This is a genomic window from Burkholderia sp. F1 (assembly GCF_050813845.1).
GTDB lineage: Bacteria > Pseudomonadota > Gammaproteobacteria > Burkholderiales > Burkholderiaceae > Burkholderia > Burkholderia ubonensis.
Map to the genome: position 1 here is coordinate 2126893 of NZ_CP172421.1, position 919837 is coordinate 3046729.

The following is a 919837-nucleotide window of genomic DNA, read 5'->3' on the forward strand; positions in this document are numbered from 1 at the left end:
CTCGACTTCGCGTTTGTCGACGCCGGCCGCACGCTGCGCGACTTCGGGCTCGTCGTGATGGACATGGATTCGACGCTGATCACGATCGAGTGCATCGACGAGATCGCGGATTTCTGCGGCTTGAAGGCGGAGGTGGCGGCGATCACCGAGGCGTCGATGCGCGGCGAGATCCGCGATTTCGACGAAAGCCTGACGCGCCGCGTCGCGCTGCTCGCCGGCCTCGACGCGCAGGCGCTCGAGCGCGTGTACGACGAGCGGCTGCGACTGTCGCCGGGCGCGGAAACGATGCTCGCCGGCGCGAAGGCCGCCGGCCTGAAGACGCTGCTCGTGTCGGGCGGCTTCACGTTCTTCACCGAACGCCTGAAGACGCGGCTCGGCCTCGACTTCGCGCACGCGAACACGCTCGAGATCGTCGACGGCAAGCTGACCGGCAAAGTGATCGGCGAGATCGTCAACGCCGACGTGAAGGCGCGCATGCTGCGCGACACGTGCGCGGCGCTCGGCATCGCGCCGAGCCGCGCGATCGCGATGGGCGACGGCTCGAACGACCTGAAGATGATGGCGGAAGCCGGCCTGTCGGTCGCATTCCACGCGAAGCCGATCGTACGCGACGCGGCAACGGTCGCGTTCGATCACGTCGGCCTCGACGGCCTGCTGCGCCTGTTCTGAAACGCAAATGCCGGCGCGACCTCGGGTCACGCCGGCCTATAGCCTGTCCGGCCTGCCCGGGCGCCGCTCAGCCGAGCGTCGCCTGCATCGCGCGCTCGATGTCCGCGCGCAGGTCGGCTTCGTCCTCGAGGCCGACGTAGAAGCGCACCAGCGTGCCGCGATGCGGCCACTCCGGCCGCATCGACGCGACGTCGTACGGCATCGCGAGGCTGCACGCGCCGCCCCAGCTCCAGCCGATTGCGAACAGCTCCAGCGCCTCGACGAAGCGGTCGACCTGCGCCGCGCTGTAGCGCGCGTCGAAGATCACCGAGAACAGGCCGCCTGCCGCCGGAGCGCCGGTCGCCGTGAAATCGCGAACGAACGACGCATGGCCCGGACAATCCGGCAGTTGCGGATGCAGCACGGCCGCGATCTCGGGCCGCGCCTTCAGCCAGTGCGCGAGCGCGAGCGCGCTCTTGCTGTGCGCGTCGAAGCGCGCCCGCATGCTCGGCAGGCTGCGCAGCACGAGCGAGCAGTCGTCGACCGACACGCCGATCCCGCAGCGCATCCGCGCGAGCTTCAGATGCGCGTGCAGCGCCGCGTCCGCGGTGATCGTCGCCCCCATCAGCAGGTCGCTGCCGCCCGACTGGTACTTGGTCAGCGCCTGCACCGAGATGTCGACGCCGTGCTCGAACGGCTTGAACGCGAGCCCCGCCGAATACGTGTTGTCGATCGCGGTGACGACGCCGCGCTGCTTCGCGACCGCCGTGATCGCCCGGACGTCCGGCACTTCCATCGTCACCGAGCCGGGCGCCTCGAGCCAGATCAGGCGCGTGTTCGGCCGGATCAGGTCCGCAATGCCGGCGCCGACGAGCGGATCATAGAAACGCGCGGTGATGCCGAAATCCTTGGCGAGCCAGTTGCCGAAATCGGCGTTCGGGCCGTAGACGTTGTGCGGGATCAGCACGTCGTCGCCCGCCTTCACCAGGCCGAAGTAGACGTTCATGATCGACGCGAGACCCGACGGCTGCAGCAGCGCATGCGTGCCGCCCTCGATCTCCGCGAGCCGTTGCGCGAGCGCGAGCGAGGTCGGCGTCGCGTGCAGGCCGTAGCGCCACTGGCTGTCCTGGCGCCAGTCGAGGTTGCGCATCGTCGCGAGGTCGGGAAACACGACCGTCGACGCGCGCGCGACCGGCGCGACGAACGAACGGAAGCCTTCCGGAATCACGTCGTCGGGTTGAACGATGCGGGTTTGCAGCGCGCGCTTGGAAGTGGATGCAGTCATGGCGATGAGGCCGGGAGAAAGCCGAACGGTTGCTAAACGGACCGCCAGCATAGTCAAAACGGCCGCGTTTGGCCCGGTACAATGCGCGCCGCGCACACCGAGCCAGCGCGGGACTCAGTCGTCGGCGCGCAGGTCGACGACGCCGCCGACCGTCTCGATCTCCTGCACGCGGCCATCGCGCACCTGCAGCGCCGCGCGCGACCCGCGCGCCGGCCGCAGCACGACCGGCTGCGGATCCGATTCATCCGAGTTCATCCGGTCCGCCTTCAGGCCCCCCGACGCATCGAAGCGGCCGATCCACACGCCGGTGATGTTCGTGCCGTCGTTCGATTCCTCGATTTCGAGCGTATCGCCGTCGCGGTCGCCGGCCAGCAGGATCACTTCGCCCGTGTCGGCGAACTGGTACTCGCCGTGCACGCCCTCTTCGTTCTCCTTCGGACCGAGGCGCACGACGATCGGCCGGCCGCCGAGCGTGCCTTCGTAGCGCGGCAGGCGGGCAAACTCGGGATTCGGCTTGAGCGGCCGCGCGGGGGCGGTGTCGTCCTGTTGCGGGTCCTGCTGCGCGTCCGGCGCGATGACGTGCGCCGCGAATGCATGCGGCGTCGCAATGCCCGCCGCCAGCGCGCATGCGATGACGAGTGCCCGTTGCCATCCCGAATATCGACCCACCTTGTGTTGCTCCTTGCTCTCAGATCCGCTCGAAAATCGCGGCGATGCCCTGCCCGCCGCCGATACACATCGTCACGAGCGCGTAACGGCCGCCGATGCGCTGCAGCTCGTACAACGCCTTCACGGCAATCAGCGCGCCCGTCGCGCCGATCGGGTGACCGAGCGAAATGCCCGACCCGTTCGGATTCACCTTCGCCGGGTCCAGCCCCAGCTCCTTCGTCACCGCGCACGCCTGCGCGGCAAATGCCTCGTTTGCCTCGATCACGTCGAGATCCGCGACCGTCAGCCCTGCGCGCTCGAGCACCTTGCGCGTCGCCGGCACCGGGCCGATTCCCATGTACGCGGGATCGACGCCTGCGTGCGCATACGCGACGAGGCGCGCGAGCGGCCGCGCGCCGCGCTTCTCGGCCACGCCGCGCTCCATCAGCAGCACCGCGGCGGCCGCATCGTTGATGCCCGACGCATTGCCGGCCGTCACCGTGCCGTTTTCCTTGACGAACACCGGACGCAGCTTCGTGAAGTCATCGGCGCGCGCGTCGTGCCGCACGTGCTCGTCGCGGTCGAACATGACCGGCGTGCCCTTCTTCGAGCCGATCAGCTCGACCGGCAGGATCTGGTCCTTGAAGTAGCCGGCCTGCGCCGCATGCGACGCGCGCCGGTGCGATTCGAGCGCCAGCGCGTCCTGCTCGTCGCGCGAGATCCCGTACTTCGCCGCGACGTTCTCCGCCGTCACGCCCATGTGGATCGCCTGGAACGGATCGTTCAGCGCGCCGACCATCATGTCGACGACGCGCATGTCCCCCATCCGCTGGCCGAACCGCGCGGCCTGCATCGAATACGGCGCGCGGCTCATGTTTTCCGCGCCGCCGGCGATCGCGATGTCCGCATCGCCGAGCAGCACACCCTGCGCGGCCGACACGATCGCCTGCAGGCCCGAGCCGCACAGCCGGTTGACGGTGAGCGCGCTCGCGTGCTGCGCGACGCCGCCGTTGATCGCGGCGACCCGCGCGAGGTACATGTCCTTCGGCTCGGTATGCACGACGTTGCCGAACACCACGTGGTCGACCTCGTCGCCCGACACCTGCGCGCGCTGCAGCACTTCGCGCACGACCTTCGCGCCCAGCTCGGTCGGCGGGAATTCCTTCAGGCTGCCGCCGAAATCGCCGATCGCGGTCCGCACGCCGCTCACCACCACCACTTCACGCTGCATGTTGCCTCCTCATCCCCTGTCCGAATGAAAAAACCACGTGGCCCGGCCGACGTGCGGCATGCGCATCAGCCCTGCATCAAGCGTTCCACCGCGTCCCGCCGCGGAATCGGCGCGACCGCGCCGTAGCCCGTCGTCGACAGCGCCGCCGCCGCGTTCGCGTAGCGCGCCGCCGTGAACGGATCGTCGCCCGCGACGATCCGCGCGACGAACGCGCCGCCGAAGCAGTCGCCCGCGCCCGTCGCGTCGATCGCCTCGACCGTGAAGCCCGGCACGACGCGTCGTTCGTGCGGCGTCGCGACATACGCGCCGTCCTTGCCGAGCTTCAGCGCGACGACCTGCGGCCCGAGCTCGAGCATCGCGTCGACGATCGCATCGCGGTCGTCCGCGCCCGTGATCGCCGTGACATCTTCCCAGCTCGGCAGGCAGATGTCCGTCTGGCGCAGCGCTTCGCGCATCACCGCGCGGGCGCGCGGCAGCGGCCACAGCTTCAGGCGCAGGTTCGTGTCGAAGCTGACCTTCGCGCCGTGCTCGCGCGCATGCTCGATCGCCGCGAACGCGGCGTCGCACGCGGCCGAGCCGATCGCAAGGCTGATGCCCGACAGGTGCACCGCCTTCGCGGCGGCGAGCGCGTCGAGCGGCAGGTCGCCGGTCGCGTAGCGGCTCGCGGCCGAGCCGGCGCGCAGGTAGTCGAACTGATGGCCGTTCGGGCCGTGCGTGACGAAGTACACGCCGGTCGGCGCGGCGCGGTCCACGCGCACGTACGTCGTGTCGACGCCTTCACTGCGCCACAGGTCGTTCAGCAGCCGGCCGAACGGGTCGTCGCCGACCGCCGACACGAAGCCCGCCGACGCGCCCTGGCGCGCGGCCGCGATGCAGAAGTTCGACGTGTCGCCGCCGAAGCCCTGCAGGAATTCGGGACGGCCCGGCTGCGACTGGTTGAATTCGACCATCGCCTCGCCGAGCGCGAGGATCTCCGGAAACGGCGCCGCCATCGCTTACACCTCGCCCCACAGATCGTGACCGTCGGCACCCGTGATCTTCACGGACACGAAATCGCCGACCTTGTAGCGCTTCGACGCCTTCTGCGCCGGCTCGACGTAGACGACCCCGTCGATTTCCGGCGCATCCGCCGCCGTGCGGCCGATGCCGCCTTCGTCGCTCACTTCGTCGATCAGCACCTTCAGCGTCTTGCCGACCTTGCGCTCGATGCGCTTCGCCGACACCTCCTCGGCCACTTCCATGAAGCGCGCGCGGCGCTCCTCGCGCACATCGTCGGGCAGCGCGCCGTCCAGCTCGTTCGCGGTCGCGCCTTCGACCGGCGAATACGCGAAGCAGCCGACGCGGTCGAGCTCCGCCTCGCGGATGAAGTCGAGCAGCGTCTCGAACTGCTCCTCGGTCTCGCCGGGAAAGCCCGCGATGAACGTGCTGCGGATCGTCAGGTCCGGGCAGATCTCGCGCCACTTCTGCACGCGCTCGAGCACCTTCTCGGCGTTCGCCGGGCGCTTCATGCGCTTGAGCACTTCCGGATGCGCGTGCTGGAACGGCACGTCGAGGTACGGCAGCACGTGGCCCTTGAACGGACCTTCGGCCATCAGCGGAATGACTTCATCGACGCTCGGATACGGATACACGTAGTGCAGGCGCACCCACGCGCCGTACTGCGCCGCGAGCTCGCCGAGCGCGGCGACCAGGTCGGTCATGCGCGTCTTGATCGGCTTGCCGTTCCAGAAGCCCGTGCGGTATTTGACGTCGACGCCGTAGGCGCTCGTGTCCTGCGAGATCACGAGCAGTTCCTTGACGCCGGACTTGAACAGGTTTTCCGCTTCGAGCATCACTTCGGCGACTGGGCGCGACACGAGGTCGCCGCGCATCGACGGGATGATGCAGAACGTGCAGCGGTGGTTGCAGCCTTCGGAGATCTTCAGGTACGCGTAGTGGCGCGGCGTGAGCTTGATGCCGGCCGCGGGCACGAGGTCGACGAACGGATCGTGCGGCTTCGGCAGGTGCGAATGGACCGCCTGCATCACCTCGCCGACCGCGTGCGGGCCGGTGACCGCGAGCACCTTCGGATGCACTTCCTCGATCAGGCCCGAGCCGCTTGCGCTCTTCTTCGCGCCGAGGCAGCCGGTGACGATCACCTTGCCGTTCTCGGTCAGCGCCTCGCCGATCGCGTCGAGGCTCTCCTGCACGGCTTCGTCGATGAAGCCGCAGGTGTTGACGACGACGAGGTCGGCGCCGTCGTAGGTGCCGGAGATTTCATAGCCCTCGGCGCGCAGCTGGGTGATGATTTGTTCGGAGTCGACCAGGGCTTTCGGGCAGCCGAGGGATACTATACCTATACGGGGACTGTGTGACTGATTTTGAGACATCTGGGAGTATGGGGCGTGGCAGCGAAAGCGAGAGTTTACAGCTATTTACGGTTCAGCGACCCAAAACAAGCGGCCGGCGGCAGCGTTGATAGGCAGCTTGAATACGCGGCGCGATGGGCTACCGATCATGAAATGGCGCTTGATGCGTCCCTTTCACTTCGGGACGAGGGGTTGTCGGCCTACCATCAGCGCCACGTCCGACAAGGCGCGCTCGGCGTGTTCCTTCGCGCCGTCGAGGACGGTCAGGTGCCGGCCGGTTCAGTGCTGATCGTCGAGGGTTTGGACCGACTGAGTCGCGCCGAACCACTTCAGGCTCAAGCGCAGCTCGCTCAGATTGTCAACGCAGGCATTACGGTCGTGACGGCCAGCGACGGGCGAGAGTACAACCGCGAGCGCCTGAAGGCGCAGCCGATGGATCTTGTATACAGCCTGCTGGTGATGATCCGCGCGCACGAGGAATCGGACACGAAGAGCAAGCGCGTCAAGGCTGCAATCCGTCGACAGTGTCAGGGCTGGATCGCCGGCACGTGGCGCGCGCCGATCCGCGTCGGCAAGGATCCTCATTGGGTGCGGGAAGCTGAGGGCGGTGGGTTTGAACTGGTTCCTGAACGCGCGACAGCCGTCCAGCTCATCGTGGAAATGTTCAAGCAAGGTCACGGCGCCGTTCGGGTCGTGCGTGAACTCGCCGAGCGCAGACTGCAGATCAGTGAAACCGGCCGCACACACTCGTCTCACATTTATAAGCTGCTCGCCAATCGCATGCTGATCGGCGAAAAGTCCGTCGAGGTTGATGGGGAGACATTCCGGCTAGACGGCTACTATCCGGCCCTGCTTTCCCCTGCCGAGTTCGCTGACCTTCGATATCTGGCCGAGCAGCGCGGTCGACGCAAGGGCAAAGGCGAGATTCCAGGCGTCGTCACCGGCCTCGGCATCACGTACTGCGGGTACTGCGGTGCGGCGATCGTCGCGCAGAACATCATGGGCCGGCGACGTATGGCAGACGGTCGCCCTTCTCCCGGCCATCGCCGGTTGCAATGCGTCACCTACAGTCAAAGTTCCGGCTGCAAAATCGGCGGAAGCTGCAGCGTTGTTCCGGTCGAGCGCGCCCTAATGCTGTATTGCTCAGACCAAATCAACTTGACACGTCTACTCGAAGGAGACGGAGGCACGGCAGCGCTTAGCGCACGGTTGACCAGCGCGCGCCAACGGGTGGCTGAACTCGATGCGCAGGTTCAACGCGTTACGGACGCGCTCCTAGTCGACAACGGCGACGCACCGGCAGCGGTACTACGGCGTATCCGCGAGCTGGAAAGCCAGCTCGAGAGCGAGCGCCGCGACGTCGCCTCCTGCGAGCATCATCTTACGGCGACCGCATCGAATATCGCCCCTGCCGCAGCGGGTGCGTGGCGAGAACTGGTACACGGTGTCGACCAGCTCAACTACAACGCGAGGCTGATGGCGCGTCAACTCGTGGCGGACACGTTCTCGAAGATCCTCGTCTTTCAGTCCGGATTCCGTCCGGACGTAGACGCTGAGACCATCGGGTTGCTTCTCATCGCGAAGCGGGGCACCACCCGTGTATTGAAGGTTGATCGTCGGACTGGAGAGTGGCGCGAAGATGATGACGTAGACTTCTCAAATCTCTCGCCACGACTGTTACCTCTGCCGCTCTAATCCCCGTCGCCAAATTCCGCGCTGCCAGGCCGGGAATGTACTCGGAGATACCCCTCTCCTTGAAGGAAGTTTCGGTAAGCCTTGACCGACACCTCAAACACCCTTCGCGCCACAGAACTCCCCTTCTCAAGTATCTCGCCTCGCTTATCAAGAATCGCCAACTCGGCGGGGGAGCCATCCCTGGTTCTCACGTCAAGCCCTTCGAAGCTCACGGCGCTAATGTCACAGGACGACCGGTCGATTGGGGCGCCGTCGCACAGAGATGCTTCGTTCTCGATCTTCCTACGATGAATCGATCGGCTCATTGTCGGTCCTCGTCCTGTTAAGCGACAGGCATCTGTCAAGTGCCAGTCATTCGGCCCGTGGATCTGAAGCGCGACCACAATGATTGAGGCTAACAGCCTTACCGCTTTCTCTACGATTCGAATCTAATCGTCGACCTGTCACCAGCGGCCAACGCACCGTAGAAGCGCTTTTGCTTTTTCATATTTGTTCACCGGACACATCCGTCACCCACATCCTTCTAAGCCGCAGGAGACCTCAACCAAGACCAAAGGAGCCAAACCATGCGCATGCGCCATCTGAAGTACTTCCTCGTCGTTGCCGAAGAGCAAAGCTTTGCTCGCGCAGCCGAGCGAGTACACATCCAGCCATCTCCCCTATCACGTGCTATTAGGGATCTCGAGTTAGAACTCGGCGTGGCTCTCCTCGACCGCAGCAACGGACGCACCCGCCTTACATGGCCGGGCGAGGTGTTCCGTGAGGAGGCTCGCCGAATTTTGTCGTATATGCATAGTGTTCGCGCTCGCGTTAAGTCCGCTGATAACGGATACCGAGGTCATCTACGTATTGGTTTAAGTGATGGTCTGGCTCAACCACGAATGACGCAGTTGCTTGCTCGCTGCCGTGCCGAAGAGCCGCTCACCGAAGTCCGTGTGATCGAGATGCCTGTTTCAGAAATGCTCCAGGCAATCAAATCCGAGCAGATTGACGCGGGCTTTACCGTGCATCCGGGCTTCCAGCACGAGAGCTACATCAAGGAAGCCGTCTGGACTGATCGCCCCGTACTCGTCATGCAAGCAAGGCATCCCTTGCTATCACGCGAGAGAATCGCCCTCAGCGAAGTCATCCGCTATCCAATGATCATCTGCCACCCGGAGCAATGTGCCGGCGGTCACGACGCCATCAATCGATGGTTTCGAGCGGCTGGCCTCAACGAGCCGATCGTCGCCGAGTACGTCTCCGGCCATGAAATCACCGTGATGCTCGCCGCGGCAGGCTACGGCATCGGGTTCGCGCTAGAGTCCCAAGTCGCGCTATATTGCCATCCTGACGTCGTTATCAGACAAATCCTAGATGACACGGAGAGTGTCGCTACGTATCTCGTCCGACCAAATCGGCCGATGTCCCCCGAACTGGAACGGTTCCTCGCGCGGGCGAATCAAGTCGGGCAGCTCGTAACCGCATCGCAATAACGCCAACCTTCGCATGGCCTCTTCATCGGAAAGGTCATGCATTTTTTGTCGTGGAAAAGACGGAATTCGTCGTCTGCTCATGCGAAAAATCCCTCGTCCTTCACGGATTCATCCGCAGACGAAGCCCGAGCTGGCTTCTCAGGTCGTGCAATTTATAAAGTAACGGCATCACCATCCTACAGCGACTTGTTTTGTCGCCAAGCCGACCACAAAGGTCCGCCCGCCTTATTGACGAGGCCGACGCACTGCAACAACTCCGAAATCCCATTTCCGTGTTGAAAGAAGCCGTGAAAACTGTCAAGCAGTCTGACGAGAATTGCACGGGACATTCTTGAATACGGTTGCAAGCCAATCCGTATTGCGTGGGGGTCAGCTCGCCTAGCTGAATCTCTAATACGTGGCACTACCAATGAATGCTACCGAGCATCAGGAGTGACCACATGCCCCGAAACAATGATGCCGCCCCTGTCAACGAACGTCGCATCCTTCGTCGCGCCGAAGTCGAAGCAAAAACAGGTTTTAAGCGCGCTCACATCTACAACCTGATGCAGGAGGGGAAATTCCCTAAACGGATCCGCATTGGGATCCGAGCGGTCGGTTGGGACTCGTTCGAGATCGATCAATGGATCGCCGAACGCCTTCAAGAGCGGGTTTGACCATGATCGCCATCTCCGTGATCTCGACGAAAGGCGGCGTCGGTAAGACGACGATCGTCGCCAACCTAGGTGGCCTGCTGGCTGACGCCGGTCTAAGAGTGCTGCTGATCGACCTAGACATGCAGCCCACTCTTTCGTCCTATTACCCATTGGCGAGCCGCGCGCCCACCGGGGTCTATGAACTGCTGGCGTTCAATGAACGCGATCTCGCGAAGCTCATTTCCCACACCGCGATTGAGCGTCTGGACGTCATTCTGTCTAACGACGGCCACCGGCAACTCAACACACTGCTGCTGCATGCGCCTGACGGGCGACTTCGCTTGCGTCATCTGTTGCCAACGTTCGAACAACACTATGACCTGGTGATCATCGATACGCAGGGAGCTCGCAGTGTGATGCTGGAGATGGCGGTCCTGGCATCGGACCTCGGGGTGTCGCCCGTCACACCTGAAATCCTCTCCGCCCGCGAGATGCGTCGCGGCACGCTGCAGTTGATGGACGACATCGCGCCCTATCGCCATCTCGGCGTCATACCCCCGCCATTGCATCTGCTGATCAACCGAGTGCCAGCGGTCTCGACCAATGCCCGACTGATTCAAAGGACGTTGCGTCATTTGTTCGAAGGACAGCCCGGCATCCGGGTACTGCATAGCGAAATCCCCGCGAACGAGGCAATCCACCGCGCGGCCGTCCTGGGACTACCGGTACATCGCGTTGAGCATCGCCGCCCAAGCGGGCGCGTCGCGCCCGCCGCCCTTGAAGTCATGCAGGAGTTGGCTACCGAACTGTTTCCGCAGTGGCACGCGCTGTTCAACCACGTAACCGGGAGAGCCGCGCATGTCGAACGCACGTGAACTGGCCCGTGGACACAAGCGGCTACTGCCGCTCATTGAGTTTGCTCTGAGCGAGGGCTGGACCGTTTCCCGGACCCGAGGTGGGCATCTGCGATTCGTCAAGCCGGGCCTTCCTCCGATCTACACCAGCTCCACAGCGAGCGATCACCGAGCGGGACGCAACGCGCGTGCCATGTTGCAGCGGGCGCAACGAAATGCAGTGATCGAAGGCGCCGATGGCGAAGGAAATCGCTATGGCTGATATCGCCACTCAACAGATGGCGGACAAACTGTTGAGCGGTGGGTTCGCCCATGACGGCCCTGCTGCCCACGCGTTGTCTGACCCCATCGCCGACACCCACATGGTCGTGACGTTGGACGAGCTACATCCGTACGAGCTCGACCCGCGGCTCACCCGCAATCCGCGCTACGACGAAATCAAGGCCTCGATCCGCGAGCGCGGACTCGATGCGCCGCCACCGATCACTCGCCGGCCAGGCGCGATGCACTACATCATCCGCAACGGCGGCAATACCCGCCTGGCGATACTGCGCGAGTTATGGACCGAGACAAAAGACGAGCGGTTCTTCCGCATCGGCTGCTTGTTCCGTCCGTGGCCGGAGCGCGGCGAGATTATTGCGCTCACTGGCCACTTGGCAGAAAACGAACTGCACGGCGGGCTTTCCTTCATCGAGCGCGCGCTCGGTGTCGAGAAGGCACGCGAACTGTATGAGCAAGAACTGGGCAAGCCCCTGTCGCAATCCGAGCTCGCGCGCCGCCTGAAGCAGGACGGCTACCCTGTGCCGCAGCCTCATATCAGCCGCATGCAGGAGGCCGTTCAATACCTGCTCCCCGCCATCCCCAATGTTCTCTACGGCGGCCTGGGGCGACACCAGATCGAACAACTGACCGGCCTGCGCCGGGCGGGCGCGCGAATCTGGGAGGCCCGCGCCGCCGCCAGCCGGCAAGTCCTGGACTTCCCGTCGCTGTTTCAGGAAGTCCTGGTCCCATTCGACACGACGCCCGCGACATTTGCCGTGCAGCGCGTGCAGGACGAGCTCGTGGGACAGATGGCAGAGCTTCTGGGCGTGCACTACGACACCCTGGCCATCGAAATCATCGACGCGGAGAACCGCTGGCAATTGTTGACGAGCGAGCCGGCACCACTGGCTCCGGCAGCGCCCGTCGTTTCTACGGCGCCAGCCTTGTCCGCCCCACCCGCGGGTAGCGAGCGCAGCGCACCGGATGCTCAACGGCCCAGGCACGCAGACAATGCGCCATCCGACGTCACTCACACCGCCGACAGCGGCGCCACTCTACGCCCAGAAGATGTCGAGCCGACGCCAAGAGAATCCGCTGCGCCAATCAATCCGCATATCGTCTCCCCGGTCGAGACCTCGGACCGGCTTCAATCCATCCAGCGCCTGGTCGCCAAGCATCTTGGTGAGACGCCGTCGGAATTCGAACGTAATGTGCTGCAGGCCATACCGGTGCAAGTCGGTGGCCTGTATCCCATCTCCGACGTCTGGTATATCGAACCCGCACTGGACGAACCAGCTCGCCTGCGTCTGCACATCGCACAATTCGCCCGGGAAATCGCTGAAGAGGCGGGCCAGGCAAATGCCGTCAGCCCCAGCGACATCGGCCTCGGTTTCTGCTGCGCCGCCAACGCCGACGACGAAGTCGCCAAGATACCCTCCTTCGCCAAGGCGGTCCTGGCACTGCTTGGCGCGCTGAGTTCGCCCTATCAGCCGCCGCCAAAGGTCGAGGCGTCAATTGACGCCTGCCCTTTGGCACGCGACCTCGCACCCTTACTGCAGGGCGGCGATCTCGTACGCCGGCCGCCGCAAGAGCCGCCACCGCGCCTCAGCGACGCTGGGCTGGTCAAGCTGTTCCGGCTACTGCGGCTGGCACGCCGTCTGTTCGATCTTGAAGCCGGCGCCTCGGCAATCGATGGCGGCAACGTCACGCTGGAACCATGAGGGGGCGAAGATGGCTGGCCCTCACCCCCTGAACCAGGCAGTGATCGCGCAAGTGCTTCACGACCTGCGCAACGGCCAACTGCGCAGGGCGAAATCCATGGGATTCGAAGACGACGACCTGAATGCGCTGAAGAACCCTGCCATGATCAGCCTGCTCGCCAATGCGCTGGTCAACTGGTGTTCGGTCGTGGTCAATCGCGATGTGCTGCGCCATCTGCTCAAGCAAGTCGACGACGACGCCCGACAGGTCCATGACGTGGATCGCCTGCTGCGCCTGGGCGCCAGCACCGAGCTCATCGGCCGATTCTTCGGCTATACGCATCAGGAAACCGCGCTACGTCGTGATGTGCTGGGCCTGCCCAAGCGCAGGGGGCGACACCCTGTGCTCACCGAGGAGCAGGATGCCGACCTGTGGATGCGTTGGTCGCAGCAGCTCAAACAGCGCGACGTCGATCGCAACGACGACACCGCCATGCTCGTGCTTGCGGCGGACCTGGCTGAAGCGACCGGACTACCGTTGTCGGTCATTTGGAACGCAATCCGCGGGTGGCTCGATGAAGGACTGAGCTGAGCATGGCCGGGTCACGCCGCACCAACGGACCGGTCTCATTGAGCGATCTGTTCGATGAGGCACTGTCACAACTCCCCCTACGGTCGCCGCCGGCACCATCCCCGTTGCGGCCGCCCGCCCAGACTGACGGATTCATCTTCAGCGGCAATCAGCACGACAGCGTGCCTCGTGCACTACTGCTCGACCATCGCCTGACGCCACTCGAACGCAATGCCTGGCAAGCGCTGCGGCTGCTCCTCAACGACGACGGCATCACCGCATTCCCCACCTACGACCAGTTGGCCCCTTGGCTCACGTCCATGCCGTGTACCGCCCGGGCCTCCCACGAGACCGTGGCGCGCGCCCTCACCCTGCTCCGATTGACGCGCTGGATCAGCCTGGTGCGCCGCCGGCGCGACCCGGTCACTGGTCGTATCCAAGGCAACCTCTACGTCTTGCACGACGAACCGCTGACCCTGTACGAAGCTATCCAACTGGACCAGGACTACCTGGGTCTGGTGAGCAACGCATTGGTCCACGCCAGCAAGTCAGTCCAGCGTGTCGGCGTGCACACTCTCAAGGAAATGTCGCAAGACCCGCAGCTCAGCGGCAAGACACTACCGAGTCGGATCCAGGTGCTGTCGCAACGCCTCAACGCACAAGGGTGGATGAGCAAGGAGAGTTATCGACAAGAGAGCGGCAAACTAGAATCCGAAGAAGGTCGAAATAGCCTTCTTCGGAAGGTAAAACCGGGGACTTCGGAATCCGAAGCGAGCGGCGAAGCCAGCAAAACCGACCACCTTCGAAATCCGAAGACCGACCGTACTGTACGTATAAGAGACAACTTAAAAGAAGTACGTACAGTACCCCGCGCGCACGCGAACCTTCACCTGCCCGAACGCTTCACGCGCCTCAAGGCTGAGCAGCAAACAGGGGCCTTGGCTGCGCTACAACCCGTGGACCCTGTGCTGCATCAAGCCATCCTGGATGAATGGGACGTTCGCTGCCATGAAAGCATGGTCCGCAATCCGGCGGGCTACCTCTTCGGCATCATCCAGAAAGCGCTGCGCGGAGAATTCCAGCCCTGGGCGGGGCAAAAGCCAGTTGCGAGTTCTGCAGGCGATCAGCCAGAGCCGCCGGCACACGTCCCCGCCTCGCCAGAAGTAGTGCAAGCACACATCAACCGCCTTCGCTCACTGCTGAAACTGCCGTAGAGCAACGCGGCAAACAGAGCGGTTGATCCAACGGATTCCACCGTGGGCTATACCCCGGGTATAGCGCAACACACCGCCTTCCCACAGCAAGCCAACCGCCCTCTTCTCATCATGGAGTCACCGCGACGTCGCAAATATGGCCAGCGGTGCGTGCGGTTTGATCACTGACGACCTTCCGGTCGGTGCCGATGCTGGCGGCTCGAACATCACAACGAGTCGTCACTATGGCCAACGAATCCGAATCCTTGCAGTTGAACCTCGGTTCCCTGCGCAGCGCCATGGCGCTGACCCTGCACACGCACCACGCCTCTCGCATTTGGCATGGCCGCGCACCCTCCGAGGGACGTGCCGGCATCGTCGGCCTCAACGGCTACATCTCGATCATGAACAAGATGAAGCGGGGTTCCGAACAAGATGACCCCTACTCGGATTGGTGGATGCTTCGCATCGAAGAGAAGCTTGAACATACCCGCGCCGCGCTGCACACCCTTCGCGAACAGGTGGACCAAGCCCTCGCCGACGTACCGGCTGCCTTGTCGATTGGCGAGAACCTCAATGTGCAGCCGGTCAAGCTGCCACTGTTCGTCAACGCGCAACTCGGCTTCATGGCGGTCTACCTGCTTGCCGACTACGACGAGATTGCACGCAAGCTGATCCTCGCTCACCACACCGCGTTGATCGACCGCAGCACCCTGGAGCGCTGGCTCAACGAAGGGGCGCACGCGCTGCGCAGCCTGTTCGCGCTGGCCCAGCAGTACCGCTATTCCGGCACCCAGCGCGACGACTTCGCCGCGAACAACGCCGCCGCGCGTCAGGCGTTGGAAAAGTACGGCGCATTGCCGCAAGACGTGCTCGAAGGCACTCGGCGCTCTCGCTTCGCCCCGCCACTGCCGCGGCGTGACAACCTTCGCACCAGCGCCCGCGCCACCGATACGGAGCCTGAAAGCAGCATCGAGGTCGCCGACACCGCACCGGCCGCCGAAGATGCACCAGTTCCCGCTGCTGATGACGAGGACCAGTCAGCATGAACAGGCCTGCGGCAACTCAACGACGCATCGAGCCGCTGGAACACATGGACTTCCAGCGTCTGGAACAGGCCGCCTACCTAAAAGGCCTTTTACAGCCTTTTAAAGGTAAGGGAGCCTTGGCGACCTGGGCCAGCCAGTGCGGTGCCTTGAGGGACGACGTCATTGCGCTGGCGCAGCGTCGGGTGCTCGCTCAAGCGCGGGCGTATCCCTTCAACCTGCTGCCCATCCAACTGGCTCAGCAGACTACTGGCGCAGGCACGGTCTTCCTGCGCTGGCGCAACCTCGATCGCTCGAAGATGGGCGTGGCGTTATGGCAGGAACTGGTCACCAGCCCAGCCACACCGGCCGCCCTGATCGACGACCTGTATGAGCTGGAACAGCAGCGCGTGCTGCTCAACATGCAAATCAGCCTGACCCACAGCCTCGCTCGCCAGGCGGCGGAATGCGCCCACAAGCTCGATCTGGCCGAGGAAGTGTATCGGCGTCGCCGCGAGCTGGATGCCGGTCGCCCTGCGCCAGCCCAGCCAACAAACTGAATGCGCCAGCCCAGCGGCCGGCCCCGAATCGGTCGCCTTGCGACCAGAAGCACCTGCGCCACTGATGTCCAGCGGCAGGGTTTCAACCACGAGGAGTACATCATGAGCACGCACTTTTACGGCGAGGGCAACATCGGCACTGTTCCGACGTTCCGCGAATTCCCGAACGGCAACGAAGAGCCACGCCGCCTGTTGCGCCTGAACGTCTATTTCGACAACCCGGTCCCGAAGAAAGACGGCACGTTCGAGGACCGTGGAGGCTTTTGGGCGCCGGTAGAAATCTGGCACCGCGACGTGTCGCACTGGAAGGATTTGTACCAGAAGAGCATGCGGGTCCTCGTCGAGGGCCGCACCGTCAAGGACGAATGGGAAGATGCCGAGGAGAACGAGCGCACGACTTTCAAGATCGAAGCGCGGCGCGTCGCCATCCTGCCGTACCGGGTGGAGTCGGTGACGCTCAGCGCGAAGCTGGCCGATGGCGACCCGGAACCGGACCCAACCTGAGCTGTTCGAGTCCCCCTGCAGGCGACACCCCCCCATGTCCGGGGGTTATCGCCTGCTGGATAGCGTCCATGGAGCGCTTCTGCGCTGCAGTTCTGGCATTAACGGCATACTGAGTGAAGTTTCCACGGAGGACGCTTCCCATGATTGGTCTGAGAACCCGCCACTCGCTCGCGCAGTTTCTCGCACTACAAGAACCCGCCGTCTCCATTGCGCTGTTCTGCAAATACGGCGCGCAGCACGTCTCGCTTTATCCGAAGCAGTTGCTATCGAGTCTCCTGAACGTCGTGCGAGACCTCGACGACCGCACCTTGCTGCTCGTCCTGCAAGAAATCGCTATGACACCCGGCGATTTGCGCTCACCTGTCACGCCGAAGCATCGCTTCGACGAGCGCATGCACGACCTCACCCAATGCCTTCTGCTCGACGGCTACATAATCGAGCACAAGAGGCTGCTCCAAGCCGACCCCTCCATCTCCGATGCGGAGCCAGTAGAGGACGACTTGATCGTTGCGCTTCGCAGCTCGGGCGCTCCTCAGCGCGAGGCGATCATCGCCAAGATCGCCGACTCTGCCGAGTCCTTCCGTACCAACCCGCCAGATTACAACGCGGCCTTGACCAATGCGCGTGTCGCGCTCGAAGCGCTGGCGGTGGATGTCGCTGTCGACGTCGCCTACGAAAAGAAGACCACTGGCACGTACAATCCATCGAAATGGGGCGAGGTCATCGGGTTCCTGCGCAACAGTGGTGAAATCACGGTCGAAGAGGCAAAGGGGCTCGCCGGAGTCTTCGGCTTCCTCAGCCCCGGCGCCCACCGCCCCATTGGTATCCCCGAGGATCAGATGACGCGGCTTGGACGCTCCTTCGCGCTCAACATGTGCTGGTTCCTTCTCAAGAACCGCTTGGCGCGAAAGTCGTAAACCGCGATTTCCTTCAACCTGGCTATCGACAAGGAAGCCGAAGATGCCATTCGATATACAACCATGGGAAGCTATTGCCCGCAATTACGGTGACACGATTCTTCTGGGCAATGGCGCCAGCATGGCAGTTAGCAACAGTTTTTCCTATGCGTCGCTGGTTAGCCACGCCCACGATCACGGGTTCTTGACCGAAGACGCACACCGACTGTTCGACTTCTTCCAGACCACCGACTTCGAACTGATTCTGCGCATTGTCTGGCAGGCGTCCCATGTCAACCGGTCACTGGCCATCCCGGACCAGCAGACTCATGCAGCGTATGTCAGAGTACGGGAGTCGCTCATCGAGACGGTCCGCAACATTCACCCCGAGTACAACGAGATCAGTGGCCACTTGCCTCTGATCTACCAATTCCTCAAGCAGTTCAACACGGTCGTATCACTCAATTACGACCTACTTGTGTATTGGGCAGCAACGTATGGTCTAGATTTTCGCGACCAGCATTCGTTCAAAGATTGCTTCATCGGCGGGGTGTTTGATTCCGACTGGCAGCGATTCCGGGAACCCATCTATGGGGATGTTTCGACCACCCTCGTGTTCTATCCACACGGCAGCCTTGTGCTTGGTCGGAACGTGATCGAGCAGGAGGGAAAAATCCATAACCAAGGCGTTGGGCTTCTCGACGCCATCCTGCAGCAGTGGCGCGCCGAACAGGTCGTTCCGCTGTTCGTAAGCGAAGGCACCTGGCAGCAGAAGACTACGGCCATCCAGAACAGCTACTACCTCTCGACCGTTTACAGAGAAGTGCTCGGCGCACGGCGCCATTCGCTCGTCGTCTACGGCTGGGGTTTTGGCGAGCAGGATATCCACCTACTGCAACGGATGAAGGACTCGTGGATCCGGCGCGTGGCAGTTTCGGTGTATCGCGGCAATCAAGCGTATTGCAATCGAGTTTTCGAAACCATCCATGCAGAACTGGGCGCGAACGTGTTTGTAGAATTTTTCGACAGCGAGAGTCCCGGCTGTTGGATTTATCCCCCCGCAGCGCGACCGGGCCTCGTGCTGTAGACACGCGTGGGAAAAGATATTGGTAAGGTGCGGAAAATATACGGGCCCAAGGCTGGGAGGTGTCCGGAATTTCGTGTGTGAGGCGGGTTAAGACTCAGATTCCGATGCTGAACCGTTCCGGGTAAAGCAACGCAAACTGCGTCATCGCGCTTTTCCAATCGTGCCGGGAGCCGGTCCACTTGGCAACGACGTTGCGCAGCGCCAGCCAGATCAGCTTAAGCGCGGCCTCGTCTGACGGGAAGTGGCCGCGTGCCTTGATGATCTTCCGAAGCTGCATGTGCAATGACTCGATCGCGTTGGTCGTATAGATAATCTTCCGGATGTCCGGCGCGAACGCGTAAAAGGGGATGACCTGTTCCCAGGCCCGGCGCCAGAGCGCGGCGATCGGCGGGTATTTCGTGCCCCACGGGCCGGCGTCGAAGGCATCCAGCGCCACGGCGGCTGCCTCGGCCGTCGGCGCCCGGTAGACCTCCTTGAGCGCGGCGGCGGCCGCCTTGCGATCTTTCCAGCTCACGAAGTCCAGCGAGTTCCGGATCAAATGCACGATGCAGGTCTGAACCGTCGTTTCAGGGAACACGGAATTGATCGCTTCCGGGAAGCCCTTCAGGCCGTCGACCACGGCAATCAGAATGTCCTGCACGCCGCGCAGTTTCAGGTCGTTGACGACCCGCAGCCAGAACTTGGCGCCTTCGGTCTGCTCGATCCAGAGACCGAGTACGTCGCGTGTGCCATCGCGGCGCACGCCCAGCGCCAGGTAGATCGCCTTGTTGCGGACCACGCCTTCGTCGCGGATCTTCACGCGCAAGGCGTCGAAAAACACGACCGGATACATCGGCTCGAGCGGGCGCTGCTGCCATTCACGCACTTCGTCGATCACCGCGTCGGTCACCGTGCTGATGAAGTCCGGCGATACCTCGATGCCGTACATCTCCAGCAGGAAGCCCTGAATCTCCCGCACGCTCATGCCGCGCGCGTACATCGCGATGATCTTGTCGTCGAACCCGGTGAAGCGCCGCTCGCCCCTGGCAATCAATACCGGATCGAAGGTGCCTTCGCGGTCGCGCGGAATCTCGACGTCGAGCAGGTCGTCGTCGGTCGTAACGCGCTTGCGGCTCGTGCCGTTGCGGTGGTTCGTGCTGCCAGCCGGCTTGGCTTCGCCCTTCTCGTACCCCAGGTGGTGGGCCAACTCGCCGCCCAGTGCGCGCTCGAAGATCGCCTTCTTGAGCGCGGCAAGCTGCTCGTTGATCGTCGCCCGGTCCAGCGTCCCGGGCACCAGTTGCTTGATCAGTTCCGGGTCAAGGTTCAACCCCTTGCCCGGTTCTATCGTCACTTCTTCCTTGCGTTTGCGTGGCATAAAGTGGCTCCTTGGCCATCAGTTTATGCCTCACACACAAAAGATCGGATAGGCTCCAAGGCTGCCGTATTGATTGCTGCCACTTAGAGTGCTTACCGGAAAGCTGACAGTCATCCTACGATTGTCACGCTTCCCGGAGGCTCTATGCGCGTGTACCTGTGCGAGAAGCCCTCCCAAGGCAAGGACATCGCGCGAATCCTCGGCGCGACCCAGCGCAGCAACGGATGTCTCAGCGGTTCGGATGTCACCGTCACGTGGTGCATCGGCCATCTTGTCGAAGCTGCCGCCCCCGAGGCCTACGGCGAGCAGTACAAACGCTGGTCGCTGGAACAACTTCCGATCATTCCCGAGCGCTGGCGCGTCGAAATCAAGCCGACCACAGCCACGCAATTCAAAGTCGTCAAGGCACTGCTGGCTAAAGCCAGCGAACTGGTGATCGCCACCGACGCCGACCGTGAGGGCGAAATGATCGCCCGCGAGCTGATCGATCTCTGCGGCTACCGCGGCCCGATCAAGCGCCTGTGGTTGTCGGCACTGAACGATGCATCGATCCGCAAGGCACTGTCCGCGTTGAAAGGCCCTGACGAAACCGTTCGTTTGTACCACTCGGCGCTGGCGCGCTCGCGAGCGGACTGGCTGATCGGCATGAACCTCAGCCGTCTGTTCACCGTTCTTGGTCGCCGGGCTGGCTACGACGGCGTCCTCTCCGTAGGCCGGGTTCAAACGCCCACGCTGCGCCTCGTGGTCGACCGCGACCGCGAGATCGCCAGCTTCGTCTCCGTGCCGTTCTGGGTCGTCGACGTGGGCCTGTCCCAGACCGCGCAAGCCTTTACTGCCAGCTGGTTGCCACCCGACGGGCAGACAGACGCCGAAGGGCGCTGCCTGAACCAGACTGCCGCCCAGGTGGCGGCCGATCGCATCCGTGCCGGCGGCATGGCGCAGGTTACCTCCGTGACCACCGAGCGCGTGCGCGAAGTGGCACCGCTGCCATTCGATCTTGGCACCTTGCAGGAAGTCTGCTCACGCCGCTTCGGCCTCGACGTGCAGGAAACCCTGGACATCGCCCAGGCCCTATACGAGACTCACAAGGCCACCACCTATCCCCGCTCCGACTGCGGCTACCTGCCTGAGAGCATGTTCGCCGAAGTACCGACCGTCTTCGCCGCCCTGTTGGCCACCGAGCCCGGCCTGCGCCCGGTCATCGACGCACTCGACCCCAGCCTGCGCTCGCGTGCATGGAACGACGCAAAAATCACCGCCCACCACGGCGTCATCCCCACGCTCGAACCGGCCAACCTGTCGGCGATGAGCGAGAAGGAACTGGCCGTCTACCGGCTGATCCGCGCGCACTTCCTCGCGCAATTCCTGCCCCATCACGAATACGACCGCACTGTCGTATTGCTCACCTGCGCGGGCGAATCGCTGCGGGCCACCGGCAAGCAAATCGTCATCCAAGGCTGGCGACAGGTCCTGGTAGAAGAAGAAGCTCCTGATGACGCCGATGCGGATACTCCGCAGCGCAGCCAGGTGTTGCCGCAGCTATCAGAAGGCATGTCGTGCTGCGTCGAACAAGTCGACCTCAAGGCCATGAAGACGCAACCGCCGCGTCCCTACACGCAGGGCGAACTGGTGAAGGCCATGAAGGGCGTGGCGAAGCTGGTCAGCGACCCGCGCCTGAAGCAGACGTTGAAGGACACCACAGGCATCGGCACCGAAGCCACCCGCGCCAGCATCATCAAAGGCCTGCTCGGGCGCGGCTACCTGCTCACCAAAGGTCGCGCCGTGCGCGCTTCGGACGCTGCCTTCACTCTCATCGACGCCGTACCGGCGGCCATTGCTGATCCAGGTACGACCGCAATCTGGGAACAAGCGCTAGACATGATCGAAGCGGGTTCCCTGACGCTGGACGCATTCGTGATGAAACAGTCAGCCTGGGTCACCCAACTGGTCCAGCAATACCGTGGCGTTCAAATGACGATCAAGGTGCCCCAGGGACCAGCCTGCCCACTTTGCAGCGCGACAACGCGGCAACGCAACAGCAAGACCGGCCCATTCTGGTCATGCAGCCGCTATCCCGAGTGCAAGGGCACGATCGCCATCGAAGCCAAGCGCGCGATCTCTCGCAAATCGAAGCGCACGTCGCCAAAAACGTCCGTCTGACTCGCTTCAGGCTTCCCCGCTCAGCCCGCGCCTCGCACCATGCGAGGCTGCCCAAGCGCGCCGCTCCTTCTGCAATGGCGCGCAAGATCGCGTCGAACCCGTGCGATCGTGAAGACAGCCTGTCCCGAGCCGTGTACAGCGGCACTCCTGATCGCTCTCCATTCCGTCCACTGGGCGGGTCCCCTGACGGCTTACATCGAGTCGTCAGGAGACCTGCCGGGTCGACGGTAATCGATGCCGGTGCCCGCCGGTGAACCAACGGGCTCCCTTTGTGCGCGGATGTGCGCCAGCAAGTACTGACCCCAGCCACGAAACGGGTCAGGTGTGACGCTGATGTAGCGGCAGGCAACGACGACGGCCACGCCCCTGCGCCAGCCCATGGGTGGCTTCTCTCTCCCCCACCGAAGGCGCTCGCCTTCGGTGCGCTTTTCCTGCCCGTTCCCCAACCCGGAGAGAAAACCATGACCCAACTTGCACTCCACAACACACCACCCGCACTGCGCTACGGCAGCGTGTGCAGCGGCATCGAAGCGGTGAGTCTCGCTTGGCAGCCGCTGGGCATGCAGCCAGCCTGGTTCGCCGAGATCGAACCGTTCCCGAGCGCAGTACTCGCTCACCATCACCCCGACGTCCCCAACCTCGGCGACATGACGGGTATCGCAGCCAAGATCCGCTGCGGCACCGTGGAAGCCCCGGACATTCTGGTCGGCGGCACGCCGTGCCAGTCCTTCAGCATCGCCGGCACCCGCCAAGGTATGGCCGACCCACGCGGTGCGCTCACCCTTAGCTATGTGGAGCTCGCCAATGCCATTGACCAAATCCGCCTCGAACATCGCCGCCCATCGTCCGTCCTCGTCTGGGAAAACGTCCCCGGCGTCCTCTCGGACCGTGCCAATGCCTTTGGCTGCTTGCTTGGCGCGCTGGCTGGGGAAAAGCACGCACTGCAGCCTTCAGGGTCACGCTGGACGCACGCTGGTGCTGTGTATGGACCGCAGCGGGTCATCGCCTGGCGGGTCCTGGATGCTCAATACTTCGGCGTCGCCCAGCGTCGCAAGCGTGTGTTCGTTGTCGCAAGTGCTCGTGACGACCTCGATCCCTCCTCGGTACTTTTTGAGTCCGCTGGCCTGCGCGGGGATCTTGCGCAGGGCTGCGCGCCGTGGCAAATCGCTGCCTGCACTGCTGCTTCAGGCACTGTCTGGCCAAGCGGCTATGCCGGAGTGAACCCGGGCTATGGCAAGGTGACGCTATCGTTCGGCGGTGGCAACACCCACGGTCCGCTCGACCAGGCCGCCTGCCTCACAGCGCGCGGCCACAAGTGCGACTTCGAAGTCGAAACCTTCATCGCGCAATCCGTCATCGGCCCGATCAGCCATACCCTCGGTGCTGCGAACAACGGCAAGGGCTGCAGTGAAGACGGCACCGGCCGGGGCGTTCCCATCGTCGGCACCACCCATGCCGCCAACACGTCCGTCGCTTGGGCGCAGAACACCCGCGGCGAGGTGCGGCTCGAGTCCGGCCACGGCCAACTGACGGGCACGCTGATGTCCTCGGGCAAGGCCGGCTACGGCATTCCGTCGGTGGCCAGCGTCGCCATCCGCGGGCGTACCCACGGCGCCACAGCAGAGCTGGGCGGCGACCTCTCGCCCACCTTGCGTGCCAGCAGCGGCGGCGGCGACAAGGGTCACGTGGTCACACCAAACGTGGAAGCGCATTTCCAGTACACCCCGGCACCACCTCGCGAGGACGGCCAGCCTGACTGGTCCACCTGGCGCGTCCGGCGGCTGATGCCGGTGGAATGCGAGCGCCTACAGGGCATGCCCGACGACTGGACGCTGGTGCCGTACCGCGGCAAGCCGGCAGCCGATGCGCCCCGTTACAAGGCCATCGGAAACGCCATGGCCGTGCCGTGCGTTGCGTGGATCGGTCACCGCCTGCAGCGGGTGCTGCAGATGCGGGGCAGCGCTGGCGACGACCCGGCGACCGGGATGCTTTTACCACCGCCAGGTTCCTTCTGGCACTCCGCTCCATGCGGGGATTTCCTTCGCCACTCAACATCCGCGACCCAATCGGGAGACATCGATTCCCGGTTTGTTGCTGACGCGACTAAGGCGCGTGCTGATGCTATCGCCAGCTGTTGCCGACGTTGTCGGCCACGCGCCAGCAGCCAGGGTCTTCAGGCTGCCGCGGGGATTCCCGTGCGACCCACCTGTCCGCGTCGCATCGAGTCCGCGGACAAGCGTCCGCGCGACGCCGATGCCGAGTCTTTTACCGCCCGCGGGAGCTGCCATCCCGCCGGGGCATGGTCACACCGCCGCCTCACCAAGGAGCCATGCCATGTCCCAACACGTCCCTTTCGGCCACCTGGCCCTGATCCACACCGGAAAGCTGCTGCCTCTAGAGGTACTGCTCAGCGCGGCCGGTCACTACATCGGCACGCAAGACAGCGACGGTCCCGTGTCTCGGGAATCGCATGAGTACTTCCGCAGCGAAGCAGCGGCTCAGCGAGCACTCGATAAAGGTGGATGGACCCAGGTTCCCCATCCGTAATCCGTCAGCGAGGTAAGCATCATGACTTTGTCTGTATCCAAAGAAGCCCTTGAATGGTTCACGCATGAGCAATTGCATTGGGCCAATGCTCAAGAGGCCTTCTTCCAAGCCTGGAAGCGTGGCGTGGACATCGCTGGGCCACACTGGTTTGGCGATGGTTCGCGTGAAGGTCTGTCCCGCGCCACCGACAAGTGGAATCTGTGCCCACGGACGCGCGAAATCAGCGATGCTCTCGGCGTCATGAGCCGCGGCGAGCGCTTGTTTCTCGCCGCGATGGTCAGCGTCTACAACGCCGCGGATGGTGCCGCCATGCTGCATCGCTGCGGTTTCGAAGGGCTGTCCGACTTCGAAGGCCTCGACCTTGCCCGCCGTCAAGTCATCGCCGACCTGGTGCTGAACTACGTCGGCTGGTAGACGCGCCGCTCGCCTCTTGCCGAAAGCGGATGTACTCAGGCCAGTGTTCGCCCGTCTATGGCCCCTCTGTTGAGGGGCCCTTTCTATCTATGAATGACGCCAGTCCTTAGCCCAAGCGCTTTTTGCGCGGCGTTGCCTTGGCTCCTGAAGAGTCAGTCGAATCTGCGTTCGACTTCTTCGGCGGTACAGTGAAGTCTTTGAAAACGGCCGCTGATGCGCCTAGCAGCGTATTCAGCTTTTTTTGCTGACTTTGCTTTAACCATGATGCGCCATCGAGACAGTTGATCACATCGTCCAACTGATCCGGAGTGAGTGACGTCAGTACATTTTCTGCGACCCCATGAAGCAGTACCAGCGCACCATTGCGCAGTTCGCTGGCCCCCTTGAATGCGCCATGCACCCGACCGAGCGCGGCACTGGCCTTTTTGCCTTTGGCAGTCAGGAGCCAGCTAAGCAGCGATGGATGCTTGACCACGTGAGGCGTGCCATCGGGCAACAAACTGGGCGGAGTGCGCTTGACGGCCTCCAGCGTGAGCTCGGGCCATTCCGGCGGCCGTGGCTTTGCATGATACGGGAGCGGACACTGAGCGTTATAAGCATAGGCGATTGGCACGCCTAGTTTCTCGAAGCGGACGTTGTCAGCATGCTGATCGGGATCGAACGCAGAAAGAACGCCCAAATCACATTCGAACTCTTTAATTTCCAGCAAGATCACCTGAGTGTCGTCCAGTCGGCCCACCAAGTCTGCGCAAAATCTGCGCAGCTCCGCACCCTGCTGTACTGCGTAGGGAGGGAACAGTTCCAACTTGGGCATGCCGTTGCCATGGCAATACACTTCGAGCGCTCCCGTGATAGCGGCCTGCACAACATTCTCTTTCTTAGCCATTCCTCCCCCGTGGTATGTGGCGTCGCTTGAATGACAACTGGAATGGTCGACATCCAATGAATGTCCATTTTCCGCTGAAATTGCGGAACTGGATTCAGAATGACGAGATCAAGCCAGTCGTAACCACTCGCATATTAATGCGACGCCCTCGTGGTCGGCTTCATTGACGACATGCCTTGGCCCGTGCGCTCAGAGTCCTCTCGTATGGTGTCGACCTAGTCGGCGACATGCCCAGGTGGTCAAAACCTTCAAGACCACGGTCCGCAGTGTCGGGCAGGTTCATCAAAGCGGTGCTTTGCACTGACTTCCAACCCACAGGGGCACATCCCTGCTGGGGGTAGCCCCGTCACGGAGATTCACATCATGCTGCGATTTCGCGGGGCGACCTTGCGTGCGGTACTCAACGAGGCTTTGGCCAATCGTTGCCAGGTCATCCTGGTCAAGGACCAGGGCGTGTACTTTATGTCCGCTATCGGCGAGAAAGACAAAAACGGCAGCCATCGGCTGCTCGCCTATGCAGACGGGTGCCATCCCGACCTCGATCCGTTCGGCGACTGGTGGGAACGGGCTCGCCGGGAGTGTGGCGGAGACGACTTTGGCGAGTACTTTGATATAGGTGACGGCGTGTTCCAGACACTGTTGTCGACCGAAACCGACCTGCTGGTCTTGGTGACACCCAACCACATCCGTCTATCCGTTACCGACCCAACATCTCCTACCGCTGATCGATAGAAAAAACACAGAAGGCCCTCGGGGCCTTCTGTCGTTTCGCGGCGCGCGCTTTCGTTTCACCGGAGCAAGCCTCGTCGATCTGACCGGCTTCGCTGTCGATCAGAGCAATCTCTTGGATCTCGCGAACGAGCCGATCGCCTGCCTCTGCGGCGATCGACGGTCGAGGCCTGCGTCGCCAATGCGGGCGCGCGACGCGGCGGATTTCCCGTGGCCCCGGCCTGACCGGCGTGCCACGCTCGTTTCATGTTCCGCTGATGTCGTCAGCGACATGCCAGGCAGCCTTCGGTCTTCGAGGTTGCGCACGGTTTTCCCGTGTGACCGAGCCAGTTCGCACCGGCGTCCATGCGCGAACGACCGCCGATGTCGGCGGTGATGCCATCGCTGTTCCATCAACCCACGCGGGGGTTCCACACCTTCCCCGCCTGGGTCGGGTGTGTCTCCGCACTTTGTTCTATCGGAGATTCGCCATGACCACGTCCACCGAAAAAACCTACTTCGATCTGCACATCACCGGCCTCGGCTACCTCAATCGTATCCGCGAGGTGAAGCCCAAGAAGGGCGATGCCTTCCTCGCCTGCGACATCGCGGCCCTCAACGGTCCCAGCGACGATGCCTCCTACGTGCGTTTCGACACGCGCGTCTCGGGCTCGGAAGCGCAGCACCTCGTCCGCCGCTGCATCGAAGCGGTCGATGCCAAGAAGAAAGTCCTGATCGGCTTCCGCCTGGGCGACCTGTGGACCGACACCTTCACCTACACCAAGGGGGAGCGCGCCGGCAAACAAGGCGTCAGCCTCAAAGCCCGTCTGTTGTTCGTTGGCTGGATCAAGGTCGACGGCGAGCTGGTCTACCAGGCCAAGCCCAAGCCGGCCGAGAGCGACGAACGTGAACCGGTTGTCCCTGCGACGACGGGTGCGCTCGCCACGCAGCAAGCTGGCTCGACGGAATCCTCCGAGCCGGCAGTTGAAGCTGCCGACGAAGCCGCTGCCGATGCGCCCGCACCGGCCGTTGGCGCTTCGTTCTGATCCGTAAGGCCCCGCTCCCTGGGGCCTTGCCATCTTCGCCCTGTTCGCCTGCCGCCGATGTCTCGACACTGGCGGCGAGTGATCCCCCTTGAGTCAGCAGGAGCTCCTCCGATGATCACCATTCCCGGCCACCTGGCCATCAAGACCATCCACGGTCGCAACGGCGACTTCAACGTCGGCCGCTTGGCGACATCCATCGGCGAGTTCGTCGTCAAGAACGCCGAACTCGACCAGTACAGAGAAGGCAAGTACGAAGGCGACTTCGCTATTGCCGAGATACGTCCAGCCACCTACACGGCCAACGGCCGCATGGTCATCGAAATCCGAGCCCTTCTGGGCGGGATGACGCTGTCCAACATCGACGAACTGAGCCACGACGAAGCCCGCCGGCTGAGTCCGCAGGAAGTCGATCCGATCGACGAGGAAGTGCAGGCTCCCGCGCCGGCGACGCCCAAGGCGAAACCCCGCAGCGCCAGCGATCCCCTGGTCGATACCTCGCCGTTCGGAGCTACACCGGCCGCCGCGCCTCTCGAGGCTTCGGCCGAATCGGATGACGTGGCGCTGTTCGGTGCGCTCTGGCCGCTGGGCGAGATCGTCAAGCTCGACGCCACCGTCGATCGTCGTGTTCTGCGCGAGCAGCGTGACCGTCTTGACAAGCTGGGTTACGAGTTCGCGCCGCTGTCCCAGGACTGGCACTTGATCAAAGCCTGATCCATCAAACGCTCTCGCGACGTTTCGCCACTCGCCGGTACGTTCCTTCATCCCCCTAGGGAATCGCTGATTAATAGGCCATCCTGCGAGGTTGTCGGCGGCGCTGGTACGGAATTTCCGGATGCCGAAGTGAAGCGTCGGCAATTCCGGTGAGTTTGGCCCGAGGGTGCGCCTCGTTTCTCGCATTCTTCACGCACATAACGGACTGCTCCCATGAACGGATCGCAACAGGTTTCGCGCGATCACCAGATTCGCCAAGGCGAACAGGCTGAACAGTTGCGCGGTGTTCTTCGCCAGTCCCTTGTAGCGGACTTTGCGATGGCGGAACAGATTCTTGACGACATGAAACGGGTGCTCGACTCGCGCACGAATCTGCGCCTTGGTTCGCTCGAATGCGATCATCAGATCCTTCAGCGCCCCGTCCTGCATCGCCTTGATCCTTCCGCGCTTGGCCGCCACCCGCCATTTCACCGACTTGCCCTTCATTTCGTCGCGCTTATCCACGCCGATATAGCCCGCGTCGCCGAACGCTTCTCGCTCGTGACCGTGCAACAGCGCGTGCGCTTGCGAAACGTCCGACACGTTGGCCGACGTGCTGACCACACTGTGAACCAGCCCCGAATCGGCATCGACGCCGATGTGCGCCTTCATGCCGAAATGCCACTCGTTGCCCTTCTTCGTTTGATGCATGTCCGGATCGCGACGCTTCTCGGCGTTCTTGGTCGACGGCGGCGCTTCGATGATCGTCGCATCGACCAGCGTGCCTTCCTTCATCATCAGCCCGCGTTCGCACAGCGAGATGCCAATCTCGTCGAACAGCTTGCGCGTCAGGTCATGTTCGAAAAGCAGGCGCCGGAACTTCAGCAGCGTGGTCGCATCCGGCACGTTCTCGACGGCCAGATCAATCCCGGCAAACGCTCGCATCGCGATGCTGTCGTACAGCGCATCCTCCAGCCCTTCGTCCGACAGGCTGTACCACTGCTGCAGGAAGTAGATTCGCAGCATCCGCTCCAGACCAATCGGCGGGCGGCCGCGAGCTCCCTTCGGGTAGTACGGCTCGATTGCCGCCAGCAACCGCGACCATGGCACGAGCTTCTCCATCTCGTCCAGAAAACGCTGACGCCGGGTCACGCGCTTCTTGCCCATGCTTTCCGCTTCCGCAAAGCTCACTTGCCGTTTCATCGTCTTGGGTTCGTTCCGTGAACTATCTTCTACAACGTCCCCGGCTGCGTCAGCGATGACCGCCGTGCCGGATAAATCAGTGTTTCCCTAGGGCAGCGACTGCCCCGACGGGCGGGTGCTGCCTCACACCAAGAGGACATCACCATGCTCAGTGCATCCAACACTCCGTCGCTCTATCGCATCGACGAATGTCCCGACCTCATGGTCGACGCCTATGTCGGTGACGAGCAGGGTCACCTGATCTTCCTGTCCATCTGGGCGCGCGACACCGCCGTCCAGGAGTTTCTGGCACGCCTGACCCTCGGGCAAGCCGAGCGGGGACTGGACCAGTTCCACCTGCTTACCGACCAAGGCGGCACCATCCCGGTGTTCGTCGGCAACCCCGAACGCCTGGAAAAGAAGTCGACCCGCGCCTTCCGGCGCACCTTGTTCGGCTCCGTGGTCAATCTGTGGCTCTACGACAGCCGCTGCGTGCGGCCCGACAAGGCCAACGCCAGCGCGCTGGCCTTGCTGCCGCGTGATTCGTCGCATCGCCTCGACCGGTTGTGGCGGCTTACCTGCGACACCTGTCCGCTGCCGTTGCTCGATCACTGGCGTGACGTAGTGATGGAACTGCTTCAATCCCAGACCATGCTCAGCCGACTTCCCATGGCCCTCGGTCCCCTCGAAGGTCACCGTCTGGCGCTCGACGTACCGGCACTGTCCCAGGCCCTGGGCGAGTTGATCCGCAGCGGCAGGCTTAGCACCACACCGCGCGAGCCCGTCATCCCCGCACCACAACTGCAAGTGGCCTGAGCCACACCCCATCGCGGCGCACGTCGCACACCTGCACCTTCATCCTCGACCTGGAGAATTTCATGGCTCTCATGTTCCCCCGTGTCGCGCGCAATTTCGCCAAGGCCGGCTACTACCCGACCGACGAAGCAACGCTCGAACGCACGCTCCTCGCACTGGCGCCTGCCGCTGGGCCGTTGAGCATCATCGATCCCTGTGCCGGCGAAGGCGTTGCCATCGCCGAAGCCGCTCACGCCCTCGGGCGCGAGCAGGTACGGGCTTACGCCGTGGAGTACGACGCCGCACGCGCCGAGCACGCCCGGCATCTGGTGGATCGCTGTATTCATGGCGATCTGATGGACACCATCATCAGTCGCCAAGCCTTCGGCCTGATGTGGCTCAACCCGCCCTACGGCGACCTCCCGAAGGATGCCAATGGCAATCTCGGCTACCAAGGTCAAGGCAGGGCCAGGCTCGAAAAGCTGTTCTATCAACGCTGCTTGCCGTTGCTGCAGTATGGCGGCCTGCTGGTATTCATCGTGCCGCATGCGGTACTCGATGCCGAGCTCGTCGGCTGGCTGACCCGTCACTTTGCCGACCTGCGCATCTACCGAGCGGTGGAGACGCAATTCAAGCAAGTGGTGATCTACGGCCGGCGCATGCGCCAGCGCGACCAGTCCACGGACGCATCCAGAGCCGCACGCGAGCGGCTGCTGCAGATTGGCCAAGGCGTGATCGAAGCCGAGGAACTGCCCATCGAGTGGCCGTTCCAGCCCTACGTTATCCCCGTGAGCCCGTCGGAACCGGAGCACTTCTATCGAGTGACCATGGAACCCGGGCAGTTCGCCGACGAAGTACAGCGACTGCAAGGTCTCTGGCCCGCGCTCGATACCTACCTGGGCGCATCACAGCGATCGCTGCGACCGCCGGCACGTGCCTTGTCCCACTGGCATCTGGCCTTGGCGCTCGCCGCAGGCGCGATTTCCGGAGTGGTTCAGTCCAAGACCGGACGTGTACTCGTGGTCAAGGGCGACACCCACAAGGAAAAGTCGCTCACCCGCGAATACACCGAACGCGACGACGGCTCCATCGCCGAAACGCGCATCCTCACCGACCGCTTCGTCCCCGTGATCCGCGCCTGGGATATGACTCCCGGCTCCGTCACCCATGGGCAGGTGCTAACGATCCGATAACCGGCCACCACCGTTTTCAACCGCAACACAACGCCGCTCCCCGGTGGCACATCCATTTATCCAAACCTACAGGAGATCACCATGTTCATCCGCTTTCCTTCCGCCCCTCGGAAAGTCACGCCGCTCCCTCTCTTCTGCTTCAGCACGCTCCACATGAGCGAAAAAGTCCGCTGGCTTGGCAACAAAGGCCTGATCGATCCCATCGAATTTCTCCGCCGTCATATGCGCGGCGACTGGGGTGACGTCGATAGCGAGACGCGTCTGAGCAACGACGCTTCGCTTGCCATCGATGGACCGCTCACCTCGCGCTATGTCGTGAATCGCCAGCTCCACTTGCTGATCGAAACCAGCGAGGAAGGCATCACCAACATCTTTTTGGACGGAGAAACCGCCAAAGCGTGATGTCCCGATCGGGCATCCCTACCCCAACGGGCCAAGCCCCTTGGGGTGACTGGCCCGCCTCTATCCAGGAGACATCCATGGCAAGTCCATCCACGTTGTTCCCGATCGGTGCATTGATCTTCAGTCTTGGCGTTGAGCGCCTCATGCGTGACGGACGGCTCGACCCGATGCCGTTCTTCCACCGCCACGTTCGTGGCGATTGGGGCGACGTCGACGACTTCCTCTGGCAGGCAAACAACGCGGCCCAGAAGACCGGGGAGCAGCTTGAGTCCCTGTTCATCGTCACTCGCGAAATCTGCCTGAGCATCTTCACGCTGGCCGACCGCAGCGCAACGCACATCGCGTTGGTGTTCGAGGCTCGACCGCGCGCAACACTCTAGTCCTATCGACGGGACAGACGTACCCGTCATCGCTTTTCACCCACCGGGGTCCAGTCACCCCAGTGGGGTGCCGTGGCTCCTCTATTTCTCGACGAGGCACCTCCATGGCACACCAAGTACGGCTCATCACTACGGTACCCCCCGCGCATTTTTCACCCGGTCAAATCGCAGTGACCAGCGGTGTCGATTCGCTGACTCAACAAGGTCGACTCGACCCGGTCTCTCTTCTGCGGCGGCACCTTGCCGGCGACTGGGGAGATCTGGACGACAGCGACCTCCGGCAGAACGAGGCCGCGCTGTCGTCTGGTGAGGATCGGCTGTTTTCCTCCTACCAGGTCGCACCTGACCTGACGATCTGGATCATCACGGAATGGGACCGCAGCGTGACCACGCTGCTGCTGCCCTCCGAGTACTGATCCATCACCGACGGCCTCTGTCGCCGTCATCCCAACCCGAGGGGCATCTCACCGCCCCTCGGGGACTGGTGTATGCCCCACTCCATCTGGAGCAGCACCATGACCCACGATCTCGCAACCCTGCCCGCTGAGCTCAACGAAGCATCGCAACAAGGCGATCTGCTCGAAGCCGAAGCTTCTCCTTTGATCATCAGCCTCAACGACTTCGTCGGCGAGTTCGGCGACGAGCTGCTCGAGTCGCTCAACCGTACCAATCCACCGGTCTACACCGGCCAGGCGAAAGCCCACCGACAAGTCGTACTCGCCAGCCTCAAGCGCCAGCTGTTCCCCGCCCAGGCCGATGTGGTCCACGCGGTGACCGAGCTCCTGCTCGATCGCGACGAGCGTGCCGCCGTCATCAATGCCGAGATGGGGACTGGAAAAACCATCATGGCCATCGCCACGGCGGCGGTCATGCGGGCCGAAGGCTATCGCCGTTCCCTGGTCCTGTCGCCACCGCACCTAGTCTACAAGTGGCGCCGAGAGATCCTCTCGACGGTCCCCGGCGCCAAGGTGTGGGTTCTCAATGGTCCCGACACGCTGGTGAAGCTGCTCAAGCTGCGCGAGCAACTGGGTGTGCCAGCCGACGGCCAAGAGTTTTTCGTGATGGGGCGTGTGCGCATGCGCATGGGGTTCCACTGGCGTCCTGCCTTCGTCCGCCTTCGCTCGCGCAACGGGCCTTTTGGTGGTTGCCCGCACTGCGGTCAGGTCATCCTCGATACGGACGGTGAGCCGATTTCGGCCATCGAACTCGATGCCGAAGAAATCCGTCGCAAGTGCAGCCAGTGCAACAGCGCCCTGTGGACGCTGATGCGTCCCAAGAGCCTGTCGGGCACGGATCGATCGTCCGCGGTGCTAAAAGCGCTGAAACGTATTCCCACGATCGGCGAAGCCACTGCGCAAAAGCTGATGAAGACGTTCGGCGACGGCTTCCTGGCCTCGATGCTCGGCGACAACCTGTTCGAATTCATCAACCTGATGGATGCGAACGGCGAGTTGGTCTTCTCCGACCGTCAGGCCCAGCGTATGGAGCGAGCCATGGCGAACATGGAGTTCGGCTTCGGCGAGGGCGGCTATCAGCCGACGGAGTTCGTCAAACGCTATCTGCCGCAAGGCTTCTTCGATCTGCTCATCGTCGACGAGGGGCACGAGTACAAGAGCCCCGGCTCGGCGCAAGGACAGGCCATGGGCGTGCTTGCCGCCAAGGTACGCAAATCCCTGGTGCTCACCGGTACGTTGATGGGTGGCTACGCGGACGATCTGTTTGCGTTGCTGTTCCGCACCTTGCCCGGCCGCATGATCGAAGACGGCTACCGACCGTCCAAGAGCGGGAGCCTGGCCTCGGCTGGCATGGCGTTCATGCGCGATCACGGCGTCCTGAAAGACATCTACAGCGAAAGCACAGGCACCGCTCACAAGACCGCCAAAGGCAACAAGATCACCGTGCGCACTGTCAAGGCACCGGGTTTCGGTCCCAAGGGCATCCTGCGTTGCGTGTTGCCGTTTACCGTGTTCCTCAAGCTGCGCGATATCGGCGGCAATGTGTTGCCCCCGTATGACGAGGAGTTCCGCGAAGTTGCCATGGACACCGAGCAAGCCGCAGCCTATCGCGCCTTGTCCGGCACGCTGACCACAGCGCTCAAGGAGGCTCTGAGAAAGCGGGACACGACGCTGCTGGGCGTGGTCCTCAATGTGTTGCTGGCCTGGGCCGATTGCTGCTTCCGGGCGGAGTCGGTCAGCCATCCACGCACGCGCCAACTCCTTGCCTTCACACCGGCTCAGTTCCAAGAGCACGACGTGATGCCCAAGGAACGCGAATTGATCGACATCTGCCGTGAGGAGAAGGCGGCCGGTCGCAAGACCCTGGTCTACAGCGTTTACACCGGAACGCGCGATACCACCTCGCGGTTGAAGGTGCTGCTCGAGCAGGAAGGCTTCAAGGTGGCGGTGCTGCGCGCAAGCGTGGATCCGTCTCGCCGTGAAGACTGGGTAGCCGAGCAAGTGGATCGCGGCGTGGATGTGGTGATCACCAACCCTGATCTGGTCAAAACCGGCCTGGATCTGCTGGAGTTCCCCACCATCGTGTTCACGCAATTCGGCTACAACGTCTACACCCTGCAGCAGGCTGCCCGCCGTTCGTGGCGCATCGGCCAAACGCAGCCGGTGCGCGTGATCTTCCTCGGCTACGCCGCAACCTCGCAGATGGCCTGCCTGAAGCTGATGGCCAAGAAGATCATGGTGTCCCAGAGCACGTCGGGAGATGTTCCCGATTCCGGGCTCGACGTGCTGAATCAGGACGGCGACTCGGTGGAAGTGGCGTTGGCACGGCAACTGGTCGCCGCGTGATCCGCGCGTGTGTTCCCCTCTAGCGAGGATTTCAAAGGCCCTGCGGGGCCTTTTTTTGGTTCATCGCAGATTTCCGTGGATGTCGCTGTCCGACCCATTGCAGACATTCAACTAACGCCTGAGCAAAACCACCATCACGAAGTAGTGGTCGACTCGGACGAATTTTTGATGCTATGCAGGAAAACCGCGCTCGCGCATCTGATGTATGGCTGCAACATGCTCAATGAACTTGGTCACGACTCCGGTGACCTCGTTCTTAGACTTGTCCACGTTCACGGTGGCGGTGGACAATTTGATGTGGTTAACACCCTCTGGAACTTGCGACTGCTGGACTTTCATCTCCCGCTCGACCTCTTCGGCTACGAATTGGGGAAACTTCGATTGAAGCTCTGTCTGAAGGTGTTGGATTACGCCGTAGACGTTTTCAGCAAATTCGAGGGCCTCCGCCTCCCGCACAATTTTACCTCGGTGGACCACTTTGTTACGCGTCTCGGTAATGCGTGGCTCAAGCTTGAAGGGGCGGCTCTGGTCAAGCATATAGAGGAACTGAAATGCACCAAATTGGCGTTCTGACTGGGCGGCGACATTTTTCCAAGCCGCCTCAACCGTTTCTTCCGGGATACCCTTTGCCCGGGACGAGACACGGATGTAGAACTCGTATATGCGTTCTAGTGCCGAGGACATAACAGCTACGACTTCGTTTGTATATCCGTCGAGCGCTGCACGAGCGGCTGATCGCACGAGTACTTCGTATCTGCGGGCGTTGTATAGGACGACTCCGCTGTGTCCTCGGTCGCAGGTGACATGAATCATGCCATTGTCATCAAGTTCGCCAGCTATGGGATTGAACTTGGGCTGCTTCCCATCCTTTGATGCTTCTTGAATGCAATCTGGGCATGCGGCGATGATCTTCATAGCATCTAACGTTTGAGTTAAGCGGCGCCGACAGGCCTCCGATTGAACGAAGGGTAGGCGATCTCGCGCATACGTGAGCGCAGCTCCGCACGCGGATCCTTGACGCTTCTGTAGTACTGAACGCTGCGCGGTTGCTTCACGAGCCGACAGGCCCGCCTCATCGTCAATCCGTAGTGGCTCACCACATAATCCACCACGTCTCTCCTCAGCGCGGGCCGGGCCACTTTTTTGATGCCACGTCCTGCAGGATAGCCTTGTCCAGGCTCAGTTCGGCGACCAACTTCTTCAGCCGCGCGTTCTCTTCCTGCAACTGCTTAAGTTCGCGTACCTGATCCGACTGCATGCCGGCGTATTGCTTCTTCCACCGATAGAACGTCTGTTCCGAAATACCAACCTGTCGGATCACATCGGCCACCGGCATGCCCAGCTCGGCTTGCTTCAGCACCGCCACAATCTGTTCGATCGAAAAGCGTTTCCGTTTCATGACAAACCACCTCCTGGTTCAGGGTGAAGTTTGCCGCAAAACTCACTCTCGGATCGGTCCAGGATTCCTAAAGCGGATCACGACGGCTAACGGTGACATTCTCGGATTTCATGACAATTTCCTTTCAGGCAAAGGGAGATTGAGTATGCGCCTACGGACGGTCGCTACCCGACCCAAAGCAGCCGGTCGCGACGGGCAACAAGTGGTCAGAAGCGTTCAAACGGTTGACAACAGGTGGCCTGTAGCTTGCTGTGGGGTACGGCCTCTTGATGGAAAGGTTAGTTCGCACCTCGCACGGCCTGTATGAGCGCCCAAATGTCTTTGTAGTTGGTCAGCAACCACGATGCGGCAATGCCAATGATTGCCCAGCGTACAGTAGCTCGGACCCCACTCCGCCCCTCTTCCTGCACTGGCCTAAGGATATTTCGGTAGACGTCGTCGTAGTTCTCGGCGACTTTACGAATGCTATCAAAGTGGTGGCTGATGTCGTCGAGCGGTTTCTTCAGCGGAGCGAGGATTGGATTCTTTTGTAGTTGATCCCGTGCCTCGGCTATGTGCCGCTCCGACTGAGTAATGTCTTCCCGTAGCTTATTTGGGTCATGCCTCAAGAGAGATTGAACTCTCTCATCAAGTAGGCTTATGTCGCCTGTAAGCGCGGCCAAGCAGCCAAGAAGATGTTCAAGAGTGTTCTGGCCGACGGAGCAGATGACAATCGGCGCGAAGCCGTCTTCTCCTATCTCCTCGTAGTCAATGGCGTTAGCCTCGTTCAGTTCGAAGAGGTAGTCGTCGACATGGGGATCCAGATCCCAAAGCTGCGTGGCATCTGGTTGCTTGAGGTCAACACCGCGTTTCTCATCCGCCAGCTTGAGCAGAGTAGCGAGAATCTTTGCTCTAAGGAGTGGTTGTTCTGCGATTGGTCGGATCACCGGAGTCATTTTCTGATGCGGGTTAAAGTTTGGGTAAGGGACGGGCTTTAGTCCGTCCCAGGGAGCGATGTCAACCGATTGTCATTTTCTGTCACTTGTCACACATATTGGCGCAAGATCCTCAGATCATGGCGCGGGTTACCGCATACTGTGTCGCGAGGCTACCCGAAGGCCGCTAAATCGTTTGGCTATTCAGCAGTGGAGTGGTATTGCTCGGCGTTTGCGACCTTCCCCTTAAGCATGGTGGTCCATAGTTCCCGGCGGCGATCGGACGGAACATCGGTCCATGGCAGCAACACGATTCCCGCTTCTTGATAGTCGCCTTTTGCGCGCATCGCGGCGTAGTTCTCCTCTGTCGTCACGATGTGAACAGCTTCGTAGCCGATAAGGGTGCGAAGGAACTCTTCAAGATTGGGCCCGTCTTTTTGGTGTCGGCCGACTAAGTCCGTGAGTGTCGTCTGGATACGCTTGTAGTGCTCGAGACGCAGGCCAGTTCCATTGCCCACGGCAGCAGCCTTGGACACCAGACCAGTAAACTGGCGCACGCGTAGCTTTACGCTCTCGGCCATCACGTGCGTGTACCACGCACGCGCGCGACTTGGAGTGACGTTCGGGCGCCCAGCAAGCCACATCATCTCTTCATAGATGGACACGAGGGCCGCACGAAGCTCCAGCGAGACAGCCTCAAACGCCTCCTCATTGACTGTGGTTGACTCGACACTAGGTTTGGTCAGACCGACCCCGGCAAAGTAACAAGCAGCTTCTCGAACCTGTTCGTAGGCGCCCACGATCCAACAAGGCTCGCGCTTCTCGCGCGGGAAGCCATATCCGTGAAGCTCGCCAGCGAGCCTCTCCATGAAATGGGTCATCCTAACGGCCAGCGCATCACCCGAGAGCCCGATCAGGTACCCCCCCGTGGCAGGCTTGATATAAAGCCGCTCGCCCTTGCGCCCCTTCAAGCTGATGTTTTCTTTCTTGACGCTCTGCTGGTCTGGCTCAATGAGCGGCACACCCAGAATGCTATTCAATTCATCTGCGAGCGCCCAAACCTGCTGTTTCACAACGTTCGTATCCACCCAGCCTCCGGGCTAAATGTATTTGCCGCAACGGCGGCACCGCCCTGGATGATAGCAAGCGCGCGAAAAGTCGAAGCATGGCGAAGACAACACCTAATGCGGCCAACGAAAACCGGCCCATCGCAGCCGTTCCTGCACGTGAGCAATGGCTGTTAGCGAAGTAGTGTGCCGTTCCAAAGGCAGGTTCATCCGTCAGCTGGACGGCCGCTTGTGGCCGAACGCCGACGGTCTGCGCACGTTCCCCGGAAGTCCGCGAAGAACGCTTCTTTGAAGTCTGCGCAGTAACCGAGTTGTGCTGCATTGCGGCCAGCTCACTTCACGTGCAAGCCGTTCAAGGCAACCCCATTGTGCCCTAACACGGTCAGCGACGGATTCCTATTGTTGGCTGAGCGCACGGAGTTGCCCTGCGAAGGTGGCGGCTCCGCGTTCATTCTTGGGGGCGCCGCATGCCGCCGCTTTCGGTCTTATTTCCGTTGACCATACCGGTCATCGTTACTGTACTGGCTGGCTGCGCCTCGCCGCGTGCGCCTCTCCGACCGAGCGCCGCCGACACCACTGCCACCAGCGCCACACTCGAAGCCACCGAGCATGTGGTGCCGGTGGTCCGCTACGGCCGTTACACGCTGGTTGAACTGCGCCCAGAACCCAGCCAGCGCGACCTGTCCCAACAAGTAGTCGACGTGACCATGCCGGCGCATCCGTCCGCTACCGTGGGCGACGGCATGCGCCACCTGCTGCAGCGTACGGGCTACAGCTTATGCCACATCGATGAAGCCGCTGCCCTCTATGCTTTGCCGCTTCCGGCTGCGCACCTGCAACTGGGGCCGCTGACGCTGCGCGACGCCTTGCAGACCCTCGCCGGACCGGCCTGGCGCTTGGTACTCGATCAAGGTTCGCGCCAGGTCTGCTTCACTCGTGAGTCTGAGCCCACCGAACCCGCTATCGCTGGAGCCGCGTCATGATCATTTCCACGCCATCTCAACCGCGGCGCATGCCGTTGCTTCGACTTGCCACAGCGGCGTGGTTGCTGGCGCTCAGCTCCGGCCTGGTGATCGTCATGCAGGATGTGCACAAGCTCAGCGCGCCGCCCGCGCCCTCGCCGCTGGCCGGCCAAATCGACGCGCTGACTGCCCGCGTCGGCCAGGCCGAGCAACAGCTGGCGGCGATCAAGCGTCAGCCGGCACCGCTCGCACCCGAGGCATTGACGGCAGCTCGCACGGAACGGGAGACGCGGCTGACTCAGGTAGAAGCATCCCTTGCCGCGCGCGCGGACGCCCAAGCGCTGGAGGCCCTGCAGACACGTGTGGAAAAGCTGGAAGCCAGCCCAGCGCGAGCCCCGATGGCGGCGGCCACGGGGCGTCCCACGCCGACACCCGCCAAGCCTGTCAAGGTGCTGCCGCCGTTCCAGGTACTCGGCGTGGAACTGCGTGGAGGCCAGCGTTTTCTGACGGTGGCGCCGCTGGATGCGACCAACCTCAATCAGTCGCGTCTCCTGCGAGTTGGTGAATCAGATGGCGGCTGGACGCTGGAAAGCATCGACGCCACGCAGGCGTCGTTCAGGGTGAGCGGCAAGACGCGCCACCTGGTGCTGCCATGAATGGCCGGGCTTGTCCTTGGCGGTGTTGGGCATGCGCCGTGCTGATGGCGGTCACCCTGGCGCTGTCGTGCCCACCGATGGCACACGCGCAGTCAGCAGCCGTCCGTACCGCAGAACCCTCACAAAGCCACGCCCGGACAAGCTCGGAGGCCACCCTGGATCAGCGCCTAGCGCGCGACTGGGGACTCAGCACCGACGACTGGACGCGCTACCGCCAACTGATGCAGGGCCCGCTGGGTACCTACTCCCCGAATCTGGACCCGCTCACCGCGTTGGGTATCGAAGCTCGAAGCGACGAGGAGCGCCGCCGGCTGGCAGATCTTCAGGTCCACGTCGAAGCGCGGCGAACGGCAAAGCTGCTCACCTACCAGCGTGCCTACGACGAGGCCTGGCAACGCGCCTTCCCGAACACGCCGCGGGTGACTATGCCAGGAGCTCAGACTCGGAGCCCGGCGGGCAATGGGCGGTTGGCCCTGTTCGTCAAGGAGGCTTGTGCACCGTGCGACACGCGCGCTAAGGAGCTCCAGTCGGCAGGCACACCGTTCGATGTGTATATGGTCGGAAGCCGTCAGGACGACGCACGCATTCGGCAATGGGCCGCACGCGTCGGCATCGATCCGGAGAAGGTGCGCGCCCGCACCATCACGCTGAACCATGACGCGGGGCGTTGGCTCTCTCTCGGTGTATCGGGTGAACTGCCGGCCGTAGTTCGCGAGGTCGGTGGACGATGGCAGCGGCAATGAGGCCGTGCCCAGCCGGACACGCTCGAACCCTATGCGCTAGGCGTAACGAACGTTCTGCAATGCGACGACCTGATTGATCCCGTAGCCAGTCTGGCCATCCGATGTGCCGATCAAGCGCTCAACGGCCGCCGCCAAGTCCGAATGGACATCGGTGGTGATACTATCCCTGAAATAGCGCATCACGGCACCGGCGACGACATCAGCCATTTGCAGGCCGACGCCTTCATGCGACTGTGCAAATGCGAACGTGGCCGTCTCTTCAAAGATGAAGTCCGAGTGCGGCGTGTGAGGCACCTGGCTTTCGTCTTTCTGTGACTCGGCCAGTGCCTTCCCCAAGCGCAGGATGTCTTCGACTTCCAATTGCTGGTCGTGAACGATGTGGATGCCTTGGAGCTTCCGCTTGTAGTAGAGGTTGAGGCGTGCGTAGATGTTGGCAAACGACGTCAGATTGGGAAGCATCCAGACTCGCTTGCTTCGCTTGTTGAGATCAGGCGGAGGCAGAAATTTCAGGAACGCCTCGGCGTCCTGTTGCTTCATTTCTTCGTGGTCGCCCGATGCCTCCTCGACCATTCTGAGCATTCCCCGCGCGATGTCGCTTCTATCCCGGCAACTCAGCGCCAGTTTCTTCAATTCGGCAAATGAATGGCTCACGCTTTGGTCGGAGGGTTCCAGACACGCCTTGACGAAAGCATCAAGCACGTCATGGGTAGCTTCGGCATACAGATAGTCGGCCAGCGTGTTCTGGAGAAACGAAATTCGCCCATCGATGGGAAACCCCATGCAAGGCGGCAAAATGTGAAAGCTCGCGATGTTGACGCAGACGAGATAGCGCTTATCGACAAGTTCGACGAACAGCGGGGTCCGGATGGATTGGAGGTAGTCCAGGACCTCCGCGACGAACTTGGGCTTGGCCGTCAGCGACTTGGACTTGATCTCCCCTGGAGGCACTCGATGCAAGGCACGCAGCTCTTCGATACGCTTAGCCACCGCTACCTCGTCCGAAATGCCAACAGCGGCGAGCACGAAGTACGGCTGCCCTCGGAAGTCGAAGCCATCACCGCTGTTCACCATGTCGCCACTGTGGCCACTCTCGTCCAAATAGAAGGTCATATTCAAGGTCGCTCTCCAACGCTTTATGGATCTCTTCGATCTTTGCAGTTTCAGGCACGCCTGAGGATGGCGCTCAGCGGACCGTTGATGGCCGCGAAGGCATCGATGACACCATCCATCACGAAGTCGAGCGCCCGGCCGTGACCTTCGTGCAAGCTGGCGATGTCGAAGCCCTGGTCTTGCAGTCTTTGAAGTGACTCGCCGACAGCGTCATGGGCATCGGCAATCCGCAGGTCGTTTGCGACGAAGAGCATGCCAACCCGGTCGTTCCTAGCATCCCACCCCTCAGGCTCACGGTCGCTTCTGAAAGCATCAGGCGCTTCATCATCCGCATCCAACCGTTGAAGCAGGTTCAGCAACGACTCCAAGAGCTTCAGGCTTCCCCGGTTGGCAATGCTCGCTCGCGGAACACCGCCCGCTTGCAAAATTTGCTTCAGAAACCCATTGGGCAAGCGTTGCCAAATCTCGTGGATGGACTTGCATCGTGCAAGGAACGCCTGCTGGCTCATGGCGAGCGGGGCGACTTGAGCCAGCTTTGCAAGTTGCGGGTAGCGCAACCAACCATTGGCATGGACTTCGGCGCGCACGAACCCGATGAGGTCCTCCGCCGACTTCTCGATACCCAACTCAGCGGCGAATCGAGACAGGTTCTCGCCCAAATCCAACAGTTGGGTTAGCAGCCTGTTCACTTTGGCGACGAAATGCTCTTCGTCGAGATCAAACTGCGCAACGGCTGCTGCATCGAGTGCATAGGCGCGGGCGTGCAAAATTTCGCGATCGGGTATGCCTTGGTACAGCTCTCGGAGCCGTACCTTGATCAGATTGCGCCCAATTCGCTTGCAGTCGGTGAAGGCCCACTGACCCAGATAGGATGGGCTGCAGTGCCAAATGCCATGCACGTTGACGGGCGTGGTGTCGTAGAAGCGGTTCTCTTCATACCGTTCCAGGAAACGGTCATCGAGGAAAATGCTCGTCGGATCGATCAGAGCATTCGCCCTGGCACGCGTGACCGGTTCTCCGATATCTGGCCAGACGAGGCCCTCCGCCGTCTGGCCCAGGCATAGCTCGCAGGTCACAGCAACCACGGTCACCCATACCTGGAGGAGGAACCCACCTTCATCTTCGCGAATGTCTCCCTGAACCCAATGCCCCGCTTCGCCAATCTCGACGAACGCTTGGCCATTCATCCAGTCACGTAGCTCCTGTCGACCCGGAAGCATCGCTTGGTAGTAGAACTGGCGAACGCCTCGACCGCCTCGCAGCCACAGATACTTGCGCAAGTACTCATTGGACATGAACCAGCGAATGTTGCGAGATGCCTCGTAGTAGTACTGGCCAGATATCTCGCCCTCCGCCACGCCGAACTCCGGCAGCTCTAGATCGTCGTAAACCAAGCGCTGCTGCTCATTGCCAAAACAACGAGGCGTCAGGCCAAGCGCCATCCACACCTTCTCCGCCAAGTGATAGGTGTGGAACGACCCACTCCCCCAGGAAGCCACAATGTAGTCATGTCCGTCGACGCTGGGGCTGAAGTCCCTTCCACTTCCCTTTTCACGTAGGACGGGTGTTGAATGCGCGACCATACCGTGTTCGCGGTGGAGTACGGGAGGCGCGTCATCGCCGTCATCCGGAACAACGGCCATCAGCATCTGCACGGTCTCGCTGTTCGGCCCATAGGGATCGCGCTCCGTGAAGCTACTCACTTCGACCCGAAGCGCGGGATCAATCCCGACCGGCTCTAGCAGCGAGCGCAAACGCTCGGGTAGCAAAGCGGCGGGAACGGGGAATTCAGCGAGGTAATCCATCATCTGTAGGCATCCGTGCAGCGTCGAAGCCAACGTCATCGGCGTACTCGGTTGAACGAGCGACCTGAGGGCGAGGCTGGTAGGAATCAGTCGGCTCGAGTTCGGGTAAGTAGCCTGCCGGAATCTACTCAAGCACCTCCCGCATAGTAAGGCATGTCGATAAGACGCCGCGGGAATCGCGCCGCCAAATCTGGTGCCGCGCATTGCCCCATTCTTTGCTGCCCGCCGGGCTCAGCGTGGCGACAGTAGGACTCCAGTTCAACGCGGAGCCTACTCATGCATCAACCGACACTGATCGCTACCCGCCAGGTCCATCGCTGATGGTCGCTTCGCTGACCCACTGGCGCATCCCGATGGGCATCGTCATGGGCGTGCTGTACTGGTCGACACCCGGTATCGCCAAGGAAATCCCGCCGCCGGCCTACCAACTGGCCGCGCACGCTGCCGGCGTGCCTTCGCCAGTACTGTATGCCGTCGCACTGCAAGAGAGCGGCACCCGGCTGCGCGGCCAACTGCGCCCCTGGCCCTGGACGCTCAACGTTGGCGGTACACCACTACGCTACAAAACGAGGCAGGCCGCCTGCACCGGCCTGACCGACGCGCTGCACCGGGTATCGGCCAAGCGTGTTGACGTGGGGCTGGCGCAGATCAACGTTGGCCATCAGACGCACCGGGGCATCGCACCCTGCGCCCTGCTCGATCCGTACCGCAACCTGACCATCGCCGCGACCATTCTGCGCGAGCAGCACGCCGATGGCGACGACTGGATCCTCGCCATTGGCCGCTATCACCGGCCAGCTGGCGGCGCACTCGCGGCACGCTACCGCCGTGATGTCCAGCAACACTTAGCGCGGGTACTGGCGCCTGATCTCACGCTCGCATCCCGGGAGGCCTCCCCCCAATGAATCCCATCCGCCGGCTCATCGCCATCACCGCTGCAGCGTGGCTCTCCCCCGCCGCCGCGCAGTCGCCCGCCTCTTCGCTGATCGTAGTCGAGGACCGCGGCGGAAGCGCCGCCTTGCCGTATTACGAAGCGCTCGCACCACAAGCGGACGCGTCTTCGCCGCAACGTGGACCCGGCTCGCCTCATCGGTACAGCGAGGCCGACATGCTGCCGGTGCGCAGCACGCGGCTGACGCCGGGCGCCGTGGAACAGCGCAGCATCCAGGCGCCCGGGCTGGCCCCGCTGTTCCTGATCGGCGACGATGATCGCTCGCGCGCCTGGCTCAGCCATCGGAAGGCGACGCTGCTGAAGCTCGGGGCGGCGGGATTGGTGGTCAGTGTGGAGACCGCCGCCGCGTTGCAGGCGCTCCGGGCTCTTGCGCCGGGCCTGACATTAGCGCCGGTGGCCGCCGACGATCTGGCGCAGCGCCTGAACCTGAGCCACTACCCGGTATTGATCACCGCGACCGGTATCGAGCAGTGAGATGGCGCAGGCCTATACGGTCGAGGTTCTGCTGCGCCCGGCAGTCGAACTCTATACCGTCACGGTCTGCGCCAGCGCCGCCTTTCTGTGCCTGTTCGCGCCCTGGTCGCTGGCGCTCAATCCGGCACTTGGACTGGGCTCTGCCGCCGCCTTTCTGGCCTTCGGCGCGATGCGCCTGCGTCAGGCTTGGGTGATCCTGCGCTACCGCCGGAACATTCGTCGCCTGCCCCGCTACACCATGACCAGCCGACAAGTCCCGGTCAGCCAGCAGCGCTTGTTCCTCGGCCGCGGCTTTCGCTGGGATCAGCGCCACACGCACCGCCTGATGCAGACCTACCGCCCCGAGTTTCGGCGCTACGTCGAGCCCACCCGTGCGTATCGCATGGCGCGTAAGTGGGAAGAACGTCTGGAATTCGCACCGTTTCCGCTCTCACGGCTGGCGCGCGGGTTGGCCTGGGACAGTCCGCTGAACCCAGTGCGCCCGCTGCCACCCGTCGGCGGCTTGCCGCGGCTGCATGGCATCGAACCTCACGAGGTGGACGTCACCTTGCCGCTGGGCGAGCGCGTCGGCCACACGCTGGTACTGGGCACGACCCGGGTCGGCAAGACGCGGTTGGCCGAATTGCTGATCACCCAGGACATTCGGCGCAAGGTCAACGGACAACACGAAGTGGTGATCGTCTTCGACCCGAAAGGTGACGCCGACCTGCTCAAGCGCATGTACGTCGAGGCGAAACGCGCGGGACGCGACGGCGAGTTCTACGTGTTCCATCTCGGCTGGCCGGACATCAGTGCACGCTACAACGCCGTGGGCCGTTTCGGGCGCATCTCCGAAGTCGCGTCCCGCATCGCGGGGCAGCTCTCCAGCGAGGGCAACAGCGCGGCGTTCCGTGAATTCGCCTGGCGCTTCGTCAACATCATCGCGCGCGCGCTCGTGGAGTTGGGACAGCGCCCGGACTACCTGCTGATCCAGCGGCACGTGGTCAATATCGACGCGTTGTTCATCGAGTACGCCGCGCAGTATTTCGCCAAGCACGATGCCAAGGCCTGGGAAGCGATCGTCCAGCTTGAAGCCAAGATCAACGACAAGAACGTCCCGCGGCATATGGTCGGACGCGAAAAGCGTGTGGTCGCGCTCGAGCAGTACTTGTCGCAAGTGCGGGTCTACGACCCGGTGCTGGATGGATTGCGTAGCGCCGTGCGCTACGACCGCACCTACTTCGACAAGATCGTCGCCAGCCTGCTCCCGCTCCTGGAAAAGCTCACCACGGGCAAGACCGCGCAACTGCTCGCGCCGAACTACAGCGATCTCGATGACCCGCGGCCGATCTTCGACTGGATGCAGATCATCCGCAAACGCGCGGTGGTCTACGTCGGGCTGGATGCCCTCTCGGACGCCGAAGTCGCCGCCGCCGTTGGTAACTCGATGTTCTCGGACTTGGTCTCCGTCGCCGGCCACATCTACAAGTTCGGCATCGACGACGGCCTTCCGGGCGACGCCGCTGGCGTCAAAGTCCCCATCAATCTGCACGCGGACGAATTCAACGAGCTGATGGGCGACGAATTCATCCCCCTGATCAACAAGGGCGGCGGCGCCGGCATCCAGGTCACCGCTTACACCCAGACGCTCTCGGATATTGAAGCGCGCATCGGTAATCGCGCGAAAGCCGGCCAGGTAGTCGGCAACTTCAACAACCTGTTCATGCTCCGCGTCCGCGAGACGGCCACTGCCGAGCTGCTGACGAAGCAGTTGTCGCGCGTCGAGGTCCACGCGACCTCGTTGATGAGCGGCACCACGGACAGCTCGGACCCGCGTGGGCGCACCGCCTTCACCAGCAACACCCAGGACCGCATCAACAGCGCCAGCGTGCCGCTGATCGAACCGGCCCACGTCGTCGCGCTGCCCAAGGGGCAATGCTTCGCGCTAATCGAAGGCGGGAATCTGTGGAAGATCCGCATGCCGCTTCCCTCGCCCGACCCGGACGAAGTCATGCCCAAGGACCTGCAGGCGATGGCAGCGACCATGCGCCAGCGCTATACGGAAGCCGGCGACTGGTGGGAAAGCAAGGGCGTGCCCGATCTGCAGCGTGCCGGTCTGCCCGCCGATCTGCTGGATGACTTCAAGCACCTCGGCGCAACCGAGAGCGTCGACGAGGTACGCCCGTGAGCGATCCAGCCGCCACCGCGCAACGCCAACAAGCGCAGCAGCAAGGGCTGCTGGCGAGCATCGTCACCTTGCCGTTTCGGTTCTTCGGTGTGATGGTCGGCGCGCTGATGCTGAGCCTTGTCGTTGAATGCGTCTGCATGGCGCTGTTCTGGCCAGAACAGAGCTGGCACCATGCCCGCGACATGCTGAACTACGAGCTGGCACAGCTATCACGCGACTTCACCCGCAGCGCCATCGTGCAAGAACCCGGACGCACAGCGCACGCACTGGTCGAGCAAGCCTACCAGTGGATCTTCGTGAAGACCGGGCTGGCCGGAAACATCCAAGACGCGTCCCAGCATGCCCGCGCCGGTAGCCTGCAACAGGTGAAGAACTTCCGCTACTACCTGGGCGTGGTCTATGTCCACCTGGAAGCCTATCTGATCGCTGCAGCCTACACGGCGCTGGTGTTTCTGCTGCGACTGGTGGTGCTGTGTCTGAGCCTGCCACTGTTTCTGCTGGCGGCCGTCGTCGGGTTGGTCGACGGACTGGTTCGGCGCGATTTGCGCCGATTCAGCGCTGGCCGGGAATCCGGCTTCATCTATCACCGCGCTCGCGCGAGCTTGATGCCGCTGGCGGTGCTGCCCTGGGTGATCTATCTGGCGCTGCCAATCAGCGTGCATCCGCTACTGGTACTGCTGCCGTGCGCGCTGCTGTTGGGACTGGCGGTTGACATCGCCGCAGGCAGCTTCAAGAAATACCTGTAGCGACGACGCCTCCGTGGCTACCCGTCATCCAACAATTCCTCGCGGAGGATCACAACGGATTTCGGCGCAATGAAGCCAAGCTTGACCTGGTAGCGCGAAATGCCTGCGACGATCACCACGATCCCATCCGTGCGAAGTTTGTGCAGCAATGCTTCGTCATCCTCATCGGAGTCGATGAAGAGTCGAACTACCTGTCCCAACGACCGACTAAGAACCAGATGGCTCATGAGGTTTTCTCCCCGCTCCTTGGAACGCTCTGGGCCACACCCATGGCACGGTGCCAGAACTCTACGAACAGGGAAGCTCATTTGGCCGCGCTAGGCTAGAGCCCGGGCATAAGTTCAGAGCATTCTTACGAAACCCCGAGCCACTGACGCCCGGGCGGCCCGCTCAGTCATTGCCCGGCACGATGAGCACACCCAGCCGCCCGGCCAGGTCGAGCACTTCGTCGTACGCGTCGGCATCGTCGACCAAACTGCGCGAGTCGCCAAACGGGCGCAGCGCTGCAGGCGGAATCCGGTCACCGAAGAGGACCACAGCCCGTGCGGAGTCGTCCTGCCGCGAGATCCATGAGAGACCTTGTGCCTGCGGGCATTGTCGATGGAGCGCTTCGGCCCATTGCCGAGTGGCCGGGTATTGGTCTTTTTCCGTATCGATGAGCTGCTTGCGGCTCACACCCAGTTTGCGCAGTGGCACGCTGGCCAGATCGACCAGTTCCAGGTTCTGGATGACCGCGACTTCCGAATGCACCTGTCCGACCAGCTTGCTCTTGTCGAGGGTCTTGAACCCCGGTGCATGCGGTACGTCGTGGAAGACCGACTCCATCATGGCGCAAACCATCGTCTCGCCGCCGTACAGCGTGGGGATGGCGTCACCCTTGGCATCCTTGATCGGACTGAAGCGCGCGTTGCCCTGAACGCCAGGATTGAACTGGTCAGCCTTATACCGGTCCAGGTGGACTCGATGCAGTACTGTTCCCGCTTCCAGGGTGATCGTCGTGGCATTCAGACCATCGGGCGGTGCCGGCGTGGTGTTCTGCGCCTCGGCATCAACGGAGGTAGGCCCCGTGCCAGCGGCTCGGCCAGGGCGCTTAGCCATGCGCCACTTCCTGCACCTCATCCCTGGCCGCGTCAATAACGCGATCGGGCGCTGAAGCCATCAGATCCTGCGGGCGCTTTCCTCCCAGGAAGCTGTTGACCGAGAGGAACCAGTAGGCCATACCCCAGGCATCCTTGTGCCCGTCAAACACCTCGATGACCTTGGCCATCGCCTTCACGGGCCGGAAGTTCGCCTCCCGGTCTAGGCCATAGTCGGGGAAGTAATCAACGCCGTTGTGATGAATGGCGAATATCTGGCCCTGCTTTTTCCATTTGTTCGGTTGGGCGCTCGGGTTGGTGGCACTCAAGCCGGCCAATTGGGCCACCTCGGAAGCAGTCAACCAGTCACCGCTGTCGAGCACCGCCTTACGCGCCCGGGCCAGCATCATGGCCTCCTTAAGCAAGCGCGGCGAAGCCGGCGCCCGAGGCACCAGCGCATCGGCCAGTTGCTCCACGAATTCCCGATTCTGCCGCGTCAGAAACACCTCGAACATTGACGAGGCGACGTTGGATATGTTCTCGGCGAGGGTCGAGAGCCAGGCATCATTGGCGTGCTCGAGCGCGAGCACCACCACCTGATCAGCCTGCGATTTTTGAAGCCGGACCTGGACTTCTTTCGGGGTTCCCACCAGGGTGGAGACGCCAGGATGGTCTTGTAAGACGCTCATGGATGTCCTCCATCTAGGTTATTAAGATGATAGCATCTTAGCATATCTTCCATAACCTTCAAGAACATCCTCTACCCGTCTCCCTGCCTCCAGAGAACCATGGGTTTACGCGCACCCAACCCACTGGGTCGGCTTCACCTCACTCCCAACAATCCGGAGGCGCCAGCCTTCCCATTGTTTGCGGCGCCGCGCGCCGTTGCGCATGAACCTTTCGCCATTCCTCGCAATCGGGAATCGCGAACATGCCGCTCACCCGCCACCACCTTTGGCTACCTGCGCTTGCGCTGGCCTCCCTATCGCCGCTGGCGAATGCCGGCGAGGCCGAGCTGCGCGCCGAGCTGGCGGTGATGGCGCGCCAGTTGGAGGGGCTGGAGCGTCAGGCCGAGCGCGGTGCAGCGCTTGCCACCGCCAACTACGTCCCGAACGACAGCCGCTACCACTTTGATTTCATGCGCCTGCGCGACGACGTGCGGCGCATTCGCGGTGGGGTTGAGGACTACCTGACCCCGGTGCGCGCCCAGCCGCGCGACCCGATCGAGTTGCACGGGGACTACCGCCAAGACACCACCAGCAAGGTGGCGCCATGACTGCCGACCAGATCGCTGCGTTCAAGGCCAATGGCGGGATCACTCCAGGCGATCTCTCCACCCTGCTGCTCGGCCTTCTGTTCGCCGTGCTTCTGCTCTGGGGCGTGTGGGCGATGCGCACCGCCTACGTCGGCTGGAGCGAGCAGCAGCTCAATCAGCGTCAATTCCTCGCGGTGGTCGTGCGCTTTGTCGTGATCTACCTCGTGCTGACGTATTTCCTTCTGTCGTAGTTCAACAAGGGCGTGGTTATGAAGTTCAAACACTCAATCTTCATCTCTCAGGCAGCGGTCGCACTCGCCCTGGTGGGCATGCCTCCTCCCGCGTTTTCTGGACCGGGCCTACCGAAGATGGAAGACCCGACGCGCGGCCAAGGCAACGGCATCCTGCAAACCCTGCAGAACTATGGCTACGACATCGTGATGCTTGTCGCCCTGATCGTGATCGCGGCGATGTTTCTCGGTGTCTGCTACCACGCCTACACCCGCTACTCGGAAATCCATACCGGCCGTGCCACCTGGGGACAATTCGGCCTGTCGGTGGCGGTGGGCGCCATGCTGCTGGTGATCGGTATCTGGCTGCTGACCAAGGCCACGGGCGTGCTGTGATGAGCAGCGTTCACGATCAGGACGGCACGGTGCTGTTTCTCCCGCACCGCCTGAATCGCCAGCCGGTGGTGGTCCGCGGCCTCACGGCGGACGAGCTGTGGATCAGCGCCGGCCTGTCCGCTGGCGCGGGTTTCCTGCTCGGGATACCGCTGGCGTGGCTGGCCTCCAGCATCGCTTTGGTGCCGACACTGATCGTCGCAGGGATCGCCGCCGGCGTGTTCATTGGTGGCGGCATTCTGCGGCGGCTGAAGCGCGGCCGCCCCGAGACCTGGCTGCATCGACAGTTGCAGTGGCGCCTCGCCTTGCGTCTCCCGGCCGTGGCGGCACGGCTGGGCGGACGAATGCTGATCACCCGTTCGGGCTACTGGACCACGCATCGAGGTCAGCGATGAGCCGCTTCAAGAATGAAGTCGCGCATCTGAGCGCCCACGTGAAGACACTGCGCATCGGTGCCGGAGCGCTGTTCGTCCTGCTGCTGGTGCTGACCGCAGGCTGGTGGAACGCCCCGCGCGACCTGACCATCCACGTACCGCCCGACCTGCGCTCCGGCAGCACCCGCAAATGGTGGGAAGTGCCGCCGGAGAGCGTCTACGCCTTCACCTACTACATCTTCCAGCAGATGCATCGCTGGCCGACCGACGGCGAGCAAGACTACGCCCGCAATCTCCATGCGCTTTCGGCCTACCTGACACCCGCGTGTCGCGCCTACTTGCAGCAGGACTTCGAATCGCGCCGTGCCGCAGGAGAGCTACGCCAACGGGTACGCGGCGTCTATGAAATCCCCGGCCGCGGCTACGGCGACGACCCGACCACGCGCGTCAAGGTGCTCTCCGACCGGGACTGGATCGTCACGCTGGACCTCAACGCCGACGAGTACTACGGCGCGGAGCCGGTCAAGCGTGTGCTGGTGCGCTACTCGCTGAAAGTGGCGCGCTACGACCAGGATCCTGAGCGCAACCCGTTCGGCCTGGCGCTCGACTGCTATAGCCAACCGCCGCAGCGCATCTCGGCGCCCACCACCGACGAGACTGCCGCCAAGACGACGCCCCTCGAAGGAGCCACGCCATGAAGCGCCTGCTCGTCCTCCTTGCGATCGGCCTGCCGCTCTCCGCACAGGCTATCGAGATCCTGCGCTGGGAGCGCATGCCACTGGCAGTACCGCTGCGCGTGGACCAGGAGCGCATCGTGTTTATCGATCGCAACGTGCGCGTCGGCGTGCCGGCAGAACTGGACGGAAAGCTGCGCGTGCAGAGCGCAGGCGGCGCTATTTATCTGCGCGCCAACGACGTCATCGAACCGTCGCGGCTACAACTACAGGACGCCGACACCGGCGCGCTGATCCTGCTCGACATCGCGGCCACGCCGGCGCGCAAGGATCAGCCGGCACTTGAGCCGGTGCGAATCGTCGAAGGCGACGGTGCACCCAAGCGCTACGGCACTACCGGCGTGTCGCCCCCTGCCGAAGAAACCGACAACGCGGAAGCGACGGCGCTCCATCCGCGGGAATCCCCCGTGCCGGTGGTACTGACCCGCCATGCCGCGCAAAACCTGTTTGCCCCACTGCGCACGGTCGAACCGGTGGAAGGCATCGGTCGTGCGAATGTACGGCGCGATTTGCCGTTGGGCTCGCTGCTACCCGCGTTGCCCGTGCAGCCGCACGCACTCGCGGCCTGGCAACTGGATGGTTTTTGGGTAACCGCCGTGCGTCTGCGCAATCGCTCGGGCACCACGCTGCCGCTGGATCCTCGTGCGCTGCAAGGCGACTTCGTTGCGGCGACCTTCCAGCACCCCGATCTGGGTCCTGCCGGGCACGCCAGCGACACCACGGTGGTGTACCTGGTGACTCGCGGCCACGGCCTGGCCGAATCACTGCTGCCGGCGATCAGCCCGTTCGACGCCGCGCTCAACCTGCCGGCGCCAACGGCGGGAGGCCACGATGAAAAGTAACCGCCTCCTGAAATGGCTGGTCCTGCCCGTGGTTCTGCTGGTGCTGATGGTCGGCATCAAGCTGCTCGGCGGTCGCGACCGCGGCGGCAGCGCGAGCGACCACGGCCCGCGCCTGACCCCCGACGAAATGAAGGCTTTGGGCATCGAAGGCGACACCCCGCGCGACACCGTCGCCACCCTGGTGGGACAGGTCAAGCAACTGCGCACGGAACTGCAGAGCGCCGTGGGCGAGACCAAGCAGCAACAGGAAGAAAACGAACGTCTACGGCAACGCGAGGCGTCGATCGAGCAACGCATCCAGGGCGCACTCAGTGAAGAACGCCAGCGCCTGCAGGACGAACGTTCGGCGCTCGATAGCGAAAAGAACCAGACGGCCGGCGCGCTGCAGGAGATGCAACAGCGGCTCGAGAGCCTCTCCGGGCATGGCAGTGGGCAGGCCGATATCCCGGTCGGCCTGGGCCTGGAAAACGGCGACGGCAAAGCCTTCAGCGGCGGCATGCGCTGGGTCGAGCCCGATGATGCGCGCCCCGCCGAAGGCTCGCCCGGACATAGCTCGGGCAGCAAGGCGTCGATCTTCCCGGCCAGCTTCGCGCCGGCACAGACTGCGCTGGAGCAACCTGGCGAAACCATTCGCCACCGCGACCGCGATCTGGACAAAGCACGCCGGCTCAAGCCGGTCTATACCGTGCCATCGAACTCGACGCTCATGGGTTCGGTCGCCATGACCGCGTTGATCGGCCGAGTCCCCGTGGACGGGACGGTCAACGACCCGTTCCCGTTCAAGGTGTTGATCGGTCCAGACAACCTCACCGCGAACGGCATCGACCTGCCCGATGTCACGGGCGCCGTGCTCAGCGGCACGGCTTCGGGCGACTGGACGCTCTCGTGCGTGCGCGGCAACGTCCGCTCGATCACCTTCGTCTTCAAGGACGGGACGGTACGCACCGTCCCTGGCACCGGCAGGAACGACCGTGACGAGGAGGACAGCGGCAACACGCAGAGCGCCAGCGGCGTCGCCACCGACAGCAGCCTGGGCTGGATCAGCGATCCGCATGGCATCCCCTGCGTCAGTGGGGAACGGCGCAGCAACGCCCAGCAATACCTCGGCACCCAAGCGCTGATCACCGCCGCGGGTGCCGGCGCCGCCTCGCTGATTAAGTCGGACAACGGCAGCGTCGCCGTGGTCGCCGGCAACAACGGCCAGCTCGGCACGGTGGGCATTTCCGGCGACGAAGCCATGGGCCGCATCCTCGCCGGCGGCGTGCAAGACATGTCGCAGTGGGTGAACAAGCTCTATGGGCAGGCGTTCGCCGCCGTCTACGTCCAGCCCGGCGCGAAGGTCGCCGTGCACCTCGAACGCCCCATCAACATCGACTACGACCCGAAGGGACGGCGCGTCGACTATCGCACCGGAGGCACGCATGCGCCCGATCTGGACTAACCGCCTTGGCCTGCTGGTGTCGGTTGCGTTGCTCGCCGGCTGTGCCACCACCAAGGAGAAACTATTGCCGCACAACGGCAACAGCATGCTCGACGTGTGGAACCAGGAAAGCGGTGGCAGCGGCGCCGGCGGCCAAGCGGCGCGCCAGTTGCTCGACGCTCGGCAGCGGTTGCGTCGTCCTCTAACCGAATCGGGCACTGCCATCGACGGCAGCACCTACACCCGCACTGCACAGAACGAGATCTACCGGCAATTCCACCAACTGCCGAACCCGGACCTGATCATGTACGTCTTCCCGCATCTGGCGGGCACCGATCCCGTGCCGGTGCCCGGCTACACCACGGTGTTCCCGCTGTACCAGCGCGTGCAATACGCCTTGCCCGGCGAGCGGGTGGAGGACTATTGATGGCCTGGCCTCTGGCTCGCAAGAGCACGATCGCTTCCGACCCTGCCCCGGCAGCCCCCGACGCCTGGACGCGCCACACATCCACGTTGGCCGAGAGCGGCATCGTCGCGCCAGGCTCGACAGCCACGAATAAGCGCAAGCGCGCCACCCTGGCCGACGAACAAGCGCTCTATGATGTCGCGCCATCGTTTGTCGACATGCTGCCGTGGGTCGAGTATCTGCCGGACTCCAACAGCTTGCTGCTCGAAGATGGCGTATCAGTCGCGGCGTTCTTCGAACTCACCCCCGTGGGCACCGAGGGTCGTGAATTACATTGGCTTGCCCAGGTACGCGACAGCCTGGAAAACGCCTTGCAGGATAGCTTCGACGAGCTGGATGAGAATCCGTGGGTGGTCCAGCTGTATGCCCAGGACGAAACCGACTGGGACCGCTATCTCGCTTCGCTGCACGGCTATATCCAGCCGCGCGCGCAGGGCACCGCCTTCAGCGACTTCTACGAACGCTTCTTCGCCCACCATCTGCACGCCATCTCCACGCCGGGCGGACTATTCGAAGACAGCGCCGTCACCCGGCTGCCGTGGCGCGGCCAGCAACGCCGCGTGCGCATGGTGGTCTACCGCCGCGCGCTGGCCGTCGCGGCGCGGCGCGGGCAGTCTCCCGAACACGCTCTGACGGTCATCTGCGACCGGCTGCTGGGTGGTCTGTCCAACGCCGGCGTCCGCGCCCGACGCCTCGCGGCGGCAGACGTGCACGACTGGTTGCTGCGTTGGTTCAACCCCAACCCCACGGCGCTCGGCCCCTCGGCGGCTGACTGCGAGCGCTTCTATGCGCTGGCAGCCTATCCCGAGGAAGCCGAACCCGGCGACATCGAATTGGCCAGCGGCACGGACTTCGCGCAGCGCCTGTTCTTCGGCCAGCCGCACTCCGACGTCGAGAACGGCGTGTGGCGCTTCGACGGCATGCCGCACCGGGTCATGACGGTGGACCGACTGCGCATGCCACCCGGCATCGGACACCTGACCGGTGAAACGCGGAAAGGCGGCGATGCCATCAATGCCCTGTTCGATCAGATGCCAGAAGACACGGTGATGTGCCTGACCCTGGTCGCCACGCCGCAGGACGTGCTCGAGGCTCATCTCAACCACCTGAGCAAGAAGGCGGTCGGCGACACCCTGGCCTCGGAGCAGACGCGCGAGGACGTGCAAGAGGCGCGCAGCATCATCGGCAGCTCGCACAAGCTCTACCGCGGCGCACTGGCGTTCTACCTGCGCGGGCAGGATCTGAACGAGCTTGACGCGCGCAGTCTGCAATTGGCGAACGTAATGCTCAATGCCGGGCTGCAACCGGTGCGCGAAGAAGACGAAGTGGCGCCGCTGAACAGCTACCTGCGTTGGCTGCCGTGTATGTTCGACCCGGCAAAAGACAAACGCCTTTGGTACACCCAGCTGATGTTCGCCCAGCACGCGGCGAACCTCGCGCCGGTCTGGGGACGCAGCCAGGGCACCGGGCACCCAGGCATCACCTTCTTTAACCGCGGCGGCGGCCCCATTACGTTCGACCCACTGAACCGGTTGGATCGACAGATGAACGCGCACTTGTTCCTGTTCGGCCCTACCGGCTCGGGCAAGAGTGCCACGCTCAACAACATCCTCAACCAAGTCACCGCCGTGTACCGGCCGCGGCTATTCATCGTCGAGGCCGGTAACTCGTTCGGCCTGTACGGCGATTTCGCTACGCGCCTGGGGCTCACCGTACATCGGGTCAAGCTGTCACCGGGCTCCGGCGTCAGCCTGGCGCCGTTTGCCGACGCCTGGCGCCTCGTCGACACGCCTGGCAAGGTTCAGACGCTGGACGCCGACGCCCTGGACGAAGCAACCGAAGCAATGGCAGCGGATGCCGAAGGCGACGAACAACGCGACGTCCTGGGCGAACTCGAGATCACCGCACGCCTGATGATCACCGGCGGTGAAGAGCGTGAAGAAGCGCGCATGACACGCGCCGACCGCAGCCTGATTCGCCAGTGCATTCTCGAAGCCGCCAAGCGCTGCGTCGCCGAACAGCGCACCGTGCTGACACGCGACGTGCGTGATGCGTTGCGCGAGCGCGGCCACGACGCCTCGCTGCCCAAATCGCGGCGCACGCGGCTGCAGGAAATGGCCGACGCGATGGACATGTTCACCCAGGGCGTGGACGGCGAGATGTTCGACCGGCCCGGCACGCCATGGCCCGAGGCCGACATCACCATTGTCGACCTCGCCACCTTCGCGCGCGAAGGCTACGGCGCCCAGCTCTCGATCGCCTACATCAGCCTCATCAACACGGTGAACAACATCGCCGAGCGCGACCAGTTCCTCGGTCGGCCGATCATCAACGTCACCGATGAAGGTCACATCATCACCAAGAACCCGCTGCTGTCGCCCTACATCGTGAAAATCACCAAGATGTGGCGCAAGTTGGGCGCGTGGTTCTGGCTCGCCACGCAGAACCTCGACGACCTGCCGAAGGCCGCGGAGCCCATGCTCAACATGATCGAATGGTGGATCTGCCTGAGCATGCCGCCGGATGAGGTCGAGAAGATTGCGCGCTTCCGCGAGTTGAACGCCTCGCAGAAAGCGCTGATGCTGAGCGCGCGCAAGGAAGCAGGCAAGTTCACCGAAGGCGTGATCTTGTCGAAATCGATGGAAGTGCTGTTCCGCGCCGTACCGCCGAGCCTCTACTTGGCGATGGCGATGACCGAACCGGAGGAAAAAGCCGAACGATTCCGGCTGATGCAGGAGCACGGCATCAGCGAACTGGATGCGGCGTTCCGGGTCGCCGAAGCGATTGACCGGGCGCGAGGCATCGAACCGCTCGGGCTCGACGCCTGCGTCTGACAGGGAGCCACGCATGCCGCGATACCTCACCCTTCGTCGCCGCCGACGCCTCTACGCGCTCGCCGCCCTGATGCTGCTCAGTGGCATCGGCGGCGCCGTCCTGCTGGGCAGCCGCCCCGCGCCTCTCGCGACCGCAGTGTCCGGCCCACCCTGGCTCTACGGCCCCCACGGCGCACGATTCACGCTGGTGGTCTACGCCGACTTCGAGTGCCCGTATTGCCAGTCCACCATCCCGCACCTGATGCAGTGGGTGAAGACGACCCCGGATGTCACGCTGCAGTGGCACCACCTGCCGTTGCCCGCCCATGAACCCGCCGCCTCACGCGAGGCTCGCCTGGCCGAATGCCACGGTGAAGTAGGGGGCGCAACAGCGTTTTGGAACACGGTCGGTTGGATCTACGAGCACACGCGGGGGAACGGCCAGGGCACGGCAGCGACAGACAACCCTTCCGGCGTGACCGCTGCGGTACAAACGTGCCTGGACAGCGAGCGTTCGGCGGCTATCGTGCGCGCACAGGCCGACGAAGCCGCCGCGGCCGGCATCACCGCGACACCCACGCTGCAATTGCGCGACCGCGATACGGGCCGTACGCTCACCCTCGAAGGTGCCGTGGATGACGACGCACTACTCTCCGCACTCGACTGGCTCTCCCTCGCACCGGAAGTGACCAACGCCGAGCGCGGCGTGCCCGCCTTGCCTGCCGACGATGTCGGCAAGCCAAGGTAGCCAGGGGTCTTCAAGGCTACCGCGCGGCCCGCCGCGTTGACCCACCCGTTCGCTTCGCATCGCTTTGGCGAACAGCCGGCACCACGCTGGCCGATGCCATTTTCCATCCACCCTCTGGGGGCACTCCCCAGAGAGGCCTCCTGCATCTCGGAGGTCCACATGAACACGTCCAAGGCTACGACACCCCGAAAATCCACACCTTTTCGCATTCCCCCAAAGGAACAAGATGTCATCAACCACGCCATCTCGCTGCTGGAACGCAGAATCTTCCAGCGCGGCGATTCACTCGAAGATCCCGGCGCGGTTAGCCAGTTCCTGCGCCTGAAACTGGCCTCATGCAAGCACGAAGCGTTTGCCATGATCTTTGTGGATTCACAGCATCGTGTTATCGCCTTCGAGGAGCTTTTCAAAGGCACGATCGACTCAACGACCGTCCATGCCAGAGTCGTGATACAGCGGGCGTTGCATTACAACGCGGCCGTGGCGTTCCTCGCACACAACCACCCTTCAGGGAAGACGGAACCCAGCGCAGCTGATCGACTGTTGACCAATAGCCTGAAAGCGCTACTGGCGCATATCGACGTCCGCGTGCTCGACCATTTCATCGTTGGACAAGGCGAGCCGTTCTCATTCGCCAACGCCGGCCTCCTGTAACCCCTCGGGCGCTCCTCGCGGGCGCCTGTCTTTCTTCCATCCTACGCAGGCACGCCATCGCCCGGCAGGACGTGGCGATCGCGCATTGTCCTGCAGGCGCGCATCTACTTCCGACACTTATATCGATCGAGAGTACCCGCTTCCGCACTGAAATTAGACGCTGGCCTCCCTGTATCGTTAATCGGCGGCGTTGCACCATCCCGGCGTCATCACTCATCTGCCCGATATCGTCGACAATATCGGAGTTTTCCACCCCTCAGCATAGGAGCATCGCCGATGAGCGCATACGTTGAACTGGTCGTGGACGACCAAACTTACGAAGCCGAATACCATGTCGTCGACGGCTTGATGACGGTATACACCGACGCCGGTGGTGCCAAGTCGACCGGCGTCAACGGCATGAACGAGCAGAACCTTGCGCGCCTTTTGCTGGGCCACCTGGTACGCGAGGGCAAGGCTTCCGCACGCCCATCACGAGATTGAGCGGCTTCAGCCACCACGCCAGTTCAAGTGGTGGCGACACCGGAATTTCCATGAGCAACGATCACGCACCACCCTTTCCTTCTCATCTTGCGCACCTCATTCGCAAGCTTGGCGCAGCGCTCGTTCCGGAGCTCCACCGGTGGTTTCTGGAAGAGTTCAAGATGCTCAGCGACCACGCGAGCATGATGGACGAGCACGTTCGGGATCAGCAGCGCAGTTACGACGAATCTTTCCAAGACGCTATCAAAGATCTCGATGAGGAAGACAAAGCCCTCTACGCGAACTACAAGCTGGAGGAGTCCGAGTTCATCGCCCGCCTTCCGCGAGTGCAGTGGCACAGTCAATTCCTGTTCGTCTATGCGACTTTCGAGCACGCGCTGAATCATATCTGCGACATCGCTCAGAAGCGGCTATCTCTACCCATTTCCGTTCGAGAGTTTGATCAGCCCAGAACGGGGGTGGAACGGGCTGTGAAATATCTGCGTGTGGTTGCTGGTGTCACCATTGAGACCGGTGGACCGGACTGGCAACGCATCAAACTGCTGAACACACTTCGCAATAAGATCACGCATGCCGACGGCACCTTCGAGAAAGGCAGCAGCGAGATTGCTCGGCTAGAGAAGGTGACAGGAATCATCCTGACGCAAGACGACGATAGCGTGCAATGCGAACTCTCCGCGGACTTCGTACGCGATGCGGTTAACTCGATGCACACATTTTTATGGAAGATCGCCAGTTTCCAGCATCCCAGACTGATGTAGTCTGCGCACATGCTCCGATTTCTGGCACGCCGCGCGGCGCCAGAATTTATCGAGCGTCGTTCAACCTGGACACCAGGCTCCGAGTGCGGGGCCGTCTCCATGCTGCGAGGGCCAGCGCCCATGGACACAATACTCAAGAACGCCATAGTTTCGATACAGATTGGGGTAGAGGACTACCTGTCCGGCGATGAGCGCCGAGGCCTTTCAGCAGTGCGCAATTTGACGGCTGGCATCTTGCTGCTGTTCAAGGAAAGACTACGCCGTCTCTCTCCCCCGGACTCGGACGAAGTGCTGATAAAACAAACTATTCGACCAGTGCACCGACCAGACGGCAGCCTCGGCTTCCAAGGAGAAGGGCGGAAGACCGTTGATGTTCGGGACATCAAGGAGCGATTCAAATCACTCGGCGTAGCTGCGGATTTTGCTCGAGTAGACGAAGTTATACGTCTTCGCAACGACATTGAGCATTACCGGACAAGCGCCACGTCCAAGAGCATTCGTGAGGTATTGGCAAAGTCGTTCATTGTCATCCGCGACTTCATAGCTACCGAACTTGACGAAGATCCGGCCGAGCTACTTGGCAACCAAACCTGGACCACGCTCCTCGAAGAAAACGATGTCTACGAGAGCGAACTCGCTGCATGTCGCGCAACGATGGATCAAGTCGACTGGCAATCGCCAGAGGGTGAGCGTGTTGCCGACCACATTCGCTGCCGCCATTGCGGGTCCGAGCTCGTGAAGCCGGATGAGCCTGACGTCGAATATCTCGAGCAGCTCGTCTTCCGCTGTGCATCTTGTGGGCAGGAATCTGACTTCGACGACGTCATCGAGGCGGCGGTCGCGGACTGCTATGCCGGGGACAGCTATATCGCCATGACCGATGGCGGCGATCAGCCGGTCGGTACCTGCCCCGAGTGCACCAAGGAAACATTCATCGTAGAGGAAGGGCGTTGTATCGCGTGCGGTGGGAAGCTGGAATTCACGCGCTGCGTATTGTGCGGGGAAGCACTCGGACCGGATGACCAAGACAACAATGGGCTATGCGGCTACCATGCCTGGCAAGCTGAGCGGGATGACTGAACAGTCGACCATGTAGACCATGTCAGGTGCGGCCGGCACGTTCCCGACCTAACAACAATGCGGATGGCGGCTATAACCGTTTTTCCATGGCCCGAGTAAGCGACATGCGGTCGACTGCATGCCTGTACCCCAACCAGGCGCCGCACCATGAAGCTCGCTCACCTCGCCGCCGCTGTGCTACTGGCCGCCAGCACGTGGCCGGCGATAGCGGCCGACCTGCACGTCTTTACCGACCGCGCTCACTCGGTGCGGGGCGTGCCAGCCGGCACCGCCGTCGTCGAGCTGGACGCGGCGGCACGCCTTGAAGAAGAACTGGCCGCGAGCCTACCAGGCGATGCTGACAAAGCCACTTCCATCGTCCAACGACGTCTGCAACAGGGTGGCCCCGACCTGCAACAGCGACTGGTGACGGCCTATCAAGGCGTGACCGAGGCCTGGAGCTTGGGCGTAGCCAAAGTGCCCGCCGTGGTGTTCGCTCATCGCTACGTCGTCTACGGCGAGTCGGATGTGTCGATCGCGCTGACCCGCATCGCTCAGTACCGCAAGGAGCATCCGTGATGATCGCCTCGCGCCGTCTGCGCGTTATCGCGGCATCGGTGATGCTGGCGGTATCCGGCAGCGTATGTGCCCTCGATACCGCGTCTATCACGGCCGCCGCGCTGTCGCCTAGCTGCCTCGACTACCGTGTCGTCGGTATCTGCTACTGGTTGCAGTGTGGCTTCGGCGGCTGCGTCGTGCGCACCTCCGTGAAGATCCGCCACTACATTCCGGACGCCGTCGTATCGAGCTACGCCAACACCGGCGAGAATCCGTGGCGGGAAGTTAGCCTGTTGAGCACGCCGAATCCCACCGCTCTTGGCGGCGGCGATGGCACGACCAATCTGGGTAGCGAAAATAACCTAGCCAAGTTTCGCAATGCCGATGTCATCGGCCATCCGGCCGGCCTGGTGTTCAGCAAGTTCGCTGCCGCCTCCGGATACACCTGCGAGGGAGCCGCCACGCCCTTCGTCCCATATCTGCTGAGCACGCTCGACACCCTGGCCTGGCGCTACAACGTGCCGGAGCTGGTCTATCCGGAATCCCTGATTCCAGGCATGCGGGAGATCGGCGGACGCCTGACGTTCAACCTGTGGGGCAGCGTGTACCCACGCGGCGGCAACCTGCACCAGGTGGACGATCACAAGGCCAGCGCTGTGGTCGCCCAGCGTGCCGGCGATGTGGTGACGCGGCGCGGCCAACCCCATGTGTATCAAGCGCTACTCGGCACGCCCCGCGAAGGTTACTGGCCGGCCGGGGCCCTGGTGGAAGGCGACATCTCGACGGGCAAGTGGCAGGAACTGACACCCCGCATGTCGAATACCTGCGCAGTATTCCCCAACACGCGTTTCCTGACGCAAGCCACGCGCGGCGACTACGCCTGGGCGCTTTGGCGCCCCTATAGCTGCTGCAAGCGCCGGGGACAGAAGTTCCTGGGCAGTACGGACTTCCATTGAGGCCCCATGGCAATGAAACCCTCCTCCCACCGCTTCTACGACCGTCACCGCACGACGGTGCGCCGCGCGATCTTGCTTGTCGCGCTGGCTGTCGCCAATGCACCGCTCTGGGCACAGACCCAGATCGGCGACGGCACCATCCGCAGTTCGGGCAGCGTCATCGGCGACGACGTGCTCTACAGCATTGGCGGCGGCCGCGCAGTGTCGATGAGCGGCGCGGGCAACATGCAGAGCCTGGGTGTGGGACTCGGTTGGAACAGCAACCTCATCTGCGGCGACATGAGCATCACCACCACGCTGCAGAACCAGCTCAACGGCATCACCAACGGCTTTCAGAACATCATGTCGAGTGTGATCCAGAGCGCCACCAGCGCGGTCGCCTCGCTGCCGGCGTTGATCATCCAGCGCGCCGATCCCGGCCTGTACAACCTGCTGACCAATGGCGTGCTGCAAGCGCGGCTCGACTTCGACCGGTCCAAGCTCGCCTGCCGCGCCATGGCCGAGCGCATGGCGGATCTGGCTGGAGGCCAGACCGGATGGAGCCAGCTCGCCGAGGGCATGGCGCTGAAGCAGGCGGTGTCCAGCACCGATGCCGTGGCCGCTGTCGAGAAGGCCGAGAAGAGCCGCGGCAACAACGGGGTTCCGTGGGTCGGCGGCAGCAACGCCGGCGGTAACGGACAGAGTTCGATCAAGGTGGTCAGCGACGTGACCCGTGCCGGTTACAACCTGCTAAGCAGCCGCAGCGCGACCGACACCTCATCGATCAGCCCCAGTGCCTGCGGCAACCGACAGACCTGCCAGACCTGGAGTTCGCCGCAGGCCGCCGCGACCTGGGCCACGCGCGTGCTGGGCGAGCGCGAACAACGCACCTGCGAGCAGTGCACGAAAACACAAACGACGCCGGGCGTCGGCCTCACGCCGATGATTCAGGAGGAATACGACGTCAAGGTCAAGGCGCTGCAGGCCTTGGTCAGCGGCACTAAGCCACCCACGGCCGAGAACCTGGAAGCGGCCGGCGCAGTCTCGTTGCCCATCACCCGCGGCGTCATCGAAGCGCTGCGCGACGAGCCGGATCAGGACCTGCTCGGGCAACGCCTGGCGTCTGAGGTGGCGCTGACCAGCGTGCTCGAGAAAGCCCTGCTGCTGCAGCGCACGTTGCTCGCCGGCAAGAAGGAGCCGAACGTGTCCGCCAATGAGCTGGCTATCCAAGCCGTGGACCAGGAAAGCGCCGCCCTGGCGCAGGAAATCGGCAATCTCAAGACGGAGCTGGAGCTGCGCCGGACGCTGGCCGCCAACTCGCCAATGACGATCATCCAGCGCCACGGCGCGCGCGCGGCGGGCTCGCGTGGCGTATACGAAGGCGATACCGTGCGTGATCGCGTGCAGGAGATCCAGAAGCCCGCAAGTGGCAAGTAGCAGCCGCTCCTCAGTGTGGCGCTACTCCAAAATCTACCCGGCTTCCTCGTCCGTGCTTTCTGCAGCGGGCGGACGTGGTATGTCGCGAAAAGCCTTCGACGTATCCGCTCCGGTGTAGGACTTCAACCGCAAGGCGCATTCAATCAAGGCATACCGCGCCAGCATGGCGCCGGAGCGACGCATCTCGGCGAACGACTGCAGTCGGTCAAACACGTTGCCATGCAGAATCTTCGATCGGCCGTGGTCGTACAGCTCTTTCACCAGCCACCGTAAATCACGCGTGTACGGTCCGACTGGAAACGCGGTCTCCTCCTTCCACCCCGTCAGATGCGTCAGCATATCCAGGATGCCGCCGAATCGGCCGCCTTCGGTGAGCACGTCCAGGCTGGTGCCAATCTTGGTGAGCGCGATGGCTTCGTTGTACTCGCGCTCACTCTCGGCGAGCCAATCCAGCGCGACAGCCCAGCGCATGGCCAGAAGTGGATGCGAGTGAGTGGACGGTGAAACCAAGCCGTCCAGGACATGGGCGAGCGCATCGAGCAAGGGACGGAGGCTGGCCTTACTGAGATCGCCCTTAACCTGGCGACCGCTCAGGATAGGGATTTGCTTGTTGAGGCCCATGCCAGGCAACCGCAGGTAGCCGTTCGACTCCAATAGCGTGTAGTGGCCGACAGGGGGCATCCGCTCGTCAACGAGTACCTGCTGATGGAAGAGATCACGCCCGCCCAACATCAGCGACAAACCGTCGAGCGCGGTCTTGCTGATATGGCGTGCCGCTTTCACGGAAAGCGACTGCTCGTAGCCGGACAGCGAGACTCTCAGGAGCGAGCGGCAGGCACTGAGCGGGCCATACAGCGCCGCGGCGAGACCGGGAAGTGGCTCGGCATCCACCGGCACGGCCCTTTTGGCTTGGGACAATGCTGCACGGAGTCTTGGCTTCCACTGCTCGTTGTCCCGCGAGCCGCCGAGGTACTGCTCCTTCGCGCGGTCGCTGAATTCGACAGCCTCGATCCACTGGTCGCGGGTCATAAAGGTGACGGGTCCAAGGACGTAAGGTTCATCGACCTCCATGCCCAAGGTCCTGGCCGGAAACGCATGCGTGAAGCTGGTTTCGGTCTTCGCGAGGGTCCGCTCGAAAGTTTGCTCAACGCACGCCAGGTTGGCGGCGACGTCGTTACCGAACTGGCCATCGGCATGCAGGTCAGCGACGGACTGCTGCAGAAGGGTTTGCAGCGCCGCGGAATCCAATGTGACGGCCAGCCGTGGCACCTCTTTCTGCCAAGCCAGCACCAACGCCTGCAACGCCCTCGTGGCGACCCGGGTGAATTGCCGCTCACGACCGTTCCTGGCGGTCACAAAATCCGGCATACCCTTTTCATTCTGCAGTGCGTCGCCGTCATACGAGCCCTGCGGATACACGCGATCCAGCTCAGCCACCAGTTGACCCAGCGCCTCGCGCCGGGTCAATTCTCTCGATGTCATGGAATGGTCTCACTCCGTTTCGATGGCATGCACCGTACGCATGCCGGGCCTCAGTGTGCCACTGCGTTCAGGACAACCGCTGGAACACGCCCCGCTTCCTCATCAAGCGGGCAACGGATCACCGCGCCCAGCGAAGCACCAGCGGATCGAGTCGGCGGGCGGTGTCCAGCAACCCCTCGCGGGTATCCGGGTGCAACTGGGGCCACGGATGCCGGGGAGCGTCGCAGTCGATAATGCCGCCCTCCTTCATCAGCGTCTTGGCCGCCAAAAAACCGGCTTGGCGGTTCTCGTAGTTGATCAGCGGCAGCCACGCCTGGTATTGGTCGAAGGCCCAGTCATACTGGCCTGAGCGGTGCGCTTCGATGATGGGCCGGATGCCGTCGGCAAAGCCGCCGCCCGTCATCGAGCCCGCCGCGCCCGCGTCCAGATCCGCCAGCAGCGTAATGCCCTCCTCCCCGTCCCAAGGGCCCTCGATGGCATCCCCACCCAGTTCGATCAGTTCACGCAGCTTTCCGGCGGCGCCTGCGGTTTCCATCTTGAAGTACGACACCTGCGCGATTTCCCGGGCCATGCGCGCCAGGAAGGCCGGCGACATGGGCGTGCCGGCGGCAGGCGCGTCCTGGATCATGATGGGAATGCGCAGCGCATCGGACAAACGCGCATAGAACGCGTAGATCTGCGCTTCGCTCACACGGAACGTAGCGCCATGGTATGGCGGCATCACCATCACCATCGCAGCCCCCATCGCCTGCGCACGCTGGCTGCGTTCGATGCAGACCCGGGAGCTGAAATGGCTGGTCGTGACAATCACCGGGACACGCCCGTCAACGCCCGCGAGCACTGCACGCGTGAGCGTTTCGCGCTCGTCGTCGGCAAGCAGAAACTGCTCCGAGTAGTTCGCCAGCACGCACAGGCCGTCGACACCCGAGTCGATCATGAAGTTGACGCAGCGTCGCTGGCCGTCGAGATCGAGGCTACCGTCTTCCTTGAAGATGGTCGGGACAACGGGAAAGATGCCGCGATAGCGAGGATGTTTAGGTTGAGTCATGGGGTGATCCGAAAAAGTCGAGGTAGTCCAATCAGGTAATCACGCTGGTCTGCCAAGGCACGAACTCCTGTTGTCCGTAGCCATGCAGCTCACTGCGCGACCGCTTGCCAGAGGCGGTTTCCAGCAGTCGCTGGAACAGCACCTCGCCCAGCTCGGCGATGGTGCGTGTTCCATCCAGCACGTCACCGCAGTTCAGGTCCATGTCGTCGGCCTGTCGGTGCCATAGCGCGGTATGGGTCGCCAGCTTGAACGACGGAGCCGGCGCGCAGCCGTAGGCTGATCCGCGGCCCGTGGTAAAGCAGATCAGGTTCGCGCCACCTGCGACCTGGCCGGTGGCGGACACCGGGTCGTAGCCCGGTGTGTCCATGAACACGAGACCGCTGGCGCGCACCGGCTCAGCGTACTGGTAGACCTCCATGAGGTTGGTGGAGCCCGCCTTCGCAATGCCGCCCAGAGACTTTTCCAGCACCGTGGTCAGGCCACCGGCCTTGTTGCCGGCCGAGGGGTTGTTGTCCATCGACGCCCCGTTGCGGGCGCAGTAGGACTCCCACCACCGAATCCGTTCGATGAGCTTTCGCCCGACCTCGGCGGTTTGCGCGCGACGGGTGAGCAGATGCTCGGCGCCATAGATCTCGGGGGTCTCCGACAGAATGGCCGTCCCTCCGTGTCGGACCAGCAGGTCCACGGCCGCGCCCAGCACCGGATTGGCCGAAATGCCCGAGTAGCCATCCGAACCGCCGCACTGCAAGCCGACCCGCAAATGACTGGCGGGCACCGGCTTTCGCGTCACCGCATTGGCCTGCGGCAACATCTCGCGGATCAGCTCGATGCCGCGCGCGATGGTCCGCGTGGTGCCGCCCATATCCTGGATGGTGAAAGTGCGCAGGCCAGGGCCTTCCTCCAGCCCTTGAGTGGCGAGCAGGCGCGCAATCTGGTTGGTCTCGCAACCCAGACCGATCATCAGCAGACCGGCGAAGTTCGGATGGCAGGCGTAGCCGCCCAGCGTGCGCTGGAGCATCTTCAGGCCTTCGCCCTCGGCATCCATCGCGCAGCCGCTGTGGTGCGTGAGCGCCACCACGCCGTCGACGTTGGGATAGTCGGCCAGGGCGTCGGGACGGATATCGCGCCGGAAGTGATCGGCGATCGCACGCGCCACCGTGGCCGAGCAATTCACGCTCGTCAGAATGCCGATGTAATTGCGCGTAGCGACACGGCCGTCCTCCCGAACGATCCCCTGGAAGGCTGCAGGCGCAGCGAACCGTTCGGTCGGTCGCGCGTCGACCGCATAAGCGTAGTCGCGCACAAAATCGCCGATCGACAGATTGTGGGTATGGACGTGTTGCCCCGGCCGGATCGGCTGGCTCGCGAAACCGATGATCTGGCCATAGCGCCGCACGGCCTCCCCCACCGCGATCGCCCGGGTGGCCACCTTGTGACCCGGCGGAATCAGGCCTGCCACGGTCACGCCCTCGCCGGCTACCGGCGTGCCCGCAATCAGTTGCTCCAGGGCGACCACCACATCGTCTTGAGGATGAAGCCGGATCACCCGCGCAGCCTCACGCGGCGCGGCTGAGGTAACGACGTTGTTGCTGAGCATACGATTCTCCTTGGACGGTCAGCGCTGCATGTCCTTGGGCAACGGCATGCCGAAGTAACGCAGGTAGATTTCGTTGAACTTGCCGTTCTTCAGGTTCGTCTCGACCCAGGCGTCGAGCCATGCCTTGAGTTCGTGTTCGTTCTTGCGCAGACCCACCGCGTAGGGGTAAGCCTTGGCCGTGAACTTGGGCACGATGTCGCGCGCAGGGTTGGCCTTCTTGATCGCCGGCAACACGCTCGGCGCGCCGACCAGGAAATCCTGCTGACCGGTGGCGACCGCGGTGTTGGTGGTGGCGTCATCCTCGTAGCGGACGATCTGGGCGCCCGGAATATCCTTGAGACCACGGGTGAGCTCCTGGTCGCTGGTCGTCCCGCGGGTCACGGCAATGGTCTTGCCGCGCAGGTCCGCAAAACCGGCGACGGGAACCGCCTTCGGCCCCGCCACCAGGATGGGGACCACGCCGTACGGTTCGGAATACGCGACGACCTTCTTGCGTTCGTCCGTGATCGAGAACGAGGCCAGCACCACGTCGACCTTGCGACTCAGCAGGTATGGCACGCGATTGGGGCCGTTGACCGGGACGATTTCCAACGCCACGCCGAGATCCTTGGCCAGCAGTCGCGCGGCCTCCACGTCAGAACCGGTCTGGCGTGCCTGCTCATCCAGCATCCCGTACGGCGGGGCGCTGATATCGACGGCAACGATGATCTTCTGGCGCTGCTTGATGGCTTCCAGCGTGTTCGACCAGGCGCTGGCGGACGTCGCCAGCAGGCAGGACGCCGCGAGCGCGGCAAACATCCGAGCAACAGTCTTCATGGAGCACTCTCTCGTGGGGTGGGTCAATCGAGGAATCGATGGGTGATGCACGTCGCGGCTACAGTCCGCTGGCAACGAACTGCTGCAGTTCGGGCGTCCGGGGCTGGCACAGCATGTCGCCGTCGCCCTGCTCCCACACCACGCCCTGGTGCATGAATTGGATCTGGTCCGCGACGGACTTCGCAAAGGCCATTTCGTGGGTGACCAGGACCATGGTCATGCCTTCGCTCGCGAGGTTTTCGATGACGCGCAGTACTTCGCCCGTCAGCTCCGGATCGAGCGCCGAGGTCACCTCATCGAACAGCATCAGCTTCGGCTGCATCGCCAGCGAGCGTGCGATGGCCGCGCGCTGCTGCTGGCCACCGGAGAGTTGCTCGGGATAGTGATGCGCCCGGTCCTGCAATCCGACCTTGCCGAGGACATCCATGGCCAGCGCCTCGGCATCCGCCGCCGCCACCCCCTTGACCTTGCGCGGAGCGAGCGTGATGTTCTGCAGCACGGTGAGGTGCGGAAACAGGTTGTAGGCCTGGAAGACGATGCCCACTTCCTGACGCAACGCCAGCAGATCGACGTCGCCCCGCTCCATCGCGCGCCCGCAGACCTGCAGTTCGCCGCCCTGGATCGTCTCCAACCCGTTGATGCATCGCAGAGCGGTGGTCTTGCCGGAGCCGCTGCGGCCGATCAACGCGACCACCTGTCCGCGCTTGACCGAGAAGCTGACACCCTTCAGCACCTGCACATCGCCGAACGACTTGCTGACCTGCTTGAAGCAAATGATCTCGTCCATGAGACCGGTCTCCTGTAACGTTTTTTTGGGCGCGGCGTTCACGCGCGTCGCAAGCGCTTCTCCAACCGGTACGAAAGCACCGACAGGGGGTAACAGATCGCGAAGTAGATCGCGGCCGCGATGCTGAACACCACGAACGGCTCGAACGTCGAGTTGTTCACGACCCGCGCCGAATACGTCAGGTCGAAGAAACCGATGACCACGGCGTAGGACGAGTTCTTCACGATCTGCACGAGGAAGCCCACCGTGGGGGCGATGGCGATCCGTGCAGCTTGAGGCAGCACCACGTACGCCACGCGTTGCACCCGCCCCAGCCCCAGGCATTCGGCAGCCTCCCATTGCGTCTTCGGCACCGCCTGGATGCAGGCCTTCCAGATCTCCGCCAGGAACGCGCCGGAGTACGCCGTCATCGCCAGACCCGCCGCCACCAGGCTAGGCAGGTTGAAACCGGCGATGCTGATGCCGAAGTAGCAGAGAAACATCAGCACGGGCAGCGGGACGCCCTGCACAAGCTGGATCGCGCCGCCGGCCGCGGCTCGCGCGAAGCGGCCGCCGCGACTACGCACCAGCGCCAACGGCAGGCCCACCATCGCGCCGCCAAGAAACCCCATGGCCGACAGCAGCAGCGTCCAGCCCGCGCCACGAAAAATGAACTGCAGGTGCTCGAAGGAAATGCCATGCATATGCCGGCTCCTGAAGTGAAAGAAGGTACGTGTGACGATGCGGCTACAGCGGCGTCCCCAGCCGGCGACGCCGCGTGAACATCAGCCACGCCACGCCGGCCATCATCAGTCGCAGCAACCAGGACATCACGAGGTAAAGCAGCGCGACCACCACATAGACTTCGAAGCCGCGGAACGTCTCGGACTGGATGCTGTAGCCGGCCGATGTCAGCTCCTCCACCGATATCTGCGACATGATCGACGTGGCCAGCATCATCAGCACGAACTGGCTGATCAGCGCCGGGTACATGCGCTCCACCGCCTGCGGCAGGATCACCAGGCGCAGGATCTTCCAGCGGCTCATGCCCAGACAGGACGCCGCTTCGATCTGCCCGCGAGGGATCGACTCGATGCCGGCGCGCATGATTTCCGTGGTGTAGGCCGATACGTTGATGACCAGCGCGATCACCGCCGCGGCGAGCGCCGGCACGCGAATCTGCAGCGTGGCCAGGCCGAAGAACAGCCAGAAGGCTTGAATCACCAGCGGCGTGTTGCGAATCGCATCGACATACACGGTGACCGCGCGGCGCACCCCGCGCGGCCCCTGCGTGCGAAGCACTGCCAGGACGACCCCAAGCAGAAAACCGCACACGATGGTCGCCAGGGACATGCGCACCGTCGACCACGCACCGGCAACAAGCACAGCCCAGTGCGTAGGCAAGAAGCTGAAGTCGAAGTCGTAGTCCATGGCGATCCCGGAAAGTGAGTGGCGCCCGGCATATCAAAAATGACTAATGCCGGCACGAGTCAAATTAAACGACTCGTGCCGGCAACAGCCATTATCGTTTTCCCTAGATCGTCTCGAACTTGGATCGCTGCCCATGGCGCCTGACGTACGATGCGGTATGACTGAACGCACGAAACCAAGTGAAGCCATCATCGAAGCATCCTCTCCCCGCCGCGCAGCCCGCCGATGACACCGGCGATCACGCGCCGATCTATGGCCGAATCGCCGAGCAACTGCGCCAAGCGTTGAGCCTTGGCGCCCTGCCGCCCGGCACGGTGTTGCTTGAAGGTCCGCTCGCCGAGCTGTTCGGCGTCACGCGCATGCCGGTCCGCCAGGCGCTGCGCGAACTGGAAACCCTGGGGTTGGTCAGCCGATTCGACGGACGCGGCTTATTGGCGGGCGCCGAAGGACAGACGCCGCGGCGGATTCCGCTCACCGCCGCCATGCTCGGGCTGGACGATGCGGCCGAGCCGGTGCGCAAGGCCCTCGGCTGGGAAAGCATCTACCAGGCCGTCGAGCACGACATCGTGCACCTGTCGGTCTTCGGCGCGTACCGCATAAACGAAATGGAGCTGGCCCGCCACTTCGGCGTGGGCCGCACCGCGGCGCGAGATGTGCTGCTGCGCCTCGAATCACTCGGCTTGATCAGCAAGGACGAGCGATTGCGCTGGACGGTGACCCCACTGGACGAGCGTCGCATCCGCAATCTCTACGAGCTGCGCTGGTTGCTGGAACCTGCGGCGCTCGAGAGCGCGGCGAAACACACGCCGAAGGACGAAGTGGCTGCCATGGCCGAGCGATTGCGCAAAGCCAAGCGTCGCTACCCTCGCCTCACCCGTGCGGAACTGGACGAGTTGGAGCACGACCTCCACGTGACCTTGCTCGGCCACTGCCCGAACGACAGCATCGTCGAAAGCCTGCAGCGGACCCGCTGCATTCTCACGCTGAGCAAACATGTGCTGGGCGCAGCTGCGCCTATGCCGCACCAGGACCCGTTCATGCAGGAACACCTGGAGATCCTGGATGCGCTGGTGCAGGGGCAAACAGCGCGAGCGCAGAAAGCGCTGCGGCGCCACCTGGAAAACTCCTGCCAGAAAGTGATCAATCGTGTGGGGCTGATCCAGCAGCGTGTCCCGGCCCCGCAGTTGGCTTATATCGGCTGAAGGACGGCCTTTCCTGGCACGGCATCCCAGCGCTCGTCCGAATCAGCCTTGGATTTTCGTACGAGTCAGAATGACACCCACCATATCGGAGTGTAAGGTTTGGGATAGTAGGTCTTGCCAATAAACCAACGCTCCGGGAAATTCCCTCGTGCTCCAGCGAGGTTTTATGGCCCTGGCTTCCTAGAGGAAGTCAGGGTTATTTTTTTGCGAATTATGTCGATAACAAAAGGCACCCGGGTTGCGTTGCCACTCGACTTACAACCTTCTCAGGATGACGTAGCTTCGTTGCATGGCAGTTAAGCGTAAACACAGGCTTGGGATCCGACCACACCTCCCTTATCGAATCCGAAGGGCAGTGAGTTTGAGCCTCCCCACGGAATGATGGGCAGTTGGGTACAAGAACATCTGGACTATTTGGGCCGCGCCGTGGGCGCCGGATATTGAACGAAGATGCACTCGCGTCGGTCGGTCCCGTCGTTGAAATACAGCATCAGTGCTGCCCACTCATTCAATGAGCGAGTGATGGCCGTAAGCGTTCGATGCTGGCCATACGTATGTGTCGAACGTATCCAGAGTAGTCCCCGTCAGAATTTTCACGAGTTTCTCTGGCGGCTGCGGAGCCTACCGCTTCGCCTTTTCAAGCGACTCTGCGGCGTCCGCCACATGCTGCTGAAAGTCGACTGTCAGGGTGCTTCCTGATATCAAACCGAAGTCCAGGCAAGTGGTGTCCCGCACATGGCTGAAACGCTTGGGGGCCGCGTTGAGCGTCGGTGCAGGGTGGCAGTAGACGCGTGGCTCAGCCGTCGTTCGCCGCAATTGGCTGAGCACCTCTCCAATAGTCTCGTCACTTTTGACATGGCGATGGTGCTCCTCCACGTCTCCTGCTGCATCCACTATTTCCACCCTGAGGCGAAGCCGATTGCCGGCGAAAAGGAACTCGGGGATATTGACGTGCCCTGCCGTCAACATCCCAACCAGGAGTGGGTCGACCACGTATACGATTACTTTTAGCGCGTTCGCCTTGTCTTCAAGCTTGTTAAACCATTCGCCGTACGCTCTCGCCATCTGCGTCAGCGCGACCCAAGAACTGAAGACCCGGCAATCCCCTGCGCCGAGGAGTTGGACGTGCGCGATTTGCTTTTGACGCTCAGTGGCAAGGTTCAGAAATGAATGGAACGCTGCGCGAACCGCTTCGGGGCTGCGGCGACCTTTCGAAGAACCCTGACCCGTCACCAGGTCGCGCGCGACGACACCATAATGGTTCTCACCGCTGGCCAACTGGACCACCCAATCCGTCAGCCAGTCGATAGAGGTCTGCTTGTTTCCGTTTCCTCTTTTCTTGCTCCCGTAGCGCGCAGCCCCTCGAGCCGACCCGGTGTTGCCTATATCTCTGCCCCAGCTTGTAGCGAGAGCTTCCGTCTCCTGAACTGCTACAGGGTGTTCACCGATCCGGATCTCAAACGTTCCACGGTCTGCAGGGCGCTTAGGCCGTGATGCGAGGTGATAGGCCCACGAGGTGATCCGGGGCCTTGTCTTATTAATTTCGTCCCTCAGGTCTTTTAGCCACTCGCTGACCATATTGTGCTTATGCTGCGGGTAAGTCTCGCAAAGGATGTGGTATTGCTCACGCAAAAAAGCCGGGTCGAACTTCCCCTCCTCAACGATGGCGAAGTGTGGCTGTACAGGCGGCCCAGCGAGTTCGACAATCTCATCGAAAAGAGCACGAAGGTAAGGCTCCAGCAATCCCGAACCCAGAAACAGGAACGAACGCGTACGATACACCTCTGCGAACGCCCGACGAAAGTTCGGCGAACGATGGGTAGCTTTGCGGTACTCCCTGTGCCCCACGACGAGCTCGCTGTCCAACCGCTTATAGTCTGTCAGTACATCGACCTTGCATTTGATTTTGCTTGAGTCAGGCTCGAGGAACCCTTGCAACGCCCACAAGACCTCATCAGTTGGATAGGCGATGTGGTTCATGACTCGGCGACAATCGCGTTCCGACCGCCCCAAAACACGCGGCAGCTCTCGATTCGCGTGGAGGACGCTACGGAGGTAAACGTCGTCGTAGTTGGTCGTGCACACCAGCGGCCAATACAGTGAAGCCAGCAGCGTTGAAGATAACGGAAGCTCTGCGTTGGGGTTAACATAGACCGCTTTGCGTACAGCACAGCCTATGTCCTTACCATTGCGCTTGAGCCATTGCACCGCAGCCAGTGCACGCCGGGTAAGCTCCTCCGGGGACACGTCCTCGACCGGTAACTCCGGGAGCTCCGCCTGACGTTCAAGGCCCTGTATTAGTTCGCCCCACGTCCCGCAAATCTCGCGGCTCATCCCGGAGCCGATGAATGGCACGAGCGTGCCTCGATCGTAGGCAGCAACCAGCGAATGCAGGTCAAACTCTTCAGCCATAGCCCCCCACCCGTTGACAGGCTCGCAGTGCGCTACTATCCCCAGAAAAAAAACAGTCCACCAGCCGTCATCACGCCGGCCATCGTTTCGGCTGCGGCGGCGCGCGTCGCAGGATCACCGAAATCGGCACACTCGGGTCCGTGTCGCGGGTGATGACGGCGATCACGGCGCGGTCCTGCCAAGCGAACCGTACCAGCGCCTCGATCTCTGCCTCGCGACTGCGATAGCTGCGCTGATGGCCTTCTTCGGTCATCAACAGGAAGCCCTCGAAGTCGCCGAACCGGTCGTAGACCAGGCCGTCGACCTTGCCGGTGTGCTCCCGCTCGCCCGGCCTCAGGTGGCCGGGGAGATGTCCGCCGTGTCCATGGCCGGGGTGACCGCCTTGTCCGGGATGATCGCCGTGGCCACGATGCCCGTGGGGATATCCCCACGGCGACGGCGTAATCTTCCACGGCTGTCCACCAAGGCCTTCGATCCGCGCGGCGATGTATTCCAGATAGCGCTTCAGCACCGGGCGCCAGCGGTTGGTGTGCGCCAATCGCTCGTAGCGCCATTTGAGGATCGCATAGGTGTTCTCCTCGAGCGGCAGCATCACTTTCGAAGTCGTCACCGGGATGCGCACAGCGAAAGTGCCGACGACATAGCGCCAGTCGACGTTATGCCTGTTCGGGGATCTGCTGGTCGTGGCGAGCGTTCGGACCTGACCCGCCGCCGGTTTGGCTCTGCCAGCGATGGGCGGCGGTGGCGGCGGCGGGTCGCTCACCACCCCTTCGCGCGTCGAAAGCCGGCGGACCGTGATGGTGAACTCCTGGCCCGTGTGCACTGCGCCTGCCGGCAGGTCGACGGTGAAAAGTCCGGCGAAGTTTTCGCCACTACCCGGCGGGACAGGCACGAAGGTGTAGCCATGCAGCACCGTGCACTGGACCGTGTACTCGTCACGCGCCGACAGTTGATGTGTCGAATAAAACAACTTGGCGAGGCTCAGCACGTCGGCCGACTTCACCTGCGGCCAGTAGATGTGTGCAATCGATCCGACCGGTGTGTCGCCCCAGTCGATCATCAGTTCATCGGGGTAGTCGGCGATGCCGCCGCCCGTCCCCGACACTTTGCCGGGCCGTGAGTCGAACGTTTGTGGAATGCGGTGAGCAGTCGCCGGGCCGGGATTGTCTGACAACGTCACGACCAAGTTGCGCTGCGCCAGCTTGTCGAAGTTTTCCGGGCCGAGCCCTTGGCCGGTCGGAATCGGCGCATCGTCGAACGCGATTTGCGCGACGAGGCATGCGTGGGTGCTGGGGAACAAAGTCTGCACCGCGGCGTTTGCGATGGTGTTTTTCGTCGGATAAACATTGATGTAGCAGCCGTAGTACGCCCAGACCCCCTTGCCGGCGCTGATGGTGACCGGCTGGTTGTTGATGCTGTTGGCCGAATAGTCGGTGTTCTTTCCGAAATCGCCGTTGGCCTCATAGTTGCCGGTCGCGAAGAACGGGATCGTGACATTGCCCACACCTAGCAGTGGCTCCGAGGGCAGGCCCGCCGCATCGCTGGTCGACGGATAGGTCAGTGCGGGCTGGTAGTCCGTGTCGCTCGTTTCCGAGGCGAACATGCGGAAGAACACCTTGACGTTCTTTACCGAGCTTTCGCCCACTGCGCCATCCAGGCGCACACGGGCGATTGCGAAGTTGTAGTTGGCAAATGTGCCGCCCGCCGGGTTGGGTGTTGTCGGCGACACCGAGGAATCGGCGCTGAGTGCGGCGTTCTGATCCGGCAGCAGCGTCGTGAACGGATCGGTTCCGGTTGGATCCGCATACGTCGAGTTCAGGTGCGCCAGGAGCGCCTGAATGTAGGCGTAGCCTGCCGCGGTGTCGAAGTCGGTTTTGTTCGTGGCGTTGAGTGCTATGCCGTCGATCGGGGCATTGTTGAATCCGGGCGTGACCGTGAATACCCGCAGCGCGTCGCTCAGATAGAACTCGTTTGTGCCGGCTGGGTCGTAGTTGTTGAAGTACGGATCGGCTCCAGGCTCCAGATAGAACACGGTCTCGGCGGTCATGATCTGGCCGGCGAATGTGATTACCGAGCTGACCGGTGCTTCGGTGTCCGCCCCACCCACCGGCGGGAACAGGCCGCCGTCGGCCACACGCTTGATCGCTGAAGCCTCGAAGGCGATCGTACACGGGAAGAAAATGCGCTGCGGCGTCGAGGTCTGGCTGGGAATCTGCGGCTTGGCCGCGCCGACCGTGACATCAATGCCGGGTAGGACCACATTGACCTTGGGCGTCAGGCCTGCGGCGGTGACTTGGGCGGGCGTGAACCCTTCCAACACCAAGGAAAGCTTCCCGTCCCAGGTTTGCGTGATCCCCACCTCGTCGAACCCGAATGTCCCCTTCTGCACCTGGAAGTACCAGGTACGGCCGTAGAGCAGGCTAGCAATGCCGTCCAGCAGCTTGATACCGTCGATGCTGCCCAGCCCCGAGCACGCGTCCCACCCGGCGCCGGCTGTGAAGAACGGTGCATCAGCCGTCGTGCCGGTGTAGGTCGGGATCGCCTTCTTGACATTCGCCGGCGAGTCACCGGAGTCGTTGTTACCGGTGGTCACGTCATTGAACGCCGAGCCCGCCAGCTGATAGAGCAGCGAGTTGAGTGGCGCCAGGGCGACCCCGAGCGCGCTGCGAATGACTGCCATCAAGCCGGCGATGAACGGTGCTGCGCAGCTCGTGCCGGTGAAGAAGTAGCCGATGCCATTGACTTGAAAGCCGCTGAACGCAACCATCGCCGCGACGTCCGGCACGCCGCGTCCGGCCCGGAAGGTCCCGCCGGAGTCCGTCGCGCCGGTCACGCCCGCTGCGGTTTGATAGGCCGGCGCCGCGAAGGTCTGGCTGACGCCGCCCCCGGTCGCGCCGAAGTTGCTGTTCGCATTGCCGAAGGTGCCGGAGTAGGCGTCGCTCCAGACCTGTTCGTTGATCGTCGGCGGCGGCGCAGCGTTGGTCGCAATGATGGTGCCGCCGCACGATGTGATCCACGGGTCGGTACCCGGATACATGACGTGGCTCTTGCCGTCCGGCGGAGTCGCCGGGCTCCCTCCCAATCGCCACCAATTGTCGGCGCCCCAGTCGCCGATGGCGATGAAGCAACTTACCCCAACCGACGCGAGCTCCTGGAACAACGTCGTGAGCACCGAGACGGATGAGGCGCTGTCGCTCAGCTTACCTACGGTGCCGGAATCGTCTCCGAGAAACAGCGTCCAGCTGCAGCTCACGATGGTCGGCTGGTTCTCGCCCTCCGGTTGCAGCACCCGGCTCAAGAAGGCCACCCAACCGGCTTCGGAGTTCTGGGTGAAGTAGACGTTGACCGTCGCGCCTTGGGCAATGGTGGCCGAGGTGCAGATATCCTGGGTGATCTCCAGGATAGAGCTGTTCGCCGCACTGCCGAGATTGGCCGCAGTGACCGCCGTCACCGCGGCCGTACTGTTGGAGAAGGCTGTACCACCGACCGTCAGGTTGACATTGTTTATCGTCGGCGCGGTTTGGAACCCCGCTGGCAGGCTCGCGAAGTACGCAGTGATATCGCCCGGAAGATAGCTCGCGCCGACGCCCGCAGCTGATTGCGGCGCGATGATGCCGATCGTCTGGTCGGCAGCGCCGATCGTCGGAAAGTTGTAGAGCCCCGCCGCGGTCGGGACGCTTACGCTGGTCGCCCCGGCCGGATCGCCAGTGCCCCCAGGGACGCCCAGCAAACGATCGTCCAGCCCGATCACTGCCACGACGACGTCCGTCAGGTCGTGCGGCAGATGCACCGCCCCATCGAAGCCGTGGTGGACTTGCTTGCGCTCTTCAGCGAATGGTTGGTTCTTCGCGCTCTTCGACTCGCGTGACCCACCGCGGACCTGGCCTTGGTCGCCGCCGAGGCCGTGCACCCGGCTCGCCGGGCCTGGCATTGGCGCCTCATAGCGATTCAGCGTAATGCCGAACGCCGCTTCCATCTGCGACACGGTTCCCTCGACGCTTACCGTCCGGCGCCCGGAGTGACTGCTGACCACCGTGAGTCCGTGTGCTCTGGCGAAGGCCTCCACATTGCGCAGGTCTTCGGCGGCCGCGCCATGCCTTTCGGCGTATTCGGCCGGTGTGAGGTACTTGCGGCGCGCCAGCGGCGTCTGATCGAAGTGCTCCAACCCGGGCAGCGCGGGACCGCCCGGCTGCCGGCGCACGATCAGGCTGACGGAGATCTTCGCGCTTGGATTGGCGCGTTCGAGGAACACATGGTGATCTGGACGTGGTCGGGCGCTTCCAGACAGCGGCGCTCGGTCTTTCGTGTTTTTGGTTGTCGGCACCATCACACCGCTCCTTCACGTGCTCGATGGAACATCCAGCAAGCCGTCGAAAAATAAATGTCTTGGAATACCAAGCGCGCGCCCACATTCGGCTCAGGACAAGCAAGGCGTAAAAATGAGCCGAAAATTGCTCAAGTCGTTACGCCATTTCATCGGATATTTCATTTCCCTATTGCCAGCGGATCAGAGGCGATGATTGCAAGCACATCCAACATGCGTTTCCACAGAAGCAAAAGAATCACTCGCTTCGTCGCACGGACAAAACGAATGCTGCCTCTCTATGCCATCGGTGCGTGCCAATGCGATATTGCATTGGTATAGCACATAGCAGACGATCTGCAAGGTCCGCCATCAGGCCTAAGCCGCCCTCACCACGCTCATCAAAAGCAGCTATGTGCTGTGAGGCAGCTCCCACCAAGTTCGACCGTCAAACGCAGCGTCGCCTTTGGGGGAAATATCGTCACTGAAGGCTCCTAGCCGGGACTGATTCCGCCATTGCCCGTACTATGACAACTTCAATCCAAGACCGATCAGTCACATGCCGTGATCAGTCTGCAGCCGTGAACAGTCGTTTTCACTTTGCCTACTTTTCCGTGGAGTGTCTGCTTTGAAAAACGACAACCACAACGTGAGGGCCGGTGTGAGCCGGTCGCCGACAACCGGAGAGTCAACGGGCCGAGGTCGGCCAACTACGGACGTCCGGACACGCGCTGAGGCGGACATTCCAACGTCAGTTCCGCGCTTCCAACGGCCCTCGCGCGCACGTCGTGCCCCTCACTACAGCAGCCTTATCAGCCGTTGGGGATATTCCAATCATGGCTGGCAAGCCTGACGCGTCTCGCCTCTCCGGATCTGTCGAGATTCGGATTCCCGTGCGAGATGGTCCTACGCGAAATGCATAGAGCCCCTGTTTCAGAGAAGTAAGAATGCGCTATTGGCCTTCACCCAGCTGCACCAATACGGAGCGAAAATATTGATTATTAATGTAGCGCTTGACGAGGACCTTAAACCGATCCTTGCCAGCCGCGCGAAAATTTCAGAAAAGTGACAAGCGTTTCAGCAAAAATAATGCCGAAAACATTGAATACGCGGCTCGGGAAAACGATGACTGCATTGACCGGGCGTAACTACTACCGTTTAACGTAACTAAAGGAATGTAAGAAGGGGTGGTGCGACATGGCTCTTCATGCGAGTTGGATTCACGGTAACGCGCTGACGGTTGAGAACCCGGGCAGCCTTGACCGCGTCGGGCATTTCGGCTGGGGCGCGGACATGGTGATAAAGCCCGGTCAAAACAGCTGGTTTCACATTCCGCTAGCCACGCCCGTTATCATCGGCGATGTGCGCTCGCAGGTGCAGCGCCTGTTTCTCATGTTTGCGGCAACCTCCGGCAGCATCCGCAATGTCCATATCTACGACGGCTCAGGCAAGGTACAGGAGTTCAACGACCTGCTGCTGACGGGCGAGCACCGGACTGAACTCGATAATGCGAATACGTTCGCTCTATCAGAGCCGCACACGGTCGTGTGGGGGATGGGCGTATCGTTTTTCTTTGTGGCCGACATTGGCTTCGACACACCGATCCCTGACGCTCGATTGATCGTCTCGTCTGCCGGCGGCGACTTTTTCGTTTGAGCAGGGCCGGCGGGCTTAGCGATTGACTCACTCGTGTCCGTTGCGCCGGTAGCGGTGACCTGGGGCAATGCATCCGTTGGCGATTACATCGCCAACGGATGCATTGCCGTCGCGTGATCCACACGCTGCTCAGTCGCGGTAAGTCTGAAGGACGAGGACCATCGCAGCCAAAATGCGTCGATATTCTTTGTGCATGCTCAGTGCTCGATGTTGGCGAGAATGCACGGCACGTTGCGGGTCGACAGTCGTGCGTTAAGGCACTCCTGCAGCGCGATCGCTACTGACTCGGATCAGCGCATGCAACAGTCCTGCACGGAATCGGTTCACTCTTTTGGTCGATCATGACGTGCTCGCGCTTGCGCGGGAGTTCCTCATCCAACTTGCGCACCGCTTCACTTCGCCACCATCGGTACCGTTCGCGCGAACATAGACGTCCGAAGAACCCCGGAAGCCATTATCCACCTCGCGCGAGTCCCAACAGCCGAAGAGAGGCGGACAGCAACATCCACTGAAATCCGCGGAACACCTTTTTTCTTGCCGCCCCCGCCGACACCGCGGACTTCGATTCCCCTCGCAACAAAGCGGTATCGCGCGCATCACATTTTCGCTCGCCGGCGCCAGCCAGGTGCGATGAACTCCCTCAGTCACTGCCTGCCCCTCCTGAGCGGGTAGTTCGACGACAAGCCATGCGAGCCCGGGAGTTCAACATGTCCATTCCGTCACGGTGGTCCGCTACGTCGCACCGACGCCTGCTGCGCGCGGCGGTGCTGTGGACGGCGCTGCTGCTCCTGGTGGCGTTCGCCGCGAACGTCATCGGCATCTACTTGGCCGGCGGGATCGTCGCCTGGAGCCAGTGGCTGGACGAGTACAAGCTGTTTTTCCTCGCCTGGCGACTGTGCCTGTATACCGCCATCGCTGCCGGCTGGCTATGGGCGCGCCGTCAGCTGTTGCAACGCGATCCGGAGAGTCGCCTACGCGTGCGCTTCATGGAACGGATTGCCCTGCCGCTGGCCGTGCTGATCGAGCTCAGCCAGTGGCTGGGCCAGTCGTAACGGAGACGGCCATGCGAGGAACAACCCTCTACACCAACGACTACCTGGAGTACTACCTGACGCTGATCGGCTGGGTGGTACACAACGGCATCTGGAACACCCTGGTGGCCACCAGCCTGATCGCCGTCCCCTTTCTCGCCATCGTGATTCAGGAGTGGCTACGGGCCCGGGCTGAAGGCGCCGACGAGGGCAACAAAGGGATGCTTTCCACCGCCCGCGTCGAGAACCGCATCTGGATCGCCGTCATGGTGCTGATATTCGCTGGCATCCCGGTCATCGACGTCAGCATGGATACCATCAAGTTCGACATGACGCGCTCCAAGCAATGCCAGGTGATGGTGGCCGAACCGGGAGATACCGGATGGAGCCAGTCGTTCACCACCGTGAATCACCAGAGCGCGAAGGTTCCACTATGGTGGTTCTTCACGCACGTCGTGTCCAAGGCCGTGACCGGCGCTGCGGTGGCGGCGATTCCGTGCGGCATCGATTTGCGGCAGATGCGGATGAACATCGACAGCGCGCGCATCGCCGATCCAGTGCTATCGCAGGAAGTCGCCGACTTTTCCAACGACTGCTATGGCCCGGCGCGAGCCAAGCTGTTCATGAGCCGTCCGACGCTCAACGACGCGCAGATGTACGACGTCACCTGGATCGGCTCACGCCAGTTCCTGACCAACCCCGGCTACTACGACACCTACCACTCGCACACGCCGCGTACCGCCTGGCCGTACAACGCCACCCGCGATGCCGGGTTGGCGCAGGTGCCGAGCGGCGGGGGCTACCCGACCTGCCAGCAGTGGTGGAGCGATGGCGGCAAGGGACTACGAGCACGCCTGCTGGCGCAGGTCAGCCCGGACTTGCTGACCCAGGTCAGTAAGTGGGCCAGCTTCATCCCCAAGGAGCAGGCGGATGATGCGGTCATTCGCGCCATCGCTGCGCCGCAAAAGCAGAACGTCAACAGCGGCAGCGTATACGCCGACTACGGTGGGCAAATCGGTAAGACCGCGCCGAACTGGGCGGGACGCGTCGCTGGCGATGTAGGTCTGGCTGCGGGTGCAGTGGGCTTCTTCCCGGCCATGGATGTCATGCGCCAGGCGTTGCCGATGGCGCTGTCGTTTCTGAAGGCGGCGCTGGTGATGTGCATCCCGTTCGTGCTGGTGTTCAGCGCGCTGGACCTCAAGTCCGTGGTCACGGCCAGCGTGGTGCAATTCTCGCTGTACTTCGTCGACTTCTGGTATCAGCTGGCGCGCTGGGTCGACAGCACGATCCTGGACGCACTCTACGGCAGCTGGGGGTTTGGCGTGGACCGGCCGCACACCAACTTCGATCCGCTGCTGGGATTGGACAACGCCTTTGGCGACATTATGGTGAACTTCGTGACGGCCACGATGTTCCTCGTGTTGCCAAGTTTCTGGGTGATGGCGCTGGCGTGGGCCGGCGTGCGTGCAGGGAACTTTGTGCAAGGGCTCACCGCAGCCACCCACGATGCAAAATCCGCAGGCGCCAAAGCAGGACAGTTTATTGGAGGGTTTGGGACACAACAGGTGAGCAATCGCCTCAACGCCAAGCTCAATCCCAAGTCAAAGGGAAAGGACGGCTAGTCAGGAATCACTGCCTGTAGTCGTCCGGGTTGTCGACATCCAGCGCATGATCGTCGTGGGAGTAAAGCCCCCACCCGGAATGCCCCTCGCGCCACTGGGGCTTCAGTGCCTCCTCTTCCTGCCGCATGTAGTCGTGGACTTCAAACGACGGGTTCCAAAGCTCTTCATCAGCAGTTCCGGCGCCACGGCTCCCCAGAAGAACGAGGAACAGAACGATAAGCGCGGGGACGACCCAGAGGTACAGCAGACCCAGCAGCAACGCGAGGCGCACGCACCACTTCAGCGTGAGCATCAACCCGTGCGGTGCGCCCGCCGCCGCAACATTGTGCCAGACGGTGGATTCCATACGTACGACCGGCTTCAGCCACCGGCCAACCGTACGGCCGGCACGCTCGGCAAACGTCATTGTCTTTGCCTTGTTCATGTCCGGGACCTCCTACGCACTCGAATCAACCGTGTTTCCTTCCGGCATAACCCGGGTGCACGATGCACCCGTAACGCTAGGCACCCGATGGCCGCAGGCGGTCGACGCATCACTCTCCCAAGCGGTCCGCCCTGACAATCGTCGGGCCAACGAACACCAGTTTGCGCTGCGTGTTCCGACGACCGTAATGCTGCATTTTGAAATAGGGGCTGCGCCAATGGGTACTCAGTTCGTTGCCCCCGTGGGTCGGGGACCGGCTTGCCAATTCCTCATCGAGCAGTGCCGGCCCGACGACAAACCGGTCGTATAGTTGTGCGATCTCTTCGAGTCGTTCGGCCCGCCTGCGTTTGCCGAGGCCACCAATATTCTTCGGCGCATCCGTGTAGGCACGATCAGGAATCACGTGGGCAGGACGGGCCTTCAAGTACAGCAACATCTTGATCGCATAGTCGAGGGCCGCCCGCCATTGTTCCTGCTGCTCCTGCAAGTCTTGGTGTTCCTGCGTCACGGCGTCATCCTGCGCAAAGACGCGGCGCAGTGCTTCGCGTATCGTCACCTCGGGTTCGTCCATTGGAAACTCGAGCACACGGAACTCGAGCACTTGCCCCCCGTCTGCCACGTGCCGGTCGGACCACGTCGCGAAGCCGATGCCCGTTGGGTTCCGGAAAAACGCGATTGCATGATCGGCGCTCCCGCCGGCGGCGCCAGCCTTGGGAAGGATACAGAAAGTATCGACCGGCAACGACACCATGCCAATGGGTACATCATCGGCGATACGGGCGGAGTCCAGAAGCAGGTGCAGGGTTTCGCTGGGCTCGTAGAACACGCCCTTGCGCAGTTCAAACGCATACCAAAGAACGCTTTGCCGGACATCGGCGACCAACTGCTCAACAGGCCGGCCCCGGGTACCTCTGGGCAACATGGTCTGAGTCAAAGCGCTGACGTGATCGAGGACTTGTAGGATCGGCGCGTTGGTCAGCAATGTCGTGAGCGTTCGGCCCGTGGCCTGCGCATCTAGTACGTCGCACAATGCCTGCCACGCCGCCATCACACCCGCCACGCGCCAGCGAACTGGTATCGGTAGACGGCTATACCGGGCGTCGAGTGCAAGACGACTGCGATCCAACACGGCAAGCAACAAGCGACGAATGGTCACGAATTGATGCCGCCGCACCTGTCCCGGTGGGGCCGGCAGCTCCCGCAGGGGCTGCCGTCGGCGACGCAAAGCATAGTCCGCCACATAAGCGGCGTCGTAGTGAACGCAGATCTCCGCGGCGTAAGGCAGGGCCGGTAACTTACGACCCCAGCAGAATTCGAACCACATGCCATGGGTAAGGCGCAAGGAGAGTTGCTCAGCGACCGCTCGCGAACGTAGCCAGTCGACGAGCTTGGGCCGGACCACCGCCCAAATGTCCTCAACCAGCTGCAATTTTTCGCCATCATCCACGGGGCGAAGCTCACCAATGGTCACCCACATCGTGGCGCCCGGCACAATGCCGGAGCAACGGATCCACTTCCCTCCCCACGCAAAGGACAACTCCAACGCTATGTGCATCAAGTCGGCGGTGTCTTTGCTGGCACCGTCGGTCACATCAATCCGGCAACCTTCACCGAGGGAATGCTGAATCGAAAACGCTTCAGACGTCGGCCATTCGGGTACGGTCGGGCGCCTATCCATGTCATGGTTCTCCAGCGAAACGACAGCACGCGCATGAGCGCGGAATATCGAGCCCTGATCATGAAAATCTGGGCCAGTTCATCATGCTAGGGAAGGTTGCGCACGCCTCCAATGAGACGAGTTTGATTTTGGTGTACGCCTTTTCGTACAGCACTGTCCAACGGCAGATGCCTGGCGATGACTACCGACCATGCCACCCGCCGTTATCGGCATACTCTTGATGATCGCCGGTCCAAGGCCCGTGTTCGACAAGACGATGTCGTGCTTCTTGCTCGGTCCTGGGCCGGCCTTTGTTCCCGACACAGCGACAGTATCTTTACTTCCGTCTCCCGGAAGAGCTTCCGTAGCCCTTGGACCGCGGTCGACCATGCCTCACCGTGGAACGTGTGTCTGATTTTCACACGGGCCAATCCGGCCCATGTATCGTCCGCGTCGGAGAGCACGAACTCGATGACATCCGCTCCGATCCTGACTTCCTCAACCCCGCCATACCCTGCCCGCTTGTCCTTTGCTACCTCGACAAATTAGGTGTCCTGACCGAGCCATACGTCGCGCGCATCAGGATGCAAAGTGCGTTGCACGATCAGATAATCGTGAGGGGCTTCGGGCTGATCGAGGAAGCTCAGAATCTCCACCTGGCCTTCCTTGATCAGCGTTGCCTCCCTGGCATAAAACTCGAATTCCATCGCTCCTCCCTTGACCCCGTCACGCGACCACCCTCTGTGACTTTGGCCTGTCTCCGAGGCCCATTGCTTGATGCCTACGGCACACTGCCGTCATCCATCGCTATTGCTCGCTGCCAGGGGGTGCTGGGGGAGACCTATTGGCAGCGTTACGGTTCGTGGCCGAGCCAAGGACAAGAATGACACCGTCCTGGCAGATACGAAATGCGACGTTGCGACCTTCGATCGATAGACCGTGACCATTGCGCAGATGCAGGTATCCGAAGACGCCATTTCCCACCAAATGCACGGTATGCGAGATCGTGTCGTGGACCTGTACTACCTCGTGGCGTACGACCTGGCTCAGATCGTCGATTTGCACACTGCGAATCGCCGGGACGTTCACACTCATGTTGCCCGATTCCGAGACGAGCACCTGCTCGCCGTGCTGACCTTCGAGCACGTAGCTGCCGTCCGGAAAATCCATGCGCTTGTAGCCGGGGATATCGACGTTGGTGTCCTGCGAGCCCGAGGCCCGGGACGACGGCTTGCCAGCCGATGACCGATCGTCGTCCTTCATCGCTACTCCTTGCCTACGCCATCGCGAGGCGAAATCCATCTTCGGTAGACATCGATGACAGCAGCCGCCCATCGCGACCGCTGTCACCGGCGGCGGTCACTCCACCATCCATCCAGCCTCGCCCTCGACCAGCGTGCCGCCATGGCTGGTGGTGTCGCCCTGCCGCGCCGCCGGCTGACCTTCGATCTCCGTGCCGGTTGAGCCGGTTTGAATCACCGCGCCGCAACTGATGCGGTCGCCAACGCGCGCCACGGCTCGGCCGTTGATGGCGGCGGACTCGGCGCCGCTGACGACGGTGCCGTCACCGTGGATAGGACAGCTGTGTCGGTGACCGACGAGTACGATAGGTCGCATATCAAGCTCCTTATGGTTGGGACTACTTCTCCATCAATGAAATCGCGTACTGAGACTTGTGTTGCCCCGGAGGCACTGTCTCCATGGCTTGTGCCAGTCCGCCTGTATCAAGGTGCCGTTCTCGACTCGAGGTCCATGTCCGTCGGCCACTTCACTTTCGGCGCAAGGCGCAGCGCGAGGTTGTACTCGGGCACGTCGTTCAAGTCGCGTGGCGATTCGAGTGGCGGCAGGGCCGAGGGGCCTTGTTGCATGTAGGTGCAGATGTAGGCCCAGGCGAACTCGTTGGGACCCATGGTGCTCAGGGGAAAGCGGTCGATGACCTTGTTGGTGCCCGGCTCGACGATGGACAGCACCACGCCCCACTTGAAAATGACTGCGCCTTGCGCGGTGGCGCCGCGCTTCTTCCAACCTTCGGCACGGACCTGTGACCAGTCGTAGGCGACCGGAATGACCCGCCAACGCTCGAAGGGGTTCCACCAGCGGTACGTGAAGTTGTAGGCGTAGATGCGTTGGCGTGCCCGGTTGAAGCGGATGGGTTGGCTACGCGGCGGGGATATGTCGCACCGCCATGCGATCGCAACCATCCATACGCTAATCGCAATAGCTAGCGATGCAAGTAGCATCAATGTGTATTCACCCACTTCCCAAGCTTCCGCTATGAGTGTTCGTGACCACATTAACCAGATAATCGAGGGCAAGCTAACCAGCAGTAGAATTCCCCGGACGGCAAAGGCATTCCTAGGGATTTCCAGGTAGACATCATCTTGATGACTGGGCGCCTGACGTCCCATGGCCGCTTCCACGTTAGGTGGCGCATAGGGGCCTGGCAGATCCATTTGCCATCCCGAGCAAGGGGGATTGAGCTGTGCTTGTGTCAAGGTGCTGTTCTCGACTCGTGGTCCATGTCCGCTGGCCACTTCACTCTTGGTGCAAGTCGCAGTGCGAGGTTGTACTCGGGCACGTCGTTGAGGTCGCGCGGCGATTCGATGGGTGGTAACGCCGAGGGGCCTTGCTGCATGTAGGTGCAGATGTAAGCCCAGGCGAACTCGTTGGGGCCCATGGTACTCAGAGGGAAACGGTCGATGACCTTGTTGGTGCCCGGCTCGACGATGGACAGCACCACACCCCACTTGATAATGACTGCGCCTTTCGCGGTGGCGGCGCGCTTTTTCCAACCTTCGGCACGGACTTGCGACCAGTCGTAGGCGACCGGGACGACCCGCCAGCGCTCGAAGGGGTTCCACCAGCGGTACGTGAAGTTGTAGGCGTAGATGCGTTGGCGCGCCCGGTTGAAGCGGATGGGTTCACTACGTGGGGGAGATATATCACACCGCCATGCTATCGCAACCATCCACACACAAGTCACCATAGTTAGTAGTGCGATAATCGTAAGCCCGTAATCACCCGACTTCCAAGTTTCCACAACAAGTGTCGGTGTACCGATAAGCGCGATGATCCCAGTCACGCTAGTCAGCAAGAGAATTCCCCGGACGGCAAACGCATTCCTAGGGATTTCCAGATAGACATCATCTTGATGACTGGGCGCCTGATGTCCCATGGCCGCTTCCACGTTAGGTGGCGCATAGGGGCCTGGCAGATCTACCTGCCATCCAGAGCAAGGGGGATGAAGTTGTGGTGTGGTCACTGGGAGCCCCCCTTCTTGGCATGATCCATTTTGTCTTCTCTGGCTATCAGCCGGGCATAGCCGTCCTCATCGCTCTTGTCTGGCTGGAGAACGGGGCAGGCTAACTTCGTGGATATCCACGGGCCTCATGGCGCGGTGCGCGATTCCCTGTCCATCGCGGGTGGCCATGCCGCCTTGGGTATCCACTTCAGAAGGGGGACATCACTGACCTCTTCGTTGGGGACTGGTGCCACCTCATCGTCTGCGCGTTTCAGTGCATGCGGGCCACTCTGCATATAGGTGCAGATATAGGCCCACATGGCTGTTTGCACATTGCCTTTCAATTGGAACCGGTCGAGCACATCGTTCGTACTCGGTGCGACGACGGCAAGCGAGACCCCTTCGCTGAGTGCCATCGCGCCGCTGGACGTCGCGCCGCGTTGCTTCCATGCCTCGGCGCGAACGCAGTCCCAATCGTAGCTGCGCGTCGTGATCGGCCAGTCGACGTAGGGGTTACCGCTGTAGTGGCTCTCGTAGACGTAAACCTTGCGTCGCAGGCGATTGAATCGAATCGGCTGATCGGCCGGGATCGAAATTGCTAAGCGACTACAAAGTAACGAAATGGTTACACCCGCACATAAAGCAAATAGACACATTGGCGCGATCAATATAATCTCATCAAATGCCAATTGAATAATATCTCGGATATCAACGATGGCTAATATCAACAAGCCAATAGTGGTAATGGCACACACCGCTCCCATTAGAGCAAAAAACCATCGCATAGAATTGCGGCGCGGCAATTCTAGATAAACATCATCCATATGATTCGGTCGGGTCCACAGCAACGCCGGCCCTTCTTCGACGGGATCATGCGGACCAGGCAAATCGCGCTGCCAGCCATCACACGGGGGATTGAGCTTGGGTCGTGCCATCACGCCAACTCCGTCAGAATGACTTCCGCGTAGCCGTTATCGTCGCTTCGGTCTGGCCAGTAGGTAATGGTGAGCGTCGCCGAACGCACGCCACTAGGGAGCGGCAAGAACGGGCGTAGATTCATTTCGTGGCGTGTCATGGCGCAGTGCGCGATTCGGCATCCATTTCCGGCGGCCATGCCACCTTGGGTATCCACTTCAGGAGGGGAGCATCACCGATCTCTTCATTGGGGACTGGCGTCACCTCATGGTCTGCGCGTTTCAGTGCGTGCGGGCCACTCTGCATATAGGTGCAGATATAGGCCCACATGGCTGTTTGGACGTTGCCTTTCAATTGGAATCGGTCGAGCACGTCGTTCGTACCCGGTGCGACGACGGCAAGCGAGACCCCTTCGCTGAGTACCATCGCACCGCCGGACGTAGCGCCGCGTTGCTTCCATGCCTCGGCGCGAACGCAGTCCCAATCGTAGCTTCGCGCCGTGATCGGCCAGTCGACGTAGGGGTTGCCGCTGTAGTGACTCTCGTAGACATACACCTTGCGTCGCAGGCGATTGAATCGAATCGGCTGATCGGCTGGAATAGATATCACCAATCGAATGCATAGCAACGTAACAGTGATTAGCACAATTAATGGAATCGCCGTTATCAACATCGAAAACAAAATCTCGCCAACCCTCATCCCCGACATCATTGGGATATAAATCATTGGTATTATAAAATAAAATACTGAGAAGAAAAATCCAGCAATTCCCAATAATAAAAATAAGATTTTATTATTTCGGCGCGGCAACTCTAGATAGGTGTCGTCCATGTGATTTGGATGGGCCCAAAGCAACATGGGCCCTTCCCTGATGGGGTCGTGCGGGCCAGGTAGATCACGCTGCCAACCATCACACGGTGGATTGAGCTTAGGCTGCGCCATCACGACACCTCCGTCATGATGACTTCCGCATAACCGTTATCGTCGCTTCGGTCAGGCCAGTAGGTGATAGTAAGCGTGGCCGAACGCACACCGTTAGGGAGCGGCATTTGGTAGGTGCCTTGGAGAACAGGGCTACTTTTACTCGGCTGGCTCTGCATTGCCCAAGCCTCTCCCCGTTGCTGGCTTGCCGATGGAGGGGCCGGTGTGCCTTCCACATTGACCTGGCTGGAAGCCAGTACCTGCGTGCTGGTTTCCGTTGTAAGGCGGCCATCGCGACGCGCGCCAAAGCGCTCCAGTTCCAGTGTGAAGCGGTAACCCGAGTTGGCGGGATCGTAACCCGGCAGCACGATCTGGTAAGCGAGTTCCTTCACCGTCTCCCAGGCCACACCGTTCTTTGCTGCTTCGAAAGCATTCGTCGCTTTCACGGCCCGCTTACCGATCTGGAATCCCAAGGCCACCTCCATGCCCAAGACGGCCGCGTTCAGTGCCGCGATGGCACTGCTCATCGTCTGCGCAATTGCTTCGGGACTGTCCTCCGCCTTGATTTCCCACCGACGATGTTTTTCTTCGGTACCGAAGTAACTGTGGCGCGCCCACATTTCCAAAGCGGTCGACTCCAAGCTCTTCGCGATTGCTACGGCCGCGTATGCCGCCAATCCGAGTAGAAGCCCCCAACCAAGCGCACCAACGCCGAGGTACGCCATGCTCCCACCGATAATCGCCGTTGCATCAGCGCCCACCGCCACTCCGGTAACGATGGCACCTGCGATTGAAAGTCCTCCGGCTAATGCATAGATCCCGACAGCTTCCTTGTCTCCAACCTTTGCAACGCGTACCGCCGCAGTCCAATTCCCCACGCCATCGGCAATCCCTCCCACCGCCGCAATCACCCCCCCGGCTCTGATCAACTTTTCACCCAACCCCACCGCCTTGGTTAGCTTGGGCGTGTCCATCGCCCCCAAGCTCCGCAGGAAGGCCTGCGATGCATCGGCCGGTAGCTTGATGGCCAGGCCGGCCGCTTCCACGCCCGCCCCCATCAGCCCCGCCGTAGCGGCGTAGAAAGCCGCGACCGCTTCCGGGTGCCGCGCACCGATCTTGGCGTCCAGATCGGCGAGCGTACTTTTCAGACTGTCTTGCAGGAAGTACAGGCTGATGAGGGAAAGCCCGCCATCGACCCCGGTGACGGACAGACGCTTGAGGCTGGCCAGGCTGCCATCGACGAAGCGCCTCGCGCCGGCCCCGGTGAGCTGGATGCCCTTGAGGACTTTTTGGGCCGCGGGCTCCAGGTTTTTGAGGCCGGCCTGGACCTGGCGCAGGGCGGCCTTGGCTTCGTTGCGGGCATCGCCCGTGAGGACACCCGCGGCGCGGGTGATGTCGCGCCCGGCGGCGCTCACGTCATGTTGCAGGCCCAAGAGGCGCTGCTTGACCTGCTCCGCCGTGCCGTGGGTCCATAGCGTGACGTCGATCAGTACGTTTCGCAGCGTGCTGTCGGGAATGGCAATAAGGCCGCTGAAGAGCACGGCGCGCACGCGGCGGCCGGCCTTACTCCCAGCCACCGCAGCGGTGCTGTGCAGTTCGGTGGCGATGAGGCTGAGGCACTCGCCCACGGTGAGTTGTATCTTGACCTGGGTGAGCCGCACGTTGCCATAGAGCCAGGCGGCGCCGACGTGAAGCTGGTCGAGCGCGCTCTTGACGCCAGCGCTCAGGTGCTGATCCAAACGCGCGGCTGCGCCGTGTATAGCTGCAAGCAGGTCATCAGCTGCCGCGATTGTGGCGGCTTCGCGCCAGTTAGCCACCTCGCCCGCGCCGACGAGGCCCTTGAGCGTGTCGAAGTACTTCTTGCCGGCGTCGTTCGGCATGGCACCGGCACCGAACATCGGCACAAAGGCCTGATGCAGGCTGGTCTGCTGGCCTTGCAGGGCGATATAAGCCGGGCTACCGGGATCGCTCAGCAACTGCTTCCATACGTTGCCACTGGGCCCAAGCACTTCAGGTGTGGGCTTCTGATCCGGCTTCGGTGGCGCTAGCACGGCGTCGGTCACGCCGCCGGCCAGGCATTTCGCGACAGTCTTCAAGCGGCAGCCGACCGAGCGTGCCACGGCATCAGCGTAGTCCAGTGCGATGACCCGCTTCCAGGCGGCACTGTCGATCTGCGCCGCCCACATCTTGGCGTAGGCGTCGATACGCTGCTGAAACTCGGCCTGCGCATCGTCGTACTGCTGCTGGAAGTTGGCCCGACCGTCCTTGCCGGTCTCACGGTAGCGCTTTTCGAGGCGCTTGATCCTGCTGCGAGTTTTGCCGTGGACAATATCCCCGCGCTCCTCGGCCGGATCGCGAAAGACGGGGGGCGATCCCATTTCGCTGTGCGACCAGTATTCCGTGTTGTCCGGTGTCTCCGCATCCGCGCGCTGCGCAATCAGGGTTTTGATACCCAGCAACGCCTGCGACGTCATGAACTTGTATTTCCGGCTAGGCTCTTCGGCCCAGCATTGCTTGTAGGTGGTGACCGACAGGCGCAGGTTGTTGAGTTCCTGTGCCATACCGACGGGATCGGGCAGGATCAGGCCGGCGACGCCTTGAGTGGCCCCTTCCTGCCGTTCGAGGATGTGCAGATAGTTGCGCATCGCCTCCAAACGGGATTGACGCGGATACCAGCCATGGGCGCTGCCGAAATCGTTGGTGCCGCTGGCGTACTCGGCCACGTGCTCCGCCAACGCATGGGCATGCTCAAGTGCCAGCGCCTGCCCTTTGGCCGAGGGGTCGGCTTTGATGGCGGCCAGTTCGATCTCAACGAAGCGCTGGCGGTAGTCGGCCGGCAGCGACGAGCCGTCGGCACGCTTGCCGGTCTTGTAAGCATCGAGCACGGTGCTTGGCCACGGGTCGTGCGCGAAGGCAATCCATGCCGTGCGATGCACTCGGGCGTCGAGGCGCAGGAACGAGGCTCGCAGGTCGTGCCCCGCGTCGAGGCACCGCTTGGAGAGCGGCGCGGGTCGACTGCGCGGCATCTCATACGGGTTGAATTGCCGCAGGAAACCCTCGGGTGTGACTTGGTAGGCCTGCCACTGCTTTCTGTCGAGCAGGACGTACACGTAGCCTTCGCGGAGCGTGCGCAGCGACGATTGGATGGACGCGTTGCTGGGTGGGTCGATTTTCGCCAAGGACCGATGGGTGGGTATCACCGCCTTGCGCAGCAGCAAGAGAGGCAGGCCGGTTCGCTCGCAGGTGCGGCAGACACCCGGCGCCGCAGGACAGGTTTCCGCCGCGGCAGTACTCAAACGTTGGCTAGTACTACTCATGTTGCACTCCATGCTGCGTCAAGTTCATTTGCGATGTGCTGCCACATCGCGTCGGTGCAGCGGTCGAAGTCATCCGAGAGAGGGGTATTGCCGCGCGCGGCCCGTTCGATGCTGGCCCGCACTTGAGGATGCTCATGCAGCCGCGGGTGGATTCGCAGGCTATGGAGTCCTAGGATCAGGATGTCGCGATGGTCACGCAGGCCCAGCGTGTGTGCCGCCCGGACGGCGCGGTAAGCCACGGCGGTGACCTGCTGGGGTGTGAGCGCGGCGCCCGGGTTTCGGAGATGTGCGTTGTCGAACGATGCTTCGCTCACGCGTTGCCACGCTGCCCCGATGTCGGCGATTAAGCGAGCCGAGCGCTGGGCGAACCAGGTGTGTTCGGAGGCGTTGGCGGGGTTGTGGTCCGGCTTGCCTTCGAGCAACGTTATGCTGGCTCCGCTCAAACAAATCAGCCATTGGCGCAGCGGCCAAAGGCTGCCCGCCATGCGACACGCGGCCCACAACTCCATCCGAAGCGGTTCAAAGAGGGGGATAAAGCCCCGACCTTCGGGACCGGACGCATAGCGGCATAGCGACAGGATATGCGCGGCCACTTCCTCGGGCGTCAACGGGGCGGCAACCAGGCCGCAGACATAGCGCTTTCGATAGAAGGCCTCACGGCGCATGGTGGCTTCTATCTGTGACAGCAGGGAACGGTCCGCTTCTTCTCCCGGCTGCGCCAAAGTGAGCAAGATGGGGCACGCTCCGGGGCTATGTGCAAGATCGACACGCAGCACGCGAACGCATGCCTCGCTGCCGAGTCGTTCGCTAAGCGAATCGATATGCAGCGGGTCATCTGCGTCGCACTCGGCCAGCGGATCGAGCAGGAGACAGAGGTAGTCTTCCTTATGACGCTGTTCTGTGGCAAACCGATACAGGAGATCGTGACTCATCGCTGTTTTTCCACGCAATCGGCCAGTAGGCCCTTGATGGGGGCGCCGTCGAAAGCCAGGCTGTTACCGGCACCTCCACTATCCTGCGTGAGCGGCCCCTTCGTACGAATCGCCACGCCTTCCAGCGTGATGCCGCCGCTGTCGATGCGCACGGTGCCACCGGGGCCTTTGACTTCCAGCACCTCTGCAGCGTGGACTTCATAGACCTTGGTGCGATGCCGAATAGCCTGCCCCGCCTCCAGTTCGGCACGCCCCTGCACTCGCTGCTCCAGATGCCCGCCGATATCGACCGTGTGATTCGCGGCGGTCTTGTCGCGACGGTGGTTGCCGACCTCCTCCATGCGGTCCTTGCCGGTGTGGATGGTGTGGTTGCGGCCAATGGTCAGAAAGTCGTCCTGACCGATATCGTGGCGCCGATCCTGGCCGATGGTGACCTGCTCGTCGTGGCCCACGGTCTCTTTGCGGTCGTTGCCGATGGCGATGGTCTCGTCATGTTCCACCTGTTCACTGCGGTCGTTGCCCACGAAGGTGGTTTCGTCGTGGTTGACGTGGATGTTCTGATCCTTCTGCGCGTGGACGTAGATTTCCTCCTGATCCGCCTCGTCCTCGAAGCGCAGTTCGTTGTAGCCCTCGCCCTTGTGGGTCTGGCTTTTGATCGTCATCCGCGTCTTGTGTCGCGGCAGTTCGTACGGCGGCAACTGCAAGCGGTTGTACGCCCGCCCGATGATGAGAGGCTGGTCCGGATCGCCATCCAGGTTGACCACAATGACTTCCTGCCCGATGCGCGGGATCGCCATATGCCCCCACGTCGCGCCAGCCCAGTTCTGCGCGACCTGGATCCAGCACGAGCTGTGCTCGTCGTGCTTGCCTTCGCGATCCCACGGGAACTGCACCTTCACCCGGCCGTACTCGTCGGTGTAGATCTCTTCGCCTTCCGGGCCAACCACCATCGCCGGCTGCGGACCGTCGATGCGTGGGCCCGGCAGTGGTTCGGCGCGCCATTCCGCGTCGTCCGGCACCAGCACCGCTTCGTAGCGGTAGTGCGTGCCTTGCTGCGCGTCGGCACCCTCCTCGGCTTGGCTGGTGTATTGCTTGCCGTGATGGACGATGCTGACCGGGCGCCAGCCGCGGTTCATGTCCTCACGCGGGTGGCCGATCAGGTCGAAGGCGATGCCCGGTTGCAGGCGCGCATCGTCGCCGCTCACGCTGGCCATACGCGCATCGCGACGGTGGCCGCGCAGGCGGTCTTGCGTAAAGGCCTTGCCGCTGGCTTCGTGCTTGTAGCGGCCCGGGTAGTCGTAGCGCGCGTAGCCGCGGCCTTGGTGATCGAGGTCGGTGCCCTCACGTGGGTATTCGTGGGGATAGCGTGGGCTCTTGAAGGTGTAGTCACGCTGCACCTGACGCGCGGTACGCACGTTCTCCGTATAGGCGAAGGTGCGCAAACTGGGTTGCGGCTGGTCGCCGCCCGGCGCTGGGTTGTACAGCACCGGCTCGCCCTGCTGGCGACCGTAGATGAACAGGCGGTCGCAGTGGATCAGGCGATGGCCATCAGCCTTGTGCTGGAAGGCGTAGAAAAAGCCTTCCTCGCGCAGGATGCGTTCGACGAAGTCGTAATCGGTGTCGCCGGCCTGCACGCAGTACTCGCGCGCCAGATGCTCGGCGGTCACGCGCTGTTCGTAGTCCAGCGTTTGGTTGTGTGCCTTGAGCACGGCCGTGGCGATCTCGGGCACGCTCAGGGTCTGGAAGATGCGCCAGTCGGACGACAGCTTCAGTCGCGCCAGGCGCGGCTCAACCACGGCGGAATAGCGTGTCCGTCGAAACCCCGTCTCGCCTTGGGCCAGCGATGAGATGGCGCCGTGCACGTAGCGCACCGGCTGCCCGCCCTGCCAGATGGTGAGCAAACCGTTGCGGTCGAGCACCTGGCCGAAGTCGATGACGGGATTCGCGCTGGCCAATTCCATCTGCAAGAGGAAGGTCTCGGACAGACCTTCGTACAAGGTGAACTCGACGACCTCAAATGACTCGTCGCCAGCGGTGAAGGTAAAGCGCAGGTCGGATTGCGTGGGCATGGTCGCTCCGGTGGCCTGGGTTAGGGTTTAAGGATGTGATCCAGCGATTGCAGGACCTGGTCCGTGGTGGTGCCCAGCCTGATCGAGAAGAACAGGTAGGCGCCGACCAGTACGACCAACGCGATGGCCCAGGGTGTCCAGAGGGGCATCTGGCGCTTGAGGCGGTAGCGACGCGTGGCGACGACGGGCGCATCGGTGAGGCGCTCGGGCGCATCGCCGCGCAGCGGCCGCAGGATGCGGTGGAGCTTGACGATGATGGCGTTGAGCGTGTCCTGCTGGTTGTGCTGCTGACCGTATTTGCCCCGATACCCCAGGCAGAGACAGAGGTACTTGAATTCCAGGACGTGGTGGTATCGCTCCGGCTCCATCTGCATGCGCGAAAGCACGGTGAAGAATTTCTCGCCGCCCCAGGTTTCGTTGTGGTGGTAGCTGAGCAGCGAGCGCTTGCGCCAGACCGAACCGTTGCCCCAGGGAGTACCCATGACGGCTTCGTCGATGAAGACGCACAGCGCGTAGCGGTAGGCCAACTGCGTGGCGCCGTCGTAGCCGAGCTGGCGCACTTCCTCGGACAGCGCGGTGATCTGGTCGCGCACGTTGGCGTAGAGCCTGGGGATGTCGTCGCAGCGGTCGAGGCGGCGCAAGCGGATGACCAGGCCAAGCAGCGGCTGGGCGGCATCCACCAGGGGGTTGAAGCTGTGACCGCGTAGCTGGAATTGCAGGTCGTCGTCGTAGTCGATGTGGTGCACCGAGTCGAAGAGCATGCGGTCCTTGTCGCCCATCGGGGAGACAGGCGGTGTGCGCAGGAAGTCGCCCGACGTGGCTCCCGGTGGATTCGGTGCCAGTTGGTGTGCCCGCAGCCGCGGCTCGCGATCGGTCCTGTCGTTGCCGATGTCGACGGTGGTGTTCATGTCATTGACTCCGAATAGCCCAGAACTGGAGTTCCAGTTCCGGGAAATCGCCGGTGATGTGGAAACCGAAACCGTTGGCGCCCTTCTGCATCAACTTCTGCCAGTTCGGATGCGTGCGATCGAGCTGGAAGTAGGTGAAGCCGGCATGGAACGGCAGGTGGCGCGGCGCCACCGGCAGCGGGCTGAGCGGGATGCCGGGCAATTGCAGGCGGATGAGATCGAGCAGCGTTTGCTGGGAGGCGACCTTGGCCTGTTGCAAGAAGAGCTGGCGCAACTGGTCCAGCGGCATGCGCGCACGCACGGCGAGAATGAATTCCGCGCTCTGCATGAGGCTGGGGTCGTTGACTTGGGCGGTGAGCACGCCATGGCGCTCCTTGACCAGCGGCAGGGACACGGCGCGCGGTTGCAGCACAGTGCTGAGCACGCGGCGCAGGGTTTCCTGCAGCAGGTGGAAGGTGGCCTGCGGGTTGTCATGCTGGTAGGCCGGAAACTCCGGTGGCACGCGCGCCTCGTCGGTGAACGTGACGAGTTCGCCGCAGGCCTGGCCGCACGCGAGGTAGGCGTCGAGCGGATGCACGTCGCTGTCGCGCGCGAGATGCCGGAACAGGTGTTGCCAGCGGTTGAGCGCCTGCAGCAGATTGAAGTCGGTGACGTCGGCGACGCCGGCCTGGCCAGGCGAACCAATGCGCTCGGCGATGCTCTTGGCGCGCTCGTGCGCGAGCGCGGCGATTTCTTCCATGAAATGCGCGAGCTGGCTGATGGCTCGCAGATGCAGGCCGGTGATGTGGAAACCGCTATCCATCAGCAGGCTGCCATCGGGACGCCGGTCGAGAATGCGGCCGATGGCCAGCCCGGTGAAGGCGCTGCGGTCGTCCCGCTCCAGCGCCAGTTGCAGGTTGGGTACGGCCATGGTCACGGCGACATGGTTGCCCTGGTGGCTGTGGGTGTCGCGCACGTCTTCGGTGCGCGCGACGTAGCGAGCATTGGCGTAGGTGTCCGGCCACCGGATTTCGGCCATGCCGTCGGAGCGCAGCGGCAGCGTGAGATAGACGGTCTGGTTGGCAGCGGTGGCATCGGTGATGTCCAGCGGCTCCGGCGGCGGCTGGTCGTGCGGGATATCGAAGGCGGTGCCGTCGGGCAAGATGCCGCGCGCACGCACGATGGCGATCTTGCCAATGGCAAGGAAGTCTTGGTTCAACACCAGCTCGGCGAAACCGTAGCCGTATTTACGACCCAAGCGGACATTGACGTAGTGCTCGAGGTAGCGACTGGTTTGTTGGAAATGCTGGGGCTTGACGAAGAGCCCTTCGTTCCAGGCGATGGGATTGCGGGTGGTCATGGTTGCTTGCTCGTTTGGGTGGCCGCCTCGCGGGACAATCCGCGGAACAACTGCGGACGGGAGGGCGGTTTGCGCAACAGGTCCGGTGCGGTGTCAGTCGGTTTGCGCAATAGGTCGCGTGCGCGATCAGTCGGTTCGCGCAACATGTCCGGCGCGCTATCGGTCGGCTCACGCAACATGTCCGGTGCGCCGCGGACCGGTTTGCGTTGCGGGTCCCGCGTGTCGCGGGCGGGTTCGCGCGACGGGTCCGGCGCGCGATAGGCCTCGTTGGTAATGGTGACGCGGGTGTCTTGCAGGGTGACCAGCAAGGCGTATTTGCGCCCGCGCGGTTCGAGCCGGAAAACGTCGTACCGGCGGGTCGCATTGACATCGTGAAAGGCAGCTACGACGGCCACGTAGCGGGCCTTGTCCTCGATGGGACTGAATTCGATGAACTTGAACTGGCCGGGTGCGAGGGTGTAGTCGTCTGCGGCAATGAAGGTGCTGCCCAGCGCCTTCTTAGGGTTCTGGCTGACGAGGTCGAGGTCAGCGTTTTCCAGCATGCTGTCGTCCTTGAGCTGGAGTACCTGGAAGGCGATCGGCGTGGCGGCGGTGCTGGACGCCGGCGCTGGCGACGCTTCAGCTGACGTTGGTGACGCTGGCGCCGGCGCCAGCGGGCTCGCTGCGGCCAAACTGTCGCCCTTGCGGTACTGGCCCAAGTTTGGCGCGACACCGGGCGCGTCCGCCAGCGACGGGCTGCGGCGAAGCTGCCCGTCCGGCGGCAAGGGCGGCTTGCCGGTGGGCGTGACGGTGAGGGAATTCGGGAGCGGCCGGCCGGTGCCATGCGACGGCAGTGGCACGATACCCTCCTCGCCCTGCAAATGGTCCAGCAAGGCGCGCAAGCCGCTGATGAGTTCGCCCTTGGTGGCGCCGTTGAAGCTGACGGCATACGGGCCCTCCCCGACCAGCTTCTCCTCGGTCGGTTCATCGACCACGGCGGCGCTGTCGGCGGCCGACGCGCTGACCGGGTTGGGATTGACGTCGGCGCTGGCATACAGGCTCAAGGCGATCTGCGTCGGCTGGTCGTCGGGCGCGCCCACCGGGATGGACGGGTCCATCAAGACCCGGCCCGTCTTCTTGAACACGTTGCCCACGGTGCTGCAGCCGGCGAGCAGCATGCCGGCGAGCAGAAGCGCGAGGCTTCGCTTCATGGTGCCTCCGCACGCAACGCCTGGTCGTAGGCTTGATCGAAGACCTCCCAAAACAATTTGTCGAAGCCCTGCTGACGCCCGGAGATCAGCTCGTCGTAGTAATGCCCATACATCTGCCATGCCCAGCCGTCGCTGTTCGCCTGGCCGCCCTGCGGCGGTCGGTAACGAGTGAATCGCCGTTGCAACTGCTCCGGGGAGAAGGCTTGCAGCAGTGCGCCGAGACCGGCGGTGATGGCCTGATGGGTGGCCCGCTGCTGGCGATGGATCTGCTCGAGCGATTCCTCGATCGCTGCCGCGGGCGACAGATGAACGACGCTGCGGTCGGCGGCGAACATAGCGCGTACGGTGTCCGGATAGCTTTGCCCCAGACGCAGGGGGTTGTCTTCGATGGGCTGCAAGGTGCGCTGGCGCTGTTCGGGCGCGCTGCCGTGCAAAGCGCTCAGGCCGCTGATGGCCGCACTGAGGCTACGGCCTGCCTCGTAGAGCAGCGCGTAAGCTGTTTGGGCATCCAGAGCCCCCACTGGCGCGCCGAGCCCTTCGATTAGCGGATTGACCACGCCGGCCGGATCGTGGCCGTTGGCTTGCTGCGCATGCAGCCACGCGCTGGCGGCGGGGTTGTGGCTGTCGTGTTCCGACATGAGGGTGTCTCCTGATGCATGGATGGGCCTGCCGTAAACGGCTTCCTGCGCCGTGGCGGCAAGGTCGGCCTGGGCCGCCAACGGCGACAGTCCGTAGTGATGGGGGTCGAGCGGATCGAGCGACGCGTGCACGGTGGCACCCGCGTTCCGCTGGGCAGCGAGGTCCAGCGCGTGCAATGGGTCGAGCTGGCCCTGCGGCCGTGGCGGCTCGCTCAGGGCCTGGAAAGCGGCCCAGTCGGGATTCGGCGTGGCGGGGTGCTGCCCCTCGGGCGCTGCGGCGGGCAAGCTGTCCAGGTAGTCGTCGGGCAACTGCATCAATTCTTCGACGTCGTGCTGGGCCAGCACGCGGGACGGGTCCGGCAACGCGTGCTGCTCCTCGTCCAAGTGCACCGAGAGGCGGTACGGCCCGACGTGCAGGGTGTCCGCGTCACGCAAGCGCGCGCTTGCGTGCAGGCCCAAGGGACGGGTTTGTTCGTTCAGGCGGGTGTGGCCGCTGCGATCGATGACGAGATAGCCACCATCCTCAAAGCGGATTTCGCAGTGTTGAGGCTGCACGCGGCCGGCGCGGTCGTGCAGCAGCCAACTGGCACTCTGCGAGCCGATGGTGCCGCCGGCGGGGTCAAAGCTGTAGCGCGGTGCTGTGCCTTGCTGCAAGGCTTCCGGGTTGGCAACGACCAAAGCCAGGCGGGGCTCCATGGATACTGTATTCATGCGCGCACCGTGAGTCGAACGCGCGGCGGCCGGCGTAACGCAGGCTGTTCCAGAAAACTGGTCCAGCCCAATTCGGTGCCGACGTCGTCCGCGAGGTTGAAGGAAGGGATTTCGTTTTCGCGCAGCGCCAGTTCGAGGTCGCACGGGGTTTGGTCGCGCAGCAAGAAGGCGACCAGCAGGCGCAGACGCTCGAAGTTCTCGCCGTGCGGAAGAAATTCGCGGAACCGCTGCTGGCTGAGGTTGGCGATGACGACGGTGAATTTGGCGTGGCGCGTGCGCACGCTGTCGCCCACGCGGAAGCTCTCGCCGAGCAAACCATTGAGGCAACCGAGCTGGACGCGATCGCCGGGGTCGATGTCGGCGTGGCGCAGTTCGAAATCGCGGATGTCGACGTCCTTGAGGTCGAAGCAGTGTGCGATCAGCCCGGCGACCATCGCGGGCGAGCGGCTGCGATGCACCACGGCGCCGGCAAAACTGAGCAGGCGGCTCCAGGCGATGGGCGTATCGCCGCGGATGGCGGTGTTCTCGAGACCGATCAGCGCAAACAGGCGCTGCGAGAGCGGGTCGCTGGCACCCGGGCGGAAGCGGATGTAGTGCCGGTACTTGCGCCACGCCTGATGCAGCAGCGTCAGCAAGCGGTGATGGAAGACGTCGAAGAACGCCGGACGGATGCCGATGCCCTGCCCGGCCTCATAGGCCAGCCGCTCCACATAGTAGGACGGCAGCGGCGAGTCAGGGCCGTGCATGCCGAAGAACGTTGCCTGCACCTCGTACTGGTGCGGCTCGCTGTGCGCCAGGTGCCGTGCCAGCGACACGTCGGAGGCCGGGAAACCCATGCCGGCATAGTTGCTCAGCTTGATGCGCTGGCGCTCGGGATCGTCGCTGTCGGGCGACTCGAGATCATCGCCATGTAGCGCATGCAGCCGTTCCAGCAGCAAGAAGAAGTCATGGTTCCTGGCACTCTCCAGCAGCTTTTCAGTCAAATCAGGGCTTGGGTTCCGCTGCGCATGGGCCATGCGTAGTGCTCCTGATTGGTGGTGTTGATCGCCTCCAGCATATGGAAGGAGGAAATGCTGCTGTACAGCGCGAGGAAGTGACTGAGCACCGTGCCGAACAGGTAGAGGTCGCCTTCGCAGGCAAACCCCGCCTGATCGAGCTTGACCACGCTGCGGATGCCGCGAATCGGCAGTGCCTGAAACATGCGGTCAACCGGCGTGGTCGCGACCTCCAGCAGTGCATCCAGGCGCTTCTGCGTGGCGCGGCGCCGCTGGATATCGTGGTGAGCGGCGAAGTCGTAGGCGCTGATGACGGCCTTCAACGGCTCGGCGGACAGCAGCGACAGGTAGGTCGGCGACAGATTGGAGATGAGCCGCCACTGCAGGTTGCCGTCCAGAACTGGCCGATACGACGGGGTGGGTGCCGTCAGGTTGCGACTGCTGACGAAGGTGGGGACGTCGGGTGTGGGGATGCGCACGTCCCCCGCGCCCAACGCCAGCGGCAGATCGCGGTTAGTGCAGGTCAGCGACACCGAGACCGTCTCGTCGCGACCGATGTAGTGGTGCTCGTCGCCACGCACGAACGAGACACGGTGCTCGACACCGGCGGCGGTGAGCGACGGTTCGATGCGGGTGCGGTAGTAAAGCGTGGTGTGGCCGCGCTCGTAGTCGATCTGGTGGCGCAGCGACTCGAAGGGCTGGTAGGTGCGCAGCCATTCGCCGGCCTTGCCGCTGCCCTCGCCCTTCCAGCCGTCGACACTGTCGATGCTGAAAATCTCGTAGGCGTCGGCCCGCTGCCCTGCTGGACTCAGGCGATAGTCCACCGCTTTGCCGGTCAGCCGGACGGGCTCGCCCTCGTGTTCGAACAGGTTCACGGCCGGCGTGCAGTACAGCGCCAGGTCGCCCGTGCGGATGCGCACGTCCTCGGGCATGGGCCGGGTGAAAACGAATTCCAGGCGGATCTGCCCAGTCTGCTCGGTGGGCCAGAGTGAACGCAGCCCGCGGATACCGAAGAAGAAGAACCGGCGCGGGAACAGGAAGTACTCCTGCAAAATTCGGTAACCGTCCAGTGCGTTCTTCGGGTATGGCAGCAGCGCCTGATCAGGCGCGAAGCCGTGAAACAGCACCTGGCTGGCAGGGATGTGACGCACCTGCCCCGCGACCTCCATGCGGATTTCGCCGAGGTATTCGGCCAGCCACAGATAAAGCGTCATGGCGGTGTAATCACTGCCGCTCAGGTAGAAATCGAGCTGGTCGCAATCGTAGGTACTGGGCGGGCTTTGACTGAGCGTGGACAGATCCACGCGCACGGTCGATTTCTCCAGCGAGTGCGCATCGCTGACCTGATCGATCCGCAAGGGATAGATGGCCATGTCAGCACAGGTGCGGAACTCGCAGGGAATGCCGTCTACCTCGCGAGCGCGCATGCGTGTCCCCTTGGGGATCACATGCCGCTCTGTGATGGTGCGGTCCATCGGCAGGAACTGCATGATGGTGGCGCTGGGCAACGGACGCAGGTAGTTCGGCCACAGCAGTTGCAGCAACGGGTGGGTCAGCTCCGGGAAGTCGTCATCGATCTTCAAGCGCAGCTTGGCCGTGAGGAAGGCAAAGCCTTCCATCAGCCGCTCCACATCGGGATCGGTGGCTTCCTCCCCCAGGTATCGCGCGAGCTGCGGATTGTTGCGCGCGAACACCTGGCCGAGGCGGCGCATATAGTCCAGCTCTTCGCGGAATTTTCGCTTCAGTGGCATCAGCCCTCCTGGCTGGGTGCTAGATCACGTGGATCCAGCGCTCCCGGTGCTGGACGAGCAGATCGATCTCCACGTCCTCCGTGTTGTCGTTAACTGGCACCAGACAGTGCAAACGAAAATGCAGCGGACCCGTCTGGCCGTGCGCGGTGACGGGATGAACGTTCAGCACCTGCACGCGAGGTTCGTAGGCCGTAACCGCGGCACGGACGTCCTGGCATACCTGATGGCGCAGATCCATCTGGCTGGCTGCGGCGTCGTTCAGATCCTCAAGGCCGAAACCAGGGCAGCTTTGCGAGCTGCCCCGGCGGCTATTGAGAATGCGCTCGAGGTGGTCCTTGATGGCACCGATGCGCTCCGACGCCAGCGCCTGCCGCGTGCGCACGCGGCGCGGCGGCAGATCTGGATCAAGCCGTTCGAACAGGCTGCCCTGGCCGAGGGAGCGCGGCATGCGTCATGCCCTCCGTCATTCCTTGTCGAGCCGGCCGACCAGCGACAGGTCGAAGCTCGCGCCCATGTACTTGAAGTGCGGGCGCAACGACAGGGAAATCTGGTACCAGCCGGGGTTGCCGGTCGCGTCCTGAACGACGACCCTGGCGGCACGCAACGGACGGCGGCTGCGCACGTCGGCGGAGGGGCTTTCCTGGTCCGCAATGTACTGGCGCAGCCAGTTGTTGAGTTCGCGCTCCAGGTCCTGGCGCTCTTTCCAGCTACCGATTTGTTCGCGCTGCAGCACCTTGATGTAGTGCGCCAGACGGTTGACGATGAACATGTACGGCAGTTGCGTGCCGAGCATGTAGTTGGTCTGCGCGGCCTGGCCTTCGGGCGTGTTCTGGAAGACTTTGGGCTTCTGCACCGAGTTGGCCGAGAAGAAGGCTGCGTTGTCGCTGTCCTTGCGCATCGCGAGAGGAATGAAGCCTTCCGCAGACAGCTCGAATTCCTTCCGATCCGAAATCAGCACTTCGGTCGGGATCTTCGCCTGGAGCTGGCCGAGCGACTCGTACAGGTGCACGGGCAGGTCGTCCACGGTGCCGCCCGATTGCGGACCGATGATGTTGGGACACCAGCGGTACTTCGCAAAGCTGTCCGTGATGCGGTTGGCCATCAGAAAGGCCGTATTGCCCCACAGATAGTTGTCGTGCCGGCCGTCGATGGTTTCGCGATAGCCAAAGCTGCGTACAGGGTTCTCCAGCGGATCGTACGGCTGGCGCAGCAGGAACCGCGGCATGGTCAGGCCCAGGTAGCGTGCATCTTCCGATTCACGCAGACCGCGCCATTTGGCGTGCCGCGGACCTTCGAAGATGTCCTTGACCTCTTTGAGATTGGGAATGTCCTGGAAGGAGTCCAAGTTGAGCATCTCGGGGCCAGCCGCGGCGAGGAACGGTGCGTGCGCCATGGCGCCGATCGCAGCGACGTAGTTGAGCAGCTTGATGTCGGGTGCGGAGGGGCCGAAGGTGTAGTTGCCGACGATGCAGCCAATGGGCTTGCCGCCGAACTGGCCGTAACCCGCGGTGTAGATGAGCTTGTAGAGATTACTGCGCGTGATATCCACGGCGCTCTCGAGGTCTTCCAGCAGTTCATCCTTGGTGGCGTGCAGCACATCGATGAAGATGTTTTCGCGGAAGTCGGTGCCAGCCACCAGTCGATGAAGTCCGCGCCAGGCCGATTCCAGCTCCTGCAGGGCAGGCTGATGGAGGATGACGTCCATCTGCCTGCCGAGCTTGGCGTCGATCTGGGCGATCATCTGGTCGACCAGTTGCTTGTTGACCGGCTGCTCTCGTGCATCGGTCTTGAGCATCTCGGCAATGAAGGCAGCCACGCCTCGCTCGGCGACGGCATAGCCCTCCTGAGCGGGCTGCAGGCGTGTCTGCGCCATGATCTGTGCCAGCAGGCCCTCCTGCGGCAACGGGTCCTGCTTCTGGATAGCAGCGGTTTGTGCTTGTGTCATTGTTATGTCCTTTGCAAACGGGAAGAGGAACAGCGCGGCATCAGGCCTTGCCGGGTTCCAGCAACTGTTCCAGCTCCTTGGCGAGCTTGCCGCGAGAGGCTTCGTCACCGAGCAGGGCCTGCAACTGCTTGCGGAAGGCCGGGATATTGCCCATCGGCCCCTTGAGCGCCACCAGCGCCTCGCGCAGCTCAAGCAACTTGCGCAGTTCCGGCACTTGGCGGGCGATGGCATCGGGACTGAAGTCCTCGATGGCGCTGAACTTCAGGTGGACGGGCAAGGTGTCGTTCTCGCCACCCTCTTCCAGTACGGCCGGCGCATCCATCGTCAGCCCCAGACCGAACTCGGACATCACGTTGTTGAAATTGTCCTTGTTGATGCTGACGGCGGCACGGTCTTCGAGTGCGACCTCGTCCTCGCGCCCTTTGAAGTCGCCCGTCACCAACAATTTCAACGGCAGCTCGACTTCCTCCTGCTCACCGCCCGTTGCTGGAACGTAGCGAATGTTGATGCGTTCCTTCGGTGCGACCGATCCTTGCTTTGCCATGAGCCACTCCCATTCGAATTGAAGTCTTTGCAGCACGAGATTCGATAAACCCCGGCGCATTGCGCGCCAAGGTGTATGCAGTGCAAGCGAAGGCATGCCGGCCGAGCCAAGCTCGCCGACCTAACACCAATCTATGGCATGCCAAAAATCGCTTTCCGCACGCAAACAGAGAAGCTAGACGTTAATGGCGGCCGATGGAATCAGACAGCACCCATTTTTATGTCGGAATTAATCGTATTTGTCCGAATATCGATTTAAGAGAAATTTCCCTCATTGATTTCCAGACAAATCCTATGGACAGACGGGTTATTGGCGTGTTTCCCTCGAAAGCTTGATCGCGTGCTTATTGTGGGCGAACCGTAAGCACGCTCACCCACGTTTTTCAAATCGTTGAGCCGAAACGTTCATTTGCATTTGCTTCATTTTCACTAGCAACGCAGAGACGATTTTTCTAAGAAAAACCTTTCCTGAAAAGGGGAGCTCGATTACATGATTACGGTGGATCTCCCGGCGCTCTTCGAGCGCCTTAATGCGTTGTGTCGGCATGCCTTGGAAGAAGCGGGCAGCCTCTGCATCGGGCAGCGTGGCGCCGAAGTCACAGTGCCCCACCTGCTGTTCAAGCTGCTCGATCAGCCTCAGTGCGATGTGCGTATCGTGTTGCGCGTCGCGGGGATTGAGGTGGACACCGCGCGACACGCGCTGTCCACCGCATTTCCCGAGGGGAATAGCGGGCACAATCAATATCCGTCCTTCTCCCCGCTGCTGGTGGAGCTGTTGCAGGAGGCATGGCTGCTCAGCTCGGTGGAGCTGGGACAAGCTGAAATCCGCAGCGGCGCCCTGCTGCTCGCCGCGCTACTCAATCCGGGGCGCTACCTTCCGCTGGCGGCGATACGCCTGCTGGATGGCGTGAGCCGGGAACCGCTGCGCAAACGCTTTGCTGAACTGTTGGCCGGATCGACGGAAGTCGCCAGCGTGGCGTCCGGCGAACATCGCCCTGCGGCTGTCGGCGGCGAGGACAGCGCGCTGGCCCGATTCGGCCACGACTTCACCGCGCAGGCTCGCGAGGGGCGGATCGACCCGGTGCTGTGCCGCGATGCCGAGATCGACCTGATGGTCGACATCCTGTCGCGTCGCCGCAAGAACAACCCCATCGTGGTAGGTGACGCCGGTGTCGGTAAGAGCGCGGTCGTTGAAGGACTCGCCCTACGCATCGTGCAGGCGCGCGTGCCCGAGCCGTTGCGCGACGTTCACCTCTGGGGGCTGGACCTGGGCGCTCTGCAAGCCGGTGCGTCGGTCAAGGGCGAGTTCGAGAAACGCTTGAAGGCGGTGATCGACGAAGTGAAGACCTCGCCGCAGCCGATCATCCTGTTCATCGACGAGGCGCATACGCTGATCGGCGCCGGCAACGCCGCGGGCGGCAGCGATGCGGCTAACCTGCTCAAACCCGCGCTGGCGCGCGGCGAATTGCGCACCATCGCCGCCACCACCTGGTCCGAGTACAAAAAGTATTTCGAGAAAGACCCTGCCCTGACGCGACGCTTCCAGTTGGTGAAGTTGGAGGAACCCAGTGCGGAGGATGCCGTGCATATCCTGCGCGGCCTGCGCCCTCTCTACGAGCAAGCACACAAGGTCTATATCGCGGACGATGCGCTGCATGCCGCCGCAAAATTGTCGGCGCGATACCTGTCCGGCCGGCAGTTGCCTGACAAAGCCATCGACGTGCTCGATACCGCTTGCGCGCGCGTCGCCACCGCACTGGCCGAGCCGCCGCGTCGCTTGACCGCGCTCGAGAACGAGCTTCGGCAGATCGATGCGGAGACCGAACACCTGACGCGTGATGCCCGGTCCGGCCGCACGCCGTCGACGAAACGACAGGACAACCTGCGCGATGCGCGGCAACAGGTGGAGGCGCGTATTGCCGAACTGAGACAAGCCTGGGAACAGCAGAAAGCGGCCGTCGATGCGATTGTCACCCTGCGCAGTCAGGAGGCCAACGACGACATCGCAGGACTGCTGTCGGACAAGGTGGCCCAGCTCACCGAACTGCAACGCGACGGTGCCCTGCTGCATGCCGACGTGGGCGCCGAGCAGATTGCCCAAGTGATCGCCGACTGGACTGGCATACCGGCTACCACCATCAACAGCGATCAACTGACGCGCCTCGAGCAGTTGCCGACCACCCTGCGAGTGCGCGTCAAAGGACAGGACGCGGCACTGGAGGCGCTGCACCGGCGCCTGCTCACGGCGATGGCCGACCTGCGCCGGCCGGGCACGCCGATGGGCGCGTTCCTGCTGGTCGGCCCCAGTGGTGTGGGCAAGACCGAAACGGCGTTGGCGGTGGCCGATGCGCTGTTCGGCGGCGAGCGCTTCCTGACCACGATCAACATGTCCGAGTATCAGGAGAAACACACCGTGTCGCGCCTGCTGGGAGCACCGCCCGGCTACGTCGGCTATGGCGAAGGCGGCGTGCTCACCGAGGCCATCCGCAAGCAGCCCTATGCCGTCGTGCTGCTCGACGAGGTGGAGAAGGCCCACCCGGAAGTGCTGAACATGTTCTACCAGGCCTTCGACAAGGGTGAGCTGGCCGATGGCGAAGGTCGACGCATCGACTGCCAGAACATCCTGTTCTTCCTGACCTCCAACCTCGGCTTCGATCAGGATGATCCGTCGTTATCCGACCTCGACGTCGACAGCCTGCGGCAGCAGTTGATGCGCTTCTTCAAGCCGGCCCTGCTGGCGCGCATGCAGCTCGTGCCGTACCGCTACCTCGACGAGGCAGTGTTGAGTGACATCGTGGACAGTCGCTTGCAGCGCTTGCAGCGGCAATTCGCCCAGCGCTACAACGCCCCTCTGGAAGTGGCCGAGAGCGCACGCGACGAGTTACGCTCGCGCTGCATACGACACGCCAACGGCGCGCGCATGCTCGATGCGAGCATCGACGGCGAACTGCTGCCGCCGCTGTCGCTCGCTGTGCTGCAGCAGCAGGCCAAGGGGGCACCTTTCCAGCGCGCGGACCTGCGCTGGCAGGACGGCGCCTTTCTGGCCACGCTGCACTGAGTGGAACACGGCATGGAGACCGTGAGCGTCGTCCTGTTGGCGCGCGAACTCGCGCAAGCGAGCACCGTGGCCTCGCTGGCGGAGGCCTGGCTGAGCGCCGCCTGCGATGGCACCGGTATCGCACAGGCGCTCTGCTACTGGCACGAACGCCCTGGCGACAGACTGCTGCCGATCGCCCATGCCCATGTGGCTGACGCCGCGAGGCTCACCTCGATATCGTTGGAAGAGTTGGACAATCCGCTGGTGTATTGCCTGACCAGCGCAAAGCCTTGCCATGTCGCGCGACTGGACGCCTTGGTCAAGGTCGGCGCTGGCTTCGATGCCCTGCGCGAACATCTCACCGCCCGCGCCGCCCTGCTCGTGCTGCCGATCCATGGCCCACGGCATGAATTGGTGGGTATCTTCGCGTTGATTGGCGCCGAGGCGGCCCTGCGCGCCTGGCATGCAAATCCGATCTGGCAGGAGCTGGTCACCCTGCATCACGTGCTGATGGCGCGCCTGCTGGCATCGTCCGACATCCACCGCATCGAAGAGCAGCGACGAAGCGAGATCGACCAGGACCGGACACGCGCCGCCCGTCTGCTGGCCGCGGACTTTGTCGGTGTCGGGTCCACGGCCCGTCAATTGCGCGAAGACATGCTGCGGCTGGCCGACTCGTCGCTGTCATTGCTGATCACCGGGGAAACCGGCTCGGGCAAGGATCATGCGGCCTGGCTGATTCATCAGGCCTCGTCCCGCCAGGGCAAGTTTGTACCGGTGAACTGCGCGGCGATTCCGAAAGACCTGATCGAAGCCGAGTTGTTTGGCGCGGTACGCGGCGCCTACACCGGCGCCACTCAGGCACGCATCGGGCTGGTGGCCGAGGCGGATGGCGGCACGCTGTTCCTCGACGAAATCGGCGATATGCCACTGGCACTGCAAGGCACGCTGCTGCGCCTGCTGAACGAGAAGACCTATCGACCGATAGGCGCAACGCGCGAGCAGGCGTCCGACTTCCGCCTGATCTGCGCCACCCACCGCCCCCTCCCCGAACTCGTGCGTGACGGCGCGTTCCGCGAGGACCTGTATTTCCGCATCCGCCAGCGTGTGTTGCGCATTCCGCCCCTGCGCGAACGCCCGGAAGACATTCCGGCACTGGTCGCGCACGTGCTGCTGCAACACAACCGCGAATGCCAGGGCAACATCGCCGGCATTTCCGCGAGGGCGCTGGCACGCCTGCAAGCGCACACCTTTCCCGGCAACGTTCGCGAGCTTCGCAGCCTCGTGCTGGCCGCAGCTGAGCGTATCGCGCCCGGCAAGCATATCCGCGGCGACCTGCTGGCCGACCTGGAAGAAGAAATGCTGCCGCCGAGCGAGCCGCCATCGCCGACGGCATCGGCACTGCAACAGCTCCTGCACACCGACAACTTGCCGGAAGCCTTGCTGCACTTCGAGCGCCTCGTTGTCGGCGAACGGCTGCGCCGGGTCGAGGGGTCGCGGCGCGAGGCTGCACTCAGCCTCGGCATACCCAAACGCACGCTGGCACGCAAATGCCTGGAGTGGAATTTGAATGGAGAGGATCACCCATCATGAAATCGTTCAGCCTGGCATTGCTGTTTGCGGCGGCACTGGCCGGTTGCGACGGAAAGCACCCCGCCGTCGCCGCCGGCAACGATTGCACGACCATCGTGTCGCCGCAGGAACGGCTGGCCTGCTTCGACGCCAAGGCGGGCACCCCGCCACCACCGCCGACCGCGCTCCAAGCCAAGGCACCCACGACGCCGCCAACGCCGGCCACCACGCCAGCCAGCGCGAAACGGCCGGACATCACCGACTTGGTCCAGGCCAACGAGGCCAAGCGCCGCGCCGACGACACCGGCTTGCTGCTGATGCGCACGCCAGAAAGGCTTCCCGGCCAGGATAAGGTGATCATCTCGGCGCCGGCACTGGGAGGCTCGACACCCGGCCCCACCCTCGCGATCAGTTGCCTGCAGAACATCTCGCGCCTGCAATTGCTGACCACCGAGGCACTGCCCTTCAACCGCGCCAATCTACGGCTGCTGCTGGACGGCCGCCCCGTGTCGGCCAGCCAGCCGTGGCAGGTCCTTGATGACGGTACGGTCACCGACGCGGGACGCGGCCTGGTAGCGATCGAGCAGCTGCGCCACCTGGCCCGGCCAGCGCAACGCCTGCAGATCGAGAGCGACCAGCCCCCCCTCGACGGACTGGTCTTCGACGTCTCCCGGCTCCATGAGCAACTGGTCCAGCAGCGCGAGGCATGTCACTGGTGAAACTGCCCGCCCCGCTGGACCTCGATACCTTGCTGGCGCCGCTCGATCCGCGCCAGCCTGCCGGCGTTTTCGATGAGGAAGACGATGCTTACCAAGGCATCGACCACGAAATGGTCAAGCTCGGCAGCTTGCAAGAGGCGACCATCGATTGGCCCTACGTCGATGAAGCCGCGCAGCATTACCTGTGCAGCCAGTGCAAGCACCTGCGCATCGCCGGGCATCTACTGACTGCTCGCGCACGCACACGCAGCTGGCGCGGCTGGGCCGAGGCCACCGGCGTACTCGCCGGCATGGTCGAACGCTACTGGGAAACCAGCTATCCGAAACCGGGCGCCACCGGCTACCTGGCCAAGCGACGGTTGGTGGGGCAATTGCTGGAGCGGCTGTCCGACAGCCTGGCCGCGTTGGAAAACACCGGCTACGGCGAAGAGTTCTACAAGGCCGGCCAGGCCGCACTCGATAGCCTGCAACGCAGTGCCGAGAACGCTCAGCTCGACGTGCCCACGCTCACTAGGCTGGAGGCCTTGTTGCGGCAAAAAGCCGAAGCGTTGCGCGCGCCGGAGCTGGCCGATGCCAAGCAGCTCGACACGCCCGCGCGCGGCGAAGTGCTATCGGACGCCTTCTTCACGCCGGTTCTGCCCACGCCCGGCAACGAGCGCGAGGGCCGCAAGTCGCTGCTGGCCGCGGCGGAGATCATCAACCAGCAAGACCCCTACGACCCCACCGGCTACCTGCTGCGGCGGTTTGCCCTGTGGGCCCACCTGACCAACGCGCCGTCGGCACGCAAACACCACCATACCGAACTGATGGCTGTGCCCGCCGACGTCGCCGAAGGGTATGCGGAAGCGCTCAGTGCCAACGCTGTCGACCCGGCGCTGCTGCAACGCGTCGAGCGCAGCGTCACCACCTCGCCGTACTGGCTGCGCGGCAGCTACCTGGCCGCCGGCATCGCGCGACGGCTGGAGATGCCGTTGGTAGCCGAGGCCATCCGCCAAGCGACCGAGCGTTTCGTCACCCGGCTGCCCGCGCTGGGCAAACTGGAATTCGCCGATGGGCGTCCGTTCGTGGACGGAGAAACCCAGGCCTGGATCAGCGGCGCGCACGCGGGCGGCACCATGGCCGCCGCCGGCCGTGACTACGCCGGCGTGCGCGACGAACTGCACGGCCTGCTCGAAACGCAAGGCGTCGAGTCCGTGCTGCGCCGCCTGGAAGCGATCCAGCAGGAAGCTGCCGACCTGCGGCACCGCTGCCATGTCATGGCCATCGCTGCCGAACTGCTGCGGCCGCGCGGCCTCGCCTGGCTGGCCGACGGTTTGTTCGTCCGCGCGTATCGGGCCATGCAGCACGCCTCGGCGCCCGAGTGGGAGCCCGACCTCTTCAGCCTTCTCGAACGACAACAGCCGGATGCCTCGGGGCACAAGGATTAAACAGGGAGCATCGTCATGTGGAACATCTGGTCCAAACTGCAACGTTACGGCCAACTCATCTTGCGCTGGGGGCGGCAAGGCGCGCCCCTGCTGCCACTGCTGCTACTGGCGCTCGCGCTGGTCGCTATCTGGTGGTTGGGACCCAAGTGGAGCTGGGGCGAGCACCGCCCCCTGGCCAGCCTGACCGCGCGGGTACTGGCGACGGTAGTCCTGCTGATACTGCCGCTACTGATCTGGGCGCTGCGCCTGCGCAAGCGCACCATGCGCCTGGAGGCAGAGCAGCATCATGTGGAAGAGCAACAGACCGACCCATGTCTGCGTTACGTCGAAGCGCAGGAGCGCGACCTCGATCACAGCCTCGCGATCCTGCAAGCCAACCTCAAGGGCCGACAGGCGCTGTACCAGTTGCCCTGGTACTTGGTGTTGGGGCAGGAGAACGCCGGCAAGACCAGCTTTGTCAACCGCTCCGGCCAGAGCTTCTCGCTCACCGGTGAAATGAAGGCCGGCAGCCGGCGGCTGCAAGAAGACCCGGACAAGCTCTACGCCATTGACTGGTGGATGGGCGACCAGGCCATTCTCATCGACCCGCCGGGCGAATTGATCAGCCAGCCGCGAATCGCCCAGTCCGGTATGTCCGATGACGCTGACGACGAAGGCCTATCCACCGCGAGTGCGCCCGCATTGTCCACGCGGCTGACCCGCCACGGCGTGCTGCCGGAAGATATCCACGCTCGGCTGTGGGACAGCTTCGTCGGCTGGCTCGGCCGTAACCGCAGCCGCCGGCCTCTCAACGGCGTGGTGCTGATGGTCAGTCTGGAAACCCTGGCGCATCAGACGCCGAGCGACCGCAAGGCGCTCGCCGCGGTGCTGCGCGCGCGCCTGGCCGAATTGAGCCGGCAGCTCGGCACACGGCCGCCGCTGTACGTGGTGCTCAGCAAGTTCGACCTGCTTGAGGGCTTCGAAACGCTGTTCGCGCGGCTGCCCAAGTCCGTGCGCGAGGACCTCTTCGGTTTCAGCTTCACGCTGGATGCGATCCAGCGCTACGACGCCTGGCTAGACGAGCTCGGCACGCACTACGACACGTTCCTCGACCGCCTGAACGAACAGGTGTTCGACAGCCTGGCCGACGTGCCCGACGTGGCACAGCGTGAAGCGCTGTACTCGCTCACCCGACAGCTCAGCGGCCTGCGGCCCCTGCTGCTGGGTTTCCTGGCCGACGTGCTCGGCAGCGATCGCTACGTGACCCCGGCGCTGCCGCGCGGCGTGTTCTTCTCGTCGGTCTATCAGCAAGGCGTGCTCAACAATGCCTTCCTCACCACCGCTTCGCAGACCTATGCGTTGCGTGGGCCGGTCAACTACATGCAGCCCAGCGGGCGCTCCCTGGTTTACTTCGCGCAGCACCTGTTCCAGCGCGTCATCTACCCCGAGTCCGGTCTGGCCGGCGACAACCCCAAGGTCATCGCCGAGAAAAAGCACGCGCTGGCCCTGCGCTTCGGCGTAGCGTCGCTGGGTAGCGCGCTCGTGATCGGTGCGTGGTACCACTACTACGCGCTGAATCGCGACAAGGCCCTGAACGTGCTCGAGCGCAGCCGCGCGTTCAGCACCCACGCCATCGACGGTTCCCTCGACCCCACCGGCCGCAACTTGCTGCAACCGCTGGACCAGATCGGCAGCGTGGTCGCCGTCTACGGCAACTACCGCGACGCCTGGCCGGTCGTGGCTGACCTTGGCCTGTACCAGGGCCGCACCATCGGCCCCAAGGTCGACCAGGCCTACCTCACCCTGCTGTCTCAGCGCTTCCTGCCGGCGCTGGCCAGCGGCGTCATGAACAAGCTGGACGGCGCCGGTACTGACAGCGATACGCAACTTGCCGCGCTGCGCGTCTACCGCATGATCGAAGACCGCCCCAATCGCCGTGCGCCCGTGGTCGAAAACTGGATGTCCACGCAATGGCAGGCCGCCTTCCCGGGCGAGGACGGCGTGCAGCGCGCGCTGATGCGCCACTTGGACTACGCGATGAAATACGCCGACACGCGCCTGCCGCAATACCAGGAACGTGTCTCGGCCGTGCAGCGCGAGCTGCGCACCATTCCGCTGCCGCAGCGCGTCTACATGGCACTGCGCCGTCAGGCCGGCACCGCGCTGCGCGCGCCGCTGGATCTGCGCAACGAAATCGGCCCGGCCTACGACATCGTGTACGAACCCGAAGCCAGCACGGGCGGCAAACAAGAGACACCGCTCGCCAATGGCCGCATCGACGCCCTGCTCACCGCCAAGGGCTACCGCGGCTACTTCGCCCCGCACAGCCAGGACATTACCGAGCTGGCCATGATCGACCAGTGGGCCCTCGGCGAGCGACGCAACGTCGACTACTCCGAGGCCGACAAGCAAGCATTGGCCGATCGGATCCGCGCCCTCTACAGTCGCGACTACGTCGACACCTGGCAACGCAACCTCAACCAGATCGCCGTGCGCGACTTCCAGGACATCGGCCAGGCCGTCACCATCCTGGGCAGCGTCACTAGCCCGGCCGCGCCGTTGCGGCGCCTGGTTGAAACCGTGCGCGACAACAGTGAGCTCGGCAACCCGCCCGCCGCCACGGCCAGCGCCGGCACCGAAGCCTCACAAACCAAGGCTGCCGCGCTGGCCGACAAGGTGGACAAGCGCACCGAGTCCGAAGCCCCGCCGCTGCCGGTCATCACCATCGCCCGTGCCTTCTCGCCGATCAGCCAGTTGCTCGAAGCCAAGGGCGAGCGGCCCCCGTATCTCGACGAAACTATGCAGGCCATCGGCGCCGTGCAGGACAAAGTGCGCACCGTGCACGACAGCCCAGACCGCGGCAAGGCCGCGCTCAACGTCGTGCTCGAACGATTCGGCCAGAAAGGTCCCGATCCCATCGCCAACCTGCAGCGCATCGCCGGTGGCCTGCCCGAGCCGTTGAATCATCAGGTCGGCAAGCTGGCCGACGAGTCCTCGCGCATCGTCCTTGTCGAAGCCCTGCGCGAGCTGGAAAAACGCTGGGATGCCGACGTGTACCGCTTCTATCGCGAGCGCCTGGCCAACCGCTACCCGTTCAACCCGACCAGCCGCGAAGAAGTCTCGCTCGACGACTTCGCCGCGTTCTTCGGGCCGCAGGGGCGACTGCAACAGTTCCGCGACAAATACCTCAACCTGTTCATCGAGGACAATCTGGAAGCCCTGTATTCCGAACGCCTCGGCGGCTATCTGGTGCGCAACGACGTGCTCACCCAGCTCGAAGCCGCCAACCGGATCCGCGACGCCTTCTTCAACAGCCGCGGGCAGCTCGGCGTGCAGTTCTTCGTCGAACCTCTGGGCCTAGCCGCGAACAAGCGCAGCAGCTCCCTCAGCGTCGAGGGCCAACTCATCACCTACAACCACGGCCCCACCACCAGCACGGCCGTCATCTGGCCCAACACCCTGGCGCCCAGTAACGAAAGCCGCATGACCCTCGTCCATGCCGGCGGCAGCAGCAGCGGGCTAATCTACCGCGGCCCGTGGTCGCTCTACCGCCTGCTCAGCCAGGCCCGCCTCAACGGCGCCACGGCTACCAGCGTCGACCTCAGCTTCGCCGCGGCGGACGGCGGCATGCGCTACCGCATCAGCACGGAGAAGGCCAACAATCCGTTCACCCAGCCGCTGTTCAAGGGCTTCGCGCTGCCACGCACGCTGTTGCAGGACGAGCGGCGCGCGGATGCGTCGGCGAGCGGACCGGGCGAGGTGCAGGTAAGACAAGACGCACGTCAGAACGGCGCCTGACCGCACGCGGGCCGCACAGCGGCCCGCCCTCTACACACGAGAAAACACGCATGAACTATGAACTTGTCGACCTGGGTCCTCTTACGATCACCGGCATCGCCTTGCGCACCGACAACAGCGAGGCCGGGCTCGCCCAGATCGAGCAGCATTGGGGGCGATTCTTCCAACAAGGCATCCTGCAACAGATCGGCGCCGGCCAAAACGCGCCGATCTGCGAGGTCTACTTCGATTACGAAAGCGACGCCAGCGGCGCGTACACGCTGCTGCTCGGCAGCCTCCTGTCGGGCGAAACGCCACCGCCAGTCGACGGCGTGCAGACGAACAGCTTTCCCGCCGCCCGTTACGCCAGGTTTCACGTTGACAGCCCCCAAGGCATCCGTGCCGCATGGCAGCACATCTGGGGTCGGCAAGACCTCGACCGTCTCTATGCGTGCGACTTCGAGATCATCGGCGCCGAGGGGGCAGACATCTACGTGTCAGTGAAATCATGAGCAAACGCCCCGTGTCCCGAACGCCGCCGGCCAACACGCGGCCCGCGCATCCCGACCGCCCACGGCTGGAACCAGGCATGGTGGTCGACGCGCTGGACCAGTACTACTGGTATCTGCACGAACTGGTGCACTACTGCCGCGAGCACGGGTTGCCGAGCGCAGGTCACAAGCACGACGTGATCGAGCGCGTGCGTCGGGACTTGCAGGGCAAGTCGCCACCCACCACCGAACGGATCGTATCGCGGTGCGCAAGAGCCGCTCCGGCGGGGTCGCGTGAACTCACCTTGGATACGCCGATCGGCCCTGACTACAAGTGCGACGCAGCAACGCGGGCCTTCTTCGAATCCGTGATCGGCGCGCATTTTCATTTCACCGCGCACCTACAGCGCTTTCGCCGCACCAACGCCGATCGCGGCCTAACCTACGGCGACCTGGCGGCCGAGTGGCGCGCCGAGTACGAACGGCGCAAGGACAAGAACTACACCTCGCCCTTGATGCACACGTGGGAATACAACCGCTTCGTCAGGGACTTCATGCGCGACAAGCCGCGTAACGAAGGTAAAACCCTGAAAGACGCAGCGGCGAGTTGGAACGCACTGCGCCAATCCTGCGGCCCGCGGGACTACGCCAACAGTATCGCGGTTGAGAACAAAGAACGGACGCAGATTAACGACTGAATCGGCCGCCACGGCGAAAGTCGCCCTGCCCCCCGTTCTCGCGAAAGGTTCGATGGCGGGCACCGCCGACGAACCGCCCAACATCACGGCATCGTGAGCAAACGCTCCAATGCCGCCGGTATGGCCTGAAACTTGTTCACGCCCTTCGGCGGCCAGGCATCCGGGCTGCAATCGTCGAGCTCCACCTCGGATGGTGTCGCGGCGGGCCGGTAGCCGCGAAGCGTGAGCGGCAAGTCGGTGCCCTCGCAGCGCAGGCGCGCGAGCAAAACACCAGTGCGCTTGTTCACCAACGCCGCCTCCCAGCAGGCATCGGCACAGCCGCGCGATTGGTAAACGAGCGTTTCGCCGGGATTCGGCCAACTCAGCTCGAACGGGCCGGAAGTCTGCGCATGGGTGTCTGTGCCCACACCGAGCAGAAAACAGACGACCATCAGAAGATGCCAGGAACGCACGTGCCATGTCCTCCTGTTTTCGGCAACTCATCGCTCGCGCGCGCGGCGATTCCGATTGGGCTCGAGTACAACCGCTGAGAAACATCAGGGCAGCCAGCAAAGGTGCCAAAATAGGATTTATCGTTGTCATCGCGGTATCTGGTTCCTCCGTTCTTCCAACGAGCCTTCATCGCTTCTGCTGCCATTGGCGTGCCGATGTTGGACGGGCAAGGCTGCTGCATACTCATGGCGTGGGACGTGGACAGTCTTCGCATGAGAACGAGAAAGACATGATACGGCGCTGCTCGGTTTCATCCACCGTAAAACCAAAGTCCATGCTAGTTCCATTTTCAGCCACTTCCGTATTTGCCGTGCAGCGACGAAGTTCGTCCAAGCGAAGGCAGTGGTAAGAAAGCGGATGCTTGGATTTGTCGCTCCAGCGTGAGATGTCCCGCAAAGTGCTCTCGGCGTCCACGCCGACACCGTTAACTTGCAGATAACCCTTGAATGCTTGGCGAATTACCGGCCGCCCATCTTCATCTGTATCAGGGCCGGGAATGGCGCGAATGCGCACATAGAACGACGAGACTTGGAAGACGCCACTGTTTTGCGCCTGGTCTCGCGTCCGGCTCCTTTTCTCTCGCTGCCTTTCATATGCTTCGTCGGACGTAGGGTTAGAGTCATAGAATTGACTTGTCATGTCCGCAAGCGTTTTCTTTGTGAGGTCATCAACCCTCGTTGTCAAGCCGACGCCCAAGTCATCCCAGACTTGAACATCACCTTGACGGTCTTGTCGGCTTGGAGGACCCAGCACCTTCCACCATTCAGCGACAGGGGCTTCCAACACCAGCAGTTTGCCATCCAGAGTGATGCGGTCGTTCTCCACAATCAGTTCGGGCTTAGCTCCGCGAGGAGCTTTTCTCGGCGAACCATGAAGCCAGTCATCCACTTGATTGGTAACATCCGTGGCGCGTTTTAGCCACCGCACCTGCGCTGCCATCTCACCCTCTTCTGTGGTCGGCTCGGGCTCCGACTTAGCTTGACCGCAACCGCTGAGCAGCAGGAGCGCGGTCAGAAGCCATACCGAGACATGAGATTTCTCTTTTTTCATCGTGCTATCTGGTTCTTTTCGCCGAACAGTGTTTCATAGTACTTCTGGATATAGTCACGGCCGGCTACGCCGTAGCGCCCTATTTGCCGCAAGCGTTCCAGTGCCCGCTTGCCGTGCACCTCGTGCAGATGCTCCAACTCAGTACGAGACGCGCCACGACGGATGGCGTCGGGATTGGCCTGTGCCCATGCCTTGACGATGGCATCCTGCCACTGGCAGTCGTTGGGGTGGACCAGGTAGCTGGCTGCCAGTGCCGCCGGATCCCGCCCAGCGCGATGTTCCCATCGTGCCTTCATCGCCTGACCGACGTCGCGCACCGCATGCTTGGCCAGCGTTGCGGCCAAGGAATGGAAGGGGTGTACGTCATGGTCCTTGGCCAACTGGGAATGCGATGGGTCCATGCTCTCGTCAGCATTGGGGTCGCTGCCGGAGTAGGTTTGTACGTCGTCCACGCTGTTGCCGATCAGTTGAATCATGGCCTGGAAAACCAGGTTGTATGCGTTGGTCACGGCACGCAGGGGTGCCTTCGCAACCCAGGCGATGCGGGCTGCTAATTCATAGCCCGGAACACTTGCTAGGCTGTCGCGCCATTTCAAGAACTGGTCAAAGGCCGCCAAATAAGTCCCGTCCCTATGATCTTCCAGCAAGATGAGCATCATGCGCTCGCCATCCGAGCGCTGCCCCGGCTTGGTGGGCTTGAACTCACCGTCATCCACAGGGAACATCATCTGCGCCATGGGCTCTGCGAGGCTGGCGATGATGTCCAACGACCCGAACATACCAGTGACCACCGGCAGGGCATGCCGGCTTTGCGTGCTGCTGCGTGGCGCCGTCCACGCCAGCACGTTGGGGTGGAATTTGCGCAGGCTCAGCTCCACGAAATTGGAATGGGCGAAATAGTCTTCCAATACATGCAACGCAGCGCCAAAAAGCCGGAATCCTTTTGCCGTGGGCCCGGCATCTAGCGCTTCGTTCAATTGCTCGCCCATGTACTTCTTTGAATCAAAGATGTACCGCTTCATCGAGCTGGCTTTATCGATGGCCAGACGCGGGTCCCCCTGCAATGCCCAAGGCTCGAACGCCGGATCCACCGTGCGCGGGTCGGCGGGGCTGGGCTTGAAGTTGCTGGGGTTGTCGATATGTTCGCTAGGACGATAGACGCCCAACATCTCCATGTCGAGCATGTAGGTGTATTCCTTACCCACCGTGAGTTTCTTGCTCTTACTCTGGATGGAGTGAAACTCGCGCAAGGCGAGCAGATCGACCACGCGGGTCAAGACTCCGCGCGACAGATATCGGGAGAGGTCCTTTTCTGCACTCGGCGGCCGGACGATTTTCGGGTCCATTAACTGCGAGTAGTCGCGCAGCCAATTGCCGAAATAGATTTGCTTGCGCTGTTGCGCGTTAAAGCCCGCCTCGCCCAAGGCATCCTCGATAGACTCGTGGCCGAAGGAGCTGTCGGGTTGCGTGTCGTGATGCTCGCCGCGGCCGGCGCCGAAGGCTTCGCGGGTGCCGGTCTTTTCCTCGTGTTCGTGGGCGTCGCCGCCCTGCAGGGCGCGAATAGCCTTGGATGCCTCGGCGTAGTCGAGCGTCAGCGGGCCGCTGCCAGCGGGGCCGGTGTAGTGGGCGTAGGTGACCTGGGTGGTCGATTCTAAATCGAACAATGCCATGTGATAGGCGTAGCGCGCGCCTTCGTCGAGGGGGCTGTCGTCCGCCAGCGTGGAGGTGCCATCCGGATGGCGGTCGGCCAGGTCGTGCCGTAGCAGGTTGTCGATGTGGTGGCCAAATTCATGCAGCAACGCGGCCAGCAGCAGGCTGGAGGCCTCGTTGTCGGTGCGTGCGCGTTCCACGGTCAGAGCGTGCACCCGAACCACGCGCTCGCGGTTGTCGTAGTCGGCCGGCGACTTACCCTGCTTCATCAGCCGATGTTCGGGGTTGACAATGGTGCCCTGGCGCAGGCCGTCGTACAGCTTGATGTAGGTGTGCGCGGGAATGTCGAAGCCGAAGATGGGGGCGAGCATCAGTGTGAATTCGCCCTTGGTGCAACGCTGCGCGATGCCCGTGAGCTGGTCGAGGGCAAAGGTGCTCTCGAGTTGCCCGCTTTCTTCGGGCAAGGTCAGCGGCAGGCCGGCAAAGATCGGTATGCCCGCCATGTCGATGGCGTTTCCTGAGCCTTTTTTGTCGGCGTTGAGCGGCCCCTTGAAGTGGACGCCGACGCCATCCAGCAGGATGCCACTGTCGTCCAGGGTGATGGTGCCGCCGGGGCCGCGTAGACGGAACACATCGCCGGCTGCCAGTTCGATCACGCGACTGCGCCGACGGATGTTCTGCCCGGCCTCCAGCTCGGCATGGCCTGCCACGCGCTGCTCCAGATGCCCGCCAATGTCTGTGGAGTGGTTGGCCACCGTCTTGTCGCGACGATGGTTGCCGACCTCTTCGGTGCGGTCCTTGCCGGTGTGGATGGTGTGGTTGCGTCCGATGCTCTGGAAGTCGTCCTGCCCGATGTCGTGGCGACGGTCCCGACCGATCGTGACCTGCTCGTCATGGCCAACCCGTTCGGTGCGGTCGTTGCCGATGGCGATGGTTTCGTCGTGCTCCACCTGCTCGCTGCGGTCGTTGCCCACGAAGGTGGTTTCGTCGTGGTTGACGTGGATGTTCTGGTCCTTCTGCGCGTGGACGTAGATTTCCTCCTGACCGGCTTCGTCCTCGAAGCGCAGTTCGTTGAAGCCTTTGCCCTTGTGCGTTTGGCTTTTGATCGTCATCCGCGTCTTGTGCCGCGGTAGTTCGTACGGCGGCAACTGCAGGCGGTTGTATACCCTCCCGATCACGATCGGTTGGTCCGGATCGCCATCGTAGTTGCCTACGATCACTTCCTGCCCGATGCGTGGGATCGCCATATGCCCCCACGTCGCGCCCGCCCAGTTCTGCGCCACGCGTATCCAGCACGAGCTGTGCTCGTCGCCTTTGCCCTCGCGATCCCACGGGAACTGCACTTTCACGCGGCCGTACTCGTCCGTGTAGATCTCTTCGCCTTCGGGGCCGACTACCGTCGCCGGCTGCGGGCCGTCGATGCGCGGGCGCGGCAGCGGCTCGGCTCGCCATTCGGCATCGTCCGGCACCAGCATCGCGTCGAAGTGATAATGCGTGCCCAACTGCGCGTCGGCGCTCTCCTCCGCCTGACTGGTGGTCTGTACGCCGTGATGCACGATGCTCACCGGGCGCCAACCGCGATTCATGTCCTCGCGCGGGTGGCCGATCAGGTCGAAGAACACGCCCGGTTGCAGCCGCGCGTCGTCACCGCTGACGGTCGCGATGCGCGCGTCGCGGCGATGACCGCGCAGGCGGTCCTGTGTGAACGCCTTGCCACTGGGCTCGTGCTTGTAGCGGCCTGGGTAGTCGTAGCGCGCGTAGCTGCGCCCTTGGTGCTCGAGGTCCGTCCCTTCACGCGGGTACTCGTGCGGATAGCGCGGGTTCTTGAAGGTGTAGTCGCGCTGTACCTGCCGCGCGGTACGCACGTTCTCGGTGTAGTCGAAGGTGCGCAGGCACGGTTGCGGCTGGTCGCCGCCCGGCATCGGGTTGTAGATCACCGGCTCGCCCTGCTGGCGGCCGAAGATGAACAGCCGGTCGCAGTGGATCAGCCGGTGGCCGTCGGCCGTGTGCTGGAAGGCGTAGAAGAAGCCTTCCTCGCGCAGAATGCGTTCGATAAAATCGTAGTCGGTGTCGCCCGCCTGTACGCAGTATTCGCGCGGCAGGTGTTCGTTGGTAATCCGCTGTTCGTAGTCGAGCGTCTGGTGATGCCCCTTGAGCACGGTCGCGGCGATCTCCGGCACGTTGAGCGTCTGGAAGATCCGCCAATCGGACGAGAGCTTCAGGCGCGCCAAGCGCGGCTCGACCACGGCCGCATATCGGGTGCGTCGAAAGCCGGTGTCGTGCTGTGCAAAACTTGATACCGAACCGTGCACGTAACGCACGGGCACGCCGCCCTGCCAGATGGTGAGCAGGCCATTACGATCCAGCACCTGGCCGAAGTCGATGGCAGCGTTGGCGCTGACCAGCTCCACCTGCAGATGGAAGGTCTCGGACAGACCTTCGTGCAACGTGAACTCGACGACCTCGAACAATTCGTCGCCAGCGGTAAAAGTAAAGCGCAGGTCGGTTCGATCCACCATGAGCATTCCTTACCAGCCCGTGACCGGGCCGGTGGTCTCCATCGGAGTGCACGACCGGCGCCAGCGCCGATCGTGCGTGTGAGCCAGACTTAGGCTTCCTGGGGCTTGCGCCAGTCGTCCGACGCTTCGGTGCCGGCGATGGCGTGGGTCCAGGTGATCTTGCGGTAGGCCATGGCCACCTTGACCATCTGGGTGTACTCGGCCTTGCTGGCGTCCTGCGCATGCGGCAGCACGGTGTTGATGTTGACGATGGTGGCGTCTTCGAGCTTGGTGGTGAAGAAGTGTTCCTGCTTGCCCTCGGTCGAAGTGCGGTACCACTTCACTTCCACTTCAGGGAGCATTTCACCGGAGGCCAGGGCTTGGTACAGCAGCGGCGTGGCCTTGTTGAGCGGCGAGGTGAAGGTGAACGGCTTGTGCACACGCTGGCCCGACGGCTGGCCGCTCTGCGGGTCGGTCGGGGTGGCGATCAGGTGCTCGACTTCCTGGACCAGGATCTGGTCTTCGTGACCTTCCTGGTAGACGTTGCCTACGGAGTCGGCGGTGAAGGCGCCTTGCGTGATGTTGCCCTGGGTCTTGCCCTGGATGCTGATATAAGCGGGAGTCGGCATGGATGCAGTCCTTGTTGTTGGAACCGACACGGCCCTCTGACCGTGTTGCCATCGGCGATGACGGCATAGCTAACGCAATGCCCGTGCCAACTTTCGCGAATCGGAATTTAATCCTTTAATATCAGCGTATTAGTGGGGATGCGCGGCGTTTCGGACGGACCACGAGGAATGCGAAGCTGCAAAAATTGATTTTTTGACCGGTATTTCGGGCCATTCGTGGCCCACACAAACGCAAATCATTGAAAAGAAAGAGGAATAATCGGGCCATTTTTGGCTCGACCGGGCCATTTTTGGCCCGGTCGCCACAGAGCAGCCGTTTGTCGCCGGTAAACAAAAGAAAAACTCTTCTTGGATTTCAGGGGAATGGTAACTTGGCGCTTGAGAGACTTTTGAGGACCCTAATTGGCTGAGCTGACCAAGAATCAACACTTTGTGCCACGGCTGCTGCTTCGGCACTTCACCACCAGTAGCGACGAAGACGTGCAGATTTTTGATTCGACTCGGAACAAGGTTCGGTCTAGTTCCATCCGTAGGGTGCTCGCGCGGAACAACTTCTACGACGACGACAATGCTGTGGAGAAGTTCTTGGCCGAGAAAGTCGAGGGCCCGGCGGCGGCGGCGGTCGATTCCATCGTAGCCGACCCGAACCGAGTGATTGAGCCAGGTCTTCCGGCCCTTCTTACTTTCATCGCGGTTCAAATGGCCCGCACACCCGGTACCCAAAGCCAAGCCTTAGATTTCATCGACGGCTTCAGCAGTAAAGTCTTTGAACAGTTCGCAGAACTCAATGGGCATCCTGTCGAATCGGTACAGAACCTCAAGTGGAGACCAACCGACGAGCGGGCCATGCGCAATCGATTGCTGCTGCGATCGGTTTTGAATCGCTGGCTGCTAGAGGATCTCTCCTGGCATGTCCTGAGCAACGGTACCAACCTCCCCTTCGTGATCTCGGATCACCCTGCGGTACTGTACAACTGGTACCTCCGGAATTCTGACGACCCAGGTTATACCGGGATGACAAAGAACGGTGTCCAGATATTCCTTCCGCTGTCCCCATCGGTCACCCTGGCGCTGATCGACAAGTCTGTCTACAAGTTTGGCGAGAAGGGAAGCAGCCACACCCTGTTAAGCGACAGGCGAGACGTCGAACTGTTGAACAGCCTGCAGTTTCGATCACGGCAGGACTTCATCGTGTTCCCGCGCGCAATGGATGTCGGCTACGTGGAGCGTAGTTGCGCCCGAATCCCCGCAAATAGCTTGGTGTGGGCCCGCGCAGACAGGACGGATCCCGTTCCGACCAGTGACGGCAAGCTTTCCACACACGTGTATGTGTGGAGAACACAAGTGCGGTACGAACAATGGCTGTCTGTATGCAAGATCAAGCGCCGGATATCGAAGAGGCCCCCCGATTGCCGCGACCGCCGCCCTGAAACTATGGCGGCACAAATGGCTGCGGCGCGCGACCTGTTCGGTGAGTCGACGAGTTAAGCTGAGGCGAGAGAGGGGGCAATGCCCGTTTCTTACCGAAATCGGACATGTGCACGTTTGCTGCCTCGTCGCATACAGCGCGCACCCTACTGCTGCGGAACAAGTTCTGGCGTAACCGAACAGATAACCAACCGCGCCGAGCCACGTGTCATGGCGACATAGAGATGTCGCGCGTCCATGTCCTGTGGGCTGGGGATGACAGCGACCTCAGCTTCGAGCCCCTTCAATAACAAGGTGCTGCCGATGGCTCGACGTGCCACCGGTCGGCTCTCGTGGCGATTGCGTTCCCGTTCTCGAACCGTAGCTTCTGCGAACGTTCCCCGACCGCTGGCCACCGACTGCATGGCGCGCAGGCAGCCGTACAGTACGTCTGGCCGATACACGCGCGCGTCCTGCTGGCGAGTCAAGGCGCGCAACGCTTCCACCGCCAAGGGGAAAGTCGGCGTAGCGGCGAAGGCCATCAACGCAGCTTCTGCTGGCGTCGGCGGCGTGCGGGCCGTTCCTCGCCGCAGAGAATCCAGTCTTGGCAACAAGGCCGCGACACCCACCTGCGTCATGTTCTCGGCGGCGAAGTTGATCAACTGCGTAACGGCATCCGCGGCTTGCAAGTTGAAGGTCCGGCCGAAGTTGGTGAGATCGGCCAGGTCCACCGGTTCGACAGCGGTGGCACCGGGCGTTTGGCTGGCCATCTGCCGCCGCCCTCGCGGATTGCGGCTATCACCTATGACCAGCACCTGCCCATCGGGCGTGACTGACCGTGTCATCGCCGCGGCCATACGCTGCCGCTCGGCAGTAGCAGGCTGCAACTGGATCCAAGTGACTTCTGGTGGCGCGTGGCGCAAATCGATGTTGCCCCCCGCCAGCAACAGCCGACGGCACTCCAGCAGCCACTGTCCAAACCCGTGGGTGCCGGCATTGATCCAGCGCCAGGGCTGGTCGAGCTCACCGATCAGCGGAAATTGCGGTAGCACGTGTGCGTTCCAGTCCACCAGTTGGTTGCCGCCGAAGCCGAAGATGGCCTGCATCGGATCACCAAGGACGCTGGTGGGCAAAACCTCCGCGAGCGCCGTCACCAGAGCGTGCTGGACGAGGTTGCAGTCCTGGTATTCGTCGACGATGAGGTGCGCATACGTTGCCGCGAGAGTGTCGTTCAGATGGCCGCCCTGTACCAGCGCGCAGGCGGCCGCCCGGATAGCGGGATAGTCGACACGCGGATTTCTCAGCTCGAGCGTGGCAGCCGGTATGCCGCTGCGTTGCGGGAAGGTGCTGACCAGGCGCATAGCAAAGCCGTCGATCGTGGCCACGCGATACGCCGACAACGGAACGTTGCCACGCTGCATGCGCAGTCGCAACGTGGTCACGCCCGCGTTGGTATGGGTGAGAACGAGAACCGGCTTGGCGTCTGTGTGTTGGGTCAGCGTGTCGGCGATGATCTGCGTCTTGCCGCAACCGGCCGGCGCGGTCACGGTGCCACGCCGGAAGGCGAACAGGTCGAGATCAGGCGGCATGGGCCCACCTGTAGAGCTGGCTGACCAAGGCAAGAAAACCAGCTTCAGACGCTGCGAGATGCGGGCCAACAAGCTCTTTCGCAATGGACTCGAACTTGGTCACAGACTTGAACCAGCTGTTCTTGCGATTGCGTGAGGTCAACCCGAGGGTTTCGCGCACATTCGGCGGATAGGCGTGCCCCAGTTGCCGTTGCGCCCGAATATGCGCGAGCGTGACCTGACCGTTGGACTGGGTCTGGATGTGCGCGGCCACCAGCTCTTCGTCGAGCCACTCGACTGCCCGCTGGAGCAGCTGGTCAACGGCCGCGTCCGGCAAGCTCAGAAACAGCTCATCCTCCAAGGCTCGGCCCGGCCGCCAGGTGATCCACTCTCCGCCCAAGGCCTCGTATTCCTGGACGGCCGCCGGTGTTGGCGGCTTATCAGCGTCGACGAGTACGAGGACGCGATAACCCAACTTCCGAAGCGCTTTACCTCGCACAAAACATCTGTCTGGCTCGCCGCCACCAACGTTGACGTATGAAGTGCCTGCAGCGAGCATCGAACGCCCGTTGGCCTGTGTCCAGCACTGATCCAGGCCACGGACAAAGCCGACTTCGCTGGCGCCTTCGCACACGATGACGCTGCGCGCAAGAAACGCCTCCGGATCCAATCTGATGGTGCTCTGCACGTCGTCGTCGACGCCGATCACACGAACTCTGTGTGCACCGTCCGGCTCCTTGCGAACGACGAAGATCTGCTCGCCACTGAGCTCCCTCACAGCTACCGGCGAGTGGGTAGTCAGAAACGCCTGCAGCGGTGGCGGATTTTCCTTTGCACCAAGGTCGTTCAGCAGGCGGACAAGCCTATGCGGTTCCAGCCCGTACTCCACCTCGTCAACCAAGGCAATCGATGCGCGCTGGGCCGCGGCACGTTGTAGCCCGGCCACCAGCAGGCGTGAGGAACCCGTGCCGAGCGAGCGCAACGGCACGCCTCGATCGTCATGCAGGGCGATGGCACCATCGCTGATGGAAACTGAATGCGCATCCAGCAGCGCCTGAGCCTGAGCACCGACAGGAACCCCTAGAGCGGTCGCCTTCTGCGTCACGATTTGCAGTGTTTCAGCCAGTTGGGCGCCGGCCTGGTTGCCGAAGTTGGCACGTGCCTGACGGGCGGCGTTAGCAAGCTCGGCCCCCAAGTTGGGGCGCTCTTCGCTCAACCGGTTGAGGACCGATCCACGTGTCCAGGACAGGTTCGAACTGGCGTAGGTGCCCAGCCGTGCGGGCGCCAGCGCGACCCGATCTTTCCAGGCGATGTTGCGCTCCAGGCCCAGTGCTTGGGCGCGCTGGGACACCAAGGTCCACGCGGGCTCCAGTTCGCTGTCCACCGTCAGGCGTAGCGTGAGGACGGTTTCCAATCCTTGCTGGGGTTCTTCGTGCAACATCCCGGTCGCAACGTCGAACGCCTGCAGGTAGTGGCCGTAGGCATCCAGATCCTTCAGCGCGTCGGGCAACCGGCCCAGGGTGAGCGTGATCTGGATGGGATGGGTAACGTCAAGGGCGAAAAAATCGGTATCGCCGAAGGTGACGTTCCGCCGAGCGCCGAGACACAGGTCGATAGCATCGACAATGGTGGTCTTGCCGCTGTCGCCAGGGCCAATGAGGCAGTTCAGGCCTAGCGATGGGCGCCAGGAAAGCGTTTGTATGGACCTGAAGTGCTGGATGTCGATTTGGAAAATCCGAACCACGCTCCCCTCCTTCGTTTTTCTGCATCATCCGCCGAACGGTGGCGATCACCGGCCGCGACACGATGAGGCGCCCGTGCATGTCGCGTCGGCATCTGCGTCGCAGCGCGACTCGCCAAACAGTTCGATGGTCGACGTCCGCCGGTGCCCTGCGATTGCATTATGGGGGATGCAGAACCAACCAGCTTCGAGAAATGCAGTCATCCATCTGGGATGAAGGCGGCCCTGACAAGCAACCGACAGCGAATGCCCTATTCGATGCGCCTTCTTGAGCGCGACCTACCGTTAGCTGGATTAGCGAACTGGCAGGAGATTCCCAGCGGAAAAGGACGGGGAAAGTCTAACGGAAGGGGGCAAGGGGAAAGGTCCTACCCGAAAAGCGAAAAGGCCATCGAACCAGACCACCCATCCCTGCGCGAAACACGGACAACAAGAACATCGGATTGTCCGTAGCCGCGCGGTATGCGCCGAGCTACATCTGCTGCTTCGAAAAGGAAAAGGCCCTCCCGCGGCCGCTTGCTGCCGGAGCACGCATGTTCAGACTGTTCTCGAAGAAAACCGCCGCGCCCGCCTCCGCGCCGCCCGATACCACCCCCAGCGGTTTCACCCGGCCAGCATCGGCGCTGGCGCTGCTGAGCACCCAACGTCGGCGGATGCTGCTGGAGCACATCTGGCAGCGCACGTCGTTGTCCCGCACGCAGTTCTCCCAGCTCTACCGACAGCCGCTGGAACGCTATGCGACGCTGGTGCAGGAACTCCCCGCGTCGGAGAGCCATCACCATGCCTACCCGGGTGGCATGCTGGACCACGGGCTCGAGATCGTCGCTTACGCGCTGAAACTGCGCCAGTCGCGCCTGTTGCCGGTCGGCACGACGCCAGAAGATCAAGCTGCTCAGGCCGAAGTCTGGACGGCCGCAGCGGCCTACGCCGCGCTGCTGCACGACCTGGGAAAGATTGCCGTGGACCTCGACGTCGAACTGGCCGACGGGCTGGTGTGGCACCCATGGCATGGTCCGCTGAACCAGCCCTATCGGTTTCGCTATCGCGAGGGGCGTGCCTATCGCCTGCACAGTGCTGCGACAGGCTTACTGTATATGCAGGTGCTCGACAGCAAAATCCTCGACTGGCTCAGCGATCATCAAGAGGCATGGTCCTCGCTGCTGTATGTGCTGGCAGGACAATACGAGCATGCCGGCGTGCTGGGCGAACTGGTCGTGCAGGCCGATCAGGCATCGGTCGCGCAGGAACTCGGCGGCGACCCGAGCAAGGCGCTAGCCGCGCCGAAGCATGCGCTGCAGCGCAAGCTGCTGGACGGTCTGCGCTACCTACTCAAGCACGAGTTCAAGCTCAATCAGCCGCAGGCGTCGGATGGCTGGCTCACGCAAGAGGCGCTGTGGCTGGTCAGCAAGACCGTGTCGGACAAGCTCCGCGCGCACCTGCTGTCGCAGGGCATCGAGGGCATTCCCAGCAGCAACACGGCGCTGTTCACCATCCTGCAGGACCACGGCATGGCCCAGCCAACGGCGGTCGGCAAGGCGATCTGGAAGGCGACGGTAACCGGCGACAATGGCTGGTCGCACACCTTCACCTTCCTCAAACTGGCACCGGCACTGATCTGGGATGACGCCACGCAGCGCCCGCCACCATTCACTGGCACTGTCGTCGTGGAGGTCATGGCCACTGAGGACGACACGGTGATGGCCGACGCCGCCGATACGAGCCCGCCGCCTGCGGCGCTGGCCGTGGTGCCCGCGCCCGCCCCGGCAGACGCCATCGCTGACTTGCTGAACCTGTTCGGCGCTGCGCCTGAGCCCGCCAAGCCGGATACACCTGTGCCTGAGCCGATACCGCCCCTGCCCGTGATGCCGGATGCCCCGCCGATGGCCACGGGGGCCCTCATGACGACGCCGACCGCGCCACCTATGCCCATCGTCCCGCCCGCGCCGCCTTCACCTCCACCCTCGGCGGCGGAACCCGTGCCACCTCACGCCACCCCGCCGACCGCGCCGCCCTCGGGCGAACACTTCATCACGTGGCTGAGTCATGCGGTACAGAGCCACAAGCTGGTGATCAACGACGCGAAGGCGCTGGTGCATACCGTGGCCGATACGGTGTACCTGGTCAGCCCAGGAATTTTCCAGCGCTATGCCCAGGAGCATCCGCGCGTGGCGACCCTAGCCAAGGCGCAGCAGTTGCACGATTGGCAGTGGGTGCAGAAGAAGTTCGAGAAGCTGCAACTGCATCGCAAGCAACCCAATGGATTGAACATCTGGACCTGCACGGTGACGGGGCCTCGCAAATCGCGAAAGCTCCATGGGTATCTGCTCAACGAGTGGGCGACGTTATTCAGCGAACCGCCGCTCAACAATCCCTACCTGGAATTAGCCATGGAAGCATAAGCGAGACGTCATGTCTCACGCATTGCATGCACACTCAACTCGTCATCAGGCGAGGCTCGAGATCATGAGGCCGGCGCCTTAAAATTAGCCGTGCGAGCATCGACCCAGCAGGAACACCATCAGCAATACCAACAAGACAATGCCGGGCAGCACGTAGTTGAAACGTCGCGGCGATGCCGTCGATTGATGGGTGATTCGGACGGTCTGCTCGGGAGCATTCACCCGAGCATCTGCCAATGCCTTCACCGACGCGTCGTACTTGGTCTGTAGGTCGTTCAAACGCTGCGCTTGTGCGACCTTCTCCGCATGGGTGCGAGCGGCTTCGGCCAAGCTATGGCCGAAGATCGAGGGCGTGGGGTAACTGTAGTCGGCGTGCTTGTCGAGCAGCAGAATATCCCGCTCATGACCCATCGCCGTGAAGAACGGCAAACCACATTCGAGCAAAGCGGCTGCCACGACAGGTTCGTCGCCGATGATTTCCATGCCTTCGCCGCCGCCGCGAGCGACAACGAGCGCCTTGATCCGAGGCGTCGAAGCCAGCATGGTTTTAAGCGACTCGACAAAGACGGTGGCCTTCATGAAGTTCGGCTCCCCCCGCGTGCACAGGGCGAGCTCGGAAACCGAAGCCGCTGCTTGGGTCAGGTCTTGCCACGCGGTCTTGGTGGCAAGAAACCCTACGGCCTCGATGCCGTGTTTCGCCACGACCACCTCAAGGGACATTCGCGCCACCTTCCGCTCCAACGGTATGGTGGGCGCATCGGCGTCCTCCACGACAGGCTGCCAACGTCCGACCACATCGCCCACCAGGGTGACCTCGTGGGTCATGCGATATGCCTGCGCGGCGCGAACGCGCAACGTACCGTAAAGCACGACATGCGCGTCGTCGCGCAAGCGCGATGTGGCAGGGAGTTCGAAGCGTATGTTGGCGTCGCCGAGCACCAGGCGGCCATAGGTCTTGGTTGGCTCGGTGTCGCCCGGGCGAGTCCACACCTTGACCTCTTTCGCGACCCCTTTGACGGTGACCGGCCCTTCGGGGGCAGCGAGACGAATGACATTGCCAAGGGCTTCGGGCGTCAAGGCGAGCGGGTAATCTTGCTGCGGCAGCGCAGCAGTCGAGTTGTTGGCGTTCATCGCGAGACAAGAGCGGTTACGTTGTTTTCGCCACAGCTTGCCACACACGTTTCGTTGGGCGTCGCAAGCGCGGGACGGCCATGACGTTCGGCGAGCGGAGGGAACCTGAGCGGACGGTGATCGACGTCAGCGCATCAAAGCGGCCGCGAACGGCGTGACTATGATGATGCCCACGGCTAGCAAATAGAGTTTGGAGTACCCCGGGGCCCACGATGGGTTGGCCGCTATTTCGGCTAATGCAGCAAAGGGCAACGAAAGCACCCAAAACTTGAACGCGTACCCGTAGTCTTGGCACGCGGCGACGGCGACCCCAAAACCGATGATGACCGCAGCGGAGACCGAGGCAAAGGACACGGCGCGCATGCTGACGTGCGCCATCAGTGCACGGAGACGCGGCCGATCCCGTTGGATGCAAAGCCGCTCGACGCCCCACTTGGCGAACCAGAGAATTCCCACGGTCGTCACCAACGACACGAAGGGAATGTGCTCCAACAGGAGTTCGGTGCCTACGTTGGATTTGTTGAAGTACCGGTAACCGACCGATTGAATCAGGCCGCAGATTAAGCCGATCGCGCCGAAGAAGGGTAAGTCGCTCCAAAGATCCTTGGCCGCCAGCATCCACCGGTTCCCCTGTTGTGTCACACGCCCTCCTTTATGGGTTGCCGCGATAGCGTTTGCATGACCACCTTGGCCGCCGCCCGCTCTCGCCTCGCCACGATTTATACTCAAAGCGCCTTATCTCCATTTTTGGGTGGCGCACCATGACCGATCATCTCACACCACCGCCCGCCGCCACCCCGACGTCGTCGATCCCGACGGACAGCGGCATCCTGGGGCACATTCCAGGTGAGGTCGTCGGGGCCGCACTGAACGCGCTGCCGACGCCCACCCGTGACGGGCCGGAAGAGCAACAGGTGGTGGTCGACGCTGGCCAGCTCGGGCGTGTCCGTATCTATGCTGTACGCAAGCTTGCCCGCCACCACAAAAGCTCTCACCTCTACTGGTGCGCCTACCGGGCAGAGCCGGAGCGTTAAGCCGCACGCCTACCGCGCAGGGCCAGCTAATCGGTGGCATCGATGTGACGTGACATCGCCTTTTTATAGGATTACTCATCATTTACATTACGACGTAGGCACAAATTGCCTATCGACGCGTGGTGAGTCAGCACATACGAATGACGTGACAGCGGCGTTGAACTGACGTCGCCGCCTTATCGGTGACCATCATGCCGGAGAACATCGGCGTCTCTTTGCCGGTGCTCACCGAGCGCAGCTAATCCCCCACCCTGCTGCGATCCGGAACCGCTCGCGGTTCTTTCCTTGCCGTGCAAGCTGCCGGCCTGCACGTCCACTCTCACTCCCACGTCGCGAAGACGTCACCGACAACTCAAAACAATAGGGAGGCGCGCTAAGCCGGATTGAAAGAAGCCGCCCGATGGACCCTATCGCATGCTTCACAACGCGGCTTTTCTATCCGGCCACCAAGAACTGTCCGAAAGCTTTTTCGTGCACATCGTAAGACAACTCCTACAATGGCGCCCCACATGAAACCGTGTGTGCCGGTTGGTTTCTGATCTTGGTTCGACGGGACGATCGGATTTGTCTTCCACACTGAGGGATCATCATGCGCAACTGGATTGGCAGCCAGATTGTTGCGCCGGCATCACTTTTCGGCGTGCCGGCCGGATCGATTCATGTAGGACTACGGACAATTCATATAGCAGTGCGCCTGGCACTGGCGACCCTGTTTGTCCCTGGCGTTGCAACAGCCCAGGTCTACGACCAGACGATCGACAGCAACCAGACGAACACGGTAAACCTGACCAAACCGGGCACGACGGTGCTAATCGAAACCGGCGTAACCATCGCCCCAGGTAGCGGTCAGGGCATGGTCGGCAAGCCAGGCGACACCTGGGCCATCACCAATCGTGGAACGATTCAGTCGCCCAACGATGTAGCCATCCGGCTTAACGGCCCCGCAAGCGTCATCAACGAACATGTGATCAACGGCGTTAGCCAAGGCATTTACGGTGCTGCCGGGCTTAGCGTCACCAATGCGTCGGGCGCCACGATTCAGGGCTATACGGCCATCGGCGGTGTCGGGGAATTTCAGCTGAACAACGCTGGCACGATCGAGGGCAACTATTACGGACTGGGCTTCTCCTTGCCAAACAGCGGCAACGGGGCTGACATCGTCAACAGCGGCAAGGTGCTGGGTGGTTATGCAGGAGCTTACCTGTCCGCCAGTGCGAATACGTCGGTGTCCAATACCCTCGTCAACCTGGCCAGCGGACAGATTGTCGGCACCTTGCCCACGGGTGTCGGCATCTCGGTACTGCACGCAACCAACACCATCTCGAACGACGCCGGCGGACTCATCCAGGGGCCGCGCTTCGGTATCGCCGGGACCGATATTTACACCGATCTTCACGTCATCAATGCGGGGACCGTGGCCGGCGGAACAGGCGCAGGCGTCTGGTCCTACGGCGGTGGCCCGATCACCAACCTGGCCGGAGGCGACATGCGCGGCGCGGGCGGGGTTGCTTATGTGCGCAGCCGGGCCAACTCGAACAACGTGCTCGTAAACGCAGGGACGATCAGCGGCGACGGTGCCAGTTTCGTCGCCGGCAACGGCAATGAAGCAGGCTCCGGAGCGGGCGTTTACTTTGGTGCCGTCTCTCAGGCCTTCGGCGGCTTCGTCAACAACGAAGCGGGCGGGAACATTCATGGCACGGTCTACGGCATCTACAGCGGTGCGGCATCGATCGCCTCGGACGCCGGACCGATCAGCATCACCAACGCCGGTACCATCGCTGGCCAGACTGGCATCGCCTTGAACGGTGCGAATGGCACCGTCTTCAACGCGGGCGTCATCACCGGAAGCGGTGGCAATGCCATCGTGTTTGACCAAGTTGGGCCCTTCACCAATTCGCTGACCCTCGATACCGGTTCGGTGCTCAACGGCAATGTGCTGGGTGGACCCGGGGTCAACCAACTGACTTTGCTGGGCAGCAACGTTGAGGATGCGTCCAAGTTCCGCAACCTGCAAAGCTTGTCGATGCAGGGTAATGACTGGACCTTGACCGGCAACGGCGGCTTCGCCACCAGCGCCACCCTCACCAGCGGCACGTTGCGCGTCGACGGCAACCTCACAACGCCCGTCACCAACGTACAACCGGGTGCGACGCTTGCCGGCAGTGGCACCCTTGTCGGCGACGTGGTGAACACGGGTACGCTCGCCCCGGGCGGCGCCGCAAGCCCTGGTACCTTGAGCATCAACGGCAACCTCACGCTGACCAGCAGCTCGGTGTTGAACTACCGGCTCGGTCAGGCCAGCACGGCAGGCGGCACGCTGAATGATCTGACCGTGGTCAATGGCAACCTCACGCTGGACGGCACCCTCAATGTGTCGACCGCGCCAGGCGGAACTTATGGCCCAGGCGTCTACCGGCTGTTCAACTACGGTGGCACCCTGACCGACCATGGCCTCGCGCTGGGCAGCATGCCCGCAGGCAGCGACAACACCCTGCTGACGACGATCCCGGGTCAGGTCAACCTGGTCAATCGCGCGGGTCTGAACTTGGCGTTCTGGGATGGCGACGCAGGGCCGAAGTTCAATGGCGTGGTCGACGGTGGCCATGGCACCTGGCAAGGCCCCCGCGGCAACAACAATTGGACGGAGGCGACTGGTACGGTCAACGATGCCTACGTCAATGGCAGCTTCGCGACCTTCACCGGGGCGCCGGGTACGGTCACGGTAGACAACAGCCGCGGCGACATTGTCTCTTCCGGTATGCAGTTCGCCGCCAATGGCTATCGCATCCAAGGCGACCCGATCACCTTATCCACCAGCAACAACATCATTCGCGTGGGTGACGGTACGGCGGCCGGCGCAGGCTTCAGTGCCACCCTAACTTCCGTGCTGCGTGGTGCGGGCGGCATCGAAAAAACCGACCTGGGCACGCTGGTACTGGCCGGCGCCAACAGCTATACCGGCAGCACGACCATCAGCGACGGCGTCCTGCAGGCCGGCGCAGCCAACGTGTTCGCGCTGAGTGGCAGCGTGATCGTCAAGGGTGCCGGCACCTTGGACCTCCATGGCTATGACCAAGTCGCCAACCAGTTGTCTGGGAATGGCAGCGTGCGTCTCGGTAGCGGCACGCTGACCGCCAACAACGCCTCCAGCGCCGAGAACAGCGACTTCGCGGGCACCATCACCGGCACGGGCGGCCTGGCCAAGACCGGCACCGGAACGCTGACGCTTGCCGGTGCGGGATCGCAGGTCGGGGGCGCGGAGGTGCGCCAGGGTACGCTGCGCTTCGCGCATGCTGGCGCGTTCACGACCGCGGGCGATTTCATCACCCAGGCAGGCGCCAGTACCGATATCGGCGAGCAGGCGACGACGTTGGTGGTGGGTGGAACATTCACCCAGGCCGCCGGCGCCAACCTGGCCATCACGCTCGGCGCGTCCCCTGACATCACCGCGCAAGCGGCCAACCTGGACGGCACCCTCACCGTGCGCGGCTTCGACATCGCCACCGCCAGTGCGATCCAGGGGCCAACCTATACGGTGCTGCACACCGCCAACGGCATCACTGGCAACTTCGTCAACAACCCGCTGGGCCATCTCGGCCCGGATTATTTGCCTGCGACGGGCGCTGTCTCCGCCGATGGCAAGGACTACAACCTCGGTTTCCGTCTGGCCTGGACCCAAGGCGGTCAGGCGCTCGGTACTGGCACATTCACCCTGGAGCAAAACACAGCCTTTGATGTCGATCTGGCGTTGACCAATCAGCTTGGCCCGTTCTCCAGTGGATGGGATGGCAAGAGCCTGACCAAGGCCGGCGATGGCCTGCTGGTCCTTTCCAGCGCGGAGAACACTTACAGCGGCAGCACGACCGTCAACAGCGGCGTGCTGCGTGCTGGCGCAGCCAATGTCTTCGCTCAGAGCAGCGACGTGGTGGTCAACGCGGGCGGGACGCTCGACCTCAACGGTTACGCGCAGGTCGCAAACCGCCTGGCCGGCTCCGGGACACTGACCTTGGGCAACGCCGAACTGACCGCGAACAACACCACGGTGGCGGACAGCACCACGTTCAGCGGCAGCATCGCCGGTACCGGCGGGCTGACCAAGACCGGCGCGGGGACACTGACGCTGAGCGGCAAGACGCTGTACCGCGGCAACACTCACGTGCAAGCCGGCCAACTGGTCCTCGATGGTAGCGACGGCGGAGCGCGGCTGCTGAGCAACGTCATCGGGCAACCGGGCAGCGCGCTGCTGTTGCGCAACGGCGCGGTGCTCACTGGCAGCATCGATCCGCTGGACGTCGGCGTGGATGCCGCCAGCACCTGGACCATCACGGCGGATTCGACCATCCAGCAGTTGACCAACGCCGGCACGATCGGCTTTGTCGCCCCGCCGCAACCCATGACCCAGGGGCGCACGCTGACGGTCAACAACCTGCATGGGCTGGGCGGCAGCATCGGCCTGTACACGGTACTGGGCGACAGCGGCTCGATCACCGATCGGGTGGTCATCGACGGCGGAAGCGCTACGGGCCTGTCGGTCCTGCAGATCCACAACGCAGGCGGCCTGGGCGATCAAACCACGGGCAACGGCATTCCAGTCGTGATCACCACCCATGGCGGCACCACCGAGGCCAGCGCCTTCGAGCTGGGTAGCCCGGTATTGGCCGGCCCCTACCGCTACAACCTGCAGCGCGGCGGCAACGGCGCACCGGAAGACTGGTTCCTGGTCAGTGGCCTTGCGAACGGGCAGAACTATCGTCCGGAAACGTCCCTCTACAGCGCGTTGCAGACCCAGGCCGTGCGCTACGGCGATACCCTCCTGGGAAGTTTCCATGAGCGCCGTGGCGCCCAGGCGGACCTCGAACCTGGAGACGACCAGCGCGTGTGGATGCGTGTCGTCGGTCGGAGCGATAGCAGCAGCGGCGCCGATCATGGGTTGCAAGATCACAACGTGCGCAGCGACGCGAATATCGCCGCGCTGCAAATCGGCGGCGACCTGTATGGCGCGAAGCATGGCGATGCCTCGACCCTCGCCGGCGTCTACGGCGCCATTGGCCATAGCCACGGCTGGGCCGATCACGTCGATGCCGCCGGCTCCAACACACGTGCCGGCAACAACGACTTCACCGGCTACAGTGTCGGCCTCTACGGCACTTGGCTGGACGGGCATGGCAGCTACCTCGATGCGGTCGTCCAAGGTACCTACTACGACGCGAACAGCCGCTCCAATGAGGGCATGACGCTATCCACGGGCGGGTACGGCATCGCCGCCTCGCTCGAGGCGGGACGCCGCTACGATCTGGCGCCCGGTCTGTACCTGCAACCACAGGCCCAGATGGTGTACCAGCACCTGAACCTGCGCGATGCCTCGGATGCCGCCAGTCGGGTCATGTTCCCCAGTATCGATACCGCGCTGCTGCGCCTGGGCGCGCGCCTGAGCAAGGACCTGCAGTGGTCCAGCCAGGCACCAGGGTCGGCCTGGGTAAGCACCGACCTGCTGCAGCGGATGGGCAATCGCACCCGTACCCGCTTCAGTACGCCCACCCAGGGTGATGTCGGTTTCAGCAACGACCTGCCCGGCACGACCCTGCGCTTGCAGACGGGTGTCGAAGGTCAGTTGCGCAAGAACGTCTCGATCAACGCTCGCCTCGGCGTGGAGCACAGCATCGATGGCTCGCGCTTCACCAGCCTCAGTGGACAGGTCCAGTTGAAAGTGGCGTTTTAGCTAAACCAGGAAGCCGGGGCAGTCATCTTGGCATGTCGCTGGCGCTTCCGGCGGGAAGCGCCGTGCCAACGATCGCCGAGTGTCGTCGCGCCGCCACGCTGATGGCGAGCGGTGCGAAGCCGCTACTCTGCCTTGATACGGAAGCGCTCGCGGTTCTTGCCCAGCCATGCAGGTGCCCTGCCGCGCCCCGACCACGTCTTTCCGGTCTTCGGATCCATGTACTTCGCCTCCACCGAACGGCGAGCACTGGCGCGACGCCGACGCGGCGCGATGTCATCGGGAGTCAATCCGTACTGCGCCATCAGTTCCTGAATCGTCGCGATCGCGGCGCCAACTTCGGCTTGCCGAGCCACTTCGAGCTGCTCCTCGATTTGAGCCTTTTTCGCCAACAGTTCCTTGTACGTAGCCATCAATCAGTCTCCAAGAGAAAAGCTCAGCCTATCGATCACGCGTTAGTAGGTTGAATATTTGATAGCGCCGATAACGCGGACGACGCGCTCATCATTGTAGTTAACATCAATAAAAATTGCGGACACAAATTCAATTCTCAACACCAACACTTCCATCTCGCAAGCCATTCCCCCCCACATCCCTTTCGCACTGACCCAATCGAAACAATCTCACAAATATATTGGTATAAATCCGAAAAAATCCCGACATTCATTTTGTCAGCCCGCACCCTCTCCCCATCAGACTTCATCGCGCAATAAAGCGGCTATCGAACTGAGCGACCAACTCCTCGATCAGGTATCGCTGGTGCGGGGGAAGCGCCTCAATCTTGGCGGCCAACGCCAACGCCTCAACCGTCGGCGGATGTGCACTTTCACCACTCCGCGGAAGCGTACTGTTCCGGACAAGCGCCGCTGGTGAAGGTCCGTAATGCAGCCAATGCAGATCGACCTGCAACCAATCTGCGAGTACACGTAGCTTCGCCTCGGTCGGAATCGTACGTCCCGTTAGCCACTAGTGCGCGGTTTGAGGTGTGATCGGCCTGTCGCCCCAGTAGCGGCAATTGAACTGCAAGGCCAATGCCGTCGCGCCAACAGATCTTCTCAGGCTGCGCGCAAGTGCAAATTTAAGACGGTCGGCGAATGCCGCCCTCTCTTCAGAAGTCGGCATGGGTAGAGATGCAAATTCTTTGAGTTAGTCACCAGACATTTATCGAAGCGATAGGATTTGTCGCAACGAAGCCAGTATCTGCCAGCAATCAAGAAGGCCACATGATAAATGAGGTCGGCTTCAAGGCAACGCGTTGTAGCCCATCCGACGAGACCGGTGACGATGCCCAGGACCGCCACCACTCACGTAGGTTCGACAGAATAAACCTCTCGAAGCGTCAAAAAACTCCACGCTCGCCAAGTGTCTTGAGTTATAAATCTGCTGGATAAGTACTTCGAAAACTGCTGCTGCGGTCGACGCGTGGGTCCGCTTCCACGCCGTGTCTGCATCCGCCCGGTTGACTCGATCAGAAGCACGCCATGGCATATTTTGAGACGACGACCTGCTATCACTGTGACGCCGAAGCGACTGGGCGGGAACATGTGCCGCCCAAATGCTTGTTCCCGAAGGGCGCCGATTGGTCGAGATTGATGACGGTACCGTCGTGCGTGACGCACAACAACGCCAACTCAAAGGCGGACGAATACCTGAAATTTCTATTGGGAGCGATCGCCTCGGACATCCCCAATGCGATCAAGCGCAGTGCAGCCAGGAGTGCCGTTCGGCTTGCGCTGAAGCGCAGCGGCAGCCTGCACCGCTACGGGTTCCGGTGGGATCGCGATGTGCTGGTGATAGACGACCCATTCAAGATCGACTTCGAGCTCCTGAGCACAGGCTTGCAAAAGATCGCCCGTGCGCTCTATTTCCATCATCACGGCGGTCGACGCAAGCTCCTCGGCAACCTGTATGCCTGTCCGTTATTCATCCCCATCGATCCTGAAGTCGCCCCCGACCTTGCATCGTCAGTAAGCACAGTCCGAGCATCGACTGCCCAGAATTTCGAGCAGCTACCCAAGCTTGGATCGCACCTAGAGATCTTCGCATACCAGGTCATTGAGACACCGGAAGCCATCATCATCAACATGGAGTTTTACGGCGCGCACTGGGCGTCAGTCTTGCGTCTAATGGGATGAGTGGCGGCGCATAGTCGTTATGGTTGCGGCAACGCCAATGTGACGCTTGCGCGCAGTGCTGCTTCGTAGCGCGTCTGATTACGCATCAGCAAACACATCACCGAGGACACCATGGGCTTCATATGGCTTCCTCGAAACACTCGTTATTCCAAGGGGGAAAGTCCACATGGGGCTGAAAAAGCAGAGAAGCGAATCTGTCCTTGCGGCAGCAAACCAGTACTTCCTTGATGTCGGCGTCAACGATGAGGCCGACAGGAACGTACTGTCCGCGTATTTTCTGGAAATTGACAGCCTCCACGCGCGGCTAACTGCGCTGGCACAGGTGAATATCCGACCGAAGGACAAGGACAAGATACTCGTTCAACTGACACCGGAAACCACGTTGAGTCCGCAGGCTACAGGGAGTTCGCCAGACTATTTCCGGATAACCACGCCGATGAGTTTGCTCCACCGGATGCGGGACATGACCCAAGCGCTCGATCTTCAACATGCGCCATACGCGCATACGGCGTCGTGGCCACTTGCCTGCGCGATGGTAGCGAGCATGGCTGCCTTCGGTCATGAACTCAATCATGCGTTCAGTGGGCATGTCGCCTTGCCGAGCGATGCGCATCAAGAATCCAATTCGGACTTTCGCGCGGGCGGCATGGTAGCCGCTTGGCTTCAACGCGACGACCTTCGCCGCAAAGCACTCCTGGACACCACCGATCAAACGCACAGGCCCGATCTGGTGATACTCGCCTTCGTGCTGCTCTGCCTCATCTTCGGGCCAGGTACCCCGGGACACGTAACTCCCTCCAACTACCCCAAGCCCTCCGACAGATTTACATTGCTCATGGCGGGCTATGTATTTCTCCAACAGCACAAACACGCTGCCGAATTACCGCTTACTCAGGAGGCAGTCCTACGGGCACTAGATTGGATTCCGAAAGCCTTCGCGCCCTTGGGTCTCGAAGCCGCAGCTCGCACTTTGCTGGTAACCGCGGGAACACCTGCTTCAGATCCCGCATCCTCTATCGAGCCAGCAAGTACGGAAACTCGGCGGCGATGGTATCAAAGCGCCGACCTGCTCCGCCCAATAGCGAGACTGTTGAAGGCTGCACTCAAACGGGACGCCAAGCGGGGGCGGTAAAACACCGGAAGGTGGCTCATCGTCGCCAGGCTGGGCCAAGGTAAAGTGCATCAAACCGACCCGCCAGCTCACGCAAAACTCCAACGATCGACAACAAGAGGAACCTATGATGCAGGAAGAGAAAAGAACTGATGACGAGATTCAACGGTCTGTGAAGAGCCTGTTCCTAGGCATCGTTCCCGAACGCGCACACGAACTGCTGGGGCTATGGGATAGCCTCCAGTTGCAATTCTGTCTCCTTGGAGACGGCGAATCTCCGATGATGCAGGGCGGAGCATACCGTTACGTACACTTCAATCACCGCGCCTTGAGAGTCGTATGGGTCAGCGCATTCGCAGCGTGGGAGGCGTATGCATGCACGCATGCCGAACTGATGGAGGGTGAAGTCAAGACCGATGACCGCCTCAAGGAGCTACTAAAAATCGCATTGGATGTACGCGACTCAAACGACCCGGAGTCGGTACCACTGACCGGCTTACCTCAGCCCGGCCAACTGCCCGACAAAGATGCGGAACCACAACTACGCGCCGCTGCGGAATTCGCAATGTTTGCGACTGGCTGGGCCATGCTCCACGAAGTTCGGCATCTACAGCACCAACAGGAAGGAACATCGTCCGGCCTAGAAGGCATCGGCGACCCTGCCAGAAACGAAGAACATTCGTGCGATCTATTCGCGACGACATTCTTGATGAGCGACGCGAATAGATACGCGGTCGAAAATGGTTCAAATCCGGACCTTGTGTATCAGAAGCGCAGCATCGGCATCTACTTCGCGATATTTTCTCTCGTCGTTCTAGGCCATCCGAATTGGGAACAATCCAACTCCCACCCCTCAATACAGTCACGTCTTGACGCGGTCCATCAGCAGATCAATGGCGACCACCTAGACATGGCAGCCTGCATCGCTGCACTTGCCTTCTCTGCTCTACAGAGGATTTGGCCGACAGCCCCAAACTTGGTATTCAAACAATGAATGAGATCATGTAGCGCTACCAACGGCATTGCCCGAGGCAACGAAACGAACGGTGTATGAAGCTGGAAAGAACGCCTCAATCCCAACCCTCAGCTTGATCTCAAAACTACGGTCCAAGTAAGGCCGGGGCCTCCCGGACGTTCGCTACGCTTAGGCGGCTACGCCCGAGACCAATGGTTATCCAACCACATGGCGCTCCCAGTGCAATCGAGAAGTCCAGCGAAGGTGGGATTAGCTTCTTTTTCGGCTCTCACGGCTTGCGGTGGGCTGCGCCACTTGTCGTGATATGGCGGCTTCGTGGAGTAACATGCGTGGCAGGGACACTAGAGAGGGAAATCTTGGCCGGATTCGAAGAGGTGCGCCCGCTGGAAGGCATGTGGGCGCCACTGAAGGTGCGCCTCGATCTGAGGCAGATGTTCGAGCGCTGGTTGTCGCGGTCGCGTCACCCGCGTCCCATCCTCGGACTAGACGAAATGGTCGACGAGCTGAGCCTCCTCGACCTGTGCCAACACTACCGATTGGAGTATCCGGGCGGCGCAGAGGACCTTGCCAAGATCTGGGACGAATCGGAGCAGCGCATTGCAGACGGCGGCCCGACGTTCGACGACCTCGTGCGTTTAGGCTGGGTGTTCTTTGACGGCGGCCGCTGGATTGTGCAGAGCACGCCTTCAGGCACGTTCTCGCACATCACCTACCCGAGCCCGAGCACGAAGATCTTTCTGACGGGGCTCGGCAAGGCTCGACTCGTCGCGAAGACTGACACGCCGCCTCCAAATGCTCAAGCGCTTGCAGCCAGAATATTGGTCGAAGGTTGGCTCGATCAGCACATTCCTACCAGAGATCCGGACTGGCTTGCAGGCAGGCTGTGGGAGCGGCTGTGCCCGAAGCCGCAGCCTCGCGCCACGGATAATAGCGGCGACGCAATGCAGGCAGTGTCTACTGTAGTGAATGAGGCTAGTGGTCCGTCGGCATTTCTAGAGGCTGAGGCCGGGGCTGTCGACAGAGCCTTCTTGGAGTGGTCTGCGTGGTGTGGCGTCCTCGGAGGTGCCTGTAGATGGGACATTGGCTGGGGGCCCACTGAGATGCGGTACTGCCGTGAGGCGGCACATCGAGCCTTGCACCGCCAGGCACTTTGGGGCGCCTGGGACAACGATGCCGCGCGCTACGTTGACGTGCTCGAAAAAACGTTTGCGATTCCGCAGGAGGGACTGCGGTATGGCAGGACTCCGAGGAAGGCACCGCCGCGGACACTTGTGTCTCGGGTCGACTGGCTAAAATGGCCCGAGGTTGAACACCTCATGATGGAACGGCTCGGCGCTAGCACGGTCAGCTTTGCATTTGGCCTGCTTTGCTCCGAGCTTGAGAAGACCGGCATTGGGCCGAGCATCACGGTCGAAGCGGCGACGGTCATATCGTTCGCAGCCGATCATCCGATGGCGTTGCAGCAATTCCTGTTCCGAGTCGAAGCCGTGCCAGCGCTGTTGGTGGACATGTTGATGCACCAGCGCTCTGCCTGCTTGGCTGCCAAGTTGGCCATCGAGTGGCGGCCGGAGTCAAGGTGGGATAGTGATCGCAATTTGAGCCGTGAAGCCCAGACCAAAGAGTTTGTGGTCCAAGACGCGCTGTCGCTCCTGGCTTATCACCTGGATGAGGGCACACTTGACCTCGAGGAATGCGCGTCTTTGGTTACTTGGTGCTATGACGGCGACGTTGGCGGTAGGAGGGCAATTGCAGATTCGAGGAGGACCGTCGGACGACAGCTTCTCGGGATGGTCGGAAAGAAAAAAGAAGAACTTCAGTCTGCGGTGCTGCAACACCTAGTAGACCAGGCGGCCTACGAGGGCAACGTGCCCCGGGCGTGCTTTGCGGGAGTGCTCGATGGACTGGACTGCCTTTCGAACGCGCCTAGTGCTGATGCTTTTCCAATCGTCGCACTGTATTCAAAGTTTGCGCGCGACCTGCACTTGGAAAGGACCGACGCGTCGAGCTTGTCCGCAGAACTGGCCGCTCGACTTGTCGCGACTGCATTCGCACAAGCCGCGTCCGACCGAGATGCGCTGCTAGTCCCGTTCGATAGCGTGCAATTACTGCGAGAGACTCCAGCCGATGAGAGGCCGTCCCTGCTCTCTTCCATTGCTCGAACCCTGAGAGAGCATGTGCGGATGCTCGCACGTGCCGTGGCCGGTTGGCCGGACGGAGACGTGCCGACCGAGCTTTGCGACGCTTTGCAAGCGCTCATCTCGCGCAGCGTCATTGAACATGCAGAGAAAGGGCGCATCGGAGCCCTCACGGACAGGTACAGCGCAAGCCGCTTTCTTGGACGTGACGAGGTCTCGCCGGCAGAAGACCTCGCAGCCGCATGGCGTCGGCTGGATGGCAGTCGTCAGGAAGCGATGCTGCAGGTGCTTGCTCAGTCAGATGACCCGGTGCTACTCGCTGAGCTTTGCCAGCGCCTGCCTGCGGCGGCGAAGCCCGGCATCCAAGCGAGGTTGCGGCAACTGAAGCCGGGAGAGGCTTCAACGCCTTGGACCTGGCCCGAACTGCAGCACCGCATCGAGTCCTTATTGGTCGCTGGCGAATACGGGCTTGCCCGCGAGCACCTGGATGCAGCCCAGCAGGAGTTGGACCGCGCGCCATCGCAGTTCCGGCTTAGCTTTTTTGGTCTCGGACTTCAGCTGCTTGCGAAAGAGAACAACTGGACTGCACTCGATGGGACCGTCGTCCCATCGGCACTGGATGCGGCCACCATGCAACAAGCACAAGACCAACTGGAATTCTACAGGGCTACCTCCCAACTGCTGCGCCCGAACGGTAATCTCGCAGGTGCTCGAGTCGTGCTGCAACGCCTTGCAGCGCGTCCCGGTGCGGCCTCTGCATACAAGGAAAATGTCTTTGCAATTGCCATCCAGCAGCTTCTGGGGCCAACCCTTCACCCGTTGACCGGTGAGGAAAAGGTGACCGGCGAGGACCTGCTTGCGGAAATCAATGCTGTGGTCGCTGCGGACGAGAAGTTAGCCCGCAGCAACTTGCTCGCCAACCGTGCGTTGCTCTTGCTGGCGTTGCAAAGGCCTGAGGATGCATTGGAGAGCGTGGCCGCGCGTCGTCGGAAGACGCGAAGCTCAGACCTCGAACTTATCACCGTGCTTGCAAAGTCCATGATGGGGCTCCGTGGCGAGGCGATGGCGATATTGGACGCAGCCATCACTGAGTTCGGCGCTGACGACCGGCTTCTTGCGCTCAAGAACGACCTCCAAGCTGGTGACGCTACGTCCAGCGTCGCTTCGGCATCGGTTGTAATCGACTCGATTTCATCCATCCGCGCCGCCTTGCAGCAGTTGACCGAGCTTCCGCCTTCCCAGCTTGGTGACGTGCTCGGCCCCCCCGGCCGCGGAGTTCGAGGTTATCTCACACGGCAAGTCTCACGTGCCGTTGCCGCGCTTCAACACATGGCGGCGATGCTGCGTGACCGGAAAAATCCAGAGGACGAGGCAAGGTTCGAGGACGACCTCAACACCGCTGTGCGAGAGGTGCTGGGAGCTTCGCTCGCAGTGGCCAAGTGGGATGTGGCTGACCAGTCGCTCGGTGGCGCAACTGGAAACGGCAATCCCGGCGAACGGGACGCCGTTATCCGAGTATCTGGTCAGGAGATATCCATCTATGAGGCGCTCGTCTGCTCCTGGCTTGACCGGACCAATATCAAGAAGCATTTCGACAAGCTGTTGTCATACGGCGTCTGTGACCTCTATTTCCACGTCACTTACTCGTACGCGAAGGAGCTCAATCCTCTCCTCGAGTATGTCGAACAAATGCTCGAACACGAGGTTCCTCCCGGTCTCACGTACCTCGGCTGCGAATTTCTGGGGCCTCCCGATTACGAGACAAGTGGGTATATCGCGACCTACCGTGTCGACCACCGGGAGGTCGCGGTGGTGTTCTTGATTGTTGACCTTAAGGTCTCGCGACCTCCATCGGCTGGGGAGGCCACTCCAACGACTTAGTCGACCACACAGACGGCACACTCTCTGGCCGACTGACTGTTACCTCACTGGCGTGGGAACTAATATTCGATCTCATCTTCCGGCAGCCGCTCAGCGCATACGACCGCAGTGTCACTCATAACTGTGACTCCGGCCGGCACGCTCGCCGGAACCAACGACAGTTTCGCGCCAGTCAGCTTGAGCACGTCTGCCTGCGAAGACTGACCGCAATCGCGGCTCAGCGGTCATCCGAATCGGGCTCCCGCTTTGGGTCGGAAGCGGGCGATCACGAACGACTGCTTCCCATCTTTTGGAGACGTTCCGGAGGTCTGTTCCGGGTGCGCACCCCAGGTTTTGACTGCAGGCGCGGTGGCTTCGGCCCCTCCTCGGCAGTACACTTTGTTGTGTGCAACTCGGTGGTGCTGAACTTGCAATCGGGGACCTACGACGCGCCTCAAGCCCACCATAAGGCCGCGAGGAGCCTGCCCCCTACTTCTCGCCGATAAATATGGCAATTATCCAGAGCTACAAGCATTCGGAAGCTAATGGCGCTGTCTAAGAACACGTCGAAGCCGAAAGCACCTCGCGGCGGCAGCGCGAAACAAGCGCCCGCGACGCTGAGGTCGACCAGCGGCGCCGGGTTCGAGTTCGAGGACCTGATAAGCGCCTGGCAGTTGGTGAAGGCCCTGTCAGGTGAGCAGGCACCGGGTATCGGCGGCGTCGTCACGCAGGTCCAAGCCCAAGTCTCGACCTTGGGCTGGCACATCGACGACCTGCTTCTGACGGCGCATGCGGCCGGCGCACCGCGGCGGCTAGCGACTTCGGCAAAGGGGAACTTGCAGGTAAACGCGGCCGGCCTCCCCGCCGACTTCGTGACGCGCGCTTGGGAACAGTGGCGTGACCCGCAGGGGCCATTCAACCGCGCGGCCGACGGACTGGCCTTGGTCACGCTCGGCACCCATCAGGCGTTCTTCCCGGCGTGGCGCGAAGTGAAGAACGCGTGCAACGGCGCGGATACCGCGCTCGCAATGAGTCGCATCCGCAGCAACTCGAGGCAGTCGCGCGTCTTCGACAGCGTTCAGAAGCCCGGCGGCGCGTCCGACGAAGAGACCATCGAACTCATCCGCCGCCTGCACGTGCTGCCAACCGACTTGCAGTTTGCGCACTCCGAGAACGAGACCCAGGCCATCGCACAATGCCGTCGCTTGCTCGCGTCTGGCTGTGATGACGAAGCGCAGGCTCTTTGGAAGAGCCTCGTCAACGTCGCGAAGGATGTGCGCATACGCAGCGGGACCATCACCATCGCGGACCTGTTGTCCTTGCTCCGGGGCCAGTTCGGCCTCCGCTATCATCCGGACTTCGAGCGTGATTGGGAGACGCTCTTCAACATCACTGCAGACCACAAGGCGCGAATAGAGACGGAGTTACCGTCTGGCTACGCCGTCCCACGGACAAAGGAGAAGGCAACGCTCCACGCAGCTGTCGCGGAACACCCGGTCACGGCGGTCTTCGGGGAGTCGGGCTCGGGCAAGTCGGCGCTGGTCAAGTCTGTGTTGGACGGCGCGTACCCGTCGTGGAATCAGGTGTGGTTCGGTCCGGAAACCCTGAAAACGGCGCTCAGCGCGGCGCGCCGCAGCGCCCTTCCCCTGACGCACGAACTTTCGCTGGTGCTGAACGCCACGGTGAACCCGCAGAACGTGCTGGTCATCGACTCTGCGGAACGCGTCGAGGCCGGCGAGTTCGTCGTCATCCGCCAATTGCTTCAAGCCATCCTGTCGAATAACGGCGAAGAGACCGAGGGCGCGTGGCGGGTCGTCATCGTCACGCAGACGCAGAGTTGGGCCGAAGGCGAAGAGATGATACTCGGCGGGCGAAAAGCGCATCTCGTCGAGGTCGAGGCGCTCAAGAGCGAGACTGTGAAGCTGGCGCTTCTGCAGTCGCCCACCTTGGGCTGGTTGGCCGCGCATGACGACACCATCGCGGCGCTAACGAACCTGCGGACACTGGCTTGGGTTATTAAAGCGGGTGCGGCGCTGGGGTCGAACGCCGGCAGACTAGCGTCTCACACTGCCATCGCGGACCGCCTCTGGAAGTACTGGACGAAGGACCGCGCCGATGTGCAGGCGCTGATGATGCGCCTCGCCCAGCGAGAAGCATCGTTCGAGCGCAGCTTCGCGCTGACCGACTTGGAGCCGGCGGACACGGCAACGTTCACGCGGCGGCCGGACGAGCTTCCGCTGCGCCTGAACGAGCGGACCAACCGCATCGAGTTCGAGCACGATCTCGCGGCAGATTGGACGCGCTTTCAGTTTCTGAAGCAGATTTGGACAGACACGCCGCAGTGGGCTGCCCTGGCGGGCAATCCGCTCTGGACGAACGCGCTCCGGATGCTGGGCCAGTTCCTTCTGCGACAGCCGGCCGAAACTGGCACGGCCTGGGACTTCGCCTTCGGGGCCGCGCAGGACACGAAGAACGAGTTGGCGAGCGATATCCTCCTTGATGCGCTTTGCTTGGACCCCGACGCCGAACGCTTCCTGACCGAACGCGTCGACCTCCTGCTCGGCAACGGCACGAAGCACTTAACGCGGCTGCTTCTGCGCTTCCACCATATCGCGACGGTGCCGACCGGCGGCGGAATGGGACTTAGCGCAGCGGTCGGCTTGTACATGGAAGCGCAGTACCGCTCGATTGTCTTCGGCCGTTGGCCGCCCGTTCTCCGCTTCCTCATCGCGCAGCGGGAGCGACTGGCTGGACTGGTTTCGTCCTCTCTTGCGAAGGTCATCGAGACTTGGCTGACGCAGACACCGCACACGCTAAGCAACGGCGATCCGACGCCTTTCCGCTTGGAGATGGCGGAATTGGCGCTCGCCATGGCTCGGACCATGCAGGTCGAAAAGAGCCAGGGCGTGATATACGTGATGAATGAGCCGCTGCTGTACACCGCACCACTGGCCGGCGCGGCCGACATACCGATCGAGATCGGAAACTGGGCGCTCGAACTCGCGGGACGCCGAGAGGTCGACGCTGACGTCAAACGGCGCATCGCCGAGGTTCGGCTACAGAAGACGAAGGCGCACGCCGAGCGTCTGAAGACCGATGCCGAATACAAGGCGCGGCACGAAGAACGGAAGCAGATGCCGCGCTCCCTCGGGTCGTTCCGCGAGCGATTGCCGCCTTGGCCGCTAGGGAATCGCTGATTAATAGGCCATCCTGCGAGGTTGTCGGCGGCGCTGGTACGGAATTTCCGGATGCCGAAGTGAAGCGTCGGCAATTCCGGTGAGTTTGGCCCGAGGGTGCGCCTCGTTTCTCGCATTCTTCACGCACATAACGGACTGCTCCCATGAACGGATCGCAACAGGTTTCGCGCGATCACCAGATTCGCCAAGGCGAACAGGCTGAACAGTTGCGCGGTGTTCTTCGCCAGTCCCTTGTAGCGGACTTTGCGATGGCGGAACAGATTCTTGACGACATGAAACGGGTGCTCGACTCGCGCACGAATCTGCGCCTTGGTTCGCTCGAATGCGATCATCAGATCCTTCAGCGCCCCGTCCTGCATCGCCTTGATCCTTCCGCGCTTGGCCGCCACCCGCCATTTCACCGACTTGCCCTTCATTTCGTCGCGCTTATCCACGCCGATATAGCCCGCGTCGCCGAACGCTTCTCGCTCGTGACCGTGCAACAGCGCGTGCGCTTGCGAAACGTCCGACACGTTGGCCGACGTGCTGACCACACTGTGAACCAGCCCCGAATCGGCATCGACGCCGATGTGCGCCTTCATGCCGAAATGCCACTCGTTGCCCTTCTTCGTTTGATGCATGTCCGGATCGCGACGCTTCTCGGCGTTCTTGGTCGACGGCGGCGCTTCGATGATCGTCGCATCGACCAGCGTGCCTTCCTTCATCATCAGCCCGCGTTCGCACAGCGAGATGCCAATCTCGTCGAACAGCTTGCGCGTCAGGTCATGTTCGAAAAGCAGGCGCCGGAACTTCAGCAGCGTGGTCGCATCCGGCACGTTCTCGACGGCCAGATCAATCCCGGCAAACGCTCGCATCGCGATGCTGTCGTACAGCGCATCCTCCAGCCCTTCGTCCGACAGGCTGTACCACTGCTGCAGGAAGTAGATTCGCAGCATCCGCTCCAGACCAATCGGCGGGCGGCCGCGAGCTCCCTTCGGGTAGTACGGCTCGATTGCCGCCAGCAACCGCGACCATGGCACGAGCTTCTCCATCTCGTCCAGAAAACGCTGACGCCGGGTCACGCGCTTCTTGCCCATGCTTTCCGCTTCCGCAAAGCTCACTTGCCGTTTCATCGTCTTGGGTTCGTTCCGTGAACTATCTTCTACAACGTCCCCGGCTGCGTCAGCGATGACCGCCGTGCCGGATAAATCAGTGTTTCCCTAGGTGCCAGCGACAAGGTCGACATGGATTTCCGGACTGCCTGCATCAAGGAAAACGGCATCCAGTCTCTGATGCATGCGCAACCTGAGCTGGCGGCCGAAGTCCTGCTCGCGCTCATCATCGAAGACCAGCCGGAACGGGAGTACGGGGCCGAGCGGTTCGAAGTGAACCTCGGCCTCGAATACCCCCGGGACGCGTACCCGACGGCCTTCTGGAAGAGCCCGTTCTTCCCCTTCTTCCAGCTGGCCCCGGAAACAGCGCTCGCCTCGCTCATCGCGCTGGTGAACTTCTGCACGGAACGCTGGGTCGCCGAGGTCATGAGGGGGCGAACCGGCGAGGCTCCCGGGGTGACACTGCAGTTTGCGGACGGGTCGGAGAAGACCTTCCCTGGCTGGTGGCAGGTATTCGACTGGCCGCAGTCCAATGACTCGATGCGCAACGGAAACCTGTTCTGCGCTCTCGATGCGTTGGAGCGCTGGCTTACGCTGCGGCTCGACGCGGGTAAGGACATCACTGCTGATATCGACAAGATACTCCGGGAGGGAAACTCCGCGGCGCTCGTCAGCGTGCTCCTCAACGTCGCCAAGTATCGGCCGTCGCTGCTGACGGGGCCCCTCGCGGCCCTGATTACGTTCCCGAACCTGTTCTATTGGGACAGCGTTCGCGTGAAGCAGGTTGGTTACAACTTCATCGGATCGAGCTGGCTCCAGGGCGGTCAGGTGATGTTCGACTTCGCGCGTGATTGGACCTTGGCGCCCCATCGCCAGCAGAAGTTCCTCGATGTCGTTGTCGCACTCCTGTTGGCCGACGGCGACGTTGCGCGGCGTATTCAAGCGCTACTGCCGACCTGGGCGTTACCTGGAGACCCGAAAGAGGCGTTGGAGTTCAAGCTTCTCTTCGCCACGCTCGACCGGGCCAACTATCAGCCCGTCACCGACCCGTCGACGGGCGCGGAGACCAATGTCTTCGTGTGTCCGGATGAACTCCACCTCGAGGTGTTGTCGTGGCAGACCGACAATGCGCCAGCCCTCGCGTACCTTCTCGTGCCGGACCAGTGCGAGCAGAGGCTTCGGGGCAACCAACCGCTCTCCGACGATGAGGCCTCGTCCCTCTTCAATCTGCTCCGAGAGTGTGACGCCGGAGCGGGAAGCGACGATGAGGATGCCAAATCGAAATGCCGTTTCGCTACAGCCGGCACGCTCGTCGCATTGGGCGGTGCTTGGCTCGCCCAGGACCCCGAAGCGCAGAAGCACGTGCTCGAAGTCGTGCGCGCTGGTGTGGCGTCGATCGCGTCGACAGGAGAAGAGATTCGCGGGCGGCGCATTGGGAGCCTCCGCGACGAGCTGAAGTTCGTCGCTTATGCGGCCATGCACCTGTGGCTCGCCGATGGAGATGGCGTTCAGGAATGGGAGACCGCCGTCCTGCGCCTTCTGACGAGCGGCGACACGCGAGCGACCGCCGTTGTAGTCGGCGTCGCCTACGCCAATCGAGAGCAGTTGGGCACCGCGTGGTGGCGGCTGCTCCGCGCCGGGCTCTTCTGGTCGGGCCTCATTCTGCTCGCTCCGCACCACGGCGATGGCGATGATGCGAAGTACGCCTGGAGGGTGTGGCTCGCACGGCTGCGGCGCTTTCCGCTCCGTGGGCCGAACGCGACGCCGGATGAACTCGATTTCAAGCGTGTCGGCGCGGGCCTAGAACGTTTGGACTTCCAGCGCCGCATGCGGCTCTACAATGCCGGCGACCAGACTTGGCGCGGAAAGCCGAAGCGCGAACGAGGCGGTTCGCTAGACGGTCACGTCCTCGTAGTCCTGTTTAACTGGCTCATCGAAGGCGGTGGCACTGGCGACCGCGATCTCGACACGCGCTTGGCGCTGCGCATCTGGGATTACGATACCACGCGCGCCAAGGCCAGCGAGAAGAAGCATGGCGAGTACGACTTGCCGAGCCAGAACCTCGGCTACGACATCCTTCTGAAGCTCGGAGCCCTGTCGATCGCGGCGCCCGCAGGGGAAGAGCGTGCGGTTTGGGAACCCGTTCTCGTCCACGGTCCGGCCGCACACTACGCGCTGCAGCACTTCATTCGCGGCTTATTCCTGCGCCTCGGGAAAGGCGACGATCCGGTGGCATTCGAGCGTGTCTGGCAAGCCACCGCGCAGTACGGACTCACAGCCGATTGGTCCCAACCTGGCCTCTGGTTCTACGGCGAGCGCTTGATTTGCGACCTGCTTGGTTTCGGGAACGAGGACGCCCTGTCCAGACTGAACCCGGGCGCGACTCTGCGGATGAAGGATCTCTACAAACGCTGGGCCGCCGCGCACCTAGCTCGCGACGAAGAATGCGTCACCCGTTTCTGCCACTTCCTGACGACTAAGTTCGGAGCCCCACTTCGGCTTGACGGGCTTTGCTGGCTCACCGCCATGCTGAAGGAACGCGAGCCTTCCAGTCGCTGGTACCGCGAGGGTACGGGCGATGCATTGGTTGCGCTGGTGGTGGCGGCATTGAGTTCCGACGCGCATGCCCTGTCGCAGCACCCTCAGGCTCGACAGGCGCTTATCGAGATCGCGGCCGCACTTGCAGCCATGAACATCCCAGCCGCCCTGGCTCTCCAAGAGAGCATTAAGCAACTGCGATAGCGGTCAAGAACAGGCTTCACGTGGTCGGCGTGACGGGAGTTCGTTCACCGCCCCAATCTCAATGCCTGCAATTGGCCGGGGCCGCCGGTTGTAACCTCCAGCAACTGGCCGAAAGGCGAACTTCGTGCTTGCAAGTTAGGGCCGCCGGTAAACTCGGGCAGCCAAAGAAACTTTGCCCGGTCACATGAGCATCTAGTCCACGGACGTACCTGCAAATGCCACTCCAATGTTGCAGCAGTATCTGCGCTCTATTTGACAAGGGTCAGCGCACTAACCTACGCGAAGACCTACGCATTCCCCTTCGTGGATCGACCTTTACCGACCCACTTCTGCCGCTCATACCGGGCCACAACTGCGTCCGTTTCCAAGGCATATCGGTCAGCACTGCATCTTTTGGATTCGACATATCAGCCGAAACAACGATTTCGAACCTCGGCGGCGTAGTCGGATTCCTTCGGTTTATCGAGCCCGTACGCCCTCCACTGCTCCGTCCCGTGGGCGGTGACGGCATCGTAGTTGTTTTGCTCATCGATCATTTTCTGGACGTCGTGGTTCACCAGCTCAACGATCTCCTTGCAGCTCATGTTTGGCGAAGATCTAATCTTGACTTGCAGCGCCCGCATTTCATGCACGGCAATCTGAACATGCCATTCCTCATGATCGGAAAGAGATCGATCGTAGAATGCCCAACATTCTTGATCTTGTGGCTGCAAGTTCTGAGTCGTCAACTTTGGCACTTTGACGACTAGATTGACCGCGATGACTGCCGTATCGGAGGAACACATATCGTTTTCGACAAGAGATTCCGGTCCCAGTTTGACGGAATATGATGTGATCCCCTCATATCTTCCCTGAAGGTCCTTCTCCCTTTGAAGACTGGCCTTAATTGAATTCCATATTTCATTCCAGGTGCGGCCAGACACGTTGTAGTAGTCCATCTTAAAGGTTAATTGGACATCCTTGTCGGTGGGCCCAGCAGAATCGGCCATGATGAGCGGGGCGATGGCCGCTATGCCTAAGCCAACCACTTTCCGCAGGACGGATCCCATGGGAAAGGCTCCTGGAAAGATTCAAGTTAGCTCGGGGCTTTAGGTCGCCCCGACGCACAATAAATTAAACTATACGGCGCTCCTTCGGAGACTAAAAACATGCGGTCCACCGTACAAGTGGTGTTGGGCCTCGTATTTGTGGCGGCCCTCGTTGGATCTGCGCAGGCGAAATCGTTTGCGAACACTTACCTGAGTTTCGACATACCGGACGAATGGCAATGCCGCCTCGAAGAGACAGAGTATGTCTGCCTTCCGCCCGCCAATCCGGAAGGCAAATACAGCATGACCGTGATCCTGACGGCCAAGGAAGTCGGGCCGATAGATAGCCCGCAGCTCTACATTCAATATCTTCAGGATGTTGTCGGCACGAAAGCTGGTGTCGAGACCGTTCGGGCGCCAACGAGCACACTGATCGGCCAAGTCATCTGGATCGATGCGATTTACTGGAACTCAGAGGTCAAGGACTACCAGACCCGCTATCTGGCCCGCACCGAGGGTAACCTTGGCGTCCTCGTGACATTCTCGGCTCATCGCAGTGTGGCCAATCAGGCCCAGGCCATTTCCGACCGGATCGCCAAATCCCTCCAGGTCAACAGCTATCGCGCCCGGCCGGAGCTTCAGGAGGACGGGCACTGACTTCTCGTGGCGTCAACTCTTGGCATGAGCGTCCGTGAATCCGGGCATCAGCACGTTGAGGATGCCGTTGAAGCTCGGAATAGCGCCAAACACGTAATAGCGGGCTTTATCGTGCCAGTTGGGCGTCACGTAGAGGGTCTGGGTGGCGGCAGGATTGCTCATCTGCTCAATCGCGCGCGTCAGCCACGTCGGATAATCGCCGTCTGGAGCTTGCGACAGATCGTACAGGACCATGGAGCCACTCACCCGTCTCGCCGTCAGGATGAAGGGACCGCTCTTGAGGGCGTCAATATCTCGACCACCCTGAGCCGCGATCATCTGTTGAGCTTGCTTCAAGAATGTTCTGGCCCCGGAAATATCGTAGCGATCGCCCAAGGTCTTGCAGTCAGCCTTATCAACCGCGGACCAGGTCACCACCGGCCAGACGAACGGGGCGATTTGCACGTCCTGGCCGTAGGAATTGATCCGCATGGGCGTGCCTTGGTTGAGGGCGCCGCTGAAGCTCATGTGATCCAGGAACAGGGGACAGAAGCGATCGATCTCCTCGCGACTTGTGAAGATCGGGACGGCATATCCTATCGCGTCGGCGGGTACCTGATCTTTGCGCGCTAGGACATAGCCGCGAACTTCGATCAGCTTCTCTCCCGTGGGCGCCGGCGAATTGTTCCAGCCAATCGGCGGCGGTGCTCCGAGCAGTCCGCCTCCCGCCGATGGAATGACGTCCGAGGTGGTTGCGCAACCCGTGGCCAAAGCCAACACCGCGCTCATGACTGCGCATCGCAGCCATGCGGCTTTTATGTAGGTCATTTTTCGCCTGCCGCCGGCTTATCGCTCGCTGTCGGCGCGCGCGGATTTAGCAGTCTAAAGATCAACTCTGACCCGCCAGCGCCGATGACGAAAGCCATGAGGGCGACCGAAGCGCCAAGGCCGTTGAGCGGCCAGAAAAACGCCAAAGCGATGACGCTCAGGACCACGCCAATCGCGACGGCCTTCACCGACAAGAGCTTGATCAGCATGACGACTCCCCCATGTCCCCCAAGGGTTCATCAAAAGGCAACCAGACCGAGCGCGCGCTAGCTGCGATCACCTCTCGGCTTACGCTAATCGCTGACGCTCCGCTCGCTCGTAGCGAGTGTATCGAATTTCGCAACCAGGAGCCACTGGACCGCCGACGATCACGTCACGCCGATGCGGGCAGCCAGAAGGCCGCAGTGAGGGAAAGCCGGACCTCGCGTATGGCCAATGCAACGGATCACCGTTGCGAAATGAATGGCCGATTTCTGCCCGCTATCGGTATCTTTCGTTGACCGTGACAAGGGTGGAAAGATTCGCCTCGGGCAGGTGACTTGCAATGATCAAGCCAGTTGTTCATCCAGGACTCCCAGCAAGGTGATCTGGTAGATCGGATGCAGGCGGCTGCCCGGCACCAGCGCGCGCTTTTCCCCGCCCCAGCTCGACACCATCCTGCGTCACGTGCGGCAGCCACGCATGCCGATGGCGCTCTGCCAACGCTAGGAACAGTCGTTTGACCTTGATGCTGTGGCAATGGCGCAGCAACAGGCCGACCCGCTGTGGTCGTAGCGTGGTCATGGCCTGCATCAGCGCATCCACCTCGTAGATCAAGGCAGCGTCCGAGACGTCATCGCACAGCTCCAACATGGCCCGTTCCGGCGTGGCACAAACCAAGCATCGGCACCGGTGGCAGCCTGGTGCCACGCTAGGCCCTGTTCGGACAGCCCCGTCGCGGACACCTCCACCGCGAACGACATGGGCGGCCAATCGAACGACCCTTGCCCAGATACTCGAAACTCTGCGCCACAGACAGCTTGCCAAGCAAAGCTATCAAGCCATCTTCGGCTTTAATATGTCGAGATCGGTTTATTTTGATTGTCTTTTGGGCAGCCGAGGGATACGAACCCTACTTTGGGGGATTGGGACATCTGGAATGTGGGGGCGTGGCGGCAAAAACGAGAGTTTACAGCGATTCAGGGTTCGGCGAGCCAAAAACAGGTGGACAGCGGCGCCATTCGCGACATGCGTTCCTCCACACGGTTGAAGATCGACACCCTCGATATTCACGAGCCAAGCGGCGACGTGCGTATCGTCCCTTGTTCTTTGATCTGATGTATCGTGACGCGATGCGCGGCCGAACAACGGCCGTTGCGTCGCCGCATGCGACTGCAAACGGTGCGCCTGCCTCCGAAACACGAAAGCCGTCCGACGCGCGAGCGCGTTAGTCCAAACCCCTTTCACCCGCCCTGAAACCGTCGCCATGAAAAAGCTTGTCAACCGCCCGTCCGACGTCGTGCGCGAAATGCTGGAAGGCATCGCGCGGCAGTCGCCGCATCTCGCGATCCTCGGCGACGAGCACGTGCTCGTCCGCAAAGCGCTCCCCGAACCGTCGCAGCGCGCCGTCGCGGTCCTCTCCGGCGGCGGCAGCGGCCACGAGCCCGCGCACGGCGGCTACGTCGGCGACGGGATGCTGAGCTCGGCCGTCTGCGGCGAAGTGTTCACTTCGCCGTCCACCGACGCCGTGCTGGCCGCGATCCGCGCGACCGCCGGCCCGAACGGCGCGCTGCTCGTCGTCAAGAACTACACGGGCGACCGGCTCAATTTCGGGCTCGCCGCCGAACTCGCGCGCGCGGAAGGCATTCCGGTCGAGACGGTCATCGTCGCCGACGACGTATCGCTGCGCGACCGCGTCGAGCGCGGGCAGCGACGCGGGATCGCGGGCACCGTCCTGATCCACAAGCTCGCCGGCGCGGCCGCCGCGCGCGGACTGCCGCTCGCCCGCGTCGCCGCGATCGCGCGCGAGGCCGCGGCCGATCTCGGCACGATGGGCGTCGCGCTCGACGGCTGCACGATACCGGGCGCCGACAAGTCGGGCTTCAGCCTCGCCGGACACGAGATCGAGCTCGGCCTCGGCATCCATGGCGAAAAAGGCGTCGAACGCACTGCGCCGTTGCCGGCCGACGCGCTGGTCGACACGCTGCTGTCGAGCATCGTCGCCGATCTCGTCCTCGACCGCGGCGAACGGGTCGCACTGTTCGTCAACGGTCTCGGCGCCACGCCCGACATGGAACTGGCGATCGTGCTGCGCGCCGCGTACGACAACCTGAGCCGGCGCGGCATCGCCGTCGAACGCGCGTGGGCCGGTACGTTCCTGTCGGCGCTCGACATGCCCGGCTGCTCGATTTCCGTGCTGCGGCTGAACGACGAGCGTACGGCGCTGCTCGACGCGCCGACGCAGGCGCGCGCGTGGCCAGGCGGCGGCACCGTCAACCCGCAGATCCGGGTAGCCGCCGCGGAAACCCGCGATGCGCCGCCCGCGCCGCTCGACGCGACCGGCCGCGCATGGGCCGCGCGCCTGCAGCCGGCGCTGCACGCAGTCGCGCGCACGCTGATCGACAACGAAGCGACGCTGACGGAACTCGACGCGGCGGCCGGCGACGGCGATCTCGGCGCGAGTATGCATCGGGCCGCGCAGGCGATTCTCGAGTTGCCTGAAGCCGCGTACGGCACGCCGGCCCGCGCGCTCGCGGTGCTGGGCGCCGCGTTGCGCCGTGCGATCGCGGGCAGCTCGGGGCCGTTCTATGCGACCGCGCTGCTGCGCGCGTCGCGCCGGCTTGCCGACGTCGCCGAGCCGTCGGCGCGCGACTGGGCGGCGGCGTTCCGCAGTGCGGTGGCGTCGATCGGCGAGTTGGGCGGCGCGCGCGCCGGCGACCGGACGATGCTCGATGCGCTCGTGCCGGCCGTTGACGCGTTCGACCGCGCGCTCGATGACGGTCTTGATGCTTCTGCCGCGTGGGCAACGGCCGTCGAAGCCGCCGAACGCGGCGCGCAGGAAACGACCCGCATGGCGCCGCGCGCGGGACGTGCGAGCTATCTGGGCGAACGCGCCATCGGCACGCCCGACGGGGGCGCCGTCGCGGTCGCGTACTGGTTGCGGGCGTTGCAGCCGCACGTGCGGTGAGCGGCGACGCTGCCAAGCTCGTCGCCAGTTTTGACGTACGGTGCGCGCACTCTCAAGCGTCGGTGCGCGCACCGCGTGTTGCGTGATCAAAGGTCATATGAAATTGACCACACGAACGCATCCTCCTCCGTAAGCGGCTCGCGCGGGCCGCACCGAATCTGCGGAGCAAGCGAGATACGATAGCTTGGCTTTGTGTTTCCACTGACTTCTGACATGATCATCAGACCAATCACACTGTCTCAACGCGAGGAGTTCGAATGAGTGTTTCGTTGATTGTCCTGATCGAGGTACAACCTGGTAAAGCAAACCAGCAATTAGAAGCCTTCCAGCGAATTGCGCCGATGGTCAGGGCTGAACCAGGATGTATCGAATATCAACTTCATCATGTCAGCGAAACCGAAAATCAATTCGTTCTGACGGAGCGTTGGGAAACGGAAGAGGCTTTGGCAGCGCATGAAATCGCTCCGCACATGATTGAAGCCAATGGCAAGAACAAGTCCTTTCGCGCTGGGCCCGCTAAAGTTCTGAAGCTGGTAGCGGTCTAATACAATTTTTCGCCACCGCCATCTGTACCTGACGATAGTCGACTGGTTGCGCCTGACGCGCCTGCTAACGCCAAGCCGATACCGAGATGCCATTTGGTTCGCGCAGCCCACCGGCAACACGCCATGGCAGCAGCGCTTCGATGCGGTTGACCGGATAGTCCGCGATACGCGCCAGAAAACTCGGTGGCATCAGATAGATCCGCATTGAAATTCACATCCTGCGACCACATCGCAACGCGGATATCCGGCAGCGGGATGTAGCTGCCCTTCGCCTCGAGTTGCGCGATCTGTTCTTCGAATGCTGCAGCGCCAGGCGGACCCAGTGTGGGATCTCGAAATCAAAAAGCGGCGCGGTGTCCCCGCTGAATGCCAACGATCGTTCCAGCACCTCGTCAATCCTGTAACGGCGCGGCAGGTGCAACAACTGTCGTGACCCGCGCCGCACGCAGCGCCTCGCCTTATGGCTGGCCTATTGGAGACGTTTCGGAAGGAGGTGCTCGACGCGATTGGCTCTTGGCAGGTCGACGGTGAAATACGGCCTTGATTGCTCGAACGCGAGTCGACCGATCCGAGTTATTCGGCACCTTGCCAACCATGACGCAAGAGTCCTGTTGACCCTGACCGTCACATTTCGACGTGAGCCTCTCGCAGATCAACTAGTCGTGGCCCAGAACGGAGTGGCTTCCGTTGGAAGAAGTACCGCCATCGTTGCCGGCATATATGAATTGACTTACGGGCAGCGGAGCGAAACGAAGCCTGCTTTGGGGGATTGGGACATCTGGAATGTGGGGGCGTGGCGGCAAAAACGAGAGTTTACAGCCATTAAGGGTTCGGCGAGCCAAAATGAGCGGGCGGCGGCATGGACCGGCGGCTCGAATATGCGCCGGATGGGCGATGGATCACGAGACGAAGCTTGATGCGTCCCCTTCACTTCGGGACGAGGGGCTGTCGGCCGACCGCCAGCGCCAACGCAGCGGCCATCTCGTCAGCCGGATACAGCTGCAGCATCGCGCGACCAAGAAAAAAACTGAAGAAAAGCGGCGCACCCGACTCGTTTGCGCCCGACAAGCTTCGGCGAGCAATCGACGTCATGCCGATGGCGGGCTATGCCCGCCATCGACGCTCCGACAATATGGGCGGCACGAAGAAGTTGAAGCTCAGACTCGCACTATCCGCCATGTACCGCTACCGGCATCACGATTGTAAAAATATGAAGCCGACACGTTGAACAGGAAACCCGAGCCAGGACTAGCTTGATTGCGAGTGTCCAGAAATCCGGTTCCGTTATTGAAATCATTTAAAATATGCAATTGATCCCCGGCGACAAGCCCAGGATTATCGTCAGCATTTGAATCGATTAAAATATGCCAGGCAGCCGACCCATTACCCGTCGCCACGCCGAAATCACCATTTGGAAAGAATGTGTTGCTGAACAACGCCAAACTTGCCTCGTTCTTCATAGCCAGAATGGCTACCCGATCGCAGCTTCTAATTATGTTCCCGTTATCCTTGGCGCCACCAAGTGAAAAAATCACCCATTGCGTCACAGTATCATGGCCATTTATGGATGGATACATTCCAACATCGTCCACAGCTCCCGCAATGGTTGACCCCGCCCCCACGCCGAGGTAGCTACCGCCCTGGTAGCCGTTAATGAAACGAACAACATCTCCATATCTAATATAATCTTCCATTTTCACCCTCCGGGTCGCGATGCATTGGTTCGCGCAGCTATGCCAGAATTTACCTCAAAAATCAACCAAATAAAATCTGCGCATATAAAGCCAAATTTTGGAGCCTGCGCCCTGCAAACATACCCTTCCCCACACATCACATCAATCACACCCGATTACACGACAGCAAAACAAACGACCCAACAACAGCAAGGAACAAACACACCACTCAACAAAATCATCCGCCATTCAACAAATGCGAATATCCCATGCAACTTGCACGAAGGTGACCAAGGCGCATCTTGCCGCACGCCCCCCTAAGTTCGCCCCATCGCCATCTCGCCATTAACAGCGCAGCTCAATATCGGCATCCATTATTCACAATATTCGCAACCACAACCAAATTACTGAACAATGCCCATCACAATATTTCCAGACCAAGTCAATTCAATCCCTTATCAACCAAGAAAAACGATAAATTAATTTAATTGGAATTGTTCAATGCCAAACAATAATCTCTGTTGCGCACCGCAGCACCGGAACGCCGCAACCGAATTGCCAAGCAACACAAAATTCCAGACAGCCATCGAAAACAGATAATTCAAGCCCGGAAGCCACACAACCGAAAACGAATCACCACAAGGCTTCAGACCCCATTTCTTCATAAAAACAAACACCACCTCGCCGAGCATCACCCGCATCAAAAACCACATCATCGATTCATTCAAAAAGGAAAGATCGTGAAAAAGATTGCACCGATGCTTTTTACTGCCATGATGCTTGCGTCCTCCTTTGCATCTGCGGAATCCATCTGTAAAGCCGGCAGGATCGACAAGCTCGAAACCGACCCGAACGGCAACCTTCTGGTCACCATTGTCGATAACACCTACGCGTTTAACCAGAAAGAATTTTTCTCGATCATCTATTCCGTCTTTAACAGCAACCGGAATTTCATCATCTACGGGAATGGATGCGTCAACGGCATGGTAGCTACCCGCTTCGCCGTTCGATAATCGCGAGTCACGGCTGACCAACAGAAACCACGATTAATTTTTGCTTTCATGTCGGCCGACCGGCATGCGCCGGCCGGCCCATTTTTCATTTTTCCGGCGCCACCGATTTACGGTACTCAGACTTCACTCCCATTTGCCCTGCCCCCGTTTTCAATCTCTCGCCGCCCCCATCACTCGACCGGCGGCGCTCCCACGTCGGCCAACGACCAGCCCACCACCGCCTCCCCCTGCGTACAGCAGATTGGGATCGAACACGCGTTGCACCCAGCGGAACGCGCGACCGTTCTCGTCGTATTGCGGCTCGAAACGATCACGCGAATGGGGCGTGAAATGGTTGTTGATGAAGAGGAGCTTGCCGGGCGACACCTCCCGCACCATGCGCTACAGGTTGGCGAGCGCCTGCTGGGCACGCGCGTTGACGGGCAACTTCATCTGCGACATCGTTCGCGATGGCTACGGCTTCAACGTCGTCGACGCGCTGCTCGACAGCGATCCCCGTGCGTGGAACTTCACGCAGGCAGGCGAACTCGCCAATGGCTCGGTAACCGTGACCTACGGGTCGCAAACGCTGCCGGACCGCGAGCGGAGAGCATTTCTCTACGTGCGCACAGCGCTTGCGTCCGACGCCATCGTGCCGCACGCCGCACCGGCCGTCGCCAGTTGAGCCTCGCGTGCTGCACAAGCGATGCATGCGCATGTCGACGACACGTCGCACGACGATCGAGCGGACGGCATTGCCATGCACTCGTGTGGGAAGATCGGGAAATCGGGAGCAACGCTCTATGGCAGCGATTCAGGCTCGCGCCGAGCATCGGCGAGCCACAAGCAGCCCGCAGGCGCCGATGCGAACGACCGGCCCTGGGTATCGAACGGCGCCGCCGTCGCAGCGAACCACGAGTCCGCACGACATGCGGCGACCTTGGCGCAATACGACAGACTCGCGTCCATCCCGCGCGCCCCCGGCGCGGCGCTTTGCGCGCCCGCACCGGCTATCCGCTTACTTCTTCTCCGGCTCCGAGCCAGGCGGCTTGAACGGGAACGAGCTGAACATCGACTTCGCCTGATTCTGCATCTGCTCCTGCATCTGGACGAACATGTTCTTCGATTGCTCGATGTAGCTCGTCATCATGCCCTGCATCATCGGCGCCTGCATGTTCATGAACTGCGACCAGATCTCCGGGTTCATCGCATTGTTCTCATACAGGTTCTTCGACTGGTCCGCGAGCTTGTTCTGGATGTCGATGAACGCCTGGATGTTCTTCTCCAGGTAGGTGCCCATCATCCCCTGCATCGCATGCCCGTAGAAGCGGATGATCTGCGACAGCATCGACGACGAGAACATCGGCACGCCGCCGCTTTCCTCTTCGAGGATGATCTGCAGCAGGATGCTGCGGGTCAGGTCTTCGCTCGATTTCGCGTCGACGACCTTGAAATCCTCCTGCTCCAGCACGAGCTGTTTCACGTCGGTAAGCGTGATGTACGTGCTTGTCTCGGTATCGTAGAGCCGGCGGTTCGGATATTTCTTGATGAGCCGTTCAGCCGTTTTCTTTGTAGTAGTCATGTAACGCCTTTAAGTGCCAGCGCAGCGCAGTGACGATCCCCCGCCGCCCGAAAGACGGGTGGCGGGGCCCCTTTGTAAACACCGATCCGCGCGGCCACCCGGTCCGCGCGGATCGGGGGCTCAGCCCATGTGCAGGCCGCCGTTCAGCGAGAAGTCAGCGCCCGTCGCGAAGCCCGAATCGTTCGACGCAAGCCATGCGACGATCGAGCCGATCTCCTCGGGTGCGCCGAGACGACGCACCGGAATCGTCGCGACGATCTTCTCGAGCACGTCCGGACGGATCGCCTTGACCATGTCGGTGCCGATATAGCCCGGCGACACGGTATTGACCGTCACGCCCTTCGTCGCGACTTCCTGCGCGAGCGCCATCGTGAAGCCGTGAATGCCCGCCTTCGCGGTCGAGTAGTTGGTCTGGCCGAACTGGCCCTTCTGGCCGTTCACCGACGAGATGTTGATGATCCGGCCCCAGCCGCGTTCGACCATCCCGTCGATCACCTGTTTCGTCACGTTGAACAGGCTCGTCAGGTTGGTGTCGATGACGGCAGTCCAGTCCTCGCGCGTCATCTTGCGGAACACGACGTCGCGCGTGATGCCCGCGTTGTTGACCAGCACGTCGATCTCGCCGACCTCGGCCTTGACCTTGTCGAACGCTTCCTTGGTCGAGTCCCAGTCGCCGACGTTGCCTTCCGATGCGATGAAGTCGAACCCGAGCGCCTTCTGGTCCTCGAGCCACTTCACGCGACGCGGCGAGTTCGGGCCGCAGCCCGCCACCACCTTGAAGCCGTCCTTCAACAGGCGCTGGCAGATGCTGGTGCCGATGCCGCCCATGCCGCCCGTTACGTAAGCAATTCGCTGAGACATAAATCTCACTCCATTTTTTTGGTTTCGAGAGCAGCCAGGGCCCCCTCTGACTTCACGCGGCGCCGGCCGGACCTGACGGCCGGCGCCGAGAACCGGACAACGGGATTACGGACGCTCGACCGCGAGCGCGACACCCATCCCGCCACCGATGCACAGCGACGCCAGCCCGCGCTTCGCGTCGCGCTTGACCATCTCGTGCAGCAGCGTCACCAGGATCCGGCAGCCCGACGCCCCGATCGGATGCCCGATCGCGATCGCCCCGCCGTTCACGTTCACCTTCGACGTGTCCCAGCCCATCTGCTTGTGCACCGCCAGCGCCTGCGCCGCGAACGCCTCGTTGATCTCCATCAGGTCCAGGTCGCCCGGCGTCCAGCCCGCGCGCTCCAGGCACCGCCGCGATGCCGGCACCGGACCCATCCCCATCACGCTCGGGTCCACGCCCGCGTTCGCGTACGCCTTGATCCGCGCCAGCGGCGTCAGACCCAGCGCCGCCGCCTTCTGCGCCGACATCACCAGCACCGCCGCCGCGCCGTCGTTGAGCCCCGACGCGTTCGCCGCCGTCACCGTGCCTTCCTTCGCGAACGCCGGCTTCAGCCCCGCCAGCGCGTCCGCCGTCACGCCATGACGCACGAACTCGTCGGTCGCGAACTGCAGCGGCTCGCCCTTCTTCTGCGGGATCGACACCGGCACGATCTCGTCGTCGAAGCGGCCCGCCTTCTGCGCCGCTTCCGCCTTGTTCTGCGACAGCGCCGCGAATGCGTCCTGCTCCTCGCGCGTGATCCCGTATTCCTTCGCGACGTTCTCCGCCGTGATCCCCATGTGGTACTGGTTGTACACGTCCCACAGCCCGTCCACGATCATCGTGTCGACCAGCTTCGCGTCGCCCATCCGGAACCCGTCGCGCGAGCCCGGCAGCACGTGCGGCGCCGCGCTCATGTTCTCCTGCCCGCCCGCGATCACGATCTCCGCTTCGCCGGCAATGATCGCGTTCGCCGCCAGCATCACCGCCTTCAGGCCCGACCCGCACACCTTGTTGATCGTCATCCCCGGCACCGCGCTCGGCAGCCCGGCCTTGATCAGCGACTGCCGCGCCGGGTTCTGGCCCGAGCCGGCCGCCAGCACCTGGCCCATGATCACTTCGCTCACCTGCTCCGGCTTCACGCCGGCGCGCTCCAGCACCGCCCGGATCACCGTCGCGCCCAGCTCCGGCGCCGCGATCTTCGCGAGCGTACCGCCGAATTTGCCGACCGCGGTCCGCGCGGCCGATACGATCACTACGTCCGACATTTCCATTTCCTCCGGGCCGGCGCGACACGGCGCATCGCTCCCCGCCCTGTTAAAAAAACTGCGGCGCATTGGACAGCGTGCGCCGCTGTCCGGTTTTCGTCAATCGCGCTGCAACACGTAGCGGCCAGGCGCCGGCTCGATCACCGGGAACTGTTGCGAACCGAGCTGCGCGTGCGGAGCCACCTTGCGGCCGCCGTACTGATCGAGCCATTCGATCCAGGCCGGCCACCAGCTGCCGGGTTGCTCGGTCGCGCCGGCGAACCAGTCGTCGGCCGATTCGGGCAGGCTGTCGTCGTTGACCCAGTAATTGCGCTTCTTTTTCGCGGGCGGATTGACCACGCCGGCGATGTGGCCCGACGCACCCAGCACGAACTTCAGCGGGCCCGTCAGGATCGACGTCGACGCGTAGGCCGTCTGCCACGGCACGATGTGATCCTCGCGCGAACCGTAGATGAACGTCGGCACGTCGATGCGCGACAGGTCGACCGCTTCGCCGCACACGGTCAGCGCGCCCGGCACGCGCAGCCGGTTCTCGAGATAGGTATTGCGCAGGTACCACGCGTACATCGGGCCGGGCAGGTTCGTCGAGTCGCCGTTCCAGTACAGCAGGTCGAACGGCGCCGGCGTACGGCCCTTCAGGTAGTTGTCGACGACGTAGTTCCACACGAGATCGTTCGGGCGCAGGAACGAGAACGTGTTTGCGAACTCGACGCCGCGCATCAGCCCGGGCGGCGTGCCGTTCTTGCCGCCGATCGTCTGTTCGCGCATCTGCACGTGCGCCTCGTCGACGAACACGTCGACGACGCCCGTATCGGAGAAGTCGAGCATCGCCGTGAGCAGCGTCATCGACGCGGCCGGGTGCTCGCCGCGCGCCGCGAGCACCGAGAGCGCGGTCGCCAGCATCGTACCGCCGACGCAGAAGCCGAGCGTGTTGATCTGCTCGCGGCCGCTGACCTGCTGCACCGCATCGATCGCGGCCAGCATGCCTTCGTTCATGTAGTCGTCCCAGGTCTTGTGGGCGACCGACGCGTCCGCGTTGCGCCACGACACGAGGAACACCTGGTGGCCGCACGACAGCGCGTGCGCGACGAGCGAATTCTCGGGCTGCAGATCGAGGATGTAGAACTTGTTGATGCACGGCGGCACGATGAGGAGCGGCCTTTCGAACACCGTCTCCGTCGTCGGCTTGTACTGGATCAGCTGGATCAGGTCGTTCTCGTAGACGACCGCGCCCGCGGTGCAGCCGAGGTTCCTGCCGACCACGAACTGCGATTCGTCGGTCTGCGAAATCTTGCCGCGCTGCAGGTCGCCGAGCAGGTTCATCATCCCCTGCCGCAGACTCTCGCCCTGGGTCTCGATGATCGACTTCTGCGCATCCGGATTGAGCGCGAGGAAGTTGCTCGGCGCGGCGGCGGCCGTCCACTGCTGGACCGTGAAGCGAATCCGCTCGCGCGTCTTCGGATCGGTCTCGAGCGCGTCGGCAAGCTCCTGCAGGTAGCGCGCGTTGAGCAGGTACCAGGCCGCGGCGAACGCGTGCGCGGGCGACGCCTTCCATGCGTCGCCGCTGAAGCGGCGATCCTTCAGTTCAGGCGCCTCGAGCTTCGCGGCGCTTGCCTGCTGCATCAGCGTCACGCAGTCGCGCGCATAGTCGGCCTGCAGCTTCTGCAGGCGCTCCGGGGCAATCGCGGCGACCGGCAGCTTCAGGCCCGCGAACGGCGACGCCGCGCCGCCCAAATCGGGCATCGACGGCACCTGGAACGGAAACGACTTGGGAAACTGGAACGTCGCGAACGGATTCGTCGCGGCCGACGCCGTTGCCGCGCGCGCCGGGTCCGCGAAGCCCCGCCACGCGCTCAACCACGCCTCGAACATCTGCTGCATCGGCTGGGCTGCCTGATCGAATGCCTGGCGGCCCGTGAAAGTGCCCGCCTGTGCGGACGTCGACGAGTTTTTCGATGCTGTCATTACCTGCCTTACCGGTGATTCCTGAGCGTCAATCGTAGAAATCCTGCTCGCGGCGCGGCGTGCCGGCCGGACGAGCCGGGCCGTCATGCACTGGAGAGGCGCCTCCAGATTCTGCCGCAGTGCGGTATTTTTATCATTATCGTTTTCCCCATGTGAAGCGCTGGATCAAAGCAGCGTCCCGTTAACTCCGTTAACCGTTAAACATCGAGATAATCCGCGTAAAACAGACGGGACAAGGCTTCCGACGAACCCGAGACATTTTGATTCGCTTGACTTCACATATTTTCTTTTGACTGCGGATGCCGCGGCGCAACGCCGCGCCAATATCGCGATAATTCCATTCCGCATCGCAGCAGGCTCGTGCGCACGCCGTGTCAGTCGGCCAGCCAGATCGCAGCCGCCATGCGGCCCGTCACGCGGTCGCGCCGGTACGAATAGAAGCGCGAATGCTCGGCGACCGTGCACGCGCCGCCGCCGCTCACGCGCGCGACGCCCGCCCGCGCCAGGCGCAAGCGCGCCAGCGCGTAGAGATCGGCAAGATACTTGCCGGGCGCGCCGTCGATCGCGACGAACGCGCGGCCGGTTTCATCATGCTCCGACTGCGGGGCCGTGTCGAGAAATGCGTCGCGCACGTCCGCGCCGACCTCGAACGCATCCGGGCCGATCGCCGGCCCGAGGAACGCGTGCAGGCCATCCGTCGCGCCGCCGGCAAGCGCCGCGACGCGCGCGGCGGTCTGTTCGACGATGCCGGCCGCGAGCCCGCGCCAGCCCGCGTGCGCCGCGCCGACCGCGCGCCCCTGCGCATCGCACAGCAGCACCGGCAGGCAATCGGCGACCATCACGACGCATACCGCATTCGCGCGATCGGTCACGCTCGCGTCGGCCTGCGCCGGCGCCGCGGATTCGGGATCGGCTGCGATCACCTCGTCGGCGCGCACGATCCGCGCGCCGTGAACCTGATCGAGCCATGCGGCGCGCGGCTGGCCCGCGAGCGCGAGCAGCCGTGCGCGGTTCTCGGCGACATGGGCCGGGGCGTCGCCGGTATGCAGGCCGAGATTCATCCCGCCCGGCAGCGCGACGCCGTCCTGCCAGCGCCCGTAAGGGCCTTCGCTGACACCGCCGTTGCGCGTCGTGACCAGCGCGCGTACGCGCGGCGACACCTGCCAGTCGGGCTGCACGCAGTCCTGCCACGTCAACGGCGCCAGGTTCGTCATCGCCACTCACTCCTCCTCGTCGTCCAGGTACGGCTCATCGTCGTGACAGTCGCCGCCGAAATCATCGTCGTAGACACCGTCGTCGTCGTCGAATTCCCCATCTTCCTGCCCGAACCCGAGCGCCGCGACGAGCGCGGTCATGTCGTCCGGCAGCGGGCAGCGCCATTGCATCGTCTTGCCGCTCACCGGATGCACGAGACCGAGCCGCCACGCGTGCAGCGCCTGCCGCGCGAAATCGTCCGGCAGCGGCGTCACCGAGCGCTTGCCGCGCGCGCGCCCGTACACGGGGTCGCCGAGCAGCGGATGCCCGGCGTGCGCGCAATGCACGCGGATCTGGTGCGTGCGCCCCGTCTCGAGATCGCACTGGATCGCGGAAACCGGCTGACGTTGCCACAGACATGTGTCAACCGTGCGGAAATGCGTGCGCGCCGGCTTGCCGGACGCGCCGGTCACGACCGCCATCCGGGTGCGCTCGCGCGGATCGCGGCCGATCGGCGCGTCGATCGTGCCTTCGTCGGGCATCGTGCCCCAGACGAGCGCGAAATAGCGGCGCTTCACGGTGCGGGCCTGCAGCTGGCGGACCAGGTCGGTCTGCGCGGCAAGCGTGCGCGCGACGACCATCAGGCCCGAGGTTTCCTTGTCGAGGCGGTGGACGATCCCCGCGCGCGGCAGGCCGGCCGCCGCGTCGCCGTAGCGGTGCAGCAGGCCGTTGAGGATCGTGCCGCTCCAGTTGCCGGCGGCGGGATGGACGACGAGGCCGGCCGGCTTGTTGATCACGACGAGCGCGTCGTCCTCGTAGAGGATGTCGAGCGGCACCGGCTCCGGCGTGAACGCGAGCTGCTCCGGCAGCAGGTCGGGCACGAGCTCGATCGTCGCGCCGAGCGGCACCGGCTGGCGGATCTTCGCGGGCGCGCCGTCGACGCGCACCCGCTGCGCGTCGATCCAGCTCTGCAGCCGGCTGCGCGAGAATTCGGGGAACAGTTGCGCGAGCGCCTTGTCGAGTCGTTCGCCGGCGAGCGACGGCGGGACTTCGACGACACGCGGCGTGTCGTCGGCCGTGGCGGACGGCGCGACGGACGACTGCAGCGCGTCGCCGACGAGGTCGTCATCGAGCGAATCGCCGGGAGCGGCGTCGGCGGGCCGATCGCTTGGGCTATAATCTTCGCGATTTGACTTGCCCTTCTGGGCATTCAGCGAATTAGAACGGGTCATTTAGACTGGGTCACCGAGACTTGAAGCTAGGACATGCGAGCATGATGAATTCGACCAAACGCGCGGCAATTACCGTCGCCGCCCGGGCAACGGCGGTTGCGGCCGCAGCCCTCATCGCGGGTTGCCACGGCTTGCCGCAGAAGCAGGACGAGACCGCGACCTGGTCGAACAACAAATTATACTCAGAGGCTCAGGATGCCCTGACCGGCGGCGACTGGGGCAAGTGCGCGAAGTACTTCGAAGCGCTGCAGGGCCGCGACCCGTTCGGCCATTTCGCGCAGCAGGCGCAGATCAACGTCGCGTACTGCAACTGGAAGGATAACGAACCGGCTGCCGCCGACCAGGCCGTCGACCGCTTCATCCAGCTCCACCCGGATCACCCGGACATCCCGTACGCGTACTACCTGAAGGGCATGATCCACTTCAACGACGATCTCGGTCTGTTCGGCCGCTTCTCCGGCCAGGACATGAGCGAGCGCGACCCGCAGGCGCTGCGCGAATCGTATGACGCATTCAAGGTCGTCGTCGACCGCTACCCGAAGAGCAAGTACGCGCCCGACGCGGCGGCCCGGATGCGCTACATCGTCAACGCGCTCGCGTCGCACGAAGTGCACGCCGCCGACTACTACTACCGTCGCGGCGCCTATGTCGCGGCGATCAACCGCGCGCAGCTCGCGATCAAGGAATACAAGGGCGCGCCGTCGATCGAGGACGCGCTGCACATCATGATCCTGTCGTACGACAAGCTGCAGCAGCCGCAGCTCGCCGAGGACACGAAGCGCGTGCTCGCGGGCACGTTCCCGGACAGCCCGTATGTGACGGGCAAAGCCCGCCCCGGCGCGAAGAAGTCGTGGTGGCAGTTCTGAGCCGCCGCGTCACATGAAGCGACAAAAAAACCCGGCCGATTGGCCGGGTTTTTCATTGGCGCCGCCGCACGGCTATGCCCGCTTCGCCGCGCGATGCTCGTCAAAGAACGCCTCGACGACTTCGATCTCACGGGTCCGCTTGAACGGCGGCAGGCTCTGCCAGATCCGCCGCCCATAAGGCTTGTCGACGAGGCGCGTGTCGCAGATCATCAGCACGCCGCGATCGGTTTCCGCGCGAATCAGCCGGCCCGCGCCCTGCTTCAGCGTAATCACTGCCTGCGGCAGCTGGTGCGCGGCGAACGGACTCAAGCCCTTCTTCGTGAGCGCGTCGAGCCGCGCGGCCAGCACCGGATCGTCGGGCGGCGCGAACGGGAGCTTGTCGATGACGACAAGCGACAGCGCGTCGCCGCGCACGTCCACGCCTTCCCAGAAGCTCTGGCTGCCGACGAGAATCGCGTTGCCGTACGCGCGGAACCGATCGAGCAGCTCGGTGCGGCTCGCATCGCCCTGCACGAGGAGCGGCGTGTTCCACCCGCGCGACTCGATCACGTCGCGCAGCTTCGCGGCGATCCGGTCGACCGCGCGCAGCGTCGTGCACAACATGAACACCCCGCCGCCCGATGCCTCGATGGCCGGCAGCGCGGCGTCGAACACCGCATCCGTGAAAGCGGGCGACGACGGCTGCGGCAGGTTGCGCGGCACGTACAGCAGCCCCTGCTCCTGGTAGTCGAACGGGCTCGCGAGCGTCATCGAGCGGCGCGAACTGAGCCCCATCTGCGCCGCGTAGTGCGTGAAATCGCCGCGCACCGACAGCGTCGCCGACGTGAACACCCATGCGCGCGGCACGCCCGCGCGCTGCTTCGCGAAGATCGGCGCGACGGACAACGGCGTCTCGTGCAGCTGGACCGTATGCGAGAACACCTCGACCCAGCGCACCTTCTCGCTGGCATCGCCGCCGTCGCCGGCCTTCGATTCCGCCGCCTCCGCGCTGGCGGCCGCCTGCGAGGCGCCGGGCGCGACCCAGCCGGCGAGCAGGTCCTGCAGCTCGCGCGCGCGCCGCAGGCATGCGCCGAGCGATTCCGCGCGTTCGGCCTGGCTCGCGAGCGCCGACGCAAGCGCGTCGAGCGCCGCCTCCAGCTCGTCGAGCGCGCCGAACAGCGGATGGTCGTCGCCGAGCTGCGCAAGCGACATGCGCACGATCGTGTCGTCCGCGAACGCAAGCCGCAGGTCCCGTGCCGCGCGCTCGAGCGCGCCGCCGAGCTTCACCCATTCGACTGCGTCGCGCGCATGGCTCAGGCCCTCCGCGACCGTATCGCGCGCCAGCTCGAGGATCTGCGTCGTCGACAGCGTTTCGCCGAAGAACAGCGTCGCCGTCTCCGGCAACTGGTGCGCTTCGTCGAAGATGATCGTGTTCGCGTTCGGCAGCAGCTCGGCCATCCCCGTGTCGCGCAGCATGATGTCGGCGAAGAACAGGTGATGGTTGACGACGACGATGTCGGCCTGCTGGGCCTCGCGCCGCGCCTGCATCACGAAGCAGTCCTTGTAGTGCGGGCACTCCTGGCCGAGGCAGTTGTCGCGCGTCGACGTGACCATCGACCATACGGGCGCGTTCTCCGGCACGCTCGCCAGTTCGGCCTTGTCGCCGCTTCTCGTGACTTTCGCGAAACGGACGATCTCCTGCAGGTACGCGGTGTCCTGCCGCGACGGCAGCCTGCCGTTGTCGGCGGTGCGCTGCAGGTAGTAGTGGCACAGATAGTTCGCGCGCCCCTTGAGCATCGCGACCGTGACCGGCACCGCGAGCGCGTCGCGCACGGTCGGGAGGTCGCGCAGGAACAGCTGGTCCTGCAGGTGCTTGGTGCCGGTCGACACGATGACCTTGCCGCCCCACAGCATCGCCGGCACGAGATACGCGTAGGTCTTGCCGGTGCCCGTGCCCGCCTCGACGATCAGCGTGTTGTCGCCCGCGTCGCTGTCGGCCTCCGCGGCTGCGGCGCCATCCGCGCCGGACTCGGCCGCGTTCTCCGCGTCGCCCTGCAGGCGCCGCGCCGGGCGCTTGCGAGTCTCGAAAATCTCGGGTTCGGGCATCCGGCGCGCGGACGCCTCCATCGCGGCCGCGACCGCACGCGCCATCTCGATCTGCGATGCACGGGGCCGGTAGCCGTCGAGCGCTCGCGCGAACAGCCCGCCGTTGCCGAAGATCGCGTCGAGCTCGTCGACGCGCTTGCGACTCAGCTCAAAGGTGGCTTCGGACGCACGTGCGCGCCCGGTGGACGAGGTGTCTCGCCGGGCATCGGGGGTGGCTTCAAGCGGTGAATTCAAGGCAAGCGTTCCTGTGTCCAGCGCCCGGGCGGCGCCGGCGCTTGCCAGGCCGCGCTCAGGCGCGCTTATCCGGTTCCAGCTGCGATTGCAGCATGATGATTTTGTCTTTGGCCGCCAGCTTCTCTTTCTTCAGCCGGTGCAGCGTTATGTCGTCGATGTCGGACCGCCCTTCCTTCTGCTCGATCTCCCGAGCAAGCTGGGCGTGGAGCTCCTGCAATGAAGCCAACCGGTTGTGCAATTCCTGCTGCTGTTCCGCATGACGGCTTTGCATATGCGCCTCCTCATCGAAGCAGCGCGCCGGCCTGCATGCCGGTGCGCTCGAGACTGCTTTCCGGATCAACCCAACACGTTACTGCCCCTGCATTTGCTGCTGTTGCTGCTTGGCCTTGTCGGCCGCTTCCTTCTGTCGCTGCCCCACGTCGGCCTTGTGCTGCGCGGCCTCCTTCTGCTTCTGCTCGTAGCGCGCCGCGTTGTCCGCCCGTTCCTGCGCCTTCTGGGCCGCCTGCTGGTGCGCGTCGTCGAGCTTGCGCTGGAAATCGGCCTGCTTCTGGTCGTAGGCCTGCTTGTTCGCCGCGCGCTGCGGGCCTTCCGCGCCACGCTGCGCCTGCTTCAGCGCATTCTGCTCTTGCTTGTCGCGGAACGCGGCCGCGTTCGCCGCTTCGTTCGCCGCCCGCTGCGGCGCCTCCGCCGCATTTTGCGCCTGTTTCAGCGCGATTTGCTGGTCGCGCTGCTGCGCCCGCACCGCACGCTGCTCGTCGTCGAGCGCGAGCTGCTCCTGCCGGATGCCCGCGCGCTCCTCGCGCATCTGATCGCGCGCCTTGCCAAGGCAGTAGTTGACGAAGAACTTGCTGTAGCAGTCATGTTCGGCCACCGCATAACGATAATCGTTTTTGGCCGTGCGTTGATCGAGCACTTTTTGACGCGCGTCGAAGTCGCGCGTGGTCGAGGCGGACGCGGCCGCGTCGGCGGCCGATGCGGCGACAGCGGACGCCTGCGCATGCGCACCGGCCGCCCCGAAGGACAAAGCCGCGGCAAGCGCTGCGCCGAGCGCGATGAGAGGAAAGCGGGAGGTTGGCAACGTCGTAGGAAAGCTGCGGGACATGTGCCAAATTCTATCACCCCGCGAATGGACGCTCTGCCATTTATGGCAAAATGCCCCGCTTCATTCACCCGCGGCGTCTGGTTCGGCGGGCTCGCCGCGAGCGGCCCGCCAGGCGGGCCTCACCGGCCCGCGCCGCGATTTCAGCAGGCAGATCATCCACGACATGACGGAAACCGTAGCACTCAAGATCGTACAGCGCATCGCCACCGAACTGACCGTCCAGCCGCGCCAGGTCGCGGCGGCAGTGCAACTCCTCGACGAAGGCGCCACCGTTCCGTTCATTGCCCGGTACCGCAAGGAAGTGACCGGCAACCTGGACGACACGCAGCTGCGCCAGCTCGAGGAACGCCTGCTGTACCTGCGCGAGCTCGAGGAGCGCCGCGCCACGATCCTCGCGAGCATCGACGAGCAAGGCAAGCTGACCGACGAACTGCGCACCGCGATCGATGCCGCCGACAGCAAGCAGGTGCTCGAAGACCTTTATCTGCCGTACAAGCCGAAGCGCCGCACGCGCGCGCAGATCGCCCGCGAAGCCGGCCTCGAGCCGCTCGCGCAGGCGCTGCTCGGCAACCCGCTGCTCGACCCGCAGGCCGAAGCGGCCGCCTACGTCGACGCCGACAAGGGCGTCGCCGACGTGAAGGCCGCGCTCGACGGCGCCCGCGACATTTTGTCCGAGCAGTTCGGCGAGACGGCCGAGCTGCTCGGCAAGCTGCGCGACTACCTGCACAACCAGGGCGTCGTGTCGTCGGCGGTCGTCGAAGGCAAGGAGAACGAAGAAGGCGAGAAATTCCGCGATTACTACGACTACGCGGAAACGATCAAGACCGTGCCGTCGCATCGCGCGCTCGCGCTGTTCCGCGGCCGCAACGCCGGCGTGCTGACAGTCAAGCTCGGCCTCGGCGAGGAACTCGACGCACTGGTGCCGCATCCCGGCGAGGCGATGATCGCGCGCCATTTCGGCATCGCGAACCAGAACCGGCCGGCCGACAAGTGGCTGTCCGACGTCTGCCGCTGGTGCTGGCGCGTGAAGGTGCAGCCGCACATCGAGAACGAATTGCTGACGCAGTTGCGCGAGGACGCCGAGCACGAGGCGATCCGCGTGTTCGCGCGCAACCTGAAGGACCTGCTGCTCGCGGCGCCGGCCGGCCCGAAGGCCGTGATCGGCCTCGACCCCGGCCTGCGCACCGGCGTGAAGGTCGCGGTCGTCGACCGCACCGGCAAGCTGCTCGCGACCGACACGATCTACCCGCACGAGCCGCGCCGCGACTGGGACGGCTCGCTCGCGAAGCTCGCGCGCATCGCCGCGCAGACCCAGGCGGAGCTCGTCAGCATCGGCAACGGCACCGCGTCGCGTGAAACCGACAAGCTCGCGAGCGAGCTGATCGCGAAGCACCCCGAACTGCGCCTGCAGAAGATCGTGGTATCGGAAGCCGGCGCGTCGGTGTACTCGGCATCCGAGCTCGCGGCGAAGGAATTCCCCGAGCTCGACGTGTCGCTGCGCGGCGCCGTGTCGATCGCGCGCCGCCTGCAGGATCCGCTCGCCGAACTCGTCAAGATCGAGCCGAAAGCGATCGGCGTCGGCCAGTATCAGCACGACGTGAACCAGCGCGAACTCGCGCGTTCGCTCGACGCCGTCGTCGAGGACTGCGTGAACGCGGTCGGCGTCGACGCGAACACCGCGTCGTCCGCACTGCTCGCGCGCGTGTCGGGCCTGAACGCGACGCTCGCACGCAACATCGTCGACTACCGCGACGCGAACGGCCCGTTCCCGTCCCGCGAGCACCTGCGCAAGGTGCCGCGCCTCGGCGACAAGACCTTCGAGCAGGCAGCCGGCTTCCTGCGCATCAACGGCGGCGAGAATCCGCTCGACCGCTCGTCGGTGCACCCGGAAGCGTATCCGGTCGTCGAACGGATCCTCGCGAAGATCAGCAAGCGCATCGACGACGTGCTCGGCAGCCGCGAAGCGCTCGCGGGCCTGTCGCCCGCCGAGTTCGTCGACGAGCGCTTCGGCCTGCCGACCGTGCGCGACATCCTGTCGGAACTGGAAAAGCCGGGCCGCGACCCGCGCCCGGAATTCAAGACCGCGACGTTCCGCGAAGGCGTCGAGAAGGTGTCGGACCTGGTGCCGGGCATGGTCCTCGAAGGCGTCGTGACGAACGTCGCCGCGTTCGGCGCGTTCGTCGACGTCGGCGTGCACCAGGACGGCCTCGTCCACGTGTCCGCGCTGTCGACGAAGTTCATCAAGGACCCGCACGAAGTCGTGAAGGCCGGCCAGGTGGTCAAGGTCAAGGTGCTCGACGTCGACGTCAAGCGCCAGCGCATCTCGCTGACGATGCGCCTCGACGACGATGCGACCCCGGGCACGGCGGCGCGCGGCGGCCAGGATCGCGGCGGCGCAAGCCGAGGCGGCCAGGCACGGCCGCCCCGCTCGCGCGAGCCGGAACCGTCCGGCGCGATGGCCGCGGCGTTCGCGAAGCTCAAGCGCTGAGCATCGCGCGCGCCAACAAAAAGCCCGCCTGACGGCGGGCTTTTTTTCGTTCCTGCGCAGCCAGGCGGGGCGCGCGCCCCGCAGCCGTCAGATCTCGATCTTCGTGCCGAGCTCGACCACGCGGTTCGCCGGAATCGCGAAGAAATCGGTCGGCTTCGCGGCGTTCTGGTGCATCCACGCGAACACGCGCTCGCGCCAGATCGACATGCCCGGCAGTTGCGTCGGCACGACCGTTTCGCGCGCGAGGAAGAACGACGTATCCATCAGCTCGAACGTCATGTCGTGGGTGCGGCCGAACTCTTCCAGCACCGCCTTCACGTCCGGCGTCTCGTTGAAGCCGTATTCCGCCGTCACGATATACAGCCCGCCACCCGCGTCGCGCGCGCTCAGACGCTTGTCGTCGCGCACGTACGGGATGTCGCGCGTGACGAACGTCAGGAAGATCGTCCGCTCGTGCAGCACCTTGTTGTGCTTCAGGTTGTGCAGCAGGCTGACGGGCACGAGCTTGTCGTTGCCGGTCAGGTAGATCGCCGTGCCCGACACGCGGTGCGGCGGATGCGCAAGCAGCCCTTGCAGGAACGGCTCGAGCGGGATGCCGTCGGCCGCCGTGCGCTCCTTCACGATGTGCCGCCCCTTGTACCAGGTCATCAGCAGGAAGAACAGCAGCGCGCCGATCCCGAGCGGCAGCCAGCCGCCCTGCGCGACCTTCAGCAGGTTCGCGCCGAAGAAGCCGAGGTCGACCGCGAGGAAGACCGCGATGATCGCGCCGACCAGCAGCCGGTTCCAGTTCCACACCTTCACCATCACGACTGCGGCGAGCACGGTCGTGATCACCATCGTCGCCGTCACCGCGATACCGTACGCGGCGGCAAGGTTGTCCGAGCTCTTGAAGCCGATCACGATGCAGAGGATCACGAACAGCAGCAGCCAGTTCACGACCGGCACGTAGATCTGGCCGATCGCCAGTTCGGACGTGTGCAGCACCTTCATGCGCGGCACGTAGCCGAGCTGGATCGCCTGCGAGGTCAGCGAATACGCGCCCGAGATCACCGCCTGCGACGCGATCACGGTCGCGACCGTCGACAGCACGACGAGCGGCAGCAGCGCCCAGTCGGGCGCGAGCAGGAAGAACGGGTTCTCGATCGCCTTCGGGTTCTGGATCAGCAGCGCGCCCTGCCCGAAGTAGTTGAGCACGAGCGACGGCATCACGAGCCCGTACGCGGCGATCCGAATCGGCCTCGCGCCGAAATGGCCCATGTCCGCGTAGAGCGCTTCGGCGCCCGTCAGCACCAGCACGACCGAGCCGAGCACGACGTAGGCCTGCAGCACGTGGTCCGACATGAACGACACCGCGTAGTACGGGTTGATCGCCGCGATGATGCCCGGCACGCGCACGATGTGATACACGCCCAGCGCTGCGATCGCGATGAACCACAGCACCATGATCGGGCCGAACAGCTTGCCGACCGTCGCGGTGCCGTGGCGCTGGATCCAGAACAGCGCGATCAGGATCACGATCGTGATCGGCAGCACGAGATGGGACAAGTGCGGGGTCGCGATCTCGAGACCTTCGACCGCCGACATCACCGAGATCGCCGGCGTGATCACCGCGTCGCCGTAGAACATGCACGCGCCGAAGATTCCGAGCGCCATCAGCGCGCCCGTTACGCGGCTCTTCGAATTGAGCGGCCGCAGCGACAGCGCCATCAGCGCCAGCACGCCGCCCTCGCCGTTGTTGTCGGCGCGCATCACGAACAGCAGGTATTTGATGCCGACCACGAGAATGATTGCCCAGAACAGCAGCGAGATCACGCCGAGGATCGAGCCTTCCGTGAGCGGAATGCCGTGTGCGGGGCTGAACGCCTCCTTGAGCGAATACAGCGGACTCGTGCCGATGTCGCCGAACACCACGCCGATCGCGGCGATCGCGAGCGCCTGCAGCGAATGTTGTTGCGTCGTCGAATGCGGCGCGTGGATCGCGTCGGTCGCGTGAGTCGTATCGTTCATATGCAGCGAAATAATCGGGTCCGGAGTCGAACAAAACGAGCGCTATTCTACTCGCGCGGGAATCGAATGCCGTCCTGTCCTGTTGCCGCGAAGCCACGAGGCCCACTCTGCCGATGCAACGCGGCGCGAGCTGTGGCAGGGAGGCCATCATAGCCGTGACGTCGGCGGTTGCCTACCCGGGTCGTGACGCACCAATGAAAACGGCGCCGCAAGCGGCGCCGTCAGCAAGGTCCGGCGATCGGCCGGCAGGCGCTTACGCGCGTGCGGCGTCGCGCTGCGCGTCGCCGCGCTTGATCCAGGCCTCGAGATTGTGCGGACGAACCGTATCCCATTCCTCGAACGGCTGATGGATCCACGGATTCGTCGGCAGGAACTGCGTGTGGTAGTCGGGCTTCACCTTCGAGCAGCCCTTGTACCAGAGCACCGCCGAGCGCACCGCCGTGACGGCCGGATAGCGCTCCTTAAGGTGCTCCTGCACGCGCGCGAGCGTGACGCCGGAGTCGACGAGGTCGTCGACCAGCAGCACGTTGCCGGCGAGATTGCCGCGCGTCATCGTGATGTACTGCGCGATATCGAGGTCACCCTGCTCGCGTCCGGCCGCTTCGCGGTACGAGCTGGTCGCGAGGATCGCGAGCGGCACGTCGTAGATGCGCGACAGCTGGTCGCCGACGCGCAGGCCGCCGCGCGCGAGGCACAGGATCTGGTCGAACTTCCAGCCGGACTCATGCACCTGGAGCGCGAGCATCTCGATCAGGCGGTGGTATTCGTCCCAGCCTACCCACAGGTTCTTGTCGTCGTTGCGCGGATCGGTCATCACAAGCGCCATCGTGTTCTGCTGCGTCATCGTGCGTTACACCTTGAACGGATGACGGAGCAGGATCGTCTCGTCGCGATCCGGGCCGGTCGACACCATGTCGATCGGCACGCCGGCCACTTCCTGGACGCGGGTCAGGTACGCACGGGCGTTTTCCGGCAGCGCATCCCACGAGTTGATGCCGACGGTGCTTTCCTTCCAGCCGACGAACGTCTCGTACACGGGCTCGCAGCGCGCGACATCGGCCGCGCCGCGCGGCAGGATGTCCGCATCCTTGCCGTCGATCTTGTAGCCGACGCACAGCTTGACCTCGTCGAGGCCGTCGAGCACGTCGAGCTTCGTCATGCACAGGCCCGACACGCCGTTGATCTGGATAGAGCGGCGCAGCGCGGCCGCGTCGAGCCAACCGGTGCGGCGCGGGCGACCCGTGACCGAACCGAATTCCTTGCCGACGTTCGCGAGCGTGACGCCGACCTGATCCTGACGCTTCGGGTTGTCGGCGTCGTACAGCTCGCTCGGGAACGGGCCCGAGCCGACGCGCGTGCAATACGCCTTCGTGATGCCGAGGATGTAGTTGAGCTTCTGCGGACCGACGCCCGCGCCCGCCGCCGCCGCACCGGCAACGCAGTTGCTCGACGTGACGAACGGATAGGTGCCGTGGTCGATGTCGAGCAGCGTGCCTTGCGCGCCTTCGAACAGCAGGTTCTGGCCCTCGTTGTTCGCGTCGTACAGGCGGCGCGACACGTCGGCCACCATCGGCTTCAGGCGGTCCGCATAGCCGAGCATCGTGTCGAGCGTGGCCTGGAAGTCGACTGCCGCGCCGCCGAGGTACTGGGTCAGCACGAAGTTGTGGAAGTCGAGGTTTTCGCGCAGGCGGTCGGCGAAGGTCTTCGCGTCGAACAGGTCCTGCACGCGCAGCGCGCGGCGGCCGACCTTGTCCTCGTACGCCGGGCCGATGCCGCGGCCGGTCGTGCCGATCTTGCCCGCGCCCTTGCGCGCTTCGCGCGCCTGGTCGATCGCGATGTGATACGGCAGGATCAGCGTGGTCGCTTCGGAAATGAACAGTCGGTCGCGGACGTTCAGGCCAGCCTCTTCGAGCTCGCCGATTTCCTTGAACAGTGCCTCGGGGGACAGGACGACGCCGTTGCCGATGTAGCAGGCGACGCCTTCACGCATGATGCCCGACGGAATGAGGCGCAAGATGGTCTTCTTGCCGCCGATGATGAGGGTGTGGCCGGCGTTGTGGCCGCCCTGGAAACGCACGACGCCCTGAGCGTGGTCCGTCAGCCAGTCGACGATCTTGCCCTTGCCTTCATCACCCCATTGAGTCCCCACGACGACGACGTTGCGCCCGGGAGTCACATTCACTGCGCTGGCAGACATGTTGATTCGTTAGCTGGTTAAAAACGTATTCTACCTATGTTCGCGGGCGATTCCGAATTTTTCCGTTTCGCTTCAACGATATGGCACGCCAAAACGCGGCCCGCGAACGCCTTTTTAGCGGGGCTCGACCACCCACGCGCCGTTGCGCTCGACGAGCGAGCGGTCGCAGGCGAACTCGTCGAGCACATGATCGTGCCCCGGCAGCGCCTGGATCACGACCTCGCCTGCATCGCGCAGCGCCGCGACGGCCGCGCGCAGCGCGTCGTCCTGCGCCCACGGCGCGAGAATCGCGGTGCCGCGCGCCTCGACCGGCGAAATCCGCGCGAGCTCACGCAGGTCGAGCGAGAAGCCCGTCGCCGGGCGGGCACGGCCGTACGCCTGGCCGACGTGATCGTAGCGGCCGCCGCGCGCGATCGCGTTCGGCACGCCATCGATGTAGGCCGTCAGCATCGCGCCGCTGTGGTACGCGTAGCCGCGCAGGTCGGCGAGATCGATCGCGACTTCGACGCCCTTCGCCTGCGCCGCGAGCTGCGCGAGATCGTCGAGTGCCCGCGTGATCTCCGGCAGCGCGGGCAGCCGCGCGCGCGCCTCGTCGAGCACGCTCGCATCGCCGTACAGATGCGGCAGCGCGCGCAGCGCGGCGCGCGTGTCGGCGCCAAGATCATCGGTCAGCTCGTTCAGCAGCGGCACGTCCTTGCCCGACAGCGCGTCGTACAACGCCTCGCCGCGTTCGGCCGCCTGCGCGTCGCGCGCGAGCAGCGCCGCGAGCACGCCCGCGTGGCACAGGTCGAGCCGGATGCGCGACAGGCCCGCGAGATGCAGCGCGTCGAGCATCAGCTGCTGGATCTCGAGATCGGCTTCCAGCCCGGCGTGACCGTAGATTTCGGCGCCGATCTGGATCTGCTCGCGGGTGGCGTGCAGACCGCGCGGACGCGTGTGCATCACGTGGCCCGCATAGCAAAGGCGCGTCACGCCCTGACGGTTCAGCAGGTGCGCGTCGATGCGCGCGACCTGCGGCGTAATGTCCGCGCGCAGGCCGAGCGTGCGCCCCGACAGCTGGTCGACCAGCTTGAAGGTGCGCAGGCGCAGATCGTTGCCGCCGCTCGTCAGCAGCGACTCGAGATATTCGAGCAGCGGCGGCATCACCATTTCGTAGCCGTACGAACGGAAGCGGTCGAGCAGCCTGCGGCGCAGCTCCTCGATCTTGCGCGCTTCCGACGGCAGCACGTCGGCGATATTCTCGGGAAGTAACCAGGTCGACATCGGTACGGTCCTACGACGGGAAACGCGACGCGCGACACGCGCACCGCGGTGTGAATCGGAATCGGGTTCAGGCAGACGGCGGGTGCGCCGTCCGGGTCAGGTGGCGAGCAGCAGCAGTGCGAGCCCGAGCGCCATCACGATCAGCCCGCCGATCCGGATATGATGCGGCGGCCGCTCCGCTATTCTACGAAACGTGTCCCGCCATGCGGACGGAAACACGAAGGGAAATGCGCCCTCGATAATCAGCATCAGCGCAACTGCGAGCAACAACGAGCCAGCCAGATCCATGCGAGCGACGGCGCCGCATGACGCGGCGCCCCAAGGTCAGTGTTTGCGGGGAGCGGGCGCCGCCGGTGCGGCGCCGCCCGTCGGGCTGCGCATGAAGCGGAAGAACTCGCTGTCGGGGTCGACGACGATGATGTCGTTGCGCTTGAACGTATTGCGATACGCCTGCAGGCTCGCATAGAACTGGTAGAACTGCGGATCGCGGCCAAACGCGTCGGCGGCGATCGTCGCGGCCTTCGCGTCGCCCTCGCCCTTGATCGTCTGCGCCGACTTGTATGCATTCGCCAGCACCGCCTGCTGCTCGCGCTCGGCGTCGGCCTTGATCTGCTCGACGTCCGCCGCGCCTTCGGCACGCACCTGCGCAGCCTGCTCGCGCAGCGCGGCGATCATCCGCTGGTACGCAGCGTCGGTCTGCGCGGCCGGCAGGTCGACACGCGTGAGCTGCACGTCGACCACGTCCACGCCGAACCCGGACGCCGTCGCCAGCACCGCGCCACGGGCGGCGTCGGCGATCGCGCGCTGGCCGCCGATCACGTCGTCGCGCTCGCGCTTGCCGATCGCGTCGCCGAGCGCGCCCTTCAGCGCGACGCCCAGGCGGTCGGCGGCCGCGGTCGGCTCGCCGCCCGTCGCGGTGAAATACTTCATCGGATCGGCAATCCGATACTTGACCATGTAGCCGACGAGCAGGTCATGCTTGTCCGCAGTCGAGAACTGCAGCGGATCCGCCGATTCGAGCGACTGCAGACGGGTATCGATCAGCGTCGCCGTCTGCAACGGCGGCGGCAGCTTGAAATGCACGCCGGGGCCGGCCAGCGTAGGGTCAGCGCCCGAACGGCCCGACAACACGGCCGCATGGCGCGGGTCGACGGTCAGGACGGTCGACGACGCAGCGAAGGCAACGATCACGATTGCAACGACGAGCGCAATGATTCGATTCATGACACGCGCTCCCGTTACTTCAGATCGTCTTCGCGCGACCGGCTGCGAAAGGCTTCGCGCGATCGCAGCACGTCGCTGCCGGATACCGGTGCGGCAGCCGAACTGGCAGGCACGCTTGCCGACGGCGTCGATGCCGCGGCCGGCGCCGGGACTTCAGCCGCCGATGCGCCGGCGGGCGCAGCGACGCCCGCCGCACTCTGCCGGCCCTGCTCGACCAGCTTGTCGAGCGGGAGATACAGCACGTTGTTGCCGCCCTTGTTGCCGACGAAGATCTTCGTCGAATTCGAATAGATTTCCTGCATGGTCTCCAGGTACATCCGTTCGCGGATCACGGCCGGCGCCTTCGAATACTGCGCGTAGACCTGCTTGAAGCGCTCCGCGTCGCCTTCGGCCTGCGCGACGACGCGATCCGCATACACCTTCGCCTCGTCGATCAGTTTCGCGGCATCGCCCTGCGCCTTCGGCAGCAGGTCGCTCGCGTAGGCCTGCGCGGCGCGCTTCGCGGCCTCGCGCTCGTCGCGCGCCTTCGCCACTTCGCCATAGGCAGCCTGCGTCTGCTCGGGCGCCGCGACGCTTTGCATCGTCACGGACGTGACTTCGAGCCCCGTGTGATAGCGGTCGAGATCGTGCTGGATCGCTTCGCTCACCTGCTGGCGCAACGCATCGCGATCCTGATTGAGGATGTCCGCCGCGCTGCGCGTGCCGACGATCGCGCGCACTGCAGCCTGCGCGGCCTGCGTGACGCTGCGCTCCGGATCGACGCTGCGGAACAGGTAATCGGTCGCCGAACGGATCCGGTATTGCACCGCGAAGCGCACGTCGACGATGTCGGCGTCGCGCGTCAGCATCGCGGATTCCTTCACGTTCGCGAGACGCACGACGTTGTTGCGGCCGACCTCGACCGAGCGGCTCTGCGACGTGTCGACGATCTCGTGCGATGCGAACGGATACGGCGCGCGCCAGTGCACGCCCGGCTCGACGGTGCCGGTGAGCCGGCCCATCTGCAGCACGACGCCCGTCTGGCCTTCCGGCACGACGAACAGGCCGCTGCCGGCATAGACCGCGACCAGCACGCCGATCACGATGCCGACGCCGACTCGCGCGGCCCGGCCGTTATCCGGACGGAACCCGTTGCCACCCTTGCCGCCGAACAGGCCGCTCAGGCGCCGGTTGAAGTTGCGCCACATTTCGTCGAGATCGGGCGGGCCTTCACCGTCACCGCCTGGCGGGCGCTTCGATTCGTTCGCGCGGGGCTGCGTCCCGCCATTGCCTTCGCCACGTCCCCAGCGGGGATCGTTGATCGACAGCAAGGCGTGCTTCCGCCGCCCGTTACTCCGCTCGTTGTATTCGTTCACCAGAGTTTGTTCACCAGATTAGACGCCGGCAAACCGGCCGGGACCGGCTAGCGCCCGTGTTCGGAAAGCGTATGGTCTTCGTGTGATTCCGCGGGCGCGCCGTCGAGCGGCATCGCGCCGTCAAGGTGTTCCGCAGAGGCGATTTCGGCGATGGCGGCGCGCAGCGCGTCCAGCCCTTGACCGGTGCGCGCGCTCAAAAAGACGCGCGAAATATTACCATACTCGTCCCGCTCGACCGCGTTGCCGCGGGCCGCCAGCTCAGGCACGGCGTCGATCTTGTTGAATACCAGGACCTGCCGGATCGTGTCCGCGCCGATCTCGTGCAGCACACCATTGACCTGCTCGATCTGCTCGAGCCGCACCGCGCTCGACGCATCGACGACATGCAGCAGCAGATCCGCGTGGATCGTTTCCTCGAGCGTCGCGCGGAACGCCGCCACCAGCTGGTGCGGCAGCTCGCGTATGAACCCGACCGTGTCCGACACCACGATCTGGCCGATCTCGTCACCGAGATACACGCGCCGAGACGTCGTGTCGAGCGTCGCGAACAGCTGGTCGGCCGCGTACGCCTGCGCTTTCGTCAACGCATTGAACAGCGTCGACTTGCCTGCGTTCGTGTAGCCGACGAGCGAGACCGACATCGTGCCGCTGCGCGCCCGCTGGCGACGCTGCGTGCTGTGCTGGCGGCGCAGCCGGTCGAGGCGCGACTTCAGCATCTTGATGCGCTCGCCGATCAGCCGGCGGTCGGTTTCGAGCTGGGTTTCGCCGGGGCCGCGCAGGCCGATACCCCCCTTTTGCCGCTCGAGGTGGGTCCACGCGCGGATCAGCCGGGTCGACAGGTATTGCAGTTGAGCGAGCTCGACCTGCAGCTTGCCTTCGTGGCTGCGCGCGCGCTGCGCGAAGATGTCGAGGATGAGACTCGTGCGGTCGACGACCCGCCTGTTAAGCGCGCGCTCCAGATTGCGCTGCTGGGCCGGCGCCAATGCGTGATTGAAGATGACGATGTCGACGTCGTTGGCTTCGCAGGCGAGCCGCAGCTCTTCGGCCTTGCCGCTGCCGACGAACATCGCGGCATCGGGGCTGGCACGGCGGCCGGTCAGGGTGACGGCGGGATGCGCACCCGCGCTGGATGCGAGAAGACTGAGTTCTTCGAGACTGGCCTCGAAATCGGTCTTGCCGAAATCGATGCCGACGAGCGCTGCGTTGATCAAATTGTCAGGTGTCAAGATTTGGCGGCTGGCATCGGTCGCACGCGGCGACCGGATGCCGGCCGCTGCGATAGGTTAGGACGAGGCTTCCGCGTCCGGGTGGAAGTTCACCGGGCGCGCCGGAACGACCGTCGAGATGGCATGCTTGTAGACCATCTGGGTCACCGTATTACGGAGCAACACGACGTACTGGTCGAACGATTCGATGTTCCCTTGGAGCTTGATGCCGTTGACGAGATAAATCGAAACGGGAACGTGCTCCTTGCGCAGTGCGTTCAAAAACGGGTCTTGTAACAATTGCCCTTTGTTGCTCATGGCGTACTCCATCTTGTTTTGCAGGTTGATCTGGATTGGCGACGAAGAAAAAGAGATCCGGCGCCAATCGCTACACTATAGCCGATTTTGCGTGCCCCGCCCGGGCCTAGGCCATGCGGCCTACCCCTTGCGGGACGTGCGTTCAGCTCTTGTCCGCGTACGGGTTGTGCGACGAACGGAACTCTATGCGCAATGGAGTCCCGGTCAGGGAGAAAGTTTCGCGGAAACGGTTCTCCAGGTAGCGCTTGTAGGTGTCGGTCACCGCATCGAGCGCATTGCCGTGGATCACGATGACCGGCGGATTCTGGCCGCCCTGGTGCGCGTAGCGCAGTTTCGGGCGCACCGGGCCGCGACGACGCGGCTGCTGGAACTCGACCGCCTCGATCAGCGCGCGCGTGAGCTTCGGCGTCGGCAGCTTCGCCATCGCCGCGCCGTACGCGTCGTCGACCGAGCGCATCAGCGGGCCGATGCCGGTCTTTTCCGCTGCGGAAATGAAGTGGAATTTCGCGAACTCGAGGAATTTCAGCTTGCGGGTCAAATCCGCTTTCGTGCGCTCGCGCACGTGCGGGTCGAGACCGTCCCACTTGTTCACGCCGACCACCAGCGCGCGCCCTTGCTCAACGACGAACCCGGCGATGTGCGCGTCCTGGTCTGAAATGTCCTGGCGTGCATCCAGCAGAAGAATGACGACATTCGCATCGGCAATCGACTGCAGCGTTTTCACGACCGAGAATTTCTCGATCGCTTCGAACACCTTGCCGCGGCGGCGCAGGCCGGCCGTGTCGATCAGCGTATAAGGCTTGCCGTTGCGCTCGAAATCGACGTAGATCGAATCGCGCGTCGTGCCGGGCATGTCGAACGCGATCACGCGATCCTCGCCGATCAGCGTGTTGACGAGGGTCGACTTGCCGACGTTCGGCCGGCCGACGATCGCGATCTTGGTCCCGCGCGACGCCTTGTCCTCGTCTTCCTCTTCCGGCTGACCCGCGTAAGCGACCCCGAGCGCCTCGTTGATCATCTCGGTCACGCCGTCGCCGTGCGCGGCCGAGATCGCGCGCGGATCGCCAAGCCCGAGCTCGTAGAAGTCCGCCGCGACGGCCGTGTACTTCATCCCCTCGGACTTGTTGACGACGAGGAAGATCGGCCGGCCGGTCTTGCGCAGGTAGTCGGCGATCGACTTGTCCTGCGGCGCGAGCCCGTTGCGGCCGTCGACGATGAACACGACGACGTCGGCCTCCTCGACCGCCTGCCGCGTCTGGCGCGCCATCTCGTGCAGGATGCCGTCCTTCGCGACCGGCTCGAAGCCGCCCGTGTCGACGACGAGGTACGGCCGCTCGCCGACCCGCCCTTCGCCATAGTGGCGATCGCGCGTCAGGCCCGGCAAGTCGGCTACCAGCGCATCGCGCGAACGCGTGAGCCGGTTGAACAGCGTGGATTTCCCCACATTGGGGCGCCCAACAAGGGCAATGACCGGTTTCATCTGTGTTGTCTACGGTGAGGCGCAGCAGCGGGAGGCCCGCTGCTGCGGGCGGCTGCGCTGAATGAAAATATCACGAATTCGCGCCGCGTCGGATGCGCGCGCCCGGCGCGCGACGCGCGCCGTCCATCTTTCGTCTCGTACTGCCTTCCAAATACCGAACGGCCGGGAGCACCCGGCCGCCTTCATGTGATGCGCGGCGCACCGTGCGGCGAACCGCCGCGGGCGCCCGCGCGCCGTCGCGTCAGCGCGGACGGAAGCCGTACAGCCCGCCGTCGTTCGTCTGCACGACGAGCGTGTTGCCCGCGAGGACCGGCGCCGCCGTGATCGGGCTGCCGTCGGTCTTCATCCGTGCGATGAACGTGCCGTCTTCGCGCGACAGGAAATGCACGTAACCCTTGTAGTCGCCCATCACGACTGCATGGCCAAGCAGGTACGGCACGCTGACGTCGCGGCTCTTCAGCTTGGTGTTGCGCCACAGCTCGTTGCCGCTCGCCGCGTCGTACGCGGTGACGACCGACCAGTCGTCGCCGCCCGCGACCACCGAGTCGTCCTGCGCGATGCCGCTGCGGCTCGAGAACGCCTTCTCCCACACCGGGCGGCCCGAGTTCGCATCGAAGCAGCCGAGCTGCCCCTGGAACGTCACTGCGCAGGCTTGCGCGCCGACGAGCGTCGGCGGACCGCTGACGTCGTTGATCCGCTCGACTTCCGTCACGCCTTTCGGAAACGACACCGGCGTCTGCCAGTACGGTTCGCCCGTCTGCAGGTTGATCGCGACGAGGCCGCCGCCCGGGAAGCCCGCGAGCACCGCGGCGTCGCCCGCGAACGTCATGCCAGCCGACACGCGCAGGTTCAGCGGCACCGCGCGGTTGCGGTAGTTCCACTTCTGTTCGCCGGTTTGCGCGGAGAACGCGATCACCTGGCCGTCGATCGTGCGGACGATCACGAGGCCGTTGCCGACGAGCGGCGGCGAGAAAATCTCGCCCTGCACGCTCGCCTTCCACAGCAGCTTGCCGTCCTGGCCGAGCACGAACACGCCGCCCTTCAGCGCGCCGACCGCGGTCAGGTTGCCGTCGCTGCCGACGCCCGCCGACAGGTCCGAGTCGAGCTTGGTGCGCCAGATTCGCTGACCGGTCTTTGCATCGATCTTCTCGACCGAGCCGTTTTCGCCGGCCGCGAAGACCGCGTCACCCACCGCCACCGGCGAGAACAGGTAGCGACCGCCCTTGCCGACGCTCGACGACCAGACCTGTTGCACGTCGAGGGCGGATTTGAACTCGGTCAGCGGCGTCGGCACGCGACGCGCGTCCTTCGTCGACGAGCAGGCCCCCAGTGCCAGGACGGCCGCCGCGCAGGCAACGGGCACAGCGTAACGTTTCAGCAAATTCATCGGTTAGCGAAGCAAAGTTAAGAGGTTGAGGGAGCCGTGGCTCAGCTGCCCAGCGCGTCCAGCTTGAACTGCACGAGCTGGCGCGCTGACATGTCTTCCTTCGGCAGGCCGTCGAGCGCGAGCCTGTACGCGGCGCGCGCATCGTCCGCCTTGCCTTGCGCGGCGAGCAAATCGCCGCGGCGATCGGCCACGAGGCCCTTGAATGCATCGATCGGCGTACCGGACAGCAGCGCGAGCCCCGCGTCGTACGCCTTCTCGTCGAGCAGCAGCGACGCGAGGCGCAGCTTCGCGATCTGCTTGTACTCGTCGTCCTTCGCGTGATCGACCGCCCACTGCAGCTGCGTCTTCGCGCCCGCGGCGTCGCCCGCCGCGTACAGCACCTTCGCGGCCGCAAGCGCCGTCATCTGCGCATACGGGGTGCCGCTGTACTTGTCTTCCATGTCGGCGGCAGCGCGGGCCATCGTCGCCTTGTCGTTCGACGCGGCGGCCTTCTGCACCTGCTCGTACAGCCCGGATGCCTGCGCGGCCTGGCGACGCTGCCAGAAATTCCAGCCGTTGAAGCCGGCCGCGACAACGAGCGCCGCGAGGACGATCCACGTGGTGAGGTTGCCCCAGCGGGCCCACCACGCCTTGAGGCTTTCAATCGATTCTTGTTCGTCGTGGTAACTCATCGGCGAGCGATTCCTTCCTGTTCAGGCCTTTCTTGTCGAGCGAATGCCAGCGCGATCAGTCGTCGCCGTCTTCGGCGGATGCAACCATCGCATTGATTAGGAATTCGGTCAAGCTTTCGACCGGTACGGTCTGCTGAGCGTTCTTTTCCCCTTCCTCGCCCGTGCCGCGCAGCGCTTTCACGCCCGCCGTGCCGTTCGCGATCTCTTCTTCGCCGAAGATCACCGCGAACGCGGCGCCGCTCGCATCGGCGCGCTTCATCTGCGACTTGAAGCTCGCCGGCGCGCCGTCGGCGCTGCAGTGGAAGATCACGTCGAGGCCCGTGTCGCGCAGACGCTCGGCGGCGATGAACGCCTGCTCGCGCGCCGCCTCGCCCTGGTGCACGACGTACACGTCGACACCGTCCTGCTCGGGCACGAGCTGCTCTTCCTTCAGCAACTCGAGAATGCGCTCGACACCCATCGCCCAGCCGCACGCGGCGGTCGGCTTGCCGCCGAGCTGCTCGATCAGCGGATCATAGCGGCCGCCGGCCGCGACCGTGCCCTGCGCGCCAAGCTTGTCGGTGACCCACTCGAACACGGTCAGGTTGTAGTAGTCGAGGCCGCGCACGAGACGCGGGTTGATCGTGAACGGAATGTTGTTCGCCTTCAGCAGGCGCTGCAGCCCTTCGAAGTGCGCGCGCGAGTGGTCGCCGAGGAAATCGATCAGCTTCGGCGCGTTCTGTACGATCTCCTGCAGCGCCGGGTTCTTCGTGTCGAGCACGCGCAGCGGGTTCGTATACAGGCGGCGCTGCGCATCGGCGTCGAGCGCGTCGACGTGCTGCTCGAGATACTTGATCAGCTCGACGCGGTGCGCCGCGCGCTCTTCCGCGAGGCCCAGCGAGTTGATCTCGAGCTTGATGCCGGTCAGGCCGAGGTCGTCCCACAGGCGCTGGCACATCATGATGATTTCCGCGTCCGCATCCGGGCCCGCGAAGCCGAGGGCTTCGACGCCGACCTGGTGGAACTGGCGATAGCGGCCGCGCTGCGGACGCTCGTGACGGAACATCGGGCCGATGTACCACAGGCGCTTCGGGCCGTCGTACAGCATGTTGTGCTCGATCGCCGCGCGCACGACGGCGGCGGTGTTCTCCGGACGCATCGTCAGGTGCTCGCCGTTCAGCGCGTCGGTGAAGCTGTACATCTCCTTCTCGACGATGTCCGTGACTTCACCGATGCCGCGCGTGAAGAGCTGCGTGTGCTCGACGATCGGCGTGCGGATGTTCTGGTAGCCGTAAGCGCGCAGCAGCGACTTCACGGTGGCTTCGAAGAACTCCCAAAGGCCGGCATCCTGCGGGAGGATGTCGTTCATGCCCTTGACGCCGGCGAGCTTCTCGATCTTGCGTTTCTGTTCAGTCATCGTGTCTGTTACGAATTAGTTCTGGGCCGCCGCGCGGCCGTAGTTGCGTTCGACGTAGTCGCTGACGATCTGCTGGAATTCCTCGGCGATGCGCTCGCCGCGCAGCGTCCTGACCTTCTCGCCGTCGATGAAGACGGGCGCGGCCGGGTTCTCGCCCGAACCCGGCAGGCTGATGCCGATGTTCGCGTGCTTCGATTCGCCCGGGCCGTTGACGATGCAGCCCATCACCGCGACGTTCATCGTCTCGACGCCCGGATACTCCTTGCGCCAGGCCGGCATCTGCTCGCGCAGGTAGGTCTGGATCTGCATCGCAAGTTCCTGGAACAGCGTGCTCGTCGTGCGGCCGCAGCCCGGGCACGCGATCACCATCGGCGCGAACGAACGCAGGCCCATCGTCTGCAGGATCTCCTGGCCGACCACCACTTCGCCGGTGCGCGATGCGCCCGGCTCCGGCGTCAGCGAGATGCGGATCGTGTCGCCGATCCCTTCCTGCAGCAGCACGCCAAGCGCCGCCGTCGACGCGACGATGCCCTTCGAGCCCATGCCCGCCTCGGTCAGCCCGAGGTGCAGCGCGAAGCCGCAGCGGCGCGCGAGCTCGCGGTAGACGGCGATCAGGTCCTGCACGCCGCTGACCTTGCACGACAGCACGATGCGGTCACGGCCGAGGCCCAGTTCGACCGCGCGCTCCGCCGAGCCGATCGCGGACTGGATCAGCGCTTCGTACATCACGCTCTGCGCATCCCACGGCTGCGCGCGCGCGCCGTTCTCGTCCATCATGCGCGCAAGCAGGTCCTGGTCGAGGCTGCCCCAGTTCACGCCGATCCGCACCGGCTTGTCGTACTTGATCGCCGCCTCGATCATCTGCGCGAACTGCGTGTCGCGCTTCGCGCCCTGGCCGACGTTGCCGGGGTTGATCCGGTACTTCGACAGCGCCTCCGCGCAGCCCGGATGGTCGCGCAGCAGCAGGTGGCCGTTGTAATGGAAGTCGCCGACGAGCGGCACCGTCACGCCCATCCGGTCGAGCTGCTCGCGGATTGCCGGCACGGCCGCCGCCGCCTCGGGCGTGTTGACCGTGATGCGCACGAGTTCGGAGCCCGCGTTCGCGAGTTCCTTGATCTGGATGGCCGTGCCGATCGCGTCCGCGGTGTCGGTATTCGTCATCGACTGCACGCGCACCGGCGAATCACCGCCGATCGTCACCAGCGTTCCGCCCCAGCGGACATTCACCGCATGCGATACGCGGCGCGGCGCATGCCCGCCGAACACCGGCTCGGTTGAACAAATCTGACTGCTGCGTGGGGATTGAGCTTCGGATTGCATCGATAGATCCATTTACGCCGAATGCGCCGCGACGCGGCGCATGAATTGAAAAAGCGCCGTGCCTTCAGGGTCTGTCGACACTCATCACAGACCTTCGCCACGGCGCTTGCCGTCAGGGCAACGTGAACCGCGCCACGTTACCCCGCGCTGCCGAATATTTTGCCGGATCGACCGGTTTGCCGTCGAACGCGATCGCGTCGAGGCCCGCCTTGTTGCCGATCGTGACCTTGAACGGGCCGTCGCCCGCGACCTGCTTCGCGTCGCCGCCGCGCACCAGCCCCGAGAACAGCTCCTTGCCGCTCTTGTCGCGCACGCTGAACCAGCTATCCTGCTTGACCTTCAGCTCGACCATCGACTGGCCGGCCGCGACCACGACGCTCGCCGGCTGGGCCGCGGCCGCCACGACGGCGCTGGCCGCCGGCGCAGCCGCCGCGGGCTGCGACACCGGCTCGGCTGCGGCCGGCACGGCGGAAGCCATGACTTGCGGCGCGACTGCCGATGCGACCACCTGCGACGCCACTGCCGGCGCCGACGCCTCGACTGCGGTCGAGACCGACGCGCCGCCCGCGCTCGCCGCTTCGGCGGTCGCCGCCGATGCTACCGACGCCGATGCGGCGGACGCGCCGCCCTGCACCGCGCCGCTCTTGAAACGCGCGAGCCAGTTCGACGAATCGCCGCCAGTGTGCCACATCGCCGCCGCGATCAGCGCGACGGCCGCCGCCGCCGTTCCCCACAGCCACGGCCGATGACGCGACGAGCCGCCGAGCGGAATCGACACGCGGCCGCGCGGCAGGTCCGTCCCCGACGACGCGGGCATCGACAGATCCACCTCCGGCTCGCCGCGCTCGCGGCGCAGCGCCTGCGCAAACGGTTCCGGATCGACGCCAAGCATCTTTGCGTAGCTGCGCACGACTCCGATCGCGAACGTCACTCCGGGCAGATGGCTGATATCACCCGACTCGAGCGCCCGCAGCTTCTGCGGCGCAACCTTGAGCCGCGCCGACACGTCGTCGACCGTCCAGCCCTTCGCCTCCCGAAGCTGCGCCAGCCGTCCCCCGACGGCCATCAGCGATTCCAGTCCAGCCGTTGCCGGCTTCGCGGCATTCGTCTCTGCGCCGTTTGACGGCTGCGGCTCACTCATCCTTGTCCTCGCGTCGATTCTTCTTCACTGGCGAGCGCACCCGGCTCCTGCCGGCGCGGCGCCCGCGCGTCGTCCATACCATGCGCGGCGCACGAGGCGCCGCGTCCGATCGCTATTCGCGTGTTTACCGCCAAAAAGTCCGGGCATCCCCAGCTAGGCGCCCCCGCCTAGGCGACCCCGTCAAACCGCCCGAACTTCGATTATTTTTCCTGCTGCGCCCGTGCGCTCGGCAAGGCGCGTGCGATCCTTCACCGCACCGGCCAGCTGGCCGCACGCGGCGTCGATGTCGTCGCCGCGCGTCTTGCGCACCGTCGTGACGACGCCCGCGTCGATGAGGATCTGTGCGAAACGCTTGATCTGCTCCGGCTTCGAACGAATGAGCCCCGACTCCGGAAACGGATTGAACGGGATCAGGTTGAACTTGCACGGGACGTCGCGCGTCACCGCCAGCAGTTCGCGTGCATGCGCTTCGGTATCGTTGACACCGTCGAGCATGCAGTATTCGAATGTGATGAAATCGCGCGGCGCCACCTTCAGGTAGCGCTGGCACGCGGCCATCAGCTCGCGAAGCGGGTGCTTCTTGTTGAGCGGCACGAGCATGTCGCGCAGCGCATCGTTCGGCGCGTGCAGCGACACGGCGAGCGCCACCGGCAGCTCGGCGCCGAGGCGGTCCATCATCGGCACCACGCCGGACGTCGACAGCGTGACGCGACGGCGCGACAGCCCGTACGCATTGTCGTCGAGCATCAGCCGCATCGCCGGCACGACCGCGCTGTAATTCAGCAGCGGCTCGCCCATGCCCATCATCACCACGTTGGTGACCACCCGTTCGGCCTTGCCGTTCGGACCCGGCGCGCGACCGAGCGACGCACGCAGCGCAAATTCGGCCATCCGCAGCTGACCGATGATTTCAGCCGTCGACAGATTGCGGGAAAAACCCTGCTTGCCCGTCGAGCAGAAGCGACAGTTCACCGCGCACCCCGCCTGCGACGACACGCACAGCGTGCCGCGCGTCTCTTCCGGGATGAACACGGTTTCGACCGCATTGCCGTTTCCGACGTCGATCAGCCACTTGCGCGTGCCGTCGGTGGAAACGTTGTCGCTGACGATATCCGGCATCACGATCGATGCGCGGCCCTTGAGCTTTTCCCTCAGGGACTTCGCGAGATCGGTCATGCCGTCGAAATCGCCGGCGTTGTATTGGTGGATCCAGCGCTGCAACTGCTTGGCGCGGAACGGCTTCTCGCCGAGGCTGCCGCAATACGCGACAAGGCCCTCGGCGTCGAAGTCGAGAAGATTGACGGAAGTTTCGCTCGTCATGATGTGCTGCCTTGCCGCGTGCGCTGAATCCTGCCTGCCTGAATGCTCAGCCAGTGCTTAGCGCGAGTAGACGTTCATTTCCGGGAAGAAGAACGCGACTTCGACGCTTGCCGTTTCCGGTGCGTCCGAGCCGTGCACCGCGTTCGCGTCGATGCTGTCGGCGAAGTCGGCGCGGATCGTGCCCTTTTCCGCCTTCTTCGGATCCGTCGCGCCCATCAGGTCGCGGTTCTTCAGGATCGCGCCTTCACCTTCCAGAACCTGGATCATCACCGGGCCCGAGATCATGAAATCGACGAGGTCCTTGAAGAACGGACGCGCTGCGTGGACTGCGTAGAACTTCTCTGCATCAGCGCGCGACAGGTGTGCCATGCGCGCTGCGATGACCTTCAGACCGGCGCCTTCGAAACGGCTGTAGATCTGGCCGATCACGTTCTTTGCCACCGCATCCGGCTTGATGATCGACAGGGTGCGCTCGATTGCCATAAAAACTCCAAGAAATTAAGAAGTTACACTTCCAAATGAATCCGCTATTGTAGCACGATCCCGTGTATCATTGTGATTGAACCCTTACACATATGAAAGGTTCCAAATCCGTATGTTTTGCGCCGCTCGGCCATTGAAACCTCCCGGCGCGGAACGTATCTTAGCCATAGCTGCTCCGGTTTGCTGCGCCGCACACCGCGCGCGCCGAACCGGCCCCGGACGCCCACGCGTTCAATGTTAGGAGAAACCATGAACGACTATCCGTACAATTTCGGCCGCGGCGGCTCCGTCAGCACCGTCGAGGTTCGCAACCGCGTGCTGCGGAACACGTATTGGCTGCTCGCGCTGTCGATGGTGCCGACGGTGCTGGGGGCCTGGGTCGGCGTCGCGACCGGCTTCTCGCTGTTCGCGGCCACCAGCCCGATGATGAGCCTCCTCGCATTCTTCGCGATCGCGTTCGGCTTCATGTTCGCGATCGAACGCACGAAGAACAGCGCGGCCGGCGTGTTCGTGCTGCTCGGCTTCACGTTCTTCATGGGCCTGATGCTGTCGCGCCTGCTCAGCTTCATCCTCGGTTTCTCGAACGGCCCGTCGCTGATCATGCTGGCCTTCGGCGGCACCGGCATCATCTTCGCGGCGATGGCGACGATCGCCACGGTCAGCAAGCGCGATTTCTCGGGCCTCGGCAAGTGGCTGTTCATGGGCGTGATCGTGATCCTGCTGGCGTCGGTCGCGAACATCTTCCTGCAACTGCCGGCGCTGATGCTGACCGTGTCGGTGCTCGCGATCGCAATCTTCTCCGCGTACATGCTGTTCGACGTCCAGCGCGTCGTGAACGGCGGCGAGACGAACTACATCAGCGCAACGCTCGCGATCTACCTCGACCTGTACAACGTGTTCACGAACCTGCTCGCCCTGCTCGGCATCTTTGGCGGCAACCGCAACTGACGTTCGCCGCACACCAGCAAAAAACCGGCCCTCGGGCCGGTTTTTTTACGTCTGCCTCCGGCGCGCTCAGTCGCGCTCGAACAGCGCGATCGATTCGACGTGCGACGTATGCGGGAACATGTTGACGACGCCCGCGCCCTTCAGCCGGTAGCCGGCCTCGTGCACGAGCAGGCCCGCGTCGCGCGCGAGCGTCGACGGGTTGCACGACACGTAGACGATCCGGCGCGGCAGCGGACCTTCGCCGCTCTGCGCGATGTCCGCGAGCGCCTTCGACACCGCGAGCGCGCCTTCGCGCGGCGGATCGATCAGGAACTTGTCGAATGCACCCAGCGCACGGATGTCGTCGCCGGTCACTTCGAACAGGTTCCGGCACGCGAACGTCGTATGCCCGTCGACGCCGTTCTCGCGCGCATTCGCGAGCGCGCGCGTCGTCAGCGTCTCGCTGCCTTCGATGCCCATCACCTCGCGTGCGAGGCGCGCGAGCGGCAGCGTGAAATTGCCGATCCCGCAGAACAGGTCGAGCACGCGATCGTCACGCGACGGCGCGAGCAGGCGCAGCGCGCGGCCGACCAGCACGCGGTTGATCTGATGGTTGACCTGCGTGAAGTCGGTCGGCTTGAACGGCATGCGGATGCCGAACTCGGGCAGCGTATAGTCGAGCGGCACGTCGAGCGGATAGAACGGCGTCACCGTGTCCGGGCCCTTCGGCTGCAGCCAGAACTGCACCTTGTGCTCGTCAGCGAACGCGCGCAGCAGCACTTCGTCGGCCGCGTTGATCGGCTCCAGCACGCGCAGCACGAGCGCCGTGACCTGCGAGCCGACCGCGAGCTCGATCTGCGGCATGCGATCGCGGATCGACAGCCCCTCGACCAGCCGGCGCAGCGGCACGAGCATCGCCGACACGTGCGGCGGCAGCACCTCGCAGCTCGTCATGTCGGCCACATAGCTGCTCTTCTTTTCGTGGAAGCCGACCAGCACGCCGCCCTTCTTCACGACGTTACGCACAGTCAGGCGCGCGCGGTAGCGGTAGCCCCACGACGGACCGTGGATCGGCGCGAACATCGTCTCCGCGCGAAGCTTCGCGAGATGCCACAGGTTGTCCTCGAGCACGCGCTGCTTGATCGCCACTTGCGCGCGCATGTCGAGATGCTGCATCGAACAGCCGCCGCAGGTGCCGAAGAACTTGCATTTCGGCTCCGTGCGCATCACGCTCGGGCGCAGAATATCGACAACCAGCGCCTGCTCGTAGCTCGGCTTGCGGCGGTAGCTCGAATAGGTCACGCGCTCGCCGGGCAGCGCGCCCTCGACGAAGATGACCTTGCCGGGCTCGCCGTCCTCGGTCGTCACGCGGCCGACACCGCGCGCTTCCATGTCGAGCGATTCGATCTCGAGAGCCGGGGCGCTATCGGGCGCGGCGGGCACGCTTTTCAATTTGCGCGCAGAAGTGGGGGCAGCTTCAGACACCAGCTTTTCCTGACAAACGTTGAAAGGCGAGATTGTAGACGAAGCACCGCCTCACCATGGGGATTCGACCATGCGACTGATCGACTGGAACATTCAATGGGGTCGGGACGCGGATGGCGTCGTCGACCTCCCCCGCACCCTTGCCGCCGCCCGCGGGCTCGGCGATTTCGACGTGCTGTGCCTCCAGGAAGTCACGCGCGGGTTCGGCGCGCTGGCCGGCCATCCCGGGCCGGACCAGTTCGCGGAGCTCGCCGCGCTGCTGCCCGGCTTCACGGTCGTCGAGGCGATCGGCGCCGACCTGCCGCCCACCGCGCCCGGCGCCGCGCGCCGCCAGTTCGGCAACGCGATCGCCAGCCGCCTGCCGGTCGGGCGCGTGATGCGCCGGCTGCTGCCGTGGCCGGCCGACGACGCCGCGCCGTCGATGCCGCGCGTCGCGCTCGAGGTCGAGCTGGCGACTGCGTCGGGCCCGCTGCGCGTGACCACCACTCACCTCGAATATTATTCCGCCCGACAGCGGCGTGCGCAGGTCGATGCGTTGCACGACCGGCATCGGGAAGCGTGCGCGCATGCGGACCGCCCCGCGCGCGCGGAGCACGCGGACAGCCCGTTCAGCGCGACCGCGCAGCCGCGCGACGCGATCGTCTGCGGCGACTTCAACAGCGCATACGACAGCGACGCGTATCGGCGCTTTCTCGAACCGATCGACGGCGCGCCGCGCTTCGTCGATGCGTGGGCGGCATTACACCCGGGCGTCGCGCCGCCGCCGACGGCCGGCGTCTACGACACCGTGCAATGGTCGGAGGGGCCGCTTGCGTGCGACTTCGTGTTCGTCACCGACACGCTGCTGCCGCGCGTCGCGCGCTGCGAGATCGACGGCGACCTGCGCGCATCCGATCACCAGCCGATCGTGCTCGAGCTGGATTGACGGCGCGCGCTACGCGTCGAATGCGGCGAGGTACTCGGCCCAGTGCGGCGCAAGCTCCTGAGCGAGTGCGTTCTTGACGAGCACGATCTCGTTCGCGTATTCGTCCGGCGTCAGGCCGCCGCGCATCAGCTGGAACCGGCAGTAGAGCAGATAGGTATTGACGACGTCGGTTTCGCAGTAGTTGCGGATCTCCTCGATCCGCCCTTCGCGAAACGCGGTCCAGACCTGGCTGCCGTCCATCCCGAGCTTGCCCGGGAACCCGCAGAGCTTCGCGAGCGCGTCGAGCGGCGCGTTCGCGCGCGCCTGATACATCGCGAGCAGATCCATCAGGTCGGTATGCCGCGAGTGATAGCGCGAGATGTAGTTGTTCCACTTGAAATCGCGGTCGTCCTCGCCGAGATCCCAGTAGCGCGTCGCGGGAACGCCGTGCACGAGCGCGCGGTAATGGAGCACCGGCAGGTCGAAGCCGCCGCCGTTCCACGACACGAGCTGCGGCGTGTATTTCTCGATCACGCGGTAGAACGACTGGATCAGCGCCGCCTCGCCGTCCTGCGGCGTGCCGAGCGAGCGCACGCGAAAGCCGTTGGCGTCGCGAAACACGCACGAGATCGCCGCGACGCGCTGCAGATGGTGCGGCAGGAAATCACTGCCGGTCTTCTCGCGGCGGGCGGCAAACGCGTGCTCGGCCACCGCGGCATCGTCGAGCGTCGCGGGCAGATCGTCGAGACGGCGAATGCCGTCGACATCGGGAATCGTCTCGATGTCAAAAACCAGAATCGGAGTCATCTTTACAGAACGGCGTCCTTGCGAACGCCATTGGAGGCGAAGAACCGCTTGAGGCGCACCAGCGCTTCCTGCTGGATCTGCCGCACACGCTCCCGCGTGAGCCCCATTTCGTCGGCGAGCTCCTCGAGCGTCGCCGGTTCGATGTGGTTCAGGCCGAAGCGACGTTCGATCACGTGCCGGTGCTTGTCGGACAGCCGCGACAGCCACGCGCGCGTGAGCGTTTCGAGCTCGCGGTGCTGCACTTCGGCGTCCGGCGACTGGCTCTGGTCGTCCGGCAGCAGATCGAGCAGGCTGCTCGCCGGGTCGAGATCGAGCGGCGCGTCGAGCGACGCTGTGTGCTCGTTCAGCGCGAGGATGTCGGTGACTTCCTCGGCGGTCTTGCCGGTCAGGTAGGCGATGTCGTCGATGCTGGCTTCGCGGCGCTCGGCCGCCTCGCCCGTCGACATCGAGTTCTTTTCGAGGTGGCGCTTCGCGCGCAGCACCTGGTTGAGTTCGCGGATCACGTGCACCGGCAGGCGCACGGTGCGGGCCTGATTCATGATCGCCCGCTCGATGCTCTGCCGGATCCACCACGTCGCATAGGTCGAGAAACGGAAGCCGCGCGTCGGGTCGAACTTCTCGATCGCGTGCATCAGGCCGAGATTGCCTTCCTCGATCAGGTCGAGCAGCGGCACGCCGCGATTCAGGTAACCCTTCGCGATGCTGACGACGAGCCGCAGATTGCGCTCGATCATCACCTGCCGCGCCTCGAATTCGCCAGCCTTCGCGAGGCGCGAATAGCGCTGCTCTTCCTCGACGGTCAACAGCGGCTTGACGCTGATGCGGTTCAGGTAATGCTGGATCGTGTCGGCGGTCAGCTCCGCCTGCAGCATCGCCCGGAAATCGTCCAGCTCGGGCGACGCTTCCGCGCCGCCTTCGCGCTCCTCGTCGCCGCCGTCCGCGTCGGCGTCGCGCGCCTCGAACTCGCGTTCGTTGTCCGCGACGTCCTCTTCGTCGTCCGTCGAAGCGCCAGCGCGCCCCACCGATGCTTGCGTGGCGCGACTGATGTTCTCAGACTCGGCTTGCGGCTCGTGGCGCTTCGATTTCGGCATGGTCGTCTCGGTTATTGAGGCGGCAAATACTTCAGCGGATCGACAGGTTTACCCTGACGGCGAACCTCGAAATGCAGCATCACGCGGTCGGCATCGCTATTACCCATCTCGGCGATCTTCTGCCCCTTCGTCACCGCGTCCCCCTCTTTTACCATCAAAGCGCGATTGTGTGCATATGCCGTGAGGTAAGTTGCATCGTGCTTGATGATAATGAGGTTGCCGTAGCCGCGCAGGCCGTTGCCCGCGTAGACGACGCGGCCGTCCGCCGCCGCCTTCACAGTCTCGCCTGACGCGCCGCCGATGTTGACGCCCTTGTTCTTCGCGTCGTCGAAATTGTTCAGCACCGGGCCGCGCGCGGGCCATGCGAACGTGACGGGGCCGCTCGGCGCCGCCGACGTGTCGCTCGACGCTGCCGCGGCAGCGGGCGGCGCAGCGGTGGCTGCCGACGCGCCGCGGGCCGGCGTGGCCGGGCCGCTGCTCAGCGGCGCGGTCGCGACGGCGCCGCCCGTGATGGGCGCGGCGCCCGGCGCAACGCCGGCGGCTGCCGCGCCGCCCGGCGGCGCGACGCGCAACAGCTGGTCGACTTCGATCTGATTCGGATTCGCCAGGTTGTTCCACGCGGCGATGTCGCGGTAGTTCTGTCCGTTCTCCAGCGCAATCCGGTACAGCGTATCGCCCGGCTTCACACGGTAGTAACCCGGAGGAGGCGGGCCGAGCGGAACCGCCGGCTGCGCAGCGGGCGTCGTGCCGAGCGAGCCGGAGCGGTCTACGACGGGCGCGTTGTCGAGCCGCGTCGCACAGGCGGCCAGTAGCGTGGTGAACGCGGCCACACAGATCGCGCGCTGGGCGAGCGTGAGCGGTTCCTTGGAACGTTTGTTTTGCATCGCGCGCAACATACTCATCGGTTTCAAATTACTCCGGATTTTAAAGGGACAAAGAAAACGCGATCAAGCCGCGACTCCCGCCACTGTGCGGGTGCGACACGCTCGACGAGCGTGAGCACCTGGGGCTGCCCGCTCTGCCCGCCGACCGGCGCGACGAGCCGTCCGCCGATCGTCAGCTGCTCGAGCAGTGCCTGCGGCACATCGAGCCCGGCCGCGGCGATCACGATCGCGTCGAACGGCGCCGCGGACGGCAGGCCCACGCGCCCGTCGCCGTAGTGGAGACGGATGTTCGGCACGCGCAGCGGCCGCAGGTTAAGCTTCGCGCGCTCGTAGAGCGGCTTGATGCGTTCAATCGAATACACGTCGCGCGCCACATGGCTCAGCACGGCGGCCTGGTAGCCGCAGCCAGTGCCGATTTCCAGCACGCGCTCCAGGGTGCGGCCGGCCATCGCGAGTTCAATCATCCGCGCGACGACCGACGGCTTCGAAATCGTCTGCTGGTGGCCGATCGGCAGCGCGGAATCCTCGTAGGCCTGCGTCGCGAGCCCGGGATCCACGAACAGGTGCCGCGGCACCGCCGCCATGGCCTCCAGCACGCGAGCGTCGGCGACGCCGTTTGCGCGTAGCCGTTCGACCATCCGTTCGCGCACGCGTTCAGACGTCAGCGCATGCGCGCCGGCGAGCGCGGCACTCTGCATTTGCATCGCGGGCTTGGAGGCGGCCTTCGGCGCCGCTGGTGTCGTGGCAGGCTTGCCGGCCGCCAGCCCAGGCGCGGGCGGTTTCGGCGCCGCCGGTTTGCGCGTGGCCGTTGCGGGTGTCGCAAGCTTGGGTGCGATCGGTTTCGGCACAGCAGCCGGCTTGGGCGCAGGCGCCGCGCCCGGCCTGGACGCGCCGGGCGGATCGGACGCCCGCGGCGTCGCCACCGCGCCGCCTCGCGCAGACGCGCCGGCCGACAACCGCTGGCGCGTGCCGTCGCCCGCCGCATGGCGCTCGCCTGCCCGGCCCTCGGCCTTGCGCGGTGCCCGCTTGAGATCTTCGAGCGCGAGCGGGAACCGCTTCGCGCGCTCGCCGCTCATGAAGCGCGCCCCCCGGCGCGCACCCAGTCGTGCGTCGCGGGCAGCATGTGCGTATGCGTGAGATCGAGCTGCAGCGGCGTGATCGACACGAAACCGTTTGCGACGGCATGGAAATCGGTGCCTTCGCTCGCATCCAGCGCCGCCCCTGCCGGCCCGATCCAGTAGATCGGCTCGCCGCGCGGGTTGGTCTGGCGGATCACCGGCTGAGACGGATGACGCTTGCCGAGGCGCGTGACCTTCCAGCCTTTCAACTCGTCGTAAGGCAGATTCGGGATGTTGACGTTCAGCAACGGCTGGCCCGGCAGCGGATGCGCGAGATAGTGCTGCACGATCTCGGCGGCGACGCGCGCGGCGTCGGCAAGATGCACCCAGTCCTTGTCGACCAGCGAGAACGCGATCGCGGGCACGCCGAACATGATGCCTTCGGTCGCCGCCGCAACTGTCCCCGAATAGAGCGTGTCCTCGCCCATGTTCTGGCCGTTGTTGATCCCCGACACGACGAGGTCCGGCTTCGTATCGAGCAGGCCGGTCAGCGCGATGTGCACCGAATCGGTCGGCGTGCCGTTCACATAGAAGAAACCCGTACTCGCGGAGCGCTGGATCGACAGCGGTCGCGACAAGGTCAGGGAATTCGATGCGCCGCTGCAGTTCTGCTCGGGCGCCGTCACCGTGAGCTCGGCCAGCGGCTGCAGCGCGTCGTGAAGCGCCGCGAGACCGGGGGCGAGATAGCCGTCGTCGTTGCTGAGTAGAATTCGCATGCGGCGATTGTAACCGAGGAAAGATGGCGCGAGAGCGACAGTCCGGCCCGCGCAAACACGTGCTCGCGCGGCCGGTGCCGCCGCATTGCGCGGCGGCCTTCCCGGTCAGATCGCGCCGGCTTCGCGCAGCGCCGCGATCGCCTGCGCGTCATAGCCGAGACCGCGCAGCACCTCGTCGGTATGCTCGCCGAGCTCGGGCCCGAGCCAGCGCGTTTCGCCCGGCGTGCCGGACAGTTTCGGCGTGACGTTCGGCAGCGGAATGTCGGTGCCGTCGGCGAGCTTGAAGCGCTGGATCATCTGCCGCGCGACGAACTGCGGATCGGTGAACATGTCGGCTACGCTGTAGATCCGCCCGGCCGGCACGTCCGCCGCGTTGAGCACCGCGAGCGCTTCGTCGATCGTGCGCGGCGCGAGCCACGCGGCGATCGCGTCGTCGATCTCCTGCGTGCGCGGCACGCGCCCGTCGTTGCGCGCGAGCGCCGGATCGTCGGCGAGGTCGTCGCGTTCGATCGCCTTCATCAGCCGCTTGAAGATCGGGTCGCTGTTGCCGCCGATCACGATGCTGCCGTCGCGGCACGCGTAGGTGTTCGACGGCACGATGCCCGGCAGCGACGCGCCGGTGCGCTCGCGCACCATCCCGTACACGCCGTATTCCGGCACGACGCTTTCCATCATGTTGAACACCGCTTCGTACAGCGCGACGTCGACCACCTGCCCCGCGCCGCCGTTCATGTTGCGATGATGCAGCGCCATCATCGCGCCGATCACGCCATGCAGCGCGGCGATCGAATCGCCGATCGAGATGCCGATGCGCGGCGGCGGCAAGTCGGGGTAGCCGGTGATGTGGCGCAGCCCGCCCATCGATTCGGCGATCGCGCCGAAGCCGGGCCGGTCGCGATACGGGCCGGTCTGCCCGTAGCCGGACAGGCGCACCATCACGAGGCCGGGGTTCTCGGCCGACAGCACGTCGTAGCCGAGCCCGAGCTTCTCGAGCAGGCCCGGACGGAAATTCTCGATCACGATGTCCGCGTCGCGCGCGAGCTGACGCGCGATCGTCTTGCCGGCGTCCGATTTCAGGTTGAGCGTGACCGATTTCTTGTTGCGCGCCTGAACCGACCACCACAGCGACGTGCCGCCCGTCTCCGGATGCAGCTTGCGCCACTTGCGCAGCGGATCGCCGCCGTTCGGATCCTCGATCTTGATGACTTCCGCGCCGAATTCGGCAAAGAGCCGCGACGCGAACGGCCCGGCGATCAGCGTACCGAATTCGAGCACTTTGACGCCCGCGAGCGGGCCCTGGCTGGCGCTCATGTGTCTCCCTGGCATGAGGAACGGCGCCGCCGGATCGGCGGCGGCCGTAGCGTTACATCGTGCGGCGGTCGAGCATCGCGCGCGCGATCGTGCCCGCGTCGACGTATTCCAGCTCCCCGCCGACCGGCACGCCGCGCGCGAGACGCGTCACCGCGAGCCCGCGCGCCTTCAGCGTCTGGCCGAGATAGTGGGCGGTGGCCTCGCCTTCGTTCGTGAAGTTGGTCGCGAGCACGACCTCCTTGACGATGCCGTCGGACGCGCGCCGCACCAGCCGGTCGAAATGGATTTCCTTCGGGCCGATGCCGTCGAGCGGGCTCAACCGCCCCATCAGCACGAAATACAGCCCGCGATAGGTCATCGTCTGTTCGAGCATGATCTGGTCGGCCGGCGTCTCGACGACGCACAGCAGTGTCGGATCACGCTCCGTATCGCTGCAGACCTCGCAGATCTGCGCCTCCGTGAACGTATTGCACTTTTCGCAGTGCTGCAGATGCTCGGTCGCGAACAGCAGCGAACGGCCGAGCCGCTCCGCCCCCTCCCGATCGTGCTGCATCAGGTGGTACGCCATGCGTTGCGCGGATTTCGGCCCGACCCCGGGCAGCACGCGCAGTGCTTCGACGAGGGCGGACAAGGCGGACGGCTGTTTCATACGTCGACGGATGCTGGGACGGACGCGCCGCTCAGAACGGCAGCTTGAAGCCCGGCGGCAGCGGCAGGCCGGCCGTCATGCCGCTCATCTTTTCCTGCGACGTCGCTTCGGCCTTGCGCACGGCGTCGTTGAACGCGGCTGCAACGAGATCCTCGAGCATGTCCTTGTCGTCCGCGAGCAGGCTCGGGTCGATCGACACGCGGCGCACTTCGTTGCGGCAGGTCATCGTCACCTTGACGAGGCCCGCGCCCGACTGCCCTTCGACCTCGACCTGCGCAAGCTGCTCCTGCATCTTCTTCATGTTTTCCTGCATTTGCTGCGCTTGCTTCATCAGTCCGGCGATGTTGCCTTTCAACATGGGAATACTCCTTCTTGATCGTGTGAAAACCGGCACGCGGCGCGTGCCGGCAATGTGCATGGGCGTGATTGTGCCTGTCGCTGCACGGTCCGTTCAATGCAGCGTCGGCGACGCGCCGTCCGCCGATACGGCGATATCCGCGAGCGGTCGCACCGAGCCGTCGACGATGCGTGCGTCGAAGTCGCGCACGAGCTGCTGGACGAACGGATCCGTGTGGATCTCCTGCTCCGCCTCGCGCTGGCGCGCCGCACGCGCGGCCGCGTCGAGCGCCGCCGCGGTGCGCCGCGCGGGCCCGACCTCGACGGCGACGTCGACCGGCTTGCCGAGCGCATCCGCGAGCGCGGCCTTCAGTTTCGCGACCTGCGCCGCATCCGCGTACTGCGGCACCGGCACGGACAGCTTGAGCGTCGTCGCGTCGACCGCCGTCAGCTCGCTGTTGAACGCGAGCTGGTACGCGACGCCCTTCAGCGGCAGCCGCGCGGCCAGCGCCGGCCACTCGCCGTCGAAACCGATCGGATCGAGCGCGATGGCGGGCGGCAGCGGGCGCGTATCGACCGGCGCGGACGCGGCCGGCTTCGGCGCGACGCGCACGTCGTCCGGCCCGCTGTCGAACACCGGCACGAAGCCGTCGTCGGGCGGGCCGCCGAACATCTCGTCCGCGCTGAGCGGCACGTACTCGTCCGGCGGAATGTCTTCCCACGGCGGCGGCGCCTGACGCGTATCGGCCTGCGGCGCGCGCGCCGCGGCGCGCGGCGTCGGCACCTGCACCGCGGGACGCGGCGCAGCCGGCTTCGCGGCAGCCGGCGCGGCCGGTTTCGCCTCCGTGCCGGCGCGCGAGCGATCGGTCGACACGCGCATGCCGGCGTTGCGCAGCACATCGAGCGCCGCGGCGGCGCCACCCGAGCGGGCAGCCGAACGCGGGGCAGCTTCCGTCGACGCGGCGCGCTGCGGGGATTCGGCCGGCGCGGCATCCGCCGCATCGGTACGAGATTCGGATTCTGCCGGCGGTGCGGGCGGATCGTTCTTCACGGCTGCGGCGGGCGCAGCCGCGCGCGCGTCGGCTGCCGCGACCGGTTGAGCCGCAGCGGTTGCTGCGGGAGCCTCGGTTGTCGCGGGAGCGGCAGGCGGCTCGCTTGCGCGTTCGCCGGGTTGCGCAGACACATCGACAGCCGGTCGCGCGACCGGCGCGACCGGCGTGTCAGACGCCGTAGCTACCGCCGGCTTGCGCGTCGCCTCGGCGGGCGCTGCCGGCGCCGGCTTCGCGGCCGACACAACCGCACGCGGCCCCGGCACGGCGCGCGGCGCCGAAGGCTGGCCGACCGGCGCACCGCCGGCAGCGCCGGCCGCCGGCTCGAACGCGAGCATCCGCAGCAGCGTCATCGTGAAGCCCGCGTACTCGTCGGGCGCGAGGCCCAGTTCCGCGCGCCCGACCGTCGCAATCTGGTAGAACAGCTGCACCTGCTCAGGGCTCAGCGCCTGCGCGAACCGGCGCAGGTCGGCCGCTTCCGGCCATTCGTCGAGCACCGAGCCCGGCGCGAACTGCGCCCACGCGATCCGGTGCAACAGGCTGGCGAGATCCTGCAAGGCGGTCGAGAACGACAGGCTGCGCAGCGACATTTCGTCGGCGATCGCAAGAATTTCGGTGCCGTCGCCGGCCGCGAGCGCGTCGAGCAGGCGCACCATGTAGGTCTGGTCGAGCGCGCCGAGCATCCCCGACACGGCCGTTTCCGTCACTTCGTTCGCCGAATAGGCGATCGCCTGGTCGGTCAGCGACAGCGCATCGCGCATGCTGCCCTGCGCCGCTCGTGCGAGCAAACGCAGCGCCTGCGGCTCGAACGTGATCTGCTCTTCGCCGAGGATGCGCTCGAGATGCGACACGATGTGCCCGGCCGGCATCTGCTTGAGGTTGAACTGCAGGCAGCGCGACAGCACCGTGACGGGAATCTTCTGCGGGTCGGTCGTCGCGAGGATGAACTTGACGTGCGGCGGCGGCTCCTCGAGCGTCTTCAGCATTGCGTTGAACGCGTGGTTCGTCAGCATGTGCACTTCGTCGATCATGTAGACCTTGAAGCGCGCATCGACGGGCGCGTACACCGCGCGCTCGAGCAGCGCGGCCATTTCGTCGACGCCGCGGTTGCTCGCGGCGTCCATTTCGACGTAGTCGACGAAGCGGCCTTCGTCGATCTCGCGGCACGCGCGGCACACGCCGCACGGCTGCGACGTCACGCCGGTTTCACAGTTGAGCGCCTTCGCGAAGATCCGCGACAGCGTCGTCTTGCCGACGCCGCGGGTGCCCGTAAACAGATAGGCGTGATGCAAACGCCCGCCGTCGAGCGCGTGCGTGAGCGCCCTGACGACGTGCTCCTGGCCGACGAGCGAAGCGAAATCCTTCGGACGCCACTTGCGTGCGAGAACTTGATAGGTCATCCGGAAATTGTATCAGCAACGCTGCATCGCGCCGACACGCGAAACGGTACGGGACACGGATGCGAAAACGTGGGAAGCGCGTGGAAAGCGTCGAGAGCGGAAATAAAAAACGCCCTGCGAACGGGGCGAGAAGGAAGGTGACGAGCCCGACCCTCGGCACTGGCGGAAAACGGCTGTGGCTGCTTCGTTCCCGACCTGACCAGGTTCACCGGCCCACCATGCGAGGAGGCCCGTCACGTCGCATTCTATCACCGCTTTGCGCCGAATGCGACCGTTATTCGAACGAATATGCGAAAGCAGGCGCACGCAATTGCAGGCACGTGCAACACGCGCGTGCAACAGGCGCGACCGCCCTCTTGTATTTTGCGCGCCGGCCTCCACATGCGCGATGCAACCGTCTTCGGCGTCCGTGCCCCTACTCGCGAAGCGGCTACTATCGCCGTCAACAGCGGATAGCAATTTAGGCTAATATGACGCCCGAATGACCCGCGAGCCGCGGTACGCAGCGCTTACGCCCTTCCTTTCCGGAGTGCGGAGCTACCTGCCGCAGCGGCCAGCCGCCCGCCGGGCGGCCGGCGCGCCGAAAGGCGCCATGCAGGCAGTCCCCGAACCGAAAGAGGTATTGACCAAATGAGCGAACAGATCAAACACATCAGCGACGCATCGTTCGAACAGGACGTCGTCAAATCCGACAAGCCGGTGCTCGTCGATTTCTGGGCCGAATGGTGCGGCCCGTGCAAGATGATTGCCCCGATCCTCGACGAAGTCGCGAAGGACTACGGCGACAAGCTGCAGATCGCGAAGATCAACGTCGACGACAACCAGGCGACGCCCGCGAAGTTCGGCGTGCGCGGCATCCCGACGCTGATCCTCTTCAAGAACGGCGCGGCTGCCGCGCAGAAGGTCGGCGCGCTGTCGAAGTCGCAGCTGACCGCGTTCCTGGACAGCCACCTGTAATAATACCGGCAGGTTCGCGGACGTGTTGTCAACCGGCAACACGTCCGCCGCCAAGCCGCCGATCGGCTGCTCAAGCGCGAATCGGCATATGCTAGAATTAAAAAACGTCTACAAGACGCATTTAAGTCTCTGAGCGATTCCGCTCGCCCTCCTCCCTTTTTTCTTTCGTCGCTTCTCTTCCCTGGCGGGATTCCCGTATGCATTTATCCGAGCTCAAGTCTCTGCACGTGTCCGAATTGATCGAGATGGCCAACGGCCTGGAGATCGAAAACGCGAACCGCCTGCGCAAGCAGGAGTTGATGTTCGCCATTCTCAAAAAGCGCGCCAAGACGGGAGAGACGATCTTCGGCGACGGCACGCTCGAAGTGCTGCCGGACGGCTTCGGCTTCCTGCGCTCGCCGGAAATGTCGTACCTCGCGAGCACCGACGACATCTACATCAGCCCGTCGCAGATTCGCCGCTTCAACCTGCACACCGGCGATACGATCGAAGGCGAAGTCCGCACGCCGAAGGACGGCGAGCGCTACTTCGCGCTCGTCAAGGTCGACAAAGTCAACGGGCAGCCGCCCGAGGCCTCGAAACACAAGATCATGTTCGAGAACCTCACGCCGCTGCACCCGAACAAGCCGCTGTCGCTCGAGCGCGAAATGCGCGGCGAAGAGAACGTCACGGGCCGCATCATCGACATGATCGCGCCGATCGGCAAGGGCCAGCGCGGCCTGCTCGTCGCGTCGCCGAAGTCGGGCAAGACCGTGATGCTCCAGCACATCGCGCACGCGATCAAGCAGAACCACCCGGACGTGATCCTGTTCGTGCTGCTGATCGACGAGCGCCCTGAAGAAGTGACCGAAATGCAGCGCTCCGTCGCGGGCGAAGTGATCGCGTCGACGTTCGACGAACCGGCCACGCGCCACGTTCAGGTCGCCGAAATGGTGATCGAGAAGGCCAAGCGCCTCGTCGAAATGAAGCACGACGTCGTGATCCTGCTCGACTCGATCACGCGTCTCGCGCGCGCGTACAACACCGTGATCCCGGCATCGGGCAAGGTGCTGACGGGCGGTGTCGACGCGAACGCGCTGCAGCGCCCGAAGCGCTTCTTCGGTGCTGCGCGCAACATCGAGGAAGGCGGCTCGCTGACGATCATCGGCACCGCGCTGATCGAAACCGGCAGCCGCATGGACGACGTGATCTACGAAGAGTTCAAGGGCACCGGCAACATGGAAGTGCACCTCGAGCGCCGCCTCGCGGAAAAGCGCGTCTACCCGTCGATCAACCTGAACAAGTCGGGCACGCGCCGCGAGGAAATGCTGATCAAGCCCGAGATCCTGCAGAAGATCTGGGTGCTGCGCAAATTCATCCACGACATGGACGAAGTCGAGGCAATGGAATTCCTGCTCGACAAGATCCGCCAGACGAAGAGCAACTCCGAGTTCTTCGACCTGATGCGCCGCGGCGGCTGATCGCCCCGGCAGCGGATACGACGGCCGCCCGCGCGTTGCGCCCGGCGGCCGTTTTTTCGCGCCAACCTGAACGTGAACGTACACGTTGATCTATAATCCATCCCGTCGCCCCAACCCGCCGCCCCCGCCCCGATGACGACCGACACCCCACCCCGCTGCTGACCGTGAGCGACGCCGCCGCGCGGCTCGGCGTCACGCCGCGCACGCTCAAGTACTACGAGGAGCGCGGGCTCGTCACGCCGTCGCGCAGCGAAGGCCGCTATCGTCTCTACGACGAAGCCGACCTCGAGCGCTTCGCGCGGATCCTGCGCCTGCGCGCGCTCGGCTTCTCGCTGCAGGGCATCACCGAGATGCTCAAGCGTCCGCTGGAAGAGACGGACGACGGCCGGCGCCGCTACTCCGACGCGTCGCTGCGGGACATCCGCACCGGTCTCGCGGAACAGATCGGCACGCTGGACCGGCGCATCGCGGCGGTCCAGCGCGAGCTGAAGGAAGCGATGGCGCTGCGCAAGGAACTGCAGCGCGACATCGACTACGTCGAGCGGCGCCTCGCCGGCGAAAGTGCTGATGCGCTGATCGCGCAGCGGCGGGCCGAGGCAAGCGAGCGCCGGTCGCGCAAGAGCCGCGCATGAACGCGACGCCGGGCCGCCCGCCACTGTGGAGCCGCGCGAGCCTGCGCGCCGACCTGTTCCCGTGGGCGCTCGCGCTCGTCACCGGCATCGACTATTTCGACAATGCGACGTTCTCGTTCTTCGCCAGCTACATCGCGGGCGGCATCAACGCGTCGCCGGACGAGCTCGTGTGGTCGTCGAGCGCTTACGCGGTCGCGGCCGTGCTCGGCATCCTCCAGCAGCAATGGTGGATCGACCGCCTCGGGCATCGCCGCTACGTCGCCGGCTGCATGCTGATGTTCTCGTTCGGCGCGATCGCGTCCGCGCTCGCCGATACGTCGCTCGAGCTCGCGTCCGCGCGCGGCTTCCAGGGCTATTTCATCGGGCCGATGATGGGCGCGTGCCGGATCCTGATCCAGATCAGCTTCACGCCGCAGGAACGGCCACCCGCGACGCGCGCGTTCCTGATCATGATCCTGCTCGGCAGCGCGCTCGCGCCGATCGCCGGCGGCCTGCTCGTCGCGCATTCGACGTGGCGCGCACTGTTCGCGTGCACCGCGCCCGCGGGCATCGCATTCGCGATCCTCGCGCTGCTGACGCTGCCCGACACCGGCAACCTGCCCGACGACGAACGCGGCACCGGGCATTTCTGGCCGTACGTCGTGTTCGCGCTCGCGCAGGGCGCGCTGCAGGTCGTGATGCAGCAGGTGCGGTACCAGCTCTACAGCGGCTCGCCGATGCTGATCCTGCTGACGGTCGCGGGCCTCGGCGCGCTCGCGTGGTTCGCGCATCACCAGTGGCACCACCCGACGCCGCTCGTGCGCCTGCACGCGTTCCGCCAGCGGACCTTCCAGGTCGGGCTGCTGCTCTACATGTTCTATTACTACGAGTCGACCGGCTTCAGCTACCTGACCTCCCGCTTTCTCGAATCGGGGCTCGGCTACCCGGTCGAGAACGCCGGACGCCTCGTCGGTACGATGTCGCTGATCTCCGCGACCGCGCTGTTCTCATACCTGCGCTACGCGAAGCTGATCACGCACAAGAAATGGATCATCGTGCCCGGCTTCGCGGTCGCCGCGTTCGCCGCGCTGTGGATGACCCGCATGACGCCGCAGGTCGGCGAAGCCGCGCTGATCGTGCCGCTGCTGCTGCGCGGCCTGCTGCTGCTGTTCATCGTGCTGCCGGTCGCGAACCTGACGTTCCGGATCTTCGCGATCGACGAATACACGCACGGCTACCGGCTCAAGAACATCGCCCGCCAGCTGACGATCTCGTTCGCAACCGCGTCGGTGATCATCGTCGAGCAGCATCGGCAGGCCGTGCACCAGACGCGGCTCGTCGAGCGCGTGAACGTGTTCGACCCGCTGTTCCAGCAGACGGTCGACACGCTGACCCGCAGCTACGCGGCCGCCGGCCATGCGTCGGGCGACGCGCACGCGCTCGCGATCTCGTCGATCGCGCGGATGGTCGCGCAGCAGGCGTCGTTCCTGTCGTCGCTCGACGGGTTCTATTTCCTCGCCGGCATCGCGATATGCGGCGGGATCTTCGCCGCATGGCAAAAAGACATCGATTGAGTTAAAAAACAGGCTTTGGAATCCCGTTGCCGTCTCCATGTTTTCGAAACTCACCCGCTGGCTCGACCATCGCCGCCGCGACCGCGCGCTGCGCAGCCACCCGATCCCCGACGCGCTGTGGCGGGACACCGTCGCGCGACTGCCGTTCCTCGACTACCTGTCGCCTGACGACCTCGGCCGGCTGCGCGAGCTGACGAGCCTGTTCCTCGCGCGGAAATCGTTTTCGACGGCGCACGACCTCGAGCTGACCGACGAGATGATCGTCAGCATCTCCGTGCAAGCCTGCCTGCCCGTGCTCAACCTCGACCTGTCGCTGTACGACGGCTGGAGCGACATCGTCCTGTACCCGGGCGGATTCCTGATCCGCAAGACCGTGCAGGACGAGGACGGCGTCGTCCACGAAGTCGAGGAGGAAGCGAGCGGCGAGTCGTGGGAAGGCGGCCAGCTGTTCCTGTCGTGGGAAGACGCGCAGATCACCGACGGCCACAGCGCGTACAACCCGGTGATTCACGAGTTCGCGCACAAGATCGACTCGATCAACGGCTGGGCCGACGGCTATCCGCCCCTTTTTCGCCGCTGGCATGCGCCGCATCTTGACGCGCGGGCGTGGGCCGACGTGTTCGAGAACGCGTACGACCACTTCTGCGCGCGCGTCGACGCGGTGCCGGATCGCGCGTGGGCCCGCTTCGAGCGGGATTCGGTCATCGATCCCTATGCGGCCGACCACCCGTCGGAATTCTTTGCCGTATGCAGCGAGGCGCTGTTCGTGCGGCCACGCGCGTTCGAGGCCGAATTCCCGGAGCTCTACCGGCTGCTTGCCCGCTACTACCGGCAGGATCCGGCCCAAACCGGCGCGCTCGACGCGCGCTGAAAATTAATCGTCAACCGTCTGATTTTCTGGCATAATCGCCGTTTTTCGACCTTAGGCAAGTGGCTCGCGCCGGGCTTGACGCCAGCCGACACGCGCAATTCGCGCGGTTCGGAGCGGCAAGCGGCGGGTTGGCTACCGCTCTCACCAAGGAAAATCATGAAACCTGGCATTCACCCGGATTACCGCGAAGTCGTCTTCCAAGACATGTCGAACGGCTTCAAGTTCATCACGCGCTCGACGATCCAGACGCGCGAAACCATCGACTTCGAAGGCAAGACCTACCCGCTCGCCAAGATCGAAGTGTCGTCGGAATCGCACTCGTTCTACACCGGCCAGCAGAAGATCATGGACACGGCCGGCCGCGTCGAGAAGTTCAAGAACAAGTTCGGTTCGCGCGCCAGCGGCAAGGTCGCGAAGTAAGCTTCGCGCCGCATCCGGTGACCGCAACGCACCGGTACCGCACCAAAGGGCAGCCCAGGCTGCCCTTTTTCGTCTCTGCTCGCCCGAGCGCCGTCGGCCGGCGCCCGGGCGCAACCGCTGACGCGCAACGGCCGGCGCGTCTACAATGCCGGATGCTCAAAACCGGTGCGCCGCGCGGCATCGCGCGAGCCGCGCCCAGAACAAATCGTCCATCTGCATGAAGCCTGTCGTTCGTCTCACCGCCTCTGCCACGCGCGCGCTGCCGCGCTGGCTGCTGCTCACGCTCTGCCTCGTCTATGCGGCGTTCGGCCTGTTCGGCCGAGACCCGTGGAAAAACGAGGACGCGGCGGGCTTCGGCGTAATGTGGACGATGGCCACGGGCGGCTGGCACGACTGGCTGCTGCCGAATCTCGTCGGCAAGTTCATCACGACCGATGGACCGCTCGGCTACTGGCTCGGCGCGCTGTCGATCCGGGCGCTCGCGCCGTGGGTCGACGCGAGCAACGCGTCGCGGCTCGACACCGGCATCCTGTTCTGCGTCGCCTGCGCGTTCGTCTGGTACGCCGCGTATCTGCTCGGCCGGCGCGCCGAAGTCCAGCCGTTCAAGTACGCGTTCGGCGGCGAGCCCGAGCCGCGCGACTACGGCCGCACGCTCGCCGACGGCGCGCTGCTGATCCTGCTCGCCTGCTTCGGCCTCGCGGAGCGCGGACACGAAACGACGCCGCAGCTCGCGCAGTTCGCGTGGATCGCGATGCTCGTCTACGGGCTCGTGCGCGGCGTCGACAAGCCGCTGCAGGGCGCGCTGTGGTGGGGCGCGGCGATCGGCCTCGTCTGCCTGTCCGGCAACCCGGTGCTCGTCGTCGCGCTCGTCGTCGGCACCGCCGTGCTGTGGCTCGTCACGCCCGAGATGCGCAGCCTGCACCTGCCCGCGATCGGCGTACCCCTCGCCGCCGCGATCATCGCGCTGTGGGTGTTCGCCGCGCTCGCCGCGGCGCCGGACGACGCCGCATGGTTCTTCGATCAGTGGGTGCGCGGCAGCCTGATGCGCTTTTCCGGCCCGCCGACCGCCGTGCTGATGTACGCGGCAAAGAACCTGCCGATCTTCGCGTGGCCCGCGTGGCCGCTCGCGATCTGGGCGTGGTGGAGCTGGGCCGGCCTGCGCCGGCGCACGCACATCGCGATTCCGCTGTCGGTCGTCGTGCCGCTCGTCGCGCTCGTGATCCTGCAGAGCCAGCAGTCGAACCGCATGTACATGCTGCTGCTGCCGCCGCTCGCGGTGCTCGCGACGTTCGCGCTGCCGACGCTGAAGCGCGGCGCGATCAACGCGATCGACTGGTTCGCGGTGCTGAGCTTCACGATCCTCGGCAGCTTCGTGTGGCTCGTCTGGCTGGCGTCGATGACCGGCTTCCCGCACCCGCTCGCACGCAACCTCGCGCGGCTCCTGCCCGGCTACGAGCCGCACTTCAAGGTGCTGTCGTTCGTCTGCGCGGTCGCGGTGACAGTCTGCTGGTTCCTGCTCGCGAGGTGGCGCGTGTCGCGTCAGCCGAAGGTGCTGTGGCGCAGCGTCGTGCTGTCGGGCGCCGGCACCACGCTGATGTGGGTGCTGCTGATGACGCTGTGGCTGCCGATCGTCAACTACGGCCGGACCTATCGCGACGTCGCGCAGCAAATCGCCGTGCACCTGCCGTCCGATTACGAATGCATTTCGCCGGTGCGGCTCGGCGACGCGCAGATCGCGACGTTCGCCTATTTCGGCAACATGCACTTCGATTACTCCGGCGACTGCGACGTGATCCTGCGCCAGGACCGTGCCGATTTCGGCGAACCGAGCTCGATGTCGCAGTACGTGTGGCGTCTCGTCTGGGAAGGCCGCCGCGTTGCCGACCGCGACGAGCGCTTCCGCCTCTACGAGCGCATCGAGCGGCCGAAGACGCCGGTCAAGCGCCGGCCACCGCGCCGCCAGGCGGACGATTGACGATGCTGGCCGACATCCGTCGGATCATCGGCCTCGCGTGGCCGGTGCTCGTCGGCCAGCTCGCGATCATTGCGTTCGGCGTGACCGACACCGCGATGGTCGGCCGCTTCTCCGCCATCGATCTCGCCGCGCTCGGGCTCGGCGCATCGATCTACCTGTCGATCTTCATCGGCCTGACGGGCATCCTGTCCGCGCTGCAGCCGATCACCGGCCAGTTGTACGGCGCGCGGCGCTACGCCGAGATCGGCGAGGAAGTCCGCCAGGCGCTGTGGCTCGCCGCGCTGCTCGCGGTGCCCGGCTTCCTGCTGCTGCATTTCCCCGAACCGCTGCTGCGCCTCGCGCACGCACCCGCCGCGCTGCACGAGCGCACCGTCGCCTATCTGCGCCTCCTGTCGTTCGGGCTGCCGGCGAGCCTCATGTTCCGGATCTACGGCGCGCTCACCAACGCGGCCGGCAAGCCCCGCCTCGCGATGGTCCTGCAGATCGGTGCGCTCGCGCTCAAGTTTCCCCTGAACGTCTGGTTCATCTTCGGCGGGCTTGGCGTGCCGGCGCTCGGCGGCCCGGGGTGCGGGCTCGCGAGCACGGTGATCAACTGGGCGCTCGCGCTGGTCGGCTTCACGCTGCTCGCGAAGCTCGACGTGTTCGCGCCGCTCGCGATCTTCTCGCGCTTCTGCTGGCCGGTCTGGGCGCGCCAGAAGGCGATCCTGAAGCTCGGCGTGCCGATGGGCCTGTCGTACCTGATCGAGGTCACGTCCTTCACCTGCATGGCGCTCTTCATCGCGCAGTTCGGCACGACGACGCTCGCCGGGCACCAGATCGCCGCCAACATCAGTGGCGTGCTGTACATGACGCCGCTGTCGATCGGCGTCGCTACGTCAACGCTCGTCGCCCGGGCGCTCGGCGCCGGGCAGCCCGACGAAGCCCGGCTGCTCGGCCGGCACGGCGTGACGCTCGCGTGCGGGATCGCTGCGCTGTATGGCCTGCTGGTGTTCGCGCTGCGCCCGCTGATCGTCGGCGGCTACACGCCGAACCCGGCAGTCGCCGCGGCCGCGATGCCGCTCGTCGCGATCGTCACCTGCTATCACTTCTTCGACGCGCTGCAGGTCACGTCCGCGTTCGCGCTGCGCGCGTACAAGGTCGCGGTCGTGCCGACCGTCATCTACGCGGTCGCGCTGTGGGGCGTCGGGCTCGGCGGCGGCTACCTGCTCGGCTTCGACGTCGGCGGCTACTCGCCTGCGTGGCTGACCGGCGCGCGCGGCTTCTGGTTCGCGAACACGATGAGCCTGATGCTGGCGGCCGCCGGGCTCGCGCTGTACCTGCGGCACGTGAGCCGCGCACCGGCGCCCTCGCCCGAGCCCGCCTGAAAGCGCGCATGACGGGCACGCACATCCCGCGTCAGGCGGCCTGCGCTCCTGCCTCGCCGTCGCGCCGCCGGAACACCTCGTGCGCGGCAAACAGCGCATTCAGCGCGGCCGGAAACCCCGCGTAGACGGCCATCTGCATGAACACTTCGACAATCTCGTCGCGCGTGCAGCCGACGTTCAGCGCCGCCTCGATATGCACCTTGAGTTGCGGCTGCGCGTTGCCCAGCGCGGCGAGCGCGGCAATCGTCGCGATCTCGCGCGCCCTCAGGTCGAGCTGCGGCCGGCTGTAGATGTCGCCGAAGCCGAATTCGACCAGCAGCCGGCCGAAATCCGGCGCGATCGGCGCGAGCGCCGCGATCACTCGCTCGCCCACGTCGCCGTCGATTTCCTTCAGTTTGTTCCAGCCGCGCGTGTAGCGGTCGTCAGCGAGTCGTTCCATTGCATGTGCCCTGTTCCGGTTGTGGGGATGTCGCCTGTCGCCCCGCATCGCGCTCCGCCGTCTCGTAATAGGCGATCTTCTCGCCGATCACGTCGAGGCTCGCCTGCAGCTCCGCGATATGCGCGCGCACCGCATCGCGATGCGCGACCAGCAGTTCGCGGCGCGCGCCGAGCGTCGGCTCGCCGCGTGCACGCAATGCGGCGAAGCGCTGCATTTGCGCGATCGGCATGCCGGTCGCCTTCAGTCGCATCACGAAGCGCAGCCAGTCGAGGTCGGCCGGCGCGTACAGCCGGTGCCCGGCCGGCGTGCGCGCGATCGCGCGCAGCAGGCCCGCCTGCTCGTAGTAGCGCAACGTGTGCGCCGACACGCCCATCAGTTCGGCAACCTGACCGATCGTCAGGGCGCGTGCGGCGGAAGTCTTCGATACGGTTGACATGACAGACAGGCTCAAGGTTAGGACTTAGAGTTCACTCTAAGTCAATGCTCTGTCGACGGCCAGCGCAACGTGAGCGGCGATTCCGTCAAACATCGTCAAAACCGCGCTTCGGCGGGACCTGCGCCCTTTACAGCAGCGCAAGCGTTCAGCAAGATTCCGGCAGCCTGTCTTAAAAAGGGCACGCACTTGTCCTATGCTTAACGGCAACGCCCGGCCCCGCGCCGCCCGCCGTCCGTTGCAACAGCCATTCATCCGTTCGAACCAGGGAGCCTTTGCCATGCTGAAAAAGCTGCTGATGCTGTTCGTCGCGCTATCGCTGTCGCTGACCGCGGCCTTCGCCGCGGCGGTCGAAGTCAACACGGCCGACCAGGCCGCGCTCGAGTCCGTCAAGGGTCTCGGGCCCGTGAAGTCGAAGGCGATCATCGACGAGCGCACCAAGAACGGCCCGTTCAAGGATGCTGACGATCTCGCGAACCGCGTGAAGGGCCTCGGCACGAAGTCGGTCGCGCATCTCGAGGAAAACGGCCTGACGATCGGCGGCTCGTCGACGCCGCCGAAAGGCGTGAAGGCGTCGAAGTCCGCCGCGACGGCGGGCACGACGGCGCCTGCGACGAAGCCAGCCGCAACGCCGGGCACGATGGCTCCGGCCACGACAGGCGCCACGACGACCACCGCGTCGGCGCCGGCCGCGAGCGCGCCGGAAGCGGCGTCGAAGCCGGCCAAGGCAAAACGCGCGTCGAAGAAGGACAAGGCCGCAGTGGCCGCCGGCGCATCGGCGCCGGTCGCGGACGCAAGCGCGCCGGCCGACGCGTCGTCCGCGAAGGCAACGAAGGGTTCCAAGAAGAAAGGCAAGAAAGACAAGGCCGCCTCCGCCGCCGCGGCGTCGGGCGCCTGATGCGCGCCGCGCGCGCAGCAATGCGCGCGCGGCTTCGTTCCACGGGCGCCGCCGTCGCGGCGCCGTTTCATTGAAGGTGAAGAATCATGGGTCTACTCGACATCGTCGGCGGTCTGCTCGGCGGCCAGGCCGGCGGCAATTCGCAAAGCGCGCTGCTGTCGGCGGCGCTCGAATTCGTCAACAACCAGCCGGGCGGCCTGAACGGCCTGATCGAGAAGTTCAAGGCCGGCGGCGCCGGCGACATCATCGGCTCGTGGGTCGGCACCGGCGAGAACCAGCCGATCTCGGCCGACACGCTGCAGAACGTGCTCGGCTCCGACGCGGTCGGTGCGCTGGCGAGCAAGTTCGGTGTCGATCCGGCGCAGGCGTCGGGCATCCTCGCACAGGTGCTGCCGCACATCGTCAACCATGCGACGCCGAACGGCGAAGTGCCGGCCGACGGCCAGGTCGACACGGCGAACGTGCTCGGCACGCTGACGCAGCTCGCGGGCCTGTTCGGCGGCAACAAGCAGGCGTGAGCCTGAGCCGGCAGTTGCACGCCGGATGAAAAAACACCCCGCCTCGCGGCGGGGTGTTTGCTTTTGGCGACCCGGCATCCCGCGCCGGGTCCGCACCGAGACTCGCGCGCTCAGTGGACGACGCGATCGAACACGAACGTGCCGTCCCGGACGTCGACCGGAATCACGTCCTTCGGACCGAAACGGCCCGCGAGGATCAGCTTCGCGACCGGGTTCTCGATCTCCTGCTGGATCGCGCGCTTGAGCGGCCGCGCGCCGAACAGCGGATCGTAGCCGACCTTGCCGATCTGCTCGAGCGCCGCTTCCGACACGTCGAGCGCCATGTCGAGCTTCGCGAGCCGGTCGTGCAGGCGGGCGAGCTGGATCTTCGCGATCGACTGGATGTTGCTGCGGTCGAGCGCATGGAACACGACGACGTCGTCGATCCGGTTCAGGAACTCGGGGCGGAAATGCTGCTTCACCTCGAGCCACACCGCGTCCTTGATCTCTTCCTGCGGCGAACCGGTCATCGCCTGGATCACCTGCGAGCCGAGGTTCGACGTCATCACGATCACCGTGTTCTTGAAGTCGACCGTGCGGCCCTGCCCGTCCGTCATCCGGCCGTCGTCGAGCACCTGCAGCAGCACGTTGAACACATCCGGATGCGCCTTCTCGATCTCGTCGAGCAGGATCACGCTGTACGGCTTGCGGCGCACGGCTTCCGTCAGGTAGCCGCCTTCCTCGTAGCCGACATAGCCCGGCGGCGCGCCGATCAGCCGCGCGACGCTGTGCTTCTCCATGAACTCGCTCATGTCGATGCGGATCAGGTGCTCTTCCGAGTCGAACAGGAACGCCGCGAGCGCCTTGCACAGCTCGGTCTTGCCGACGCCCGTCGGGCCGAGGAACAGGAACGAGCCGTACGGGCGGTTCGGATCGGCGAGACCCGCGCGCGAACGGCGGATCGCATCGGCAACCGCGTCGATCGCCTCGTTCTGGCCGACCACGCGCTCGTGCAGCTTCTCCTCGATGTGCAGCAGCTTCTCACGCTCGCCCTGCATCATCCGCGCCACCGGAATGCCGGTGGCGCGCGACACGACTTCCGCGATTTCCTCCGCGCCGACCTGCGTGCGCAGCAGACGCGGACGCGTCGGGTTGTGCTGCTCCCGCTCTTCGGCCTGCGTGACCTGCTTCAACTGCGCATCGAGCTGCGGCAGCTTGCCGTACTGCAGCTCAGCGACCTTCTCGAGCTTGCCTTCACGCTGCAGGCGCGCGATGTCGGCGCGCACCTTCTCGATCTCTTCCTTGAGCTGCGCGCTGCCCTGCACCGCGGCCTTCTCGGCGGTCCAGATCTCCTCGAGGTCCGAGTATTCGCGGCCGAGCCGTTCGATTTCTTCCTCGATCAGCTGCAGGCGCTTTTGCGACGCTTCGTCCTGCTCCTTCTTCACGGCCTCGCGCTCGATCTTCAGCTGGATCAGCCGGCGGTCGAGCTTGTCCATCTCTTCGGGCTTCGAATCGATTTCCATCTTGATCTTCGACGCCGCCTCGTCGATCAGGTCGATCGCCTTGTCCGGCAGGAAGCGGTCGGTGATGTAGCGATGCGACAGCTCGGCCGCGGCGACGATCGCCGGGTCGGTGATGTCGACGCCGTGGTGCAGCTCGTACTTCTCCTGCAGCCCGCGCAGGATCGCGATCGTCGCCTCGACGCTCGGCTCGTCGACGAGCACCTTCTGGAAGCGGCGCTCGAGCGCGGCGTCCTTCTCGATGTACTTGCGGTATTCGTCGAGCGTGGTCGCGCCGATGCAGTGCAGCTCGCCTCGCGACAGCGCCGGCTTCAGCATGTTGCCCGCATCCAGCGCGCCTTCGGCCTTGCCCGCGCCGACCATCGTGTGGATTTCGTCGATGAAGACGATCGTCTGGCCTTCGTCCTTCGCGATGTCGTTGAGCACCGCCTTCAGGCGCTCCTCGAATTCGCCGCGATACTTCGCACCGGCGAGCAGCGCCGCCATGTCGAGCGACAGCACGCGCTTGCCCTTCAGCGTCTCCGGCACCTCGCCGTTGACGATCCGCTGCGCGAGCCCTTCGACGATCGCGGTCTTGCCGACGCCCGGCTCGCCGATCAGCACCGGGTTGTTCTTGGTGCGGCGCTGCAGGATCTGGATCGAGCGGCGGATTTCGTCGTCACGGCCGATCACCGGATCGAGCTTGCCCGCGCGGGCGCGCTCGGTCAGGTCGACCGTGTATTTCTTCAGCGCCTCGCGCTGGCTTTCCGCGTCCTGGCTGTGCACCTGCGAGCCGCCGCGCACCGCGGCGATCGCGGCTTCGAGCGCCTTGCGCGTCAGGCCGTGCTGGCGCGCGAGCCGGCCGACCTCGCCCTTGTCGTCGGCGGCCGCGAGCAGGAACATCTCGCTCGCGATGAACGTGTCGTTGAGCTTCTGCGCTTCCTTGTCCGCCTGGTTCAGCAGGCCGACCAGCTCGCGGCCGAGCTGGATGTCGCCGCCCGTGCCCGTCACTTGCGGCAGGCGCGAGATCGCCTCGTTCAGCGCGCCTTGCAGCGCCTGTACGTGAACGCCCGCGCGCGACATCAGCGAGCGCGCCGAGCCGTCCTGCTGCGCGATCAGCGCGGCCAGCACGTGAGCCGGTTCGATGTATTGATTGTCGCGGCCAGCCGCGAGGCTTTGCGCATCCGCCAGCGCTTCCTGGAATTTGGTGGTGAGCTTGTCGATTCTCATTTGGTAGAGACCTCCAATTTTCGATTAACACCCAAATGAGGATCGTTATGCGGCTTTCAAGCGGATTCCTGTTGATTCAGCACAAAAGTGTTCGTGGACCGGCGCAATCTGCGAACGGGCGGCCCGCAGTGCGTGGCGCACGCGTCAGCTGGCGAGCGGCGACGGCTCGGCGGGCGCTGCCGCGTCCCGCACGAAGGCGATCGGCTTGACGCCGAGCAGCGCCGCGAGCGGCGACGCAGGCTGCGCGAGCTCGCCGAGCGTGTGCCGGTCGAGCTCCGCGAAGAACGCGTCGCGCGCCGCCGCCAGCACGCCCTTCAGGCGGCACTGCGGCTCGATGACGCACGCGCGCGACGATTCTCCGCCGGCAAAGCAGCCGACCAGCGCGAAATCGTTCTCGGTCTCGCGCACGACCTGGCCCACCGTCAGCCGCGCCGAGTGCGGGAACAGCCGCAGCCCGCCGTTGCGGCCGCGGACGGTATCGACCCAGCCGAGCTCGCCGAGGCGCTGCACGACCTTCATCAGATGGTTCTTCGAGATGCCGTAGGCGTCCGAAATCTCCTGGATCGTCGCGAGCCCCTCGCCGCGCACGGCGAGGTACAGCATGACTCTCAGCGAGTAGTCGGTGTAGTCGGTCAGTCTCATGGATGAAAGCGGTGTTTGATGATCGTGCGCTGATTACGCGCGCCCCGGTTGCCGGGACGGCCGGCGCGCAATAAGATGCGGGGCATCAGCACGTTTATCGAGGGGTTGGCCGACGTTATTGTGCGTCAAAATCATGCCGGCGTCCCGCCCTTCGCCCGGCCCCTTTATCGTCATGACCGCCACGCCTACCCCGCCCGACGCCGCATCGAACCGGCCCCGCGACACGGAACCCACTGAAGACAACATCCGCGCGCTCGTCTACGCGTTCTACGACCGCGTGCGCGCCGATCCGCTGCTCGGGCCCGTGTTCGACGGCAAGCTGGCCGGCCGCTGGGACGAGCACCTGCCGAAGATGGTGACCTTCTGGTCGAGCCTCGTGCTCGGCACCAAGGGCTATCGCGGCAACGTGCAGCAGGCGCACCAGCCGCTCGACGGCCTCGAGCCCGTGCATTTCAGCCGCTGGCTGGCGCTGTTCCTGAATACGGTCGAAGCGCGCTACACGCCGCCCGCGGCGGTCCGCTTCATGGAGCCGGCGCTGCGGATCGCGCAAAGCCTGCAGTTGAGCCGCTTCGGCTGGGATTACCAGATTCCGCCCGAACAGCAGGCGCTGCTCGACGCGGTCGCGCCGCGCCGCCGCGACGATCCCGATCACCTGCCGTCGCGCTCGCGCGGCGAGCCGTTCCCGGCGAAGATCATCGGGCGCGGTTCGTCAGAGGATTGAGCCACGCGGAGCAGCCGCGCGGAGCTGCCCACGTGACGCTTTGACGCAGGCTCCGTCCCGCCGCGACGCAGTGACGCGGCCCCTGCGTGGCCCGCGCGCAACGCCCGCCGGCGACCGGTGGGCCCCTTCCTTACCGTGAGCCGCGCTCAGCGCGGTGCGTTGCCCGATTCGACGCCCCAGCGCGCGAGCGCGGCGTCGTCGGTGCTGCGGGCATCCACCCAGCGCTCGCCGTCAGACGTCGTTTCCTTCTTCCAGAACGGCGCCTGGGTCTTCAGGTAGTCCATCACGAACTCGCACGACGCGAACGCGTCGCCGCGGTGCGCGGCAACCGTCGCGACCAGCACGATCTGGTCGAGCGGGTAAAGCTTGCCGACCCGGTGCACGATCGCGACGTCGATGCCCGGCCAGCGCCGGCACGCGTCGGCGGCGATCTGCTCGAGCGCCTTCTCGGTCATCCCCGGATAGTGCTCGAGCTCCATCGCGGCGACCGAATCGCCGTCGTTCAGGTCGCGCACCGTGCCGACGAAGCAGGCAATCGCGCCAATCTTCGGATTGCGCGCGCGCAGCGCCGCCACCTCGGCATTCAGGTCGAAATCGTCGGCCTGGACTCGCACCGTTGCCATCGCGCCTCCTCAGCCGCCCGTCACCGGCGGAAAGAACGCGACCTCGCAGCCGTCGGTGATCCGCGTGCCGGCGTCGGTCATTTCGTGATTGCAGGCCATGCGCAGCGCGCGGCCTTCCGCGAGCGTGTCGGCCCACGCGCCGCCGCGCATGCGCAACCACGCGCGCACGTCGCCGACGGTCGTCACGCCGTCCGGCACATCGACCTGCTCGTCGGCGACGCCCAGCGCCTCACGGACGCTCGCAAAAAATTTCAGTTGAATCTTCATGTCGAAAGGCGCGGCCCCGTCAGGACAGCAGTTCGGAAAACGGCAGGAAGCGGACGGTCTCGCCCGCGCTGATCGCATGGTGCGGCGGATTGTCGATCAGGCCGTCGCCCCACACCGTCGACGTCAGCACCGCCGAGCTCTGGTTCGGGAACAGGTCGAGGCCGCCCGCCGAATTGATGCGCGCGCGCAGGAATTCGTTGCGCCGGTCGGACTTGCCCTGCGTGAAGTCGGCGCGCAGCGACAGCGCCCGCGGCGCGACGTCGCGCACGCCGGACAGGCGCAGCAGGAACGGCCGGACGAACAGCAGGAACGTGACGAAGCTCGACACCGGATTGCCGGGCAGCCCGATGAAATGCGCGTCGGGCCGGCTGTCGCCGCGCCGGATCGCGCCGAACGCGAGCGGCTTGCCGGGCTTCATCGCGATCTGCCACAGCGCGAGCCGGCCTTCGGCCTCGACCGCGGGCTTCACGTGGTCCTCGTCGCCGACCGACACGCCGCCGCTCGTGAGGATCACGTCGTGGTCGCGTGCGGCCTCGCGCAGCGTATCGCGGGTCGCGGCGAGCGAATCGGGCACGATCCCGTAATCGGTCACGTGGCAGCCGAGCCGTTCGAGCAGCCCGCGCAGCGTGAAGCGGTTCGAGTTGTAGATCGCGCCCGGCTTGAGCGGCTCGCCGGGCATCGTCAGCTCGTCGCCGGTGAAGAACACCGCAACCTTGATCCGCCGCGCGACCGACAGCTGCGCGCAGCCGACCGACGCGGCCAGCCCGAGCGCCTGCGGCGTCAGCCGGGCGCCGGCGGGCAGGATCACCGCGCCGCGCCGGATGTCGGCGCCTTGCGCGGTGATCCATTCGCCGGGCTTCGGCGTATGCAGGATCTCGACCGCGTCGCCGTCGGCTTCGGTCTGCTCCTGCATCACGACCGCGTCGGCGCCGGGCGGCACCGTCGCGCCGGTGAAGATGCGCGCCGCCGTGCCGGCGGCGAGCGGCGCGGCCGGATGACCGGCCGGAATGCGCTGCGACACCGGCAGGCGCCGGTCGCCGTGCAACAGGTCGGCAACGCGCACCGCGTAGCCGTCCATCGCGCTGGTGTGCATCGGCGGCACGTCGAGCGGCGATTCGACGTCGGCGGCCAGCACGCGCCCCAGCGCGTCGAGGGTGGCGACGGATTCGGCGCCGGGCAGCGGCGCCGCGGCGTCGAGCAGCGCGCCGAGCGCTTCGGCGGTCGACAGCATCGGCGCGCGCGGCGCCGCGGGATTCGGATGCGACATCGATTGAATCGGGGATCGTTGGGTGCAATACATCATTGTAGCGACGCCGCCGCGCCGGCGCGCGATATGGCGGGCATGCGGGAACTGTGATCGGCGCGGATGCGCGGCACTGGCGCTTGTTGCGCGCGGCGCGTGGCGGCAGGCCCGACCGGGCGGGCAGCCGGGCCGGACCTGCCGCCAGGCGCCGCCAGGCAAAACGGCCGGAACCCCGATCCGTTCGACGAATCGGCGTTCCGGCCGTCCGGCGTTGCCGGGTGCGCGGCCCGGCAGCGCGTCACGCGCCCGTATGCGCGGCGATGAAGTCCTTGACCTGCTGCGCGTCGGCCTTCACGACCTCGAAGCGCTGCGGCAGCGCCTCCAGCCCGTCGAACGCGGCCGGCCGCTCCGGCTCCCGATCGAGCGCTTCGCGGATCGTCTCGCCGAACTTGATCGGCTGCGCCGTCTCGAGCACCACCATCGGCACGCCCGCATCGAGATGCTCGCGTGCGACCTTCACGCCGTCGGCGGTATGCGTATCGATCGTCGTCGCATAGCGCGCGAACACGTCGCGGATCGTCGCGATCCGGTCCGTATGGTTGCTGCTGCCCGACACGAACCCGAATTCCGCGACGCGCGCGAAATCGCCGCTTGCCGTCAGGTCGAAGCCGCCCTTTTCCTCGACGTCGCGGAACAGCTGCATCACGCGCGCCGGATCGCGGCCGAGCAGGTCGAACACGAAGCGCTCGAAGTTCGACGCCTTCGAGATGTCCATGCTCGGGCTGCTCGTGTGGTACGTCTGCTCGGCGCTGCGCACGCGGTATGCGCCGGTGCGGAAGAACTCGTCGAGCACGTCGTTCTCGTTGGTCGCGACGACGAGCTTTGCGATCGGCAGGCCCATCATCCGCGCGATGTGGCCCGCGCACACGTTGCCGAAGTTGCCCGACGGCACCGTGAACGACACGCGCTCGTCGTTGCTCGTCGTCGCGGCGAAGTAGCCCTTGAAGTAGTAGACGACCTGCGCGACGACGCGCGCCCAGTTGATCGAGTTGACCGTGCCGATCTTGTGCTGCGCCTTGTACGCGTGATCGTTGGACACGGCCTTCACGATGTCCTGGCAGTCATCGAACACGCCCTCGACCGCGAGGTTGAAGATGTTCGGATCCTGCAGGCTGAACATCTGGGCCGTCTGGAACGCGCTCATCTTCTTGTGCGGCGACAGCATGAACACGCGCACGCCGGCCTTGCCGCGCATCGCGTACTCGGCCGCGCTGCCGGTGTCGCCCGACGTCGCGCCGAGGATGTTCAGCGCTTTGCCGTGCTTCGCGAGCGTGTACTCGAACAGGTTGCCGAGCAGCTGCATCGCCATGTCCTTGAACGCGAGCGTCGGGCCGTTCGACAGCTCGAGCAGCGAGATCGGCGCGCCGTTCTCGGTGCCGAGCGTCTTCAGCGGCGTGATGTCGGCCGCGTTCTCGCCGTGGCGCGTATTGCGATAGACATCGGCGGTGTAGGTGCGGCGCGTGATCGCGCGCAGGTCGTCGGCCGGGATGTCGTCGCTGAACTTCGACAGGATCTCGAACGCGAGATCCGCATACGGCAGCGTGCGCCAGCGCGCGAGCTCGTCGGCGGACACCTTCGGGTACTCGGCCGGCAGGTAGAGTCCGCCGTCCTTCGCGAGGCCGCCGAGCAGGATGTCGGAGAACGTGTGGCGCTCGCCGATGCCGGCGCCGCGCGTGGAGATGTAATTCATGTGTTCCGCCTCAGTCCTCAGTTCAGCGCTTCCATGCGCAGCTTCGTCACCTTCGAGACGACCGTCGCGAGATCCTCGATCCGCGCGATCGCCGCGTTCACGTTCTTCTCGATGGTCACGTGCGTGATCAGGATGATGTCGGTCTCGCCGTTCGCGTCGTCGACCTGCTCCGACTCCTTCTGCAGCAGCGCGTCGATCGAGATGCCCGACTCGGCGAGGATGCGCGTGATGTCCGCGAGCACGCCGGTCTGGTCGGCGACGCGCAGGCGCAGGTAGTAGCCGCTCGTCACTTCCTCGATCGGCAGGATCGGCGTGTTCGACAGGCTGTCCGGCTGGAACGCGAGATGCGGCACGCGATGCTCGGGGTCGGCCGTGTGCAGGCGCGTGACGTCGACGAGATCCGCGACGACCGCCGACGCGGTCGGCTCCGCGCCCGCGCCCTTGCCGTAGTACAGCGTCGTGCCGACCGCATCGCCGTGCACGACGACCGCGTTCATCGCGCCCTCGACGTTCGCGAGCAGGCGCTTCTCGGGAATCAGCGTCGGGTGCACGCGCAGCTCGATGCCGTTTTCGGCGCGGCGCGTGATGCCGAGCAGCTTGATCCGGTAGCCGAGCTCTTCCGCGTAGCGGATGTCGGTCGCGTCGAGCTTGCTGATGCCTTCGACGTACGCGCGGTCGAACTGCACCGGCACGCCGAACGCGATCGCGCTCATGATCGTCGCCTTGTGCGCGGCGTCGATGCCCTCGATGTCGAAGGTCGGGTCGGCTTCCGCGTAGCCGAGCTCCTGCGCGGCCTTCAGCGCGGTCGCGAAATCGAGGCCGCGGTCGCGCATTTCCGACAGGATGTAGTTGGTCGTGCCGTTGATGATGCCGGCGATGTACTGGATGCGGTTCGCGGTCAGGCCTTCGCGCAGCGCCTTGATGATCGGGATGCCGCCGGCGACGGCCGCCTCGAACGCGACCATCACGCCCTTCTCGCGCGCCGCCTCGAAGATCTCGGTGCCGTGCACCGCGAGCAGCGCCTTGTTCGCGGTCACGACGTGCTTGCCGTTCGCGATCGCGCGCAGCACGAGCTCGCGCGCGACGCCGGTGCCGCCGATCATCTCGGCGATGATCGCGATCGACGGATCGTCGACGACCGCGTTGAAGTCATCGGTGATCCGCGCGCTGCCGGCATCGCCGCCGAGCGCGGCCTGGGCCTTGGCCGGGTTGCGCACCGCGATGCGGGCCACCTCGATGCCGCGCCCCGCGCGTCGCTTGATTTCTTCCTGGTTGCGGCGCAGCACCTTGAAGGTGCCGCTGCCTACCGTGCCGAAGCCCAACAGGCCAACTTTGATCGGTTCCATGCTGCGTGTGATCGTGAGTAAAAGTTAAAAACGGATGGCGCGGTGTCGCCCGGCTCAGACCGAATGACGCTTGCGATAGCCGTCGAGGAAACGCGCGATCCGGTCGATCGAATCGGTCAGGTCGTCGAGATTCGGCAGGAACACGACGCGGAAGTGATCCGGCGTCGGCCAGTTGAAGCCGGTGCCCTGCACGAGCAGCACGCGTTCCTCGAGCAGCAGGTCGAGAATGAACTGCTGGTCGTTCTGGATCGGATAGAGCTTCGGGTCGAGCCGCGGGAACATGTAGAGCGCGGCCTGCGGCTTCACGCAGGTCACGCCCGGAATCGACGTGAGCATGTCGTACGCGAGCTCGCGCTGCTTGTAGAGGCGCCCCGACGGCACGATCAGCTCGTTGATGCTCTGGTAGCCGCCGAGCGCCGTCTGGATCGCGAACTGCCCCGGCACGTTCGCGCACAGCCGCATCGACGACAGGATGCCGAGCCCCTCGAGATAGTCCTTCGCGCGCCGGCGGTTGTCCCCGCCCAGGCCCGACACGGCCATCCAGCCCGCGCGGTAGCCGCACGAGCGGTAGCTCTTCGACAGGCTGTTGAACGTGACGGTGATCACGTCCTCCGACAGCGCGCCCATCGCCGTGTGCTCGCGGCCGTCGTAGACGATCTTGTCGTAGACCTCGTCGGCGAACACGATCAGCCCGTGCTGGCGCGCGATCTCGAGCAGTTCGAGCAGCAATTCGTCCGAATAAAGCGCGCCCGTCGGGTTGTTCGGGTTGATCACGACGATCGCCTTCGTATTCGGCGTGATCTTGCGGCGGATGTCGTCGAGGTCGGGCATCCAGTCGTTCTGCTCGTCGCAGATGTAGTGGACCGGCGTGCCGCCCGACAGGCTGACCGCCGCCGTCCAAAGCGGATAATCGGGCGCCGGCAGCAGCACCTCGTCGCCGTCGTTCAGCAGCGCCTGGGTCGCCATCACGATCAGCTCGGACGCGCCGTTGCCGATGTAGATGTCGTCGAGGCCGACCCCGACCACGCCCTTCTGCTGCGTGTAGTGCATCACCGCCTTGCGCGCCGAGAACACGCCCTTCGAGTCCGAATAGCCCGACGACGTCGGCAGGTTGCGGATCATGTCCTGGATGATCTCGTCCGGCGCGTCGAAACCGAACGGCGCAAGGTTGCCGATGTTCAGCTTGATGATGCGGTGGCCTTCTTCCTCGAGGCGCTTCGCGTGCTCGAGCACCGGGCCACGGATGTCGTAGCAGACGTTGAGCAGCTTGTTCGATTTCTGGATCGGTTTCACGACGACACGGTTCCTGGATAATGCCTGGCGGCCTGGGGACGGGAATCGAAACTGGAGAGCGGCCGGTTTGCGCGCGCTGTCTAGGCTGGACGATTTTGCGGCGGCCGGGCGCGGCTTGTGGCGACGCACGACGCGGTTGGCGCCCGGGGGCGACCAAAAAGTTATAATTTAGCGGATTTTGGCCGACTTTCGCAATGCACAAAGCCGCGCCGGGCCCGCGCCGTCAGGCGTCCCGCGCGCACCGAGCTCGAAATCGGCCGCCCGGGCGGCCCCATCGAACACCTTATCGGAACTGCGGACATACTGATTTGAAACTGCACCAGGACGCGAGCGGCGCGCTCAACACCGTTACCGGCTATGGCCCCGATTATGTCGACGTCAATCTCGAGCGTCACGAACAGAGCGTCATCGTGCTGCCCGGCGGGCCGGTGCTCGCGTGGCCGGTGTCGTCGTTCGACGCGCTCGCGCCCGAACATTTCGCGATGCTGCTCGAACCGGCGCCCGAGGTCGTGATCTTCGGCAGCGGCACCCGCCTGCGCTTCCCGCATCCGCGCCTCGTCGCGGCGCTCACCGCGCGGCGCATCGGCGTCGAGACGATGGATTTCCAGGCCGCCTGCCGCACCTACAACATCCTGATGGCCGAAGGCCGCAAAGTCGCCGCCGCGCTCTTAATTGAACGTTAATCGCCGATGCGGTAAAACTCTCGCCGGCGCACCGGGTCCGATCCCCGGTCCGGCGCATGCCCCGTCGCAAGCCGGCGGCGGCACATCACAACAACCAACAGGCTGAAACTTCCATGAACGATACGCCGTCGAGGCTACCGCTCAATCGCACCGCGCTCGCCCTCCTGATCCTCGCGCTCGCCGTCATCTGGTTCGCGCCGCTCGGCTTGCGCCACCTGATTCCCAGCGACGAAGGCCGCTACGCCGAGATGGCGCGCGAGATGTTCGTCACCGGCGACTGGATCACGCCGCGCTACAACGGCTACAAGTACTTCGAGAAGCCGCCGCTGCAGACCTGGCTCAACGCGCTCACGTTCGCGTGGTTCGGCATCGGCGAGTGGCAGGCGCGCCTCTATACCGCGCTCGCGAGCTTCGCGGGCGTGCTGATCGTCGGCTTCACCGGCGCGCGCCTGTTCAACCCGCTGTCCGGCTTCCTCGCGGCCGTCGTGCTCGCGTGCTCGCCGTACTGGAACCTGATGGGCCATTTCAACGCGCTCGACATGGGCCTGGCGCTCTGGATGACCATCACGCTCTGCGCGCTGCTGCTCGCGCAGCGCCCCGGGCTGCGGCCCGCCGCCGCGCGCGGCTGGATGTGGGTGTGCTGGGCGTCGATGGCGCTCGCGGTACTGTCCAAGGGCCTCGTCGGCCTGATCCTGCCCGGCGCCGTGCTGGTGCTCTATACGCTGGTCGCGCGCGACTGGGCGCTGTGGAAGCGCCTGTACGTCGTCAGCGGGCTCGTGATCTTCTTCGCGATCGTCACGCCGTGGTTCGTGCTGGTCCAGCAGCGCAACCCGGAATTCTTCAATTTCTTCTTCGTCGTCCAGCAGTTCCGACGGTATCTGACCCCGGAACAGAATCGTCCCGGCCCCTTCTATTACTTCGTGCCGGTGCTGCTGGTCGGCTTCCTGCCGTGGCTGTCGGTCGCGTGGCAGAGCCTCCGCCATGCGCTGCGCATGCCGCGCCAGCCGAACGGCTTCGCGCCGATGCTCGTGCTGATGATCTGGAGCGCGTTCATATTCCTGTTCTTCAGCGCGTCGCATTCGAAGCTGATCTCGTACGTGCTGCCGGTCGCGCCGGCGCTCGCGCTCATGATCGGCGCGTACCTGCCGCTCGTGCCGGCCGACCGCTTCCGCCGCCACCTGCTCGGCTACCTCGTGTTCCTGGTCGTCGCGGCGTTCGGCATCATCTTCCTCGCCTACCAGGGCGATGCGCGCACGCCGAACGCGCAGTACCGCGCATTCCAGCTGTGGCTGTACGCGGGCCTCGCGGTCGCGGCCGTGCTGACGCTCGCCGCCGCGTGGCTCAACCGCCATGCGCGCGCCGGCGTCGCCGCCGCGATCACCGCGTTCGGCGCCGCGTGGCTCGCGTTCGGCACGATCGGCGGCACCGGCCACGACGAGTTCGGCCGCTACAGCTCGGGCGCGCTGCTCGCGCCCGCGGTGCGCGCCGAACTGGCGAAGCTGCCGGCCGACACGCCGTTCTACTCGATCGAAATGCTCGACCACACGTTCCCGTTCTACGTCGGCCACACGACGATCATGGTCGCGCGCACGGACGAGCTCGCATTCGGCATCTCGGTCGAGCCGGACAAGTGGATCCCGACCGTCGACGAGTGGATCGCCCGCTGGAACAACGAGCGCTACGCACTCGCGATCATGCCGGTGAACCGCTACAACGATCTCGCCAAGGCCGGCCTGCCGATGCGCGTGATCGCGCGCGACAACCGCCGCGTGATCGTCGAAAAGCCGCAATCGTAAGGACGCCGCCCCGTGAACCCGATCTCGCTCGTCTGCATCATCACCGGCGTCATGCTCAACGCATGCGCGCAACTGCTGCTCAAAGCCGGCGTCAACGCCGTTGGGCACTTCGAATTCACCCGTGCAAACATCGTGCCCGTCGGCCTGAAGATCGCGACCCAGTTGCCGATCATCGGCGGCCTCGGGTGCTACGTGCTCAGCGTCGTCGTCTGGATCGTCGGGCTGTCGCGGGTCGACGTGTCGATCGCGTATCCGATGCTGTCGCTCGGCTACGTCGTCAACGCGTTCGCCGCGTGGTACCTGTTCGGCGAGGTGCTGTCCGTCCACCGGCTCGTCGGCATCGGCATCATCCTGGTCGGGGTGTTCGTGCTCGCGCGCAGCTGAGCCGCCCGCCGTTAAGCACCTGCCTACAAAAAATCACGGTACGAATCCGTCAACCGGTGTTTAATGCCGGTTTCGGGCAAGCGCCCGACCCTTTTCACACGCCATTGCGAGTCACGCGTTCATGAGCCAGACTACCGTTCCCTTCCTGCCGTTCACGCGCCCGGAAATCGACGAGGAAACCATCCAGGGCGTCGTCGAGGTGCTGCGCTCGGGCTGGATCACCACCGGCCCGCAGAACCAGCGCTTCGAGGCCGCACTGTCCGAGTACTGCGGCGGCCGCCCGGTGCGCGCGTTCAATTCGGGCACCTGCACGCTCGAGATCGGCCTGCGCATCGCCGGCGTCGGCCCCGGCGACGAGGTGATCACGTCGCCCGCGTCCTGGGTGTCGACCAGCAACGTGATTCTCGAGACCGGCGCGACGCCGGTGTTCGCCGACATCGACCCGGTCACCCGCAACATCGACCTCGACCTGCTCGAAAAGGCGATCACGCCGCGCACGAAGGCGATCATCCCGGTCTACCTGGCCGGCCTGCCGGTCGACATGGACCGCCTGTACGCGATCGCGCGCGCGCACAACCTGCGCGTGATCGAGGACGCCGCGCAGGCGCTCGGCTCGACGTGGAAGGGCAAGCGCATTGGCGCAATCGGCGACATCGTGTCGTTCAGCTTCCACGCGAACAAGAATCTCACGACGATCGAGGGCGGCGCGCTCGTGCTCAACAACGAGGACGAGGCGATCCTCGCGCAGAAGTACCGGCTGCAGGGCATCACGCGCACCGGCTTCGACGGGATGGACTGCGACGTGCTCGGCGGCAAGTACAACCTGACCGACGTCGCCGCGCGCGTCGGCCTCGGCCAGCTGCCGCACCTCGAGCGCTTCACCGCGAAGCGCCATGCGCTCGCCCGCGCGTACTTCGCCGCCTTCGAAGGCGGCCCGGCGGCGAAGCTCGGCCTCGGCCTGCCGCTCGCCGAATTCGAGCACGGCAACTGGCACATGTTCCTCGTCACGCTGCCGCTCGAGCGGCTGTCGATCACCCGCGGCGAGTTCATGGCGCAGATGAAGGAGCGCGGCATCGGCACCGGGATCCACTACCCGGCCATCCATCTTTTCTCGCTGTACCGCGCGCGCGGCTTCAAGGAGGGCATGTTCCCCCACGCCGAACGGTACGGCGCGTCGACCGTCACGCTGCCCCTCTTCACGCAGATGACGGAAGACGACGTGCGTCGCGTCGTCGACGCCATCAACCAGATTTGCGAACAATACGGAAAGTAAGCCTACATGAGTCACCTTGAAGCACGCGCCGGGCATCCGGGCGCCGGACGTCCGGGCGCAGCCAACCCGGAGGTATCGGTCGTCATTCCCGTGTACAACGAGGAAGACGGCCTCGCCGCGCTCTTCGCTCGGCTGTATCCGGCGCTCGACGCGCTCGGCACGTCGTACGAAGTGATCCTGATCAACGACGGCAGCCGCGACCGCTCGGCCGCCATGCTCGCGGACCAGTTCCACGTGCGCCCCGACACGACGCGCGTCGTGCTGCTGAACGGCAACTACGGCCAGCACATGGCGATCCTCGCCGGCTTCGCGCAGTCGCGCGGCGACATCGTCGTCACGCTCGATGCCGACCTGCAGAACCCGCCCGAGGAAATCGGCAAGCTGGTCGCGAAGATGCACGAGGGCTACGACTACGTCGGCTCGATCCGCCAGCAGCGCCAGGACAGCCTGTGGCGGCGCAAGGCGTCGGCCATGATGAACCGGCTGCGCGAGCGCATCACGCGCATCAAGATGACCGACCAGGGCTGCATGCTGCGTGCGTACAGCCGCCGCATCATCGACACGATCAACGTGTGCGGCGAGGTCAACACGTTCATTCCGGCGCTCGCCTACACGTTCGCGCAGAAGCCGACCGAAGTCGAGGTCGCGCACGAGGAGCGCTTCGCGGGCGAATCGAAGTACTCGCTGTACAGCCTGATCCGCCTGAATTTCGACCTCGTGACCGGCTTCTCGGTCGTGCCGCTGCAATGGCTGTCGTTCATCGGCGTGATCCTGTCGCTCGGCTCCGCCGCGCTGTTCGTGCTGCTGCTCGTGCGGCGCTTCATCGTCGGCGCGGAAGTGCAAGGCGTGTTCACGCTGTTCGCGATCACGTTCTTCCTGCTCGGCGTGATCATCTTCGCGCTCGGCCTGCTCGGCGAGTACATCGGCCGCATCTACCAGCAGGTGCGCGCGCGGCCGCGCTACCTGATCCAGACCGTGCTCGAGCGGCACGGCAACGTGCAGGACGCGCCGGCCGACGAAGGCCGCCAGGAGGTCGCGCGATGAAGCCGCGCGCCGTCGTCTTCGCGTATCACAACGTCGGCGTGCGCTGCCTGCAGGTGCTGCTCGCGCGTGGCGTCGACGTCGCGCTGGTCGTCACGCACGAGGACAACCCGAACGAGAACATCTGGTTCGGCAGCGTCGCGTCGGTCGCGGCCGCGCACGGCATCCCGGTCGTCACGCCGGCCGATCCGGCGGACCCCGCGTTGCGCCGCGCGCTCGCCGATGCGCAGCCGGACTTCATCTTCTCGTTCTATTACCGGCACATGCTGCCCGTCGACCTGCTCGCCGTCGCGCCGCGCGGCGCGTACAACATGCACGGGTCGCTGCTGCCGAAATACCGGGGTCGGGTGCCGACCAACTGGGCGGTGCTCAACGGCGAGACGGAAACCGGCGCGACGCTGCACGAAATGGCCGCGAAGCCCGACGCGGGCGCGATCATCGGCCAGACCGCGGTGCCGATCCTGCCGGACGACACGGCCGCGCAGGTGTTCGACAAGGTCACGGTGGCCGCCGAGCAGACGCTCTGGCGCGTGCTCCCCGCGCTGCTCGCGGGCGAGGCGCCGCACCTGCCGAACGATCTCGCGGCCGGCAGCTACTTCGGCGGGCGCAAGCCCGAGGACGGCCGGATCGACTGGTCGAAGCCCGCCGCGCAAGTCTATAACCTGATCCGCGCAGTCGCGCCCCCGTATCCGGGCGCGTTCACCGACCTGAACGGCGCGCGCTTCGTGGTCGCGCGCGCGCGCGTCGCGGCGCCCGGCAGCCCGGCCGCCGCGGCGGCAGCAGATTTGCCGCCCGGCCTGCACGTAAGCGATAATGCGCTATTCGGCGTCTGCGGCGACAGCCGCGCCATATCCATTCTCGAGCTGTGGCAACAGCGCGACGGCAGCGAAACCGTCGTGACGCCCGCGGAATTCGCGCAGTTCATTCATTCTTCCCGTCATTCATGAAAGCAAAAAAAGTCCTGATCCTGGGTGTGAACGGCTTCATCGGCCATCACCTGTCGAAGCGCATTCTTGAAACCACCGATTGGGAAGTGTTCGGCATGGACATGCAGACCGATCGGCTTGGCGATCTCGTCAACCACGAGCGGATGCATTTCTTCGAAGGCGACATCACGATCAACAAGGAGTGGGTCGAGTATCACGTGAAGAAGTGCGACGTGATCCTGCCGCTCGTCGCGATCGCGACGCCCGCGACCTACGTCCAGCAGCCGCTGCGCGTGTTCGAGCTCGACTTCGAGGCGAACCTGCCGATCGTGCGTTCGGCCGTGAAGTACGGCAAGCACCTCGTGTTCCCGTCGACCTCCGAGGTCTACGGGATGTGCGCGGACGAGCAGTTCGACCCGGACAATTCCGCCCTCACCTACGGCCCGATCAACAAGCCGCGCTGGATCTACGCGTGCTCGAAGCAGCTGATGGACCGCGTGATCTGGGGCTACGGGATGGAAGGCCTGAACTTCACGCTGTTCCGCCCGTTCAACTGGATCGGCCCGGGCCTCGACTCGATCTACACGCCGAAGGAAGGCAGCTCGCGCGTCGTCACGCAGTTCCTCGGCCACATCGTGCGCGGCGAGAACATCAGCCTCGTCGACGGCGGCTCGCAGAAGCGCGCGTTCACCGACATCGACGACGGCATCAGCGCGCTGATGAAGATCATCGAGAACCCGAACGGCGTCGCATCGGGCAAGATCTACAACATCGGGAATCCGAAGAATAACTTCTCGGTGCGCGAACTCGCGCACAAGATGCTCGAGCTCGCCGCCGAGTTCCCCGAGTACGCCGATTCCGCGAAGAACGTGAACCTCGTCGAGACCACGTCGGGCGCGTACTACGGCAAGGGCTACCAGGACGTGCAGAACCGCGTGCCGAAGATCGACAACACGATGCAGGAGCTCGGCTGGGCGCCGCAATCGACGTTCGACGAAGCGCTGCGCAAGATCTTCGAAGCGTACCGCGGCCACGTCGCCGACGCACGCGCGCTCGTCGAGCAGCAAGGCTGAGCGGGACGCACGCTTGGCTCGCATCGTCCTCAAGATCGACGTCGACACGCTGCGCGGCACGCGCGAAGGCGTGCCGAACCTCGCGCGCATCTTCGACCGCTTCAGCGCGCGCGCGACCTTCCTGTTCAGCCTCGGGCCCGACCATACCGGCTGGGCGCTGCGGCGCGTGTTCCGCCCGGGGTTCCTGAAGAAGGTGTCGCGCACGTCGGTGGTCGAGCATTACGGCGTGAAGCAGCTGATGTACGGCGTGCTGCTGCCGGGCCCCGACATCGGCCGTCGCGCTGTCGCCGACATGCGCGCGATCCACGAGGCCGGCTTCGAATGCGGGATCCACACGTGGGATCACGTGTACTGGCAGGACAACGTGCGCGCGCGCGACCGCGACTGGACCGCGCGTGAAATGCAGAAAAGCCACGCGCGCTTCGTCGAGATCTTCGGCGCGGCGCCCGTCACGCACGGCGCGGCGGGCTGGCAGATGAACGACGCGGCGTTCGAGCAGATCGACGCGTGGGGCATGCGCTACGCGTCCGACGGCCGCGGCCATTCGCCGTACCTGCCGGTCGTCGGCGGCAAGACGCTCGCGCACGTGCAGATGCCGACGACGCTGCCGACGCTCGACGAGGTGCTCGGCATCGACGGCGTCGACACGCACAATGTCGCCGCGCATATCCTCAAGTTCACCGAAACCAATCCGCACGACCAGGTCTTCACGCTGCATGCGGAACTGGAAGGCCAGAAGCTCGCGCCGGTGTTCGAGCAGCTGCTCGCCGGCTGGCGTGCGCAAGGCCATACGTTCGCGACGATGGGTGACTATCACGCGACGCTGGACCGCGACACGCTGCCATCGTACCCTGTCACGTGGGGCGAGATTCCGGGCCGGTCGGGCGAGCTGATCGTCCAGCCCGACTGATCCACGCGGGCAGGCGACGCCATGCGCCTGTCCGTCGGCGCGGCCCCGCCGCCGCGCCCTTCCCTGCGCGCCGACGCGATCGCGTCGGCGCATAACGCGCCGTCACCCACGCGCGCCGTCGCGAAGGCGCCCTCCCATAACAACAGGAGAAACACGTGTCCGTCGAAGTTGACCGTCAAGTTCCCGATTTCACCGCACCGGCCACCGGCGGAGATCTTTCGCTGTCCGGCCTGCAAGGCAAGAAGCTCGTGCTGTATTTCTATCCGAAGGACAACACGCCCGGCTGCACGACCGAGGGGCTGCAGTTCCGCGACCTGTATCCGAAGTTCAAGAAGGCCGGCGCGGAAATCGTCGGCGTGTCGCGCGACAGCCTGCGCTCGCATGACAATTTCAAGGCAAAGCTCGAGCTGCCGTTCGCGCTGATTTCCGATGCCGACGAAGCGCTGTGCACGCTGTTCGATGTCATCAAGATGAAGAAAATGTATGGCAAGGAAGTGCGCGGCATCGAGCGCTCGACGTTCCTGATCGACGCCGACGGCGTGCTTCGCCAGGCATGGCGCGGCATCAAGGTGCCGGGTCACGTGGAGGACGTGCTAAGTGCTGTACAAGCGCTTTGAGCCGCGCTATATTGGGCCGCAATGAATGCCAGTTCGCCCCATATTTCTCGTAGCTGCGCCGGTGCTCGTAGCGATGCTTTCCGGCACCTGACGCGCATCACGACGGTATCAGCCGAGCCGCATGTCCCGGTCGACGGGGCAGCGGCTTTTTTTATGGTCTGCGCGCCGGCACTCGGTCCGGCCCCTCACCCCGTCAAGGAGTTGACCGACACTTAGGCGAACCGGCTAAATGAAATTCATGTGCGCCACCGCGCGCAAACCGCACGCGTGTTCGTCACGCAGCAGGATGCGATCAGCGGCGCACCCCAGCGACACGATTCCTCCCGAGGGACACCATGCCTTTGCCTACCCCCCCCAGCAAGCTCGGCAGCCTGCTGCCGCCCGACGAATACAAGGCGAAAGCGCGGCCGACGAAAGCCGCCAAGAAATCCGCCGAAGGGGACGTTTCCACGGCCGCTGACTACGGCCCGGCTAGCGTGGCCCAACCGATGACGCAAGCCGCCAACACCGCCGCGCCGCTGCGTGCGGTCGCGTCGGCGCCTGAAGCCGCGAGCGCGCCCGTGCGCAGCCGCAAGACCAAGCAGACGGCCGCGCTGCTGCAGCCCGTGCCGGCGCCCGCCGAACCCGCCGCGCCGCTCGCGCGCGCAGAGAAACCCGCCGCCGCGAAACCGGTCGCAGCCGCCGCGCGCGAAGCCGGCGCGGCGATCAAGTCGCGCGGCCGCAAGGCCGCCGAGGCCGAGATGCAGAAGCTGTTCGTGCTCGACACGAACGTGCTGATGCACGATCCGAGCAGCCTCTTCCGCTTCGAGGAACACGACGTCTATCTGCCGATGATGACGCTCGAGGAACTCGACAATCACAAGAAGGGGATGTCCGAAGTCGCACGCAACGCGCGCCAGGTGAGCCGTACGCTCGATGCGCTCGTCGCCGACGCGGGCCCGATCACGAACGGCATTCCGCTGTCGCGCCTCGGCAGCCGCGAGGCGCTCGGCCGCCTGTACTTCCAGACGACGCTCACCAACATTCCGCCCGTCGAAGGCCTGCCTGAAGGCAAGGCCGACAACCAGATCCTCGGCGTCGTGCGCGCGCTGCAGCGCGACCGGCCGGACCGCCAGGTCGTGCTGGTGTCGAAAGACATCAACATGCGGATCAAGGCGCACGCGCTCGGCCTGCCCGCCGAAGACTACTTCAACGACCAGGTGCTCGAGGACAAGGATCTCCTCTACACCGGCGTGCGCGAGCTGCCGCAGGATTTCTGGACCCGGCACGCGAAGGGCATGGAAAGCTGGCAGGACACGAAGACGGGCACCACGTACTACCGCGTGACCGGCCCGCTCGTCGCGTCGATGCTGGTCAACGAGTTCGTCTATCTCGAGCCGCAGAACGGCGAGCCGACGTTCCATGCGCTCGTCCGCGAACTGAACGGCAAGACGGCGCTCCTGCAGACGCTGCGCGACTACAGCCACCACAAGAACAACGTGTGGGGGATCACCGCGCGCAACCGCGAGCAGAACTTCGCGCTGAACCTGCTGATGAACCCGGAGATCGACTTCGTCACGCTGCTCGGCCAGGCCGGCACCGGCAAGACGCTCGTCGCGCTCGCCGCGGGCCTCGCGCAGGTGCTCGACGACAAGCGCTACAACGAGATCATCGTGACGCGCGCGACCGTGCCGGTCGGCGAGGACATCGGCTTCCTGCCCGGCACCGAGGAAGAGAAGATGCAGCCGTGGATGGGCGCATTCGACGACAACCTCGAGGTGCTGCAGAAGACCGACGACGCGGCCGGCGAATGGGGCCGCGCGGCGACGCAGGAACTGATCCGCTCGCGCCTGAAGGTCAAGAGCATGAACTTCATGCGCGGCCGCACGTTCGTCGACAAGTACCTGATCATCGACGAGGCGCAGAACCTGACGCCGAAGCAGATGAAGACGCTCGTCACGCGCGCGGGCCCCGGCACGAAGATCGTCTGCCTCGGCAACATCGCGCAGATCGATACGCCGTACCTGACGGAGGGCAGCTCGGGCCTCACCTATGTCGTCGACCGCTTCAAGGGCTGGGGACACAGCGGCCACGTGACGCTCGCGCGCGGCGAACGCTCGCGGCTCGCCGACTACGCGTCCGACATCCTGTAACGCAGCTTGCCGGCCGATTTGGGCCGGTTTGCGAAAGCACACGGCGCTCCCGAAACGGAGCGCCGTTTTTATTTTTGGGGTCGAAAGCATTGCGCGGCCGTGTCACGCAATAACCACGCGTTACGCGCGAAACTTCAAGTAAATTCTCAGGAATGGTTGCCTAAGCCCCGTCGGAGCGACTACCATCGGGTCTGTCTGTTGTCATACGATTGTCGAGCGCCCCGCGCTCGCCCGCCTGTCATGCTTCGAATCTGGCTTCCCGTCGCCGTCGTCTCGCTGCTTGCGGCCTGTTCCAGCGTGCCGCCGCAGTCGGCTTCGCGCTCGTCGGGCATGAAGATCACGACGCCTCGCGCCTTCGCCCCGCCCGCCAATTTCCCGAAATTTGTCGACCACAGCGTCGGCCAGGAAGAAATCTCGATCCAGGCGATGAGCCTCGTCGGCGTCCCGTACCGCTGGGGCGGCAATACGCCGGATAGCGGCTTCGACTGCAGCGGGCTCGTGCGCTACGTGGTCGGCCGCGCGGCGGACGTGAACCTGCCGCGCACGACCGCCGACATGAGCGGCCGCGGCATGTCGATCGACCCCGAACAGGTCGCGCCGGGCGACCTGATCTTCTTCAACACGACCGGCCGGCCGCATTCGCACGTCGGCATCTATGTCGGCAAGCTGCGCTTCGTCAACGCGCCGTCGACCGGCGGCACCGTGCGGCTCGACTACCTGACGAACCCGTACTGGGCGAAGCGCTTCGACGGGATTCGCCGCGTCGCGCCGCCGAAGGCGCAACCGACGCCGTTCGACGCACCGACATACGAAGCACGGCGCGACGACGTGCCGCGCGCGCAGCCGGCAGCGCCGGCGCCTGTCGTAACGGCAGCAGCGCCGCGGCAGCCCGCTTTTGCGGCTGCGCAGCCGAGCGTGTCGCCGGCGCCGGCTCCGATTGCGCCTGTCGCAACAAGCGCGTCGGCCGATCCGTACGAACCGCCGCCGCCGCGCATGGTCTCGGCCCAGCAACAGGCGGCATCCGCGGGCGGCGCCGCCCAGACGGCAAACGCGGCGCCGGTCGGCGCACCGGAAGCCGGCACGCCGATTCCGACGACGGCACTGACGGCCGCCGAGGCCGCCGCATTCGATGCGGAACCGCCGCCCGCCGCCGCGCCCCGTCAAGCGCGCGTCGCCGAATCCGACGCCGTGCAGGTGCTGCGCGCGTCGACGCAATCCGCACCCGTCAGCGCGCGCACCGGCACGACCGATGATCCGATTGCACGGTTCGCCAACGGAAATTATTGATTCGCGCGGCGTTGGCGCCGCGCGGCGTTTTCATCGTGGGCAAGCTTCGCCCGATTGCGCTCCGCACCTGTGGACATCGGTCCATCGAACGGCATACGGTCGCCATGGCCCGACTTGGCGCCCCGCCCCGCGTCCCCAGCCACGTACCTGATCCGCAGAGCCCTCATACGCACGGCCCGCCCGGGAATCCGCCCGCCACACGCAGCATCCGAGCCCGACCGACCAAACAAAAAGCGCCGCAGCCTGTCGGCATGCGGCGCTTTCGACATGAAGCGTCGTTCGGTCGCGATCAGAAGATCTGGTGGCCGACCCACCAGCCGCCCGCCGCGAACAGCGCGGACGCCGGCAGCGTCAGCACCCACGCCCAGACGATGTTGCCGGCGACACCCCAGCGCACGGCCGACAGCTTCTGCGTCGCGCCTACGCCGACGATCGCGCCGGTGATCGTATGAGTCGTTGACACCGGAATGCCGAGGAACGACGCGATGAACAGCGTCATTGCGCCGCCCGTTTCCGCGCAGAACCCGCCGACCGGCTTCAGCTTGGTGATCTTCTGGCCCATCGTGCGCACGATCCGCCAGCCGCCGAACAGCGTGCCCAGGCCCATCGACAGGTAGCACGCGCCGATCACCCATGCCGGCGGCGCGTCGGAGGTCGCCGACGCGTAGCCTGTCGCGATCAGCAGCATCCAGATGATGCCGATCGTCTTCTGCGCGTCGTTACCGCCGTGGCCGAGGCTGTACAACCCGGCCGACAGCAGCTGCAGCCGCCGGAACCGGCGGTCGACCTTGCTCGGCGCGGTGCGGAAGTACAGCCACGACACGCCGAGCATGAATGCCGAACCGAGGATGAAACCGAGCAGCGGCGAGATGAAGATGAACGCGATCGTCTTCATCAGCCCGTCGATGTTCAGCGATCCCCAGCCCGACTTCGCGAGCGCCGAGCCGACGAGGCCGCCGATCAGCGCGTGCGACGAGCTCGACGGGATCCCGTAGTACCAGGTGATCACGTTCCACGCGATCGCGCCGACGAGCGCGCCGAACACGACATAGTGGTCGACGATCTCAGGATCGATCGTGCCTTTGCCGACGGTCTGCGCGACCTTCAGGTGGAAGATGAAATACGCGATGACGTTGAACGCGGCGGCAAACGCCACCGCCTGCTGCGGCTTCAGCACCCCGGTGGACACGACGGTGGCGATCGAGTTCGCCGCGTCGTGGAAGCCGTTCATGAAGTCGAATACGAGCGCGACGAGCACCAGCGCCGCGACCATCCATAGGGCAAGTTGTATCGAATGCATCGTGTTCCGCTCAGGCGTTTTCCAGCACGATGCCTTCGATGATGTTCGCGACGTCCTCGCACTTGTCGGTGATCTCTTCGAGCAGCTCGTAGATCGCCTTCAGCTTGATAAGCGTCTTCACGTCGTTTTCTTCGCGGAACAGCTTCGACATCGCCGCGCGCAGCACGCGGTCCGCCTCCGATTCCCAGCGGTCGATCTCTTCGCACGCCTTGAGGATCTGCGCGGACTGCTTCATGTCCGACAGCAGCGCGACGGCCTGCTGCACGTGCTGCGCCGACTGCGTGACGATATGCGCGAGCTGGCTCGCCTCGGACGTCACCGCCTGCACGTCGTACAGCGACACGGCGGTCGCGACGTCCTCCATCAGGTCGAGGATGTCGTCCATCGTCGTGATCAGCTTGTGGATCTCGTCGCGGTCGAGCGGCGTGATAAACGTCTTGTGGAGCAGATCGATCGCTTCGTGCGTCAGCTTGTCAGCGGCCTTCTCGGCCAGCTGCACATTCTGCTTGTGAATCTCGGCGTCGGCGAGATTGTCGATCAGCAGTTCGAGTTCGCGGCCACCGGAAACGATGTACTTCGCGTGCGCGTTGAAGATTTCGAAGAACTTGCCCTCGGTGGGCATGAATCGACCGAACATGGAATTCCTGAAAGATGGTCAAACGGCTGTCACAAAAATCGGCGACATTGTACCGTTTCCCGTCCGGCGCAACATGAAGCGTGCGCGTGCACGGAGACGGGATACAACGTTTCGTGAAATAGGGGTTTACAACCGGCTTTACTCGCCGTAGAAGTTCTGCGCACCTGCAAAGTTGTCGAACTTCGTGTATTGCCCCAGGAACGTGAGTCGAACGGGCCCGATCGGGCCGTTACGCTGCTTGCCGATGATGATTTCGGCAGTGCCCTTGTCCGGGCTGTCCGGATTGTAGACTTCGTCGCGGTAGATGAACAGGATCACGTCCGCATCCTGTTCGATTGCGCCCGATTCCCGCAGGTCCGACATCACCGGACGCTTGTTCGGACGCTGTTCGAGGCCGCGGTTGAGCTGCGACAGCGCGATCACCGGCACGTCCAGCTCCTTCGCGAGGCTCTTCAGCGAGCGGGAAATTTCCGAGATTTCGGTCGCGCGGTTCTCGCCCTGCGACGAACCCGACATCAGCTGCAGGTAGTCGACGATGATGAGGCCGAGCTTGCCGCACTGGCGCGAGAGCCGGCGCGCCCGCGAACGCAATTCCATCGGGTTCAGGCCGCCCGTCTCGTCGATGAACAGCTGCGCCTCGCTCATCTTCTGCACCGCGTGGGTCAGCTTCGGCCAGTCCTCGTCGGTCAGCCGCCCGGTCCGCATCCGGTGCTGGTCGAGCCGACCGACCGAACCGAGCATACGCATCACGAGCTGCGTGCCCGGCATTTCCATCGAAAACACCGCGACCGGCAGCCCGTACTCGACCGCGACGTATTCGCCGATGTTCATCGAGAAGGCCGTCTTACCCATCGACGGACGGCCTGCGACGATGATCAGCTCGCCGCCGTGCATCCCCGATGTCATCCGGTCGAGGTCGACGAAGCCCGTCGGCGTGCCGGTGACGTCGCTCGGGTTCGCGGTGTGATACAGCGTGTCGATGCGCTCGACGACCTGCGTGAGCAGCGGCCCGATCTCGAGAAAGCCCTGGTTGCCGCGCGCGCCCTCTTCGGCGATCGAGAACACCTTCGCTTCCGCCGCGTCGAGCAGTTGGCGGACTTCCTTGCCCTGCGGGTTGAACGCATCGGCGGAAATCTCGTCGGCCACTGACACGAGCCGGCGCAGCACCGCGCGGTCGCGCACGATTTCCGCATAGCGCCGGATGTTCGCCGCGCTCGGCGTATTCTGCGCAAGCGCGTTCAGGTACGCGAGCCCGCCGACGTCGTCCGCCTTGCCCGACGTGGTCAACGCTTCGTACACGGTCACCACGTCGGCCGGACGCGTCGACGCAATCAGCCTGCCGATGTGCTCGAAGATGATCCGGTGGTCGTAGCGGTAGAAATCGCCCTGCGACAGATAGTCGGCGATCCGGTCCCACGCCGCATTGTCGAGCAACAGGCCGCCCAGCACCGACTGCTCGGCTTCGACCGAGTGCGGCGGGACTTTCAGCGATTCGATTTGAGGATCTTGCGGCGCGTTCATGGGTTGGGATTATCGCGAATTGAGCGCGGAGATGCCAGCGCGGTCGCCGGCTGCCGGGCAACAAAAAAGGCAGGACCCGGTTGCCCGGGCGCCTGCCCTTCATCCGGGCGGCGGGAGCCGCCCGGCGAGACTGCCTGTCGCTTACGCGTGGTCGCCGATCACGTTGACCGTGACGTCGACGACGACGTCCGTGTGCAGCGCGACCTGAACGCCGTGCTCGCCGATCATCTTCAGCGGGCCTTCCGGCATGCGAACCTGCGACTTCTCGACGTCGTAGCCTGCCTTCTTCAGCAGTTCAGCAACGTCACCGTTCGTGACCGAGCCGAACAGACGGCCGTCAACGCCCGACTTCTGCGTGATTTCGAACGACTGGCCTGCCAGCTTCTCGCCGACTGCCTGCGAAGCTGCCAGCTTTTCAGCAGCGACCTTCTCGAGCTCTGCGCGACGCACTTCGAATTCAGCGATCGCTTCCTTCGTTGCACGGCGAGCCTTGCGGTTCGGGATCAGGAAGTTGCGAGCGTAACCGTCCTTGACCTTGACGATATCGCCGAGGTTGCCCAGATTGGCGACTTTTTCCAACAGAATGATTTGCATTCGAATTCTCCTTATTGCGTCGCCTGATTACGCCTTGTGCTGATCGGTGTACGGCAGCAGCGCGAGGAAACGCGCGCGCTTGATTGCCGTGTCCAGCTGACGCTGATAGTGCGCCTTCGTGCCCGTCAGGCGAGCCGGCGTGATCTTGCCGTTTTCGCCGATGAAGTCCTTCAGCGTTTCCGTGTCCTTGTAGTCGATCTGCTCGACGCCGGCTGCGGTGAAGCGGCAGAACTTCTTGCGCTTGAAGAGCGGGTTTTGTTGCTGACGACGCTTGTCGAATTTCTTACCAGTGGGGCGGGCCATGTTCAGTCCTTTCCAATGTCCTGCAATGCTGTGATGTGAAACACCAAGGTGCGCGCGTTGCGGCTCTTCTTCGCCAGGAAGCCCGTGAACAGCGTCTCGACGCCCATTTCACAGCTTTCCAGCCTGCCGCTCGCCTCGCCGGCCGCCACCGCCTCGATCGTCATCTCGACCTGACGGCGAATGCCTGCCTCGACGACTTCCGTGCGGTGCTGCAACGTGGCGCTTGCGATCGGAACGCCGGCGGGCGTGTATCGCACCGCTGCGCGCTCGACGACGCTCGCCGTCAATTGCAACCTGTTCACGTGAGTCGCGTGCTCCTCGATGGCTTAAAGACTAGGAGCTTAAGCCTGCGCTTCGGTCGGCTGAGCTGCAGCCGCCTTCTTGGCTTCTTCGCGCTGAACTTCCTTCATCATCGGCGACGGGCCGGTCTCGGCCTTCTTCATCTTGACGATGAGGTGACGCAGCACGGCGTCGTTGAACTTGAACGCGTGTTCGAGTTCGTCGAGCGTCGTCTGGTCGCACTCGATGTTCATGCAGACGTAGTGAGCCTTCGCGAGTTTCTCGATCATGTAGGCCAGCTGGCGACGGCCCCAGTCTTCGACACGGTGGATCTGGCCGCCGTGCGACGTGATCGTGGTCTTGTAACGCTCGATCATCGCGGGTACTTGCTCGCTCTGATCGGGGTGCACGATGAAGACGATTTCGTAATGACGCATTACACACTCCTTGTGGATTAAAGCCACCCGGGCGTCTGAACCGGTGTGGCAAGTGAGAAGCCGAAGATTCTAACCCGGATATGGGTCGCGTGCAAGGCGAACCGTTGATTCGCCGCGCGAATCGGCCGTGTTTTCAACGACTTGAGCCCGGCCGGCGGCGGCGCGCCCCCGCAGATCGTGATGGGGCCGCATCGCGCGGCCCGTCGTCACTCGGTGCGCGGCGCGGCAAGGCGCGCGCCCAGCGCCGTCTTGAACGCCGCAAGCGCCGCCGGCTCGGCGTCCGTCACCGCCCACCACGTCATGCCGGCCGCGTCCCAGCGGTCGAGCGCATAGCCGTGCGACACGGTCGCATACGGCGCCGCCCCGCCCTCGCCGGCCGGCCGCACGTAGACGTCGATCACGTGCTGCCGGTAGCGGTAGACGAGCACCGCGACGCGACGCTGCCCGACGTAGTCGAGCCGCCCGCCCGCGAGCGGGAAACCGCTCGCGCTCAGGTCCTCGACCGGCGGCGCGTAGTCGAGCCGCCCGTTGAACCACGGCTTGACCGTGTGGCGGTCCGTCGAGATTACGTCGATGTCGCGCGCCGACAGGCCGGCCCGCACATGGCTCGCGACGAGCTCGTCGACGGTGCGTTCCGTCGCCGCGTGATGCGCGGACAGCGTCAGCCCGGCCGCCGCGGCCAGCGCGACCACGAGCGCAACGCCCCAGCCGAGGCCCGGCAGCGCGACGGCGCCCGGCCGCGGCCGAACCGTCGCCGGGCCGCGCGGCGCACCCCGCAGGCCGAGCCGTTGCAGCCAGCCGGGCCCGCGCGCGACCGCCCGGGGTTCGGCGTCCGCCGCCGGCAGCGCCGCAAGGATGCGCGCGCGCAGCGCATCCGGCGCGCGATGGTATTCCGCCTGCCGTACCGCCTGGCCGAGCGCGACGATCCGGTCGCGCTCGCGGCGGCACGCGTCGCAGGCGTCGACGTGCCGCTGGATCCGCATCGCATCGGGCGCCGGCAACTCGCGGTCGACGTCCGCGCCGAGCAGTTCGCGCGCTTCGTTACAGTCCATCGATGGCCTCCGATGCGGTTCCGGCCGCCGGCGCGCCGCCCGACGCGGCGCCGGCCGGCGGCGCTTCCTTGCGGGCCGCGCCGCGCGTGCCGCCGAGCAGCGCGGCGAGGCGGCGGCGGCCGCGCGCGAGCCGCGACATCACGGTGCCCACCGGCACGTCCGCGATCGCCGCGATCTCGCGGTAGCTCAAATCCTCCATTTCGCGCAGCACGAGCACTTCCCGATATTCGGCCGGCAGTTTCGCGAGCGCGGCGTTCACGAGCCGGACGTCCTCGCCGCGCAGCAGCTGGGCGAGCGGATCTTCCGCCTCCTGGTGCCAGTCGTCCGGCGCATCCGCTGCATCCAGCGTGTCGGGCAGCGCGACCTCGTGCGCGTGCGTGCGCCGCCGCCATTCGCTGTACCAGGTGTGGCGCACGATCGTCAGCAGCCACGGCCGCGCATTGTCGCCGCGGCACGCATCGACGAACCGCAGCGCCCGCACGCAGGCTTCCTGGACGACGTCCTCCGCGTCGCCCGCATTGCCGCACAACCAGCGCGCGAGGTTGTACGCGGCGTCAAGGTGCGGCAGCACGAGCGTGCGAAAGCGCTCGCCGCGCGCGGCGGCGTCACCCGCCTCCCGCTCGTCGACCGTCCGGCCGGATTGCCCCACGTCGCCTCCTGTTGATCGATGCGGCCGCCGCCGCTTTGGCCCGGCGCGCGTCGCCCGGACCGACCATCGCGATACGCGCGGCTCACGATCCTTACCGCCCGTCGATCGAGTTTATTCCCGCTACAGGCAAGCGGAGACGAAAAATAATCCTGGAATGGCCGCCGCGCGCCGCCGGTATCACAGGCACACGCCTTCGTCATCGCCCGCACAGGTGCCGCCATGCCATACGCTCTCCCGTTCCCGAAGCACCCCGATTCGCGCGCGGCCAGCCGCGCCCGCCGCGGCGGGCTCCGGATCCGCGCGGCCCGCCGCCGCGCCCGGTCGTGCCCCGGCCGCTGCCGCGTCCCGCGCGCCTACGGCGTGCCGTTCCAGTAGCCGGCGCGCGCGTACGCGTCGCGCAGGTAGTCGATGAAATAGCGCACCCGCGCCGGCACGTAGCGCTGCTGCGGGTAGACGGCGAGGATGTCGTAGTCGGGCAGCGCATAGTCGTCGAGGACGGTCTCGAGCTCGCCCGTCTCGAGCTGCGCGGCGATCTCCCAGGTCGAGCGCCAGCCGAGCCCGAGCCCTTCCGACGCCCAGCGGTGCAGCAGTTCGCCGTCGTTGCAGTCGAGGTTGCCCGTCACGCGCATCGTGACGATCTTGCCGTTGCGCTGGAAGTACCAGCCACGGTTCTGGCCGCCTTGCAGGTTGAACGCGAGGCAGTTGTGCTTCAGCAGGTCGTCGAGCGCCTTCGGGCGGCCGTGCCGGCGGAAATAATCCGGCGTGCCGCAGACGACGCGCCGGTTCGACGCGAGCTTCACCGCGACGAAGTTCGGATCGACCGCACCGCCGATCCGGATCGACAGGTCGTAGCCTTCGCGCACGAGGTCGACGACCCGGTCGGTCAGGTTGAACGACAGCTGCATGTCCGGCTTGTCGGCGAGAAAGCCCGGCGCGTGCGGCGCGACGTGCTTGCGGCCGAACGCGGCCGGCGCGGACACGATCAGGTGGCCGCTCACCGCGCGCCGCCCGGCGGCCAGCTCGTTCTCGGCCTGGTCCCATTCGGCGAGCAGGCCGCGGCAGCGCTCGAGGAACGCCGCGCCCTCCTCGCTGACGACGAGCCGCCGCGTCGAGCGGTACATCAGCTTCACGCCGAGACGCTTCTCCAGCGCGTCGATGCGTCGTCCGAGCACGACCGGCGACACGCCCTCCTCGAGCGCCGCGGCCGCGAGGCTGCCCGCGTCCGCGACCCGCACGAACGTCTCGATCTGCTTGAAGCGGTCCATCCCATGTCTCCTGCATGACGGTGACGGCCAGCCAAGGTCCGACCTGCCGTCATTCGATACTTTTAGTTTCGAAAAAAGCGACTCCGGCTGATCTTATCAAACCTTTGATGCATCCCTAAAGTGTCTCCAACAAACCGATTCGCAAGATCCGCAAACATTCAAGGAGACATTCATGGCCAAGATGAGAGCCGTCGACGCCGCCGTGCTCGTGCTCGAGAAGGAAGGCATCCAGACCGCGTTCGGCGTGCCGGGCGCCGCGATCAACCCGTTCTATTCCGCGATGCGCAAATCGGGCGGCATCAGCCACGTGCTGGCCCGCCACGTCGAGGGCGCGTCGCACATGGCCGAAGGCTATACGCGCGCCGCGCCGGGCAACATCGGCGTATGCATCGGCACGTCGGGCCCCGCCGGCACCGACATGATCACGGGCCTCTACTCGGCGTCGGCCGACTCGATTCCGATCCTCGCGATCACCGGCCAGGCGCCGCGCGCGCGCCTCTACAAGGAAGACTTCCAGGCGGTCGACATCGAGTCGATCGCGAAGCCGGTCACCAAGTGGGCCGTCACCGTGCGCGAGCCGGCGCTCGTGCCGCGCGTGTTCCAGCAGGCGTTCCACCTGATGCGCTCGGGCCGCCCGGGCCCGGTGCTGGTCGACCTGCCGATCGACGTGCAGCTCGCCGAAATCGAATTCGACATCGACACCTACGAGCCGCTGCCCGTCTACAAGCCCGCGGCGACCCGCGCGCAGATCGAGAAGGCGCTCGCGATGCTCAACGACGCGGACAAGCCGCTGATCGTCTCGGGCGGCGGCGTGCTCAACGCGGCGGCCGAGGACCTGCTCGTCGCGTTCGCGGAAACCGTCGGCGTGCCGGTGATCCCGACGCTGATGTCGTGGGGCGCGATTCCCGACGATCATCCGCTGATGGCCGGCATGGTCGGCCTGCAGACGTCGCACCGCTACGGCAACGCGACGATGCTCGCGTCCGACTTCGTGCTCGGCATCGGCAACCGCTGGGCGAACCGCCATACGGGCAGCATCGACGTCTACACGAAGGGCCGCAAGTTCGTCCACGTCGACATCGAGCCGACCCAGATCGGCCGCGTGTTCGGCCCGGATCTCGGCATCGTGTCCGACGCGAAGGCCGCGCTCGAGCTGTTCGTCGCCGTCGCGCAGGAATGGAAGGCCGCCGGCAAGCTGAAGGATCGCGGCGCGTGGGTGGCCGAGTGCCAGGAACGCAAGCGCACGCTGCAGCGCAAGACGCACTTCGACAACGTGCCGGTCAAGCCGCAGCGCGTGTACGAGGAGATGAACAAGGTGTTCGGCCGCGACACGTGCTACGTGAGCACGATCGGCCTGTCGCAGATCGCCGCCGCGCAGTTCCTGCACGTGTTCAAGGCGCGCAACTGGATCAACTGCGGCCAGGCCGGCCCGCTCGGCTGGACGATCCCCGCCGCGCTCGGCGTGCGCGCGGCCGATCCGCAACGGCCGATCGTCGCGCTGTCGGGCGACTACGACTTCCAGTTCATGATCGAGGAGCTCGCCGCCGGCGCGCAGTTCAAGCTGCCGTACGTGCACGTCGTCGTGAACAACTCGTACCTCGGGCTGATCCGCCAGGCGCAGCGCGCGTTCGACATGGACTACTGCGTGCAGCTCGCGTTCGACAACGTCAACGCGCCCGAATTGAACGGCTACGGCGTCGATCACGTCGCGGTGGCCGAAGGCCTCGGCTGCAAGGCGCTGCGCGTGTCCAGGCCGGAAGAGATCGAGCCGGCGCTGAAGCAGGCGCAGGCGCTCGCGGAAGAGTTCAGCGTGCCGGTGATCGTCGAAGTGATCCTCGAGCGCGTGACCAACATCTCGATGGGCACCGAGATCGACGCGATCAACGAGTTCGAGGATCTCGCCGAGAAGGCCGAGCACGCGCCGACCGCGATCTCGCTGCTCGACTGAACCGCCACATTCCTACTGACCGACCGACGAGGCTTAGCTCATGCCGAAGTTTGCAGCCAACCTGACCATGCTGTTCAACGAAGTGCCGTTCCTCGACCGCTTCAAGGCGGCCGCGGATGCGGGGTTCGACGCCGTCGAGTTCCTGTTCCCGTATCCGTACGCGAAGGAGGAACTCGCCGAGCGGCTCGAGACGCACCGCCTGCGCCTCGTGCTGCACAACCTGCCCGCCGGCAACTGGGACCAGGGCGAGCGCGGCATCGCGTGCCTGCCCGATCGCGTCGGCGAGTTCCAGGAAGGCGTCGGCCGTGCGATCGAGTATGCGAAGGCGCTGAAGGTGCCGCAGCTGAACTGCCTCGTCGGGATTCCGTCGGCGAGCACGCCGCGCGACACGACCTTCGTCACGATCGTCGACAACCTGCGCTTCGCGGCCGACGCGCTGAAGCGCGAAGGCATCCGCCTGCTCGTCGAGCCGTGCAACAGCTTCGACATCCCGGGCTTCGCGCTGAACCGCTCGGCCGAAGGACTCGACGTGATCCGCGCGGTCGGCTCGGACAACCTGTTCCTGCAGTACGACATCTATCACATGCAGCGCATGGAAGGCGAACTGGCCGCGACGATCGAACGCAACCTCGCGTCGATCGGCCACGTCCAGCTCGCGGACAACCCGGGCCGCAACGAGCCGGGCACGGGCGAGATCAACTACGCGTTCCTGTTCGCGCTGCTCGACCGGCTCGGCTATGCCGGCCACGTCGGCTGCGAATACAAGCCACGCACCACCACGACCGAAGGGCTCGGCTGGCTGCAAGGCGTCGCCGACTGCGCACCGGGCTCGGCGCGCCGCGCCGCCTGAGCCTCGCCCTTTCCGTCATCGCCCCTATAGGAGACTTTCATATGGCAACCATCGGTTTCATCGGCCTCGGCATCATGGGCGCGCACATGGCGCGCAACCTGCTCAAGGGCGATCATCAGCTCGTCGTGAACGGCGCGTTTCCGGTGCCGGACGACCTGCGGGCGAGCGCGAAGGTCGTCGCGAACTCGACCGAAGTCGCGAAGCACGCGGACATCATCATCTCGATGGTTCCGGACACGCCCGACGTGCGCAACGTGCTGTTCGCCGACGACGGCGTCGCGAAGGGCCTCGCCGCCGGCAAGCTCGTGATCGACATGAGCTCGATCTCGCCGCTCGACACGCAGGCATTCGCGAAGGACATCAACGCGCTCGGCTGCGACTACCTCGACGCGCCGGTGTCCGGCGGCGAAGTCGGCGCGCGCGAGGCGACGCTGACGATCATGGTCGGCGGCCCGGAACAAGCCTTCGAACGCGCGAAGCCGCTGTTCGAGCTGATGGGCAGGAACATCACGCTCGTCGGCGACAACGGCGCGGGCCAGACCTGCAAGGTCGCGAACCAGATCATCGTCGCGCTGAACATCGAGGCCGTCGGCGAAGCGCTGCTGTTCGCCGCACGCTCGGGCGCCGATCCGGAGCGCGTGCGCCAGGCGCTGATGGGCGGCTTCGCCGCATCGCGCATCCTCGAAGTGCACGGCGCGCGGATGACGAAGCGCACGTTCGATCCGGGCTTCCGCATCGAGCTGCACCAGAAGGACCTGAACCTCGCGCTCGACGGCGCGCGCAAGCTCGGCCTCGCGCTGCCGCATACCGCGAGCGCGCAGCAGCTGTTCAGCGTCTGCGCGTCGCACGGCGGCAAGGCCTGGGATCACTCGGCGCTCGTGCGCGCGCTCGAGATCATGTCGAACTTCGAGATCGCGCAGCCGCAGACGCAAGCCAAGGTCGCCTGACGCAACCGCGCGGCGTTCGCGGTCACCGCGGACGCGCGCGCACGCCACACTTGCGGTTCCGCGTGCCGGATCGCATCGATGCGCGCGTCATCGCGCATCACCGTGGGGCGCCTCGCCACGCATCGCGGTTCGCGTGCGACGGGGCGAAAAACGCCGCTCTGGGCTGAGAGCGGCGAGGTGGGGTCCGCAGCGGCACCCGGCGACGCCGGGGAAGCCTTGGTCGGTCAGACGTCGTCGTCGGGTGTCCGTCTGTCGGATTTCACGTCTTACACTTCTTTACGTTCGCGCGCGCAATAAGTCATGCAATCGTCGCCGTGAACGCCTACACTTTCGCCACGCCTTTCGAGAAAACCGCCGCGCGCGCATTCGTGCCCAGCGCGGTGTTTTTTTCGCCACTTCACGGCGCGTTTTCTTTTCAACCACCTAAGGAGTGCAACGATGGGTCTTCTTTCGTTTATCAAAGAGGCGGGTGAAAAACTGCTGGGTCACGCCGACGCGCAAGCGGCGGAAGATCCGAATGCCGCAAACCAGACCGCGGCCGATGCGATCAAGAATTACATCAACACGCAAGGCCTCGACACGTCGAACCTGACTGTCGCGTTCGACGGCGCGTCGCGCACCGTGACGCTGTCGGGCAGCGTCGCCGATCTCGACACGAAGGCCAAGGTCAAGGTCGCGGCCGGCAACGTGCAGGGCGTCGCGGGCGTCAACGACGACGACCTCCAGCCGGACGATCCGGAAGTCCAGTACCACGACGTCGTGTCCGGCGACAATCTGTGGAAGATCGCCGAGCAGTACTACGGCGACGGCACGAAGAACACCGCGATCTTCGAAGCGAACAAGCCGATGCTGTCGAGCCCCGACCGCATCTACCCGGGCCAGAAGCTCGTGATTCCGCCGCAGTCCTGATCGGTCGCGCAGGATCGCAAAAGGAAAAGGCAGGCCGATCGGCCTGCCTTTTGCATTGACGCCGGACGCAACGCGTACGGTCAGTAGGTGTCGAATACACGCTGCAGGTCGTCGCGCGCGCCAATCCCGTTCGCGAGCGCGAGCATCAGCAGCACGCGCGCCTTGAACGGGTTCAGCGAACCCGCGCTCACGAAGCCGAGCGCGTCGTCGCAAGCCGCGCCGTTCTTCATCACGTGCCCCGAGCCGACCCGCGACGCGCGGACCACGACGACGCCCTGCTTCACCGCATCGACGAGCGCCGCTTGCAGCGTCGCATGGATCGAGCCGTTGCCGGTGCCCGCGACGACGAGCCCGCGCACGCCGGCCGCGACGAGCGCATCGACGGTGGTGCGCGTGACCCCTGAATAGCTGGCAACAACCTCGACCGCCGGCCATTCATTACGCATCGCCAGTTGCGAATCGTGCGGACGCGTCACGCGCCGCGCGAATTCGACGCGACCGTCCTGCACCCAGCCGAGCGCGCCGAGTTCCGGCGACTGGAACGCATCGACCGCATAGGTGCTCGTCTTCACGACGTCGCGCGCGCCATGGATCCGGTTGTTGAATGCGACCAGCACGCCCTGCCCGCGCGCGGCCGGGTGAGCTGCGACCGTCACCGCGTTGAGCAGGTTGAGCGGGCCGTCGGACGACAGCGCGGTCGCCGGGCGCATCGCCGCGGTCAGCACGACCGGCTTGTCGCCCTGCACGGTCAGGTGCAGCGCGTAGGCGGTTTCCTCGAGCGTGTCGGTGCCGTGCGTGATCACGATGCCGTCGACGGCGTCGTCGGCCATCAGCGCGCCGATGCGCGCGGCCAGCGCGTTCCACAGCGGCAGCGCGAGATCCTTGCTGTCGATGCTGGCGACCTGTTCGGCGTCGATGCGCGCGACGGACGCGAGCGCCGGCACTGCGTCGATCAGGAAGTTGACGCCGAGCGCGCCGGCCTGGTAGCCGGCCGTGCTGGCGGCGTCGGGCGCAGCCCCGGCGATGGTGCCGCCGGTGGCGAGGACGGCGATGCGCGGCAGGGCCGGCGACGAAGCGGAAGCGGAATGCGGAGTATTCATGGGCGCGATTGTAATGGCTCACGATCCGGGCACGATAGCCCGGCCGCGCCCGGTGCGTGCGCATCATGGTTTGTCCCGATCGCCCGCGCGCGCTTTTCGTCAACGCCGGTCCGGCCCGCCACGTTATAGAAAGTGCTGTTTCGGTGTTTTCACATTGATTCGCCATAATCGGAGCGCGCGGCGCGATGCGTCCCCGCTACGCGTCCCGCTTCGCGATGGCGTCAATAAAACGCAATTCACCCCATGGGAGTGTCAAATGAAAATCCAATCGCTCGTAGCCGCACTGCTCGTCGGCGGCATGCTCGCTTCCCCCGCATTCGCGGCGAACAGCCAGCAGGACAAGATGAAGGCCTGTAACACCCAGGCCGCCGGCAAGACGGGCGACGAACGCAAGGCATTCATGAAGGACTGCCTGTCGGCGAAGCCGGCGAAGGCGATGTCGCAGCAGGACAAGATGAAGGCCTGCAACAAGGACGCCGCCGGCAAGAAGGGCGACGAGCGCAAGGCGTTCATGAAGAGCTGCCTGAGCGCCCAGCCGGCCGCCTGATTCCGGCCCGGGGTTTGTTCACGCTGATAGCGTGAACAGACCCTAACCCGTCATCAATGCCGCGCACCGTTTCGACGGGCGCGGCATTGTTGTTTTCGTTGCACGCGCATCGACTCCGCTCGCGTGGATCACGGGCTCGCCGCCGGCCGTCGGCCGCAGCGCGGCCTTCCTGGCAACGGTTTTCCGTGCCGGCTCCGGCCCGCCGCGCACATCCGGCACAGGATGCGGCAATTCGCCGCGTTTTCTTCTATGATGGCTGCAATGCGGCCCATCCAAGCATAAGAAGCGCCATCGGGCCGCCCTCGACACGGACGCGCATGCCGCGTCAAACGGAGGCTTGGATGGCATGGAGACAACACCGCTGGTTCCGCCGCTGGGTGATCGTGATCGTGTTCTGGGCCGTCCCCGTCGCGATCGTCGCCGTGCGCGAGATCCGCGAGGAAATGGCCTACAACAAGGCGGACCTGCAGCTCGCGCTGACCACCTGGCAACTCGCCGATGCGCAGCGCGCCGCCGGCGCCGCCGCGCGCTGTCACGGCGACCCTGACGAAGCGCGTGCAGCCGGCTGCCCCGCCGACGTGCTCGCCGCCAATGCCCCCCGCCAGCAGGCCGCGCGCGACGAGTACGTGGTGCGTCGCAACACGCTCGCGAGCTACCTGTGGCATGCGTTCGTCGGCTACTGGGTCGTGCCGGCCGCGTTCCTGTTCGCATGCGGCGTCGTCATCGCGCTGATCCGCCGCGCGCTGCGGCGGCCGCCGATCAAGCCGCCGGTGCCGCACTGACGCGCGCGTCGCCGCACCGCGCCCGCCCTCCCCTTGCCGGCAAGCCGCCGGCGCGTTCGCCGCGCCGGCGAGCGTGTGCGCGCCGTTCGTCGGCGCATGGCGACACGGCTTGACGATTTGACGCTTTTTCACTCCCGCATGAAAAGCCGGCCGTAATCCGCTGTGATATAACTGCCGACGTGATCCGCCCCTTGAACGGTGCGGCTCACCCTGATCATCACCCGATGGAGAAGAACGATGCAAAAACGGAATCTCGCACTGAAAGCCGCCGCCGCGCTCATCGTCGGCAGCCTCGCGCTCGCCGGTTGCACCACGACCCCCGACAAGCCCGACACCGCCGCGACCAATGCGTCGAAGCGCCAGGCGATCGATTCGAGCGTCGACGCGACGCTGTCGCGCCTGTATTCCACGGTCAAGGGCTCGCGAGAGCTCGTCGGGAAATCGCGCGGCGTGCTGGTGTTCCCGGACGTGCTCCAGGCCGGCTTCATCGTCGGCGGCCAGTCCGGCAACGGCGCGCTGCGCGTCGGCGGCAGCACGGTCGGCTACTACAACACGTCGTCGCTGTCGGTCGGCCTGCAGGCGGGCGCGCAATCGAAGGCGATCGTGTTCCTGTTCATGACGCAGGAATCGCTCGACGAATTCCGCGGCTCGGACGGCTGGGCCGCCGGCGCGGGCGCGTCGGTCGCGCTTGTGAAGATGGGCGCGAACGGCGCGGTCGACACCAACACGGCCACCGCGCCGGTGCAGGTGATCGTGCTGACGAACGCCGGCCTGATGGGCGACGTGTCGATCAACGGCACGAAGGTCACCAAGCTGAAGATCTGACCACGCCGCCCGCGCACCGCGCGGGCAGCCCATGTGCAAACGGCGATGCCCTCGCGGGCATCGCCGTTTTTTTGCGCCTGCGCGACGCGCGTCAGGTCGTCGAATCGATCACCTTGAAACGCGCGCGCTTCTGCGCACGGATCACCGACTGATAGACGTCGACGTACTCCTGCGCCATCCGGCGCGACGTGAAGCGCTCCTCGAAGCGCTGCCGCACGCGTGCACGCGGCAGCAGGTGCAGCCGGTTGACGGCCGCGACCGCGCTGATCTCGTCCTCGACGATGAAGCCCGACACGCCCTCGTCCAGCACCTCCGGCACCGAGCCGCGATTGAACGCGATCACCGGCGTGCCGCACGCCATCGCCTCGACCATCACGAGGCCGAACGGCTCCGGCCAGTCGATCGGGAACAGCAGCGCATGCGCGCCCGACAGGAATTCCGCCTTCTGGTGATCGGCGATCTCGCCGATGTATTCGACGTGCGGCAGCGCGAACAGCGGCTTGATCTCGCGCTCGAAATACTCCTGGTCGGCCGCGTCGATCTTGGCGGCGACCTTGATCGGCAGCCCGCACTGCTGCGCGATGCGGATCGCCGTGTCGACGCGCTTTTCCGGCGAGATGCGGCCGAGGAACGCGAGATAGCGCGGCTCGACCGGCTGCGGCATGTAGAGCGTCTCCGGCAGCCCGTGATAGACGGTCGTCAGCCATTTCGCCTGCGGCAACGGCTGGCGCTGCGCATTCGAGATCGAGATCACCGGCGCGGTGCTGAACGTGTCGAACACCGGCTGCTGCTCGGGCAGGTCGAGCCGGCCGTGCAGCGTCGTCACGTACGGCACTTCCTGGCGGTTGAAGACCGAGAACGAGTAATAGTCCATATGGAAATGCAGGACATCGAAGTCCTTCGCGCGGCGCGCGACCGTTTCCATCAGTAGCATGTGCGGCGCGATCCGGTCGCGGATCGACGAGTCGAGCCGCAGCGCGCGCGGCCATACCGGCTCGAGCTTCGCGCGCGTCGTCGAATCGCCGCTAGCGAACAGCGTCACGTCGTGACCGAGGTCGACGAGCGCCTCGGTGATGTACGACACGACGCGCTCCGTGCCCCCGTACAGCTTCGGCGGCACCGACTCGGTCAGCGGGGCGATCTGGGCAATTCTCATGATCCACGTCTCCAAAGGGTCGGCGCAGCGCCGGCCGAATATCTCATTATTGGCGATCCGGCCGAGCAGCACCGAGGGGCTTGCATTTTATGGGCGTTGTTACAGACCGGATACACTCGGGCGCCCCGCCGATACAGGGGCCGGAGGCCCGACGGACGAGGCGCCGCGCGTCAGCGCGACGGCCATTTCCACGGCGGCAGGTCCCGCGTGTCGGCATCGACGAGCCCGGTCGCGCCGAGCCGCTTGTCGAGCACGAGCGACTCGCAGCCGGCCTCGCGCTCGAGCGTCGCGATCAGCCGCGCCGCATGCGACACGACGATCACCTGCGAATGCCGCGCCGCCTGCGCGATCAGGCGGCCGAGCGCCGGCAGCAGGTCCGGATGCAGGCTCGTCTCCGGTTCGTTCAGCACCATCAGCGCGGGCGGCCGCGGCGTCAGGAGCGCCGCCGCGAGCAGCAGGTAGCGCAGCGTGCCGTCCGACAGCTCGGCGGCCGCCAGCGGGCGCAGCAGCCCCGGCTGGCGCATCAGCACCTCGAAGCGGCCGCGGGCGCCCGGATTGTCGATCTCGACCGACGCGCCTGGAAACGCGTCGTCGATCGCCGCGTCGAGCGCCGCGCCGTCGCCGATCTCGCGGATCGTCTGCAGCGCGGCGGCAAGGTCGGCGCCGTCGTCCGCGAGCACGGGAGTGTGGGTGCCGACGTGCGACTGCCGCGCAGGCGCCTGCGCGTCGGTGCGGAAATGATCGTAGAAGCGCCACGAGCGGATCCGCTCGCGCACCGCGATCATCTCCGGCGCACCGCGCGGGTCGGCGAACTCCGTCATCATGCTGTCGAAGCTCGCGACCGGCTGCGGGACGGTCGACCAGTCGCCCGACGCGTCGCGCGCGCGGATCTGCGCACCCTGCCGGTCGACCAGCAGCGTCGACGGCCGCAACGACGGGCCGCCCCAGATGCATTCTCGCTTGACGACCGGATCGAGCCCGAACATCGAATCGTCGTTCTTCACCGGCAGGCCGAGGTCGATCGCGTAGCCGAAATCGTCGCACGCGAACCCGAGCTTGAGGCTCACCGGGCCGTTGCGCACCGTGCCGGTGACGGGCGCGTCGCCCGCCAGCATCGACCGCGAGAACCGTTCGGGGCCGGCCCACAGCGTCGACGGCAGCCCGCCTTCGCGGGCCAGCGACGGGATCACGCGGCCCTGAGCGGTGTCGGCGAGCAGCCGCAGCGCGCGATACACGCTCGACTTGCCGCTGCCGTTCGGCCCCGTCACGACGTTCAGCGCCGCGAGCGGCACGATCAGTTCGCGCAGCGAGCGGTAGTTGGCAATGGCGAGCGTATGGAGTGCCGTCATGGATGGGGTCGGGTCAGCGTCCGTCGACGGCCTGCGGATCGGCCGCGGTATTCGCCGCCGTGCCGGCGGCAGGCGCGCGCTCGCGCGAGTGTACGGGATTCGGCGCGTCCGGCGCCGATGCGTGCGGAAACAGTTCGGTGCGGCTGCGCGGCAGGCACTGCGGGTAATGCGACTGGATGTACGCGATCAGGCCCTCGCGCACGCGGCAGCGCAGGTCGAAGCACAGCGACGAATCCGCCGCGCTGACGAGCGCGCGCAGCTGCATCGTGCGCTCGGTCGCGTCGGTCACCTGCAGCACCTGCACGCGGCCGTCCCATTCGGGCGCGCCCTGGACGAGCCGCGCGAGCTCCTCGCGCAGCGGCGCGAGCGGCGTCCGGTAGTCGACGGACAGGAACACCGTGCCGATGATTTCGGCGCTGTTGCGCGTCCAGTTCGCGAACGGATTCTCGATGAACCATTGCAGCGGCACGACGAGGCGCCGCTGGTCCCACAGGCGCACCGACACGTAGGTGCCGGTGATTTCCTCGATGCGCCCCCACTCGCCCTGGATCACGACGACGTCGTCGAGCCGGATCGGCTGCGTCAGCGCGATCTGCAGGCCCGCGATCAGGTTGCCGAGCACCGGGCGCGCGGCGATGCCGGCGACGAGGCCCGCGACCCCGGCCGACGCGAGCAGGCTCGCGCCGACCTGGCGCACGTTCGGGAACGTCATCAGCGCGGCGCCGGCGCCGATGATCACGATCAGCGCCATCACGGTCCGCGACAGCACGCGCGCCTGCGTATGGATGCGACGCGCCTGCAGGTTGTTCGCCGTGTCCAGCGGATGCGCCTGGATGATCGCCTCGCCGAGCGCGGCCGCGAGCCGCACGAGCAGCCAGGTCAGCGCCACGATCGTGCCGACGGCTGCCGCCGTGCGCATCCCGCGCACGAACGCCATGCCGTCGTCGGCCTGCACCCACACGAATTCGAGCGCGAGCAGCGCGAGCGTGACGAGCGACGGCTTGTCGATGTAGCGCAGCACGACGCTCAGCATCGGATAGGGGCTCGCGACGCGCTTGACGATGCGCGCACCGATCCGGTGCGCGGCCGCGCCGACCAGCAGGCTGACGGCCGACACGATCAGCGTGCCGAGCCACGAATGCAATGGCGCATCGGCGATGCGCTGCAGTTCCTCGAGTGAAATCATCGACGCCTGAGCCTCTTCGGTTCAGGAGGCGCATCATGCGCCTCGTCCTGGATGCATCGGCGACGCCCGGGCGCGGCACGCGCCCGGGCACGGCTTCAGGTCAGCTGCCGCCCCTGCAGGGAAACGCCTTGCCGAGACCGAGCGACACCGCGGTGCTCGCGTTGTAGTCGGCCAGCTTCGGATTTTCCGCGATGTACTTGCGCACCGCGTCGGTCATCTGCTGCGCCCTGATGTCGGGCGGCAGGCAGAAATACTGGCCGACGCGCGGCCCGGTGGTGCCGCCGATCGCGTCGATCGTGTTGTAGACGCCGTCGGCGGCGCCTTCAATGTAGGCCGCGCACGACGCCCGCGATTTCACGTCCGTCTTCGCGCACAGCCGATCGAGATCCGCGCCCGTGAAAGCCGCCGCCGACAACGGCACGGCGAACGCCGCGGCACAAAACATAGCCCGCAACATGGTGTTCCTTATGTCAATGCGACCCGGGGCCGCCGGCCGCGCCTGAGCCGGCCGCGCCCAAAACCGCTATTTTGCACTTTTTTGGGCGTTGCCCGGCGTCGCCGCGCCGATGCGCTCGGTGCGCTTGCTCAGGATGTCCCTCGCGTCCGGCGCCTTGTAGTGCTTCGCGAACTCCAGCGCGGTCAGGCCGAGCTGGTTCTTCACCTGCGGATCGGCGCCCTGGTCGAGCAGCAGGTTCACCGTCGACGCGTGGTTGCCGCGCGCGGCCATCATCAGCGGCGTCGTGCCGTTCGGCGATGCCGTGTCGATGTACGCGTCATGGTCGAGCAGCACCTTGACGACCGCGTCCTGGCCGCTGGTGGCCGCGTAGTGCAGCGGCGCCCAGCCCTTCTTGCTGACCTCCGCGCCCTTGTCGATCAGGAGCTTCACGAGCCCGACGTCGCCGTTCAGCGACGCGAGCATCAGCGCGTTCTCGCCCGCCTTGTCTTCCTTCTCGAGGTCGACGTTCGGCGCCGCGGCGAGCGCCGCCGCAACCTTGTCGGACTTCTCGCGCGCGGCGATCACGATGAGCGGATCGCCGTTCGGTGCGAGCATGTTCGGATCGAGGCCGTTCTTCAGCTGCTTGCCGATGTCGGCAATGTCGTCGAACTTGACCGCCTTGACGATCGCTTCGAGCGACTCCGCGTGCGCGCCGGCGGCCGCGAACAGCCCGCTCGCGACCAGCGCGGCGGCGACGAGCGCACGTTTCGGCAGATGTTTGATCGGCTTGGTCATTGTTGTGGGCTCCTTCCCCTGGGTTGTCGGCTGCGTCGCGCCGCCGTCAGCGGGCGATCTTGAACAGCCGGAAAAAGTTCTGCGTCGTCGCGTCGGCCAGCGCCTCGACGGCGATGCCGCGCTCGGATGCGATAAAGCGTCCGACATGGCTGACGTAAGCAGGTTCATTCGGCTTGCCGCGATACGGCACCGGCGCGAGATACGGCGAATCGGTCTCGATCAGCAGCCGGTCGAGCGGCACGCGGCGCGCGACGTCCTGCACGTCGGTCGCATTCTTGAACGTGACGATCCCCGACAGCGAGATGTGGAAGTTCTGCGCGAGCGCCTGCTCGGCGACCGGCCACGGCTCGGTGAAGCAGTGCATCACGCCGCCCGGCACCTCCGCGCGCTCCTCGGCCATGATCCGCAGCGTGTCCTCCGACGACGAGCGCGTGTGGATGATCAACGGCTTCAGCGTCGCGTGCGCGGCGCGAATGTGCGTGCGGAAGCGCTCGCGCTGCCATTCCATGTCGGCGATCGCGCGGCCTTCGAGGCGGTAGTAGTCGAGGCCCGTCTCGCCGATCGCGACGACCTTCGGGTGCGCGGCCAGCTCGATCAGCTCGGCGAGCGTCGGCTCCTTCGCGTCCTCGTGGTCGGGATGCACGCCGACCGACGCGTAGACGTTGTCGTGCGCGTCGGCGATCGCGAGCACCTCGGGCAAGGTCTCGAAATCGACGGACACGCACAGCGCGTGCGTGACGTCATGCTCGCGCATGTTCTCGAGCACCGCCGGCAGGCGGTCCGCGAGACCCTTGAAATTGATGTGGCAGTGAGAATCGACAAACATCGTGTTTCCTGAATGCGGGTGACGGGCGGCCGCCCGGACAGCGCGCCGCCGGTTATGCGCCCCGTGCGCGGTCGAGCCGCTCGCCGACGATCACGAGATCGCGTTCGACGCCGTCGCGTGGCAGACCGCGACGATCGCAGGCGGACCGGCCCCGGTCGCGTCACGATAGAACCGGGTCATGACATCTCGACCGATGAGAAGCGATCCGGCGCTCACGCGAACATTTCACGATATCCGAGAAACAGTTCCTCGAATACCAGCCGCGCATTGAGCGGATGGTTTTCAACCATCCGCTGGCGCGTCACGGTCTTCATGAAGCGCGCGAACGCATTCGCGTCGAGCGCGCCCGCGCAGCGCGCAAGCGCGGCGGCATGCATCGGGAAATAGCGCGGCACGCCCGCCATCCGCTGCGCGAGCAGATCGTACAGCCAGCGCTGCAGCCAGCCGAGCACGAGCGGCACCGGCAGCTTCTGCAGCGCCTCGCCGCAGGCGAACGGGTCGCACCCCGCGCCGGCCGCGAGCTGGCCGAGCGTGAAGTCGCGCAGCGGCCGGTTCTCGTCGCTCGCCAGCGCCAGCGCCGCGAGCGGCGCGCCGCCCGCCTCGGCCAGCAGCGCCGGCGCGTCTGCGACGCCCAGCGCGGCAAGCCACGCGGCGGCCTCGTCCGGCGCCGGCACCGTCATCGGCCATTGCCGGCAGCGGCTGATGATGGTCGGCAGCAGGCGGTCGATGCGCGCCGACACGAGCAGGAACACGACGCCTGCCGGCGGCTCCTCCAGCGTCTTCAGCAGCGCGTTCGACGCGGCGACGTTCAGCGCCTCGGCCGGATACAGCACGACGACGCGCGCCCCGCCGCGGTGCGAGCCGACGCCGCAGAAGTCCAGCAGCGCGCGCACCTGCTCGATCTTGATTTCCTTGCTCGGCGCGCGGGTCTTCTTGCCGCCGTCGTCGGCGTCCGCCGGCTTCGCGGCGTCATCCGCCGCGCCCGGCGCTTCGCCGGCGAGCGCTTCCGGCAGCACGATCCGGTAGTCGGGATGGTTGCCCTGCGCGAACCACGTGCAGGCCGCGCACGCGCCGCACGGCTCGCCGTTTGCCTGCGGGGTTTCGCACAGGAAACCCTGCGCGAGATGCTGCGCGAACTGCAGCTTGCCGATCCCGGCCTGGCCGTGCAGCAGCAGCGCATGCGGCCATTGCGCGCGCAGTTGCTGCAGGCGGTTCCAGTCGTCGGTCTGCCACGGATAGATCATGTGTGTTCCAAAGGTAAGCGAAGCGGCCGTCCGGAATTACAGCGCGGCGAGCACGCCTTCGAGCTGCCTGCGGATCTCGGGGATCGACTGCGTCGCATCGACGATCGCGAAGCGGTGCGGCGCCTCGGCCGCACGCCGCAGGTATTCGCCGCGCGTGCGCGCGAAAAACGCGTCGGACTCGCTCTCGAACTTGTCGGGCATCCGCGCCGCGCCGCGCCGCTCGCTCGCGACCTGCGGCGCGACGTCGAACAGCACCGTCAGGTCCGGCTGGAAGCCGCCCTGCACCCAGCGCTCGAGCGCCTCGAGCTTGTCGCGCGGCAGCCCGCGGCCGCCGCCCTGGTACGCGAACGTCGCGTCGGTGAAGCGGTCGGACACGACCCAGTCGCCGCGCGCGAGCGCGGGCTCGATCACGAGCGCGAGGTGCTCGCGCCGTGCGGCGAACATCAGCAGCGCCTCGGTCTCGAGGTCCATCGGCTGGTTCAGCAGGATCTCGCGCAGCTTCTCGCCGAGCTGGGTGCCGCCCGGCTCGCGCGTGACGACGACCTGCCGGCCGGCGCCGGCCAGCTTGTCCTGGAGCCGTTCGCAGAACCAGTTCAGGTGGGTGGTCTTCCCCGCCCCGTCGATGCCTTCGAACGTGATGAATCTACCGCGCGCCATCATTGACCTCGTATGTATTTGTCCACGGCCTTGTTGTGGTCGTTGAGCGAATCGGAAAACACGCTCGTGCCGTCGCCCTTCGCGACGAAGTAGAGCGCGCTCGTCGCCGCCGGATTGATCGCCGCCTGCAGCGCCGCGACGCCGGGCAGTGCGATCGGCGTCGGCGGCAGCCCGCGCCGGGTGTACGTATTGTAGGGAGTGTCGGTCTGCAGGTCGCGCTTGCGCAGGCGGCCGTCGTATGCATCGCCGAGTCCGTAGATCACCGACGGATCGGTCTGCAGCGGCATGCCGATGCGCAGCCGGTTCGCGAACACCGCCGCGACGAACGCGCGGTCCGCCGCATGCCCGGTTTCCTTCTCGACGATCGACGCGATCGTCAGCGCTTCGTAAGGTGTCTTGTACGGCAGGCCGGGCGCCCGCGCCGCCCATGCCTCGTCGAGACGCGTCTGCATCAGCCGGTATGCGCGCCGGTAGATATTCAGGTCGATCGTGCCCTTGTCGAACAGGTAGGTATCGGGAAAAAACAGCCCTTCGCCGCTGCCCCGCCTGACCGCGCTGTCCGGCGCGCCGATCGCGCGCAGCAGGTCGGCGTCGCTCATGCCGGCGGTCGTATGCACGAGATCCGGATTCCCGTCGAGTTCCGCGCGCATCCGCTTGAAGGTCCAGCCTTCGATCACGGTCGCGACGTATTCGTTGACGTCGCCGCGCGCGATCTTCTGCAGCACGTCGTAAGGCGTGATGCCGGTCTTGAATTCGTAGTTCCCGGATTTGAGCTGGCTGGACAGGCCGAGCAGGCGCGTCATCGCGACGAACGCGAACGGCTCGACGGGCACGCCGCCGTGCTTCAGCTGCTGCGCGACGCTCTTCACGCTGCTGCGCGGCTTGATCGTGACGTCGAGCGACGCGGCGCCGAGCAGCAGCGGGCGGGTTGCCCAGTAATACGCGCCGCCCGCGCCGGCGGCGACCACAACGACGGCCAGCGCCGCGACCGTTGCGGCGCATTTCTTCAGTAGGGACATGGAAACGTGACTCAGGTAAGACCCATATAATACTTGCTCGCCTCCGTCAAAGTCAGGGTTGACTGTTCCCTCATTCCATGAGCACACCGTTCGCTTCACCGGCTGCCCAGGCCGCACCCGTCCCGCTTCCCGTGTTCCCCCGTCCGCCGGCCGCCGATTTCGACGCGGCGGGCGCGTACATGCCGCTCCCGCAGTTCGGCGTGATCGACGTCGCCGGCGACGATGCCGCGACGTTCCTGCACACCCAGCTGACCAACGACATCGAGCACCTCGACGCCGCGAGCGCGCGGCTCGCCGGCTACTGCTCGGCGAAGGGGCGCCTGCTCGCGTCGTTCCTCGCGTGGCGGTCCGGCCATGACGTGCGCCTGCTGGTCTCGAAGGACGTACAGGCCGCGGTGCAGAAGCGGCTGTCGATGTTCGTGCTGCGCGCGAAGGCGAAGCTCGCAGACGCCAGCGACGCGCTTGCCGTGGTCGGCTTCGCCGGCGACGTGCGCGCCGCGCTGTCGGGCATCTTCGACGCGCTGCCGGACGGCGTGCACGTGAAGGTTGACGGTCCCGCCGGCGCGCTGATCCGCATGCCGGACGCCGCCGGCAAGCGGCGCTACCTGTGGATCGGGCCGCGCGCGGAAGTCGACGCGCGCCTCGCTGCGCTCGACGGCAAGCTGCCCGCCGTGTCGCCGGCCGTGTGGGACTGGCTCGACATCCGCGCGGGCGAGCCGCGCGTCACGCAGCCGGCCGTCGAGCAGTTCGTGCCGCAGATGATCAATTTCGACGTGATCGGCGCGGTGAATTTTCGCAAGGGCTGCTATCCGGGCCAGGAAATCGTCGCCCGCAGCCAGTATCGCGGCACGATCAAGCGCCGCACCGCGCTCGCGCACGCCGCGGGCGACACCGACGCGGTGCGCGCCGGCATCGAGCTGTTCCACAGCGACGACCCCGGCCAGCCGTGCGGGATGGTCGTGAACGCGGCGGCCGCACCGGCCGGCGGCGTCGACGCACTCGTCGAGATCAAGCTCGCCGCGCTGGAAAGCGGCAGCGTCCATCTCGGCGCGGCCAACGGCCCGGCGCTCACGTTCGAGCCGCTGCCCTACGCATGGCCGACGGAGGCTTGACCGGCCATCCCCCTGTTCAGGCGCCGGCCCGCGCTGTGCGGCCGGCGGCCGAGGTTTGAAGCGAGAGATTTGCCCGATGTGTCTGATTGCCTTCGACTGGCAGCCCGATGCCGCCGCCGGTCCCGTGTTCACTCTGGTCGCCAACCGCGACGAGTTCTTCCGTCGCACCAGTGCGCCGCTGTCGTGGTGGGAGGATGTGCCCGGCCTGCTGGCCGGCCGCGATCTCGAAGCCGGCGGCACATGGCTCGGCGTGTCGCGCGACGGCCGCTTCGCGGCGCTCACGAACTACCGCGCGCCGTTCGACATCCGCGCGGGCGCGCCGACCCGCGGCAAGCTCGTGTCCGACTACCTCGGCGGGCAGCCGGTCGCACCGCTCGACTACCTCGCACGGCTCGCCGAGCATGCGGCGGTCTACAACGGCTTCAACCTGCTGGTCGGCGACTGGAAGCGGCGCGAGTTCGCATGGTTCTGCAACCGCGCGGCGGAAGACGCGGCCGGCGTCGACGCGCCCGCGCTCGTGCCGGCCGGCGTGCACGCGCTGTCGAATGGGCGGCTCGACACGCCCTGGCCGAAAGTCGTGCGCAAGCGCGCCGAACTCGGCACGCTGCTGACCGACGACCCGACACCCCCGCTCGACGACCTGATCGCGCTGATGCGCGACCCGCACATCGCCGCGGACGACGTGCTGCCGCACACGGGCATCCCGCTCGAGCGCGAGCGCGCGCTGTCCGCCGCGTTCATCGAGACGCCCGAATACGGCACGCGCGGCACCACCGCGCTGCGGGTCACGATGAAGGAAGGCGTGCGGCTGACGGTGGAAATCAAGGAGCGCTGCGACGATGACGGCTCGCACCGCATCGTCCGTCCCGGCGCGTTCGAGCGCGCGTTCACGTTCGACATCGACGCGACGCAGGCGCGCTGACGCGCGCGACGCTCACGGCGCGCGCGTCATCTCGACGTGCCGCACGCCGACCTCGACGAACCATTCACCGATCGTCGAGAAGCCATGCCGCACGTAGAACGGCACGGCCGTTTCCTGCGCATAGAGCCGCACGACCGGCTCGCCACGGCGCCGCGCCTCGTCCAGCAGCGCCTGCAGCACCACCGAGCCGGCGCCCTGCCCGCGCGCGTCGGCCAGCACCGCGACCCGCCCGATCATGCCCGACGGCAGCAGCCGCCCGGTCGCGATCGCGCGGCGCGCGCCCGTCGCCGCGTCGATCCGGTACGCGACGGCATGGCGCGACAGCGGATCGTCGTCGTCGATCTCCCACTCCGGCGGAATGCGCTGCTCGCGCACGAACACCGCGTCGCGAATGCGCGCGGCGTCGCCGCCCAGCGTCGTCCAGTCGCCCGTCTGCACCTCGCAGTTCGTCATTGCGCATCCTCCGCGCGGCCGAGCCGCCGTCAAATGTCGTCAAGCGTCGTCGAATGCCGCCTTCAGCGCCGCGACCGCATCCGCATGCGCGGCGAGCACTTCGGGCACGTAGCCGCCCATCTTGAAGAATTCGTGAATCATCCCCGCATAGCAGGTCAGCGTGACCGCATTGCCGGCCGCGCGCAGCTTGTCCGCATACGCGACGCCCTCGTCGCTCAACGGATCGTATTCGGCGGTCGCGATCCACGCCGGCGCGACGCCCGCGAACGACGGCGCGCCGCGCGTGCCGTCGAGCGGCGCGAAACGCCAGTCGTCGCGATCGGACGGATCGCGCACGTATTGCGAGAAGAACCACTGGATCGTGTCCTGCGACAGCAGATAGCCGTTCGCGAGCCGCGCATGCGAATCGGTCTGCTGGTGGCCGCTCAGGCCGGGATAGATCAGCAGTTGCAGCGCGAGCCGGATGCCCGCGTCGCGCGCGAGCACCGCGCAGACGGTCGCGAGCGTGCCGCCTGCGCTGTCGCCGCCGACCGCGAGCCGCGCCGCGTCGATGCCGAACGCGCCCGCCTCGCGATGCAGCCAGCGCAGCGCGTCGTCCGCGTCGTTCGCCGCGGTCGGAAACCTGTGCTCCGGCGCGAGCCGGTAGCCGACCGACAGCACCGCGCATTGCCCGTCGCGCGCGAACATCCGGCACAGCGCGTCATGCGTATCGATGCTGCCGACCGTGAAGCCGCCGCCGTGGTAGTACACGAGCGCCGGCAGCGGCTCCGCGAGGCTCGGCGCGACCGGCAGATACAGGCGCGCGCCGATCGAACGGCCGTCGCGCGTCGGCACGACGCAGTCCTCGACCGAATGCATCGGCGCCTGCGCGACGTCGAGGATCGGCGCGCTCTTTTCATACGCCGCGCGCGCCTGCTGCGGCGTCTGATGATGATAGGACGGACGTTTGGCCCGCTCGACCATGTCGAGTATCTGGGCGATCTTCGGATTCAGCGGCATCGGCAAGCGGGCGCGTCAACGGCGCGGGAACGGTCGACAAGCGCCGTATCATGCCACGCCCGCGTCATATGAGCTGCACGAGCTGCTTGCCGAAGTTGTGGCCTTTCAGCATCCCGAGGAACGCTTCGGGTGCGCGCTCGAGCCCGTACGCGATCGACTCGCGGTAGTGCAGGTGTTTCGACGCGACGAGCTCGGTCAGCTCCGCGAGCGCAGGCGGCCACGCGTCAGGATGCTCGAACACGATGAAGCCCTGCATTTTCAGCCGCGAGCGCAGGATCAGCGCCGGCGCCGCCAACGGCGCGCTCGCGCCGTCGTACGCGGCGATCATCCCGCACACGGCGATGCGGCCGAACGCATTCATCCGCGCCATCGTCGCGTCGAGCACCGCGCCGCCGACGTTCTCGAAGCACCCGTCGACGCCGTCGGGCGTCGCGGCCGCGAGGTCGTCGACCAGCCGGCCCGCCTTGTAGTCGACGCACGCGTCGAAGCCGAGCGCCTCGACGACGTAGCGGCACTTGTCAGGACCGCCTGCGATGCCGACCGCGCGGCACCCGGCGCGCTTCGCGAGCTGGCCGACGACGCTGCCGACCGCGCCGCTCGCCGCGCTCACGACGACCGTTTCGCCCGCCTTCGGCACGATGATCCGGTTCAGCCCGTACCACGCCGTGACGCCCGGCATCCCGGTCACGCCGAGGCTCGCCGACAGCGGCACGCGCGACGTATCGACCTTGCGCAGCCCGTGGCCGTTCGACGTGCCGTATTCCTGCCAGCCGAGCGCGCCGACCACGCGATCGCCGACCGCAAACCCGGGATGCCGCGACTCGATCACCTCGCCCGCCGTGCCGCCGATCATCACTTCGTTCAGCGGCTGCGGTTGCGCATACGACTTCGCGTCGCTCATGCGGCCGCGCATGTACGGATCGAGCGACAGGAAGTGATTGCGCACGCGCACTTCGCCGTTGGCGAGCGGCGCGAGCGGGGTCTCGACGAGCCGGAAGTTGTCGACGCTCGCCGCGCCCTGCGGACGCGACACGAGCAGGATCTGACGGTTGATGACGCTCATCGCTGCCTCCAGTCCCATGCCTCGCGGCCGCGCGGGACGCGCGCCGCGAGAAAGAACGGCCCTGCCGGACAGGCAGGGCCGCGTGTCGCCAGGCTTACGCGTCGCTCGGGCCCGGATGCGCGTCCGGCACGGTGCGGTTGCGTTGCTGGCGGATGTCGCGGCCTACCGCGAGCCGCCTCATGTACTTGAACGTGCCGAGCGCCTTCGCGACGAAGTGCCCTTCGCTGTCGCGCACCTCGCCTTCGCAGTACGCCATCGTCGTCGAGCGGTGCATCACGCGCCCGTATGCGCGCAACTCGCCGCGCCCCGGCTGCATGAAGTTCACCTTCATCTCGACCGTGACGACGCCTACGCCGTCGTCGGTCAGGCTGCGCGCGGCCATCGCGAGCGCGACGTCCGCGAGCGTCATCGTCACGCCGCCGTGCGCGATGCTCCACGTGTTCATGTGCCGTTCGTCGAGCGGCAACAGGATCTCGCTGTTGCCGTCCTTCGCGGACACGAGCTGCACGCCGAGCATGTCGACGAACGGGCTCTCGATCTGCGGTCCGCCCGCCTGCTGTGCTGCGCCGCTCATCATGCCGCGTCGACGAGGTAGTCGATGCACTGGCGCGCTTCGCGCACCGCGCCGATGAACTGCTTCACCGCCTCGTGCACCGGATGCACCTGGTACGCGTCGAGCGCGGCCTGGTCGACGAAGTCGGACACCAGCACGACGTCGTAGGTCGCTTCGAGGCCCGGCGTCGCGAGACCGACTTCGAGATGAAGAATGCCCGGCACGATGTCGCGGCACGCTTCGAGCTTCTCCTTGAGCCTGAGCGCGTTCTGCGCGCGCGTCGCGCCTTCCGCGGTTTCCTTCAGTTTCCACATTACGATATGTCGGATCACTTCGTTCGCTCCAGTTCGTGATGGTTCGCCAATTCGGCCAATGTCCTTGCTGGCCGGGTATTTCCCGGCACTTCACCGTTCGCCCGCGTTCGCTGAAAATCGTGCGCAGCCGAGAAAAAAGCGGGTATCAAAGCGGGTATCATTTCACTCTTCCAACAACGATACCCGCTTTTTCACCGTGCCACTTACCGACATCAAGATCCGGCAGGCGAAGGCAACTACCAAGCCTACCAAACTTACCGACACCAATGGACTGTATCTTGAGGTTCGCCCGTCCGGCTCCAAGCTCTGGCGATACCGATACAGGATTGCCGGGAAGGAGAACCTGTTCGCGATCGGCGACTACCCCGCCATCAGTCTGCAAGACGCTCGCCGGGCACGAGACGATGCTCGCGCACTCGTCAAGAAGGGCTTGCACCCTTCTCACGCGCGACAGGAAGTGCTTTCCAAGACCATCAACGAAGGCAAAGCAACTTTCCAAGCAGTCAGCGACGAATGGCTTGCGAAGAAGAAAAAATCGTGGACAGAGCGTCACTATGGCGAAATTTTGCGCATGCTTGACGCCGATGCTTACCCCTACATCGGCAGCCGTCCCATGCGCTCGATCACGGCGCATGACGTGCTTTCCTTGGTGCGCCGAGTCGAAGAGCGCGGCTCCCCGTCCGTCGCGATCAAACTGCGCCAGTACGTATCGAATGTTTTTCAGTATGCGGTTATAACCCTTCGGGCTGATTCAGACCCTGCATCTGTCTTGCGTGGATCCGTTGTTAAACCGCCGACTGAGAACGCCCGACCACTGAGTCGCGACGAACTGAAGACATTGTTCCGGCTGTTCCCGACCTATAAGAGCAAGCGCACCGTGATCGCGATCCGGCTGCTGATGATCCTGTTTCCACGGACGATCGAGCTTTGTAGAGCACGGTGGGAAGAAATCGACCTGGGCGCAGCCGAGTGGAAAGTACCGCCGGAGAAGATCAAATCACGGCGGTTGCACATCGTTCCGTTGCCAAAACAAGCGCTAACCTTACTACGGGAGTTACAGGAGATGTACGGCAACCGCGGATACATCCTGCCGATTCTTCATAGCAATCGAAAGCTCCCCCATATGAGCCGCGCAACGATCAACAGGGCAATCGACTACATGGTCCCGGACAACCCCGAGCCGATAACTGGCCACGACTTTCGAGCCACCGCGTCCACGCACCTACATGAGATGGGCTGGAAGGACGAAGTCGTTGAAATGCAGCTTTCACACAAGGACAAGGACAAGACGCGCTCTACGTACAATCACGCAAAGTACCTCCCCGAGCGACGGGAGATGATGCAAGCTTGGGCAGACTGGCTTAGCGACGTCGAAGAAGAAGCGCTGGCCCGCAGCTAGGCCATCAATGCCCGATGATGCAGCAGTACCTTTGCTTTATCTGACAAGGCCTAGCGAACAAATCTACGCCAAGACCTACGCTCGCCCATTTCGGCACCGGCAGTTACCGACCCATTGCAGCCCGTAGATGAGCTTCTCCGAATGTCTCGGCCTCACCAATAACGGTCCTTACCCTCCCGACTACGCCCCCGCGGGGGCCTTGACAACTCTTGTTTAAGGATTAGCTCTATTCCGTCGAACGGTGGCGCCAGCGAATATCGGATGGATCTGCACCGAGTGGAAAAGCTTTGCGGATGGAAGCCAAGCTTGGCATACTCAGCGAAACGAACTGAGGTGCCCTCGCGCGCGACGCAGCACCTTCCCGCCGTCACCGAAGCCGACTCCTTTTCGTTTTTCAGATCATGGTAGTTTGTTCGCTACACACTTTCCGATATTCTGTACGCTGAAAGCCTTCGTTTGCAGAGTCACGCCATGCGCCAAGCGAAGTGATAAAACGACACAAAAACTCGAACTGAAATGATAGAAACCAATCACGGCTTTCACTTTCGGCTTCGCCGCGGCGCATCAATCGGCGAGCTTGACGCCGAGTCAGACGGCGATTTTTTGTCGTCCTGTTTCGTGGATACGGGAGACTTCGAGACGCTAAAAGACTGCCGATCTCCACACCGCATAATTGTCGGGCGGACGGGATCAGGGAAGACTGCACTGATCAATCATTTGATTGAAAATATAACTAACGTCATCGTAGTATCTCCGGAAAACCTTTCCCTTAATTATCTTTCAAATTCCGATATTCTTGTTACCCTAGAAAAAGCCGGGGTTAAGCTGGATATTTTCTACGGATTGCTTTGGAAGCATGTATTTGCCGTTGAGCTACTAAAGCGACGTTGCCATCTCACTAACGAAGAGAAGACGCGTAGCTGGATCGCTGGGTTTATTCCTACACTGAAGCGAAAAGATCAAGCCAAGGAGCGCGCTTTTAACTACTTATCTACATGGGGCGATACTTTTTGGCAAGAGACCGAATATCGGGTGAAGGAAGTTACCGAAAAGCTTGAGGGGGAAATCACGTCGAAGCTTGGGGCGGAAATCGGCGCATTGAAGGCGGATGTAAGCGGTAGCCTCAAAAGGATGGATGAGCGTAAGACGGAAGTTGTTAACAAGGCGCAGACCGTTATAAATTCGATTCAAATTAAAGCGCTTGCCGACGTGATCGCATTAATGAACGAAGAGATATTTACGGACCCTCAGCAAAAATATTACCTTGTTATTGATCGTCTTGATGAAAACTGGGTTGATGACGATCTCCGGTACAGACTAATTCGTGCTTTGATTGAATGTGTGAAGACCTTTCGAAGTATTGTGAATGTAAAAATAATTGTGGCTTTGCGTCAAGATCTTGTTCAAACAGTGTTTGAAAGGACCCGCGATGCGGGGTTCCAAGAGGAAAAGTACGCTGCGCTTTTTTTGCAACTCCGGTGGGAAAAAACCCTTTTGATAAAGATGCTCAATGAGCGCATTATACGGCTGGTGCGGGAGCAATATACTTTATCACCAATTGAACTAGTAGATTTGTTTCCAAAAACGGTTGGAAAAGAGGCATTCGTTGATTATCTGCTAGAGCGAACTCACTACCGCCCGAGAGACGCGATCTCATTTATAAACGAATGCTTAAAGCGCTCAGAGGGTAAGGGGCAGGTTACAGTTCAGACAGTTCGAAATGCGGAAATAGAATATTCGACGGCGCGAATGAATGCACTAAGTTTCGAGTGGACTTCTCATTTTCCGGATTTCTTGGAATATTTGCCACTGATAGAGCAAATGCCATCTAAATTTAGATTATCTCAAATCCACAAAGATCGTATCAACGAGTTTGCTATTGCCAAGTGTTTCGACGGTGAGCATGCCGTCGACCCGGTAATTCGGGCCGGATTTGCGTTTATAAATAATGATAACACTCATGCGTTCCGTGTTGAACTTATAAAAGCACTTTACTCAATAGGTGTGGTGGGTCTAAAGCTGGCATCTTTTAATAGTCAGATTTGGGCGTATATGGATATCAACGCGCCTGGTGACGGGCAAATTCGGGCCAACTCGGAAGTATTTATTCATCCCATGGCATGGGCGAGACTTGGCGTGAAGCCGAACTAGATAGAAGATGAGTGGGGCGTCACAGCGGTGAAACTTAAGCCCGCTCAAGCGGAAATCACCGTCGGGCGTAAGTCAGTCCGCCGAATCGTCGGTCGTCGCTTTGAAAAATGGCAGCTCGTCGCTCGTCAACAGACGTTCGCAAACCCACCGCAAATGACCGCTCATGGCCGGCAGCCGCCGGTCGTCGTCTCCGGCAACTGACCGAAAGGCGAACTTCGCTCTTGCGCGTCGGGGCTGCAGGCAGACTCGGGCAGCCAAAGCAACTTTAGGTCTGACAACAGCGCAAGTAAGGGCGCTTGAAAGCGCCCCCATGCTCCGCTCGACTTCGGTCACCTAGTTTGTCTTGACGCGAGCAACTCTCGCTCCAGTTCCGACCATATCGACTTGAACAACAATCGGCACATGGCCCGCCACACACAACCGGTAGCGCGATAGTAGGCCGAAGACTGCTGCTGTGCGAGCCAGCCACTGATATCCCGTAGCACTTGGTCCCCATCAAATCCGGTCCACACGGCGGGTGCCGGCGACAAGCCGTTACCGCCCAATACGGGGGCCACCTCGTCGAAGTAGGTTCGCTTCAACTCCGCATCCGTCATGTTCGGACAATGCTGAACCAGTGAGTCTGCGATGCCCCTATAGTCCACCTCGTTATCGACGAACAAGTCCGACATCGTGAGCCAGCAATTCTGTCGCTCGATTGTGCCTATCGAATCTGCCATTTCATGAACTCTCGCAGTTCTTCCTGATACAGCTCGTTTCCCTTTTCTGCCAAGTGCGCGCCCGCAAGGCTACCAGCGGCAATCAACACGAACGCACATATCGGCGCACCGGGACCGCAAATCGTCGACACAGCTGCGCCCGTGAGTGCGCCGCCAAGCAATGAGCCGCCAATAATCGAGCCCTGCCGGTTGATCTCCTGAACTTTGTCGCCCGATGTCGCAACCTTATAAAGGGCCAGTATCGCAGTCATGGCCGTGAACACCTTACCGGTTGCCGCGAGTTTGGTGGCCAATCCGCTGAACTTGACACTGTCCCGGCCACTTGCATCAATGATCGCGTAGTACACCTTCGCGCGCTGCTCCGCGTTCAATCGATCGAATGCACTTGGCAAGCGCCCTTCGACGATATTAGTCACATATTGCTTCAACTCGAACACAGACATTTTCTTTGCCGCCGGTTCAGTCTGCAGGACGCTATACCGCTCTAGCAGAAATCGCTCAGAAAGCCCCTCCTTCTTGTGGCGCTCGGCCACCGCGAGAGTGCCAGCCGACGTTGCTGCGCGAGTCTCCTTCATAATCTGGTTCCGCAGCGTTTGAGCGAACCGAACGCCCTCCTCGAGGCCGACACGGCCTGCAGCCACCTCCGCACGTACCAATTTCGGAACCTCGGCAATTTGGCGCATGTACTCTTGGCGGAATTTCGCGTCCTGGATGAAGTCGACGGCAATCTTCTGCGCCGCCGCTTCGAACTGTTGAAGTGATTTTTCGAGCAACCCATCTAGTTGGTGTTGCTGATTCACTGGATAGGATCCAGTGTAGTGAATCGAATCGTCGTCGTTCGTCGCGATTGCAGGATACTCATGGGGCATGTCGGGCCTCTTATTTTGTCAGGGTATCGGCGTAGGAGTCGAAGAACGTGCCACTCGACTCATCGGCATCTGCCGACACCGTGACCCGCTGACATACCTTGCCCGACGGGTTCTCGAAACGCACCGTATTTTGATGATCAAAGGTACCGGTCGCAGTTGTGCCGTCATCGAAATGGGCCACGCATCGCAGCCCTTCCAGCGAACCGATATCGTTTGCCTTGAATGCAATGTACGACCATTGCTCGATAGGTAGCGCTGCCAAGTTGGGGGCAAAACCCATGCTGGAAAGCCCATCGCCGTCGAATTGCTCGAACATCATGCTCTGCGAGGCAAGCATGACCGGCATCGGCTGACAGCCACACGCTACCTTGTCCCCCTCCAGGGCGACCTTCTGTCCCATCCAGCCATCCGGCCAACGCGGGCCGACTGGCACGATATGCCCCACCGATTTGCATGCCGGACACGCGACCGGAGCCCCAAGATGGGTCATCTGTTGACCATTGATTGACGTATTCGAGATTCCGGCGGTCACAACCCCGCCAGAACTCGACTTGTCGCCGACGAGCAAGTAGCTCCTTTTCACTTCCGATTGCCCTCGTTTTTTTGATTGGGACGTTGATACCGTATCTTCATATGATTGTCGAGAGGCAGTGCCATGTAACTCTTCAATTACTGTCAATTTCTGCAGGTGACCTCTCAGTGCACTGGTAGCGGCGAGCGCTCGTCAATACCCCCCGCACCATTGCGTCCCGCAGTTTCCGGCGCTGATATCAATACCGGTCCTTGCCTCCTAGAAGAGTCCGACCGGCTCCGCCGCGTCATCCCAGTTGAAGATGATCAGTTCGTTCCGCTCGACGCCCCTCCCACCTCCGACCGTGTACTGAATCGGCACGGTCTCGATGTGAAACCCATCGAACACGCGTCGGATGTCGGGATGATCGTTGAGGCTCACGATCGCTCGCCCCTTGATTGATCGAAGCCGCTCGGCCATCTTTTCGTACTCTGCGAAAGAAAACGCCACGCCATACCCTTCAGTCTGGTAATACGGCGGATCGAGATAGAACAGCGTGTGGGGCCGATCGTACCGATCGATACACGCGGCCCAATCGAGGCGCTCCACGAACGTATTCGCCAAGCGCAGGTGCGCAGCCGATAGATCTTCCTCGATGCGCAGCAGATTCAATCCCGGCGGCGTTGTCGTCGCAGTTCCGAACGTCTGCCCCTCCAACTTCCCGCCAAAGCAACTTTTCTGCAGGTAGTAGAACCGGGCTGCACGCTGGATATCGGTGAGGGTTTCCGGGACCGTCTGCTTGAGCCACTCGAACACTTGCCGACTCGTGAGCGCCCACTTGAACTGCCGCACGAACTCCTCCAGGTGGTGTTGCACGACCCTGTACAGGTTGATCAGCTCGCCGTTGACGTCATTGATCACCTCGACCTTTGCCGGTGGGCGTAGAAAGTACAGCGCCGCCCCACCAGCGAACACTTCGACGTAGCAGTCGTGCGCCGGAAAGCGCGGGATGAGATGGTCAGCAAGGCGGCGCTTGCCGCCGATCCAAGGAATGATGGGATTTGCCATTGTGAAAGCCGTTTTTAAACTTGGTGTAGAATCCGGCCCGCCTACCGGTAGGTAGCAGGGCTTTGGCCGATTCACTGGCACAGACAGTGGAAAGGCGACCGGCGAGCGTGTTCGCGCACGCCCTCCGGTCGCCCTGTTTCTCTCGAGGCCGCTCGGCCTCGCATGCCGCGCTATCGCGGCTGATTGATTTGCGCGTCGCCCGTCAGCGCGTCGTAGCTGCGTTCGCACTGCTGGCCGGCGATGCCTCGCTCGTCAGCGATCGTTGCCAGCTCTCCCGCTCGCGCATCAGCCCGGCCGAGCACGTCGGCGAGCAGATCGAGGGCGTCTCCGGCTGGCGAGCCTCCGGCCGGAGCGGCAGAACGGCGAACACCGACAACGAGCGCGGCGACCTGTCTGCGCAGGCCGTCAGCAGCAGAAGCAGCAGCGGCGGCATCACCGCGCGCCTGATCACGTTCTTTCGCAGCATCGGTTGCGATCTCCTGTTGTGCCGCCGATTGGCGGTGATATGCATCACGCTCGGCCGCCAGCTCGACGATCTGCTTCGCCTGCGCTGCGACCTTGGCCGACTGGTCGGCGTCCCGGTGTCCCTTGAAATAGCCGCCGGCCGAGCTGGCGACGATGCCGGCAATCACGACCAGCCAGATACGCGGATCGATCCAGCTCATGCGACCTCTCCGCCGGCTGCCTGATACGCCGCCAGCAGATGCTCGATCTGGTTTTCATGCTGACCGTATCCGGCACCCGGCAAGCTGGCCCACACGTTCGACACCTTCGCGACCGCCTCGCGAAACCGGCCGGCGTCGATCAGCGGTAGCGCACCGTGCTCGCGCAGCTGCTGCAGCGCGTATCGGTCCTGTGAGACCGGTCCGAAATCCGGCAGCTTCATCTGCGCCTGATAGATGCGCCACCAGCGATTGAGGATCTGATAGCGACCGGCCGCCGTCGACGGCACCGAGATCTGCCGGTTCAGCACGTTCGGATGCGTGGCATAGCTCGTGAACAGAAGCGGTCGCGACGGCGTCGAGCCGACCAGCACGTTGTAGCCGTCGTCCGACTTCGCGAGCAGCGCCGAGCCAATTTCGCTCACTGCGATCATGTCGAGGAACGCGACGCGGTTCTTGCCGCCAGCCGCGGCGGTATCGATTCGGGCCATGTCACTTCTCCCCGAACAGGCGCTTCGCATTCCGCCGCAGCAACACTTCGACGTACTGCGATCCGACGATGCCAAGCGCGCTTCCGATGCCGAGCAGCGCCATCGGCGGCAGATCCGGGATCTGCAGCAGCGCGATACCGGCGACCATCGACGTCGCCGAACCCAACAAGGCCCGACCGGCAACGAGCCGGAACGTCAGCTGCTCGCTGCCGACCAACACCTTCGCGATACCAATCAATCCGCCCATGATGATCAACTCCAGAATCGTCTTTTCGTGGTCCTGCATCCCACCCTCGTTGAAAAAAAGAAAAGCCGCCCGAGTTGCCTCGAGGCGGCTGATAGAAACGACCCGCGCGTGCGTTACTTCTGCGGCGCTGGCACGACCAGATCGATCTTCTTTGTCGGCTTCTTGCCGTGACCGGCCTTCGCCTTCCCCTTGTTGCCCGCATTCAGCTCCACCGACGTCTCCCAACTGCGGCCGGCGTACGTATGCTTCACCGACTCGACGAGAAACGCGCCGTCAGCCTCCTGCTTGAAGCCCTTGAGCGTCACGGTTTTCTCGGCCGCGATATCAGTCCGGCCGCGCATGCGCAGCACGCTCTTCGCGGTATGCCGGTTGAGCTTCTCGAGGCGAGATTTCGCTGCCGCCTTCGCGGCCTCCGGACTGGCGTACGAATGACGCTCGGTATGGACTGCAGCTGCACCCGGCGGCGCATCCGGATTCGGAATCGTGAGGTCGATCTTCTTCCCGGTCTTCGCGTTGTGCACCTTCGCCCGCACCGCGACGAAACTCGCCCGGTCCGGAAACGTGATCTCGTAATCGGCAAGATCTGCCGGCGTCAGCTCGATTGACGGCAGCATCTTGCCGCTCGCACTCTTACCGCCGCCGATCGGCCCGACGATCAGCTTGCCCGCCTTCACCGTCGCGGTCGCACCGTACTGCCGCGCGATGCGCGTGATGAAATGCAGATCGCTCTCGCCGAACTGATCCGCACGCGGCACGACGGCCTCGACCGAACACGCAGCCGCCCACTTATTGCGACGCGCGACGTCCCCGACGATGTCGGCCAGCTTGACGTTCGTCCAGCCGCCGTAGCGATGCGTTTTCGACGTCGCGCGCATGTTCGCCGGCTTACCGCGAACGACCATCGTTGCCGGCGGCCCGCGCAGCACGATCTCGTCGATCGCGTACTCGCCGAGCATCGACAAGCCCTGCCCCTCCCAACCAAGCGAGACCTTCAGCGTTGCGCCTTTCGGCGGGAATCGCACCTTGCCGTCGCGGTCGTCCAGCTCGATCTCGCAATCGTCCGCCTCGAGGCCGGGTTTGTCGGTCGTCTGGATCCGCAGCACGCGGTCCTGAATGACGCGCGTGATGTCGTCGCCATTCGCGACGATCTGGAAAATAGCTCGCATTGTTCCTCCCTCACGACCACAACTGGATTGGCTCATCGCGCGGCACCTCGAGGTCCGGCATCACGATCAGCACACCGGATCTGAACGGCTGCGCTTCTCGCGCCAGCCCCGGATTCGCCTCGTAGACCGCCTCGACGGTGCCGGACAGTGTCCCGTAGTACTTGTAGCAAAGCGTGTCGAGCACGTCCCCGTCAGAGGTTCTGAGCGTCTTCGCCATAACGGACAAACTCCAGACTGTAGGTTTGCTTGCGAGGCGCACCATCGGACATGATTGCCTCCTGTTCCTCATCGACGCCCTGCAGATACCAGCGGCCGAGCACGTCGCCCGTGCCGGACGTGAGCTGGACGGGCTTCATCTTCGCGCCGATCGCGCGCAGCGTTTCAACTTGCCGGAATCCCGCGCCGAGCGCCGGAAACACGACGCCGGACAGCGTGATCGTTTCGCCCCCTCGGCTCACCGCCTGCGCCGCCTCCTCGCGGTTCAGGCGTTCCTGAGACGCGACCTTGTAGCGGGTCGAGCGCCGCAGCTTGTCGAACGCCGCAGTCGACAACCCGAAATGGAACGAGACGCCGTCATCCACCGACAGCGTCAGCAGATGAGGGGTAGAAGACTTTGCGCCATCAAACAGGCCAGAGAAAACCGAGCCGAGACCGGCCGTCTTCGCGAACGACTTCAGCGCCCCCATCGTCTTCTCGCCGACCAACGCAGTGAACTGCGTCTGCACGCCCTTCAATACACCCATGACGCTCTTTGCGGCAGACCGGATCAGAGGGTGATTCAGCGCTCCCACCATCTTGAGCACGTTGTTCACTGCCGCGCCCGTCGCCGAAAAACTGCGCAGCACTGTGCCGATCTTCGGACTCAGGTCGCCGGCCACGGACAGCAAACTGGTGGCGCCTGACAGCAGGTCCGCTGCCGACTTGAGGTTTCCCGTGGCCAGCCTCGTCAAAACGTTGATGGTGTTCTGACTTGCTGCGCGGTTCCGGTCGAACACGCGAACCACCTGACGCACGCGCTCGGACGCGATGCTCGCCTGCGTCGCCGCCTTCGTCACGCTCGATACAAAATCCATGCGATTTCCCCTTACAAATGCGGCGCATCGAACATCGCCGACCGATTGCTCTTCTCAAGCGATTCCGACATGGCACGCTGGAGCTGCGGATTGAGCTGCGCGAGCAGCTTGTCCGCGATCTCCGCGTCTGCAACGCCTTGCACGTTGACATTGAATACCGGCGAGAACTGATTCTGCTGATCCACCTTGAACGGCCGGGCCTGCGGCGAATCCGGATTCACCTCCGACGCTGCCTTCGTCGCCGCCTTGGCTGCGTCGCTCTCCTCGTCCTTCTTCCCCATCGTCCACCTCGCGAGGGTGGCAAATAACTTTTGCCCGGCGAACGTACCGATTGCCCCGCCGACAACACCGCCAACCGCTGCGCCGATCGGACCGCCGGCGAACATACCGATCCCCGCGCCGAGCTTCGCGCCGGCAAAGCCGCCGGCCAGACTGCCACCGATGCCCGCGAACCCCTCGACCTTGTGTGCGGTCGTGTCATCGCCCTGCGCAACCGCATACGCGTTCTTCGCGGCCAGTCCGAGCTTCAGCAAGGTAGCGGCAACGGCGATCTTCCCCGCGTACGGCGCAATCCGCCCAGCGACGCGGCGTAGCGCCGCGAGAGCGCGACCGAACCGGCCACGAGGAGGCGGTGGAGGCGGTCCCGGCGGCCCGCCTCCAGGACCGCCTCCGGGACCACCCCCGCCCAGATCTCCGGACCGCCTCCGGGGCCGCCCCCACCTCCGCCACCCGGGAAGTTGACGACGAACACGCGCTGGACACCTCCGGCCGCCCCGCCCAACGGGTCGAACCCGGGACCGCCACCTCCACCGCCCGCTCCGCCACCGCCGGGCCGCACCCTGGTGCCGCGAGAGAGCCAGCGCCCGCGCACCATGTCGAACAGGCCTCGACCGAGGTTCCCCACCGCACGCGCTCCGCGATACGCGACCGCAGCACCGATGACGCCCACGACAGCAGCAGCCGTCTTGGGCGACGCATCGACCGCTTCGTGAACCTTCTCGCCGGCTTTCTTTGCACCCTTGCCGGCGAGATCCGTAATCGGCCGCAGGGCGTCGCCAATGCTGCGCATCGCGTCGTCCCACTGCTGCAGCACCTCGCTCCAGATCTGCTTCGAGGTCGCGCGACGGTCGGCGAGATCCTTTTCGATTTCGCCGCTTGCCTGCGCCCCGTTGCGCTTCAGGTTCTGATACAGCTCGGCGTTCTGCATATAGGCGGTCAACGCGGCCTTGACCTGCATGTCATTGAACAGGTCGCCGGTCTTCATCGTGTCCTCGAAGGCCCGCATCTGCGCCTGCCGCTTCGCCGGATCCAGCTCCGTGTTCAGTTGCTTCGCCGCAGCCGCCAACTGCGCGGCTTTCTTCGGATCGACACGCTCGATGTACGACCGCGCGAGCACGAACGATGCCTCGAGCGTCGACCAACCCTTGCCGATCGCCTCCTTCATCTTGGCGTCGTAGTCGACGCCGGCTTTCTTGTAGTTGTTCGCGGTCTCCCCCGAACCGATCTTCGAGAACCAGTTCTTCAGGTTGTTCGCTGCCTCGTCGGCATTGCCGGCCGTCTTCATCTGGACCTGCAGCATCGCGCCGAGCTGCGTAACCGAATCCTGCCCTGTGATGCCGATCTTCTTCATTTCCGCCAGCAGCACCGGGAACCACCGCGCCATGTCGGCCGATTCGAACGAACCCTCCTTCCCGAGGTAGGCGATCGCCTCAAGGGCCTTCATCATCGCCTTCGGATCCGTAATGTTGGCGTTCTGCTGCAGCGCTTGAATCATCTGTGCGGTCTCGACGCTCGACGCACCCTGACCGATCGAGAACTTCGCAACGGCTGGTCCGAAGTTGAGCGCGCGATCAACGTCCATGCCGCCCGCAACCATCTGGTTTACCGCATCTGCCAGCTCGTTGCGGTTCATCCCGTTCGCCAGCGCGTCGCGTCGGATCCGATCCGACATCGCACTTTCCTGCTCCGTACGCGCGATGCCCGCCTTAATCGCAATGTCGCGGATGATTGCCTGATATTGTGCGGACACGACGGCCGGAATTGCGACAGCCGCCCCGAGCTTCGCCGAGTCGGCGGCGGCATTGCGCATGCCGTCCATACCCGCATTAAACCGCTCATGACCGCGCGCACGCAGTTCCAGCCCGCGTATCGTGCGGCCGAGGCGCGCATACGCCCGATCGAGCCGATCCACCTCGAACCCGGCAGCGCGCAGCGCGCTCAGGTTCGTTTCCAGCCTGCGCCGGATCCCTTCAGCTGCGCTATCGCCGGCCAGGTGCAACCGGCGAAACTCGGCCTGCAGCCGGATGGTCTCGCCGATCTGCCGTTGCCACATGCCGCGATCGCTTGCGGCCCTGCGCAACCCAGCGATTCTCGAGCTCGTGTCAGCGAGCGCTCTTCCAAGCGTCGCCGACACGGCACCGCCGATCACGATGCCAAGTGAAATATCCCGTGCCATGTCGGCCTCCGCTCAATCCCTGCTCAGTCTGTTAGCCACCACACCATATCGTCGAGCGTCATGTCGTCAACCGACTGCGGCGTCGCGCTGAACTCCCGCATCATTCGTTTTGCCAGCGCCTTCACGGTCGCGATTGGAAGCCGGACGAGCGGATCGAAAGGAGCTGTATGCACGCTGCATGGCCTCGTAATCGGCCATGTCCATCGCTTCCATGTCGTCGGGAGCCACATCCGCGAGCAGCGCGAACAGGATGATTTCTTCTTGCGCGTCGTCGCCGCCCGCCTGCTTGCTCGCGGTGCGAACGTCGCGCACCTTCGGCCGGCGCATCACCAGCTCATCGCGAACCACGCCATCGAATTTGATCGGATACCGCAACTTGATCTTGGTTGTTTCCATCGTGTGCCTCAAACGAAACGGGGCGACCGCATGGCCGCCCCGTGGATTGTTGAAAAGTAACTTTGGTCGTCTCGCCGACCGGCGTCACATGCCGAGTGCCTTGCGCACGTCAGCCAACTGGTCGACGCCATCGATCACGCGGATCATGCTCAATACGTCGAATTCGTGAATCACCGCGCCGTCGATTTCCATCTTGTAGTAGCTCAGTTCCACCGTGTACTTGACCTCCGATTTATCGCCGGGCTTCCAACTGCCGGGATCGTATTCGGACAGCATCCCGCGCATGATGGCCGCCACCGCCTTCACTTTTCCCTTCGTGTCGCGGAATGCACCACGGAACGTGCCATTGAACGCATTTCCATCGGCCAGCCCGAAGAACTTCAGCACATCGCGTTCGAGGCTTCCCATCGAGAAGCTAGCTTGCAAGGCTTCCATCCCTTGATCGACCTTGATCGGGGCATCCATCCCGCCAGCGCGATAGTCCTCGGTCTTGAGCTTCAGCTTCGGCGGATTGACTTCCGGCGAGCGGCCCGCGAAGCCGCGCCCGTCGACGTATAACGCCATGTTGTTCAGTGTTTCCGGAACCATGTGTCACCTCTTACGATTGCGTGTCGAGCACTTCCGTGAGCCACTGGTTCGTGACCTCGAAGCGGAAGATGGGGTTTTCGGCGGGCGGGACGTCAGTGAATCGGATATTCCAGTACACCTTGCCCTGCTCGAGCTGCGATGCCGTGTTGAGCTGCGGATCCGCGTAGACCTCGAAATTGATGAGTGCGCCCTGCTTGCGCAAATCGCGCATGAACGCCTGCAAGCCCTCGGTAACGTCCTTCACGTACGTCGCCGTGATGCCGCGATCGACCGCCCATTTGTGGCCAGCCTGCACGGCGTCCATGACGATGTCGAGCGTCCGCACGCGCGTGACAAACGCCCATTTCGGATCCGCCGACAGCGTGCGGTTGCCCCACAGTCGATAGCCGCCGTCGCGAATGATCGTCGTGATCTTGGAGTTGTTCAGCAGGTTTGCGCGGCACGTCTCGTCGCCGTCGAGGAATTCGATCGGGCGCTTCGTGCCGCTGATGCCGACGATCTCCTTGTTCGACGGCGACGCCCAGAAGCCGATCGCCGCGTCGGTCTGACAGAACAGCCCGGCCGCGTATGCCGATGCCGGCGCGTCGACGTCGGCGTTCACTGCCGTGTCCCAATACCGCACGCCGGGATCGACCATGTACAGGCGCTTGCTGCCGAAGTTTTTCGCGTACGCGATCGCGTCTTCGTCGGTCTTGTTCGGACCGTCGATGATCGCGATCGCGCGCAGCTTCGCAGCGAGCGAATCCGCCGCCGTGGCGACCGGCTGCTTGGCCGTGTGTCCAGGTGCGATGAGCAGCCGCGGTTGCAGATCGAACAGCGATTTGCCGTCGACCAGCGCCTGCATACCGGTGCGTGCGCCGCCGGCCGTGACGCCACCGATCACGGCCGACGTCAGCTCGGCGTCGTCCTGATTGGCAGCGACGCCGACTGCGACCATGACCGTCTTGCTCTGCCTATAAATGCCTTGAATCGATCGAGTGATCGCGCTGGTCTCGCCGAATGCGGCGACCGCGTCGTATTCGCTCGTGATGCGGACAGGCACGTTGGGTGCGACGAGACCCACGCCCGGTGTGTAGGTGTCGACGATGCCGACGACAGACGTCGACGGCACCGCGATCGTGCGCGGGCCGGTATCGACCAGCACGGTCGTCACGCCGTGAAAGAAAGATGTAGCAGCCATTCAGGTCTCCGAGAAAGCCACAAAGAAAAAGGGCCGCTCGTTTTGAGCGGCCCTGCATTGCGAGTGATTGAAAGCGCGCGTCAGGCGGGAGCGATGCCCTGTTCGCTGACGAACGGCGGAGGCGACGGAAGCGTGACATCAGGCCAGTTCGGCATCCCACTGCATTCACGGAGCGACTGCCGATACGCGAGCAGCATTACGAACTGATCAGTCGTCAGTGTCGTCCCGTTCCCAAGTAACTTTTCGTCTTGATGCCGAGCGACAAGCCAGTCTGTCGCGCTAAGCGCCGTGTCTCGCTCTGCACGCTTGGCGCCGGCGACTTCGGCTCGGGTTGGTGGAGGCGGATCGAGTGCGGCCGGCTTCCCGGTGCCGTCGACGACAAGGCGTTTGCCCGAAGACTGAGCATTAATGAGATCGCTCCACTGCTCGTTACTGATGCCGATGACAGACACTCCCTGCGGAACCGGACTATCAACGCTATCGTAGAACGCGGTGATGTTGCCTTGCGCATCGAATGCTGCGAATTTTTTACCCATGATTTATCCTAGAACCCAATAGCCATCCAGCGAACAGCCGACGCGCTGTTTGTATTCGCAGCACCGAAAGTCAACGTGGTTTTAATGGACCCGGACGTCGTCAGCCATGCAGTTTCATTCGTTCCGTGCACGTCGTTATAGCTGCAAATTTGCATGACCAACGCAGTGGTCGGGAACGCGAGTGGATATGTGATGCCCCCCGACGTGACAGCGCCACAATAGAGCGTTCCCCACTGGATAATCAGACCGCCCGGCAGCTTCTGGTAGCCGTTTGTGCCGAGCGATGCGGCGAACGCGCTAGACGCCCCCATTGCTGCCTCACCGCCGATGGCATACCAACCGCTCTGGCCAATGTTGACGAGTACAAGTCGGTCGAAATTGCCAACTGCTGCATTCGTCAAAGCGCCGCTTGCGCCAAGCGATAACTTATCGTTGCCCTGCGCGCTCACGGTCAACCCATACGAGTTACCGTAAAACCAGAAAGCCGAGCCGGGCGGACACGATAAGGCAAGCGGCAGGGTAAACGTCAGGCCAACGACGGATGGAGCGATCCATGAGCCGGCCGTGGCCGCTGCAAGAGTTTGGCTAGTCCCATACACAAGCGACTGCTGAAGGTTCCCTAGCGCACGCTGCACTGCCGCCATCGTCGCGAGCTTCGTGCTGTTGTCGAACTGCGGTGGCGTTGTCCCCTTTGGCGTTCCGGTCAGGACTGGCGAGTCGATCGACGCTTTCTGTGCCAGCGCGCTCGTCATCGTCGTTGCGAAATTTGGGTCGTTGCCCAGCGCGGCCGCCAGTTCGTTCAGCGTGTCGAGCGCGGCAGGAGACTGACCAACCAACTCGGCAAGCCGCTGTGCAAGGTCTGACTTTGTTGCGTATTGCGGGTGCGGATCGACCGCACTCGCGTGCGCCTCCAAGTTACTTTGGCCGGCCTCGAGCGACCTCTTCAAGAACTGAGTGCGGTTCGCGAGTTGCTTTGCCTGCAAGTTGTCGATGCCGTCCGGACCGCCAATAACCGGATCCGACGTTTCGAGCTGGTAAATGCCACCTTCCCAGCGGTCAATTTCAATGAGATTGCTCATGCAATGCTCCCTCTGCTGTACTGTCCATCTCGCCGCGCGACACCGTTATGGCGGATCGGAACGGCGGAGTAATCGAGCGATACGAGCTGACTCCGCGCAGGCGCGTAACGCTCGATCGCCTTCCAGAGCCGGTCCGCCTGATCGCGCGTGATGTGCTGATCGAGCTTCACGATGTACTCGGCCCACGCGCTCGCCTTGCCGTGCACCTGCTCGCCGTTCCGCACGATCGTGCCGTCACGTCGGCGACCGCTGCGCCCCTCGATGATCGTCACCTCGCCAAAGCCGAACCGACGAATCACCTCGCGAACCGCCCACGGCGTCCCCTTCTTCCGATGCAGCGCCATCGATCCCTTGATCAGCGCGCGTCGCGCGTCTTCCGATTCCGCAAGCTCCCAACCGTCGACGGCGAGCGCCCACGCGAGCCACGGCAGCCATGCGACGGGGCAACGATCCGCATCCCACAACGTGCGCAGGATCTCGGGATCCACGCTCGGCCGCATCACCTTGGCAAGCGCGGCCTCAAGCGGCGTCTGATTCGCCGGAAGTAGTGCATCACGCTTCATCGGCCTTCACCTCGACACGAATGCCCGTGCAGTGCGCAAACTCGCGCGGGCCGCACACGACGTTGTCGACGGGTGTCGACAGATCGAGACCTGTCACGCCGCTATCCGGCGCATGCAGCGCCCCTTCGATCGCGGATCGCGGCATGCCCGCACGCAGCCGACGCGATTTCGCGACGACGCCGTCGAGCACTTTGCGCCGCGCGTCGCGAACCACTTTCGGATCCGGGCCGCTTCCGACATAGATCAGCGCATCGATCGCATACTCGATCTTGATTGCAGGCTCGACCAGCACCGTATCGTTAAGCGGCCGCACCGTCTCGGGCGAAACCTTCGCGCGGACGATGTCGATCAGCGCCTGATCTGGCACACCGTCACCCTTCGCTGACATGACGGTCAGCCGCACCGTTCCCGGTTCGGGTCGATCCACCGCGACGTCGAGCACATCGGCCGAGGCGTCCATCGCGAGCGACCGGTACGCGGCAAATGGGCCGGCAACGGTTGCTCGCTCAGGCGACAATTGGGTGCGAAGCTTCAAGCGCTCGTCCGACTCCATTCGCTGCGGAATCGGCGGGTCGGCATTCGGGTCGCCCGGATCGACGACTGCCCGCTCGGTGTCCAACAGCACCGCCAGATGCTCCAGGTCGGCACCCGTCGCGAAAGCGAGCATCGTCGCCCGTGCTGCGTCATTCACGCGCGTTCGGAAACGAATCTCATCGTAGGCTGCCAGCTCGAGCAGCTTCACCACCGGATCCGATTCCAGCGCGGCCGTCCAGTCCGGATAGATCGACTTGAAATACGCGAGCTTCATCTGGTACGTCGCCTCGAAGTCGATCAATTCGACAAGATCGGGCGGGTCCAGCGACGCAAGATCGATGATCGTCATGTTGGTACCTCGATTTCAACGGCCGCGCCGTCATACTCGCCGCGAATCGCAAACGTCACCTTGCCGTCGACAACCGACAGCACCTTGACCTGCGCGAGCCTGATGCGCGGCTCCCATCGTCCGATCGCACGCGCAGCCTCGGCTTGCGCGGCAGACACCCATCCGCGCGTAATCGGAAGGTCAACCATCAGCGGGATGTCCGATCCGTACTCGGGACGCTCGCGGCGGCTTCCCTTGCGCGTACCGAGAATGTCGGCAATGCTCTGTATCAGGTGCGGGACACCGCTGATCGGCCTTCCGGTCCACCTGTCCATGCCGACCAGCGATCCGGACCTGCTCATCCGCGCTCCTCGAGCCGCTTGTAATCCGGATTCGCGTCGAGATAGGCGAGATGCGCGGCGGTCATCGCGACGACTTCGCCGGAAGTAACATGCAGCACGTCGCCGTCCGGAAACACGATCACGCGGCTGCGGAATTTCGTGTCGAGATACGTCGCGCGGATCGGAACGTCACGAGTTGTAGCCTGCGCATTGTCTTTTGCCATCTGTGATCCCCAAAAAACGAAGCCCCGCAGAAGCGGGGCAAAGTGACTTTGCGAATGGATTCGTTACAGCGGCGGCGATACCGGCGCACCGTCGCCCTGTTCCATGTGCGAGTGCCGCAGGAACGATTTGCCGCTGATATCGATGTCGCCCGTATAGCGCGCACCGCCGTTCACCTGGACAGCCGGGCCGCCAGCAGCTCCGCCCTTGCCCTGCATCCCGCCGTTGAACGTCAGCAGCTTTTCCGTCGTCGTGTTCCCGGTGAACGTCGAATCCGGGATATCGCCGAGCAACTGCTGCGTACGCAGCGTCACACCGTCCGCGCGCAGCTCCAGCTCGGTGTCCCCGATGCGGAACACGATCCTGCCGCCGGCCGGTACGTCAACGCGGTATTCGTGTTTCTCGTGGTCGTACACCTCCGATGCGCCGTCCGGGTAGTCCCACGCGGTTTCAGCCGGACTGGCCCGCGCCGAGCCGCCGTGTTGGTCCGAGTAGTAGCCCGGTATCGCATATGCGCCGGACAGATCGCCGGACGGCGCGAACATCGTCGCCTGCTCGCCCACAGACGGCGGGCGCCAGAAGCGCACTGCGCCCGCAGCAGCCGTCTTCCACGGCATCAGGTCGCTGACCCATGCGCCGATGCGAACGCGGCACATCGGCGGCTGGTAGGTGACGTCCTCGACGGTGCCGTGTTGCACCATGCACGCCATACGGCGATCGATCTCACCCAGCTCGTAATCGCTCATGTACCTGCCTCCCGTTTATCCGCCGGATCCCAATACTGCCCATCACTGCCGGGGCCAACGTCCGGATCAACGCCCCACAGGATCGTCGGCCCGTCCGGGATCTCGCCTAGCGCCATGCCGAGCCCGAATTCGTGCGTCCATTCGACGAGCCACACGCAATACGTGTCGAGCTGCGGGCGGAAAGGATCCTCCGCAACCTGCACCACCTTGCCGGGCGTGATTGGCAGATCCCACGTCTGCATGTGCACCGCCATCGCGACGCGGGCCGCGACCTCGCGCACCGCCAGTTCGGCCCCCTCGTCGATCGGATCAAACACGATGCGCGCCTGCATGCGTGCGATCAGCGGCACGTCGTCGGTTCCATCGTCGTGACCGGGTTCGAACTCGCTCAGTTCGATCGCGATCAACGGCGTTTCGATCTTCTGACCGAGACGCGGGTATGCTTCGATCCGCTTCATCGCTGGCAGTTTGATGCGCAGCCCGTGCTCGATCGCATCGTGTAACTGTTTCAGGTTCTCAAGCACGTCGTATCGCCTTCAGTAGTTCGTAGTTCACTTCCTGACGAAGAATCGTCATCAGCCTGTCCTCACACGCTCTCGCGGCCCGACGAAATGCAGGATCGCCTGTCTGCTGCCACTGGACCGTCACCATGCGGTAAGGCACCCGTTCTTTGCCGACCCGTTCGTAAATCGGTCCGTCCGGCTGTCGATTCGACTGACGCCACGCGCCCTCGAAACTCTGGCGCCCTACGCGCATACCCTTGCGTGTCTTCATCGCATTGCCGAGACGATGCGCCTCGATTGGGTTCAGGCCGAGCCACACCTTGCCGGTGTCGGCCGACTGCAGAAAGAAATAGATCCGACGACGGATCACCTTCTGTGGGATCTTCGTCGCCCCTCCGACCTCCTTCGCGGTCTGGCTCTTGATCCACTGGGCTGTCTTGCGCAACGTGCGCCGCCATGCGGACCGCATCGCGGACGATGACAGCCCTTGCAAAACGGCCGTCACCTCGTTGAGGTTGATCTCGATTTTCAGGTCGTCCATACGCGCTACTGGAGAATGAGGATTGTCCAGCCCGTGCCGTCCGGTTGCGCCTCGAGCACGCGATACCGCTCACCGCTCGCGACCAGGACGCTGCCTTGCCGGACGTTGACGGCATCACGGTCCCGCAGATGGAACACGGGCGCGACCAGTTGCGTACGCTGGCTGCCGAGATCCGGTCCGAGCCAAGGTGACGCGAACATCCCTTCGACGGGCGAGCCGTCGATCGTGATTTCTGCATCGCCAAGGTCGCGCACCACCGCAGCGTCGACGTCCGCGATCAGATCCCGGAACGCCATGTCACGCCTTCAGCTTGACGATCGCCTTCGGGCGCGTGCACAGGTGGATCGGGTTCGACTGCGCCTCGATCTCGACGCCCTTGCCGAAGTCCATCAGCTCCTGCTTCGCGTAGTACGGCAGACCGGTCGTGTTGACCGCCTCGACGTAGTCGGCCGGCGCGAAGCGCGTGATGAACAGCTCCGGGACACCTTCCGGCACCGCATACGCCTCGTCGTCCGGGACGTACCCGATGTCACCGACACGGCCACGATAGCGCTCGAACGTGCAGCCGCCGATGTCGAACGCATCGCGCGTATCGCCGCGCAGCGATGCGGCCATCGCAGTGGCGAGGTAGGTTTCCTTCACGGTCCGCATCACGATCAGCTTGTTCCAGAAGTTGCGACCGCAGAGCACGCGCACTCCCGTGTACGTCGTCGCACCGAGCGCATCTTCGATCGCGTCCTGAACCTCCTGACACTTCTGCCGGATCTCGGTCGTCGCACTGTCCAGTTCGAACGCGATCACTGTCTGCTTGATACCGAAGTACTTCAGCAGGTCGACCAGCACCGACTTACCGTCCGCGTCCAGCACTGCCCCCTTGATCGCACCCACGCGGTGGAATTCATGCGTCGCATCGAGCTGACGCCGCATCTTCCCGAGCCGGCGATTCACCACGGTCTGCAGCGCCTCCAGCTCGGTTTCCGAACCGAACGCCCGCAGGTTCTGGATCTCGTCCGCCTTGATCACCGCACGTTGCGGCAGGTGCACGGTATTGAACGGGATCATGCTGCGCTTGCTGCCGCCCACAACGGCGGCCGGCGAACCGCGCTCGCCGGCCGCTACGAGCGCGAGCGTGTCGCCGTCGCGCTCGATCTGGATCGTCGTTGTCGTGATGCCGTCCTCTTCGAACAGCCCGAGTGTGCCGATCCGGCCGGGAACGTGCGGCTGCTCGTTGATCGCAGCACTCAGGGACGACAGCGAGAACGCATCGTCTTGAAACAGGGCGATGTCCGCCATACAACCTCCAACAGGAAAATGGATACAAAAAAGGCCACGCGCATTGCGTGGCCTTCGAAGACGTGAACCGCGATCAGCGGATGATTACGTGGCGCTCGGCGAGGTCGGTTCGGCCAGCAGTGTCCAGACCAGTGAGCAGGCCGCCGACCACCTCGGCAAGCCGCACGATGCCAGTCGCCAGGCGCGGCGCATCGGACGCCGCCAGCGGTGCGTACAGGATGGCCGCTGCGACTTCCGAACCGTCGTTCGCCGTGTTCAGGTACGGCGCATATTCGCCGGTGCCGGTCACGCCGAGCACCTGGCCGGCCGGCAGCGCCGGACCAGCTTTGACGACGACGGGTTCACGGGAGATCTGCCCGTTGCCCTCCGACACAAGAAATTCAGCCGGCAACACGCCCTGTTGCTTCACGTTCGACATGTGATTCCCCTCCTCGGGTTACGTCAAAGTTACTTGCCGCCCTTGCGAGCCGCGTAGATGGATGCCGCACGCGGCGCACGCGCGTCGACCTGCGGTGTGTTGGATGCCCCCGGCGCGGGACGGTTGGTGACGCTCGACTGCGACGCCGTCACGCGCTCGAACAGCCGCGCCCGAACCTGATCGGGCGTCAGACCATCCGCGACGAAGCCGGCGGTCAGCTCGGTCAGGCTCGCGGCCAGACAGATACCTGCGATGTCCTGCGCGCTGCGGATCGCGGCGTCGACCGTCGCGCGGTCACGCAGGCCCGTCGCCAGCACGATGCCCTCGGCGCAGTGCTCGATCCGCGCGTCACGACACGCGGCATATACGTGCGACGCCAGCGCCGTGACGTCCGGCGTCGCCAACGGCGGCGGCGCAGGATCGGCCGGCGGATTCGGCTGTGGATTCGGCGGCGGCACCTCGCCGTCGTCCTCCAGCACCGCCCGGATCTCTGCCGGCACGGCCGAGAAGCGGGCAGCGAGCCGCGCAGCGCCCGCGTATGCGGCGATGCTGATCGGCTCTTCGATCGAGTCGCAGAACCCCTGCTCTTTCGCCTTCGATGCCGTCAGCCAGGTCTCCGCGTTCATCATCGCGCGCACGTCGTCTTCCGGTAGACCGCTGCGCTGGACGTACGCCGCGAGGATGTTCGCCCCCGTGCTGTCGAGTAGATCCGCGAGACGACGGAAGTCTTCGGCCTCGCCGGCCGCGACGGTATGCGGGTTGTGGATCATCAGCATCGCGTTCGACGGCATCACGATCGTGTCGCATGCCATCAGAATCAGCGACGCGGCCGACGCGGCAACGCCGTCGACCCGGCCCGTCACCTTGCCGGCATGTCGACGCAGCGCGTTGTAGATCGTGAATGCGTCGAACACGTCACCGCCCATCGAGTTAATCGCGACGACGATCGACGTTGCCGTCGCCGCTACCTCGTCGAGCTTCGATGCGAACAGATCCGCGTCGGTGCCCCAGAATCCGATGTCACCGTAGATCCGGATCTCGACGCCCCTCCCGCCGTCCGCGCTCGCTTGCGCGCGGATGTCCCACCATCGTTTCTTACCTTTCATTCGCCATCCCCTTTAAATGCGTCGCCCGTGCCGTCGACCGGATCGAGCGTGTCATATCGAATCCCGAGCCGATGCTCCCGCGCGAGATCGTCCGCGTTCTCGCGGTCGACCTGCTCCGGGTCGTCCCCGCGCGCAAGCACCGCGCCGGACCGGCTCGCCAGCCCAGACCGGATCTCCATCCGCTTCGCCGTCACGTCCTGCACTGGGTGGATGTACGGCCATCCCTGCGGCACCCATCGCACCCGCAGATAGTCGCGCCTGCTGCGGTAGTAGTCCGGCATCGGCATCGCACCCGACAACGCGCACGCGTCAACCCACCAGCGCCAGACCTTCCGGCAAAGCTGGTGAATGAACACGTTCCACTGGATCTGTTCGATCGATCGACGAAACTCGTTCAGGATCACGCGCAACACGCGATCGCTCACGTCGCGCAGATCGCCCGTCATGACTTCGTACGGCATGCCGACCGATGCCGCAGCCGCCATCAATTGCTGGCGCATAAACGGCCCGTAGTCGGTTCCAGCACCGGGCGGCGCAGCAAACGTGACGCCCTCACCTGGAGCCAGCTCCTGCATGCTCCCCGGTTCGAGCGATACGACCGGCGAGAAGCCGTCGACGTCGTATTGCATTGCGCTGCCCGTGACTGGATCTCCCGGAAACCCCGGCTCGGTCGGCGGCTTCGTGATGAATCCTGCAAAGAGGTTGCTGACTTCCTGCCGAAACAGCACCGCGTCATCGAAGTTGTCCAGCGACTTGAGCCGCAGCAGCACCGTCGACAGCTCGGGAACGCCACGCACCTGTCCGGGCCGAAGCGCGAGGAAGACATGTGCGATCTCGTCGGCAGGCACGCGAACGGTCTGCATGTTGGTCATCGACGCACGCCCATACTCGCCCGGATGACGCTTCAGCAGGTGATACGCAACGCGTCGACCGTCTGCGTCGAACTCGACGCCGTTGACGATCTCCCCGCCTGGAACGATTTCGTTCTTCTCCATCGGCAGCAAATCGCCTTCGAGAAGCTGAATCTGCATCGGGACAGCCAAGCCGTCGCGCGGACTGCGCAACCGGCGACGCACCAGCACCTCGCCGTCGCTGAAAAACGCGCGCGCGGCGAGCGTCTGCACCCCGGCGATGTCGAACAGCTCGTCGGCATCGATCTCCTGCCCGCTATCCTCCCAAAGTTGCTTTTGCATCTTGCGCACTGCGTCATTCGGATGCTGCGGATGTGCTTGGATGCCATTGCCGATCGTGTTCGAGACGAGTCGCGCGATCGCCGTTTTCGCCCACGGGTCGTTCCGGATCGCGTCACGCGCGCGAGACCGCATCAGCGGCAGGTTTTGCACCGCCGCAGCATTCGGCCCCGCACTCGATACCCGCCACGACTTCGCCCGCGCCCCGGCCGTGCTCGCAGACTCGTACGCCGCCGCCTTCAGCCGCGTCGGCACCACAAATCCGCGCTGCGCGAGTGACGGATAACCGCGTCTCATCGCACCCCCTTGCCCGCGTGACGCAGTCGGACGATCGACGAACGGCCGGCCGCGCCATTCAGATCTCGAATGATCTCGGTGCGCGCCTCGCGCAACTCGGCGATCGAGCGATAGCGCACGCGCCGGTCGGCGTATTGCACTTCCAGCTCGCCCTTCGCGATCGCGGACTGGATCCGCTCCAGATCCTGCCTTGTGTACCCCATGAACACCTCCTAGCGCCGCGACAGATAGGTCGACCGTCCGACCCGACGCCCCTGAATACGCGAAACCCCGCTCGGTGGCGGGGTTTCGGCGGGTTTTGCTACCTGCGGCGACGGCCGCGGAGCCTCTGTTACTTCCGGTTCATCGGGCGGGTCGGGCAGCACCGCGACAGGCAGGCCGGAAGGCAGCGCTTCCAGCACCGGCACGGCATCAAACAGCGACACCTGCGAAGCACGATGCTGCTCGACCTGCCAGTGCGCCTCGGTCATCAAGTGCACCTTGACGCTACGGGCCGCGTGCATCGCATAGCCCTCGCAGTCCAGCGCCTCGTTTCTCGCGCCGGCCTTCTTCTGCCACACGCGCTTGCCGCCACGCGGTCCCGGCACCTTGACCTCGGCCGTGAGCTGCGACAGGTAGTCACTGCGCACGCCGCGATACCAGTGCATCCGGCCCGGCCCGTCGCCTTCTAGCTTCATTCGGTTTTCGAGGATCAGATCCTTCGCCCGACTCACGCCGACCATGTACGGACGCAGGCCGTACTTCGCCGCCTTGCTGTTGTTCCGAGTCGAGTCGATCGACGCCTTAGGCACGCTGAAGATCTCCGCGTCAGGGTTGCCGCTGCCCTTGACGGCCATCACGTTGTAACCGGCCTGCTGCGCCGCACGCACATACTTGTATACCGCGTCCGACGTCGAGCCGTCCGACGAGTCGATCGACGTCGCACGTACCCGCAGCAGCCAACCGTTTTCATGCCGGTAGGCGTGCGTCAGCAGCATCGTCAGCGCTCCCCATACACCGCCCGTCAGCGGATCTTGCTGCTGCTCAAGCACGTTCCCGTGAATCTCGCCCCACACGACGAGCCAGCTCTCCTCGCTGCGCCCCCATGCACGCAGCACGATCGCGAGACGGTCGTGCTGCACGTCGACGCCGAGCGTCAACAGCAGACCGCCGGCCGGCACCGTCAGCTCCGCGTATGACAGCGCCCGTTCAGCAAGCACCTCCAGCTCGGGCAACTCGCTCTTGTACTTGTACGCCCGCCCCTGCGAGTTATTCACGAACGATCGCATCTTCGTATCGTCGCCCTCGCGTAGCGCCTTGTCGGCTGTCAGCCACTTCTTCACTAGTTCGGCCATGTTTGATCCGGGGAAAGGCGATACCAGCTCGTTGATTCGAAAACCGGCCACGCCGTGAAACGGTGCCGTCGCGACCCATCGCCCGCGACGCACTGCGCGGATGCGCATCGCGTCGTCCCACAACGAACCACAATGCGGACACGTGTAGCGGGCAGTCTCCGGTCGCGCTCGGCCATAGACCTCATGCACGACATCGGCGTCGTTACACCAGGTCACGTTTTCCCATGCCAGCTCATGCTCTTCGTCACAATCGGGGCACGGCACAAGATAGACGCGCTGATCAGACGCCGCATACGCCTGCTGGATGCGCGACAGACCGTCCACGGTCGGCGTACCGCCCAGGATCATCTTGCGACGCCGGTCCGAATAGCTCTTGTTCCGCTCTTCCAACAGCGTGATCGAGTCGCCCTGCTCACGCACGTTCGTGTTTGCGTCGTCCGGCTCCTCGACCGCAACGACCGGGGCCGGCGTCGACTTCACCTCGTCCGGCGCGTTCGACGTGATGAACTTCAGGAAGCCGCGCGCGAACGTCTTGTGATCCCACAAGTTGTTTTTGTCGCGGGCTGCGTGAACCGGTAGCTTCGCCGACAGGCGAGGCGTCACCTCGACCATCGGCTCGAACTTTTCGAGGTTGAACTTCTTCGCCGTTTTCTCTTTCGGGAACATGACGATCATCGGGCACGGATCGACGTCGATCCGTTTCGCAATGTAGTTCAGCAGCACCCCATCCGTCCACGCGACCTGCGCGGACTTCATGCACACAACCTTCTGCGCGGCCGGATCGTCCAGCGCTTCGTGCATGCCGATCACCCACGGCGTGATGTTCACGTTGTAGCGGCCCGGGCTCGCCGATGCCTTCGCGCTCAACCGCCGATGCTTAGTCGCCCACTCCGTCGTCCCGATCCGTTCCGGCGGTCGCAGCAGCTTCGCGATCCGTCGAATCACCGCGCGGACTGTCTGGCTCGTATTGAGATAGCTGCTCAAGGCATCCATAGATATGCTCGTTCAACCATTCGACGTCTACCTCGACGCCGTATAGCGCATACAGCTCAGGCGCCAGCTTGTCGGGCAGCGCCAGCAATTCCGTTTGAAATGCGCCGACCATCAGGCCGTACGCCTGTTCAAGTTGCGCCGCATTGACGAGCTGCCCTTTCTTTTCTGCCAGCGTCAGCAGCTTGATCTCGCGATCGACGCGTTCGGTCATCGCTCGTTCAGCGACGAGATCTATCCCGTTCTCGCTGGAGCGGCCGGCGGCCATCTCACGAAGGTGCCGGATGTACGCGACACGGATCTCGTCGATCGAAGCCACACGGTAGTCGAGTCGGACCTTGTCGACGAACCGCGAAACGGCCGACTGATCAAGGTCCAGGTGCTCGGCGATCTGCTGCTGAGTCGGCATGAATATGACCCCCTATGGAGACTCGCCAGTAGAGAAAAATCGCGGGTGCGAGCCCCCGCGTGTGCGCCGCCCCCGAGGGTCCCCAGATGCGCCCGCAGCACGCTACGGTCCAGCATCACGCGCTCGCGATCGTAGAGCGGATCAGGTTCAGCTGGTGCGGGCTGTAGAATCGCGCTTCCTAACCACACAAGGAGATCCATATGAGCGACGCGCTCAAGAAAATCGCAGAAGCAATGGAAGCCGAAGCCCCAATCAAGCAACAACTTGTCGCAGACAATATGGCGCTTTACACCGTTGTGCGTGCACTCGCAGAAGCCAACGTAGACAACCCGGTATTCGCTGCCGCAGTGAACACGTTGACAGAGTTGCGTGTATCGAAGCTCATGGCGTCGCACGCATCCGATGAGATTATCGAGACGTTCAAGCAGTCGGTGCGTGACCTGCTGCCGGAAACGCTGCGGAAGGTCTGAGCCTTTCACGAACACTGCGCTCGGCACACACCAATACGGCGATCTGATTGCCGAATCCCTCCACTGCGCTCAGGGCCGCCGACAGCGCCTTGAGCGCATCCGCCTCTTCCTCTTCCTCTTCCGCCAGACCATACGCCTTCGGATCGTCCTGCACCGCCTCTTTGATGGCTGCCGCGACTCCCTCGCCAACAATTGCGACCGCCGAGCCATCTATAGAGCTTGTTCGCATTTCGCGCTCCAATGCAAAAAGCCCCGAGGGCTTTCGCACTCAGGGCTTTGAATTCATTTCGTAGGGACGAACGCCCCCACACGACCTAACGGGCTCCACTATGTGTTCTTATGTCCCGAGAGGTTTGCACGACTAACGCGCGGTGCCAGCGAATATCCAGTGACGCGGTAAAGGATGTCCGAAGTTTACGTGATCCGCTCTTGGAATGGAAGACGTTTCATTCTCGCAATTGGCGGCGCATTGTGTCGGACACCGATCCATTCACATGATCGAGCAGCGAATGCATGTCGTGGAAACGACGCGACCAGTGCCGTCGATACTCGTCAAGTGGGATGCCGAGCGCTTGCGCGCGCGCGGCTTCGTCAATCGGTCGCTTGCCCGAGCCAGCGCAATCCGGACAAATATATCGACCGTCCCGTCGCACGACGCCGCGCCCTTCGCACCGCGCACATTGATCGTTGATCCACTCGTCGAGCAAGCGCAATGCGAAGCGCTCGACAATATCGACCTTCGCACGCTTGACTTCGTGTCCTGCGCGCTGATCGCGACGTTCCTCACGGTTCAGGCCCGTGAACCGATTGCGCTTAAAACGGCCCGACAAGCGGATCATCTGCGCAAACAGCAACGTGGCCTTGCGGATCGTCGCAGGCTTCGCTTCCAGCCCCGCCTTGATCCGGACCAGCAACCGACCGAGATCGCTCGCAAAGGCGAGCGCGCCCAAAGTAACTTTCGGATCGGCAATCGGGTCGGTGAACTGACCACGAACACTCATTGCAACGCCTGCCCGCTCCATCAAATCGATCATGACTCTCTCCTATTCGTCCTAATGTCCCAAGGGAAAAGGCCTGCAGGGGTGCGCGCCTGCGACATGCGCGACATGCGCCGCTCACGTCGCGCATATCGCGCCCCTGCACCCGCGCCCGAGACCGCGCCTTGGGACGTTGGGACATGGGACGTCCACGGCGCGCCAAGGCTGGTACAGTGGCGCGCCTGCCATGCAGGCACAGCGCGCCAAACCATCACAGCGGACTGTCGTCATCGCCCGCCACAACCAGCTCGCGCTCGACTTCCGGCTCCTGCTCCTCGCGCACGTAGTACCACCCGCGCGAACCGGTCGACTCCCGCTTGCGCACCCAACCGAGCGACTTCAGCGCCTTGCCAATGCGGCGCTGTTCCGCCAGCGTCCATTTCGACGTGTCGAGCTTCAGGATGTCCGCGAGGATTTCTTCCATCGTCGTGCGCGTCACGAATTCCAGGGCCTTGGCGATCTTGTCCTCGTACACGTCGCCCTCGTAGCGCTCTGCCTGCTCGATCTCGAACAGCGGGCGTTCCTGCTCCGTCACGTGCCACACGACGCCCGAGCGGTACAGGTGCACGGCCTCGGCCCAAAGCTGATCACGGACGGCCACGATGCCGTCGATGTCGACCAGACCGCCGACACGCAGCGGCCAATAGCGCCGGTTGCCCGATTCGTCCTTCAGGTACGTGTCGAAGTTGACCGAGCCGGCGAACACGCACTGGCGCGGTACGTCGGTTGCCCGCTTGCCGTAGAAGTTGCGGAACCGGTCAACGGCCGTCGCGAAGAAGCTCTTCACCGCCGACGAGTCGGCCTTGTTCAGCGAATCCAGTTCGGCCAGCTCGATCACCCACTTGCCGGCTAGCACCGCGTATGTGTCCTTGTTGCCGATCTGGATCGGCGTATCGGTGAACCATGGAGCGCCGGCCAGCACCTTCAGCGCCGTCGATTTGCGGGCACCCTGCTTGCCTTCGAGGATCAGGACGTTGTCGACCTTGCAGCCCGGATCCATCACGCGAGCCACGGCCGCGATCATCCATTTCATGAATGCGAGCTGCACATATTCGCTATCGGCCACACGCAGGTACGTCGACGGCATCGATCGCACGCGCGGCATACCATCCCATTTCAGCCCCTCGAGGTATTCGCGCACGTCATGGAAGTGGGTCGCGTCAGCAACCAGCAGGACTGCATTCATCACGATATCGGTGCGCACAGAGAGGCCGTACCGCTGCGACAACCAGAGCACGCAGCGCTGATCATCCATGTCGGTCCACTCGCCCGTCACACCTTGCGGAAATGGCGGCGCACGGCGCTTCATCACCCGGCCACCGAAATCGTCCTGTTCGATTACGCCCTGCCACGCATTGTGATTCGACAGGATCAGGTGGACGTTGCCGAGCGTCGGCAACAGCGTGCCCTTGTCGGACCGCGCCAGATCCTGCTCCCATGTGTGTGCGCCGTTCTCCACTTCGCGGCCGTCCCATTCCGGCAGATGCGCGGCAGCGGACGTCGCGGCGGGTTTCGTCAGCGAAGCGTCCGCGATCGATACGTCCGTCGCCGCCGGCCGGATATCGTCGTTCGCTGGCGCGATGACGCGCAAGATCGCCGCCTGTATCTGCGCTTCAACGACTTCGAAACCCTCTTCGACGTGCAGGTCATTGAAGTCGGTCAGCTTGCGCTCGCCACGATTAGCAAATGCCGGATAGACGACGCTGACGTCGTCGACCTCGGCTGCCGCCTCGTACGCGCGCTTCAGGCCGGTGTTCTCGAAGCGCTTGCGACGCAGCGGCATCACGTCGTTACCGTAGCTCACCTCAACGTACGGCACGCCATTATCGTCACGACGGCGGGACGCGGCGACCATGTACCACGTATTCTTCGCCTCAATCCGGACCGGCTCGGCACCGAAGACCAGTTCGCCACGGAAAGCGAATTCATCGGCGAGCCAATCGCGCATGCGCTGCTCGATCTTCCAGTCGTCATCGGCGCAGACCAGCACGTGCACGTCCGGATACGTTGCGCGCAGGTAGCGCACGGCCGGGAAGATGCCGCCCGCGTCGAAGCAGACGTCGACCGCGAACGCGTCGTCGATCGCCATGCGGATCGCGCGTGCGGTCGCGTAGCCTTCGGCAACCAGCACGACCTGGTCGTCCGTGCCGACCTCGCCGAGCACATATGATGCGCCCTTCTTCTCCATGCCCTTGTTGAAGCGCTTCGCGCCGTCCGGCGTAATCTTCTGCAGGCCGACGAGACGCGGCTCGTCGCCATACTGGTACATCGGCACGAAGATCGTGCCGTCCGCATCGAAGCGCACACCCTCGGCCGTGATGTGCTTGCGCTCCAGGTACGCGGACGTACCATCCTCGGTCGCGCGGCTCCACTGACCGTGCGCGCGGTTCGCGGCGAGCTTCGCCTGCCGAGCCTCGCGCTCGGCTTGCCCGCGCTCGGCCGATTCCTGCCGACGACGGGTTTCGGCGAGCACTTCTTCGGTCAGCGGTGCGCCGCTCCACTCGAAGCGCTCGGTGCCCGGATCGTCACCCGAAAAGTGCCCGAACGTGCCGCCGTAGCCGATCACGGCGCCCTTGCTGACAACCTCGCGAAGCTGATACCAGTACTTCTTGCGCGGCCCGTACCGGTGATGCTTACCATCCGCGACCGGATGGCCGGCGGGCAGGTCAGGATGACCCGCCGCGCGCAGTTGCTGAATGATCTGGTCAAGTGTTGCCATGCGAAATTCACCTCCATTGTTCGTGCGCCCCGGGCCATCGCCACGGGCACACCAAAGTTGCTTTGGCCGCGCGTCACGACCGGATCACAATTCCTTGAGAAGCGTCTGCAGTTGCCTCAGCTTCTCGACGCCACGTTCGTTGCACTCACGCTGTTCCTCGATCCTGAGCGCCGCCGTTTCCAGATCCGACGTGATCGCCCGGATATCGTCGGATAGACGTGACAAGCGCCCTGCAATGCCTGATAGAAGATCAATCGGCTCGATCGCGGGCGGCTGACTTGCTGCCGATACCTCCGACTCGGCCGGATGGACCGGATCGGCGTCTTGCTCCATGCGTGGCATCGATACTTTTGCGCGTTGGAAATGGCCTCGCGGCGCTTCCTTGACGATGCCCGCGTCGACGAGCCTGTCAAGGCAGCCCTTTACCGTGCGCAGTTCCATGCTCGATTTGGTCGTGGCATACAGGTCCGACGCGATGTGCTGCGCTGTCCACGCCGCACCGCCCGGCACACTTTCAAAGACCTTTTGAGCCTGTATCGGAAGCTCGCGCACAATTGATTCACGGCGTTCAGGCGTCATGCCCCCTCCTGCCGCCGCGAGGCCGTCGAAGTACCCTTTTGCATAGACCCTCCTGTGTCGATGGCGATCGCTGTCCATTGCGATCCCCGTTAGCGCGCACTGCGGTTCGCGGCTAGCTCGGCGAGCCGGCGATCGCGCGCGACCTTGTGCGAATAGTTGCGCCACACGCTTCGCCCGGCGGCGTAGCACTGCGGCCCGCTCGGCGAACGTCGGTATTGCGATGTTCCGCGTCGCAATGCGCCACTCGTTCCACTTACCTTCACTTAGATCTCCGGTTATTTGCCGCGCAGCCGACGCCACTCAGCGGACATCTGGTCGTCGAACGCCGAAAGGTCGGCCGCGCAAAGCTGGCCGACGATCTGGTCGCGGAACGCGTGGCGTTCCGCCTTGGTAGGCAGCGCCGCACACGAACGAGCGGCGACCCCGATGAACACGTTGACCTTGCCGACCCGCCCTGCTTCCGCGAGGAACACGGCGAGGCGATCGGGGAAGGTCGATATGAGGTCCAAGAGGAATCGGCCGACCTGATCCGGAGCGTTGTCGAATCGATAGGCGAGCGCGGTCGTGGCGCAGGCGAGCTGCTGTCCATACTCGCAGCACAACTCCACTTGCTCGCGCCACACGCGACAACACCCCATGCCGGGCTTGAATCGCTCCATATCAGCGCCGCCGACGCTTCGCGAGGTTCCGAGCGGCATGTATCAGCCGCTGAAACAGGCGCTGCCCCTTGCGCCCCGTCGCAATGATCTCCTCGGCCTTGCGGTCGTCGATACGTTGATCCTCGAGCGCGCGCGTCACGTCATCAGCCACGCGCCCGACATGGGCCTGCAGGTGTAGCGCCGTCGAGACGAGACGCATCGCACCTGGCTCGAGCGCGTCCTCGGTCGCTTGCTCGTCGACGTGTTCTGCGACCAGGCCGAAACGCGCATTCAGCGCATGCAGCGCGTCGAGCGCGTGCGCATTTGCCTCGGATTTCTCCTGCATCCACTCGACGAGCAGCTCGAACATTTCCATCGACAGGCGACTGTCGCCGACGCCGCGCAACCGCAGACGCAGCGACTCGGCCGTGATGTTTTTTCCGCGCCGGACGGTGAGATAGTTCGCCGCATCGGCAACGCCGCCGGGCGTGTCGCGTACGGACGTATAGAGCACGTCCAGCCATTCGGTACTGTCGTATCGGCAGGTCATTTGCGGGTATTGGGTAAAGGCGGCTTTCATCCTGTCGCGCCCCAGGGATCGCGACTACGATTCGGCCAATGGATAGACAGACGATGTCAATGCACCGCCGGGGGCAAATCGTCCTCGGTCGGGTGATCGAGGAAGTGGTCGTACAGGGCCTGTACGGTCGAGACGCGAGGATCGCGATGAATTCGAAGAGCGATCTTTGTCAAGGTTTGGTAGGGGATGCCACATTGGCGGGCGAGCGCCGGCCACCCACCCTTAGCAGCGTCAAGGTGGCGCAGCACGGTGTCGAGCATCGGTTCCTTATAGTTCCGCATATGACGATCCTTTGATGATGACCGCCACAATAATATCCCATTCAGGATATTTACTCAACGCACCACCCCGCGCCAATATCTCGCAAGGGATTCATCTTTCCCGGCAATATGCGGACATGAATAAGACGCCGCTTCGAATGATCTTGGCGCGGAACGTTCGCCGCCACATGGAGGCGAGCGAACGCATCCGAACGCAAGTACAACTCGCCAAAGCAGCTGGTGTGGCGCAGAGCAGTGTCGCGCGCGTACTCAAGGGGGAGATAGACACGCAGCTGTACATCATCGAGGCACTCGCCGAGGCAATCGGCGTACCTCCAGGCGCACTCCTGACCGACGACGAGTCCGAGCAGGAATTGCTAAGGTTCGACCGATCGCTCGTCGCCGCGCTGCCGGCGTCAGAAAAGGCCAAGATTGAAAGCTATATAGAGTTCGTTCTGAGCCAGACCAGCACCGCCCACGTGGAAGCGGATGGCTCCCTCAGCATCTCAGAAGAAATTCCCGCCACCGCCGAGTCCAAACGGCGAGCGGGTGTTGCCGCTCAACGCCCATTATCAAATCAAACGTTGAGCAATGAGAAACCACGCCGCGACCCCGCATTCCGAGCGACCAGAAAGCAACGCCGATAACGTCTACCACCTCACGACGCATGGCCGGACCCTCCGGCACCAGGCAATTCGAGAATACCTGCGCGAGCAGATGGCTCGACACGCCGAAGACTCGATCATTGCGATCGCGTGCGTTTCCATGCAGGCGGACGGGACAATCAGCATCTCCGCAAAGGGGATCGAACCCGACCTCGCCGACGAAATGCTCAATGGCTTGAGTCACCTGTCGGCACGAATCCGCCACCACACAAAGGGCAAGCCCAAACCCCGCCCTCGCCAAAACGGCAACATCGCACTCGGCGTAATGGCAGCGATTGCCTTGACTACCTGCGCATACATCAACGCGATCCCGTGGATCGACAGCACGCTAGTTTTGGCCGCCCATTTTCTCGCAAGCCTCACCACCCACCGAACGACGCCCAAGTAACCTCCAAGGTGTGCCCGCCATCCCCGGCGGGCTACTTACAACGACAAATATCCCTATAGGGATTGACATCAATATATCCTAACGGGGATACTCCGGCTGTCGCGTCACCCGACGCTCAACCGGAGAACCACCATGGAATCGACCGATCTGCACGCGGAAGCCCGTCAGGACTGGCTCCGCGACGAACAAATTCCCTGCGTCACGCCGTCCGAGCCGGCCCGCCAAAGCAACTTTGAGAAGTCGGCGATCTTCCGCTGGACCCTCGTCGCGGCCCTGCTGTTCATTGTCGTCAACGTGTTCCAAGACGGCCCGATCGACGAGCCGCCGACCGCCTACCGAGTCACCGCCTAAACCGCCCCGACCCTGCCGGGGCAAGCGGCCCCGGCGTCATGGAGACATGCCATGCCGCGAATCAAAGTCAAAGCCAAGCCTCTTTTCGACGTCGAGCGTCGCGACACTCTGTCCCTGCGAACCGTCGTTCGTTACGACCGGAACGCAAAGCGCCCGACAACGCCGATTCTCGTCGGCAAGTACGTCGTCGCTCGACGCCCCCTTCCCGACAGCCTGCACACGCTTTACATGATCCTCGACGGGGCCGAGATCGCCGGCACGCAGATCTCGATCCCGAGCGAGGCCGACTGTGCCACCGCCATCAAGCGCCTGCGCGACGCGAAACGCGCAGCAGGCGTCGCAGCATCCGATGCGATCGCCAAGGCGAAGAAGCCGCGTAAGCCGCGCGCATTCACGATCCGGGAGGCTGCATGACGCCAGCACCGGCACATACCGCACAGCCGCTCAATCCGTTTGTGGACCTGACGGCCGGCCAGCGCGCAGACCTCACCATTCGCATCCTCGACGTGTTCCGCCGTCTGACGCGCGCGATGACGTCCGACGAGGTCTGCAGGACGCACTTCCCGGATATGGCGAGCGTCGCGGCACAGCACATCGACAAGCTCGCTCGCGGCGGACTGCTTCGTCGCCAGCCGCGCCCTCACGATCTGCGCTTTGTGTACTGGCTGGCCGGATCTGACGCTGCCCCGCCGCTTCCGATCCCGTGCAAGCAAGCGGACGGCACGTACGCCAGCGCCCCCGACGACACGTTCAAGCCCCGACGGGCGGCATACGCGGCAGTCACCGCCGGCTCGATGCACACTCGGCCCGCGTTCCATCCGATCGTCACGCGCAACCAAGGGAGCCACGTCGCCGTCTCGTTCCCGCACCTGTACCCGCTCGAGATCACGGCCGACTCTCTGCAAGATTCCGCCGCGCAGGCGTTGCGCTATCTGCGCCTGTTCCGTCAGAGCATAGACCTCGAGGTCGCGCGCCTTGAACAGCTCGTTCAACGCCGGAGGACCGCATGATGGACGACCGCACCCAGCCGCTCAATCTGACCGCTCCGATTCCGACCGGGAACATCAAGGCCGCAGCAGCCGCAGCCGGCGCGACGTCGGCAGATCTGTGGATGGTCCCCTACGAGCAACTGCACCATGACCCGGCGGACAACGTTCGCCCGGTTGATCCCGAGTGGGTGACGCATCTCACGGCCCTGATCTCCGCGAACGGATACGACAAGGGTTCCCCGCTCCATTGCTACGCGCGAAAGGTCGACGGCAAGGATCTGCTCTACATTTACAAGGGCCAACATCGCTACCTCGCGGCCGGCAATGCAATCAAGGCTGGAAAGAAACTCGGCAAGATCCCCGTCGTCGTCCGTGACGCCAAGACCGTCAACCGCGCTGATATGGTGATCGACGGCTACCTCAGCAACGACAGCAAGCGTTCGTCGCCCCTTGATTTGGCTGCGGCGGTCGCCGAATTACGCGACATTCACGGCATGACCCTCGCAGAGATCTGCAAGCGGCTGAATGTCACTGACCAAACGATTCGCGATGTCGGCCTGCTCGAACGCGCACCGGCCGAACTGCACCAGCTCGTACGCGAAGGCACCATCGCCGGCACACTGGCGATCGAACAGATCCGCCAGCACGGCGGCGACAAGGCACTCGAACGCATCGTCGTCGGGATCTCCAGAGCTGAGGAAGCAGGCAAACAGAAGGTCACGAAGAAGTACCTCGAAGCGATACCCCTGATCGATGCACTGCCGGATCAGGCACCGCCGTCCACGCATGCATCGTCGACGGCCACCGCACGCGCTGCGACACCTTCCCCCGCGACGACGGCAGCAGACGCCCCGTCCGCGGCACAGGCGCCAGCACATGCGCCTACCGGCCTGATTACGGCTGCGCCTTCCAAGATCAGCGAGAAGCACTCAAAGCAACTTTTGCAGGCGCTGCAGGCGGTGTTGCACGACGAAGGTTTCGGAAAACTGGCACCCGTGACGATAGATGCCGTTCACACCGCGCTGATGCCGCTTGCCGATCTACTCGACGCTCGCCCCGCCGGGAAATCATGGCCTATCGCCGAGCCGGACGAGAACGGCTGCTGTGAACCAATCGAGACACTTCGAGGCCCCGAGCGAACCGACAGGATCAAGGGACCGCTCGCCCACATTCGTATCGCTCAACCGGCTCCCGGAGCATGGATCTATGCGATCGAATACAACACCGGCACCAGCTTCGCGAGCGACCCTCTGAAGGTATCTTCGCAGACGCGCGCAGTATGGACGCGCGTTCAGGCCATTCGCTCGGGCGCTGCGCGGCTCGTCGACACAATTAAGTCGCCCGTCCACGGGCGGACCAAGTCGGAGCAAGCAGCATTCAAGCGAATTCTCGCGTGGGCGAACGAGATCGTCGGCATGCCCGACCCCGACATGACCGCCGAATTCTCAACAGCCACGGCCAAAGGGCAACGTCCGGACCTGACGGACGTGTTGACGGCCATCGAGAACAAGCGGCGGATCACGTCGAACCGCGCGTTGCTCGATTCCGCGTTCCCGACACAGAAGGCGAAGCCCGGCCTCGACCCTGCGTCAGCATGGCCGTTCCCAAGAGGAGCCGCAAATTGACCTCGCGCCCGGCCCTTTCTACCCCACGTCCGCTGCCGCGAAAGCGGGAACACACGAAACAGCGCCCGGCTCTCGCACTGGCGAGCGTCAACGGTACTTCGACGCAGTCGAACAGCAGCGGGCTGACGCCCGCAACAACGATCCAGAACAACGATGCGCCGCTCGCGCGGCGTAAAGCAATCCAGAGAAACGAAGCCTTGGCGAATGCCCGCCAAGGCAGGCTCGCGCAGATTGACGACCTGCGCATCAAGATCCGCTCGCTAATCACTGACATCTCGCACGCGGCCGACGTCGAGCTGCTGGACCTGATGGCCGACGAGATCGGATCATTCGCCCGCCACAAGGCGGCACAGGATGCGCGCACTTGGGCCGCGACCGCCGCGATCACGCTTGAAACGGGGCTCATGCAACTCGCCCGTGCAACCCAGCCCGTCATCGAATAACGAGGAACAGTGAATTGAACGCCACAACCGAACGACTGTTGCGACTGCCGACCGTTCTCGACATGGTCGGCTTGGGCAAGACGACGATCTACGACATGATGAAGGATGGTAGTTTCCCGAGACCACGACGAGTTCGCAATCTCTCACTATGGGCAGAGACAGAAGTACAAGCATGGATTCGTTCCATCACATCACGCGAAACGTCCGCCGCCCAATAACATGTCCAAGTCCAGACCTGATCCCCCAGCCAGCATCCGATCAGGTCTGAAATTACTTCGACGTGCCCCTATCAAGGGCCGTGATCGACCCGTATGCGCCGTTCGACCTTGCGTACTGCCGATGGACGCTTTCACGGTGTAACGGTCGTTCGACGCATCGTCCACCCTGCCGGACGCTTGACGCTGCGGCGGACATTCAAGCCTCCATCATGTTGCGACCGCAAGAGCACGCAAGGGGGAGTTGTTGCCTAGAGTAGTATTATTTCTGGAACGCACAAACGGGTAAGATTCGCAGAAAATTCCAATTGAGAGCTTTGTCGTTAAGCAGGGGGAGTGAGAAAGAATGCAAGCGTTATTTTTAGGTGCGGGCTCGTCATACGACTGCGCCATGCCATTAGTTTCGGAACTAACTGCCGAAATAAAGAGGTGGCTGACGCCGGATAAAATTCACGAAATCAACGAGCATCAAAAAAGTCACCAAAACGGTTGGAGCGATGACATCGTTGCGATGCTTATTTCGCGGCTACAAAATTCGCAGCTGCACTATGAAAGCATCATTGGTGCTATCGAGGTGGATTTTGCGCGCGAGCAGGACGCGGGCCGGAGAGGCGAGCTCCATGGACTTCATGCATTTTTGTTACAAACGGTCCACGGGCTATTGCTTGACCGTCAGCTCAGGAATTTTGACTTTGCGATGGCCGCTTTAGATAGTTTTGGGGGCATTCGCAGCTTGATGGTCGACAGCAAACCACTCTGGGTTTTCTCGCTTAACCACGATGTCATGTTTGAATTGCTCGCTGCGAAATTTTCTATTCCCCTGAAAACTGGCTTTCATGGCAATGATGAACTTCAAATGAACGACGGCAGTGGAGGTTTCACCGCGATAAATGTCGCCCACTTATCTCGCCAGGCAATCAACGCTAACGACTACGATTTCTTCAAACCGGGAGAGACCGGTGTCAACCTAATCAAGCTGCATGGATCACTCGATATTTTTGGGAGCGGCGACGAGCTCAGCTATATCAAAATCGCTGCAAAAGAAAATCGTGCAGCGTCCTATGTCGAGCAACTGGAAACTGTTGCGAAGATTGATCTCGCATTGGGGAAACGAGACGGCGTTCGTGCAGTTAATGAACATACCTATCTAGATCACAATGGGCAACTTCAGTTTCTTCGAAATAGCCTGTTGAGCGGAGCACATAAATTTTCGCCCAAAATCTCTCAGATAGCGCCGCCGGAGTTTCTGTCTCTGTTCCGTGGTTACTTGAATTACTCATCGCACCTGGTGTGTATCGGATACGGATTCGGTGACAGACACATTGACGAAGGGATCGTGGACTGGCTTTCATTCTCAGGCGATCGACAACTGACCGTCGTGAACCCCGGAATTAAACAGTGCCCCGGCCGGCTCAATCATCTTTTCGATCAAGTAACCTTGCGAGCCGAAGGGGCCGCAGAATACTTCTTAGAGCTGCGACAGGAACCAGAACGCCCTTCGCAAAAATTTTGGCGTGCGTTACGTGAGAAAGGCAGGGAACGCATAAAAGACGAACTCTTGAACCCGAAATAGAGGCGGCCTCGTGTTTCTGCCAGCCCTTGCGTGTGGCAATGTCCGCTTCGAACGGGCAGGCGACTGCTGAGCGACGTGGCTTTCCTCGCACCAGCGGCCGCTAGTGGCCGAACGCGGCCGGCCACCGCCCTGTGACGCACGACCAGCGCAGATCGACCCGTTACGGTCATTCGAGCTCACGGCAAACGAATGGCTACTTCGAATCTGTATGAGACGCCTATCTCGCACCCCGGCCTGACCAGTAATAGTCACAAAATAGGCTCATTTGCTGAACAGGCCGGCGTCACACTACTGCCCTTCACGTCGCTCGGGCACAGTGATGTGCGGTGTTCATTTTATTGCTGAATCCGAGGATTTAGATCCAGAATAATTTGGGAAGGTGCACGATCTAGAATCGCAATTCCAGTCATCACTAATCGTGGGCCATCAGGGTCATACGTGATTCCTTCGGGCAGGCAGTCACCAGCGACCCTTGGACTTTGGTCCGCCAAACGCACGTAGTTTTGTTTGACCCAGCTCAACACAGCTTTATGAAGTGGGCTGATTGGCCGGTCGGAGGTCGCCTTTTGGTACCGTATCCCCATGACGTTGAGAAGCAGCGCAAGCAATTTCGAGCTCTTAAAATTAGGAAACTTGCTCATTCTGACGACCTCGTTATAGAGCTGTCGCCGCACCTTATGCAAAACGATTTTTCCTGCTGGCCCGGTCATTCGGAGATCAATCAATTCGCTCCATACGACGATGTACTGGACCGACCAGCACCTATCGCGAGGTTGTTTGACCGTTGAGGCTAGGACAACCACGTCAACGATTACTCTTGATACCAGCATATAGACGTCGCTTTGCGGATCCATTTTGTGACGCCGTAACGGAACGTTTGGTCGGCGCTCGCTGGCATCAAGAATCTCTATTGCGTCCGTCGCGAACTTGACCGCTGCAGATAGCTTGTTCACCTCTCCATCTGCCAAACTATCTGTCGGCACACCGTTCAGCTTATAGAGGGCGACGGGGGCGCGGGAAATCACTCCGGCGACGCGATTCAGGACGAATGGTGGTTCCGTTTTTGCGCCCGTATCTACATAGCTCCGGAATGTCACCAGAACAAGGCGGCAGAAGGCAATCCATTGATCCGCTTGCCATTCCCGCACTTCGTCATGGTGAACGTCAAAGACGTGATCGAGCTTACTTACCACTGAATAGTTTCCGTAAAGCGCTGAGGTCAGCGGTTTGTGGTATCCGATGAATCCTGTCTGATACCCAGCGACTTCGTGAAAAGCAAACGAATCCTTGTTGGCTATCGCCTCGGATGTAATATTCTTGGCGAACGTGCCGAGCGCGACGTCATATTTTTTCTGCGTATTGATTGCTTCAAAAAGCGCCAATGCGGTAGAAGGCGCGAACTGTACGACGTTTCTACAGAATTTGCGGTCCGCGAGAAGTAGTAGCACGTCGTGCGCGCATTGACGAGTGCTACTGCTGCGCGTATGCGTTGGCACTTGACCGCGTGAAAGCAACTTCCTTTGTGCCTCCACTTCGGTAAGAGACCAGGTGTGCCGAATCAGATGCTTCGCTGACCGCTCCAGTTCGTCCGCAATTTCTGGAAGTTCAGCCGGTGATCCTTTTACGATCACAAGGTAGAGCTGACGGGCAAAGCGCTTAGCGTTCCAGCGGCCAAAGACGGGCGGCCGAACAAAAGCAAACCAAGCCCAGACCATAAAATTCGCGAGAAATATGGCCCCTAACAACGCTTGCCAGGAGGCGGGTGTCAGGAGCTTTCCTTCGGGAACAAGCCACTGTTCCGCACGCCACCAGTCAGTCAGCAAGGTAAGTGCGCCAACTATTCCGACGATTGTGTACGTTCCTCCTTGCAGTGGAAGTGGCGCGGTTCTAACCCTGAACCGGTACCGGATGTCCGCGATAGTCCACGCCAAAACCATTAGTGCGAGGGCCGCCAGGAACTCTGAAAATCCGAAGAATTTAGGATCCTGTGCCTGAAGCGGTACAAAGCAGACTGACCAGTAGCAATGTGTCACTCTCATGCGGCTCCCCGAGAACGGAACGGTATGGAGCGTAAATCTTCTCATTAAACTGGGTGGACAGGCGTTTCGAACGCCACTTACTAAAAGATGCGACCGTTGCGCCGGCGGGCTAGATGTCCGTTGTATAGACGAAAGCGACGATCGATCGTCCGAACCGGAGCGCCTGGCAATGACCGAAGCTGGCCGGTAGCTGTCGCTCGCCATCGGCAACAACCGGCCGGATGGCGACGAATCCAGTCTAACGGCTCAACATCCATGGTCGCGCTGTGGCCAGTCGATCCAGCACATGAAAAAGGGGGTATTAGAGTGGGTATCAAACGCCCATTTCGCCAACTAATTCGTTACCAATCATCATCTTACGATCACAAATGTCAATGCAGTTTCCACATGACGATATGTCGGATCACTTCGTTTGCTCCAGTTTCAGGTCGTGATGGTGTGCCATTGTGGCCCAAACCTCGTCGACCGGGAATCCGGCCCCACCCGGCTCGCCAGCCGGATGGACGGACAGACGCAGGCGCACGTGATCCGCGCCGGTTGGCTACACTGCCGACTTGTCCCTGTTACGCGAAACGCCCTCCATGAATCGCCCGCCCTATCTCGCGCACGCCGCGCTGCTGGAACTGGCACGCCAATCGGCCGCCGTGTCGTCGTCGTGCACCTGCACGAAAACGCCGCTTGAAGGATGGACGAGCCTGCCGCTGTCGCTGCCGGAATCTCAACTGGAAGTGGTCGGAACGCTTGTGGCGCCGGACGAGACCGACGAACCCGCCTTTGACGAATATCATCCGGACGGAACGCGCTACTGGTCGGCAGATGCGCCGATCGCCGTGCGTCATTTTCCGTACAACCGCTGCAGCGTCTGCCGGTGCCGGCCATGCGGACGCGTGTATCTGCGTTACCAGGAGGGCGGCGGCTACTTCATCGATCAGCGGATTCGCGCACTGAATCCGGAATTGATCGTCGATGCAGGCGACTGACGCACTCGCATCGCTCCATCGCACGTCTCGCCCCAACCGCCGTCAATGCGCAACGACGCGGTTGCGCCCTTCGCGCTTCGCCTGGTACAGCCGCTCGTCCACCGCGCGCAGCAGCGCGTCGACCGTGCTGCCGTCGATCCCGTACTGCGCGACGCCGACGCTGACCGTCACCTGCACCCGCTTGAAATCGAGCCCGAACGGCGCGCTCGCGATCGACGAGCGCAAGCGCTCGGCCGTCATCCGCGCGCCCTCGAGCGGCATCTCCGGCAGCAGCGCCATGAACTCCTCGCCGCCGACCCGCGCAATCCCGCCCGCCGGCCGAACCACGAACTCCTCGCCACCGCCCCGCGCGATCCCGCTCCCCGGCCGGATCGCCTCGATGCATTGCCGCACGACGCCGCGCAGCACCTCGTCGCCGATCTGGTGCCCGTACGCGTCGTTGATGTTCTTGAAATTGTCGAGATCGAACGCAAGCAGCGAGAACGGCTTGCCGTCGCGTTCCGCGCGCTGGATCTCGCGTTCGACGAGGCCGATGAACTGGCGGCGGTTCGACGCGCCCGTCAGCGGGTCGGTCGCGGCCAGGTATTCGAGTTTCTGGTTGGTGCGCCGCAGTTCCTGCAACGCGCTCTCGGTGCGCGACATCGATTCCGACAGCCGGCTCATCAGGTCTTCCTGGCTGTAGATCGCCGAAAACGAGCGCGTGGTCTGCAGCGCCTGCACGACGCCGTAACTCAGCAGGAAGAACCCGCCCGCGAAAATCGCATGCGCGAGCCACCACATGTGGTTCCACGGCTTGCCGAGAATGAACGCGAGCGACGACAGCGCGAACGCGGTGATCGACATCCCGTAGATCGCCATCAACGGCGAGCGGATGCGCCGCGCGAGCAGCACGCCGACGTTGAGCATCGAGAACACCATCGCGCCGCCCTCCATCGACAGGCGGGTGCCGAGCGTGCCGGCGACAGGCGAATAGGCGATGTACGCAACCGCGGCATCGACGACCAGGAAGAACACGACCCACGGCAGCCAGGTGCGCAGGCTCGTGCGCCGGTCGACGCGATCGGACGGCCGCGAATACGACATCAGCCCGGTCAGCAGCAGGATCGCCATCACGAGCCGCGACGCCGGTCCGTAAAGCAGGAACAGCCAGATATTGTGATGCGCCATCCCGGTGAAGAGGCCGTGCAGCGCATAGATCATCGCGAAGCCGAGAAAGCCGAGCGTCAGCCAGCGCAGCAGCGGTTCGCCGGACGAGCGGTAGCACACCCAAGTCACGTACGTGACGAAGGCGCCCTCGAGCGTCGCCGCGGCAATCGCGATTTCGTGGAACGCGTGGTTCTCGAACGTCAGGTGCGGATCGCCGAAGAACCACAGATATGCAATGAGATAGGCTGGCAGCAGTGCGAACCCGATCAGCAGGCACTTCGCGTAGATCTTCGCGACGGCGCTGACGGCGCGTGGCGGCTCGCTTGCGGTGTATGTCGTGCTCAATTCGGCCCCCGATCGATCCGCTGCGTTGTTCGAACACGAAAGACGCCGGGTCACGACACATCGCCCGTCCCAGCTGACGGGGCATGCGCGGCGACTGCCTGCGCGACGCGCAATCCGGCCCCCAATACCGAAAGGCAAATGTCAGAGGCTAGTATAGGTGGGGCGATTCGTTTGACAAGTAAGGGGAAACGGCAGCGGTGCGACCGCGCGGATTGATTCGCGTCCGTATCGGATGGAGTCGATCGGACATAGCGTCGTGTGCGGGGCGCGGCTCCCGCGCGCGGCGGCGCAGCCGGCGTGCGGGCAACGCACGCCGACTGCGCCAAGGTCAGACGATTTCGAACAGGCCGGCCGCGCCCTGCCCGCCGCCGATGCACATCGTCACGACCGCGTATTTCACGCCGCGCCGCTTGCCTTCGATCAACGCATGGCCGGTCAGGCGCGCGCCCGACACGCCGTACGGATGCCCGACGGCGATCGCGCCGCCGTTCACGTTGAGCCGGTCCTCGGGAATGCCGAGCGTGTCGCGGCAATACAGCACCTGCACCGCGAATGCCTCGTTGAGCTCCCACAGGCCGATGTCCTCGACCTTCAGCCCGGCCTGCTTCAGCAGCTTCGGCACCGCGAACACCGGGCCGATGCCCATCTCGTCCGGCTCGCAGCCGGCGACCGCGAAGCCGCGGAACACGCCGAGCGGCTGCAGGCCTTCCTTCTGCGCGGCATCGGCGCTCATCACCACGCACGCGGACGCGCCGTCGGAGAACTGGCTCGCGTTGCCGGCGGTGATCACGCCGCCCGGCACCGCCGAGCGGATCTTCGACACGCCGTCGAGCGTCGTGTCCGACCGGATGCCTTCATCGGCCGACACCGTCACTTCCTTCGTGAAGAGCCGTCCGGTCGCCTTGTCGGCAATGCCGGCGCGCACGGTGATCGGCACGATCTCGGCATCGAAGCGCCCCGCCGCCTGCGCGGCCGCCGCCCTCAGTTGCGACTGCACGCCGTATTCGTCCTGCCGCTCCTTCGAGATCCCGTAGCGCTTCGCGACGTTCTCGGCGGTCTGCAACATGTTCCAGTAGATCTCCGGCTTGTGTTCGAGCAGCCAGCCCTCGTGCACCATGTGCCGGTTCATTTCGTTCTGCACGCACGAGATCGACTCGACGCCGCCCGCCACATACACGTCGCCTTCGCCCGCGATGATCCGCTGCGCGGCGAGCGCGATCGTCTGCAGCCCGGACGAGCAGAAGCGGTTCACCGTCATGCCCGGCACGCTCACCGGCAGCCCCGCGCGCAGCGCGATCTGGCGCGCGATATTGACGCCCGTCGCGCCTTCCGGGTTCGCACAGCCGATGATCACGTCCTCGACGCGCGCGGGGTCGAGCCCGGTGCGTTCGAGCGCGGCGGCGACCACGTGGCCGCCGAGCGTCGCGCCGTGCGTCATGTTGAAGGCGCCACGCCACGATTTCGCCAGCGGCGTGCGCGCAGTCGATACGATTACGGCTTCGGTCATGCGAGTCTCCTTCCTGTTCCTGCTTCCTGGATGAATGAGTGAATGCGCTACGCCGCCGGGCGCGCGCCGGCCGACGTGACCCGCGTCACGTCCGCCGCCTGCAGCTGTTGCCATGCATTCGCGAGCGACCCGTTCAGGTCGATCGCGCGGCATGCGTCGTCGATCACCGCGGCGTCGAAGCCGGCCGAGCGCGCATCGAGCGCCGACCACGCGACGCAATAGTCGGTCGCGAGCCCGCAGCACCACACGCGCTTCGCGCCGAGTTCGCGCAGGTAGCCGGCGAGGCCCGTGCGCGTCGTGCGATCGGCTTCGACGAAAGCCGAATAGCTGTCGACCTGCGCGTCGCTGCCCTTGCGGATCACGAGCCGCGCGTGCGGAATGTCGAGGTCGCGATGCAACGCCGCGCCGTCGGTGTCCTGCACGCAGTGCACGGGCCACAGCACCTGCTCGCCGTACGGCAGCGCGAGCGTCGAGAACGGCTCGCGCCCCGGATGGTTCGCCGCGAACGACACGTGGTCGCGCGGATGCCAGTCCTGCGTCAGCACCACCTGGTCGAAACGCGCGGCGAGCGCATTGATGACCGGCACGACCGCATCGCCGTCCGGCACCGCGAGCGCGCCGCCGGGCATGAAGTCGTATTGCACGTCGATCACGAGCAGAACGTCGTCGGTGTGTTTCATCGCGTTTCTCCCAAATGCGCCGCGCCGCCGCGTCGTCAGCCGTTGAAGCCGCGTCCGGCCTGCGCGAGTTCGGCGATCGACGGCGCAAGCTGCCACGCGTCGCCGTTCGCGGCGGCCGCATAGCGGCGGATCGCCCGCTCGACGTTGTAGAGGCCGACCGTGTCCGCGTACAGCATCGGGCCGCCGCGCCACAGCGGGAAGCCGTAGCCGGTCAGGTACACCATGTCGATGTCGGACGCCTTCGACGCGATCTTCTCCTCGAGAATCTTCGCGCCTTCGTTGACGAGCGCGAACACGAGCCGCTCGACGATCTCGTCGTCGCCGATCGTGCGCCGCTCGACGCCGCGCTCCTGCGAATACGCGACGATCATCTCGTCGACGAGCGCCGACGGCTTCGCCTTGCGGTCGCCCGGCGCGTAGTCGTACCAGCCCGCGCCGGTCTTCTGGCCGAAGCGGCCCTGCTCGCACAGGCGATCGGCAATCTTCGAATAATGGAGGTCCGGCTTCTCGACGTAGCGGCGCTTGCGGATCGCCCAGCCGATGTCGTTGCCGGCGAGGTCGCTCATCCGGAACGGGCCCATCGCGAAACCGAACTTCTCGATCGCGCGGTCGACCTGCGCGGGCAGCGCGCCTTCCTCGAGCAGGAACAGCGCCTGGCGGATGTACTGCTCGATCATCCGGTTGCCGATGAAGCCGTCGCACACGCCCGACACCACCGCGGTCTTGCGGATCTTCTTCGCGATCGCCATCACGGTCGCGAGCACGTCCTTCGCGGTCGCGTCGCCGCGCACGACCTCGAGCAGCTTCATCACGTTCGCCGGGCTGAAGAAATGCATGCCGACGACGTCCTGCGGCCGCTTCGTGAACGCGGCGATCTTGTTCACGTCGAGCGTCGACGTGTTCGACGCGAGGATCGCGCCCGGCTTCGCGACTTCGTCGAGCTGGCGGAACACCTGCTCCTTCACGCCGAGCTCCTCGAACACGGCCTCGATGATCAGGTCGGCGTCCTTCAGGTCGGCATAGGACAGCGTCGGCGTGATCAGCGCCATGCGCGCGTCGAGCTTCTCCTGCGTGAGCTTGCCCTTCTTCACCTGCGCGTCGTAGTTCTTGCGGATCGTCGCCAGCCCGCGGTCGAGCGCGTCCTGCTTCGTTTCGAGCAGCGTGACGGGCAGGCCCGCGTTCACGAAGTTCATCGCGATGCCGCCGCCCATCGTGCCCGCGCCGATCACCGCGACCCGGCGGATTTCGCGTACCGGCGTGTCGGCCGGCACGTCGGGAATCTTGCTCGCCGCGCGCTCGCCGAAGAACGCATGCCGCAGCGCGCGGCTTTCCGGCGTCATCATCAGCGCGACGAAGCCGTCGCGCTCGGCGATGACGCCCTGGTCGAAGCCGTGCAGCACGCCCGCCTCGATCGCGTCGATGCACTTGTGCGGCGCGGGGAAGTTCGGCGCGGCGGCTTTCGCCGAGTTGCGCGCGAACTGGATGAAGCCCGCGGCGTTCTCGTGGACGATCTTGCGGTCGCGCACGCGCGGATGCGGCCCCGCCTGCGCGCCGACCTTGCGGGCGAGCGCGACGGCCGCGTCGAGCAGGTCGCCCTCGGCCATCGCGTCGAACAGCCCGCTCTTCGCGAGCTGCTCCGACGGCACCGGCGCGCCCGACACGATCATGTTCAGCGCGGTCTCGAGCCCGACCGCGCGCGGCAGGCGCTGCGTGCCGCCCGCGCCCGGCAGCAGGCCGAGCTTGACCTCCGGCAGCGCGATCTGCGCGCCGGGCGCCGCGATCCGGTAATGCGCGCCGAGCGCGAGCTCGAGGCCACCGCCCATCGCGACGCTGTGGATCGCGACGACGACCGGCTTCGCGCTCGCTTCCACCGTGCGGATCACGGTGTGCAGCGTCGGCTCCTGCAGCGCCTTCGGGGTGTTGAATTCGGTGATGTCGGCGCCGCCCGAGAAGGCGCGGCCCGCGCCCGTCAGGACGATCGCGGCGACCGCCGGATCCTGCGCGGCGCGATCGAGCCCTTCCATGATGCCGAGCCGGGTCGACAGACCGAGCCCGTTGACGGGCGGATTGTTGAGCGTGATGACGGCGACGCCGTCGCGAATCGAGTAATCCACTGCCATCTGTCTGCCTCCATGCGTCGCGCGCCGGGGTGGCTGCGCTTCATTGTGCGCGGGTGAACAGCCGCTTGTCCAAGACGAACGGAGGCAGCATACAACGAAAAAGCACGGTCGTTCAATTTGAATTTGAACGCGATTCGGGGGGCGGAACGACCGCTAGCAGACCGCCGTCGGCAGCGTGTAATCCCGGAACATGTCGCGCAGCTTCAGCTTCTGCAGCTTGCCCGTAGCGGTATGCGGCAGCGCGTCGACGAACACGACGTCGTCGGGAATCCACCATTTCGCGACCTTGCCCTCATAGAACGCGAGCAGTTCTTCGCGGCTCACGTCGGCGCCGTCCCGCAGGACGACGACCAGGAGCGGCCGCTCGGTCCACTTCGGATGCGCGCAGGCGATGCACGCGGCCTCGGCGACCGCCGGATGCGCGACCGCGACGTTCTCGATGTCGATCGAGCTGATCCACTCGCCGCCCGACTTGATCACGTCCTTGCTGCGGTCGGTGATCTGCAGGAAGCCGTCCGGGTCGATCGTCGCGACGTCGCCGGTCGGGAACCAGCCGTCCGCGAGCGGCGACGCGTCGCTGCGGAAGTAGTGGTCGACCACCCACGGCCCGCGCACCTGCAGCTCGCCGAACGCGACGCCGTCCCACGGCAACTCGCGGCCGTCGTCGCCGACGATCCGCATGTCGACGCCGCAGATCACGCGCCCCTGCTTCTCGAGCAGCTTGCGCTGCGCGTCGAGCGGACGCTGCGACTGCGCCCAGGTCAGCTTCGCGAGCGTGCCGAGCGGCGACATCTCGGTCATGCCCCATGCGTGGATCACGCGCACGTCGTACGTCTCCTCGAACGTGCGCAGCATCGCCGGCGGGCAAGCGGAGCCGCCGATCACGGTGCGCTCGAGCGTCGAGAAGCGCACGCCGGCTTCGCGCATGTAGTTGAGCAGCCCGAGCCACACGGTCGGCACGCCCGCCGAGAAGGTCACGCGCTCGGCCTCCATCAGCGCGTACAGCGACTTGCCGTCGAGGTCCTTGCCGGGCAGCACGAGCTTGCCGCCCGTGAGCGGCACCGAGTAAGGCAGCCCCCACGCGTTGACATGGAACATCGGCACGACGGGCAGCACCGCGTCCATCGCGGACAGGTTCATCGCGTCGGGCAGCGCCGCGCCGTACGCGTGCAGCACGGTCGAGCGATGCGAATACAGCACGCCCTTCGGGTTGCCGGTCGTGCCCGACGTGTAGCAGAGCCCCGACGCCTGCTGCTCGTCGAGGCGCGGCCAGTCGTAGCGGCCGTCCTCCGCTTCGACGAGCGTCTCGTAGCACAGGAACGGCGTCGCGCCGGCGGGCAGGTGCGCGGCGTCGGTCATCGCGATCCAGCCCTGCACGTGCGGGCATTGCGGCGCGAGCGCGTCGACGAGCGGCGCGAAATTGATGTCGAAGAAGACGTAGCGGTCTTCCGCGTGGTTGACGATATAGGCGATCTGCTCGGGAAAAAGGCGCGGGTTGATCGTGTGGCAGACGGCGCCCATGCCGCTGATCCCGTAGTACGCCTCCAGATGCCGGTAGCCGTTCCATGCGAGCGTGCCGACGCGCTCGCCCGTCGCGACGCCGAGCCGCGCGAGCGCCTGCGCGAGCTGCTTCGCGCGCCGTTCGCAGTCGCGATACGTATAGCGATGCAGGTCGCCCTCGATCCGCTTCGACACGATCTCGACCTCGCCCGCGTGTCGCGCGGCATGCGTGATCAACGAGGACACCAGGAGCGGCATGTCCATCATCTGGCCCAGCAACGGCTTACCCATCGTCTTGTTCTCCCGGAAGGACGCGAATCGGTGTACAGCCTCGGGCCGGTGCTGCGGCCCGGCGCGCCGCCATGCGGGCGGCGCGGCGCCGCCTTACAATATCGGCTAAACCAGAGGCGCTCAACATGTCGTTTTCCCGAAGCGCAGCCGATCCGGCTGACACCCTGCCCGACCTCCCCGATCTTGCCGCCACGCTCGGCGCGCCCGCCGACGGCGCATTCGTGCGGCTCGGCGCGGCATTTCATACTCGCCTGCCGGCCGCGCCGCTGCCCGCGCCCTACGTGGTCGGCTTCTCCGACGAAGTCGCGCGGCTGCTCGGGCTGCCGGCGGCGCTCGCCGGCCATCCGCAGTTCGCCGGGCTGTTCGCCGGCAATCCGACCCGCGACTGGCCCGCGGACGCGATGTCGTACGCGTCGGTCTATTCGGGCCACCAGTTCGGCGTATGGGCCGGCCAGCTCGGCGACGGCCGCGCGCTGACCATCGGCGAGCTCGACGGCACCGACGGCCGCCGCTACGAGCTGCAGCTGAAGGGCAGCGGCCGCACGCCGTACTCGCGGATGGGCGACGGACGCGCGGTGCTGCGCTCGTCGATCCGCGAGTTCCTGTGCTCCGAGGCGATGCATCACCTCGGCATTCCGACCACGCGCGCGCTGACCGTGATCGGCTCCGACCAGCCGGTGGTCCGCGAGGAAATCGAAACATCGGCCGTCGTCACGCGCGTGTCCGAGAGCTTCGTGCGCTTCGGTCACTTCGAGCACTTCTTCTCGAACGACCGCCCCGACCTGCTGCGCGCGCTGGCCGATCACGTGATCGAGCGCTTCTACCCGGCCTGCCGCGACGCGGACGATCCCTACCTCGCGCTGCTCGAAGCGGCGACGCTGCGCACCGCCGACCTCGTCGCGCAATGGCAGGCGGTCGGCTTCTGCCACGGCGTGATGAACACCGACAACATGTCGATCCTCGGCGTGACGATCGACTACGGCCCGTTCGGCTTCGTCGACGCGTTCGACGCGAACCACATCTGCAACCACTCCGACACGCGCGGCCGCTACGCGTACCGGATGCAGCCGCGCATCGCGCACTGGAACTGCTACTGCCTCGCGCAGGCGCTGCTGCCGCTGATCGGGCTGCAGCACGACATCGCCGACGACGACGCGCGCGCCGAACGCGCGGTCGAGGACGCGCAGGCCGTGCTCGCGAAGTTTCCGGAGCGCTTCGGCCCCGCGCTCGAACGCCTGATGCGCGCGAAGCTCGGCCTCGAGGTCGAACGCGACGGCGACGCGGCGCTCGCGAACCAGCTGCTCGAGGTCATGCACGCGAGCCATGCGGACTTCACGCTGACGTTCCGCCATCTGTCGCAACTGTCGAAGCACGACGCGAGCCGGGATGCGCCGGTGCGCGACCTGTTCATCGACCGCGACGCGTTCGACGCATGGGCGAACCTCTACCGCGCGCGCCTGTCCGAGGAAGCACGCGACGACGCGGCGCGCGCCGCCGCGATGAATCGCGTGAATCCGAAGTACGTGCTGCGCAACCATCTGGCCGAGATCGCGATCCGGCACGCGAAGGAAAAGGATTTTTCCGAAGTCGAGCGACTGGCGCACGTGCTGCGCCGGCCGTTCGACGAACAGCCCGAATACGCGTCGTACGCGGCGCTTCCGCCCGACTGGGCCGGCTCGCTCGAAGTGAGCTGCTCGTCGTGACGCCCGCGTCCCGACCGTTCCATCAGGAGAAACGACACATGTCCCACGATTCAGACGACAAGTCCTATCCGTACCAGAAAGACGACGCGGAGCTGCGCCGCCGGCTCACGCCGATGCAGTACGAGGTCACGCAGCACGCGGCGACCGAGCGCGCATTCACCGGCGAATACACCGACACGGAAGACCCCGGCATCTACAAGTGCGTCGTATGCAGCACGCCGCTGTTCGAATCCGGCGCGAAATTCCATTCCGGCTGCGGCTGGCCCAGCTACTTCAAGCCGCTCAACGGCGAAGTGATCGAGGAAGTGATGGACCACACGCACGGGATGGTACGCGTCGAGGTCCGCTGCAACCACTGCGGCGCGCATCTCGGCCACGTGTTCGAGGACGGCCCGCGCGACCAGACCGGCTTGCGGTACTGCATCAATTCGGCTGCGTTAAACTTCGACTCCCGACCCGAAGACCAATAAGCGGCGCGCGGGCGGATCGACCGGACATACCCCACGATTCGCGACCGCGGCGCTTCGCGGGCCCCTACAACGGTGAAAGGCCGCGCAAGCGGCCTTTCACGCAGCTGCGATCATCATGAAATTTTTGTTCGATCTGTTTCCGATCATCCTGTTTTTCGCCGCCTTCAAGGTGTGGGATATCTTCACCGCGACCGCCGTCGCGATCGTCGCGACGCTCATTCAAGTCGCGTGGGTGGCGTTCCGGCACCGGAAGGTCGACACGCTGCAGTGGGTCAGCCTCGGGCTGATCGTCGTATTCGGCGGTGCGACGCTCGTGCTGCACAACCAGAAATTCATTCAGTGGAAATTGACCGTGCTTTACTGGCTATTCGCAATCGGCCTGCTCGCCGCGCGCTACGCGTTCGGCAACAACCTGATCGAGAAAATGATGGGCAAGCAGCTCACGCTGCCGCACCCCGTCTGGGACAGGCTCAACGTCGCATGGTCGCTGTTCTTCGCTGCGCTCGGCGCGGTCAACCTGTACGTGATGCGCAACTTCACCGAGTCGCAGTGGGTGAACTTCAAGCTGTTCGGCACGACGGGCGCGATGGTCGTGTTCATCATCCTGCAGAGCCTCTGGCTCGCGAAATACCTGAAGGACGAATGACATGAGTGATGCCTTCCTGAACGCATCGCCCGACGCGCGCATCGCGCTGATCGAGGCGCGCCTCGCCGCCGCGCTCGCACCCGTGTCGCTCGCGGTGCGCGACGACAGCGCGCAGCACGCGGGCCACGCGGGCGCGGCCGCCGGCGGCCACTACACGGTCACGATCGTGTCCGCCGCATTCGCCGGCAAGGCGCGCGTCGCGCGGCACCGGCTGGTGTATGATGCGCTCGCTGATGCGATGCAGCGCGGCATTCACGCGCTCGCGATCGTGGCGTACACGCCCGAAGAATTCAACGAATCTTCAATCTAGTCGTCTCATTAGGAATTTCCGATGATCCTGAAATCCCCCCGCCTGTGGGCCGCAGCGGCCGCTCTCGCAGCAGCGCCGGCCTTCGCCCAGAACATCGCCGTCGTCAACGGCACGCCGATTCCGAAGTCGCGCGCCGACGCGATGGTCGCGCAGCTGGTCCAGCAAGGCCAGGCCGATAGCCCGCAGATGCAGCAGGCCGTGCGCCAGGAACTCGTGAACCGCGAAATCCTGATGCAGGAAGCGATCCGCCGCGGCATCCCGAATCGTCCGGACGTGAAGGCGCAAATCGCCGTCGCGCAGCAGACCGTCGTGCTGCGCTCGCTGATCGAAGACTTCCTGAAGAAGAACCAGCCGACCGACGCCGAAGTGAAGGCGCGCTACGACGAACTGGTGAAGGGCGTCGCGAACCGCGAATTCCACCTGCACCACATCCTCGTCGACAACGAGCAGCAGGCGAAGGACCTGATCGCGAAGATCAAGGCCGGCGCGAAGTTCGAGGATCTCGCGAAGCAATACTCGAAGGACCCGGGTTCGGGCAAGAACGGCGGCGATCTCGACTGGTCCGATCCGAAGGCGTACGTGCCGGAATTCGCGGCGGCCGCGACGAAGCTGCAGAAAGGCCAGATGACCGACGAGCCGGTGAAGACCCAGTTCGGCTGGCACATCATCCGCGTCGACGACATCCGCGCCGTCGCGCCGCCCCCGTTCGACCAGGTCAAGGCGCAGATCGCGCAACAGATGGTCCAGCAGAAGCTGCAGGCGTTCGAGGAAAACCTGCGGCAGCAGGCCAAGGTGCAGTAACGCCACGCTGCGCCGCATACGAGAAAGCCGCTCCACGGAGCGGCTTTTTCTTTTTGCCGGCAGGCGAAGCGCAGTGCCGCTACGCGTAGAACGACGCGTGGTACCGCACTTCCCCCGCCGGGCTCGGCACCGCGGCATCGAACGGCAGCGCCATCAGGTATTCCGGCGGCGCCTGCGGAAACACGATGTCGCCTGCGGGCACGAAGCCGAAGCGCGCGTAATAGGCGGCGTCGCCGAGCACGACGCAGCCGCGCGCGCCGAGCCGCCGGAGCGCATCGAGACCGGTGCGCACGAGCCCCGCGCCGACGCTTTGCCGCTGGCAGTCGGGCAGCACCGCGAGCGGCGCAAGCCCATACCAGCCGCCCGATTCAGCGCCGTCGCCGATCATCACCGGGGAAAACGCGACATGCCCGATGATGCGCTCGTCGCGCTCCGCGACGAGCGACACGCTGAGGCAGCCGTCCGCACGCAGCGCGTCGACGATCTGCTGCTCGAACTGCCCGTGCTGCGGCTCGGCCGCGAACGCCGCGGCGATCACGCGGGCAATCGCCGCGACGTCGCTCGCGCGCTCGTCGCGCAGCGTGACGACGTCGACCGGCGCATGCGGATCGAACATCGCGTCAGCCGATCCAGCGGCGTGCGTTGCGGAACACGCGCAGCCACGGGCTCGCCTCGCCCCAGCCTTCCGGGTGCCAGCTCATCGTGACCGTACGGTGCACGCGCTCCATGTGCGGCATCAGCACCGTGAAGCGGCCGTCGGCGGTCGTCACCGACGTGATGCCGGCGGGCGACCCGTTCGGGTTGAACGGATAGCCCTCGGTCGCGTTGCCGCGATGGTCGACGTAGCGCATCGCGACCGCGACGCGATCGATGTCGCCCTGCTGCGAGAAGTCCGCATAGCCTTCGCCGTGCGCGACCGCGACCGGAATCCGCGAGCCTTCCATCCCCGCGAAGAAGATCGACGGCGACGACTGGACCTCGACGAACGAGAAGCGCGCCTCGAACTGCTCGGACTTGTTGCGCGTGAACTTCGGCCACGCCTGTGCGCCCGGGATCATCGACGCGAGGCTCGACAGCATCTGGCAGCCATTGCAGATGCCGAGCGCGAACGTGTCCTGCCGCGCGAAGAACGCCGCGAACATGTCGGCGAGGTTCGCGTTGAAGCGGATCGTCTTCGCCCAGCCCTCGCCCGCGCCCAGCACGTCGCCGTACGAGAAGCCGCCGCACGCGACCGCGCCCGTGAAGTCGGCGAGCGTCGCGCGGCCCGCGAGCAGGTCGCTCATGTGCACGTCGTGCGCGTCGAAGCCCGCGCGATCGAACGCATACGCGGTTTCGAGGTGCGAGTTCACGCCCTGCTCGCGCAGGATCGCGACGCGCGGACGCGCGCCTGTCGCGATGTACGGCGCGGCGATGTCGTCGGCCGGCTCGAACGTCAGCACCGGCGCGATGCCCGGGTCCGCCGCGTCGAGCAGTGCGTCGTATTCGGCGTCCGCGCAGGCCGGGTTGTCGCGCAGGCGCGCGATGCGCCAGCTCACCTCGCCCCACGCGCGATGCAGCTCGGCGCGCGGCGCGTCGTAGATCTTCTTCGCGTCGCGGAACACTTCGATCACGTCGCGCTCGTTGACCGAGCCGATCACGTGCGAGCACGTCGACAGCCCGAACTCGCGCAGCGCGCCAAGCACCGCGTCGCGGTCCGCCGCGCGCACCTGCACGACGGCGCCGAGCTCTTCCGAGAACAGCGCGCGCAGCGTGCGGTCCTCGCGGCGGCCGCTCGTCTGCTTCGCCCAGTCCTTCGCGTCGCCGTAGTCGGATTCATGATTCGCGTCGAGCGTCAGCATGTCGACGTTCAGCGACACGCCCGCGTGGCCGGCGAACGCCATTTCGCAGACCGTCGCCCACAGGCCGCCGTCCGAGCGGTCGTGGTACGCGAGCAGCTTGCCTTGCGCATTCAGCGACTGGATCGCGTTGAAGAAGCGCTTCAGGTCTTCCGGATCGTCGACGTCCGGCGTCGCGTCGCCGACCTGCTGCGTGACCTGCGCGAAGATGCTGCCGGCCATCCGGTTCTTGCCGCGGCCGAGGTCGATCGCGATCAGCACGCTGTCGCCGGCATCGGCGACGCGCTGCAGCTGCGGCGTCAGGTGACGGCGCACGTCGTCGACCGGTGCGAATGCGGAGATGATCAGCGAGACCGGCGCAACGACTTCCTTCGCGACGCCCTGCTCGTCCCACTTCGTCTTCATCGACAGCGAGTCCTTGCCGACCGGAATGCCGATGCCGAGCGCCGGGCACAGCTCCATGCCGATCGCCTTCACCGTGTCGAACAGCGCGGCGTCTTCGCCGGCGGTGCCGCACGCGGCCATCCAGTTCGCGGACAGCTTCAGCTTGTCGAGCGACGCGATCGGCGCGCTCGCGATGTTGGTGATCGCCTCGCCGACCGCCATGCGGCCCGACGCGGGCGCGTCGATCACGGCGAGCGGCGTGCGCTCGGCCATCGTCATCGCCTCGCCCTTGAAGCCCGCGTAGTCGAGCGCCGTCACCGCGCAGTCGGCCACCGGCACCTGCCACGGGCCGACCATCTGGTCGCGCACCGACGTGCCGCCGACCGAGCGGTCGCCGATCGTGATCAGGAACGACTTGCTCGCGACCGTCGGGTGCTTCAGCACGTCGACGGCGACCTGCGCGAGCGCGACGCCCGTGACGTCGACCGGCGCGCGCTCGGTGCTCACGCGCGTGACGTCGCGGTGCATGCGCGGCGGCTTGCCGAGCAGCACTTCCATCGGCATGTCGACCGGGTATTCGTCAGCGCCCGTCGCCTGGTCGTCGACGAGCCGCAGCTGGCGCTCGTCCGTCGCGACGCCCACGACCGAGAACGGGCAGCGCTCGCGCGCGCAGATCGCCTCGAAGCGCGGCAGGTCGGCCGGCGCGATCGCCAGCACGTAGCGCTCCTGCGCCTCGTTCGACCAGATCTCGCGCGGCGACAGGCCCGACTCCTCGAGCGCGACCTTGCGCAGCTCGAAGCGCGCGCCCTTGCCCGCGCCGTCGACGATCTCGGGGAACGCGTTCGACAGGCCGCCCGCGCCGACGTCGTGAATGCTCAGGATCGGGTTCTCGTCGCCGAGCTGCCAGCAGCCGTTGATCACTTCCTGCGCGCGGCGCTCGATTTCCGGGTTGCCGCGCTGCACCGAGTCGAAATCGAGCTCGGCCGTGTTCGCGCCGGTCGCCATCGAGCTCGCCGCGCCGCCGCCCATGCCGATCCGCATGCCGGGGCCGCCGATCTGGATCAGCAAGGAGCCTGCCGGCACATCGTGCTTGTGCGTGTGCGCGTCGGAGATGTTGCCGAGGCCGCCCGCGATCATGATCGGCTTGTGATAGCCGCGCACCTGGCCGCCGACGTTCTGCTCGTACACGCGGAAGTAGCCGCCGAGGTTCGGGCGGCCGAATTCGTTGTTGAACGCGGCGCCGCCGAGCGGGCCATCGATCATGATCTGCAGCGGCGACGCGATGCGGTCCGGGCGGCCGTACGGGCCATGCTGCTCGTTCGGGTTGCGCTCGCCGACCGGCTGCGCGGCGTCGCGTGCGTTTTCCCACGTCTGGCGCGCGTCGGGCAGGTCGAGGTTCGACACCGTGAAGCCCGTCAGGCCCGCCTTCGGACGCGCGCCGCGGCCGGTCGCGCCTTCGTCGCGAATCTCGCCGCCCGCGCCGGTCGCCGCGCCCGGGAACGGCGAGATCGCCGTCGGGTGGTTGTGCGTCTCGACCTTCATCAGCGTGTGCGTGAGCTCGGTGTGGCGGCCGTAGCGCTCACCGGGCTCGCCGGTCGCGCCCGCGCCGCGCGGGAACCAGCGCTCCGCTTGCGCGCCCACCATGATCGACGAGTTGTCCGAATACGCGACGATCGTGCCTTGCGGGCTCAGCTTCTCGGTGTTGCGGATCATCGCGAACAGCGACATGTCCTGCGCGTCGCCGTCGATCGTCCACTGCGCGTTGAAGATCTTGTGGCGGCAGTGCTCGCTGTTCGCCTGCGCGAACATCATCAGCTCGACGTCGGTCGGGTTGCGCTCGAGCTTGCGGAACGCGTCGACCAGGTAGTCGATCTCGTCGTCGGCGAGCGCGAGGCCCAGCTCGACGTTCGCGCGCTCGAGCGCGCCGCGGCCCTGCGCGAGCACGTCGACGGTCGCGAGCGGCTTGGCCGGCAGCTCGTCGAACAGGTGCTTCGCATCGTCGCGCGACGCCACCGCGCTTTCGGTCATCCGGTCGTGCAGCGCGGCCGCGACCGCGGCGCGCGCGTCGTCGGACAGCGCCTTCTTGCCGCCGAGCAGGCCCGACTTCAGCGTGACCGTGTACTCGACGCCGCGCTCGATGCGGCGCACGTGCGTGAGGCCGCAGTGCTGCGCGATGTCGGTCGCCTTGCTCGCCCACGGCGAGACCGTGCCGAAGCGCGGCAGCACGACGAAGGTCTCGACCGCGCCCTTCTCGGCCGCCGGCTCGAACGGCGCGCCGTAGTGCATCAGCGCGTCGATGCGTGCGCTGTCATCGGCCGACAGCGGCTCGCCGGCATTGACGAAGTGCAGGTACTGGCCGCGCACCGCGACGATGTTGGCGTCGATTTGCCTGAGCGTGTCGAGCAGACGGGTTTGACGGAAATCGGAGAGGGCCGAAGCGCCGGGAAAACACGAGAAGTGAGCCATGGGCTGGACTGACGTCGATGAGTCGCGCAAGGTGGCGACGTGGGGCGAAAGGAAGGCCGTAATTATACCCGGAAGTCGGACGCCCAAACCCGTCCGCGGCGCGCGCCGGGCCCGGCCGAACCGGTCCCGGGCCGCGCGCCGCCGGTTTGGCGCTATCATTGCCGGTTCACCGGGCCCCGCGGCCCGTCACGCGAATCACCCACCGGGCGGCCGGACGGCCGCCCGTCATCGAAGCAATCCATGGATGTCATCGTCATCGGCGGCGGAATCAGCGGCGTCGCCACCGCCTACCAGTTGCGCGCGGCCGGCCATCGCGTGTGCGTGGTCGAACGCCACGCGACCGTCGCGCAAGGCGCGACCTACGGCGATGGCGGCACGCTGCTGCCGAGCCCGCTTGACGTCTGGTTCGGGCCGACCTTCATGCGCCAGCGCCAGCCGCGCGACAGCGGCATCGTCTACAAGCCGGGGCTGAACGGCGGCGTGCGCCGCTTCGTGAAGCGGCTCGGCGAGCTGCGCGAGCCCGGCGCGTTCGCCACCCAGTATGCGCGGCTGCGCCCGCTGGTCGACGCGTCGCGCGACGCGATCGCCGACATCGAAGCCCGCTTCGATCTCGACTTCGAACAGCGGACCGGCGTGCTGCACGTCGTGCGCGACGCAAGCGACTGGGACGCCGCGCAGCCCGCGCTCGAGCTGCTGCGCACGCTCGACCTGCCGCACCGCGTGCTGACGGCCGCCGAATGCGCGGCGCTCGAGCCGTCGGTGCCCGCCGAGCCCGGCTTCGCCGGCGGCGTGCTGCTCGAGACCGAGCGCACCGCGAACTGCCCGCTGTTCACGAAGCTGGTCAAGCAGGCGCTCGACGAGCACGGCGTGCAGTTCCGCTTCGGCGCCGAAGTCGCCGCGATCCGCGCGGACGCCGGCCGCGCCGCGGTCGAGCTCGCGCCGCCGGGCGGCGACCGGCGCGCGCCGAAGGCGCGCGAGGTCGACGTGATTTCCGCCGACGCGATCGTGGTCGCCGCCGGCGCGAGCAGCCTCGCGCTGCTCGAGCGGCTCGGCATGCGCGTGCCGCTGCATCCGATGCGCGTCCACACGCTGACCGCGCCGGTCGCTTACGTCGAACACGCGCCGCACCTGGCCGTCGTCGATTCGATCAAGCGCATCGCGATGACCCGCACCCACCAGCGGCTGCGCGTCGGCGGCGGCGCGGTGCTGCAGAGCCTGCAGGACACCGCACGGCCACTCGCCGAGCCGTTGTCGGAGGCCGCGCTCGCGCTGCTCGGCCAGGCCGTCCACGACTGGGTGCCCGGCGCCGCGAAAATCTCCGCGGCGCTGTCGTGGCAAGGCACGCAGCTGCTGTCGCCGGACGGCCTGCCGGTCGTCGGTCCGACCCCGCATCCGCGCGTGTTCGTCAATTTCGGACACGGCCCGGCCGGTTGGGGGCTCGCATGCGGGTCTGCTAAAGTGGTGGCGGATTACGTCGGCGGCGATACGCAGCACTGGCCCGCCGACACGCTCGCCGCGCTGCGCGCCGAGCGCTTCTCGCACTGACCGGCCGCGCGGGCTCGCCCGGCGGCGCCGACCCTCCTGCCGCCATGACGCTCGCCCACCCCGCCCGCCCGCTCCCCGCCCCTGAACCGATCGCGCTGCTGCGCGTCGTCGACCTGCGCGCCGCCGAAACCGCCGCAGCCGCGGCGCTGCCGCCGCACACGCTGATGGCGCGCGCCGGCGCCGCCGCCGCGCGCTGGCTGTCCGAGCGCCTGGGCGGCGACGATCGCCCCGCCTGGTTCGCGGTCGGCCCCGGCAACAACGGCGGCGATGCGCTCGTCGCGGCGGCGGAACTGCAGCGGCTCGGCATCGCGACGCACGCATGGATGCCCGTCGCGGTGAAGCCCGACGACGCCCAATGGGCGCTCGGCGTCGCCCGCGCCGCCGGCGTGCCGGTCTCGGCGGAGCCGCCTGACTCGCTCGACGGCTACGCATGGGTCGTCGACGGCCTGTTCGGCATCGGTCTCGGCCGCGCGCTCGGCGGCGCGTTCGCGGACCTCGCCGAGCGCATCGGCGCGCGCGCCCGCACCGTCGGCCGCGTGCTCGCGCTCGACGTGCCGAGCGGGCTCGACAGCGACACCGGCCGGATCGTCGGCGCGGGCGCCGCGGTCGCCGCGACGCACACGCTGACCTTCATCGGCGCGAAGCCGGGCCTCTACATGGGCGACGGCCGCGATCTCGCCGGCGAGATCGCCGTCGCGTCGCTCGACGTCCCGTCCCCGGCCGCGCCCGCGGTGACGCTGAATGCCCCTGCACGGTTCGCCGCCGCGCTGCCCGCGCGCGCGTTCGCGTCGCACAAGGGCACGTTCGGCAGCCTGGCCGTGATCGGCGGCGACACCGGCATGTGCGGCGCGCCGATCCTCGCCGCGCGCGCCGCGCTGTTCGCCGGCGCGGGCAAGGTGCACGTCGGCTTCCTGGGCGCCGGCGCGCCGCCTTACGACCCGCCGTTTCCCGAACTGATGCTGCATCCGGCCGACGCGCTGGATCTCGACGCGATGACCGCGGTCGCGGCCGGTTGCGGCCTCGGCACGCGCGAAGCCGCGGCGACGCTCGTGCGCGACGTGCTGGCGCACGATGCCCCCACGCTGCTCGACGCCGATGCGCTGAACCTGGTCGCCGCGCACGCCGATCTCGCGGAAGCAGTCGCGGCGCGCGGCGCGCACGGCCGCGCGTGCGTCCTGACCCCGCATCCGCTCGAGGCGGCCCGGCTGCTCGGCTGCCACACCGCGGCCGTGCAGCGCGACCGCCTCGACGCCGCGCACGCGCTCGCCGCGCGCTTCGCGAGCGTCGTCGTGCTGAAGGGCGCCGGCACCGTGATCGCCGCGCCCGACGGCCGCCTGACGGTCAATCCGACCGGCAACGCGGCGCTCGCGTCAGGCGGCACCGGCGACGTGCTCGGCGGCCTGATCGGCGCACTGCTCGCGCAGCGCGTCGACCCGTACGCGGCCGCGCTCGCGGGCGTCTACCTGCACGGCCTCGCGGCCGACACGCTGGTCGCGAACGGCACGGGCCCGGCCGGCCTGACGGCCGGCGAACTCGCGCCGACGGTGCGCACGCTGATCAATCGCCTTTTTTACCCGTCGACGCGCGCGGACACATAACGCCGCTATACTGAGTCCCCCGCCGCGCGGCGGGCCACTCGTCCGCCGGCGGTCCGCTTCCGACGCGCCGGCGCGGCATTCCTCCGATTCACGCCTCACTCGAACCGCCATGACGCTGAAATCGTTCCCCGCCTGGACAGCCCTGCAAAGCCACTTCGAACAGATCCGCAACGCCCGGTTGCGCGACTGGTTTGCCCCGGAAAACGATCCCGCGCCCACCCGCGCCGAGCGCTTCACGCTCTCGGGCGGCGGCCTCGCCGCCGACTTCTCGAAGAACCGCATCACCGACGAGACCGTGCGCCTGCTCGCGCAGCTCGCGCGCGACGCCGGCGTCGAGGCGCGCCGCGACGCGATGTTCGCGGGCGACATCGTCAACCCGACCGAAGGCCGCGCGGCGCTGCACACGGCGCTGCGCGCGACCGATCCGCACGCGCCGTTCCATGCGCAGATCAGCGCCGAGCGCGCGAAGATGGCGACCTTCGCGCGCGCCGTGCGCAGCGGCGCGTGGACCGGCTACACCGGCAAGCGCATCCGCCACGTGATCAACATCGGCATCGGCGGCTCGGACCTCGGCCCGAAGATGGTCGTGCATGCGCTGCACCACGTCGCGACGCCCGAAATCTCGACCCACTTCGTGTCGAACGTCGACGGCGCCGATCTCGTGCGCGTGCTCGAGCAGGTCGATCCGGAAGAGACGCTCGCGATCATCGTGTCGAAGACCTTCACGACGCTCGAGACGATGACGAACGCGCGCTCGCTGCGCGACTGGTTCGTCGCGAGGGGCTGCCCGGAGGATGCGCTGTCGAAGCACTTCGTCGGCGTGTCGGCGAACCCCGCCGAAGTCGTCCGGTTCGGCATCGCCGCGAACAACGTGTTCGAGATGTGGGACTGGGTCGGCGGCCGCTACTCGCTGTGGTCGGCGGTCGGCCTGTCGATCATGATCGCGATCGGCCCGGAACAGTTCGACGAGCTGCTCGCCGGCGCGAACGACATGGACCGCCATTTCCGCGAAACGCCGCTCGAGCGCAACCTGCCGGTGCTGCTCGGGATGATCGGCATCTGGTATCGCAACTTCTTCGGCTCGCAGAGCTATCTCGTCGCGCCGTATTCGGAAGCGCTGCATTTCCTGCCGTCGTACCTGCAGCAGCTCGAGATGGAGAGCAACGGCAAGTCCGCGCGCCTCGACGGCACGTTCGTCGACTACCCGACGTCCGCCGTGACCTGGGGCGAGCCGGGCACCAACGGCCAGCATGCGTTCTTCCAGATGCTGCACCAGGGGCCGACGATCGTGCCGATCGACTTCGTCGCCGTGCTGACGCCCGAGCATCCACTCGCGAGCCATCATCCGAAGCTGCTCGCGAACTGCTTCGCGCAGAGCGAGGCGCTGATGCTCGGCCGCACGCTCGATGAAGCGCACAAGGTCGCCGGGCCCGGCAACGAGGCGCTCGCGCCGCACCTGACGTTCCCCGGCAACCGCCCGACGACGACGCTGCTCGTCGACGCGCTGACGCCCCGCTCGCTCGGCGCGCTGATCGCGCTCTACGAGCACAAGGTGCTGGTGCAGGCGTCGGTGTGGCAGATCAATCCGTTCGACCAGTGGGGCGTCGAACTCGGCAAGATCCTCGGCAAGGTGGTCGAGGCCGACCTGGCCGCCGAGGCGGTCGATCCGGCGAAGCACGATTCGTCGACCACCGCGCTGATCGCCCGCGCGCGCGCCGCGCTCAAGCGCTGACGCGCACCGGCCGCGTGCACGCGCGGCCGGACCGTCGATCCTTCATGCGCCGCGCTGTGCCACGCGCGGCGCCACGATCCGCCCCGCGTCGAGCGTCACCGTCGTCGCGCAGCGGCGCGCGAGTTCCGGATCGTGCGTGACGAGCACGAGCGTCGAGCCGTGCGTGCGATTGAGTTCGAACATCAGGTCGATGACCGCGTGACCGGTCGCCGCATCGAGGCTGCCGGTCGGCTCGTCGGCGAACAGGATCGACGGGCGGGTGACGAACGCGCGCGCGAGCGCGACACGCTGTTGCTCGCCGCCGGACAGGAGCTTCGGATAGTGGGTGGTGCGTTCGCCGAGCCCGACCTGCACGAGCAGCGCCCGCGCGCGGTCGGCCGCGTCGCGCGCGCTGACGCCGCCTTGCAGCTCGAGCGGCAGCATCACGTTTTCGAGCGCGGTCAGATGCGGCATCAGCTGGAACGACTGGAACACGAACCCGACCGCGCCGTTGCGCAGTGCCGCGCGCGCATCCTCGTCGAGCTGGTCGAGCGGCTGGCCGAGCAGCCGAACCGTGCCGCTCGTCGCGCTGTCCAACCCCGCAAGCAGGCCGAGCAGCGTCGATTTGCCGGACCCCGACGCGCCGACGATCGCGAGGCTGCTGCCGGAGCGCACCGTCAGGTCGATGCCGTCGAGGATCGTCAGTTCGCCCGTCGCATCGGCGACACGCTTGCATACGTGATGGACTTCGATGATCGGATCGCTAATCTTGAGCATGAATACGACAACTCGCAGGAATAGACGCGCGGCGCTGGCCGCGCTGCTGAGCGGCGTGCTTGCCGCAACCGCGGCCGGCCTCGCTTGCGCTGCGACGCCGCCGGCCGCCCCGCTGGGCCAGCCCGTAATCGTCGTGCTGGGCGACAGCCTGTCGGCCGAATACGGACTGCCGCGCGATACCGGATGGGTCGCGCTGCTGCGGCAACGGCTCGCCACCGAGCGGATCGATTATAGCGTCGCAAACGCGAGCGTCAGCGGCGACACCACGAGCGGCGGACGCGCCCGCCTGCCCGCCGTCCTCGCGCGGCTCAAGCCCGCGATCGTCGTCGTCGAGCTCGGCGCGAACGACGCACTGCGTGGCGTGCCGCTCGCGACGACCGAACGCAACCTGCGCGAGATCGTCGCCGACGCGCAGCGCGCGCGCGCGAAGGTCGTGCTGGTCGGCATGTTCGTCCCACCCAACTACGGCCCCGACTACACGCAGAAGTTCCACGGTATCTATACGCGGCTGTCGAAGGATCTCGGCATCCCCCTCGTGCCGTTCCTGCTGGCCGGCATCGAGAACCGGCCCGACATGTTCCAGGCCGACCAGATCCATCCTGCCCGGCAGGCGCAGGGCGTGCTGCTCGACAACGTGTGGCCGTCGCTGAAGCCGCTGCTCGGCAAACCGCGCGGCTGACCGCCCGCCCCGTCGGCGGCTGGCAGGCGCCCGGCCAATAAAAAGCCCCGCTCGATGGCGGGGCTTTTTGCTGTCGACGCAGCGCGGATCAGTTTCCGCCGTCCTGCGCGGCATTCGCGGTCGAACCGTACAGCTTCACCTTCGACCGGTCACGCAGCGCGGCGAGATAGGCTTCGCCTTCGCTCTGCGCGTCGACCTGCGCCATCTGCTGCTGCGCGGCCGCGAGCTGCTGCGGATCGACCGCGGAGCCCGGGATCACCGCATTCACCCGATAGATCGCATAGCCGTCCGCGCCGAGATCGACGCCGACGTAGGCCGGCAGCGCCTTCGCATCGACCTTGTAGACCGCGCTCAGCGCCGCGGGCGTCAGGCCGTGCGACTGCGTGCGCGACAGGGTTGCCGCCGGCGCGAAGCCCGTGGTCGCCTTCGACTTCTGCAGCTCGGCGAGCTTTGCCGCGCCATCCTTCTTCGCGAGCTCCGCCGCCTGTTCGGCGACCACCTTCTGGCGCACCGCATCCTTGATCGCGTCGAGCGCGGGCACGGCGGCCGGCTTGTAGTCGGTCACGCGCGCCGAGATCAGCGTGTTGTTGCCGATGTCGATCGCCTGCGTGTTGTTCTGGCTCTTCACCGAGTCGGTCGCGAACACCGCGGCCAGGAACTTCGCGTTGTTCAGCGGGCTGGCGGGCGGCAGCGCGGGGTTCGGCGCCGGCGTGACGGTGGCCGTCTGGATCGTCAGCTTGTACTTGTCCGCGGCAGGCTGCAGGCTCTTCGCCTTCTCGTAGACGGTCGACGTGAAGCCTTCCGCGTTGTCCGAGAACGCCTTCGACGCATACTGCTGCTTCAGCTCCACGGCGATCGCATCCTTCACTTCCGCGAACGGCTTCACGGCCGCCGGCTTCACTTCGGTCGCCTTCAGGATGTGGAAGCCCAGATCCGATTGCACGATGCCGCTCACGTCGCCCTGCTTCAGCGCGAACGCGGCATCGTCGAACGCCTTGCCGCCCGCGGTCGAGCCGCGCGTGATGAAGCCGAGGTCGCCGCCCTTCGCCGCCGACGGCGCGTCCTGCGAGCTCTTCTGCGCGATCTGCGCGAACTGGTCCGGATGCGCCTTCACGTCGGCGAGCAGCTGCTCGGCCTTCGCCTTCGCGGCCGCCTTGTCCGCGGCGCTTGCGTCGCTGGCCGCCGCGATGAAGATGTGGCTCACGCGCACCTGCGCTTCGGTGCGGAAGTGCGTCGGATTGTCGTCGTAGAACTTCTTGATGTCCGCGTCGGTCGGCAGCGCGTTCGCCGCGGCCGCCGCCGGCGAATAGACGAGATACTGGATCGTCGCGGTCTCTGGCGTCGCGAAGCCCTGCTTGTGCGCGTCGTAGTAGGCCGCGAGCTGCGCGTCGGTCGGCTGCACCTTCGACACGTAGTCGCTCGTCTTCAGCGCGAGCGCCTGCACTTCACGCTGCTGCGCGGCGAGCTCGGACAGCCGCTGCGCGAGGCTCTTCGGCGTGAACGCGCTCGACACGATGCTGGCCGGGATCTGCTGCAGCGCCAGGCTGTAGCGCACGCGCTCCTGGTACTGCTCGGGCGTCATGCCCTGGAACGACAGCAGCTGCGCATAGCGCTCGACGTCGATCGAGCCGTCCGGCTTCTTCAGCGACGCGATCATCGGGTCGTTCAGCAGCGACTCGCGCACCGCGTTGTCGGACGCGGTCAGGTGCAGACGCTGCGTCTCGTCGGCCAGCACGCGCTGCTGGATCAGGCCGTCGAGCACTTCCTTGCGGTGCTCGGCCGTGTCGAACGACTTCAGGTCGAACTGCGCGCCGAGCATCTGACGCGCGCGATCGATCTGCTGACGGTACGTTCCGTCGAATTCGACTCGCGTGATCTTGTGCCCGTTGACCGCCGCGACGTTCGCGCTTTCGTCGAAGAAGCCGCGGAAGCCTTGGATCCCGACGAAACCCAGCCCCGGCAACACGATCAGGAGCAGGAGCGCCATCATCAGGCGCTGGTGATTACGGAAGAAATCGAGCATGCGTGACGGGGTATGTATTGGACAAAACGTCCGATATTACAACAGCGGGCAGGAAAAAAGGCGAAACGGGGGGTTCGCCGGCCTGGCGGGCCGCCTTGCTGCAGCGCAAATGAACAACAAACAAAAATGCCCGCACGAGGCGGGCATTTATTGTCTTGGCGGAGCGGACGGGACTCGAACCCGCGACCCCCGGCGTGACAGGCCGGTATTCTAACCGACTGAACTACCGCTCCTTGGTCTGGCTGAATCGCGAAACTGGTGGGTGCTGAGAGGCTCGAACTCCCGACCTACGCCTTGTAAGGGCGCCGCTCTACCAACTGAGCTAAGCACCCGCTCCGGATTCAATCTGGCTGCGATCTGCGTTTCGGCATCAACAACCAGCGAGCCCGCTAGTTTAATTCATCCTTTAGAACTTTACCAGCCCTGAATCGCGGAATTTTTGCAGCGCCGATTTCGATCGGTGCGCCGGTGCGCGGATCGCGCCCCTGCCTTGCGCTGCGCTCCGCCACCACGAACGTGCCGAAGCCCGCGATCGTCACGCTGCCGTCCGACTTGAGCGTCTGCGTCACGGCCTCGATCACCGCCTCCAGCGCGCGTGCGGCGGACAGCTTCGACAGGTCCGCCTGCCGTGCAATATGCTCGATCAGCTCCGTCTTGTTCATCACCGCGCTCCCTGTCGTCGTGCTTGCGCGCCGCGCATAAAAAAACCCGCGGACACGCCGCGGGTTTCGTGAACAACCGTCACATCAGGCTCAGTGCTTGACGACTTCCGTCGAGCCGGCTTCCTTCGCCGTTTCCGCGACGGGCGCCGCAGCCTTCGCCTCTTCTTCCGGCGGCAGCGGGGTCGGCGTCCGCTCGAGCGCGAGTTCGAGCACCTTGTCGATCCAGCGGACCGGCACGATCTCGATCGCGTTCTTCACGTTGTCCGGAATCTCCGCGAGATCCTTCACGTTCTCTTCCGGAATCAGCACGAGCTTGATGCCGCCGCGATGCGCGGCCAGCAGCTTCTCCTTCAGGCCGCCGATCGGCAGGACTTCGCCTCGCAACGTGATCTCGCCCGTCATCGCGACGTCGGCGCGCACCGGAATGCCCGTGAGCACCGACACCAGCGCGGTCGTCATCGCGCCGCCGGCGGACGGACCGTCCTTCGGCGTCGCACCTTCCGGCACGTGGATGTGGATGTCCTGCTTCTCGAACGCTTCGTCCTTGATGCCCAGACGCCGCGAACGCGAACGCACGACCGAACGCGCCGCCTCGACCGACTCCTTCATCACGTCGCCGAGCGAACCGGTGCGGATCACGTTGCCCTTGCCCGGCATCACCGCGGCTTCGATCGTCAGCAGATCGCCGCCGACTTCCGTCCACGCGAGGCCCGTCACCTGACCGACCTGGTTTTCCTTCGCCGCGAGGCCGAAGTCGTACTTGCGCACGCCGAGGAACGTGTCGAGATTCTCGCCGTCGACCTTGATCGCGCCCGTTGCCTTCTTCAGCAGCAGCATCTTCACGACCTTGCGGCAGATCTTCGACACTTCCCGCTCGAGCGAACGCACACCGGCTTCGCGCGTGTAGTAGCGGATGATGTCGCGGATCGCCTGCTCGGCGACCTCGATCTCGCCTTCCTTCAGACCGTTGTTCTTCTTCTGCTTCGGCAGCAGGTAACGCTGCGCGATGCTGACCTTCTCGTCTTCCGTGTAGCCCGACAGACGAATCACTTCCATCCGGTCGAGCAGCGGCGGCGGGATGTTCAGCGAGTTCGACGTCGCGACGAACATCACGTCCGACAGGTCGAAGTCGACCTCGATGTAGTGATCGGCGAACGTGTGGTTCTGTTCCGGATCGAGCACTTCGAGCAGCGCCGACGACGGATCGCCGCGGAAATCCATGCCCATCTTGTCGACTTCGTCGAGCAGGAAGAGCGGATTGCGCACGCCGACCTTCGTGAGGCTCTGCAGGATCTTGCCCGGCATCGAACCGATGTACGTGCGACGGTGGCCGCGGATCTCGGCCTCGTCACGCACGCCGCCCAGCGCCATGCGGACGAACTTGCGGTTCGTCGCGCGGGCGATCGACTGGCCGAGCGAGGTCTTGCCGACGCCCGGGGGCCCGACGAGGCACAGGATCGGCGCCTTGACCTTGTCGACGCGCTGCTGCACCGCGAGATACTCGAGGATGCGTTCCTTGACCTTCTCGAGGCCGAAGTGATCCTCGTCGAGCACCTGCTCGGCGTTCGACAGGTCGTTGTTGACCTTGCTCTTCTTGCGCCACGGCAGGCCGATCAGCGTGTCGATGTAGTTGCGCACGACCGTCGCTTCCGCCGACATCGGCGACATCAGCTTCAGCTTCTTCAGCTCGGCGTCGGCCTTCTTCTTCGCTTCCTTCGGCATGCGCGCGGCGTTGATGCGCTTCTCGAGCTCCTCGAGATCCGCACCCTCTTCGCCTTCGCCTAGTTCCTTCTGGATCGCCTTGACCTGTTCGTTCAGGTAGTACTCGCGCTGGCTCTTCTCCATCTGGCGCTTCACACGCCCGCGGATGCGCTTTTCGACCTGCAGGATGTCGATCTCGGCTTCGAGCTGCGCGAGCAGGTGCTCGAGGCGCTCGACGACCGGGAACATCTCGAGGATGTGCTGCTTCTGGTCAAGCTTGAGGGGCAGGTGCGCGGCGATCGTATCCGCGAGCCGGCCCGCTTCGTCGATGCCCGACAGCGACGTGAGGATCTCCGGCGGGATCTTCTTGTTCAGCTTCACGTACTGGTCGAACTGCGACACGATCGCGCGGCGCAGCGCTTCCGTTTCCGCGCTGTCCGCGTGGTCCGGCTCGAGCGGCATCACCTCGCAGGAGAACTGCGTCTCCTGTTCCTCGATCGACAACGCCTTCGCGCGCTGCAGGCCCTCGACCAGCACCTTCACGGTGCCGTCCGGCAGCTTCAGCATCTGCAGGATGTTCGCGACGCAACCGACCTCGTACATGTCCTTTTCGGTCGGCTCGTCCTTGGCCGCGGTCTTCTGGGCGACCAGCATGATGTGCTTGCCGCCTTCCATCGCTGCTTCGAGGGCCTTGATCGATTTCGGCCGGCCCACGAAGAGCGGAATCACCATGTGCGGGAAAACGACGACGTCCCGCAGCGGCAGCAGCGGGAGCGTGATGCGTTCCGGCGGGAGAAGTTGGGTGCCTGACATTTCATTTCCCCATGAGTGGAATCAATTGTTCGGTAATTGAGGCCGGCGCATCCGATTGCAAGGCCTCCAAGCGTGGGAAATATTCGGTAAGAAAGTAACCGCCGCGTGTTGAGTCAGATTACCCACAAGATAAACGAAAAAAAGCCGTTCACGCTTCGATGAACGGCCTTTTTTGTCTGAACATCGCCGTCAAGCCGGTCAATTCGAACCCGCCACCTTCGGCGTGTCCTCGTAGATCAACAGCGGCTTGCCGTCCCCATCGATGACGTTCTCGTCGATGATGACCTTGCTGACCCCTTTCATCGTCGGCAATTCGTACATCACGTCGAGCAGCGCCTGTTCGATGATCGAACGCAGACCACGCGCGCCCGTCTTGCGACGGATCGCCTTGCGGGCCACCGCCTGCAGCGCAGCCGGGCGAATTTCCAGCTCGACGCGCTCCATCGCGAACAGCTTGTGATACTGCTTGACGAGCGCGTTCTTCGGCTCGACCAGGATCTTCATCAGCGCGGCCTCGTCCAGCTTGCCGAGCGTCGCGACCACCGGCAGACGGCCGATCAATTCGGGGATCAGACCGAATTTGATCAGGTCCTCCGGCTCGACCTCGCGCAGCACCTCGCCGGCGTCGCGCTCCTGCTTGCTCTTGACCGTCGCGCCGAAGCCGATGCCCGTCTTCTCGGTGCGATCGGTGATCACCTTCTCGAGGCCGTCGAACGCGCCGCCGCAGATGAACAGGATGTTGGTCGTGTCGACCTGGATGAAATCCTGGTTCGGATGCTTGCGGCCGCCCTGTGGCGGCACCGACGCCATCGTGCCCTCGACGAGCTTCAGCAGCGCCTGCTGGACGCCCTCGCCCGACACGTCGCGCGTGATCGACGGGTTGTCCGACTTGCGGCTGATCTTGTCGATTTCGTCAATGTAGACGATCCCGCGCTGGGCCTTCTCGACCTCGTAGTTGCAGTTCTGCAACAGCTTCTGGATGATGTTCTCGACGTCCTCGCCGACATAGCCGGCTTCGGTCAGCGTCGTCGCATCCGCGATCACGAACGGCACGTTCAGCAGACGCGCCAGCGTCTGCGCGAGCAGCGTCTTGCCGGAACCCGTCGGGCCGATCAGCAGGATGTTGCTCTTCGACAGCTCGACGTCGTCCTTCTTGTCGAGATGCTTGAGACGCTTGTAGTGGTTGTAGACGGCCACCGCGAGGATTTTCTTCGCGCGCTCCTGCCCGATCACGTACTGATCGAGGATGTCGCGAATTTCCTGCGGGCTCGGCAGATCCGACCGGGACAGGCTGGCCTCGACGCCCGCGGCTGCCGCCTCGTCGCGAATGATCTCGTTGCACAGGTCGATGCATTCATCGCAGATGAAGACCGACGGGCCCGCAATGAGCTTTTTCACCTCATGCTGACTCTTGCCGCAAAACGAGCAATACAACAGCTTCTCGCTGTTCGAACCTTTTTTGTCCGCCATGAATGTATGAGCCTCCGGACAGGTAAATGACATGATACGCCGAATGCTCCGCGCGCCACGACCTAGGGCGCGACCTGAGCCGGCTGGATGCGCTTGCCGCAGCGCTCGGGGCGTATCGGGGGGCCGCCGCTAATGGGGCAGCACCCCACTAAGTTCACGGACGCTTCAACAGCACCTGATCGATCAGCCCGTACGCCTTCGCGTCCTCGCTCGACATGAAGTTGTCGCGGTCGGTGTCGCGCGCGATGCGCTCGACGTCCTGGCCCGTGTGCTGCGCGAGCAGCTGGTTGAGCCGCTCCTTCAGGTAGAGGATCTCGCGCGCCTGGATCTCGATGTCCGACGCCTGGCCACGCGCGCCGCCGAGCGGCTGGTGGATCATCACGCGCGAGTTGGGCAGCGCGAAACGCTTGCCCTTCGCGCCCGATGCGAGCAGGAACGCGCCCATGCTCGCGGCGAGGCCCATGCACAGCGTCGACACGTCCGGCTTGATGAACTGCATCGTGTCGTAGATCGCCATGCCGGCCGACACCGACCCGCCCGGGCTGTTGATGTACAGGCTGATGTCCTTGTCCGGATTCTCGCTCTCGAGGAACAGCAGCTGCGCGACCACGAGGTTGGCGGTCTGGTCGTTCACTTCGCCGACCATGAACACCAGGCGCTCCTTCAGGAGACGCGAATAGATGTCGTACGAGCGCTCGCCGCGGCCGCTCGTTTCGACGACGATCGGAACCAGCCCCAGCGCCTGGGCCTCGAAACCCTGCGGCGCGTTCGAAGCAAGCATGTCCAGCAATTCAGCGCGAGTGATCATTCAATGAACCTTGTTCGAATGGAAAATTGAACGGAAGGAAGCCGCCAGCTCAATCGCCATATTAATGGCAACCGTGCGCCTGACGTAAAAACGGCGTGCGGGCCGTCGCTCCGACAGCCGGCACGCCGCTAGAGCGACACTTACGCTTGCGCCGATGCGCTCGCGAGTGCCTCGAAGCTCACTTCCTTGTCCGTCACCTTCGCCTTGCCCAGCACGAAATCGACGACGTTGCTTTCAACGACGAACGCTTCCATCTCGGCGAGGCGCTGCTGGTTCGAATAATACCAGCGGACCACTTCCTTCGGGTCTTCGTAGCTCTTCGCGAACTCGTCGACTTCCGCACGGATCTGCTCCGGCTTCGCTTCCAGGCTGTTCGCCTTCACCAGCTCGGCGAGCACGAGGCCCAGCTTCACGCGGCGCTCGGCCTGCTCGGCGAACATCTCGGCCGGGATCGGCGCGTCCTTCGCGTTCGGCACGCCGCGCTGCGCGAGGTCCTGGCGCGCCATTTCGACGAGGCGCTGCTGGTCCTGCTCGATCAGCGCCTTCGGCACGTCGAGCTCGGAGATCTTCAGCAGTGCGTCCATCACCTGGTTCTTGACGATCGCCTGCGTGCGGCGCTTTGCCTCACGCTCGAGGTTTTCCTTGATCTCGCCGCGCATCTTGGTCAGGTCGCCGTCTTCGATGCCGAGCGACTTCGCGAAGTCGGCGTCGATCTCCGGCAGGTGCGGCCATTCGATCTTCTTCATCGTGACCGTGAACTGGGCCGTCTTGCCGGCCACATCCTTGCCGTGGTAGTCGTCCGGGAACTTCAGGTCGAACTGGCGCGCTTCGCCGGCCTTCAGGCCCAGCGCAGCCGTTTCGAATTCCGGCAGCATGCGGCCTTCGCCGAGCACGAACGGGAAGTCTTCCGCGGTGCCGCCCTGGAACGCGACGTCGTCGATCTTGCCGACGAAGTCGACCGTCACGCGGTCGCCGTTCTTGGCTGCCGTGTCCGCGCCGCCGTCGCCGTGCTCGCCGGCTTCGCCGCGTGCGTGGAAGTGCACGCGCTGCTTGCGCAGGATGTCCAGCGTGCGGTCGATTTCCGCGTCGCCGATCGACGTCGTCGAGCGCTCGACTTCAGCCGTCGCCAGATCGCCGATCTTCACTTCCGGATAGACCTCGAACGTCGCGTCGAACGCATATGCGTCTTCCGCCTGCTCCTGCTTCGGCGCAAAGCTCGGCTGGCCCGCGACGCGCAGGTTCTCGGCACGGCTGATCGTGAAGAACTCCTGGCCGATCTTGTCGCTCAGGACTTCCGCCTCGACCTGACCCGCGTATTGCTGCGCGACCATCTTCAGCGGCACCTTGCCCGGGCGGAAACCCGGCATGCGCACGTTCTTCGCGAGTTTCTGGATACGGGCGTCGATTTCCTTCTGCACCGTGTCTTTCGGCAGGGAAATCGTCACGCGGCGTTCAAGCTTGCCGAGGTTTTCAACAACGTTAGCCATGGCTTCAATCGTCCTAAAATTATTCGAGCGAATCGGGTTTTCCTTGCCGTGCCTGCCTGGCGGCGTCATACGCCGCGCCGGGACGCCACGCCATCCTTGCATACGCCGGGAGGGCTGACGCAAGCGGCTCGGAGCACGGCTTTGGCCGGAAGAATCGACTATTCTAGCAAACAATTTTCCCTGCACCGCCAGAACCCGCCACGTGCATGCGCGGCCGCCGCCGATGCGCATGGATCGCCGATATGCCGCCGCGCATATCCACGCCCGCCCCTGCATCCTGTAAGCTCCTTCGGAAAGCGCATGCGCCGCCGCACGGCGGCCAATCGTCCGACCAATCACGCCAACCGGAGACACCATGCCGCATCACCCGTCCGCGCCCGTCGTCGTCATCGCGCCCGATTCGTTCAAAGGCTCGCTTTCCGCCACACAGGTCGCGGACGCGATCGCGTCCGGCATCCGCCGCGCGCGCCCCGACGCCGTCGTGCGCTGCTGCCCGATGGCCGACGGCGGTGAAGGCACGCTCGACGCGATGCTCGCCGGCGGCGGCGCGCGGCGCATCGTGACGGTGGCCGGCGCGTCGCTCGCGGCCCGCGACGCCGCCGTTGGCGTCATCGACGCGCGCACCGCGATCGTCGAGACGGCCGAGATCGTCGGCATCACCGATCCGGTCGGGATGAGCGTCGCGGTCGACGCGCGCAGCACGCGCGGGATGGGCGAAGCAATCCGCCGGCTGCTCGACGACGGCGTGCGCAGGTTCTTCGTCGCGCTCGGCGGCAGCAGCACCAACGATGCCGGCGCGGGCCTCCTCGCCGGGCTCGGGCTGCGCTGCCTCGACGCGGCCGGCCAGCCGGTCGAGCCGGTGCCGGCGCGGCTCGCCGAGATCGCGCGGGTCGACGCGTCGGGGCTCGACCCGCGCATCGCGGACGCCGAGTTCATCGGCATGTCCGACGTCGACAACCCGCTGACGGGCGCGCATGGCGCGACCGCGGTGTTCGGCCCGCAAAAGGGCGTGACGCCCGAGCAGGTTGCGACCGTCGACGCGGCGCTCGGCCATTTCGCCGACCTGCTCGAAGCGGCGCTCGACCGGCGCGCCCGCGACCTGCCGGGCGCCGGCGCGGCGGGCGGCCTCGGCTTCGCGCTGCACATGCTCGGCGCGCGCTTCGAGGCGGGCGCGGAAGTCGTCGCGCGACAGGTCGGGCTCGACGCGGCGCTTGCGGGCGCGGACTGGCTGGTCACCGGCGAAGGCCGTTCGGACGCGCAGACGCTGCACGGCAAGGCGCCGTTCATCGCGTGCCGCCATGCGCAGGCGGCGGGCGTACCGGCGTCGCTGCTGTCGGGCGCCGTCGATCCGGCCGCGCTGCCGCGCCTTGCCGAACATTTTTCGGGGTGCTTCTCGCCCGCACCGGGCCCGATCACGCTCGACGTCGCGATCCGCGACGCCGCCAGCCTGCTCGCGAACGAGGCGGAGCAGTTGACGCGCCTGAAATACGGCGCGCGCTGACCGTTGACCCGAGCGCGCGATACGGGAACAATCGGGCCCGCCCTTTATCATCAGGATTCGACATGAAAGGCCGTCCAGTCGGGCTCGATCAGTTTCTGACCTACCGCCTCCACGTGCTCACGAAGCGCTCCGACCGCGGCATCGGCGAGGTTTACCGCGACAAGCTCGGCATCTCGCTGCCCGAGGCGCGCGTGATCGCGGCCGTCGGCGCATTCGGCCCGTTCTCGATCATGGATCTCGCGCGCCACACCAACCTCGACAAGAGCCAGGCGAGCCGCGCGGCCGAGGCGCTGCTGCGGCAGGGCCTGCTCGAACGCAGCGCCAGCGAGGCGGACGGCCGGATCGTGCTGATCGCGCTGACGCCGGACGGCCGCGCGCTGCATCGCAAGATCATGCCGATCGTGCGCAAGTGGAACGACGGGCTGCTCGCCTGCCTGTCCGACAGCGAGCGCAACGCGTTCGACCGGCTGCTCGAGAAAGTACTCAGCCACGCGCTCGAGCGCGACGACTGAGCCGCGGGGCGGCCGCCCCGCTCACCCCGCCCACAGCCCGCTGTTCGCGGCGCGCTGGCGCAACAGGCCGAGCACCGCGTCGCAATACGGCGTCGGCACGCCCAGCTTGCGCCCCAGTTCCGGAAACACGCCGAGGATCGGCCCGATCTCGAGCGAACGCCCCGCTTCGAAATCCTGCAGCATCGACGTCCTGAACGCGCCGAGCTTGCGGGTCACCGCCATGCGCTCCGGGGCGCTCACGCCGGTGTCCAGGCCGAGCTTCGCACCGATCGCGGCAGCCTCCTCCATCATCCGCAGCGCGAGCGCGTGCGTACAAGGATCGTCGAGCAGGCGGTCGGCCGTCGAGCCCGTCAGCGCGCTCAGCGGATTCATGTTCATGTTGCCCCACAGCTTCGCCCAGATCTCGGTGCGGATCGCCGGCGTCGTCTCGACGTCGAAGCCGCCCGCGGCCAGCGCCGCCGCGAAGCGCGCCGCGGCCGCGGCGCGCGCCGGATCGGGCGCGCCGACGATCAGGCGATTGCCGCGTCCGCGCCGCACGACGCCCGGCGCGTCGGTGCTCGACGACAGGTGCACGACGCAGCCGATCGCCTGCGCCGGCGGCAGCGCCGCGGATACCGCGCCGCCCGGATCGACCGCTTCGAGCGGCACGCCGTCGAGCGGCCCGGCCAGCCCATGCGTAAACCACCACGGCAGGCCGTTCATCGCCGCGACGATCACCGTCTGCGGCCCGACGAGCGGCGCGAGGCGCGCGGCCAGATCCGGCAGCGCCTGCGCCTTCAGCGCGATCACCACATAGTCCTGCACGCCGAGCGCGACCGCATCGTCGCTGGCGTCGATCGGGACCGACGACATCGCGCCCGTCTCGTCGAGCACGCGCACGCCGTGCGTCTTCAGCGCGTCGAGCGTCGCGCCGCGCGCATAGGCGCTCACGCGCATGCCGGCTCGCGCGAGCGCCGCCGCAAGCAGTCCGCCGATCGCGCCGACGCCGACGACCGCCGCGCGCACCGACCCTGAATTCGTGTCGTTCATGATGGAATTCCGCCTCCCGGGAGCTGACGAGCATAGCGCGTCATGGTTGCGCACACAACCATCTGCGCGAATGGATCGACTCAGCGCGGCTCCTCGCCTGCGGACGCAGCCGCAGGCACCTCGCACGGCGGCTCGACGGCCGCGCCGAGCACGCCCGCGATCTGGCTCTTGTCGTGCATGCCGAGCTTGCGATACGCACAGCGCAGATAGTGCCGCACGGTCGTCGGCGAGATCGCCATCTGCTGCGCGACCTCCTTGTGCGAGCGCCCGGCGCCGTAACAGCGGATCGCCGCGAGCTCGCGCGGGCTCAGCCGGTCGAGCAGCGAGCGCGGCCGCGCGTCGAGCTGGAACAGGCCCGCGACCGGCACGCACCGGATATGCAGCGCGGCGCCGACGAACGGCTGCCCGGGCTGGCGCCGCAGGTGCGCGACGAGCGGTTCGGGCAGGCGCGCGCCCATCCAGCCCGGCCACTCGGCCTGCATGACCGCGTCGAAACCGCGGTCCGCGTGGTGCAGCACGCCGAAGTTGTCGCACAGCGCGCGCGCAGCCGGCGCGGCCGCGTCGCCGCCGACTCGCATCAGCTGCGCGGCGCGATTGATCGTCAGCGCGGCGGCCAGGTGCGGGATCACTTCCTCGAAGCGGCGCGCGTCGTCGTCATCGAACGGGCGATGCAGCCCCTGCCGATAGATCGACAGGAAGGTTCTCAGGCCGAAGCGGCGGTCGAGCGTGCACACGCACATCAGTTGCGCGAGCCCGTATTTCACGCACCAGTCGCGAAATCGCGCGTCGAGCCCGCGCTCGACGACCGACAGCCGCACCGCGCGGCCGTCGGCGCCGTGCAGCGTGCGGCGCGCGAGCGGATCGCAGTCGCGCACGCGCTTCCAGTCGCCGAAGAACGCGTGCGGCAGCCGGTACAGGAAGCTGTTGTGCATCACGGGGCCGGCCGGCGTGTGCGTCGCGACGCCCGTCCACGCGGCGTCGAACGGAAGCAGCGCGCGCAGCAGCGCGAAGAACCGGCATTCGAATTCGCCGATGCCAGCCTGCCCGGCGAGCGCATACAGGTCGAGCAGCAGCAGGCCGAGCGCGCGGCCGCGCGCATCGTCGTGGTCGACGCCGTCGAAATCGGCGCGCCGCGGCGGCAGCGCGGGCCATGCGGATTCGTCCAGCACGATCGCCGCGGGCACGTCGCGCAGCGCATCGAGGTCCTGCCCGATATCCGTCGTGATCCTCACTTCCCGCTCCCCTGCCCCGACCGGGCCGATCTTGCGCTGGGTCGATTATAGCGAGCGGTTTTTTTGGCGAAACCGTGCGCCGCGACGTGCGACAGCCCCATCCAATTGAACGGGGTGCAGCGGATTGCTGCTCCGCATCACGCCCCTTTCCCCGGTTGCAGCGTCCTGTGGCTCGCACCGCCGGGGTTTTCCGCACCGTCCATCTGAACGACTTTCGCGCGGCTTTCCCGCTACCGACACTGCATCGCGACAACAGCCGCGACGACGACGACGGCACGCAACTTCGGTATGGAGAACTCAACGTCATGAACCCGCGCTTCATCCGCACGGCCTCGGCCGCCGTGGCGCTCGCCGCCTGCGGCGCGTCCGCGCACGCGCAGTCGGCCCTCACGCTGTACGGCGCGCTCGACGCCGGCGTGCAATACCTGACGCATGCCGACGGCCGTCGCGCCGCGTGGCAATTGCAGAACTACGGCATCGTGCCGTCGCAGATCGGGCTGAAAGGCCGCGAGGATCTCGGCGGCGGCTGGCACGCGCTCTTCAGGCTCGAACAGGGGATCAACGTGAACGACGGCACGTCGACCGCGCCGGGCTACGCGTTCTTCCGCGGCGCGTACCTGGGCGTCGCGGGGCCGGCCGGCACCGTCACGTTCGGCCGGCAGTTCAGCGTGCTGTTCGACAAGACCCTGTTCTACGACCCGCTTTGGTACGCGTCGTACAGCGGCCAGGGCGTGATCATGCCGATGTCGGCCAACTTCATCGACCACTCGGTCAAGTACCAGTCGCCGACATTCGGCGGCTTCGACGTCGAGGCGCTCGCCGCGACCGCCGGCGTCGCCGGCAACGCGCGCGCCGGCCGCGTGCTCGAACTCGGCGGCCAGTACACGAGCAACAGCCTGTCGGTCAGCGCGGTATTGCATCAGGCGCACGGCGACGCGTCCGCCACGGGCGACGCCTCCTCGCGCCGCCGCGAGCTCGGCACGCTCGCCGCGCGCTACGCGTTCGACGCGCTGCCGCTGACCCTCCATGCGGGCGTCGAGCGGCTCACCGGCGACCTCGATGCGGCGCGCACGATCGTCTGGGGCGGCGCGCGCTACCTGGCGTCGAACGGCATCGGCCTGAACGCCGGCGTCTATCACACCGATTCGCGCGCGCCGGCGATCGGCCATCCGACGCTGTTCATCGCCAGCACGACCTACGCGCTGTCGAAACGCACTGTCGCGTACCTGAACCTCGGCTACGCGCGCAACAGCGGACAGAGCTCGCAGACCGTCTACGAATACGACCCGACGCCGCTCGCCGGCACATCGCAGGTCGGCGCGATGGTCGGCATGTATCACCTGTTCTGACTCGCCCCACGACCTTCACGAGACCCCGCCATGAAAACCCTTTCCCCGGATGCCGCGCTGCCGAGCGCCGGCCACGCATCGACGTTCGCACGCGCGACGCTCGTCGCGCTCGTCGTGTTCGCCGCGATCACCCCGCTCCTGCTGCTCGTCGCGCCGGCCGTCGCCGGACAGCTCGCGACCCAGCTCGGGCTGTCCGCATCGCAGATCGGCACCTACTTCTTCGTCGAGCTGGGCGCGTTCAGCCTCGCGACCGTGCCATCGCTCCTGTGGCTCGGCCGCGTCGATGCACGCCGCGTCGCCGCGTGCGCGATCGCGCTGTTCGGCGCGGGCAACCTGCTCACCGCGCTGTGGATGCCCGGCTTCGGCGCGCTCCTCGCGCTGCGCGCGGCGACCGCGCTCGGCGGCGGCTCGCTGATGGTGCTCTGCATGACGAGCGCGGCGACGAGCGACAACAGCGACCGCGTGTACGGGCTGTGGGTCGTCGGCCAGCTGATCGCGGGCGCCATCGGGCTGTTCGTGCTGCCGCACGTGTTCGCGGCGTTCGGGCTGCGCGCGCTCTACGCGGCGCTCGCCGTGCTCGCGATCGTCGCGGCGCCGCTGTCGCGCGGCTTTCCGCCGTCGCTCGGCGAACGGGCCTCGTGCGCGCGGTCGTCAAGCGCGCGAACGAATCGCACGCCCGGCCGCCTCATTGCATTCTCGATCGGCGCCGTGCTGACGTTCTACCTCGCGATCGGCAGCGTCTGGACGTTCGCAAGCCGCGCCGCCGCCGATGCGGGGCTCGATCCGCAAGCGACCGGCAACGTGCTCGCGATCGCGAGCGTGATGGGCATCGCCGGCGCGGCGCTCGCATCGTGCGTCGGCGGCCGGCTCGCGCGGCGCGCGATGCTGGCCGCCGGCTACGCGCTGCTCGCCGCGTCGCTCGTCGCGCTGGCCGCGCTGCCGCACGCGACCGGCTACGGCGCCGCGATCTTCGCGTTCAAGTTCGCGTGGACGTTCGTGCTGCCGTTCATCCTCGCGACCGTCGCGCAGATCGACGCGTCGGGCCGCCTCGTCGCGACGCTCAATTTCGTGATCGGCGCCGGTCTCGCCGCCGGCCCGCTGCTCGCCGGGCTGATGCTCGATGCCGGCGGCACGATGCGCGCGCTGTTCGTCTCCGCGACGGTCGTGTCGGTCGCTTCGCTCGCCGCGCTGCTGCACATCGACCGGCGCGCGCGCACTTCCGTTTCCTCACAACCGTGACAGGTCACGCACAACCATGAATCGCACTGCCTTCTACACCGACGAACGCACCTTCTGGCATACGGGCGGCACGCATGCGCTGTTCTTCCCGGTCGGCGGCTGGGTGCAGCCGCCGTCGGCCGCGGGCTACGCGGAATCGCCCGACTCCAAGCGCCGCTTCCTGTCGCTCGTGCAGGCGTCCGGTCTCGCCGCGCAGCTCGACCTGCGCGGCGCGCCGGCCGCGACGACCGACGATCTGCTGCGCATCCATCCGGCCGGCTACCTCGATGCGTTCCGCGCGCTCAGCAACGCGAACGGCGGCGATCTCGGCGATCTTGCGCCGTTCGGCAAGGGCAGCTACGAGATCGCCGCGCTGTCGGCGGGCCTCGCGATCGCCGCGGTCGACGCAGTCGTCGCCGGGCACGCGCCCAGCGCGTTCTCGCTGTCGCGGCCGCCCGGCCATCATTGCCTGCGCGATCGTCCGATGGGCTTCTGCCTGCTCGCGAACATCCCGATCGCGATCGAGGCCGCGCGCGCGAAGCACGGCGTCGGCCGCGTCGCGGTAATCGACTGGGACGTGCATCACGGCAACGGCACCCAGTCGATCTATTACGACGATCCGCACACGCTCACGATGTCACTGCATCAGGACCGCTGCTTTCCGCCCGGTTACAACGGCGCGGACGACCGCGGCGCCGGCGCGGGCATCGGCGCGAATATCAACGTCCCGCTGCTCGCGGGCAGCGGCGACGACGCGTACCGCTACGCGTTCGAGCGCATCGTGCTGCCCGCGCTCGAACGCTTCCGGCCGGAACTGATCGTCGTCGCAAGCGGCCTCGACGCGAGCGCCGTCGATCCGCTCGCGCGCATGCAGCTGCACAGCGACAGCTACCGGTTCATGACGCGCACGGTGCAGGACGCCGCGCGGCGGCTCTGCGCAGGGCGCCTGGCGATCATTCACGAAGGCGGCTACTCGGAGGCGTACGTCCCGTTCTGCGGACTCGCGATCGTCGAGGAACTGGCGGGCATCCGCACTGGCGTCGCCGACCCGATGCTCGAGCTTGCGATCGCGCAGCAGCCCGGCGAACGGTTCCGCGCGTTCCAGCGCGGGCTGCTCGACGAACTTGCGGCATCGTTCGACCTGTGACGCCGGTCACGCGCGCGCTCGGGTCGAGCGCGCGATGCGCCGGCCCTTGCGCGATCCATGCGGATGCGGTTTCCTGTGACTTTGCCCAAACAAGGCCACGCGCCGCATCCTTCCGATGAAACCGTCCACGCGCGGGCCTGCGCGCCGCAGGCCGTCGAACCTGACGCTGAATATCGTCGCCATCCTGGTCGGCCTCGTGACGTTCGCGATCGGCGCGAGCTGGCTGATCTACAGCTGGATCGTCGACCGCGAAGCGCAATATTTCGCCATTCCGCTGGTGTTCTCGGTGCCGGTGATCGTCGCGGTCGCGGTGCGCAGTTTCTGGGATTAGCGACCCGGCAAAGCCACGCAAATGCCCGCGCTTCATTTGACGACGGAATGGCCGGCGGCGTCGAACGCCAGCCGCGCAGGCTGCTCGCGCAGCACGCGGCGGCGCCGGCAATCGATCTCGGCCAGCGTCGGCCGCTGCCGCGGCGGCACGGCACGGCGAATGCCGAAGATCTCGGCGAGATTCGCCCGCGGCTCATGCACCGGCATCAGCACGTCGGCGGGACCGGTCAGCAGCGGCGTCACGCCGGGGCCATGGCCGCTGACCGTGCTGTCGCCGTGCACGATCACGCCGATGGTCACGCGGCCCGCGCGATAAAGCGGGCCGCGTCGCGTGTCGGCGTCGGTGATCGCGACCATGTCGCCGAAACGGAGGCTGCCCAGCCGATAGCGCTCGCGGGTGAGCCGATCGGCAAGCTGGATGTCGTAGTCGCCGCGCCACGCGGTGTTCTTCCCGAGGCCCGAGCCCATCAGGCGCGCCGGCACGAGGTGCGTGACCGGCACGTGCAGGCGTCCGTCGCGCTCCACGATGCCCCAGCGGCGCAGCAGCCGCGGCGCGCAGTTCAGCACCTCGACGCGCGCGCAATCCGGCAGGCGCAGCCCCAGGCCGTGCGCGACGATCTGCACGCGGTCGCCGATCCGCAGTTGCATCAGCACGTCGCTCGGGAAGTCCACCAGCACGTGATTGACGCCGCCGTGCTTGCCGGTGACCAGCCCGACCTTGCCGCTGCAGGGCCCGCTGATCACGCGAGCCAGATTGCCGACGCACGCGGACGTGATCAGCGCGTTGTTGGGGCCGTCGCGCGGGCCGGTCACCTCGCGGCCGTTGTTATGCAGCGCGACGCCAGGCTCCACGTGATCGCCGGCGAGGCCGACGCACAGATCGCCGATCCGCTTGTTCAGCGCGATGCCGCCGGTGCCGGGCAGCACCCGCGCCACGCCGTCGTAGCCGATGCGATACGCCGACGCCTGGCCGACCGGATGCGCGATCTGGCCGGCGACCGCGGTGGCGACCAGCTGGTCAGCATTGACACGTGGCCCGTTGCGGCCATCACGTTGCGTGGACAGGCTGCGGCTCATCACGAATCTCCGATTGTGCGCGCCGGCACGCCGTGCGGCGATCCCGGCCCGAGACGGCACGGCGTTGATGCTTACAGGTAGTACCACCATGCGCGCACGTCGTCCCACGGGTTCGCGGCATCGATCCGGTGCGCCGGCGCCAGCCCCTCTTCCGCGCGCGGCGCGACATGCGCCGCCGCCGCGACCATCGCCGGGACGACGTTCACGTGCAGCGCTACGAGCGGCGGGAGGTCCTGCGCCAGACTCGCCAGCCCCGCCGCCGCCAGCGCGTCGCGCAGCAACGCGCGCTCGGCGGCGAACAGCGACGCGGACCGCTCGACCGGCAACGGATCGAGCAGCCGCGCGGGACGTCCAAGGCGCGCGAGCGCCTGCACCGGCCAGGGCTCCCGCTCCGCGACCGACGCCGTCAGCACCAGCGCGCCGTCCAGCGCCGCCGACAACGCGAGCGCGTCGACGCTGGCCTCGCGGTGATCCCAGCGCGACGGCCAGATGCCGGACACCGGGTCCTCGTCGGGCCGGAACCGTGCGGCCAGCGCTTCGGCCAACGCTTCGTAATGCATCACGATGCCCGGGGCGGCGGCGCCATCCAGCTGCGATTCGGCAAGGTTGTCGCCGATCCAGCGAAACGGCCACGCGCTCGCATCGGTCGCGTCGCGCAGCGCGATCCACGCCTGCAGCACGTCCGCGAGCGGCCACCGCGCGTCGATATCGTCAGGCGGCGCCCCGGCAGCCAGGCCGGGCAGCAACAGATCGCTCGCATCGATCACCTGCCAGAAGCTGCGCGTGAGCCACGGCTCCAGCACCCGCGACAGCCGCAACGCGAACGCCAGGCCGACGCGCGAGCCGAGCACCAGCGCGGGATCGAGCACGCAAGCGAGCTTGCGGCTCCGCACCGAGACCAGCATGTCGTCCGCGCGCATGGCCGCTCACCCGCGCACCGCGTCAGGCGCCGATCGCCTGCGGGACGCCCAGCACGCTCTTCAGCGCCGGGGTCACGCCGGGGAAGCCGCGGCCTTCCGGCGTCATCCGGTAGGCTGCGAGCCAGGCCTCGGCGTGCGCGCCCATCGGACGCACGACGTTCTGGAACAGGATCGGGTCGATCGCGGTCTTGAAGTCGTTGTCCGCGACGAACTGAAGCATCCGCCGGCCGCTCTCGGCCATCTTGGCGCGCTGCGACGGTTCGGCGACCCCGCCGAGATAGCGGTTCGACACGATCTCGACGACGTCCCACTTGGTGTTCGCGTCGAACGCCTTCTTGATGTCCGGCGAATCCAGCAGCTTGAGCACCTGGATCAGGTAATGCCCGGTCTCCATCGCCAGCGCGAAGATGTTGCCGTAGGTCGAGCGGTCCAGCGCGTAGCGCAGGTCCAGGCCGATGCGCTGGATCGTGCCGACGCTGCCGAACGGCCGCTGGTCGATCAGCTGGCCGCCGCGAATCACCTCGCCGATCAGCAGGTCGCGGAAGTACTGGCCGATGGCGACCATGAAGCCGACCATCTGCCGATGGAAATTGCGGTTGACGACCGCGCCGGCCGGCGCCTGCGCGTTGCCGTAGTTGAACGCGCGGCGATACGCGATCATCCGGTCGCTCTTCTTGTAGCGGATCGGCTGCCACTTCTCCAGCAGATACAGACCGCGCGCGCCGGGGCCTCGCTGGATGCGCATCTTGCCGAGCCGGAACAGCCGCAGCAGGGTCTCCACCACTTCGAAGATCTTCATCCGTTCGTGCTGGTAGATGTAGTACAGCTCGGCCGCGGCGTGCAGCTGGCTGGGCACGATGGAATCGTCGAAATCCGGCTGCACGCGCGGATAGGCGATCTTGTCGAAACCCACTTCGCCCTGGGGGCCGAGACCCAGCAGGTCGAAGAAGCCGGCGTCGCCGCCGCCGTTCGGCTTGCCCAGCAGCTCGCCGAAGCGCTGTTCGAACTGGTTGGAGAAGGCTTCCCGCTGATCGGGCGGCAAGCTCGCCAGCTGTTCCTGCAGGAACGTGTCCCACAGGCGCTGGATCGTCTCGTTGGTCTGGAAGTTCATGGCCTACTCCTGTGAGCGAAGTCGATGCGCGGGACGGATGACGGGTGTCGCATGCGGACGCCGCGGCTGCGACGACGGCTCGATGTTCCCAACGTTGCGCTGCGCGGTGGTCGGTCGAGCGGCGGCACCGGCAACGCCGGCGCCGCCAGCGGCGAGTGCCTGCAATCACTCATTCTTGCGCAGCTGCAACACCTCGGAATTGATGCGGGCGATTTCGTCAACGGAGGTCTCGACATCCTGCGGGATGCGCGGACGAGGCGGATTCAGACGGTCGACGCGCTTGCCTTCGTCGACGAGCCACAGACCGCCATGCTGGAAGGCCGCGAGCACGCCGAGACCATTGGTGTCGAGATGGTCTTGCGCGGACGGGTTCGGCTGTTTCGAATGCGGGTTCCCCACGGCTTCCTCCATGCCGCCGAAGACCTGGCCGACCGGCACGCAGCCGGACGCCATCTGCTCGACGATCGGCCGCCAGTTCTCGTCGGTCTGCACTTGCAACGCCAGTTCATGGCGGAGTCGCGCTCGCGCCTCCGGCGGCACCGACAGCGCGGTCCCGGCGCTGATCCACCAGTTGCCGGAACCGGGCTCCCAGTAAGCAGCAAACCGGTTCGTGCCACCGCTATGCGGAATCAGCAACGCCTGCAGGTCGTCCAGTTGCTGGTTGACGCCCAGCGTTTGCCCCGCGCGCTTGGCGTTGGCGTCGAACGAGCCGAGGTAAGGCAGCACCTGATGTACGGTGGCGTTCGACGCGCGTGCGTTGGGGTTCGGTTTTTTTACGCGCGCCCAGCTCTCCGGGTGCCTCGCTGCGTAAATCAGCAGGCCGCACGCCGCCGCACGCAATTCAGGATCCCCGAAATCCCTGTCCCCGATCGCGTAAAGATCGATCGCGCGATCGATGTCGAACAGGATCTTGTCGAGGACGATCTGCGCCTTGACCACGTCGTCGCTGCACATGCAGCGCGTCAGGCAGTCGATCGTGGACGCGAACTGGCCGCGCCGGTTGACCAGCTCGATCAGGCGGTTTTCCGCCGCGCTCAACTGGGTCGAGCCGTAGAGACCGTACAGCAGCACCGTCGGCCGCGAAATGCGCAGCAGCCGGAACCCGCCGGAATTGTTAAAGCCGTCGATGAACAGTTGCAGCGCCTCCTGGAACCCGGCGAGAGCCGGCGACTGCGGACTCACCGCATGCAGCGTGATCTGCACGAAGCGCTGGAAGCGGTTGAGCGGCGCCCAGGCGGTCGCGCCGACGCGGCGCATGCCGCTCGTCGAGCCGCCGCCGGCCGCCTGCACGAGGTCGTCCATCGCCCGCGCCAGTTCGGCTTCCGACAGCAGCGACCGAAGCTCGAGCTGACCGCGATTCTCGAGCACGCTGTACAGCTGCCGATACGCATCGAGGCCGCGCGGCCAGGTGCTCTGGTTAAGCGACTGCTGCGCGCCGCCGGACAGATTGCGCAACGCCACCAGCACCGCGTCGCGACGCGCCTGCAACTCGGTAAACGGCACCTGCAGCAGATAGCGTCCGCCCGCGAAGCCGTTGTTGGCCAGCGCTTCGCCCATCAGCACCAGCAGCACCGCGCAGACTTCGTCCAGGCTCTGCGCGAGATTGCGGTAGTCCTCGTTGAGCTCCGGCGTCAGCGCGCCGATCAGCCGTGCGAGGCGCGCGTACTCGCCGAGCTGGCGGCGCATCGCGAACGCACGGTCGCGGCTGTACGCGTCGAGCCCCTGCAGCGCCGAGTTGACGCCGTCGTCGACCAGATCGTTGATCGCCTGCTGCCAGCCTTCCAGCTCCGGGCGCACGTCCTTCGCGAGATTGCTGCTCAAGAGCTCGGCGAGATCCTGGTTGAGGTCGCTTCTGGCCTGGTCGAGATCGAGACCGGTCGCGGTGGGCGCGGCCGGCGCGCCGACCGGCAGCGACGGTGTATTCAGGAACGGCAGTCCGTCGGCCTCGCCGCTGATCGCCTGCGCGCGCGGGTCGCGCTGGTAACGGTCCAGCAGCGCCCGGGCAACCTGCGCCGGGTCGGCGGGATCGCCCACTTTCAATTCGCGCCGGATGAGATTGTCGAAAGCGATGCGCTGCGCGCCCGCCGTCGCCGGCGCGCTCGTCCCGTCGGACTGCGGCCAGCCGGTGTAGGAAAGATTGGCGGGGATGGACATGGCGGTACCTCGCTGGAAAAGGCTGGGCTAGTGTGGGTTCTTCGTCGGCTTCCCGGCATTCAGGCGGCCAGCCGCAGCCGCGGCGGCGCGGCGTGCTGCGGCGGCAGATGGGCGGTGAGCATCGCGATCACGCATTGCGCCAGCCGCTGCGGCGCGATCCCGCCGCCCTCCAGCGCGTAATGCGCGGCGCTGACGAGATGCCGCGGCGCCAGCTCCGGGTCGCGCCCGGCGGCGAGCCGGCGGGCGCCGTCGCGGATTGACGCCTCGTCGTCGGGACGGAACGGAATGATGTCGACGAGCGCGCGTTGCGCCAGGTTGCGGCGCGTCTGGAACGCGATCTCGTCCACCACCTCGGGAATCAGCCGCGGCGCGCTCGTCATCAGCGGCGCCGGAATGCGATGGCCGGCGTTCGTGCGATACAGGCCCTGCCATACGCGCAGCAGCTTCGTCGCGTCGGCGCCGAAGCCGAGGCGGCGCAGCATTTCCGCGAGCAGGTAGACGCGCAGGTAGGCCGTCGGGTGCGCGCCGCCCGGCCGGTAGGTCATGGTCCGCGGTTGAGGATGCGCGAGGAAGTCGGCCATGCCCCACGCCGCGGCCGGCCCGCCGAGCAGGATCGCCGCCAGGTCCGCGAAGATCTCCTTGTGCCAGCGGCCATAGATGCCGGCCAGGAGCGGACTGCGCGCGCTGCCCATGATGCGCTTCAGCACGGCCTGGCGGTTTTCCTGCCAGATGCCGAGATCGGCCTGCAGGTTATGCGCGACCTCGTGAAGGAACACCGATTGCCACGGCTGGTCCCGGTCCCACGGAATGCGAATGAGCGGGAACGGATTTTGCTCGCCGAGCAGTCGCGACAGCTGCACGCCGCGCCGCATCGTCGCGGGCGAGTAGCCGTGCTCCATGTAGCAGACCGGCTTCAGCAGCGGGCCGTCGAAGATGCGCGGCGCCGCCTGGCGGATCGCCTGGTAGCAATCCTCGGCGATCGCGTCGTGGGCCGCCAGCGCGGGACCGTAGCTGGTCCCGCGCTGCGCGAAGACCTCGTAGAACATGCCGAACAGGCGCCGGGCCCGGTCGAGCTCGCGCTCGACCAGCGCGATGTCGATCAGCACCCGCTGAGGCGCGCGCCGGTCCCAGTCCCGCAAGCCGGCGAAGCGTGCGCGGATGCGCCGCTCGACCCGCGCAAGGCGTGCGTTCGCCGCTTCGAAATGACGGGCCGACGGCGCATAGCGCATGTCCTGCGGGCGCAGACCGACGAACGCGTTGTCGATCCGCGCCAGTCGCGACAGGCGGGCGGACAGCCCGCTGATTTTCGCTTGCAGAAAGCGGTGCAGGTTCATGGCCGGCTCCGTGAGCCCCGGTGACGGAAAGTTAGCGTACGCCGCTGATGGTGATGGTCACCGGGCCGCGCAGACGCACGTGCCGTACGCCGCAGTGCGGGCACGCGCCGCCAGCCGCGCCCGGCGCGCGCCGCCCTGCGGTGGCGGCCACGCGGCGCGCGACCGGCGCAACGGCTCGCGCGATCGTCCTGGCGCCTTGGCCGCGCGGCGTCGCGCGGCGCGCGGCCGGCACCAGCGGGCGCGCCAGCCGGCGTATCGCCTGCGGCCGGCGTGCGACCTGCTGCGCGACCCGCCGCACCATCTGCGCGGCCGCGCGCGGCGCGATGCGCTGACGCTGCGCAATGCGCCGCGTCGCGCGCACGGCGCGCGCGACCGCGCGGGCGGCCGGCGGCCCTTGCCGTCGCGTTGCCGTGCGAACCGCCCGGGCGACGCTGCGAACCGCCGCGCGCCTGACCTGCGGCGTGGCGCGCGCGATGGCCGGCAGCGCACGGCGCACCACCATGCCGGCCAGCACGGGCGCCGCCGCGTCGATCCCGTCCTCGTCGAGGCCGTCGATCATCTCGTCGAACACCTCGAATTCGTCGGCGCCATCGGCCAGCAGGCGGCCGGCGACGTTGGCGATGCGGCCGATGAGCTGCGCCTGCGGAATCGGAATCATGCTGGCAATCGGTCCGACCACGCGCGCCGCACTGCCGATGCCGCGCCCGACGCTGCGCGCGACGCGCGCCAGCCGGCGAAAGAATTCGTCGCCGTCGGCCGCATCGAGCGCGTCGGCGACGAGGTCGTCCATCGCGTCGAGCTCGTCGGCGCCCTCCCATTCGCCGGCCGCGTCGAAGTCGTCGCCTTCGTCCGCTTCGTCCGCGAACTCGAATCCGTCGCCTTCGTCGTATTCGTCGAACCCGGCGCCGCCGCCCGCGAGACCGGCGACGACATTGCCGATGCCGCCCAATACCCGGCTGAGGAATTCGTCATCGCCCTCGTCGCCATAGTCGCCCTCGTCGAAACCGTCTTCGTCGAACTCGTCGTAGGCATGCGTCGACGCGCGGGCCGGACCTTCCGCGGCTTCGTACATGAGGTCGTCCATTACATCCGTTTCGAATCGGTCCATGGTGTGCTCCTTTCAGCGCCAAGCGTCAGTGAGAGGTGATCGTCAGCGTGACCGGGCCGTCGATATGGAACGTGCGACTCCGGCCGATGCGGGCGCTCCGCATGCCGCGTCCCGTGTCCGCGGGACCCGCGAGCGGGCGCGGGGCGCCCGGCTGGACCGCGCTGCGGATCAGGCGCGGATTCTGTGCGAGCTGTCGGGCGGCGCGCGGCAGCTCGCGGCGGACGAGCCGCACGGCTTGCTGCGGCGTCGGCAGCTGGCGTTGCGCTACCTCGGCGGCGGAGCGCGCGAGGTGCGGCAACGCGCGCACCGCATGCGGCGCGCGGGATCTCGCCAGTTCGCGCGCCGCCGCCGCGACGCCGCGCACCAGCGCACGGCGCGCGGCGACCGACAGCTGCGCGGCGTCGCGAAAGCCCAGCACGTGCACCGCTGCGCGAGCGGCCAGACCGATCAGCACGGGCAACGCCTCGTCGACGCCGTCCTCGACATAGAGATCCGCCAGCGCGTCGAACGCTTCGTCCGTGCCGGCGCTCTGGCTCAGCAACTGGCTGATCTGCCCGAACAGGCCCTGAACGCCGCCCGCCGCCTGGCCGAGCGAACCGGCCGCACGTCGGGTCTGATGCGCAGCACCGCCGACACGGCGCGCGACGTGCCCGGCGCTGCCGAGCACGTCGGCCGCGGCTGGCGCCCCTGCGACACGCGCCAGCCTCGCCAGGGCAACGGCGGCCGGCGACACGGCGTCCGCGATGCTGCCGATCCGGCCCGCGACGTCGTCCGTGCGCCGGGCGAGCGCGCCGAGCTGTCCCGCGACGCCTGCCGCCCTGCCCAGCCCGCGGCCGACCACGCCGGCGGCACGCCCGATGCCGCCCAGCAATCGTCCGATGAATTCATCGTCGTCCGCCGCGTCGAGTCCGTCGGCCAGCTCTTCTTCGAATGCGTTCCAAAGCGCCATCTCGTCGACGCCATCCATCTCGTCGGCCAGGTCCGCGTCCGCATCGCTTTCTTGCGCATCGACGGCGAAGTCACCGCTTTCGTCGAACGATTCGTCGCCGAATGACTCGTCGGCGCGCTGCTCGTCGAAACGCTCGAATGCATCCGTCTCGTCGCTCGCGTCGGCTTCGTCCGCCACGTCGCCATCGAAGGGCTCATCCATTGCATTTCTCCGCGATCGATTCGGGACATCGGGCGTGCAGTGCAGCCGGTGCACGGTCGACCGACACGTTGACCCCACTCTAGTGGAGCGCCTGCGTTCGCAAATCGCCCGTTGCAGTCGATTCGATCGCATTCGCCTCGTCGCGCTGACTCTCGCGGACAAGCGTATTAAGGCGACGCCGAAGAGGCGCATGCGAACGCTCGCCATGCATCGGCTTGACCCATTTGGGGTAGCGCGTTTGTGGCGCGATGCCGGCCTTGAATTTCATCTGACCTTGTGCCACAACGAAGAGGTCGCAGCCGCGGCGGACAGGTGCATCGCGACAGCGAAAACCGTCGCGCGTTCGAGGCTCCATCGACGGAAGGTCGAACGGTTGCCGCGCGACCGACCACGGATCGTCTCCGTTTGCCCGTTGCTCAGGACCGCGAATTCCGGAGACTGCGCCGTGCCTCTCGCGAGGACGCGCCGATACGGCGGATCGGGTGACGGAGGCAGCACTTCACGGGTTGCGCAGAGTCATGCAGCGGCGGGCCCGGCAAACAACGTGGGGGAGCCATTCCGTGCCGGTATCTCAACCCGATGACGAGCGGTTGCCCGACGCGAGCAGGCTCTGGATCGATCGGCCGGCAGCCGGGGCGCAACGTCCGTTCGTCGGCCGGGAGATCGGCGAAGTCGAACTCGCGGGACGCAAGTGCCGCGTCCTGCTCGCCGACGGCGCCGGACCAGTCGATTGCGATATCGACGAGACGAACGGCACGCGATCGGCCAGTGCGGAAGGTGAAATCGTCCGCTTCGAATTCGAGGGGCACCGCTACGTGCTGGTGGCCGAAGCACGTCGCCGCCGGGATGCCGCGCCGCCCGGCGACAACCCATCCGGCGTCGATATCGGCAGGCTGTTGAGCAGCCGTGAAATGCAGGTGGTCCACCTGGTCTGCATGGGATTCCTGACCAAACAGATTGCCGATCGCCTGCATATCAGCGAGTTCACCGTGCGCTCGTACCTGAAGACGATCTACGCGAAGCTGGGGGTGCGTTCACGCGCCGCGCTGGTGTTTCGCTTCATGAAAACGTTCAATGCGGACACGCCGTTCAGGGATTGAAAACGAAAAAACCGCGAAGCATCGGCTGTCGCGGGTTTTTTCGCATGGTCCGGCGTGGGCCGGAACGGCATGTGGTGCTGCAGAGGCCGGACTCGAACGCACCGCTACATCACGGATTTCGGCGAGTCGTGGGTAATTTTTGGTTCATCGCGGAATCCCGGGGAACGCGGCGCGGATCTCGAGGCAGAAGTATTCGTCGTCGCGGTACCCGTAAGCCCTGCGCTTGATGACCTTGATGGTGTTGTTGATGCCTTCGACGACGCTGGGATTGAGCGGATGGCGGCAACGGGCCAGGATTCCATGCCGGTAACCCTGCAGACGCCGAGCGAACAGTTGCAGGGCCGCAATTCCGCTTTGCCGAGCCTGCTCGCACCATTGCTCCCGGGCTTTTTGCGCCCAGGCTGGCCGCTGGTAGAACCAGAGCCGTTTGAGTTCGTCACGTAGCAGGTAGGCGCATAACAACGGCCGATTGGCTACCAGCTGTTCCTTCAGGTGCACGGACTATTCAGGCCGCAGGTTTTAGCGGCTGCGCAGCAGCAGCCAGCGGCCGGGCTTCAGGACCCTCCGGGCTGGCCGGTCGTGGCGCAACTGATTGGCCTGATCCACTCGCATTCGATCGATGACTTCGCGTCCATATTTGGCGACGACGTGGAACAGGTCGTAGAGCTGTTCGGAGAACGCCCCGGCCGATAGCCTGTCCGGCAGCCCAGTGCCTGAAGTACCTTGCGATCGAGCAATTCCTCCCCCCGACATCCTTGAGGTCAGGCGTCCGGTTACGCAATCGCTCTCCAGGACTCCACGGTTTCCTGCGATGCACCCAATTTTGGGGAGCGTAATCCCACGAAGATCAAAACTGGCCGGTGCCCCTTGGTGTAGAATCCGCGCGGGCAATTCCACACAGTTGGTGCATAGTGCAGCTCGTACATAGCGCATAAGAGCGAAAGGGAGACGTAATACGTAATGAACAAGAACTCCGGCATCCAGGCCATGCGGGCGCTGGCGTGCTCGCTAGTCATCCTTCAGCACGCCACCTATTTTGCCTGTGACGCGAAAGGCATACCTTTCGGCCGCTACCTGCCGGTTGACCTCGGCCAGATAGGCGTCGGGATTTTCTTCGTGATATCCGGCTACGTGATGGGCTTGTGCATGACCCAGGGCAGGCGCTTCCTGTGGAACCGAGCCGCCCGGATCTACCCGCCGTTCTGGATCGCGATCCTGATCAGTGCGGCGATCTTCCTACGCCCGGGTGATGGCTGGCACTTTGACTTGAAGTCGGCATTCCTGGTGCCCAGCTCCGCTATCAATACGACCTACCGCATTCCGTTCTGGACGCTCTGCTACGAGATGGCGTTCTATTGCGCGGTGTACCTGATGATCCTCGCCGGCATCACGCGGAAACAGGTTCAGATGATATGCCTGGTGTGGATATCAGCGATCGCGCTGTTCAATATTTATCACGCAGACGCAACCATGCAATGGCTTTTCCTCGGCCAGCCGGGGAAGTGGATTCTGCTGTCGCCATACTCGGTCTTCTTCGTGATCGGTCTGCTCTTCTGGGCGAGCGACGTGGCTTTGCCTGAAAGCCCTGCTCTTCTGCTGGCGGCATCGATAGCGCTATGGCTGATTGCCTACAGTGTGAAGTTTTCGATCGGCGCGACCGGCTTCATGCTGATGGCGGTGTCGTTTTGCTGCCTGCTTGCCGCCGTGTTGCGAGCGCAATTCGGCTCGGCCATAACTTGGATTGGCGATGCATCGTATGGTGCCTATCTCATTCACATCGCCGTCATCGTGGCTGTTGAAACCAGACTGAAGGCTTACGCAGACCATCTCAGCCTTTTCGAGATCTGGCTCATCTTGCTCGCCGCCGGATCTACGGCAGGGTTCCTGTACGGGTGGGTCGAGAGCAAGGCCCACAAGAAATTTTTGGCGGGCCTGTTTTGGCGCTCCAGGGGGCTGGCGCGCTAGGGCAAAGGGAGCGGGCGATGGAGTTCCATGAGTCGGCTGCCGGGCAGGAATTCGATATCACCGCCGACGACGTGCACAGTCCGTACCTGTCGCCGGCGACCTTCGCAGCTAGCGAAGAATGGATCGAATCGAGACCGGCCGGCCGCTCGCTGGGCGACGAGGGCTTCGCCAGTCGCGTGAACGCGCGGCTTGAGCACCGCAGCCCAGCGTGGCCGCGTTGATCGACGTGTTGCAACCCCACCCCGTGCCGGACGTGTAATTCAGTGACCTGCCCCCGGTTTGAGTCCGGACTGCAGCTAGAGTCCGAGGTCAGCCAGACGACTCAATGAGCGTCCGCGAAAGACACTAGACTTCGATACACCGGCTGAGCGATTTCATCAATTCGTTGCAGCGACCAATTGAATCAACAGTCTTGACTGGCCAGTGCTGATACACCGGCCAGCGTTTCCACATCAGCACTTTGCGGGTGATGACCTCAACTCCGCGTGCACGTGAAGCTTGGGTGGCGTTGCGTTGCCACCGTGTTCTTCAAGAAACTTGCATGCCTCGATAATGTCGTGTCCAAGCAATTGCGCGACGTTGTGGTTGATGTGTGGCCGCACAACGACTCGCAGGCTCTTCACCTCTTCGGCATTTGGAGGCATCGAGTAGGCCGACAGTACCCAGCCTTTTTCGCGCACCTTGTTGGATACATCGAACTCGTTGAAATTCTTGATCTTCTTGTCGAGCGTGACGGCAACGACGGGAATGCGCTGTGTCTCGTTCATGATCGTAAAGTAGCCGCTCTTCACGAGCGTCTCGCGCAATGCGATTGCATTGTCCAGCGTGTGCTGCATGATCCGCTTGTAGCCGTCGAACCCGAGGCGGAGCATCTGGTAATACTGAACAGCGATCTGAAAACCATTCCGACTGAAATTAAGTGTCGCAGTCGGCATCTCGCCGCCCAAATAGTTCACGTAGAAAACCAGATCTTCATTGAAGACCTTGCGCTCGCGGAAGACAACCCAACCAAGACCAGGTGGCGTCAGTCCATACTTATGACCGGAGGCGTTGATCGACTGCACTCGGGGCAGCCGAAAATCCCACTTGTAGTCCGGATACAGGAACGGATTGACAAAGCCACCCGACGCGCCGTCGATATGCATCGGGATCGATATGCCAGTTTTCTTTTCGTACGCGTCGAGCCAGTCGTGAATACCCTGGATGTCATCGTCTTCGCCCGTGAAAGTCTGGCCGGCAATGGCCACCACGGCGATCGTATTCTCGTCGACGTACTGCTCGAGGTGTTCGGCGGTGAGACGGTAGTTGCCAGGCTTGAGCGGCACGATTCTAGGCTCGACATCGAAATAGCGCAGGAATTTCTTCCACACGATTTGGACATTCCCGCCCGTGACCATGTTGGGTTTGGTCGCGTCCTTGCCTTCCCTCTCGCGCTTCTGGCGCCAGTTCCATTTGTGAGCGAGACCCGCCAGCATGCAGGCTTCAGACGACCCTACCGTGGCAGTGCCGTACGGTTCGACGCCGTTTGGGCCATTCCAGAGCTGGTGTAACCACCTCACCATCCGCGTCTCCATTCCGAAGAGCTGCGGGTACATGTCGTGGTCGATGTAATTCTTGTACATGTTGCGCTTCGCAGTCTCAACCGCCTCCGGCTCTGCGTAGGTGGTGACGAATGACGACATGTTCAGCATCGGATTGGTATCGGTCCATTCGGCGCTGAGTACAAGCGCCTCCGCGGCGCGGGCCGAGATGCCATTTTTTGGGAACTCGTCTTCGGGTATCGCGAAATTGAATTCGTCGTAGGGAGTAATTTTTTCAATAGGCGTGGCCATGGATAACTCCTGTTATAAAAGCACGTCTTTTGCGCCGGTGTCCGGACACGCTTTGCCAGATCCGCCGGCCAACCTAGACTGGCGGTCTACAAGACCTTGTTTTTGTCGAGGTTCTTGCCGGTTGCCGAGTTATAGCGATCGACATAGTCGGCAAGCAGTGCGCGTATCGCACGTCCGATCTTCCGATAGTCGGACTCGTTCAGATTCGCCAGCGATACGCGACCTGACGGATGTGGCGTGCCGAACCCGCGCCCCGGGAGCAGCACGACCCGCGCTTCACGCGCGAGGCGGAATAACAGCTCCGACGGCTCGGTGTTCCCGATAATCCAGTCGACGAACTCGCGCCCGTAAGCACGCTCGCCGAGGAACTCGAGATCGAGAAGCGTGTAGTAATCAACCTCGTTCGGATCGCCGACCTCGAACGAGATGCCGATCTCCTCATACAGCGCCTGCTTGCGGCTGCGGATTAGGCGCTTCAGCGCAGTCTTGTACGCATCGTGTGAATCCATCAGCGAGAACAGCGAAAACAGCACCATCTGCACCTGCTGCGGCGTCGATAGACCGGCCGTGTGATTCAGTGCGACCGTGCGGCTGTCCGCAACCAGACGGTCGATGAACTTCAGCTTGTCCGGCTCCGTCGTGATCGACTCGTAGCGCGCATGGAGTTCCTTCTTCACGTCCGTCGGCAACTCGGCGATCAAGCGGTCGAGCACGTTGTCGCGATGTGTCGAGATGGTTCCGAGGCGCCAGCCGGTTGCGCCGAAGTACTTCGAATACGAGTACACGAGGATCGTGTTCCTCGGCGCGAGCGCGAACAGCGACACGAAATCGTCGGCGAAGGTGCCGTAAACATCGTCGGTCAGCAGGATCAGGTCGGGGCGTTCCTTGACGATGTCCGCGATGTACTCGAGGCTTGCATCGCTGATCTTCACCGACGGCGGATTGCTTGGATTGACGAGGAAGAACGCCTTCACCTTCGGGTCACGCAGCTTGTCGAGCTCCTTCTTCGGATACTGCCAGCCGTTCTCGACATCGGCGTTCAGGTTCACGACGTTCAGCTGGTAGTCGTTCAGGCGCGGGATTTCGATGTAGGGCGTGAAGATCGGCACGCCGAGCGCGATCGTATCGCCCGCCTTGATCAGATGATTCTCACGCATCGTGTTGAAAATGTACGTCATCGCCGCAGTGCCGCCTTCCACCGCGAATGTATCGAACTCGCCGATGAACGGACGCTTGCCAACCATCTCGCGACGCAAATATTGCCCGACGATGATCTCCGAGAACTTCAACATCCGGTCTGGCACCGGATAGTTCGACGCGAGAATGCCCTCGCACATTTCGTAGAGGAAGTCGCTCGCAGACAGACCGAGCTGGTCGCGCACATATGACACTGCGCCCGCGAGGAACTCGATGCCTGGCACGCCTCTGTTTTCGCGCACGAATAGTTCGAAGCGCTCAATCAGCCCTTCGTGCTTCGGAAAGCCGCCGACGCCTTCGGGCATGTAGGCGAACGAGCGCTCCGCTTCGCGCATCGCAAAGAGGCCGAGCTGCCAGAAGCCATGCCGCGGAATCGTCGCGAGGAAGTTCGGGTTGCCGCGGCCCGCATTGAGCATCGAGATGTTTGCGGCCCGCTCGATGACACCGCCGCCCGCCGCCTTGATCAGATCGTCCTTCAGTTCGAACGGGCTGAGTGCTGCCAGTTTGGCTGCTTCTCCCAACACCTTCTTTTCCAACTTGTCCATCCGATACCTCCGCAATGAAAACTCCGGTCTGCGGCAACAAGTCCGCAGTCCCCGCTAGGACAGGATCATGACGACGACCATGCCCCATATAGTCAGCAGCGTATTGCCCACCGCGTAGGTCACCGTGTATCCAAGGCCGGGCACCTGACTCTTCGCGGCGTCGCAGATCATTCCCAGTGCGGCCGTCGTAGTTCTTGCGCCAGCACAGACACCGAGCAGAATGGCTGGGTGAAAGCGGAACACGTACTTGGCGATGAGCATTCCGAGGATGAGCGGAACCGTCGTGGAAAAGATGCCCCACAAGAACAGACTGATGCCCAGTTGCTGCAGGCCGGAGACGAACTTGGGACCAGCGGTGATGCCGACCACGGCGATGAACACGTTCAACCCGACAGAGTTCATAAACCACACGGTAGGTTCCGGAATGCGACCGAACGTGGGGTGAATGGCGCGCAGCCAGCCGAACACGATGCCGGATATCAGCGATCCGCCGGCGGTCGAAAGCGTGATCGGAATTGCACCGACATTAATGACGACCGCGCCAATAAGGGCGCCAACTGTGATTGCGATGCTCACCAGGGCCACATCGGCCACATTGGTTGGCCGGTCGAGCACGCCGAGCGCTTTCGCGGCGGCGGTCGTGTCCTGTGTACGGCCGACAATCGTCACCGTGTCGCCCCGGTGCAACTGGGTGTTCGGTAGAACCGGGATCGGTGTCTCCGTCGGCCCGCGCTTGATCTTCCTGAGGTAGACGCCGCGCGCGGCGGGCAGCTTGGCGAGCTCTTGCAGCGTCTTTCCGTCCACCGCCTTGCTGGACACGTAGATATCGACGCCCTCGGCGGGCACGGAAAGCAGCTCAGCGTCATCGACTTCCGCGCCGCTCGGTCCTAGAACTGACACGAGCTGGTCACGGCGACCCGCCACCGCCACGACGTCATCGACCTGCAGGACGAAATCCAGCGTTGCCTCGTGGATGTTGCTCCCGCGTCTCACGCGCTCGATGAATAGCCGCGTGCCGTCCGGTTCGGTTGCTTCCACCTGACTCACGGTCCTGCCGGCGACGGGACTATCGTGGGAGATCCGGTAGGCACGCAACTCATACTGATGCCACGCCTGACCTGCGCCGCTCAGTTCCTTGGTGCCAGCGAGTCTGGCCTCGTACTCCTTGCACGCAGCAACAAGATCGATACGCAGCAGAATTGGTCCAAGCGTGGCGAGGATCAGAGCCGAACCGACCGTGCCGAAGATGTACGATACCGCGTAGGCAGTGGGCATTGCATCCAGCAAGGCCTTCGTCTGGTCTGCGTGCAACCCGAGCCGATTGATTGCGTCTGTGGCAAGACCCATCGACGCCGAAATGGTCTGTGATCCGGCGAAAAGTCCGGCGGCCGATCCTGCGCTGAAGCCCGCCAGCTTCGCGGCAAATATCGGTGCCGCCAGGCACAACACACATTGAACGACGGCGAACAGTGCCTGCGGCACGCCGTCCTTCGCGATGCCGCGCACGAACTGTGGGCCGACCCCGTAGCCGACGGCGAACAGGAACAGCAGGAAGAACACCGACTTGACGTTGGGCGAAATCGTAATGCCCGCCTGCCCAATCGCAATGGCCGCCAGCAGGGTCGCGGTCACCGCGCCGAGGCTGAAACCCTTGAAGCTCTTGCCTCCGACCCAGTAGCCTATTCCGAGGGAAAGAAATAGCGCGATTTCGGGATAGTGCCTTAGCGTTTCCGCCAGCCAGGACATGAACACTCCTTATTTCTAAAAACTACGGAGACGCAAACACGTATAGCCGTCTCGATATATAAATTTACGCTTACGACTTAAATTTCTCGCAATGAATAAATAACTAGTGCTGGCTCCAGGACGCGTGGATTAGCAGAGGATATTTGGAAAGCCACCGAGAGAACACGTCGTTTAGTCTAGCAAAGCGACTCAGTATTTACCCGTATCGTTCGCCGCGCCCGCGGGGGGGATTTACGGTTTTCTTCGGGGGGGCGCCCCTTTGTCTTTCGTCAAGCGTTGGGGGTAACTTGGGTTGGTAAATGGCGCCGTCGCACAGCATGGCGAACAGGACGTCGCAGTGCCGCCGTGCGGGCGCAATAAGCGCTTGGTTGTTGCGCTTGCCCTGCTGGATCTTGCGGGCATGGCTGCGTGCTTGCTTGTGCATTCGGGGCGCTGGTGAGAATGTGAACAGCCCCTAAGCGGTACCCCGAATTGCTCAACCTGCCTTTTATGTTCACGGTCGAGATAATTTTGAAAATATAAATAATTTCCAGGAAAATTCTGACACAAATCCAAATTTTACTTTCCTCCGCCAACGCTTGGCGGAAAATGCCATGGATATTCACCCGAAAGAGGAAAACTTGCCATTTTCGAAAATCATGTATAACCTAACATCAACAAGACAAGAACAGCGTACAACCCAGCTATAAGCACAAGTCGCAGCCACAAGAAAATCATGAATTAATTTTCCGAAACAAAGGAATCACCAGATTAGGCGCGCTCCAATGAATTTTAATTATGCGCAGGCCTGTTTAGGCATAGATGGAAGCAACCTCCACATCAACATTCACGCAAGCGGAAAAATGGATGTGCACGGACTCCACAACCTCACGACTTTGGGGGATTGCCTAGTCAGGCGATCCTGCTACCGGTGGCGGCCAAGCGGTATTCATTGCACAAAGAATGACTGGTGCGTCGGGGGATGACAGCGTACCCTCTTGCGCACAAGCAAAATAATTAAATTAACTTTAATCGACGGCCCTCCAAATCCTCCGAATTATTTAGTCTTGTTTGCGAGCAACAATTGCACGTATTTCAAATCAAAATTTTTAATGATGCGTTGACGGCGGCAATGATTGATCGCGGACGCCGCGACGATGAGGCGAAGACCATTTCTTGAAGTTAATTCTCTAGAGGTGCGCATGGATAACATTTATTTGATAAGTCAAGCCATCAGTGCTTTCTCCTCGAATCAGGTCACGGACGTCGGGTCGGGTGCAGACAGCGCCATTTCATTCTGGAGCCCGCAGGTTCCCTTCGGATGGGGCATGCTGGGAATGACCGCGACACCCAACTACAATGCTCCTCCATCGGTGACTCAGAACGTTTATAGGTGCTCCGGCGCTGGTGGAGTGTCGACGCCCTCCGCTCTTCTGAAAGTATGGACCTGCTCGGGTCACCACCAGTCGAGCAATTTGGGGATTTATATGCCGATGGCGCCCAACGGATTCATCGCGCTCGGCTGCGTCGCGGTCATGGATTTCAAAGAACCACCGAGCCTCGGAGACTTTCCCGCGTTGATCTGCGTCCGGCAAGATCTGTGCGAACAAGTCACGCTTTCCAACGACACAGATCTGGTCTGGACCGACAAGGACTCCAAGGCGCCTAACAACGTAAGTGTTTGGATGCTGCCGACTGCCCGAACTTGCGTCGCGACGGTGCAGAGGGATGGCTATCCAAGCAAGGTGTCCGTGTGGGACATCAAAAAGGCGAGTATGTCGCTGTAAATCTGACGCGGGGCACCGATGACGCTCACTCCATCCGCGGTTGGCCTGCGGCAAGGCAAGTTCAAAGTCGACGCCAATGGGCAGGCGACTTATCACTTGCCCATCGAAGTGCCCCCCGGCATCGCTGGGGTGCACCCCCGCATTGGTCTGGCCTACGGGCACCAACAAGGCAATAGCGTACTGGGCGTGGGCTGGAGCCTGACGGGGCTGTCGGCGATCACGCGCACGAAAGCCACGCGCGATGTCGATGGCTTCAACGGTTGAGTCGACTACGGCCCCAACGACCGGTACCTGCTCGACGGACAGCGCTTGATCGCGGTATCGGGCGCATACGGGCAAGCCGGCACGGTGTACTACGCCGAGATTCACGACTGGTCCAAGGTCGTGGCAGGGGCGACGCCGCAGGACGGCTTTATCGTCTACCTGAAGAACGGGACGAGACACGAGAACGGCACGACGCCGGATAGCCTCATCCTGGCGGGGAATACCCGGCATGTCCGCGTTTGGGCACTCGCCGCCACGGAGGACTTGCACGGCAACAGGATCGAGTACCGCTACACGAACACGCCGGTGGCGGGGAGCCAGCCCTTCTTGGCCCAGCATTCTTGAACCGTCCAACTTCCGGGGTTCAGTTCACAACAGTGGGCTTTGGCACTTCTGGTGTGTAGGATTGGAAGCTACTCTGCGCGATCAAGACGGCTTGCGGGCTGCCGCCGCAGTGAGCTTCTTTGTCATGATCTTCGTCGAGGCGGTCGCGCATATTGCCTGCGCCGCTGGCCGCATCGACCCGTCACCCCACTCCTTACGCGCCGATTTCTCACACGAAGCGTCGCGTGCCTTCTTCCATTTCGCCACCTTCGCCTCGAGCGCGGCCTTGCGTTTCGGGTGCTCGGTGATTTGCTGATCGACGACCTGGCGCAACTCGCGCTCGGCCACGATCTGATCGCGCCACGCGCAGAAGTTCATGCTCGCCTGGTTCGAGTCGCAGTTGGCGAGCAGCGCATTGACCTCGCTCGCTGGCAACCCGCTGCGAGCCGAGATCTCCTCGGCCGGTGTCTGGTCGGCGAACACGTGGGCGGACGCACACAACAACAGCCCGACAACGATCTTTCTCATTGGCCACCCTGCTGCCGGCGGAACGGCGCGGTTTCGAGACGACGGCGATTAACGAGTCCATTCGAGCACACAGGCGCCAGACGGCGGCCGTTTGCGTCGCGCGGGTGGACGTAGACGCGCTGATACATGTGGGACACGACGCCGGCGTCGTTGTTCTGATTGGCGGCCTGCAGCGCCGCTCGCGCACCCGTATCGCCAGCGTTGTAGGTATAGCTGAACAGTTCGTCGAACTGGTCCTGAGTCAGTTCACGGGTAGTGACGTTTCGGCGCACCGCAGCTTCCGCCCGGCTGACGCGCGTCGCGAGCTGTGCATTTACCTCGCCACACTTACCGGGCGAGCAAGTTCCTGCGGAGTACACGGCCCGTGATGCAGAAGCGTCCCGACACCGAAAGTGCAGTTGTTCGCGATATCGTTGTAATAAGCCATGACCGCATTCTCGCGGGTGCGCAGCGCGGTCCAGCCGGCTTGGCGCAAGCGCATATTCTCGTTTGCCATCTGTCGCCATCTCAAAGCGTTGTTCTTGTCCCACGACGGCCGCGTGGACATTTCACTCTATCATCAGACAGTTCAAACGAAAACGAAACGGCGCGCCATTCGCCAGCGATCACATGTCGCGAACCCCTTGCGTAATTTCTGCGTAGCGGGGTGCGGTTCAGCGTATTTTTGTGTGGTGACTAGGCGGGATGGGCATCCGAAAGATTAACGCAAGTCATTGAAAACAAATGCGTTGTGGTGCCTTTTGGTGTCTTGCGAAGATGCTTGTTGGTGCTGAGGCCTGACTCTAATTTAGCCTTGAGCACCTTGGTAGACAAGGTCTCTTGAATTCGGTGTCGCATCAATACCAACAAAAATACCAACAAGTCACATTGCCGCCATTTTGCTCCGCTGGCGGGCTGCTCCACTCTCTGTCCTTCATCCACCTGAACCTTGAACTCTCGGCTATAACGGCGACGACGCCGACGTCCAGCCACATGTAGCCCGATGGCCGTGCCGCGCATTCGGAACACCATCTTCGGTCATCGACAGGTCGCCCTCCTCGATGGCGTTGGGTGACACGCCGGAATGCCGCGGGCACGATACGCAATCGCCCTTGCACGCGACAAAGCGGCCATCGAAGCGCATCGTCGCAGAGCTCGTTTTGACCTTGCCGTTGTGGCCGTGGTTGGTATCGGCGTCGATCTCTCTATCTGCTTCGTATGTAGCATGACAACCGAGACTCGACGGCATGACAACCGAGACTCGACGATGCCCATTTCGTATCCGTCGCTCACCGATTCTGCAAGGAATCAGACAAGGCTCGAAATCAGGTGACAGCCGCACGTTGCTCGGTGACCATGCCGTGCAACCGGTATGCCGTCGTCCGTCATCGAGGAATCGCCCTCCTCGATGACGTTGGGAGATAGGTCGGGATGCTGCGGACAAGACACGCGATCCCCCTTGCGCGCAACGTATCGCCCGTCGAAGCGCATGGTTGTTGAGCCTGTTTCGACCTTACCACCGTGGTCAGTGCCGTCACCGATGCGAATCAAATCGATCATCTGCTCTCCGTTAACGGGAAATGAAGATCAATGTCACCAATTTTTAAAGAAATTGAGCCTGGCCGTGCAGGCGTCGTGCTCTTCTTGTAGCTTCGCGGCCGTCATCTTGCAGTTCAGGGTTACATATTTAAGCCAATTCGGATTGGCTCCATCGGAGGTATTTTTTATCAACTTCGTTATCACCTTGCCAGTATCTCCATTTTCATACAAATTCGCCATTACAGCCAGCGACCGCCTGAATACATCCATTCCGACCGCTGACCCCAAGTAGCGAATTTCATCAGTTCTCGTCTCCGTCACCGACGTCAAACAAGTCAATTTATCAATAGCTGCCTCCGCCCCCGGAGCGGTAGCATCAAAAGCCGCGCTGCAATATTTCTCTTTATATACTACCCACGCCCTCTGAGTTGCAATGAGATTTTGCTTATCCGATGCGCTCAATTTCCCCAGAAAATCATTGTAGGTTTTATTTAAAATTTTATCTGCATCCTCGTAATTTGTTTGCGCGCAACTGGTTAACTCTGCATTTGTTTGGCCATTACAAACCACCTTCGAAAAAGCGGCACCAGAAACAAGCATAAGCACACAAAAAACAATGTTCTTCGTCACAGTCTATCTCCAACAGTCACAAGTCATACCTTTTTCGAATAGAACCGCCTCCTTCTCCCGCCGTTTGAGCAGGCCATCGTTCCCGGTTCCTTCCCACAATACTTTCATGGCACGCAACTGCGCCGCAACTTCCGGTAAATTATTATTCTGAATGGCCGCCTTAATATTCCTCATGTGAGCCCGCGATTTTTGACCGGGTTTATCTTCAAGTTGAGATCCGCGGTTATAGACCAAGCTGAGCAGCGCCCCTTGGCAATGCGGATGCAATTTCGTAATACCAGGAAAAGCGTCAACAGTAAACTGAGCGTAGCGGCGCTTAACCTTCTTGGCCATCTCGAGCGCCTTTGGCTCGGAAATTTTTATATCACTAAAGGATGAAACAACGGCGCGCGCCCCATCCCCTCGTTTTCCGATCGCAGTTAAGAGCCGGGTGATCTCCGTCTCCGTAAAATAACCACTCAAATCGCCGCGAGCCGTCGCTTCGGTTTGTTGCCCCAAATCATAACCGTAGCCAATTGTTACGCCGCTAGATTGATCTTTTTTGCTCCCTGGCACGTAAGGAACTTCACCAAATCCTTCCGAGTCGAGGATAAGGTGAAACCCCTCTACTGATGTATAGTACATTCCCTCTGTAGTGGGAAAATCCAGCACGTCAGTTTTGCATTTATCGCTACAACCAGCCATGAAATTCGCAATCAACCCGATCGGGTGAAAATGCCACGGCTTTGGCTCCTTCGGAAGAATCTTCGCGTCAATCCCCTGAACCTCTTCCCACCACTGCAGCTTCTTGATCCGCTCCATCTCGTTGACCCATTTCCACGGCACGAGCTTCATATGAGGCGTGATGTCCTCCCACTTCCCCATGTTACCGCCCCATTCGCTCTCGCTCTTCACGACCATGTGCGAGATCGCCTCGGCCAGCCATTGCGTTGTCTGCGCATTCGCCAATTCCGCTGCGGTTACCTTGCCATCGTGATTAGCGTCAATGGCCATTTCGAGTTTCTGGATAAGGTCGCTGGTGGCCAACGCATCCGCGCTCGGCTTGAAGTTGTCTTGATCCTCTCCCATGGCCAGGCCAGCGACGAACAGATAACGCTTGAACATGTCAACCATTGCGGTCGAACTGTTGTCGATGAGATCGAACCCAGGCCAGTCCCACGGGCTGCACATCTTCACTTTCGGATGATCCTGCTCGCGCACCCAGCCTTGACGGGTTCCGCCCTCTTTCGTACCGACTATCACGTTCCACCAGCGTTTCGTTTTTCCGCTCGCGTCCTTGTCTTCTCGTGCCAAGCTTTGCGGACCCTGCTTGTCGAGATCCACCACCCGGAATACGTTGCGGAAGTCCGTTCCGGGCCCGTCCGCCTGGCTGACCTTCAGCGGAAAGTTTTTCCAGCCCTTGACGGGCGCCGTCGTCATTTGATTGACCAGGCCCAGGCTGCTGTCGATCCAGAACGGGCTGCCAGCCGGCGTCTCGATCGGCGCCGGCTTTTTCGGTGGCTTCTCCTTGTGCTTCTTCCCCTTGCCGGCCGGCCCGGCTGGCTCCGGCTGCGCGGCAGGCATTTTCACGGTCTTGGGCTGCACCTTGACCCATCGCGATTTCGGATCGCCGACAGGTACCAGCTTCAAACCCGTCTGCTCCAGGGTGTAATCCGAATCCGGAACTTTCGTCACGAGTTTTGCGCCCGCCAGAACCTCCAGAAACGGCTTGTCTGTATCCAGCAGTTCTTTCGCGCGTGCCTGACTCTTGGCGATGAACGCCGGAAGATCGGAGCCGGCAAAGACTTCGAGATGCAGCAACGGCCGACTCGGTACCGGAGGAGTGAGCTTTGCTTCCCTGTAGCGCTGGTATTGCCCGAAATGCGCGACAACGTCTCCCGCCTTGACGGGGTAAGGCTTCTTGAGCACGACCACTTTATCGACGGGGCCGGACTGAGGAATCGGCTCCAGCTCCGAAAGAAAAACGTAACTCCACTTCAACTGCACGTCGGGTGATTGACCTACAACTGGGCCCACCGGATCGCCTTTAATGATCTTCGTGATCTTTACCCACCCCTTGCGGCCGCCGTTATCGGCCTCGTTCACGGTGAGTTCCGTCCCCTCGGGTAGCAAGCCGAGGAGCTTGCCATTCGGTGTAATACGAACCCGAACACCCGATACAGGCTCCGGCAGCGCATCATCCGCACCTTGTTGCGGCTGCGACGGATCGTCGCCGAGCGCGTCGGGATTGATCGGCTTCGGTTTGGGAAGTTCCTGCTTGTTCGGTTTCAACGCTCGATACGAGCGATCGGCTTCCCAGTACGGAAGAGGCGTGAGCCGCGGTGCCTTGGGATCCGCGTTTTCCGTTTTGGGCTGATCAAGCGCCGCCTTGTACGTTTTCCAGTTGAGCGTATGCATGTACAAACTGAAAAACGTCAGCGTTTCATCGGGAGGCGGACTGGATGGCGCAGGAGCCTGCGCCGGGGCTGGCGCAGAGGCCGGTGCCGGCGGTGTCCCATTGGCGCCCGACGCGGGCGATGTGGGTGGCGCATTCGAGGGTGCAGGAGCCGGGTCCGGCTTTTTCGGTGCGGGCGGCAATTGCAGAATATGGCGAATCAGCACAAAGCCCCGCGAATATAAAGCTTGGCGCGTGTCTTGGTACGTCAACGTGGGGCACTCGTTGTCGAGTCGATAAGCGACGATCTCCCCGGTGGCGATTGCGCGTACGCCTTCGTCCTGTTTCAGTGCCTCGCCGGTCTTCTGACCGAAGTGAATGCCGCCATGCCAGATGCCGCTGGCTCCCAGCGGATAAAAACCATCCTCAGCGGTCGCAAGCACCTTCATATAGGTCATGGGATCCGTGGCGTCCGGCGCCGCACCGTCCTTGGTCGCGGGCGAGAACGGATAGCTCCATGCAAGAGGCGTATACGCGGGCTTTGCGTCAGGCTCAGGTTTCTTCGGTGGTTGTTTGGGAGGGTGCTTGTCCGTCATGGCAATTAGAATCGCAAGTCGTTATCGTGCTTCTGGTACGGGTCGAATCCGGATCAGCCGGAAAAATCGTCCGCGTAACCGCCGTGCCTTGACACGGGTGTGCCATGCAACGGATCGCGCAACGTCATGGTCGACGCACCGGGCTTGTCCCACGATGCGCATTTCTCGAGAATCTGACCCGACGTGCCGTTCTCGATCATGTTCGGCGTGATCTTGATATACGAACCGCCGACGTTAAGAATCAGTTCCTTTTCCGCGCGCAGAACCATCCGTCCGGACGCGCTCTCGATCATGATGTCCTGTTGCGCGAGCATCGTCAGCGCATCGTTCTGAGCCTGGATCTCGACAGGGCCTTTGGTCGCGAAGATCTTGATCCCGAGGTTTTGAGCGTACAGGCTGATCTTGTCCATGACGCTTGCGAGAAGCGATTTCCCGGCCGCAACGTTGACGTTCCTTCCCGACACCACGTTGACCTGTTGATTCGCCGAGGCGTGAAGCGATTGCTGGGTGGAGAGCCCAACACCCGCCGGGCTCGCCAATAGTAGCGCCGGCTTCGCGAAGCCACTGGCGTTACCTGTTCCGCCGCCCGCCGTGCGACCGCCCTTTGTGGTGCCGGCGACACTGTGCTGCGTCATCTCGGTAAAGGCTTTCAGCGCATCGCTGCCGTCATGCAGGCTCTCGGCCCGGTTCGTTTCGCTCGCCTGCGAGACCGTCTCGAAGACGGCCTCGGCCGCCGCTAATTGATCGGTAGCAGCAGACACGTTCATCGGTTGCACCGCAGCCGGATGCGTCGAAATCGACAAGCCCTGGACCGCACGAATCGCGCCGTGTGCCTCGGATTTGAGATCGAAGCCGCTGCCGACGAAGGCCCCGCGTGTATTTCCCGAATGCTCGATCAAATAACCCAGATGGAGGTGCGACGCGTAACTCGTCGTGTAGAGCTGCGCCCGGTTCTGGCCAGTCGAGTCATCCAGCACCAGCTGGTTGAAACCGTCACCACCGTACTCGCGCGACCGCAGGCCGGACAGCACGCCATGCGTGTGCCAGACCGGCATCGTCTCGCCGCCATGCAGCCTCGAAATGACAACCGGACGGTCGCAATCCCCATTCACGAATCCGACCAGGACCTGATCACCCTTGCGGAGCGGGAAATAGCCGCCGCGTTTCGCACCCGCATCCGGCATCGCCGCGCGTATCCATGCCGACGCCTTTTCGTCACGCGACTTGCGGCTATACGTCATCCAGACTTTGACCCGGTTGCCATCGTCCGTATAGATTTCCTCGTTGCCCGGCGCACTGACGATCCCCGTCTGCAAATGCATTTCCGGCTTGTGATGCTCGAACGGACTGCGAAACGGCGCACGACGGCGCTGCGCCTCGATCTCCACCAGAATGAACCCGACGCCTCCGTCCGTGTGTCGCACATTCGTCCCGGCGCCTGCGGCCTTGGCCTGCTCGACCTGCGCGCGCAGGCTCTGCGGGAAGCGAGCAAGCGTTTCCATGCCCGGCACGTTGTTCTGGATCAGCCAGTCGCTCGCGATGATCGCCAGCTCGCGATCCTCGGCAGGCAGTGCGTCGAATTCCGGATGACCGGTCAGCTTGAACCAGTAGCCAGGCAACGCGTAGCGCGGGCTGCCGACTGCGAAATACCGCTTCGCACGCGACGCCCACTCGTCAGTGCGGATGCGCGCCTCCTGATCGCCCATGTCGCTATCGACCCAGCATTGCGAGCCGGTGTACAGGTAGTCCTCCCCCTGTCCGGACAACTCGTCGGTATTCAGCGCGGGCATGCTGACCTGCTTGTCCAGGTCCGGCCGCTTGTAGTCGGCCGTGCCTATCGTGAGCGTCGCGCTTTGTACTTCCTGCTGCTCACTGAATTGAGTCAGCCCATCGAATTCTTCCGCCGTACCCGCGCGGCTGAACATCATCTCCGATTGAGGCAACGACTGAGCGAAATACAGATCGTCCGAGATCACGACTGTGTGCGACTTGCCGTCCTTCGCGAAATCAAAGCGCGGGAATACGCCGACCTCCTCCATGCTCCGGTGCACGAAATTCCAGTCCGTTTCCCACTGCACGCGATGTGAATACGAACGGATCGGCGAGCGCAGATCGAACTTGTAGTGGCCTTGCGCCTGTGGATGCTTGTCGAACACGTCGGACAACACATGCTGGCCGGGTGCTTCCTGCCAGTCGCGACGATCGCTGCTGAGCTTGAGGAAGCTGAGCCACGATGAAAACTGAAGCTGAAAATACGTGACGCCCCCATCACTGCCGAGCCGGCGTGCGCGTTGCACATAGCCGTGGATAGGCAAGTAGTTCCCGTCGGTCTGCCGAATCCAGAGCGTGACGGACTGGCGCACCAGCGCGTTGAGCTGGATCTTGTTGACCTGCGTCGACGCAGCGTCAACGATCACCTCGAAATTGCGCCCGAGCCGCGCGTTGATTTTGACGTACAGCGGCACCAGCCAATCCTCACCGAGTGGCGTGTCGAGTTTGGCAATACGATCAAGCTGCGCGTACCCGGTGTGCAGCGCCCTGTTCAGCGCATCAGAAACCATACGGTTACCCTGTCTGTGGGCCGCACGCCGGGTTACTCTCAGACACCCAGCGCACGAAATTACGTAATATTATTGAAAGGCGATTGTCCTGTTGCAAACGAACAAGCCGCCCGATTCAGCATGCAAGGATAGCAAAATCGCCAGTGAAAGGTCGTTAGGCGCTCCGGCACAATCATGTCTGGACGACTGGATTTAACTAGGATTAACAAGACGACTTCCCAATTTCTACGCCTCTTATACCCGCACGGCCTCATGCCGTCGTTTTCGGTGTGTCACTTCGGTGCTTGTAATGCTGATGAAATAACAGCGGGCGCACTCTATGGCCACGTGTAGGTCGCACTGCCACAAAGTGAAAATTATGAATTGCGAAAATTGCAGCAATTCCGATCATTACATTTTCCTTAGAAAATTCGGAACTGCGGCGATTATCGATTACCATTCCGCCGCATTGGAACTACTCGATATCGGGATTTCTTGCGCCTACCTGATGCGCGCGAGATCTCTCGAGGAGATCGTCAGCGAGCAGGCGCGATTGCTTCGCGAGGTCAGAGTGTTGCATGAGATAGCCAAACGTGGAGTCGAATCGGGCATCGCTTCGCCCCCGAAGGATCACAACAGCCGTATCGGCATGGGCGCGAGCGCGGTCAGCGTGCAACTGCGCTTTCCGCCCCCCTCCGCCGCTGGATCAGCAGATTCCGGCCGGATGAGCGACCAGCATACAAGGCCAGCGCTGGTAAGGTTCGGCGTCCGGGCTTTGTGATCGTCAAGTTGACGAACGAAGAGACTGAAGCTTGGGAGAAAGCGGGGCCGCTTGGCCCCAGCGATCGGCCGCGCGGAGATTCCGCCCCTTGTCCTGCTTTTACGCCGCCCGAATTAGGCGCCAAGCAGTGCTTCGACCGAGCGAGCTCCAACGCCCATATCGCGCCATTTCTCCTGATGGCAGGAGAACAGCAAGATCTGGTGTCGGGTAGCGGCATCGAACAGCACGCGCTTCATCTGTCCCAGGCGTCCGTGGTCGCTATGCACAAGTGCATCGTCGAGCATGATCAGCGTCGGACGCCCCGCCTCTTTGAGAAGGTCGGCGTAAGCGAGCCGGCTGATCACCCCCATCTGCTCGCGCGCGCCAAAGCTCATGTCGTGGAAATCGCCCACCTCGGCCCCCGGTCGGCTCAGCAAACGCGGCACGAAGTCGTCGCCAAGCTCGAGCGTCGCTTGAGGAAACAACAACTGTACGTAGTGGTTCAAATGCCGCTGCAGCGGCGCATGCAGGCGCTGGGTCACCGCGGCCCGCTTGCGTCGTAGCAGCTCGAGCAAATAATCGAGCGCATTCGCTCGACGCTGCATTTCCGCGACGCGCCTACGCGTTTGTTCGAGTTCACGCGCGACGTCGGCACGCTTTTCCTCGAGGCCTTGCGCACCCAATGCTTGCAGTTCGGCCTCCAGACGCTCGATGCGCAAGCGGCGATCGTCGTAGGCTCTCTCGAGCGCTTCAGCACTTGCGCGCCAGCGCTTGATGTCCTGAAGCAGCAGGTCGGGACGCGCCGCGCTGATCTTTGTTTCCAACGTCGCGATTTCGCCAGCATAGTGTGCGCTCTCGGCTTTGGCCTCAAGGAGGTCAGCCTGCGATTTGCGCAACCTTTCTGCGCGATCCGGTGCTTCGAGTTTTGCTTGAACGGTCTTGACTTCTCGCTGCGCTGCATCGAATACACTCCGCGCGTTTGCTGCCGCGATATGCGCTTGGTTCAGCTCCTCGCCCCGCCGTTCGAGATCGCGCCGAGCATTTTCTTCGGCGGCTTCCGCTTCATCAACGGACGGCAAGCGGTCCGCATCGTCCGACCGGTCCGGCAATTGAGCGAGACGCTTCTCGCACTCTTCCAGCCGCGCGCTGAGTGCTGCTAATTCACTGCGGAGGGCGTCGACGCCGGCCGGCGCGAGGATCTTGAGCGTCGCCTCGCGCGTCTTGGCCTCGGCTTCATATCCACGATGCATCTCGCGACGCGTCTCTGCCGCTTCGAGCGAAGATAACCCCAGGCGTTCGAGCAGCGCAGCCTGACGCTCGGCTACAGAACGAAGCGCGCGTGCAACCTCGGCAAGATCCGAACCCCCAGGAATGATTTCGAGGCTGCCGATGCCGGGCAGAACAAGCGTCGTCGGCTCGGTGATTAATGCTTCACCATCGCCGGTCCACACTGCGCTCCTGGTACGCAATTCGCGGCCAGGCTCGAGACCATATCGCAGCCGGGTCGCCACTGCCGCCTGCCGGATCTCCAACTCGCGCAATTGCGCCGCCTGGTTGCGCAGCGCTTTCAGGTCGTCGTCGCGTAGTTCGGTCGCAGCAGCGGCCCGACGTGCGGCAAGCAAGGCTTCGTGCTCGATGTCGGCCTCGGCCAGCTTCTTCTCCGCCGCCGCAATCTGCGCGCGAAGTTCATCGACGCGAGCCGCTTGGCTACGCCGATTTTCCTCGTGGCGAGCGAGACTCAACACTTTACGCGCGACGTCAAAACTCGCGTGCGCCTGCTCGTTGCGGGCTTTGGACGACGCATGCGCCGCTTCCGCTACCGTCACTCGCGCTTGCGCCTCGTCGCGGTCTTTCTCGCGGGCAGCCAGATCACGCTCCTGCTGATCGAAGGTCTCGAGATTCGCGACCAGAAGGGCTTGCCGCTGGGCGGTCTGCTCGACTTTCTCGCGAACCGCCTGCAATGACTTCTCGACGGCTCCGACTTCGTCAAGTTTGGCCTGCGCCACGCGTTCGTCCGCGCGCAATGCCTGCCACGGCTGCTCTGTACTGTCCTTCGCGTGCTCCAAGCGTAACGTCGCTAGTTGATCGACTTTGCTGCGATAGGTCGCTACCTGGCCCTCCAGGCTTTCCAGCTCTGCCGCCAAGGACGATTCTCTTTTCCGCGCCTCGGCGTAATCACCGCGGGGCTGTCCGGTGGCCGGTGTGAGCAGTTCGTTTCGCGCGCTCTCCACACGATCCATCACCGCGTCGCCCGAACTACTGGCAACCTCACCGAGCGAGGCGCCCAGAGCACGCTGCAAATGTTCAGCCGCATGCACGACCGGGGTTTTGATCTCTTGGGCTGCGCCCTGCTCGATCCACAAAAGCCCAGGGATGCCCCAATGCTCTGGGCCGCTCGGGCCGCGGCCTGCAAATCCGAAACCTAGTAGATTGGAAAGGTGGTCTTCCGCCTGCGCGCCTTCTAGGCGCTGTCCATCGATTTCCAGCTCACAGCGCTTGCGATGCAGGAAACTCTTGCGCAAACGCGCGGGACGACCACCCACAGTGAACTCGATCTCGATCGACGGCGACGCCGCACCATCGCCCCACGGACGAAGGTGTTCGACACTGCTCGAACGATGCCGCTCGAAAAACGCCGCGCGAATCGCTGCGGCGATCGTACTTTTACCGGCCTCGTTCGGGCCGACGAACAGGTTGATGCCGTCGGCTAGGTCCGCAATCTCCGCAGGCTGGCGAAACTTGCGCAATTGCTCAATACGCAGACGAGATAGCTTCATCGTTGGCCCCCATTCGCGCTCGTCGCACGTGTCTCGTCGAGGATGCCGACGAGCAGCGCCAGTGCGTCGCGCGCCAGTTCAGCGTTGTCCCCATCCTCTTGCTCGCGGAGATCCGCGATGACGTCCCCTAGATAGCCGTCGGCATGGAGCGCGCGGAGATCGTCGTCGGTCGGAAGTATGCGCAGCTCCGATAAGTCGACGACCAAGCTGCGGGTGCGGGCTTGGGTTTGGCTAATCGCGCGGCTCACCGCGAGGTGGCTTTCCAGATCGACGTGGCCGCGTATCTTGAGTTGCCCGACGTCGTTTGTGTCGAATGTTTCCAGTTCTTGTACGAGCGCGGGGACGTCGCTCGCAAGCTGCAATTCGCGCTCGATGTCACGCCAGCGATATCGGCCAGTCCGCATCGGCGTGACAGTCGGCACGCTGCCGGGCGCGGCGATCTCAACCAGCAGAACTTGGCCGGACTCGTTGTTGCGGAAGCGATCCGTTTCTGGCGTACCGCTGTACCAAGTCCGAGTATCGATTTGTTTGGTGCCATGCCAGTCGCCGAGCGCCAGATAGTCGAGCTGCGCGACACCGGCGCGATCGGCCGCGATCGGGTTGGTCGCGTCGATGTCCTCGGCGAGGATGCCCTGTACGCTCCCGTGGGCCAACCCTATGCGCGGTACGCCTTCCGGCGTCACCGCAGAATCGAACCAGCGTGTAAGGTCCTCGTATGTATGGCGCTGCGTCAGCGGCGCCGGCAAGATCACAACTCCCGGATCGTTCAGAATCAGGGGCTCGGAACGCAAGCAGACGTGAACGTTAGCCGGGATCACCCCCAGCCGCGCCGCACGCGTCCAGACCGACTCGTCGAGACCTGCATCGTGGTTGCCGGGAATCATCACCCACGGCCCATCGAAACCGGAGACGAGCTGAAACAAGCGCAGCACCGTGCGATCAGATACGCCCTGCGCGTCGAACACGTCGCCGGCGACGAGAACCAGATCGGCACCTTCAGAACTGGCGAGATCCACGATGCGCGAGACAACGTCAAAGCGCGCCTCGGCCAATAAGGCCGCCTCTTCTGGATCGAATTGCCCGTAGCGCTTGCCGATTTGCCAGTCGGCTGTATGCAACAACGTCACCATTCACGCCCCCGTATTCGATTGTTGGACGTGGCCCGGAACCACGCATTGGACTTGTACATCTTCATGGTGATGCCACTCTTGCTCGATCACCCAGGACCCGGCCTTCGTCTCTTAGTTACCCGTTGCCTTCACGCAACGCATCTGGGAATCTGAACTCTGGAACGAACGATCCGCGGGGAACAGGGCCACAGATGAAGAACGCGGGGCAGTTCGGACAGGTCCGAGAGGACGCCTTTTGAGGAAAGTGCCCTGCGCGAATCTGTCCTAGGTGCCCAAGCATATGTTCTTTGCGTGTCTGTAACTCGTTCGGCTTGAGCGTAACGGGACGCGTCTCCTGGTCGGCCAAGTAGACGAGTTCCACGTGCGCACCAGGAAACGCTTCCGTTGCCGCTGTAAGGAATGCGGCCGCGCCGATTGTCTTTTCGTCGTCTTTTCGGCCGTGGCCAGTCATGACTCTGCGCAATATTTTTGTGCCATCCCGTGTGATCAGGACGTCGTCTGGAGTGACCAAGATTTCTTCTTCGCCATAGGCCACGCGCAGAGCGATCGGCTTTTCCGGAGTGCAGTTCTCCCGCCCCTGGGTGAAGTACCGAATCATGGCCAGCGCGAAGTCACGGTAATGAATGTAGTAGCCATGAGTCGCAAGCCCTTCTGCCGCGAGCGCTTCCTCAACTTTCGAGCTCAAAGCGGCTCCGCCTCCACCATGGACAGCGCTTACGATTTCCTTTAAGACCTTCCTAACCGCCTCGTGCATCTGCATAAACGGGGTGGTCTTGCGCCGGCCGCCAGTTTGCAGAACGTGGGTATAGAAGAACCGCCGAGGACACCGTTCGTACAACTCGACTTGGTGCGCGTCGAATCGCATCCCACCCGAGAATGACATAGGGACGTCCGCTGACGCGGGCGCAGGCGGCAGTGCTCGGGATGGACTCACCGTTTGTCGCTTGAGGCCTTGCCCCATTCGTTGCAGAAAGTTCACGGAAAGCTTGCGAGACTTGCCACCACGATTCATCGATGCGGCATACAAAAAGAGGCGATCACGAGCGCGAGATTGAGCTACATAGAACAAGCACTCCTGTTCTTCGCTTCGCGTCTCGTCTAAGACCTTCTCAGTGGGCCCCGTCGCCCCTTCAATCATCCCTTGGGGAGGCGGGCAAGCTGGAGCCGGCTTTCTGTATCCGGGTAACGTATCCTCGTTCAAACCCGGCACGTGAACAACATCAAACTCAAGGCCCTTGGAGCCGTGGATCGTCATAAGGCGGACGGCGTCAATCCCCCGGGCGGCCGCGGGCAGCTGCCTGAGGTCTCGGTCGTCGCCGAGACGCAACAGCCTTCGAATTCGATCCAAAAGACGAGAAATCGGAAGGCCTGCACCGGCTGGTTGAACGCGGACAAAGTTCATAAACTGCCATATCGCAATTCCTTGCGCCCGACTGCTGACGCTGCTTGCACTGCAGATATCCGCAGCGAGGCGAGTGCGGTCGAGCAGCATGGTCGAAACCACGTCCCATGGCCGGGCATCGCTGTCGAACCCGTCGAACACCACTTGCAAACGCTTCAATGCCGCGGAACCGTCCGAGCTGAGTCCGGGAATATCAGGCACGTCGATGAAAACAAGCGGCTTCAAATCCGCCTGCCGTAGATACGTGAGAACGGCCGCTACATCCGAGAGAGACATATCGAATTGCGACAAACAAGCAACCCGGACTAGTCCCATAGCCCTTGGATCAATGAGCAACGACAAAAATGAAAGAAGATCCTTCACTTCGGAGCGTTCGAACAGACTGCCGAGGAAGAGCACCGGAACTCCAAGTCGTTCCAGATCTTGGCCGAGATCGGAGAGTTTGTCGTTCCCGGTACAAAGGACGGCCTGGTCGCTGTAGCGGAAACCCGCTACCTTCATCGCCTCGATACTATCGGCAAGCGCCACCGTTTGTTCGTCGGCACTGGCCGCAACAATAAGCTCTGGCGGCTCTCCTGGTTCCTTGCGAACGGGTTCGAGCACGCTATCCGCACCCCCGACTTTCATCCCCTTCGCAAACTCAGAGTATGCGTCGACAATTGGCTTGAGGGATCGATAGTTGTCCGTCAACCTGTCCGTGATACCACGCGGGAAGTCTTCTTTGCCGAAGCGGGAGACGTTGAAAGACGACGCGCCGCGGAACCGATAGATCGATTGCTTTGCGTCGCCTACGACCCACAAGTTATCCCCGCTGCCGCAAAGCGCGGTGAGCAACCGGACACTACTTCGATTCACGTCTTGGTACTCGTCTACGAGCACGTGGGTGTATGTACTCGCAAGGTGCTGCCGAATGTTTTCGTTACTTTCCAGCAACTTAACAGGCAACCAGACGAGGTCCCCGAAATCCACCACGTTCCGCTGCCGCTTGAAAGCCTCGTAGGCGGCATAGACTCGCGCTACCTCCAGTACTTTCTGAGCAGATTCGACCTCCTCATTGGACGATGCTTTTCGGAGCATGTTCTCGCCCAAGTGTTCGTACTCCTGTGGCCCGATCACCTCGTCTTTTGCACGTGAGATGGCCGCCAAGAGGTCATAGATAACCTGCGTCGGATCGTATAGGTCTTGATAGTGCACTAGGCCCAGCCTTGGAAACTCCTCCTCCAACAGTTCCACCGCCTCGGTGCGATCGATCATCCGCGGGTCCTTGGAAAGCTCCAGTTCTGCGTGAAATCGACGCACCAAGTCCAGTCCAAATGCATGGAAGGTCCCGACCCAGAGCGCAGCAGCCGCCTCCGGTCGCTTTTGTCCGATACGCTCCGCCATTTCTCCCGCAGCCCTGTTGGAGAAGGTCAGCAAAAGTATGCGGCGCGGGTCCACCCCTTCATCGAGAAGCCCTTCGACGCGAGCGACCAGGGTCTGTGTCTTGCCGGTGCCAGGACCAGCACCTAAAAGAAACGCGCCCCCCCGGTGATCGACGGCCTTTTTTTGGCGAGCGTTGAGAGGATGTTCACGTTGCGCTTGTTCGGACGCGAGTTCCACGTCGGGAAGTAGTAGTGCATCCAGGAGTTGCTGCGCCACGATATCGAACGGAGCTCCAAGCCTCTCGGCGATGTCACTTGCCGTTAGTCCCTCCTGCAAATGCAGGCGGCGAACCACCGGTCTGGGCAACAGCAATTCCCTTGCGAAGAGGTCCATCTGGACTTCACGCCGCTGCTTGCGTCCGTAGTCAACAACACGCTCCTCCCCGACCGGGGAGCGCTCCGCTGAACGTGCGAAGTCTATATCTTTCGCCGGCGTCGAATCGTCCGCGTCGCCAAGTATGGCATGACCGATTTCGTGTGCGACAAGCAGCGCCTGCTCGAATGGCGTGCCTTTCCTTTCATGAAGGATCAGTTCTTCGCTGGGAAGCAGCTTAGCCCGCCCCCCGTCGAGCATTACTGCTCCCGAAAGCATGTCCTCCACCGTGTAGTTATGGTGGCTTGCCTCCGCGACCACAAAGTCGTACGGCTTCCATGGATCAAGACCTCGGGCTACAGCTTCAAGGTGAAGCTGCGCCGCGGTTTGCCGGGCGATTTCGACAGCGTCCATTTTTAGTCACCGTCGCGCATAAGCGCCTCGATTTCCTCTTCGCTCATGGCCGCATCCCTCAGGAGCTGCTCGAATGTTACGCGCGTAGTCGCTGCGTCCGGTTTGTCATCAGACTTGTATTGCCCCACAAGTCGGGGGGCTGGTACAGCAAGAGCTGCCGTCACGGCTCCGATCGTTTGACCGAGTAGGTCCGCCAGCTGGGACAAAAAGCGCTTTGGAATCGAAGCGACGATGACTCTGTGCTCCCGGAGCGCGGCCAGTACACTTCGGCGAATTCGAAGGCCATCCGCAAGCGCTTTCTGCTGCGCGGGATTGAGGTTCGCCAGTGCTTCTACAGCCTGGTTCGCGCTTGCGTGAGCTTCAAGCGCTCGATCGAAAGCTAATGTGGACCTACGGCTAAAGTCATTCGTGTCGATTCCCGATTCGGCCAAGTACTCGTCAAACTGCGCCTGAGGAGCATTCATGATGAAGTCCAGCTGCGCATCGAGCAGATTCTCGTCAGGGGTCTTTTTCGCGTTCATGAGGCTACTCCTTGGCATTTGAGTTCAGTTTCTCCGCAGCGCGCATCAGAGCTTTCCACGCATTCCAATACGCGCTATCTTCGATGCCAAGTGCTTCTCGGACTTCGAGGTGGCTGGCGAAGCCTTCTCGCACCTTGTCTAGTATTTTCCCGTGCAAGGCGTCCGGGCCATAGTTCGCACGCAGAATCGCTAGCTTCGTTTCTTCCAACGCATGTTGCTCGTGCCTGAGCACTTTCTCCTCGGTCGTCTCAGGGTCTGCAGCAACATCGTCCAAGCTCTGCGGCTCTTGCGCTTCGCCAACCAGTGGCAACTCGTGCTCCATCGTCAGATCGGGGGTCGTCTTCATCAACGTATTGTCGCGGCTCCAAGCTATGCTGCGCATGACGCCGACCAAGAGCCCCTTAAAATCAACGCGGCTCTTGGGCCATTTTCGTCTACCGCTGAGAACTGCCTCGATGGCATCTTGAAGCAGGTCCTCCGGCTCGCCGGTTCGCTTCACGTTGCTGGTCGAAGTCAAGATGAACCTAGCAGCGGCCAGCAGTCGCGCGTTTATATGGGGGTCGCTTCTCGCGTCGATTACCGCCTGATAAATCTCTTCCGCGCTTGCCAGTACGTCTCCCGGCAAAAGCAACTCGTCATCGCTGTCGTCCGTAAGCACCTTGCATCCTCCTATGCTCTTTTTCTGAGGTTTTTGCCGAAATTTAGAGTTTTCCCTCTAATTCGGCGACGCTATGGCAAATCGAGCGTGAAACGAAGCATTGGGTACTGAAGGGGGCTGTTCCCCCGATGAGGAAACGATGAAACCCAATGATAACCACGTGCTACGGATCGCCGACAAAAATCTCAGCTACCGCGACATCCACGTCGCTCATCCCGCTCCTACAGGCGCTCACATTCTAGAGGCGGCGGGCGCGCCTCACCCGGAAGCCGTACTTTTTCAGGTACGAGCTTCGGGCGACCTGATCCGCGTTCATCCCGGAGATATCCCGAACCTGGCCGTCGACATCAAATTCGTTGTGAGCGAGGGAAGCCGCCCGTTCCCCTTCGTTATCGACGATCGACAGCTGGAGTGGACCAGCCGCCATATTTCCGGTGCGGTCATCCGTGTGTTGGCCGATATCGCGGATGACATCGACTTGCTGTGGGAAATCTCAAATGGGGAAGCAATAGTCATTGAGTCGACAACACTGATCGATCTCGAAGACGAATGTATCAAGCGCATCACGACCAGACGACGCGAATGGAAGCTCCGTGTACAGGGGGTGACGCTGACTTACGACGTGCCTCAGGTAAAGGTTGCCGACGCGATGCGTAGGGCAGGCTTCGATCCGACCAAGGCATGGAATATCTTTTTGATTGTCGCGGGCCAACCGAAAAAGCCCATCGACGTCAACTACATCGTTGACCTGTGCACGCCCGGAATCGAAAAGATCCGCCTGATTCCACGCAATATCGATAACGGCGACGGCCAGCAGCCCGAGCTGCGCCGTGAATTCGACCTGCTGGAGGTGGACGAGCGTTACCTGACCAGCACGGGCCTTCGCTGGGAAACGACCCTATGCGGTGATCAACGCTGGCTAATTATTCACGGGTATGAACTGCCTTCGGGCTTCACACCGACGGCCAGCAAGTTGGCCCTGAACATCCCCAAGGAATACCCGACCGCGCAAATCGACATGTTCTATTTTGCACCGGCCGTGTCGCGTGGCGACGGGAAACCCATTCCGAATACGGAGGCCGCCGTCTCGATTGACGGAATCACATTTCAGCGCTGGTCTCGGCATCGAAACGCGCTCACCCCATGGGACCCGCAGACGGACAACGTGGCCACTCACCTGGCTCTGGTCGAATACAGCCTTGTGCGGGAGTTCGGCGAATGATGCCCGCATCCACGCTAACCGTTACGGAAGGGATTCACGACCGGTTGAAGCGCCACCTTTTCCCAGGTGACGGGAAGGAAGCCGCCGCCGTCCTAATCTGTACCAGCGTTCCGGGTGAACGTCTGCGATTGCTCGCACAGGACCTTATCTTGGTACCGCACGAACACTGCAGCAGGAGGGACGAGATCTCGTTATCGTGGCCGTCCGAGTATATCGAAAATGCCATCGATATCGCTGCTCCCCGGCAATTGAGCCTGGTCCTCGTCCATTCACATCCGAGCGGATACCCGACGTTTTCAGACCTCGACGACCGCAGCGATCAAGAAATCATGCCCTGTATTTTTGAGGCGTGCGGACAGCTTCACGGTACGGCCGTGATGCTACCTACTGGTGTCGTGTTTGGCCGCATATATACGCAGCAACTGGTCCCGGCCCCGATAGAACTCATTTCGGTCGTAGGCCAGGATCTTCACTATTGGTGGTCGTACGATGTCGAGCGAAGTATCGGCCGGCCAATGGCCTTCACTAGCGCGATGACAACCGAACTCCATCGCCTGACGGCATGTGTCATAGGCGTCTCGGGAACCGGCTCCATCGTCGCAGAGCAGGTGTGCCGGCTCGGGTTCGGCAAGGTGATATTTATCGACCACGACAAGGTCGAAGGGAAAAACTTGAACCGCATCTTGAACACGGTCAAGGCAGATGCTGACGCTCGGCGCGCGAAGGTGAAGGTATTCGCAGACCGCGTAAACACCTATCGTGACGAGCCGTATGCCGTTCCGGTCGAGGCAAATGTACTGACGCGGCAGGCTGTCATTTCGGCCGCTCAGTCCGACGTCCTTTTCTGCTGCGTGGACACCCATCGCGGTCGTAGCGTCGCAGATCGACTCTCGGCAGCCTTTCTGCTCCCCCTGTTCGACGTCGGCGTCGCCATACCCACTAGGGACATCGGCGCCGGCACGAAAGCTATCGACGAGGCGACCGGCCGTATTGACTACGTCTATCCCGGCGGAAGCAGTTTGTTCGATCGCGGGGTGTACACGGCTGCGACTTTGCAAGCTGAGGACTTGGCGGAAACCGATCCCGAAGCACACGCGGATCAAGTCAAGCGTGGTTATATCGAGGACGTGCCAGAACAAGCGCCCTCCGTCATCACGTTGAACATGCGAGCGGCCAGCTCATGCGTGATGGAATTCATCGCCCGCGCGTACCCGTTTCGCCACGAGAGCAATACGCGGTACGCGCGTACCAGCTTCATGCTCGCCGAGGGTGTCGAAGAATTCACCGCCGAGAATGAATTTGAGGCGAGGGTCTGGTCGGGGTTGGCTTCCGGCGATCTCGAGCCCCTCCTCGGATTACCGGTTCTCGCGAAAAGAAGGGAATCGTAATGTGGTGCCCCAAATGGTTGCGGAATACCGTGGAATTGCTGCTGCCGGCTCGCAAGCTAACGATCGCAAGCGGGGAAGCCCTGCCACGGCGCCTACCTTGGCGCGGCCTAGTGCTGCTTCGCGACGGCGACGAAGACTGGTCTATCGCGATGCGGTGCCCGTGCGGCTGTGGGCAGAAGCTAGAGCTCCCGCTCATACCCGAGGCAATGCCTCGTTGGGAGCTACGGGTAGCGCCAGACGGTCGCCCGACACTCTTACCGTCGGTATGGCTACGCGATGGCTGCCGTTCGCATTTCTTTGTACATGGAGGCAAGGTGCTATGGGTCTGAGGTAACAGCGAGCCCTCATGATTGACGTTTCCACCAGCCGAGACCTGAGGGTACAGCTAGAAGCATGTGCCATTGCATAATTGGCCGCGATTACGAGGCCAATTATGCAGATTCAAAGATTTTTCACGCATATATCACCTCAGTGAGCATCCAACCCGGAATGCCTGGGCAACGCCGTTTGCCCCGAATCTTCACGAGGCTGATATATGAACGACTCTCTTTCCTGCCCCCGCTGCGACTCCAATCGTATTGCCATCCGGGACTATGCGCGCAAAGCCGGCGGTGCAATCGGAGCCGCGGCCGGAGCTGCCGGTAGTGCTGCTGCAGCATTCGGCGGAGCCGAAGCCGGAGCCACCCTCGGGCTAGTCGCCGGCCCTGTCGGCGCAATCTTCGGCGGACTTGCAGGGGCTCTTCTTGGTGCTTTGTGCGGCGGAGCAGCTGGTTGTGCAGCGGGCTCCGCCGTTGGCGAGCAGATCGACACCACCGTGCTCGACAACTTCGAGTGTCAAGAGTGCGGCCATACGTTCGGTAAGCAACGCACATCCTGACGCTCGCTCGTTCTCGCGTTAATTCCCGCTCCATCACTCAACAAGCCATGCCTACAGCCCTTCGGGGCTGTAGGCATTTTTGCTTTCTGTTCCTTGTTCCCCTATCAGGAGAGTTCCATGCATTTGGTGCAATCGATGGCTTTCGTAAACGAAACCCCGTGGCACGGTCTCGGCAATCAACTTGCGGCCCACCAGCCAATTGAAGTTTGGGCGCAACAGGCCGGCATGAACTGGCGTATCGAAGAAGCCGAAGTGCGCTTCGTCTCCGGCACGGCCGGCTCCACACTCGGCTCGATCCACGCTTTCCCCGAGCAGAAAGTGCTTTACCGCTCGGACACGAAAGCGCCGCTGTCCGTCGTCTCGTCCAGGTACCAGGTCGTGCAGCCCGAAACCATTCTCGAGTTCTACAGGGATTTGACCGAAGTCGGCGGCTTCGAGCTGGAAACTGCAGGGGTACTGAAAGACGGCAAAAAGCTGTGGGCGCTCGCAAAGACAGGCCAGAGCGCCACGCTCAAGGGCCGTGACCGTGTGAACGGCTATTTGCTTTTGGCAACCGCTTGCGATGGCACACTCGCCACAACGGCGCAGTTCACATCCGTTCGTGTGGTCTGCAACAACACGCTGGCAATTGCGCTGGGCGACAGCACCGGCGCCGTCAAGGTGTCGCACCGCAGCCAGTTCGATGCGCAGACCGTCAAACGCCAGCTCGGCATTGCTGTGTCGTCCTGGGATGGGTTCATGGTCCGCATGAAAGCCCTGTCGGAATGCAAGGTGAACGATACGGCAGCCGAAGCCTTCTTCCGCCGTGTGCTGACCTATCCGGCAACCGCCAGCAGCACGCCCGTTGCAGCCATGAACGACAGCGCGGTCAAGGCCGTGCAGGAACTTTTCGCCGGTCGCGGCAAGGGTGCCGACATGGCCTCTGCTTCAGGCACGGCATGGGGACTGCTCAACAGCGTCACCGAATTCGTCGATCACCATCGCCGGGCCCGCAGTGATGATCACCGGCGCGATGCCGCGTGGTTCGGGACCGGGGCCGCCCTCAAGCAGAAGGCGTGGGACGAAGCGCTCAGGCTCGTCGCATGAGCCCATTTCATTACCACATACACGCCCGGTCGGCCCCACTCCTACCGGGCGTTCTCATTTATGGAGGGTGCTATGTCTTCGCCTGAACCCACCGGACGTTCTCACAACCGTCCTGCCTTGCGTCTCGTAAAAACGAAGGACATGCCGCGCGAGGAATGGCTGGAGGTAAGGAAATCCGGGATCGGAGGATCGGATGCGGCGGCTGCAGTGGGGCTTTCGCCCTACCAGAGTCAATTGGAATTGTGGCTTGAGAAGACCGGGCGTGCGGATGGCCTATGCCGCCCCGATCCGGACGATACGACGTCGCCGACGTACTGGGGGACCTTGCTCGAACCCATCGTCAGTGCGTCATATACCAAACAGACCGGCAATCGGGTCCGGCGCGTCAACGCCGTGCTGCGCCACCCGACGATCCCATGGATGCTCGCGAACCTCGACCGGGAGATTGTCGGCGTGCCCGACGTGCAGATTCTGGAATGCAAAACGGCAGGCGAATTTGGCTCACGGCTCTGGCGCGACGGCGTGCCCGAATACGTGCAGATCCAGGTCCAACACCAACTCGCCGTAACTGGCAAGCAGGCAGCTCACGTCGCCGTGCTGCTGTGCGGACAGGCGCTGGAGGTGCATCGGATCGAACGCGACGATGCATTGATCGGGCGGCTTATCGAACTCGAAGCGCGCTTCTGGCGGTTCGTGGAATCCGATACACCGCCTCCCGCGGATGGCTCCGAGTCGGCCGACCGGGCGCTCCGTCATCTGTATCCGGGTAACGGTGGCACTGTCGACTTCAGCGACGACCGGTTGCTGTCATCCACGTTTGCCGATCTGGTTGCCGTGCGGGCCGATATCGAAGCAAGACAAGCGATCGAAGCGACGCTCAAGCAGCAAATCCAGCAGGCGATGGGCGATGCGACGCGCGCGGTGTTCGAGACCGGTTCGGTGTCGTTCAAGCGCACCAAGGATTCGTCGAAGATCGATCTGGCACGGCTGCTGGCCGATCACCCTACATTCGAGACGCAATACACCAGCTCGAAACCCGGCTCCCGACGCTTCCTCATTTCCACCTGACTCCAGCTGCGTTCGACCACGCTCTCCTCACGCGACTATTGGCCGGACGCACAGCGACAGCACGATTCATTCGACAAGGAGAACTATGCCGATGCAGACGACGAACGTCGATTGCGTCATGGAGATCATGAATTTCTCCCGATACGGCGCGCTCGCGCAGGCATTCGTGATGGACGCGCTCAGCAAGCACGCGGCCCACATTGCGAGGATGCCACTCGAAGAACTGAACGAGCAATTCGGCGATCAGCCAATCGTCAGCGCCAAGGCGTGGCACGGCGTCGCACGAGAGATCCACGAAAAGCTCGAAGCGCACTTTGCACGGTAATCAGCGCAACTGCACACGCTCGATCCCTGCTTCCCTTCCCTTTTCAATTTAGAGAACCATCATGCTCAAAGGCTTGGCTATCGTCCCACCCATCATCGGCCGTATCTCGATCGGCCGAATTGTCGAGAAGAACGGCAAGCGTCTCCCGGAGAAGGACGACGCGTTCACCTTGACCACTCAAGTACAAAATCGTGGCGAGTGGCTGTTGCATCCGCTCAACGAAACGCTACGCAAAGCGACACCCGGCAAGCTGCGGACGATTCCGGTCCGCGTGCTATTCAACGACCCGGATCTGAACCTGCGGGCCGAATACTCGCTGTTCGATCGCGACACCGGAAGACCTATATGTGTAGGCAATGGCGAGACATGCCGACGAGTAACGGACGCTGGCATCGAAACCCTGCCGTGCCCCAGTCCGGACGGCTGCATGTTCGGTCGTCAGGGCGGCTGTAAGCCCTATGGCCGAATGAACGTGATTATCGGGGACGAGGACGAGATGGGGAGCTTCGTCTTTAGAACGACCTCGTTTAACTCGATCCGCACCCTCGCCGCCCGACTGCACTACTTCCGCGCTGTCTCCGGCAATCTGCTCGCCAGTCTGCCGCTGGAATTGAAGCTCAGGGGCAAATCGACCACGCAGAGCTACCGGTCCGCAATCTACTACGTCGATCTCGGCGTTCGCTCAGGCTGCACGTTGGAAGACGCACTCGTACAGGCGAAGGAACTGGACACACGACGCCGCTCGGCCGGATTCGACCAGGCCGCGCTCGATGCCGCAGCCAAGCTCGGCTTTGCCAACGGGGCATTCGAGGACAGTCCCGACGAGGGAGCCGCTGTTGTCGAGGAATTTTATCCCGACGCTGCGGCCGACCACGCGAATGTGGGAAGCAGCACTACCGATACGCCTACTACCCTGCGCGACAAGCTGGAACGCAAGGCCGCGCTGCTCGGCGGGAAGGCGGCGGCGGCATGAGCGTTCGACGCTGGGCGCTCATGTTGGCGGTCATGGCAACGACCACTGCGCTCAGCCTGTCCATTCTGGCGGGCTGGCAGCGCGGCGGGACGTTACAGGAACGGCTCATCTGGATCGCAATCGGCACGGTGCTCGTCACGAGCGCGCATCTGTTGCCGGCGTTGACCCGAGATACGCCGATCGTCATCCAAGGAGTCGGTAGCGTGTTATGGGGCGCATGTCTGGCGACAGCTTGCTACGGGCATGCGGTCTTCTTCGTTCTCGCTCAACAGCATGCCGGAGAACAACGGGCGTCAACGGTACAGGTAGCTTCGGTTACGCCGCCCGCTCGCAGTCTCACGACCGTCATGGCGGAACGCGCGAGCGTAACTGCGCAGCTCGCCACGGCCAATGCCCGTTACTGCGCTGGCAATTGCGTCTCGCTGGAGGGCCGTCGCGTGACGCTTGCGGCCAAGATGGAAGCGCTGAATGACGAAGCCGATGACATTCGACGCCAGCAGGCCGCGACGGATCGAGTCACGGCACAACATGACGCGTTACTTGCCGATCCCGTCACGACGCGACTTGCGGCGTTAGTCGGCACGACTGCTGCTCGGATCGATCTCCTGACCGGCCTCACATTCGCCGCAGTATTGGAAGGCGTTGCGTGCCTGTTGTGGACGGTCGCGCTTCGGTCGCCGTTACCGATGCCGCTGCCTGTGACTGGCGTCACACCGGCAGCAGTCACGGTGACGGCCGACGTGACTCAATCCGTAGTCACGGACGCGACCGACGCGACTCCTTCGGTAGTCGTGCCAGTCGCAGCGAGTCACGCCAATGAGACCGTTAGTCGCAATTCCTCGACTCTCGGTCGCAGCAGCACGACCCGTAGTCACGCGCCACGCGACGCCCCGGTCACGCCATTACCGGCTGGCGATCCCATCGACGACCACCTGACGCAACTCGTCCGAGACATCGCGGCAGGTCTCGTTCGCCCCACCGTCACCGACATCCGTCGTCATCTCGGCTGTTCCCAGGCACGCGCGGTCACGCTTCGTCGCCAGCTCGCCGAACGCAATGTTGCGGCATAGAAGCCGGGCTTCGCGCCCGACTTTCTCTCTCTTGTTCTGCAATCAACATGGCCTATGACCCGTTCGAACACCTGCACCGGCATCACGATCTGGAATCGTGCAGATGTTGGGCACGACCGATACGCCTCCTGTCCTTCAACCCATTTTTCACCACATTGGCCGAAGCGCTATGGATACACCAACTGATCTCGTCAAAAGTCTCAGCATCGCCAATCTCGCCAACCAGCGTGTCGCCGTCGTCGAACGCGTGCGCGCCGCCCTCGATCTGCTCGGCGAAGCCCAACAGCTCGCTAAGGCTGCGCATCTCGGTTTTCCGCGCCTCGTGCTCGACGAAAGCTACGGCTGTCGTGGCCGACCGACCATTACCGGAGAGTATGCGAAGCGCGACGAAGCTGAGGCCGCCATCGTCCGCCTCATCGACATACGTGGCTGGGATTACCTGTTGTCCGAATCGGGCCTGCGCACCTTCATGGACGCCAAGGCTCGCGAACAGTGGAGTAGTCAAATTGCCGAAGGCGACGTGCCCGACCTGACAGCGTCCAACATCGAAGCCACCTTCGCGCAGCTCTACGGCGCGCGCGGCGACATGTTCGAACGCGGTGTGCTGCAGTGCTTCAGGCGGTTGTCCTGGAATTACCGAACCAACGAACCGTTCAAGTTTGGAAAGCGCATCATCGTGCGATATCTGTTCAGCTCCGGTTCGCCCAATCACCGAGTCACGAATGAACTGGACGACCTGATTCGCGTGTTCTGCGTGCTTGATGGCAAGCCCGAGCCGGATCACCGGCACGGCGCGTATGTTCTCGTCTCGGATACGCGGCAGTCACGGCAGACCGAGGCGGAGAACACCTATTTCCATCTGCGCTGGTTCAAGAACGGCAACGGCCATCTGAGCTTCAAGCGACCTGATCTGGTCGACAAGATGAACCAGATTCTCGCAAAGCACTACCCGAACGCGCTCGCGTCCGAGACACGCTAGTCCCGCTCTGTGTCGGGCGCATCCAGCGTCCGGCGCGTCCCTTCACTTCCGACCTTGCATCCGGTTCTGCCGGAGGCTCGTGCTCGCCCCTCTGGAAAACCCGTCATGCCATCCGTTATAGCAATGCTCAAGCGGCGATGGGCTGCACGCATTCGCTCTGCTACTGCCCGCCCCTCACCTGCGGCCCGCTATGCCAACAAACTGATTCGGGACGAGCCCAGTCGGTTTGATGCGATCGAGATTCACGGTGTTCGGCAGTTCACCGATGCGATCAATCCCGCTCGGTCCTACTGCGAGATCGACCACGACCACCCGGATTTTTTCAGCGTCTACCTGCATTGCGTCTGCGGCGGCGTGATGTGCTGCGCCGATCTACCAACGAGCCGGAACGCGCTGCGCTATGCCCGCGCCATCGCCCGCCGTTACGGCTGGCCGGTCTACGACTACTGCCCGACAATACCTCGCGACGCGGGCCAGCACCCTACGTCCTGAATAGAAGAGATCTTCATCATGAATCTGTCCTCCACCAACCATGCGAGCCCGCGTTTCAAGCTCGGTCGGATCTTCGCCACACTTGCCGCCTTGGAAGTCATCGCTGACGCGCGCGTGTCGATCATTGACCTGCTGATCCGTCATATCCGTGGCGATTGGAGCGGCCTGTCCGAATCCGACCGTCAGCAGAACGAGTGCGCTGTCGAGAAGGGACAGCGCCTACTGTCCAGCTATGTCCTGCCGGGCGGGCACACCGTCTGGCTGATCACGGAGGCGGACCGCTCTGCCTCCACGTTCCTGCCACCGGCCGACTACTAGCGATCAGCGCGGCAACGATGTAATCGGCTGATCCAGCAGTGCGTCGATGAAAGCGTGTGGGTCGGCATCAAGCACTCGCAGGAAGTCCAGCAGCTCAACGACGTCGAGGCGGCGCACACCACTCTCGACCTTTGACACGAAGGCTTGCGGCCGTCCAAGCCGATCCGCAACGTCCTGCTGCAGCAAGCCGCGTTGCTTGCGCAAGTCCGCGAGCATGGTCGCGATCCGCTGGTAGCGGGGGTCGTGGATCGGATGGGTCATGAATAAATTCTAGATACACATGCCAAATATACTTTATCCGTATACGGTATATTTCAGGGATTGGCATGTTTCAACTCGTCTGGCTGTCCTGCTCCGCCGCGACAGCGTTCGGCATCGCGTTCGACATGCACCGGTTACGCGCCAACCGCGTTGGGCTTCGACCGATTGGGTGGGCCGTCGCGTCGGCATGCATCGGGCCGGTCGCCGGGGCTGCGTACCTGATTCGGCGACGGGCCGCGCGGTCGGCGCTGATCGAGGCTGTATGGCAGTTCGTTGGGGATGCGTCCCACCCCGTTGACGTGCGCCGGGAGCGACTGATAGCGCTCAAGCACAGTGGTCTGCTTGGGGCACCGATCTTCCGGGCATGTCTTGCAGCGCTGGATGCGGAAATCTGACGACGCCGGGCTGCCGCGCGTAACCCACGGAGATGCAAAGCGGCCCACAAAAGGAAAAACAATGCTTGATTCGACCGGGGAAGTACACATCCTCAGGGATGCCCATCTCAGTTCGTCGCACCCGGTGCTCTCTGGCCACCGAGTAGCGAATCGGCTGCACTTGGCGGTACTCGCCGAACAGCTCATGTAGCGAATTCGTGTCTGGTTCTGGCAATGCACGATGGCCCTCGGATCGCCAGAACCTTTTTGCCGACCGGTTCGCCGGTCGGCTTTTTTTCATTCGCAAGGCCCAGCAGCAATCACGGCTGGATTCATCAAAGCAGGCGTTACTTCAAGAGGTACAGATCAACATGAAGGACAAGTTCAATACGGGGATTACCAGGCTCGCGCTCGGCACCGCCATGTGTGCGGCATTTACTGCATGCGGTGGTGGGAGCAGCGACGGCAACTCACCGTCCGCCGGTAACAATTCTGTTTCGGTCAACACGACGGGAACAGCCGCGATTGGCTCACCGATCATCAACGGCTCGGTCGAACTAAAGTGCGCGTCCGGAACGACGGCCTCGACCACGACAGGGAAAGGCGGTGAATGGAATGTCTCGCTCAAGAACACGGACTATCCGTGCGTCGCACGCGTCTCCGGCGGCACCTCAAACGGCAAGGATCTGCCGACAGCACTGCATTCGGTCCTCGGCACTCCAGGCGTAACCAACATTACGCCGCTGACCGACATCATGGTCGGGGTACTCGACAAACAGGACCCGGACACTTGGTTCAGCGGCGTGAAAAACGGCGACCTCGTCGGTGCGATAACGAGCGGCAACCTCGACGACGCGCTGATCAAGCTCAAAACGGCGATCGCGACCCTGCCGGGCAAACTGGTGCTACCGGACGGCTTCAATCCGCTCACCGCCAGCTTCAAGGCCGAAAAGGGCGACGCCGGCGACGACGTGCTCGAAACCTACGGTACCGCTCTGACGGCATCCGGACTGTCGCAGTCGGATGCGGCCGTGAACACGGCAAATGGCACGGCACTGACGCGGCAAGCTTACGCTGCGACGGCCTATACGACACCGGGCATCACGCAGATCAAGATCGGATCGTCTGTCAATCTGGACGGCACGTTCGCGATTGCCATCGCCGATCCGAATCGCGGTCAGTACGTTGCGAAGGCAAACATCGATTCGAACGGCAACGTCACGTCGTTCACGAATCCCGGCCCGTTCACCGCCGTCTTGAGCGTCCTGGGCAACCGTGTCGGCCAGCTATGCACGTCCAACGGCGTCGGCAGCGTCGTCGCCAGTCAGCCAGGTCAGTACGTCTATGTCTCCAAGGATCTGGCGGAGGTCACGGATCTGAACGAACTGAACGGCAAGACCTTCGACGAGTACGAGGACTGTGTGAAGTCGGGCACGCTGGCCTTCGCCAACGGCACCGCTACGTTCACGGACAACGCAGGCCATCAGGACGCACCGGATACCAACATCGCACAGGCGCTCACCGATGCGGGCCGCTCTGACCCAGCCAATCATTCGGTCATGCACGCCAAGGTCTACAAGTACACGGCCAACGGCATTACGAAGTACGCCTACCTCACCGTCAACAGCACGATGAGCCCCGATAGCCCGCTCACGTTCGACACGGATACCAAGTACCTGACCATCGGACTGACGCAGTAACCATTCGGTGCCTATACCGCGTCCCAGACAGGCGGCGGCGTATTCCCTCGGCGCAGAGGCTGGGCATTCCACCGGCCTGCTGCGCCTTTCTCTATCTGGCGATAGCTACCCGCTTCTCAGCCTATGCGCCGATCTCAACCCCAACATCTTTCGCTCATGAACATGAAAACCATAACCCTTGCTGCGATGACGGCCCTGAACCTTACGCTGACGGGCTGCGGTCATTCCGAGGTAAACACGGTCAGGGCTGCAACCGTTCCTCAAGATGCGACACATACCTACGACACTGCGCTGTCGAACCGCAGTTCGTGCGAGAAGGACGAATGGCGTTCGTTCAAGGACGACACAAACCGAACGGTCGTCGAATACCGCTGTGATCTCAAGGGTGGTGCGGAGCTTCTTGCCGCGTTCCGCCAGCAGAAGATCAGCGATACGCAGCACGACTATCAAGGCTATTACCGCGGCCTCGATCAGACCGCCGAGCGCATCCGCCAGAAGAATCCCGATGTCCTGGAGAAACAGCTCGCCGATGCCCAAAGGCAGCTCGCGCAGTTGCAGGCCAATGGCGCGCCATCGGGTGCAGATACGCCGGAAGCGCTGAAACAGGCCATCGTCAACCGCGAAAGCGCAATGCAGGCGGCCCAGTCCTCCGTCGAGCGGGCACAACGGGAGCTGGATGACGCCCGAAATAACCGGACCGGCGTGCAGCAGGAGCGCGAGCGTTTTGAGCAGGCCGAGAAAGACGCGCTCGCGCAGATTGACAAGGCATACGGCGCCATCGCCAAGGCAACTGAAGTGTTCCAGTGGTTCGTGCGGGATGATGAAGTCGTGCCGGCCTGGTCCGGTGTCGAATTGGCAAAGCAGGACGGTAGCACCACTCGCCTCGACAGGAATTGGAGTCAGACGATGTGGGATTTGCTCCACCGCCGGGGCGATGATCACGTTCACGCCGTGCTCAACGTCCCTGACAACATCGTCCCCGGCCAGCAGCCCCCGGCATCAGAATCGGCAGCGGTTCCGAAGGCCATCGATGCCGCTCAGCCGTCGGGCAAAGGCCAAGACTGCTACGACGCCAAGCTGAAGGACTTCCGCAACGGCATGGGGGAAGAAGCGCCCGTCAGCAACGACATGATGCGCGAGTGGCGCGGCCAGTGCGGGCTATCACCGGCCTGAGCCGGTAGTCCGGTCGGACTTCAGCATGAGTGCCGCGCCAGCATGGCGCGGCGCTCTTTCGGCATCTAGCTTCCACGGTCGATTTTTCTTTGTGTGGGCAAACAGCTTCCCATAAGGGCTCCTGTAAATTGGAGACCCGCAATCAGCGGCGGTGATGATCGAATAGCTAGGGCGAACTTCCTAATGCGGGATCTTCTGCCTAAAGCAAGTCATTTACCTAAAAGGGAGCTAATCAAACTTTGCCATAGCAGATGAGCTCGAAAATGTCGGCTACGCAAGGTCGGTCGGATTCGTGATCTTGGTTCCGACGCTTTTTTTGACGTGCTCGGTCACTTCGGCCATCACCATATGGATGTGATGGCTGCTATCGACTGCAATCATGGACGTCGGATCACGCAGCTGCTTAATTCCCAAACTGCAGTTCAAAAGCTCGGAATCTCCCCAGCTGAATGCAGCCTTCATATAGTGAACAGATGCCACGAGTTTCCGCGCAAGTTCCTTATGTTGGATTTCGAGCGAGTCTCGCTTCTTGGTGTGCCCCCGAACAATGAAAAATTGGTTTTCTATGGTGTAACGGATCTTGGCGTTTGCATCCGGTGCGATCACGCCCTCGACGGCCTCCGGGCTTCGGATCAGGTAATCGCCAAAGACAATTTGATCGTCTTTGAGACCTGTCAGCACAGCTTTCCAAGCCTGCATCTCGACCCGCGCAATACATCCCTCCGTGTCGGGAGTATCCACGGCAAGGTTCACGCCTGCGGGCATTGAGCCGCCGGCAACAATGACCACGCTGAAGCCCATTGAGCGCAGCGCATGCACGGCTGCCTCAGTATCCTGAATTATGTCCGGGATAGTAGCTTTCGATACGTCACCAAAATCCACCATCACATAGCAGTTGCCTGCGCCAAGAGAGAGGTCGGCGAGCATATCTTGGATTCGGCCCTGGAAATACGGGAGGTCTCCAAGATCGTCTTGGATAGCCTCCAAGTCAAGGCGGATGCACGGAGTTATCTGATGCAACATCCGAATGTTCTTCAGCGCTTGACTGTAGACGGGGTCATCCCAGCGATCATAGCCAAGGACGGGATGTACAGAAACCCCAGCGGCACGAAGTTGCGCAAATGCAAACTCGAGGACGTGAATCCCGCTTTCCGTTCGAGCATCCGGACTCCATTTTGAGATGTCCAGGAAGGCAGGACGCCCTGACCACGCCTTACCTCCTGCTACCGCCGTTTTAGAGATGCGCTTCTCATGCAGAACAGCCTCTGGCGGTTTAGCGGGCAACTCAAAGAGCGGGATGATCCTGTTGGCTACCGCGTTGGGCAGATTCGTGAGAGCGGTAAACTCCCCGCGCTTGGCGGCCATTACCGGAACATAACTGAGACTCATGCTAGATCTCCACTTCTGAAACATTGAAGTGCTTGCGCACTTGGTTCTGGCCTACCAAATCGTTAAACAACGTGTAATTCTCCCGCTCTTTCCTCAGCCTGCCAGCGATGATTGCGGGGTGGATCTTGAGCTCCCTTGAAAGCTTATCGATCGATTCGTTGCTTGGGTTCAGATACGCTTCGCTGCGTTTCCACGTCACACGAGGAATTAGCGCCTCCTTTGCGATGCGATTGGCCTCAAGCTCTCTCCGATCCTCGGATGAAGAATCCATGTTGTCCAAGAATGTCTCATCGGGATTAACATGCTTCCAAAGATGAGCGACCTCATGAAGCAATGTAAACCAAAAATTATCGAGACGATCAAATCTCAAAGTCAGCCCAATAATCGGCGTACCATCCGAATCCTGCAACGCAGCTCCGTCAAGGAGTGTCCCTTTCAGCGGGGGTTCGACAATAACTGCTATTCCATAGCGTTCGAGAAACTCCACTGCCAACGCTGGCCCATGATCGGACCAACTCAGCTGCACTAAATCGCGCAGGAACGTAGGCGAAAAAACACCCTTATCAAATCTACCTAAACTAGCCTTCCTATCCCTGGATTTCTGAATGATCCTGGCCAACCAAGCATACAGCGCATATTTAGTAGTTGGAGACCATGCATCGCCATGAAGTGAACGCCGGAAGGCTGCCGTTCCAAACTGCATTCCAGCATTTGCAATGAAATTCCGTACAAGCTCTTCTGTCGATCCCACTGCCTTACTTGAGAGCTTCTGCAACCAGCCTCGCGCAACCATCTCTTTGACAGGAAAACCACTCCAATCAACGTCATCCTTCCTCGTCTGCGGGGCGTCTACCGGCTCAGTACCAAGGAGTGTCTCCGCTGATATACCTAATCCGCTGGAAAGGGCTCGGATCATCGGGATCGTCAGCGGGCGCTTCCTGCCCAGAACCTCGGATACACGGCTACGTGTGCCGAAGTAAGGCACAAGGTCTGCCTGCCTTAGCCCCTGCTCCTGCATTCGAAAGAGGATTGCATCAATCGGATCAGGCGCTTCAACGGGATACTTTTGATTTTCATATGCCTCTACGAGTACCGATAGCAGCTCCAAGCGCTCGGCTTCGGCACTTCCTGACAGTGGGTTACCTGCAATCAAGTCCTGAATCTCAAGCAAATATGCTTGATGCTGCTCCTCTGAGCGAATTACTTTCGTGTCCATTAACTTCATCAATTTGTGCGCTTCAGATCGCATACGATCGCCACGGCGAGGGAAAAGGACAGTGCCACCTCAATCCAGGCCGCCTGAGGCTCTACACGGAATTGAATTACGTTATCCGTGATGCACTTCGCCTGGGGGAACTGACGTAGCACATCCTTGGCTTGCTTCCAGTTCGCGTTCGCTACTTCTGAAATCCAGGCCCGGAGCCATTTGTCGGTCTGGTCGTCTAACCCAAACAGCTCCTGCAACCTGTTCCTTCCGTGTAATTTCATATCTTGATATGTTCACGACATGGGAGCAAATATACGCCCAGCCTCGGGAACGGTCAAGTTCCCATTTTGGGAAATTCATGCGGCGTCACACTCAAACGAGCTAAGGATCGCCCGCGAACGTGATCGGAAGCACATGCTTGGGCAACCGGCGAACTAGCACATCTGCCCTCCAGAGACGTCGCAACCCCGCAGAGGCTACTAACATTTTGCTCGCGGCGATCTTTCAGATTTTAAATAGGGACAGATGCCACTAGCAAAACGTCCTAGCCGGCCCCGATAGGGTCGCTTTTCACCAGGCAAATAGTCATTCAATCGCCCAGTGCCGCCGTCGCATCGGCTGACAACGTGGGCGGTCCACAAAAGCGGCCACTCCGAAGTTCGCCTCCCCGTCGGCAGCACAAAACTCTCTTCGCGATCCGCTGCAGATATCGGCTTAGAGAATGTCGCCCCAAAAAGGCGGGCATGACATGGGTGCATCTTCAACCAGATCAGCTTAAGCGCTCTTTCAACGCATCCACACGCGCTGTCAATTGGCGTACGTACTTGTCGTCGCTGGCCGAGCTTCGTGCAGCCTCTGCGCTCTCCAATGCTTGGGGGACCGAGCCGAGCGCCTCATGGCACTGGCTCATTAGATCGTGGTAGATCGCCAGTCTTGCTTTTCCCTTGACGTCCTTCTCGGCACCATTGAGTGCGCGCTTGGCCGTAATCAATGCCGGCGCGGCTTGATCAAGCGCCAGTTCCGCCTTGGCCTGCTGATAGAGCAGCCAGTGGTCTTTCGCTTCCTCGTCGATCTTTTTGGCGGCTTCTAATGCTGCCGTCGGATCGCCGATGGCTAAGAAGGTCTTCGCGAGAACCCGTGCGACGAAGGGGTCGCTTCCTGATGCGCTCGCCAATTCATCTGCGAACGCCCTCATGGTGCTCTCCAGTTTGCTGGCAAGTACCGGATCACCGCTTCGAGCGGCAACGATAGAGACGTTTGCAAGTGCCTCGCAGGCGTTTACCCATTGGCGTTGGTGCACCGTGTTGGGAAATATGGCGAGCATGTCGGGAAAGATCTCAGCCACGGCAAGACAAGTCTCGCCGTGGCGATACCCGAACAATGTGGTGAGAGCGAGAAAGGCCTCGTAGAACTGATCGAAGCCCTCAAGCGCGGACAATGCGACTACGTCGCCGAATTGCTTGACGGCCGCCGCATCTGCATTTATCTCGCTACTAACCTTTGTGTAGGATCGAAGTCGGCTCAAGGTCGCGAGCGATACACGCAAAGGCACGGCATAGAGGTCTTGCTGGACGTCGGCAACGAGCCGGCGAATCGCTGCCTCGCCTTGCTTCTTAGCCTCGGCATTGGCGTCGGTCTGCGTTCCCAAATGCGCGATCTGTCCGTATGTGGCATGCCATTCGGGCCGTTCCGTCAGGAGTTCGCGGAAGCATGCCAATGCGGCGTCGATCTCGCCACAGCGACGTAGCGCCTTGCCCTGGTGGTGAAGCATCTCTGCACGGACTTCAGGGTCCTTAGTCTCTGCCGCTATCCTGCCGTAGTCGCTGGCGCAGGACTTGTAGTGGGCCGTACGATCCGGTTTTTCGAGCGCGTACGAGGCCGCCTCTCTGGCGTCGACAATACAGAGCAACTCCGCGATCGGCATGTCAGCCTTGGCGTCGATGCCTTGCAACTTAGAGATCAATGCTGCTCGTGATGGCTTGTCTATCTGCAATAGAGAGTAAGTTAGCCAACCCGCTTGCTTTGCGTCCCAACCGGCGTCGTAGGCTGCTTGGAGCTGATCTGCCGACAGATGGATTTGCCTCAGCACGCTCGGCGTCATCTCGCCACGTTTCTGATCGACGTATTGCGCAATAGCCTGCGCCAGTTGATGATTTGCAGTTGCACCCGAGTGCGATACTCGACAGATCAAATCGTGAACGGACAGAGCCGCAGTCGCCGCCGTCCGATTCAGAATGGCGAGCGATTGCAGCGACGCGCGCGCGTTTATTCCGATGAAGCCTCTGAGAAACTGCGAATCGTACGTCGTGCACCCACTGTCGGCGATCTTCTGCAGAGCTTGGCGGTTTTCAACGCTTAGACGACGCAGAACGCGTTCCATCACGTTTCCGCCATCGTTCTCGTGAACGGTCTTCGGATCTTGCAGGATCTCTCGATAGAGATCGTCAGCAGGCACATCATCGATCTTGGCCACTTCCCGTGTGACTGCAAGGATCAACGGGCAAAAGCGACAGGCCTCAACGAATTGCTTGCAGGTTTCGCTCGCAGTGTCTTCGGCCTCCCCTAGGACCTGAAGGCCGGTTGACATAGACATCAGCGGCAGCTGCAAATGAACTGCGCTGCCGGGAACGCCGACTTGCGAAGTCACGAGAACGCGCCCTCCAAGCTCGAATCCCGTCCGGAGATCCGCAAAGGAATCAGGCGCTACCGCACGACTTAGATCATCGATGATCAGCAAAGTTTTGGTAGCGTTGAACACGCCGGCAACGTTCATCGCCGCGCCACCACGTGAACGCTTGATCGCCGTGAGCGGCGTGTCGTCAGGCCAGTCTCCGCCCGAAATCCAAAGATAGTTTCCGAACTGTGACAAGTCTGCATGGACGTAGTCGATTGCAGCCTGTGTTTTGCCGGACCCGCTGAGGCCGTGCAAGACGCACACTTGAGCGCCCGCTGCGAAGTGCTGGCGTATGGCATCGATGAAAGACTGCTCGGATCGATGGTGGGCACAAGCTGAGGGAACCCGTCCGTAGTACTCGTAGCGATCCAGATTTTGCGAGAAGTCAGGAAGATAGTGCCGATAGAAGTCAGCCGCTTGCGAGTTGTCCAGAGAGGACTGAAAGATAGCTTTCGCCAACTCTCGCGCGTCGAGAAAGTTCACCCGATTCCTGTTTTCCTCGCAAATTTTTGACTCGTTGAAGTTGCCGCGAAAGGATGCAGGCTCCTCTTCCGATGAAACCAGATAGATCTTGGAGGGAGGAGTTGAGCCACTCTTCTCGATCGCGTGATTGATGTCTTTCTCGATCTTGTCGAATCGGTTCTCTTTCTTCCTGCCTGAACAGTCCTCGAAATATCCCGACTCGGTACTGTATTCACCGACGATCGTGAAGTCCTGGGAAAACGTGTCGACGGTGTAGCCGACAGGCTTATAGTCCTTGTTGATGCCATGGTGTACGAGCGTCTTATTTTCGAGCGTCTCGATCACTTTGTGTCCGACCAGCTCCAGGCTGACGGCATCGAGATCGGCCAGTTCGTCGATCAAGTCCTTGACGACTCGCTTCTTGATAAGTTCAGACATTGAAATCTCCCCCGCCGATTTGGTCGCGTGTTGAGTTTCGATACTAACCCTTCAATCGTGCCGCGGCTTGGGATTTGCGAAGTGTTTCGAAAGCGGACTTTCATTAAGTTGATGCCGAACGCTCGCTCCGACCGATGAGATGATCCTCGATCGACGGTCAGAAATGACCGTTCCGCTCCGATGGCCGCCCCTGAAACATCAAAGATGTCGACCGGCAGCAGCGGGGCGTTGTCAACCGGCATCTCGCGGACCCGCAGCGACCGACGAAGTGCGGCCATCATCTGCGCGAACGGACGCACGCTCCACGGTCATTGCCCATGCGTTTTCCGAAAGGCCGAACACCTGTCTCGGCAACCGAACAGCACCTCGCGAACAACGTTGCCCGTCAGGCCGACAACGGCGAGTTCACGTCCACATACGCCGAACCGACACGCCAGCGCCGAGCCCACGCCGGTATGCATCGACGTCGATCTCTTCGACGTATGCGAAAGGTATTTCAAAAACGTGTTAGGGTCGAGATGAATTGGACAGACCGAACTTTCAGGAAGTTAGATGACAAAGAGAATTGAACCATTGCCCCCGAACAATACCGAGAACCAGCATTTCGTTTCTCAGAAGGTGCAATCTCTAAACGCCACTCCATCACCAAACGGCGAGATCAGTCACATTAACGCATACAGAAGAAACGGAGAGAGCGAAATTTCCCCAACCAACAAAGGCGGGCGCCCTATCAGACATAATCTAGCATTAATAGATTTGTACACTTTCGATATCGATGGCAAGCTGCGCCGAAACTTCGAGGCACTATTCCATCGCTACGAATCTGAAGTTGCCCAACACACGCTATCCCTGACGGAAAAGGCACTCGCAGGGCGTAGTGACATGCATGAAGAAGTTCTTGGCATCATTCGCGCCAAGCTTTTGGATTTTGTACGCAATCCATATAACGTTCGCGCCTGTTTAAGCATGTTTCCCCAAATGGCTAGCGCTCGAATTACAGATCCGCATGCGGACGAAATTCATCGAATGGTCCTAAATGGGCGCAATCCGCGACAGGATCGCATTTGCAAGATGCTCAACATTACCTCAAAAGAATATCGGAACTGGCTGGCTACACTGTTCATTCTGCTCTACCCTGTTCCTGGTCTGGACAAGCCAATGTTGGACAAGGTTATCGATGGAATTATCTCCGATAAAACCAAAATCAGTGGCTCACATATTCTCATTTACGACGAACCTGTCGTCTTGCTTTCCGATCGTGCATCCAATGTTGCCTTGCCGTCTTCGTCCAACTTCTCACTCGAGTTTCATGCCAGCTCCCACATGTTGGTTACCTTTTATAGCATACAACTCAATAACGTTAATTTTGGATTAATTTCACACAACAGCGGGTTCGAAGTCCGAGTTGCGAGGAACGATAGGGATTTTGTAGAAAGCTACAATCGACGAACTGTGAGTCAGTGCAGAGAGTTGGTATTCGGGTGTGCTCCTACCTTCCCAGGAATAACCATTACCAACACCTGAGCATGCAAACGCCCATTCTGGGTCGATCTGGATCTGCGAACCGGATGACAAGTCTGCCATCGCAAGCAGTCGTTCCTGTTCGCAGTCCGCACCGTCGAGATGCGCGTCCTCCTCCCCGCTCGGCTAGACGCTTACGAGCGGCAGTCAAACGGCAGAAGCAGACATCAAGGGTATCGGGTCAGCACTGCCACGTGCGTTAAGCCCCACTGTTCATAGCGGGTCCGACAGCCCGGTCTAGACGGCGAGGAACTTCTGATATTTTTCGGCGAGCAATGCGAACTCGCCCCATCCCAAACCTGAGACTGCCAATCCAACGCCATTCGATGTGACTCTTCCCCAGAAGAGCACGATACGGTCTGCTGATTCGTCGTTGATGCCTTTCTCTTCCTGCTCACCTGCTGGTACCTTGATCGTGAAATCCGCGATATCGGGATGAGCCCGCAACCTTGTCATGCGGATATTGGTCGGCTTCGGGTGAATACCGGCATTCCAAGAGCGCAGGATGGTTCCGTAATAAAGGCGAGGAATATCACATTCCTCCGTAACTGTCGCGATATCGATCAGGATGTCGGTTAGTTTCCGAGCAACATCGGTACCGGGAAGCACAAAGTACTTGTAGAGGTTGACATCGAAGCGTCGGCACAGCCCCGCGATTGTCGTGATCCTACTTGGAAGCGCGAACGTTTCGCCTCGATGCCTTCCGATGGGAACTTCCGCAACTGGCCCATCATCATCTTCGACAGCACTTTGCCCATACGGCTCGGCGTCCCCATCCGGTTTGTGCGGCCGGTCTTTCGTAAAGGAATTGACAATCGCGAGCTGGTCACTCGCGATAGCCTGCTTAGCATCCTCTTCCGTCAGATATCTTTTCCCGTCCGCGAGCGGCGTGCGAAGTGAGCAAGGAATCGCGCGGTAGGTCAAACGATGCATGAAGCAGCACGAGCGACCATTCGAAAAGCGATCCTTGTCTTTCGGCGAACGGGAGATCGGTGTGAAACATTCCGGGCAATAGAGTCTATCCTCCATGTCCGCTGTATATTCCGAGGGAAGCACCATGTCGGCACTCGAAGGCCGAACGCGGTTCGCAGCGTCAAAGCTCCAATCAGGAGCGTGCAAGGCGTGATTGATTCTGTTGCTGGAAGCCACTCCCTCTCCCATCGATCTGTGCGTTGATTCACGCGAATTTACCGCAGATCTACACCAACTAGCGCATTCATAGCCTCGCCAATCGCTGCTGCAAATCAGTTATGTCTCGATGAATGACCACAGGAGTCCAACATCAGACGACCAGCCCCTTGGGGCCGCTTGAGGCGACGACGATGCTTGACTCAAGAAGGAGTTTGAAGTCGAACGACCAAGCCACCCGCTATGCCGTTTCGGCAAGATCGCCGATACCGGCGCTGCAATGGCCACACCGCATGAACTGTGCGAATCGTCGGGCTCGCGTGCACGAGACACCTGACAGTCGAGCAAAAGACTGTCATTGCGAGGACAATTCACTTCCAACCCCAAACCCTAGGACTGAGTCTACCGGAAACGCTGATAGTTTTCAGTCAAGTCTTGACGTGCCAAACGTCCGTCCATGCCATGGCAGATCATCCATTTCCTGTCCCGGCTGCGCCAGATAGCGAATGATCGTTCTGATCGCTTCCCGCCCCCTCGTATCGTTACGGTCGATCCGGCCTACGCCAACATCGAGTCCACGAGCGATGAGGCGATCCTTCTCGCCATTGCTGCTCCAGTACGCACCCAATCCACGGGTGGCAACCCTCTCCCAGTACTCCCCGATGCGCTGTGCGATGTGAATGTCTGCTCGATGATTGCCTGAGTAAAAAATGAGAAAATGGATGTGTAGGCCAGAAGTTGCTCCTTCTTCGATTTTCCATATATAAGCGTTGATACCTCCCAGCAACTCGTTGCATTCTATATTTCTGAAAAGCCTATTGCGATGACGACGCAAATCGTCAATCGTTATATCCTCGCGATACTCGGACGTGTAGTTGAGAGTCAGGAAGAGAATCAGATATCGGGATCGTCTCTCGTACGCCCGCTTCTCCAGTTCGATACCTCGATCTTCAAGTCGGCTCGCCTTGTATTTGCCATTCATGCTGAATCTCCGGTTGTAGTTCAGCTTATAGACTATGGCGATATGATTTTATCGTTTATGCGCAGGCGTTACGCCTACGCCATCTTCATCTTCATCTTCATCTTCATCTTCATCTTCATCTTCATCTTCATCTTCATCTTCATCTTCATCTTCATCTTCATCTTCATCTTCATCTTCATCTTCATCTTCATCTTCATCTTCATCTTCATCTTCATTTTTGATGACAATGTCGAGCAATCGCCTTCCCTGTCAATCAGAGACTGAGTTCTCTTGATTTACTTTTTATGCCCCCCTTATTTAATTCCATAAGAAGCAACGACGACGACAATGGATAAGCAGACTTTCCTCCGAAAGCCACACAGCGAACGCTCAAAATTAGGCCCACGTTTGTGTATTTTTCGTATGGGCATTTATTCTGCTGATGTTTCATAGATTGAGTCGGAAAGGGATTTCCCCTTTCCGATCATAGCCTGTGCTACCGCGGGTTACGCGACATCGCGCGCCCCGATGCGCGCGATGATCCAATCCTGAATCTCCTGCTCGACCCAGGCTACGCGGCCACCACCCAGCGGAACGGCCTTTGGGAAAGCGCCTTCGGCGATGTACTTGTAGATGGTGGATCGGCGCAGGCCCGTGGCCTGACTGACGTCGGTGAGGCGGATGAGGCGCATGTTGTCGCTCCTGTCTGGTTAGTCCAGACGATTCGGGGCGGCGATGATTTTTAACCGGACAGGAGCCTCGGCCTATGCCCACTCGAGCTAACAAATATCACCCTCTTACTGGAGCAAAGATCCAGCCTCCTCGAAAAATCGAAGAATTTTCGTCCAAAACTACCATCCTCCTTGACTCATACCAATTTTTATTACTAGAATATTTTACTAGGAAATATCTATGATTCATCTATCATTGTTCTATAAATTATCTACTTAACAATCAACAACTTAGACATGAACCACCCTCCAAGTGGCGGCCTTTCAATCCTTGGCGATCAGCGAGAACTTACCCATCGCGAATGGATCTGGGTATGGTTAAAGCTCAAGCACGAAGGGCTCAGGCTTCCGCCCGATCAGTTCGACACGCCAACCATGCGGGCCGCAATGGTGAAGTACTTCACAGACTCACCGGCCTTGAGGATCCATCTCCGTGATCAGCTCCGCCCCCAGGTTTCAAACGCCGACTTGAAATGGATCTCGGACGACGACGAAGAGCAGCTATGGTGGATTAGGGATTATCTTGAGGACGCCAAGCTAAAGCACGAACACCGTAACCACAGTAGATCACCGCCAATTTCGCCCATCTTCACCGAGGTTATTTGGTCGTCGAGAGATGCCGTAATTGCCGCCATTGATTATTGGGATGAAGATCTCGCGACTAAAGAGCTTGTCGTGGAGGGGCTAAGAATCGGCTGGGATGAGCGCGTTCAACGTGAGCGAAAGTTCCGGTGGTTCATCAAAGAAAATGAGCTTGAACAGTGCGATTTAGCGTGGTCGTGGCTGAGAAAAAATAAACCTCATTTGACGACAGGCCAACGGCCTTTCGCAACCCGAGTCGATGTACAGAATTTTTTTGATACGCTTAAATTGAGCGATGACGAGGAAAAATTCGTCATCAACACCATCAAAATGCGATGGAGTCAGCGCAAACATCGCGAAAACATGGTGGGCAAGAAGCAATGCAATCTTATTTTGTCAAATTCAACACTAAAAACCCTGGATAAATTCGCAAACCAGAAAAACCTATCCCGATCACAGTTTATCGAGATACTACTTCAAGAGGAGACGGAGCGTATTCGGAGAATCAAGAAATGACTCTCGAAGCCATCCTGAGTTTCGTGAACACTGGTGCTGTCCATCGGCCCTCGGAAACAGCCTCGCCGCCTCACCACATCGTCGGGCCAAAGCGTTCGGCACTTATTCAGCTTGATCGCCCGCGCGCCGTGGTGGTTGTCGACCCCAGAGTGGCCCCTGGGAATCGATTATGGCGCGACCGCCATCTCAGCGGAAAGCTCTTCGACTGAAATTCTCGGACGCCGGCATCGCTACGCGCGATGCGCGTTTCCGGTCCGCTGAGGGAACTGCGCGTGGATGCAGCTGCAATTCGGTCGACGGCACCCACCTCGCACTTTATGTGCCGAGTCGACCATTGCCATCGACTGAAAAGCGTTTTCGACCATCTGAGAAGGAACGAAATCGATCCACCACTGACGCCGAATCCAAATTACTCGTCGAATACACTTTCATCTACCGGCGAGTAGGTTCCGGCTTTTAGCGCGTCAAGTAAATCTGCCCATTGCTGCATCATTTTTGTGCGCTGCCGAATGAACCTAGTTCGGTTATATGCACGCCCATTTGCATCGGGCACGGCATGGGCAAGCTGCTGCTCAATGTACTCAGGTTTCTCTTCCAGCTCCTCATGGATCAACGTGCGCGCCATCGCCCGAAATCCATGACCGGTGATTTCCTGCTGCGTGTCAAATCCCATGCGCTTCAGCGCAGCATTGACTGCACCGTCGCTCATCGGACGATCCTTCGTGCGAGCACTTGGAAATACGTATTTTCCGTCACCAGTTAGGGCGTACAGCTCGCGGAGTATCACGAGAGCTTGGCGCGACAATGGGACAAGATGCTCCGTCTTGGTCTTGGTGACCAAGTACCGCCATTCAGCACGATCCAGGTCGAATTGACCCCACTCTGCCTTCCGAATCTCGCCTGGACGCTGAAACAACAGAGGAGATAACCGTAAAGCGCACTGCACGACGAAAGTGCCCTTGAATCCGTCAAACGCTCGAAGCAATTCGCCGACCTGGCGCCAGTCCGTGATCGATGCGAAGTGCTTGGCTCGCGGCACTGGAACGGCCCCAACCAGATCTCGGGCCGGATCGGCCTTGCAATAGCCTTCCCTAATGCCATACCGAAAGACCATGCTCAGTTCGGAGCGCACACGGTCAGCCGTATAGCGAGCGCCCCGCCCGGCAATGCGCTTCATCACGGATAGAATTTCAGGCGCATCGATTTGGTCGACGGGGCGCTTGCCCAACCACGGGAACACATCGCCGACGAAACGAGCCAATGTTTTGTCGTATTGTTTCGGCTCGACTCGGGAGCGGCGCTCTTCCATCCAGGCGCGCGCCACTGCCTCCAGGCTATTGGAAGCAGCAAGCAACGCCGCTTGCTTCGCAGCTTTTTTGGCTTCGCTCGGATCAACACCCTCGGCTATCTGGGTGCGTGCTTCGTCGCGTTTCTTTCGAGCAGCTTGCAGACTGACTGCCGGATAAGCGCCGATAGAAAGCGTTTTCTGTTTCTTGAACGCGTCGCGGTACAAATATCGCCAAAGCTTGCTGCCGGTAGGCATCAGGAACAAGAAAAGGCTATCGCCGTCGGCTAGCTTGTTGCCCGTACCATTGGGGTTGTACTTGGCGTTCTTGCACTGCAAGTCTGAGAGTGCCATCGGATATCCTGTTGGTATCGCCACGCGCCGGAAGCGCGTTGGTATTGGGATACCAACCAAAATACCATCAAACTGTGCGGATCGTGTTGGATTCCAGTGGACAGTGCCGGACATCAAAATCGGCGGAATCCTTATCTGGCTTGGCGTCCATGGACATTCCTGGACTCCCCGGGAATGTCAGTTGGTGCGTGAGGCCGGACTCGAACCGGCACACCCTTGCGGGCGTCAGGACCTAAACCTGGTGCGTCTACCAATTTCGCCACTCACGCGCATCTCTGTCGCCTGCCCGCGCATTGCGCACCGGGCCCGGGCCGTCGCGCCGACATGCAAAACCGGCGCGCCCGATCAGGCGAGCGCGAGATTCTACCCGATCCGCGCAGCATTGTCTGCATCCGCCGGCGAGGTTCACGCGCCGGTGCTAGAATGCCGCGCTTGACGCTTCCGGCGGTGCGCAACCGCACGTCCCCCGATACCGCCCCCGACCCGATTCCGCACGTGAATTTCGACGACTACTGTCAGCAGAAAGCCGCGCCCGCCGGCTCCAGCGTCTACTATGCGTTGCGGCAGGCGCCGTTCGCCGTCCAGCCGCGCCTCACGGCCCTCTTCGCGCTGCGCCGCGAACTCGAGGAAACCGTCAAGGAAACCAGCGACCCGACCGTCGGCCACACCAAGCTCGCGTGGTGGCACAAGGAACTCGCGGCGCTGGCCGCCGGGGAGCCGTCGCATCCGGTGACGAAGGCGCTCGCGCAGCATCATCCGTCGATCGCGGCCGAAGCCGATGCACTGCGCGCGCTGGTCAGCGGCTACGGGATGGATCTCGAACAGGCGCGCTACCTCGATTTCGCGAACCTGCGGCGCTACATCGCGCAGGTCGGCGGCGGCTTCGCGTCGCTCGTCGCGCGGGCCAGCGCCGCACGTCCGGCCGAGCCGCAGCAGTGGGCCGATGAAGTCGGCCACGCACTGATGCTCGCGCAATTCGTGCAGGAGCTCGGCAACGACGCGCGGCACGGCCGCATCTACCTGCCGATCGACGAGCTGCAACGCTACAACGTGACGGCCGCGGACCTGCTGAACCGGCGCTACAGCCCCGCGTTCACCGAGCTGCTGACGTTCCAGACTGCTCGGGCGCGCGACGCGCTCAAGGCCGCCGACGCGGCGATTCCCGCCGCCGAGCGCAGCGCGCAGCGCACGCTGCGCGCGCAACTCGCGCTTGCCGGCGCGCTGCTCGTCGAGATCGAGCGCGACGGCTACCAGGTCCTGCACCAGCGCATCGCGCTGACGCCGATCCGCAAGCTGTGGATCGCATGGCGCGCCGCGCGCCGCCGTTGACGCTCCGCTACGCCCTCAAGAGCGGCAGCGGCTCGAATCGCTGCTGCAGCACGCGCGTCGCATCAAGCCCCCACCACGACCCAAGCACCGTCGCATAGAGCTGGCGGAAGTCGACCTCGACCGGCAGGTTGCCGTTGCCGTCGAGCCGCCCGAGCGCGGGCGGCGCGCCGTACAGCCCGCCGGCCACGCGCCCGCCCATCACGAAATGCGGCGCGGCCGTGCCGTGGTCGGTGCCATTGCTCTGGTTCTCGCGCACGCGCCGCCCGAACTCCGCATACGTCATCACGAGCGTCTCATTCCAGCGCCCGAGTTCGAGCAGCGCGCCGCGCATCGCGCTCATCCCTTCGGCGAACTGCTTGAGCAGCGCCGCCTGCTGGCCCGGCTGGTTCTGGTGCGTGTCGAAGCCGTTGAGCGTGAGCCGCAGCACCGCGACCCCGTCCTGCGCGGCCGGCCCCGATGCCTCGCACGCGGCAAGCACCTGCATCGCAGTCTTCACCGCGGTGCCGAACGCGCCGCCCGGAAACGCCGTCCTGAATTCGCGCATCCCGCCGCGCGGCCGCAGCCGGTCCGCGGCCTTCACAATGTCGTTCTCGACGTCGATGATGTGCGCGAGCGCCGGGTTCTGCTCGCGCAGCGACACGGGCTCGGCGAGCCGCGCGGCGCGGATGAACTGCGCCGGATTGACGAGCGCGATCGCGCGCGCGCCGTTCGCGAGCGGCCCCATCTCGGCGCTGCCGAGCACCACGCCGTCCGCCGCGAAGCCGGGCGGCACCGGCGCCTGCGCAAACGTGCGCGTGAGCCAGCCTTCTTGCAGATACTGGTCGGAACGCGACGCGGTATCCCAGATCTCGATCGAGCGGAAATGCGACAGGTTCGGCTGCGGATAGCCGACGCCCTGCACGATCGCGACCTGCCGGTCGCGCCACAGCGGCATCAGCGCCGCGAGCGACGGATGCAGTCCGGCGCGCTCGTCGAGCTGCAGCACCTGCTCGCGCTTGATGCCGATGCTGCGCCGGAACGCGTAGTATTGCGGGTCCGCGTAGGGCACGACGGTATTGAGGCCGTCGTTGCCGCCCTTCAGCTCGACGAGGATCAGCACGTTCGCATAGCCCGCGCGCGCCTTCGTCGCGGCAAGCGGAGCGGCCAGCGCGCCGGGCTGCCAGAGCGACACGCCGGCCGTCGCGGCGGCGCCGGTGAGCGCGAGGAAATCGCGTCGGTTCATCGTGAATCCTTTGCCGGCCGCAGCGCATGCGTGCCGCGTCGGCGACTCGTCGTCATTTCAATTGATAGGCCGGATCCATCAGCAGCGCCTCGAGATACGCGCTGCCGGTCGATCCAGTGTCGATCGCCGCGACGGGCGGCACCGGCAACACCGCATGCTGCAGCTGAAGTTCGGTCGACAGCCCGGCAGGCGCCTGCGGCCGCGCGCGGTATTGCGCGAGCCAGCGTTCGAGATCGAAACGCAGGCCGCCGCGCGCGGGCTTCGCGGGCGTCGCACGCGGATTTCCGCCGGCCATCGCGGCCATCCCGCCGGGACTTGCCCCGGTCTTCGCCGCCATCGCGCCGGCGCTTCCATTGAGCGTCGCGGGACGCATGCCGGCCGTCTCGGTCGCGCGGAACAGCTGCTCGACGAACTGCTTGCGCGCGAGCAGCGTCGAGCTGTTGATCCAGATCGCGCCGCCCGGCCAGCCCTTGACGTTCGGCGGATAGAACAGGTTCTGCCCGAGCGTGCGCACGGTGTTCGCGAGCATCTGCGGATCGCCGTAGCCGACGTCGAACAGCCGCACCGACCCGACGACGAATTCCGCCGGCGACTTGACCAGCACGCCGCGATTGCGTGGATCCCAGAACGCGTCGGTCGACCACAGTGCGCCGAGCGCCGCGCGGATCTCGTAGCCGCTCGCGCGAAAGCGCTCGGCGACCGTCTCCAGTTCGCCCGCGTCCGGCGTATCGGACACGAACTCGCGCCACAGCTTGCCCGCGATGAAACGCGCGGTCTCCGGACGCTTCAGCAGGATGTCGAGGAAGCCGTCGCCGTCGAACGGCCCCGTCTCGCCGAGGATCGTCTTGTCCCCGGCATCGTGCCACTCGGTCCGCACGGCAAAGCGCAGCGTGTCGGGATCGATCGTCCAGCCGGTCATCGCGCGCGCGGCTTCGGTCACGTCGCGCTGCGTGTAATGCCCTTCGCCGAGCGTGAACAGCTCCATCACCTCGCGCGCGAAATTCTCGTTCGGGCGCCCCTTGCGGTTGCTCGCGCCGTCGAGATACTGCAGCATCGCCGGGTCCCTTGCGATCGCATGCAGCAGCGTGCCGAAATTGCCGAGCGCCTCGCGGCGCAGCAGCGCGTTCTGCGCGGCCATCGTCTGCGGAAACGGCACCTTGTCCTCGCCCGACGTGAAATGACCGTGCCAGAACAGCGTCATGCGCTCGGTCAGCGGCGACGGCGTCGCGACCATCTCGTTGACCCAGGCCGCGCGCAATGCATCGTAGCGCTGGTTGCGCGTGCGCTGCTCGTCGCGCCGCTGGTCCGGCGTCTGCGCCTGCCGCTCGGCGCGCGTCGGCGGCAGTTCGGCGAGCCAGTCGGGCCACGTCGCGGCCGGCTCGCGCCGCACGTTGCCGAGCGCGTCAGCCACCGCCTGCGCGCGCGTCAGGCCGACGAGGCGCGCCACGTCGGCGGGCGCCGGCGTAAAACCGGTGCGACTCAGGAAGAACAGCGCATCGTCCGCCTCGAGGGGCGTTTGCATCGCAGGCGGCAATGCCTGCGCGGCCGCGTTCGCTCGACTCATCGTGAAGGACTCCCGAAGCGCGCAATGCGCGCATGTGCCGGTTAAACGGCATCCGATGAGCGAAAGTTGACTGCAAAATTGCTACGGAATCTTTCCGCGCGGCGGGCTTTCCGGCGGCGGGCGGAAGCGGCGCGGGTCAGCGCTTGTACAGTTCGCGGACGGCGTCCTCGATGTGCTGGCGCAGCAAGTGGCGCTCCTCGGGCGTCATGTGCCCGTCGCGGCGGCGCTGCTCGAGATCGGGAGGCACGGCGGAGCGGGCAACGGCATCGGCGCGGTCGCCCTGCTGCGCCGCCTTGCCGCGGGGCAGCTTGCGCGACGAAGCGCCCGACTCGGGGCGTTGCGCATATGCGAAGTTCGACGCACACGGACCGGCGAGCGCGATCGTCAGCATCAGTGCAATCCGGGCAGATCGCATGACCGTCCTCGCTTCTTTGGTCGATTTGTTCCCTACGTCACGCGGCAACCGGCTACCTCTGGTACTTGAAAAACCCTGCGGAAATCGGGTGTGCAAACCATGAAAGATTAAGTGGAGCGAGTATCTACCGAATTTCGTCTTCGAGTAAAGGAATCTCTATAGCGTGCCTTTACTCCGCGCCACACCACGGGTAAATTTTGTAACTGACTGTAACGTGCCAAAATCCCCGGCCGCGCGCCATTTCCCATTCGCGATAAGATGCCGTTCATGGAAACGAAAAACCCCTCCAAGATTCTCGTCGTCGACGACGACCCGCGCCTGCGCGATCTGCTGCGCCGCTACCTGGGCGAGCAGGGCTTCAATGTGTACGTCGCGGAAAACGCGACCGCGATGAACAAGCTGTGGGTCCGCGAGCGTTTCGACCTGCTCGTGCTCGACCTGATGCTGCCCGGCGAGGACGGCCTGTCGATCTGCCGCCGCCTGCGCGGCAGCAACGACCGCACGCCGATCATCATGCTGACCGCCAAGGGCGAGGACGTCGACCGCATCGTCGGCCTCGAGATGGGCGCCGACGACTACCTGCCGAAGCCGTTCAACCCGCGCGAGCTCGTCGCGCGCATCCACGCGGTGCTGCGCCGCCAGGCGCCGGCCGAGCTGCCGGGCGCGCCGTCGGAAACGACCGAGGTGTTCGAGTTCGGCGAGTTCTCGCTGAATCTCGCGACCCGCACGCTGACGAAGTCCGGCCAGGAAATTCCGCTGACGACCGGCGAATTCTCGGTGCTGAAGGTGTTCGCGCGCCATCCGCGCCAGCCGCTGTCGCGCGAGAAGCTGATGGAGCTCGCGCGCGGCCGCGAATACGAAGTGTTCGATCGCAGCCTCGACGTGCAGATCTCGCGCCTGCGCAAGCTGATCGAGCCGGATCCGGGCAGCCCGCGCTTCATCCAGACCGTCTGGGGCCTCGGCTACGTGTTCATCCCGGACGGCGCGGCCTGACCTTCCCTTCTTCCGGCTTCGCCTGTCCACGGCCCGTCCCATGCGTATCGACCGGCGCCTTCTGCAGCTCGCCTTCGGCGGGCTGTTCTGGCGCACCTTCCTGCTGATCGCGCTGCTGATCTCGGTCAGTCTCGCGGCGTGGTTCCAGAGCTTTCGCGTGATTGAGCGCGAGCCGCGCGCGCAGCGCGTCGCGCTCCAGCTCGTCGCGATCGTCAAGCTCACGCGCACCGCGCTGCTCTATTCCGATCCCGACCTGCGCCGCGCGCTGCTGCAGGATCTCGAGAGCAACGAAGGCGTGCGCGTGTATCCGCGCGAGAAAACCGACAAGTTCAGGCTGCAGCCCGACGAATCGCTGAACCGCCTGATCGAGCACGACATCCGCAGCCGGCTCGGCGACGATACCGTGATCGCGCAGACGGTCAATGACATCCCCGGCGTGTGGATCAGCTTCAAGATCGACGACGACGACTACTGGGTCGCGCTCGACCGCGACCAGCTCGACACCGTCACGGGGCTGCAGTGGGCCGGCTGGGGGCTGTTCGCGCTCGCGCTGTCGCTGTTCGGCTCCGCGTTCATCACGAGCCTCGTGAACCGGCCGTTCTCGCGCCTCGCGCTCGCCGCGCGGCAGGTCGGCTCGGGCCAGGCGCCCGAGCGGCTGCCGGAGCGCGGAATGGGCGTCGCCGCCGACACCAACCGCAGCTTCAACCAGATGGTGCGCGACCTCGAACAGCTCGAGGCCGACCGCGCGCTGATGCTCGCGGGCATCTCGCACGACCTGCGCACGCCGCTCGCGCGGCTGCGCCTCGAAACCGAGATGAGCCCGTCCGACCAGGCGACCAAGGACGCGATGGTCGACGACATCGAACAGATGGACCGCATCATCGCCGCGTTCATCGACTACGCGCGCCCGACGCAGCGCCGGCCCGAGCCCGTCGACCTGTCGACGATCGTGCAGGAAGTCGCCGCGCGCATCTCGGGCGAGGACGGCGTGCAGATCCAGACGCGGCTCGCGCCCACCGCCGTCATCGAGGCCGACGAGACCGACATGCGGCGCGTGATCGGCAACCTCGTCGAGAACGCGCGCAAGTACGGCCAGAGCCGGCAGGACGGCGTCGCGCGCATCACGCTCGAGACGCGCGTCTCGCACGCGCGGGTCGAGCTGTCGGTCAGCGACGAAGGCCCCGGCATCCCGGAGGACCTGCTGCCGCTCGTGATGCGGCCGTTCTACCGCGTCGACACCGCCCGCACCAAGGCGGACGGCACGGGCCTCGGGATGGCCATCGTGCAGCGCCTCGTCGGCCGCTATCGCGGCGCGTTGCGCCTGCGCAACCGCAGCCCGGAACCCGGGCTCGAAGTCACGCTCGAATTCCCCGGCGGGAAAACGCGTGCGACTGCGTGACGCGCCAGCGCACACGTATTGCGCTGCACACTATCGATCCGGTTGAAAAAAACTATGAGGATCGTTAGTTAAAATCTATTGAAGCACTTAATCAATAGTGCTACAGTCTCCCCCATGCTGTCACATCACCGTTGCAGCACCGAGGTAGCTTGACTCAAGTCTTCTTCCCAACTCACTCATACAGGAGTAGCCGCATGAAAACCGTGGGCGATAAACTCGAAGCCTTCACCGTCGTAGCCGCGAAGCCGGGCTTCAACCACCACGAGGAAAACGGCCAGTCGGCGTTCGAGACCGTCACCGAAGCGTCGTTCCCGGGCAAGTGGAAGATCATCTACTTCTATCCGAAGGATTTCACGTTCGTCTGCCCGACGGAAATCGTCGAGTTCGCGAAGCTGACGAAGCAGTTCGAAGAGCGCGACGCCATCCTGCTGGGCGGCAGCTCGGACAACGAATTCGTCAAGCTCGCATGGCGCCGTGAGCACAAGGACCTGAACAAGCTGAACCACTACTCGTTCGGCGACGTCAAGGGCGAACTGATCGACCAGCTCGGCGTGCGCGACAAGGAAGCCGGCGTGGCCCTGCGCGCGACGTTCATCGTCGATCCGGACAACACGATCCAGCACGTTTCGATCAACAACCTGAACGTTGGCCGCAACACGGACGAAATCCTGCGCATTCTGGACGGTCTGCAAACGGACGAACTGTGCCCGTGCAACCGCACTGTCGGCGGCGCAACGCTGTAAGCGCATCGATGCACGAAGCCCGCGGCGCACGTCCTGCCTGCGGGCTTTTTTAACGGCCAACCCATAGGAGATATCAATGGAATTCATCGACTCGATTAAGGCGCGCATCCCCGACTACGCGAAGGACATTCGCCTGAACCTCGACGGCACGATCTCGCGCTCGTCGCTCGAAGGCAACGACGCGGTCGGCGTCGCGCTGGCGGCGGCGTTCGCGGCCAAGAGCACGGCGATCGTGAAGACGATCCGCGAAGCCGGCGTGCTGTCGCCCGAGGAAACCAACGCGGCGCTGACCGCGGCCGCGCTGATGGGGATGAACAACGCCTGGTATCCGTATGTCGAGATGGCCGACGACGCCGACCTGAAGACCCAGCGCGCCGAGCTGCGGATGGGCGCGTATGCGTCGCACGGCGGCGTCGACAAGCGCAAGTTCGAGATGTATGCGCTCGCCGCGTCGATCGTCGGCAAGTGCCACTTCTGCGTGAAGTCGCACTATGCGCTGCTGAAGAACGAACAAGGCATGACCGTCACGCAGCTGCGCGACGTCGGCCGCATCGCGTCGGTGATCAACGCCGCCGCGCAGGTGATCGCCGCCGAAGGCGAATAGGCATCGCCGCGCCGGTCCGCACGGATCGCGCAAAAAGCAAAACGCCACGCGTGCCTGCCTCGCGTGGCGTTTTTCATTTCACGATGACTCCAGCCCGGCACTCCGCTGGACTGCACCGAAGCCAGATACAGCAGGTTTATCAGTCACTTAGGTGGGTTCAGCATATGCCGGTGCATTCCGAAACCTGACCCGACTTCCTCTTTGCTGGCCGCTATGAGGCCCCTGGGAATCGGGCCATTCCAAGGAGTCGTCATGGCAAAGCTCAAGCTCACCAAGTCCAAGCGGTTCGATGTCCATAGCGCGAAGGACACGCGCGATTTGTCGGCTGTAGCCCTCGTAGAGGTGCGAATCACGCATTACCAGCGGTAGCGCAACACTTCTTCCAGCGGGATGTGCTTGTGGGTCAGCAGGGGATGCCGCACGGGAACGGTCCCCACCAGCGGATCGCTCCAGGCCAGCTCCGCTAGCAAGCCGTCGCCGGCTGCGACGGCTTTGACGCCCTCGCCTGCCTGCTGCAAGGCGATGAAGATGCGCGGAACATGCTCCAGGAATACCTGCCTGGCACGCGACAGGCGGGTGCTGCGCGTGTTGCGGATGAACAGGCGCGTACCCAGGTCTTCTTCCAGTTCGTTGATAGCCTGCGACAACGGTGACTGTTCAATGTGCAATCGCTCCGCCGCACGAGCAAAGTGCAGTTCTTCGGCAACGGCCAGAAAGCAGCGAAGATGACGAAGATCCATATGACGTCACCTCCTTTGCATGTTGCGATACATTAAAAACATCAAGACGTGTTGATAAGTTAGCTATGGCTGCACAAAAACAGCCCCAAGATAGCTTCCTTTCGTTGCTTCCTGGAGAGCGCCTGGCGCAGATGCCAATCCCTTGACTATCGAAAATGGGAATTGAATTTGGCCGGCTTCAAGCCACGTGGAAAATTGGCTCCGCCATGCTTGCATGGCTTTCGGATCGTGGTCTGCGCTATAGCCCCGGATCATGAGTTTCTTTAGAAGAATCTGTTTGGAATCTAACTGGACAGGCGCCACACGGCCATTCCCTGATGGGGCCAGTTGCCCAGACAGCGTCCCGATCACAAGTATCCGGCCGCCTTCATTGGCAACTTCGGTCGCTGCCCGTAATTGTTCGCCGCCAACGCTATCCAGCATGACGTCTATCCCATTGGGCGCGGCCTGACGCAACTGCGAAGTCAAGGATTCTTGCGTCTCTCGAATGATGGCGGCGTCGTAGCCCAATTCGGTGATGAGGCGATTCGCCTTCTCTTGAGTGCTGGTGCTGCCAATTACGCGCCTGGCGCCCAGCAGGCGAGCGATCTGTCCGGCCATCGAGCCAATTGCACCGGCCGCGCTCGATACGAATACCGTGTCGCCGCGTGCAATCTGTACGCCACGCGTCAGCGCCGCATACGCCGTCCAACCGTGCCCTAGATAGGCTAGGACGCCCACGGGGTCGGCGAAGGGTTTGCCAATGCGCAGGCATTGCGCAATGGGAACCAGGGCGTAATCACGCCAGCCATAGGGGTGCTGCACGAGGTCCCCGGGCTTCAAGCCGCTGCCCTCGGGCGCGGAATCGACTTCAGCGATGGCCTGGCCCATCAAGGCGTCACCTGGACTGAAAGCAGGAAATGGCACGCCTGGGATGTTCCGGGCGCCCTCGCTGATCATTTGCCGAAGTGAGGGCGATATGACGAAGAAGAGATTCCGCACCAGAACTTGCGTTGCATTGGGTGACGGAATCTGTACCGCGATAAGTTCAAAGTGCTCGGAGGTCGGGAGGCCCGCGGGCCGGGACTTCAGCCGGATTTCATGGCCGGATTGTGTTTCGATGGGCATGTGTCAGGTCTTCAACAAGCTGAGGTGAGATATTAGAATGTGAGCGGATGACTCACATTATTCGCGGAGACCTATCACTTGCCTACTCGCATTTCCACCGGACAGAACGTCATGCGCAAGTCCCCTGTGCAGGCGCGTTCGCGGGCCACGCTGGAGGCGATCCTGGACGCCACCGCTCACATTCTTGGCGCGCACGGCTGGGCAGGCGTCAGCACCAACTCCGTCGCGGAAAAGGCGGGTGTCAGCATCGGGTCTCTCTATCAGTACTTTCCCAATAAAGCGGCGCTCGTCACGGCAGTACGAAAACGCCATTTCGATGAGGTATTGGCTGTTCTGAAAACTGCGACCAACAACAGTTTGTCGCGGGCCGCGCGTGTCTCGGCTTTTGTGGACGGGATGATTGCCGTGCATGCGCGCCATCCAGCCGCACATCGGGTTCTGCTGGAGGGGGCACCGGAAAACATGAAATCCAGCGACATGGATTACCTGTTTGAGACCGCGTACCGCCAAGGCTGTGAGAATTTTTTTGTCTCTAACGCGCGAGATCACCGATCGAGCGATCCCCGTATTCCAGCCTTGGTCTTGTCCGCTGCCGTGGCGGGGGCCATTCACGAAGCAGCCCGCCAAGATTTTCTGAATTCCTTGGAGCTCAAAGCCGAGCTTGTCAGACTGGTGGAATCCTTTTTGATAAAGAGGCGCTCATGATGCAAGCATGCAAATGCAACCCAGTGGCTGAGTCGAACGACATGGCTACGGGAGGCAAGTTCCTGTTCGCGTGCGTGTATTCATGGAGTTCTTGCAGCCGCAGTTCGTTCCGGTTGCATCAAGCAACGTCAAAGGATCAAGCAATAGATAGTCCTTTCTGACGTCCAATCTCCCACGACACTCCACCGCCGCTTGCTGTCTCGGCGATCTGCTGCCCCAACTGCGGCTCAATCACCGGCTTGTACGGCAACAGTGAGAATCTCATGCTGTCGCTCAGCATCGCGAACGCCCGCTGGATTGCTCCAAGGTTCGTCTTTGCATGGCACCCATACGGCCCTTGGTCTATCAAGCGTCAAGGACACACAGCTGCTGGAATCGAGGCTAAGTGGCTGTCTTGTTTAAGCTTTTTCCTGCATTGCCATTACAGAAAAAACTTGACAACAGACATTTTTCATTTCCGTAAGCGTTTGTGCGGCGCGGGACCAACCGGCGCCGGCCGCGGCACGGGCTGCCTCGTCGCACCGCCGCGCGAGCCAGCCCCGCCGCGGCCCGTTAGCCGCCCTGCTTCACCAGCAGCGCGGCGGCCTGCGCCTCGATGCCCTCGCCGCGGCCGAGATAGCCGAGCTTCTCGTTGGTCTTCGCCTTCACGTTCACGCGGTCGAGCGGCAGGCCGAGATCCTCGGCGATGTTCGCGCGCATCCCGTCGATATGCGGCGCGAGCTTCGGCGCCTGCGCGATCACGGTGCTGTCGACGTTCTGGATCGTGAAGCCCGCGGCCTTCACGCGCGCCGCGCATTCGCGCAGCAGCACGCGGCTGTCCGCGCCCTTGAAGGCCGCGTCGGTGTCGGAGAAGTGGCGGCCGATGTCGCCGAGCGCCGCCGCGCCGAACAGCGCGTCGGTGATCGCGTGCAGCAGCACGTCCGCATCCGAGTGGCCCAGCAGGCCGCGCTCGTATGGAATCGTCACGCCGCCGATGATGAGGGGGCGCCCCGGGACGAGCTGGTGCACGTCGTAGCCTTGTCCGATTCTGAAATCCATGCGTGTTCCGATTGAGATTGAGTGGGGGTCAGGTGGATTGCGGGGCGCGCGCGAGGATCGCTTCCGCCAGCGCGAAGTCTTCCGGATACGTGACCTTGAAGTTGCGCAGGCTGCCCTGCACGACGCGCGGCGTATGGCCGGCCCATTCGATCGCGCTCGCCTCGTCGGTCAGGTCGTGCCCTTCCCGCTGCGCCTGCAGGATCGCTTCGCGCAGCATGCCGATGCGGAACATCTGCGGGGTCTGCGCCTGCCACAGCGCGTCGCGCGACTCGGTGCGCGCGATCGCGTCGCCGCCGGCCGGCACGCGCTTCAACGTATCCGCGACCGGCAGCGCGACGATCCCGCCGACCGGGTCGTCCTTCAGCGTCGCGACCAGCGTGCGGATCAGCTCCGGCGTGATGCCGGGGCGCGCGGCGTCGTGCACGAGCACCCAGTCGTGGTCGGTTGCGCCGAATTCGGTCAGCTCCAGCAGGCCGTTCAGCACCGACGCCTGCCGCGATGCGCCGCCGCAGCGGCGCACCGCGAAGCGCAGGCCGGCAAAGCGGCGCGCGTCGAAATGCGTGTCGTCGGGCGCGAGGACGACGAGCGTCTGCGCGAACTCGCTGCATCCGTCGAACGCGGCGAGCGTGTAATGCAGGAGCGCGCGCCCGGCGAGCGTGCGGTATTGCTTCGGCACGGCCGAGCCGGAACGGCTGCCCGTGCCGGCACAGGGAATCAGGGCAAAAAGTCGGGGAGTCACGAAGGGAAACGCCGAAAAGATGAAATCAAGAAGCGGATTTTATAATAGGTCTTTCGTCTCGACCGGCGCACCGCGATGCGCCTCGCGCCCGCTACCCTGCCGCCCCTATGCCAGACAACGCTTCCAACCCGTCCGCGTCGCCCGTCGCACGCGTCAAGCCCGGCCAGCGCTTCGCCTTCGACGGCGCCCACGGCTCCGCCGATGCGCTCGCCATCGCCCGCTATCTTGCCGACAACCGCAACGACCTGCCGCTGCTCGCGGTGATCTGCGCGAACGCGGTCGACGCGCAGCGCCTCGCGCAAGAGATCCGCTACTTCTCCCCCGACGCGCGCGTGCGCCTGCTGCCGGACTGGGAAACGCTGCCGTACGACACGTTCTCGCCGCACCAGGACCTCGTGTCCGAGCGGCTCGCCACGCTGCACGACCTCGGCGAAGGCCGCTGCGACGTGCTGCTCGTGCCGGCGACGACCGCACTGTACCGGATGCCGCCCGCGTCGTTCATGGCGGCCTACACCTTCGCGTTCGCGCAGGGCGAGCGGCTCGACGAGGCGAAGCTGAAGGCGCAGCTCACGCTCGGCGGCTACGAGCACGTGAGCCAGGTCGTGCGGCCCGGCGAATACTGCGTGCGCGGCTCGCTGATCGACCTGTTCCCGATGGGCTCGCCGCTGCCGTACCGGATCGACCTGTTCGACGACCAGGTCGACTCGATCCGCGCGTTCGATCCGGACACGCAGCGCAGCCTCTACCCGGTGCGCGAAGTGCGCCTGCTGCCGGGCCGCGAATTCCCGTTCGACGAGGCCGCGCGCACCGCGTTCCGCAGCCGCTGGCGCGAGACCTTCGAAGGCGACCCGAGCCGCGCGCCGATCTACAAGGACATCGGCAACGGCGTGCCGTCGGCCGGCATCGAGTACTACCTGCCCCTCTTCTTCGACGAAACGGCGACGCTGTTCCACTACCTGCCGCAGGACGCGCATCTCGTGTTCACGGGCGACCTCGACGCGTCGATCCGCCGCTTCACCGCCGACACGAAGCAGCGCCACGCGTTCCTGGCGCACGACCGCGAGCGGCCGATCCTCGAGCCGCAGCGCCTGTTCCTGTCCGACGAGGATTTCTTCGCGTTCGCGAAGCCGTTCGCGCGCGTCGTGCTGCCCGCGCAGCCGGCGGGCGGCTGGGCGACCGGCCTGCCCGAGCTCACGGTCGACCGCCATGCCGACGATCCGCTCGCCGCGCTGCGCACGTTCATCGACACGTCGGGCAAGCGCGTGCTGCTGACCGTCGAATCGGCCGGCCGCCGCGAGACGATCCTGCAGCTGCTCGCCGAGCACCATCTGCGGCCGACGTCGAACGACCACTTCGCCGGCTGGCTCGCGAGCGACGAACGCTTCGCGCTCGGCGTCGCGCCGCTGTCGAGCGGCTTCGTGGTGCCGGGCGAAGGCTACGCGATCGTCACCGAGACCGAGCTGTACGGCGCGCTCGGCCGCCGCGCGGGGCGCCGCCGCCAGGAGCAGGCGAGCAACGTCGACGCGATGGTGCGCGACCTGTCCGAGCTGAAGGTCGGCGACCCGGTCGTGCATGCGCAGCACGGGATCGGCCGCTACATGGGCCTCGTGTCGATGGATCTCGGCGAAGGCGAGACGGAATTCCTGCACCTCGAATACGCGGGCGACAGCAAGCTCTACGTGCCGGTCGCGCAATTGCACGTGATCTCGCGCTACAGCGGCGCCGATCCGGACAGCGCGCCGCTGCACGCGCTCGGCTCGGGCCAGTGGGAGCGCGCGAAGCGCAAGGCCGCGCAGCAGATCCGCGACACCGCGGCCGAGCTGCTGAACCTGTACGCGCGCCGCGCGGCGCGCGAGGGCCACGCGTTCGCGCTCGACCCGCGCGACTACGTGAAGTTCGCCGAGAGCTTCGGCTTCGAGGAAACGCCGGACCAGGCCGCGGCGATCGCGGCCGTGATCGGCGACATGACGAGCGGCAAGCCGATGGACCGCCTCGTGTGCGGCGACGTCGGCTTCGGCAAGACCGAGGTCGCGCTGCGCGCCGCGTTCATCGCGGTGCTGGGCGGCAAGCAGGTCGCGCTGCTGTCGCCGACCACGCTGCTCGCCGAGCAGCACACGCAGACCTTCGCGGACCGCTTCGCCGACTGGCCGGTGCGGATCGTCGAGCTGTCGCGCTTCAAGACCGCGAAGGAAGTCAACGCGGCGATCGCGCAGATCAACGAAGGCAGCGTCGACATCGTGATCGGCACGCACAAGCTGCTGTCGTCGGACGTGCAGTTCAAGCGGCTCGGCCTCGTGATCATCGACGAGGAGCACCGCTTCGGCGTGCGCCAGAAGGAAGCGCTGAAGGCGCTGCGCGCGGAAGTCGACGTGCTGACGCTGACCGCGACGCCGATTCCCCGCACGCTCGGGATGGCGCTCGAGGGCCTGCGCGACTTCTCGGTGATCGCGACCGCGCCGCAGAAGCGGCTCGCGATCAAGACCTTCGTGCGCCGCGAGGAGGAAAGCGTGATCCGCGAGGCGATGCTGCGCGAGCTGAAGCGCGGCGGCCAGGTGTACTTCCTGCACAACGAGGTCGAGACGATCGAGAATCGCAAGGCGATGCTCGAGGAACTCGTGCCCGAGGCGCGCATCGCGATCGCGCACGGCCAGATGCACGAGCGCGAGCTCGAGCGCGTGATGCGCGATTTCGTCGCGCAGCGCGCGAACGTGCTGCTGTGCACGACGATCATCGAGACCGGCATCGACGTGCCGAGCGCGAACACGATCATCATGCACCGCTCGGACAAGTTCGGCCTCGCGCAGCTGCACCAGCTGCGCGGCCGCGTCGGCCGCTCGCACCACCAGGCGTATGCGTACCTGCTCGTCCACGATCCGCAGGCGCTGACCAAGCAGGCGCAGCGCCGGCTGGAAGCGATCCAGCAGATGGAGGAGCTCGGCTCGGGCTTCTACCTCGCGATGCACGACCTCGAGATCCGCGGCACCGGCGAGGTGCTCGGCGACAAGCAGTCGGGCGAGATCCACGAGATCGGCTTCCAGCTGTACACGGAGATGCTGAACGACGCGGTGAAGGCATTGAAGAACGGCAAGGAGCCCGACCTCACCGCCCCGCTCGCCGCGACGACCGAGATCAACCTGCATGCGCCCGCGATCCTGCCGGCCGACTACTGCGCGGACGTGCAGGAGCGGCTGTCGCTGTACAAGCGTCTCGCGAACTGCGAGCACGGCGACGCGATCGACGGCATCCAGGAAGAGCTGATCGACCGCTTCGGCAAGATGCCGCCGCAGGCGCACGCGCTCGTCGAGACGCACCGGCTGCGGCTCGCCGCGAAGCCGCTCGGGATCACGAAGATCGATGCGAGCGAGGTGGCGATCGGGCTGCAGTTCGTGCCGAATCCGCCGATCGATCCGATGCGGATCATCGAGATGGTGCAGAAGCATCGCCACATCAAGCTCGCGGGACAGGACAAGCTGCGGATCGAGACGCGCTCGCCGGATCTCGCGGTCCGCGTGTCGACGATCAAGGAGACGCTGCGCGCGCTCGGTCATTCGAACCGGCAGGACGCGGCCGCCGCGTCGCGCTGAGCGGCCGGTTCGACGGCCTGCCGAGTCGAAAGGCGCCGCGTTGCTGCAGCGCATCGCGGCCCGCCAGAGCGGGTCGCAGCGTTTTTGAGTATGATTTTCGCATTCATCCGACGGAGTTGAGCCATGCCCACCCTCGACGCGACGGCCCCGGCCGCTGCCGACCACGACGACGTATCGCTCGTCAGCCTGCCGTGGATCAGGCAGCTCGTTTCGATGGACACGACGAGCCGCGTGCCGAACCTCGGCCTGATCGAAACGGTGCGCGACGCGCTCGCCGCCCGGGGCATCGCGTCCGTGATCACGCACGATCCGCGCGAAGGCTGGGCCAACCTGTTCGCGACCGTCCCCGCGCATGACGGCGCGACCGACGGCGGCATCGTGCTGTCCGGGCACACCGACGTCGTGCCCGTCGACGGCCAGCAGTGGGACAGCGACCCGTTCCGGCCGGAACTCCGCGACGGCCGCCTGTACGGCCGCGGCACCTGCGACATGAAGGGCTTCATCGGCGCGGCGCTCGCGCTGCTGCCCGAGATGCAGGCGGCGAAGCTCGCGAAGCCGATCCATTTCGCGCTTTCCTACGACGAGGAAATCGGCTGCGCGGGCGCGCCGCTGATGATCGCGGATCTGGTCAAGCGCGGCGTGAAGCCGTCCGGCTGCATCGTCGGCGAGCCGACCGGGATGCGCCCGATCATCGCGCACAAGGGCATCAACGCGTACCGCTGCTGCGTGCGCGGCCACGCGGCGCACTCGTCGCTGACGCCGAAGGGGCTGAATGCGATCGAATACGCGGCGCGCCTCATCTGCCACATCCGCGACATCGCCGAGCGCTTCCGCGCCGAAGGCCCGTTCGACGCGCTCTACGACGTGCCGTTCTCGACCGCGCAGACGAGCACGATCCAGGGCGGCAACGCGATCAACACGGTGCCGGCCGAATGCCGTTTCGATTTCGAGTTCCGCAACCTGCCGACGCTCGATCCGGAGCAGATCTTCGCGCGCATCGAAGCCTATGCGCAGGAAACGCTGCTGCCGCAGATGCGGCGCGAGCATCCGAACGCGGCGATCGAATTCGCGAAGATCGCCGCGGCGCCCGGTCTCGACGCGACCGAGCAGGCGGCGATCACGCAGCTCGTGCGGGCGCTGACCGCCGACCAGGACAAGCGCAAGGTCGCGTACGGCACCGAGGCCGGCCTGTTCGAACGCGCGGGCATCCCGAGCGTCGTGTGCGGGCCCGGCTACATCGAGCAGGCGCACAAGCCGAACGAATACGTGGAGCTCGCGCAACTGGCCGAATGCGAGCAGTTCCTGCGCAAGTTCATCCGCAGCATGTCGGTCGACGCGCACTGAGCGTTTCCCGCCACGCCGGCTCGCGTGGGCGGGCCGGCCCTCCTCCCTCCCACACGCCAGGCCATGTCGACTACACAACAGGGCACCGCCCACACGATCGACGGCGAGCCGATCCCGACGCTCGACGAAATCGCCGCGCAGCACTTCGCGCTGTCGCCGTGGGTCTCGCGCACGCCGGTGTTCGAGCGCGCCGACCTGCCTTCGCTCGAAGGCACGCACGTCAACTTCAAGTTCGAGCTGCTGCAGGCCAGCGGCAGCTTCAAGGCGCGCGGCGCGTTCACGCACCTGCTCGCGCTCGACGAGGCGCGCCGCAATGCCGGGGTCACCTGCGTGTCGGCCGGCAACCATGCGGCGGCGGTCGCGTATGCGGCGATGCGGCTCGGCAGCAGCGCGAAGGTCGTGATGTTCCATACCGCGAGCCCGACGCGCATCGCGCAATGCAAGCAGTACCGCGCGGAGGTCGTGCTCGCGGCAAGCGCGTCGCAGGCGTTCGATCTCGTGCGCCGGATCGAGGCCGAGGAAGGCCGCTTCTTCATCCATCCGTTCAACGGCTATCACACGATCCTCGGCACCGCGACGCTCGGCTACGAATGGGCGACGCAGACGCCCGACCTCGACGCGGTGATCGTGCCGATCGGCGGCGGCGGGCTCGCGGCCGGCGTGTCGACCGCGCTGCGGCTCGCGAATCCGCGCGTGCACGTGTATGGCGTCGAGCCTGAGGGCGCCGACGCGATGAGCCGCAGCTTCGCGGCCAACCACACGGTCAAGATGGCCGCGATGCACACGATCGCCGATTCGCTGATGGCGCCGCATACCGAGGAATACAGCTACCAGCTGTGCCGCCGGCACATCGACAGCATCGTCACCGTCTCCGACGACGCGCTGCGCACGGCAATGCTGTACCTGTTCTCGCACCTGAAGGTCGCCGTCGAGCCGGCCTGCGCGGCGGCGATGGCCGCCCTGCTCGGCCCGCTGCGCGAAACGCTGCAGGGCAAGCGGGTCGGCGTGCTGCTGTCGGGCACCAACACCGACCCGGTCACGCTCGGCATGCACCTCGCACATGCAAAACTGCTGCGCTGACGCCGCGCGAGGTTATCCACGGTTCGTGTTGAAGAGCCTGTTGAAAAGTTTCTGGAAACTGCGCCAACGCGTTGATCGGACAGGGCTTTCCCCGCGCGATGCGGTTTGCGGCAGCGGCCGGGCGCAGCCCGTCGCGCAGATTAGGGTTATCCCCAGTTTTTGTTGACAGGACTGTGGAGAACTTGCCGGAAAGCGCCCCAAGCCATTGTTTTTATTAAACAAACAAACATCGCCCCCGGGCACGCCGCAGATTGGGCAATGTTCGCCGTCACCGCAGGTTATCCACAATTTCTGTTGACAGGCATGTTGATAAGGGCGGGATCGGCGCGCCAAGTCGTTGATGCACAAGGGTTCGTGCGGCGCGCCCGCGACGCGGGCCGCCACCGCGGCCCGCCTTCCTCCCGATATTTCAGCCAGCTTGGAATCCGCGTTCGACCGTGACAGACTCGCGAGCATTGCGCGCCCAACAAAGGACACCTGCATGCGCTTCCTGTCGACCGGCCTCGTATTCGGCATCGCCCTGCTATCCGGCTGCGCGGCCACGCAACCGCCGGCCGCGGGCGAACCGGCGTTCTGCGCGCAGGCTGGGGGCAGCCGCCAGTTGCAGGCCGACCTGCTGTTCGGACGCGACATCGCGGGGCGCGGCCCCGTCACCGACGCCGAACGCGCCGCCTTCCTCTCCGACGTCGTCACACCGCGCTTCCCGGACGGCTTCACGTCATGGGATACCCGCGGCCAGTGGCGCGACCGCGCGACCGGCCGGATCACGCGGGAAGACAGCTTCGTCGTGCGCATCGTCGCCGGCGACACGCTCGAGCGTCTGTCGGCGATCCGCCGTGCGTACGTCGAGCGGTTCAAGCAGGACGCGGTCGGCATGACGCTTGCGCCGACCTGCGCGTCGTTCTGACTCGCGGCCCCCAAAAAAACGGGCGCCCGCAGGCGCCCGTCGATTCGCTAAGCCGCTACCGCATCAGGGCTTGTTGCTTTCGAACATGTCCATGATCTGCTGCTTCTCCTGCGCGGTCACCGGCGGCGGCGCCAGGCCCGCCGCGCCGGCCGAGCCGAGCGCGTCGTTCGCGCTCATCGCATTGGCCGCCGGGTTGATGTCGACGCTCGCGACGAAGCCGGCGCCCGGCGTGCGATCCGCGTAGTACAGCTCGCCGTCGATCGTCGTCAGCCCGTCGGGCATCGGCATCGGCTGCTCGGGCACGCCCTGCAGCGCGGTGCGCATGTAGCCCACCCAGATCGGCAGCGCGAGCTGCGCGCCGAATTCGCGGCTGCCGAGGCTCTTCGGCTGGTCGAAGCCCATCCACGCGACCGCGACGAGCGACTGCTGATAGCCGGCGAACCAGCCGTCTTTCGCGTCGTTGGTCGTACCCGTCTTGCCCTGCAGGTCGCCGCGACCCAGCACGTTGGAGCCGGCGCCCGTGCCGGCCGTCGCGACCGTGTGCAGCAGGCTGTTCATCACGTACGCGTTGCGGCCTTCGATCGTGCGCGGCGCGGTGCCGCCGGCGATCACCGGCTGCGCCTTCTGCAGCGGCTGGCCGCGCGCGTCGTCGACTTCGGCGATCAGGTACGGGTCGACCTTGTAGCCGCCGTTCGCGAACACCGCGTAGCCGGTCGCGAGCTGCAGCGGCGTGACGAGCCCCGCGCCGAGCGCCATCGGCAGATACGGCGGCGTCTTCGCCGGATCGAAGCCGAAGCGCTGCGTCACATACTCCTGCGCGTACTGCGTGCCGATCGACGCGAGAATGCGGATCGACACGAGGTTCTTCGAACGCTGCAGGCCGGTGCGCATCGACATCGGGCCATCCGGCTGGTCGTCGTCCTTCGGCTCCCATGCGGTGCCGCCCGGCACGCTCGGCGGGAAGTACAGCGGTGCGTCGTTGATGATCGTCGCCGGTCCGAGCCCCTTGTCGAGCGACGCCGAGTAGACGAACGGCTTGAACGACGAGCCCGGCTGACGCCATGCCTGCGTGACGTGGTTGAACTTGCTCTTGTTGTAGTCGAAGCCGCCGACGAGCGAGCGGATCGCGCCGTCCTGCGGCGCGATCGCGACGAGCGCGCCCTCGACCTGCGGCAGCTGCACGACCTGCCAGCCCGTCTTCGCTTCCTTCAGCACGCGCACGATCGAACCGGGCTTGATCTTCAGCGCGCTGTTCGCGCGCGGCCCGAGCGCCGCCGCGACGAAGCGCAGCCCGCCCGCGCCGATCGTCGTCGTCGCGCCGCCGACGAACTGCACCTCGACCGCGTTCGGCGCGGCGGCCAGCACCACCGCCGACTGCAGGTCGCCGTTGTCCGGGTGGTCGGCGAGCGCGTCGTCGATCGCCTCGTCGCGATCGTCGCCGGCCGCCGGCAGCGTGATGAAGCCTTCCGGCCCGCGATAGCCGTGGCGGCGCTCGTAATCGAGAATGCCGCGCCGCACCGCCTGGTACGCCGCTTCCTGGTCCGCCGCATTGATCGTCGTCGTGACCGTCAGGCCGCGCGTATACGTCTCGTCCTTGTACTGCGCGTACATCATCTGCCGCACCATCTCGGCGACGTACTCGCCGTGCACCGCGTACTGGTTACCCGGCGTGCGCACGTGGATCTCTTCCTTGAGCGCCTGGTCGTACTGCGGCTGCGTGATGTAGCCGACCTCGAGCATCCGCTTCAGGATGTATTGCTGGCGCACCTTCGCGCGCTTCGGATTGACGACCGGGTTGTACGCGGACGGCGCCTTCGGCAGGCCCGCCAGCATCGCGGCTTCCGCGAGCGTGATGTCCTTCAGGTCCTTGCCGAAGTACACGCGCGCGGCCGCGGCGAAGCCGTACGAACGCTGGCCGAGGTAGATCTGGTTCATGTACAGCTCGAGGATCTGGTCCTTCGTCAGGGCCTTCTCGATCTTGTACGCGAGCAGCATTTCGTAGATCTTGCGCGTGTAGGTCTTCTCGCTCGACAGGAAGAAGTTGCGCGCGACCTGCATCGTGATCGTGCTCGCGCCCTGGCGCGCGCCGCCGTGCATCAGGTCGGCGACGCCGGCGCGCAGGATGCCGAGGAAGTCGACGCCGCCGTGTTCGTAGAAGCGGTAGTCCTCGATCGCGAGCACCGCCTTCTTCATCACGTCGGGAATCTCCTGGAAGCGCACGAGGCTGCGGCGCTCCTCGCCGAATTCGCCGATCAGCACGTGATCGGCGGTGTAGACGCGCAGCGGCACCTTCGGCTGGTAGTTCGTCAGCGCATCGAGCGACGGCAGCTGCGGCGCCATCACGACGAGCGCATAGCCGACGATCAGCGCGCCGACGACGGCCAGCGTGGCGAACAGGCCGACGAACCACAGCGCGACGCGCGAGCGGAACGAGCGGCGGCCCCCGCCGCCGCCATCATGCGACCCGCCGCTGTGCGCATCGCGGTCGTCGTCATCGGTGTAATAGGCTCCCGCAGGCGAACGGCGCAGCGTGTAGTGAGGTTCGTTCTTGGCGGGAGGAGAAGGCGGTCGTTTGATAATTGGCATGTCGGAATGGCGGGCGCGCATCGCGCCCTCGGACGCATGCGGAATGCAAGCGGATGAATCGAGAGAGAGTGCATCGTGACACATTCGTCACGTCGACAGACCGCGTCGCGCGGCGATCCGTTCCCGCGACGTGACAGCGCATTTTAATGAAATCAATCGATTAGCTTCGCGATTTTTTGTAAAAATTCCCGTGCCGCGGCGCTGCGCGCGTCTTTTTGCCCGCCCGCCCGGCCTATCATGAACACGAAAACCCGCGCATCCGAGCTTTCAATCATGAAAGACTCGGCGCGCGGTTTCCCGGCTCGGCATTCGCAGCGCTTGAACTTGCGCGCTTAAGCCGTATTTAAGTGATCCGGTGGTGTAATATTCGCCGGCAATCGCGGGCCGGACCCGGCACCGCCGAGGGTCACGCCGCCACGACGCGGCGCCTTTCACACACGGAGGATTTCATGTCGCTTTTCGACTCTATTTCGCGCACGCTCAAGGGCTTGCTGAACGACACGGCCGACTCGGTGCAGGACCCGTCGCGCGACGCACGGCAGATCGTGCGAGAGCTCGACGACAGCATCGGCCGCGCCGAGAACTCGCTGATCGAGATCGAGGCGCAGGTCGCGACCCAGCGCAGCAAGCGCGATGCGGCCGACGACAAGGTGAAGAAGTACGAGGACGGCGCCAAGCGCGCGCTGCAGTCGGGCGACGAGTCGCTCGCGCGCGAGGCGCTCGGTGCGCAGGCGAATGCCGAGGCGGAGCGCGACGCGCTCGCCGCGGAACTCGCGACGCTCGAGCCGTCGGTCGACAAGCTGAAGGGGCAGATCGCCGAGATGCGCCAGCGCCGCAACGACCTGAACGCCCGCTCGAACATCCTGCAGGCGAAGCAGGAAATCGCGCAGGCGAAGGACGTCGCGGCCACCGCGCTCGGCGGGATCGGCGGCAAGAACCTGTCGGAAGATTTCCAGAAGCTCGAGGACAAGGTCGCGCTGCAGAACGCGCGCTCGGACGCCCGCCTCAATTCGGCCGACACGTCGAGCGGCAAGGCGCTCGACGACAAGCTCGCCGCGCTGAACAAGGGCCCGTCGGTCGAGGATCGACTCGCCGCACTGAAGAAGCAGCTCGATACGCCCGCGCAGTAACCGGCGCGCGCCGCCCCGGGTTCCGGCGCGGCGCGCATCGATCGTCAGGAGACGGGCGCACGCGCCCGGTTCGATCATGAAGAAATCCCTCGCCGCTCTCGGCTTCGCGCTGCTGACGCTGTCGTCCGCCGCGTTCGCGGTACCGTCGCTGCAGCAGATCGAGCAGTCGATCGCGCAGCGCGACTGGCAGCGCGCCGACACGCAGCTGTCGCAAGTCATCGATGCGCATCCGAACAACGCGCACGCGCACTATCTGTATGCACAGGTGCTCGATCGCGAAGGCCGCGCGTCCGACGCGCTCGCGCAGCTGCAACGCGCGAAGACGCTCGATCCGCAGCTGCGGTTCACCGATCCTTCGCGCTTCGCGCAGACGGAAGCGCGCCTCCGCGCGGACGCCGGCCGCGTGAGCAACGCGCCGTCGGCAAGCGCCCGGAGCGGCACGCTGCAGTCGTCGCTCGCGCCCGCCGCGGCGCCCGCCGAAAAGCACGGGCCGTCGGTCGGCATGTGGATCGGCCTTGGCCTGATCGTCGCGGTGATCGCGCTGGTGCTGCGCTGGACGCTGCGGCGCGCGCGCTCGGCCGGCGACACGCGCGCCGACGACGAACGCCGCGCGCAGTTGAAGCGCGCGACCGACGTGCTCAACGACATCCGCCCGCTCAAGCTCGACGCGCGCCTGTCGACGGCGCCGGGCGCCGCCGCGCTGACGAGCGAGCTCGAGGGGATCGAGACCGATGCACGCGAACTCGTCGAAGCGCTGTCGAACGGCAAGAACCCGGTGCCGTCGTACCGCGTCGACGAGCTCGAGAAACGCCACGCGAGCGTGAAGGCCCGCGTCGAAGGCCGGCCCGATCCGGCTGCGCCGGCGAGCGCGCCGGCCGGCGGCAGCGGCTCGGTGTTCGCGCAGGAAGCGGACCGCCTGAGCGGCGCGCAGGGCCAGCCCTACCCGCCGCAGCAGGTTCCGCCGCAGTATCCGCCGCAGCAGCAACCGCCCGTCGTGATCCAGCAAGGTGGCGGCGGCTTCGGCGGCGGCATGGGCGGACTCTTGACCGGCGTGCTGCTCGGACAGGCGATGTCGGGCGGCCGCGACCGCGTGATCGAACGCGACGTGATCGTCGACGACGAGCACCGCCGGCGCGATGCCGATCAGGGCTTCGACCTCGGCCGCGGCGACGACACGAACTGGGACAACGGCAGTAGCGGCAGCAGCGGCGGCGTCGATCTCGGCAGCAACGACGACGGCTGGACGGACACCTGATCGTCTCGGTTCGGACGCTGCCGCATCGCGCGTCAGCGTCCCGCGCGGGCGGGCTCCGGCCTTGCGGAGCGCGCCCGCCGCGCCGATTTGTCAATCATTTCAAGATGGGCTATCGGCAATGGGGCACGTTCGCTATCATGCGGCCATCGGCGTGCCACCGACCCTGAATTCGACGCAACGCGTCGCGGCACGCCTTCCTTTGCCCCAACCAGGAGAAAGCCGCTCATGAGCATCATCAAGGAATTCAAGGAGTTCGCCGTCAAGGGCAACGTGATGGATCTCGCCGTCGGCGTGATCATCGGCGGCGCGTTCTCGAAGATCGTCGACTCGATCGTGAAGGACCTGATCATGCCGGTCATCGGCGTCCTGACGGGCGGCCTGGATTTCTCGAACAAGTTCGTACTGCTCGGCACGATCCCGCCGTCGTTCAAGGGTAATCCCGATTCGTTCAAGGACCTGCAGGCCGCGGGCGTCGCGGCGTTCGGCTACGGTTCGTTCATCACCGTGCTGATCAACTTCATCATCCTCGCGTTCATCATTTTCCTGATGGTGAAATTCATCAACAAGCTGCGCAAGCCCGCGGAAGCCGCGCCGGCCGCGACGCCGGAAGACATCGTGCTGCTGCGCGAGATCCGCGATTCGCTCAAGCAGCGCTGAGCAACCGCTCGCCGTCGTCAGCCAGGCCCGCCGCGTGCGGGCCTTTTTGTTGCCGCGCCCCATGCGGGACGCCGCGCCGGCGCCTTGCATTTTTTTGTGACGAGCGGATGCACGCGCCGGGAAACCGGGTCTATCATGGAGACTAAACGACAGTACAGGCGCCAAGCGCTGACTGTGTCGATCGTGGCGAGCGGGTCGACGGGAGACATCGATCGTCGCACCGCACGAGCGCAGCATTTTCGTGTGCTATAAAGGATCGACATGCGGCGTACATAGCCGGGAGTGGGTCGCATGAAAATGCCGCATTTCTTGCAATTGTTTTTGAGGCGAGTGTTTATGTCCTTCCCGAAGAAACGTCGACGCGCGCAGCAGGACGGCCAGGAATCATTCCTCGCGGTATTGCGCCACTCGAAACCGTTCGCCCAGCTCGACACCAAGATCGCGCGCGCCCGCGCGCAGGACGAACCGGTGCTGTACGCGCATGTGCTTCCCGGCCTGGACGTGCTCCTGTGCAGCGTGCGCGGCGCGCAGCCGCCGTACCCGGCGATCGCCGAACTGCGCAAGCGCTGCATCGAGTCGATCGCCAACGCGCTCGAACAGCCGCTCGACGGCCTCGAAAACGGCGGCTACTGGTACGAATCCAATGGCTTCGGCTTCCTCGTGTTCGCGAGCCGCGCGCGTGCGCGCATCCTGCCCGAATTTGGTGCAGGCGCGAAAGCGAGCCTGCGCAGCGGGCTCGGTCGACAGAACGCCGGGGACACGACGCCCCGCTCTCTCGGCTGATTCAACGCCGGTTTTTGATGGGCCGCCTCCGCGCGGCCCATCTGCCATTCATGCGTCGCCGTCACGCCTGCCGGCGCCCGTTCCCCGGCCTGACGATATCGATGAACGCGGCGAAGTCCGCGTCGGCGAGCCCCATCGCCGCGCCGAGCCGCAGCACCTGCTGTACGGTGGCCGACACCGGCATCACCGCGCCCGTGTCGCGCGCCGCGTCGGCAATCGTGTCGACGTCCTTCTGAAACGTGCCGAGCGCGCCGATCGGCGGATGGCCGCCCCGCGCGTGTCCGCCCGAGGTCATGCGCGGCACGAACGTCTGCAGCAGCACCGAATCCGCCCAGCCGCCGGCAAGCGCTTGCGCGAGGCGCGCGGCGTCGATGCCGCTCGCCTGCGCGAGACCCACCGCCTCGGCGATCGCGGTGACGGTCGCGGTGACGATCGCCTGGTTGCACAGCTTCGCGGTCTGGCCCGCGCCCGCGTCGCCCATGTGCGTGATGCGCGCGGCGTACGCATCGATCAGCGGCCGCACCGCATCGAGATCCTCCGCCCGGCCGCCCGCCATCACCGCAAGCGTGCCGGCCTGCGCGCCGGGCACGCCGCCCGACACCGGCGCGTCGACCCAGCCGACGCCGAGGTCCGCCGCGCGCTTCGCATAATCGCGCGTCACGCCGGGCGGAATGCTCGAGTGGTCGACGATGCGCCGCACGCAGCGCGCCGCCGCGTCGCCGGACAGCAGGCCGTCCGGGCCGAACACGACGTCGCCGACCGCGCGCGCGTCCAGCACGCACAACAGCACCGTTTCGACCTGCTCCGCCAGCGCGCGCGGCGTATCGACGACCTGCGCGCCGGCGGCCGCGAGCGCCTCCGATTTCGCGCGCGTGCGATTCCACACGCCGACGCGGTGGCCTGCCGCCAGCAGATGCCGAATCATCGGCGCGCCCATCAGTCCCGGTCCGCAAAATCCGACTTCCACGATGCGCCTCGTCTCCGATATGGGTTGAACTTGCCGCCCATCATACCTATCACTCAAGAAGCCGGGCGCATTCCGCACGTGGCTGCGCTTGTGCGCTGCGCCCGCGGCGGAACCCGACACGACAGGGAGCGCATCATGAGCGACCACATTTATAAGCTGATCGAACTGACCGGCTCGTCGCGGGAGTCGAGCGACGACGCGATCCGCAATGCCATCGCGAAAGCCGCGGCGACGCTGCATAACCTGCACTGGTTCCAGGTGACCGAGACGCGCGGCCACATCGAAGGCAACCAGGTGATTCACTGGCAGGTGACGCTGAAAGTCGGCCTGCGCATCGACGACTGACGCGCGAGCGCCGCGTCACGCTTCATGCCCCGGATGCGCGCTCCGCGCATCCGCGCACCCTTCGTGCGCCCCACGCCTGCCGCGGTCGCTGCCGTGCCGGCGGCCCCGTGCGGGTATCCATCGCTTGACGCTCTTTTTCGTTCATATTAAAAACCATATACCCCATCCCCCCCTCGATCAGCCCGGGCATATAAACGGAGAAATCATGAGTCAGCAACGCGAGGCGATCGACACGTACCTCTTGCGCGTCTTGCACACCTTGTTGATGGAGCGCAGCGTCACGCGCGCGGCCGTCAAACTGAACCAGTCGCAACCGGCGATCAGCGCCGCGCTGCGGCGCCTGCGCGACATCACCGGCGACCCGCTGCTCGTGCGCGGCAAGTCCGGCATGGTGCCGACCGAATACGGGCTGCGCCTGCTGGAGCCCGTGCAGAACGCGCTGCGCGAGATCGAGCGGATCAAGTTCCAGCAGCACAGCTTCGATCCGGCGACGTCGATCCGCTGCTACCGGATCGGCTGTCCCGACTACCTGAACGTACTGTTCGTGCCGACCGTCGTCGAGCGCTTCCGCCAGGCCGCGCCGAACGCGACGCTCGAGTTCCACTCGCTCGGCCCCGCATTCGACTACGAGCTCGCGCTCGAGGACGGCAAGCTCGACATCGTGGTCGGCAACTGGCCGGAGCCGCCGGAGCAGCTGCATCTGTCGAACCTGTTCGTCGACGAGATCGTCTGCCTGATGAGCAACACGCATCCGTTCGCGAAGCGCGGCGGCCTCACGCTCGACCAGTACCTGAACGCGCCGCACCTTGCGCCGACGCCCTACTCGGTCGGCCAGCGCGGCGCAATCGACGTGCACCTCGCGCGCGAGCGGCTGAAGCGCCACGTGGTCGTCACGCTGCCGTACTTCAACCTCGCGCCGTACGTGCTCGTGAAGTCCGACCTGATCTTCACGACGACGCGCCTGTTCGCCGATCACTACGCGAAATTCCTGCCGCTGTCGGTCGTGCCGGCGCCGCTCGATTTCCCGCCGATGCAGTACTACCAGCTCTGGCACGAACGCTGCCATTACTCCGACGAAGTGCGCTGGCTGCGCGGCCTCGTCGCCGAGGCCACCCGCACGCTGATCGAGGCGTAACGGCAGGCGCGCGCCGCCGCCGGCCCGCCGCCGCGCACCATGACCGGCGCGTGGCGACGGCAAGCCGCGGCGTCAGCGCGACGCCTCGACGAGCGCCCGCGCGAGCGCGTTGTGGCGCGCGATGACGGGCGGCAGATCGAGCGTCGCCAGGCGCCCTTCGCGCACGACGACCTTGCCGTTCACGACCGTATACGCTGTCTGCGACGGCGCGCAGAACACCAGCGCCGCGACCGGATCGTGCAGCGCCCCGGCAAACAGTGGCTGGCGCAGGTCGAACGCGGCGAAGTCGGCCGCCATCCCCGGCGCGAGCGCGCCGATGTCGTCGCGGTTCAGCACCTTCGCGCCGCCCAGCGTCGCGATCTCGAGCGCCTCGCGCGCGGTCATCGCATCCGGCCCGAAGCCGACGCGCTGCAGCAGCAGCGCCTGGCGCACTTCCGCGACCATCTGCGCGCCGTCGTTGGACGCCGAACCGTCGACCCCGAGCCCGACCGGCACGCCCGCGAGCCGCATCTTCTTCACCGGCGCGATGCCGGACGCGAGCCGCATGTTCGAGCACGGACAGTGCGCGACGCCCGTGCCGGTGCGCGCGAACAGGCCGATGCCCGCGTCGTCGAGCTGCACGCAGTGCGCATGCCACACGTCGTGCCCGACCCAGCCGAGATCCTCCGCGTATTCGGCCGGCGTCATCCCGAACTTCTCGCGGCTGTACGCGATGTCGTTGACGTTTTCCGCAAGGTGGGTGTGCAGCGACACCCCGTACTCGCGCGCGAGCACGGCGGCATCGCGCATCAGCTCGCGGCTCACCGAGAACGGCGAGCACGGCGCGACGACCACGCGCAGCATCGCGTAGCGCCCTTCGTCGTGGTAGGTCTCGATCAGCCGCTGCGCGTCGCGCAGGATGTCCGGCTCGCGCTCGACGACCGAGTCGGGCGGCAGGCCGCCGTCGCGCTGGCCGACGCTCATCGCGCCGCGGCTCGCATGAAAGCGCATGCCGATCCGCTGCGCGGCCGCGATGCTGTCGTCGAGCCGGCTGCCGTTCGGGTAGATGTACAGATGATCGCTCGACGTCGTGCAGCCGGACTGCAGCAGCTCGGCCATCGCGGTCAGCGTCGACACCTCGATCATCTCCGGCGTCAGGTGCGCCCAGATCCGGTACAGGTTCGTCAGCCAGCCGAACAGCTCGGCGTTCTGCGCGGCCGGAATCGCGCGCGTCAGGCTCTGGTACATGTGGTGGTGCGTGTTCACGAGCCCCGGGATCACGAGGTGGCCGCGCAGGTCGAGCACCTCGTCGGCCGTGCCGGGCAGCTCGGCGCTCGGGCCGACCGCGACGATCCGGTTGTCTTCGATGTAGAGCCCCGCGTCGCGCAGCTCGCGGCGCGCGTCGTCCATGGTCACCAGCACGTCGGCGTGCTTGACCAGCAGGGTCTTCGGGCGGGATGGGGAATCGTGCGGCGCGCGGGCGGGCGCGCCGGAGTGCTGCTCGAGGTTCATGCGTTCTCCGCGTCGGTCTGCCCCAGGGCCGTTCCCGGGGCGGTCACAAAGCCGTTCGAACGCTGATTCGCGGCACGCCCGGTGCCTGCGTCCGTTCGAACGCCATGGCCCGGTTACCCGGCGTGCTCGCCGTCTTCGGGGTGCGCGCCGGCCGAAGCCGACGCGCACGGCGGGAGGATCGCGCAAGCGCGTGCGGCACACAATGCGCGATCCCGAATAGCCGAGTTCACGGTTCCGATATGGTACGCGCGCGGCCGGTGCGCGGAGGCGTCCGGCCGCGCGCGGGACGGCGCTGGGACGGTGCATTTCGCGCCGTCGACAGTGGCTCATGCGCGGCGCATTATCTTTGCTATCGCTCGCGGTTTTGCATGGCGAACCTTCTTAGAATGCCTGCACGGCGCTCGCTTCAACTCGCCGACGGGTATGTAGCCACGTGACGTGGAGCCTCGATCCGCCGCACAGACATTGGATCGGGCCGCCGCCGAACCTCGCATTCACACAAGGACGCAACGAATGGGAAAGCTCACTACCCACGTACTCGATACGGCGCACGGTCGTCCCGGCGCCGCGCTCAAGGTGGACCTCTACGCGCTGGACGGCGAATCGCGCCGTGCGATCAAGACCGTGCTGACCAATAGCGACGGCCGCTGCGACGCGCCGCTGCTCGAAGGCGACGCGCTCGCCGCCGGCGAATACGAACTGGTGTTCCATGCCGGCGACTACTTCGCGTCGCTCGGCGTGAAGGTGCCCGAACCCCGTTTCGTCGATCGCGTCGTGCTGCGCTTCGGCATCGCCGACCCGGGCGCGCACTACCACGTGCCGCTGCTCGTGTCGCCGTGGTCGTACAGCACCTATCGCGGCAGCTGACACACGTATCGGCCGCCCGCAACAAGACAACGATCTGAGTCTGGAGGAGTTTCATGGAAGGCTTCATCACCGACTGGCTGAACCTCGCGCTGCGATGGCTGCACGTCATCGTCGCCATCGCGTGGATCGGCGAGTCCTTCTATTTCGTCGCGCTCGACAACAGCCTGAAACCGCCGGTCGACCCGAACCAGCGCAAGCGCGGCGTGTTCGGCGAGCTGTGGCACGTCCACGGCGGCGGCTTCTACAACATGCAGAAGTACACGGTCGCGCCGCCCGAGATGCCTGAAGAGCTGCACTGGTCGAAGTGGCCGTCGTACACGACCTGGCTGTCGGGCTTCTCGCTGTTCTTCGTGCTGTACCTGCTCGCGCCGAACACGTACCTGATCGACAAGAACGTGCTCGACATGGGCCCGGTGGTCGCGGTCGCGTCCGCGCTCAGCTTCCTGATGGCCGGCTGGATCGTCTACGACTCGCTGTGCCGCCTGCTCGGCACCAACGACCGCGTGCTCGGCATCTGCGTCGGCATCTACGTGGTCGCCGCCGCATACCTCGCGTGCCACATCTTCGCGGGCCGCGCCGCGTACCTGATCGTCGGCGCGATGCTCGCGACGATCATGTCGGCGAACGTGTTCTTCGTGATCATCCCCGGCCAGCGCAAGATGGTCAACAAGATGCTCAAGGGCGAGGAGCCGAACCCGATCTACGGCAAGCGCGGCAAGCAGCGCTCGGTGCACAACACCTACTTCACGCTGCCCGTCGTGTTCGCGATGCTGTCGAACCACTACGCGATGACGTACGCGAACAAGTTCAACTGGGTCGTGCTCGTGCTGATCATGCTGGCCGGCGCGCTGATCCGCCAGTTCTTCGTGATGCGTCACCGCGGCAAGCAGCTGTGGTACCTGCCGATCGGCGGCGTCGCGCTGCTGGCAGGCGCGCTGGCATGGACGACACCGAAGCCGGTCGCACCGGAAGCGCAGGCCGCGAACGCGCCGAAGGTCGTGATCAACGACATCATGCCGATCCTGCAGCAGCGCTGCGTCGAGTGCCACTCGGCCAAGCCGACGCTGATGGGCAGCGCGCCCGCCGGCGTGATGTTCGACACGCCGGACGAAGTGTCGAAGAACGCGCAGCGCATCTACGAGCAGGCCGTGCGCCTGAAGGCGATGCCGATCGGCAACGTCACGCACATGACCGACGACGAGCGCACCAGGCTCGCCGCGTGGTTCGAGGGCGGCGCGGCGAAGTAAGCCGCTGCGCAGCGCCTGCCCCCGGGCCCTCGGCGCAAGTCCTCTCCGTTCGCGGGCCCGGTGACGGGCCCGTTTTTTTGTGCTTCGCGAATTTGCCGCGGGGTGATGGCGCTTGCCGATCCGTCGTCCGTCGACTCTCGCTTGACGATCGACAACGCCAGTTGCGGCATTCCAGGTATTCCTTCGATATGTGCACGGCATCGCTAACCGCGCTGCGCATCCCGCTGAAGTGCGGTTAGCACGTCGAGCGCTCGCGCGCCGTCATCGACCGGGACGAAGATATGGTCGTGGCACGCGGCCGCCATCACGTTGCAACTGATGCCGGCCGCGCCGAGCGCCTGCGCGAATGCGGCCGTCAACCCGACGGCCTGCAGGTCGGAATGCACGGTCAGCGTGATCCACGCGGCGCGAAACAGTACGGGCCAGCCGTGGCGCGCGGCCGTTTCCTCGCGGACGACGACGGTCAGCCCCTCTTCTTCGCGAAAAGTCGCGACCATTTCAGACAGCGGCACGTCAGCATCGTGCGGAAGCAACGCGAACACGTAAGCGCCGGGATGCAACTCGGGTTGCATCGTGCGCAGCAGGATGGCGAGGTCGGATTCGGGCTTGCTCATCGGGTGAGATTCGTCCTGAACGGACAATGTGATGAAGGCGATGCGGGCACGATAGCACGAGCGACGGCAACGGCTGCGGCGATGTCGGGTCGCGCGCCGGCGCATTGACAGTCTGGTGACGAGTCCGCCCCTTGCGTGGAATCAAAACGCCGCGCGACGCACAAAAAAGAAAAACCCGCGACAAGTCGCGGGTTCGTTCGGAAGCATCACCGGACGTTCGAGCCGTCCGGCCTCGCGCAATAGACGCGAACGCTCAGGCCGTCAGCGCAAGCAGCGCCTCCTCGGTCAGCCACAGCGATTCCTGCAGATCCTGTTCGTTCAGGTTCAGCCCGTCCCCGCCTCGATCGACGACGATGAAGTCGCTGACGTCGCCGAGCGCGATCAGCGGATGATGCCACACGCCCTTCGCGTAATTGACGCCCTGCCAGCCGCTCGTCACGAACGCACGAATCTGCGCCGGGTCGAGCTCGCCCGCGGGGCCGACGACGACGAGGTACGGCTTGTCGTTCAGCGGCACGAACGCCTGGCTGCCGAGCGGATGCCGCTCGAGCATCTTTACCTCGAACGGCAGCGCGCGCGGCTGGCCGCGAAACAGGTTGACGAGCGTACGGCCGCCTTCGTCGTCGACGTCGACCTTCGCGAGATCGTGGAAGCGGATCGTCGTGCCGAGGTTGATCGGGATCTGCTTCGCGCCCTCCGTCTCGATCACGTCGCCGAATGGCGCGAACGCTTCCCGGGTCAGCGGTTCGATGATGAGCGCCTTCATTTGTCGAGCGTCCCGAAGAGGCGCAGGCGCGACACGCCGCCGTCCGGAATGATGTTCAGGCGCACGTGCGTGACCGGGCCGAGCGACGCGACCTCGTGCTCGAAATAATGCTGCTTGTCCATCTGCAGCTTCTGCTCGCCGAGCAGCACCGGCCAGAACATCGACTGCGTGATCAGCGAGCTGTCGGTGCCGCCCGTCACGTACGCGGCCTGGATCGAGCAGCGGTCCGGATAGTTGCCCTTGAAGAATGCGGTGTCGACTTCGATCTTGCGGATCACGCCCGGCTGCGCGAGCGCGATGATCGCCCAGTCGTTGCCCGGCTCGCGGCGGCGGCGGGTTTCCCAGCCATCGCCCATGTTCACGCCGCGGCCCGGCAGCAGCAGGTTCGACGCGAGGCCAAAGTGCTGGTTGTTCGCGGCGACCGCGTAGCCGCCGTTTTCCGTCGCCGCGAGATCGAACAGCTCGGTCGCGCTCGCGCCGGCCCAGTCGAGCTGCGGCTGGCCGTACACGCGCAGGCGCGCGATGCCGCCGTCCGGGTAGATGTTCACGCGCAGGTGCGTGAACGCGCGCGCGTCGCTCGCCTCGACGTAGTGGTGGCTGTTGCCCTGCAGCGTCGTCGACGGCACGATCTCGACCCACTCGGTCGCCTGCGTCGGCGCGCCGTCGGCCACGTGCGCGGCCTCGATCGACGCGGCCGGCGGGAAGTTGCCGGTGAAGTGGCTCGTATCGATGTCGAAGCCCTTGATCACGCCCGGGCGCGCCAGCTTGACGATGCACCAGTCGTAACCGGTCGTGCGCTTGCGGCGCGTTTCCCAGCCGTCCATCCACTTGCCGTGGTCATCGTACTTGCCGGGGATGAACACCGCCGGCTCGGGGTTCAGCATGCGCTCCTTCGGCGCGAAGAAATCGTCGCTGGCCTCGAGCGCCTGCGCACCGAGACGCGGGTCGGCGAGGTTCACGTAGCGCCGCGTGAACTCGGGTGCATCGGGATCGAGAAGCGGGATTGCCATGGTGTGTCCTTGTCAGTATTGCGAAGCGGCCGCTGCGACGCGGCGGGCCGTATTGTGGTGTCAGGCGTCGATCAGGTCGTCGAGCCGGAAGCGCGCGATCCGGTAGATCTGGTCGAGGCTCGCGCGCAGCTCTTCGCCGCGCGAATGATTCACGCGCGACTCGAAGTTCGCGATGATCCCGTGCCGATCGTAGCCGCGCACCGCGAGGATGAACGGGAAGCCGAACTTCTCGCGATAGGTGCGGTTCAGCGTCTGCAGCTGGTCGAATTCCTCCTGCGTGCACTGGTCGAGGCCCGCGCCGCTCTGCTCGCGCGTCGATTCGACGGTCAGCTCGCCGCGCACCGCGGCCTTGCCCGCAAGCTCCGGGTGCGCGTTGATCAGTGCGAGCTGGCGCGCAACGCCTGCCGCCTCCACCGCGCCCGACATCGTCTCGTGCAGCGCGTCGATGCTCGCATACGGCCGCGCGCCCGCGGCCGCCTCGGCGACCCACGGCGAATGCTCGAAGATTCCGGACAGCGCCGCGACGAATGCGCCCGGCGCCATCGTGTTCAGTTGCTCCAACGTGTAACGCATCGCCTTCATGCTTTCCCTTCGTTCCGTTGATTGGGCTGATACGGATGATGTTCACGCCAGTGACGCGCGATGTCGACACGCCGCGTCACCCATACGCGATCGTGCTGCTCGATGTAGTCGAGAAACCGTTGCAGCGCGCGGAACCGGCCCGGCCGGCCGAGCAGCCGGCAGTGCATGCCGATCGACAGCATCTTCGGCGCCTCGTCGCCCTCCTCGTACAGCACGTCGAACGCGTCGCGCAGGTAGTGGAAGAAGTGATCCGCGGTATTGAAGCCCTGCGGCGTCGCGAAGCGCATGTCGTTGGTGTCGAGCGTGTACGGGACGATCAGCTGCGGCGTCGTGCCGCCGCCCGACACGTCGACGTCCATCCAGAACGGCAGGTCGTCGCCGTAGTTGTCGGAGTCGTACAGGAAGCCGCCGTATTCGGCGACGAGCCGGTGCGTGTTCGGGCTGTCGCGGCCGGTGTACCAGCCGAGCGGCCGCACGCCGGTCACGCGCTCGATCGCCTCCATGCCGAGCCGCATGTGCTCGGCTTCGAGCTCGGGCGTCATGCTCTGGTAGTGAATCCAGCGCCAGCCGTGGCACGCGATTTCATGGCCGAGCTCGACGAACGCGCGCGCGAGTTCCGGATGCCGCTCGATCGCCATGCCGACGCCGAACACGGTCAGCGGCAGGCCGCGCTTCTCGAACTCGCGCAGGATGCGCCACACGCCGGCCCGCGACCCGTATTCGTAGATCGACTCCATGCTCATGTGGCGGTCCGGATACGCGGCCGCGCCGACGATTTCCGACAGGAACTGCTCGGAGCCGGGATCGCCGTGCAGCACGCAGTTCTCGCCGCCCTCTTCATAGTTCAGCACGAACTGCACCGCGACGCGCGCCCGCCCGGGCCAGTTCGCCTGCACCGGATGGCGGCCGTAGCCGATCAGATCGCGTGGATAGTTTGGATCGAGTGACATGGTTCGATGTGCGACGAAAGCTTGCTGAAATGATGGGTATCGATCGGCCCGGCCGGCGGGACGCCGCGCTCGCACCGGCTGCGCGGCGCCCCCGCGAGCCGATGTGAACGACGGCCCAGTGTAGCGAAAACGCCCATATGCGCCCATACAGCGGCGCAGATAGTGCATGTCAGACGGTGTGTATGTGCGGGTGCGGCAAAACGGCGGCGTCAGCCTGCGGCGCGGCGGCGCCCGGCCGGCCCGGCGCCGGGTCCGCCGCGTCCGCGGACGGGCTGAAGCGCGCGAATTCACCGTCATAGCGCTTCGGCAGCGGGCGGGCGTAGTCGCCGCGCTTCGCGGTCGCGAGCCGCAGCGCGACGAGCGCCTCGGCCCATTTCACCGCCGCCGTGACGCCCTCGACCACCGGCGCGCCGATCTGCTGCTCGATCTCGTGCGCGAATTCGGCCATCCCCGCGCAGCCGAGCACGATCGCGTCAGCGCCGTCCTCGTCGAGCGCGCGCCGGCATTCGTCGACGATGATCCGGCGCGCGGCCGAGCCGGGCCGGTCGAGTTCGAGCACCGCGACGTCGGTCGCGCGCACGTTGCGGCAGAACCGCTTCATCCCGTAGCGCTCGGCGAGATGCCACGCCATCCCGCAGGTGCGCGCGAGCGTCGTGACGACCGAGAAGCCGGGCGCGAGCACGCTCGCCGCATGCATCGCCGCCTCGGCGATGCCGATCACGGGCCCGCGCGCGAGCTCGCGCGCCGCATACAGCCCCGGATCGCCGAAGCACGCGATCACGTAAGCGTCGAAGCCGTCGCGCTCGCCCTGCGCGATCTCGGCCAGCAGCCCGGGGGTCGCGAGCGCCTCGTCGTAATAGCCTTCGATCGACGGCGGGCCCAGCGGCGGACTGACCGCCACCACCGCGGTGCCGGCGCCCGCGACCTCGCGCGCGCAGCGGCCCATCGCGTCGGTCATCCGCCATGTCGTGTTCGGATTGATCAGCTTGATCTTCATCGCGCGCCTCAGGCCTTGCCGTTCGTCAGCAGGCGGTAGAAGCCGAAACCGAGCGCCGCGCCGATGAACCACGAGAAGTTCGCGACGCCCTGCCAGCCCGGCATCATCACGCAGACGATCGCGATCAGCGCGGCCGGCAGCAGCGCGGCGAGCGCGCGACGGTTGACGCCGCCCGTGTACCAGTACGCGCCGCGCTCCGACATCGTGTACAGGTCGTCGCGCACGAGCCGGCCACGCTTGACGAGGTAGAAGTCGGCGATCAGCACGCCGTACAGCGGGCCGATGAACGCGCCGAGCACGTCGAGCGTGTAATGGATCACGGCCGGGTTGTTGAACAGGTTCCACGGCGTGATGAAGATCGACGCGACCGCCGCGAGCATCCCGCCCGCGCGCCAGCTGATGAGCCGCGGCGCGACGTTCGAGAAGTCGAACGCGGGCGACACGAAGTTCGCGACGATGTTGATGCCGATCGTCGCGATCGTGAACGTCAGCGCGCCGAGGATCACCGCGGTCGGATGATCGATGCGCCCGACCGTCTCGACCGGATCGGTGATCAGCTCGCCGAACACCGGCAGCGTCGCGGCGGTCGTGATCACCGTGACGAGCGAGAACGCGAGGAAGTTGACCGGCAGCCCCCAGAAGTTGCCGCGCTTCACGTCGCCGAAGCTCCGGCAATAGCGTGAGAAGTCGCCGAAATTCAGCATCGGCCCGGAAAAGTACGACACGACGAGCGAGATCGCGGTGATCATCACCGGAATCACCTCGGCGCCGTGATACTTGACGCCGCCGAGATTGATGCCGATGTTGCGCCAGCCCGCGCGCCACACCATGTAGCCGGCGAGGATGAACATCACGACGTAGACGGCCGGGCCCGCGAAGTCGATGAACTTCTTGATCGTCTCCATCCCGTTCCAGAACACGAACGCCTGCAGCACCCACAGCAGCATGAAGCCCGCCCAGCCGACCGCCGACAGCCCGAGAAAGCCGTAGCGGTGCACGTCCGCGTACGGCAGCCATTGCGGGAAGAACTTCAGCACGACGATCACGAGCGCGCTCGACGCGAGATAGGTCTGGATCCCGTACCACGCGATCGCGATCAGCCCGCGGATCACGGCCGGCACGTTCGCGCCGAGCACGCCGAAGGTCGCGCGGCACGCGACCGGATACGGCACGCCGATCTGCTGGCTCGGCCGCGCGATCAGGTTGCACAGCACGTTGACGAGGCCGATGCCGACGATCAGCGCGATCAGCACCTGCCAGCTCGTCAGCCCGAGCGCGAACAGGCTGCCCGCGAACACGTAGCCGCCGACGCTGTGCACATCCGACATCCAGAACGCGAAGATGTTGTACGAGCCCCATGTCTGATTCTTAAGGGGTGCCAAATCTTCGTTATACAGACGTTCGCTGAAACCGTTCGGCAATGGCGGGCCGCTCTCCTCGCCGCCGCCCTCCGCCGGATATGCGCTGTCGTGCGCCACACTGAACTGAGCCATGACCTCTCCTTGACCGCGGCCGCACGGCCGCTTCATCGTCGTCGAAATCGCCCCGGGCCGTCGCCCCGGGGTCGGACCTGCGGCCGCGGCGCTCGCCGCGGGCCGGCATTGCTTCAGTTCAGGTGGTGGCGCAAACCGGGTTCCGTCGCCGCTTAAGCGGCGCCGCCGAACACTGCGCGCAAATCGACCGTCCCAGGCGCGGGCCGGTCCAGCATTTTCAACTCGACGTGCTGCAGGTGATGCGCCATCAGTTTCGCCGCGCGCTTCGCGTCCCCCGCCTCCAGCGCGACGAGGATCGCACCGTGATCGTCGAATGAACACGGGCTGCGCCCGTGCGATTCGTACAGCGCCGACATCAGCGTCGAGCGCGCGACGAGGCCGTCGAGGCACGCGCTGAGCGTCGCATTGCCCATCAGCGCGGCGAGCGCCGTGTGGAACTCGCCCGACAGGCGGATCCACGCCGGGAAATCGCGCCGCTCGAACGCCTTGCGCTCCTTGTCGATCAGCGCCGCGACGCCCTTCAGGCGTTTCGCGCCCGGCCCGGTCGCGAGCCGTTCGACCACCGCCAGCTCGATGATCCGGCGCATCTCGAACACCTCGTGCACATCCTGCAGCGTCGGGCTCGCGACGAACGCGCCGCGATTCGGCTCCAGGTCGACCAGCCGGTCGGTCGCGAGCAGCGCGAGCGCCTGGCGGATCGTCCCGCGCTTGACGCCGAACACGTCGCACAGCTGCGCCTCGGTCAGCTTCGCGCCGGGCGCGAGCCGATGCTCGAGGATCGCCGTCCGGATACGCTCGGCGATCGCTTCGGGTCCGGGCGCGCCGGACGGGATGGATTCGGGCTCGTTCATGATCTGCATCGTCTGATGGTCCTCATCGTAGAACGGACATAAAGATTGTCAACAATTCTTTTCGTGGATCTTGCACATTCGGCGCGCATCGCGGCGAACCGGCATGGTGCAACCCGCGCCAAACCCATGCACGACAAGCCTGGATCGTCCATCGACAGCGATCCTTGCCGAATTTTCGCCGGATATTTTGTTGACAAAATTTGTGCACGGCAGAAACGGCATCGTGTTGCGCAGGGCTCGAATGCTTGATCGTTAGTTGCGAGACCACATAAAGAAAAAGGCGGAAGACCCGCCCTTTCGATCGTGCGTCCCGACGTCAGCCGAGATGCGGATAGTCCGACAGCGTGAGCCGGAAGCCGTGCGCGTTCGCGACGAGCTGCGCCTGTGCGCCGAACGGCAGCGTCACCAGGTCCGGCACGTGACCGAACTGCAGCCCCGTGACGACCGGAATGCCGATCACCGCGCGCACCTGCTCGATCATCGCCTGCATGTCGTAGCCGTTGTCGTATTCGAACGGCCGCGCGCCGGTGAACTGGCCGAGCACGAGCGCCTGCTGGCGCGCGAGCAGCCCCGACAGGTGCAGCTGGTAGATCATCCGCTCGATGCGGAACGGCTGCTCGTTGACGTCCTCGACGAACAGGATGCCGCCCTCGATGTCGGGCATGTACGGCGTGCCGACGAGCGACGTGAGGATCGCGAGGTTGCCGCCCCACAGCGTGCCGGACACGTTGACGCTTTGCGCCTGCGGCGCGTCGGCCATGATCGTCGTGGACGGCTGCGCGATCGTCCGCCAGAAGTGGCTCATCGTGAAGTCGCTGGACGTTTCCGCGCCGAAGTCCGCCGACAGCATCGGGCCGCCGAACGTCTTGATCCGCGCCTTCGCGTACAGCGCGAGCTGGATCGCGGTGAAATCGCTGTGGCCGACCAGCGCGATCGGCTGGTCCCGCAGCCGGCGCTCGAGCCCGCGATAGTCGAGCCCGTGCAGGATGCGCGCGGCGCCGTAGCCGCCGCGCACCGCGAGCCCGATGTCGGGCAGCGGCCGCGCGGGATCGGCGAGCCGGTTCAGGTCCCCCGCCCGTTCGCCGTCGGTGCCGCCGAAACGCTGGTAGCGCCGCTGCGTCGCCTCGACGTTCTCGATGCGGTGCTTCGCATTGCTCAGGCGCTCGAGCGCGCGATTGATCGCGTCGGGATCGTGCGGATAGCCGGACGGCGCCAGCAGGCGGATGGAATAGGATGCGGTGGACGGAGCGGACATGGGCAGGACGTGTCGGTGATCAAACCAGCTTAGAGGGTCCGAACCGCGCCGGGTTCACGACGTGCCGGACGCCTGGTCGCGGGCGACGCGCGCCTCGCGCAGCGCGCGGCGGCGCTCGGCGAAGAACGACTTCAGCGCCGCGCCGCACTCGTCGGCCAGCACGCCGCCGACGACCTCGGTGTGATGATTGAGCTGCGGATTCGCGAACGCGTCGATCACGCTGCCGCATGCGCCCGTCTTCGGATCCGCCGCGCCGTACACGACGCGCGCGATCCGTGCGTGCATGATCGCGCCCGCGCACATCAGGCACGGCTCGAGCGTCACGTACAGCTCGCAGCCGGGCATCCGGTAATTCTGCAGATGCTGGGCCGCCATCCGCAGCGCGGCCATTTCGGCATGGGCCGACGGGTCGTGCCCGCCGATCGGGTGATTGAAGCCGCGCGCGATCACTTCATCGCCGCGCACCAGCACCGCGCCCACCGGCACTTCGCCGGCGGCGCGCGCCTCTTCGGCGGCGGCCTGCGCGAGCCGCATGAAATGCGTGTCGCGCGCCGACACCGGCGCGGCGGCGGGTGCGGGAGAATCGGTCGTGGGTTCGGCAGGCGCGCCCGGCAGCACGTCGGGCGTCACATCGGCCCCGCTTCCGCGGGCCCGTCGTCGAGCCCGCGCTCGCACAGGCGTTCGGCGATGCGGCGGCAGTATTCGCGGGGCACCGTCATCGGGCCGCCGCGCAGCGATTCGAGCGCCATGTCGAGCGCCAGCATCTTCGCCTGCAGTTGGCAACGCGCCGCGCGGTCGCTGACCGCGCGCAGTTCGTCCTGCAGGTTGCGCAGCGCGCGCAGTTGTTCGACGGCTGGCGGCACGAAGCCCGCATTCTTCAGGATACGGTTGGCCACCCGCACCTCCTCGGGTACGAGCAGGTCGTCGTCCAGCGCCTGTGGCGCGCCGGTACCCGGCAAATCGTCGAACGCGCCCCGCGCGGCGGCGGCGGCAATACGCTGTTCGACCAGGGCATCAAGCAATCTCATTGGTCAATCGAAACAATGCGGCAGCCGAATTCTAGCAGGGTGACGCGCGCGTGACAGGCCCTTCGAGAGAATGCTCGATATTGCATCGGCAACAGGATTGTGCTGAGGCAGCGCGTGCGTCGTTCTTCCCCCATTTACAACGATGCGCGGCGTGCGGCATCGCATAATCGCACCGCATCGCCGCGCATTGCTCCGTCGGCGCAGCCTGGAGACGCGACCGCCCATGCCGCCCGGCGGTCGGACCCGTGGCTATTGACCGCCCTGGTAAAGCTGGTTCAGGCGTTCCAGTTCACCCGACTTCTGCGCGCGCAGCAGCTCCTGCTTGACCTGCGCCCGGGTCAGGCCGGCCGGGCTGCCCGCCTGCGTACCAGCGGCGGGCATGCTGCCCACCGCCGTCGCGCTGATCGCGGCGTCGGACGGCGACGCCGGTGCGCTTCCCTCCTGCGCCCGGGCGAGCCCCACCGCGCCCAGCACGCAGACTGCGGCCAACGCCGCCTTGAATACGGTCTTCATCGTGGCACCTCACATGAAGCAGCAATGCGATCTGTTCGACGCGGGCAGCGCTGATGTCCGCCGTCCGCGCGCTTCGACGTCCGCCTCATTGCGATGCGCCGGCCTGTCCGTGGCCGTTGCCGGCGCCGCGCAGCCGCGCGCTTTCGACAGGCCGGCGACCGGCTCGCGCGCCCGAGGCTTCGTCGATCTTTTCCGGCAATCCCCCTATGAATTCCCCCGGGGCCAGCGCATCGGCATGCGCAACACCGCGTCGCGGCCGCATCGCGCGTTTAGTGTCGTCCTGTTCGCGCCTCTCGCCGCATCGCGAGTCGAATCTTCCCGTCGCGCTCGCATTGCTTCGGACTCCTCTCTCGCGTCGTGCGCGACAGCGTGCGAGCATCGATCGTACGGCAGGAATGGGGCAATGATAGGGACCGCGCGTGCGTTTGACGCCCCCTTGAAAGGGGGCAATTGCACGATTTGTCATCTTTTCCGCCTAAGCTCAAAGCATCGCGCGCAAGGCTCGCGCCGCGCGCATCGCGACGCCGTCGCGAGCAGGTCCGTCGTACGCTCGAGGGACGTCTTCATGTCTGACAAGCACGCCGCGCTTGCGGGTCACATTCGACGACTGTGTTCGCTGGGCGTCGAGCCGCGTCTCGTCATTCCTCACGTGATTGAAGCGGCGCGGCACATCGTCGGCGCCGACTGGGGGATGTTCTTCTACGCCGACGAATGCCATGTGCTGACCGACGTGTACAGCGAAAACGACGCGGTCTACACGGTGCTGCCCGCCTACTTCGCGAACGTGCACAACACCCCGCAACAGGAAGTGCTCGGCGTCACGTTCTCGGACGCGATGCGTCGCGGACGCGGCTTCGACAACAGCGCGCGCTACGACGGCGCGCTGCTGTCGAGCGCCATGTATGCGGACCTGTGGCAGTCGGTATCGATGCGGCACTGTCTCGAGCTGACCGCGACCGACGGCACGCGCGGCTGGGGCAGCCTGCAGCTGTCCCGTTCGCCGGGCAGCCCGCCGTTCTCCGACAGGAATCACCGCGACCTCGAACCGTTCGCGCGGCATCTCGCGCATGCGTTGTCTCGCCCCGTGCAGCCGCCGCTGCATGAAGCGGAAGGCAGCCTGTCCGCGATCGTGGTCGCCGACGACGCCGGCCGGATCCTGCTGCACAACGCGGCCAGCATCCGGATGCTGGCGCTTGCGACCGGCGAGCCGCTCGCGTTCTACCGCGACGACCGCGTGCCGGACTGGCTCGCGCCGCTGCTGACGAACGTCAGCCGGATCTGGCAAGGTCACCCCGCACCGCCCGCCACGCTGGAGCGCCGCACCACCGCGGGGCGCTTCCGCTTCAAGGCGTATCGCTTCGCCGACGCCGACGCGATGCGACGCGAATTCGCGATCGTGATCTACATCGAACACTTCCCGCCGCTCGAACTGGAGATCGAGCGGCTCGGCTTCCAGCTCGGCCTCACCGAACGCCAGCGCGAACTCTGCACGCAGCTCGTGCTCGGCCGCTCGCACAGCGAGATCGCACGCTGCCTCGCGTTGCGCGACAGCACGGTCGTCGATCACGTCCGCAAGATCTATCGCAAGCTCGACGTCCACAACCACGACGAGCTGCGCAGCGTGTTTCGCCTCGGTGCGCAGGGGTAGCCGCGCCGCGCGCATCACGCCGCCGCCGGCATCGAGCGAGCCTTCGGAAACGGCCGGAACGTCAGCGCGGCCAGGAACCCGCCGAGGCTCCGCGCGAAGAAGCAGGCGAGCATATCTCAACCGGCCGCGCGGCATCGAAACCGGCGAATGCTGGTCCGGAAGCGTTTTCAGTCGTTCAGGCGCGAATCGCGGCGGACGGCCTGCGGCGGCAGGCCAAACCCGCGCACGAAGGCTTCGCGCATGTGGCGGCGATCGCGAAAGCCGGTCTCCCTCGCGATGACGTCGAGCGGATGCCGGCTCTGTTCGATCATCAGCCGCGCGGCCTCCAGCCGCAGCCTTTCGATGGCCTTGGCCGGGGACTGTCCGGTTTCGAGCGTGAACACGCGACTGAACTGGCGCGGACTCAGATGAACCGTCTCCGCGAGTTCCTCCACCGTCAGCGAGCGGCCCAGATTCTGGCGCGCATAGTTCAGCGCATTCTGGATGCGGTCCGATTTCGGCGCGAGCTCCAGCATTTCGGAATGCTGAGACTGGCCGCCTGCCCGCCGCTGATGCATGACCAGCTTGTGCGCGACCGAACGGGCCGCCTCCGGCCCCAGATCCTTTTCCACCATCGCGAGCGCGAGGTCGAGGCCGGCCGTCATGCCGGCGGACGTCCAGATCGGCCCGTCGACGATATAGATCCGGTCTTCCTCGACGTGGATGTCGGGAAAGCGCTTCTGCATGTCGCGCCCGAACGCCCAATGCGTCGTCGCGCGCCGCTGCGCCAGCAGGCCCGCTTCCGCGAGCACGAACGCGCCGGTGCAGATCCCGGCGATGCGCCTCGCGCGATGGCCCGCGCGGCGCAGGTATGCAAGCAGCTTTTCCGGGGCCGGCGATTCGAGCGGATCATTGACCCCGGCGACGATCCACGTGTCCACGTCGATCTTCCCGCGCAACGGCCGCGTGCCCACCGCCACGCCAAGCGACGAGCGCACCTCGCCGCCGTCTACCGAGAAGCTCTCGAGCGCGTAGAACCCCTCGCCCGCCACCATGTTTGCGTACTCGAACACCGATTGCGGCGCGAGCGCCATGATCTGAAAACCGTCGCTGATCAGAAAGCCGATCCGGTGCATCTCCGTTCTCCAGTGTCGGTCAACGCTGCCGCGTCATGTCCTTAATCATAACCATATACGTCATTTCCGTCGCGGCGAATCGAAGCCAGAATGCACTCACGCATTCACCCACCCCTTCGAAACGGAGTGACATCATGGCTCAAGCACATCAAGGTACGGCTGTCGTGACCGGCGCGTCGACTGGCATCGGCGCAATCTACGCCGACCGGCTGGCACGCCGCGGCTACGACCTGATCCTGGTCGCGCGCAACCGCGACCGGCTGGCAGCCCTCGCCGAGCGCATCACGAACGACACGCGCCGCAGCGTGGAAATCATCGCCGCGGACCTCAACGACCGCGCGGAGCTCGCCGGCGTCGAAGCGAAACTGAAACAGGACGCCAGCATCACGCTGCTGGTCAACAACGCGGGCGTGGGCACGCATACGCCGCTCATCGACAGCGATGTCGACGCGATGACGCGGCTGATCGACCTGAACGTCACCGCCCTCACCCGCCTCACGTATGCGGCCGTCCCGGGCTTCGTCGCGCGCGGCAAGGGCGCCGTCATCAACATCTCGTCGATCGTCGCGATCTCGCCGGAAACGCTCAACGGCGTCTATGGCGGCAGCAAGGCGTTCGTGCTCGCGTTCAGCCAGTCGCTGCATCACGAGCTCGCCGACAAGGGCGTGCAGGTGCAAGCGGTGCTGCCCGGCGCGACCGCCACCGATTTCTGGGAAACCGGCGGCCTTCCGCTCGAGCACCTGCCCAAGGCCATCGTCATGTCGGCCTCCGACATGGTCGACGCCGCATTGACGGGCTTCGACCGTCGCGAACTCGTGACGATCCCGTCGCTGCATGCCGGCGAAGAGTGGGACGCCTATGAAGCCGCGCGGCGAACGATGGCCCCGCATCTGTCGACCAACGCGCCCGCACCGCGTTACGCGACGGCGCGGTAAGCCCAGGATTTCGAACCTGTCGTCGATCCCTTCCGATACGGAATTTTGACCATGAAACTCAGCGGAAACACCATCTTCATCACCGGCGGCACGTCGGGCATCGGCCGCGCGCTGGCGGAGGCCTTCAGCCGGCGCGGCAACAAGGTCATCGTTGCGGGCCGGCGCAAGGCGCTGCTCGACGAGATCGCGCAGATGAATCCCGGCATCGACACGGTCGAGCTCGACATCGGCGACGCCGCGCGGATTCGCGAGGTCGCCGCGCAGTTGATCGAACGCTATCCGGCCTTGAACGTCGTGATCAACAACGCGGGCATCATGCCGTTCGACGACGCCGGCGGCCCGCTCGACGACGACCAGGCCGTCCGTCTCGTCGACACGAACCTGCTCGGCCCCGTGCGCGTGAGCGCCGCCTTCATCGAGCATCTGAAGCGGCAGCCCGACGCGACCCTGATCAACAACAGCTCGGTGCTCGCCTATGTGCCGCTCGCGGCGACCGCGCTGTACTCGGCCACCAAGGCCGCGATCCACTCGTACACGCTGTCGCAACGCTTCATGCTGCGCAACACGAGCGTGCGCGTCCTCGAGATCGCGCCGCCGTGGGTCGACACGGATCTCGTTCACAAGAGCGGCGACCCGCGTGCGATGCCGCTCGACGCGTTCATCGCCGAAACGATGACGCTGCTGGAAACCGCCACGACCGAGGTCGTCGTCGACGCGGCCCGGCCCCTTCGCGATAACGCGGGGCCGAACGAGCATGCGTTCGTCGAGCAATTCAACCAGTTCATCGTCGACAACCCGATTCCTGTCGCATAACGACCGCACGCGCGCGGCGCCTGAAACCACTGGAGTTCACATCATGACCGCAATGCTTGAAGAGCAGAACACGGCGCTCGTTCTCGACGCACTCGACACGCTGTTCAACCGCAAGGACTACGCGAAGGCCGCGCAGTTCTGGTCCGATTCCTATGTCCAGCACAGCCGACATGTTCCCGCCGGACGTGACGGGCTGTTCGGTCTGGTCCGCGCGCTTGCCGACTTGCGTTTCGAGTACGACATGGTGATCGCCAAGGGCGACTTCGTCTGGGTGCACAGTCGCTACACCAGCTCGGCAAGCCCGGCCGCGATGATCGCCGTCGACATCCTGCGGATCGAGGACGGCAAGCTCGTCGAGCATTGGGACGTGTTGCAGGATGAGGCGACGCGCGGCGAATCCGCCGGCGGTTATCCGATGTTTGGGGACACGTTCGCGGGCGGGTCGTGACAGGCCCTCGTCAAACAGTATGAAAGGTCGTCGTCTGACTTATGCAACAAGCAAATCCGGAATCGGAAGATCAGGGTTTTTTCTGACGATGGCGGTCCGCCGGGTTGATATATTAAAAATAGGGTTCAACTTTTGGCTAAAGCGCTCGCAGGCGATGATTTGTTTCGCGCGGAATTCCGAATAGCAATCGACACCGTACCGGCCGCCGTTGGCTAAAGCCTCCAGGCGACCGCCAAACATGGTGAGCGTCAGATGATCGATCCTCACGAGCGGTTCTGGGAAGACCTCCTCCTCCTCATTGAGGAAAGCAGAGTAATCCCCGTGATAGGTCCTGACCTTGTGACGGTTCACGACGCTGGCGTGGACCTCCCGATTGGTCGCTGGATTGCCGGGCGGCTACAGCAGGCGCTCGAACTGCCGGTCGGCGGGCTACCGGAGCGCTTTCAGCTGAACGACGTCGTCTCCTTGCACTTGAGTACGGGCGGCGACCGCGAGGAACTCTATCCGAGAATCTTTAGCATCGTCAGAAACGCCGCGCTGAGCCCATGCGAATTACTCAGCGATCTCGCCAGTATTTCCCGCTTCAATTTATATGTGTCGCTGACTTGCGATTCTCTGCTGGCGGATGCCCTGGCGGCAGCCCATCCAGGATCGCGCGCCGACCAGATCAGCTACGCGCCGAATGCCCTGCGGGACATGACCTGTTCGAAAGCCGAGCTGACGAGACCCCTGGTCTTCCATTTGCTCGGGCGCGCATCCTGCTCCCCTGAATTCGTGATCTGCGATGAGGATCTGCTGGAGTTCGTCCACGCGATGCAGGACAAGCAGCGCCAGCCGGCGTTCCTGTTCGACGAATTGCGCCGCCATCATCTGCTGTTTCTCGGTTGCGGCTTTCAGGACTGGCTGACGCGCTTTTTCATTCGCGCGGTCCGGAGCGTCGAACTCTCACAAAAACGCAGACGCTGGGAGGTTCTGGTCGACGACCGGATCAGGAACGAGGCGGATCTCACCGTCTTTCTCAAGAACTATAGCCATGAAACACGCGTGGTTCCCATCGATGCTTACGCCTTTGTGTCGGAATTGACGCGGCGTTGGCGCGAACTCCACCCTTTCGCCGAGAACGATTCACTGCAATCGTCCAGGATTCCCGACACCCTGCATGTGCCACAGGGCGCCATATTTATCAGCTATGCCAGCGAAAACATCGGGGCCGCAGAACGCCTCGCAAGCGGACTTCAGGCTGCCGGGCTGGACGTCTGGTTCGACAAGGCCGCCCTGCACGCCGGCGACGATTGGGCACACATGATCCGTCAAGGCGTCGAACGATGTTCATTGTTCGCGCCAGTCATATCGCATGAGGCACTGAGCGAGCGAAACCATCGCCGCTATTTCTGGAGGGAATGGAACTACGCGCACGATGTTGCCAGCGGAATGTCGCGTGGCGAGATATTCATCGTACCTATCGTGATCGACGACACGCGAATCGACGTTGCCGATGCGCTGCCCGACACGTTCAAGCGCTCGCAGGCGATGCGCCTCTCCGGCGGGACGCTGACATCCGAATCGGCCAATCGACTCGTCGAGCTGGTGCGCGATTTCCATCGCAGACAGCAGGCGACCTGACATGCTTGGCCCCGGACGCGAGGCGCTGACACCGGACAATCCGTGGCCCGGCCTGGATCCTTTTGACGAGGCGGATCACGGGTACTTCTTCGGCAGGACCGTCGAGTCGCGCGAGCTCCACCGCCTCGTTCAGCGCGAAAACCTGACCGTGTTGCTTGGCCGATCGGGTTTAGGCAAGACGTCGCTGCTCAAAGCCGGTCTCTTTCCCCTGCTGCGAGATCACGACTACCTGCCCGTCTACGTGCGTCTGGATCATGCCGAGAATGCGCCGCCTCTCACCGAGCAGGTGTTTCGCACGTTACAGACGGAATGTGAGGCCTTTCACGTGCACGCCGCGCAACCGGTGGCCGACGAGAGCCTATGGTCGTTCTTTCACCGGCGTGACGTCGAATTCTGGAGCGCACGCAACCGGCCGGTCACGCCCGTCATTGTGCTCGACCAGTTTGAGGAAATATTCACGTCAGGCCCGGATGCCGATGGGTCGCGAAATCGCTTGGCGCAGTTCGTCGCCTCGCTCGGCAACCTTGTCGAAAACCATCCGCCGGAGATGGTCACGCTGGCACTGGAAGCGGATCCCTCGTGTGCCAGCCGCTTCGAGTTCAAGCGGTCTCGAGCGAAGCTCCTGTTGAGCTTTCGTGAGGACTTCCTCGCTGAAGTCGAGGGCCTGAAGGAGCAGATACCATCGCTCATGTACAACCGTTTTCGTCTGCTGGCGATGGACGGAGCGCAAGCGTATCGTGTCATCACCGAAGCCGGCGGGCATCTCGTCAATGACGAGAGCGCGCGCAGCATCATTCGTCTTGCCTGGCAGAACACGGCCGCGCCGCCCGTCGATCAATCGGAATTCGAACACATCGAAATCGACCCCGCCCTGCTCAGCGTGGTGTGCAGCGAGCTGAATCGCAAAAGGCGTGAAAGCCGTCCGCCGCGCGAGTCCATTACGTTTGACCTGATCGAACGTGCCGACCGCGAAATTCTCTCGGGATTCTATGCGCGCAGCATGGATGGCTGTGATCCGCACTTGCGGGCCTTCGTGGAAGACGAACTGATCACCGACCGAGGGTATCGCGACAGCTACGATTTCGAGGACGCACTCGCTTTGCCCGGCGTGAGCGCGCAAGGCCTCGAACAACTGGTGCGCCGCCGCCTGCTACGGATCGATGAGCGGCGCGGCGTTCGCCGCATCGAGTTGACTCACGATGTGCTGACGCGCGTCGTCAAGGAAAGCCGGGACAACCGCCGTGCAAGCGAAGCCGAGCAGGCGGCGCATGCGCGCGAGCATGCCGCCCTCGCCCAGCAGCGCATCAACCAGCGCAACGCCTTCTTCGTGCATATCGGAGCGTTGTCCGCCGCCGCGCTGATCGTCGTCGCCGCTGTTTTTGCATGGGAAAGCTATTCGTTGCGCGCACACGCCCGACATGACGCGCTGATCGCAAGCGCCGACAAACTCGAAAGCCGCCGGTACGACACGTCTTTGTTGTTGCACCTCGAGGCTCTGCAGATATCGAAGAATCGGTCTGATGCGCTGGCTTTCATCCCACGCTTCCTTCGCCAGCCCTATATATCCGCGTATTTGCACGGTCACCAGAAGCCGGTATTCAGTGTTGCGTTCAGCGACGACGGCAAGACGCTCGCTTCCGGTAGCTACGACGGCAGCGTCATGCTGTGGGACGTGGAACAACACAAGCCGATTGCGAAAATCACCGGGCATGGCGACGAGGTTTATGGCATTGCGTTCCGCCCGCACGCCAGGCAATTGGCCTCGGCAAATGCGGATGGCACCGTGACGCTCTGGAACATGGATAGCCACACGTCCGTCACCGTCTTTCGAGGACATGAAGGCCCTGTCACCAGCATCGCGTTCAGCCCCGACGGCAAGTTGCTGGCTTCCGGCGGCGCGGACAGAACCGTCATGATTTGGAGCGTGGAAAGCGGCAGGCCTGTTGCTACCCTCGACGGACACACGGACACGGTGACCGGCGTCGCCTTCAGTCCGGATGGCAAGCGGGTCGCATCGTCGAGCTGGGATGGAACGGTCGCCATTTGGGCGCTCGGCGACAACAGGCGTCAGCTCAGTCTTCCGGTTCACATCGGCAAAGTGTTGAGCGTTGCATTCAGCCCGGACGGCAAGTACCTCGCCATGTCGGGTGCCAATGGTTCCGTGATCGTCCTGAATACGGACAGCTATGCGAGTGTGCGATCCTTCGTCGGCCATACGGCGGCGGTTTATGCCGTTTCGTTCAGCCGCGACGGCCGGCGAATCGTGTCCGCCAGCGCGGACAGGAGCCTGATCGTATGGGACATGTCGACCGGCATACCCACCGCCACCTTGAAAGGGCATTCCGCAAAGATCTTCTCGGCAGCATTCAGTCCGGATGGAATGCGGCTTGCGTCGTCCAGCGCCGACAAGTCGGTGATCTTGTGGGAAATGCCCGATACGCGATTCGCCGCGCCGCTACAGAGTCTCGAAGGTTCCGTCATGAGCCTTGCGTTCAGCGCCGACGGCAAGCATCTTGTGTCGTCAGGCTCTGACGACGACATCACCATATGGGACGTCGAGACCGGAAAGCGTGTGGCAACGCTACCCCGTCTGCACAAGAAATTGGTCAGCAGCATTGCCGTCAGCCCCGATGGAAAATTGCTCGCGTCAGGCAGTTGGGATGGCACGGTAGAGCTTTGGGACATCGACCACGCAACACCATTGAAGTCGTTCGATGCATCGAGTGGAAAGGTTTCGGGCGTAGCGTTCAGTCACGATGGTCGGTTCATCGCCGGAGCCAGTGAAAACGCCGTCACGATCTGGGATGTCAACGCGCACAGTCCGCCCGCAACCTTGCCGATACGGACCGGCCCGTACTTCTCCGTGGCGTTTAGCCCCGACGGTAGGAAACTGGCAATCGCGAGCGCGAAACACGGCGTGCTCTTGTGGGACATCGACCGCCATCGCCAGATCGCGATACTCGAGAAGCATGGCAATGCCGTCTCAAGCGTCGCCTTCAGCCGGGATGGCACCCGACTCGCGTCTTCGAGCTGGGACGGGACCGTGTGCCTGTGGAACATGACCGACAACACCCTGCTGGCAACGCTCGACGCGCATACCGAGCCGGTGCTTGGCGTCGCGTTCAGTCCGGACGGCACGCAGCTGGCATCGGTCGGCTGGGACAAGAAGGTGATCGTCTGGGACCTGGACGGTGAAACACCCGTTGCGACCGTGCTGGAGGGCCACGCCGAGCGGCTCCAAAGCGTCGCGTTCAGCCCGGATGGCATACATGTGGCCTCCGGAGGGCTTGACAGCAAGATCATGCTTTGGCGCGTCGACCCGGCGGATGCTTCTTCGGAGGCTTGCCGAATTGCCAATCGGAACTTGAGCTGCGACGAGTGGAAAAGATATGTGCGCACGGGAGGCTATCACAAGACCTGCGTATCGCTGCCTGCACCTGAGAAGTGCGATTAAATATCTGGAATGACGCCATTATTTGGCGTACCTTAATACTGCGAAGCGCGCAGCATGTATTGGGTCTCGCTCTTCTGCACCGCTTGCCGAATCAGCAGAAATACCGTGCATCCCCGATGTATTCCAGGTCTTCAAGTCGAGCAGTACCTGAACGCGGAGCATCTATGCAACGTTTCGGTGATGCGGACGACCCCCGTCGACGGATTCTGATCCGCGCGCTTGCCGCCGGATTTTTCGCCGCATCGACAGGTGCAGGCAATGCGATTGCCGCCGGCATTTTCGGCGGCAGGCCGGCCAAGCTCCCGCCGGGTCAATCGATATATAGCGTTGACGGCACCTGCAAGATCAACGGCAAGCCGGCGACCATCGACTCCCATATCAAACCCGGAGATACGGTGGAGACCGGGCCTCGCAGCCAGCTCATCTTCGTCGTCGGCGAAACGTCGATGCTCCTGCGCAACGACAGCAATCTCGTGCTGTCCGCAGCGGCCGACGATCCGGTATCCGAGATCGTCGGCAACATGAAGCTGCTCAACGGAAAGCTGCTTTCCGTGTTTGCTCCGGGGCGGCCGGTTCGGATCGAGACGCCCTCGGCATCAATCGGCATTCGCGGGACGGGGTTGTATCTCGAAGCCGATCCGGAACAAACGTACTTTTGTACCTGCTACGGCGCCACCAAAGTCGCCGCAAAGGATGACCCGCAAAGCACGGACACGGTTGTGTCGACTCACCACAACAGACCGCTCTATATCCTTCCGGGCAACAAGAATCCGGGAAAGAGCATTCTTCCCGCGCCCTTCAAGAACCACACCGATCAGGAACTCGCGCTGATCGAAACGCTGGTCGGACGAGAATTGCCGCGATCCTTTCCGGCATTGCCGGATGCGCGCTATGGTGTGCCGTCGATGCGAAATTACACGCCGTGAAGCGGCCTGCAACGCCGAGGCGTGGGTGCAGGCCACGTTACGGCCGCTATTTCTCGGGTGCGCCATTCATGATCCAATTGACGAAGAGATCGTAGGATTCGCGCCCAGCGGGCATCGCAGTCGCTTGAGTCGGCGGCCCGAACAGGTTAAAACCGCCCTGAAGACCACCACCGTGGCCCTCCAGTCCAGCGGGCTTCTGTAACAACGGGCTCGCGTTGATGTCGGCAAAGTTGATGCGGCTGCGGATGTTCTGATACAGGCCGACAGGATCTTGGTAGTTCAGCGGGGGAATCGACGCAGAAAGCGGAGGCAACCCATGACATGCCAGACAGCGCGGATTGTTCTGCGTGCCCTGCAGGACGGCGAGGATATCCGCCAAGCGGAGCTGGCTCGGATCGGCGACTCCGGAGCCATTGACGCTTATTCTCAACAGCGCCGGCGCGCTTGTTGCGTTGCCGCGACTCACAACGAGCTGCAACACATAAAGCCCTGGCACTTTCGGCGTGAAGATGGGTGAAGAACTGCTGGCATCGCTCAGCACTGCGCCGGCCGGATCGCCGACAATGGTCCAGCGATACGTGTCCGCGAACCTGCTGTCCGCGGCGCTCAACCTGACCGGGCCTGAATTGACCGCCCGGTCCGGCCCGGGATCGGCAATCGGCCGCCCAGGCTGCAGAACCGCGCCACTCGTATCCCGTACGGCCTGGGCGTTTGGCGACGACTCGAGAAAACTTGCGAGCAGTTCAGGTTCGCCCGACTTCCAGAAATTGTCGTAGACGATCTTGGCCAGCGGCATTGTTCCTCGATCGATCACATCGTGCTTGATAAGCTGCTTGTACGTCACGAAGCCGTTGAAATCGTCGAAGTCAATTTCGTCGCTGCCCTTGCTTCCGCGCAGCATGTGGCACGCACGACACGATTGCGCGACAACGTTGAGGTACAGCGTTCCTTGGCCCGCGCTTGACCATGTCTGAGGAAGATACGAATCCAGGTAGGTGGTGGCGGGCAAACCCTCGCCGCCGTAGGCTTTCTTTATCAGCATGGCGGGCTTGCCCTGCCATTCGCTGGAGTTGGCCGCGCGATTGAATACCGGATAATCCGGGCAGTTGGTTTGCCCGGCTGGCGCGGCCGCGGCCACCGGGTAAGTGCACAGCACCAACTTGTTCATCGCCTTCAGGATCGCTTCGTAGTCCGCACGCGTATGTCCCGTCATGGCGGAAAAATCGAAGCTCCCTACTTCAAATGGCTGCAGTCGGGCCTGTGCATCACCGTCGGCCTGGGACTGCGCGTACTGCACGTGACCGAACACCGGATTTCCGTTCATATCCAGGGTGAGCGCGTCAGCGCGTCCGCCATGGCAGGAGAAGCAGACGGCAGGCATCGCCTTGCGGCCACGTCCATCCATATCGATCGTCAGTTGCCTCTGCCCGGTGACAGGATCGAAATTGTAGAACTTCGCAAACGGCACACCGCCCTTAGGACCCGGACTGAATTCAATGGCGTTGTAATGGATGCGCCAGCGCGAATCGCCCAATACCGCGGCGTCCATGCTCAAGCTCGAGAAACCGTACGCTCCGCCAGGACTGGCAAGGTAGTTCTCGACGAGAAATGCAATGGACTGGCGAGCCGGATCGACCCGGGCAACCATACGGCGGCCGTAGCCGAGATCCCGAACGTCACCGAATATGGCCGCCATCTCCGCTCCCGTTCCGCTACCGAAGCCATTTGCCGCTTTCCACTTGTCCAACGTGTCCTTCGCGTTGGTCGGGTCGATCGCAGCATAGTAGGCCTGGGCGTAAGCCTCGGTATTGGTCTGGAACGAACCGTCCGGCTGCACTTGCGGGTTCGGGAATAGAAGGAACATGTCGGCTCCCGTCGGCGCGGCAATGGGCGGAGCCGCCGGAGACACGTCGTTGCCGCTTCCGCCGCTGCAACCCGCCAGCAGGAGCACCGCCGCCACGAACACCGCGCAACCGATCAGCCAATTTGAGCGCATGGCTATGTCCTCAGAAATGCATCTGGTAGGCGACCGTGAACTGATTGTCCGTATACGGTGAGTTGCCCGCGCCAGGGAAATTCGGCGTTGCAGTGGGCGTCGCGTGTGCATATCGCCAGGAAAAATCAAGCGAGCCTTTCTCGCCGACGGGGTGGCTATAGCCGATCGACGCAAACACCGTCCTGGCTCTGGTTCGATAGCTGAAGAAATCGCTGCGGTTGAACGCGTCGTCCCGGACGAAAACCTCTGCGATATCGATATTTGCAAGCGACATCCGCCCTGACGAGACCGTATCGCCGAGATGATATTCCGCGCTCACATAGAAGGACCCTGTTGCCACGGTCGCATAATCAAGGTTGAGCCGTACAGAGTTGTCACTTGTGTCGAACACGGCGCTTTTCGCGTCGCGCCGATTGTGTGCAATGGATCCAGACAACGTAATGCGATCGGTCAGCGGCTGTTCTATTGAAGCACCGAAGGAATAGCGATAGCCTCTGCGCAGATCGGAACCGTACTCCTCTCCAGAGATGCGAGAAAACAGCGCGAGCGTCGGGCTAAAGAAGGACGACGAATGACGATAGCGGATCTCGCCGTGAAGACCGACGAACAGGCGCGACAATTTCGTATAGGCGCGAACGGCGTCGCCCCCGGCAAAGCCATTCAGCAGGAGTTGCCATGAGCCGCTCAATGGAATGAGAAAGACCTTGCTTGCGGTTGCACCGAGCGACTGGCTTGATAGCTTGTCTTCGGCAGCGCGCGCGCGCGACACGTTATCGTCGTAGGTCAGGCCTACGTTCACGGCGAGTCCGAGCGGCTGCTCGGGAGTGTCAACGCGTTCCGGCAGTGAGGAACGTGAGTCGGACGTACCGGCATCCGCTGCCGGCGGTGTCTGTGCGTCGGCAATCTGCCCGGTCTTCGTTGCCGGTGCGCCGCAAGCGTCCCGACTCCGCGATACGCAATCCTCGGCGGTGCCGGCGGTGCCATTGTTTGCCATCCCGGACCATGGTCCTTGCGCATGCGCGCCGCTACTGACCGCAATTGCACCGAGAATCGCGCCCACCGCTGCACCAAGCGCCGTCTTGAAGCACCCAAGCACACAAGGCGATCGACGAACCGGGCAATGCGACGGAGTGACACCCCGGGAAACTCTCATGGCGCTCCCCGGGCGAATTGCCTTCGCTTGGGATAGACGGCAGTACGGCCTGTGGCGGAAAGCGTCGAGGTCTTCAAGGACGCAAGCGGATACGCCACGGCCACCTAAATGCTGACCCAATGCAAATCTGGATGAACTGCTTCGTTAGCGCCCCTGTCCCAACGCTCGCGACGCGGCAATACGCAAGCCAGGAGCAATCGACTCGCATCGCGGCCGGAACAGACCTATGCAAAATGCAGGGCGTTCAACCTGCCGTGTCGAGGCCCCGAGGTGACCGCATCTGCTCTTGCGTTGAAACCCATTTTGCGTGCTCTTGGGATATCAGTCCTTCGATGCGATCTGCCAGCGTCGCCAAGCGGTTTTCGGCGCCCGCATACGGACCGGCAGACGCGAGATAGGTGTATTTTTCGTGCTTCAAGGATTCGCACGTCGAGCGGTAGGTAATCCAGTTATGCTGATATTGATTGAGCTGCTGGACACCTTCCAGGATCAACACGCACAGGCCTAGTGTCGCGTTCACCTTCTGCCACTGTGCAGCAGAGAAGATGGCGAGCAGCGGGATCACGGCGGCGGTAACCATCTGGAGCAGTTTCAGCAATTTGTAGCGTCGCTGTGCCGAAATGCTTTTGTGGTCATACCACTTGATCTGATCTTCCAGACGGTCAAGCGTCACGGTCCGCTCGTCGCTCATTCGCGCGCTCCGTTTATTGCGTTGATCTCACGACTTGATCAGCACTCCGTCGGATCCCGCCGGCACGACGCACAAACGCATCACACGGAGCCGTCCGTCGCTTTCGCTATCAGCGCATGGCTGTCATCATCGCGCCGGTCCGTGGCGGTGCGCCGAATGCGGAATGCAAGTTGCAATTTCTTTTGTCCAATTGGATCGGCGATCGGATTCTTCGTTCTAATAAGGCTAGTAACTCCATTCGGCCGATACAGCTAGCATTTTCCCGAGCGTCCAGCCAGTTCCTTTGGGCATCGATTTTGCCGGCGGATTTTTTCAACGCCCTGACACATTGCTGACCAATGAGCGCAGATTCGATTCACGTTGGTGCAATGAAACGACATCCTGCCGATGCGCTGGTGCAAGCGAAGAAGCACGCATCAAGCTCAAATCAAAAAGGCTGAGTCCCGTGCAGTACGGAACTCAGCCCTTGGGTGCCCAACCTTCAACCGTTCAACTTTGCAGGACCAGCTCATGCCCCCTGTTTTTTAAATGAAAAACAGGAAAAGCCAGTACTCGCGGAACGTCTCGGGATCGGTTTGGATCATTCCCACTCGATCGTCGCCGGCGGCTTCCCCGAGATGTCATACACGACGCGATTGATCCCGCGCACCTCGTTGATGATCCGGTTCGACGCGCGGCCCAGCAGCGCGTACGGCAGGTGCGCCCAGTGCGCGGTCATGAAGTCGGTGGTCTGCACCGCGCGCAGCGACGTCACGTAGTCGTACGTGCGGCCGTCGCCCATCACGCCGACCGACTTCACCGGCAGGAACACCGCGAACGCCTGGCTCGTGAGGTCGTACCAGCTCTTGCCGACGTCGGCTTCGCCGCACAGGCCCGCCGCCGCATCCTGCGCGGTCGCGGTCGTGTTGCGCAGCTCCTCGATGAAGATCGCGTCCGCGCGGCGCAGCAGGTCCGCGTACTCGCGCTTCACCTCGCCGAGAATCCGCACGCCGAGGCCCGGGCCCGGGAACGGATGGCGGTACACCATTTCCGGCGGCAGGCCGAGCGCGACGCCCAGCTCGCGCACCTCGTCCTTGAACAGGTCGCGCAGCGGCTCGAGCAGCTTCAGGCCGAGCGTCTCCGGCAGGCCGCCGACGTTGTGGTGGCTCTTGATCGTCGTCGCCTTCTTCGTCTTCGTGCCGCCCGATTCGACCACGTCCGGATAGATCGTGCCCTGCGCGAGCCACTTCGCCTTCGACAGCTTCTTCGCCTCGGCCTGGAACACCTCGACGAACTCGCGGCCGATGATCTTGCGCTTGGCTTCGGGATCGGTCACGCCGGCCAGGTGGCCGAGGAACTGCTCCGATGCGTCGACGTGCACGACCTTCGCATGCAGGCGGCCCTCGAACATGTCGAGCACCATCTGGCCTTCGTTCAGGCGCAGCAGGCCGTGGTCGACGAACACGCAGGTCAGCTGGTCGCCGATCGCGCGGTGGATCAGCGCTGCCGCGACGCTCGAATCGACGCCGCCCGACAGGCCGAGGATCACTTCCTCGTCGCCGACCTGCTCACGGATGCGCGCAACGGCTTCCTCGATGTGATTGCGCATGATCCAGTCCGGCTTCGCGCCGGCGATGTCGAGCACGAAGCGCTCGAGCATCTGGCGGCCCTTCACGGTGTGCGTGACTTCCGGGTGGAACTGCACCGCGTAGTAGCCGCGCGCCTCGTCGGCCATGCCGGCGATCGGGCAGCTCGGCGTCGACGCCATCAGCTTGAAGCCCGGCGGCAGCTCGGCGACCTTGTCGCCGTGGCTCATCCAGACCTTCAGCATCCCGTGGCCTTCGGCCGTCGTGAAATCCTCGATGCCGTTCAGCAGGCGCGTATGGCCGTGCGCGCGCATTTCCGCGTAGCCGAATTCGCGGTGGTCGCTCCATTCGACCTTGCCGCCGAGCTGCACGGCCATCGTCTGCATGCCGTAGCAGATGCCGAGCACCGGCACGCCGAGATCCCACACGGCCTGCGGTGCGCGCAGCTGATGGTCTTCGTACGTGCTCGCGTGGCTGCCCGACAGGATCACGGCCTTCGGCGCGAACTCGCGGACGAAGTCGTCGGACACGTCGTTCGGATGAATCTCGCAATAGACGTGCGCTTCGCGCACGCGCCGCGCGATCAGTTGGGTGACTTGCGAACCGAAGTCGAGAATCAGGATTTTGTCGTGCATGGCTGCGGACGGGATGAAGAACAAACGGATAAGAAAAGCAGCGCATCGCGCGCTGCGTCAAAAGCATGGACGGCGGCGTCGGGCGAAACGGGCGCGCGACGCACGGCCGGTCATTCCTGCATCGGCGGACGCTCGTCCAGCGCGACGTCGGCCGACGCCTTGCCGGACGCGGCAGGCGCGCCGGACGGTGCGGCCGCCGCTGCGGTAGGCGCCGCTGCGGTGGACGTTGCCGCCGGCGCCGCCGGACGGGCGACGACCGGCTCGACCCGCTGCGGCGCAACCGCCGCCGGCTCGGTCGGACGCTGCGCCGTGCGGGCTTCGAGCGCCTGCGCCTTCTCGCGCCGCCGCACGGCCGAAGCCAGTCGCACGCCGCCGAGGCCGAGCACGAACAGCACGACGCCGGCCGCCGCCGACAGCAACTGGCCAGCGGCCGCCAGCGCCGGACCGTGCGAGCCGATCGCCCACACGATCGTCAGCACGCCGGTCAGCCAGTTCACATGGCCGACCGCGCGCGCGACAGGCGCCGTCAGATCGCCGTTGACCGCTGCGTGCGCCGCGAGCCAGCCGAGGCCGAGCAGCGCGATGCCGAACGCCTGGCCGAGCATCGCCGGCTCGATGTTCGCGAGCTGCAGCGCGTTGAACAGCGCGTGCCAGGGCGTCAGCACGAACAGCACGCCGAACGCCAGCAGCAGCACGGCATCGACGACCAGCACGGCTCGCAGCAGCGGTTTCATCGGCGCTTAGTCCACGTGATAGTTCGGCGCTTCCTTCGTGATCTGCACGTCGTGCACGTGCGACTCGCGCATGCCCGCCGCGGTGATCTGGACGAATTCGGCCTTCTCGTGCAGCTCGGCGATCGTCTTGCAGCCGCAGTAGCCCATGCTCGCGCGCACGCCGCCGATCAGCTGGAAGATGATTGCGTTGACCGAACCCTTGTACGCGACACGGCCTTCGATGCCTTCCGGCACGAGCTTGTCGATGTTCGCGGAGTTGTCCTGGAAGTAGCGGTCCGCCGCGCCGTCCTTCATCGCGCCGACGGAGCCCATGCCGCGGTACGACTTGTACTGGCGGCCCTGGTACAGGAACACGTCGCCCGGCGCCTCTTCGGTGCCCGCAAACATGCTGCCCATCATCACCGCGTTCGCGCCGGCGGCGAGCGCCTTCGACACGTCGCCCGAGAAGCGGATGCCGCCGTCGGCGATGCACGGCACGCCGGTGCCGCGCAGCGCGTCGGACACGTTCGCGATCGCGCTGATCTGCGGCACGCCGACGCCCGCGACGATCCGCGTCGTGCAGATCGAGCCGGGGCCGATGCCGACCTTCACCGCGTCCGCGCCGTACTCGACCAGCGCCTTCGCCGCCGAGGCCGTCGCGATGTTGCCGCCGATCACCTCGACGTGCGGGAAGTTCTGCTTGACCCAGCGCACGCGCTCCAGCACGCCCTTGCTGTGACCGTGCGCGGTATCGACGACGATCACGTCGACGCCCGCCTGCACCAGCAGCTCGACGCGTTCTTCGTTGTCAGGGCCGACGCCGACCGCCGCGCCTGCGCGCAGCTTGCCGTGCTCGTCCTTGCACGCGTCCGGGTGCTCGGTCTGCTTGGTGATGTCCTTGACGGTCATCAGGCCGCGCAGCTCGAATGCGTCGTTGACGACCAGCACGCGCTCGAGGCGGTGGCTGTGCATCAGCGCCTTCGCTTCGGCGAGCGGCGTGCCTTCCTTGACCGTCACGAGGCGCTCGCGCGGCGTCATGATCGACTTGACCGGCTCGTCGAGGCGGGATTCGAAGCGCAGGTCGCGGTTCGTGACGATGCCGACGAGTTGCGGGCCCTCGACGACCGGGAAGCCCGAAATGCCATGCTGGCGCGACAGCGCGATCACATCGCGCACCTTCATCTGCGGCGGCACCGTGATCGGGTCGCGGACGACGCCGGACTCGAAGCGCTTGACCTTCGCGACTTCTCGGGCCTGCTCGGCGGGCGTGAGGTTCTTGTGGACGATGCCGACGCCGCCTTGCTGCGCCATCGCGATCGCGAGGCGACCTTCGGTGACCGTGTCCATCGCGGCGGACACGAGCGGCATGTTCAGGGAGATGTTGCGGGTCAGCTGGGTTTTGAGGCTGGTGTCGCGCGGCAGAACGTCGGAGAAGGCCGGGACGAGGAGCACGTCATCGAAAGTGAGTGCTTTTTGGATCAGACGCATGGCAAATCCTATGGGCGCAAAATCGAATTATACGCGAAGTGCGGCTGAATTTCACAACACGAACAATGGCTTAGCCGTTTTCCGGCGCTTGGGGCCCCGAATCGTTCGCATCGCCGTTCGAGTCGTTTTCGATCCGGTTTCGTTTTCGATGCCGGCGTGTCCGTTCGCGCGCGCCTTCACGCCAGCCCGGCCGCGCCCCCGACGATCCGCGCCGCGTGGCGCCAGACGCTCGGCGGTCATGGCGGCCGCCACCGCGGCCATCACTCGCAGGTCCATGATGCCGGCCGCCAGCGCGATCGCCAGCAGGTTCGCGCAGCACGCGCCGCGACGGCAACCGGCCCGCAGGCCGTCCCGCCATGCGCCGCCCCACCCCGGCAACAGGCGAGCCGACCCGCCTTCCGCGCGGTGAACTGCAGCGCGCCCGCGAGCAGGACCACGACGGCGGCAAAAACGGGGAACGCTTGCGCCACGCCGGGCAGCCGCGCCGCCAGCCGTTCGTCGCGCGTCCCGGTGAGATGTGTCGTCATCGTGCGCCCCGCCTTCCGGTGTCCTGCATTGCATGGCCCGCGGCCGGAACGGCGTGCCGCGCGGGGGGTGTGGTGCTAGATTAGTGCCGGGCCACGAACCGCGGGAATGACAAGTGTGTCGGGATTCGGATGGATTCGCTGATTACGGCCGCGGCCCGCGCGCTCGCCGCGGGTGACCCGCTCGGCGCGCTGAACCGGGTCGCGCTGCGCGACGATGCCCCCGCGCTCGCGCTGCGCGGCATCGCGATGGCGCAGCTCGGCGACTTCGAGCGCGCGAAGGCGCTCGTGCGCAGCGCGGCGCGCGCGTTCGGCCCGAAGGAGGCCGTGGCCCGCGCGCGCTGCGTCGTCGCGGACGCCGAGATCGCGCTCGCGTCGCGCGACCTCGGCTGGCCGCCCCGTGCGCTCGACGCCGCACGCATCACGCTCGAAGCGCACGGCGATCACGTCAATGCCGCGCATGCACGCCTCCTCGAAGTGCGCCGGCTGCTGCTGATCGGGCGCCTCGACGACGCCGAGCGCGCGCTCGCCGGCCTCGATCCGGCGCCACTGCCGGCGGCGTCGCGCGCCGCGCACGAACTCGTCGCCGCCGGCATCGCGATGCGGCGCGTCCGGCCCGGCGCCGCGCGCGCGGCGCTCGCCCGTGCGCGACTGGCCGCGCACGACGCCGGGATCGCCGCGCTGACCGCCGAGATCGACTGTGCGCGCGGCATCCTCGATGCGCCGGCCGCCCGCCGGATCGCGCCCGGCGGCGCGCGGCTCCTGCTGCTCGACGAAGTGCAAGCGCTGCTGGCGTCGGACGCCGTCGTCGTGGATGCGTGCCGCCATGTCGTGCGCGACGCGCGCACGGCGATCCCGCTCGCGCGGCGGCCGGTGCTGTTCGCGCTGGCGCGTGCGCTCGGCGAGGCGTGGCCGGCGGACGTGCCGAGAGACACGCTCGTCGCCCACGCATTCCGCGCGCGGCAAGCGGACGAATCGCATCGCGCGCGCCTGCGCGTCGAAATCGGCCGGCTGCGCGCGATGCTCCGGCCGCTCGCAAACGTGACCGCGACCGCGCGCGGCTTCGCGCTCGAGCCGCACGGCGCGCGCGAGGTCGTCGTGCTCGCGCGCCCGGTCGACGAGAAGCATGCGTCGGTGCTCGCCCTCCTCGCCGACGGCGAAGCGTGGTCGAGCTCAGCGCTCGCCCTCGCGCTCGGCGCGAGCCAGCGCACCGTGCAGCGAGCGCTCGACGCGCTCGCGGAGGCAGGCAAGGTGCAGACGTTCGGCCGCGGGCGGGCGCGCCGCTGGACGACGCCGCCCGTGCCGGGATTCGCGACGACCTTGTTACTCCCCGCGCCGCTGCCGGGCGACTAGGATGACGTAACCGAACGACGAGGACGGCGACATGAAACGATCCGCGGCAGACATCATCCGTGAATACGGCCCCTTTCCAGGTGTCGACGGCGTGCACGGCGTCACGTTCGACGGCCGGCAGGTCTGGTTCGCGTCCGGCGACCGGCTGAACGCGCTCGATCCGGACAGCGGCGAGATGCTGCGCGCGCTCGACGTCGCCGCGCATGCGGGCACGGCCTTCGACGGCCGGCACCTGTTCCAGATCGTCGAGAACCGCATCGAGAAAATCGATTCGCAGACCGGCCGCGTGCTCGCGACGATCCCCGCGCCCGGCGGCGGCGGCGATTCGGGACTCGCGTGGGCCGAAGGGACGTTGTGGGTCGGCCAGTATCGCGAGCGGAAGATTCATCAGATCGATCCGCAGACCGGCGCGGTGCTGCGCACGATCGAATCGAACCGCTTCGTCACCGGCGTGACCTGGGTCGACGGCGAGCTGTGGCACGGCACCTGGGAAGGCGACGCAAGCGAGCTGCGGCGGGTCGATCCGCAATCGGGCCAGGTGCTCGAACGGCTCGACATGCCGCCGGGCGTCGGCGTGTCGGGGCTCGAATCCGACGGCGGCGACCGCTTCTTCTGCGGCGGCGGCGACAGCAGGAAGATTCGGGCCGTGCGTCGTCCCGCACGCGTCGCGACGGCATCGACCGATTCGACGGATCAATAGGCAAAGTCTCCCCTGCCGACGACGCGCGCGGCGTTCGCCAACGCCATGCCATCGCCCGCCGAGTGCAGGATTGAACAAGACGCCTTCCCGCCGACACCGCTAAGATGCGCGCTCGTCAGTGATTCAGTCGGAGAAGTCGATGCAGCGCGGTGTGGTGTACGGAGTATTGGCGGGCGCCCTGTGGGGCATGGTGTTCCTGGTTCCGCGGCTGTTGACCGACTTCTCGCCGCTGCTGCTGAGCGCCGGCCGCTACGCGATGTACGGCCTCGTGTCGCTCGCGGCCGCGCTGCCGGTCGCGCGCTCGCTGCTCGCGCGCCTGACCCGCGAGGATTTCGTCGCGCTCGCGAAGCTCGCGCTGGTCGGCAATGTCGCCTACTACATGCTGCTGTCCGGCGCGGTGCACCTGATCGGCATCGGGCCCACCTCGCTGATCGTCGGCGTGCTGCCCGTGACCGTCACGCTCGCCGGCCTCGGCGACCACGGCGCGGTGCCGCTCAGGCGGCTGGCCGGCCCGCTCGCGCTCGTCGTCGCCGGCATCGCGTGCATCAACGTCGACCTGTTCACGTCCGAAGCCGCGCACGCGACGACACTCGCGCAGAAACTCGCCGGCATCGCGTGCGCGGCGGGCGCGCTCGCGAGCTGGACCTGGTACGCGGTCGCGAATGCCCGCTACCTGCAGCGGCATCATCATTTCAGCGGCAATGAATGGTCGGTGCTGTGGGGCGTCGTGACGGGCCTGATCGGCGCCCTGTGCTGGCTCGGCATCCTCGCGGCGCCCGCCGGTACGCTGCAGGCGGCGCTGCCCGCGTCGCGCTGGCAGTTGTTCTGGCTGCTGAACCTCGGTCTCGCGATCGGCGCGTCGTGGCTCGGCAACGGGCTGTGGAACGCCGCGTCGAAGCGCCTGCCGCTGACGCTGTCGGGCCAGCTGATCGTGTTCGAGACCGTGTTCGCGCTGCTGTACGCGTTCGTCTACGACCACCGGCTGCCGCGCGTGCTCGAGATCGCGGCGCTCGTGCTGCTGCTCGCGGGCGTCTACGGCTCGGTGCGCCGGCACAGCGACACGCACGCAAAGGACGACCCGCTGAATGCAAACCTCACCGCGCACTGAGCGCGGCAGGGTTTGATCGGACGAATCGGATAAATCAGCGCCGGATCGCGCGGATCAGCGCGAGTCCTTGTGCTGCCACTTGCGGCCCTCGACGGAGCCCTCGCGGCGGGATTTTTCGACGCGGCGCTGGCGCGCGACCTTCGGATCGACGATCAGCGGCCGGTAGATCTCGACGCGGTCGTGGTCGGCGAGCGGCGTGTCGAGCGGCGCGAGCTTGCCGAACACGCCGGTCTTCGCGTGCTCGAGATCGATCTCCGGATGCAGCGCGAGCACGCCGCTCGCGTCGATCGCCGCGCGGACGGTCGCGCCGTCCGGCAACGTGACCGGAATCAGCGTCTGGCGCTCCGGCAGCGCGTAGCAGACTTCGATCGACAGCATCGCGTCACCCCTTCCCGTAGCGCTGGTCGGCGCGCTTGACGAACGAATCGACGAACGTGTTCGCGATGTGGCTGAACACTGGCCCGATGATCTTCTCGAGCAGGATGTTCGAGAACTCGTAATGCAGCGAGAATTCGATCTTGCACGCATCGGCGCGCAGCGCCGTGAAGCGCCACGAGCCGGTGAATTTCTTGAACGGGCCGTCCGCGAACTCCATGTCGATGCGCGTCGGGCGCTGCTGCGTGTTGCGCGTCGCGAAATGCTGCTTGATGCCCTTGAAGTTGATGTCGATGCGCGCCTCCATCCCGTTCTCGTCCTGACGGCGGATCTCGATGCCGCCGCACCAGGGCAGGAAATTGGGGTAATCGGCAACGTCGGTGACGAGGTCGAACATCTGTTCCGCCGAATGACGGATCAATACGGTTTTCTGGACATCTGCCATAAATCACGCGGCATCGCAAAGGTGGGAACGCAAGCCGGGCGATTCTCGCCCCGCTTTGCTAAAATTGTGATTTTAAACGAGTTGGCCCGATCCTTTCATGAGCATCATCGACAACAGGAAAGCGCACTTCGATTACCACATCGAGGAACGCTACGAGGCGGGGCTCGTGCTCGAGGGCTGGGAAGTCAAGGCGCTGCGCGCCGGGCGCGGCCAGATCAAGGAAGGCTACGTGATCGTGAAGAACGCCGAGATCTTCCTGATCGGCACGCACATCAGCCCGCTGCCCGAGGCCTCGACGCACATCAAGCCCGATCCGCTGCGCACCCGCAAGCTGCTGCTGCATGCCGAGGAGATCAAGAAACTGATCGGCAAGGTCGAGCAGCGCGGCTACACGCTCGTGCCGCTGAACTTCCACTACAAGGGCGGCCGCGTGAAATGCGACATCGGCCTAGCGAAAGGCAAGAAGCTGCACGACAAGCGCGAAACCGAGAAGAAGCGCGACTGGGAGCGCGAGAAGGCACGCATCATGCGCGCCGGCACCTGACGCGCACGCCGTTGCGTCGCATGAAAAGGCCCGCTCGATGAACTGAACCCCGGAAGTTGGACGGTTCAAGAATGCTGGGCCAAGAAGGGCTGAGTTCTGTACTGCACAGGACTCAGCCCTTTTAGTTTCAGCCGGATACGTTCGTGGTTGTAGTAATGGATGTACTGCTGGATCCCAGCCTGTAGCTGTTCAACGCTGTCGAACTCGTTCAAGTGGAAGAACTCTGCCTTGAGCGTACCAAAGAAGCTTTCCATCGCGGCATTGTCCAGGCAGTTGCCCTTGCGCGACATGCTCTGGCGAATCGCCCGCTGATCCAGCAGTCTTCGATAGGCAGCCATCTGGTACTGCCATCCTTGATCGGAATGCAGCAGAGGGCGCTCGCCTTGCCCGAGACGGGAGAACGCTTTGCTCAGCATGCTTCCAACCAGATCGAAGGTCGGCTGGACAGCACTCTGCCAGGCAATGATCTCCCCGTTATACAGATCCATCACCGGCGACAGGTATAGCTTGCGGCCTTTCACGTTGAATTCGGTGACATCCGTGACCCACTTCTCGTTAGGTCGCTGCGCCTTGAATTGCCGGTTGAGCAGGTTCGGGGCAACACGGCCTACCGTTCCTCGATAGGAGCGGTACTTCTTCGGCCGCACCAGCGACTTCAAGCCGAGCTGAACCATCAAGCGCCGAACCAGTTTGTGATTGATCTGTTCTCCAGCCTGTCGGACTACCGCCGTGATACGCCGATAGCCATACCGGCCCCGGTGGGACTCGTAGATCGCACGGATGCGTTGCTTGAGCCCGGCGTAACGATCTCCGGCTTGAAGCGCTTTCTGCTGGTAGTAAAAAGTACTGCGCGCCAATCCCGCTACGTCCAGCAGGATGGCCAATGCATGGTCTTGCCTCAATTCGAGCACTACTTGCGCTTTGCGCGTCGTGTCTGACGTTGCTCCGCCCGAATCAAGGCATCGAGTTTTTTTAGATAGGCCACCTCCGCGCGCAGGTATTCGTTCTCCTTGAGCAATTGCTCGCGGGTACGGGTATCCGATTCGGCGTCCGACGGCGTAGGTTCGGTAGGCGGTAAAGTCGACATCTTGTTGGGGCGGCGCCCCTTGGGGCGCGGTAACAGGGCTGGGAAACCGCCGTCATGATACTGGCGTTCCCAACGGGCAAGTGCTCCAGGATCTCGGATACCCAGTATCGCCTGCATCTGCGTACGGGACAGATTCTCTCGCTGCATACGCTCCAGCGCCTCACGCTTGAATTGCGCGCTGTACTCGCTGTGACCCTTGCGGCGCAGCCCATCAATACCGTGCAGTTTGTACTCCGCAACCCACTGCCGCGCCAAGGTTCGGCCCACCCCATGGGCCTGGGCCAAGGCTCTGAAGCCTATCCCTCCCGCCAAATACTGCTTCACTACTTTGAGCTTTAATCGCTCGTCGTGCTTCAACATGAAAAAAACCCAAGGGTCGGATCTATGTCCAACTCCTGGGGTTCAGTTCACTCGAAGCGGGCCTTTGTCCGGTGGGCAAGCGTGACGCGCCGGCGGGCGGCAGGACACGCACTTCGTCGCGCGGCAATTCGCCGCATGCCCGGCGCACGACGCAGCCGCGGCAAGACCGCCGCGGCGACGCCGCTCAGCCCTTGCCGGCCGGCGTGCCGGCTCCCGCCGGCCCCGCATGCTTGACGATCGACAGCGCCGACGCGATCGCGGTGCCGAGATCCGACAGGTTCGACGGCACGATCAGCGTATTGCCCTGCTTCGCGAGATTCGAGAACGCGCCGACGTACTGCTCGGCGACCTTCAGGTTCACCGCATCCATCCCGCCCTGCGACTGGATCGCGTTCGCGATCTTCTGGATCGCCTGCGCGTTCGCCTCGGCAACCGCGAGAATCGCCGCCGCCTCGCCCTGCGCCTGGTTGATCGCCGCCTGCCGCTCGCCCTCGGACTTCTGGATCGCGGCTTCGCGCGCGCCCGACGCGAGGTTGATCTGCTCCTGCTTGCGGCCTTCCGACGCGGCGATCAGCGCGCGCTTCTCGCGCTCCGCGGTGATCTGCGCCTGCATCGCATGCAGGATCTCCTTCGGCGGCGTGAGGTCCTTGATCTCGTAGCGCAGCACCTTCACGCCCCAGTTCGCCGCGGCCTGGTCGAGCGCCGAAACAATGTTGTGGTTGATGAAGTCGCGCTCCTCGAAGGTCTTGTCGAGCTCGAGCTTGCCGACCACCGAACGCAGCGTCGTCTGCGCAAGCTGCGTGATCGCGAGCACGAAGTTGCTCGACCCGTACGACGCCTTCATCGGATCGGTCACCTGGAAGTACAGCACGCCGTCGACCTGCAGCTGCGTGTTGTCGCGCGTGATGCAGACCTGGCTCGGCACGTCGAGCGGGATTTCCTTCAGCACGTGCCGGTACGCGATGCGGTCGACGAACGGCAGCACGATGTTCAGGCCAGGCGACAGCGTCGCGTGATAGCGCCCGAAGCGTTCGAGCACCCACGCGTGCTGCTGCGGCACGATCTTCACCGTCTTCGACACGATCACGACGGCAATGACGAGCAGGACGACCCAGATGATCAGCGAGTCCATGAAGCGTTCCCTCCTTGTTGTCAGCGGACGATCAGCCCGCGGGTTTCGCCACGACCACGAGGCAGTTGCCGCGCACGGCGTGCACCTGGTAAAGGCGCGCGTCGTCGCGCTCGCCTTCGGCCAGCTCGACGTCCCATTCGGCGCCCCGGTACTGGACGCGCGCGCGGCGGTCGCGCCACGCGTCGACCGTGAGGGTCGCGCCGATGTCGAGATTGACGTCCGGATTGGCCGACGCGTCGCGCTTCTGCCTGCGCCCGAGCCCCGAACGGCGCAGCACGACCATCGCGCCGATCGCGACCACGGCGGCCGCCCCGAACTGTACGTGCGGCGCGAAGCCGGCCACCTGCAGCAGGCCGCCCGCGAGAAACCCGAGCGCGATCATCAACAGATTGAACGTGCCCGTCAGCAGTTCGCCGACGACCAGCACGCCTACCCCGATCCACCAGAACAGATGCCCCGACATCATGTGGTCTCCTACAAACGAAAACACCCCGGTGCTTATCGGGGTGTTTATAGCATGAACCTTGCGTTTTGCCTTCATCCGGCAGGCGGACGCGCCGCCCGCCTGTCGAACGAGCGTTACCGATCTTACTTGCGGTTGGCGAGCGCCTGCCACGTATCGATGATCGTGTCCGGGTTCAGCGAGATCGACACGATGCCTTCGTCGGTCAGCCATTGCGCGAAGTCCGGGTGATCGGACGGGCCCTGGCCGCAGATGCCGACGTACTTGCCCATCTTGCGGCAGGTGTCGATCGCGCGCTTCAGCAGGAACTTGACCGCCGGGTCGCGCTCGTCGAAATCGACCGCGAGCAGTTCCATGCCCGAGTCGCGATCGAGGCCGAGCGTGAGCTGCGTGAGGTCGTTCGAGCCGATCGAGAAGCCGTCGAAGTGCTGCAGGAACTCTTCGGCGAGGATCGCGTTGGTCGGCACTTCGCACATCATGATGAGGCGCAGGTCGTTCTCGCCGCGCTTCAGGCCGAACTTCGCGAGCAGGTTGACGACGCGCTCCGCCTGCTTCACGGTCCGCACGAACGGCACCATGATCTCGACGTTGGACAGGCCCATCTCGTCACGCACGCGCTTGAGCGCGAGGCACTCCATCTCGAACGCCTGCGCGAAATCGTCGGCGATGTAGCGCGACGCGCCGCGGAAGCCCAGCATCGGGTTTTCCTCGTCCGGCTCGTAGCGCGAACCGCCGATCAGCTTCTTGTACTCGTTCGACTTGAAGTCGGACATCCGCACGATCACGGGCTTCGGATAGAACGCCGCGGCGATCGTCGCAATGCCTTCCGTCAGCTTGTCGACGTAGAACGCACGCGGCGACGCATGGCCGCGCGCGACGCTCTCGACCGCCTTCTTCAGGTCCTGGTCGATGTTCGGGTACTCGAGGATCGCCTTCGGGTGCACACCGATGTTGTTGTTGATGATGAACTCGAGACGCGCGAGGCCGACGCCGGCGTTCGGCAGCTGCGAGAAGTCGAACGCGAGCTGCGGGTTGCCGACGTTCATCATGATCTTCACCGGGATTTCCGGCAGTTCGCCGCGCTGCACTTCGGTGACTTCCGTCTCGAGCAACCCGTCGTAGATCTTGCCTTCGTCGCCTTCCGCGCACGACACCGTGACGAGCGCGCCGTCCTTCAGCACGTCGGTCGCGTCGCCGCAGCCGACGACCGCCGGCACGCCGAGCTCACGCGCGATGATCGCCGCGTGGCAGGTACGGCCGCCGCGGTTCGTGACGATCGCGGCCGCGCGCTTCATCACCGGCTCCCAGTTCGGGTCGGTCATGTCGGCGACCAGCACGTCGCCCGGCTGCACGCGCTCCATTTCCGACGGGTCCTGGATCACGCGCACGGGGCCCGCGCCGATCTTCTGGCCGATCGCGCGGCCGGTCGCCAGCACCTGCGACTGGCCCTTCAGCTTGAAGCGCTGCTCGGCCTTGCCGTTCGCCTGGCTCTTCACGGTTTCCGGGCGCGCCTGCAGGATGAAGATCTTGCCGTCGCGGCCGTCCTTGCCCCACTCGATGTCCATCGGGCGCTGGTAGTGCTTCTCGATGATCACCGCGTACTTCGCCAGCTCGATCACGTCCTCGTCGGTGATCGAGTAGCGGTTGCGCTGCTCGTGCGGCACGTCGACCGTCTTCACGCGGCCCGGCTCGCCCGGCTGCGTGAACTCCATCTTGATCAGCTTCGAGCCGATCGAGCGGCGGATGATCGGGTACTTGTCCTGCGCGAGCGTGGTCTTGAACACATAGAACTCGTCCGGGTTCACCGCGCCCTGCACGACGGTTTCGCCCAGGCCGTAGCTCGACGTGATGAACACGGCGTCCTTGAAGCCCGACTCGGTGTCGATCGTGAACATCACGCCGGCCGCGCCGACGTCCGAGCGGACCATGCGCTGCACGCCGGCCGACAGCGCCACTTCGGCGTGCGTGAAGCCCTTGTGCACGCGGTACGAGATCGCGCGATCGTTATACAGCGACGCGAACACGTGCTTCATGCGGTCGAGCACGTCGTCGATGCCGACGACGTTCAGGTACGACTCCTGCTGGCCCGCGAACGATGCGTCGGGCAGGTCTTCCGCGGTCGCGGACGAGCGCACGGCGAACGACAGCTCGCCCGGCGAGCCGTTCTGCAGGACTTCGAACTGCGCGCGGATGTCCTGCTCGAGGCGCGACTGCATCGGCGCGTCGACGATCCACTTGCGGATCTCCGCACCGGCTTCGGCGAGCGCCTTCACGTCGTCGATGTCGAGCGACTCGAGACGCTTCGCGATGCGGTCGGTAAGGTCGTTGTGCTTGAGGAAATCGCGGAATGCGAGCGCGGTCGTGGCAAAACCGGTGGGTACGCGCACGCCTGCCGACGCAAGCTGGCTGATCATCTCGCCGAGCGACGCATTCTTGCCGCCGACGATCTCCACATCGGTCATCCGCAACTGCTCGAACGGAATTACATACGCCTGGTCCTTTGCGACGTTTGCTGCGTTAGTCATACAAGCCCCTAAGTGTGAAAAAAATGCTCGATCGCGCAAGTGGGCTTGAACGCGGGCGCTTGCAAAAAGGCGCGGCGCGTCTTGTGCAACCTGTTAGATAAACAATCGCCGGGCTCGAAAATCTTTCGACCCGATTTACAAAAATCCCGGCAGAAGGGCGAAATTTGCAGCCATATCGCCGAACTTTCCGGGAATTTTCAATCGCTTGCGGCAAGCGCGCTGCGCGCGTCGCGCATGGCCCCCGCAATTGCTTATCCAACAGGTTGCCGCTATTCTACCGTGCCGGCTGCCGGATGTGGCGCGACCTTGTCACTGCGCCCGGAGAGCGACCTCCAGCCGCCCGCGCAACCGCCCTTCACGTTCGACGTCCAGATTCATGCTGCCTACCGTTTTCATCGTCTCCGACGGCACCGGGATCACTGCCGAGACCTTCGCGCATTCGATCCTCTCCCAGTTCGACCAGAAATTCCGCCTCGTGCGCGTGCCGTTCGTCGATTCGCTCGACAAGGCGTATGCGACCGTCGAGAAGATCAACGAAGCCGCCGTGCACGACGGCCGCCGCTCGATCGTGTTCACGACGCTCGTCGACAGCGAGTCGAACGAGATCGTCAAGCGCTCGAACGCGCTCGTGCTCGACATGTTCCAGCGCTTCGTCGAGCCGCTCGAGCAGGAGTTGCAGCTGAAGTCGAGCCACGCGATGGGCCGCGGCCACCAGAACGCGGACACCGAGGAATACAAGACGCGGATCGAGGCGATCAACTTCTCGCTCGCGCACGACGACGGCCAGTCGAATCGCAACCTGTCGGAAGCCGACGTGATCCTCGTCGGCGTGTCGCGCAGCGGCAAGACGCCGACGAGCCTGTACCTCGCGATGCAGTACGGCGTGAAGGCCGCGAACTATCCGCTGATTCCGGAAGACTTCGAGCGCGGCAAGCTGCCGTCCGCGCTCAGCGCGCACCGCGACAAGCTGTTCGGGCTGTCGATCGACCCGCAGCGCCTGTCCGAGATCCGCAACGAGCGCCGGCCGGGCAGCAAGTATGCGGCGCCCGAGAACTGCCGCTACGAGATCAACGAAGCCGAAGCGATGATGCGCCGCGAAGGCATCAAGTGGCTGTCGTCGACGCACAAGTCGATCGAGGAGATCGCGACGACGATCCTGCAGGAAGTCCGCCTCGACCGGCAATCGTACTGACGCGGCGCGGGCGCGCCGCCCTTCCCGCCCCGGAAAGACAAAAGGCCGCGTGCGACACGCGGCCTTTTTCGTTTCGCAGCGGCGGGCGTGACCGCCCTGCCGCCCCGCACCGTCACGCGCGGCGCTGCTGCCGCACCTGCTCGAACAGGCAGACCGCGGCCGCGGCCGCGACGTTCAGCGACTCCATCCCGCCCGGCTGCGGAATCGTCACGCGATGCGTCGCCGCGTCACGCCAGAACGCCGACACGCCGGCGCCCTCGTTGCCGAACACCCAGACGACCGGCCCGGCCAGGTCGCTATCGTAGATCGACTGCGCGCCGTGCGAATCCGTCAGCGCGACCGGCACGCCGATCCGATCGGCGAGCGCGCCCGCCTCGACGTCCTCGTGGATCGACAGCAGGAAATGCGCGCCCATGCCCGAGCGCAGCACCTTCGACGACCACGCGTACGCGGTGCCCGGCGCGCAGAACACGTGCTTCACGCCCGCCGCTGCCGCGCTGCGCAGGATCGAGCCGACGTTGCCGGCGTCCTGCACGCCGTCGAGCACGACCGACGTGTCGGTCACGCGCGCGGGCAGCGGATGGGACGGCCGGTCGACGAGCAGCAGGAAGCCGACGCCGTTGACGACGTTCGACAGCTGGCCGAACAGCGCGTCGGGCAGCGTGACAAGCCGGTGCGCGTCGATGCGCGCGACGATCGCCTGCGCCTCGTCGTGGCGCAGCGCGCCTTCGGTCGCGACGCACAGTTCGGGCGTCGCGCCGGTGTCGAGATACGCGCTCGCGAGATGGAATCCCTCGAGCAGCGCCTGGCCGCTGCGGCGCTGATGCGACGTCGAACCCGCGAGCGCCTTCAGGCGCTTGTACAGCGGGTTGTCCCTTGAAGTAATGACTTTCATCGAATCATGTCGAGCGCCGCGCGCACCGGCGCGAACGAGCGGCGATGCGCTTCGCACGGCCCGTGCTCGCGCAGCGCGGCAAGGTGTTTCGCGGTGCCGTAGCCCGCATGCACGTTGAACCCGTAGACCGGAAAGCGCTCGTGCAGGTCGACCAGCATGCGGTCGCGCGTGACCTTCGCGAGAATCGACGCCGCCGAGATGCTCGGCACCAGCGCATCGCCGCTGACGATCGCCTCGGCGCGCACCGACAGCGTCGGGCAGCGGTTGCCGTCGATCTGCGCGAGCGTCGGCACGACCGCGAGCCCTTCGACGGCCCGCTTCATCGCGAGCATCGTCGCGTGCAGGATGTTCAGCGTGTCGATTTCGTCGACGCTCGCCGACGCGACGCAGTACGCGCTCGAACGCGCAATGATCAGTTCGTACAGCGCATCGCGCTTCTTCGCCGAGAGCGCCTTCGAATCGTCGAGCCCGTCGATCGGCTGCGCCGGATCGAGAATCACCGCGGCGGCCACGACCGGGCCTGCGAGCGGGCCGCGTCCGGCTTCATCGACGCCGCAGACGATCTCGTCGGGGCGGCTGAAGTCGAAGCCGCCCTGCGCGTCGGCCGGCGCGCGGCGACGCGGTGTGCGTGCTGCCGTCATGCGCGCCGTCCCTTGCGCTGTTCGATCACGCGCACGACCGCTTCGGCGGCCTTCGCGGCCGTGTTCTGCCGCAGCGAAAGATGCATTTCGGTAAATATCTCGGTGAGCGTGCGGCGGTTCGCGTCGTCGCGCAGCTGCGTCAGCGTCGCGTCGGCCAGCGCCTCCGGCGTCGCGAAATGCTGCAGCAGCTCCGGCACGACGAAGCGCCCGGCGAGGATGTTCGGCAGGCCGACATACGGCAGGTAGCCCTGCCGGCGCATGATCTGCCCGGTCAGCCAGGGCACCTTGTACGAGATCACCATCGGCTTCTTCAGCAGCGCGGCTTCCAGCGTCACGGTGCCGCTCTTGACGAGGATCGCGTCCGCCGCCGTCATTGCGACCTGCGCACTGCCGTCGGTAATCGTCAGCGCCAGTTGCGGGTGCGCGTCGACGAGCGGCTGCAGCAGCGCGCGCAGCGCCGGCGTCGCCGCCGGCATCACGAAGCGCACGCCCGGCTCGCGCTGCTGCATCAGCGCCATCGCCGCGAAAAACGTCGGGCCGATCAGCGCGATTTCCGAGCGCCGGCTGCCGGGCAGCACGGCGATCACCGGGCCGTCGGCCGGCAGGCCCAGCGCAATCCGCGCGCCGTGCATATCGGGCTCGAGCGGGATCTCGTCGGCGAGCGGATGGCCGACGTAGGTCGACGCGACGCCCGCCTTGTCGAGGATCGCCGGTTCGAACGGGAACAGGCACAGCATGTGGTCGACCGACTTGGCGATCTTCTTGATCCGGCCGCCGCGCCAGATCCAGATCGACGGGCATACGAAGTGGACGACCGGAATGCCCGCGTCGCGCACGGCCTGCTCGACATTGAAGTTGAAGTCCGGCGCGTCGACGCCGATGAACGCGTCCGGCCGGTCGGCGAGCAGCTGCCGCTTCAGCTCGCCGCGGATCCGCAGGATCTCCGGAATCTGGCCCAGCGCCTCGACGTAGCCGCGCACCGTCAGCTTGTCCATCTGCCAGTGCGAGTCGAAGCCATGCGCGATCATCCGCTGGCCGCCGATCCCGTAATACCGGGCCGACGCCGGCAGCCGCTCGTGCAGCCCGCCGAGCAGCGACGCCGCGAGCAGGTCGCCCGACGGCTCGCCCGCCACCATTGCAAGCCGGAGCTGGTTGGTCGGGAGCGACATCGCTTAGCGGATGATGCCGCGCTGGGACGCGTCGATGAACGCGACGAGCGCCTTGACCGGCGCGTCGCCGTCGCCGCCGGCTTCCGCCAGCTCGCGCAGCTGCACCTTCGCTTCCTCGAGCGACAGGCCGTTCTTGTACAGCAGCCGGTATGCGCTGCGCAGCGCCGAGATCGCATCGGGCGAGAAGCCGCGGCGGCGCAATCCTTCGACATTGATCCCGTGCGGCTCGGCCTTGTTGCCGGCCGCGATCACGAACGGCGGCACGTCCTGCACGAGCGCCGACGCGCCGCCGAGCATCGCGTGCGCGCCGATGCGCACGAACTGGTGCACGCCGGACATCCCGCCGACGATCGCCCAGTCGCCGATCTCGACGTGGCCAGCCATCTGCGCGTTGCTCGACAGGATCACGTGGCTGCCCACGCGGCAGTCGTGGCCGATATGCACATAGGCCATGATCCAGTTGTCGTCGCCGAGCGTCGTGACGCCGGCGTCCTGCACGGTGCCGGTGTGGATCGTCGTGAATTCGCGGATCGTGTTGCGATTGCCGATCACGAGCCGGGTCGGCTCGTCCTGGTACTTCATGTCCTGCGGCCGGCCGCCGACCGACGCGTAATGGCCGATGCGGTTGTCCTCGCCGATCGTCGTGTGACCTTCGATCACGCTGTGCGAACCGATCGTGGTACGCGCGCCGATCGCGACGTGCGGGCCGACGATCGCGTACGGGCCGATCTCGACCGATTCGTCGATCTGCGCGCCCGGCTCGACAATCGCCGTGGGATGAATCCTGGTCATGCGCCGTTGCCTCTCAATATGATGTGTCGCGTTGCGTTGCCATGCGTGCCGCGTCGCTCAGGGCGCCGCGTCGGCCGTCTTGACCGTGCACATCAGCTCGGCTTCCGCCGCGACCTTGCCGTCCACTTCCGCCACTGCCTTGAACTTCCAGATGCCGCGGATATAGCGTTCGAACGTCACGTTCAGGATCAGCTGGTCGCCCGGCTCGACCACGCGCTTGAAGCGCGCGCCGTCGATGCCGACGAAGTAGTACAGCGTGTTTTCCGGGTCCTTCGGCTGCTCTTCCGCGAACGTCAGCAGCGCGGCCGCCTGCGCGAGCGCCTCGAGAATCAGCACGCCCGGCATCACCGGCCGCTTCGGGAAATGTCCCTGGAAGAACGGCTCGTTGATCGACACGTTCTTCAGCGCCTTGATGCCCTTGTGCGGCTCGAGCTCGAGCACGCGGTCGACGAGCAGAATCGGGTAGCGATGCGGCAGCAGCGTGAGGATCTTGTGGATGTCGAGATTGATTTTTTCAGTGCTCATGATGGTTCGTCTCACGCAGAGGCTGCGCGGTGGTGAAGCAAGTGCTGATGCGGGCCGGCGCCCGGCCCTGTCGGTCGAACCGGGCGGCACGCGCCGTCCCTGCCCGGTTCATGATGTCGCATGGTATGGGTTACGCGTCCGCGCCGCCGCCCTGGGCGGCCAGTGCGGTCTCGAGCGCCTTGATGCGGTCGCGCAGCTTGTCGAGATTGCGCACGAGCGCTGCGCTCTTGTTCCAGTCGCCGTGGTCGACGGCCGGGAATGCGCTCGTGTAGATGCCTGCCTTCGGCAGCGATTTCGATACGCCCGACTTCGCGGTGATGATCACGTAATCGCCGAGCGTCACGTGGCCCGCGATGCCGGCCGCGCCGCCGATCATGCAGTGGCGGCCGATCGTCGTGCTGCCCGCGATCCCCGCGTTCCCGGCGATCACCGTGTAGGCACCGATCCGGCAGTTGTGGCCGATCTGGACCAGGTTGTCGATCTTCACGCATTCCTCGATGACGGTGTCCGCCATCGCGCCGCGGTCGATCGTCGTGTTCGCGCCGATTTCGACGTCCGGGCCGATCGCCACGCCGCCGACCTGCGGGATCTTGACCCAGCTGCCGGTGCGCGCGTCGCCGTCGCCGACGAAGTCCGGCGCGAAGCCGAAGCCGTCCGAGCCGATCACCGCGCCCGAATGCACGATCGCGCGCGGGCCGATCCGGCAGCCGTGGTAAACCGACACGTTCGGATACAGGTGGGAACCGGCGCCGATCTTCGTGCCGCGGCCGACGAACACGTTCGCGTCGAGCTGCACGCCGTCCTCGATCACCGCGCCCGCGTCGATCGTCACGTTCGGGCCGATCACCGCGGTCGCGGCGACCTGCGCGGCCGGATCGATCGTCGCGCTCGGATGCACGCCCGCGGCGCGCGGCGGCGCGGCGAGGTCGATGAACATCTGCGCGACGCGTGCGAAGTACGCGTACGGATTCGGCGTCACAATGAAATTGCGGCCGCTAGCGGCCGCGCCCAGCTTCTCCAGATCCTTCGGCGCGATCAGCACCGCGCCTGCCCGGGTCGTCTCGACCTGCGACAGGTATTTCGGGTTCGCGAGGAACGCGAGCTGCTGGGGGCCGGCCTGGTCGAGCGGCGCGAGGCCGCCGACCGGGCACTGGTGGTCACCGGCGATCTCGCCGCCGAACCGCTTTACGAGTGCCTCAAGCGTCAATGCCATTCGTCGTCCGCTCCGTTCAGTTTACCGAGCCGGACGCGAGCGCCTTGAGCACCTTGTCGGTGATGTCGATGCGCGGACTGACGTACACGGCTTCCTGCACGATCAGGTCGTAGTTCTGCTGCTCGGCGATCTGCTTGATGACCTTGTTGGCGCGCTCGAGCACCGCCGCCAGCTCTTCATTGCGGCGCTGGTTGAGATCCTCGCGGAACTCGCGCTGCTTGCGCTGGAAGTCGGTATCGAGCTGCGCGAGGTCGCGCTGCTTCTGCGCGCGATCGCCCGGCGACAGCGACGTGCCGTTCTTGTCGAGCGAATCCGACATCGACTTCAGGCGCTGCGCCATGTCCTGCAGATCCTTGTCGCGCTTCGCGAACTCGGCCTCGAGCTTCGTCTGCGCCGCCTTCGCGGGGACGGACTCGCGCAGGATCCGATCCGAATTGACCGCCGCGATGCGGGCGACGTCCTGTGCGTGCACCGTCGCGGCGCCCAGGGCCAGCGCAACGGTCAGCGCGCACATCACTCGTTTCGAAAACTTACCGGTTAGCAAAATTACCCTCTCGTTGCTGTTGTCATGAGCGTTCGATCAGAACGCCGTCCCGATCTGGAACTGGAATTTTTGGTACTTGTCGCCTTCGTGCTTCTGAATCGGGAAGCCGAGGCTCAGCTTGAGCGGCCCGATCGGCGAGATCCACGCGAGGCCGACGCCGTAGCCGTAACGCAGGCCGTTCGCGCCCGTGCTGTTGCCGCCCGGCGCGTTGCCCCAGACGTTGCCGCCGTCGACGAACGTGAATACGCGCAGCGTGCGGTCGTAGCCGGTGCCCGGCAGCGGGAACGTCAGCTCGATGTTGCCGACGACCATCTTCGAGCCGCCGATCGGGTCGTTCGTCTTCGAGTCGCGCGGGCCCAGCGAGCTCGGCTCGTAGCCGCGCACGGAGCCGATACCGCCCGCGTAGTAGTTCTTGAAGATCGGGTACGGGTTGCCGATGCCGTTGCCGTAGCCGCCCTGCAGGTTCATGCCCAGGATGAAGCCGCGGGAGAACGAATAGTAGTACTGCGCCTGCAGGTCCGCCTTGTAGTACTGGATCTTGCCGACCGGCACGCCGTATTCGAGGTTCGCCTGCGTGAAGTAGCCGCGGCTCGGGATCAGCGCGCTGTCGCGCGCGTCGCGCGACCACGCGACCGTCAGCGGCACCGTGTTCGACACGCGGCCGAACTCGTGGACGTAGTCCTGGTAGCTCTGCGGCGTGTTCGAATCGACGTCGAGGCGGTTCTGCTCGAAGCCCGCGCCGAAGTACACGGTGTCGACTTCCGAGAACGGGATGCCGAACTTCAGGTTGCCGCCCGCGCTGACGATTTTGAAGCTCGAGTTCGTCGAATAGTAGAGCGGCTGGTACGTGCGGTAGTAGACGTCCGTGATCCGCTTGATGCCGTCGACCGTGAAGTACGGGTCGACCTGCGTGACGGTCAGCGTCCGGTAGCTCTTCGCGGTGTTGACGTTCACCGCGAGACTCGTGCCCGAGCCGAACACGTTGTCCTGCGACACGCCCGCCGACAGCACGACCTTGTCCGTCGACGAGAAGCCCGCGCCGAGCGTGATCGCGCCGGTCGGCTTCTCCGCGACCTTCACGTTCACGTCGACCTGGTCGTTCGTGCCTTCGACCGGCACCGTCGCCACGTCGACATCGGTGAAGTAGCCGAGACGGTTCACGCGGTCCTTCGACAGCGCGAGGCGGCTCGAGTCGAACCACGAGCTCTCGAGCTGGCGCATTTCGCGGCGCACGACCTCGTCGCGGGTGCGCGTGTTGCCGACGATGTTGATGCGGCGCACGTACACGCGGCGGCTCGGATCGACGACGAGCGTCAGGTTCACCTTGTGGTTCGCCTGGTCGATGTCCGGCTGTGCGTTGACGGCCGCGAACGCGTAGCCGTATTCGCCGAGCTTGTCGACGATCGCCTTCGTCGTCTGCTGCAGCTTCTCGGCCGAGAAACGGTCGCCCGGCTTGATCTTGATCAGCTTGTTCAGCTCGGCCTCGCGGTCGAGCAGGTTGCCCGCGAGCTTGATGCCCGACACCGTGTACGGCTCGCCTTCATGCAGCGTGACCGTCAGGTACATGTCCTTCTTGTCCGGCGAGATCGACACCTGGGTCGACTCGATGTTGAACTCGAGGTAGCCGCGGTTCAGGTAGTACGAGCGCACCGCCTCGAGGTCGCCGGTCAGCTTTTCCTTCGAGTACAGGTCGTTCTTCGTGTACCAGGAGAACCAGTTCGGCGTCGACAGCTGCATCTCGTCGCGCAGCGTGCTCGTCTTGAACGCCTTGTTGCCGATGAAGTTGATCTGGCGGATCTTCGCGCTCGGGCCTTCCGCGACCGCGAACAGGATCGACACGCGGTTCGCGTCGACCGGCGTGACCGTGGTCTTGACCTCGGCTGCGTAGAAGCCGCGCGTCAGGTACTGGCGCTTGAGCTCCTGCTCCGCCTTGTCGACGAGCGCCTTGTCGTAGTAGCGACCGTCCGCGAGGCCGACGGCGCGCAGCGCCTTCGACAGGTTGTCCTTGTCGAATTCCTTCGTGCCGGTGAAGTCGATCGACGCAATCGCCGGACGCTCCTGAACCTGCACGATCACGACGTTGCCCTGGGTGGCGATGCGCACGTCGTTGAAAAAGCCCGTCGCGTACAGCGCGCGAATTGCTTCGGATGCCTTGTCGTCCGTGAAGGTATCGCCTTGCTTGATCGGCAGGTACGCAAACACGGAGCCCGGTTCGACGCGCTGCAAGCCCTCGATCTTGATGTCTTGCACCACGAACGGTGCGGCTGCATGCGCCGCGAGTCCGTGCGCGGCGAGCGCCGCCGCTGCCATTGTCTTAGGTACAAAGCGATGAGGTTTGAACAACATGCATCCCCAATATTTAGCTGCATCAAATCAGGCGGCTGCCCGCGGCCGCCGCCTGACGCTTCAAAAATGGATTAACCGAGCCAGATCGTTGAACAGCGCGATCGCCGACAATGCGACGATGCAGATCAACCCGGCTCTTTGCAGAATCAGTTGCCAGCGTTCCGAAACGGCTTTCCCGGTCGCGGCTTCAACCAGATAATATAACAGATGCCCCCCGTCCAAAACGGGAATCGGCAACAAGTTCAGTACGCCAAGGCTAATGCTGACAAGGGCGAGGAACGACAGGAACGCCGACGGACCCAGCCGCGCGCTCTTGCCCGCGTAGTCGGCGATCGTCACCGGGCCCGACAGGTTTTTCAGCGAAGCGTCCCCGGTAATCATCCGCCCGAACATCCGCAGCGAGTACACCGCGATGTCCCACGTGCGGCGCGCGCCCAGCTTCAGGCTGTCGATCGGCCCGTAGCGCACGTCGACGCCCGGCGTCTGCATCGACAGCGCCGCGCCGATGCGACCGACCTGGCGCCCGGTTTCGTCGTCCGGCTGCGCCTGCGGCACGATCGTGACCGTCTGCGCGACGCCGCCGCGCTCGATCTTCAGCGCCAGCGCCTTGCCCGCATGGTGCTTGATCGCGTCGATGAAGCGCGACGCGCCGCCGATCCGCTCGCCGTCGAGCGCAAGCAGCTTGTCGCCGTTCTTCAGTCCCGCCTTCTGCGCCGCGCTGCCCGGCTGGACCGAGGCGACCGACAGCGTGCCGCCGCCCGTCTCGAAGCCCAGCCGCGCCATGAAATCATCGTCGATGTCGCCTTCCGCGATATTGCGCAAATCGACGCGAAAATCGAACGTCGAAGCACCGCCGTCGCGCGCGCCGAGCACGACCTCCCGGTGATCGAACGCCGCCGCGAGGAGCTTCCAGCGCAAATCCGGCCACGAGCGCACCGGCTGCGCGTCGCCTGCGCGCGCGTCGCGGATCGACACGATCGTCTCGTGGCCGTCGAAACCCGCGCGGGCCGCCACCGTGCCGGCCGCCGGCGGCGCGATGATCGCCGCGGGCTCGGTCACGCCGGATGCAAAAACGACCGAAAACAGCAGGATTGCCAACAGGAAGTTGGCAATCGGCCCCGCGGCGACGATCGCGATGCGCTTGCCGACCGACTGGCGGTTGAACGCCTGGCCGAGTTCCTCCGGCTTCACGCCGGGACCCGGTTCGCGTTCGTCGAGCATCTTCACGTAGCCGCCGAGCGGCAGCGCGGACAGCGTCCATTCGGTGCCGGTCTTCTTGCTGACCCAGCGCGCAACCGGCTGGCCGAAGCCGATCGAGAAGCGGAGCACCTTCACGCCGCACCAGCGCGCGACGCGATAATGACCGTACTCATGCACGACAACCAGCACCCCGATCGCCACCGCAAACGCGATCAGTTCGACCAGCACGTTCATGAGCACCTCATTCAGGCAGTGCGCTCCACGCGTGGCGCAGGCGCTTTTGCAATGATCTCGGCGGCGAGGCGGCGTGCCTCGGCATCCGCCGCCAGGACGTCGTCGAGCCCGTTCGGCATGCGGTTCGGCAGCGCGTTGAGCACCGCGTCGACCGTCGCCGCGATCGCCATGAAGCCGATCCGGCGCTCGAGAAACGCTTCGACCGCGACTTCGTTCGCCGCGTTCAACGCGGCGCTCGCGATGCCGCCTTCCGCCAGCGCCTTCAGCGCGAGCGCGAGGCACGGGAAGCGCGCGTAGTCGGGCTTCTCGAACGACAGCTGCGCGATCTGCGCGAGGTCGAGCTGCTCGACGCCCGCGTCGACGCGGTCCGGATAGGCAAGCGCATGCGCGATCGGCGTGCGCATGTCGGGGTTGCCGAGCTGCGCGAGCACCGAGCCGTCGCGGTACGACACGAGCGAATGGATCACGCTCTGCGGATGGATCAGCACGTCGATCCGGTCGCCCGGCAGCCCGAAGATCCAGTGCGCCTCGATCACTTCGAGGCCCTTGTTCATCATCGTCGCGGAATCGACCGAGATCTTCCGGCCCATCACCCAGTTCGGGTGCTTGCACGCCTCGTCGGGCGTCACGTCGACGAGCGTTGCCGGTTCGCGCGTGCGGAACGGGCCGCCCGACGCTGTCAGGATGATCTTCGCGATTCCGCCGTGCTCGGCCGCGTCGCGCGGCATGCACTGGAAGATCGCGTTGTGCTCGCTGTCGACCGGCAGCAGGATCGCGCCATGGTCGCGCACCGCGTCCATGAAGATCGCGCCCGACATCACGAGCGACTCCTTGTTCGCGAGCAGGATGCGCTTGCCGGCGCGCGCGGCCGCGAGGCTCGGCGCGAGGCCCGCCGCACCGACGATCGCCGCGACCACCGTGTCGCACTGGTCGCTCTTCGACACGTCGACGAGCGCCTGCGGCCCGTAGGCGACCTGGGTCTTGCTGCCGGCCGCGCGCAACTGCGCTTCGACGTGCGCGGCCGTCTGCGCGTCGCCGACCACCGCGACCTCGGGCGCAAAGCGCAGGCACTGGGCGACCAGCTTGTCGCCGTTGCGATGCGCGGTCAGCGCATAAACCGAGAAGCGCTCCGGATGGCGCGCGACCACGTCGAGCGTACTGTCTCCGATCGAGCCCGTCGAACCGAGCAATGTCAGGCGTTTTTGCATAACTGAAGTGTAGGGGTTAACCGTGAAACAGCAGCATCGCGAGCGGCAGCACGGGCAGCAGCGCGTCGACGCGGTCGAGCACGCCGCCGTGCCCCGGCAGCAGGCCGCTCGAATCCTTCACGCCGGCCTGGCGCTTCAGCAGCGACTCGAACAGGTCGCCGATCACGCTGTACGCGACGAGCAGCGTCAGCGCCGCCCAGGCGCCCGGTCCGCCGAACTGCGCGGCAAAGGCAGAAAAAAGGGTCGGCTCGAACAGGTGCGCGGCCATCGCGACGCTCGCGACGACCATCACGGCGAGCCAGCCGCCCACCGCCCCTTCCCAGCTCTTCCCGGGGCTGATCGTGACCGCCAGTTTACGCTTCCCGAAGGCCTTGCCCGCGAAATATGCGCCGATGTCGGCCAGCCAGACGACGAGCAGCAGCGACAGCACGAACGGCACGCCCTGCGCGCGCGCCGCGACGAGCGCGTGCCAGCAGGCGGTGAAGATCACGAGGCCGGCCGCGAGCAGGAACGGCCGCCACACGCCCTCGGCGAGCACGGGCTTGCGCCGCAGCGCGAACGGGCCGACCAGCAGCCAGAACACGCCGGCCGCCGCAAAAAGGGGGCGGGATGAAGAGGTGCCGATGCCGAGGCGCGTGGTCGCCAGCAGCGCCAGCGCCGCGACGATCGCGTAGACGACCGGGCCGGCGCCGCCGAGCTTCAGCAGGCGCGCCCATTCCCAGGCGGCGAACACGAGCACGACGCCGATCAGCGCGCCGAACGCGCTCAACGGCGCGAACAAGGTCACCGGCAGCAGCACCGCCAGCAGCACGACCGCCGTGATCACACGGGTTTTCAGCATGAAAGGGAATCGGCGTTCTGGGATTGCGGCTCGAGCTGCGCGCTCGTGCGACCGAAGCGGCGCTCGCGGTCGGTGTACGACGCCAGCGCCTCGGTCAGCGCCGCGCCGTCGAAGTCCGGCCAGAATTTGTCGGTGAAATAGAATTCGGTGTACGCGAGCTGCCACAGCAGGAAGTTGCTGATGCGCTGTTCGCCGCCGGTGCGGATGAACAGGTCGGGCTCCGGCGCATAGGCCATCGCCAGGTGGGGCGCGAAGCTGTCTTCGCTGACTTCCACCTCGCGGCCCTCGCGCGCGGCCTGCTCGACGAGCTTGCGGGTCGCCTGCAGGATGTCCCACCGGCCGCCGTAGTTCGCGGCGATGGTGAGCGTGAGGCGCGTATTGCGCGCCGTCTTGGTTTCGGCGCGGCGGATCAGCGCCTGGATCCGCGGCTCGAAGCGATCGAGATCGCCGACGACGCGCAGGCGGATCCCGTTCGCATGCAGCTTGCCGACCTCGCGCTCCAGCGCGGTGATGAACAGCCGCATCAGGAACGACACTTCGTCGGTCGGCCGCCGCCAGTTCTCCGAGCTGAACGCGAACAGCGTCAGGTATTCGACGCCGACGCGCGCGCAGCCCTCGACCACCGCCCGCACCGCGTCGACGCCGCGCGTATGCCCCGCGACGCGGGGCAGGCGGCGCTCGGTCGCCCAACGGCCATTGCCGTCCATGATGATCGCGATGTGACGCGGCACGGCGCCGACGTCAGGCACGCGAACGGTAGAGCTGGTATAAGTCATGGCCGTTGAGACAGTAATGCGGGAAGAGGCGGTACGCGAGAACGACGGTCAGACCGTCATGATCTCCGCTTCCTTGCTCTGCACGAGCTTGTCGATTTCGGTCACGTGCTTGTCGGTCAGCTTCTGCACGTCGTCGCCCGCGCGGCGCTCGTCGTCTTCCGAGATTTCCTTGTCCTTGACCAGCTTCTTCAGCTGCTCGTTCGCGTCGCGGCGCAGGTTGCGGATCGCGACCTTCGCGGTCTCGCCTTCGCTCTTGACGACCTTCGTCAGCTCGCGGCGGCGCTCTTCCGTCAGCGGCGGCATCGGCACGCGGATCAGGTCGCCGGACGTCGCCGGGTTCAGGCCCAGGTCGGCTTCGCGGATCGCCTTCTCGACCTTCGCGACCATGTTCTTTTCCCATGGCTGCACGCCGATCGTGCGTGCGTCGACGAGCGTCAGGTTGGCCACCTGCGAAATCGGCACCATCGAGCCGTAGTAGTCGACCTGCACGTGATCGAGCAGGCCCGTGTGCGCACGGCCCGTGCGGATCTTCGCCAGATCGTTCTTGAACGCTTCGATCGAGCGCTGCATCTTCTGCTCCACGCCCTTCTTGACATCAGCGACACTCATTTCAACCTCCGAACCTTCAAATCTTCAATGAACGCGGACTCGTCGCGTGCGCAGCGGCGCCGCGCGGGCACCCCAGCCGGTCGCCCGGCCAGTCGCCCGCATCCGCGGGAGTTTACACGTGGACGAGCGTACCCTCGTCCTCGCCCAGCACGATGCGCTTGAGCGCACCCGGCTTGTTGATCGAAAACACGCGAATCGGCAGCTTCTGGTCGCGGCACAGCGCAAACGCGGTCGCGTCCATCACCTGCAGGTTGCGGCTGATCGCCTCGTCGAAGCTGATCGTCGTGTAGCGGGTGGCGGACGGATCCTTCTTCGGATCGGCGGAATACACGCCGTCGACCTTCGTCGCCTTCAGCACCACCTCGGCGCCCACTTCCGAGCCGCGCAGCGCGGCGGCCGTGTCGGTCGTGAAGAACGGGTTGCCGGTGCCGGCAGCAAAGATCACGACGCGGCCCTCCTCGAGCTGACGGATCGCACGCGGGCGGATGTACGGCTCGACGACCTGATCCATCCGCAGCGCGGACTGCACGCGCGCCTCGATGCCGGCGTGGCGCATCGCGTCCTGCAGCGCCAGTGCGTTCATCATCGTCGCCAGCATCCCCATATAGTCCGCCGTCGCGCGGTCCATGCCGGCCGCGCCGCCCGCGACGCCACGGAAAATATTACCGCCGCCGATCACCACCGCGAGCTGCGTGCCGAGACGCACGACTTCGGCGATATCGGCCACCATCCGTTCAATCGTAGCGCGATTGATGCCGAAGGCATCGTCGCCCATCAGCGCTTCGCCGGAAAGTTTGAGGAGGACGCGTTTATAGGCATTGGGCATAGGGGCTTCCGAGCGACGAGAGGATGACAACCACGAACTGTAGGGGCGAAATACTGATTCGGGCAAGCGCCGCCGGCCAGACCGGACCTTCCGGCCGGCCCGGCGACGCCGCCGGCCGCGGCGGAGCGGACGCCCGCCGCGGGTACTGCCGGACTGCTTACTGCTGCTTTGCTGCTGCGACTTGCGCGGCCACTTCGGCGGCGAAGTCGTCCTGACGCTTCTCGATGCCTTCGCCGACGACGAACAGCGCGAACTTCTGCACTGCGGCATTCGCTGCCTTCAGCATCTGCTCGATCGTCTGCTTGTCGTTCTTCACGAACGTCTGGTTCAGCAGCGACACTTCCTTCAGGTACTTCTGGACGCTGCCGTCGACCATCTTCGCGACGATCTCGGCCGGCTTGCCCGATTCCGCAGCCTTCTGCTCGGCCACGCGACGCTCCGTCTCGATCAGCTCGGCCGGCACGTCAGCCGACGACAGCGCGACCGGCTTCATCGCCGCGATGTGCATCGCGACGTCCTTGCCGACCTGCTCTTCTGCGCCCGTGTACTCGACGATCACGCCGATGCGCGCGCCGTGCAGGTAGGTCGCGATCTGGTTCGCGGTTTCGAAACGGACGAAACGGCGGATCGACACGTTCTCGCCGATCTTGCCGATCAGCGCCAGACGCACTGCGTCGACCGTCGAGCCGTCGAGCGGCAGCGCCGACAGCGCGGCCACGTCGACCGGGTTCTGCGTCGCGACGAGTTCAGCGACGGTCTTCGAGAACGCGAGGAAGTCGTCGTTCTTCGCGACGAAGTCGGTTTCGCAGTTCAGCTCGACGAGCGCGCCGGCATTGCCGCCGACGAACGATGCGACGACGCCTTCTGCCGTCACGCGCGATGCCGCCTTGCTCGCCTTGTTGCCGAGCTTGACGCGCAGCAGCTCTTCAGCCTTGGCCAGGTCGCCGTCGGCTTCCGTCAGCGCCTTCTTGCACTCCATCATCGGTGCGTCGGTCTTTGCGCGCAGTTCTGCCACCATGCTTGCGGTAATTGCCGCCATCATTCGCTCCTTGAGTCTGTATTCACAACGCCGCCCGCTTGGACGCGAACGGCCGAGATTCATTTCCGGACCCGCGCCGATTCGGCGCGATCAGGTCCGGCGCACAAGCTAAAAAAAGGGGGCCTGTTGAGAGCCCCCTTTTTGCGCCGGCTCGGGGCCAGTTACGCGTTTTCCTCGACGTACTCGTCGTCGCCGCCGCGCACTGCCTGGACCACTTCGTTGACCGCGTTCGCACGGCCTTCGAGGATCGCGTCGGCCACGCCTTCCGCGTACAGCGCGACTGCCTTGCTCGAGTCGTCGTTACCCGGGATCACGTAGTCCACGCCTTCCGGCGAGTGGTTCGTATCGACCACGGCGATGACCGGCACGCCCAGCTTGTTCGCTTCGGTGACGGCAATCTTGTGGTAGCCGACGTCGACGACGAAGATCGCGTCCGGAATGCCGCCCATGTCCTTCACGCCGCCGATCGACTTCTGCAGCTTGGCGATTTCACGCTCGAACAGCAGCGCTTCCTTCTTGCTCATCTTCTCGAGCTCGCCCGCCTCGACTGCCGCTTCCATGTCCTTCAGGCGCTTGATCGAAACCTTCAGCGTCTTGAAGTTGGTCATCATGCCGCCGAGCCAGCGTGCGTTGACGTACGGCATGCCTGCGCGCTGCGCTTCCTGCGCGATCGTGTCGCGCGACTGGCGCTTCGTGCCGACGAACAGGATCGTGCCGCGGTTTGCCGCCAGCTGACGCACGTACTTCTGCGCGTCGTTGAACATCGGCAACGTCTTTTCGAGGTTGATGATGTGAATCTTGTTGCGGTGACCGAAAATGAACGGTGCCATCTTCGGGTTCCAGAAGCGCGTCTGGTGACCGAAGTGGACACCCGCTTCCAGCATTTGGCGCATCGTAACTGCCATGTAAATTCTCCACGAGGGTTGGGTCTTAAGCCGGCCGCCGTACCGCCGCGCGAACGGGCCCGAAGGCTTTCCGCTCCGCGCGGCCGGCACCCTGGTTGCGCCGGCTTGCGATTCGGCACGCGCAAAAAAGATGCCCGTGCCGCAAGCCTTTCACCGCAAACGCCGCCCCAGGCTGGGGCATGCATGGCATTTGAGTGTCGACTTAGCCAAAGAGTATAGCACGCCGAGCCGTCCGCCCTCAAGTCGCCTGACACTTTGCCGGGCCGGTGGCGGTGCCCGCGGCAATCCGCAAAAACCCGCATCCGCGCGGGCGCCGGGGCTGCGACGCCCGGCATAAGGTGCGATAATCCGCCAATTCACCGCTTTCCAGGCACACCTCGATGGCTATTACGCTCAAAAACGAACACGATATCGCGCAGATGCGCGTCGCCTGCCGTCTGGCGAGCGAAGTGCTCGACTACCTCACCCCGCACGTCGTCGCAGGCATCACGACCGCCGAACTCGACCGCCTCTGCCACAACTACATGGTCGACGTGCAGGGCACGGTTCCCGCGACGCTGAACTACCAGCCGCCCGGCTACCCGCCCTACCCGGCGTCGTGCTGCATTTCCGTCAACGACGTGATCTGCCACGGCATCCCGGGCGACAAGGTGCTCAAGAACGGCGACGCGCTGAACATCGACGTCACCGTGATCAAGGAAGGCTACTTCGGCGACACGAGCCGGATGTTCATCGTCGGCGAGGGCTCGATCCTCGCGAAGCGCCTCGTGCAGACCACCTACGAGTGCATGTGGCTCGGCATCGACCAGGTCAAGCCGGGCGCGCACCTCGGCGACATCGGCCACGCGATCCAGAAGCACGCGGAAGCGCAGGGCTACAGCGTCGTGCGCGAGTACTGCGGCCACGGCATCGGCACGGTGTTCCACGAGGATCCGCAGGTCGTCCACTACGGCCGTCCGGGCACCGGCGTCGAGCTGAAGCCGGGCATGATCTTCACGATCGAGCCGATGATCAACGCCGGCAAGCGCGACATCCGCACGATGCCCGACCAGTGGACGGTCAAGACGCGCGACCGCAGCCTGTCCGCGCAGTGGGAGCACACCGTGCTCGTCACCGAGACCGGCTACGACGTGCTGACCGTGTCCGCCGGCTCGCCCGAACGCCCCGTCTTCGTCCATTCGACCCCGGCGGCCTGAGCGCGTCCGCGCCCGCCCGCTTCCGACCCGCCGCCCATGAGCGCTCACGCCGCCCCCTCGACCGAAGCGCTCTCGCGGCGCGCCGAATTCAAGGCCGCGAAGGCCGACCTGCTCGCGCGCTTTCGCAGCGCGACCAACGTCGCATCGCTGATGCACGCGCTGTCGAAGGCCACCGACGATGCGCTCAAGCGCGTCTGGGACGACTGCGGGCTGCCCGCGACGCTCGCGCTAGTCGCGGTCGGCGGCTACGGACGCGGCGAGCTGGCCCCCTATTCCGACGTCGACATCCTCGTGCTGCTGCCCGACGGGCACGCCGCCGAACTCGACGCCCGGATCGAGCGTTTCATCGGCATGGCCTGGGATCTCGGCCTCGAGATCGGCAGCAGCGTGCGCACGGTCGCGCAATGCATCGAAGAGGCGTCGCAAGACGTCACGGTGCAGACCTCGCTGCTGGAAGCGCGCCGCATCGTCGGCAGCACCGCGCTGTTCGAGCGCTTCACGGTGCGCTACCACGAGGCGCTCGACGCGCGCGCGTTCTTCACCGCAAAGGTGCTCGAGATGCGCCAGCGCCACGCGAAGAGCCAGGACACGCCGTACAGCCTCGAGCCGAACGTGAAGGAAAGTCCGGGCGGGCTGCGCGACCTGCAGACGATCCTGTGGATCGCGCGCGCGGCCGGCTTCGGCAGCAGCTGGCGCGAGCTCGACACGCGCGGCCTCATCACCGAGCGCGAAGCGCGCGAGCTGCGCCGCAACGAGGGTTTCCTGAAGACGCTGCGCGCGCGGCTGCACGTGATCGCCGGGCGCCGCCAGGACATGCTCGTGTTCGACCTGCAGACCCAGGCGGCCGAAAGCTTCGGCTACCGGCCGACGCCCGCGAAGCGCGCGAGCGAGCAGCTGATGCGCCGCTACTACTGGGCCGCGAAGGCCGTCACGCAGCTCGCGACGATCCTGATCCAGAACATCGAGGCGCAGCTCTTTCCCGCGACGAGCGGCATCACGCGCGTGCTGTCTCCCGACCGCTTCGTCGAAAAGCAGGGGATGCTCGAGATCGTCGACGACGACGTGTTCGAGCGCCATCCGGACGCGATCCTCGAGGCGTTCCTGCTCTACGAGACGACGCGCGGCGTGAAGGGCCTGTCCGCGCGCACGCTGCGGGCGCTGTACAACTCGCGCGAGATCATGAACAACGCGTGGCGGCGCGATCCGCAGAACCGCCGGACGTTCATGCAGATCCTGCAGCAGCCCGAAGGCATCACGCACGCGTTCCGGCTGATGAACCAGACGAGCGTGCTCGGCCGCTATCTGCTGAATTTCCGCCGCATCGTCGGCCAGATGCAGCACGACCTGTATCACGTGTACACGGTCGACCAGCACATCCTGATGGTGCTGCGCAACATCCGCCGCTTCGCGGTCGCCGAGCATGCGCACGAATATCCGTTCTGCAGCCAGCTGATCGGCAACTTCGAGCGGCCGTGGGTGCTGTATATCGCGGCGCTGTTCCACGACATCGCGAAGGGCCGCGGCGGCGATCACTCGACGCTCGGGATGGCCGACGCGCGGCGCTTCTGCCGCGAGCACGGCGTCGCCGGCGACGACGCCGCGCTGATCGTCTGGCTGGTCCAGCATCACCTGACGATGAGCCAGGTCGCGCAGAAGCAGGACACGAGCGATCCGGAAGTCATCAAGCGCTTCGCCGATCTCGTCGGCAGCGAGCGCCGGCTGACGGCACTCTACCTGCTGACCGTCGCCGACATCCGCGGCACCAGCCCGAAGGTCTGGAACACGTGGAAGGGCAAGCTGCTCGAAGACCTGTACCGCGCGGCGCTCGCGGTGCTCGGCGGCGCGCAGCCCGACACGCATTCCGAACTGAAGTCGCGCCAGGAAGAGGCGCTCGCGCTGCTGCGCCTCGAGACCGTGCCCACCGATGCGCACCGCGCGCTGTGGGACCAGCTCGACATCGGCTTCTTCCTGCGCCACGACGCCGCCGACATCGCATGGCAGACCCGCGTGCTGTACCGGCACGTGAACGCCGAGACCGCGATCGTGCGCGCGCGGCCGTCGCCCGTCGGCGATGCGCTGCAGGTGCTCGTCTACGTGAAGGACCGCGCGGACCTGTTCGCGGGCATCTGCGCGTACTTCGACCGCAACGGGCTGTCGGTGCTCGACGCGCGCGTCAGCACGACGCGGCACGGCTATGCGCTCGACAACTTCATCGTCACGCAGACCGAGCACGACGTGCAGTACCGCGACATCGCGAACCTCGTCGAGCAGCAGCTGGCGACGCGCCTCGCCGAGGCCGCGCCGCTGCCGGAACCGTCCAAGGGCCGGCTGTCGCGGCTGTCGCGGACGTTTCCGATCACGCCGCGCGTCGACCTGCGGGCCGACGAGCGCGGCCAGTACTACATCCTGTCCGTGTCCGCCAACGACCGGCCGGGCCTTCTCTATTCGATCGCGCGCGTGCTGGCCGAGCACCGGGTCGGCGTCCACGCGGCGCGGATCAATACGCTCGGCGAACGCGTCGAGGACATCTTCCTGCTCGACGGCGCCGGCCTGTCCGGCAACCGTCTGCAGATTCAGGTGGAAACCGAGTTGCTGCGCGCGATCGCAGTCTGAAACAGTCTGAAAGTATCCCAGCGTTTATGCGCACCAAATTGACCGTCAAGAATCCGCGGCCGGCGTCGCCGACCCGCGCACCCGTCCGCTCCGGCAGCCTCGTCGCCCGCAAGCCGGTGCGCGCCGCTGCACCGGATGCGGCAGCCAAGCCGGCCCGCCCGAAGAAGGCGCCCGCGCCGGCGGCCGCCGGCGAGCGTGCGTTCAAGCCGCGCGCCGCCAGTGGCGCGGACCGTCCGGGCGCGGATCGCGCACCGGCGAAACGTCCGCCGCGTGACGGCGGCGCCGAGCGGAGCTATCGCGGCGGCGATGCGAAACCCACCGGCCGCACCGAACAACGCGGCGCGGGCCGCCCCGGCGAAAACCGCCCGTATCGCAACGCGGAAGGCAAGCCGGGTGCGCGAGGCGAGCGCGGCGAATCGCGCCCATCGCGCCCGTATCGCAGCGCGGATGCAAAACCCGCGGGCCGTACCGAGCGCGGTGAGCGCCGCGCCGGCGAAGACCGTCCGTATCGCAGCGCCGACGCGAAATCCACGGGCCGCACCGAGCGCGGCGAGCGCCGCTCCGGCGAAGGCCGCCCGTATCGCAGCGCAGACGCGAAGCCCACGGGCCGCACCGAGCGCGGCGAGCGCCGCTCCGGCGACGACCGCCCGTATCGCAGTGCCGACGCGAAGCCCACGGGCCGCACCGAGCGCGGCGAGCGCCGCTCCGGCGAGGACCGCCCGTATCGCAGCGCAGAAGGCAAGCCCGCCGTGCGCGGCGATACCCGCCCATATCGGGGCGCGGATGCGAGACCCGCGAGCGAGCGCCGCAGCGCCGACGGCAAGTTCAGCCGGGGCAAACCCGACGCACGTCCGGCCCGCCGCGGCGACGACGATGCGCGGCCCCGCCGAGCGAGCGCCGGCGCCGAAGGCGGCAAGCGCCCCTATCGCGACGCAACAGGCGGCGAAGGCGCAAAGCGCAGCTTCGGCGAACGCCGCACGTCGTCCGAACGTCCGGCCCGCGCGCCGCGCGACGGCGATCGCGCCGCCCGCGGCCCGAACGCCCCCGCCAAGCGCGGCGCTGCAGAGCGGCCGTCGTCCGGCGCGCGCTTCAAGGCCGCGCAACCGGTGAAGCACCGGGCAGCCGACGTGGACCGCGGCGACGAGACCGGCCTGATGCGCCTGTCGAAGCGGATGTCCGAACTGGGCCTGTGCTCGCGCCGCGAAGCCGACGAATGGATCGAGAAAGGCTGGGTGCTGGTCGACGGCGAACGCATCGACACGCTCGGCACCAAGGTGCGCGCCGACCAGCGCATCGAGATCGACGAACGCGCCAGCGCGGCACAAGCGGCGCAGGTGACGATCCTGCTGCACAAGCCGGTCGGCTATGTGTCGGGCCAGGCGGAAGACGGCTACGAGCCCGCGACCGTGCTGATCACGCGCGAGAACCACTGGAGCGGCGACCGCTCGGCGCTGCGCTTCTCGCCGCAGCATCTGCACTCGCTCGCGCCGGCAGGCCGGCTCGACATCGATTCGACCGGCCTGCTCGTGCTGACGCAGAATGGCCGGATCGCGAAGCAGCTGATCGGCGAGCAGTCGGACATCGACAAGGAATACCTCGTGCGCGTGCGCTTTGGCGAGCGCCTGATCGACATCGACCAGCACTTCCCGGCGGAATCGCTCGCGAAGCTGCGCCACGGCCTCGAGCTCGACGGCGTCGCGCTGAAGCCCGCGATGGTGAGCTGGCAGAACGGCGAGCAGCTGCGTTTCGTGCTGCGCGAAGGCAAGAAGCGCCAGATCCGCCGCATGTGCGAACTGGTCGGCCTCGAGGTGATCGGCCTCAAGCGCGTGCGCATGGGCCGCGTGATGCTCGGCGCGCTGCCGCAGGGGCAATGGCGCTACCTGTCGGCCGACGAGACGTTCTGACGGCAATACGCGGCGCGTTTGCGCACGTCACGAAAAAGCCCGCTTGTGAACTGAACCCCAGGAGTTGGACATAGATCCGACCCTTGGGTTTTTTTCATGTTGAAGCACGACGAGCGATTAAAGCTCAAAGTAGTGAAGCAGTATTTGGCGGGAGGGATAGGCTTCAGAGCCTTGGCCCAGGCCCATGGGGTGGGCCGAACCTTGGCGCGGCAGTGGGTTGCGGAGTACAAACTGCACGGTATTGATGGGCTGCGCCGCAAGGGTCACAGCGAGTACAGCGCGCAATTCAAGCGTGAGGCGCTGGAGCGTATGCAGCGAGAGAATCTGTCCCGTACGCAGATGCAGGCGATACTGGGTATCCGAGATCCTGGAGCACTTGCCCGTTGGGAACGCCAGTATCATGACGGCGGTTTCCCAGCCCTGTTACCGCGCCCCAAGGGGCGCCGCCCCAACAAGATGTCGACTTTACCGCCTACCGAACCTACGCCGTCGGACGCCGAATCGGATACCCGTACCCGCGAGCAATTGCTCAAGGAGAACGAATACCTGCGCGCGGAGGTGGCCTATCTAAAAAAACTCGATGCCTTGATTCGGGCGGAGCAACGTCAGACACGACGCGCAAAGCGCAAGTAGTGCTCGAATTGAGGCAAGACCATGCATTGGCCATCCTGCTGGACGTAGCGGGATTGGCGCGCAGTACTTTTTACTACCAGCAGAAAGCGCTTCAAGCCGGAGATCGTTACGCCGGGCTCAAGCAACGCATCCGTGCGATCTACGAGTCCCACCGGGGCCGGTATGGCTATCGGCGTATCACGGCGGTAGTCCGACAGGCTGGAGAACAGATCAATCACAAACTGGTTCGGCGCTTGATGGTTCAGCTCGGCTTGAAGTCGCTGGTGCGGCCGAAGAAGTACCGCTCCTATCGAGGAACGGTAGGCCGTGTTGCCCCGAACCTGCTCAACCGGCAATTCAAGGCGCAGCGACCTAACGAGAAGTGGGTCACGGATGTCACCGAATTCAACGTGAAAGGCCGCAAGCTATACCTGTCGCCGGTGATGGATCTGTATAACGGGGAGATCATTGCCTGGCAGAGTGCTGTCCAGCCGACCTTCGATCTGGTTGGAAGCATGCTGAGCAAAGCGTTCTCCCGTCTCGGGCAAGGCGAGCGCCCTCTGCTGCATTCCGATCAAGGATGGCAGTACCAGATGGCTGCCTATCGAAGACTGCTGGATCAGCGGGCGATTCGCCAGAGCATGTCGCGCAAGGGCAACTGCCTGGACAATGCCGCGATGGAAAGCTTCTTTGGTACGCTCAAGGCAGAGTTCTTCCACTTGAACGAGTTCGACAGCGTTGAACAGCTACAGGCTGGGATCCAGCAGTACATCCATTACTACAACCACGAACGTATCCGGCTGAAACTAAAAGGGCTGAGTCCTGTGCAGTACAGAACTCAGCCCTTCTTGGCCCAGCATTCTTGAACCGTCCAACTTCCGGGGTTCAGTTCACTTGCGCGGGCTTTTTTTCCGGCCTGCGTGACGCACGATTGCGCCCGCCCATCCCGCGTCAGTCGTCCGTCGCGTCGAGCCCCGGAAACAGCACTTCGGTAAACCCGAAGCGCGTGAAGTCGGTGATCCGCATCGGGTACAGCTTGCCGATCAGGTGATCGTATTCATGCTGGACGACCCGCGCGTGAAACCCTTCGGCGACACGGTCGATCTTCGCGCCGAACTGGTCGAAGCCGCTGTAGCGGATCTTCGCGTAACGGCTGACGACGCCGCGCATGCCCGGCACCGACAGGCAGCCTTCCCAGCCCTCCTCCATGTCCGGCGGCATGAACTCGACCTTCGGGTTGATCAGCACGGTCTCGGGCACGGGCGGCGCTTCCGGGTAGCGGTTGTTGTTGCCGAAGCCGAAGATGATGACCTGCAGGCCGACGCCGATCTGCGGCGCGGCCAGCCCCGCGCCGTTCGCGTGATGCATGGTCTCGAACATGTCCGCGACCAGTTCGTGCAGCGCCGGCGTGTCGAAGCGCTCGACCGGCTGGGCGATCTCGAGCAGGCGGGGATCGCCCATCTTCAGAATCTCGCGAATCATGGCGCGTGGCCCTCCAGAAGTTGGTGTAATCCGTCTTCGTCCAGCACGGGGATGCCGAGTTCCTCGGCCTTCGCGAGCTTGCTGCCCGCCTCCGCGCCCGCGACGACATAATCCGTCTTCTTCGACACCGAACCGGCGACCTTCGCGCCGGCGGCCTCGAGCATCTCCTTCGCCGCATCGCGCGTGAGGTTCGGCAGCGTGCCCGTCAGCACGACGGTCTTGCCGGCCAGCACGCCCTGCGGCGCCTTCGGCGCGGGCGGCCCTTCGGGCCACGTGACCTTGCCCGGCGCGCGCAGCTGCTCGATCACCGTGCGGTTGTGGTCCTCCGCGAAGAACTGGTGGATCGACTCGGCGACGATCGGCCCGACGTCGTTGACTTCGAGCAGTTCCTCGAGCGTCGCATCCATGATCGGGGTCAGCGAGCCGAAATGCTTCGCGAGATCCTTCGCGGTCGATTCGCCGACGTGGCGGATGCCGAGCCCGTAGATGAAGCGTGCCAGCGTCGTGTGCTTGGCCTTCTCGAGCGAATCGAGCAGGTTCTGCGCGGACTTCTCCGCGAACCGGTCGAGTTCCGCGAGCGTCGCGAAGCCGAGGTTGAACAGGTCGGCCGGCGTGCGCACGAGGTTCTGCTCGACCAGCTGGTCGATGATCTTCTCGCCGAGTCCGTCGATGTCGAGCGCGCGCCGCTGCGCGAAGTGCCACAGCGCCTGCTTGCGCTGCGCCGGGCAGAACAGGCCGCCCGTGCAGCGGGCGATCGCCTCGTCCGGCAACCGCTCGATGCGCGAGCCGCACACCGGGCACGCGGTCGGCATCACGAACTCAGGTGCGGGGTCCGGCCGCCGGTCGAGCACCGCGCCGACCACTTCCGGAATCACGTCGCCCGCACGCCGCACGATCACCGTGTCGCCGATGCGGATGTCCTTGCGGCGCACCTCGTCCTCGTTGTGCAGCGTCGCGTTGGTCACGGTCGCGCCGCCGACGAACACCGGCTCGAGCCGCGCGACCGGCGTGATCGCACCGGTGCGGCCGACCTGCACGTCGATCGCGACGAGCGTCGTCAGCGCTTCCTGCGCCGGGAACTTGTGCGCGAGCGCGAAGCGCGGCGCGCGCGACACGAAGCCGAGCCGCTCCTGTTCATCGCGGCGATTCACCTTGTAGACGACGCCGTCGATGTCGTACGGCAACGACTCGCGCTGCTCGCCGATCTTGCGGAAGAACCCGAGCAGCCCGTCCGCGCCGCGCACGACCGCGCGCTCGCGATTCACCGGCAGGCCGAGCGTCTCGTACCAGTCGAGCAGCGCGCTGTGCGTGTCGGGCATCGGCGCGCCGTCGAGCACGCCGATCCCGTACGCGAAGAACGACAGCGGGCGCTGCGCGGTGATCTTCGGATCGAGCTGGCGCAGGCTGCCGGCCGCCGCGTTGCGCGGGTTCGCGAATTCGCGCTGCTCGGCCGCGCGCTGGCGTTCGTTCAGGCGCGCGAAATCGCGCTTGAACATCAGCACCTCGCCGCGCACGTCGAGCACGGCCGGCAGATTCTTGCCCTTCAGCTTCAGCGGCAGCGAGCGGATCGTGCGGACGTTCTGCGTCACGTCCTCGCCGGTCGTCCCGTCGCCGCGCGTCGACGCCTGCACGAACGTGCCGTTTTCGTAGCGCAGCGAGATTGCAAGACCGTCGAATTTCAGCTCGCACGCGTATTCGACAGGGTCGGTCACCGACCCGGCGAGATCGACGGCCTTGTCGAGCGCGTCGGCGATACGCTTGTCGAACGCGGCGATGTCCTCATCCTCGAAGCCGTTGTTCAGCGACAGCATCGGCGCGTCGTGGACGACCGGCGTGAAGCCGCCCGCGGCCTCGCCGCCAACGCGCTGCGTCGGCGAGTCGGGCGTCACGAGTTCGGGGTGATCCGCCTCGAGCTGTTGCAGTTCGAGAAACAGTCGGTCGTATTCGGCGTCGGGCAGGTCCGGCTGGTCGAGCACGTAATAGGCGTGGTTCGCCCGCTCGAGTTGGTCGCGCAGCCACGCGGCACGCGCGTCGGGCTGGCTGGCTGGCGGTTCGGCTTGGGTTCGGGCCATGCTGGCGGCAGATTCTTTCTGAGACAATCGAATGCCAGATTATCTCAGTTTGGCGCCGCGCCGGGGGCCGGAAACAGCGTGGCGCGCGATGCTGCCGACGGCCGCCGGCAGCGGGGGCGCGGCGCGCGGATCACGCGCCGCGACCGGTGGTTCGCGTTACTGACTGAACAACCGCCGCGTCACCGGCGAACCGGCCGGAATACCCGCCTCTTCCAGTTTCGCGTACAGCTTCATCAGCTGCTGCTCGATCGCGAGCAGCGTCGATTCCGGCAGCGGCCTGCGCTGGTCGTCGACCACCCGCGCGCCGATCCGCTCGGACAGCGACTTCGCGTAGTCGCACATCAGCCGGAACGGCAGGATGTCCTCTTCCGCGACCGGCACGTCGAGCACCAGCGTGATCATGTTGCCGCCCTTGTAGGTCAGGTCGTCGCGCAGGAAATTGGTATCGCCGAACTGCAGCATGAACACCGGATTCTGCTTCGCGTCGAGCTTGACGAAGCGGGTGCCGTCGCGCGACAGCAGCAGCCCGTCCTGCGACGCCACCGCCTGCACGTAGTTGGCCGACCACGGCGCGCCGTCCGACATCACGTTGATCGACAACTGCGCGTCGCATTGCGCGGCGAAGCCGTCGAGCTCGCGCGCCATCGACACCGTCTCCATCATGTCCGGGAATTCGGGCGCGCCGTCGATCGCGTCGGCGAACTGCTGGACGCCCGTCACGAATTCCGAGAACTCCAGCTCGTTCAGCGGGCCGCCGCGGTTCGCAAGCTGCGCGGCCGCGCGCAGCTCCTCGTAGCGCACGCCGTTCTGCAGCAGCTCCCAGTTCCCGCCTTCCGGCTTGCCTTCGATGTGCACCGGCTTGCTGCCCGCGCGGCGCAGGCGCTGCGCAACCGGCAGGATCTTGTCGCCCGGCAGCGGCGACGCAAGGCGGATCGGCACGATGCAGTCGATCCGGCGATCGACGACCGCGGGCGGCGCCGCGGAGATCGTCGTCGCGGCCGGCAGCACCGGCTCGACCGGCTCCACCGGCTCGCTCGCGCGGCTTTCGTCGGCCGTCTCGGCGACCGGCAGGTCGACCGACGTCGCCTCGGCCTGCAGGTCCGCCGGCATGTCGGCAGGCGCCGCACCGCCTAAGGTGGCCCCGCCGAACGTCGGCTCGACGCGTGCGGCCTCGGCCGACGCGTCCGCCACGCCCGTCGCGGACTCGGCGTCCGGCGCCGCCGATTCGCGGCGCGCCGGCTGGCGCACGGGCTCGATGAACGGCAGCTCGTCGTCGCGCTCCGGGCGGTGCATCGCGTCCGCCGTCTCCTGTGGCATCGGACGCGGCATCTTGCGCCGCACCTTCGCGCCCTGCCACGCGTTGTAGACCAAGACGCCGCCTACCACGACCGCGCCTGCGCCGATCAAACCGAGTGTCAACTCGTCCATGCACGCTCCATCACAATTCTTTTTCGTTGGGCTCGCAAGCGGGGCGCCGTTGCGCCGGGCGGCTCGGTGCCGCACGCCCGCGAACCCGGTTCGTAAACGTCAATTCTGGGCAAAACCCGCGGCGGTTTCCATGTCCACCGCGACGATCCGCGACACGCCCTGCTCCTGCATCGTCACGCCGATCAGCTGCTGCGCCATCTCCATCGCGATCTTGTTGTGCGAGATGAAGAGGAACTGCGTCTTGTCCGACATCGCGCGCACGAGGTTCGCGAAACGCTCGGTGTTCGCGTCGTCGAGCGGTGCGTCGACCTCGTCCAGCAGACAGAACGGGGCCGGGTTCAGCTGGAACATCGCGAACACCAGCGCGGTCGCGGTCAGCGCCTTCTCGCCGCCGGACAGCAGGTGGATCGTCGCGTTCTTCTTGCCGGGCGGCTGCGCCATCACCTGCACGCCGGCGTCGAGGATCTCGTCGCCCGTCATGATCAGCTTCGCCTGGCCGCCGCCGAACAGGCGCGGGAACAGGTCGCTGAAGTGACGATTGACTTCGTCGAAGGTTCCCTGCAGCAGCGTGCGGGTTTCCTGGTCGATCTTGTGGATCGCGTCCTCGAGGGTCGTGATCGCGTCGTTCAGGTCAGCCGATTGCGCGTCGAGGAACACCTTGCGCTCGTTCGCGGCCTTCAGCTCGTCGAGCGCCGCCATGTTCACGGGGCCGAGCGCGTTGATCGCATTGTTGATCCGCGTGACCTCGCCCTGCAGGTACGACGGCTTCAGGTCCGGCGTCAGCTTCTCGCGCAGCGCGGCCTCGTCGACCTCGGCCGTCGCGAGCTGCTCGGCGAACTGCTCGACCGACAGGCGCGCCGCCTGCTCCTTCAACTGCAGCTCGGTGATGCGGTCGCGCAGCGGCTGCAGCGAACGCTCGGCGACGAGGCGCGCCTCGTCCGACGCGCGCAGCTTCGCGGTCAGGTCGTCGAGCTCGATGCGCGCGGCCTGCAGCGCCTCTTCCTTCACCGCGCGGATCTCGAGCGCTTCCTGCAGGCCGGTATGCGCGGTCTGCTCGTTGATCGTCTCGAGCTCGGCGCGCGCGTCTTCCAGCGACGCGGCGACGCGCTCGCTCTGCTCGTGCGCGACCTGGATGCTGCGCTTCAGCTCGTCGATCCGGGTCGCCGCATTGCGCGCGGCGAAGCGCGCGTCGTTCGCGCCGCGCTCCAGATCGCGCGCCGCCTGGCGCGCCTGCGACAGCGATTCGTCGAGCGACTCGAACGCAAGCTGGTTGTCCTCGAAGCGCGCCTGCAGTTCCGCGAGCTCACCGTCGAAACGCTCGAAATTCGCTTCCGACTCCACGCGCAGCGCACGCTGCTCCTCGACCTGCGCGCCGATCTCCTCGAGCTCCTCGCGGATCTGCGTGCTGCGCTGCGTGTAGCGCTCGTGCGCCTGCGCGAGCTTCAGCACGTCCATCTGCAGCGCGTGCACCCGCTGCGTCGCGCGCTCGGCCTGCGCGCGCACGTCGGCCAGCGCCTGCGTCGCCTGCGTGTGCGCGGCTTCCGCGCGCACCACGGCCGACTTCGCTTCGTCCGCGAGCAGCGCCTGAGCGCGCACCTGGCGCGTCAGGTTCTCGATTTCCTGCTGGCGAGCGAGCATCCCCGCCTGTTCCGAATCGGCCGCGTACAGCTGCACGCCGACGCGCGTGACGACATGGCCAGCCTTGACGACGAACGAGCCACCGGCCGGCAGTTGCGTGCGCGTCGCGAGCGCCTGCGCGACGTCGTCGGCGACGTACACGTTGCCGAGCCAGTCGTTCAGCACCGCGCGGATGCCCGCGTCGTCGATGCGCACGAGCGACAGCACCGGGCGCAGCCCGGCCGCCGCCACGGGCGGCTCGCCGGCCGGCGGCGGCGCGTAGAACGCGAGCTTCGCGGGCGGCGCGTCGGTCGCGAACGCCTTCACCCAGTCGAGATTCGACACTTCGAGCGCGGCGAGCCGCTCGCGCAGCACGGCCTCGAGCGCCGTCTCCCAGCCCGGTTCAACATGCAGCTTCTTCCACAGCCGCGGCAGCGTGCCGAGCTCGTGCTTGTCGAGCCACGGCTGCACCTTGCCCTCGGTCTGCACGTTCTCCTGCAGCTGCTTGAGCGCGGCGAGGCGCGCCTCGAGCTGATGGATCTGCGCGCTTTCGGCCTGCACGCGCTCGTGCGCGGCACGGCGCTCGGCGTCGAGGCGCGGCACGGTTTCCTGCGCGTCGGCGAGCCGCGCCTGCGCGTCGGAGAGAATTTCTTCCTGTTCGGCCAGCTGCATGCGCAGCTCCTCGAGCTGCGCCTCGTCCGGCGCGTCGAGGCCGCCCGCTTCCGCCTTCAGGCGTTCCTGCCGCTGCTGGAGCTGCTGCAGCTGCTGGTCGGCGTTGCGCTGGTGCGCGGCCTCGAGCTTCAGCGACTGCTCGGTCTGCGCGATCCGCGCGCGCTCGTCGTTGAGCTGCGCCTGCGCATCGCGCCAGGTCGCCTCGAGCGCCGGCAGCGCGTCGTGCTTCGCCGCGGCGTCATCCTCGGCGAGCGCGGCCTTCTCGTCGGCGATCGCGCGCGCTTCCTCGGCGTCCTCGAGCTCGTCCTGCGCCTTCTCGGCCTGCGCGCGCCACTGCTCGCGCTGCGCGTTGAGCGCGGCGATCTGCGCCTGCACGCGGTTGCGCGATTCGACGATGAACTTGATCTCGGCCTCGAGCCGGCTGACTTCGGCGTTCGCTTCGTAGAGCGAGCCCTGCGCGCCCTGCATCGCGTCGCTCGCCGCGTAGTGCGCGACGCGCAGCGTCTCGAGCTGCGACTCGACCTCGCGCAGCTTCGCGGTCTGCGCCTCCAGGTCGATCTGCGCCTGCTCGATCGCGCGCTGCTGCTTCTGCTGCTCGCCGCCCGCCTCGTTCTTGCGCAGCAGCCACAGCAGGCGCTGCTTTTCCTCGCCATCGGCGACGAGTTCCTTGTAGCGGGTCGCGACGACCGCCTGCGCCTCGAGCTTCTCGAGGTTCGCGGTGAGCTCGCGGACGATGTCCTCGACGCGGGTCAGGTTCTCGCGCGTGTCGTGCAGGCGGTTCTCGGTCTCGCGGCGGCGTTCCTTGTACTTCGACACGCCCGCGGCTTCCTCGAGGAACACGCGCAGCTCTTCCGGCTTCGCCTCGATGATCCGCGCGATCATGCCCTGCCCGATGATCGCGTACGCGCGCGGGCCGAGGCCGGTGCCGAGGAAGATGTCCTGGATGTCGCGGCGGCGCGCCGGCAGGTTGTTGATGTAGTAGCTCGACGTGCCGTCGCGCGTCAGCACGCGCTTCACGGCGATCTCGCCGTACTGGCCCCACTGCCCGGCCGCGCGGCCGTCGGAGTTGTCGAAGATCAGCTCGACGCTCGCCCGGCTGCCGGGCTTGCGGGCGGTCGAGCCGTTGAAGATCACGTCCTGCATCGACTCGCCGCGCAACTCGGACGCGCGCGACTCGCCGAGCACCCAGCGCACGGCGTCGATGATGTTGGACTTGCCGCACCCGTTCGGGCCTACCACGCCGACAAGCTGGCCCGGAACCTGGAAATGCGTGGGATCGACAAAGGATTTGAAGCCAGCGAGTTTGATCGAGCTCAGACGCACGGCGGTATCGGATGTGAAGAATGTGTGAAACGGACGACGACACGCCGCGCCGGACCAGCCGGCCCTTGCGCGCGGCGCGCCTCGGAATTCAAAAACGGGGCCGCGCTCTCGAGCGTCGGGCCCCGCAAACGGCACCCATCATACCATCGCGCGTGCGCCGTCCCGCCCGTTCCCGGGTTTGTCCTGCGCGGCGCGCGGCCGGTGGACCCGGCTCGACAGCAGCGTCGCGAGCACGATGCAGGCGCCGCCCGCCCACTCGCGCGCGCCCGGCAGCTCGTTCGCGAACACCCACGCCGACAGCGCGGTGATGACGATCTCGAACAGCATGATGATCGACGCCCGGTTCGCCGGCACGCGCGCGAGCCCGTACTGCACCAGCAGGTTGTTGGACGCCATCGTCACGCCGATGCCCGCGACCAGCAGCGCCGCCACGCCCAGATTGCCGCCCGCCGGCACGGCCGGCAGCCCCTCGAACAGGGACGCGATCGCGCCGAACACCGCCGCGCCGCCGAACAGCGTCGCGGTGCGCATCTCGGCCCGCATCTGCGGCAGCTCGCGGCTCGCCTTGACGACCAGCACGTTGCTCATCGCGAAGCTCAGCCCGGCCGCGAGCCCCGCCCATTCGGCCGGGCTGGCCGGCAGCGGCACGCCGAGCCGCGGCGACCACAGCATCAGCATCGCGCCGCCGATCGACAGCGCGGCAAGCCCCGCGCCCGCCCAGGTGAGCCGCTCGCGCAGCAGGAAGTGCGCGTAGATCGCGGTCCATGCGGGGGTCAGATAGAACAGCAGCATCACGCGCAGCACCTCGCCGTGGATCGTGCCCCACACGAAGCCGAGGTTGGTGATCCCGGCCGTCACCGCGATGCCCGGCAGCACCCAGTGCCAGCGCAGCGTCGCGATCGCACGGCGCCGTGCGACGATCACGAACAGAAACGCGACGACGCTCGTCAGCGCGCTCGCCGCGGTGCCCGTCAGGCCCAGCGACGCCAGGATCCGCAACGGATACCAGATCAGGCCCCATACCGAGGCGCCGATCAGGATCGCCAGTGTCGGCAGGCTGCCGCGTACCGCATTGTTCATTTGGCTCAAACCCTTCCACTATTCGTTGCCCGGCCGGCGTTTGCGCCCGCCGTGACCGCAATTCGTCACGCTATAATCGTCGGTTGCGACACGCGCCGCATCATCGGCCCCGCCTCGCTGCCGCGCGGCGCGCACGCCGCCCCTTTCGCTCCAAACCGGCCGCGATGGCCGCTTCGCCCGTGAATCCTCGACTCGACTCGCTCCAGCCCTATCCCTTCGAAAAGCTGCGCGCCCTGTTCAAGGACGTGACGCCCTCCGCCGGCCTTCAAGCCATCAGCTTCGGCATCGGCGAGCCCAAGCACCCGACCCCGGCACTGATCCGTGACGCCGCGGTGGCCGCGCTCGACGGCCTTGCCTCGTATCCGGCCACGGCCGGCTCGGACGCGCTGCGCACGTCGATCGCGCGCTGGCTCGAGCGCCGCTACGGGCTGCCGGCGATCGATCCGGCGACGCAGGTGCTGCCCGCATCCGGCTCGCGCGAGGCGCTGTTCGCGCTGGCGCAGACGGTGATCGACCCGAACCGGTCTGAAAGCGGCGAGAAAGCGATCGTACTCTGTCCGAATCCGTTCTATCAAATTTACGAGGGCGCGGCGCTGCTCGCGGGCGCCGAGCCGTACTTCGCGAACAGCGACCCGGCCTGCAACTTCGCGTGCGACTACGCGGCCGTGCCGGACGACGTCTGGGCGCGCACCCAGCTGCTGTACGTGTGCTCGCCCGGCAATCCGACGGGCGCGGTGCTCACGCTCGACGACTGGCGCGAGCTGTTCGCGCTGTCGGACCGCCACGGTTTCGTGATCGCGTCCGACGAATGCTATTCGGAGATCTACTTCGACGAATCCCGCCCCCCGCTCGGCGGGCTCGAGGCCGCGCACCGCCTCGGCCGCGGCTTCGAGCGGCTCGTGATGCTGTCGAGCCTGTCGAAGCGCTCGAACGTGCCGGGCATGCGCTCGGGGTTCGTCGCGGGCGATCCGGCGCTGCTGAAGAAATTCCTGCTGTACCGCACGTACCACGGCGCCGCGCTGTCGCCCGTCTGGCAGCAGGCGAGCATCGCCGCGTGGAACGACGAAGCGCACGTGCGCGAGAACCGCGCGCTGTACGTGCAGAAGTTCAACACGGTGACGCCGATGCTTGCCGACGTGATCGACGTGAAGCTGCCCGACGCCGCGTTCTACCTGTGGGCCAACGTCGCGCGCACCGGCCTGTCGGATACCGAGTTCGCCCGGCGCCTGTACGCCGACTATAATGTGACGGTTCTGCCCGGCTCGTATCTCGCGCGCGACGCGCACGGCACGAATCCGGGCCGCGATTTCATCCGGATCGCGCTCGTCGCGGGCACCCCCGAATGCGTCGAGGGCGCGCAACGCATCGTCGACTTCTGCCGCGGCCTCGCCCGGTAATCGACCCTCCGATCAATTCCATTCATCTCCTGCGAAAACGAACATGTCGCAACAACTTCAGCAAATCATCGATACCGCCTGGGAAAACCGCGCCGAGCTGTCGCCGAAGGCCGCGCCCGCCGAAGTCCGCGACGCCGTCGCGCACGCGATCGAGCAGCTCGACCGTGGCGCGCTGCGCGTCGCCGAGAAGATCGACGGCAGCTGGACCGTGCACCAGTGGCTGAAGAAGGCCGTGCTGCTGTCGTTCCGCCTGGAGGACAACGCACCGATGCCGGCCGGCGGCTACTCGCAGTTCTACGACAAGGTGCCGTCGAAGTTCGCGAACTACACCGCAGAAGACTTCGCCGCGGGCGGCTTCCGCGTCGTGCCGCCGGCGATCGCGCGCCGCGGCTCGTTCATCGCGAAGAACGTCGTGCTGATGCCGTCGTACACGAACATCGGCGCGTACGTCGACGAAGGCACGATGGTCGACACCTGGGCGACGGTCGGCTCGTGCGCGCAGATCGGCAAGAACGTGCACCTGTCGGGCGGCGTCGGCATCGGCGGCGTGCTCGAGCCGCTGCAGGCGAACCCGGTCATCATCGAGGACAACTGCTTCATCGGCGCGCGCTCGGAAGTCGTCGAAGGCGTGATCGTCGAGGAAAACTCGGTGATCTCGATGGGCGTGTACCTCGGCCAGAGCACCAAGATCTATGACCGCGAAACCGGCGAAATCAGCTACGGCCGCATCCCGGCCGGCTCGGTCGTCGTCGCGGGCAACCTGCCGTCGAAGGACGGCTCGCACAGCCTGTACTGCGCGGTGATCGTGAAGAAGGTCGACGCGAAGACCCGTGCCAAGGTCGGCCTGAACGAACTGCTGCGAGGCGACTGATGGCGAAGCCGCGCACCGTGGTCGTCTACGGCATTCCGAACTGCGACACCGTGAAGAAAGCCCGCGTGTGGCTCGACGACCACGGCGTCGAATTCGAGTTTCACGATTTCAAGAAGGCCGGCGTCAGCGTTCCGCTGATCGAGGACTGGCTGAAGGACGTGTCGCTCGACGCGCTCGTGAACAAGCGCGGCACCACGTGGCGCGCGCTGGACGACGCCATGAAGGCGGCCGCCGACACGCAGGCCGGCGCGGTCGCGCTGATGATCCACAAGCCGTCGGTCATCAAGCGCCCCGTGCTCGTCGTCAACGGCCGCGTGAAATCGCTCGGTTTCGCGGCCGACCAGTACGCGGCACTGTTCGCCGCTTAGGGCCTGTTCCCGCTAACAACGGGCTTGCGCTGGCCTGCTGTCGCCGCACGGCGCCCGAACACATCGCTGCCGGCCACCGCGCCGGCATTTTTTATCGAAAGTGGTCCGAACCATGTCCGCCACCCTAGCCCTTACCGAACAGCTGATCGCGCGCGCGTCCGTCACGCCCGACGACCAGCACTGCCAGCAAATCATGACCGAGCGCCTCGCCGCGCTCGGCTTCGACATCGAGACCATCGCGTCGCACGGCGTGACCAACCTGTGGGCCGTCAAGCGCGGCGCCGCCGGCCGCGACGGCAAGCTGCTCGCGTTCGCGGGCCACACCGACGTCGTGCCGACCGGCCCGCTCGAGCAATGGACGTCGCCGCCGTTCATTCCCGCGCATCGCGACGGCAAGCTATACGGCCGAGGCGCGGCCGACATGAAGACCTCGCTCGCGGGCTTCGTCGTCGCGACCGAGGAATTCGTCGCGGCACACCCGAACCACCGCGGCTCGATCGCATTCCTGATCACGAGCGACGAGGAAGGCCCCGCGACCGACGGCACCGTGAAGGTCGTCGAGCTGCTCGAAACGCGCGGCGAGCGCCTCGACTACTGCATCGTCGGCGAACCGACGTCGACCGCCGAGCTCGGCGACATCGTGAAGAACGGCCGCCGCGGCTCGATGTCCGGCGAGCTGATCGTCAAGGGCGTGCAGGGCCACATTGCGTACCCGCACCTCGCGAAGAACCCGATCCACCTGCTCGCGCCGGCGCTCGCCGAGCTCGCCGCCGAACAGTGGGACGAAGGCAACGAATACTTCCCGCCGACCACCTGGCAGGTATCGAACCTGCATGCGGGCACCGGCGCGACCAACGTGATCCCGGGCCATGTCGACCTGCTGTTCAACTTCCGCTTCTCGACGGCGAGCACCGTCGAAGGCCTGCAGGCGCGCGTGCACGCGATCCTCGACAAGCACGGGCTCGACTACGAACTCAACTGGTCGATCAGCGGCCTGCCGTTCCTGACGCCGCGCGGCGAGCTGTCGAACGCGCTCGAGACGGCGATTCGCGCCGAAACCGGCATCACGACCGAGCTGTCGACGACGGGCGGCACGTCGGACGGCCGCTTCATCGCGCGCATCTGCCCGCAGGTGATCGAGTTCGGCCCGCCGAACGGCAGCATCCACAAGATCGACGAGCACATCGAGGTGCGCTTCATCGATCCGCTGAAGAACGTGTACCGCCGCGTGCTCGAACAATTGATCGCCTGACGGAGCCCCGAATGACGACGACACCTTTTACAACAGTTCGCGACCTGCTGCGCTACGCGGTCACGCGCTTCTCGAAGGCGAAGCTCGCGTTCGGCCACGGCTCGGACAACGCTTACGACGAAGCGGCCTATCTGGTGCTGCGCACGCTCGACCTGCCGCTCGACACGCTCGAGCCGTTCCTCGACGCGCGCCTGCTGCCGGACGAGATCGACGCCGTGCTGACCGTGATCGAGCGGCGCGCGACCGAGCGCGTGCCGGCTGCCTATCTGACGCACGAGGCGTGGATGCACGGCCACCGCTTCTACGTCGACGAGCGCGTGATCGTGCCGCGCTCGTTCATCGGCGAGCTGCTCGACGACGGCCTGCAGCCGTACGTCGCCGATCCCGAGCAGGTCGGCGCGGTGCTCGAGCTGTGCACCGGTTCCGGCTGCCTCGCGATCCTCGCGGCGAGCGCGTTCCCGAACGCCGAGATCGACGCGGTCGACCTGTCCGACAAGGCGCTCGAGGTCGCGGAGATCAACGTGCGCGACTACGGGCTCGAGGACCGCATCTCGCTGCACCGCGGCGACCTCTACGCGCCGCTGCCGCTGTTCCGTTCGTCCGAGCCGGGCGCGCGCTACGACGTGATCCTGACGAACCCGCCCTACGTCAACGCGGCGTCGATGGCCGCGCTGCCGCCCGAATACCGGCACGAGCCCGAGATGGCGCTCGCCGGCGGCGAGGACGGGATGGACATCGTCCGCCGCATCATCGGCGAGGCGCGCAACTGGCTGCACGACGACGGCGTGCTCGTCGTCGAGATCGGCAACGAGCGCGAGCACGTCGAAGCGGCATTCGGCGGCCTCGAGCTGACGTGGCTGCCGACCAGCGCCGGCGAAGACAGCGTGTTCCTGATCCAGGCGTCGGATCTCCCGCAGAAGGCCTGACGCCCCGCCTGCCCGAACCGAGCGGCGCCCCGCTGCGCCGCGCGGTTCGGTAAGATGCGCGTAAGCGGCCGCGATGCCGCGCTTCAGGAGTCCGCCACGCGCTTATGACACTCGACTGGCTACACCTCGGCACGCTCATCCTGGCCATCCATGTGCTCGGAATCGTCGCGGCCTGCCACGCCATCCTGAACACGCGCACGTCGCAAGGCGCGATCGCGTGGGCCGTGTCGCTCGCGGCGATGCCCTACCTGACGCTGATCCCGTATCTGTTCCTCGGCCGCAGCAAGTTCTCCGGCTACGTCGACGCGCGCCGCCACGAGACCGAAGCGCTGCGCACGCATACGCATCCCGTCCCGTGGGACGTCGCCGATTCGACCGACGGCGCGGCCGCGAGCGCGCTCGGCCAGCCCGCGGTGCACGCGCTCACGCGGCTCGGCGCAATGCCGTTTCTCGCCGGCAATGCGGTGCGCACGCTCGTCAACGGCGAGGCGACGTTCGCGGCGATCCTGTCGGCGATCGACGACGCGCGCGATTACGTGATCGTCCAGTTCTTCATCGTTCGCGACGACGCGCTCGGCCAGATGCTGCGCGACGCGCTGCTCGCGCGCGCGGCCGCGGGCGTGCGCTGCTACCTGCTGTACGACAGCATCGGCAGCTTCGACCTGCCGCACGGCTACGTCGACGCACTGCGCGCGGGCGGCGTCGAAGTCCATCCGTTCGCGACCAAGCGCCAGTTCGTCAACCGGTTCCAGCTCAATTTCCGCAATCACCGCAAGATCGTCGTCGTCGACGGCAATCGCGCGTTCGTCGGCGGACACAACGTCGGCGTCGAGTATCTCGGCGCGAAACCCCGGCTGTCGCCGTGGCGCGACACGCACATCGAGCTGCGCGGCCCCGTCGTCGCGAGCATCCAGTACGTGTTCGCGGAAGACTGGCACTGGGCGACGCAGAAGCTGCCGCCGTTCGCGCCGCCGCCCGCCGCGCTGCCGGACGCCAACATGCACTGCCTCGCGGTGCCGATGGGGCCGGCCGACAAGCAGGAAACCGGCTCGCTGTTCTTCGTCGAGACGATCAACGCGGCGCGCGAGCGGATCTGGATCACGACGCCGTATCTCGTCCCCGACGAAGCGGTGATCGCCGCGCTCAAGCTCGCGGTGATGCGCGGGGTCGACGTGCGCATCCTGATCCCGAGCCGGCGCGACCATGTCGTCGTGTTCGAGGCGTCGAAGCTGTACGCGCGGGACCTCGCCGACGCGGGCGTCAAGGTGTTCCGCTACCGGCCGGGCTTCCTGCACCAGAAGGTGGTGCTGATCGACCGCAGCGCAGCCGCGATCGGCAGCGCGAACCTCGACAACCGCTCGTTCCGCCTGAACTTCGAGATCATGGTGCTGACCGTCGATCGCGGATTCGCCGACGAGGTCGAGGCGATGCTCACGGCCGACTTCGCGCTGGCCTATGAAGTCGACGCGAGCGAATACCGCCACTCGCCCGCGTGGCGGCGGGTCGCGATGCACATCGCGCGGCTGTTCGCGCCGATTCTGTGAGCGGCCTCCTGAAGCCCTGGCGACCCGCACCGGCCGCTTCGGGCGTCACAGCAGCTTTTCGACGTCGGCGGCGATTTCGTCGGGCTTGGTCGACGGCGCGTAGCGCTTGACGATCCGGCCGTCGCGGTCGACCAGGAACTTCGTGAAATTCCACTTGATCGCCTTGAGCCCGAGGATGCCGGGCGCTTCGTCCGTGAGGTAGCGGTACAGCGGATGCGCATTGCCGCCCTTCACGTCGATCTTCGCGAACATCGGGAACGTCACCCCGTAGTTGCGCTCGCAGAATGCGCCGATCTGCGTGGCGTCGCCCGGCTCCTGCTTGCCGAACTGGTTGCACGGGAAGCCGAGCACGGAGAAGCCGCGCGCCGCGTACTGGTCGTAGAGCTTCTGCAGGCCGGCATACTGCGGCGTGAATCCGCACTCGCTCGCCGTGTTGACGATCAGCAGCACCTTGCCGCGATACGCGTCGAGCGACACCGGCGCACCGGCGAGCGTCTCCGCGCTGAAGGAATACAGTGTGGACATCGTGCCCCCTTTCGAATTCGAGTCGACGTGAAGTCTAGGCGAAAACGCGCGAAAACGGCATCTTCCGAACGGCCAATGCCCGGTGCGCGGCCCGCAGTCTAGAATAGCGGTTTTGCCCAGTCATTTCCGTCGTGATCCGTTTCAATCAGTTCAGCCTTGCGCGCGGCACCAAGCCGCTGTTCGACGCAGCGTCGTTCGTGCTCAATCCCGGCGAGAAGGCCGGCCTGATCGGCGCAAACGGCGCCGGCAAGTCGACGCTGTTCGCGGTCCTGCGCGGCGAGCTGCACGCCGACGCAGGCGATTTCTCGATGCCGCCGTCGTGGCGGATCGCCCACGTGTCGCAGGAAACGCCGGCCGTCGAGCGCTCGGCGCTCGACTACACGCTCGACGGCGACGCCGCGCTGCGCGAGATCGAAGCGCGCATCGTCGCCGCTTCGGCCGCGCATGACGGCTCGGCCGAGGCGGAAGCCCATGCGGCGTTCGCCGACGCCGACGGCTACACTGCGCCGGCGCGCGCAGAAGCGCTGCTGCTCGGCCTCGGCTTCACGCTCGCGCAGACGCGCGAGCCGGTCTCGAGCTTCTCCGGCGGCTGGCGCATGCGCCTGAACCTCGCGCAGGCGCTGATGTGCCGCTCCGACCTGCTGCTGCTCGACGAACCGACCAACCACCTCGACCTCGACGCGATCGTCTGGCTCGAAGACTGGCTGCACCGCTACCCCGGCACGCTCGTCGTGATCTCGCACGACCGCGAATTCCTCGATTCCATCTGCAACGTCACGCTGCACCTCGAGAACCGGCAGGTGAAGCGCTACGGCGGCAACTACTCGCAATTCGAAGTGCTGCGCGCGCAGCAGCTCGCGCTGCAGCAAAGCGCATACGAAAAGCAGCAGAAGACGGTCGCGCACCTGCAGAGCTTCATCGACCGCTTCAAGGCCAAGGCCACCAAGGCCCGGCAGGCGCAGAGCCGGATGAAGGCGCTCGAGAAGATGGAGCTGATCGCGCCGGCGCACATCGCGTCGCCGTTCACGTTCGAATTCCGCACGCCCGACGCCGCGCCGAACCCGATGATGGTGATGGAAGACGTTCGCTGCGGCTACCACGGCGACGACGGCGCCGAGATCCCGATCGTCGAGCGTGTGTCGCTGTCGATCCAGAACGGCCAGCGCATCGGCCTGCTCGGCGCGAACGGCCAGGGCAAGTCGACGCTGATCAAGACGCTCGCGGCGACGCTCGAACCGCTGTCCGGCCACGTGCGCGAAGGCAAGGGGCTGACGATCGGCTATTTCGCGCAGCATCAGCTCGAAACGCTGCGCGAGGACGATTCGCCGCTCGCGCACCTCGCACGGCTCGCGCCCGACACGCGGGAACAGGAGCTGCGCGACTTCCTCGGCGGCTTCAATTTCTCGGGCGACATGGCGACGAGCCCGGTCGCTCCGTTCTCGGGCGGCGAGAAAGCGCGCCTCGCGCTCGCGCTGATCATCTGGCAGAAGCCGAACCTGCTGCTGCTCGACGAGCCGACCAACCACCTCGACCTCGAGACGCGCCACGCCCTGACGATGGCGCTCGCGCAATTCGAAGGCACGCTGATCCTGGTCTCGCACGACCGGCACCTGCTGCGCGCGACGACCGACCAGTTCATGCTCGTCGCGAAGCACCGGCTGCAGCCGTTCGATGGCGATCTCGACGACTACCGCGACTGGCTGCTGCAGCACGCGGCCGAGCAGCGCGCGGCCGCGAAGGCCGACAGCGCAGCCGCGGCGGGCGCGGAACCGGCCGTCAACCGCAAGGACCAGAAGCGTCAGGAAGCCGAGGCACGGCAGCGGCTGTCGCACCTGAGAAGGCCGCTGCAGACGCGCATCACGAAGCTGGAAAAGGAAATGGACGCGCTGCACGCGGAGAAGGCCCGCCTCGACGCATTCGTCGCCGATCCGGCGAGCTACGAAGCGGAGCGCAAGACCGAGCTGACCGACGCGATCCGCAAGCTGGGCGACGTCAACGCGCGGCTCGAATCCGTCGAGGGCGACTGGCTCGCCGCGCAGGAAGAGCTCGAGCAGATCGGCTGACCGCCGCGCGTCGCACCGGCGGCGCACGGTATTGCGGACACCCATGCAGCAAGGCCGGGCACGAAGGCCCGGCCGATTGCCTCATCCGCCTGGCGCAGCCCGGCGGGCCCGCCCGCTCAGCGCCGCGGCAGCGTATCCCGCGGCATCTGCTCGTCGTCGCGCATCAGGTGACGGCGCCCTTCGGTCGGCCGCCGGATCACCTCGACGACTTCCGCTTCCGTCACGTCCTCCGCAACGACCCGCCGCGCGAGACGCCCTTCCGCGTCGATCCATTCGACGATCCGGCACCCGCCGCCCCACGGCTGGCGGATCGGCTCCGACACGCGGCAACCGCGCAGGTTGTGGAGGTGTCGGTCCGGTGCTTGCCCGTACTGTTTCAACATAGGTCCCTTTCGCTTTGCACGGTTCGGCTGTCCGCCAAAGGATAGGGAAAAGCGATGTCCGCCGGGTTACACAACCCTACAGAACATTTACAGCACATTACGCGACAGATCGCCGGGGGCGCTCCCCCCGGCGCGCGGCGGCGCTCACTCGAGCCCGCGCACCCGGTCGATAGCCTGTTCGATCCGCTCGACCGCCATCACCTCCAGCCCGTCGATCGGCTGCTTCGGCGCATTCGCCTTCGGGATCAGCGCGGTGGTGAAGCCGAGCTTCGCCGCCTCGCGCAGGCGCTCCTGCCCGCGCGGCGACGGCCGGATCTCGCCGGCCAGCCCGACTTCGCCGAACACGATCAGGCCCTTCGGCAGCGCCTTGTTGCGCATCGACGAATGGATCGCGAGCAGCACCGCGAGGTCGGCGGCGGGCTCGGCGATCTTCACGCCGCCCACCGCATTGAGGAACACGTCCTGGTCGAAGCACGCGATGCCCGCATGGCGGTGCAGCACCGCGAGCAGCATCGCGAGCCGGTTCTGCTCGAGGCCGACCGCGAGCCGGCGCGGGTTCGGCACGTGCGCGGTGTCGACGAGCGCCTGGATCTCGACGAGCAGCGGGCGCGTGCCCTCCTGCGTAACGAGCACGCACGAACCGGGCACGACCTGCTCGTGCTGCGACAGGAACAGCGCGGACGGATTGGCGACGCCGCGCAGGCCGCGCTCGGTCATCGCGAACACGCCCAGCTCGTTCACCGCGCCGAAGCGGTTCTTGAACGCGCGCACGAGGCGGAACGACGAATGCGTGTCGCCCTCGAAGTACAGCACCGTGTCGACGATGTGCTCGAGCACGCGCGGGCCGGCCAGGTTGCCCTCCTTCGTCACGTGCCCGACCATGATGATCGCGGTGCCGGACTGCTTCGCGATCCGCGTGAGCTGCGCCGCGCACTCGCGCACCTGCGCGACCGAGCCGGGCGCCGACGTGAGCGCCTCCGAATAGACGGTCTGGATCGAGTCGACGACCGCGACGTCCGGCCGTTCCGCGTCGATCGCCGCCTGGATCTTCTCGAGCTGGATCTCCGCGAGCAGCTTCAATTCGGCCGCCGGCACGCCGCCGTCGAGCAGCGCGAGCCGTTGCGCGCGCAACGCGATCTGCGCGGCCGACTCCTCGCCGCTGATATAGAGCGTACGCCGTTCGCTCGCGATGCCCGCGAGCGACTGCAGCAGCAGCGTCGACTTGCCGATGCCCGGATCGCCGCCGATCAGCACCACGCCGCCCGCGACCAGCCCGCCGCCGAGCACGCGGTCGAATTCGCCGATGCCGGTCGAGAAGCGCGGCACGTCGGCCGCCTCGATGTCGACGAGGCGCTGCACCGGCGCGCGCTTCGCGAGCGACTGGAAGCGATGCGCCGACGGCGCTTCGGCGACCGATTCGACCAGTGTGTTCCAGGCCTGGCACGACGGGCACTGCCCCTGCCACTTCGGGGACTGACCGCCGCACTCGCTGCAGACGTAGACTGTTTTCTGTTTAGCCACGCGGTGCGCCCTTATTCCGCGCGCACCGGTACGCGGGCCGCCACCGCGCACATCAGTTCATAACCGATCGTCCCGCAGTGGCGCGCCACGTCGTCGATCGGCAGTTCGTTGCCCCACAGCTCGACGCGCGAACCGACGCCGGCCTGCGGGCACGGGGTCAGGTCGACCGTGATCATGTCCATCGACACGCGGCCGACGATCCGCGTGCGGATGCCGTCGACGATCACCGGCGTGCCCTCGGGCGCGACGCGCGAATAGCCGTCCGCATAGCCGCACGCGACGACGCCGACGCGCATCTGCGCCTGCGCGGAGAACGTCGAGCCATAGCCGATCGACTGTCCCTTCGCGATCGTCTGCACCGCGATCAGCTCGGACGCGAGCGTCATCGTCGGCTTGAGCCCCGTGTCGGCGATGTCGGAGAAGCGCCCGGACGGCGACGCGCCGTACAGCATGATGCCCGGGCGCACCCAGTCGAAATGCGTGCCCGGGTGCCAGAGCACCGCCGCCGAATTCGCAAGGCTGCGCGCGCCGGCGATGTGTTCGGCGCCGCGCTCGAACGCGGCCAACTGCTCGGCGACGCCGCGCTCGCTGTCCGCGTCAGAAAAATGGGTCATCAACGTGATCTGGCCGATGCCGTGGCAGGCGCGCGCGCGCTCCCACGCGGCGCGATATTTCTCGGGTGCGTAGCCGAGCCGGTTCATCCCGCTGTTCATCTTCAGCTGGACGTTGACGGGCTTCGACAGCCGCGCCGTTTCCAGCATCCGCATCTGCTCGTCGTTGTGGACGGTCGTGGTCAGGCTGTAGCGGTCGATCACGTCGATGTCGGTCGAACGGAAGAACCCTTCGAGCAGCAGGATCGGGCCGGCCCAGCCGAGCTCGCGCAGCTTGACGGCCTCGTCGAGGTCGAGCAGCCCGAAGCCGTCGGTGCCGCGCAGGCCGGGAAACGCGCGCGCGAGACCGTGCCCGTACGCGTTGGCCTTGACGACCGCCCAGACCTTGGACTGGCCGGCGTAGCGTCGGACGACGGAGAGATTGTTCGCGAGAGCGGCGGTATGGATGGTGGCGGAGATCGGGCGCGGCATGGGAAATTTACGTAAAGACGCTTGCGAATCATCAGCTTACCGCGCCTTTTGGGCACCGAAGCCGACAACTTGCGGAACGATCGGGGAATCTTGCTAGTCCGAATCGCTGTATTTTCGTGTTATAAAGCCGTGCGCACAACCCATTTCGAACGGAATAAGCCGATCGCCTATCCGGCGGCCCCTATGGCCGGACCGCAGCGACGAAAGCATCGCATCAGATGAAAAAAGGTTTTTACACCATCATGGCCGCGCAGTTTTTCTCGTCGCTGGCCGACAGTGCGCTCCTTATCGCCGCCATTGCCCTGCTGAAAGACCTCCACGCCCCGAACTGGATGACACCGCTGCTCAAGCTGTTCTTCGTGTTGTCCTATGTCGTGCTCGCAGCGTTCGTCGGCGCCTTCGCGGATTCGCGCCCGAAGGGCCACGTGATGTTCATCACCAACTCGATCAAGGTCGCCGGCTGCCTGATCATGCTGTTCGGCGCCCATCCGCTGGTCGCCTACGGGATCGTCGGCTTCGGCGCGGCGGCCTACTCGCCAGCCAAGTACGGCATTCTCACCGAGCTGCTGCCGGCCGACCGGCTCGTCGCGGCGAACGGCTGGATCGAGGGCACGACCGTCAGCTCGATCATCCTCGGCACCGTGCTCGGCGGCGCGCTGATCAGTCCGCACATCGCATCGCACGTGATCGCGCATACGCCGTCGTGGATCAGCACGCCCGCCGAAGCCGCAATCGCGGTGATCCTCGCGATCTACGTGGTCGCCGCGCTGTTCAACCTGCGCATTCCCGACACCGGCGCACGCTATCCGAAGCAGCAGCACGGCCCGATCAAGCTCGTCACCGACTTTTCCGACTGCTTCATGGCGCTCTGGCACGACAAGCTCGGCCAGATCTCGCTCGCGGTCACGACGCTGTTCTGGGGCGCCGGCGCGACGCTGCAGTTCATCGTGCTGAAATGGGCCGAGGTGTCGCTCGGCATGTCGCTGTCCGAAGGCGCGCTGCTGCAGGCGGTCGTCGCATTCGGCGTCGCGGCCGGCGCGATCGCCGCGGCCAGCCGGATCCCGCTCAAGAAGTCGCTGACCGTGCTGCCCGTCGGCGTCATCATGGGCATCGCGGTGATGCTGATGGCGTTCTACTCGCGCGACCTGATCCCGTCGAACTGGATCGTCCATCTCGGTCACTTCCGGCTGCCGGTCTACCTGATCATCGCGTACATCTTCCTGATGTGCGTCGGCGCGCTGTCCGGCTACTTTGTCGTGCCGATGAACGCGCTCCTGCAGCACCGCGGCCACGTGCTGCTGTCGGCCGGCCACTCGATCGCGGTGCAGAACTTCAACGAGAACCTGTCGGTGCTCGTGATGCTGTGCCTGTATGCGGTGCTCGTGTGGCTCGACGTGCCGGTCGGCGTCGTCATCGTGCTGTTCGGCACGTTCGTCTGCCTGACGATGTGGCTCGTGATGCGCCGCCACCAGGCGAACCAGCGCCAGTTCGATTCGGTCGCGCTGATCGGCGAGGCGAAGCACTGACGCGCCCGTTCCCGTTCCCGCATGCCCGCGCCGGTTCCCGAACCGGCGCCTTGCCATCATGACGCATCCGATCCCCAACGTCCTGACGATCGCCGGCTCCGATTCCGGCGGCGGCGCAGGCATCCAGGCCGACCTGAAGACCTTCTCCGCGCTCGGCGCGTACGGCGCGAGCGTGATCACCGCGCTGACCGCGCAGAACACGCGCGGCGTGACCGGCGTGCACGCGCCCGACGCCGCATTCGTGACCGCCCAGCTCGACGCGGTGTTCGACGACATCCGCATCGACGCGGTAAAGATCGGCATGCTGGCGAACGCGGCGATCGTGCGCGCGGTCGCCGACGCGCTGCGCCGCTACGCGCCCCGCTACATCGTGCTCGACACGGTGATGATCTCGAAGAGTTCGCACGCGCTGCTCGCGCCGGATGCGGTCGATGCGCTGCGCGGCGAACTGCTGCCGCTCGCCACCGTCGTCACGCCGAACCTGCCCGAGGCGGCCGCGCTGCTCGGCGACGCGCCGGCGACGACCGAAGACGAGATGGTCCGGCAGGGCCAGGCGCTCGTGACGGCGGGCGCGCACGCCGTGCTGATGAAGGGCGGCCATCTGCCGGACGCCGACGCGAGCCCCGACTGGCTCGTCGACGCGACCCGCACCGTGCGCTTCGACGGCCCGCGCGTGCGTGCGAGCAATACGCACGGCACCGGCTGCACGCTGTCGTCCGCAATCGCCGCCTTGCTGCCGCGGCATCCCGATCTGGAAAGCGCCGTGCGCGACGCGAAGGCCTACCTCACCGGCGCGATCGCCGCCAGCGACCGCCTCGACGTGGGCCGCGGCGTCGGCCCCGTGCATCACTTCCACCGGTGGTGGTGAGCGGCGGCTGACGCCTCGTCAGTCCGCCTTCGCCGCGAACGCCCGCGCCTGCTCCGGCCAGTCGTCCGGCACGACGAAGCCGCGCGCGATCTCGTGCCACGCGCCGTCGGCGGCCAGCCCGTAGACGCCGATCAGCGCCGGCGCCTGGCGCGCCGACAGCACTGGCGGCAACGCATGCGCGGCCGCCAGCGGCTCGGGCGCGCCGGCGCCCGCCGCGATGCGGCGCGGCGCGAGCCACGCGAGCCGCGGCAGCACCGCCCATCCGGCGTCGGCCGGCTGCGCAGCCGCCCACGCGGCCCACTGCGCGCAGGTCAGCCAGAAGCCGCGCGGATGATCCGGCGCGATTTCCCCGTCGAGCCGCGGCAGCGGCGCGCCGTGCGGATAGAACAGCCATCCCTTGATGAACATCTGCGCGTCGGACGGCGCGCCGTAGCCGAGCAGCGCGAATCCGTCGCGCCCGCCCAGGCGCAGCTGGTGATCGATCAGGCGGGCGCGCTTGCGATCGAAACGGTCGACCAGGTTCGGCCCGACGAAGTCGGCGAGCGACGCCGCGTCGCCGTCGCGCATGGGGGCGCACAGATAGCACTTCACGGCCAGTTCCCAATGCAGGCGCCGGCCGCCGGGCGTATCGACGAGGAAGTCCACCTCGCCGAGCGTCCGGCCGTTGATGCGCAGCGCGAGGTTGGCCGCGACGAGCCGCAGCGCCGGCCCGTGCGTGAGGAAAAATTCGAGCAGGCACTCGGCATAGCGGCCGAGGCGCACCGGCCGCAGCCCTTCGAGCGCGCGGTGCAGCGCTTCGGGCGCGGCGTCGAGCGCGACCAGCCACGCTTGCGCGGCCGCCCGCTCGGCGGCATCGGACCACGGCTGCGCCAGCGGTGCGCCGGGCGCCGCGGCAAGCAGGCTCGGGCTCGCCAGCAGCCATGCCAGATCGCGTACCGCGGCGTCGCGCAGCGTTTCGACGAACGAAGACGCCGCGCCGGCCGTCATTGTGCGGACCGCTCGCCGGCCCCAGGGGTAGCCGCCCCACGGATGGCCGCCCCACGGAACGTATCGCGCGCGAGGCACAGGTCGGCCCATGCCTTCGACTTGTCCTGCAGGCTGCGCAGCAGATAGGCCGGGTGATAGGTGACGATCACCGGCACGCCTTCGTAGGTGTGCACGCGACCGCGCAGCGACGCGATGCTCGCGTCGGTCTTCAGCAGCGTCTGCGCGGCGAACCGCCCGAGCGCCACGATCAGCTTCGGCTTCACGAGCGCGACCTGGCGCTGCAGATACGGCTCGCAGCGCGCGACCTCATCCGGCTCCGGGTTGCGGTTGCCCGGCGGGCGGCACTTGATCACGTTGGCGATGTACACGTTGGCGCCGCGCTCGAGCGACAACGACTGCAGCATGTTGTCGAGCAGCTTGCCCGCCTGGCCGACGAACGGCTCGCCCTGCTTGTCCTCGTTTTCGCCCGGCGCTTCGCCGATCAGCATCCAGTCGGCCTCGCGGTCGCCGACGCCGAACACGGTGTTGGTCCGCTTTTCGCAAAGCCGGCAGCGCGTGCAGTCGGCCACGCGCGCGGCGAGCGCGTCCCAGTCGAGTTCGGCGACCGGTGTCTCGACCGCACGCAGGTCGGCGACCGGCGCGGGATCGGCCGGCGGCGCGGCGTCGAACCACGCGAAATCGTCTTCCTCGACCGGCCGCGCATCGGCCGGCGGCGCGCCATCGTCCGTGCGCGCGGCTTGGCGGGATGCAATGCGCTCGCCCGCGACGGACCGGGCAGGCGCTTCAGGCGGCTGCGTCGCGGCCGGCAGCGCGCCGGCGTCGGACACGTGCTTCGGGGCATCCGCCCGCGCGGATGCCGGCAGCGGGCGCGTCGGCGCATCGACTGCCGGCGTGACGGCCCCGGTTGCCACCGGCTCCGACGCAATGGCGCCTGCGCGCGCCGCGCCACCCTCGCCTGCCTGCCCCGCCGGAGCCGCCTCTGGCGCTTTCGTCACGACATCCTGCTCGGCGGCCGCCGGCGCATCGGCCGCGCGCAGCCCGCGCCGCACCCAGATCTGCGCCAGCCCCATTTCCTCGAGTGCCGCTTCAGCCCACGCCATGCGCGCCTCCGTCCTTGTTCAGCGTCAGACGCATCACGATCGCGTCCTCCCGGCCGCGATGCCGCGCCGGATAGTAGTTCTTGCGCCGCCCGATCGTCGCGAAACCGAAGCGCTCGTACAGATGGATCGCGCGCGGATTGGACGGCCGCACTTCGAGCAGCATGCCGTCGAGCCGCTCCGCCTGCGCGATGCGCACCGCCTCGCGCAGCAGCGCGAGGCCTGCGCCCGTGCATTGCGCGGCCGGCGCGACGCACAGGTTCAGCAGGTGCATCTCGTCGATCACCGGCATCAGCACGCAATAGCCGACGAGCGTCCCCGTCACGTGACGCAGGCACACGCCGAAATAGCCGTTGCGCAGCGAATCCTCGAAGTTGCCGCGGCTCCACGGGAATTCGTAGGCGGCATGCTCGATCGCGACGACTTCGTCGAGATCGGCGTCCGTCATCGGCGACAGATACCGGTCGCTCAGCAGCACACTCGTCATTCCTGCGCTCCGCCCGCTTGAGCCGCGCGCGCCGCCATCCGTTCGGCGGTGGTCTGCGCGACCTTGTCGCGGACGTACTCGGGCGCCGCCTGGTCGGCCGGCACCGTGCGCCCGGCCCGGAACGCGCGCAACGCCGCGTGCGCAACCGCCAGCGCATGCGGCATTGCGTCGTCGTCGATCGCGGCTGCCCGCGCGACGGCCGGCAGCTGTGCGCCGAACGCGGCGGCCGCGTTGCCCGCGAGCGTGAACGGCGCGTCGGGCACGCCGACCGCGGCGGGCGCGTCGAGCGCGGCCGCATGCAGCGTGCGCCAGTCGCCGGCGCCGTCGTCCCACGCGAACTCGGCCCAGTAGACCTCGTCCATCCGCGCGTCGAGCGCGGCCAGCACGCGCGCGGTGCCGGGCGCGCGCAGCCGCGCATGCTCGGCGCACGCGAGCAGCGTGCCGACCGGCACGACCGGCAGCCCGCGTCCGAACGCGAGGCCTTGCGCGATCCCGGTCGCGGTGCGCAGGCCCGTGAACGAGCCGGGGCCCGCGCCGAACGCGATTGCGTCGCAGTCGGCGAGCGTCAGCCCGGATTCGGCGAAGAGTTCCTGGACGGCCGGCAGCACGCGCGTGCTCGACACGGCGCCCGTCAGTTCGTGGCGGACCCAGCTTTGCAGGGAGGAAGCGGCGGATTCGGCCGTGGCCGAGCGCAGCAGCGCGACCGAGCAGTATTCGGTCGACGTATCGATGGCGAGGAGCACTGTTTGCGTCATGGCCGACATTGTAATGCGGCGCCCCGCTCCCACGGGCGATGCGCAGCGGATCGCGACGAGCACCGGGCGCGCGCGGCGGTTTGGAAGGATCGCTCGACCCGCCGCGGCGGCGCGCTTGCTAAGATCGCCCGACTTGAAACCTCCACGGAGACACCCGATGAGCGACATCACCACCCAGTTCAACCAGGCCCAGGAAGACGTGAAGCAACTGTCCGAGCGTCCGGGCAACCTCACGCTGCTGCGCCTCTACGCGCTCTTCAAGCAGGCGACCGACGGCGACGTGCACGGCGACAAGCCGGGCTTCACCGACATCGTCGGCAAGTACAAGTACGACGCGTGGGACGCGCTGAAGGGCACGTCGCAGGATGCCGCGAAGCAGCAATACGTCGAACTCGTCGAATCGCTGAAGAACGGCACCGCGTCCTGATCGCGACGTGTAGTCAAATCGGCAGTGGCGCAGCGCAGCAAAAATCTCTATAATGCTGGCTGCGTCACTTCCGCGCTCGGCCCACTGGTCGAACCGGCCGGACGCCTCGTAGCGTTAAGCTCCAATCCGGTTTAGAACCTGTCCCCTTCCTGCTTCGGCTCTAGCGGCCGTCAATTATCAGGCTGGCGGCAACGCGTCACAGCACGCCGCACCCAAAACAGCTTCTAGCCTCATCCGCCTCATGACTGGCGGATTGCACCCGTTTTCCGATTTGCTCGTTGAATCCGACAACTTGGGCATGCGCGATTGGCGCCGACGTTTCACCCACTGTGTTTCAAGGATTGTTATGACTTCGAGCATTTCCACCAGCCCCCTCAACGCGACCGCCGACAAGGCGCTCGGTCTCGACGACGCCGCGCAGCCCGCAGCGCCGGCCGCCGACGAGCCGACGTTCGCGTCGCTCGGGCTGTCGCCGGAGATCGTCTCCGCGCTGGAGGCCGCCGGCTACGTGAAGCCGACGCCGGTCCAGCAGCGCGCGATCCCGGCCGGCATCGCCGGCCGCGACCTGCTGGTGTCGAGCCCGACCGGTTCGGGCAAGACCGCCGCGTTCATGCTGCCCGCGATCGAGCGCTTCGCGCAGCTCCAGAAGGCGCAGGCGCAGCAGCCGCGCGCGCCGCGCGAGCCGAACAATGGTGATCGCCGTGCCCGCCGTCCGCAGCCGGTCGCGCGCCCGGGCCTCCTCGTGCTGACGCCGACCCGCGAACTCGCGATGCAGGTCACGACCGCCGCATCGACCTACGGCAAGCACCTGCGCCGGCTGCGCACGGTCAGCATCCTCGGCGGCGTCGCCTACGGCCAGCAGCTGATGCTGCTCGCGAAGAACCCGGAAATCCTCGTCGCGACCCCGGGCCGCCTGCTCGACCACCTCGAGCGCGGCCGCATCGACCTGTCCGAGCTGAAGATGCTCGTGCTCGACGAAGCCGACCGCATGCTCGACATGGGCTTCATCGAGGACATCGAGACGATCGTCGACGCAACGCCGGAATCGCGCCAGACGATGCTGTTCTCGGCCACGCTCGACGGCAAGATCGGTTCGCTGACGAGCCGCCTGCTGAAGGATCCGGAGCGCATCGAGATCCAGCAGCGCCTCGAATCGCGCGCGAACATCGCGCAGACCGTGCACTACGTCGACGACCGCGATCACAAGGATCGCCTGCTCGATCACCTGCTGCGCGACAGCGCGCTCGACCAGGCGATCATCTTCACGGCGACCAAGATCGACGCCGACCAGCTCGCCGGCCGCCTTGCGGACGCAGGCTTCGAGTCGGCCGCGCTGCACGGCGACCTGCCGCAGGGCGCCCGCAACCGCACGATCCGTGCGCTGCGCGAGCGCCGCGTGCGCGTGCTCGTCGCGACCGACGTCGCGGCGCGCGGCATCGACATCCCGGGCATCACGCACGTGTTCAACTACGACCTGCCGAAGTTCGCGGAAGACTACGTGCACCGTATCGGCCGTACCGGCCGCGCGGGCCGCTCGGGCATCGCGGTCAGCCTCGTGCATCATGCCGAGCAAGGCGCGCTGAAGCGCATCGAGCGTTTCGTGCGCTCGCCGCTGCCGGTCAACGTGATCGAAGGCTTCGAGCCGCGCAAGGCGCCGCCGCGCAACGATCGCGGCAACGGCGGCCGTGGCCGTCCGGGTGGCGGTAACGGCGGCCGCCGTTTCGGCGGCAAGCCGGGCGGCGGTCACGGCAACGGCGGCGGCCGCAGCTACGGCGGCGGCAACGGCGGCTGGAGCGGCAAGCCGGGCGGCAGCCGCGACGGCGGCAACCGCCGCAGCGACGGCCAGCGCGGCGGCCCGCGACGCAGCAACTCGGCGTCGTAATGGCGCGCGGGCGGCCTCATCGGCCGCCCGTCACCGGCCCGCAACACGCAACCGGCGCATCCGCGCCGGTTTTTTTTCGCCCTCGCCGACATTTCACGATACGAAAAATTTTTTTGTGTCGTAAAAAATCATGTTGCGTGGCACAACACGTGACATTGCAGGATGGAAAAAGGCATTTCTTATCTCGAAATATACATCCCAAACCGTTGATTTATAACGGTTAAAAATTTAAGAACTTCCTGAGAAAGCCCCTGTTTCGCAACCTGCGATTTACCTAGACTCTTATACAAGACTTCGCGAACCGGAACGCCCCACTCCCCGCCTCGCGAACTGCATGAGCACCGTTCGATTCATCCCGGTTCAGGCAACACCCCTTCTAGGAGCACATCATGTCGCGTCAGCAACAGGCACAGGAACTGCAAAAGCAATGGGAAACCGATCCGCGCTGGAAGGGCATCAAGCGCACCTATACGGCTGAGGACGTGGTCCGCCTGCGCGGCTCGCTCCAGGTCGAGCACACGATCGCGAAGCGCGGCGCGGAAAAGCTCTGGACCCTGATCAACAACGAGCCGTTCGTCAACGCGCTCGGCGCGCTGACCGGCAACCAGGCCATGCAGCAGGTGAAGGCCGGCCTCAAGGCGATCTACCTGTCCGGCTGGCAGGTCGCGGGCGACGCGAACGTCGCGGGCGAAATGTACCCGGACCAGTCGCTGTACCCGGCGAACTCGGTGCCGCAGGTCGTGAAGCGCATCAACAACACGCTGACGCGCGCCGACCAGATCCAGTGGTCGGAAGGCAAGAACCCGGGCGACGAAGGCTACGTCGACTTCTTCGCGCCGATCGTCGCTGACGCGGAAGCCGGATTCGGCGGCGTGCTGAACGCGTTCGAGCTGATGAAGGCGATGATCGAGGCCGGCGCATCGGGCGTCCACTTCGAAGACCAGCTCGCCTCGGTGAAGAAGTGCGGCCACATGGGCGGCAAGGTGCTCGTGCCGACGCGCGAAGCCGTCGCGAAGCTCGCGGCGGCGCGTCTCGCGGCCGACGTGATGGGCACGCCGACCGTGCTGGTCGCGCGCACCGACGCGGAAGCGGCGGACCTGATCACGTCGGACATCGACGACAACGACAAGCCGTTCCTGACGGGCGAGCGCACGGTCGAAGGCTTCTTCCGCACGAAGCCGGGCCTCGAGCAGGCGATCTCGCGCGGTCTCGCGTATGCGCCGTACGCCGACCTGATCTGGTGCGAAACGGGCAAGCCGGATCTCGAGTACGCGAAGAAATTCGCGGAGGCGATCCACAAGCAGTTCCCGGGCAAGCTGCTGTCGTACAACTGCTCGCCGTCGTTCAACTGGAAGAAGAACCTCGACGACGCGACGATCGCGAAGTTCCAGAAGGAACTTGGCGCGATGGGCTACAAGTTCCAGTTCATCACGCTGGCCGGCTTCCATGCGCTGAACTACTCGATGTTCAACCTCGCGCACGGCTATGCCCGCACGCAGATGAGCGCGTTCGTCGAACTGCAGCAGGCCGAGTTCGCGGCAGCCGACAAGGGCTTCACCGCGGTCAAGCACCAGCGCGAAGTCGGCACCGGCTACTTCGACGCGGTCACGCAGACGGTCGAGCGCGAAGCGTCGACGACCGCGCTGCACGGTTCGACCGAAGACGAGCAGTTCTTCGACGGCAAGAAGGTCGCCTGAGACCCGTCACGGCATCATGCCGACGCCCGCCGGTCATGCGACGGCGCGGCGTCGGCGCCTGAACCGCGAAGGAGCAACAGGGGAGGAGACGGCATGCGCGCGGCGGCAGACGCGCGACGTGCCGCACGGCCTGCGGGCCGCATGCGACAAAACGCGCGCCGGCCTTGCCCGGCGCGCGCAGCTTTCAGCGTCGACCGACCGGCCTGTGCCCGCCGGTCGCCGCGCCTACCGATAAACGATCACCGGAATTTTCGTATGGGTCAGTACGCGCTGCGTCTCGCTGCCGATCAGCAGGCTGCCGAGCCCGCGGCGCCCGTGCGACGCCATGAAGATCACGTCGCAGCCGCCGCGTTCGGCCGCCTCGATGATGCCGAGATACGGCGACGGATGCACGCTCGTCCAGGTATCGCAGTCGACCCCCGCCTCCCGTGCGGCGGACTCGACCTCGTCGAGGTGCGTGCGCGCCTCGCGTTCGCTGCGCGCCCTGAAATCGGCGGGCGGCTCGATGATCACTTCGGAGAACGGCGAGTACGGATACTGCGGCAGGCACGCATACGCGGTCACGCGCGCGCCGACCGCCCGGGCGAGATCGATCGCGCCGTCAATCGCCTTCTTCGACAGGTCGGACCCGTCGGTCGGAACGAGGATGTGCTTGAACATCGCGCCCTCCATCGTCAGTCGCGCCCCGCAGGCCGCGCGCCCGGGGTGCCTGTTTCGATTGTAGTGTGCGAAAACCGACCACCGGCCCCGGCAGCGGGTTCGCCCTCATATCGGAAACGCGCGGGCGGCGGAAGCGGCGAGGATCGACGCATCCTACCCCCAATACCCGGGACGCTCGTAGGTGTGTTTCAGGTAATCGAGGAACAGCCGCACGCGCAACGGCAAATGCCGGCGCTGCGGGAACACCGCGTGAATGCCGATCGGCGGCGCTGCGAACGCGTCCAGCACGCTGACGAGGCGGCCGGCCGCGATGTCGTCGCCGACCTCCCACCACGAGCGCCACGCGAGGCCGTACCCCGCCAGGCACCACTCGTGCAGGACCGCGCCGTCCGAGCATTCCATCGTGCCGCTCACGCGGATCGACACGACCTTGCCGTCCTCCAGGAACGACCAGCCGCGTTGCTGGTTCGCGTTCGCGGCGAGCGCGAGGCAGTTGTGCCGCGCGAGCTCCGCGAGCGTGGCCGGCGTGCCGCGCCGCGCGAGATATGCGGGCGACGCGACGCACACGCGGCGGTTCTCGCCGAGCTTCAGCGACACCAGCGACGAGTCGGGCAGCTCGCCGAGCCGCACCGCGCAATCGAAGCCCTCGTTGACGAGGTCGACCATCCGGTCGGACAGGTCGAGCGTGACCGACACGTCCGGATGCGCGCAGCTGAATTCGGGCACGAGCGGCGCGACGTGCCGCCGGCCGAAGCCGGCCGGCGCGGAGATCCGCAGGTGGCCGCTCGCCTTCACGCCGCCCGCGGACACGCTCGCCTCCGCGTTCTGCATGTCGTTGATGACGCGCTGGCAATCCTCGAGGAAGGCCGAGCCCTCGAAGGTCAGCGTGAGCTTGCGCGTCGTGCGCACCAGCAGCTTGACGCCGAGCCGCTCCTCGAGCGCGTCGAGGCGGCGGCCGATGATCGCGGGCGCGACCCCTTCCGCGTGCGCGGCCGCCGACAGGCTGCCTTTCGCCGCGACCGCGGCGAACGTTTCGATCTGTTTGAACCGGTCCATGAATCGGGAGGACGGCCGCAACCGTCCTTCATGTTGACTGAAGCGGCTCCAGATTAGGTATATGAAAGTAAAAGATCAAGTGATGTTTAGCGTCTTTTTTGGCACCGATGATCACGAATAAAATCGTTTCCGACCTCTGAAACTGGAGCGCAAGGCTATGTCGGCCACAACGACACTCTCTCCTGCCGCCATCCTCTTCGACGCTTACGGCACGCTGTTCGACGTGCACGCGGTCGTGGCCGCGGCAGAGCAGATGTTCCCCGGCCACGGGGAACGGCTGTCGCAGCTGTGGCGACGCAAGCAAATCGAATACACGCAGCTGCGCACGCTCGCCGACCCGGCCGGCGCGCGCTACCGCCCGTTCTGGGACATCACGCACGACGCGTTGCGGTTCGCCGCGCGCGCGCTCGGCCTCACGCTCAACAGCGCCGCCGAGAAGCGCCTGATGGACGAATACGCGTGCCTGTCCACCTACCCCGACACGGTGCCCGCGCTGCGCAAGCTGCGCGCACTCGACCCGCGTCCGCAACTCGCGATCCTGTCGAACGGCAACCCGCAGATGCTCGACATCGCGGTGAAGAGCGCCGGCATGACCGGCCTGTTCGATCGCGTACTGTCGGTCGACGCGGTGCGCGCTTACAAGCCGTGCCCGGCCGCCTACGCGCTCGGCACCGACGCGTTCGGGCCGAATTCGCGCGACATCGTGTTCGTGTCGTCGAACGGCTGGGACGTGACGGGCGCCGCGTGGTTCGGCTACACGACGTTCTGGCTCAACCGCACGGGCGCTCCCGCCGAGGAACTCGGCGCGCCGCCCGACGGCACCGGCGCCGGCATGGCCGACCTGCTCGCGTTCCTCGCCACCCCGGCTCCGTCCGGCAGACATGCCAGCCGCGCGCGCCCCGGCCCGGGCGCGTAACGCTCGCATTGCTGCCGGCCCCTTCCCCCTTTCACCGAAACCGCAACTGACCGACCAAGGAGATGAGACTCATGACCACCACGCTCACGCTGCCGCAAGGCATGGCGATTACCGGCGAGATCCGTCCGGGCTACGAAGCAATCCTGACGCCCGCGGCGCTCGAACTCGTCGCGGCGCTGCACCGCACGTTCGAGCCGCGTCGCCAGGCCCTGCTGCAGGCGCGCGTCGAACGCACGAAGCGCCTCGACGCCGGCGAGCGCCCCGACTTCCTGGCCGACACGAAGGCGATCCGCGAGGGCGACTGGAAGGTCGCGCCGCTGCCCGCCGACCTGCAATGCCGCCGCGTCGAGATCACCGGCCCCGTCGAGCGCAAGATGATCATCAACGCGCTGAACTCGGGCGCCGATTCGTACATGACGGACTTCGAGGATTCGAACGCGCCGAGCTGGACCAACCAGATCGACGGCCAGATCAACCTCAAGGACGCGATCCGCCGCACGATCTCGCTCGAGCAGAACGGCAAGTCGTACAAGCTCAACGACAAGGTCGCGACGCTGATCGTGCGTCCGCGCGGCTGGCACCTCGACGAAAAGCACGTGACGGTCGACGGCCAGCGCGTGTCCGGCGGCATCTTCGACTTCGCGCTGTTCCTGTTCCACAACGCGAAGGAGCTGATCGCGCGCGGCTCGGGCCCGTACTTCTATCTGCCGAAGATGGAAAGCCATCTCGAGGCGCGCCTGTGGAACGACATCTTCGTCGCCGCGCAGGAACAGGTCGGCATCCCGCGCGGCACGATCCGCGCGACCGTGCTGATCGAGACGATCCTCGCCGCGTTCGAGATGGACGAGATCCTGTACGAGCTGCGCGAGCACAGCTCGGGCCTGAACGCGGGCCGCTGGGACTACATCTTCTCGGCGATCAAGAAGTTCAAGAACGACCGCGACTTCTGCCTGGCCGACCGTTCGAAGATCACGATGACGGTGCCGTTCATGCGCGCCTACGCGCTGCTGCTGCTGAAGACCTGCCACAAGCGCAACGCGCCGGCGATCGGCGGGATGAGCGCGCTGATCCCGATCAAGAACGACCCGGAAGCGAACGACAAGGCGATGGGCGGCGTGCGCTCGGACAAGCAGCGCGACGCGACCGACGGCTACGACGGCGGCTGGGTTGCACACCCGGGCCTCGTGCCGATCGCAATGGAGGAATTCGTGAAGGTGCTCGGCGACAAGCCCAACCAGATCGCGAAGCAGCGCGACGACGTGCAGATCGAAGGCAAGAACCTGCTCGACTTCCAGCCGGCGGCGCCGATTACCGAAGCCGGCCTGCGCAACAACATCAACGTCGGCATCCACTACCTCGGCGCGTGGCTCGACGGCAACGGTTGCGTGCCGATCCACAACCTGATGGAAGACGCGGCGACGGCCGAAATCTCCCGCTCGCAGGTGTGGCAGTGGATCCGCTCGCCGAAGGGCGTGCTCGACGACGGCCGCAAGGTGACGGCGGAACTGGTGCGCGACTATGCGAAGGCCGAGCTGGAGAACGTGAAGCGGTCGGTCGGCGGCAATACGCAGCCGTACGAGCGCGCCGCGGCGATCTTCGAGCAGATGTCGACGTCGGAAGGCTTCACCGAATTCCTGACGCTGCCGCTGTACGAGGAAATCTGACCGCGTCGCGGCCGCATGAAAAAAGCCCGATCAGCGCAAGCCGATCGGGCTGCCTCGGTCAGGCTGGCCATCCGGTTCAAGCGCCCCGCGGGGCGCTTTTTTCTTTGGCGCGACGCGCGCCCGCTCAGGCGGCTTCCCGTTCGCGCCGATGCTGGACCCAGTCGCCCGACACGATGCGGGGCTTGTCCGACACCGCATGCGCGGCGACCGGGTAATACAGGCACGCATACTGCCGGCCGCCGAGTTCGACACTCGCCGCTTCCTGCCTGAACAGGGTGTCGACGCCCGGATACATGCGCTCGATCTCGTCGAGCACGGGGACGAGCTGCTCGTCGACTTCATAGACGTCACCCCAGACGAGCGTCTTCCCGTCCGCCACCGCGACCATGCCCGGATACGTGCCGAAATCGTACAGTTCGCCCGGCAGCGCGGCCGCGCCGACGAGCGTCGGCGCCGCGATGCCGTGCCGCGCAGCCGCATGGCCGATATCGTTGGCCTCCCCCGCTCTCAACGTGCCGTAGACGAATACGTGGCGCATCGTGTTTCTCCTTCTTCGATTCGTGTGTTGCCGTGTCAGGTCAGCGGCGTCGCGCTGACGAGCACGCCGTCCTCGTCGGCGTAGATCCATTCGCCGGGGGCGATTCGCGTGCCGAGCACCGTGACGGGAACGTCCCGTTCACCGGCCCCGCGTTTGTCGCTCTTGCGTGGATGCGTCGCGAGCGCGAGCACGCCGACGTTGCACGCGCGCAATTCAGCCGAATCGCGCACGCATCCATAGACCACGATACCGGCCCAATGGTTCTTCTCGGCCAGCGCGCCGAGGTTGCCGCCGACGAGCGCGCAACGCTGGCTGCCGCCGCCGTCGACCACCAGCACGCGCCCGGCGCCGTCCTGCTCGAGCGCGGCGCGCACGAGCGTGTTGTCCTCGAACAGCTTGAGCGTCGCCGCGGGTCCTGCGAAACGCGCCGCGCCGCCGTACGGGCGCAGCGTCGGCGCGAGCACGCGCAGGGTGCCGGCCGCGAGCTGGTCTTCGTGGGCGTCGCAGAGGTCGGTTGTCGCAAACGTCGTCATGTCATCGTCTCCTGTCGACCGGAGTTGGCGCTTCAGCGCCTACTCCGGTCCCATGCTTCGCGGTCGACCGGAGTTGGCGCTTCAGCGCTTACTCCGGTCCCATGCTGTGCGGTCGACCGGAGTCGGCGCTTCAGCGCCAGGTCCGGTCGCATACTAGGTTCAATCTAACGTTGCATTATCGACTGAAAAAAGCCGCCGCGCGCAGATGTGCGGGCCTTCTAAAATAACGGCATCGCTGCCGTACCGTCCGAATTGCCCATGAATCCGTCCGCCCGCGCCGACGAGCCCGCTCATCGCGACACCATCGACATTCCGCCGGAATTCGCGCCGACGCCCGTCCACCCGATGCGCGTGCGCGCGCGGCCCGTTCCCGCCGGCGCGCGCATCCCGCGTCACACGCACGCATGGGCGCAGCTCGCCTATGCGTCGCGCGGCGTGCTGCGCATGGCGACGACGGGAACAACGTGGATGGTGCCGCCGTCGCGGGCCATCTGGGTGCCGCCGCACGTGACGCACGAGGTCCTGATCGTCGAGGACGCGTACCTGCGCACGCTGTATATCGACGAGTCGATCGTGCCGGGCGGGCTCGACGCATGCCGCGTCGTCGAGGTGACGGGGCTGTTGCGCGAGCTGATCGTCGCGCTCGACGCACGCGACCTGGGCGCGGCCCGCGAACGCCTGCTCTGCGCACTGGTGCTCGACGAACTGAGCCACGCCGAACCGCTGCCGCTGTCGGTGCCGATGCCCGACGAGAAGCGGCTGCGCACGCTGTGCGAAGCGGTGCTCGCGCAGCCCGCGCATGCGGAATCGCTGGAACACTGGGCGGGCGAGGTCGGCGCGAGCACGCGCACGATTTCACGACTGTTCAAGCAGGAGCTGGGCGTGAGCTTTTCGCAATGGCGGCAGCAGGCGCTGCTCGCGCGCGCGATTCCGCTGCTGAACCAGGGGCGTCCGCTGTCGCGTATCGCGCACGAACTCGGCTACCGGAGCCAGAGCGCGTTCTCCGCGATGTTCCGGCGCGCCTTCGGCGAAAGCCCGCGCGCGTTCATGCTGCGCGGTCACGCGCACGAGGCCGCCGAAGGCATGACGGAAAGCAACGGACAACCGAACGACGACCCGGCGGACCGCCAGCCGTGAGACGGCAGTGTGCGGGCGTCAGACCGGCCGCACCATGTGCCGGATCGCACCGAGCTGCGCGAACCGCGATCCGGTCACGCGATAGCCCATGCGCAGATACAGCCGCGCGGCGGGATTGTCGACGAACACGCGCAACTGGAGCTCGCTCAGCCCGCGCGCCCTCGCCCAGCGGTGCGACATCTCGAGCAGGTAGGTGCCGGCGCCGTGTCCGCGATGGCCGGCTGCGATCTGCACGTCGCGGATATGCAGCGAATCGCCCTCTTCCGTGACGCGGAGCACGCCGATCCGCTCGCCGTCGGCTTCGAGGATGAAGTTCTCGGACTCGCGCCAGCTCGCGTAGAACAGGTCACTGCGCCACACGAGCCCGTGGCGCTTGTAATAGCCGCCCATGTTGCCGTGCGTCAGCGCTTCGGCAAACGGAAAATCGCCGGGCTCCGCGGGGCGGAGCTGATACAGGAGTCGCAGGTCGGTGGGATCGAGCATCGCGCGATGATCAAGGACGCATCTCGCCACGATAGCGCAGTCCGGTGCGGATGCAATCGTGATTTGTTCGTATCGCGCCGGGCTCAAAAAAGAAAACCCGCTTGAGCGGGTGGGAGGTCTGGGAGACGGTACAAACGAAAATGCCCGCGCAAGGCGGGCATTCTCTTTTTTGGCGGAGCGGACGGGACTCGAACCCGCGACCCCCGGCGTGACAGGCCGGTATTCTAACCGACTGAACTACCGCTCCAGTCTTGCTGCTTGCCTGGCAGGCGTCGGTTGCTTCCTGCCGGCGCATCGTTTGTTCGAACGACGCCGAAATCTGGCGTCCCCTAGGGGATTCGAACCCCTGTACTCACCGTGAAAGGGTGATGTCCTAGGCCTCTAGACGAAGGGGACAACGTACTGCTTACATCTTTAATACAAAAGCCCGCTCAAATGACGTCTTGAACGGGCTTCGTTCTGGCGGAGCGGACGGGGCTCGAACCCGCGACCCCCGGCGTGACAGGCCGGTATTCTAACCAACTGAACTACCGCTCCAGCTTTCTTCACCCTGGCCCGCAGACGTCGATGACATCCCTGCAAGCCTGCGACACTTCCATCGAAACGCCGCTGAATCTGGCGTCCCCTAGGGGATTCGAACCCCTGTACTCACCGTGAAAGGGTGATGTCCTAGGCCTCTAGACGAAGGGGACAACGTACTGCTTACACCTTTAATACAAAAGCCCGCTCAAAAACGTCTTGAACGGGCTTCGTTCTGGCGGAGCGGACGGGACTCGAACCCGCGACCCCCGGCGTGACAGGCCGGTATTCTAACCGACTGAACTACCGCTCCAACTTCCTTAACCCTAACCCGCAGGACGTCGGTTACGTTCCTGCAAGCTTCGCGACACTTCCATCGAAACGCCGCTGAATCTGGCGTCCCCTAGGGGATTCGAACCCCTGTACTCACCGTGAAAGGGTGATGTCCTAGGCCTCTAGACGAAGGGGACAAAATCTTTTCAGATCTGTCTGGCTTCCGCTATTAATTTTTCATCAACAACGAAGGCCGAAATTCTAACTGCTTTAAATCGTTTTGTGAAGCATTTTTTAACTACCCTGCTTCGCGAACCGATTTGTTTGTTCTGTTGGTGGAGGTAAGCGGGATCGAACCGCTGACCTCTTGCATGCCATGCAAGCGCTCTCCCAGCTGAGCTATACCCCCTTGCAGAACAGAAATGAGATTATATGGACCAACTTTGAGCTTGTAAATACCCTTTTTGCGATTCGAGCAAAATTTTTTGCGAAGCCGCCCACCGGCGGCTTCGCGAATGCTCGAATCTCAGGCCAGCACGGCCTCGATACGCGACACGACGGCGTCACGACCGAACAGCATCAGCACCGCGTCGATCGACGGCGTATGCGTCGTGCCCGCAACCAGCAGGCGCACCGGCATCGCCAGCTGCGGCATCTTCAGCTTATGCGCAGCCAGCGCCGCCTTCAGCGCGGCCGAGATCGCCTCCTTGCTCCACTCGACCGTCTTCAGCGCCGCCGCGAGTTCGGCCAGCGCCGGGCGCACCACATCGGTCACGTGCTGCGCAAGCGCTTCGGCATCCGGCGCCGGCACGCGGTAGAACATCGCCGCACCCTCTGCGATTTCCTTGAGCGTCGACGCACGATCCTTCATCAGGCCGATCACCGCCGCGAGGTCCGGGCCGCTCGCGAGCGCCGCGTCGTCGATGCCGAGCGCCTCGAAGAACGGCTTCGACAGCGCGGCGAGACGCGCGTTGTCCGCTTCCTTGATGTAGTGGTTGTTCAGCCAGTTCAGCTTGCTGTGGTCGTACTGCGCCGGCGACTTGCCGAGATGCTCGAGGTCGAACCACTCGACGAACTGCTCGCGCGAGAAGATTTCGGCGTCGCCGTGCGACCAGCCGAGGCGCGCCAGGTAGTTCACGACCGCTTCCGGCAGGTAGCCCGCGTCGCGGTACGCCATCACGCTCATCGCGCCGTGACGCTTGCTCATCTTCTCGCCCTGCTCGTTGAGCACGGTCGGCAGGTGCGCATATACCGGCGCTTCGCCGCCGAGCGCGTGCAGGATGTTGATCTGGCGCGGCGTGTTGTTCACGTGGTCGTCGCCGCGGATCACGTGCGTGATCCCCATGTCGAGGTCGTCGACCACCACGCAGAAGTTGTACATCGGCGTGCCGTCCGGGCGCGCGATCACGAGATCGTCGAGTTCGTCGTTCGAGATTTCGACGCGGCCCTTCACGGCATCGTCCCATGCGACGGTGCCCGTCAGCGGGTTGCGGAAGCGCAGCACCGGCTTCACGCCCGCGGGCGGCTCGGGCAGCACCTTGCCCGGCTCGGGACGCCACGTGCCGTCATAGCGGGGCTTCAGGCCGGCTTCGCGCTGGCGCTCGCGCAGCGCGTCGAGCTCCTCGGTCGACATGTAGCACGGGTACGCGAGCCCCTCTTCGAGCATCTTCGCGAGCACCTCGCGATAGCGGTCCATCCGCTGCATCTGGTAGAACGGGCCTTCGTCGAAATCGAGGTCGAGCCACTGCATCCCTTCGAGGATCGCGTCGACCGCTTCCGTCGACGAGCGCTCGACGTCGGTATCCTCGATGCGCAGCACGAACGTGCCTTTCATCTTGCGGGCGAACGCCCACGGATAGAGTGCGGAGCGGATGTTGCCGAGGTGGATGAAGCCGGTGGGGCTCGGCGCGAAGCGGGTACGGACAGGACGGGTCATAAACGGTAACTCGAACGCCTGGGGCGCGTGAATGATTCGACGCGGGGTCGGCAGCGGCTGCCCGAAGAGCAACGGGACCGGCGACGCCCGGAACGGAAAAGAAGCCGAAATTATACCCGCGCCGGACATCGCGCCAAGCGCGGCGCTTGCTTTATGATGTGCGCGCCGCGGCGCCTTGCCGGCGCCGCGCCGGCCGCGCGGCACCCGCCGCACCGCCCCAACCTACCGACGCAGCGGGCCCGTCGCCCGCCGCCCGACGCTGGAGAACCTTCGATGTCGTCCCCCCACCTGTCGCGCCGCCAGTTCACGATCGCGTGCGCTTCCGCCAGCCTCGCCGCCTGCACGTCGCTCGGCGGCAAGAGCCGCCCCGACAACACCGCCGCGGTCCAGCCGCACGACAAGGCGGTGAAGATCGCCATCGCGCTCGGCGGCGGCGCGGCGCGCGGCTTCGCGCACATCGGCGTGCTGAAGGGGCTCGAGGCGCGCGGCATTCCAATCGAGATCATCGCCGGCACGAGCGCCGGCTCGGTGGTCGGCGCGCTCTATGCGTCGGGCATGAACGCGCTGCAGCTCAACAAGCTCGCGCTCGAGATGGACCAGTCCGCGATCAGCGACTGGGCGCTGCCGTTCCGCTCGCGCGGCCTGCTGCAAGGCGTCGCGCTGCAGAACTTCATCAACAAGACGCTGAACAACCGGCCGATCGAGAAGATGGCGAAGCCGCTCGGCATCGTCGCGACGGATCTGCAGAACGGCCAGCCAATCCTGTTCCAGCAGGGCAACACGGGGCTCGCGGTGCGCGCGTCGAGCAGCGTGCCGTCGGTGTTCGAGCCGGTGAAGATCGGCAACCGCGAGTATGTCGACGGCGGCCTCGTGAGCCCGGTGCCCGCGTCTTACGCGCGCAAGATGGGCGCGACCTTCGTGATCGCGGTCGACATCTCCGCGCGCCCGGAGGGCGCGGCGACCGGCAACCCGATCGAGATGCTGCTGCAGACGTTCACGATCATGGGCCAGACGATCAAGACCTACGAGCTCGACAAGTACGCCGACGTCGTGATTCGCCCGAACCTCAACGCGATGAGCGGCAGCGACTTCAGCCAGCGCAACGCGGCGATCCTCGCCGGCGAGGAAGCGGTCGCGCGCATCATGCCCGAGCTGCAGCGCAAGCTCGCGGCGGCGCGCACCGCAACCGCCGCGACCGCCACATAACGCAGCGCCAGGCGCCGACTGCCCCAAAAACAAAAAACCCTGCCGCCTTTGAGGCGACAGGGTTTTCGATCCGGCTGCCGGGGAACGCTCAGTTGCTGCCGTTCGCCGCGTCGTCGCCGATCGTCGCGCGCACGCGCTGGCGCAGATCGTCGGCCTTCATCGGGAACTGCGACTCGAGCCGGCGCGCGCCGTTGAAACGCTTTTCCCAGTAGGTGCTGTCGAGATCGTCGACGCGAATCGTGCTGCCCGTCGACGGCGAATGCACGAACTTGTTGTCGCCGATGTAGATGCCGACGTGCGAGAACGTGCGGCGCATCGTATTGAAGAACACCAGGTCGCCCGGCTTCAGCTCGCTCACGCGCACCTTCTCGCCGACCCGGCTCATCTCTTCCGCACGGCGCGGCAGCGACATGCCGAGCGTGTCCTGGAACACGTAGCGCACGAAGCCGCTGCAGTCGAGCCCCGAATCCGGCGTGTTGCCGCCCCAGCGGTAGCGGACGCCGATCATGTTCAGCGCGCCGACGACGACGTCGCCCGCCTTGCCCGCCATGCCGGACAGGAACGACTTCGCGCCGCCGGTCGACGACGATGCGCTGGCTTGGGTATTCTGGGAGGAAGCCGACCCGGATTGAGTCGAATTCGCGGCATTCTGATTAAAACTGCTGGCTTCGTCGGCGAACGCGCCGGAAGTTGCAGCGAACAGGACGCCGATAAACATCCCGGCGACGGCGCGCGCGCATGCCTGGGTCAGGGATCGGTGCTGCATTGGTCGATGGATTGTGCTTAAAAATCAGCTGATTGGCGGAAAATTTCGGTCGATACTAGCCAGCGCGTATCCGTTTGTCAAAACAAATTAAAAAATACAATCGAGATGGTCAGATCATTGGCGTCCTATCACGCTTTCCAGACCGCTTTCAACAGCTTTTGTGTGTAAGGATGTGACGGCTTGGTGAAGATGTCGGCGACGTCGCCGGACTCCACGATCGCCCCGCCCTGCATCACCGCGACGCGGTGCGCCATCGCGCCGATCACCTCCAGGTCGTGGCTGATGAACACATAGCCGAGGTTGTATTTCTGTTGCAAACTCGCGAGCAGCTTCAGCACCTGCTGCTGGATCGACACGTCGAGCGCCGACGTCGGCTCGTCGAGGATCAGGATGCGCGGCTCGAGCACGAGCGCCCGGGCGATCGCGATCCGCTGGCGCTGCCCGCCGGAGAACTCGTGCGGATAGCGATGCATCACCGTGCGGTCGAGGCCGACCTCGCGCAGCACCGCGAGCGACTTCGCGCGCCGCGCGTCGGCCGACAGGTCCGGGCGGTGCAGCTCGAGCCCTTCGCCGACGATCCGCTCGATCGTGTGGCGCGGCGACAGCGAACTGAAAGGATCCTGAAACACGACCTGCATGTTCGAGCGCAGCGCGGCCTGCTCGCGGCCGCGATAGCTCGACAGCGCGCGCCCCTGGAATTCGATCTCGCCATGCGCGGTCTTCTGCAGCCCGAGCAAGGCCATCGCGAGCGTCGACTTGCCGGAGCCCGACTCGCCGACCACGCCGAGCGTCTCGCCCTGCCGCACCGACACGGACACGTCCGACACCGCCGCCACCGGCACGGACTTGAACCAGCCCGCGAGGCCAGGGCGCTTGCGCGCGAACTGCACGGTCACGTGGCGCGCGTCGAGCAGCACCGGCGCGATCGGCATCACCGGCACGACCGCGCGCTGTGGCCGGCTGTTCAGCAGGCGCTGCGTATACGGATGCTCGGGCGCGGCGAAGATCCGCTCGACCGCCCCGCTCTCGACGAGCCGCCCCCCCTCCATCACCGCGATGCGCTCGGCGAAGTGCCGCACGAGGTTCAGGTCGTGCGTGATCATCAGGATCGCCATCCCGCGCTTTTCGGCTTCCTCGCGCTGCAGTTCCAGCAGCAGCTCGACGATCTGCGCGCGGATCGTCACGTCGAGCGCGGTGGTCGGCTCGTCGGCGAGCAGCAGGCGCGGCCGGCACGCGAGCGCCATCGCGATCATCGCGCGCTGCCGCTGGCCGCCCGACAGCTGGTGCGGATAGCTGTCGACGCGCCGCTCCGGTTCCGCGATGCCGGTGCGCGCGAGCAGCGCGATCGCGCGCCGGCGCGCCTGCGCCGCCGGCACGCCGTCGTGCAGCCGGATCGTCTCGGCGATCTGGGCACCGACCGTATACAGCGGATTGAGCGCCGTCATCGGCTCCTGGAAAATCATCGCGATGTCCGAGCCGCGCAGCCCGCGCATCTCGCGCTCGCTGCGGGCCGCGAGGTCCTGGCCCGCGAAGCGGATCGTGCCGCTGACCTCCGCATCGCGCAGCAGGCGCAGGATCGCCAGCGCGGTCACGCTCTTGCCCGACCCCGACTCGCCGACGAGCGCGACGCGCTCGCCGCGGCCAATCGCGAGCGTCACGTCGTCGACCGCGACGGTGTCGCCGAAGCGGACCCGCAGGCGCTCGAGCGACAGCAGCGGCTCGTCCTGCGGCGGCGTCGATACGGCGGCGGCGCTCATCGCTGGCCTCCCGCCGCCCGCACGGAATCGGCGATCCGCGTATCGAGCGCGTTGCGCAGCGCGTCGCCCATGAAGGTCAGCAGCAGCAGCGTCGCGACCAGCACGCCGAACGTCGACAGCGAGATCCACCACGCGTCGAGGTTGCCCTTGCCCTGCGCGAGCAGCTCGCCGAGGCTCGGCGTCGGCGGCGGCACGCCGAGCCCGAGGAAGTCGAGGCTCGTGAGCGCGAGGATCGCGCCGCTCATCCGGAACGGCAGGAACGTGATCACCGGCGTCAGGCTGTTCGGCAGCACGTGGCGCCAGATGATCTGCCAGTTCGTGAGCCCCATCGCGCGCGCCGCGCGCACGTAGTCCTGCGTGCGGTTGCGCAGGAACTCGGCGCGCACGTAGTCGGCAAGCCCGATCCAGCCGAACAGCGACAGCAGCACGATCAGCAGCAGGAAGCTCGGCTCGAAGATCGACGCGAAGATGATCAGCAGGTACAGCTCGGGCAGCGAGCTCCAGATCTCGATCAGCCGCTGCCCGACGATGTCGATGCGGCCGCCGAAGAACCCCTGCACCGCGCCGGCGGCAATGCCGAGGAGCGTGCCGATCAGCGTCAGGACCAGCCCGAATTCGACCGACACGCGAAACCCGTAGACGAGCCGGGCCAGCAGGTCGCGCCCCTGCGCGTCCGTGCCGAGCCAGTTCTCGCGCGACGGCGGCGCGGGATTCGGCACGCGCGAGAAGTAGTTCAGCGTGTCGTAATGGTAGCGGTTCGGCGGATAGACGACGAAATTGCCGGGCGCCTCGAGGCGCTTGCGGACGTACGGATCGAGATAGTCGGCGGGCGTCGGGAAATCGCCGCCGAAGGTCGTCTCCGGATACGCATTGAACATCGGGAAGTAATAGTGGCCGTCATAGCGGACGACGAGCGGCTTGTCGTTCGACCACAACGGCGCGGCAAGACTCGCGGCGAACGCGACGACGAAGATCACGAAGCTCCAGTAGCCGAGGCGCTGCTGCGTGAAGCGCCGCCACACGCGGCGCGCGGGCGACGGCGACACGCGCGCGCGCGCCGCGTCGAGGCGGGACGGTGCGGCGGCCTGGCTCATGCGCGCCCTCCGCGGGCGGCGCGGCCCGCGCCGGTGCCACCGTCGAAACGCCGCGGGCAATGCGAGCGTGGGAGTCGTTTCATCTCAGCGCTCCAGGTTTTCGAATTGAATGCGCGGGTCGACCCACACGTAGCAGAGGTCGGAGATCAGCTTGGTCGCGAGGCCGATCAGCGTGAACAGGTACAGCGTGCCGAGCACGACCGGGTAGTCGCGACGCACGACCGACTCGTACGACAGCAGCCCGAGGCCGTCGAGCGTGAACAACGTCTCGATCAGCAGGCTGCCGGTGAAGAACGCGCCGATGAACGCGGCCGGAAAGCCGACGATGAGCGGCAGCATCGCGTTGCGGAACACGTGCTTCCACAGCACGCGGCGCTCGGACAGCCCCTTCGCGCGTGCGGTCAGCACGTATTGCCGGCGGATCTCGTCGAGGAACGCGTTCTTCGTGAGCATCGTGACGACCGCGAAGCTGCCGACGACCGACGCGGTGATCGGCAGCGCGATGTGCCACAGGTAGTCGAGCACCTTGCCGGCCGTCGACAGCGCCGCGAAGTTGTCCGACGTGAGCCCGCGCAGCGGGAACAGCTGCCAGAACGAGCCGCCGCCGAACAGCACGAGCAGCAGCACGCCGAGCACGAAGCCGGGAATCGCATAGCCGACGAGCACGACGAGGCTCGTCGCGACGTCGAACGGCGAGCCGTTGCGCACGGCCTTCGCGATGCCGAGCGGCACCGAGATCAGATACGTGAGGAAGAACGTCCACAAGCCGATGCTGATCGACACCGGCAGCTTCTGCACGATCAGCGACCACACGCTCTGGTGGCGGAAGTAGCTGTCGCCGAGATCGAAGCGCGCGAAGTGCTTCAGCATCAGCACGTAGCGCTCGAGCGGCGGCTTGTCGAAACCGTACAGCGCCTTGAGCTGCGCGACCTGCTGCGGATCGACGCCGGTACGCGCGCGCATCCCGAACGGCGCCGCGCCCTGCTCCGTCGCGCCCTTGCGCAGTTCCTGCACGGCCTGCTCGACCGGGCCGCCCGGCACGAACTGGATCACGACGAACGTGAGCGTCAGCACGCCGACGAGCGTCGGGATCATCAACAGCAGGCGTTTGAGGATGTAGCTCCACATAAGCGTCGACTCGCGATCGATTGACAACGGTTGGGGCGCGCGGCGCTCAGCTGCCCGGCTTGACCCACCAGGTCGACACGACCCAGCCTTCCGCCGAATAGTACAGCGGCAGCGTCTGCGGATGGCCGAGCGTGCGCTTGTACGCGACCCGGTGCGTCGTGCTGTACCACTGCGGGATCGCGTAGTAGCCGTGCATCAGCACGCGGTCGAGCGCGCGCGTCGCATCGACCAGCTGCTCGCGGGTCTGCGCGGCGTCGAGCGCCCTCAGCAGCGCGTCGACGGCCGGCGACTTGAGCCCGATGACGTTGTCCGAACCCGGCTGGTCCGCGAACTTGCTGCCGTAGCGTGAGAACTGCTCGGCGCCCGGCACCTGCACCCCGAGGTAGCGGATCGTCGTCATGTCGTAGTCGAACGCGTCCATGCGTTTTTGCAGCAGCGCGTAGTCGGCGACGCGGAACTTCACCGTGATGCCGAGCTTCGCGAGATTGCGCTGGTACGCGATCACGACCGGCTCGAACGGGGAACCCGCGTCGTCGAGGATCTCGAACGTGAACGGCTCGCCCTGCGCGTTGCGCAGCGCGCCGTCGCGATACGTCCAGCCGGCCTGCGCGAGCAGCGCGCGCGCCTTCAGCAGGTTCGCGCGCAGCGAGTTGGGCGGGTTCGTGTTCGGCTGCACGACCATCGGCCCGAACACCGCCGGGTCGAGCTGGGCGCGCAGCGGGTCGAGCAGCGCGAGCTCGCCCGGCCCCGGCATGCCGGTCGCCTGCAGGTCGGTGTCGGCAAAGTAGCTGTCGAGGCGCGTGTAGCCGCCGTAGAACAGCTGGCGGTTCAGCCATTCGAAGTCGAGCGCGAGGTCGAGCGCCTGGCGCACCCGCACGTCGCGGAACTGCGGCCGGCGCAGGTTCATCATGAAGCCCTGCATGCCCGCGCCGTTGTGCTGCCGGAATTCGCGCTTGATCAGCTCGCCGCTGTCGAAGCGCTTGCCGACGTCGTGCCGCACCCAGTTGCGCGCGACGTTCTCGACGAGCACGTCGTATTCGCCCGCCTTGAACCCCTGGAGGCGCGTGACGCCGTCGCCGTACAGCTTGTAGACGATCCGCTCGAAGTTGTGGGTGCCGACCCGCACCGGCAGGTCGGCGCCCCAATACGCGGGGTTGCGCCGGTACGTGATGTTGCGGCCGTTGTCGTAGCGCTCGATCAGGTACGGCCCGCTGCCGATCGGCTGCTCGAACGCGAGCTGGTCGAACGGGATGCGCGTGCCGTCTGCCCGCAGCCCCCATTTGCGCGAGAACACCGGCACCGCGGCCGCAATCAGCGGCAACTCGCGGTTGCGCTGGCGGAACTCGAAGCGCACCGTGGCCGGGTCGACGATCACCGCGCGCGCGATGTCGACGAAGTACGCGGCGAACTGCGGCGCCGCCTGCTTGCTCTTCAGCGTGTCGAACGAGTACTGGACGTCGGCTGCCGTCACCGGGTCGCCATTCGAGAAACGCGCGCGCGGGTTCAGGTGGAACGTGACCGACAGGCGGTCCGGCGCGACCGCGATGTCGTCGGCAAGCAGCCCGTAAGCGGACGCGGGCTCGTCCAGGCTGGCCGTCGCCAGGCTCTCGAACAGCATCTCGATGCCGGGCGCGGGATTGCCGCGCATCGTAAACGGGTTGAACTTGTCGAACGACGTCATCCGGTTCGGGTTCGCGAGCACGAGCGTGCCGCCCTTCGGCGCATCCGGATTCACATAGTCGAAATGCGCGAAGCCCGGCGGATATTTCGGCTCGCCGTACTGGGCGATCGCATAGGCGGCATGCGCGGCGCTCGCGGCGAGCACGGCCTGCATCAGCAGCACCGCCGCGGCGCGGCCGGCAGCCCGCACCACGCCGGAACGGGCGCGCGCGGCGGCGGTCCGGGGCAAACCCTTCGTCATAAAGTCCTGTCGATCGATTGAGGGTGGCAACGTCCGCGCATTCTACCCATTCGGATGGGTCTGCCACCATTCGGCATTCGCCCATGTTTTCGGCTCAGGCCGGAAAAACAAAAACCCCACGCTTCGACAAGCGTGGGGTTCGTCGGCAGCCGGAACCGCCCCGGCGGCGGTGCGCAATCGACGCGTAGTCGGCGCGCTCGCCCGCAAATCAGCGCCAGCCGTTGTGACGGCCGCGATCGTGATCCCAGTGGCCGCGGTCGTCCCAGCCGCGATGGTGGCGATACCAGTCGTCGCGCCCCCAGTAGCGGCGGCCGTCCCAGTAGCGATCGCCGTGCCAGCCGATCACGATGGCCGGCGCGGGCACCGCATACATGGGCGCGGCATACACCGGCGCCGGCTGGTAGATGACCGGCGGCGGAGGCGGCGGCGCATACACCGGCGCGGGCGCGACGTAGACCGGCGCCGGCACGCCGACGTTGATCCCGACATTGACACCCGCCATTGCTGCGCCCGACAGGAGCAACGCCGCAGTGCCTGTGACGAGCGACGCAACACGCAAGGTCTTCATGGATTCCTCTTCTGGTTGTTTCGTGGGTGATTCGACTATAGCGGCATGCAGCGCACGCGCATATTTCAAGTTTGTAAGAACTGATGCGCGGGATCGCAACCCGGACGGCGCGCTAACGTCTTGTAACATTCACGCCCCCTTGCCGCATCGATGCGGCCCGGGCTCCGGCCGCCGGCGGCGGGATTGATGGCGCAGCGGCGCAAACGTGCCGCGCGCGGACGGGCAATAAAAAAAGAGCGGCACATGGCGTGCCGCTCTTCTTTTTTCGGGAACCGCTGCCGCGTTACCGCGACATCATGTTCATGGTCACGTTGTGCATCACCCACAGCGTGCCGACGATCAGGATCGCCGCGGTCAGCACCGTGTAGCTGAACGCCATCACGTTCCAGCGCTGCCCCGACGAGCTGTTCATGTGCAGGAAGTACACGAGGTGCACGACGATCTGCACGAGCGCGAGCACCGCGAGCGCGATCAGCGACGCATGCGGCGACAGCACGCCGCCGAGCACGAGACCGAACGACGCGGCCGTGAGCAGCACCGACAGGATGAAGCCGGCGATGTAGCTGCCGACGCTGCCGTGCCCTTCTTCGAGTTGAGACGAATGCGAATGGGCCATTTAGATCACGCTCGCAAGATAGACAAAGGAAAACACGCAGATCCACACGATGTCGAGGAAGTGCCAGAACAGGCTCAGGCACGTCAGGCGTCGCATGTCGCGCTCGGTCAGCTCGCGGCCGAACGCGATCTGCGCGGCCAGCACGATCATCCACACGAGACCGGCGCTCACGTGCAGCCCGTGCGTGCCGACCAGCGTGAAGAACGCCGACAGGAACGCGCTGCGCTGCGGGCCCGCGCCCTCCGCGATCAGGTGCGAGAACTCGCGCAGCTCCATCGCGAGAAACGCCGCGCCGAGCACGAACGTCACCGCGAGCCAGGCGAGCGTCGCGCCGCGCTTGCCGCGGTGCGCGCCGAGCATCGCGAAGCCGTACGTGATGCTGGAGAGCAGCAGCGCGGCGGTTTCGACCGCGACGCCCGGAATGTCGAACAGGTCCTTCGCGCTCGGGCCGCCGGCGTACTGGTTGCCGAGCACCGCGAACGTCGCGAACAGCGCCGCGAAGATCACGCAGTCGGTCATCAGGTACAGCCAGAAGCCGAACACCGAATGCGACGGCGGATGGTCGTGGTCGTCCGCGTGGTCGACCAGGTTTGCGCTCAAGGTTTTCTGCAACATCAGTTGGCCTCCAGTTCCACGTCGTCGACGCGCGGCGCAGTCGTGCGCGCGGCGTGTCGCGGCTCTTCGATTCGCCGCACCGTGGAGGCGGGAATGTAATAACCGTCGTTATTGCGCGAGCTGTAGATCACGAGCGTCGCGACGATGCCGGCCAGCCCGGCGATCGCGAGCCACCAGATGTGCCACACGAGCGCGAAGCCGAGCGCGAGGCTGAAGACACCGACGAACAGGCCGGCGCTCGTGTTCGACGGCATGTGGATGTCGCGGTACGCCGCGCTCTTCCCCTGCCCTTCGCCGCGCGCCTTCATGTCGGCGAACGCGTCGAGCGTGCGCACCTGCGGGATCGTCGCGAAGTTGTACGCCGGCGGCGGCGACGTGGTCGCCCATTCCAGCGTGCGGCCGCCCCACGGGTCGCCCGTCGTGTCGCGGTATTGCGGCAGGTTGCGGTTGCGGATGCTGACCACGAGCTGCAGCAGCTGGCACGCGATGCCGATCGCGATCAGCACGGCGCCGAACGCGGCGACGAGCAGCCACGGATGCCACGCCGGGTTGTCATAGTGGTTCAGGCGGCGCGTCATGCCCATGAAGCCGAGCACGTAGAGCGGCACGAACGCGACGTAGAAGCCGACCTGCCAGAACCAGAACGCGGCCTTGCCGAGCTTCTCGTTCAGCTTGAAGCCGAACGCCTTCGGGAACCAGTAGTTGAAGCCCGCGAGATAGCCGAACAGCACGCCGCCGATGATCACGTTGTGGAAGTGCGCGATCAGGAACAGGCTGTTGTGCAGCACGAAGTCCGCGCCGGGAATCGCCATCATCACGCCGGTCATCCCGCCGAGCGTGAACGTGACCATGAAGCCGATCGTCCACAGCACCGGCGTCGTGAATTCGATCCGGCCGCGGTACATCGTGAACAGCCAGTTGAACACCTTCACGCCGGTCGGGATCGCGATGATCATGGTCATGATGCCGAAGAACGCGTTGACGTTCGCGCCCGAGCCCATCGTGAAGAAGTGATGCAGCCACACGAGGAACGACAGCACCATGATCGCGCAGGTCGCATACACCATCGTCTTGTAGCCGAACAGCGGCTTCTTCGCGAACGTCGCGATGACTTCCGAGAAGATCCCGAACGCCGGCAGGATCAGGATGTACACCTCCGGATGCCCCCACGCCCAGATCAGGTTCAGGTACAGCATCGCGTTGCCGCCGGCTTCGTTCGTGAAGAAGTGCATGCCGAAGTAGCGGTCGAGGCCGAGCAGCGCGAGCGTCGCGGTCAGGATCGGGAACGACGCCATGATCAGCACGTTCGTGCACAGCGCGGTCCACGTGAACACCGGCATCTTCATCAGCGACATGCCCGGCGCGCGCATCTTGATGATCGTCACGAAGAAGTTGACGCCCGTCAGCAACGTGCCGACGCCGGAGATCTGCAGCGCCCACAGGTAGTAGTCGACCCCCACGCCCGGGCTGTACTGCAGCTCGGAGAGCGGCGGATACGCGAGCCAGCCCGTCTGCGCGAACTCGCCGATCACGAGCGAGATGTTGATCAGGATCGCGCTGACCGCCGTCATCCAGAAGCTCAGCGAGTTGATGAACGGGAACGCGACGTCGCGCGCGCCGATCTGCAGCGGCACGATCAGGTTCATCAGGCCGACCATGAACACCATCGCCATGAAGAAGATCATGATCACGCCGTGCGCGGTGAAGATCTGGTCATAGTGATGCGGCGGCAGGAAGCCGGGCGCGTTGTACGAGAGCGCGAGCTGCAGGCGCATCATGATCGCGTCCGCGAAGCCGCGCAGCAGCATGATGAATGCGACGATGATGTACATCACGCCGATCTTCTTGTGATCGACCGACGTCAGCCATTCGCTCCACAGCCATTTCCACCGGCCGGTGATCGTCAGTGCGGCGAGAATGCCCAGCACGACGAGCCCCATGAAGGCGCCCGCCCCCATGATGATGGGCTGATCGAACGGGATCGCCGAAAGTGTGAGTTTGCCGAACATGCGTTATCCCTTCGTGCCGCAGGCGGCGTCCTTCAGGTCGAGGACGTGGCCATCGTTGTATTTCGCGATGATGTTGTGGAAGAGCTTCGGATCGACCGACGAGAAGTAGCGCACCGGCGCCTTCTCGCTCGGCTGCGCGACCGTGCCGTACGCGGTCATGTCGAGCCGGTCGGACGACGCCCTCACCTTCTGCACCCATGCATCGAACTGCTCGCGCGGTTCGGCGAGCGTGCGGAATTTCATGTCGGAGAAGCCGCGGCCGCTGAAGTTGGCGGACGTGCCCGCGTAATCGCCCGCTTCGTCGGCGATCAGGTGCAGGCGCGTCTGCATGCCGGCCATCGCATAGACCTGGCCGCCGAGCTGCGGGATGAAGAACGAGTTCATCACCGAGTCCGACGTGATGCGGAAATTCACCGGCGTGCCGACCGGAATCGCGAGCTGGTTGACCGACGCGATGCCGAGCTCCGGATAGATGAACAGCCACTTCCAGTCGAGCGCGACGACCTCGACGTCAATCGGCTTGACCGACGACTCGAGCGGCTTGTACGGGTCGAGCTCGTGGGTGGTCTTCCACGTGAGGATGCCGAGGAACAGGATGATCAGCGTCGGCACCGTCCAGATCACGACCTCGATCGCGGTCGAGTGCGACCAGTCCGGCGCATACGTCGCGTTGCGGTTCGACGCGCGGTAGCGCCACGCGAAGTACAGCGTCAGCAGGATCACCGGCACGACGACGATCAGCATCGCCCATGTCGACGTCGCGATCAGCGATTTCTCGGCGGCGCCGATGCTGCCCTTCGGATTCAGCACGTCGAGGTTGCAGCCGGACAAACTCAAGGTCACGGCGAGCGGCAGCAGTCTCGACGCGCCTTTCAAAGCCTTTCTTTTCATTACACAGCCTGGTTGTCTATGAATCCATCCACGCCCGATGCGCATTCGATCCACGAAAGTGGCGGCATCTTAAGGCGGCTGGATTTGTTTAAAATCAACAAATGCGGCAAATGATCATTGCAAAATTTGCTGTGTGTCAGATTGTCGCGGGGCTGCGACGCATGCGCGCAGGCAGCCCCCGACACACCGGCGTCACGGCGATCAGTCGCGCACCGACGCCACGAACGAAGACTGCGCCGGCGTCGTGCCGTCCCCGTCCGGCACCTTCGATTGGCCGGCCTCGTCGATCAGGCGCGCGACCGTCGGATCGATCGCATCGGTGAACGGCTTCGGATCGACGCCGACCATCAGCACGATCAGCGCGAGCGACGCGAACATCACGATCTCGCGGCGGTTCAGGTCGACGAGTTGCGCGATGCGCGGGCTCGCGACCTTGCCGAACACGACCCGCTTGAGCATCCACAGCGTGTACGACGCGCTGAGAATCAGCGTCAGCGCCGCCAGCGCGCCGATCCAGAAGTTGAAGCGGATCGCGCCCATGATGATCATGAACTCGCCGACGAACCCCGACGTGCCGGGCAGCCCCACGTTCGCCATCGAGAACAGCAGCGCGAACGTCGCAAAGCGCGGCATCACGTTCGCGACGCCGCCGTACTCCGCGATCGCGCGGGTGTTCGTGCGGTCGGACAGCACGCTCACGCAGAGCAGCATCGCGCCCGCGACGAAGCCGTACGACACGAGCTGCACGATCGCGCCTTCGACGCCGATCCGGTTGAACAGGAACAGCCCGAGCGTGACGAGCCCCATGTGCGCGACCGTCGAATACGCGAGCAGCTTGCCGAGATCGGTTTGCGCGAGTGCGAGCAGGCTCGCGTAGATGATCGCGAACAGCGACAGCGCGATCACGGCCGGCGCGAAGAAATGGCTCGCGTCCGGCGTGATCGGCAGCGCGAAGCGCAGGAAGCCGTAGCCGCCGAGCTTCAGCATGCCGAGCATCAGCGCGGCGCCGGTCGGGCCGTCCGAGTAGACGTCGCGCAGCCACGTATGAACCGGCCACATCGGCACCTTGACCGCGAAGGCCGCGAAGAAGCCGAGGAACACCAGCAGCTGCGGCGCGAAGCCGAGCTGCAGCGTGCGCCACACGCTCATGTCGAACGTGTGCGACTTCGCGTACAGGTACAGCATCGCCATCAGCAGCAGCAGCGAGCCCGCGAACGAGATGAAGAAGAACTTCACCGCCGCATGCACGCGGTTTTCACGGCCCCACGTGCCGATCAGCAGGTAGAGCGGGATCAGCGTCGCTTCGAAGAAGATGAAGAACAGCAGGCCATCCTGCGCCGCGAACACGCCGACCATCAGTCCCGACAGGATCAGGAACGACGCCAGGTATTGCGCGACGCGCACCGAGACGGACTCCCATGACGCGACGACGATCACGAGCGTCGTGAAGGCGGTCAGCACGACGAGCCACAGCGACGCGCCGTCGATCCCGAGGCGCCAGCCCGCACCGAACGCCGCGAGCCAGTCGCGGTGCTCGACGAACTGCATCGCGGCCGAATGCGTGTCGAAGCCCGCGACCAGCGGCACGACGGCCGCGAGCCCGGCGAGCGCGCCGGCAAGCGCGATCAGCCGCGTGCGGCGCGGGTGACGGTCGGAACCGGCGCGCAGCAGGAACGCGCCGAACAGGATCGGAACCCAGATGGCCAGGCTCAGAATGGGGAAAGCTTGCATGTCAGTAAAGCCCTGAGAGTGCCGCGCGCTGGATCGGGGACAGGCGCAGCGAAAGGAACGAAATAGACTTGAAAGGTATATTTCGTGGATCTCCGGTGTCGGGCAAATGTAAAGCGGCATCCTGCGAAAGCTTGATGCCGGTCAAGCGCAGCCGGGGTTAACCAGCATAAAGCGATTGATTATTTTTTGCAGCGCAGCAAGCATGTGTCGCGAACAGCCGCGTCAAATCGTTGATTTTCTTGTACTTATTTGTGCGAAGCAGCAACGATAAATCAATCGATCATGAACGGGATGCGACCTTTTTGAGACGAAAAGTCGCCGACATGTCCGGCGGATTGCGCCCGATGACATTCATCGCATCAAATTTCGAAGCGCATTTTCTTTCATTTATATTTCATTATTCTTTCTGATCATCCCGACGGACGATGCGATTCGCCGTACTCGTGATCGGCTGCGGGCAACTGCCGAGCGCGCCGCGCATATCGCTGTCGCCCCCCATGACGGCGGCGATGCCGCCTACCGACAGCATCGCCGCCAGCAGGCTTGCGCAGTGAAATGAATGCGGCGCGGGCGCGGATCGGCGTACGCCGGCGCCTGCCCTACAAAGCCTCCAGCACGGTCGCAATGCCCTGTCCGCCGCCAATGCACTGCGTCGCGAGCGCATAGCGCCCGCGCAGACGCTTCAGCAACGCGGCCGCCTTGCCCGTGATCCGCGCGCCGGTCGCGCCGAGCGGATGGCCGATCGCCAAGGCGCCGCCGTCGAGATTGACCGTTTCCAGGTTCAATCCCAGTTCGCGAACGCAAGCCAGCGCCTGCGACGCAAACGCCTCGTTGATCTCGACCACATCGAGATCAGCGGCCGACAGCCCGGCGCGCACCAGCGCCTTGCGCGTCGCCGGCACCGGGCCGATGCCCATCAATGCGGGATCCACGCCGGCGGTTGCCATCGCGCGGATGCGCGCGAGCGGCTGCAGCCCTTGGCGCACGGCAAACGCTTCGCTCGTGACCAGCACCGCGGACGCGCCGTCGGTCAACGGCGACGCCGTGCCGGCCGTCACGACGCCACCGTCGCGAAACGCCGGCCGCAGGGCCGCCAGCGCGTCGAGCGACGTGCCGGGCCGGATGCAGCCGTCCTCCGCGACGGTCTCGCCGGAGTCGACGCGGATCGGCACGATCTCGTCGCGCAGCCGGCCTTCGGCGCGCGCGGCGGCGGCCTTGCGATGCGACGCCAGCGCGAGCGCCTCCTGGTCGGCACGCGCGACCTGATAGCGCTGCGCGACGTTCTCGGCCGTTTCGCCCATCGAGATATAGGCATCGGTCTGCTCGTCGAGCGCCGGATTCGGCGAGAAGTTGAAGCCGCCCTGCGGCACCATGCTCATCGACTCCACGCCGATGCACAGATAGGCGTCACCCAGTCCGGCCTCGATCTGCGCGGCCGCGATGTGGATCGCCGACATCGACGACCCGCAGAAGCGATTGACCGTCATCCCGCCGAGCGACTGCGGCAGGCCGGCCAGCAACGACACGATGCGCGCGATGTTGTTGCCTTGCGCGGCCTCCGGATACGCGCATCCGGCGATCACGTCTTCCAGCAGCGCCGGATCCACGGCGGCCGAATTCAGCAGCCCCTTGACCACCTCGGCGGCCAGCGTATCGGGACGCACGCCCGCAAGCGCCCCCTTTTTCGCGAAATGGAACGGGGAACGAGCATACGCGCTGATCAGTGCATTCATGGCGATTTCATCCTTTTTAAATGATGGACATCATGATTAAAACAAATGACGGTCATCATGTAAAGTGGCATCCTGATCACACGTTCACCGACGGAGCACGCATTCATGAAAGTCAGCAAGGAGCAGATGGCGGAGAACCGCGAACGCATTCTCGACGCCGCCGCGCAATTGTTTCGCGAGCGGGGATTTGCGGGGATCGGCGTCGCGGACCTGATGAAGGCCGTCGGGCTCACGCACGGCGGCTTCTACGGCCATTTCGACTCCAAGGAGGAACTGATGGCCGAGGCCAGCGCGCGCGCGCTGGAGCAGTCACATGAACAGTGGACAAAGTGGGCCGCGCGCGCGCCGGAGCAGCCGCTGGAAGCGATCGCGAGCCGCTATCTGTCGGCCCGGCATCGCGACCAGCCCGGCGAAGGATGCGCGCTGGCCGCGCTGAGCGCCGACGCGGCGCGCCAGGGCAGCGACGTGCGTGACGCGATGGAGCACGGGCTGCGCGCGCTGGCGGACGTGCTGGCGCGCCACGTCCCCGGACGCACGGCGGCCGTCAGGCGGGAACGCGCGCTGGCCGTCTGCGCCGGCATGATCGGTGCGCTGACGCTTTCGCGCGTGGTGAACGACCGTGAATTTTCCGAAGAGATCCTCGCGGCGACCCTCGCGTCGTTCACACGCTGGATGCCGGCGCCGTCGACCGGCCAGGAAGGCTGAACGGCGCGCGCCCGAACGCCCGCTTCCCGCAGTCAATTCCGCCGCAGCAACACGACGAAGAACAGGCTGCCGAACAACGCGGTCACCACGCCGATCGGCAGATCCTCCGGCGCCGCGAGCGTGCGTGCGGCCACGTCGGCCCACACCAGCAGGATCGCCCCCGTCAGCGCGGCGACGGGCAGCAGGCGGCCATGCTCCGCGCCGACGATGCGCCGGCACAGATGCGGCGTCACCAGCCCGACGAAGCCGATCGCGCCGCTCACCGCGACCATCGCGCCCGTCGCGAACGACGCGATCACGAACACCTCGCGGCGCATGCGCGCGCTCGGCACGCCGAGCGCCGCCGCCGCGACGTCGCCCGACATCAGCGCGTTGAGCTCGCGGCGCCGCGCAACCAGCGCGCCGCCTGCCAGCACCGCACACACGGCCGGGACCGGCAGCAGGTCCCAGCGCGCGAGGCCGACGCCGCCGAGCATCCAGAACAGCACCGACGCCGTCGCGCGCGGATCGCCGAGATACAGCATCAGATTGCCGAGCGCGGCCATCATGAACGATACCGACACGCCCGCGAGCAGCAGCCGGTCCGATTCGAGCCGGCCGCGCCGGTACGCGAGCGCGATCACGCAGGCCGTCGCGGCGAGCGCGCCCGCGAACGCGGCCATCGACAGCGTGAACGGCCCGAACGCGGCGCCGAACCCGAGCGTCGCGGCGACCGCGCCGAGCATCGCGCCGGCGCTGACGCCGAGCAGGTGCGGATCCGCGAGTCGATTCGCGGTCGCGGCCTGCAGCGCGACGCCGACGCTCGCGAGCGTCGCGCCGACGAGCGCCGCGAGCAGCGCGCGCGGAATCCGGATCAGCCAGACGATGCTGTCGTCGCCGAGGTTCCCCCCGAGCGCCCCATCAAGCGGCGCCGCATGGCCGAACGCGACCGCGACATGCGCAACGACGATCCGCGCAACCTGCGCGGCCGCGATCGGCGCTGCCCCGAACGCGGCCGACAGCACGACCGACATCGCCAGCAGCGCGGCGAGCAGCGGCAGCGCGATGCCCGCGCGCAGCCGCGCGACCCGGAGCGGCGCGCTCATCGCGGCGCGCGCGCGAACGCGGCCGGATACAGCGCGCGCGCAATCGTCTCGACGGCCGCGACGTTCTCCGGGCCCGGCGTCGCAGCATCGTAAGGAATCGCGACGAAGCGCCGGTCGCGGATCGCGGCGACGCGCGCCAGCGCCGGCTGGCTCATGAGGAAGCGCATCTTCTGCTCGGCGGTCACGGCCGAGTAGTCGACGATCACGATCGCCTGCGGATCACGTTCGACGACGCTCTCCCAGCTCACCTGCGTCCAGCTGCGCGGCAGGTCGTCCATCACGTTGCGCGCGCCGGCCGCGGCCAGCAGCGCGGTCGGCATCGCGAGGCCGCCCGCCGTCGTCGGCTTGTCGGTGCCGCTGTCGTAGACGAACACCCGCAGCGGCGGCCCGGCGGTGGCGACCGTGCGCGCAACCGCCGCAAGCCGCTTGCGCATCGCATCGACGACCTGCCGGGCGCGCGCTTCCACCGCGAAGATGCGGCCGAGGTTCTGCAGGTCGCGGAACACGTCGTCGAACGACGCGGGCGGCCGCGACATCACATGCGAGCACGACTCCGTCAGTTCATACGTGCGGATGCCGAACGGCGCGAGCGTATCGGGCGTCACCGGGCCGCCGACGTTCATCCCGTAGCCCCACCCGGCGAGGTAGAAGTCGGCGCGCGCCGCGACCAGCACCTCGAGCGACGGATACTGGCTCGCGAGTTCGGGCACGCCGGCGAGCGCGGCGCGCAGCCGCCCGTTGCCGGTTTTCCAGCCGCCGATGCCCGTATACCCGGCGAGCCGGTCCTTCAGGCCGAGCGCGAGCAGCATCCCGGTCAGGTTGGCGTCGTTGCTCACGGCGCGGGCCGGCGCGCGGTCGAACGTCACGTCCCGGCCGCAGCTGCGCACGGTGACGGGATAGGCGCTTGCGTGCGCGGCGGCGCAGCCCAGCGCGACGGCGGCGACGAGGCGCCGCAGGACGGGGATCGGCATGACAGTCATTCCGGATGAAGCGGCGTATGAAGAGGCGTAATGCGCGGCCGGCCCGTGACGGGATGACGGTCGACGAGCGCGGCGACGCCGAACACGTCGCGCAGCATGTCTTCCGTCAGCACGTCGTCCGGCGCGCCGGACGCGACCACCCCGCCGTGCGCGAGCACGTAGAGCCGGTCGCAGTATGCAGCCGCGAGGTTGAGATCGTGAATCGTCGCGAGCGTCGGAATGCCGAGGCGCCGCACCCGCGCGAGCAGTTCGAGCTGATGGCGCAGGTCGAGATGGTTCGTCGGCTCGTCGAGCAGCAGCAGCTCCGGCTGCTGGACGAGCGCGCGGGCCAGCAGCGCCCGCTGCTTCTCGCCGCCCGACAGCGACGCGAACGACTGCGCGCGCCGCGCCAGCAGGCCGACGTCGTGCAGCGCGCGCTCGACGATTCCGGCGTCGTCGTCCGTGTCCGCGTCGAACAGCCCCTTGTGCGGCGTGCGCCCGATCCACGCGAGCTCGTCGACGGTCAGCCCGAAGTCGTCGGGCGTTTCCTGCTGGAGCACGGCGACCCGCTGCGCGACCGCGCGCGGCCGCATGCGCCAGACGTCCTGCGCGTCGAGCGCGATGCTGCCGCGGTCGGGCCGCGTGTAGCGGAACACGCAGCGCAGCAGGCTCGTCTTGCCGCTGCCGTTCGGGCCGACGAGCCCGACGAACTCGCCCGCGCCGATCGCAAGCGACACCGTGTCGAGCACGGTCGGCACGCCGGCGGGCGACCAGCTCACGCGATCGATCGACAGCATCGGCGTCGGCGTGCGTACCGTCATCGCTAGAAGCGCAGCGTCGCGACGAGCTCCGCCGAGCGCGCGGGACCGAGCAGCCATTGCTCGCCGCCGTTCGACGTCGTCACCGCATACGTGCGGTTCGCGAGATTGCGCAGATAGAGCGCGAGGTCGACGCGCGACGTCGCGCGCCACAGCAGCGACGCGTCGAACACCGTGTACGACGGCGTCGACACGCGGTTCGCATCGTCGCCGTAGGTGCGGCCGACATAGCGCACGCCGGCATTCGCCCGCCAGCCCTCCGCGAACGCCCAGCCGAGCCACAGATTCGCGGTCTGCTGCGGCACGTTGGCGGGCACGCTGCCGGCCCGCGAAACCGCGACGCCGCCGCTCGTCTGGTTGAATTCGTCGTAGCGCGCGCGCAGCAGCGCGACGTTCGCGTCGATCGTCCAGCCGTGCGGCAGCCGCGCGCCGCCCGTCAGTTCGACGCCGCGCGACGACTGCCGGCCGACCTGCTGGCGCAGCGCCGGATTGAACGGGTCGGTGCTGAGCAGGTTGCGCTTCGTGATGTCGTAGACGGCGAACGTCCAGTACGCGCGGCCGTCGGCGAGCGTCTGCTTGACGCCCGCCTCCCACTGCTCGCCCGTCGCGAGCCGGTAGTTCGCCTGCGACGCCGACAGCGTCACGAGCGAGCCGAGCCCCTCGGCGCCCGTCGTGTATTGCGCGTACGCGGACAGCGACGGCGTGACCTCGAACACGAAACCGGTGCGCCAGCCGACGTTCGCGAAGCGCTTGTCGAAGCCGGCGCCCGTGGCCGCCTGTTCGCGGCGGTACGCGACATGGTCGTAGCGCAGCCCGCTCACCCAGGCGACGCGCGGCAGCACTTCGAGACGGTTCTCGGCGAAGATCGCGGCCTGGCGCGTGCGTGTGCTGAATTGCGGCACGGTCGGATCCGGGCTCGCGAACACGCCGGGATCGAAGCCATGCGCGTCCACCGTCGATTCGCCGCGATACGGCGAGTTGTTGCTGCCGTCGAACGTGATCTGGTTGAATTCCGCGCCGATCACGAAGCGGTTCGCGCGGCCCAGCAGCCGGCCGTCGAGCCGCGCGCTGACGCGATCGCCGATCTGCCGCTGGTGATGACCGATCTCGAGGTAGTCGCTGCGCGTCACACGGCCGGTCGACGCATCGAGCGCGTAGGACTCGGCATTGCGCCAGTGGCGATTGGACGTCAGGTAGTAGAACTGGTTGTCGATTCGCACGCCGGCCGTCGGCCGGTACGCGGCCGACAGCCGCGTCCACTGGTCGTAGTAGGCAATCGTCGCATCGCCGACGTTGTAATTGAGCTTGCGCAGCGTCGGATCGAGCACGCCGTTCGGGGCCGGCACGCCGTAGTAAGTCGCCGGCTTCTGGCGACCGTAGTCGTAATCGAGCGTCAGCGTGAGTTGCGGGCTCGCATCGAATTTCAACGCGCCGCCGAACGCGGTCGTATGCGTATCGGCCCGTTCCGCGAAGCCGTTCGCGCGCACGTCGCTCGCATAGAAGCGGTACGACAGCCGCGAACCGAGCGCGCCCGTCGTGTCGAACGCGATGCGCTTGCCGCCGCCGGTCTCGAAGCCCGTCTGCAGCGTCGTCTCGCGAACGGACTGCGGCCGCTTCGGCACCACGTTCACGACGCCGCCGATCGCGCCCTCGCCATACAGCACCGACGCCGGACCGCGCAGCACCTCGATGCGCTCGACCGACCACGCATCGAACGGAAACGTGATCGTCCCTGCGGCGGGCAGGAGCCGCACCCCGTCAAGCAGCGTCGTGACCGACTCCTGGCCGCCGAAGCCGCGCACGCTCAGCGCGGTGCCGCCGTTGCCGGGCGAAGCCGCGCTCGAGAAGCCGGTCGCGCGGGTCGCCGCGTCGAGCACCGTGTGGTCGCCGCGCGCGGCGATCGCCTCTGCCGTGACGGTCTCGACGCTCGCCGGCGTATCGAGGCTCGACAGGCCGAGCCGGGAACCGGTGTCGAGCACGCGCGACAGCGGATCGAGCGGCGCGCCTTGCACGGTAACGTTGATCGCCGGCAGCGCGTGCGGGGCGGCATCGGCCGCTGCGGCCTCCGCGGCAAGCGCGCCGGAACTTGTCATCGCGCAGGTCAGCATCGTCGTGCAGCCGCGTCGCGTGTGCTTGAGCGTGTGCGTCAGCCAGGCCGCCCCGCTCCCGCGCGGCCGGCTGCGTCGCCGCGTGTCGCGGGTCGGTGGTCGCATTGCTTGGGTCACTGTGTATCGATCTTCGTGTGGTTTCGCCGCGCGCGAAACCACGCGCCAACCGGCAGTCGCGCCGGTCGGCGACGCAATCCTGTGATGATACATTATATCGTTCGATATCGTCAGGCAATTGTCAGCAAGACGATCTGCGGCTGCACGCGACACTGCGCGCCTCGCGATGCGGAAACGTGTTCGCCTCCGATCTCCGGCTCGGACCCGAATGCCAAATCCAGGCCACATGTCAATACATTGAATTGGAATAATCTAATTAGATTTTCATGCAGTCGATTAGCTGCCGACGGCGGAAAAGCGACGAAATGAATTGCACCCCATTCGCTCCGTCGTCATTCGATTTTCATTAAATGATCGTATTGCGGGCGACGCCTCGCACCATCGCCGATCAACCGGCGTCCGCTTTCGGAGCATGCCGGCTCTAGCGTGGTGCCATTGCCCAACGGCAGTGCGCGCAAGCCCTCCAGCAAGGCATTCCGCATCGGCCCGCGCGGCGACCAGGCGCCATTTCCGAACGCAGCCAGCAGCAATCATCCTCAAGGATGATGACGCCCATTGTTTCATCACTTAAATTCCCCTCCAGCAATCGACAAAAAAGATCAATAAAAGCAGATTACCTGCGCCATTTTGGAAGTTTGCATTTCGTTTCGTTTTCCCAACTTTTTAAACGAGGCATAGAAATGAACGACATCATCATCACCGATGTGACCCTGCGGGATGGCGGCTATCGGAACAACTTCAATTTCACGACCGAATTCGCCGTCGAGACGACGCGCAGGCTCGCGCAGGCGGGCATCCCGTACGTCGAGATCGGGTATCGGAAAGGGTCGTTCGTGCGCAAGAACGAACACGGGCTCACCAGCGCGGTCGACGAAAGCTATATCGACGCGCTCGTCGACGCCGCCGACGGAAAAACGAATCTCTGCGTGATGGTGCACCCGCGGAACATCGACGACAGCGACCTGGCCATGCTCGCGGATCGCGGCGTCGCGATGGTGCGCGTCTGCCTGCGCCGCGATCAGCTGGACGACGGTCTCGCCACGATCGCGAGCGTGAAGCGGCACGGGCTGAAGGTCAGCGCGAACGTCACGCACGTGACGACGATGCCGCTCACCGCCATCACCGAAATGTCGGTGCGCGCCGAGGATGCGGGCGCGGATATCGTCGTCTATGCCGACTCCAACGGCAACATGATCCCGTCGGACACGGAGCGCCTGATCAGCAAGCTCGCGAGCCGCGTCGCGGTGCCGCTCGGCTTCCATGCGCACAACAACCTGTCGCTCGCGCTGTCGAACGCCCTCGCCGCGGCCGACGCCGGCGCCGAGTACATCGACGCGTCGCTGTGCGGCATGGGCAAGGGCGCCGGCAACCTGCACCTGAGCATGATCGCCGCGTACCTTGACCGGCTCGACGCGCCGACCCGCTACGACCTCGTCAAGGTGCTCGAGCTGTCGTCGTACGCCGCGCAGCACGTCACCGAGAGCAGCCTGCCCGCGCCGCTCGTCGACATCATGCTGGGCGCATACAACATTTCGTTCGACGCGAAGCAGAAGATCGCGGCGACGATCGCCGACAACTCCGAAGCCGAGTGGTTCCGGACGCTGCGGCGCGTGCGCGACCAGCGCAAGGCCGCCGAGGCCGACAGCGCGCCGCAGCACGCGGCGCCGGCCCGCCGCCCGACCGACACGCGCGTAGGAGCACTCTGAATGAATGCGCGCAACGACATCGAACCGGGCCGGCCGCAGTCGCCGCTGCGCATCTGCGTGCTGCCGGGCGACGGCATCGGCGTCGAGGTCACGCACGCCGCGCTGCCGGTGCTCGACGCGCTCGGCATTCCGAGCGAACTGAGCTTCGGCGAAATCGGCTGGGAATGCTGGCGCACCGGCGGCGACCCGATTCCCGACGCGACCTGGGACAAGATCGCCGCGAGCGACGCGACGCTGCTCGGCGCGATCACCAGCAAGCCGATGCGCGAGGCCGAAGGCGAACTCGCGGCCGAGCTGCGCGGCACGGGATTGCAGTACGTGTCGCCCGTCATCCAGCTGCGGCAAAAACTCAGTCTCTTCGCGAACGTGCGGCCGATCGTCGACGTGCTGGGCCCGGACCGCTACCGGTTCGCGGTCATTCGCGAGAACACCGAGGGCCTGTACGCCGGGCTGGATTTCCCGGCGATCCCCGCGGAATTCGAGCCGGTGCTGGCGCGACACGAACGGGCCGGTGCGCCGTGGAAGCACGTCGCGGCGGCGGACGCAACGATGGCCGTGCGGCTGCAGACCCGCGACGGCCTCACCCGCCTGTTCCGCTTCGCGTTCGACTACGCACGGCGACACGGCTTCGACAAGGTGACGCTCGCCGACAAGCCCAACGTGCTGCGCCATAGCGGCGCGTTCGCGCGGGACCTCATCGAAGCGGTCGCCGCCGACTACCCGGGGATTGCCGTCGGCATCGACAACGTCGACGCCGTCGCGCTGTGGATGGTCAGGCGTCCGGAACGGTTCGGCGTGATCGTCGCGGAAAACATGTTCGGCGACATCCTGTCGGATCTCGGCGCGGGCGTCATGGGCGGCCTCGGGCTCGCGCCCAGCGCGAACATCGGCGAATCCGGCGCGTACTTCGAGCCGGTGCACGGCAGCGCGCCCGCGCATGCCGGGCTCGGCAAGGCCAATCCGAGCGCGATGTTCCTAACGATCGCGCTGCTGCTCGATCACTACGGCTACGCGAACGAGGCGGCCGCGATCCGCTCGGCGGTGTGCGACGTCGCGCGCTCCGATTGCCGCACCTACGACCTGGGCGGAGCGTCGACGACGCGCGAGGTCGCCGACGCGATCATCGAGCGCTGCGCGCTCGAACTGTCGTCGACCCAATCCTAGGACGCCCTCCTCTACGGGACTCACCAAGATGACCAGCACTCCACCCGTCGCGAACGACAACGCGCTCCTGGCCGCCTGCCGGAATCTCGACACCGCCTGCCTGTCGGATGCGCTCGACAGCCTGCGCATCTCGGGCGGCCTTCACGGCCTCGCGCCGCGCGTGCCGGGCGCCCGCTGCGCGGGCTTCGCGTACACGGTCCGTTACGAGCCGGTGAGCGACACCGCCGGCTTCAGGAACGCCGCGAACTATATCGACGACGTGCCCGCCGATTCGGTCGTCGTCTCGAGCAACGCGGGCCGCACCGACTGCACGGTCTGGGGCGACATCCTCACGCACGTCGCGCTCAGCCGGAACGTCCGCGGGACCGTCATCGACGGCGCCGCACGCGACATCGGCACCGTCCGGCAATTCAACTACCCGCTGTTCAGCCGCGCGGTCTTCATGCAGACCGGGAAGAACCGCGCGCAACTTCAGGCCACCCAGGTGCCGGTCGACGTGAGCGGCGTCGTCGTGCATCCCGGCGACCTGATCGTGTGCGACGACAACGGCTGCATCGCGATTCCGCGGCAGCACGCCGAAGAAGTGATCAGGCGCGCGCTCGCGATCGAGCAGACCGAATCGCGCATCATCGCCGCGGTCACCGAAGGCGCGAGCCTCGCCGACGCCCGCCGCCTGCATCGCTACGACCAGCCGTGGCTGCCGGCCACCGGCGCGAACGCGAGCTGACCCGGCGCCTGATGCCGATACGCATGAATTTCGCTCTCCCGGTATTCGCCTTTTGGAGGATCAACGCATGACTGCCATCACTTCGCCAATTACCCGCCTGTTCGGCATTCGCCATCCGGTCGTGCTCGCCCCGATGGGCGGCGTGTCGGGCGGCCGCCTGGCCGGCGCCGTCTCCCGCGCCGGCGGCCTCGGCCTCGTCGGCGCGAGCTACGGCGACCCGGACTGGATGCGCGCCGAGCTCGGCCTGATGTCGGACGTCGACGCGCCCTGGGGCGTCGGGCTCGTGATGTTCACGGTCGAGAAGAACATGCAGCTGCTCGATCTCGCGCTCTCGTATCGCCCGAAGGTCGTCGCGCTGTCGTTCGGCAATCCGAACCTGTTCGTCGGCAGGATCAAGGCGCAAGGCGCGCTCGCCGTCGTCCAGGTGCACGATGTCGACCAGGCGCTGGTCGCCGTCGACGCGGGCGCGGACGCGCTCATCGTGCAAGGCGCCGAGGCGGGCGGCCACAGCCTGCGACGCGCGCTCTTTCCGCTGCTTCCCGCGGTGCGCGACGCGGTCGGCGACGCGTATCCGCTGATCGCCGCCGGCGGCATCGCGGACGGGCGCGGCGCGGCCGCCGCCCTCGCGCTCGGCGCGAATGCCGTGATGCTCGGCACGCGCTTCGTCGCGACCGACGAGTCGCTCGCGACCCCGAAAATGCGGCAGCGTCTCATCGACTCGACCGAAAAGGACACCGTGCGCACGCGCGCGTTCGATCTCGTCCGCGGGATCGAATGGCCGGCCCAGTATTCGGGCCGCGCGCTCGCGAACGACTTCTCCGCGCAGTGGGTCGGACGCGAACACGAGCTCAAGAACGCGCCCGACGGCGTGCGCGAAGCCTATGTGCAGGCGATTCGCGACGACGACGTCGGCACGCGTGCGATCTGGGCGGGCGAGGTGTCGGATCTCGTGCGCGAGGTCAGCCCGGCGGCCGACGTCGTGCGAAGCATCGCGCACGACGCGGCCCGTCACCTGACGCAGCTCGGCGAAGCGTTTCAGCCCGAGGTCGCCTGACCCCTCGCCCATGCACGCCGGCCGCTCGCACCACCGCGCCGGCTCAGACCAACCGCCAGATGAAACCCATCGAACCTGTCCATGTGCGATACGGCGACGGCCCGCTGCGGGCGGCCGTCCTGTCCCCGGTCCTCCCGGCCTGGGACGACGGCCGCTTCTTCGAGCCGCTCGTGCGGCCGCTGGTCGACGCCGGCTATCGCGTGACGATCTACGACACGTTGTCCTTGCTGTCCGAACAACCGGAACGCCTCGACGCATTCGCCGCGCGCTGGTCGGCCCTCCTCGCCGCATCGGGGCGCATCGACCTGCTCGCGGGCGGCGCACTGGGGGGCGCCGTCGTGCAAGCCATGCTCGGCGCACCGTGGGTCGCCGACGTGCCGAAGGTCCTGCTGATCTCCGCGCCGAGCCTCGCCGACGAGACGCTTAACACACGGCTCGGCGCCCTCGCCGAGCTCGGCCGCCGCGGCGATGTCGCGCACGCGCTGACGATGCTCGACAACCTCGTCGCTCCGGAAGGCGCCGCCATTTCGCCCGTACCCGCCGCGCCGCCCGCGCCCGGCTCGCGCGCCACGGAAGCCGCACGCCTCGCCCGCGGTTTCGCGCTGCTCCACGACATCGACGTCAGGGCGGCCGTGGACCGCTACGCCGGCCGCCTGCTGAACGTCTACGGCGAGCGCTCGCAACTCGTCCGGCGCGGCAACATCCATCTGCGCGACACGCCCGCGCAGGCCGCGCTCGGCATCCCGAACGGCGGCATGCGTCCGCTGACGGACGATCTCGTCCGCGTCTGCGCGGCCGTGCGCGAGCACCTGGACATCGCCGTGCCGCTGCCGCAACTGACCTGACCGGAACCGAACATGACCGAGATCACCAAGGCCACGTTCATCGACGTGCATTACCACGCAGGGCCCGACGCATACGTGCGCCGCCGTTCCGCGCTCGACGCGGGCGCGCGCTACCGCGAAGCCGGCGGCTGGGTCGTCCTGAAGAATCATCTCGGATGCACGGCCGCGCAGGCCTGGGAAGCACAGCAGGCGGGCCTTCCCGTGTCGGCGTCGATCGTGCTGAACGAGATCGCCGGCGGCATCGACCGGCGCGCGGTCGAGCGCTCGCTCTGCCAGCACGGCGAGGGGCCCGTCCGCCTGGTCGTCCACTTGCCGACCGTGACGGGCCGCAAGCATGCGAGCCGGCTCGCGCGGGAACGCAGCCACCCGATTCTGGACCGGCGCGCCATCGCGCCCTGCACCGTGTCCGACGCCGACGGCCGGCTGAAGGACAGCGTCGTCGACATCCTGCGCATGGCGCGCGACTATCCGCTCGTCATCTCGACCGGCCACGCGAACCGCGACGAGGTGTATCGCCTCGTCGACGCGGCGCTTCACCACGACGTGCCGCGGCTGATGCTCAACCAGCCCGCGAATCCGCTCACGGGGCTTCGCGCGGCCGAATTGCGCGACCTCGCGAGCGCGCCGATGGTGTACGTCGAGCAGACCGCGCTCACCTACCTGCTCGGCTACCAGGACGCCGAGGATTTTCGCGCGGTGCTGGCCGACGTCCCGCGCGTCGTCTACAGCTCCGATCTCGGCCAGACGAGCCAGCCGGACATCCCGGACTGGCTGCGGACGTCGTCCGGGTGGTTCGACACATTCGGGCTGTCCCGCGAGCGCATCGACGCCATCACCCGCATCAATCCGCTCGCGCTGCTGACCTAGGCTCCCGTCGCCCGGTTGCCCCATCCGTTCCGTCGTATCAGCGTATTCCTCTCACATGCGTTGCCCTTTTCAAGGAGAACTTCATGGCCAATCAGACTTACGCGTCCCGCAAGCCCAACCCGATGCTGACGAGCACCAACCAAATGAAGCTGGGCGTATTCGCGTTGAACATCGAAGGCGGCTGCACGTTCACCCGCGCGCCCGAGCGCCTGAAGGCGGACGACTGGCTCGGCAACCTGAAGGTCGCGAAGGCCGCCGACCGCGCCGGCTTCGAGGCGCTGCTGCCGGTCGGCCGGTGGCGCGGCTTCGGCGGCGACAGCAACCCGATGGGCGTGTCGTACGAAACCTATACGTGGGCCGCGGGGCTCGCGTCGGTCACCGACCAGATCGGCATCCTCACGACGTCGCACGTGTCGACCGTGCACCCGCTGTTCGCGGCCAAGCAGGCCACCACGATCGATCACATCAGCGGCGGCCGTTTCGGGCTGAACATCATCTGCGGCTGGAACAGTGCGGAGATGAAGATGTTCGACGGCACGATGCGCGAGCACGACGAGCGCTATGACCACGCGGACGAGTGGATCGAGGTCGCCCGCCGCGCGTGGACCCATCAGGGCGAGTTCGACCTGAAGGGCAAGTACTTCAACATCGAGCGCGGCTTCTCGGAGCCGAAGCCGCTCAACCGGCCGTTCCTGATGAACGCCGGCGGCTCGCCGCGCGGCAAGCGGTTCTGCGCGCAGCATTGCGACGCCGCGTACCTGATCGTCAAGTACCAGGACGGCGAGGACGTCGCGCGCGCGCAGATCCAGTCGTACCGCGATCTCGCCCGCAAGGAATTCGGCCGCGACCTCCAGATCTGGTGCTATGCGTACGTGATCCAGCGCGACACGCTCGCGGAAGCCGAACGCGATCTCGATTACTACGTGAACCAGATGGGCGACGAGCCGGCCTGCACGAACGTCACGAAGGAAATCGGCATCGAAAGCGGCATGTTCAAGTCGACCGAGGACGCCGAGCGCTTCCGCTATCACATCAAGGCCGGGTTCGCCGGCGTGCCGCTCGTCGGGACGCCGGAAATGATCGTCTCGCAGTTCCAGAAGTATTCGGACTGGGGCATCGACGGCATCTGCCTCACGTGGCTCGACTATCACTCGGGCATCCAGGACTTCGTCGACGGCGTGCTGCCGCTGATGGAGGACGCCGGCCTGCGCGGCACGTATCCGCAAGCGCGCGTGCGGATCGCGTGACGGCAGTCGTTCGCTCCGGCCGCAACGCATAACCCACTGCGACACTCTCATGAAGGGTCAAGCCATGCTCGATCACTCCCAGCCCGACGACGCCGTCGTCGCGAGCTTCAAGAAAGCGATGCGGCGTCTGACTTCGACGATTTCCATCATCGCAACGCACGAAGGATCCGAGCGCTTCGGGATGGTGGCGACCGCCGTCAGCTCCGTTTCGTCGGATCCGCCGGCCATCCTCGTCTGCATCAACCGCTCGGCGAGCATCTGCGAGCCGCTGCTGCGCCGGCGGCGCTTCTCGGTGAACCTGCTGCGCTCCGATCAGAGTCACCTGATTCCGGTGTTCTCCGGCAAGGTGCCGAGCCGCGAGCGCTTCGCATACGGCATGTGGGACGAGCGCCACGCGCTGCCGTTCCTCGCCGGCGCGCAAGCGAACCTGTTCTGCGACGTCGACGGCCAGTTCGCGTACGGCAGCCATGAGGTCGTCGTCGGCCGGGTTCGCGCGGCAAGCGCGGCGGACGCCGTTTCCCCGCTGTTGTGGCAGGACGGCATGCCCGCCGGCGCCTGTGCGCTGCCGGAGCTGCGCGCGCCGGCACACGGCATCCAAGAAGCCGGGCTCGCGACGCCGGCGTGACGCAACCGGCGGCCATCGGTGCGACGACGGCCGCCGCTCTCATCTTTATCAACTCGACTCGAGGTTAGCTATGGCCAATGACACGCTTTCGACGACGCCCGATTCCAACCATCCCGACGAAGTCGTGCTCGTCAACGTCGTGCACGTCTTCGACGGCAAGCAGGATGCCGCGCTCGACGTGCTGCGCGTGACCGTGAATTACGTTGCACGGACCTATCCGGACTTCCAGTGGAGCCGCCTGTACAAGAGCGTCGACGGCAAGACCGTCATCAATCAGGCGAAGTGGACGAGCAAGGCCGCATTCGACACGCTCTTCACGGACCCGGAGTTCCTGTCGCGCTATAACGGGCTGAAGGAAACCGGAACCTGGGAATATCACCTTTATCAGGTGACCGATCTGATTACGCCGGAGTCGGCCGCTGCCGCTGTCAGCGCCTGAGCGCGCCGCGTTTGCGCCGTCCGTTCCGGGCGGTCCGCCGCAAGCGGACCGCCCGTTTTCATGTCGGGCCTACGATGCGTGGCAGAGCCGCATGTCGTGTTGCGGCAGCGCCGCCAGCGTCCGGATCAGTTCGCTCTGGCTGCTGATCCCGAGCTTCGCATAGATCTGCGCGCGCTGGGTCCGAACCGTATTGACCGACACGTGCCGGCTTTCCGCGACGCGCGACACCTCCGCCCCCGTGCCCAGCGCAATCGCGATGTCGACTTCGCAGGGCGTCAGTTCGTAAATCTCCTGCAGCGCGTGCAGGTTGTTCTTCGGCCGCTCCAGGTCGTTGATGATGATCATCGTGTACGGCGGGCTTCGGGACGCGTCCGGCCGCGCATGCTCGACCGGCACGCTCCACGCGATATACGGGCGCTTGCCGGACGGGCGGGGGATCAGCACCGTTTTCGCGCTGTCGCCGCAAGACCGGAATACGGTGCGACGCAGCGTATCGGCGAGGCTGCGATCGCTGTCGGCATCGACGCAGCGCAAGCGGCGCTGCGCGATCGTGACGCCGTCGGACGCCATGCAGATCCGGTCCGCTTCGTGGTTCGTGCGGATCACTTCGCCGGTGGATGCCAGCAGCACCGCGCCGTAGGACAGCCGGCCAAGCGCAAGCAGCGCGGTCTCGTTCACGCCGGCGATATCCTCGAACCTCGCCTTCAATTCGTGAGCGCGGCGGATATGCGGCAGCAACAGCGAAAGCAGCTGCATATCGCCCTGCGAGAACGGTTCGCCGCGCACGCGCGACTTGAAACCGATCGCGCCGACGAAGGCATCGTTCCGGAAAAACACCGCAAGCAGCAGTTGTCCGATATCCGGTCCGCCCGTCGAGCCGACGAGCCACGGCAAGCCTTGCCCGTCGGCCCCCTCCTTCACGTCGATCCTGACGACGTCGCCTTGCGGATCGACATACTGGAGCGGCTGGCAACCCTGTCCGCGGCTCACCTTTTCCGTCAATGTCCTGAACGTGTCGTCGGGCGCCCCATAGATGATCTCGATCGGCTGGCAGCCGCTTCCCGGCAGCGGGACGTAGAGCAAGGAACCGGACTCGGCCTGCAGCTTCCGGCACAACGCGGCGAGCGCGATGTGCCAGAGGGAGGCATCGTGAGCCGTATCGTATATCTTCGACAGAAGATCATCGAGAATCTCAACCTTCATTATCAATGCCCCTAAGGCGTTCAACGCCTTTGATATTCGTTTGGATAGTCAGGCACTCTCATGAAACGGCGCGCATCAGGACAACATTCGGAAAATCACTCATCGCCTCGGTCGCGGCATTCCTGTAACGTGCACATCAAACCGGCACACATTAAATTAGGAACACAAAAGAAACTGCCGAAAGCCATCCCCACAATCATGCTGCGCTGCCGCGATCATAATACATACAAATCAACAAAATTGCGTCCATTTCAGTCCATTGTTAACAGAGTAAATATCCACAATCCACCGATTCATATCCCGATTCGAATATATCAATTCGCGCGCCGTCGATAACGCGGAACCCGCCATTGCCGGACACGAATCCGGTGATGCGCCGGCGGCAATCCACGTGCTCCGCCACCGCCCCCGACCGCCCCGCCGGAGGCGGCTTCCCGCGCGATTGCGGACACCCAGGTCGTCAAACCTCGGAACTAGAGACTATTTTTCTTTCTTCCGCCCCGACATACCATCCACGCATCGAATCGAGTCCTTGAATTGTTCGAAGCCTGCGGGCAACGAATGAAGGAGATTGTGTGAAAAAACTGCATCCCATATTCTTCATTGCGCTTGGCTTGTTCGGCGTCTATTCCATCGAATTCGGCGTGGTCGGCATTCTCCCCGTCATTACGCAGCGCTACGGCATCACTGCGTCGCAAGCCGGTTTCCTGGTGGGCCTGTTCGCGCTCGTCGTCGCGGCGGGCGGCCCGTTCATGGTCCTGCTGATGTCGCGCTTCAATCGCAAGAAAGTCCTGATGCTTTCGCTGCTGATATTTTCTGCGAGCAGCGTGCTGTCCGCGTATGCACCCAACTACACGGTGCTGACGATCTCGCGGATCATCCCGGCGCTGTTCCACCCCGTCTATTTCTCGCTGGCCTTCGTCGCGGCCGCGTCGCTCTATCCGAAGAACATGGCAACCCACGCCTCCGCGAAGGCATTCGTCGGAACGAGCATGGGCATGGTGCTCGGCATTCCGATCACGACGTGGATCGCGGCGCGCGTTTCCTACGAGGCATCATTCCTGTTCAGCACCGCGGTCAACTTCATCGCCGCGCTCGGCATCCTCGCGAGACTGCCCGATGCCGCCGCGACCGAACGCATTTCATACGGCAAGCAGCTCGCGATCCTGCGCAAGGTCCCGCTGTGGCTCAACATCGCCGCGTCGACCGCGATATTCGGCGCGATGTTCTCGGTGTACAGCTACTCCGCCGAATACCTGCGTGTCGAAGCCCACATGAGCGGCGAGCTCATCAGCGTCGTGCTGGTGATATTCGGGATCGGCGGCGTGACCGGCAATCTGCTCGCCGGCAGGCTGCTCGCGAAGGACAAGGTGCGAACGACGGTGCTGCACCCGCTGGCATTGAGCGCCGCGTACCTGATCCTTCACTTCTTCTGTACGTCATCGCTGGCGCCGATGATCGTGATCGCACTGCTCTGGGGCGCGATCCATACGAGCGGCCTGATCGTCACGCAGATCTGGCTGACGTCGGAAGCCCCGGAAGCGCCGGAGTTCGCGACCGGCGTGTACATCTCGTTCATCAACCTCGGCGTCGTGTTCGGCTCGACCGCCGGCGGCTGGTTCCTTTCCAGATTCGGGCTCCAGGGAACCATCTGGAGCGGCCTGCTGTTCGCCGCCGTCGCGCTGGCTTTCATCGGCATCAAGGTCCTCTACTACGGCGCCGCGCCCCGTGAGAGCGCCCTGTCCGCCGCGAGCTGATGTCGACATGCGTTCGAAGGTTGCCATCGTGCATCCGGCCGGCGATCCGCCGCTCGTTCGTTCGTCGCGCGAGCGCGCCTACCGCGACGGCGCGAACTGCGCCAGCGCGGGCCGGTCCGCGGACAGGGTCTCCACGATACCCGGCACCGCACGCATGTCGCTTGCCGGCGCAAACAGGTGCTCCGTCAAATGATCGATGAACGCGCGCAGCTTCGGCGACTCGTGCCGGCTCGACGGCCACAGGATCCAGAAGACGTTCGGATCGCCCGCATGGTTGTCCAGCACGGTCCTCAGCGCGCCGTCAAGCAACGCGTCGCGCACGGCGAAATCCGGCAGGCACGCGATGCCATGGCCCTGCCTCGCCAGATAGACGAGCGTCGTCACGTTGTTGCAGGCCATCGTCACGGGCAGCCGGAAGTCGTACGCACTCGAGCTGCGTTCGATCGGCCATTGCTCGAGCTTGCCGGACGTCGCGAACTTGTAGTGCAGGCACGCGTGGCGCATCAGGTCGTCAGGAAGCTGCGGGACACCGTGCTGGTCGAGATAGCGCGGCGACGCCACCAGCAGCATCCGGAACACGCACAGCTTGCGCGACATGAGCATCGAATCGCGCAACTCGCCGGTGCGGATCACGGCGTCGAACCCTTCGTCGATGATGTCGACCAGCCTGTCGCTGAAATCCAGCTCCAGCTCGATTTCCGGGTAGCGCGCCATGAACGACGACAGCGTCGACAGCAGCAAGCTCTCGACAAGCGGAAGACTGACGCGCAATTTGCCGCGCGGCGCCGTTCTGGCCTTGGACAATTCCCGCTCGGCGTTTTCGATTTCGCCCAGGATGCGCCGGCAGTGCCCGAGAAACAGCGAGCCCTCCGGCGTCAGGTGAATGCTGCGGGTATTCCGATAGAAAAGCCGCACGCCAAGCCTTTCCTCCAGACGCGAAATGCTTTTTCCGACTGCCGACGCCGATATTCCGAGAGAACGGCCGGTTGCAACGAAACTGCGTGTCTCTGCTGCCTGTACAAAAACAGTAACGCCGTTTAGCTTGTCCAATACGACTCCCTAATTTGCGCATGTTCAATGTGGGCTCTCGTTCGATATTTTAAGATAGTTGCCGGCATTGTCATTGGGTAATGTCCTCGGCAAGCGACAGCGCGCGTTCATGCTGGTCCGCGCTCGTCGTTGACGCGGTGCGTGTCCGGGGGAACTTGTGTGATCGCAGTGATCGCAACGCACATCCATGTGCGATGGCATTGCGGCGGCGGAACGGGCCGAAGCGGCGAGCGCGCACGTCCGTGCTGACCGCCGGACGGCCATCGGCTCGTGCCTGATTGTCGCGTGTGCCGGACCGATCCGGCGTTGCGAACGGGAAGTCCCGGATGATGCGGCACTTCAAGACCGGGAAGCGCACCGTATCGGACGCCGCGACCGTTGCGTCGGCAACGACCGATACGGTGAGGGCGTGGGCCCGGAATGGCGGTCCAGGGCCGTGTCGATCACGGCCGGACGTCTCGCCCGATCAGACCAAGGCCGGCGACCAGGTCTCGTACATCAACCCGTAAGCGTCCCCGCGCCGCTCGATGCGGGCACACGCAGGCAGGTTGAAGTGCATGCCGCTGACGAGCAGGTCTTCCGAGCTCACACGATCGAGCAAACGACGTCGCGCCACGGCCGCTTCGTCGGGCGCATGATCGAACGCGATCGTCACTTCCGGACGCTCGATCTGTACATGAGGAAAATGAACCACATCTCCCCACACCAGGAGCGCCTGCCCGCTGTCCGAAATCAGGTATCCGGTGTGTCCCGGCGTATGTCCCGGCAACGGAACGGCCTGAATGCCGCCCAGTACGTCTTCCGAGTCAAAGGCCACCAATTGCTGCCGATATGCCTGAAAGACGTTTTGCGCAATATCAAAGAACGGTCGAATTTCCTCGGGCGCCCGCGGCCGATTGGCATCATCGTTCCAGAAATCGAACTCGGCGCGATGTATCAGCAGCCGTTCGACGTTCCGGAACAGCGGCGTGGCCAGCGGGCCGGCGAGGCCGCCCACGTGATCGGGATGAGCATGCGTCAGCAGAATCGTATCGATATCGAGCGGGTCGATGCCGGCGGCGGCCAGCGCAACCGGCAACCTCCCGCCCCAGCCGTTATACCCGCCGCCGCCGCCGTCGATCAGGATCGTGCGCTTCGCGTCCTGCACGACATACACGTTGATGTTCATGCGGGACACGTCGGATACGCCTCGCTTGCGCAAGATCTCGTCGGCCGAGGCGCGATCGATTCCGTTCAGAAGATCGGTCGTGGCATCGAGATAACCGTCGCTGATCATCGTGACATGGAGGTCGCCGATTTTTCGACGATTCAGGCCAGGCGTTTGATAGTTGCGGGGGGACGTCATTTGAGCTTCCTTTACGCTGTTGCGCTTGTCGATATGCCGGGGCAAATCATTTCTCTTCGTGCGGTAACCCAAGGGCGCACGCTTCGCTTCGACTGCGTATCGAGAAAATGCTTCGGCGACCGCCAGGCGCTGGCCGCTCGAACGTGATGCCCGACCGATCGAGTCGAGGTCGTCGGCGCATGAACGGATCGGCGCCGTACACATTGAATGGATAGCGCGAAATTTCGGATTGGCGCGATCGATGCGCGTCGACGCCGGGCCGCGGTTGATCGATCGGTGCGGCGAATCACGCTGGCAGGACAGCGGTGACTCCCCTGCTTCGAAGGCTCCCGATTGCCGTTGGATGGTATCTCAACGATCAAAGGGCATAAACGGCCCGGCGGTATTTTCTTAGACGACAGAAATGTCGCGAATCGGCGCCATCGACGTCATCCGTCGACGTCGTGCCGCGCGCCGGCGATCGATCACGCGATCCGCTTGCTCAGCGCCGCCAAGCCCACGAACAGGAACGACGCATACATCACCAGGATGTACCACGCCGCATAGCGCAGGGGCCACCGGGGCAAGGCCGGATCGCTGAATTTCAATCGACCGATCACGACCGGTATCAGCGGAAGCAGCGCTGCCCAGCCCCATGCGCTGCGCGACGGACTTGCCCACGGCTGAAGCAGCGCAACGACGATCAGGCTCGTGAGCACCGCACAGGCCGACGCGATCCGGATGGTATTGCGCACCCCGAAGATGCGCACGTAGGTCCGTTCCCCGTCCCTGGGCCTGCGCGTGACCTTTCGGGCCAGCTCCAGGTGCAGCAAGCCGATGGCCGCCGCCAGGATCACGAGCGCACCGGGCCACGTCGGCGCGAGCGTGTAGATGCCCAGCAAGTCCGCGTACAGGTAGACGCTCAACGCGAGCTGAATCGGATAGCTGATCGCGAGGTTCGTCAACAGCTGCCCGTCGCCGGGCCAGTCGAAGCGCTTCTCGATCGCCGCAAGCAGGATCAGATAGATCAGCTGGATCACCAGAATCAGATCCGCGATGCCGCGACCGGCATTGATCAGCAGAACGAAGGCCGCACCGCACAGGATGAGGACGATCAGGTCAGAACGATTGACCGCGCCTCGGGCGAGCGGGCGCGCCGGATTGTAGCGGCGGTCATAGTCGAGGTCGCGGATGTCGTCCAGCGCCCGGATGACCAGCTGATCGACCGCCAGCGTCGCGGCGCTGATCAACAGCCTGAGATCCGGCGTCCAGTCCGTGATCCTCCCGTCGGTCGCGGCGAGCAGCCCTGTTAATCCGAACGCGTAAATGAGCGAATAGGGAATGAAGAATCGCAACGGAAACGATTCGCCGACGAACAACCTCAAACGCGCAATCACGATGTCACCTCCTCTTGCTACAACAGACGCACCGTGCCGGTCGCGCCGTCGAGTTCGATCCACGATCCGTCGGCGATGCGTCGCGTGGCATCGGTCACGGACACCACCGTCGGTATGCCGAGGACGCGCCCGGTAATGGCCGTATGCGAGAGCAAGGTCCCCCGCTCCGCGATCAGCCCCTTGGCCGCCAGCATCAGGAAGAGCCAGCCCGGATCCGTTTCCTTCGCGACAAGGATCTGGTCTTGCACGGAGCTCGGTTCGATGGTCGCCGGATCGAGCACGACCCTCGCCCTGCCGCGCACCACGCCGCTGCTCGAAGGGATTCCCTGCAGACGGACATCCGTGGATGACGCGGCCGCCGCGCTGCCATGCGCGTCCTCGCGACCGCGCCGCATCGTCGACGTGCGCAGTCCGGCGCCCGAGCGCCGGATCGTCTTCGGCGGGTCCGGCAATTGCGCCTGGCTCCGTCGAATCGCGGCGCGCTCCTCGGCGAGGACACGCAGTGCGCTGTCGGGAACGGTGCCGCTGGCGCTGAACGCGCCGAGCACCTCGTCGACGGACAGGTCGAAAACGTCTTCGGGCCGATCGAGCAACCCGGCGTCGGCCAGGGCCATCCCGAGCCGGATGAAGACTTCGCGAGACACCCCGAACAGTTCGCTGCGACAAAAGCGCGTGTCCTCGCGCATGCGCATGAACCAGCGCATCGCCTTCACCAGACTGCGCAGCACGACGCGCTTGCCCCACGACCGGCAATGATCGCGAAGCTCGGATTCGGCATCGCTCCGCGCCTGCGCCTCGATCCGGCGGCTGCTCTCCACGGTCAATTGCTGCTGGACAAACGGACGCAGTTGTCCGATCAACCTCCACGGCTGTTGCCGTGGCGTCAGTGCCTCGAGTTTCAGGTCGCTGAGGTTACGGTCGCCGAACTCGCGCAGATGCCGGTCTGCCGCATCCGCCAGCACATGGCCGTAACGGCCCGCCTTGAGATCGCGCCAGATCGCCGGTTCCGACGCGGACCCGAGAAACGCACGCAGCAACTCGGGATGCGCTCGCACCTGTTCGGACAGGGCAAGGGTCGATCTCAGCGCCGCGACGGAGCGATTCTCCGTGCCGCCGCACAGCAGTCCATTCAACAGTCCCGGGCTTGCGGACGGCGTCCATCGCTGAATCAGCGCGCGAACCCAGCCGGTCAGCGACACCAGGAAGAAGCCGTTCACCAGCGTCACGCCCCATTGAGCCGCGACGATCGCCCACATCTGGCGATAGACGGCAATCAATGCCGACGCATCGAGCCCATCCAGATCGCGGTGAGCGTTCACGAACGCGCGCCATTGCTTCAGGAAGCGGGCAATCAGCAGCGGGTGCGCGATCAGGCGCGACGCAATGCCGAGGTAGTCGCGACACGCACCGGCCGTTCGCGACAGGAAGGACGCGCGCCGCGTGGCAGGTGCGGTCGCGACGGAATCGGGCTCCACGCCGAAGAAGGAGCGTTCCCACGTCTTGCGCATCATCCAGAAGATCGGCACATGGCCGTGAAGGTGGTACCAGACGCTCATGCAGCAATAGATCCGGCCGTCGAACTGCCCGATCATGTTGCTCAGGTGGTGCGCATTCTGCTGGAGTATCCGGCGCGGGACACCCCAGCGCCGGTAGCCGTCGGTCAGGAACACGTCGTAGTAGTTCGCTGCCAGCGAAAAGGTCAATGCCGACGTGACGCCGGGGAAGCTCTCCGTGATATTGCTGTTGCTCCATATCATGTCGACCGGACCCGAGGGGCCCGGCCGCGGGTAGTCGATCCGCTCCCGCGTTGCCAGCGCGATCGGCCGGGCCTGCAGCAGGTGCATCGCGCCGTCCGCCGAGATCGTGCCTTCGATATCCTGAGGCACGCCGAAATGCCGCTCGACGCGGGCCGCCAGCCCGGCCACCGACCGCGCGACTTCGTCGCTCAACACCGGCTGGTCAACCAGGTCCGGCGGAACGTCGAGGGCGGCGATCGCGCCGGATCGTCGATCGAGTCCCACCAGCCGCTGCTTCGGGACGAGCTGCGACGCGACCGCCCCGGAATGGCGCTCGACAAAGAAATGATCAATGTCCGCCTTTTCCTGGACCACGCCCTCGCCAATGCCGTATGCCGCGGCGATCACGCACCGCTCCGACGCGTCTCGCGGGTCCCGGGTAAAGGCCACGAAGGAGCGCGCGCCGAGGATCATGGTCTGGATGCCCACCGCGACGCGCGCACCGGCCGGATCCAGTCCGCGCTTGTGCCGGTACAGCATCATCTCGACGTTGAATGCCGAGGCCCAGCATTTCATGACCGACGTCACCAGGCCGCCGAGCGGCACGTACAGAAAACTGTCGGACAGTCCGGCGAACGGATCGTCGGCCGAATCCTCGCCCGGCCCGCCGTCATCCGCGACGACACAGGCCCGAACCGCAACCAGCTTGTCGTCCGTGGCAATGCGCTCGAACACGGTCACCAGTTCGCCGGCCAGTTCGGCCGGGAAGGTCACTTCCTCCAGGCGCGCCCTGATGTCGAGCGACCATCTTTTCAGCGTTGCCAGGTCGCCGTCAGCCAGGGACGGCCTGGGCAACCCGCTCAACACCGCACCGACCGCCGAATCGAACACCGACACCGGCACGCAATGGAATCGCGGCACCGGAAATCCCGCCGCCCGCAGTTCCGCCTGACGCGAAAACTTGAATCCGACCTCCCTGGGATCGAGACATTGCGTCTCGGGCAAGAGAATGGTCATGATGGCTTCTCCCCAGACAGTAGTATGGTTTTTCTGGAATTTCCTTCACGCCACGCAACATCTTAGTGATGCAAATCATGTGCCTGACGCGCCTTCATCCAGTCCGTTCCCGCCCCAACCTGACGCCACGTGTCAGCCGCTACCCGTCAGACAGCGTCGGTATCCTTGCCAGTAATCGCCGCAGCTCTCGGTCAATTTCACGCCCGGCGGTGCGCCGAGCGCTTGCCATAACCGGGTGCCGTCGTACCAGTGATCCTCGGCGAAAAGACGGGCTTGCCGTTCGCTTACGCCAGGTGGCAACCTCCGGAGCGCTTCGGAAAGACTGACCGAGCTTCGCGGCATCGTGAAATCGACGTGGATCGCCGCCGCCTCGACCAGGTCGCGCACGCGAACGGGCTCGGGATGCGTGCAGTGATAGACGCCCCCCTCCGCGACGCGGGCCGAATCGAGCGCAATCCCGGCCAACGCGGCGGCAACCGTGTCCACCGTCGTGCACGACAGGACGGCCTGCCCCTCTTCGATCCACGCGTCCAGCCCGCGGATCAACCGCAAGAGCGTCGGCAAGAACCACTTGTCGCCCGCGCCCAGGATGAACATCGGTCGAAGCACGGTCCCGCCGGCCGCCAGCACGCATTCCTCGGCGGCCAGCCGTGAGCGGCTGACCGCCGACACCGGAACCGGCACGATCTCGTTCTCCCGGATGCCGCGATGAACGCCGGCGCCGTATACAGCGGCCGTACTGACATAAATCACGCGCCGCACGCCGGCCCGCCGCGCTTCATCGATCAATGCCCGCGTGCCCGACCGGTTGACCGCGTCACATGCGTCGGCATCGGCGCCGACATCCGACGCCGCATGGATCACCGTCTCGATGCCGTCGCACGCCCCCCGCAAACCGGCAGGCCGGGTCAGGTCGCCGTGAACGCAATCCATGCTGCGTGCGTCGCTGAAACCGGGCGCACGCCGATGCACCAGCACGCGCAGGCGCGACGCGTGCCCGAGCCCGATCATCCGACGGCAGACCGCCTCGCCGATGAAGCCGCTTGCCCCGGTCACCAGGATCGTCGATCTCGTCATTCCTTCACCACACGAACGGCATCAGCCGATATCGACCGCACGAATAGTCCGCGTAGTCAGCCACGTCGAACAGGATCCGTTCCTCGCACCGGATGCGCACCACGATCGACGGCAGGAGCATGGCCAGGAATGCAGTGGCGCTATAGACATTCAGGAAGTACGCGACGAACGACGCATGCGCAATCAACATCCCCGCGTAAGCCGGATGCCTCACCCACCGATACGGGCCGGTGCACACGATCCGGTGATCGGCAAGCGTGCGTATCTTGTGGGAATAGAATTTCCCGAGTGTGCGAATCGCGACGATCCGCAACGCGACGCCAATGAAGAACAGCAACGGCAATACCGGCATCCAGGGTCGATAGTCATCCCAGTGACTCGGTACGAAACAGGCGCTCGCGACTGTCACCACCCTGGCGGCCCCGTAAGCCAGAACCGTACCGCGATCGCTCGACAGATTGCTTTCGACCGAACTGCTCATCGCGGTCCGCGCCTCGCATGCGAGCCAGACCAGATACATCGCGACCAGCGCAATGCCGATCCGATGAAGGGGCGATGCATAGCGGGGCGCTTCGCCGATCGCGGCGATCAGCAGTACCAGGCAACACGACAAGAATACAAGCAGCGGATACTTGCGCAAGAACCATTGCACGATGTCCCTCCTCAGGGTCGATGTTCGATGCATTCATTCCTTCGAATCGGCACGGGCGAGGCAGGCCTTCAGGCGCCTGACCGTGCGGGCGGCCTGCTTCATTTCATACCGGGTCAGGTATGTCGTTTCGAAAACGGTGAACACGATGCGAATCCTGGCGGCGACCGAGTCGGCCTGCTTCACGAGGATCTCCACTCGAAACCGCAATCGATCGCTCTTGTCGCGGACGATCTCGTCGATCCGGTACTCGATGATGGCATCCAGCGGAAACAGGAAATGCTCGAACGACGCCTGCCATTCGTTGATCACGAAACGGTGGCGCCCGACCGCCGCCCCGCCGAGGAAATACTGCTCGGTCACCGCGAGAAACATCTGCCGGGCAGCCTCCGTCAGAACCATCGCGGAGATATGGCAGCCAGTGACGTGATCGAGCAGCAGCTCGTTGTTGCTGTTCAATCGCAGCGCTGCCTGGTAATGCGTGTCGTCAAGACGTTCGAGCTTCGCGAGCAAGACGTTCTGCGGGTTCCGTTTATGCGTATGCGCAATCTCGACGCAATCCGGCTCACGCATCTCGCTCAACGCGAACGGGTCCAGGCCGATGCGCTCCAGTTCGTGACGCAGGACGTCGAGCTCGTGATGCTCCACCCCGAATCCGGATCGCAGCATCGGCAAAGGCTCGTGATAACGTCCCGCGCGCAATCCGGAAATGAAATCCGAAACGCTGACCATGCCGTCGTCGATCAGGCTGCTGCCCCAACAGTCGCCAACGATAAACAATGCGTCGTTCAGGCGATCGTGAAACGGTCCCTTGTCCATAGTTCCCTCGCATTATTTCGCCGCGCATTGATCCAGTTCTTTTAATGGAAGATCCGCATTGGCCGCGCGGCGGCCCAACCGGTTTCACGCGCAAGCGGAATGCGTCGCGCGAAGCCGGCCCCGATGCCTGCGGCGCTACGCTTCCCCCCACCCGCCGCCCAGCGCGCGAATCAGGTTGACGGTCGACACCGCCTGCGTGCCCGTCAGCGCATTCGCCTGCAATTGCGACACGAGCACCGAGCGCTCGCTGTCGATCACGTCGAGATAGCTGACCTCGCCTTCCTGGTATTGCGTGCGCGACAGCTTCGCCGCGCGCCGCGACGCATTGACGGCCGCGTCCTGCGCGCGGATCTGGTCGTCGAGCAGCCGCAAGTCAGCGAGGTTGTCCTCGACCTCGCGGAACGCGACGAGCACCTGCTGCCGGTAGTTCGCGACCTGCTCGTCGTACTGCGCGCGCGCCTGCTGCACGCCCGCGGCGCGCCGTCCGCCGTCGAACAGCGGCAGCGTCAGCGCGGTGCCCGCGAACGGCCCGAGCAGGAACGTGCGGCTCGACCACATGAACAGGCTGCCGAGCGTCGACGCTTCATAGCCGAACGCCCCGGTGATGTCCAGCTTCGGGAAATACGCGGACTTCGCGAGACCGATCCGCGCATTCGCCGCCGCCATCGCGCGCTCGGCCGCCGAGATGTCGGGCCGCCGTTCGAGCAGCGCCGACGGCAGGCCGGCCGGCACCTTCACCGCGACCGGCACGAGCGGCTTTTCCTTGAACGCGAAATCCGCGGGCGCCTTGCCGAGCAGAATCGCGAGCGCATGCTCGGACGCCGCGCGACGACGCGCGACGCCGACCGCATCCGCCTGCGCGGTCGCCAGCTCGTTCTTCGCACGCGACACGTCGAGCTCGCTGATGTCGCCTTCGTTGAAGCGGCGCTGCACGAGCTTCAGCGCCTGATCGCGCAGCTCGACCGTGCGGCGGTACAGGTCCTGGTCCGAATCGAGCCGGCGCAGCTCGAAGTAGTTCTGCGCGACATCCGCCTGCAGCGCGAGCTGCACCGAGCGGAACAGCGCTTCGCTCTGCGCCTGGTCCGCGCGCGACGCCTCGACGTTGCGGCCGACGCGGCCGAACAGGTCCGCTTCGTACGACACCGTGCCCTGTGCGCGCCACAGCGTCGCGTTGGTCGGCCCCGTGCCCTGCGGCTGGAACTGCGACGCCGACGACAGCCCTTCGCGCGTCGGCCCGAAGCCTGCGCCGATCTGCGGGAACCATTGCGAGCGCGCCGCGCGGGTCGATGCGCGCGCTTCCTCGACGCGCGCCGCCGCGGCCTTCAGGTTCTGGTTCGCGGCCAGCGCCTGCTCCTCGAGCGAATCGAGCACCGGATCGCCGAACGCCTTCCACCATTCGCCGCGATGCGCGGCGTCCGACGGCTCGGCGGTCTTCCACGTGCCGGCCTGCTCGCCCGGCGCGAGCGTCGGCGCTTCCTTGAACGCGGCGGGCGTCGTAACGTCCGGCCGCTTGTAGTCAGGCCCGACCGCGCATGCAGCCAGCAGCGAGACAAGCAGGCCGCTCGCCGCCGCCAGCTTCGCGATGCGCATCAAACCAGGTTGAGTCTTCGAGTTATCCATCTTGTTGTCCTCAAGCGTCCGAAGCCGGTACGCGCGGAGCCGGCACGCCATAGCCGGCCGAGTCCTTGCCGGCGACGTGGATCTTGCCGCCCGCAAGCGTGCGCAGCACGACGTAGAACACCGGCGTCAGCATCAGCCCGAACAGCGTCACGCCCAGCATCCCGAAGAACACCGCGACGCCCATCGCGTGGCGCATCTCCGCGCCCGCGCCGGTCGACGTGACGAGCGGCACGACGCCCATGATGAACGCGATCGACGTCATCAGGATCGGCCGCAGCCGCAGCCGGCTCGCCTCGATCGCCGCCTCGAGCGGCGTCCTGCCGTCGTGCTCCAGCTCGCGCGCGAACTCGACGATCAGGATCGCGTTCTTCGCCGACAGCCCGACCAGCACCATCAGGCCGATCTGCGTGAAGATGTTGTTGTCGCCCTGCGTCAACCACACCCCCGTCAGGGCCGACAGAATGTTCATCGGCACGATCAGGATCACCGCGAGCGGCAGCGTCAGGCTTTCATACAGCGCGGCAAGCACGAGGAACACGAGCAGCACGCTGATCGGGAACACATAGATCGCCGCGTTGCCCGCGAGGATCTGCTGGTACGTGAGGTCGGTCCACTCGAAGCGCACGCCGCGCGGCAGCGTCTCGTGCGCGATCCGCTCGATCGCCGCCTGCGCCTGCCCCGACGAGAAGCCCGGCGCCGGCCCGCCGTTGATGTCCGCCGCCGTATAGCCGTTGTAGCGCACCACCATCTCGGGGCCGAACGTCGGCGCGACGGAGACGAGCGACGACAGCGGCACCATCTCGCCCGCGGCGTTGCGCGTCTTCAGCTGCCCAATATCCTCGGCATACGCCCTGAACGGCGCGTCGGCTTGCACGCGCACCTGGTACACACGGCCGAAGCGATTGAAGTCGTTCACGTACAGCGAGCCGAGATAGATCTGCATCGTGTCGAACACGTCGGTGACCGACACGCCGAGCTGCTTCGCCTTCACACGGTCGAGATCGACGTTGAGCTGCGGCACGTTGATCTGGTAGCTCGTGAACAGCGGCCCCAGCTCCGGCGCCTGCTGCGCGCGCTTGATGAAGTCGTTGGTCGCATCGGCGAGCTTCGCGTAGCCGAGCGCGCCGCGATCCTCGATCTGTATCTTGAAACCGCCGAGCGTACCGAAACCGAGAATGGGTGGCGGCGGAAAGATGGCCACGAAGGATTCCTTGATGTCCGCGTACTTGCGATTCAATGCGTCGGCAATCGCCTGCGCGGACAGCGCCTTGTCGCCACGCTTGTCGTACGGCTTCAGCGTGATGAATACGGTGCCCGCGCTCGACGAGTTCATCAGGCCGTTCACCGACATGCCCGGGAACTCGAGGATGCTTTCCACGCCGGGCTGCTTCATCGCGATGTCGGCCATCGTATTGACCACCTTTTCGGTGCGGTCGAGCGACGCGCCGTTCGGCAGCTGTGCGAACCCCACGAGATATTCCTTGTCCTGCGCCGGCACGAACCCGGTCGGAACGACCTTGCCCACCAGGATGGTGATGCCGATCAGCACGGCATACAGGCCCATCACCAGGGCCTTGTGGCCGATCAGTCCGTCGAGCCCCGTTCCGTATGCCGTCGAGCCGCGCTTGAACAGCCGGTTGAACGCGTCGAAGAATCCACCCAGGTAACGCCGAATGAAACGGGTCGCGCCGTCCTCCGGATCGCCGTGCCCCTTCAACAGCAGCGCGGACAGCGCGGGCGACAGCGTGAGGGAATTGAACGCGGAGATGATCGTCGAGATCGCAATGGTCAGCGCGAACTGCCGGTAGAACTCGCCGGACAGGCCCGGCATGAATGCCAGCGGAATGAACACGCTGGAAAGCGTCAGCGCGATGGCGATGATCGGCGTGCTCACCTCCTTCATCGCGAGATAGGTCGCATCCTTCGGAGATAGCCCCTTGGCGATGTTGCGCTCGACGTTTTCCACGACCACGATCGCGTCGTCGACGACGATCCCGATCGCCAGCACCATCCCGAACAACGACAGCGCGTTGATCGAGAATCCGAACATCAGCAGCAGCGTGAAGGTGCCGACAATCGAAACGGGGACCGCCAGCAACGGGATGATGGACGCGCGCCAGGTCTGCAAGAACAGGATGACGACGACCACGACCAGCGCAATGGCTTCAAGCAGCGTGGATACCACGGCGGAGATGCTCGAGCGCACGAACTTGGTCGGGTCGAAAACGATCCTGTAATCGACACCGGCCGGCATGTCCGCCTTGATTTCCTCCATCGCCTCGCGCACCTTGTCCGAAATCGTCAGCGCGTTTCCGCCGGGCGCCTGAAAGATGCCGAACCCCACGGCGGGCTTGCCGTCGACCATCGATCTCAAGCCGTAATCCGATGCGCCGAGCTCGATGTGCGCGACGTCGCGCAGATAGGTCACGCCACCGGCTTGCGCCGTCCTGACCACGATGGCGCCGAATTCGTCTTCCGATTGCAGGCGTCCGCGCGTATTGACGGACAGTTGCAACGGCACGTTGCCGCGCATCGGTTGCGAGCCGATCACGCCGGCCGCGACCTGCACGTTCTGCTCGCGGATCGCGTTGACCACGTCGGTCGCGGTCAGCCCGCGTGCGGCGATCTTTTGCGGATCGAGCCAGATCCGCATCGAATAGTCTCCGCCGCCCCAGATTCTGACTTCACCGACGCCGGCAATGCGCTCCAGCCGGCTCTTGATGTTCAGTATTCCGTAGTTTCGCAGATAGTTGACGTCGTAGCGATTGTTCGGCGACACCAGATGCACGGCGATGGTCTGGGTGGTGGACGATTTGACGGTCGTCACGCCGAGTCTCTGCACATCGGCGGGAAGCTTCGGGAACGCCTGCGAGACCCGGTTTTGAACCAGCTGCTGTGCCTTGTCCGGGTCGGTGCCGACCTTGAAGGTGACCGTGAGCGTCAAATTGCCGTCGCTGTTCGCCTGTGACTGCATGTAGAGCATGCCCTCGACGCCGTTGATCTGCTCCTCCAGCGGCGACGCGACCGTCTCCGCAATCACCTTCGGGTTCGCGCCCGGGTATTGGGCATTGACGGCGATCACGGGCGGCACCACCTCGGGGTACTCCGCGATCGGCAGGAAATACAGCGATATGACGCCTGCCAGCAAGACCAGCGTCGACAGGACGCCGGCGAAAATCGGCCGGTCGACGAAAAACCTCGAAACGTTCATGATCAAGTTTCCATCATTCTGGATTGGCTCCTGCGACGACGCACCGCCGAAGCCGAAGCACGCCGCCGGAACGCGCGGCTTTGGTCGCCGCTTCCCGGCCGGATGCAGTGCGCCGTCATTCGAAGGCTGGCTAGACCTCGGCGCCCATCAGCGCGGGCTTGCGCGGCGCGGTCTTCCCCCACCGGCGCATGACCGGCCGCTCGATGCAGACGAAAAGCAGCCAGCCGCCGAGCACCGACGCGCCGAAAACCGCCAGCACCAGCGCCGTCGCCGCAGGCGTGGCCATCAAGCGGCCGTTCAGCCAGTTCGTCACCGCCGTCAGGATGACCAGATGGATCATGTACATCCCGAACGAGATGTCGCCCAGCCAGTTCATCGTCTTTCCGGCGAATCCGGTTCTGCGTCCGGCCACGTCGGCCGCCGCCACCGACGTGATCAGGAAGGCGACCGGAATGACCGTTGTCACGTTGAAGCTGTACTGAAACGGCACGAACATCGCGAAGACGTATCCGGCAACCATCAGTCCGAATGCAGGCGCGAGTCCCAGGCCGATCCAGCGCCCCGTCATCAGGATGCGCGCCATCAGCATGCCGAGCACGAACTCGAACAATCGAAACGGCGGGAAGAAGTAGGACAGCCACCAGCGCTCCACCGAAATCGGCCAGGCCGTCACCCAGGGCGTGCCCGGCACGAGCAGATTGATGGCCAACTGGCTGGCGAACAGCCCGACCACCATGGCCGCGGCCCAGAGCCACAACATTTTCTCAGGAATCCTTTTTATATAGATCAAAAGAAAAGGAAACGTGACATAGAAGAACAGTTCGCAGCAGAGCGACCACGACGGGCCGTTGACGCCGAGATAGACTTCGTCCTTCGGAATCCATGCATGAACCAGCAGCAGGTTCGGCAGCCAGACGGAAGCCGACGTGACGGATGCGCCGAACAGAATCATCGTCAAGGCCCAGGTCGCGAAGTGATTCGGGTAGATTTTCAGAACGCGCCGGTAGATGAAGCTGCCGACCGTGTCGTCCGGCCTGGCCGACCACGTGATCACGAAGCCGCTGAGCACGAAGAAGAACGAGACGCCGATCCACCCGCCTTCGCCGAACAGCACCTTGAATATATGCGAGGCCTGATGGTCGGCATACGGGTTGAAGCCGATGATCTTGGTCAACGACGCATGAAAGCCGAAGACGAGCGCGGCCGCGACGAATCGCAACCCGGTCAGCGACGGCAACTTCCTCGAAGGGTAATGCGGTAACGCGGACGAGGTCCTGGTCACGTCATTCATGAAGCACTCCTTATAAAGATGGCTTAACCACGACAGATCGATGCAACTATTCGGTGGCGCATGTCTTCAGTGAACGGACGACCTCGGCCGCGGCATTCGCTGCCGCGATCCGGGACGGCATGGCGCCGCCCTCTTGCCTGAATTGCCGAGGACAATCTCGTCGCGCGGCGATTGCCGCGATGTCGCGATCCGCGCGCCGGATCCTGCAGTGGTTGCGATTGGTGCTTCGCTAGCCGCTGACGCTGTCGGCGGCCATGGAAACCAGGTTCGGTTTCACGCTGCTGCCGGGACGAATGCGCTGCAGGCCATTGACGACGATGCGTTCGCCCGGCTGCAAGCCGCGGGAGACGATGCGCAGCCCATCTTGCAGATGTCCCGGCAGGATCTCGCGATACTGCACGCGATTCTGCGCATCGACCACCATCACGAATTTCTTTTCCTGGTCGGTGCCGATCGCGCCGTCGCTGATCAGCACCGCGGGATGCGGCGTGCTGCCGCTGATTTTCACGCGGGCGAACAATCCGGGCAGCAGCGTGCCGTCGGGGTTGTCGAAGATCGCCCGCACACGAACGGTGCCCGACCCGCTGTCGATGCGATTGTCGATGGATGAGACCGAACCCGGATGGGAATAGCCGCTCTCGTCGGCCAGCCCCAGCATGACCGGCATCGCACCTTTGCCGTTTCGGCTCAGGTAGGCCAGATAGGTCTGCTCGTCGACATCGAACGACGCGTAAATCGGCGAAAGCGACACCAGCGTCGTCAACGGCTGCGACGAGGCGCCGGGAAAGACGATGTTGCCTACGGTCATTTCGGCCCGCGATACCCGTCCCGCGACGGGGGCAACGATCCGGGTATAGCCTAGATTGAGCCTGGCCGCCTCCAGGGCGGCCTGCGCGGCCTTCAGGTCCGCATCCGCCTCGCGTGACGCATTCTGTTTTTCATCGAAATCCCGCTTGGCGATCGCGTTGTCGACGATCAGGCGTCGCGCGCGCGCCAGGTCCGCGTCCGTGAAGCTGCGCCGCGCCTGGGCCGACGCCAGTCGCGCTTCGGCGCGATCGACCTCGACGACATACGGCCGCGGGTCGATGGTAAACAGCGGATCGCCTTTCTTGACCAGCGCGCCGTCCTTGAAATGGACGGCGACGATCGTCCCTGAGACCAGCGGCCGCACCTCGACCTTGTCGATGGCCTCCAGCCGGCCGGAGTAGCTTTGCCAATCCACGATGCTCTTTTCCACGGCAGCGGCGACATCGACTTCCGCTGCGGGGGGCTGCGCCTCGGCGTAGACCGGTTTGATCGCGCCGCCGCGACCGAGCACGGCGGTCACCGCGCCGGCAGCCGCGATGATCAGCAAGACGGCAATCACAATCGGGTACTTTCGTTTGGGCGGCATGTCCGTCCCTTCTTTTAGTACTACAAATCATGTCGGACCGCTCGGCGCCGGTGCGCGATCGCGCGCCTACCCGGGCTGTTGCAGCGCTGGACGCGACACATGCCCGTGCCCCGTCGCGAGCGAGCGGCACCCCGGCCCTCGAGGTGCCTGCCCGCCCTGCGAAGCGATCGATGTCGTCGCGCGAACCGCTTTATTCGACCGTGCTGAACTCCGGCACATAGACGGCTTCGCACAATTCGCCGACGAACGCGCCGGACATCCCTTCGAGCGCGGTATTCGTGAACGCGACCACGCTCAGTTGCCGTACCGGGTCGACGAACCAGGAATGGCCGTAAGTGCCGCCCATGCGCCAGGTTCCGGCCGATTCGGGCGTCTGCGCCGCGACGGGATCCTTCAGCACCGTGATGCCGAGGCCGAACCCCCGGCCGGGCCAGAACGCCATCGGCAAGTCGCCGATCTGGTTGGTGGTGAACTGCCGGACAAGGGACTCGGGCAGCAGCGGCGCCCCGCCCGTGCGCAACGTTTCCAGCAGACGCAGGAAGTCCCCTGCGGAGCCGATCATGCCTGCGCCGCCGGACGGATACGCGCGCGCATTCAACGCGCGATTCGGCGACAACACGAAACCGGCCGTGCCTTCGATGAACGGCACGAAATCGGGTTCGCCCAGGCGCCGGGGCGCCGCTGGATCGTCCGCATAGGCAACGGCGAGCCGGCTTTCGTCCACCGCCGCGAAGGCCGTGTCGCGCAGCCCGAGCGGCCCGGTCACCAGTTCGCCGACGGCCTTGTCGAGCGGCAATTGCGTGACCTGCTCGATGACGGCGCCCAGGACGTCGGTCGCGATCGAGTACTTCCACTCGCTTCCCGGCCGATACAGCAGCGGCGCCGACGCGATGCGGCGCACGTTCTCCTGCAGGCTCACGTCGCTGTCGTCCATCCCGTCGGACACGCCGGCACGCGCATACGAACCGTTCTCCTCCTGGAAGAACTTGTAGGACAGGCCCGCGGTGTGCGTCATGAGGTGACGAATCGTGATCTGGGGCTGTGTGCCGTCGGGCAGCCGCGGCGTGAATGCCGGCAGCCACCGGGTCACGTCGTCGTCGAGCTGCAGCCGCCCTTGGGCGATCAATGCCAACGCCGCAACCGACACGATCGGCTTCGACACGGAAGCCAGCCTGAAAAGCGCATCCTCCTGCATCGGCTTGCCGGCCTCGCGATCGGCCATGCCGGCGGCCCGCCGGTAAATCAGTTGCCCGGCCTGCGAAATCAAAATGACCGCACCGGCGAGGCGCTGCTCCGACAACGTGCGCTCGAGCACGCTGTCGACGCGCTGCGTTAATGCCGATGCAAACGAATAACCAGCCGACGAATCCGGCAAAGCATTTTGAAAGGCCATAGCATTTACCTTTAAGTGAAAATTATTTTCCGCAGTCATGGTAAGTCAATGGCCAAACAAATTAAAAGCAGTTCGACCGTATTTTCATAGCGGACGAAAATGTCTCGAATCGGCCTGTAGACGCCGGGCGGCGCGCCTGCGCGGCGCGGCGCACCTGCGCCTTCGGTGGTGCATTTGATTGAAGTAGGCCGCGTGCAAAAAGGCAAATGCTTCAACATCGCGCAGACCGGAGTCGAGCCGAAGCGCGCCGAAACGGATATGCCAATTACTCAGCGGATTTTCCGATTTGGATATCGAAAAATCTGCTTTCTCCGAAAGATGGCGTATGCGGGATTGGAAATCGATCCGACCCGACAGACCCGGTAACGTCAGGACGCAAATCCACGATTGATCGAGGCGGTCGCAGAACCGATGTCGGCCAGGGTCATGCCGACCGATGGCTTGCGGCCAGCTCGAACACGATATCGCGGATGAGCCGATGCGGGAGCCGGAAAAAGAAAAGCCCCGCAAGTCCGAGAACTTGCGGGGCTTGTTCCACCATTTCTGGCGGAGACGGAGGGATTCGAACCCTCGATCCAGGTTTTGGCCCAGATGCTCCCTTAGCAGGGGAGTGCCTTCGACCTCTCGGCCACGTCTCCCAAACTTTCGCTCGCACCAGGGAGGCAGTGCGACGAGAAAGAAATAATATAGGGTTTCGAGCCGCCGGTCAATTTTTTTGATGCATTTTCTTCAACGCATCACGAAAATTTCGTCACGCCTGCTCGAGTTCGAATGCCTTGTGCAGCGCGCGGACGGCCAGCTCCATGTACTTCTCGTCGATCAGCACCGAAATCTTGATTTCGGACGTCGAGATCATCTGGATGTTGATGCCCTCTTCCGACAGCGTGCGGAACATCTTGCTCGCGACGCCCACGTGCGAACGCATGCCGACGCCCACGACCGACACCTTCGACACCTTCGGGTCGCCCTGCACCTGCTCCGCGCTCACGTGGCCCTTCACCTGGTTGGTGAGGATGTCCATTGCCTTCTGGTAGTCGCCGCGGCCGACCGTGAACGTGAAGTCCGTCTTGCCTTCGACGCTCTGGTTCTGGATGATCATGTCGACGTCGATGTTCGCGTCCGCGACCGGGCCGAGGATCTGATACGCGATGCCCGGCTTGTCGGGCACGCCCATCACCGCAATGCGTGCTTCGTCGCGCTGGAACGCGATGCCGGAAATGACTGCCTTTTCCATGGTCTCGTCTTCTTCAAAAGTAATCAGGGTGCCCGAGCGCATTTCCACGTCGAGCGCAATCAGCGGATCCGTCAGGCTCGACAGCACACGCGTCTTCACCTGGTATTTGCCGGCGAATTCGACCGAGCGGATCTGCAGGACCTTCGAGCCGAGGCTCGCCATTTCCAGCATTTCCTCGAACGTCACGCGATCGAGGCGGCGCGCCTCTTCGACGACGCGCGGATCGGTCGTGTAGACGCCGTCGACGTCCGTGTAGATCAGGCACTCTTCGGCATCGAGCGCGGCCGCGACCGCCACCGCCGATGTGTCCGAGCCGCCGCGGCCGAGCGTCGTGATGTGGCCGTCCGGATCGACGCCCTGGAAGCCCGTGATGATCACGACCTTGCCGGCGTTCAGGTCGGCCTTCACGCGCTCGTCGTCGATCGAATGGATGCGCGCTTTCGTATATGCGCTGTCGGTCTTGATCGGCACTTGCCAGCCGGCATAGCTCACGGCCTCGACGCCGATCTCCTGCAGCGCGATCGACAGCAGGCCGACGCTGACCTGCTCGCCGGTCGACGCGATCATGTCGAGCTCGCGCGGGCTCGGCTGGCTCGAAATCTCTTTCGCGAGACCGAGCAGACGGTTGGTTTCGCCGGACATCGCCGACGGCACGACCACCATCTGGTGCCCGGCCTGATGCCATTTTGCGACGCGTTTCGCGACGTTCTTGATGCGCTCGACCGAGCCCATCGAAGTGCCGCCGTATTTATGTACGATGAGTGCCATTGTCGTTCTGAACTGGAGGAGAAGCCGCACGGGCGCGCTGGACAGGCCGCGTTGCCGTTCGGTCACGCGGCTTGTGGCTGTGGACGGACGACGAGGGGGACGGCTGGGACGCAACACGCAAGCGTGACGGATTTTGCCCGGAAGGCCGATCAGGCCGCGCAAACCGGGTATGTCACGCGGAAAACCTGCACAAAACGCTCAAAAATCGAGCCGAGCAAACAACCGAGCGTACCCGATCGATGTCCGCTTGACAAGCCGAACGCCGTACCGGCGGCCGCTCCGGCGCTGTTTACCAAATAGTGAAAATCGGCGCGGCATCGCCCCGCGCCCCGGCGCCCGTCATGCGATCAGCAGGTCGGGCCGCCATTCGATCCGGCGCCATGCGGCGCCGCTGCCGCCGTCCCCGCCGTCGCGGTCGACGCCGTCGCGGTTCACGCCGAGCCGCGGCACGAAGAGCAGCCGGTCGCCCGCGAACAGGAGCGGCACGTCGCGCTGCCACGAAGGCACGCCGCGCTCCTGGAACAGGTTCTTCAGCGTGCGGCCCGGCCCGCCGGGCGCCGTGCGCATCCGCTCGCCGCCCGCGCGGGCGCGCGCGGCGAGCGGCGCGGCGCGCAGCAGCGCGTCGGGCACCGCGTCCGCGTCGCCGGCCGTGGCCGGCGCGAACACGAACGTGCCGCGCCATGCCGGCAGATGCCAGACCTCCTGCCCGCTCCACGCGCACGTGCATTCGGGGCGCGTCGCGTCGCTGCCGTCGTCGGCCGGATCGCTGCTGGCGCCTGCTTCCCAGGAGACGACATCGCGATACAGCCGCAGGCACTGCCCCGCGTGATCGACGCGCAGCGCATGCGCGTCGTGCGCGTCGCGCAACTGCCGCATCATGTCGGCGAGCCGCGCGGCCGACGCGCCAGGCAGGCCGAGCCTGCGCATCCAGAAGCGCAGCAGGTTCGCGCCGCGCGCATCGTCGAGCGCGACCAGCGCGCTACGCGACAGCGCGCGCCCGTCCTCGCGCGCGGCGCCGGCGAAATCCAGTTCCGCCAGATCGTCGAGCAGGCGCTGCGCCGACGCCGCATGTTGCGCGGCACGGCCGAGCGCATCGCGAAAGCCCGGAAAGTGCACGGCGAGCGCCGGCAGCACGTCGACCCGCAGCGCATTGCGTGCAAAGCGCGTGTCCTGGTTCGATTCGTCGTCGATCCACGCGAGCTCGCGCTGCGCCGCATAGCGCTCGAGCTGCGCGCGCAGCAGCCGCAGCAGCGGACGCACGCGCTCGACGCGCGCCGCTGCCGGACGATAGCGCGGCGCCATCGCGGCGATCCCGGCGATGCCCGCGCCGCGCAGCAGCTGCAGCAGCACCGTCTCGGCCTGATCGTCGGCGTGCTGCGCCAGCCACAGCACGGCAGCGCCGTGCCGCTCGCACATTGCGTCGAGCGCCGCGTAGCGGCTCTCCCGCGCGCTCGCCTCGATCCCGGCGCCGCTGTTGCGCGGCACGTCGACGCGCATCGAATCGAATGCGACGCCGAACTGCGCGGCGGTCGCCTGCGCGTGCGCGGCCCACGCGTCGGCGTTCGCGCTCAGCCCGTGGTGTACATGCAGCGCGATGCAGCGCGACGCGCCCGCGACGCGCACGGCCGCGTCGAGCAGCACCGACGAGTCGAGCCCGCCGCTGTACGCGATCGCGATGCGTGCGCCGGACGGCACGTCGGCAAGCGCAACGCCGACCGCATCGAGGACGACGCGGTCGGCGGAAAATTCGCTCGGAGGAATCACGATGGACAAGCGCGCACGCGGGCGCGCTGTGATGGACGCACGCGGCGGGTCATGCGCCCGGCGTGGTTTCCTTGAACTTGCCGTAGGCCATCAGGCGTTCGAAGCGGCGCTCGCGCAGCGCATCGATGCTCATGCCCTGGAACTGCCGCAGCGAATCCGCGAGCGCACGGCGCAGCAGCGCGGCCATGCCCTTCGGATCGCGATGCGCGCCGCCGAGCGGCTCGTTGATGATCTTGTCGATCAGGCCGAGCGCCTTCAGGCGGTGTGCGGTCAGGCCAAGCGCCTCGGCCGCTTCGGGCGCCTTCGCCGCGCTCTTCCACAGGATCGACGCGCAGCCTTCCGGCGAGATCACCGAATAGGTCGAGAACTGCAGCATCATCACGGTGTCGGCCACGGCAATCGCGAGCGCGCCGCCCGAACCGCCCTCGCCGATCACGGTCGTGATGATCGGCGTCTTCAACTCGGCCATCACGTACAGGTTGCGGCCGATTGCTTCAGACTGGCCGCGCTCTTCCGCGCCGACGCCCGGATACGCGCCCGGCGTATCGACGAACGTGAAGATCGGCAGGCCGAATTTCTCGGCGAGCCGCATCAGGCGCTCGGCCTTGCGATAGCCTTCCGGACGCGGCATCCCGAAGTTGCGCGCCGCGCGCTCCTTCGTGTCGCGCCCCTTCTGGTGGCCGATCACCATGCACGGATGGCCGCCGAAACGCGCGAGGCCGCCGACGATCGACAGGTCGTCCGCGAACGCCCGGTCGCCGTGCAGCTCGTGAAAATCGGTAAACAGCTCCGCGACGTAGTCGAGCGTGTACGGACGCTGCGGATGCCGCGCGATCTGCGACACCTGCCACGGCGACAAGTTCGCGTACAGGTCCTTGGTCAGTTGCTGGCTCTTCTTCGACAGCCGCTCGATTTCTTCCGAAATATCGACAGCCGAATCGTCCTGCACAAAGCGCAGCTCTTCGATCTTGGCCTCGAGTTCGGCGATCGGCTGTTCGAAATCCAGAAACGTGGTTTTCATGTGTTCGAATCCTTGGGTCTTGCGGCAGCGCGTATTCTACCCGCGCGCGCGACGCTCAAAACCGGTTCTCAACTATTGATGTTTAATACCCGATAGCCCTGATCAGGCCCCGGCGTCCAGCGAGTCCAGGCTGCGCCACATGTACCAGGTCGCGACGGTGCGCCACGGTTCCCAGTTGGCCGCCACTTCCCGCGCCTCGCTGCGCGTGACCGGCTCCCCGCTGAAATAATTGACGCTGATCGCGCGGATCAGGCCGGGATCGTCGAGCGGCAGCACGTCCGGACGCGACAGGTTGAAGATCAGGAACATCTCCGCCGTCCAGCGGCTGATGCCGCGGATCTGCGTGAGTTCCTCGATCACGTCCTCGTCGTCCATCGACGTCCATTTGTCGACGTGCAGCGCGCCCGACACGAAGTGCTGCGCGACGTCGAGAATGTACTCCGTCTTGCGCTTCGACAACCCGCACGCGATCAACTTGTCCGGACCGAGCTTGATCACCTGCTGCGGCGCGAGCTTCGGACTGGCCGCCTCGATGCGCGCCCACACCGACTGCGCGGACGCCACCGAGATCTGCTGGCCGACCACCGAGCGCGCGAGCGTGACGAACGGGTCGCCGCGCTTGACGAGATGCGCGGGGCCGAACTTCGGAATCAGCTTCTTCATGATGCGGTCGCGCTTGACGAGATCCGCGCATGCCTTGTCCCAGTAGGCGGGACGCACGACGACGTCGACGCCGTCGATCTCCGCCGGCGCGACAGCGTCGGACGCGCGCGCCGGCTTCGCCGCCGGCGGCTGCGCGTGACCGTTGAGCGCGGCGCCGTTCGGCGCGACGCGCTTCGCGTCCGCCTTCGCCGCCGGCGCACGCTTGGCTGCCGGACGCGCAGCGACAGGCGTCGCGCGCTTGACCGGCGCTTTTCTGGCCGTTGCCATCTTGCCTCCTACCTGACGAATCGGTCAGTGGAACGCTGCGCGCTCATACGCGACGCCATTCGGTCGATCCGCCCGGTTTGTCTTCAAGCGCGACACCGGCTTCGAGCAGTTCCGCCCGGATCCGGTCCGCTTCGGCATAGTCCTTCGCACGTTTCGCCGCGCCGCGCGCGGCGATCCTCGCTTCGATCTCGTCGGTCGCCAGCGCGCCTTCCTGCGCGGCGCCGGCCGCCTGCTGCAGGAACGCGCGCGGCTCGCGGCCGAGCAGTCCCAACAGTGCCGCAAGCTGCTTCAGCTGGCGCGCCAGCGCCGCGTCGCGCGCGCGGTTCACCTCGCCCGCCAGCTCGAACAGCACGGACACCGCAAGCGACGTGTTGAAATCGTCGTTCATCGCGGCCGCGAAGCGCTGCGCGTGCGGCTCGCTCCAGTCGAGCGCGGCCGCATCCGGCGCGACGTCCTTCAGGGCGGTATAGAGCCGCGTCAGCGCCGCGCGCGCATCGTCCAGATGCACGTCGCTGTAGTTGAGCGGCGAACGGTAATGCGTGCGCACGATGAAGAAGCGCACGACTTCGGCATCGTACTGCTCCAGCACGTCGCGGATCGTGAAGAAGTTGCCGAGCGACTTCGACATCTTCTCGTTGTCGACCTGCACGAAGCCGTTGTGGATCCAGTAGTTGACGAACGTCTGGCCGGTCGCGCCCTCGCTCTGCGCAATCTCGTTCTCGTGGTGCGGGAACTGCAGGTCCTGCCCGCCGCCGTGGATGTCGAAATGGTCGCCGAGCAGCGTGCAGCCCATCGCCGAGCACTCGATGTGCCAGCCGGGCCGGCCCGCGCCGTACTTCGAATCCCACGACGCGCCCTCCGGATCTTCCGGCTTCGCGCGCTTCCACAGCACGAAATCGAGCGGGTCTTCCTTCGCGTCGTTCGCGGCGACGCGCTCGCCCGCGCGCAGGTCGTCGAGCGACTTGCCCGACAGCTTCCCGTAGTTCGCGAACTTGCGCACCGAATAGTTGACGTCGCCGTCATTCGCCTGATACGCGTAGCCGTTCGCCTCGAGCGTCTCGATCATCCCGAGCATCTGCGGAATGAAGTGCGTCGCGCGCGGCTCGATGTCCGGGCGCTGGATCCCGAGCGCATCCTCGTCCTCGTGCATCGCGGCGATGAAACGGTCGGTCAGCGACTTGATCGTCTCGCCGTTCTCGACCGCGCGGCGGATGATCTTGTCGTCGATGTCGGTGATGTTGCGCACGTACGTGACCCGGTAGCCGATCGCACGCAGCCAGCGCTGCACGAGGTCGAACACGACCAGCATGCGCGCGTGGCCCACGTGACAATAGTCGTAGACGGTGATCCCGCATACGTACATCCGCACCTCGCCGGGCTGGCGCGGCACGAAAACTTGCTTGTCACGCGCGAGCGTGTTGTAGATGCGCAGTGATTCCATAGAGATGAACCGTGAGCCGAAGGAAACCGCCATGGCGATACTCGCCCTGCATGCGAAACAATCGAGCCGCCGCCGCGGCATCGTGCCGCGCGTCCTCGATATCACATGGAGCGGTCAGGCTGCAAGCACAGCGGTGACGGCCACGAGAGGCAAAAGAAAGACTGCCTGCGGCTCGCCGGAACGCGCAGACGTTTTGTTAGAATGGCTCGGAGTATAACATTCCGATTTACGCCTATGAAATCTCCCCGCGGCCGCGCGCAGAGCGCTGCGACCCTCGTTGCGACCGCCGTCATGGGCGTCGCGCTGACGTTCCTGCCTGCCGCCGCGGCCCACGCGCAGAAGGCCCCGCCCATGGCCGACGGCACCCCCGAGATCGACTCGTCGATCGCCGGCAAGCAGTGGAAGCAGGCGCTCGCGCAGCTCGACGCGCGCATCGCCGCGAACCCGCACGACGTGCAGGCCCAGTTCAAGCGCGGCACCGTGCTCGCGCGCCTGAACCGCGACGACGACGCGATCCAGCAGTTCGTCGCGATCACCCAGGCCTACCCTGAACTGCCCGAGCCGTACAACAACCTCGCGGCGCTCTATGCGAAGCATGGCCGCTACGACGAGGCGCGCTCGGCGCTCGTCACCGCGACCCAGACCAACCCGAGCTACACGCTCGCGTACGAGAATCTCGGCGACCTGTACCTGCGCCTGGCGGCCGAATCGTACAAGCGCGCGCAATCGCTCGGCCGCACGAGCGGCCCGACCGCACAGCGCCTCGCCGACCTGCAGAAGATCATCACGCCGCCGAAGGCCGCCCCGGGCGCGCGCGCCGCCGCACCGTCGACGCGCGCGTACTCGGACCGCGCGGCCGCGAACGTGACCACCACCACGCTGCCGCTGTCGCCGACGTTCCAGTTCGGCGGCCCGGCCAGTGCAATGACGGCTCCCTACGTCGCACCGTCACAGTAAGCGGCACTTCACCCATCCTGGCACTCCACCCATCCAACCAGAGGATCGCAATGAAACGTCTGTTGCTGGCGCTTGGCGGCGCCGCCCTCCTCGCGACCGCACCCGCGTTCGCGCAAACGGCCACTGCGCACCCGGTCGTGCAGCTGAAGACCTCGCAGGGCGACATCCGCGTCGAGCTGTACCCGGAGAAGGCGCCGAAGACGGTCGCCAACTTCCTCGATTACGTGAAGGCCGGCCAGTACAACGGCACGATCTTCCATCGCGTGATCAAGGGCTTCATGATCCAGGGCGGCGGCTACAAGGCCAACTTCGACGAGAAGCCGACGCGCGCGCCGATCCCGCTCGAGAGCCGCAATGGTCTGAAGAACACGCTGGGCACGATCGCGATGGCGCGCACGAGCGACCCGAATTCGGCGACCGCGCAGTTCTTCATCAATACGGTGGACAACGGGGGCCTCGACTACCCGAACCCGGACGGCAACGGCTACGCGGTGTTCGGCAAGGTCGTGTCGGGCCTCGACGTCGTGAAGAAGATCGAAGCGGTGCCGACGACGGTGCGCGGCCCGATGCGCGACGTGCCGGAGCAGGCCGTCGTGATCGAATCGGCGAGCGTCGTCTCGAAGTAAATCCGGCCGGACTCCGTTCCGGCGACTCACGCGGCCGCGTCGCACGACCGGCCGCGTGCCATTTAAACCGCCCTATCGAAGGAATTCATCATGGTTGAACTGCACACGAACCACGGCGTGATCAAGCTCGAACTCGACGCCGAAAAGGCGCCGAAGACGGTCGAGAACTTCCTGAACTACGTGAAGAAGGGCCACTATGACGGCACGGTGTTCCACCGCGTGATCAACGGCTTCATGATCCAGGGCGGCGGCTTCGAGCCGGGCCTGAAGCAGAAGCCGACGGACGCGCCGATCGACAACGAGGCGAACAACGGCCTGAAGAACGACACGTACACGATCGCGATGGCGCGCACCAACGATCCGCACTCGGCGACCGCCCAGTTCTTCATCAACGTGAACGACAACGATTTCCTGAACCACTCGTCGCCGACGCCGCAAGGCTGGGGCTACGCGGTGTTCGGCAAGGTCGTCGAAGGCCAGGACGTGGTCGACAAGATCAAGGCCGTGAAGACGGGCAACGCAGGCTTCCATCAGGACGTCCCGACCGACGACGTCGTGATCGAGAAGGCCGTCGTCGTCTGACGAGCGGATACGGAGGCACTTCGATGTTGCAGGAGACTCCGCCGCGAAGCGTCTCCGCGGGCGTGCCGGGCGAGCGCGAATACGCGCAGGCCGCACGCCCGTTCCTGTTCCTGTCCGATCTGCATCTGAGCGACGCGATCCCGAAGACGGTCGCCGCGTTCGAGCATTTCGTGAGATACACCGCGGACAGCGCCGACTCGGTCTTCATTCTCGGCGACCTGTTCGAATACTGGATCGGCGACGACATGCTCGACGACGATCCGTTCGTCAAGCGCATGGCCGCGCTGCTGCATACATTCTCCGAGCGCGGCATCGCGCTCTACGTGATGCACGGCAACCGCGACTTCCTGCTCGGCAAGCGCTTCATGAAGGCGGCCGGCGCGATGCTGCTGCCCGATCCGGCGCTGATCATGGCGTTCGGCCGGCGCATCGTGCTCGCGCACGGCGACGCGCAGTGCACCGCCGACGTCGGCTATCAGGTGTTCCGGCGCTTCGCGCGCAACCGCCTCGCGCAGTGGCTGTTTCTCGTGTGGCCGTTTCGCTGGCGCCGCGCGCTCGCGGAACGCATGCGCGCGAAGAGCGAAGCCGGCCGGATGCGCCCCGCCTCGCCGATCTACGACGTCACGCGCGAAGGCGTGGCCGCGCTGTTCAAGAAGAGCCGCGCGAGCGTAATGATCCACGGCCATACGCATCGCCCCGCGCGCCATCTCGAACCCAACGGCGTGCGCTGGGTGCTGCCGGACTGGGATCTCGATCACGGGATGCCGCGCGGCGGCTATCTGCGCGTCGATGCCGAAGGCATCCACGCGATGCCGCTCGACTGACAGCAGCAGGCCCGGCGGCCGCGCCGCGGCAACACTCCGCCGTTCAGGACTCGCGCTCGACCGCCTTGCCTTCCAGCACCGCCGACAGGCGGCGCAGGTCGAGGCGCGCCGCATCGGCGCCCTGCAGCGTTTCCAGATGCGTGCCGAGCCGCTCGAGCGCCGCGACGATTTCGTCGACGCGCCGGCTTTCCTTCGCCGCGTGATCGATCAGCCCGTGAATCGCGAGCGACATCGGATCGTCCGCATTCGGCGTGATGCCGTACGCGCAGAACGCCGCGCGCTCGGGTTGCGGCTTCGGCTGCGCCGGCATCACGACGCGCGCCGGGTTGCCGACCGCCGTGCCGCCCGCCGGCACCGGCTTCACGACCACCGCATTCGAGCCGATCTTCGCGCCCGCGCCGATCGTGAAACCGCCGAGCACTTTCGCGCCCGCGCCGACGATTACGCCGGCCTCGAGCGTCGGGTGACGCTTCGCGCCGCGCGTCAGCGACGTGCCGCCCAACGTCACGCCCTGGTAGATCGTGCAGTCGTCGCCGACGATCGCCGTCTCGCCGATCACGACGCCCATCCCGTGATCGATGAACACGCGCCGGCCGATCGTCGCGCCGGGGTGGATCTCGATGCCGGTCAGGAACCGGCCGACCTGCGACGCGAAACGCCCGACCCAATAGCGCCTCGCGCGCCAGCACGCGTGCGCGAAGCGGTGCAGCATCAGCGCATGCAGCCCCGGATAACAGGTCAGCACTTCCCAGGCACTGCGAGCGGCGGGGTCCCGCTCGCGAATCGTCGCAACGTCTTCGCGCAGTCTCGTGAACATGATCTGATCTGGGGAAAAGGCCGGCGCGCACCGCCGGCAATGACCGGCTTTATCGCGCCGGCTGCTTTGCATATGACGTTCGGCGATTTTAGGGCGAGTCGCGCGCGCCCGCACGACGTCGCGCATTTCTCCCCGGCGCCGGCGCGGGTATTCGCGCCGCGGCCCCGCGGCGCGTCAGGCGTCGCGGTCCGGCGTGCGCGATTTCAGCAGGATGTGCTTCGCGATGCCGCGCAGGATGTTCACCTCCTCCCGCTCCAGCCCGGTGCGCGCAAACAGGCGCCGCAGCCGCGGCATCAGCTTCTTCGGATTGCGTGGGTCGAGAAAATCGAGCGCGATCAGTGCGTTCTCGAGGTGCACGTACATCCGCTCGATCTCGTCGCTCTGCGCGAGCGTGCCGGCTTCCGGCTGCGGCAACGATGCGTTCGCGCGCTCGAGGAACGCGATCCGCAGCTCGTAGGCCAGCACCTGCACCGCCTGCGCGAGGTTGAGCGAGCTGTACGCCGGGTTCGCCGGAATATGCGCGAGCGCGCTGCACTGGTCGACGTGCTCGTTCGCGAGGCCGGTGCGCTCGTTGCCGAACACGAGCGCGATGTCGCCCGTACCGACCTGTGCGCAGGCCTGCTCGGCCGCCGCGCGCGGCGCGAGCCGTGGCGGGCCGTACTCGCGCGTGCGCGCGGTCAGCGCGATCGACCAGTGGACGCCGGACAGCGCGTCGCCGAGCGTCGGCACGACGTGCGCGGACGCGAGCACGTCGTCCGCGCCGCTCGCCATCGCGATCGCCTCGGGGTCGCTCTGCACGTGCGGCACCCGCGGCGCGACCAGCACGAGCCGCGAGAAGCCCATCGTCTTCAGTGCGCGCGCGGCGGCGCCGACGTTGCCGGGATGGCTCGGCTCGACGAGCACGAAGCGGGTTGACGTAAAGCCGCCGCGCAGCGGCCCCGACGGCTGCGCCGCGCCGGATGCGGACGGCGCGGCAGTGTTCTGCAAGGTTTCCAACACGGTACGACTCGATAATCAGAATGGCCGTATGGTATCGCCAACGCCGGGCCAAACCCACCTGTCCGGACGGCCAGTGGGGTTTCCCCGCACTTCCGTCGCCTAAACGGACCGAAAGTCGGGTAAAATCATGCCTTTACGCGTCGCCCAGGCGGCGCGGGTCGTGCCCGCTCTTTGTCAATTCGCGTCTCACCTCGCCCACGCGCGCCTGCGCCGTTGCGGGCGGGTTGTTCCACTTTCGTGGCGGCCTCCTGCCGCCGGCTACAGGATCCAGGCTCATGCATCCCATGCTCAACATCGCTGTCAAGGCTGCGCGCCGCGCCGGACAGATCATCAATCGCGCCTCCCTCGATCTCGACCTGATCGAGATCCGCAAGAAGCAGCAGAACGACTTCGTCACCGAAGTGGACAAGGCCGCCGAAGACGCGATCATCGAGACGCTGAAGACCGCCTACCCCGATCACGCGATCCTCGCGGAAGAATCGGGCGAATCCGACAACGAATCCGAATTCCAGTGGATCATCGATCCGCTCGACGGCACGACCAACTTCATCCACGGCTTCCCGTACTACTGCGTGTCGATCGCGCTCGCACACAAGGGCGTCGTCACGCAGGCCGTCGTCTACGACCCCAATAAAAACGACCTGTTCACCGCCACGCGCGGCCGCGGCGCGTACCTGAACGACCGTCGCATCCGCGTCGGCCGCCGCGACCGCCTGTCGGATTCGCTGATCGGCACCGGCTTCCCGTTCCGCGAGAAGGACGGCCTCGACGCGTACGCGCGCCTGTTCACCGAGATGACGCAGGCCTGCACGGGCCTGCGCCGCCCGGGCGCTGCAGCGCTCGACCTCGCGAACGTCGCCGCCGGCCGCCTCGACGGCTTCTTCGAGCAGGGCATCAACGTGTGGGACATGGCGGCCGGCAGCCTGCTGATCACCGAGGCCGGCGGTCTCGTCGGCAACTACATGGGTGAAGCCGACTTCCTGCATCGTCACGAGATCGTCGCGGCGAACCCGAAGGTCTACGCACAGATGATCCCGATCCTGAACCGCTACAGCCGCCTGCAGCCGGCCGCGGAATAACGGCGCCCGCGCGCCGCAGACGGCCCGGGTCCGCCCTGCGCGGACCCGGGCCGTTTTCCTTTCCGGGCCGCCCGAAACGCTACGCGAGCGAGCGGATGAAGCCCGCCGCGAGCACGCAGTAGAACACTCCGCAGAACAGGCCGAACGGCTTGCGCGTGCGCACGAAGAACGGCCCCGCCGAATGCGACGAGAACGCGAGCGCATACGTCGTGAACACGATGAAGCCGAGCGTCGCGCAGCCGGCGACGAGCACGAAGCTCGTCCACGCCGACGCGTTCGCCGACAGCCCCAGCGTCGTCACGGTCAGCCACGACAGGATCGCCTTCGGGTTGGTCAGGTGGATGCCGAGCCCCTGCAGATAGAACCTCGCCAGGCTGCCGCGCCGCGCCTGCCCGCCGGCCTTCAGCGGATCGCGCGACGAGTACGCGGCGCGCACCGCCTTGTACGCGAGCCACAGCAGGTAGCACGCGCCGAGGATCTTGAGCCACATGAGCAGCGCCCGGGACGACAGCAGCATCGCGGACACGCCGGCCGCGGCCGTCACGCCCCAGCAGAGCGAGCCGGACATCACGCCGGCGGCCATCGCCAGGCCGGGCGTGCGCCCGTGGTTGAGCGACGCGTTCGCGATCGACAGGTTGGCCGGCCCCGGCGTTGCCGTGCCGATCAGGTAGACGGCGAACGCGACGCCGAAGCCGGAGAAGTGGGCGAGATTCATATCAGCGTGTCTTCATGACAAGGCCATGCAGCGCCGGCGCCAGCGAGACGACGAGCACCACGCTCATCGCGACATTGAACGCGCGCAGCGCGCGGGGCTTCGCGAGGCAGCGCCGCAGGAACGTCCCGAACCACACCCACGCCATCGAGCAGGGCGAGCCGAACACGCAGAACAGCAGCGCGATCACGAGCACGTCGGACGCGTAGGCGGCCGATCCCGACGCGTACGTCAGCACCGCGCCGACGGCCATGACCCACGCCTTCGGATTCACCCACTGGAACAGCGCGGCGGACAGCACGCCGAGCGGCGCCCTCGCCTTCGCGTCGAAATCGACGCTCGGCGCGGTCGCGATCCGGTACGCGAGAACCAGCATGTAGACGGCGCCGACGACCTGCAGCACGTCGTGCAGCGACGGATAACGATCGAACACCGCGCCCGCGCCGAGCCCGACCGCGATCAGCATCAGCGGAAAGCCGACGTTGATCCCGATCACGTGGCGCATCGTGCGCGCGGCGCCGAAGTTCACGCCGGACGACATCAGCATCACGTTGTTCGGGCCGGGCGTCACGCAGGTCGAGATCACGAACAGGACGATCGACAGGTCATCCATCGCAGCGCAACTCCGATTCCTCTTGCCGAACAGTCGACGCAGGCGGATGAAGCATCGCCTGGCAGATTCCCGTCATTCATGTCGACGCGTGGATCAGGAACATCGCCCGATCGCGGCCGGCAATCCACCGAGGTTCCCGTCCACGCCCGCTCCAGACAGCGCCGGATGCCGGGTCGCGATATTTTGCTATCGCCGGAGCACGACGCCTGACTCGACGTGACTGACGCTGAATGCCGTCAAACAGGTCCTCGGGCTTCAGGTCGAACTCGGCGATCGCTTGCTGAATTTCCTTGACGGCATGCTGCACTTCCTTCTCGCGGGCAAGCTCCGCCTGGGCTTGCAGCGTTTGAATCCTGGCTTTCAAATCGTCGTAGGTCGGCATGTGGTTTCCTCCGGATCAAAGTGTTTTCGCTACTGCCCTGCGTCATTCAATGCACGACGATGCAATTCACCGCGAACATATAAAAAGCCAGCCCCAACCCGATCGACAGCAGCGAATTCCTGGTTTTCCAGTAAGCCAGCACGGACAGCGCAAGCGCCGCCAGATCGGGCAAGCCGTACGGGTAACGGGTCAAGTCCTTGTCCTTCAGCGTGTACAGCACGAGCAGGATCATGACTCCCGGTGGCATGCGTTCGCCGAGATAGCGGAGATAGCCGTTGTGCTCGAGCCGCTTCATCAGCAGGATCGGCAGATAACGCAAACCGATCGTGACGACGGAAATCGTGACGATGACCGAAAGCGCACGCCAATCACTTGTCATTGCGCTGGCTCCGGAAAACGTAAAGCGCAGTCAGTATCGCGAGATACACCAGCAAACCGGCGAACAGGAACGATTCGCGGAACAGCCATTGCTCGCTCGCGAACGCGGCGGCGCTCGCAAGCGCCGCGACACCGATCAGCAGCGCGGTGCCCTTCGTGCGCACCGCGTCGACCGCGAGGATCACGAACATCGACGTCAGCGCAAAGCCGAAGCCCTTGACGCTGCCCGGGATCGCGAGGCCCGCGAGCGAGCCGAGCAGCGCGCCGCCCACCCACCACGCGTGACTGATGAGCTGCAGCGCAGTGATCTGGAAGCCGTTCAGCGTCGCGCCCGTGCCCGCCGACGTGATCGCGTAGGTCTCGTCGGTCAGCGCGAACACGCCGTACACGCGCTGCGGGACGGTGCGCAGCCGCGCATACGGGAACGACAGCCCGTAGAACACGTGACGGAAGTTGACGATCAGCGCGGTCAGCGCGACCTGCGGCAACACCATCCCGGACACCATCAGGCTCACGGCAAGAAACTCGATCGAGCCCGCGAAGATCATCAGCGCGGACAGTGGCGCCCAATGCCACGGCACCCCGCTCGTCACGAGGAACACGCCGAACGCGATCCCGAGCGGCACGTACGCCATCGCGACCGGGATCGACAGGCGGAAAGACTGGTAGAGCTGCTCCGACTTCGGCAACGCCAGCACGAACGGCTTCGATTCGACACGCACGCTTGCTGATTCCCCTCGTTCGCCGGCGGCCGCCTCGTGCGTCCGCCGTCATCGTCCCCGCGGCAGCACGCGCCCCCTAGCCGCTCGTCTCGACCATCGCATTTCCGAAAGCCGACGGCCCCGATTATTCGACTAGAATGCGTGCGAGGGAATGAACAGAACCGAACAATCACCTCCAAAGTGTTCAGCTGTTTTTACTGAACACTTTGGCCGAAGTCCTTGACAGTGGCGTCCGATGAAACTCGCGCTCGACACGACGACCGGCGTTCCGCTGACCGAACAGCTGGCCGACCAGATCGAACAGATGATCCGTTCGCAGCAATTGCGCAGCGGCGTGAAACTGCCGTCGATCCGCAAGATGGCGGCCGATCAGCAGATCAGCCGCTTCCCGGTCATCGAGGCATACGATCTGCTCGCTGCCCGCGGCCTGATCCGGCCGCGCCACGGCTCCGGCTTCTACGTGACCGACCGCCTCGACGCCGGCGCGCTCCCGGGCGGCACGGATACGCGCGTCGCCGAGGAGGAAACGAGCCACATCCTCAGGCAGTTCGCGTCGCTGGACAATCGCATGAAACTGTCGAGCGGCTTCGTGCCGGCCGCGTGGCGCGACGTCGACGGCATCGCGCAGGCGGTGCGACACGTCGTGCGCGGCGACGTGGCGAACCTCGTCGACTACGCGCAGCCGCAGGGCGATCCGCTGCTGCGCCAGCAGCTGTGCCGCCACCTCGCGCCGCTCGGGATCGACGCCCAGCCGCAGCAGATCCTCGTCACGCACAGTGCGAGCCAGGCGCTCGATCTCGTCGTGCGCCTGATGCTGAAGCCGGGCGACACGGTGTTCGTCGAGGATCCCTGCTACTTCAACCTGTTCGGTTTGCTGAAGCTGCACGGCGTGAGGCTCGTCGGCGTGCCGCGCCGCGCGACGGGGCCGGACATCGAGGCGGCCGAGGCGCTGCTGCGCGAACACCGCCCGAAGCTGTTCTTCGTCGCGACCGTGCTCCATAACCCGACTGCGACGAACATTGCGCCGCCGATCATGTTCCGGCTGCTGCAGCTCGCGCACCAGCATGGCTTCACGATCGTCGAGGACGATGTCTACGCCGATTTCGAGGCGACGCCGTCGCAGCGGCTCGCGACGCTCGACCAGCTCGAACGCGTGATCTATGTCGGCGGGTTCTCGAAGACGCTGTCGTCGTCGCTGCGGATCGGCTACCTGGCCGCGCGACTCGATCTGATCAAGCATCTGATCGACCTGAAGGCCCTCACCAGCATGGGCGGCGCGCGGATCGTGGAAAGCATCGTCGCGCTGCTGCTCGAGCGCGGCACGCACCGCAAGCATCTGGAGCGGCTGCGCCGGCGCCTCGCGCAGGCGTCGGCGCACACGGTCGCGCGATTGCGGCAGGCGGGCTGGCAGATGTACGCGCAACCGAACGGCGGGATGTTCGTGTGGGCGTGCGTGCCGGGCGTCGACGATTCCGCGCGGCTCGTCGAACTCGCGCGCACGCTCGGGCTCGATCTCGCGTCGGGGCGCGACTACCGGCCGAACGGCGACACGACGCCGTGGGTCCGGCTCAACGTGGCGGCGGCGAGCGATCCGCTGGCGGCGCCGTTCATCGACGCGGCGGGAAGGCTGGGCGGGTGAGCTGGCCGGCGCTTGACCGATCAATAGCCGGTCCATAGGATGGCCGCGACCGATGCGACTCGCGGATCGCCACGAAACAACAAGATTCCTATCGTTCCCTGCTGAACATCCCGGGTTTGTCGCCGTTACTCGTCGCAGCGACCTTCTCGCGCCTCGCCGGACGGATGTTCGTTCTTACCCTGGTCCTGTTGGCCCTGGCGCGGTTTTCGTCGCCCGAGCTGGCCGGATGGTTGACGTTCGCTGCGATCGTGCCCGGCTTGGTCGTCAGCCCTGTTGCGGGCGCGATCCTCGATCGCGTAGGGCCGACAATCGCTGTGCGGATCGACTTTATCGCCAGCGCCATCTTCGTTGCGGCCGTCAGCGTCGTCGGCTGGAGTGGTTCAACCGCCCCCGTCGTGCTGGCCGTGCCGGTGGTCTTGTATTCCCTCACGGGTCCATTGGGCGCAGCCGGCACACGAACGCTGCTGCCCCGCGTGGTTCCGCCTGCGGCACTTGATCGGGCGAACGCGCTGGACACTGCGATTTATGCGGTTGTCGACGTCATGGGTCCCGCGCTCGCCGGCGTGATGGCCGCTTCGCTGGGGCCGGCGGCAGCAATCTTGCTGATCGCCACCGCATACGCCGGCGCAGCGATATTCATGTCATTCGTTCCGCACCTGCCTGGACTGGCCCGCTCCCAAGTCTCGATCTGGCAGCAGGCGATGGAAGGCATCAGGATGGTTGCCGCGCAACCGACACTTCGAGGACTCGCGATTTCCTATTCGTTGTACCAGGTCACTTGGGGCGCGCTCATTGTGGTCGTCCCGACGTTTGTCGCCGAGCACTTTGCCAAGGGCGCAGCCAGTTCGATTACCGGCTTGATGTGGACCGCGGTCGGTGCTGCGGGTGGCGTGGGCGCCTTGCTTGTCGGTCATCTGCGTACGGTCGGCCGGGAGCGTCGAATCATGGCTGTCGGCATGGCAGTGACCGCAACCGCCGCGTGGCCCGTTGCAGGCGAGTTCGGACTCGGCGGGCTGGTCGCTGCGCTGATCGTCGTCGGCATTGCATCCGGCCCGATCGACGTCGCATTGCTGACGCTGCGCCAGCGGCGAACGGACCCTCGGCAGCTCGGCCGGGTCATGTCCATCTCGATGAGCCTGAATGTGGCGGGGTTTCCAATTGGATCGGCCATCGCTGGAACCTTGATCGCCACGTCATCTTCGGTAGCGCTGATGATGGCGGCAATCGCATCCGCGATGGCAGCATTCGCGACTTCGGCAATCCCGCACGGGGTCGCTCAGGTCCGGACCGGGAAAGAGCCAGGTTAGCAATCGCTGGCGCCCGATCGAAGCGGGACGCCATGAGTCCCTGCCTGCATGATTCCCCGACCTCGCGCGAACACCCGTCGTCCGGCCCCTGCAAACCATCAATCCCGACGTTGGTCGATCGGATAGCAGCCCGCAACGCACGCGCCATGTAAACTATCGCCTATTGCGCACTCCGGCTCCAACTGGCCGGTCACGATCATATCGAGGGTTCGGCGCCGCCGCTTTCACGAATCCGGCCGATTCACGGCAAGCAGCCGGCGGCCCCCGGATGAACCCCGGACATGCGCGGGACGAACGTTATCCCGCCCAAAACCAACCGATTACGCTCATTTTTGATGGAAAACACACCCGTCAGTAACGAAACCCCAATGGACTCGAAATCGCTCAAGGGCACGCTCGCCGCGGCCGCGAGCGATACGCAGTCGTCCGCGGCCCGCGCCGTCGCCGGGCTCGAAAACCACACGCCGATGATGCAGCAGTACCTGCGCATCAAGGCCGACCACCCCGACACGCTCGTCTTCTACCGGATGGGCGACTTCTACGAGCTGTTCTTCGAGGATGCGGAAAAGGCCGCGCGCCTGCTCGACCTGACCCTGACGCAGCGCGGCGCATCGGGCGGCAATCCGATCCGGATGGCCGGCGTCCCGCACCACGCGGTCGAGCAGTACCTCGCGAAGCTCGTCAAGATGGGCGAATCGGTCGCGATCTGCGAACAGATCGGCGACCCGGCCACGTCGAAGGGTCCCGTCGAACGCAAGGTCGTGCGCGTCGTCACGCCGGGCACGCTGACCGACGCCGCACTGCTGTCCGACAAGACGGACGTCTACCTGCTTGCGATGTGCACGGGCCACAACAAGCGCGGCGTCGCGGTCAACATCGGCCTCGCGTGGCTCAACCTCGCCAGCGGCGCGCTGCGGCTCGCGGAGATCGAACCGGACCAGCTCGGCGCCGCGCTGGAACGCATCCGCCCGGCCGAGGTTCTCGCGGCCGACGCATCGGCTGACGCGATGCCCGCCGGCGCGGGCGCGCTCAAGCGCGTGCCGGCCTGGCATTTCGACATCGCGGCGGGCACGCAGCGCCTGTGCGACCAGCTCGACGTCGCGGGCCTCGACGGCTTCGGCGCGCACTCGCTGACGAGCGCCTGCGGCGCCGCGGGCGCGCTGCTCCTGTATGCGGCGGCCACGCAAGGCCAGCAGCTGCGGCACGTGCGCAGCCTGAAGGTCGAGAACGAAACCGAATACATCGGGCTCGATCCGTCCACGCGCCGCAACCTCGAGCTGACCGAGACGCTGCGCGGCACCGAATCGCCGACGCTGTATTCGCTGCTCGATACGTGCTGCACGACGATGGGCAGCCGCCTGCTGCGCCACTGGCTTCACCATCCGCCGCGCGCGTCCGTCGCCGCACAGTCGCGCCAGCAGGCGATCGGCGCGCTGCTCGACGCGCCCGCGAACGCGAGCCTCGATGCGCTGCGCAGCGCACTGCGCCAGATCGCCGACGTGGAACGGATCACCGGCCGCCTCGCGCTGCTCTCCGCGCGTCCGCGCGACCTGTCGAGCCTGCGCGACACGTTCGCCGCGCTGCCGGCGCTGCGCGAGCGCATCAGCCCGATCGCCGGCAACGCGGACGCGCTCGCCCGCCTCGACGCCGCGCTGGCGCCGCCCGCCGAATGCCTGGACCTGCTGACGAACGCGATCGCCCCCGAGCCGGCGGCGATGGTGCGCGACGGCGGCGTGATCGCGCGCGGCTACGATGCGGAGCTCGACGAGCTGCGCGACATCTCGGAAAACTGCGGCCAGTTCCTGATCGACCTCGAAGCACGCGAACGCGCCCGCACCGGCATCGCGAACCTGCGAGTCGAGTACAACAAGGTGCACGGCTTCTACATCGAAGTCACGCGCGGGCAGACCGACAAGGTGCCGGACGACTACCGCCGCCGCCAGACGCTGAAGAACGCCGAGCGCTACATCACGCCCGAGCTGAAGACCTTCGAGGACAAGGCGCTGTCCGCGCAGGAACGGGCGCTCGCGCGCGAGCGCGCGCTGTACGACGCGGTGCTGCAGGCGCTGCTGCCGTTCATTCCCGAATGCCAGCGCGTCGCGTCCGCACTCGCGGAACTCGACCTGCTCGCCGCGTTTGCCGAGCGCGCCCGCGCGCTCGACTGGGTCGCCCCCACGTTCACCGACGAGATCGGCATCGACATCGAGCAAGGCCGGCATCCGGTCGTCGAGGCGCAGGTCGAGCAGTTCATCGCGAACGACTGCCAGCTCGGCACGGAACGCAAACTCCTGCTGATCACCGGCCCGAACATGGGCGGTAAGTCGACGTTCATGCGGCAAACCGCGCTGATCGCGCTGATGGCCTATGTCGGCAGCTACGTGCCGGCGAAGTCCGCGTGCTTCGGCCCGATCGACCGGATCTTCACGCGTATCGGCGCAGCGGACGATCTCGCCGGCGGCCGCTCGACGTTCATGGTCGAAATGACCGAGGCGGCGGCGATCCTCAACGATGCGACGCCGCAAAGCCTCGTGCTGATGGACGAAATCGGCCGCGGCACGTCGACGTTCGACGGTCTCGCGCTCGCGTGGGCAATCGCGCGGCACCTGCTCGCGCACAACGGCTGCTACACGCTGTTCGCGACGCACTACTTCGAACTGACGCAACTGCCGGCCGAATTCCCGCATGCGGCCAACGTCCACCTGTCGGCGGTCGAGCATGGTCACGGCATCGTGTTCCTGCACGCGGTCAACGAAGGTCCCGCCAACCAGAGCTACGGGCTGCAGGTCGCGCAGCTTGCAGGCGTTCCGGCGCCGGTGATCCGCGCGGCGCGCAAGCATCTCGCTTACCTCGAGCAGCAGTCGGCCGCGCAGCACACGCCGCAGCTCGACCTGTTCAGCATGCAGCCCGCTGCCGACGATCTCGAATGCGCGGACGCGCCGGCAACACCGAGCGCGCCCCACCCTGCGCTCGAAAAACTGCGCGACATCGACCCCGACGACCTGAAACCGCGCGAAGCGCTCGACCTGCTGTACGAGCTGCGCGCGCTCGCCCAGTCGCACGATGCCGACGGGCACGCGTAAGCGCGCGGTGGCCGGCCGGCTCACCCGCGTCGTACTCGCGGCCGCGGCGGCGGCGCTCGCGCTTTCCGGCGCGCTCGCCCACGCTGCGCCCGCGAAGCGCGCCGGCGCGCCCTATTCGTTCGCGGTCGTCTCCGGCGTGATCGCGTCGCCTGCGGACGAGGTCGCCGCGCAGCGGATGCTCGAGGCAATGGCGCGCGAGCGCAACCTCGCGTTCGTCGTGTACGCGGGGGATCTCAAGGGAGCCAAGGAAGCGTGCCGCGATGCGCTGTACACGCAGCGCGGCGCGATTCTCGACGCGTCGCGCGTGCCGCTCGTGTTCATGCCCGGCCACGACGACTGGGTCACCTGCAACACGGCGGCGGGAGGCGGCTACGACCCGGTCGAACGGCTCGACTTCCTGCGGCAGACGCTGCTCGCCGGTGCGGCGCGGCCCGATCCGGGCGCGCTGCAGATCACGCGCGAGAGCGAAGTCGCGCGTTTCCGGCCGTATCGCGAGAACGCGCGATGGGTGCGCGACGACATCGTGTTCGTCGCGCTCAACGCCCCCGCGCCGAACAACCGCTTCCTGACGGCCGGCGGCCGCAACGGCGAGTTCGAGGATCGCATCGTCGCGAACGGTTTCTGGATCGATCATGCGGCCGAATACGCGAAGCGGCGCGACGCGCGCGCGCTGGTCGTGATCTTCGAAGGCGACCCGAAGTTCGACCGCTACGAGCACGCCGAACGCTTTGCGTGGCTGCGCTTCAACCGCCCGCGCGTGCGCGACGGTTTCCGCGAACTGAAGTGCACCCTGGTCAAGGCGGCCGCCACCTTCCGCGGCCCGATACTCGTGATGCACGCGAGCGGCGAACCGCTGGCGAACGGCTTCGTCATCGACCGTCCGCTGCGTACCGACAATGGGGAACTCGTAGGCAACCTGACGCGCGTCGCGATCGGACCGCGCCAGCCTGCCAGTCAATGGGTGAAGGTCGGTGTGTCGCCGGCGCGGCAGACGCTCTTCAACGTCAGCCTGCAGGACGTGCCGAAAAACCTGCCGGTGCCGCCGGCCTTGCCGGCCGCACCGCACGACGATGTCCCGCTCCCGCAGATGCCGGAGATCCCGGCCCTGCCGGCGCTGCCGGACGCCTCGTCGGTCGCGCCGCCGCTGCCGGGCGACAGCGGGGCGCCGAATGACGCATCAGGCCCCGCGCCGGCGCCCTACTACCAGGCTCCGACGCAAAGCGCGCCCGCCAGCTCAGTGCAGCGTGCGCCCTGACGGCTCGCCGTCCTCGTCGTCCTCATCCTCGTCGACGATCTCGAGCCCTTCCGCGCCGTGCGCGTGCTCATGCTCGATTTCGTCCTCGGTGGCTACGCGGACGTCCTTCACGGTCAGCGAGAAACGCAGCGCCATGCCGGCAAGCGGGTGGTTGCCGTCGAGCACGACCTTGTCTTCCGCGATGTCGGTGACCGTGTAGATCAGCGAGTCGATCTCTTCGTCGCCGTCCTCCGGCGTGCCTTCGAACTGCATGCCCACTTCGAGCGGCTCGGGAAAACGGTCGCGCGGCTCGATCTTCACAAGCTCGGGGTCGTAGTCGCCGAACGCGTCCTGCGGCTCCAGCTGGATCTGCGCCTGGTAACCCGGCTCGTGGCCGTCGAGCTGTTCCTCGATCTTGGGGAACGTGCCATCATAGCCGCCGTGCAGATAGACCATCGGCTCGTCGCTTTCCTCGATCAGATTGCCTTGCGCATCCGACAGCTTGTAAGTGACCGACACGACGGTGTTTTTTGCGATTTTCATCCAATTCTCCCAAATACAACTCTCATTATACGATGCGCAAACGGTCTCAAGCCGAACCGCTGGACGGCGCAGCCGCCGCGGTCGGCGCGCCGCCACCCGATCTTCCCACGCCGCTGCTCGGCGGCCTTACCCCGGCGCAATTCATGCGCCGCTACTGGCAGAAGAAACCCCTGCTGATCCGCCAGGCGATCCCCGGCGTGACGCCCCCGGTCTCGCGCGACGCGCTGTTCGAGCTGGCGGGCGACTACGACGCCGAATCGCGCCTGATCACGCACTTTCGTAACAAGTGGCAACTGGCGCACGGCCCGTTCGACGACGACGCGTTGCCGCCCGTCACGCGCAAGGCCTGGACCCTGCTGGTGCAGGGGCTCGACCTCCACGTCGACGCCGCGCGCGCGCTGCTCGACCGCTTCCGCTTCATCCCGGACGCGCGCCTCGACGACCTGATGATCTCGTATGCGACCGACGGCGGCGGCGTCGGTCCGCATTTCGATTCGTATGACGTATTCCTGCTGCAGGTCAAGGGCAAGCGCCGCTGGCGCATCGGCGCGCAGCGGGACCTGTCGCTGCAGCCGGGCGTGCCGCTCAAGATCCTCGAGCATTTCGAACCGAGCGACGAATGGGTGCTGGAGCCGGGCGACATGCTCTACCTGCCGCCGCACATCGCGCACGACGGCATCGCCGAAGGCGAATGCATGACGTGCTCGATCGGCTTCCGGGCCCCGTCCGCCGGCGAACTGGGCGCCCAGTTCCTGTATTACCTCGCGGAGCGCGGCGGCCTGCGCAGCGGCGCCCGCAGCGACGACCTCTACCGCGATCCGAAGCAGCCCGCCGTCGAGACGCCGGCGCACCTGCCGCCGGCGATGGTCGAACGGGTCGCGGCGATCGTCAACGGCATCAAATGGCGCGAGCAGGACGTCGCCGAATTCCTCGGCTGCTACCTGAGCGAACCCAAATCGAACGTCGTGTTCGACCCGCCCGCGCGCGCGCTTTCCGAGGCGGCGTTCGCCGCGCAGGCCGCGCGGCGCGGCGTATGTCTCGACAGACGCGCCGCATTGATGTATAACGCGCGCTCGTACTTCATCAACGGCGAGGAAGGGTCACTCGATCAGGCCACCAAATGGCTGCCCGAGCTGGCCAATCAGCGTCGGATGGAGGCGAAACGGTTTGTAACACTATCCCGGGATCCCTCCATGACAGCCTTGCTGCACGAGTGGTATTGTGCGGGCTGGATACGGGTTGGAGCCGGAATTAGTGTGAATTGACCCGTATGCCCATGCGAATCAAATTTTGTATGGGAAAGACAACGTATTGACCCCGCATTTGTCGACGGTCGATAGGAAAGTGCATATAATTTCCGCCCAAGCCGTAGGGAAGATTCACGCTCTAGAAGTGCGTCTCCACCAGCGGCCCAGGTCGGTGTTGGAGCACATTACCGGTATTGTTTCGCGCTGTTGCTTACCCTTTAACCATAAAAGGACGTGATCATGAAGAAATCCCTCCTCGTAGCTTCCCTGCTGGCTGCTGTTGCACTGGCTGCTTGCAACAAGAGCGCAGACCAAGCTGCTGCGCCGGCTGCTAGCGACGCTGCTGCTGCCGCTTCGTCGGCTGCTTCGGCAGTTGCTGGTGCTGCGAGCGACGCAACGGCTGCTGCTTCGTCGGCAACGGCTGCTGCGAGCGACGCAGCTGCTGCTGTGGCGTCGGCTGCTTCGGCAGCGACGGCTGCTCCGGCTTCGGGCGCAAGCCAGTAAGCCTCAGCATCAGCTGAAAAAAAACCGGCCCTCGGGCCGGTTTTTTTACGCCTGCACGTTTCGACATGCGCAGGCGTCCGCTCCGGGCCGCAGGCCCGCCCTCCTACGTCAATGCCAGCCAGTCGAAGCCCGTTTCCTGCGTGGCGACGACCACCTCGCTCCCGTCCGTGCCCAGCACGCCCGCAAACCCCTGGCGGGCCAGTTCCGGCAGGTTGTTCTGCTGGCTCAGGTGAGCCGCCACGAGATGCTGCAGGCGGCTGCGTTCGAGCGACGCAAGGATGTCCGCCGCCGCGTCGTTGCTCAGGTGCCCGTGGCTGCCGCCGATCCGCGCCTTCAGCGACTGCGGATAGCGGCTCGCGGCCAGCATCGCGGTATCGTGGTTCGATTCCAGCACCAGCGCGTCGCAGCCGCTCAGGACGGCCGTGATGTGCGGCGTGGACCCGCCCACGTCGGTCAGTACGCCGAGGCGGTGACAGCCGTCCGTGAACACGAACTGGAGCGGTTCCCGCGCGTCGTGCGGGACCGTGTACGGCAAGACCGCCAGATCGCGTATCTGGGCCGTCTCGTCGCCCCACAGGACGTGGAGCTCGACGTCCGCTTCGTCCGCGCCGACCGCACGCGCGGTGCCCCAGCTCATGTAAAGCGGCAGCGACGCGCGCCGGGCGAGCGTCAACGCGCTGCCGACATGGTCGCTGTGCTCGTGGGTGATGAGGATCGCATCGAGATCGTCGATGCCGAGATGCAGACGGCCGAGCCGGCGCTCGACCTCCTTGGCGGAAAAGCCGCAGTCGAGCAGCACGCGGGTGGTGGTCGCGCCGCTCGCGGCTTCGACCACCAGTGCGTTGCCTTCGCTGCCGCTTCCGAGGCTGGCGAATCGCACGCGCTTAGTTCAATTGCGCGTGAAGCAGCGAGATGATCCGCTGGGCGTCCGACGAGTTGTCGATCTGGCCGTTCGCGTCGACCACCGCGACCTGCGTGCCGCCATTGCCCTGCGCACGCACGTTGACGACGAATTCCTTGCCCGGCTTCGCCGCCGACGGACCGCCGTAGAACAGCTTGCCGAACAGGCCGTCGCGCTTCAGCTCTTCCATCGAATTCGCGTAGCGCACGTAGTACATGCCCTTCTCGCGGTCGCGGTTGTCGACCGTGAAGTTGGTGCGATCGAGCGCGAGGCCGACGCGCAGCCACGCGCGATCGAACGATTCGGCAAGCTGCAGCGTCGCCGTGCCGGTGCTCGCGGCGCTGACCTGCGCGGGCGCCGTCGCCGGCCGCGCTTCGGTCAGCAGTTGCTTCGCCTGCGCTTCGGACAGGCCGAACTTCTGCATCAGCTTCGCCAGGAACACCGCCTCCAGCACCGGATTGCGCGGACGCTCTTCCCAGCGCGACGACGTGCCGCCCTGCGGGCCGACCATCATCTCCTCCATCGCGCTGTGCGTGATCGAGATGTCGGTGTTGCCGTCCACCGTGCGGTTCACAAGCGTGCGGAAGCGGTCGCGCGTGCCGGACGAATACACGAAATCGACGACCCTGCCGATCGTGCGGCGGAACCAGTCGTCAGGAATGTTCGCGCGGTTCTCCGCCCAGTCGGTGGCCATGATCCCCGTCGACGGCGCGTCGGTCTTCAGCGAGAAGCCGTTGTCCTGCCAGAAATCCTTCAGGAGCGGCCAGAGCTGCTCCGGCGTGCGGCCGTCGACGACGAGCCAGCGGCGGTCGCCGTCGCGCTCGACGTGCATGCCGAACGGATCCTGCGCGGTCGGCACGCCGTCCGTCGCGGTGCCGGCTGCCGTCGTCGCGCGCGGCGGCAGCGTGCCAAGGCCGGCATTGGCCGGCGGCGCGACGAACTGCTGGCTCGTCGGCACCGGCTTCAGGTCGCTCGGCACCGCGAGCGGCGGCGCCGAACCGGTGTTCTTGTAGTTGACCTTGTCGGGGGCCAGATAGTCGTTCAGCGTATCGCAGCCGGCGAGCGCGCCCAGCGCAAGCGCCACCACCGAAACCTGGATGGCGCGAGAGGAAAAGGCGAAACGTTTCATGAAATCCTTCGTCTTGCTAGAACGCTCGTCAGGAGCGGCGCCGGACGGAGCCGGCCGGTGCGGGTTGATCGGGGAACGAATTGGCGGACGGTGCCCGTCCGCCGCGACATCAGGCCAGGACGCCGGCCTCGACGAGCGCCGAGCGCACCGCGTCGTGGCACCGTACGTCGAGCGGCGTGAGCGGCAGGCGGATGCCGCCCTGCATCTTGCCCATCGCCTGCAGCGCCCACTTCACCGGAATCGGGTTCGCCTCGATGAACAGGTTCTTGTGCAGCGACAGCAGCTGCATGTGCAGTTCGCGCGCCGTCTTCACGTCGCCCGCCAGCGCCGCGCGGCACAGCGCGCTCATCGCGCGCGGCGCGACGTTCGCCGTCACCGAGATGTTGCCGTGACCGCCCAGCAGCATCAGCGCGATCGCAGTCGGGTCGTCACCGCTGTAGATCGCGAAATGCGCCGGCGCGGCCTTGATCAGCTGCGCGGCACGATCGATGTTGCCGGTCGCTTCCTTCACGCCCACGATGCCCGGCACCTGCGCGAGACGCAGCATCGTCTCGTTCGACATGTCCGCGACCGTGCGGCCCGGCACGTTGTACAGGATCACCGGCAGGTCGATCGCCTCGGCAATCGCCTTGAAGTGCCGATACATCCCTTCCTGCGTCGGCTTGTTGTAGTACGGCACGACCTGCAGCGTCGCGTCCGCGCCGACCGCCTTCGCGTGCTTCGTCAGCTCGATCGCCTCGGCGGTCGAATTGCCGCCCGCGCCGGCGATGATCGGAATGCGCTTCGCCGCGTGCTCGACCGCGGTGCGAATCATCAGGATGTGTTCTTCGACGTTGAGCGTCGCGGACTCGCCACTCGTCCCGACCACGACCAGCGCGTCGGTGCCTTCTTCGATGTGCCAGTCGATCAGTTTGCGAAATGCCGGCAGATCGAGACTGCCGTCTTCGAGCATCGGGGTGACGATCGCGGGGATGCTGCCGCGGATTTGAATGCCGTCTTGGGTGCCGTTAGCCATGAAACGCGATTGAATATGAATCGGTAAACGTTGAGATTGTAGCGGATTAGCCGGGCAGTTCGTAACGCGGAATACCCGCCTCCGACCCCGTGGCCGCGCCCTCCCGCACCGCGCAGATGCGCTGGACGAACGCCGCGCGCGGCGCAGCGACGAAGCCGTCTTCGTACCCCACCACGCGCAGGCGGCCTCGCACCACGTCGAGCAGTTCGCCCGGCGCGAGCAGGAACGCAGGGTTCGACGGTTTGCCGACCGTTTCGTTTCCTCGCGCGAAGGTTTCGTAGACGAGCACACCGCCCGGCGCGAGCGCATCGAGCAGATGGGGCCAGAGCGGGCGGTGCAGGTAATTCGTGACGACCACGGCCGCAAACCGCTCGCCGGCCGGCAGCGGCCACGGTGCCCCTTCCAGATCGGCGTTGCGGACGTCCACGCCCGGAATCGCGCGCAACGCGGCGAGCGCGACCGGATCGCGTTCGAGCGCGACGACCGGATGCCCGCGCGCCGCAAACCAGCGCGCATGCCGCCCGCCGCCCGCGGCGACGTCCAGCACCGCGCCGCCGGCCGCGATCAGCGGCGCCCAGCCGGCGACCCAGCGCGACGGCTCGGTCGACACGCCGTGCCCGCCGCCGGCGGACACGGCCGGTTCATGCCTGCCGCTCACGTGTACGACAGACCCATCGCGTCGCGCACGTCGCGCATCGTCTCCGTCGCGTACTTGCGCGCCTTGTCGCAGCCGTCGGCGACGATCGCGCGCAGCAGCGACGGGTCGTCCATGTACTTCTGCGCGCGCTCGAGCATCGGCTGCTGTTCGCGCAGGATGCCTTCGACCACCGGCTGCTTGCAGTCGAGGCAGCCGATGCCAGCCGAACGGCAGCCCTTCTGCACCCACTCGTGGGTCGCCTCGTCCGTATAGACCTGGTGCAGCTGCCACACCGGGCACTTGTCCGGATCGCCCGGATCGGTGCGGCGGACGCGTGCCGGATCGGTCGGCATCGTGCGAACCTTCTTCGTGATCGTCTCCGCGTCCTCGCGCAGGCCGATCGTGTTGCCGTACGACTTCGACATCTTCTGACCGTCGAGGCCGGGCATGCGGGACGCCTCGGTCAGCAGCGCCTGCGGCTCGACGAGGATGATCTTGCGCGCGCCCTCGAGATAGCCGAACAGGCGCTCGCGGTCGCTCATCGACAGGCTCTGCGATTCCTGCAGCATCGCGCGCGCCTGCTCGAGCGCCTCGTCGTCACCCTCCTGCTGGTACGCGTTGCGCAGCTCGTGATACAGCTTCGCGCGCTTGCCGCCCAGCTTCTTCGCGGCTTCGAGCGCCTTCTCCTCGAAGCCCGGCTCGCGACCGTACAGGTAGTTGAAGCGGCGCGCGATCTCGCGCGTCATCTCGACGTGCGGCACCTGGTCCTCGCCGACCGGCACGAGCGAGCCGCGGTACAGCAGGATGTCCGCCGCCATCAGCACCGGATAGCCGAGGAAGCCGTAGGTCGACAGGTCCTTGTCCCTCAGCTTCTCGATCTGCTCCTTGTAGGTCGGCACGCGCTCGAGCCAGCCGAGCGGCGTGCTCATGCCGAGCAGCAGCGCGAGCTCCGCATGCTCGGGCACCTTGCTCTGGATGAACAGCGTCGCCTGCGCCGGATCGATGCCGGATGCGAGCCAGTCGATCAGCACGTCCCACACGTTCTTCTCGATGACCTCGGGCGTCTCGTAGTGCGTCGTCAGCGCATGCCAGTCGACGACGCAGAAGAAGCACGGGTACTCGGACTGCAGCTTCACCCAGTTTTTCAGCACGCCGTGGTAGTGGCCGAGGTGCAGCGACCCGGTGGGCCGCATGCCGGAGAAAATACGATCTGGGAACATGATTGTCGTTAGAAAAGCGAGGCGAAAGGAGACAGGATGGCGCTCAGGATGCCGGCACCGATATTCACGAGCGGGCGCAGCCAGAAATTCGTCAGCACGCCCGTCGCGACCAGCACGAGGACGATGATGAAGCCGTACGGCTCGATGCGCGACAGCGCGATCGACTGCTTCGGCGGCAGCAGCGCGGCCAGGATGCGGCCGCCGTCGAGCGGCGGCAGCGGAAACAGGTTCAGCACGCCGAGCACGAGGTTCACGCTGACGCCGGCGTATGCCATGCGCGTGAAGAACGGCTCGTCGACGCCGGCGGCGGGGAGCACGATGGTCAGCACGCCCCACAGCAGCGCCTGCACGAAGTTGCAGCCGGGCCCCGCGAGCGACACCCACAGGCTGCCCCAGCGCGGATCGCGCAGGTTGCTGAACGCCACCGGCACCGGCTTCGCGTAGCCGAACAGGAACGCCCCGCCCGTCAGGAAATACATCACGAGCGGGATCGCGATCGTGCCGATCGGATCGATGTGGCGCATCGGATTGAACGATACGCGCCCCATCATGTAGGCGGTGTTGTCGCCCAGAAGGCGTGCGGCATAGCCGTGCGCGGCCTCGTGCAGCGTGATCGCGAAGATCACGGGCAGCGCGTAGACGGCGATGGTCTGAATCAGGTTAGCGTCCATATCGCATCATTGTAACAAGCGCAATCGCACGGACACGGAAGGAACGGCGCGGGTTCACGCCGCCGTCAGTCCGAACGGCTCGAGCGGCCCGCGGCCCGCGCGCACGAGCTGCGGCTCCTCGGCCGTCAGGTCGATCACCGTCGACGGCTCGCGCGGGCACGCGCCGCCGTCGATCACGAGATCGACCTGCTTCTCGAGCCGCGCGCGGATGTCCTCCGGATCGTTGAGCGGCTCCTCTTCGGGCGGCAGGATCAGTGTCGTGCCGAGCAGCGGCTGGCCGAGCGATTCGAGCAGCGCAAGCGTGATCGCATGCTCCGGCACCCGCAGCCCGATCGTCTTGCGCGACGGATGCGACAGCCGCCGAGGCACTTCCTTCGTCGCCTGCAGGATGAACACGTACGGGCCGGGCGTCACCGACTTGATCAACCGGTATTGCCGGTTGTCCACCATCGCGAAGTTCGCGAGTTCCGACAGGTCGCGCACCAGCAGCGACAGATGCTGCTTCTCGTCGAGGCCGCGGATGCGGCGCACGCGCTCGACTGCATCCTTGTCGTCGAGGTGGCACGCGAGCGCGTAGCTGGAGTCGGTCGGCATCGCAATCACGCCCCCCTTGTTGACGATCTCCACTGCCTGCTTGATCAGGCGCGGCTGCGGATTATCCGGATGAATCCTGAAGAACTGGGACATGGGGACGGGTAAAGAGGGAGTGAACGGGGGCGCGCCGCGCCGGCGACACGCGCGGCCGGCCGTCGCGCGACGTCAGAGCCAGCGTTCCCAGACCGGCTTCAGGTCGGATGGCAGCGGCGGCAGGCCGCCCAGCTCGACGCGGCCTTCTCCGGGCGCGTGGAAATCCGAGCCGCACGATACTTCGAAGCCGAAGCGGCGCGCGACGTCCGCATATTCGCGATACTGGTCCGGCGTATGGCTGCCGGTCACGACCTCGATTGCGCGACCGCCGAGGTCGATGAATTCGCCGAAGAACGCATCGTACTCGACCGGTGTATAGCGATAGCGACCCGGATGCGCGACGACCGCCTCGCCGCCCGCGCCGCGGATCCACTGCACGGCATCCGACAGCTTCGCCCAGCGATGCGGCACGAAGCCGGGCTTGCCGTCGCCGAGCAACCGGTCGAAGACGTCCGACGTCGATTCCGCGTGCCCGTTCTCGACGAGGAAGCGCGCGAAATGCGTGCGCGAGATCAGGTCGGGGTTCGACACGTATTTCAGCGCGCCGTCGTATGCGCCCGGAATGCCGAGCGTCTCGAGCTGCGCGCCGATCGCCTGCGCGCGGGCCGCGCGGCCGTGGCGCGTGCGGTACAGGCCGTCGACGAGCGCCGGGTTTGCCGGATCGATGTTCAGGCCGACGATGTGCACCGTGCGCGACGCCCAGGTCACGGAAATCTCGACGCCGCTCAGGTAGCGCATGCCGAGCGCCTCCGCTTCGCTGCGCGCCGCCGCCTGGCCGCCCACCTCGTCGTGATCGGTGAGCGCCCACAGAGTCACGCCGCCGGCATGGGCGCGGCGCGCGACATCGACAGGCGACAGCAATCCGTCGGAGACATTCGAATGGCAGTGGAGATCAGCGTTCATCGTAGGCATCGGAGGTGAAGCTTCATTCTACTGCAATGCGGCATTCCGCCGCCGCCCCTCCCCCCTTTCCGTCCGGCTGCGCGCCGGCCGCAAACGCTACGCGCAGAACGCCTCGATCAACGCCGCGATCTGCTCCGGCTGGTCGTGGTGAACCATGTGGCCGGCGTCGTCGACGAGCTTTTCGCGCCAGTCCGGGAACGCCTTGAAGCGCGACTTGAACTCCGGCAGCGGGATGTCGCCGGCCAGATAGGCGAGCGTCGGCGAATCGACCGCCTCGACGTGCAGCACCTTCGCGCGCACCTGCGCCCAGGTCGCCATCACCTCGTCGAGCCGGTACAGCAGCGGCCCGACCATCTTGTGCGCGGGATCGGCCAGCAGATGGAAGCGTCCGTCGTCGCCCCGCTTCGACCAGTGCGCGGCCAGAAACGCCGCGCGGCGCGACTCGAGCCGAGGATTGGTCTTGATCAGGCGGGCGGCCACCTCGTCGAGCGACGCGTAGGGCTTCAGCGCCGACGGCTCGCGCAGGCCGTCGAGCCAGCCGCGCAGCCGGCCCGGTGCCTGCTCGGCCCGCGCCGGGGCCAGACCGAACCCCTCGAGGTCGACGACGCGCCGCACGCGCTCCGGCCGCGCGCCGGCATACAGGCACACGACATTCGCGCCCATGCTGTGTCCGACCAGGTTGACCTGGCCGGTCGGCGCATAGTGGTCCAGCAGCGCATCGAGATCGCCGAGGTATTCATGGAACCAGTAGTGACCGCCGCCCTGCCGCGCCACCGGCCAGTCGGACAGTCCAAAACCGCGCGCGTCCGGCGCGATCACCTGCCAGTCGCCCGCCAGCGCGTCGACGACGAATTGGAACGACGCCGCGACGTCCATCCAGCCATGCAGCATGAACAGCGTCGGCGCATCCGGCCGGCCCCAGCGCCGGACATGCAGCCGGACGCCGCGAACCGTGACGAAATCGGAAACAGAACTCGTGGCAGTCATTGCAGCGGTCGAAAAAAGAATGGTCGTTCGATTATAGCGATGCCGCTGCGCGGGCGCGTGCTGCGATCGTCACGCGTGTCGAGGCACTCCTCTAGGCGCCGCCGCCCTGCCTGACGGGTGATGCTTTCGATCAGGCCCCATCCCGCGCCGCGGACGCGTCCTGTGCCGCGAGCGCGTCCAGTTCGGCGGGCTCGAACCCGGCGCTGCGGCGCGCATCGAAATTGAACGGGCCGCGCAGGCGCGGCGCCCGGTACTGTTCGGCCAGTTGCCGGTAGGTCGGCAGCGGGTCGCGGCCGGCCTCGTCGCACAAATGGCGGAACCAGCGGTTGCCGATCGCGACGTGGCCGATTTCGTCGCGCAGGATCACGTCGAGGATCGCGGCCGACGCATGGTCGCCCGCCTGCGCGAGCCGCGCACGGATCGGCGGCGACGCGTCGAGGCCACGCGCCTCGAGCGTGCGTGGCACGAGCGCCATGCGGGCAAGCACGTCGCCCGCCGTGCGCTCGCACATTTCCCAGAGGCCGTTGTGCGCGGGGAAATCGCCGTACGCGTGACCGAATTCGGCGAGCCGGCCGGCCAGCAGCGAAAAGTGATATGCCTCTTCGGCGGCGACCTTCAGCCAGTCCGCGTAGAACGCGTCCGGCTGGCCGCCAAAGCGCCACACCGCATCGAGCGCCAGATTGATTGCGTTGAATTCGATGTGCGCGAGCGCGTGCAGCAGCACCGCCCGGCCCTCCGGCGAGCGCATGCTGCGCCGCTCCAGCTGGCGCGGCTCGACCAGCGCGGGGCGCGCCGGCCGCCCGGGCAGCCCGGCCGGCTCCGGCAGTGCGAGCGACGGATCGATCGTCGCCTGCCCGGCCAGCAGCGCGTCGTACAGCGTGCGCACCCGGCCAGCCTTCGCGGCCGGCTCGGGCGTACGCAGGGCGTCGAGCGAGGCGCGGCGCACGCAGGTCGACGCGTCGGAATCGAGGGATGAAGAAGGCACCATGTTCATGACCGGGGGCACCGTTGAATGCGCGTCGGGAGCCGCTGCGCGCAACGGTTTACAATACGCGCCTGTGCTGCGGCGACAGGCGCGGCGTGAAACGCGTCATTTTACCGACGCCCGCCGAACGATACCGGCTTGCATGGAACCGGACTCGGCGCCAACGCGCCAGGTCCGATCGACAAAGGAGACAATGTGACGATCTACAAGCTGGGCGACACTGCCCCGACCATCCACGAAAGCGTGTTCGTCGCCGATACGGCGGCCATCATCGGCAAAGTCGTGCTCGAGGAAAACGCGAGCGTGTGGTTCGGCGCGACGCTGCGCGGCGACAACGAGCCGATCACGGTCGGCGCGGGGAGCAACGTGCAGGAAGGTGCGGTGCTGCACACCGACCCCGGCTATCCGCTGACGATCGCCGCGAACGTGACGATCGGGCACCAGGCGATGCTGCACGGCTGCACGGTCGGCGAGGGCTCGCTGATCGGAATTCAGGCAGTGGTCTTGAATGGTGCGGTGATCGGCCGCAACTGTCTGGTCGGTGCCGGCGCGGTCGTGACGGAGGGCAAGACGTTTCCGGACAATTCGCTGATTCTCGGCGCCCCCGCGAAAGTGGTGCGCGAGCTGTCGGCCGAAGACGTCGCGCGGCTGCGCGCGAATGCGAAGACGTACGTCGACCGGCGTGCGCACTTCAAGGAGCAACTCGTGCGGATCGGCTGATCCGCACGGAATTCAAGGAAGAAGAGTGAGCGACCAGTTACAGAAATTCATGTTCAACGCGGCGCCCGTGCGCGGCGAAATCGTTTCGCTGCGCAACACGTGGCAGGAGGTGCTGACCCGCCGCGACTACCCGGCCCCCGTGCGCACGGTGCTCGGCGAGATGATGGCCGCGTGCGCGCTGCTGTCGGCGAACCTGAAATTTCACGGCACCCTCGTCATGCAGATCTTCGGCGACGGGCCGGTGAAAATGCTGGTCGTGCAGTGCAGCTCGGATCTGTCGATGCGTGCGACCGCGAAGTTCTCCGGCGACGTCGCCCAGACGATCGGGGACGACATCCGCTTCGCGGAACTCGTCAACGCGAGCGGCCATGGGCGCTGCGTGATCACGCTCGACCCGGCCGACAAGCGGCCGGGCCAGCAGCCGTACCAGGGCATCGTGCCGCTGAACGGCGAACACGGGCCGCTGGAGTCGATCGCGCAGGTGCTCGAGCATTACATGCATCACTCGGAGCAGCTCGATACGCGCCTGTGGCTCGCCGCCGATCGCGACCGCGCGGTCGGCATGCTGCTGCAGAAGCTGCCGGGTGACGGCGGCATCGTGCCGCGCACCGCGGAAACCGATGCCGATACGTGGGAGCGCGTGTGCACGCTCGGCGGCACGCTGTCCGCCAAGGAACTGCTCGAGGTCGAGCCGGACGTCGTGTTCCGCCGGCTGTTCTGGCAGGAGAACGTCCAGCATTTCGACCCGGCCGGCACGCGCTTCGAGTGCACGTGCTCGCGCGAAAAGGTCGGCGCGATGCTGAAGATGCTCGGCCAGGAAGAAGTCGACAGCGTGATCGTCGAACGCGGCCACGTCGAAATCCATTGCGAGTTCTGCAACCAGCGCTACGAATTCGATCCCGTCGACGTCGCGCAGCTGTTTGCCGCGCCCGAACTCGCGAGCGGCGTGACACCTGCCGCCGAGCAACGTCACTGAGCCGCGCGCCCGCACACCCGCCGGTGTGCGGGCGCATAATGATCGACGCACGAGCGTCGAGCGCGCCACCCCGCCCCGGTCGCCGGCGCGCCGCTGGAGAAGGACATGAATCGCCTGTTTCGCCCCCTGTTGCTGACGAGCGCCGCAGCCGGCCTGCTCGTCCTCGCCGGTTGCGCGGTGCAGCCGGCCTCCACGATCCTGAGCCGCCTGCCCGAACAACGCGCGTCCGGCCAGCCGGTGACGTTGACGCCCGCCGAGCGCAAGCGCTACGACGAGATCGATCGGCAGGTGCTGCGCGAACAGGACGACGCGATCGCGACCGAAGCCGCGATTCGCGCGTGGTCGTACTACACGCCGCCGCCCGTCACGTACTATGGCGGCTATTACGGCGGCAGGTGGGGACACGGCTGGGGCACGGGCCTGAGCTACGGCTATCCGGGCTGGTGGTGGTAAGCCCTTCATCGGCTCGATTGCCGACCGGCAGGAAATAAAAAAGCGCGGCATTTCCCGCGCTTTTTCAATGGGCTCGCATCACCGCAATCAGTGATGGGGCTGCTTCCCCTTCTCGCCGCCGTGATGCCGCGACTGCTTGGCCATCGACTGTGGATTCGGCACGACGCGCACCGGCGCCGCGGAGACTTCACCGCGCGTCGACGTGCTCGACAGCGTGTTGGCGCCGGGCGCCGCCTGCGCGGCCTGCGCGTTCGGCGACACGAACTGCACGAACACCTCGCCGTCCTTCACCATGCCCATCTCGTAGCGCGCGCGCTCCTCGATGGCCGCCGTGCCGCCCTGCAGATCCTGCACTTCGCCCGCGGTCCGCTCGTTGCGCAGCTTTTCGTCGGCGTTCTTCTGCAACTGGCTGTCGAGCTGCTGACGCAACTCGTGCACACGCAGCCAGCCGCCATGCCCCCACCATAGGGGGTACTGAATAAGCGCCAGCAAGGCAATCAGGACGACAGTGACAAGCCGCATGTATGAGACGCAGATATAAGAAGCGCCGCTCCACGCATCACGCAGAGCGGCGTCGAAGCAAACCAGCGCGATAGTAGCGCGTTAGCGCAGGTTATAGAACGCCGACTTGCCCGGGTAGCTCGCGATATCGCCGAGATCTTCCTCGATGCGCAGCAGCTGGTTGTACTTCGAGATGCGGTCGCTGCGCGACAGCGAACCCGTCTTGATCTGGCCGGCGTTCAGGCCGACCGCGATGTCCGCGATCGTCGAATCTTCCGTTTCGCCCGAGCGGTGCGAGATCACGGCCGTGTAGCCTGCGCGCTTCGCCATCTCGATCGCCGCGAATGTTTCGGTCAGCGTGCCGATCTGGTTGATCTTGATGAGGATCGAGTTCGCGATGCCCTTCTCGATGCCTTCCTTCAGGATGCGCGTGTTGGTGACGAACAGGTCGTCGCCGACCAGCTGCACCTTCTTGCCGAGACGGTCGGTCAGCAGCTTCCAGCCGTCCCAGTCGCTTTCGTGCATGCCGTCCTCGATCGACACGATCGGGAACTTGTCGGCGAGCGTCGCGAGGTAGTCGGTGAACTCGGCCGACGACAGCTGCAGGCCCTCGCCCGCGAGCTGGTACTTGCCGTCGTGGTAGAACTCGGATGCCGCGCAGTCGAGCGCGAGCAGCACGTCTTCGCCCGCACGGTAGCCAGCCTTCTCGATTGCCTGCAGGATCGTCGACAGGCACTCGTCGTTGCTGCCGAAGTTCGGCGCGAAGCCGCCTTCGTCGCCCACCGCCGTGCTCATGCCGCGGTCGCTCAGGATCTTCTTCAGCGCGTGGAACACTTCCGCGCCGCAACGCAGGGCTTCACGGAACGTCGGCTGGCTGACCGGGACGATCATGAATTCCTGGATGTCGAGGCTGTTGTTCGCGTGCGCGCCGCCGTTGACGATGTTCATCATCGGCACCGGCAGCTGCATTGCGCCCGAGCCGCCGAAGTAGCGGTACAGCGGCAGGCCGGCTTCTTCCGCAGCGGCCTTCGCGACGGCCATCGACACGGCCAGCATCGCGTTCGCGCCGAGGCGCGACTTGTTGTCGGTGCCGTCGAGCTCGAGCAGCGTCTTGTCGAGGAACGCCTGTTCCGACGCGTCGAGGCCCATGATGGCTTCGGAGATCTCGGTGTTGATGTGCTCGACCGCCTTCAGCACGCCCTTGCCGTTGTAGCGACCGGCTTCGCCGTCGCGCAGCTCGATCGCTTCACGCGAGCCGGTGGATGCGCCCGACGGCACCGCCGCGCGGCCCATCGTGCCCGATTCGAGCAGCACGTCGCATTCGACGGTGGGGTTGCCGCGCGAATCCAGAATCTCGCGGCCGATGATATCTACGATTGCACTCATGGGTTTCCTCTGAGAATGACGATGGATTCTTCATCCTGCGACGGCGCGTGCGCGAAAGCCGCTTTCGCTACAGACGCGCGAAGCCGCCGCAGGTTCATACGTTCTTAGTTGAAATCGTTTTCCAGGAACGGGGTGCGCTTCACCGCCTGGTCCAGCGTGACGAGCGTCTCCAGCAGCGCGCCCATCCGGTTGAGCGGCACCGCGTTCGGGCCGTCCGACTTCGCTTCGGCCGGCTTCGGGTGCGTTTCCATGAACAGGCCCGCGACGCCCGTGGCGACCGCCGCGCGCGCGAGCACCGGCACGAATTCACGCTGGCCGCCCGAGCTCGTGCCCTGCCCGCCCGGCAGCTGCACCGAGTGGGTCGCGTCGAACACGACAGGTGCGCCCGTCTCGCGCATGATCGCGAGCGAACGCATGTCCGACACGAGGTTGTTGTAGCCGAACGAGACGCCGCGCTCGCACGCCATGAAGCGGTCTTCCGACAGCCCCGCTTCGCGGGCCGCTTCACGCGCCTTGTCGATCACGTTCTTCATGTCGTGCGGCGCGAGGAACTGGCCCTTCTTGATGTTGACGGGCTTGCCCGAGCGCGCGCACGCGTGGATGAAGTCGGTCTGGCGGCACAGGAACGCGGGCGTCTGCAGAACGTCGACGACCGACGCGACCGCCTCGATGTCGTCGATCGAGTGCACGTCGGTGAGCACCGGCAGGCCGAGCTGGCGCTTCACCTCGGACAGGATGCGCAGCCCCTCGTCCATTCCGAGGCCGCGGAACGACTTGCCCGAGCTGCGGTTCGCCTTGTCATAGGACGACTTGTAGATGAACGGGATGTTCAGCTTCTCGCAGACTTCCTTCAGGCGGCCGGCCGTGTCGATCGTCATCTGTTCGGATTCGACGACACAGGTACCCGCGATCAGGAAGAACGGCTTGTCGAGACCGACCTCGAAATCGCACAGCTTCATGCTTTCACTCCGGCGCGCGCCTGCTGGCTGGCCAGCGCGGCTTCGACGAACGACTTGAACAGAGGATGACCGTCACGCGGCGTGGACGTGAATTCCGGGTGGAACTGCACGCCGACGAACCACGGGTGCATCGAGCGCGGCAGCTCCATCATTTCCGGCAGGTCCTCGCTCGGGGTACGCGCGCTGATGATAAGGCCGCCGCTTTCGAGCTGGGGCACGAAGCGGTTATTGACTTCATAACGGTGGCGGTGACGTTCGTTCACGTCCTTGCCGTAGATCTCTTCCGCGAGCGTGCCGGGCTTGATCGGGCAGCGCTGCGAGCCGAGACGCATCGTGCCGCCGAGATCGGAGTCCTCGGTGCGCTTCTCGACCTTGCCTTCGCGGTCGTACCACTCGTTGATCAGCGCGACGACGCGTTCCGGCGTCTGCGGATCGAATTCGGTGCTGTTCGCCTGCTTCAGGCCGACGACGTCGCGCGCGAACTCGATCACCGCGAGCTGCATGCCGAGGCAGATGCCGAGGTACGGCACCTTCGCCTCGCGCGCATAGCGGATCGCCGCGATCTTGCCTTCCGTGCCGCGACGGCCGAAGCCGCCCGGCACCAGCACCGCATCCAGGTGCTTCAGGCTGTCGACGCCGTTCGCCTCGATCTCTTCCGAGTCGATGTACTCGATGTTGACCTGCGTCGACGTGTGGATCGATGCATGGCGCAGCGCTTCGATCAGCGACTTGTACGACTCGGTCAGGTCGACGTACTTGCCGACCATGCCGATCGTCACTTCGTGCTTCGGGTGCTCCAGCTTCTCGACGAGCTCGGACCACATCGCGAGGTCGGCGTCGTGCGGCGTCAGCTTCAGTTCCTCGCAGATGATCCGGTCGAGGCCCTGGTCGTGCAGCATCTGCGGAATCTTGTAGATGCTGTCGACGTCCCACACCGAGATCACGGCGTCTTCCGGCACGTTCGAGAACAGCGAGATCTTCTTCGACTCGTCGTCCGGAATGCGGCGGTCCGCACGGCAGAGCAGCACGTGCGGCAGGATGCCGATCTCGCGCAGCTTCTGCACGCTGTGCTGGGTCGGCTTCGTCTTCAGTTCGCCGGCCGTCGCGATGTACGGCACGAGCGTCAGGTGCACGAAGCACGCGCTGTTGCGGCCGAGGCGCAGGCTCATCTGGCGCGCCGCCTCGAGGAACGGCAGCGATTCGATGTCGCCGACCGTGCCGCCGATCTCGACGATCGCGACGTCCGGCTCGCCGCAGGTGGCCGACGCGGCCCCGCGCTCGATGAACGCCTGGATCTCGTTCGTGATGTGCGGAATCACCTGCACGGTCTTGCCGAGATAGTCGCCGCGGCGTTCCTTGCGGATCACCGATTCGTAGATCTGGCCGGTCGTGAAGTTGTTGGCCTTGCGCATCTTCGTGCTGATGAAGCGCTCATAGTGGCCGAGGTCGAGATCCGTCTCCGCGCCGTCTTCCGTCACGAACACTTCGCCGTGCTGGAACGGGCTCATCGTGCCGGGGTCGACGTTGATGTAGGGATCGAGTTTGAGGAGGGTGACTTTCAGACCGCGCGATTCGAGGATCGCGGCGAGAGAGGCGGCGGCAATACCCTTGCCAAGGGAAGAAACTACGCCGCCGGTGACGAAAACATATTTGGTCATCGCTGGATGCTCGCGGGAAAAACGGATTATACCGTAAAGCCCGCGCTTCTCTCAGCAATTGACGCGATGATTGCGCCCTTTCCCGCTGCGTCGCGCCAGCCGAGCCTGACGCGCCGGATGCGCGGCGGCCGTGCCGCGATTCAGGCGTCGTGCGCGGACACGACGGCCCCTTCTTCCGCGCGCAGCGTATTCAGCATCCGCTGCAATGCGCGCGCCGTCTCCAGCGGCCGTTCCATCGGGAACAGGTGACTGCCCTCGAGCCATTCGATGCGCCCGTGAGTCGCGCGGCGCGTGGCGTCGAGCCCGACCTGGCGCACCTCGCGCGAGTGCGTGCCGGCGAGAAAGCCGAGCGGCACCGGCGCGCCGTGCGAGAGCCGCGGGCCGAGCGTATGCGGCAAGGTCCGGTAGATCAGGTATTCGATCTGCCGGTCGAACGCGAGCGTGCGCTCGCCGTCGACGGCCGCCTGCGGAATGCCGTAGTCGATGTAGTCGGCCAGCATCCGCTCGTCCCAGCGCGCGAACGCCGGCTTCTCGTGGAAATGCCGCCAGGCTTCGTCGCGGTTCGCCCAGTGCGTGCGCCGGTTGCGCGTCGCCGCGGCCGGCGACAGCCGCTCGTCGAGCCCCGCCCACTGGCTGGCGCGCAACGCGCCGCTGCGCCAGCCGGCGATGATCGGCGAATCCAGCATCACCACGCCGCGCACCCACTGCGGCTTCTTCAGCGCGGCCATCAGCGACAGATAGCCGCCGAGCGAATGGCCGACGAGCCACACCGGCCGCTCGTAGCGGCCGCCGATGTCGTCGAGCAGCTGCTCGACGAGATGCGGCCAGTCGCGCGTGACCGGATAGCGCCGGTCGTGCCCGATCCGCTCGATGTACCGCAGTTCGTAGTCGTCGGCCAATTCGGCGAAGATCGTCCGGTACGTCGACGCCGGAAAGCCGTTCGCGTGCGAAAAATGGATGATGTCCTTCAAACGCCGGTGTCTCCTTTGTCGACCTGAATGAGCGCTTCAGCGCTTACTCGGGTCCCATGCCTTGCGGTCGCCCCGAACCGGCGCTTCAGCGCCTGGTCCGGTTCCGTGCAAGGCCGTCATCCCGCTTGGCGCGTCACCGGTCCATCCAGTAGCGGCGCTGCGCATCGCGGTGAAGTTCGAGCGCGAACCTTCCGCCTGCCGGCGCGACGTCGAACCGCACGGCGCCGTCGCGATCGGTTCGCGGCAACGGGATCCCGCGCGCCGCGTAGCGTGCGAGGACGGTCCGGTGCGGATGCCCGAAACGATTGCGATAGCCTACAGGAAATACCGCAACGCGCGGCCCGACCGAATCGAGGAAAGGCTCGACCGACGACGTGCGGCTGCCGTGATGCGCGACGATCAGAATTTGCGCGGCGAGCGCGTCGCGATCCGTGGCGACGAGCCGGCGCTCGACGTTCGCTTCAATGTCCCCCGTCAGCAGCGCGGACGTGCCGCCCGCGTCGACGCGCAGCACGCACGACTGCGCGTTCGTCGCGCCGCCGCCGGGGCCGCCCTGCGGCCAGAGCACCGTGAACGTCACGCCGTCCCAGCGCCAGCGCTGCCCTGCCGCGCACGGCACGCGGCTCGCGACGCCAGCCGCCTCCGCATCGCGCCACAGCCGGTTGCCGGCCGGCATCCCGCCCAGCAGCTGGCGCACCTTGACCGCCGCATAGACTGCGGGGGCGCCGCCGGCGTGATCCGCATCGGCATGGCTCAGCACGAGCGTGTCGAGATCCCGGATGCCGCGGGCGCGCAGGAATGGCGCGACGATCCGCTCGCCCGCATGGGTCGATTCCGCCCCCGGCCCGGCGTCGAACAGCAGTGTCCGGCGCGCGGTCTCGACCAGCACCGATGCGCCCTGCCCGACGTCGACCACGGTCAGCCGGAACCCGCCTTCCGGCGGCCGGTCCGGCGCCGGCGCGACGAGCGGCAGCCAGGTGAGCGGCGCTGCCCAGCGCAGCGGCCAGCCGCGCGGCAGCAGCAGCCAGACGACGCCCACGCAGGCGAGCGTCAGCACCGGCCAGTCGGGCATCGGCAGCCAGAACACGCTGCGCGGCCAGTCCGCGAGCCGTTCGAGCATTGCCATCATCGGATCGAGCGACGTGCGCGCCAGCCGGAATGCGCTGGCGTCGAGCGGCGCGGGCAGCGCGATGCCCGCGAGCACGATCGGCGTGACGACGCTGCTGACCCACGGAATCGCGAATGCGTTCGCGAGCGGCCCCGACACGGAGATCTGCGCGAACCACGCGGCCGTCAGCGGCGCGAGCCCGATCGTGACCGCGTATTGCACCCGCGATGCTTCGGCCACGCGGCGGACGCCCCGCCGGCGCCATGCGCGCAGCCGCTCGCCGAACCCGGCGCGTTCCGGCTCGGCGCCGGGCTCCTGCACGGCGCGCCAGCCCGACACGGCCAGCAGGATGACGGCGACCGCGCCGAACGACAGCCAGAAGCCGGCCGACAGCACCGCCCACGGATCGGCCAGCAGCACGGCGCCCAGCGCCGCGCACAGCACCGACGACGCCGGCACGCTGCGCCCCGCCAGATACGCGACGCCGCCCGCCGCGATCATCCACCATGACCGCTGCGCCGGCACGTTGAAACCGGCCAGCGCCGCGTAGCCGAGCGCGCCCGTCAGCGCCGCGAGCGCGGCGACCCAGGGGGCCGGCACGACGAGCACAGCGGCGCGGCCCCGCCAGCGAAGCCGGCGCCAGACGGCCGACGCGAGCCAGCCAGCGATCCCGCCGACCAGGCCGACGTGCAGGCCCGAGATCGCCACCAGATGGCTCGTGCCGGTGTCGCGCAGCACGCGCCAGTCGTCGTCGCCGATGCCGGACTGATCGCCGATCGCGAGCGCGGCGACGATGCCGCGATGATCCGCGTGCTGCCCGAGCGTCACGCCGATGCGTGCCCGCAACCGGTCGCGCAAGCGGTCGATCGACGCCTGGATGCCGCGCGCCCGCGCATCGACCAGCACCGCCCGCTGCGGCGCGCTCACGTAGCCGAGCGAGCGAATCCCCGCGCCGAGCCACGCCGCCTCGCTGTCGCGCACGCCGGGATTCGCTTCGCCGTGCGGGCGCTTCAGCCGCACCGTCAGCCGCCACCGCTGCGCGGCGCGCAGGTCCGGAGCCGCCGCCGGTTCCGCGCGCGCCCCGTAGGTGCGCCATGACAGCCGGATCAGCGGAGGGAAACGGGCAAGGCCGGCATCGTTCGATTCGACCGCGAACAGGAACCGCGCGCCCGCATCGTCGACGACAGGCAGCCCCTTGATCACACCCGTGACCGTGATGTCGCGCCCTTCCCACTCGGCGGGCAACTCGTCGCGCAGCCGCCACTCCGCCCGCCCGGCCGCGTACCCGAACCCCACGACACAGGCCGCCGCTGCCCACAACGTCCAGCCGATCGCGGCAGTCGCCCGCGTCCGCGGCCGGCGCCGCGCGCACCCGACGCCGGCCGCCGCGAGCGCCGCCAGCACGGCCGCGCCGCCCAGCCATTGCGCCACGCCCGGCAACGCCGCCTGCCGCTGCAGCGCGGCGACGCCGAAAGCGAACGCCACCCACCACACGCGCATTCCGCCTCCTCGCCGACCCGGCGACGCCGTCGCGAATCGGGCGCCTCCGGGAAACGATTATGCGGACGAAAGCGCGAGCCTGGGCAACGCGGCACGCGCGTTAGCCGAAGTGCATAGGGCAAGCTCGGCCGCGTCGATGCCGCGCAGTTCGGCGAGCACGTCGCCGATGCGCGGCACCTGGTCCGGCGTGTTGCGGGATTGATACGCCCACTCGGGCGCGATATCGGGCGCATCCGTTTCGACGACGAGCGCATCGACCGGCAACTGCGTCGCCAGCCGGCGGATCTGCAGCGCGCGCGTGAACGTGACGTTGCCGCCGAAGCCGAGATGCAGGCCCTGCGCGAGATACGCTTCGGCCTGCTGGAAACTGCCGTTGAATGCGTGCGCGATGCCGCGCCGCACGCCGAAACGGCGCAGCCCCGCGAGCACGCGGTCCTGCGACTTGCGCACGTGGCAGAGCACCGGCAGGTCGAACTCGCGCGCGAGCTTCAGCTGGCCCTGATAGAAGAATTGCTGCCGGTCTTCGTCGAGCCCGGGCACGAAGTAGTCGAGACCGATCTCGCCGATCGCGACGAACCGCGGATCATCGAGACTCGCTTCGATTTCCATGCGCAGCCGGTCGAGATCGCCGTCGCGCGCATGCGGCGTATACATCGGATGGATGCCGAGCGCATAGACCGCGCCCGGCGTGCGATGCGCGAGCTCGCGCACCGGCGCGAAGTTGTCGCGCCCGACGCTCGGGATCACGATGCGCGCCACGCCCGCATCGCGCGCCGCCTGCGCGACCGCGTCGCGGTCGGCATCGAATTCGGCGGCATCGAGATGGCAATGCGTATCGATCCACATGTCAGCGTTCGCCTGGCCGCTCCCGGCAAACGCGCCGCCCGTCGGGCAGCGGCACGCGCGAGGAGCGCGGGTTCATGTCAGACCGGCAGGGCCGGCTCTTCGTGCAGCACGCCGTCGCGCAGCCGCATGATGCGGTCGCAGCGCGCGGCGAGATCGGTATCGTGCGTGACGATCACGAAGCTCGTGTTCAGCGTCTCCGACAGTTCGAGCATCAGGTTGAACACCGTATCGGCGGTCCCGCCGTCGAGGTTGCCGGTCGGCTCGTCGGCGAGCACGCACGCGGGCTTCGTCACCAGCGCGCGCGCAATCGCGACGCGCTGCCGCTCGCCGCCCGACAGCTCGCCCGGACGATGCTTCGCGCGAGCGCCGAGCCCGACCCGCTCGAGCATCGCCTGCGCCTCGGCGCGTGCGTCCTCGGTCGTCATCCGGCGGATGCGCAGTGGCATCGCGACGTTGTCGAGCGCGCTGAATTCGGGCAGCAGATGGTGGAACTGGTAGACGAACCCGAGCGCCCGGTTGCGCAGGTCGTTGCGCTCGCGCTCGCCGAGCTGCGTAAACGGCTTGCCGAGCAGCGACACCTCGCCCGCGCTCGGCTCGTCGAGACCGCCGAGCACGTGCAGCAGCGTGCTCTTGCCGGAGCCCGACGCGCCGACGACCGCGAGCTTCTCGCCGCGCCGCACCGACAGCTCGGTATTGTTGAGCACCTGCACGTTGAAGCCGCCCTGCACGAACGCCTTCGTGATGCCGCGCGCCTGAAGCACGTATTCCTGCATACCTGCCGAATCCTGAGTGTTGTAATGGGGTCGAGAAGCCGCGACAGCGGCGGCGCGGTCATTCATAGCGCAGCGCCTCCGCCGGCTTGACCTTCGCGCCACGCCAGCTCGGGTAGAGCGTCGCGACCGCCGACAGCACGAACGCGATCACGCCGATCCGGATCACGTCGCTCGCGACGAGCTCGGACGGCAGCTCGCTGATGAAGTACACGGACGACGGCAGGAACTGCACGCCGAGCGCATGCTCGATCATCGGGATCAGCCACGGGATGCTCCACGCGATCAGGCAGCCGAGCGCGATGCCCATCGCGGTGCCGGAGAAGCCGATCGTCACACCCTGCACGACGAAGATCTTCATGATCGAGCCAGGCTGCGCGCCGAGTGTGCGCAGGATCGCGATGTCGGCCTGCTTGTTGGTCACCGTCATCACGAGCGACGACACGAGGTTGAACGCGGCCACCGCGATGATCAGCGTCAGGATGATGAACATCATCCGCTTCTCGATCTTCACCGCCGAGAACCAGGTCTTGTTCTGCTGGGTCCAGTCGCGGATGTACAGGCTGCCGGACAGCGAATGCGACAGCTCCACCGCCACGTCCGGCGCCTTCTGCATGTCCTTCACCCGCAGCCGCACGCCGGTCGGTGCGCTCAGGCGGAACAGCGCCTCGGCGTCGCGGATGTCGATCATCGCGAGCGTGCTGTCGTATTCGTAGTGACCCGACTCGAACACGCCGACGACCGTGAACTGCTTCAGCCGCGGCAGCATCCCGGCCGGCGTGATCGTGCCTTCGGGCGCGACCAGCGTGACCTTGTCGCCGACCGTCACGCCGAGATTGCCGGCCAGCGCGTCGCCGAGCACGATGCCGAACTGGCCCGGCACGAGCGCGGCGAGCTGGCCCGCCTTCATGTCCTTGCCGATTTCCGACACCTGCGGCTCGAGCGACGGCTCGATGCCGCGCAGCATCACGCCGCTCACCGCGTCCTGGCGCGTGAGCAGCGCCTGCGCCTCGACGTACGGCGCCGCGCCGGTCACCGACGGGTTGCGGCGCGCCTCCTGCGCGGTCAGCTGCCAGTCGGGCATCTGGCCCGTCGGCGAGAACACCTCGACGTGCGCGAGCACCGACAGCATCCGGTCGCGCACCTCCTTCTGGAAGCCGTTCATCACCGACAGCACGACGATCAGCGCGGCGACGCCGAGCGCGATGCCGAGCATCGACACGAGCGCGATGAAGGAAATGAAGCCGTTGCCGGTCGTGCGTTTGCCGGCGCGCGTGTAGCGCCAGCCGATCTGCCATTCGTACGGAAGTTTCAAGCGAATCCTTTCTGCTGGTTGCGGCATGGAGGGCGGCCCGACGTACCGGTCGCCCCCGCCCGAGCGGGGGGCAAAACCCGCCGCCGGGCGCGAGCCGGCCGTCGGTCCGCCCGAACACGCGCGCAGTTTGCCATACAATGCGCACCATCATGCACGACCGACGCCTCCATTTTCTCGTTCCTTTCGCGCTGCCGTCGGCGGCCGATGCAGCCTCGTCCCTGCACACGCTGGACAGTCCCGCGCTCGAAAAGTTGCTGTCGCGCGCGAGCCTCGTCGAGCGCGTGGCCGGCGAGGATTTCCAGCGCACGCTGCCGCACGAGCGCTGGCTCGCCCGCCAGTTCGGCGCGGCCCAGGGCAACGCCGCCGACGAGGCGCCGCTCGCGCCCTACATGCTGCTCGCGGACGGCGGCGACCCGGGCGACCTGGCCTGGGCCTGCGTGGAACCCGTGCACGTCGAGATCGCGCACGACCATCTCGTGCTCGTCGATCCGGCCGCGCTCGAGCTGGAAGACGGCGAGGCGGCCGCGCTGCTCGCCGTCGCGCGCCCGCTGATCGAGGAGCTTGGGGTCCGGCTCGAAGCGCCCCGCCCGCACCGCTGGTACCTGTCGAGCGAACAGTTCCGCCACCTGGCCGGCGCCGCGCCGCTGCGCGCGAGCGGCCGCAACATCGAGATCTGGCTGCCGCACGAGGCGCACACCGGCGAACGCTCGCGGATCTGGATGAAGCTGCAGAACGAAGTGCAGATGGCCTGGTTCCAGCATCCGGTCAACGAAGCGCGCGAAGCGCGCGGCCTGCCCGCCGTGAATTCGATCTGGTTCCACGCGCAGGGCGCGCTGAAGCCCGTCGGCCAGCCGTTCGCGCGCGTGCTGTCCACCGCGCCCGCGGCGCTCGGCCTCGCGCGCGCGGCCCGGGCCGACGCCGGCGCACCGCCCGCCGCGTTCGACAAGCTCGCAGCCGCCGACGGTGCGACGCTCGTCGAGCTGTCGGCACTCACGACCCCATTCATCGAACAGGACTGGGCGAGCTGGCACGACGCGCTCGGCGCGATGGAGCGCGACTGGTTCGCGCCCGCCCTCGCCGCGCTGCAGCGCGGCGAACTGGCGCGCGTCGACGTCACGCTGTGCGGCGACACCAGCTCGGCGACCCTGCGCGCGACGCGCGGCGACCTGCGCAAGTTCTGGCGCCGCCGCGCGCTCGCGTCCCTGTTCGAATAAAGCCACCTCATGACCCGCATCGTTACCCGCCCCGTCGCGCCCGCCGACGCCGAAGCGCTCGCGCGCCACGGCCTGCACCCGGTGCTCGCGCGCCTGTACGCCGCGCGCGGCGTGCAATCCCCGTCCGACATCGAGACCGCGCTCGCGCGCCTCGTCCCGCCCACCGAACTGAAAGGCTGCGCCGACGCGGCCGCGCTGCTCGCCGACGCGATCGCCGAGCGGCGGCGCCTGCTCGTCGTCGCCGACTACGACTGCGACGGCGCGACCGCCTGCGCGGTCGCGGTGCGCGGGCTGCGGATGTTCGGCGCGCAGATCGACTATCTGGTGCCGAACCGTTTCGAGTACGGCTACGGCCTCACGCCCGAGATCGTCGAGCTGGCGGCCGCGCGCAAGCCGGACCTGCTGATCACCGTCGACAACGGCATCGCGAGCGTCGCGGGCGTCGAAGCCGCGAACGCGCGCGGGATCGACGTGCTGGTCACCGACCACCACCTGCCCGGCGACGCGCTGCCCGCCGCGCGCGCGATCGTCAACCCGAACCAGCCGGGCTGCGCGTTCCCGAGCAAGCACATCGCCGGCGTCGGCGTGATGTTCTACGTGCTGCTCGCGCTGCGCGCCGAGCTGCGCCGCCGCGGCGCATTCGCCAGCAAGGAGGCCGAGCCGCGCCTCGACGGCCTGCTCGACCTCGTCGCGCTCGGCACCGTCGCCGACGTCGTGCGGCTCGACGGCAACAACCGGGTGCTGGTCGCGCAGGGGCTGCAGCGCATCCGCAACGGCCGGATGCAGCCGGGCGTCGCCGCGCTGTTCCGCGCGGCCGCCCGCGAAGCCCGCACCGCGTCGGGCTTCGACCTCGGCTTCGGGCTCGGCCCGCGGCTGAACGCCGCCGGCCGGCTGTCCGACATGTCGCTCGGGATCGAGTGCCTGATCACCGACGACGTCGGCCGCGCGTGGGAGCTCGCCCAGCAGCTCGACACGATGAACCGCGAACGCCGCGAAATCGAGGCCGGGATGCAGCAGCAGGCGCTCGCCGATCTCGCGCACGTCGATCCGGCCGACGCGTGCACGATCACCCTCTTCAATCCCGACTGGCACCAGGGCGTGATCGGCATCGTCGCCGGACGCCTGAAGGAGAAATTCCACCGGCCGTCGTTCACGTTCGCGCACGCGGACGAGCACGGCGCGCGCGTCAAGGGCTCGGGGCGATCGATCCCCGGTTTCCACCTGCGCGACGCGCTCGACCTCGTGTCGAAGCGCGAACCGGACCTGCTCGCCGCATTCGGCGGCCACGCGATGGCAGCCGGCGTGACGCTCGACACCGCGAACGTGCCGCGCTTCGCGGCCGCGTTCGAGGCGGTCGCGCGCGAGTGGCTGTCCGACGACGCGCTCGCCCGCGTGATCGAGACCGACGGCGAGCTCGAGGACGCCTACTTCACGCCGCAGTTCGTCGGGCTGCTCGACGAGGCGGTCTGGGGCCAGGGCTTTCCGGCCCCGCTGTTCTCGGGCGAATTCGACGTCGTGTCGCAGTCCCTGGTGAAGGACAAGCACCTGAAGCTGCAGCTCGCGCGCGGCCGCCAGCGCTTCAATGCGATCTGGTTCAACCACACGGAGCCGCTGCCGGCGAGCGCGCTCATCGCGTACCGCCTCGTCGCCGACACGTGGAACGGCGTCACGCGCGTGCAGCTGATCGTCGAGCACGCGGGCGCCTGAGCCGGCACCCGGACGGGGCGCGGACCGCGCGCCGCCTCGCCCGGCGGGGCGCGGGCGAGCGTGCGCACCCCGTCGGCGTCACCGGGAGGCCGCCTCGATCGGCTATAATTCCGCTTTTTTACGAAGCACGAAAAGCGAAACGATCATGGAAGCGGAACGTCTCAACGCGATCGAAAGCTCCCTGCTCGACCTGCGCAACCGCGCGGGCGAGCTTCGGGGGTATCTTTGACTACGACGCCAAAGCTGCGCGTCTGACCGAAGTCAACAAGGAACTCGAAGACCCGAACGTCTGGAACGATTCGAAGAACGCCCAGGCGCTCGGCCGCGAAAAGAAGCTGCTCGAAGGCGTCGTCACGACGCTGACGGCGCTCGATAGCGACCTGCGCGATGCGCTCGACCTGTTCGAGATGGCCCGCGAGGAAAACGACGAAGACACCCTCGTCGCATCGGAAGAAGACGCCGCGAAGCTCGAAGCGCGCGTCGGCGACATCGAGTTCCGCCGGATGTTCTCGAACCCGGCCGATCCGAACAACTGCTTCATCGACATCCAGGCCGGCGCCGGCGGCACCGAAGCGTGCGACTGGGCGTCGATGCTGCTGCGCCAGTACCTGCGCTATTGCGAGCGCAAGGGCTTCAAGGCCGAGGTGCTGGAAGAGTCCGACGGCGACGTCGCCGGCATCAAGAACGCGACGGTCAAGGTCTCGGGCGAATACGCATACGGCTTCCTGCGCACCGAAACCGGCATCCACCGCCTCGTGCGCAAGTCGCCGTTCGACTCGTCGGGCGGCCGCCACACGTCGTTCTCGTCGGTGTTCGTGTATCCGGAAATCGACGACTCGATCGAAGTCGAGGTCAACCCGGCCGACCTGCGCATCGACACGTACCGCGCATCGGGCGCGGGCGGCCAGCACATCAACAAGACCGACTCGGCGGTGCGGATCACGCACATGCCGACCGGCATCGTCGTGCAGTGCCAGAACGACCGCTCGCAGCACCGCAACCGTGCCGAAGCGATGGCAATGCTGAAGTCGCGCCTGTACGAAGCCGAGATGCGCAAGCGCCAGGCCGAGCAGGACAAGCTCGAGTCGAGCAAGACCGACGTGGGCTGGGGCCACCAGATCCGCTCGTACGTGCTCGACCAGAGCCGCGTGAAGGACCTGCGCACGAACGTCGAAATGAGCAACACGAAAGCGGTGCTCGACGGCGATCTCGACGACTTCATCAGCGCGAGCCTCAAACAGGGCGTGTAAGCGCCGCGGCGCGGCCTGCCCGGGTCGCGCCACCCTTGCCCTCCCGTTTGCGTTGCCGCACCCACCCCGTATTCCGACCATCATGACCGAATCGACCCAAACGCAGCCCGCCGTCGCGGCGGACGAAAACCAGATCATCGCCGAGCGCCGCGAGAAGCTGCGCGCATTGCGCGAGCAAGGCGTCGCCTACCCGAACGATTTCCAGCCGACGCATCACGCAGCCGAGCTGCAGGCGAAATTCGCCGACTCGGACAAGGCCGCGCTCGAAGCGAACCCGGTCGAGGTGGCGGTCGCCGGCCGCATGATGCTCAAGCGCGTGATGGGCAAAGCGAGCTTCGCGACGGTGCAGGACGGTTCGGGCCAGATCCAGTTCTTCGTGACGCCGAACGACGTCGGCGCGGAGACCTATGACGCGTTCAAGAAGTGGGACCTCGGCGACATCGTCGCCGCGCGCGGCGTGCTGTTCCGCACCAACAAGGGCGAACTGTCGGTCCAGTGCAAGGAACTGCGCCTGCTGTCGAAGGCGCTGCGCCCGCTGCCGGACAAATTCCACGGCCTCGCCGACCAGGAAATGCGCTACCGCCAGCGCTACGTCGACCTGATCGTCACGCCGGAAACGCGCGACACGTTCCGTGCGCGCACGAAGACGATCGCATCGATCCGCAAGTTCATGGACGGCGCGGACTTCATGGAAGTCGAAACGCCGATGCTGCACCCGATCCCGGGCGGCGCGGCCGCGAAGCCGTTCGTCACACACCACAACGCGCTCGACATGCAGATGTTCCTGCGCATCGCGCCGGAGCTGTACCTGAAGCGGCTGATCGTCGGCGGCTTCGAGCGCGTGTTCGAAATCAACCGGAATTTCCGTAACGAGGGCGTGTCGCCGCGCCACAATCCGGAATTCACGATGATGGAGTTCTACGCCGCGTACACCGACTACCGCTGGCTGATGGACTTCACCGAGCAACTGATCCGCCAGGCGGCGATCGATGCGCTCGGCACTGCGACGATCCAGTACCAGGGCCGCGAGCTCGACCTCGCGAAGCCGTTCCATCGCCTGACGATCACGCAGGCGATCCAGAAGTACGCGCCGCAATACACGGACGGCCAGCTGTCCGACGACGCGTACCTGCGCAGCGAGCTGAAGCGCCTCGGCGTCGACGTCACGCAGCCGGCGTTCCTGAACGCGGGCATCGGCGCGCTGCAGCTCGCGCTGTTCGAGGAAACCGCCGAAGCGCAGCTGTGGGAGCCGACGTACATCATCGACTACCCGGTCGAAGTGTCGCCGCTTGCACGCGCGTCGGACACGGTGCCCGGCATCACCGAGCGCTTCGAGCTGTTCATGACCGGCCGCGAAATCGCGAACGGCTTCTCGGAGCTGAACGATCCGGAAGACCAGGCCGCGCGCTTCAGGAAGCAGGTCGAGCAGAAGGACGCCGGCGACGAGGAAGCGATGTTCTTCGACGCCGACTACATCCGCGCGCTCGAATACGGGATGCCTCCGACGGGCGGCTGCGGGATCGGCATCGACCGCCTCGTGATGCTGCTGACCGACAGCCCGACGATCCGCGACGTGCTGCTGTTCCCCCACCTGCGCCGCGAAGACTGACCCGCTTCGCCTGCGCGCCCTGCGGCGCGCAGGCGACAGCTTTGTAACCGCGCGTAAATCCCGCCTGCCGGCGTCCGCCGGCAATCAATCCTCCCCCCTTTTATCTCGGCGTCACGCCGGCTTTTGCCCGGTCTGGCGCACGCCCGTTCGCAAACTTCGGCATCGAATCGTTACAACTTGATACGGCGGCCGTCCTGTGCTTGGACGACACTCCTTTTGCAAAACAACGCACGACTACGTGCGAGGAGAGCAAAAATGGACAACCAGAATCAGACCACGCCTCAAAAGCAACGCCTTCACCCGCTCGTCGCGACCGCGGCGGGCGCCGTCATCATCGCAAGCCTCGCGGCGACGGCGGCCGTCACCGGCCTGTTCCCGAAGGCCACCAGCGGCGACGCTCAGAACGGCCAGACGCAGGCAGCGATAATTGCCGCGCAGCCGGCCGTCGATACGGCGGCGGCGGCCAGCGCGGCACGCGCAGCGCCAGCGCAGCAGGTCGCGGCCGAGCAAGCCGCACAACCGCAGGCGCCGGTCGCCCAGGCCCAGCCACAGCCGGCTCCGCGCCCGGCGCCGACGCACCATCGCCGCCACTCGTCGACGGCGCCGCAGCCGCCTGAGTACGCGCAGCAGGGCGGTGGCTACTCGCAGCCGTCTTCGTCCTATTGCCAGACCTGCGGCACGGTGGTCGCGATCAACCAGATGCGCACGCCCGGCCAGAGTTCGGGTATCGGCGCAGTCGGCGGCGCCGCGGCGGGCGGCCTGCTCGGCAACCAGTTCGGTCACGGCAATGGCCGCACCGCAATGACGCTGCTCGGCGCGCTGGGCGGCGGCCTCGCCGGCAACCAGGTCGAGAAGCAGGTGCGCGCGGAAACCGACTACCAGGTGCAAGTGCAGATGGAAAACGGCACGACCCGCACGTTCACGTACCACAACCCGCCGCCGTTCGGCCAAGGCCAGCGCGTGCGGATCGAGAACGGTACGCTGGTCGGCGCGTAACCGGCCGATCGGTCCCCTGCCCGCGTGTCATGCGCGGGCAGCGTGACCCGGAAACGAAAACGGCTCGTGATCGCTCACGAGCCGTTTTTTCATCCCGGGCCGCTTGCGCCATCGGGCGCCCGCCGTGCTCAGTCTTCTTCGTCGAAGTCGGATTCGTCGATCCAGTGCGCCTGGATCGCTTCGAGAATCTTCTCGCCGGAATGCTTCGGGTCATCGTTGAAGCCGTCGAGTTCGAGCACCCACTGGCGCAGCTCGACGAAATTGATCCGCTGCGGATCGATGTCCGGATGCTTGTCCGCCAGCGCGATCGCGATCTCGCGCGAATCGGTCCATTTCATCGCCTGCCTCCTGTTCCGGTCAGTGATTTTCCTTCGCGTGGTTGATCGAGTACTTCGGAATCTCGACCACCAGGTCCGAATCGTCCTGCACGATCGCCTGGCACGACAGGCGCGACGTCGGCTCGAGGCCCCACGCCTTGTCGAGCAGGTCGTCCTCGTCCTCCTCGGACGGCTCCAGATCGTTGAAGCCCTCGCGGATCACCACGTGGCACGTCGTGCATGCGCACGACTTCTCGCATGCGTGCTCGATCTCGATGCCGTGGTCGAGCAGGTTGTCGCAGATACTCTTGCCGGGCGTCGCGTCGATCACTGCGCCGTCCGGGCACAGTTCGACGTGAGGCAGCACCACCAGTTGAGGCATGTCCGTTCCGTCAGTCAGGTGCGGCACGTTGCACCGCACGATTCATCATAACGCCGGCCGTCGACGGCCGGCGTGCAAGTCCTTCGTTCAGATCTCGTCGAGCCGGCGGCCCGCCAGCGCGCGCTTGATGCTCTTGTCCATCCGGCGCGCCGCGAATTCGTCGGTGCCTTCGGCCAGCGCCTTGGTCGCCGCTTCGATCGCGTCGGTATCGTCGCCCTGCGCAACCGTGCGCAGTGCCGCAACGCGCGCATCGACTTCCGCGCGCTCCGCGGCGTCGAGCAGCTCGCCGTCGGCGGCGAGCGCGGCTTCCGTCGCTTCGATCATCCGCTCGGCCTCGACCTGCGCCTCGCGCAACGCGCGCGCACACATATCGATCTCGGCGGTCTTGAAGCTCTCTTCGAGCATCTTCGCGATGTCGTCGTCGGCGAGACCGTACGACGGCTTCACGACGACCGACGCCTCGACGCCCGAATGCTGTTCGCGCGCGAACACCGACAGCAGGCCGTCCGCGTCGACCTGATAGGTCACGCGAATCCGCGCCGCGCCGGCCGTCATCGGCGGGATGCCGCGCAGCTCGAAACGCGCGAGCGACCGGCAGTCGGCAACGAGCTCGCGCTCGCCCTGCACGACGTGGATCGCCATCGCGGTCTGGCCGTCCTTGAAGGTCGTGAATTCCTGCGCGCGCGCGATCGGGATCGTCGAATTGCGCGGGATGATCTTCTCGACGAGGCCGCCCATCGTCTCGACGCCGAGCGACAGCGGAATCACGTCGAGCAGCAGCCAGTCGTCGCCGCCGCCGCGATTGCCGGCGAGCAGGTCGGCCTGGATCGCCGCGCCGAGCGCGACGACCTGATCCGGATCGAGATTCACGAGCGGCGGCTGGCCGAAATGCTTCGCGACCGCGTCACGGATCACCGGCATGCGCGTCGCGCCCCCGACGAGCACCACGCCCTTGATGTCGGCCGGCGTCACCTGCGCATCGCGCAGCGCCTTGCGGGTCGGCGTCAGCGTGCGCTGCACGAGCGGCTCGACGAGCGTGGCGAACGCATCGTGCGTGACCGTCTGCACGAGATGCACGCCGCTCGACAGCGTCACGTCGAGCGACGCCTGCGGCGCCGCGGACAGCGCTTCCTTGAGCAGCCGCACGCGGTCGAGCAGCAGCCGCACGTCCTCGGCCGCGAGCGTGTTCGCGTCGATCCCGGCCTGAGCGAGCACGTGGCCGAACAGCGCATGATCGAAATCGTCGCCGCCGAGCGCCGAATCGCCGCCCGCGGCGAGCACTTCGAACACGCCCTTCGTCAGCTTCAGGATCGACAGGTCGAACGTGCCGCCGCCAAGGTCGTAGACCGCGTACAGGCCTTCGGCGGCATTATCGAGACCGTAGGCGATCGCCGCCGCGGTCGGTTCGTTCAGCAGGCGCAGCACGTTCAGGCCCGCGAGACGCGCGGCGTCCTTGGTCGCCTGGCGCTGCGCGTCGTCGAAGTACGCGGGCACCGTGATCACCGCGCCGACCAGCTCGTCGCCGAGCGTATCTTCCGCGCGATAGCGCAGCGTCGCGAGAATCTCGGCCGATACCTCGACCGGGCTCTTCACGCCGTCGACGGTGCGGATCTGCACCATGCCCGGCGCGTCGACGAATTCGTACGGCGCGTTCGCCGCGCCTTCGACTTCGGCCTTGCCGCGACCCATGAAGCGCTTGACCGACACGATCGTGTTGCGCGGGTCGGTCGCGGCCTGTTCCTTCGCGTCGTGGCCGATGCGGCGGCCGCCCTTTTCGAGATAACGCACCACCGACGGCAGCAGCGCACGGCCCGCTTCGTCCGGCAGCACCTCGGGCACGCTGTTGCGCACGGCCGCGACGAGCGAATTCGTCGTGCCGAGATCGATCCCGACGGCGAGCCGCCGCTGGTGCGGCGCCGGCGCCATGCCCGGTTCGGAAATTTGCAGTAAAGCCATCTTGGTTCGTTCGGGCGCTCGGCCCGTTTGCTGCGCGTGCCGCGAGGCACGCGGTTAAGTTTCGAGGCGCTCGATCTGCGCGCCCACTTCCGACGCGACCCGCTCGATGAACATCAGCTGGCGCACGGCCTCGGCGGCGGCCTGGTCGGCGCCGCTGTCGAGCAGCGCGCCGAGGCGCTCGACGCGCGCGCGCTTCTCGTCGCGCAGCTCGGCGAGCAGCGCATCGAGCGCATCGACGTTACGGGCGGCCGCCGCATCCTCGATGCCTTCGCGCCACTCCATCTGCTGCATCAGGAACGCCGGCTCCATCGCGGTATTGTTTTCCGCGCCGATATCCACGCCGCGCAGCGACAGCAGGTAGGTGGCGCGTTTCAGCGGATCGCGCAGCGTCCGGTATGCCTCGTTCGCCCGCGTCGCCCACTGCATCGCAATGCGCTTCTGCGCATCGCCGGCCGCCGCGAAACGGTCGGGATGCACTTGCGTCTGCACGGTGCGGTAAGCGGCGTCGAGCGCCGCGTCGTCGAGCGCGAACTGCGCCGGCAGGTGAAACAGGTCGAAGTGGCTGTCTTTCAGCGAGACCATCGTCGCGTTCAATTCCGATTCGTCGCGCGGGCATTCGCCGCGCATTAAAAAGGCGGCACGCGCCGCCTGTTGCCCGCTTCGCGCGGCATCCCGCGTCACACGCGGAACGATTCTCCGCAGCCGCACTCGTCCTTCACGTTCGGGTTGTTGAACTTGAACCCTTCGTTCAGGCCCTCGCGCGCAAAATCGAGTTCGGTGCCGTCGATGTAAGCAAGGCTTTTCGGATCGACGACGACCTTCACGCCATGGCTTTCGAACACCTGATCCTCGGGCGCGAGGTCATCGACATACTCGAGCTTGTACGCGAGGCCCGAGCACCCGGTCGTGCGAACGCCGAGCCGCAGGCCCAGCCCCTTGCCGCGCCGGACCAGATACTTCTGGACGTGCTGCGCTGCTTTTTCGGTCAGTGTAATTGCCATGATGTCCTTGCCGCCGCGCGCCGATCGCGGTGCGCGGCGTTCCAGCTAGTCGCTCGATTCCGCTCAGGCGGCTGCCTGATCGCCTTCCTTGACGTCGTGACGCTTCTTGTAGTCGGCCACGGCCGCCTTGATCGCGTCTTCCGCGAGAATCGAACAGTGAATCTTCACCGGCGGCAGCGCCAGTTCTTCGGCGATCTGCGTGTTCTTGATCGAAAGCGCCTCGTCGAGCGTCTTGCCCTTCACCCATTCGGTCACGAGCGAGCTCGACGCGATCGCCGAGCCGCAACCGTAGGTCTTGAACTTCGCGTCTTCGATCACGCCGTCCGCGCCGACGCGAATCTGCAGCTTCATCACGTCGCCGCAGGCCGGCGCGCCCACCATGCCGGTGCCGACCGCGTCGTCGTCCTTCGCGAACGAGCCGACGTTACGCGGGTTTTCGTAGTGATCCAGAACCTTGTTGCTGTAAGACATGACTCAGACTCCTTGACTCGTTACGTCTGCGTGCGCCAATCCGCCCGCGTGTGTATTCAATGCGGTTTTCAGTGCGCGGCCCATTCGATCGTCGACAGATCGATGCCTTCCTGGTGCATTTCCCAAAGCGGCGACAGTTCGCGCAGCTTCGCGATCTTGCTGTTCAGCAGATTGACCACGTAGTCCACCTCCTGCTCCGTCGTGAAGCGGCCGACCGTGAAGCGGATCGAGCTGTGCGCGAGCTCGTCGTTGCGGCCAAGCGCGCGCAGCACGTACGACGGCTCCAGCGACGCCGACGTGCACGCGGAGCCCGACGACACCGCGACGTCCTTGATCGCCATGATCAGCGACTCGCCTTCGACGAAGTTGAAGCTGATGTTCAGGTTATGCGGGATACGGTGCTCCATGTCACCGTTCACATACGTTTCCTCGATCTGCGACAGGCCGCGCAGCAGCTTGTCGCGCAGCATGCGGACGCGCTCGTTCTCGGTCGCCATTTCTTCGCGGGCGATGCGGAACGCCTCGCCCATGCCGACGATCTGGTGCGTCGGCAGCGTGCCCGAGCGCATCCCGCGCTCATGGCCGCCGCCGTGCATCTGCGCCTCGATGCGCACGCGCGGCTTGCGGCGCACGTACAGCGCGCCGATGCCCTTCGGGCCATAGGTCTTGTGCGCCGAGAACGACATCAGGTCGACCTTCAGCTTCGCGAGGTCGATCTCGACCTTGCCGGTCGCCTGCGCGGCGTCGACGTGGAAGACGATGCCCTTCGCGCGGCAGATCTCGCCGATCGTCTCGATGTCCTGGATCACGCCGATCTCGTTGTTGACGTGCATCACCGACACGAGGATCGTATCCGGGCGCAGCGCGGCCTTGAACACGTCGAGGTCGACCAGGCCGTTTTCCTTCACGTCCAGATAGGTGACTTCGAAGCCGTCGCGCTCGAGCTCGCGGCAGGTGTCGAGCACGGCCTTGTGCTCGGTCTTCACCGTGATGATGTGCTTGCCCTTGCCCTTGTAGAAATTCGCGGCGCCCTTGATCGCGAGGTTGTCCGATTCGGTCGCGCCGGACGTCCAGATGATCTCGCGCGGATCGGCGTTCACGAGTGCGGCCACCTGCTCGCGCGCCTCTTCGACCGCGCGTTCCGCGTCCCAGCCGTATGCGTGGCTGCGCGACGCCGGGTTGCCGAACTGCTCGCGCAGGTACGGCACCATCTTGTCGACCACGCGCGGATCAACCGGCGTCGTCGCGCTGTAATCCATGTAGATGGGCAGGTGGAGAGTCTCTTGGGTCATCTGTCGCTCCGGGTATTCTGTGCAGGGACTATGCGTTATAGGTTGTCAGCGGGCTGGCTTCTCGCTCACGAACTTGCGATGTTGAACACCGAATTCGGGCCGAGCGGCATCGTGCGCACCGGCTCGGCGGGCGCGGCGACGGGCTCGGGCGCGCGCCGGTCGCGCAGCACCGCGGGCGCGCCCTCACGCGTGCGCTGCTGATCGACGAGATCCTGCAGCGAGACCGAATCGAGGTATTCGACCATTTTCTGGTTGAGCGTCGCCCACAGCTCGTGCGTCATGCAGTGGCCGTCGGGCTGCTTCGAGCCGTCGCACGTGCCCTTGCCGCCGCACTGCGTGGCATCGAGCGGTTCGTCGACCGCGATGATGATGTCGGCGACGGTGACGTCCTGTGCGCGACGCGCGAGGTTGTAGCCGCCGCCGGGTCCGCGCACGGACTCGACGATTTCGTGTCTGCGCAGCTTGCCGAACAGCTGTTCGAGGTACGAGAGCGAAATCCGCTGGCGCTGGCTGATGCCTGCAAGCGTCACCGGGCCCTGCTCCTGGCGCAGTGCCAAGTCAATCATCGCCGTGACGGCGAAACGGCCTTTGGTGGTGAGTCTCATGGTGGTGTTAGGGGACTGCAATCTTGACGATTTTGGTCAAGTATAAATATTTGACGAATTTAGTCAAGTATCCCTGTCTTCGAAAGGGTATTCGCGAAACGGTTAATGAAAACCGGCCGAAGTCAGCGCGGCACGCGCTGGCGCAGCGTGTCCAGCAGGCCACGGCACGCGGCTTCGCACTGGTCGAGCACTTGCTCGAAGCCTTGCACGCCGCCGAAATAAGGGTCGGCGACCTCGGACGCCGTCGCGCCGGACGCGAATTCCATCAACAGCCGCACCTTGTCGCGATGCTGCGCGGGGCAGCGCCGGCGCAATTCCGCAAGATTGGCCTCGTCCATCGCCAGCAGCAGATCAAAGCACTCGAAATCGGCTGCGCTCACCTGCCGTGCGCGCAGCGCCGACAGGTCGTAGCCGCGCGTGCGCGCCGCCGCCTGGGCGCGGGCATCGGGCGGCTCGCCCACATGCCAGTCGCCGGTGCCGGCCGAATCGACGTCGATCCGGTCCGCCAGCCCGGCGGCTTCCACCTGATGGCGCATCACGCCCTCGGCGGTCGGGGAACGGCAGATGTTGCCGAGACAGACGAAACAGATCGCAACGCGGGTCATCGCACTACCGGAAGGCCGCGGCGGACCGCGTAAACGGGGAACACGCCATTATACAAAGGCGCCCGGAATCGCGCCGTCGCGCCACGCGACGGCGACCTGCGTCAAAGCGCCTTGGGTGCAGCGAGCACGACACTGCCGGCTGCCGCGGGCAACGGCTTCGCCACGTCGCCGACGAGCCCGAATGATACGGCGCGCGCCAGCTCGGCGGATGCCTGGTGCACCGCGAGCGGCCCCCGCGACGGCGCGTCGCCGACGGCATGCAGATAAGCGGCAGCCGCGAGCGGCACGACGATCGCCAACGGCCAATACATCGATATTGTCTTTTTCATGATGCGACCTCCTTGACCTTACGTCCCCGAAACCCTCTCCCGGGGACTACAGGCCAGATTCTATAGACCGCATCTATCAGGATAAATACGTAAATAGTGAACTCAGTGTTGCTGCCGGATGAACAGTCGCGCGGCGGTCAGCCGAGATGGCTGCGCGACGCGGCGTACAGCTCGCGGAACGTGCGCCCGGTCGGCACCGGCAGGTCGCGCGTCTCCATCCAGCCGCCCATCATTGGCAGGCGCCGCAGCATGCCGCCCCCGCCGCCGAGCCGCTCGAGGATGCGCACCGCGAGTTTCGTCGTCAGCGCATAAAGCGTCGGGCGGCGCGCGACGAAGCCCCACGCGGCCAGCGCCGCGCGCTCGCGCCACGGCCGCAGGTGGCGCTCGACCTGCTTCTCGCGCAGCGTGCGCAGCAGGTGCGACAGCGGGATCCCGACCGGGCAGACGCTGTCGCACTCGCCGCACAGCGTCGCCGCCTGCGGCAGGTCGAGCGCGCGATCGAGGCCGACGTAGCTCGGCGTCAGCACCGACCCCATCGGCCCCGGGTAGACCCAGCCGTAGGTGTGACCGCCGACCTTCTGATACACCGGGCAATGGTTCATGCAGGCGCCGCAGCGGATACAGCGCAGCATCTCCTGGAATTCGCCGCCGATGAGGCCGGTGCGCCCGCCGTCGACGAGCACCACGTACATGTGCTCCGGACCGTCCTCGTCGCCCGGCCCACGCGGCCCGGTCAGCAGCGAGAAGTAGTTCGACGTCTTCTGGCCGGTCGCCGAGCGCGGCAGCAGGCGCATCGCGGTCGCGAGATCCTCGAGCGTCGGCAGCACCTTCTCGATGCCGGTCACGGCGACGTGCACGCGCGGCATCACCGTGCACATCCCCTCGTTGCCCTCGTTCGTGACGAGCGCGACCGAGCCCGTCTCGGCGATCACGAAGTTGCCGCCCGTCACGCCCATGTCGGCCGACAGGAAGTGCGGACGCAGCACCTCGCGCGCCTCGCGCGTCATGTCGGGAATCTCGGTGAGGCGCTCGCGGTGATGGGTGCGCGCGAACAGGTCGGCGATCTCGTCCTTGTCCTTGTGCACGACGGGCGCGATGATGTGGCTCGGCGGCTCGTTGTCGTTGATCTGCAGGATGTACTCGCCGAGATCCGTCTCGATCGACTGAACGCCCATCTGGCCGAGCACCTCGTTCAGGCGCATTTCCTCCGACACCATCGACTTGGTCTTGATGACCTTCTTCACGTCGTGGCGGCGCGCGATGTCGGCGACGAGGCGCGCCGCGTCGGCCGTCGTTTCAGCAAACAGCACCGTCGTGCCGCGCCGCGTCGCCTCGCGCTCGAACGCCTCGAGCCACACGTCGAGGTTTTCGAGCGCACGATTGCGGCGCGCCTTGAGCGCCGCGCGCGTTGCCGGGAAGTCGATCTGCGTCATCGCGTCGGCCCGCGCGGACACGAACTTCGTCGACAGCTTCTTCAGGTTCTGTTGCAGGCGCTGGTCGGCCAGCTTCTGGCCGGCGCGCGCCTTGAAATGCATCGATTGGACTTGCATCGCGGTATCAAGGGGGAAAGTGAGCGGACCCGGGCGTCAGACGTCGCCCGCCAGCACCTGCGCGATGTGCAGCACGCGCGTGTCGCGGTCGCCCGTGCGGCGCAACCGCCCTTCGATGTTCAGCATGCAGCCGAGATCGCCGAGCACGACGGCGCCCGCGCCCGATGCGCGCACATTCGCGCATTTCTCGTCCGCGATCGCCGTCGAGATGTCGCCGTACTTGACCGAGAACGTGCCGCCGAAGCCGCAGCAGTGCTCGCAGTCCTTCATCTCGGTGACCGCGACGCCGCGTTGCGCGAGCAGCGCGCGCGGCTGCGCCTTCACGCCGAGCTCGCGCAGCCCCGAGCACGAATCGTGGTACGTGACCGGGCCCGCGAACTCGCCGGGTTCGAGCGAAACCTTCGCGACGTTCGCGAGGAAGTCGGTCAGTTCATGGACCTTCTGCTGGAATCGGGAATAGCGCCCCATCAATTCGGGATCGTCGCGGAACAGGTCGCCGTAGTGCGTGCGGATCATCCCGCCGCACGAGCCCGACGGCGCGACGACGTAGTCGAACTGCTCGAACTCGCGCAGCGTCTTCTCGGCGAGATCGCGCGCGAGCGCGCGGTCGCCGGAGTTGTAGGCCGGCTGGCCGCAGCAGGTCTGCGCGGGCGGCACGATCACCTCGAAGCCCGCGTCGCGGATCAGCTTGAGCGCGGAAAACCCGATTTCGGGACGCATCAAATCGACCAGACAGGTCACGAACAAACCGACTCGCATAGGCGCTCCTTCGAGAAAACGGCTCTCATTATCCGCCGTTTGCCCGGCAGGACCAACGCCGCCGCGCGCGGCCCGGCCGCCCGGAACCAATGCGAGGACTTCCTCGAACGCCGTTCGCTTTTTTCACGATACGAGATACAATCGGCGGAACAGCGCATGACGCAGCAACCGATTCCCCGACATGACCAACCCGACCCCGGATTCCAAAACGTCGATCCAGGTGATCGAACGCATGATGCGGCTGCTGGACGCGCTCGCCGCGCACAGCGACCCCGTCAGCCTGAAAGAACTGGCGCAGCGCACCGAGCTGCATCCGTCGACCGCGCACCGTATCCTCAACGACATGGTGACCTGCCGCCTGGTCGACCGCTCCGATCCGGGCACCTACCGTCTCGGGATGCGGCTGCTCGAACTCGGCAACCTGGTGAAGGCGCGCCTGTCGGTGCGCGACGCGGCGCTGATGCCGATGCGCGAGCTGCACCGCCTCACCGGTCAGACGGTGAACCTGTCGGTGCGGCAAGGCGACGAGATCGTCTACATCGAGCGGGCCTATTCGGAGCGCTCCGGAATGCAGGTCGTGCGCGCGATCGGCGGGCGCGCGCCGCTGCACCTGACGTCGGTCGGCAAGCTGTTCCTCGCGGCCGACGAAACGTCGCGGGTGCGCGCGTATGCGACGCGCACGGGGCTCGCCGGCCACACGCAGAACAGCATCACCGACATCGCGAAGCTCGAGCGTGAACTGACGATCGTCCGCCAGCAATCGTGCGCACGCGACAACGAGGAACTGGAGCTGGGTGTGCGCTGCATCGCGGCGGGCATCTACGACGACTCGGGCAAGCTCGTCGCGGGCCTGTCGCTGTCGGCGCCGGCCGATCGCCTGCAGGACGCATGGCTCGGCCAGTTGAGCCGCACCGCGCTGACCATCTCGGAATCGCTCGGCTACAGGCCGGAAAACGCGAAGGACCTGGACGGCCTGCAGCGGCAAGCCTGAACCGCCACCGCGCGATTCATTGGACGAAAAAAAGCCCCGCGACGCGGGGCTTTTTGCTGGCTGCGGCTTGGGCGTCGAACCGCCGCCCGAGCCGGATCAGGTGCCGCCGTTCGACGCATTGGCCGCCGTCAGGCGCTCGCCGCCGCCGGCGTCGAGCCAGTTGCGCAGCCGCGCCGCATCGGCGAAGCGCGAATACTTGCCGAACGAATCCAGCAGCACGATCACCAGCGGACGGTCGTGAATCGTCGCCTGCATCACGAGGCACTCGCCGGCTTCGTTGATGAAGCCGGTCTTCTGCAGGCCGATGTCCCACGAGTTGTTGCCGCGAATCAGCGCGTTCGTGCTGTTGTAGGCCAGGTTCCGCTTGCCCGTGTTCACCTCGTAGCTGCGATCGGTCGAGAACTTGCGGATCAGCGGATACTGGTACGCCGCGTTGACCATCTTCACGAGATCGCGCGCGCTCGACACGTTCTGGCTCGACAGCCCGGTCGAATTCTCGAAGTGCGTATCGGCCATGCCGAGCGCCTTCGCCTTGGCGTTCATCGCAGCGATGAACGCCGGACGGCCGCCCGGGTAGTAGCGCGACATCGACGCGGCAGCACGGTTCTCGGACGCCATCAGCGCGATGTGCAGCATGTCTTCGCGCGACAGCACCGAGCCGACCGACAGGCGCGAGCCGGTGCCCTTCTCGTAATCGCGATCCTCGTCGGTGACTTCGATCTGGTCGGTCAGCGGCAGCTTCGAGTCGAGCACGACCATCGCCGTCATCAGCTTCGTGATCGACGCGATCGGCACGACCGCGTGCGAATTCTTGTCGAACAGCGGCTCGCCGCTGCTCTGGTCGACGACGTACGCGACGCTCGAGCGAAGCGCGAGCGCATCGGGCGTGTCGTGCAGCCCGAACGCCTGGCCGACGGACGGCTGGCGCGGCTGGAACGCAACCCGGCGCACCGCGCCGTGGTGGCGCACATTCGCGGCAAGCGTCGCGCGCTTGCGCACCGATTTCGCACGCGGCGCATCATCGGCGGACGCCGATTTCACCGACTTCTTCGCGGACGAAGCGGTCGCTTTCTTCTTGGCGGCTTGGTGGGTCTTCGCAGTAGCGGCAAAAGCGTCGGCAGGCGTCACGGTGGCGGTGGCCGCCAGCAAGGCGACAGCGACCGACACCGCCGTGCCGAGCGCCATGCTCTGCAACATTCTGCGCGGTGAAAACGATTCGGCTTTCATTGGGGTCTGGACAAAGCGGCGGGAGGTTTCCGCAAGTGTAGTTAAGGCTGAAAAAATAAGCAATATTAGGCACTTACCGATCGTATTTAAACCGGATTGTAAGCGTCGTCGAAGCTTCGATCGATCGACGCCCCCGCTCCCATCAAAAAAAATCATCATGGGTGCGCAGCCCCACAGTGCTCGTCTCCCGATTACCCGTCGGTTAATTTGAGATAACGTCACTTTCAGGGCGTTTTAAAGCGGGGAAACTACGTATCCGGCGCTCGGAGCGCCAAACTGCGCGCGTGTCGGGCCATGGCGAAGGCACTTCGCCCCGGCGCGCACGAAACGGCGCGCTTTTCGACAAGAACAAGAGCACAACGTTCCACCCCCCTGTCAGGTTTACCTGCGCGCGATCCTGGTGCGATCGGCGTGCGCGCGGTGCGTGCGCACCATCTGGGAAAGCGCGTGGAACCGTTTCCTTAACGCGACGATAACTCGTTGTTTTGTCGATAAATTGTCATGATTGTGCAACGCACAAAAAGTGCTTGACATTAGCTTCTTCTGCCCTAAAATAGGTTCCATTGCTGCGTTGCACAAAGCACGCGCATCCGTGGCTCACCATCGTAGTGCCCTTTATCCTTGCGATCGTCGCGATCGCCTTTCAGGAGCTTGACATGTCTTTGCTGACCCCCGAGCAAATCGCCGCCGCACAGAAAGCCAACCTCGAAAGCCTGTTCGGTCTGACCACGACGGCGTTCGAAGGCATCGAAAAGCTGATCGAACTGAACGTGCAAGTCGTGAAGTCGACGCTCGCCGAGACGCAGGAAAACGCGCAGCGCCTGCTGTCGGTGAAGGATGCACAGGAACTGATCGCGCTGCAGGCGAGCCTCACGCAGCCGGTCGCGGAAAAGGTGCTGGCATACGGCCGTCACGTGTATGAAATCGCGTCGGCCACGCAGGCTGAATTCGCGAAGGTCGCGGAAGCGCAGTACGAAGAGCAGAACAAGAAGGTCCAGGCACTCGTCGACAACGTCGCGAAGAACGCGCCGGCCGGTTCGGAAACGGCCGTCGCCGCGCTGAAGTCGGCGCTGAACGCCGCGAGCACGACGTACGAAACCGTGCAGAAGGCAGCGAAGCAAGCGGTCGAGATCGCCGAAACGAACTTCAACGCCGCCGCCGCCGTCGCAACGAAGGCTGCCAGCGCCGCTGCATCGCGCCGCGCCACCAAGCCGGCTGCCTAAGCCAGCGTTTCCGTCGCTCCGGAAAGGCCGCGCCCAGCGCGGCCTTTCTTTTTTGGGGCGCGACCGATGAGGCCGCGGGAGCTAGACGGCCCTGCCGGCTCCGCCGCATCCGGTCCTTGCGCAATCATCCGGATGGCGTCGCCCCGCCCGCGCCTGAACCAACGCAAAAAAAACGGCGCTTCCCCGAATTGCGGGAAGCGCCGTTTTTGCCAGACCGGCGCGCGGCGGCGCCGGCGGCATTGCAGCGATGCGTTACTTCTTGCGCTGCGGCGGCAGGTCCGTGCAGACGCCTTCGTACAGTTCGGCCGCCATGCCGACCGATTCGCCGAGCGTCGGGTGCGGATGGATCGTCTTGCCGATGTCTTCCGCGTCCGCGCCCATTTCGACGGCCAGGCACACTTCGCTGATCAGGTCGCCCGCGTTCAGGCCGACGATGCCGCCGCCGATCACGCGATGGGTTTCCTCGTCGAAGATCAGCTTCGTGAAGCCTTCGTCGCGGCCGTTCGCGATCGCGCGACCCGACGCGGCCCACGGGAACACCGCCTTGCCGTACTTGATGCCTTCGGCCTTGCACTGCTCTTCGGTCTTGCCGGCCCACGCCACTTCCGGATCGGTGTATGCGACCGACGGGATCTGCAGCGCATCGAAGTAGGCCTTCTCGCCGTGCGCCGCTTCCGCCGCGACGTGGCCTTCGTGCACGGCCTTGTGCGCGAGCATCGGCTGACCGACGACGTCGCCGATCGCGAAGATGTGCGGCACGTTGGTGCGCATCTGCTTGTCGACGTCGATGAAGCCGCGATCCGTGACGGCGACGCCCGCCTTGTCGGCGCCGATCTTCTTGCCGTTCGGGCTGCGGCCGACCGCGACCAGCACGAGGTCGTAGCGCTGCGGCCCGGCCGGCGCCTTCTCGCCCTCGAACTTCACGTAGATGCCGTCTTCCTTCGCCTCGGCGCCAACCGTCTTGGTCTTCAGCATCACGTTGCCGAAGCGCTTCGCGTTGTACTTTTCCCAGACCTTGACGAGGTCGCGGTCCGCGCCGTTCATCAGGTTGTCGAGCATTTCGACGACGTCGATCTCGGCGCCGAGCGTCGCGTAGACCGTTGCCATTTCGAGGCCGATGATGCCGCCGCCGATCACGAGCATCCGCTTCGGCAGCTGGCGCAGCTCGAGCGCGCCGGTCGAATCGACGATGCGCGGATCATCCGGCAGGAACGGCAGCTTCACCGACTGCGAGCCGGCCGCGATGATCGCCTGCTTGAACTTCACGACCTTCTTGCCGCCGTCGCCCTGCACTTCCATGTGATACGGATCGACGAACGCGCCGACGCCCGTCACGACCTCGACCTTGCGCGCCTTCGCCATGCCGGCGAGGCCCGTCGTCAGCTTCTTCACGACGCCGGACTTGAAGTCGCGCAGCTTGTCGAGGTTGATTTCCGGCTTGCCGAACGAGATGCCGTGCGACGCGAGCGCTTCCGCTTCGTCGATGACGAGCGCGGTGTGCAGCAGCGCTTTCGACGGAATGCAGCCGACGTTCAGGCACACGCCGCCGAGCGTCGAATAGCGCTCGACGAGCACGGTCTTCATGCCGAGATCGGCCGCGCGGAACGCGGCCGAGTAGCCGCCGGGGCCGGCGCCGAGCACGAGCATGTCGCACTCGATGTCGGCTGCGCCGGCATAGCTGCCTGCCTGCGGCGCGGCCGCCGGAGCGGCTGGCGCTGCAGGCTTGGCCGGCTCGGCGGCCTTCGCGGGCGCCGCGGCAGCGGCTGCCGCCTCGACCAGCGCGATCACGGTGCCTTGCGAGACCTTGTCGCCGGCCTTGACCTTGATTTCCTTGACGGTGCCGGCGACGTCGCTCGGCACTTCCATTGAGGCCTTGTCCGATTCGAGCGTGAGGAGCGTCTGCTCCTTTTCGATCACGTCGCCCGGCTTGATGTTGACTTCGATGACATCGACGCCGCTGAAATCGCCGATATCCGGAACCTTGACTTCGATGAGACTCATGTACTGTCCCCTTCTTGATTAGCTGCTGACAGACGGAGGGAAACCCGCGAGATAAACCTGGCTACGGCTTGACTGGAGAACGGGGGCATGGGCAGGACCACCTTTGCCGTCCGCCCAAGGACGCGCCTTTCTTTTGGTTACTTTTCTTTGGAAGACAAAGAAAAGTGACCGCCGCCCCGCGCAGGGGCGACGCCAATAGACCGTTAGCAAAACAGGTTCAACGACAGGGCGCGGATAACCGACAGAAAACCCACGCCCCCGCGAGACTCCCTGCTCATCAAAGAATCACTCGACGGAAGTCGCCCAGGAGCGCGCCGAGATACGCATTGAACCGCGCGGCTTCCGCGCCGTCGATCACGCGATGGTCGTACGACAGCGACAGCGGCAGCGTGAGTCGCGGCACGAACTGCTTGCCGTCCCACACCGGCTTCATCTGACCGCGCGACAGGCCGAGGATCGCCACTTCCGGCGCATTGATGATCGGCGTGAAGTGCGTGCCGCCGATCCCGCCGAGCGACGAGATCGAGAAGCAGCCGCCCTGCATCTGGTCCGGCTTCAGCTTGCCTTCGCGCGCGGCCTTCGACAGCTCGGCCATTTCCTTAGCGATCTCGACGAGGCCCTTCTTGTCCGCGTCGCGGATCACCGGCACGACGAGGCCGTTCGGCGTGTCCGCGGCAAAACCGACGTGGTAGTACTGCTTGAACACGAGGTTGTCGCCGTCGAGGCTCGCGTTGAAGGTCGGGAACTTCTTCAGCGCGGCGACGACCGCCTTGATCACGAACGCGAGCATCGTGAACTTCACGCCCGCCTTCTCGTGCTCCTTGTTCAGCTGCACGCGCAGCGCTTCGAGGTCGGTGATGTCCGCTTCGTCGTTGTTCGTGACGTGCGGGATCATCACCCAGTTGCGATGCAGGTTCGCGCCCGAGATCTTCTTGATGCGCGACAGCGGCTTCGCCTCGAACGGGCCGAACTTCGCGAAGTCGACCTTCGGCCACGGCAGCAGATTCAGCTCGCCGCCGCCTGCCGGCGCGGCCGCTGCGACCGGCGCCGCACGCTGGCCGGTCATCACGCCCTTCACGAAGCTCGTGACGTCTTCCTTCGTGATGCGGGCCTTCGGACCGCTGCCCTGCACGCGCGCCACGTCGACGCCGAGCTCGCGCGCGAACTTGCGCACCGACGGCGATGCATGGCTGGCGCGGTATTCGCCGGCCGGCGCAGCCGCCGGAGCCACTGCAGCCGCCGGAGCCGGCGCAGCCTTCGGTGCGGCGGGCGCCGGTGCGGGCGCAGCCGCCGCGGGCGCCGGCGCGCTGGCCTGCGGCACGGCGGCAGCCGGCGCGCCGGCCGCTTCCAGCAGCACGATCAGCGTGCCTTCGGACACCGCATCGCCGACCTTCACCTTGATGTCCTTCACCACGCCGGCGGCCGGGCTCGGCACGTCCATCGTCGCCTTGTCCGACTCGAGCGTGACGAGCGACTGTTCCTTCTCGACCGTGTCGCCGACCTTCACGCCGATCTCGATCACCGGCACGTCCTTGTAGTCGCCGATGTCCGGCACCTTCACTTCGAGCGTGCCGCCGCCGGCTGCCGCGGGCGCTGCGGCCGGAGCCGCTGCGGGCGCAGCTGCCACCGGTGCGGCGGCCGGCGCGGCCGCGCCGTTCGGCTGCGCGACTGCGCCGCCTTCGAGCAGGATGATCAGCGAGCCTTCCGACACCGAATCACCCACCTTCACCTTCACTTCCTTGACCGTGCCGGCCGACGGACTCGGCACGTCCATCGTCGCCTTGTCCGATTCGAGCGTGACGAGCGACTGCTCGGGCTCGACCGTGTCGCCCGCCTTCACGAGCACCTCGATGACGGGCACGTCCTTGTAATCGCCGATATCCGGCACCTTCACTTCGATCGCTTGACTCATCTGTTTGTGTCTCCAGGGCCGCGCGCGCCCCTCCCGGCGGCGGCGCGCGGCATCACACGGCGCGTGTGCGTTAAACGGTCATCGGGTTGGGCTTCGACGGATCGAGGTTGTACTTCGCGATCGCATCGGCGACGACCTTGCGGTCGATCGTCCCTTCGTCCGCGAGCGCGCTGAGCGCCGCGACCGTCACCCAGTAGCGGTCGACTTCGAAGAAGTGACGCAGGTTCGCGCGGGTGTCCGAGCGGCCGTAGCCGTCGGTGCCCAGCACGACGAAGCGGCGATCGATCTGGCCGCGGATCTGGTCGACCAGCGCGCGCACGTAGTCGGTCGATGCAACGATCGGGCCCTGCGTGTCCTTCAGGCACTTCTGCACGTGCGACAGACGGCGCTCGTCGGTCGGATGCAGCAGGTTCCAGCGCTCGACTTCATGGCCTTCGCGCGCGAGCTCGGTGAAGCTCGGCACGCTCCACAGGTCGGCGGCGACGCCCCATTCGTTCTTCAGCAGGTCGGCGGCGGCGATCACTTCGTTGAAGATCGTGCCCGCGCCGAGCAGTTGCACGCGCGGCGCCTTCTTGTCGGCGTCGGCCTTCCTGAACGCGTACATGCCCTTGATGATGTCGGCCGCCACGTGCTCGCCCTGCGGGATCGCCGGGTGCTCGTAGTTCTCGTTCATCACCGTGACGTAGTAGTACACGTCTTCCTGGTCCTGCACCATGCGGCGCAGGCCGTCCTGGATGATCACCGCGAGTTCGTAGCCGAAGGTCGGGTCGTAGCTCACGCAGTTCGGCACCGATGCCGCCCACAGGAGCGAGTGGCCGTCCTCGTGCTGCAGGCCTTCGCCGTTCAGCGTCGTGCGGCCCGCGGTGCCGCCGAGCAGGAAGCCGCGCGAGCGCATGTCGCCCGCGGCCCACGCGAGGTCGCCGATCCGCTGGAAGCCGAACATCGAATAGAAGATGTAGAACGGCACCATGATCTCGCCGTGCGTCGAGTACGACGTCGCCGCCGCGATCCAGTCGCACATGCCGCCCGCTTCGTTGATGCCTTCCTGCAGGATCTGGCCGGTTTCCGATTCCTTGTAGAACATCAGCTGGTCGGAATCTTCCGGCACGTACTTCTGGCCTTCCTGGTTCCAGATGCCGATCTGGCGGAACAGGCCTTCCATGCCGAACGTGCGCGACTCGTCCGGGACGATCGGCACGACGCGCTTGCCGAGCGCCTTGTCCTTCAGCAGGATGTTCAGGATCCGCACGAACGCCATCGTCGTCGAGATCTCGCGGCCTTCGCCCGTGCCCTTCAGCAGCGGCTCGAACGCGTCGAGCGCCGGCACCGGCAGCGACGTCGCCTTCTCGCGACGCTGCGGCAGGTAGCCGCCGAGGTCCATGCGCTGCTTGCGCATGTACTCGAGCTCCTTCGAGCCTTCCTCGAACTTGAGGTACGGCACGTCGGCGATCTGCTCGTCGGTGATCGGCAGGCGGAACTGGTCGCGGAATTTCTTCAGTTGCTCGACCGGCAGCTTCTTCTGCTGGTGCGTGATGTTCATCGCCTGACCGGACTCGCCCATCCCGTAGCCCTTGATGGTCTTCGCGAGGATGACGGTCGGCGCGCCCTTCGTGTTGCTGGCTTCGTGGAACGCCGCGTAGATCTTGTGCGGATCGTGGCCGCCGCGGTTCAGCGCCCAGATGTCGTCATCGGACCAGTCGGCGACGAGCGCCTTCAGTTCCGGCGAATTGAAGAAGTGCTCGCGGACGAACGCGCCCGATTCCGACTTGTAGGTCTGGTACTCGCCGTCGACGACTTCCATCATGCGGCGCATCAGCGCGCCCGTCTTGTCGCGCGCGAACAGCGCATCCCAGCGGCTGCCCCAGATCACCTTGATCACGTTCCAGCCGGCGCCGCGGAATTCCGATTCCAGCTCCTGGATGATCTTGCCGTTGCCGCGCACCGGGCCGTCGAGACGCTGCAGGTTGCAGTTGATCACGAACACGAGGTTGTCGAGCTTCTCGCGGCTCGCCATGCCGATCGCGCCGAGCGATTCCGGCTCGTCGGTCTCGCCGTCGCCGAGGAACGCCCAGACCTTGCGGCCCTGCGTCTTCGCGATGCCGCGCGCTTCGATGTACTTCATGAAGCGCGCCTGGTAGATCGCCATGATCGGGCCGAGGCCCATCGACACGGTCGGGAACTGCCAGAAATCCGGCATCAGCCACGGGTGCGGGTACGACGAGATGCCGTTGCCGCCGACTTCCTGGCGGAAGTTGTCGAGCTGGTCTTGCGACAGGCGGCCGAGCAGGAACGCGCGCGAGTACACGCCCGGCGACGAGTGGCCCTGCACGAACACGAGGTCGCCGCCGTGCTGCTCGGACGGCGCATGCCAGAAGTGGTTGTAGCCGACGTCATAGAGCGTCGCGGCCGATGCGAACGACGCGATATGGCCGCCGACGTTGGTGTCCTTGCCCGCGCGCAGCACCATGGCCAGTGCGTTCCAGCGCGTGTACGAGCGGATCGTGTGCTCGAGTTCCTGGTCGCCGGGAATCTTTGCCTGGGCTTCGACCGGAATCGTGTTGATGTACGGGGTATTCGCGGAGAACGGCAGATGCTCGCCGCGCGTGCGCGCGAATTCGATCTGCTTCTCGATCAGGTAGTGCGCACGACCAGTGCCGACGGAGGAGATCACGCCGTCGAGCGCCTCGAGCCATTCAACGGTTTCCTGCGGATCGTCGTCACGCTCGGCGGCGACATACTTCATCACTTCGTTAGGTACAGCGGACATTCTCGTCTCCTGGTCCGGAAATGTGAGGATCGCTCTTCATGCAGACGACGCGACGCGACCGGCTGCGGGCAAGCTCCAGCGGATTGTAATGAGCACGTACAGCCGCGCGCAACAAAATTTTCGAATTATGAGATCATTTTCCGCTATACGAAATATTGCTGCGGCGCACCCATGTTTCGGGGCTCCGCGGCACGTCGCCGTGCAGCAAATCCGTTTCCGTTCAACATATCCGGTATAGGTTTTCCATAAATAGCGCTGCGCTACAATCCTGCCATGTTGACCGATCGGCTTTTCGCACGCTCGGCGCGACCGTCGGGCCCGCCGGCAGAGTCGCAGCCGTCCCGTTGGCACCACGGACCGTGGTGGTCCAATTCCTATTTGCTGACGCCCCTCCTGTCGATCCTCGTGTTCCTGGTGGTGATGAGCCTCATTCTATGGAGCCTCAACCGCCGCGAGCAGCAGCAGCAGGAAGACACGCTGTTCCGCAACGTCGCGTGGGCGCAGCAGCAGATCCGCCTGTCGATGACGGGCGCGCAGGAGCAGCTCCAGGCGCTGTCGCGCGACCTCGCGTCCGGCCGGCTCGACCAGAACGGGTTCCAGATGGCGGTCGCGGACGTGATGCAGACGCATCCCGAAATCCTCTACCTGAACTGGTACACGGCGCCGGGCACGCAGCGCTGGCCGACCGTGCATCCGCCCGTGCTGGGCCAGCGGCTCGCACGGCCGGGCGACGCGCAGATGCAAGACGCGGTGCGCGGCGCGTACGACGAGGCGCGCAGCTCGCGCCGCCAGGCCTATTCGCCGCTCGTCTACGACGACTTCGGCAACGGCTACATCACGCTGCAGACGCCCGTGATGCGCGGCGACCGCGAGTACCTCGGCTCGATTGCCGCCGTGTTCTCCGTCGAAGGGATCCTGAAGCACGACATCCCGCAGGAGCTGTCGTCGAAATACAAGATCTCGATCACCGACGCGAACAACCGCGAGCTGTCGTCGACGTCGTCGCGCCCGCGCCTGCCGCGCGACTCGCACTACGACCTGCCGCTCGATCCGCCCGGCCAGGGCCTGACCGTGCGCGTCTACGCGTTCCCGCAGCTCACCAACCTGACCAACAATACGCTCGTCTGGCTCGTCGCGGGGCTGTCGTGCTTCGTGCTGTGGAGCCTCTGGAGCCTGTGGAAGCACACCCGCCAGCGCTTCGAGGCGCAGCAGGCGCTGTACGCCGAGGCGTTCTTCCGCCGCGCGATGGAGAACTCGGTGCTGATCGGCATGCGCGTGCTCGACATGCACGGCCGCATCACGCACGTGAACCCGGCGTTCTGCCGGATGACCGGCTGGGACGAGAGCGACCTCGTCGGCAAGGTCGCGCCGTTCCCGTACTGGCCGCGCGATTCCTACCCCGAGATGCAGCGCCAGCTCGACATGACGCTGCGCGGCAAGGCGCCGAGCTCCGGCTTCGAGCTGCGCGTGCGGCGCAAGAACGGCACGCTGTTCCATGCGCGCCTGTACGTGTCGCCGCTGATCGACAGCGCCGGCCGCCAGACCGGCTGGATGTCGTCGATGACGGACATCACCGAGCCGAAGCGCGCGCGAGAAGAACTCGCCGCCGCACACGAGCGCTTCACGACGGTGCTCGAGAGCCTCGACGCCGCGGTGTCGGTGCTCGCCGCCGACGAAGCCGAGCTGCTGTTCGCGAACCGCTATTACCGGCACCTGTTCGGCATCCGCCCGGACGGCCACCTCGAGCTGTCCGGCGGCGGCTTCGACCGCGCGCAGGCGTCGTCCGACTCGATCGACATGGTCGACACCTTCGCCGGCCTGCCGGCCGCCGCGCTGACGGGCAGCACCGCGGACGCGCAGGAGGTCTACGTCGAGAGCATCCAGAAGTGGTTCGAGGTGCGCCGCCAGTACATCCAGTGGGTCGACGGCCACCTCGCGCAGATGCAGATCGCGACCGACATCACGACCCGCAAGAAGGCGCAGGAGCTCGCGCACCAGCAGGAAGAGAAGCTGCAGTTCACGAGCCGATTGATGACGATGGGCGAAATGGCGTCGTCGATTGCTCACGAATTGAACCAGCCGCTCGCGGCGATCAACAACTACTGCTCGGGCACGCTCGCGATGGTCAAGAGCGGCCGCGCGACCAACGAAATGCTGGCGCCCGCGCTCGAGAAGACCGCGCAGCAGGCGCTGCGCGCAGGGATGATCGTCAAGCGGATCCGCGAATTCGTGAAGCGCAGCGAGCCGAAGCGCCAGCCGGCGCGGGTCGCGGACATCGTCGCCGACGCGGTCGGGCTCGCCGAAATCGAGGCCAGGAAGCGCAGGATCCGGATCGTCACGGAAATCCTCGCAAGAATGCCTATTATTTATGTCGACCCCGTGCTGATCGAGCAGGTGCTCGTGAACCTGATGAAGAACGCGGCCGAAGCGATGGCCGACGTGAAGCCGGCATCGGCCGACGGCGTGATCCGCGTCGTCGCCGATCTGGAGGCGGGCTTCGTCGACATCCGCGTGATCGACCAGGGTCCGGGCGTCGACGAAGCGACCGCCGAGCGCCTGTTCGAGCCGTTCTACAGCACCAAGTCCGACGGCATGGGCATGGGGCTGAACATCTGCCGCTCGATCATCGAATCGCATCGCGGGCGTCTGTGGGTGGTCAACAATGTCGAGGCGGATGGCCGCATCTCCGGCGCGACGTTCCACTGCAGCCTGCCCATTGGGGAACCCGCTGATCTCGGCCGAGGGGGGTCCGAGGCATCGGCATCACATACCGTTACGGGAGAATTATGAATAGCCCTGTCACCACCACTCAGGAAACCGTCTTTGTCGTCGACGACGACGAGGCCGTGCGCGACTCGCTGCGCTGGCTGCTGGAGGCGAACGGCTATCGCGTGCAATGCTTCTCGAGCGCCGAGCAGTTCCTCGATGCGTACCAGCCCGCCCAGCAGGCCGGCCAGATCGCGTGCCTGATCCTCGACGTGCGGATGTCCGGCATGAGCGGCCTCGAGCTGCAGGAACGCCTGATCGCCGACAATGCCGCGCTGCCGATCATCTTCGTCACCGGTCACGGCGACGTGCCGATGGCCGTGTCGACGATGAAAAAGGGGGCAATGGACTTTATCGAGAAGCCGTTCGACGAGGCGGAGTTGCGCAAGCTCGTCGAGCGGATGCTCGACAAGGCCCGAAGCGAAAGCAAGAGCGTCCAGGAACAGCGCGCCGCGAGCGAGCGGCTGTCGAAGCTGACCGCCCGCGAGCAGCAGGTGCTCGAGCGGATCATCGCCGGCCGCCTGAACAAGCAGATCGCCGACGACCTCGGCATCAGCATCAAGACGGTCGAAGCGCACCGCGCGAACATCATGGAAAAGCTCAACGTCAACACGGTGGCCGACCTGCTGCGCCTCGCGCTGTCGAAGAAACAGGCGTGAGCCCCCTCGCGGCCCGGTGAGCCTGCCGGGCCCGCGCCGCGCCCTTCCCCGACGCGGCCTGGCCGCGGGGCGGCGACTTCGTATTCAGGCGGCAGGCGATCGTGCGGGCGGCGGATCCGGCTGCCCGCCGATGACGCTTCCCGCGCATTCGCTGTCGGACGGCGGCAGGCGGACGGTATAATTCCGTGCTTTGCTGCGGCGCACCCCGACGCGCCGCACGCCCGCATTCCAACTTCCGCAGAACCCACCACCATGACAGCCCTCCTCATCGACGGCAACGCCCTTTCGAAGACCTTGCGCGCCCAGGCCGCCGAACGCGCCGCCGCGCTGACCGCCCGTGGCCACCAGCCCGGCCTCGCGGTGATCCTCGTCGGCGACAACCCGGCCAGCGAAGTCTATGTGCGCAACAAGATCAAGGCGTGCGAGGACAACGGCTTCTTTTCGCTGAAGGACCGTTATCCGGCGTCGCTGTCCGAAGCGGACCTGCTCGCGCGCATCGACGAACTGAACCGCGACCCGAAGATTCACGGCATCCTCGTCCAACTGCCGCTGCCCAAGCAGATCGACAGCCACAAGGTGCTCGAGGCGATCGCGCCGGAGAAGGACGTCGACGGCTTCCACGTCGCGAACGCGGGCGCGCTGATGACCGGCAAGCCGCTGTTCCGTCCGTGCACGCCGTACGGCGTGATGAAGATGTTCGAGGCTCACGACATCCCGCTGCAGGGCGCGAATGCGGTCGTGATCGGCCGCTCGAACATCGTCGGCAAGCCGATGGCGATGCTGCTGCTCGAAGCGGGCGCGACCGTGACGATCTGCCACAGCAAGACGCGCGACCTCGCCGCCCACACGCGGCAGGCCGACATCGTCGTCGCCGCGGTCGGCAAGCGCAACATCCTGACGGCCGACATGGTGAAGCCGGGCGCGACCGTGATCGACGTCGGCATGAACCGCGACGACGCGGGCAAGCTGTGCGGCGACGTCGACTTCGCGGGCGTGAAGGAAGTGGCCGGCCACGTCACGCCGGTGCCGGGCGGCGTTGGCCCGATGACGATCACGATGCTGCTGATCAACACGATCGAAGCCGCCGAGCGCGCCGCCGCGGCCGCTTGACCCCCCCTTCCGCCGGCGCGCGTCCGCGCGCCGGCACCTGGCCGGCCGCCGTCGGGCGTGTTCCGGCCCCGCCTCAATCGCGCCGTTAGAAACTAACGATTGGAAAGCGCACGATGCGCCCCAATAATGTCGATATCGGGCGCCGCCGCGCCCTCCCCCCATCACCCCGGTTCATCCGGCAACAGACAGGGAGTCTTATGTCCGCAAGCGCCAATACCAATCCGCTCCTCGACTTCTCCGACCTGCCCCGTTTCGGCGAGATCCGCCCGGAACACGTCACGCCCGCGCTCGACACGCTGCTCGCCGATGCCAACCGCGCGGTCGACGCCGCGAGCGCAAGCGCGACGCCGGCGAGCTGGGCGGACGTCGTCGAGGCGGTCGAGCGCGCAACGGAGCCGCTCGGTCGCGCCTGGGGCGTCGTCGGCCACCTGAACGCGGTCGCCGACACGCCCGAGCTGCGCGCCGCATACGGCGAGAACCTGCCGCGCGTGACCGAGTTCTGGTCGAGCGTCGGCCAGAACCTCGCGCTGTACGAAAAGTACAAGGCGATCGCGGCAAGCGCCGAATACGCGACGCTGTCGGTCGAGCGCAAGAAGATTCTCGACAATGCGCTGCGCGACTTCCGCCTGTCGGGCGCCGAGCTGCCGGAAGACCAGAAGCCGCGCTTCGCCGAGCTGCAGGAGCAGCAGGCCGCGCTGTCGAAGGCGTTTTCCGATCACGTGCTCGATGCGACCAACGCATACGCGTATGTCGCGCAGGACGAGGCCGAACTGGCGGGCCTGCCCGGCGACGCGATCGAGGCTGCCCGCGAAGCCGCGCAGAAGGACGGCAAGGATGGCTGGAAATTCACGCTGCATTTCCCGTCCTACTTTCCGGTGCTGCAGTACGCGGACAACCGCGCGCTGCGCGAGACGCTCTATCGCGCGTATGCGACGCGCGCTTCCGAACTCGGTCCGCAATACGGCGGCGGCAACGTCGAGTGGGACAACACGGCGATCGTCGCCGATGAACTGAAGCTGCGCCGCGAAGAGGCGCAGATGCTCGGCTACCGCAACTTCGCCGAGGTGTCGCTCGCGCCGAAGATGGCCGAGTCGCCGCAGCAGGTCATCGCGTTCCTCGAGGATCTCGCGACGCGCGCGCGCCCGCATGCGGACCAGGACTGGGACGAACTGCGCGCGTTCGCCGCGAAGGAGCTCGGCCTGGCCGAGCTCGCGCCGTGGGACGTCGCGTATGCGGCCGAGAAGCTGCGCGAGCAGCGGTACGCGTTCTCGGAAAACGAGGTCAAGCAGTACTTCCCGGAACCGGCCGTGCTGAAGGGCCTGTTCACCGTCACCGAGACGCTGTTCGGCGTGCGGATCAAGGCGGACGACGCGCCGGTCTGGCACAAGGACGTGCGCTTCTTCCGCGTCGAGAATCGCGACGGCTCGCTCGTCGCGCAGTTCTATCTCGACCTGTACGCGCGTGAAGGCAAGCGCGGCGGCGCGTGGATGGACGATGCGCGCTCGCGCGCGAAGCGCGGCAGCAGCGTGCAGACGCCGGTCGCGTACCTGACCTGCAATTTCTCCGCGCCGGTCGGCGGCAAGCCCGCGTGCTTCACGCACGACGAGGTGATCACGCTGTTCCACGAGTTCGGCCACGGCCTGCATCACATGCTCACGCGCGTCGACGAGCTCGGCGTGTCGGGCATCAACGGCGTCGAATGGGATGCGGTCGAGCTGCCGTCGCAGTTCATGGAGAATTTCTGCTGGGAATGGGACGTGCTGTCGTCGATGTCGTCGCATGTCGACACGGGCGCGACGCTGCCGCGCGCGCTGTTCGACAAGATGATCGCCGCGAAGAACTTCCAGAGCGGCCTCGGCACGCTGCGGCAGATCGTGTTCTCGATGTTCGACATGCTGCTGCACGTCGATTTCGATCCGGCGGGCGCGATCGGCGTGAACGACTTCGCGCGCGAGATCAACGAGCGCTACCACGTGATCCCGCAAGCGCCGTTCTCGCGCTGGCCGAACACGTTCAGCCACATCTTCGCGGGCGGCTACGCGGCCGGCTACTACAGCTACAAGTGGGCCGAAGTGCTGTCCGCGGATGCGTACGCGGCGTTCGAGGAAGCCGCCGAAGCCGGCGGCAGCGTGCTCGATGCGGCGACCGGCACGCGCTATCGCCGCGAGATCCTCGAGGTCGGCGGCAGCCGTCCGGCGATGGATTCGTTCAAGGCGTTCCGCGGCCGCGAACCGCAGATCGACGCGCTGCTGCGCCACAACGGGATGACGGCGCCCGCGCACTGAGCGCCCCGCCCGCTTCACGTATCGATGACGACGGCGCCGCGGGGGCAGTTCATTCCGCGGCGCCGTTTTTTCATCGCGCAGGCAGTTCGGGTTCCGGCTCGAACAGTGCGAACTGCCCGTGCCGCTCGGCGGTGTCTTCGTCGATGCGCACGCCGACGCCAAGCAGCCGCACCGGCTGCGCGCGCCGCATCAACCCCTTCGCGAGCAGCGCGACGGCCGTTTCCGCGTTCGTCGCGTCGGCGACGCATTCGACCGTCGTGCGCTGGAAATCGGCGAAGCGGATCTTCACGTACAGCTTGCGGATCGACCGCGCGGCGCCCGCGCGCGCGATGCGCGCATCGAGCTGGACCGTCAGCTTGCGAATCTCGGCCGCGCACTGGTCGAGCGTCGTCAGGTCGGTCACGTAGGTCGTCTCGACGCTGACCGACTTGCGCTCCTGGTCCGCCTGCACCGGCCGCTCGTCGATGCCGCGCGACAGCTCGTAGAGGCGCCGCCCGAACGCGCCGAATTCGCGATGCAGATCGATCAGCGACCATTCGCGCAGCTGCGCGCAGGTCTGGATGCCGAGCCGGTCGAGGCGCGCGGCCGTCACCTTGCCGACGCCGTGCAGCTTGCGCACCGGCAGCGCAGCGACGAACGCGTCGACTTCGTGCGGGCGCACGACGAACAGGCCGTCGGGCTTGTTCCAGTCCGACGCGATCTTCGCGATGAACTTGTTCGGCGCGACGCCCGCCGACACCGTGACGCCGACCGTATCGAACACCCGCTGGCGGATCTCGCGGGCGATCAGCGTCGCGCTGCCCTGGCATCGCTCGGAACCGCTGACATCGAGATACGCCTCGTCGAGCGACAGCGGCTCGACGTCGGCCGTGTAGTCGCGATAGATCGCCATGATCTGGCGCGACGCGGCGCGGTACTTGTCCATCGCCGACGGCAGGATCAGCAGGTCCGGACACTTGCGCATCGCAAGCGCCGACGACATGGCCGAATGCACGCCATAGCGCCGCGCCTCGTAATTGCAGGTCGCGATCACGCCGCGCTGATCCGGGCGACCGCCGACCGCGAGCGGACGCCCGCGCAGCGACGGGTCGTCACGCATTTCCACCGACGCATAGAAGCAATCGCAGTCGCAGTGGATGATCTTGCGCACGCGCGGCGGCGCGTCGCCCGGTGGCGGCGTGCTCGGTTCGGCTGGCGGAATGGTGGTCGGGCTCACGGTGCCGATACTGTACAAAAACACAGTGCCCGTTTCAACTGCCGCGTGCTGCCACGCCAAGCCGTCCTGACCGGCCGTGCCGTACTGGCCCGCTTCGCGCGGACCGTACCGCCGCGCGTGCGCACCGGCCCCTATACTCGTTCCCCGCGAGACACGAAACGCAAAGGTGACGGATGAAGACGATCGGACTGATCGGCGGGATGAGCTGGGAATCGTCGGCGGAATACTATCGGATGCTGAACCGGTATTCGAAGCAGCTGCATGGCGGGCATCACAACGCGAAGAGCGTGATGGTGACGGTCGATTTCGCGGAAATCGAAGCGCTGCAGCGCGCGCACGACTGGCCCGCGCTCGGCGCGCACATGGCCGCCGCCGCGCGTCAGCTCGAGGCGGCCGGCGCGGAACTCGTCGTGCTCACGACCAACACGATGCATCGCGTGCACGACGCGATCGAGAACGCGGTCGCGCTCCCCTTCCTGCACATCGCCGATCCGACCGGCGAAGCACTGCTTGCGGCGGGCGTCTCGCGCGTCGGCCTGCTCGGCACGCGCTATACGATGGAACTGCCGTTCTATGCGGAGCGGCTGCGCGAGAAGTTCGGGCTCGACGTGCTCGTGCCGGATGAACGCGAGCGTGATGACGTGCATCGGATCATCTACGACGAGCTGTGTCACGGTGTGGTCGACGCGGGGTCGCGCGCGACGTATGTGAGGATCATCGAAGGACTTGCGAAGCGTGGCGCGCAGGCCGTGATCCTCGGCTGCACGGAAATCACGCTGCTGATCGGCACGGAGGATTCGCCGTTGCCGGTGTTCGATACGACTGCGCTGCATGCGAAGGCGGCAGTGGATTGGGCGGGGCGTTGACGAACGCGTGGCGGCAATGCGCACATCGCAACGAATCATCGCGACTTCACGGACGCGCGCGCTTTCCGCCGATCGATCGCGCACGCCCGCGGAAAACAGAAACCCGACATCGAGCCGTGCGCGAAATTGCGTATTTGATGGGTCTTGATAGGATATCGGCGATCGGTTTGCGGGTCGCACTCCACCTTGACCAGGACGAACAATTCAATGGGCAATCGTGCATGGCTATACATTCAGGGCGGCGCGCGCTCGGCTCAGGTTGCCGAGTCGAACAATCATTTTCCGATCTTGTGGCGCATCCTGTTGGCCGCGGGCGCGTCAGGAACGGCAATCACCGATCAGCGCGTATTCGGCGATGCCGGCACCGGCAATCTGACCAGTGACGCCGGTGCTGCGCTGGAGCGACTGCGCACGCTCGCTGCCTTTCTGAGCAGGCATTCGCGGCGCGGGGAGGAACCGTGGCTTGCCCGGCAACTCGATGGCGCGGTTCAGTACCTTGGCGAGCAGGTCGCTCGGCTGACTGGAGCCGATGCGTGCCCACGCTTTTCGGCGAACCTCGACGAGTTGTCGTGGCTATCCGACGCCGACGACTTTATTGCAACCTCGCGCGATGCCTGCAATACCACATGGCGGCAGGTGCAGGAATACATGGCGCAGGGCAGCGCGCACGGCGTACGGAAAGCGCTGCACATAGACCGGCCTGCCGACTGGGTCTGGGGATTCGGCTTTGGCGGGCTTTCCCACGCCTATTTCTCACGACAACAGCCGCCTCGCGAGATGACCTACGCGGATTTCATGGCGTCGGGCGGACTCCCGGCCAGCGACCCTTGTTGCGAAACCGCTGAAACGGGCGACTTTCATTCGAGACGGCGGCAGAGATTCCTGAGTGAAGACTACTTTGATTGGCTATTTCCGCTCCTGACTGACGCGACTCGGCACTGGTCCGAAAATGTCGCTCCCGTCGGCAGCACCGAGAGCGAAAGGAAGGCTCTGGCGGGACGCTATCTCGTTTCCTATTGCTACCCGCGCTTTCTGCTCATGTACACGGGAGGTGCCGACATCGAGCTGTTGCGCGACGCACTCGAATCGATCATCGCAGCGTACGAGGACTACACCCACGCCCGCAGGTTGCATGAAGAAGACGACCGTCAACCTCCGCTCCGATTCGGCGACGTCGAGGATTATGAAATCGTGATGCAGCTGATCGGCTTTTGCTACCTGCTGCATCGTCGCGATCTGCTCCCGCGCATCACCGGGATGTTCGATCCCGCCTATCGCGCCCAAGATACGCTGTACGAAGACCTGCTGGCGTACGAGTTCGAAGGTCGATTCGACGTAGACCACTGGCATCACGACGTTCCGTATCGTCCGCTCGTTTTCAGCCTTTACCGGGATACGAAAGCGGAATCGGTCAGCGACATCCGGGAATACCTCGACGCATGGTATCCGGGGATGGGCGCAGCAGCGTGGCACGACGGACACCTCGAAGTGGGCGCCAAGGGAAACGGGAAGAAGCGCTATTTCGGCTACTGGGCCATCGAAGCTGCCGCCGTTGCCTATCTGCTGGAACTGGACGACAGCGCGTTCCGCGACCACGTGTTGTACCCGAAGCACCTCGCCGACTTCGCGCGCAGGTACGATTCATCGGCTGCTGCACCCGCTGATTCGCATTGATCGCTGCGACCGGGTCGTCATTCTGGCGAGTGCTTGGCTACACCGCCGCGGTGCGTTGCGCACCGCCTGCCCGTCGAACGCTCGGAACGTCGTTTCATTACCGGACTGGCGTCATGCTGGTCCGGCTTGATCTGGAATGACAAACAAAAAACCCGGCATTGAGCCGGGTTCTTGTTGGCGAGGTGCGCATCGGTCACTTGCGCTGCACATCGCCAGATGTGCTTGGTTGCGGGGGTAGGATTTGAACCTACGACCTTCGGGTTATGAGCCCGACGAGCTGCCAGACTGCTCCACCCCGCGTCAGAGAAATAAATTATAGGGTCATTGATTACCTACGTCAACACTTTTGTCATTTTTGTTTCTCGATCGGTCGCCGGCCGCATCACGGCGACATCGGCGATGCGACGCATCACGCGCGTTGGCACATCGCGCTCGCGGTAAGATGGCGGCCTTCGAATCAACGCCGCAACCGCACCCGTCCATGAAGATTGCCACCTGGAACGTCAACTCGCTCAACGTCCGCAAGCAGCACGTGCTCGACTGGCTCGCGCAAAGCGGCACCGACGTGCTGTGCCTGCAGGAGCTGAAGCTGCCGGACGACAAATTCCCGCGCGCCGATCTCGAGGCCGCCGGCTATCGCTGCTGGTTCACCGGCCAGAAGACCTACAACGGCGTCGCGATCCTCGCGCGCGACACCCTGCCCTTCGACGAATCGGACGTCACCCGCAACATCCCCGGCTTCGACGATCCGCAACAGCGCGTGATCGCGGCGACGATCGGCGGCGCGCGCATCATCTCCGCGTATTTCCCGAACGGCCAGGCGCCCGACTCCGACAAGTTCGTCTACAAGATGCAGTGGCTCGACGCGCTGAACGCGTGGCTGCGCAGCGAACTGCAGCGCTACCCGAAGCTCGCGCTGCTCGGCGACTACAACATCGCGCCGGAAGACCGCGACGTGCACGATCCCGCGAAATGGGAAGGCCAGAACCTCGTGTCGCCGCAGGAGCGCGCGCACTTCACGGGGCTCGTCGAACTCGGGCTCGTCGACGCGTTCCGCCGCTTCGAGCAGCCCGAGAAGACCTTCACGTGGTGGGACTACCGGATGATGGCGTTCCGCCGCAACGCGGGGCTGCGCATCGACCACATCCTGCTGTCGGCGCCGCTCGCCGAAACCTGCACGTCGTGCGAAGTCGATCGCACGCCGCGCACGTGGGAGCAACCGTCCGACCATACGCCCGTCGTCGCGGTCGTCGGCTGAGCACGCTGCCCGCGCGCGGTCAGCGACGCGCGGGTGCGGGCCCGAGATGGGCCCACAGGAAGCCGAATTCGGCCGCATCGGATTCGGCGCGCTCCAGATCGTCGGCGCTGCCGTGGCCGCCGTCGGTGTTCTCCCAGTACCACACGCTTTCATGGCCGAGCGCGTGCATGCGCGCGGCCATCTTGCGCGCATGCGCGGGATGCACGCGATCGTCGCGCGTCGACGTCGTCAGCAGCAGCGGCGGATACGCGACGCCCTCGCGCACGCGGTGATACGGCGAGTATGCGGCCAGCGCCGCGCCCTCTCGCGGGTCGTCCGGGTCGCCGTACTCGTCCAGCCATGCCGCGCCCGCGTGCAGCTTCGGATAGCGTCGCATGTCGAGCAGCGGCACCCGGCAGAGCACCGCACCAAACAGCTCCGGCCGCTGCACCATGCACGCGGCGACCAGCAGCCCGCCGTTGCTGCCGCCCTCGATGCCGAGTTGCGCGGCCGTCGTCACGCCCGTCCCGATCAGATCCTCGGCCACCGCGATGAAGTCGTCGAACGAACGCTGCCGGTGTTCGCGCTGCGCGTCGACGTGCCAGCGCGGCCCGAACTCGCCGCCGCCGCGGATGTGCGCGAACGCCGCGACGCCGCCGCCCTCGAGCCACGCGATGCCGAGCGCATCGCTGTAGCCCGGCAGGTTCGGCAACGCGAAGCCGCCGTAACCGGACAGCAGGCACGGCCGCGCGACACGCGCATCGTCGTCGGGCGCATCCAGCGCATCGCGCGGCCCGATCAGCGTGTACGGCACCACGGTGCCGTCGCGCGAGCGCGCGCTCGCGCGGCGCACGACGAGCCCGGCCGCTTCGAACTGCACCGGCGGCCGATCGAGCAGCACGCGGCGCGACGGCGCATCGGCCGCACGATCGGCAAGATCGGCCAGCCAGCACTCGGGCGGATCGAGATAGGTGTCGACGTCCACGTACACGTCGTCGTTCAGCGTCAACTCGACGGGCTCGACGTCGATCTGCGCGTCGCCCGGCCAGTCGAACGGCCGCGCGTCCCACGTCCACGCGCCGTCGTCCGCCTGCCGAGGCTGCCACAGCAGCGTCCGGTTGTTCACGTCGTCGAGCCAGCTCGCGATCAGCGTGTTGCGCGTGTGCGACCACGTGCACGCGGACGTCGTCGGCCCCGGCTCGAACAGCGTATCGAACGCGCGCGAACCGGCAAGAAACGCTTCCTCGCGAATCGCGAGCAGCGAGCCGCCCGCGTGGCGCACGCCGCCGCATTCCCAGTCGAGCCGCGGCTCCATCACGAGCCAGCCCTGCCAGAATCCGACTTCGACGTGCGTCGGCACGTCGTAGCGCGCCCACTCGCCTTCGGCTGTCAGCCGGTACGAATGCAGATCGAAGAAATCGACGCTGCGCCATGCGCCGTGGCGGCCGTCGACGGCATCGAACCACGCGCCTACGCTGATGTCGTCGGGCTCGCCGCGAAACACGACGGGCGCGTCGGCGAGCGGCGTGCCGCGCACCCAGCGCCGCGCTTCGTACGGATAGCCTGCCGCGGTCGAATGCGCTTCGCCGCGATCCCAGCTCACGTAGACGGTGTCGCGATCGATCCAGCCGATCGTGTGATGGCCCGGCTCGTCGATCGTGAAACCCCCATCGACGAAGCGGCGCTCTACGAGATCGAACTCGCGCACGACGACCGCGTCGGCGCCGCCCGGCGACAGCGACAGCAGCGCGCGATCGCCGTCCGGATGCAGGATCGCCTCCTGCTCGAACACCCACGACTCACCCTCTTGCGCGCCGAGCGCGTCGACGTCGAGCAGCGTTTCCCACGCCGGCCGGCCCGCGCGCCAGTCGTCCCAGCGCGCGCGGCGCCACAATCCCTTCGGATGAAGGTCGTCCTGCCACAGGTCGTACGCCCAGTCGCGCCAGCGGGTCGGAATCACCGGACGCTCGCGCGGCAGGTAGGCTTGCGCCAGGCGCGCCACGAGCGCGCGATACGCGTCGTCGTCGCGCAGCGCGACGCGCGTGCGCGCATTCTGCTCGTCGACCCACGCGCGGGCACGCGCGCTGTCGAGCGCTTCGAGAAAGCGGAAAGGGTCGGCCCCGGCGGGCCAGCGGAAGGAATCGGACATGGCGAATCGGCGTAACGTCAAACCCCGATTATGTCCGATCGCGGCATGCGCGGCGCCCGCGCATGCCGCACTGCGCGCTCACGGCTCCAGATGCAGTTCCTGGATCTTGCGCGTGATCGTGTTGCGGCCGATGCCGAGCCGCTCCGCCGCCTCGACCTTGCGGCCGCGCGTAAAGTCGAGCGCCTCACGGATCACCGCGGCCTCGAAGCGACGCGCGAGTTCGTCCATCACGTCGGCCGAGTTCTCGCGCAGCAGGCGCGCGACCTCGGTGCGCAGCCCGTGTTCCCACATCGGATAGCCGGCCGGGGCGCTGTTCGGCGCAGCGGCGACAGGCGCGCCCATCACGCCGGCGGCCGGCGACAACGCGGGCGCGTCGCTGCCTGCCGCGTGCGCGTCGGCCGCGTCGCCCATCGCGACGACGGCCGCGCCTGTCGGCACGAGATCGGGCGGCAGGTCCTTGATCTCGACCGTCTGCGCGGGCGCCATCACGGTGAGCCAGTTCGCGAGGTTCTCGAGCTGCCGCACGTTGCCGGGGAACGGCAGCGACGTCAGGTACGCGAGCGCCTCGTCCGACACGCGTTTCGGCTCGACGCCGAGATCGCGCGCGCTCTTCTGCAGGAAGTGACGCGTGAGCAGCGCAATGTCCTCGCTGCGTTCGCGCAGCGGCGGCAGACGCAGCCGGATCACGTTGAGCCGGTGATACAGATCCTCGCGGAACAGCCCCTGCCGCACGCGCGACTCGAGGTTCTGGTGCGTCGCGGCGATCACGCGCACGTTCGCGCGCAGCGGGCTGTGGCCGCCGACGCGATAGAACTGGCCGTCCGACAGCACGCGCAGCAGGCGCGTCTGCAGATCGAATGGCATGTCGCCGATTTCGTCGAGGAACAGCGTGCCGTTCTCGGCCTGCTCGAAGCGGCCCTGGCGCGTGGTCTGCGCGCCGGTGAACGCGCCGCGCTCGTGACCGAACAGCTCCGATTCGAGCAGGTCCTTCGGAATCGCCGCGGTGTTGAGCGCGATGAACGGCCCGTTCGCACGCGGACTGTGACGGTGCAGCGCACGCGCGACGAGCTCCTTGCCGGTGCCCGACTCGCCGGTGATCAGCACGGTCGCGGCCGAATGCGACAGGCGGCCGATCGCGCGGAACATGTCCTGCATCGCGGGGGCCTGCCCGAGCATCTCGGGCGCCTCGGCGACGCGGTCGTCCTGCGGCGCGCCGCCGCGCAGGCTCTCCTCGACCGCGCGGCGGATCAGCTCGACGGCCTTGTCGACGTCGAACGGCTTCGCGAGGTATTCGAACGCGCCGCCCTGGAACGCCGCGACGGCGCTGTCGAGATCGGAGAACGCGGTCATGATGATCACCGGCAGGCCCGGCATCCGCTCGTGCATCGCCTGCAGCAGCTCGAGGCCCGAGCCGCCCGGCATCCGGATGTCGGACACCAGCACCTGCGGCGTCTCGTGGTCGAGCGCGCTGAGCGCGTCGCGCACGTTCGAGAAGCTCTTCGTCGCGAAGCTGTCGCGCGCCAGTGCCTTTTCGAGCACCCAGCGGATCGATTGGTCGTCGTCTACTATCCAGATCGGCTTCATAGGTCGGTCAGATATCTCGGTGAATCGCGGAGTCGCCGCTCAGTGATCGAGCGGCAGCAAAATCTGAAATTCGGTGCGCCCGGGCCGGCTCTCGACCTCGATCATCCCTTCGTGCTGCTGCACGAACGTCTGCGCGAGCGTGAGCCCGAGGCCGCTGCCGTCCTCGCGCCCGGACACGAGCGGGTAGAAGATCCGGTCGCGGATCTCGTCCGGAATGCCCGGTCCGTTGTCGATCACGTGCAAGTCCAGTGCCAGCTTGTACAGGCGCTTCGCGATCGTGATCTTGCGCGCGACCCGCGTGCGCAGCTCGATCCTCGCATCGCCCTGCGCGATCCGCTCGCGCAGCGCCTGCGCCGCGTTGCGCACGATGTTCAGCAGCGCCTGGATCAGCTGCTCCTTGTCGCCGCGCAGGTCCGGCACGCTGACGTCGTAGTCGCGCTCGATCGACAACCCGCGCGGGAACTCGGCGAGCATCACCGCGCGCACGCGCTCGCACACTTCGTGGATGTTCACGTCGCCGACGATGTGCGGATGCCGGTGCGGCTCGAGCAGCCGGTCGACGAGCGTCTGCAGGCGATCGGACTCCTTGATGATGACCTGCGTGTATTCGCGCAGCTCGCCGCGCTCGCGCTCGCCAAGCTCGAATTCGAGCAGCTGCGCGGCGCCGCGAATCCCGCCGAGCGGGTTCTTGATCTCGTGCGCGAGGTTGCGGATCAGCTGCTTGTTGACCGCGGTCAGGTCGTGGATGCGCTCCTCGCGGTCGGTGCGCGACTGGCGCTCGTTCTCGAACAGCTCGACGAGCACGAAATCCGGCGCGCTCTCGAGAAAGCCAACGATCGCATGCACATGCAGCGGCTCGCGGCCGGGCCGGTCGAGCACGGTGTCGAGGTGCGTCGCGTGAAAGCGTTCCTCGCCGATCGCGGTGATCGTCGACGCGAGCTCGTTCGCGTTCGGGAAGATCTCGCCCCACGGCCGCTGCGCGAGCTGGCGGCGCGAGATGTCGAGCATCGCCTCCGCGGACGGATTCGCGAACGCGATCTTCAACGTCTTGCGGTCGAGCACCAGCACGACCGTCGGCAGCGCCTCCAGCCCGGCGAGCAGCCCCGAACGCGCGAGCCGCTCGTCATCCGACAGACGCTCAGGCTGCCCCGTCTTCGCCTTGATCAGATTCTTCAGAACCATCTTGCGTGCTTATCGAGCCCAGGATGCGCAAAAATTGTGAATGCCGCGGAACAAAAAAGGGACGGCTGGGCGCCGTCCCCTTTTCAGATTCCGCTGCTCGCGCCGGGAGTTGCGCGGCGCAAGCGAACCGGCGCGGCGGCGCTTCGCCCGCTGAAGCGTCGAAGCGCCATCGCCGCTTACAGCGAGTAGTACATCTCGAACTCGATCGGATGCGTCGTCATGCGGAACTTCGCGAGCTCCTGCTCCTTCAGAGCGAGGTACGCATCGATCATGCCGTCCGTGAACACGCCGCCGCGCGTCAGGAACTCGCGATCCTGGTCGAGCGCTTCGAGCGCCTGGTCGAGGCCCGCGCAGACGGTCGGGATCTTTGCATCCTCTTCCGGCGGCAGGTCGTACAGGTTCTTGTCGGCGGCTTCGCCCGGATGGATCTTGTTCTGGATGCCGTCGAGACCGGCCATCATCAGCGCCGTGAAGCACAGGTACGGGTTCGCCATCGGGTCCGGGAAGCGCGTTTCGATGCGGCGGCCCTTCGGGTTCGACACGTGCGGAATGCGGATCGACGCCGAACGGTTGCGTGCCGAATAGGCCAGCTTGACCGGTGCCTCGAAGTGCGGAACCAGACGCTTGTACGAGTTCGTCGTCGGGTTCGTGATCGCGTTCAGCGCGCGGGCGTGCTTGATGATGCCGCCGATGTAGAACAGCGCCAGTTCCGACAGGCCGGCGTAGCCGTTGCCCGCGAACAGGTTCTGGCCGTCCTTCCAGATCGACTGGTGAACGTGCATGCCCGAACCGTTGTCGCCGACGACCGGCTTCGGCATGAACGTCGCCGTCTTGCCGTACGAGTGCGCGACGTTGTGGATGATGTACTTCGACCACTGCGTCCAGTCGGCGCGCTGCACGAGCGTCGAGAACTTCGTGCCGATTTCGTTCTGGCCCTGGCCCGCCACTTCGTGGTGGTGCACTTCGACCGGGATGCCGAGCTGTTCGAGCAGCAGGCACATTTCCGAACGCATGTCCTGGAACGTGTCGACCGGCGCGACCGGGAAGTAGCCGCCCTTCGTGCCCGGACGGTGGCCCGTGTTGCCGCCTTCGAATTCCTTGGCCGACGACCACGGCGCTTCTTCCGAGTTGATCTTCACGAAGCAGCCCGACATGTCCGTGTTCCACTGGACCGAGTCGAAAATGAAGAATTCCGGCTCCGGACCGAAGAAGGCCGTGTCGCCGATACCCGTGCTCTTCAGGTACGCTTCGCCGCGCTTCGCGAGCGAACGCGGGTCGCGCTCGTAGCCCTTGCCGTCGGCCGGCTCGACCACGTCGCAGGTCAGCACCAGCGTCGACTCTTCATAGAACGGGTCGACGAACGCGGCGGTCGGATCCGGCATGAGCAGCATGTCCGACGCCTCGATGCCCTTCCAGCCAGCGATCGACGAGCCGTCGAACGCGTGACCGCTCTCGAACTTGTCTTCGTCAAACGCCGACACCGGCACCGACACGTGCTGCTCCTTGCCGCGCGTATCGGTGAAGCGGAAATCGACAAACTTGACGTCCTCGTCCTTCACGAGCTGCATGACGTCGGCGACGGTTTTACTCATAACCTCTTCTCCTGATTGAACAATACCGGCGGACTGGGACCGCCTCGTTTATCGAGCTGCTCGGAGCTTGGCTTTGGCGCAGCGTGCCCCGATTCGACCGAATTCAATAAAGCAGCTTCCGTGCCATGCATGCGCGGGATGGTCGCGAAGCGCGCCGTGGCGCGCCGCGACGAGGCTTCGCCGCGCAATTTCAGGGCCTTGCCGGTTCATCGCAGGCACCTCGATGGTGCGCTTCACCGTACCCGGCACCTCGAATGGACCATTATGGTGCATTTCACGCATTTTGCACCATTTTGGTGAGCACGCGCGCCGTGCGCGGGCCGCGTGGCGCACGCACATCGCGCGGCAGGCAGCGCGCTAGAATATTTGTTTGACCGATAGGGAGACCTCCTGCCATGAGTACGCTCGAACAGCTTTACGCGAAGGCCGACGAACGCCGCGCCCAAGGCGCGCTGAACTATGCCGGCGCGCTGCTGCCGGCCGAGGCATTCGAACTGCTGCAGCTCGACCCGTCGGCACGCCTCGTGGACGTGCGCACCCGCGCCGAGCTGGACTGGGTCGGCCGCCCGCTCGTCGGCGACGGCCAGTACCTGCATCTCGAATGGACCCGCTACCCGGGCGGCGTGCCGAATGCCGAATTCGTCGACCAGCTGAAGGCGGCTGTCGAACCCGGCGCACCGGTGCTGTTCCTGTGCCGCAGCGCCGCGCGCTCGAAACTCGCCGCGCTCGCCGCCACGCAGGCCGGCTACACGAAGGCGTTCGACCTGCTCGAAGGCTTCGAGGGCGCGAAGGACGCCGAAGGCCACCGCAAGACGGTCGAAGGCTGGTGCTTCCGGAAACTGCCGTGGATCGGCGCCTGACGGCGCACGCGCACCGCCTGCGTCATCGTCGAGCCGGGCGATGACATCCCGATGACGGGCCGCCTTGTGAACGACTGCGGCCCGTTGCGTTGGCGCGGCCGGCGCTTACGTGCGCGTCGCGTCAGGCTCGACGATATCGCCGCCGAGCAGGTGCACGCCTTCGCGCAGCTTCACGTACGCGGCCGCGACCGCTTCCGGCTCGCCCTTCACGCCGAGGTCGATATGGCGGCGCGCGTAGATCCCGCCCCGCTCCGCGTCGCCGACGCTCGGCAGGCTGAACACCCGCACGCCCGGAAAATCGCGCTCGATCTTCTCCATCAGCGGCGTGAGCGTCGATTCCGGCAGCTCGAACACGTACAGCGAGCGCTCCGCGTGCGGCGTCGCGTGATGCAGGTGCGCATAGCGCGTGTCGAGCACCCATTCGATCATCGGCCACGCCATCACCGGGAAGCCCGGCACGAAGTGGACGTCGCCGACCGAGAAGCCCGGAATCCGGTTGTAGCCGTTCGGGATGATCGCCGCGCCGCGCGGAAACACGCCCATGTTGAGCCGGTGCCGGTTTTCCGGCGAGTCGAAATCGATCGGCTGGTCCGGGTCGGTGTGCATCTCGCGGATGCGCTCCTGAATCAGCAGCTTCGCATCCGGATGCAGCTCGAGCGGCACGCCAAGCGCCGCGGCCGCGCACTGGCGCGTGTGGTCGTCCGGCGTCGCGCCGATGCCGCCCGTCGAGAACACGATGTCGCCCGCCGCGAACGCGCGGGCGAGCGTCGCGGTGATCCGCGCCGGATCGTCGCCGACGTACTCGGCCCAGTCGAGCGCGAGGCCGCGCGCGCCGAGCAGCTCGATGAGCTTCGCGAGATGCTTGTCCTGCCGGCGACCGGAAAGGATTTCGTCGCCGATGATGATGATGCCGATACTCATGCCTGCCCCATGTCGATGGTGGTGGCGCGCGGCGTCGCGCGCAGGTCCTCCAGCGCGCGCAGGCAGTAATGGCCGAACCACAGCGCCGAGAAAACCAGAATGAACGCGTAAACCCAGATCATCGCCGCCGCGATGAACGGAAACAGCACCATCATCCAGACCGACGACACCCAGATGAAGGTCGGCAGCGTGCCGAGAAACCCGGTCGCGACGCCGATGCCGATCAGCGGCCAGCGGTGCCGCTGCACGAGCGCGCGGCGCTCGTCGCGGCTCGCGTGCTCCGCGAGCGCGTCGTAGGTCATCACCCGATACGTGATCCAGCCTCCGATCACCGGCGGCAGCAGCGCGAAGAACGGCGGGATCAGCCACAGCGGCAGCGTGACGACGAGCGCCGCGATGCCGGCGAACGCCGTCCACAGCGCGTTGAACACGCTGCCGACGAAGGTGCCGCCCCGCTTCATCTCGAGCGCGGCGAACTGGCGGCTCGACAGGTACTTGACCACGACCGGCATCGAAATCGACGCGATCAGCAGCAGCACCGTCAGCACGATCAGCGGAACCGCGAGCGTCACGACGACGAACGGCGCGACGACCGCATGCAATTGCGACAGGCCGATCACGTCGAACACACGGTAGAGCGCCGTCGTCAGCGCGAAGCCGTCGAGCGCGCCGCGCGCGGCGTCGACGAGCGTCTGCCACGCAAACCACAGCAGGACGCCCCAGAACAACGCGGAGACGACGAACGGCATCAGGGTGAGCCAGAGCATCCGCGGGTGCAGCGCGCTCGCGAGTGCCCGGACGAAGGAACGCAGCAAGTCGTTCATGCGAGCCTGGGTCGACGAAGAAAAACGGGGAAAGGATAAACCACGCGGCCCGTCTGCGCCAAAACGCAGACGGGCCGCGGGAAAGGAACGCCCGGTGCAGGAACGGGCATCGCCGGGCGGGAAGAAACGACGGGCGCCGCGCTCAGGCCGATGCCGCGCCGCGCTTCGCGGGGAAGATGCGCCGGAAGATCCGCACGAACGCGAGCCCGTGCTGCGCCCAGAAGCCTTCGCCGTACGACACGCCCTCGATCTGCTCGCGGATGCCGGTCGGCTCGACCGTGCGGTTCCACGACGCGGTGCCGAACATCATGTCCCACCACGGGAACAGCACGCCGAAGTTGCAGCCGTACTTGGTGCCTTCGTGCCCGTAGCCGACCGCGTGATGGCGCCGGTGGAACGTCGGGCTGACGAGCAGGCGCTCGCCGAGCCGGCCGAACGACAGCCGCGCATTGGTGTGCTGAATGCTCTGCGCGAAGTTGGTGAGCGCGGTCAGCACGACGAACTGCGACGGCGACACGCCGATCACGAGCGCGATCGCCGCGAAGAAGCACGACTGGATCACGTCGTCGAGCAGGTGGTTGCGGTCGTCGCACCACAGCGACATCTGCCGCTGGCTGTGATGCACCGCGTGCAGCTCCCACCAGATGCCGATCTTGTGCTGCCAGCGGTGATACCAGTAGCCGGCGAAGTCGAGCACGACGACATAGATCGCGAACGTGACGATCGGCTGCGACGTGACGCCCGGCCACAGATAGTCGAGGTTGAAGTTCGCGATGCCGTGCAGGCGCAGCCATGCCTGGAAGTTGTCGAACAGCGGCTGCAGCGCGAAGAAGAAGAACAGCGAGTAGATGCCGAGCTTCGCGATCACCGTATAGATCACGTCGACCCGCACCGCCTTGCGGTTCGTCCATTTCTCGACCGGCCGCAGCGCCTCGAGCGGGCGCAGCAGCACGAACATCGCGACGATCTGCAGCGCGCCGACGATCACCCAGTAGAGCGCGTCATAAGTATCCTCGTCATAGTCCATCAGGTTGAACTTGAAGAGGAGCGGCTGCACGATGTCGACGTACAGCCAGGTCTGGATGTCCGACACGAACGCGTCGATCAGGTGCAGCATCGTTTGCTCCCGAGCGTCACGCGCCGTTCGCCGCCTTCCACGGCGCGCGGTCGTAGAAGTAGATCCCGTGCGGCGAGCGGCCGACGGCGATCGTCTGCACCAGCTTGCGCGACGCCAGGTCGATGATGCCGACCTTCTTCGCGAAGCGGAACGTCACCCACAGCGTCTTCTTGTCGGCGGACAGCTCCATGTCGTCGGGGCCGGGCAACAGGCCCGTGATGTCGCCGACGTTGGTGAGCGTGTTCTCGTCGATGATGCTGATCGTGTTCGCGACCCGATTCGTGATCGCGACGTGCGTGCCGTCGGCGAGCGAGCGGAAGTTGTGCGCACCCTTGCCGGTCTGGATCGTCTTCACGACCTTCTGGTTGCGCCAGTCGACGACCGCGACGTAATCGGCGCCTGTCATCCCGACGAGCAGGTACTTGTCGTCCGGCGTCAGCCACAGGCCCGCCGGCACCTTGCCGACCGGCATCTTCCACTTGACCGTCTGGGTAGCGAGGTCGACCGCCGCGATCTCGCCGGACACCTGCAGCGACACGAGCACGGTCTTGCTGTCCTTCGTGAACGCGAGGTGGCTCGGCATCACCGCGAGCGGCAGGCGCTTCGCGATCTTCACGTCACGGCCGTCGTAGCTGTAGATGTCGAGGCGATCGAGGCGCAGCCCGGTCGACACGAACCACTTGTGATCGGGCGAGAAGCCGAGCTGGTACGGATCCTCGATGCCTTCGACCGTGCGTTGCAGCTTGCCCGTCTTGGGATCGACGAACATCAGGCTGTTCGAGACCGAATTCGCGACGATCAGCGACGCATTGTCGGGCGTCGCCATCAGGTGGTGCGGTTCCTTGCCGGTCGGCATCGTGCCGACGACCTGGCGGCTCTGCTGGTCGATCAGGGAAAGTGTCGCTTCGGCCGAATTGAGGACGATGACGTTATTCGCGTGTGCGGCGGGCGCCAGCACGGCAGCGGCCAGCGCAAGCGTGCGGCCGAGGGAAAGAAAAGTGCGCATGAAGACTCACGTCGAAGAACAACCGTCATTGTAAAACGGACGACCACCCCCGCCGGTTGACGGAAACGGACGTTGCGCCACTTCGACGCACGGCCGGCGGCGGCGTTCCCGCTCGCGCAAAAGATTCCTGCGCGGGGTGCGCCGCCGGCCGGGGCCGGGCCGGCCCTAGCGCTGCATCGACTCCCAGACCTTGTGCAGCCGCTTGACCGACACCGGCATCGGCGTGCGCAGCTCCTGCGCGAACAGCGAGATCCGCAGCTCCTCGAGCAGCCAGCGGAACTCCGCGAGGCGCGCATCGGCGACGCCGCCGCGCTGCGACACCGCGCGCTGGTATTGCTGGACGAGCGGCTGCAGGTCGCCGAACTGCTTCGCGTCGCGGGCCGGATCGGCCTTCAGCTTGTCGATCCGCAGCGCGATCCCCTTCAGGTAGCGCGGGAAGTGCGCAAGCTGAACGTAAGGCGTGTCGATCACGAAGCGCTTGCCGACCAGCGCCGACAGCTGCTGCTGCAGGTCCGCGTGCGCCTGCGCGAACGGCTTCGCCTGCGCGAGCTTCTTCGCGAGGCCCGCGTATTCGGCGAGGATCTGCCCGACGAGCCGCGCGATCTCCTGCGCGAGCAGGTTCAGCCGGCTCCTGCCCTCGTCGCGGCGCGCGTGGAAGCTCGCATCGTCGACGGGCAGCGGGTCCTGCAGGCATGCACGATCGAGCGCGGTGTCGATCAGCTGGTCGCGCAGCTCGTCCTGCGTGCCGAGCGACATGTACTGCATCGCCATCTCGCGCAGGCCCGGCAGGTTCTTCTCCAGATACTTGATCGGCTCCTTCAGCTGCAGCGCGAACAGCCGACGCAGCCCCGCGCGGTGGATGCGCGCGGCCTCCTCCGGCGAATCGAACACCTCGACGTCGCAATGCGCGCCGCGGTCGACGAGCGCCGGATAGCCGAACAGCGTCTGCCCGCGCCGGCGGATTTCCAGCAGCTCGGGCAGCTTGCCGAAATTCCAGGTCGTCAGGTTCTCGTACAGCGCCGTCGCGCCGGCTTCCGCCGGGGCCGCGGTCTGCGGCGATGCACCCTTCCCGTTCTTGCCGCCGCTCTTGCCGCCCTGCGCGGCGCCCACGCCGGCGGACGGCGCCGCAGACGGGGCCGCATCGGCGTCGCCGCCGACGGTGATCGTCGCCGCCGCGGCGATCTTCTGGAACTGCTGCTGGGCCTGCGCGCCGAGCTCGCTGCGCAGTTGCGCGAGATTGCGCCCCATCGCGAGCTGGCGGCCGTGCTCGTCGATCACCTTGAAGTTCATGAACAGGTGCGCGGGCAGCGTCTCGAGCTTGAAGTCGCCCGTCTTCATCATGACCTGCGTCTGCGCGCGCACGTCGGCGATCAGCGCCTCGACCAGCCCGCCCGCACCTACGCCGGTCGCACCAAAACGTTCGCGCCCCATCCGCTCGACGAAGCCGGCCGCATACTCGGGCAGCGGCACGCAGTGCCGGCGCAGCTTCTGCGGCAGCGACTTCAGCAGCAGCTGCACCTTCTCCTTCAGCATCCCCGGCACGAGCCACTCGCAGCGGCGCGCATCGACCTGGTTCAGCGCATAGAGCGGCACCGCGAGGGTCACGCCGTCGCGCGGCGCGCCCGGCTCGAAGTGGTACGTGAGCGCCATCTCGACGCCCGCCATCGTCGCGCGCTTCGGGAACAGCTCGGTCGTCACGCCCGCCGCCTCGTGGCGCATCAGGTCGTCGCGCGACAGGTACAGGAGGCGCAGCTTGTCTTCCGGCTGGCCGCCCTTCCTCACCTCGTCGCGATACCAGCGCTCGAACGCGGCGCCCGTGTGGATGCCTTCCGGAAGCGCCTGGTCGTAGAACGCGTAGATCAGCTCGTCGTCGACCAGCACGTCCTGCCGGCGCGACTTGTGCTCGAGCTGCTCGATGTCGGCGAGCAGCTTGCGGTTGTGCGCGAAGAACGCCAGCTTCGTATCGAACTCGCCTTCGACGAGCGCGCCTCGGATGAACAGCTCGCGTGCCCGCGCCGGGTCCTGCGCGCCGAACGCGACGCGCCGCCGGTGGTAGACCGGCAGGCCGTACAGCGTCGCGCGCTCGAATGCGCTCACCTGCGCCGGGCGTTTTTCCCAGTGCGGCTCCGACAGCGCTTTCTTCAGCAGATGCGCGCCGACCTTCTCGATCCATTCCGGCTCGATCTTCGCGAGGCAGCGCGCGTACAGCCGGCTCGTCTCGACCAGCTCGGCCGCCATCACCCAGCGCCCCGCCTTCTTCGCGAGCGCCGAGCCCGGCCACAGGAAGAACTTGATCCCGCGCGCGCCGAGATAGTGCGGCTCGTCGTCGGCCTTCAGCCCGAGGTTGCCGAGCAGGCCAGTCATCAGGGCCAGATGCACCTGCTCATAGGTCGCTTCGACCTCGTTCAGCCGCCAGCCGTGCTCGCGCACGACGGTCAGCAGTTGCGTATGCACGTCGCGCCATTCGCGCAGGCGCAGGTGCGACAGGAAGTTCTGTCGGCACGCGTCGATCAGCTGGCGGTTCGACTTCTTGTGTGCGACCGCCTCCTCGAACCACGCCCAGATCTTCAGCCACTGCAGGAACTCCGAGCGCTCGTCGGCGAACCGGCGGTGCGCCTGGTCGGCCTGCTCCTGCGCGTCGATCGGCCGGTCGCGCGGGTCCTGCACCGACAGCGCGCTCGCGATGATCAGCACTTCGCGCAGCGACTGCTGGTCGCGCGCGCCGAGGATCATCCGGCCGACCCGCGGATCGAGCGGCAGCCGCGCGAGCTCGCGGCCGAGCGGCGTCAGCGCGTTGTCGTCGTCGACCGCGCCGAGCTCGTTGAGCAACTGGTAGCCGTCCGCGATCGCGCGGCCCGGCGGCGGCTCGAGGAACGGGAACATTTCGATCGCCGTCAGGTGCAGCGACTTCATCCGCAGGATCACCGACGCGAGCGACGAGCGCAGGATTTCCGGATCGGTGAAGCGCGCGCGCGCCTGGTAATCCGTTTCTTCATACAGGCGGATGCAGATGCCGTCCGCGACCCGGCCGCAGCGGCCCGCGCGCTGGTTCGCGGCGGCCTGCGAGATCGACTCGACCTGCAGCTGCTCGACCTTGTTCCGGTACGAATAGCGCTTCACGCGCGCGAGGCCCGTGTCGACGACGTAGCGGATGCCCGGCACGGTCAGCGAGGTCTCGGCGACGTTCGTCGCGAGCACGATGCGGCGCGCGTTCGACGGCTTGAACACCTTGTCCTGCTCGGCCGCGGACAGGCGCGCGAACAACGGCAGGATCTCGGTGTGCGGCGGGTGATGCTTGCGCAGCGCCTCGGCGGCCTCGCGAATCTCGCGCTCGCCGGGCAGGAACACCAGCACGTCGCCCGAGCCTTCGCGGCACAGCTCGTCGACCGCGTCGACGATCGCGTCCATCAGGTCGCGCTCGGCCTCGCGCGCGGTCTTCACGCGGTCACGGCTTGCCGTGCCTTCGGCGTTCTTCACGGCCGGGCGGTCCTCGGCCACCGGCCGATAGCGCACTTCGACCGGATACAGGCGACCGCTCACCTCGATCACCGGCGCCGGCCGTTCCTCGCTGCCGAAATGGCGCGCGAAGCGGTCCGCGTCGATCGTCGCCGACGTGACGATCAGCTTCAGGTCCGGGCGCTTCGGCAGGATCTGCTTCAGGTAGCCGAGCAGGAAGTCGATGTTCAGGCTGCGCTCGTGCGCCTCGTCGATGATCAGCGTGTCGTACGCCTTCAGCAGCGGATCGGTCTGCGTCTCGGCGAGCAGGATGCCGTCCGTCATCAGCTTGACAGACGCGCCGGGCGCGAGGTTGTCGGTGAAGCGCACCTTGTAGCCGACCACTTCGCCGAACGGCGTGCCGAGCTCCTCGGCAATGCGGCGGCCGGTCGACGACGCGGCGAGCCGGCGCGGCTGCGTATGGCCGATCAGGCCCGTGCCGCCCGCGCCGAGGCCGCGGCCGAGTTCGAGGCAGATCTTCGGCAGCTGCGTGGTCTTGCCCGAGCCCGTCTCGCCGCAGACGATGACGACCTGGTGGCCGGCGATCGCGCGCGCGATCTCGTCGCGCTTGCCCGACACGGGCAGGCTTTCGGGGAACGTGATCGGCGGGACCGGATTAGGCGCGACGGCGACGCGCGGCGAACGTTCGCGGCGCGGTGCGCGCGCGTCCTGCGCGGCGGACTCGCGCGGCGCGTCGCGCCGTTCTCGTTGCGGCTCGCGTTGTGGCTTGCGCTGCGGCCGGCCCTGCGACTCGCCGCGTCGCTCGCGTTGCGGTTCGCCCTGCGGCGCGCGTGGCGTCTGGCCCTCAGGCTGGCGCGCGTCGGCCGCATCATCCGGGTGCCGGCCCGACGGCGCGTTGGCCCGCGTCGGCGCGGGACTTTTAGGTACATTCGACATGGGGGCGCATTATAATCCCGCCCATGAATTCCCAAACCGACCTCCCCCCCGCCCAGTCCGGCACGGCGAACCCGCCGGCCGCCGACGATTCGGCCGCCAGCCATGCGCAGTTCGTCGACTGGATGCGCTCCGTCGCGCCCTATATCCACAAATTCCGCAACAACACATTCGTCGTGGGATTCGGTGGCGAGGTCGTGCAACAGGGGCTCCTGAACGCGCTCGTGTCCGACATCGCGCTGTTGCAGGCGATGGGCATCCAGATCGTGCTCGTGCACGGCTCGCGGCCGCAGGTCGAGGAGCAGCTGAACCTGCACGGTGTCGAATCCGAGTTTTCGCACGGGCTGCGCATCACCGATGCGCGCGCGCTCGAATCCGCGAAGGAAGCGGCGGGCGAAGTGCGTCTGGATATCGAGGCCGCGATCAGCCAGGGTCTGCCGAACTCGCCGATGGCGCACGCACACATCAGCGTCGTGTCGGGCAACTTCGTGACGGCGCGGCCGGTCGGGATTCTCGACGGGGTCGATTTCGCGCATACGGGCGTCGTGCGCAAGATCGACGCCGAATCGATCCGCCATTCGCTCGCGAGCCGCAAGCTCGTGCTGCTGTCGCCGCTCGGCTTCTCGCCGACCGGCGAGGCGTTCAACCTGTCGATGGAGGACGTCGCGTCCGCGGCGGCGATCGCGCTGCGCGCCGACAAGATCATCTTCCTGACCGAAGGCCCCGGCATCGTCGACGATGAAGGCGAGCTGGTCCGCGAAATGTCGCTCGACGCGGCCGCCGATCTGCTCGACTCGGGCAACATCCAGGGCGACGACGCGTTCTTCCTGAAGCACTCGATCCGCGCGTGCCGCGGCGGCGTGACCCGTGCGCACCTGATCCCGCAGTCGCTCGACGGCAGCATGCTGCTCGAGCTGTTCCTGCACGACGGCGTCGGCACGATGATCTCGTACGAGAACCTCGAGAGCCTGCGCGAGGCGACGCCGGACGACGTCGGCGGCATCCTGTCGCTGATCGAGCCGCTCGAGTCGGACGGCACGCTGGTGCGCCGCGGCCGCCACCAGATCGAGCGCGACATCGACCACTTCTCGGTGATCGAGCACGACGGCGTGCTGTTCGGCTGCGCGGCGCTATACCCGTACCAGCAGGAGAAGATCGGCGAGATGGCATGCCTGACCGTCGCGCCCGAGGCGCAAGGCTCCGGCGACGGCGAGCGGCTGCTCAAGCGCATCGAGCAGCGCGCGCGGGCACGCGGCCTCACGCACATCTTCGTGCTCACGACGCGCACCGAGCACTGGTTCCTCAAGCGCGGCTTCGTGAAGGTGAGCGTCGACGACCTGCCGGAAGACCGCCGCAAACTCTATAACTGGCAGCGCAAGTCGCTCGTGCTGATGAAACAGCTCTGAGCGCAGGCACGGCTGCCCTCCCCCAGACCGATTACAGGAGAAGTACACGATGGCTCGAATGATCCAATGCGCGAAGCTCGGCAAGGAAGCCGAAGGTCTCGATTTCCCGCCGCTGCCGGGCGAACTCGGCAAGCGCATTTACGAAAGCGTCTCGAAGGAAGCGTGGCAGGGCTGGCTCAAGCAGCAGACGATGCTGATCAACGAGAACCGCCTGAACATGGCCGACCCGCGCGCGCGCCAGTACCTGATGAAGCAGACCGAGAAGTACTTCTTCGGCGAAGGCGCGGACCAGGCGTCCGGCTACGTGCCGCCGACCGAAGGCTGACGCGATTCGCGCGGCCGGCTTCGGCCGGTCTTGCAGCGAAAACGACAACGGCACCGTGCGACGCGCGGTGCCGTTGTCGTTTTGGAGGCGACTTTGGGCGGAGAAAGCGCGCGCCGGACGCGCGCCGCGCCGCTCACCCCGCCGGCTTCAGCGCACCGCCCTCGCCCGCCTGCTCCGGCCCGCTCGCCGAGTTTTCGGCGCCCCATTCCGCCGCATCGCTGCGCTCGGCCGTCGACAGCTCGTCCGCGCGATGGCCCGTGCGGTTCAGCAACGCCAGCATGCAGACGAGCGACACGCACGCATAGAGCCCCGACGCGATCGCGACGCCGACGATGCTGCCCGTCGCGTTGAGGATCGCCTGCGCGAGCACCGGCGTGCCGCCGCCGACGACGAGCGCGCTCAGCTGGTACGCGAGCGACAGCCCCGTATAACGGACGTTCGCCGGAAACACGCGCGCGAGCACGCCGCCGACCGCGCCGTAGAACATCGCCGACGGGATCGTCGACACGCACATGCCGGCGACGGCGATCCAGTACGAGCGGGTCGCGAGTGCATGGAACATCACTGGCATCAGCACGATCTCCGGAATCAGGATCCAGCACATCGCGCGCCGCATGTCGATCCGCGACACGAGCCATGCACCGAGCGGCTGCATCAGGAACTGCACGACGAGCGACATCGACAGGATTCCGAGGAACGTCCCCTGCGCGTAGCCGAGCTCACGGGTCGCCCACGACAGCGCGAACGTGCTGCGGAAATACGTGACGTTGATGACGGGCAGCGTGCCGGCCGCGAGCAGCACGACCGGCCAGTGATCGCGCACCACGTCGCGCAGCGGCAGCTTCACCGTGCGCTTGCGGCTCAGCACGCGCTGCATGTCGGCCGACTCCTCAAGCCTCAGGCGGATCACCATGCCGACGACCACGAGCACCGCCGACAGCAGGAACGGGATGCGCCAGCCCCACATCAGGAAGGCCGGCGTCGGCAGCGCGCTCAGCGCGAAGAACGCGCCGGTCGCGAGCAGGTTGCCGGTGGGCGAGCCCTGCTGCGCGAACGCCGCGTACAGGATGCTCCGGTGCTTCGGCGCGTTCTCGCTCGCGATCAGCACCGCGCCGCCCCACTCGCCGCCGACCGCGATGCCCTGCAGCACGCGCAGCACGACGAGCCCGGCCGGCGCCCACACGCCGATCTGCGCATAGGTCGGCAACAGCCCGATGCCGGTGGTCGCGAGCCCCATCATCACGAGCGTGATCACGAGCGCGGTCTTGCGGCCGACGCGGTCGCCGAGATGGCCGAACACGATCCCGCCGAGCGGACGCGCCGCGAAGCCGGCCCAGAACGTGACGAACGCGAGCAGCGTCGCGACGCCCGGGCTCATCGTGCTCGAAAAGAACACCTTGCCGAACACGAGCGCGGCGGCCGTGCCGTAGATATAGAAGTCGTACCACTCGATCGTCGTGCCGACGAACGCGGCAAGCGCGGCGCGGCCCGGTCGCGGGTTCGCGGCGGGAGGGGATTGCGGACGGGTCATCGATGTCTCCATGTCTGTAGTCGGTGGCGCGACTGCCGCGCGCCTTGTCCGGTTGGCCGGGTGGCCGGGTTGCGCCGCCGGCCGGCGGCCTCGCGTCAGCCGGGCGCCTTCAGCACGCCGGCGTCGAGCAATTGCTGCTGCAGCGCCGGATCGACCCCGAGCCGGTCGAGCACCGCGCGCGTGTCGCGGCCCAGCGCAGGCGGCGGCGAGCGATAGGTCGCCGGCGTGCGCGACAGCCGGATCGGCGACGCGGTGCCGCGATACGGGCCGATTTCGACGAGCAGGTTCCGGTGCAGCGCATGCGGATCGCGCACGACGTCGGCGGCCGTCTGCACCGGACCGCACGGCACGCCGGCCGCCATCAGGTCGCGCGCGAGCGGCGCGCACGCATGCGGAGCCAGCAACGGCTCCAGCGCGGCCTTCAGCTCGGGCCGATGCGCGCAGCGGCTGCGGTTGTCGACGAAGCGCGGATCGCCCGCCAGGTCCGGCGCGCCGAGATGCGCGGCGAGCCGCGCGAACTGCCGGTCGTTGCCGACGGCCAGGAAGATCGGCACGGTCGCGGTGCGGTAGCTGTCGTACGGCGCGATGTTCGGATGCGCGTTGCCGCTGCGCTCCGGCACGCGCCCGGAGCCGAAGAAGTTCGGCAAATGCGGATGCAGCAGCGACACGCCGCAGTCGTAGAGCGCGATGTCGATCGACTGCCCCTGCCCGCTCTTTTCGCGCTCGGCCAGCGCGAGCAGGATCCCGGCGAGCGCGTTGAGCCCCGTCACCATGTCGACGATCGGCAGGCCGATGCGCATCGCGTCGCCGTCGCGCTCGCCATTGACGCTCATCAGCCCGGCCATCGCCTGGATCACCGCGTCGTAGCCGGGCAGCCCGCCGAGCGGGCCGTCGGCGCCGAAGCCCGTCACCGCGCAGTGGATCAGCCGCGGAAAGCGCGGCCGCAGGTCGCGCGCGTAGTCCATGCCCCAGCGCGCGAGGGTGCCCGGCTTGAAGTTCTCGACCAGCACGTCGGCGTCCTCGAGCAGGCGCCACAGGATCGCGCGGCCCTCGTCGCGCGACAGGTCGAGCGCAAGCCCTTCCTTGTTGCGGTTGACGCCGATGAAGTACCACGCGGTGTCGTCGAGAAACGGCGGCCCCCAGCCGCGCGTCTCGTCGCCCGCCGGCGGCTCGATCTTGATCACCTGCGCGCCGTGGTCGGCGAGCGCCTGCGTGCAGTACGGGCCGCCGAGCACGCGGCTCAGGTCGACGACCTTCAGGCCGGCCAGTGCGCCTTGCGCCCCGTTCATCGCTCGACCTCCGGCAGCAGGTCGAGCGCCGCGTCGAGCGACACCGGCGCGCCGCGCAGCAGCGCGTCGACCGTCGCCGCCTCGTCGCGGCCCTCGCGGCACGAGCGCGGCGCGAGCGGATCGACGGGCAGCAGCTTCTCGCGCACGATCAGGTGCGCGAGCGCGAGACGGCGATGGTCCGGCGCCGTGCACGCGCCCTCGCATGCCATCAGGATCGCCGCGCTCGCGTAGTACAGCGCGGACGCGGCCTGACGCACGCCTGCGTCGTCACCGCTCGCCGCGACCTGCGCGAGCGCATCGGTTGCGCGCGCAAGCACGCGCCTGAACGCGGTGCGGCTCGCGTCCGGCAACGGCGCCTGGCCGAGCCGGTCGGCGAGGAACGCATGCAGCGCGTCGAGCGCCCGCTCGCGCTGTGCGGCGCGCGCGACGTCGAGCGCGACGATGTTGCTCGTGCCCTCCCAGATCGAGCCGAGATGCGCATCGCGCACGAGCCGCGCGTCGCTCCATTCCTCGATGTAGCCGGTGCCGCCGCGCACTTCCATCGCGTCGCCCGTCACGCGGCGCGCGTCGCGGCAGGCGCGGAACTTGATCAGCGGCGTCAGGATGCGCACGCAGCGCGCGGCCTCGGCGTCGCCGGCGTCGGCCTGCTGCAGCAGCAGCGCGATCCGGATGAACATCGTGCGCGCGGCCTCGGTCGGCAGCAGCATCTTCATCAGCTGCCGCTGCATCAACGGCAGCTCGATCAGCTTGCGGCCGAAAGCCTCGCGATGCGTGGCGACGTGCAGCGCCTCGTTCATCGCGCGCCGCATCAGGCCCGCCGCGCGCACGCCGTTCGACAGCCGCGACATGTTGATCATGTCCGCCATCTGGTGAAAGCCTCGGCCGATCTCGCCGATCAGGTACGCGTGCGCGCCCTCGAGCGTAATCTCGCCGCTCGCCATCGACCGGCTGCCGAGCTTGTCCTTCAGCCGCACGATCCGGTAGCGGTTGCGCGTGCCGTCCGGCAGCGTCTTCGGCAGCAGGAACAGCGCCAGCCCCTTGATGCCGTCCGGCGCGCCGTCGGGCCGCGCGAGCACCATCGCGAGATCGGCGTCGGCGTTCGAGCAGAACCACTTGTCGCCATACAGGCGCCACACCGTGTTGCCGTGCGCGTCCGTGTCGCGCGCCGCGCGCGTCGCGATCCGGCCGACGTCCGAGCCCGCCGCCTGCTCGGTCATGAACATCGCGCCCTGGTACAGCGCGTCGAAATCGCGCGACGCGAGCATCGGCAGATAGCGCGCGACGAGCGCCGGCTCGCCGAAGCGGCGCAGCGTGCGGGTCAGCGAGTCGGTCATGCTGACCGGGCAGCACAGCCCGAATTCCGCCTGCACGAACAGGAAGGTCAGCGCGTACTTGACGAGCGGCGACGCGGGGACGCGCTGGTGGCTCAGCGACGCGAGCCCGAGCTCCGCATACGCGACGCGCTCGAGCGCGACGTACGCGGGATGCTTGTCGATGCGCTGCACGGGCTCGCCGCGCCGGTTGCGATGCTCGAGCACCGGCGGATGCTTGTCCGCGCATGCTGCCCATTCGTCGAGCTCGCCGCTGACGCGTGCGCCGAGCGCGTGCAGATGCGGTTCGAGTTCCGCGTAACGCGCATCGCCGAGATGGAGCCTCAGCAGCACGCCCAGATCCGGATCCGCGGTGAAGAAATTGATGCCCCGGCTGTCGGGGATATTGGACGCGCTGGTGGTCGGCGCGCGCTCGGTGTCGTTCATGTCGTGTCTCCTGCCCCATGCAAAGCGGTCCGATCAGCGTAGGCGCGGGATCGATAAGCGTCCAATACAGGATTTGTCCGGTACGATAGACAGCGCTTATCGATGCCGAAGCCGGGGGGAAGACGCGATGGAACTGAAGCAGCTTCGATATTTCGTCGCGGTGGCCGAAGAGCTGCATTTCGGGCGCGCCGCCAAGCGGCTGTTCATCTCGCAGCCGGCGCTGAGCTTCGACATCCGCAAGTTCGAGGACGCGCTCGGCGTGCAGCTGTTTGCGCGCACCAGCAAGTCGGTCGCGCTGACCAACGCGGGCGAGGTGCTGCTCGGCGAGGCACGCCGGCTGCTGCTGCAGGCGGCCGAGGCCGAGCGCCTGACGGTGCGCTCGGCGTCCGGGTACGCGGGGCGGCTGCGGGTCGGCTTCGTCCATTCGATGCTGTATCGCGGGCTGCCCGATGCGGTGCGGCGCTTCGAGGCCGACTACCCGGGCGTCGAGATCGTGCTCGCGGAAATGAACACGCAGGCGCAGGTGCAGGCCATCCAGCGCGGCCAGATCGACCTCGGCTACACGCACTGGGGCCACTTCCCGCCCGAGGTCGATTCGACGCCGATCTATGCGGAGCCGTTCGTCTGCTGCCTGCCGGCCGGACATCCGCTCGCGCGGCGCCGGCAGGTCGCGCTCGCCGCGCTCGCGGACGAGCCGTTCATCCTGTTTCCGCGCGACGCGGCCCCGCACTATCACGACCTGATCATCGCGCAATGCGTGAACGCGGGCTTCAGCCCGCTGATTCGTCACGAGGCGCGGCTGTGGCAGACCATCCTGTCGATGATCGAGTTCGGGATGGGCGTCGCGCTCGTGCCGCGCGTGCTGCAGCAGGTGAAGAGCGACCGGCTCGCGTTCCGGCCGCTGAAGGATGCGCCGCTCGAATCGCGCACGCTCGAGCTGAAGCGCGGCGGAAGCGCAGAACCGGTCGCGCTGCGCTTTGCCGACTATCTGCGCGCGTCGATCGATGCGCTGCCGGCGCTTGCGGGCTGAACCGCGCGGGTGTCGCGAGGGCGTGCCGGCCGCCATTCGTCACGGACTTTGTCGCCGTCCACGACACGAATGTGCGTGCCTGCAAAAATATTTGCAGAAAGTGCTTTACGAACCCGAAAAACCCTGACATAATTTCATCTTCTTTGGGCGGTTAGCTCAGCGGTAGAGCACTGCCTTCACACGGCAGGGGTCACTGGTTCGATCCCAGTACCGCCCACCAAAGATTCGCCGCTTGTGGCGACGCGTCAAACGCTGGATCGAGCAGTTGTTCCCAGCGCCAGCGCAAAGCCACTAGGCAAAGAAAAAGCCCTGCACTCGCAGGGCTTTTTTTTCACCATCTCGAGGGGGCAAACGCTATTTGCCCCCATCGCTGACACCGTTTGCGGCTCGATCAGTCAGCCCTTTCACTGCAGCTGCGACCGCCTCCCGCGACACACCGAAGAGTCACCCTCTTCAGGCAATATACTGCCCTATGCCCTCCATACAGACGCCTAGGGAGTACCGCAATGGGCCGCTTATTGAAAGTTCTCGCAGGCCCTCACGAGGGCAAAGGCATGTATTGTTTCTCCGCCGACCTGCTTGACGGATGCTTTTCATTTGCCAATATGGCAGCGTCAGCCGAAGACCCGCTTCACGTCTTGCACGCGAATACCGCGGCGATTTTTTTCGCCGGCTCCTATCTTGAAGCACGGCTGAACGAACTCATCGAGGAAGTGTCGCTGGGCATAGGCGAGCCATATGTCCCCCTCGCATTCTGGCAAACGCTGAATGAGCGGAAAAAAACCTTCAGCACCCGCGACAAATGGAACCTCATAGCATCCGCAAGCGGCGGCCAACTATGGGATTCAAGCGCCGAACCGTTTCAGTCTCTTGACGTTTTGACAACGCTACGCAATGAACTTGTTCACTACAAGGGGGAGATGGGTGAAAAAACTAAGCCTCGCCTGCGAAAGCTCCAGTATCTAAGCGACAGATTCAAAGGCCCAGGCAACAACATTCTTCGAGCACTGAATGTTGGCAGCTGGGCGCACGATCTGCTGACTTGCCCGGGCCTCGGTCAGTGGGTTCACGAAGTCATTGAACCGGTCTCCGAGAGCTTTGACGAACTCCTCACCGGCAAAACACTAGAAATTCTGAAAGCCGCCCCATCGCCCTCGCCCACATCCGGACCATCGGAAAACAGTTAATACCAAAAGCACATCTACAGCACAAGCTAAGCGCAGCCGCGCTCGCCTCCTTCACTCTGGCCACTTTTGTCGCGCGTGCTTCACGCTCAGGATCTCTACTAAATCTGCATCAATGCTGTACACGACAATGTAGTTGTGATGCACCACCATCTCTCTCGTTCCGGAAACGCGCCCCGCTCGATACAGCCTCGGGCGAACCCTCAGCCCCTCGACCTTTTCACGAATCATTTGCATCAGGGCTAATGCGGCGTCTGGATCGTCTTCCCCGATAAACTCCAAGATACACAGCAGGTCTTCCTCGGCCAACGGCCGCCACTTAAGTCTTAGCACGCTTCCCCTTTCTCATCGCTTCGACGCGGGCCAGAGCCTTTTTCATCACGTCCTCATGCTCGATACTCGGGCGCGGGTCGTCGATCGACTCCTGCACCTGCTCGCGCAACCACTTGTCATAGGCCGCCGCATTCGCGTGCGTCTGCTTCATCGCCGCCGCACGATCCGGACGGCTAGAACGTTCGATCTCGACCTCATCCGGCCGCCATGCTTCGAGCGAGAAACGCCCCGACTGCAACCCAAGCTCGCGGATCACCTCCAGCGCCTTGACGGGGTTCCGGAACGCACGCGGCCGACGATTGTTCGACGTGACCAGCACAGCCGTTCCGGCCGTCCGCGTCTCCAGCTCGACGTAAAATGAACCGCCCTCAGCCTTGAGGACAGCGGACAGAACACCGCCCGCGTGTGCGGCAGCAGCAGCCTGAGACACATCTAACGTTTTCATGGCACAACCTTTAGAAGATAACGGCACGATCTATAATACATCGTGCCACGGTCAATAGCATTCCGCCCCCTTTATTTGACGTAAAACCCCATGCGTCCGTCAGCGCCCCACACCTGGGCGTACAGCATCTGCACGGCAGGGGTCACTGGTTCGATCCCAGTACCGCCCACCAAAAAATCCAAGGGCCTGCGTCTCGCGACGCAGGCCCTTTTTGCTTTTGCGATGCGACTTTTCGGACGCGCCGATCGCCCCACCCGCTCAGCCGATCCCCATCCGCTCCACCGTCGCATCGAACGCCCGCTTCGCCTTCTCGACGATCTCGTCGACTTCGGCCTCGCCGACCACGAGCGGTGGCGACAGCAGCATCCGGTCGCCGGTCGCGCGCATGATCAGGTTGCCGTTGAAGCAGAAGTCGCGGCAAATCGTGCCGACCTCCCCGCCATGGTCGAAGCGCACGCGCCGCGCCGGCTCGCGCGCGAGCTGAACGCCCGCGACGAGCCCCGCGCCGGCAATCTCGCCGACGATCGGATGCCCGCCCAGCGCGTCGCCCAACCGGCGCTGGAAATACGGACCGATGTCGCGCTTCACGCGCGCGACGATCCCTTCGTCGCGCAGCACCTTCAGGTTCGCGACCGCGACCGCCGCCGCCACCGGATGGCCCGAATACGTCATCCCGTGATTGAATTCGCCGTGCTCGATCAGCGCCTGCGCGACCCGGTCGCGCAGCGCCACCGCGCCCATCGGCACATAACCGCTCGTCAGCCCTTTCGCGAGCGTCATCAGGTCCGGCTCGAAGCCGAAGTGCTGGTGCGCGAACCATTCGCCGATGCGCCCGAAGCCGCCGATCACCTCGTCGGCGACGAGCAGGATGTCGTACTTGCGGCAGATCCGCTGGATCTCCGGCCAGTACGTCGACGGCGGGAAGATCACGCCGCCCGCGCCCTGGAACGGCTCGCCGATGAACGCGGCGACATTCTCCGCACCGAGTTCGACGATCTTCGCTTCGAGCTGCTGCGCGCGCGCGAGGCCGAACGCCTCGGGCGTCTCGCCGGCCTCCGCTTCGCCGAAGAAGTACGGCTGGTCGATGTGCACGATGTGCTCGACCTTCGACGGCATCTGCTCGTGCATGTAGTCCATCCCGCCCAGCGTCGCACCCGCGATCGTCGAGCCGTGGTAACCGTTGCGACGCGAGATCACGTATTTCCTCCGCGGCCTGCCCTGTACGCGCCAGTACTGGTGCACGACGCGCAGCACGGTGTCGTTGCCTTCCGAGCCGCTGTTGCAGTAGAAGAAGTGGTTGAACCCCGGCGGCGTGACTTCGGCAAGCAGCTTCGACAGTTCGATCACCGGCGGATGCGTGGTCTTGAAGAACGTGTTGTAGAACGGCAGTTCCTGCAGTTGCCGGTACGCGGCGTCGACAAGTTCCTTGCGGCCGTAGCCGACGTTCACGCACCACAGGCCGGCCATCCCGTCGATGATCCTGTTGCCGTCCGAGTCCCACAAGTAGGCGCCGTGCGCCTTCACGATCACGCGGCTGCCCGCGCGATTGAGCGCGCCCATGTCGGAAAACGGGTGGATGTGGTGCGCGGCGTCGAGCGCGCGGTACTCGGCCGTCGTGCGGGCCGCAGGCGCGGCGGGCTCGATCCAGGCCGGTTCGTTGCGATAGGTCATGTGTCCTCCGGAGTGCGGTGGCGCGCGCTCACACATGCAGCAGCAGATGCCGGCGCTCCCATGAGCTGATCACGCGGAAGAACGCCTCGTATTCGGTTTCCTTCAGCGCGAGATACGCCTTGACGAACTTGTCGCCGAGAATCTCCGCGAGCGGCGTGCACGCAGCCATCAGCGAGAGGCCTTCCTCGAGATTGCGCGGCAGCTGATACGGCAGATCGTAGCCGTCGGACGCGAGCGGCTCGGTCGGCTCCAGACGCTGCGTCATGCCGAGATAGCCGGCGGCGAGCGTCGCCGCGAAGGCCAGGTACGGATTGCAGTCGACGCCCGGGATGCGGTTCTCGATGCGGCGCGCGACCGGGCTCGACTGCGGGATCCGGAAACCGACCGTGCGGTTGTCGTAGCCCCACTGCACGTTGATCGGCGCGGCCATGAAGCGCGACAGCCGGCGGTACGAGTTGATGTACGGCGCGAAGATCGGCATCAGCGCCGGCGTGTACGTCTGCAACCCTGCGAGATAGCCGCGAAACAGCGGCGTCACGTCGCCTTTCGCATCGATGAACAGGTTGCGGCCGGTTTGCGGGTCCGCGACGCTCTGGTGAATGTGCATCGCGGAACCGGGTTCGCCTTCCATCGGCTTCGCCATGAACGTCGCGTACATGTTGTGCCGCAGCGCCGCTTCGCGCACCGTGCGCTTGAACAGGAACACCTGATCGGCAAGCGACAGCCCGTCGCCGTGCATGAAGTTGATCTCCATCTGCGCGGCGCCGACCTCGTGGATCAGCGTCTCGATGTCGAGCCCCTGCATTTCGCAGTACTCGTAGATGTCCTCGAACAGCGGATCGAACTCGTTGACGGCCTCGATCGAATACGACTGCCGGCCCGTCTCCGCGCGCCCGGTGCGGCCGACCGGCGGACGCAGCGGCAGGTCGGGATCGGCGTTCATGTCGACCAGGTAGAACTCGAGCTCGGGCGCGACCACCGGCTTCCAGCCCTTCTCGTGATACAGCTCGAGCACGCGGCGCAGCACGTAGCGCGGCGAGATCTCGACCGGCGAGCCGTCGAAGTGCACGCAGTCGTGGATCACCTGCGCGGTCGGATCGACCGCCCACGGGATCAGGCAGATCGTCGACGGGTCGGGCACGCAGACCATGTCCGGATCGGTGACGCCGGTCAGCGTGCCGTCCTCCGGATAGTCGCCGGTGACGGTCTGCACCATCACCGCCTGCGGCAGCCGCATCGATTCGCCGGACTCGAACTTGTTGCGCGGAATGATCTTGCCGCGCGCGATGCCGGCCATGTCGGGAATGATCGCCTCGACCTCGGTGATGCGATGCTGCCTGAGGAATTCGTCCAGTGCGGGTTGCATGATCGGCCTCTTTCAGTCCACGACATGTGCGGCCGGCGACGCGCTATCGCCGTCGACGGCCGCACGGATACGGTGCGTCATGTGCGCGCGGCACGCCGCGCCGAATGCCGCGAAGATGTCGCGCGACAGCGGCTGCTCCGCGAACCGCCATTCGGGATGCCACTGCACGCCGAGCGCGAACGCGCGCGCGCCGCGCACGCTCACCGCCTCGATCAGTCCGTCGGGCGCGCTCGCCTCGACGACGAGCCCCGCGCCGATGCGCGCGATGCCCTGGTCATGCAGCGAATTGACCGTCGCTTCGCACGCGCCGCGCGCGATCCGCTGCAGCAGGCCGCCCGGCGCGAAACGCACGACGTGCGCGGGACCGTATTGCGCGTCGAGCGGATCGGACGGCGTCTCGCGATGATCGGCGAACCCCGCTGTCGCATGCAGCCGCTGATGCAGCGTGCCGCCATACACGACGTTCATTTCCTGCATCCCGCGGCAGATCGCGAGCACCGGCACGCCGGCGTCGATCGCCGCGCGCATCAGCGGCAGCGCGGTCGCGTCGCGCGCCGGATCGTGCAGCGTGCCGGGCGCGCTCGCGTGCCCGCCGTAATGATGCGGCTCGACGTTCGAATGGCTGCCGGTGAACAGCAGCCCGTCGACCGCCGCGACGAGCGCGTCGACCGGCTGGCGCATGCCGAGCGCGGGCAGCACGAACGCGAGCACGCCCGCGCCGTCGACGAGCGCGGCAAGGTACTTCTCCCCCGCCGCATGCGTCGGATGCGCGCCGCGCATCATGCGATCGGCGGTCACGGCCACGATCGCGCGCGCCCTCATGATCGCGTCTCCCGGAACATCGGCGCGCGAGCGCGCAACGACCCGCCGCATGCGTCGCGCTGCGCAATGAGGTGCGGCCCGGAACGGATGAGGCAAACGGCGCTAGGGCAACAACGACGCGCTGCCGTCGCACTGAATCGCGCTGAACACGCGCGTGGTCACGAGATTGAAGCGGCGCAGGCCGCGATGGAACAAGACGGTGAGGCGAGGCTCGCTGGACAGGGCGGAATGCGTGCCGCGATCGGCATGCCGGCGCGGACCGGCACGACGCGGCGCGCCCGCCGACGGACTTCGCGTCCGCTGGATCGAAGGGCTGACGGCTTTCACGATCGTACTCGACTGACGGATGAACGCTGAACACGTGTCCTATTGCAGCGCGCGGTTCAAACCGTGCAGCGACACGCAAGCAAGCCGTCGTCTGTGACGACTTCCTGACATTCAGCTTATATCACCTAAAAATTGCGTCAAATTTTCACGCGTCGGCGTCGGTATTAACTCTGACAAAAACAATGGCGGCATCGATTCGCAGAATCGATGCCGCCTCGTGCAATGCGCCGCCGGTCGCGTTCAGCGATACGCGAGCGCGGTCTCGGCGAGCGTCTGCAGCAGCGACGACACCCGCGCGGCGCGCGCTTCGTCGTATGCGTACGGACGCGTCTCTTCCATGTACGTGATCTGCGCGAGTTCGAGCTGCACGGCCTGCACCCCCGTCTCGGGCACGCCGTAATGACGCGTGATGTAGCCGCCCTTGAAGCGGCCGTTCGCGACCGCCGTATAGCCGCCATGCGCGATCACGCGCTCGGCCAGCGCTTGCGCGAGGCCGGGCGCGGCGCTCGCGCCGTTCGCGGTGCCGAAGTTGAAGTCCGGCAGCCGCCCGTCGAAGAAGCGCGGCACGTGCGAGCGGATCGAATGCGCCTCCCACACCAGCACGCGGCCGTGCTCGCGCTTCACGCGCGCGATCTCGCCCTGCAGCGCTTCATGGTACGGCCGCCAGTAGCGGTCGCGGCGACGCAGGATCTCGTCGTCGCCGGGCAGCGCGCCGGCCGGATAGAGCGGCGCCTTGTCGAACGTGTCGACCGGCACGAGGCCCGTGGTGTCCTGCCCCGGGTACAGGTTCTCGTTGTCGGGCGGCCGGTTCAGGTCGACGACGTAGCGCGCGTGCGACGGCACCAGCACCGATGCGCCGAGCGCGACGGCGAAGCCGTACAGGCGCTCGAGGTGCCAGTCGCAGTCGTCGACGAAGCGCGCGTCGGGCGTCATCGTCGCGGCGATGTCGTCGGGAATGAACGTGCCCGCGTGGGGAATCGAGATCAGCAGCGGCAGCGTGCCCTGCTTCAGCGTGAATACAGCCGGTTGGTCGATCATGTCGGTCTCGTGTCGGTCGGACGGCGCGCGCCCCGCGGCACGCGCCGGTCGCCGCGCGTCAGCGCAGCAGTTGCGCCAGCGCGGCGCGGTAAGCGGCATACGCGGCGGCTTCGTCGCGATGGCGGCGTTCGCGCACGACGCATTCGCCGCCCGTGTAGACGTCGCGCACCGGCGTGTCGCCGTGCTCGGCGAACACCGTGCCGGACAGCCACGCCGTGCTGTCGTGTTCGGCAATCGCCGGATGATCGGGGTCGAGCACGAGCCAGTCGGCGCGGCAGCCCGCGCGCAGCGCGCCGATGCGCCGCCCGCTCGCCTGCGCGCCGCCGGCAAGCGACGCGTCGAACAGGCGATCCGCGACGTAGGGCTGCGCGTCGCTCGCGAGCACGTTGCGCGCGCGATGCACGAGCCGCTGCCCGTATTCGAGCAGGCGCAGCTCCGCGCGCCAGTCGACCGACGCATGGCTGTCGGAGCCGATGCCGATCACGCCGCCGTGCGCGAGATAGTCGACGGCCGGGAACACCCCGTCGCCGAGGTTCGCTTCCGTCGTCAGGCACAGGCCGGCGACCGCGCGGCGCTTCGCGAGCGCCGCGGTCTCGGCCGCGTCGACGTGCGTCGCGTGCACGAGGCACCAGCGCGCATCGACGTCGAAGCGGTCGAGCAGCCACTGCACGGGCCGCGCGCCATAGGTGCGCACGCAGTCGTCGACCTCGGCCGTCTGTTCGGCGATGTGGATATGCACGGGCGCGTCGTCGGGCAGCCCGTCGAGCAGCGTGCGCAACCCCGCTTCGGACACCGCGCGCAGCGAGTGCGGCGCGACGCCGTAGCGCAGCGCGCCGTCCTCGGGCGCGGCGCGGCGCATCGCGTCGAGCAGTTCGAGCAGGCCGTCGGGCGTGTTGATGAAGCGGCGCTGGTCGTCGCGCGGCGGCTTGTTGCCGAAGCCCGCGAACTGGTACGACACGGGCAGCATCGTGATGCCGATGCCGGCCGCGCGCGCCGCGTCGATCACGCGCACGCCGAGCTCGGCGAGCTGCGGATAGCGCGAGCCGTCCTGCGCATGATGCACGTAGTGGAATTCGCACACCGACGTGTAGCCGCATTTCAGCATCTCGACGTACAGCCAGCGCGCGATCGCCGCGAGCGCGTCGGGCGTGATCTTCAGCGCGAAGCGGTACATCAGGTCGCGCCAGCTCCAGAAGCTGTCGGACGGGTTCGCGCGGTATTCGGTGAGCCCCGCCATCGCGCGCTGGAACGCGTGCGAGTGCAGGTTCGGCATGCCGGGCAGCACGGGCCCGGCCGCACGCGCGACACCCGCCGGCGCATCGGCGTCGGGCGTCACCTCGGTCAGCGTGCCGGCCGCGTCCCAGCGCAGCAGCACGTTGCGGCGCCAGCCTTCGGGCAGGTAGGCGTGCGCCGCGAACAACGTCGTATCGGTCATCGTGAGTCTCATCATCCGTTCGTGCGGCGAAACACGGTCGTCCCGCCGCGCACGACCTGCTCGCACAGCGGGCGGCCGATCCAGTACGCGAGTTCCGCGAGCGAGCCGACCGACCACACCGCGAAATCGGCCTGGCGGCCGACTTCGAGCGCGCCGTGGCGGTCCGCGCGGCCGAGCGCCGCGGCCGCATGGCGCGTGACGCCCTGCAGCACTTCCGGCACCGTCATCCGGAACAGCGTGCAGCCGAGGTTCATCGTCAGCAGCAGCGATTCGAGCGGCGACGTGCCCGGGTTGTGATCGGTCGCGAGCGCGATCGGCACGCCATGCTTGCGCAGCAGGTCGAGCGGCGGCAATTGCGTCTCGCGAATGAAGTAGTACGCGCCGGGCAACAGCACGGCGACCGTGCCGGCCGCCTTCATCGCCTCGATGCCGGCTTCGTCGAGAAATTCGAGGTGATCGGCGGACAGCGCGCGATAGCGCGCGGCGAGCGCGGTGCCGCCGGCGTTCGACAGCTGTTCCGCGTGCAGCTTGACCGGTAGCCCGCGCCGCGTCGCGGCCTCGAACACGCGCTCGGTCTGCGCGAGCGAGAAGCCGATCCGCTCGCAGAACACGTCGACCGCGTCGACGAGCCCTTCGTCGGCGAGCGCCGGCAGCATCCGCTCGCACACTTCGTCGATGTACGCGTCCGCGCGGCCCGCGTATTCGGGCGGCAGCGCGTGCGCGCCGAGGAAGGTCGTGTAGACGGTCACCGGGAAGCGCTCGCCGAGCTGCCGCGCGACGCGCAGCATCTTGCGCTCGCTCGCGAGGTCGAGGCCGTAGCCCGACTTGATCTCGATCGCGGTCACGCCCTCGGAGAGCAGCGGCTGCAGGCGCGCGGCGGCCTGCGCGAACAGCGTCGTCTCGTCGGCCGCGCGCGTCGCGCGCACCGTCGACACGATCCCGCCGCCCTGCCGCGCGATTTCTTCATAGCTGACGCCCGCGAGGCGCTGCGCGAATTCGTCCGCGCGCGTGCCGCCGTACACGAGGTGCGTGTGACAGTCGACGAGCCCCGGCGTCACCCATGCGCCGTGCAGGTCCTCGCGCGCCCAGTGCGCATAGCCGTGCGGCAGCGCGGAGAACGCGCCGAGCCAGACGATCGCGCCGGTTTCGTCGACGGCAATCGCCGCGTCGTCGATCGTCTCGTCGGGATGGCCGTGCGGACACAGCCTCAGGTGATGCCAGACAGTCGGTTTCATGCGTTCAGTTCGTATCGGTAGCGTCAAGCGACACGGCGAGCAGCGCGCCGTCGCCGCTTACCGCGACGTCAAGCGCACGCTGCAGCCCGTCGAGCCGCAGCGTGTCCAGTTCTTCCAGCGCGTGGGTTGCGCCGTCGAGCGCGACCTGCACCGCCCCCGTCGCGCAGAACAGCAGCACGGTGTCCGCACGCGCGATGCGATGCGTGCCGGCGCGCCACGCGGCGACCGACCCGCGCGTCGTCGCGCGGCGCGTCATCAGGTTGAAGTCGCGCGTCGGGCCGTCGTGCAGCGTCGCGCCGATCGCCGCCTCGCCGGCGAAATCCGCGCGCGCGAGCGGCGCGTCGAGCACGTGCCGCGCACCGCCTTCGCCGGCGAGCGTCATGCCCGCGCCGGACAGCAGCACCAGCGTGCGGTCGACGCCTTCGAAGCGCGAGAACGGCCCCGCCGCGCCGACGTCCGCGACGCTCACGCGCCACGCGAACGCGTCGAGCGCGGCGCCGGGGGGATGCGCGGCGATCTCGCGCGTCACGCCGCCGCCGTTCTTCCACGGCGACGCGACGAGATCCGCCGCGCGGATCAGCGCGGCGGCCACCGGCGCCTGGTCGAGCGCCGTCATGCTCAGCGGCCGAGCATCGGCAGCTTCAGGCCGGCTTCGCGGGCCGTCTGCTGCGCGAGCTCGTAGCCGGCGTCCGCATGGCGCATCACGCCCGTCGCCGGATCGTTCAGCAACACGCGGCCGAGACGCTCGTGCGCTTCAGCGGTGCCGTCCGCGACGATCACGACGCCCGAGTGCTGCGAGAAGCCCATCCCGACACCGCCGCCGTGGTGCAGCGACACCCACGATGCGCCGCCTGCGGTGTTCAGCAGTGCGTTGAGCAGCGGCCAGTCGCTGACGGCGTCCGAGCCGTCCTTCATCGATTCCGTCTCGCGGTTCGGGCTGGCGACCGAGCCGGTGTCGAGATGGTCGCGGCCGATCACGATCGGCGCCTTCAGCTCGCCGTTCTTCACCATCTCGTTGAACGCCTGGCCGAGGCGGTAGCGATCCTTCACGCCGACCCAGCAGATTCGCGCCGGCAGGCCCTGGAACGCGATGCGCTCGCGCGCCATGTCGAGCCAGTTGTGCAGGTGCGGATCGTCGGGGATCAGCTCCTTCACCTTCTGGTCGGTCTTGTAGATGTCCTCCGGATCGCCGGACAGCGCGACCCAGCGGAACGGGCCCTTGCCTTCGCAGAACAGCGGCCGGATGTACGCCGGCACGAAGCCCGGGAAGTCGAACGCGTTCTCGACGCCCATTTCCAGCGCCATCTGGCGGATGTTGTTGCCGTAGTCGAGCGTCGCCGCGCCGCGCTCCTGCAGCGTCAGCATCGCGCGCACCTGCACCGCCATCGACTGCTTCGCGACCTTCACGATGCTTTGCGGATCGACCTTCTGCGCCTCGCGCCATTGCGCGACGGTCCAGCCTTGCGGCAGGTAGCCGTTGATCGGGTCGTGCGCGCTCGTCTGGTCGGTCACGCAGTCCGGCGTGATGCCGCGCTTGACGAGTTCCGCGAATACGTCGGCCGCGTTGCCGAGCAGGCCGATCGACACCGGCTTGCCGGTGCGCTTCGCTTCCTCGACCATGCCGAGCGCCTCGTCGAGGGTCGTCGCCTTCTTGTCGACGTAGCGGGTCTTCAGGCGGAAGTCGATGCGCGTCTCGTCGCATTCGACCGCGATCATCGAGAAGCCGGCCATCGTCGCCGCGAGCGGCTGCGCGCCGCCCATCCCGCCCAGGCCGCCCGTCAGGATCCAGCGGCCCGACGGGTCGCCGTTGAAGTGCTGGTTCGCGACCGCGAAGAAGGTTTCATAGGTGCCCTGAACGATGCCCTGGCTGCCGATGTAGATCCAGCTGCCGGCCGTCATCTGGCCATACATCATCAGGCCCTTGCGGTCGAGCTCGTTGAAGTGGTCCCAGGTCGCCCAGTGCGGCACCAGGTTCGAGTTCGCGAGCAGCACGCGCGGCGCATCCTTGTGCGTGCGGAACACACCGACCGGCTTGCCCGACTGGACCAGCAGCGTCTCGTCCTCGTTCAGGTCCTTCAGCGACGCGAGGATCTGGTCGTAGCATTCCCAGTTGCGCGCCGCGCGGCCGATGCCGCCGTACACGACGAGCGCATGCGGGTGCTCGGCGACTTCCGGATCCAGGTTGTTCTGGATCATCCGGTACGCCGCTTCCGCGAGCCAGGTCTTGCAGGTCTTCTCGCTGCCGCGCGGCGCGCGGATCGTGCGCGTCGGATCGAGACGGGGATCGATGTGTTTCGGATGGTTCATGACGACTGCTCCCGAGGGAAATGGAAAATCAACAGATTCAGAAATGCCCGGTGAAGCGATAACGGCTACCGGGATGCCAAAGATTCGCCACCGAGGCGACGACGCCCTGCGACCAGGTGCGCCGATGTAAAACCAGACACGGTTCGACGTCGTCCATCCGAAGCTGCTCGCGCCGCTCAGGCGCGGGTGCAGCCGCTTCGATCCGGTACTCGACGCGCTGCAGCGGCGCCGCGCGCATCAGGTACTGGTTCGGCGTCGTGTTCGTAAAATCCTGCTCGGCGTAATCCGGCGCGACCGCCGGATTCACCCATCGCTCTTCGAGCTGCACCGGCTCGTCGTTCTCGAAATGCAGCACCTGCGAGTGAAACAGCTTCGCGCGCACCGCGACCTGCATCTCGTCCGCGAGCGCCTCGTCGGCCCTCACGGTCTCGAGGCCGAGCACGCTGGCGCGATGCGCGTGCCCGCGCGCGGCCACCTCTTCCGAGATGCTGCGGATCGCCACCAGGGTCGACTCGTACTTCGGCCGCGCGACGTAGGTGCCGGCGCCCTTCAGGCGCGTCAGCACCTGCTCGGCCGTCAGCTCGCGCAGCGCGCGGTTGACGGTCATCCGCGCGACCTTGAACTCGCGGGCCAGCTCGTTCTCGGACGGCACCTGATCGCCCTCCGCCCACTCGCCGGCATGAATGCGGGCCAGGATGAAGTCCTTGATCTCCTGGTAGACCGGTGCGCTCATCGCGTTACTGTTCCGATGCGAACGAGAACGGGCTGTGCTTCGCGAACGCACGCTCGCCGACCAGCTTCGCGATCACCGCGATGTCCGGCGCGAAGTAGTGGTCGAGCTCGTAGTGCGCGACCTTGCCGCGGATCGTTTCCATCACGGGCGCGAGCTTCGGGCTCGTGTGATGCGGCGCGCGCAGGTCGACGCCCTGGGCGGCGGCCAGCAGTTCGATCGCGAGGATGTGCTTCGTGTTGTCCGCGATGTCGGCGAGCTTGCGCGCGGCGAACGTCGCCATCGACACGTGGTCTTCCTGGTTCGCCGAAGTCGGCAGCGAGTCGACCGACGCCGGGTGCGCGAGCGTCTTGTTCTCCGACGCCAGGGCGGCAGCCGTCACGTGCGCGATCATGAAGCCCGAGTTCACGCCGCCATCCTTCACGAGGAACGGCGGCAGGCCCGACAGCGTCGCGTCGATCAGCAGCGCGATGCGGCGCTCGGCCAGTGCGCCGATTTCCGATGCGGCGAGCGCGAGGTTGTCGGCCGCGAACGCGACGGGTTCCGCGTGGAAGTTGCCGCCCGACAGCACTTCGCCGGTATCCGGGAAAATCAGCGGGTTGTCCGACACGGCGTTCGCTTCGACCAGCAGCACGCCGGCCGCATGGCGCATCTGGTCCAGGCACGCACCCATCACCTGCGGCTGGCAGCGCAGGCTGTACGGGTCCTGCACCTTGTCGCAGTCGCGGTGCGACTGGTTGATCGGCGAGCCTTCCAGCAGGTCGCGGTAGGACGCGGCCGCGTCGATCTGGCCCTGATGGCCGCGCAGTTCGTGGATGCGCGCGTCGAACGGCTTCACCGAGCCGGCCGCCGCGTCGACCGACAGCGCACCCGCGACGAGCGCGGTGCGGTACAGGTCTTCGATCGCGAACATGTTGTCGAGCGCCAGCGCCGTCGACGCCTGCGTGCCGTTGAGCAGCGCGAGGCCTTCCTTCGCCTGCAGCGTGAGCGGCGCGAGGCCCGCGACGCGCAGGCCGTCGATCGCGCTCGCGCGCTCGCCGCGGATGAACACTTCGCCGACGCCGAGCAGCACGGCCGACATGTGCGCGAGCGGCGCGAGGTCGCCCGATGCGCCGACCGAGCCCTTCACCGGAATCAGCGGCAGCACGTCCGCGTTGAACAGCTTGATCAGCGCGTCCATCACTTCGCGGCGGATGCCCGAGTGGCCGCGGCCGAGGCTCGACAGCTTCAGCGCCATCAGCAGGCGCACCGACGAGCGCGCCATCGGCTCACCGACGCCGACCGCGTGCGACAGCACGAGGTTCTTCTGCAGCAGTTCGAGCTGATCGTGCGGGATGTGCGTGCTCGCCAGGCGGCCGAAGCCCGTGTTGATGCCGTAGGCCGGGTCGCCCTTCGCGGCGATGTCGGCCACCGCCTTCGCGCCGGCGTCGATCTTCGCGAAGCTGGCCGGGTCGAGCACAAGCTGCACCGGTTCGCGGGCGATCTTGCGCAGTTGCGGGAGGGTCAGGTGGCCGGGGGTCAGCGTAATCATGTGAGCAATCCTGTCTAGACAAGTTCAAGATGGATGCAGTGTAGCCATCCGAACTTGTCTAGACAACCCGTTTTCCCCCGATTTCGACTCGGGAGTTTCCCTGATGCCCGGAACGGTCCGCAGGCCGGCGCACGCTGGGTCGGGATTTATCATGTGTCGCTGTTATTTTGATTTTTGCAACATGCGAATCACCCTGCCCGCTCGCGAAGATCCGGCAAGGCAACGTAATCGCGATCGGCCATCGCGAAGCGTCGGCGCCGTTCTCGTTCGACGACGTTCCCGATGAGCGATGTGATGAGGGCGCGCTACGCGGCGCCGAACGACGCGCCGCTCGAATGAGCGGCGCTCACGCGCGCGTCCACGCGACGCACGCCGCGTAGCCGGGCGCCGCGTCGAGCCACGCCGCGTCGAAGCCGGCCACGCCGGCCGCGGGCGCGGCGCGCGAGACGACCTCCACCGCCGGCGTCGCCGCATCGCGCGGCGGCACCACCGCGAACGCCCGCAGCCCGCCGCCGATGCCGGTGCCGAGCGCCTTGAGCAGCGCTTCCTTAGCGGACCACACGTGCATGAACGCGTCCGCGCGCGCGGGCTCCGGCAGCGCGTCGAGATAGGCGGCTTCGCCGGGCGTGCACACTTCGCGCGTCAACGCGCGCCAGTCGGTCGCGCGGTCGCAGCGCTCGATGTCGACGCCGACCCGGCAGCCGGCCGACCACGCGATCAGCGCGTGGTCGCCCGCGTGCGACACGTTGAAATCGAACCGCGGGTGATACGCGTGATGCGCGGGATCGAGCGCCGGGCGGCCGGCTTCGCCGATGACGAGCGCCACCGCATGCGGCGCGATGCCGAGCTGCGCGCCGAGCACGTCGCGCAGCGCGACGCGCGTGCCCGCGCTGCGCACCGCGTCCTGCGGACGCAGAAAGCGCCCTGCCCGCGCGCGTTCGGCGTCGCTCAACGCCGCATACGCGGGCGACGCGAGCGGCACCTGCCAGTCGAAATCGACGCGCACGACCTGCACGCCCGCGCGGCGCGCGGCCGCCGGCACGTGGAGCGGATGCGCGCGATACGCGGCGCGCGCGCCGCAGGCGGAATCGGGAACGGACGGGATGGACATCGACGCAGGAACCGGCAGGACGAAAAGTCTGATGTTAATCGATCGCCGTGCGCGCGGCGCCGTTCAGCCGGGCGCGGCCGTGCCCGCCGGCGCATGCCGCGCCCGCGCCGCCGCGTGGCGCGCGTGGACGACGCCCGGCGCATCGGCCGGCAGCGCGCCGTGCTGCAGCCAGTGCAGCGCAACCGGCCACAGCGTGCCGGCGAAGCGGCTGTGGAAGAACGCGAAGTGCCCGATCGCATCGACGCCGATATCGCGCGGCGCGATCCGCAGATGCGTGACGTCGCTGCCCGTGTAGTAGCCGATCAGTCGCTCGATCGCGGCGACGGTGCCGAACGCGTCGTCGTCGAGCCCGATCGCGAGCATCGGCGCGGTGAGCGCCGCGAAGCGCGCAGGCAGCTCCGCGCGGCTCGCGACGCGCCCGGCGTGCGACGCGCGCGCGTAGACGTCCTCGAAGCGCGGCCGCGACCGCGCCCACGACAGCGCGACGCCGCGCGGCGTATCCTCCATCCAGCCGAGGCGCTTGGCCGGCACGTAGCCGCAGGCCGCCGCGAGCATCGGCATCGCGACGTGCCACTTCCACCACATGCGCCGCCGCTCGGCCGGCCGGTAGTCGCGCCAGTACGCGTACTGCGCGCCGACCGTCAGCACGCGCCGCACCTGGCAATTCGACGCCGCAAGCCCGAGCGCGAAGCCGCCGATGCTGTGCGCGACCACGTCGAGCGGCTGGCCGGGAAACGCGTCGCGCGCGTACTGCAATGCGGCCTCGCAATCGAGCCGTCCCCAGTCGAGCCAGTTCGCGCGCAGCCCGGCGAGCCGCGCGGGCCGCGACCCGCCGATGCCGCGATAGTCGTAGACCAGCACGTCGCGCCCGTGCGCGAACAGCCACGCGGCGAAGCGGAAGTAGTAGTCGCAGCGCACCGACGTCGCGCAGTTCACGACGGTGACCGGCCGTCCGGCCGCGCCGTCGCCGCGATGCCGCCACGCATGGCCGCGCAGCAGGTAGCCGTCCGCCGCGCGCAGCGTGACCGGCTCGGGCTGCAACGCGCCGGCCGTCTCGTTCGAATTCGTCATCGTGTCTCCTCGCGCGCCGGTCGCCCGTTGCCGGTCGCCCCGCCCTTCACCATGGCATGCGACGCACGCAGGGGCCGCCCCGGCGCGAACTTGACGCATCGCGCAAACTCAACCAATCTTGCTGCTTCGTTCGCATGAATCCAACGCATGTCAACGCCTCTCGTCCGTCTCCCGTCGCTGGACCTCGTGCGCGGCTTCGTCGCCGTCGGCCGCCGCATGAGCATTACGCTCGCCGCGCAGGATCTGTGCGTGACGCAATCCGCGGTCAGCCGCCAGGTGCATGCGCTCGAAGCGCATCTCGGCGTCGCGCTGCTGCAGCGCGGCTACCGCAAGATCGCGTTCACGCCGGAAGGCGAGCGCCTGTTCCGCATCGCCGACGCCGCGCTGCACAGCCTGCAGGACGCCGTCGGCACGCTCACCGCCGCGCGCGAGCGCCAGCCGGTCACGATCACCGCGAGCATCGGCGTCACGGCGCTGTGGCTGCTGCCGCGGCTCGGCCGGCTGCAGGCGCGCCATCCGGAGATCGACCTGCGCGTCGCCGCGAACGACAAGGTACTCGATTTGCGCGCCGAAGGCATCGACCTCGGGATCCGCTACGCGCCCCTCGACCGTGCGCCGGAAGGCGCGCTGCACCTGTTCGACGAGACGGTGGTGCCGGTCGCGCACCCGGCGCATGCGGCGCGGCCGATCGCGGATGCCGCCGCGCTCGCGGGCCACGTGCTGCTCGAATTCGACGGGCAGCCGCAGACGCAGCTGCAGTGGCACGACCACCTGCGCGCGGTCGGGCTCGGCGACGCGCGCCCGAAAAGCGTGCTGCGCTTCAACCAGTACGACCAGGTGATCCAGGCGGCGATCGCCGGCCAGGGCATCGCGCTCGGGCGGCTCGCGCTCGTCGCGCCGATGCTCGCGGACGGCCGGCTGACGGTGCTCGCGCCGCACCGGCCCGCTCCGCAGAACGGCTACGCGTACTGGCTGTACCAGCGCGACCCGGCGCCGCGGCGCGAGGTGGCCGAGGTGCGCGACTGGATTCGCGCGGAAGCGGCCGAATGCGACGCGGTCATGCGCGCGCAGGCCGCCGCGCAGGTCACCGCCTAGAAGCGAAGGCGCCTGCGTGCATGCGGCGCGCGCCGATCCCCGCATCGCCTGCGCAATTGAAACGCCCGGCGCCTGGCAACCGGCGGCCCGTCACCTGCGCTTCGGCAGCGACGCCAGCGCGTCGAGCGCGCGCCGCCGCGCGACGTCATGGTCGACGAGCGGCTCCGGATAGTCGATTCCGGGACGCACGCCGGCCGCGGCCAGCTGCAGCGGCGAAGCGGTCCACGGCGCGTGGATCGACGCGTCGTCGAGGCCCGCGAGCTCCGGCACCCAGCGCCGCACGTAGGCGCCGCGCGGATCGAACTTGCGGCCCTGCAGGACCGGATTGAAGACGCGGAAGTACGGCGCGGCGTCCGCGCCGCAGCCGGCCACCCATTGCCAGCTCGCCGCGTTGTTCGCCGGATCGGCGTCGACGAGCGTATCCCAGAACCACGCTTCGCCCGCGCGCCAGTCGACCAGCAGGTGCTTGACGAGAAACGACGCGACCACCATCCGCACGCGGTTGTGCATCCAGCCGGTCGTCCACAGCTCGCGCATCCCGGCGTCGACGAGCGGATAGCCGGTCAGCCCGCGTTGCCATGCGCGCAACGCGCCGGGATCGCTGCGCCACGGCATCGCGTCGAACTGCGCGCGCACATTGGCGGTCGCGAGCGCCGGAAAGTGATACAGCCATGCGTAGCTGAATTCGCGCCAGCCGAGCTCGCTCAGGAACTTGTCGGCGCCGGCCGCGCACGCCGCGCCGCCCGCCTGCGCCTGCACCAGCGCCGCATGCCAGACCTGCCGCGGCGACAGATTGCCGAAGCGCAGGTACGGCGACAGACGGCTCGTCGCAGCCTGGTCGGGACGGTCGCGCGCATCGGCATATGCGGCCAGCGACGACAACACGAACGCCGCAAGCTGCCGCTGCGCGCCCGCTTCGCCCGGCGCGGGCCACGCGTCGCGCAGGCCGCCGGCCCAGTCCGGCGCATCCGGCCGCAACGCGAGCGCGTCGAGCGTGACCGCGCGCTCCCGCACGGCGGCCGGCCACGGCTGGAACGCGATGTGCTCCGGCCCGGGCAGCGGCGCGGCAACCGCGCGATCGCGACGCGCCGCGCGCCAGTACGCGGTGAACACCTGGTACGGCGTGCCGGCCGCGGTCAGCACGTCCCACGGCTCGTTCAGCAGGCTGCCGTTGCTGCTGGCGACCGTGAGGCCGCGCGCCTCGAGCGCGCTCTTGAGCGCCGCGTCGGCATCACGCTGCGGCTGTCCGTAGCGACGATTCCAGTAGACGGCCGCCGCGCCCGTCTCGTGCGCGACGCGCTCGATCTCGCGCGGCGCGTCGCCGCGCAGCAGCAGCAGGCGTCCGCCGTGGCGCGCGAGCGCGGCGTCGAGCGCATGCAGCGCCCCGTGCAGCCACCAGTTGGCCGCGCCGCCGAGCGCTCGCCCGGCGGCGTCGCCCGTGGCGTGCACGTACACGCAGACGAGCGGGCGTCCCGACCGGACCGCGCGCATCAGCGCGGGCTGGTCGGTCAGGCGCAGATCGTCGCGAAACCAGACGATCGCAGGGGCAATGGACGGCGCGGCGGGCACGCACACCTCGACAGGGAAACCGGAACGTGACGCGTATTGTCGCGGGCGTGCCGAGCCCTGTCGATGCCGCGCGCGACGCGACGTCAGTCGAGCCGGAACGCCGCCTCGAAGCGCGCGACGAACGCGTCGAATTCCGCTTCAGGCAGATGGTTGATGCCGGCCGCGCGCTTGCGCCCGCCGCCGGTCGCGAAGTGGCGGCAGAAGTCGTCGGCGCCGAGCGGCCGGCCGTCGGGCACGCGCACGCTGACGCAGAGCCCGCCGTCCGCGCGCGGCGACAGCACCGCGAGCGCGACACCGGGCGCGTTGCGCATCCGCTCGTTCGCGAGCATGCCCGTCGCGCGCCGCGCCCACGCCTGATCGGGCATCCGGATCAGCGTCGCGCCCGGCACCTCGCGCAGCGGCGCCAGCGCGCGGGCGCGCGCCAGGTCGTCGCGGCAGCCGTCGCGCAGCGCGGCGAACACCGGCGTGCCACGCACGAAGTCGAGCGGATCGGCGTACGGCAGCATCGCGTCGGCCAGCGCCGCGGGATCGAAATGCAGGTCGCCGACGCAGTCGCCATACGCGTTGTAGTTCAGGTAGCGCCCGAGCTCCGCGAGCGTGCGCGCGTGCTCCGCGCCGATGCCGTGCGCCTGCGCAAGCACGTCGCCGAGCGCCGGCAGCTCGTCGCCGAACGCCGCGACGATCGCCCAGCGCACGTGACGGCCGCCGAGGTAGCGGTTCACGAGCGTGCTCGTGCACACGTCCGCCGCCGTGTCGATATGCGCGTGAAAGCGCGGATCGCCCGGCAGCGCGCCCGCGAAGTGATGGTCGAAATAGCGAATCGCGATGCCGTCGCGCAGCAGCCGGGCAACGGCCTCGCGATTCTGGTCGTGCGACACGTCCAGCACGGTGACCCGGTCGCCCGCGCACGCGTCGACCCGCGCAAGCAGGCACACGTCGCGCTTCACGCCGGTGACGAGCGCGCCCCGCTCGCCCTCGGCGAGCCGCAGTTGCTGAAGCGCGCACAGGCCGTCCGCGTCGCCGTTGAAGACGAAGAAGTGCCGTCCGCCGTCGAATGCCTGCATCGTCTGTGTCCCTGTTCTTCAACGCCGCATGGAGCCGCTGTCGGTCGCATCGATCATCCGATATTTTGATGCAACCGCGAGCGCGCCCGTCAATACCGCGCCGCCGGTGCAGCGGGCAATCCGGCGCCCTGTATCACAATCTTGTCATACGTCATCAGATATCGAATCCATCCTTCCAATCCGCCAGAACCGAAATTTGACCCGTAAATTCGCGATTTCCCGGGTAAACCCGTGACGCTGCCAAGCGCATCGGCGCGTAATATGTCATACGACGACGTACTACACAACCTCGCCGCGCCGGCACCCGAAACGCCTGCCGCCCCGACCGGAGACACCCTTGAACACGCCCTCGCCCGCCCGATCCGGCCGCGACCCGCTCGCGTCCGCCGTCTCCAAAGTGAAATGGCACGTGCTGCCGCTCGTGCTGATCATGTTCATCGCGAACTACATCGACCGCGTCAACGTCGGCTTCGTCGACCGCCATCTCGAGGCGTCGATCGGCATCGGCGCGGCCGCGTACGGGCTCGGCGCCGGACTGTTCTTCGTCGGCTATGCGCTGTTCGAGGTCCCGTCGAACCTGCTGATGCAGCGCTACGGCGCACGCGTGTGGCTCGCGCGCATCATGGCGACGTGGGGCATCGTTGCGGCGTCGATGGCGTTCGTGTGGAACGACACGTCGTTCTACGTGCTGCGCTTCCTGCTCGGCGCGGCCGAGGCCGGCTTCTTCCCCGGCGTCGTGCTGTACCTGACGCAATGGCTGCCGCCGCAGGAACGCGGCAAGGCGATGGCGATCTTCCTCGGCGGCTCGGCATTCGCGTCGGTACTGTCCGGCCCGGTCACGGGCGCGCTGCTGTCGGTCAGCGGCCTCGGCCTCGCGGGCTGGCAGTGGATGTTCCTGATCGAAGGGCTGTTCTCGGTCGTGCTGTGCGGCGCGAGCTGGCTGCTCCTGAAGTCGCACATCCGCGACGCGACGTGGCTCACGCCGGACGAGCGCAGCGCGCTCGAAAACGCGCTCGACGAGGAGCGCGCGAAGCGCGACGTGCGTTCGCGCGTGCACGTGCCGGCGCTCGCGCTGCTGAAGGATCCGCAGATCGCGCTGTTCTGCTTCCTCTACTTCTCGATCCAGCTCACGATCTACGCGGCGACCTTCTGGCTGCCGACGATCATCCGCAAGATGGGCAGCCTCACCGACTTCCAGGTCGGGCTGTACAACACGATTCCGTGGATGATCGCGATCGGCGCGATGTACGGCTTCGCGGTGCTGTCCGCGAAGTGGAGGCATCCGCAGCGCTGGCTCGCGTGCGCGCTCGTGCTGGCCGCGTGCGGGCTGTTCGCGTCGACGTCGCATGATCCGGTGTGGTCGTTCGCGTCGATCTGCTTCGCCGCGCTCGGCTTCAAGGCCGCGTCGTCGCTGTTCTGGCCGATCCCGCAGGGCTACCTCGACACGCGCGTCGCCGCGGCCGTGATCGCGCTGATCAACTCGATCGGCAACCTTGGCGGCTTCGTCGCGCCGACGGCGTTCGGCTATCTGAAGCAACATACGGGTTCGATCACGGGCGGCCTGTACGCGCTCGCGATCGCGTCGCTCGTCGCCGCGGTCGCCGCGCTGTTCGCCCGCACGCACCGGCGTGGCGACCCGCCGCGCGGCTTGCCGGCCGACGAACCGTTTACGTCCTCCCCGATGCTCCGCCATGCCGAACACTGACCACCTGACCGTCATCGTCTCGAACGCTGTCGACGGCGATCTCGCCACGTTCGCCCTGGACGCCGACGGCACGCTCGCGCCGCTCGGCCGGCATCCGGCCGGCGACGCCGTGATGCCGCTCGCGCGCTGCGCCGACCGGTCGCGGCTGTACGCGGCGACGCGCGGCGAGCGGCCGTCGATCGTCACCTTTGACGTCGGACCGGGCGCCGGCGCGCTCACGCGCGTCGCGACGGCCGCGATCGACGCGAGCCTCGCGTACCTGACGCTCGACGGCAGCGGCCGATGGCTGCTCGGCGCGTCGTACGGCGGACACGCGCTGAGCGTCTACGACGCCGCGCGCGTGCGCGGCGGCGACGGCGTGCCGCTGCAGGTGATCAACGGCATCCCGAATGCGCATGCGGTGATCGTGTCGGCGGACGACCGTTTCGCGTACGTCAGCTCGCTCGGCTCGGACCGGATCTTCTGCTTCGAGCTGGCCCACGACATGCGCGGCCTGCGCGCGATCGAGCGCGGCGAGGCGCGCGTCGAACGCGGCTTCGGGCCGCGCCACCTGCGGCTGTCGCGCGACGGCCGCACGCTCGTCGCGGTCGGCGAGTTCGACGCGAGGCTCGCCGTGTTCGCACGCGAGCCCGATAGCGGCCGGCTCGGCGACGCGCGCATCACGCCGCGCCCCGCGGCGCTCGCGCAACTCGCGCCGGGCCATCCGCGGCCACCCGCGCCGGCCGAGCCGGCGGTCTGGGCGGCCGACCTGCACCTGAGCCCGGACGAGCGCTTCGCCTACGTGTCGGAGCGCACGACGAGCCGGCTCATCTGCTATCGCCGCGATGCGGACGGCGCGTTCGAGGCCGTGCACGCGACCGACACCGAAGCGCAGCCGCGCGGCTTCGCGATCGATCCGTCGGGGCGGTTTCTCGTCGCGTGCGGCGAGCGCTCGGAGCACGTGTCGGTGTATGCGATCGCGCCCGGGAACGGCGCGCTGTCGCTGCGCGCGCGCGTGCCAGGCGGACGCGGCGCGAACTGGATCGAGATCGTGTGACGCTGAGCGACGCGCCGCCGCTCGTCACTCAGCGCCGCTCGCTCGGCGCGACGCCCGTCCAGCGCTTGAACGCGCGCGTGAAATTCGCGCGGTCCGTATAGCCGATGCGCGCGGCGATCTCGTCGACCGGCAGGCGCGTGCCTTCGAGCAGCCGCAGCGCGTCGCGCAGGCGGATCTCGTCGAGCAGCGCCGAGTACGTCGCGCCGTATTCCGCGAGCTTGCGCTTCAGCGTGCGCGCGGACACGTGCAGCTCGCGCGCGAGCTCGTCGAGCGACGGGTAGCCGCGCGCGCCGCAGATCAGCAGGTTGCGCACCCGTTCGACGACGCTCTCCGCATAGCCGAGCCGCGCGAGCTCGGCTTCGCACTGCTGCACGATCATCTGCGCGGTCTGCGCGTTCGCGGTGCCGATCGGCTCGTCGAGCAGCGCGGCGTCGCAGCGGATGCGGTTCGCGCTCGCGTCGAAATGGCAGCGCGGCAGCCGCGCGCGATACGGCGCGAACCATGGCGGCTCGGGCCACGCGAAATGCAGCTCCGCGCGCGACTGCAGCGTGCGCCCGGGCGCGGGCTCGAGCAGCGAGTTGAACAGCATCGCGGTCTCGACCATGAAGTTTTCCACCGCGAACTGGCGCAGCCGGCCGAGGGCAAACGCTTCGAGCACGTCGATCTGCGCGACGCCGTCGAGCTGCGTGAGCCGCACCGAGAAGAACGGCACGCGGGTCGGCAGGTAGCGGATGCCGAGCTGGATCGCCTCGCCGAGCGTCGCGCAGCTCATCAGCCCGAAGCCGATCAGCCCGGATTTCGTCAGGCTGCTGCGCAGGCCGATCTCGATCGCGATCGACGGGTCGTTCGTCGCGTCGAGCAGGTTGAAGACGATCGCGGCCTGCTGCAGCGGCGTGATCCGCGCGTCGGGCTGCGCGAGCCGGTCGCGCGCGACGCCCGCGCCGGCGAGGATCCGGCCCGCGTCGATCCCGCGCTCCTCGGCGAGCATCAGCATGAACAGCGCATACGCGGACGACACCGTCGCCTTGTTCAACTGGCGCGCGGCATCCGGGACGGACAGGGCCATGCGGCGACTCCGGAGCGGGTTTCGCGGATTGTAGCGGCCGCCGGCCCGCGAAGACACGTAGGCACGACTCTAGAGCACGTCACGGCCGCGGCCCCGCTTCGCCGCGCGCCTCGCCCGGATCAGGCCTGGCGGTGCCGACCGGCGTCTCGCGTCGATCGGCCGGACGATCACCGCACGCCGAGGCGATGGACAATCGCGCGGGCCGCGTCGACATCACCGCTGCGATAGGCGGCGCGAACGGCCGCCTCGGTGGCCGCCCATTCTTCCGGGGATGGATTGGCGCGCAATCGCACGGCAACACGCGGCAACGGGGCGAGCTGTTCCCGCAGGCGTACGATCAGCTCGCAGCAAGGAGACGCCGCCAAAGCCGCCGCAGGGTTCAACGCCGCCTCGGCAAGCGCGGCCACCCAGCTGACCGCCGCGTCCTGCCGCACCGCTTCGAGGTGCGGCAGATAACGCGCATCGCCCGACAGTGCCGCCAGCAGCGCGGCCCAATGCCTGCCCCGCCAGCCGCAGTGCCGGGTCAGGTCAGCGAGAAGCGCATCGTTCAACGCGGACAGACTTTGCCGGCACACGTAGTGGAAATCGAGGGGCTCGTACCGCACGCGCGGATAGTCGCGCAGCAGGTGCGCGAGTTCGGCGCCGGCCTCGACGACGTCCGTCAGCAGCGCTTGAGCCGGACTGGGCCGATTCAACCGGAGGGATGGAACGTGCAGGAGCAGGCGGGCGACGTCGTCCCACAAGTAGTGCATGGCGGATCTCATTGTCACGGGATGTCACGGGAGCCGGATCATGCGCAACGAACGACGATTCGCCGCCCGCGTCGCTTCGGCTGAATTGCGCTCCGGCGTCTCACCCCGACATCTTGCCTCAATCTGCCGCCCGACTATGCCACGCTCCCGACGTGATGGCCCGAAATGACACCGCCATTGGCACCGCCGGCCCTCGCGCGCAGTGCGGTGCACGCCTATGCTTGACGCATCGGCATAGCGCCCCACTCTCTTGCAGGAAACCGGTCGATGAGCCAGCGAGCCCGAATCACGTTCCGCAACGACGCGGAGAAAGTCGCCTACGTGCGCCGCGAGATCAACGCGGCGAGCGACGCGATCCGCGCGCGCTTTCCGCTGCTCGACCATCAGAACCTCGTCGGCGCGGGCGTGATGGCCGCGTGCGTCGCCGCGCTGCTCGCGATCGCGTGGCTGTATGCGCGCGGCACGCTCGCGTGGTACGCCGCGCTGCCGCTCGCCGCGTTCGCGACGTCGCTGATCCACGAGCTCGAACACGACCTGATCCACCTGATGTACTTCAAGAGGACGCCGTGGGCGTACCACCTGATGATGGCGCTGTGCTGGCTCGCGCGGCCCGGCACGATCAATCCGTGGACGCGGCGGCGCATGCACCTGCATCACCACAAGGTGTCCGGCGGCGAGTCGGACCTCGAGGAATTCGGGATCACCAACGGCGAACGCTGGGGCGTGAAGCGCCTGCTGATGCTCGCCGACGGGATGCTCGCGGTCGTGCTGCGCCCGGCCGCGATGCGCCGCAAGGTCAAGCAGTACGTCGCCGCGCAACCCGTTCAGGATGCGTCCGAGCGCGCGCGGCTGCGCGTCGAGCAGGTGTCGTCGTACATGCCGCTCGGCCACCTGTACTACGCGCTGTGGCATGCGTTCATCGCGTACCACGTCGGCCTGTTCGCGCTGCATGCATTCGGTTATGCGGTCGCGGTGCCGTCCGTCGTCGAGCGCGCGATGCGCGTCGTCGATTTCCTCGCGGTGGTCTGGCTCGGCCCGAACTTCGTGCGCAGCTTCTGCATCAATTTCGTCAGCTCGAACATGCATTACTACGGCGATATCGATTCGCGCAACGTGATCCAGCAGACGCAGGTGCTCAACCCGTGGTGGATGGCGCCGTTCCAGCTGTTCTGCTTCAACTTCGGAAGCACGCATGCGATCCATCATTTCGTGGTGCGCGACCCTTTCTACATCCGCCAGCTCACGGCAAAAACCGCGCATGCGGCGCTGCGCGAAGCCGGCGTGCGCTTCAACGACGTCGGCACGTTCACGCGCGCGAATCGCTGGGGGTCGTATCGCCCGGCGCGCGGCGTCCGGGCCGACTTGTAACAGAAACCGTAACCAGCGGTAATTCCTTCGCGTTCAAGCGATACCTGAGCCTCGCCGCGCGATGCGCCAGCACCGCGCGGCATCGCGCCTTTTCGCGTCCATTCCTCTGCGCTTACGCATTGTTACGCGGCATACATCTCGTTACCTGTGCAAAAAACCCGCTCGGTTAAAGTCGGTCTCCAATTGATTTAAATCATCAGATTTAATTATCGATTGGCCCAATAAATAAGAACATATTCTTCTCTCCGAAAGGCCGGCGCGCGGCGAATGTGCGCGACGGCGGAGAGTTGGCGGCGTCCAAAGCCGCCACGCGTTCGGCTCTGTCGGTGCCACGGCAGGCCCGTCGAACGTCGCTTGCCGATTCCCCTGATTGCAGCTCCGGACCCTCACGGGCGCCGCGTCGTCGCGCGCGCCGTTTCGTCGCGGCGTTGTGTCGAGGGGTGTCCTCCGGTTGTGCGCAACCGGCCTCCGCACCACATTGAACAGGAATCAACCGATGCGAAAGATAGCCCCGTTGGCCCTCTCCCTGATCCTCCCCTTCGCACTTGCCGCCTGCGGCGGCGACGACGGCGGCACCCAATCCGCCAGCGCCCTGAAGTGGAACGGCGGCTGGGGCGGCTCGACCTCCACCTCGTCGACGGGCACGTCGTCCACGTCCGGCACGTCGAGCACGAGCACCGGCACGACTTCCGGGACGACTTCCGGCACGACCTCGACGACGACCGTGCCGGGCGGCCCCGGCTTTACGGTCGCCGCGCCGTGGATGTCGTACTACGGCGACAACACGGGCATCGACCTGAATCGAGCGGCCAGCACGTTCCGGGTCATGGACGTCGACCTCGATCCGGGCGTCGGCAACTTCGTGCCGAGCGACGTCGTGACGCTGAAGAACAACGGCCAGAACAAGGTGCTGAGCTACCTGAACCTCGGCTCGTGCGAGCACTGGCGCGATTACTGGAACAGCGCGCCGAGCGGCTTCGTGTCGTGCGGCGCGAACAAGGCGGCGCAACTCGGCTCGTACCAGGGCTATTCGGACGAGACGTGGATGAACGTCGGCAACGCCGACTACCAGAACCTGATCCTCAACTACGTCGCACCGCGCCTCGTCGCGCAGGGCGCGGACGGCTTCTATCTCGACAACCTGGAAATCGTCGAGCACGGCACGTCGACCACCAACGGCCCGTGCGACGCCGCGTGCAGCCAGGGCGGCCTCGACCTCGTGCGCAAGCTGCGCCAGAAGTATCCGAAGCTGCTGATCGTGATGCAGAACGCGACCAGCGACGTCACGCGACTCGGCACGACCGGCGGCGTGAAGTTCCCGACCCTGCTCGACGGCATCGCGCACGAAGAGGTCTACAAGCCGACCTTCGACAGCCAGGCGCAGCAGGAGCTGCTGAACTGGAAGGGCATGAACCTCGCGCCGGGCGGCCACCCGTTCTGGATCGCGACGCTCGACTACGTCGGCTCGTGCACGGACACGACCGATGCGTCGAGCGCATACACGTCGAGCCGCTCGAACGGCTTCACGCCGTATGTGTCGGATGCGAGCTCCGGCCAGAACGAGGTCTGCTACTGGGGCCTCTGATGCCTTGCTCCCCGTCGCGCGCGCTGCGCGCGTGACGCACCGCAGGCCGGGCGCCCCGCCCGCCTCCGGTTTCAAGCCTTCACGCGGCGCCCATCCGGGCGCCGCGCACACGCTACGAATGCGCGCGCCGGTCGCCGGCCCCGACCACGGGCGTCAGCAACTGCCGCACCAGCCCCTGCGCGACGCTCGTCGCCGCATCGCGGCTCCAGCCCGTGCGGCTCGCGGTGCCGCTCCACACCACCGCGCCGGTCTGCAGGTCGATGATCTGCAGCGCGATGCCGATCGCCGGCTCGCCGTCGACCCCGACCTTGTAGCGCCACTCGTTCACCGCGCCCGTCAGCCCGTAGCGCAGGTGGTTGTCGGTTGCCCATTTCTTCGCCTTGCCGACGTCCGTGCCGGTCCAGTCGACGAACATCCCGTCGTCGCCGGGCGCGCGATACTCGCGCACGTCGGTGTAGCCCTGCGCGCGCAGGAAGCCCGCGACGATCGACGCCGCGCGCTGCCCGGCGTTCGCGGTCTCGGTGTTGTTCTCGATCGGCAGCACGGCCCAGCCGGTGTTCGCCATGCGCAGGTCGCTGTTGCCGCCGTTCGCCTCGAACGGCGACACGGGGCCGCTGTCGACCTGCGCGCAGCCGGCGAGCAGCGCGCCCGCCGCGGCCAGCGCCAGCCACCAGCGGCGGGCGGTCCTTCCATGCCGCGCCGGCTTGTCCGCCGCATGCGGCAATGCGCTCTCGTTCATTTCGCTCTCCTTGCTTGACAGGTCAATACATCCAGCGATAGCGGATGCCGACTTCGGTGAAGGGCGTCGATTGGTTCGCCGACGCGCTGGCATGGGTGATGTAGAGGCCGAGCTGGTCGTGGCCGAGCACGCTGCCGACGACGCCCGCCGTCACGCGCTCGCCCCACTTCGCATTCGAGTCGTACAACGGGCCGACCTCGAGGAACGGCCGCCAGCGGCGCGAATAGCCGTCGAGCAGCCCGTTGCCGAAGCCGCCGAGCAGCGCGACCTGCGTGAAATTTCGCGGCACGAACAGCGGCGACGTCAGCGGCACGCCGTTCGGCGCCATCTGCTGCAGCAGCGCGCCCGGCGTGCCGTTCGCGGTGTACTCGCCATGCGTGACGGCGACGCGCACCGTGAGGTCCGGATACGCGATGCGCAGCTTGTAGCCGCCGTCCGCGGTGATCAGCGTGCCGTGGCCGAGGTACGAGCGGTCCTGCCCGTAGAAGCGCGCGTATTCGACGCGCGCCCGCGTGAACACGTGCGGGTCCGGCTGGAACGCGACCGCGCCGACGATGTTGTCCTTCACGCCGCCGACCTGCAGCTGCGCGGACTCCATCGCTTCCTGGTTGCGCCCGAGCGAATAGCTGAAGCTCAGCGGCCGGCCCTCGAACAGCGCGCCTTCGATGCGCACCGTCGTGAAGTCGCGCAGCGCATTGCGGCGGCCGAGCACGAGCGCTTCGCGATCGATCGTGCCGTAGCGGCGCAGCACGCCCTCGAAATTGCGGTCCTTGCCGGGCACGCCCGGCATGGATGCGTCGCCGTGCTGCGCGCGGTCGACGTAGCGGAATGCGAACGCGAGCGTCGGCGTGATGCGCACGCCCGCGCCGATGCTGGTCTCGTAGAACAGCAGCGGCCCCGTATGCAGATACCGGAAGCCCGGCGCGATCGCCTGCGCGGTCGGCATCACCGCGTCGACGTAGGTCGCATGCATCGCGTCGTTGTCCGGCAGCAGGTTCTGCGCCTGCGCCGCATCCTGCTGCGCCGCTTCGACGCGGCCCGCGCGCTGCTCGACGTCGATCTTCGTCGCGACCGGCATCGGATCGGACGGATCGTCGAGCATCTGCGACAGCTTCGCGCGATCGTCGTCCGCCAGCGCGAGCGCCGCTTTCGCGTACGACGGCTGCGACAGCTGCCGGGTGTAGCGCCACGCGAGCCAGTCGCGCTCGAAGTCGTACGCGTCGTGCGACTGGCTCCACGCGAGCATCGCCTCGCTCGCGACCGCCGAGTCGCGCTCGTCGCGGCGGGTCAGCGACTGCGCGGTCGCCGGCGGCAGCATCGACAGGTCGCCGAGATCCGCCGCCGCCTTCGACGCCGGCGCGGCACCCGCCTGCTCGTCCCGGCGCAGCAGCTCGATCAGCAGCCGCTTCGACGCATCGCCGCCCGCGAAGCGGTCGGTGAGCGCGATGAAGCGCACGCGCGCCATGTCGTATTCGTCCGGCGTCATCTGCTGCGGCCGGCGCTGGTCGATCCGCTCGCGATGCAGCTTCTTCCATGCGGTGCGCCGGATCTGCCACGCCTCTTCGGTCTGCCCGTCGAGCTCCAGCGCATCGGCGACCGTCAGCCGCCACAGCACGTCGTCGCGATGCGACGGCAGGTTCAGGCGCAGGAAATGCAACGCGGCGCGCGCATCGCCGAGCTGCAGGTAGGCCGCCGCATACGCGGCCGCGAGCGGCGTGTCGGCGGTCGCGCGCGACCGGTACGCGCGCAGCGCGGCGCGCAGTTCGCTCGCGCTGCCCGCGTCGTTCAGCAGCCAGATCAGCGCGACCTGCGCGTTCGCGTTGTCGGGCTGGATGCGCAGCACCGCGCGCACGTCGTCGATCGCCCGCGCGGGCTCGCCGACGAGCCGCCAGTATTGCGAGCGCGCCATCAGGTATTCCGGATCGCGTTCCGCGGCGGCCGCCTGCGCGGGCGTCAGCGCATTCAGCAGCGTCGCGATGCGCGCGTACGCGCGGGCGCGCGTGTAGTAGTACACCGCGCGCCGCAGGTCGCGCAGCTCGCCGGTGCGGCGGTACGCATATTCGGCGACGCGGCCCGCGTCGAGCGGTTGATCGTCGAGCGCGTCGATCATCTGCTCGAGGTCGCTCGGCGTCTCGTGGCCGCCCTTCAGCAGGTGCCGCGAGCCCTCGACGACCACGTCCGGCTTGCCGGCCAGCTTGCCGAGCGTCGCATAGAGCCGCCAGTACGCGTCGGCGTTCCGCGCCGTGTCCGCGGGTTTCGCCTTCTCCAGCGCCGCGAGCGCCTCCGCATAGCGATGCTGGCCGTACAGCGCCACCGCGATCTTCGTCGCGTACGCCGGGTTCGGGCCGTAGTCATGCTCGAGCGTCTGCCACGTGCGCAACGCCAGCGCGTCGTCGCCGGTGCGCTCCGCGAGCGCCGCGGTGCGTTCCAGCACCGGCTGGCGCAGCGCGCCGTGCGCCTGCATCGCGAGGAAGCGGATCGCCGCGCCTGGATCGGCGCGCCCCTCCTGGATCGCGACATACGCATCGATCCATTCGAGCTGCTTGCGGCGATCGACCTTCGCACCGCCCCGCCCGAGCTCGTGCTGCATCGCGGCGAGCAGCGCGCGATCGTCGCGCAGCGCGGGCGCGAGCCTGAGCACCTGCTGCCACGACGCTTCGTCGTTGCGCGTCTTCGCGAGCCACATGTACGCGTCGAGCGCGACGCGCGGCCGGTTGTTCCAGGTCGCGACCTGTGCGAGCCGCTCGTGCCACACGACGGAATTCGGGTCGCGCGCGAGCGCGTGGCGCGCGACCTCCTCGGCTTCGCGCAGCTTGCTGTTCTGCAGATAGACCTTGAACGCGAGCTCCTCGTCGGACGGCTCGGCCGCTTCGCCGGACGCCTTGCCTGCCTTCCCCGCCTTCTCCGCCGCCGACGGCGCGGCCTCGTCGGCCGATTCATCCGCCGCGTCCGCCGCGTTCGCCGCCTGCGCGACGCGAACGATGCGCGGCCTGTCGCTCCAGCGCCATACCGCGAGCGTGAGGCGCGGCACGTCGGCCGCGTCGCGCCGCGCCGCCGACGGCGTCGCGTCCGCATGCTTCGATGCGCCGTGCAGGTTCATGAGCTGGCTCGTGTAGTCGGCGGCCAGGTCGGGACGGCCCGCCGCCATCGCCAGCGTGATCAGGAAGCGCAGCGTGCGCGCATCGGTCGCGAGCTCGCCGACGTGCTCGCGCGCGGCGAGCATCGCGTCGCCGAGCAGGTTGCCGCCCTGCAGCGCGCGCAGCCCCGCGAAGAACAGCGTGCGCCGCTCGGCTTTCGACGTCGCGCGTTCGCTCGCCGCGAACGCCGCGTCGGCGGCCTCGCGGTAGTGCCCGCCCGCGAGCTGCGCGGCCGATTCCTTGTTGAGCCAGAAGATCGCGCGCGCCGGCTCGCGCATCGCGAGGCGATGGTAGTAGCGCGCAGCGAGCCCGCCGTCGTTCAGCGCGGTCGCCTTGACCGCGAGCATCTGCAGCTGCGCCGGCGACAACGGCGCGTTGAGCGCGTCGTTGAGCAGCGCATCGAGACGCGCAATGCGGCCGATGCGCTCGGGCGCGCCTTCCGGCAGCGCGTAGAGCCGCTGCTCGGCGAGGCCGATGCCGGACAACTGCGCGCGCAGCCTGACGTCGGCGTCCGGCGACGCGCGCAGTTGCGCGACGAGCCGCTCCGCGTCGTCGTAGCGACCCTCACTGATGTATTCGTGCGCGAGATGCTCGACGGCATGCGCGTTGTTCGGGTCGGCGCGCAACCACGCGCGCAGATACGCGACGGTGAGCGTATCGGTCTCGCGGCTATCGAGCAGCGCGCGTTCGAGCGTGCCGCGCGGAAACACCGCGACGAGCGACAGCGCGACGGCCGCGCCGAAGCCGGCGATGCCGAGCGGCGAAACGAGTCGTTTGCGGTCAGATTGCACGGCGGGCCCCCATGTCGACGAATTGCACGGGACCGACCGCCGGCGCGCCCGGCCGCCCTGTCGTCTCGCGATGCGCATGCGCGGCGGCGGCACCGGCACCGGCCACCGGCGGAGCATCGCCGCGTTCCGCACGCATGGCCTCGCGCGCCGCGAGCGCCGACGCGAGCAGCTCATGCGCGAACGCGCCGACGCCGACGACGTCGAGCGCCGGCCCCGTCACGTACGGAATCACGCCGGCCGCGCGGATTCGTGCCGCGGTGTCGCGCGCGCACGCGTCGTCAGCCGGCGGGCAATAGTCGATCGACACGACCGGCAGGCCATACGCCTTCGCGGCGCCCACCTGCAGCATCAGCCACGCCCGATCGGCCGGCGTCACTTCGGTATAGCGCTGGTGCGCCTGGTTCCAGCCGCGATAGAGCGACTCGAACGCGACCGCATACACGCTCGCATGCACGCGCGGCAACAGCTCGAAGCCGCGGTTCAGGATCAGCCGCGCGGACGGAAAGCGCGCCTTGATCGCGTCGATCACCGCGACCACGCCCGCTTGCTGACGCGAGCGCTCGGCATCGGTCTTCGCGATGATCTGATAGGAGTCCAGCGTATCGAGGAAGAAGCCGCGAAAGCCGCGCGCCCACAGCGGCGCGATCACGTGCTCGACATAGAACGCCGGCCATGTCGGCATCGCCTGGTCAACGACCGCCGAGCCCCACGCGCGATTCTCGCCGCGCAGCCATGCCTTCGGGATGTCCTTGAAATACCTGCGCGCGGTCGTCACTTCGCCGACGCTCACGTAGGCGAGCCACGTCGTGTGCGACGTGTCGGCCGTACCCGGATCGAAGTCGCTGTCGGGCTCGACGACGACGCTGTCGAATGACGACAGCGCGACGACCGGCACGTGCGCACCGTAGAAGAACGCGAAGGTGGGAAGCGGCGCGACGGCCGCGCTGGCGGCGCCCGCGCGCGCTTCGCCCGCGTCGGACGTGGCAAGCGGCGCCGCAAACGTGGCGGCGGAATCGGCTGGAAGCGGCGCCGTGTCGAGAGAAGCGGCTTGCGCCGACGCCGACAGCGGCGCGAGACACGCAATGAGCGTCCTCACGCCGACCAGGCGACGTCGAATCCTCCCCAACATGACCATGCCCCCCGGGCCCAACGGCTGTTGGCTTTGCACTGCGAACCCCTGTGTTGTCTTTCTTGCGTCGCGGCGCGCCTTCCCTGTTTCCGTGTCTCGACTGCACACGAACGCGTCGCGCTATCGAATCGATCGCGCATGAATGCGCGATGCCTTGGATCAAGAAATAGACCAAGACATTTCGAAGTTCAAGGCGGGAACCCTGCAGGATCACGAAACGTCGGGGCGGACTTTCCCGTAGTGCATGCGGGCAACGCGAACCCTTTCCGCACGCTGTTGCACATCTGTTACGCGCCACCGCAACCTGGCCTGCGCCATGCGCCGACGGCCGGCCTTGACGGCAATGCGCGAGCCCGTTGCACGCGCACCCGGCAGATGCCGCCCCACATGTGCGCGGCAAGCCGCGCCGGCCGGGCGGCGCACTGATACCGGTTCCGATGTATCAGCGATGAAACGAAATGCGCGCGACTCGGCGTGCGCGATGCCGCGGCGCGCCGCCCGTCCACGCTTGGCGCAAGGTGCGCCCGATCACTGGTACGTTATTTGCGTTCCCGCTAGGAGCAGCATCTACGGCGCAGACCGTTACCGTACCGGTGACCGGCGTCGAGACCTGCGACGGCCAGCCGAATCCCGGCATGGCGAGGCACAGGATGACCGCAGGCACGGCGGCCGCAGCACACGACAACGATCAGGATGCGCGAGGTAAGCGATGGCCATCGACACCAAATCGACACGACTCGACGCGGGCATGGACGCGCAGGCCGACGCGCCGCCGCGCGTCCCGCGTCCCGGCCTGCGCGCGCGCTTCCTGCGGCGCGCGTCGGCCGCGCGTTTCGCGTCGCTGCTGCCGCGTGACCACGCGGCGGCGTATGTCGCGCTCGAAACGCTCGTGCTGTCCGTCGTCGTCTTCGCGCTGTGCCGCGTGCTGTCCCCCGCCGATCCGCTGCTGATCGGCAAGGCGTTCCCGTGGCTGTGGCTGCTGCCGCTGTTCGTCGCACTGCGCTACGGCACCGTCGCCGGCCTCGGCGGCGGCGCGCTGCTGTGCGCCGCATGGGGGGTGTTCTATGCGCGCCTGCCGCTCGCCGACGTGTTTCCGCGCGACTTCTTCGTCGGCGGCTTCATCACGATGCTGGTCGCCGGCCAGTTCAGCGACACGTGGGCCACCCGGCTGTCGCAGGCGCGCGTGTCGAACACCTACCTGAGCGAACGCCTGTCCGTGCTGACGAACAACCAGTACCTGCTGCGGCTGTCGCACGACCAGCTCGAGCAGGACCTGCTCGTTCGGCCGTCGACGCTGCGCGACGCGCTCGCGCGGCTGCGCGGGATGATGCTGCACGACGACGCCGGCCCGGACGCGGCGCTGCCCGGCGCGCAGCGCTTTCTCGAAACCGTCGCGCAGGCGTGCCAGATCGAGGCCGCGCAGATCCACGCGCTGCACGACGGCGTGCCGGCCGCCTTGCCCGTCGCCGTAACCGGCGCGCCGTTCGATTTCGACGCCGACGATCCGCTGGTCGTCGCCGCGCTCGACGAGCTCGCGCTCGCGCACCTGCAGTCGCTCGACGCGCGCGACCGCACGCACACCCGCTACGTCGCGTGCGCGCCGCTGATCGGCACCGGCGACCAGGTCATCGGCGTGCTCGTCGTGTCGCAGCTGCCGTTCCTTGCATTGACCGCCGACAACCTGCAGCTGATGTTCGTGATGGGCAGCTACTACGCGAACGGCGTGCGCCACGCGGCCGTCACGCGCGACGTGCTGCAGGCGTTCCCGGATTGCCCGTACGACTTCGCGCTCGAATATGCGCGGCTCGCCGACCTGCAGCGCACGAGCGGCATCGCGTCGTCCGTGGTGCGGCTGCTGTTCGACGCGAGCCATCAGGCGCAGGCGATCTTCGATCACATCGAGCGGACCAGTCTCGACATTCACGTGCAGTGGGTCGTGCGCGCCGGCGGCAAGTGCGCGCTGGTGTTCCTGATGCCGCTGTGCGACGAGGTCGCCGTCGACGCTCAGCTGCAACGGCTCGAAACCGATGTGCGCAACCGCTTCGGCATCGGCTTCACGGACGCGCGCGTCGTCGCGCGCTGGGCGCCGCTCGCCGGCACGCCGTCCGACGGCGCGCTGCGCCAACTGCTGGCCGACCGTGATGACCTCGCGTGACCCTGCCCCGCGCGCGTCGCGCAATGCCCGCGCCCGCACCACCCGCGCCGCGCCGCCCACGCCGCCGCGTCAGCGACCGGCGTGGCCGGGCGGGCGCGCGCTGATCGCGATGCGCGAGGCCGGCCGCCGCGTGGCCGACGCGATCGCGCGCCTCGCCGCGCGCCTGCGCGCGTTCGCGTTTCCGCGTCTCGACGAGGGCGCGCTGATCGCGCTCGTGCGCGAGCCGCAGTTCGCGCCGCACCTGCTCGCGACGCTCTCGTATGCGCAGGAGCATCAGGTGAAGGAAGGGCTGCTGAACCGGCACGCGGCGGTCGGCCGCCGCGTCACCGCGCTCGTCGCGATGCAGACGATGCCGGTGCGCGCCGCCAGCCCGATCCTGCACGCGCTGCTGAACGACCCGGCCGACGACGTGCGCCTGCTCGCATACGGCATGCTCGACAAGAGCGAGAAGCGCGTCACGCAGCAGATCGCCGTCGAGCGCGCGAGGCTCGCGCGGCGGCTGTCCGACGACGAACGCTACCGCGTCGACAAGACGCTCGCCGAACTGTATTGCGAGCTGGTCTACGCGCGCCTCGTCGAAGGCGACGTCTATCGCAACGCGCTCGAGCAGGGCGACGCGCACGCGGCGTGCGCGCTGCGCCACCAGCCGCTCGACGGCGCGCTGTGGCGGCTGCGCGGCCGCCTCGCGTTCGAGACCGGCCGCCTCGACGACGCCGACGCGATGCTGAAAAAAGCGATCGACTGCGGCTTTCCGCGCATGCGGGTGCTGCCCTATCTCGCCGAGATCGCCTACCTGCGGCGCGACTACGCGGCCGTGCGGCGCTGCCTCGACGACCTGCCGGCGGTGCCGCCGCACCTGCTCGCGCCGATCGCCGACTACTGGAATACGTGACGAGGAACGTCCACCATGATGCGCGACTCCGGTCTCGAAACGCGACCCGGCAACCGGCCGGCCACCGTCACCGACGCGCTCGGCAACGTGCTGCCGCGCGCGGCGTCCGCGGACATCGGGCTGCTGCTCGAGGGCACCTATCCGTACGTGAGCGGCGGCGTGTCGTCGTGGGTGCACGACATCATCCGCGCGTTCCCCGAGTACACGTTCGGCCTGTGCTTTCTCGGCAGCAAGCCGGACGACTATCCGAAGATGTCCTATCCGCTGCCGGCCAACGTCGTCCACGTCGAGCTTCACTACCTGTACGACGCCCATCCGCCGTCCGGGCATGTGCGCAACGTGCCCGCCAACCGCGACGCGTTCGAGCGGATCGCGCTGCTGCACGAACAGCTCCGGCGGCCCGCCGACGCGCCGCTCGACAACCGGCTCGTGCGGCGCGTCGTCGACGACCTGACCGACGAGCACCGGCTCGACGAGGCGCAGTTCCTGTACAGCCAGGAAGCGTGGACGTTCCTGACCGACCAGTATCGCGCGTACTGCAGCGATCCGTCGTTCTCCGACTATTTCTGGTCCGTGCGCCTGATGCACCGGCCGCTGTGGCAGCTCGCGCGCATCGCCGAGCAGCTGATCCCGATGCGCCTGTATCACGCGGTGTCGACCGGCTACGCGGGCTTTCTCGGCGCGTTGCTGCGGCACCGCCAGGGGCGGCCGCTGCTGATTTCCGAGCACGGCATCTACACGAAGGAACGCAAGATCGAGCTGTTCCAGAGCCAGTGGATCCGCGATAACCGCAACCTGATCGAATACGACGCGTCGCATATCGGCTACTTCCACGAGATGTGGGCCCGCTTCTTCGAGGCGCTCGGCAAGATGACCTACGCGGCCGCCGACGACATCGTCGCGCTGTACGAAGGCAACCGGCGCCGCCAGATCGGCGACGGCGCGCCGCCGCCGAAGACGCACACGATTCCGAACGGCGTCGACCTGCGCCGCCTCGCGCCGCTGCGCCGGCTGCGGCCCGCCAGGGCGCCGAAGGTGGTGTGCCTGGTCGGGCGCGTCGTGCCGATCAAGGACGTGAAGACCTTCATCCGCGCGATGCTGACCGTGGTGCGGGCGATGCCGGACGCCGAGGCCTGGATCGCCGGGCCGGAAAGCGAAGACCCGTCGTACGCGGCCGAGTGCCGCGAGCTGATCGACCGCCTCGGCCTCGCGGGCAAGGTGACGCTGCTCGGCATGCAGCGCATCGACGAGCTGCTGCCGAAGATCGGCGTGCTGGTGCTCAGCTCGATCTCGGAGGCGCTGCCGCTCGTGATCCTCGAGGCGTTCGCCGCCGGCGTGCCGGTCGTCGCGACCGACGTCGGCGCGTGCTGCGAGCTGATTCACGGCTCGGACGCCGACGACGCCGCGCTCGGCGCCGCGGGCCGGCTCGTGCCGATCGCCGACCCGGCCGCGCTCGCGCACGAGGCGCTCGCGCTGCTCGCCGACGACCACGCGTGGTGCGCCGCGCAGGCCGCCGGCATCGCACGCGTCGAGCGCTTCTATTCGCAGGAGCGGATGGTCGGCGCCTATCGCGCGCTGTACTCGACGCTGGCCGGCGCGCCGGACCGGCACATGCCGGATGCGGGACGCGTAGTCGGCGCCGCGTCGGCGTGTCCATACGCGGCGCGCGGCTAGCGGCGCACGGCTAGCGGCGCACGGCCAGCGGCGCGCGGCCAGCGCCGCGAACGAAGGGCTTGCGCCGGTCGCCGGCACGCCTCTTCAAGTGACGGAAACGGGCCCGGGACGAAGGAGTGATCGATGTCCGCCATCGGAATCAAGCTGCGCCGGCTCGCCCGGCACAATTCGCTGCTCGGCATCATGCGCGCGTATGCGTATGCCGGGCTGGTCGGCGCCGGGCCGTGGATCTGGTCGATCGTCGGCATCCTGCTGGTCGGGCTGCTCGGCGCGTCGCCGCTGTTGCCGAACGCGATCGTGTCGGATTTCCAGGTGTCCGCGACCTACCTGATCGCCGCGAGCCTGATCGTCACCGGCCCGATGCAGCTCACGCTCACCCGCTTCACGAGCGACCGCCTGTTCGACCGGAAGCTCGACGCGATCCTGCCGAACTTCACCGGCGCGCTGCTCGCGGTCACGGCCGGCGCGATCATGCTGGGCCTGCTCGCCGCCGGCTTCGCGTTCGATGCGCAAAGCGCGCTGTATCGCGCGCTGATGGTCACCGGCTTCGTGCTGCTGTGCGACATCTGGATCGCGAGCGTGTTCCTCGCGGGGCTCAAGCAGTACAGCGGCATCCTGCGCGCGTTCTTCGTCGGCTACGCGGTGACGACGGTGGCCGCGGTCGCGCTGAAGCGCTTCGGCGTCGAAGGGCTGCTGTACGGTTTCGTGCTCGGCCAGACGCTGTTGCTGCTGTTGCTGCTGATCCGGGTCTACAGCGGCTTCTCGGCGTCGCACGTGATCTCGTTCGACCTGTTCCGGCGCGCGCACCACTATCCCGCGCTGCTGCTGATCGGCTTGCTGTACAACCTCGGGATCTGGATCGACAAGATCATGTTCTGGTATTCGCCGAGCTCCGGACAGGCGGTGATCGGGTCGCTGCATGCGTCGGTCATCTACGACATCCCGATCTTCCTCGCCTATCTCGCGATCACGCCGGGCATGGCGGTGTTCATGCTGCGCGTCGAGACCGAGTTCGCGCGGCATTACGGCGCGTTCAACACCGCGATCCGCGAAGGCGGCTCGCTGCAGCAGATCGAGTACGCGCACGACGCGATGGCGCAGTCGCTGCGCAGCGCGCTGTTCGACATCGTCAAGGTGCAGACGCTGACCGTGCTGGTCGTGCTCGCGACGGGCCCGCTGCTGCTCGACGCGATGGGCATCTCGCGGCTCTACATGCCGCTGCTGTCGGTGCAGGTGATCGCGACCAGCCTGCAGATAGTGTTCCTCGCGATCATGAACAGCTTCATCTACCTGGACCGGCAGCGGCCGGCGCTCGCGCTGATCGCGATGTTCTGCGCGCTGAACGGGTGCCTGAGCGCGGCGTCGCTCGCCGCCGGCCCGGTGTTCTACGGGTACGGATTCGCGATCGCGCTGCTCGTCGTGGTGCTCGTCGGGATGAGCTGGCTGGACCGGAAGCTCGATACGCTCGAATACGAGATCTTCATGCTGCAGTAAGCGGCGCACACGCGCCGCGATCCACGTCCAGCGTCACGCATCGATCGGCGGCATCGGCCCCCGCCCGCGAATCCATGCCCAGTTCGCGCGCTCGGCCATTTCCTTGTCGCCGCGGCTGTCACCATACGCGAACAGCTGCTGCGGCGGGTGCTCGCCCCACCATGCGCTCAGCCGCACGACCTTCTGCGGCCCCCAGCAGTTCTCGCCGTCGAGCCGGCCGGCGAACGCGCCGCGCTCGAACGCGAGCCGCGTCGCGAGCACCGCGTCGAAGCCGGCCGTCTTCGCCCACTTCTCGAGGTACAGCGACGGCGACGCGCTGACCAGCACGAGTTCGTGGCCGCGCGCGCGATGCTCCCGAATCCGCTCGAGCATCTCGGGCCGCACGAGCCGCGGCAGGTCCGTCGCGACGAAACGGCGCGCGGCCGCATCCAGCGCATCCTCGCGCATCGGTCCGAACGCGAACCACGCGAACTTCGCCTTCGCGTCGCCGCGCGACAGCCGCCCCGCCTTCATCGCGGCGATCCAAGGCAGCGCGCGCAGCCCCGCCCACGCGAAGCGCGGCGTGCCGATCGCGGAGCGGACGAAATGGCGGAAGCTGTCGGATGTGGTGATGGTGCCGTCGAAATCGAACGCGGCAACGATGCGGTCGGTCATGAAAATCGGTCGGAAAGTCGTTCGGAAGCCCCGAAGATAACAGAGACTTCGCCGCGCGCGCCGATCCGTCGCGCGTCACCGCAACCCGGACCGCTGCTGCCCCGGCAGATACCCGCCGAACCCGGACAGGCTCGGCGCGCTGGCCGCCGTCGCGGGCGCGGCCGACGCATCGGCCGGTGCCGCATCGCCGGCCGGCATGGCCAGGCCCGGCGCGAGGTACAGGAACTTCCACTTCGCGTAGGTCTCCTCGCCGTCGAAATCCGCGTATTGCCGCGGAAAGCCCGTACGCTTGACGGTGGCCTGGTCGACGCTGCTGTAGATGCCGTAGAAGCGGTCGGCTCGCCACAGGAACATCCAGTCGGTCCGTCCGGTCAGCGGATCCGGATACGCGCGCCGCAGATGATGCAGCGGCTTCGGGAAACGGGTGTCGTCCACCAGATCGTCGACGCTCGCCGGGTAAGCGCGAGCCAGGCGGTAGTAGCGCACGATCGCCTTGCGGTACTGGTCGCCGGCGAACAGCAGCTGCTTCTCCTCTTCGCGGCGCCGTTGCAGCGCCCAGACGTCCAGCGCGCCCGCCAGCGCGATCGACATCAGCATCAGCGCGAGCAGCAGCGCGAGCAGCACGAGCCCGCGCTGACGCGCGGCCCGCGGGCGGCGCGCGGCCCGGCCGGCCGCGCTCATCGCGCCGCCCCCGCCGCGTGCGGCGGCTCGCCCTGCGCGCCGCTCGCGGGCGCCACGTCGTAGACCCCCGGCTTGGTCTCGTCCGGCGACGCGATCACCGCCCATTTGTCGTCGCCGTTCACGGGATCGATCGGGACCACGCGCAGGTAATGCTTCGCGACCAGTTCGTCGAGCGTCTCGGGATACTGGCCGTTGTCGCCGAAGAACTGGTCGATCGCGTTGCGCATCACCGCGATGTTCTGCTGCCGCACCTGCTCCTTCCCGCGTTCGATGCTGTGCAGGTAGCGCGGCACGGCCAGCGTCAGAAGCAGGCCGATGATGGCCATCACGACCACGATTTCGATCAGCGTGAAGCCGCGTGGTCTGCGCATGCGAGCGGGTTTCATGATGCACCGTCACCATTGTCTGTACGGGATGCCGTTGATGCCGACGCGCGCGGATTTCGACGTCACGTCGAACACGTCCTTGCCTGCCGCGTCGCTCCCGGACGATTCGCCGGACGACCCGCCGGCCGCCTGATCCGGCGGCTGGCCGTAGGCGCGCACGTCCCAGGTCTCCTCGGCCGGCGTATCCGGGTCGCCGGCGAAGAACGGATCGCGCGGCACGCGGCGCAGGAACATCAGCAGGCCGCCCTTGGGATCCCGCGCGTCCTTCACGCCCGTCACGAGCACGGCCAGCGACGGCGGATAGCCGGACGCCTCCGCGCCCTTCTCGATCTTCCCCGCCTCGCTCGCGTCCTTGTATGCGTCGAGCGCGGTGCGGATCTCGCGCAACGCGGCGCTCAGCTCCTGCTCCTTCTGCCGCTGCACGATCAGCTCGGAAAACGGCATGATCGCGAGCGCGAGGATGCCCACGAGCGCGAGCGTGATCACCATCTCGATCAGCGTGAAGCCGCGCCGGGCGTGACGCCCCGTGCCGCCGACGCGCGTCGTGCCGTTCCGGGTGGCCACGGTTCAGTTCCCGGTCTGGATCGGGTGCAGCGGGTTATCGCTCGGGATGTCGCCCGCCGGCATCTGCAGCGTCGGAGGCGGCGGCGCAGCTGCCGGGGCCACAGCCGGAGCCGCGGCCGCAGCGGGTGCCGAGGGTGCCGCAGGCACCGGCGTCACGGTGGCGCCCGCGGCCGGTTCCGCTTCGTTGCCCGCCGGTTCGGCCGCTTGCGGCGCGCCGCCTGCGGGCGCCGCCCCTTGCGCGGCCTCCGCGCCCTTCGCAGGCGCCGTCGCCGGTGCGGGCAACGCGGGCTGCTGTCGCGAGAAACGCCCGCCGTACGGCTCCGGCGGCGGCGTCGTGCGCGGTGCGGCCGGCATCTGCCCGAACGCGCCGGTCTCCGGCGACGGCAGCGCGCGGGTCGCCGCCGCGCCCAATGCCGACGCCGCACTGGCGCCCGACGTCCCGCCGCCGACGCTGCCGGGAACCGGCCTCGCCTTGGGCCTCGCGGCCGCGTCCGGCGCGGCGGGCGCTTCCGCGTTCAGCGCCACGGGATCGAGCCGCAGCTCGTCGGCGTGCACGTTGACGTCGGTGCCCGACCACACTTCCTGCGTGTCCGCGTCCGCCGCGACCTGCGGCCGGACGATGTGCGGCGTGATCTGCAGCACGATCTCGGTCTTCTTGTGATCGCCTCCGTGATCCGAGAACAAGCGGCCGAGCAACGGCAGCTGCCCGAGGCCCGGCACCTTGTTCGCGTTGCGGCGGTCCTCGTCCGAGATCAGCCCGCCCATGATCTGGGTTTCGCCGTCCTGAAGGCGCAGGCTCGTCGACGCGCTGCGCGTGCCGATCTGATACGCGAGCGAGCTCAGCCCTTGCGAATTGCCGCTCGAGATCGTATTGGTGATGTTGCTGACCTCGAGATTCAGCTTGATGCCGACGTCGCCGTCGCGATAGACCTGCGGCTCCACTTCGAGCTTGATGCCGACATCGAGGTACTGGATCATCTGCGTGAACGACGGGCCGCTCGTGCTCGGCGTGCTCGAGCTCGAGATCACCGGCACCTTGTCGCCGATCATGATGCGCGCCTTCTCCTTGTTGCGCGTGCGGATGCGCGGGCTCGCGAGCAGGTTCGCATCGGTATCCGTGAGCTTGAAGTCCGCGGTGGCGGACAGGCCGCTGACATTCAGCGCATTGATCGGCAGATGGTGCAGCGCGCCCCAGGTATTCGCCGTGCTCGGCGTCGACGCGGTGAACGAGTTGGGCCAGTTGATGCCGAGCTGCGACATCCGCTCGTGCGACACTTCCAGCACCTCGACCTCGAGCATCACCTCCGGCTCCGGCAGGTCCTGCGCGGCAATCATCTCGTCGGCCACCTTGATCATGTCCGGCGTGCCGCGAATCGTCACCGTGTTCGCGCGCTCGTCGATCACGACTTCCTTCACTTTCAGCAGGTTCTTCAGCAGCGACTGGATCTGCTTCGCGTCGACGTTCGACAACTGGAACGTGCGCACCTTGAGCTCCTGGTACTCGAGCTCCTTCGCCGGCGTCGCCGGGTAGATGAACAGCGTGTTCGCGTTCATCTGCTTCTTGTCGAGCTGGTTCTGCAACAGGATCATGTCGACCGTGTCCTGCAGCGACGCGTTCTGCACGAAGATCGTCGTCTTCAGGTCGGCCCGCACGTCGCGGTCGAAAATCACGTTCAGTCCGGACGTGCGCGACAGCGCCTCGAATACCATCCGCACGTTCGCGTCGCGGAACTGCAGCGACACCGGCGTGCGCATGATCGACGAAGCCGCGAGCTTGTCGTCGCGTTCCGCGTGCTGCTGCCGGCGTTTTTCGTCGAGCTCCCGCTGCATCCGCAACGCCATCGCGTTGGCCGGGTTCTCGACCAGCACGCGATGCACACGATCGGCCGCCTGCGTATACGAGCCGCGCTTCATCATCCGATCGGCTTCCTGCAGGATCGCCAGATGCTTGCGGTCCTGCTCGATCATCGCGCCGAGCTTGCGGGCGCGCTCGCTGGTCGGGTCGAGCTCGGTCGCCATATAGACGGACCGGGCCGCGGCGTCGAACTGGCTCTCCTGGCGCAACCGGTCGGCGTTGTCGAGGAGCGGGTTGATTTCGGCGTCGCGGTCGTGCATCGCGTCGATTTTCACCTGCGCGTTGGTCGGATCGTCGTGGAGGTTCGGCACGTGCGCGCAACCGCCGCACGCGAGCGCCGCCACGGCGATCGCCAGCGCGCGTTTCGTCGCGATCCGGCTCGCCGGCGCGCACCGGGGATCGAACGTGGTGGCAGGCGAGAGGCGTGTCGATGGGCCGCTGTTCCCGTCGCGGCGCGCACCCCGTGTGCATGAGGTTTTCATCTACTTTCCCTCCACTGGAATGGACACCACCTGCATCTGGTTCAGCGGCAGATAAGTCAGCACCACGTTCGACGCCGACACGGAGTCGACACGATACTGGCCATCGATCACGTCGCCGGGCGACACGATCAGCAACTGGTCGCCGTTGCTGAGAAACACCTGCGGCTTCTCCGCCTTCGCATCCAGTTCGCCGACGTAGGTGAACGGCACCGGGGGCGCCGTCGGCGGCGCCGGGCGCGCCGTGGGCGGCGGCGGCACGTCGACGGGTGGCGGCGGCAGCCAGGACGACGCGGTGAACGGATCGTTCGCCGATTCGACGGACACCGGCGCGCGCAACGCGGCGAGCTTCTCCCGCGGCGTCGCCGCGGGCGTGGTCGTGTCGACCGGTGCGCGTGGCGCCACGGCAGCCGTAGATGCGGATGCCGCGGACGCCGCTTGCACGGCCGCTTGCGGCGGCGCCGCACGATGCCCGGTAACCGGCCGCGCGTGCGCGCCGTCGCGCTGCAGGCGGTCGAACGCCGCGCGCGGCGCCGGCGCAGGCGACGCCGCGACCAGCATCCGATACCCGATGCCGCCGCCGACGATGCAGCACACCGCCAGCGCGATGCGGGTGACGGCAGCGGGTTTCACGGCGAGCGGCTTCATGGCTGCGCGCTCCGGTAGATGAGCTCGAAACGCACGCGCGCGTCGAGCACGTTGCCGTTCACGGCGGGACGCTCGACGTGGATTTCCTGCAGCGCCGCATTCGGCACGTTGTTGAGCACCCGCGCGAGGAATTGACGGATCGCGCCGTACTGGTCCTTGACGGGCAGCAGCACCTGATAGCGCGCGAAATGCGCGCCCGAATCGGTCGTCACCTGATACTCGGCGGCCCCGAGCGTCAGGTGGCTGTCGCGCGCCTGCGCGAAGATCGCCGCGATGTCGTCCGCGCTCTGCGAAAAGCGCGGGAACAGGTCGGGCAACGCGTCGAGCGCGATCGCCTCCGCCGCCGCATGGCGCTCGCCCGCCGGATGACTGCGCGCCGCCCGCGCGAGCCCCGCCGGGTCCCGCATCGCGCGCGTGTCGGCCTGCACGTTCGAGATGCCCGCGTACAGGATCGCCGCTGCGCCGAGCATCAGCACGCCGACGAGCCCCGGCAGACCGAACGCGCGCTGCAATTCGTAGCGCAGCGTGAGCAGCGAGTCGCGCAACCGGGCGGCATTCATGGCTTCCTCCAGACGGCCGTGATCTGGAATCGCACCGGCTTTCCCGGCACGTTGCTCTCGATCACGTGATCGTTGAGCACCGCTTCGCGCAGCAGCGCGCTTGCCTGCAGATACTTCAGGTAGACGACCATCGCGTCGAGGTTCTTCGCCTCGGCGGTGATGCGGATCTGGCTCTGCGCCGGGTTCTGGTCGATGCCGATCAGCGCGACGTCGTGGTCCGGATAATCCTCGACGATCGAAAAGAGGTCCTGCCACGGCACCGTCAGTTCGCGCAGGATCGCCTGGCCCTGCTTCTCCGCAAGCTTCGCCGCCGGGGTCGGCAGCGGCTTCGGGACGTGCCGCTGCGCGAGCGTCCGATGCCGGACGGCCTCCACCTCCGCCTGCGCGCGATCGTTTTCCGCATATGCGTGCCACAGCCGTGCGCCGCACGCGATCAGCAGCACGACGGCGGCGGCCAGCAGGATCATGCCGCTCGTCGCGGTGCGCACGCGACGCCGGCCGAAGTCGATATCGACGAGCGGAATCATTGCGCCACCTCCATCAGCCGACGCGCGAGCGACCCGTCGAGGGCCGGCTGCGGCGGGCGGATCGCCGCCGCGAAACGCGCGGCGAACGGCGCGGGGTCCATGTCGATTCCGCACAGGTAGATCCGGCAGTCCTCGCGCTTCAGGCCCGCTTGCGTCGCCGAACGCTCGAACAGCTGCGCGGCGAGTTCGGCGAGCCGCGCCGCGTCGCCCGCATCGCCCGCAAACAGGCGCTGCGCGTCATAAGCGGCCCAGCCGCCGCGCTCGATCACGACCGCCTGCATCAGCTCGCCGGCGACGAACAGCAGCAGCGCATCGCCTTCGCAGCTCGCCGCGATCCGGTTCAGCAACTGCGGAAGACACGCTCGCAGGCTGCGGATGCGAATCGCACTGGCGGCGCACGCGTCGTGCATGCCGTCATGCAGCGCGCGCGGCATCGCGCTCGCGAACAGCGCGCGGCCGCCATGCTGCACGCACACGCGCACGACCAGCGCTTCGCCGTCGATCCCGCAGGTGTCCGAGAAATGCGCGAGCGCGAGCGCTTCGAGCTCGCGCACGCGCAACGTGCGGAAGTCGCCGCGCAGGATCGCGTGGTGGCACCAGAAATCGTCGAGCACGACGTATGCGCTGCGCATTGTTGTCACCGCGCTTGGCGCCGCGGTTGTCGCCTCGGTCGGCGCCGCCCCGCCCTGCAGCGCTGCGCCGGGCGCGGCGGAAAGCGCGGCGCGCAGCGCGTCGAGCACGCCCGGCTCGGTGCCGAACTGCGCATCGGGAATCGCGACGCTGACCGGCTCGGCGACCGGCGGGCGCTTGCGCAAATACCACCGTGCGCGCGTGCGGGCGCCGACGACGACCTCGCGGGCGCCGACGCCGATCGCAACGGGACTATTCAACCATCGTGACACGGTTGATCTCCTCGAGTGTCGTTTCGCCGCGCCTGACCAGCTCGATCGCCGCCGAGCGCAGCGTCGTCATCCCGCAGCGCAGCGCCGCCGCCTTGATGTGCCCGAGCGGCGCGCGCTCCGACAGCAGTTGCCGCAGCTCGTCGTTCATGCGCAACGCCTCTGCGATCGCACGCCGTCCGCGATAGCCGCTGCCGCGGCACATCGCACAGCCCGCGCCACGGCGAAACAGGTAGCTGCCGGTCGCGTCCGGGTCGATGCCGGAGCGCACGAGCGCCTCTGCGTCGACCTTGTCCTCGGTCAGGCAATCCGTGCAGCACTGGCGCAACAGCCGCTGCGCGACCACGCCGTTGAGCGCGGACACGAAGCTGTACGGATCGACCTCCATGTTCGTGAAGCGGCCGATCACGTCGAACACGTTGTTCGCATGCACGGTCGTGAACACCTGGTGCCCGGTCAGCGCGGCCTGCACGGCGATCTGCGCGGTTTCGGGATCGCGGATCTCGCCGACCATGATCTTGTCCGGGTCGTGCCGCAGGATCGAGCGCAGCCCGCGCGCGAACGTCAGGCCCTTCGCTTCGTTCACCGGAATCTGCAGGATTTCGCCGAGCTGGTATTCGACCGGGTCCTCGATCGTCACGATCTTCTCGAGGCCGTTGTTGATCTCGGTGAGAATCGCGTAGAGCGTCGTGGTCTTGCCGCTGCCGGTCGGCCCCGTGACGAGCAGCATCCCGTACGGCATCGACGCGATCGCGCGCATGAAGCGCGTGTCGGCCGGCTGGAAGCCGAGCGCCTCGAGCGTCAGGCCGCCAGCGGCCTGCGACAGCTGGTAGCGGTCGAGAATCCGCAGCACCGCGTCCTCGCCGAACTGGTTCGGCATGATCGACACGCGGAAATCGATCTCGCGCCCCGCGTACAGCGCCTTGAAGCGCCCGTCCTGCGGCACGCGGCGCTCCGCGATATCGAGCTCGGAAATCACCTTCACGCGCGACAGCACCTGGTCCGCGACGTCGCGCCCGTCGATGCGGCCGACCACGGTGAGCACGCCGTCGACGCGGCACTTGATCATCAGCCCGTTCGCGCGGCATTCGAGGTGGATGTCGCTCGCGAGCATCTTGAGCGCGTCGTAGATCGTCGAGTTGAGCAGCCGCACCACCGGGCTGTCGTCGCTGCTGATGCCCTGCAGCGTCAGCGCGAGCGACGCCGGATCGGCGGTGCTCTGGATCGGATCGTCGAACGCGAGCGAGTCCATCGCGCGCACGTCCTTCTCGCGCACGGTCAGATACGCATTGAGGTCGCCCGCGCTCGCGAGCGCCCAGCCGTACGGCACCGCCGGCCGCGCGCGCATCCGGTGCTCGACCCAGCCGCGCGTGCGCGCATCGAGCGGATCGGCGACAGCGAACAGCAACCCGTTGCCGTCATCCGGGTGGCGGAAACACACGCACAGCCGCGCCGACGCATCGACGAACGACACCACGTCGAAATCCGGTTCGAGCCGGTTCAGCTCGCGCATGCCGATCGGCTTCATCCGGAATTGCTCGGCGAGCTGCATGCGCAGCTCGTCCGCGCCGAGCGACGTGCGCGCCATCAGCTCCTCGAGCGCACGAATGCCGGAACCGTGCCGCTCGGCGAGCGCGCGCAGCGTGTCGCGCAGTTCGGCTCCCGCGTCGGGGAGGGCTTCCGATGGTGTGGTGACGATATCCACGTGCGTGCCCCAAACGGTCTACTGAATGCTCGACGCGATCTCGAAGATCGGCAGGTACATCAGCACGACGATGCCGCCGATGACCACGCCGATCACGATCATCATCACGGGCTCGATCAGCCGCGAGATCAGGTCGATCGTGCGCGCGACCTGCGCTTCCTGGAACGCGGCGATCCGGTCGAGCACGCGGCCGAGGCCGCCGGTCTTCTCGGCCACCGTCAGCAGCCGGTACGCAATCGCGTTCGCGAGGCCGGCCTGCTGGAATGCGTCGGAGATCCGGGCGCCGTTGCGCACCTGCTGCAGCGCGCCCGCGAGCGCGTCCCGGTCCGCGCCGCCGACCAGGCCGCGCGCGAGGTCGAACGCGCGGACGGCGGGAATGCCGCCGTCGACCAGCATCGCCGTCGTGCGATAGAACTGCGACTGGCGAAACACGCGGAAGTGTTGGCCGATGCCGGGCAGCGCCAGCAGGCGATCTGCGATCCAGATCCGCAGCGCCGGCCGGCGCAACGCGATGCCGGCCGCCACGGCCAGCACCGCGAGACCGACGCCCAGCCCGGCGCCGTGCGCATGCACCATGCCGCCCCACGCCATCAGGAGGCGCGACATCAGCGGCAGTTCGCGCCCGCTGTGTTCGAGGAGCGACGCGAACCGGGGCACGACGAAGCCGAGCAGGAACAGCACGACGGCCGCGCCGACGAACAGCAGGACCGTCGGATAGATCGCCGCCGACACCACCCGCGCGCGCAGCTCGTGCAGCGTCGCGCTGTTGCGCGAATAGCGCGTCAGGCTGCCGGCGAGCCCGCCGGTCTGCTCGCTCGCCTTCACGCACGCGACCAGCACCGGCGGGAAGACGTCGCTCGCATGCTCGAGCGCCGCGGACAGCGACTGCCCCTCTTCCAGTTGCCGCAGCAGATCGCGATACACCTGCGCGGACGCCTCGCGCCGCTCGTTGCCGCCGAGCGTGCGCAGCGCGTCGACGACGCCGACGCCCGCGTCGAGCAGCGCCGCGAGCTCGCGCGCGAACAGCTCGACGTTGAAGCGCGCGCCCGGCATCCCGAACCGGTTCGCGCCGCGCCGCCGCCGCGCGTCCGCGCTCACCGACACGACGCGAAAGCCGCGCGAGCGCGCGAGCGCAGTCGCGCTCGCCGGTGAATCGCTGTCGAGGCGAAGCGTCTGGACCGAGCCACTCGTATCGAAGACACGCAGCACGAACTTCACGTCGACTCTCCTTGCAAGTCCGCTCACGGCAGGCGCGACCGCCGCGCCCTGCCTCCCTACCACGACGAGATCGTCACGTTCTCGCCGGTGCCGCCGCCGCGCCCGTCCTTGCCGAGCGAAAACAGGTCGTAGTCGCCATGCTCGCCGGGCGAACGATACTGGTACGGACGATCCCACGGGTCCACCGGCACGGCCTTCTGCAGATAGGGGCCGCTCCACCGCGACTCGTTCTGCGGCTTGTTCACGAGCGCGTCGAGACCTTCTTCGGTCGTCGGATAGGTACCGACATCGAGCCGGTACTGATCGAGGGCCTGGCCGAGCGACACGATCTGCGCGCGCGCGATCTTCACGTTCGACTTGCCGACCTGCTCGAAATACCGTGGCGCGACGAGTCCCGCGAGCAAGCCGATGATGACCATCACGACGAGCAGTTCGAGCAACGTGAAGCCGCGGCTCGCGCATGCGCGGCATGCAAGCCCGGCGCCACGCCGCACATGCCCCGGCATGCCGGGCTGGATCGAGGACGATTCGTCGCGCACGGCTTTCTCCCTGTATCGACCCGCCGCTTCAGCGCCGCTGAAGCCTTTGAATGCATTCTTGTTCAGGTCGATACGGGCCAGAAGTAGGGAGTGCCGTCCATCGGCATGGGTAAAGCCCCTCCAGTTGCGCCACCCGTTTATGGCGGGTTTTCACACCCGGTCGTCGTCGCTCAGCGCGAGCACGCCGATGTCGATCGCGAAGTGGACGAGGCCAGCCAGGTTCGCGATGCCGAGCTTGCGCATCAGGTTCGCGCGATGCTTTTCCACCGTCTTCGTGCTGAGCTTCAGGCACTCGCCGACCTGCCGGCTCGTGTGCCCTTCGACGACGAGCCGCAGCACCGTGCGCTCGCGGCTCGTCAGCGCATTCCACAACCGCGCCTTGTGAGCCGACTCGTCGCGCAGCCCCTGCGCGCATGCGCGGGATCGATACGCGTCGAGACTGACCACGCACTTGCCCTGCATCACGAAACGCATCTCGCGGACCAGATCGGCGAACGACGAATCCTTGACCACGTAGGCCGCCGCCCCGGCGGCGAACGATTCCTGCACGTGACCTTCGCTGCGGTGAACGGTGAGCACGATGATGCGCGCATGCGGCGCATCGCGTCGGATCGTCGCGATCGCCTCGAAGCCGCTGCCGCCCGGCATCGACAGATCCATCAGGATCAGATCGGGCTGCGTGAGCGCGGCGAGGCGGCAGGCCTCGTACCCGCCGCTCGCCTCGCCCACGATGCAGTAGTCGTCCAGCTCGGAAACCATGCGGCAAAGGCCGACGCGCAACAGATGCTGGTCCTCGACCACCAGCACGCGAGTCTTCTTGTCCAATTTCGTCGCTCCTTGCCGGACGCGTTGCGCCTGCCTCGCGCCCGGCCCTTCCCGCGGCCGGCGCAAGCCCGTTATCGGCGTGAACGGGCGCTAGTCGGAAGCGACGACGTCGCGATAGGCGTCAAGCAGCTCCGACGGCGTCGCAAAGCCGTCGATGCGCATCCATTGCTTGCCCGGCGCGGCGCGCAGGAATGCAACCGGTGCGTGATTCATCTTGTCGCCGCGGTACACGTTGAACGCGCGCTGCGCGGCGATGCTCGCGTCGACCGAGCCGGTGTAGTGCTGCCACTCGGGGCCGGCCTCGAATCTCGCCGCATAGGCCCGGAGCCGCGCAGGCGTGTCCTCTTCCGGGTCGATCGAGATCGACACGATGTGCACCTTGTCGCGGTCGCTGCCGAGCTCGCCCTGCAACCGCTCGAGCGTCTGGCTGATCATCGGGCAGATGGTCGTGCAGCTGGTGTAGATGAACGTCAGGATCACCGGCCGGCCGTCGTTCAGTTCGTCGACCAGCGACACGGTCTTGCCGTCGTCCCGCACGAGCTCCACCGGCGGCACCGCATAGTCGACCATCGAGTGCGTCGTGCCGGGCGCGACAGCGTGATGCATGTGCATGTCGGCGCCTCCGGTGGCGCTTTCAGTGGCGCTTTCGGTGGCACCTTCGGCGGCGTTCCCGATCGCGTTGTCGATCGCGCTTTCGGTGGCTTCGTCGGACGCTTTTCCGTTGGTGTTCGCCGGAGCCGTCGCGGGCGCCTGCTCGACCGGCGTCTCCATCATGCTCCCGGCATCGTTCTCGGTGGCGCTCCCGGTGGCGTTCCGTTGAGCATCCTCGGCCGCGTCGCTGGTCACATTCCCGGTCGCGCTCTGCGCCGCGCCCTCGGTCACGCTTCCGACCGCGCTCTCCATGACGCTCCCGGCGGCGCTCTCTTCAGGCGCGCCCCACGCCGCCGTCGCGGCAAGCGCGGCGCCCGCGAGCACGAATGCGCCCGCCGTCGATTTCGCAGTCCCTTTCATATCCGTCTCCCTGGCGATAAGCGAGGCCGCGATGGCTTCTCCGCCTCGTCCGTGCAGTGTCCGGAATATGTCCGCAACGGTCATTGGATGACGCCCCCCAAAGGCCGGTAGGGTAAGTCCGCTTGGTGGATTACCCGTCGCTCGCAGCCGGGATGCCCCCCACGCCACGCCCCCGCAATCACCCGATTGCTGCATGCGCCGGTCGCGGCCTAGAATCACAGCAATCTTACGGTTTCCTGATAACGCAGCATCGGGAGCTCTCATGAGTGAACGCCAGCCCGAAGGACCGCAGATCAGGCTGCTCGATCTGATCGACGCGATGCGCAAGCTTCGCAGCGCGGTCCGTCCAGGCGATCGCGGCGCCGGCATCGTCACCGATGCGCGCGGGGCAGCGCTTGCCATTCTTACGCCCGACGGCGTCTTCGTGTCGGTGAATCGCAGCGCCGCGACGCTCCTGGGCTACTCGAACGACGATCTCGTCGGCAAGCACCTCGCCGACATCGCGCCCGACGACACCCACGCCGAATTGGCAGACGAATTGTCGACGAGCGCCCGCACCCCGTTTCACTCGTTCGGCGCGATGCTCTGCGGGCGAACCGGCCATCCCGTCCAGCTCCTGCTGCATCAGCAGTCGCTCCCCGCCGGGAACGCGGGCGTCAGCATGCTGCTGACGCTGTTCGAGGAACCGCTGAGCTTCGAGCTCAAGCAGCACGGCCCGGCCGAATCGCTCGATGCCAATGCGCGCGCTTGCCAGACCTGGCTGATGCTGGGTCAGCAGAAGGAGCGCCATCGGCTGAGCTCGGAACTGCATGACGGCATCGGCCAGGCCTTGACGCTCGTCAAGCTGATGAACGAGGACGCGCTCATGCGCCTTCGCCGCGGCGACATCGACGAGGCCGAGAACCTGCTCGACGCCACCATTCATCGAATCCGCGAGACGATCGGCGACGTGCGGCAGATATGCGGGGAACTGCGGCCGCTGATGCTCGACCGGCTCGGCCTGCCTGCCGCATTGGCTTCGTTGTGCCGGCGCATCGAGCGCGACACGGAAACGCTGTCGGTCACGTTCAATTGCGATGTCGACGACGACGACGTGCCCGAGCATCTGAAGGCGGACATGTTCCGGGTCGCGCAGGAGGCGCTCAACAACATCGTCAAGCACGCGCAGGCCCGCGAAATCTCGCTCGGCCTGCAGCACGTCGCGGGCGGCCTGCTGCTGACGATCCAGGACGACGGCGTCGGCTACGAGCATCACCCGCTGGCGACGGAAGACGCGCGCACGACCGGCCTCGGCCTGATCGGCATGCAGTACCGCGTCGAGTCGCACGGCGGCACGTTCTCGATCCGGTCGTCGGCCACGACCGGCACGCTCGTCTCGGCGACCTGGATGCTGTGACGCGCCGGCGTTCAGCCGTCCGCTTCGCCGAGCGGATATTCGCGCAATGACGCCCTCGCATCGGCGCCGCCCGCCTGACTGCCGTTGCCGGTCGAGCGCGCGTGCACGTCGTTCGCATTGGGCTCCGCGCACTTCGCCGCCAGCGACGTCAGCAGCCCCATGTTCATCGCGACGAGCACCAGCTCCGTCAGGTTCGCGATATGGAGCTTGTGCATCATGCTGGCGCGATACTTCTCGATCGTCTTCGGACTCAGGTTCAGGTACTGCCCGACCTGCCGGTTGGTGCGCCCTTCGGCGATCAGCTTCAGCACGCTGCGCTCGCGCGCGGTCAGGATGTCCCAGGCCGTCTTCGGCGCGGGCATTTCGCGGCCGGTCACGAATGAATCGACCATGTACCCGTACACGTCCGCGCTCAGGTGCTTCTTGCCCTGCATGACCGTGCGCATCGCCAGCAGCAGCTCCTCGAACGAGACGTCCTTGAGCACGTAGCCGTCGACGCCGGCACGCAGCGCTTCGCGCACATACTCCTCGCTCTGATGCACCGTCAGGGCAACGATCCGCACCTGCGGCGAGCGCCGCTTGATCGTTGCACTGGCATCGATGCCGTTCATCCCGCGCATCGACAGGTCGATCAGCATCAGGTCCGGGGCAAGCGCGATCGCCTGCTGACACGCCTCCTTGCCGTCCCTCGCCTCTCCGATGACTTCATAATCGCCTTGCGCACACAGCATCGAGCGCAGGCCGTTTCTTAGCAGATCGTGGTCCTCTGCAATTACCACGCGACATTTGGTGTTCACGTCGTCCACTCCCGGTTGCCCCCCAACCCGGTCACTGCGAAATGTCCGATATAGCCATGTCGTATCCGCAGGGCCGGCAACGCTCGCTGGGCATCATTCCCAGTCCTGATTTATCCATGCAATTTCTCCTGCGGCCGACCGTCATGTCGCTCGATCGAGCAAGGTTCGCGCCACGGCCCGGCCTGCGAGCCCCAGCCGGAGCCTGGGCGCGATACGGCCGCCCTGAAACGCCCGGGGCGACCCCGGTATGTTTCAGAAATGCATCCTTTTGAATTTTTTGCCGCATTAGTGCGACTACGGATAGCGAAATTACCCCTCGTTTTTTGCAACGAGTGGAAATGATTGAATCGCAATAACGTTAAAACAGGAAGAAGCCTTGTGACCCACAGCAAGAATTGTAATCGGCGCTGGTTTACTTCCATTACCGCCGATTACCGATGTAACAAACTTGCACTGTCCATCGCGGCCGGCGATGCGTGTGTCGAAGTGTAGGGAGGTGCCCCATTGCAGCACGGATTTTTCGTACACCACAATTCAGGTGCAGGAGATCCGGAAGATGCACCACCGCCTTTCATCCCGCTTGGGAAACGCCATCGTCGCCGCATGCATGGGGCTCGGCGCAGCATGGTCATGCTGCGCATGTGCGGAGATATTCGGTGCGGTCGCAAGCAACGGCGTCATCGTGTTGACGAACGAGCCGGGCAAGCCTGGCCTGAAGGTGATCGTCGCGGGCGCGCCGGCCGCCGAACCGGGCCCGCAGCGCGCATCGTCGAAACCGGCCGACGGCGCCGTGCTGTCGCGGTTCGCGGACGTGATCGAGGAAGCGAGCCTCGCGTCTCGCGTTCGCCCCGAACTCCTGCGCGCGGTGATCGACGTCGAGTCCGGATACAACCCGAAGGCGGTGTCGGACAAAGGCGCGCTCGGACTCATGCAATTGATGCCCGACACCGCGCGACGCTTTTCGCGCGGAGACATGCTCAATCCGCGCGACAACGTGCTGGCCGGCGCGCAATACCTGAGATTCCTGCTCGACCTGTTCAACGAGAACGTCGAGCTCACGCTGGCCGCGTACCACGCCGGAGAAAATGCGGTGATCCGCGCCGGCTATCGCATTCCGTCGTTTCCGCAGACGCGCGTTTATGTGCCGCGCGTGCTCGCGCGTTACAAGAAGCTGCTCGCCGTGAACTAGCCGATGCCGATACCGACGCTCGCGCCACGCATCGCGACGCAGCGGATGCCGTGCGAACGCGAGCGTTGCCGGTGCAATGCCCGGCAACGCGTATCACGTCGCACCGGTCGGCCGCTCAAGGAAACGCGGGAATGGTCGGGTCCTCGCCCTCGAGGTGCGCCTCCGCGTGATGAAGCTTGATCAGGTCTTCGATTTCATGCACGCGGTCCTTCGCGACGTCGATCATCATCAGCAGCTCGCCGCGTTCGATCCCTTCCTCGAACCGCTTCAGGCGCGTATTCGGCACGTCGACGCCGATCATCGACGCCGCCCATGCACCGAAGCCGGCGCCGGACAACGTGATCGTCACCACGGCGCCGCCGGCAATCGGCAGGCCCGCCGGCGGAAAGACCAGGGCGAGCAGCGCCATCACCATCCCGGTCGCGCAACCGACGGCCGTGCCGCGCGCCAGCGACGGAAGCAGGTCGCTGCGCTGCGCCAGTGTCGCCGTCGGCAAACCGTCAAGCACGGTGTTGTGGTTTGCAACGACATGGATGTGCCGCCACTCGACCCGTTGCAACAGAAGCTCGTTCACGATCAGATGCGCGCACTGCGGCGTCGGCAACAGAAAATAGATGCGTCTCACGGCTCCTCCTCCTACCTTGCGTCACGAATGCACGGATGCACCCGATGACATTCTCGTCCGGCGCGCAACCCGCCTGAAGTGGGAACCTTCGCCGACATGCATGGGTAGAACACGGTAGACGGCGCCATGCGCGCCGCTTCAAAGCCGCCCGTAGCTGTGCAGCCCGGACAGGAACATGTTGACCCCGAGGAACGCGAACGTCGTGACGATCAGGCCAGTCAGCGCCCACCATGCGGCCGGCGTGCCGCGCAGGCCCTTCATCAGGCGCATGTGCAGCCACGCCGCGTAGTTCAGCCACACGATCAGCGCCCAGGTCTCCTTCGGGTCCCAGCTCCAGTAGCCGCCCCACGCCTCGGCCGCCCACAGCGCGCCCAGGATCGTCGCGATCGTGAAGAACGCGAAGCCGACCGCGATCGACTTGTACATCACGTCGTCGAGCACCTCGCGCGCCGGCAGGCGGTCGGCGAGCACGCCCCGCTCCTTCATCAGGTACGCGACCGACACCATCGCCGACAGCGCGAAGCTGCCGTAGCCGATGAAGTTCGCCGGCACGTGGATCTTCATCCACCAGCTCTGCAGCGCCGGCACGAGCGGCTGGATCTGCTGCGCGTCGCGCGCGATCGAATACCACAGCAGGAAGCCGACCGCCGCGCTGATGATCAGCAACACGAACGCGCCGAGCGCGCGTGTGCCGTAGTGGCCTTCGTAGTACAGGTAGCGCAGCGCGGTGATCAGGCTGAACAGCACGAACACTTCATACAGGTTCGACACCGGAATATGGCCGACGTCGGTACCGATCAGGTACGACTCGTACCAGCGCACCATCATCCCGGTGAAGCCCATCAGCACCGCGACCCAGGTGAGCTTCTGGCCGATCGCGGCGGCGGACGCCGAACGCGCGAGCGTGCCGATCCAGTAGAACACCGTCGCGAGCACGAACAGCGCGCTCATCCACAGGATCGCCGACTGGCTCGACAGGAAGTACTTGAGGAAGAACGCCGAATCCGCGCGCGCCAGGTCGCCCTGGTAGATCTGGATCGACAGCAGCGCCAGCACCGCGATCGACGCCATCAGCAGCCGGGCCGGCTTCCAGCGCCAGCCGAGCGTGACGAGCGCCGGGACGGTGCCGATCAGAACCGCCTTGTCGTAGCCGTTCATGAACGCGGCGTAGCGCGACAGTGCGAAGCCCGCGCCTGCCAGCACCGCGATCGCAAACAGCCAGTCGACGGCGCCGAGACGCAACAGGAACGGGCGTGCCCCGTCCGGCGCAAACAGCGGCTCGGCAGCCCGTCGCCGCTGCCGCGCCTGGCGCGCCGGCGCTGTGCCGGCGCGAGAGGATTGCATGATCTTCATCGTCGTCACCGTGACTGAGCCGCGTACCGCAGGAATAAAAAGCAGCGCCCCGCCCCGGGGGGAGACGAAGCACTGAAATGTTTATCGATCGGCGGGCGGCCCCGCCGACGCCTCGGCCTCCGGCGGAAACGCCTCGACGTACGCGGCCACCGCGCGCATGTCCTGCTCCGACATGTTCGCGCACACCTCCTTCATGACCGTGCCTCGCGGCCGGGTGTCCGTTTCGCGGAAGATCCTGAGCTGCTTGATCACGTAGTCCGCATGCTGGCCGGCGAGGCGGGGAAACCGGCTGACGCCCTCGCCATGCTGGCCATGACAGCCGATGCACGCCGACACGCCCTTGTCCGGCAGGCCCGCCTCGAAGATCGCCTTGCCCGCGCCGATCAGCGCGAGATCGCCGGCGTCGCCCAGCGTCGCGCTCTGGCTGGAGAAATACGTGGCGAGCTCGTCGATCTGCGCGTCGGTCAGGTGCGTGAAGCCCCACATGTAGCGCTTCGCATTCGGATCGGCCCGGGTGTGAAGCTTGAAGTCCGTCAGCTGATCGACGAGGTATTCCTTGCGCTGCCCGGCGAGCTTCGGAAACATCGGCGACACCGACACGCCGGTCGCGCCGTGGCAGTTCGAGCACACCTGCAGCGCGATGGTCTTGCCCGCCACGGCCGGATTGTCGACCTGTCGCGAGCGCTCCAGGTCGTGGCACGCCGACCCGGCCAGCAGCATCGCAAGCGACACGATATGGGCCATCTTGTTCATGTCACGAACCTCCTTGCCGCAATTTTTGCCGCCCTCTGAAGCGATTCCGTTCGGCGACGGTGCCCATGCGCATCGACACGCGATGCGAGATGCGCGCCGCCCTCCCGTTGCGCGTGCTCCAGTCGGCCACGCGCACGGGAAACGCCGGACGGGAAGTCAGAACGAAGCGACCCATAGGTACAGGAACAGCGTGTCGTTGTCCCTCGCGTTGCGCCCGTTTCCGTCGTAGTTGGTCGTCGCGCCGAGGAACTTGGTGAAGTGCGTGTATTGCAGACCGACGCGCACGTACTGAACCGGTATCCAGAAGATCTCCGGCGTCCAGCCTTGCGTGTTCGGATGGAAGTTCGCGCTGCCTGCGTACAGCGTGCTGTCCGGCGTGCCTGTCGTGTTGAAGAACGACAGACTGACGCCGTATTTGTTCTGGTATATGTACGACGCCTTGAGCCGCAGCGAGTTGAGATTCGCCGAGGTGTTGTCGCTCAGCACGAAGTTGTTCGGGTCGTGAATGTTCTCGCGCACGTAGCGCGCCTGCGCGGTGATCGTGTGCGGCTCCAGCAGGTATTGGTACTGCGTGTCGAAGCCATAGTCGCGATAGCGCGTGACGCCCGTGCCGAAGATCGGGAAATTGTTCGGGTCGTTCGGATAGATGTTGACGCTGAACCCGAACGCGCCAACCATCAGGCTATGAGGGCCCCAGTCGTGCGTCAGCGCGATGCGCGCATACGGGTTGTAGCCGCGCAGATAGACCTGCGGATGGTCCGGGTTCCCCTCTTTGTTCCCGTGGCTCAGGAACGACCAGATGCCGTCGGCCGTGCTGTACGCGGTCAGCTCGGCATAGACCGTCTTGTTCCAGTACAGGTACGCGCCCGTGCCGACGGCCTGCATCGAGAGGCTTCCCTCGATCACCGGCAGGTTCGGGATCTTTGCAACCGGGCTGATCGTCGACGAGATGTACGGATAGCCCCATGCCGGCGCGGTGTTGAACACGTCCTGCACGGTCGGGTTGTTGTGCACCGTCACGCCGAGGATCAGGTCGTTCGCGGCGGACATGATCCGGTCGACGAAGCGGAAGTCGGTGTTGTCCGATGCCCAGTGGCCTTTCCATTTTCCGCTGCCGTCCTGGTGATCGTAGTTCGCATAGGTGAACTGCGCGAAGCCGCCGATATGGTCGGTGATCTTCCCGGCAAGGAACACGCTCGCGAAATCGAAGATCGGCTGGCCGTTCTTGGTATTGATCGGATTGCCGCTGGCGTCGCTGTTGGCCCTCGTCGTGCTCAGGTCGCCGACGGCCATCGCGGCGAGCGGAATCGTGCGCTCGCCGAGCGTATAGCCGTTCAGCTTGAACAGGCGCCCATACGGCGTGAGTTCCGGAAATTGCCCGCCGGCATGACATGCGACGCAGCTTTGCCCGGTCTGGCGCGCGAAGATCGGCAGCGCGTGCGCGGCGGAAAACTGCAGCAAGGCGAGCATTGCGAGCGCAACCATCAAGCCGCGACGTATATGGTGATGACGCGCGCCACGGCTGACAAAGAAGTTTGCCATCGCTATTCCCTCCACCGCCCTGTGTCGCCCCGCTCCGGCGCGACATGCGAACGTCGCGCGATGTCTTCATTGTGCGACGCGCCAAGCGGAACCGGCATGGGGCAATCCCCTCTTATCGCGTGCTGATCTCTACCCGATCGCGGCGCAGCAGCCGCTCAGGGGACGATCCAGGCCCCGTCGGCGGAGAGCTTCATGCGATCCGGCCCGGCGAACCGGACGATATAGCCGCCCTTCGACGCGAAGCGCTGGCCGGGCGCAAGCGTCAGACGCGGGTAGTAGCCCGTGAGGATGCGGCGTTCGAGCATGTCCTGGATGCGCTCGACGAGGTACTCCCGCACGAATGCGTCGACCAGATGGCCGAGCGTCTCGGCGAGCAGGCCGCATGCGAGATACGTGTCCGCCTGCACTTGCGGCGCGACCATCGGAATCTGTCGGATCGTGAACCAGCCGAACGCATAATCGACGCGCACGCGCCGCCCCTCCGGCAAGTCGAACGGATATGCGATGCGCGTCACGCCGCGCCAGCGCGTCGGCAACGGGGTATTGTCGAGCCCCCCGAGAAGTCCTGACATGAAGACCGTGTCCGACGCGGGCGGCACGTGGTCGAGCGCCACGATGTCGGGCGGCCGCAGCCACAGCACGAGCACGTCGTCGCGCGGCATCCGGCGCAGCGCGTGCGCGACGCTGTCGCCGCGCGCAAGCGCGTGGTTCGACACCGCGAAGCCGCGCCCTTTCAGCGCGGCCGCCAGCGCTTGCGCGCCCCGCTCGCCGTTGTCGCCCGCGCGATAGACCTGCCAGACCGTCTTCACCGCTTTCGTTGCCGGTCGCGCGCCGGCCTCATCCAGAATGCGCTTCGCGATCAGCTCCGACTCGAGCAGCACCCCCTTCGAGAAGTACACCGAATAGAAATCGTGATCCGTTTCGACCGGCACCTCGACGTTCGGAAAGAGGCAAGGCACAGCCTCCTCTTCGCAGAAGTCATGGACCGGCGCCCAGTTCCTGCCGCCGAGTCCCGACACCACGGCCAGCACCGGCTGCCGCGCGAGATCCTGTCGCAACTGCTCATGCCATGTATCCGGCGGCCCCTTGAGCTCCCACACGTGCAGTTCCCAGCGGCGATTGACCATGAACATCATCTTGCGCGTCGAGCGCAGCGGCGGCGTCGCGCCGAACGGGAACGCGTTCTTGTCCGCGAAGTAGTGCTGCAGCACGTCGAGCATGCCCGCCCGCTTCACCGGGTCCGCGTCCGGCGTGACGATCGTCGCGAAATGCAGCACCGTGTCCGCCACGCCCGACGGCTTGCGCTGGTCGAGGCGCTTCAGGTAGCCGGTCAGCGCGGCCAGGTCGGCATCGCCGAGCGCGTACTGCGGCATCAGGCTGCCGAGCGGCTTGCCTTCGGAATCGATCCCGTCGCGCACGGCTCTCGCGAGCAGTGCCTCCGTGTACGGCTCGCGATCGGTGCGCATGCCCGGAACGTAGGGAATGTCGAGGTCCTCGGCGGTTTGCGCGCGCGGATGGACCAGGTAGCGCCACGTGATCGGCGGGATCGTGTTGTTGCCTTCCTTCGAGCCCAGGCCGCTGCGCCGATGGCAATTGATGCATGCGGCGGCGGCGCCTTGCAGGCGCACGCCGTCCTGGTGCACCGCTTCGAGCGGCTCGCCCGAGCCCAGGATGCCGCGCTGGAAGATCGCCTGTCCCGCGTCCGCCGGCGCGACGCGCGCCGTGGCCTCGCCGCCTGCCGCGTCGCCCACCGGCACGATCAGCGCGGCCAGCAACATGCCCCGCGCGAGCATGCGCGACGCGAGCGGGCCAGCGTTGGCGAGGGCTCGCAACCGCCCCCGGATGCCGTTCATGGTCGTGGCGTCGGGCGGCTGGTGCGCGACTTCGGCGGCGTCACATCGGCATCGATCGAAACCGGACGGCGCCGCTCCGTCGAGGCCGGCCTGGCGAAGATCGCATCGTCGAGCGGCGGGTTCAGCGACACCTTGTCGATGATCAGCGTGTCCTTGTTCGGCGACGACGCGGCGCCGCTGACGATCCTGAGCGGTATCCGCAGCCCGTCGATGTTCCGGTAGTCGCTGTAGCTTACGTCGACGGTCACCGCGCCGCGCGGCCCGCGCACCTCGCGGTCGGCCTTCACGTCCAGGAACGTCTGCGCGTCGATCCACACGTGGCGCACCGCACCGGAGGGCAGCTTCACGGCCAGGCGGTACACGTTGTGCCCGTCGATCCGGTCGACGCCGTCGAGCGCCACGCCGACGCCCTTCGCGTCGTGGTCGATCAGCGGCCCGTCGATCACCTGCTCGTCGCGCGCGGACACCAGCTCGTCCATCGTGTAGGGCCGCACGCTCGCGCCGCCGCCCGCATTCGCGCCGAGCTTCCAGCCTTCGTGGCCATCGAATGCGCGCACGCCCTTCTGGCCGAACACGGTGATCTCGAAGCGCGTCTTGTTCGGACGTTTCATCGCGAGGATGAACGGCATGTCGCGCACGGGCGCGTTCGCGCTGTCCACATGGCCGGACCAGACCATCGTCCGGATCTTGCGCCATGCGTCGGGCCCGCCCCTCGCCGCGACGTTCTTCTCGATGATCTGGTCCACGCTCAGATCATGGCCCGGCATTTGCTCGCACGCGCACAAGGCTGCCGTCACGCAGCCGGCGAACACCCACGCTTCGATTCGTCTCATGGCCTCCTCCCCCCTCCGTTCGGATGCCTGACCAGTGCCTGCCGGCTAGCGGCTCGCCGCCTTCGCGACGGTGAGCGACGGCTTGCCGAACATCGCATCGTCGGCCGGCTCGTTCAGCGCGACATGCTCGACCGTGATCTTGCGCGTCTGCTTGACGCCGCTCACGACGGTCTCGAGCGTGTGCGGCACGACGACGCCGCTCTCCTTCTTGTAATCGCGATAGAAGATGGCGACGCTGTGCGTCTTGCCGTCGAGCACGCGCGGCTCGCCGTCGATCTTCCGTTCGAGGAAGGTCGACGCATCGACCCACAGGCGCCGCTGCCCGCCATCCTTCGTCGTCAGCTTCAGCACGTATGCGCGATGCCCTTCCACCTGCTCGGTGCCGAGCGCCTGGATCGTCGTACCCTTGTTCGCGTAGTCGATCAGCGGACCGTCGAGTTCGGCCGACGCCGCGGCGGACTTGAGCTGCGCCGGCGTATAGGGGTCGACCTCGTTGCGTCCGAGGTATGGCCTCACGGTCCAGCCTTTCTCGCCGTCGAACACCTGCAGCGCCGTCTGCTGCTCGAAGACGATCTCGAGCCGGCTCTTGTGCGGACGCTTCAGCGTCAGCGTGAAGGGCAGCCTGGTGCTCTTCTTGCCGCCCGCATCGAGCTGCCCCGTCATCTTCATCGTCGACACCGCGCGCCACGCCTGCAGCCCGCCGCGGGCCGCGACGTTGCGCTCGACGATCTGCGCGGCGCTCAGATACGAGGCCGATCCGGCCTGTGCATTCCCCGCCGCCGATGCCGCGAGTGCGGCATGGCTGCAAGCCAAAAAGCCGGCGGCGCAAGCCGCCGAAATCGACTTGAAAAGAAACCGGTTCATGACTTTTCTCCTCGCATGCGGGCCGCCTGTCGCCAGCGTGCGGCCGGATGCGCTTGTGCGTGATTACTCGACCACCAGCCCGTCGATATGAAGCGAATCGATCAGCACGCTGACACGGTCGCCGCGCTTGATCGGCTCGCCCTTGTTGGAAAACACCATCCAGTACTCCTGGCCGGCTTCCAGCCGGCCCGTCTGCCGCAATGCGCCGATCTGGTCCATCACCGGGATCACGAGCAGCGCATGGCTCGCCTCCCCGTACAAATAGGCGGTGGCCTTCGTGTCGGCGAGCGGCCGCGCCTTCTGCGGATCGGTGACCCGATAGCTGAAGCGGATCAGGTTGCCCGACGCGGTGCTGCGCACGTGCAGGTCGTCGATGCCTTTCGCCAGCTGGTAATAGGCCTTCGCCTGTCGCGGCAGGCTCACGGGCTGGTACGGCGAGCGAGCGCGTACGGCGGGCGCGCCCTGCCCGGCCGCGGCCGGCTCAGGCCGGACCGCGACGAGGCAGGCGCCGAGCGCGAGCAGCAGCGCCGCCGCCGTGCGGAAGGTCGAGCGTTTCATGGCCGCGTTCCCGTGACCGATTTGAGCATCGTCGTCGCCGGCGCGAGGACCTGCTGGACGAGGCCCGCCAGACCGAGCCCCGAGCCGGTCGGCTGGCTTCCCAGCGCGAGCGGGTCGATCTGGCTGCTGCCTAACAAGCCGCCCAAGCCGGGTTGCACGTACTCGACCGCGCCGATGTCGTACCTGCCGAGCTGCGGCCTCGGCGTGCCGAAGATGTCATGATTCGGCGAACCCGCTCCCGTGGCAGCGCCGATCGCCGGCGACGTGCTCTTGATCGAGTAGTTGCCCATCATCACGTTGTAGCCCGTCTGGCCCGGCAACAGCGCCTCGTTGAACAGCGACAGCGGCCCGTACGACATGTTGATCCACTGGTTGCCTTCATCGGGCGTCGCCGTCGGCATCAGGCCGAACAGCGGGTTCGGCAACACCGCGTCCGCAATCCCGGGCGGCACGGCAAAGCCGTTTCCGCCGGCTTCCGGCGGCACGCGCGAGCCGTTGCAGTATTGGCCGATCGTCTGCGGGCTTTGCGCGCGGTTGCTCGCGGCGTAACCCGTCGTGCTGGTCAGGATCGAATACTGCGGGTTCATCGTCAATCCCGATTGATGGTTGGCTGGCCCGGTGTCGCCGTACGCACCGATGTCCCAATAGACCGGCGGAGTCGTGCCACCCGTCACGCAGTAGCCTGTCGAGGTCCCCTTCTGGTTCAGGGTCGGGTTCAACGTCACGGCGTTCTGCACGCCGGGAATGTTCGGGTTCGGTTGCGCGCTCACCGAGATGTAGAACGAGCGGTTTTGCCAGAACAGGTCGTTGGTCAGCACCGGGTTCGAGAACTTCGTGCAGTTCGGCTCGTTCGCAGGACACGTGATCTTCCCCGTGAAGTTCGCGGGCGGGGTGAACGCCGTCAGCAGGTTCTGCGTGTGGTTCGCCGTCTCCAGTCCGGCCGGCTGCGGCGTCGACGTCTCGATGTAGCTCGTGCACGTCGTTTCCGCGCTGCCCGGATTGGTCGTGCATCCGGGCGGCAGCACGTTCGATTGCGACGCTGCCGGCGTATTGAAGAGCACGCCCGCCGACGCCGTCGCATCGTTCGCGATCACCGTGTTGTTGATGAAGTTCACGCGGACCGCATCCTGCAGCGACACGCCGCCTCCCGACCAGCCTGCCACGTTGTCCGCGATGATGTTGTTGATCACGCTGACCTGATACCAGTTGTTCGGGTTCGCGAGGCTGCGCTGCACGTCGGTGCCGTTGATGTTCTGCAGCCGCAGGCCGCCGCCCTTGCCGCTTTCGGCGGTGTTGCCCATGATCAGGTTGCCGTCGATCACGAGGCCCGGGCCGACGCCGTCGGACAGCTCCGGCGCGCAATCGACGTCGACGGTCGAGTTCTCGCAGAACGTGCCGTCCGGGGGCACGCCCTGCGCAATGATGCCGCCGCCGTACGTCGGGAGCGTCGGGTTGTTGCTCTGGTTGAACAACACCACGTTGTGCGACAGGTCGCCGTTGTAGCTGAACCCGAAGTGCGCGACGCCGCCGCCGTCACCGCTGCTGATGTTCCCGCATACCCAGTTGTAGTTGAAGTGGTAGTAGTCGGAACCCGAGCAGAAGGTCACGCCCCCCGCCGCCGATGGCGTGGTCGAGTTGATTTCGTCGCCGTACGCGGCGTTCGACGTGACCGCGTTGTGATGCAAGTTGACATGCGTGTTGTACATGTATGCCAGCTGCGTCACGCCGTCCGACGCGATCGTCCCGTCCGGCACCTCGACCTGGCCGACCGTGATGCCGCCCGTGAGCGTGCCCGCGTTGCTCGTCACCCGGTTGTTCGACACCTCCGTGTAGTGGTTCCAGCCGTGCAGGAAGATCCCGCCGCCGCCTTGCGAGCTGTTGGTGAACGTGATCCCGTCGACGCGCGACGGATTGCACAGGAAGTTGCTGTAGTTCGGGTTGTTCGGGTCCGTCGTGCAGTCCTTCGTCGTGAGCGGCGTGCAGATGCCGTTCGCGGTGCAGTTCGTGCTCGGCTGCACGCCCTTGGCCAGCACCGTGATGCCCGCGCCCTCATACGCGCCCATCAGCGACGGTTCCATCAGCAATTCGCCCAGGTTGCCGTTGAGGTTGGCGTCCCAGCCGACGGTCGGCTCGAACGGTATCGCGTCCGCATGGCCCTGCATCTGCGTCGAGCACTGATAGGTGCCGGACGGGTCGTACGGGTTGTTGGTCGTCGAGACCGGCTTCGTCGGGTCGTAGGCCGTGATCGGCCCGCCGTCCAGCGACACGCCGAACAGGCAGTCGACCAGCCGGCGCCACGGATCCAGCTTGCCCGACGGATGCGTGTTCGCATTGACCATCACCGACGGCGCGCCGACGCCTTGCAGCCGGACCGGCTTCCACATCACCAGCATCTCGTTGTACGTGCCCGGACCGACGACGATCAGGTCGCCCGCGCTCGCGTTGTTGATCGCGGTCTGGATCGCGTTGTTCGCACCGTTCTCGCCGTTGACGAAGGTCGGCGGCTTGCCGCCGATCGTCACGGTCACCGTGTCGATCGACCGCTTGCCGTTGCCGGCCGTGATCACGAGCTCGCCGCACTGGGTCGCGGGCGCGCCCATCTGCTGGATCGTGCAGGTCGACGCCGGCGTCAGCAGCGGCGGGATCGCGAGGCTCAGGTCAGGCACGTTGACGACGATCTGCTTGTCGCTCCACGACACGACAGGCGCAATGACGCCCGCGATCGTGACCGATCCCGTTCCCTTCGTACCGCCAAAGCCGTAGTGGCGCGTAACGAACTTCTGGTTGAACGGCGCCGTGGACTGGCTCGGTCCCGTGTACGCGTTGTTCGGCACTTGCTGATCACCGAGCGCGTTGATCGTCAGGCGATGACCGGGCGCACCGACCCACGGGCCCGCGCCGCCGTTGCTCGCATCGCCGGTCACGCTCGAGATCGCGGGCGTGGCATCCGGATATGCGCAGTCGGGCTGGTCGTACCCGTCGGCGAATGCCTGCACCGGCACCACCGGCGTATCCATGTACTGGGTCTGTCCTGGCATGAACGGAATCTCGTAGCAGAACTGGCTGTAAGCCGGGTTGTACAGCGGATCGGTCATCGTCTTGCCGGGGTTGTTCGGGTCGGGAATCGGGCCCGGGTCGTTCATGCACGCGACCATCATCGTCGGCGCATAACCGGTCGGGTTCGGAGGATTCACTTCCCAGGTCGAGAACGTCAGCCCGTTGTAGATGCCCCACTGATCGGAATACGTGCGCGAGATTTCGTTGCCGGTGAAATCCTTGAACGAAACCGGCACGTTCGGCACCGCGAACTTCTCGCCGAACTGCGGCGAATACGGATCGAACTCCGACGAGAAATCGTCGAGCATGAAGCCCGTGTAGTGCGCGCTGACATGCGTCGAGCTGAAGACCCAGAACTTCGCGAGCACCGACTCCTCGTCCGTGAGCACCACTTCCTTGCGGTCGCACAGATGCCGCGACGCACCCGCGAACGGCGCCACCTCCTTCGATCCGGGGAAGATGCTCATGTAGTCCGGCACGATGCGCAACTCGCCGACGCACGGCCAGAACCGCTCGACGCTGCCGGTGTCGCCTTCGGCATGCGGCGTCGAACCGAGGTTCGTGGTCATGTTCTGCGCGTTGTTCGGGTTGTAGCTCGAGTTCACCGCGGCCTGGTCGGGGAGGATGTAGATGTTGCCGATCCCGCCGAACTGCTGCGTCACCGGCGCGATGTAGTTGTCGCCGATCAGGATGTTCTTGTCCTCCTCCTTCACCAGTTCGTAGCCCGGCGGCACGATGATCTCGACCACGTACTTGCCGGCAGGCAGCATCGGCGTGCCGTCGACGGGATTCTTCCCGACGCAGATCGTGCAGTTCGACGCGACCGGCTTGCCGTTCGAATCCGTCGCCGTCACGCTCGGGAACTTGTACATCCCGTCATACGGCGCCGGCTGGATCTGGTTGAACACGTGCATGCCGTCGTAGCACTTGAACTGCGCGCCCGCGGGCAGCTGGCGATGCAACGGATCGAGCCAGTTGGTGGTGTTCTGCAGCGTGAAGAAGTACGGGTCGGTCGTATTCTGTCCCGGGCAGTTCATGTTCGGCGTCTTGCCGTCGGCGCGGAAGCCCTGCGCCCAGTCGTCCCAGCTCGCCGTTTTGGTCGTGTCCACGAGCGTCAGGTTCGTCGTGCCGTCCGGGGCCGTGCCCTCCTGGTACAGGTTCACCGTGACGTTCGGCACGTTGGGCGTCCACTTCGTGTGGATGAGCAGCGTCGGATCATCGAACGGCCGCGTCGACGCATAGATGACCTCGCCGCGAATCCCGCCGTTCTCGCCCTTCGCAAACGGCGTCTTGCCGTACTCGATGAACGAGTTCTGGCCCGAGAAGCCCTGCCATGCCTCCGACGTCACCCACGGCGGATCGACCCGGCCGGTCGAGCCAGTGCCGGCCGACGCGCAGTCGGCGTCCGCGCAGTACTTGGCGCCCGGCACCTGCAGATTCGACGGCAGGGGCGTGGTCTCGACCGTGTTCGCGAAGTTCTTGGCAATCGTCGAGTTCCCGCTGCCCGGCACGCCGGTGCCGTCGACCGGGCCGCCCGCGTCATACACCACGTGCGTGCCGGTCGGCTTGAAGCGCGTCATGTCGTCGTCGACCACATACCAGTTGAACAGCGGAAACACTTCGTTGAACGGCGCATAGCCATTCCCGTCGGTGGCGTTGAAGTTCGAGTAGCTGCCGTCGCGGAACCGCATGTTGACCGACGCCAGCGCGATGCCGGGGTCGTCCGGGTGCGAAATGCCGTCACCGTGCAGGTCGATGAAGGTCCGCGTATAGAGGTTCGTCTGCCACTGCAGCACCGAAATGTCGCCGACGTCGACCGTGGTGGCGCCGGTGGGGCTCGGAAGCTGGACCGCCTTTGCGAGCCCGTCGACGATCTGGTCGTTCCATTGGTCGAAGATCGTGATGCGCGTCGTGCCGCTGGGCAGGCCGCTGATCGTGAACTTGCCCTGGCTGTCGCACTTCGTGAAGCCGTAATCCTCGCCGTCGGGATCGCCGACGCTCACGTAGCACTGCGTGAAGGCCAGCGAATCGTGCGATCCGCTGCTGTACAGGTTTTCGTTCGGCGGACGGCTGTAATGCAGGTTCGAGACATGACCCGTGATGGTGTTCGGGCACGCGCCGGTGTCGCAAATCCCTGTCTTCGACGCATTGGTCCGCCGCGCGTTGATGATGTTCGGATTCGCGAAGCCGATCGACACGTGATAGCCCGCCGGACCGAACTCCTGGAAGTATGCGGGCCCGCCGACCTTGATGAACGCGTCGTGCGCCTTCTGTCCGTCGAGCGTGTTGGTCTGCAGCCATTCCTCCCCGCGCCCGATCCGGTCGGCCGCCGGCGTCGCGACCACGCCGTACCGGCCCGGCATCAGGTTCGCGATGACGGCCTGGCCGACGAGCGGCGACAGCGTCTTGCCGTCCGACTCGTATTTCGGGCAAGTTGGAATCATGCCGACCAGCCCGTCGGTCGCCGTCGTGATCGGGCATGCATTGAGCCCGGTGAGCGGATCGATGGTACCCTGCAGCGAATTCGACAGCGGCATGTTGAACATGTCGTAGGTCATCTGCCCGGTCGGGTCGCCCGTGCCGCCCGCATCGTCCCAGAGCTTGATCTCGAACCCGCCGAGACCCGGCTCGCGCGCCGTGCCGAAGCCGTCTGACCCGCCGCTGACGTCCACTTCGCCGTTCAGCGGCGCGTCGTCCTCGAACACGAACACCGAGAGCTTCGCGGTCTGATAAGGCGTTTGCGTCAGCAGCACGTTGAGCTGCCCCGCTTGTCCGGCCGCGGTCTGTCCTGCCTGCGCGGCCGCGATCTGCGCGGGCGAGATCGGCGCGCCGCCCATGCTGTGCCCGCACTTGCCGGTGCCCGGCGCGAAGTCCGCGCCGCTCGGGCCCGACGGGCAGTCGAGCGCGATGCTGAACTGCCGGTTCAGGCCGGCGGGCGGCACGCCGCCGCCGTTCGAGAACGTGTTGCCCGCATCGCCGGGCAGGATCGAGATGTAGTAGTGCTTGGTCGGATCGAGCGCGACGTACTTCGGATCGACCGCCATCTGTTGCGACACGTTCGTGCCCGTGCGGCACACGCCGTTGCCGACGTCGCACACGGTCGGCAGGTGCGTGTTGGACACCGGGTCGTACACGGTCTGCCCGGATTCGCACGCCACCAAGCCGACGCAGCCCGCGGCCACCACCGGCATGTAGCTCGTATGGAAGTTCGTGCCGAGCGTCGGGACCGGCAGCGGCGGGCAGTTCGCCGGCCGCGACGTCGCCGAGTTCACCTGGCACGCCGGATCGATCTGCATCGTGCGGTCTTCCTCGATGATCCAGCGATAGTCGGTGAGCTTGACCATCTTGTTGGGCGCGGTGGCGTCCGGCGCCATGCTCGGCCCGTCCATCACGTTGACGACGAGCCCGCTGCCCGGGTTGAAGGTCACGGTCACGGTGCCCGCGTTCGCGCTCGTCTGGTTTTGCGTGTTGGTGACCTTGTACTGGAACGTCACCGTCTGCGCAGACGGGTTGCTGCCGGCCAGCGGCGGATTCGCCGGCGCCGCGGTGAACGATCCGTCCGGATTCAGCGTCACGGTGCCGTTCTGCGCGGCCCCCACGATCTGCGCGGTGAGCGGCAGGCCGGCGGGATCGCTGGCGCTGGCGATGACGCCGGGCGCGCCGATCTGCACGCGCGACGCAATGTTGCTCGTGAAGCTGGCGTTACCCGCCGTCGGCGTCGACAGGCACTTGTTGCTCGTCGTGCACGGGGTCAGCGTCACCGTCGCGGTCACCGGGGGCGTGCCGTTCGTCGACTGATAGACGAAGCTATCGTTGGTCGCGCTGCTCGACAGATAGGTGAACGTGCCATCCGTGTTCAGCGTCAACGTGCCGTTGGCAGGCGCCGTCTGGACCTTCACGCCGTATACGCCCGAGTCGGCCGCGATCACGCCCTTGGCCGGATCCGACACGGTCAGCGTCGTGCCGGGCACGAAGTAGTAGTTCGCGCCCGCGGCGGTCGGCGTCTCGCCGATGCCCGCGGTCGCCGACGGCAGCGCGTTGTTGACCGCGATGTAGCCCTGCATCCCGCCGTCGCGCATGTTGTTGGTCGACAGGCTCAGCTGCCGGTCGTACACGGGCAAGGCCCCCGCGGCCGGCGCGTTCACCATCACGTCGTACGTCTTGCCGGCGGCCATGAACACGGAGTTCTGGATGTGCGGGTTGCCGGGCAGCACGTTGCCGTCCTCGGCGACGAGCGAGAACCCGGGCACGGCCGGATTGCCCGTTTGCGCGCCGACCACGGCCGGAATGTGCATGCGCAGGCCGGCGTTCACGAGGCGCACGAGGACCTGTCCGGTCGAGGCCGGCACGGTCGCGCCCGGTGCAAATGCCGACGCGTTCGGGTTCGTGCGATCGAACCCGACGCCGTTGATCAGGTAATAGCGCGGATCGTAGTTCACCACCGGCGGATAGCAGGTGCCGAACGATACGGACTTCGAATCACCGCATCCGCCGGGCTGCCCCGACCACGCCGCGGTTTCGCTGAAGCCCTTGGTCGCGACCGCCGCGGCGACCGCCGCGTTCTGCACGGGATCGATCTCGCTCATCAGGAGCGGCACGTCGGCGTCATAGCAGGTCGCCGTGTTCGGATAGGCCTGGTTCGTCGACGCGCAGGTCGAGCTGGGCACGCTCGGGCTCTTCACGACCAGCACGCCGTAGAGGCCCATTGGCCCCTGGATCGACGGGTGCGTGCCTGATTCGAGCAGATAGGTGCCGGGCTTGAGGTTCGCCCAGGTGAGCGTCGTATACGACTTCGGATCGGTCGACGGCGCCACCTCGGTCCCGAACGACTGGATGCGAGGCCCTTGCGCGGGCGGCGTGAATGCGGCGGGCGGCGACGTGTACGGCGTCGCGGGCGCCGTGGAAGACGAGACGATCGGCCAGGTGGTCGCGGTTTGCGTCGGATGCGACGGACTCGGCATGGTCGTCGGCGCGTTGCCCAGCCCGCCTCCCATTTGCCCGACGATGACGAGCGAGGTCGGCACGGGAGCCGGCAAATTGTTCGTCAGGTTGATCTGCAGCTGCCCGGCCGGCACGGTGATCACCACCGGCGACCAGTTCGCGCCGGCGGCCGTGTTCGTGGCCGCGCAGGTGGCATTCGCGGCCGGCACCGTCGCGACGGCCGCCGGCGTGCAGGTGTAGCCCCACATCGGCACGGACTGTCCGTCCGGCAACAGCGCCGTGGAGGCCTTCGCCGTCAGATTGACGACCGACTGGGCGAAGCATGCTTCGCCTGACGCCAGCAACATGGATGCCGCGACCCCTGCCTTGAACAGGCCGAAGAGCGTCGCTGTGAGCTTGGTGGATCTCATCGCCTTTCTCCCCACCCCTAATTGGATTCGTCGATCGGAAATACCGGGGGATCGACGAGCATCATCATCATCATTCCGCCCGGGAAGATGTTGTTCGTCGTGATCTCGCGCTCGTTATGCGAGTGCCACATGAATGCGAAGCCCGCTTCCGTCGCGGCCGGGTTCAGTTGTACGCCGCTCGGCGGCGTCGTTCCCGTCGGGGACGTTGCGCGCGTGGTCGCGTCCGGTCCGAGATAAGGGCTGCCGCCATACCAGGCGCCGTTCGTCAGGATGTTCGAATCCGGCAGCGTGACCGGCCCGCCGCTGGCGACCTTGCCGAACGGCGCCTTCTCGAGGGCCTTGCCGTGGTCCTGGCACCACTCGTAGTAATTCGGCGCGTTGCGCGGGGCCGGCGGATTCGACGCCGTCGTGTAATAACCGTTCGCGTCCGGGATGCAGACGCTGCCGTCGCCCGCGTAATGCGCGTAGACGTCCCAGTTCAGGCCCTTGCCGGTCCAGTAGAAGATCCCGTCCATCGTGAGGCCCGGCGTCGTGGTCGTCGTGAACAGCAGCGGGCCGGCCGGCTGCTGAGGCTTCGCCGGGTTGTTCGGGTCGACCTGGCTCAGCAGCAGGTTGCCGTCGCGCGCGAGCACGCGCACGTGATTGCCGTGCTCGTGGAACGGATGCTGCCAGCGGCCCGTGCCGATGATCCGCAGCAGCACCAGCTCGCCCGGATGCATGTGCGGGTTGCCGTTGTAGGGCTGGTGCGGATACTGCGGCGCGTAGTTCGGGTCCATGTCGTCCGGCATCGAGCGGCCGTTGACCATGAAATACGCCGGGTGATACGGCTCGGTCTCGACGGTCATGCAGCCGCCCGGCTTCGTGCAGGTCGTGTTCGCCCCGACCTGCTGCTCCGCCTGCTGATGGATCTTCGGATCCATTTCGGAGAACTGAAACAGATACTCGCGGTCGTAGCAGGCCGCGCTGTTGTCGAAGGCCGCCGGCGCGTTGCGGAAATCATGCTGGCCGAACGGCCTGCCCGTATCCGGGAACGCCATGCAGCCCGCCGTGTTGGCCGACGTGTTCGGCAGCACGATGATCGCGCCGTAGAGCCCCATCTCGACCTGCAGGTCGCCCTGCGTGCCGCTGTAGTACGTGTGCGTGCCCGGCGTCGCGGCGACGAACGTGTACGTGACCGTCCCGCCGTGCGGCGCCTCCTGCGTCAGCATCCCGGGCGTGCCGTTGCCCGCCGGCGTGGCGCTGCAGGTCTTGCCGTCCGGGCTCAACGTTCCCGTGCACACGACGAACCCGGGAAACAGGATCGACGTGTTGCCGGCCGCCGCGGGCAGGTTGTTGGTGAGCGTCACGGTGATGATGTCACCCTGCCTGACGATCAGCGTCGGCCCGGGGATCTGCATCGTCGGACAGGTCGCGCCCGGGATCGTCGATGGCGAGAAGACAAGCGGCGTCGCGTTGTTCGCCGCGCAGCCGTAGCCCCACGAATAGACGCTCGAGCCGTCGGGCTGCGTGATGCGGGCTTCCTCGGCGGTGAGGTTGAAGACCTTGCCGGTGATGCCCGGCGCGGCGGCCTGCGCGTGCATCGACAGCAGCGCGACGAGCGCCGCGACGACGACGCGCGCGAGCCGTCCAAGGTGCGCGAGCGTCTCGGTCCACGCGCGGTGAGTGATGTGTCCCACGGTCGTTCTCCTCAGTGCAGGAGTTCCCGGTCGGGCCCGCCCGATGCGGCAGGCGGGCCTTGGCCCTCAAAGAGTGCAATGCTTCGTGACTGGATCCACCGCGCTGCAGATGTGAACCTCGGTCATCAGGCCGCCGAAGTTTTCCTGATCGTTCGACAGGTGATCGAGGTTCGGCGTGTACAGGTAGAAAATCTGGCCCGAGTGGTATTTCGTCTTGTCGCTGGCGTCGAGGATCAGGTCGAGCGACTCCCCGCCCGCGAGCGTGATCGAGTTCGTGTCGTAGGCCAGGTTGTTGCCGGCCAGGTCGCGCAGCATGCGGGCGTTGATCGCGATCACGTGCATCGGGATGCCGAGCGACGCGAGCGTCTGGTATTCGGTGACGTCGAGATCCGAGATCCGCAACAGCGCCCTGCCGCCGGCCGGGATGTTGATCAGCGTCGGCAGCGGTTGCGACGGATGCATCGCGGCATCCGACGAAGGCGTCGACATCGCCCCCTCGGTCACCGTGTCCGGATAGCTGCGGCCGTTCAACAGGAAGAACTTGTCCTTCATGTCGGTGAACGGCTCCGGATTGAACGTCATGCCGACGAAGTGGAAGTTCGGATCGAAACCGTGAATCTGGACCGGATACTCGACGTCGTACGCGGTCGAGCCGTCGCCGTCGTTGTACGCGTACAGCGACAGCGTCGCCGGCGTGGTCTGCGGAATGTTGGGGTTGGCCGCGCGCACGAGCCCGGTGTTCTGCTTAGGCAGCGGCGTCGAGCACAGAATGTCGTTTCCGCAGCGCGTGCGCAGGTCGGACTGCTGGGTGACCAGCGATTCGTACAGCGACACGCCCGCGGGCACCCGGTCCTGGCGCGGCCGCACGTAGATCTGGCCGACCATGCCCATCTGCAGGTGCTCCGGCGGCGTGATGTGGCAGTGCCAGAAATAGGTGCCCGCATCCGGCGCGAGGTAGTAGTACGTGAAGCTCGCGCCGATGTTGATCGCGACCGACGCATCCGGCACGCCGTCGTAGAAAGACGACGCGTTCGGGTAGCCGTGGAAGTGCACCGTGTGCTTCTCGAACAGGTCGGGACGCATGATCATCCCGACGTTCGTGAGCGTGAGGAAGAACTCGTCGTCTTCGTCGATCGCCATCATTGGCGCCGGCTCGTTGCCGTTCATCACGCCGATATCCATGATCGGGCGCGGATCGACGTGACCGTCCAGCGCACCGCCGGCATCCGGATCGGGGGCGAGCCCCACCGCGCCGTTGTAGGTCGGGTCCGTCCGGGGATCGCCGACGGTATTGAACACCGACGCGAGCTCCGTGCCGGGCAGGCCGGACTTGATGTCAGCGAGCCCCGACAGCGGACCGAAGGCGAACAGGTAGGTCTGCACGCCGTTGGCCATCGTCGCGTAACCGTCGCCGCCCGAGATCTGCTGGCACTTGATCGCGCCGTTCACGGTGCCGGTCGCCGTGGAGGTCTGTCCCGTATAGGTCGGCTTGGTGTACGCAGGCTCGCCAGCGCCGAGCGGCAGCGCGGTCGGATGCGACGGCGTGGTGAACGGGCATTGGACACGAAACGATTGCGCGAACGACGGAACGGCGAACAGCAGGAGCAACAGTGCCGCCACACTGCTGCAGTACGTGCGGGTGCTGAACATATGACCTCCATCCTTGGGGTCAACCAGCGATACGCGCTGGACGTCATGCTCGGTTGCGAACGCGGGTCGGCGACGTCATCGCAATAACCCGTAGCTGGATTGTGCAGAGGCGCGCGAAAGCCCGGGATGGGGCACCCACCTACTTTTCGGGTAGGGGGGATCCAGCGCGTCTGATGGGTTGTGTTGTCAGGAACGAAGGCCGGCGCGCGTTCCGATGGTCGCCCGCGGTCAGTTGCGCGCGACGGGTGCGTCGACGGGATACCGGCGCGGCACGGCTGCTTTCATTTTTATTTCAGGGAAATGGGCGTCGCGCCGGCGTGCGGGGATGCGGTTGGCGCCCGAGCGGCGCCCCCTCGCCTGCTCAGCCTCGCGGCCGCGCCGCGGCCGCCGCCGGCAACACCACGTTCATCAGGTGATCGGCGCGCGACAGCAGGTCGGTCACGCGTTCGTCGAGCCCGCGCAGCAGCGCCGGCTGCATGCGGATCTGCTGGAGCGCCTGCCCGACGATGTTGCGGCGGTCGAACAGCGTGCGTTCGAGCCCGGGGTCGTCGGGCGCGCGCACGACGTCCGCGACCGCGCTCAGCGCCGCGAGCACGACGACGAGGCTTTCGTCGGCGTGCCGGACCTTCGCGGCCAGCGCCTCGGTCCGGCGCGGGAAGAAGCCGAGCGACTGCTTGAGCGCGCCGAGCGCCGCGCGGTAATCGACGTGGCCGGATGACGGACGGAACCAGCGGTCGAGCATGCCGGCCTTGCGCGTCGCCTGCGCGAGCAGGTCCGCCATCAGGTCGGCCGCGCCGAGTTCGTTGAATTCGCGCGTCGTCGCCGCGACGGCCTCGACGAGATTGCCGGCGCTTTCGAGCGCGCCGTCGCCGATCGTCGCCACGCTCGCGAGCTTGAGCGGCACCAGTTGCCGGATGTGCCGCTCGATGCGCGGCGCGCAGTCCGGATAGAGGTTCGGGAAACGCGCCTGCGCGGCGCGGAAGCACTGCTCGAGCAGCGGATGATTCGCTTCGCCGAACAGCGCGCGGCCGACCGCGTCGGCCGGCGCCGCGCGCGCATGCCGCTCGGGCGCCGGCCCCAGGTCGAGCGCCTTCGGCGCGGGCCGGTCGGCCGGCCGCGGCGCATCGGCCGGCGGCGCGTCGAACGCGAGCCGGCCCGGCGTGCGCGCGGGCGCGCCGTCGAAATCGAGCGGCTTCGGCTCGTCAGGCTGGCGGGTCATCGGTGCATCCCGCCCGGCGCGCCGGTGGTCCGTGCGCCGGGCTGCCGCCTGTCAGACCACGCCGCCGTAGGCCCGGACGAAATCGCCGAGGCCGCGGTTGTAGCCCGCGCCGACCGCCTTGAACATGAAATGGCCGTCGCGCCGGTAGAAGCTGCCGACCTGCACCGACGTCTCCATCGAGAAGTCCTCTTCGAGCGCATACTTCGCGATCACGGCGCCCGTCACCTCGTCGGCGATCTGGATGTAGCTGTTGCGCACCTGCCCGAAGTTCTGGCGGCGCGCTTCGGCCTGGTCGATCGTGACGACCACCGAGATTTCCTCGACGTCCGCCGCGAGCTTCGTCACGTCGATGAAGATCACCTCGTCGTCCCCGTCGCCGCTGCCGGTGCGGTTGTCGCCGCTATGGACGACGCCGAGGCACTTCGACGCCGGCATCCCGCGCTTCGGGAAATCGTCGCCCGGCTGGATGAAGGTGTCCGTGCGCTCCATCGTGCGCACTTCGCTGTTGTAGAACACGAAGTGCTGGTCGGAGATCAGCTTCGGATTGTTCTGCGCGTCGTACTTGCACAGGAACACCGACACGTCGAGATCGAAATCCGCACCCGTGTCCGTCGCGTTCGCATCCCAACCGAGGCCGATGCGGAATTTCTGCGTGCCGGGCGCCTCTTTCGACAGGTTGAGGCGACCGCCCTTCGACAAATTGATCATCTGAACATCTCCTGCTGGAAGCCGCCGAAGCGCCGGCGGCAAATCCGGGCTGCCCGCGGCAGCCCCTCGTCAATAGGTGCCGCGCACCGTCACTTGCCGCCCGCCGCGGCGCGCGCTTCCTTGCGTTGCGCAATGATCGACGACCACACCGCCGCGCCGATCGTCGCCGCGCCGATCAGGCCCGTCACGACCTCGGGAATCTCCAGCTTCACGCCGAGGAACATGATCGCCGCGAGCGCGCCGATCGCCCAGAACGCGCCGTGCTCGAGATAGCGGTACTGCGCGAGCGTGCCCTTCTTCAGCAGCACGAGCGTCATTTCCCGGATGTAGGCCGCGCCCACGCCGAGGCCGAGCGCGATCAGGAAAATGTTGTTCGACAGTGCGAACGCGCCGATCACGCCGTCGAAGCTGAACGACGAATCGAGCACTTCGAGATACATGAAGCCCGCGACGCCTTCGCGCACCACGCGCGAGCCGGTGTCCTCGCCGCCGATCAGGTCGCCGATGCCGTGCGCGATCACGAAGCTGATCACGCCGAACCCGCCCGCGAGCAGGAAGCCCACCTGCTCGGCCGACGGCACGTACAGCGACGCGATGATCACGATCGCGAGCGTCAGCGCGACCTCGAGCGCGGTGATCCGGCCGAGATGCCGCATCGGGCCTTCGAAGATGCCGATCCAGTGCTCGTCCTTCTCGGTGTCGAGCATGAACTTGAAGAACACCATCAGCAGGAACGCGCCGCCGAACGCCGACACCTGGTGATGCGCGGACGTCAGGATCGCCGCGTACTTGTCCGGCGCGTCGATCGCGAGCGTCAGCGCCTCCCACATGCCGATGTGGCCGATCACCGCGACGATCAGGAGCGGGAACACGAGCCGCATGCCGAACACGGCCACCGGCAGGCCGAACACCATGAAGCGGTTGCGCCACTTCTCCGACCAGTTCTTGAGCACGGACGCATTGACGACCGCGTTGTCGAGCGACAGCGAAATCTCGAGTACGCACAGGACGGCGACAATCAGCATGTCCTTGACGCCGCCGAGCCAGTACGCGACGACGAGCGCCAGCACCGTGAGCGACAGCGGGATCTTGAAATCTTTCAGCATGATGGGAGTGTGACTCTGTTCGAAAAAAGGGATGCCGTGCGGGCCCGCGCTTACTTCGCGCGCACCCAGTCGCAGAATTCCTGCGTGATCAGTTGTTCGTAGATCTGCTCGTCGGAGACGTCGAGCGACTCGAGATGCAGGAAGCCTACGTTCGGCATTTCGTCGGCGACTTCCATCAGGAAGTCGAATTCGGTCGGGTCGCCGACGCCGACGAGCGACCAGTACAGCGGGTAATGCCGCGACTCGGCCAGCAGCTGGCGCACGCGCTTGCGATCGTTCTTCGGGTTCTGGCCGTCGGTGACGAACAGCACCCAGGCCGGCAGGTGGCCGTTCGCCGAGACGGGCGCGCGCGCCGGCGCGGGCGTGTCGTCCGCGCCGCCGAACAGCCGGCTCAGGAAGCCGCGCTTGGCTTCGCGCCTGGGCTCCGGCTCCGGCGCGCGGAAGAAGAAGTCGACGATGTCGTTCATCACCGGCGCGTACTGCGTGCCGCCCCACTTGTCGATGTCGCCGTTCAGCACGTAGTCGGTGATGTACGCGCCGTAGTTGTCCGGCGTCGCGGTCGGCAGGCGGTCGAATCCTTCGGTGAAGGTCCACGTGTCGACTTCGCCGTTGTCGTCGAACTTCAGCGCGATGCCGAGGATCCGGTCGTGCGTCTCCTGGATCACGCCCGACTTGTAGAGCGTCTTCGCGGAGCCGGAGATGTCGAGCGCCGCGCCGACGCGCACCACGGGCGGCTTCAGGATCTGGCGTTTTTCGAGGACGATCGCGACCTTCGCCGCGCGTTTCTCAAGCGTAATCATGCGTGAACCTCAGTTGTGCTTCGGGGCGAATCGGGTGATCAGGTCCTGTTCGAGCTGGCGCAGCCGCGGCGCGTCCTGGTCGCGCTGCCGCTTGCCTTCGGCGATGACCTGCGTGACGTCGTCGAATGCGCCGAACAGCTGCTGCTGCGCGTATTCGAACGTGTCGGTCGAGATCACCGGGCGCTGTGCGAGCTTCGCGACCTCCTGCGCATTCGCGCGATTGAGGTCCGCCTGCGCGCGGATCGCCTCGTCGGCCGCGTCGTAGGTCGCGTTCGCGAGCGCCGCGGCGCGCTTCGTGCCGAGCTGTTCGAGGTAGAGCGCGAACGCATTGGTCCACGCGGGGATCAGCACGGTCTTGATCGTCATGAACTTCGACGTCAGCGTGCGCTTCTGGTCCTGCTCCATCCGGATCTGCGGCGCGAGCTGCTTCGACATCAGCATCGCGCGGTCGAGATCGTCGAGCTTGCTCTCGAGCGCGTCGGCCTTGCGCTTCACGTCGAGCAGCCGCTGCGCGCCGAACGCGTCGTCGGCCTGCTGGCCGGCCGCGAGATGCGCGCGCAGCGTCGCGAGCGCGGCTGCGCCGTGCGTCTTCGCCTGCGCGAGTTCCTGGTGCAGCGCGTAGTTGTCGTTGTACATCCGCTCGAGTTCGTCGATGCCGGCCTTCTGCCGCTGCGCATGGCTCTCGAGCTCGACGACGAGCGTGTCCATCCGCTTGCTGACCGACTCGTATTGCGACAGCAGCTTTTCCTTCGTCGAACGGAACAGCCGCGTGACCTGCGTGAGCAGCCCGCCCTTGTCGGCGCCGCGCGGGTCCAGCCCCTTCGCGGCTGCAATCAGTTCGTTGAGCTTGTCGCCGAACTGGTCGGCGTCCGATGCGCGGACGCTCGCGAGAATCTGCTGCGAGAAGGCGGCGATCCGGCCGCCCTGCGCCGCGCCGAGCTGGTCGATCTCGTCGACGGTGATCAGGCGCGCGGCATCGGTCGCCGGCGGCATGGCGACTGCGGGCGACGTGACGACGGGAGACGAAGACGAGGTGGAAGGACGATCGCTGACCGCGTCGGATTTCTTGTCATCGAACAGCGGCTTCATGTGGCTACCACGTTTCCTTTTCTGCTTCTGCTGCGGGTTGTCATGCCCCAATGACGGGCATCCGCGATTTCCGGCCATGCTCTCTCACGGCGGCGGCAGACGGACAATAAATGGGGTGAATGCCCTGCGTCAAGAGAATGCTTTCATTTTGCATTCATTGACGAAGTGGAACGTCGGGAATCGTGAAAGGAGCGGAAATCTCTTCCGGCGGGAAGCCAGCCTGGCGGGCTTGTGACAAGGGCGTGACGGCGTGCGGCGATTGGCGAAATTGAAAGCATGCTGAAAGATGATGAGCGATGCGCGTCGATCGGGCATTACGGATCGCTGACCGCGTGACGCGGGGTTGCGGGCGCCCGGGTGCGGCCAATACGTGCCGGCGATCTGCCGGCGCCTGTTCCGAGTCTTGGTTGCGCCGGCCCCTGCTTTAAGAATCCACTGTCTTTCGCCGCGGCAGTCGTTGCGCGACGGCAGGTTGATCAGCCCGCACACGATCGTCAGGTCCCGAACGGCCGTGGACGGGTTGACGCTCGAAGAAACGTGCGCGTCCGCCCGACGCTGATCGCCGCGCATTCCCAAACCCGTCGCGGGCCTTTATATTCTCGCGAATTCACGAATCGCGCGATTCGCGCATGCGCGAAAACCACTGGATTTGAACGGGACAAACATGAACGGTTGGGTTGTTGCGCTGGCCGGCGCCGTTATCCTCCTTGTGCTGCTGCGCATGCTCAGGCGGCCGCGGGCGCCGCGGGCGACCGGAGCGGCAGGATCCGCCGCGGACGATACCGCGCCGCCATCGTTGCCGGCCGAACCGAAGCGGACGCTGGCCGACCAGCCGGACGTCGCCTCGATCGATCGCGTCGTGGTCGACGCCACGGTCCATGTGGCGGCGCTTCGGCGCGACATGACTGCGCTGCTCGTCAAATGCGGCGCGCTCGACCCGCGCGTTCGCAACGAGAACGAGCGCCGCCTGCCCGAGTCGCCGGACCTGGTGATCAGCGTTCCGTTGCGCGCGATTCCGAGCGCCCTGATCACCCGGCTATGGGAAAACCCGGTCGACAGCCTGCAGTTCTCCGCACACGTGACCTGGCGCAATCGCGGATACATCCACGGTGCATATGGAAATATCGCCGATCTCGAGCAGGCGTTCGACGCATGGCTGGACGCGGCGCCGGGATGGCACGGCGTCGGCCAGGAACGGGGCAGCTATATCGCAGGCGCGTTCTTCACCGACGAGGTCGTGCTGCATTTGGCGCGCGGTTACCTCGACAGTTCCGTCACCATCGACGTCGTGTCGCGCGACGCATTGAGGCGGGAGGTCCGCAGGCAACTGGCAGAATTGCGTGCGCATCTGAGCCATCACCCCACGGTCGACGCGAACCGGCTCGACCCGTGACCGCGCTGCGCGCGTCACGCGCATGAAACGGCCATCCCCCAGCCTGTCCCGCGTCCACGGCAGCGGAATGACCCGGCAGGTTCCGACCGGCTCGCCCTGATCGGAATACGCGTGCTCGATCGTATGCCGGACGCCGTCGTTGTCGATGAACCACCCGATGCGTTTCGGATCGCGACAGGCAACCCCGTTCGCTCCGGAAACTGCCCGCCCGTTCGGAGACGCGATGCGACGGAACGGCGGGCAGGTTATCCGGCGGACGTGTTGGCGCGCGGCGTCAGGCGCGCATCCCGCGGTGCGTGCGCCAATGCGCCTCCGGCATCACCGAATCACGCGTCGTCTCGGCCAGCATCTGCGCCAGCATCGCGTTGTCGAGCGGCACGCAGTACACCGGGCGCCGCCGCTCGAAACGCCATCCTTCCGCCAGCGGCCCGGCATCGACCGCGTCGTAGCCGAGGCGATCCATCAGCGTGATCGTCGTGCTGCGCGCGTCGGCGTCGTCGCCGGCGATCGGCAGCGCACGGCGGTCCGGCGCGCCGGCGGGCCGCGCGTCCGGCACCACCTCCTCCGCCAGGATGGCATTGAACGCCTTGACGACGCGCGACTTCGGCAAATGATGCGCGAGCACGTCCGCCGTCGTCATCGCTCCGCTCTCGAGTTCGGGAAGGAGACCAAAATACGGGAAATAGTTCTGCGGGTTGAGCACGATCTTGCCCTCGAGCGGCTCCGCCGGCACCGCGCGACAGACCTGCAGCGGGAGCGCCGCGAACACGATGTCGCCGAATGCAGCGGCTTCGTCCACCCGTCCGACTTCGCAGCCGAGCGGCTTGCACAGCCCCTGGATGGTTTCCGGCCCGCGCGAATTGCTCAACATGACCTGATAGCCGGCGCGGGCGGCCAGCCATGCGACCGACTGCGCCATACGGCCGGCGCCAATGATTCCGATCTTCACGCTCTCTCCTTTTTTGAATATTCATCCGGCCGCGCTTCGGGGCCCTGCTGCGCCGCACGCATCCCATGCTCATCGTGCGGATGTTCTTTCTCGCCCATCTGCTTAGGACTGCATTATTGATGGAACACGATGCGCAGGCAGACTGGATTCGCCACCGCCGGCCCGACTCGGGAACAGCATGCCGGTGGCGACGCCCCGCGCGTCGCTCATGCATGGGTCCGGCAGCGACGGAGCCGCGCCGAACCCGACGATCAGGCCCGGACGGCAGGCGGTTCCACGCCGCCGAGCAACCGTTCCACCGAAAGTCCGATCGCGAGCATGTCCCGGTCTCCGCCCGGCAGCCCGGCGAACTCGATCCCGACCGGCATCCCGTCATCCGCGAGTCCGGCGGGCAGCACGATGCTCGCCATGCCGACGCAACTGCCGAGCCCGACATTGCGGCCCAGTGCGTCGAACGCGTCGATCGTGCGCCCGCCGTCGATCGTCACGCCGGTTTCCTCGCCGATCCGGGGCGCACGCACCATGGCAACGGGAAACGCGAGCGCGTCCACGCGATGCTCGCGCATGCCGGCGGCAACGATCGACGCGAGCGCATTCCGTTCGCGCAACGCCGCCTCGTAGGCTTCGCGCGCAGGCGTGTGCGGGGGCAGGACCATCGCATCCATCAGGTTCTTCGTATTCGACCCGAGCGTCGCATACAGATCGTCGAAAGAAACCTCCGCTTCGTGGCGCCGAAGGAAATCCGCGACGCTGCTGCGCAGTTCGGAGGCCACGATCGTCCCGACGACGCCGGCCGCGCGCGCCACCTCGTTCAGCGAGCCGGCGATTTCCACAACGGAGACGCCCGCTTCGCGCAGGCGCGCCAGCGCATGCCGCGCGACCCGTTCGACTTCGGGGTCGAGGTCCGCCCAGAGCGCCGCCGGGACGGCGACGCGTATCTCGTTCACCGGGCGCGGCTCGATGGCACGCGCGTCGCGCGCGGCAATCCGATCGAACAGGACAAGATCCTCGACGAAGCGGGCGAGCGGGCCGACCTGATCGAAATTGCGGCTCAACGGCATGATGCCGTCGTCCGGATAGCGTCCGCGGCTCGGGCGAAAGCCCGCGATCCCGCAAAAGGATGCCGGCAGGCGGATCGATCCCCACGTATCCTCAGCCACCGCGAGCGGCGCCATCCAGGCCGACACGGCGGCGGCCGAGCCGCCGCTGCTGCCGCCCGGGCTGCGCGCGATATCGTACGGATTGCGAACCGCCCCGAAGGTTTCGTTGTTGCTGGTCCAGCCGAACGACAACTCGTGCAGATTGGTCTTGCCCATGACGATCGCCCCTTCCTCGTCGAGCAGGCGGATCACGCCGGCATCCGCAGACGGCCGGAAGCCCGCCAGGGACAGCGTGCCGTTCGACGTCGGCAGCGTGCGCGTATTCACGCTGTCCTTCACCGGAATCGGCAAGCCATGGAGCCGGCCGAGCGCGCCGCCGCGCCTGCGCCGTTCGTCGGCTGCGCGGGCCGCCTGCAGCACCGCATCGCGATCCAGCGTGCGGAATGCATTGAGGTCACGCCACCGGTCCGCCTGCTCGAGGAGCGCCGACGCATACCGTTCCGCGGTGAAATCGCCGCGCTGCATCGCGGCCACGGCCGCGGCCGCTCCGAGGCCGAGCAACGCTGCGTCGCCAGACGGTGCGGCCGTCGTGAAGCCCCCTGCATTGACCTTGTCCATCACTTTCATCTCCGTCGATTGTTCAGAAGTCCGATTCCGGCACGGCTGGCGCGGCGCTGAAATCCCGTGCCGGTCAATGCGCGGCCTGCCCGGCCACGCGGTGATCGCTCCGATGTCGCACGATCGCGAGCACCAGTCCCGCCAGCACCAGCAGCATCAGCGCGCCGCCATAGAAATTGGCGACCTTCAGCAAGCCGAGCCGCGGCGTCATGTAGCCCGCAAGAATCGCCGGCAGGCTGTTCGCGAGATAGCTTTCGACATAGAAGGCCGCCATCAGCCCCGCTCGTTCGTGCGGCTGCGCGAGCGGCATCACGCTGCGCACCGCGCCGAGAAGACCTGCACCGAAGCCGATCCCCGCGATCACCGAGCCGACGAGCAGGATCGCCGTCACGCCCAGATCGGCGCCCGCGAGGATCACGGGAATGCCGATGAGCAGCGCCAGCGCGCCGACGATCAGCACCGGCAGCGGTTTGCGCAGGCGCACGACCAGGATGGCCGCACCGCCGCTCAACGTCAGCGCCGCAACGCTCAGCCCGCCGAACCAGACCGATGCCGCGCCGGTCACCTTGCCGATCAGCGACGGCATCAACGACAGATAGAAGCCACCGAGCGCCCACACCGCTATGTTGATCGGCGTGATCGCCAGCAGCTCGGCCCTGGCGGCCGGCGGCACCGAAATGCTCGGCCGCAGCGACTTCAGCGCACCGGGCCGGCCGCCCGCCGTTTCCGGCGTGCGCCACGTCTGGAACAGCTGAAACGCGAAAAGCGCCAGCAGCAGGACGAATACGAGATGCAATGGCGCCGGCGCCAGCTGGGCCAGCGCGGTCGATCCGAGCACGCCGAGCGACATGCCGCCCATCGGCGCCAGCCCGTTGGTGAACGCGCCCCGCTCCCGGTCGAGATCGATGAGGGCCGCCCCCACGGACGCGGTGGCGAGCCCGGTCGCCACGCCCTGCAGCACCCGGGCGGCGATGAGCCCGCCCGGGCCCGCCGCCGCCAGGAACAGCGCCATCGCGCCCATTTCAAGGACGAGCGCCGCGCTGATCACCGGACGCCGGCCGATATAATCGGACAGCGCTCCCGCCACGATCAGCGCGGACAGCAGCGACAGCGCATACACGCCGAAGATCAGCGTCAGCAGCATCGGCGAGAAATGCCATTGCGCCTGATAAAGCCGATAGAGCGGCGTCGGCACGCTCGACGCGGCCAGATAGCCCACCAGCGTGATCGTGTGGGTCGTCAGCGCGGAAGCGGCCGCGGCAGGCGCCGCTCCGGCAGGAGCTTCGGTTTGGGTGACGTTCGACATGGGGCCAGCCGGCTCACTAAAGCAAAGAATGTGCTTTAATATAGCGACGGCCGCGCACAAATGCAAATACTTTGCTTTAACGGCGTTCGTTGCTCGATGTGTTGCATGAAGGAATTGAATCGACCATGACGACGAGAAAGGGATTGAGGCCGGGTGGTCGCAGCGCGCGTGTGCAGGAAGCCGTGCATCGCGCAGTCCGGGGCCTCCAGCAGGAAAACGGCCGGGACGGCCTGACCGTGCCGGCCATAGCGGCGCGCGCCGGCGTGACGCCGTCCACCATCTACCGGCGCTGGGGCGACCTGCCGCAGCTGCTTTCCGACGTGGCGATCGAGAATCTCCTGCCCGACAGCCTTCCGCCGGACACGGGTTCGTTTAGACAGGACATGGAGAGCTGGCTGGCCCAGTATCTCGAGGAGATGTCGTCCGAGGTCGGCCGGACGCTGCTGCGCGACGTGCTGAGCAGCGCCGATCCGCTCAATGCGGGGCAATGCGCGCACTGTATCGAGGAACAGCTTGACCGCATGCGCGAGCAGGCGCTTGCGCGCGGGGAGACGCCGCCGGCCTGCCGGACGTTGATGGATTACGTCATCGCGCCGCTGGTCTACCGGATCCTGTTCGCCGCGGAAACGCCGGCGTACGCGTTTGCGCAGGCGTTGCTGGATCGGGTTCTGGCGCGGGTTGTCGAGATCGAGGCGTGACGGGGTGTGAGTCTAGCCGCAAGTTCCGGCCCCGGTGGCAAGAGGCAAACACCGGAATCAACGGTCCGGTACTGTCCGCAATTCATCGCGGATTTTGCTTCTCGCAATGCACGATACGATATGCTGTGCGCACTCCGACGTTCAGTTGCGCGCGGACAGGCACGACAGCTTGGCGGCAGGCATTGACTTGTGAGCCGCTTAACGCGATACGAATTTTGTTCGCTGCAATATCACAACGAAAGAATCATGGACCGCAATGAGATCGGGCGCCTCATAGAACAGCGCCTACAGCAGAGAGCACATCGATGCCGCCAGGAATGGCGCGACAGTGCGCCGATCAATGTTTTCGTCGTTGACGACCTGCTGCCCGAAGCGCTCGCGCGCGAGATACGGCATGCGTTCCCCGACGAGTCGGCGATGATGCTGCGCAAGAGTTTGCGCGAGCTGAAGTATGTATCCGCCCAAATGAACCGGCACGCGCCGATCCTCGAGGAAGTGATTTTTGCTTTCCAGCAGCCGGGCGTCGTACGTGCGATCGCCGAAATCACGGGCATGCAGTCGCTGTATCCCGACGAGAACCTGTATGCCGGCGGGATTTCGCTCATGGGCCGCGGACACTTCCTCAACCCGCACCTGGACAATTCACACGACAAGGATCGGAACCGCTATCGCGTGTTGAACCTGCTGTATTACGCGACTCCGGGCTGGACCGAGGCGCACGGCGGCAACCTCGAGGTATGGCCACATGGCGTCGGCCAAGCGCCGCGCACGATCGTCAGCCGCTTCAATCGCCTGGCGGTCATGGTGACGAATCAGCACTCCTGGCACTCGGTTTCGAAGAACGTCAGTGACGAGCTGCGCTGCTGCGTTTCGAATTACTACTTCTCCGACCAGCCGGCCGGCGCCAGCGAATACTTTCATCCCACGTCGTTCCGCGGGCGGCCGGAACAGCCGGTACGCGACGTCGCGCTGCGCGTAGACGCAGCGGCACGCGGAATCGTGCGAAAGCTCTTCCCGAAAGGCGTGCACCGGGTCGCCCACGAATACAAGAAAGACTGACACCGGACAAACCAAGCCCGGCCTCGGCCGGGTTGCTTTTTGGGGAGCTCGGCCTTGGCGCTTCACAGCCGGAGCCTTCCAATTGCCGCTAACCGGGCGTTTGGCAAGCCCAATCTGCGTTCCGTCGCCACACATACCCAGCGGGCCGTCGTCGAAGCATCCGCGCCGGCTCCGGCCGTACCGGTCGTCAAGCCGACGGGCATGACCCTGGCGAACGCGCATCGTGCCTGGGCCCGGTTCACGCCCCCAGGCACGACCCGCAAAACGCTGTCGAACAAGTCGCTGGCCGTGTCGTCGTTCGTGAAGCACGTCAGCCTCGCCAAGCCAGTCGCGGGTGTGACCCGCACCGATGTCGCGGAATGGATGCAGGCGCAACGAAGTGCGGACCTGTCCATGACCACGATCGTCAACAAGCTGTCTTACCGCAAAGGCATCTTCGAGTGCGCCGGCCCAGTTCGAGCAGCGTATCGCGGGCTAGCGCACCCGTTCTGGAGAACGGGAGATGGCCCGGGGCTGTGGAACAGCCCGATGACTTTTCCCAAGTGGAAATGGTGGATAATTGCGGATTCGATCAACGAGGCGCGGAATGCCTTAACTCCGGCCTCACTTCAATTGAGGCGCGTGTGGAGCATCATGAGTCAGCCATTCCGGGAGCCAACGTCTTCGACCACCCCGGATTACAAAATTGTGCCGCCGGGAGCCCGGAGGACATCGAACTGACCATTCTGATGCCGTGCCTGAACGAAGCTCGAACTGTCGGCATATGCATCGCCAAGGCCCTATCCTACATGGAGCGAAACCAGATCAAGGGCGAAGTTGTCGTCGCTGACAATGGCTCCTCTGATGGGTCGCAGTCTATCGCTGCCGCTGCAGGCGCACGGGTTGTTCCAGTATCCCGGAAGGGATACGGCGCGGCCCTCCTGGGAGGGATAGCCGCCGCAAAAGGGCGCTACGTCATCATGGGCGATGCAGACGACTCGTATGATTTTTCTTCACTGAATGCCTTCGTAGCAAAACTGCGGGCTGGCTTCCAGATTGTAATGGGCAATCGTTTCCTGGGCGGGATCGAAGAAGGGGCAATGCCTTTCTTGAATCGCTATCTCGGGAATCCGGTACTTTCGTTCATAGGGCGGCTTTTCTTCAGTTCAGACATTCGCGATTTCCATTGCGGCCTGCGAGGATTCTCTCGCGAAGCTGTGTTGCGACTGAATCTCGACACACCCGGGATGGAATTTGCCAGCGAAATGATCGTCAAGGCGGTCCTGGCGAAGCTGTCGATCTGTGAGGTCGCGACAAAGCTGAACAAGGATGGCCGCGATCGCCCCCCTCACCTTCGCCGCTGGTCGGACGGCTGGCGACACCTGAGATTCCTGCTGCTCTTCGCGCCAAGGCAACTGTTCCTGTATCCCGGTGCTGTTCTTCTCCTCGTTGGCATCGTCTTGGGCGGTCTGCTGTTGACCGGCAGCATGCGCATTGGAGGGGTCACGCTCGACACCAGTTCACTGCTTTTCATGGCCTGCATGATCATGATGGGCACTCAACTAACGCTGTTCTATTCAACAGCGCAGGCAATTTCCGACAGCGTCGTCAGCAAGATGTCTACGGACGGCATAGTTAAAAGACGAGGTCATCATCTCGAGGGAAGGCTGATACTCGGTGGCGCCGTATTCATGATTGGCGCGCTCCTCGCGGTCGGATCGGTTATCTACTGGGGGACGGCGGATTTCCACAAGCTGGATCCTTCAAGGATTCTCCGGATCACCATACCTGCCGCGACTACCATGGTGGTCGGCCTGCAGATCGTCTTCACTGCATTTTTGCATTCCGTTCTGCTGATCACGGGAAAAATAGAATAGTCCCCAATGTCGAAATTAGCGTCGCGAAGCAATACGCTTCCGTTAAGACAATATTTACGGTTCCTCGCGGTCGGCGGATTCGTTGCGCTGTGTACGGTGGCGTTCAGAGAGTTTCTTGGCTGGATGCTGCCGTCGGAAACGGCGGGATTCACGATCTCCGTGATCCTGGCATGGGCGGCGGGGACGGTTTTAAGCTACTTCCTGCAGAAACGGATCACGTTTAATGCAGCACGCGGGAAGCGCGCAGTATTTGCAAAATTCTGTGTCGTGTCGGCTTTGTCGGGGGCGATGTGCGCATTGGCGTCCAATCTCTTTTATCTGATGGTGCATGCGCTCAGCCCCGCCCTGGCTCACACGATAGCTTTCGTTCTTGGCAGTCTTGTCGCATCGTTACTGAGTTTTGCACTGTATCGGACGCAGGTCTTTTCGGAAGACTGATCGCTTCAACACCCCTCGAGTTTATTCAGTATCGCGTGCGCTAGCTACGCGTTGCGTACGCAAGCACGTTTTTTCCAAGCCATCTATGAGCGAACAAGTCCAATGCCTTGCTGATTGGAAACAGGACGCGATCGAAGAATCGCAATGATCGGACGCTAGGCTCCCCGGACTTTGATCCGACCAATTTAAATAGCAGCGCGAGAAAAAAACCGACCACGTCGCAATATCGAATCTCTTCAACGGTAAATCCGGCCAACGTCAGATTTTCGCGAAGTGATTTGATTGTGTATCGCCGATGGTGACCGACCTTGTCGTCGAACTTCGACCAGATCACCTCGAACGCGGGTACAAATATGGCGATGCCGCCCCCCGGTGCAAGCTTCCCGTGCAATTCGCGCAGGACCGCGACGTCGTCTTCGATATGTTCAAGAACATTGGACGAGTACACGAAGTCGACTTGACCTGGAACATCGCTGATTGCTGCGTAGGTAACGATTCCTCGCGCATTTAGAGCGGATTGATGGTTGACGTCTGCCTCGACAGCCAAAGGGCGGACTCCTGTTCGTTGTGCAAAGATTGCCGCGAGAGTACCCACCCCTGCACCGAAATCAATCACCGATGAGTTGACGCCGGGCCGCATCCGGAAGAAGCGGGTTATCTCCGTCACGATCCAGGCGTTGTAGTTGGCGAGAGCCGTTTCCGCGCTGAACAGTAAATCGGTGCCCGTATAAGAGTATTGTCCGTTATCCATCAGTCGTTCAATGCAACGTGTTCCGTTTAGTAAATGATGCGATATATCTTGACGTCACCGATGGCCTTGATCGGAACGAGGTTGCCGGAACTTTGAAGACCGTCAACCGCGCCATAGAACGCGCTCAGGAATGCATGCAAATGCGGCGTCCTGGCAGCGGGATATGCATCTTCGTCGTACCATTTCCAAACTGCAAGATATGACAGTCCCTGCCCCCGAAAGGCTTGTAGAAACTGCTGTGAAGTCGTGCAACCGGACAAATTGCCGGTTTCGTTGAACGGATGTATGTTGAACCAAGATCCGTTCAGATAGTAAAAGGGTTGGACGTTCACCCCCAATCCCACCCTTTGCCCTGCCGGGATGTGCTCGTTCAACCAGTTTGCCACCGGCCAGAACGAGACAGACCGCTCGAGAAAAGTGTCCTTCGGCTCTGATACGTAGGTTCGGATTGCGCCCAGGTAGTTGAGTTCGTCGACGGAGTACGTGCGAAACAGCAGTGCCGCCACGACCCCGGCAATGACGACTCCGGAAACAAAGACCTGTGACCATCGCCGACGAATCAAGTCGCAACCTTCGACGATCGCCGCCGTTGCGAGCGCCGACAGGCCGACCAGCAAGAAGAGGAGGTATCTCGGCTCCCAAAAGCCGGCGAAGAGACTTTGCGCAAAGAAGCCCACGAGGACGGCCAGGAACACATTGATGCCTGCAACGCGCATCCGTCTGTGAAAAATCAACGCACCGATGGCGCCAAGAACCAGAACCGGCATCCCGAAACCGTCTGATAGCTTGTAGATGAAGCCAGCAAAAGTTCCGGACTTCCAACTATAGTTGACCAAACCCTCGAACAACTCTCTCAAGAGCGCACTGTCATGCAGCGAAAATGCATTCTGGACGTGAAGCGTGTCATTGAAGAACGGATAAAAGGGATTTCGAAACCGGAACAGATTTCGCAGGTACCAGGGGGCAGCTGACGCGGCAGCGGCCAATCCAAACGTCACGACATGAAGCCAACGCGACTTCGCTGGAAGCTGACGCGTTTGGACAGCGATGAAGGCGGTCACGCAGAACACGACGGCGAATTGCAGGCTGTTGTACTTGATTGCTACTGCTGTCCCGAGGAACCAACCCGACAAAACGACAAACCTGGGGTTGTTCGTGGCAACGTAGCGCATGAACGTGACAAGCGCCAACGCCTGAAAGAACGCATTGGCAATGTCATTCTTGGCAATCGGGGCAAACTGCACTATCGCCGGTGCGCAGAGCACGAACATGCCCGCAAGAGGTGCTCGCTTCGAATCGACTCCGAGTCTGCGGCAAATTTCGGTCGCGCACAAAGCCATACCGAGTGCCATTGCAATATTCAGGAGCTTGGCCGCGACCGGCCCATCCAGGAGCAGCAGCGAGGCCGTTGTTACCGCTTCGTAGTTTCCGGGGAATGCAGAAGCAGGACCGAAGCTATCCACATAAATGAAGCGGTGAGCAGCTGCGAACGCCCGAGGCAAAGAGACGCTATACGCGACTTCGTCCCACGAGTACGGCGGCAGAAAGCAGACGATCAGCCCGACCAATACCGGTAGCAACCACAAGATGGCCCATGCGGCTTGCCCCCGGAATGCCCAGCGAAGCGATCGTCGGCATAGCAGGCGTGTCGCGCCAGCGGACAAGATTGTCGCGACGGCGATACTCCATATCGACACTGACAGAAGGATTCCCGTCACGGATATCACGAACATCCAGACGCTTACGAAGACGCCGGCGGCGAGCAGGGGACCAATGTCGTCTGTCGTATCGGGATGCGGGGAGTGATTTTGCCGAACTTCGACGCCAAGGCCCTCGCCATCCGGGCGCGTCTCGATAGGAATTTGCATTTTGTAGCGGAATCCGTGAGTCACCGGATTCTCCCACATATGTAACGGCCCAGCGAAATCTGCCCATGTTAAGCAGCCAGGGCGAATGCCTCAGCCGGGGTCTTCTTCGGTGCCTGGCGGCACGCCCCCCATATGCCGGACGCTGCCTCAATGCGATGATCTTGCTCGCCGCCCGGATCTTTCTCGTCGAGTGGTTTCTCGCCATTCAGGCCTGCCGCAGCCGACATCACCCTCTGGCAGTTGCCTCCACCGCACTACGAACGGGCCACGTCCAAAGACGCGCGTCGACCGCTGCCGCCTTGTATCGCATTGTCATTCAGTGGTCGGCGATCTCCGTCAGATTCGCGCCAGTCGCTGCCTGCCACGATCCGAGCGTTCAGCGCAGATCGCGCAACCAAGACTTGGCCAAGGCGATGGCAGCCGATGCCGAGAGTGATCTTCCGTGCCCTCTTCGGCTCCGCTGGATGCTCATATGGCGGGAATCGCATCCGACGGACGAGTGGAGAATCCCTACGACGCTGCGAGCGAGTGAGCAATCAATTTTTGATTGCCGGCTTGTGAGCCGCAAAACAAAAATCCCCGCAAGTCATTGACTCAACGGGGATTTCGGCTTGAATTCTGGCGGAGAGAGGGGGATTCGAACCCCCGATAGGCTTACACCTATACACGCTTTCCAGGCGTGCGACTTAAACCACTCATCCATCTCTCCGGGAAGAGCGAGAGTATAGCAAACTCTTGCGGCGCCCCGCCACTCCCGCGTACGCAACCATCACGGATGGCGAATGTAGTCGACGAGCGCGCGCGTGTAATCGTCCGGCCGGCGGTCGAGCAGGCTGACGACGATCGCGACCGCGAACCCCGCCGGCACGCCGAACACGCCTGAACTGATCGGCTCGATCCCGAACCACGTCGGCCCGGCGAAGCCGGTCAGCTGCGCGAAGTACGGATACGTCGACACGATGTAATACACGCACACCACGAGCCCCGTCACCATCCCGGCGATCGCGCCGCGCGTCGTCGTGCGCTTCCAGAACACCCCCAGCACGAGCACCGGAAAGAAACTCGACGCCGCGAGCGAGAACGCCGCGCCGACGAGGAACAGGATCTTCCCCGTATTGAGCGACGCGACATACGACGCGAACAGCGCGACCCCGAGCAGCAGCACCTTCGAGATCGTCACCCGCCGCTGGCTCGACGCGTCGGGCGCGACCATGTGGTAGTAGATGTCGTGCGACAGCGCATTCGCGATCGTCAGCAGCAGGCCGTCCGCGGTCGACAGCGCGGCCGCGAGCGCACCCGCCGCGATCAGCCCCGACACCACGTACGGCAGCCCGGCGATTTCCGGCGCGGCCAGCACGACCATGTCCGGCTGCATCTGGATTTCGGACCAATGCACGATCCCGTCGCGAATCTCGTCGACGACGCCGATCAGGTCCGGCTCGAAGTGATGCCACTGCGTGACCCACGCCGGCAGCGCCGAGAACGGCCGCCCGACGAGGTTCGCGAGGATCTCGTACTTGATCATCACCGCGAGCACCGGCACGCTCAGATAGAACAGCGCGATGAAGAACAGCGTCCAGCCGACCGAACGGCGCGCGGACGCGACCGACGTCGTCGTGTTGTAGCGCGTCAGGATGTGCGGCAGGCTCGCGGTGCCGAGCGACAGGCACAGCAGCAGCGCGAGGAAGTTTCGTTCACGCGGCCGCCGCTCGTCGTCGCTTGCCGCCGGAAACGGCTCGTGCATCGGCACCGGCGGCGCCGCGCGCGCGAGCAGGTCGTCGCGCGCCTGCGACCACACCACGCGCGCCGCCGCCGGGTCGTGCGGGAAGTCCGCGAGCGCGCGCTCGCGCTGGCTGATCTCGCGCAGCGGCCCGTTGTGGCGGCGCAGGTCGGCCAGCTGGTCGACGAGCCGCCCCCGCTCCTCCGCATACGACGCGGGCAGCCGGTCGAGCTGCGTCTGGAGGTGCGCGGCCTGCCGGCGATAGGCGTCGCGCACCCGCTGCTCGTCGCGCGAATCGCGCACCTGCGCTTCGCGCGCGGCGACGCGCTCCATCAACTGCCCGTAGCTGAATTGCGGCACCGGCCCGAGCCCGTTCTTCATCGCGATCAGCGACACGGGAATCAGGATCGCGCTGATCAGGATGATGTACTGCGCGACCTGCGTCCACGTCACCGCACGCATCCCGCCGAGGAACGAGCAGACGAGAATGCCCGCGAGCCCGCAGAAGATGCCGATCGCGAAATCGACGCCGATGAAGCGCGTCGCGATCAGCCCGATGCCCTGGATCTGCGCGACCAGATAGACGAACGAGCACAGGATCGCCGCGCCCGCCGCGAGCGCGCGCACCGCGGTGCTCGAGAAGCGCGTGCCGAGAAAGTCGGGAATCGTGTAGCGGGCGAGCTTGCGCACGTACGGCGCGAGCAGGAACGCGACGAGGCAGAAGCCGCCGGTCCAGCCCATCAGGTAGGCGAGCGCGTCGTAGCCGGTCGCGTACAGCGATCCGGCGAGGCCGATGAACGACGCGGCCGACAGCCAGTCGGCGGCGGTCGCCATCCCGTTGAACGCGGACGGCACGCGCCGCCCGGCCACGTAGTACTCGACGAGGTCGGACGTGCGCGACAGCAGCCCGATCACCGCATAGACGGCGATCGGCACGAACAGGAACACGTAGCCGATCCACACGCCGGAGCCGGCCGCGCGCTCGATCTGGCCGAGCAGCAGCACGAACCCGAGAAAGCCGAGCGTGTACAGCGCATACGCGCGGATCAGGCGACGCGTCAGCATCCGTCAGCGCCCGCCACGCGTGTCGCCGGCCCGCGCCGCGTACTCGTCGTACGTGCGGCGCAGGATACGGTCGGCGCGTTGCATCAGCCCGATGTAGATCACGATCAGCACGAGATAGACGAGGATCGCGCCTTGCGCGCCGACGTAGAACGGCAGGCTGAACCCGGCGAAGCGCACGCCCGCGAGCGCGGGCGCGAAAAACGGGACGATGAACGACACCGCAAAGCCGGTCGCCATCAGCACGGCGATCAGCGCGACGTTGAAGCGCCAGTAGCGCGCATGCGCGCGCGCGAGCGGCGCGGGGACGGGCGGCGGCGCGACAGGCGCGGGACGGGACGGAACGGTCATGCCCTTGTGTAGCAAAAAGCCCCTGCGCGGGCAATCGGGATTGCCGCGCAGGGGCGCATGCCCGGGACGCCGGCTCAGCGCACTTCGGCGAGCTGGTCGAGGATCGCGGGGTTCTCGAGCGTCGACGTATCCTGCGTGATCGTCTCGCCCTTCGCGAGCGAGCGCAGCAGGCGGCGCATGATCTTGCCGGAACGCGTCTTCGGCAGGTTGTCGCCGAAACGGATGTCCTTCGGCTTCGCGATCGGCCCGATCTGCTTGCCGACCCAGTCGCGCAGCTCCTTCGCGAGCTTCGCGGCCTCTTCGCCTTCCGGACGCGTGCGCTTGAGCACGACGAACGCGACGACCGCCTCGCCCGTCGTCTCGTCCGGACGCCCGACCACGGCCGCCTCGGCGACGAGCTCGTGCGCGACCAGCGCCGACTCGATCTCCATCGTGCCGAGCCGGTGGCCCGACACGTTCAGCACGTCGTCGATCCGGCCCATGATCGTGAAGTAGCCGGTGCCCTTGTCGCGCACGGTGCCGTCGCCGGCGAGATAGAGCCGGCCGCCGAGCTCATCGGGGTAGTAGCTCTTCTTGAAGCGCTCCGGGTCGCCCCAGATCGTGCGGATCATCGACGGCCACGGGCGCTTGACGACCAGAATCCCGCCCTGTCCGTCCGGCACGTCCTGCCCCGTCTCGTCGACGACGGCCGCGATGATGCCCGGCAGCGGCAGCGTGCACGAGCCCGGCACGGTCGGCGTCGCGCCCGGCAGCGGCGAGATCATGTGGCCGCCCGTCTCGGTCTGCCACCACGTGTCGACGATCGGGCAGCGCTCCTGGCCGACGTGCTTGTGATACCACATCCACGCTTCCGGGTTGATCGGCTCGCCGACGGTGCCGATGATGCGCAGGCTCGACAGGTCGTAGCTTTTCGGGTGGACCTTGTCGTCGGCCTCGGCCGCCTTGATCAGCGAACGGATCGCGGTCGGCGCGGTATAGAACACGCTGACCTGGTGGTCCGCGATCATCTTCCAGAAGCGGCCGGCGTCCGGATAGGTCGGCACGCCCTCGAACACGACCTGCGTCGCGCCGCACGCGAGCGGGCCGTACGTGATGTACGTGTGGCCCGTGATCCAGCCGATGTCGGCGGTGCACCAGAACACGTCGGCGGGCTTCCAGTCGAACGCCCACTTCATCGTCAGCGCGGCCCACAGCAGATAGCCGCCGGTGCTGTGCTGCACGCCCTTCGGCTTGCCGGTCGAACCCGACGTATACAGGATGAACAGCGGATGCTCGGCGCCGACCCATTCCGGCTCGCAGGTGTCGGACTCGGCGGCCGTCAGCTCGTGCATCCACAGGTCGCGGTCCGCATGCCAGTCGATCTTGCCGCCGGTGCGGCGATAGACGATCACGCTCCTGACCGCGTCGCAGCCGCCCATCGCGAGCGCCTCGTCGGCGATGCTCTTGAGCGGCAGCTTCTTGCCGCCGCGCAGTTGCTCGTCGGCAGTGACGAGCGCGGTCGCGCCGACGTCGACGAGCCGCTCGTTGAGCGACTTCGCGGAGAAGCCGCCGAACACGACCGAGTGCGTCGCGCCGATGCGCGCGCAGGCCTGCATCGCGACGATCGCCTCGATCGACATCGGCATGTAGATGACGACGCGGTCGCCGCGGCCGATGCCGCGCTGCTTCAGCGCGTTCGCGAAACGCGACACGCGCGCGAGCAGGTCGGCATACGTGACGCGGGTGACGGCGCCGTCGTCCGCTTCGAAGATCACCGCGACGCGCTCGCCGTTGCCGGCCGCGACGTGACGGTCGAGGCAGTTGTACGACGCGTTGAGCTCGCCGTCGTCGAACCACTTGTAGAACGGCGCATCGGACTCGTCGAGCACCTTCGTGAACGGCTTGTGCCACGCGAGCGTGTCGCGGGCCTGGCGTGCCCAGAAGCCTTCGTAATCACGCTCGGCCTCGTCGGCAAGCGCACGATAGGCTTGCATGCCGGAAATGGCCGCCGCCTTCACGAGCGCCTCGGGCGGCTCAAACTGGCGGCTTTCGTGAAGAACCGATTCAATCGCAGACATCGACTACCCCTTGGTGAACATGAATCCTCTGATTGCCGGCGCGTGTCGTGCGCGCCGCGTCTTGGTCGGCGCAAGCGCGCCGCTGTCTCCCACCTCACCCGCACGCAGCCCGGGGGCTGCGCGCGATGCTGCGCCGCACCACTTCGCACGACGGCAAGCGCGTGGCCCGGCATCTCCAAGATAAGCGCCTCAACTTACCCGTCACTTACGGGCAAAATCGGCGACGCCATCGGCGGCACGCCATGCGGCGCGCTTTGCGCTGTTACGACCACGACCCTACAATCGTAACTGAACTCGCCTTACGGATTCCAGCTTGAATCGCTACGCACTTTTCCTCATCGCGTCGATGCTGCTCGTCGGCAGCAACGTCGGCATCGGCAAATCGATCGTCGCCTTCGTTCCCGTCGTCATTCTCGCCACGCTGCGCTTCGTGATCGCGATCGGCGTGCTGTGGCCGCTGTTCCGCCCGGTCAAGATGCGCGCGGTCAAGCGCGGCGAATGGCTGAACCTGTTCCTGCAGGCGTTCTTCGGCACTTTCATGTTTACGCTGCTGATGCTGAACGGCGTGCAGCGCACGAGCGCGGTCGCGGCCGGCGTCATCACGAGCACGATCCCCGCCGTCGTCGCGCTGTTCGCCTGGCTGATCCTGCGCGAAAAACCGAACGGCCGTGCGCTTGTGTCGATCGCGCTTGCGATCGCCGGCGTCGTGACGATCAACTTCGCGAACGGCGGCGCGACCGCGACCGGCGCGACGGCCGGCTCGCTGACGGGCAACCTGCTGATGCTCGGCGCGGTGTGCTGCGAGTCGATCTACGTGATCCTGTCGCGCCGCCTCACGCAGACGCTCGCGCCGATCGACATTTGCGCGTACACGCACCTGTTCGGCCTGCTGCTGATGCTGCCGCTCGGCGCGGGCGCGATGTGGCATTTCGATTACGCGAGCGTGCCGGCGAGCATCTGGGCGCTCGTCGTCTGGTACGGGCTGTCGGCCAGCATCTTCTCGTTCTGGATGTGGATGAAGGGCATTCGCCACGTGCCGGGCAGCCTCGCCGGCGTGTTCAGCGCGGTGCTGCCGGTCGCCGCGGCCGTCTACGGGATCGTGTTCCTCGGCGAGCGGCCGACGCTCGCGCACGGCTTCGCGCTCGCGTGCGTCGTCACCGGCATCGTGCTCGCGAGCCTGCGCGTGAAACGCACCCCGCCCGTCACGCCCTGATCCGTCCCCGGCGCCCCGCCCGGCCGCGGGGCGCGTCGCTGCAGCCGAGCAGGCCGACGCGCTACAATAGCGCGCTTTTCCGAATTACTACCCCGCATATACGCGCCCGTTCGCCCATCATGTCCGCCCCGCAGACCGACCCGCACTCGCCCGTCCGTCCCGTTTTCCGCCCGATGCGTCCGCTACCCAAGCTGATCTTCATGAGCCGCTGGCTCCAGGTCCCGCTGTATCTCGGCCTGATCGTCGCGCAGGGCGTCTATGCGTTCCTGTTCCTGCACGAGGTGTGGCACCTGCTGTCGCACGCGGCCAGCCTCGACGAGATCGGCGTGATGCTCGCGGTGCTCGGCCTGATCGACGTGGTGATGATCTCGAACCTGCTGATCATGGTGATCGTCGGCGGCTACGAGACGTTCGTGTCGCGGCTCGGCGTCGAGGGGCATCCGGACGAGCCGGAATGGCTCGACCACGTGAACGCGGGCGTGCTGAAGGTCAAGCTGTCGATGGCGCTGATCAGCATTTCGTCAATCCACCTGCTGAAGACCTTCATCAACCCGGACCAGCACACCACCCACGCGATCATGTGGCAGGTGCTAATCCACGTGTCGTTCCTCGTGTCGGCGCTCGTGATGGCGTGGGTCGACCGCCTGACGACCCACACGCATCCCGCGCATTTCCACGAGACGCACGCCCCCGCCGCTGCGTCCCGCAAGCCGGCGGAACATGCCGCCGGCAACGCATTCCCCACAGTCCTCACAGAGTCTCAGCCATGACCGTCATCAAACAGGAAGACCTGATCCAGAGCATCGCGGATTCGCTGCAGTACATCAGCTACTACCACCCGCTCGACTACATCCAGGCTCTCGGCCGCGCGTACGAGCTCGAGGAAAGCCCGGCCGCGAAGGACGCGATCGCGCAGATCCTCACGAACAGCCGCATGTGCGCGGAAGGCCGCCGCCCGATCTGCCAGGACACGGGGATCGTCACGGTGTTCGTGAAGGTCGGCATGGACGTGCGCTGGGACGGCGCGACGATGGGCGTCACCGACATGATCAACGAAGGCGTGCGCCGCGGCTACACGCACCCGGACAACGTGCTGCGCGCGTCGATCGTGAACCCGCCCGAAGGCGGCCGCAAGAACACGAAGGACAACACGCCGGCGGTGATCCACTACGAGATCGTGCCGGGCGACAAGGTCGACGTGCAGGTCGCCGCGAAGGGTGGCGGCTCGGAGAACAAGTCGAAGTTCGTGATGCTGAACCCGTCGGACTCGATCGTCGACTGGGTGCTGAAGACCGTGCCGACGATGGGCGCGGGCTGGTGCCCGCCGGGGATGCTCGGCATCGGCATCGGCGGCACCGCCGAGAAGGCGATGGTGATGGCGAAGGAATCGCTGATGGAGCCGATCGACATCCAGGAAATCATCGCGCGCGGCCCGAAGGACTGGGTCGAAGAGCTGCGCGTCGAGCTGCACGAGAAGGTCAACGCGCTCGGCATCGGCGCGCAGGGCCTCGGCGGCCTGTCGACCGTGCTCGACGTGAAGATCATGGCCGCGCCGACGCATGCGGCATCGAAGCCGGTCGCGCTGATCCCGAACTGCGCGGCGACGCGCCACGCGCACTTCGTGCTCGACGGCTCGGGCCCGGCAAAGCTCGAGGCGCCGTCGCTCGACGCATGGCCGAAGGTCCAGTGGGAACCGAACACCGAAACCAGCAAGCGCGTCGACCTGAACACGCTGACGCCGGAAGAGGTCGCGAGCTGGGCGCCGGGCCAGACGCTGCTGCTGTCGGGCAAGATGCTGACGGGCCGCGACGCGGCGCACAAGCGCATCGCCGACATGCTCGCGAAGGGCGAGAAGCTGCCGGTCGACTTCACGAACCGCGTGATCTACTACGTCGGCCCGGTCGATCCGGTGCGTGACGAAGTGGTCGGCCCGGCCGGCCCGACGACGGCCACGCGGATGGACAAGTTCACCGAGACGATGCTCGCGCAGACGGGCCTCATCTCGATGGTGGGCAAGGCCGAACGCGGCCCGGTCGCGATCGACGCGATCAAGAAGCACAAGGCGGCCTACCTGATGGCGGTCGGCGGTGCGGCGTACCTCGTGTCGAAGGCGATCCGCGGCGCGAAGGTGCTCGCGTTCGAAGACCTCGGCATGGAAGCGATCTACGAGTTCGACGTGCAGGACATGCCTGTCACGGTGGCTGTCGATTCGTCGGGCACGTCGGTCCATCAGACCGGTCCGAAGGAGTGGCAGGCGAAGATCGGCAAGATCCCGGTCGCCGCCGCGTAAGCGCGAACGCTCGAAAGGCCGGACACCTGTCCGGCCTTTTTGCTTCTCATTCTCATCCCGCCGCGTTGGCCGCTCGGACGAGCGCGGGAAACTTGGCATTTCGCTTTCGAGCGATTATCGTTCGGGTTCCGAAGCCCCACAATCAAGAAGGAAACAAGCCATGCAAGGCGACAAGAAAGTCATCGAATATCTGAACGCCCAGCTGAAGAACGAGCTGACGGCGATCAACCAGTACTTCCTGCATGCGCGCATGTACAAGCACTGGGGTCTCGAGAAGCTCGGCAAGCACGAATACGACGAGTCGATCGGCGAGATGAAGCATGCGGACTGGCTCATCGAGCGCGTGTTCATGCTCGACGGCCTGCCGAACCTGCAGGACCTGCACAAGCTGCTCGTCGGCGAGGAGACCGAAGAAATCCTGAAGTGCGACCTGAAGCTCGAGCAGATCTCCCAGGCAACCTGCAAGGAAGCGATCGCCTATTGCGAGTCGGTTCGTGACTACGTGTCGCGCGAAATCTTCGAAAAGATCCTCGACGACACCGAAGAGCACATCGACTGGCTGGAAACGCAGATCGACCTGATCGGCAAGGTCGGCATCCAGAACTACCAGCAGACGATGATGGGTTCGCCCGAGTAAGCGCATTCCCCCGCCCTTCCCCGCCATTGCAGACCACCTGAGCATGCCGACGCCTTCCGTCATCGCCACGACGGCCGCCGCGGGCGCGCCCGTCGGCGTCTTCGATTCCGGGCTGGGCGGCCTGTCGGTGCTGCGCGCCGTGCGTGCGCAACTGCCCGATGAATCGTTCGTCTACGTCGCCGATTCGCGCAACGCGCCCTATGGCCCGCGCGACGAGGCGTTCATCACGGAGCGCACGCTGGCGATCGGCGAGTGGCTCGCGCGCGAGGGCGCGAAAGCGCTGGTCGTCGCATGCAACACCGCGACGGCGCAGTCGATCGCCGCCATCCGCGAACGTCTCGCGATCCCGCTCGTTGGCGTCGAGCCGGGCATCAAGCCCGCGGCAGCCTTGTCCGCGAGCGGCATCGCGGGCGTCCTCGCGACCCAGTCGACGCTCGGCAGCGCGCGCTTCCAGGCGCTGCTCGACCGCTACGGCGCCGGCCGCCGCTTCATCTGCCAGCCCGGGCATGGGCTCGTCGAGGCGGTCGAACGCGGCGACACGGACTCGCCCGCGTTGCGCGCGCTGCTCGACGGCTACCTGCAGCCGATGCTCGATGCCGGCGCCGATACGCTCGTGCTCGGCTGCACGCACTACCCGTTCTTCACGGAAACGATTCGTGACCTTGTCGGCGACCGCCTGACGATCGTCGACACCAGCGACGCGATCGCCCGCCAGCTCGCGCGCGTCCTCGACGAACGCGGCCTGCGGGCGCCGGCCGGCACCCGGGCCGCGCCGCCGCGCTTCTGCTCGACCAGCGACGGCCGGCAGCTGCGCGCGCTCGCGTCGACCCTGCTCGGCCTCGACGCGCCGGTCGAATCCGTCACCATTTCCTCGCCAAACGCACACGCGTGCACGGCCGCCTGACGCCCCCATCCGCCCCCTGCTCCGTCAGTAACCCCTCTAAGGGTCTGGTTTTGTTACAAAAAAGCCGGATGCGGGCTTGTCAACGCCGGCAAATTTAATGATAATAATTCGCATTAACGTTAGCTATCGCACTCATCATGATCGTCTGCGTGTGCAAGTCTGTATCCGATCGCACGATTCGCGCGTCCCTCGCGGAAGGCGTGCATTCTTTCGATGAACTCCAGTTCGAACTCGGCGTGGCCACCTGCTGCGGCAAGTGCGAGGAGTCCGTGCGCGACATCATGGCCGAGCAAGGCGTCTGCGCGAGCCGGTGCGGTGTCGAGCATCATGCTCACCCGATTCCCGTAACGTTCTACGAGCGCAAGGCGGCCTGACCCGCGCCGAGTGCGTGTGCGGCTCAGGCCGCATTTTTTGTTTTGCCCGTCAGCAAGCCAGCATCAGCGCGAGCCAACGGCCTACCTGTCAAGGAGCCTGTTATGGAATTGCTGATCGGATTTGTTACCACCGTGTGCATCTCGTTGTTGATCTTCCGCAAGTGATGGCACGTCACCCCGCCGCCCTCCGCGGGCAGCGCCGTTCTTTCTAGCTAACATGCAGGCTTCGCATTCCGCTCCAGCCGGCGCCTGGCCGGCTGCCCCCCGTATGAATCCCCGAGTCATCGCTGCTGCGGTCGGCGTGGTCGCCGTGCACACCGTCCTGCTGACGGCGGCCTGGCTCCATCGCAACGCACTGCCGGAGAAATCCGTCGAGGTCCAGTCGATCACCGCGCAGCTGATCACGCCCGCGCCGATCGCGCAGCAGGTCGCGGCCGAATCGATCCCGCAACCGGCCCCGCCGAAGCCCACGCCGCGCGTGAAGCCCAAGGTCGAGCCGAAGCCGGTGCCGAAGGCGTCGAAGCCGACGGCGCAGCCGGTTGCGCCGTCGCCCGTGCCGTCACCGACGCCCGCCCCCTCGGCCGACCCGACGCCTGCGCCTGCCGCACCGGCTGCCGCCGCGCCGTCGGCCGCGCCCGGCCCCGCGCGCGAGACGATGGACGTCAGCGCGCCGAAGAATGTCCCGACGCTCCAATGTGTGTTCGTGAAGCCCGACTATCCGTCGATGTCCCGCCGCCGCGGCGAATCGGGCACCGCGTCCGTGCATTTCGTCGTCGGCGTGACGGGCAAGGTCGAGAGCGTCGAGCTGCAGAAGAGCAGCGGCTATCCGCGCCTCGACGAGGCCGCTCTCGCCGCGATGCGCGCGTCGACGTGCCGTCCCTATATCGAGAACGGTCAGGCGATCCGCGCTGCCCGTACCCAGCCCTACAACTTCGGGCTCACCGACTAACACTGCCTCATCCGGAAGATTCGAAAGGAATAAAAATGCAAAGCTACGGTATCGCGCACGTCTGGGCGCAAGGTGATTTCGTCACACGCTTCATCGCAATCGCATTGCTCGTGATGTCGATCCTGTCGTGGATGGTGATCGTCATCAAGGGCTGGAACGTGATTCGCCTGAACCGCCTCACGAAAAACGCCGAGCAGGCGTTCTGGCATTCGGACGACTTCGACGACGGCATCAAGAAGCTCGGCCAGGCCGCGTCGACGCCGAGCGACAACCCGTTCCTCGCGCTCGCGCTCGCCGGCAAGGAAGCCGCCGATCACCATCACCAGACGCAGCCGCATCTGCATGACCGGATGGACGTGTCCGACTGGATCACGCGCTGCCTGAAGGACACGATGGACGAAGGCATCGCGCGCATGCAGGGCGGCCTCGCGGTCCTCGCGTCGATCGGCAGCACTGCCCCGTTCGTCGGGCTGTTCGGCACGGTCTGGGGGATCTACCACGCGCTGCTCGTGATCGGCGCAACCGGCCAGACGTCGATCGACCAGGTGGCGGGCCCGGTCGGCGAATCGCTGATCATGACGGCCTTCGGCCTGTTCGTCGCGATTCCCGCAGTGCTCGGCTACAACGCGCTTACCCGCGCGAACAAGGGTGTCGTCAGCAAGCTGCGCCGCTTCGCGCACGGCCTGCATGCGTACTTCGTGACGGGCGCGCGCCTCGCGTCGTCGTCCACTCGCGACGGCCTGCGTCTCGCGGCCCGCGCCAGCTGAAGCGGGGTGAACGATGGCAATGAACACCGGTTTCAGCGACGATGACGACGACAGCGTGATGAGCGAGATCAACATGACGCCGCTCGTCGACGTCATGCTCGTACTCCTGATCATTTTCCTGGTGACGATCCCGGCGATGCAGCACGCGGTGAAGATCGACCTTCCGCATGCGAGCAGCCAGCCGGTCGAAGACAAGCCGCAAACGGTCGATGTCGCGATCGAGGGCGACGGCACGATCCTGTGGGACGATCAGACGGTGACGCGCGAACAGTTGCAAGCGCGCATTGCCGAGGCCGCGCAACGCAAGCCGCAACCCGAGTTGCACCTGCGCGCGGATCGCAAGGTTGCCTACGAGCGAGTTGCCGAGGTGATGTCCGATGCGCAGGCCGGCGGCCTGACGAAGCTCGGCTTCGTGACGGAGCCGAAGGCAAAAGCAAAGTAACGCGCGCCAGGACCCACAAAGTAAAAGGCCTTCATCGCCAGATGAAGGCCTTTTTTCATGCGCACGCGGGCGCCTTCGGGCGGCGGGCTCTTCGGCGGTATCGGTTGCGCCTCGAGCAACGCAAATGCGGCTACCGTGGTCTGCACGGACTGCGCTTTCTGCCCTATCTGGCTCGCAACATATGCGGCCACCGTACTCCGCTCAGAACATCCTGTGCGAATTGGGATTCCAATATAGGCCTGCCGGCCCGCGCATTCAAGGCTTCGCCGATTGAAACTTGCGATTGCAAACGACGCTTCAATGACAAAACAAATTTGCAGTGCTTGAAGGTCCGCGTCACGCGGCCGACGCATCCTCGGCCATCTGTTTCGCACGCTCCGGGCAGCCCGGCTGCTGGTAATTGCCGTGGTCGAGCTTCTCGACCAGGTAGTCGACGAACGAGCGCACCGCGGGCGGCATCCCCTGCCTTGAAACGAACACCGCATAGAGCTGCGGCACCGGCAGCGTCCAGCCCGGCATCACCGGCGAAAGCTGCCCGGCGCGCAGCGCGTTGCCGTACATCATCTCCGGCAACGCCGCGATCCCGACGCCGTCGAGCACGGCCTCACGGATCGTCATCAGGTCGGCCGTCACGAGGCGCGGATCGTGTTCGTGCACGTGCTTCGTCCCGTCCGGCGCGATCAGGTTGAACACGTGCCGCCCGTCGACGCTCGGCGTATCGAGCGTCTCGAAACGGGCGAGATCATCGGGCACGAGCGGCGGTGCATTCTGGCTCAGAAGGCTCGGCGCGCCGACCAGCATCTGTTCGGTCCGCCACAGCGGCCGCACGATGATATTCGCGTTTTCCGGCGGCTCGGAGCGCACCCGCAGCGCGACGTCGATCGAATCCTCGAACAGGTCGATCACGCGATTCGTCACGCGAACATGCACTTTCACTTCCGGGTAGCGATGCAGGAATTCGGGCAGGATCCGCGACAGCATCGTCTGCGACACCGTGACCGGCACACTGACCCGCACCGAACCGCGCGGCGACGCGCGCAACTGCTGCACCGCGTTCATCGCGGCCTGCGCCTCGGCAAGCATCGCCTGACAGTGCTGATAGAACAGCTCGCCGGCCTCGGTCAGCGCCAGCTTGCGGGTCGAGCGCTGCAGCAGGCGCACGCCCAGCGACGCCTCGAGCTCGGTCAGGCGCCGCGACAGGCGCGACTTCGAGATCCCCAGCACACGTTCGGCCGCCGAGAAGCCGCCGTGCTCGACGACCTGCGAAAAGTACATCAGGTCGTTCAGGTTATGTGCGTCGATATTCATGTCATCGTTCCAATTCCAGAACAATCCATTGCGAACTGAGCTGAATTAATAGGCAAACCGCCCAATATAATAGCGCTACGTTTCAAAAATAGCGCTATTCCATAGTTCCGAGGCCCGCCGCATGACGACCGATCGCTCGCTTGACCGCACCTATCCCGCCCTACGCACGACCGAAGGCGGCGGCTTCGTGGTCCACCGTCCGTTTCCGACCCGGCTGCTGATGGATTTCGATCCGTTCCTGCTGCTCGACGAAATGGGCCCGGTCGACTACGGCCCCGACGAGGCCAAAGGCGCGCCCGACCATCCGCATCGCGGCTTCGAGACCGTGACCTACGTGCTCGACGGACGCTTCCAGCACCGCGATTCCGCCGGTCACGCGGGCGCGCTCGGCCCGGGTGACGTGCAGTGGATGACGGCCGGCGCCGGCGTCGTGCACAGCGAGATGCCGGACCCGGCGTTCGCCCGCACCGGCGGCCGCTCGCACGGCTTCCAGCTGTGGGTCAACCTGCCGCGGCGCGACAAGCTGATCGCGCCGCGCTACCAGGAGATCACTGCCGACCGCATTCCCGCAGCGACGTCGCCGGACGGACGCGCACGGGTCCGGGTGATCGCCGGCGAAGCGTTCGGCGTCAAGGCGGCCATCGAGACGCGCACGCCGATCCTCTACCAGCATTTCACGCTCGAGCCGGACGCGACGGTCACTCAACCGGTGCCAGCCGGCTATCGTGTATTCGCGTACCCAATAGCCGGCGCCGGCCTCTACGGGCCGGACCGGCAGGCAATCGACGCCCGCCACATGGTCATCTATCGCTGCGACGGCGACGCGGTCACGTTTTCCGCCGGTGCGGAGCCGCTCGACCTGCTGCTGATCGGCGGCGTGCCGCTCAACGAGCCGATCGTGCGCTACGGCCCCTTCGTGATGAGCACCGAGGATGAGATCCGGCAGGCAGTGGCCGACTACCAGAGCGGACGCATGGGCCGCATTGCATCCTGACTGTGTCGATTCGGGGACGCGGGTGCCGCGATCGCGCGGGATTTGCGTCACAATAGGTTCTTGAACCACGTGGCGCCCGCCACCACCAGGAACCCGTCCCCTTGAACTTCGAACACCTGATCCAGATCAACGCCGACGATCCGGCCGTGCCCATCCTGACCCGTGACCAGCTGTGGGAAGGGCTCGTGCTGCGCGCCGAGCAGCCGCAGCTGTTCGTGATCGGTCTCGACAGCTGCGTCGTCCACGAACGGACCGCGACGACACTCGAGCGCGAACTGCACTTCGGCAACGCGACCGTGCGCGACCGCGTGACGTTTGCGCCGAACCAGCAAGTCCGCTACGACATCCACGCGGCGGACGGCGAGATCGGCGGCTCGCTGACGATGACGATCGAGGAACGCGAAGACCAGCAACTCTTCCTGCGTTTCGAGTACCGTACGACGCTGGCTGTCAGCAACGACACCGAAGACGCGCGGCAGACCCACGAGATCGTCAAGGAAGCGTATCGCACGTCGGATATCGACACCGTGCGGCTGATCCGCGAATACGCGCAGGGACGCAAGGATCCCGATCCCCTGCACTGACACGGCGGAGGCGACCGCATGCGGCCGCCTCTTTGATTCGTCCTATCAGATTCAAGGTTTCGATCAATAAAGAGTTTTGGTAAATGGGAATGGTTATCATTTAGAATTCATTCCATCGCATCGACATTGACCGATCAACCGAATGACCGACACCACTCGCTCGAGCACGCTGACCTTGCGTCGTACCACCGGCGCCCCAGGCGGCAGCCGCCAGAAGACGGCAGCGGTCACGACGCCGGCGAAGCCCGGCGTCACAAGCAGCGACACCGGCACGCGAGTCGTCAGCAGCGATGCGTTGCTGCAGGGCCGCAGCCATGTCAGCATCGCGCACAACGGGGAAACCTATCAGTTGCGCGCCACGCGGCTCGGCAAGTTGATCCTGACGAAGTAGTACGCAGTACAGAGTATTGTGGGGACCACCTCCCTGAGAGGTGTTGGGCATTAGCCAGCGTAACGGCTTGCACGCGAGATCTAGACCCCTTCGTGCAAACACACTCAAGCAGCCGTTACAGCAAGCCAAGCCATTTTTTTTTGGTTCTCGCAGCAAAAACAAAAGCGACACGTCGAAGAACGTGTCGCTTTTTTCATTTCACGCGCGGCATGGGGCGCGGCGGTCTCCGCACACGCCCTCTTCGGTCAGAAACGCGCGAAGCCCCAGAACATCAGCCACCACGCGCTGTCGATGACAGCAAGTGCAACGGCAAACCATGCGAATGCCGCCACGCGGCGCGGCCAGGCCGCATAACGCCCCGTCACCTGCCACGCCAGCCAGGCGCTCCACGCGTTTGCCGCGACCAGGATCGCGATGCGCACGTCCGACGCCCAGCCGAGCGGCACGTGTTCGGCACGCAGCAGCGACAGCGTCGTCGCCGACAGGCCGAGGAACACGCCCGCACCCGCGATCGGAATCAGCGACTGCGCGAGATGGTGAACCCGCACGCGATCGAAGCGACCGAGCATCAGCGTCGCGCAGGCCAGCACGACGAGCAGCGCCGTGCCGTACACGAGCCCCGTGCCGACGATGTAGCTGATGATGAGCCCGCCGTCGAGCCACGAGAACACGTCGTTGCGATCCGGATAATGCGTGAGCAGGAACCACGGCGCATTGGTCTCGAGCGGCCACGTGATGTCGCGATCGATCAGCCAGCCCGCGAGCCATTGCTTGATCTGCACGAACCATGGGCTGACGGTCCAGTGGAACGCGCCGATCGCGACGCCGAGCAGGCCGTACAGGATCAACGCGGTGTCCCACGGATTCGCCTGCTGCGCGCCGAGCTTCACGATCTCATCGGACGGCGACCGCCACGACAGCGAGATCGCGTCGCGGTGCCCGCTGCAGCGGCCGCACATATGGCACGCCGCCGCGCCCTTCATGTTGCGCAACGGCACGAGCGGCGCGCAATTGATCGGAATCACGCGATGCCCGTGCTCGCCGTTCTTGTACGAACGGCGCCATGCGTCCTCGTCGACCTTGTAGCGCATCGGCGCGAGCCGCGCGAGCAGCCCGAACACGCCGTTGACCGGGCACAGGTACTTGCACCACACGCGCTTCTCGCGGCCGTACAGCACGCCGATCACGATCGCGCCGACGGTCGAGCCGCCGAGCACGAACAGCACCGCCAGCGGATACTGGTACACGCTGACCATCTGCCCGTAGATCGTCGTGATCCCGAACGCGACGAACGGCCAGCCGCCCCACCGCATCCAGCGCGGAATCGCGCCGCCGCGACCGAACTTGCTCGCGTATTCGGTGAGCGCGCCCTCCGGACACAGAACACCGCACCATACACGGCCGAGCATCACCATCGACAGCAGCACGAACGGCCACCAGATGCCCCAGAACACGAATTCCGCGGCGAGCGTGAGGTTGCTCCACAGATGTGCGGAATCGTCAGGCAGCGGCATGATCGCCGGCACGATGATGAGGAACGCATAAACGGCCACGACGCCCCACTGGACACCGCGGATCAGCGTGCCGTGGCGCTGCATCCACTGGCCGGCCCGGGCGAGCCAGCCCGGTTTTGCGCCAGCGACGGTACTCATGCAGCGCGCCCCGCGGCTGCGGCCGGACGCCGGCTCGCGCGCTTGAGCAGCAGCCAGACAACCGCCCAGTACGCCGCGTACGCGATCAGGTTCATCAGCGCCGGATGCGCGCGATAGCCGGTCAGCGTCGCGACCAGCGAACCGAACGTGCCGGAATCGTCGAGGATGGCCGACGTATCCCACACCTGCGACATGCCGAGCGGCAGGATTTCCTTGTCGATCAGCTTGTCGACGCCGGTCTGGAACAGGCCCGCGCCGAGGAGCAGCAGCATCACTTCAGTGACGCGGAAGAAATGCCGCCACGAGAAATACTTGCCGCCGAGCTGCAGCAGATAGAAAGTCAGGAACGCGAGACCGAGACCGATCACGACGGCGAGCATCTGGCTGCCGTCGACATGGCCCGACTGGCCGAACCCGAGGCCGTACAGGAAAATCACCGTTTCGCTGCCTTCGCGCGCGATCGCGAGCGCGACCAGCACCGCGACGCCCCACCAGTTCGAATCGCGCGTGCTCTGCTGCAGCGACTGCTCCATGTCGCGCTTCAGCGTGCGACCGTGCTGGCGCATCCACAGCACCATCTGCACGATCAGCACGCACGCGACGAGCACCATCGCCGTCTGGAAATAGTCCTGCGCGTCACCGGACAGCACCTCGGTGAACCCGACGAGCGCGGCGCCGAGCCCGACGGCCATCAGCAGCCCGACCGCGACGCCTGTCCACAGATACGGAATGCCGCGACGCGCGTCGTCGTCGCCGTTCTTCAGCCACGCATAGAGAATGCCGACGACGAGCAGCGCCTCGACGCTCTCCCGCCAGACGATGAACAAGATCTGACCCATCGATACCTCCCTGACATGCGGGACACTCAAACGCCCGCACGCAGACAAAACTGCATTACTTCGCGACGATTACGCCCTGCGCCTGCTGGTGGAAATCGTCGAAAAACTTGTATTCACCCGGCGAAAGCGGTGCGACGACCACGAACGAGTCGGCGCCCGGTGCGAGCACTTTCTCCTTGCGCAATTGCACGCTTTCGAATTCGGCGGCGCCCTTGCCGGTGTTCCTGATCTCGATCTTGAAGCGCTGGCCGGCCGGCACCTCGATGCGCGCCGGATTCAGCTTGCCGTCCGCCATCTCGAGCTTGAACGTCGGCAGATCGGCGGCCTGCGCGGCGCCGGCGAGCAACAGCGCGGCGGCCGCGGCGACGAATTTCTGGGGAAATTTCATTCTGGTTTCTCTACGACGACGGCGCGCCCGAGGCGCGCCGTCCGTTATGCCACCGATCAGTAACCACCCTTCTTGCCGATGCCGGCGAACGGGAAGTCGTATTCGAGCGTGATGGGCTTGAACCACTGGCCCACGCCGGTTTCCTTGTCGACGTGGCGGCCGAAGGCCATGTGGCCCGTCTGCATCGGCGGCTTGACGACCATCGTCAGGTGATACTTGCCCGGGCCGTTCAGCTTCACGTTGTCGCCGTAGTGCGGGCCGTCGCTCGCGACCATGCCCATCAGGTCGCCTTCCGACTTCCACTTCGCATCGCCCTGCTTCGTCAGCTTGTAGGTGACCTGCAGGTACGGCATCCAGTCGCCTTCGGCGAAGCCGGTCGGGTTGTTCTTGACCGCGTGGATGTCGGCCTCGAGGTGGATGTCCGAATCCGATGCCTTGCGCATCATCCCTTCCGGATCCATCGTGATCGGCTGCAGGTAAACCGCGCCGATTTCCATCCCGCCCTGGATCTGCTGCTTGCCGATCGGATATTCGGCGGCGGATGCCGACATGGCGGCCAGCGCCGCCGCTACCGCAACCGAAGTGCGGATGAACGAAGAACCCAACATGGACACTCCTTGTTTTTATCTGACACAAGTGCGGCCGCCCGGCTGGTCGGCCCACCGACAAACACTAACGCGATGAAGAACGCTAATGCGAACAATTCTCAATAATGGCGAAGTTTAGCACCGAACGCGTACGGGGACAAACCGGCAACCACGTAAAACCCTGATACGACAAGGCTTACAGGCAGGTTACCGGCCGTCTTCGGTAACAGTTGGAGAGATTTACCGGACGCCGCTCACGTGGTCGCCGACATTCGCGCCGAACACGCGCTCGCGCAACAGCGCAAGCTGGTCGCGCGTGGCGGCCGCCTTTTCGAACTCGAGGTTCTTCGCGTAATCGGCCATCTGCTTCTCGAGGCGCTTGATTTCCTTCGCGATCTGCTTCTCGGACATGTCCTCGAACTTCGCGCGCTGCTGCGCTTCCTTCAGTTCCGCACGCGCCTCGTCGGCGTTGTAGACGCCGTCGATGATGTCCTTGATCCGCTTCACGACGCCGCGCGGCGTGATGCCCATCTGCTCGTTGTACGCGATCTGCTTCGCGCGGCGCCGCTCGGTTTCGCCGATCGCGCGCTTCATCGATTCGGTCATCGTGTCCGCGTAGAGGATCGCCTTGCCGTTCACGTTGCGCGCCGCGCGGCCGATCGTCTGGATCAGCGAGCGCTCGGCCCGCAGGAAGCCTTCCTTGTCCGCGTCGAGGATCGCGACGAGCGACACTTCCGGAATGTCGAGCCCTTCGCGCAGCAGGTTGATCCCGACCAGCACGTCGAACGTGCCGAGCCGCAGGTCGCGGATGATCTCGACGCGCTCGACCGTGTCGATGTCGCTGTGCAGGTAGCGCACCTTGACGCCGTGATCGGCGAGGAATTCGGTGAGCTGCTCGGCCATCCGCTTCGTCAGCACGGTGATCAGCACGCGCTCCTCGGCCTTCACGCGCGCGTTGATCTCGGTCAGCACGTCGTCGACCTGCGAGCTCGCCGGCCGCACTTCGATCTCCGGATCGACGAGCCCGGTCGGCCGCACGACCTGCTCCGCGATCTGCCCGGTCACGCGCTTCTCGTAGTCGGCCGGCGTCGCCGACACGAAGACCACCTGGCGCATCTTGCGCTCGAATTCGTGGAACTTGAGCGGCCGGTTGTCGAGCGCCGACGGCAGCCGGAACCCGTAGTTGACGAGGTTCTCCTTGCGCGCGCGGTCGCCGTTGTACATGCCGTTCAGCTGGCCGATCAGCACGTGCGACTCGTCGAGCAGCATCAGCGCGTCGGGCGGCAGGTAGTCGACGAGCGTCGGCGGCGGCTCGCCCGGCGCCGCGCCGGAAAAGTGCCGCGAGTAGTTCTCGATGCCCTTGCAGAAGCCGAGCTCCTGCAGCATCTCGAGATCGAACCGGGTGCGCTGCTCGAGGCGCTGCGCCTCGACGAGCTTGTTGTCGCCGTGAAAGAACTCGAGGCGCTCGCGCAGCTCGTCCTTGATCGTCTCGACCGCGCGCATCACCGTGTCGCGCGGCGTCACGTAGTGCGACGACGGATACACGGTGAAGCGCGGAATCTTCTGCCGCACGCGGCCCGTCAGCGGGTCGAACAGCTGCAGCGTCTCGACCTCGTCGTCGAACAGCTCGACGCGCACGGCCATCTCCGCGTGTTCGGCCGGAAAAATGTCGATCGTGTCGCCGCGCACACGGAACGTGCCGCGCTGGAAATCCTGCTCGTTGCGCGTGTACTGCATCGCGATCAGCCGGGCGATTACTTCGCGCTGGCCAAGCTTGTCGCCCGCGCGCAGCGTCAGGATCATCTGGTGGTATTCGGACGGGTTGCCGATACCGTAGATCGCCGACACCGTCGCGACGATCACCACGTCGCGACGCTCCATCAGGCTCTTCGTCGCCGACAGCCGCATCTGCTCGATGTGCTCGTTGATCGACGAGTCCTTCTCGATGAACAGGTCGCGCTGCGGCACGTACGCTTCCGGCTGGTAGTAGTCGTAGTACGACACGAAGTACTCGACCGCATTGCGCGGGAAGAACTCGCGGAACTCCGCGTAGAGCTGCGCGGCGAGCGTCTTGTTCGGCGCGAACACGATCGCCGGGCGGCCGAGCCGCGCGATCGTGTTCGCCATCGTGTAGGTCTTGCCGGAACCGGTCACGCCGAGCAGCGTCTGGAACGAGAGGCCGTCCTCGATGCCTTCGACGAGCGTCGCGATCGCGGTCGGCTGGTCGCCGGCAGGCGGATACGGTTGATACAGCTGGAACGGCGACCCGTCGAAGGTCACGAATTTCGATTCGTCGAGCGCGTCGCCGACGTCGGCATGATGTTCGGACATGGAATGCGGCCGGAACCAAGACAAAAGAGCATTCTAGCGCTTCGTGGACGGACGGACTGCTGCCGGCTCCTGACGCGCGCGGACGGCCGCCCATCGCCGATCGACGCGTCACGATGCGAAAAAAAGCCGCGAATTCGCTACAATGGCGAACTGCTGCGCTTTCGGCGTCGTACCCGTCCGCGCGCGGCCCGCCGCGCCCCCGCCCGATGAAAGCCTGACCCTCTTTTCACTACTGCCGAACCATCATGTCGCTCTTCTCCGCTGTCCAGCTTGCTCCCCGCGACCCGATCCTGGGCCTGAACGAAGCCTTCAACGCCGATACCCGCTCGACCAAGGTCAATCTCGGCGTCGGCGTGTACACGAACGAGGAAGGCAAGATTCCGCTGCTGCGCGCGGTCCGTGAAGCGGAGAAGGCACGCGTCGACGCCGGCCTGCCGCGCGGCTACCTGCCGATCGACGGTATCGCCGCGTACGACGCCGCCGTGCAGAAGCTGCTGCTCGGCAACGATTCGCCGCTGATCGCCGCAGGTCGCGTGGTGACGGCGCAGGCACTGGGCGGCACGGGCGCGCTGAAGATCGGCGCCGATTTCCTGCGCACGCTGAACCCGAACGTGAAGGTCGCGATCAGCGACCCGAGCTGGGAAAACCACCGCGCGCTGTTCGAAGCGGCCGGCTTCGAAGTCGTCGCCTACCCGTATTACGACGCGCAGACCAACGGCGTGAACTTCGAAGGCATGCTGTCGGCGCTGAACGGCTATGAGCCGGGCACGATCGTCGTGCTGCACGCGTGCTGCCACAACCCGACCGGCGTGGACCTGACCGACGCGCAATGGCAGCAGGTCGTCGACGTGGTCAAGGCGCGCAACCTCGTGCCGTTCCTCGACATCGCGTACCAGGGCTTCGGCGACAGCATCGACGCCGACGCGGCAGCCGTGCGACTGTTCGCCGCAGCCGACCTGAACGCATTCGTGTCGTCGTCGTTCTCGAAGTCGTTCTCGCTGTATGGCGAGCGTGTCGGCGCGCTGTCGATCATCACGTCGAGCAAGGACGAAGGCGCGCGCGTGCTGTCGCAGCTCAAGCGCGTGATCCGCACGAACTACTCGAACCCTCCGACGCATGGTGGCGCGGTGGTTGCCGCGGTGCTCGCGTCGCCGGAACTGCACGCATCATGGGTGCAGGAACTCGGCGAAATGCGCGACCGCATCCGCGCGATGCGCAATGGTCTCGTCGAGCGCCTGAAGGCGAGCGGCGTCGACCGCGACTTCAGCTTCATCAATGCACAACGCGGGATGTTCTCGTACTCGGGCCTGACGTCGGCGCAAGTCGACCGCCTGCGCGACGAGTTCGGCATCTACGCGGTCGGCACGGGCCGGATCTGCGTCGCCGCGCTGAACACGCGCAACCTCGACGTCGTCGCCAACGCGGTCGCGGCCGTCCTGAAGTAATTCGCCGGCACGCAAGACGGCATCTTTCGGTGCCGTCCTGCCGACATGAAAAACGCGCTCCACGGAGCGCGTTTTCTTTTGCGACTTGCCGGCTGCGATCCGCGCGGCTTACTGCATGAACCAGCCGTGACTGACGACGACGGACTGGCCGGTCAGCGCGGCGCTCGGGAATGCCGACAGGAACAGCACCGTCTGCGCGACGTCCTGCACCGTCGTGAACACGCCGTCGACCGTGTTGCCGAGCATCACCTTCTTCACCACTTCGTCTTCGCTGATCCCGAGCTCCTTCGCCTGCTCCGGAATCTGCTTGTCGACGAGCGGCGTGCGCACGAAGCCCGGGCACACGACGTGCGAACGCACGTTGTGCTTCGCGCCTTCCTTCGCCAGCACGCGCGCAAGCCCCAGCAGCCCGTGCTTCGCGGTCACGTACGCCGACTTCAGCGGCGACGCCTCGTGCGAGTGCACCGAGCCCATGTAGATCACGACGCCGCCGCGATCGTCCTTGTACATGTGCTTGAGCGCCGCCTTGGTGGTCAGGAACGCGCCGTCGACGTGGATTGCCTGCATCTTCTTCCAGTCGGCGAACGAGTAGTTCTCGATCGGGTTGACGATCTGGATGCCCGCATTCGACACGAGGATGTCGATCGAGCCGAACGTTTCGGCCACCTTGTCGATGCCGCTGTTGACGGCGTCCTCGTTGGTCACGTCCATCGCGACGCCGATCGCCTTGCCGCCCGCCTGCTTGATTTCTTCAGCCACGGCGTTTGCGCCGTCCTGGTTCAGGTCGGCGATCGCCACTGCCGCGCCCGCCCTCGCCAGTTCCAGCGCGATTTCCTTGCCGATGCCGCTTGCGGCGCCCGTCACCACCGCGACCTTGCCGCTCAAATCCGCTGCCATGCTCGTCTCCTTCGATCCTGGGTCAATAAAGCGCCGGTGCGCCGCGCGGGTGCGCGATCGCCGGCGGGCAAGCCGCTATTGTGCATGATCCGCTTCCGCCATTCGCGCCCAAAGCGTCTAAGCTTAAGGTCGGTCCTGCACGCAGGAGGCACGCATGAAATATCGACGACTCGGCCGCGCCGGGCTGCAGATCAGCGAGCTCTCGCTCGGCTCATGGGTCACGTACGGCAACCAGGTGGACCAGCGCGCGGCGCGCGAGTGCCTTGCGGCAGCACGCGATGCCGGCGTCAATTTCTTCGACAACGCCGAGGTCTATGCCGGCGGCGCGTCCGAGGAAATCATGGGCCACGCGCTCAAGTCGCTCGGCTGGCCGCGCGTCAGCTATATCGTATCGACGAAGTTCTTCTGGGGGCTCGCCGAGGCGCCGAACCAATACCACACGCTGAACCGGAAATATCTGCTGAACGCGATCGACGGGTCGCTGCAACGGCTGCAGCTCGACTACGTCGACCTTGTCTACTGTCACCGTCCGGACCCGCAGACGCCGATCGAGGAAACCGTCTGGGCGATCAGCGACATGATCGCGCGCGGCAAGGCGCTGTACTGGGGCACGTCCGAATGGAGCGCGGACGAGATTCGCGCGGCGTGCGAGATCGCCGAACGGCATCACCTGCGCAAGCCGGTCGTCGAGCAGCCGCAATACAACCTGTTCCATCGCACGCGGGTCGAGCAGGAATATGCACGCCTCTACGACGATTACGGCCTCGGCCTCACGACCTGGAGCCCGCTGGCGTCGGGCCTCCTGACAGGCAAGTATCGACACGGGGTGCCGCCCGGCAGCCGCGCGCAAGTGCAGGGCTACGACTGGCTGCGCGAGAGGCTGACCGATCCGGCCCGGAACGATATCGTCGAAAAGCTTGGCAGGATCGCCGCGGAGCTCGGCTGCAGCGTCGGCCAGCTGGCGATCGCGTGGGTGCTGGCCAATCCGCACGTGAGCTCGGTCATCACCGGCGCGTCGCGGATCGAGCAGATCGCCGACAACGCGCGTGCACTCGACGTCGTTGCAAAGCTGACGCCGGATGTCCTGCAGCGCATCGAGGATCTGGTGGGCACGGCGTACGAATAAAAGGCGATCGTCGACCACTCGCGTACAATACGCGGCCTCATCGACGCCCGTCTCGCCGGCCGCACTTGGCCGGCCACGCCTCGCCGGCCGCGTCCGATCAACAGGTTTTCATCGATTCACTTCCGTTCCAGGCAGCCCGCAATGCTCAGTTATCGTCACGGTTTTCACGCAGGCAATCACGCAGACGTGCTCAAGCACGCCGTCGTCGTCCAGCTGCTGCGCTACCTGAACAAGAAAGACAAATCGTACTGGTATGTCGATACGCACGCGGGCGCAGGCGTGTATTCGCTCCGCGAAGGCTATGCGGCCAAGACCTCGGAATTCGACACCGGCATCGGTCGCCTGTGGAATGACAAGAATCTGCCGCCGGTGCTGGCCGAGTACCTCGACGAAGTACGGGCACTGAACGACGACGGCGAATTGCGCTACTACCCTGGCTCGCCGTATCTCGCGTGGCGGCTGATGCGAGAACAGGACCGGATGAGGCTGTTCGAGATGCACAGCACCGAAATCGACGTGCTGCGCCACAATTTTCGTGACGCCGGCCGGCGCGCGATGATCTTTTCGGGCGACGGGTTCGAGGGCATCAAGGCACTGCTGCCGCCCGCACCGCGCCGCGCGCTCGTGCTGATCGACCCGTCCTACGAGGACAAGAAGGATTACGCACGAACGCTGGCATGCGTGACGGAATGCCTGAAGCGGTTCGCGACAGGATGCTATGCGATCTGGTATCCGCAGGTCGCCCGTACGGAATCCCAGCGTTTCGCCGAGCAGCTGAAACGGTTGCAACCGGACAACTGGCTGCACCTGACGCTGACGGTATCGAATCCGCCGGCGGACGGGCTCGGTCTCTATGGCAGCGGGATGTTCATCCTGAATCCGCCTTTTACCCTCGCCGAGAATATGAGGGAAACGCTGCCCTACCTCGTCGAAACACTGGGGCAAGATGGCGGCGCCCGGTGCGAGATCGAGCACCGGGGCAACTGAGCGACGCGCCGATCGGCTACGGATGGCGCGGCTGGGGTTGCGGCGACGGGAGCGGTTGACCGGCAGGCGGCGCACTCCATCCCGGGACGTTGATGTACGGTGCGACGAACACCGGAATCGACGAATTCGGCGCTTGCTCGGCCGGCGTTCGCATTCTCGCGGGCTCGACGATCGGCTCGCGCGACAACGGCGCAGTCTGCAAAATCAATCCGCCCTTTCCGTCCTGGATCCCGCGTTGTGTGTCGAGAATCAGCGGCTGCGAGGCCGTCGCGGCAAAACCGGCCAATGCGTGAATAAACAACGCGCCGGCCAGACCAACGCGCACAAGTGATACTCCGTACCCATCAGCGATACGCAAGCGCATGATTTTGCCCTTCAGGTTGTAAAACAGGCCCATACCATAACGCCATGCGGCCGGCTTCACCAGATACATCGCACAAAAAACAAAGCCCCGTCGATACGGGGCTTGCTTTATGTTCGGCGCCACCGGCGCCTGATGACGACTCCGATTACAGCGAGTAGCCATTCGTTTCCAGCGAGCGGATGCGATGCTCGAGCTGGACGATGTCCGACGACGTCGCGAGATAGGCCTCACGGCGCTCGCGCTCTGCGGATTCGAACCAGGTGCTCAGCTTTTCAACGATGTAGGCAATCATGATGTTCTCCAAGGAAGGGGGAACCCTGGCGAATCAGACTTCAGGGGTTTCCCGTATAGGGTTATCCCTGATTATAGCGATGCCGCACCAAGATGCTAGTGAAATGGTTGCATGGAAGTCATTCCAAATTGGAATGACACGCCGGAAGCGCATCGCAACCCATTGATTTCATTGAAACTGCAATATCCCCCAGTTCGCCCCCTCGAGTCCATGCACTATTCTGGTTCGGAAACGGGGTCAGCAAGGCGCGCCAAAATCGGGCACTCCGGCCGATCGTCGCCATTACAGTGCGCGGCCAGGTCGGCCAGCGTGTTGCGCATGTCGGTCAATTCCGCGATGCGCTCGTCGAGTTCGGCGACGTGTCCAAGCGCGATCGACTTCACCTCGGCACTGGCGCGGGATCGGTCTTGCCAGAGCGTCAGCAACTTGCGGATATCTTCGACGAGAAAGCCGAGGTGTCTGGCCTGACGGATGAAACGCAGGACATGGATTTCGTCTGCACCGTAGATCCGATAACCGGAGTCGCTCCGCTTGGCCGGCATGAGAAGACCGACCTGCTCGTAATAGCGGATCATTTTTGTGCTGACCCCGGATGCGCGCGAGGCATCTCCGATGTTCATTCCACACCCTCTCGTCGAGTACGCGTTTCGATTTGCGAAGCGCCGCCCTTCGCGTTCCCGGCGGCAACCTGATCGTATCAAATCATGTCGATTCGTTCCGGGCCGGGTCGCGGTTGCACGTTAGAGGGGGGCCGCCGTGCAAATCCGGCGCAGAAATGCAAAAACCCCCGCCTTTTGGGCGGGGGTTTCTGGCTTAGGGAGCCTGACGATTACCTACTTTCACACGGGAATCCGCACTATCATCGGCGTAGAGTCGTTTCACGGTCCTGTTCGGGATGGGAAGGGGTGGGACCGACTCGCTATGGTCATCAGGCAAAGAGGGTTGTCGCGCGGCTTCGCAGCGCGACCAATCTTGGAAGAAGCAGTAATTTAGGTTGTGCGTATCGCACACATCGCGGTCATTCAACCGCTGTAAAACAGACTTGTTATAGGATCAAGCCTTACGGGCAATTAGTATCAGTTAGCTGAACGCATTACTGCGCTTACACACCTGACCTATCAACGTCCTGGTCTCGAACGACCCTTCAAGGGGATCTAGTCCCCAGGGATATCTCATCTTAAGGCGAGTTTCCCGCTTAGATGCTTTCAGCGGTTATCTCTTCCGAACATAGCTACCCGGCGATGCCACTGGCGTGACAACCGGTACACCAGAGGTTCGTCCACTCCGGTCCTCTCGTACTAGGAGCAGCCCCCTTCAAATATCCAACGCCCACGGCAGATAGGGACCAAACTGTCTCACGACGTTTTAAACCCAGCTCACGTACCTCTTTAAATGGCGAACAGCCATACCCTTGGGACCGGCTACAGCCCCAGGATGAGATGAGCCGACATCGAGGTGCCAAACACCGCCGTCGATATGAACTCTTGGGCGGTATCAGCCTGTTATCCCCAGAGTACCTTTTATCCGTTGAGCGATGGCCCTTCCATACAGAACCACCGGATCACTATGACCTGCTTTCGCACCTGCTCGACTTGTCGGTCTCGCAGTTAAGCACGCTTATGCCATTGCACTATCAGCACGATTTCCGACCGTACCTAGCGTACCTTCGTACTCCTCCGTTACGCTTTGGGAGGAGACCGCCCCAGTCAAACTGCCTACCATGCACTGTCCCCGACCCGGATCACGGGCCAAGGTTAGAACCTCAAACAAACCAGGGTGGTATTTCAAGGACGGCTCCACCGAAACTAGCGTTCCGGTTTCATAGCCTCCCACCTATCCTACACAGATCGGTTCAAAGTCCAATGCAAAGCTACAGTAAAGGTTCATGGGGTCTTTCCGTCTAGCCGCGGGTAGATTGCATCATCACAAACACTTCAACTTCGCTGAGTCTCGGGAGGAGACAGTGTGGCCATCGTTACGCCATTCGTGCAGGTCGGAACTTACCCGACAAGGAATTTCGCTACCTTAGGACCGTTATAGTTACGGCCGCCGTTTACCGGGACTTCAATCAAGAGCTTGCACCCCATCATTTAATCTTCCGGCACCGGGCAGGCGTCACACCCTATACGTCCACTTTCGTGTTTGCAGAGTGCTGTGTTTTTATTAAACAGTCGCAGCCACCAGTTTATTGCAACCCCTTCACCCTTCCAGCGCAGGCTGGTCAAGCTACAAGGGCGTACCTTATCCCGAAGTTACGGTACCAATTTGCCGAGTTCCTTCTCCCGAGTTCTCTCAAGCGCCTTAGAATACTCATCTCGCCCACCTGTGTCGGTTTGCGGTACGGTCATCGTTAGACTGAAGCTTAGAGGCTTTTCTTGGAACCACTTCCAATTGCTTCGCTTCCTAAGAAGCTCGCGCCACACCCTTGAATTCCGCGCCCGGATTTGCCTAAGCGCCTTCTCCAATGCAGCGACCGGGACTTCCAACACCCGGACAACCTTCCGCGATCCGTCCCCCCATCGCATCTAACAATGGTGCAGGAATATTGACCTGCTTCCCATCAGCTACGCATTTCTGCCTCGCCTTAGGGGCCGACTCACCCTACGCCGATGAACGTTGCGTAGGAAACCTTGGGCTTACGGCGAGGGGGCCTTTCACCCCCTTTATCGCTACTCATGTCAGCATTCGCACTTCCGATACCTCCAGCACGCTTTTCAACGCACCTTCGCAGGCTTACGGAACGCTCTCCTACCATGCGTGCCAAGCACGCATCCGCAGCTTCGGTATATAGCTTAGCCCCGTTACATCTTCCGCGCAGGACGACTCGATCAGTGAGCTATTACGCTTTCTTTAAAGGGTGGCTGCTTCTAAGCCAACCTCCTGACTGTTTTAGCCTTCCCACTTCGTTTCCCACTTAGCTATATTTGGGGACCTTAGCTGGCGGTCTGGGTTGTTTCCCTCTTGACACCGGACGTTAGCACCCGATGTCTGTCTCCCGTGATTGCACTCTTCGGTATTCGGAGTTTGCTATGGCGGGGTAATCTGCAATAGACCCCCCAACCATGACAGTGCTCTACCCCCGAAGGTGAGACACGAGGCACTACCTAAATAGTTTTCGGAGAGAACCAGCTATTTCCAAGTTTGTTTAGCCTTTCACCCCTATCCACAGCTCATCCCCTAACTTTTCAACGTTAGTGGGTTCGGACCTCCAGTACGTGTTACCGCACCTTCATCCTGGCCATGGATAGATCACTTGGTTTCGGGTCTACGCCCAGCAACTGAACGCCCTATTCGGACTCGCTTTCGCTACGCCTGCCCTATACGGTTAAGCTTGCTACTGAACGTAAGTCGCTGACCCATTATACAAAAGGTACGCCGTCACCCCTTGCGAGGCTCCGACTGTTTGTATGCATGCGGTTTCAGGATCTATTTCACTCCCCTCCCGGGGTTCTTTTCGCCTTTCCCTCACGGTACTGGTTCACTATCGGTCGATCACGAGTATTTAGCCTTGGAGGATGGTCCCCCCATCTTCAGACAGGATTTCACGTGTCCCGCCCTACTTGTCGTACACTTAGTTCTTTCATACTGTTTTCGCCTACAGGGCTATCACCTGCTATGGCCGCACTTTCCAGAGCGTTCGGCTAACAATACAAATAAAGAGTACAAGGCTCATCCCATTTCGCTCGCCACTACTTTGGGAATCTCGGTTGATTTCTTTTCCTGCGGTTACTTAGATGTTTCAGTTCACCGCGTTCGCTTCACATAGCCTATGTATTCAGCTATGGATACTCCAAAAGGAGTGGGTTTCCCCATTCGGACATCTACGGATCAAAGCTTGTTTGCCAGCTCCCCGTAGCTTTTCGCAGGCTACCGCGTCCTTCATCGCCTGTGATCGCCAAGGCATCCACCACATGCACTTGTTCGCTTGACCCTATAACGAGTCTGTCTCGTTACAGGTTGAGTTCTCGCGTTGTGCCGTATTCCAATTGAGCCGAACATGAAGTTCGAATCATCTTGAGATACATCGATACAATCACAACCCGGATAGTTTTCACGTCCATCTCAAAGACGCTTCCGCTATCCAAATTACTTACTTCTTCCAGATTGTTAAAGAACGACAGCCGATATGGTGTTACTCATATCACTCTGACTGGCTCAATCGCCAATGACAAGGATTCGACCACGTCGAACGCTTGTCATTGAAGATTGGTGGAGGCAGACGGGATCGAACCGACGACCCCCTGCTTGCAAAGCAGGTGCTCTCCCAGCTGAGCTATGCCCCCATGTACAGAGACTTCCTCAGGTGTGTTCCGCCAGACAATTGGTGGGTCTGGTTGGATTCGAACCAACGACCCCCGCCTTATCAAGACGGTGCTCTAACCGACTGAGCTACAGACCCCTGAGTCTGTCTTGATTTACAGCCGATAAGCGTGAGCGCTCAACTTGTGCGAGATAGCTCTAGAAAGGAGGTGATCCAGCCGCACCTTCCGATACGGCTACCTTGTTACGACTTCACCCCAGTCATGAATCCTACCGTGGTGACCGTCCTCCTTGCGGTTAGACTAGCCACTTCTGGTAAAACCCACTCCCATGGTGTGACGGGCGGTGTGTACAAGACCCGGGAACGTATTCACCGCGGCATGCTGATCCGCGATTACTAGCGATTCCAGCTTCATGCACTCGAGTTGCAGAGTGCAATCCGGACTACGATCGGTTTTCTGGGATTAGCTCCCCCTCGCGGGTTGGCGACCCTCTGTTCCGACCATTGTATGACGTGTGAAGCCCTACCCATAAGGGCCATGAGGACTTGACGTCATCCCCACCTTCCTCCGGTTTGTCACCGGCAGTCTCCTTAGAGTGCTCTTGCGTAGCAACTAAGGACAAGGGTTGCGCTCGTTGCGGGACTTAACCCAACATCTCACGACACGAGCTGACGACAGCCATGCAGCACCTGTGCGCCGGTTCTCTTTCGAGCACTCCCGAATCTCTTCAGGATTCCGACCATGTCAAGGGTAGGTAAGGTTTTTCGCGTTGCATCGAATTAATCCACATCATCCACCGCTTGTGCGGGTCCCCGTCAATTCCTTTGAGTTTTAATCTTGCGACCGTACTCCCCAGGCGGTCAACTTCACGCGTTAGCTACGTTACTAAGGAAATGAATCCCCAACAACTAGTTGACATCGTTTAGGGCGTGGACTACCAGGGTATCTAATCCTGTTTGCTCCCCACGCTTTCGTGCATGAGCGTCAGTATTGGCCCAGGGGGCTGCCTTCGCCATCGGTATTCCTCCACATCTCTACGCATTTCACTGCTACACGTGGAATTCTACCCCCCTCTGCCATACTCTAGCCTGCCAGTCACCAATGCAGTTCCCAGGTTGAGCCCGGGGATTTCACATCGGTCTTAGCAAACCGCCTGCGCACGCTTTACGCCCAGTAATTCCGATTAACGCTCGCACCCTACGTATTACCGCGGCTGCTGGCACGTAGTTAGCCGGTGCTTATTCTTCCGGTACCGTCATCCCCCCGCCATATTAGGGCAGAGGATTTCTTTCCGGACAAAAGTGCTTTACAACCCGAAGGCCTTCTTCACACACGCGGCATTGCTGGATCAGGGTTTCCCCCATTGTCCAAAATTCCCCACTGCTGCCTCCCGTAGGAGTCTGGGCCGTGTCTCAGTCCCAGTGTGGCTGGTCGTCCTCTCAGACCAGCTACTGATCGTCGCCTTGGTAGGCCTTTACCCCACCAACTAGCTAATCAGCCATCGGCCAACCCTATAGCGCGAGGTCCGAAGATCCCCCGCTTTCATCCGTAGATCGTATGCGGTATTAATCCGGCTTTCGCCGGGCTATCCCCCACTACAGGACATGTTCCGATGTATTACTCACCCGTTCGCCACTCGCCACCAGGTGCAAGCACCCGTGCTGCCGTTCGACTTGCATGTGTAAGGCATGCCGCCAGCGTTCAATCTGAGCCAGGATCAAACTCTTCAGTTCAAACCTGTTACTGTTTTCGGTTCCGTAGAACCGGTCGCTCACTCAAAGCTGACAGGAATATGAATTGCTTCATAAACCTGACTTACTTTAGTGTGAGACTCTTGATACTTTTGCTAATCCGATCCGAAGATCGGCTCGCGGTCATCAAGCGCCCACACTTATCGGCTGTTAATTTTTAAAGAGCGTTTCTGCGAGAAGCACTTCGTCTTTCCCAGCAGCGCTGCGTTGTCAGCAGCAGAGAAACGAGATTATGAACACTGTTTCGCAGTTCGTCAACAACTTTTTTTACTACATCGTTGCGACTGCGGGGTTCATCTTCCTTCGCTGACCGGGTGTCCAACCACGACCGCCAACCAGCTCCGTTTCCCCCTTCCGCGCCGCGTTGCCGTGAGCGCGAAAGAGGCGTGATTCTAGGCACCTCCCGCGTTCCGCGCAAGGGGTTCGAAGCACTTTTTTACATAGTCCCTGATTCGGGCACACTCGATGCCGCAGTGCGAGACCGCTTACTGTGCACAGAACGGACTAGAATGTGATGTTCTTCGCCCCTTTCTATACGAATTTAATATGCGCCAGCGAATCGCCAAACGTCTTCCTCCCGATGCCGACAAACTGGTCGGCCTGTCGCTTGCGCTCTTCGCCTCCGGCAGCCGCATCGAGGATCGCTTCTGGGAAGCGAAGCTCGACGCGCTGCTCGCCAAGATCGTTCGCAATGGCAACCAGACCACGCTCGATGCGGCCCTCGACCATCTCCAGCAGAACCATCCGGACGCATACGGCGCGCTTGCCGACATGGCCGAGACGCACAGCGAGTCGATGGTGATCGAACACGACGGCCAACCGCACGATGCGCTGCTGATCGCAGTGCCCGTGCTGGCGTGGACGCGCTACGTGATCCCTTCGGGTCCGCTGAAGACGGACACCGCCGAAGCCCTGCGCACGCATCTGCAGGCGCACGTCCTCGCAAACGGCACGCTCGTCGGGCTTGCCCCGTTCCTCTACAGCATCGACCAGTTGCCGCGGCATCACGTCGAAACCTATCGCCTCGCCCAGCAACTCGCGCATGCCGCGCTCGGCCAGCACGCCGCCAAGCTCAACTTCGGCGACCTGCCCGAGACTTCGCCGATCCTGGCCGATCCGCGCTTCCTGCTTGCCGTCGTGGCCGCCCCGGCGGGCGCCCCGCTGTTCCGCTGGCAAGAGGAAGAGCACGGCTCCCGGATCGAACGCGGTCAGTGCCTCGAGCAATGGACTGCGCAAGGCGGCCCGAACCTCGCAATCGCCCTGCCTGGGTGCGAATTCGAATGCCTGCTTCCGGACGCGTACTATTCGGCCTGCCGCGATGCCGACGAAAGGATTCGCCCGCACACGGTCCGAACGGCCGTTCGTTATCTTTTTGACACACTTGGTGCAGCGCCGCAGGAACTGCGCGCAGTGGTCGCCGGCTTCGGCGAACGTCGTATCGACGAATATCGAATCGGCTTCACGCGCCGCGGCAACAACGACGTGATCTACGGCGTCGTCTGGCCGCTCTACGGCCGTGAGAATGGGGATGTGGCGACCGATAACGGCACGCTCGAAGGCGACATGCCGATCGACGGACCGCTCGAGGAAATCGTCAGCCTGCTGAAGGAATGCGGCGTGACCGACGTTCGCCGGCACGCGGGCCGCTTCGAACCGGAATACTGCGACGACTGCGGCGTACCGCTGTACGCAGACCCGCTCGGGGAAATCGTTCACGCCGAGATGCCGGAAGACGCGTCGCCCGCTCAGCCGCACTTCCACTGAACCGACGCACCTCCCGAACGGCCGGCTCGTCGAAAGCCGCTCCTGGTTGCCACCGGAGCGGCTTTTTCATTGTCCTAAAAAAATTTCTGACTTTTCCTAAGCCATTCGGCCAAGCAGACATCATGTAAGGTGTTTGTCATGATCGAGATCAAGGCATGACGCCAGCAGCTCGATGCGACTTACAACCTTACGGAGGTCAGACTATGCGTTTCCTGGTTCTCAATTCAGACGCGGAGCGACGTGACGGACTGAAAGCCCTGTTGCGGCAGATCGACCGTCACGCCGGATACAACGACGCGCCTGACGGCTTCCAGGCGCGCCGGTTGTTGCGCAACGAGCGTTTCGACCTGGTCGCAATCGACTGGCAGGACGTCGGTCGGCTCAGCGAGCTTCAGGCGCTCTGCAACGCCTGTTCGCCTTCGCCTGCCGCAGTCCTGATCGACGACGCCACGCCCGAAACCGTCCGGGGTCTCTTCAACTGCGGCGTCACCGGCGTGATCCCTCGCTCGACACGGCCGCACCTGATCGTCCGCGCATTCGAAATGGTGCTGCTCGGCGGCCACTACATCCCGCCGATCGCTCTCAACCTGCTGCCTTCGCTGCTCGTGACCCGCCACGAATCGCATGTCCAGGAGCTCGCCGGGACGATTCCCCGCCGTTCGGCCACCCGCCTGCTGTCGCCGCGGCAGGCGCAGATCATGCGCTTCGTCCACATGGGCAACACCAACAAGATGATTGCGCGCACGCTCGGCATCAGCGAAGGCACCGTGAAGATCCACCTCGCGAGCATTTTCCAGCAACTTGGCGCGACCAATCGCGCCGCCGCGGTCGCGATCTACAACGGCTGGCTGTCTCCGCACCTCGAAGTCCTGCTGTCGAGCCGCGACGGCGCGCGCAGGCCGGTGCTGGGCGAACGCGGGCCGGTGTCGCTGCGCGCCGTGCGCGACAATTGCAAATACCCGTCGCCGGCTGCGAACGACGGAATGCAGAAGACGCTCCACGCCGCCGAACCGCCTGCCCGGTTCCGCCGCGATCGCTAGCCTGACCGTATCGCGATCGCGACGGTCGACATGCGAGCAGATTCCCATGTTTGATGTTCAACGAGTAATATGGACGCATGGGTTTTCTCTTCACACCGCTTCCGCTATGGGTTGGCGTCGGTGGCTGGATCGCCGCCGCGGCTCTGCTCGCGCTGGCGATCTGGAAGCGCCCGTTCGTCCGTCTCCAGGACGCGACGCTCCAGCACGTGTGGCTCGCGCTCATCACGGCGATCACGGTGCTCTGGGCGTCAAACGCCTGGCTCGAAGACGGACTCGTCATGCACCTGCTCGGCGCGACCCTGCTCGTCACATTATTCGACTGGACACTCGCGCTGATCGCGATGGGCATCGTGACGGTGGTCGCCGCGATCATCTTCGACGCGCCGTGGCACGGGATCGGCCTGACCTACCTGATCTACGGCGCATGGCCCGTCGCGATATCGTCGTTGCTGCAGCGCGCGGCGCTCGCGTGGCTGCCGCACAATCTGTCGTCGTTCATTACGGGCCAGGGGTTTCTGTCGCCCGCCATCACGATCGTCGCGGTCGCCGCTGCAGCGGCCGGGGTGCAGCTCGCACTCGCGGACGGCACCGCCATCGTCATTCCGTCCGGCTATCTGTGGAATACGGCCTTGCTCGCGCTTGGCGAAGCATGGTTCACCGGCATGGCGACAGCCCTCATCGCCGTCTATCGCCCTGCCTGGGTCACGACTTTCGACGTCCGGCGCTATCGTCTCGGCGGCCCGCGTGCGTAAGCGCGCGCCGGCGGCAACAATCTTGCGAGTTCTTGCGTCATCGCGCGGTGTCCGCAACGCGGGAGAGCGTCACGTCTACTGTCACGCGACTTTTTTACGCTAAGATTGAACTCCGGTTCTTCATCGGGCATCTATACGTGCCCGATGTCTTATTTGCTCCTCACCAATAACCAGATGGACAGCTCACCCGCCCCGCTCCGAATCCTCAGAGCGTTCGGCAAGCTGGCAGCCTGTGTCGCGGGTCTGTCGCTTGCACTTTCGGCACCGGTCTTCGCCGACCTCCTCGACCAGCGCTCCGAACTGATCAACAAGTTCGTCAACGAGATGCACGCCGATCCGCTCGTCGCGGACTGCGCGGCCCACGGCAGCTTCATCGCCAGCACGTCGTCGGCCTTCGATCGCGTCGAATTCCCGCCAACTGCGTTCGACAGCGGCAACGCGACGATCACGCCGTGGAACGACGCGTTCGACCAAGGCAAGCAGCGCGTCAAGGTCGACAACATCGTCACCGTCGACGGACTCGGCATTCGCAACGATGGCGGCGACTCGACGGCGCTGAAATTCCGTTGCGGCTATGTCGGCCAGCAGATGCTCGCATTCAGCTGGAACGATCCGGTTCCGCCGCTCAAGCCGCGTGCCGAACGGCCAGCGCCGTCGAAAAAGAGCGTCAAGGGCAAGTCGGCGAAGGGCAAGACCAAGGCGAAAGCCTCCGGCCGCACCGCCAAGAAGGCTTCGGCAACGAAGCGATCCACGGCCCAGAAGAAAGTCGCGAAGAAGAAGTCGACGGCGAAGCAGTCCTGACACGACGGGGCGACAACGGCAGACGAAAAAAAGCCGGGACATCCAGTGATGCCCCGGCTTCATTCTTGCCCCGCCGAAAACGCCCTTACGCGAACGTCTCGACGTGTCGCAGGATCGCGGCCAGCATCGCCGCGCCGAGCGCCGCGCTGCGTTCGCCGTTCCAGCCGACGCGCTCGTCGGGCAGGTTCGCGTTGTCCTTGAACGGCATCTCGAGCGTCAGCGACAGGCATCCGAACTGGTGCCCGATGTACTTCGACGCGAGCTTGAGCGCATCCTCCTTGTACTTGCTCGCCGCGTAGCCGTGTTCGTCCTGGAAATCCGGGCTCGCGACCTTGAACGCGTCGATGAACGCCGTCTGCTCGATCCCCTGCTGCTCGGTAAAGCTCGGCAGCATTTCCGAACCCGCGACGAACACGTACGGCAGATCCTCGTCACCGTGGATATCGAAGAACAGATCGCAGCCGGTCGCGTGAATCGCTTCGCGCACGACCAGCACCTCGGGGCTGCGCGCGGCATCCGGCTCCATCCATTCGCGATTCAGGTTCGCGCCGGCGGCATTGGTCCGCAGGTTGCCGTGCACGCTGCCGTCGGGATTCATGTTCGGCACGATGTAGAACGTCGCTCGGTCGTAAAGCTTGCGCGCGACCGGATCGCCCGCCCAGTCGCCCCAACCGGCAAGACGCTTGACGAGCCCCTCGACGAACCACTCCGCCATCGTCTCGCCCGGATGCTGGCGCGCAATGATCCACACCTTCTTCTTCGGCGCGCCGTCCGCGTCCGGCGCGCCGAGCGTCAGCAGCGACATCGGCCGCCCTTCGACGGTCCGGCCGAGCTCGGTCACGCTCGCCTGCGGCAATTGCTGGACCGCGCCGAGAAACGCCGCATGACGCTCTTCCGAGTACGGCTCGAAATATGCGTAATAGATGCTGTCGAACTCGGGCGTATGGTCGATCGTCATCGTCTTGCCGTCGAACGTCGTCGGCACGCGGAACCAGTCGACCCGGTCGTAGCTCGCGACCGCGCTGTAGTTGTGCCAGCCCGACGGATACGCGCATTCGGCCGCGTTCTCGAACGTCATCACGCACCGCTCGCCGCGCGCGCCCGTCACGCGGTAGTAGAACCACTGCGCGAATTCCGCCTGATTGTCGCCACGCACGCGCAGACGGATCGCGTCCGGCTGCTCGCACGACACGACGTCGATCGCGCCGGCGTCGAAATTACTGGTGATCGAAAGGGTCATCGTCTCTCCTGTCCCATGCAAAGCTGCTCCGGCGGTCTCGTGAACCACCCGCAGGTCACTCGCCGACTCGCCGGCGATATACGTAAGTCGAATCGTTCGATGCGGCTTCGTCGAACGCGTAGCCTTCCACCGCGAAATCCCTCAGCGCCTGCGGTTCGGCGATCCGGTTCTCGACGACATAGCGGGCCATCAGGCCGCGCGCGCGCTTCGCGTGGAAGCTGATGATCTTGTAGCGGCCGCCCTTCCAGTCCTCGAACACCGGCGTGATGACCGGCGCGGCCAGCAGCTTCGGCTTGACCGACTTGAAATACTCGGTCGACGCACAGTTGATCAGCACTCGCGACGCGCCGCCGCGCGTTTCCAGCTGCGCGTTCAACGCGCGGGTGATCCGGTCGCCCCAGAACGCATAGAGATCCTTGCCGCGCCCGTTCGCGAAGCGCGTACCCATCTCGAGCCGGTACGGCTGCAGCAGGTCGAGCGGGCGCAGCAGCCCGTACAGGCCCGACAGCACGCGCACGTGCTGCTGCGCGTAATCGAGGTCTGCCGACGACAGCGACTTCGCGTCGAAGCCTTCGTACACGTCGCCGTTGAACGCGAGCACCGCCTGCTTCGCGTTCGCGGGCGAGAAGGTCGGCGACCAGTCCGCGTAGCGCTGGAAGTTCAGGCGCGCGAGCGGATCGGAGATGTCCATCAGCGTCGCGATGTCCTGCGGCGACAGCTTGCGCAGCCCGTCGATCAGCTCCGACGCGTCGTCGACGAACGCAGGCTCGGTGTAGGTCGCGACATGGGCAGGGGTGTCGTAGTCGAGGGATTTCGCGGGAGAGAGAACGATTATCATAGAGGCTCGCTGGCACGCCGTGCCGTGCGGTCAGACGAAAACCACCGATTGTAACGAATGCCCAGCTCCCCCGCCCCACGCGCCGCATGTCGCGTCGTGCTCGATTCGAACGTCTGGATCGACATCCTCGTCTTCGACGACCCCGCCACGCGCCCGATCCGGGCCGCACTGGAGCGCGGCGCGCTCGTCGCGCTGATCGACGGCCGCTGCCTGACCGAGCTCGAGCACGTGCTCGACTATCCGCAGTTCCAGGCGCGCGCGGTCGACAAGGCGGCCGCGCTCGCGACCGTCGCCCGCCTCGCGCAAAGGGTCGAACCGCCGCCGGTCGACGCCGACGCGCCGCCGCTGCCGAAATGCAAGGATCGCGACGATCAGAAGTTTCTCGAACTGGCGCGCGCCGCGCAAGCCGAGTGGCTCGTGTCGAAAGACCGGGCGCTGCTCAAGCTTGCGAAGCGCACCGCGCGCGACTTCGGCTTCCGGATCGCCCAGCCCGCGCCGTTCACCGACGCGTGCACGCTCGACGTCGCCAGTGCCGACGCGGTCACGCCGGCCTGAGCCGCCGGCGCCCTTCACTTCCGACAGCCACCGATGAACGCTCCTTCCGACATGCCAACGACTCCCGTTTTCCCCTCGCGTCTGCCGAACGTCGGCACGACGATCTTCACGGTCATGAGCGCGCTTGCCGCCGAGAAAGGCGCCGTCAACCTCGGCCAGGGCTTTCCGGACTTCGATTGCGACCCGCGGATCGTCGACGCGGTCGCCGCCGCGATGCGCAACGGCCACAACCAGTATCCGCCGATGGCCGGCGTCGCGCCGCTGCGCGAAGCGATCGCCGACAAGATCGCGCAGGTGTACGGCCGCCGCTACGATCCGGCGACCGAGATCACGGTGACGGCCGGCGCGACGCAGGCGCTGCTCACCGCGATCCTGTGCGCGGTGCACCCCGGCGACGAGGTGATCGTCGTCGAGCCGACCTACGACAGCTACCTGCCGTCGATCGAGCTCGCGGGCGGCAAGCCGGTGTTCGTCACGCTGGAAGCGCCCGACTACGCGATCCCGTTCGACCGCCTCGCGGCCGCGATCACGCCGAAGACGCGGATGATCCTGATCAACACGCCGCACAACCCGACCGGCACCGTGTGGCGCGAAGCGGACATGCGCAAGCTCGAGGAGATCGTGCGCGGCACCAACCTGCTGATCCTGTCGGACGAGGTGTACGAGCACATGGTGTACGACGGCGCGCGCCATGAAAGCGTCGCGCGCTATCCGGAACTGGCCGCGCGCAGCTTCATCGTGTCCAGCTTCGGCAAGACCTATCACGTGACGGGCTGGAAGGTCGGCTACGTAGCCGCGCCCGCCGCGCTCAGCGCGGAGTTCCGCAAGGTCCATCAGTTCAACGTGTTCACGGTGAATACGCCGATGCAGTTCGGGCTCGCCGACTACCTGCGCGCCCCGGCGCCGTACCTGACGCTCGCCGACTTCTACCAGAAGAAGCGCGACTTCTTCCGCGCCGGGCTCGAACGCACGCGCTTCAAGCTGCTGCCGTGCTCGGGCACGTATTTCCAGTGCGTCGACTATTCGGCTATCAGCGACCTGCCCGAAGCGGAATTCTCCAAGTGGCTCACGACGGAAATCGGCGTCGCGGCAATCCCGGTGTCGGCGTTCTATCACGCGCCGCATGAATCGGGCGTCGTGCGCTTCTGCTTCGCGAAGCAGGAACGCACGCTCGCCACCGCGCTCGAACGGCTCGCGAAGCTGTAAGCAGGCCCGTACCGCCCGGGCCTGCGCGGCGCGCCGGGACGCGCGCCGCCGCTCCCCGCCCGTCGCAGCGCATGCGTCAAGCGAACGCGACGCTCACGGACGTTTGCCGTTCGCCGCCGCGAGATACGCCTTGCGATCTTCGGCGACGCGTTGCGCGGCCGGGCGCTCGCCGACCTTCTGCGCATGCGCCTTCCAGTCGATGCCCGCTTCGAGCAGGAAATCTCGGCCGTAGACCGTCTTCGTCGCCATGCCGATGACCGGCAGGTGGATCGACGCGGCGATGTCCGCAAGACCGAACGAATCGCCGAGCACGTAGGGCGAGAAGTGCGTCATCTTCTTGAACGCGTCGATCGCGCGCGGCAGGCGCTTCTCGACGTGCGCCTTCATCCCGTCACTGACCTTCCCGCCGAAAAACGCTTCCGTATAGATCTCGCGTGCGGTCCATTCGAGATACAGCTCGAGCGTCTCGACGAGCTCGCGCACCTTCGCCGCCGCAAACGGGTCGGACGGGAAAATCGGCTTGTCCGGATAGCGCGCCGCCAGATATTCGATGATCACCTGCGACTCGAACAGCGCGCCCTGTTCGGTCTTCAGGAACGGAATCTTGCCGAGCGGCGTATCGGCGAGCACGGCCGGATCGCTGATCGGCAGGCCGCACGGCGATTCCTCGAATGGAATGCCGTACTCGAGCAAAACGAACTTCACCTTGTTGTAGTAGTTGGACAACGGAATACCGCACAGCTGTAGCATCGGAGTCTCCTTCCTCGCTGGGATCTGGCCGGGCCGATGCCCGGCGTATCGGGATTCGTCGCGCTGAAAAGCACGTTCGTGCTAGTCTAAGGCAGTTCCAATTCTGTCACGACTTCGTTGCCTCCGCAGCCGCGACATCATCGCCTGCCCGTGCAGCGAATGCGGCGTCTCAGCCGCGCCATTCGATGGAGACACACTCGCATGAGTGCTGAACTGCTGGCGTCACGCCCGTCCGAAAGCGAATCGACGCTCGTCCTCACGCTATCCAATCCCGGCGCGCGCAACGCGCTGCATCCCGACATGTATGCAGCGGGCATCGAGGCGCTCGCCACCGCCGAGCGCGATCCGGCGATTCGCGCGGTCGTGCTCGCCGGCGCCGATCGCTTCTTTTGCGCGGGCGGCAACCTGAACCGGCTGCTCGACAACCGCTCGAAGGATCCATCCCATCAGGCCGACAGCATCGACCTGCTCGGTGCGTGGATCGCCGCGATCCGCGCGTCGACGAAGCCCGTCATCGCGGCGGTCGAAGGGGCCGCGGCCGGCGCCGGTTTCTCGCTCGCGCTCGCCTGCGACCTGATCGTCGCTGCGCACGATGCGAAGTTCGTGATGTCGTACGCGCGCGTCGGCCTGACGCCGGACGGCGGCGGCTCGTGGTTCCTCGCCCGCGCGCTGCCGCGCGCACTCGCGGCCGAGATCCTGTTCGAAGGCAAGCCCGTCGCGGCCGAGCGCCTGCATGCGCTCGGCGTCGTCAACCGTCTCGCCGCGCCCGGCGCCGCACTCGACGACGCGCTGGCCTGGGCCGACGCGCTCTCGAACATCTCGCCGAACGCGCTGACGCGCATCAAGGCGCTGCTCGACGACGCGGCCGCGCAACCGCTCGATGCACATCTCGTCACCGAACGCGACCATTTCGTCGCGTCGCTGTATCACGCGGATGCGCTCGAAGGCATCACCGCGTTTCTCGACAAACGCCCGGCCCGCTACAAACGCTAACCCAGCCATGTCACGTTTCGAACTGCCTCGGCGCCGTCGCATCTACCTGATGCGGCACGGCGACGTCACCTATTTCGATGCTTCGGGACGCGCGATCGATCCCGACGGCGTGCCGCTCAACGCGCGCGGCCGCGACCAGGCCAGCGCCGCCGGACGCCTGTTCGCCGAACAGCGCATCCGCTTCGACCGCGTGATCGCAAGCGGCCTGCCCCGCACGCTCGAAACCGCGCAACGCGTGCTCGCGGAAACCGGCCAGCGCATCGACATCGAGGTCGAACCGGCCTGGCGCGAGATCCGCGGCGGACATCTGTCGGATATCCCGCCCGAGCAGCATCGCGATGCGTTCCTGCGCGTGCTCGACGGCATCGTGCCCGAATCGACGCGCTTTCTCGGCGGCGAGACGATCGGCGAACTGATCGACCGCGTGCTGCCGCCGCTCGACGCGCTGCGCGCCGACGGCACGTGGGACACCGCGCTGCTGGTGCTGCACGGCGGGGTCAACTGCGCGCTGCTGTCGCATGCGACGGTGCCGGGCCAGCGGCTCTTCATCGGCCACCTGTCGCAATCGACCGGCTGCATCAACGCGCTCGACGTCGGCGACGCTCCGCACGACTGGGTCGTCCGCCTGCTCAACTACTCGCCGCCCGAAGCGTTGCACCGGGACGCGCGCAACACGACGATGGAAGTGCTGTATCAGCAGTATCTGAAGTTCACGCAATCCTGATCGTCGTTCCTGCCTGGAACTTGGTATGGGATCCGAGCATGCGCCAATGCGGGTCTCGACGTCGACGCGCTGGCTCGCCGAGCACGTCGACGGCTTCTGCGGGCCGCTGACCGTCGAGCAGTTCAACAACGCCCCGTCGAATCCGACCTTCAGGCACGTCACGCCGGCCCGCAGCTACGTGATGCGCGCGAATGCATGCGCGTCGGCGCGCACGCTGCGTTTCGCGGACGGCCGCGACGAAGTGCGCCGCATCGCGATCGCGAAACTCGAGTTCGCACGCTACGTCGAATAGCGCTCAGCGCGCCGCCGGCAGCCTGCGTCGATCCGTGCTCTAATGACCGCCTGTCGCGGCGCCCCGGCGGCGCCGCTATCGCGGACGCATTGAAGGAGTTGACGATGATCGACGTCTACAGCTGGGCGACCCCGAACGGTCACAAGGTGCACATCCTGCTCGAGGAAACCGGCCTCGAATATCGCGTGCACCCGATCGATATCGGCGCAGGCGACCAGTTCCAGCCGGATTTCCTGAAGATCAGCCCGAACAACAAGATTCCGGCGATCGTCGATGCGGACGGCCCCGGCGGCAAGCCGATCGCGCTGTTCGAATCGGGCGCGATCCTCATCTATCTCGCGGAAAAGACCGGCCGGTTCCTGCCGACGGACCCGGCCGCGCGCTACGCGACGCTGCAATGGCTGATGTTCCAGATGGGCGGCGTCGGCCCGATGCTCGGGCAGGCGCATCACTTCCGCCTCTACGCGCCGGAGAAGATCGACTACGCGGTCAACCGCTATACGAACGAAGCGCACCGCCTCTACAACGTGATGGACAAGCGGCTCGGCGAAACCGCGTATCTCGCCGGCGATGACTACACGATCGCGGACATCGCGACGTTCCCGTGGACGCGCTCGTGGCAGAACCAGGGGATCGAGCTCGACGAGTTCCCGAACGTGAAGCGCTGGCATGAGGCGATCGCCGCGCGGCCGGCGGTGCAGCGCGGCGTCGAGGTGCTGGCGTCGCTGCGCAAGGCGCTGCAGGACGACAAGGCGCGCGAGGTGCTGTTCGGCGCCACGCAATACGCGAAGCACTGAACGTTCCGGGCGTCGCGCATGGGGCCGCACATCGCGCGACGCCCGATGCGCGAATCCGCCAGCGCTTCAGAAATAGTGCCGCGTGACGAACTCGGCCGCACACACGAGCCGCGGCGTCTCGGTACGTTCGACCTGCATCGAGACGGCCCACGTCACCTGGATGCCGCCCTTCTCCACCTCGGCGGTTTCCTGCACGGCGAACAGCGCGCGGATGCGCGCGCCGACCGGCACCGGCTTCATGAAGCGCACCCGGTTCAGTCCGTAGTTCAAGCCCATCTTCTGCTCGAAACGCATCGCGTCGGCCATCAACGCGGGAATCAGCGACAGCGTCAGGAAACCGTGCGCGACCGGACCGCCAAACGGCGATTCGCGTCGCGCACGCTCGGGATCGACGTGAATCCACTGATGATCGCCCGTCGCGTCGGCGAACCCGTCGACGCGGCGCTGGTCGACGACGATCCATCCGCTTGCGAGCGGCGCTTCGCCGACGCGTGCCGTCAGCGCCTGCGCCGACGCGATCAGCGGCAGGGCCGCCGCCGTCATGCGCTCGCCCGGGCCGGATCGCGCAGCCCGAAGATCACCTTCGAACGCACGGTGATCACCGTCTCGCCGCCGCCGTTGACGCCGATCCACTCGGTCGTCACGATGCCGCGATCGGGCTTGCTCGCCGACACGCGCTTGTCGTGGATCTTCTGGTACATCGTGATCGTGTCGCCGACGCGCACCGGCTTCAGCCAGCGGATTTCGTCGATGCCCGGCGAACCCATGCTGGTCGAGCCCGGCAGCACGTTGCGCACCAGCATGCCCATGAACACCGAACAGGTGTGCCAGCCGCTCGCGACGAGCCCGCCGAACGGCGAGGCTTCCGCTGCCGCCTCGTCCATGTGAAACGGCTGCGGGTCGTAGCGCCCGGCGAACGTCTTGATGTCGTCCGCCTCGAACGTGTAGCGCCCGACTTCGGTCGTGGCGCCGACCACCAGATCTTCGTAACTGATACCCACTCTGTCTCTCCTTGGTTTGCGCGCGCACGCGCCGATTTGCCGCTACGCCACTACGCCGCGTCGGCCTGCATGAAATCAGGCAGCGCCGCGATGCGGGCGAGATGGTGATCAGTGTCGCCGAGCGTCGTCTCGATGATCGACAGGCGCTTGAACAGATGCGCAGCCGCCACCTCGTTGGTCACACCCATCCCGCCGTGCAACTGTACCGCCTGCTGGCCGACGAAGCGCGCGGCCTGCCCGACGCGCGCCTTCGCGGCCGACACGGCCTTGCGCCGCGCATCGGCATCGTCGCTCGCGTAGCGCACCGCGGCAAGATAGGTCAGCGAACGCGCCTGCTCCGCGTGGATCAGCATGTCGACCATCCGGTGCTGCAGCGCCTGGAAACGCGCGATCGGCACGCCGAACTGCTCGCGCGTCTTCGTGTATTCGACGGTTGCGCGGTTCAGTTCGTCGAGCGCGCCGACCGCCTCTGCGCACAGCAGCACGGTCGCGTAATCGGCGATCCGCTCGAGCGCCGCCGCATCACGTTCGCCTCCCGTCAGCCGCCGCGCGGGCGTGTCGCGCAGCTGGATGGTCGCCGCGCGCTGGCCGTCGATCGTCCGGTAGTCGACGACGTCCGCGCCCGCCGCGCCGCGCTCGACGGCAAACAGGCCCACCGCGCCGTCGTCGAGCCGCGCGGGCACGATCCACACGTCCGCCTGCGCGCCGTGCTGCACGATCGACTTGATGCCGGTCAGGCGCTGCGCGCCGTCCGGTCCGCTCGCGCGCGTGTCGAGCGCGAACAGGTCGTAGCGTGCGTGCGGCTCGTGGAACGCAACCGCGAGACGCTTCTGCCCGTGCGCGACGCCTTCCAGCAGCGCGGCGTCCTCGCCCGCGCCCGAACCGGCGACGCGCAACGCCTCGACGCCGACCGCCGTCGCCCAGTACGGCTCGACCACGAGCGCGCGGCCGAGCGCCTGCAGCGCGACCAGCATGTCGATCGCGCTCCCGCCGAAACCGCCCTGCGCGTCCGGCACCGGCAGCGCGGTCAGCCCCAGTTCCGTGAACGCCTGCCATTGCGTGTCCGACACGCCGGCTTCGCTGCGCACGATCGCCTGGCGCGTTTCGAAGCCGTATTGCTCGTCGAGATAGCGACGCAGCGCGTCGGCGAATTGCTGCTGCTCGTCGGTAAAGGTGAAGTCCATGCAATGCTCCTCACAGTCCGAGAATCATCTGCGCGATGATGTTCTTCTGAATTTCGTTCGAGCCGCCGTAGATCGACGTCTTGCGGAAGTTGAAGTAGTACGCGGCGAGCGGCGCGGCATCGTCGTCGCCCGCCACGCTGTGCGCGCGCTCGCCTTCGAGGAACGGCACGTCGAACGGCGCCGCCTGCGGGCCGATCGCGTCGAACATCAGCTCGGTGAGCGCCTGCTGCACCTCGGTGCCCTTGATCTTCAGCATCGACGCTTCCGGGCCCGGCCCCTTGCCGCTCGTCTCGCGGCTGACGACGCGCAGCACCGTCACCTCGAGCGCCATCAGCTCGACTTCGAGCGATGCGACCTTCGCGGCGAACACCGGATCGGCGAGCAGCGGCTTGCCGTTCTTCCGCTGGTTCAGCGCGATCCGTTTCAGGAACGCGAGCTCCCGTTTCGAGTTGCCGACGCGCGCGATGCCCGTCCGTTCGTGGCCGAGCAGGTATTTCGCGTAGGTCCAGCCGCGGTTCTCGTCACCGACGAGGTTCTCGACCGGCACCTTGACGTCCTCGAAGAACACCTCGTTGACTTCGTGATCCTCGTCGAGCGTGATGATCGGCCGCACTGTGATGCCAGGCGTCTTCATGTCGATCAGCAGGAACGAGATGCCTTCCTGCTTCTTTGCGGCCGGATCGGTGCGCACGAGGCAGAACATCATGTCGGCGTGCTGGCCGAGCGTCGTCCAGGTCTTCTGTCCGTTGACGACGTAATGGTCGCCCTGGCGCTCTGCGCGCGTGCGCAGCGACGCGAGATCCGAGCCGGAACCCGGCTCCGAATAGCCCTGGCACCACCAGTCCGAGCCGTCCAGGATGCGGGGCAGATAGCGGCGTTTCTGCGCGTCGCTGCCGTATTTCATCAGCACCGGGGCCACCATCGACACGCCGAACGGCAGCACGGTCGGCGCGCCGATCCGCGCGCATTCGTCGTCCCAGATGTGCCGCTGCGTCGCGTTCCAGCCCGGCCCGCCGTATTCGGTCGGCCACGCAGGCGCGGACCAGCCGCGCTGGCCGAGAATCCGGTGCCAGCTCGCGTAGTCTTCGCGGTCGAGTCGTTTGTGATCGAGAACCTTGGCGCGCAGTGCGTGAGGCAGGTTCGCCTCGAGCCAGGCGCGAATGTCGGCGCGGAACGCGTCGTCGGCGGGGGAATAATCCAGATCCATGCGAAGTGTCTCCTCGCCGCGGCCGACCGGCCCGGCGAGGACACGCTGCGCACGTTATTGCAGCGTTTCCTTCAGCGCGCCAGGAATCGGCAGCGGCATCACGTCGATGCCTTCTTCGACCAAGGCTTGCGCGTCCTCGGGCGTCGTGACGCCCCGAATGCTGCGCGCCGGCGCTTCGTTGTAATGGATGCGCCGCGCTTCCTCGGCGAAGCGCTCGCCCACGTTCTCGGTCTTCTCCAGCACCTCGCGCAACGCGCGCATCACCTGCGCCTGCAACGCGCGCGGATCGGCCGGCTTCGCCTGCGTCGCGCCCGACAGGTTCAGGCGTGGCGCCGACGGCATGCGGCTGACCTCGGTCGCCCCGCACACCGGACATTCGACCAGCTTGCGAGACAACTGCGCTTCGAATTCATCGGCGGAAGCGAACCAGCCTTCGAACCGATGACCATGCGGGCACTGTAAATCGAGGACCTTCATGCTGAATCAGGGCGTTTGACGAGTGTAGCGCAAAAAGAATTTTTGTGAACGGTCGTGCTAAACCGACGCCCACTGCTGCGGGCGCCCGGAGTCATTGAATTGTAGCGCGGCGCCCGTAGCGCCGCTGACGCCGCCTTCAGGGCGTCAGCACCGGGCCGAGCGGCCACGTGCCGGACAGCGCCTTGTCGAGCCACATCGTGCCGATGATCGTCTTCACGTCGGTGATCTGGCCGGTCCGCACCCATTCGAGCAAGTCGGGCAGCGTTGCCGTAAAGGTCTCGAGGAATTCACCGTCGTCGAGCTTGCGCTCGCCGGCCGTCAGGCCGCGCGCGAGGTACAGGTCGATGAACTCGGTCGAATAGGAAATGATCGGATGGATGCGCGTCAGGAACACGTATTCGCGCGCGGTATAGCCGGTTTCCTCGTGCAGTTCGCGCACCGCGCAGGCGAGCGCCCCTTCGTTCGGGTCGAGCTTGCCGGCCGGAAACTCGGCCATCACCTTGCCGATCGGGTAGCGATACTGGCTCTCCATCAGCACGCGACCGTCGTCGAACAGCGGAATCACCATCACCGCGCCCGGATGCTGGACGTATTCGCGCGTCGCATGCTTGCCGTCGGGCAGGCGCACGGTGTCACGCTTGAGCTTGAGGAAGGCGCCGTCGAAAATTGCCTCGCTTTCGAGGCAGGTTTCGGTCAGTGCGGCGTCGTGATTGGGCAATTCGGCCATCGGCGGCTCCGGGGTTGAGCGCGACGGCCGTGGGAAGCGGACCCTGGGCCGTCAGCGTCGTTTGACGAGATACTGGAACGTGAAGCCGGGAAACGCGAAGACGACGAAGAGACTGAACGTGATCGCGTAAAACTGCCAGCCTTGTTCGAAACGGTTGCCGGCGCGGGATTCGAGCCAGAAGCCGAGCGCGCCGACCACGAAGTACAGCACGATCAGCTCGCCGATCCGCACCCACGCGCTCTTCTTCGCCGCGCCGAGCGGCACGAAGGCGAAGAGGCGTTGGTTCAGGAACGGCAGGTTGGCGCCCGCGAGCGCCAACAGCACGATAAACCAGCCGGCTGCCGACATTACAGCGGCAGCGTGTGACGAATCGCCTGCAGGCAGGCCGTCAGCAGCGGGCTCGGGATCAGGCCGAGCACGACGACCGCGACGCCGTTCAGCACCAGGATCGTGCGCTTGCAGAAATCGCCGGCGATCGGGGTCGAGTCCTGCGGTGCATCGAAGTACATCAGCTTGACGATGCGCAGGTAGTAGAACGCGCCGAACAGCGACGTAATCACGGCCAGCACGGCGAGCCACGTGAGGCCGGCGTTGACCGTCGCCTCGAGCACCGCGAGCTTCGCGTAGAAGCCGACCGTCGGCGGGATGCCGGCGAGCGAGAACATCATCACCATCATCACGAACGCGAACACCGGGCTGCGCTTGTTGAGGCCCTTGAAGTCGTCGATCGTTTCCGCTTCGAAGTCGCGGCGCGCGAGCAGCATCACCACGCCGAACGAGCCGAGCGTCGTGATCAGGTAGACGATCGCGTAGAACATCGCCGAGCTGTACGCGCTCGCCGGTGCCGTCGCGTCGCCCTTCACGATGCCCGCGAGCAGGCCGAGCAGCACGAAGCCCATGTTCGAGATCGCCGAGTACGCGAGCATCCGCTTGATGTTGCGCTGGACGATACCGGTGATGTTGCCGATGATCAGCGACAGCGCGGCCAGGATCACGAGCGCCATCTGCCAGTTCTGCGCGAGCGGCAGCAGCCCCATCACCAGGAAGCGCAGACCCCACGCGAACGCGGCAACCTTCGGGCCGCCGCCGACGAACAGCGTCATCGCGGTCGGTGCGCCCTGGTAGACGTCCGGCACCCACATGTGGAACGGCACGGCGCCGAGCTTGAACGCGATGCCGGCGACGATGAAGATCACGCCGAACATCAGCACGGCAGCGTCGATGTTGCCGCCGACAGCCTTGTACACCTCGGCCAGATCGAGCGAGCCGGTCGCGCCGTAGAGCATCGAGATGCCGTACAGCACGAAGCCCGACGCGAGCGCGCCCAGCACGTAGTACTTCATCGCGGCTTCGCTCGACTGCGCGGCGTCGCGGCGCAGCGCGATGACCGCGTACAGCGACAGCGACATCAGTTCGAGGCCGAGATACAGCGTCAGGAAGTTGTTGCCCGACACCATGACCAGCTGACCGAGCAGCGAGAACATGCCGAGCAGGAACACGTCGCCGCGGAACATGTCGCGGTCTTCGAGGTACTTGCGCGAATAGACGAGCGTGACCGCGAAGCCGATCGACACGACCGCCTTCATCATGCTCGCGAACGAGTCGACGACGATCATCCGCGAGAAGAAGTAGTACTGCTGCGGGTCGAGCGCCTGCACCGCGAACCACACGCCGGCGACCACCGACGATACCACCGCGATCAGATAGGTCAGGCGACGGCCGGCCGCGCCGGTAAAGGTGTCGTTCAGCCATGCGACGATGATGGCGGCCATCACCAGCGCGTCAGGCAACAGGACATTCATAGGAGCGTTTTGCATGATCTTGATTTCCTCCGCTCGCGATTACTGGGCCAGCGGCAGCTTCGACTGCGCGACGTGGGAGAGGAGGTTTTCCACGGAAACGTGCATCACGTCGGTGAAGGGCTTCGGATACAGGCCCATCAGCATCGTGAACGCGGCAAGCACGGCCAGCATCACGAACTCGCGGCGGTTGATGTCCGTCAGCTTCGCGACGTGGTCGTTCGCGACCGCACCGAAGTACACGCGCTTGTACATCCACAGCGTGTAGGCCGCGCCGAGGATCAGCGTGAACGCCGCGCCGAACGCGATCCAGAAGTTGTACTGGACCGCCGCGAGAATCACCATGAACTCGCCGACGAAACCCGACGTGCCCGGCAGGCCGCAGTTGGCCATCGAGAACAGCATCGCGAACGCCGCGAACTTCGGCATCACGTTCACCACGCCGCCGTAGGCGGCGATCTCGCGCGAGTGCACGCGGTCGTACAGCACGCCGATGCACAGGAACATCGCGCCCGACACGAAGCCGTGCGAGATCATCTGCACGATCGCGCCTTCGACGCCGAGCTGGTTGAAGATGAAGAAGCCGAGCGTGACGAAGCCCATGTGCGCGATCGACGAATACGCGACCAGCTTCTTCATGTCGGCCTGCACCATCGCGACAAGGCCGATGTAGATCACCGCGATCAGCGACAGCGTGATCACGACAGGCGCCAGGAAGTGGCTCGCGTCAGGCGTGATCGGCAGCGAGAAGCGCAGGAAACCGTACGCGCCGAGCTTCAGCATGATTGCCGCCAGCACGACCGAGCCGCCCGTCGGCGCTTCCACGTGCGCGTCCGGCAGCCAGGTGTGCACCGGCCACATCGGCACCTTCACCGCGAACGCGAGGAAGAATGCGATGAACAGCATTATCTGCGGCGTCATCGCGATCTTCGCGTTCTGCCACGTCGCCAGGTCGAACGAGTGCGTTTCCGTATACAGGTAGATCAGCGCGACCAGCATCAGCAGCGAGCCGGCGAGCGTGTACAGGAAGAACTTGAACGCCGCGTACACGCGGTTCGGGCCGCCCCACACCCCGATGATGATGTACATCGGGATCAGCGTCGCCTCGAAGAACACGTAGAACAGCAGGCCGTCGGCCGCCGAGAACACGCCGACCATGATCCCCGACAGGATCAGGAATGCGGCCAGGTACTGCGCCACGTGCTCGGTGATCACTTCCCAGCCCGCGATCACGACGATCACGGTGATCAGCGCGGTCAGCACGACGAACCACATCGAGATGCCGTCGACGCCGAGGTGATACGTAATGTTGAAGCGCTCGATCCAAGTCGATTGCTCGACGAACTGCAGCGCGGCCGTGCTCGAATCGAAATCGGTGATGAGCGGAACCGTCACCGCGAGGCCGAGCAGCGAGCCGATCAGCGCGACCCAGCGGGCCGGCCCCGGATTTTTGTCGTTACCCACCGCGAGCACGAGGAGGCCGAAAACGATCGGCAGCCAGATCGCGGTACTGAGAATCGGAAAAGAGTGCATTAGTCGTCCCCCGCCTTATTTGCCGCCGAGCGTTACAAACAGGGTCAGGAGCCCCAGCATGCCGATGATCATGGCGAACGCGTAGTGATAGATGTAACCGGATTGGAGGAAGCGGATCACGCCGGCGAACCAGGCGACGAACCGGGCGCTGCCGTTGACGAGGCCGTCGATCACCACGACATCGCCCTCCTTCCACAGGCCGCGGCCGATCGCCACCGAGCCGCGGGCGAACACCACCTCGTTGATCTTGTCCATGTAGTACTTGTTGTCGAGCAGCGTGTAGATCGGGCCGAACGCGCGGCGGATCACTGCAGGCAGCTCAGGACGCTTCAGGTACAGGAACCATGCGACGATCACGCCCGCGAGCGCGAGGTAGATCGGCAGGCCAGTGAACGCATGCCCGACCATCGCGGCCCAGCCACCGAATTCCTTGCCCATTTCCTCGAGGCCCGGGTGGTTCTCGCCGATGAAGATCACCTTGTCGAACGCGACGCCATGCTCGAAGAAGCTGCCGTACAGCATCGGGCCGATCGCGATCGCACCGATGATGACCGACGGAATCGCGAGCAGCACGAGCGGCAGCCACACGACCCACGGGGTCTCGTGCGGTTCGTGCGCGTGGTCGTCGTGACCATGGCCGTGATCGTCGTGGCCGTGCGCAGCCGCCATGCCCATCGGCGATTCCGGATGCTTCGGCTTGCGGAAGCGCTCTTCGCCGTGGAACACCAGGAAGTACATGCGGAACGAGTACAGCGCCGTGACGAACACGCTCGCGACGACCGCGAAGTACGCGAAGCCCGAACCGGCGAGATGCGATTCCTTCACGGCTTCGATGATCGAATCCTTCGAGTAGAAGCCCGCGAAGAACGGCGTGCCGATCAGGGCCAGCGAGCCGATCAGCGACGTGATCCACGTGATCGGCATGTACTTGCGCAGGCCGCCCATGTTGCGGATGTCCTGGTCGTGGTGCATGCCGATGATCACCGAGCCCGCGCCGAGGAACAGCAGCGCCTTGAAGAACGCGTGCGTCATCAGGTGGAACAGCGCGACCGGATACGCGGACACGCCGAGCGCGACCGTCATGTAGCCGAGCTGCGACAGCGTCGAGTAGGCGACGACGCGCTTGATGTCGTTCTGGATGATGCCGAGGAAGCCCATGAACAGCGCCGTGATCGCGCCGATCACCGTGACGAACGACAGCGCGGTGTCCGACAGCTCGAACAGCGGCGACATGCGCGACACCATGAAGATGCCGGCCGTCACCATCGTCGCCGCGTGAATCAGCGCCGAGATCGGGGTCGGACCTTCCATCGAATCCGGCAGCCACACGTGCAGCGGGAATTGCGCGGACTTGCCCATCGCGCCGATGAACAGGCAGATGCAGGCGACCGTCAGCAAGCCCCAATCGGTGCCCGGGAAGTGCAGGCTCGCGAGCTCCGCGCGCTTCGCGAACACTTCGCCGTAGTTCATCGACCCGGCGAACGCGAGCAGCAGGCCGATGCCGAGCAGGAAGCCGAAGTCGCCGACGCGGTTCACGAGGAACGCCTTCATGTTCGCGTAGATCGCGCTCTCACGCGTGAAGTAGAAGCCGATCAGCAGGTACGACACCAGACCCACCGCTTCCCAGCCGAAGAACAGCTGCAGGAAGTTGTTGCTCATCACGAGCATCAGCATCGAGAACGTGAACAGCGAGATGTACGAGAAGAAGCGCTGGTAGCCGTCTTCCTCCGACATGTAGCCGATCGTGTAGATGTGCACCATCAGCGACACGAAGGTCACGACGACCATCATCATCGCGGTCATCGAATCGACGAGGAAGCCGACTTCGAGCTTCAGCGAGCCGACGCGCATCCATTCGTAGATGGTCGCGTTGAAGCTCGCGCCGCCCATCACGTCGACGAAGACTTTCGCGGACAGGAGGAACGCGATCAATACGCCGAGGATCGTGATCCGGTGTGCGCCCTTGCGCCCGACTGCGTTCCCGAACAGCCCCGCAATCAGCGAGCCGGCCAGCGGAGCGAGCGGAACCGCCAGCAGCAGGTTTTCATTGAGTGTCGTTGACATAACAGCGTTGCCTGAAATTAACCTTTGAGCTGATCGAGATCCTCGACATTGATCGTGTCGAGCTTACGGAACAGGGTCACCAGAATCGCGAGGCCGATCGCGGCTTCCGCCGCGGCGACCGTCAGCACGAAGAACACGAAGATCTGGCCGTGCACGTCGCCGAGGTAATGCGAGAACGCGACGAAGTTGGTGTTCACCGCCAGCAGCATCAGTTCGATCGCCATCAGGATGATGATGATGTTGCGGCGGTTCAGGAAAATCCCGACGATCGCGATCGCAAACAGGATCGCGCCGAGCACGAGGTAATGAGCAAGGGTCAACATGTTTTCTCTCCTCCGCTTAGCCGTTGTTGCTCGTGCCGGCTTCGCTCTGGGCCGTCTCGGGCTGCGGCTTTTCCGCTTCCATCTTCACGAGGCGCACGCGATCGTTGCGACGCACCTTGACCTGGTCGGACACGCGCTGGCGCTTGCTGTCCTTGCCCTTGCGCTCGGTCAGCGCCACCGCGGCGATGATCGCGACGAGCAGCACGAGACCCGCGATTTCGAACGCGAAGATGTAGTCGGTGTAGATGACCTTGCCGATCAGGCGGGTATTCGGCCAGTTCGCCATCGCACCCTGCGCCATCGCGCGCACCGGCGATTCGGTCGCGCCGTAGCCGTGCCACAGGACCAGCGCCGTCTCGACGACGATGATCGCGCCGACGACGGTCGCCATCGGCACGAACTTCTTGAAGTCGCGTCGCAGGAAGTCGATGTTGACGTCGAGCATCATCACGACGAACAGGAACAGCACCATCACGGCGCCCACGTAGACCAGCACCAGCAGGATCGCGAGGAACTCCGCTTCCAGCAGCATCCAGATCGCGGCGGCGTTGAAGAACGCCAGCACAAGGAAAAGCGCAGACGCCACCGGGTTGCGCGAAGTGATCACCTTCAGCCCTGATACCACCAGGAGCAGCGCGAAGATGTAGAACAGTACGGTCGTGAATTCCATGATTACCGGTTCATCGTTAGGCCATAGTCAGGCGCGGCTTGCGGAACGCTCTCGCGAGCCGCACCCGTCGCGGCGGCTCGGCCCGCACAGGTCGGGCCGGCACTGCAAACACAATCAACGATACGGCGCGTCGGCAGCCTTCGCCGCGGCGATGTCCTTCTCGTAGCGATCGCCCACCGCGAGCAGCATTTCCTTCGTGAAATACAGGTCGCCGCGCTTTTCGCCGTGGTACTCGAGAATCTGCGTCTCGACGATCGAATCGACCGGGCAGCTCTCTTCGCAGAAACCGCAGAAGATGCACTTCGTCAGGTCGATGTCGTAGCGCGTGGTGCGGCGCGTGTTGTCCGCACGCGTTTCCGATTCGATCGTGATCGCCATCGCCGGGCACACCGCTTCGCACAGCTTGCACGCGATGCAGCGCTCTTCGCCGTTCTCGTAGCGGCGCAGCGCGTGCAGCCCGCGGAAGCGCGGCGAGATCGGCGTCTTCTCTTCCGGGAACTGCACGGTGAACTTGCGCCGGAACGCGTAACGCCCGGTCAGCGCAAGCCCCTTCAGCAGTTCGGTCAGGAAGAAGGTCTTAAAGAAATGTTGGATTGCCGTCATGATTTCGTCCGACCTTTATTTCCAGATGTTGAGCGGCGACACGATCCAGAAACCGACCACGACCACCCAGATCACGGTCACCGGCAGGAACACCTTCCAGCCCAGACGCATGATCTGGTCGTAACGGTAACGCGGGAACGTCGCACGAACCCAGATGAACACCGACAGCAGCGCGAAGACTTTCAGCACCAGCCAGAAGATGCCCGGGATGAACGACAGGAATTCGAACGGTGCGTCCCAGCCGCCGAGGAACATCGTCGCGGCAAGCGCCGAGATCACGATCATGTTGATGTACTCGGCGAGGAAGAACAGCGCGAACGCCATGCCCGAGTAATCGATCATGTGACCGGCGACGATCTCCGACTCCCCTTCCACCACGTCGAACGGGTGACGGTTCGTTTCGGCGATGCCCGAAATGAAATAGACGACGAACGCAGGCAGCAGCGGCAGCCAGTTCCACGACAGGAAGTTGACGCCGTGGCCCGCGAAGAAGCCGTGCTGCTGCGAACCAACGATTTCCGACAGGTTCAGGCTGCCGGCCGTCATCAGCACGAGCACCAGCGCGAAGCCCATCGAGATTTCGTACGACACCATCTGTGCGGCCGCGCGCATTGCGCCGAGGAACGCGTACTTCGAGTTCGACGCCCAGCCGGCGAGGATCACCGCGTACACGCCGATCGACGAGATCGCCATCGCGTACAGCAAGCCCGCGTTGACGTTCGCGAGCACGGCCTCGGCCTGGAACGGGATCACCGCCCACACCGCGAACGCCGGCACCACGGTCATGACCGGTGCAATCAGGTACAGCCAGCGGCTTGCCGCCGTCGGCTGAATCACTTCCTTGAGCAGCAGCTTCAGCACGTCGGCGATCGGCTGCAGCAGGCCGGCGGGGCCGACGCGGTTCGGGCCGAGACGCACGTGGATCCAGCCGATCAGCTTGCGTTCCCACAGAATCAGGTACGCGACGCACAGCAGGATCACGACGGAGACGACGAGGATGCGCACAACCGCCCACACGGTCGGCCATGCGACGCCGAGAAGCTGGGCTCCGCCCGAGTTGATCGTATCGAACAAGCTCATTTACGCCTTCTCCACCACCAGTTCACCGGACAGGCTGCCGAGCGCTGCGCCGGCAGGCGTTGCCGCCGACACGCGAACGACCGTCTCCGCAAGATTCTCGTCACGCACGGCCGGCAACTGCACCGCACGCTCGCCCTGGCGCACGCGCACCGCGTCGCCATTCTTCAGCCCCAGCTTGTCGAACAGCGCAGCGGGCAGGCCCGCGGCGTTCGCCGCCTTCGCGGCAGCCGTCAGGTGCAGCGCACCCGCGCGGCGCACCAGTGCGTCGGCGTGATAGATCGGCACGTCGGCGAGGCGCTCGAAGCTGCCGTTCGCCGCCGGAGCCGCGACGCGCGCCGGCGCGACCGACGTCTTGTTCGACAGACGGCTCGCGACGCCCGCGTCGCCGAGCGCCGCGAGACGCACCTCTTCCGCCGTCTCGTATTCGAAGTTCGGCAGGCCGAGCAAGCTGCCCAACACGCGCAGCACCTTCCATGCCGGACGCGTGTCGCCGAGCGGGCGCACGACGCCGTTGAAGCCCTGCACCGTGCCTTCCGCGTTGACGAACGTGCCGGACGTTTCGGTGAACGGCGCGATCGGCAGCAGGACGTCCGCGTAGTCGAGGCCGTGCTTGAACGGCGACATCACGACGACCATTTCCGCCTGGTTCAGCGCGGCCAGCGCCTGCGCCGGATCGACGGTGTCGAATTCCGGCTCGACGTTGAGCAGCACGTAGCCCTTGCGCGGCTGCGCGAACGCTTCACGCGCATTCAGGCCGCCTTCGCCCGGCAGCGCGTTGACAGCGTGCGCGCCGACCGTGTTCGCCGCTTCGGTCAGGAAGCCGAACGTGGCGCCGGTGTTGTCGGCGATCCACTGCGCGATCGCGTGGAGCTGGGCAAATTGCGGATGACGGACGGCAGCGTTGCCGAGCAGCACCGCGCGGCGCTCGCCGTTCGCGAGCGACTGCGCAACCTGCTGGGCCGCCGGCGACGCCGTGACGCCCGCGAGCGCGTCCGGCAGCGCGACGCCGCGCAGCTGCGCGACCGCGGCCGCCACGCCCGCCAGTTCGTCGAGCCATGCCGACGGCGCGGCAACGATGCGTTGCGCGGTCGGAATCAGCGCGTCGTCGCCCGTCGCGTGCAGGAAGTGGAGCTTCGCGCCGTTCTTCGCGGCCTGACGCAGGCGCGCGGCGAACAGCGGATGGTCGCGGCGCAGGAACGAGCCGACGACGAACGCGGCGTTCACGTTCGACAGTTCGGCGATCGGCATGCCGAGCCACGGCGCGCCTTGCACCGGCGCCGAGAAATCGAGCTGGCGCAGGCGGAAGTCGACGTTCGGCGTCTTCAGTTCGTTCGCGAGCTGCTTCACGAGGAACAGCTCTTCAGCGGTACTGTGCGCGCTCGCGAGCATCGCCAGCGCATTCGCGCCGTGATCCTCGCTGATGCCCTTCAGGCCCTTCGCGACATATTCGAGCGCGGTCTGCCAGTCGGTCTCGATCCACTGGCCGCCCTGCTTCAGCATCGGCTTGGTCAGGCGCTCGTCGCTGTTGAGGCCTTCGTACGAGAAGCGGTCCTTGTCCGAGATCCAGCACTCGTTGATCGCTTCGTTCTCGAACGGCAGCACGCGCATCACGCGGTTGTTCTTCACCTGCACGACGAGGTTCGCGCCGACGGAATCGTGCGGGCTCACCGACTTGCGGCGCGACAGTTCCCACGTGCGGGCGCTGTAGCGGAACGGCTTGCTGGTCAGCGCGCCGACCGGGCACAGGTCGATCATGTTGCCCGACAGCTCGGAGTCGACCGTCTTGCCGACGAACGTCGTGATTTCCGAGTGCTCGCCACGGCCCAGCATGCCGAATTCCATCACGCCGGCGATTTCCTGGCCGAAGCGCACGCAGCGCGTGCAGTGGATGCAGCGCGACATTTCTTCCATCGAGATCAGCGGGCCCACGTTCTTGTGGAACACCACGCGCTTCTCTTCGGTATAGCGCGACGACGACTTGCCGTAGCCGACCGCGAGATCCTGCAGCTGGCATTCGCCGCCCTGGTCGCAGATCGGGCAATCGAGCGGATGGTTGATGAGGAGGAATTCCATCACCGACTGCTGCGCCTTCACCGCCTTGTCGGACTGGGTGTGGACGATCATGCCGGCCGACACGGGGGTCGCGCACGCAGGCACGGCCTTCGGCATCTTCTCGACTTCGACGAGACACATCCGGCAGTTGGCCGCAACCGACAGTTTCTTGTGATAGCAGAAGTGGGGAATGTACGTGTCCGCCTTGTGCGCAGCCTGGATCACCATGCTGCCTTCAGGCACCTCGACCTTCTTGCCGTCTATTTCAAGTTCAACCATGATGGTGAATGGTCCTTAACCTATTTCCGCTCGTTCGCGCATTCGCCCGACCGTGCGCTCAAATTCCGCAATCGGGTTTCGCGTCAGGCCGCCGCCGCGTGTGCGTGGCCGCCGACCATGCAGTGCTTGTGCTCGACGTGGTACGCGAATTCGTCCCAGTAGTGCTTGAGCATGCCGCGCACCGGCATCGCCGCCGCATCGCCGAGCGCGCAGATCGTGCGGCCCATGATGTTCTCGGCGACCGAGTTCAGCAGGTCCAGATCTTCCTGGCGGCCTTCGCCGTGCTCGATGCGATTCACGACGCGATACAGCCAGCCGGTGCCTTCACGGCACGGCGTGCACTGGCCGCACGATTCCTCGTAGTAGAAGTACGACAGGCGCAGCAGCGAGCGCACCATGCAACGCGTCTCGTCCATCACGATCACCGCGCCGGAACCGAGCATCGAGCCCGCCTTCGCGATCGAGTCGTAGTCCATGTCGGTCTGCATCATGATGTCGCCCGGGATCACCGGCGCGGACGAGCCGCCCGGAATCACGGCCTTGATCTTCTTGCCGCCGCGCATCCCGCCGGCGAGCTCCATCAGCGTCGCGAACGGCGTGCCGAGCGGCACTTCATAGTTGCCCGGACGCTCGACGTCGCCCGACACCGAGAAGATCTTCGTGCCGCCGTTGTTCGGCTTGCCCAGCTCGGCGTATGCCTGCGGACCGACGGTCAGCAGGAACGGCACCGCGGCGAACGTCTCGGTGTTGTTGATCGTGGTCGGCTTGCCGTACACGCCGAAGCTCGCCGGGAACGGCGGCTTGAAGCGCGGCTGGCCCTTCTTGCCTTCGAGCGACTCGAGCAGCGCCGTTTCCTCGCCGCAGATGTATGCGCCGTAACCATGGTGCGCGTGCAGCTGGAACGAGAATTCCGAGCCCATGATGTTGTTGCCGAGGAACCCGGCCGCGCGCGCTTCCTCGAGCGCAGCCTCGAAGCGTCGATACACTTCGAAGATCTCGCCGTGGATGTAGTTGTAGCCGACGGTGATGCCCATCGCGTACGCGCCGATGGCCATGCCTTCGATCAGCGCGTGCGGGTTCCAGCGCAGGATGTCGCGATCCTTGAACGTGCCCGGCTCGCCTTCGTCCGAGTTGCAGACGAGGTACTTCTGCCCCGGGAACTGACGCGGCATGAAGCTCCACTTCAGGCCGGTCGGGAAGCCCGCGCCGCCGCGGCCCCGCAGACCCGACGCCTTGACGTCGGCGATCACCTGCTCGGGCGGGATCTTTTCTTCGAGAATGCGGCGCAGCTGCTTGTAGCCGCCGCGCGCAACGTAGTCTTCGAGATGCCAGTTCTCGCCGTTCAGACCAGCGAGGATCAGCGGTTTGATGTGACGGTCGTGGAGGGACGTCATTTCGAGAGCTCCTCAAGCAGCTGGTCGATCTTCTCGCGGCTCATGAAGCTGCACATTTTGTGATTGTTCACCAGCAGCACCGGCGCATCGCCGCACGCGCCCATGCATTCGCCTTCCTTCAGCGTGAACTTGCCGTCCGGCGTCGTCTCGCCGAAGTCGATGCCGAGCTTCTGCTTCAGGTAGTCGGCAGTCGCTTCCGCGCCGCCGTGCGGACCAAGCTGGCACGGCAGGTTCGTGCAGAGCGTGATCTTGTGCTTGCCGACCGGCTTGAGCTCGTACATCGTGTAGAACGTCGCGACTTCCTGCACGGCGACGGCCGGCATGCCGAGATAGTCCGCGACGAACTGCATCAGTTCGGGCGACAGCCAGCCGTGCTCTTCCTGAGCAACGGCCAACGCCGACATCACGGCGGACTGTTTCTGATCGGCGGGATACTTCGTCAACGCTCGATCGATTTCTTTCAGGCCTTCAGCTGAGATCATTTTCAGACACGACTCTTTCAATTCCTACCGAACGAACAACCTGCCGCACTGGGGCGTGGACGGCAGACCTGGCGCTCACTCTGTTGACAGCTTGCGAAGCCGCGCCGGTTCAGCGCGCATCGCGTGTGACTTACTGCTCGCCGCCCGCCTGGCGGGCGGCGCAACCATCAGCGATCGATCTCGCCGAACACGATGTCCTGCGTACCGATGATCGTGACAGCGTCGGCGATCATGTGACCGCGCGCCATTTCGTCGAGCGACGCCAGATGCGCGAAGCCCGGTGCGCGGATCTTCAGGCGGTACGGCTTGTTCGCGCCGTCCGACACGAGGTAGATGCCGAATTCGCCCTTCGGATGCTCGACTGCCGCATATGCCTCGCCTTCCGGCACGTGAAAACCTTCGGTGAAGAGCTTGAAATGGTGGATCAAGTCCTCCATGTTGGTCTTCATGCCGACGCGCGACGGCGGCGCAACCTTGTGATTGTCCGTCATCACAGGGCCCGGATTCTTACGGAGCCACTCAATACATTGTTTCGCGATGCGGACCGATTGACGCATTTCCTCGACACGCACCAGGTAGCGGTCGTAGCAGTCGCCGTTCACGCCGACCGGCACGTCGAAGTCCATGCGGTCGTACACTTCGTACGGCTGCTTCTTGCGCAGGTCCCACGCGATGCCCGAGCCGCGCAGCATCGGGCCCGTCAGGCCCATCTGCAGCGCACGCTCCGGGCTGACGACGCCGATCCCGACGAGACGCTGCTTCCAGATCCGGTTGTCGGTCAGGAGCGTTTCGTATTCGTCGACGCACTTCGGGAAACGCGTGAAGAAATCGTCGATGAAGTCGAGCACCGAGCCCTGGCGCGCCTCGTTCATCTTCGCGAGCGCCTTCTCGTTGCGGATCTTGGACGCCTTGTATTGCGGCATTGCGTCAGGCAGATCGCGATAGACGCCGCCCGGACGGTAGTACGCCGCGTGCATCCGGGCGCCGGACACCGCTTCGTACACGTCCATCAGGTCTTCACGCTCGCGGAACGCGTAGAGGAACACCGCCATCGCGCCGACGTCGAGCGCGTGCGCGCCGATCCACATCAGGTGGTTCAGCACGCGCGTGATTTCGTCGAACAGCACGCGGATGTACTGCGCGCGCTCCGGCACCTGGATGCCGAGCAGCTTCTCGATCGCGAGCACATAGCCGTGCTCGTTGACCATCATCGACACGTAGTCGAGACGGTCCATGTACGGCACGGACTGGATGAAGGTCTTGGATTCCGCGAGCTTTTCGGTCGCGCGGTGCAGCAGGCCGATGTGCGGATCGGCACGCTGGATGACTTCGCCGTCGAGCTCGAGCACGAGGCGCAGCACGCCGTGCGCTGCCGGGTGCTGCGGGCCGAAGTTGAGCGTGTAGTTCTTGATGTCTGCCATGACGCCCTCTTAATGTTTCAGACCGCCATAGCGATCCTCGCGGATCACGCGCGGCGTGATTTCGCGCGGCTCGATCGTCACCGGCTGGTAGACGACCCGCTTCTCTTCCGGGTCGTAGCGCATTTCGACGTAGCCCGACACCGGGAAGTCCTTGCGGAACGGATGGCCGATGAAGCCGTAGTCGGTCAGGAGGCGGCGCAGGTCCGGGTGGCCTTCGAAGACGATGCCGTACAGGTCGAACGCTTCACGCTCGTACCAGTTCACGGAGGTCCAGATGTCGACGAGCGACGGGACGATCGGCAGATCGTCGTCCGGCGCGAACACGCGCACGCGCAGGCGCCAGTTGTTCGTCACCGACAGCAGGTGCGACACGGCCGCGAAACGCGGGCCGTCGTACGCACCGTCGCCGTACGTCTGGTAGTCGAGGCCGCACAGGTCGATCAGCTGCTCGAAACGGAGCTTCGGATCGTCGCGCAGCGTCGTTGCGACTTCGAGGTAATCACTCGCCTTCACGACGAGCGTCAGTTCACCGACTGCTTCGGTGAGGCTCACCACGCGCGCGCCGAGCGCGGCTTCGAGGTTCGCCTTGAGGGTCTCGATTTTGCTTGCCATATTGAGGGGACGCTCGGGGCTTTTATTGACGGGCGATGGTATTGGTGCGACGGATCTTCGCCTGCAGCTGGATCACGCCGTAGACCAGCGCCTCGGCGGTGGGCGGACAGCCCGGCACGTAGACGTCGACCGGGACGATCCGGTCACAGCCCCGGACCACCGAATACGAGTAGTGATAGTAGCCGCCACCGTTCGCGCACGACCCCATCGAGATCACCCAGCGCGGCTCGGCCATCTGGTCGTAGACGCGGCGCAGCGCGGGCGCCATCTTGTTGCAGAGCGTGCCGGCGACGATCATCACGTCCGACTGGCGCGGACTCGGGCGGAACACGACCCCGAACCGGTCCAGATCGTAGCGGGCCGCGCCCGCATGCATCATCTCGACGGCGCAACACGCAAGCCCGAACGTCATCGGCCACAGCGAGCCGGTGCGCGTCCAGTTGATCAGCTTGTCAGCCGTAGTGGTGACAAACCCTTCCTTCAAGACCCCTTCGATACTCATTTGCTTTCCACTCCAGACAGGCGGCGAAGCGTGGCCGCCTATGCAAACCGGCGATTAACCCATCACTCCCAGTCGAGGCCGCCTTTCTTCCAGATGTAGGCGAAGCCCAGCAGGAATTCGAGCAGAAAAATCATCATTGCGATGAAACCGGGCCAGCCAATGTCGCGCAGCGCGACGCCCCACGGAAACAGGAACGCGGTCTCGAGGTCGAAGATGATGAACAGGATGGCGACGAGATAGTACCGGACGTCGAACTTCATCCGCGCATCTTCGAAGGCTTCGAAGCCGCACTCGTACGGCGCGTTCTTTTCGACGTCGGGCCTGTTGGGACCGAGAAGCTTGCCGATGCTGACCAGCGCTATACCTAAACCAGTGCCCACGAGGAGGAACAACAAGACGGGGTAATAGGCTGCGAGGTTCAAGGCAATCCTCTATCGGTTAGTTCTGAGCGTCCGGAGAATAACATCATCCGGCGGAAGGGATCATTTCGGACTGCATGCGATTGCAAGACAACCGCAAGTCGCACCCCAGAAATGAAAAATGCCAGCCACTAGAAGCGGCTGGCATTGAGTAACTTTGGTGCCGACGGCGAGACTCGAACTCGCACAGCTTTCGCCACTACCCCCTCAAGATAGCGTGTCTACCAATTTCACCACGTCGGCACTGCATGCAACCGGGGTTGTAACTGCTGCTTCCCGCGAATCGCTTCAAGAATTAAATTCTAACCTGACCGCCAGAATTGTTCAACGCACAAACGAAAAATTTTTAACTTTTTATTTCGGGACATCCTGGCCCGGCGCGTGCGCGGCCGAACCCGCAGCCGCGGATGCCGCAACAGCAGGCGCGGACGCAGCCGGCGCCGATGCCGGCGCGGTCGCCGCAGCGCCGAGAACGCCAGCCGACGGCGTCGACTTGTACGATCCGAGGTACGTCAGCGTCAGCGTCGCAACGAAGAAAACCGTCGCCAGCACCGCGGTCGTGCGCGACAGGAAGTTCGCCGAGCCCGTCGCGCCGAACAGGCTGCCCGACGCGCCGCTGCCGAACGCCGCGCCCATGTCGGCGCCCTTGCCGTGCTGGAGCAGCACCAGACCAATCACACCGAGCGCAGACAGCACCTGCACCACAATAATCAGCGTTTTCAAATACAGCATCTCACCCACCCGAGCTTGTATCGGGCGACCAGCTCGCGCCGGCCGCCGTCATGGTTCAATACGATCCGGGCCCGCTCAGCGCGCAGCCCGGCAGATCGCCAGAAAATCTTCCGCCTTCAGCGACGCGCCGCCGATCAGGCCGCCGTCGATGTCCGGTTGTCCGAACAGTTCTTCCGCATTGTCCGGCTTCACGCTACCGCCGTACAGCACCGACACGTCCGCCGCACCCTTCGCCGCGAGCCGCGCGCGCAGGAATGCATGCACCTGCTGCGCCTGCGCCGACGTCGCGCTCTTGCCGGTGCCGATCGCCCACACCGGCTCGTACGCGACAACGATGCGCGTGACCTCGTCGGCCGTCAGCACCGCAAGCACGGCGTCGAGCTGCGCACCGACAACCTGCTCGGTCGCGCCCGCCTCACGCTCGTCGAGCGTCTCGCCGACACACACGACGGGCGTCAGCCCGGCCGCGAGCGCACGCTGCGCCTTCGCCGCAACCGTCTCGCTGCTTTCGCCGTGATAGGCGCGACGCTCCGAATGGCCGACGAGCGCATAGCGCGCGCCGAACTCCGCGACCATCGCCGCAGCCACTTCACCGGTGAACGCACCCTGTTCGTGCGCAGACACGTCCTGAGCGCCCCACGCGATACGACCACCGTCGAGCTGCCCCTGAACCTGCGCGAGGTACGGGAACGGCACGCACACGCCGATCGCCGTTTCCGCCGCGACCGAGCCTGCGCCCTGCACCACTTCGTTCAGCAACGCCTGGTTGCCGGCCAGCCGGCCGTGCATCTTCCAGTTGCCGATCACCCGCTTCGTTCTCTGTTTCGACATCGTGTTTGTCTCGTCATCGACAGGCCGGCGACCGGCCGTCAGGTTTGATCTGGCGAAGCAAACCCGCGATTTTACTGCGCAGCGCTTGAACCGGTCAAACCGCGCATGTCAAGCGCGGCCGGCAAGGCGCGGCCGCCCACGCGCAGCCGATCGGTCAGCTGTTCGCACCCCAATCGAGCATGATCTTGCCGATATGCTCGCCGCTTTCCATCAGCGCATGCGCCTGCGCAGCCTCCGCGGCCGGCAGCACGCGATAGATCACCGGCTTGATGCGCCCCTCGCCGAACAGCGGCCACACGCGCGCCTTCAGTTGCGCGGCAATGCGCGCCTTGAACTCCACCGGACGCGGACGCAACGTCGAGCCCGTCACCGTCAGCCGGCGGCGCAGGATCTCGTTCAGGTTGATCTCGGCCTTCGCGCCGCCGAGCAGCGCGATCAGCACGAGGCGGCCGCCATCCGCGAGCGCGGACAGCTCGCGCGGCACGTACGCGCCCGCGACCATATCGAGAATCACATCGACGCCGCGATCGTGAGTCAGCGACTTCACGACCTCGACGAAATCCTCGGTCTTGTAGTTGATCGCGCGCTCCGCGCCGAGCGCTTCGCACGCGCGGCACTTGTCGGCGTTGCCCGCCGTCGCGAACACGCGGAAACCGAGCGCGTGCGCGAGCTGGATCGCCGTCACGCCGATGCCGCTCGAGCCGCCCTGCACGAGCAGCGTCTCCTGCGCGCCGCCCTCGCCCGCGCCGAGCAACGCACGGTCGAACACGTTGCTCCACACGGTGAAGTACGTCTCCGGCAGCGACGCGGCCTCGATGTCCGTCAGGCCATCCGGCACCGGCAGGCACTGCGGCAGCGGCGCCACCGCATATTCGGCATAGCCGCCGCCCGCCAGCAACGCGCACACGCGGTCGCCGAGCTTCAGGCCGAATGGATTGAGCGCGGGATCGGACAGATCGCCGCCGACGATCTCGCCCGCGACCTCGAGGCCCGGCAGATCCGACGCACCCGGTGGCGGCGCATACGCGCCCTTGCGCTGGAACACGTCCGGACGATTGACGCCGGAGGCCGTCACCTTGATCAGCACTTCGCCGCGCTGCGGCTCGGGGCGCGGACGCTCGGCAAGCTTCAGGACGTCGGGTGCGCCGAATTCGGTGATTTCGATGGCTTTCATGAGCTTCGCTCCGGGATCGGGATCGGATTGCGCGTCTGCTGCGCGCGCCTGCTACACGCGTCTGCTGCGCGCCCCGATCCTACAGAAAAAACGGCCGGCGCGCTTTCGCGCAGCCGGCCGTTCGTACGCCCGTCCGCTTACTGCTGCGGCGGCGTATCCGTTTGCGACGCTGCCGCCGCTTCGTTCAGGAGCGCCTTCGCCGACAGGCGCACGCGCCCCTTCTCGTCCGTCTGGATCACCTTGACCTTGACCTGCTGGCCTTCCTTCAGGTAGTCGTTGATGTCCTTCACGCGCTCGTTGACGATTTCCGAGATGTGCAGCAGGCCGTCCTTGCCCGGCAGCAGGTTCACGATCGCGCCGAAATCGAGCAGCTTCAGCACCGTGCCTTCGTACACCTGGCCGACTTCGATCTCGGCCGTGATGTTCTCGATGCGCTTCTTCGCTTCGGCCATGCCTTCGCTGTTCGTGCTCGCGATCGTCACGACGCCGTCATCCGAGATGTCGATCGTCGTGCCGGTTTCCTCGGTCAGCGCGCGGATCACCGAACCGCCCTTGCCGATCACGTCGCGGATCTTTTCCGGGTTGATCTTGATCGTGATCATGCGCGGTGCGAATTCCGACAGCTGCGTGTTCGCGCCGGAGACCGCCGCCGTCATCTTGCCGAGGATGTGCATGCGGCCTTCCTTCGCCTGCGCGAGCGCGACCTGCATGATTTCCTTCGTGATGCCCTGGATCTTGATGTCCATCTGCAGCGCGGTCACGCCCTGCTCGGTGCCCGCGACCTTGAAGTCCATGTCGCCGAGGTGATCTTCGTCGCCGAGGATGTCGGTCAGCACCGCGAACTTGTTGCCTTCGAGGATCAGGCCCATCGCGATGCCCGCGACGTGCGCCTTCATCGGCACGCCGGCGTCCATCAGCGCGAGGCAGCCGCCGCACACCGACGCCATCGACGACGAACCGTTCGATTCGGTGATTTCCGACACGACGCGGATCGAATAGCCGAATTCGTCGGCGCTCGGCAGGCACTTGACCAGCGCGCGCTTGGCCAGGCGGCCGTGGCCGATTTCGCGGCGCTTCGGCGAGCCGACGCGGCCCGTTTCGCCGGTCGCGAACGGGGGCATGTTGTAGTGGAGCATGAAGCGCTCGCGGTATTCGCCTTCGAGCGCGTCGATGATCTGCTCGTCACCCTTCGTGCCGAGCGTCGCGACGACGAGCGCCTGCGTTTCGCCACGCGTGAACAGCGCCGAGCCGTGGGTGCGCGGCAGCACGCCCGTGCGGATCTCGATCGGACGCACGGTGCGCGTGTCGCGGCCGTCGATGCGCGGCTCGCCGTTCAGGATCTGCGAACGGACGATCTTCGCCTCGATGTCGAACAGGACGTTGCCGACGGTGGCCTTGTCGGCCGCGGCCGTACCGGCCGCCTGCGCGTCTTCCTCGAGCTTCGCCGAAGTCGCCGCGTAGACTTCCTTCAGCTTCGTCGAGCGGGCCTGCTTGTCGCGCAGCTGGTAAGCGGCGAGCAGGTCGTTCTGCGCCAGCTCGGTCACGCGCGCGATCAGCGCCTCGTTCTTCGGCGCCGGCTGCCAGTCCCACTCGGGCTTGCCGCCTTCGCGCACCAGTTCGTGGATCGCGTCGATCGCCACCTGCATCTGCTCGTGGCCGAACACGACCGCGCCCAGCATCACTTCTTCCGACAGCTGGTCGGCTTCCGATTCGACCATCAGCACCGCGCGTTCCGTACCCGCGACGACGAGGTCGAGGCTCGACGCCTTGATCTGGTCACGCGTCGGGTTCAGCACGTAGCCGTTGTCGATGTAGGCCACGCGCGCCGCGCCGACCGGGCCGTTGAACGGCAGGCCCGACACGGCCAGCGCCGCCGATGCGCCGATCAGCGCCGGGATGTCCGCCGGGATGTCCGGGTTCACGGACAGCACGTGGATCACGACCTGCACTTCGTTGTAGAAGCCTTCCGGGAACAGCGGGCGCAGCGGACGGTCGATCAGGCGCGACGTCAGCGTCTCGTGCTCCGACGGACGGCCTTCGCGGCGGAAGAAGCCGCCCGGGATCTTGCCGGCCGAGTAGGTCTTTTCGATGTAGTCGACGGTCAGCGGGAAGAAATCCTGGCCCGGCTTCGCCGACTTCGCGCCGACGACGGTCGCGAGCACGACGGTGTCTTCGACGTCGACGATCACGGCGCCGCTCGCCTGGCGGGCGATTTCACCGGTTTCGAGGCGCACCTTGTGCTGGCCCCACTGGAATTCCTTCACGACCTTGTTGAACATGGACATGGTTGCTCCTTTGGATTCGTTCATAACATTCGCCGCGCCGGCGGACCGTTGCGGCGGCGTCCCGGCCGATTCACCCGGAGCAAGGTGTGTTTTTTATGCCATTCCAGCGCGGCGCGCATGCAGCGCCGCGCTGGAATGACACAAATCCCGCCCCCGGAATCGGCCGTTCGGGCAGCCCGGCGCGAAACGGCCGGACAACCCGCGGTGCGTGTGACGCTACGCACCGCGCAAAAACAAAATGCCTGTATCAGCGCACTGACACAGGCATCTTGATGGCGGCAATCGCGCCGATTACTTACGCAGACCCAGCTTCTCGATCAGTGCGCGGTAACGGTCGGCATCCTTGCCCTTGAGGTAGTCGAGCAGCTTGCGGCGGCGGCTCACCATGCGCAGCAGGCCGCGGCGGCTGTGGTGATCCTTTGCGTGGGTCTTGAAGTGACCCGTCAGTTCCACGATGCGTGCGGTCAGCAGTGCGACCTGCACTTCGGGCGAACCCGTGTCATTGGTGCCACGTGCGAACTGGGCGACGACTTCCGACTTCTTGATATCTGCGACAGACATTTGATTTCCTTTCTAACTGAACAGGCGGACACGGAAGAATGGCCGTGCCGTGATTTACAACCGGCCCGCATTCTAGCACAACTCCGCGTCGATCCGAACCGCTTTGTCACGGACGCGTCATCGTGCACGTCGACGACGCGTCCGTCTGCTGCGACGGGACCGCGAGCACGGTCCGAAAGCCATAGCCGGAACCCTCGTTGTCGAAGCGCACGCCCGGCGTGCCGGCCTTGTCCATTTCCATCACGTAAAGGGGCTGGATCAACTGGTGGTCCTGTGCGCGCATCCGCGACGCGTGGAAACCGTTATCGAACGACAGGCCCTCGAGCGCACGCGCGACCGCCACCGGGTCGGCCGAGCCGGCGCGGTTCATGGCCGCCGCCACCATCTCGATCATCAGGCTCATCCGCAGCACCGGGTAATCGTCCTGCGCGGCCGGGAAGCGGGTCCGGAACGCGTGGTAGAACGCGTCCGACTTCGCGCCGCCCGCGTTCGGGTGCCAATCAGCGACCGCCACGACCCGCCCGACGCCCGCATCGCCGAGCGCCACCGGCGCGCCCAGGCTGTTGCCGTAGAACGTATAGAACTTCGCGTTCAGGCCCTGCTCGCGCGCGGCCTTGACGAGCAGCGTCAGGTCGTTGCCCCAGTTGCCGGTCACGACGGCGTCCGCGCCGCTCGCGCGGATCTTCGCGACGTACGGCGCGAAATCCTTGATGCGCCCGATCGGATGGAATTCGTCGCCGACCACCGCCACGTCCGGCCGCCGCGCGGCCAGCGCCTGCCGCGCGAGCGTGCTGACGTCATGTCCGAAGCTGTAGTCCTGGTTCAGCAGATAGACCTTGCGCAGCGCGCGATCGCGCGCCATCACGTCGGCGAGCGCCGCCATCCGCATTCCCGCGTGCGCGTCGAAGCGGAAGTGCCAGAAACTGCAGCGCGCGCCCGTCAGCGCCGGGTCGTCGGCCGAGTAATTGAGGAACAGCATCCGGGCGTCCGGATTGCGGGCGTTCTGCTTGTCGAGCGCCGCGACCAGCGCGGCCGCGACCGCCGAGCTGTTGCCTTGCGTGACGAAGCCGACGCGACGGTCCGCCGCCGCGCGCAACTGCACCAGCGCCTCTTCCGGGCTGCCCTTGCTGTCGAGCACGACGAGTTCGAGCGGATGCGCGCCGTCGCGCAGCTTCACGCCGCCGGCCGCGTTGACCCGCTCGACGCCGAACCGCAGGTTGCGCTCGACCGCGGCGCCCGCGTTCGCGAACGGGCCGGACATGCCCTCGATCAGCGCGATGCGCACCGGCTCGCCGCCCGCGAACGCCGACGACGCCAGCACCCAGCCCGCGCTCCATGCGAGCGCGCAACGCTTCCATATCTGCATCGGCCTGCCAGCCCCCGATTCCGCGTGAGAAGCGCGGATCATAGGCCGCAGCGCCCCGCGCGGGCAAGCGAGCGCGTGCTTCCGCGATCCCGCACCGAATTGTTCCCGGCCGCGCGCCGGAATGCGCGGTCCGTGATACAACGTGCGTATTCCCCGTGATTCTTGGAGAAACACATGCGTATTCGTGTCCCGGTGCTGCTCGCCTGCGTGGCAGCGCTGTTCGCCGGTTGCGCGCAGCCGTGGCAGCAATATCAGGCCGGCCAGGACCAGTCGGCGATCGTCGCTCGCATGGGCCCGCCGCGCGAAATCTACGACCTGCCCGGCGGCGGCAAACGCCTGATGTGGCCGACCCAGCCGATGGGCGAGATCACGGTCGCAGCCGATGTCGACGGGTCCGGCAAGATCGTCAACGTTCGGCAGGTGCTGCAGCCGAACGAGTTCTACCGCGCGGAAATCGGCAAGTGGACCAAGACCGACGTCCTCGTCAATTTCGGCCGCCCGGTCGAGACGTCCTACTTTCCACTGATGAAGCGCGAGGCGTGGACCTACCGCTACCTCGAGGACAACGTCTGGTACATGATGTACAGCTTCTATTTCGACAGCCAGGGCATCCTGCGGCTCACGCAGAAAACCCCCGATCCGCTGCACGATCCCGATCGCCGCAATCTGTTCTGAACGCGCGGCGCGATTCCAGCGCATTTCCACAACGGCCATTCACGAATTATTGCGCGAATGGCCTTTCTTTTTTACCGCTCTCCCATTAAATCTCAAAATATAGAAGCAAACCTTTCCGGATCAATGAAATTCAATAACCATTAACCGGAATCCTCCGCCACACATACCTCCACGAGAAATCGCATCGGTGATGAGTCGAATGCCTCAAGCTGGTGCGGGTCATGCACCATCTCGATTTAATTTGAAACAATTTGTTTCACTGCCACCTTGAGCCAGGGCATACCCCTAATATCAGCCGGAATTGAACCTTTCAATTTAGAAAGCATCCTGATCCATCCGTTTCGATGGATTTTCATTTGCTTTCATCAAAAAGGAGTCCTCATGAATCGCCCCAAGAGCATGCTGGTCGCCAACATCGCCTGGGCCCGCGAAGCGCGCGAGCGCACGCCCGGCTTCTTCGACGCGCTCGCGCGCGGCCAGAATCCGCGCGTGCTATGGATCGGCTGCTCGGACAGTCGCGTGCCGGCCGAGGCCATCACGCACAGCGCGCCCGGCGACCTGTTCGTCCATCGCAACATCGCGAACCTGTTCCACCCCGACGACGACAACTGCGCGAGCGTGCTCGAGTACGCGGTGCGCGTGCTCAACGTCGATCACGTGATCGTTTGCGGGCATTACGGCTGCGGCGGCGTGCGCGCGTCGCTGCTGCCGCCGCCGACTGACCTGCCGCACGTCAGCCGCCGGATCGCGCCGCTGTGCGCGCTCGCGCGCCGCCACCGCGACACGCTCGCCGGCCTCGACGATGCGGCGGCCGCCGACCGCCTCGCCAAGCTGAACGTGCTCGAACAGGTCCGGCTGCTGCGCGCGTCGCCGATCGTGCGCGATCGCGAACCGTCGCCGCTCGTGCACGGCTGGATCTTTTCGCTCGCCGACGGCCGCCTCAAGGAGCTGGATTCCGGCTACTCGACGCAGCCTGCGGACGCCGCGCTCGCGCAGGCCGCGCCCGCACCGGCGCTCGGCTGAACCGCATCACGCCCCGCACGCCAACGAAACCGCCCTTCCCCCGACCATGAAACTGAACGAGCGTCTGTCCTCACTGCCGCGCGACATCGTCGCCGGCATCGTCGTCTTCCTCGTCGCGCTGCCGCTGTGTCTCGGCATCGCCAACGCGTCCGGCGTCGAGCCGTTCGCCGGGCTCGTGTCCGGCATCGTCGGCGGACTCGTCGTCGCGCTCTTGAGCGGCTCGTCGCTGTCCGTCAGCGGCCCCGCCGCCGGGCTCGTCGTGATCGTCGTCGAAGGCATTGCGCAACTCGGCAGCTTCCCGGCATTCCTGCTCGCCGTGCTGCTGTCCGGCATCCTGCAGTTCGGCTTCGGCATGCTGCGCGCCGGCCGCTTCGCGGCCTACGTGCCGTCCCCCGTCATCAAGGGCATGCTCGCCGCGATCGGGCTGCTGCTGATCGTCAAGCAGATCCCGTTCGCGCTCGGCATCGGCGGGGTTGCCGCGCAACCGCTCGCCGCGCTGCCCGGCCTGAGCGCCGCGTGGATCGCGGCGGCGACCGCGCTCGCGTCGCTCACGCTGCTGGTCGCGTGGGAGTCGCCCGCGCTGCGCCGTTTCGCGATCGTGCGCGCGGTGCCGGCGCCGCTCGCGGTCGTCACGCTCGGCATCGGCGCGACGCTCGTGCTCGGCGCGCTGGCGCCCCCGCTCGCGCCCGGCGCCGCGCACCGGGTCGCGCTGCCCGAGCTCGCGTCGTTTGCGGCCTTCGCGGCATCGCTCAAGCATGCGGAACTCGGCCCCAATTTCGCGCAGCTGATCAACCCGGACGTCTGGCGGGTGGCGATCACGCTGGCGATCGTCGCGAGCCTCGAAACTCTGCTGAGCCTCGAAGCGGTCGAGCAGATCGACCCGAAGCGCCGGCCGACCCAGCCGGATCGCGAACTGAAGGCGCAAGGCGTCGGCAATCTCGTCGCCGGCGCGATGGGCGGGCTGCCGATCACGTCGGTGATCGTGCGCAGCTCGGTCAACGTCAACGCGGGCGCGCAAAGCCGGCTGTCGGCAATCGTGCACGGCGTGCTGCTGCTCGTCAGCGTGTTCGCGCTCACGGGCCTCATCAACCTGATCCCGCTCGCGAGCCTCGCGGCCATCCTGATCCACACCGGTTTCAAGCTGACCAAGCCGGCGCTGTTCCGCTCGGTCGCAAAACAGGGGCCGGCCGCGTTCGCGCCGTTCGTCGCGACGATCGCCGGCGTGCTCGCCGTCGACCTGCTGTTCGGCATCGCGCTCGGCCTCGCGTGCAGCGTCCTCACGGTCGCCGTCGCGAACCTGCAAAGCCCGGTCACGCTCGCGCAGCATGACGACCACTTCCTGCTGTCGTTCCGCAAGGACGTGTCGTTTCTCGGCAAGGTGCAGGTCAAGCACCACCTGCGGCACATTCCGGACCGCGCGGCGGTGATCATCGACGCGACGCGCGCCGACTACATCGACCACGACGTGCTCGAACTGCTCGATGCGTTCATCGCCGACGCGCCGCGGCGCGGGATCGCGGTCGAGTTTCGCCGGCCGTGCCCGTCGCCTCGCGCCGCCGCGCGGCGCTGGCAATTCCGCGCGAGCGCCGCGGAGTGAGCCCGAGATGAAAAAACGCCCCGGCGGCATGGAGCCGCACGGGGCGTTTCGACGGCGCGCGACGCGCTTACGAGCGCTGCGGGTTGAGCTTGTCGTCCTTCGCCTGCAGCTTGTTCAGCGCCGAAATATAGGCCTTCGCGGACGCCGCGACGATATCCGGATCGGTGCCGACGCCGTTGACGATCCGCCCGCTCTTCGACAGGCGCACCGTCACTTCGCCCTGCGCCTGCGTGCCGGTCGTGATGGCGTTGACCGAGTACAGCAGCAGTTCGGAACCGCTGCCGACCTCGCCTTCGATCGCGTTGAACGTCGCGTCGACCGGGCCGTTGCCGCGCGCCTCGCCGGTCACTTCCTTGCCGTCGACCGCGAACACGACCTTCGCGTGCGGCTGCTCGCCCGTCTCGGAATGCTGCGCGAGCGACACGAACTTGAAGTGCTCCTGCTCGGCTGCCTGCGCGGCTTCCTCGGACACGATCGCGATGATATCTTCGTCGAAGATTTCCGCCTTGCGGTCGGCCAGATCCTTGAAGCGCATGAACGCGGCGTTCAGGTCGGCTTCGCTGTCGAGCGCGATGCCGAGCTCCTGCAGGCGCTGCTTGAACGCGTTGCGGCCCGACAGCTTGCCGAGCACGATCTTGTTGGCGGTCCAGCCCACGTCTTCCGCACGCATGATCTCGTACGTGTCGCGCGCCTTCAGCACGCCGTCCTGGTGGATGCCCGACGCGTGCGCGAACGCGTTCGCGCCGACCACCGCCTTGTTCGGCTGCACGACGAAGCCGGTGATCTGCGACACGAGCTTCGAGGTCGGCACGATCTGCGTCGTGTCGATGCCGACGTCGAGGCCGAAATAGTCCTTGCGGGTCTTCACGGCCATCACGATTTCCTCGAGCGACGTGTTGCCCGCGCGCTCGCCGAGACCGTTGATCGTGCATTCGACCTGGCGCGCGCCGCCGATCTTCACGCCGGCGAGCGAGTTCGCAACCGCCATCCCGAGGTCGTTGTGGCAGTGCACCGAGAAGATCGCCTTGTCCGAGTTCGGGATGCGCTCGCGCAGCGTCTTCACGAGGTTGCCGTACAGCTCAGGCACGCCGTAGCCGACCGTATCGGCGATGTTGATCGTCGTCGCGCCCTCCGCGATCACGGCTTCCAGCACGCGGCAGAGGAAGTCCATGTCCGAGCGGCTGCCGTCTTCCGGCGAGAATTCGACGTTGTCGGTGAACTTGCGCGCGAAACGCACCGCGAGGCGCGCCTGCTCGAACACCTGGTCCGGCGTCATGCGCAGCTTCTTTTCCATGTGCAGCGGCGACGTCGCGATGAACGTATGGATCCGGAAGCTGTCCGCCGGCTTCAGCGCGTCGGCCGCGCGCTGGATGTCCTTATCGTTCGCCCGCGCCAGCGAGCAGATCGTGCTGTCCTTCACGAGACCCGCGATCGTGTGGATCGCGTCGAAGTCGCCGTTCGAGCTGGCGGCGAAGCCGGCCTCGATCACGTCGACCTTCATCCGTTCGAGATGCTTCGCGATCCGGATCTTCTCTTCCTTCGTCATCGACGCGCCGGGCGACTGTTCACCGTCACGCAACGTCGTATCGAAAATGATCAGCTTGTCTGTCATGGGGGGCTCCAAGGCTCTTTGTTCGGGGGTACAACGAGATGGATTCGCGCCACCGCTGGCGACGCTGAACGACAGACGAGCCTGGACGGGGGGCGAAAACGGTCAGCGCGGCAGGCGCGCTAGCGCTAGCGCGCGTAGCGGCGCACCGGCTAGAAGGAGGGAGAGGCGGGAAAATGCAGTCATGCCGACGACTATAGCGGCATTCCGCAGGCCGCGCAATCGGACGACTCCCGAAGTGTGGGTGGAAAAAGGGGCACATAAAAACGGCGGCCCGCAGGCCGCCGTTTCGGAACGTGTCGCGCGTCAATGCTCGCGCTGCGACGAGCGCGCCGGATTCGGACGCCCGCGCACCGCCATGTAGGCCCAGAACACGTAGCCGGACAGCCCGTACAGCACGAACAGGCAGAACAGCATCAGCGGCGGATCGGACGACACCAGCACGAACGCGACGACGACCAGCAGGGTCGCCGCGAACGGCACGCGGTGGCGCACGTCGAGCGCCTTGCCGCTGTAGAACGGCGCGTTCGACACCATCGTCACGCCTGCATAGATGGTCAGCACGAACGCGACCCACGGCAGCCAGCCGAGCTTCATCGGCACGCGGTTGTCGGTCGCGAGCCACACGAAGCCGGCGATCAGCGCCGCGGCGGCCGGGCTCGGCAGCCCCTGGAAGAAGCGCTTGTCGACCACCCCGATGTTCGCGTTGAAGCGCGCGAGGCGCAGCGCGGCGCCCGAGCAGTAGACGAACGCGGCGAGCCAGCCCCAGCGGCCGAGATCCTTCAGCACCCACTCGTACATCACGAGCGCCGGCGCGACGCCGAACGACACCATGTCGGACAGGCTGTCGAACTGCTCGCCGAACGCGCTCTGCGTATGCGTCATGCGCGCGACCCGCCCGTCCATCCCGTCGAGCACCATCGCGGCGAAGATCGCGATCGCGGCGATCTCGAAGCGCACGTTCATCGCCTGCACCACCGCGAAGAACCCGCAGAACAGCGCGGCCGTGGTGAACGCATTCGGCAGCAGGTAGATGCCGCGCGTCTTCAGGAACTGCTGGCGCTTCGCGCGGCGGCTCTCGACGATCGGCGCCGGATCGGGCGCGACCGACTTGTTGCGGCGGAACGGCCGCAGGGTGCCGTTGCGCGGCCGGCGCGGTTTGAATGCGGCCATCGTGCGCCCCGCCGCTTACTGTTCCAGCTCGGCGAGGATCGTCGACGACGCGTAGACCTTCTCGCCGATCGACACCTTCGCGCGGCTGCCGAGCGGCAGGTATACGTCGACGCGCGAACCGAAGCGGATGAAGCCGTAGCGCTGGCCGCGCGACAGCGGCTCGCCGGCGCGCACGTAGCACAGGATGCGGCGCGCGACGAGGCCCGCGATCTGCACCGCGGTGACGGTCTTGCCGCTGGCCGTCTGGATCACGACGGCGTTGCGCTCGTTCTCGGTCGACGCCTTGTCGATCGCCGCGTTCAGGAACGCGCCCGGGAAGTACTCGACCTTGGTCACGGCGCCGTCCACCGGCGAACGCTGCGAGTGGACGTTGAAGACATTCATGAACACGCTGATCTTCAGCGCTTCGCGGTTCGCATACGGATCCTGCGCGGTCTCGACCGCGACGATGCGGCCGTCGGCCGGGCACAGCACCGCGTTCGGCTGCGCCGGGATCGGGCGCTGCGGGTCGCGGAAGAACTGGACGACGAAGACGACCAGCAGCCAGAACGGCCACGCGAAGCCGAAGCCCCCGACGGCATGGATCAACAGCGCGATGACGGCTGCAATCGCGATGAACGGCCAGCCTTCGCGCGCGATGATCGGATGAGGATAGTTCATGGATTCGTTCTGTGTTCGGTGAATTGCAAAGCCCGTAGGATAGCAAAAGCCGCCCGGGGCACTGCTGCCATCGGGCGGCTTTTTGCTACCGACCCTCCTCTCGAAGGGCCGGAACAGCTCGCGCTGCTTAGTTCTTCGACTGGTCGACGAGCTTGTTCTTCGCGATCCACGGCATCATCGCGCGCAGCTTCGCGCCGACCTGCTCGATCTGGTGCTCGGCCGTCAGGCGGCGGCGCGACTGCAGCGTCGGTGCGCCGGCCTTGTTCTCGAGAATGAAGCTCTTCGCGTATTCGCCGGTCTGGATGTCGGTCAGGCACTGCTTCATCGCCTTCTTCGTCTCTTCCGTGACGACGCGCGGGCCCGTCACGTACTCGCCGTATTCGGCGTTGTTCGAGATCGAGTAGTTCATGTTCGCGATGCCGCCTTCGTAGATCAGGTCGACGATCAGCTTCAGCTCGTGCAGGCACTCGAAGTACGCCATTTCCGGCGCGTAGCCCGCTTCGACCAGCGTCTCGAAACCGGCCTTGATCAGCTCGACGGTGCCGCCGCACAGCACGGCCTGCTCGCCGAACAGGTCGGTTTCCGTCTCTTCACGGAAGTTCGTCTCGATGATGCCCGCACGGCCGCCGCCGTTCGCTGCTGCGTACGACAGCGCGATGTCGCGCGCCGCGCCCGACTTGTTCTGCGCAACCGCGATCAGGTGCGGCACGCCGCCACCCTGCGAGTACGTGCCGCGCACCGTGTGGCCCGGCGCCTTCGGCGCGATCATGATCACGTCGAGGTCGGCGCGCGGGATCACCTGGCCGTAGTGGACGTTGAAGCCATGCGCGAATGCGAGCGCCGCGCCCTGCTTGATGTTCGCGTGCACTTCCTTCGCGTACACGTCGGCGATCTGCTCGTCCGGCAGCAGCATCATCACGACGTCGGCGCCCTTCACCGCTTCAGCGACTTCCTTGACCGACAGGCCGGCGTTCTCGGCCTTGCTCCACGACGCGCCGCCCTTGCGGAGGCCGACCGTCACGTTCACGCCGCTGTCCTTCAGGTTCAGCGCGTGCGCGTGGCCTTGCGAGCCGTAGCCGATGATCGTGACTTGCTTGCCCTTGATGAGGGAGAGGTCGGCGTCTTTGTCGTAGAAAACGTTCATGATGGTTCCTTCGCTAATTCAAAAATTCAAAATTCGTTCAGATGGAGTACTGCGGGCCGGGACATGACGGCGCACCCGGCGTGCCTGTCCGGCATCACACCTTCAGGATGCGCTCGCCGCGTCCGATGCCGGAGCTGCCGGTGCGCACGGTCTCGAGGATCGCGCCCGCGTCCAGCCCCTGGATGAATGCGTCGAGCTTGTCGCTCGCGCCCGTCAATTCGATCGTGTAGGTCTTCTCGGTCACGTCGATGATGCGGCCCCGGAAAATGTCCGACATCCGCTTCATCTCTTCGCGCTCCTTGCCCACTGCACGCACCTTGATCAGCATCAGCTCGCGTTCGATGTGTGCACCGTCGGTCAGGTCCACCACTTTCACCACCTCGATCAGGCGGTTCAGATGCTTCGTGATCTGTTCGATCACGTCGTCGGAGCCGATGGAAACGATGGTGAGCCGCGACAGCGATTGGTCTTCGGTCGGCGCCACCGTCAAGGTTTCGATGTTGTAGCCGCGTGCGGAAAACAGGCCGACCACGCGCGACAGCGCGCCCGGTTCGTTTTCCAGCAGGACGGAAATGATGTGTCTCATGTTCGCTTCTTCCAGAATGTGTCCGTGTCGATTAGCCCGCGTCGCGCGCCGCCGTATGCCGCGCCGCCTTTCGTGAAGGCGGCCGCATCCGGCCTCGCGCGCGCCGCGCCGTTACAGATCTTCCGATCCGAGCAGCATCTCGGTGATGCCCTTGCCGGCCTGGACCATCGGCCAGACGTTTTCGGTCGGATCGGTCTGGAAGTCGAGAAACACGGTGCGGTCCTTCAGGCGCAGCGCTTCCTTCAGCGCCGGCTCGACGTCCGCAGTCCTTTCGATGCGCATGCCGACATGGCCGTATGCCTCGGCGAGCTTCACGAAGTCCGGCAGCGCATCCATGTACGAATGCGAATAGCGCTTGCTGTATTCGATCTGCTGCCACTGGCGAACCATGCCGAGGTAGCGGTTGTTCAGCGAAATGATCTTGATCGGCGTGTCGTACTGCAGGCAGGTCGACAACTCCTGGATGCACATCTGGATCGAGCCTTCGCCCGTGATGCACAGCACGTCGTCGTCCGGGTGCGCCATCTTGACGCCCATCGCCGCCGGCAGGCCGAAGCCCATCGTGCCGAGGCCGCCCGAATTGATCCAGCGGCGCGGCTTGTTGAAGCGGTAGAACTGCGCGGCCCACATCTGGTGCTGGCCGACGTCCGAGCACACGAACGCGTTGCCGTCCGTCAGCTCCCACGCCTTCTCGACCACGTACTGCGGCTTGATGATCTCGCTTTCGCGGTCGTACTTCAGGCAGTCCTTCGCGCGCCAGCCTTCGATGTCCTTCCACCATTGCGCGAGCGCCTCGGTGTCCGGGCCGTGCTCGGCCGTCTGCAGCTGCTCGATCAGCTCCTTCAGCACTTCCTTCACGTCGCCGACGATCGGGATGTCGACCTTCACGCGCTTCGAGATCGACGACGGGTCGATGTCGATGTGGATGATCTTGCGCGGACGCGACGCGAAGTGCGCCGGGTCGCCGATCACGCGGTCGTCGAAGCGCGCGCCGATCGCGATCAGCACGTCGCAGTGCTGCATCGCCATGTTCGCTTCGTAGGTGCCGTGCATGCCGAGCATGCCGAGGAATTTCTTGTCCGACGCGCGATAGCCGCCGAGGCCCATCAGCGTGTTGGTGACCGGGTAGCCGAGCAGGTCCGCGAACTGGTTCAGCTCGCGCGACGCGTCGGCGAGGATGATGCCGCCGCCGGTATAGATGTACGGGCGCTTCGCCGACAGCAGCAGCGACACCGCCTTGCGGATCTGGCCCGAATGGCCTTTCGTGACCGGGTTGTACGAGCGCAGCGACACGCTCTTGACGGGCACGTACTCGCACGGCGTCTTCGAGATGTCCTTCGGGATGTCGATCAGCACCGGGCCCGGGCGGCCGGTGCGCGCGATGTAGAACGCCTTCTTGACGGTTTCGGCGAGCTCGCGCACGTCCTTCACGAGGAAGTTGTGCTTCACGCACGGACGCGTGATGCCGACCGTGTCGCATTCCTGGAACGCGTCCTGGCCGATCGCCGCGGTCGGCACCTGGCCGCTGATCACGACCATCGGGATCGAATCCATGTAGGCCGTCGCGATGCCGGTCACCGCGTTGGTGACGCCGGGGCCGGACGTCACGAGACAGACGCCGACATTGCCGGTGGAACGCGCATACGCATCGGCTGCGTGCACGGCCGCCTGTTCGTGGCGCACCAGCACGTGCTGAATCTTGTCCTGCTTGTAGAGCTCGTCGTAGATATAGAGAACCGAGCCGCCGGGGTAGCCCCAGATGAATTCGACGTTTTCGTCGGCCAGTGCCTTCATGAGCACGGTGGCGCCGATCGAGTCGCTATCGGGAGGGGAAAGGGGTTCCGACGTGGAGAATTCCGCGCTGGGCATGTTCATCGTTGACCTATCGAATTTTCGGCAAAAAATTGATCGGGTGCTCTCTGCCGGGCTTGTGGCTCGGGTTCAAGCGGCGCGTCCAGTTTGAAGGGCGGGCTTCTTGGGCCAGCCTCAAATGAGACCATCACTCATGTTGCGAACGGACGACGATAGCGGGTCGCGCGAACGCCGTCAAGCAAAATGTCCCGCAGTGCATCATCGCCGCCCGCGGGCAGCCCCGCGCCGCGGTTCGCGCGCAACGCGCCGCCCCCAACCCGGTGCCAAGCAGCGCGAAAATTTGTTAGCATCCGCGGGTTTTACGAAATTTTTCGACCTTCTTCACGCGGCAGTCCGCAGCGCATACCTTTACGGAATGGCATCAGACAAGGAACTCGCCGACTTTCTGGCGGGCGTCGAAAGGCGCGCGTTCAAGCAGGCTGCGTACGCGGTACGTGACGACGATGCGTCGCTCGACATCGTGCAGGACGCGATGATCAAACTGGCGGAGAAGTACGGCGACCGCCCGGCCGCCGAGCTGCCGCTGCTTTTTCAGCGGATCCTGCAGAACGCGATCCACGACTGGTTCCGCCGGCAGAAGGTCCGCAACACCTGGGTCACGCTTTTCTCGTCGCTGAACAATACCGACGACGAAGACTTCGACCCCCTCGAAACGCTCGAAGCGGCCGACCAGACGCCGGGCGTCGAGAGCAGCGAGCACCGCCTCGAGCGGGAGCAGGTTCTGGCCCTGATCGACGAAGAAATCCAGAAGCTTCCGGCGCGTCAACGGGAAGCGTTCCTGATGCGTTACTGGGAAGATATGGATGTCGCCGAGACTGCCGCCGCAATGGGGTGCTCCGAAGGCAGCGTCAAGACGCATTGCTCGCGAGCCACCCACACGCTGGCGGAAGCGCTCAAGGCCAAAGGAATCACGCTATGAGCTCCGCTCCTGCAAACCGAGAACTCGAAATCGCGCTGAAGGTGCGCCGCGCGCTCGATGAGCGCGCGGCCGCGCTGCCGGCCGCCACCACCGACCGGCTGGCCGCCGCCCGCCAGGCCGCGCTCGCGCGCAAGAAGCCGGAGCCCGTGGCGGCGCCGGTGTTCGTCCCCGCCTTCGCCGGCGCGGCCGGCGCCTACGGCCCGGTGGTCACGCCTGCGCGCCAGCCGGTGTCGTTGGCGCGCCGCCTGCTGCGCGCGTGGCCGCTCGCGCTGCTGCTCGCCGGCCTCGTCGGCATCGCGTACTGGGAAGACATGCAGCGCACCGCCGAGCTGGCCGACATCGACGCGGCGATGCTCAGCGACGACCTGCCGCTCAACGCGTACCTCGATCACGGGTTCAACGCGTATCTTTCGCACGCCCACTAATCAGACAAGCAACGAGGGGATCGCACGGGTGAGTCAGAAGCGCGGCCTGGCCGTATTTTTCGGATGCGTGATCGCGATCGCCGTCGCCTACGTCGCCACGTACCCGCGTTTCCACCCGCAACCCGAGGCGGTCGCCGTCGCGACCAACGCGCCTGCGCTCGCGTCGGCCGCCATCGCGCTGACCGCCGACCTCGCGCCGCTGCCCGCCGCCGCCGGCCCGCTGTCGTGGGCGCGCCTGACGCCCGCGCAGCACGTCGCGCTCGCGCCGTTCGCCGACCAATGGGATTCGTTCAGCGACGCCCGCAAGCGCAAATGGCTGAAGATCGCGGCACGCTACCCGAAGATGACGCCCGATGCACAGAAGCGCCTGCAGGAGCGCATGACCGAATGGGTCAGGATGACGCCCGAGCAGCGCCGCGTCGCGCGCGAGAACTACCAGACCGCGAAGGACCTGTCCGCGCAGGCGCGTGAGCGCGCGTGGAAGGCCTACCAGCAGTTGCCCGAGGAACAGAAGGAGCGCCTCGCGGCGGCCGAGCGCCGCCGCCGGCCGACCGTCGTCAGCGCGCCGCCGACCGGCAAGGGCGACCGCGACGTCCGCCGCCTCGTGAACTCGCACGAGCATCCGGCGAGCGGCGCGGGCGTCGTGCCGCAGGCGCAGCCCGCGTCGAGCGGCGCCGCCGCACCACCGGCGGTCGCCTCGGCCACCGCCGGCGCAGCCCCGGCGCCGGCCGCGCCGGCGCCCGTGTCGCCCGCCGACGCGCCGTCGCTGTTCAAGGGCTCCTGAGCGGCCGTGCCGCACACGAGCCCGTCTCCTGCCACCCCGCCGTCCGTCCGGCGGCGTCTCGCCGCGCTGCTCTACGAGGGCGTCCTGCTGTTCGGCGTCGTGTTCTTCGCCGGCCTCGCGTTCGCGCTCGCGACGCAGCAGCGCAACGGCCTCGTCCATCACAACCTGCTCGCCGCGTGGATCGCGCTCGTCGTCGGCGCGTATTTCGTCTGGTTCTGGACGCACGGCGGCCAGACGCTGCCGATGAAAACCTGGCGCCTGCGGATCGAGTCGGCGAGCGGCCGGCCGCTGACCGCCGGCCACGCGCTCGTCCGCTATGCGCTCGGCTGGCTGTGGTTCGTGCCGCCGCTCGCGCTGCACCCGCTCCTCGGCCTGTCCGTGCCTGTCACGCTCGCGCTCGCCGGCGCCTGGATCGCCGCGTGGGCCGGCGCGGCGCGGCTGCATCCGGACCGCCAGTTCCCGCACGACCGGCTCGCGCGCACCCGCGTCGTCGCGCTGCCGCGCTGACCGTCGCCTCCCCCGGACCGGCCGCCCGCCACCTTCGCGCGGCGCTCGAAAATTCACCCCTGAACGGAGCCTGCGCGCCGTAATAAGAACGTCTTGTGACTGTCACGTCACAGTCACGCCCGCATGGCGCAATGCCGGTAATGTCAACCGGCGCGAGTCATGCATGGGCCAGAAAACGTCCGCGACCTCCCTGTTTCGTCACCCCCTCGGCGCCCGCGCCGCCACCGCCTTCCTGTCCGGCTCGGCCGCGGCCGACGCCCTCTCGACACATGAACCGCCTGCCGCGTCCGCCACGCAGCACGACGATCACGAGCCGTCCGCGCATCGCTACCGCACCATCTGGCTGTCCGACATCCATCTCGGCTCGAGCGGCTGCCAGGCCACGTACCTGCTCGACTTCCTGCGCCACAACGATTCGGAATACCTGTACCTCGTCGGCGACATCATCGACGGCTGGCAGCTGAAAAAAGGCTGGTACTGGCCGCAGGCGCACAACGACGTCGTGCAGAAGATCCTGCGCAAGGCCCGCAAGGGCACGCAGGTCGTCTACATCCCGGGCAACCACGACGAAGGCGCCCGGCAGTTCTGCGACCTCGCGTTCGGCGACATCCAGGTGCGCGGCGAGGCGTTCCACACGACGCTGTCGGGCAAACGTTTGTGGATCGTGCACGGCGACCTGTTCGACGGCGTGATCCAGCACGCGAAATGGCTCGCGTACCTCGGCGATACGCTCTACACGCTGATCCTCGTGCTGAACCGGTGGTTCAACCGGATCCGCAACCGGCTCGGCTTCCAGTACTGGTCGCTGTCGCAGTACCTGAAGCACCAGGTGAAGAACGCGGTCAACTTCATCTCGCAGTTCGAGACCGTGATGACCGACGAAGCGCGCCGGCGCGGCTGCGACGGCGTCGTCTGCGGCCACATCCACAAGGCGGAGATCCGCGACATCGACGGCGTGCTGTACTGCAACGACGGCGATTGGGTCGAGAGCCTGTCCGCGCTCGTCGAAACGATGGAAGGCGAGCTGAAGGTCGTCTACTGGACGGCGATGCGCACGCCGTCCGCGGCCGTCTCGCGCAAGACCAAGGCTACGGCCTGACTGCACCCTCCCCAGCACTTACTTACAGGACACATGCCGCGATGAAGATCATGATCGTCACCGATGCGTGGGAACCGCAGGTCAACGGCGTCGTGCGCACGCTGAAGAGCACGTCCCGCGAACTCACGGCCCTCGGCCACCGCGTCGAACTGCTGACGCCGCTCGAATTCCGCACGGTGCCCTGCCCGACCTATCCGGAAATCCGCCTGTCGATCCTGCCGTACCGCAAGCTGCGCGCGCGGATCGACGCGTTCGCGCCCGACGCGCTGCACATCGCGACCGAGGGCCCGCTCGGCCTCGCCGCGCGCCGCTATGCGCGCGCGCGCAAGCTGCCGTTCACGACCGCGTATCACACGCGCTTCCCGGAATACGTGCAGGCGCGCTTTGGCATCCCGCTGACCGCGACCTACCGCTTCCTGCACTGGTTCCACGCGCCGTCGCTCGCGGTGATGGCGCCGACGCCGGTCGTCAAGCACGACCTCGAGCAGTACGGCTTCACGAACGTCGTCCTGTGGACACGCGGCGTGGATCTCGATATCTTCCGGCCCATGGAGTCCAAGGTCCTCAACACCGCACGGCCGATCTTCCTGTACGTCGGCCGCGTCGCGATCGAGAAGAACGTCGAGGCGTTCCTGCGGCTCGACCTGCCCGGCTCGAAGTGGGTCGCGGGCGAAGGCCCCGCGCTCGCGGAGCTGAAGTCGCGCTATCCGGAGGCGAACTACCTCGGCGTGCTGTCGCAGGCCGAGCTCGCGAAGGTCTATGCGGCCGCGGACGTGTTCGTGTTTCCGAGCCGCACCGACACCTTCGGGCTCGTGCTGCTCGAGGCGCTCGCATGCGGCACGCCGGTCGCGGCCTACCCGGTCACCGGCCCGATCGACGTGCTCGGCGGCGGCAACGCGGGCGCAATGCACGAGGACCTGCAGGAAGCCTGCCTCGAAGCGCTGAAGATCGAGCGCGCGACCGCCCGCGAGTGGGCGGAGCGCTTCTCGTGGCGCGCCGCGTCCGAGCAGTTCGCGTCGCATCTGAAACCGCTGCCGAAGGACTTATACACGACCACCGAAGGTGCTGCCGTTTGAAACGAGACCCGCACGAACAGATTCCCCCACCGCCCGCGCAACCGCAACGGCACCGGCCGTTCGACGAGGATGAACCGTCAGGCGGCGAGCCGCATGCCGACATGGCAGCGCACGAACCGCTCGGCACCGACGATCCGCTCGCGCCGCTGCCGCCGAATCCGTACAAGCGCAATCGCGGCCTCACGCGCGCGTGGTACGCGCTCAAGCATTCGCTGAACGGTTTCCGGGTCGCGATCCGCGAGGAGAGCGCATTCCGCCAGGAACTGACGCTCGCCGCGCTGATGCTGCCCATCGGCGCGTTCGCGCCGGTGCCCGCCGCGTCGCGCGCGCTCCTGATCGCCTCGGTGCTGCTGGTGCTGATCGTCGAGCTGCTGAACTCGAGCGTCGAAGCCGCGATCGACCGCATCTCGCTCGAGCGCCACGAACTGTCGAAGCGTGCGAAGGACCTCGGCAGCGCGGCCGTCACGGTTGCCCTGTTCGCGTGCGTGACGACGTGGGGTTTCGTGCTCGGCCCGGTCGTCGCGCGCTGGCTCGGCTTCTAGGGCCTGTTCACGCTGATGACGGGCTTGCGAACGTGCGTTGCCGGTCGTAGTGCAAGTTTGGCCGAGCCAGACAAGCGGCGCGGGGTCGCCGGGTATGCCCCGATCACGAAATGCACCGGACCGGCGAAACCCCGGTTTATAATCGTCCGCTAGACATATAACAGCAACCCGCGCCGGACGAATCACGCAGCATCGATTGCAGCGCCCGCCAGTCCGGCACACACAGGGCCGGACGACATGGAAGCGAAACCTCCCCGCCGCACCCGCGAACGGATTCTCGAGCTGTCGTTGAAACTCTTCAACGAGATCGGCGAACCGAACGTCACCACCACGACGATCGCCGAGGAAATGGAAATCAGCCCAGGCAACCTCTACTACCATTTCCGCAACAAGGACGACATCATCAACAGCATCTTCGCGCAGTTCGAGCAGGCGATCGAAAAGCGCCTGCGCTTCCCCGAAGATCACCGTCCGACGATCGACGAAACATGGTCGTACCTGCAGTACATGGCCGACTTCATGTGGACCTACCGTTTCCTGTATCGCGACCTCAACGACCTGCTCGCACGCAATCGCACGCTGGAAACGCACTTCAAGCAGATCATCAGCCACAAGGTGCGCTTCGCGCGCGAGATGTGCGAGCTGCTCGTGTCGGATGCCGAGATGGTCGCGACGCCCGCCGAGATCGCGGTCATCGCGACCAACATGGCCGTGATCTCGACCTACTGGCTGTCGTATCAGTACGTGATGCACCCGCGCAAGTACAACGACCAGGATGCGATCCGCGAGGAGCTGCACCAGGTCAGCATGCACGTGATTTCCGTGATGGCGCCGTACCTGCGCGGCCGCTCGCGGCAGCTGTTCGACGATCTCGTTTCAGGCAAGCTGCCCAAGCGCGAATTCGCCGACTACCTGCCGCCGCGCGACGGTTCGCCGCGCGCCGCCAGTGCGCCGGCCCCCGGCAGGCCGGCCCTCGCCAAGGACGCGAAGCAATGAAGGCCGTATGCGTGTACTGCGGGTCGTCGCCCGGCGCGCGGCCCGTCTATGCGGAAGCCGCGCGCGCGTTCGGCCGCGCGCTCGTCGATGCCGGCCTCACGCTCGTCTACGGCGGCGGCCGCGTCGGGCTGATGGGCACGATCGCCGACGAAGTGATGGCAGCCGGCGGCCGCGCGGTCGGCGTGATCCCCGAGCTGCTCGTCGACAAGGAAGTCGGCCACACCGGCCTGTCCGAGCTGCACGTGGTGCCGGACATGCATCACCGCAAGAAGTTGATGGCCGACCTCGCCGACGGGTTCGTCGCGATGCCCGGCGGCGCCGGCACCCTCGAGGAATTCTTCGAGGTCTACACGTGGGCGCAGCTCGGCTATCACCGCAAGCCCGTCGCGCTCTACAACATCGACGCGTTCTACGATCCGCTGATCGCGCTGCTCCGGCATACGGTCGACGAAGGCTTCATGCGGCCCGCCTATTTCGACGCGCTGTGCATCGACGCCGACCCGGCCGCGCTGATCGGGCAGCTGCGCCGCTACCAGCCGCCCACGCGCGACAAGTGGGCGCCCGACGAAACCGAATGACGCGGAGCCGCGCGCGATGACCGAACCGTCCGAACGCAAAGTCGTCCTGATCACCGGCGCGAGCCGCGGCATCGGCCGCGCATGCGCCGTGCTCGCGGCAGCACGCGGCTGGGACGTCGGCATCAACTACGCGCGCGACGCGGCGGCGGCCGACGCGACCGCCGTCGCCGTGCGCGATGCTGGCGGCCGCGCGTGCGTCGTGGCCGGCGACGTGTCGAGCGAAGCGGACGTCGTCGCGATGTTCGACACCGTCGTCGCGACGCTCGGCCGGCTCGACGCGCTCGTCAACAACGCCGGCATCGTCGCGCCGTCGCTGCCGCTCGCCGACATGCCGGTCGAACGGCTGACGCGGGTGTTCGACACCAACGTGCTCGGCGCGTATCTGTGCGCGCGCGAGGCCGCGCGCCGGCTGTCGACCGATCGCGGCGGACGCGGCGGCGCGATCGTCAACGTGTCGTCGATCGCGGCGCGGCTCGGCTCGCCGAACGAATATGTCGACTATGCGGGATCGAAAGGCGCGGTCGATTCGCTGACGATCGGCCTCGCGAAGGAACTCGGCCCGCACGGCGTGCGCGTGAACGCCGTGCGGCCGGGCCTGATCGAAACCGAGATCCATGCGAGCGGCGGCCAGCCGGACCGCGCCGGCCGCCTCGGCGCGCAGACGCCGCTCGGCCGCGCGGGCGAAGCGCAGGAGGTCGCCGAGGCGATCGTCTGGCTGCTCGGCGATGCCGCGTCGTATACGACCGGCGCCCTCCTCGACGTCGGCGGCGGCCGATAACCCCGCCGTCGCGACAAAATGTCGCACCCCATCCCTTCCCTTTGCCTGCCCTACATCGCTACAAATCTCCACAAATCCGCAACAGATTGTGTAAACATCCGTAACAATTTCGTGGTCTACTAGCACGCACTTCGACAGCCGGCGCCGCCGCCTGTCCGTTGCCGCCGGCGCGCGGCGCCTATTGCCCCGGGCCCATGCAGCCAGGCGGCTCGACCAGAGATTGCTCCATGCAGGGATCCGCAGCACCCAGCCGGCGGCGCACGTCCGTGCCTGCCTCGGCCCAGCACGTCCGCTCATCCGCCGAAACCGACCTCTCCGGGTCCGTCCACGTCGGCCGCGCGTCCGCCACGACGGCGCCCGCGCGCAGCCACGTCGCACGGGTCGGCTGGCGCGCGTGGCTGCTGGTCGCCGCCGTGTTCTGCGCGTACATGCTGCCCGGCGTGCTCGGCCACGATCCGTGGAAGCAGGACGAAACCTACACGTTCGGCATCATCCAGCACATGCTCGAGACCGGCGACCTCGTCGTGCCGACCAATGCCGGCGCGCCGTTCATGGAAAAGCCGCCGCTCTACGCCTGGGTCGCGACGAGCCTCGCATGGCTGCTGCAGCGCGTGCTGCCGCTGCACGACGCTGCGCGGCTCGCGAGCGCGCTGTTCGCGGCGCTTGCGTTCGGCTTCACCGCGCGCGCGGCGCGCGTCGCGAGCGGCGCGGCCGGCTGGTTCGACCTGAAGGTGATCGGGCCCGTCGCGCTGTGCGCGAGCAGCCTCGTCGTCATCAAGCACGTGCATGACATGATGACGGACGTCGCGCTGTTCGCCGGCACGGCAATCGCGTTTTGCGGCCTGCTCGAACTCGTGATGCAGCACCTCGCCCGCGCGCGGCACGCGCAGCTCGGCTTGCCGGTCGGACCCGAGAACCGCTGGGCCGCCCCGATGTTCGGCGCGGGCGTCGGCGTCGCGCTGATGGCGAAGGGACTGTTCGTGCCGCTGGTGTTCGGGGCCACGCTGACCGCCGTGCTGGCGCTCTATCCCGAATGCCGCACCCGCGCGTTCGCGCGCGCGCTCGGCATCGCCGCGCTGGCGTTCGCGCCGTTCGCGATCATCTGGCCAACCGCGCTGTTCCTGCGCTCCGAGACGCTCTTCCTCAACTGGTTCTGGGACAACAACGTCGGCCGCTTCTTCGGTTTCTCCGTGCCGCAGCTCGGCGCGGAAAACGACAAGCCGTTGTTCATCCTGCGCGCGTTCCTGACCGTCGGCATCCCGGTCACGCCGCTCGCGATCGTCGCGCTCGCCCGCGGCGCATGGCGCGACTGGCGCGCGCCGCGCATCGCGCTGCCGGTCGTGTTCGCCAGCGTCGGGCTGGCAGTGCTGGAGATGTCCGCAACGTCGCGCCAGCTCTACATCCTGCCGTTCTTCGCACCGCTCGCGCTGGTCGCCGCGCAGGCGATCGACCGCCTGCCGCAGAAGCTGCACGTCGCGTGGGATTACCTGAGCCGCGCGCTGTTCGGCAGCATCGCGGTGCTCGCGTGGACGATCTGGTCGGTGATGGCCGATCCGGCCGCATCGCACGAACGCCTCGCGCCGCTCGGCCGCTGGCTGCCGCTCGACTGGACGATGCCGATCGAACCGGGCCTCGTGCTCGGCGCGCTCGCGCTGACGGTCGGCTGGCTCTGGCTGCTGCCGACGCTGCGCACGACGGGCCGCTGGCGCGGCGCACTATCGTGGGCGTCGGGCGCGATCGTCGCGTGGGGCCTCGTCTACACGCTGCTGCTGCCGTGGCTCGATGTCGCAAAAAGCTACCGTTCGGTGTACGAAGACCTGAACGCGCACCTCGCGCTCGAATGGAACGAAGGCGACTGCATGGCAAGCCTGAACGGGCTCGGCGAGTCGGAAGCGCCGATGCTCTACTACTTCTCCGGCATCCTGCACCAGCCCGTCTCCAACCCGGCGGCGGCGCGCTGCACGTGGATGATCGTCCAGGGCGTGCGCGCAGTCGATCCGTCGCCGGGCACCGAATGGAAGCTGTTCTGGACGGGCGCCCGGCCGGGCGACGACAACGAGATGCTGCGCGTCTACGTGCGCACGCCGGAGCAGCACCCGCAATGACGATGGTTGAAGGCGCATCGCGCCTTCAACCGGCACGCCCTGCGCCGCGTTGCATCGAGCGGGCCCGGCGGCCCGCCGCTCGCCGCTCACCACTCACCACTCAGAACGACGACCCCGGCTCGCGCAGGAACGCGGCCTCCTCTGCGGTCGACGCGCGCCCGAGAATCGCGTTCCGGTGCGGGAACCGGCCGAAGCGCGCGATCACGTCCGCATGCCGCAGCGCGAAATCGTGATACCCGGCGCACCCCGCCTCCTCCCGGATCCCCTCGCACAGCCGCACGGCCTCGCGCTGGCTGTCCGGCGACTCGTCGTGCTCGAACGGCAGATACGCAAACGCTCGGTGATGGCCGCTCGGCAGCCGGGCGTCCCAGCCCGCGGCGACGAGCCGGCGCGCGCACGCGAGCGCCTTCGGGTCCGCGGCGAACGCGCGCGGCGTGCCGCGATGAACGTTGCGCGAGAACTGGTCGAGCACGACGATCAGCGCGAGCGCGCCGAGCGGCGACGCGGCCCAGTGGTCGCAGGCGCCGTCGCACGCCGCGTCGAGCAGCGCGCCGTAGCGCTCGCGCAGCGCGACATCGAGCGCCGCGCCGCCGTTGAACCAGATCTTGCGCTTGTGGCCGAATTCCGCCGAGTCGGGCGCGCCGAACCAGAAATCCAGCACGTCGCGGGCGCGCGGATCGAGCGCCGCATCGTTGTCGTGCGTGCTGTTCGTGTCATTCACCGTCATGCAAGCTCCAGGACGACGCGCCGCGTGCGCGCGCTCTTCTTTTCGAGTTTCGCGACCCGCAGGCCGCCGATTTCCGACGTGTTGCGCACGTGCGTGCCGCCGCACGGCTGCAGGTCGACGCCGTCGATCCGCAGCAGCCGCACGCGGCCGAGGCCCATCGGCGGCTTCACGCTCATCGTGCGCACGAGCTCGGGCCGCGCGGCCATCTCGTCATCGGTGATCCATTCGGTCGTGACCGGATGCGCGCCGCCGATCAGTTCGGCCAGCCGCCGCTCGACGTCGTCGCGATCGATCGGCTCGGCCGTCGCGAAGTCGAGCCGTACGTAATCGGCCGTCACGCTGCAGCCGTCAACCGGATACGGCAGTACCGCACACATCAGGTGCGCGGCCGTGTGCAGCCGCATGTGCCGGTAGCGGCGCGCCCAGTCGATTTCGGCGACCACGCGCGCGCCGGGCGCGAGCGCCGCGATGCCCGCCTCCTGCCCCGGCGCCGGCACGTGCGCGGCGTCATCGGGCGTCGCGCCGTCGAATTTCGCCTTGCGCGTGTCGGCGATCGCGATCGATGCGCCGTCCGGCAGCATCAGCATGCCGCAGTCGCCCGCCTGGCCGCCGCCCAGCGGATAGAACACCGTGCGGTCGAGCTGGATGCCGTCTTCGCCGACCGCCGTGACGACCGCGTCGCAGCGCGTCAGGTACGCGTCTTCCCGAAACAAGGCATGGGTCGTCATCTGGCAGGTCTCGTCGTGAATGGGGAACGACCAGTGTCGCGCGCGGCGGCGGCGCCGCCCAGACGCACTCCGGACGGCAGCCGGGCGGCGGCGTACCGGCCGATCAACCGGGCCGGTTGCGCATCCAGTCGGCGGTGTCGTAGAACGAGTGCATCAGCCGCTCGCGCAACGGCTCGGGCAGACCGACGTCCTCCATCGCCCAGGCCATGCAGCGCAGCCACTGGTCGCGCTCGACCGACGCGATCGGGAACGGCAGGTGCCGCGCGCGCAGGCGCGGGTGGCCAAAGCGGCTGATGTAGTGATCGGGCCCGCCGAGCCAGCCGCACAGGAACCAGAACAGCCTGTCGCGGGAACCGTCGAGCGACGCCGGATGCAGCGCGCGGATCTGCGCGAATTCCGGCTCGAGGTCCATCAGGTCGTAGAAGCGGTCCACCATCTCGCGCACGCGGCCTTCGCCGCCCACGAGCTCGAACGCCGTCGGTTGCGACGGCGCGTCGTCATTCACATCGGTCATACGAATCAATCGGAAATCAGGTCTTCGGGGCCGCCACGACGCTCACGCGTCGCGCAGCGACTGCAGCGCGGGGCGCCGCAGCACATTATGCAGGCTCAGCCAGCCGGCTGCACCCGCGCACCCGACGCCGGCCGCGATGCCGGCCGGCACGAGCCACGGATCGACCGCGAGCCGGAAATCGAACACGCGCGCCGCGAGCACCCAGCCGACGCCGAGCGCGCCCGCCGCCGCCAGCGCGCCGGCCAGCGCGCCGACGACGATGAATTCGGCGCGCTGCACCGCGCCCACCTGCGCACGCGACGCGCCGAGCGCGCGCAACAGCGCCGCCTCCCTCACCCGCTCGTCGCGCGAGCCGGCCAGCGCCGTATAGAGCACCAGCACGCCGGCCGCGAGCGTGAACACGAACAGGAACTGCACCGCGCCGATCACCTGCACCATCATGCGCTGCAGCTGCGCGAGGATCGGCGCGACGTCGATCGCGGTCAGGTTCGGGTAGCGCGCGATCAGCGGATCGAGCAGCGACGCGCGCGCGGCCGGCAGGTGGAAGCTCGTCAGGTAGATCGCCGGATAATCCTTGAGCGTCGCGGGCGGCATCAGCACGAAGAAGTTGACGCGGAACGTGCCCCAGTCGAGCTTGCGCACGCTCGTGACCGGCGCCTCGACCGACAGGCCCGTCACGTCGAAGCGCAGCACGTCGCCGGGCTTCACGTTCAGCATCTGCGCGAGGCCGGATTCGATCGAGATCTGCGGCGCCGTCGCCGTGCCGAACCAGTCGCCGGCCGTGATCCGGTTGTCGGGCGGCAGCTCGGTCGTATACGACAGGTTGAACTCGCGGTCGACGAGCCGGCGCGCGTCGTCGTTCTGGTAGGCGTCCGGATTCACCGGCTTGCCGTTGATCGCGACGAGACGGCCGCGCACCATCGGCGCGGGCGCCGCATCGCGCACGCCGTGCGCGGCGAGATACGCGGCGACGTCGGCGCGCTGGTCCGGCTGGATATCGATCAGGAACTGGTTCGGCGCGTCGGGCGGGGTCGACTGCCGCCAGCCGGCGACCAGATCGTTGCGCGTGATCGCGATCAGCAGCAGGCACATCAGGCCGAGCGCGAGCGCGGTGATCTGCAGCGAACTCGCGGTGCCGCGCCGGTGCAGCGACGCGAGCGCGTAGCGCCAGCCGAGGCCCGCCGCGACGCGTCCGTTGCGCACCGCGCGCGCGGCCGCGAACAGCGCGAGCCTCGCGATCAGCGCGAAACCGACCAGCGCGCCGGCAAAGCCGCCCGCAACGATCAGCCCGAGCTTCAGGCTGCCCGCGGCGGCGATCAGCAACCCGGCGAACAGCACGATGCCGACTGCATACGCCGCCCACGCGGTGCGCGCCGCGTCGCCCCATTCGCGCCGCAACACGCGCACCGGCGGCACGCGCGTGAGCGGCGCGAGCGGCGGCAGCGCGAAGCCGAGCAGCAGCACCAGCGCCGCGCCGATGCCGATGGCGGCCGGCCACAGCGTCGGCGGCGGCAGCACGACGTCGATCAGGCTGCCGAGCGCCGCGAGCAGCACCCAGTGGCCGCCGTAGCCGAGCACCGCGCCCGCCACGCCGCCGACCATGCCGATGCCGAGGAATTCGAGCGCGAACAGCGCGCCGAGCGTGCGGCGGCTGACGCCGAGGCAGCGCATCGTCGCGCAGCCGTCGAGATGGCGCCGCATGTAGCGCTGCGCGGCCATCGCGATCGCGACCGCCGCGAGCAGCGCGGTCAGGAGCGCGACGAGCGTCAGGAAATGGCGGGCACGGTCGAGCGTCTGGCGCACCTGCGGCTGCCCTTCCTGCAGCGATTCGAGGCCGACGCCGCGCAGCTTGCCGCCATCGACGCGCATGTGCGCATACGCCTCGAACCGCGCGACCGCGTCGTCGTCGCCCGCCACCAGCAGGCGATAGGTGACGCGGCTGCCGTAGCCGGTGAGCCCGGTCGCGGCCAGCTCGTCGGCGCGCATCATCAGCCGCGGCGAGAAATTGACGAACGAGAAGCCGCGATCGAGCTCGCGGACGATCGACGCCGCGACCGTGAACGTGCGCAGCCCGACGCGCACGGTGTCGCCGGCCTTGAGGTGCAGCGCGTCGAGCAGCGCGGGATCGGCCCAGACCGTGCCGGGCGCGGGAATCGCGGCCGCCTTGTGCGTGGGCGCGCCCCCGGCCGGCGCGATCTCGACCGCGCCGCGCAGCGGGTAGTCCGGCGACACCGCCTTCACGGCCGCGAGCCGCGCGGGCGGCGCATCGCCGGTCGCTTCGCCGACGGTCGAGCCGATCATGCTGGGGAAAATGGCCGTGGTCGCGGTGCGCAGCCCGAGCGCCCGGGCCTGCCGGTCGAACGAAGGATCGACCGGACGATCGCCGCGCACGACGAAATCGGCGCCGAGCATCTGGCGCGCATCGCGCTCGAGCCCCTGGCGCAGCCGGTCGGCGAGGAAGCCGACGCTCGTCAGCGCGGCGACCGCCAGCACCAGCGCGACCACGAGCAGCGTCAGCTCGCCCGCGCGCCAGTCGCGCCCGGTCATCCGCATGGCCTGCCGGATCAGGTCGCGCCGGCCGAATCGCCCGGCATGCGCCGCCCCGGTCGCGTCACCGCGCCGCTCGGCTGGCCGCTCGGCGGATGGCCGCCCCGCGGATGGCCGCCCCGCGGATGGCCGCCCCTTCAATCGCGCTTCCCGACCGAGTTGAGCCGCGACACCATGTGGTTCGCCATGCCCCGGAAGCCGCCCGACACGCCGCGCCACAGGCGCGGCAGCGCCCACGCCGAGCACGCGATGAAGGCCGCGAGCAGCACGAGGAACAGCAGCGGCACGAAGAATGCGAGTGCGAGCCCGCCGAACACGAGGCCGTCCTCGGTCGACGACGCGATCCAGTTCGAGATCGGCTCGGGGGACAGGTTGATCAGCGCGCGCGTGCCGGCCTTCGTGATGTGCGCGGCGCCGGCGAGCGAGCCGCCCGCGAGCCCGGCGACCGCGAGCACGGTCGGGTCGGCATGGCCGAGCGCGCCGGCCGCGAGCACGGCGCCGGCCGGAATGCGGATGAACGTATGCACCGCGTCCCACAGCGAATCGAACGCGGGAATCTTGTCGGCAAGGAATTCGGTGATCGCGAGCAGCGCGGCGGCGCCGATCACCCACGGCGACGTGAGGACGGCAAGCGTATCGGGCAAGTGGAGCCAGCCGGCGCGCGCAAGCACGCCCGCGATCAGCACCGTCAGGTACAGGCGCAGGCCGCTCGCCCACGCCAGCCCCGCGCCGAGCGAAATGGCTTCGATCATGGCCCTCTCCTTGCGCGTGACGTGCGCGTCGCCGATCGATTCTGGATGTGGCCGGCCGCGCGGCGCGTGGCGCCGGCGGCATGCCGTGTCGCGCCCGGCGCGCGACGGAACGGCAATCAGGCTCGAATGCGTTCCATTATAGACAGGCTCGCCGCGCGTCCGGCGCAAATCCCCATGAGGAAAAACCTCAGGCGGCCGACGACAGCTTGAGGCCGATCAACCCGGCGACGATCAGCGACGCGCTCGCGATGCGCGCGACGGTCAGCGCCTCGCCCATCATCACGATGCCGAACACGAACGCGCCGACCGCGCCGATGCCGGTCCACACCGCGTACGCGGTGCCGAGCGGCAGCTGGCGCATCGCGACCGCGAGCAGGCCGAAGCTGGCCAGCGCGGTGATGATCGTAAACACCGACGGCCCGAGCCGGGTGAACCCTTCCGACGACTTCATGCCGGCCGCCCAGGCCACTTCCAGCAAACCGGCGATCAACAACAATACCCACGCCATCTCGACGCGACTCCATGGATCGGATGGGGTCGTCCCCGTTGAATCGAACGGCCCGGGGTCGTCCCCGGGCGGCGCCGAGTATAGCAAGCGGCTGGCGGATGCGACGCCGCGGCGCGCAGTGCTCTCACTTCGACACGCGTTTCGGCGCGCCGGCGCCGACGCAGCGATCGTCGCGGTACAGCGCCCATTCCTCGCACACGCGGCCGTCCTTGAACACGCACATGCCGACCTCGCCGCCCGGCGTGCTGCGGATCGCGTGGCGCCCGCCGAGCTTCACGCAGTTCACCGACGCCGGATTGGCCAGCGCGGTCTTCGGCGCGGGCGACGACGGCTGCCCGGGCGGCAGCGGTTGCGCGCCTGCGCCGGACGCGGCGAGGGCCAGCACACAGGAGAAAGCCAGACGGACGGTCATCGCATGCTCCTCGTTCGGTTTGCGGAACGGCCAGCATAACGGGGAATCGGCGGCCGGTGGGCGACTTCGGGGCCGGTTCACACGAACCGCACGCCGGCGCCCGGGTGCGGCAACCCGGCGCGGCGCTCAGGCCGCGCCGACCAGCCGGTAGCCGACGCCCGTCTCGGTGACGATGTATTCGGGTTGCGCCGGGTCGCGCTCGAGCTTCTGGCGCAGGTGCGCCATGTAGATGCGCAGGTAGTGATGGCTTTCGACATGCGACGGCCCCCACACGTCGCGCAGCAGCTGGCGGTGCGTCAGCACGCGGCCCGCGTGGCGCACGAGCGTCGCGAGCAGCCGGTATTCGAGCGGCGTCAGGTGCACGATCTCGCCGTCGCGCCAGACCTGCCGCATCGCGAGATCGACGCTCACCGCGCCGAAGCTCACCTTCGGCGACTCGTTCGCGCCGCCCTGGTTGCGCCGCCGCAGCTGCGCGCGAATCCGCGCGCGCAGCTCGGACACGCCGAACGGCTTGGTCAGGTAGTCGTCGGCGCCGGCGTCGAGCGCGGCGACCTTCTCCTCCTCCTGCGTGCGCGCGGACAGCACGATGACCGGCACCTCGGACCAGCCGCGCAGCTCGCGGATCACGTCGAGGCCGTCGGTGTCCGGCAGGCCGAGATCGACGATCACGAGATCGGGCTTGCGGGTCGCCGCGTCGATCAGCCCCTGCTTGCCGGTCTCGGCCTCGAACACGGCGATGTCCTCCTCCTCGAGCGCGGCGCGCACGAAGCGGCGGATCTGTTTTTCGTCCTCGATCAGGACGACGGTCAGGCTCGGTTCACTCATGGTCTTGCGAGGGTTCGGATGATGACGGCGCGAACGGCAGCGCGCGCAGCGCTTCGGCTTCGTCGTCGGGCACGGCGGGCGCCGCCGGCGGCGTGTCGACCGGCAGCGTGAACCAGAAGCGCGCGCCCGTCACGCGGCCGTCGGGCGCGGTGCGGTTGAGCGCACCGATTCTACCGCCATGCGCCTCGACGATCGCGCGGCAGATCGCGAGCCCGAGGCCGATGCCGGGCGTCGCCGATTCCTTCTCGCCGCGCGTGAACTTGTCGAAGATCCGCGTTTCCATGCCCGGCGGCAGGCCCGGGCCGTGATCGTCGACATGCACGCGCACGAACGGCAGGCCGTCCTCGGTCACGCGCTGGGCGCCGATCTCGAGCGGCGTGTCTGGCGGCGTGTATTTCGCGGCGTTCTCGAACAGGTTGGTGAAGAGTCGCTCCATCAGCACCGCGTCCATCTGCAGGAGCGGCAGGTCGGCCGGCAGCGCGACGCGCGCCGGATGCCGCGCGAGCACGCGCCGGCACGCGGCGAGCGCCGCGCCGACGGTCTCCTCGAGCAGCGACCACTGGCGCTTCAGCTGCAGGCTGCCGGCCTGCAGCCGCGCCATGTCGAGCAGGTTCGTGACGATGCCCGTCATCCGCAGCGCCTCGTCGTGGATCGCCTCGACGAGCTCGTCCTCGCGCGGCCCGTGCCGCGGCGCAGCCGTCGCGTCGCCGCGCGGCGCGGCCGCGCGCGCGTTCGCGAGCATCGACGAGAAGCCGACGATCGTCGTGAGCGGCGTGCGCAGGTCGTGCGAGATCGCCGACAGGAGCGAATTGCGCAGCCGCTCCGACTCCATGCTGACGAGCGCGTCGCGCGCGATCTCGACGTAATGCACGCGCTCGACGGCGAGCGCGATCTGCGCGGCGAAGGCATCGAGCATCCGCTGCTGCTCCGGCTCCTCGAGCTCGCGCGGGTCCGTCGACACGACCGCGAGCACGCCGCGCGTGCGCATCGGCGCCTTCAGCGGCAGGTAGAGCGCGGCCGTCGCCGGCAGCGTGTCGGTGCCGTGGCCGGCCGGCTTCTGCTGGTCGTACACCCACTGGCCGACGTCGTTGTCGAGGTCGGGGCCCGTCAGCGTGACGGCCGCGTCCGGCTCCTCGATCTTCTGCTGCACCTTGTCGGCGCTGTCCGGCAGCAGGATCGCGACGCGCGCGCGGAACACCTCGCTCACGTGCCGGCTGCCGATCTCGACGATCTGCTCGGTCGTCAGCGCCGCCGCCAGCTCGCGCGCCATCGCATACATCGCGCCCGTGCGGCGCTCGCGCCGCTGCGCGATGGTCGCCTCGCGGGTCAGCGTCGACGTCAGGTGGCTGATCACGAGCGACGTCAGCAGCATCCCGAAGAACGTCAGCAGGTACTGCGTGTCGCTGACCGAGAACGACATGCGCGGCGGCACGAAGAAGAAGTCGAACGCGGCCACCGACAGGAACGACTGCAGCACCCCCGGCCCGCGCCCGAGGCGCACCGCCGAGAACACGACGCCCAGCAGGTACAGCATCACGAGGTTGGTCAGGTCGAGCCGCTCGGACACGGCGGTCGCGACCATCGTGATCGCCGCGCAGATCGCGGCCGCATACGCGTAGTGCCGCGGCGGCGAACGGTGGCCGCCGAGGCGCGCGAACGCGTCGCGCCAGTCGCGCGCGCGCGCGTCGAGGGGGGCTGCGCGCACCTCGTCGCTCGCGGACGCGCGGATCAGCATCAGGTCGACGTCGCCCGCGCGTTCCGCGAGCTTCTCGCCGAACGGCCGCGCGAACCAGCGCGCGAGCCCGGTCTTGCGCGAGCCGCCCGCGACGACCTTCGACACGTTGCGCACCTTCGCATAGCCGATCAGCGCGGCGACCGCGTCGCCGCCGGCGAGCGTGGCCGTCTCCGCGCCCAGCTCGGCGGCAAGCTTCAGCGCGTTCAGCGTGCGCTCGCGCTGCGCGTCGGGCAGGCGCTGCAGCCGCGGCGTCTCGACGTAGACGGCGATCCAGTCGGCCTTCAGGCTCGCGGCGAGCCGCGCGGCCGCGCGCACCAGCGTCGGCGCCTCGGGCCCGGGCCCGACGCACACCAGGAGCCGCTCGCGCGCCTGCCAGATGCGCTGGATCGAACGGTCGGCGCGGTACTCGCGCATCTGCGCGTCGACGCGGTCGGCCGTGCGCCGCAGCGCCAGCTCGCGCAGCGCGATCAGGTTGCCCTTGCGGAAGAAGTTGCGCACCGCGCGCTCGGCCTGCTGCGCGAGATAGACCTTGCCGTCGCGCATCCGCTCGAGCAGCTCCTCGGCGGGCAGGTCGACGAGCGTCACCTCGTCGGCCGCGTCGAACACGCGGTCGGGCACGGTCTCCCACACGCGAATGCCGGTGATCGCGCCGACCACGTCGTTCAGGCTCTCGAGATGCTGGACGTTGACGGTCGTGTAGACGTCGATGCCCGCGTCGAGCAGTTCGTAGACGTCCTGCCAGCGTTTCAGGTGGCGCGCGCCCTGCACGTTCGAATGGGCGAGCTCGTCGACGAGGATCAGTTCGGGCTTGCGCGCGAGCGCGGCGTCGAGATCGAATTCGGCGAGCGTGCGGCCGCGGTAGTCGAGCTGCGCGAGCGGCAGCACGTCGAGGCCGTCGAGCAGCGCGGCGGTTTCGCTGCGGCCGTGGGTCTCGACGATGCCGACGACGACGTCGACGCCTTCCTGCTTGCGCTGGCGCGCGGCCTGCAGCATCGCGTAGGTCTTGCCGACGCCGGCGGAGGCGCCGAAGAAGATCTTGAGCTGGCCGCGCCGCTGCTTTTCTTCGTCACGCTGCAGCTTGTCGAGGAGTTGGTCGGGATCGGGGCGGTTCATGCGTCAGAGGAGCGAAACGCGCGATTCGCGCGTGTACGAGCATTGTTGATCCAAATCGTCATAAAAGGCAAAGACGGCGCAAGCGCCGTCGGGCAAATGCGCGTCCGGCGCGGGTCGGGCCGCGCCGGACGCCGGGCGGGCATCGCGCTCAGTGCGCGGCGTCCAGCGCAAGGTTCAGCTTCAGCACGTTCACGCGCGGCTCGCCGAGCACGCCGAACTGGCGCCCGGTCGTGTTCGCGGCGACCAGCTGCGCGACCGCGTCGGGCGACAGGTTGCGCGCCTTCGCGACGCGCCCGACCTGATACGCGGCTGCAGCCGGCGTGATGTCCGGATCGAGACCGCTCGCGGACGCGGTCACGAGGTCGACCGGCACCGGCTTCGACAGGTCGGTGCCCGCGTCGCGCAGCGCGGCGATGCGCGCCTTCACCTGGTCGGCGAGCGACGGGTTCAGCGGACCGAGGTTCGAGCCGCCGGAGCCGCTCGCGTTGTACGGCATCGGCGTGGTCGCCGACAGGCGGCCCCAGAAGTACTTCGGCGCATCGAACGGCTGGCCGATCAGCGCGGAGCCGACCACCTTGCCGTCCTGCTCGATCAGGCTGCCGTTCGCCTGCGACGGGAACACGGCCTGGCCGAACACGGTCATCACGGCCGGATAGGCGAGCCCCGTCACCGCGGTCAGCACGACGAAGATCACGATCAGCGGACGAATCAACGTTTTCATGGTGAATTTCCCTCAGGCCCAGCCGAGTGCGGCGAGCGTCATGTCGATCAGCTTGATGAACGGGAACGGCAGCAGCACGCCGCCGAGGCCGTAGACCAGCAGGTTGCGGCGCAGGAGCGACGCGGCGCCGAGCGGCCGGTACGTGACGCCCTTCAGCGCGAGCGGGATCAGCGCGACGATGATCAGCGCGTTGAAGATCACCGCCGACAGGATCGCCGACGCCGGCGACGTCAGGTGCATGATGTCGAGCACGCGCAGTTGCGGATAGGTCGTCACGAACGCGGCCGGGATGATCGCGAAATACTTCGCGATGTCGTTCGCGATCGAGAACGTCGTCAGCGAGCCACGCGTCATCAGCATCTGCTTGCCGATCTCGACGATCTCGATCAGCTTGGTCGGGTTCGAGTCGAGGTCGACCATGTTGCCGGCTTCCTTCGCCGCCTGCGTGCCGGTGTTCATCGCGACCGCGACGTCCGCCTGCGCGAGCGCCGGCGCGTCGTTGGTGCCGTCGCCCGTCATCGCGACGAGGCGGCCCGCCGCCTGGTGCTCGCGGATCGTCGCGAGCTTGGTTTCCGGCGTCGCTTCCGCGAGGAAGTCGTCGACCCCGGCCTCCGCCGCGATCGCCGCCGCGGTCAGCCGGTTGTCGCCCGTCACCATCACGGTCTTGATGCCCATCTTGCGCAGCTCCGCGAAGCGCTCCTTGATGCCGCCCTTCACGATGTCCTTCAGCTCGATCACGCCGAGCACGCGCGCCGCGCCTTCGCGCAGCTCCGCGACCACGAGCGGCGTGCTGCCGCGGCGCGCGACGTCGTCGACCGCGCGGCGCACTTCCTCCGGAAAGCGGCTGCCGTGCGTCTCGACGTAGCGGCGGATCGCGTCGGCCGCGCCCTTGCGGATCTCGCGGTGCGGCGCCCCGGAGGACGTCCCCTCGGGGGACAGGTCGACGCCGCTCATCCGCGTCTGCGCGGAGAAGCCGATGAACGTCGCGTGCAGTTGCGCCATGTCGCGCTGGCGGATGTTGAAGCGCTCCTTCGCGAGCACGACGATGCTGCGGCCTTCCGGCGTCTCGTCGGCGAGCGACGACAGCTGCGCGGCATCCGCGAGCGCTTCCTCGGTCACGCCCGGCGCCGGCACGAACGCCGACGCCTGACGGTTGCCGAGCGTGATCGTGCCGGTCTTGTCGAGCAGCAGCACGTCGACGTCGCCCGCCGCTTCCACCGCGCGGCCCGACGTCGCGATCACGTTCGCCTGCATCATCCGGCTCATGCCCGCCACGCCGATCGCGGACAGCAGGCCGCCGATCGTCGTCGGGATCAGGCACACGAGCAGCGCGACCAGCGCGGTGATCGTCACGACGTGCCCCGCCTTCATCGCCTCCACCGAGAACATCGAGAACGGCAGCAGCGTCGCGGTCGCGAGCAGCATCACGATCGTCAGCGCGACCAGCAGGATCGTCAGCGCGATCTCGTTCGGCGTCTTCTTGCGCTTCGCGCCCTCGACCATCGCGATCATCCGGTCGAGGAACGCCTCGCCCGGGTTCGCGGTGACCTTCACGACGATCCAGTCGGACAGCACGCGCGTGCCGCCCGTCACCGACGAGAAGTCGCCGCCCGACTCGCGGATCACCGGCGCGGATTCGCCGGTGATCGCCGATTCGTCGACCGACGCGACGCCGTCGACCACCTCGCCGTCGGCGGGGATCACATCGCCCGCCTCGACCAGCACGACGTCGCCCTTGCGCAGCTCGGTCGCGGTGGTGATGCGGATCGGCGATTTCGGATGCGGCTCGTTGAGCTTCTTCGCCGTCACGTCGCGCTTCGCGCTGCGCAGCGACGCGGCCTGCGCCTTCGAGCGGCCTTCGGCGAGCGCCTCCGCGAAGTTCGCGAACAGCACCGTGAACCACAGCCACAGCGCGATCGCGAGGATGAAGCCCGCGGGCGCCTCGGCCTGGCCGACGAGCGCGGCGATCCACAGGATCGTCGTCAGGATGCTGCCGACGTACACGCAGAACATCACCGGGTTGCGGAACTGCGTGCGCGGCGTGAGTTTCTTGAACGAGTCCACGATCGCCGGGCGCAAGAGCGCCGGGTCGAACATGGAGCGTGTTGCGGAATGTTGAGTCATCGCAATCTCTTGAATGCTTGTCCTTGTTGGCGTGCGTGTTACGCGCCCAGCCACATCATCAGGTGCTCGACGCCGGGCCCGAGCGCGAGCGCGGGCACGTAGGTCAGCGCGCCGACCAGCAGCACCGTGCCGAGCAGCAGCACGACGAACAGCGGCCCGTGGGTCGGCAGCGTGCCGCTCGTCGCGGCGATGCGCTTCTTCGCGGCGAGCGAGCCCGCGATCGCGAGCACCGGCACGATCGTGCCGAAGCGGCCGAACCACATCGCGATCGCCGTCATCCAGTTGTAGAACGGCGTGCCCACCGTCAGGCCCGCGAACGCGCTGCCGTTGTTGTTCGCGGCGGAGCTGAACGCGTACAGGATTTCCGAGAAGCCGTGCGGGCCCGGGTTCGCGATGCCGGCCTTGCCCGCATCGGCGAGCACCGCGATCGACGTGCCGACCAGCACCAGCAGCGGCGTGAGCAGCACGACGATCGACACCATCTTCATCTCGTACGCTTCGATCTTCTTGCCGACGTATTCGGGCGTGCGGCCGATCATCAGGCCGGCGACGAACACCGCGAGCAGCGCGAACACCAGCATCCCGTAGAGGCCCGAGCCGACCCCGCCGTAGACCACTTCGCCGAGCTGCATCAGCAGCATCGGCACGAGGCCGCCGAGCGGCGTCAGCGAATCGTGCATCGTGTCGACCGCGCCGCACGACGCGGCGGTGGTCGCGACCGTGAAGATGCCGGTCTGCGCGATGCCGAAGCGCGTTTCCTTGCCTTCCATGTTGCCGCCCGACTGCAGCGCGCTCGCCGACTGGTCGACGTGCAGCGCCGCGAGCGTCGGGTTGCCGCCCTGCTCGGCGTTCACCTCGGCGCCGATCGCAATCACGAATGCGACCGTCATCGCCGCGAGCACCGCGACGCCCTGCCGGCGGTCGCCGATCATGCGGCCGAACACGAGGCACAGCGCGGCCGGGATGATCAGGATCGAGAAGATCTGGACGAAGTTCGCGAACGGCGTCGGGTTCTCGTACGGATGCGAGGAGTTCGCGTTGAAGAAGCCGCCGCCATTGGTGCCGAGCATCTTGATCGCTTCCTGCGACGCGACCGGGCCCATCGCGAGCGTCTCTTTCGCGAGCGGCGTCGTGACCGTCACCGGGTTGCCCTTGTCGTCCTTGACCGGGTTGCCCTGCGCGTCGAGCTTCGGCGCGGCGTAGGTGCTCGCCTGCAGCACCGGCACGTCCTGGTACGCCTTCATGTTCTGGATCACGCCCTGGCTCATCAGCAGCGCGGCGACGAGCGCCGACATCGGCACGAGCACGTAAAGCGTCACGCGCGTGAGGTCGACCCAGAAGTTGCCGATCGTCTGCGCGGTGTGGCGCGCGAAGCCGCGGATCAGCGCGATCACGACGACGATGCCGGTGGCCGCGGACAGGAAGTTCTGCACGGTGAGGCCGAGCATCTGCGTCAGGTAGCTGACGGTCTGCTCGGGCGTGTAGTCCTGCCAGTTCGTATTGGTGACGAAGCTGACCGCGGTGTTGAACGCGCCGTCGACCGTCATCGCGCCGAACTGCTGCGGGTTGCCGGGCAGCAAGCCCTGCAGGCGCAGCAGCGCGTAGAGGAACAGCGCGCCGAGCGCGTTGAACGCGATCGTCGCGATCGCATACTGCTTCCAGTTCATTTCGCTGCCGGCGTCGACGCCGGCGATGCGATAGAGCGCGCGCTCGAGCGGGCCGAACACGCGCACGACGCGGGAGCTGCCGTCCATCACCGCCGACAGGTAGCGCGCGACCGGCACGGCCGCCGCCAGCAGCACGACGACGAACAGCGCCGCTTGGAAAATATTGTTCGCGTTCATTCGATGTCCTCCGCGCGCAGCAGCGCAAAGACGAGATACGCGAACAGCAAGGCGGTCGAAGCGCCCGCCAACCACAGCATCCAGGTCATGCGCGCCCCCCGCGGCCGTATTGCGCGAGCTTCTCGCAACCGGCGATCAAACCGAGGATCAGCGCGGTGAACAGCACCAGAGCGCCGATGAAAACCCCATCCATTTTTGTGTTCTCCGTCGTCGAAATCGGACGACTAGAACCTTATTGGAACGCGCGTAAAGGACGGGTCAAAGGTCGTCGGGGGCGTGTAAAAAACGCGTAAACGGACAGGCGGCGCCGCAGCGCCGCCCGGGGGAGATCGCGAGCCGGCCCGGGGGCCGGCGCGGCTGTGTCAGGGCACGAGGATCGTCGAGCCGGTGGTCTTGCGGGCCTCGAGATCGGCGTGTGCGCGCGCAACTTCCGCGAGCGGATAGCGCTGGTTGATGCTGGTCTTCACCTTGCCCGACTGGATCACGTCGAACAGCTCGGCCGCGGCCGCTTCGAGGTCCGCGCGTTTCGCGATGTACGAGAACAGCGTCGGCCGCGTGAAGAACAGCGAGCCGCGCGACGAGAATTCCTTCGAGTCGATCGGCGGCAGCGGGCCGGACGCGTTGCCGAAGCTGACGAACAGCCCGAGCGGCGCAAGGCAGTCGAGCGAGCCGATGTAGGTATCCTTGCCGATCGAATCGTAGACGACCGGCAGCAGCGCGTCGTTCGTGATCGCCCGCACGCGCGCCGTGAAGTTCTCGCGCGTGTAGACGATCGGGTGATCGCAGCCGTGCGCCTTCGCGATCCCGGCCTTCTCGTCGGAGCTGACCGTGCCGATCACGGTCGCGCCGAGCGCTTTCGCCCACTGGCACACGAGCAGGCCGACGCCGCCCGCCGCCGCATGAATCAGGATCGTGTCGCCGGCCTTGACCCGATACGTGCGGCGCAGCAGGTAGTGCGCGGTCAGGCCCTGCAGCATCACCGACGCCGCTTCGTCATAGCCGATGCCGTCCGGCAGCCTGACGAGGCGGTCGGCGGGCAGCACGCGCTCCTGCGCGTACGCGCCGGGCGACGACGACACGTAGGCGACGCGGTCGCCCGGCTTGAACGCGGTCACGTCGTCGCCGACCGCCGTCACTTCGCCGGCCGCCTCCATCCCGAGCCCGCCGGGCAGCGGCTGCGGATAGAGCCCGGTGCGGAAATACACGTCGATGTAGTTGAGCCCGACCGCATGCTGCCTGACGCGGACCTGGCCCGCCTGCGGCTCGGCGACCTCGACGTCGACCCACTTCATCACTTCCGGGCCGCCCGCCTGGTCGTATCGGATTGCTTTCGGCATCGTATCGCTCCTCGTTTCGTCTTCAGTCACGGAAAGGTTCAGGCGCCGGCAGGCGGGCCGCCCGTCGGCACGCATCGCAAGGCCCGATTCTCGCGCGTCGTCACGATTCGTGCATCGCCCTGCCGGCGGCAGGGGTAATTCGGGGTCGGGTTGCGGGATGCGCCTGGCCGGCCGCGCCTAGCCGGCCGCGCCTAACCCGCCGTGCCTAGCCAGCCGCGCCCGTCTTCCTCATCAGGTCGTCAAGCAGCATCCGCGCGGTCGCGATGTTGGTCGCGCACGGCACGTCGTGCACGTCGCACGCGCGCACGAGCGCGGTGATGTCGGGGTCGTGCGGCTGCGCGGTCATCGGGTCGCGCAGGAACACGACGATGTCGACCCGGCCCTCGGCCAGCTCCGCGCCGATCTGCAGGTCGCCGCCGAGCGGCCCGGACAGCTTGCGCTCGACGTCGAGGCCGTGCGCGGCCGCGATGCGGCCGCCCGTCGTGCCGGTCGCGACCAGCCGGCAGCGCGCGAGCGCCGCGCGATACTCGCCCGCGAGCGCGACGATCTCGTCCTTCTTCGCGTCGTGCGCAATCAGTGCGATGCGGGGTGTGCTCATCTGCAAGTCCTTCGGTTTGTCGTCGTCGTAATAGCCGGCCGCGCGGCGCCCGTCAGAACGTGCCCGGGTAAGCGCCGCCGTCGAGCAGCCAGTTCTGCCCGGTGATGTAGCCCGCATGCACGCTGCACAGGAACGCGCACGCGGCGCCGAACTCGTCGCGCGTGCCGAGGCGGCCCGCCGGAATCTCCTGCGCGCGCCGCTCGCGCATTTCATCGACCGTCACGCCCTTCGCCTGCGCCGACGCGGCGAGCGTCGTCGCGATCCGGTCGGTGTCGAACAGGCCCGGCAGCAGGTTGTTGACCGTCACGTTGTGCGCGGCGACCCGGCGCGCGAGCCCCGCGACGAAGCCGGTCAGCCCGGAGCGCGCGCCGTTCGACAGCGCCAGCACGTCGATCGGCGCCTTCACGGCCGAGCTCGTGATGTTGACGATCCGGCCGAAGCGGCGCGCGATCATCCCGTCGACGGTCGCGCGGATCAGCTCGATCGGCGTCAGCATGTTCGACTCGAGCGCGCGGATCCAGTCGTCGTGCGAGAAATCGCGGAAGTCGCCCGGCGGCGGGCCGCCCGCATTCGTCACGAGAATGTCCGGCTGCGGGCAGGCGGCAAGCGCGGCCGCGCGCCCGTCCGGCGTCGTGATGTCGCACGCGACCGCGGTCACGGCGACGCCCGACGCCGCGCGGATCGCGTCCGCGGTCGCCTCCAGCGTGTCGCGCGTGCGCGCGACGATCACGAGATTCACGCCCTCGGCGGCCAGCGCTTCCGCGCAGCCCCGCCCGAGGCCCTTGCTTGCCGCGCACACGAGCGCGGTCTTCCCTGCGATGCCGAGATCCATCGTCGATATCCGTTGGTTGCGGCGCGCCGGATGGTGCCCCGTTCGCGCCGGCAATCGGCGTCAAGCAGCGGCGAACGTCCGCGGGCGGCGCGCGGGTTGTCGGTCAGACGTCGATAATATCCGGATCGCGCGAGCCGTCTTGGTAAACTTGCGTCATTGCGCGCAGACGGGCCCGCCGCCCGCCTGCCGTCCCGAACCCCTTTTGCGCCAGGGCGCCCCCGTCATGAAACAGGACAGCCGTTTCCCGAATCTCTTCATCCTCGATCACCCGC

At 65.4% G+C, this 919837-nt stretch carries 822 protein-coding genes, 17 tRNA genes, 3 rRNA genes, 1 other RNA gene and 11 pseudogenes (2 of these 854 running past the window's edge); 318 read left to right on the plus strand and 536 right to left on the minus strand.

What is annotated here, in order from left to right:
• A protein-coding gene (serB, locus tag ACFIMZ_RS10065; RefSeq protein WP_431819380.1) for a phosphoserine phosphatase SerB crosses the window boundary here: on the plus strand, window positions 1-669 show its 3' portion. It extends 177 nt beyond the left edge of the window; the window shows 669 of its 846 coding nt (coding positions 178-846); the start codon falls outside the window, past its left edge; the stop codon is at window positions 667-669.
• 67 nt (window positions 670-736) lie between these two features.
• Here serB and ACFIMZ_RS10070 read toward each other — a convergent pair whose 3' ends face one another.
• The 5 genes from ACFIMZ_RS10070 to rimO form a co-directional block, all read right to left on the minus strand.
• Entirely contained in the window at window positions 737-1933 is a 1197-nt protein-coding gene (locus ACFIMZ_RS10070; RefSeq protein WP_431819381.1) for a cystathionine beta-lyase, read from the minus strand.
• A 114-nt stretch (window positions 1934-2047) separates the two neighbouring features.
• Complete coding sequence (locus ACFIMZ_RS10075) at window positions 2048-2602, minus strand: hypothetical protein (protein ID WP_431819382.1); 555 nt, start codon at window positions 2600-2602, stop codon at window positions 2048-2050.
• A gap of 19 nt (window positions 2603-2621) precedes the next feature.
• A complete protein-coding gene (gene bktB, locus ACFIMZ_RS10080; RefSeq protein ID WP_431819383.1) occupies window positions 2622-3812 on the minus strand; it encodes a beta-ketothiolase BktB in 1191 nt (396 codons plus the stop codon).
• Between the two features lie 65 nt (window positions 3813-3877).
• Entirely contained in the window at window positions 3878-4804 is a 927-nt protein-coding gene (locus ACFIMZ_RS10085; protein ID WP_431819384.1) for a sugar kinase, read from the minus strand.
• Between the two features lie 3 nt (window positions 4805-4807).
• Window positions 4808-6181, minus strand: a complete 1374-nt coding sequence (gene rimO, locus ACFIMZ_RS10090; RefSeq protein WP_431819385.1) for a 30S ribosomal protein S12 methylthiotransferase RimO — start codon at window positions 6179-6181, stop codon at window positions 4808-4810.
• 15 nt (window positions 6182-6196) lie between these two features.
• Between rimO and ACFIMZ_RS10095 the strand changes: the two genes are divergently transcribed.
• From ACFIMZ_RS10095 to ACFIMZ_RS10155, 13 genes are all read left to right on the plus strand, one after another.
• Complete coding sequence (locus ACFIMZ_RS10095; RefSeq protein ID WP_431819386.1) at window positions 6197-7855, plus strand: recombinase family protein; 1659 nt, start codon at window positions 6197-6199, stop codon at window positions 7853-7855.
• Window positions 7856-8421: 566 nt separating this feature from the next.
• Window positions 8422-9330 carry a LysR family transcriptional regulator gene (locus ACFIMZ_RS10100; protein WP_431819387.1) on the plus strand — a complete coding sequence of 303 codons (909 nt, stop codon included), beginning with the start codon at window positions 8422-8424 and terminating at the stop codon, window positions 9328-9330.
• 440 nt (window positions 9331-9770) lie between these two features.
• Window positions 9771-9986, plus strand: coding sequence for an AlpA family transcriptional regulator (locus tag ACFIMZ_RS10105; RefSeq protein WP_431819388.1), 216 nt, complete (start codon window positions 9771-9773; stop codon window positions 9984-9986).
• A gap of 2 nt (window positions 9987-9988) precedes the next feature.
• Window positions 9989-10840, plus strand: a complete 852-nt coding sequence (locus ACFIMZ_RS10110) for a ParA family protein (protein WP_431819389.1) — start codon at window positions 9989-9991, stop codon at window positions 10838-10840.
• A complete protein-coding gene (locus tag ACFIMZ_RS10115) occupies window positions 10824-11081 on the plus strand; it encodes a type II toxin-antitoxin system HicA family toxin (RefSeq protein WP_431819390.1) in 258 nt (85 codons plus the stop codon). Before ACFIMZ_RS10110 ends, ACFIMZ_RS10115 begins: the two co-directional genes overlap by 17 nt.
• Entirely contained in the window at window positions 11074-12801 is a 1728-nt protein-coding gene (locus ACFIMZ_RS10120; protein ID WP_431822474.1) for a ParB family protein, read from the plus strand. Before ACFIMZ_RS10115 ends, ACFIMZ_RS10120 begins: the two co-directional genes overlap by 8 nt.
• Window positions 12802-12811: 10 nt before the next feature.
• Window positions 12812-13372 (plus strand): DUF2857 domain-containing protein, encoded by a 561-nt coding sequence (locus ACFIMZ_RS10125; RefSeq protein ID WP_431819391.1) that lies wholly within the window; start codon window positions 12812-12814, stop codon window positions 13370-13372.
• Complete coding sequence (locus tag ACFIMZ_RS10130) at window positions 13369-14565, plus strand: STY4528 family pathogenicity island replication protein (protein WP_431822475.1); 1197 nt, start codon at window positions 13369-13371, stop codon at window positions 14563-14565. Before ACFIMZ_RS10125 ends, ACFIMZ_RS10130 begins: the two co-directional genes overlap by 4 nt.
• A gap of 224 nt (window positions 14566-14789) precedes the next feature.
• Window positions 14790-15593 (plus strand): PFL_4669 family integrating conjugative element protein, encoded by an 804-nt coding sequence (locus ACFIMZ_RS10135; RefSeq protein ID WP_431819392.1) that lies wholly within the window; start codon window positions 14790-14792, stop codon window positions 15591-15593.
• A complete protein-coding gene (locus ACFIMZ_RS10140) occupies window positions 15590-16129 on the plus strand; it encodes a DUF3158 family protein (RefSeq protein ID WP_431819393.1) in 540 nt (179 codons plus the stop codon). The genes ACFIMZ_RS10135 and ACFIMZ_RS10140 overlap by 4 nt, the downstream gene beginning before the upstream one ends.
• Window positions 16130-16231: 102 nt before the next feature.
• The gene (locus ACFIMZ_RS10145) at window positions 16232-16633 is read left to right on the plus strand and encodes a single-stranded DNA-binding protein (RefSeq protein ID WP_431819394.1); all 402 of its coding nucleotides are present in this window, start codon (window positions 16232-16234) and stop codon (window positions 16631-16633) included.
• A gap of 140 nt (window positions 16634-16773) precedes the next feature.
• The gene (locus ACFIMZ_RS10150; protein ID WP_431819395.1) at window positions 16774-17550 is read left to right on the plus strand and encodes a hypothetical protein; all 777 of its coding nucleotides are present in this window, start codon (window positions 16774-16776) and stop codon (window positions 17548-17550) included.
• A gap of 43 nt (window positions 17551-17593) precedes the next feature.
• On the plus strand, window positions 17594-18616 hold the full coding sequence (locus ACFIMZ_RS10155) for a DUF4917 family protein (protein ID WP_431819396.1): 1023 nt from the start codon (window positions 17594-17596) through the stop codon (window positions 18614-18616).
• 94 nt (window positions 18617-18710) lie between these two features.
• On the opposite strand, the gene ACFIMZ_RS10160 is transcribed toward ACFIMZ_RS10155, so the two are convergent.
• Window positions 18711-19970 (minus strand): IS256 family transposase, encoded by a 1260-nt coding sequence (locus tag ACFIMZ_RS10160; protein WP_431819397.1) that lies wholly within the window; start codon window positions 19968-19970, stop codon window positions 18711-18713.
• 144 nt (window positions 19971-20114) lie between these two features.
• Between ACFIMZ_RS10160 and ACFIMZ_RS10165 the strand changes: the two genes are divergently transcribed.
• The 3 genes from ACFIMZ_RS10165 (at window position 20115) to ACFIMZ_RS10175 (ending at window position 25091) form a co-directional block, all read left to right on the plus strand.
• Window positions 20115-22130: a DNA topoisomerase III gene (locus tag ACFIMZ_RS10165; protein WP_431819398.1), complete on the plus strand. Its 2016-nt coding sequence runs from the start codon at window positions 20115-20117 to the stop codon at window positions 22128-22130.
• A 461-nt stretch (window positions 22131-22591) separates the two neighbouring features.
• Window positions 22592-24604 (plus strand): DNA cytosine methyltransferase, encoded by a 2013-nt coding sequence (locus ACFIMZ_RS10170; RefSeq protein ID WP_431819399.1) that lies wholly within the window; start codon window positions 22592-22594, stop codon window positions 24602-24604.
• A gap of 94 nt (window positions 24605-24698) precedes the next feature.
• Window positions 24699-25091, plus strand: coding sequence for a hypothetical protein (locus ACFIMZ_RS10175; protein WP_431819400.1), 393 nt, complete (start codon window positions 24699-24701; stop codon window positions 25089-25091).
• Between the two features lie 106 nt (window positions 25092-25197).
• On the opposite strand, the gene ACFIMZ_RS10180 is transcribed toward ACFIMZ_RS10175, so the two are convergent.
• Window positions 25198-25977: a hypothetical protein gene (locus ACFIMZ_RS10180; RefSeq protein WP_431819401.1), complete on the minus strand. Its 780-nt coding sequence runs from the start codon at window positions 25975-25977 to the stop codon at window positions 25198-25200.
• A 363-nt stretch (window positions 25978-26340) separates the two neighbouring features.
• On the opposite strand from ACFIMZ_RS10180, the gene ACFIMZ_RS10185 reads away from it, so the two are divergent.
• The 3 genes from ACFIMZ_RS10185 to ACFIMZ_RS10195 all read left to right on the plus strand — a co-directional run bounded on the left by ACFIMZ_RS10185 (window position 26341) and on the right by ACFIMZ_RS10195 (window position 28442).
• On the plus strand, window positions 26341-26709 hold the full coding sequence (locus tag ACFIMZ_RS10185) for a DUF3085 domain-containing protein (RefSeq protein WP_431819402.1): 369 nt from the start codon (window positions 26341-26343) through the stop codon (window positions 26707-26709).
• 467 nt (window positions 26710-27176) lie between these two features.
• Window positions 27177-27731 carry an STY4534 family ICE replication protein gene (locus ACFIMZ_RS10190; protein ID WP_431819403.1) on the plus strand — a complete coding sequence of 185 codons (555 nt, stop codon included), beginning with the start codon at window positions 27177-27179 and terminating at the stop codon, window positions 27729-27731.
• A gap of 111 nt (window positions 27732-27842) precedes the next feature.
• Entirely contained in the window at window positions 27843-28442 is a 600-nt protein-coding gene (locus ACFIMZ_RS10195; protein ID WP_431819404.1) for a DUF3275 family protein, read from the plus strand.
• A 189-nt stretch (window positions 28443-28631) separates the two neighbouring features.
• Here the strand turns inward: ACFIMZ_RS10195 and ACFIMZ_RS10200 are convergent, their stop codons facing one another.
• Complete coding sequence (locus ACFIMZ_RS10200; RefSeq protein WP_431819405.1) at window positions 28632-29624, minus strand: IS5 family transposase; 993 nt, start codon at window positions 29622-29624, stop codon at window positions 28632-28634.
• Between the two features lie 144 nt (window positions 29625-29768).
• Here ACFIMZ_RS10200 and ACFIMZ_RS10205 point away from each other — a divergent pair, with 144 nt between their 5' ends.
• The 6 genes from ACFIMZ_RS10205 (at window position 29769) to ACFIMZ_RS10230 (ending at window position 35174) form a co-directional block, all read left to right on the plus strand.
• A complete protein-coding gene (locus ACFIMZ_RS10205) occupies window positions 29769-30419 on the plus strand; it encodes a hypothetical protein (protein WP_431819406.1) in 651 nt (216 codons plus the stop codon).
• Window positions 30420-30481: 62 nt separating this feature from the next.
• Window positions 30482-31591, plus strand: a complete 1110-nt coding sequence (locus ACFIMZ_RS10210) for a DUF6094 domain-containing protein (RefSeq protein WP_431819407.1) — start codon at window positions 30482-30484, stop codon at window positions 31589-31591.
• Window positions 31592-31672: 81 nt separating this feature from the next.
• Window positions 31673-31993, plus strand: coding sequence for a methyltransferase (locus tag ACFIMZ_RS10215; protein WP_431819408.1), 321 nt, complete (start codon window positions 31673-31675; stop codon window positions 31991-31993).
• A 77-nt stretch (window positions 31994-32070) separates the two neighbouring features.
• On the plus strand, window positions 32071-32373 hold the full coding sequence (locus ACFIMZ_RS10220; protein WP_431819409.1) for a hypothetical protein: 303 nt from the start codon (window positions 32071-32073) through the stop codon (window positions 32371-32373).
• A 104-nt stretch (window positions 32374-32477) separates the two neighbouring features.
• Window positions 32478-32789, plus strand: a complete 312-nt coding sequence (locus ACFIMZ_RS10225) for a hypothetical protein (protein ID WP_431819410.1) — start codon at window positions 32478-32480, stop codon at window positions 32787-32789.
• 99 nt (window positions 32790-32888) lie between these two features.
• Complete coding sequence (locus tag ACFIMZ_RS10230) at window positions 32889-35174, plus strand: DEAD/DEAH box helicase family protein (RefSeq protein ID WP_431819411.1); 2286 nt, start codon at window positions 32889-32891, stop codon at window positions 35172-35174.
• Between the two features lie 171 nt (window positions 35175-35345).
• On the opposite strand, the gene ACFIMZ_RS10235 is transcribed toward ACFIMZ_RS10230, so the two are convergent.
• From ACFIMZ_RS10235 to ACFIMZ_RS10250, 4 genes and pseudogenes are all read right to left on the minus strand, one after another.
• The gene (locus ACFIMZ_RS10235; protein WP_431819412.1) at window positions 35346-36089 is read right to left on the minus strand and encodes a hypothetical protein; all 744 of its coding nucleotides are present in this window, start codon (window positions 36087-36089) and stop codon (window positions 35346-35348) included.
• Between the two features lie 56 nt (window positions 36090-36145).
• Window positions 36146-36573 (minus strand): annotated as a pseudogene (locus ACFIMZ_RS10240) (transposase); the annotation flags it as partial.
• A gap of 278 nt (window positions 36574-36851) precedes the next feature.
• Window positions 36852-37508 carry a hypothetical protein gene (locus tag ACFIMZ_RS10245; RefSeq protein ID WP_431819413.1) on the minus strand — a complete coding sequence of 219 codons (657 nt, stop codon included), beginning with the start codon at window positions 37506-37508 and terminating at the stop codon, window positions 36852-36854.
• A 179-nt stretch (window positions 37509-37687) separates the two neighbouring features.
• On the minus strand, window positions 37688-38575 hold the full coding sequence (locus tag ACFIMZ_RS10250; RefSeq protein WP_431819414.1) for a hypothetical protein: 888 nt from the start codon (window positions 38573-38575) through the stop codon (window positions 37688-37690).
• A gap of 446 nt (window positions 38576-39021) precedes the next feature.
• Between ACFIMZ_RS10250 and ACFIMZ_RS10255 the strand changes: the two genes are divergently transcribed.
• Genes ACFIMZ_RS10255 through ACFIMZ_RS10265 form a run of 3 tightly spaced genes read left to right on the plus strand, consistent with a single transcriptional unit; the run spans window position 39022 to window position 40915 of the window.
• Window positions 39022-39537, plus strand: a complete 516-nt coding sequence (locus ACFIMZ_RS10255; RefSeq protein ID WP_431819415.1) for a PilL N-terminal domain-containing protein — start codon at window positions 39022-39024, stop codon at window positions 39535-39537.
• A complete protein-coding gene (locus tag ACFIMZ_RS10260) occupies window positions 39534-40172 on the plus strand; it encodes a hypothetical protein (protein WP_431819416.1) in 639 nt (212 codons plus the stop codon). The genes ACFIMZ_RS10255 and ACFIMZ_RS10260 overlap by 4 nt, the downstream gene beginning before the upstream one ends.
• A 44-nt stretch (window positions 40173-40216) precedes the next feature.
• The gene (locus tag ACFIMZ_RS10265; RefSeq protein WP_431819417.1) at window positions 40217-40915 is read left to right on the plus strand and encodes a TIGR03759 family integrating conjugative element protein; all 699 of its coding nucleotides are present in this window, start codon (window positions 40217-40219) and stop codon (window positions 40913-40915) included.
• Between the two features lie 36 nt (window positions 40916-40951).
• Here the strand turns inward: ACFIMZ_RS10265 and ACFIMZ_RS10270 are convergent, their stop codons facing one another.
• Window positions 40952-42025 carry a DUF3800 domain-containing protein gene (locus ACFIMZ_RS10270; protein ID WP_431822476.1) on the minus strand — a complete coding sequence of 358 codons (1074 nt, stop codon included), beginning with the start codon at window positions 42023-42025 and terminating at the stop codon, window positions 40952-40954.
• Window positions 42026-42075: 50 nt separating this feature from the next.
• Window positions 42076-43833 carry a hypothetical protein gene (locus tag ACFIMZ_RS10275; protein WP_431819418.1) on the minus strand — a complete coding sequence of 586 codons (1758 nt, stop codon included), beginning with the start codon at window positions 43831-43833 and terminating at the stop codon, window positions 42076-42078.
• A gap of 350 nt (window positions 43834-44183) precedes the next feature.
• On the opposite strand from ACFIMZ_RS10275, the gene ACFIMZ_RS10280 reads away from it, so the two are divergent.
• The 4 genes from ACFIMZ_RS10280 to ACFIMZ_RS10295 are packed head-to-tail and all read left to right on the plus strand — an operon-like array spanning window position 44184 to window position 48169.
• Window positions 44184-44735, plus strand: a complete 552-nt coding sequence (locus ACFIMZ_RS10280; protein WP_431822477.1) for a transglycosylase SLT domain-containing protein — start codon at window positions 44184-44186, stop codon at window positions 44733-44735.
• Entirely contained in the window at window positions 44732-45256 is a 525-nt protein-coding gene (locus ACFIMZ_RS10285) for an integrating conjugative element protein (protein WP_431819419.1), read from the plus strand. Before ACFIMZ_RS10280 ends, ACFIMZ_RS10285 begins: the two co-directional genes overlap by 4 nt.
• Before the next feature lies 1 nt (window position 45257).
• Window positions 45258-47423 carry a type IV conjugative transfer system coupling protein TraD gene (gene traD, locus ACFIMZ_RS10290; protein ID WP_431819420.1) on the plus strand — a complete coding sequence of 722 codons (2166 nt, stop codon included), beginning with the start codon at window positions 45258-45260 and terminating at the stop codon, window positions 47421-47423.
• Entirely contained in the window at window positions 47420-48169 is a 750-nt protein-coding gene (locus ACFIMZ_RS10295; RefSeq protein ID WP_431819421.1) for a TIGR03747 family integrating conjugative element membrane protein, read from the plus strand. Before traD ends, ACFIMZ_RS10295 begins: the two co-directional genes overlap by 4 nt.
• 17 nt (window positions 48170-48186) lie before the next feature.
• Here the strand turns inward: ACFIMZ_RS10295 and ACFIMZ_RS10300 are convergent, their stop codons facing one another.
• From ACFIMZ_RS10300 to ACFIMZ_RS10310, 3 genes are all read right to left on the minus strand, one after another.
• The gene (locus ACFIMZ_RS10300; protein WP_431819422.1) at window positions 48187-48396 is read right to left on the minus strand and encodes a carbon storage regulator; all 210 of its coding nucleotides are present in this window, start codon (window positions 48394-48396) and stop codon (window positions 48187-48189) included.
• 163 nt (window positions 48397-48559) lie between these two features.
• Window positions 48560-49267, minus strand: a complete 708-nt coding sequence (locus ACFIMZ_RS10305) for an RES family NAD+ phosphorylase (RefSeq protein ID WP_431819423.1) — start codon at window positions 49265-49267, stop codon at window positions 48560-48562.
• On the minus strand, window positions 49260-49934 hold the full coding sequence (locus tag ACFIMZ_RS10310; protein ID WP_431819424.1) for a hypothetical protein: 675 nt from the start codon (window positions 49932-49934) through the stop codon (window positions 49260-49262). The genes ACFIMZ_RS10305 and ACFIMZ_RS10310 overlap by 8 nt, the downstream gene beginning before the upstream one ends.
• Before the next feature lie 242 nt (window positions 49935-50176).
• Here ACFIMZ_RS10310 and ACFIMZ_RS10315 point away from each other — a divergent pair, with 242 nt between their 5' ends.
• The 17 genes from ACFIMZ_RS10315 to ACFIMZ_RS10395 all read left to right on the plus strand — a co-directional run bounded on the left by ACFIMZ_RS10315 (window position 50177) and on the right by ACFIMZ_RS10395 (window position 64407).
• Window positions 50177-50521, plus strand: a complete 345-nt coding sequence (locus tag ACFIMZ_RS10315) for an RAQPRD family integrative conjugative element protein (RefSeq protein WP_431819425.1) — start codon at window positions 50177-50179, stop codon at window positions 50519-50521.
• Window positions 50518-50751, plus strand: a complete 234-nt coding sequence (locus tag ACFIMZ_RS10320) for a TIGR03758 family integrating conjugative element protein (RefSeq protein ID WP_431819426.1) — start codon at window positions 50518-50520, stop codon at window positions 50749-50751. The genes ACFIMZ_RS10315 and ACFIMZ_RS10320 overlap by 4 nt, the downstream gene beginning before the upstream one ends.
• 18 nt (window positions 50752-50769) lie before the next feature.
• Complete coding sequence (locus ACFIMZ_RS10325; protein WP_431819427.1) at window positions 50770-51126, plus strand: TIGR03745 family integrating conjugative element membrane protein; 357 nt, start codon at window positions 50770-50772, stop codon at window positions 51124-51126.
• Window positions 51126-51518 carry a TIGR03750 family conjugal transfer protein gene (locus tag ACFIMZ_RS10330; RefSeq protein ID WP_431819428.1) on the plus strand — a complete coding sequence of 131 codons (393 nt, stop codon included), beginning with the start codon at window positions 51126-51128 and terminating at the stop codon, window positions 51516-51518. The genes ACFIMZ_RS10325 and ACFIMZ_RS10330 overlap by 1 nt, the downstream gene beginning before the upstream one ends.
• On the plus strand, window positions 51515-52195 hold the full coding sequence (locus ACFIMZ_RS10335) for a PFL_4703 family integrating conjugative element protein (protein ID WP_431819429.1): 681 nt from the start codon (window positions 51515-51517) through the stop codon (window positions 52193-52195). Before ACFIMZ_RS10330 ends, ACFIMZ_RS10335 begins: the two co-directional genes overlap by 4 nt.
• Window positions 52192-53073, plus strand: a complete 882-nt coding sequence (locus tag ACFIMZ_RS10340; RefSeq protein ID WP_431819430.1) for a TIGR03749 family integrating conjugative element protein — start codon at window positions 52192-52194, stop codon at window positions 53071-53073. Before ACFIMZ_RS10335 ends, ACFIMZ_RS10340 begins: the two co-directional genes overlap by 4 nt.
• Entirely contained in the window at window positions 53063-54514 is a 1452-nt protein-coding gene (locus tag ACFIMZ_RS10345) for a TIGR03752 family integrating conjugative element protein (protein ID WP_431819431.1), read from the plus strand. Before ACFIMZ_RS10340 ends, ACFIMZ_RS10345 begins: the two co-directional genes overlap by 11 nt.
• Entirely contained in the window at window positions 54495-54920 is a 426-nt protein-coding gene (locus tag ACFIMZ_RS10350; RefSeq protein ID WP_431819432.1) for a TIGR03751 family conjugal transfer lipoprotein, read from the plus strand. The genes ACFIMZ_RS10345 and ACFIMZ_RS10350 overlap by 20 nt, the downstream gene beginning before the upstream one ends.
• The gene (locus tag ACFIMZ_RS10355) at window positions 54920-57793 is read left to right on the plus strand and encodes a conjugative transfer ATPase (RefSeq protein WP_431819433.1); all 2874 of its coding nucleotides are present in this window, start codon (window positions 54920-54922) and stop codon (window positions 57791-57793) included. The genes ACFIMZ_RS10350 and ACFIMZ_RS10355 overlap by 1 nt, the downstream gene beginning before the upstream one ends.
• A gap of 13 nt (window positions 57794-57806) precedes the next feature.
• Window positions 57807-58520 (plus strand): DsbA family protein, encoded by a 714-nt coding sequence (locus ACFIMZ_RS10360; protein ID WP_431819434.1) that lies wholly within the window; start codon window positions 57807-57809, stop codon window positions 58518-58520.
• 159 nt (window positions 58521-58679) lie between these two features.
• Window positions 58680-59174 (plus strand): JAB domain-containing protein, encoded by a 495-nt coding sequence (locus tag ACFIMZ_RS10365; RefSeq protein ID WP_431819435.1) that lies wholly within the window; start codon window positions 58680-58682, stop codon window positions 59172-59174.
• Window positions 59175-59450: 276 nt separating this feature from the next.
• Window positions 59451-59657, plus strand: coding sequence for a hypothetical protein (locus tag ACFIMZ_RS10370; RefSeq protein WP_431819436.1), 207 nt, complete (start codon window positions 59451-59453; stop codon window positions 59655-59657).
• Between the two features lie 50 nt (window positions 59658-59707).
• The gene (locus ACFIMZ_RS10375; RefSeq protein ID WP_431819437.1) at window positions 59708-60418 is read left to right on the plus strand and encodes a hypothetical protein; all 711 of its coding nucleotides are present in this window, start codon (window positions 59708-59710) and stop codon (window positions 60416-60418) included.
• Between the two features lie 120 nt (window positions 60419-60538).
• A complete protein-coding gene (locus ACFIMZ_RS10380; RefSeq protein WP_431819438.1) occupies window positions 60539-61498 on the plus strand; it encodes a hypothetical protein in 960 nt (319 codons plus the stop codon).
• Between the two features lie 147 nt (window positions 61499-61645).
• Window positions 61646-62056 (plus strand): TIGR03757 family integrating conjugative element protein, encoded by a 411-nt coding sequence (locus tag ACFIMZ_RS10385; RefSeq protein ID WP_431819439.1) that lies wholly within the window; start codon window positions 61646-61648, stop codon window positions 62054-62056.
• The gene (locus ACFIMZ_RS10390; RefSeq protein WP_431819440.1) at window positions 62056-62991 is read left to right on the plus strand and encodes a TIGR03756 family integrating conjugative element protein; all 936 of its coding nucleotides are present in this window, start codon (window positions 62056-62058) and stop codon (window positions 62989-62991) included. The genes ACFIMZ_RS10385 and ACFIMZ_RS10390 overlap by 1 nt, the downstream gene beginning before the upstream one ends.
• Window positions 62992-63003: 12 nt before the next feature.
• Window positions 63004-64407: an integrating conjugative element protein gene (locus ACFIMZ_RS10395; RefSeq protein ID WP_431822478.1), complete on the plus strand. Its 1404-nt coding sequence runs from the start codon at window positions 63004-63006 to the stop codon at window positions 64405-64407.
• A 33-nt stretch (window positions 64408-64440) separates the two neighbouring features.
• Here the strand turns inward: ACFIMZ_RS10395 and ACFIMZ_RS10400 are convergent, their stop codons facing one another.
• From ACFIMZ_RS10400 to ACFIMZ_RS10430, 7 genes are all read right to left on the minus strand, one after another.
• Window positions 64441-65889, minus strand: coding sequence for a hypothetical protein (locus tag ACFIMZ_RS10400; protein ID WP_431819441.1), 1449 nt, complete (start codon window positions 65887-65889; stop codon window positions 64441-64443).
• A gap of 118 nt (window positions 65890-66007) precedes the next feature.
• Window positions 66008-66937: a dihydrodipicolinate synthase family protein gene (locus ACFIMZ_RS10405; RefSeq protein ID WP_431819442.1), complete on the minus strand. Its 930-nt coding sequence runs from the start codon at window positions 66935-66937 to the stop codon at window positions 66008-66010.
• Window positions 66938-66968: 31 nt separating this feature from the next.
• Window positions 66969-68534, minus strand: coding sequence for a UxaA family hydrolase (locus ACFIMZ_RS10410; RefSeq protein ID WP_431819443.1), 1566 nt, complete (start codon window positions 68532-68534; stop codon window positions 66969-66971).
• Window positions 68535-68552: 18 nt separating this feature from the next.
• Window positions 68553-69350, minus strand: a complete 798-nt coding sequence (locus tag ACFIMZ_RS10415) for a transporter substrate-binding domain-containing protein (RefSeq protein ID WP_431819444.1) — start codon at window positions 69348-69350, stop codon at window positions 68553-68555.
• A 58-nt stretch (window positions 69351-69408) separates the two neighbouring features.
• Complete coding sequence (locus ACFIMZ_RS10420) at window positions 69409-70137, minus strand: amino acid ABC transporter ATP-binding protein (protein WP_431819445.1); 729 nt, start codon at window positions 70135-70137, stop codon at window positions 69409-69411.
• Between the two features lie 38 nt (window positions 70138-70175).
• A complete protein-coding gene (locus ACFIMZ_RS10425; RefSeq protein WP_431819446.1) occupies window positions 70176-70820 on the minus strand; it encodes an amino acid ABC transporter permease in 645 nt (214 codons plus the stop codon).
• A 43-nt stretch (window positions 70821-70863) separates the two neighbouring features.
• The gene (locus tag ACFIMZ_RS10430) at window positions 70864-71547 is read right to left on the minus strand and encodes an amino acid ABC transporter permease (RefSeq protein WP_431819447.1); all 684 of its coding nucleotides are present in this window, start codon (window positions 71545-71547) and stop codon (window positions 70864-70866) included.
• Between the two features lie 179 nt (window positions 71548-71726).
• Here ACFIMZ_RS10430 and ACFIMZ_RS10435 point away from each other — a divergent pair, with 179 nt between their 5' ends.
• Window positions 71727-72749: a GntR family transcriptional regulator gene (locus ACFIMZ_RS10435; protein WP_431819448.1), complete on the plus strand. Its 1023-nt coding sequence runs from the start codon at window positions 71727-71729 to the stop codon at window positions 72747-72749.
• Between the two features lie 621 nt (window positions 72750-73370).
• Here the strand turns inward: ACFIMZ_RS10435 and ACFIMZ_RS10440 are convergent.
• Both ACFIMZ_RS10440 and ACFIMZ_RS10445 read right to left on the minus strand, forming a co-directional pair.
• Window positions 73371-75161 carry an SIR2 family protein gene (locus ACFIMZ_RS10440; protein WP_431819449.1) on the minus strand — a complete coding sequence of 597 codons (1791 nt, stop codon included), beginning with the start codon at window positions 75159-75161 and terminating at the stop codon, window positions 73371-73373.
• Window positions 75162-75231: 70 nt separating this feature from the next.
• Window positions 75232-79488 carry a S53 family peptidase gene (locus ACFIMZ_RS10445; protein WP_431819450.1) on the minus strand — a complete coding sequence of 1419 codons (4257 nt, stop codon included), beginning with the start codon at window positions 79486-79488 and terminating at the stop codon, window positions 75232-75234.
• A 54-nt stretch (window positions 79489-79542) separates the two neighbouring features.
• Here ACFIMZ_RS10445 and ACFIMZ_RS10450 point away from each other — a divergent pair, with 54 nt between their 5' ends.
• Together ACFIMZ_RS10450 and ACFIMZ_RS10455 are read left to right on the plus strand one after the other, a co-directional pair.
• On the plus strand, window positions 79543-79806 hold the full coding sequence (locus tag ACFIMZ_RS10450; protein WP_431819451.1) for a hypothetical protein: 264 nt from the start codon (window positions 79543-79545) through the stop codon (window positions 79804-79806).
• A gap of 855 nt (window positions 79807-80661) precedes the next feature.
• On the plus strand, window positions 80662-81120 hold the full coding sequence (locus tag ACFIMZ_RS10455) for a DUF6623 family protein (RefSeq protein WP_431819452.1): 459 nt from the start codon (window positions 80662-80664) through the stop codon (window positions 81118-81120).
• A gap of 200 nt (window positions 81121-81320) precedes the next feature.
• Here the strand turns inward: ACFIMZ_RS10455 and ACFIMZ_RS10460 are convergent.
• Window positions 81321-81529 (minus strand): annotated as a pseudogene (locus ACFIMZ_RS10460) (hypothetical protein); the annotation flags it as partial.
• A 298-nt stretch (window positions 81530-81827) separates the two neighbouring features.
• Here ACFIMZ_RS10460 and ACFIMZ_RS10465 point away from each other — a divergent pair.
• Window positions 81828-82172: a hypothetical protein gene (locus ACFIMZ_RS10465; protein ID WP_431819453.1), complete on the plus strand. Its 345-nt coding sequence runs from the start codon at window positions 81828-81830 to the stop codon at window positions 82170-82172.
• 11 nt (window positions 82173-82183) lie between these two features.
• Entirely contained in the window at window positions 82184-83773 is a 1590-nt protein-coding gene (locus ACFIMZ_RS10470) for a conjugal transfer protein TraG N-terminal domain-containing protein (RefSeq protein ID WP_431819454.1), read from the plus strand.
• Between the two features lie 7 nt (window positions 83774-83780).
• Here ACFIMZ_RS10470 and ACFIMZ_RS10475 read toward each other — a convergent pair whose 3' ends face one another.
• From ACFIMZ_RS10475 to tssB, 21 genes are all read right to left on the minus strand, one after another.
• Window positions 83781-84197 carry a DUF3742 family protein gene (locus ACFIMZ_RS10475; RefSeq protein WP_431819455.1) on the minus strand — a complete coding sequence of 139 codons (417 nt, stop codon included), beginning with the start codon at window positions 84195-84197 and terminating at the stop codon, window positions 83781-83783.
• A 109-nt stretch (window positions 84198-84306) separates the two neighbouring features.
• Window positions 84307-85875: a hypothetical protein gene (locus tag ACFIMZ_RS10480; RefSeq protein WP_431819456.1), complete on the minus strand. Its 1569-nt coding sequence runs from the start codon at window positions 85873-85875 to the stop codon at window positions 84307-84309.
• A 524-nt stretch (window positions 85876-86399) separates the two neighbouring features.
• On the minus strand, window positions 86400-86561 hold the full coding sequence (locus tag ACFIMZ_RS10485; protein WP_431819457.1) for a hypothetical protein: 162 nt from the start codon (window positions 86559-86561) through the stop codon (window positions 86400-86402).
• A gap of 100 nt (window positions 86562-86661) precedes the next feature.
• Window positions 86662-87117 (minus strand): hypothetical protein, encoded by a 456-nt coding sequence (locus ACFIMZ_RS10490; protein WP_431819458.1) that lies wholly within the window; start codon window positions 87115-87117, stop codon window positions 86662-86664.
• 96 nt (window positions 87118-87213) lie between these two features.
• Complete coding sequence (locus ACFIMZ_RS10495) at window positions 87214-87471, minus strand: PAAR domain-containing protein (protein ID WP_431819459.1); 258 nt, start codon at window positions 87469-87471, stop codon at window positions 87214-87216.
• 107 nt (window positions 87472-87578) lie between these two features.
• Entirely contained in the window at window positions 87579-88307 is a 729-nt protein-coding gene (locus ACFIMZ_RS10500) for a DUF6708 domain-containing protein (protein WP_431819460.1), read from the minus strand.
• Window positions 88308-88345: 38 nt separating this feature from the next.
• A complete protein-coding gene (locus ACFIMZ_RS10505; protein ID WP_431819461.1) occupies window positions 88346-89029 on the minus strand; it encodes a DUF6708 domain-containing protein in 684 nt (227 codons plus the stop codon).
• Window positions 89030-89241: 212 nt separating this feature from the next.
• Window positions 89242-90030, minus strand: a complete 789-nt coding sequence (locus ACFIMZ_RS10510) for a DUF6708 domain-containing protein (RefSeq protein WP_431819462.1) — start codon at window positions 90028-90030, stop codon at window positions 89242-89244.
• Between the two features lie 136 nt (window positions 90031-90166).
• Window positions 90167-90841 (minus strand): DUF6708 domain-containing protein, encoded by a 675-nt coding sequence (locus ACFIMZ_RS10515; RefSeq protein ID WP_431819463.1) that lies wholly within the window; start codon window positions 90839-90841, stop codon window positions 90167-90169.
• A 110-nt stretch (window positions 90842-90951) separates the two neighbouring features.
• Complete coding sequence (locus ACFIMZ_RS10520; RefSeq protein WP_431819464.1) at window positions 90952-94248, minus strand: T6SS effector BTH_I2691 family protein; 3297 nt, start codon at window positions 94246-94248, stop codon at window positions 90952-90954.
• On the minus strand, window positions 94245-95180 hold the full coding sequence (locus ACFIMZ_RS10525; RefSeq protein ID WP_431819465.1) for a hypothetical protein: 936 nt from the start codon (window positions 95178-95180) through the stop codon (window positions 94245-94247). The genes ACFIMZ_RS10520 and ACFIMZ_RS10525 overlap by 4 nt, the downstream gene beginning before the upstream one ends.
• Window positions 95177-97249, minus strand: coding sequence for a type VI secretion system Vgr family protein (locus tag ACFIMZ_RS10530; RefSeq protein WP_431819466.1), 2073 nt, complete (start codon window positions 97247-97249; stop codon window positions 95177-95179). Before ACFIMZ_RS10530 ends, ACFIMZ_RS10525 begins: the two co-directional genes overlap by 4 nt.
• 20 nt (window positions 97250-97269) lie before the next feature.
• Window positions 97270-98157: a type IVB secretion system protein IcmH/DotU gene (gene icmH / locus ACFIMZ_RS10535; protein WP_431819467.1), complete on the minus strand. Its 888-nt coding sequence runs from the start codon at window positions 98155-98157 to the stop codon at window positions 97270-97272.
• 1 nt (window position 98158) lies between these two features.
• On the minus strand, window positions 98159-99496 hold the full coding sequence (gene tssK, locus ACFIMZ_RS10540) for a type VI secretion system baseplate subunit TssK (RefSeq protein WP_431819468.1): 1338 nt from the start codon (window positions 99494-99496) through the stop codon (window positions 98159-98161).
• On the minus strand, window positions 99493-100686 hold the full coding sequence (tssJ, locus tag ACFIMZ_RS10545; protein WP_431819469.1) for a type VI secretion system lipoprotein TssJ: 1194 nt from the start codon (window positions 100684-100686) through the stop codon (window positions 99493-99495). The genes tssK and tssJ overlap by 4 nt, the downstream gene beginning before the upstream one ends.
• Complete coding sequence (gene tagH / locus ACFIMZ_RS10550) at window positions 100683-102020, minus strand: type VI secretion system-associated FHA domain protein TagH (RefSeq protein ID WP_431819470.1); 1338 nt, start codon at window positions 102018-102020, stop codon at window positions 100683-100685. Before tagH ends, tssJ begins: the two co-directional genes overlap by 4 nt.
• 11 nt (window positions 102021-102031) lie before the next feature.
• Complete coding sequence (tssG, locus tag ACFIMZ_RS10555; protein WP_431819471.1) at window positions 102032-103051, minus strand: type VI secretion system baseplate subunit TssG; 1020 nt, start codon at window positions 103049-103051, stop codon at window positions 102032-102034.
• Window positions 103015-104781 (minus strand): type VI secretion system baseplate subunit TssF, encoded by a 1767-nt coding sequence (tssF, locus tag ACFIMZ_RS10560; RefSeq protein ID WP_431819472.1) that lies wholly within the window; start codon window positions 104779-104781, stop codon window positions 103015-103017. The genes tssG and tssF overlap by 37 nt, the downstream gene beginning before the upstream one ends.
• Before the next feature lie 19 nt (window positions 104782-104800).
• On the minus strand, window positions 104801-105229 hold the full coding sequence (tssE, locus tag ACFIMZ_RS10565; protein ID WP_431819473.1) for a type VI secretion system baseplate subunit TssE: 429 nt from the start codon (window positions 105227-105229) through the stop codon (window positions 104801-104803).
• Between the two features lie 15 nt (window positions 105230-105244).
• Window positions 105245-106726, minus strand: coding sequence for a type VI secretion system contractile sheath large subunit (gene tssC, locus ACFIMZ_RS10570; RefSeq protein ID WP_431819474.1), 1482 nt, complete (start codon window positions 106724-106726; stop codon window positions 105245-105247).
• Between the two features lie 40 nt (window positions 106727-106766).
• The gene (gene tssB / locus ACFIMZ_RS10575; RefSeq protein WP_431819475.1) at window positions 106767-107270 is read right to left on the minus strand and encodes a type VI secretion system contractile sheath small subunit; all 504 of its coding nucleotides are present in this window, start codon (window positions 107268-107270) and stop codon (window positions 106767-106769) included.
• Window positions 107271-107759: 489 nt separating this feature from the next.
• On the opposite strand from tssB, the gene tssH reads away from it, so the two are divergent.
• The 7 genes from tssH (at window position 107760) to ACFIMZ_RS10610 (ending at window position 118969) form a co-directional block, all read left to right on the plus strand.
• Window positions 107760-110327, plus strand: a complete 2568-nt coding sequence (gene tssH, locus ACFIMZ_RS10580; protein WP_431819476.1) for a type VI secretion system ATPase TssH — start codon at window positions 107760-107762, stop codon at window positions 110325-110327.
• 12 nt (window positions 110328-110339) lie between these two features.
• Complete coding sequence (locus ACFIMZ_RS10585; protein WP_431819477.1) at window positions 110340-111899, plus strand: sigma 54-interacting transcriptional regulator; 1560 nt, start codon at window positions 110340-110342, stop codon at window positions 111897-111899.
• Complete coding sequence (vasI, locus tag ACFIMZ_RS10590; RefSeq protein WP_431819478.1) at window positions 111896-112597, plus strand: type VI secretion system-associated protein VasI; 702 nt, start codon at window positions 111896-111898, stop codon at window positions 112595-112597. Before ACFIMZ_RS10585 ends, vasI begins: the two co-directional genes overlap by 4 nt.
• Complete coding sequence (gene tssA, locus ACFIMZ_RS10595; RefSeq protein WP_431819479.1) at window positions 112585-114024, plus strand: type VI secretion system protein TssA; 1440 nt, start codon at window positions 112585-112587, stop codon at window positions 114022-114024. Before vasI ends, tssA begins: the two co-directional genes overlap by 13 nt.
• A gap of 15 nt (window positions 114025-114039) precedes the next feature.
• Window positions 114040-117801, plus strand: coding sequence for a type VI secretion system membrane subunit TssM (tssM, locus tag ACFIMZ_RS10600; protein WP_431819480.1), 3762 nt, complete (start codon window positions 114040-114042; stop codon window positions 117799-117801).
• A 50-nt stretch (window positions 117802-117851) separates the two neighbouring features.
• On the plus strand, window positions 117852-118292 hold the full coding sequence (locus tag ACFIMZ_RS10605; protein ID WP_431819481.1) for a GyrI-like domain-containing protein: 441 nt from the start codon (window positions 117852-117854) through the stop codon (window positions 118290-118292).
• Window positions 118293-118369: 77 nt separating this feature from the next.
• Entirely contained in the window at window positions 118370-118969 is a 600-nt protein-coding gene (locus ACFIMZ_RS10610) for a DUF6434 domain-containing protein (RefSeq protein ID WP_431819482.1), read from the plus strand.
• 83 nt (window positions 118970-119052) lie between these two features.
• Here ACFIMZ_RS10610 and ACFIMZ_RS10615 read toward each other — a convergent pair whose 3' ends face one another.
• The 5 genes from ACFIMZ_RS10615 to ACFIMZ_RS10635 form a co-directional block, all read right to left on the minus strand.
• Window positions 119053-119421 (minus strand): hypothetical protein, encoded by a 369-nt coding sequence (locus ACFIMZ_RS10615; RefSeq protein ID WP_431819483.1) that lies wholly within the window; start codon window positions 119419-119421, stop codon window positions 119053-119055.
• Window positions 119400-119648: a hypothetical protein gene (locus ACFIMZ_RS10620; RefSeq protein ID WP_431819484.1), complete on the minus strand. Its 249-nt coding sequence runs from the start codon at window positions 119646-119648 to the stop codon at window positions 119400-119402. The genes ACFIMZ_RS10615 and ACFIMZ_RS10620 overlap by 22 nt, the downstream gene beginning before the upstream one ends.
• Entirely contained in the window at window positions 119645-120511 is an 867-nt protein-coding gene (locus tag ACFIMZ_RS10625) for a hypothetical protein (RefSeq protein ID WP_431819485.1), read from the minus strand. Before ACFIMZ_RS10625 ends, ACFIMZ_RS10620 begins: the two co-directional genes overlap by 4 nt.
• Window positions 120508-124680 (minus strand): type VI secretion system tip protein TssI/VgrG, encoded by a 4173-nt coding sequence (tssI, locus tag ACFIMZ_RS10630; RefSeq protein WP_431819486.1) that lies wholly within the window; start codon window positions 124678-124680, stop codon window positions 120508-120510. The genes ACFIMZ_RS10625 and tssI overlap by 4 nt, the downstream gene beginning before the upstream one ends.
• Window positions 124681-124769: 89 nt before the next feature.
• Entirely contained in the window at window positions 124770-125288 is a 519-nt protein-coding gene (locus tag ACFIMZ_RS10635; protein WP_431819487.1) for an Hcp family type VI secretion system effector, read from the minus strand.
• A 402-nt stretch (window positions 125289-125690) separates the two neighbouring features.
• Between ACFIMZ_RS10635 and ACFIMZ_RS10640 the strand changes: the two genes are divergently transcribed.
• Window positions 125691-126776: a DUF4238 domain-containing protein gene (locus tag ACFIMZ_RS10640; RefSeq protein ID WP_431819488.1), complete on the plus strand. Its 1086-nt coding sequence runs from the start codon at window positions 125691-125693 to the stop codon at window positions 126774-126776.
• A gap of 86 nt (window positions 126777-126862) precedes the next feature.
• Here the strand turns inward: ACFIMZ_RS10640 and ACFIMZ_RS10645 are convergent, their stop codons facing one another.
• Window positions 126863-128284 (minus strand): UvrD-helicase domain-containing protein, encoded by a 1422-nt coding sequence (locus ACFIMZ_RS10645; protein WP_431819489.1) that lies wholly within the window; start codon window positions 128282-128284, stop codon window positions 126863-126865.
• On the minus strand, window positions 128274-130007 hold the full coding sequence (locus ACFIMZ_RS10650) for an ATP-dependent nuclease (RefSeq protein WP_431819490.1): 1734 nt from the start codon (window positions 130005-130007) through the stop codon (window positions 128274-128276). The genes ACFIMZ_RS10645 and ACFIMZ_RS10650 overlap by 11 nt, the downstream gene beginning before the upstream one ends.
• A gap of 530 nt (window positions 130008-130537) precedes the next feature.
• Here ACFIMZ_RS10650 and mobH point away from each other — a divergent pair.
• Window positions 130538-132403 carry a MobH family relaxase gene (mobH, locus tag ACFIMZ_RS10655; protein ID WP_431819491.1) on the plus strand — a complete coding sequence of 622 codons (1866 nt, stop codon included), beginning with the start codon at window positions 130538-130540 and terminating at the stop codon, window positions 132401-132403.
• A gap of 84 nt (window positions 132404-132487) precedes the next feature.
• On the opposite strand, the gene ACFIMZ_RS10660 is transcribed toward mobH, so the two are convergent.
• Window positions 132488-133534 (minus strand): exodeoxyribonuclease VII large subunit, encoded by a 1047-nt coding sequence (locus ACFIMZ_RS10660; RefSeq protein ID WP_431819492.1) that lies wholly within the window; start codon window positions 133532-133534, stop codon window positions 132488-132490.
• 126 nt (window positions 133535-133660) lie between these two features.
• A complete protein-coding gene (locus ACFIMZ_RS10665) occupies window positions 133661-134152 on the minus strand; it encodes a hypothetical protein (protein WP_431819493.1) in 492 nt (163 codons plus the stop codon).
• Window positions 134153-134295: 143 nt separating this feature from the next.
• On the opposite strand from ACFIMZ_RS10665, the gene ACFIMZ_RS10670 reads away from it, so the two are divergent.
• Both ACFIMZ_RS10670 and ACFIMZ_RS10675 read left to right on the plus strand, forming a co-directional pair.
• Entirely contained in the window at window positions 134296-134568 is a 273-nt protein-coding gene (locus ACFIMZ_RS10670) for a hypothetical protein (protein WP_431819494.1), read from the plus strand.
• Window positions 134569-135157: 589 nt separating this feature from the next.
• On the plus strand, window positions 135158-140287 hold the full coding sequence (locus ACFIMZ_RS10675; protein WP_431819495.1) for an autotransporter outer membrane beta-barrel domain-containing protein: 5130 nt from the start codon (window positions 135158-135160) through the stop codon (window positions 140285-140287).
• 122 nt (window positions 140288-140409) lie between these two features.
• Here ACFIMZ_RS10675 and ACFIMZ_RS10680 read toward each other — a convergent pair whose 3' ends face one another.
• Together ACFIMZ_RS10680 and ACFIMZ_RS10685 are read right to left on the minus strand one after the other, a co-directional pair.
• The gene (locus ACFIMZ_RS10680; RefSeq protein WP_431819496.1) at window positions 140410-140697 is read right to left on the minus strand and encodes an H-NS family nucleoid-associated regulatory protein; all 288 of its coding nucleotides are present in this window, start codon (window positions 140695-140697) and stop codon (window positions 140410-140412) included.
• Between the two features lie 286 nt (window positions 140698-140983).
• Window positions 140984-141406, minus strand: a pseudogene (locus tag ACFIMZ_RS10685) (transcriptional regulator).
• Between the two features lie 359 nt (window positions 141407-141765).
• Here ACFIMZ_RS10685 and ACFIMZ_RS10690 point away from each other — a divergent pair.
• The 5 genes from ACFIMZ_RS10690 to ACFIMZ_RS10710 all read left to right on the plus strand — a co-directional run bounded on the left by ACFIMZ_RS10690 (window position 141766) and on the right by ACFIMZ_RS10710 (window position 151698).
• The gene (locus ACFIMZ_RS10690; RefSeq protein WP_431819497.1) at window positions 141766-142419 is read left to right on the plus strand and encodes a hypothetical protein; all 654 of its coding nucleotides are present in this window, start codon (window positions 141766-141768) and stop codon (window positions 142417-142419) included.
• A gap of 166 nt (window positions 142420-142585) precedes the next feature.
• On the plus strand, window positions 142586-143551 hold the full coding sequence (locus ACFIMZ_RS10695; RefSeq protein ID WP_431819498.1) for a hypothetical protein: 966 nt from the start codon (window positions 142586-142588) through the stop codon (window positions 143549-143551).
• A gap of 106 nt (window positions 143552-143657) precedes the next feature.
• Window positions 143658-144524 (plus strand): phage exclusion protein Lit family protein, encoded by an 867-nt coding sequence (locus ACFIMZ_RS10700; RefSeq protein ID WP_431819499.1) that lies wholly within the window; start codon window positions 143658-143660, stop codon window positions 144522-144524.
• Between the two features lie 338 nt (window positions 144525-144862).
• Window positions 144863-148522, plus strand: coding sequence for a hypothetical protein (locus ACFIMZ_RS10705; RefSeq protein WP_431819500.1), 3660 nt, complete (start codon window positions 144863-144865; stop codon window positions 148520-148522).
• 524 nt (window positions 148523-149046) lie between these two features.
• Window positions 149047-151698, plus strand: a complete 2652-nt coding sequence (locus tag ACFIMZ_RS10710) for a hypothetical protein (protein WP_431819501.1) — start codon at window positions 149047-149049, stop codon at window positions 151696-151698.
• A gap of 119 nt (window positions 151699-151817) precedes the next feature.
• Here ACFIMZ_RS10710 and ACFIMZ_RS10715 read toward each other — a convergent pair whose 3' ends face one another.
• Window positions 151818-152810 (minus strand): IS5 family transposase, encoded by a 993-nt coding sequence (locus ACFIMZ_RS10715; protein ID WP_431819405.1) that lies wholly within the window; start codon window positions 152808-152810, stop codon window positions 151818-151820.
• Between the two features lie 111 nt (window positions 152811-152921).
• On the opposite strand from ACFIMZ_RS10715, the gene ACFIMZ_RS10720 reads away from it, so the two are divergent.
• Complete coding sequence (locus tag ACFIMZ_RS10720; RefSeq protein WP_431819502.1) at window positions 152922-155531, plus strand: hypothetical protein; 2610 nt, start codon at window positions 152922-152924, stop codon at window positions 155529-155531.
• Between the two features lie 407 nt (window positions 155532-155938).
• Here ACFIMZ_RS10720 and ACFIMZ_RS10725 read toward each other — a convergent pair whose 3' ends face one another.
• A complete protein-coding gene (locus tag ACFIMZ_RS10725; protein WP_431819503.1) occupies window positions 155939-156580 on the minus strand; it encodes a DUF922 domain-containing protein in 642 nt (213 codons plus the stop codon).
• Between the two features lie 99 nt (window positions 156581-156679).
• Here ACFIMZ_RS10725 and ACFIMZ_RS10730 point away from each other — a divergent pair, with 99 nt between their 5' ends.
• Window positions 156680-157216 carry a hypothetical protein gene (locus ACFIMZ_RS10730; protein WP_431819504.1) on the plus strand — a complete coding sequence of 179 codons (537 nt, stop codon included), beginning with the start codon at window positions 156680-156682 and terminating at the stop codon, window positions 157214-157216.
• A gap of 12 nt (window positions 157217-157228) precedes the next feature.
• Here the strand turns inward: ACFIMZ_RS10730 and ACFIMZ_RS10735 are convergent, their stop codons facing one another.
• The 3 genes and pseudogenes from ACFIMZ_RS10735 to ACFIMZ_RS10745 form a co-directional block, all read right to left on the minus strand.
• The gene (locus tag ACFIMZ_RS10735; protein ID WP_431819505.1) at window positions 157229-158023 is read right to left on the minus strand and encodes a hypothetical protein; all 795 of its coding nucleotides are present in this window, start codon (window positions 158021-158023) and stop codon (window positions 157229-157231) included.
• Window positions 158020-158232: a hypothetical protein gene (locus tag ACFIMZ_RS10740; protein WP_431819506.1), complete on the minus strand. Its 213-nt coding sequence runs from the start codon at window positions 158230-158232 to the stop codon at window positions 158020-158022. Before ACFIMZ_RS10740 ends, ACFIMZ_RS10735 begins: the two co-directional genes overlap by 4 nt.
• Before the next feature lie 339 nt (window positions 158233-158571).
• A pseudogene (locus ACFIMZ_RS10745) lies at window positions 158572-159044 on the minus strand (type IV toxin-antitoxin system AbiEi family antitoxin domain-containing protein); the annotation flags it as partial.
• A gap of 95 nt (window positions 159045-159139) precedes the next feature.
• Here ACFIMZ_RS10745 and ACFIMZ_RS10750 point away from each other — a divergent pair.
• The 3 genes from ACFIMZ_RS10750 (at window position 159140) to ACFIMZ_RS10760 (ending at window position 161734) form a co-directional block, all read left to right on the plus strand.
• Window positions 159140-159340 carry a hypothetical protein gene (locus ACFIMZ_RS10750; protein ID WP_431819507.1) on the plus strand — a complete coding sequence of 67 codons (201 nt, stop codon included), beginning with the start codon at window positions 159140-159142 and terminating at the stop codon, window positions 159338-159340.
• A gap of 148 nt (window positions 159341-159488) precedes the next feature.
• Entirely contained in the window at window positions 159489-161189 is a 1701-nt protein-coding gene (locus ACFIMZ_RS10755) for a dihydroxyacetone kinase family protein (RefSeq protein WP_431819508.1), read from the plus strand.
• Between the two features lie 257 nt (window positions 161190-161446).
• Complete coding sequence (locus tag ACFIMZ_RS10760) at window positions 161447-161734, plus strand: putative quinol monooxygenase (RefSeq protein ID WP_431819509.1); 288 nt, start codon at window positions 161447-161449, stop codon at window positions 161732-161734.
• Between the two features lie 64 nt (window positions 161735-161798).
• Here ACFIMZ_RS10760 and ACFIMZ_RS10765 read toward each other — a convergent pair whose 3' ends face one another.
• The 4 genes from ACFIMZ_RS10765 to ACFIMZ_RS10780 form a co-directional block, all read right to left on the minus strand.
• Window positions 161799-161939 carry a hypothetical protein gene (locus tag ACFIMZ_RS10765; RefSeq protein WP_431819510.1) on the minus strand — a complete coding sequence of 47 codons (141 nt, stop codon included), beginning with the start codon at window positions 161937-161939 and terminating at the stop codon, window positions 161799-161801.
• Window positions 161940-162661: 722 nt separating this feature from the next.
• The gene (locus ACFIMZ_RS10770) at window positions 162662-162826 is read right to left on the minus strand and encodes a hypothetical protein (protein ID WP_431819511.1); all 165 of its coding nucleotides are present in this window, start codon (window positions 162824-162826) and stop codon (window positions 162662-162664) included.
• A 65-nt stretch (window positions 162827-162891) separates the two neighbouring features.
• Window positions 162892-163428, minus strand: a complete 537-nt coding sequence (locus ACFIMZ_RS10775; RefSeq protein WP_431819512.1) for a hypothetical protein — start codon at window positions 163426-163428, stop codon at window positions 162892-162894.
• Window positions 163429-163886: 458 nt separating this feature from the next.
• On the minus strand, window positions 163887-164441 hold the full coding sequence (locus ACFIMZ_RS10780; protein ID WP_431819513.1) for a hypothetical protein: 555 nt from the start codon (window positions 164439-164441) through the stop codon (window positions 163887-163889).
• Between the two features lie 304 nt (window positions 164442-164745).
• Here ACFIMZ_RS10780 and ACFIMZ_RS10785 point away from each other — a divergent pair, with 304 nt between their 5' ends.
• A complete protein-coding gene (locus ACFIMZ_RS10785; RefSeq protein ID WP_431819514.1) occupies window positions 164746-165084 on the plus strand; it encodes a hypothetical protein in 339 nt (112 codons plus the stop codon).
• Window positions 165085-165417: 333 nt separating this feature from the next.
• Here the strand turns inward: ACFIMZ_RS10785 and phaR are convergent, their stop codons facing one another.
• From phaR to ACFIMZ_RS10815, 6 genes are all read right to left on the minus strand, one after another.
• Window positions 165418-165981, minus strand: coding sequence for a polyhydroxyalkanoate synthesis repressor PhaR (gene phaR, locus ACFIMZ_RS10790; RefSeq protein ID WP_084903325.1), 564 nt, complete (start codon window positions 165979-165981; stop codon window positions 165418-165420).
• A gap of 120 nt (window positions 165982-166101) precedes the next feature.
• Complete coding sequence (locus ACFIMZ_RS10795; protein WP_010092274.1) at window positions 166102-166842, minus strand: 3-ketoacyl-ACP reductase; 741 nt, start codon at window positions 166840-166842, stop codon at window positions 166102-166104.
• Window positions 166843-166947: 105 nt separating this feature from the next.
• Window positions 166948-168129, minus strand: coding sequence for an acetyl-CoA C-acetyltransferase (locus ACFIMZ_RS10800; RefSeq protein WP_431819515.1), 1182 nt, complete (start codon window positions 168127-168129; stop codon window positions 166948-166950).
• A gap of 99 nt (window positions 168130-168228) precedes the next feature.
• Window positions 168229-170094 carry a class I poly(R)-hydroxyalkanoic acid synthase gene (gene phaC, locus ACFIMZ_RS10805; RefSeq protein WP_431819516.1) on the minus strand — a complete coding sequence of 622 codons (1866 nt, stop codon included), beginning with the start codon at window positions 170092-170094 and terminating at the stop codon, window positions 168229-168231.
• 374 nt (window positions 170095-170468) lie between these two features.
• Entirely contained in the window at window positions 170469-171308 is an 840-nt protein-coding gene (gene pgeF / locus ACFIMZ_RS10810; protein WP_431819517.1) for a peptidoglycan editing factor PgeF, read from the minus strand.
• 6 nt (window positions 171309-171314) lie between these two features.
• Window positions 171315-172520 (minus strand): RluA family pseudouridine synthase, encoded by a 1206-nt coding sequence (locus ACFIMZ_RS10815; protein ID WP_431819518.1) that lies wholly within the window; start codon window positions 172518-172520, stop codon window positions 171315-171317.
• A gap of 41 nt (window positions 172521-172561) precedes the next feature.
• Here ACFIMZ_RS10815 and ACFIMZ_RS10820 point away from each other — a divergent pair, with 41 nt between their 5' ends.
• On the plus strand, window positions 172562-173386 hold the full coding sequence (locus ACFIMZ_RS10820; RefSeq protein WP_431819519.1) for an outer membrane protein assembly factor BamD: 825 nt from the start codon (window positions 172562-172564) through the stop codon (window positions 173384-173386).
• A 72-nt stretch (window positions 173387-173458) separates the two neighbouring features.
• On the opposite strand, the gene ACFIMZ_RS10825 is transcribed toward ACFIMZ_RS10820, so the two are convergent.
• From ACFIMZ_RS10825 to ACFIMZ_RS10835, 3 genes are all read right to left on the minus strand, one after another.
• Window positions 173459-175705: an ATP-dependent DNA helicase gene (locus ACFIMZ_RS10825; RefSeq protein ID WP_431819520.1), complete on the minus strand. Its 2247-nt coding sequence runs from the start codon at window positions 175703-175705 to the stop codon at window positions 173459-173461.
• A gap of 55 nt (window positions 175706-175760) precedes the next feature.
• A complete protein-coding gene (locus tag ACFIMZ_RS10830) occupies window positions 175761-175976 on the minus strand; it encodes a YdcH family protein (RefSeq protein WP_010092269.1) in 216 nt (71 codons plus the stop codon).
• A 78-nt stretch (window positions 175977-176054) separates the two neighbouring features.
• Window positions 176055-176807, minus strand: a complete 753-nt coding sequence (locus tag ACFIMZ_RS10835; protein WP_431819521.1) for a hypothetical protein — start codon at window positions 176805-176807, stop codon at window positions 176055-176057.
• Window positions 176808-176970: 163 nt separating this feature from the next.
• On the opposite strand from ACFIMZ_RS10835, the gene ACFIMZ_RS10840 reads away from it, so the two are divergent.
• Window positions 176971-179295: a Tex family protein gene (locus ACFIMZ_RS10840; RefSeq protein ID WP_431819522.1), complete on the plus strand. Its 2325-nt coding sequence runs from the start codon at window positions 176971-176973 to the stop codon at window positions 179293-179295.
• 87 nt (window positions 179296-179382) lie between these two features.
• On the opposite strand, the gene ACFIMZ_RS10845 is transcribed toward ACFIMZ_RS10840, so the two are convergent.
• From ACFIMZ_RS10845 to ndk, 17 genes are all read right to left on the minus strand, one after another.
• A complete protein-coding gene (locus ACFIMZ_RS10845; RefSeq protein WP_431819523.1) occupies window positions 179383-181302 on the minus strand; it encodes a potassium transporter Kup in 1920 nt (639 codons plus the stop codon).
• A gap of 253 nt (window positions 181303-181555) precedes the next feature.
• Window positions 181556-182146, minus strand: a complete 591-nt coding sequence (locus ACFIMZ_RS10850) for a phosphoribosyltransferase (protein ID WP_431819524.1) — start codon at window positions 182144-182146, stop codon at window positions 181556-181558.
• A gap of 6 nt (window positions 182147-182152) precedes the next feature.
• The gene (locus ACFIMZ_RS10855; protein WP_431819525.1) at window positions 182153-183499 is read right to left on the minus strand and encodes an adenylosuccinate synthase; all 1347 of its coding nucleotides are present in this window, start codon (window positions 183497-183499) and stop codon (window positions 182153-182155) included.
• A 114-nt stretch (window positions 183500-183613) separates the two neighbouring features.
• Window positions 183614-184762 carry an ATP phosphoribosyltransferase regulatory subunit gene (locus ACFIMZ_RS10860; RefSeq protein ID WP_059618057.1) on the minus strand — a complete coding sequence of 383 codons (1149 nt, stop codon included), beginning with the start codon at window positions 184760-184762 and terminating at the stop codon, window positions 183614-183616.
• Between the two features lie 96 nt (window positions 184763-184858).
• Window positions 184859-185050 carry a DUF2065 domain-containing protein gene (locus ACFIMZ_RS10865; RefSeq protein WP_010092260.1) on the minus strand — a complete coding sequence of 64 codons (192 nt, stop codon included), beginning with the start codon at window positions 185048-185050 and terminating at the stop codon, window positions 184859-184861.
• A gap of 36 nt (window positions 185051-185086) precedes the next feature.
• Window positions 185087-185986, minus strand: a complete 900-nt coding sequence (gene hflC / locus ACFIMZ_RS10870; RefSeq protein WP_431819526.1) for a protease modulator HflC — start codon at window positions 185984-185986, stop codon at window positions 185087-185089.
• Window positions 185987-186000: 14 nt separating this feature from the next.
• On the minus strand, window positions 186001-187341 hold the full coding sequence (hflK, locus tag ACFIMZ_RS10875) for an FtsH protease activity modulator HflK (RefSeq protein WP_431819527.1): 1341 nt from the start codon (window positions 187339-187341) through the stop codon (window positions 186001-186003).
• Window positions 187342-187388: 47 nt separating this feature from the next.
• A complete protein-coding gene (gene hflX / locus ACFIMZ_RS10880; protein ID WP_431822479.1) occupies window positions 187389-188552 on the minus strand; it encodes a GTPase HflX in 1164 nt (387 codons plus the stop codon).
• A 72-nt stretch (window positions 188553-188624) separates the two neighbouring features.
• A complete protein-coding gene (gene hfq / locus ACFIMZ_RS10885) occupies window positions 188625-188864 on the minus strand; it encodes an RNA chaperone Hfq (protein ID WP_006399927.1) in 240 nt (79 codons plus the stop codon).
• Window positions 188865-189006: 142 nt separating this feature from the next.
• Window positions 189007-190344, minus strand: a complete 1338-nt coding sequence (gene der / locus ACFIMZ_RS10890) for a ribosome biogenesis GTPase Der (protein WP_431819528.1) — start codon at window positions 190342-190344, stop codon at window positions 189007-189009.
• Between the two features lie 241 nt (window positions 190345-190585).
• Window positions 190586-191731 (minus strand): outer membrane protein assembly factor BamB, encoded by a 1146-nt coding sequence (gene bamB, locus ACFIMZ_RS10895; protein ID WP_431819529.1) that lies wholly within the window; start codon window positions 191729-191731, stop codon window positions 190586-190588.
• A 41-nt stretch (window positions 191732-191772) separates the two neighbouring features.
• A complete protein-coding gene (locus ACFIMZ_RS10900; protein WP_431819530.1) occupies window positions 191773-192402 on the minus strand; it encodes a tetratricopeptide repeat protein in 630 nt (209 codons plus the stop codon).
• Between the two features lie 55 nt (window positions 192403-192457).
• On the minus strand, window positions 192458-193798 hold the full coding sequence (gene hisS / locus ACFIMZ_RS10905; protein ID WP_431819531.1) for a histidine--tRNA ligase: 1341 nt from the start codon (window positions 193796-193798) through the stop codon (window positions 192458-192460).
• A gap of 15 nt (window positions 193799-193813) precedes the next feature.
• Entirely contained in the window at window positions 193814-195118 is a 1305-nt protein-coding gene (gene ispG, locus ACFIMZ_RS10910) for a flavodoxin-dependent (E)-4-hydroxy-3-methylbut-2-enyl-diphosphate synthase (RefSeq protein ID WP_431819532.1), read from the minus strand.
• 112 nt (window positions 195119-195230) lie between these two features.
• Window positions 195231-196259 (minus strand): helix-turn-helix domain-containing protein, encoded by a 1029-nt coding sequence (locus ACFIMZ_RS10915; RefSeq protein WP_431819533.1) that lies wholly within the window; start codon window positions 196257-196259, stop codon window positions 195231-195233.
• A 180-nt stretch (window positions 196260-196439) separates the two neighbouring features.
• Complete coding sequence (gene rlmN, locus ACFIMZ_RS10920; RefSeq protein ID WP_095402975.1) at window positions 196440-197579, minus strand: 23S rRNA (adenine(2503)-C(2))-methyltransferase RlmN; 1140 nt, start codon at window positions 197577-197579, stop codon at window positions 196440-196442.
• Window positions 197580-197636: 57 nt separating this feature from the next.
• Complete coding sequence (gene ndk / locus ACFIMZ_RS10925; protein WP_059611461.1) at window positions 197637-198062, minus strand: nucleoside-diphosphate kinase; 426 nt, start codon at window positions 198060-198062, stop codon at window positions 197637-197639.
• 249 nt (window positions 198063-198311) lie between these two features.
• On the opposite strand from ndk, the gene ACFIMZ_RS10930 reads away from it, so the two are divergent.
• The gene (locus ACFIMZ_RS10930; protein ID WP_010092245.1) at window positions 198312-199010 is read left to right on the plus strand and encodes a Bax inhibitor-1/YccA family protein; all 699 of its coding nucleotides are present in this window, start codon (window positions 198312-198314) and stop codon (window positions 199008-199010) included.
• 66 nt (window positions 199011-199076) lie between these two features.
• On the opposite strand, the gene rlmD is transcribed toward ACFIMZ_RS10930, so the two are convergent.
• Window positions 199077-200474: a 23S rRNA (uracil(1939)-C(5))-methyltransferase RlmD gene (gene rlmD / locus ACFIMZ_RS10935; protein WP_431819534.1), complete on the minus strand. Its 1398-nt coding sequence runs from the start codon at window positions 200472-200474 to the stop codon at window positions 199077-199079.
• 70 nt (window positions 200475-200544) lie between these two features.
• Here rlmD and ACFIMZ_RS10940 point away from each other — a divergent pair, with 70 nt between their 5' ends.
• Complete coding sequence (locus tag ACFIMZ_RS10940) at window positions 200545-201399, plus strand: endonuclease/exonuclease/phosphatase family protein (RefSeq protein ID WP_431819535.1); 855 nt, start codon at window positions 200545-200547, stop codon at window positions 201397-201399.
• Window positions 201400-201408: 9 nt separating this feature from the next.
• Here the strand turns inward: ACFIMZ_RS10940 and ACFIMZ_RS10945 are convergent, their stop codons facing one another.
• The 10 genes from ACFIMZ_RS10945 to ffs all read right to left on the minus strand — a co-directional run bounded on the left by ACFIMZ_RS10945 (window position 201409) and on the right by ffs (window position 210974).
• Window positions 201409-202185, minus strand: a complete 777-nt coding sequence (locus ACFIMZ_RS10945) for a 3'-5' exonuclease (RefSeq protein ID WP_431819536.1) — start codon at window positions 202183-202185, stop codon at window positions 201409-201411.
• A 2-nt stretch (window positions 202186-202187) separates the two neighbouring features.
• Window positions 202188-203276 carry an RNA polymerase sigma factor RpoS gene (gene rpoS / locus ACFIMZ_RS10950; RefSeq protein WP_431819537.1) on the minus strand — a complete coding sequence of 363 codons (1089 nt, stop codon included), beginning with the start codon at window positions 203274-203276 and terminating at the stop codon, window positions 202188-202190.
• Between the two features lie 11 nt (window positions 203277-203287).
• Complete coding sequence (locus ACFIMZ_RS10955) at window positions 203288-204178, minus strand: peptidoglycan DD-metalloendopeptidase family protein (protein ID WP_431819538.1); 891 nt, start codon at window positions 204176-204178, stop codon at window positions 203288-203290.
• A gap of 5 nt (window positions 204179-204183) precedes the next feature.
• Window positions 204184-205236, minus strand: a complete 1053-nt coding sequence (locus ACFIMZ_RS10960) for a protein-L-isoaspartate(D-aspartate) O-methyltransferase (protein WP_431819539.1) — start codon at window positions 205234-205236, stop codon at window positions 204184-204186.
• A complete protein-coding gene (gene surE / locus ACFIMZ_RS10965; RefSeq protein WP_431819540.1) occupies window positions 205233-205994 on the minus strand; it encodes a 5'/3'-nucleotidase SurE in 762 nt (253 codons plus the stop codon). Before surE ends, ACFIMZ_RS10960 begins: the two co-directional genes overlap by 4 nt.
• A 105-nt stretch (window positions 205995-206099) precedes the next feature.
• Window positions 206100-207305: a CaiB/BaiF CoA transferase family protein gene (locus ACFIMZ_RS10970; protein ID WP_431819541.1), complete on the minus strand. Its 1206-nt coding sequence runs from the start codon at window positions 207303-207305 to the stop codon at window positions 206100-206102.
• A gap of 52 nt (window positions 207306-207357) precedes the next feature.
• Entirely contained in the window at window positions 207358-207954 is a 597-nt protein-coding gene (recR, locus tag ACFIMZ_RS10975; RefSeq protein ID WP_010092235.1) for a recombination mediator RecR, read from the minus strand.
• A 31-nt stretch (window positions 207955-207985) separates the two neighbouring features.
• Window positions 207986-208312 (minus strand): YbaB/EbfC family nucleoid-associated protein, encoded by a 327-nt coding sequence (locus ACFIMZ_RS10980; protein ID WP_431819542.1) that lies wholly within the window; start codon window positions 208310-208312, stop codon window positions 207986-207988.
• 93 nt (window positions 208313-208405) lie between these two features.
• On the minus strand, window positions 208406-210739 hold the full coding sequence (gene dnaX, locus ACFIMZ_RS10985) for a DNA polymerase III subunit gamma/tau (protein WP_431819543.1): 2334 nt from the start codon (window positions 210737-210739) through the stop codon (window positions 208406-208408).
• Window positions 210740-210875: 136 nt separating this feature from the next.
• Window positions 210876-210974, minus strand: an RNA gene (gene ffs, locus ACFIMZ_RS10990) — signal recognition particle sRNA small type.
• 395 nt (window positions 210975-211369) lie between these two features.
• Here ffs and trxA point away from each other — a divergent pair.
• From trxA to ACFIMZ_RS11030, 8 genes are all read left to right on the plus strand, one after another.
• On the plus strand, window positions 211370-211696 hold the full coding sequence (trxA, locus tag ACFIMZ_RS10995) for a thioredoxin TrxA (RefSeq protein WP_006402348.1): 327 nt from the start codon (window positions 211370-211372) through the stop codon (window positions 211694-211696).
• A 197-nt stretch (window positions 211697-211893) separates the two neighbouring features.
• Window positions 211894-213156 (plus strand): transcription termination factor Rho, encoded by a 1263-nt coding sequence (gene rho / locus ACFIMZ_RS11000; RefSeq protein WP_006478662.1) that lies wholly within the window; start codon window positions 211894-211896, stop codon window positions 213154-213156.
• Window positions 213157-213251: 95 nt separating this feature from the next.
• On the plus strand, window positions 213252-213788 hold the full coding sequence (locus tag ACFIMZ_RS11005) for a MerR family transcriptional regulator (protein WP_431822480.1): 537 nt from the start codon (window positions 213252-213254) through the stop codon (window positions 213786-213788).
• The gene (locus tag ACFIMZ_RS11010) at window positions 213785-215341 is read left to right on the plus strand and encodes an MFS transporter (RefSeq protein ID WP_431819544.1); all 1557 of its coding nucleotides are present in this window, start codon (window positions 213785-213787) and stop codon (window positions 215339-215341) included. Before ACFIMZ_RS11005 ends, ACFIMZ_RS11010 begins: the two co-directional genes overlap by 4 nt.
• A 37-nt stretch (window positions 215342-215378) precedes the next feature.
• On the plus strand, window positions 215379-216212 hold the full coding sequence (locus ACFIMZ_RS11015) for a zinc-dependent peptidase (RefSeq protein WP_431819545.1): 834 nt from the start codon (window positions 215379-215381) through the stop codon (window positions 216210-216212).
• Window positions 216213-216368: 156 nt separating this feature from the next.
• On the plus strand, window positions 216369-216632 hold the full coding sequence (locus tag ACFIMZ_RS11020) for a type B 50S ribosomal protein L31 (protein ID WP_010092226.1): 264 nt from the start codon (window positions 216369-216371) through the stop codon (window positions 216630-216632).
• A gap of 145 nt (window positions 216633-216777) precedes the next feature.
• On the plus strand, window positions 216778-218607 hold the full coding sequence (locus tag ACFIMZ_RS11025) for an ArnT family glycosyltransferase (RefSeq protein WP_431819546.1): 1830 nt from the start codon (window positions 216778-216780) through the stop codon (window positions 218605-218607).
• Window positions 218608-218609: 2 nt separating this feature from the next.
• Window positions 218610-219971, plus strand: a complete 1362-nt coding sequence (locus ACFIMZ_RS11030; protein ID WP_431819547.1) for an MATE family efflux transporter — start codon at window positions 218610-218612, stop codon at window positions 219969-219971.
• Window positions 219972-220002: 31 nt separating this feature from the next.
• Here the strand turns inward: ACFIMZ_RS11030 and ACFIMZ_RS11035 are convergent, their stop codons facing one another.
• Entirely contained in the window at window positions 220003-220410 is a 408-nt protein-coding gene (locus ACFIMZ_RS11035; protein WP_431819548.1) for a carboxymuconolactone decarboxylase family protein, read from the minus strand.
• Window positions 220394-220846: a MerR family transcriptional regulator gene (locus ACFIMZ_RS11040; RefSeq protein ID WP_431819549.1), complete on the minus strand. Its 453-nt coding sequence runs from the start codon at window positions 220844-220846 to the stop codon at window positions 220394-220396. Before ACFIMZ_RS11040 ends, ACFIMZ_RS11035 begins: the two co-directional genes overlap by 17 nt.
• Window positions 220847-221123: 277 nt before the next feature.
• On the opposite strand from ACFIMZ_RS11040, the gene ACFIMZ_RS11045 reads away from it, so the two are divergent.
• Together ACFIMZ_RS11045 and ACFIMZ_RS11050 are read left to right on the plus strand one after the other, a co-directional pair.
• On the plus strand, window positions 221124-221741 hold the full coding sequence (locus tag ACFIMZ_RS11045) for a ComEA family DNA-binding protein (RefSeq protein ID WP_431819550.1): 618 nt from the start codon (window positions 221124-221126) through the stop codon (window positions 221739-221741).
• 86 nt (window positions 221742-221827) lie between these two features.
• Window positions 221828-222259: a YidB family protein gene (locus ACFIMZ_RS11050; protein ID WP_431819551.1), complete on the plus strand. Its 432-nt coding sequence runs from the start codon at window positions 221828-221830 to the stop codon at window positions 222257-222259.
• Between the two features lie 110 nt (window positions 222260-222369).
• Here the strand turns inward: ACFIMZ_RS11050 and clpB are convergent, their stop codons facing one another.
• Together clpB and ACFIMZ_RS11060 are read right to left on the minus strand one after the other, a co-directional pair.
• Window positions 222370-224967, minus strand: a complete 2598-nt coding sequence (gene clpB, locus ACFIMZ_RS11055) for an ATP-dependent chaperone ClpB (RefSeq protein WP_431819552.1) — start codon at window positions 224965-224967, stop codon at window positions 222370-222372.
• A gap of 144 nt (window positions 224968-225111) precedes the next feature.
• Complete coding sequence (locus tag ACFIMZ_RS11060) at window positions 225112-225609, minus strand: Rrf2 family transcriptional regulator (protein ID WP_431819553.1); 498 nt, start codon at window positions 225607-225609, stop codon at window positions 225112-225114.
• A 172-nt stretch (window positions 225610-225781) separates the two neighbouring features.
• On the opposite strand from ACFIMZ_RS11060, the gene ACFIMZ_RS11065 reads away from it, so the two are divergent.
• Entirely contained in the window at window positions 225782-226330 is a 549-nt protein-coding gene (locus tag ACFIMZ_RS11065) for a group III truncated hemoglobin (RefSeq protein ID WP_431819554.1), read from the plus strand.
• Window positions 226331-226476: 146 nt separating this feature from the next.
• On the opposite strand, the gene moaE is transcribed toward ACFIMZ_RS11065, so the two are convergent.
• The 6 genes from moaE to ACFIMZ_RS11095 all read right to left on the minus strand — a co-directional run bounded on the left by moaE (window position 226477) and on the right by ACFIMZ_RS11095 (window position 232852).
• A complete protein-coding gene (moaE, locus tag ACFIMZ_RS11070; RefSeq protein ID WP_431819555.1) occupies window positions 226477-226953 on the minus strand; it encodes a molybdopterin synthase catalytic subunit MoaE in 477 nt (158 codons plus the stop codon).
• A gap of 9 nt (window positions 226954-226962) precedes the next feature.
• Window positions 226963-227220: a molybdopterin converting factor subunit 1 gene (gene moaD / locus ACFIMZ_RS11075; RefSeq protein ID WP_431819556.1), complete on the minus strand. Its 258-nt coding sequence runs from the start codon at window positions 227218-227220 to the stop codon at window positions 226963-226965.
• Window positions 227221-227239: 19 nt separating this feature from the next.
• A complete protein-coding gene (locus ACFIMZ_RS11080) occupies window positions 227240-228487 on the minus strand; it encodes a molybdopterin molybdotransferase MoeA (protein ID WP_431819557.1) in 1248 nt (415 codons plus the stop codon).
• Window positions 228488-228761: 274 nt separating this feature from the next.
• Entirely contained in the window at window positions 228762-230213 is a 1452-nt protein-coding gene (thrC, locus tag ACFIMZ_RS11085; RefSeq protein ID WP_431819558.1) for a threonine synthase, read from the minus strand.
• A gap of 17 nt (window positions 230214-230230) precedes the next feature.
• A complete protein-coding gene (locus ACFIMZ_RS11090; RefSeq protein ID WP_431819559.1) occupies window positions 230231-231559 on the minus strand; it encodes a homoserine dehydrogenase in 1329 nt (442 codons plus the stop codon).
• A 54-nt stretch (window positions 231560-231613) separates the two neighbouring features.
• Entirely contained in the window at window positions 231614-232852 is a 1239-nt protein-coding gene (locus ACFIMZ_RS11095; protein ID WP_059893887.1) for a pyridoxal phosphate-dependent aminotransferase, read from the minus strand.
• A gap of 308 nt (window positions 232853-233160) precedes the next feature.
• Here ACFIMZ_RS11095 and ACFIMZ_RS11100 point away from each other — a divergent pair, with 308 nt between their 5' ends.
• The 11 genes from ACFIMZ_RS11100 (at window position 233161) to ACFIMZ_RS11150 (ending at window position 244974) form a co-directional block, all read left to right on the plus strand.
• Complete coding sequence (locus tag ACFIMZ_RS11100; protein WP_431819560.1) at window positions 233161-233535, plus strand: Mth938-like domain-containing protein; 375 nt, start codon at window positions 233161-233163, stop codon at window positions 233533-233535.
• A gap of 113 nt (window positions 233536-233648) precedes the next feature.
• Window positions 233649-235331: a glycosyltransferase family 39 protein gene (locus tag ACFIMZ_RS11105; RefSeq protein ID WP_431819561.1), complete on the plus strand. Its 1683-nt coding sequence runs from the start codon at window positions 233649-233651 to the stop codon at window positions 235329-235331.
• A 12-nt stretch (window positions 235332-235343) separates the two neighbouring features.
• Window positions 235344-235715 (plus strand): EamA family transporter, encoded by a 372-nt coding sequence (locus tag ACFIMZ_RS11110; protein ID WP_431819562.1) that lies wholly within the window; start codon window positions 235344-235346, stop codon window positions 235713-235715.
• Between the two features lie 121 nt (window positions 235716-235836).
• Window positions 235837-236988, plus strand: a complete 1152-nt coding sequence (locus tag ACFIMZ_RS11115; RefSeq protein WP_431819563.1) for a DegT/DnrJ/EryC1/StrS family aminotransferase — start codon at window positions 235837-235839, stop codon at window positions 236986-236988.
• Between the two features lie 6 nt (window positions 236989-236994).
• Entirely contained in the window at window positions 236995-238032 is a 1038-nt protein-coding gene (locus tag ACFIMZ_RS11120) for a glycosyltransferase (RefSeq protein ID WP_431819564.1), read from the plus strand.
• Complete coding sequence (locus ACFIMZ_RS11125; protein WP_431819565.1) at window positions 238029-238976, plus strand: formyltransferase; 948 nt, start codon at window positions 238029-238031, stop codon at window positions 238974-238976. The genes ACFIMZ_RS11120 and ACFIMZ_RS11125 overlap by 4 nt, the downstream gene beginning before the upstream one ends.
• Complete coding sequence (locus ACFIMZ_RS11130) at window positions 238973-240028, plus strand: bifunctional UDP-4-keto-pentose/UDP-xylose synthase (RefSeq protein WP_010092202.1); 1056 nt, start codon at window positions 238973-238975, stop codon at window positions 240026-240028. The genes ACFIMZ_RS11125 and ACFIMZ_RS11130 overlap by 4 nt, the downstream gene beginning before the upstream one ends.
• Before the next feature lie 13 nt (window positions 240029-240041).
• Window positions 240042-240938 carry a polysaccharide deacetylase family protein gene (locus ACFIMZ_RS11135; protein ID WP_431819566.1) on the plus strand — a complete coding sequence of 299 codons (897 nt, stop codon included), beginning with the start codon at window positions 240042-240044 and terminating at the stop codon, window positions 240936-240938.
• A gap of 155 nt (window positions 240939-241093) precedes the next feature.
• Window positions 241094-241555 (plus strand): peroxiredoxin, encoded by a 462-nt coding sequence (locus tag ACFIMZ_RS11140; protein WP_431819567.1) that lies wholly within the window; start codon window positions 241094-241096, stop codon window positions 241553-241555.
• A gap of 335 nt (window positions 241556-241890) precedes the next feature.
• On the plus strand, window positions 241891-243687 hold the full coding sequence (locus tag ACFIMZ_RS11145; protein WP_431819568.1) for a PhoH family protein: 1797 nt from the start codon (window positions 241891-241893) through the stop codon (window positions 243685-243687).
• Window positions 243688-243927: 240 nt separating this feature from the next.
• Entirely contained in the window at window positions 243928-244974 is a 1047-nt protein-coding gene (locus ACFIMZ_RS11150) for a C40 family peptidase (RefSeq protein WP_431819569.1), read from the plus strand.
• A 289-nt stretch (window positions 244975-245263) separates the two neighbouring features.
• Here the strand turns inward: ACFIMZ_RS11150 and ACFIMZ_RS11155 are convergent, their stop codons facing one another.
• The 10 genes from ACFIMZ_RS11155 to ACFIMZ_RS11200 all read right to left on the minus strand — a co-directional run bounded on the left by ACFIMZ_RS11155 (window position 245264) and on the right by ACFIMZ_RS11200 (window position 253011).
• On the minus strand, window positions 245264-246274 hold the full coding sequence (locus ACFIMZ_RS11155) for an inorganic phosphate transporter (RefSeq protein WP_431819570.1): 1011 nt from the start codon (window positions 246272-246274) through the stop codon (window positions 245264-245266).
• Window positions 246275-246284: 10 nt separating this feature from the next.
• A complete protein-coding gene (locus ACFIMZ_RS11160) occupies window positions 246285-246911 on the minus strand; it encodes a DUF47 domain-containing protein (RefSeq protein WP_060303117.1) in 627 nt (208 codons plus the stop codon).
• A gap of 138 nt (window positions 246912-247049) precedes the next feature.
• Complete coding sequence (locus ACFIMZ_RS11165; protein ID WP_431819571.1) at window positions 247050-248432, minus strand: replicative DNA helicase; 1383 nt, start codon at window positions 248430-248432, stop codon at window positions 247050-247052.
• 141 nt (window positions 248433-248573) lie between these two features.
• Window positions 248574-249026, minus strand: a complete 453-nt coding sequence (rplI, locus tag ACFIMZ_RS11170) for a 50S ribosomal protein L9 (RefSeq protein WP_059611533.1) — start codon at window positions 249024-249026, stop codon at window positions 248574-248576.
• Between the two features lie 27 nt (window positions 249027-249053).
• Window positions 249054-249329, minus strand: coding sequence for a 30S ribosomal protein S18 (gene rpsR / locus ACFIMZ_RS11175; RefSeq protein ID WP_004193360.1), 276 nt, complete (start codon window positions 249327-249329; stop codon window positions 249054-249056).
• A 2-nt stretch (window positions 249330-249331) separates the two neighbouring features.
• Window positions 249332-249631 (minus strand): primosomal replication protein N, encoded by a 300-nt coding sequence (priB, locus tag ACFIMZ_RS11180; RefSeq protein WP_431819572.1) that lies wholly within the window; start codon window positions 249629-249631, stop codon window positions 249332-249334.
• Window positions 249632-249670: 39 nt separating this feature from the next.
• Complete coding sequence (gene rpsF, locus ACFIMZ_RS11185) at window positions 249671-250045, minus strand: 30S ribosomal protein S6 (protein ID WP_006402295.1); 375 nt, start codon at window positions 250043-250045, stop codon at window positions 249671-249673.
• A gap of 206 nt (window positions 250046-250251) precedes the next feature.
• Window positions 250252-251097, minus strand: a complete 846-nt coding sequence (locus ACFIMZ_RS11190) for an anti-sigma factor family protein (RefSeq protein ID WP_431819573.1) — start codon at window positions 251095-251097, stop codon at window positions 250252-250254.
• Entirely contained in the window at window positions 251087-251746 is a 660-nt protein-coding gene (locus ACFIMZ_RS11195; protein ID WP_431819574.1) for an RNA polymerase sigma factor, read from the minus strand. Before ACFIMZ_RS11195 ends, ACFIMZ_RS11190 begins: the two co-directional genes overlap by 11 nt.
• 353 nt (window positions 251747-252099) lie before the next feature.
• Window positions 252100-253011 carry a LysR family transcriptional regulator gene (locus tag ACFIMZ_RS11200; RefSeq protein WP_431819575.1) on the minus strand — a complete coding sequence of 304 codons (912 nt, stop codon included), beginning with the start codon at window positions 253009-253011 and terminating at the stop codon, window positions 252100-252102.
• A 172-nt stretch (window positions 253012-253183) separates the two neighbouring features.
• Here ACFIMZ_RS11200 and gcl point away from each other — a divergent pair, with 172 nt between their 5' ends.
• The 4 genes from gcl to lysM all read left to right on the plus strand — a co-directional run bounded on the left by gcl (window position 253184) and on the right by lysM (window position 257665).
• Entirely contained in the window at window positions 253184-254959 is a 1776-nt protein-coding gene (gene gcl / locus ACFIMZ_RS11205) for a glyoxylate carboligase (RefSeq protein WP_431819576.1), read from the plus strand.
• Window positions 254960-254999: 40 nt separating this feature from the next.
• Window positions 255000-255809 (plus strand): hydroxypyruvate isomerase, encoded by an 810-nt coding sequence (gene hyi / locus ACFIMZ_RS11210; RefSeq protein WP_431819577.1) that lies wholly within the window; start codon window positions 255000-255002, stop codon window positions 255807-255809.
• 41 nt (window positions 255810-255850) lie between these two features.
• A complete protein-coding gene (locus ACFIMZ_RS11215; RefSeq protein ID WP_431819578.1) occupies window positions 255851-256756 on the plus strand; it encodes a 2-hydroxy-3-oxopropionate reductase in 906 nt (301 codons plus the stop codon).
• Window positions 256757-257194: 438 nt separating this feature from the next.
• Window positions 257195-257665, plus strand: coding sequence for a peptidoglycan-binding protein LysM (gene lysM, locus ACFIMZ_RS11220; RefSeq protein ID WP_431819579.1), 471 nt, complete (start codon window positions 257195-257197; stop codon window positions 257663-257665).
• Window positions 257666-257745: 80 nt separating this feature from the next.
• On the opposite strand, the gene ACFIMZ_RS11225 is transcribed toward lysM, so the two are convergent.
• Window positions 257746-258765 (minus strand): asparaginase, encoded by a 1020-nt coding sequence (locus ACFIMZ_RS11225; RefSeq protein WP_431819580.1) that lies wholly within the window; start codon window positions 258763-258765, stop codon window positions 257746-257748.
• A gap of 256 nt (window positions 258766-259021) precedes the next feature.
• Between ACFIMZ_RS11225 and ACFIMZ_RS11230 the strand changes: the two genes are divergently transcribed.
• From ACFIMZ_RS11230 to ACFIMZ_RS11240, 3 genes are all read left to right on the plus strand, one after another.
• On the plus strand, window positions 259022-259312 hold the full coding sequence (locus ACFIMZ_RS11230; RefSeq protein ID WP_059587621.1) for a PsiF family protein: 291 nt from the start codon (window positions 259022-259024) through the stop codon (window positions 259310-259312).
• Between the two features lie 341 nt (window positions 259313-259653).
• A complete protein-coding gene (locus ACFIMZ_RS11235; protein ID WP_322066363.1) occupies window positions 259654-260094 on the plus strand; it encodes a hypothetical protein in 441 nt (146 codons plus the stop codon).
• Between the two features lie 237 nt (window positions 260095-260331).
• On the plus strand, window positions 260332-260919 hold the full coding sequence (locus tag ACFIMZ_RS11240) for a BPSL1445 family SYLF domain-containing lipoprotein (RefSeq protein WP_431819581.1): 588 nt from the start codon (window positions 260332-260334) through the stop codon (window positions 260917-260919).
• A gap of 91 nt (window positions 260920-261010) precedes the next feature.
• Here the strand turns inward: ACFIMZ_RS11240 and ACFIMZ_RS11245 are convergent, their stop codons facing one another.
• The 9 genes from ACFIMZ_RS11245 to mltG form a co-directional block, all read right to left on the minus strand.
• A complete protein-coding gene (locus tag ACFIMZ_RS11245) occupies window positions 261011-262075 on the minus strand; it encodes a glycosyltransferase family 4 protein (protein WP_431819582.1) in 1065 nt (354 codons plus the stop codon).
• A 170-nt stretch (window positions 262076-262245) separates the two neighbouring features.
• Window positions 262246-263424: an AAA family ATPase gene (locus tag ACFIMZ_RS11250; protein WP_431819583.1), complete on the minus strand. Its 1179-nt coding sequence runs from the start codon at window positions 263422-263424 to the stop codon at window positions 262246-262248.
• Between the two features lie 13 nt (window positions 263425-263437).
• Window positions 263438-264610: a mechanosensitive ion channel family protein gene (locus ACFIMZ_RS11255; protein ID WP_431819584.1), complete on the minus strand. Its 1173-nt coding sequence runs from the start codon at window positions 264608-264610 to the stop codon at window positions 263438-263440.
• A gap of 100 nt (window positions 264611-264710) precedes the next feature.
• Window positions 264711-265067 carry a Rap1a/Tai family immunity protein gene (locus tag ACFIMZ_RS11260; protein WP_006755340.1) on the minus strand — a complete coding sequence of 119 codons (357 nt, stop codon included), beginning with the start codon at window positions 265065-265067 and terminating at the stop codon, window positions 264711-264713.
• Window positions 265068-265133: 66 nt separating this feature from the next.
• Entirely contained in the window at window positions 265134-265841 is a 708-nt protein-coding gene (locus ACFIMZ_RS11265; protein WP_431819585.1) for an ankyrin repeat domain-containing protein, read from the minus strand.
• A 46-nt stretch (window positions 265842-265887) separates the two neighbouring features.
• On the minus strand, window positions 265888-266667 hold the full coding sequence (locus ACFIMZ_RS11270) for a TatD family hydrolase (RefSeq protein WP_431819586.1): 780 nt from the start codon (window positions 266665-266667) through the stop codon (window positions 265888-265890).
• Between the two features lie 212 nt (window positions 266668-266879).
• A complete protein-coding gene (locus ACFIMZ_RS11275; protein ID WP_431819587.1) occupies window positions 266880-267911 on the minus strand; it encodes a DNA polymerase III subunit delta' in 1032 nt (343 codons plus the stop codon).
• A gap of 36 nt (window positions 267912-267947) precedes the next feature.
• Entirely contained in the window at window positions 267948-268568 is a 621-nt protein-coding gene (gene tmk / locus ACFIMZ_RS11280) for a dTMP kinase (RefSeq protein WP_076475026.1), read from the minus strand.
• On the minus strand, window positions 268568-269587 hold the full coding sequence (mltG, locus tag ACFIMZ_RS11285; RefSeq protein ID WP_431819588.1) for an endolytic transglycosylase MltG: 1020 nt from the start codon (window positions 269585-269587) through the stop codon (window positions 268568-268570). Before mltG ends, tmk begins: the two co-directional genes overlap by 1 nt.
• A gap of 77 nt (window positions 269588-269664) precedes the next feature.
• On the opposite strand from mltG, the gene ACFIMZ_RS11290 reads away from it, so the two are divergent.
• Together ACFIMZ_RS11290 and ACFIMZ_RS11295 are read left to right on the plus strand one after the other, a co-directional pair.
• Window positions 269665-270699, plus strand: coding sequence for a YgfZ/GcvT domain-containing protein (locus ACFIMZ_RS11290; protein WP_431819589.1), 1035 nt, complete (start codon window positions 269665-269667; stop codon window positions 270697-270699).
• A gap of 76 nt (window positions 270700-270775) precedes the next feature.
• A complete protein-coding gene (locus tag ACFIMZ_RS11295) occupies window positions 270776-271621 on the plus strand; it encodes an NRDE family protein (protein ID WP_431819590.1) in 846 nt (281 codons plus the stop codon).
• Between the two features lie 12 nt (window positions 271622-271633).
• Here the strand turns inward: ACFIMZ_RS11295 and ACFIMZ_RS11300 are convergent, their stop codons facing one another.
• The 5 genes from ACFIMZ_RS11300 to ACFIMZ_RS11320 form a co-directional block, all read right to left on the minus strand.
• On the minus strand, window positions 271634-272074 hold the full coding sequence (locus tag ACFIMZ_RS11300) for a GNAT family N-acetyltransferase (protein WP_431819591.1): 441 nt from the start codon (window positions 272072-272074) through the stop codon (window positions 271634-271636).
• 39 nt (window positions 272075-272113) lie between these two features.
• Complete coding sequence (locus ACFIMZ_RS11305) at window positions 272114-273073, minus strand: alpha/beta hydrolase (protein WP_431819592.1); 960 nt, start codon at window positions 273071-273073, stop codon at window positions 272114-272116.
• Between the two features lie 64 nt (window positions 273074-273137).
• On the minus strand, window positions 273138-274136 hold the full coding sequence (locus ACFIMZ_RS11310) for an NADP-dependent oxidoreductase (RefSeq protein WP_431819593.1): 999 nt from the start codon (window positions 274134-274136) through the stop codon (window positions 273138-273140).
• Window positions 274137-274230: 94 nt separating this feature from the next.
• Window positions 274231-274710, minus strand: coding sequence for a PaaI family thioesterase (locus ACFIMZ_RS11315; RefSeq protein ID WP_431819594.1), 480 nt, complete (start codon window positions 274708-274710; stop codon window positions 274231-274233).
• The gene (locus ACFIMZ_RS11320) at window positions 274710-275021 is read right to left on the minus strand and encodes a Dabb family protein (protein WP_431819595.1); all 312 of its coding nucleotides are present in this window, start codon (window positions 275019-275021) and stop codon (window positions 274710-274712) included. Before ACFIMZ_RS11320 ends, ACFIMZ_RS11315 begins: the two co-directional genes overlap by 1 nt.
• 40 nt (window positions 275022-275061) lie before the next feature.
• On the opposite strand from ACFIMZ_RS11320, the gene ACFIMZ_RS11325 reads away from it, so the two are divergent.
• Together ACFIMZ_RS11325 and ACFIMZ_RS11330 are read left to right on the plus strand one after the other, a co-directional pair.
• Entirely contained in the window at window positions 275062-276402 is a 1341-nt protein-coding gene (locus ACFIMZ_RS11325; protein WP_431819596.1) for a tyrosine-type recombinase/integrase, read from the plus strand.
• Between the two features lie 516 nt (window positions 276403-276918).
• Complete coding sequence (locus ACFIMZ_RS11330; RefSeq protein ID WP_431819597.1) at window positions 276919-278553, plus strand: P-loop ATPase, Sll1717 family; 1635 nt, start codon at window positions 276919-276921, stop codon at window positions 278551-278553.
• Between the two features lie 329 nt (window positions 278554-278882).
• On the opposite strand, the gene ACFIMZ_RS11335 is transcribed toward ACFIMZ_RS11330, so the two are convergent.
• The 31 genes and pseudogenes from ACFIMZ_RS11335 to ACFIMZ_RS11485 all read right to left on the minus strand — a co-directional run bounded on the left by ACFIMZ_RS11335 (window position 278883) and on the right by ACFIMZ_RS11485 (window position 302408).
• Window positions 278883-279272, minus strand: coding sequence for a DUF7079 family protein (locus ACFIMZ_RS11335; RefSeq protein ID WP_431819598.1), 390 nt, complete (start codon window positions 279270-279272; stop codon window positions 278883-278885).
• Entirely contained in the window at window positions 279257-280072 is an 816-nt protein-coding gene (locus ACFIMZ_RS11340) for a hypothetical protein (protein ID WP_431819599.1), read from the minus strand. The genes ACFIMZ_RS11335 and ACFIMZ_RS11340 overlap by 16 nt, the downstream gene beginning before the upstream one ends.
• A 79-nt stretch (window positions 280073-280151) precedes the next feature.
• Window positions 280152-280709 carry a PAAR domain-containing protein gene (locus tag ACFIMZ_RS11345; protein ID WP_431819600.1) on the minus strand — a complete coding sequence of 186 codons (558 nt, stop codon included), beginning with the start codon at window positions 280707-280709 and terminating at the stop codon, window positions 280152-280154.
• A 222-nt stretch (window positions 280710-280931) separates the two neighbouring features.
• Window positions 280932-281720 carry a DNA adenine methylase gene (locus ACFIMZ_RS11350; protein ID WP_431819601.1) on the minus strand — a complete coding sequence of 263 codons (789 nt, stop codon included), beginning with the start codon at window positions 281718-281720 and terminating at the stop codon, window positions 280932-280934.
• Between the two features lie 170 nt (window positions 281721-281890).
• Window positions 281891-282385, minus strand: coding sequence for a DUF2514 family protein (locus tag ACFIMZ_RS11355; protein ID WP_431819602.1), 495 nt, complete (start codon window positions 282383-282385; stop codon window positions 281891-281893).
• A complete protein-coding gene (locus ACFIMZ_RS11360; RefSeq protein WP_431819603.1) occupies window positions 282382-282873 on the minus strand; it encodes a glycoside hydrolase family 24 protein in 492 nt (163 codons plus the stop codon). The genes ACFIMZ_RS11355 and ACFIMZ_RS11360 overlap by 4 nt, the downstream gene beginning before the upstream one ends.
• A gap of 1 nt (window position 282874) precedes the next feature.
• A complete protein-coding gene (locus ACFIMZ_RS11365; protein WP_431819604.1) occupies window positions 282875-283159 on the minus strand; it encodes a holin in 285 nt (94 codons plus the stop codon).
• A 74-nt stretch (window positions 283160-283233) separates the two neighbouring features.
• Entirely contained in the window at window positions 283234-284286 is a 1053-nt protein-coding gene (locus ACFIMZ_RS11370) for a phage late control D family protein (RefSeq protein ID WP_431819605.1), read from the minus strand.
• A 10-nt stretch (window positions 284287-284296) separates the two neighbouring features.
• Window positions 284297-284503, minus strand: a complete 207-nt coding sequence (locus ACFIMZ_RS11375) for a tail protein X (protein ID WP_431819606.1) — start codon at window positions 284501-284503, stop codon at window positions 284297-284299.
• The gene (locus ACFIMZ_RS11380; RefSeq protein ID WP_431819607.1) at window positions 284478-285359 is read right to left on the minus strand and encodes a phage tail protein; all 882 of its coding nucleotides are present in this window, start codon (window positions 285357-285359) and stop codon (window positions 284478-284480) included. The genes ACFIMZ_RS11375 and ACFIMZ_RS11380 overlap by 26 nt, the downstream gene beginning before the upstream one ends.
• Window positions 285360-285370: 11 nt before the next feature.
• Window positions 285371-287814: pseudogene (locus tag ACFIMZ_RS11385) on the minus strand (phage tail tape measure protein).
• 66 nt (window positions 287815-287880) lie between these two features.
• A complete protein-coding gene (locus ACFIMZ_RS11390) occupies window positions 287881-288210 on the minus strand; it encodes a phage tail assembly protein (protein ID WP_431819608.1) in 330 nt (109 codons plus the stop codon).
• 84 nt (window positions 288211-288294) lie between these two features.
• Window positions 288295-288798 (minus strand): phage major tail tube protein, encoded by a 504-nt coding sequence (locus ACFIMZ_RS11395; RefSeq protein WP_060132648.1) that lies wholly within the window; start codon window positions 288796-288798, stop codon window positions 288295-288297.
• A gap of 10 nt (window positions 288799-288808) precedes the next feature.
• On the minus strand, window positions 288809-289978 hold the full coding sequence (locus ACFIMZ_RS11400; protein WP_431819609.1) for a phage tail sheath subtilisin-like domain-containing protein: 1170 nt from the start codon (window positions 289976-289978) through the stop codon (window positions 288809-288811).
• 80 nt (window positions 289979-290058) lie between these two features.
• On the minus strand, window positions 290059-290514 hold the full coding sequence (locus ACFIMZ_RS11405) for a phage tail protein (RefSeq protein WP_431819610.1): 456 nt from the start codon (window positions 290512-290514) through the stop codon (window positions 290059-290061).
• 8 nt (window positions 290515-290522) lie between these two features.
• The gene (locus ACFIMZ_RS11410) at window positions 290523-291593 is read right to left on the minus strand and encodes a gp53-like domain-containing protein (RefSeq protein ID WP_431819611.1); all 1071 of its coding nucleotides are present in this window, start codon (window positions 291591-291593) and stop codon (window positions 290523-290525) included.
• Window positions 291590-292156 carry a phage tail protein I gene (locus ACFIMZ_RS11415; RefSeq protein WP_431819612.1) on the minus strand — a complete coding sequence of 189 codons (567 nt, stop codon included), beginning with the start codon at window positions 292154-292156 and terminating at the stop codon, window positions 291590-291592. The genes ACFIMZ_RS11410 and ACFIMZ_RS11415 overlap by 4 nt, the downstream gene beginning before the upstream one ends.
• The gene (locus ACFIMZ_RS11420) at window positions 292146-293039 is read right to left on the minus strand and encodes a baseplate assembly protein (RefSeq protein WP_431819613.1); all 894 of its coding nucleotides are present in this window, start codon (window positions 293037-293039) and stop codon (window positions 292146-292148) included. The genes ACFIMZ_RS11415 and ACFIMZ_RS11420 overlap by 11 nt, the downstream gene beginning before the upstream one ends.
• The gene (locus ACFIMZ_RS11425; protein ID WP_059643540.1) at window positions 293036-293380 is read right to left on the minus strand and encodes a GPW/gp25 family protein; all 345 of its coding nucleotides are present in this window, start codon (window positions 293378-293380) and stop codon (window positions 293036-293038) included. The genes ACFIMZ_RS11420 and ACFIMZ_RS11425 overlap by 4 nt, the downstream gene beginning before the upstream one ends.
• Window positions 293377-293583 carry a hypothetical protein gene (locus ACFIMZ_RS11430; protein ID WP_431819614.1) on the minus strand — a complete coding sequence of 69 codons (207 nt, stop codon included), beginning with the start codon at window positions 293581-293583 and terminating at the stop codon, window positions 293377-293379. Before ACFIMZ_RS11430 ends, ACFIMZ_RS11425 begins: the two co-directional genes overlap by 4 nt.
• Before the next feature lie 63 nt (window positions 293584-293646).
• The gene (locus ACFIMZ_RS11435; RefSeq protein WP_431819615.1) at window positions 293647-294327 is read right to left on the minus strand and encodes a phage baseplate assembly protein V; all 681 of its coding nucleotides are present in this window, start codon (window positions 294325-294327) and stop codon (window positions 293647-293649) included.
• Complete coding sequence (locus ACFIMZ_RS11440; RefSeq protein WP_431819616.1) at window positions 294324-294851, minus strand: hypothetical protein; 528 nt, start codon at window positions 294849-294851, stop codon at window positions 294324-294326. Before ACFIMZ_RS11440 ends, ACFIMZ_RS11435 begins: the two co-directional genes overlap by 4 nt.
• Window positions 294844-295371 (minus strand): phage tail protein, encoded by a 528-nt coding sequence (locus ACFIMZ_RS11445; protein WP_431819617.1) that lies wholly within the window; start codon window positions 295369-295371, stop codon window positions 294844-294846. Before ACFIMZ_RS11445 ends, ACFIMZ_RS11440 begins: the two co-directional genes overlap by 8 nt.
• A gap of 5 nt (window positions 295372-295376) precedes the next feature.
• A complete protein-coding gene (locus ACFIMZ_RS11450; protein WP_431819618.1) occupies window positions 295377-295667 on the minus strand; it encodes a head-tail joining protein in 291 nt (96 codons plus the stop codon).
• A 1-nt stretch (window position 295668) separates the two neighbouring features.
• Window positions 295669-296664, minus strand: coding sequence for a major capsid protein (locus ACFIMZ_RS11455; RefSeq protein WP_431819619.1), 996 nt, complete (start codon window positions 296662-296664; stop codon window positions 295669-295671).
• A 73-nt stretch (window positions 296665-296737) separates the two neighbouring features.
• Window positions 296738-297082: a head decoration protein gene (locus ACFIMZ_RS11460; RefSeq protein WP_431819620.1), complete on the minus strand. Its 345-nt coding sequence runs from the start codon at window positions 297080-297082 to the stop codon at window positions 296738-296740.
• Window positions 297083-297111: 29 nt separating this feature from the next.
• On the minus strand, window positions 297112-298188 hold the full coding sequence (locus ACFIMZ_RS11465) for a head maturation protease, ClpP-related (RefSeq protein ID WP_431819621.1): 1077 nt from the start codon (window positions 298186-298188) through the stop codon (window positions 297112-297114).
• On the minus strand, window positions 298185-299675 hold the full coding sequence (locus tag ACFIMZ_RS11470) for a phage portal protein (protein WP_431819622.1): 1491 nt from the start codon (window positions 299673-299675) through the stop codon (window positions 298185-298187). The genes ACFIMZ_RS11465 and ACFIMZ_RS11470 overlap by 4 nt, the downstream gene beginning before the upstream one ends.
• Window positions 299672-299878: a phage head-tail joining protein gene (locus ACFIMZ_RS11475; protein WP_431819623.1), complete on the minus strand. Its 207-nt coding sequence runs from the start codon at window positions 299876-299878 to the stop codon at window positions 299672-299674. The genes ACFIMZ_RS11470 and ACFIMZ_RS11475 overlap by 4 nt, the downstream gene beginning before the upstream one ends.
• Window positions 299879-299887: 9 nt before the next feature.
• On the minus strand, window positions 299888-302002 hold the full coding sequence (locus ACFIMZ_RS11480; RefSeq protein ID WP_431819624.1) for a phage terminase large subunit family protein: 2115 nt from the start codon (window positions 302000-302002) through the stop codon (window positions 299888-299890).
• Entirely contained in the window at window positions 301887-302408 is a 522-nt protein-coding gene (locus ACFIMZ_RS11485; RefSeq protein ID WP_431819625.1) for a MarR family transcriptional regulator, read from the minus strand. Before ACFIMZ_RS11485 ends, ACFIMZ_RS11480 begins: the two co-directional genes overlap by 116 nt.
• 200 nt (window positions 302409-302608) lie before the next feature.
• Here ACFIMZ_RS11485 and ACFIMZ_RS11490 point away from each other — a divergent pair, with 200 nt between their 5' ends.
• Window positions 302609-302878: a hypothetical protein gene (locus tag ACFIMZ_RS11490; protein WP_431819626.1), complete on the plus strand. Its 270-nt coding sequence runs from the start codon at window positions 302609-302611 to the stop codon at window positions 302876-302878.
• Here the strand turns inward: ACFIMZ_RS11490 and ACFIMZ_RS11495 are convergent.
• The 7 genes from ACFIMZ_RS11495 to ACFIMZ_RS11525 all read right to left on the minus strand — a co-directional run bounded on the left by ACFIMZ_RS11495 (window position 302829) and on the right by ACFIMZ_RS11525 (window position 308691).
• Window positions 302829-303107, minus strand: coding sequence for a hypothetical protein (locus ACFIMZ_RS11495; protein WP_431819627.1), 279 nt, complete (start codon window positions 303105-303107; stop codon window positions 302829-302831). The two genes, ACFIMZ_RS11490 and ACFIMZ_RS11495, sit on opposite strands and share 50 nt — an antisense overlap.
• A gap of 217 nt (window positions 303108-303324) precedes the next feature.
• Complete coding sequence (locus ACFIMZ_RS11500; RefSeq protein WP_431819628.1) at window positions 303325-303912, minus strand: hypothetical protein; 588 nt, start codon at window positions 303910-303912, stop codon at window positions 303325-303327.
• 214 nt (window positions 303913-304126) lie between these two features.
• A complete protein-coding gene (locus tag ACFIMZ_RS11505; RefSeq protein WP_431819629.1) occupies window positions 304127-306634 on the minus strand; it encodes a VapE domain-containing protein in 2508 nt (835 codons plus the stop codon).
• 84 nt (window positions 306635-306718) lie between these two features.
• Window positions 306719-307213, minus strand: a complete 495-nt coding sequence (locus ACFIMZ_RS11510; RefSeq protein WP_063892039.1) for a hypothetical protein — start codon at window positions 307211-307213, stop codon at window positions 306719-306721.
• A gap of 275 nt (window positions 307214-307488) precedes the next feature.
• Entirely contained in the window at window positions 307489-307872 is a 384-nt protein-coding gene (locus tag ACFIMZ_RS11515; protein ID WP_431819630.1) for a hypothetical protein, read from the minus strand.
• 1 nt (window position 307873) lies between these two features.
• The gene (locus ACFIMZ_RS11520; RefSeq protein ID WP_431819631.1) at window positions 307874-308401 is read right to left on the minus strand and encodes a phage regulatory CII family protein; all 528 of its coding nucleotides are present in this window, start codon (window positions 308399-308401) and stop codon (window positions 307874-307876) included.
• A gap of 86 nt (window positions 308402-308487) precedes the next feature.
• Window positions 308488-308691, minus strand: a complete 204-nt coding sequence (locus tag ACFIMZ_RS11525; RefSeq protein ID WP_431819632.1) for a hypothetical protein — start codon at window positions 308689-308691, stop codon at window positions 308488-308490.
• A gap of 35 nt (window positions 308692-308726) precedes the next feature.
• Between ACFIMZ_RS11525 and ACFIMZ_RS11530 the strand changes: the two genes are divergently transcribed.
• The 9 genes from ACFIMZ_RS11530 to ACFIMZ_RS11570 all read left to right on the plus strand — a co-directional run bounded on the left by ACFIMZ_RS11530 (window position 308727) and on the right by ACFIMZ_RS11570 (window position 314940).
• Entirely contained in the window at window positions 308727-309338 is a 612-nt protein-coding gene (locus ACFIMZ_RS11530) for a helix-turn-helix domain-containing protein (RefSeq protein ID WP_431819633.1), read from the plus strand.
• The gene (locus tag ACFIMZ_RS11535) at window positions 309283-309744 is read left to right on the plus strand and encodes a hypothetical protein (protein ID WP_431819634.1); all 462 of its coding nucleotides are present in this window, start codon (window positions 309283-309285) and stop codon (window positions 309742-309744) included. The genes ACFIMZ_RS11530 and ACFIMZ_RS11535 overlap by 56 nt, the downstream gene beginning before the upstream one ends.
• A gap of 132 nt (window positions 309745-309876) precedes the next feature.
• Window positions 309877-310095, plus strand: a complete 219-nt coding sequence (locus ACFIMZ_RS11540; protein WP_431819635.1) for a hypothetical protein — start codon at window positions 309877-309879, stop codon at window positions 310093-310095.
• Between the two features lie 51 nt (window positions 310096-310146).
• A complete protein-coding gene (locus ACFIMZ_RS11545; protein WP_071739015.1) occupies window positions 310147-310509 on the plus strand; it encodes a beta-hexosaminidase in 363 nt (120 codons plus the stop codon).
• Window positions 310506-311105 carry a hypothetical protein gene (locus ACFIMZ_RS11550; protein ID WP_431819636.1) on the plus strand — a complete coding sequence of 200 codons (600 nt, stop codon included), beginning with the start codon at window positions 310506-310508 and terminating at the stop codon, window positions 311103-311105. Before ACFIMZ_RS11545 ends, ACFIMZ_RS11550 begins: the two co-directional genes overlap by 4 nt.
• Window positions 311105-312709 (plus strand): ParB/RepB/Spo0J family partition protein, encoded by a 1605-nt coding sequence (locus tag ACFIMZ_RS11555; RefSeq protein ID WP_431822481.1) that lies wholly within the window; start codon window positions 311105-311107, stop codon window positions 312707-312709. The genes ACFIMZ_RS11550 and ACFIMZ_RS11555 overlap by 1 nt, the downstream gene beginning before the upstream one ends.
• Window positions 312706-313152, plus strand: a complete 447-nt coding sequence (locus ACFIMZ_RS11560) for a hypothetical protein (RefSeq protein WP_431819637.1) — start codon at window positions 312706-312708, stop codon at window positions 313150-313152. Before ACFIMZ_RS11555 ends, ACFIMZ_RS11560 begins: the two co-directional genes overlap by 4 nt.
• A gap of 62 nt (window positions 313153-313214) precedes the next feature.
• Complete coding sequence (locus tag ACFIMZ_RS11565; protein ID WP_431822482.1) at window positions 313215-313370, plus strand: helix-turn-helix transcriptional regulator; 156 nt, start codon at window positions 313215-313217, stop codon at window positions 313368-313370.
• Between the two features lie 343 nt (window positions 313371-313713).
• On the plus strand, window positions 313714-314940 hold the full coding sequence (locus tag ACFIMZ_RS11570) for a hypothetical protein (RefSeq protein ID WP_431819638.1): 1227 nt from the start codon (window positions 313714-313716) through the stop codon (window positions 314938-314940).
• A 335-nt stretch (window positions 314941-315275) separates the two neighbouring features.
• Here ACFIMZ_RS11570 and ACFIMZ_RS11575 read toward each other — a convergent pair whose 3' ends face one another.
• Window positions 315276-316979, minus strand: coding sequence for a hypothetical protein (locus tag ACFIMZ_RS11575; RefSeq protein ID WP_431819639.1), 1704 nt, complete (start codon window positions 316977-316979; stop codon window positions 315276-315278).
• Between the two features lie 581 nt (window positions 316980-317560).
• Here ACFIMZ_RS11575 and ACFIMZ_RS11580 point away from each other — a divergent pair.
• On the plus strand, window positions 317561-317959 hold the full coding sequence (locus tag ACFIMZ_RS11580; protein WP_431819640.1) for a hypothetical protein: 399 nt from the start codon (window positions 317561-317563) through the stop codon (window positions 317957-317959).
• A 42-nt stretch (window positions 317960-318001) separates the two neighbouring features.
• Here ACFIMZ_RS11580 and ACFIMZ_RS11585 read toward each other — a convergent pair whose 3' ends face one another.
• The 5 genes from ACFIMZ_RS11585 to ACFIMZ_RS11605 all read right to left on the minus strand — a co-directional run bounded on the left by ACFIMZ_RS11585 (window position 318002) and on the right by ACFIMZ_RS11605 (window position 325548).
• The gene (locus ACFIMZ_RS11585) at window positions 318002-319450 is read right to left on the minus strand and encodes a diguanylate cyclase (RefSeq protein WP_431819641.1); all 1449 of its coding nucleotides are present in this window, start codon (window positions 319448-319450) and stop codon (window positions 318002-318004) included.
• Window positions 319451-319778: 328 nt separating this feature from the next.
• A complete protein-coding gene (locus tag ACFIMZ_RS11590) occupies window positions 319779-320957 on the minus strand; it encodes an acetyl-CoA C-acyltransferase (RefSeq protein ID WP_431819642.1) in 1179 nt (392 codons plus the stop codon).
• A gap of 47 nt (window positions 320958-321004) precedes the next feature.
• Window positions 321005-321637: a bifunctional nicotinamidase/pyrazinamidase gene (pncA, locus tag ACFIMZ_RS11595; protein ID WP_431819643.1), complete on the minus strand. Its 633-nt coding sequence runs from the start codon at window positions 321635-321637 to the stop codon at window positions 321005-321007.
• Between the two features lie 35 nt (window positions 321638-321672).
• Window positions 321673-323757, minus strand: coding sequence for a 3-hydroxyacyl-CoA dehydrogenase NAD-binding domain-containing protein (locus ACFIMZ_RS11600; RefSeq protein WP_431819644.1), 2085 nt, complete (start codon window positions 323755-323757; stop codon window positions 321673-321675).
• A 153-nt stretch (window positions 323758-323910) separates the two neighbouring features.
• Window positions 323911-325548, minus strand: a complete 1638-nt coding sequence (locus ACFIMZ_RS11605) for a 3-(methylthio)propionyl-CoA ligase (protein ID WP_431819645.1) — start codon at window positions 325546-325548, stop codon at window positions 323911-323913.
• A gap of 125 nt (window positions 325549-325673) precedes the next feature.
• Here ACFIMZ_RS11605 and ACFIMZ_RS11610 point away from each other — a divergent pair, with 125 nt between their 5' ends.
• From ACFIMZ_RS11610 to ACFIMZ_RS11630, 5 genes are all read left to right on the plus strand, one after another.
• Window positions 325674-327251, plus strand: coding sequence for a protein adenylyltransferase SelO (locus ACFIMZ_RS11610; RefSeq protein WP_431819646.1), 1578 nt, complete (start codon window positions 325674-325676; stop codon window positions 327249-327251).
• Between the two features lie 38 nt (window positions 327252-327289).
• Window positions 327290-327721 carry a peptide-methionine (R)-S-oxide reductase MsrB gene (msrB, locus tag ACFIMZ_RS11615; protein WP_431819647.1) on the plus strand — a complete coding sequence of 144 codons (432 nt, stop codon included), beginning with the start codon at window positions 327290-327292 and terminating at the stop codon, window positions 327719-327721.
• A 115-nt stretch (window positions 327722-327836) separates the two neighbouring features.
• Complete coding sequence (locus tag ACFIMZ_RS11620) at window positions 327837-328367, plus strand: septation protein A (protein ID WP_084903565.1); 531 nt, start codon at window positions 327837-327839, stop codon at window positions 328365-328367.
• 1 nt (window position 328368) lies between these two features.
• The gene (locus tag ACFIMZ_RS11625; protein ID WP_060036985.1) at window positions 328369-328677 is read left to right on the plus strand and encodes a BolA family protein; all 309 of its coding nucleotides are present in this window, start codon (window positions 328369-328371) and stop codon (window positions 328675-328677) included.
• A gap of 21 nt (window positions 328678-328698) precedes the next feature.
• Complete coding sequence (locus ACFIMZ_RS11630; protein WP_431819648.1) at window positions 328699-329478, plus strand: peptidylprolyl isomerase; 780 nt, start codon at window positions 328699-328701, stop codon at window positions 329476-329478.
• A 79-nt stretch (window positions 329479-329557) separates the two neighbouring features.
• On the opposite strand, the gene ACFIMZ_RS11635 is transcribed toward ACFIMZ_RS11630, so the two are convergent.
• Complete coding sequence (locus tag ACFIMZ_RS11635; protein WP_431819649.1) at window positions 329558-330094, minus strand: GNAT family N-acetyltransferase; 537 nt, start codon at window positions 330092-330094, stop codon at window positions 329558-329560.
• 4 nt (window positions 330095-330098) lie between these two features.
• A complete protein-coding gene (gene purL, locus ACFIMZ_RS11640) occupies window positions 330099-334163 on the minus strand; it encodes a phosphoribosylformylglycinamidine synthase (RefSeq protein WP_431819650.1) in 4065 nt (1354 codons plus the stop codon).
• Between the two features lie 240 nt (window positions 334164-334403).
• Between purL and ACFIMZ_RS11645 the strand changes: the two genes are divergently transcribed.
• From ACFIMZ_RS11645 to pgi, 3 genes are all read left to right on the plus strand, one after another.
• Window positions 334404-335708 (plus strand): FAD-dependent oxidoreductase, encoded by a 1305-nt coding sequence (locus ACFIMZ_RS11645; protein ID WP_431819651.1) that lies wholly within the window; start codon window positions 334404-334406, stop codon window positions 335706-335708.
• Between the two features lie 44 nt (window positions 335709-335752).
• Complete coding sequence (locus ACFIMZ_RS11650; protein WP_431819652.1) at window positions 335753-337306, plus strand: NAD(P)H-hydrate dehydratase; 1554 nt, start codon at window positions 335753-335755, stop codon at window positions 337304-337306.
• A 109-nt stretch (window positions 337307-337415) separates the two neighbouring features.
• Window positions 337416-339038, plus strand: a complete 1623-nt coding sequence (gene pgi, locus ACFIMZ_RS11655) for a glucose-6-phosphate isomerase (RefSeq protein ID WP_431819653.1) — start codon at window positions 337416-337418, stop codon at window positions 339036-339038.
• Window positions 339039-339080: 42 nt separating this feature from the next.
• Here the strand turns inward: pgi and ACFIMZ_RS11660 are convergent, their stop codons facing one another.
• Window positions 339081-339794, minus strand: a complete 714-nt coding sequence (locus ACFIMZ_RS11660; RefSeq protein WP_431819654.1) for an ABC transporter ATP-binding protein — start codon at window positions 339792-339794, stop codon at window positions 339081-339083.
• Between ACFIMZ_RS11660 and ACFIMZ_RS11665 the strand changes: the two genes are divergently transcribed.
• Window positions 339793-340473 (plus strand): arylesterase, encoded by a 681-nt coding sequence (locus ACFIMZ_RS11665; RefSeq protein ID WP_431819655.1) that lies wholly within the window; start codon window positions 339793-339795, stop codon window positions 340471-340473. The two genes, ACFIMZ_RS11660 and ACFIMZ_RS11665, sit on opposite strands and share 2 nt — an antisense overlap.
• Before the next feature lie 88 nt (window positions 340474-340561).
• On the opposite strand, the gene ACFIMZ_RS11670 is transcribed toward ACFIMZ_RS11665, so the two are convergent.
• The 8 genes from ACFIMZ_RS11670 to tig all read right to left on the minus strand — a co-directional run bounded on the left by ACFIMZ_RS11670 (window position 340562) and on the right by tig (window position 349437).
• On the minus strand, window positions 340562-342496 hold the full coding sequence (locus tag ACFIMZ_RS11670; protein WP_431819656.1) for a SurA N-terminal domain-containing protein: 1935 nt from the start codon (window positions 342494-342496) through the stop codon (window positions 340562-340564).
• 156 nt (window positions 342497-342652) lie between these two features.
• Window positions 342653-342729: transfer RNA gene (locus ACFIMZ_RS11675), tRNA-Asp, on the minus strand.
• Window positions 342730-342752: 23 nt separating this feature from the next.
• A tRNA-Val gene (locus tag ACFIMZ_RS11680) sits at window positions 342753-342828 on the minus strand.
• 57 nt (window positions 342829-342885) lie between these two features.
• Window positions 342886-343158 (minus strand): HU family DNA-binding protein, encoded by a 273-nt coding sequence (locus tag ACFIMZ_RS11685; RefSeq protein WP_431819657.1) that lies wholly within the window; start codon window positions 343156-343158, stop codon window positions 342886-342888.
• A 90-nt stretch (window positions 343159-343248) separates the two neighbouring features.
• On the minus strand, window positions 343249-345672 hold the full coding sequence (gene lon, locus ACFIMZ_RS11690) for an endopeptidase La (protein WP_431819658.1): 2424 nt from the start codon (window positions 345670-345672) through the stop codon (window positions 343249-343251).
• A 198-nt stretch (window positions 345673-345870) separates the two neighbouring features.
• The gene (gene clpX, locus ACFIMZ_RS11695) at window positions 345871-347142 is read right to left on the minus strand and encodes an ATP-dependent Clp protease ATP-binding subunit ClpX (RefSeq protein WP_010092138.1); all 1272 of its coding nucleotides are present in this window, start codon (window positions 347140-347142) and stop codon (window positions 345871-345873) included.
• Between the two features lie 154 nt (window positions 347143-347296).
• The gene (gene clpP, locus ACFIMZ_RS11700; protein ID WP_010092137.1) at window positions 347297-347950 is read right to left on the minus strand and encodes an ATP-dependent Clp endopeptidase proteolytic subunit ClpP; all 654 of its coding nucleotides are present in this window, start codon (window positions 347948-347950) and stop codon (window positions 347297-347299) included.
• Between the two features lie 140 nt (window positions 347951-348090).
• Complete coding sequence (tig, locus tag ACFIMZ_RS11705) at window positions 348091-349437, minus strand: trigger factor (RefSeq protein WP_431819659.1); 1347 nt, start codon at window positions 349435-349437, stop codon at window positions 348091-348093.
• Window positions 349438-349792: 355 nt separating this feature from the next.
• Between tig and ACFIMZ_RS11710 the strand changes: the two genes are divergently transcribed.
• A complete protein-coding gene (locus ACFIMZ_RS11710) occupies window positions 349793-350938 on the plus strand; it encodes a glycerate kinase (RefSeq protein ID WP_431819660.1) in 1146 nt (381 codons plus the stop codon).
• Window positions 350939-351000: 62 nt separating this feature from the next.
• Window positions 351001-351450, plus strand: a complete 450-nt coding sequence (locus ACFIMZ_RS11715; protein ID WP_431819661.1) for a MarR family winged helix-turn-helix transcriptional regulator — start codon at window positions 351001-351003, stop codon at window positions 351448-351450.
• 21 nt (window positions 351451-351471) lie between these two features.
• Here ACFIMZ_RS11715 and ACFIMZ_RS11720 read toward each other — a convergent pair whose 3' ends face one another.
• Together ACFIMZ_RS11720 and ACFIMZ_RS11725 are read right to left on the minus strand one after the other, a co-directional pair.
• Complete coding sequence (locus tag ACFIMZ_RS11720) at window positions 351472-352479, minus strand: 2-dehydropantoate 2-reductase (protein ID WP_431819662.1); 1008 nt, start codon at window positions 352477-352479, stop codon at window positions 351472-351474.
• A gap of 80 nt (window positions 352480-352559) precedes the next feature.
• On the minus strand, window positions 352560-353711 hold the full coding sequence (locus tag ACFIMZ_RS11725) for a response regulator transcription factor (protein WP_431819663.1): 1152 nt from the start codon (window positions 353709-353711) through the stop codon (window positions 352560-352562).
• A 305-nt stretch (window positions 353712-354016) separates the two neighbouring features.
• Between ACFIMZ_RS11725 and ACFIMZ_RS11730 the strand changes: the two genes are divergently transcribed.
• The 4 genes from ACFIMZ_RS11730 to ACFIMZ_RS11745 all read left to right on the plus strand — a co-directional run bounded on the left by ACFIMZ_RS11730 (window position 354017) and on the right by ACFIMZ_RS11745 (window position 357756).
• On the plus strand, window positions 354017-355060 hold the full coding sequence (locus tag ACFIMZ_RS11730; protein ID WP_431819664.1) for a porin: 1044 nt from the start codon (window positions 354017-354019) through the stop codon (window positions 355058-355060).
• Window positions 355061-355090: 30 nt separating this feature from the next.
• Window positions 355091-356299, plus strand: coding sequence for an MFS transporter (locus ACFIMZ_RS11735; RefSeq protein WP_431819665.1), 1209 nt, complete (start codon window positions 355091-355093; stop codon window positions 356297-356299).
• Between the two features lie 16 nt (window positions 356300-356315).
• A complete protein-coding gene (locus ACFIMZ_RS11740) occupies window positions 356316-357425 on the plus strand; it encodes a class II histone deacetylase (RefSeq protein ID WP_431819666.1) in 1110 nt (369 codons plus the stop codon).
• Window positions 357426-357540: 115 nt separating this feature from the next.
• Window positions 357541-357756: a hypothetical protein gene (locus tag ACFIMZ_RS11745; protein WP_431819667.1), complete on the plus strand. Its 216-nt coding sequence runs from the start codon at window positions 357541-357543 to the stop codon at window positions 357754-357756.
• Window positions 357757-357788: 32 nt separating this feature from the next.
• Here ACFIMZ_RS11745 and ACFIMZ_RS11750 read toward each other — a convergent pair whose 3' ends face one another.
• The 8 genes from ACFIMZ_RS11750 to ACFIMZ_RS11785 all read right to left on the minus strand — a co-directional run bounded on the left by ACFIMZ_RS11750 (window position 357789) and on the right by ACFIMZ_RS11785 (window position 366877).
• Window positions 357789-358832, minus strand: coding sequence for a DUF4438 domain-containing protein (locus ACFIMZ_RS11750; protein ID WP_431819668.1), 1044 nt, complete (start codon window positions 358830-358832; stop codon window positions 357789-357791).
• A gap of 71 nt (window positions 358833-358903) precedes the next feature.
• A complete protein-coding gene (locus tag ACFIMZ_RS11755; protein ID WP_431819669.1) occupies window positions 358904-359752 on the minus strand; it encodes a hypothetical protein in 849 nt (282 codons plus the stop codon).
• A gap of 22 nt (window positions 359753-359774) precedes the next feature.
• The gene (locus tag ACFIMZ_RS11760) at window positions 359775-360863 is read right to left on the minus strand and encodes a hypothetical protein (protein WP_059979997.1); all 1089 of its coding nucleotides are present in this window, start codon (window positions 360861-360863) and stop codon (window positions 359775-359777) included.
• Window positions 360864-361028: 165 nt separating this feature from the next.
• On the minus strand, window positions 361029-363017 hold the full coding sequence (locus ACFIMZ_RS11765; protein ID WP_431819670.1) for a hypothetical protein: 1989 nt from the start codon (window positions 363015-363017) through the stop codon (window positions 361029-361031).
• Between the two features lie 59 nt (window positions 363018-363076).
• Window positions 363077-364351, minus strand: a complete 1275-nt coding sequence (locus ACFIMZ_RS11770; protein ID WP_431819671.1) for a hypothetical protein — start codon at window positions 364349-364351, stop codon at window positions 363077-363079.
• Between the two features lie 31 nt (window positions 364352-364382).
• Window positions 364383-365459: a hypothetical protein gene (locus ACFIMZ_RS11775; protein WP_431819672.1), complete on the minus strand. Its 1077-nt coding sequence runs from the start codon at window positions 365457-365459 to the stop codon at window positions 364383-364385.
• A 25-nt stretch (window positions 365460-365484) separates the two neighbouring features.
• Window positions 365485-366609 (minus strand): hypothetical protein, encoded by a 1125-nt coding sequence (locus ACFIMZ_RS11780; RefSeq protein ID WP_431819673.1) that lies wholly within the window; start codon window positions 366607-366609, stop codon window positions 365485-365487.
• A gap of 79 nt (window positions 366610-366688) precedes the next feature.
• Window positions 366689-366877, minus strand: a complete 189-nt coding sequence (locus tag ACFIMZ_RS11785) for a hypothetical protein (RefSeq protein ID WP_431819674.1) — start codon at window positions 366875-366877, stop codon at window positions 366689-366691.
• A 292-nt stretch (window positions 366878-367169) separates the two neighbouring features.
• Here ACFIMZ_RS11785 and ACFIMZ_RS11790 point away from each other — a divergent pair, with 292 nt between their 5' ends.
• Window positions 367170-367709: a response regulator transcription factor gene (locus ACFIMZ_RS11790; protein WP_431819675.1), complete on the plus strand. Its 540-nt coding sequence runs from the start codon at window positions 367170-367172 to the stop codon at window positions 367707-367709.
• Window positions 367710-367853: 144 nt separating this feature from the next.
• Here ACFIMZ_RS11790 and ACFIMZ_RS11795 read toward each other — a convergent pair.
• A pseudogene (locus ACFIMZ_RS11795) lies at window positions 367854-368384 on the minus strand (ISL3 family transposase); the annotation flags it as partial.
• Window positions 368385-368669: 285 nt separating this feature from the next.
• Here ACFIMZ_RS11795 and ACFIMZ_RS11800 point away from each other — a divergent pair.
• A complete protein-coding gene (locus tag ACFIMZ_RS11800) occupies window positions 368670-369674 on the plus strand; it encodes an acyltransferase family protein (RefSeq protein WP_431819676.1) in 1005 nt (334 codons plus the stop codon).
• A 17-nt stretch (window positions 369675-369691) separates the two neighbouring features.
• On the plus strand, window positions 369692-369895 hold the full coding sequence (locus ACFIMZ_RS11805) for a hypothetical protein (protein WP_431819677.1): 204 nt from the start codon (window positions 369692-369694) through the stop codon (window positions 369893-369895).
• Window positions 369896-370126: 231 nt separating this feature from the next.
• Here the strand turns inward: ACFIMZ_RS11805 and ACFIMZ_RS11810 are convergent, their stop codons facing one another.
• From ACFIMZ_RS11810 to aspT, 3 genes are all read right to left on the minus strand, one after another.
• Window positions 370127-371506 (minus strand): glutamate decarboxylase, encoded by a 1380-nt coding sequence (locus tag ACFIMZ_RS11810; protein WP_431819678.1) that lies wholly within the window; start codon window positions 371504-371506, stop codon window positions 370127-370129.
• Between the two features lie 86 nt (window positions 371507-371592).
• Window positions 371593-373248, minus strand: a complete 1656-nt coding sequence (locus ACFIMZ_RS11815; protein WP_431819679.1) for a bifunctional aspartate transaminase/aspartate 4-decarboxylase — start codon at window positions 373246-373248, stop codon at window positions 371593-371595.
• A 54-nt stretch (window positions 373249-373302) separates the two neighbouring features.
• Window positions 373303-374994, minus strand: coding sequence for an aspartate-alanine antiporter (gene aspT, locus ACFIMZ_RS11820; RefSeq protein ID WP_431819680.1), 1692 nt, complete (start codon window positions 374992-374994; stop codon window positions 373303-373305).
• Between the two features lie 1181 nt (window positions 374995-376175).
• Between aspT and ACFIMZ_RS11825 the strand changes: the two genes are divergently transcribed.
• The 3 genes from ACFIMZ_RS11825 to ACFIMZ_RS11835 are packed head-to-tail and all read left to right on the plus strand — an operon-like array spanning window position 376176 to window position 377369.
• Window positions 376176-376760 (plus strand): Vps62-related protein, encoded by a 585-nt coding sequence (locus ACFIMZ_RS11825; RefSeq protein ID WP_431819681.1) that lies wholly within the window; start codon window positions 376176-376178, stop codon window positions 376758-376760.
• A gap of 18 nt (window positions 376761-376778) precedes the next feature.
• Window positions 376779-377024: a SpvB/TcaC N-terminal domain-containing protein gene (locus tag ACFIMZ_RS11830; RefSeq protein WP_431819682.1), complete on the plus strand. Its 246-nt coding sequence runs from the start codon at window positions 376779-376781 to the stop codon at window positions 377022-377024.
• A 45-nt stretch (window positions 377025-377069) separates the two neighbouring features.
• Window positions 377070-377369: a hypothetical protein gene (locus ACFIMZ_RS11835; RefSeq protein ID WP_431819683.1), complete on the plus strand. Its 300-nt coding sequence runs from the start codon at window positions 377070-377072 to the stop codon at window positions 377367-377369.
• A gap of 81 nt (window positions 377370-377450) precedes the next feature.
• Here ACFIMZ_RS11835 and ACFIMZ_RS11840 read toward each other — a convergent pair whose 3' ends face one another.
• The 8 genes and pseudogenes from ACFIMZ_RS11840 to ACFIMZ_RS11875 form a co-directional block, all read right to left on the minus strand.
• Entirely contained in the window at window positions 377451-377876 is a 426-nt protein-coding gene (locus tag ACFIMZ_RS11840) for a lysozyme inhibitor LprI family protein (protein ID WP_431819684.1), read from the minus strand.
• Window positions 377873-378372 (minus strand): annotated as a pseudogene (locus tag ACFIMZ_RS11845) (glycoside hydrolase family protein). The gene ACFIMZ_RS11840 and the pseudogene ACFIMZ_RS11845 overlap by 4 nt, the downstream one beginning before the upstream one ends.
• Window positions 378373-378551: 179 nt before the next feature.
• Window positions 378552-378887: a hypothetical protein gene (locus ACFIMZ_RS11850; RefSeq protein ID WP_431822533.1), complete on the minus strand. Its 336-nt coding sequence runs from the start codon at window positions 378885-378887 to the stop codon at window positions 378552-378554.
• Window positions 378817-379104, minus strand: coding sequence for a PAAR domain-containing protein (locus ACFIMZ_RS11855; protein WP_431819685.1), 288 nt, complete (start codon window positions 379102-379104; stop codon window positions 378817-378819). Before ACFIMZ_RS11855 ends, ACFIMZ_RS11850 begins: the two co-directional genes overlap by 71 nt.
• A gap of 59 nt (window positions 379105-379163) precedes the next feature.
• Window positions 379164-379415, minus strand: a complete 252-nt coding sequence (locus ACFIMZ_RS11860) for a PAAR domain-containing protein (protein WP_431819686.1) — start codon at window positions 379413-379415, stop codon at window positions 379164-379166.
• 33 nt (window positions 379416-379448) lie between these two features.
• Entirely contained in the window at window positions 379449-380024 is a 576-nt protein-coding gene (locus ACFIMZ_RS11865; RefSeq protein WP_431819687.1) for a lysozyme inhibitor LprI family protein, read from the minus strand.
• A gap of 3 nt (window positions 380025-380027) precedes the next feature.
• Window positions 380028-382994: a pesticin C-terminus-like muramidase gene (locus ACFIMZ_RS11870; protein ID WP_431819688.1), complete on the minus strand. Its 2967-nt coding sequence runs from the start codon at window positions 382992-382994 to the stop codon at window positions 380028-380030.
• Window positions 382995-383047: 53 nt separating this feature from the next.
• The gene (locus tag ACFIMZ_RS11875) at window positions 383048-385555 is read right to left on the minus strand and encodes a type VI secretion system Vgr family protein (protein ID WP_431819689.1); all 2508 of its coding nucleotides are present in this window, start codon (window positions 385553-385555) and stop codon (window positions 383048-383050) included.
• Window positions 385556-385904: 349 nt separating this feature from the next.
• Between ACFIMZ_RS11875 and ACFIMZ_RS11880 the strand changes: the two genes are divergently transcribed.
• On the plus strand, window positions 385905-386315 hold the full coding sequence (locus ACFIMZ_RS11880) for a hypothetical protein (RefSeq protein WP_431819690.1): 411 nt from the start codon (window positions 385905-385907) through the stop codon (window positions 386313-386315).
• Between the two features lie 113 nt (window positions 386316-386428).
• On the opposite strand, the gene ACFIMZ_RS11885 is transcribed toward ACFIMZ_RS11880, so the two are convergent.
• From ACFIMZ_RS11885 to ACFIMZ_RS11905, 5 genes are all read right to left on the minus strand, one after another.
• Window positions 386429-389071 (minus strand): AAA family ATPase, encoded by a 2643-nt coding sequence (locus ACFIMZ_RS11885; protein ID WP_431819691.1) that lies wholly within the window; start codon window positions 389069-389071, stop codon window positions 386429-386431.
• Window positions 389068-390201, minus strand: a complete 1134-nt coding sequence (locus ACFIMZ_RS11890; protein ID WP_431819692.1) for a metallophosphoesterase family protein — start codon at window positions 390199-390201, stop codon at window positions 389068-389070. Before ACFIMZ_RS11890 ends, ACFIMZ_RS11885 begins: the two co-directional genes overlap by 4 nt.
• A 115-nt stretch (window positions 390202-390316) precedes the next feature.
• A complete protein-coding gene (locus tag ACFIMZ_RS11895; RefSeq protein ID WP_431819693.1) occupies window positions 390317-393751 on the minus strand; it encodes a UvrD-helicase domain-containing protein in 3435 nt (1144 codons plus the stop codon).
• 2 nt (window positions 393752-393753) lie between these two features.
• Window positions 393754-394272 carry a hypothetical protein gene (locus tag ACFIMZ_RS11900; protein ID WP_431819694.1) on the minus strand — a complete coding sequence of 173 codons (519 nt, stop codon included), beginning with the start codon at window positions 394270-394272 and terminating at the stop codon, window positions 393754-393756.
• Window positions 394273-394276: 4 nt separating this feature from the next.
• On the minus strand, window positions 394277-394930 hold the full coding sequence (locus tag ACFIMZ_RS11905; protein WP_431819695.1) for a hypothetical protein: 654 nt from the start codon (window positions 394928-394930) through the stop codon (window positions 394277-394279).
• A 139-nt stretch (window positions 394931-395069) separates the two neighbouring features.
• Here ACFIMZ_RS11905 and ACFIMZ_RS11910 point away from each other — a divergent pair, with 139 nt between their 5' ends.
• The 12 genes from ACFIMZ_RS11910 (at window position 395070) to ACFIMZ_RS11965 (ending at window position 404728) form a co-directional block, all read left to right on the plus strand.
• Entirely contained in the window at window positions 395070-396152 is a 1083-nt protein-coding gene (locus tag ACFIMZ_RS11910; protein WP_431819696.1) for a multiubiquitin domain-containing protein, read from the plus strand.
• Complete coding sequence (locus tag ACFIMZ_RS11915; protein ID WP_431819697.1) at window positions 396149-397540, plus strand: ThiF family adenylyltransferase; 1392 nt, start codon at window positions 396149-396151, stop codon at window positions 397538-397540. The genes ACFIMZ_RS11910 and ACFIMZ_RS11915 overlap by 4 nt, the downstream gene beginning before the upstream one ends.
• 149 nt (window positions 397541-397689) lie before the next feature.
• Window positions 397690-397869 (plus strand): DUF6527 family protein, encoded by a 180-nt coding sequence (locus tag ACFIMZ_RS11920; RefSeq protein ID WP_230949325.1) that lies wholly within the window; start codon window positions 397690-397692, stop codon window positions 397867-397869.
• Between the two features lie 206 nt (window positions 397870-398075).
• Complete coding sequence (locus ACFIMZ_RS11925) at window positions 398076-398417, plus strand: hypothetical protein (protein WP_431819698.1); 342 nt, start codon at window positions 398076-398078, stop codon at window positions 398415-398417.
• Window positions 398418-398534: 117 nt separating this feature from the next.
• A complete protein-coding gene (locus tag ACFIMZ_RS11930; RefSeq protein WP_431819699.1) occupies window positions 398535-399503 on the plus strand; it encodes a DUF932 domain-containing protein in 969 nt (322 codons plus the stop codon).
• A gap of 72 nt (window positions 399504-399575) precedes the next feature.
• A complete protein-coding gene (locus ACFIMZ_RS11935) occupies window positions 399576-400571 on the plus strand; it encodes a YqaJ viral recombinase family protein (protein ID WP_431819700.1) in 996 nt (331 codons plus the stop codon).
• Window positions 400572-400662: 91 nt separating this feature from the next.
• Window positions 400663-400896, plus strand: a complete 234-nt coding sequence (locus ACFIMZ_RS11940) for a hypothetical protein (RefSeq protein WP_431819701.1) — start codon at window positions 400663-400665, stop codon at window positions 400894-400896.
• A gap of 61 nt (window positions 400897-400957) precedes the next feature.
• A complete protein-coding gene (locus ACFIMZ_RS11945; protein WP_431819702.1) occupies window positions 400958-401869 on the plus strand; it encodes a phage capsid protein in 912 nt (303 codons plus the stop codon).
• A complete protein-coding gene (locus ACFIMZ_RS11950) occupies window positions 401866-402939 on the plus strand; it encodes a hypothetical protein (RefSeq protein WP_431819703.1) in 1074 nt (357 codons plus the stop codon). The genes ACFIMZ_RS11945 and ACFIMZ_RS11950 overlap by 4 nt, the downstream gene beginning before the upstream one ends.
• Before the next feature lie 169 nt (window positions 402940-403108).
• Window positions 403109-403918: a DUF4942 domain-containing protein gene (locus ACFIMZ_RS11955; RefSeq protein WP_431819704.1), complete on the plus strand. Its 810-nt coding sequence runs from the start codon at window positions 403109-403111 to the stop codon at window positions 403916-403918.
• Between the two features lie 105 nt (window positions 403919-404023).
• Window positions 404024-404410, plus strand: coding sequence for a hypothetical protein (locus ACFIMZ_RS11960; protein ID WP_431819705.1), 387 nt, complete (start codon window positions 404024-404026; stop codon window positions 404408-404410).
• 18 nt (window positions 404411-404428) lie between these two features.
• On the plus strand, window positions 404429-404728 hold the full coding sequence (locus ACFIMZ_RS11965; protein ID WP_431819706.1) for a hypothetical protein: 300 nt from the start codon (window positions 404429-404431) through the stop codon (window positions 404726-404728).
• A 3-nt stretch (window positions 404729-404731) separates the two neighbouring features.
• Here the strand turns inward: ACFIMZ_RS11965 and ACFIMZ_RS11970 are convergent, their stop codons facing one another.
• Window positions 404732-404989: a helix-turn-helix domain-containing protein gene (locus ACFIMZ_RS11970; protein ID WP_076479537.1), complete on the minus strand. Its 258-nt coding sequence runs from the start codon at window positions 404987-404989 to the stop codon at window positions 404732-404734.
• Between the two features lie 65 nt (window positions 404990-405054).
• Between ACFIMZ_RS11970 and ACFIMZ_RS11975 the strand changes: the two genes are divergently transcribed.
• The 3 genes from ACFIMZ_RS11975 (at window position 405055) to ACFIMZ_RS11985 (ending at window position 408236) form a co-directional block, all read left to right on the plus strand.
• Window positions 405055-405384 (plus strand): hypothetical protein, encoded by a 330-nt coding sequence (locus tag ACFIMZ_RS11975; protein ID WP_431819707.1) that lies wholly within the window; start codon window positions 405055-405057, stop codon window positions 405382-405384.
• A 350-nt stretch (window positions 405385-405734) separates the two neighbouring features.
• Complete coding sequence (locus ACFIMZ_RS11980; RefSeq protein ID WP_431819708.1) at window positions 405735-407063, plus strand: hypothetical protein; 1329 nt, start codon at window positions 405735-405737, stop codon at window positions 407061-407063.
• A gap of 156 nt (window positions 407064-407219) precedes the next feature.
• Window positions 407220-408236 (plus strand): hypothetical protein, encoded by a 1017-nt coding sequence (locus ACFIMZ_RS11985; protein ID WP_431819709.1) that lies wholly within the window; start codon window positions 407220-407222, stop codon window positions 408234-408236.
• Window positions 408237-408506: 270 nt separating this feature from the next.
• On the opposite strand, the gene ACFIMZ_RS11990 is transcribed toward ACFIMZ_RS11985, so the two are convergent.
• The 4 genes from ACFIMZ_RS11990 to ACFIMZ_RS12005 all read right to left on the minus strand — a co-directional run bounded on the left by ACFIMZ_RS11990 (window position 408507) and on the right by ACFIMZ_RS12005 (window position 414406).
• Window positions 408507-409625: a beta family protein gene (locus ACFIMZ_RS11990; RefSeq protein ID WP_431819710.1), complete on the minus strand. Its 1119-nt coding sequence runs from the start codon at window positions 409623-409625 to the stop codon at window positions 408507-408509.
• A gap of 1 nt (window position 409626) precedes the next feature.
• Window positions 409627-410841, minus strand: coding sequence for an ImmA/IrrE family metallo-endopeptidase (locus tag ACFIMZ_RS11995; RefSeq protein WP_431819711.1), 1215 nt, complete (start codon window positions 410839-410841; stop codon window positions 409627-409629).
• A gap of 8 nt (window positions 410842-410849) precedes the next feature.
• The gene (locus ACFIMZ_RS12000; RefSeq protein ID WP_431819712.1) at window positions 410850-411089 is read right to left on the minus strand and encodes a hypothetical protein; all 240 of its coding nucleotides are present in this window, start codon (window positions 411087-411089) and stop codon (window positions 410850-410852) included.
• 512 nt (window positions 411090-411601) lie between these two features.
• Window positions 411602-414406, minus strand: coding sequence for a hypothetical protein (locus ACFIMZ_RS12005; protein WP_431819713.1), 2805 nt, complete (start codon window positions 414404-414406; stop codon window positions 411602-411604).
• A gap of 552 nt (window positions 414407-414958) precedes the next feature.
• Between ACFIMZ_RS12005 and ACFIMZ_RS12010 the strand changes: the two genes are divergently transcribed.
• Entirely contained in the window at window positions 414959-415930 is a 972-nt protein-coding gene (locus ACFIMZ_RS12010; protein WP_431819714.1) for a hypothetical protein, read from the plus strand.
• Window positions 415931-416164: 234 nt separating this feature from the next.
• On the opposite strand, the gene ACFIMZ_RS12015 is transcribed toward ACFIMZ_RS12010, so the two are convergent.
• The 4 genes from ACFIMZ_RS12015 to ACFIMZ_RS12030 all read right to left on the minus strand — a co-directional run bounded on the left by ACFIMZ_RS12015 (window position 416165) and on the right by ACFIMZ_RS12030 (window position 418708).
• Window positions 416165-417076: a hypothetical protein gene (locus ACFIMZ_RS12015; protein WP_431819715.1), complete on the minus strand. Its 912-nt coding sequence runs from the start codon at window positions 417074-417076 to the stop codon at window positions 416165-416167.
• A 403-nt stretch (window positions 417077-417479) separates the two neighbouring features.
• Window positions 417480-418037, minus strand: a complete 558-nt coding sequence (locus ACFIMZ_RS12020) for a rolling circle replication-associated protein (RefSeq protein ID WP_431819716.1) — start codon at window positions 418035-418037, stop codon at window positions 417480-417482.
• 48 nt (window positions 418038-418085) lie between these two features.
• Window positions 418086-418274: a hypothetical protein gene (locus tag ACFIMZ_RS12025; protein WP_431819717.1), complete on the minus strand. Its 189-nt coding sequence runs from the start codon at window positions 418272-418274 to the stop codon at window positions 418086-418088.
• Between the two features lie 248 nt (window positions 418275-418522).
• Window positions 418523-418708: an AlpA family transcriptional regulator gene (locus ACFIMZ_RS12030; protein WP_431819718.1), complete on the minus strand. Its 186-nt coding sequence runs from the start codon at window positions 418706-418708 to the stop codon at window positions 418523-418525.
• 276 nt (window positions 418709-418984) lie between these two features.
• Between ACFIMZ_RS12030 and ACFIMZ_RS12035 the strand changes: the two genes are divergently transcribed.
• Together ACFIMZ_RS12035 and ACFIMZ_RS12040 are read left to right on the plus strand one after the other, a co-directional pair.
• A complete protein-coding gene (locus ACFIMZ_RS12035; RefSeq protein ID WP_431819719.1) occupies window positions 418985-419845 on the plus strand; it encodes a hypothetical protein in 861 nt (286 codons plus the stop codon).
• Window positions 419842-420054 carry a hypothetical protein gene (locus ACFIMZ_RS12040; protein ID WP_431819720.1) on the plus strand — a complete coding sequence of 71 codons (213 nt, stop codon included), beginning with the start codon at window positions 419842-419844 and terminating at the stop codon, window positions 420052-420054. Before ACFIMZ_RS12035 ends, ACFIMZ_RS12040 begins: the two co-directional genes overlap by 4 nt.
• Before the next feature lie 200 nt (window positions 420055-420254).
• On the opposite strand, the gene ACFIMZ_RS12045 is transcribed toward ACFIMZ_RS12040, so the two are convergent.
• On the minus strand, window positions 420255-421484 hold the full coding sequence (locus ACFIMZ_RS12045) for a tyrosine-type recombinase/integrase (protein ID WP_431819721.1): 1230 nt from the start codon (window positions 421482-421484) through the stop codon (window positions 420255-420257).
• Between the two features lie 182 nt (window positions 421485-421666).
• Window positions 421667-421753, minus strand: a tRNA-Leu gene (locus tag ACFIMZ_RS12050).
• Window positions 421754-421979: 226 nt separating this feature from the next.
• On the opposite strand from ACFIMZ_RS12050, the gene hpnD reads away from it, so the two are divergent.
• Entirely contained in the window at window positions 421980-422813 is an 834-nt protein-coding gene (gene hpnD, locus ACFIMZ_RS12055; protein ID WP_431822483.1) for a presqualene diphosphate synthase HpnD, read from the plus strand.
• Between the two features lie 7 nt (window positions 422814-422820).
• On the opposite strand, the gene ACFIMZ_RS12060 is transcribed toward hpnD, so the two are convergent.
• The 3 genes from ACFIMZ_RS12060 to ACFIMZ_RS12070 form a co-directional block, all read right to left on the minus strand.
• The gene (locus ACFIMZ_RS12060; protein ID WP_431819722.1) at window positions 422821-424035 is read right to left on the minus strand and encodes a DUF1501 domain-containing protein; all 1215 of its coding nucleotides are present in this window, start codon (window positions 424033-424035) and stop codon (window positions 422821-422823) included.
• A gap of 52 nt (window positions 424036-424087) precedes the next feature.
• On the minus strand, window positions 424088-425599 hold the full coding sequence (locus tag ACFIMZ_RS12065; RefSeq protein ID WP_431819723.1) for a DUF1800 domain-containing protein: 1512 nt from the start codon (window positions 425597-425599) through the stop codon (window positions 424088-424090).
• 136 nt (window positions 425600-425735) lie between these two features.
• Window positions 425736-426014, minus strand: coding sequence for a hypothetical protein (locus tag ACFIMZ_RS12070; protein ID WP_431819724.1), 279 nt, complete (start codon window positions 426012-426014; stop codon window positions 425736-425738).
• 258 nt (window positions 426015-426272) lie between these two features.
• On the opposite strand from ACFIMZ_RS12070, the gene ompR reads away from it, so the two are divergent.
• From ompR to ACFIMZ_RS12090, 4 genes are all read left to right on the plus strand, one after another.
• Window positions 426273-427007 carry an osmolarity response regulator transcription factor OmpR gene (gene ompR / locus ACFIMZ_RS12075; protein WP_370542727.1) on the plus strand — a complete coding sequence of 245 codons (735 nt, stop codon included), beginning with the start codon at window positions 426273-426275 and terminating at the stop codon, window positions 427005-427007.
• A 40-nt stretch (window positions 427008-427047) separates the two neighbouring features.
• The gene (locus tag ACFIMZ_RS12080) at window positions 427048-428406 is read left to right on the plus strand and encodes an ATP-binding protein (RefSeq protein ID WP_431819725.1); all 1359 of its coding nucleotides are present in this window, start codon (window positions 427048-427050) and stop codon (window positions 428404-428406) included.
• A gap of 194 nt (window positions 428407-428600) precedes the next feature.
• A complete protein-coding gene (locus tag ACFIMZ_RS12085) occupies window positions 428601-429149 on the plus strand; it encodes a peroxiredoxin (protein WP_431819726.1) in 549 nt (182 codons plus the stop codon).
• A 76-nt stretch (window positions 429150-429225) separates the two neighbouring features.
• Window positions 429226-429753 (plus strand): carboxymuconolactone decarboxylase family protein, encoded by a 528-nt coding sequence (locus ACFIMZ_RS12090; RefSeq protein WP_059750586.1) that lies wholly within the window; start codon window positions 429226-429228, stop codon window positions 429751-429753.
• Between the two features lie 279 nt (window positions 429754-430032).
• Here the strand turns inward: ACFIMZ_RS12090 and ACFIMZ_RS12095 are convergent.
• Window positions 430033-430493, minus strand: a pseudogene (locus ACFIMZ_RS12095) (LysR family transcriptional regulator); the annotation flags it as partial.
• A 63-nt stretch (window positions 430494-430556) separates the two neighbouring features.
• Window positions 430557-431600: an MDR family NADP-dependent oxidoreductase gene (locus ACFIMZ_RS12100; protein ID WP_431819727.1), complete on the minus strand. Its 1044-nt coding sequence runs from the start codon at window positions 431598-431600 to the stop codon at window positions 430557-430559.
• A gap of 111 nt (window positions 431601-431711) precedes the next feature.
• Between ACFIMZ_RS12100 and ACFIMZ_RS12105 the strand changes: the two genes are divergently transcribed.
• Window positions 431712-432305, plus strand: a complete 594-nt coding sequence (locus ACFIMZ_RS12105; RefSeq protein WP_431819728.1) for a TetR/AcrR family transcriptional regulator — start codon at window positions 431712-431714, stop codon at window positions 432303-432305.
• Window positions 432306-432441: 136 nt separating this feature from the next.
• Here ACFIMZ_RS12105 and ACFIMZ_RS12110 read toward each other — a convergent pair.
• The 3 genes and pseudogenes from ACFIMZ_RS12110 to ispD form a co-directional block, all read right to left on the minus strand.
• A pseudogene (locus ACFIMZ_RS12110) lies at window positions 432442-432602 on the minus strand (DUF3363 domain-containing protein); the annotation flags it as partial.
• Between the two features lie 255 nt (window positions 432603-432857).
• Window positions 432858-433343, minus strand: coding sequence for a 2-C-methyl-D-erythritol 2,4-cyclodiphosphate synthase (gene ispF / locus ACFIMZ_RS12115; RefSeq protein ID WP_095403036.1), 486 nt, complete (start codon window positions 433341-433343; stop codon window positions 432858-432860).
• A gap of 28 nt (window positions 433344-433371) precedes the next feature.
• On the minus strand, window positions 433372-434082 hold the full coding sequence (gene ispD, locus ACFIMZ_RS12120; RefSeq protein WP_431819729.1) for a 2-C-methyl-D-erythritol 4-phosphate cytidylyltransferase: 711 nt from the start codon (window positions 434080-434082) through the stop codon (window positions 433372-433374).
• Window positions 434083-434189: 107 nt separating this feature from the next.
• Between ispD and mfd the strand changes: the two genes are divergently transcribed.
• From mfd to ACFIMZ_RS12140, 4 genes are all read left to right on the plus strand, one after another.
• Window positions 434190-437666, plus strand: coding sequence for a transcription-repair coupling factor (gene mfd, locus ACFIMZ_RS12125; protein ID WP_431819730.1), 3477 nt, complete (start codon window positions 434190-434192; stop codon window positions 437664-437666).
• A 123-nt stretch (window positions 437667-437789) separates the two neighbouring features.
• A complete protein-coding gene (gene argE / locus ACFIMZ_RS12130; RefSeq protein ID WP_431819731.1) occupies window positions 437790-439010 on the plus strand; it encodes an acetylornithine deacetylase in 1221 nt (406 codons plus the stop codon).
• Between the two features lie 63 nt (window positions 439011-439073).
• A complete protein-coding gene (locus ACFIMZ_RS12135; RefSeq protein ID WP_431819732.1) occupies window positions 439074-440090 on the plus strand; it encodes a threonine/serine dehydratase in 1017 nt (338 codons plus the stop codon).
• 481 nt (window positions 440091-440571) lie between these two features.
• Window positions 440572-440997 carry a DUF3574 domain-containing protein gene (locus ACFIMZ_RS12140; RefSeq protein WP_431819733.1) on the plus strand — a complete coding sequence of 142 codons (426 nt, stop codon included), beginning with the start codon at window positions 440572-440574 and terminating at the stop codon, window positions 440995-440997.
• 63 nt (window positions 440998-441060) lie between these two features.
• Here ACFIMZ_RS12140 and ACFIMZ_RS12145 read toward each other — a convergent pair whose 3' ends face one another.
• Window positions 441061-443583 (minus strand): penicillin-binding protein 1A, encoded by a 2523-nt coding sequence (locus ACFIMZ_RS12145; protein ID WP_431819734.1) that lies wholly within the window; start codon window positions 443581-443583, stop codon window positions 441061-441063.
• Between the two features lie 152 nt (window positions 443584-443735).
• On the minus strand, window positions 443736-443858 hold the full coding sequence (locus ACFIMZ_RS12150) for a hypothetical protein (protein ID WP_431819735.1): 123 nt from the start codon (window positions 443856-443858) through the stop codon (window positions 443736-443738).
• A gap of 174 nt (window positions 443859-444032) precedes the next feature.
• On the opposite strand from ACFIMZ_RS12150, the gene ACFIMZ_RS12155 reads away from it, so the two are divergent.
• From ACFIMZ_RS12155 to ACFIMZ_RS12170, 4 genes are all read left to right on the plus strand, one after another.
• On the plus strand, window positions 444033-444713 hold the full coding sequence (locus tag ACFIMZ_RS12155) for a PspA/IM30 family protein (RefSeq protein ID WP_431819736.1): 681 nt from the start codon (window positions 444033-444035) through the stop codon (window positions 444711-444713).
• Between the two features lie 76 nt (window positions 444714-444789).
• The gene (locus ACFIMZ_RS12160) at window positions 444790-445968 is read left to right on the plus strand and encodes a tetratricopeptide repeat protein (protein ID WP_431819737.1); all 1179 of its coding nucleotides are present in this window, start codon (window positions 444790-444792) and stop codon (window positions 445966-445968) included.
• A gap of 225 nt (window positions 445969-446193) precedes the next feature.
• Window positions 446194-446625: a large conductance mechanosensitive channel protein MscL gene (mscL, locus tag ACFIMZ_RS12165; protein ID WP_010092114.1), complete on the plus strand. Its 432-nt coding sequence runs from the start codon at window positions 446194-446196 to the stop codon at window positions 446623-446625.
• A gap of 336 nt (window positions 446626-446961) precedes the next feature.
• Window positions 446962-447408, plus strand: coding sequence for a hypothetical protein (locus tag ACFIMZ_RS12170; RefSeq protein WP_010092113.1), 447 nt, complete (start codon window positions 446962-446964; stop codon window positions 447406-447408).
• Between the two features lie 61 nt (window positions 447409-447469).
• On the opposite strand, the gene ACFIMZ_RS12175 is transcribed toward ACFIMZ_RS12170, so the two are convergent.
• Window positions 447470-448375: an NAD(P)-dependent oxidoreductase gene (locus ACFIMZ_RS12175; protein ID WP_431819738.1), complete on the minus strand. Its 906-nt coding sequence runs from the start codon at window positions 448373-448375 to the stop codon at window positions 447470-447472.
• A 135-nt stretch (window positions 448376-448510) separates the two neighbouring features.
• Between ACFIMZ_RS12175 and ACFIMZ_RS12180 the strand changes: the two genes are divergently transcribed.
• Together ACFIMZ_RS12180 and ACFIMZ_RS12185 are read left to right on the plus strand one after the other, a co-directional pair.
• Window positions 448511-448720 carry a dodecin gene (locus tag ACFIMZ_RS12180; RefSeq protein WP_042584258.1) on the plus strand — a complete coding sequence of 70 codons (210 nt, stop codon included), beginning with the start codon at window positions 448511-448513 and terminating at the stop codon, window positions 448718-448720.
• Window positions 448721-448925: 205 nt separating this feature from the next.
• Entirely contained in the window at window positions 448926-449855 is a 930-nt protein-coding gene (locus ACFIMZ_RS12185; RefSeq protein ID WP_010092110.1) for a LysR substrate-binding domain-containing protein, read from the plus strand.
• 72 nt (window positions 449856-449927) lie between these two features.
• Here ACFIMZ_RS12185 and ACFIMZ_RS12190 read toward each other — a convergent pair whose 3' ends face one another.
• On the minus strand, window positions 449928-451346 hold the full coding sequence (locus tag ACFIMZ_RS12190) for an 8-oxoguanine deaminase (RefSeq protein ID WP_431819739.1): 1419 nt from the start codon (window positions 451344-451346) through the stop codon (window positions 449928-449930).
• Between the two features lie 513 nt (window positions 451347-451859).
• On the opposite strand from ACFIMZ_RS12190, the gene uraH reads away from it, so the two are divergent.
• Window positions 451860-452213 carry a hydroxyisourate hydrolase gene (uraH, locus tag ACFIMZ_RS12195; RefSeq protein ID WP_010092108.1) on the plus strand — a complete coding sequence of 118 codons (354 nt, stop codon included), beginning with the start codon at window positions 451860-451862 and terminating at the stop codon, window positions 452211-452213.
• 53 nt (window positions 452214-452266) lie between these two features.
• Window positions 452267-453460 carry a urate hydroxylase PuuD gene (locus ACFIMZ_RS12200; RefSeq protein ID WP_431819740.1) on the plus strand — a complete coding sequence of 398 codons (1194 nt, stop codon included), beginning with the start codon at window positions 452267-452269 and terminating at the stop codon, window positions 453458-453460.
• A 203-nt stretch (window positions 453461-453663) separates the two neighbouring features.
• Here ACFIMZ_RS12200 and ACFIMZ_RS12205 read toward each other — a convergent pair whose 3' ends face one another.
• The 12 genes from ACFIMZ_RS12205 to ACFIMZ_RS12260 all read right to left on the minus strand — a co-directional run bounded on the left by ACFIMZ_RS12205 (window position 453664) and on the right by ACFIMZ_RS12260 (window position 463519).
• On the minus strand, window positions 453664-454074 hold the full coding sequence (locus ACFIMZ_RS12205) for an ACT domain-containing protein (RefSeq protein ID WP_431822484.1): 411 nt from the start codon (window positions 454072-454074) through the stop codon (window positions 453664-453666).
• Between the two features lie 253 nt (window positions 454075-454327).
• The gene (locus ACFIMZ_RS12210; RefSeq protein WP_431819741.1) at window positions 454328-454840 is read right to left on the minus strand and encodes an ureidoglycolate lyase; all 513 of its coding nucleotides are present in this window, start codon (window positions 454838-454840) and stop codon (window positions 454328-454330) included.
• A complete protein-coding gene (gene alc, locus ACFIMZ_RS12215) occupies window positions 454837-455850 on the minus strand; it encodes an allantoicase (RefSeq protein WP_431819742.1) in 1014 nt (337 codons plus the stop codon). The genes ACFIMZ_RS12210 and alc overlap by 4 nt, the downstream gene beginning before the upstream one ends.
• 60 nt (window positions 455851-455910) lie before the next feature.
• Complete coding sequence (uraD, locus tag ACFIMZ_RS12220; protein ID WP_431819743.1) at window positions 455911-456432, minus strand: 2-oxo-4-hydroxy-4-carboxy-5-ureidoimidazoline decarboxylase; 522 nt, start codon at window positions 456430-456432, stop codon at window positions 455911-455913.
• Window positions 456429-457382 carry an allantoinase PuuE gene (gene puuE / locus ACFIMZ_RS12225; RefSeq protein ID WP_431819744.1) on the minus strand — a complete coding sequence of 318 codons (954 nt, stop codon included), beginning with the start codon at window positions 457380-457382 and terminating at the stop codon, window positions 456429-456431. The genes uraD and puuE overlap by 4 nt, the downstream gene beginning before the upstream one ends.
• Before the next feature lie 169 nt (window positions 457383-457551).
• Window positions 457552-458379: an aspartate/glutamate racemase family protein gene (locus ACFIMZ_RS12230; RefSeq protein WP_431819745.1), complete on the minus strand. Its 828-nt coding sequence runs from the start codon at window positions 458377-458379 to the stop codon at window positions 457552-457554.
• 8 nt (window positions 458380-458387) lie between these two features.
• The gene (locus tag ACFIMZ_RS12235) at window positions 458388-459872 is read right to left on the minus strand and encodes an NCS1 family nucleobase:cation symporter-1 (protein ID WP_431819746.1); all 1485 of its coding nucleotides are present in this window, start codon (window positions 459870-459872) and stop codon (window positions 458388-458390) included.
• 152 nt (window positions 459873-460024) lie between these two features.
• Entirely contained in the window at window positions 460025-460732 is a 708-nt protein-coding gene (locus ACFIMZ_RS12240) for a GntR family transcriptional regulator (protein ID WP_431819747.1), read from the minus strand.
• Between the two features lie 307 nt (window positions 460733-461039).
• The gene (ldcA, locus tag ACFIMZ_RS12245; protein WP_431819748.1) at window positions 461040-461978 is read right to left on the minus strand and encodes a muramoyltetrapeptide carboxypeptidase; all 939 of its coding nucleotides are present in this window, start codon (window positions 461976-461978) and stop codon (window positions 461040-461042) included.
• Window positions 461979-462032: 54 nt separating this feature from the next.
• Window positions 462033-462608: a tRNA adenosine(34) deaminase TadA gene (gene tadA / locus ACFIMZ_RS12250; RefSeq protein WP_431819749.1), complete on the minus strand. Its 576-nt coding sequence runs from the start codon at window positions 462606-462608 to the stop codon at window positions 462033-462035.
• On the minus strand, window positions 462605-463006 hold the full coding sequence (locus ACFIMZ_RS12255; RefSeq protein ID WP_431819750.1) for a DnaJ family domain-containing protein: 402 nt from the start codon (window positions 463004-463006) through the stop codon (window positions 462605-462607). The genes tadA and ACFIMZ_RS12255 overlap by 4 nt, the downstream gene beginning before the upstream one ends.
• Before the next feature lie 249 nt (window positions 463007-463255).
• On the minus strand, window positions 463256-463519 hold the full coding sequence (locus tag ACFIMZ_RS12260; RefSeq protein ID WP_431819751.1) for a DUF4148 domain-containing protein: 264 nt from the start codon (window positions 463517-463519) through the stop codon (window positions 463256-463258).
• Window positions 463520-464084: 565 nt separating this feature from the next.
• Between ACFIMZ_RS12260 and ACFIMZ_RS12265 the strand changes: the two genes are divergently transcribed.
• On the plus strand, window positions 464085-465167 hold the full coding sequence (locus ACFIMZ_RS12265; protein ID WP_431819752.1) for a helix-turn-helix transcriptional regulator: 1083 nt from the start codon (window positions 464085-464087) through the stop codon (window positions 465165-465167).
• Between the two features lie 167 nt (window positions 465168-465334).
• On the opposite strand, the gene ACFIMZ_RS12270 is transcribed toward ACFIMZ_RS12265, so the two are convergent.
• Window positions 465335-466282, minus strand: a complete 948-nt coding sequence (locus tag ACFIMZ_RS12270; protein WP_431819753.1) for a GlxA family transcriptional regulator — start codon at window positions 466280-466282, stop codon at window positions 465335-465337.
• A 134-nt stretch (window positions 466283-466416) separates the two neighbouring features.
• On the opposite strand from ACFIMZ_RS12270, the gene ACFIMZ_RS12275 reads away from it, so the two are divergent.
• From ACFIMZ_RS12275 to ACFIMZ_RS12285, 3 genes are read left to right on the plus strand one after another with little or no spacing between them, the layout of a single operon-like run.
• Window positions 466417-467217 carry an SDR family NAD(P)-dependent oxidoreductase gene (locus ACFIMZ_RS12275; RefSeq protein WP_431819754.1) on the plus strand — a complete coding sequence of 267 codons (801 nt, stop codon included), beginning with the start codon at window positions 466417-466419 and terminating at the stop codon, window positions 467215-467217.
• A gap of 51 nt (window positions 467218-467268) precedes the next feature.
• Window positions 467269-468030, plus strand: coding sequence for an SDR family oxidoreductase (locus ACFIMZ_RS12280; RefSeq protein ID WP_431819755.1), 762 nt, complete (start codon window positions 467269-467271; stop codon window positions 468028-468030).
• A 43-nt stretch (window positions 468031-468073) separates the two neighbouring features.
• A complete protein-coding gene (locus ACFIMZ_RS12285; protein ID WP_431819756.1) occupies window positions 468074-468478 on the plus strand; it encodes a nuclear transport factor 2 family protein in 405 nt (134 codons plus the stop codon).
• A gap of 39 nt (window positions 468479-468517) precedes the next feature.
• Here ACFIMZ_RS12285 and ACFIMZ_RS12290 read toward each other — a convergent pair whose 3' ends face one another.
• Window positions 468518-468829 carry a hypothetical protein gene (locus tag ACFIMZ_RS12290; protein WP_431819757.1) on the minus strand — a complete coding sequence of 104 codons (312 nt, stop codon included), beginning with the start codon at window positions 468827-468829 and terminating at the stop codon, window positions 468518-468520.
• A 9-nt stretch (window positions 468830-468838) separates the two neighbouring features.
• Here ACFIMZ_RS12290 and ACFIMZ_RS12295 point away from each other — a divergent pair, with 9 nt between their 5' ends.
• From ACFIMZ_RS12295 to ACFIMZ_RS12305, 3 genes are all read left to right on the plus strand, one after another.
• Window positions 468839-470101 carry a toll/interleukin-1 receptor domain-containing protein gene (locus ACFIMZ_RS12295; RefSeq protein ID WP_431819758.1) on the plus strand — a complete coding sequence of 421 codons (1263 nt, stop codon included), beginning with the start codon at window positions 468839-468841 and terminating at the stop codon, window positions 470099-470101.
• Window position 470102: 1 nt separating this feature from the next.
• On the plus strand, window positions 470103-473555 hold the full coding sequence (locus ACFIMZ_RS12300) for a hypothetical protein (protein ID WP_431819759.1): 3453 nt from the start codon (window positions 470103-470105) through the stop codon (window positions 473553-473555).
• A gap of 164 nt (window positions 473556-473719) precedes the next feature.
• Window positions 473720-474481: a hypothetical protein gene (locus ACFIMZ_RS12305; protein ID WP_431819760.1), complete on the plus strand. Its 762-nt coding sequence runs from the start codon at window positions 473720-473722 to the stop codon at window positions 474479-474481.
• 46 nt (window positions 474482-474527) lie between these two features.
• On the opposite strand, the gene ACFIMZ_RS12310 is transcribed toward ACFIMZ_RS12305, so the two are convergent.
• The 7 genes from ACFIMZ_RS12310 to ACFIMZ_RS12340 form a co-directional block, all read right to left on the minus strand.
• Window positions 474528-476477 carry a hypothetical protein gene (locus ACFIMZ_RS12310; protein WP_431819761.1) on the minus strand — a complete coding sequence of 650 codons (1950 nt, stop codon included), beginning with the start codon at window positions 476475-476477 and terminating at the stop codon, window positions 474528-474530.
• 10 nt (window positions 476478-476487) lie between these two features.
• The gene (locus ACFIMZ_RS12315) at window positions 476488-477537 is read right to left on the minus strand and encodes a hypothetical protein (protein ID WP_431819762.1); all 1050 of its coding nucleotides are present in this window, start codon (window positions 477535-477537) and stop codon (window positions 476488-476490) included.
• 337 nt (window positions 477538-477874) lie between these two features.
• Entirely contained in the window at window positions 477875-478321 is a 447-nt protein-coding gene (locus ACFIMZ_RS12320) for a DUF4231 domain-containing protein (protein WP_431819763.1), read from the minus strand.
• Window positions 478322-478901: 580 nt separating this feature from the next.
• Window positions 478902-480521, minus strand: coding sequence for a glutamine-hydrolyzing GMP synthase (gene guaA, locus ACFIMZ_RS12325; RefSeq protein ID WP_431819764.1), 1620 nt, complete (start codon window positions 480519-480521; stop codon window positions 478902-478904).
• A 110-nt stretch (window positions 480522-480631) separates the two neighbouring features.
• Window positions 480632-481255 carry a hypothetical protein gene (locus ACFIMZ_RS12330; protein WP_431819765.1) on the minus strand — a complete coding sequence of 208 codons (624 nt, stop codon included), beginning with the start codon at window positions 481253-481255 and terminating at the stop codon, window positions 480632-480634.
• Between the two features lie 6 nt (window positions 481256-481261).
• The gene (gene guaB, locus ACFIMZ_RS12335; RefSeq protein ID WP_431819766.1) at window positions 481262-482722 is read right to left on the minus strand and encodes an IMP dehydrogenase; all 1461 of its coding nucleotides are present in this window, start codon (window positions 482720-482722) and stop codon (window positions 481262-481264) included.
• A gap of 51 nt (window positions 482723-482773) precedes the next feature.
• Window positions 482774-483100, minus strand: coding sequence for a DUF2182 domain-containing protein (locus ACFIMZ_RS12340; protein ID WP_431819767.1), 327 nt, complete (start codon window positions 483098-483100; stop codon window positions 482774-482776).
• Between the two features lie 278 nt (window positions 483101-483378).
• Between ACFIMZ_RS12340 and ACFIMZ_RS12345 the strand changes: the two genes are divergently transcribed.
• The 3 genes from ACFIMZ_RS12345 (at window position 483379) to ACFIMZ_RS12355 (ending at window position 486407) form a co-directional block, all read left to right on the plus strand.
• On the plus strand, window positions 483379-484599 hold the full coding sequence (locus tag ACFIMZ_RS12345; RefSeq protein WP_431819768.1) for a helix-turn-helix domain-containing protein: 1221 nt from the start codon (window positions 483379-483381) through the stop codon (window positions 484597-484599).
• Between the two features lie 31 nt (window positions 484600-484630).
• The gene (locus tag ACFIMZ_RS12350; RefSeq protein WP_431819769.1) at window positions 484631-485299 is read left to right on the plus strand and encodes a Vgb family protein; all 669 of its coding nucleotides are present in this window, start codon (window positions 484631-484633) and stop codon (window positions 485297-485299) included.
• A gap of 139 nt (window positions 485300-485438) precedes the next feature.
• Window positions 485439-486407 carry a DMT family transporter gene (locus ACFIMZ_RS12355; protein ID WP_431819770.1) on the plus strand — a complete coding sequence of 323 codons (969 nt, stop codon included), beginning with the start codon at window positions 485439-485441 and terminating at the stop codon, window positions 486405-486407.
• 54 nt (window positions 486408-486461) lie between these two features.
• Here the strand turns inward: ACFIMZ_RS12355 and ACFIMZ_RS12360 are convergent, their stop codons facing one another.
• Window positions 486462-486785, minus strand: a complete 324-nt coding sequence (locus ACFIMZ_RS12360; RefSeq protein WP_431819771.1) for an RnfH family protein — start codon at window positions 486783-486785, stop codon at window positions 486462-486464.
• Between the two features lie 4 nt (window positions 486786-486789).
• Window positions 486790-487227 carry a type II toxin-antitoxin system RatA family toxin gene (locus ACFIMZ_RS12365; protein WP_010092083.1) on the minus strand — a complete coding sequence of 146 codons (438 nt, stop codon included), beginning with the start codon at window positions 487225-487227 and terminating at the stop codon, window positions 486790-486792.
• Between the two features lie 97 nt (window positions 487228-487324).
• On the opposite strand from ACFIMZ_RS12365, the gene smpB reads away from it, so the two are divergent.
• Entirely contained in the window at window positions 487325-487771 is a 447-nt protein-coding gene (gene smpB / locus ACFIMZ_RS12370) for an SsrA-binding protein SmpB (RefSeq protein WP_042584280.1), read from the plus strand.
• 65 nt (window positions 487772-487836) lie between these two features.
• On the opposite strand, the gene ACFIMZ_RS12375 is transcribed toward smpB, so the two are convergent.
• From ACFIMZ_RS12375 to ppsA, 4 genes are all read right to left on the minus strand, one after another.
• Window positions 487837-489218, minus strand: a protein-coding gene (locus ACFIMZ_RS12375; RefSeq protein WP_431819772.1) for an IS3 family transposase whose coding sequence is annotated in 2 segments (ribosomal slippage) — window positions 487837-488738 and window positions 488738-489218 — 1383 coding nt in all. Because the reading frame shifts where the segments join, the coding sequence is not laid out codon by codon here.
• A gap of 184 nt (window positions 489219-489402) precedes the next feature.
• Window positions 489403-490350 carry an SPFH domain-containing protein gene (locus tag ACFIMZ_RS12380; protein WP_431819773.1) on the minus strand — a complete coding sequence of 316 codons (948 nt, stop codon included), beginning with the start codon at window positions 490348-490350 and terminating at the stop codon, window positions 489403-489405.
• 31 nt (window positions 490351-490381) lie between these two features.
• Window positions 490382-490816 (minus strand): NfeD family protein, encoded by a 435-nt coding sequence (locus ACFIMZ_RS12385; RefSeq protein ID WP_431819774.1) that lies wholly within the window; start codon window positions 490814-490816, stop codon window positions 490382-490384.
• 122 nt (window positions 490817-490938) lie between these two features.
• Window positions 490939-493338, minus strand: coding sequence for a phosphoenolpyruvate synthase (gene ppsA, locus ACFIMZ_RS12390; protein WP_431819775.1), 2400 nt, complete (start codon window positions 493336-493338; stop codon window positions 490939-490941).
• Window positions 493339-493714: 376 nt separating this feature from the next.
• Between ppsA and ppsR the strand changes: the two genes are divergently transcribed.
• Window positions 493715-494530 carry a posphoenolpyruvate synthetase regulatory kinase/phosphorylase PpsR gene (gene ppsR / locus ACFIMZ_RS12395; protein ID WP_060235022.1) on the plus strand — a complete coding sequence of 272 codons (816 nt, stop codon included), beginning with the start codon at window positions 493715-493717 and terminating at the stop codon, window positions 494528-494530.
• 112 nt (window positions 494531-494642) lie between these two features.
• Here the strand turns inward: ppsR and ACFIMZ_RS12400 are convergent, their stop codons facing one another.
• From ACFIMZ_RS12400 to rpsB, 16 genes are all read right to left on the minus strand, one after another.
• Entirely contained in the window at window positions 494643-495425 is a 783-nt protein-coding gene (locus ACFIMZ_RS12400; RefSeq protein WP_431819776.1) for a TrmH family RNA methyltransferase, read from the minus strand.
• Window positions 495422-496066 (minus strand): ribonuclease HII, encoded by a 645-nt coding sequence (gene rnhB / locus ACFIMZ_RS12405; protein WP_431819777.1) that lies wholly within the window; start codon window positions 496064-496066, stop codon window positions 495422-495424. Before rnhB ends, ACFIMZ_RS12400 begins: the two co-directional genes overlap by 4 nt.
• Entirely contained in the window at window positions 496063-497235 is a 1173-nt protein-coding gene (gene lpxB, locus ACFIMZ_RS12410; protein WP_431819778.1) for a lipid-A-disaccharide synthase, read from the minus strand. The genes rnhB and lpxB overlap by 4 nt, the downstream gene beginning before the upstream one ends.
• Window positions 497236-497238: 3 nt before the next feature.
• Window positions 497239-498027 carry an acyl-ACP--UDP-N-acetylglucosamine O-acyltransferase gene (lpxA, locus tag ACFIMZ_RS12415; protein ID WP_431819779.1) on the minus strand — a complete coding sequence of 263 codons (789 nt, stop codon included), beginning with the start codon at window positions 498025-498027 and terminating at the stop codon, window positions 497239-497241.
• 57 nt (window positions 498028-498084) lie between these two features.
• A complete protein-coding gene (gene fabZ / locus ACFIMZ_RS12420; RefSeq protein WP_006495559.1) occupies window positions 498085-498552 on the minus strand; it encodes a 3-hydroxyacyl-ACP dehydratase FabZ in 468 nt (155 codons plus the stop codon).
• A 130-nt stretch (window positions 498553-498682) separates the two neighbouring features.
• The gene (lpxD, locus tag ACFIMZ_RS12425) at window positions 498683-499765 is read right to left on the minus strand and encodes a UDP-3-O-(3-hydroxymyristoyl)glucosamine N-acyltransferase (RefSeq protein WP_431819780.1); all 1083 of its coding nucleotides are present in this window, start codon (window positions 499763-499765) and stop codon (window positions 498683-498685) included.
• A 16-nt stretch (window positions 499766-499781) separates the two neighbouring features.
• The gene (locus ACFIMZ_RS12430) at window positions 499782-500279 is read right to left on the minus strand and encodes an OmpH family outer membrane protein (protein ID WP_431819781.1); all 498 of its coding nucleotides are present in this window, start codon (window positions 500277-500279) and stop codon (window positions 499782-499784) included.
• Window positions 500280-500345: 66 nt separating this feature from the next.
• On the minus strand, window positions 500346-502655 hold the full coding sequence (gene bamA, locus ACFIMZ_RS12435) for an outer membrane protein assembly factor BamA (protein ID WP_431819782.1): 2310 nt from the start codon (window positions 502653-502655) through the stop codon (window positions 500346-500348).
• Window positions 502656-502715: 60 nt separating this feature from the next.
• Window positions 502716-504089, minus strand: coding sequence for an RIP metalloprotease RseP (rseP, locus tag ACFIMZ_RS12440; RefSeq protein WP_431822485.1), 1374 nt, complete (start codon window positions 504087-504089; stop codon window positions 502716-502718).
• 11 nt (window positions 504090-504100) lie between these two features.
• Window positions 504101-505297 carry a 1-deoxy-D-xylulose-5-phosphate reductoisomerase gene (locus ACFIMZ_RS12445; protein WP_431819783.1) on the minus strand — a complete coding sequence of 399 codons (1197 nt, stop codon included), beginning with the start codon at window positions 505295-505297 and terminating at the stop codon, window positions 504101-504103.
• Between the two features lie 16 nt (window positions 505298-505313).
• Complete coding sequence (locus tag ACFIMZ_RS12450) at window positions 505314-506138, minus strand: phosphatidate cytidylyltransferase (RefSeq protein WP_084903772.1); 825 nt, start codon at window positions 506136-506138, stop codon at window positions 505314-505316.
• Window positions 506132-506914, minus strand: a complete 783-nt coding sequence (gene uppS, locus ACFIMZ_RS12455; protein WP_431819784.1) for a polyprenyl diphosphate synthase — start codon at window positions 506912-506914, stop codon at window positions 506132-506134. Before uppS ends, ACFIMZ_RS12450 begins: the two co-directional genes overlap by 7 nt.
• 48 nt (window positions 506915-506962) lie before the next feature.
• A complete protein-coding gene (gene frr, locus ACFIMZ_RS12460; protein ID WP_010092064.1) occupies window positions 506963-507523 on the minus strand; it encodes a ribosome recycling factor in 561 nt (186 codons plus the stop codon).
• 112 nt (window positions 507524-507635) lie between these two features.
• Window positions 507636-508349, minus strand: a complete 714-nt coding sequence (pyrH, locus tag ACFIMZ_RS12465; RefSeq protein ID WP_431819785.1) for a UMP kinase — start codon at window positions 508347-508349, stop codon at window positions 507636-507638.
• A 157-nt stretch (window positions 508350-508506) separates the two neighbouring features.
• Complete coding sequence (gene tsf / locus ACFIMZ_RS12470; RefSeq protein ID WP_431819786.1) at window positions 508507-509388, minus strand: translation elongation factor Ts; 882 nt, start codon at window positions 509386-509388, stop codon at window positions 508507-508509.
• 161 nt (window positions 509389-509549) lie between these two features.
• The gene (rpsB, locus tag ACFIMZ_RS12475) at window positions 509550-510293 is read right to left on the minus strand and encodes a 30S ribosomal protein S2 (protein ID WP_010092062.1); all 744 of its coding nucleotides are present in this window, start codon (window positions 510291-510293) and stop codon (window positions 509550-509552) included.
• A 380-nt stretch (window positions 510294-510673) separates the two neighbouring features.
• Between rpsB and map the strand changes: the two genes are divergently transcribed.
• The 4 genes from map (at window position 510674) to ACFIMZ_RS12495 (ending at window position 517484) form a co-directional block, all read left to right on the plus strand.
• Window positions 510674-511489, plus strand: a complete 816-nt coding sequence (gene map / locus ACFIMZ_RS12480; protein ID WP_431819787.1) for a type I methionyl aminopeptidase — start codon at window positions 510674-510676, stop codon at window positions 511487-511489.
• A gap of 36 nt (window positions 511490-511525) precedes the next feature.
• Window positions 511526-514102: a [protein-PII] uridylyltransferase gene (locus ACFIMZ_RS12485; protein ID WP_431819788.1), complete on the plus strand. Its 2577-nt coding sequence runs from the start codon at window positions 511526-511528 to the stop codon at window positions 514100-514102.
• Window positions 514103-514128: 26 nt separating this feature from the next.
• Entirely contained in the window at window positions 514129-516006 is a 1878-nt protein-coding gene (locus tag ACFIMZ_RS12490; RefSeq protein ID WP_431819789.1) for a pseudouridine synthase, read from the plus strand.
• 96 nt (window positions 516007-516102) lie between these two features.
• Window positions 516103-517484 (plus strand): IS3 family transposase gene (locus tag ACFIMZ_RS12495; protein WP_431819772.1). Its coding sequence is split into 2 segments (ribosomal slippage): window positions 516103-516583 and window positions 516583-517484, totalling 1383 coding nucleotides; the frame shifts between segments, so codons are not numbered across the junction.
• 85 nt (window positions 517485-517569) lie between these two features.
• Here the strand turns inward: ACFIMZ_RS12495 and def are convergent.
• The 5 genes from def to ACFIMZ_RS12520 all read right to left on the minus strand — a co-directional run bounded on the left by def (window position 517570) and on the right by ACFIMZ_RS12520 (window position 526292).
• Entirely contained in the window at window positions 517570-518100 is a 531-nt protein-coding gene (gene def / locus ACFIMZ_RS12500; protein ID WP_431819790.1) for a peptide deformylase, read from the minus strand.
• Entirely contained in the window at window positions 518097-520172 is a 2076-nt protein-coding gene (gene ligA / locus ACFIMZ_RS12505; protein WP_431819791.1) for an NAD-dependent DNA ligase LigA, read from the minus strand. The genes def and ligA overlap by 4 nt, the downstream gene beginning before the upstream one ends.
• Before the next feature lie 156 nt (window positions 520173-520328).
• Complete coding sequence (locus ACFIMZ_RS12510) at window positions 520329-521600, minus strand: cell division protein ZipA C-terminal FtsZ-binding domain-containing protein (RefSeq protein ID WP_431819792.1); 1272 nt, start codon at window positions 521598-521600, stop codon at window positions 520329-520331.
• A 99-nt stretch (window positions 521601-521699) separates the two neighbouring features.
• Window positions 521700-525212, minus strand: a complete 3513-nt coding sequence (gene smc / locus ACFIMZ_RS12515) for a chromosome segregation protein SMC (RefSeq protein WP_431819793.1) — start codon at window positions 525210-525212, stop codon at window positions 521700-521702.
• Window positions 525213-525350: 138 nt separating this feature from the next.
• Complete coding sequence (locus ACFIMZ_RS12520) at window positions 525351-526292, minus strand: DMT family transporter (RefSeq protein ID WP_431819794.1); 942 nt, start codon at window positions 526290-526292, stop codon at window positions 525351-525353.
• Between the two features lie 164 nt (window positions 526293-526456).
• On the opposite strand from ACFIMZ_RS12520, the gene dapC reads away from it, so the two are divergent.
• From dapC to cls, 6 genes are all read left to right on the plus strand, one after another.
• Window positions 526457-527689, plus strand: coding sequence for a succinyldiaminopimelate transaminase (gene dapC / locus ACFIMZ_RS12525; protein ID WP_431819795.1), 1233 nt, complete (start codon window positions 526457-526459; stop codon window positions 527687-527689).
• Between the two features lie 43 nt (window positions 527690-527732).
• Complete coding sequence (dapD, locus tag ACFIMZ_RS12530; RefSeq protein WP_431819796.1) at window positions 527733-528560, plus strand: 2,3,4,5-tetrahydropyridine-2,6-dicarboxylate N-succinyltransferase; 828 nt, start codon at window positions 527733-527735, stop codon at window positions 528558-528560.
• Complete coding sequence (locus ACFIMZ_RS12535; RefSeq protein ID WP_431819797.1) at window positions 528560-528928, plus strand: ArsC family reductase; 369 nt, start codon at window positions 528560-528562, stop codon at window positions 528926-528928. The genes dapD and ACFIMZ_RS12535 overlap by 1 nt, the downstream gene beginning before the upstream one ends.
• Window positions 528929-529040: 112 nt before the next feature.
• Window positions 529041-530180, plus strand: a complete 1140-nt coding sequence (gene dapE / locus ACFIMZ_RS12540) for a succinyl-diaminopimelate desuccinylase (protein WP_431819798.1) — start codon at window positions 529041-529043, stop codon at window positions 530178-530180.
• Window positions 530181-530191: 11 nt separating this feature from the next.
• A complete protein-coding gene (prmB, locus tag ACFIMZ_RS12545; RefSeq protein WP_431819799.1) occupies window positions 530192-531106 on the plus strand; it encodes a 50S ribosomal protein L3 N(5)-glutamine methyltransferase in 915 nt (304 codons plus the stop codon).
• A gap of 104 nt (window positions 531107-531210) precedes the next feature.
• On the plus strand, window positions 531211-532650 hold the full coding sequence (gene cls / locus ACFIMZ_RS12550; RefSeq protein ID WP_431819800.1) for a cardiolipin synthase: 1440 nt from the start codon (window positions 531211-531213) through the stop codon (window positions 532648-532650).
• 45 nt (window positions 532651-532695) lie between these two features.
• Here the strand turns inward: cls and ACFIMZ_RS12555 are convergent, their stop codons facing one another.
• A complete protein-coding gene (locus ACFIMZ_RS12555) occupies window positions 532696-533175 on the minus strand; it encodes a glutathione peroxidase (RefSeq protein ID WP_431819801.1) in 480 nt (159 codons plus the stop codon).
• A 131-nt stretch (window positions 533176-533306) separates the two neighbouring features.
• Here ACFIMZ_RS12555 and ACFIMZ_RS12560 point away from each other — a divergent pair, with 131 nt between their 5' ends.
• The gene (locus ACFIMZ_RS12560; RefSeq protein ID WP_431819802.1) at window positions 533307-535238 is read left to right on the plus strand and encodes an ATP-binding cassette domain-containing protein; all 1932 of its coding nucleotides are present in this window, start codon (window positions 533307-533309) and stop codon (window positions 535236-535238) included.
• Between the two features lie 116 nt (window positions 535239-535354).
• On the opposite strand, the gene ACFIMZ_RS12565 is transcribed toward ACFIMZ_RS12560, so the two are convergent.
• The 3 genes from ACFIMZ_RS12565 to alr all read right to left on the minus strand — a co-directional run bounded on the left by ACFIMZ_RS12565 (window position 535355) and on the right by alr (window position 538224).
• Window positions 535355-535621, minus strand: a complete 267-nt coding sequence (locus tag ACFIMZ_RS12565; protein ID WP_431819803.1) for a DUF2866 domain-containing protein — start codon at window positions 535619-535621, stop codon at window positions 535355-535357.
• Between the two features lie 144 nt (window positions 535622-535765).
• Window positions 535766-537142: a DNA repair protein RadA gene (gene radA / locus ACFIMZ_RS12570; protein WP_010092041.1), complete on the minus strand. Its 1377-nt coding sequence runs from the start codon at window positions 537140-537142 to the stop codon at window positions 535766-535768.
• A gap of 11 nt (window positions 537143-537153) precedes the next feature.
• A complete protein-coding gene (gene alr, locus ACFIMZ_RS12575; RefSeq protein ID WP_431819804.1) occupies window positions 537154-538224 on the minus strand; it encodes an alanine racemase in 1071 nt (356 codons plus the stop codon).
• Window positions 538225-538442: 218 nt separating this feature from the next.
• Here alr and lplT point away from each other — a divergent pair, with 218 nt between their 5' ends.
• Window positions 538443-539750, plus strand: coding sequence for a lysophospholipid transporter LplT (lplT, locus tag ACFIMZ_RS12580; protein WP_431819805.1), 1308 nt, complete (start codon window positions 538443-538445; stop codon window positions 539748-539750).
• 58 nt (window positions 539751-539808) lie between these two features.
• The gene (gene thiD / locus ACFIMZ_RS12585; RefSeq protein ID WP_431819806.1) at window positions 539809-540618 is read left to right on the plus strand and encodes a bifunctional hydroxymethylpyrimidine kinase/phosphomethylpyrimidine kinase; all 810 of its coding nucleotides are present in this window, start codon (window positions 539809-539811) and stop codon (window positions 540616-540618) included.
• 18 nt (window positions 540619-540636) lie between these two features.
• On the opposite strand, the gene ACFIMZ_RS12590 is transcribed toward thiD, so the two are convergent.
• The 4 genes from ACFIMZ_RS12590 to tsaB are packed head-to-tail and all read right to left on the minus strand — an operon-like array spanning window position 540637 to window position 543953.
• A complete protein-coding gene (locus tag ACFIMZ_RS12590) occupies window positions 540637-541605 on the minus strand; it encodes a DUF1853 family protein (RefSeq protein ID WP_431819807.1) in 969 nt (322 codons plus the stop codon).
• On the minus strand, window positions 541602-542705 hold the full coding sequence (locus ACFIMZ_RS12595) for a uracil-DNA glycosylase family protein (protein WP_431819808.1): 1104 nt from the start codon (window positions 542703-542705) through the stop codon (window positions 541602-541604). Before ACFIMZ_RS12595 ends, ACFIMZ_RS12590 begins: the two co-directional genes overlap by 4 nt.
• Window positions 542692-543189: a ribosomal protein S18-alanine N-acetyltransferase gene (gene rimI, locus ACFIMZ_RS12600; protein ID WP_431819809.1), complete on the minus strand. Its 498-nt coding sequence runs from the start codon at window positions 543187-543189 to the stop codon at window positions 542692-542694. The genes ACFIMZ_RS12595 and rimI overlap by 14 nt, the downstream gene beginning before the upstream one ends.
• A complete protein-coding gene (gene tsaB / locus ACFIMZ_RS12605; protein WP_431819810.1) occupies window positions 543186-543953 on the minus strand; it encodes a tRNA (adenosine(37)-N6)-threonylcarbamoyltransferase complex dimerization subunit type 1 TsaB in 768 nt (255 codons plus the stop codon). Before tsaB ends, rimI begins: the two co-directional genes overlap by 4 nt.
• A 148-nt stretch (window positions 543954-544101) precedes the next feature.
• Between tsaB and ACFIMZ_RS12610 the strand changes: the two genes are divergently transcribed.
• The 3 genes from ACFIMZ_RS12610 to aceA all read left to right on the plus strand — a co-directional run bounded on the left by ACFIMZ_RS12610 (window position 544102) and on the right by aceA (window position 547950).
• The gene (locus tag ACFIMZ_RS12610; RefSeq protein ID WP_431819811.1) at window positions 544102-544371 is read left to right on the plus strand and encodes an acyl-CoA-binding protein; all 270 of its coding nucleotides are present in this window, start codon (window positions 544102-544104) and stop codon (window positions 544369-544371) included.
• A 346-nt stretch (window positions 544372-544717) separates the two neighbouring features.
• A complete protein-coding gene (locus tag ACFIMZ_RS12615; RefSeq protein WP_431819812.1) occupies window positions 544718-546253 on the plus strand; it encodes a DEAD/DEAH box helicase in 1536 nt (511 codons plus the stop codon).
• 389 nt (window positions 546254-546642) lie between these two features.
• Complete coding sequence (gene aceA, locus ACFIMZ_RS12620; RefSeq protein ID WP_059739642.1) at window positions 546643-547950, plus strand: isocitrate lyase; 1308 nt, start codon at window positions 546643-546645, stop codon at window positions 547948-547950.
• Window positions 547951-548175: 225 nt separating this feature from the next.
• On the opposite strand, the gene ACFIMZ_RS12625 is transcribed toward aceA, so the two are convergent.
• Window positions 548176-548610 (minus strand): universal stress protein, encoded by a 435-nt coding sequence (locus ACFIMZ_RS12625; RefSeq protein WP_076475900.1) that lies wholly within the window; start codon window positions 548608-548610, stop codon window positions 548176-548178.
• Between the two features lie 153 nt (window positions 548611-548763).
• Complete coding sequence (locus ACFIMZ_RS12630; protein WP_431819813.1) at window positions 548764-549666, minus strand: LysR family transcriptional regulator; 903 nt, start codon at window positions 549664-549666, stop codon at window positions 548764-548766.
• Between the two features lie 157 nt (window positions 549667-549823).
• Between ACFIMZ_RS12630 and ACFIMZ_RS12635 the strand changes: the two genes are divergently transcribed.
• Complete coding sequence (locus ACFIMZ_RS12635) at window positions 549824-550582, plus strand: haloacid dehalogenase type II (protein ID WP_431819814.1); 759 nt, start codon at window positions 549824-549826, stop codon at window positions 550580-550582.
• A gap of 71 nt (window positions 550583-550653) precedes the next feature.
• Window positions 550654-552246 (plus strand): malate synthase A, encoded by a 1593-nt coding sequence (gene aceB, locus ACFIMZ_RS12640; RefSeq protein WP_431819815.1) that lies wholly within the window; start codon window positions 550654-550656, stop codon window positions 552244-552246.
• A gap of 124 nt (window positions 552247-552370) precedes the next feature.
• On the opposite strand, the gene ACFIMZ_RS12645 is transcribed toward aceB, so the two are convergent.
• Window positions 552371-552784: a gamma-glutamylcyclotransferase family protein gene (locus ACFIMZ_RS12645; protein ID WP_431819816.1), complete on the minus strand. Its 414-nt coding sequence runs from the start codon at window positions 552782-552784 to the stop codon at window positions 552371-552373.
• Window positions 552785-552819: 35 nt separating this feature from the next.
• Window positions 552820-553317 (minus strand): ribonuclease E activity regulator RraA, encoded by a 498-nt coding sequence (gene rraA, locus ACFIMZ_RS12650; RefSeq protein ID WP_431819817.1) that lies wholly within the window; start codon window positions 553315-553317, stop codon window positions 552820-552822.
• A 258-nt stretch (window positions 553318-553575) separates the two neighbouring features.
• On the opposite strand from rraA, the gene ACFIMZ_RS12655 reads away from it, so the two are divergent.
• Entirely contained in the window at window positions 553576-554454 is an 879-nt protein-coding gene (locus tag ACFIMZ_RS12655) for an AraC family transcriptional regulator (protein ID WP_431819818.1), read from the plus strand.
• An 18-nt stretch (window positions 554455-554472) separates the two neighbouring features.
• On the opposite strand, the gene ACFIMZ_RS12660 is transcribed toward ACFIMZ_RS12655, so the two are convergent.
• The 9 genes from ACFIMZ_RS12660 to gltX all read right to left on the minus strand — a co-directional run bounded on the left by ACFIMZ_RS12660 (window position 554473) and on the right by gltX (window position 557665).
• On the minus strand, window positions 554473-554937 hold the full coding sequence (locus ACFIMZ_RS12660; protein ID WP_431819819.1) for a GNAT family N-acetyltransferase: 465 nt from the start codon (window positions 554935-554937) through the stop codon (window positions 554473-554475).
• Window positions 554938-555107: 170 nt separating this feature from the next.
• Window positions 555108-555184 (minus strand) — tRNA-Asp (locus tag ACFIMZ_RS12665).
• 73 nt (window positions 555185-555257) lie between these two features.
• Window positions 555258-555333: transfer RNA gene (locus ACFIMZ_RS12670), tRNA-Glu, on the minus strand.
• A 64-nt stretch (window positions 555334-555397) separates the two neighbouring features.
• Window positions 555398-555474, minus strand: a tRNA-Asp gene (locus tag ACFIMZ_RS12675).
• A gap of 79 nt (window positions 555475-555553) precedes the next feature.
• Window positions 555554-555629: transfer RNA gene (locus ACFIMZ_RS12680), tRNA-Glu, on the minus strand.
• Window positions 555630-555692: 63 nt separating this feature from the next.
• Window positions 555693-555769: transfer RNA gene (locus ACFIMZ_RS12685), tRNA-Asp, on the minus strand.
• Window positions 555770-555850: 81 nt separating this feature from the next.
• Window positions 555851-555926: transfer RNA gene (locus ACFIMZ_RS12690), tRNA-Glu, on the minus strand.
• A 136-nt stretch (window positions 555927-556062) separates the two neighbouring features.
• Window positions 556063-556138 (minus strand) — tRNA-Ala (locus ACFIMZ_RS12695).
• Window positions 556139-556255: 117 nt separating this feature from the next.
• Complete coding sequence (gene gltX, locus ACFIMZ_RS12700; RefSeq protein WP_431819820.1) at window positions 556256-557665, minus strand: glutamate--tRNA ligase; 1410 nt, start codon at window positions 557663-557665, stop codon at window positions 556256-556258.
• A 273-nt stretch (window positions 557666-557938) separates the two neighbouring features.
• On the opposite strand from gltX, the gene ACFIMZ_RS12705 reads away from it, so the two are divergent.
• Window positions 557939-558871 (plus strand): patatin-like phospholipase family protein, encoded by a 933-nt coding sequence (locus ACFIMZ_RS12705; protein ID WP_431819821.1) that lies wholly within the window; start codon window positions 557939-557941, stop codon window positions 558869-558871.
• 88 nt (window positions 558872-558959) lie between these two features.
• Here ACFIMZ_RS12705 and ACFIMZ_RS12710 read toward each other — a convergent pair whose 3' ends face one another.
• The 11 genes from ACFIMZ_RS12710 to ACFIMZ_RS12760 form a co-directional block, all read right to left on the minus strand.
• A complete protein-coding gene (locus ACFIMZ_RS12710; RefSeq protein WP_431819822.1) occupies window positions 558960-559637 on the minus strand; it encodes a C40 family peptidase in 678 nt (225 codons plus the stop codon).
• A gap of 128 nt (window positions 559638-559765) precedes the next feature.
• A complete protein-coding gene (locus ACFIMZ_RS12715; protein WP_431819823.1) occupies window positions 559766-561394 on the minus strand; it encodes an ABC transporter ATP-binding protein in 1629 nt (542 codons plus the stop codon).
• Window positions 561391-562488 (minus strand): ABC transporter permease, encoded by a 1098-nt coding sequence (locus ACFIMZ_RS12720; RefSeq protein WP_431819824.1) that lies wholly within the window; start codon window positions 562486-562488, stop codon window positions 561391-561393. The genes ACFIMZ_RS12715 and ACFIMZ_RS12720 overlap by 4 nt, the downstream gene beginning before the upstream one ends.
• Window positions 562489-562572: 84 nt before the next feature.
• Window positions 562573-563616, minus strand: coding sequence for a microcin C ABC transporter permease YejB (locus ACFIMZ_RS12725; protein ID WP_431819825.1), 1044 nt, complete (start codon window positions 563614-563616; stop codon window positions 562573-562575).
• Window positions 563617-563662: 46 nt separating this feature from the next.
• Entirely contained in the window at window positions 563663-565537 is a 1875-nt protein-coding gene (locus ACFIMZ_RS12730; RefSeq protein ID WP_431819826.1) for an extracellular solute-binding protein, read from the minus strand.
• Window positions 565538-565745: 208 nt separating this feature from the next.
• A complete protein-coding gene (locus ACFIMZ_RS12735; protein ID WP_431819827.1) occupies window positions 565746-566105 on the minus strand; it encodes a hypothetical protein in 360 nt (119 codons plus the stop codon).
• Between the two features lie 283 nt (window positions 566106-566388).
• Window positions 566389-566721: a cytochrome o ubiquinol oxidase subunit IV gene (gene cyoD / locus ACFIMZ_RS12740; protein WP_431819828.1), complete on the minus strand. Its 333-nt coding sequence runs from the start codon at window positions 566719-566721 to the stop codon at window positions 566389-566391.
• Entirely contained in the window at window positions 566722-567336 is a 615-nt protein-coding gene (gene cyoC, locus ACFIMZ_RS12745; protein ID WP_431819829.1) for a cytochrome o ubiquinol oxidase subunit III, read from the minus strand.
• Window positions 567336-569345 carry a cytochrome o ubiquinol oxidase subunit I gene (gene cyoB / locus ACFIMZ_RS12750; protein WP_431819830.1) on the minus strand — a complete coding sequence of 670 codons (2010 nt, stop codon included), beginning with the start codon at window positions 569343-569345 and terminating at the stop codon, window positions 567336-567338. Before cyoB ends, cyoC begins: the two co-directional genes overlap by 1 nt.
• A 3-nt stretch (window positions 569346-569348) precedes the next feature.
• Window positions 569349-570236, minus strand: coding sequence for a ubiquinol oxidase subunit II (cyoA, locus tag ACFIMZ_RS12755; RefSeq protein ID WP_431819831.1), 888 nt, complete (start codon window positions 570234-570236; stop codon window positions 569349-569351).
• Window positions 570237-570437: 201 nt separating this feature from the next.
• Window positions 570438-571967, minus strand: coding sequence for a complex I subunit 4 family protein (locus ACFIMZ_RS12760; RefSeq protein ID WP_431819832.1), 1530 nt, complete (start codon window positions 571965-571967; stop codon window positions 570438-570440).
• A gap of 425 nt (window positions 571968-572392) precedes the next feature.
• On the opposite strand from ACFIMZ_RS12760, the gene ACFIMZ_RS12765 reads away from it, so the two are divergent.
• Complete coding sequence (locus tag ACFIMZ_RS12765) at window positions 572393-572521, plus strand: hypothetical protein (protein ID WP_431819833.1); 129 nt, start codon at window positions 572393-572395, stop codon at window positions 572519-572521.
• Window positions 572522-572566: 45 nt separating this feature from the next.
• Here the strand turns inward: ACFIMZ_RS12765 and ACFIMZ_RS12770 are convergent, their stop codons facing one another.
• Window positions 572567-573700 (minus strand): thiolase family protein, encoded by a 1134-nt coding sequence (locus ACFIMZ_RS12770; RefSeq protein WP_431819834.1) that lies wholly within the window; start codon window positions 573698-573700, stop codon window positions 572567-572569.
• A gap of 105 nt (window positions 573701-573805) precedes the next feature.
• Here ACFIMZ_RS12770 and ACFIMZ_RS12775 point away from each other — a divergent pair, with 105 nt between their 5' ends.
• Window positions 573806-574405: a TetR/AcrR family transcriptional regulator gene (locus ACFIMZ_RS12775; protein WP_431819835.1), complete on the plus strand. Its 600-nt coding sequence runs from the start codon at window positions 573806-573808 to the stop codon at window positions 574403-574405.
• Between the two features lie 32 nt (window positions 574406-574437).
• Here ACFIMZ_RS12775 and ACFIMZ_RS12780 read toward each other — a convergent pair whose 3' ends face one another.
• The 4 genes from ACFIMZ_RS12780 to ACFIMZ_RS12795 are packed head-to-tail and all read right to left on the minus strand — an operon-like array spanning window position 574438 to window position 579360.
• Window positions 574438-575490, minus strand: coding sequence for a FecCD family ABC transporter permease (locus ACFIMZ_RS12780; RefSeq protein ID WP_431819836.1), 1053 nt, complete (start codon window positions 575488-575490; stop codon window positions 574438-574440).
• Complete coding sequence (locus ACFIMZ_RS12785; protein ID WP_431819837.1) at window positions 575487-576461, minus strand: ABC transporter substrate-binding protein; 975 nt, start codon at window positions 576459-576461, stop codon at window positions 575487-575489. The genes ACFIMZ_RS12780 and ACFIMZ_RS12785 overlap by 4 nt, the downstream gene beginning before the upstream one ends.
• A gap of 5 nt (window positions 576462-576466) precedes the next feature.
• Complete coding sequence (locus ACFIMZ_RS12790; RefSeq protein WP_431819838.1) at window positions 576467-577270, minus strand: ABC transporter ATP-binding protein; 804 nt, start codon at window positions 577268-577270, stop codon at window positions 576467-576469.
• Between the two features lie 2 nt (window positions 577271-577272).
• Window positions 577273-579360 (minus strand): TonB-dependent receptor, encoded by a 2088-nt coding sequence (locus tag ACFIMZ_RS12795; RefSeq protein ID WP_431822486.1) that lies wholly within the window; start codon window positions 579358-579360, stop codon window positions 577273-577275.
• 812 nt (window positions 579361-580172) lie between these two features.
• Between ACFIMZ_RS12795 and ACFIMZ_RS12800 the strand changes: the two genes are divergently transcribed.
• The 9 genes from ACFIMZ_RS12800 (at window position 580173) to ACFIMZ_RS12840 (ending at window position 588166) form a co-directional block, all read left to right on the plus strand.
• Window positions 580173-581198 carry a nucleoid-structuring protein H-NS gene (locus ACFIMZ_RS12800; RefSeq protein WP_431819839.1) on the plus strand — a complete coding sequence of 342 codons (1026 nt, stop codon included), beginning with the start codon at window positions 580173-580175 and terminating at the stop codon, window positions 581196-581198.
• Window positions 581199-582362, plus strand: a complete 1164-nt coding sequence (locus ACFIMZ_RS12805) for an isocitrate/isopropylmalate dehydrogenase family protein (RefSeq protein WP_431819840.1) — start codon at window positions 581199-581201, stop codon at window positions 582360-582362.
• 28 nt (window positions 582363-582390) lie between these two features.
• Complete coding sequence (locus ACFIMZ_RS12810; RefSeq protein WP_431819841.1) at window positions 582391-583089, plus strand: RraA family protein; 699 nt, start codon at window positions 582391-582393, stop codon at window positions 583087-583089.
• A gap of 67 nt (window positions 583090-583156) precedes the next feature.
• Complete coding sequence (locus ACFIMZ_RS12815; protein WP_431819842.1) at window positions 583157-584143, plus strand: NAD(P)H-dependent flavin oxidoreductase; 987 nt, start codon at window positions 583157-583159, stop codon at window positions 584141-584143.
• Window positions 584144-584202: 59 nt separating this feature from the next.
• Window positions 584203-584988 carry a hypothetical protein gene (locus ACFIMZ_RS12820; protein ID WP_431819843.1) on the plus strand — a complete coding sequence of 262 codons (786 nt, stop codon included), beginning with the start codon at window positions 584203-584205 and terminating at the stop codon, window positions 584986-584988.
• Between the two features lie 12 nt (window positions 584989-585000).
• Window positions 585001-585855, plus strand: coding sequence for a DUF6282 family protein (locus ACFIMZ_RS12825; protein ID WP_431819844.1), 855 nt, complete (start codon window positions 585001-585003; stop codon window positions 585853-585855).
• Window positions 585856-585938: 83 nt separating this feature from the next.
• Window positions 585939-587102: an LLM class flavin-dependent oxidoreductase gene (locus ACFIMZ_RS12830; RefSeq protein WP_431819845.1), complete on the plus strand. Its 1164-nt coding sequence runs from the start codon at window positions 585939-585941 to the stop codon at window positions 587100-587102.
• 49 nt (window positions 587103-587151) lie between these two features.
• On the plus strand, window positions 587152-587727 hold the full coding sequence (locus tag ACFIMZ_RS12835; protein ID WP_431819846.1) for a flavin reductase family protein: 576 nt from the start codon (window positions 587152-587154) through the stop codon (window positions 587725-587727).
• A gap of 70 nt (window positions 587728-587797) precedes the next feature.
• Complete coding sequence (locus tag ACFIMZ_RS12840) at window positions 587798-588166, plus strand: antibiotic biosynthesis monooxygenase (RefSeq protein ID WP_431819847.1); 369 nt, start codon at window positions 587798-587800, stop codon at window positions 588164-588166.
• 69 nt (window positions 588167-588235) lie between these two features.
• On the opposite strand, the gene ACFIMZ_RS12845 is transcribed toward ACFIMZ_RS12840, so the two are convergent.
• Window positions 588236-589369, minus strand: a complete 1134-nt coding sequence (locus tag ACFIMZ_RS12845; protein WP_431819848.1) for a helix-turn-helix transcriptional regulator — start codon at window positions 589367-589369, stop codon at window positions 588236-588238.
• A gap of 575 nt (window positions 589370-589944) precedes the next feature.
• On the opposite strand from ACFIMZ_RS12845, the gene ACFIMZ_RS12850 reads away from it, so the two are divergent.
• A complete protein-coding gene (locus ACFIMZ_RS12850) occupies window positions 589945-591126 on the plus strand; it encodes an MFS transporter (protein ID WP_431819849.1) in 1182 nt (393 codons plus the stop codon).
• A 78-nt stretch (window positions 591127-591204) separates the two neighbouring features.
• On the opposite strand, the gene ACFIMZ_RS12855 is transcribed toward ACFIMZ_RS12850, so the two are convergent.
• The 14 genes from ACFIMZ_RS12855 to ACFIMZ_RS12920 all read right to left on the minus strand — a co-directional run bounded on the left by ACFIMZ_RS12855 (window position 591205) and on the right by ACFIMZ_RS12920 (window position 611105).
• On the minus strand, window positions 591205-592176 hold the full coding sequence (locus tag ACFIMZ_RS12855) for a LysR family transcriptional regulator (protein ID WP_431819850.1): 972 nt from the start codon (window positions 592174-592176) through the stop codon (window positions 591205-591207).
• A gap of 466 nt (window positions 592177-592642) precedes the next feature.
• Window positions 592643-593521: an MBL fold metallo-hydrolase gene (locus ACFIMZ_RS12860; RefSeq protein WP_431819851.1), complete on the minus strand. Its 879-nt coding sequence runs from the start codon at window positions 593519-593521 to the stop codon at window positions 592643-592645.
• A gap of 464 nt (window positions 593522-593985) precedes the next feature.
• Window positions 593986-594897, minus strand: a complete 912-nt coding sequence (locus tag ACFIMZ_RS12865) for a hypothetical protein (protein ID WP_431819852.1) — start codon at window positions 594895-594897, stop codon at window positions 593986-593988.
• A 17-nt stretch (window positions 594898-594914) separates the two neighbouring features.
• The gene (locus ACFIMZ_RS12870; RefSeq protein ID WP_431819853.1) at window positions 594915-597650 is read right to left on the minus strand and encodes a PEP/pyruvate-binding domain-containing protein; all 2736 of its coding nucleotides are present in this window, start codon (window positions 597648-597650) and stop codon (window positions 594915-594917) included.
• 132 nt (window positions 597651-597782) lie between these two features.
• Window positions 597783-598727 carry an NAD-dependent epimerase/dehydratase family protein gene (locus ACFIMZ_RS12875; RefSeq protein WP_431819854.1) on the minus strand — a complete coding sequence of 315 codons (945 nt, stop codon included), beginning with the start codon at window positions 598725-598727 and terminating at the stop codon, window positions 597783-597785.
• A 4-nt stretch (window positions 598728-598731) separates the two neighbouring features.
• Entirely contained in the window at window positions 598732-599379 is a 648-nt protein-coding gene (locus tag ACFIMZ_RS12880) for a methyltransferase family protein (RefSeq protein ID WP_431819855.1), read from the minus strand.
• Between the two features lie 33 nt (window positions 599380-599412).
• Window positions 599413-600195, minus strand: a complete 783-nt coding sequence (locus ACFIMZ_RS12885; protein ID WP_431819856.1) for an AfsA-related hotdog domain-containing protein — start codon at window positions 600193-600195, stop codon at window positions 599413-599415.
• A gap of 135 nt (window positions 600196-600330) precedes the next feature.
• Complete coding sequence (gene opcM, locus ACFIMZ_RS12890; protein WP_431819857.1) at window positions 600331-601815, minus strand: multidrug efflux transporter outer membrane subunit OpcM; 1485 nt, start codon at window positions 601813-601815, stop codon at window positions 600331-600333.
• A gap of 10 nt (window positions 601816-601825) precedes the next feature.
• On the minus strand, window positions 601826-605026 hold the full coding sequence (locus ACFIMZ_RS12895) for an efflux RND transporter permease subunit (RefSeq protein ID WP_431819858.1): 3201 nt from the start codon (window positions 605024-605026) through the stop codon (window positions 601826-601828).
• Between the two features lie 130 nt (window positions 605027-605156).
• Window positions 605157-606317, minus strand: coding sequence for an acyltransferase family protein (locus ACFIMZ_RS12900; protein ID WP_431819859.1), 1161 nt, complete (start codon window positions 606315-606317; stop codon window positions 605157-605159).
• Window positions 606318-606546: 229 nt separating this feature from the next.
• Window positions 606547-607710, minus strand: coding sequence for an efflux RND transporter periplasmic adaptor subunit (locus ACFIMZ_RS12905; protein ID WP_431819860.1), 1164 nt, complete (start codon window positions 607708-607710; stop codon window positions 606547-606549).
• A gap of 190 nt (window positions 607711-607900) precedes the next feature.
• Complete coding sequence (locus ACFIMZ_RS12910) at window positions 607901-609103, minus strand: serine hydrolase domain-containing protein (RefSeq protein WP_431819861.1); 1203 nt, start codon at window positions 609101-609103, stop codon at window positions 607901-607903.
• Window positions 609104-609647: 544 nt separating this feature from the next.
• Window positions 609648-609741: transfer RNA gene (locus ACFIMZ_RS12915), tRNA-Ser, on the minus strand.
• A gap of 113 nt (window positions 609742-609854) precedes the next feature.
• Entirely contained in the window at window positions 609855-611105 is a 1251-nt protein-coding gene (locus ACFIMZ_RS12920; protein ID WP_010099099.1) for an aspartate kinase, read from the minus strand.
• On the opposite strand from ACFIMZ_RS12920, the pseudogene ACFIMZ_RS12925 reads away from it, so the two are divergent.
• Window positions 611088-611325: pseudogene (locus ACFIMZ_RS12925) on the plus strand (hypothetical protein); the annotation flags it as partial. The gene ACFIMZ_RS12920 and the pseudogene ACFIMZ_RS12925 sit on opposite strands and share 18 nt — an antisense overlap.
• 119 nt (window positions 611326-611444) lie before the next feature.
• On the opposite strand, the gene tilS reads toward ACFIMZ_RS12925, so the two are convergent.
• From tilS to cysS, 4 genes are all read right to left on the minus strand, one after another.
• On the minus strand, window positions 611445-612869 hold the full coding sequence (gene tilS, locus ACFIMZ_RS12930) for a tRNA lysidine(34) synthetase TilS (RefSeq protein ID WP_431822487.1): 1425 nt from the start codon (window positions 612867-612869) through the stop codon (window positions 611445-611447).
• Window positions 612870-612918: 49 nt separating this feature from the next.
• Window positions 612919-613890 (minus strand): acetyl-CoA carboxylase carboxyltransferase subunit alpha, encoded by a 972-nt coding sequence (locus ACFIMZ_RS12935; protein ID WP_431819862.1) that lies wholly within the window; start codon window positions 613888-613890, stop codon window positions 612919-612921.
• A gap of 102 nt (window positions 613891-613992) precedes the next feature.
• Entirely contained in the window at window positions 613993-614820 is an 828-nt protein-coding gene (locus ACFIMZ_RS12940; RefSeq protein ID WP_431819863.1) for a DNA-3-methyladenine glycosylase family protein, read from the minus strand.
• Between the two features lie 43 nt (window positions 614821-614863).
• Window positions 614864-616261: a cysteine--tRNA ligase gene (gene cysS, locus ACFIMZ_RS12945; protein ID WP_431819864.1), complete on the minus strand. Its 1398-nt coding sequence runs from the start codon at window positions 616259-616261 to the stop codon at window positions 614864-614866.
• Between the two features lie 234 nt (window positions 616262-616495).
• Between cysS and ACFIMZ_RS12950 the strand changes: the two genes are divergently transcribed.
• The 4 genes from ACFIMZ_RS12950 to ACFIMZ_RS12965 all read left to right on the plus strand — a co-directional run bounded on the left by ACFIMZ_RS12950 (window position 616496) and on the right by ACFIMZ_RS12965 (window position 619250).
• A complete protein-coding gene (locus ACFIMZ_RS12950) occupies window positions 616496-617218 on the plus strand; it encodes a tetratricopeptide repeat protein (RefSeq protein ID WP_431819865.1) in 723 nt (240 codons plus the stop codon).
• 50 nt (window positions 617219-617268) lie between these two features.
• A complete protein-coding gene (locus tag ACFIMZ_RS12955; protein ID WP_431819866.1) occupies window positions 617269-617844 on the plus strand; it encodes a peptidylprolyl isomerase in 576 nt (191 codons plus the stop codon).
• Window positions 617845-617934: 90 nt separating this feature from the next.
• Entirely contained in the window at window positions 617935-618426 is a 492-nt protein-coding gene (locus tag ACFIMZ_RS12960; protein ID WP_010092005.1) for a peptidylprolyl isomerase, read from the plus strand.
• Window positions 618427-618449: 23 nt separating this feature from the next.
• On the plus strand, window positions 618450-619250 hold the full coding sequence (locus ACFIMZ_RS12965; RefSeq protein ID WP_431819867.1) for a UDP-2,3-diacylglucosamine diphosphatase: 801 nt from the start codon (window positions 618450-618452) through the stop codon (window positions 619248-619250).
• Between the two features lie 43 nt (window positions 619251-619293).
• Here the strand turns inward: ACFIMZ_RS12965 and cysE are convergent, their stop codons facing one another.
• A complete protein-coding gene (gene cysE / locus ACFIMZ_RS12970; protein ID WP_431819868.1) occupies window positions 619294-620067 on the minus strand; it encodes a serine O-acetyltransferase in 774 nt (257 codons plus the stop codon).
• Between the two features lie 174 nt (window positions 620068-620241).
• Window positions 620242-621063, minus strand: a complete 822-nt coding sequence (locus ACFIMZ_RS12975) for an RNA methyltransferase (RefSeq protein WP_431822488.1) — start codon at window positions 621061-621063, stop codon at window positions 620242-620244.
• 278 nt (window positions 621064-621341) lie between these two features.
• On the opposite strand from ACFIMZ_RS12975, the gene ACFIMZ_RS12980 reads away from it, so the two are divergent.
• Window positions 621342-622145, plus strand: coding sequence for an inositol monophosphatase family protein (locus ACFIMZ_RS12980; RefSeq protein WP_042584345.1), 804 nt, complete (start codon window positions 621342-621344; stop codon window positions 622143-622145).
• A 79-nt stretch (window positions 622146-622224) separates the two neighbouring features.
• Here ACFIMZ_RS12980 and ACFIMZ_RS12985 read toward each other — a convergent pair whose 3' ends face one another.
• From ACFIMZ_RS12985 to ACFIMZ_RS13005, 5 genes are all read right to left on the minus strand, one after another.
• Window positions 622225-622860 (minus strand): LysE family translocator, encoded by a 636-nt coding sequence (locus ACFIMZ_RS12985; protein ID WP_431819869.1) that lies wholly within the window; start codon window positions 622858-622860, stop codon window positions 622225-622227.
• A gap of 1 nt (window position 622861) precedes the next feature.
• Window positions 622862-623470 (minus strand): LysE family translocator, encoded by a 609-nt coding sequence (locus tag ACFIMZ_RS12990; protein WP_431819870.1) that lies wholly within the window; start codon window positions 623468-623470, stop codon window positions 622862-622864.
• Window positions 623471-623546: 76 nt separating this feature from the next.
• A complete protein-coding gene (locus tag ACFIMZ_RS12995) occupies window positions 623547-623852 on the minus strand; it encodes an H-NS histone family protein (protein ID WP_431819871.1) in 306 nt (101 codons plus the stop codon).
• A gap of 46 nt (window positions 623853-623898) precedes the next feature.
• Window positions 623899-624231, minus strand: a complete 333-nt coding sequence (locus ACFIMZ_RS13000) for a branched-chain amino acid transporter permease (protein ID WP_431819872.1) — start codon at window positions 624229-624231, stop codon at window positions 623899-623901.
• Window positions 624221-624952 carry an AzlC family ABC transporter permease gene (locus ACFIMZ_RS13005; RefSeq protein ID WP_431819873.1) on the minus strand — a complete coding sequence of 244 codons (732 nt, stop codon included), beginning with the start codon at window positions 624950-624952 and terminating at the stop codon, window positions 624221-624223. The genes ACFIMZ_RS13000 and ACFIMZ_RS13005 overlap by 11 nt, the downstream gene beginning before the upstream one ends.
• 235 nt (window positions 624953-625187) lie before the next feature.
• Between ACFIMZ_RS13005 and ACFIMZ_RS13010 the strand changes: the two genes are divergently transcribed.
• The 4 genes from ACFIMZ_RS13010 (at window position 625188) to ACFIMZ_RS13025 (ending at window position 632233) form a co-directional block, all read left to right on the plus strand.
• A complete protein-coding gene (locus tag ACFIMZ_RS13010; RefSeq protein WP_431819874.1) occupies window positions 625188-626591 on the plus strand; it encodes a PLP-dependent aminotransferase family protein in 1404 nt (467 codons plus the stop codon).
• Window positions 626592-626707: 116 nt separating this feature from the next.
• Window positions 626708-627898, plus strand: coding sequence for an MFS transporter (locus ACFIMZ_RS13015; protein ID WP_431819875.1), 1191 nt, complete (start codon window positions 626708-626710; stop codon window positions 627896-627898).
• A 467-nt stretch (window positions 627899-628365) separates the two neighbouring features.
• Complete coding sequence (gene mutS / locus ACFIMZ_RS13020; RefSeq protein ID WP_431822489.1) at window positions 628366-630978, plus strand: DNA mismatch repair protein MutS; 2613 nt, start codon at window positions 628366-628368, stop codon at window positions 630976-630978.
• Entirely contained in the window at window positions 630959-632233 is a 1275-nt protein-coding gene (locus ACFIMZ_RS13025) for a hypothetical protein (protein ID WP_431819876.1), read from the plus strand. Before mutS ends, ACFIMZ_RS13025 begins: the two co-directional genes overlap by 20 nt.
• On the opposite strand, the gene ACFIMZ_RS13030 is transcribed toward ACFIMZ_RS13025, so the two are convergent.
• Window positions 632213-632755 (minus strand): FKBP-type peptidyl-prolyl cis-trans isomerase, encoded by a 543-nt coding sequence (locus ACFIMZ_RS13030; protein WP_431819877.1) that lies wholly within the window; start codon window positions 632753-632755, stop codon window positions 632213-632215. The genes ACFIMZ_RS13025 and ACFIMZ_RS13030 overlap by 21 nt on opposite strands.
• A gap of 32 nt (window positions 632756-632787) precedes the next feature.
• Here ACFIMZ_RS13030 and ACFIMZ_RS13035 point away from each other — a divergent pair, with 32 nt between their 5' ends.
• Window positions 632788-634020, plus strand: a complete 1233-nt coding sequence (locus ACFIMZ_RS13035; protein ID WP_431819878.1) for a JmjC domain-containing protein — start codon at window positions 632788-632790, stop codon at window positions 634018-634020.
• A 313-nt stretch (window positions 634021-634333) separates the two neighbouring features.
• Here ACFIMZ_RS13035 and ACFIMZ_RS13040 read toward each other — a convergent pair whose 3' ends face one another.
• The 11 genes from ACFIMZ_RS13040 to ACFIMZ_RS13090 form a co-directional block, all read right to left on the minus strand.
• A complete protein-coding gene (locus ACFIMZ_RS13040) occupies window positions 634334-634516 on the minus strand; it encodes a hypothetical protein (protein WP_162296965.1) in 183 nt (60 codons plus the stop codon).
• Between the two features lie 93 nt (window positions 634517-634609).
• A complete protein-coding gene (locus tag ACFIMZ_RS13045; RefSeq protein ID WP_431819879.1) occupies window positions 634610-635386 on the minus strand; it encodes an MBL fold metallo-hydrolase in 777 nt (258 codons plus the stop codon).
• 4 nt (window positions 635387-635390) lie between these two features.
• Complete coding sequence (gene bamC, locus ACFIMZ_RS13050) at window positions 635391-636536, minus strand: outer membrane protein assembly factor BamC (protein WP_431819880.1); 1146 nt, start codon at window positions 636534-636536, stop codon at window positions 635391-635393.
• Window positions 636537-636645: 109 nt separating this feature from the next.
• Window positions 636646-637551 (minus strand): 4-hydroxy-tetrahydrodipicolinate synthase, encoded by a 906-nt coding sequence (dapA, locus tag ACFIMZ_RS13055; protein WP_431819881.1) that lies wholly within the window; start codon window positions 637549-637551, stop codon window positions 636646-636648.
• 46 nt (window positions 637552-637597) lie between these two features.
• The gene (locus tag ACFIMZ_RS13060) at window positions 637598-638209 is read right to left on the minus strand and encodes a class I SAM-dependent methyltransferase (protein ID WP_431819882.1); all 612 of its coding nucleotides are present in this window, start codon (window positions 638207-638209) and stop codon (window positions 637598-637600) included.
• Window positions 638206-639408 (minus strand): tryptophan--tRNA ligase, encoded by a 1203-nt coding sequence (locus ACFIMZ_RS13065; protein WP_010091982.1) that lies wholly within the window; start codon window positions 639406-639408, stop codon window positions 638206-638208. Before ACFIMZ_RS13065 ends, ACFIMZ_RS13060 begins: the two co-directional genes overlap by 4 nt.
• Window positions 639409-639416: 8 nt before the next feature.
• Window positions 639417-640079: a site-2 protease family protein gene (locus tag ACFIMZ_RS13070; protein ID WP_431819883.1), complete on the minus strand. Its 663-nt coding sequence runs from the start codon at window positions 640077-640079 to the stop codon at window positions 639417-639419.
• Window positions 640080-640133: 54 nt separating this feature from the next.
• A complete protein-coding gene (locus ACFIMZ_RS13075) occupies window positions 640134-640766 on the minus strand; it encodes an L-threonylcarbamoyladenylate synthase (RefSeq protein WP_431819884.1) in 633 nt (210 codons plus the stop codon).
• A 72-nt stretch (window positions 640767-640838) separates the two neighbouring features.
• Window positions 640839-641669 carry a 3',5'-nucleoside bisphosphate phosphatase gene (locus ACFIMZ_RS13080; RefSeq protein ID WP_431819885.1) on the minus strand — a complete coding sequence of 277 codons (831 nt, stop codon included), beginning with the start codon at window positions 641667-641669 and terminating at the stop codon, window positions 640839-640841.
• Between the two features lie 96 nt (window positions 641670-641765).
• Complete coding sequence (locus tag ACFIMZ_RS13085; RefSeq protein WP_431819886.1) at window positions 641766-642656, minus strand: alpha/beta fold hydrolase; 891 nt, start codon at window positions 642654-642656, stop codon at window positions 641766-641768.
• Window positions 642657-642786: 130 nt separating this feature from the next.
• The gene (locus ACFIMZ_RS13090; RefSeq protein WP_431819887.1) at window positions 642787-643650 is read right to left on the minus strand and encodes a ferritin-like domain-containing protein; all 864 of its coding nucleotides are present in this window, start codon (window positions 643648-643650) and stop codon (window positions 642787-642789) included.
• A 186-nt stretch (window positions 643651-643836) separates the two neighbouring features.
• Between ACFIMZ_RS13090 and ACFIMZ_RS13095 the strand changes: the two genes are divergently transcribed.
• The 3 genes from ACFIMZ_RS13095 (at window position 643837) to ACFIMZ_RS13105 (ending at window position 645790) form a co-directional block, all read left to right on the plus strand.
• On the plus strand, window positions 643837-644361 hold the full coding sequence (locus tag ACFIMZ_RS13095) for a gamma carbonic anhydrase family protein (protein ID WP_431819888.1): 525 nt from the start codon (window positions 643837-643839) through the stop codon (window positions 644359-644361).
• A 25-nt stretch (window positions 644362-644386) separates the two neighbouring features.
• Window positions 644387-645337: an Hsp33 family molecular chaperone HslO gene (gene hslO, locus ACFIMZ_RS13100; protein ID WP_431819889.1), complete on the plus strand. Its 951-nt coding sequence runs from the start codon at window positions 644387-644389 to the stop codon at window positions 645335-645337.
• 105 nt (window positions 645338-645442) lie between these two features.
• Window positions 645443-645790: a hypothetical protein gene (locus tag ACFIMZ_RS13105; RefSeq protein WP_431819890.1), complete on the plus strand. Its 348-nt coding sequence runs from the start codon at window positions 645443-645445 to the stop codon at window positions 645788-645790.
• An 87-nt stretch (window positions 645791-645877) separates the two neighbouring features.
• Here the strand turns inward: ACFIMZ_RS13105 and ftsB are convergent, their stop codons facing one another.
• From ftsB to ACFIMZ_RS13150, 9 genes are all read right to left on the minus strand, one after another.
• Window positions 645878-646312 carry a cell division protein FtsB gene (gene ftsB / locus ACFIMZ_RS13110; RefSeq protein ID WP_431819891.1) on the minus strand — a complete coding sequence of 145 codons (435 nt, stop codon included), beginning with the start codon at window positions 646310-646312 and terminating at the stop codon, window positions 645878-645880.
• Between the two features lie 81 nt (window positions 646313-646393).
• Window positions 646394-647677: a phosphopyruvate hydratase gene (gene eno / locus ACFIMZ_RS13115; RefSeq protein WP_006478406.1), complete on the minus strand. Its 1284-nt coding sequence runs from the start codon at window positions 647675-647677 to the stop codon at window positions 646394-646396.
• 104 nt (window positions 647678-647781) lie between these two features.
• A complete protein-coding gene (gene kdsA, locus ACFIMZ_RS13120; protein WP_431819892.1) occupies window positions 647782-648636 on the minus strand; it encodes a 3-deoxy-8-phosphooctulonate synthase in 855 nt (284 codons plus the stop codon).
• The gene (locus ACFIMZ_RS13125; protein WP_431819893.1) at window positions 648633-650294 is read right to left on the minus strand and encodes a CTP synthase; all 1662 of its coding nucleotides are present in this window, start codon (window positions 650292-650294) and stop codon (window positions 648633-648635) included. The genes kdsA and ACFIMZ_RS13125 overlap by 4 nt, the downstream gene beginning before the upstream one ends.
• Before the next feature lie 140 nt (window positions 650295-650434).
• Window positions 650435-651265, minus strand: a complete 831-nt coding sequence (locus tag ACFIMZ_RS13130) for an alpha/beta fold hydrolase (RefSeq protein ID WP_431819894.1) — start codon at window positions 651263-651265, stop codon at window positions 650435-650437.
• 133 nt (window positions 651266-651398) lie between these two features.
• The gene (locus ACFIMZ_RS13135; RefSeq protein WP_431819895.1) at window positions 651399-653873 is read right to left on the minus strand and encodes a DNA internalization-related competence protein ComEC/Rec2; all 2475 of its coding nucleotides are present in this window, start codon (window positions 653871-653873) and stop codon (window positions 651399-651401) included.
• Window positions 653874-653930: 57 nt separating this feature from the next.
• A complete protein-coding gene (locus ACFIMZ_RS13140) occupies window positions 653931-654719 on the minus strand; it encodes a TatD family hydrolase (RefSeq protein WP_431819896.1) in 789 nt (262 codons plus the stop codon).
• A gap of 77 nt (window positions 654720-654796) precedes the next feature.
• A complete protein-coding gene (gene lolD / locus ACFIMZ_RS13145) occupies window positions 654797-655558 on the minus strand; it encodes a lipoprotein-releasing ABC transporter ATP-binding protein LolD (RefSeq protein ID WP_431819897.1) in 762 nt (253 codons plus the stop codon).
• Window positions 655551-656804, minus strand: coding sequence for a lipoprotein-releasing ABC transporter permease subunit (locus tag ACFIMZ_RS13150; protein WP_431819898.1), 1254 nt, complete (start codon window positions 656802-656804; stop codon window positions 655551-655553). Before ACFIMZ_RS13150 ends, lolD begins: the two co-directional genes overlap by 8 nt.
• 137 nt (window positions 656805-656941) lie before the next feature.
• Between ACFIMZ_RS13150 and ACFIMZ_RS13155 the strand changes: the two genes are divergently transcribed.
• The 5 genes from ACFIMZ_RS13155 (at window position 656942) to ACFIMZ_RS13175 (ending at window position 663580) form a co-directional block, all read left to right on the plus strand.
• Window positions 656942-658018 carry a regulator gene (locus ACFIMZ_RS13155; protein ID WP_431819899.1) on the plus strand — a complete coding sequence of 359 codons (1077 nt, stop codon included), beginning with the start codon at window positions 656942-656944 and terminating at the stop codon, window positions 658016-658018.
• Between the two features lie 9 nt (window positions 658019-658027).
• Window positions 658028-659725 carry a single-stranded-DNA-specific exonuclease RecJ gene (gene recJ, locus ACFIMZ_RS13160; RefSeq protein WP_431819900.1) on the plus strand — a complete coding sequence of 566 codons (1698 nt, stop codon included), beginning with the start codon at window positions 658028-658030 and terminating at the stop codon, window positions 659723-659725.
• A gap of 145 nt (window positions 659726-659870) precedes the next feature.
• Window positions 659871-660975 (plus strand): peptide chain release factor 2 gene (gene prfB / locus ACFIMZ_RS13165; RefSeq protein ID WP_124483289.1). Its coding sequence is split into 2 segments (ribosomal slippage): window positions 659871-659951 and window positions 659953-660975, totalling 1104 coding nucleotides; the frame shifts between segments, so codons are not numbered across the junction.
• Window positions 660976-661057: 82 nt separating this feature from the next.
• A complete protein-coding gene (gene lysS / locus ACFIMZ_RS13170) occupies window positions 661058-662584 on the plus strand; it encodes a lysine--tRNA ligase (RefSeq protein ID WP_431819901.1) in 1527 nt (508 codons plus the stop codon).
• A gap of 255 nt (window positions 662585-662839) precedes the next feature.
• Window positions 662840-663580 (plus strand): glycine zipper 2TM domain-containing protein, encoded by a 741-nt coding sequence (locus tag ACFIMZ_RS13175; protein ID WP_431819902.1) that lies wholly within the window; start codon window positions 662840-662842, stop codon window positions 663578-663580.
• 128 nt (window positions 663581-663708) lie between these two features.
• Here ACFIMZ_RS13175 and iscX read toward each other — a convergent pair whose 3' ends face one another.
• From iscX to ACFIMZ_RS13235, 12 genes are all read right to left on the minus strand, one after another.
• Window positions 663709-663918, minus strand: a complete 210-nt coding sequence (gene iscX, locus ACFIMZ_RS13180; RefSeq protein ID WP_431819903.1) for a Fe-S cluster assembly protein IscX — start codon at window positions 663916-663918, stop codon at window positions 663709-663711.
• Window positions 663919-663937: 19 nt separating this feature from the next.
• Window positions 663938-664279: an ISC system 2Fe-2S type ferredoxin gene (gene fdx, locus ACFIMZ_RS13185; RefSeq protein WP_431819904.1), complete on the minus strand. Its 342-nt coding sequence runs from the start codon at window positions 664277-664279 to the stop codon at window positions 663938-663940.
• An 87-nt stretch (window positions 664280-664366) separates the two neighbouring features.
• The gene (hscA, locus tag ACFIMZ_RS13190) at window positions 664367-666235 is read right to left on the minus strand and encodes a Fe-S protein assembly chaperone HscA (protein WP_431819905.1); all 1869 of its coding nucleotides are present in this window, start codon (window positions 666233-666235) and stop codon (window positions 664367-664369) included.
• A gap of 54 nt (window positions 666236-666289) precedes the next feature.
• Window positions 666290-666817: a Fe-S protein assembly co-chaperone HscB gene (gene hscB / locus ACFIMZ_RS13195; RefSeq protein WP_042584654.1), complete on the minus strand. Its 528-nt coding sequence runs from the start codon at window positions 666815-666817 to the stop codon at window positions 666290-666292.
• A 95-nt stretch (window positions 666818-666912) separates the two neighbouring features.
• Window positions 666913-667236, minus strand: a complete 324-nt coding sequence (iscA, locus tag ACFIMZ_RS13200) for an iron-sulfur cluster assembly protein IscA (RefSeq protein ID WP_010091953.1) — start codon at window positions 667234-667236, stop codon at window positions 666913-666915.
• A 63-nt stretch (window positions 667237-667299) separates the two neighbouring features.
• The gene (gene iscU, locus ACFIMZ_RS13205; RefSeq protein ID WP_010091952.1) at window positions 667300-667707 is read right to left on the minus strand and encodes a Fe-S cluster assembly scaffold IscU; all 408 of its coding nucleotides are present in this window, start codon (window positions 667705-667707) and stop codon (window positions 667300-667302) included.
• A 68-nt stretch (window positions 667708-667775) separates the two neighbouring features.
• On the minus strand, window positions 667776-668999 hold the full coding sequence (locus ACFIMZ_RS13210; protein ID WP_431819906.1) for an IscS subfamily cysteine desulfurase: 1224 nt from the start codon (window positions 668997-668999) through the stop codon (window positions 667776-667778).
• A 65-nt stretch (window positions 669000-669064) separates the two neighbouring features.
• Window positions 669065-669604, minus strand: coding sequence for a Fe-S cluster assembly transcriptional regulator IscR (gene iscR, locus ACFIMZ_RS13215; RefSeq protein WP_042584372.1), 540 nt, complete (start codon window positions 669602-669604; stop codon window positions 669065-669067).
• Window positions 669605-669726: 122 nt separating this feature from the next.
• The gene (locus ACFIMZ_RS13220) at window positions 669727-670209 is read right to left on the minus strand and encodes a low molecular weight protein-tyrosine-phosphatase (RefSeq protein ID WP_431819907.1); all 483 of its coding nucleotides are present in this window, start codon (window positions 670207-670209) and stop codon (window positions 669727-669729) included.
• Window positions 670210-670310: 101 nt separating this feature from the next.
• A complete protein-coding gene (locus ACFIMZ_RS13225; RefSeq protein WP_060238240.1) occupies window positions 670311-670538 on the minus strand; it encodes a hypothetical protein in 228 nt (75 codons plus the stop codon).
• A 137-nt stretch (window positions 670539-670675) separates the two neighbouring features.
• A complete protein-coding gene (locus ACFIMZ_RS13230; protein ID WP_431819908.1) occupies window positions 670676-672088 on the minus strand; it encodes a lactate utilization protein B in 1413 nt (470 codons plus the stop codon).
• A gap of 36 nt (window positions 672089-672124) precedes the next feature.
• Complete coding sequence (locus ACFIMZ_RS13235; protein WP_431819909.1) at window positions 672125-672847, minus strand: (Fe-S)-binding protein; 723 nt, start codon at window positions 672845-672847, stop codon at window positions 672125-672127.
• 181 nt (window positions 672848-673028) lie between these two features.
• Here ACFIMZ_RS13235 and ACFIMZ_RS13240 point away from each other — a divergent pair, with 181 nt between their 5' ends.
• Window positions 673029-673838 carry an IclR family transcriptional regulator gene (locus ACFIMZ_RS13240; protein ID WP_431819910.1) on the plus strand — a complete coding sequence of 270 codons (810 nt, stop codon included), beginning with the start codon at window positions 673029-673031 and terminating at the stop codon, window positions 673836-673838.
• A gap of 96 nt (window positions 673839-673934) precedes the next feature.
• Here the strand turns inward: ACFIMZ_RS13240 and pbpG are convergent, their stop codons facing one another.
• Window positions 673935-675065 carry a D-alanyl-D-alanine endopeptidase gene (gene pbpG, locus ACFIMZ_RS13245; protein WP_431819911.1) on the minus strand — a complete coding sequence of 377 codons (1131 nt, stop codon included), beginning with the start codon at window positions 675063-675065 and terminating at the stop codon, window positions 673935-673937.
• A 656-nt stretch (window positions 675066-675721) separates the two neighbouring features.
• On the opposite strand from pbpG, the gene ACFIMZ_RS13250 reads away from it, so the two are divergent.
• Window positions 675722-676288 carry a phasin family protein gene (locus ACFIMZ_RS13250; protein WP_042584655.1) on the plus strand — a complete coding sequence of 189 codons (567 nt, stop codon included), beginning with the start codon at window positions 675722-675724 and terminating at the stop codon, window positions 676286-676288.
• Between the two features lie 252 nt (window positions 676289-676540).
• Here ACFIMZ_RS13250 and lpdA read toward each other — a convergent pair whose 3' ends face one another.
• From lpdA to aceE, 3 genes are all read right to left on the minus strand, one after another.
• Window positions 676541-678289 carry a dihydrolipoyl dehydrogenase gene (gene lpdA, locus ACFIMZ_RS13255; RefSeq protein ID WP_431819912.1) on the minus strand — a complete coding sequence of 583 codons (1749 nt, stop codon included), beginning with the start codon at window positions 678287-678289 and terminating at the stop codon, window positions 676541-676543.
• Between the two features lie 277 nt (window positions 678290-678566).
• Window positions 678567-680201 carry a dihydrolipoyllysine-residue acetyltransferase gene (gene aceF, locus ACFIMZ_RS13260; protein WP_431819913.1) on the minus strand — a complete coding sequence of 545 codons (1635 nt, stop codon included), beginning with the start codon at window positions 680199-680201 and terminating at the stop codon, window positions 678567-678569.
• Window positions 680202-680271: 70 nt separating this feature from the next.
• Window positions 680272-682968 (minus strand): pyruvate dehydrogenase (acetyl-transferring), homodimeric type, encoded by a 2697-nt coding sequence (aceE, locus tag ACFIMZ_RS13265; protein WP_431819914.1) that lies wholly within the window; start codon window positions 682966-682968, stop codon window positions 680272-680274.
• Window positions 682969-683241: 273 nt separating this feature from the next.
• Here aceE and fixL point away from each other — a divergent pair, with 273 nt between their 5' ends.
• From fixL to ACFIMZ_RS13285, 4 genes are all read left to right on the plus strand, one after another.
• Window positions 683242-685758 (plus strand): oxygen sensor histidine kinase FixL, encoded by a 2517-nt coding sequence (gene fixL, locus ACFIMZ_RS13270; RefSeq protein ID WP_431819915.1) that lies wholly within the window; start codon window positions 683242-683244, stop codon window positions 685756-685758.
• Window positions 685755-686393 (plus strand): oxygen response regulator transcription factor FixJ, encoded by a 639-nt coding sequence (gene fixJ / locus ACFIMZ_RS13275; protein ID WP_006493245.1) that lies wholly within the window; start codon window positions 685755-685757, stop codon window positions 686391-686393. The genes fixL and fixJ overlap by 4 nt, the downstream gene beginning before the upstream one ends.
• A gap of 252 nt (window positions 686394-686645) precedes the next feature.
• The gene (folD, locus tag ACFIMZ_RS13280; RefSeq protein ID WP_431819916.1) at window positions 686646-687503 is read left to right on the plus strand and encodes a bifunctional methylenetetrahydrofolate dehydrogenase/methenyltetrahydrofolate cyclohydrolase FolD; all 858 of its coding nucleotides are present in this window, start codon (window positions 686646-686648) and stop codon (window positions 687501-687503) included.
• A gap of 197 nt (window positions 687504-687700) precedes the next feature.
• Window positions 687701-689788: a M3 family metallopeptidase gene (locus ACFIMZ_RS13285; protein ID WP_431819917.1), complete on the plus strand. Its 2088-nt coding sequence runs from the start codon at window positions 687701-687703 to the stop codon at window positions 689786-689788.
• Between the two features lie 70 nt (window positions 689789-689858).
• On the opposite strand, the gene dinB is transcribed toward ACFIMZ_RS13285, so the two are convergent.
• A complete protein-coding gene (gene dinB / locus ACFIMZ_RS13290; RefSeq protein ID WP_431819918.1) occupies window positions 689859-691028 on the minus strand; it encodes a DNA polymerase IV in 1170 nt (389 codons plus the stop codon).
• Between the two features lie 149 nt (window positions 691029-691177).
• On the opposite strand from dinB, the gene ACFIMZ_RS13295 reads away from it, so the two are divergent.
• Window positions 691178-691870, plus strand: a complete 693-nt coding sequence (locus ACFIMZ_RS13295; RefSeq protein ID WP_431819919.1) for an aspartate/glutamate racemase family protein — start codon at window positions 691178-691180, stop codon at window positions 691868-691870.
• Window positions 691871-692077: 207 nt separating this feature from the next.
• Window positions 692078-693544: a PoNe immunity protein domain-containing protein gene (locus ACFIMZ_RS13300; protein WP_431819920.1), complete on the plus strand. Its 1467-nt coding sequence runs from the start codon at window positions 692078-692080 to the stop codon at window positions 693542-693544.
• Window positions 693545-693767: 223 nt separating this feature from the next.
• Here ACFIMZ_RS13300 and ACFIMZ_RS13305 read toward each other — a convergent pair.
• Window positions 693768-693844: transfer RNA gene (locus ACFIMZ_RS13305), tRNA-Met, on the minus strand.
• 181 nt (window positions 693845-694025) lie between these two features.
• Between ACFIMZ_RS13305 and xth the strand changes: the two genes are divergently transcribed.
• The gene (xth, locus tag ACFIMZ_RS13310; protein ID WP_431819921.1) at window positions 694026-694802 is read left to right on the plus strand and encodes an exodeoxyribonuclease III; all 777 of its coding nucleotides are present in this window, start codon (window positions 694026-694028) and stop codon (window positions 694800-694802) included.
• Between the two features lie 19 nt (window positions 694803-694821).
• Here xth and ACFIMZ_RS13315 read toward each other — a convergent pair whose 3' ends face one another.
• The 4 genes from ACFIMZ_RS13315 to glnA all read right to left on the minus strand — a co-directional run bounded on the left by ACFIMZ_RS13315 (window position 694822) and on the right by glnA (window position 701288).
• Window positions 694822-696930 (minus strand): prolyl oligopeptidase family serine peptidase, encoded by a 2109-nt coding sequence (locus ACFIMZ_RS13315; RefSeq protein ID WP_431819922.1) that lies wholly within the window; start codon window positions 696928-696930, stop codon window positions 694822-694824.
• Window positions 696931-697008: 78 nt separating this feature from the next.
• Window positions 697009-698514 (minus strand): nitrogen regulation protein NR(I), encoded by a 1506-nt coding sequence (gene ntrC / locus ACFIMZ_RS13320; RefSeq protein WP_431819923.1) that lies wholly within the window; start codon window positions 698512-698514, stop codon window positions 697009-697011.
• A gap of 39 nt (window positions 698515-698553) precedes the next feature.
• Window positions 698554-699696, minus strand: a complete 1143-nt coding sequence (glnL, locus tag ACFIMZ_RS13325; RefSeq protein WP_431819924.1) for a nitrogen regulation protein NR(II) — start codon at window positions 699694-699696, stop codon at window positions 698554-698556.
• 176 nt (window positions 699697-699872) lie between these two features.
• Window positions 699873-701288 (minus strand): type I glutamate--ammonia ligase, encoded by a 1416-nt coding sequence (glnA, locus tag ACFIMZ_RS13330; RefSeq protein WP_431819925.1) that lies wholly within the window; start codon window positions 701286-701288, stop codon window positions 699873-699875.
• Window positions 701289-701683: 395 nt separating this feature from the next.
• Between glnA and ACFIMZ_RS13335 the strand changes: the two genes are divergently transcribed.
• On the plus strand, window positions 701684-702148 hold the full coding sequence (locus ACFIMZ_RS13335) for a rhodanese-like domain-containing protein (protein ID WP_010091916.1): 465 nt from the start codon (window positions 701684-701686) through the stop codon (window positions 702146-702148).
• 105 nt (window positions 702149-702253) lie between these two features.
• Here ACFIMZ_RS13335 and ACFIMZ_RS13340 read toward each other — a convergent pair whose 3' ends face one another.
• The 5 genes from ACFIMZ_RS13340 to hrpA all read right to left on the minus strand — a co-directional run bounded on the left by ACFIMZ_RS13340 (window position 702254) and on the right by hrpA (window position 710408).
• Entirely contained in the window at window positions 702254-703069 is an 816-nt protein-coding gene (locus ACFIMZ_RS13340) for a competence/damage-inducible protein A (protein ID WP_431819926.1), read from the minus strand.
• The gene (locus ACFIMZ_RS13345) at window positions 703066-703893 is read right to left on the minus strand and encodes an EI24 domain-containing protein (RefSeq protein ID WP_431819927.1); all 828 of its coding nucleotides are present in this window, start codon (window positions 703891-703893) and stop codon (window positions 703066-703068) included. Before ACFIMZ_RS13345 ends, ACFIMZ_RS13340 begins: the two co-directional genes overlap by 4 nt.
• Before the next feature lie 142 nt (window positions 703894-704035).
• Window positions 704036-705010, minus strand: a complete 975-nt coding sequence (locus ACFIMZ_RS13350) for a sterol desaturase family protein (protein WP_431819928.1) — start codon at window positions 705008-705010, stop codon at window positions 704036-704038.
• 16 nt (window positions 705011-705026) lie between these two features.
• Window positions 705027-706016: a beta-propeller fold lactonase family protein gene (locus ACFIMZ_RS13355; protein ID WP_431819929.1), complete on the minus strand. Its 990-nt coding sequence runs from the start codon at window positions 706014-706016 to the stop codon at window positions 705027-705029.
• Between the two features lie 165 nt (window positions 706017-706181).
• Complete coding sequence (gene hrpA, locus ACFIMZ_RS13360) at window positions 706182-710408, minus strand: ATP-dependent RNA helicase HrpA (RefSeq protein ID WP_431819930.1); 4227 nt, start codon at window positions 710406-710408, stop codon at window positions 706182-706184.
• Between the two features lie 23 nt (window positions 710409-710431).
• Between hrpA and argA the strand changes: the two genes are divergently transcribed.
• Entirely contained in the window at window positions 710432-711811 is a 1380-nt protein-coding gene (gene argA, locus ACFIMZ_RS13365) for an amino-acid N-acetyltransferase (protein ID WP_431819931.1), read from the plus strand.
• Between the two features lie 49 nt (window positions 711812-711860).
• A complete protein-coding gene (locus tag ACFIMZ_RS13370) occupies window positions 711861-712136 on the plus strand; it encodes an oxidative damage protection protein (protein ID WP_009692666.1) in 276 nt (91 codons plus the stop codon).
• A 133-nt stretch (window positions 712137-712269) separates the two neighbouring features.
• Here the strand turns inward: ACFIMZ_RS13370 and ACFIMZ_RS13375 are convergent, their stop codons facing one another.
• The 3 genes from ACFIMZ_RS13375 to ACFIMZ_RS13385 all read right to left on the minus strand — a co-directional run bounded on the left by ACFIMZ_RS13375 (window position 712270) and on the right by ACFIMZ_RS13385 (window position 716713).
• Window positions 712270-713667 (minus strand): MFS transporter, encoded by a 1398-nt coding sequence (locus ACFIMZ_RS13375; protein ID WP_431819932.1) that lies wholly within the window; start codon window positions 713665-713667, stop codon window positions 712270-712272.
• A 95-nt stretch (window positions 713668-713762) separates the two neighbouring features.
• The gene (locus ACFIMZ_RS13380) at window positions 713763-714956 is read right to left on the minus strand and encodes a CaiB/BaiF CoA transferase family protein (RefSeq protein ID WP_431819933.1); all 1194 of its coding nucleotides are present in this window, start codon (window positions 714954-714956) and stop codon (window positions 713763-713765) included.
• On the minus strand, window positions 714953-716713 hold the full coding sequence (locus ACFIMZ_RS13385) for an acyl-CoA dehydrogenase family protein (protein ID WP_431819934.1): 1761 nt from the start codon (window positions 716711-716713) through the stop codon (window positions 714953-714955). Before ACFIMZ_RS13385 ends, ACFIMZ_RS13380 begins: the two co-directional genes overlap by 4 nt.
• A gap of 127 nt (window positions 716714-716840) precedes the next feature.
• Here ACFIMZ_RS13385 and ACFIMZ_RS13390 point away from each other — a divergent pair, with 127 nt between their 5' ends.
• The 3 genes from ACFIMZ_RS13390 (at window position 716841) to ACFIMZ_RS13400 (ending at window position 718930) form a co-directional block, all read left to right on the plus strand.
• Window positions 716841-717743: a LysR family transcriptional regulator gene (locus ACFIMZ_RS13390; RefSeq protein ID WP_431819935.1), complete on the plus strand. Its 903-nt coding sequence runs from the start codon at window positions 716841-716843 to the stop codon at window positions 717741-717743.
• Between the two features lie 145 nt (window positions 717744-717888).
• Window positions 717889-717963, plus strand: a tRNA-Val gene (locus ACFIMZ_RS13395).
• A 286-nt stretch (window positions 717964-718249) separates the two neighbouring features.
• A complete protein-coding gene (locus tag ACFIMZ_RS13400; protein WP_431819936.1) occupies window positions 718250-718930 on the plus strand; it encodes a hypothetical protein in 681 nt (226 codons plus the stop codon).
• Between the two features lie 51 nt (window positions 718931-718981).
• Here ACFIMZ_RS13400 and ACFIMZ_RS13405 read toward each other — a convergent pair whose 3' ends face one another.
• The 14 genes from ACFIMZ_RS13405 to ACFIMZ_RS13470 all read right to left on the minus strand — a co-directional run bounded on the left by ACFIMZ_RS13405 (window position 718982) and on the right by ACFIMZ_RS13470 (window position 734349).
• Complete coding sequence (locus tag ACFIMZ_RS13405) at window positions 718982-719236, minus strand: type II toxin-antitoxin system RelE/ParE family toxin (RefSeq protein ID WP_431819937.1); 255 nt, start codon at window positions 719234-719236, stop codon at window positions 718982-718984.
• A 10-nt stretch (window positions 719237-719246) separates the two neighbouring features.
• Complete coding sequence (relB, locus tag ACFIMZ_RS13410; RefSeq protein ID WP_431819938.1) at window positions 719247-719705, minus strand: type II toxin-antitoxin system RelB family antitoxin; 459 nt, start codon at window positions 719703-719705, stop codon at window positions 719247-719249.
• Between the two features lie 258 nt (window positions 719706-719963).
• Window positions 719964-721376 (minus strand): aspartate aminotransferase family protein, encoded by a 1413-nt coding sequence (locus tag ACFIMZ_RS13415; protein WP_431819939.1) that lies wholly within the window; start codon window positions 721374-721376, stop codon window positions 719964-719966.
• Window positions 721377-721404: 28 nt separating this feature from the next.
• Window positions 721405-722742 carry a glutamine synthetase family protein gene (locus ACFIMZ_RS13420; protein ID WP_431819940.1) on the minus strand — a complete coding sequence of 446 codons (1338 nt, stop codon included), beginning with the start codon at window positions 722740-722742 and terminating at the stop codon, window positions 721405-721407.
• A gap of 12 nt (window positions 722743-722754) precedes the next feature.
• Complete coding sequence (locus ACFIMZ_RS13425; protein WP_431819941.1) at window positions 722755-723564, minus strand: gamma-glutamyl-gamma-aminobutyrate hydrolase family protein; 810 nt, start codon at window positions 723562-723564, stop codon at window positions 722755-722757.
• Between the two features lie 567 nt (window positions 723565-724131).
• Window positions 724132-724929, minus strand: coding sequence for an N-formylglutamate deformylase (hutG, locus tag ACFIMZ_RS13430; protein ID WP_431819942.1), 798 nt, complete (start codon window positions 724927-724929; stop codon window positions 724132-724134).
• A gap of 58 nt (window positions 724930-724987) precedes the next feature.
• Window positions 724988-726364, minus strand: a complete 1377-nt coding sequence (locus ACFIMZ_RS13435; protein WP_431819943.1) for a formimidoylglutamate deiminase — start codon at window positions 726362-726364, stop codon at window positions 724988-724990.
• A gap of 11 nt (window positions 726365-726375) precedes the next feature.
• Complete coding sequence (gene hutI, locus ACFIMZ_RS13440) at window positions 726376-727599, minus strand: imidazolonepropionase (protein ID WP_431819944.1); 1224 nt, start codon at window positions 727597-727599, stop codon at window positions 726376-726378.
• Window positions 727600-727603: 4 nt separating this feature from the next.
• Window positions 727604-728215, minus strand: a complete 612-nt coding sequence (locus ACFIMZ_RS13445; protein ID WP_431819945.1) for a HutD/Ves family protein — start codon at window positions 728213-728215, stop codon at window positions 727604-727606.
• Between the two features lie 2 nt (window positions 728216-728217).
• On the minus strand, window positions 728218-729906 hold the full coding sequence (gene hutU / locus ACFIMZ_RS13450; RefSeq protein WP_431819946.1) for a urocanate hydratase: 1689 nt from the start codon (window positions 729904-729906) through the stop codon (window positions 728218-728220).
• Between the two features lie 37 nt (window positions 729907-729943).
• Window positions 729944-730639 carry a histidine utilization repressor gene (gene hutC, locus ACFIMZ_RS13455; RefSeq protein WP_431819947.1) on the minus strand — a complete coding sequence of 232 codons (696 nt, stop codon included), beginning with the start codon at window positions 730637-730639 and terminating at the stop codon, window positions 729944-729946.
• A 4-nt stretch (window positions 730640-730643) separates the two neighbouring features.
• Complete coding sequence (gene hutH, locus ACFIMZ_RS13460) at window positions 730644-732167, minus strand: histidine ammonia-lyase (protein WP_431819948.1); 1524 nt, start codon at window positions 732165-732167, stop codon at window positions 730644-730646.
• A 346-nt stretch (window positions 732168-732513) separates the two neighbouring features.
• The gene (locus tag ACFIMZ_RS13465; protein WP_431819949.1) at window positions 732514-733278 is read right to left on the minus strand and encodes a 4'-phosphopantetheinyl transferase family protein; all 765 of its coding nucleotides are present in this window, start codon (window positions 733276-733278) and stop codon (window positions 732514-732516) included.
• 63 nt (window positions 733279-733341) lie between these two features.
• Window positions 733342-734349 carry an alpha/beta hydrolase family protein gene (locus ACFIMZ_RS13470; RefSeq protein WP_431819950.1) on the minus strand — a complete coding sequence of 336 codons (1008 nt, stop codon included), beginning with the start codon at window positions 734347-734349 and terminating at the stop codon, window positions 733342-733344.
• A 147-nt stretch (window positions 734350-734496) separates the two neighbouring features.
• On the opposite strand from ACFIMZ_RS13470, the gene ACFIMZ_RS13475 reads away from it, so the two are divergent.
• Window positions 734497-735444: a LysR substrate-binding domain-containing protein gene (locus tag ACFIMZ_RS13475; protein WP_431819951.1), complete on the plus strand. Its 948-nt coding sequence runs from the start codon at window positions 734497-734499 to the stop codon at window positions 735442-735444.
• Window positions 735445-735534: 90 nt separating this feature from the next.
• Here ACFIMZ_RS13475 and ACFIMZ_RS13480 read toward each other — a convergent pair whose 3' ends face one another.
• Together ACFIMZ_RS13480 and ACFIMZ_RS13485 are read right to left on the minus strand one after the other, a co-directional pair.
• Window positions 735535-737013, minus strand: coding sequence for a cryptochrome/photolyase family protein (locus tag ACFIMZ_RS13480; RefSeq protein ID WP_431819952.1), 1479 nt, complete (start codon window positions 737011-737013; stop codon window positions 735535-735537).
• A gap of 83 nt (window positions 737014-737096) precedes the next feature.
• Entirely contained in the window at window positions 737097-738077 is a 981-nt protein-coding gene (locus tag ACFIMZ_RS13485; RefSeq protein WP_431819953.1) for a DHH family phosphoesterase, read from the minus strand.
• Between the two features lie 337 nt (window positions 738078-738414).
• Here ACFIMZ_RS13485 and ACFIMZ_RS13490 point away from each other — a divergent pair, with 337 nt between their 5' ends.
• Window positions 738415-739782 carry an MFS transporter gene (locus ACFIMZ_RS13490; RefSeq protein ID WP_431819954.1) on the plus strand — a complete coding sequence of 456 codons (1368 nt, stop codon included), beginning with the start codon at window positions 738415-738417 and terminating at the stop codon, window positions 739780-739782.
• Window positions 739769-740818 (plus strand): lactonase family protein, encoded by a 1050-nt coding sequence (locus ACFIMZ_RS13495; RefSeq protein ID WP_431819955.1) that lies wholly within the window; start codon window positions 739769-739771, stop codon window positions 740816-740818. The genes ACFIMZ_RS13490 and ACFIMZ_RS13495 overlap by 14 nt, the downstream gene beginning before the upstream one ends.
• A gap of 28 nt (window positions 740819-740846) precedes the next feature.
• Here the strand turns inward: ACFIMZ_RS13495 and ACFIMZ_RS13500 are convergent, their stop codons facing one another.
• Together ACFIMZ_RS13500 and ACFIMZ_RS13505 are read right to left on the minus strand one after the other, a co-directional pair.
• Window positions 740847-741884 carry an AraC family transcriptional regulator gene (locus tag ACFIMZ_RS13500; protein WP_431819956.1) on the minus strand — a complete coding sequence of 346 codons (1038 nt, stop codon included), beginning with the start codon at window positions 741882-741884 and terminating at the stop codon, window positions 740847-740849.
• A 167-nt stretch (window positions 741885-742051) separates the two neighbouring features.
• Window positions 742052-742636, minus strand: a complete 585-nt coding sequence (locus tag ACFIMZ_RS13505; RefSeq protein ID WP_431819957.1) for a hypothetical protein — start codon at window positions 742634-742636, stop codon at window positions 742052-742054.
• Window positions 742637-742903: 267 nt separating this feature from the next.
• Between ACFIMZ_RS13505 and ACFIMZ_RS13510 the strand changes: the two genes are divergently transcribed.
• Complete coding sequence (locus tag ACFIMZ_RS13510) at window positions 742904-744004, plus strand: fatty acid desaturase (RefSeq protein WP_431819958.1); 1101 nt, start codon at window positions 742904-742906, stop codon at window positions 744002-744004.
• Window positions 744005-744500: 496 nt separating this feature from the next.
• The gene (locus ACFIMZ_RS13515; protein WP_431819959.1) at window positions 744501-745589 is read left to right on the plus strand and encodes an endo alpha-1,4 polygalactosaminidase; all 1089 of its coding nucleotides are present in this window, start codon (window positions 744501-744503) and stop codon (window positions 745587-745589) included.
• 112 nt (window positions 745590-745701) lie between these two features.
• Here ACFIMZ_RS13515 and ACFIMZ_RS13520 read toward each other — a convergent pair whose 3' ends face one another.
• Genes ACFIMZ_RS13520 through ACFIMZ_RS13530 form a run of 3 tightly spaced genes read right to left on the minus strand, consistent with a single transcriptional unit; the run spans window position 745702 to window position 751352 of the window.
• Window positions 745702-746328: a hypothetical protein gene (locus tag ACFIMZ_RS13520; RefSeq protein ID WP_431819960.1), complete on the minus strand. Its 627-nt coding sequence runs from the start codon at window positions 746326-746328 to the stop codon at window positions 745702-745704.
• A gap of 22 nt (window positions 746329-746350) precedes the next feature.
• Window positions 746351-750256 carry a tetratricopeptide repeat protein gene (locus tag ACFIMZ_RS13525; protein ID WP_431819961.1) on the minus strand — a complete coding sequence of 1302 codons (3906 nt, stop codon included), beginning with the start codon at window positions 750254-750256 and terminating at the stop codon, window positions 746351-746353.
• Window positions 750246-751352 (minus strand): endo alpha-1,4 polygalactosaminidase, encoded by a 1107-nt coding sequence (locus ACFIMZ_RS13530; protein WP_431819962.1) that lies wholly within the window; start codon window positions 751350-751352, stop codon window positions 750246-750248. The genes ACFIMZ_RS13525 and ACFIMZ_RS13530 overlap by 11 nt, the downstream gene beginning before the upstream one ends.
• Before the next feature lie 742 nt (window positions 751353-752094).
• Here ACFIMZ_RS13530 and ACFIMZ_RS13535 point away from each other — a divergent pair.
• The 4 genes from ACFIMZ_RS13535 to pelG all read left to right on the plus strand — a co-directional run bounded on the left by ACFIMZ_RS13535 (window position 752095) and on the right by pelG (window position 757600).
• Window positions 752095-753540, plus strand: coding sequence for a PelD GGDEF domain-containing protein (locus tag ACFIMZ_RS13535; RefSeq protein ID WP_431819963.1), 1446 nt, complete (start codon window positions 752095-752097; stop codon window positions 753538-753540).
• The gene (locus tag ACFIMZ_RS13540; protein ID WP_431819964.1) at window positions 753527-754432 is read left to right on the plus strand and encodes a lipopolysaccharide N-acetylglucosaminyl transferase; all 906 of its coding nucleotides are present in this window, start codon (window positions 753527-753529) and stop codon (window positions 754430-754432) included. Before ACFIMZ_RS13535 ends, ACFIMZ_RS13540 begins: the two co-directional genes overlap by 14 nt.
• 15 nt (window positions 754433-754447) lie before the next feature.
• Entirely contained in the window at window positions 754448-756106 is a 1659-nt protein-coding gene (pelF, locus tag ACFIMZ_RS13545) for a GT4 family glycosyltransferase PelF (RefSeq protein ID WP_431819965.1), read from the plus strand.
• 123 nt (window positions 756107-756229) lie between these two features.
• The gene (gene pelG / locus ACFIMZ_RS13550) at window positions 756230-757600 is read left to right on the plus strand and encodes an exopolysaccharide Pel transporter PelG (RefSeq protein WP_431819966.1); all 1371 of its coding nucleotides are present in this window, start codon (window positions 756230-756232) and stop codon (window positions 757598-757600) included.
• 33 nt (window positions 757601-757633) lie between these two features.
• On the opposite strand, the gene ACFIMZ_RS13555 is transcribed toward pelG, so the two are convergent.
• From ACFIMZ_RS13555 to ACFIMZ_RS13620, 14 genes are all read right to left on the minus strand, one after another.
• Window positions 757634-758254 (minus strand): HAD family hydrolase, encoded by a 621-nt coding sequence (locus ACFIMZ_RS13555; RefSeq protein ID WP_431819967.1) that lies wholly within the window; start codon window positions 758252-758254, stop codon window positions 757634-757636.
• 75 nt (window positions 758255-758329) lie between these two features.
• Complete coding sequence (locus ACFIMZ_RS13560) at window positions 758330-758935, minus strand: type II secretion system protein (protein ID WP_431819968.1); 606 nt, start codon at window positions 758933-758935, stop codon at window positions 758330-758332.
• Entirely contained in the window at window positions 758932-759321 is a 390-nt protein-coding gene (locus tag ACFIMZ_RS13565; RefSeq protein ID WP_431819969.1) for a type IV pilin protein, read from the minus strand. Before ACFIMZ_RS13565 ends, ACFIMZ_RS13560 begins: the two co-directional genes overlap by 4 nt.
• 9 nt (window positions 759322-759330) lie before the next feature.
• A complete protein-coding gene (locus ACFIMZ_RS13570; protein WP_431819970.1) occupies window positions 759331-759885 on the minus strand; it encodes a type II secretion system protein in 555 nt (184 codons plus the stop codon).
• A 3-nt stretch (window positions 759886-759888) separates the two neighbouring features.
• On the minus strand, window positions 759889-762222 hold the full coding sequence (locus ACFIMZ_RS13575) for a secretin N-terminal domain-containing protein (protein WP_431819971.1): 2334 nt from the start codon (window positions 762220-762222) through the stop codon (window positions 759889-759891).
• Window positions 762223-762867 (minus strand): hypothetical protein, encoded by a 645-nt coding sequence (locus ACFIMZ_RS13580; protein ID WP_431819972.1) that lies wholly within the window; start codon window positions 762865-762867, stop codon window positions 762223-762225.
• A complete protein-coding gene (locus ACFIMZ_RS13585) occupies window positions 762864-763427 on the minus strand; it encodes a hypothetical protein (RefSeq protein WP_431819973.1) in 564 nt (187 codons plus the stop codon). Before ACFIMZ_RS13585 ends, ACFIMZ_RS13580 begins: the two co-directional genes overlap by 4 nt.
• Window positions 763424-763954, minus strand: coding sequence for a hypothetical protein (locus ACFIMZ_RS13590; protein ID WP_431819974.1), 531 nt, complete (start codon window positions 763952-763954; stop codon window positions 763424-763426). Before ACFIMZ_RS13590 ends, ACFIMZ_RS13585 begins: the two co-directional genes overlap by 4 nt.
• Window positions 763951-764856 carry a hypothetical protein gene (locus ACFIMZ_RS13595; protein ID WP_431819975.1) on the minus strand — a complete coding sequence of 302 codons (906 nt, stop codon included), beginning with the start codon at window positions 764854-764856 and terminating at the stop codon, window positions 763951-763953. The genes ACFIMZ_RS13590 and ACFIMZ_RS13595 overlap by 4 nt, the downstream gene beginning before the upstream one ends.
• Window positions 764837-766441: a GspE/PulE family protein gene (locus ACFIMZ_RS13600; protein WP_431822490.1), complete on the minus strand. Its 1605-nt coding sequence runs from the start codon at window positions 766439-766441 to the stop codon at window positions 764837-764839. The genes ACFIMZ_RS13595 and ACFIMZ_RS13600 overlap by 20 nt, the downstream gene beginning before the upstream one ends.
• A gap of 135 nt (window positions 766442-766576) precedes the next feature.
• Window positions 766577-767776 carry a type II secretion system F family protein gene (locus tag ACFIMZ_RS13605; RefSeq protein WP_431819976.1) on the minus strand — a complete coding sequence of 400 codons (1200 nt, stop codon included), beginning with the start codon at window positions 767774-767776 and terminating at the stop codon, window positions 766577-766579.
• A gap of 56 nt (window positions 767777-767832) precedes the next feature.
• Entirely contained in the window at window positions 767833-768282 is a 450-nt protein-coding gene (gspG, locus tag ACFIMZ_RS13610; RefSeq protein ID WP_431822491.1) for a type II secretion system major pseudopilin GspG, read from the minus strand.
• Window positions 768283-768465: 183 nt separating this feature from the next.
• Window positions 768466-769140, minus strand: a complete 675-nt coding sequence (locus tag ACFIMZ_RS13615) for a response regulator (RefSeq protein WP_431819977.1) — start codon at window positions 769138-769140, stop codon at window positions 768466-768468.
• A 90-nt stretch (window positions 769141-769230) separates the two neighbouring features.
• Window positions 769231-769815: an SCO family protein gene (locus ACFIMZ_RS13620; RefSeq protein ID WP_431822492.1), complete on the minus strand. Its 585-nt coding sequence runs from the start codon at window positions 769813-769815 to the stop codon at window positions 769231-769233.
• A 598-nt stretch (window positions 769816-770413) separates the two neighbouring features.
• Here ACFIMZ_RS13620 and ACFIMZ_RS13625 point away from each other — a divergent pair.
• Window positions 770414-771547, plus strand: coding sequence for an ATP-binding protein (locus ACFIMZ_RS13625; RefSeq protein WP_431819978.1), 1134 nt, complete (start codon window positions 770414-770416; stop codon window positions 771545-771547).
• An 11-nt stretch (window positions 771548-771558) separates the two neighbouring features.
• On the opposite strand, the gene ACFIMZ_RS13630 is transcribed toward ACFIMZ_RS13625, so the two are convergent.
• Complete coding sequence (locus ACFIMZ_RS13630) at window positions 771559-772344, minus strand: response regulator (protein ID WP_431819979.1); 786 nt, start codon at window positions 772342-772344, stop codon at window positions 771559-771561.
• A 556-nt stretch (window positions 772345-772900) separates the two neighbouring features.
• Between ACFIMZ_RS13630 and ACFIMZ_RS13635 the strand changes: the two genes are divergently transcribed.
• Window positions 772901-773533: a lytic transglycosylase domain-containing protein gene (locus ACFIMZ_RS13635; RefSeq protein ID WP_431822493.1), complete on the plus strand. Its 633-nt coding sequence runs from the start codon at window positions 772901-772903 to the stop codon at window positions 773531-773533.
• Window positions 773534-773648: 115 nt separating this feature from the next.
• Here ACFIMZ_RS13635 and ACFIMZ_RS13640 read toward each other — a convergent pair whose 3' ends face one another.
• The 16 genes from ACFIMZ_RS13640 to ACFIMZ_RS13715 form a co-directional block, all read right to left on the minus strand.
• A complete protein-coding gene (locus ACFIMZ_RS13640; protein ID WP_431819980.1) occupies window positions 773649-774158 on the minus strand; it encodes a DUF1269 domain-containing protein in 510 nt (169 codons plus the stop codon).
• Window positions 774159-774296: 138 nt separating this feature from the next.
• Window positions 774297-775511, minus strand: coding sequence for a c-type cytochrome biogenesis protein CcsB (gene ccsB / locus ACFIMZ_RS13645; protein ID WP_431819981.1), 1215 nt, complete (start codon window positions 775509-775511; stop codon window positions 774297-774299).
• Between the two features lie 81 nt (window positions 775512-775592).
• Window positions 775593-776264: a c-type cytochrome gene (locus ACFIMZ_RS13650; protein ID WP_431819982.1), complete on the minus strand. Its 672-nt coding sequence runs from the start codon at window positions 776262-776264 to the stop codon at window positions 775593-775595.
• 156 nt (window positions 776265-776420) lie between these two features.
• Window positions 776421-777749, minus strand: a complete 1329-nt coding sequence (locus ACFIMZ_RS13655; RefSeq protein ID WP_431819983.1) for a cytochrome C — start codon at window positions 777747-777749, stop codon at window positions 776421-776423.
• Window positions 777750-777961: 212 nt separating this feature from the next.
• Window positions 777962-779659 (minus strand): cytochrome C, encoded by a 1698-nt coding sequence (locus ACFIMZ_RS13660; RefSeq protein WP_431819984.1) that lies wholly within the window; start codon window positions 779657-779659, stop codon window positions 777962-777964.
• A complete protein-coding gene (locus ACFIMZ_RS13665) occupies window positions 779656-780492 on the minus strand; it encodes a hypothetical protein (RefSeq protein ID WP_431819985.1) in 837 nt (278 codons plus the stop codon). Before ACFIMZ_RS13665 ends, ACFIMZ_RS13660 begins: the two co-directional genes overlap by 4 nt.
• Before the next feature lie 45 nt (window positions 780493-780537).
• Complete coding sequence (locus ACFIMZ_RS13670; RefSeq protein WP_431819986.1) at window positions 780538-781356, minus strand: outer membrane lipoprotein-sorting protein; 819 nt, start codon at window positions 781354-781356, stop codon at window positions 780538-780540.
• A gap of 63 nt (window positions 781357-781419) precedes the next feature.
• A complete protein-coding gene (locus ACFIMZ_RS13675; protein ID WP_431819987.1) occupies window positions 781420-781914 on the minus strand; it encodes a hypothetical protein in 495 nt (164 codons plus the stop codon).
• Window positions 781911-790322, minus strand: coding sequence for a choice-of-anchor Q domain-containing protein (locus ACFIMZ_RS13680; RefSeq protein ID WP_431819988.1), 8412 nt, complete (start codon window positions 790320-790322; stop codon window positions 781911-781913). Before ACFIMZ_RS13680 ends, ACFIMZ_RS13675 begins: the two co-directional genes overlap by 4 nt.
• Before the next feature lie 17 nt (window positions 790323-790339).
• Complete coding sequence (locus ACFIMZ_RS13685) at window positions 790340-791998, minus strand: multicopper oxidase domain-containing protein (protein ID WP_431819989.1); 1659 nt, start codon at window positions 791996-791998, stop codon at window positions 790340-790342.
• Between the two features lie 66 nt (window positions 791999-792064).
• A complete protein-coding gene (locus tag ACFIMZ_RS13690; RefSeq protein ID WP_431819990.1) occupies window positions 792065-793648 on the minus strand; it encodes a multicopper oxidase domain-containing protein in 1584 nt (527 codons plus the stop codon).
• A 361-nt stretch (window positions 793649-794009) separates the two neighbouring features.
• The gene (locus ACFIMZ_RS13695; protein WP_431819991.1) at window positions 794010-794867 is read right to left on the minus strand and encodes a hypothetical protein; all 858 of its coding nucleotides are present in this window, start codon (window positions 794865-794867) and stop codon (window positions 794010-794012) included.
• 51 nt (window positions 794868-794918) lie between these two features.
• Window positions 794919-795575 carry a TerD family protein gene (locus ACFIMZ_RS13700; protein WP_431819992.1) on the minus strand — a complete coding sequence of 219 codons (657 nt, stop codon included), beginning with the start codon at window positions 795573-795575 and terminating at the stop codon, window positions 794919-794921.
• Window positions 795576-795664: 89 nt separating this feature from the next.
• Window positions 795665-796681 carry a DUF475 domain-containing protein gene (locus ACFIMZ_RS13705; RefSeq protein WP_431819993.1) on the minus strand — a complete coding sequence of 339 codons (1017 nt, stop codon included), beginning with the start codon at window positions 796679-796681 and terminating at the stop codon, window positions 795665-795667.
• Between the two features lie 50 nt (window positions 796682-796731).
• Window positions 796732-797481, minus strand: a complete 750-nt coding sequence (locus ACFIMZ_RS13710; protein ID WP_431819994.1) for a VWA domain-containing protein — start codon at window positions 797479-797481, stop codon at window positions 796732-796734.
• Between the two features lie 9 nt (window positions 797482-797490).
• Window positions 797491-798570: a toxic anion resistance protein gene (locus ACFIMZ_RS13715; protein WP_431819995.1), complete on the minus strand. Its 1080-nt coding sequence runs from the start codon at window positions 798568-798570 to the stop codon at window positions 797491-797493.
• A 664-nt stretch (window positions 798571-799234) separates the two neighbouring features.
• Here ACFIMZ_RS13715 and ACFIMZ_RS13720 point away from each other — a divergent pair.
• A complete protein-coding gene (locus ACFIMZ_RS13720; RefSeq protein WP_431819996.1) occupies window positions 799235-799963 on the plus strand; it encodes a hypothetical protein in 729 nt (242 codons plus the stop codon).
• 274 nt (window positions 799964-800237) lie between these two features.
• Here the strand turns inward: ACFIMZ_RS13720 and ACFIMZ_RS13725 are convergent, their stop codons facing one another.
• The 3 genes from ACFIMZ_RS13725 to ACFIMZ_RS13735 all read right to left on the minus strand — a co-directional run bounded on the left by ACFIMZ_RS13725 (window position 800238) and on the right by ACFIMZ_RS13735 (window position 804002).
• Window positions 800238-800912: an NADPH-dependent F420 reductase gene (locus ACFIMZ_RS13725; protein ID WP_431819997.1), complete on the minus strand. Its 675-nt coding sequence runs from the start codon at window positions 800910-800912 to the stop codon at window positions 800238-800240.
• A 251-nt stretch (window positions 800913-801163) separates the two neighbouring features.
• Complete coding sequence (locus ACFIMZ_RS13730; protein ID WP_431819998.1) at window positions 801164-802630, minus strand: amidase family protein; 1467 nt, start codon at window positions 802628-802630, stop codon at window positions 801164-801166.
• 73 nt (window positions 802631-802703) lie between these two features.
• Window positions 802704-804002, minus strand: a complete 1299-nt coding sequence (locus ACFIMZ_RS13735) for an MFS transporter (RefSeq protein WP_431819999.1) — start codon at window positions 804000-804002, stop codon at window positions 802704-802706.
• A 59-nt stretch (window positions 804003-804061) separates the two neighbouring features.
• On the opposite strand from ACFIMZ_RS13735, the gene ACFIMZ_RS13740 reads away from it, so the two are divergent.
• The 5 genes from ACFIMZ_RS13740 to ACFIMZ_RS13760 all read left to right on the plus strand — a co-directional run bounded on the left by ACFIMZ_RS13740 (window position 804062) and on the right by ACFIMZ_RS13760 (window position 807987).
• Complete coding sequence (locus ACFIMZ_RS13740; RefSeq protein ID WP_431820000.1) at window positions 804062-804634, plus strand: TetR/AcrR family transcriptional regulator; 573 nt, start codon at window positions 804062-804064, stop codon at window positions 804632-804634.
• Between the two features lie 246 nt (window positions 804635-804880).
• Window positions 804881-805693 carry a 2OG-Fe(II) oxygenase gene (locus ACFIMZ_RS13745; RefSeq protein WP_431820001.1) on the plus strand — a complete coding sequence of 271 codons (813 nt, stop codon included), beginning with the start codon at window positions 804881-804883 and terminating at the stop codon, window positions 805691-805693.
• Between the two features lie 54 nt (window positions 805694-805747).
• Window positions 805748-806413 (plus strand): hypothetical protein, encoded by a 666-nt coding sequence (locus ACFIMZ_RS13750; protein ID WP_431820002.1) that lies wholly within the window; start codon window positions 805748-805750, stop codon window positions 806411-806413.
• On the plus strand, window positions 806317-807549 hold the full coding sequence (locus ACFIMZ_RS13755; protein ID WP_431820003.1) for a glycosyltransferase family 2 protein: 1233 nt from the start codon (window positions 806317-806319) through the stop codon (window positions 807547-807549). The genes ACFIMZ_RS13750 and ACFIMZ_RS13755 overlap by 97 nt, the downstream gene beginning before the upstream one ends.
• Window positions 807550-807555: 6 nt before the next feature.
• Window positions 807556-807987 carry a GtrA family protein gene (locus tag ACFIMZ_RS13760; RefSeq protein ID WP_431820004.1) on the plus strand — a complete coding sequence of 144 codons (432 nt, stop codon included), beginning with the start codon at window positions 807556-807558 and terminating at the stop codon, window positions 807985-807987.
• Between the two features lie 40 nt (window positions 807988-808027).
• Here ACFIMZ_RS13760 and ACFIMZ_RS13765 read toward each other — a convergent pair whose 3' ends face one another.
• The 6 genes from ACFIMZ_RS13765 to acs form a co-directional block, all read right to left on the minus strand.
• Window positions 808028-808738, minus strand: coding sequence for a class I SAM-dependent methyltransferase (locus ACFIMZ_RS13765; protein WP_431820005.1), 711 nt, complete (start codon window positions 808736-808738; stop codon window positions 808028-808030).
• 26 nt (window positions 808739-808764) lie between these two features.
• Complete coding sequence (locus ACFIMZ_RS13770) at window positions 808765-810630, minus strand: ArnT family glycosyltransferase (RefSeq protein WP_431820006.1); 1866 nt, start codon at window positions 810628-810630, stop codon at window positions 808765-808767.
• Window positions 810631-811225: 595 nt separating this feature from the next.
• Window positions 811226-811315: transfer RNA gene (locus ACFIMZ_RS13775), tRNA-Ser, on the minus strand.
• A 60-nt stretch (window positions 811316-811375) separates the two neighbouring features.
• On the minus strand, window positions 811376-813391 hold the full coding sequence (locus tag ACFIMZ_RS13780) for a sodium:solute symporter family protein (protein ID WP_431820007.1): 2016 nt from the start codon (window positions 813389-813391) through the stop codon (window positions 811376-811378).
• 3 nt (window positions 813392-813394) lie between these two features.
• A complete protein-coding gene (locus ACFIMZ_RS13785; protein WP_431820008.1) occupies window positions 813395-813739 on the minus strand; it encodes a DUF4212 domain-containing protein in 345 nt (114 codons plus the stop codon).
• A 74-nt stretch (window positions 813740-813813) separates the two neighbouring features.
• Complete coding sequence (gene acs / locus ACFIMZ_RS13790; RefSeq protein WP_431820009.1) at window positions 813814-815796, minus strand: acetate--CoA ligase; 1983 nt, start codon at window positions 815794-815796, stop codon at window positions 813814-813816.
• A gap of 313 nt (window positions 815797-816109) precedes the next feature.
• On the opposite strand from acs, the gene ACFIMZ_RS13795 reads away from it, so the two are divergent.
• The 9 genes from ACFIMZ_RS13795 to ACFIMZ_RS13835 all read left to right on the plus strand — a co-directional run bounded on the left by ACFIMZ_RS13795 (window position 816110) and on the right by ACFIMZ_RS13835 (window position 823372).
• Window positions 816110-817009, plus strand: coding sequence for a DMT family transporter (locus ACFIMZ_RS13795; RefSeq protein ID WP_431820010.1), 900 nt, complete (start codon window positions 816110-816112; stop codon window positions 817007-817009).
• Between the two features lie 119 nt (window positions 817010-817128).
• Complete coding sequence (locus ACFIMZ_RS13800; RefSeq protein ID WP_431820011.1) at window positions 817129-817779, plus strand: TIGR00645 family protein; 651 nt, start codon at window positions 817129-817131, stop codon at window positions 817777-817779.
• Window positions 817776-819299 carry a fumarate hydratase gene (locus ACFIMZ_RS13805; protein WP_431820012.1) on the plus strand — a complete coding sequence of 508 codons (1524 nt, stop codon included), beginning with the start codon at window positions 817776-817778 and terminating at the stop codon, window positions 819297-819299. The genes ACFIMZ_RS13800 and ACFIMZ_RS13805 overlap by 4 nt, the downstream gene beginning before the upstream one ends.
• A 160-nt stretch (window positions 819300-819459) precedes the next feature.
• Window positions 819460-819936, plus strand: a complete 477-nt coding sequence (gene bfr / locus ACFIMZ_RS13810; RefSeq protein ID WP_010095804.1) for a bacterioferritin — start codon at window positions 819460-819462, stop codon at window positions 819934-819936.
• A 43-nt stretch (window positions 819937-819979) separates the two neighbouring features.
• Window positions 819980-820840, plus strand: a complete 861-nt coding sequence (gene murI, locus ACFIMZ_RS13815) for a glutamate racemase (RefSeq protein ID WP_431820013.1) — start codon at window positions 819980-819982, stop codon at window positions 820838-820840.
• Between the two features lie 137 nt (window positions 820841-820977).
• Window positions 820978-821214 carry a (2Fe-2S)-binding protein gene (locus ACFIMZ_RS13820; protein ID WP_431820014.1) on the plus strand — a complete coding sequence of 79 codons (237 nt, stop codon included), beginning with the start codon at window positions 820978-820980 and terminating at the stop codon, window positions 821212-821214.
• A gap of 217 nt (window positions 821215-821431) precedes the next feature.
• Window positions 821432-822163 (plus strand): energy transducer TonB, encoded by a 732-nt coding sequence (locus ACFIMZ_RS13825; RefSeq protein ID WP_431820015.1) that lies wholly within the window; start codon window positions 821432-821434, stop codon window positions 822161-822163.
• 35 nt (window positions 822164-822198) lie between these two features.
• Window positions 822199-822930, plus strand: a complete 732-nt coding sequence (locus ACFIMZ_RS13830) for a MotA/TolQ/ExbB proton channel family protein (protein WP_431820016.1) — start codon at window positions 822199-822201, stop codon at window positions 822928-822930.
• Window positions 822931-822943: 13 nt separating this feature from the next.
• On the plus strand, window positions 822944-823372 hold the full coding sequence (locus ACFIMZ_RS13835; RefSeq protein WP_431820017.1) for an ExbD/TolR family protein: 429 nt from the start codon (window positions 822944-822946) through the stop codon (window positions 823370-823372).
• Window positions 823373-823708: 336 nt separating this feature from the next.
• On the opposite strand, the gene ACFIMZ_RS13840 is transcribed toward ACFIMZ_RS13835, so the two are convergent.
• The gene (locus ACFIMZ_RS13840; RefSeq protein WP_431820018.1) at window positions 823709-824680 is read right to left on the minus strand and encodes a LysR family transcriptional regulator; all 972 of its coding nucleotides are present in this window, start codon (window positions 824678-824680) and stop codon (window positions 823709-823711) included.
• A gap of 121 nt (window positions 824681-824801) precedes the next feature.
• Between ACFIMZ_RS13840 and ACFIMZ_RS13845 the strand changes: the two genes are divergently transcribed.
• From ACFIMZ_RS13845 to hemP, 3 genes are all read left to right on the plus strand, one after another.
• Window positions 824802-825674, plus strand: coding sequence for a pirin family protein (locus tag ACFIMZ_RS13845; RefSeq protein WP_431820019.1), 873 nt, complete (start codon window positions 824802-824804; stop codon window positions 825672-825674).
• Between the two features lie 101 nt (window positions 825675-825775).
• Window positions 825776-826258, plus strand: coding sequence for an SRPBCC family protein (locus ACFIMZ_RS13850; protein WP_431820020.1), 483 nt, complete (start codon window positions 825776-825778; stop codon window positions 826256-826258).
• A gap of 142 nt (window positions 826259-826400) precedes the next feature.
• Window positions 826401-826649 (plus strand): hemin uptake protein HemP, encoded by a 249-nt coding sequence (hemP, locus tag ACFIMZ_RS13855; RefSeq protein ID WP_431820021.1) that lies wholly within the window; start codon window positions 826401-826403, stop codon window positions 826647-826649.
• Between the two features lie 245 nt (window positions 826650-826894).
• On the opposite strand, the gene ACFIMZ_RS13860 is transcribed toward hemP, so the two are convergent.
• From ACFIMZ_RS13860 to uvrB, 5 genes are all read right to left on the minus strand, one after another.
• Window positions 826895-828301: a 4Fe-4S binding protein gene (locus tag ACFIMZ_RS13860; RefSeq protein ID WP_431820022.1), complete on the minus strand. Its 1407-nt coding sequence runs from the start codon at window positions 828299-828301 to the stop codon at window positions 826895-826897.
• Window positions 828298-829140, minus strand: a complete 843-nt coding sequence (locus ACFIMZ_RS13865; protein WP_431820023.1) for an FTR1 family iron permease — start codon at window positions 829138-829140, stop codon at window positions 828298-828300. The genes ACFIMZ_RS13860 and ACFIMZ_RS13865 overlap by 4 nt, the downstream gene beginning before the upstream one ends.
• 55 nt (window positions 829141-829195) lie before the next feature.
• Window positions 829196-829528, minus strand: coding sequence for a cupredoxin domain-containing protein (locus tag ACFIMZ_RS13870; protein WP_010090024.1), 333 nt, complete (start codon window positions 829526-829528; stop codon window positions 829196-829198).
• A 56-nt stretch (window positions 829529-829584) separates the two neighbouring features.
• A complete protein-coding gene (locus tag ACFIMZ_RS13875) occupies window positions 829585-830136 on the minus strand; it encodes an iron transporter (protein WP_431820024.1) in 552 nt (183 codons plus the stop codon).
• Window positions 830137-830355: 219 nt separating this feature from the next.
• Complete coding sequence (gene uvrB / locus ACFIMZ_RS13880) at window positions 830356-832446, minus strand: excinuclease ABC subunit UvrB (RefSeq protein WP_431820025.1); 2091 nt, start codon at window positions 832444-832446, stop codon at window positions 830356-830358.
• Window positions 832447-832691: 245 nt separating this feature from the next.
• Between uvrB and ACFIMZ_RS13885 the strand changes: the two genes are divergently transcribed.
• Window positions 832692-833891, plus strand: coding sequence for an amino acid aminotransferase (locus tag ACFIMZ_RS13885; RefSeq protein ID WP_431820026.1), 1200 nt, complete (start codon window positions 832692-832694; stop codon window positions 833889-833891).
• 108 nt (window positions 833892-833999) lie between these two features.
• Here the strand turns inward: ACFIMZ_RS13885 and ACFIMZ_RS13890 are convergent, their stop codons facing one another.
• Window positions 834000-834788, minus strand: coding sequence for a 3-hydroxybutyrate dehydrogenase (locus ACFIMZ_RS13890; RefSeq protein WP_431820027.1), 789 nt, complete (start codon window positions 834786-834788; stop codon window positions 834000-834002).
• A 154-nt stretch (window positions 834789-834942) separates the two neighbouring features.
• On the opposite strand from ACFIMZ_RS13890, the gene ACFIMZ_RS13895 reads away from it, so the two are divergent.
• Window positions 834943-835914, plus strand: a complete 972-nt coding sequence (locus ACFIMZ_RS13895; protein WP_431820028.1) for a potassium channel beta subunit family protein — start codon at window positions 834943-834945, stop codon at window positions 835912-835914.
• Between the two features lie 141 nt (window positions 835915-836055).
• A complete protein-coding gene (locus ACFIMZ_RS13900) occupies window positions 836056-836901 on the plus strand; it encodes a 23S rRNA (adenine(2030)-N(6))-methyltransferase RlmJ (protein ID WP_059535909.1) in 846 nt (281 codons plus the stop codon).
• A 16-nt stretch (window positions 836902-836917) separates the two neighbouring features.
• On the opposite strand, the gene ACFIMZ_RS13905 is transcribed toward ACFIMZ_RS13900, so the two are convergent.
• The 8 genes from ACFIMZ_RS13905 to ACFIMZ_RS13940 all read right to left on the minus strand — a co-directional run bounded on the left by ACFIMZ_RS13905 (window position 836918) and on the right by ACFIMZ_RS13940 (window position 843552).
• Window positions 836918-837298 (minus strand): hypothetical protein, encoded by a 381-nt coding sequence (locus ACFIMZ_RS13905; RefSeq protein WP_431822494.1) that lies wholly within the window; start codon window positions 837296-837298, stop codon window positions 836918-836920.
• 112 nt (window positions 837299-837410) lie between these two features.
• A complete protein-coding gene (locus ACFIMZ_RS13910) occupies window positions 837411-837557 on the minus strand; it encodes a DUF3563 family protein (protein ID WP_010090032.1) in 147 nt (48 codons plus the stop codon).
• 215 nt (window positions 837558-837772) lie between these two features.
• On the minus strand, window positions 837773-838177 hold the full coding sequence (gene cueR, locus ACFIMZ_RS13915) for a Cu(I)-responsive transcriptional regulator (RefSeq protein ID WP_431820029.1): 405 nt from the start codon (window positions 838175-838177) through the stop codon (window positions 837773-837775).
• Between the two features lie 200 nt (window positions 838178-838377).
• Window positions 838378-838490, minus strand: a 5S ribosomal RNA gene (gene rrf, locus ACFIMZ_RS13920).
• A 116-nt stretch (window positions 838491-838606) separates the two neighbouring features.
• Window positions 838607-841488: ribosomal RNA gene (locus tag ACFIMZ_RS13925) — 23S ribosomal RNA — on the minus strand.
• Window positions 841489-841764: 276 nt separating this feature from the next.
• Window positions 841765-841840: transfer RNA gene (locus ACFIMZ_RS13930), tRNA-Ala, on the minus strand.
• A gap of 39 nt (window positions 841841-841879) precedes the next feature.
• Window positions 841880-841956: transfer RNA gene (locus ACFIMZ_RS13935), tRNA-Ile, on the minus strand.
• A gap of 63 nt (window positions 841957-842019) precedes the next feature.
• Window positions 842020-843552, minus strand: a 16S ribosomal RNA gene (locus ACFIMZ_RS13940).
• Together the 16S, 23S and 5S rRNA genes with 2 tRNA genes alongside form the textbook arrangement of a ribosomal RNA operon.
• A 564-nt stretch (window positions 843553-844116) precedes the next feature.
• On the opposite strand from ACFIMZ_RS13940, the gene ACFIMZ_RS13945 reads away from it, so the two are divergent.
• The 4 genes from ACFIMZ_RS13945 (at window position 844117) to ACFIMZ_RS13960 (ending at window position 847927) form a co-directional block, all read left to right on the plus strand.
• Window positions 844117-845334: a DUF2863 family protein gene (locus tag ACFIMZ_RS13945; protein WP_431822495.1), complete on the plus strand. Its 1218-nt coding sequence runs from the start codon at window positions 844117-844119 to the stop codon at window positions 845332-845334.
• A gap of 203 nt (window positions 845335-845537) precedes the next feature.
• Entirely contained in the window at window positions 845538-846374 is an 837-nt protein-coding gene (locus ACFIMZ_RS13950) for a LuxR C-terminal-related transcriptional regulator (protein ID WP_431822496.1), read from the plus strand.
• Window positions 846375-846451: 77 nt separating this feature from the next.
• On the plus strand, window positions 846452-847126 hold the full coding sequence (locus tag ACFIMZ_RS13955) for an energy-coupling factor ABC transporter permease (RefSeq protein ID WP_431820030.1): 675 nt from the start codon (window positions 846452-846454) through the stop codon (window positions 847124-847126).
• Between the two features lie 144 nt (window positions 847127-847270).
• On the plus strand, window positions 847271-847927 hold the full coding sequence (locus tag ACFIMZ_RS13960) for a BspC domain-containing protein (RefSeq protein WP_431822497.1): 657 nt from the start codon (window positions 847271-847273) through the stop codon (window positions 847925-847927).
• A gap of 85 nt (window positions 847928-848012) precedes the next feature.
• On the opposite strand, the gene ACFIMZ_RS13965 is transcribed toward ACFIMZ_RS13960, so the two are convergent.
• On the minus strand, window positions 848013-849167 hold the full coding sequence (locus ACFIMZ_RS13965; RefSeq protein WP_431820031.1) for a M14 family metallopeptidase: 1155 nt from the start codon (window positions 849165-849167) through the stop codon (window positions 848013-848015).
• A gap of 55 nt (window positions 849168-849222) precedes the next feature.
• Window positions 849223-850005 carry a peroxide stress protein YaaA gene (yaaA, locus tag ACFIMZ_RS13970; RefSeq protein ID WP_431820032.1) on the minus strand — a complete coding sequence of 261 codons (783 nt, stop codon included), beginning with the start codon at window positions 850003-850005 and terminating at the stop codon, window positions 849223-849225.
• Between the two features lie 57 nt (window positions 850006-850062).
• Here yaaA and ACFIMZ_RS13975 point away from each other — a divergent pair, with 57 nt between their 5' ends.
• Together ACFIMZ_RS13975 and ACFIMZ_RS13980 are read left to right on the plus strand one after the other, a co-directional pair.
• A complete protein-coding gene (locus ACFIMZ_RS13975) occupies window positions 850063-850560 on the plus strand; it encodes a putative toxin-antitoxin system toxin component, PIN family (RefSeq protein WP_431820033.1) in 498 nt (165 codons plus the stop codon).
• A gap of 33 nt (window positions 850561-850593) precedes the next feature.
• On the plus strand, window positions 850594-851766 hold the full coding sequence (locus ACFIMZ_RS13980; RefSeq protein WP_431820034.1) for a pyridoxal phosphate-dependent aminotransferase: 1173 nt from the start codon (window positions 850594-850596) through the stop codon (window positions 851764-851766).
• 93 nt (window positions 851767-851859) lie between these two features.
• On the opposite strand, the gene ACFIMZ_RS13985 is transcribed toward ACFIMZ_RS13980, so the two are convergent.
• Window positions 851860-852516, minus strand: coding sequence for a glutathione S-transferase (locus ACFIMZ_RS13985; RefSeq protein ID WP_431820035.1), 657 nt, complete (start codon window positions 852514-852516; stop codon window positions 851860-851862).
• 201 nt (window positions 852517-852717) lie between these two features.
• On the opposite strand from ACFIMZ_RS13985, the gene ACFIMZ_RS13990 reads away from it, so the two are divergent.
• From ACFIMZ_RS13990 to ACFIMZ_RS14005, 4 genes and pseudogenes are all read left to right on the plus strand, one after another.
• Window positions 852718-853509, plus strand: a complete 792-nt coding sequence (locus ACFIMZ_RS13990) for an oxepin-CoA hydrolase, alternative type (protein ID WP_431820036.1) — start codon at window positions 852718-852720, stop codon at window positions 853507-853509.
• A gap of 7 nt (window positions 853510-853516) precedes the next feature.
• Window positions 853517-854233, plus strand: a complete 717-nt coding sequence (locus tag ACFIMZ_RS13995) for a histidine phosphatase family protein (protein ID WP_431820037.1) — start codon at window positions 853517-853519, stop codon at window positions 854231-854233.
• Window positions 854234-854300: 67 nt separating this feature from the next.
• Window positions 854301-854424: pseudogene (locus ACFIMZ_RS14000) on the plus strand (phosphotransferase family protein); the annotation flags it as partial.
• A gap of 205 nt (window positions 854425-854629) precedes the next feature.
• Entirely contained in the window at window positions 854630-855322 is a 693-nt protein-coding gene (locus ACFIMZ_RS14005; protein WP_431820038.1) for a glutathione binding-like protein, read from the plus strand.
• Window positions 855323-855388: 66 nt separating this feature from the next.
• Here the strand turns inward: ACFIMZ_RS14005 and ACFIMZ_RS14010 are convergent, their stop codons facing one another.
• The 28 genes from ACFIMZ_RS14010 to ACFIMZ_RS14145 form a co-directional block, all read right to left on the minus strand.
• On the minus strand, window positions 855389-855865 hold the full coding sequence (locus ACFIMZ_RS14010; protein WP_431820039.1) for a MaoC family dehydratase: 477 nt from the start codon (window positions 855863-855865) through the stop codon (window positions 855389-855391).
• Window positions 855862-856323 carry a MaoC family dehydratase gene (locus tag ACFIMZ_RS14015; RefSeq protein WP_431820040.1) on the minus strand — a complete coding sequence of 154 codons (462 nt, stop codon included), beginning with the start codon at window positions 856321-856323 and terminating at the stop codon, window positions 855862-855864. The genes ACFIMZ_RS14010 and ACFIMZ_RS14015 overlap by 4 nt, the downstream gene beginning before the upstream one ends.
• Before the next feature lie 50 nt (window positions 856324-856373).
• On the minus strand, window positions 856374-857507 hold the full coding sequence (locus ACFIMZ_RS14020; RefSeq protein ID WP_431820041.1) for an acyl-CoA dehydrogenase family protein: 1134 nt from the start codon (window positions 857505-857507) through the stop codon (window positions 856374-856376).
• A gap of 10 nt (window positions 857508-857517) precedes the next feature.
• On the minus strand, window positions 857518-858714 hold the full coding sequence (locus ACFIMZ_RS14025; protein ID WP_431820042.1) for an acyl-CoA dehydrogenase family protein: 1197 nt from the start codon (window positions 858712-858714) through the stop codon (window positions 857518-857520).
• Window positions 858715-858768: 54 nt separating this feature from the next.
• On the minus strand, window positions 858769-859191 hold the full coding sequence (locus ACFIMZ_RS14030) for a DUF1178 family protein (protein WP_431820043.1): 423 nt from the start codon (window positions 859189-859191) through the stop codon (window positions 858769-858771).
• Between the two features lie 136 nt (window positions 859192-859327).
• Window positions 859328-859918: an NUDIX domain-containing protein gene (locus ACFIMZ_RS14035; RefSeq protein WP_431820044.1), complete on the minus strand. Its 591-nt coding sequence runs from the start codon at window positions 859916-859918 to the stop codon at window positions 859328-859330.
• Window positions 859919-859969: 51 nt separating this feature from the next.
• A complete protein-coding gene (locus ACFIMZ_RS14040; protein WP_431820045.1) occupies window positions 859970-860266 on the minus strand; it encodes a DUF2818 family protein in 297 nt (98 codons plus the stop codon).
• Window positions 860266-861720 (minus strand): NADH-quinone oxidoreductase subunit NuoN, encoded by a 1455-nt coding sequence (nuoN, locus tag ACFIMZ_RS14045; protein WP_431822498.1) that lies wholly within the window; start codon window positions 861718-861720, stop codon window positions 860266-860268. Before nuoN ends, ACFIMZ_RS14040 begins: the two co-directional genes overlap by 1 nt.
• Window positions 861721-861759: 39 nt before the next feature.
• Complete coding sequence (locus tag ACFIMZ_RS14050; protein WP_431820046.1) at window positions 861760-863250, minus strand: NADH-quinone oxidoreductase subunit M; 1491 nt, start codon at window positions 863248-863250, stop codon at window positions 861760-861762.
• A 15-nt stretch (window positions 863251-863265) separates the two neighbouring features.
• On the minus strand, window positions 863266-865314 hold the full coding sequence (gene nuoL / locus ACFIMZ_RS14055) for an NADH-quinone oxidoreductase subunit L (RefSeq protein ID WP_431820047.1): 2049 nt from the start codon (window positions 865312-865314) through the stop codon (window positions 863266-863268).
• A 17-nt stretch (window positions 865315-865331) separates the two neighbouring features.
• The gene (nuoK, locus tag ACFIMZ_RS14060) at window positions 865332-865637 is read right to left on the minus strand and encodes an NADH-quinone oxidoreductase subunit NuoK (RefSeq protein ID WP_004185739.1); all 306 of its coding nucleotides are present in this window, start codon (window positions 865635-865637) and stop codon (window positions 865332-865334) included.
• 16 nt (window positions 865638-865653) lie between these two features.
• Window positions 865654-866307, minus strand: coding sequence for an NADH-quinone oxidoreductase subunit J (locus ACFIMZ_RS14065; protein ID WP_431820048.1), 654 nt, complete (start codon window positions 866305-866307; stop codon window positions 865654-865656).
• Window positions 866308-866421: 114 nt separating this feature from the next.
• Window positions 866422-866910 (minus strand): NADH-quinone oxidoreductase subunit NuoI, encoded by a 489-nt coding sequence (gene nuoI / locus ACFIMZ_RS14070; RefSeq protein WP_010091199.1) that lies wholly within the window; start codon window positions 866908-866910, stop codon window positions 866422-866424.
• Between the two features lie 15 nt (window positions 866911-866925).
• Window positions 866926-867990, minus strand: coding sequence for an NADH-quinone oxidoreductase subunit NuoH (nuoH, locus tag ACFIMZ_RS14075; protein WP_059537349.1), 1065 nt, complete (start codon window positions 867988-867990; stop codon window positions 866926-866928).
• Window positions 867991-870321, minus strand: coding sequence for an NADH-quinone oxidoreductase subunit NuoG (gene nuoG / locus ACFIMZ_RS14080; protein WP_431820049.1), 2331 nt, complete (start codon window positions 870319-870321; stop codon window positions 867991-867993).
• 83 nt (window positions 870322-870404) lie between these two features.
• The gene (gene nuoF, locus ACFIMZ_RS14085) at window positions 870405-871715 is read right to left on the minus strand and encodes an NADH-quinone oxidoreductase subunit NuoF (RefSeq protein WP_431820050.1); all 1311 of its coding nucleotides are present in this window, start codon (window positions 871713-871715) and stop codon (window positions 870405-870407) included.
• Window positions 871712-872197 (minus strand): NADH-quinone oxidoreductase subunit NuoE, encoded by a 486-nt coding sequence (gene nuoE, locus ACFIMZ_RS14090; RefSeq protein WP_059537343.1) that lies wholly within the window; start codon window positions 872195-872197, stop codon window positions 871712-871714. Before nuoE ends, nuoF begins: the two co-directional genes overlap by 4 nt.
• A gap of 167 nt (window positions 872198-872364) precedes the next feature.
• Window positions 872365-873618, minus strand: a complete 1254-nt coding sequence (locus tag ACFIMZ_RS14095) for an NADH-quinone oxidoreductase subunit D (RefSeq protein ID WP_431820051.1) — start codon at window positions 873616-873618, stop codon at window positions 872365-872367.
• A 9-nt stretch (window positions 873619-873627) separates the two neighbouring features.
• On the minus strand, window positions 873628-874230 hold the full coding sequence (locus tag ACFIMZ_RS14100) for an NADH-quinone oxidoreductase subunit C (protein ID WP_174965185.1): 603 nt from the start codon (window positions 874228-874230) through the stop codon (window positions 873628-873630).
• Between the two features lie 22 nt (window positions 874231-874252).
• A complete protein-coding gene (locus ACFIMZ_RS14105; protein WP_006398799.1) occupies window positions 874253-874732 on the minus strand; it encodes a NuoB/complex I 20 kDa subunit family protein in 480 nt (159 codons plus the stop codon).
• Between the two features lie 62 nt (window positions 874733-874794).
• Window positions 874795-875154, minus strand: a complete 360-nt coding sequence (locus tag ACFIMZ_RS14110; RefSeq protein ID WP_010091191.1) for an NADH-quinone oxidoreductase subunit A — start codon at window positions 875152-875154, stop codon at window positions 874795-874797.
• A gap of 155 nt (window positions 875155-875309) precedes the next feature.
• Window positions 875310-875394: transfer RNA gene (locus ACFIMZ_RS14115), tRNA-Leu, on the minus strand.
• 111 nt (window positions 875395-875505) lie between these two features.
• Entirely contained in the window at window positions 875506-875883 is a 378-nt protein-coding gene (gene secG, locus ACFIMZ_RS14120) for a preprotein translocase subunit SecG (RefSeq protein WP_431820052.1), read from the minus strand.
• A gap of 75 nt (window positions 875884-875958) precedes the next feature.
• A complete protein-coding gene (gene tpiA, locus ACFIMZ_RS14125) occupies window positions 875959-876714 on the minus strand; it encodes a triose-phosphate isomerase (protein ID WP_431820053.1) in 756 nt (251 codons plus the stop codon).
• Between the two features lie 154 nt (window positions 876715-876868).
• On the minus strand, window positions 876869-877888 hold the full coding sequence (locus tag ACFIMZ_RS14130; protein ID WP_431820054.1) for an NAD(P)H-quinone oxidoreductase: 1020 nt from the start codon (window positions 877886-877888) through the stop codon (window positions 876869-876871).
• Window positions 877889-878025: 137 nt separating this feature from the next.
• Complete coding sequence (gene pnp / locus ACFIMZ_RS14135; RefSeq protein WP_431820055.1) at window positions 878026-880173, minus strand: polyribonucleotide nucleotidyltransferase; 2148 nt, start codon at window positions 880171-880173, stop codon at window positions 878026-878028.
• 291 nt (window positions 880174-880464) lie between these two features.
• The gene (gene rpsO / locus ACFIMZ_RS14140) at window positions 880465-880734 is read right to left on the minus strand and encodes a 30S ribosomal protein S15 (RefSeq protein WP_006398792.1); all 270 of its coding nucleotides are present in this window, start codon (window positions 880732-880734) and stop codon (window positions 880465-880467) included.
• Window positions 880735-880840: 106 nt separating this feature from the next.
• Complete coding sequence (locus ACFIMZ_RS14145) at window positions 880841-882100, minus strand: branched-chain amino acid ABC transporter substrate-binding protein (protein ID WP_431820056.1); 1260 nt, start codon at window positions 882098-882100, stop codon at window positions 880841-880843.
• A gap of 174 nt (window positions 882101-882274) precedes the next feature.
• Between ACFIMZ_RS14145 and ACFIMZ_RS14150 the strand changes: the two genes are divergently transcribed.
• The 3 genes from ACFIMZ_RS14150 (at window position 882275) to ACFIMZ_RS14160 (ending at window position 885395) form a co-directional block, all read left to right on the plus strand.
• Window positions 882275-882775 carry a hypothetical protein gene (locus ACFIMZ_RS14150; protein WP_010091185.1) on the plus strand — a complete coding sequence of 167 codons (501 nt, stop codon included), beginning with the start codon at window positions 882275-882277 and terminating at the stop codon, window positions 882773-882775.
• Window positions 882776-883156: 381 nt separating this feature from the next.
• On the plus strand, window positions 883157-883798 hold the full coding sequence (locus tag ACFIMZ_RS14155) for a carbonic anhydrase (protein WP_431820057.1): 642 nt from the start codon (window positions 883157-883159) through the stop codon (window positions 883796-883798).
• A gap of 46 nt (window positions 883799-883844) precedes the next feature.
• On the plus strand, window positions 883845-885395 hold the full coding sequence (locus tag ACFIMZ_RS14160; protein WP_431820058.1) for a SulP family inorganic anion transporter: 1551 nt from the start codon (window positions 883845-883847) through the stop codon (window positions 885393-885395).
• 67 nt (window positions 885396-885462) lie between these two features.
• Here the strand turns inward: ACFIMZ_RS14160 and ACFIMZ_RS14165 are convergent, their stop codons facing one another.
• The 6 genes from ACFIMZ_RS14165 to ACFIMZ_RS14190 all read right to left on the minus strand — a co-directional run bounded on the left by ACFIMZ_RS14165 (window position 885463) and on the right by ACFIMZ_RS14190 (window position 892442).
• Complete coding sequence (locus tag ACFIMZ_RS14165) at window positions 885463-887007, minus strand: 2-isopropylmalate synthase (protein ID WP_431820059.1); 1545 nt, start codon at window positions 887005-887007, stop codon at window positions 885463-885465.
• Window positions 887008-887310: 303 nt separating this feature from the next.
• Window positions 887311-888177 carry a CDP-diacylglycerol--serine O-phosphatidyltransferase gene (gene pssA / locus ACFIMZ_RS14170; RefSeq protein WP_084904532.1) on the minus strand — a complete coding sequence of 289 codons (867 nt, stop codon included), beginning with the start codon at window positions 888175-888177 and terminating at the stop codon, window positions 887311-887313.
• 15 nt (window positions 888178-888192) lie between these two features.
• Window positions 888193-888837, minus strand: a complete 645-nt coding sequence (locus ACFIMZ_RS14175) for a phosphatidylserine decarboxylase (RefSeq protein ID WP_059566267.1) — start codon at window positions 888835-888837, stop codon at window positions 888193-888195.
• 127 nt (window positions 888838-888964) lie between these two features.
• Window positions 888965-889981, minus strand: a complete 1017-nt coding sequence (gene ilvC / locus ACFIMZ_RS14180) for a ketol-acid reductoisomerase (protein WP_059448723.1) — start codon at window positions 889979-889981, stop codon at window positions 888965-888967.
• A 94-nt stretch (window positions 889982-890075) separates the two neighbouring features.
• A complete protein-coding gene (gene ilvN, locus ACFIMZ_RS14185; protein ID WP_006398781.1) occupies window positions 890076-890567 on the minus strand; it encodes an acetolactate synthase small subunit in 492 nt (163 codons plus the stop codon).
• Between the two features lie 111 nt (window positions 890568-890678).
• Complete coding sequence (locus ACFIMZ_RS14190; protein WP_431820060.1) at window positions 890679-892442, minus strand: acetolactate synthase 3 catalytic subunit; 1764 nt, start codon at window positions 892440-892442, stop codon at window positions 890679-890681.
• 352 nt (window positions 892443-892794) lie between these two features.
• Between ACFIMZ_RS14190 and ACFIMZ_RS14195 the strand changes: the two genes are divergently transcribed.
• From ACFIMZ_RS14195 to ACFIMZ_RS14245, 11 genes are all read left to right on the plus strand, one after another.
• Window positions 892795-893358 (plus strand): RNA polymerase sigma factor, encoded by a 564-nt coding sequence (locus ACFIMZ_RS14195; protein WP_042585928.1) that lies wholly within the window; start codon window positions 892795-892797, stop codon window positions 893356-893358.
• Window positions 893355-893783 (plus strand): DUF3619 family protein, encoded by a 429-nt coding sequence (locus tag ACFIMZ_RS14200; protein WP_059759616.1) that lies wholly within the window; start codon window positions 893355-893357, stop codon window positions 893781-893783. The genes ACFIMZ_RS14195 and ACFIMZ_RS14200 overlap by 4 nt, the downstream gene beginning before the upstream one ends.
• Before the next feature lie 28 nt (window positions 893784-893811).
• The gene (locus tag ACFIMZ_RS14205; protein WP_431820061.1) at window positions 893812-894567 is read left to right on the plus strand and encodes a DUF3106 domain-containing protein; all 756 of its coding nucleotides are present in this window, start codon (window positions 893812-893814) and stop codon (window positions 894565-894567) included.
• Window positions 894568-894573: 6 nt separating this feature from the next.
• Complete coding sequence (locus ACFIMZ_RS14210) at window positions 894574-895074, plus strand: RDD family protein (protein ID WP_431820062.1); 501 nt, start codon at window positions 894574-894576, stop codon at window positions 895072-895074.
• Window positions 895075-895237: 163 nt separating this feature from the next.
• Window positions 895238-896173, plus strand: a complete 936-nt coding sequence (locus ACFIMZ_RS14215) for a UDP-2,3-diacylglucosamine diphosphatase (RefSeq protein ID WP_431820063.1) — start codon at window positions 895238-895240, stop codon at window positions 896171-896173.
• 41 nt (window positions 896174-896214) lie between these two features.
• Window positions 896215-897249, plus strand: a complete 1035-nt coding sequence (locus ACFIMZ_RS14220) for a glycosyltransferase family 4 protein (RefSeq protein WP_431820064.1) — start codon at window positions 896215-896217, stop codon at window positions 897247-897249.
• Complete coding sequence (locus tag ACFIMZ_RS14225) at window positions 897246-897791, plus strand: diacylglycerol kinase (protein ID WP_431820065.1); 546 nt, start codon at window positions 897246-897248, stop codon at window positions 897789-897791. Before ACFIMZ_RS14220 ends, ACFIMZ_RS14225 begins: the two co-directional genes overlap by 4 nt.
• 237 nt (window positions 897792-898028) lie before the next feature.
• Window positions 898029-898787 (plus strand): TetR/AcrR family transcriptional regulator, encoded by a 759-nt coding sequence (locus tag ACFIMZ_RS14230; protein ID WP_431820066.1) that lies wholly within the window; start codon window positions 898029-898031, stop codon window positions 898785-898787.
• A complete protein-coding gene (locus ACFIMZ_RS14235) occupies window positions 898784-899365 on the plus strand; it encodes a TIGR00730 family Rossman fold protein (RefSeq protein ID WP_431820067.1) in 582 nt (193 codons plus the stop codon). The genes ACFIMZ_RS14230 and ACFIMZ_RS14235 overlap by 4 nt, the downstream gene beginning before the upstream one ends.
• 16 nt (window positions 899366-899381) lie before the next feature.
• On the plus strand, window positions 899382-900143 hold the full coding sequence (locus ACFIMZ_RS14240; RefSeq protein ID WP_431820068.1) for an SDR family oxidoreductase: 762 nt from the start codon (window positions 899382-899384) through the stop codon (window positions 900141-900143).
• Window positions 900144-900370: 227 nt separating this feature from the next.
• Window positions 900371-902248: an ArnT family glycosyltransferase gene (locus ACFIMZ_RS14245; RefSeq protein ID WP_431820069.1), complete on the plus strand. Its 1878-nt coding sequence runs from the start codon at window positions 900371-900373 to the stop codon at window positions 902246-902248.
• A gap of 100 nt (window positions 902249-902348) precedes the next feature.
• Here the strand turns inward: ACFIMZ_RS14245 and ACFIMZ_RS14250 are convergent, their stop codons facing one another.
• The 16 genes from ACFIMZ_RS14250 to ACFIMZ_RS14325 form a co-directional block, all read right to left on the minus strand.
• Window positions 902349-902975, minus strand: a complete 627-nt coding sequence (locus ACFIMZ_RS14250) for a DUF924 family protein (protein WP_431820070.1) — start codon at window positions 902973-902975, stop codon at window positions 902349-902351.
• Window positions 902972-903703, minus strand: coding sequence for an alanyl-tRNA editing protein (locus ACFIMZ_RS14255; RefSeq protein WP_431820071.1), 732 nt, complete (start codon window positions 903701-903703; stop codon window positions 902972-902974). The genes ACFIMZ_RS14250 and ACFIMZ_RS14255 overlap by 4 nt, the downstream gene beginning before the upstream one ends.
• Before the next feature lie 103 nt (window positions 903704-903806).
• Entirely contained in the window at window positions 903807-904217 is a 411-nt protein-coding gene (locus ACFIMZ_RS14260) for a group II truncated hemoglobin (protein WP_042585938.1), read from the minus strand.
• A gap of 42 nt (window positions 904218-904259) precedes the next feature.
• Window positions 904260-906764, minus strand: a complete 2505-nt coding sequence (locus ACFIMZ_RS14265; RefSeq protein ID WP_431820072.1) for an ABC transporter permease — start codon at window positions 906762-906764, stop codon at window positions 904260-904262.
• A gap of 137 nt (window positions 906765-906901) precedes the next feature.
• On the minus strand, window positions 906902-907516 hold the full coding sequence (locus tag ACFIMZ_RS14270) for a DUF4126 domain-containing protein (protein WP_059618559.1): 615 nt from the start codon (window positions 907514-907516) through the stop codon (window positions 906902-906904).
• A 187-nt stretch (window positions 907517-907703) separates the two neighbouring features.
• Window positions 907704-908024 carry a quaternary ammonium compound efflux SMR transporter SugE gene (sugE, locus tag ACFIMZ_RS14275; RefSeq protein WP_431820073.1) on the minus strand — a complete coding sequence of 107 codons (321 nt, stop codon included), beginning with the start codon at window positions 908022-908024 and terminating at the stop codon, window positions 907704-907706.
• Window positions 908025-908148: 124 nt separating this feature from the next.
• Window positions 908149-908436: a putative hemolysin gene (locus tag ACFIMZ_RS14280; protein WP_431820074.1), complete on the minus strand. Its 288-nt coding sequence runs from the start codon at window positions 908434-908436 to the stop codon at window positions 908149-908151.
• Between the two features lie 126 nt (window positions 908437-908562).
• Window positions 908563-909261: a two-component system response regulator KdpE gene (gene kdpE / locus ACFIMZ_RS14285; RefSeq protein ID WP_059613032.1), complete on the minus strand. Its 699-nt coding sequence runs from the start codon at window positions 909259-909261 to the stop codon at window positions 908563-908565.
• A complete protein-coding gene (locus tag ACFIMZ_RS14290) occupies window positions 909254-912109 on the minus strand; it encodes a DUF4118 domain-containing protein (protein ID WP_431820075.1) in 2856 nt (951 codons plus the stop codon). Before ACFIMZ_RS14290 ends, kdpE begins: the two co-directional genes overlap by 8 nt.
• A 148-nt stretch (window positions 912110-912257) precedes the next feature.
• The gene (kdpC, locus tag ACFIMZ_RS14295; protein ID WP_431820076.1) at window positions 912258-912830 is read right to left on the minus strand and encodes a potassium-transporting ATPase subunit KdpC; all 573 of its coding nucleotides are present in this window, start codon (window positions 912828-912830) and stop codon (window positions 912258-912260) included.
• Window positions 912831-912842: 12 nt separating this feature from the next.
• Complete coding sequence (gene kdpB / locus ACFIMZ_RS14300) at window positions 912843-914954, minus strand: potassium-transporting ATPase subunit KdpB (protein ID WP_431820077.1); 2112 nt, start codon at window positions 914952-914954, stop codon at window positions 912843-912845.
• Between the two features lie 38 nt (window positions 914955-914992).
• Window positions 914993-916798, minus strand: a complete 1806-nt coding sequence (gene kdpA, locus ACFIMZ_RS14305) for a potassium-transporting ATPase subunit KdpA (RefSeq protein ID WP_431820078.1) — start codon at window positions 916796-916798, stop codon at window positions 914993-914995.
• Window positions 916795-916887, minus strand: a complete 93-nt coding sequence (kdpF, locus tag ACFIMZ_RS14310) for a K(+)-transporting ATPase subunit F (RefSeq protein ID WP_006752209.1) — start codon at window positions 916885-916887, stop codon at window positions 916795-916797. Before kdpF ends, kdpA begins: the two co-directional genes overlap by 4 nt.
• Before the next feature lie 273 nt (window positions 916888-917160).
• Window positions 917161-918135 (minus strand): quinone oxidoreductase family protein, encoded by a 975-nt coding sequence (locus ACFIMZ_RS14315; RefSeq protein WP_431820079.1) that lies wholly within the window; start codon window positions 918133-918135, stop codon window positions 917161-917163.
• Window positions 918136-918340: 205 nt separating this feature from the next.
• Window positions 918341-918733 (minus strand): methylglyoxal synthase, encoded by a 393-nt coding sequence (locus ACFIMZ_RS14320; protein WP_431820080.1) that lies wholly within the window; start codon window positions 918731-918733, stop codon window positions 918341-918343.
• A gap of 52 nt (window positions 918734-918785) precedes the next feature.
• Complete coding sequence (locus tag ACFIMZ_RS14325) at window positions 918786-919565, minus strand: SDR family oxidoreductase (RefSeq protein WP_431820081.1); 780 nt, start codon at window positions 919563-919565, stop codon at window positions 918786-918788.
• A gap of 223 nt (window positions 919566-919788) precedes the next feature.
• Between ACFIMZ_RS14325 and upp the strand changes: the two genes are divergently transcribed.
• A protein-coding gene (gene upp, locus ACFIMZ_RS14330) for a uracil phosphoribosyltransferase (protein WP_431820082.1) crosses the window boundary here: on the plus strand, window positions 919789-919837 show its start. Its footprint extends 602 nt past the window's final position; 49 of the gene's 651 nt are visible here — the first part of the coding sequence; the start codon lies at window positions 919789-919791; the stop codon falls past the right edge of the window.

Excerpts from the sequence above, each read along its gene's own strand:
- ACFIMZ_RS10690 (WP_431819497.1), top strand. The coding sequence starts at position 141,766 with ATGGCATATTTTGAGACGACGACCTGCTATCACTGTGACGCCGAAGCG.
- ACFIMZ_RS11165 (WP_431819571.1), bottom strand. The coding sequence starts at position 248,432 with ATGAACGCGCCGCAAGATCCTCAAATCGAATCGCTGAAAGTCCCGCCG.
- ACFIMZ_RS13975 (WP_431820033.1), top strand. The coding sequence starts at position 850,063 with ATGCCCAGCTCCCCCGCCCCACGCGCCGCATGTCGCGTCGTGCTCGAT.
- aceA (WP_059739642.1), top strand. The coding sequence starts at position 546,643 with ATGTCGCGTCAGCAACAGGCACAGGAACTGCAAAAGCAATGGGAAACC.
- ACFIMZ_RS12045 (WP_431819721.1), bottom strand. The coding sequence starts at position 421,484 with ATGGCACTCTCAGACTTGCAGTGCAAGAACGCCAAGTACAACCCCAAT.
- guaA (WP_431819764.1), bottom strand. The coding sequence starts at position 480,521 with ATGCACGACAAAATCCTGATTCTCGACTTCGGTTCGCAAGTCACCCAA.
- ACFIMZ_RS14020 (WP_431820041.1), bottom strand. The coding sequence starts at position 857,507 with ATGGACTTCACCTTTACCGACGAGCAGCAGCAATTCGCCGACGCGCTG.
- ntrC (WP_431819923.1), bottom strand. The coding sequence starts at position 698,514 with ATGAAGCCGATCTGGATAGTAGACGACGACCAATCGATCCGCTGGGTG.
- ACFIMZ_RS11990 (WP_431819710.1), bottom strand. The coding sequence starts at position 409,625 with ATGAGTCTCAGTTATGTTCCGGTAATGGCCGCCAAGCGCGGGGAGTTT.
- ACFIMZ_RS10760 (WP_431819509.1), top strand. The coding sequence starts at position 161,447 with ATGAGTGTTTCGTTGATTGTCCTGATCGAGGTACAACCTGGTAAAGCA.
- ACFIMZ_RS14095 (WP_431820051.1), bottom strand. The coding sequence starts at position 873,618 with ATGGCAGACATCAAGAACTACACGCTCAACTTCGGCCCGCAGCACCCG.
- ACFIMZ_RS13540 (WP_431819964.1), top strand. The coding sequence starts at position 753,527 with ATGACCTCGCGTGACCCTGCCCCGCGCGCGTCGCGCAATGCCCGCGCC.
- ACFIMZ_RS11490 (WP_431819626.1), top strand. The coding sequence starts at position 302,609 with ATGAGCGACGCGCTCAAGAAAATCGCAGAAGCAATGGAAGCCGAAGCC.
- ACFIMZ_RS11190 (WP_431819573.1), bottom strand. The coding sequence starts at position 251,097 with ATGGACTGTAACGAAGCGCGCGAACTGCTCGGCGCGGACGTCGACCGC.
- ACFIMZ_RS11105 (WP_431819561.1), top strand. The coding sequence starts at position 233,649 with ATGAACGATACGCCGTCGAGGCTACCGCTCAATCGCACCGCGCTCGCC.
- rplI (WP_059611533.1), bottom strand. The coding sequence starts at position 249,026 with ATGCAAATCATTCTGTTGGAAAAAGTCGCCAATCTGGGCAACCTCGGC.
- ACFIMZ_RS10300 (WP_431819422.1), bottom strand. The coding sequence starts at position 48,396 with ATGAGCCATCTGGTTCTTAGTCGGTCGTTGGGACAGGTAGTTCGACTC.
- ACFIMZ_RS11485 (WP_431819625.1), bottom strand. The coding sequence starts at position 302,408 with ATGCCGACTCAGCAGCAGATCGCCGAGCACCTGGACCTTGATCAGTCG.
- ACFIMZ_RS13335 (WP_010091916.1), top strand. The coding sequence starts at position 701,684 with ATGAGTACGCTCGAACAGCTTTACGCGAAGGCCGACGAACGCCGCGCC.
- ACFIMZ_RS11665 (WP_431819655.1), top strand. The coding sequence starts at position 339,793 with ATGAATACGACAACTCGCAGGAATAGACGCGCGGCGCTGGCCGCGCTG.
- tssF (WP_431819472.1), bottom strand. The coding sequence starts at position 104,781 with ATGCCACTGAAGCGAAAATTCCGCGAAGAGCTGGACTATATGCGCCGC.
- ACFIMZ_RS12190 (WP_431819739.1), bottom strand. The coding sequence starts at position 451,346 with ATGAACCTCGAGCAGCACTCCGGCGCGCCCGCCCGCGCGCCGCACGAT.
- pelF (WP_431819965.1), top strand. The coding sequence starts at position 754,448 with ATGATGCGCGACTCCGGTCTCGAAACGCGACCCGGCAACCGGCCGGCC.
- ACFIMZ_RS11380 (WP_431819607.1), bottom strand. The coding sequence starts at position 285,359 with ATGGATTTTGTATCGAGCGTGACGAAGGCGGCGACGCAGGCGAGCATC.
- tsf (WP_431819786.1), bottom strand. The coding sequence starts at position 509,388 with ATGGCGGCAATTACCGCAAGCATGGTGGCAGAACTGCGCGCAAAGACC.
- fixJ (WP_006493245.1), top strand. The coding sequence starts at position 685,755 with ATGAATAGCCCTGTCACCACCACTCAGGAAACCGTCTTTGTCGTCGAC.
- ACFIMZ_RS11255 (WP_431819584.1), bottom strand. The coding sequence starts at position 264,610 with ATGATTTCACTCGAGGAACTGCAGCGCATCGCCGATGCGCCATTGCAT.
- ACFIMZ_RS13890 (WP_431820027.1), bottom strand. The coding sequence starts at position 834,788 with ATGGCAGCGGATTTGAGCGGCAAGGTCGCGGTGGTGACGGGCGCCGCA.
- ACFIMZ_RS12645 (WP_431819816.1), bottom strand. The coding sequence starts at position 552,784 with ATGCGCCACGTATTCGTCTACGGCACGTTGAGAGCGGGGGAGGCCAAC.
- ACFIMZ_RS11415 (WP_431819612.1), bottom strand. The coding sequence starts at position 292,156 with ATGAAGCGTGATGCACTACTTCCGGCGAATCAGACGCCGCTTGAGGCC.
- tssJ (WP_431819469.1), bottom strand. The coding sequence starts at position 100,686 with ATGAAGCGAAGCCTCGCGCTTCTGCTCGCCGGCATGCTGCTCGCCGGC.
- ACFIMZ_RS11540 (WP_431819635.1), top strand. The coding sequence starts at position 309,877 with ATGGAATCGACCGATCTGCACGCGGAAGCCCGTCAGGACTGGCTCCGC.
- ACFIMZ_RS10205 (WP_431819406.1), top strand. The coding sequence starts at position 29,769 with ATGCTCAGTGCATCCAACACTCCGTCGCTCTATCGCATCGACGAATGT.
- ACFIMZ_RS13710 (WP_431819994.1), bottom strand. The coding sequence starts at position 797,481 with ATGATTACGCTTGAGAAACGCGCGGCGAAGGTCGCGATCGTCCTCGAA.
- ACFIMZ_RS12815 (WP_431819842.1), top strand. The coding sequence starts at position 583,157 with ATGACTGCCATCACTTCGCCAATTACCCGCCTGTTCGGCATTCGCCAT.
- ACFIMZ_RS11275 (WP_431819587.1), bottom strand. The coding sequence starts at position 267,911 with ATGATCTATCCGTGGCAGACCGACGACTGGAACCGCCTGCAGCAACTG.
- ACFIMZ_RS12705 (WP_431819821.1), top strand. The coding sequence starts at position 557,939 with ATGTCGTCCCCCCACCTGTCGCGCCGCCAGTTCACGATCGCGTGCGCT.
- rseP (WP_431822485.1), bottom strand. The coding sequence starts at position 504,089 with ATGAACGTGCTGGTCGAACTGATCGCGTTTGCGGTGGCGATCGGGGTG.
- ACFIMZ_RS11625 (WP_060036985.1), top strand. The coding sequence starts at position 328,369 with ATGAGTGATGCCTTCCTGAACGCATCGCCCGACGCGCGCATCGCGCTG.
- hemP (WP_431820021.1), top strand. The coding sequence starts at position 826,401 with ATGACCGACACCACTCGCTCGAGCACGCTGACCTTGCGTCGTACCACC.
- ACFIMZ_RS14265 (WP_431820072.1), bottom strand. The coding sequence starts at position 906,764 with ATGACCGGGCGCGACTGGCGCGCGGGCGAGCTGACGCTGCTCGTGGTC.
- mfd (WP_431819730.1), top strand. The coding sequence starts at position 434,190 with ATGCCAGACAACGCTTCCAACCCGTCCGCGTCGCCCGTCGCACGCGTC.
- ACFIMZ_RS10635 (WP_431819487.1), bottom strand. The coding sequence starts at position 125,288 with ATGCCGACTCCCGCTTATATCAGCATCCAGGGCAAGACCCAGGGCAAC.
- ACFIMZ_RS13445 (WP_431819945.1), bottom strand. The coding sequence starts at position 728,215 with ATGACGGCGCTCGACCAGGCGCCGGTGGCCGCCGCGCTGATCCGCGCG.
- ACFIMZ_RS11600 (WP_431819644.1), bottom strand. The coding sequence starts at position 323,757 with ATGGCAGTGGATTACTCGATTCGCGACGGCGTCGCCGTCATCACGCTC.
- ACFIMZ_RS13660 (WP_431819984.1), bottom strand. The coding sequence starts at position 779,659 with ATGAACGGCATCCGGGGGCGGTTGCGAGCCCTCGCCAACGCTGGCCCG.
- ACFIMZ_RS10710 (WP_431819501.1), top strand. The coding sequence starts at position 149,047 with ATGGCGCTGTCTAAGAACACGTCGAAGCCGAAAGCACCTCGCGGCGGC.
- ACFIMZ_RS10220 (WP_431819409.1), top strand. The coding sequence starts at position 32,071 with ATGGCAAGTCCATCCACGTTGTTCCCGATCGGTGCATTGATCTTCAGT.
- ACFIMZ_RS10120 (WP_431822474.1), top strand. The coding sequence starts at position 11,074 with ATGGCTGATATCGCCACTCAACAGATGGCGGACAAACTGTTGAGCGGT.
- ACFIMZ_RS13950 (WP_431822496.1), top strand. The coding sequence starts at position 845,538 with ATGCGTTTCCTGGTTCTCAATTCAGACGCGGAGCGACGTGACGGACTG.
- ACFIMZ_RS11030 (WP_431819547.1), top strand. The coding sequence starts at position 218,610 with ATGCTGGCCGACATCCGTCGGATCATCGGCCTCGCGTGGCCGGTGCTC.
- ACFIMZ_RS11605 (WP_431819645.1), bottom strand. The coding sequence starts at position 325,548 with ATGGGTAAGCCGTTGCTGGGCCAGATGATGGACATGCCGCTCCTGGTG.
- ACFIMZ_RS11450 (WP_431819618.1), bottom strand. The coding sequence starts at position 295,667 with ATGGCGTTCCGGGATCTGATCGCGGACGTCGACGCTGCGGTGGTGCGC.
- ACFIMZ_RS13860 (WP_431820022.1), bottom strand. The coding sequence starts at position 828,301 with ATGAGTACCGTCGCTGGCGCAAAACCGGGCTGGCTCGCCCGGGCCGGC.
- ACFIMZ_RS13400 (WP_431819936.1), top strand. The coding sequence starts at position 718,250 with ATGGGCCGCTTATTGAAAGTTCTCGCAGGCCCTCACGAGGGCAAAGGC.
- hrpA (WP_431819930.1), bottom strand. The coding sequence starts at position 710,408 with ATGTCGAATGTACCTAAAAGTCCCGCGCCGACGCGGGCCAACGCGCCG.
- ACFIMZ_RS11160 (WP_060303117.1), bottom strand. The coding sequence starts at position 246,911 with ATGTTCGGTCGATTCATGCCCACCGAGGGCAAGTTCTTCGAAATCTTC.
- ACFIMZ_RS13340 (WP_431819926.1), bottom strand. The coding sequence starts at position 703,069 with ATGAGTATCGGCATCATCATCATCGGCGACGAAATCCTTTCCGGTCGC.
- ACFIMZ_RS11350 (WP_431819601.1), bottom strand. The coding sequence starts at position 281,720 with ATGGCAAATCCCATCATTCCTTGGATCGGCGGCAAGCGCCGCCTTGCT.
- ACFIMZ_RS12365 (WP_010092083.1), bottom strand. The coding sequence starts at position 487,227 with ATGGCAGATGTCCAGAAAACCGTATTGATCCGTCATTCGGCGGAACAG.
- ACFIMZ_RS10085 (WP_431819384.1), bottom strand. The coding sequence starts at position 4,804 with ATGGCGGCGCCGTTTCCGGAGATCCTCGCGCTCGGCGAGGCGATGGTC.
- ACFIMZ_RS12350 (WP_431819769.1), top strand. The coding sequence starts at position 484,631 with ATGAAACGATCCGCGGCAGACATCATCCGTGAATACGGCCCCTTTCCA.
- ACFIMZ_RS13505 (WP_431819957.1), bottom strand. The coding sequence starts at position 742,636 with ATGCACTACTTGTGGGACGACGTCGCCCGCCTGCTCCTGCACGTTCCA.
- rraA (WP_431819817.1), bottom strand. The coding sequence starts at position 553,317 with ATGACGACGTTTGCGACAACCGACCTCTGCGACGCCCACGAAGACCAG.
- kdpC (WP_431820076.1), bottom strand. The coding sequence starts at position 912,830 with ATGAAAACGTTGATTCGTCCGCTGATCGTGATCTTCGTCGTGCTGACC.
- gltX (WP_431819820.1), bottom strand. The coding sequence starts at position 557,665 with ATGACCCGTCCTGTCCGTACCCGCTTCGCGCCGAGCCCCACCGGCTTC.
- ACFIMZ_RS13345 (WP_431819927.1), bottom strand. The coding sequence starts at position 703,893 with ATGAACGACTTGCTGCGTTCCTTCGTCCGGGCACTCGCGAGCGCGCTG.
- ACFIMZ_RS10715 (WP_431819405.1), bottom strand. The coding sequence starts at position 152,810 with ATGAAACGGCAAGTGAGCTTTGCGGAAGCGGAAAGCATGGGCAAGAAG.
- ACFIMZ_RS12655 (WP_431819818.1), top strand. The coding sequence starts at position 553,576 with ATGAATCCGTCCGCCCGCGCCGACGAGCCCGCTCATCGCGACACCATC.
- ACFIMZ_RS12780 (WP_431819836.1), bottom strand. The coding sequence starts at position 575,490 with ATGAGCGCGCCGCTCCGGGTCGCGCGGCTGCGCGCGGGCATCGCGCTG.
- nuoN (WP_431822498.1), bottom strand. The coding sequence starts at position 861,720 with ATGAATGTCCTGTTGCCTGACGCGCTGGTGATGGCCGCCATCATCGTC.
- cyoA (WP_431819831.1), bottom strand. The coding sequence starts at position 570,236 with ATGAAAAGAAAGGCTTTGAAAGGCGCGTCGAGACTGCTGCCGCTCGCC.
- ACFIMZ_RS11495 (WP_431819627.1), bottom strand. The coding sequence starts at position 303,107 with ATGCGAACAAGCTCTATAGATGGCTCGGCGGTCGCAATTGTTGGCGAG.
- ACFIMZ_RS11420 (WP_431819613.1), bottom strand. The coding sequence starts at position 293,039 with ATGACGATCATCGATCTTGCGTCGCTGGACCCGCCCGATCTTGTCGAA.
- ACFIMZ_RS12715 (WP_431819823.1), bottom strand. The coding sequence starts at position 561,394 with ATGAGCGCCGCCGCCGTATCGACGCCGCCGCAGGACGAGCCGCTGCTG.
- tagH (WP_431819470.1), bottom strand. The coding sequence starts at position 102,020 with ATGGAGCCCCGCCTGGCTTTGGTCGTTGCCAACCCGGAAGCCTTGCAG.
- cyoC (WP_431819829.1), bottom strand. The coding sequence starts at position 567,336 with ATGTTGCAGAAAACCTTGAGCGCAAACCTGGTCGACCACGCGGACGAC.
- ACFIMZ_RS13835 (WP_431820017.1), top strand. The coding sequence starts at position 822,944 with ATGGCAATGAACACCGGTTTCAGCGACGATGACGACGACAGCGTGATG.
- ACFIMZ_RS11300 (WP_431819591.1), bottom strand. The coding sequence starts at position 272,074 with ATGACGAACTGCGAGGTGCAGACGGGCGACTGGACGACGCTGGGCGGC.
- ACFIMZ_RS12845 (WP_431819848.1), bottom strand. The coding sequence starts at position 589,369 with ATGAAGGTTGAGATTCTCGATGATCTTCTGTCGAAGATATACGATACG.
- ACFIMZ_RS12910 (WP_431819861.1), bottom strand. The coding sequence starts at position 609,103 with ATGGCCTTTCAAAATGCTTTGCCGGATTCGTCGGCTGGTTATTCGTTT.
- ACFIMZ_RS12630 (WP_431819813.1), bottom strand. The coding sequence starts at position 549,666 with ATGGACCGGTTCAAACAGATCGAAACGTTCGCCGCGGTCGCGGCGAAA.
- thiD (WP_431819806.1), top strand. The coding sequence starts at position 539,809 with ATGACGCATCCGATCCCCAACGTCCTGACGATCGCCGGCTCCGATTCC.
- ACFIMZ_RS11900 (WP_431819694.1), bottom strand. The coding sequence starts at position 394,272 with ATGAACGCGAAAAAGACCCCTGACGAGAATCTGCTCGATGCGCAGCTG.
- ACFIMZ_RS13760 (WP_431820004.1), top strand. The coding sequence starts at position 807,556 with ATGTCGAAATTAGCGTCGCGAAGCAATACGCTTCCGTTAAGACAATAT.
- ACFIMZ_RS13350 (WP_431819928.1), bottom strand. The coding sequence starts at position 705,010 with ATGCTGCACCTGATCGACGCGTTCGTGTCGGACATCCAGACCTGGCTG.
- ACFIMZ_RS11330 (WP_431819597.1), top strand. The coding sequence starts at position 276,919 with ATGATAGAAACCAATCACGGCTTTCACTTTCGGCTTCGCCGCGGCGCA.
- ACFIMZ_RS10755 (WP_431819508.1), top strand. The coding sequence starts at position 159,489 with ATGAAAAAGCTTGTCAACCGCCCGTCCGACGTCGTGCGCGAAATGCTG.
- ACFIMZ_RS11510 (WP_063892039.1), bottom strand. The coding sequence starts at position 307,213 with ATGACGCCTGAACGCCGTGAATCAATTGTGCGCGAGCTTCCGATACAG.
- ACFIMZ_RS13740 (WP_431820000.1), top strand. The coding sequence starts at position 804,062 with ATGACGACGAGAAAGGGATTGAGGCCGGGTGGTCGCAGCGCGCGTGTG.
- aceB (WP_431819815.1), top strand. The coding sequence starts at position 550,654 with ATGACCACCACGCTCACGCTGCCGCAAGGCATGGCGATTACCGGCGAG.
- ACFIMZ_RS12790 (WP_431819838.1), bottom strand. The coding sequence starts at position 577,270 with ATGACGGTACGCACGCCGACGCCGATGCTGTCGATCGATCGCGTGAGC.
- ACFIMZ_RS13960 (WP_431822497.1), top strand. The coding sequence starts at position 847,271 with ATGTCTTATTTGCTCCTCACCAATAACCAGATGGACAGCTCACCCGCC.
- ACFIMZ_RS10530 (WP_431819466.1), bottom strand. The coding sequence starts at position 97,249 with ATGCCCACGCAATCCGACCTGCGCTTTACCTTCACCGCTGGCGACGAG.
- ACFIMZ_RS12535 (WP_431819797.1), top strand. The coding sequence starts at position 528,560 with ATGGCGAAGCCGCGCACCGTGGTCGTCTACGGCATTCCGAACTGCGAC.
- bamC (WP_431819880.1), bottom strand. The coding sequence starts at position 636,536 with ATGAAACGTTTCGCCTTTTCCTCTCGCGCCATCCAGGTTTCGGTGGTG.
- rimI (WP_431819809.1), bottom strand. The coding sequence starts at position 543,189 with ATGACGAGTGTGCTGCTGAGCGACCGGTATCTGTCGCCGATGACGGAC.
- ACFIMZ_RS11295 (WP_431819590.1), top strand. The coding sequence starts at position 270,776 with ATGTGTCTGATTGCCTTCGACTGGCAGCCCGATGCCGCCGCCGGTCCC.
- ACFIMZ_RS11375 (WP_431819606.1), bottom strand. The coding sequence starts at position 284,503 with ATGGCGAAGACGCTCAGAACCTCTGACGGGGACGTGCTCGACACGCTT.
- ACFIMZ_RS10140 (WP_431819393.1), top strand. The coding sequence starts at position 15,590 with ATGAACAGGCCTGCGGCAACTCAACGACGCATCGAGCCGCTGGAACAC.
- ACFIMZ_RS11970 (WP_076479537.1), bottom strand. The coding sequence starts at position 404,989 with ATGACCCATCCGATCCACGACCCCCGCTACCAGCGGATCGCGACCATG.
- ACFIMZ_RS14215 (WP_431820063.1), top strand. The coding sequence starts at position 895,238 with ATGGGCCAGAAAACGTCCGCGACCTCCCTGTTTCGTCACCCCCTCGGC.
- tssB (WP_431819475.1), bottom strand. The coding sequence starts at position 107,270 with ATGGCAAAGCAAGGATCGGTCGCACCGAAGGAACGCATCAACATTCGC.
- ispF (WP_095403036.1), bottom strand. The coding sequence starts at position 433,343 with ATGGATTTCAGAATCGGACAAGGCTACGACGTGCACCAGCTCGTCCCG.
- ACFIMZ_RS10625 (WP_431819485.1), bottom strand. The coding sequence starts at position 120,511 with ATGAAAAAAGAGAAATCTCATGTCTCGGTATGGCTTCTGACCGCGCTC.
- ACFIMZ_RS12380 (WP_431819773.1), bottom strand. The coding sequence starts at position 490,350 with ATGGACTCGCTGATCATCTGGGTCGTCCTGCTCGTCATTGCCGTCGTG.
- ACFIMZ_RS10440 (WP_431819449.1), bottom strand. The coding sequence starts at position 75,161 with ATGGCTGAAGAGTTTGACCTGCATTCGCTGGTTGCTGCCTACGATCGA.
- nuoL (WP_431820047.1), bottom strand. The coding sequence starts at position 865,314 with ATGTCAACGACACTCAATGAAAACCTGCTGCTGGCGGTTCCGCTCGCT.
- lpxB (WP_431819778.1), bottom strand. The coding sequence starts at position 497,235 with ATGTCGCTCCCGACCAACCAGCTCCGGCTTGCAATGGTGGCGGGCGAG.
- ACFIMZ_RS11780 (WP_431819673.1), bottom strand. The coding sequence starts at position 366,609 with ATGGATGAGCCCTTCGATGGCGACGTGGCGGACGAAGCCGACGCGAGC.
- ACFIMZ_RS12065 (WP_431819723.1), bottom strand. The coding sequence starts at position 425,599 with ATGAGTCGAGCGAACGCGGCCGCGCAGGCATTGCCGCCTGCGATGCAA.
- ACFIMZ_RS11530 (WP_431819633.1), top strand. The coding sequence starts at position 308,727 with ATGATGACCGCCACAATAATATCCCATTCAGGATATTTACTCAACGCA.
- ACFIMZ_RS10800 (WP_431819515.1), bottom strand. The coding sequence starts at position 168,129 with ATGTCGGACGTAGTGATCGTATCGGCCGCGCGGACCGCGGTCGGCAAA.
- ACFIMZ_RS10945 (WP_431819536.1), bottom strand. The coding sequence starts at position 202,185 with ATGACTCCGATTCTGGTTTTTGACATCGAGACGATTCCCGATGTCGAC.
- ACFIMZ_RS11235 (WP_322066363.1), top strand. The coding sequence starts at position 259,654 with ATGGCATGGAGACAACACCGCTGGTTCCGCCGCTGGGTGATCGTGATC.
- ACFIMZ_RS13475 (WP_431819951.1), top strand. The coding sequence starts at position 734,497 with ATGTCAACGCCTCTCGTCCGTCTCCCGTCGCTGGACCTCGTGCGCGGC.
- ACFIMZ_RS12210 (WP_431819741.1), bottom strand. The coding sequence starts at position 454,840 with ATGAAGGCGCTCATCATCGAACCGCTGACCCGGGAAGCGTTCGCGCCA.
- rpsF (WP_006402295.1), bottom strand. The coding sequence starts at position 250,045 with ATGCGTCATTACGAAATCGTCTTCATCGTGCACCCCGATCAGAGCGAG.
- ACFIMZ_RS10315 (WP_431819425.1), top strand. The coding sequence starts at position 50,177 with ATGCCGCTCACCCGCCACCACCTTTGGCTACCTGCGCTTGCGCTGGCC.
- tssK (WP_431819468.1), bottom strand. The coding sequence starts at position 99,496 with ATGACCACCCGCAATCCCATCGCCTGGAACGAAGGGCTCTTCGTCAAG.
- argE (WP_431819731.1), top strand. The coding sequence starts at position 437,790 with ATGCCCACCCTCGACGCGACGGCCCCGGCCGCTGCCGACCACGACGAC.
- ACFIMZ_RS11080 (WP_431819557.1), bottom strand. The coding sequence starts at position 228,487 with ATGTCGCATCCGAATCCCGCGGCGCCGCGCGCGCCGATGCTGTCGACC.
- ACFIMZ_RS12240 (WP_431819747.1), bottom strand. The coding sequence starts at position 460,732 with ATGCAGATCATGAACGAGCCCGAATCCATCCCGTCCGGCGCGCCCGGA.
- ACFIMZ_RS11230 (WP_059587621.1), top strand. The coding sequence starts at position 259,022 with ATGAAAATCCAATCGCTCGTAGCCGCACTGCTCGTCGGCGGCATGCTC.
- ACFIMZ_RS12595 (WP_431819808.1), bottom strand. The coding sequence starts at position 542,705 with ATGGCGTGGGCTGAAGCGGCACTCGAGGAAATGGGGCTGGCGCAGATC.
- kdpE (WP_059613032.1), bottom strand. The coding sequence starts at position 909,261 with ATGAGTGAACCGAGCCTGACCGTCGTCCTGATCGAGGACGAAAAACAG.
- purL (WP_431819650.1), bottom strand. The coding sequence starts at position 334,163 with ATGGCTCACTTCTCGTGTTTTCCCGGCGCTTCGGCCCTCTCCGATTTC.
- uraH (WP_010092108.1), top strand. The coding sequence starts at position 451,860 with ATGGGAAAGCTCACTACCCACGTACTCGATACGGCGCACGGTCGTCCC.
- ACFIMZ_RS10500 (WP_431819460.1), bottom strand. The coding sequence starts at position 88,307 with ATGGATCTGCCAGGCCCCTATGCGCCACCTAACGTGGAAGCGGCCATG.
- ACFIMZ_RS13225 (WP_060238240.1), bottom strand. The coding sequence starts at position 670,538 with ATGAAAAAGACAATATCGATGTATTGGCCGTTGGCGATCGTCGTGCCG.
- ACFIMZ_RS12280 (WP_431819755.1), top strand. The coding sequence starts at position 467,269 with ATGAAACTCAGCGGAAACACCATCTTCATCACCGGCGGCACGTCGGGC.
- ACFIMZ_RS13780 (WP_431820007.1), bottom strand. The coding sequence starts at position 813,391 with ATGCTGACGCGTCGCCTGATCCGCGCGTATGCGCTGTACACGCTCGGC.
- ACFIMZ_RS12285 (WP_431819756.1), top strand. The coding sequence starts at position 468,074 with ATGACCGCAATGCTTGAAGAGCAGAACACGGCGCTCGTTCTCGACGCA.
- ACFIMZ_RS10335 (WP_431819429.1), top strand. The coding sequence starts at position 51,515 with ATGAGCCGCTTCAAGAATGAAGTCGCGCATCTGAGCGCCCACGTGAAG.
- ACFIMZ_RS10105 (WP_431819388.1), top strand. The coding sequence starts at position 9,771 with ATGCCCCGAAACAATGATGCCGCCCCTGTCAACGAACGTCGCATCCTT.
- ACFIMZ_RS13085 (WP_431819886.1), bottom strand. The coding sequence starts at position 642,656 with ATGACTGCCACGAGTTCTGTTTCCGATTTCGTCACGGTTCGCGGCGTC.
- ACFIMZ_RS11750 (WP_431819668.1), bottom strand. The coding sequence starts at position 358,832 with ATGAGCCGCAGCCTGTCCACGCAACGTGATGGCCGCAACGGGCCACGT.
- ACFIMZ_RS10325 (WP_431819427.1), top strand. The coding sequence starts at position 50,770 with ATGAAGTTCAAACACTCAATCTTCATCTCTCAGGCAGCGGTCGCACTC.
- ACFIMZ_RS11265 (WP_431819585.1), bottom strand. The coding sequence starts at position 265,841 with ATGACCAAGCCGATCAAACATCTGCCGAAACGTGCGCTCGTCGCCGCC.
- ACFIMZ_RS10190 (WP_431819403.1), top strand. The coding sequence starts at position 27,177 with ATGACCACGTCCACCGAAAAAACCTACTTCGATCTGCACATCACCGGC.
- ACFIMZ_RS10980 (WP_431819542.1), bottom strand. The coding sequence starts at position 208,312 with ATGTTGAAAGGCAACATCGCCGGACTGATGAAGCAAGCGCAGCAAATG.
- ACFIMZ_RS10225 (WP_431819410.1), top strand. The coding sequence starts at position 32,478 with ATGGCACACCAAGTACGGCTCATCACTACGGTACCCCCCGCGCATTTT.
- ACFIMZ_RS13300 (WP_431819920.1), top strand. The coding sequence starts at position 692,078 with ATGGGCAATCGTGCATGGCTATACATTCAGGGCGGCGCGCGCTCGGCT.
- ACFIMZ_RS10165 (WP_431819398.1), top strand. The coding sequence starts at position 20,115 with ATGCGCGTGTACCTGTGCGAGAAGCCCTCCCAAGGCAAGGACATCGCG.
- ACFIMZ_RS13575 (WP_431819971.1), bottom strand. The coding sequence starts at position 762,222 with ATGAAAACCTCATGCACACGGGGTGCGCGCCGCGACGGGAACAGCGGC.
- kdpB (WP_431820077.1), bottom strand. The coding sequence starts at position 914,954 with ATGACTCAACATTCCGCAACACGCTCCATGTTCGACCCGGCGCTCTTG.
- nuoK (WP_004185739.1), bottom strand. The coding sequence starts at position 865,637 with ATGTTGACCCTTGCTCATTACCTCGTGCTCGGCGCGATCCTGTTTGCG.
- ACFIMZ_RS11290 (WP_431819589.1), top strand. The coding sequence starts at position 269,665 with ATGAGCACACCGTTCGCTTCACCGGCTGCCCAGGCCGCACCCGTCCCG.
- ACFIMZ_RS11565 (WP_431822482.1), top strand. The coding sequence starts at position 313,215 with ATGGTCGGCTTGGGCAAGACGACGATCTACGACATGATGAAGGATGGT.
- ACFIMZ_RS13955 (WP_431820030.1), top strand. The coding sequence starts at position 846,452 with ATGGGTTTTCTCTTCACACCGCTTCCGCTATGGGTTGGCGTCGGTGGC.
- ACFIMZ_RS12085 (WP_431819726.1), top strand. The coding sequence starts at position 428,601 with ATGAAAACCGTGGGCGATAAACTCGAAGCCTTCACCGTCGTAGCCGCG.
- ACFIMZ_RS11630 (WP_431819648.1), top strand. The coding sequence starts at position 328,699 with ATGATCCTGAAATCCCCCCGCCTGTGGGCCGCAGCGGCCGCTCTCGCA.
- ACFIMZ_RS13070 (WP_431819883.1), bottom strand. The coding sequence starts at position 640,079 with ATGGACGCTAACCTGATTCAGACCATCGCCGTCTACGCGCTGCCCGTG.
- ACFIMZ_RS11145 (WP_431819568.1), top strand. The coding sequence starts at position 241,891 with ATGCCTTTGCCTACCCCCCCCAGCAAGCTCGGCAGCCTGCTGCCGCCC.
- ACFIMZ_RS11590 (WP_431819642.1), bottom strand. The coding sequence starts at position 320,957 with ATGACCGAAGCCGTAATCGTATCGACTGCGCGCACGCCGCTGGCGAAA.
- ACFIMZ_RS12360 (WP_431819771.1), bottom strand. The coding sequence starts at position 486,785 with ATGCTGTCGATCGAAGTCTGCTACGCGCTGCCGGAGCGCCAGACGCTG.
- ACFIMZ_RS10860 (WP_059618057.1), bottom strand. The coding sequence starts at position 184,762 with ATGTCGACCTGGTTACTTCCCGAGAATATCGCCGACGTGCTGCCGTCG.
- def (WP_431819790.1), bottom strand. The coding sequence starts at position 518,100 with ATGATTCGCGAGATTCTGAAGATGGGCGATCCCCGCCTGCTCGAGATC.
- ACFIMZ_RS11575 (WP_431819639.1), bottom strand. The coding sequence starts at position 316,979 with ATGAGAGTGACACATTGCTACTGGTCAGTCTGCTTTGTACCGCTTCAG.
- ACFIMZ_RS12995 (WP_431819871.1), bottom strand. The coding sequence starts at position 623,852 with ATGCCGACCTACGACGATTTGAAAGCCAGGATTCAAACGCTGCAAGCC.
- ACFIMZ_RS10175 (WP_431819400.1), top strand. The coding sequence starts at position 24,699 with ATGACTTTGTCTGTATCCAAAGAAGCCCTTGAATGGTTCACGCATGAG.
- ACFIMZ_RS13945 (WP_431822495.1), top strand. The coding sequence starts at position 844,117 with ATGCGCCAGCGAATCGCCAAACGTCTTCCTCCCGATGCCGACAAACTG.
- ACFIMZ_RS14255 (WP_431820071.1), bottom strand. The coding sequence starts at position 903,703 with ATGACGACCCATGCCTTGTTTCGGGAAGACGCGTACCTGACGCGCTGC.
- xth (WP_431819921.1), top strand. The coding sequence starts at position 694,026 with ATGAAGATTGCCACCTGGAACGTCAACTCGCTCAACGTCCGCAAGCAG.
- ACFIMZ_RS12260 (WP_431819751.1), bottom strand. The coding sequence starts at position 463,519 with ATGAAGACCGTATTCAAGGCGGCGTTGGCCGCAGTCTGCGTGCTGGGC.
- ACFIMZ_RS10720 (WP_431819502.1), top strand. The coding sequence starts at position 152,922 with ATGGATTTCCGGACTGCCTGCATCAAGGAAAACGGCATCCAGTCTCTG.
- ACFIMZ_RS14290 (WP_431820075.1), bottom strand. The coding sequence starts at position 912,109 with ATGAACCGCCCCGATCCCGACCAACTCCTCGACAAGCTGCAGCGTGAC.
- lpxD (WP_431819780.1), bottom strand. The coding sequence starts at position 499,765 with ATGGCATTGACGCTTGAGGCACTCGTAAAGCGGTTCGGCGGCGAGATC.
- ACFIMZ_RS13065 (WP_010091982.1), bottom strand. The coding sequence starts at position 639,408 with ATGTTCCCAGATCGTATTTTCTCCGGCATGCGGCCCACCGGGTCGCTG.
- ACFIMZ_RS12775 (WP_431819835.1), top strand. The coding sequence starts at position 573,806 with ATGAAAGTCAGCAAGGAGCAGATGGCGGAGAACCGCGAACGCATTCTC.
- ACFIMZ_RS10775 (WP_431819512.1), bottom strand. The coding sequence starts at position 163,428 with ATGGAAGATTATATTAGATATGGAGATGTTGTTCGTTTCATTAACGGC.
- ACFIMZ_RS12275 (WP_431819754.1), top strand. The coding sequence starts at position 466,417 with ATGGCTCAAGCACATCAAGGTACGGCTGTCGTGACCGGCGCGTCGACT.
- rpsR (WP_004193360.1), bottom strand. The coding sequence starts at position 249,329 with ATGGCCCGCCCCACTGGTAAGAAATTCGACAAGCGTCGTCAGCAACAA.
- ACFIMZ_RS13910 (WP_010090032.1), bottom strand. The coding sequence starts at position 837,557 with ATGATTGCCTACATCGTTGAAAAGCTGAGCACCTGGTTCGAATCCGCA.
- iscX (WP_431819903.1), bottom strand. The coding sequence starts at position 663,918 with ATGAAATGGACCGATTCGCGCGAGATCGCGATCGCGCTGGCGGACAAG.
- ACFIMZ_RS11980 (WP_431819708.1), top strand. The coding sequence starts at position 405,735 with ATGAAGGACAAGTTCAATACGGGGATTACCAGGCTCGCGCTCGGCACC.
- ACFIMZ_RS12185 (WP_010092110.1), top strand. The coding sequence starts at position 448,926 with ATGAGTCAGCAACGCGAGGCGATCGACACGTACCTCTTGCGCGTCTTG.
- ACFIMZ_RS11535 (WP_431819634.1), top strand. The coding sequence starts at position 309,283 with ATGAGAAACCACGCCGCGACCCCGCATTCCGAGCGACCAGAAAGCAAC.
- ACFIMZ_RS12180 (WP_042584258.1), top strand. The coding sequence starts at position 448,511 with ATGAGCGACCACATTTATAAGCTGATCGAACTGACCGGCTCGTCGCGG.
- ppsA (WP_431819775.1), bottom strand. The coding sequence starts at position 493,338 with ATGACTAACGCAGCAAACGTCGCAAAGGACCAGGCGTATGTAATTCCG.
- vasI (WP_431819478.1), top strand. The coding sequence starts at position 111,896 with ATGAAATCGTTCAGCCTGGCATTGCTGTTTGCGGCGGCACTGGCCGGT.
- ACFIMZ_RS10770 (WP_431819511.1), bottom strand. The coding sequence starts at position 162,826 with ATGACGTCGATTGCTCGCCGAAGCTTGTCGGGCGCAAACGAGTCGGGT.
- ACFIMZ_RS13425 (WP_431819941.1), bottom strand. The coding sequence starts at position 723,564 with ATGAGGGCGCGCGCGATCGTGGCCGTGACCGCCGATCGCATGATGCGC.
- ompR (WP_370542727.1), top strand. The coding sequence starts at position 426,273 with ATGCCGTTCATGGAAACGAAAAACCCCTCCAAGATTCTCGTCGTCGAC.
- ACFIMZ_RS10470 (WP_431819454.1), top strand. The coding sequence starts at position 82,184 with ATGCGAGGAACAACCCTCTACACCAACGACTACCTGGAGTACTACCTG.
- ACFIMZ_RS12720 (WP_431819824.1), bottom strand. The coding sequence starts at position 562,488 with ATGAGCCAGGCCGCCGCACCGTCCCGCCTCGACGCGGCGCGCGCGCGC.
- ACFIMZ_RS11465 (WP_431819621.1), bottom strand. The coding sequence starts at position 298,188 with ATGAAAGGTAAGAAACGATGGTGGGACATCCGCGCGCAAGCGAGCGCG.
- ACFIMZ_RS11885 (WP_431819691.1), bottom strand. The coding sequence starts at position 389,071 with ATGAAGCTATCTCGTCTGCGTATTGAGCAATTGCGCAAGTTTCGCCAG.
- puuE (WP_431819744.1), bottom strand. The coding sequence starts at position 457,382 with ATGTCACTCGATCCAAACTATCCACGCGATCTGATCGGCTACGGCCGC.
- ACFIMZ_RS13705 (WP_431819993.1), bottom strand. The coding sequence starts at position 796,681 with ATGCTGAAAGATTTCAAGATCCCGCTGTCGCTCACGGTGCTGGCGCTC.
- ACFIMZ_RS12200 (WP_431819740.1), top strand. The coding sequence starts at position 452,267 with ATGGAAGGCTTCATCACCGACTGGCTGAACCTCGCGCTGCGATGGCTG.
- ACFIMZ_RS12860 (WP_431819851.1), bottom strand. The coding sequence starts at position 593,521 with ATGACGTCCCCCCGCAACTATCAAACGCCTGGCCTGAATCGTCGAAAA.
- ACFIMZ_RS13900 (WP_059535909.1), top strand. The coding sequence starts at position 836,056 with ATGCTCAGTTATCGTCACGGTTTTCACGCAGGCAATCACGCAGACGTG.
- dnaX (WP_431819543.1), bottom strand. The coding sequence starts at position 210,739 with ATGACCTATCAAGTTCTCGCACGCAAGTGGCGTCCGAAGGATTTCGCT.
- ACFIMZ_RS13175 (WP_431819902.1), top strand. The coding sequence starts at position 662,840 with ATGGACAACCAGAATCAGACCACGCCTCAAAAGCAACGCCTTCACCCG.
- aceE (WP_431819914.1), bottom strand. The coding sequence starts at position 682,968 with ATGTCCGCTGTACCTAACGAAGTGATGAAGTATGTCGCCGCCGAGCGT.
- ACFIMZ_RS11620 (WP_084903565.1), top strand. The coding sequence starts at position 327,837 with ATGAAATTTTTGTTCGATCTGTTTCCGATCATCCTGTTTTTCGCCGCC.
- ACFIMZ_RS12795 (WP_431822486.1), bottom strand. The coding sequence starts at position 579,360 with ATGACAAGTTCCGGCGCGCTTGCCGCGGAGGCCGCAGCGGCCGATGCC.
- ACFIMZ_RS13435 (WP_431819943.1), bottom strand. The coding sequence starts at position 726,364 with ATGACCGATACGACGTTGTTCGCGGCGCACGCCTACCTGCCCGAAGGC.
- ACFIMZ_RS13495 (WP_431819955.1), top strand. The coding sequence starts at position 739,769 with ATGCCGAACACTGACCACCTGACCGTCATCGTCTCGAACGCTGTCGAC.
- ACFIMZ_RS13235 (WP_431819909.1), bottom strand. The coding sequence starts at position 672,847 with ATGCGAGTCGGTTTGTTCGTGACCTGTCTGGTCGATTTGATGCGTCCC.
- lpxA (WP_431819779.1), bottom strand. The coding sequence starts at position 498,027 with ATGACCAGGATTCATCCCACGGCGATTGTCGAGCCGGGCGCGCAGATC.
- ACFIMZ_RS10480 (WP_431819456.1), bottom strand. The coding sequence starts at position 85,875 with ATGGATAGGCGCCCGACCGTACCCGAATGGCCGACGTCTGAAGCGTTT.
- tssI (WP_431819486.1), bottom strand. The coding sequence starts at position 124,680 with ATGGTGGATCGAACCGACCTGCGCTTTACTTTTACCGCTGGCGACGAA.
- ACFIMZ_RS12030 (WP_431819718.1), bottom strand. The coding sequence starts at position 418,708 with ATGCGCCTCATCCGCCTCACCGACGTCAGTCAGGCCACGGGCCTGCGC.
- ACFIMZ_RS10505 (WP_431819461.1), bottom strand. The coding sequence starts at position 89,029 with ATGGGACATCAGGCGCCCAGTCATCAAGATGATGTCTATCTGGAAATC.
- rpsB (WP_010092062.1), bottom strand. The coding sequence starts at position 510,293 with ATGGCAGTTACGATGCGCCAAATGCTGGAAGCGGGTGTCCACTTCGGT.
- ACFIMZ_RS13870 (WP_010090024.1), bottom strand. The coding sequence starts at position 829,528 with ATGAAATTTCCCCAGAAATTCGTCGCCGCGGCCGCCGCGCTGTTGCTC.
- ACFIMZ_RS11860 (WP_431819686.1), bottom strand. The coding sequence starts at position 379,415 with ATGATCGATTTGATTCGCATCGGTGACGGCACTGACCACGGTGGTAAG.
- ACFIMZ_RS10280 (WP_431822477.1), top strand. The coding sequence starts at position 44,184 with ATGGGCATCGTCATGGGCGTGCTGTACTGGTCGACACCCGGTATCGCC.
- ACFIMZ_RS12920 (WP_010099099.1), bottom strand. The coding sequence starts at position 611,105 with ATGGCACTCATCGTACATAAATACGGCGGCACTTCGATGGGCTCGGTC.
- ACFIMZ_RS10725 (WP_431819503.1), bottom strand. The coding sequence starts at position 156,580 with ATGGGATCCGTCCTGCGGAAAGTGGTTGGCTTAGGCATAGCGGCCATC.
- ACFIMZ_RS10330 (WP_431819428.1), top strand. The coding sequence starts at position 51,126 with ATGAGCAGCGTTCACGATCAGGACGGCACGGTGCTGTTTCTCCCGCAC.
- ACFIMZ_RS11755 (WP_431819669.1), bottom strand. The coding sequence starts at position 359,752 with ATGCGCGCGGACGACATGCTGGTCTCGGTGCGGAGCCGCAAGCTCGCT.
- ACFIMZ_RS13485 (WP_431819953.1), bottom strand. The coding sequence starts at position 738,077 with ATGCAGGCATTCGACGGCGGACGGCACTTCTTCGTCTTCAACGGCGAC.
- ACFIMZ_RS13680 (WP_431819988.1), bottom strand. The coding sequence starts at position 790,322 with ATGAGATCCACCAAGCTCACAGCGACGCTCTTCGGCCTGTTCAAGGCA.
- hisS (WP_431819531.1), bottom strand. The coding sequence starts at position 193,798 with ATGACTGAACAGAAACGCAAGATCGAGAAGCTCGCCGGCGTCAAGGGC.
- opcM (WP_431819857.1), bottom strand. The coding sequence starts at position 601,815 with ATGGATAACTCGAAGACTCAACCTGGTTTGATGCGCATCGCGAAGCTG.
- ACFIMZ_RS12900 (WP_431819859.1), bottom strand. The coding sequence starts at position 606,317 with ATGAATGACGTGACCAGGACCTCGTCCGCGTTACCGCATTACCCTTCG.
- ACFIMZ_RS13355 (WP_431819929.1), bottom strand. The coding sequence starts at position 706,016 with ATGCGCACTTTTCTTTCCCTCGGCCGCACGCTTGCGCTGGCCGCTGCC.
- ppsR (WP_060235022.1), top strand. The coding sequence starts at position 493,715 with ATGCTGCCTACCGTTTTCATCGTCTCCGACGGCACCGGGATCACTGCC.
- ACFIMZ_RS11670 (WP_431819656.1), bottom strand. The coding sequence starts at position 342,496 with ATGCTCGATTTCTTCCGTAATCACCAGCGCCTGATGATGGCGCTCCTG.
- ACFIMZ_RS13465 (WP_431819949.1), bottom strand. The coding sequence starts at position 733,278 with ATGTCCATCCCGTCCGTTCCCGATTCCGCCTGCGGCGCGCGCGCCGCG.
- ACFIMZ_RS10740 (WP_431819506.1), bottom strand. The coding sequence starts at position 158,232 with ATGCTGATCAAGCTCTTGTCGGTGAAGGCCGTCGCGATTGGCGTGGTC.
- ACFIMZ_RS11065 (WP_431819554.1), top strand. The coding sequence starts at position 225,782 with ATGACCGCCACGCCTACCCCGCCCGACGCCGCATCGAACCGGCCCCGC.
- ACFIMZ_RS11225 (WP_431819580.1), bottom strand. The coding sequence starts at position 258,765 with ATGAATACTCCGCATTCCGCTTCCGCTTCGTCGCCGGCCCTGCCGCGC.
- ACFIMZ_RS12710 (WP_431819822.1), bottom strand. The coding sequence starts at position 559,637 with ATGCAGCACCGATCCCTGACCCAGGCATGCGCGCGCGCCGTCGCCGGG.
- ACFIMZ_RS10215 (WP_431819408.1), top strand. The coding sequence starts at position 31,673 with ATGTTCATCCGCTTTCCTTCCGCCCCTCGGAAAGTCACGCCGCTCCCT.
- ACFIMZ_RS11855 (WP_431819685.1), bottom strand. The coding sequence starts at position 379,104 with ATGCCGTCGAGTCTCGGTTGTCATGCTACATACGAAGCAGATAGAGAG.
- ACFIMZ_RS11960 (WP_431819705.1), top strand. The coding sequence starts at position 404,024 with ATGCCATCCGTTATAGCAATGCTCAAGCGGCGATGGGCTGCACGCATT.
- thrC (WP_431819558.1), bottom strand. The coding sequence starts at position 230,213 with ATGAATTACATCTCCACGCGCGGCGCCGGCATCGGCGAGCGCCACACG.
- ACFIMZ_RS10260 (WP_431819416.1), top strand. The coding sequence starts at position 39,534 with ATGATCATTTCCACGCCATCTCAACCGCGGCGCATGCCGTTGCTTCGA.
- ACFIMZ_RS11060 (WP_431819553.1), bottom strand. The coding sequence starts at position 225,609 with ATGAGACTGACCGACTACACCGACTACTCGCTGAGAGTCATGCTGTAC.
- ACFIMZ_RS10145 (WP_431819394.1), top strand. The coding sequence starts at position 16,232 with ATGAGCACGCACTTTTACGGCGAGGGCAACATCGGCACTGTTCCGACG.
- fabZ (WP_006495559.1), bottom strand. The coding sequence starts at position 498,552 with ATGAGCACTGAAAAAATCAATCTCGACATCCACAAGATCCTCACGCTG.
- ACFIMZ_RS10360 (WP_431819434.1), top strand. The coding sequence starts at position 57,807 with ATGCCGCGATACCTCACCCTTCGTCGCCGCCGACGCCTCTACGCGCTC.
- ACFIMZ_RS13585 (WP_431819973.1), bottom strand. The coding sequence starts at position 763,427 with ATGAATGCCGCCCGGTTGCGCGACTCGCTGCTCACGCTGCGCTACGAA.
- ACFIMZ_RS10380 (WP_431819438.1), top strand. The coding sequence starts at position 60,539 with ATGGACACAATACTCAAGAACGCCATAGTTTCGATACAGATTGGGGTA.
- ACFIMZ_RS12820 (WP_431819843.1), top strand. The coding sequence starts at position 584,203 with ATGAAACCCATCGAACCTGTCCATGTGCGATACGGCGACGGCCCGCTG.
- mscL (WP_010092114.1), top strand. The coding sequence starts at position 446,194 with ATGAGCATCATCAAGGAATTCAAGGAGTTCGCCGTCAAGGGCAACGTG.
- ACFIMZ_RS11660 (WP_431819654.1), bottom strand. The coding sequence starts at position 339,794 with ATGCTCAAGATTAGCGATCCGATCATCGAAGTCCATCACGTATGCAAG.
- ACFIMZ_RS10180 (WP_431819401.1), bottom strand. The coding sequence starts at position 25,977 with ATGGCTAAGAAAGAGAATGTTGTGCAGGCCGCTATCACGGGAGCGCTC.
- ACFIMZ_RS14175 (WP_059566267.1), bottom strand. The coding sequence starts at position 888,837 with ATGAACTATCCTCATCCGATCATCGCGCGCGAAGGCTGGCCGTTCATC.
- tssC (WP_431819474.1), bottom strand. The coding sequence starts at position 106,726 with ATGACACAAGCACAAACCGCTGCTATCCAGAAGCAGGACCCGTTGCCG.
- ACFIMZ_RS10420 (WP_431819445.1), bottom strand. The coding sequence starts at position 70,137 with ATGGACGAGATCATTTGCTTCAAGCAGGTCAGCAAGTCGTTCGGCGAT.
- ACFIMZ_RS12785 (WP_431819837.1), bottom strand. The coding sequence starts at position 576,461 with ATGCCGATCCCCGTCCTGCGGCGCCTCGTCGCCGCCGTCGCGCTGGGC.
- pelG (WP_431819966.1), top strand. The coding sequence starts at position 756,230 with ATGTCCGCCATCGGAATCAAGCTGCGCCGGCTCGCCCGGCACAATTCG.
- phaR (WP_084903325.1), bottom strand. The coding sequence starts at position 165,981 with ATGACTACTACAAAGAAAACGGCTGAACGGCTCATCAAGAAATATCCG.
- ACFIMZ_RS10455 (WP_431819452.1), top strand. The coding sequence starts at position 80,662 with ATGGCTCTTCATGCGAGTTGGATTCACGGTAACGCGCTGACGGTTGAG.
- ACFIMZ_RS10270 (WP_431822476.1), bottom strand. The coding sequence starts at position 42,025 with ATGACCTTCTATTTGGACGAGAGTGGCCACAGTGGCGACATGGTGAAC.
- ACFIMZ_RS12810 (WP_431819841.1), top strand. The coding sequence starts at position 582,391 with ATGACCAGCACTCCACCCGTCGCGAACGACAACGCGCTCCTGGCCGCC.
- ACFIMZ_RS12990 (WP_431819870.1), bottom strand. The coding sequence starts at position 623,470 with ATGGATGACCTGTCGATCGTCCTGTTCGTGATCTCGACCTGCGTGACG.
- ACFIMZ_RS12345 (WP_431819768.1), top strand. The coding sequence starts at position 483,379 with ATGGATTCGCTGATTACGGCCGCGGCCCGCGCGCTCGCCGCGGGTGAC.
- ACFIMZ_RS12230 (WP_431819745.1), bottom strand. The coding sequence starts at position 458,379 with ATGAAGATCAAGCTGATCAATCCGAACACGACATGGCGGATGACCGAC.
- tssH (WP_431819476.1), top strand. The coding sequence starts at position 107,760 with ATGATTACGGTGGATCTCCCGGCGCTCTTCGAGCGCCTTAATGCGTTG.
- ACFIMZ_RS11045 (WP_431819550.1), top strand. The coding sequence starts at position 221,124 with ATGCTGAAAAAGCTGCTGATGCTGTTCGTCGCGCTATCGCTGTCGCTG.
- ACFIMZ_RS10835 (WP_431819521.1), bottom strand. The coding sequence starts at position 176,807 with ATGTCCCGCAGCTTTCCTACGACGTTGCCAACCTCCCGCTTTCCTCTC.
- ACFIMZ_RS10345 (WP_431819431.1), top strand. The coding sequence starts at position 53,063 with ATGAAAAGTAACCGCCTCCTGAAATGGCTGGTCCTGCCCGTGGTTCTG.
- ACFIMZ_RS12625 (WP_076475900.1), bottom strand. The coding sequence starts at position 548,610 with ATGTTCAAGCACATCCTCGTTCCGACCGACGGGTCCGACCTGTCGAAG.
- phaC (WP_431819516.1), bottom strand. The coding sequence starts at position 170,094 with ATGACAGCATCGAAAAACTCGTCGACGTCCGCACAGGCGGGCACTTTC.
- alc (WP_431819742.1), bottom strand. The coding sequence starts at position 455,850 with ATGGCAATCCCGCTTCTCGATCCCGATGCACCCGAGTTCACGCGGCGC.
- der (WP_431819528.1), bottom strand. The coding sequence starts at position 190,344 with ATGAAACCGGTCATTGCCCTTGTTGGGCGCCCCAATGTGGGGAAATCC.
- ACFIMZ_RS11740 (WP_431819666.1), top strand. The coding sequence starts at position 356,316 with ATGAATCGCACTGCCTTCTACACCGACGAACGCACCTTCTGGCATACG.
- ACFIMZ_RS13520 (WP_431819960.1), bottom strand. The coding sequence starts at position 746,328 with ATGAACGAGAGCGCATTGCCGCATGCGGCGGACAAGCCGGCGCGGCAT.
- ilvC (WP_059448723.1), bottom strand. The coding sequence starts at position 889,981 with ATGAACGTTTTCTACGACAAAGACGCCGACCTCTCCCTCATCAAGGGC.
- ACFIMZ_RS11025 (WP_431819546.1), top strand. The coding sequence starts at position 216,778 with ATGCCGGATGCTCAAAACCGGTGCGCCGCGCGGCATCGCGCGAGCCGC.
- ACFIMZ_RS12905 (WP_431819860.1), bottom strand. The coding sequence starts at position 607,710 with ATGCCGCCCAAACGAAAGTACCCGATTGTGATTGCCGTCTTGCTGATC.
- yaaA (WP_431820032.1), bottom strand. The coding sequence starts at position 850,005 with ATGATAATCGTTCTCTCTCCCGCGAAATCCCTCGACTACGACACCCCT.
- ACFIMZ_RS11240 (WP_431819581.1), top strand. The coding sequence starts at position 260,332 with ATGCAAAAACGGAATCTCGCACTGAAAGCCGCCGCCGCGCTCATCGTC.
- hflC (WP_431819526.1), bottom strand. The coding sequence starts at position 185,986 with ATGAATCGAATCATTGCGCTCGTCGTTGCAATCGTGATCGTTGCCTTC.
- clpB (WP_431819552.1), bottom strand. The coding sequence starts at position 224,967 with ATGAGAATCGACAAGCTCACCACCAAATTCCAGGAAGCGCTGGCGGAT.
- ACFIMZ_RS10125 (WP_431819391.1), top strand. The coding sequence starts at position 12,812 with ATGGCTGGCCCTCACCCCCTGAACCAGGCAGTGATCGCGCAAGTGCTT.
- ACFIMZ_RS11810 (WP_431819678.1), bottom strand. The coding sequence starts at position 371,506 with ATGGCCACGCCTATTGAAAAAATTACTCCCTACGACGAATTCAATTTC.
- ACFIMZ_RS13700 (WP_431819992.1), bottom strand. The coding sequence starts at position 795,575 with ATGATCAATTTGTCGAAGGGCGGTCGCCTCAACCTGTCGAAAGAGGCG.
- ACFIMZ_RS10210 (WP_431819407.1), top strand. The coding sequence starts at position 30,482 with ATGGCTCTCATGTTCCCCCGTGTCGCGCGCAATTTCGCCAAGGCCGGC.
- ACFIMZ_RS11940 (WP_431819701.1), top strand. The coding sequence starts at position 400,663 with ATGCAGACGACGAACGTCGATTGCGTCATGGAGATCATGAATTTCTCC.
- ACFIMZ_RS13905 (WP_431822494.1), bottom strand. The coding sequence starts at position 837,298 with ATGGGCCTGTTTTACAACCTGAAGGGCAAAATCATGCGCTTGCGTATC.
- ACFIMZ_RS10620 (WP_431819484.1), bottom strand. The coding sequence starts at position 119,648 with ATGAGTATGCAGCAGCCTTGCCCGTCCAACATCGGCACGCCAATGGCA.
- pyrH (WP_431819785.1), bottom strand. The coding sequence starts at position 508,349 with ATGCCCAATGCCTATAAACGCGTCCTCCTCAAACTTTCCGGCGAAGCG.
- ACFIMZ_RS13670 (WP_431819986.1), bottom strand. The coding sequence starts at position 781,356 with ATGAACCGGTTTCTTTTCAAGTCGATTTCGGCGGCTTGCGCCGCCGGC.
- ACFIMZ_RS11760 (WP_059979997.1), bottom strand. The coding sequence starts at position 360,863 with ATGAACTTCCAGACCAACGAGACGATCCAGCGCCTGTGGGACACGTTC.
- ACFIMZ_RS11445 (WP_431819617.1), bottom strand. The coding sequence starts at position 295,371 with ATGGACGACCTGAAAATCGAGATCAACCTCAACGAGGTGACGGCCGTT.
- ACFIMZ_RS12270 (WP_431819753.1), bottom strand. The coding sequence starts at position 466,282 with ATGCACCGGATCGGCTTTCTGATCAGCGACGGTTTTCAGATCATGGCG.
- ACFIMZ_RS10940 (WP_431819535.1), top strand. The coding sequence starts at position 200,545 with ATGCGACTGATCGACTGGAACATTCAATGGGGTCGGGACGCGGATGGC.
- iscU (WP_010091952.1), bottom strand. The coding sequence starts at position 667,707 with ATGTCTTACAGCAACAAGGTTCTGGATCACTACGAAAACCCGCGTAAC.
- ACFIMZ_RS13510 (WP_431819958.1), top strand. The coding sequence starts at position 742,904 with ATGAGCCAGCGAGCCCGAATCACGTTCCGCAACGACGCGGAGAAAGTC.
- ACFIMZ_RS10415 (WP_431819444.1), bottom strand. The coding sequence starts at position 69,350 with ATGAAGACTGTTGCTCGGATGTTTGCCGCGCTCGCGGCGTCCTGCCTG.
- ACFIMZ_RS11735 (WP_431819665.1), top strand. The coding sequence starts at position 355,091 with ATGAAAACCCTTTCCCCGGATGCCGCGCTGCCGAGCGCCGGCCACGCA.
- ACFIMZ_RS12635 (WP_431819814.1), top strand. The coding sequence starts at position 549,824 with ATGTCGGCCACAACGACACTCTCTCCTGCCGCCATCCTCTTCGACGCT.
- ACFIMZ_RS10830 (WP_010092269.1), bottom strand. The coding sequence starts at position 175,976 with ATGCAAAGCCGTCATGCGGAACAGCAGCAGGAATTGCACAACCGGTTG.
- pgeF (WP_431819517.1), bottom strand. The coding sequence starts at position 171,308 with ATGACGAACCTGGCGCCGTTGACGTGGCAGGACTGCGTGCAGCCCGAC.
- moaD (WP_431819556.1), bottom strand. The coding sequence starts at position 227,220 with ATGAAGATTCAACTGAAATTTTTTGCGAGCGTCCGTGAGGCGCTGGGC.
- cls (WP_431819800.1), top strand. The coding sequence starts at position 531,211 with ATGACACTCGACTGGCTACACCTCGGCACGCTCATCCTGGCCATCCAT.
- ACFIMZ_RS13985 (WP_431820035.1), bottom strand. The coding sequence starts at position 852,516 with ATGCTACAGCTGTGCGGTATTCCGTTGTCCAACTACTACAACAAGGTG.
- hutI (WP_431819944.1), bottom strand. The coding sequence starts at position 727,599 with ATGAAACCGACTGTCTGGCATCACCTGAGGCTGTGTCCGCACGGCCAT.
- ACFIMZ_RS13075 (WP_431819884.1), bottom strand. The coding sequence starts at position 640,766 with ATGTCCCAGTTCTTCAGGATTCATCCGGATAATCCGCAGCCGCGCCTG.
- hyi (WP_431819577.1), top strand. The coding sequence starts at position 255,000 with ATGCCGAAGTTTGCAGCCAACCTGACCATGCTGTTCAACGAAGTGCCG.
- ACFIMZ_RS13370 (WP_009692666.1), top strand. The coding sequence starts at position 711,861 with ATGGCTCGAATGATCCAATGCGCGAAGCTCGGCAAGGAAGCCGAAGGT.
- ACFIMZ_RS14195 (WP_042585928.1), top strand. The coding sequence starts at position 892,795 with ATGGCATCAGACAAGGAACTCGCCGACTTTCTGGCGGGCGTCGAAAGG.
- ACFIMZ_RS11365 (WP_431819604.1), bottom strand. The coding sequence starts at position 283,159 with ATGCAGGACCACGAAAAGACGATTCTGGAGTTGATCATCATGGGCGGA.
- ACFIMZ_RS11890 (WP_431819692.1), bottom strand. The coding sequence starts at position 390,201 with ATGGTGACGTTGTTGCATACAGCCGACTGGCAAATCGGCAAGCGCTAC.
- bamA (WP_431819782.1), bottom strand. The coding sequence starts at position 502,655 with ATGTTGTTCAAACCTCATCGCTTTGTACCTAAGACAATGGCAGCGGCG.
- ACFIMZ_RS11570 (WP_431819638.1), top strand. The coding sequence starts at position 313,714 with ATGCAAGCGTTATTTTTAGGTGCGGGCTCGTCATACGACTGCGCCATG.
- ACFIMZ_RS10320 (WP_431819426.1), top strand. The coding sequence starts at position 50,518 with ATGACTGCCGACCAGATCGCTGCGTTCAAGGCCAATGGCGGGATCACT.
- ACFIMZ_RS11425 (WP_059643540.1), bottom strand. The coding sequence starts at position 293,380 with ATGAGCAGGTCCGGATCGCTGGTCGGCATGGACAGGTGGACCGGAAGG.
- guaB (WP_431819766.1), bottom strand. The coding sequence starts at position 482,722 with ATGCGTCTGATCCAAAAAGCACTCACTTTCGATGACGTGCTCCTCGTC.
- ACFIMZ_RS12105 (WP_431819728.1), top strand. The coding sequence starts at position 431,712 with ATGCGCAAGTCCCCTGTGCAGGCGCGTTCGCGGGCCACGCTGGAGGCG.
- ndk (WP_059611461.1), bottom strand. The coding sequence starts at position 198,062 with ATGGCAATCGAGCGCACCCTGTCGATCATCAAGCCGGATGCGGTGGCA.
- ACFIMZ_RS14010 (WP_431820039.1), bottom strand. The coding sequence starts at position 855,865 with ATGACGGCGGCGGCCCTGCCGCTGATCGCGTCGGCGCAGGCGCTGACG.
- ACFIMZ_RS13420 (WP_431819940.1), bottom strand. The coding sequence starts at position 722,742 with ATGCAACCCGCACTGGACGAATTCCTCAGGCAGCATCGCATCACCGAG.
- uraD (WP_431819743.1), bottom strand. The coding sequence starts at position 456,432 with ATGAAGGCGATGCGTTACACGTTGGAGCAACTGAACACGATGGCGCCG.
- ACFIMZ_RS13560 (WP_431819968.1), bottom strand. The coding sequence starts at position 758,935 with ATGAGCGCGGCCGGCCGGGCCGCGCGCCGCCCGCGGGCCGCGCGTCAG.
- ACFIMZ_RS11910 (WP_431819696.1), top strand. The coding sequence starts at position 395,070 with ATGAAACCCAATGATAACCACGTGCTACGGATCGCCGACAAAAATCTC.
- relB (WP_431819938.1), bottom strand. The coding sequence starts at position 719,705 with ATGAAAACGTTAGATGTGTCTCAGGCTGCTGCTGCCGCACACGCGGGC.
- ACFIMZ_RS10475 (WP_431819455.1), bottom strand. The coding sequence starts at position 84,197 with ATGAACAAGGCAAAGACAATGACGTTTGCCGAGCGTGCCGGCCGTACG.
- ACFIMZ_RS10700 (WP_431819499.1), top strand. The coding sequence starts at position 143,658 with ATGATGCAGGAAGAGAAAAGAACTGATGACGAGATTCAACGGTCTGTG.
- ACFIMZ_RS11715 (WP_431819661.1), top strand. The coding sequence starts at position 351,001 with ATGAAAGGCCGTCCAGTCGGGCTCGATCAGTTTCTGACCTACCGCCTC.
- smpB (WP_042584280.1), top strand. The coding sequence starts at position 487,325 with ATGAGCATCATCGACAACAGGAAAGCGCACTTCGATTACCACATCGAG.
- ACFIMZ_RS11580 (WP_431819640.1), top strand. The coding sequence starts at position 317,561 with ATGAATCGCCCGCCCTATCTCGCGCACGCCGCGCTGCTGGAACTGGCA.
- ACFIMZ_RS10155 (WP_431819396.1), top strand. The coding sequence starts at position 17,594 with ATGCCATTCGATATACAACCATGGGAAGCTATTGCCCGCAATTACGGT.
- ACFIMZ_RS12875 (WP_431819854.1), bottom strand. The coding sequence starts at position 598,727 with ATGACGAGATCGACGATCCTGGTGACCGGGGCAAGCGGCTTCATCGGC.
- kdpF (WP_006752209.1), bottom strand. The coding sequence starts at position 916,887 with ATGACCTGGATGCTGTGGTTGGCGGGCGCTTCGACCGCCTTGCTGTTC.
- ACFIMZ_RS11515 (WP_431819630.1), bottom strand. The coding sequence starts at position 307,872 with ATGGAGCGATTCAAGCCCGGCATGGGGTGTTGTCGCGTGTGGCGCGAG.
- ACFIMZ_RS13250 (WP_042584655.1), top strand. The coding sequence starts at position 675,722 with ATGTCTTTGCTGACCCCCGAGCAAATCGCCGCCGCACAGAAAGCCAAC.
- lon (WP_431819658.1), bottom strand. The coding sequence starts at position 345,672 with ATGTCAGGCACCCAACTTCTCCCGCCGGAACGCATCACGCTCCCGCTG.
- ACFIMZ_RS11915 (WP_431819697.1), top strand. The coding sequence starts at position 396,149 with ATGATGCCCGCATCCACGCTAACCGTTACGGAAGGGATTCACGACCGG.
- ACFIMZ_RS10525 (WP_431819465.1), bottom strand. The coding sequence starts at position 95,180 with ATGAGTCACGATCTCCTGTATCGGTTTGCCACAGAACAGCGTCATAAG.
- ACFIMZ_RS11945 (WP_431819702.1), top strand. The coding sequence starts at position 400,958 with ATGCTCAAAGGCTTGGCTATCGTCCCACCCATCATCGGCCGTATCTCG.
- ACFIMZ_RS12300 (WP_431819759.1), top strand. The coding sequence starts at position 470,103 with ATGCTTGGCCCCGGACGCGAGGCGCTGACACCGGACAATCCGTGGCCC.
- ACFIMZ_RS11390 (WP_431819608.1), bottom strand. The coding sequence starts at position 288,210 with ATGGAAACAACCAAGATCAAGTTGCGGTATCCGATCAAATTCGATGGC.
- ACFIMZ_RS10195 (WP_431819404.1), top strand. The coding sequence starts at position 27,843 with ATGATCACCATTCCCGGCCACCTGGCCATCAAGACCATCCACGGTCGC.
- tsaB (WP_431819810.1), bottom strand. The coding sequence starts at position 543,953 with ATGTCGGCCATGACGCAAACAGTGCTCCTCGCCATCGATACGTCGACC.
- ACFIMZ_RS12430 (WP_431819781.1), bottom strand. The coding sequence starts at position 500,279 with ATGTGCGCGCTGACCGTTGCGCTGGCCCTGGGCGCCGCGACGGTGCAC.
- ACFIMZ_RS11360 (WP_431819603.1), bottom strand. The coding sequence starts at position 282,873 with ATGGCCCGAATCGATACCGCCGCGGCTGGCGGCAAGAACCGCGTCGCG.
- ACFIMZ_RS14250 (WP_431820070.1), bottom strand. The coding sequence starts at position 902,975 with ATGACGGTGAATGACACGAACAGCACGCACGACAACGATGCGGCGCTC.
- tssA (WP_431819479.1), top strand. The coding sequence starts at position 112,585 with ATGTCACTGGTGAAACTGCCCGCCCCGCTGGACCTCGATACCTTGCTG.
- ACFIMZ_RS11525 (WP_431819632.1), bottom strand. The coding sequence starts at position 308,691 with ATGCTCGACACCGTGCTGCGCCACCTTGACGCTGCTAAGGGTGGGTGG.
- ACFIMZ_RS11645 (WP_431819651.1), top strand. The coding sequence starts at position 334,404 with ATGGATGTCATCGTCATCGGCGGCGGAATCAGCGGCGTCGCCACCGCC.
- ACFIMZ_RS14145 (WP_431820056.1), bottom strand. The coding sequence starts at position 882,100 with ATGCAGATATGGAAGCGTTGCGCGCTCGCATGGAGCGCGGGCTGGGTG.
- ACFIMZ_RS12765 (WP_431819833.1), top strand. The coding sequence starts at position 572,393 with ATGCGATTCGCCGTACTCGTGATCGGCTGCGGGCAACTGCCGAGCGCG.
- ACFIMZ_RS13080 (WP_431819885.1), bottom strand. The coding sequence starts at position 641,669 with ATGAACGCTGATCTCCACTGCCATTCGAATGTCTCCGACGGATTGCTG.
- ACFIMZ_RS11200 (WP_431819575.1), bottom strand. The coding sequence starts at position 253,011 with ATGGACCGCTTCAAGCAGATCGAGACGTTCGTGCGGGTCGCGGACGCG.
- ACFIMZ_RS12870 (WP_431819853.1), bottom strand. The coding sequence starts at position 597,650 with ATGACCATTCTCTTGCCCGAGACGCAATGTCTCGATCCCAGGGAGGTC.
- ACFIMZ_RS12800 (WP_431819839.1), top strand. The coding sequence starts at position 580,173 with ATGAACGACATCATCATCACCGATGTGACCCTGCGGGATGGCGGCTAT.
- ACFIMZ_RS11120 (WP_431819564.1), top strand. The coding sequence starts at position 236,995 with ATGAGTCACCTTGAAGCACGCGCCGGGCATCCGGGCGCCGGACGTCCG.
- ACFIMZ_RS10610 (WP_431819482.1), top strand. The coding sequence starts at position 118,370 with ATGGTGGTCGACGCGCTGGACCAGTACTACTGGTATCTGCACGAACTG.
- ACFIMZ_RS11355 (WP_431819602.1), bottom strand. The coding sequence starts at position 282,385 with ATGAGCTGGATCGATCCGCGTATCTGGCTGGTCGTGATTGCCGGCATC.
- ACFIMZ_RS11125 (WP_431819565.1), top strand. The coding sequence starts at position 238,029 with ATGAAGCCGCGCGCCGTCGTCTTCGCGTATCACAACGTCGGCGTGCGC.
- ACFIMZ_RS14220 (WP_431820064.1), top strand. The coding sequence starts at position 896,215 with ATGAAGATCATGATCGTCACCGATGCGTGGGAACCGCAGGTCAACGGC.
- ACFIMZ_RS13035 (WP_431819878.1), top strand. The coding sequence starts at position 632,788 with ATGCGCAAACGGTCTCAAGCCGAACCGCTGGACGGCGCAGCCGCCGCG.
- ACFIMZ_RS11150 (WP_431819569.1), top strand. The coding sequence starts at position 243,928 with ATGCTTCGAATCTGGCTTCCCGTCGCCGTCGTCTCGCTGCTTGCGGCC.
- ACFIMZ_RS14030 (WP_431820043.1), bottom strand. The coding sequence starts at position 859,191 with ATGAAGGTCCTCGATTTACAGTGCCCGCATGGTCATCGGTTCGAAGGC.
- ACFIMZ_RS12020 (WP_431819716.1), bottom strand. The coding sequence starts at position 418,037 with ATGAATGGCAAATACAAGGCGAGCCGACTTGAAGATCGAGGTATCGAA.
- glnA (WP_431819925.1), bottom strand. The coding sequence starts at position 701,288 with ATGAGTAAAACCGTCGCCGACGTCATGCAGCTCGTGAAGGACGAGGAC.
- hutH (WP_431819948.1), bottom strand. The coding sequence starts at position 732,167 with ATGATTACGCTGACCCCCGGCCACCTGACCCTCCCGCAACTGCGCAAG.
- ACFIMZ_RS13565 (WP_431819969.1), bottom strand. The coding sequence starts at position 759,321 with ATGAAACCCGCTCGCATGCGCAGACCACGCGGCTTCACGCTGATCGAA.
- ACFIMZ_RS13000 (WP_431819872.1), bottom strand. The coding sequence starts at position 624,231 with ATGACAAGTGATTGGCGTGCGCTTTCGGTCATCGTCACGATTTCCGTC.
- ACFIMZ_RS12935 (WP_431819862.1), bottom strand. The coding sequence starts at position 613,890 with ATGAAAACCACGTTTCTGGATTTCGAACAGCCGATCGCCGAACTCGAG.
- ACFIMZ_RS12450 (WP_084903772.1), bottom strand. The coding sequence starts at position 506,138 with ATGCTGAAAACCCGTGTGATCACGGCGGTCGTGCTGCTGGCGGTGCTG.
- ACFIMZ_RS12235 (WP_431819746.1), bottom strand. The coding sequence starts at position 459,872 with ATGGCTCAGTTCAGTGTGGCGCACGACAGCGCATATCCGGCGGAGGGC.
- ACFIMZ_RS12805 (WP_431819840.1), top strand. The coding sequence starts at position 581,199 with ATGAATGCGCGCAACGACATCGAACCGGGCCGGCCGCAGTCGCCGCTG.
- ACFIMZ_RS10735 (WP_431819505.1), bottom strand. The coding sequence starts at position 158,023 with ATGACCTACATAAAAGCCGCATGGCTGCGATGCGCAGTCATGAGCGCG.
- ACFIMZ_RS12760 (WP_431819832.1), bottom strand. The coding sequence starts at position 571,967 with ATGCAAGCTTTCCCCATTCTGAGCCTGGCCATCTGGGTTCCGATCCTG.
- ACFIMZ_RS13805 (WP_431820012.1), top strand. The coding sequence starts at position 817,776 with ATGACCGTCATCAAACAGGAAGACCTGATCCAGAGCATCGCGGATTCG.
- ACFIMZ_RS11895 (WP_431819693.1), bottom strand. The coding sequence starts at position 393,751 with ATGGACGCTGTCGAAATCGCCCGGCAAACCGCGGCGCAGCTTCACCTT.
- ACFIMZ_RS10230 (WP_431819411.1), top strand. The coding sequence starts at position 32,889 with ATGACCCACGATCTCGCAACCCTGCCCGCTGAGCTCAACGAAGCATCG.
- rlmN (WP_095402975.1), bottom strand. The coding sequence starts at position 197,579 with ATGACGAGCGAAACTTCCGTCAATCTTCTCGACTTCGACGCCGAGGGC.
- ACFIMZ_RS13105 (WP_431819890.1), top strand. The coding sequence starts at position 645,443 with ATGAATCGCCTGTTTCGCCCCCTGTTGCTGACGAGCGCCGCAGCCGGC.
- nuoE (WP_059537343.1), bottom strand. The coding sequence starts at position 872,197 with ATGATCTCAGCTGAAGGCCTGAAAGAAATCGATCGAGCGTTGACGAAG.
- ACFIMZ_RS13600 (WP_431822490.1), bottom strand. The coding sequence starts at position 766,441 with ATGGCGCGCACGTCGCTCGGCGCGGACGAGCTGCGCATGCAGCTCGCC.
- frr (WP_010092064.1), bottom strand. The coding sequence starts at position 507,523 with ATGAGTGTCGCTGATGTCAAGAAGGGCGTGGAGCAGAAGATGCAGCGC.
- ACFIMZ_RS12985 (WP_431819869.1), bottom strand. The coding sequence starts at position 622,860 with ATGAATCTCGCCCACTTCTCCGGCTTCGGCGTCGCGTTCGCCGTCTAC.
- ACFIMZ_RS11520 (WP_431819631.1), bottom strand. The coding sequence starts at position 308,401 with ATGACCTGCCGATACGACAGTACCGAATGGCTGGACGTGCTCTATACG.
- ACFIMZ_RS12980 (WP_042584345.1), top strand. The coding sequence starts at position 621,342 with ATGCATCCCATGCTCAACATCGCTGTCAAGGCTGCGCGCCGCGCCGGA.
- ACFIMZ_RS14130 (WP_431820054.1), bottom strand. The coding sequence starts at position 877,888 with ATGAAAGCCATCGAAATCACCGAATTCGGCGCACCCGACGTCCTGAAG.
- hutC (WP_431819947.1), bottom strand. The coding sequence starts at position 730,639 with ATGAGCGCACCGGTCTACCAGGAGATCAAGGACTTCATCCTGGCCCGC.
- ACFIMZ_RS10350 (WP_431819432.1), top strand. The coding sequence starts at position 54,495 with ATGCGCCCGATCTGGACTAACCGCCTTGGCCTGCTGGTGTCGGTTGCG.
- hfq (WP_006399927.1), bottom strand. The coding sequence starts at position 188,864 with ATGAGCAACAAAGGGCAATTGTTACAAGACCCGTTTTTGAACGCACTG.
- ACFIMZ_RS14270 (WP_059618559.1), bottom strand. The coding sequence starts at position 907,516 with ATGATCGAAGCCATTTCGCTCGGCGCGGGGCTGGCGTGGGCGAGCGGC.
- ACFIMZ_RS11770 (WP_431819671.1), bottom strand. The coding sequence starts at position 364,351 with ATGAACCTGCACCGCTTTCTGCAAGCGAAAATCAGCGGGCTGTCCGCC.
- pncA (WP_431819643.1), bottom strand. The coding sequence starts at position 321,637 with ATGAAACACACCGACGACGTTCTGCTCGTGATCGACGTGCAATACGAC.
- ACFIMZ_RS12770 (WP_431819834.1), bottom strand. The coding sequence starts at position 573,700 with ATGAATGCACTGATCAGCGCGTATGCTCGTTCCCCGTTCCATTTCGCG.
- ACFIMZ_RS12035 (WP_431819719.1), top strand. The coding sequence starts at position 418,985 with ATGAACCACCCTCCAAGTGGCGGCCTTTCAATCCTTGGCGATCAGCGA.
- ACFIMZ_RS14240 (WP_431820068.1), top strand. The coding sequence starts at position 899,382 with ATGACCGAACCGTCCGAACGCAAAGTCGTCCTGATCACCGGCGCGAGC.
- ACFIMZ_RS12955 (WP_431819866.1), top strand. The coding sequence starts at position 617,269 with ATGAAACGTCTGTTGCTGGCGCTTGGCGGCGCCGCCCTCCTCGCGACC.
- ACFIMZ_RS13895 (WP_431820028.1), top strand. The coding sequence starts at position 834,943 with ATGAAATATCGACGACTCGGCCGCGCCGGGCTGCAGATCAGCGAGCTC.
- nuoI (WP_010091199.1), bottom strand. The coding sequence starts at position 866,910 with ATGACGGCAATCCAACATTTCTTTAAGACCTTCTTCCTGACCGAACTG.
- ACFIMZ_RS11050 (WP_431819551.1), top strand. The coding sequence starts at position 221,828 with ATGGGTCTACTCGACATCGTCGGCGGTCTGCTCGGCGGCCAGGCCGGC.
- ACFIMZ_RS10970 (WP_431819541.1), bottom strand. The coding sequence starts at position 207,305 with ATGAGCGCCAGCCAGGGCCCGCTCGCGGGCGTCAAAGTGCTCGAATTC.
- ACFIMZ_RS11250 (WP_431819583.1), bottom strand. The coding sequence starts at position 263,424 with ATGACGGCACTCCATACGCTCGCCATTGCCAACTACCGCTCGCTGCGC.
- lpdA (WP_431819912.1), bottom strand. The coding sequence starts at position 678,289 with ATGAGTCTCATCGAAGTCAAGGTTCCGGATATCGGCGATTTCAGCGGC.
- ACFIMZ_RS10585 (WP_431819477.1), top strand. The coding sequence starts at position 110,340 with ATGGAGACCGTGAGCGTCGTCCTGTTGGCGCGCGAACTCGCGCAAGCG.
- ACFIMZ_RS11985 (WP_431819709.1), top strand. The coding sequence starts at position 407,220 with ATGAACATGAAAACCATAACCCTTGCTGCGATGACGGCCCTGAACCTT.
- ACFIMZ_RS10660 (WP_431819492.1), bottom strand. The coding sequence starts at position 133,534 with ATGAACGCCAACAACTCGACTGCTGCGCTGCCGCAGCAAGATTACCCG.
- ACFIMZ_RS13655 (WP_431819983.1), bottom strand. The coding sequence starts at position 777,749 with ATGGTTGCGCTCGCAATGCTCGCCTTGCTGCAGTTTTCCGCCGCGCAC.
- ACFIMZ_RS11015 (WP_431819545.1), top strand. The coding sequence starts at position 215,379 with ATGTTTTCGAAACTCACCCGCTGGCTCGACCATCGCCGCCGCGACCGC.
- ACFIMZ_RS10185 (WP_431819402.1), top strand. The coding sequence starts at position 26,341 with ATGCTGCGATTTCGCGGGGCGACCTTGCGTGCGGTACTCAACGAGGCT.
- ACFIMZ_RS14040 (WP_431820045.1), bottom strand. The coding sequence starts at position 860,266 with ATGTCGGCAGCCGGCTGGTTTATCGTGCTGTTGGCGCTCGCGGGCGCC.
- ACFIMZ_RS11925 (WP_431819698.1), top strand. The coding sequence starts at position 398,076 with ATGAACGACTCTCTTTCCTGCCCCCGCTGCGACTCCAATCGTATTGCC.
- ACFIMZ_RS13390 (WP_431819935.1), top strand. The coding sequence starts at position 716,841 with ATGGAACTGAAGCAGCTTCGATATTTCGTCGCGGTGGCCGAAGAGCTG.
- ACFIMZ_RS13285 (WP_431819917.1), top strand. The coding sequence starts at position 687,701 with ATGTCCGCAAGCGCCAATACCAATCCGCTCCTCGACTTCTCCGACCTG.
- ACFIMZ_RS11215 (WP_431819578.1), top strand. The coding sequence starts at position 255,851 with ATGGCAACCATCGGTTTCATCGGCCTCGGCATCATGGGCGCGCACATG.
- ACFIMZ_RS13865 (WP_431820023.1), bottom strand. The coding sequence starts at position 829,140 with ATGGGTCAGATCTTGTTCATCGTCTGGCGGGAGAGCGTCGAGGCGCTG.
- ACFIMZ_RS12070 (WP_431819724.1), bottom strand. The coding sequence starts at position 426,014 with ATGCGATCTGCCCGGATTGCACTGATGCTGACGATCGCGCTCGCCGGT.
- bfr (WP_010095804.1), top strand. The coding sequence starts at position 819,460 with ATGCAAGGCGACAAGAAAGTCATCGAATATCTGAACGCCCAGCTGAAG.
- ACFIMZ_RS12485 (WP_431819788.1), top strand. The coding sequence starts at position 511,526 with ATGAGCGCTCACGCCGCCCCCTCGACCGAAGCGCTCTCGCGGCGCGCC.
- ACFIMZ_RS12140 (WP_431819733.1), top strand. The coding sequence starts at position 440,572 with ATGCGCTTCCTGTCGACCGGCCTCGTATTCGGCATCGCCCTGCTATCC.
- ftsB (WP_431819891.1), bottom strand. The coding sequence starts at position 646,312 with ATGCGGCTTGTCACTGTCGTCCTGATTGCCTTGCTGGCGCTTATTCAG.
- ACFIMZ_RS10305 (WP_431819423.1), bottom strand. The coding sequence starts at position 49,267 with ATGGCTAAGCGCCCTGGCCGAGCCGCTGGCACGGGGCCTACCTCCGTT.
- ACFIMZ_RS11765 (WP_431819670.1), bottom strand. The coding sequence starts at position 363,017 with ATGTCCATCCCCGCCAATCTTTCCTACACCGGCTGGCCGCAGTCCGAC.
- ACFIMZ_RS12825 (WP_431819844.1), top strand. The coding sequence starts at position 585,001 with ATGACCGAGATCACCAAGGCCACGTTCATCGACGTGCATTACCACGCA.
- hutU (WP_431819946.1), bottom strand. The coding sequence starts at position 729,906 with ATGAACCATCCGAAACACATCGATCCCCGTCTCGATCCGACGCGCACG.
- cueR (WP_431820029.1), bottom strand. The coding sequence starts at position 838,177 with ATGAACATCGGAGATGCCTCGCGCGCATCCGGGGTCAGCACAAAAATG.
- ACFIMZ_RS10815 (WP_431819518.1), bottom strand. The coding sequence starts at position 172,520 with ATGACCCGTTCTAATTCGCTGAATGCCCAGAAGGGCAAGTCAAATCGC.
- cyoD (WP_431819828.1), bottom strand. The coding sequence starts at position 566,721 with ATGGCCCATTCGCATTCGTCTCAACTCGAAGAAGGGCACGGCAGCGTC.
- ACFIMZ_RS13720 (WP_431819996.1), top strand. The coding sequence starts at position 799,235 with ATGAACGGTTGGGTTGTTGCGCTGGCCGGCGCCGTTATCCTCCTTGTG.
- ACFIMZ_RS13535 (WP_431819963.1), top strand. The coding sequence starts at position 752,095 with ATGGCCATCGACACCAAATCGACACGACTCGACGCGGGCATGGACGCG.
- ACFIMZ_RS12830 (WP_431819845.1), top strand. The coding sequence starts at position 585,939 with ATGGCCAATCAGACTTACGCGTCCCGCAAGCCCAACCCGATGCTGACG.
- ACFIMZ_RS14050 (WP_431820046.1), bottom strand. The coding sequence starts at position 863,250 with ATGCACTCTTTTCCGATTCTCAGTACCGCGATCTGGCTGCCGATCGTT.
- ACFIMZ_RS13230 (WP_431819908.1), bottom strand. The coding sequence starts at position 672,088 with ATGCAAGTCCAATCGATGCATTTCAAGGCGCGCGCCGGCCAGAAGCTG.
- ACFIMZ_RS12610 (WP_431819811.1), top strand. The coding sequence starts at position 544,102 with ATGAGCGACATCACCACCCAGTTCAACCAGGCCCAGGAAGACGTGAAG.
- ACFIMZ_RS14235 (WP_431820067.1), top strand. The coding sequence starts at position 898,784 with ATGAAGGCCGTATGCGTGTACTGCGGGTCGTCGCCCGGCGCGCGGCCC.
- ACFIMZ_RS10365 (WP_431819435.1), top strand. The coding sequence starts at position 58,680 with ATGAACACGTCCAAGGCTACGACACCCCGAAAATCCACACCTTTTCGC.
- ACFIMZ_RS11955 (WP_431819704.1), top strand. The coding sequence starts at position 403,109 with ATGGATACACCAACTGATCTCGTCAAAAGTCTCAGCATCGCCAATCTC.
- ACFIMZ_RS11800 (WP_431819676.1), top strand. The coding sequence starts at position 368,670 with ATGAACAAGAACTCCGGCATCCAGGCCATGCGGGCGCTGGCGTGCTCG.
- ACFIMZ_RS11610 (WP_431819646.1), top strand. The coding sequence starts at position 325,674 with ATGTCGTTTTCCCGAAGCGCAGCCGATCCGGCTGACACCCTGCCCGAC.
- tig (WP_431819659.1), bottom strand. The coding sequence starts at position 349,437 with ATGGCTAACGTTGTTGAAAACCTCGGCAAGCTTGAACGCCGCGTGACG.
- ACFIMZ_RS13385 (WP_431819934.1), bottom strand. The coding sequence starts at position 716,713 with ATGAACGACACCGAGCGCGCGCCGACCACCAGCGCGTCCAATATCCCC.
- ACFIMZ_RS11650 (WP_431819652.1), top strand. The coding sequence starts at position 335,753 with ATGACGCTCGCCCACCCCGCCCGCCCGCTCCCCGCCCCTGAACCGATC.
- ACFIMZ_RS10100 (WP_431819387.1), top strand. The coding sequence starts at position 8,422 with ATGCGCATGCGCCATCTGAAGTACTTCCTCGTCGTTGCCGAAGAGCAA.
- ACFIMZ_RS13885 (WP_431820026.1), top strand. The coding sequence starts at position 832,692 with ATGTCGCTCTTCTCCGCTGTCCAGCTTGCTCCCCGCGACCCGATCCTG.
- ACFIMZ_RS10520 (WP_431819464.1), bottom strand. The coding sequence starts at position 94,248 with ATGAGTAGTACTAGCCAACGTTTGAGTACTGCCGCGGCGGAAACCTGT.
- ACFIMZ_RS10355 (WP_431819433.1), top strand. The coding sequence starts at position 54,920 with ATGGCCTGGCCTCTGGCTCGCAAGAGCACGATCGCTTCCGACCCTGCC.
- uppS (WP_431819784.1), bottom strand. The coding sequence starts at position 506,914 with ATGACTTATACCAGCTCTACCGTTCGCGTGCCTGACGTCGGCGCCGTG.
- ACFIMZ_RS10150 (WP_431819395.1), top strand. The coding sequence starts at position 16,774 with ATGATTGGTCTGAGAACCCGCCACTCGCTCGCGCAGTTTCTCGCACTA.
- ldcA (WP_431819748.1), bottom strand. The coding sequence starts at position 461,978 with ATGTCCGCTCCGTCCACCGCATCCTATTCCATCCGCCTGCTGGCGCCG.
- ACFIMZ_RS14105 (WP_006398799.1), bottom strand. The coding sequence starts at position 874,732 with ATGAGTATCGAAGGGGTCTTGAAGGAAGGGTTTGTCACCACTACGGCT.
- ACFIMZ_RS12590 (WP_431819807.1), bottom strand. The coding sequence starts at position 541,605 with ATGACGGCCGGCGCGGCGTCTTCGTTCGTCGAAACGCTGCGCGACGCC.
- ACFIMZ_RS10850 (WP_431819524.1), bottom strand. The coding sequence starts at position 182,146 with ATGACGCAGCAGAACACGATGGCGCTTGTGATGACCGATCCGCGCAAC.
- ACFIMZ_RS13375 (WP_431819932.1), bottom strand. The coding sequence starts at position 713,667 with ATGACCCGTCCGCAATCCCCTCCCGCCGCGAACCCGCGACCGGGCCGC.
- tmk (WP_076475026.1), bottom strand. The coding sequence starts at position 268,568 with ATGGCGCGCGGTAGATTCATCACGTTCGAAGGCATCGACGGGGCGGGG.
- ACFIMZ_RS13030 (WP_431819877.1), bottom strand. The coding sequence starts at position 632,755 with ATGAAAATCGCAAAAAACACCGTCGTGTCGGTCACTTACAAGCTGTCG.
- ACFIMZ_RS11555 (WP_431822481.1), top strand. The coding sequence starts at position 311,105 with ATGGACGACCGCACCCAGCCGCTCAATCTGACCGCTCCGATTCCGACC.
- ACFIMZ_RS11550 (WP_431819636.1), top strand. The coding sequence starts at position 310,506 with ATGACGCCAGCACCGGCACATACCGCACAGCCGCTCAATCCGTTTGTG.
- ACFIMZ_RS14005 (WP_431820038.1), top strand. The coding sequence starts at position 854,630 with ATGATCGACGTCTACAGCTGGGCGACCCCGAACGGTCACAAGGTGCAC.
- ACFIMZ_RS12520 (WP_431819794.1), bottom strand. The coding sequence starts at position 526,292 with ATGAACAATGCGGTACGCGGCAGCCTGCCGACACTGGCGATCCTGATC.
- ACFIMZ_RS13875 (WP_431820024.1), bottom strand. The coding sequence starts at position 830,136 with ATGTTGGGTTCTTCGTTCATCCGCACTTCGGTTGCGGTAGCGGCGGCG.
- ACFIMZ_RS11260 (WP_006755340.1), bottom strand. The coding sequence starts at position 265,067 with ATGTTGCGGGCTATGTTTTGTGCCGCGGCGTTCGCCGTGCCGTTGTCG.
- ACFIMZ_RS13155 (WP_431819899.1), top strand. The coding sequence starts at position 656,942 with ATGCGCACCATCATGCACGACCGACGCCTCCATTTTCTCGTTCCTTTC.
- ACFIMZ_RS10445 (WP_431819450.1), bottom strand. The coding sequence starts at position 79,488 with ATGGTGCCGACAACCAAAAACACGAAAGACCGAGCGCCGCTGTCTGGA.
- map (WP_431819787.1), top strand. The coding sequence starts at position 510,674 with ATGGCTATTACGCTCAAAAACGAACACGATATCGCGCAGATGCGCGTC.
- ACFIMZ_RS11040 (WP_431819549.1), bottom strand. The coding sequence starts at position 220,846 with ATGTCAACCGTATCGAAGACTTCCGCCGCACGCGCCCTGACGATCGGT.
- ACFIMZ_RS13820 (WP_431820014.1), top strand. The coding sequence starts at position 820,978 with ATGATCGTCTGCGTGTGCAAGTCTGTATCCGATCGCACGATTCGCGCG.
- ACFIMZ_RS10310 (WP_431819424.1), bottom strand. The coding sequence starts at position 49,934 with ATGAGCGTCTTACAAGACCATCCTGGCGTCTCCACCCTGGTGGGAACC.
- ACFIMZ_RS12735 (WP_431819827.1), bottom strand. The coding sequence starts at position 566,105 with ATGAAGACCTTGCGTGTTGCGTCGCTCGTCACAGGCACTGCGGCGTTG.
- ACFIMZ_RS11995 (WP_431819711.1), bottom strand. The coding sequence starts at position 410,841 with ATGGACACGAAAGTAATTCGCTCAGAGGAGCAGCATCAAGCATATTTG.
- ACFIMZ_RS10110 (WP_431819389.1), top strand. The coding sequence starts at position 9,989 with ATGATCGCCATCTCCGTGATCTCGACGAAAGGCGGCGTCGGTAAGACG.
- ACFIMZ_RS10485 (WP_431819457.1), bottom strand. The coding sequence starts at position 86,561 with ATGGAATTCGAGTTTTATGCCAGGGAGGCAACGCTGATCAAGGAAGGC.
- ACFIMZ_RS14230 (WP_431820066.1), top strand. The coding sequence starts at position 898,029 with ATGGAAGCGAAACCTCCCCGCCGCACCCGCGAACGGATTCTCGAGCTG.
- secG (WP_431820052.1), bottom strand. The coding sequence starts at position 875,883 with ATGCTGTATTTGAAAACGCTGATTATTGTGGTGCAGGTGCTGTCTGCG.
- ACFIMZ_RS13965 (WP_431820031.1), bottom strand. The coding sequence starts at position 849,167 with ATGACCCTTTCGATCACCAGTAATTTCGACGCCGGCGCGATCGACGTC.
- ACFIMZ_RS11850 (WP_431822533.1), bottom strand. The coding sequence starts at position 378,887 with ATGGTGTTCCGAATGCGCGGCACGGCCATCGGGCTACATGTGGCTGGA.
- ACFIMZ_RS13515 (WP_431819959.1), top strand. The coding sequence starts at position 744,501 with ATGCGAAAGATAGCCCCGTTGGCCCTCTCCCTGATCCTCCCCTTCGCA.
- ACFIMZ_RS10070 (WP_431819381.1), bottom strand. The coding sequence starts at position 1,933 with ATGACTGCATCCACTTCCAAGCGCGCGCTGCAAACCCGCATCGTTCAA.
- ACFIMZ_RS11245 (WP_431819582.1), bottom strand. The coding sequence starts at position 262,075 with ATGAGAATTGCCCAGATCGCCCCGCTGACCGAGTCGGTGCCGCCGAAG.
- surE (WP_431819540.1), bottom strand. The coding sequence starts at position 205,994 with ATGCGAATTCTACTCAGCAACGACGACGGCTATCTCGCCCCCGGTCTC.
- ACFIMZ_RS12965 (WP_431819867.1), top strand. The coding sequence starts at position 618,450 with ATGTTGCAGGAGACTCCGCCGCGAAGCGTCTCCGCGGGCGTGCCGGGC.
- ACFIMZ_RS11470 (WP_431819622.1), bottom strand. The coding sequence starts at position 299,675 with ATGAGACGCGGTTATCCGTCACTCGCGCAGCGCGGATTTGTGGTGCCG.
- ACFIMZ_RS10865 (WP_010092260.1), bottom strand. The coding sequence starts at position 185,050 with ATGGATCTGGCTGGCTCGTTGTTGCTCGCAGTTGCGCTGATGCTGATT.
- ACFIMZ_RS11155 (WP_431819570.1), bottom strand. The coding sequence starts at position 246,274 with ATGCATTCGATACAACTTGCCCTATGGATGGTCGCGGCGCTGGTGCTC.
- ACFIMZ_RS11710 (WP_431819660.1), top strand. The coding sequence starts at position 349,793 with ATGCCGCATCACCCGTCCGCGCCCGTCGTCGTCATCGCGCCCGATTCG.
- ACFIMZ_RS10465 (WP_431819453.1), top strand. The coding sequence starts at position 81,828 with ATGTCCATTCCGTCACGGTGGTCCGCTACGTCGCACCGACGCCTGCTG.
- ACFIMZ_RS12205 (WP_431822484.1), bottom strand. The coding sequence starts at position 454,074 with ATGAGCAAGCCCGAATCCGACCTCGCCATCCTGCTGCGCACGATGCAA.
- ACFIMZ_RS12660 (WP_431819819.1), bottom strand. The coding sequence starts at position 554,937 with ATGCTCGATCCCACCGACCTGCGACTCCTGTATCAGCTCCGCCCCGCG.
- acs (WP_431820009.1), bottom strand. The coding sequence starts at position 815,796 with ATGTCTGCGATTGAATCGGTTCTTCACGAAAGCCGCCAGTTTGAGCCG.
- ACFIMZ_RS14160 (WP_431820058.1), top strand. The coding sequence starts at position 883,845 with ATGAAACTGAACGAGCGTCTGTCCTCACTGCCGCGCGACATCGTCGCC.
- ACFIMZ_RS10840 (WP_431819522.1), top strand. The coding sequence starts at position 176,971 with ATGACGGAAACCGTAGCACTCAAGATCGTACAGCGCATCGCCACCGAA.
- rho (WP_006478662.1), top strand. The coding sequence starts at position 211,894 with ATGCATTTATCCGAGCTCAAGTCTCTGCACGTGTCCGAATTGATCGAG.
- ACFIMZ_RS10670 (WP_431819494.1), top strand. The coding sequence starts at position 134,296 with ATGACCGATCATCTCACACCACCGCCCGCCGCCACCCCGACGTCGTCG.
- ACFIMZ_RS11950 (WP_431819703.1), top strand. The coding sequence starts at position 401,866 with ATGAGCGTTCGACGCTGGGCGCTCATGTTGGCGGTCATGGCAACGACC.
- ACFIMZ_RS13555 (WP_431819967.1), bottom strand. The coding sequence starts at position 758,254 with ATGACCGACCGCATCGTTGCCGCGTTCGATTTCGACGGCACCATCACC.
- ACFIMZ_RS13315 (WP_431819922.1), bottom strand. The coding sequence starts at position 696,930 with ATGTCCGATTCCTTCCGCTGGCCCGCCGGGGCCGACCCTTTCCGCTTT.
- rpsO (WP_006398792.1), bottom strand. The coding sequence starts at position 880,734 with ATGTCTGTCGCAGATATCAAGAAGTCGGAAGTCGTCGCCCAGTTCGCA.
- ACFIMZ_RS10430 (WP_431819447.1), bottom strand. The coding sequence starts at position 71,547 with ATGGACTACGACTTCGACTTCAGCTTCTTGCCTACGCACTGGGCTGTG.
- ACFIMZ_RS13690 (WP_431819990.1), bottom strand. The coding sequence starts at position 793,648 with ATGTTCAGCACCCGCACGTACTGCAGCAGTGTGGCGGCACTGTTGCTC.
- ACFIMZ_RS11875 (WP_431819689.1), bottom strand. The coding sequence starts at position 385,555 with ATGGTTTCTGATGCGCTGAACAGGGCGCTGCACACCGGGTACGCGCAG.
- ACFIMZ_RS13625 (WP_431819978.1), top strand. The coding sequence starts at position 770,414 with ATGAGTGAACGCCAGCCCGAAGGACCGCAGATCAGGCTGCTCGATCTG.
- ACFIMZ_RS11475 (WP_431819623.1), bottom strand. The coding sequence starts at position 299,878 with ATGGGGTACACAAGGCAGGATCTGGAGCGGATCCAGTCCGCGATCGCG.
- ACFIMZ_RS10400 (WP_431819441.1), bottom strand. The coding sequence starts at position 65,889 with ATGACATCGAGAGAATTGACCCGGCGCGAGGCGCTGGGTCAACTGGTG.
- tssM (WP_431819480.1), top strand. The coding sequence starts at position 114,040 with ATGTGGAACATCTGGTCCAAACTGCAACGTTACGGCCAACTCATCTTG.
- ACFIMZ_RS13140 (WP_431819896.1), bottom strand. The coding sequence starts at position 654,719 with ATGTGGATCGATACGCATTGCCATCTCGATGCCGCCGAATTCGATGCC.
- ACFIMZ_RS12355 (WP_431819770.1), top strand. The coding sequence starts at position 485,439 with ATGCAGCGCGGTGTGGTGTACGGAGTATTGGCGGGCGCCCTGTGGGGC.
- ACFIMZ_RS10135 (WP_431819392.1), top strand. The coding sequence starts at position 14,790 with ATGGCCAACGAATCCGAATCCTTGCAGTTGAACCTCGGTTCCCTGCGC.
- bktB (WP_431819383.1), bottom strand. The coding sequence starts at position 3,812 with ATGCAGCGTGAAGTGGTGGTGGTGAGCGGCGTGCGGACCGCGATCGGC.
- ACFIMZ_RS10960 (WP_431819539.1), bottom strand. The coding sequence starts at position 205,236 with ATGAGCGGCGAGCGCGCGAAGCGGTTCCCGCTCGCGCTCGAAGATCTC.
- ACFIMZ_RS10375 (WP_431819437.1), top strand. The coding sequence starts at position 59,708 with ATGAGCAACGATCACGCACCACCCTTTCCTTCTCATCTTGCGCACCTC.
- ACFIMZ_RS12895 (WP_431819858.1), bottom strand. The coding sequence starts at position 605,026 with ATGAACGTTTCGAGGTTTTTCGTCGACCGGCCGATTTTCGCCGGCGTC.
- ACFIMZ_RS11395 (WP_060132648.1), bottom strand. The coding sequence starts at position 288,798 with ATGGTTCCGGAAACACTGAACAACATGGCGTTATACGTCGACGGGCGC.
- clpX (WP_010092138.1), bottom strand. The coding sequence starts at position 347,142 with ATGGCGGACAAAAAAGGTTCGAACAGCGAGAAGCTGTTGTATTGCTCG.
- ACFIMZ_RS11785 (WP_431819674.1), bottom strand. The coding sequence starts at position 366,877 with ATGAAATTCAAGGCCGGCATCGCGCCACAAACGCGCTACCCCAAATGG.
- ACFIMZ_RS10425 (WP_431819446.1), bottom strand. The coding sequence starts at position 70,820 with ATGCATGGCATTTCCTTCGAGCACCTGCAGTTCATTTTTCGTGGCGCG.
- ACFIMZ_RS13830 (WP_431820016.1), top strand. The coding sequence starts at position 822,199 with ATGCAAAGCTACGGTATCGCGCACGTCTGGGCGCAAGGTGATTTCGTC.
- ACFIMZ_RS12885 (WP_431819856.1), bottom strand. The coding sequence starts at position 600,195 with ATGGACAAGGGACCGTTTCACGATCGCCTGAACGACGCATTGTTTATC.
- ACFIMZ_RS10730 (WP_431819504.1), top strand. The coding sequence starts at position 156,680 with ATGCGGTCCACCGTACAAGTGGTGTTGGGCCTCGTATTTGTGGCGGCC.
- ACFIMZ_RS11935 (WP_431819700.1), top strand. The coding sequence starts at position 399,576 with ATGTCTTCGCCTGAACCCACCGGACGTTCTCACAACCGTCCTGCCTTG.
- ACFIMZ_RS14190 (WP_431820060.1), bottom strand. The coding sequence starts at position 892,442 with ATGAACATGCCCAGCGCGGAATTCTCCACGTCGGAACCCCTTTCCCCT.
- ACFIMZ_RS12135 (WP_431819732.1), top strand. The coding sequence starts at position 439,074 with ATGTCGACTACACAACAGGGCACCGCCCACACGATCGACGGCGAGCCG.
- prmB (WP_431819799.1), top strand. The coding sequence starts at position 530,192 with ATGACGACGACACCTTTTACAACAGTTCGCGACCTGCTGCGCTACGCG.
- ACFIMZ_RS11975 (WP_431819707.1), top strand. The coding sequence starts at position 405,055 with ATGTTTCAACTCGTCTGGCTGTCCTGCTCCGCCGCGACAGCGTTCGGC.
- ACFIMZ_RS10200 (WP_431819405.1), bottom strand. The coding sequence starts at position 29,624 with ATGAAACGGCAAGTGAGCTTTGCGGAAGCGGAAAGCATGGGCAAGAAG.
- ACFIMZ_RS12445 (WP_431819783.1), bottom strand. The coding sequence starts at position 505,297 with ATGCAAAAACGCCTGACATTGCTCGGTTCGACGGGCTCGATCGGAGAC.
- ACFIMZ_RS11325 (WP_431819596.1), top strand. The coding sequence starts at position 275,062 with ATGTCCTTGCTGGCCGGGTATTTCCCGGCACTTCACCGTTCGCCCGCG.
- ACFIMZ_RS12255 (WP_431819750.1), bottom strand. The coding sequence starts at position 463,006 with ATGAGATTGCTTGATGCCCTGGTCGAACAGCGTATTGCCGCCGCCGCC.
- nuoH (WP_059537349.1), bottom strand. The coding sequence starts at position 867,990 with ATGAGCTTGTTCGATACGATCAACTCGGGCGGAGCCCAGCTTCTCGGC.
- ACFIMZ_RS14320 (WP_431820080.1), bottom strand. The coding sequence starts at position 918,733 with ATGAGCACACCCCGCATCGCACTGATTGCGCACGACGCGAAGAAGGAC.
- ACFIMZ_RS13675 (WP_431819987.1), bottom strand. The coding sequence starts at position 781,914 with ATGAAACGCTCGACCTTCCGCACGGCGGCGGCGCTGCTGCTCGCGCTC.
- ACFIMZ_RS10665 (WP_431819493.1), bottom strand. The coding sequence starts at position 134,152 with ATGCTGGCGGCCAAGGATCTTTGGAGCGACTTACCCTTCTTCGGCGCG.
- recR (WP_010092235.1), bottom strand. The coding sequence starts at position 207,954 with ATGAAACAGCCGTCCGCCTTGTCCGCCCTCGTCGAAGCACTGCGCGTG.
- nuoF (WP_431820050.1), bottom strand. The coding sequence starts at position 871,715 with ATGACGTCCCTCCACGACCGTCACATCAAACCGCTGATCCTCGCTGGT.
- sugE (WP_431820073.1), bottom strand. The coding sequence starts at position 908,024 with ATGGCGTGGGTATTGTTGTTGATCGCCGGTTTGCTGGAAGTGGCCTGG.
- ACFIMZ_RS10340 (WP_431819430.1), top strand. The coding sequence starts at position 52,192 with ATGAAGCGCCTGCTCGTCCTCCTTGCGATCGGCCTGCCGCTCTCCGCA.
- ACFIMZ_RS12725 (WP_431819825.1), bottom strand. The coding sequence starts at position 563,616 with ATGTGGAGCTACATCCTCAAACGCCTGCTGTTGATGATCCCGACGCTC.
- pnp (WP_431820055.1), bottom strand. The coding sequence starts at position 880,173 with ATGTCCATGTTCAACAAGGTCGTGAAGGAATTCCAGTGGGGCCAGCAC.
- ACFIMZ_RS13715 (WP_431819995.1), bottom strand. The coding sequence starts at position 798,570 with ATGAAGCCGCTGTTCGATGACAAGAAATCCGACGCGGTCAGCGATCGT.
- ACFIMZ_RS13800 (WP_431820011.1), top strand. The coding sequence starts at position 817,129 with ATGTCCGCCCCGCAGACCGACCCGCACTCGCCCGTCCGTCCCGTTTTC.
- fdx (WP_431819904.1), bottom strand. The coding sequence starts at position 664,279 with ATGCCTCAACTGGTGGTGCTGCCTCACGTCGAACTGTGCCCGGACGGC.
- ACFIMZ_RS14260 (WP_042585938.1), bottom strand. The coding sequence starts at position 904,217 with ATGACCGATGTGAATGACGACGCGCCGTCGCAACCGACGGCGTTCGAG.
- ACFIMZ_RS10845 (WP_431819523.1), bottom strand. The coding sequence starts at position 181,302 with ATGAACGATACGACTCACGCGACCGACGCGATCCACGCGCCGCATTCG.
- ACFIMZ_RS13500 (WP_431819956.1), bottom strand. The coding sequence starts at position 741,884 with ATGGCCCTGTCCGTCCCGGATGCCGCGCGCCAGTTGAACAAGGCGACG.
- ACFIMZ_RS13990 (WP_431820036.1), top strand. The coding sequence starts at position 852,718 with ATGAGTGCTGAACTGCTGGCGTCACGCCCGTCCGAAAGCGAATCGACG.
- ACFIMZ_RS11010 (WP_431819544.1), top strand. The coding sequence starts at position 213,785 with ATGAACGCGACGCCGGGCCGCCCGCCACTGTGGAGCCGCGCGAGCCTG.
- ACFIMZ_RS13210 (WP_431819906.1), bottom strand. The coding sequence starts at position 668,999 with ATGACCCAAGAGACTCTCCACCTGCCCATCTACATGGATTACAGCGCG.
- rnhB (WP_431819777.1), bottom strand. The coding sequence starts at position 496,066 with ATGACGGCAGCACGCACACCGCGTCGCCGCGCGCCGGCCGACGCGCAG.
- mobH (WP_431819491.1), top strand. The coding sequence starts at position 130,538 with ATGTTCAGACTGTTCTCGAAGAAAACCGCCGCGCCCGCCTCCGCGCCG.
- ACFIMZ_RS13295 (WP_431819919.1), top strand. The coding sequence starts at position 691,178 with ATGAAGACGATCGGACTGATCGGCGGGATGAGCTGGGAATCGTCGGCG.
- iscA (WP_010091953.1), bottom strand. The coding sequence starts at position 667,236 with ATGGCAATTACACTGACCGAAAAAGCAGCGCAGCACGTCCAGAAGTAT.
- ACFIMZ_RS11830 (WP_431819682.1), top strand. The coding sequence starts at position 376,779 with ATGACGCTCACTCCATCCGCGGTTGGCCTGCGGCAAGGCAAGTTCAAA.
- lysS (WP_431819901.1), top strand. The coding sequence starts at position 661,058 with ATGACCGAATCGACCCAAACGCAGCCCGCCGTCGCGGCGGACGAAAAC.
- ACFIMZ_RS12310 (WP_431819761.1), bottom strand. The coding sequence starts at position 476,477 with ATGCGCTCAAATTGGCTGATCGGTTGCGCGGTGTTCGTGGCGGCGGTG.
- ilvN (WP_006398781.1), bottom strand. The coding sequence starts at position 890,567 with ATGAGACACATCATTTCCGTCCTGCTGGAAAACGAACCGGGCGCGCTG.
- msrB (WP_431819647.1), top strand. The coding sequence starts at position 327,290 with ATGTCCCACGATTCAGACGACAAGTCCTATCCGTACCAGAAAGACGAC.
- ACFIMZ_RS11305 (WP_431819592.1), bottom strand. The coding sequence starts at position 273,073 with ATGCCGCTGAATCCGAAGATCGCCCAGATACTCGACATGGTCGAGCGG.
- ACFIMZ_RS11965 (WP_431819706.1), top strand. The coding sequence starts at position 404,429 with ATGAATCTGTCCTCCACCAACCATGCGAGCCCGCGTTTCAAGCTCGGT.
- ACFIMZ_RS11270 (WP_431819586.1), bottom strand. The coding sequence starts at position 266,667 with ATGTTTGTCGATTCTCACTGCCACATCAATTTCAAGGGTCTCGCGGAC.
- cysS (WP_431819864.1), bottom strand. The coding sequence starts at position 616,261 with ATGGAATCACTGCGCATCTACAACACGCTCGCGCGTGACAAGCAAGTT.
- ACFIMZ_RS12265 (WP_431819752.1), top strand. The coding sequence starts at position 464,085 with ATGTCTGACAAGCACGCCGCGCTTGCGGGTCACATTCGACGACTGTGT.
- ACFIMZ_RS12555 (WP_431819801.1), bottom strand. The coding sequence starts at position 533,175 with ATGTCCACACTGTATTCCTTCAGCGCGGAGACGCTCGCCGGTGCGCCG.
- ACFIMZ_RS10765 (WP_431819510.1), bottom strand. The coding sequence starts at position 161,939 with ATGCGGATCTATCTGATGCCACCGAGTTTTCTGGCGCGTATCGCGGAC.
- nuoG (WP_431820049.1), bottom strand. The coding sequence starts at position 870,321 with ATGGTTGAACTTGAAATAGACGGCAAGAAGGTCGAGGTGCCTGAAGGC.
- ACFIMZ_RS12305 (WP_431819760.1), top strand. The coding sequence starts at position 473,720 with ATGCAACGTTTCGGTGATGCGGACGACCCCCGTCGACGGATTCTGATC.
- ACFIMZ_RS12100 (WP_431819727.1), bottom strand. The coding sequence starts at position 431,600 with ATGCCCATCGAAACACAATCCGGCCATGAAATCCGGCTGAAGTCCCGG.
- ACFIMZ_RS11815 (WP_431819679.1), bottom strand. The coding sequence starts at position 373,248 with ATGGACAAGTTGGAAAAGAAGGTGTTGGGAGAAGCAGCCAAACTGGCA.
- ACFIMZ_RS11805 (WP_431819677.1), top strand. The coding sequence starts at position 369,692 with ATGGAGTTCCATGAGTCGGCTGCCGGGCAGGAATTCGATATCACCGCC.
- ACFIMZ_RS12005 (WP_431819713.1), bottom strand. The coding sequence starts at position 414,406 with ATGTCTGAACTTATCAAGAAGCGAGTCGTCAAGGACTTGATCGACGAA.
- fixL (WP_431819915.1), top strand. The coding sequence starts at position 683,242 with ATGTTGACCGATCGGCTTTTCGCACGCTCGGCGCGACCGTCGGGCCCG.
- ACFIMZ_RS11130 (WP_010092202.1), top strand. The coding sequence starts at position 238,973 with ATGAAAGCAAAAAAAGTCCTGATCCTGGGTGTGAACGGCTTCATCGGC.
- ACFIMZ_RS11335 (WP_431819598.1), bottom strand. The coding sequence starts at position 279,272 with ATGGCAGATTCGATAGGCACAATCGAGCGACAGAATTGCTGGCTCACG.
- ACFIMZ_RS13840 (WP_431820018.1), bottom strand. The coding sequence starts at position 824,680 with ATGAATATCGACGCACATAACCTGAACGACCTGATGTACTTTTCGCAG.
- ACFIMZ_RS13240 (WP_431819910.1), top strand. The coding sequence starts at position 673,029 with ATGACCAACCCGACCCCGGATTCCAAAACGTCGATCCAGGTGATCGAA.
- ACFIMZ_RS12145 (WP_431819734.1), bottom strand. The coding sequence starts at position 443,583 with ATGCCAATTATCAAACGACCGCCTTCTCCTCCCGCCAAGAACGAACCT.
- tssG (WP_431819471.1), bottom strand. The coding sequence starts at position 103,051 with ATGGCCCATGCGCAGCGGAACCCAAGCCCTGATTTGACTGAAAAGCTG.
- ACFIMZ_RS14280 (WP_431820074.1), bottom strand. The coding sequence starts at position 908,436 with ATGACCGTCCGTCTGGCTTTCTCCTGTGTGCTGGCCCTCGCCGCGTCC.
- ACFIMZ_RS14245 (WP_431820069.1), top strand. The coding sequence starts at position 900,371 with ATGCAGGGATCCGCAGCACCCAGCCGGCGGCGCACGTCCGTGCCTGCC.
- ACFIMZ_RS12320 (WP_431819763.1), bottom strand. The coding sequence starts at position 478,321 with ATGAGCGACGAGCGGACCGTGACGCTTGACCGTCTGGAAGATCAGATC.
- bamB (WP_431819529.1), bottom strand. The coding sequence starts at position 191,731 with ATGAATTTGCTGAAACGTTACGCTGTGCCCGTTGCCTGCGCGGCGGCC.
- ACFIMZ_RS10170 (WP_431819399.1), top strand. The coding sequence starts at position 22,592 with ATGACCCAACTTGCACTCCACAACACACCACCCGCACTGCGCTACGGC.
- eno (WP_006478406.1), bottom strand. The coding sequence starts at position 647,677 with ATGAGTGCAATCGTAGATATCATCGGCCGCGAGATTCTGGATTCGCGC.
- ACFIMZ_RS10695 (WP_431819498.1), top strand. The coding sequence starts at position 142,586 with ATGGGGCTGAAAAAGCAGAGAAGCGAATCTGTCCTTGCGGCAGCAAAC.
- pbpG (WP_431819911.1), bottom strand. The coding sequence starts at position 675,065 with ATGAAAGCCGAATCGTTTTCACCGCGCAGAATGTTGCAGAGCATGGCG.
- ACFIMZ_RS10265 (WP_431819417.1), top strand. The coding sequence starts at position 40,217 with ATGGCGGTCACCCTGGCGCTGTCGTGCCCACCGATGGCACACGCGCAG.
- cyoB (WP_431819830.1), bottom strand. The coding sequence starts at position 569,345 with ATGTTCGGCAAACTCACACTTTCGGCGATCCCGTTCGATCAGCCCATC.
- ACFIMZ_RS12400 (WP_431819776.1), bottom strand. The coding sequence starts at position 495,425 with ATGAAAGTCATTACTTCAAGGGACAACCCGCTGTACAAGCGCCTGAAG.
- ACFIMZ_RS14315 (WP_431820079.1), bottom strand. The coding sequence starts at position 918,135 with ATGCCGAAAGCAATCCGATACGACCAGGCGGGCGGCCCGGAAGTGATG.
- ACFIMZ_RS11410 (WP_431819611.1), bottom strand. The coding sequence starts at position 291,593 with ATGAGCAATCTCATTGAAATTGACCGCTGGGAAGGTGGCATTTACCAG.
- dapE (WP_431819798.1), top strand. The coding sequence starts at position 529,041 with ATGTCCGCCACCCTAGCCCTTACCGAACAGCTGATCGCGCGCGCGTCC.
- ACFIMZ_RS11720 (WP_431819662.1), bottom strand. The coding sequence starts at position 352,479 with ATGAACGACACGAATTCAGGGTCGGTGCGCGCGGCGGTCGTCGGCGTC.
- pgi (WP_431819653.1), top strand. The coding sequence starts at position 337,416 with ATGACGCTGAAATCGTTCCCCGCCTGGACAGCCCTGCAAAGCCACTTC.
- ACFIMZ_RS11840 (WP_431819684.1), bottom strand. The coding sequence starts at position 377,876 with ATGAGAAAGATCGTTGTCGGGCTGTTGTTGTGTGCGTCCGCCCACGTG.
- ACFIMZ_RS10235 (WP_431819412.1), bottom strand. The coding sequence starts at position 36,089 with ATGAAGATCATCGCCGCATGCCCAGATTGCATTCAAGAAGCATCAAAG.
- ACFIMZ_RS12060 (WP_431819722.1), bottom strand. The coding sequence starts at position 424,035 with ATGAACCGACGCGATTTCCTCGCGCTCACCGGCGCCGCCGCGACGGCC.
- ACFIMZ_RS11405 (WP_431819610.1), bottom strand. The coding sequence starts at position 290,514 with ATGGGTAAAAAATTCGCAGCATTCGATGCGCAAGGCAACATCACCGCG.
- ACFIMZ_RS14025 (WP_431820042.1), bottom strand. The coding sequence starts at position 858,714 with ATGGATCTGGATTATTCCCCCGCCGACGACGCGTTCCGCGCCGACATT.
- ACFIMZ_RS12510 (WP_431819792.1), bottom strand. The coding sequence starts at position 521,600 with ATGGACGAGTTGACACTCGGTTTGATCGGCGCAGGCGCGGTCGTGGTA.
- ACFIMZ_RS10605 (WP_431819481.1), top strand. The coding sequence starts at position 117,852 with ATGAACTATGAACTTGTCGACCTGGGTCCTCTTACGATCACCGGCATC.
- murI (WP_431820013.1), top strand. The coding sequence starts at position 819,980 with ATGCCGACGCCTTCCGTCATCGCCACGACGGCCGCCGCGGGCGCGCCC.
- ACFIMZ_RS13470 (WP_431819950.1), bottom strand. The coding sequence starts at position 734,349 with ATGACGAATTCGAACGAGACGGCCGGCGCGTTGCAGCCCGAGCCGGTC.
- ACFIMZ_RS11480 (WP_431819624.1), bottom strand. The coding sequence starts at position 302,002 with ATGGATGCCTTGAGCAGCTATCTCAATACGAGCCAGACAGTCCGCGCG.
- ACFIMZ_RS10955 (WP_431819538.1), bottom strand. The coding sequence starts at position 204,178 with ATGAGTATGTTGCGCGCGATGCAAAACAAACGTTCCAAGGAACCGCTC.
- ACFIMZ_RS12490 (WP_431819789.1), top strand. The coding sequence starts at position 514,129 with ATGCGCACCAAATTGACCGTCAAGAATCCGCGGCCGGCGTCGCCGACC.
- ACFIMZ_RS10115 (WP_431819390.1), top strand. The coding sequence starts at position 10,824 with ATGTCGAACGCACGTGAACTGGCCCGTGGACACAAGCGGCTACTGCCG.
- ACFIMZ_RS10930 (WP_010092245.1), top strand. The coding sequence starts at position 198,312 with ATGAACGACTATCCGTACAATTTCGGCCGCGGCGGCTCCGTCAGCACC.
- dapA (WP_431819881.1), bottom strand. The coding sequence starts at position 637,551 with ATGGCTAACGGCACCCAAGACGGCATTCAAATCCGCGGCAGCATCCCC.
- ACFIMZ_RS12170 (WP_010092113.1), top strand. The coding sequence starts at position 446,962 with ATGTCCTTCCCGAAGAAACGTCGACGCGCGCAGCAGGACGGCCAGGAA.
- ACFIMZ_RS10255 (WP_431819415.1), top strand. The coding sequence starts at position 39,022 with ATGCCGCCGCTTTCGGTCTTATTTCCGTTGACCATACCGGTCATCGTT.
- ACFIMZ_RS13765 (WP_431820005.1), bottom strand. The coding sequence starts at position 808,738 with ATGGATAACGGACAATACTCTTATACGGGCACCGATTTACTGTTCAGC.
- ACFIMZ_RS13745 (WP_431820001.1), top strand. The coding sequence starts at position 804,881 with ATGGACCGCAATGAGATCGGGCGCCTCATAGAACAGCGCCTACAGCAG.
- ACFIMZ_RS14155 (WP_431820057.1), top strand. The coding sequence starts at position 883,157 with ATGAATCGCCCCAAGAGCATGCTGGTCGCCAACATCGCCTGGGCCCGC.
- ACFIMZ_RS13415 (WP_431819939.1), bottom strand. The coding sequence starts at position 721,376 with ATGACCTATCGCAACGAACCGGCCTGGATCGAGCCCGCCGCGCCTGCG.
- ACFIMZ_RS13580 (WP_431819972.1), bottom strand. The coding sequence starts at position 762,867 with ATGAAGCCGCTCGCCGTGAAACCCGCTGCCGTCACCCGCATCGCGCTG.
- ACFIMZ_RS10410 (WP_431819443.1), bottom strand. The coding sequence starts at position 68,534 with ATGCTCAGCAACAACGTCGTTACCTCAGCCGCGCCGCGTGAGGCTGCG.
- ACFIMZ_RS10285 (WP_431819419.1), top strand. The coding sequence starts at position 44,732 with ATGAATCCCATCCGCCGGCTCATCGCCATCACCGCTGCAGCGTGGCTC.
- ACFIMZ_RS10495 (WP_431819459.1), bottom strand. The coding sequence starts at position 87,471 with ATGCGACCTATCGTACTCGTCGGTCACCGACACAGCTGTCCTATCCAC.
- ACFIMZ_RS13635 (WP_431822493.1), top strand. The coding sequence starts at position 772,901 with ATGCACCACCGCCTTTCATCCCGCTTGGGAAACGCCATCGTCGCCGCA.
- ACFIMZ_RS11400 (WP_431819609.1), bottom strand. The coding sequence starts at position 289,978 with ATGGCTGCTACATCTTTCTTTCACGGCGTGACGACCGTGCTGGTCGAT.
- ACFIMZ_RS13010 (WP_431819874.1), top strand. The coding sequence starts at position 625,188 with ATGAAACTCGCGCTCGACACGACGACCGGCGTTCCGCTGACCGAACAG.
- ACFIMZ_RS10795 (WP_010092274.1), bottom strand. The coding sequence starts at position 166,842 with ATGTCTCAGCGAATTGCTTACGTAACGGGCGGCATGGGCGGCATCGGC.
- ACFIMZ_RS14150 (WP_010091185.1), top strand. The coding sequence starts at position 882,275 with ATGCGTATTCGTGTCCCGGTGCTGCTCGCCTGCGTGGCAGCGCTGTTC.
- ACFIMZ_RS12160 (WP_431819737.1), top strand. The coding sequence starts at position 444,790 with ATGAAGAAATCCCTCGCCGCTCTCGGCTTCGCGCTGCTGACGCTGTCG.
- ACFIMZ_RS12010 (WP_431819714.1), top strand. The coding sequence starts at position 414,959 with ATGACAAAGAGAATTGAACCATTGCCCCCGAACAATACCGAGAACCAG.
- ACFIMZ_RS13025 (WP_431819876.1), top strand. The coding sequence starts at position 630,959 with ATGCCGACGGGCACGCGTAAGCGCGCGGTGGCCGGCCGGCTCACCCGC.
- ACFIMZ_RS14165 (WP_431820059.1), bottom strand. The coding sequence starts at position 887,007 with ATGACAGACAAGCTGATCATTTTCGATACGACGTTGCGTGACGGTGAA.
- ACFIMZ_RS11775 (WP_431819672.1), bottom strand. The coding sequence starts at position 365,459 with ATGGACCGATTCGAAACGGATGTAATGGACGACCTCATGTACGAAGCC.
- ACFIMZ_RS10820 (WP_431819519.1), top strand. The coding sequence starts at position 172,562 with ATGATGAATTCGACCAAACGCGCGGCAATTACCGTCGCCGCCCGGGCA.
- ACFIMZ_RS12090 (WP_059750586.1), top strand. The coding sequence starts at position 429,226 with ATGGAATTCATCGACTCGATTAAGGCGCGCATCCCCGACTACGCGAAG.
- ACFIMZ_RS12385 (WP_431819774.1), bottom strand. The coding sequence starts at position 490,816 with ATGATGTCGGGGCATCTGTTCTGGTGGATCGGGGTAGGCGTGCTGGTC.
- ACFIMZ_RS10915 (WP_431819533.1), bottom strand. The coding sequence starts at position 196,259 with ATGAGTGAGCCGCAGCCGTCAAACGGCGCAGAGACGAATGCCGCGAAG.
- ACFIMZ_RS12080 (WP_431819725.1), top strand. The coding sequence starts at position 427,048 with ATGCGTATCGACCGGCGCCTTCTGCAGCTCGCCTTCGGCGGGCTGTTC.
- ACFIMZ_RS10160 (WP_431819397.1), bottom strand. The coding sequence starts at position 19,970 with ATGCCACGCAAACGCAAGGAAGAAGTGACGATAGAACCGGGCAAGGGG.
- ACFIMZ_RS11315 (WP_431819594.1), bottom strand. The coding sequence starts at position 274,710 with ATGAGCGGCGCAGCACAGCAGGCGGGCGGACCGCAGATCGAGAGCCCG.
- iscR (WP_042584372.1), bottom strand. The coding sequence starts at position 669,604 with ATGAGACTCACCACCAAAGGCCGTTTCGCCGTCACGGCGATGATTGAC.
- ACFIMZ_RS11545 (WP_071739015.1), top strand. The coding sequence starts at position 310,147 with ATGCCGCGAATCAAAGTCAAAGCCAAGCCTCTTTTCGACGTCGAGCGT.
- traD (WP_431819420.1), top strand. The coding sequence starts at position 45,258 with ATGGCGCAGGCCTATACGGTCGAGGTTCTGCTGCGCCCGGCAGTCGAA.
- ACFIMZ_RS13665 (WP_431819985.1), bottom strand. The coding sequence starts at position 780,492 with ATGAGACGAATCGAAGCGTGGGTGTTCGCCGGCTGCGTGACGGCAGCC.
- aceF (WP_431819913.1), bottom strand. The coding sequence starts at position 680,201 with ATGAGTCAAGCGATCGAAGTGAAGGTGCCGGATATCGGCGATTACAAG.
- ACFIMZ_RS11745 (WP_431819667.1), top strand. The coding sequence starts at position 357,541 with ATGAAACCGTCCACGCGCGGGCCTGCGCGCCGCAGGCCGTCGAACCTG.
- aspT (WP_431819680.1), bottom strand. The coding sequence starts at position 374,994 with ATGTCCTGGCTGGCGGAAACGCTAAGGCACTATCCCGAAATCGCGCTA.
- ACFIMZ_RS12730 (WP_431819826.1), bottom strand. The coding sequence starts at position 565,537 with ATGACGAAGGGTTTGCCCCGGACCGCCGCCGCGCGCGCCCGTTCCGGC.
- ACFIMZ_RS10645 (WP_431819489.1), bottom strand. The coding sequence starts at position 128,284 with ATGCCGCCTGATCTCGACCTGTTCGCCTTCCGGCGTGGCACCGTGACC.
- ligA (WP_431819791.1), bottom strand. The coding sequence starts at position 520,172 with ATGGCCCGAACCCAAGCCGAACCGCCAGCCAGCCAGCCCGACGCGCGT.
- ispG (WP_431819532.1), bottom strand. The coding sequence starts at position 195,118 with ATGCAATCCGAAGCTCAATCCCCACGCAGCAGTCAGATTTGTTCAACC.
- gcl (WP_431819576.1), top strand. The coding sequence starts at position 253,184 with ATGGCCAAGATGAGAGCCGTCGACGCCGCCGTGCTCGTGCTCGAGAAG.
- pssA (WP_084904532.1), bottom strand. The coding sequence starts at position 888,177 with ATGGCCGCATTCAAACCGCGCCGGCCGCGCAACGGCACCCTGCGGCCG.
- kdpA (WP_431820078.1), bottom strand. The coding sequence starts at position 916,798 with ATGAACGCGAACAATATTTTCCAAGCGGCGCTGTTCGTCGTCGTGCTG.
- ACFIMZ_RS11370 (WP_431819605.1), bottom strand. The coding sequence starts at position 284,286 with ATGCGAGCTATTTTCCAGATCGTCGCGAATGGCGACGACATCACGCGC.
- trxA (WP_006402348.1), top strand. The coding sequence starts at position 211,370 with ATGAGCGAACAGATCAAACACATCAGCGACGCATCGTTCGAACAGGAC.
- ACFIMZ_RS13590 (WP_431819974.1), bottom strand. The coding sequence starts at position 763,954 with ATGATTCCGCTCGTCGATATCGACTTCGGCCGGCGTCGCGTGCGCACC.
- cysE (WP_431819868.1), bottom strand. The coding sequence starts at position 620,067 with ATGTTCACGAGACTGCGCGAAGACGTTGCGACGATTCGCGAGCGGGAC.
- ACFIMZ_RS10245 (WP_431819413.1), bottom strand. The coding sequence starts at position 37,508 with ATGACTCCGGTGATCCGACCAATCGCAGAACAACCACTCCTTAGAGCA.
- ACFIMZ_RS10405 (WP_431819442.1), bottom strand. The coding sequence starts at position 66,937 with ATGACTCAACCTAAACATCCTCGCTATCGCGGCATCTTTCCCGTTGTC.
- hscA (WP_431819905.1), bottom strand. The coding sequence starts at position 666,235 with ATGGCTTTACTGCAAATTTCCGAACCGGGCATGGCGCCGGCGCCGCAC.
- ACFIMZ_RS13845 (WP_431820019.1), top strand. The coding sequence starts at position 824,802 with ATGACGACCGATCGCTCGCTTGACCGCACCTATCCCGCCCTACGCACG.
- rpoS (WP_431819537.1), bottom strand. The coding sequence starts at position 203,276 with ATGCCGAAATCGAAGCGCCACGAGCCGCAAGCCGAGTCTGAGAACATC.
- ACFIMZ_RS12960 (WP_010092005.1), top strand. The coding sequence starts at position 617,935 with ATGGTTGAACTGCACACGAACCACGGCGTGATCAAGCTCGAACTCGAC.
- mltG (WP_431819588.1), bottom strand. The coding sequence starts at position 269,587 with ATGTCCCTACTGAAGAAATGCGCCGCAACGGTCGCGGCGCTGGCCGTC.
- hscB (WP_042584654.1), bottom strand. The coding sequence starts at position 666,817 with ATGGTCTCGCTGAAAGACAGCCACTTCGACCTGTTTCACCTGCCGGCG.
- ACFIMZ_RS10900 (WP_431819530.1), bottom strand. The coding sequence starts at position 192,402 with ATGAGTTACCACGACGAACAAGAATCGATTGAAAGCCTCAAGGCGTGG.
- ACFIMZ_RS13090 (WP_431819887.1), bottom strand. The coding sequence starts at position 643,650 with ATGAACATGGTGCCTTCTTCATCCCTCGATTCCGACGCGTCGACCTGC.
- ACFIMZ_RS10450 (WP_431819451.1), top strand. The coding sequence starts at position 79,543 with ATGTCTTGGAATACCAAGCGCGCGCCCACATTCGGCTCAGGACAAGCA.
- ACFIMZ_RS13785 (WP_431820008.1), bottom strand. The coding sequence starts at position 813,739 with ATGACCGTTCCGTCCCGTCCCGCGCCTGTCGCGCCGCCGCCCGTCCCC.
- ACFIMZ_RS13730 (WP_431819998.1), bottom strand. The coding sequence starts at position 802,630 with ATGGACAAGGTCAATGCAGGGGGCTTCACGACGGCCGCACCGTCTGGC.
- ACFIMZ_RS13380 (WP_431819933.1), bottom strand. The coding sequence starts at position 714,956 with ATGAACGGGGCGCAAGGCGCACTGGCCGGCCTGAAGGTCGTCGACCTG.
- ACFIMZ_RS10385 (WP_431819439.1), top strand. The coding sequence starts at position 61,646 with ATGAAGCTCGCTCACCTCGCCGCCGCTGTGCTACTGGCCGCCAGCACG.
- ACFIMZ_RS11870 (WP_431819688.1), bottom strand. The coding sequence starts at position 382,994 with ATGACGGACAAGCACCCTCCCAAACAACCACCGAAGAAACCTGAGCCT.
- ACFIMZ_RS12615 (WP_431819812.1), top strand. The coding sequence starts at position 544,718 with ATGACTTCGAGCATTTCCACCAGCCCCCTCAACGCGACCGCCGACAAG.
- ACFIMZ_RS13995 (WP_431820037.1), top strand. The coding sequence starts at position 853,517 with ATGTCACGTTTCGAACTGCCTCGGCGCCGTCGCATCTACCTGATGCGG.
- ACFIMZ_RS10675 (WP_431819495.1), top strand. The coding sequence starts at position 135,158 with ATGCGCAACTGGATTGGCAGCCAGATTGTTGCGCCGGCATCACTTTTC.
- ACFIMZ_RS11115 (WP_431819563.1), top strand. The coding sequence starts at position 235,837 with ATGAGCCAGACTACCGTTCCCTTCCTGCCGTTCACGCGCCCGGAAATC.
- dapC (WP_431819795.1), top strand. The coding sequence starts at position 526,457 with ATGGCCGCTTCGCCCGTGAATCCTCGACTCGACTCGCTCCAGCCCTAT.
- ACFIMZ_RS11460 (WP_431819620.1), bottom strand. The coding sequence starts at position 297,082 with ATGTCGAACGTGAAGCAACAGGGCGTGTTGCCGGCTGAATTTCTTGTG.
- lysM (WP_431819579.1), top strand. The coding sequence starts at position 257,195 with ATGGGTCTTCTTTCGTTTATCAAAGAGGCGGGTGAAAAACTGCTGGGT.
- ACFIMZ_RS12835 (WP_431819846.1), top strand. The coding sequence starts at position 587,152 with ATGAAGGGTCAAGCCATGCTCGATCACTCCCAGCCCGACGACGCCGTC.
- ACFIMZ_RS10855 (WP_431819525.1), bottom strand. The coding sequence starts at position 183,499 with ATGTCTGCCAGCGCAGTGAATGTGACTCCCGGGCGCAACGTCGTCGTC.
- lplT (WP_431819805.1), top strand. The coding sequence starts at position 538,443 with ATGAAAAAAGGTTTTTACACCATCATGGCCGCGCAGTTTTTCTCGTCG.
- ACFIMZ_RS14325 (WP_431820081.1), bottom strand. The coding sequence starts at position 919,565 with ATGGATCTCGGCATCGCAGGGAAGACCGCGCTCGTGTGCGCGGCAAGC.
- ACFIMZ_RS12940 (WP_431819863.1), bottom strand. The coding sequence starts at position 614,820 with ATGGCAACGGCCAGAAAAGCGCCGGTCAAGCGCGCGACGCCTGTCGCT.
- ACFIMZ_RS10395 (WP_431822478.1), top strand. The coding sequence starts at position 63,004 with ATGAAACCCTCCTCCCACCGCTTCTACGACCGTCACCGCACGACGGTG.
- ACFIMZ_RS14035 (WP_431820044.1), bottom strand. The coding sequence starts at position 859,918 with ATGGCCGAATTGCCCAATCACGACGCCGCACTGACCGAAACCTGCCTC.
- ACFIMZ_RS13825 (WP_431820015.1), top strand. The coding sequence starts at position 821,432 with ATGCAGGCTTCGCATTCCGCTCCAGCCGGCGCCTGGCCGGCTGCCCCC.
- ACFIMZ_RS10515 (WP_431819463.1), bottom strand. The coding sequence starts at position 90,841 with ATGGACGACACCTATCTAGAGTTGCCGCGCCGAAATAATAAAATCTTA.
- ACFIMZ_RS11090 (WP_431819559.1), bottom strand. The coding sequence starts at position 231,559 with ATGGAACCGATCAAAGTTGGCCTGTTGGGCTTCGGCACGGTAGGCAGC.
- ACFIMZ_RS14065 (WP_431820048.1), bottom strand. The coding sequence starts at position 866,307 with ATGGAATTCACGACCGTACTGTTCTACATCTTCGCGCTGCTCCTGGTG.
- ACFIMZ_RS10370 (WP_431819436.1), top strand. The coding sequence starts at position 59,451 with ATGAGCGCATACGTTGAACTGGTCGTGGACGACCAAACTTACGAAGCC.
- ccsB (WP_431819981.1), bottom strand. The coding sequence starts at position 775,511 with ATGAAGATCATGCAATCCTCTCGCGCCGGCACAGCGCCGGCGCGCCAG.
- ACFIMZ_RS13220 (WP_431819907.1), bottom strand. The coding sequence starts at position 670,209 with ATGACCCGCGTTGCGATCTGTTTCGTCTGTCTCGGCAACATCTGCCGT.
- argA (WP_431819931.1), top strand. The coding sequence starts at position 710,432 with ATGAATTCCCAAACCGACCTCCCCCCCGCCCAGTCCGGCACGGCGAAC.
- ACFIMZ_RS13040 (WP_162296965.1), bottom strand. The coding sequence starts at position 634,516 with ATGCTGAGGCTTACTGGCTTGCGCCCGAAGCCGGAGCAGCCGTCGCTG.
- ACFIMZ_RS13125 (WP_431819893.1), bottom strand. The coding sequence starts at position 650,294 with ATGACCAAATATGTTTTCGTCACCGGCGGCGTAGTTTCTTCCCTTGGC.
- kdsA (WP_431819892.1), bottom strand. The coding sequence starts at position 648,636 with ATGAAGCTGTGCGATTTCGAGGTCGGTCTCGACAAGCCGTTCTTCCTG.
- ACFIMZ_RS10510 (WP_431819462.1), bottom strand. The coding sequence starts at position 90,030 with ATGGCACGACCCAAGCTCAATCCCCCGTGTGATGGCTGGCAGCGCGAT.
- ACFIMZ_RS12950 (WP_431819865.1), top strand. The coding sequence starts at position 616,496 with ATGAAATCTCCCCGCGGCCGCGCGCAGAGCGCTGCGACCCTCGTTGCG.
- ACFIMZ_RS13650 (WP_431819982.1), bottom strand. The coding sequence starts at position 776,264 with ATGAACAAGATGGCCCATATCGTGTCGCTTGCGATGCTGCTGGCCGGG.
- ACFIMZ_RS11430 (WP_431819614.1), bottom strand. The coding sequence starts at position 293,583 with ATGGCAAAAGACAATGCGCAGGCTACAACTCGTGACGTTCCGATCCGC.
- lolD (WP_431819897.1), bottom strand. The coding sequence starts at position 655,558 with ATGAATGACCGCGCCGCCGCTGTCGCGGCTTCTCGACCCCATTACAAC.
- clpP (WP_010092137.1), bottom strand. The coding sequence starts at position 347,950 with ATGATCACTCGCGCTGAATTGCTGGACATGCTTGCTTCGAACGCGCCG.
- ACFIMZ_RS12040 (WP_431819720.1), top strand. The coding sequence starts at position 419,842 with ATGACTCTCGAAGCCATCCTGAGTTTCGTGAACACTGGTGCTGTCCAT.
- ACFIMZ_RS12840 (WP_431819847.1), top strand. The coding sequence starts at position 587,798 with ATGGCCAATGACACGCTTTCGACGACGCCCGATTCCAACCATCCCGAC.
- ACFIMZ_RS12565 (WP_431819803.1), bottom strand. The coding sequence starts at position 535,621 with ATGTTGAAACAGTACGGGCAAGCACCGGACCGACACCTCCACAACCTG.
- gspG (WP_431822491.1), bottom strand. The coding sequence starts at position 768,282 with ATGCCGGGGCATGTGCGGCGTGGCGCCGGGCTTGCATGCCGCGCATGC.
- dapD (WP_431819796.1), top strand. The coding sequence starts at position 527,733 with ATGTCGCAACAACTTCAGCAAATCATCGATACCGCCTGGGAAAACCGC.
- ACFIMZ_RS11035 (WP_431819548.1), bottom strand. The coding sequence starts at position 220,410 with ATGGAACGACTCGCTGACGACCGCTACACGCGCGGCTGGAACAAACTG.
- ACFIMZ_RS12330 (WP_431819765.1), bottom strand. The coding sequence starts at position 481,255 with ATGAAACCGCTGCTGCGAGCCGTGCTGGTCGTCGATGCCGTGCTGCTG.
- ACFIMZ_RS13980 (WP_431820034.1), top strand. The coding sequence starts at position 850,594 with ATGAACGCTCCTTCCGACATGCCAACGACTCCCGTTTTCCCCTCGCGT.
- ACFIMZ_RS10275 (WP_431819418.1), bottom strand. The coding sequence starts at position 43,833 with ATGATGGATTACCTCGCTGAATTCCCCGTTCCCGCCGCTTTGCTACCC.
- mutS (WP_431822489.1), top strand. The coding sequence starts at position 628,366 with ATGATGCAGCAGTACCTGCGCATCAAGGCCGACCACCCCGACACGCTC.
- ACFIMZ_RS11635 (WP_431819649.1), bottom strand. The coding sequence starts at position 330,094 with ATGTTCGATCCGCATGCGCCGGTCGACGTCGTCACGCTGCGCGACGAG.
- ACFIMZ_RS10680 (WP_431819496.1), bottom strand. The coding sequence starts at position 140,697 with ATGGCTACGTACAAGGAACTGTTGGCGAAAAAGGCTCAAATCGAGGAG.
- glnL (WP_431819924.1), bottom strand. The coding sequence starts at position 699,696 with ATGGTTCTGAAGAATCTGATCAAGGCGAAGACGGGGCAGCCTGAGCGT.
- ACFIMZ_RS13695 (WP_431819991.1), bottom strand. The coding sequence starts at position 794,867 with ATGACCCGCCAGCCTGACGAGCCGAAGCCGCTCGATTTCGACGGCGCG.
- recJ (WP_431819900.1), top strand. The coding sequence starts at position 658,028 with ATGACCCGCATCGTTACCCGCCCCGTCGCGCCCGCCGACGCCGAAGCG.
- ACFIMZ_RS11685 (WP_431819657.1), bottom strand. The coding sequence starts at position 343,158 with ATGAACAAGACGGAGCTGATCGAGCATATTGCACGGCAGGCGGACCTG.
- ACFIMZ_RS11730 (WP_431819664.1), top strand. The coding sequence starts at position 354,017 with ATGAACCCGCGCTTCATCCGCACGGCCTCGGCCGCCGTGGCGCTCGCC.
- uvrB (WP_431820025.1), bottom strand. The coding sequence starts at position 832,446 with ATGTCCGAACATCATGCCGACGTCGGCGACGCGCTCGACGAATCGAAA.
- ACFIMZ_RS11920 (WP_230949325.1), top strand. The coding sequence starts at position 397,690 with ATGCGGTGCCCGTGCGGCTGTGGGCAGAAGCTAGAGCTCCCGCTCATA.
- moaE (WP_431819555.1), bottom strand. The coding sequence starts at position 226,953 with ATGGCAACGGTGCGAGTCCAGGCCGACGATTTCGACCTGAATGCCGAG.
- ACFIMZ_RS10390 (WP_431819440.1), top strand. The coding sequence starts at position 62,056 with ATGATCGCCTCGCGCCGTCTGCGCGTTATCGCGGCATCGGTGATGCTG.
- ACFIMZ_RS14200 (WP_059759616.1), top strand. The coding sequence starts at position 893,355 with ATGAGCTCCGCTCCTGCAAACCGAGAACTCGAAATCGCGCTGAAGGTG.
- ACFIMZ_RS12150 (WP_431819735.1), bottom strand. The coding sequence starts at position 443,858 with ATGATTGAAAGCTCGGATGCGCGGGTTTTCGTGTTCATGATAGGCCGG.
- ACFIMZ_RS11435 (WP_431819615.1), bottom strand. The coding sequence starts at position 294,327 with ATGAGCGATTACGAGCTGGGTGAGATCGATCGCCGTATGGCGTGCATG.
- ACFIMZ_RS10490 (WP_431819458.1), bottom strand. The coding sequence starts at position 87,117 with ATGAAGGACGACGATCGGTCATCGGCTGGCAAGCCGTCGTCCCGGGCC.
- ACFIMZ_RS11455 (WP_431819619.1), bottom strand. The coding sequence starts at position 296,664 with ATGGCGGACATCGCCCTGTTTCAAGACGATGCGTTCTCGCTGTCGTCC.
- hutG (WP_431819942.1), bottom strand. The coding sequence starts at position 724,929 with ATGATCGACCAACCGGCTGTATTCACGCTGAAGCAGGGCACGCTGCCG.
- ACFIMZ_RS11825 (WP_431819681.1), top strand. The coding sequence starts at position 376,176 with ATGGATAACATTTATTTGATAAGTCAAGCCATCAGTGCTTTCTCCTCG.
- rimO (WP_431819385.1), bottom strand. The coding sequence starts at position 6,181 with ATGTCTCAAAATCAGTCACACAGTCCCCGTATAGGTATAGTATCCCTC.
- ACFIMZ_RS11310 (WP_431819593.1), bottom strand. The coding sequence starts at position 274,136 with ATGAGCGTCATCAACCGTCAGATCCTGCTCGTGTCGCGTCCGCAGGGC.
- ACFIMZ_RS11505 (WP_431819629.1), bottom strand. The coding sequence starts at position 306,634 with ATGGCAACACTTGACCAGATCATTCAGCAACTGCGCGCGGCGGGTCAT.
- ACFIMZ_RS14100 (WP_174965185.1), bottom strand. The coding sequence starts at position 874,230 with ATGGCAAGCAAAATCGAGACCCTCAAGGCGAACCTCGAAGCCGCGCTC.
- icmH (WP_431819467.1), bottom strand. The coding sequence starts at position 98,157 with ATGAACACCACCGTCGACATCGGCAACGACAGGACCGATCGCGAGCCG.
- ACFIMZ_RS11020 (WP_010092226.1), top strand. The coding sequence starts at position 216,369 with ATGAAACCTGGCATTCACCCGGATTACCGCGAAGTCGTCTTCCAAGAC.
- ACFIMZ_RS11930 (WP_431819699.1), top strand. The coding sequence starts at position 398,535 with ATGCATTTGGTGCAATCGATGGCTTTCGTAAACGAAACCCCGTGGCAC.
- alr (WP_431819804.1), bottom strand. The coding sequence starts at position 538,224 with ATGCCGCGCCCGATCTCCGCCACCATCCATACCGCCGCTCTCGCGAAC.
- ACFIMZ_RS11500 (WP_431819628.1), bottom strand. The coding sequence starts at position 303,912 with ATGATCGATTTGATGGAGCGGGCAGGCGTTGCAATGAGTGTTCGTGGT.
- tssE (WP_431819473.1), bottom strand. The coding sequence starts at position 105,229 with ATGCCGCGCTCCCTCGGCCAGGGCAGCCTGTTCGAACGGCTTGATCCA.
- ACFIMZ_RS12155 (WP_431819736.1), top strand. The coding sequence starts at position 444,033 with ATGTCGCTTTTCGACTCTATTTCGCGCACGCTCAAGGGCTTGCTGAAC.
- folD (WP_431819916.1), top strand. The coding sequence starts at position 686,646 with ATGACAGCCCTCCTCATCGACGGCAACGCCCTTTCGAAGACCTTGCGC.
- tpiA (WP_431820053.1), bottom strand. The coding sequence starts at position 876,714 with ATGTCGAAACAGAGAACGAAGCGGGTGATCGGCAACTGGAAGATGCAC.
- ACFIMZ_RS13135 (WP_431819895.1), bottom strand. The coding sequence starts at position 653,873 with ATGCGCGTGTGGTGGGTGGCGTTCGCTTTCGGCGTCGCCGCGCTGCAG.